This window comes from Psychrobacillus sp. FSL H8-0487, from assembly GCF_038008385.1.
Taxonomy (GTDB): domain Bacteria; phylum Bacillota; class Bacilli; order Bacillales_A; family Planococcaceae; genus Psychrobacillus; species Psychrobacillus psychrotolerans.
Genome location: NZ_JBBOZA010000001.1, coordinates 2,018,008 through 2,940,753 on the forward strand (window position 1 = coordinate 2,018,008; position 922,746 = coordinate 2,940,753).

Sequence of the window (922,746 nt, forward strand, 5' to 3'; positions counted from 1 at the left end):
ATATTCAGTTCGAAGACTTGAAAACTTAGGTTACAACGTGACAATCACTGAACCAAATGCCTCCTAGTCCAACCCACAATTTAATTCTCTTTTAGGCGCTGCACTTTTTTAAAAAATTATTGGGCTGCGTCAAATTTCGTATTGTCTTTTTCTATAAATCGAAGATTTTAATTTTCATGGGAGTTTAATAACTTCTAGTCTTTACTGGAAATAACATTTAAAATAATCAAAAATACTTTTTCATTATTAAATTCACCAACGTTTACTAATTGGTGAAGTTCGACCGATTCCCCTTCATTTAAACTTGCGTGCTTTATGGCATTATCTAGTGCCTTTGAAAAAGAAAAATCCTCGTAAACTCTCGCAATGGTCCATTCAATAACTAATTGATTACCTATCCTCAATTAAATTCACCTCATTTAATATATTTTGTATAAGTAAGCGAAACATCATTAGGTAACTTATTCTACGATTCCCACTTAAATCCCTTCTTCAAGTAACCTGCTTACTTTAGTTCAATAATAAAAGGCTTTACTCCTTCTTGAAGTAAAGCACCCGTTAGTTGAAGAAGAAATATTTCATTTATGATACTCAATCAACCAACAATCTTGATATTCTCCCTCGTGAAGCTCACGACTTGGAAGTATTTTCACTTTTTTAAAACCACATTTCTCATAACATTTTATAGCCCTCGTATTTCTTGTTTGAGGATCCATAACTATTCGGTCTGCTTTTTTGTGTTCAATTAAATATCTAATCATTGATGTAACAAGTAATGTTCCAATGCCTTTGTTCCAATACTCTATTTCTCCAATAAATTGGTCTGTCCCATAAACATTTTCTTTTAGATACCCATATTCTTTTTTAGTTTCATCATCTAATTGATAGAATTGGATATACCCAATTCCGTTACCATCATACTCAACAATACATTTAACTTCTTCATCTTCAGTAGCATAAAAAACTTCATTCACTTTGTCTAAATCAAATGGATTATCCCTACCTTCATAGAACTCAAGAACCGATGGGTCTGAGAGCCATTTTGCTAACAGAACATTATCTTCATCTTCTAATATTCGAACTTTTAAATCCCCATTATTAAACAACATAATATTTCCCCTTTATAAATCAATGATGTTATCAAAAGATGTAAATTCTCCGTTAATTAAAACCTTAACTTTTACATTTCCAGGATTCATTTTAAATACATACTGTTTTAATTCAGTATTTTCTTGATTTTCACTATTAAATTTTATATTTAGTATATTATCAATTACTTCAAATTCAGTAAGTGTAAGCGTTTCTGTCGATTGAAAAATAATATAAGCATTCATGCCTCTTTAATGAGTTGTAATTGATGATCCGTATTAATCACGTTTTGAACTTTTTCAGGAATATCGAAAGTTTGATCAATACTTACACTTGATGAATTACACGCTGATAGTATTAATGTGAAGAATAGTATTAGATAAAATAATTTTTTTATAGTTATCACTCTCCATAAGAATTCTTGCATTTTTTTAGTTCTCTTCTTAAACTCCCCTGCTTCTTTAGTTCAATAAGAAAAAGGCTTTACTCCTTCTTGAAGTAACGCACCCGTTAGTTTAAGATGAAATATTGGCTTCATGTGTAAAGTTCACACTAGCCCACTCACCCTCGATCTTAAACAATTCATATACAGCTTCGCGGTCCGTCGGTGGTTCATCTATCCAATTTAGCAGGGTTCGAATAATAGATTCTTTATCCGGGAAGTGGTGGATAAAGACTTCAGATTGCTCGTGAAGTCGTGTCGACCAAATCTGAGAACGCACCATCACCATTGAATAGTATGTTCGAATGAGTTTGCGAGCGAAACCTTGTGAAAACTTTTTAAAATCTTCGTTAGAAGCTGTTTCTAACCTTTTTAACGTCCGAGTAAGAGCCTCACAAATATCACCATTGAAGCGAATGGCTATTTCGGATGTAAGTTTATACGGACCAAATCGGTCTCTTAAATCCTCTCCGTAGACACAAACACAGAGTTCTTTAAGAAAGGCATTTTCGTAATAATTTGAGGGGGAAACCGTATAGTCGTAATATGCAACAACTATTCCAACTTCACGAACCAGAGATCGATACTTTTGAGACAGTTCTCCAGCAAGTTTCTTTAAATTCGCTAGCTTAGCGGAACTCAGTTTTCCATCAAACATAGCAATGAGGTCTAAATCTGATTTTAAAACAACCGCTTCACCTCTGGCTACGCTGCCGTACAAATAAACACTGTGCAATTGATCTTAAAATGAATTTCTAAGACTTTCGACAGAATCTCGAATGCAAGGCACGTAATCATTATCAATATTATCTATGCTTACATCGCTTTCAATAAATCCAGTATGGTCTAGACCATACCCAGCTCTTAAAATCGCCGTATTAATCTCCTGCCTTTCCTGCATTCCTCTAATTATATAACTATGATAATGTGGACAAACAATATCTTATTGAACTAACCTGCTGCGTTAGTTCAATAAGAAAAAAGAGTTGCCTAAGCAACCCATGATTTTCACTAAAGCACCCGTTACTTTAAGTACATTAGAAACCGACAGTTATACATGAAACCACCAACCAACAAGAGATAAAGCCCCTACTCCCCAAGCAGTGACACCACATATCCACCAAATTACAGATTTAGCTTTTGATAAATTTTCCTCGTCTTCCACATTTGCTTTTATAAAAGCGACCTTTCTTTCCATACCTTTTTTCATAGAAACGAGAACAACTAATCCGATTAGCATGAAACCAGTAGTTATCCAGATTAATAAGTCCACCTTCTATACCTCCTTTTTTATGAATTACTTTCCTTTCAATCTTCTTTATTCATTTAACCTGCTGCTTTACTTTAATACGTTTGAAACAAATAGATGTTCCAATTTTATATAAATTTTCCATTTATAATAAGTAAAAATCTATATGGCTTATTGAACTAACCTGCTGCGTTAGTTTAAGTGAAATTCTTCACAAATTTATATTAGTTTTAACATAAATATCCAAGTATCCTAAAAAAACACTCTAAAATTCTATTTATTTGAAGCTTACCTCAACAATTCTATTTATTTGACCACTCTTTCATAGGTTAATTTTTGGGCAAATAAAAAAGCATATAATAGAAAGTAGATCTTCAAAAAGAGTAAGTGATCAAAGCAGAGGATTACACCTCCTTTTTTTCTACACTCTTACTTTTTATGTAAAACAAAACATATACGAGTAAATAGACAAAACCAAGCATATTAGCCCTCACAAATGTTGATTGTGAGGGCTTATCGTTTTATCTTTAAAACGATGTTATATTAGCAAATGTTAAAAGCTCGTTTAGGTTAATTAAATTTCCAATTATATTAGATACTCATTTATTTCAATTTTCATTTGCTCACACATTATCTATTGAGTTCGACTGTAATTGGCTCTAATAATTCTCGCATATCTGATGTTATTTCACCTGATTGTGAAACATAATAAATTTCAGCCGTTAATGTAATTGTAGTTACATCCTCTGATAAATTATATAACGCAAAGCTCCAATCAAAGCCATGTCCATCCTCAGAAATAGCACCACCATTGTCATGAATTTCATACTCATTGCCATGATTATCGATCGCTTTTACGAAATGAATTGATGATAGTGGTTGCTTTTTCATAATAGCTGGGTCGATGTTATATTCATAATGTATAACTGTTGATAAATCAGTATAGTTAACTTTATTAATTTGAATTTTCGCTTTATCATTAGTTGAAGTTATTTTTAAATGTTCTAATTTTCCAGGAAGTGTATCCATTGTAAAGGCAAATGACCAATCTCCTTCAAAAGTTTCATTTGTATCGGGATTTGTAATTTTTTCAGGCTGCCATTTAATTTTCAATACGTCCAAGTGTTTATTAAATGTAGGTGTCATTTTTATTATACCTGTGTAAAGACCGTCAGCAGATTTCTCTAATGATGAAGCCCCTGTTGCAGCAGTAGCCCCCTTTATATCGAACATTGTATCAGTTAAAGGCTGTTCCCCTAAATCTTTGTCAGAATGGATGGCATACGCCACCATTAAAGTAGTACCATCGTAAACAGCATTTTCAATCATGATATCGATACCATTACTCGATTCGACTTGGTTAATAATCGTCGCCAACGCCACATAGTTTTTTGGCATAAAATTAGGGTCGATTTTTTCTAAAATATTTTCAACAAAAGGTAACTGACTCGCAATTGTTGGCAATGCATACAAGCTTCCTGAAATCGCTACTAAACTAACAACTGCAGCTGCAACAAATTTTTTCCACTTACGATTGGGGGATTTTTTTGCACGTGCATTTTTACGTATTTTTTGCTTTTGTATGTCTGTTAGTGGCTTTTCCTCAATTGTATCAACATCTATTTCCACGAATCTTTTCATCTCTTCATTCATATGAATTGCTCCTTTAATTTTATTTTTTGAGCAAGCTTTTTTCGACCACGTGATAAACGATTATCGATAGCAGTTACAGACAAATGTAAAGTTTTTGCTATTTCGCTACTTGGTAAATTTAAAAAATATTTCATTATGAAAATGTCACGGTCTATTTCTGGCAATCTACTAATGACCGCTAGTAGCTCATCTCTTTGTTCCTTTTGTATATATGTCCTTTGCATATCAGGTGTTGATTGCTCCAAAAGTACTTGCTCGTCTGTTTGTTCACGTGTCTTTTGCTTTACTAACGCGCGATAATAGTCAATAGCCTTATATTTCGTTATCATGCCAACCCACTTTTTAAAAGCTATTGCGTCGCCATCAAATTGATGCGCACGCTGCCAAATGAGTAAAAAGGTATCATTTACGCATTCCTCGACGGCTTGATGGCTAACATGTCCCAAAATATGATGGGATATACCGTGGACTAAGCCTCCGTAATGTTCCATTATATATTCGAGTGCATCTTCTTTTTGTTTTTTTAGTCGACTAATATAATTTCTCTCTGTACATTTCATATGCTCGCTCCTTCACTTCATTCGAAAAGCTTTTCACTAACTATAACGAAGCCACCAACAATCTTCTCGCATAAAAAAATCGATGTAAACGAAAATTTACATCGATGAGGTAGTATATAATTTGGTTTTGATTTTGATTTCTCCTCAACCTTAAAAAACAGACTTTTCTTATTGTCAATTCTATAGGGTACTTACTACGTTTAATCTGAGCAGGCTCTTTATGTTGTCCAATTATAACATTGTTTTATTATGATACTAGGTACTAAAACTTATTTAAGTTTTAATGTTATTTGGCTATTTTTGAAAAAACCAAATTGATTATTTCGGAAAGCGAATATTTTACTAACTCACTCGTTAGTTGAATAGTAAAGTTCTATTCAAACAATGGAGTTTTTGGGTCTATCCCATAACAATGAACAAGCATAGAGTGTAATTGCCCTCTGTGATGATAAATATGAGCTACAATCTCTAACAACCATTCATATCGTGAATATGTAACGCCCCAATAAGAACTAATTTCCTCTTGAAGTTCGAATTCTGTAAAATTCATAAATTTATCTTCTAAAAATTGATGATTGTTTATCAATGCTTCTTTTATCTCATTTAGACTTTTATAAGAAATACTTAAATAAAATTTATTCATCTTTTCTTGGGATGCGCCGTCCGATATAAGTGAATCAGCTACACAAATAATAGCTATGTGTTCTAACAGTTCTCCTATGGAATGCTTACTGGGTGTAGGTCTTTTTTGCAAGTCATTTTCTTCTAACTTTTCTATCATCTCAACAATTGTAGTTACAGCGACTTTAATTTGATGTAATGCACTCTTACAATATTTATTCATCTAATCCTCCTCTACATCCTTCTATTAAAATAACCTGTGGCTTTAATTCAATAAGAATAAATCATTACTCCTTCTTGAGGTAAAGCAACCACTTGAAAAAAAATGTAGAAACTGGTTAGCTATTTAATTTACCGATCTATTAAGTGCTTCTTTATTTCTAAATTTCCTAATAAAGAAAAGTGTAAAAGTAAGAATTACACCCACAACTATTCCGATTACGCTTAAATTTATTCCTGTACCAGTTGTAATACCATCTGCACGAAAAGAACCATTAGCATATATAGAAACGATAATGATGACAAATCCAATCCATTCAAAAATCTTATTTTTCCCCATTTCAAATCTCCTTTTATATTCAAATTGTAAAATCATTCAAATTTTTCAAATAGTTATATTTATTAAACCCTTATTCAACTAACCAGCCACGTTGTTCAATAAGAAAAGTGCTTTTCCTTTATGAAGTACAGCCCCGTTAGTTGAATAAGCACCGTCTCTTTTATTACACATTATGGTCGAATAAAAATTTGGAAAATTATTAGTTTGGAATACGTAAATATGATAATTTATCTGAAAGTTGGTGTTTTGAGTGTTTAAATCAGAAGTAGTACGCTTTCTTCAAGTAATCGAATTTGATACTTTTACTTTTTTACTTTGTTCGTATATCTCATAAATACTAATAAGAATAACAATCCATAAGACTGGATTATTTAAAGATATTCCTACTTGTGAAATACCCCCGAGAACTGTAAATGCAACAACTAACAAAAACAAATACAACATTGAAACCAATTGCCAAAGTAGAATTAATCTTGAGTTATCTTTTTGAAACCTGTTAGATAAAATACTGAAAATAACTATGATTATCAACAGTGCAACAACAAGTGATTTTGGCAAGTAAATGAAGTCAATTAAATCAGGAAAGAAATCATAAGCTAACAAACTGGTCATTGAAAGTAGCATAAGTACAATAATAAATACATTAACTTTCTTCATTTGGTAACACTTCCTTTAGTCTATATACGTATGAATAGCGTTAGTAGTTTCGCATTATTCTGTTTTTTTATTAAACTAACCTGCGGCGATACTTCAATAAGAAAAGTGCTTTACCTCTTCTTGAAGTAAAGCACCTTTTAGCCATCCATGTAGCGCTAAAACAGCACTACACCACAGAGAATTAAAATGAGAAAAACGAGTATAGGATACTACGGCTGGCGAAGAAGTTCGATCAACTATGGTGTCATTGAACCCATCCGTTAGTCTGACTCCGACGCCCACGGTGCATCATAGACTGACGCACTCTATATGAGTAGGCACCCAATAAATTTTTTAGAGGTAACTAATTATTATTTCGTTTGTTAAATTCAATCGTAATGAACTCGGGCAAATAGCTGGGAGTACATCCTTTTGCTACTATTTCATCTTTGTAAAGACCCGTTCTCTCACCAAGTGTAATACAACGTGCACGATTCTTTTCATCATAAACGCCTATCCAGCCTGCGGTGAAATTCATAGCCCATTGAACTTCCGGTTCTTCCTGCGTAATATTAGCTTCTAAAGCAGATAGCAAGTCTGCGGTGTTATCAGGAGGTGTTTGTCCAGTCCATCTTAATCTCCCTTGATAATACCAGAAAGCTCGCCTTTGAAGAGCAGAAGGACTATTTTCCCATGACTCCATCAACACAATATTTTTCTTGTCTTTGGTGAGCTGATTAGCCATTAACCAATCCATTAAGTTATTTCGCTCAACAAAACTGTGAGTCTGCATATCCTTATCAAGCTTATTTAGCACATCTTGTGAAAGAAGTTTTTTGTCCATAATTAAGATTGCTAATAGTCTAGGCAAAAACTCTTCGGTTGACCAAAGTTCCATAGCTAGTTCGTGATCTTTTTTAATGTCCTTCGCAATTTTTCGTAAGTCTCCTAGCTTTGTTTTACTATTGATCTGAGGTAGAATGTTTTCTGCTTTTGAAGAGCGTTTTATTTCTGTATCTTTTTTTTCATCCATTTTATATAACTCCTTTATTTAAACACTGTATCCTAATATGATATCAAGAACTTAATTTCGTTAGTTGAACAATGCTTATTTGACTGTCATAGCAATATACATAATATGTTCTGCTAAACTCAGCATATCTAAATATCAATTGCCACTATCAAAATTAATAGTATTACCTTTTCAAAAATGAATGTCTTTTTATGTTTATTCATATACGCCCCTATAACCTGCTTCGTTAATTCAATAAGAAAAAAAGCTTTACTCCTTCTTGAAGTAAAGTACCCGTTATTAAGAAGGGAACTGTACTTTATTCTGCCAATCTACTAATATTCTGTATCTCTAGATTTATCTTCCGTATTTGCTTGTCAATTTCATCAATTTGAAGGTCATTGGTAACTTGTTTTCTTTTTTCCACTAGCTCAACTCGTAATCTTTGCAAAAAAACCACTCTCCCTAACAACCCCATCTCTTACCCACCTTGACATAGAATTTGTCCATATCTATGTATTCTAGAAGTCGAGATGATACTCCTTCTTGAAGAAAGCATCCGTTAGTTGATGAAGAGTTAATTCACTTCTAAATGAAGGCATAGAATCATCACCATAATCTCTGTTGCTAGCCTTATCGTGGAATTTTGACTGTAATTTGAGCTTCTTGATTTAGCGTTATTTTTGGAATATTAATTGTTTTAATAAGGCTTTACTCCTTCTTGAAGTAAAACACTTCGTTAATTGGAAGAAGTTACTATAGAATATTCCACTTTTCTTTGTATTCATCATAAGCCCCTGTCCAATGGTAAGGTTTAACTTCTGATAATGATTTAAAAGTTAGTTCTTGACCAGGCAGTGTAACTGCAACACTTACATTTGGCCCCAATAAAACAACCTTTCTTGACATATCCCGCAGGGAGAAAGGACTTTGAATTTAGATTTCTAGTCGTCGCGGACTACACAAAGTGAGTGTGTCACCTTTTTATTCAATTTATGAGCTTATAAGATAGCACCAGTTTCCATAATCGCTTGTACACCATACTCTTCTATAAGAAGAAAAAACCGCTAGGGCATCCCGAGTTGCTGTATCATATCGATGTGTGAGGTGCCAAGGTCTCTGACTCCAGAGAGGTTTTATCCTTCTTGCCTTTAAAGATGGATAAAATGTAGCTTTCTGCCGTGCTTAAAGCATCAGCCCTCTCGATTTACTAACATTATGGAACTCAATCCCTTCAACCAGTTGGCTTTCGGCCCGACAACTAACTGTCTACACTTAGAGGCTACTGTTTACCATTAGCCCTCCAAGACTCGCTACGAGTGAATGGCTAGTTCTTTCTCGACGGGAATCCCACCCGCTATATGATACGACCGCACAAGCACCTGTTAGTTGAATAAGAATAGTGTCATTTATTAAACTATAACGCCCGTTTGCATAATATTAAAGCGAATATAGTTCTATTATTTTGTCTATGGGTAATTTACTCGGATCACTCATATCTACAAAATAAGACAACTGCCATTTTTGAGTTTTTTTCGCTTGCTCACTAGTCGATTTATCCCAACTAGAATAAACTCTTATTGTCATTTCCCCCTTTGTTGAACTATGACGATATGTATCTTTTGATAAATCATCTTGATACTTACCTCTCCAAAATTCACTATAATGAAAATCGAAAGGGCATGGATGTGTCCAATTTTTCAGTTGTTCCATATTCACGAAGCTTATTTCTACGGGAAATGGCTTATTGGAGAAACTTAATAATAACTCAGCTAACTTTCTTTTAATTCCAACAGTCATTGTTTTATTCGTTATTATCAAAACATCAATATCACTACTTTTAGAATTAAATCCCCCCATCGCCAAAGAACCGTGTAAATAAAAACCAATAAAATCCTCTTTTAAAATTTCTTTAGTTTTATATAAGAGATTATTAACAAAACCTTTTATTTCTAATGAACTTGTTTCCCAACTGCTATCCATATATAAAAATCCTCCATTATTTTTTTGATTTCCTACTTGAGCTAATCAGTCGCTTTAGTTCAATAAGAAAAAAGGCTTTACTCCTTCTTGAAGTAAAGCACCCGTTAGCCATCCATGCAACACAAAAAAATGCTGCACCACAGAGAACGATTACACATTATGGTGGCACAGATACCTGATTTTTATTTTAACTGACAAAAAAGGCAGCTCCCTGATGATGGATAGCTACCCTCGTTTAAGATTATTATGAAAAGGTAGGTGCAGGTAATTCATCAATTCTAATACGAAGTAAACTGTATGGTTTTTCCCGCAAGTCTCTTCCATAATGAAATCTCGCCTGCCGATGTAATTGATTCACTATGACATATAAGTATTGATCGGGGCCAATCGAAAAAGTATCTGGCCATAAAATTCTCGGGTCATGTGCGATGGTTTCCATTACGCCATTCGTGAATATCTTCCGGATACTATTGTTTTCATAGTCTCCCGCATAAATGGTTCCTTTTGAACCGGTGATCATTCCATCAGACGCGCCTTTTTCCCCCCAATACTGAACATATTGGGATAAATTAATGTCCTGTATTCTTCTGTCTCTTAGGGTTTCTGTGGAGATCGAGAACAGCTGACGACTGGTTAGGGGAGCATAAAATAAAACCTTTCCATCAGGAGAAATTGCTAAACTATCGGAAGCCAATCTAAACGGGAAAGTCGAGCCGTCCTCGTTTCGATTCATCAAAATTTCACCTTCTACTTTTGGTAAAAAATAGAGGTCAGGTGAAGTTGATATTGCCCCATTTAATCGTCTAAACGCGTTCCCATTTTCTAAGTCTACGACGATAATCCCCCCTGGCCCTCTGGAAGAAGAATCCGTTATATATGCATAACCTGCGCTTCCCACCCGAAAGTCCACACGGACATCATTCAAATAAGTTGTTGGCAAGACAACATCATCTGTAAAGGTATATACTCTCCTTATTGTATTCGTGCTTAAATCAACAGCAACTAGTTTTGCTCCCCCTTGAATAGGTTCAGAAAAATTTGGTGCCCCTGTGTCTAGTACCCAAAGTGTTCCCCTTCCATCAGCAACGATACTTTGAACACTGACGAAAGACATTGTAATATTTCTAGGATTGACCAAATTAGCTTCTAAACTGGGATAAGGCTGCAATTCACCCTCAACAATTTCCGCCACAGTAAATTGAACGTTATCTCCCCATTTCGGAAAGCAAACAAAAATACGACCAGTTTCGGAGACGCTGACTCCTGTAGGCATAGCCCCATAAAAAGCGTGCACCAGTTCAAACTGCCCAAAATACTTTTCCATAGGTAATTTAGGTTGCATGTTATCCTCCTCATCAAAATCGAACCCAATATCACCTATATATGTTGAAAATTTTTTTTATTGCCTGGTACTTGATAATTTTTTCTACCGTGATTGGATGGGACAATCCATGTATGTGCATTTTTCTATATAAAGAATACAATTATTAGTCTCTCCAAAATTTAAAAAAGCACCTCATAAGAGATGCTCGAAAACTAACCCGGTATTTACGGTTTTAGTACAACTTTTATACAGTCTTCCATTTTGGTGTCAAATATTTCATAGCCATGCTTAGCTTGATCTAAAGGAAGTACATGAGTGACAATATCACTTGGATCAATCTTACCTTCCGCGATTAGATGATATATATGCGGCATATAGTGAATAACTGGAGCTTGACCTGTCCTAATATTCACATTTCGTTGAAAGATGTCACCTAATGGGAATGCATTATAACGTGCCCCGTATACTCCTGTAATTTGAATTGTTCCACCTTTACGAACTGCTTGACTTGCAATTACTAGAGCTCCCATTGCTCCTCCTTGTAATTTCAGGCCAGATGCAAGAAATTCCAGTGGAGTCATTTTTCCACTCATTCCTACGCAGTCAATGACTACATCTGCTCCACCCTTTGTTATTTCTTTTAAATATTCACCACAATTTTCGTGATCTTCAAAGTTAACAATCTCCACTTTATTCGTACGTTTTGCATGTTTTAAACGATAACCAACGTAATCCACTGCAATAACTCTTTTTGCACCTTTTAACCACGCAAATTTTTGTGCTAACAGACCAACCGGACCGCATCCTAAAATTACGACCGTATCCCCTGCTTTCACTCCCGCATTGTCTACACTCCAAAATGCTGTTGATGCAGCATCTGCAAGTAACACTAAACTTTCATCCGCAACTTCACTGTTTTCTGGAATCTTAAAAGGCGTAAAATTAGCATATGGAACTCGCATAAATTCTGCTTGGCCACCTGGGAACCCTCCCGTCGTGTCTGAGTAGCCAAAATATGCGCCCATTTCTCCATTTTCATTCGCATTGTCGCACTGACTTTCTAATTCATGATTACAGAACCAACATTGACCACACGCTATATTAAATGGGATGATAACGCGATCTCCTTTTTTAACTTTCGTTACATCCTTACCGACTTCTTCTACAATTCCCATAGGTTCATGCCCAATAACATAATCCTCTCCAAGGTTTGGGATCATCCCATGAATTAAGTGTAAGTCTGATCCGCAAATGGCAGTGGTAGTCAGTTTAACTATGATATCATCCGCTTTTTGAATGCTTGGGTCTTTCACATTTTTTACTTGAACATTCTTAACACCTTGAAAAGTCACAGCTTTCATTAGTTAAATCTCCTCTATATTCATTATTTCTTCGGTGGGCTTGGAAACATTCCTTTCCGATTTGTAACGCCCGGAAAGAGATTTAAATTAGCTATATCTACTGCATTTTGAGCGGATTTTATATCCAATTGTTTTTGAAGTTCCAAATCATATGGGTTTAACCATTGTTTTTTCATCATGAGATCTGCTATTTCGAAATATAAGGCAATGGTTACATCAAGTTGTTCCTGTAATAACTTTCTAATTGTAGGTGTTGCTGTTTCTGTCAATGCAATTGAAAGATTTCTAACCCCAGTTTTTGTTGATAACAAAAATTCAAGGGCAATACCTGAATCAGTAAGTTCAGGCATTCCAACAGAATTTATAGGATCTAAATAATCATTCATACAAACCGACCTCCGATTATTTTAACTCAGCATTTGAATATAGTTTTATCATTGCTGTTAAAGCTGGTATAGATTGTTTTACGTCCTTCTCCATTAATGCTTTTAGATCTTGGTCAAAAACGATACCTTGCATCATTTTAGATTTAAGTAAACATACTGTCTTAAAATTTATTACTTCATGAAATTCCAAAGTTTCATGAAGTGCTAATTTCTTTTCAAACATTGCTGCACCTCCAAATCTTTTCATCCAATGAAGATTACCCCAAAAACGAAGTTTATATTCAGAATAACTGAGACCATTTAGTGGTGTTTATGGATAAAAAGGTTATTAATCTTCATGAGAAATCTCCCATTTGATTTTACTATCATGAACAAAATGGGTTGAAAAAGAAAGGTATTTGACCTATGTTTTCATTTTTAAAACGAAAGAGTTTCGTATATTTTGAACTTAAAAAGCTAACAATGAAATTAATACGTAATTTTACTGTTCTTCCAAAAATGCTTTTTTTATAGAGGTGAGGGATGTACATGTTTTGGAAAATACAATCAAATGAAAATAAGCCTGTTTCTCAATCAAACACAGACTCAGAAATATCAATAGAGACACTAAAAAAAGCCCTCGTTCAAATGGATGATGCGGAATTTGTGGAGATCAACATTTCTGAAAATCAAAATGTTGATCTTATCTACATAAGAACCCTGATTGACCAAGAAAGATTAAATGAAAGCATTGTAAAACCTTTATCTAACTGTTCTAAACAATCCATTCAGGAATGTAATGTTCAGTCAACAATAAACTCCATTTCCACTTTTAATGAGGCAAAAAAGCAGCTGTTTAATGGGTCCGTCTTGTTATTTGACTCTTCGTCAGACCTTTGGTTCGCTATCCCTTTAAAAAATCCACTTGGACGTGCAATTGAACCATCCGATACTGAAACCATCCTTTTAGGAGCAAAAGATAGCTTCAGTGAACAGCTAGAACAAAATATTACGCTCATTCGTCGACGTCTTCCAACACATGATCTGAAAACAGAGAAGTTCACCGTTGGTTCTTTAAGTAAAACAAATGTGGTCTTATTGTACATAGAAGGGCTGACCAATCCAGAATTTGTTTCAACCGCCAAAAAGAAAATTACGGAAATTAATTATGATCTCTTCTTTGAGTCTTCTCAAGTAGCTGCATTCATGGAGGAAAATCCAGACAGTATTTTTCCTCAGTTTCAGCAAACTGACCGACCTGATGTTGTTGCTTATTCTCTGGGGTTAGGAAAAATTACCATTCTGGTAGATAATACACCTTTTGCTCTAGTTGCCCCAATTACTATTTTTCATTTGTTCCAATCACCAGAGGATTATATTAATCGATGGGTAGTTGCCAGTTTTTTGCGCATCATCCGATATGTAAGCTTTATTTTATCTATCACATTGATCCCATTCTACGTGGCATTAACAACTCATCACTATCAAATGATTCCTTTACAAACACTTTTCGTCTTGGTGGAGTCAAGGAGCAAGCTTCCGTTCACTCCTTTTTGGGAAGCGTTTATCATGTTGATTTTTATTGAAATTATAAAAGAAGCAAGTTTAAGGATGCCAACAAAGACTGGTCAAACGCTTGGGGTTATTGGGGGCATTGTAATTGGTCAAGCAGCAGTTGAGGCTGGTTTGGCAAGTAAGGTGTTAATTGTTATGGTAGGGATTTCAACTATCGGATCCTTTCTTGTTCCTAATTACCTTGTGACAAAGGCGAATTCATTGATTCAATTCATTCTTCTTGTATTTTCTTCGTTTCTTGGGATAGTAGGGATTGTTCTGGCAATGATTATCATTTTAGCCCACCTTAATGGCTTGTCTTCACTCAAGCAGCCATATTTATCCCCTGTTACCCCTTTCTATGGAAAAGATTGGCTCGACCTATTCATTCGAGGTCCTTTAGTCAAAATGAAGGAGCGTCCAGAACATCTTAAACCACTGAAGAAGAAGAGATATCAACCTAGGAGATGAACTGATGAAAGCCCTTCAATTATTTAATAAGAATGAAACCTATAACGGGTTCTATGTCATGTTGATGGTAAATCGCCTCCAAATGCTTTACTTTTTTTTGATTATGCCAAGATTTTTAATCCATCCATATATGATTTGGGTGATTATAGTGGTCGGCATATTGTCTCAACTAAACATTCTTCTTTTATCCAAATGGTTTATAACCCGGTTTTCTAGCGAGGGTTACAACGGATTTGTCCAATTATTCGGTAAAAAACTTGTACGTCTCCTCTCATTCATCGGTTTATTCTTTATCCTGCTTAAACTTTTCGTGATTATGTTAGGATTCTCGGAAATGATACAAATATTTATGTTTCCAGCTACAGATTCAAATTGGCTTATCTTTTTTATACTGTTGTCTTGTTTGTATGTGGCATGGAAGGGTGTTGAAAAAACTATACGTTTTGTTGTAATTTCATTTTTGTGTACATTTTGGATGTTCTTATTCTTTGCCTATTTCTTCTTTCCTCCAATAGCTCAACTCAGTGATTTGTATCCGATTATTCCAATGGAATTAAGTGGGGATTCCTGGAAAGGAATATTATTAATTTTATCTTCATTTTCAGGGCCTGAATTTCTGGTATTTTTGGGACCGTGGTTTAAAACAAATAATAAAACATTTCGTTATTTGTCTTATGGTAATGCTCTAACCGTTATAGAGTATGTATCCTTATATACGGCGTCCTTATTCTATTTCGGTTCCAGTTATTTAAGCAAAAATCCATTTCCAATTGTCACTATGGCCCGTTATTTTCAAAATCCAGTAATTGAACGTATTGATATGGTCATGCTTTCTTTGGAATTATTTAACATCGTCTTTGCAGGTTCAATTTTTCTTCTGTTGTTTTATGGAGCATCTAAAATAGCTAATGGGAAAGTGGATAAACCATCAAGTCGAATAGGCTTTTTATTCAGTGTATTCATTATTTTAATTGGAATGATTCTTGTGAATGAATGGATTTGGAAGTCAGATGAAAAGCAGGTTATTTTACTTAATCTTCAAATTTTAGCAGGAAGCTTAAGTTATTTAATGGTTCCTATTATTATTATCGTAGCGATGAAGATAAAGGGGGTTAATAAACATGCGACTACGAAAGAAAATGGCTGAAAGTTCTTCAATTATATTTATTGCATTATGGTTAACTGGATGTGCCCCTTTTACTGAAAACAATATTATTGAAGAGCTTGCTCCAGTCACATTTTTATCACTTAGTAAAGGGGATGAAGGTAAAATAAAAATCAGTACGATATTGCCTCCTCTAAGCAAAGAAAAAAAGAGTGTAATGACGCAAGAAGTAAGCTTAATAAAGGAGGGATTAATGGATTTTAATTTAAACTTCTACCAGGAAATGAAATCTGGGCAAATGCGAATGCTGATAATTAATGAAGACCTCGGAAAAGAGGGAATTATGTCCGTTATTAATGTGTTATTGAATGATCCGGATATTTCTTTGAGGATTTATTTAGTTATCGTAAAAGGAAATTTTGAAGAATACTTGGAAAATCAATTGGACAAACAAGAAAATCTTGATTACTCCTTTTATCGAATGCTAAAGCATTATGAGGAAAAAAATCAAGGCGAAATTAGTATTGTTAATCTACATGAATTTAAAAATTTATTCTATACTTCTTATTCAGATCCTTTCTTACCTGTATTCAAAATAGAAAATGACGCTATCAGCTATGAAGGTACAGCCCTGTTTCAAAATGATAAACTAGTTGAAATAATAACAACTTTTGATGATCGCATCTTCCAGCTGTTAAACAACGGTCACTACTTATCAGTTTTACCGATCCCAGAATTAAAAGTTGTTCTAGGTCATGTTAGGTCTAAAACGAAAGTGGATATTAATAAAAGCTTGTCTACAATGACCTATACCGTGAATATAGACTCAAGAATTGAAGAATACCGGGGAGAAAAGCAAATATTTGAACCAAAGGATTTAGAAGACTTGAAAAAAGAAATCAAATCCAATCTTGAAAAACAAACACAAGAACTAGTAAAAAAGATGCAAGAATTGACTGTGGATCCATTACAGCTAGGCATTCATACATTAAAACCATTTTCAAAACCAATGGATGAAAAAAAATGGATTGAACTATTCAAGAAGATGGACATTAAAATTGATTATCAGTTTAATATTGAGCCCTTGACGGATTCAAACGCAAAAAGTTAATTATAATAACAGAAAAAAACGCACTCAGTTGAATGGTAAAGTCTTTTTAAAAAACTACAGATTGCTTATTAGAGAATAAAATTTAAATCCCACAGTAAAATCCAATGAAAATACTATAAGTGAAAAATCATTCTAGGTAAAGATTTGAGAAGGACTTCAACAATAAGATTCCCTTTTACTGCACGTATTTTAAATTCGGCGGAGTTATAAGAAATAACGATCAAATAAGTCGCGTCAAATACCTATGTATACATCATAGCTGCTAGTTGTCCTGTCGAGCAAGCTAAGCGCAGTAGGAAAGAAGAACAATATGTAATCTAGGAAAGAGCAATATACGACAACTATCTTGACAAACACCGAGCTATAGTTCCACTATCTCGATTATCTCCGTATAAGTAACAGTGGTATAATTACTTAGTAGCTCACTTTATTCCTCTCCAAGATTTCTTTAAGAATGCAAAATTTCTCTTCTAAACTTTCATAATGAGGTTCTTCACTTTTACTATTTTCTACCGCCAAAATAATCTCCATATTTCCTCGATATAATTCTATTCTATTTCTGCGTATGAACTTCAACTTTTTCAAGCATTATCGTCAATCCATTTAAATAGGTTTGAATACCCATTTCCTCTACATGCTCTGAAAACCAATCTTGCCCTCCACTTTCAAGCTCACAAAAATAATTAAACAAAATTAAAAAATTTTTCCTTTTCTCATCGTCTGTCATAAAAATGTATTCTCCATTGGCTGATAAAACAGCTTTCCAAATGTCATCGTTAGTTTGCAATTCACTGCGATTTGCTTTTTCTCTTAAACTAAACTCCATCTTTAGTTGAATAAGAAAAAAGAGCTGTATTATCAGCTCTTTATTTCACTAAAGTACCCGTTACTTTAAGTACAATATTTCACAACCTAATTCGGTCTCTATTTCAATAAACGGTCAAAAGTTACTTTTACAGAGTTTATGAAATAATTACTTTAAATCCTCCCAATAATCCTCCATCAATGAGATTGACCAATCGGGTTGACTCACTTCATTTTTTGGTAGAAATTCTTTCATTACTGGCTTAATGTCAATAATCGGAGTTCCGTCTAATGCATCTAATCCCTTAACTATTAATATACGCTGTTTTTGTTCAACAAGTTCAACAATAGTTACACCTAATTTATTTGGTCTATTTTTTCCTCTTTGAGCAAATATTCCAACCTCGGGATAATCTTTATTGTTTCTTGGATGTCTTGCTTCATACTGAATTTTGTCATCTGATACCTTATCAAAGAAAAAAATGATTTCTAAGTGTGAGAATTCATTAATACCTTTCAATGAAGAATCATTTATATTTTCCGCAAGTTCAATTGTTGATACGATCGAACCCCAATTATCATCCAAAATATCTTTTCTAGTATTATTTACAAAGGCAATTGGTTTGATAGAATACTGCATTTGTTCCATCCCCTCCTACACATACTTCTCTAAGAAATAAGGTTTCGTTTTCATCTTTATCATAACAATCACAATTCTCAAAAGAAAATATATATTAATTATACATATCCATAATTTTATCTTATTAAAATCTCCTACATTGTAGAAAAAGCTGCCCTTTAAGGCTAGCCACTTGTTTACTAGTCGAGTAGAATGGAACCTCTCTACCTTACGGCAGATTGTGTTCCACCCCCCCTCACAGAACCGTGCTTGCGCTATTTTTGCACACGGCTCCTCCAAATCATCCTTCACAAAATGGTGATTCTGCTATCCTCAATAGTTTAGTTTACCTTTATTATTTCTACCGCTGTGTGTAGTAAATGTGTCCCTAGGGAGGGTGATCATTTGGTAGCAGCCTTTCCTCCATCGGCATTACCCAACTTCATTGATACTACGCTGCAATCCGACTCCATACAACGGCATTTGGTTTCCTCGCTTATTATCGCTTGTACACCATACTCTTCTATAAGAAGAAATGACCGGTAGGGCCTCCCGAGTTGCCGTATCATATCAATGTGTGACGTGCCAAGGTCTCTGACTCCAGAGAGGTTTTATCCTTCTTGCCTTTAACGATGGATAAAATATAGCTTTCTGCTGTGCTTAAGGCATCAGCCCTCTCGATTTACTAACATTGTGGAGCTCAATCCCTTCAACCAGTTGGCTTTCGGCCCGCCACCTAACTGTCTACGCTTAAAGGCTAATGTTACCATTAGCCCTCCAAGACTCGCTACGAGTGAATGGCTAGTTCTTTCTCGACGGGAATCCCACCCGCTATATGATACGACCTAGGCTCGGCCGCACAACTGCTTCGTTAGTTTGATAAGAAAAAAGGCTTTACTCCTTCTTGAAGTAAAGCTCAGTTAGTTGAATAAGGAGTAATAAGGGTAGTCAATACCATCTCTTCTTAGTATTTAATATCTAGCCAAATCTCCGAAGGCAGTAGCGAATTCTGATCTTACTTGGACGATGAATTCTATGGGTTCCCCGGTATTATCTTTTGTATGTAGATTCTCACGGGTCTTTCCTTCATACCAGGTTCTACCATCCGAGGTCTTATTAATCTCTTCGTCGCCTTCAAAGTAAATTTCGAAAGCTCTTTCTTGTTCTTTATAATAATCATACACTTCTTTTTCACTAAGTTCAGAAGATAACTTTTTATAGACAACTACAGTTGGTTGTCCTCCACTACCCCATGGTCCTCCACCGTAGCTAACTCCATAATCAAATCCTTGTTCAAGCACTTTTGTTTTTAGAGGAAGTGGATAAGAAAAGACTTTATTTGCAAACTCTTCAGCAGTCTTTTTATCTTGGCTAAAAAAAGATACAGCTAACCATGAAACTGCTAGAATGATTGATAAGATAATCAAAATCTTATATCTTTTATTCAAGAAACCTCTCCTATCTAGTGCCCTTTTAGGTTCTTTTTTTATCTGTAATAGTCATATTACATATAGACCAACCGCCATTTACCATCGAATACAAAAAATTTAATTCTGTTTTTCTGTCGAACCAAAGACTTCATTGCTCCGTGCTATCGCCGATGGCGAAAATGATCCTGAGAAACTAGCTAGCTTTGCTCGCCGATCAATGAAGAAGAAAAAGAGTGAACTGGAGCTAGCTCTTCGAGGGTATATCAATCCACATCAACGTCTCATGTTAAAAACCATTCTGGTCCATATAGAATTTCTAACTGAGCAGATTGAGCTATTAAACGAAGAGGTAGCTACTAGGTTATCCTCCCATCAAGATGATATAGAACGATTGGATTCCATTCCCGGCATCGCCACTCGAATGGCCGAACAAATTTTAGCCGAAGTTGGTACAGATGTGGAGAAGCAATTTCCCAGTTCGGCGCACTTATGTTCCTGGGCAGGATTAGTACCTGGACATAATGAAAGTGCGGGCAAGAGGAAATCAACTACCATGAAAAAAGGAAACAAGTACTTGAAATCGGCATTAATTGAAGCAGCTCATTCTGTTAGAGGATCCAAAACCTACTTGGGAGCTCTGTATAGGCGCACTGCATCAAGAAAGGGTAAAAAGCGTGCAGGAATATCAGTGGCTCATGCCATTTTAAGAATCAGCTATTATCTCCTAACTCGCAAAGAAATGTACGTAGACCTAGGGGAAGATTACTTTGACAAGCAAAAAGAACAATCGATTGTACGATATTCAGTTCGAAGACTTGAAAACTTAGGTTACAACGTGACAATCACTGAACCAAATGCCTCCTAGTCCAACCCACAATTTAATTCTCTTTTAGGCGCTGCACTTTTTTAAAAAATTATTGGGCTGCGTCAAATTTCGTATTGTCTTTTTCTATAAATCGAAGATTTTAATTTTCATGGGAGTTTAAGTGAAATAATTCACAAATTTCACCTATCATACTTCATTTGTAGCTTTTTTGTATGTTCCATAATTTACATTTGGGAACTTTATTTGTATAAGTAATTCAATGCTTATTTTTAAAATAGTCTTCTGCTAAAATAGCTAGATAATCCATATTTTCATATACTTCACCTTTTAAGAATTCTTGTTTGTGACGACCTTCCCAGACCATTCCAGACTTCTCCATTACTTTTCTTGAAGCTATATTTCTCACCATACAACGGCTATAAACCCTATTTGATTTATGTTCTTGGAAACCATAATCAATTATTTTTTTGCAAGCTTCCGTTGCATAACCCTTGCCCCATTCTGATACATCGATAAAATAGCCTACCTCTGCATTTTTGTGATTTTTTGAAATCGTAACTAACCCACAATTTCCTATATAACGACCATTCTCTTTTAAAAAGACAGCAAATTCATATGCTATTCCCTGTTCATAACTTTTTTGTAAATAGGAAATCCAACTATCAACAGTCTCACGTGGATATGGATGTGGAATCATCACCATTGTATCTGCAATTTCTTTATTTTTACTACCTCATAAATATCATTTGCAAATTCAAGTTCATAAGGCTTTAATGTCAATCTTTCTGTTTCTAAAATCATTTATATTCCTCCCTAAATTACCTCTGTATTCTCCACTAAAATTTCAAATCCTTGTTTTGCTATCCTACTTCGTTAGTTCAATAAGAAAAAGCTACCCTTTTATAGGCAGCCACTTGTTTAACTAAGCACCCGTTAGTTGAAAAGTATCCATAATAAAACTGTTAATCCTAATATAAATATTCCAAACAAAAAGGAGAGAATTTTAAAGATAACAACATGGTATTTTTCCTGAAAGAATTTTTCGGAAATTAATATTAGAATACCAAATAAGAATTCAATAAAAGTAAATGTATTTATTCCTCCAGTAAAATCGTCATCTTCTTCATATTTCTTAAAAGTGACATAAAAAGCATATCCAGCAACAAATAATAAAATTAGTGAAATTAATAACAAAATATATAAATTCATACTCAATTGTCTCTCCTAATGTAAACCTTATTGAAGTAAAGCACCCGTTAGTTGAAGAATATCTTTATGAATTTGTAGTAAATTTTAAATGTTTATCACCTAAGGTAATAATGTTTATATTCCATCTTGGGTGCATTACTAAATTATTGTTTTCATCTAATTCTAAAGCCATATGAATTTCATCATCTTCAGCTGTAAGAATAGCCATTCTGTTATTTTCAATATCTATATACGGTTTTAAACTTTCTACCATTTCAATTTTCCAATCAAAAAAGTTCATCATTACACCTCCATTTTTCATAACTATATCAATATTACCTATAAAAATATTTTAGCCAGGTCTTATTTTACTAACCTGCTGCGTTAGTTTAATTGTAACATTTACGGGGCAGTTCATTTTTGATGGTCTTGTTTAACTAAAGCACCCGTTAGTTGAAAAAGTTGATGACTATACTGCTTATTAGATAAAAGGAAAAACGTGTTCAGTCAGTAAAAATCCATACATTAAATTCCTCAATTTGTTCTTGTAAATACCATCCTGATTTATCATAATAATCATTTAAATAGGAATCAGACGGACATAATGAAACGATAGGTAAATCATTTATCGTTTTTAACATCTTTTTTAATAACCCTTGACCGCGATAAATTTCACTAATCGCAAATTGGTATAAAGATATTTTGTTTTGTGTTTTTTTTCGGTAAAACCGAAAAGCCCCAACTACTTGACCTTCTACTGTTGCCACTATCATTTGCTTTCTTCTTATGGATGCTTTAATTCCAAGAGGACATAAAAATTCTTTAGAATAAACCGCACTGTTATTGCTGTCTAAATTTTCGTTGAAGAAAGACACAACTTCAGGTATATGAGTTGAATTTGCTAAGGCTATCCGCATATTTCTCCCCCCTTAACGCTTTTTAAGACAAAAGAGACTTATATATTTCTCCTATAATACCTTCGAGTTGATGAACACCCAATTCTGCATTCGTCATTATGACTGCACCTTTCTCTAAATAGGGAAAAGCCGCCATCATACATTGAAAACCCACTCCCCAACCAAGTGATGTAATTTCTATTTCTTTTTCAGAGCCTTCAAGAAACACACCTAATCCAGCCCAGCTTTTACCTCTTTGTGGGGTTATCATTTCTTTTGCTAAACTTTCCGAAATGCCAACCTTGCTTTCACCTTTTACAGCATTCATTAACTCAAGAACTAATTCAGCTAAATCCAAAGAAGTTGTCCATAATCCTGAAGCCGCGGGATAAGGATATATAGGATATTTTCCATCTACTAATTCACCGCTTTTGTTGTGACCACAAGAAAAATTTTGTCTATCCACTTCCAACGTTGTTCTATTGAAATGGCTATTCTCCATTCCTAATGGTTCAAATATTTGCTCACTCAAAACTTGATCAAACGGTTTTTTCGTAACATCTTCTATAAGTTGTTGAATAATACAAAAACCCGCATCCGAATAATCGAATTCACTTTCTGGTTCAAACTTGACGTCAATAGGAGTTTTACAATAAAGAGTTTTCCCCTCTAATAATTCAACCATCGAAGGAACACCTATTTTCGAGTTCAGTTCAGGAAAACTACCTTCAGGGTCTTTAATTCCAGATTGATGACTTAGTAAGTTCCTCAATGTCACTTTTTTATTTTTAGTAAAATCATTTTCTGGTACTTTCCACGATTTAAGATTTTCATTCACATCATCATCTAAATCAAGAAGCCCTTCCTCTACTAGCTTCATTACAAGTATTCCCATTAAGAACTTACTAATTGAACACGCACTAAAAATAGAATCTTCATTTGCTTTTCTATTGCTCTCCACTTCTAATAAGCCGTAATTATCTGTTCCACTAATTTCACCGCCCTCAAGCAATGTAATACTTAAACCTTGCACATTGTAATGTTTCATTCGTTCTTGAATGTTAATGTTTTTTAATTTCACAATTATCCCCCTTGTTAGTATTATCAAATAAATCACAACACGAATGTATGTTCTTTTATGTTTGCTTTTAAAATAATTTTTTCTTTAACTATATATAAAAAACCTGTAGACAATTTTCAATTTCTACGTAAAAATAAACCTCGTATCTTGAGCGTATTTGCGCTCAGAATTCGAGGTTTTACCTGTTTACCGCTATTGATTTTCAAATTAAAGATTAATTATTCCGGAAAGCGAATCTTCAACCTTTAGTTTAAGTGTAACATTTCACAATGCATATCTGAGATCATCTTAATATATTGGACATAAAAATGGACCATCGAAATGATGGCCATATTTTGCTAAAGCACCCGTTAGTTGAATAAGGAGAACAACCAACTCATTATGGCCGTTTTTTATAATGCTTCAACTTTTTGGAACATCTCTGTATATAGTTCATTTATATTCTTTTGATTATCAAAGGAAACAAGTACTTGAAATCGGCGTTAATTGAAGCAGCTCATTCTGTTAGAGGATCCAAAACCTACTTGGGAGCCTTGTATAGGCGCACTGCATCAAGAAAGGGTAAAAAGCGTGCAGGGATATCAGTGGCTCATGCCATTTTAAGAATCAGCTATTATCTCCTAACTCGCAAAGAAATGTACGTAGACTTTAGGGGAAGATTAATTTGACAAACAAAAAGAACAATCGATTGTACGATATTCTGTTCGAACACTTGAAAACTTAGGTTACAACGTGACAATCACTGAACCAAATGCCTCCTAGTCCAACCCACAATTTAATTCACATTTAGGCGCTGCACTTTTTAAAAAATTATTGAGCTGCGTCAGATTTCGTATTGCTTTTTTCTCTAAATCGAAGATTTTAATTTTCATGGGAGTTTAAGAAGAACAGAGACGCTTATTAAACAATCGCACCCGATTGGGGCATAGCTGTATGCAATTAGTTTGTTCATATACCATTTGGACCCGATTCACTTCGTCAGTAGTTTTAGTATTACAATAATTACGTAGATAAATAAGCCAAGAAATAATAACATACGCTCGCCTACACTTTTGACAAACAAACCAATTGTATAAACAGTTATTAAAATTAATTTACTTTGACAAATTAATCTTGATGGTATCCTCTATATTTTAATTTCCACAACATCTGGTTCTTGTTCTTCGCCATATAATGTTATCGTTGCTTCATAGTCACTTTTCCAACTAACTGAAACGTTTGAGGAATTGAGATTTTTTCCATCATTATTAATACTTTTATCTAAACGTTTCCACCAACTGTATTTAATTCTAACGGAAGATGGACCGAAGGAAAAAGCCGAACCTTTTTGAACAACTCTAATCGTATTAATGTTGTTTGGAGAATGACTTTCCACAAGTGTAACTTCCTCGAAATACATACCGTAAGAAAACCAGCCTACAAATAAAATGATTGGACTTAATATAAGTGCTGCAGTAGCGAGACAGCCCCATTTCGTTTTTTTCTTTATACTTTCAATATTTTGTTCGAGGTCATTATCACTAGTCATTTATGCACTTCCTTTTTTATTAATTTAATCTGTAATTAAGTTTACCATATCCTTGTTTAACCAAATTTGACCCGATTGTTGAACACAAGTAAAACAACACTCTTCAACTAACCTACTGCTTTAGTTCAATAAGGTTTTACTCCATCTTGAAGTAAAGCACCCATTAGTGGGAGAAGTGCATTTTATCTCTTTCACTTAAACTAATTTAATGATTTTTTCAATAACTGTTTGAACATCAGTTTCATTACTAATAGTGAATAGATGGTCCACTTCATCTTTATTAGGAGAAATAAATCCCTCATTTTTTGTTTGCTTCAGCTGAATTTCTAATACTTCGTTATAGTTTGAAACATTTCTAAGGGTTGTTATATCACGATGACTATATATAATACGGTCTTTTAATATATCTATCGGTAAATAGAAATTTACAAGAAGGGTTTGAAAACCTTCTTTTTTAAATTTTTCTATCAAATTTAATCGAGGTTGTTTTTGTCGGTTAGAATTACATAAAATAATATGGTTATCGGTTTTGTGAATAGCAAATTCTACAATTGTTTGCGAAAGAGCAAATTTTAAAATTTTCGGTCCTTTTTCTGGTAATAAGGACGGATAATGTTTCTCTAAAAATTCTCCTTGTACATCTTGGTCAATAACAATTGAATTAATTAATCTTTTTTCTAAAAGCTTAGCGAAAGTAGTTTTTCCACTATGTGTTGTCCCTACTGTCATTATTAGAAATCTCACCCCATGAACCCCTTTGAAGTTTATTTTTTGTTTAGGTAAACAAACACTTACACCTTCAATGTATTTGAACAATTATGTAATTCTTCACTCTTCTGTAAAAACCTTTCTTCAACTAAACTGCCGCTTTAGTTCAATAAGAAAAAAGGCTTTACTCCTTCTTGAAGTAAAGCACCCGTTACTTTAAGTGTAATTCTTCACAATATCCCTTGCTTAAACTTTGGCATAAATACAAGTATCAGTCAGTTTACTTCCATCTGCTGATAAATCCTCATTCTTTAAAATCCCTTCTAACTCAAATCCTAATTTTTCGGGGATAGAACGACTCTTTAGGTTGGTGGATTCACATCTAATTTCAACTCTCTTAAAGTTAATATGATTTAAACCTAATTCACATAATCCTTTTACCGCTTCTAACATATATCCGTTACCTCTAAATCTTGTGTTAATCCAATAACCTATATGACTTTTTGGGATGTCCCAGTTTAAACCTTCGAAACTTGTTACTCCTATAAAATCATTAGTGTATTTATGGAAAATCAGGAAACGTAAACTATCTCTTTTGAAAAAGTTAATATATGCTTCTCTCAAATTCACTTCTGTTTCCTCCACAGTAGGGAGTGTCTGTGCGAAAGGCAACCAAGCCTTTAATTCATTAAAAGAATCTTGAATTGCATCATTAACAATAGTACCGTCCCCTGATTGCCTAGGTGCTCGTAATAATAACCTTTCTGTCTCTATTTGTAATGGTATATCTAATAATAATGGATTCACCAAAACTCCCCCTTACCACAGCTTATTTATTATATCCTTTTAAACTCTACTGCTCCCTAAACGAGGTTTTTACCTAACTTTTATTTGGCAACGTTAACAATGTTTTTAATATTTTTTTGCATAATAAACCATATTTAAAAAGACAGTAGAAATATATAATGCCATGAATAGTGATAATACTTGAAAGGCAGCAAGGTTAAGCGACGATGTAGGGTTGAAAATAATCATTAAAATAACGGCAAAACCAATACCCCAAAAATAACTAATATATACTGCACGTTCACGGATTTTTTGAGCCCGCTCATCTTTTGCAGAAAAGTGGGGTGCTAAATAAGCTAAACAGAACGCCATAATCGTTAAAGCAACTGCCATTAATCCTTCTGGAAACTTACCTGAAAAAATATAAACACCATTAATTAGAAGTGCATTTATTAGCATAATGAAACCTAAAATTAAAAAAATTGCTCTATTGTGTTTCATTGATGGTCCTCCTCATAAATAAAAATATCTTCAATATGACAATTAAATAAACGAGCTAACTTAAATGCTAATGTGATTGAAGGATTATTACGTCCTTTTTCCAAAGATATTATGGTTTGCCTAGAGACATTACGGCTTTAGTTGAACAAAAAAAGAGCTGTATTATCCAACTCTATATTTCACTAAAGCACCCGTTAGTTGAAGAAGAAAGCATACTAGCTTATTAGAATAGAAGTTATAAAATTATTTTCACTATTAACTGTTATCATCATTTCATTACAGACACTTGCAAAATTCTGAACAGCTACCCTATCTATAAAGGATTCATCAAAAGACCATCCACTTGGAATTATAGCCATCCCCCCATTTCCCTGTACAAAAGTATGTTCGAAAAAATCCCACATGGATAAAATATCATGATTAGCTGTTTTTCTTACAAGGTCGAGATTAACTTTAAATTCTTTTGGTGGGAATGTTTCTCCCCAGTTTGAAGTCCCTTCTGAATATATATCATTTACAATGGCATTAACTTTACGATTTTCTTTTAGATTGATAAAATGTATTTTTGAACTTTCTCTAACATTTTGCAACCTAATAAGTACTTGTTTTTCATTGGTTGTAATTCTTTCAACTTTGTTGAAGTGCGGGGCTATTTCTTTAATAGAAATATCGAGAATTTTGTCGTCCACTATTGGAATATCCAACATTCCATTCGAACTAACTAATATAAAGGGAGCTAAAAAAAACTGAGCTATTGATGAAATTTTCTTTCCAAAAGGTGCTTCAATGTCTAACCTCTCATATTCCACCTTTGGATGATCATTAATTCCCCTAATTTCAATTATTGGATTTTGTTCAATGCCTTTTATAACAATCTCTTCAAATAAATACAAAACAATTAGCTCCTTTTAAAATACTTCAGGAAGAACTTCTACTTCTATACACTCTACTTTTCCTGATTTTAACTCGATGAACAAAAAATCTCCCCCTAAAAGGCATCCTATTGTTAACTAAGCACCGGTTAGTTAAGAATCAAACAAAAAGTCCATTATCATACTAGACCAACGCACCAGCACAGTTAATTATGTAAAACTTCTTTATTTTTATAGGCTACATATTTACTACAATAATTTTGTTTCTAATATTTGTGTTAATTGTTCCTCTGCATAAAAAAATCCAAATAGTTTTTTGCCCTTATGAATTTCTTTCATTATTTCTGATAATTTTTGTATCGCTTGTTGTTCATCCCCTTTTAATTTTGCCAGAATGGCTTGACTTCTTTTAAAACTGATAGGCTCTATTGGATTCAAAAATTGATGCAGTTCGTTTATTCGCACCTCATCAAAGTTTCCTACAATAATCAAATCTATCTGCTGAATGTGATTGATAAATTGCAACGTAATTTGATTTTGCTTAGTTACAGGTAATTTCTTAAATGGTTCAAGTAGTGCAGAAGCATTTTTGTATCCTTCATTTATTAGTGTGTAGTAAAAAAGAAAATATCCAACCATAACATTGTCAACAGATGGTTGTAATGTTTTTGCTTTTTCAATTAATTCTATAGACCAGTCCGTTGGATGTATTGGGGAATTCATTTCTTTCATCAATAATAAAGATATTAAAAATTCTTCAGTTTGTTTACCTTGTTTTGATAGCTCAAGCAAGACCCTTCCATCTGATTTTATAGCTCCTCGGTATGGCAATATTGTAGTGAGAAAAATGATTAAATTAAATATTCCAAAGTATGAAAAGAAGTGTATGCCCATTGATGTGCCTACTATTAAACTGATAACCGCTGTAATGACAGAAAAAAATGGTCCACCAGAAACAAATCGTTTATGTTGTTTAGCGATACTTGTTAAATCGCTTGATAAAGGTGAACAGCTTGCTACACCCCCAACTAATAACCAATTGTCATTCACCTTAATATGTAAATTTTCAGTATTTTCAACTGTTAAAGGACCAACAGTTAAATAGTTAAATCTGTAACCTGACCATATGCCAAACAACACATGCCCTAACTCATGAATTAACAAGGTAATAAATAATAGGACGAAAGTTAAGCCCATAAAATTCGCCATTGTTGAGTAATTTGTAAAGTTAAATAAAAAAATCAGTATCGCTATAATAATAGTTATTCCCAAAGGTTTTGTAATAGTATTCATTTTTTTCCCCTCCTTCATTTAATACGGATAAAGTAATCGAAAGTTTCGATATTCAACTAACCTGCGGCGTTAGTTCAACAAGAAAAAGCTACCCTGACAGGTAGCCGCTTGTTTAATTAAAGCACTCGTTAGTTGAATAAGAACAGAGACCGCATATTAAACAATCCCGTCCGTTTGCTGAACTCTATAAATTAGCTTTTACAATAACTGTATAAGAGTAGAAATCACAAAATAAGTTAAGAGACCTGCTACAAAGTATAAAATATTCTTCTTCATAAGTTAGTTTCTCCTTTCTCAACTAAATGGTCCAATTGTTGAACACAAATTAAACAAATTCTTAAACTAAAGCACCCGTTAGTTAAGTTATTACAAACTAATTTCTTCACCTATACTTATAGCACGAAAAGGATTTTTTCCCTTTGATTTTAACGATTCAATAAAGTCTGAAGTTAAGTCCTCTTTGTTAATAATTATTCTTGTAGAACCAGATACTACACCGTTTTAAAAAATGGGTTCAATAGATTCTGGATTCTTAAGTCGTTCATAAAAAAACTGTCTAAAACAATAGTTGCATAACTAAAATTTCCTGTATTGTTAGTGAATTGATAGTTAACTTCAATAATAAGTTCGTCATTGTTTTCCTCTATCTCATAGGTGAAAATTTTTACCTCTGCACTTTTATTAGGAAATAAAATCCACACTAAGCACAATAAAAAATCACAGATATAATGAAAATTATTACTTTGTTTCTTTTCAAAAATTCACCCCCACTTTATTTTATTAAACTACCGCGTTAGTTTAAGTGAAATGTTTCACAATCTCCTCTAACAAATGTTTTTGATTACCTATTTATAGGTCTTACTAAAATCAATTTCATTGTATTTTGATCCATTAGTTTAATAAGTTCAACAAAAAGAACGTTAATCCCTTTAATCCAGAATCAACGCTCCTGTTTATTGTCCATTCTCTCTAAACTCTTTTTAGTTCCATTCGTTCAAAAACAGCTTTCTCTTCCTTTATCCCTTCTTTTTGCTCGATTCCCCTAGGTTTTTGCGTTAATCCTTCATGTAGTAACTCCACCGTAGTTTAAAAACCTCACTATTCTACATAAATAAAATTGCACTGACCTAAATGGAACAGAGCAACAATATCAATCACGTAATCAATGATTCAAATGAAACCAAAGAGCCAATCACAGGTTCAATACCGTAACATGGCTAAATATAGGGGTTTTTATTCCTGTCTCAAAAAGGGTAATCAGTGCCGGTGCCTAAATGATGCCATTCTAACTAAAACCACCACTACAAGGTGGGGGCACTACTTCGACACTAGTCGGGACCATCAAAAGAATAGTTAACAAATAAAAATCCCTGTCATATCAACTACTAAAGATGATACCGACAAGGATTTCCCTATTTTTAATGGCTGAGGTTTAGTGGGATTTAGACTTCAGCTGGTGGTGATGAAACACAAACATGCTTCATATCCACCTTTAAGTACATTAATTCAGAAGTCTATTATGTGCACTTAATACTAATTCATAAAAAAATCAAACACCTCATTCTCACTACCAGTTTCTTTAATTATATAGTGACCTCCACGTTCTTTTGTTTTATAAACTTTCCACATACCTTAATCAAATGCACATCCAATTTACAAGGGGAGCATTTGACATCTTATCAAGTATCATAATGTATTAACCTAATTTTAGTTTTTCAGATTTAAATTTATTTAGAAACTCTTGCTTGGTCTAGGCAATTTAATAGAACAACTTATACGATTCAACCTTGAAATCTACAGTTTTTTGATCAAATAAAAATCTTAGCATTTTTATGGCAATTCCGCAAATCAATGCTTCCTAAGTAGTACACAAAAAAAGAAACCTTGAAAGGTTGTATCCAATCAAGGTTGTAATATTATTTTAAGTATTCAAATATTAAATTACACTATCTAAGATATTATTCTCCATACTTTTAAAATGTTACATTACTCATAATTTGTAGAAGTAATATAGTCAAAAGCAGCAGTTGAAGTAATTTCATTATTATGCTCAAAGTTATATATCAGAATTACTGCATTATATGATTTTTTTAAATCTATACTTCCCTTAATTTTTGGGATGATAATTTCTTCATACGAACATCCATCTAATAATGTAGAAATATCACTACTACTATTCTTATAGACCACTTTTTCTATTGTATCTTCATCTGTTTCATCCATATCAATATTAAAATCAATAAAAAATTTGGAAGGTACAGACTCGCCCTTCTCATCATATGTTAAATCTACATACTCTTCTATAGAGTCCTCTTCTTTAATATTTCCTACCCAAATGGAAACCCATCCTTGTTTTTCCATATATTGTCCTCCTACTTTAATCTAATATTTTCTGGTAAAGATGAAACCCCACCCGCTAGTCTATAATTAGCCCAAGGATTGTATCGATCACGAACTAAACGGTAATGAAAAGGACTGTGTACGTCAATATATCTATTACATGACATTTAAGAAGGTAAAATGGGATGACCACGCGACAAACGTTTCAACTTACTATAGAAGTGTCTGCAAGGTCCGCAAATAACGCAATAAGATTTATACGAGTCTTTTATAACTGGGCCCTTATCAAAAAGTATATTAATCATAATCCAGCAAATGATGTTGGATTACAAAAGGAAGATAAAGAGACCTTTGAAATATTTACAGATTATGAGATAAAATCTCTACTAAATGCACCTAAAATAAGGACATATACGGGTCGTAGAGATTACATAATAATGGTATTAATGATTGATACAGGGCTTCGTGTAAGTGAGATGACGTCGCTAATCCGGGGGGACTTCGACTTACATTACAGACAATTAAACATACGTGCTGAAATATCCAAAAGTAAAAGAGCACGCATTGTCCCTATTAGTCGTACTACAGCGAATTTATTGCAAGATTTATTTGATTATATAGACGTCACAGAGGATGAACCAGAAGAGTTTGTGTTCTTAACTCAGTACGCAGAAAGATATTTATTTTCCCATCTAGTTTTTTGATCGCCAACATCGAATTATCCTGAATGATGCCTGTATCTACAAAACCAAATGAATCGTATAATCTTTTAGCTATGACATTATCTGTATGATAAAAGAGGTTTACATAATCTGCTTCCCCATATGGCATAGTTTCAATATCCATCAACATTTTTTCAAAAGCAAGCTTGCCATATCCTTTTCCTTGGTAACTTTTATCAATCATATTATGCCATATAAAATAACTCTTCTTACCATAAAAAACTTCATTTTCAAATGATTCATGATCCATCGTATCGTAAATATACATCAAGAATCCAACTATAGTTTCATCAGCATAAATGGCTAATGGAGTCGCTGGTATACCGTCTGCGTTCAACATATGAGCGTCTGCAAAGCATCTGAGGTTAGTAGTTTCTAATACAAATTCTTTCTGTTTTTCTCCAACTTCAAGTGCTATCACATCATCTATGTTATCCCCAGTTATCTTTCGTAATTCAATCATTTTTTTATCACCTCTCCTAAGACAAGCCACTTCCACAATTCTTTTAGCTTTCCGCGTTTAAGACCTCTTTCTCTTCAAAATTACTCATTTAATTAATCATTCGGCATCCTACTTAGGAATACCTGCTAGTTAAACTAATCTGCCCCTTTAATTCAATCAGAAAAAAGGCTTTACTCCTTCTTGAAATAAAGCACCCGTTAGTTGAAGAAGAAAGAGCAGTTTATTCCCTCATCGTGCCCGATTGGTGAACAATGACTATGACTTTAATTCTTATTTGAACACATCAAAAACTTTGTTTTCGCTATCTTCATACTGGCAAATAACGATTTGTAGGTTTTTCATATTCCAGTCTTTAGAGCGTAGATAGATAAACGTATTATCCAATTCTACAATTTTGTCAGCCGTAAGATAATTTAAATGGAAATATTTATCGTACTCCTCGTTGTAACCAGGTGTCTCGATAGTTATAGGACTAAATAAGCTTGAAGGCTGTTGTATTGTTTTTTTGATTACTCTCGTACTAATATTGTATTGATAAGTATAAATAAATTCATTGTACATATCATCATTCCCAATAAAGATGGTTGTACCATCATGTGATACAGATGCCAACATCATTGGAAGGTCATATGACTTAATTTGTTCATATGAAATTCGATTTGTAACTATAGAGTCTTGCATATTATATACGACTACTCCAAATGTACCTTGCATAACCGCAATGTTGTTATCGGCATATAAAAGTTTGGGCATTTCGGAACCTATATTCATTTGTTCAATGTCAGACGTGTCTACAGCTAATTCTTCACCCTCGGGTAAGGTGAGATTTTCATTATCAGAACCGAGTATAGGATGTTCGTTGTCTTGACCCACCAGTGTAATTGCATCGGAATCATTTGCTTGACAAGCCGCTAATAATAGGAACAGTGATATAAAAGTGAAAAGTAATTTCTTCAAAAAGTCGCCTCCTTAAATTGTTAGACGTGAAGATAATGGATATGTTTCAAATCATTTCTTGTTCAACTAAACTGCCGCGTTAGTTCAATAAGAAAAAAGGCTTTACTCCTTCTTGAAGTAAAGCACCTCGTTAGCTAGCTTAAAAAACTTTTTGACTTTAAGTCTATAATATCTACTAACTCATCTAAGGTTCCAAAGCACTTTTCGATTTCAGGTAAATGATAAAATGTACTGGTTGTTTCAATGTTATCTATTTCTTTGTTCAGTGAGTAAAGATAAATTTTTTTGTCATTTCCAATAGCAATACCTAGTTCAATATGGCTTCCTTTTCCCGCTGGTAATAAAACTACAACAAAATCAGCTTCTATTACAGCATTTTTCTCCTTTTGACCTATTGCCTTTAGTTCTTCCAATGTTGTTACGTTCTCATTTATATGTATGGATAAATCCTTTATTTTTTAACCTTTTACTAACATATCTAACCTGTTAAATAGTTTTTAAGCTAGATGCAATATAAAACTTCATAATCTCTCTCCTTTTTATTACAATTTTATCATATATCTTACTATTTCTTATTCAACTAACCTGCCGCGTTAGTTCAATATTGTTTCTTCACATCGTTCTATATTTCTATTGCTTGTTCATAAATATCATTATTGGACTCGATTTGATAATTTTCAGCACTATCACTTAGATGAAAAATCCCCTTATCATCTATCACTAAAGCACCTGAAATTTGGTCATTATAGATAAATGTTATTGTTATCGCCTTATCATAATTAATTTCTTCATTTGTTTGTCCACTATATTCTATTTGATTGTAAGCCTTCACAAGTGACTGAACAGTTTCTTTATCTACTTTGTTATACCCCTCGTACAAACTCTGCCCAAATTCAATATCAAAGTAATCTGCTTTAATTTGTTTAACAGAGTTATTATTACATCCGCTTACAATAAAAAATACAATTAGCATAATAGACATAAATAATAATTTCCTCACAATTTCACTTCCTCAATCTATAATGATGAAAATCTTGTTCAACTAAACTGCACCTTTAGTTTAACAAGAAAAAGGCTTTATTCCTTCTTGAAGTAAAAAATTCTTTACGTCCTTCTTAAAGAAAAGCACCCTTGAGTTCAAGAAGAGTAACTTATATTATTTCTTTTTGTTAGGATAAATTAAGTTATTTTCAACAAATATCCTACAGTTAATTTTAAAAAACCCACCCAAAGCTACTTTAATTACTTTTTCTATCGTCATTACTTTTTAGTTCACCATTTAATACAGTTCTAACAGCAAGTCCAAGATTTTCATCCTGTAATTGTCCGTTTACATATAGTTTTTCACCTGTAAACCAGCTGTTCACCACTTTAATATGATGACCATCGTGCATAACTTCAAATGTTTTTTTCATATTGAACTTAACCTCCTAAAAATATCTTCAAGTAAAAATACTAAATTTCCTTGTTAAACTTTCCTGCTGCGTTAGTAAAAACAAACCCTTTGTCTATAATTCTATTAAGTTGGCAATAATCCTTTTAATATTACTATTTTAGGGGGAATGGAATTATTACTTGAAGCGGAGAAGCGAATAGAGGGTTTTTCACCACAAACTTTAAAGGCCTACCAGGTACAGTCCTTGCTACTAATTGGTTATTTTAAAGATATAGAGATGAAATTGCTAGATACAAATCAACTGAAAGAATATCTCGCTATATCTGGCGTATCCGCTTTTTAAAGTCATTTTTTCGTTGGTCCCATGAAGAAGGTTTCCTAAGTAGGAATCCAACTTCCAAGATTAAAGAACCAAAAGTAGGTAAGCGGATACCTAAGTATTTAACTGAGCGGGAGATTGAACACCTTCGTGAATCCTGTCATTCTGCTATGGAAAAAGCGATATTTGAATTCATGTTTTCTACAGGTTGTCGAATTGGAGAAATAGTTTCGTTAGAAAAGAACCATATTAATTGGTCCAATCAATCTTCAATCGTGAGAGGAAAGGGAAGTTTATTTTAATACACGTTGTGACATATGGCTTAAACGCTATTTAGAAAGCCGTAATGACCAAAATCCAGCCATCTTTGTGATAACAAGGCAGCCACATAGAATGAGCGTCGCCCAAATGCGATATACCATAAAGCGGATCTCCAATCGTGCGGAAATTAATAATGGATTCACCCACACCAACTTAGGCACAGCTACGCAACTCATTTGATGAATAATGGAGCTCCTATTGAAGTCATACAAAGTCTTATGGGACATGAGAAAAGTGAAACAACTAGGATCTACGCTCAATTAAGCGGAAGACTAAGGAAGGAGTATTATCAGAAATACTTTTAAATATAAAGGAGCAACGTCATAATGACGTTGCTCAATTTGACTAACGCACCCGTTAGCCATCCATGTAGCGCAAAATCAGCGCTACACCACAGAGAATGAAAATGTGAAAACCTGGGTATAGGATACTACGGCTGGGAGAGGAAGGTCGATGAACTATGGTGCCATAGAGCCCATCCGTTAGTCTGACTCCAACGACCACGGTGCATCACAGACTGTCGCTCCCTTACGGGAAGCACTCATGGGAGATTAATCCTACTCTGGTTATTGCACCAGCCTCCAATACTATTTGCCGTAGAAAGGATGATTACAATGGAAGTAATCATTGAACGTGCTTGTGGGATGGATGTCCATAAGGATTCCATTACTGCTTGTATTATTACCCCAAAAGGAAAGGAGATTCAAACGTTTTCCACTAAAACTGTATTTCTATTAAAGTTAATTGACTGGATTAAGGGGCATGGTTGTACTCACGTAGCAATGGAGAGTACAGGTGTATTTTGGAAGCCTATTGTTAACTTGCTAGAAGCCGAGAGCATTGAATTTTTAGTAGTGAACGCTCAACATATGAAAGCAGTACCAGGTCGCAAGACCGATGTAAAGGATGCCGAATGGATTGCCAAACTTCTTCGTCATGGTCTACTTAAAGCAAGTTTTATTCCAGACCGAAATCAGCGGGAATTGCGAGAGTTAGTTCGATACCGTCGAAGTATTATTGAAGAGCGTGCGAGACAACATAATCGGATTCAAAAGGTTTTAGAAGGAGCGAATATCAAACTCGGTTCCGTTGTCTCCGACATCATGGGTGTTTCATCGCTTGATATGCTTCGTGCTATCGCCGATGGCGAAAATGATCCTGAGAAATTAGCTAGCTTTGCCCGCCGATCAATGAAGAAGAAAAAGAGTGAACTAGAACTAGCTCTTCGAGGATATATCAATCCACATCAACGTCTCATGTTGAAAACCATTCTGGTCCATATAGAATTTCTAACTGAGCAGATTGAGCTATTAAACGAAGAGGTGGCTACTAGGTTATCCTCCCATCAAGAAGATATAGAACGATTGGATTCCATTCCTGGCATCGCCACTCGAATGGCTGAACAAATTTTAGCCGAAGTCGGTACAGATGTGGAGAAGCAATTCCCCAGTTCGGCGCACTTATGTTCCTGGGCAGGATTAGTACCTGGACATAATGAAAGTGCGGGCAAGAGGAAATCAACCAACATGAAAAAAGGAAACAAGTACTTGAAATCGACATTAATTGAAGCAGCTCATTCTGTTAGAGGATCCAAAACCTACTTGGGATCCTTGTATAGGCGTACTGCATCAAGAAAGGGTAAAAAGCGGGCAGGGATATCGGTGGCTCATGCCATTTTAAGAATCAGCTATTATCTCCTAACACGCAAAGAAATGTACGTAGACTTAGGGGAAGATTACTTTGACAAACAAAAAGAACAATTGTACGATATTCTGTTCGAAGACTTGAAAACTTAGGTTACAACGTGACAATCAACGTGACAATCACTGAACCAAATGCCTCCTAATCCAACCCACAATTTAATTCTCTATTAGGCGCTGCACTTTTTTTAAAAATTATTGGGCTGCGTCAGATTTCGTATTGCCTTTTTCTCTAAATCGAAGATTTAATTTTCATGGGAGTTCAACAAAAAGACTTCATTCTGATGTCATGTATCTGAATAAGCTGATTCCTTTTTTGTTTCTTGGACTTTTTGGGTACTAAGGACAAAACTAAGAACTGCTGCAATGCTACAAACATACGGAAGGAAAGAGTATCCCCATTTAGAAATGACAAAACCACCAATCATTGAGCCAAGGGTAATACCAATATACAAAGCGGTATTATTCCACGCCATGACAATTCCTCGTTCGTTTGAATATTCAACCGCTAATCTTGCTTGGTATGAACTAAATCCTGCATACCCAACTAAAGCCCATAAGAACAAGAAGAAATAGATCCAATCACCTGATGTGAAGAATATACCTAAACAAACAAATATTAGTGTCAAGAACATGAGGGTAACTTTCGATATATTCCTTTCTCCAAATCTATCTGTTAATTGTCCACTTATAAGACTTCCTAAAACAGCTCCGATACCATAAAAAGTTATAGCTAATGTGATTTCTGTTGATGAGAATCTATTTTCAGAATATTGAGAAGCTCCTAAGTAAACATAAAGAGCATACATTGAAATCGCCCAAAAGGTTGTAACACTTACCGAACCAAGTATTCTTAGCAAATTTCCTTCTAATAGATTCCTTGTTAAATAGATTTTAGGAACATATTTCCAGGTGTTGAAATTTACTACTGCCAATATAGCTCCTATAACGGCCATTATAACAAATACTGAACGCCAACCGAGAAAATGCTCTAATAACATACCGAATGGAGCTCCTGCCCAAAGAGCTGTTAAGTGTCCTGAAACAACAATCGAAAGCCATGTCCCTGTCCGATTTGGTGGTGCAGTATCTACAATGATTGCGTAAATCAAAGGAGTAATTGAAGCAACGGATAAACCAGCTAAAATACGACTAACAATTAACCAAAAGAATGAAGGAGCAAAAGCAGTTAGTATGTTAGAAATGACGAACAACAATAAGCCAAATGTAATTAATAGTCTCCGTCCATTTTTATCTGAAAGCCATCCAAAGAAAGGAGCGAAAAAAGCATATGTGACTGCAAAAACTGTTACCATCCATCCAGTCATCGCTGAACTAACATTATAAGCTTCCGAAATGAACGGTAGTAAAGGAGATACTACAAATAAGTCAATACCCATTAAAAACAATGTTATCCAACCAACACTTAAACCTACCTTCCCACTAAACTCCATTGCATCCCCCATTTATAATTATTGTTACATGTATATTCTTTAAAGCTATAAAAAGGACCTCTTGTTCAACTAAACTGCGGCGTTAGTTCAATAAGAAAAAAAGGCTTACTCCTTCTTGAAGTAAAGCACCCGTTAGCACAATAAAAAGCAACAGGACATCCTGTTAATTTAATGGACCAGTCACTTCAAGGCATTTTCCATTATACGCATTAATTTTAACGGTTGATTCTTCTCCATTTTTTGTTTTCAGTGTTATATTCAAATCGCGTTTATTAGTGTGTTGATTATAAAAACCATTCTTTGTATCAATAGACAATTGCTTCAGTGTAATTTCATCAAAGTTAATATCAAGAGCTTTTATTCCCAATTCTTTTGGCGGAACGTTCAAACACAAAACTGCATAATTTGTAGCTTCCACAGTTGTCAATATAGGTTTTTGGTATTCATATGCAAAACAAATGATAAAGAAAACTAAAATTATGAATACAGTTTTCTTCAAGTTTGTAGCCTTTAACACGTTTCCATCACCCTATCCAATGTTTGAATTTTTCCAACCATTTAAATTCCCTATTCAGCTAACTTCCCATGTACTTTAATACGTTAAAAACAGATGAAAGTTCCAATTTATAGTAAATTTTTCACTGGAAATTAACGATAATACATCTCTGCTTCTTCAACTAAACTGCCGCTTTAGTTCAATAAGAAAAAGGCTTTACTCCTTCTTGAAGTAAAGCACCCTTTAGTTGAAGAAGCTTTCTCAAACTATAATCCTGGCTCTTCGTCTCAAAACTTTATAAGTTTCTACTGGAAGATAATAAATCATGATTGCAGTCATGTGGAGTTCAAAGCTAAGGAGAAGTATCCCTTTAAATAAGTTAAATTCAAGCTCACTGAAATTCATATAGAACAAAGTAAACAATAGAGAAGTAATTAATCCTGAAAACAAATAAGTGATTATTCGTTTCTTAAAACTTTTCTTATAGGAAATGAAAAGCAAGGGTAATTCCTTCATAAAGTAAAGAATAACGACGCTTATTGTACCGATTATAAAGAAAAACTCCGATTCTATTTGAAATACCTTTAGAATAACTAAACGAAATAATAAATATGCCATAGAAATTATTAATGTATAAGCAATCCTTTTCACTTTTCTCCTCCTTTCCTAATTTAAGTTGAGGGGTGCCTAATTCTAATAAAGCACCCGTTAGTGAAAAAGTAGGAACTCTATTCTTGATTAAAATGCCACAGTTTTTCTAAAGGAATATCGGAGTCTTTGAAACCGTATTTAGTTAACATAATTCGGTCTATCGCTTTTTCAGGGTTTTCTTGATACATCTTTATAATAACTTCACAATGTGCCAATGCTAAATGTTCTGTAAGCATTCGTGCAAATTCACCGAGTTTTTCTCTATGTTCATCTTTAACAGGTTCATCAGAGAAATATGTAGCTGATACAAAGTTTGCACGTTGTTCATTATCTTCATAAATTAGCTCTGGCATTTCAAAATCTTCAAATGTTGCAGGTCGAAATTCATCTAATATGACTAAAGCATATTGTTGGTCCCTAATTCGAACATCCCAAACTTCAAAGTCTCTTAATCTAATTTTACGTTCAAAATAATCAATCAAACTTATACGTCCCCTTTCAATTCAAATTATTCGACTGCTGATAATCTTTCAAAATTCATTTTCTTATTGAAGTAAAGCACCCGTTAGTTGAATAAGAAATTTCTTAAAATTTGTTACGTTTAAAGCTTATCTTCAGTTTGTTTTCTAATAATATATCCAATAACTATTCCTATGATAAGAATCGTAAGCCCTTGTTGGTCCCAGTCTTTCAAAATAAAGCTAAGTCCTATCCAACTTATGAATGCCCCTAAAATTGCCAAGAATAAATATTTCAAATATAGTCCTCCCTCTCTCTGTATACCGATATAATGTTTAAAAACATCGGTTTCTTATTTTAAATTCCTTAATAGCTTCTTCAACAAACCTGCTGCTTTAGTTCAAAAAGAAAAAGGCTTTACTCCTTCTGGAAGTAAAGCACCCATTAGTTGAAGAAGCTTATTTTATTGAACGCCTTCATTCTTTCTATGAACATAGGTAAGGTCCTTAAAGTAGTACAATGAATAATCTTTTCTAATGTCTACTTCAAACGAGAAAATTTCCTTTGTTGATACATCCTCAAGAAGAATTTCAAATAAACCCATCCCTATACGATAATTAATTTCCAAGGCTTGTATGTTCTCTCTACTTATTTCGTAATTTGTTTCAACATAGCTTGCTGCATAATTATAAGCAACAGCACTTCTCGATTTAGAGTCAAAATAAGTGTAACAAATAAAAATAACAAGTAGACAAAATATTATATTGAATATTATTACATTCTTCACTTTACACCCCTTTTCGCTTGTTCAATTAAACTGCCGCGTAAGTTCAATAAGAAAAAATGCTTTACTCCTTCTTGAAGTAAAGCACCCGTTAGTTGAATAAGCACATACTTTATTCAGATTAGGTAACAACACATCTAATTAGATAAAGTCATAAAGAGGTATATTGAAGGAAATAAACGCTTTACCCTTCTTGAAGTAAAGGACAAAAAAGAGTCGATTCTTATTCGTCCCAAAATTCATTATCTATTGCATTTTCTATCTCACCTAAGAAAAACTCATAAAAATTAGGGTTAGAAAGATAGATGGCAGATTCAAATGGACTCCAGTTCATAATAGGACATTCTCCATCTTTTAGCTTACTTGTATCCAAACAATAGCCATATTCATCACACCAATAAATCATCACAAAACCAACCGGCATTGAGGAAAAACGTTGTTTATAAGAGAGCATCATTTCACAGTCACTAAATTCAAAACCATTTCCTCCACCACCGTATTCAGCTAAAAACCATATATAACTTTCTGGAAATGTAACCCCTAATAATTTTTCCGTTTTCTCTATTTCATCATAATTTATGCTTCCAAAAAAGTTCTTCCTTTGGTCATATTGATTAATAAGTTTATCTATTTTTAATTTATACAATATTATTCAACCTTTCACGATTCCTTAATACTAATACATTCTTAAGATTCTTTAATTTATTTGTATTTCCTTCTTAAACTAAACTGCTTCTTTAGCTCAATAAGAAAAAAGGCTTTACTGCTTCTTGAAGTCCATTAACTCTATTATTTTATCCAATTTCTTTCCAAGTTCTTTAAGTTGATGCTTTTTTGCCTGTTGATTCAAGAGTAATCTTCTTATAAATAACGTGAACGATACTACAAATAAAACGATAAGCCCCAATACTATAACCTGATAAATCATGTCTCCCACATTAAACATTAAAACATCCCCTTGTATAGAAATGGTCAAGCACAACTTTACATTACCTCTCACATTCCATATTTCCTTCATTTCACCATTTTCCATTGGTAATTAGACTCTTTATAAGTCATTCCTTTTTGAACTAACCTGCCTCGTTAGTTCAATAAGAAAAAATGCTTTACCCTTCTTTAAGTAAAGCACCCGTTAGCTTTATAGATTTAACAAAAAAGCTGTAATCCTTCTTGAAGTGATATCAAAAATAGTTAATCTATATAGATGAACGTTTCTATTTCCTTAACTTTTTTCCCGTCTAATTGGTGCGTGAACCCGAATGTTTCGCCCTTTCCATCGTGATTTATTACAATTTCGATATCGTGAACTAGTTCTGTGAAATACCTAAAAGCTTTTTTTAATTCGTCATAGGTTTCCGCCGTTTCAATTCCTTGCTCTTCTGCTACTGCAATAGAATAATCAAGATTACCCATCAAAGTTTGAAGCACCTCCAAATTTTCAAAGTCTTTTTGAAGGTCGTCACCTTGGATCCGAAAATATCTCATTTCATTTCTGATGCGTTCTGCCTTCGGGTAATATTCTTTTACGACGGTAGTTTTGGCAATGTCTTCAGCGTGAAAGGCAATCCAAGCTTCCAACGTTGTTTCTATTCCATAACTGTTGAAGCCTTCAGGCGTTGAAACGTCCCTCCAGTTCTTCGGGTCATTGACTTCGGCTTCTGTTTTTACTTGTTCTACTTTCGTTTCATCTGTTTTAGGTTGTTCAACTTTCGTTTCTTCTTTCGTACACCCTGTTAATAATCCACTTACCAATAATCCTGTAAATGCTAATTTTATTAGTTTCATTATTCTGCCCCCTTGTGATTGAAAATCCTGATACTTGAAATCATCTATTAATTATCATATTTTACCATAAAAAACCAATTCTTTTCTTCAACTAAACTGCTGCTTTAGTTGAATAAGAAAAAAGGCTTTACTCCTTCTTGAAGTAAAGCACCCGTTAGTTGAATTAGAATACTAATCCAGAATTCATTTATTCTCTTACTAATTCCTCTAAAATACTAAAAAAACCTTTATCATCTTCAAATAAATATTCTTCGTATGAACCACCACTATTATCTCTAATTGCTATACTTTTACCGGTAATATCCATAAACATATAATAACCTCTGTTCAAAGTGATTTTCATCGAGTAATCGTTATCGGAAGATAATGATTCGTCTTTTTTAAATTTCGATTTTTCAAAAGCCTTTATCAATTTTTTCTGAGTTGTATCTGTTAACTCAATCGGAACGAGTTTTCCATCATCCACTTCAATAACAATCTTTGTCAACTCTACAGATTGTTCTTCTACACTAAAATCAACATCTTCTAAAACATCTGCCGCAGTATAAAACTTTTCAGAATTAAAAAAGTACAAACCTATTCCGAGAATAATAACTATAATAATACCAATAACAGTTTTCTTATTTTTCATTTCCTCACCCCAATACCAATATCCAATTCTATAATTCTATACCTATCCTCAACAAACCTGCCGCGTTAGTTTAATAAGAAAAAAGGCCTTACTCCTTCTTGAAGTAAAGCACCCGTTAGTTGAACAGCATGCATGTTAAAATTGATTCGTAGACAATTAGTTACTATCACTTAAAACAAGTGTAGCGAATGCAAAATTACTGTTATTAATTTTAGTTCTAATTAACAAACAATGTATAAGTTTTCCGTCTACTGCATAATCCATATATGTACCAAAATTATGATTTTGCTGGGATGGTAATTCAACGATTCCATTTTCTCCAACACTTAGGATGACTGGGTCGATATCATACTCGGAAATAATGTAACCTTTCTCATTTAAAATGTAATCATAAACCTCAAATTCATCTGCTTCAAAGTTTAGCGATTCAATTTGTATGATTTCGCTATTATTAATGGAAGGTAACTCACTAAACTTTTTACCTACCATATAATTCCTGATTCTCTCTTCAATTTCTTCTTTTTCTTCGTTATGCAAATCTCCATAAGAAATAGGGGTTAAATGGTCAGAAGCACTGGATATTCTAATTTCAGGTTCTTCTGTTCCTTTTTGACATGCAGTAAGAAGTATTATACTAAATATAAAAATAACCCATATTTTTGCTCGATTTTTCAATTTTTCACTCTCCTTTCTCATTGAATTAATTCATAATTTGATTTTAAAAAATCGGATGAAAAACTTGTAGAATTTTTCGTCCTATAACTACTTCTACGCAATTCCAATAAGAAAAAAGACTTTACTCCTTCTTGAAGTAAAGCACCCGTTAGTTGAAGAAGGGGTTAGCCATTGCAGAAACAACCTCTCCCCATAATACTAAACGAATATATTACTCGTGATTTAAAGGATAAAACTATTTCTTCCTCTGACGGATAGCAAATTTAGCACCTAAATAGGCAATTATTAAAAACAGCATATTTTTTATACCATAGTCCCCTGTAATAACCCCCAGTATCAACCATGAAGAAATTAAACCGAAAAGAAACAAAAATATTGATTTCAATATATTTCCCCTTCTTTCTTCTGTTTCCTGCGGTAAAAAAACCGCTATATATAAAAGATAGTCCATGTTATTACTAACACTGACAAAGGAATATACGGATAGTTTTGTCCACCATAAAATATAAGAATGCTTCCTATAATAAACGCTGGTACCGCCAAATAAAACCACATTCTTACTTCCTTGTTTTTAAAACTTAATTCAAATCGTTCACTCATATCGCACCCCTTTATAACTTTCTTCAATTTTACTTTCCCTTTAATACGGTTGATACGAATTGAGGTTCCGATTTTAAACAAAATACATTTCCTTATTCAACTAACCTGCCGCGTTAGTTCAATAAAAAAAGGCTTTATTCCTTCTTGAAATAAAGCACCCGTTAGTGAAAAACTTCTCTACATTCCTTTTATCCCATTAGACTCAAAAATCCTATTGTTAAAACCATTGACCCAATAGAAATTAGGCACACAATTACAAATTGATTAAAAGTAATCTTTTTTAATTTACCTTTTCTTTTCTGATTGTATAAAAACATAGTAAATACAATAACCCACGTTACCATTAGAATATAAAAAGAAACTAATATTTGATTTCACCACCACAACCTATTAATTTTTCCTGAATCTTAAGCCATCTATAACTTTATATAATTTACCATAGTGGTTTTACACAAGTCTGGTTGAGGATGCAATAGAAGGGTGCTTGTTTAACTAAAGCACCCGTTAGTGAAAAACTTCTCTACATTCCTTTTATCCCTTGAATGTAGAATAGATATATGGACACATCTTGGTTAAGTCAATAAAATTGAACTAACGAAAGGTCGTGTCTGTATTATGAGTCAAAAACGTTATAACCAAGAATTTAAACAAACAGTAGTGGAGCTTCACAGCTCAGGTACCCCGGTCAGCCAACTATCTAGCGAATATGGTGTTTCAGAAGTAACCATCTATAAATGGATTAAACAACTCTCTACAATCGAAGGGACAAAGGAATTAACTGTATCCGATGTAGAAATGATTCAAAAAGAAAACCTCCGGTTAAAACAGGAGCTTGAAATCCTAAAAAAGGCTATGACCATATTCGCGAGAAAATAGAGGACGAAGAACTGATCGACTACATTACAAATGAAAGCGGACATCATCCAGTACAAGTGATGTGTCGCATTTTAAAGATGCCTAAAAGTACTTATTATCAATCATTTCATAAGAAACTGAACAGCTACCACGTGGCCAATGAGGCAATATTGGATCGTATAATAGCGATTCATAAAGAAAGCAAAGGTATCTATGGCGCCCCAAAAATACATCGAGTACTTTTAAAAGAAGGCTATTCTTGCAGTATAAAAAGAGTCCAACGTCTGATGAAACGAGCAGGCATCCAGTCAAACATTGTAAAGAAATACCGTCCAGCAAGTACACAGACACCAGTGGAAGAACGAGAAAATGTGTTGAAGCAAGATTTTACAACAACCACAATCAATGAAAAATGGGTGGCAGATATCACGTATATCCATACGCTTCGAGATGGCTGGTGTTATCTAGCGTCTGTCCTCGATTTGCATTCAAAGAAAATAGTAGGCTACAAGTTTTCCCGTACGATGACCACAGAAATCGTGTTGGATGCTTTAAAAAGTGCCGTCAAAGCCCAAAATCCAGCGCCGGGACTAATCATCCATACGGATCTGGGTACTCAATATACAAGTGAGGCATTTCAAGAACAGTTAAAAAGATATGAAATGATTGCATCATTCAGTCGAAAAGGATGTCCTTATGACAATGCATGCATCGAGTCCTTTCATGCCACACTCAAAAAAGAAGAAGTTTATCAAAAAAGATATGAATACTTTGAGAATGCGAGAATCTCCTTATTTCAATATATAGAAGGTTGGTATAATCGCAAACGAATTCATGGAAGCATCGGCTTTGTAACGCCAGAGGCGTATGAAATAATGTGTCGCGCAGCAGCCTGAGTCTTAGGGGTATAAGCCAATCCCCCCACATTTTTCAGGCACAACATCCATGAATTATTCTCTCCACATCCCAAGTAAATTGTCAAAGGCTCTTTTCACTTTGACGATTTACTTGGGATGTGGAACACTCCATGAATGGTGGTTGTGCAGAAAAAAACTTAATCTTTTTGTGTCCAGAATCTTGACGTAGATCCACCTTTAGACTCAAAAATCCTATTGTTAAAACCATTGACCCAATAGAAATTAGGCACACAATTACAAATTGATTAAAAGTAATCTTTTTTAATTTACCTTTTCTTTTCTGACTGTATAAAACCATAGTAAATACAATAACCCACGTTACCATTAGAATATAAAAAGAAACTAATATTTGATTTCACCGCCACAACCTATTAATTTTCCCTGAATCTTTAGCCATCTATAACTTTATATAATTTACCATAGTGGTTTTACACAAGTCTGGTTGAGGATGCAATAGAAGGTGCTTGTTTAACTAAAGCACCCGTTAGTATAATAATTGACTGTTCTTATGAAACAATCACCCGTAAAATTTGCTCTATCCACTCTTTCACTTTCAATTTTCGTTCTTCGTAACTAAACCCAGTATCAATAGTTAACAACTGCATTTCTATTGGAAGTAAATGTAGTTTAGAGCGGATCATTTCATTATTTTCTGATTCTTCATCTATTAAAAAAATACGTGTTTTATTATCTTCGGTTCCAAGTATACCCGCAGAATATTCCAAATCATTTACAGTTACCTCAATGTGCCCCCTAATATTAGGATTACAACGAATATACATGCCCGTATTTAATTTAGAAAGCGAGTATTCAAAAGCGTTTAATTGGTGTTCATCAATTAAATATTTACTTAGCCACCTACCTGAACACTTTCGATTCTTTTCTAAGTTCACATCATAAACATCATACTGAAATAATACATCGCGTTTATCATTTAATTTACAAGGAGCATAGTCCCATTCTACCTCAAATCGACTCAATCGATCCTTCTCTAAAAAGCTAATATTGGAATGGTCTAAGTTGCAACCATATATTAAAAGTAGCACTCGTTTCATTCTGTTCCTATCCCCTTTGACATTTTTATTTGGTACTAACTATACTTTAAAAGAAAGTTTCACTTCTTCAACTAAACTGCTGCTTTAGTTCAATAAGAAAAAGCCACCTTAAGGCAGCCACTTGTTTAACTATAATTTAACACTAATAAATACAGCTATTTCTTTTTTAATAACTGAACGTTATAAATTAGAAGTAATACTCCAATAAATAAAATTCCAGAGTAAAACTGATTATTATAGCCAAAAAATAGTTTGTAAATAACTACTAAGATTAAAATAACCCCTATATAACCTAATAAGTTAGTTAATATATTTCTATATTTCTCTCCCATTTTTAACAACTCCTTTTAGTTCTTCACTTCAACTAAACTGCTGCGTTAGTTCAATAAGAAATAGAGTAACCTATGGCAACCCCATGATTTTTTACTAAAGCACCCATTACTTGAAGAAGCTAAAAGCTATTTTGCATTTTCTGCAATCTTTGTTAGTTCTTTTGCACGAGAAATTATAAACCTTGTCATATAATTTTCTAAAAATAATTTGTCAGCAACCCTACCAATAAGACCAAAAGGTGATTTATACTCAAATGTATCAATCATTAGAGTGCCACCTTTTTCTTCTATGAATTGATGTGTATGCGTAAAAGAAATAAATGCCCCTTTTACCATAATATCAACAAACACAGTAGACTTTTTCATATGAGTTACTTTTGCCGTTAGCCTTTGTTTAATACCAAAATGAGTAGCTTCCCAAGTAACAGTATCTCCCTCTTCTAATAACCCCTCCATAACCCCATCCACAGCTTTTTCCATAGTTTTAGCAGTAGTTATAGTGTGTATATCTACGTTTCTTGCAAGGTCAAAGCATACAACCACAGGTGCTTGTATAAATTGCTTGTGCTTAATAATAGGCATTTGCATTCTCCTTTGTAAGAACGTATTTTCATGTTCCTTATTCAACTAACCTGCTGCGTTAGTTCAATCAGAAAAAGAGTTACCTCTGGCAACTTCATGATTTTTTACTAAAGCACCCGTTAGTGAAACAAAATTACTTATTTATTTTTCTCCAAATCAATAAAATGAGTTGGAAAATGTATCTCCAAGTTCATTTTATATTGGTATCTTTTTTACTTGCCTGCTGCTGCTAATATTGCAATGCTCCACATAATCAGAGTAAACGATATTGTAAGCCATAAAGTATTGACTGTAGTTTTTTCTTCGTGTTTTACCTTTTTCAATATAGAAACCAAATTTAAACAAAATATAACACACAAGATAGGCATTAAAAACCCTCCTATGAGTAGAGAGGCAGTAATCATATATTTTAACTCCTTTGTAGTTGTTTATCATTGTTCAACTAAGCTGTCCATTTAGTTCAATAAGAAAAAAGGCTTTACTCCTTCTTGAAGTAAAGCACCCGTTAGTTGAAGAAAGTTATAAAAGTAAGCATTTATTACCTCTCCCAATTATGCATATATAAATTTGAAAGTTTAACTTCTATAATGGAATCCTTTTCAATATCAACTTCTACCTCTTTATCATGTGGAACCAAATAAAATGCAAATGAATCTCCATCCTTATAATTTAAACCAGATGAACCAGAAGAATAAATTTTAAAAGTACTCCCTTGATATGTTGCTGTTGCGTTAACCTGATTATCATATGTAAAACCATTTTCAACTCTTTCATGTTCATTACTCGATACTAATGTTGCACCTCTTAAACTATAAGTCCCACTAGACCTAAAGCTAACTTCGTAATCTGAATTACCATTGACTAATACTTTTTCTACGTAAATTTGGTTCTCCCCATCATCATAAAGCACTTTCCCCTCATTACTTTCAAAATCACTCAAATCAAGCTTTAGAGAATACTCTCCGTCTACAGGATATGAATGAAGTTGATAACCTTCAACATCGTCTGCAATAACATTAATTCCGTTTATCCAAAGGTTCAGCAATCCACTAATCCAAAGTGTAAATACAATTGTTCCTACACTAATTATTAACACTTTAATAAAATGTTTTTTTTTCATTAAACCCCCACTTTGTGCAATATTTACATATATTAACTTATTCAACACAATCAATAAAAAACCTTCTTATTCAACTAAACTGCTTCTTTAGTTCAATAAGAAAAAGGGCTTTACCCCTTCTTGAAATAAAGCACCCGTTAGTGGAATAAGACCTTCATAATTGGTATTAAACTCTATATTTATGGAATCGATATTTTAAAGGGCTCCAACTTATATTCCTTCCATTCTATATCTCCATCTCCTCTTTGAATATCAAATTTAGCATAAGGGGTGATTGTTAATTCAGTGACATCATTTTCGACCGGTTCAAATAATTGCTTACCGTACTTCCAACTAATCTCCTTTAATCGTTTGTTAGAAGAATCGACCACCTCAAATTCAAGTTTAACGTCTCTTCCATAATTTTCTTCCTTATACTGGGCATCATACGCAAAGAGAACGCCAGGAGTACCCCATTTAATATCATGTATCTCGTATTTCAAGTTATCTATTTGTTGAGATTTTGCAATATCAATCTTATTTTCATAATGTGCTTTAACTACTTCCTTCGTAAATTCAAATAACTCCTCTTGCTTACCTTCAAAAGTTATACCCAATTCAAGTGTATCAGGGTTAAAACTATAGTAATTAACATTTAGAATTCCAGTCCAATTTGTTGGTGAACTTTCATCCGTTGTAAGTCCATAATTCGATAAAGGCATTCCACCTTTATAATTATGTTTAATGTTAAAGTAATCCGTCGTTATAGGTTTTTCAGAATCGACGGAAAAGCTGGCTGTTACCCGGGCATCATCGTAATAGATTTCCCCGAGTGTTATCGTAATCCCGTTGATTGTTTTAGATTCTCCGGAAAACTCACTCAATCCTGCTTCCGAAACATTTTTCAATCCGATATCGCCTAAGTTCTTATATATTTGACCAATTAATGGTATAGAAGAGACGACCTGTGCCATTGTTGGAGACACCGTCGCAGAAGCGACTAACAATCCAAAAGCCATAACTGCTGCCCCAATGCCATAACCCCATTTTTTTCTAGCTGACTGTTTTCTCAACTGATGTGACTGGTTCCTTTCAATTGATAGCTTTAATTTTGCTTTTACTCGTGCCTTTTCGACTTCATTTACTTCCATTTCTTCAAAATCTTTATCATCCAGCTTTAGATTATTTAAATGCTCAAAGATATCTTTCATGCAAAAGTCCCCCCTAAGTTATTAATAGTCCGTTGTTGTTTTAGTCTTTTCTTTCCACGGTAAATGCGGTTATCGACTGCGGCTTTCGTTAAACCAATATTCTTTGCAATTTCCTCACTTGTCATGTCCAAGAAAAATTTCATCATAAAAATATCTCGGTCAATCTCTTCAAACCCACACATTAACTTTAATAGTTCATTTTTATGTTCAGTAACGAGAACTTCGTTTTCTACAGAAGGACTACTACCTACATCTAAATCATTCGTACCGACAATTTCAACTTCAACACGTTTGTTTGCTTTCCGATAGGTATCAATTGCTTTAAATTTTGTGACCACACAGAGCCATTTTCGGAAATCATCCGTGTCCCCTTCAAACTGATTTGCGTGATGCCAAATAGTTAAAAAAACATCATTTATACACTCATCAACTAGACCAGGGTTTCCTAATGGTGACAATACTTTATAGGTAATGCCCTTAACTAACGGTAAATATTTATCAACTGCATATTCTAGAGCATCTTCTTTTTGACGTTTAAGCCGCTTTATAAAATTATGGTCGGTAGATTTCATAAGATTTGTCTCCTTAAATTTTGTAAAATCCCTCACACTATATACAACGTAATAAATCCACCTTTTTCTCACATTTAATAAAATTTTATTTCTGTTTCTTAAACTACAACAAAAACCTAAATTATATTGCAGTTCATTTGAAAATTCTTATTCAACTAAACTGCTTCGTTAGTTTAACGTGTAACATTTCACATGTACATAAAAATAGACCATCATTATTTGATGGTCCTGTTTAACTAAAGCACCCATTAGTTAAAGAAGTTTATTTTATTGAACGCCTTCATTCTTTCTATGAACATAGGTTAGGTCCTTAAAGTAGTACAATGAATAATCTTTTCTAATGTCTACTTCAAACGAGAAAATTTCCTTTGTTGATACATCCTCAAGAAGAATTTCAAATAAACCCATCCCCATACGATAATTAATTTCCACGGCTTGTATGTTCTCTCTACTTATTTCGTAATTTGTTTCAACATAGCTTGCTGCATAATTATAAGCAACAGCACTTCTCGATTTAGAGTCAAAATAAGTGTAACAAATAAAAATAACAAGTAGACAAAATATTATATTGAATATTATTACTTTCTTCACTTTACACCCCTTTTCGCTTGTTCAACTAAACTGCTGCTTTAGTTCAATAAGTTTTTACTCCATCTTGAAGTAATGCACCCATTAGTGGAAGAAGTGCATTTTATCTCTTTCACTTAAACTAATTTAATGATTTTTTCAATAACTGTTTGAACATCAGTTTCATTACTAATAGTGAATAGATGGTCCACTTCATCTTTATTAGGAGAAATAAATCCCTCATTTTCTGTTTGCTTCAGCTGAATTTCTAATACTTCGTTATAGTTTGAAACATTTCTAAGGGGTGTTATATCACGATGACTATTTATAATACGGTCTTTTAATATATCTATCGGTAAATCGAAATTTACAAGAAGGGTTTGAAAACCTTCTTTTTTAAATTTTTCTATCAAATTTAATCGAGGTTGTTTTTGTCGGTTAGAATTACATAAAATAATATGGTTATCGGTTTTGTGAATAGCAAATTCTACAATTGTTTGCGAAAGAGCAAATTTTAAAATTTTCGGTCCTTTTTCTGGTAATAAGGACGGATAATGTTTCTCTAAAAATTCTCCTTGTACATCTTGGTCAATAACAATTGAATTAATAAATCTTTTTTCTAAAAACTTAGCGAAAGTAGTTTTTCCACTATGTGTTGTCCCTACTGTCATTATTAGAAATCTCACCCCATGAACCCCTTTGAAGTTTATTTTTTTGTTTAGGTAAACAAACACTTACACCTTCAATGTATTTGAACAATTATGTAATTCTTCACTCTTCTGTAAAAACCCTTCTTCAACTAAACTGCCGCGTTAGTTCAGTAAGAAAAATGCTTTACCACTTCTTGAAGTAAAGCACCCGTTAGCCATCCATGTAGCGCAAAATCAGCGCTACACCACAGAGAATGAAAATGTGAAAACCTGGGTATAGGATACTACGGCTGGGAGAGGAAGGTCAATGAACTATGGTGCCATAGAGCCCATCCGTTAGTCTGACTCCAACGACCACGGTGCATCACAGACTGTCGCTCCCTTACGGGAAGCACTCATGGGAGATTAATCCTACTCTGGTTATTGCACCAGCCTCCAATACTATTTGCCGTAGAAAGGTTGATTACAATGGAAGTAATCATTGAACGTGCTTGTGGGATGGATGTCCATAAGGATTCCATTACTGCTTGTATTATTACCCCAAAAGGAAAGGAGATTCAAACGTTTTCCACTAAAACTGTATTTCTATTACAGTTAATTGACTGGATTAAGGGGCATGGTTGTACTCACGTAGCAATGGAGAGTACAGGTGTATTTTGGAAGCCTATTGTTAACTTGCTAGAAGCCGAGAGCATTGAATTTTTAGTAGTGAACGCTCAACATATGAAAGCAGTACCAGGTCGCAAGACCGATGTAAAGGATGCCGAATGGATTGCCAAACTTCTTCGTCATGGTCTACTTAAAGCAAGTTTTATTCCAGACCGAAATCAGCGGAAATTGCGAGAGTTAGTTCGATACCGTCGAAGTATTATTGAAGAGCGTGCGAGACAACATAATCGGATTCAAAAGGTTTTAGAAGGAGCGAATATCAAACTCGGTTCCGTTGTCTCCGACATCATGGGTGTTTCATCGCTTGATATGCTTCGTGCTATCGCCGATGGCGAAAATGATCCTGAGAAATTAGCTAGCTTTGCCCGCCGATCAATGAAGAAGAAAAAGAGTGAACTAGAACTAGCTCTTCGAGGATATATCAATCCACATCAACGTCTCATGTTGAAAACCATTCTGGTCCATATAGAATTTCTAACTGAGCAAATTGATCTATTAAACGAAGAGGTGGCTACTAGGTTATCCTCCCATCAAGAAGATATAGAACGATTGGATTCCATTCCTGGCATCGCCACTCGAATGGCTGAACAAATTTTAGCCGAAGTCGGTACAGATGTGGAGAAGCAATTCCCCAGTTCGGCGCACTTATGTTCCTGGGCAGGATTAGTACCTGGACATAATGAAAGTGCGGGCAAGAGGAAATCAACCAACATGAAAAAAGGAAACAAGTACTTGAAATCGACATTAATTGAAGCAGCTCATTCTGTTAGAGGATCCAAAACCTACTTGGGATCCTTGTATAGGCGTACTGCATCAAGAAAGGGTAAAAAGCGGGCAGGGATATCGGTGGCTCATGCCATTTTAAGAATCAGCTATTATCTCCTAACACGCAAAGAAATGTACGTAGACTTAGGGGAAGATTACTTTGACAAACAAAAAGAACAATCAATTGTACGATATTCTGTTCGAAGACTTGAAAACTTAGGTTACAACGTGACAATCACTGAACCAAATGCCTCCTAATCCAACCCACAATTTAATTCTCTTGTAGGCGCTGCACTTTTTTAAAAAATTATTGGGCTGCGTCAGATTTCGTATTGCCTTTTTCTCTAAATCGAAGATTTTAATTTTCATGGGAGTTGAATAAAGAAAAATCTTATAAACTTCCCATTACTGAATAAATAAATAATAATGCCAAAGCAGTTCCCATCACATATTTGGAAACCTGTTTAAGTCTATCACTTTCATATATCTTGGTTAACAAGTAAAAAAATCCGACTACCCAGATACCATCTAAAAAAAAGTTTAGAAATTATATTTCTAAACATATTGAAATAGAAAAATGAGTCCATTAATATTCCTCCCATACCTAATAATAATTTATCGTATTTAACTGAACTACTTGTTTAACTAAAGCACCCGTTAGTGCAATAAAAAGTAAAACAAAGTTGCTACCACAAAACTTGGAATTGCAATCAAAGCTGAACGAAAACTAACATTATTTCTTTGATTTCTACCCTCTACTGATTCAGTTGCAAAGTTAGCTCTCATTCTATCTCCACTTGCTAATACACCCGAAAGTGCAAATGCTATAATAATAAAAAATAATCCAATTCCACCTGTAATAGTAGTAACCATTTCAATATCCCATATCACAATAGATACTAAGATACCTATTAGTGAAAGAAGGATTCCAAATAAAAAGTATTTCAAACTTTCTCCCCCTTAACAGTTGCTACGACTGTGTATGAAAAAGGTTTCAGTTATTGAACTAAACTGCGGCTTTGCTTCAATAAGAAAAATGGCTTTACTCCTCGAAGTAAAACACCCGTTAGCTTAATAGGAATTGCTGTTTAACTACTTATAATTCGTCTTTTTAACCATTGTCATAAATTCTGCAAAATCGGTGCTAAATTCGTCTTTCTTAACAAAACCAAGCTTTTCATATAGATGGATAGCTCTTTGATTGAACTTTGCCACAGTTAATCGAATTGGAGTATCTTCATAGTTTTTTTCAATATAACGAAGAATAAAAGAGCAAAATTCAAAACCGTTACCTTTTCCCACAAAATTAGGGTTCATACCTACTCCCATATCAATTGAGTCATCTGAATAAACACCACTTCTTTTCCCAACAGGAACTTGAGCATTCTCTCCAGTGCAAAAAAATCCAAATATTTCTTTGTTATCATTAACAAGTGCAAAGTATGAACCATCAAGTTTTTCCTTCATATCTTCATCAGTTAATTCATTATTGTAGAAATCATATGGTTTTTCATATTCCCAGCTAAGTATATCTTTTGCTATTTCTTCATTCATATTTTCTATAAATAATTTCACATTCTACACCCCTTCTCATATATCAATTCGATAATCTTGGAGGATAATCCTTCTTCAACTAAACTGCTGCTTTAGTTCAATAAGAAAAGGCTTTACTCCTTCTTGAAGTAAAGCACCCGTTAGTTGAATAAGAACTAATTACTTTTTTGCCATGGAAATAACAATTACCTTGATTTCTCAAAATTATTATACTCCTGTATGAACTCTATTTAATCAGCAATGTTAATATCAAATTTCTGAATTAAATCCTTAAAAGCCGGTCTTTCATTCCCATCTCGTCCAATCACAGCTTCTGCCGTCACTAGTGAATTCAATACTGCTTCTTCCGTCGCTTCTCCCACAGCTCTAAAAGCCAAATCCATATCTTCTTCATGGATTTGAGGGATTACCAGAAGATGTTCTTCTTTTTCATGCGGAATCTTGGTGGCTGTTGAGAATCCTATGATGACCTCACCACTACCATTTGTAATAATCGAACCCGTTCTAGATAAGCCTGTCACAGACCTTTTTATTATCCGGTTCAATTGCCTCTCAGACACTGGAAGATCGGTTGCAACGATAATCATGATGGACCCTTTATCCTCTTCTTTATAAGATTCGAGGATTGCTTCTTTCAATTCTTGACCAACCGCTTTGCCCTTAACTAACAAATCGCTTAAAATACCGAAATTCGACAACACCAAAACCCCGATAGTGTATTTTCCATGATTCATTTCCATCATACGAGAAGCAGAACCAATCCCTCCTTTTAATGAATAACAAAGCATTCCAGTCCCTGCACCAACTGTTCCTTCTTCGAATTCAGACGAAGTATTTTCAAGTGCTTGAAGAACATGTTCCGGCTTCACAAACTTTGCCCTTACATCATTTAAGAACATGTCATTGCATTCACCGATTATGGGATTTACCGTTCCAGTTGTGCGTCCAATTTCAGGATTTTTTTCCAACATATAATCAATTAATGTATCTGCAGTTAATCCGACACTCAATGTGTTCGTTAACAGAATAGGAGTCTCTAAAGTACCTAACTCCATCATTTGAATAGTACCCATCGTTTTTCCGAAACCGTTGATTACCTGGCTGGAAGCTATCAGTTTTTCTTTAAAGATATTGCCCTGATGCGGCAAAATGGCTGTAACTCCTGTTTGCATATTTTTTTCGCTAAGCGTCACATGCCCGACTGTTACTCCTTTTACATCTGTGATAGCGTTTTGCAAACCAGTTTCTAATCGACCAATCTCCACTCCGTAATCTCGTATTCTTTTTTGATTGAACATTTAATTTCCCCTTTTTATTAATTAAATGTAATGTTGTAGATGTTTCATCTAATATTAAAGATGGACCTTCGTTAATTTGCTGCGTTTGTTCAATAAGAAAAAAATGTTGCCTAAGCATCCCACTATCTCAACTAAAGTACCCGTTAGTTTAAGTGAAACGATCACAAACTTGCTCATTATAAATATTAATTGGGTACAGGTTTTTTTTTAATAAATTATTAATTATTTGCTTTAATACCCCTGGTTCCCGCAAGTCTTCATTCTCAATTTTTACAAGGTCACTTACCTTAATCCACTTACTGTCAGAAATCTCATCTTCTTCGAGGTTTACAGAACCACCAGTAACCTCACCAATAAAATGAAATAGAATAACTTGATTGTTTGTACTACTGATAAAATTATATACACCAGTAGTCCCAATCAGTTTTACGTCCAACCCTGTTTCCTCTTTTACTTCCCTCCGAGCCGAATAGAGAATGTCCTCACCATATTCAATACGTCCACTCGGGAAATTCCACTTTTCAACAGCAGTAGGTTTATTCTCTTTAATAATCAAAACTTCAGCTTCATTAAAGATTGATACGCTTGCTACTAAAACAATCCCATCTTGCGACATCCATTTCTCCTCAATTCTTTTTGAAAATCACCTTTTTATCTCTATTATATCTGATTACCTTCTTGTTCAACTAACCTGCTTCTTTAGTTTAAGTGGAACACTTCACAATGTATCGCTAAAAGTTCAGGATATAAAAATAGACCATCGAAATGATAGCCATATTTTGCTAAAGCACCCGTTAGTTTAGTAAGAAAACAGATAGATATAAGCAATTAGTACGAAAATCCCTATTAATATCATAGCAATACACTTAAAGGTATTTTCCTCTCCTTTAATCAGACCTACTACCCAAATTACAAACCAACCAAATAGTGCTAAAGCGATTCCCAAATCACGTAAGACTTTTATGTCAGATGCTGCAACAGAGCCTGTAAGATATACGAGCAAACCAATAAAACTAGGTATAATACCTAAAATAGATAAAGGATTTCTCCACTCTTTTATAAGTTCTATCTGTTTCTCTTTCTCCATTTTTCTGAAGGAATACCAAGAACCCAGACTAGGTATTGTCCATATAAGTACTATATATATAACTTGAATTAGACTCAATCCATCACCTTTCCTGTCGCCTCGAATTTCATACACAAAATGCAGCTTGTTGAACACGTGTTAAACAACAATTTTCAACTAACCTACTCCTTTACTTTAATACGTTTGAAGTAAATAGAAGTTCCAATATTAAACAAATTTACCATTAAGGTTTTTCAGAAATGCATTTGGCTTATTGAACTAAACTGCTTCGTTAGTTCAATAAGTAAAGTGAGCTGTATTATCAGCCCTCCATTTTACTAAAGCACCCGTTAGTGGAATATCAATTTATTTTTTATCTCTTATTTCTTCCAGTATTTCTATTAATTTTTTAGGATTGAATTATATTCCGATTCAAGAGGTAGGCTAATAAAAAAATGTTTTAAAGACAAAAGAGCTAGGTTTTTTTAAAGAATATGTGAACGTAAAATGCCTTTAAGAAAACTCTCAAATTGAATAATTGACCAAGTTCAGCTTATATAAAAGTTCATCATCAATTATCTCTCCAGTATTTACAAATCCGACCTTTTCGTATAACTTTTTAGCCCCTTCATTTTGAGGATCGAAACTTAAAAATACTTCTTTACAATCCTTATTACTTCTCATCTCATCAATTACAATTAACATTGCTTTAATACCATAACCTTTTCGTTGAAACTTATGGTCTATCATTAATCTACAAATCTCATAAAATTTGTTCTCTACAGAATATCCATACATCGTGAACCCTACCATTGTGTTTTCTTCATAAATCGCCTTAATTGTCCATCCTTCTTGTATTTTTGACTGGGCAATCGACAATGCATTTGAGGCAACAAACTTTTGAAATACAGTATTACTGTTATCCTCATTTGTTGTTAAACGAATACATTCAATCCAATTCTCATTTATAATTTCTTTTAATTTAATACTCATACATTTAGTAATTCCTTTCTTATAGGTCGAAATATAATAATAAGCAACACTGCTTTGATTTAAAGAATGTTCTTTAAATCGACGAACATATATTTTTTTCTTTGAAAAAGAAAAAAATCGTTAACTAGACTTATCACGATATTTCCATATGATTTATAGCAAAAAGCGAATCTCAAAATAAACCTAAAGTACTTTGAGAGTTATCATCACAAATAATTCTTCACCTTAATAAAATTCCTTCTTATTCAACTAAACTGCCGCGTTAGTTCAATAAGAAAAAGGCTTTACTCCTTCTTGAAGTAAAGCACCCGTTACTACAATAACTAAAATGAGAATCCCAGTTATAAAGGTTCAATTCTCCGTTTTTCAGCCTCTATATAGTCATAAACATTCAATATTTCTTTGTCATAGTCGTTTTCGATTTCAAAATACCTAACACCTACTTGTAAACATTTTGTTTTAAATTCTTTATGTTCCTTGATTAGTTCTTTTATCGTTCTTTCTTCGGACCAATTACGGAGTTCAACAGCATTCCTATGTTTCACTATTTTTGTTTCGAAGTTTTCTTGAATATAATTCGTCGAAAAACCTAAGAATACTGGAATGATTTTTTCTGTATAATTGATGTCAAAGCCCTTCATATAGTGAGGCAATATATAGCATCCTTCTATAATGATATGTTGTTCATTCTCGATATTTGTCATAATAATCCCTTTTAATATTGGCCAGAGCTTATCTCCAATGAATTCAGTACTATCTAGTGGTGTAAATCCACAATTCTTATCTCCTCTGTACAAGCCCATTTTTAAATGATCTATAGAGAGATAAGAAATATGATATTTTTCTAGTAACTTTTGAGCCATTAATGTTTTTCCAGTACCACTTACAGCACTTATTAAAATAATCATATATTACTCCTAGCTGATTTATTTGTTTATTACACTAAACTGCCGCGTTAGTTTAAGTGTAACATTTCACAAAGTAAATCTGGGATCAACTTAATGTTTTGGACATAAAAATAGACCATCGAAACGATGGCCAGATTTTGCTAAAGCACCCGGTTAGTTGAATAAAAAGTAGAAGAATAACCAACTCATTATGTCCGTTTTTTATAATGCTTCAACTTTTTGGAACATCTCTCTATATAGTTCATTTATATTTTTTTGATTATCTAAATAAAAGAACCAAGCATCATCTTTTTCTTCAATCATATTGTATAAATAAATTGTCGTATGAGAACCGTTATCTAATGCATCAAAATCTGCTGTTTCATAGGTAAGTCCATCCCTAACAAACGGAAGGTGTCTTTTGTTTGAATTGAAAAAGATGATTGGCATTTCAGAGGTCTGATATGAATTTACATATGTATCATCTGATGCAGGTTCAAACAATTCAGGTGTGACCATAATAGCATCAAATTTTTTAGCAACATTGAATGTGTCTTCTTTAAATTGTTCTAACGACAATTGTTTAAAATGAATCTTATCATTTTCCAATTCTGGAAGTTCACCAATAACAGCAATATTTAATAACTTCCCATCGTACTGAATTTCGTTATTGTCACAAGCAACTAAAAATAAAACTGCTAAGATTAGTATTACCTTTCTCATTCCCATCAACAATTCAAACTCCTTCTTTAACCAATTTTTAAACAAGTAACTAATTCAAAATATAATAATTATCCTTCTTGAACTAACCTGCTAACGTTAGTTCAAGAAGAAAAAAGGCTTTACCCCTTCTTGAAGTAAAGCACCCGTTACTTTAAGTTAGAAATTTCATGAACTTTCTTTTGTTTTATGTATTTTATAAGCATAAAAATAGCGTAAATAGCTATATAACCTATTACACCTCCAAGTGTGTTTAAAATTAAATCATCAACATCAAAACTTCCAAATTTAAATACAAATTGAAGAAGTTCAAATGTTAAACTTAAACAAAAGGATGCTATGGCAATATTTTTAAACAAGTGGAATCTTTTTGATATTAAAGGCAAAATAAAACCAAATGGTGCAAAACCAATGATATTTCCAACTAAGTTTTCTACTCTCATATTGAAATTTATATCTGCTAAGAATAAATAATAGATTATCGTTTTAAAAGGAATAAAGTTACTATTCCAGGAACGACCATCATAACTAAAAGTAAAATGATTAACTATGTCAGGAATTGTTAGATATTTAAATAAGATTAGTTTTGAAAGTACCAATAGATAAAAACACAATACAACTACTAATATTGCTTTTATAAAAAACCTCATATTTATTAAACCCCAATCTCAAATTCGTTTTCCATCTCACCCAAATTTTAACAGGAAAGGTTCTTTATTGATACTCTATTGTCAAAATTGACTATACTGCCTCGTTAGTTCAATAAGAATAAAGAGTTGCCTAAGCAACCCAATGATTTTTACTAAAGCACCCGTTAGTTGAAGAAGGAAAGTGAAGCTAGTTCCACAATCTCGTCCGATTGTTGATTTTTCATTTATTGACAAACAGCTCATCTATTGTGGTGTCCAATACAGAGGCTATATTAAAAGCTAATTGTAAAGTAGGATCATATTTATCATTTTCAATTGCATTTATCGTTTGTCTAGATACCTTACAAAGTTTAGCCAGTTCTTCTTGGGATAATTTAGCTGATTTTCTTAATTCTTTAATGTAATTTTTCATTTAACTACCATATTTTTTCCTGAAAAATAGTAATGAAATTAAATATATAATGGAAATCGTTATGAGAAAGGTAAAAGGGTTTATACCCTCATATGAACCATTATATATGTTTTTAAAAAGTTGAATTAACACGTATCCCATTGCAACTGCAAAGGTGTAAGACTGGGATTTCATTTTGATAAGGTTTTTTCTTTCGTCACCCACTTGTGGTAAAGATACAAGAGTACCGATAATCAAAATAGCACTAATCCCTAAGATAATAAAAAAAACAGTTAAAACAATCCAGTCCATAATTTATTTCCCCCTCGCAATAAATGTAAAAAGAATTTGACATTTATATTGTATCACTGATTGGTAAAATGTCTAATACTTTTTACATTTGGTCATAAATAAGGGAAGAATTCTCTATAAGAAAAAATGCTTTACCCTTCTTGAAGTAAAGCACCCGTTAGTTTAAGTACAATACTTCACATAATGATTAGGATTTCTAACTAATTCCACCATTTTCATTACAATGAAATTCCATCGCTATGGTATGTGAAGAAATAATACCGCTTTGGGAGTATTTGCCTCCTACCGCAATATTATATACAGTAGCACCATCAACTAATGACTCATCATAGCCTAGTTGAGTCCAACTTCCATTAGCATCCGCAGCTTCTGAAGAAATACTGTTAAATACTGAAAATAGTTGTCTTCCCTTTGATGTATTTTCGTTTAATTGTGTATCAAAAGAACCTTTAAAAATAATGTTTGCTTCTTTCGAACCTATTTTTAACGTTACTGTCTTCGGTACTGACATCGGATTATAACGTTCATTATTTTCTATAACAACAATTGACGCATTATCTCGCTCTTTTGCTAGCTTTTCAAAATCTTCTACTTCAATCCAATGTTCATCGAGAAGAGCTGTGATAGGCTCCAATTCTAATTCGAAGTCCTTATCGCTTACTGCATTTATATTTTCTATGACAGCTACATATTTTTGATAATATTCTTCTTTTTGCTCTTGCGTTAAGTTTAAAGGAATCGGTGCTGTTTCTTCTTTCTTTGTGGTATTTACATTGTTGTCAATTGTGATTGATTGCTCAGTAGGCGACGATTCTGCTTCCATTTCTTTCTTATCATCTTCATCATTAGTGCAACCTGATAAAGCAAATGCCCCTAGTAAAATACTTATGTAAAAATATTTTTTCAACATTTCCACCTCATTTAGCATTATTTTGAAATCAATTCAATAATACCATATATGGTATTTTTTACCTTTAGGTATTTAGTTCGAAAAGCGTCGTTTGGTAACATTTCTTTATTTAAAGTTGTAAATCTGACGATAATCCTTGCACTAGTCGAGTAGAAGAGAACCTCTCTACCTTGCGGTAGATTGTGTTCTTCCCCCCTCACAGAACCGTGCTTGCGCTATTCACGCACACGGCTCCTCCAAGTCTTCATTCACAAAATATAGCTAATCTCTTTTCTTAAGTCGTATATATTCACCTTTATTCTTGGTGAAGGTAACGGATATTTATGAAGAAAAAGATTGAATTTATCCCAAGTAAAGGATTTTCTTTGACTTCTTCTGTTGAGCCATTTAAACAGTAAGTATTGGATTTTGTCTTTAAATTGTTGAACACTTGGAGTGTTATCTGTGATGCAATAGTAGTTGTAATAACCTACAAGCGAGCGTTTAAATCTATTCATAATCATATGAATATCATTGTTTCGGTTCTTCTTTATCCATTCCTTCGATTCCTTAAGTTTACCTTGTAGCTTTTTCCTGCTTGATTTCCGTTTCACACGAAAGTATCCAGATTTACTCTTTCCACAGTAGTGTGTAAAACCTAGGAAATCAAAGGTGTCAGGTTTTCCATTTCCCTTTAGTTTTGCATCTTTCTCCGCAAATCTCCCGAAGGGAATAATTTTGGTTTTATCCTCCGCTATTTCTAAGTTAAACTTCTGTAATCTCAGCTTTAATGATTGAAAGAATTCCTGAGCTTCGCTCTTATATTGGAAGCAACAAACAAAGTCATCTGCATAACGAACTATGTATGCTTCTCCTTTACACTGTTTTCTAACTTCCTTCTCAAACCACAGGTCCAGGACATAATGGAGGTATAGATTGGCAAGTATCGGAGATATGACTCCACCTTGCGGTGTGCCTTTATCTGTCTTGTATTTCTTTCCTTCCTCCATGTATCCACCTTTAAGAAACCTACCAATTATTCTTAGTAAGTTAGGGTCAGCAATTCGCAGTTTTAAGAACTCCATCATCCATATGTGGTCAACGTTGTCAAAGAACCCTTTGATATCTACATCTACTATATAATTTACTGATTTCTTTTCCATGTAATAATTTAATATTTTCAAAGCATCGTGGCAGTTACGATTTGGGCGGAACCCAAAAGAGCAATCTAGAAAATTATTTTCATAGATGGCATTTAGTATTTTTGTAATGCCTTTCTGTACAATCTTATCTTCATGTTCCGGTATCCCCAATGGTCTTTTTTTTGTTGGAGTTAAGCTTCGGAATATACATTCTCCTTACGGGAACAGGATGATAACTTTTACTTTTAAGCCTACTTACTAAATCCTCTATATTTTCCTCTAGTGTTTCACTGTATTGCTCTTTAGTTGTGCCATTAATCCCAGTAGCCTTCTTATTAGGTAATTCAAGATGACACTGAACTAGAGATTGCTTATTTAGTAAATGGACAATAGATGTAAATTTCATTTTAGGATCAGATTTTGCTAATTCTGCTATCCTTAATAGTTTTGTTTCCATTTAATATTCCTACCTCCGAGTGTAGTAAATGTGTCCCTAGTAAGGGTGATAACTTGGTAGCAGCCTTTCCTCCATCGGCATTACCCAACTTCATTGGTACTACGCTGCTATCCGACTCCCTACAACGGCATTTGGTTTCCTTGCTTATTATCACTTGTACACCATACTCTTCTATTAGAAGAGACCGGTAGGGTCTCCCGAGTTGCCGTATCATATCCATGTGTGACGTGCCAAGGTCTCTGACCCCAGAGAGGTTTTATTCTTCTTGCCTTTATCGAAGAATAAAATGTAGCTTTCTACCGCAGTTAAGGCATCAGCCCTCTCGATTTACTAACATTATGGAGCTCAATCCCTTCAACCATTTGGCTTTCGGCCCGCCACCTAACTGTCTACGCTTAAAGGCTAATGTTACCATTAGCCCTCCAAGACTCGCTACGAGTGAATGGCTAGTTCTTTCTCGACGGGAATCCCACCCGCTATATGATACGACCTAGGCTCGGCCGCACAACTGCTTCGTTAGTTCAATAAGAAAAAGCTACCATTTCAGGCAGCCACTTGATTAACTAACGCACAAGTTAGTATTATAAGAGTCTATTCTCATATCCATATTCAACTTGTTTTAACTAACCGAGATTAAGCGAAGAAAAAAGAATATATAAACAAAGTAATAATTCCTATTATACCTCCAACAATAAATGGAGTTCCTGAAACTGGCCTCTTTTTAATTAGCATGAAACAACCTGTCAAGATAATCATAGAGCAAACCATTAATCCGATTATCAATAATATAGGTCTCATTACCTTGTCCTCATTTCTTTATTTCTATTTTCATGTACTAACTTATACATACATTCAACACAAAAGTAAAAATAACCTTCTTATTAAACTAAACTGCTGCGTTAGTTGAAATACACCCTATGTCTATAATTCTATTAAATTGGCAATAATCCTTTTAATATTACTATTTTAGGGGGAATAGAGTTGTTACTATCGAATGCATGGACTTCGTTTGAGGCTGATAAGCGAATAGAGGGATTTTCACCACAAACATTGAAGGCCTACCGGTTACAGTCTTTGCTACTAATTGATTATTTTAAGGATGTAGAGATAGAGGTACTGGATACAAATCAACTGAAAGAATATCTCGCTATATCCGGCAAGCATTTAAAATCAGCAAGTCTTGCACATCGCATTCGTTTTATGAAGTCATTTTTTCGTTGGTCCCACGAAGAAGGCTACCTGAGTAAGAATCCAACGTCCAAAATCAAAGAACCCAAAGTGGGTAAGCGGATACCAAAATATTTAACTGAGCGGGAAATCGAACACCTTCGTGAATCCTGTCATTCTCCAATTGAAAAAGCGATTTTTGAATTCATGTTTTCTACCGGTTGTCGAATTGGAGAAGTAGTTGCATTAGAAAAGAACCATATTAACTGGTCCAATCAATCTGCGATTGTTAGAGGAAAAGGTGACAAGGAAAGGGAGGTTTATTTTAATACACGTTGCGATATATGGCTTAAACGCTATATAGAAAGCCGTAATGATCATAACTCTGCTATTTTTGTAACCGCTAGACAGCCTCACAAAATGAGCGTCGCCCAAATGCGATACATCATCAAGCGAATCTCTAATCGTGCTGAAATTAATAAAGAAATTCATCCGCACCAACTTAGACATAGCTACGCAACTCATTTGTTGAATAATGGAGCTCCTCTTGAAGTCATACAAAGTCTTATGGGCCATGAGAAAAGTGAAACCACCAAGATCTATGCTCAGCTAAGTGGAAGGTTAAGAAAAGAGTATTATCAGAAGTACTACTTTTAAATGAAGAAGGAGCAACGCCTTAAAGGACGTTGCTCTATTTGACTAAAGCACCCGTTAGTCAAATAAGAAAGAGAGGCTTATTCAACAATCGCGCCCGATTGTGGGATACTGATCCATCCACCTGTAAATTCGCCTATAATGATTTATATAACCCTAGTATTTCAATATCTGCTGAAAACTTACCACTCAAACCGTCACACACTGGATTTCGCTTCATACATATACAGCTCATCCCCGTCCAAAAACAGCAGCTTGTTCTCACGGTTATTCACTAATTGCGGTTCGATAGGCTTTCCATCCGGCTTCATCAGCTCGATTTTACGGACAGTCTTATATTCATTATCTTCACGTTGTAACTCAAAGAGTGTACGTTCTCCTCTGCCGAGGTGTGCAACGATTGTCTCGCCGTTCACCGCAAACGCCCGAAAATAAATATCTTCGGGTGAATAATACGATGTGAGACCCTCTTTCCGTACGCCAATCTTCGAATCTAGGGTAAAGAAAAACCAAATTCCTCCATCTGCTACACCATTCAATGCCCAACATTCAAAAATGAAATATTCCTTATCTTCTTCAAGCGAATCCAATTTAGCACCAGATGCATCCCAGCCAACTAATCCGCTGCGACCAACCGGATCATTCCAGCCGTAATTGCCGCAAACACCTTCATCAAAGTACCCTGTCCAAATCTCTTGATTCTTTGTTACGTAAACATGCTCAATACCATCCCCTAAACAAAATGATCGGATAAAACGCCCATTTCCATCATAGACACGTGCGTTTTTTTCAATGTTTTGTGCATCATGGTAATATGACCGTGCGCATACAAGTAGAAATTTTCCGTCATCAATCGGTTGTATGTAATGATAATTCCATGTCTCTTTCGGCAAATCTAGCACTTTCTTTTTTCCATCTTTTAGATGAATGACTTGATATCTATAGTTTTTTTCCGTAACGGTTGCAGGAAAACAACCATCGATTAGTGGAATTTGCTCTTCCATTAGTAGGACAAATACATCATTTTCATGTCCAAGTGCAATGGAAAGAGGCGTCATTTGTTTCAACTCTTCGTTCAGATTAGCTATTGGATTCATGGGTATTTTGAGTATTGATATCATTTTCTTTCGGCAACCTTTCCTCTATAAAGAATCTCTGCACTGAATATACTTTTCTTTCCTCGACAGTTGAATACGCAATAAAAATTAAAGTAATAATGATTTTAATTCTTTTTCATACAATTGATTAATCGTATTTTTTATTTCATTAAACAATTAATTAACACCATCAAAAAATTTTACCATTTTATAAACCGCACGGAAAGCGTCGTTAGGTAACAGTCCTTAATTGATTATTACTCCACAATATGGCCCGATTGTTGAATAACATGACTGGAGTTTTATAAAAAAATTATTATCTTTGAATATGTATTTTGTACAAATTTCAATCAATATAGGAGGTTTAAGTGTTTATCGCTATTCATTTTATTAAAAAAGATTGATTATTTCGGAAATCGAATCTTCAACTAACCTGCCCCGTTAGCCACCCATGTAGCGCAAAAACAGCGCTACACCACAGAGAATGAAAATATGAAAACCTGGGTATAGGATACTACGGCTGGGAGAGGAAGGTCGATGAACTATGGTGCCATAGAGCCCATCCGTTAGTCTGACTCCAACGACCACGGTGCATCACAGACTGTCGCTCCCTTACGGGAAGCACTCATGGGAGATTAATCCTACTCTGGTTATTGCACCAGCCTCCAATACTATTTGCCGTAGAAAGGATGATTTCAATGGAAGTAATCATTGAACGTGCTTGTGGGATGGATGTCCATAAGGATTCCATTACTGCTTGTATTATTACGCCAAAAGGAAAGGAGATTCAAACGTTTTCCACTAAAACTGTATTTCTATTACAGTTAATTGACTGGATTAAGGAGCATGGTTGTACTCACGTAGCAATGGAAAGTACAGGTGTATTTTGGAAGCCTATTGTTAACTTGCTAGAAGCCGAGAGCATTGAGTTTTTAGTAGTGAACGCCCAACATATGAAAGCAGTACCAGGTCGCAAGACCGATGTAAAGGATGCCGAATGGATTGCCAAACTTCTTCGTCACGGTCTACTTAAAGCAAGTTTTATTCCAGACCGAAATCAGCGGGAATTACGGGAGTTGGTTCGATACCGTCGAAGTATTATTGAAGAGCGAGCGAAACAACATAATCGGATTCAAAAGGTTTTAGAAGGAGCCAATATCAAACTCGGTTCCGTTGTCTCCGACATCATGGGTGTTTCGTCACTTGATATGCTCCGTGCTATCGCCGATGGCGAAAATGATCCTGAGAAACTAGCTAGCTTTGCTCGCCGATCAATGAAGAAGAAAAAGAGTGAACTGGAGCTAGCTCTTCGAGGGTATATCAATCCACATCAACGTCTCATGTTAAAAACCATTCTGGTCCATATAGAATTTCTAACTGAGCAGATTGAGCTATTAAACGAAGAGGTAGCTACTAGGTTATCCTCCCATCAAGATGATATAGAACGATTGGATTCCATTCCCGGCATCGCCACTCGAATGGCCGAACAAATTTTAGCCGAAGTTGGTACAGATGTGGAGAAGCAATTTCCCAGTTCGGCGCACTTATGTTCCTGGGCAGGATTAGTACCTGGACATAATGAAAGTGCGGGCAAGAGGAAATCAACTACCATGAAAAAAGGAAACAAGTACTTGAAATCGGCATTAATTGAAGCAGCTCATTCTGTTAGAGGATCCAAAACCTACTTGGGAGCCCTGTATAGGCGCACTGCATCAAGAAAGGGTAAAAAGCGTGCAGGAATATCAGTGGCTCATGCCATTTTAAGAATCAGCTATTATCTCCTAACTCGCAAAGAAATGTACGTAGACCTAGGGGAAGATTACTTTGACAAGCAAAAAGAACAATCGATTGTACGATATTCAGTTCGAAGACTTGAAAACTTAGGTTACAACGTGACAATCACTGAACCAAATGCCTCCTAGTCCAACCCACAATTTAATTCTCTTTTAGGCTTGCACTTTTTTAAAAAATTATTGGGCTGCGTCAAATTTCGTATTGTCTTTTTCTATAAATCGAAGATTTTAATTTTTATGGGAGTTCAATAAGAAAAAGCTCTCCTAACAGGCAGCAACTTGTTCAACTAAAGGGCGAGTTAGTTGAACAAGTACTTACTTCATAGAAGCTCTTACTTTTTCAGGAATCATCACTACTTCAGTTTGTAAATTTACGGGTTTAAAGGTTTCATCAATACATTCATCCCAATATTCAATGTGTTTTATATCAATCCAATGTTCTGAATCATCTACATCAATCCCACCTGTCCCTTGAACAGCATACCAATACAAATATTCTTCTCCATTTAATACTTCTCGAAAAATCGTTTCTATGTACATTTTCTCGCCTTCAAGGGTAACTAGTACATCTTCTATATGTTCATTCAAAAAGGCTAACCACTCATTTACTTTTTCTGTTTTACCTTGTTTCACTCGATATCGCGTGCATTCAATATTCACGGTTAAACATTCCTTCCATATTTAATTAGAATTAACATTATCTCTTTCTTAAACTAACCTCCGGGGTTAGTAAAAATACGCCCTATGTCTATAATTCTATTAAATTGGCAATAATCCTTTTAATATTACTATTTTAGGGGGAATAGAATTGTTACTGTCAAAAGCATGGGCTTCATTTGAAGCTGACAAGCGAATAGAGGGCTTTTCGCCACAAACATTGAAGGCCTACCTGTTACAGTCTTTGCTACTAATTGATTATTTTAAGGATGTAGAGATGGAATTACTGGATACAAATAAACTGAAAGAATATCTCGCAATATCCGGTAAGCATTTAAAACCGGCCAGTCTTGCACACCGCATCCGCTTTATGAAATCATTTTTTCGTTGGTCCCATGAAGAAGGGTACTTGAGTAAGAATCCAACCTCCAAAATTAAAGAACCCAAAGTAGGGAAGCGAATACCCAAGTATTTAACCGAAAGGGAGATTGAACACCTTCGTGAATCCTGTCATTCTCCAATGGAAAAAGCTATTTTTGAATTCATGTTTTCTACTGGCTGTCGAATTGGAGAAGTAGTTGCTTTAGAAAAGAACCATATTAATTGGTCCAATCAATCTGCGATTGTTCGAGGAAAAGGCGACAAGGAAAGGGAGGTTTATTTTAATACACGTTGCGACATATGGCTTAAACGCTACATAGAAAGCCGTAATGATCATAACTCTGCTATTTTTGTAACAGCAAGACAGCCACACAAAATGAGTGTCGCCCAAATGCGATACATCATCAAACGTATTTCCAATCGTGCGGAAATTAATAAAGAGATTCACCCACACCAACTTCGACATAGCTACGCAACTCATTTGTTGAATAATGGAGCTCCTATTGAAGTCATACAAAGCCTTATGGGGCATGAAAAAAGTGAAACCACAAGGATCTATGCTCAATTAAGTGGGAGGCTAAGGAAAGAGTATTATCAGAAGTACTTTTAAATGTAAATAGAGCAACGTCTTAAAAACGTTGCTCTATTTGACTAACGCACCCGTTAGTTTAAGTGAAACTCTTCGCATTGTTATAATTCAACGGTCACCTTGTTCTTGAAATTTCTTAAGCCCGCGAACATTGCAACAGCTATACTAATAAGTCCACTTACTAAAGCAATCCAGAATAAAATCCTTCCTCCATTGGTTAGTGAATTAAAAATAAAACCACTAAGTAATAACATAATACAACTTAATAATCCCCAAAATCCTGTAGTCCATTTAGACTTACTTTTTATAAGAAGATAACCAACTACACTCAAAATATAGAATGCACTAACTACCATAATAGCGGGAAATAGTGGGTGAAATTTAGCTGCATAAACAAAATAATCAAGTTGACTAATATCACGACCATTCGTAATCTCAATGTTAAATAATTTGGTAAATGGTATTGAATACCCCCATTCCAAAGAATTATTGGTTATTGTACTACCTTCATACCAAGCTATAAATGTTGATACCACTAAAGTAAAGATTCCAACGATAAATTGCAACACATACTTAAACATTTGCCGTCCTCCTAGTAAACTCTATCTATTACAAAGACGCCTTACATTACTTTCTGCATTATTTGCATAACAAATCAGACTGTTTCTCGTTAGTTTTATTTTGCTAAAGCACCGGTTAGTTTAAGTACATTTATTCACATACTTATAAAACTACTTTATTTTTAAGGCCGTTTGTATCCTTTAAGAAATTCACTGTTAGTATTTCTCAATCTTTATTTTCATTTTTATTTTTTCTTCGCTATCTGTTACTGTTTCTGCTTCAGAAACATTCTTAATAGAATCTTCAACTATTTGTTGAATCAACGTATCATCAATTTTTGCACCCTTCGGGAAACCTACTGAAACTGTTAATTCATCAGTACCACCATCTATCATTATTGCTAGTGCATCACTTTCAAGTTCCGTTTGCTCTGTAATAGATACTATTATTTCATTTTGTAATTCAGAAATTAAATTTGATATTCCATCATTTCCCCCGTCTCTCTGAGAAACTACTACTTCGCTTTCTAATACCTCGTTTGTATTACATCCAACTAACAAGATTGAACAAAATACAATTCCTGAAATTATAGCTTTTTTCATCACTTCTAAATTCCCCTTTCAAAATAAATTGCACATTCCACAACAGTTTAATATTGGTCTGTTGTTGCTCCTAATGTAGCACCGCGAATCATAGATTCATCACTAAACTTTATTAAATCACTTGGTTTTCCTGTAACTATAACACCAATAATTTTTAAGTTCTGAGGTTCTAGTTTTATTTCGCCCTGATTAGTTATGTTAGTAATAATTTTCTCTGCATCTTCTTGATAATCACCACCATCTTCCTTTACCCTTTCTAAAATTGATATGAAGTTGTTTTCTGCATTTCGGTAATATGAAAAGCCGTATGCTTGAGAACCATAGATAGTAGCGTCTCGAAAATTCTCATCTTCGTTTGACTTATTATCATTTTCTATATCAACTTTACTAAACGTATCTACCCAATACCAAGCTAATTTTTCTTTAAATACTTCGTTTACTTCCTCAATGGAGTAGCCATCATCAAACGAAAAAGCCATCTCTACAACTGTGTTATCATCAATCACATTAAGTAACTTTCTATCATCAAATATTTGCTTATAATTTACTTGTGGATGAAAAAATTCAACGACTCTTTCTCCTTCATAATACATAGGAATTCGCTCACCATCGAAGTATCCTAAGCCAGAAGGACCATTATTAATAAGTCGAGACGAACCAAAAATAGTAAAGACTTTTTCCTGTTCACCCCATGAAATTGGTACTCCTCCAACGGTTTTTACTAACTTCGTTTTTGCTGTTGCTGAAATTGGAGAATAATTGTATATTGTGCCTCGCTCTTCGATGTTGGCACCCATAACTCCGTTCCAATCCGATTCTAAGTCGGTCTCCTTTTCCATCTTCATTATCATCACTCTATCTCCAATAATATATAGACCAGGAAAAACAATCAGACTAATAACTAATGAAATGAGCACCATTCTTATCATTGAACGTTTCTTTGCTTTTTTTACTAATTTCTCAAAATCAAGATCTTTAGGAAAAAACTCATTTTCCTTGTCCATTTTCATACCTCCTATATTGTTCTATAAATTCTTTTCTTGCCCTATGGAGAATAGTTTTAACAGATCCTTCTTTCATGCTATACAGTTCTGCTACCTCTTTTATTTTTAGTCCTGTACTATATTTCAGAAGAAGCAACTGCCTGTATTTTGGTTTTAATTTAGTTAAGATTTCATGAATATCCCTTTCTAATTCACTTTGCATGAGGGCTTTTTCAGGTGTTTCTTCCTCAAATATTTCTTGTAAGTTGAATTTCAATAATATATCTCTTCGCCTAGATTTCTTACGAGACATATCATAATATTGATTTACTGCTACTCTAAAAAGCCATGCTTTGGTATTATTAAACTGGACTGAGTCTATGTATTGTAAAAATTTATAAGCAGTATCTTGAATAATATCCTCTGCATCTTCCTTTGATGCACCCATCTTTATTAGGTAAGAGTAAACAATTTTTAGTATCTCATTTAGTTTTTTCCCCATCATGGAATCGTTCATTTCAAACCTCCCACCTTTAAAACGTTTCAATAATAAAAAGGTTAACAAAAGAATTATAAATTTAGATTACTTATTTCTCTTTAACGTATATTTCTATAGTTGAGAAATAAAAAAAGAACTTGGCAAGAAAGTTTTCGCTTCTCGCCAAATTCATTAGAAGATATTAATTAGGGAATTGATTGATTATTTAATTAATCTTCGTCAACCACTGGCTATTTATAGTTAGTTCTACTCTTTGTTCGTTTTACCACTATTCGTACGTTCAATTCAATTAAACTTATACAATCTTTATTTAAATTACTTACAAATCTCTTGAACTCTTCCTCCACAATCTAGACCAATTGCTGAACAACAGTTAAACAACACTCTTTAACTAAACTACCGCTTTAGTTCAATAAGAAAAAAGCTTTACTCCTTCTTGAAGTAAAGCACCTGTCAGTTGTATATGTTCTCCTTTAATTAAAACACATTGACTTTGAGTAGTGTTCTCACCTCTGAATTCAAGACCAACGCGAGAATACTTCGACTTCATAGTGTTCTAAGTCATCTTTAGACAATTTGGCTTTTAAATACTTTTCAACTTCAGGTATATCATTTTTATCGTATACATCTATCCATATAATCGGATCAGTAATCCCAATTTGACTACTTTGTACTTCATATTTATCAAACAAAGTATTTACAACCAGCTCTGTATTATATGGCTCCTGTTGCGAGTACCAAAATACTCCAGACATTACAATAATACTCGCCAAAATTAGTGTTCCAAGTTTTCTTTTAACATCCATTTTTTTCTCCTTCGTCATTTGTTTATTAGCAAATTCACTATAAAATAAAAAACTTCAATTAAGATAAATAGTTGATAAATCAATTATACAATATTACCCCTGAAATATATCGTAACATTCAAATAATATTGATTGTTTCGAAAATCGAATCTTCAACTAAACTGCGGCGTTAGTTGAACGAGAAATGCTTTACTCTTTCTTGAAGTAAAGCACCCGTTAGTGCAAAAATAAGGTATTTACTTAAAATAGTAGGCTCTTATAAAATAAAATTTATTATCAAAAGTTCTATCAACTAATAATTGCTATCTGATTTCTACCGTTTTCTTTTGCTTTATATAACGCATTATCCGACTTTTTAATAAATTCTTCTGCGGTGTCCCCATTGAAAAAAGATACTCCAACGCTGATGGTAAAATGAATACGTTCATTTTTATAAAAGAACTCTGATTTTTCAACAGCCTCACGTATACGTTCTGCTATTATTAGCCCTTCAGTAACATCGGTGTTTGGCAGAATAACTGCGAATTCTTCGCCGCCAAACCGAACGAAAACATCAGAGTTTCTTAGGTTATTTCCAATAATTCCTGAAGTATGCCTAAGAGCTTCATCCCCACCTTGATGACCATAATTATCATTAACTTTTTTGAAATTGTCTATGTCTAACATCATGAAAACTAAAGAACCGTTCATCTTTTTATAAATAGGAATAGATTTTTCCATAAAAAGTTCTAAATATCTTCGATTATAAATACCAGTTAATGAATCTGTAATGGTCAGCTCTTCTACTTTTAGAAGTAGTTTATAAGATTTGTTTATGAAGTATCCAATAGTTAGAATAATAGACCAATTAATGAGTGAACCTAAAATAAGTGCATTAATTTCGTTATTATCTGGGTTAATTTTCTGTCCAAACTCTGTTGTGTACTTCAAAAAGCTATAAAAGACTCCAGACCCTATGATTACTTTCCACTTAGGATACATGTTTGAAATCAAGATAATTGGAATCAGAGAGAGTGACCATATAAATGGATATTTTTCACTTGCTTCCTCAGTCAAAATCGTATCAATAAAAACAAGAACAACAGTAAATAAAAAAATTAAAATAAATGAGTATTTAAAGCGTTTTCTATTCAATTACTATCCTTACTCCTTTCGGTAACCCAGCCATCATAGCTTAATGCTTTAGACCTGTGGTTTTGCGTCATTATCTTTCGATAATTTTGCTTTTTTCAATAGAGTTGCTAAGTAAATAAGTATACAACAGTCGAAGTTAATAGATACCACTTTTTTACTTTTAAGGTCCAAAGAGCATAAATCGATCATAATTTGTAATAGAGGGTGATACTAATCCTTCTTAAACTAACCTGCTGCTTTAGTTCAATAAGAAAAAAAGGCTTTACTCCTTCTTGAAGTAAAGCACCCGTTAGTTGAAGATCGCTTAATGTTTCACTGGACCATAAAAGGGATTTTTATTAATATCCGTTATAAATTCAATTGCTTTTGCTTGATACATTTTATCACGGTATTCATAAGTAATGACAATATCTCCGACAAACACCGCAGGTGTTATTTGAACACTTACTCTGACCATAAGATTGTTATTAATTACGTCATAATCAATAACGCTGCCAAAACCTATAACCTCAAATAAATGCGTTGATTCTATTGACTTAGTATCTACAATGAATCCTTTGTCAACCAAGGTGATTTCGGCTTTTTCAGGAGTTAATTTTGTTTTTACGTTTTTATTGATAATTGCTAAAGGATTATCGACAACGACATCAATCAATCCATTTGTGTAGCTATAAACATAAACTTCTTCATCTCGTACACCAGAACCATAACCTTTTGTTAAAGTTATGATTAATTCCTTTTTTCCATCTTCGTTTATGTCTTGGTAAAAAATTTTGGGGGCATAGGTAGGATTTGTAACATTTATCCAAAAAGGTCTGAAGTAAGTCTCTCCTTTGAAATCAAGTTTAAAGTCCCGATATAAACCGTCATTCATTTTCTTAGCGTATAATACTATACTTTCTTTGGGTAGCTTCGAAACCACTTCATATCCTTCGTTTGTTCCACTAATACTTTTTGGAACTACAAAGAAGATAAACACTAACAATAAAATAACGTGTCTTTTCATAGGATACACCTCATTTTAGTGTTCCCAGAAATAATTTCTTATACCATTAAGATAAAAAAAGCCCCATCCACAATAGAGTGAACAGGGCTAATGATTATTTTGTTATTTTTCTTCATTTGGATAATCAATTGAATTAGCGATTTTAACTAAAACTTCAGGAGTCACTTTATCTGATACACGCTTATCAATACTCAAGGTGTACTGCCAGCCTTCTCTCTCGAATACAAGTAAATGAAAACCCGAAAATTTCATATAGGTTCCAACACTCCCATTTTTTAAGACGAATGTATTAATTACGTATTCTTCTTTTATAGGCAATTTATAATTCAATGGTCGAACATTTATTTTATAATGATTTTTTGATGATTTATCGCTTACATATTCTACTTCGAATGTATCATTCATATCTCCATCTAAATCATTAAATCTTCCGAAATGATGAGTAAAAATTATTGGGGGAACTCTCAGTGGTAGCTTTAATCTTTGTTCAAAATGTTCTTCAAAGTCATTCAATGCTTCTTCGACAGTCTTATACCCGATTTCAGGATATATTTCTTCATAAGGACTGGACTCATCGCTTGCAGTTGCATATACGGTCAATAAAAATAACAAACAAAATAAAAGCAGGAATAGGGAAATAGTTCTGGTCATTTTTCTTCACCTCAAAGTATCTTTAGGTGTAATATTCCCAGCTTAATTAAAATTATCAACTGCAATTCTTATTCACTAAACTGCCCCGAATACATAGAATTAGTAATCCGGTCCAAATCCAATAAGGGATTTTCACAGTATATTTTCCACCTACTTTTAATGAATTCGTTTGAGAGTACCCTTCTTAAATCATTTACTTAATTAGAAAAAAGAGTTGCCTAAGCAACCCTATGATCTTTACTAAAGCACCCGTATTTGAATAAGGAGTAATAAGGGTAGTCAGTGCCATTTCTTCTTAGTATTTAATATCTAGCCAAATCTCCGAAGGCAGTAGCGAATTCTGATCTTACCTGGACGATGAATTCTATGGGTTCCCCGGTATTATCTTTAGTATGTAGATTCTCACGAGTCTTTCCTTCATACCAAGTTCTACCATCCGGGGTCTTATTAACCTCTTCGTCCCCTTCAAAGTAAATTTCGAAAGCTTTTTCTTGTTCGTTATAATAATCATACAACTCTTTTTCACTAAGTTCAGAAGATAACTTTTTGTAGGCAACAACAATTGGTCGTCCCGAATTACCCGAAGGTCCTCCACCGTAACCAACTCCATAATCAAATCCTTGTTCAAGCATTTTTGTTTCTGGAGGAATTGGATAAGAAAAGAAATTATTTGCATACTCTTCAGCAGTCTTTTTATCTTGGCTAAAAAAAGATACAGCCAACCATGAAGCTGCTAAAATGATTGATAAGATAATCAAAATCTTATATTTTTTATTCAAAAAATCTCTCCTATCTCAATATTGAGTGTGACAGTCTGTGTTGCACCACGGTTGTTGGAGTTAAGCACATCGTTAGTTGAATAATATCCCTTTATTAACTATCTTCGTCAACTTCAGAGAGTAGTTTCCCTAACCTACATTTTTGAATATATTTCGTTCAACTTTGTCTTATATTCAGCAATAAAATCTTCATTTCGCTCCTCACCACCATTTCTATAGTTAAAATCGTTTTTTGTTATTTTATAAGCAATGATTTGAAGTTCTTTAAAGTCTTTAGTCAAACCCATTTTGTCAATATCTTCTTGAAAGTAATTAATATAGTGAAGAGCTGCATTTGCAAGGGTCCATTCAGCATCCTCAATACTCTGACCTGATTTATAATCTGAATCATCGTTCCAATTTTCAATAGAATTCTCAATGAAAAATATTAAATCTGTATATTCTGTTGCATGGATTTGATAAACAGATAGGTCAGGAATTTCGATTCCATCCACAATAAGCGGTTGTTGTTCTTCTACTGCCTTCGTTTCAACAATCAATTGTTCAGCATTCTTCACTTCTTTCAAATCATCTGACTCTATTTTTGTTCCACAGGCTGTTATTATTCCACCAGCGATTAACATGATAAATCCAATCTTAATAAACTTTTTCATTTTTTCCTCCCTTAGTTATGAAAAATAATTACCAATAGTTCTATACCATTATCTATAGAATAATTAACGAAAAATCTAGTCTCTACTCTTGAACTCCACTTGTATTTCTCCAGCATAAGGGGATTTCAAAATAACTTTCTCACCATTTATCCATACGGCATTTTCCACTCCTAAAATTTGTAGGTTGGTCGCACTTTCACCTCTAGTAATAATATGGATTGTCTCTTCATTGACTTTTTTCACTAATCCAGGAACAGAAGTATAAAGATAAAGTTCATAAAAATGATTAGTTTCTCCAAGAGTGATACCTCTATGACTAATCATGACCTTTATATTACCATTGGGAGATTCGATTGTTTCGTAGGAATTAATAGTTAAAGAAAACCATCCCAAAATGATGGCAACCATAATGGTTACAGAGATAACCCAAATTTTTTCTATCTTTCGAACCCAGCCTAGTATATAAAAAGAGACTAATGTAATCAGAATTGGTAAGGTGTCATTAGTTAATTTGACAAAGGTAAAGTGATATCCAAAAAGAGCTAATAAAATGACAAGTAAACCAAAAACTAAAGTAAATTGAAAGAAAACTATTGCAACATTATAATTACGGAATTTATTATAGACTTGATGCACCATTGTCCTATCCCCCCCTTATCAACTACCATTCAATTCTAGTTTATAAAAGTGGACGGAAATCATTGGAAAAAGTTGCAATTGTGAAAGTGTTCACTTAATCTAATCTGCCCTGTTAGTTCAAATAAGAAGTTACAATTTAATTGTTTTTGGCTTCTAGTTAGTGCATCCCATTGATAAATTCTTCAACTTCGGAAACCTTTTCGCCATTCATTAGATACGTAACACCATACATTTCTCCTTCTCCGTTATGGTTGACCGCAACGTCAATATCATTCACAATTTGCTTCATATATTCGAATGCTTGACGCGTGTATTCATCAGTCGGCGCCCATTGGTCAACGAGTTCTGTTGATTCCTTCGCTTCACCATTGGGACCTAAATGAACCGTACGGGTGAATTGCTTATGCAAGATATAACTTGTTAGAAGGAACAAATTCGAATGTTCCTTTTCCAATTCATTGCTTGCTTCAATCAATTGGTACGGAAATTCCCCATAGACTTCTTGTGCCTTCAAGTAATATTCGAAACCTTCATCGTTTTTCGCTTCTTTCAATTTTGGGTCGTCCATCGGTTCGGAAAGCATTGAGTTCATTTTCGAAGCCCATGCTCCTAATTTTGCGTCATAAACTTCGGGTTCGAATGCTTCACCATCGACTTCAATAACTTTATCGTTTAATGATTTATCGCCGTCGCTTACATGTGTAAAATCAGATGTGTTTAATGGGTCAGCTTGTAAAAAACCTGTTTGTTGTAAAATATAGAATGTTCCAAGACCCAAAAATCCACAAGCAGCCGCTATTGTTAGTAAATTCGGGAGAAGATATCTGTTTCTTTTTTTTATACGATTTCGGACTATTTCTTTACTTTCTTCAGTAAAACTATGTCCTTTAAAAGCTCCCTTTTCCATAATAGTGGGCAAGTCAGTTAATTTATTTTTCATATTGGTCACTTCCTTCCAAGATATTTCGCAACAATTCCCTCGCTCTTTTCAATCTGCTTTTTATCGTGTTTTTGTTTGTTTTCAACATCTTACTTATTTCTTCTATTGAAAGATTTCATAATAAAACAGTAGGATCGCTTCTCTATATTTTACTGGTAAAGATAGCACCATCTCAGTGATAAAAGCATTTTCATCACTTTGAATGAACAGATTTTCAGGAGAAGGGTCTTTTGTTTTATGCAATGTAAAAAAATCAGTACCCACAATTACCTTTTTTATTAATGCACTTCGCAAAAGATCTTTACATCGGTTTATTGTTATCCTGTAAATTAGTGCCTTGAAATTTGTCTGCATGGTAGTATTGTTCGTAGCGGTTATAACAGGTAATAAACACCTCTTGAACTGTTTCCTGTGCTGTTCCCCAATCTTTTAAATAACTGTAGGCTATCCTGATCATTCTATCTCCGTATTCCATCATTATCTTTTCTAGCCAAATTTCTTTTGAATCTAAATAAGCTTCACTTTTCATTGTAATAAACTCCATTTTCCCACCCCATTTAATTATCCCTAAAACGAGTGAAGAGCCATTTAGGTTTCATAATAATGAATTTTAATATTAAATAAAAGACGTCAATCCCTTTTTCGGATCAACGTCATCTAAATTTCTTCGTTCCTTTTTCAACTAAACTGCCGCGTTAGTTTAAGTGAAATGTTTCACAATCTCCTCTAACAAATGTTTTTGATTACCTATTTATAGGTCTTACTAAAATCAATTTCATTGTATTATGATCCATTAGTTTAATAAGTTCAACAAAAAGAGCGTAAATCCCTTCATTCCAGAATCAACGCTCCTATTTATCCAATACAATATTATATTCAGGTTAAACACGTCCGAAAACAGTTTTACCTTCCTCTATTCCTTCTTTTCCCCGATTTTCCGTCGTTTTTGCGTTAATCCTTCTTGTAGCAACCCCACCGTAGTTTATAAACTCATTATTTCTACATAAATAAAATTGCACTGACCGAATGGGGCAGTGCAACAATATCACTCACGTAATCCATGATTCAAATGAAACCAAAGGAGCCAATCACTGGTTCAATACCGTAAAATGGCTAAATATAGGGGTTTTTATTCCTGTCTCAAAAAGGGTAGTCAGTGCCGCCCGATAACGAAAGGTGTTTTACTTATCTCTTTATATTAGGTTAGTGTTTTTCTTCCTTATTCATCTATTACTTTTTATAAACTGAGATTCCTTTAACATATGTCTCTTCTACATTAATATGTTCAATTTCATCTGGCGAGATTTCCAAAATGTCATTATTGAGAATTATAAAATCTGCTTGATAACCTGATTTTAATTGGCCAATATTTGGAATGCGAGTGATTTGTTGTGCACCACGCGTATATAATTCAATAGCTGTTTCTACATCTATCTTTTCTGATTGGCCTGTATCAGTGCCATCATAGGCAACTCTTGTTACAGCAGATTTAATACCAATAAAAGGATTAACTGGGTCTGCCCATGCAGTAGCTGGTGCATCAGAAGAAAATGCAACAGGTATACCTGCTTCTAGCATTTTATTAATAGGATAGGTTGTTTTTGTACGCTCGATTCCTAAATTCTTCAAATAACTTTCAATTTCTGCATATAGGAATATAGGTTGTGGAACAAAAGCAATTCCCATTTCAGCAGCTCGTTCTATTGCTTGAGCGGTAGGCATGGCTGCATGTTCAATTCGAATGGATGGACCATCTTGTATCCAACTTTCCATTCCATAAAACGCATTTACGATTAAATCTATCGCCTGTTCGCCCATTGCATGCACTACCAATTGAACACCATGTTGTTTAGCATATTCCATAGCTTCCAATAGCTCATCTTCGGAAGTGGTTGCGATTCCGTAGTTACCTTCATCACCTAGAAATGACGGATTGATCCAAGCAGTTCTTCCTGATACACTTCCATCTGCAAATAGTTTCACACCTCCGATATGAATAGGTTTTTCACGATTAGTGTTTTCCTCACTCAATATAGGATTCACCTTTAAATCATGCCACATGTAGTAAAGAACCACGTTATGGGATAAACCTTTTTCTCTAGCTAGAGTATAGATATCTACATAGTCCATAGGTTTGTTGCTAGCCATCAGATCCGTGATTGCTGTAATACCATGTGCATATAAAGAATTTGTCAGTTCAGCAAGTCTAGTAGCGTTCTCGTCCATAGAAAGCTGAGGCATTTTATCTAGCACTAATAATCTAGCACTCTCTCGTAACACACCCGTTGGTTCGTCGTTCATGTCTCGATCGATTTTACCTCCTGCAGGATCAGATGTATGCTTATTTATTCCTGCGATTGCAAGTGCCTTACTATTCACAGAAATGATATGACCACATGTACGTGTAATAACAATTGGCTTGTCTATAGAAACCTGATCTAAATCATGTCGATTCGGTGTACGTCCCTCTTCCAATTTCCCTTCATCATAACCCCAACCTTCAATCCATTCTTCGTCAATCATTTTTGCTAATTCTTTTATCATATCCCCTATGGAGTATACTAATGGAGGAGTACATGCAATTTGTTTAGAAGAATTCGCTAGTAAAAGAGGATGCATATGTGCATCGATAATTCCCGGTATAACTCGACGATTTTGTAAATCAATTATCTCCCCTTGAAAATCTATGATTTCATCTTGATCACCTATCCACTCAATTATTCCATTATCAATAATCATTGCATTCGCATATTTTTGATTCATATCAGACGTGAAAATTTTACCATTCTTAAACATTACTTTTGTCATTTCCAAGGTGTAAGTCTCCTTTGTCATGTTAATATATATTATTTTGCCTCTACAGAATGAATCGGATTAGAGGTTTTGCTTTTGTGAACATATTTATATAGAACGCTTCCGAATATAAATCCAAAAATGGCTGGTATTAACCAACTAAAACCATTTGCACTCAACGGAAGTTTTGCGATCATGTTAGTTAAAAATGGAATAGTTAACCCTAAAGAGTTGACCGTTTCAAAAAGACTTACGATGAACGTTAATAAAATGGCTCCTTGATATGATCCTGGGTTTGGAACAAATTTGCGGAAAGTTCCTAAAAATACTAATACAATTGCTACCGGATAGAGTGCAGTAAAGATTGGCATTGTATAAGTGACAATAGCACCAACGCCAGTTGAACCTATTACAATACCAACAACACAAACTATCGCAACCCATAGACGATATCCAAGTTTCTTTTTGGTTAAATCATTCAAGAAATCAGCTATTACAACAATCACTCCTATGGCAGAAGTTAAGCAAGCTAGTGCAATTGCTACCGCCAGAGCAATGGAACCAAAACTACCAAGTGAAATATCTATTAAACTGGATACTAATGCAGTGTCTTCAATACCTGGTTGAAAAAAGCCACTTCCTGAAGCCCCAAGAAATAGTAATCCCCCATACACAACTAATAATCCTAAACCAGCGATTAGCGTTCCACTTAAAGCCATCGAACGGGCTTGCTTTCCTTTATAACCAAAAGCCGCTATTGCTGCTATAAAAATAGGTGCACAAAAAATTCCAGTTACTACATCGCCTGTTTGATAAGCACTAATAAACGCATTAGAGAAAGCATTTTGTATTTCTGTTTTCACCGGTACACCAATTGGATCCAAAATACCTTTTCCAACAATAAACAATAGTATAATTACTAGCAAAGGTGTGAGTATTTTGCCTATTTTATCAATAACATTCGATTTATCCATAGCAAAATAAAAGCTGATAACAAAAAACACAATAATCGTCACTAAGGAAGGAACCTTTGGAAATAACTGATGAACCCCAAGCTCATGTGTTGTTGCAGACATTCGTGGAATAGTCACGAGCATTCCAATGCCAACCATCAATAACAAGTTAAAGACTTTATAAAACCATGGACTAATGGGTCTCGTTAAATCCTCAAATTTCCCACCTGCATTTAATATGGCAACCACCGCTAAAAGAGGAAAAACAATACCAGTAATACAAAAACCTATTAATGCTAATACCCATTCAGTTCCCGAAACATTTCCAATGGAAGGTGGGAATATTAAATTTCCAGCACCAAAGAAAATGGCAAATAATGCAAACCCTACTATTAGACTGTGTTGAGTAGATTTTTTCATTTCTTTTCCCCTCTTTCTATCTACTATTTATCTTCTTTCGATTTGAAAGCCCTTACAAAAAATACTTTCCAATCATTTAGATAAAACATAAATAATATAATATTTTGTTTCTTTTATATTAATTAATATTTCTAAATAAAAAAAGGAGGTAAATTTTTCACCCCCTCGTAAAAATATTTTTACCTCAACTCGTATTTTTCCATTTTATATTTTAATAGTTGTTTCGAGAGACCTAACCTTCTAGCTGTTTCTGCAAGTTTATCTCCAGTATTTTTTAGTTCTCTCACTATTAAACTTTTTTCATATTCTTCTACTTTATCTTTTAGATTGATTTTATGATCCGAAAGAGTTATTTTCTCCATTACACCTGAATAATTCCTTATTTTGACTGGTATATCATCCAATTTAATATCTTTTGAACTTGCATTATTGTACGCAGTTTCTATCGCATTTTTAAGTTCTCTCACATTCCCTGGCCAGTTATATTGTTGAAAAGCATGTAGGACCTCATCATCTACCTTGTCAATTTTAATTTGCATGTGCCGATTATAAAATTCGATATAATAATCAATAAGTGCTTCGATATCCTCTTTCCGTTCAGACAATGGTGGTAAATCAAATTGAAAAACACTTAACCGATAATACAAGTCTTCACGTAATAATTTGTCTTTCATTAATTTATCTGTATTTTCATTTGTGGCCGCGATTACACGAATATTCAAATGAATATCCTGTTTACCGCCAACTCTTCGAATGAGTTTGTCTTCGATTACTCTCAATAATTTAGCTTGAAGTTTAATATCTAACGCACTAATTTCATCTAAAAAGATAGTTCCACCGTTTGCTTGCTCTAACATTCCAGTAATATTAGGCGTAGTAGATAGATGATCTTTTTCTGTTCCGAATAATATATGTTCCAAAAAAGTTGATGGAATTTCACTAGCATTTATAGAGATAAACGGTTGTGCATAGCGATTACTTAAATTGTGAATAGACTGCGCAACAATTTCCTTACCAGTCCCCGTATCCCCAGTTATCAATATCGTGGAATCAGTACTAGCAACTTTATTAATTTTTCTCTTTATTTCATCCATTACATTGCTTTGCGAAATAAGGTTATCGATTGTATATATGGTGTTGTTTTTTCGATATATTTTATGACTAGCAAATTGCTCAAGTAATTGTATATTTTCTTTCTGATAGTAGTGCTTCGAAAACTCTATAGCTCCTACGATCGAGACTCCATTATGAATAGGGAAGGTAGAACTTCTAGATGTATATGTAAATCCATTATTGGATGTTAGTTCTTGTTCGGTATTCCATATAGGTTCGCCCGTTTTTAAGACGGACATTAAAGTACTTTTTTCAATTGGTAAGTTTTTATAAAAGGACGTTACGCTTTTTCTTAAAAACTCTTCGGGTTTAAGCCCAAGTTGCTTCAAAATATGTAAATCTGCTAAATCGTAGAAAATTGTTATCCCATGTTCATCAACCACTAACACATTATCATACTCAGATAAATGTTCGAATTCTTTGAATTTCATGTATTCATCGACCCTTTCTTTCTAAAGCAACAAAATTTTAAAATCTAACCCAAGTTCCATTTTACTTCTTTCGTTTATAACCATTAAAAACCCCTATTCAAATAGTTCGTAATTGCTCAAATATATTGTTCCATTTCTTCTTGTTACTTGAAAATCCAATTCATCTTTAACATGAAACACAGAACCAGTAATCTCTATATTCTTTCTTTTTATAAAAGATATATCATATCCATTATTTTCGGGATACTGGATCAAATGTATATATAACATCCTATTCAGAAAGAGTAGCATCTAATAAATAACGAAAAATTTACTTATCGCTATTATCTTTAAACAGAAATGCTGCCCTTTTATATTAGTTAATGTTACTTTTCAATTATCATGTATTCTTTAATCCCAACAGTTGAAGATTACTTCACCGATTGAACGGGGTTGCCAATAAGCTGCCTGTCTCAACTCAACTTCTTCTAAATCATGTTCCTTTTTGAAGAATGGTAAATTTAATTCTTTTTTTGTAAGGACAGTATAATATTCATTGAAGCCTTTCGTGAATGCTGGCAAATCCGTAAATTCAATAACAATATGTTCACATTTATTAGCGAAGGCAATATAGGGGTAGTACTCATTTAAAAGGATATAAAATAACTCTCCCTTTAAACGAATATGAACTTTAAAGTAATTAAGTGGATAGAGAGGAACCTCAAATTTAAGAACTTCTCCTTTATCATCTCTCAATACTTCATAACAAATTTTTTTAAATTGTTGTCCGTCTATCATTTCCTCCATATTATCGATAAATCCTGTAATGCCTTTCGGGAGTATCAATAAAATCACCTCTTTAGCTATTTTTTCTTCCTCAATTATTGCCTAAGCTTATTAAACAATCACGCCCATTTGTGGAATATCAAGGTATAAAAATATCTTAACTAAATGTCATCATATCTCGTTCAACCAAGAAAGAAGGTCTTTATGTTTAAATGTATTATCCGCGTCTGAAATAGTCTGAGGAAGAAGAATATCAATGGAATCCGTTAATGAGTTTAGAGCCTGTTGTACAGCACCATTCTCAAAATGATCTAATGGCTCAGGTAACTCATCCTCGTCTAATATAAAGTAGTCCCCATTAGGAAGAACCATAATATCAATAACCAAATCCTCAAAGGATACAAACTTATCTGTTTTATAGGTATTTTTCACGATATTAAAATAGGAGCCTAAATAGTTACCTTCATTATCTCTCCATATATATAAATTATATGGACGATCTTCCCAGTAATATGCGATTGTATAACTCCCTTTAGGAATAGTTAATTTTGTTTGGTTTGCTATCATAGTAAAGGTATCTATTATTTTGTGAAAAAGCACGAAATATTGATTTTGTGCTTTTAACAGTGTACAGCTATGTTCTACAACTGTAGTGTCATAACATATTTTTCTTTCTATTATTTTATCCCGTCTTTGAATCATTGATTTACTTAAATTGTCCATCTTTTTATTTTCTCCTTTCTTTCAAACGTTTTCCACCATTTAATAAGTGTAACATCTATAAAAGCATAAAATGTTTCTTTATTATTGATTTTAGGGAATCTAAATTTCCAGAATATAAACCGATTGTTAAAAAAGTTAAAAGATACTTTTCTACTAACCTGCTTCTTTAATTGAAGAAGAAAAAGGCTTTACTCCTTCTTGAAGTAAAGCACCAGTTAGTGCAACAAGAACTCAAATTTATGAAAAGTTATACCAGCCGGAAATTTTCCGACTCAAGTATGTTTAACCAGTTATGAACTAATGCGTTAAATACATCCGTTTGTTCGATTTGTAGGTTGTGACCAGCCATATCAAGCACTGCAAAAGTTGCCCTTGGGTAATCTTCAATCAGTTTCCACGCATCGTGATATCCGACTACATTGTCTTGACGTCCTGTGATAATTAGCGTGGGATACTCAAGTTTAGATGAAATATCGAAGGTAAAGCCATATCCATTTTGACGTATTTGATTTAAGAATTCATTATTTGCTCGTTTAGAAGGAAGTAAAATTTCATTTCGAAACCTCTCCCATTCAGTTTGACCTTGCACTACCCCCATGGAGCAAAACTCATCAGCATCTTCTGGTGACAAATGCGATATCAAGTTGCTGTCTCTTTTTAGAACGGTCTGCTGTGATTACTAACCCACTACGTTAATCGAACATGAGATGCCCTTTTCCTATTTAAGTAAAGCCCAGTTAGCTTAATAAAAAAACATCTCAAGTTATTTAAAATTACTTGGAATTTTAACGAGAACATAATCTTTAGTCCACATTTGAGTAGTGGCAATTAATCTTTTTCCATCTTTTTCAAAGAACAGACCAGCACCATCTTTTTCTTTATATTCCCAACCATTTGAACCAATCATTTGTTTTATATTTTCATCTGACATCCTACTACTGTATAACATTATTCAATAGTTTATTTTATCTGGTCCATACTGATCCCAACCATTATAACCTCTATATTCATACTTTAAAAACCCATGGAGATTTACTTCATGGATATTTAAAACAATGACAGCTTTTGTAGGTTCTGCAGTATAGAAATAAGCTAAACTATCGGCTGCTTTTCCACCATTATCAATGTAATAATGCAAATATAAGCTTGTATCACTCGATTTTATCTCATTACTGCTACCAGTTATTTGGGTTGTTTCTCCAGCTTTTAGATTTTTTATCGTTCCTACCTCTATAAAATCCGTCTGATTGACGCTATATGAAAATAAAAGATCAGGTAGACTTTGATTACTCAAATTATTTACCTCAATAGTAACTCCTTTATCATATTTTCTATACTCTCCTTGAGCTTTCATTTCCCAAAAGTAAAAAAACAAATATACACATATTACATTCATAACTATAGCCAATATAATAAGAAGAGCTATATATCTTTTTTTCAAAATAACACCTCTTCCTTATTTAGATTACAACCAAAAACAGCCTAAGCCATTAAATTCAATTTGTTCTTATAAGTAATGCTTAAAATTCTTCTGTAAAGTGTATTGCTAAGTCTTTATGCCCATGCCCCATTATTTCCCAGTCTCTGAACGTCTTTATAATAGCTTCTTCAATCAACTCATGATAGTAGCCATATTCATTATATTTAAGGAAATTATTTACCTAGATTTGTTACTTCATCGTTAATTATTTCCTTTATTTCATCGTTCCCAATTGCTCCTATATGAAATGTATTGAAATCACCCCAGTAAAGTAGCCTAAATGAAACACCGTTATTAAGTTCAATCTCTAAAAATAGACGAGTACCTTCTAGCTTTCCTTCATCTATTAATGACTGTACATCCTCTAATTTCAAATCATCAAATGTGGCAAGGAACTTATCCTTAGAAGACTGTGAGAATGTATGCATTCTCTTGCCATCTTCGGTGCTTTGAATATAGATATTCTTCACCAACTTATCCATAGGGTAAAGTTCTCCTGCCGTTTTCGCTTTTTTATTTGTATTGGCTACATATACAACATCATTTGCAGCAACTACCAAGGAAGTCGGATATCCTTTTATTTCATAAATGATTGTTTCTTCTTTTAAAAACGCCGCATCACCATTTTGCATCTTGTGATTACTACATGCACTATCAGCCATCTCATATTTCACCTTACCAATTTCTCTGCCTTTTTCAATCGTTATAGGAAGATTTTCATTCGCTGGTTCTGGAAAATGATGCTCGTATTTTATATCATCAATCATCAGCATATCCACCCATTCAATTTCTGCATCAGGACAGCCTTTAAGAGATATGGAGTTACTACAAGCAGATAGAAACATAGCAAATACTGAAATAAATATCATTTTTTTAAAAATTTTCATCATAACACCTCCTAATTATTAGATCCTTATCTTTAATATAAGTTACAAATCTTAAAATATTTAGAAATCTTAAATTATACCTTCTTTAACCAACCTGCAGCGATTATAGAGAATTTCAGTTATTCTATAGTTTTCAATAGCTTCATCACCAGTTAGAAAGTGAGTCATATCTTGATAAATACCAATGGAAATAATTTATTACCTCGATTGAAACTAATTCACCCCTACAACTTTTCTTCTATATGATTTAATTGTTCCTTTTACTTTTGAATAAACCCCAAACGATTAATAGATTTATGATGAAAATCAAGGTAATTCCGAAAATCAGCATGGTCCAGATAATATCAATTATATTTTATCTTGAATGCAAATGAATATCCTCCTTCTACATGTCCTAATTTTAGAAAATACTAAAAAACTAAAATACTCAGCAGCCTGGTTCATTAAGAATATAAATAAAAAGTGTTCCAACATTAGCAATAGTTGGGACACTTTTATTTAGTAAGTTACTATTCAGTTGCCTCTTCATGAGAGCGTTTATTTCCTTTATAGATAAAATATAAGGCAATAATCATAAACAGTAAAGCTAACGAACGTTTCATATCAAGTGTAATGATCAAACTGTTAAACCAACCAAAATGGTCAATTACAACCCCAATCATTAGTTGTCCTGTGATAACAGTAATACTGGTTGCAATAACTCCTATTTTTTGAACTGCAAAGACGTTAAACAAAAGAAATAATACACCTAAAAATACCGCACTTAATTGCCAAACAGGTGCTTTGAAGATGGCAAATATATCTCCTTGTCCAAAGAAGAGAATAAGGATAGCTAAAAACATAGAACCAGTTAAAAAGGTTAGGAAAGTTGTTTCAATTGTTCCTGCTTTCCGGCTAAATGTACCATTTATAGCTGATTGTGCACTCAATGTGATCCCACCAAGTAAAGTAAAAAGAATCATAAATATACTCAATTTTTAAACCTCCTAGTTAACTAAAATAAGCGCGATAACCATTGATATCACAGCAAATATTTTTTCCTTATTAATTTTGGCTTTCTTACTTCCGAGCCAACCATAATGCTCAATAATCATACTCATTAATAATTGACCTAGAATAACGGCAACCATCGTTATTCCAACACCAACAAACGGAACACTAATGACAATAGCTGTTAAATATACCACTCCTAATGCACCACCCAGAAGAGTCCATTTTGGCGCTTCAACTACATGTGAAATTTTACCTTTACCAAAAAATATCCATAGTAAGCCAAGAATAATCGAACCCATAAAAAAATTATAAAAACTGGTTTCTAGCTTCCCTATGTTTTTACCTAGCTCAGCATAAATAGCACCTTCAAAGCTAAGGGCTACTCCTGCAAATAACGCAAATATATATGCAATATAACGCATATTTTAACTCCTCCGAACGTTTCGTTGTATTTAGATATCTAGAATTATCGATATTAAAAAGAAAAAAATAACGAAAATCAGATTAACTTAGATTTCCGTTCTAAAATATTCAGCTAACTGATGAATGCCTTCTTCGTCTCTTCTATAATAAGTCCACTGACCATAACGAACAGATTCCAGCAAACCTACTTTCTGCATTAAGTTTAAGTAGTGAGATACCGTAGATTGAGAAACTTTGGCTTTTTCTTGTATGTCCCCTACACATACTCCGCCTTTAAAGCTAACCTCCTTTGGTATGTGAGCGCCTTGTTTAGGGAAATGCTTCTCTGGTTCTTTTAACCACTGTAAAATATTAAGACGTGTTTCGTTAGATAATGCTTTAAATACATCAATATAATCCATAAGAAATAGTATATCGATTTTTCTCGATATGTCAAATCACTATGCAAAAATAAAAACAGGAAAATATAGCATGGAAATACTTATCCAAGCTAATTTTCCTATATAATAACTCTTATTGACTTTAACGTACTGTTTGTATTTCTAAGTTATTATAAATCTGTTTTTTCTACATTTCTAATGGATAGCCAACCTATAATTATTCCTAACAAAGCTAGTGAAATGGAAACTGTCATGACTGAAGAGAATGTGAAGTTATTACTTACCGAACTTGTCAATGTCACTAAAAATATGGAAGAGACTATTGTGGCTGATGAAGATTTTCGCAACATCCCAATTAGTAATGGGATAAGACTTAAGCCTGCAGCAGCGAAAGCAATGAAAAAGCTTTTCCACACGCTATTAATGAGCTCTTGTATACTAATATCTCCTGGCAAAATATCAAAAGTGACATCCATTATATAGACAAGTCCATTCAAAAATAGTGTCGAAAACAATACGGTCATAAAGGTAAACACCATTACAATTATTAGTTTTGCGGACATAATTTTCTTTCTACTGATAGGATACGTAAACATTAAGTCGATTGATTTATTTTTGTATTCATCAATTACTAACTTTGCAAGGATCACCGATGCGAAAATGATGAAAGTTGCACTTACAACTGCAGAAATAATAGTTGAAGCCATTTCAAAATTATCAAAAGGTATTTCTTCTTCGACCTTATTCAAAAAATAAACCATACCGATAAATATAATGAACCCCAGATTAGCTCCGAGCACACCTTTCCAATATTTCATCAATTTGAACTTCTTTATCTCCAAGTTAATAAGTTTAATCATGGATTACGCCTCCATTGATCAGCTTTAAAAAATAGTCTTCTAACGTATTGTCTTTTTTGTTAATAGATTCTACTAATACACCACTTAACACGAGTTTTTTGGCTATTTCACCTGGGTGTATTTCTAAGTTGTAAATACGTATTGTGGAATCATCTAGTACTTTGAAGTTAGAAATACTCAGATTTTCATTGATTACAAATGCAGCCTTTTTAACATCATTAGTTTTTAGCTCGATATACTCGGTATTTTGAAGTCTAATCTGATCCCTTGATACTTCCTCTATAAGCTTTCCATTTTTAATCACCCCTATTGTATTAGCAATCTGCTCAATCTCCCCTAGGATGTGACTGGATATTAACAATGTCATTCCATAATCCTTACTTAACATTTGAAAAAGGTTTCGAAATTCCTTAATACCTTCCGGATCTAGTCCATTTATAGGCTCATCTAAAATTAGAATTTCAGGTTTCGTTACAATAGCTCTAGCTACTCCAAGTCGCTGCTTCATACCTAACGAAAAATCCTTTACGGCCTTTCCTTCATATTCTTTCAGCTTCACTAAATCTAAAGCCGACTTAATGGCATTTTTGTTATAGTAGCCCATATATTCACAGTGTAGCTCTAAATTTTCAACGGCTGTTAACTGATCATAAAAAATAGGATACTCAATAATACTTCCCATTCGTTTTAGTATCTCATAAGATGATGATGTCAATTTTTCATCAAAAATGACTACCTCGCCACTAGTTGGTTTGATCAAATTCATAATCATTCGCATGATGGTCGTTTTACCAGCACCGTTGGGACCTAAGAAGCCATAAATTTCTCCCTTTTTTACATGCAGATTCACATTGGAAACGACTGCTTTGCCTTGAAAATCTTTTGTTAGATGATTTGTTTGAATAATATAGGTCATGTTTCCCCTCCTTCTCTTATTTTCTATTGTAAACATGGAAAATCTCTTTTTTCTTACTCGTTTCTTACAAAAATCTTAAGTTGCTATGTACGGATTCAAACAACCTATTAAAAAGACAATCGTTTTAATTGGATAGTAAAGGTTGTCTGTTGAAATGGGATACTTTTTACAGATATAGTTCCGTTCATTTGTTCCACTAATCTTTTTGTAATCGTCAATCCTATTCCACTACCCTGATAGAGTTTATTTCTAGAATCCTCCATTGTATAAAGCCTTTCAAATACACGATCTTTATCGTGCTCGCTAATCCCTTTACCTTTATCAGAGACTTCTATGTATGCACAATCACCTAAACTTGTAAGTTTAAGACCTATCATTTTACCTTCTGCTCCGTAATTAATCGAATTTGAAATTAAGTTATTAAGTATACGTTCAATTGCTTCTATATTTCCCCAGACATACGTTGACTCTTCAGGGATTTCAACAGACACTTCGAATTCTTTTGTGGTAAGTATTTCATAGTATTCTAGTATTACTTTCCGACAAACCTCATTTAAATCAATTTTGGAGTTTTCATAGTTACTGTCCTCAGATTCAATTTTAACAAGTTCAAAAAAACGAGAAATTAAATCGAGTACTTCCACTGTTTTCAAATTAATTGTTTGGAGTAATGAATTCATTTTTACAGGACTAATTGTTTTATCATTTAATATAATTTCTATATAACCAAGAATAACTGTTAGAGGAGTTTTTAAATCATGAGAAACGTTTGAGAGCATCTTTCTCATCGATCTTTCTACCCCATGAAAATCCGCGACTGTTTTCTGATTATGTTCTAATAGGCTATTTATTTGTATTAATAGAGATTGAATCTGTTTATCACTCGTGTATAGCATCAGTTTTTCATCGGTTTTGTCAGAAGTAATTTTTTGTAGCTTCTTTTCCATGTAAATGATGTCATTCTTCTTTTTTGAGCGACTTCGCAGGAAGTATATATTAAAAAATATAGAAATTACTAATAATATTAGTGTTAAATAAGTCATGTTACCTCCCCTAATTTATAACCAATCCCCCATAATGTCTTGATATATTTGGGCTTAGAAGGTTCATCTTCAATTTTTTCTCTAAGGCGTCTTATATGTACATTGATAATATTTTCATCACCGTAATAGTCATCTTGCCAAACTAGGCTATAAACTTGAGCTTTAGTAAAAACTTGGTTAGGTTTGCTTATAAACAGTTTTAAAATACTAAACTCTTTTAAAGTTAGCTTTAAATCGACATTATTTTTTTTTACAGAAAAGTTATTCATATCAACGGTCAAATCGCCAATTGTAATTATTTCATTGCTAGATTCACTATTTAGATCAGAAACTTTCGTATAGTGGGCTTGTCTTCTAATAATCGCATTGACCCTTGCAACTAACTCAATGATGGAAAACGGTTTTGATATATAATCATCTGCACCAAATCCAAGTCCGAGTGCTTTGTCTACATCCTCGCCCTTTGCAGACATGATTAGAATGGGAACCATACTCTTCATTCTAATGATTTTCAAACATTCCATTCCATCTATTTTAGGGAGCATCAGATCAAGTATAATTAGAACAAAGTTGTGCGAATCTGATACTTTTAATGCTTCTTCTCCATCAAAAACTGCAGTTACGTTGTAGCCTTGTTTTGTTAAAGTCTCATTAATCATATTGCTGATATAATGATCGTCCTCTACTATCAAAATATTATTATTCAAAATACCATCCCCATCGTATATATTTTTTACTATTTATCAGAATACCAAATATCGAGTAAATTACTTCCCTTATAGAACAAGAACTACATTAATTATTACATAAAATGCTGTTGCACTTAATAGTACAAATACCAGCTGCAAACGACTGAATGCTTTTATGGTACTTTCATTTTTCATCTCCCCAACTAAATGAGCAACTTTAAAATGGAATGGAATAAAATATAAGGAAAAAAATAAACCTACTGAAATCGATATACAAACAATATGAATGAAAACAGGAATATTAAACTTAGAAAGTATATTCCCAATTACAAAAACAGGAATTCCTACCCAAAATCCCAATGTGACCACCAACAAGGCAATAGATATGATTAGTAGCATAAAGTTTTTCTTTATAATAAGTCTGAATGCTTTATTATACGTTGTCATTATTAATCCCTCCCACCGTATACTTTCTAAGTCCAAAACTTAAGGGGAACTCATCCTCAATAAATAAGCGTATTAGAGTTGTCTTCTCTAATACGCACGATTACATTATTTAATCATTATAGATAATATTCTACAAATTATTTCATATTCCTTTAACCTCTTATAAATAACTAAAAACTGCCATTAAATTCAAAAAAATTATTCATTGTTTACCCTTATTCCAATTATAAGGTTTTTTCGACCACTCATAAATCATTAAAATCAGAAAAATAATAATACAAATCATAATATTATCTATCCATCTAATTTCACCATTTACAACTAATTGCCAAAGAGTAGATACTACAAAATACATTAAAGAGTATTCAATACTTTTCTTAAACATAAAGCCACCGCCTACTAGTCTTTTCTTGAATCTCCATCTTGAGTTGAAATATCAACAGCCCTTTTTAATTTGCCCTCACTGTTCTTTGCTAGCCCTTCTATATATCTACTTAGATTATCGATAATGAAAAAGATTGTTGCGTAAACAAATGAGATAAGTATAGCAATAAACAATACTCCTGTAGCTGTTAATGAAAAAAGGAATGCACAAAGTACGGCACATCCTAAATGTATTAAATAAGACAAACCAATATTTTTACTAAAGTTAAATGATTCATATACTAACGAAGAAAGTATACCCACCACGAAAAGTATCGGTACTGTAACAATGCTCACAGACAATCCTATAACAAAATAAGATTCAGAAGAATAATCGAAAAAGAGCGGCACAATGAAATAGCAAATTACCGAAGTAAAAAATGCAGCAAATAATTTTCGATCAAGCATATTCACACCACTCACTTTCTACTCTTTTCCTTTAAGAAAGATAATCCAAAGGGTTTTCGATCTTAAAAGCTTCACTTTCTTCCAGGAACTTTGTAATGATAGAGCTATGAGAACACCCAACAATCAATAATATCCTCTCTTCTCCTGAATGTACTAAACGAGTTAAATTAGAATAAATAATTAAATTTCGTTTGTACCACCAACTCAACCATTGCATACCAATATAATTTTCGAAGTCTCCAATACGTGACATATTTAAATACACCTTATGTAATTGATTTAACCAGGAAGGTTCATTGAGTTCTCTATAATAATCCATGACACTTTTATTAGTCGTAAATTCCGGAAAATATAACCCTTCAAATATTTCCTTGTAAAGTTCGGGTTGGTTTTCTTTTAACCACTTCTCCATTTCAACATAACTCAGATCAGCTTTACCCATCCAATCTACTGCATAGAGCTGTTCATGCGCAAATCTTGTAGCTATGCGAAAGCCCACTTGGTATATCTCGTTCATCTCTAGGTTATAATTCCCAAATCTGTACTGTTTATATTTAATATTTAAACTATCGTTCATATCGGCTACCATTTCAACTGCTATTTTAGTTGGTTTGAACTTCACTACTTGATTGATTAGTTCTTCCATTTCCTCTTGTCGTTTATGTGAATGTAGTTCTTCGTATTCACTCATATGAAAAGTTCCAAGTACTAAAACACTTGGCCTATTCTCTTTCACTAATACCACTCCTTTTTGGTTAGGATATTACTTATTAATGTATGTAAAGCAAACTAATCGCTTTTGGGTAAGTTATAAGGTACTGCCATCTCTATAATTTTTTTAATATGGTTTTCATTTTCTTCGATATTAACTTGATTACTTAGATATTTATTTAGTCGAAGGATTTCTGGAACCATACTAACCATTGTTTTCATAATTTGATCCGGATAACGTCCACAATCCCAGCTTTCTAAAATAGCTAACTGTTTTTCATTTAATTTACTTCTTTCCCCCTCTATTTTTGACCAAACACCGTATGCACTATCTAAATGTTCCTCCATCTCCAAATACCATCCATAAACAACTAGCCATCGTACTCTATCTAAATTAGATAAAGCGTAATATATTTCTCCCCTCATTACCGATCTGTATATTTCATGTATGAAAGCAAGAAGTTTTCCTCTCCAAAAAATAACTTCGTCAGATGACGGTTTATATACCTCGTATGATGATTCCTTGATGGTTTTGTTAATAATATTATTTGGATCATAGAGAACTTTATACCCTTTTAACCAGATGGAAGCTACAACTTCTGCAGGCGAATGATACCAGCTATCTACTTTTATAAAGGAATCATAATGAGTAACTACTACCGGCGAAGAAGGATTAAAGTCTTCATAAAACAGCACTTCCCCCCATTTTTTTGCTCTATGACGTTTATCCTTTATATAATCAGCTTTCCTCTCAGGGGTAACTATTATATGTATATCAATATCGGAATAATTATCATAGTTTCCCCTAGCCAAAGAACCCGCTAGATAAATAGCCAGCACATTAGAGTCTGATGTTAAATCTTTTAAAGCATTTGCCAGGAGGCTATCACGATGTCTTGGCAATGATAAATCTCTAGCTAAATGTCTACTTATAAATTCCATCCCTAATAAACAGCTCCTATTCCCCTATAAAATATTAAATATATTTAATATTATAAAAATTAGTAAAAACAAAAAAATATTATTCAAATAAGCAGCTACTTTGGTCGAACAGGGCATAGAAATGTATTAATAGCTCAATATGTAGACTATAAATCATTGCCTTTTAGGTTTTCACAATCTCATATCTAGCGAAATATGGTATTAATAATGAGCATGCAAAACTAATGCAAATACCTATTAAAACATTTATATATTCATTTTCAGAGGGCGACAAAATTAGACCGAAAATTGGTATTGGAAGTACCATAAAAGATGCTAGAAATCTTGAGGAAAAAGATATCGTATGAGCAGTCCCACATTGTTCACATTGAATTGGCTTGTAAAACCACATGATAGATTTGTAAATTTTGCCCCATTTAAACGGAAAGTTGCAGTTATTACACTTTTGCATAATATAATTCCTTTCTATTATTAACCTATTTTACTCTAGAGTTCCTTAATCAACTTCTTTCCTTTGGTTATCACGGTAAAATCACGCCTTATCCATCAAAAAATCAGAATTCAATTACATATTACTTATTTCAACACACTTTCAATAATACCTCTTTTAAATGAGCTAATTCATTAGTCCCTTAAGAGTTAGCCATATTCAAACAATATGGGTGTTATACAGTAAAATCATCTATGATTTCAACCACTTCTATTTCTCCGTCTATTAAGAGTTCTGGTAACTCATTGTTCATATTTCCCCTCCAATATTCTCTTGCTTGTTCTATTTTTCGTGAAAAAGGAACTCCATCCTCCTTTGGTAGGAGATTTCCATCACCTTCAAAAGAATTTCCAATAACTCGAAGCTTAACAATCTGCAAAACCTTTCGATCAAAGGAAATAAATAATTCTTTCCATTTCAATACGTCTTCATATTTTTTTGTAGCATATAAACAAGACATTCTAGAAGGGTATTCTGGATATTCTTGAAGTCTTACCATTTCTACTATCACTTCTCTAATAGCTCTTATCGTCTGGCCGGCATACTTAATAGCAACATTGGCATCTTCGGTATTCAAAGACATTCCTTCACTTGAATAATGTTCATGTAAGATATGAAAAAAGTCCTCTCCTTTAGAATTTAATTGCTCCTTTTCAAAAAAGAAACTATATAAGGTATTCCTTTGGTTCTTATCAAAGTTAATAATTTGTCCTAAACTCATTTTTTTCCTTGTGACAATGTGATAAACATACAGTTCATTCTCTATCATAATCGCACTCCTATCTCTCATCTAAATGTACTAGCCCTCAATCTATAAAAAAAGAGTTGCCTTAGCAACCCTTTTTCGTATCTTGAGTCACATTATCTAAAGTAAACTTCTCGAAAAACTACTTTGTATTATTAATGAAATATGTATCATACGATTCTTTCAATATGTACCCTAGCTTTTCTGCTAATTTAACTGACTCAGGGTTGGCTCCATCCCAACTAGCATACTTTCCTTTATCTAGACAATCCAATATCAAGGCAGAGGCTACAATAGTCGCTAAACCTTTCTTTCGATAATCAGAATTTGTAGCTATTTCAATCTCTATACCTTCGTCATATATACTAAAAGAAGTTGCTGCCGAAACAATTTTTCCATCATGTAAAATAGCATATCCGATCCCTCTGTCTATAAAATCATCAATAGAATTAAACTGACTCACAAAGTCCTCGGAAACTTCGTGGAAAGTAGGCGCATTTACTATTTTTTTGTCCACTTTCTTTATTTCGTAGCCTTCTGGTAATGTAGACAATAGATTCTGTAAATGTGTCCTATCTAAATGTACTGGGTTCTTTTCAAATCTATACCGATCAAACTTTTCAATTTTTCCTATGTGAACAGTTTCTATACGACTTTTCCACTCGTCCGTATCGACAATTACAAGACTGAAATCAGATAGATTATTTAGTAATTCTTCTGCTGCTTCTGTATTAGGGTCTCCTGCAAAGTATACAAAAATACCGACAGTTATCTGCGCAACCGTTGGATTCTCAAGATCATCAACCCAAGCAGTTCCCATATGTCCTTGGAGATATGAAAGAACAATAGTGCTATCCATATTATTAAACATAGGTAATAACTTTTCCCTTACATGAACATCGGCTTCATAAATCATTCAATTTCCCACTTTCTCAAATTATATTACTAAAATTTATGTGACTATATTATGGTGATGTCAGTTTAAGAATAGAGATGCTTAAATTGCTCGATTGTGTATTAGTGATTGAATCATATGAGATTACCAATTTTCACAGATTTTCAAATTCCACACAAAATGGATGTTTGCTACTATCAAGACAGTATTCTATTCTTTGTCTAAAATTTTCAATAGTTATCATTTTCAAAGCCTGCTCGATAGGGAAAAACCCCACTTCTAAACTTTCCGGAGAAGTAGTTAAGATGCCACCAGTTGGCTTGGCTAAAAAAAGAGTATTGCAAATGGACTTATTCACATTTTGAAAAACTCCGCAGAATTTTACAACTTCAATATCAATTCCTGACTCCTCTTTAGTTTCCCTTATTGCAGCATCTGTCAGAGACTCACCTTCTTCAACTATTCCACCAGGCATTTCCCAACCCCTCATAGGACCTTTAATAAGCAGAATTTCCTTGTGGTCGTTGAGCACAATGGTTGCTGCTGAAAGAAAATGTTTAGGTGGTGTGTAAACAGACGACGTGTTTTGTTCCAAAGTCATTGCCTCCTATTCTTTGTAAATCCTACATACCATATGAGTGTCGAACATAAGTTAAACACTACTCTTCACATCCATTTAAGGCACAGATTCAATAAATTTAACTGAGGAAATTCACTATCACACATCCAATAACCATTTTCGTAATTTCCCTTTCGGATAGTATACTTGGCTATTTATAACAAGATGTGGGATATCCGAATGCTCTTGGATTAATGACTTAGCATCTTCTTTCGATATACCCATAAAATAATGCACATCATTTTCTTTAATCAATTCATGTTCATCACCTTCATCTAAGGAATCAATAAAGTTTTTCGCATCTGGATTTTTAAAGTTCTTTAACCCATCTCCAATAAAATATCCCGCAACAGCAATTCCTGCGGCTAACCAAATAAAAGACCAAGTCATCGTTTCTCCTCCTAAATATATGTCTAACTTTTAGCTACCTAAATCTATTAATAATGCTTCTTTTTTTCTTACTCTTTTCCACACGTTATGTTCTAAGAACGCAGACTTGCTTTAAATATTGAACCTATATTTTTATGTAGTTTTAGTTATTTTCATAAAAATCTATGAACATTACAATTGAAAATTTTGTTTTATTAATTGAGCAACTTTTTCCGGACTCAAATCTGTATTATCTATTCTGATATAATTTTCTCTCTTGATTTCATTTGTTTTTGAATTCAGTCTACTACTTTCCATAGTCTCTAATAAATGTTGTTCCGATTGTTTAATATTTCTTTTAGTTGGCTTATGTTCAAGCCTATGAGTAGACTTATTTCGTATTAACCTTTCCTCTACTTTAGCTTCTAATTCTACAAAATAAATATCAGCTCCCTCTGATGCTACTATTTGACACATATTTTCTATTTCATCCCAATCTTCTTTTTTATCAAAATACCATATCTTAGTAAAAATCATTCCATAACTATCACTTTTTGAAAATGACTTAAATATTTCCCGCCTAAATAGATGTGTTAATTTCCACATTTCCGTACTAAATCCAAAGAGTGGCTCCAATAAGTCAATTGTCATATGGTTATGAAATAGCTTTAAACCTGTTTCCTTAGCTAATTCTTGACCTACCGACATTTTTCCAACTGCTTGGGGTCCAAATATAAAAACAAACTTTTTCATCGTATTTTCCTCCAAAAGTATTTATCCTTTTCGAATTTTAATCTCTATCGTTATATAAAAGTCATTTTCAATGCATACAAGGAACTGCCAATACTTAATTTTTGGTTAGTTATTTTATAGTTGGCACTGCACTTAATGTATTCAATAGATTTTTTATTAGTTTGCCTTTAAGTTTTCCTGGTCTGCTTCTTTTAATATCCTTATATATTATTGAAATAAAATAATATGCTAGCTATTAAACAAAAAACTCCTGTTCCTAACCCAATAGTTCCAGTTATCACATTATATTTATTTTTCTCTCTAAACTTGAACATCATAAGAAGTCCTATGGTTGTTGAGATAAGAAAGAGAATAAAAAAACCGATGATTAAAATGTACATTCACATCCTCCTGTTTTAGTTAAGTTCACATTGATTTTCATGACGGGATTAGGAGGATAATCAATGCGTTAATTTACTTTACACAAGAAAAAGCAAGGACGATGGGAATACGGTGTCTCCTCATAAATTCATCTTCACTACTAAAATCTTCACGCTTGGGTGTACCTTCACGTAAATCTAGAACTGAAAAGCCCGCTTGTTTAAGTGCCATAAAATAATGTTCGATTGTTCGATGATACTTAACTACTATTTGGTCGATCCACGGCTCTTTTCTTTCTCCCTCATGGAAGTAGTCATCGACAATCCAGTTACCGCGTTTATCACCAGATTCCTTACTAGCAAAAGATGAAGTTGTAAGTGGATGCTGGATACTAAAAACAAATTTTCCGTTTTCTTTAAGTGTTTTGTGAACTTCTTGAAAAAGACTATTTATGTCTGAAACGTAATGAATGGCAAATCGAGATGTTACAAGGTCGAATGCCTCTTGTGGATAATTATAAGATTCCATTGTTTCCAAGTGTATGGTCCCGTTTTGTTTCAGTATGTTAGAGCGTGCCACTTCCACCATTTGTTTCGAACCTTCTATTCCTGTGTAGTTTTTTGCTCCTAACTGTAAAAGTTCTTTACCAAAAGATGCATCACCACACCCTAAGTCTAAGATGCTACTTTCTTGAAAGCTCCCGATTAACTCATACATAATTGGTCCTTCAATGGCATTATTTGGGCTATCGCTTCTGTTTCTTCTAGTCATGTAATTTTTTAAAAAATCTGTTTGATCGTATACGCTAGATCCTTTATACTCCAAAAAACCTCACCCCTTCTTTTCCAACTTCCCAATAAAATTATTCTTTAGTTGAATTAGCTTTTGAATAAAAATTATATATACTCGTCAGATTATTCTTTATACCATTTACACCTTTCCACTCGGTCCATTCTTTTGGTGTAATAAAGCCTGAAACATATGTATCAATTGTATGATTATTTTCTAACGCACTTAGTGAGCTGTTAATTAAAAATAAAATATAACGTTCTAAGGATATCAATTGTTCTCTATTCCCTATATTTCCGTGTCCTGGAACGAAAGTTATGATATCCATTTCTTTCACCTGGTTTAGGATAGATATGTATTCATCCGGATTAAAAATCGGTAAGTGTAGATTCTCGGTAACTAAATCTCCCATAAATACAATCTTCTCTTCTGGCAAATACATAAACGTATCGCTTGGGGTATGACCTCCACCTAAACAATGCAATTCGACCTTCCTCTTAGAACCTTCAACAATGAGTCTTTCTTCAAAAATAACGGTAGGTAAAACTAATTTCAATCGAGGTAAGTCAACTAGTACCATTGACATTTCGTTAAACTGATTGGTCAAACTATCTTGTATTATTTGTTCTTGACTATTTTCTATTTGGAATTTAAGATTATTCAGATATTTTTTCGTCTCGTCAATCTCATTTTCTAAATTACCGATCACGTTTTTTTCCATAAACAACTTCTTGGTAAGTGAAGTAGAAATGATAGTAGTGTCTTCAAATGCTTGATTGCCAAAAACATGATCACCATGATAATGACTATTAATTAAATACTTTACCCTTTTTCCTGTAATATTTTCAGCATATCTTCTTAATTCAAATCCAGCTGATGGGGTTGAAAAAGAATCAAAAACTAACACTTCTTCACCTAAATCAACAAAACCTGCATTACTCCATGCCCCTTTTCCAGGTTTTGCGATAGCTGCATAAACTCCTTCGTTTAAACAATTCAATATAAAAAAATCAGTTTCTGCTACTTTAGTCAAATACTGTTTCCTCCTTAATCTATATTATTCATCTCCATTTGTTTACTGTTGGTTTACGACAAATGCAGACCACTATACTTTCACCCACCACTCCCTTCATTATTTTTCGTTTTGATAAATTGATCATACATAATCTCTTTATAATATTGCTCATAACCTACCATTCCTAGTTCTCTTGCAGCCATAAGCTCTGCTTCTCTGTCATAAGGAACTCGTACAAAATTAATCGAATTAGTTCCATGCGAACCATCCACAATAACATAAGTAGCATCAACTAAATCTAAACCCACACTTCCTACATTACAAAGGGTACCGATTTCATAACTTCTTAATAAAGTTAGATGAATATCTCCATAAAACACAATATCTGGAGTACGCTTCGAATGATGTGAGTTGGTTTCTTCACTATTTTCAAAAAGAGACAAACACTCTGCTAATGAATGATATTCGGGTGCAATTCGTTCAAAAACACTTCTTGGTGATGCATGAAAACAACGTATCATCTTGCCATTTAGCTCAAATTCAAGATGGAAAGGTAAGGAGGCCAAGTAGTTAAAATCCTCTTCTGTTAGCTGACTTTGTGACCATTTAATAATTTCATTATCCGTCTCTTCTTGGATAAACACATCCCAATTCCCATAAATGACTTCATCACAATGCTTTCTAACAAGTTCAATACATGCCGAACCACGCGGACCTTTACCGACCAAGTCTCCTAAACAAAATATTTGATTCACACCCCGGTTTTCAATATCCTTTAGCACCGATTCTAACGCAGTTAAATTACCATGAATATCTGAAATAATAGCTATTTTAGACAAACTAATTTCTCCCCTCCATTACAGTCTTATACCGCTGATTAATTTCCAGGTTGATACACAATCTTTTAGATTATTTATATTAACTGCCCTGTACATTTTATATTTTTCTACATATATAAATCATTTCATTACTCTCTCTAATTAGGGGGGAGCCTTCCCAATTTCCATAGGCATGCAATATATCTAATCCGTTTTCGATAAGCAGTCGTTCCATTTCCTTTGGATATGTATACCTCAAGCTAATATTTGTTTTTCTCTCTTCTGCCACATGGTTATCATCCATAAACTTTCTTATGGTTGTATAGTGCTGAATTTGTTCTAACGGGTCATAATTACTGATTGTATACGCATTTACTATTTTATTTGACAGGGTATCTGTGTAAGTTTTCCAATACTCTTCTGTAGTTGGTTGCAGTAATTCTTCCGCATTCGGAAATCTCGTTCCAAATATAAAAATGCCTTCTTGTTCTAAAAGATTATGTATAGATTTTAGGACAAGGTTTTGTTGTGCATTAGTATGGAAATGTTGAAATGAGTTCCCCACCATATATATTAATGGGCTTTTTTGATCTAATTGAAGCATTGTACAATCTTGCTCCAACCATTGAATTTGTATATTTGCTTGATCTGCTTTTTTCTTCGCAAGTTCAAGCATTCCTGCATGTATGTCTATACCAATCATGTTATGTCCCTTTTGCGCTAAAGGAATCGTTATTCTTCCCGTCCCGCATGCCAAATCTAGTACTGGTCCCCCCTGTTTGATGGCCCATTCCTCAAGCATTTTCAGTTCTCCCATATAGGCGTCATTTTCTATATCATATGAAATAGGATCATTGTATTCTTCTAGATTATTCGACATATATATCTTCTCCCTCTTGAGACAACCACTGTGCTATATTCACTTCAAATCCCGAATTCCTCCAAGCAGTAATAGTAGCTATTTCTCCATGTTTCCCCTTGTATTTTCGAACGAAAAGATCACCTAAAAAATAGGCCAATCTATTATATCCAAATTTTCGACCGCCATTAATAGAGAACCATTCATGAAATATTTCTTCTGTAGTCAATACTTTGTAATCTTCGTTAAATGCTTGTTTAATCTTTGTAGTGTTTGCTTGAGCAAAATCATACCAGTCTTTCCCTTCATCATTATAAGAAAAATAGATAGAAGGATGCATAAGATCTACTACCTGCCTTGATAAATCGGTTGCAATTCCCTCTCTGTAAAGCCAATTAAGCGGATTTGTCCATTGTACCTTGGACCAATCCATTCCCCGATTATCCGATATAATATTTTGAGCAAGATGCCCAAATTCATGAGCAACAATTACGCGTAAATGATCTGGATTGGGGGAAAGTTTTTCTAATGCAAACGTAATATTTGGTATTATCTGTTGATAGGTGTACGCATTCGACCCAAATCCTCCAATGATCAAATTAATATCAACGGGGAATGATATATTATATTTTTTGTTATACGCTTCTGCAATTTCTTGAATAATTGTTTGAATACTTTCATGTACTTCTTTGATCGCATTGAAATGCTGTGGATACTTTTCAATTGATTGCACATGTCTTTCCTCGGTATTTTTACAATGTCTAGTGAAATACTCCTCAAAGATTTCTGGAAATGCGGCAAAGTACTCACGTAAAGATTGGGTTGTAGCTTCATAGTTTGTGAAAAAATAAGGGACAGTATCTATTATTTTCAAACTACGTATCCTCCTCATTTATTAGCTAATAGTTGACTCAAATAATTCCATAAATGATTCTAAATTTTTCAAAACAGTTTCTCCATCTGGAACTTCTTCGAATAGCTCATTTTGTGTATATATTTTCCCTCCTTTTATCACTCTATTAATCTTTTGGGTATACTTTATATTTACTAATGGGTTTTCATCTAATATGACAATGTCTGCAATTGCTCCTTCTTTAATCACCCCGAGTTCTGGACGTTTTAAAGCTCTAGCTGCATTTATAGTTGCCGCACGAAGAGCATCTATTTCGGTCAGGCCAATCTCTACAAACAGTTCTAACTCACGGTGGAGCGCCATTCCGGGTATCGTGAAAATTCCCGCAGGGGTATCAGTTCCAGCAACAATCTGTCCACCCAAGTCAAAGTACACTTTTGCAATCGCTTTATTCATCGTTGCTTGTCTCCCCAGACTTTCCAATGAAGCTGTATGGCTTAAAAAGTATTTCCACTGATTAACCAACCCATCATTTTCTTCTAGCTTCGTCGTTACTTCATTATTGGGATACCAGTAGTTCTCTAGAAGTTTCGCTTGATCCAATAACACCATTGTTGGGCAAATAATAACCTTGTTTTCGATAAGTACTTTACATACCTGTTCTATTCTTTCCAGATCGGGTTGTTCCCATTTGATAGAATTCCACACATTGGCATCGGCTTGCATTGTCCATTCTGGATACATATCTTGTAAGATTCCAGAAGCATGTTCATTCCATTGGATGCCCATTTTTGCGGCATCTATTGCTGTAACATCCTTTGAATAGACTAAATCACAGCTCACTTCTTTGTTGTATATTTTGGCTTCCTCAACAACTGCTTCCATCACCCCTTTAGGTAACCAACCATATACTTTGATGAAATCTGCTCCTGCTTCCACTTGTCTTCTTACTTCTTTTTTTGCAGCTTCAGGGCTTTCCGCATTCATACTCCAAGGACTTGTTTCACCCCATAAACCAGGTGGCCCATCAATAATACGATCAGCTGAAATAACTCGGGGGACAGGCGCTTCCATTGAGGCATGAATTATATCCTTTAACTCATGAACATTACCTCCAGTATTCCGCACAGTTGTCACACCAGAAGCAATGAACAGCGGTGCATACCCTTCTTTTATATGTACATGCATGTCTATAAGTCCTGGTATAACCCATTTCCCTTGGAGATCTAGCACAACAACGTCCGTGTTTAACTTTTCTTCCTGTTCTTTTGTATTTTCTACACTCGCAATTCGGCCATTTTTTATCATGATGTTTTTCAACGTTATATGTCCAGTTTCCACGTCTATTACATTGGCATTTCTCAAAGCCATAGTCGTATTAGTCATTCTTCTATTTCTCCCCTTTTGTATTCTTACTAATTACTATACTAATAAATAGATAGAAAAGTTTCGTTATTCAGATAATTTTATAACCAATTAAATTTATACTCTTCACCGTGGCTATTCAATCCACAGTAGTTTTCTCATCTACTAAGTATTTATTAAAGGACATTACAAAAAAACTAATACCAGTTAAAACTAATATAATACTTATAAATATCGGAAAATAACCTATAGCTGACATAGCTGCTGAAAAATTCTCATATCCCCCTAATCTAGTGGAATAAATAGCCACTGCAATCCATGTCATCCCGAATAATATGATTCCAGAGAGTAACGTCGTTGCTCCCATTATTAAATATTTCAACAAGCCTCCCCCTTCCGGTTACACCATATTTATATATTCGCCTTAGCGAAGAGGTTTCCCTCTCTCATCAAAAAAGATGCCGTTCTGTATTTCCAAAACGGCATCTTTCATAAGTTATTTTAATTCTCCTACGTAGATAGATTGTGGTCGAAAAATTGTGTTGTCTTCCAGTTGTTCTATAGCATGTGCAGTCCATCCAACTATTCTTGCAACACTAAATGTTGGAGTGAACAATTCTGAAGGCATATTAATGGATCGCATGATGGCTGCTGCATAATATTCTACATTTGTGTATAATTTTCTACCCGGTTTATATTCGGCAAGTAACTCAATAATTTCTTTTTCGGCGATTGTTGCTATATCTAACCATGGATCTTTACCTTGAAGCTCGCTACATTTCTCTCGCAGTAAAATGGAACGAGGATCCTCTGTTTTATATATTCGATGTCCGAAGCCCATGATTTTTTCGCCATTTTCTATTTTATTTTTTACGATAGTACGGATTTGCGTGGGATCTTTGAATTCGTTTAACATAGTAATAACTCCGGACGGTGCTCCTCCATGGAGAGGTCCTTTCATCGTCCCAAGTGCTGAAGTTATTGCGGCTGTTAAATCTGACTCGGTTGAAATTGTTACACGAGCCGCAAAGGTCGATGCGTTTAAACCATGCTCCATCGTAAGTTTTAAGTACGTTTCTAACGCTTCCACTTGGACCTCACTTGGTACTTCTCCAGTTAACATCCATAAATAATTTGCTGTGTGTGAAAGATCGTTGTTTGCTTCAATAATCGGTAGCCCTAGTTGGTTTCGGTAATGTCTAGCTACTATCATCGGAAGTCCGGCTGTTAATATAACCGCCTGCTCCTCTATTGGCGTTGCTTTAAATGATGGATGTGCAAATGCAGATATAGCTGTTCTCATCGCATCCATTAAAGAAACTTCTTTAGGAAGCACGTCTATTACCGCTTTTATGTGGGAAGGTAGCTCTCTATAATGATTCATCTTAGAGTCTTTCGCAGCATCTATTTCTCCCGTCCATATAAAAGTTGCCAACTCTTCAAATGATTTAGTTGCTACTAATTTGTCTACTAGTATTCCTCTATATCTTAGCTCCCCAATGTCCCCATCCACTGAAGCAATTTTCGTATGAACTGCTACTACATCTTTTAGTCCCTTTTGATACATTTATAACTCCTCCTTTTCTTTAGTATATGAGAAAAACTTGATAATAAAAATTAAATATATATAATCGTATTAATTACTATTATTAATCAAAGAAGGTGTTTAGATGGAATACCAGTGGTTAAAAACATTCTGTACCGCTGCAGAAACACTGAACTTTCGAAAAGCCTCTGAGAGGTTATTGATGTCTCAACCAAGTGTGACTGTTCATATCAAGTTACTGGAGGAGCATTTAGGATCCGCTCTTTTTGATAGACAAAATAATCGAGTAACTCTCTCTGAGGCTGGGAAATATTTTCTACCTGAAGCACAAAAGTTAGTAAATAGTACGGAAAATACGATTCACAAGATGCACGCCTTTAAACAAGGTTATCGTCAGACTTGGACGATTGCGATTTCACCTCTCATGGCCGAAACCATCCTTCCCTATTTTTTACGGTCATTTATGAAGCTACAACCTAACTTAGAAATACATATTCGGGTGGAGGAATCCTATCTTATTGAAGAGCTTGTAGATGCTGGCGAAGTCAACATTGGCATTTCGGCACTCGATGCACAAAGAAAAGGAGTAGAATCCATCTCCATCTATGAGGATCCTATATTATTTGTTATGCCAGTAGATACTTATGATGAGGAAAGCGGTCCACCGATTGATATTAAGGAAGTTTTACAGAAAAACTATTTGTTTACACATCATCATCCTGTTTTCTGGGACGATCTTCTTGTGAAGTTACATAAACACATTAGTGGAGTCCGAACGATGAAAGTAACGCAGGCACATATTGCCAAACGTTTTGTACAAGATGATCTAGGTGTCTCCTTTTTACCTCACTCGATTGTTCGACGTGAGCTATTAGAAGGGAAAGTAATGCAGCCCCATTTTGATTTATTTGAATTACCTACTGTTTCCACCTTCATCATTGTTAAAAAGAAAGGAGACCTGGAAAAGTTATTTATTGACCAAATATCGAAATATTATTTTGGTGGAACATCTTAAGAAAAACACGATGGAATTCTTTACCTCGTCCCATTCAGTAGTACAAAATTTAATAGAACATTCTAATTAGGAATGGCTTAGTTCTTTCCCAAGGAGAACTAAGCCATAACTATTTCGATATTCGACTATTTAATAATAGTCCCCTTTACCTTCATTATATTTTTGTCCATTCAGTTCTTAACAATGAAAAAATGAAAGCATCGTGTGATTGATTATTCTGATAGAGGTATCCCCTCAACAAACCTTCCTTAGTAAAACCTAAACGCTTTAATAATTGTATAGATGGCTCATTTTGCGGATAAGTCACTGCACCAATCCTGATCAGCTCCAAATATTCAAACGAGTATCTTAAAACTTCTTTTACTGCTTCGGAGGTAATTCCATTATTCCAATGAGAAGGGTGCAATTCAAACCCAATCTCAGCTTTCTTACTATAAGTGCTCAGGTTGTTTAAACCTAATGTACCTACAAAATCACCTGTATCTTTTAATACAATGCCCCACCTTATACCTCTTTTACTTTCATATGTGCTTTGGAAGGACTCGACTATTTTTCTAGCATCTTCTATACTTCTCAAGCTATCCATACCGTAATATTTAGTCACTTCATCTTTTGACATAATTTCGAAAAAGCTTTCTGTATGTTCCTCTCTTACTTGTACTAAATTCAGTCGATTCGTTTCTAACTCAGGAAATCCCATAAAATCATCCCCTCGATTTATCGTCATTTATTTTAATTACTTTGAATCATAGCTAGCAAAGGTAAGAGAATTGCATTTGAATAACAAAATTTCCCTTTAAGAAAACATTAATGTCTGTAGCTACAGCTTGTGTGATTTGTTAAAACAGAAAATCATCGCCGTTTTTGTCTTGGATAATTAACTCATATTTCTGATTCTCTGTCTTTGTTTTTACTTCTTCGCTATTTAGGAACTCAGTAATTTCTTTTCGTATTTTGGTTACCGTCTCTTTAGTCTCTAGATCCGAGGATTTCATATTCGTCATGATGGTAATAGTTACTTTTTCAGGGTTGTAAGAATATCTAATGTCAGCTACCTCATATTCTTTTTTTAGAAAGAGTTCTTCTTCTATGCTACTCATAACGGGCATCCATCGACTCTCGATTTCCTCTTCTGAAAGGTCTCGAGTTATAACTTGTACCTGTTTTGGTGTTTCGTTTGCTTTTAATAGTTCAATCGCCGCCTTGTAGATTTCTACTTTCTTAGCTTCATCAGCTATTGGAATGTACACACTGACTACAGGGCCGTATGTGTTAACATTCATAATCGGATATCCTGCTCCCTCCAAGTCTGACATCAACTTCTCACCCAGTTCCTCCCTTTGTTTGTCTATCTCTTTTTGAACGGATGACACCTCATTCTCATTCTTGGCAGAAACCATTAACTCGTAGTTGTCATATCCCCTTTTATCCAAAATTTCATTCAAAATATTTATAACTTTGCCCTCTTCTTGCTTGACGTATTCTTCCGTTTCATTCAGCTCTATGTCAAAGTATGGCTTCTGTTCCCATTTCCCCATGCCAATACCTGATAGTTGATACCCTTCTTTCGCCAAATCTTCCCAGATTACTTCTTGAATAGGTTTATAAAATATTTGCCCTAAATACGGAATTTTCGATACTACTTCCGCCATGGTTGGACTAAGGAATGCGGAACCTGTTAGGACTACAAAACTGATAACCGCAGCTACTACAAAATGCAGTTTTCTCCTTCCTCTTTTTCTTCCTGTTGACTTTTCAACGTCTGTTCTATTTTTCGACTCTTTGCTAATATTTTTAGCAAATTCGTATAAGGAAGGTGGTGTCTGGATTTTATCCATTTCTTCTTGAATTTCTTTCTTCACGGATTCATCGATTTTCATTGTGTATTCACCCCTATAAACTGATTTTCGATCAACCTTTTTTTCAGAGCATTCCTTGCCCGGCGAAGATGGGATTTGACCGTAGAGCTTTTCAGTCCCAGCAATTCTGATATTTCTTGGATTGCTTGCTCTTGGTAATAGTAAAGGATGAGTACGATTTTGTAGTCACTGTTATCGAGGGATGATATGCCCTTTTTAATCTCGTTTTCGGTTTCCTCTTTTAGTAGACATTCCATCACGCTATACTTGTCCGTTACCACATCGACTTCAAGCGGGGATTCTTTCAAGCGTTCATTCTTTCTCCAAGCGTCGATGGATCGGTGAGAAACCAGTTTATAAAACCAAGTGTTGAAATAAGTAATTTCTTTTCCACTCATGATATTTCGATATGCCTCAACCAAAGCATTTTGGACAACTTCTTCTGCCTGTTCCTTCGACTTCAGGATACCGAAACTGGTCCTGTAACCCTTCTCAATCAAAGGAGTGACTAGTTCAGCAAAAGCTTCGTCCTCCCCTTTCTGAATCCGTGATATCAGTGTTTTCTGTTCCAAGCGTAAACCCCCTTTAATTGTTCCTACCTTTTAGGCGACGGTGAGGCTACTTAGGACGCACTAATATTTAAAAAAGGAAAAGAAATTGAATTTATTCTGTTTCTCCTGTATTTTGTTCGCAATAATACGTTGATATTAAATAAATAACCAAGTTCAATGAACTTGGTTATTTATGTACAATTTTTGTTTATATCATTCTATTTTATGATTTTTATAGTAAATCAAAAAGTCAGTCCACTGATCATTCTCTAGCGAAAACTCTTTTCTTTCACATTCAAAGATAAATCCAGCTTTTTCAGCGAGACGTATCGAGGGATAATTATCGATATTAATATGTAATTCAATTCGGTGAAAATTCAAAGTGGAAAAGAAAGCTTCAGTAGCGGCTAATACACTTTCCAAACCATACCCATTGTTCCAATACTGATTGTGAATGGAGTAACCCATCATGGCCCACTGGTAATCCATTCGTAAAATAGTTATAAGTTCAACTTTTCCAACGTTTACTCCATCTTCTTTACGGAATATCCCAAGAATGTACATTTCATCTTTTTTAGCTAATTCATTAAAGCCTTCAATCCATTCAACAAACCATTCTTCAGTAGAAGTAGGCATATTTAAAGGGCGACCATCATCATATGTATATTGTGAGGGCATTCTGTTGTCAAACTGCTCGTACCAATTACTATAATCCTCTTTTTGAAAAGGGCGTATAATGAACCTTTCCGTTTCTATAACTAACTGTGAAAACTCCATTTCTTCACCTACTCTTGTATTTCTACGTAATTCTTATTATCACTTTTCCTAGTGAAGAATCTTCAAGCAGTTCAACATTAAAATCATGTGTTAACTTGCGGATTATACTTATACAATCAGTCGTTATTATTTCTCTCTAACTTTCCATTCTTTCTAAATACTCGACTCCACATCCACCATAAAATTAATAAGCATATGATGTAAAGGATATATTGAACTATAGTTATTGGGTATCCTAGTATTTTATGTCTTACGATATCCAAACCTGCTAAAGCAAATATCCCCAAAATAATTAGTGATATGCCCTTTTGATGTTTTAGGGAAGTTCGCTTCATTAACCGGATTATCACATAATAAATGGGTAGCATTATAACAAGTGCAAGTAGAGCTACAGTTCTAGAAGTAAAAAGGTTAAACAGTAAACCAGAATGCGGGGATAGGAATACTACGAGATTTCCTTCAGGAAGTGTACCAAACGCCCCAACATACGTATTACCTTCTTTTTGTAATGGTAGATTCACATAGACACTAGCCCTTTTTGGAACTTTAACTTCTATGTCTAAGTTTTTAAATTCACTCCAATAGGACGCTGGATGAAGCAGGTAATCTAAGCGGTAAATAGGATGGAGATTGGCTCTCTCATCTATACCTAAATCTGCTTTGTATTCAATAGTTAACGTATGTCTGCTCTTTGCATTCAAAGTGATATTAAATGTTTTTGCTCCTAATTTACCGGATTCTCCTATTAGATCATACCCTCTAAAGGAATATGTTTGCCCTGTTCTTGGATCGATCCATTCCCTGTGTGGTTTATTCCCTATTAATTCTTCTGGGTAAAAAGGAGTATTACCGGTTATAGAGATATCCGTTCCATCTAAGTCTACACTCCATTCGCTTGACATACCTGGCTGAGGGAATGCTATAGGTACTAGAAGATCTTCTTCCGTTTTGTTTTCCATTTCATATATTACTCGAATATTTGCAAGCATCATTTGATAGGATGATACTTCTCCTTCTTGTTCAATTTCTATATATAATTTTTCACTCTCTATACTAATCACACTTTCCTCTAGTGGTAAGACATGTCCAGTAGGAGTGGTAGGCTCTTCAAAATAACTCGTGCCATTTGCAAAGATAGAGGTTGGTTTTATACAAATACTAGCTAATATGAGCAAGATTATTACTTGCTTTCTCATCTCCTTCCCTCCCTTAAACTTTATTTGACCTTTCCAGCTAAAGGCTTATCATTATACATCTTGGTATTATATGTAGATGGCAATCCCACCTGGCAGATGCAAATCATCAAGGTACTCTTTTGCCATTAAAAGCAGTTCATATGTATCGTTCCATTATTTCCTCAGTTCAAATACATTATTATGATGTGTTATCGGAACTATGACACCACAGCCCATTAATATATCTGGCTCGTTTTTCCACTGAAAAAATAGTTAGTTTCATTTCCAAATACATTATTCTGTTTTAACCTTTGTAAGGATTACAAAACGGACAATTTTCCGTTTTTACCTCCCACCAACTCTTCGATTATAGTTGGGATTTCCATTAGATTATCTACAACATACTCTGCTTGAACATCCACATCCTTCCATTGCATATCTTTCTTCCAAATACCCTTCATCCCTACATGTTTAGCCGCTCGCATATCATTATCTGGATGGTCACCGATAAATACGCATTCGTTTGGTTGGAGCCCAAGTTTGTCGGCAACCCGTAAAAATATTTGGGGATCTGGCTTTTTAACATCCTCCCATTCAGAAATTAAAATTGTTTGGAAATAATCTTCTATTCCTAAAGCCATTATATTGTCCATTTGAAACTGACCGAATCCATTCGTAATCATCCCTATTAACATCTTTCTCTCCTTCAATTTCTCTAGCATTAATAAAAGGTTATCAAAAGGTACACAGCAATACTTAAATTCACTCAAATAATCTTCCAGCAGTTCTTGCCAAGTAATTTTGGTAATTCCAAATTCCTCTGCTAATTGGCTATATACTTTGTCCTTCCAAACATATCCTCGACTGTCTAATTGTATAAGCCTTGCTGTGTACACATCTTTTGTAATAGGACCTATGAGGTGACTAAATCTATCGTATTGCTTATCTGCAAACAACTTTAATGACTCATCTCTATTGAGTAAAGTACCATCTAAATCGAACAGAACTGCTTTTATCATTTTATTCTCCTTTCACTTACTTTAAGTCTTTTGGATTACCTTCTACATCTCCTGGTTCAAATCCTTCTTTTATTTATTCATAAATAAAACATCATCCATGTATAAAGGATGATGCCGTTCGTAATTACTATTCCGATAGGGTGACGTCTACGATTTCGTCGATTGATAGTTCAAACGAGCGAAAAGGATCCTCTATTTCAATTGTTCGCTTTCTCAAATCAATCCATTGGATCGTACCGCGGTTATAGATAAACTCTCCCTCTTTCCACCGTTTTATTTTGATTTCGACGTTTCGTTGCATTGCGAGTGCGATTTGATCATGAATAACTTCATAGTCAAACTCATTTAAATCTGGGCGAGGCTCTTTTTTTATCTCTTCTCCATATTCTCGAAGCATCTTCACATGCTCTGGCAACATCATTGCTACCCACTTTTTCGACCCACGATCCTGCAATCGAGATATATCCAATTGGTTCCAATCTTCTTCAAAGTTAGCCATGTTATCACATCTCTCTTTTTTACTTATCATATCGAACGTTTGTTCTTATTTCAAGTGGGAATTAATGACCGCTGAAAAAATGATCTTCAAAAGTGTACATAACAATGATGGAGCGATTATGGAAGGTGATTGATCGATTATTGGTTTCTATTGATCGATTATCGGTATTCGTCGATCGATTATTTGATTCCATCAATCGATTATTAGACATCATCGATCGATTCTCACAGATTTCCTAATAAAAAGACACGCTCATAATGAACGTGTCTAATCTTTATAATCTACATCAATTCTTTTGCAAGTAACCGATAAACATTTAAACGTTTTTCTTGCGAATGCGGAATACTACAAATCATGACTTCATCGAAACCATAATTACCTTGTTCTTCCTGTAAAGTCTCTGCTACCTCTTTTGCAGAACCGACTAGATGAATTTTACGATTTTCTTGAATCATCATCCGATCCATTTCCGTCAGCGGATAATCTTGCGCTGCCTCCGGTGTCATTAATGAACGAATTTGCCCTTTCATAAGAGACAAACGTGCAATGTCCTGAGGTAATGCTTCAAATTCAGCCTCTTCCTTGGTTTCTGCAGCCGTTACAAGGTATGTAACATTAATCTCTGGCTTTTCCATTAAAGCAGACGGCGTGAAGTTATTACGATATGTGTCTAATATCGCTGGAGTCATACCACCTTGGAAAAATTGTGCAAACGAATAGCCAAGACCCATTCTTCCAGCCTGTACAGCACTATTACCAGTGGAGCCAAGTAACCAAGCTTCTGGTAATACGATTTTAGAAGGACTGGCAATCGTTCTGTTGTATAAGCTATCCTCTGGAACTTCATCATTGATCAGTTGCAGGGCAATTGCTAACTTTTCATACATATTGTTGACCAATGGAGGACGCCCTTCCGAAAGAGCATACATCGCATGATTATCTCCGCCTGGAGCTCTTCCTACACCGAAGTCAATACGACCTGGAGAAAGTGCACTTAAGGTTTTAAAAACCTCCGCTAACTTCAATGGTGAGTAGTGCATCATCATCACGCCACCTGTACCGATACGTAATTTTTTGGTTTTCGCAGCTAAGTGAGCCGCAATTACTTCCGGTGCAGAACTTGAAAATGCATCGGTTCCATGATGCTCGGCCATCCACATACGATGATAGCCTAGTTCATCTGCTAAAATAGCCAATTCTTCTGCTTTTTTTAATGCACCTGCTGCCGTATTGCCAAATGTGACTGGCGCTTGATCTAATACACTTAGTTTCATCTATATATCTCCCCTTCAACAAATGCTCGTTTAATACGTTTCTTTTCAAATGCTATCGAATTAAAATTAAAAAGTAAACGAAAGGGACTTGATAATAGAAATATTATTGAAGTAAATAGCTAACCTCCTTGGCACTTTAAAATTTCTACTTCTTTTAAATTCTATGAAGACATAAAATCTTAACAGTTCAATCTAAACGTGAGGAGATGATTTTTTGGTTAGCCTGTTGGAAAATATATTCCAAATATCGGCAATAATACTACTTCTATGTTCTCTCTATTACTATAGACATTTTAAAAAAACGAAAAGAGAAAGAAAGCTTACTTCCCTTGAATTTTCGATGTTTTTGTTAACAGAAGTAGCAATTTTTCTCTGTGCAGGTAGTTATCTACTTCTTCTCTTGGATAAAGGTTGGATTTAGCTATATAGGCTTAAGGGGAAAAATATGTTGGAAATATAAAAAACTAAGTGGAACTGGTTGTAAAGTCGTCACAATTAGCTCCTCTTTTTTCAGTAATCATATGGCATTTTCGTGTTACAAACCAAATGGAGATTTGTGTTAAAGTACAAATAAGTAAGACGTCAAAATGGTGAGTCGTTAAGTTAAGGACGAAACTTCTAGTCGCTGCACAACTAATATTTTGCTTTATTACATATGGAAGTACAGCCTTTTTTATTGAAATAAGTAATACAAGAATGGATGTGCTTTATGGAAGAAATAATATCACCATTTATTCAACCAAACTTGAGAAAACTTTTATCCTTCGCAACCTCGGAAAGGAATATCGATCGAGAATACGAATTATATATCCACTCACCAGTTAGAGTATTATATGGATATATCTTTGAAGATGAAGTCGTTGGTTGTATAGGAATAGAAATTTTAGATTTAAAGCGCTGTGAAATCAAACATATTGCAGTATTTCCCAACCATAGAGGAAAAGGTCTAGGAAGTAAAATGATTAGTTTTATTAAACATCCAGTACCTTTTGTTATTGCTGAAACCGATAAAGAAGCTGTAATTTTTTATGAAAATTACGGATTTAAAATAACGAGTTTGGGAGAAAAGTATCCAGGTGTGGAACGCTTCCAATGTATCCTGAAAAATAAGTAGACTATTATATTGAGCTAACATCATCGGTTTTATTTCTATCAGAATTAAAGCATTTCTTAATGAACTATAGTAAATAAAGTTGAGTTGCAAAGGGGTAGTATATGTCCAAGTATATTAGTATATTTTGCTTAACATTAGTCGCTAGTGTAATTTTATTTTTTCTATTTGCTGGAGTGTTTGATGGTGCTGATTATGCCGAAACAGCCATTTATACAATAGGAACAATAATCATTGTACTTCTATCATTTTTGATATCTCTTATGTACTATTTAATAAATTTATTGCAAAGGAAGATTTAGATCTACTTTTCAATAACGTTTTGCTTTAGTAAAAAGAGGAAATAATAAGATCGAAAGCAGTGCTAAAAAGCTAACGGGTTCGGATGATGGGGAGAAATTATTAAATAGCGTTCAAATTGGAGAAAAAATTCACATATGAGTTGGTGTCTCCTTTTTTGTTGTTACATCAATGCTCTAGCGGGGTTAACAAATGAAATAGCACATCAATTCACAAGCGAATTGAAACTAAATAAATTTATGTGATGTTCGCTAAAAATAGTGGAGTTTTTATGTTAATCTAAATAGAAATTGTGAGAGATTCCACTTAAACTAACGCCGCAAGTTAGCTAAATAAGGGTGTAACATAAATCACTAAAAATACATTTTGAAAGAGGGATATTTTGAACCACTACCAAATTGTAAAAGGAGTAATTAATGATTGGGACCCGATGAACTTTTTAAGTTTCTCATCTGAGGATGAATATGATCCAGAAATAAGTCGCATTGTATCGCGATTACCAACTGCATCTGTTGAAAAATTAGCTGTAGTGATACATGAGGTCTTTGATGAAATGTTTTCGAGGAGTAGAAGTAGAATACCTTCAATTAATAATTGTTATCCAAGTGCCTTAAAAATTTGGGACAAAATTTATAATAATAAATTTCCAAACTTAAAAAAACGATATTAATCAAAAGAATATATTATTAACTAACGGATGCTTTACTTCAAGAAGGAGTAAAGCCTTCTTGAAATGCAATTAGTTTTGACGTTAAGCATCCAATGGCATCTGAAGAAATTTCTCTACGTCTTGGAATTGCAGGAGTTTTATGGGCAGTTAGTATATTATTTTTACTAATTGGCATAATAAATTTTTCATCTATCAGGAAGAACACAGTAGAAACTTAATAAAGATGTAATCCTTCTTCAACTAACGAGGTGCTTTAGCTCACAAGTGGCTGCCTATAAGGGTAGCTTTTTCTTATTGAACTAACGGTGCAGTCTAGTTGTGTATTTATCAAAATATAAAGCGTGCAACAAAAATAAGCCACACAAATTTAGATGTAACTTTTATGTTAAAATTCTTTAGACCATGTTTCAGCATCATTATCATACATAATATTTACAGATGCATGTTCAATATTCAATTCATGCTGTAGAAAATCAATTAAAGATAGAAACATTTCTTCGTTTATTTCTTCTTTTTTGTTATATAAACTGACATTAAGTGAAGGTATGCCTCCTATATCATCCGTGGGTGTAAATGCTATACCTTGTGTTTCTCCGAATTTTTTATTTATATAACTTTTAACCTTCGGTGTTACCTCTTCAATGAATTCTGTTGCTTCTTGAATGGATATATCATCTTCTACTTTTTTGGTAAATCTGTTTTCATAAACCATGAATGACTTTTGTGTTTCTGTATTTAATATTACTGCAGCATAATCGAAATTACCGTAGTTCTCCCCAATATCATAGAGGACATATGAAATTTCGTATTCCATGTTTGGATATTTTGTTACTAGGTATTGTTCCGCTTGATCAATTATCTTTTCTTCTTCTTGTTCTTCGGGGATTAATGATTCCTTAAATTCACCGAAAGTCCAGAAACCTCCAACTACTAATCCAACTACTAGAAACAAAAATATTCCAGTAACTATCACAAAGGTTTTGGGCCAAGTTTTATTTCTTATATTCACCATTTTATCTCCTTATGAAGTAAAACGCTAATTGATTTATATTTTTCCAAAATTAGCATAAAAAAAATAAAAATGATTTGCCAATACAGTTATATATTTACTCACTATAGGTATATTTGTAATACGTTCAACAAACCGAAGAGTTTCATTTTTCGTGAGAGAGTTTTGTTTGTGAAATGTTACACTTACATTAACGGGTGCTTTAGTAATATGAGGATAGTAAATATACGTCAAAAAACGCTCAGATTTTTTTCTGAGCGTTTGTACTTGCCATTTATTCGTTAATAGCATTTTTCTCCCCATTAACTGAACCCATTACTAAAAAGCACTACCTTTTTTAACTATTTATTAATAAACCGATGTATTTTCTTTAGTGATATTTTCTAGAATTTCTTTCACACGTGCTAGGAAACGACCAGCAACTAAACCATCTAGTACACGGTGGTCTAATGAAAGACATAAGTTTACCATATCACGCGCAGCAATCATGCCACCATCCATAATAACTGGACGTTTTACGATAGATTCTACTTGTAAAATCGCTGCTTGTGGGAAGTTGATGATTCCCATTGACTGAACAGAACCGAATGATCCAGTATTGTTTACAGTGAATGTACCACCTTGCATTTCATCTGATTTTAACTTTCCTGAACGGACTTTTGCAGCAAGTTCGTTTACTTCACGACCAATACCTTTAATCGTTTTTTCGTCCGCATTTTTAATAACTGGAACGTATAGCGCGTCTTCTGTTGCTACTGCTATAGAAATATTGATGTCTTTTTTCTGAACGATTTTATCCCCAGCCCACATAGAATTCATCATTGGGAATTCTTTTAATGCTTGCGATACAGCTTTCACGAAGAAAGCAAAGTATGTAACATTAAATCCTTCTTTTTGTTTAAATTCATGCTTGATCGAGTCACGGTATTGAACCATGTTCGTAACGTCTACTTCAATCATTGTCCATGCATGAGGAGCTTCGTGTTTGCTACGTAGCATATTTGCCGCGATTGCTTTCCGAACACCTGTCACAGGAATTTCGATATCTCCCACTGCCACTGGAACATTAGGAACTGCTGTTTTCGGTGATGGAGCTGAAGTAGGTGCAGCTGCTGGTGATGGCGTAGAAACAGCTTGTTGCTCTACTTTTGCTACTGGAATTTCTCCACTTTCTACAATTTTCAGTAGATCCTTACGAGTGATTCGCCCTTCGTTACCTGTACCAGTAACTAAAGAAAGATCGATTCCATGTTCTTGTGAAATTTTCAGCACTGCAGGTGAGTAGCGTGCTTTGGCACCTTTTTCACGTTCTACAGGCGCAGCATGCTTTTGTACTTCCGCAGGTTTTACAGTTTCAGCAGTTGGCTCTTCAGGTGCAGCCTCTTTTACCTCTACTGTTTCTTCAGAAGCTCCACCTTCTGTTTCTATCGTACAAACGATTTCTCCGACAGCTAATGTGTCTCCTTCGTTTGCGATCAACTCTTTAATAATTCCTGTAAAAGAGGACGGTACTTCAGCTGTTACTTTATCTGTATTTACCTCAGCTAGTGCATCATATTTATTTACGTGATCGCCTGGTTTAACTAACCATTTCTCGATTGTTCCTTCTGTTACACTTTCGCCTAGTTGGGGCATTTTGATTTGTTCGATTGCCATTCGAGTTCCTCCTTATCAAATTCGCCTTGGCGTATTTGTGTCCAGATTTTTATCGAGCTTGCTCGATAGATTCCTTAAAAAAATCTGTGACATCCGCCGGAGGCAGTAACTTCATTCGGCAAAGTCTTTTCTTGCTTAATGAAGTTAGTATTCCGCTAGCTCACGCATCGCTTTTTCGACTTTATCTGGATTGATCATGAAGAATTTTTCCATTGTTGGTGCATAAGGCATAGCTGGAATATCAGGACCAGCAAGTCGCATAATCGGTGCATCTAGGTCGAATAAGCAGTTTTCTGCAATTATAGCCGCAACTTCCCCGATAATACTACCTTCTTTGTTATCTTCTGTTACTAGCAAAACTTTCCCTGTTTTAGAAGCGGCTTCTATAATTCCTTCTTTGTCTAAAGGATAAATAGTACGTAGATCTAAAACATGTGCAGAAATACCGTCTTTTTCTAAACGTTCGGCAGCTTGTAATGCAAAATGAACAGCAAGTCCATACGTTATAACCGTAATATCTTCCCCTTCACGCTTCACATCTGCTTTCCCAATTTCAATAGTGTAATCTTCTTCAGGAACTTCCCCTTTGATAAGGCGATACGCACGTTTATGCTCAAAGAACATGACAGGATCTTCATCGCGAATAGCTGCTTTTAACAAACCTTTAGCATCGTATGGAGTAGATGGAATAACAATTTTCAAGCCTGGTTGGTTAGCAAAAATTGCTTCTACCGATTGAGAATGATAAAGTGCTCCGTGAATTCCCCCACCAAATGGTGCACGGAAAACGATTGGACAAGTCCAGTCATTGTTAGAACGGTAACGAATACGTGACGCTTCGGAAATAATTTGGTTAACAGCAGGCATGATAAAGTCAGCGAACTGCATTTCTGCAATTGGACGTAGTCCGTACATTGCCGCTCCTATACCAACTCCAGCTATCGCAGATTCTGCAAGAGGCGTATCTAATACTCGGTATTCTCCAAACTCATCATAGAGACCGTTTGTCGCTTTGAATACTCCACCCTTACGACCAACGTCTTCCCCTAGAACGAAAACGCGTTCATCACGAGTCATCTCTTCTTTCATTGCAAGTGTGATTGCATCAATATAAGACATGATTGCCATTATGCGTTCCCCCCGTCTTTTTCAGCGTACACATGTAATAGCGCACTTTCTGGTGAAGCATATGGAGCACTTTCTGCGTAATCCGTTGCTTCATTTACTTCTTTCATAATGCGATCATTAATCTCTTTTTCTAATTCTGTTGGTAATATATCTAAATCACGCAAATATTTTGCGAATGTAATAAGTGGATCCAACGCTTTACCTTCTGCAATGTCTTCTGCAGTACGATATTGTCTGTCATCGTCATCTGAAGAGTGAGCTGTTAAGCGATAAGTTACTGCTTCTATTAAGCTCGGACCACCGCCATTACGCGCACGATCTGCAGCTTCCTTCACCACTCGGTAAACTTCGATTGGATCTTTGCCGTCGACCGTCACACCAGGCATTCCATAACTAGATGCTCGCTCTGCAACCGTTTTACTCGCAACTTGACGCTCAAATGGTACAGAAATAGCATAGTTATTGTTTTCAACCATTGTAATACATGGTAATTGATGAACTCCTGCAAAATTTAGACCTTCATGGAAATCCCCTTGGTTAGAAGAACCTTCTCCTAGTGTTACAAATGTAATGAAGTCTTTTTTCTCAATTTTCGCAGCTAATGCGACTCCCACAGCATGTGGTAATTGAGTAGTAACAGGTGAAGAACCAGTTAGAATTCTATTTTTCTTTTGACCAAAATGTCCTGGCATTTGACGACCACCCGAATTTGGATCTTCCGCTTTTGCAAAAGCGGAAAGCATTAGATCTTGGGCAGTCATTCCAAAGTGTAAAACAACTCCCATATCACGGTAGTAAGGTGCAATATAATCCTTTGTGTTATCTAGCGCAAAAGCAGCTCCTACTTGCGCTGCCTCTTGACCTTGACAAGAAATTACAAAAGGAATTTTTCCAGCACGGTTTAATAACCACATACGCTCATCAATACGGCGTGCCATTAGCATCGTTTCAAACATTGTTAACACATCTTCATTTGTTAAACCTAATTCAGCATGACGATTTGTCATTAGTTCTCCCCCTTTATTAATAGAAAAGCAGTTTTGTATTTACTTTAATCCTTGCATAATCTAATATTGGACATCTTAAGCACCTTAGGATAGCTAGGCTAGCATAGGACTTACACACTTTTCTAGTTGGCTAGCACTAGAAGCAGTAGCTCGATCGCTTCAGACTTGTAGAAAAGGCAAAAGACGCCTTTTGCTTCGAGTCTTCCAGCGCTTTTCTAGTTATGAATGGCTTTTCCGTCTACTGCTAGTGCTGCTTCTCCCATTACCTCACTTAGAGTTGGGTGTGGGTGAATGGTGTGGGCAATTTCCCATGGTGTTGCGTCAAGAACCATTGCTAAGCCAGCTTCTGAAATAAGGTCAGTAACGTGTGGACCGATCATATGAACGCCTAGAATGTCATTTGTCGCTTTGTCTGCAACGATTTTAACAAATCCATCTGATTCGCCGTATACTAGTGCTTTTCCAATCGCTTTAAATGAGAATTTACCAACCTTCACATCAAATCCTTGTTCCTTAGCTTGTTGTTCCGTAATACCTACGCTGGAAGCTTCCGGATTTGAATAGATACAACGTGAAACTAATGCATAGTCAATTGGAGTGATCTCTTTACCAGCAATATGTTCCATCGCCGTAATTCCTTCATGACTAGCTACATGTGCCAGTTGAAGTCCACCAATTACATCCCCAATTGCATATATATGAGATTCTTTTGTTTGGAATGTTTCTGATACTTGGATAAATCCTTTTTCTACAACGATATCTGTATTTTCAATGCCAATACCTTCTACATTAGCTTGTCTGCCAACAGAAACTAACATTTTTTGTGCTACAAAGGTTTTTGTTTCACCGTTTATTTCAGCAGAAATTTGCACTTCTTTTTCTTTTGTTTCTAATGTTTCTGGAAGTACTTTTGCGGACGTTACAAATGTTATCCCTTTTTTAGCAAGCAGCTTTTGCATTTCTTTCGAGACATCTTTATCCTCTGTCGGTATGATACGATCTGCATATTCAACGACTGTGACCTCTACCCCAAAATCATTAAGCATCGATGCCCATTCAATTCCAATTACGCCGCCACCTACTATTAGTATAGATTTCGGTAACTCTGTCATAGCAAGTGCTTCATCAGAACTCATCACAAATTCTCCGTCAATCGTTAATCCCGGTAAAGTTCGTGGTCTAGAGCCAGTAGCAATAACTACATTTTTAGGTATAAGCATTTCATTTTCGTCGCCACTGTTCATCTCTACCGATATAGTTCCACCTGGTGAAGGGGAGAAGATTGATGGCCCTAACATTCTTCCAGTACCTTCGTAGACATCTATTTTTCCTTTTTTCATCAAGCCTTGTACGCCTTGATGTAATTGGTTGACGATAGACTCCTTACGCGCCTGTACTCTACTAAAGTCGAGTGTGACCTCTCCCGTATTTACACCAAAATCTGCTGCATGATTTTTAGTAGTTGCATACACTTCGGCACTACGAAGTAATGCTTTACTCGGAATACACCCTTTATGTAAGCAAGTACCACCTAAATTTCCTTTTTCAATGATTGCTGTTGTTAATCCAAGTTGAGCTGAACGTATAGCAGCAACATATCCGCCCGTACCGCCACCGATAATTACTACATCATAATCTTTTGCCAACTGACCCATCTCCTTAAATTTTCATCTAAGAAGGCCGCTTACTTTAAAAGAAAGACGGCCTACTTTAGTTCATTAGATGAAATTAGTTGTTTTCTTAACGTCCGTTTAAGATATGTTTGCCATTTTGAAGGAATTGGCTACGTGATTTACTTACACGTGCAATTCTTTCTTCTGCTAAACGGTCAGCAGCGACATATGATGGAACACCATCGCGTTTGGAAATTTCAAAAATACGCTCAATTTTATCGTATATAGTAGCAACACGTTTCATCGCACGATCTGCGTTGTATCCATTTAATTCATCTGCTACATTAATAACGCCACCTGAGTTAATAACATAATCTGGTGCATAAACAATGCCCATTTCATGGATTAGATCTCCGTGTGTAGTATCACGTAACTGGTTGTTTGCTGAACCAGCAATTACTTTTGCTTTTAGTTGTGGGATTGTATTGTCATTAATAATTGCACCTAAAGCACATGGAGCAAAGATATCTGCTTCTACTGAGTAAATATCGTTTACATCTACTTGAACTGCACCGAACGCATTTACTGCACGGTCAACTGAAGTTTGGTTAATATCTGCAACGATTAGTTTCGCGCCTTCTTTGTGTAGGTATTCGCAAAGAGTATATGCAACGTTTCCTACACCTTGTACTGCAATCGTTTTACCTTCTAAAGAATCTGAACCAAATGCTTCTTTAGCCGCAGCCTTCATCCCTACATAAACTCCGTAAGCTGTTACTGGTGAAGGGTTACCCGATGAACCGAATGCTTCTGAAATACCTGTTACATAATTCGTTTCTTCATGGATTAAGTCCATATCTGCTACAGTTGTTCCAACATCTTCTGCTGTAATATAACGACCATTTAACCCTTGGATGAAGCGACCGAAAGCACGGAACATTTCTTCATTTTTGTCTTTTAATGGATCTCCGATTATTACGGTTTTACCGCCACCAAGATTTAAACCAGCAGCTGCATTTTTATAAGTCATCCCTTTTGCAAGACGCAATGCATCCTCAATAGCTTCTTCTTCCGTAGCATAGTTCCACATACGTGTCCCACCAAGTGCCGGCCCTAAAGTAGTATCGTGAATGGCAATAATTGCTTTTAACCCTGAAGTTTTGTCTTGGCAAAATACCAATTGTTCGTAATCGTAAGTTTCCATATATTTAAAGATTTCCATGTGTAGTTCCTCCTAGTAGTTAAATGGGTCTAACTTATATATTCAATACCCCTATTGTTTGAAGTGATCCCATTTATGCTAAATGATATTTTTCTAACTTGTAATATAATGTGCGGAGTGAAATATTAAGTTGTTTGGCAGTTTGTGACTTGTTTCCTCCACAAACTTTTAATGTTTGTGCCAATACTTTCTTTTCCATTTCATCCATTTGCTCCGCTAGCGTACCTAGTGAAGTCTCTCCCTTGTCCTCATTCGGTAAGACTAGCATTGATTTTGGTAAGTGATACTCTTCCACTATTCGATCGTTCGGCTGTAAAAAGATCATCGAACGACTTATAACATTTTCTAGCTCTCGTACATTCCCCGGCCAATCATATAATAGTAAACTTTCCATTGCTTCTTCTGAAAAGCCTTCTATATTGCGACCAAATTCTTGATTTAAACGGACAAGTAAATGTTCCGCGATTGCCGGAATATCCTGCTTACGATTGCGCAAGGAAGGAATATGAATGGGCATTCGATTCAATTGATAATAGAAATCTTCTCTAAAAGTACCTTCTAGCATGGCTTTTTCGAGATTCAAACTACTAGATGCTATAATTCGCACATCCACTGGTATCGATGTCGCCCCGTCCACTCGAATGATTGCATTTTCTCTAAGAACACGGAGCAGTTTGGCTTGTGTCTTTTTCGTAAGTTCCCCAACTTCATCCAAGAAAATGGTTCCATTTGTTGCTTGTTCAAAAAAACCATGTTGTATATATCCATCTTTTTCCGAACCAAATAGCTCAGTTTCTAACAAATACTCTTCCAAAGAGCTGCAATTAACACGAAGGAACGGATGATTTGCACGTTCACTTTCACTGTGTATCGAAAGGGCAAATAAATCTTTCCCGGACCCGACCTCTCCCCTTAAGAGAACGGTTATCGGAACATTTGCCGCTAGCTTAGCCTGCTCAATTGTAAAGTTTATCTCGTTGGATGTACCGACGATATCTTCAAAACTATAAGTTGCGCCTAACGTTCTGATGAGTGTCCGTGCATGGTCTAGTTCTTTCATTAAGCCACGCATTTCCGTCATATCGTGAATAACACCTACACTACCTTTTAGTTGTTGGTTAACAATAATAGGTGCGACATTGACGATTACATCTTTTTTCTGTTTTCCTACTCGTAGATTTACACCACGGATAGGTTTACGAGTTTGTAGCACTTTCAAGTGGATACTTTCCCCTTCAGAAATATCTGCCGTTGCGGGTTGACCAATTACTTCAGCTTCACTAAAGCCAGTTATTCTAGTATAGGCTGGGTTAATAAGAATCCCTTTACCTTCCTCATCCACAACAGAAATAGCGTCGTCACTTGAATAAATAATCGCTTCTAGCATTTTTTGAATTTCTGTTAAGTTAGTAATCTCTTCAGCTAGTCGAACTACTTCCGAAATATCCTTAAAAACTGCAATTGCACCAACCTGTTTTCCCGCTTCATCTATCATCGGATAACGCGAGGTAACAATTTTGGTACCGCTTTCAAGAATAAGTTCTTTGTTTAGCTCAACCCTACCTGAATCGAACACTCTTGGTAATTCACTTAATGAGATTACCTCATGCACATGTTTTCCAATGGCATTACCGACTGATATATGCGTCATTTTTTCAGCACTTTTGTTGAATAAATTCACGATACCTTGATCATCAATACCAATCATACCTTCTTCAATTGAATTGAAGATTAACTCTTGCATCATCTTTTTTTGATCAATAATGTTTATATATTTATTTTTTTCTTCTAAAAGTGAAACAATTAAGTTGGCGATTTCGCCTGGTATTAATACCGCAGTGGCAGGTCTATTTGCAAGAAGCTCATGAAATACCTCTTTGTTTCCAGTGACATCAATGATGATCTGAATATCTCCATTTAGGAGAGGTTTCCAATCTGTATATGTAGGAATATTATTCTCTTTTGCAAGTTTTAACCCGGGAGCATTTTCATCAATGTCTACAATAGCTTTTACTTGAAGGTACTCAGCTTGTTGTATTAATTTCAAAAGTGCATATCCTCCATTACCAGCGCCTACTATTATTATGTTTTGCAAGAATATGCACACCCCCATTAATCATCTGCAACTTATTGCACTTCTCATTTATCATAACGCAAGTTTCTTTCGTTGACAATCATATTGTTGATAGTAAAATTAAATTAGTAGGAACAGGAGTGAAAAAAATGGCTCGTTTAGCGGCTTTAATCGTGTTATTAATTCCTGGAATTTTAGCAGCATTTGGGATTAAATTAATGAGAGATACGTTTTTCGGATTGCAAATCCTCCCTATTGGTGGCTTGGCCATTCAATTTATAAGCGGATTAATATTTACAGTTCTTGGATTAGGCTTCTTTGCAGGCTTCCTATTGAACCGTGATCGTAAAAATGGGAAAGTAGCTCCACGATTTCAAAAGAAAAAGACGTAGACTATAATAGTCAGCGTCTTTTTTGTTGTTGCAACACTTTTTCAGGATAATCAGTAATCCATCCAATGACAGACTCATGGGGATGTTGAATATACTTCTCATTCCCCTTAATGTTATAAAAGCGCATCGGATAACCAGCATCCCACACTCTTCTCATCAAATCAGTATCATAAAATTTTTTATTGAAGTGAATAGCATCTATTTCTTTAATGGACAACACATAATCCCAATCAGAATTTTTTTTACCTATAAAAGCTGTTTGGACATCACTTTTCATCGCATGTATGGTTTGTAGTACACTAAATTCAAAAGAAGAAAAGTGAACATCTGCAATAGGTGATGCCATTTCTACAACTTCTCTAATCTTTTCATTTTTCCCTAGAAAGGATTCTTTCAATTCAACATTTAACTTAATTCCTAAGGGTGTCACAAAACGAATGAATTCATCAAATGTCACAACTCGGGAATAGAGAAATTTACGGTAAAACACTCGACCAAGCTTTAGTTGCAAAATTTCTTCTGCTAACATATCCGTAATTCTTCGCTTGTTGCCGGCAAGTCGAAAAAAGTCAATATCATGAGTGACAAAGGGTACGCCATCTGCTGAAAGCTGTAAATCTAGTTCAATCCCATCTACCTCTAGTTTCACAGCTCTTTTAAAAGCTTTCATAGAATTTTCTACTGTTTTGACTGCAGCTCCACGGTGAGCATACACAGGTATATTAGACATTTAACTCCCCATTTTCCAATTTGAATTTCCCTTTAGTTTGCTTCGTTAAATAGGAAGACTTGTTTCCAATTTGAATAACAGTTCCAGGATTTGCTTCTCTTTTAATATCGATGAAATAATCCGATGTTTGTCTTAACATCTTCAAGATCCGCTGTATCTCTTCATCTAACTCTTTTACTTTACGCTTGGTTTCATTGTATTTTTGCTTAGTTTGCTCGTATAAGGCTACTTGTTGAACAGACATAGAGCTTTTAAATTGGTTCAATTGACTTAAACTAAAGTTGAGCTTTGTTGTCTCTTCCTGTAGCTTCATCATTTCTTGTGCTTTAGTTTTAGCATTTTCCGTTAAAATTTTACGGTCAATTCCCTGTACAATCAACTCTGTTTTTCTTTCTGAGTTGTTACCAGAATATGCAGTACTAATTGAATTGATAGCAATCGCTTTACCACCAATAATTTTCCCTTTACGTTCATCTACAACAAGTTTATCACAAAAAATTGTAGCTCCTAGAGAATAAGATCCAATTTGTATAGTATCTTTTGCCTCTAATGTACATTCATTTGCATGCTTAACAAAAATATTTTGATGGGCTTCGATCGTTGTAATCCCTTTACCGAAAATCCCACCTTTAATGAACACATCTCCCTCAGTCGATTTTATCAGTTCAGCTGCATGTACACCTTCATTGGAATCAATGGAGATATCCCCTGAAGCTATTATGGAATAACCAGCCATTACCGTTCCTCTAACTTGGATAGATCCATCAAATTTTAAATTTCCTGTTTCCAATCCAACATCGCCATCTATAACTAGATGCTTTTGTACCGTAAGCACTCCGTTAAGTTCTCCTATTACACCTTTTGTTTTAGAACGAAGGACTGTCTTCCCTTCTTCTTCTACTTCATAAGCTGATTTAGTATCATATTTCAACAGCGAATCATCACCCATTATAGGAGGAACTATTTCTCCGAAAATATTCTTACCTGGCACACCTTGCTGAGCAGGGATTTTTTCGCCAAGCCAAGATCCTTCACTAATCTCTACGAGGAAGTTCATATCAAAGTAATCTGCTTTCCCGTCATCATTGATCACTGGTGTTTTTTCCGCTTGTTGTAAATAAGTAATTTTGGCATTGGCACCTTTTTCAGGTGGAAGTCCCTCTGCAATTATGTAGGATTTACCTGTTTTAATCGACATTAAATCTAAAGACCGTTGTCCGAATATAATGCGATTGTCTTGTAGAAGCTTATGTATATTTATTTGAAGATTTTCTAGATTATCTTGTATAAATTTTGGAGATTCATATATAGTGAGAAACGCTTGCATTTTATCACTGCTTATTTCTAATTCCATACTATCTATCCAAGCACCCAACTCTATTGGCTCATGAGAACCGCTTTCTACTGCTTTTTTTACAGCCATAAAATCTAATATTTTAAGTCTTGGATGATTTCTAGTTAATTCATCCACCTTTTTTAAATTATAGCGTTCCTTTTTTATAGTCATAAATACTCGTCCATTATCTGTAGAAAGTATTATTTCATCATTTTCTATAATTATCATAACTCGCAACACTTCCTCTCAATATTATTATACTCAGTATCGAAAGAGGTGGAATAAATATTTTGATTAAACTAAATATATCGCTATTAATACCTAACAGCTTTTGCTAAAAAAATTGGAACTATAAACTGATACAGATAAATAGTCACACTAATTTCTCGTATAAAGGGTATAAAGTCTTTAACAGTAGATATTTCTTCAACGTAAAAAGTACTTGTACCCACAGTAGGTTTGGACTTCAAAATTTAAAATATTAAAAAGCCAGCGAATAAAGAATCCGTTGGCTTTAGAAGGAGTATTTTTGAAGTTAAAAATTAAGCATCCAAAACAGTAAAATTTAACTAGCCATATTCTCCATACGAATCTTATCTGCAATCATCGCGATGAACTCGGAATTAGTAGGTTTGGATTTTAGGTGGTGGACGGTGTATCCAAATAATTTAGAAATAGTTTCATAGTTTCCACGGTTCCACGCAACCTCGATTGCATGTCTAATTGCTCGTTCTACACGGGATGGTGTCGTTTGAAACTTTTTAGCTATTTCTGGATATAAGACTTTCGTGATGGAACCTAATAATTCGATATCACTGTAGACCATTTGTATAGCCTCACGCAGATAGGAATATCCTTTAATATGCGCAGGTACGCCAATTTCTTTAATAACATTGGTAATGATATTGTCAATCATTCGCTTATTTTGTAGAGCTTCTTTTTCAGGGCTATTTTTAACAGGTGATTCTTGAACAAAGCCTTTTTTGCCTGCTACTTGTTTAATCTGTGTTACTAAGCGTTCGAACTCAAATGGCTTAAGCATAAAATAAGATGCACCCAGGTCAACTGCTTGTTTCATAACATCCTCTTGCCCAAAAGCTGTAAGCATAATTACATGGATATCTTTAAGTTTATTGTCTCTTTGTAGATTATCTAAAACGGCGATTCCGTCTAAATGAGGCATAATAATGTCGAGTAATAACACATCTGGTTGAGTAGACTCCAAAAGCTCTAAACAAAGTTTCCCATTCACAGCTGTCCCAATAATTTCAATTTCCGGATGTTGATCGAAATAAGATTCCATCGTACGAATTAAGTCTTTGTTGTCATCCACAATTGCAATTTTTATCTTTTCCATTTTCTCATCCACCTTTTGTAATTTTTCACTCAGGTATTATTCTCTTTAATACGCCCAAATCCTTTATTGTTGTTAAAAATAAGGCTTTTATAATACAGTTTCGTTACGTTGCGACAAAGTTTTGAATATTATAACATTTATGTCGAATTATCTTTATATCCATATTATACCTAAATGTGAAAAAAGGGTAGACCTAAATTTCGGTCTACCCCTTTATTTATTCATGGACTCTTTTTCATCATTTCCGTAATCGCTAACGCAGCACCATTTTCTGGTCTATCCACATACATATGAGTAATAACACCAATTAGTTTATCTTTTTGCATAATCGGACTCCCACTCATACCTTGTAAGATTCCACCTGTCTTTTCTATGAGCTTTTTGTCCGTTACAGTAAACTGAAATATATGACCTTCTACAGAAGAAATTTCTATTGCGAAATCCTGAACTTTTTTACCATCGATGGAGGTACGCATAACTGCTTTACCTGTCACTATTTCTTCTGGATCTACAATTTCTACCTCTTGCATAGATATATTTTCTAATGCACTATTGTCCAATTTTCCGAAAACACCGTATACATTATTTTCATTTACTCCACCTATCGGTAGCGTATTTGAAGTGTGGGAGGTTATTTTATAGCCAGGATTTCCTGGAGTACTTTTCTTTATCTGCTCTATTGATGATAAATATATTGAACCTTCCGAGAAATTCGGAGTAATTCCAGACTGTTGGTCCACTATTTGATGACCTAAGGCACCAAATTCTTTTGTATTTGGATCAAAATAAGTTAAAGTACCAATGCCTTCTGTTGCATCTCTCAAAAATGGAAGTAATTTCACCATTTGATTTGGAGTAATGCTTTTCGTATACTTTTCTTTTTTATGCTCATACTGGATAATAATTTGTGTACTATCTTTTAAATGACTTTTTACGTCAATTAGATTTGTCACTGGCTTGTTGTTGATCAGATGAATCGCGTCACCCGTGCGCAGCCATTCATCATCTGAAATTAAAACATCATTATTTACAAAAACGGTACCATAATGTAAATCAATTTGAATGGACTGTCCGAGTGGTACTACTGAAGTCTGTTCTGCAAAAGCTGAATTGTTTGCGAAGAATAAAGTAAAGAAGAGTAGTGGCATTAGCGACCATTTTCGATAGTTTTTCTGCATATTTCACCTCCCTATATTGATACTATGTCCTAGAAAATGTCCGCTATGAGAGGTAAATAATTGATAAAAAAAAGACCTTAGTTAAATAAGGTCTTTAGACGTTTCTAATAATTTTTTTTCGATCTTTTGCTAAAGTTAATAGTTCTTTCGAATGCTGTAATGTTGTGTTTGTGATTTCTGCCCCAGACATCATGCGACTAAGTTCTTCCGCTCGTTTATCGTTTTGCACTTCTTCTAAAACAGTAAACGTGCGATTTCCACTTACTTCTTTTTTAATCATTAAATGCTGATCTGCCATTGCAGCAACCTGTGGTAAATGAGATATACAAAGTACTTGAGAATTCGAAGCAATTCCTGCAATTTTTTCTGCAATCGATTGAGCAACTCGTCCACTTACTCCCGTATCAACCTCATCAAAAATGATGGATGTGATACCTTGATGTTTGGAAAAGATACTTTTGAGTGCCAACATCATTCGAGAAAGTTCTCCGCCTGAAGCAATTTTAGTTAATGCTTTCAAAGGTTCCCCTACGTTAGTTGAAATGTAAAATGATAAATCGTCTAATCCATTTTCATTGTAAACTGCCTTCACAGTCTCATGAAACATAACCGAAAAAGTGGCCTTTTCCATATACAATTCTTGTAACTGCTCCATAATAGCAACGCTTAATCGTTTTGCTGCGCTTTTACGTTTATCTGTTAAATCCGTTGCTTCTAGTTCCAAGTCAATTTCAATTTGATGTATTTTTTCAGCCATTTTTTGAATTTGCTCATCACGATTCACTAATTGGTCTAAACTATATTGAATCTGATCTTTGTATGTAAGTATCTCTTCAATAGAGGGACCATATTTTCGTTTTAACGTTTGGATAGTAGCTAAACGTTCATCTACAATTTGTAGCTGGTTATTATCAAATTCCATCTCATCCAACTCATTTTTCAGTTGATAAGCTGCATCCTGTAAAATGTAAAATGCTGACGATACATTTTCACTTAGCTCTTGCATATTCTTATCCATATCTGCGATATCTTGAAGATCTGCCATAGCAGTTCCTATATAATCCAACCCTTTAGATTCATCTAGTATGGCATCATAGGCGCTACTCATCTTATCAAATACTTTATGAAAATTTTGTAATTTCTTTTTCTGTTCCTGTAACTGTTCCTCTTCACCAATAACTAAGTTTGAGTCAACAATTTCCTCAACCTGAAATGTATACAGATCGATTTTGTGTGCAATCTGTTGTTCATTCTCTGATAGTTTGTCTAGCTCTTTTTTCCATTTTTTATATTGCTTATAAAGTTCTTGATAAGAATCTTTTACTTCTTTTAAGCTTTCTCCTGCAAATTGATCCAATAGATGAATATGTGCCTTATCATCCATCAATTCTTGGCTCTCATGTTGGCCGTGGATATCTATTAAAGAAGCACCAATTTCTCTTAAAATACCGATAGTTACAAGTTTCCCGTTTATTCGACAAACGCTTTTTCCTGAAAGATTGATATCTCTTCGTAAAATAATAGACTCGTCTTCAAAATCTATCCCAATATCCTCTAGTTTTTTAATCACTCCATGGCTGGGATTAGCTATTAAAAACAAACCCTCTAATTCTGCTTTTTTAGCGCCATGTCTGATAAATTCATGTGAGCCTCTACCACCGCATAACAAATGTACCGCATCAATAATTATAGACTTCCCTGCTCCAGTTTCTCCTGTAAGAACAGTAAGCCCTTCTTCAAAACTAACTGTCAATTCATCAATAATGGCAAAGTTTTTTATCGTTAGTTCTTTCAACAATAGTTTTCACCTCATTTTAGAGCATTTCGAGTAAGCGCTCTTTAATAACTAGACTGTCTTGTTCTTCTCTACATAGGATTAAACAAGTGTCATCTCCACAAATAGTTCCCAGAATTTCTGGCCAGTCTAAGTAATCTATTAAGGAGCCTATTGCATGAGCATTACCAGGTAACGTTTTCATCACTAAAAAATGACTTGCACCATCGATACTAACAAATGCATCAGACAGGGCTCTTCTCAATTTTTGAATAGGATTAAAGCGTTGGTCTGCAGGTAAACTATACTTATAATTACCGTTTGGCAACGGTACTTTTACTAAATGAAGTTCTTTAATATCTCTCGAAACAGTAGCTTGCGTGACATTATATCCCGCATTTTTTAGAGAGTCTACTAAATCATCCTGTGTTTCGATTTCGTGTTTTGCAATAATATCTCTTATGCGAATATGTCGTTGTCCCTTGTTCATATGGGGTTCACCTCATTGTATATTTATACTATTTAATTTATACAATAGCATTGGTTTAGAAAAGTAACAAGAAAAAAGCGACTCTTTTACAAGAGCCGCAAGATTATTTAAGGAGTTGATGTGCTTCGCCTACTAGTTTATCGAAATCGATCTGATGCGGAGAGAACTCCTCATCGACAATGTTCGTAAGATGAAATAAAAATTCGATATTTCCTTCTCCACCCGTAATAGGAGAGAAAGAAGCACTTTTTAGCTGAAAGTGCTGACTTTCTGCAAAATTAGCTATATCATTCAAAACATCGATATGCACTGCTTTGTCTCGAATTACACCTTTTTTCCCCACTCGATCTTTGCCTGCCTCAAACTGAGGTTTTACAAGGGCAATAACATCACCATTAGGTACTAAAATTGTTTTTAAAGTTGGAAAAATAAGCTTTAACGAAATAAATGATACATCAATCGATGCAAAGGATGGTAAGCCCTCTAAAAAATCTGCAGGTGTTGAATATCTAAAATTCGTTTTTTCCATAACAGTTACACGATCATCTTGTCTAATTTTCCAAGCTAACTGGTTGCTTCCTACATCTAAAGCATAAGCATGCTTGACTCCATTTTGTAAGCCACAATCTGTAAATCCACCTGTGGAAGAACCGATATCAAGCATGATTTTGTTTTCAATATTCAAGTCAAATTGTTCTAACGCTTTTTCTAGCTTTAATCCACCGCGGCTAACATACTTTAATACCTGACCCTTTATAGTTAAAACAGAGGTGTTTTCCACCTTTTCTCCAGGTTTGTCTATACGCTCTTCGTTTTTATAAATAAGCCCTGCCATAATCGCACGTTTAGCCTTTTCTCTCGTATCAAATAATCCTTGCTCTACTAATAGTACGTCCACGCGCTCTTTCGGAATTTTAGTCATGACGGAATATACCTAGATGGTTCATTCACTTTTTTAGTCACTACTTTGACAATTTCATCCGTAGTCACATGAATTTCTTCCAGTAATTGATTTACTTCGCCATGTTCGATAAAGATATCAGGAATTCCTATACGATGTACATTTACTTGTAGGTTGTTCTCATTATAAACTTCTAGCACCGCACTACCGAAACCACCTTGAAGCGCACTCTCTTCCACTGTAATAATTGGAATATTACGCGCTTGAAGGTCTAGTAGCATTTTTGTATCTAGTGGTTTTATAAAACGAGCATTGATCACTTCAACGGAAATATTATGTTCGGCAAGTACCTCTGCTGCTTTCATAGCCATAGGAATTGTTGTTCCAAATGTTAGGATAGCTGCCTGTGTACCTTCTTTTAGTACTTCCCAAGTACCAATTGGTATTGTTTTCAATTCTTCATCCATTGGTACACCAAGACCATTTCCTCTTGGGTAACGAAGTGCTATTGGTCCATCAGAATATTCGAAGGCAGTTTTAACCATATGCTGTCCTTCATTTTCATCTTTAGGCATCATAATAACCATATTAGGCATATGACGTAAGAAAGAAATATCAAATACCCCTTGATGAGTTTCTCCATCTGCTCCAACCAAACCAGCTCGGTCAATTGCGACTACAACATTTAAGTTTTGACGACAAATATCATGTAGCATCTGATCATAAGCACGTTGAAGGAATGTTGAATAAATAACAAGCATTGGCTTCATACCATCTGCAGCCATACCAGCAGCCATTGTAGTTGCATGCTGCTCTGCAATACCTACATCGAACATACGAGTTGGAAATTCAGATGCAAATCCTTCTAATTTAGATCCGACTGGCATTGCTGGAGTAATCGCTACAATACGTTTATCTGTTCTTGCAAGCTTCCTTGCTGTTTCTGCAACAAGTGCACTCCATGAAGGACCTTTTGATGCGGATTTGATCAAATCCCCAGTCTCCATTTTATAAGGTCCTGTTCCATGCCATGTGCCGATTTTATCCAGCTCCGCTGGTTTAAAGCCTTTACCTTTTTTCGTAATAACGTGTAAAAGTACCGGTCCTTTCATCTTCTTCGCATATTGTAAGTTTTCTTCTAATGCTTCAAAGTCGTGGCCATCGATTGGTCCAAGGTACGTAAATCCAAGTTCCTCAAAAAACACACCAGAAACTAGTAAATACTTCAGACTATCTTTTACTCGTTCTGCAGTTCCTGCAAGCTTTCCGCCTACCGCTGGAATTTTTTTCAGCAATGATTCTAGTTCATCTTTTGCTTTGTTATAAGTTCCATGAGTACGCAGTCTTCCTAATACATTGTGTAGAGCACCTACATTTGGAGCAATAGACATTTCGTTATCATTTAATATAACGGTAATATCCGTTTGCTCATGCCCGATATGATTTAATGCTTCTAGCGCCATACCACCTGTTAGTGCACCATCACCTATAATTGGCACTACATAGTTTTTCTTGTTTTGTAAATCTCTCGCTTTTGCCATACCCATTGCAGCTGAAAGGGACGTTGAGCTATGTCCTGCTTCCCAAACATCATGTTCACTTTCAATACGCTTTGGAAATCCACATAATCCTTTAAACTGACGTAACGTATCGAATTGATCCGCTCGGCCGGTTAAAATTTTATGGACATATGCTTGATGTCCTACATCCCAAAGAAATTTGTCTTCTGGGCTATTAAATGCTTTATGCAAAGCTATAGTCAGTTCTACAACACCTAAGTTTGGCCCAATATGCCCACCAGTTACGGATAAATTTCCTATTAAAAACGATCGAATATCTTCACTAAGTTCCTTTAATTGTTCATTATCTAAACTTTTTAAAAAGGATGGGCTAGAAATTGAAGTTAAATCCATTGCCATCACACACCTTCTATTAGATTTCCTTCTTTACAACTAGTTAATATCATAGCAATAAACGGCTAAAAAACAAAATTATTAGCTACTATTTGGTTCTTTTCGTAATATAATTGGCGAATTCTACTAGTAAACCATTTTGCATTTGTATACTTTCTAATGCTTGAAAAGCTAGATTATACCGATTTTGAAGCTCTTTTTTGGCACCTTCCATTGTCAAAATTGAAGGATATGTATTTTTTTCGCTTATTAAGTCTTTCCCCGCAGTTTTACCCAATTGCTCTGATGTACCTTCTACGTCAAGAATATCATCTTGAATTTGGAACGCCAGCCCAATATGAAAAGCGTATTCTTTTAATGCACTCATTACTTCCTCGGACACATTGGCAATAATAGCTCCAGCCAAAATACTGTAAGACAATAATGCACCTGTTTTGTTCAAGTGAATCTCTTCCAGTTGTTCTAAAGTTAAAGTTTGACCTTCCCCAAGCATATCTAATACTTGGCCTCCAACCATGCCTTCAGCACCAGCAGCGAAGCTAAACTTATCTATTAAAGCTATTTTTAGTTCTGGTGATATATTTGGAAGTCTCGCAATTATACCGAAAACAAGTGTAATAAGAGCATCTCCGGCTAATATAGCCAGTGCTTCTCCAAATACAATGTGATTGGTTGGCTTTCCGCGACGTAAATCATCATTGTCCATCGCAGGTAAATCATCATGGATTAACGAATATGTGTGAATCATTTCAATCGTACTTGCCACAATAATGGCATCCTCATTTTGAACATCCAATTCTTTTAAAACTGCAAGCGTATAAAGTGGTCGCACTCTTTTTCCACCTGCTTGAAGTGAATAGAGCATAGCATCTTTTAAAGGCTGAGGTGCCTTTAAATCTTTTATAAGATCATGTAATGTTTTATCAATAAGTGGCTGATTGGTTTCAATAAATGAAGTTAATAAATTACTCATGGACTCCACCAGCATCTTCTTTGTTTTCATCCATAAATGTCACTAATTGTTTCTCTGCCTTTTGTAATTTGTCACTACAAACTTTAGAAAGCTCCATACCTTTTTGATACAACTCTATAGCACTTTCTAAAGGTACGTCGCCTTGTTCTAACTGACGAACGATATTTTCTAATTGCAGCATTGCTTCGTCGAATAGAATATCCTTTTTAGTCATAAATATTAATCCTCACTTTCTTTCACTTCAACTCGCCTAACGATTGCTTCTAATTGACCATCTTGTAATGTAACAAATATAGAATCATCTTTTTTTACATTTTCCACGGATTTAACTAGTTGACCTTCTTTGTATATAATACTGTATCCACGATCCATAATCTTTAATGGATTTAACGCTTCTAATGTTCGAATAGAACTAACAAATTGCTGACGATGTTTTTCAAATGTGGATAGTGAAGCTTGGTTCAATTGATTCGTTACAGATTGTACAGATTTATGATGTTGATCGATTACTTTTTGTGGAGATAATTGAGAAAATCTATTTTGAACTTGTAAAAAATCACGTTGTTTGTCTTTAAAGAGAAAACTAGTTTCTCTTTGTAGCTGCTGTTCCGTACGAACGAACCTTTCTATAAAAGGACGATATAATTTCTCTGGGGTTGCCAGTACAGGTGATTCCATAGCCCGGTTATATCTATTTTTTTCATCTGTTATACGTTTCGTAATGAAGTGTAAGCTAGCCGATTGGAATGATAAAATATTTTGCATTAGATTTTCTTTGCTAGGTACTGCCATTTCAGCTGCAGCTGTTGGGGTTGGAGCTCTTAAATCAGAAACGAAATCAGCAATAGTTGTATCTGTTTCATGACCAATTGCGCTGATGATTGGAATCTTGCTGTTAGCAATAGCTCTAGCTACAACTTCCTCGTTAAAAGCCCAGAGATCCTCAATAGAACCTCCCCCTCGTCCTACGATTAAAACGTCTATATCGCCTGTTCGAGTGGCTTTTTCAATAGACTTCACAATAGAAGGTGCAGCTTGAGGTCCTTGAACGATACTAGGAAATACGATTACTTCAGAAATAGGATAACGGCGTTCCAATGTAGTGAGGATATCTCGAATAGCTGCTCCGGTTTTAGAAGTGACCACACCAATTTTTTTCGGAAATGTTGGTATGGCTTTTTTGCGACTTGGATGGAAGAGTCCTTCTTGTTGCAATTTCTTTTTTAATTGTTCAAATGCTAAAAAAAGCTCCCCTATACCGTCCGGCTGTATAGTAGCAGCATATAACTGGTATTGTCCAGCTACCTCGAATACATTTATATCTCCTCTTACGAGTACATTCATGCCACTTTCAGGAACAAACTTTAATGTTTTGGCATTCATGGCAAACATAACTGAAGTAATTCGGGCAGCATCGTCTTTAAGCGTAAAATAGATATGTCCGCTAGAATGAACTTTCACATTAGATAGTTCTCCTTTTACGTATACATCTCGTAAATGCGTGTCCGCATCGAATTTTCGCTTTATGTATTTGGTTAAGGCTTTTACAGTTAAGTATTTACTCGGTTCTGTAGTCACAAAAACAACTCCATTAGTATAAAAATAAATTTACTTGAGTCAATCTCATAAGACATATGAAACAGTGAAATCCGAACAATGTTGATTATCGCTTCAGGCGACGCTTTCCGTGGGCACGGCTTCAATCAACGAAATCCACTTTGTATAAAAGGATAATTAAATAAAATATCACATAAAAACTCGTATTTTATATTAAAATAAGTAATTACGAAACTTACTCACTTACTGAATCATTTATAAAATAACAGATAAAAATAGAGCATTCTCAAATTCAACAGTGATTACAAGATCGATTTATCTAGACCTAAATCTTAATCTAATTCTTCTTAGAATAGGCTTTGCAAAATCTTATTGATAGGTACTACTCCTTTAATTGATTGAAGTGAAATGTGGCGACTCCAGCGGGATGAGTGAGACAGATGAGCTATCACAACGACGCGTAGCGACGGTGATAGCTCATCGCTCACCCCGCGGAAAGCGTCCACATGTAACGGAAATCAGTAGCATTAACAGATTAGCAGCTCACTGTATTTGTCATTCAATTTAAAAGCTGTCTTTCATAGAAAAACAGCTCCACAATTATTTATTAGTTAATGTATTTTCAGCCGCTAAACAAGTATTTTCCATTAGCATTGCGATTGTCATCGGACCTACCCCACCAGGAACTGGAGTAATTTTAGAAGCTACTTTTTGAGCAGATTCGAAATCCACATCACCACAAAGCTTGTTGTTCTCGTCGCGGTTAATGCCTACGTCAATGACTACAGCACCTTCTTTTATATAACTTGCATCTATCATTTTAGTTCTACCAGTTGCTACAACTAAAATATCCGCTTGTTTCGTAAAAGAATGTAAATCCTTTGTTCTAGAATGACAGTATGTAACGGTAGCATCCTTTTGTAGCAATAATTGTCCCATTGGTTTACCAACAATGTTACTGCGACCAATAATAACAGCATGTTTACCTGCAATTTCTACATCACTATATTCAAGTAATTTCATTACGCCAAAAGGTGTACATGGAAGGAACGATTGTTGACCAATCATCATTTTTCCCACATTTTCCGGATGGAAACCATCTACATCTTTTTGTGGTGAGATAGCTGCGATTACTCTGTCCTCATTAATTTGAGGAGGCAAAGGCAATTGAACTAAAATACCATGAATTTTGTCATCAACGTTTAGTGCCTCTACATTTTTAAGAAGCTCCACTTCAGAAATATTTTCGTCCAACTCTATTTGTACGGAATACATACCTAAACGTTCACACGTTTTTGCTTTGTTGTTTACATATGTTTGTGAGGCCGGATTATTACCTACTAAAACTACTGCTAATCCTGGAACGACACCTTTAGATTTTAGGTTCTCCACACGTTCTTTCACTTTTTCTGTAACTAAACCTGCAATTTGTTTTCCATCAATCTTTGTAGTAGACACTTCATAAGCTCCTTAAGGCAATGTAGATTATTGCTCAGTATATTTAGATAAAACACCATTTACAAAACGACTTGACTTTTCGTCACCAAATATTTTAGAAATTTCTAGTGCTTCATTAATGACAACTTTAGCTGGAGTTTCTTTGTTATAAAGTAATTCAAATACTGCTATTCTTAGCACTGTACGTTCAATCTTCGGAAGTCTGGAAAGCGACCAGTTTTCTAATTTATCTGTTAATGTTGCATCTATTTCCTCTTTGTAATTCACGACTCCAGTTACTACTTGAGTTAGGAAAGGATCTGTCTCTTCCGTCACATGCCCAATAGCTTCTTCTATGGAAATTTCATGATTATCTAATTGAAATAGTGCTTGTAATGCTAATTCTCGAGCTTGTCTTCGTTTCATAATTTAGTTCTCCTTTAAATGTAACTATCTAGACAATCATAGCATATTTTTTTGTAGTATGCGCATTAGAAAGGCAAAAAAAGAAAGAGCTATCTAACTAATAGCTCTTTCTCTTTTATTCTACTGTATCGAATTGTACACCTGTAATATGTACATTCACTTCTTTAGGAGTTAAACTCGTCATATTTTCAATTGCTTGACGAATTTGAGATTGTACTTCTCTAGCAACTTTAGGAACGGAAGAGCCATATTTTACTAGGCAATATACGTCTATAAACAGGCCATCATTGTTTATCTCCGTTTTGATCCCTTTACCATGTACTTTTTTCCCTAGACGTTCCACTACACCTGCCGCAAAGTTGCCTCGTGTACCAGCAATTCCTTCTACTTCGGTTGTAGCAATACCAGCAATTACAGTAATTACTTCGGGAGCTATTTCAATTGTCCCTAGATCTTCTTTTCCTTCAGGAGTCATTTGAACAAACTTTTGTTCAGTAGTTTCTGTCATATCATTCACTCCTTATTATGAATTCATTACATCATATTTTTCTAAGAATTTCGTATCAAAATCTCCTGACTTAAATACTTCATGATTCATGAGCTTCGAATGGAATCCAATAGTAGTTTCGACTCCCTCAATCGCAAATTCACTTAGAGCACGTTTCATTTTAGCAATTGCTTCTTCTCTCGTTGCTGCATGAACAATAAGCTTTGCAACCATTGAATCATAAAATGGGGGAATCGTATAACCTGGGTATACAGCTGAATCTACCCGAACTCCTAATCCACCTGGAGGCAAGTAAAACTCAACTAATCCTGGTGAAGGCATAAAGTTTTTAGAAGGGTTTTCTGCATTGATACGACATTCAATTGCCCATCCATTAAGTTTAATATCTTTTTGTTCGAATGGCAACTTTTCGCCAGATGCCACTAAGAGCATTTGTTTGATCAGATCCACGCCTGTAATCATTTCTGTAACAGGATGCTCCACTTGAATACGTGTGTTCATCTCCATAAAGTAGAATTTTTGAGCTATATGATCAAAGATAAACTCTACAGTGCCTGCACTTTCATATCCAACAGCAAGTGCGGCTTTTACAGCTGCTTCACCCATCTCTGCACGAAGCGCTTCTGACAACGCAGGAGAAGGGGCTTCTTCCACTAGCTTTTGCATACGACGCTGCACGGTACAATCTCGCTCACCTAAGTGAACTGCATTTCCATGGCCATCTGCTAACACTTGTATTTCTACATGACGGAATATTTCAATGTATTTCTCTAAGTAAACACCAGGATTACCAAATGCCGCTGCTGCTTCTTTTTGAGTTATTTTAATGCCATTTAGAAGATCTTCCTCATCTTTTGCAACACGGATACCTTTACCGCCGCCTCCAGCTGTTGCTTTGATAATTACAGGAAAGCCTATTTCATTTGCAACTTTCAATGCATCTTCATCCGTTTCTACAATACCTTTAGATCCAGGTACTGTTGGAACTCCTGCTTTTTGCATTGTTTCTTTTGCAACGTCCTTAATCCCCATGCTTTTAATGGCAGAGGAAGTTGGTCCGATAAATTTAATATCACATTCTTCACAAAGCTCAGCAAACTCCGCATTTTCTGCTAGGAACCCATAACCAGGATGAATTCCATCACAACCGGTAAGTTTTGCTACAGTAATAATATTAGAGAAATTCAAATAAGAATCCTTCGAGAGTCTTGGTCCTATACAGTAAGCCTCATCAGCAATCTGAACATGAAGCGCTTCCCGATCCGCTTCTGAATATACAGCGACTGTTTCAATATCTAATTCTTTACATGCACGTATTATACGGACAGCTATTTCTCCGCGATTGGCAATTAGTACTTTTTTCATCATCCTAGCTCCCTTCTTAGTTTCCTTTAACGAGGAACAGAGGTTGACCATATTCAACTAATTGTCCATCTTTCACAAGAATTTCTACTACTTGCCCGTCAATTTCAGCTTCAATTTCATTAAACAGCTTCATTGCTTCCACGATACAAACAATCGAATCAGCAGATACTTTCGTACCAACCTCTACGTATGCAGCAGTATCAGGAGATGAAGATTGGTAGAATGTTCCTACCATTGGTGAAATAATCGTATGTAATGAACTATCCACAACACTTTCAGTAGTAGCTTCTTCTACAACTTGTTGCTTTGGTGCTTCTTGAGCTACTGGTGCTTTTACTTCTACTTGTTTTGGTTGTTCTATTATAGATGAGCTCTCAAACGTTTCACTCGTAGAATTTACAAAACCTTTTTCATTCTTTTTCAATTTAATCTTAGTGCCTTCTGATTCGTATAAAAATTCATCTAAAGAAGACTGATCTACTAGTTTAATAATTTCTCTAATTTCTTGTATCTTCATTTTGTTTAATCCCCTTTAATCTACATTATTTATAGCTCCATATTCTATTTTAGACTTTTTTACGCAAATTTGAAATAGATAGAGCTAATTATTCTGAAATAATAAATAAATGATGCCTTATCAATATATTGAAAGTCCTTTGTTAGAGGGTTTCAAAAACATTTTAGTCTTTGCTTATTTTATCAATAACAATAACTTCAAAAGCATATTTATACTATTTTTTCTTCCTTTTGGTTTATATCAAAAAAAAGCGCCTATTCAGGCACTCTTCAAAATTACTATTTAGCTTACTCGCCATCAAAGTTTACTTCAACATTATATGCTTTTGGCCACTCACGTTTCACTGCATAAATAATCTCAGATGCTTTTTTAGTTGATTGTTCGTTAGAAACAACGTCTATTAAAACATCACTCTCTTCGATTCGTACTAATGCATCATCGTAACCTAATGATTTGATGATTAACTCAAGCATCGCTTCTGTAGAATCTATTTTAACTAGCTCTTCAATTTTGTTATATGCCTCGTCTTTTTGTTCTGCTGTGAATTCATTGGAACCTACTTTTGTAGTTAGCTGATCGCGTAATTGACTACGTTTTTCTGTAACTTCCATTCTCATTTCTTCAAATGCATTGCTCTGTGAAACGAATGATTCCTCATTTGTTGATGACGTTTCTACTAGTCCTACCTCATCTATCGTGTCATCGGAAAATAAAGCAATTCCATCGAATGGTGATGGTTGATCCGATACATAAAAAACTGTTACTACTGCAACTAGACTAAATAATGTTAAAAACCATACAGATCTCTTTTTATTCATATTTTTTATCCTCCAATTCCATTTCTTCTATCACAATTCGATGTGGAGATATTTGCAATACAGATGATAGTGTTTTTATCAAACTATTTTGTATACGTTTGTCGTTCGCCCCTTCCGCAACTACTAGTATTCCAATCAAATTCTCCTTGTCCTTTTTAGTCTCACTTGTCCACTGGAAAAATGATAAATCACTTTCCGCATTCTTTTCAGAGCTCTCTTCGTAATGGAAATACACTGCAACTTTGCCCACTCCGTTTATCTTCTCTAAAATCGAAGTTAGGTTTTCTGTAGTTTGGTTGACAGTTTCTTCGGGTTTAACAACTTTCCCCTCATCACGAGTGAGTAAATCAGAAAAAAGAAGACTTATGAAAAGGACAGCTATACAAATAACAACAAAACGAAAAGTGGGTTTTTGTTTTAATGAAATTTGATTCACCCTTCTTTTCATGCTGGATACAATACTTTATGCAAGACAACCTGTTTATATGAAGAGAAAGCTCAGAATCCAATAGATAATTGCAATTTTTACAAGAAATCCATTTCGTTCCGTATCTGTATGCTCCAATAAGATAGAAAGAAACTCACCGACTAGAACAATTATTAAAATACCAAAGAGAAGTGTCGTAACGATGGTTACTATCCTTTCCCGCTTATTAATAGTTTTGCAAATAGCATGGTTAATATAATTGTGAAGAAAAATGTAAACGCGATTAATACCGAAATAATAGATAGTACAAATAACGTTTTTCCAATGTCATCTAACAATCCACTTATATTACCTTCTACAAACGGTTCCAATATAGCACTAAGTAAACGATATAGAAAAGCAATGAGAATTGTTTGGATCGTTGGAATAGACACTAACATTAGCACTGATAGAATTACTGCATTTCCGGTTATAACCGAAGCAGATGAGGAGAAGTTTTTCATCGTACTAATACTTTCTGTTAATAAAGATCCAACAAAAGGAATATTATTTTGTATAAGTCTTTTTACAGTCTCATTGACAGTTCCACTTACGGACCATGTTATGACACCATTGACGGACATGAAAATACTATATAACAGTAGAATAATAGAAGTAGATCCTATTAAAGTTAGCCGGATGAGATCAGCCATTTTGGCAAAAGAAGTTGGAGGATGAATTCTACTGATCAAATCAAATATAAACGCAGCCATTATAGCAGGTATTAATATTTTCCCGGCTAACACGGTAGTAAATGAGGCAAATAGCATAACTGCTGGATTCCAAGAGGTTATTAAAAATGCTCCACCAGAAGCTGCAATCCCTAGCGTTAAAATTGGATAAATCCCTAAAAAGAGAGTCACTAATTCTGTTGTCATCGCTTGAATCATCTCTAAAGAGCGGATAGCTGGCTCTAAACAATAGATACATATTATTAACATAAATAGCAATTTCAATAATTTCTTGCTCGACGGGATAAACCATTCCAGACAAATAAAGATAAATCCAAATAATAGCATGTACGAAAAAGTTTGTGCTACCTCTTTAACCGGTTGCACTAAAGACATAAGCATCTCTTCCATAGCTGTTCATTCCTTCAAGAGAGTAGTCCCAAAATTGATATAAACTTGTCGTAAAATTGTTGCATATGATTCAACCAGACAATGAGTAAAATAGCTTTGGTCGTAAAAGTAAATAACGATGCCAGGCTTGTATATTCATAGTCCAAAAGCAGGTCTTCAATTATTTGCGAAAGGAACAATAGTACGACTGAGAATGTCAGTAGTTTGAAGACCGGTAATAGATTAGTTGGTAAGACGTTGATATACTGGGAGACCAAAGGAATGATAAATACGGTTAAAATATAAGTTAAAAAGAGAAAAATGTAGATTGTATACACAATTGTATGAATGCGAGGGTAAATTTCTTTTATAAGCTGCAATAGCACAAATGCTAGAATGATTGTTATGTAAATGATCATAGGCTAACTCGTCATCATAAGCCATTCTAAAAATGTAGATATTTCGTAAAAGAAAAGTTTTAACAGTCGCAATAATTCAATTGTCATATAGATATAACCAACGAAAAATAAAAAAAACGCAAATTCCTTTTTGCCAGTAGATTCAAAAAACAAGTGAAGAATAGCTATTAAAATACCAATTCCCGCAACTCGAAGTACATCGTGAAGTTCCACAATGCCTCCCCCTTCCATACAAACAACATATGATAGCGTAGAGCGTAATATGAAAGAAAAGTGCATATGAGGATGAATACTTAGATCTATATTTTAGTAAAGAAAGGGTTTTTATTTTCTTAGTCGAATTATTTAAGAGGTATTGATGTTAACTTTACAAACAAATTCTTAAATTTGGTATGAAGGGGAGAATATATTAGTTGATCATTCGTGCATATAAAGATTCGGATGAAATAGGTTGGATTCGATGTAGAGTGCTATCATTTTTGCATACAGCTTATTTTGATAATGTTTTAAACAAAAAGGAAAGCTATGAAAATCCTGCAATCGAATTAGTTGCAGAATTAAACGGACAAATTGTTGGACTCATTGACGTTGAGTATGAAAAGGAAGAAAAGACCGTTTGTTCAAGAGGAGAAGGTTTAGGAGGAATGATTTGGCATATTGCTGTTCATCCAGATTATTATCGACAAGGAATTGGCGAGAAACTACTTCATGCAGCGGAAAAGCAAGCAATTAATATCGGTCTAAATCGTTTTGAAGCTTGGACTAGAGATGACCCTTGGGTACGGAATTGGTATGAAAAAATGTTGTTCCATAAAGTGCATTCATACTACCATATTTACTTGGAAGGAAAAGAAATGAAAAATAAAATTCAAAGTAGCATCCCTAAACTCCATTTAGTCAATGCATTTGCACACTATGTAGGAGACGAAATGGAACAGTTTAAAACATCTAGCCAACGAATTCATGAATGTGTTTGTTATGAAAAATATCTTAAAATTCAATAGTTCCTTGTGCAACTACCGTCCGTGCTTTACTTCAATAAGAAGTAAAGGTTCAGTTTGACGACAAAGGTATTTTTATAAACGTTTATGAATAGTAATAAATATTCATAAGGGTTTTATTCATCCTATTTAAAGTAAGATATTGCATACTCTTTTGGAACAGTATATAAGGCAAGGTCCACCACGAAGACTCCTGTGGGAATAGTGATATGAACCCCAAAAGTTGTACTCTTATTATGCCGCTTTTTCATAGTTTAAGCGATACTCAATGGGGCTCATCCCATTGAGTTTTTGTTTGATGCGTAGTGTATTGTAATATTCAATATAGGTTTCTATTTCTTGCGTCGCTTCTTCTAAAGAGCGAAATGAATTTCGATAGATACATTCATTTTTTAAAATACCAAAAAAACCTTCCATTAGGGCATTATCTAAACAGTTTCCTTTGCGTGACATACTTTGTGACATGTTATAAGGTTTTATCAACTGTTGAAAACGCGGGATTTGATACAGCCAGCCTTGATCCGAATGGATCAATACTTGATCTTGAAGAGATAAATTTGCCCGTTTGATCGCATTTCCAAAAGAATCTTGTATTAGTCCAAAGTTCGGGTTTTGTGTAATAGAATAACCGACAATCTCCCGGTTAAACACATCTAAAAAGGCGGATAAATAAAGTTTATTGCCGGCTACTTTAAATTCTGTTACATCTGTTAGCCATACTTGATTTGGTTTTTCTGTCTCAAAATGACGATTGATTTTATTATTCGCAATCTGACCAACCTCGCCACGGTACGAACGATATTTCTTTGCCTTTTGAACACCATGTAAACCAAGGTCATTCATTAAACGGCGTACCGTTTTATGATTAATAAAAAATCCTTCTTTGCGTAAGGCTAAAACAATTCGGCGATACCCGTACAACTCTTTGTGTTGGTAGAATATACGTTCAATCGCTTCTTTTATCGTTGCGTATTTATCTGCCTTCTCTAAGTTCTTCTTATGATAATAGTAAGTTGCTTTTTTTACTTCAGAAACATGTAATAAAATTTGTAGAGGAAATTCATGCCTTAATTCATCAATCACTCTTACTTTCTCTTTGGTTGGGACTTCTTTTTTTCTTGAACTAAGGCATCTAACTTTTTTAAATAAGCATTCTCTGCTCTTAAGTATTCAAGCTCTTCTTGTAATTTTCCGATGTCTGTCATACCTTGTTTCGGCTGCTTTTTCTTCATATCACGACGCTCCCTTTTCAAATAATAGAGCGTCCATTCCTCTTCTGACATGTATTGATGCATCCACTTCCAGATGGTTGCACGACTGGGAATGTTAAAACGACCAGCTACTTTTGAATAAGGTTCAGCTGTCTCTATCATATGTTGTATTACGTGTATTTTAAAAGATTCCTCATAACCTTTACAAGCAGGAGCCATTAATCCTTCCATTCCATGAAATCGATAGATTTCTATCCAACTACTAATAACCATTTTATCGACACCCAGGTCGCGTGCGATTTTTCTTAATGACATTCCTTTCTCAAAAAAGGCATCAATTACTTCTGCTTTTTTTATGTTCATAACGTGCACCCCCAAGTTAGTTTTAAGGTCCAACATTTTGGGTGCACATCATAGCTTGAGCTGAAGACCCCGCAGGAACGTAGTGACGAGGAGGCTGAAGCCAAGCCCACGGAAAGCGAAGTGGTGGGCCTTGCCGAGTTTAATATTCAAGTCTATACATATAAAATTAAGTTTATCTAAAGTCTGGGGCTTTACTTCAATAAGAAGTAAAGCCTTTTTCTTAGCTCATTTTTATCTATCTTTATTACTATTTTTTTGTAAAAAAAGAGCCTCACAAATGTGAGACCCTTCATCGAATATAGTTTTAAATTATTGTGCTCTTGATACGTATGAACCTTCATCTGTATTGATGATTAGCTTATCGCCAACATTGATAAACAATGGAACCGTTACTACTAAACCAGTTTCAAGACTAGCAGTTTTAGAACCGCCGCCTGACGTATCTCCTTTGATACCTGGCTCTGTTTCCGTTACTTCAAGAACAACTGATTTTGGTAATTCTACTCCTAGTGTTTCCCCTTGGAATTGAATTACATGTATTTCCATGTTTTCGCGTAAGAATTTTAATTCATACTCGATTTGGTTTTCATTTAACTCAATTTGTTCGTAAGACTCAGTATCCATAAATACATGCTGATCACCATTTGCATATAAATATTGCATTTTAAAGTTATCAATTTGTGCTTTTTCCACTTTTTCTCCAGCGCGGAAGGTTTTTTCGTTTACTGCACCGTTACGTAAATTTCTCAACTTAGAACGTACAAATGCTGCGCCTTTACCAGGTTTTACATGTTGGAAATCTAGCACTCGATATAATACACCATCCACTAAAATTGTTAAGCCTGTTTTAAAATCATTTACTGAAATCATTATTTTTCCTCCAAATTAAGATAAGATTAGTAATTCTTTTGTTGAATGCGTTAGCTTCTCTAAACCATTCTCTGTCACAAGAGCGTCATCTTCGATTCTAACTCCACCAATATTCGGCAGATAAATACCTGGTTCAATCGTGATAACCATACCTGGCTCCAAAACGATATCGGAACGGAATGACAATCCAGGACCCTCATGCACTTCTAAACCAATCCCATGACCCAACGAATGACCAAATGCTTCCCCGTAACCTTTTGAAGCAATATAATCTCGAGCGATAGCGTCTGCTTCTTTACCAGTCATTCCTGGTTTAACTTTTTCTAAAGCTAATAGTTGAGAATCAAGGACTACTTGATAGATTTCTTTTAATTGATCACTTGGTTCCCCAACTGCCAACGTACGTGTCGTATCCGAAATATACCCATTGTATAATGCACCGAAGTCTAATGTGACAAAATCTCCATTTTCAATGACTTTATCCGTAGCAACACCGTGCGGAAGTGCTGAACGTGTTCCAGAAGCTACTATTGTATCAAAGGAAGAAGAAGTTGCTCCTTTTTTGCGCATGAAAAATTCTAATTCATTCGATACTTCAAGCTCAGTCATACCTGGTTTTATGTAAGTAACGATATGCTCATATGCTTCATCAGCAATACGACAAGCTGCCTTTATTATACTAATCTCTTCGTCCGTCTTAATCAAGCGAATTTTTTCAACAAGGCCTGAAAGTGGCACTAAATCGACTTGTACAGCTTGCTTGTATAGTTCATAATCGCTATACGTCACATCATTTTTTTCAAATCCTAATGAGTTGATCCCCATATCTGTTACTTGTGTAGCAATTTCTTCCATCATTGTTTTCTTATGTTGTACTATACGAAAATCTTTAATCTGACTAGCGGCTTGCTCTGTGTAACGAAAATCTGTTATAAACACTGCATCTGTTTTAGAAATTATTGTGACACCAGCTGTTCCAGTGAATCCTGTCATGTAGCGGATGCTATGACCATTCGTAATTAACAGAGCGTCTACTCCATTTTCTTCAAGTGCTGCACGTAATTTACTAAGTTTCATTTTTAGCCCTCATCTCATTTTCTATATTACTTCTTTGTATATTTTATCATAGTAAGTGAGGGCGGTAAATTTTTCATTTTTCTAGAGGATTATCTTTGTAGTGAAATATCGCCGATTCCATGATGAAACGAACAGCTACTATAACAATACAGATAAAAGGGATCGATATTTTTTTTATCGTTTTCTCTATTGAATCTGCATCTAAAATAATCCATTCAAGTACAATCGCAATGATGAGGCCTATGGTAAAACTAGTGATGGAAACCGGAATTTTAATAAATAATAATCCTAAATAGTATAGAAGAAAACAAATTCCCCAGATGACTAAAAATAAAATAATCCATTTCAAATATACATTGGTCCCTTTTAAAAAGAGGAAAGTTTTCGTATATCCGATAGGATTCCACTTGATGAATTGAAAATAATCCAACATTTTAAATAGAATGGTCGTTCCCATTGCAGCGACCATACTAGTAATAATCGATAATCCTTTCATGTAAATCTCCTTTGTTTTTCCTATAGTTTAAGCGAAAGAACTAGTAATTAAACATTACAACAAAATAAAAGCACAAGTGATAAGAGAACTTATCAGCTTGTGCTTTAGAATTATTATAGAAAAATATGAGATCCATGGAACGATCATATCTTAGTACACGTGAAATTTGTTAAGGCTTTTGTACTTTACAGCCCACATTTTAGTTGAGCATTGCAATTGGTGCATGTGTTACATCCACCCATTTCTTCCACAGTACCTTTACGACAGACAGGACATGTATTTCCAACTTCTGAACCAATCGTTACATTGGTTGAGCGTAAATCTTGAATCGTATCTATTAAAACTACATGTCTTTTTTCTACTCTTTCTTCTTTTGGATGATCTTCTAATGTGTTTTCCTCTGCTTTTAACGTCAGAACTTGTGAGTCGCGACTTCCATCGACATACACAGTACCACCCTTAGCTCCACCACGATATAAACGCTCGTACACTCCTTCAACCTGTTCAACCGTATATCCACGTGGTGCGTTAACCGTTTTAGAAATAGAACTGTCAATCCAACGTTGAATGATACATTGCACATCTGCATGAGCTTCAGGAGCAAGTTCCATCGCAGTAACAAACCATTCTGGGAGATTTTCTTCTTCAGCAGATTCATTTTGACCTAAATATTCTTGCACAATGTCTGCTTTCACTTCTATAAATTTACCTAAACGACCACTTCTATAGTAAGTGAATGAATAATACGGCTCAAGTCCAGTAGAAACACCAACCATTGTTCCAGTTGAACCTGTAGGTGCGACTGTTAACAAATGAGAATTTCGAACACCATTCTCTAAAATAGAATTTCGAATGTCTTCTGGCATTGAACTCATAAATCCTGTTTCCGTAAATGCCTTACGCAAGCGATTAGTTTCCTCTTCTGTCTCACCAGTTAAGAATGGGAAGCTTCCGCGTTCTACAGCAAGTTCTGCTGATGTTTCATATGCTGCGATCGCAATTGTTTTAAAGATTTCATCTACTAAAACATTACCTTCATCTGAACCATACTCTTTTTCACAATAGATTAACAAGTCGGCAAGACCCATTACACCTAAGCCTATACGTCTTTCACCAAGTGCTTGTACTTTGTTTTCTTCTAAGAAGTATGGAGTTGCATCGATAACGTTATCTTGCATACGTACACCAACACTTACTGTTTCTTTTAACGCTTCATAGTCCACAGTCTTAGTTTCTTTGTTTGCAAATTGTGCTAAATTCACAGCAGCCAAGTTACACACAGAATATGGTGCAAGTGGTTGCTCTCCACAAGGATTAGTAGCGACAACTTTTTGTCCATATGCTGTAGCATTCGTTTTTTCATTTGCATTATCGATGAAGAAAACACCAGGTTCTGCAGAATAAGTAGCACAAATATTGATCAAATTCCAAAGATCTTTCGCTTTTACTGTGCGATAAGTTCGAACCTCATAGCCCATTCTTTCCCACTCACGAACATCGCCAATCTTATGCCAATTTTCGTTGTAGAAATCCATTTCTTCTGGAGAATAAGCTTCAGTTGCCGGGAAACGCAAGTCAAAGTCGCTGTCTTCTTCTACTGCTTTCATAAAGTCATCCGTCAGCGTCACGGAGATATTTGCACCAGTTAAAAACTCAGAATTATGAACGGAATAAGTTCCGCCATCACGTAATTTTGTTTCAGCATCACGAATGATTTCTGCATTAAATCCACCTAGACCTGGAATAGCTTTGTAATTGATAATCCCTTGATACATCGCTTCTTCCTGAACAGTAAGTGGTTTGAATTTAAGCTTGTCCTTCGCGAGTTGTTTGATCGTTTCATCATTTGTGTTTTCAATCAAGAAACGTAAAATACGAGGGTTTTGCATTTTAGAGATTATAAATTCCGCAATATCAGGGTGCCAATCTGCTAGCATGATCATTTGTGCACCTCTACGAGAACCACCTTGTTCGACAAGATGAGTTAGTTTAGCGATATCGTCTAACCATGAAACAGAACCAGATGATTTTCCGTTTACTCCTCGAGCTAACGTATTTCTTGGTCTTAGAGTAGAACCGTTTGTACCAACTCCACCACCACGGCTCATAATTTCCATAACTTGTTTGCGGTGGTCACTAATCCCTTCACGCGAATCTGCAACGAATGGCATCACATAACAGTTAAAATAAGTAACATCCGTTCCCGTTCCTGCACCATATAATACTCGTCCAGCTGGGATGAATTTTAAAGAAACTAGTTGTTGGTAGAATTTCTCAAACCATTCTTCCCGTTTTTCTTCTGTTTTTTCTACAGACGCAAGTCCTGTCGCGTTTCTTTTGGCAATTTGCTCGTAATATACTTCAAGAGGTTTTTCAATCACGCTTAAAGGACGAGTAATAATTCCAGATTCGATCTTGGCAGCATCGTCAATCGCACTTCGGTAATCTTCCTCGATTTGCACTTCAGCTGTTTTCGCTTGTTCGTTAATCGAAACGATATACCCTAGACCACGCGCTGGAAATTTAGGATCTTCTTTAACTGTTAGAACAACAAAGTCTCCTGCTTTTAACGTTTTCTTTTCCGTATCCTTAAAGGAATAACGATCGATCATGACAAGTCTCGACACACCTTTATGTGTAAGTGTCATATCTTCTGTGATCGAATGTACTTGTGGAAATAATTGGATATCTTTGTTTAATGCTTCAACATTTAAAGTAAGGTTCGTTTCATTTTTAGTTGTTACCATTTACTCTTCCTCCATTCTACAAATTGCAATTGACACAACATGTAGTAGTTTCATTTATAATACGACACAATATATTGAAGAGTAAAGCGAAACTAGTCAGGATTAATTAATATAATCCCTAACTCCTAGTTTTCGAATTTACTATAAGACATTGTTACTTTTATTTTTTATAATTCCATTTATCATTAGCATATCTTGTCACTTCTAGTTGTTTTACGTAATTCTTCTGTTCTTGCGTTAAGTTATATTCGACCAATTCTATCTCCAAGGCATCTGCAAATCCTTTTTTAAAAGCAGTTTTACATTCTTCCATTGTTACCGGTTTTGATATTATTTTGTTAATGGAGACAGCTTTTTGAGATAGGCCTTTTCTCACTTTCTCTCTTACCTCTTCTGAAGCGAATTTAAACGTTTGAATTAATTTATCTTCATCAAGATCAAGTAATATTGCACCATGTTGTAGAATAACACCTTTTTGTCTTGTTTGTGCACTACCAGCAACTTTCTTTCCTTCGACGACTAATTCGTACCAGCTCGGTGCATCAAAACAAACTGCTGATTTTGGGTTTTTTAAATTTTCTTTCTGTTCGTCTGTATTCGGAACAGAAAAATAAGCGTTTAAACCAAGATTTTGAAATCCTAGCAGTAAACCCTCACTGATAACACGATAAGCTTCGGTTACAGTTGCTGGCATACTTGGATAACTCTCTGTAACGATTACACTGTATGTAAGTTCATGTTCGTGAAGTACCCCTCTTCCCCCTGTAGGTCTACGCACAAAACCAAGTCCTAATCTTTTCACTGCTTCTATATCAATCTCTTTTTCCACAGTTTGAAAATAACCAATTGATAATGTTGCTGGATTCCATTCGTAAAATCTAATAACCGGGGGAATAAGACCCTCACTATGCCAATCCAGTAAGGCTTCGTCCAACGCCATATTGTATGATGGACTGCAGGGGCCAGAATTTATGAAGTACCATTTTGTCTTTTCCACCTTAATCTCTCCCTTCACAACGTGTATCATTTTATCAAATAGATTGAATTGTATCTAGCACTTCTTTTATAATGAATAGGAAACATAGAGAGGGGAAAGACCGTGTTAGAATTATTGTACTTCGTTATCGCTATACTTGTTGCCTTTTTAGTCTATGCTGGAATCTCGGCATATCGTTTAAAGAAAACTGTAACCAATCTCACGCAAGAACAATTTATTGAGGGTTACCGTAAAGCACAGCTTATTGATGTGCGTGAACCAAAAGAATTTGATGGTGGACATATTTTAGGAGCAAGAAATGTTCCTTCTACTCAATTTCGTCAGCGTTATAAAGAAATTCGTCCAGACAAGCCCGTGTACTTGTATGATCAAAGTGGTGCAAGAAGTGCGCGTGCAGCAATGTTTTTAAAGAAAAAAGGATATACACAGTTATTCCAGCTCCAAGGTGGGTTCAAAGCTTGGACAGGTAAAGTTAAATCTAAGTAATACATAAGGTTCTTCTAAACAGAGGAACCTTTTTTCTTTCATCCACACAATCTGGAGGGTTTAGATGCAAAAACACATTTTGTTTTCTCATTTAGAAGATTTTAGAATCACTCACCCAAATTATGATGATTTTGCTATTGTTTCAAGACGAATTATTGCTACTTTGAATGAACGGGCAACAGGAGATTGGCAAGTAATTGATATTGGCGACTCTATTCTTCAACTGGAGGGAAATTTGTTAGATATGATGGAAAAAGGCTTACTTCCATACGAAGTGCTATGTTCTATTTTCGAAGCAAAGGCTCAGCGTAAGATTTCTAGTAAGTCTCCATTAAGCTTTGAGAATAAATTAGAAGTTGTAGAAACATTTGAAAACAATCTTATTTTCTTTCCACAATATAATGTGGCCTTAACTCTTGCATTTAACTATTCTGGAGGAAATACCTGGCCAGAATATCAGTTTTTTTCAACTTCGGTAGATCAAGCCTTGAGTTTCTTACAAGAAATTAACGAAAAGCTAAGACAATTGTTAATGCAGTCTGTAACTTATCTGGTGGATACAGAAAATGGTGTCCAACGGAGAAATTATGGAGAGCAGGCAGCTGTGAGTAGAGACGATGTCCTTTTAGCAGAAAGTATTAAACAAGATATTTTTCGTTCCATTGATGAATTTTTTAAACAAGATGGGTATTTCTTTAAAGAATATGGACTTCCCTATAAGCGAGGTATTCTTCTTTATGGTTCCCCTGGTAATGGTAAAACAACTTTAGTAAAGTCAATTACTGGATCAACGAAAGCTCCGGTTGTCTATTGGCAGATTACAGAGTTTACGGGTAGTCATTCCATCCAAGAAGTATTTGGTATTGTGACAAGACTAGCACCTGCTATTTTAGTTATTGAAGATATAGATTCCATGCCAGAATATACTCGTTCAGTCTTTTTAAACACCCTAGACGGCGCCCAATCCAGAGAAGGACTATTTATCATAGGGACAACCAATTACCCTCAAAAAATTGATCCTGCACTTATTAACCGTGCTGGTCGTTTTGACCGAGCGTATGAAATTCCTTCTCCAACAGCAAAAGTACGACAAGATTATTTACGCAAACTAGATATCAAAGGAATACTCTCTGACGACCAAGTGAAAGAGATGGCCAAGCTTTCTAAAGGGCTGTCTATGTCCCAGTTAAACGAACTATATATGTCCGTTGCTCTAAACTGGCACTATGATGGGAACTTGGATTACGAGAAGAGAATAGAAGAACTAACAAAGCAAAATAATCGATCAAATAAAAACAACTGGGAAAATGATGAAAACTCTATTGGATTTAACTACTAATGAAGAACTGAGTGATAAATTTGCATTTTATCAATGAACCGAAAAGGATTTTTTACGTAATTGCGGTTATACTCACTATTGCCCTTGGGTTGAGTAGTAGATATTTTAATACGTTGCCTCCTTTCATCCAAAGTCATGCCGGTGATACAGTATGGGCAATGATGGTGTATTTTCTTTTTCGGTTTTTCTTTGTACACAGAAGTAAGTATGTAGCATTATATCTAAGTGTTATTTTTTGTTTTATAGTTGAATTTAGTCAGCTGTATCAAGCAAATTGGATTAATACAATACGTGATACTTTGCTGGGTGCTCTAATACTCGGTAAAGGTTTTCTTGGAAAAGATCTACTACGGTATTGTATTGGTATTGTTATAGCTTTTGTAGTGGATAAAAGGATTTATCCTATTATTGCTCAAAAACACTAGGTATACCCCGATTAAAGGTGCTGAAAAGTTTTTATGATAACCTAAAAAAAGCTTGCCAATTATTAATTGACAAGCCTTTTTATGATAAATAATATTACCCCTCCAATATAAGTTTGCTTTCGCTTTCCATTAATCCCCCCACGTCGTCTTGTTCTTTGCACATTTTTATCCAATTTACATATCCGTATATTGAGTTAACTAGAAATGCGGTCCACATCACTAACATCGACCAATCGTTTCCACCTGATTGCAATAATGTAATAGCCCATAATACAATGGATAATCCGTTGACGACAATCCATAGCACCCACTGTTCCGCATATCGTTTAATCATCAAAATTTGAGCAATAATGGATAACACGACAGCAACTGAATCAATTCTTACTTGTTGCCCTCCAATTAGATGCAGGAAGTATGCATAAAGAACCGAAGTTATAACAGCAATTACAATTAACTGAAACCACTGTATTTTGGTTAAAGTCTTTACTTTAACATCCTCTCCAGTTGTTGACTGATCAACTTTATTTTTATTCCACAAGTAAATTCCAACAAACTGCAACGGAAAGTAGAACAATCCATTTAACATCGCTTCTCCATATAATCCGTATGTATAGGATATGTATGCATATGTTCCAGTTTGGACAATCCCAAAGTAATAATTACTGATTTTCCCTTTCGCTACTAGAACAACGCATAGCATCCCTGTCAGAGAGCTAATCAAACCCAGCAACGAGTCACCCCATGCAAAAAATAAGTAAATATTTACTAAAGTAAAGACTCCTAGCCAAGCTAGCTCAAATTTCGTCCAGTTTTTCATCTTACCCTCCAAAAAGTTTAAATTTGCCTCTGATACCTACTGGTAAAAGTCGTAGAATACTCGGAAGCGAAACTAATCCTTTATAGGCTAAAAGCAAGCATACTCTTCTTTCTCTAACATTAACCCAATACTAGGACTTAAATAAAGAACAAGAGATACCGACGTCGATTAGGACCAACATGAATATAAACTGAACCCAACTACCCTCAGAAGTTGAGGCTTTCGTTTTTTCTTTCATTATTAATCTACCTCAGTTGTCTTTACACCTGTAAAGTTTTTAGTTTACAGTCATAGTATACGTATATGGATATAAAGTTACAATAAGAATTTTATATTTTAATAGAGTAGTATGTCCTTCAAAGGAATATGTTTACATGCTCGAAAAGAAAAGCCAGACTCAATATAGGTTGGGTGTGATAGTTAGAAACATATTAAGTGTTTTATCAGCACTGAAAGTACTAATACATACAACTAAAAGGGTGTGATCCCGGAAGAATCACACCCTTTTTCTGTTATGCTTTTATATATCTTAATACCGGCTTACGCGCAGCTTTTGTTTCATCTAAACGGTTAATAACTGTAGTATGAGGAGCATTTTGAACGATTTCTGGATTTTCTTCTACTTCTTTTGCAATTTGAATCATTGCATCACAGAATGCATCCAAAGTTTCTTTTGACTCCGTTTCTGTTGGCTCGATCATCATACCCTCTTCTACATTCAATGGGAAGTAGATTGTAGGTGGATGATAACCAAAGTCAAGCAAACGTTTGGCCATATCTAGCGTACGAACGCCCAATTTCTTTTGGCGACGACCACTTAGTACGAATTCATGCTTACAATGGCGGTTATAAGGAAGATCGAAATGTCCCTCTAATCGTCTCATCATATAGTTTGCATTCAATACAGCGTACTCTGTTACAGCTTTAAGACCATCAGGACCCATTGAACGAATATACGTATAGGCACGAACATTTATACCGAAGTTTCCGTAGAATGGTTTAACTCTTCCAATTGTTTGCGGACGGTTATAGTCAAATGTATATTTGTCATCCTCTTTTACGAGTACCGGGCTTGGTAAGAACGGTATTAAATCAGCCTTAACTCCAACTGGACCTGAACCAGGACCTCCGCCGCCATGTGGACCTGTGAAAGTTTTATGCAAGTTTAAGTGAACACAGTCAAAGCCCATATCTCCAGGACGTGCTTTTGACATAACGGCATTTAAGTTTGCACCGTCATAATACAATTTACCACCCACACCGTGGATAATCTCTGCTAATTCTAATATTGTTTCTTCGAATAAACCTAATGTATTAGGATTAGTTAACATCAACGCAGCAGTATCTGGACCTACTACACGACGTAAATCTTCCAAATCTACTAAGCCTTCCTCATTTGATTTGACGGTAATCGTTTCGAAACCTGCAACTGTTGCGGAAGCAGGATTCGTTCCATGCGCTGAGTCAGGTACAATTACTTTTGTACGCTGGGTATCCCCATTTGCTTCATGGAATGCACGAATCATCATGAGCGCAGTCCATTCTCCATGTGCACCTGCAGCTGGTTGAAGTGTCACTTCATCCATCCCAGTGATTTCGATCAAATGTTCCTGAAGATCGTACATTAACTCCATTGCGCCTTGAACAGAAGCCTCATCTTGTAATGGATGAATATTCGCAAACCCAGGGAAACGTGCAACTGATTCGTTAATTTTTGGATTATACTTCATCGTACAAGAACCAAGCGGATAGAATCCTGTATCCACCCCATGATTTCGGTTAGATAAAGCCGTATAATGACGCATAATATCTAGTTCGGATACTTCCGGCAATTCAGCTTCTTCCACGCGCTGCATACCTTCTGGTAATAGAGTTGATAAATCTACTTCAGGTACATCTAGTTCAGGTAGGTTATAACCTACACGACCCTCTTTCGTAATTTCAAAAATTAGTGGTTGATTATCTTTATGCATGAAGAGCCCCCATTTCTTGCACGAGTGCATCTATTTCTTCTTTCGTACGCTGCTCTGTAACAGCAATTAATACATGGTTTTTAAGATCTGTGTTCACTCGCCCTAGATCAAATCCACCGATCATTCCCTTTTCAAGAAGTACTTTATTTGCATCTGCCACGGAACCATTTACTTTTACAACAATTTCGTTAAAATGTGCACCTTGATACGGCACTTCGAATCCTGCTTTTTCAAAGGATTGTTTTGCATAATGTGTTTTTACAATATTTTGAGTTGCCATTTCTTTAACACCTTTTTTACCAAGTGCTGTCATCGCAACGGAAGCTGCAAGTGCGTTTAATGCCTGATTTGAACAAATATTGGATGTAGCTTTATCGCGGCGGATATGCTGTTCGCGTGCCTGTAAAGTTAGTACATAACCACGACGGCCTTCCTCATCTGTTGTTTCACCTACTAAACGACCTGGAACTTTACGCATAAGCTTAGTGCTTACTGCAAAGAACCCACAGTGTGGACCACCAAAAGCTTCGGAAATCCCGAATACTTGCGCATCTCCAACTGTAATATCTGCTCCAAATTTACCCGGGGGTGTTAAGACACCAAGTGCTAACGGATTGGCCGAAACAATGAACAAGGCATTTTGCGCATGAGTTAATTGCTCTACTTTTGCTAAATCCTCTATTTGTCCAAAGAAATTAGGATATTGAACCATTACTCCAGCAGTATCCTCATCTACTAATTCTTCTAATTTCATCAAATCAGTTACTCCATCTTTCATTGGCACTGTAACTACTTCGATATTTTGTCCTTTTGCATATACCTTCACCACATCTATATATTCTGGGTGTGTTGCTTCTGATACGAGTAGCTTTTTGCGACGCGTATGAGCTGCAGCAAGGTTGCCCGCTTCTGCTAGTGCAGTACCACCGTCATACATAGAAGAATTCGCAAGGTCCATTCCTGTTAGTTCACAAATCATCGTTTGAAATTCAAAAATTGCTTGAAGTTCACCTTGAGAGATTTCAGGTTGATACGGAGTATAGGCAGTATAAAACTCTGATCTAGAAATAACATGATCTACAATAATTGGCTTGAAATGATCATAAACACCAGCACCTAAAAAGGAAGCATATTGTTTACTGTCAGCATTTTTTGCAGCAAGCTGGCTCAATTCTTTCAATAGAGCAGATTCTGCTTTTGCAGGTTTAATATTGTACTCACCTTTAAAACGAACTTTTTCAGGAATGTCTGCAAACAATTCATCAATTGCGGAAATGCCAATTACATCTAACATTTCTTTTTGATCTTGCTCAGTCATTGGTAAATAACGATGCTTCATCAATGTACAACCTCTTTCTAAGTCTTATTTTTCTCTTTTATAAAACGGAGTTGCTATTGTAATTGCTTTTAATCGTTTATTTCTTATCTCAATTTCGACCTCTTGCCCAAGTTCAGCAAATGTTGCGTTAATTAAAGCTAAACCAATATTTTTCTTCAATGTAGGTGATTGTGTACCAGATGTTACATGACCAATTTGCTTATTATCTACAAATACTGGATATCCCGTACGAGGAATTCCTTTATCTATCATTTCGATTCCAATACTCTTCCTTTGTACACCGTTCTCTTTTTGTTCAAGCAATATAGATTTACCATTGAAGTCTTGTTCTTTTTTAAGTTTAACAACAAAACCGATATTAGCTTCAAGTGGTGAAATATCTTTTGTCAGTTCTTGACCGTACAGTGGTAAACAGGCTTCAAAACGTAAAGTATCACGCGCACCTAAACCACAGGGTAATATACCTTCTTCGGTTCCAGCATCTAAAATACTACTCCATAGGTCTGTTAAATCTTTTGCAGATGCATATAGTTCAAATCCATCTTCGCCTGTATAGCCAGTTCGAGACACAATTACATCTTTACCCGCGACATCGACATTATTTGCAAAACGGAAGAATCCTATTTCGTCTAAATTTTGAGTAGTCAGCTTTTGTAAAATGCCTTGCGCTGACGGACCCTGTAAAGCAAGTAAACCATAATCTTCTGATTTATTTACTAATGTTACATCACCTGAAGCATTTTCCTGCATCCAGTTAAAATCTTTTTCAATATTGCCAGCATTTACAACTAGAAGATAGTGATTGTCATCCATTTTGTAAATTAACAAATCGTCGACTATTCCGCCGTCCTTATAACACATAGCTGTGTATTGAGCCTGGCCTTTTACTAATTTGGAGACATCATTCGTCATAATCTTTTGAAGATATTCTTCACTATCTGTGCCCGTTAAGATAATTTCACCCATATGAGAAACATCAAACAATCCCGCTTTCGTTCTCACTGCCTCGTGCTCCGCCTTAATGCTAGAGAATTGTACTGGTAACTCCCAACCTCCAAAGTCAATCGTCTTTCCTCCGTAATTTGCATATACATCAAATAAAGGTGTTCGTTTCAACTGTTCTGCCAAAATTATCTCCTCCTTCACATTTCCATACAAAAAAGGACAGAAAAACCCCTTTGGAAAAACAAGGGTTCTCTGTCCTGGGACCTGAAAGTTTACCAAAAATGGCTTTCCTCTTTGGTGGCTTTACGTAGGATAAACGAAAGCGCTCTCCAGAGTTGCGTCCTATACGAGTTCTTTTGCCTGAGAGATTCATAATTTTCATTACTTGCTCCTTCGGCGACGCAGCTAGTACGTTCTCTCCCCATATAATCATCCGCGATATCTGTATAACTCACTCTTTGTCTATATCCTAACATTCAAGTAATTCAGAAGCAATACTTTTTGATAAAATTAGTAAAACACGAACATTACAAGGGTATTATTACACTTTCATTCGCCTTTAAGCCTATTCACTTGATATCCTGCATACTCTGTAATTTGTCTAAGAGGTCTATGTTCTGTTCGAATTGAAATATGTGCAGCCTTTTTATAGAACCATCTCCTCGTTCTATACAATCTTTCTAATTCTTCCTTTGTACTGTTTTGCACAATCGGTCTATTTTTGTCGTTTTTAATTCTCATCCAAATATCTTCAAAAGTGGCATCTAAATATAATACAAGCCCAGTTCTTCGCATCACTTCAATATTTTTTTCGCTCATGGCAACGCCACCACCTGTCGAAATGATACAAGATTCGTTTCGGAAATTCTCAAGAAAATCTGTCTCTACTTTTCGAAAGTACGCTTCGCCTTCTTGTTCAAAAATCTCAGGGATTGTTCTATTTTGTAATCTAACAATTTCCTTATCCATATCGTAATAAGGCATTTTTAAGAAAAAGCTCAATCTTCTACCGATTGCACTTTTACCACTTCCCATAAATCCTACTAAATATACCTTATACATGATTCACCAACTCACTAAATTCCAATTTTCTCGGCGCCGCAACACCATCAAGTTATTCTTTATTATAGTGAGTGGCTTTTTTTATTACAACTATAAAAATAGCCCTATGAACAACTATTGCGAATTTTGTCGATGGGACAGCTCTATTTTTTCGATGGCTGCACCTGTATAAAACATTTCTAAAGCAGTATACGTCTGATATTTGGATTGATAAGCAGCAGTAATAGACAGCAAGAAGATTGTCACAACCATTAAAAGAATAACTACAGCCGGAAAAAATACTCCTCTTTCATTACCTAGCATATGTGACATAAAAAACATGCTCCTTTTCTACATCATTTAAAAAAACCACTCGCATTCGTAGTGAGTTTCCTATCACTTCGACAAAAAAAGATTCTATATTAACTAACATATGCTCGTGACCATCCATATTTTTTGTTTTGCGAATAACGTTTTGATAGGATTCCAATTTGTATTTCATTTCATTTTTTTCAATCGTAATTCCTTTCGAATTATCATGAACAGCGATGGAGTCTACTTCGGTTAAATACGAATCTGCATATTGGATGAACAAAGCCCATTCTGTTTCTGTCGTATCTGTCACATTTGCTTCGGCGTTCGTCATCCACCACATAGTGCTAGCCACTACCTGAGCGAAAAGCATAAATACTGCTAAATGGAGAATACCCTCCAGTAAAGTGTATCCTGACTGATCTCTAAGTTTCATTTGATAAGGGACACACATTTATGTTTCTTTTCCTGCATCCCATCATAATCTATACAAATTGATTCGCTACTAATTTCATATGAATACATAATCTTATTCACTTGCATACCTCCAGTTTTCATATTTTCTACGGTATACATCTTTGAAACTTCATACATAACTAGCGATGAATGATAATCTCTTTTTTTATCTTCTAAATGCACAACCATATAATTTAGAAACGGTAAAATTGTCGTAGTAATGATAAATATGATACTCAAAGATAAAACTGTTTCTGGCCAAGAAAAGCCTTCACTATTTTTCATAATTTATAACACCTCTACCTATATATAGAGTTATTCGCTTCTCCCCTCTTTCTGTTTCAAATAATAAGTTTCCAAAATTGTTAAGATTACCATTTGGATGAAAGGAAATCGTTTTGATCGTACTCTCATCTGCTAAATGCATATTCCTCGGTAATTCTTTTTCAAACAATATGACATTAGCCGATCTTGCTTGGTAACTCCTTCGATTGTTAATAAAATAAATATAGGTATATTTGTTTTCTCCTATAGAGATTGCTTGAATTCTCTGGATATCTAAATGCAGTTGCTTATAAAATCTCTCTTCCTCCATTTCCTCCAGCTTAGATGCCGACAATAAAATGACTGAAGAAGAAACAACCATAACGATTGATAAAACAAGCAACATCTCGATTATTGTGAATCCCTTCTCGTCAGACTTAAACTTATACTGTACGAAGTTAGCCACTAGTCACTTTCCCTGTTGTGGAATTGATCGTAATGTTGTCCCCATTAGGACATTTTGTGTTTTTGTCTGGTAAATAATCTCCTTCTTCAAGTTCCACTAGTGTAGGTATTTTCTTATGATCCATTTTATATGCCGCAATTTGGCCCTCCAACATTTTGACAAAGGCTTGACAACTTTTTTCATCGATACTTGCAGAGTGCTTTGTTACATTTGGAATAGAAATAAGAATTAATACAGAAATAATCAGCAAAACTATCATCATTTCAACTAAAGTGAAGCCTCTGTTATTTTTCAGTAATTTTCTCATAATATCTCCTTTATACAATATTAATCATGTTATAAATAGGCAATAATATAGCCAAGTAAGCACCAATGATGAATATGGCTAATATTAAAAATAACGTTGGTTGAACTATACTTATATAGCGAGATAACTTACTTTCTATTTCTTGACTAAGAAACTCACTATAGAGAGATAGTTCTCTTCCTAAATAACCACTATTTTCACCATGTACAACAAAATAAAATAATTCGGTTGTGAATGAATCTAAAAGGAACACGGCCTGTGAGAATGATTCACCATGTACTACCTTGTCTTTCATCTGTTCCCCGATATAGCGAAGAACTTGATGCTCCTTTTGGTAGTTAAGTGCTTCAAATGATTGTTGTAACGACATGCCACTCTCCAATAGTCCACCCATTTCTCTTGCAAATACTCTTGTAAGAAGCAATCGGTACCAACTTCTCACTATTGGTAATTTCAAATAAATTTGGAGTTGCTTCTCTAATGAAAGTCTTTGTATGGCAAGATAGGATAAAACAATCAAACTGATTCCAATTATTGCTGCGAAGATAAATATATTTGGCATTTGTAGAAGATAACCTGTCCAAGCTAAAGAATTATCCGAAGACTCATTTCCCCTTGAACCAATCAACGATTCCATATTAGGCATGAAGTAAATTCTAAACATCGTAAACAATAAAAATAGGATCGAAAACAAAAAGATAGGATACATCAATAAGTTATTTAGACGTTTTTTGGCACCTTCAAAAAAGGCAGTATTTATGCTTAATACAGTAATCGTTTGTTGTAATTGACCATGTACAGAAGCAAGGTTCAATGGCAACAATAATCTATTTGGAAAACCTAATAATTTAAATACATCGACCACATTTAATCCATTACGTTGTACATCCGTAATTCTTTTACTAACAGTATCTGAGTCTTTCACATGAAAGGGCAACAACATAGTAATGGATTCATGAAAGGTATAACCTTCTTTTAAGAGATCACTTAATCTACTCAAAAAAGAGGAATGCATTTTTGGAGGAATTGTTTGTTGCTTCCTTTCCAAATAAGCTTTAACCTTTTTCAATAACACCTTCTCTAACCCCTCTCTCTATTTGGTAGGATAAAGAAAATTGATAGGGAATATGATAAGTTTTACCAATATACATAGATTGAAATGCTTCCTCTAACAAATCATCAGATAGAATCTCAAAAACTGCGGATAATTCAGATTCACTGCTTTTTGATGCAACGACTAATCTTTGCGTAACAATACCGGTAATTGTTTGCTTTAGCTCTTCTGAGGTTACCCCTAGATCGATAAGACGATAAAGAGATCCCACACCGTCCTTTGCATGAATAGTTGAAACAACAAGATGGCCTGTGAGCGCTGCTTGAATTGCTGCTTTAGCTGTGGACTCGTCTCTAATTTCTCCTATCATAATAACGTCTGGTGAGTGGCGTAATATAGCCTTTAGACCAGTCGAATAAGTCACTCCAGACCGTTCATTCACTTGAATTTGAAGTAAATGGGACTGGCTATTCTCGACTGGGTCTTCTAACGAAATGACATGTCGATTTAAATTTTCTGAACAATATTTGGTGAGTGAATACATAGTGGTGGATTTTCCAGAGCCTGTAGGACCTACAAATAAGATCAAACCTTGACGATTATTGGCAAGTTCTACAATTTTTTCTGTTGCATCTCTAAACAGAGAGAGGGAATGAATAATTTTAGCGTTGTCATGTTGTTGGAGACGTATTACCATACTTTCCTTGCTAAAAATGGAGGGAAGTGTAGACACACGAAATGAGAATTTATGAGAGTTAAATACTTGTTGAAAGGAACCGCTTTGTGGCTTTCTTTTTTCGCTGATATCAAGAGAGGAGAGAAACTTGAAGAATGAGATGATGCGTTCTCCAATGTTCAATGGTAGCTTACCCGCTTCAAACATTTGAGAATTCTTTTTAAAAAAATAAGTATAACTATCTTCGGAAGGAATCATGTGTAAATCGGAAGCACCGAATTTATGAGCTTTTCTAAGTAGTCGAAAGCATTTTTCTTCAATAACATTTTCTACTTGTTGCATAATTTTCCTTTCCCCAGATACAAGTTGTGACCGCAAAACAGCTTGTACCGATTATTATACTGGCTTACATCTAAAATTGGAAGTAGTTTTTTAAATTTTCTGTTATATTATAATTATTTTATTATTCTTATGTGATTGATTATAATAATAACTAATAGAAGAAAGAAGGTAATTGTGTGCCAAATACTTTACAGCTAACTAATGCTTTAGCGGACGAAACTAGGTATTCAATTTATTTGTATATTGTTAAGCAAGTACAATCAGTAAATGTGCAGCAAATTGCAGATCGATTCGGCATACACCCTAATGTTGCAAGATTACATTTAACCAAGCTAAATGAAACTAAATTAATTACCTCGGAGTTACTGTACAACAAAAAAGGCGGTAGACCTGCGCGTATATATACCGTTGCAGATCAACCTATTCAGTTAAGTTTTCCAAAACAAGAAAATCAGTTGTTACTAGGTTGGTTATTAGAGTTAGTGGAAACAATGGGTACAGAAGCGCTCGAAAAAGCCAAAAATATTAGTTATACTTCAGGATACGATTCTATGCAACTGGCCAAAATAAACGATCAAAGCTTCGACCAAAAAATAGAACTACTATCTGCTGCTGCTCTCGCTGTAGGATATATCCCAAATATCGAAAAAAAAGACGATAAACAAATTATTACATTCTCTATTTTTAATTGCCCTTTTAAAGGTCAACTAACTAATCATCCCCATATTATTTGCAGTATTCACGAATCATTTTTAAAAGGCCAGTTTGATGCTTTGTTCCCAAATAACGAATTTATTCAGCTTGAAAGTAAACAAAAACAATGTAGCAATTGCGTATATCAAATAGAAGTCCTATAATGAAAGCATAGATAATACATATTTGTGACAATAGAGAGTATAATGTGTAAAGAAAACTAATAATCAGTTTACATGTACGATCACTTTCATTTATAATAAATATGAGAATTATTTGTATGGTTGTAAAAGGAGGGACTACAAATGGGCAATATGTATAAAGTAATGGCTTTCTGGACAGGGATTTTTGCAGTTATGTTTTATTTAGGTGATATGACAGAAGCTTCTTTACTATTTTTAGCAAATACGGGATTATTCCTTCTTTTAGGGTTTTTAAACCTTTCGGAACGTATGTATATGTACATCTTCGGAGCTTACTTAATGTTCTTCTTCGCAGGTTTTACATATTACACGACATTCATGCACGTACCAGGTGCGGGACATTAATAATTGTTCACCAAAAAGCAGCTCACTTCAATGAGCTGCTTTTTGTGTATTTTCTCCAACTAAAAGGGTAAAACTAAGCGAACCTTTTAAAAACCATTTAAGAACGGATTCGATTCCATTTCTGCTTCAATAGTAGTGGATGAACCGTGTCCTGGATAAACTAGAGTGGTTTCAGGTAATGTAAGCAGTTTTGTATGAATAGCCTTCAAAAGTTCGGATTCATTACCCCCTGGAAGGTCTGTCCGACCGATACTATTTTGAAAAAGCGTATCCCCCACAATTGCAAAGTCATCTTCTTTAAAATAATACGTTAAACTACCTGGCGAATGCCCGGGAGTATGTATTAACTTCATATGAAAATCACCAATTTTTAACTCTGACTCCTTATTCAACAATACATCTGCCTCTTTACAAATAATAGATGGAATTTCTGCATATTTGGCTGAACCATTTTTAATCGGATCCACTAACCACTTTTTCTCAGAAGTATGGATATACACCGGGATGTTAAAACTGTCTCTCACTTGGTCTACGGCTCCAATATGATCAAAATGTGCATGGGTTAATATAATCGCCAACGGGTTCATCTTTAATCGATGAAGCTCACTAATTAACTTGTCTCCTTCTCCCCCCGGATCAAAAATTAAGCATTGTTTCGTAGCATTTGAAACAATATAACAATTTGTTTGAATATAACCTAACGGATAAGTTCGAACGTTTAACATAAAATCACCTCTTTCTAATCTTATACGATAATTCAACACTTTTCTACTCGACAAAACTTCAAATTAGAATTACAATAGAAGAGAAATATGCAAATGCGACATTCATTTTCTGATGTCGAAAGGAGTGTCTTTTATGAACTTATTAATGGTTATTTTTGGACTAGTTACACTTTTAGCTGTAGTTGGTACTTATCAAGCTTTTAAAGAAAAGAATGTTTTAGGTGTTCTATTTAACTTTGGTACATTGGCTGTATTTGGCTTCTTTACTGTCATGACAATTGTGCAACAAGGTTTCCCACCAAGCTTACACTAAAACGTAATTAAAAAAGCTGCTGTACATTTTTTATATGTACAGCAGCTTTTTTCTATTCATTTAAATAAATCCACTTCTCAACTTTTAGCGGCTCTATTTGAATCCAATTATCTTTTGTATAACCACCCAAACAAATATTAGCATTAGGTGAGCACGTAATAGATTGTTCCTCTACTTCACCTAAGATGTTTTGACCCCCTAAAGAAATCTTCGATAGTATACTTTTTTGACTTGGATCATCCTGATTACGAGATTCTTTAGCGTTTAATAACAGTAATTCTTGTGGAGAAACGATTGAAAAAGAAGGAATAACCCACTCAGAGTAATTAGAGACTGCTGGCGTTGCCCATTTAAATTCTCTTTTACCATTATTCTCTTCCAAACGATATTCAAATTGTTTGTTCTCTTCGTTTATTTGAACATATAGCAGAGCTTCCCCTATGTTCGTCACATCCAATATCTTTTCTTCACCAGTACTTTTCAGAGTCCCATCTATGTTCGAGTAAAGGAAAAGTTCACTTCCATCTAAGGCAGAATCCGACCATCTAAATACCATTAAATTCTCTTCATCATACCATTTTACAAACGGATTTTCTATTTCGATCGATGTTAAATCTTGAGTAGCGCCGTCATATACAAACGTATTATAAGTCCAGTCCTCATAAAATGTAGAGAACACAACTAAATTTGGATTAGTGGGATGCCAATCCATATAAATTTCTGCCGATTCAAACGAAAGGCTCTGAATAATATAACCATTTTTATGTAAAAATTGAATTTCTGCAGAGGATGAATCTTTAGAAGTATGTAATAAAATCATTTCTTTTGAAGGATGAATGGTAGCTTGAATAATGGGAGTAGTTGTAGAATAAACCGTTCTCCAACTAGCCGTTGATACAGTATAAGTTCTAATCATCCATTGTCCTTTTTCAACAATAACAAAAACTATTTCATCATTGGACATCCACCCTACCACACTATGGAAGGCATTATTATCCAACAAAATGGAAGGTTTAACTGGATTCGCTAATTTCCCTACTTCATCACTATCTGCTCGTATTTCACTATCAACATCTTGTTTTACTGTATCAATGCCAGATTCCTTCTCACTACAACCTTGCAGGAATCCTATACAAAGTAATAACATCAAAGCTTTTTTCAACCTACTCCCCCCTTCACAACGTATTAGACGAATTTAAATTCATTTTGTTTCAAAGAAAAAGCACAGACAAAAATATGTCTGTGCTTTAGCTTATTTGTCTTCTTTTATTGCTTCATCTAACAATAAGTTTCCTGTTTTCAAATCATAAAAGCGTAATAGATCACCATTAATAATTTGATCGGAATAGCCAAGTTCTTGCGTTGCTCTATCTATATATGGCTGACAGTTATCTATTTCAATCTGTAGCCCTGTCGCATTATCATAGCAAGCATTACCAGCATAAACAAACTTATCTGTTACAAATCCACCATCACGGAACACAACAAATTCTTCATGTTCTTCAGAGAACATATCTGCACCAAGTTGCATATCTTTTGAAGTTTCTACACCTAAAGCATGTAAAATCGTAGGTCGTAAATCAATTTGACCAGACGTTTCGGTCATTTCTTTACCATCGCCACTATTTGGTATGTGAACGAATAGTGGAACACGTTGAAGTTTCGCTGATTCGTATGGTGTAATTTCTTTTTCTAAATATTGCTCCATTGCTTTGTTATGATTTTCAGAAATACCATAATGATCCCCATACATAACAATAATAGAATTATCATATAAACCTTTTTCTTTTAGATCTTCAAAGAACACTTTCAAAGCTTCGTCCATATAACGAACCGATTGGAAATATCTATTAAGTGTATTTGAGTTGGAATCATATTCAGGTATCAACTTATCCTCTTCATCTAGTGTAAATGGATGATGATTTGTTAAGGTGATTAAACGAGAATAAAACGGCTGAGGCATATCTGCCATCAAATCAACTGATTGTTTTACGAAAGGTATATCCTTCATACCCCAGTTAACTGCATCCTCTTCATTCACAACATAACTTTGTTCATCATAATACTTTTGGATATCCAATGCTCTGTACATTATATCGCGATTCCAGAAACTTTTGTTATTAGGATGTAATACATTTGTATAATATCCTTCTTCGCCTAAGCTTTCCGCCATCGAATGGAATGTATTCCCACTATGAGTAAAGAATACCGCTCCTCCACCAAGTGGATATAGTGAATTTTCTAGTAAGAACTCAGAGTCAGACGTTTTCCCTAAGCCCGTTTGATGATAAAAGTTAGAGAAATAATATGTGTCTTTATCTTGCGTTAATGAATTTAAGAACGGTGTTACTTCATGACCATTCATATCATTATTAATAACGAAAGATTGTAAGGACTCCATCGAAACAACGATTAAATTACGATCTTTAGCTACTCCGTACATTTTTTCATTTGCATCTACTTGGTTAGAACGAACATAGTTATTTACTTCTACTAATTCACTACCATCAGCGAGCGCTCTTTGCGCATGTGATTTAGATTGGATATAAATATCATATAAATGATAATTATATGGACCAATATTCTTTACAAGCATTTCACGATCAAAACTTCTTGTTAGTAGTTGTGGTCGTTCAATTTCAGATAAACCTAAGTTTAAAAATAAAATTGCTGCAGTTATAACAAAATATGCTCTTCTAACAGCTGGTTTAACTAGCTTAACCTCTGCTCCGATTTTCAACCACTTCAATGCAATAATGATGATTGCAACATCTGTGAAATAGAAGATATCAGTCAAGAAGATACTTTCAGCTGCAGATGAACCTAAGTCACCAAAATTACTTGTTTGAAATAGTACCGGTATTGTAATGAAGTCCGTGAAAAAACGGTAAAACACCGCATTGGCATATACAATAGCGGAAAGTATTATGCTTGTAATTACTATATATCTATTTCTAGCTTTAGGACTCTTAAAGAACAATGAAATCCCATAGATAAATAGTAAAAAACTAAGCGGGTTTAAAAAGAGTATCACTTGTTGCATCGTATTTTCAATATCCATGTCAAAGCTGGTGTGGTAAACAATATATGTTTTTATCCAAGTTGCCACAATAGCAAGAATTAGAATAGAATGTGTTGGCCAATTTTTTTTCATCATGCCTACACCCTCCCCTTTTTCAATCTATATTTTATAATTATTTCAAAGTAACAGAACTTATCTTAATCCTTTCTTAACAATAAATCAATAAAAAAGAACAATGATTATGATAGAATTGTACAAGTCTTTTATACCATACCCTATATAAGACGGATTCAACCCGTAAAAAGTTTCACTTATTTATAAAAACATAAAACATCAGAGCTTAATCGCCTCTGATGTCCTTTAAATCTTGCTCCTACTTTGCTCTTGTTTCAATAATAATATAGCTATTTGAAAGTCTTTCGACTCAATCATTTGCATTTTATATAGTTCTCTTATTTCATCTTCCATCATTTCTAAATCGGCTAAACGATCTTTCGTGTATACATATATTCCAAATCGTTTTAAAAGTTGCATAACGTCGTATACTGAATTCATACTATTTCATCCTTCTCACGAATCTGTTTGCATTGAAAAATATTCGTTGGTGTAATTATCTTATTAACGGGTAGATCAAATACATCATATTCAACATCATTAACAACTTGTATATCAAATGCCAATGATAGAGTATCTCCCTTAAATTTCGTTAAGAAACGATCATAATAGCCTCCACCATATCCAATGCGGTAGCCTTGTTGACTATAAACTATTCCAGGTACGACGAGTAAATCGATGTTTTGGGATGCAACTGCTTTGGTTTTCAGCGGATTTGGTTCAAGTAAATGCATATAAACTCGTTCTAATTGGTCAAAACTTTGTATTTCATAAAATATCATGGATCTATCTATGGGTGTACATTTAGGTACTACTACTTTTTTTCCTATACTCCATAACTCTTTTATTATACTCCATGTATCCACTTCAGGGAAGCTAGATATTGTTAATCCGATTGTAGTAGTATCTGAATCTGCTATTTGTTGTAAAAACTTTTCTTCAATTTGTTTGGACTGATTATTATATGCTACTTGATCCAAAGAGGTTAATTTTTTTTTCATCGCATTTCTCATAATTTTCTTAGTCATCGATATTCCTCCAAGAAATAGAAAAAAACCAAAACCATAATCGGTTTTGGTTTAGGTTATTATTTAGTTTCTCTATGAGTAGTCATTTTTTTATCACGAGAGCAATATTTTTTAAGTTCAAGACGTTCTGGATTGTTACGCTTGTTTTTCTTAGAAATATAGTTGCGCTCTCCGCAATCTGTACAAGCTAGTGTAATATTAACGCGCATGGTTGTCCCTCCCACTCTTTGTCAGGATTAAATATAAAACTTGAGCATGATTTATACGACTAACCAATTATAGCATACATCAAAATAAAATCTACTATTAATGCAAGAATTTATTCAAAGTTTTTTCGAATATGTTAGTATAAGTGTAGAAATATAACTATAAGAGGTGAGTATTATGGACTTTTCCATCATTATAATGATTATAGGTATTGTACTAATCGCAGTTTCTTTTTTCTTCAAGGATTCCTCCAAAAAAGTGGAGTCGGAGTTAGAGGAATTATCATTCACAGTTTATCAGGAAACAAGTACTATTAAACGTAGACTTAAAGTAATAGAAGAAGAATTACTGATCGAATCTACAAAAGTCTCTACACCAATAAAAAAACAAACTAAGCCCGCTATCCATGATATTATAAAAAACCAAGTCTTAGAGCTACATAAACAAGGTTTTTCGTTAAATGAAATTAGCGTGCGCTCTTCATTAACCATTGATGAAGTTAAATATGTAATTGGTGGTGGTAAGTAATGAATAAAACCATTCGAAATATAGGAATTGGATTATTTCTTGCTGGTGCTGCATTTCAAATAAAAGAACTTGTCGAAAAAGAGAGTATTAGTTCCACTGCTACAACTACAGACGAAGCTTATAAGCAGGCACAACAGGAACTTACTGAAGTAAAAAAACAGTTAGCAGAGCTACAGCTTGATTTAAATGCGGCACAACAAGTTCAAACAGTTGCTCCCAATGAAACTGCTGAAACTGAAACACCTGAGGAACAAGCTCCTACAGCTGCATCGATGACTCTTTCTATCGAAGTAGGAATGACATCTTCTGAAATTAGTGAAAAACTAGCAGATGCTGGCATCATTTTAAATAAAGTCGATATGGATAATTATTTGTCTGATCAAGGATTAGCAGGACGCGTCCAAGTTGGAAACTACGAGCTTAATTCCTCCATGTCTTTAAAACAAATTGCTGAAACTATTACACGCTAAAAGGTCATAACGTATTTTTATTCGCCTTTGTTCTTCACCTGAAACGGAAATCAGTAATATTATTTTATAGATCTTTTTTAATACCTGGATATCTGAGTCAAATGCTCAAAATTTATTTTATACGTTAAATCTTTTAAAAAAACGGTAGACACCATTTAGGTATCTACCGTTTTTTAACAATCACTTATTTAATTATTTAACTCGTAATGTTTCCCTTTTAATAAATATAAAAGGCGTTCTGCAATATTAGTTGCATGGTCTGCTGATCGTTCTAAATAACGACATACAAATGATAATTGAGTAACTTGGCTTAGTTGAGCAGGATTATTAACTCCTGTGTTGAGCAAGGTTCTAATAATATGCCCATACATTTCATCTACCTCATCATCTAGTTTGGCTATAGTTTTAGCTTCTTCCATGTTCTCGTTTGTAAAGGCATCCAGAACTTGTTTAAGCATTTTAATCGTTTTATTGCGCATTTCATCAAGCAAAACAATCGGCTCAATATGCTCGTCTTTTCCTATACGAATTGTTTCCTTCGCAATATTACATGCATAATCACCAATCCGCTCCATATCAGCTGCAATTTTGACAAGTACCATTAGTCTACGTAAATCAGTAGCTACCGGTTGTTGTTTTGCTATCAATAAAATTACTCGATCATTTATTTCTTCTTCCATACGGTTAATATGCTCATCATTTTCGAGTATAGCTAGAGCACCTTCAATATTTTTCTGAAAAAGAAAATTCATTGAGCTGTCTAAATTATCAATAGCTGCATTACTTAAATCTAGTAACAAAGATTGAACAAAGTTTAAATCTGCATCAAACTTCTCTCTTCCAACCATTTTAAATTACCCCTTTCATCATCCAAAACGCCCAGATATATAATCTTCTGTACGGTTATCTTCAGGCGTTGAAAAAATAACATCTGTCTTATCGAATTCAACCACTTCCCCATTTAAGAAAAATGCTGTTTTATCCGATATACGTGCTGCTTGTTGCATATTATGCGTCACTATAATGATGGAATAGTCTTGCTTCAATTCTTGTATGAGTTCTTCTACTTTAAGTGTAGAAATTGGATCTAGTGCAGATGTTGGTTCATCCATTAGTATAACATCTGGCTCTATTGCAAGACATCTAGCGATACATATGCGTTGCTGCTGACCACCTGATAGGCTATAGGCATTTGTAGTTAATCGGTCTTTAACTTCCTCCCATATGGCAGCACCGCGTAAACTTTTCTCTACAATTTCATCCAAAACCTTTTTGTTTTTTATACCATGAATTCTAGGTCCATACGCAATATTGTCATAAATGGACTTAGGAAAAGGATTAGGCTTTTGAAATACCATTCCTACTTTTGTACGTAACTCTTCAACACCATAATTTGCATCAAAGATATTTCGTTCACGATATAGGATTGCTCCGGATGTTTTAACCGTTGGCACTAATTCTACCATACGATTCAACGTTTTAATATATGTTGACTTACCACAACCCGATGGCCCTATTATAGCAGTAACTTCATTTTCCTTAATTTGTAAATCTATATTTTTTAGCGCGTGATGATTCCCGTACCATAAGTTTAACTTTTGCGTATCGTAAACAATGCTAGAAGCTACCATTTGTTTTGCGGACCCTTTTTCCAACGTTTGTACCATCATTTAGTTCCTCCTAATATTCATCGTATTTAATAGCGTTTTTGGAATTTATTTCGAATAAATATAGCAACCGAGTTCATCAGAAGCAAGAATATCATAAGGACGAGAATACCTGCAGATGAAACGTATTGGAAAGCCTCTTGCGGCCTTTTTGCCCAATCATAAATTTGCATTGGCAAAGCTGTAAATTGGCTAAGTAAATTATCGGGTAGAAAGTGAACAATTACTGGGATACCAATTACTACCAAAGGAGCTGTTTCTCCAACTGCACGTGAAAGTGCTAAAATTGCCCCAGTTATTATTCCCGGTATAGCTGAAGGCAATACAATATTAATGATTGTTTGCCATTTTGTAGCTCCCATACCATAGGAAGCTTCACGCACATCTTGTGGAACTGCTCGAATTGCTTCTTGGGACCCTACAATTATTACTGGCAGTATTAATAAGCTCATTGTAAAGCCAGCAGCTAATACACTATTTCCCAGCGCTAATGCTCGAGCAAAAATTGTTAACCCTAGTAAACCGAATACAACAGATGGAACTCCTGCTAAGTTTGAGATATTCATTCGTATAAAATTATTCAACTTATTTTTTGTAGCGTATTCTTCCAGATAAATAGCTGTCCCAACTCCCAAAATAATAGATACTGGAGCAACTACACACATTAACCATATTGAGCCAACTAGCGCTGCTTTAATACCCGCTTTTTCGGGTACACGAGATCCAAAGTTTTGGAAGAATTCAGGAGTTAAATAACCTACCCCTTGGGAGATGATGCGGTAGAACAGTACTCCCAAAACTAATAATGCAAATAACGTTGCTGCTAAAAAGATAGTTTTGAATATACCATTTACTATTAATCGTTTATTCATTTTCTTTACTACTGCTTCATGATTCACATATCTCATATTAATATTCCTCCCGATACTTTTTGGAAATAACGTGAGCAAGATAGTTCATTAACAAAGTAAAGAGGAATAGCGTAAATCCAACTGCATAGATCGAATAATAAATAGTTGTACCATAACCTGCGTCACCTGAAGAAACTTGGACAATATACGCTGTCATTGTTTGAATTGATTCAGTAATATTTAAATCGAATTTTGGTGTAGAGCCACCAGCTAAAGATACAATCATTGTTTCACCAATTGCCCTTGAAACTGCTAAAACTACCGATGCTGTGATGCCTGAAAGTGCAGCTGGTAGAACTACCTTTAATGCTACTTCTAATTTAGTAGAACCTATGGCTAAAGCGCCTTCTCGTATCGAATTCGGTACAGAGGACATTGCATCTTCTGATAAGGATGCGATCATTGGTAAAATCATAACCCCTACAACTATACCGGGGCTTAGCGCATTAAAGATTTTTAAATCCGGTATAAATTGTTGAAGTAAAGGTGTAACAAATGTTAAAGCAAAGAATCCATATACAATAGTTGGAACTCCTGCTAACACTTCTAAAACAGGTTTAATAATTCTTCTACTTTTATCAGTTGCATACTCACTCAAAAATATTGCTGAAGCAATACCAAAGGGTACAGCAACTACAACCGCAATAGCAGTAACTTTTAAAGTTCCCACTATCAGTGGTAGTATTCCAAATAATTGTTCAGTATTTGCAAATGGATACCATTCGGTACCAAATAAGAAGTCAGATATATTTACTTCTTTAAAAAATATGACCGTTTCAACAATTAGTGTTCCAACAATACCAAATGTCGTTAGTACAGATACAGAAGCGATCAATAAAAGGATGATTGGAATCATCTTTTCTATTATTTTTCTCTGCTTTTTACCACTTGAATTTTGAATAAGCTCTTGTACTGAAAGCTTGTCAGCCCTATGCTTTTGACCCACGGTGAATCCCCCTTTTACCAAAACGCAAGAAATGAGTAGCAGAAGCTACCCATTCCACACCTTTTCCGTTTACCAATTTCCCCGGTATAACAGGCTGTAATAGCACATGCTTCAACCCTTATTAGTAAAGTACATCTCTCACAAATTGAAGTTACAATTTTTACTCGCTTATTTTAAAGCTTCTAGAGTAGATAGACCCTTTTCGTATTCAGTATCTGGAAGACGAACATAGCCAACCGCTTCAGCCATATCTCCAGCATTTTCAAGAGAATACTCTATAAAATCATATAACGCAGCATTTTCTGCTAATGCTTTGTTACTTACATACGTAAATAATGGGCGAGATAATGGAGAATATTCTCCAGATTCAATTGTTTCGTTATTTGGCTCAACACCCTCAATTTTCACTGCTTTTAATGTATCTTGGTTTGCTAAGTAGTAAGCGTAACCGAAGAAGCCGATTGCATTTTTATCCGCTTGTACACCTTGTACTAGAACATTATCATCTTCTGAAAGTGTTGCTGCTTTTACAAGGTCAGCTTCATCCAAAATTACTTCATCAAAATAGTCATATGTTCCTGAATCTGTTCCAGGGGAGTAGAAAATAATTTCTTCATCTGGCCATTCAGCATTAATATCCGACCACTTTTTTGTTGTTCCATCTTCAATCCACATTTTCTTTAAATCTTCCACTGTTACATCTTCAACCCAATCATTATCTTTACTTACAACAACTGTTAAACCGTCGTTTGCAAGTTTAAATTCTGTATAATCAATTCCTGCTGCTTCTAATTCTGCTTTCTCTTCATCTTTAATCGGACGAGATGCATTAGAGAAATCTGTTGTGCCTGCGATGAATTTTTCAAAACCTCCACCAGTTCCCGATACACCCACAGTTACTTTAACTTTTTCTTGTACTGCTGCGTATTCTTCAACAAGTGCTTCCATTATTGGTGCTACAGTACTTGATCCATCACCGGATACTTGTCCTTCTAGAGTTGCTTCATCTTGAGTATCACCTGTTGCTGCTTCTTCTGTACCAGTTTCATTTTCAACTTCATCTGCAGTTGAATCATCTCCACAAGCTCCTAGTGCCAGTGCCGAACCAACCATTGTTGTCATCATTAAATACTTCCAGCTTTTCATCAGGTAAATCCCCCTATGTGTTGTTTTGTTTTCTTTTACTTACAAGATTTACTTTATAGGTTCTATATTTAGACCGTATGAATGGAGTGTAAAGCTTTTGTAAATAGGGGTGAGAGTAATTTGAGAGTTCAAAGCAAATGCTTAAGGTAAAAAACTTTTATATAGAAGAAAAAAAGATGCTAGACATAAAAAAGCGCCAGAAGATAAATTTCCACCTTCTAGCGCCTAACTTTGTTGGATTAAAAGTTATTTTTTCTAACAATCACAAATCTTTTATGCTATAAAAAACCGAGCAAAAAGATGCCCGGTTTTAAATAACAGTAATGTAGATATGCCATTGATTTCCCACTTCAAGAAGAACGCTTTGCTTTTATATACTTTCTTATTCTTATTTAAAAAAGGAAGTGATCTCGTCACTTCCTTTTTTTGTTAAGTAAATTATATTAATCGTTTTCTTCTTCATCAATTTTAGCATTTGTAAATGCCGGTTTTATAAGAGAAGTAGAAGTGGAATCAATTTCCTCTGTCTCTTTATTTTTTTTCTTAATTTCAAAATATTTATCCACAAGTTCTCTTGCTATCCCTGTAGAGAAATTGGTTTTGTAAGATGATTCTAAAGAAGCATCTGGAATAACAAGTGCGTACGCAATTTCAGGATTATCATAGGGAGCGAAACCAATATGCGTTAAATTTACAGTTTTCAATGTTTGCCATAAATCTGCATCAAACTCGCCAGCTTGGGCAGTTCCTGTTTTTCCTCCACCTGTAAATGGAGCATTTGCAAATGCGCCTCTAGCTGTACCTTTATCACCAAAATACACACGTTGCATACCTTTACGAACTTGTTCAATTTCTGCACGTGAGTTATCTACAGTATTTAAAATGGTTGGAGTCATTTCTTTTACTACTGACCCTAATTGAACACCATCTTCAGAAGGTTCTCTAATCTCTTTGACTACATGAGGTTGAATTCTGTTTCCTCCGTTTGCTATGGTAGAAACAAATTGCGCAAGCTGCAATGTAGTGTACGTATCATACTGACCAATACTCAGATCAAGTAGCTTACCATCTGCAAATCCACCTGTCTCCCCGTTCACTTCTCCAGGCAGATCAATACCAGTTAATGAACCAAGTCCAAGCTGAGCATAACCACTTCTCATTTTAAGAAAGGCTTCCGTTCCAAAATTGATAGACTGATTAGGCACATAGTTTTTACCAGCTACTCCAAATGCAGTTTTAAACATAAACACATTGGAAGAACGTTCCAACGCTTGTAAATCACTCACTCGAATGCTACCAGATCTATTAAATACGGAACTCTTAGGTGCTGAGTCTTTTATACGGATAGGTTCATCAACTAACGTACCATTAATGGAATATATACCTTCGCGATAACCTGTAAGTACAGTAGCGGGCTTTACAGTGGATCCCATTTCATATGCATTGGTAAATGCACCAAATGCATAGTCTTGAATTTCTTTTGCTCCCGTTTTTTCATTACGCCCGACTTGTTTTCCTACAAGCGAAAGCACCTCACCTGTGTAAGGATCCATCATTATAAAATAAGCATGTTCTAAATACTTACCACCATAGCTATTGCTATATTTAAGTAGTTCTTTTGCAAGAATTTCTTCATGTGCTAATTGAACTTCACTATCCATTGTTAACACTAAATCTTTGCCTGGCTCTCCTTCAAAAACAGTTTGAATATCAATTACTCTTCCTTTTCCATCCGTAATATTTTTTACAACACTTTTTTGACCTTGAAGAACTTCTTCATACTGTTGTTCAATATAACTTGTACCAACCCGATCATTTCGAGAATAATCACGAGCTAGAAAATAATCTAAGCGGTCTTTTGGAATACCTATTTTCGGTAGTGTTGTGGTGCCTAGGATAGCCAGTGATGAATTTTTCACTCGGCGCCAATCTGTCGTGGTGTTTACTCCTTCTAAGTCTCCAAGTCTTTCAGAAACCCGCGCAAATTCTTCCACTGAAACTTCTTCCTTAACGTCATCTCCTTTAATAATTTGAGGAGATAATGCATAACCAGAAGCCATCACTCGATAAATAGCAATGATTTCTAATTGTTCGGGGGTAAATGAATTCAGTTGTTCTTCCGTAATTCTGCTTCTAGTTAAACGATTGATTTCTTTACTTTTCTCTTTTTTGTCTAAGTCTTCATTTGCTTCTATTTTTTTTCTCTCTTTATCACTCACTAACTCGAGAGCTTCCTCTGGATTTTCTTTTAACCAGAAGTCCTGCAAATCACTCTTTGTAATTCCTGCTGGTATTTTTTCTATTAATAGACTTAGTTCTTCTGCAATTTCATACATATCTTCGGATTTTGTTGTTTGCATTTTGGTATATGTAATAGCTCGCTGTGGAAGATTATCAACCATTATACGTCCTTCACTATCGAAAATACGACCACGGGGAACACTAGTGTTTACTGGTACTTCCTCGGTACGGGCTAATTCTCGGGTGTAATCTTCACCTTTAACAATTTGGAGATAGCCTAATCGGAGTATTAGCATAGTAAAGAGGATAAATATCGAGAAAAATAGTATGTTCATACGAAATGTAATATTTGCTCGTTGTTTAGCCTTCATATTTTGTGCACGTTTATTTGGAATTTTTCGCATGAGTTCACCTTCTTTATTAAATAATTTACATATGAACAGTGTAACATAAAAAGCACACACTTTTAGACGAAAAAGTGTGTGCAAAGTTTCAATTATTATAGATGTTACGTTACTTTAGCAAAATTCTTATTTTGCAGCAGTGAAACGTTTAGATACTTCATCCCAGTTTACTACATTCCAGAAAGAACCGATGTAGTCTGGACGACGGTTTTGATAGTTTAAGTAGTAAGCATGTTCCCAAACATCTAAACCTAATAATGGAGTTTTACCTTCCATAATCGGTGAATCTTGGTTTGCTGTAGAAGAAACTTCTAATTCTCCGTTAGCTACTGATAACCAAGCCCAACCTGAACCAAAACGTGTTGTAGCAGCTTTAGCGAATTCTTCTTTGAATGCGTTGAAGCTACCGAATTTAGCGTCGATTGCTGAAGCTAATTCTCCTGTTGGATTTCCGCCACCGTTTGGAGATAAGATTTGCCAGAATAATGAGTGGTTAGCATGTCCGCCACCATTGTTGCGAACTGCAGTACGGATTGCTTCTGGAACAGCGTCTAAATTAGCGATTAACTCTTCCACTGATTTGCCTTGTAGATCCGAATGATCTGCAAGTGCGTTATTTACGTTAGTCACGTAAGTATTGTGGTGTTTAGTGTGATGAATATTCATCGTTTCTTTGTCGATATGTGGTTCTAGTGCATCATATGCGTAAGGTAATTCTGGTAATTCATATGCCATTATTGTTTCCTCCTAAAGAATATTTTAGAAAATTCTTTCCATGTATTAGCGTATCAAACTATGAACAATCGTTCAATTAAAATCGACTAAAATAATTATAATCATACTTTTGACTGAAATTACACAAAGAATATAAACACAATAAGCATTATCACTAAAACAATAATCTTTACTAATGAAGAAGTTAAAAATCCTATTAAAGAACCTACTCCTGATTTAATCGCTTGTTTTAAACCAAGCCGTGTCACAATCAGTTCTGCCAAGACAGCACCAATAAAGGGTCCTATTAAAATACCCGCTACAGGGATAACAAATGGGCCAAAAAGGAGCCCAACAGTACTTCCCCACACTCCAGCTTTGGTCCCTCCGAACTTTTTCACTCCAAAAGCATTTGCCGCCATATCCGCTCCGAATAGTAATACAACAAAAAGAATTTGAATTACCCAAAACAACCAGGTCAGCTCTGCAAAAGAGAAAAATAATCCATATACAACATATCCCAGTAGCATAAACACAACCGATGGGATTATAGGATAAAACGTGCCGATAAAAGCAACGATAAAACATAAAATGATTAATATCCAACCAATTATATCTATCATATTCTTTTACCTAATACAGTTTCCGCAATATTGGAAGCGTGATCGCCTATACGTTCTAAATTACTTAAAATATCAACAAAAACAATTCCTGCTTGTCCAGAGCAAGTGCCTTGGTTCACACGTAGAATATGATTTTTTCTAAACTGACGTTCCATTTTGTCAATTACATTTTCTTGTTCTGACACTTTTTTCGCCAATTCGACATTGCTCGTATCTAATGCTTCCAATGATATAGAAACAGTTTCTATTGTAAGCTCGAACATTTCCGACACATCTTTTATAGCATCTTCCGTAAGGAATAAACGATTCACTTCTTTATAATCGACTAATTCTATGATATTTTCAAAATGATCTCCAATTCTTTCTACATCCCGAACTGTGTCCATTAATATATTATGTCTATTAGAATCTTGTACTGATAAAGGTTGTGATGAGATTTTCACTAAATAATCTGTAATTTTTTGATCTAAGTTATTTAATGCATCTTCTATTTGATAACCTAAATCTGCATCTTTTTTAAGGTTTGTTTTTAAATAAGCGTATGTCGTTTCTAGTCCTTGCACACTTAATGCACCCATTCGCAATATTTCTTCTTTTGCTTGACCAATAGCGATAGATGGTGATTGTTCAATAAAGTGAACATCTAAGTGTTTTGGTTTATATTCGATTGAAACATCCTCACCAGGGATAAGTTTAGTAACGAGATAAGCCCATGCTCCAATAAGCGGGAATTGAATAATTGTATTGGCTACATTAAATGATCCATGTGCGAATGCTATTTGCATTTTATTTTCCAGATCAAGTACACCGGAAATCCATTCAATGTACATTGTAAAAGGTGTCAACAATATTAAAAATATAATACTACCTACTACATTAAATAATACATGTGTAGCCGCAGCACGCTTAGCTGCAACTGATGTACCTAAAGAAGCAAGTATCGCTGTAATAGTTGTACCAATATTATCTCCAAATAAAACTGGAAGTGATCCTTGTAAAGAAAGAAGGTTTTCCGCATAAAGTCCTTGAAGAATCGCCACCGTTGCACTTGAGCTCTGTACGACCAACGTGAAAATAGTCCCACTTAATACTCCGAGAATAGGGCTATCACTCATACTAAGTGTAAAATCAGTAAAGGTAGTCAATTCTCTAAGCGGCTTCATCCCACCACTCATTAATTCGAGGCCAAGGAACAATCCACCAAATCCAAAAATAACTTCCCCTAAATTTTGGATTTTATTCTTCTTAAAGAAAAACAACAAAAATGCCCCAACTGCCATAATAGGTAAAGCATAAGCACCAACATCAATACCGATGATAAAGGCAGTTATAGTAGTTCCGATATTTGCACCCATGATTACACCGATTGCTTGTCTAAGCTTCATGAATCCGGCACTTACTAAACCAACAGTAATAACTGTTGTACCAGAACTAGACTGAATAAGCACAGTAACAATAATACCTACTAATACACCCATAAATGGGTTAGTCGTATACTTATCTAAAATATCACGAAGTTTATCGCCTGCAGCTTTTTGAAGTCCATCACCCATAAATTTAATTGCGAACAAGAAAATACCCAGCCCACCAAAAAATTGAAAGAGTATTTCCTGCCAATTTAATTCCACTCTATACTCAACTCCCATTTTCGACAATTTTCACATACTTCTCTATTATTCAGTAAGCAGCAACGTATTGTAAATAGTTTAAAACATTCTTTACAATTTCTTAACAAAGCAAATGCTACTTTATGTTTTTATTTGCTTAATGTTAGAATGAGATTGAAAGGGTGACAACATTTGAGTTTATTTCAATTATTTAAATCTAGCTTATATAGTCCTAAAAAAATGGCTGCTTTTAGACTTATACCGATTGGCAAAGTAATGCAATATATATTTAGTTATATATTTATCATGTCCATTATTTCTTTTATTTATTTCATCAACGGAATTTCTGACCAACAACAATCGATGGAAGGTTTACTAGAATATTTTGCCCAGATTCAATGGCTTTTATATCCATTCTCCTTTATATTTTTATTTGTATTAAACACTATGTTAATTTTTGTTCGTATAAGTATATTTGCATATATAGGTAGTATTATTCTTCTGCTTAGAAAGAGAAAAGGTGAATTTCGTCATATTTGGAGAACTACTCTCTTTGCAAGTACAATTCCAATGATAATCTCTATTATTTTGGCTATTTTACAAGTTTCAAACAACTATCTTCAATTAGTAATCTATACACTAACTTTGATAATTATCTTTTTAACGACTAAATACTATCCAGTGAAAAGATAATACATAGTACCCCCTTACCTCGCATAGATTAAGAGTAAGGGGGTTTTCTTATGAAAATATTTGTAGCAACTATTCTATTACTAGTTTCTTTCTATATTATTAAAGTAGATTTGATCGAAGGAACTATCCCACTAGCCTACTCCTCTCAACCAGTAACATGTGAGAAAGAGTTAGATTATATAACTGTGGAAGTTATGGCTGGAGATACACTACATTCATTATTTGCCCTATATCCTTCTAGTGAAACAATCACCTATACGGAGAGATTTACTGACTTCTACACGCTTAATCCACATTTTATAAATCAGGCGTTTAAAGCAGGCGAAAATGTTCTTTTACCTACCTATACTTCGTCAACTGAATGTAAATAATGTAAAATAGAGCGTTCTTTCTTGTCATTTCATTGGAAAGACTGATAAAATGGTGAATAGTGATGGCATATGCCTCAAGAAGGAGAGAATTTCATGAGCGGATTAATACATCGTTCCAAAACTCGTCCAGTACGAGTTGGAAACTTAACAATAGGTGGAAGCAACGAGCTATTTATACAAAGTATGACAACAACAAAAACACATGATGTAGAAGCAACAGTTGCTGAAATCTTACGTTTAGAAGAAGCAGGCTGTCAAATCGTACGTGTCGCATGTCCAGATGAACGTGCAGCTTACTCGATTGGCGAGATAAAAAAACGCATTAATATTCCTTTAGTAGTAGATATTCACTTTGACTATAAGTTAGCACTTATCGCAATAGAGCAGGGTGCTGATAAAATACGTATAAACCCAGGTAATATTGGCCGTAAAGAAAAAGTGGAAGCAGTTGTAAATGCAGCTAAAGCAAAAGGTATTCCAATTCGTATAGGAGTAAATGCTGGTTCCCTTGAAAGAAAAATTTTAGAAAAATATGGTTATCCAACTGCAGATGGAATGGTAGAAAGTGCGTTACATCATATTAAAATACTAGAAGATTTAGACTTTCATGATATCATCGTCTCCATGAAAGCATCGGATGTAACATTGGCTGTAGAGGCTTATCGTAAAGCATCCGAAGCATTTGACTACCCTCTTCACTTAGGAATTACAGAATCTGGTACCCTTTTCTCAGGATCAATCAAAAGTGCCGCTGGATTAGGTACACTTTTAAGCATGGGAATCGGTAACACAATGCGTGTATCCTTAAGTGCAGACCCAGTAGAAGAAATAAAAGTAGCACGCGAATTACTAAAAGTTTTCGGACTATCTTCTAATTCAGCTACGCTAATTTCTTGCCCTACTTGTGGACGTATTGAAATTGACTTAATAAAAATTGCAAATGAAGTAGAAGAATATATCTCGCACATTAAAGCCCCTCTTAAAGTTGCAGTACTTGGCTGTGCAGTTAATGGCCCAGGAGAAGCTCGTGAGGCAGATATAGGGATCGCAGGCGCACGTGGTGAAGGTCTGTTATTCATGAAAGGCAAAACAGTGCGTAAAGTACCTGAAGAAACAATGGTCGAAGAACTTAAAGTAGAAATAGACAAACTTGCTGCAGAATATTTTGCAAACAAAGAGCTAGAAGAGCAGCAAAAGCAAGAAAAAACACAAGTGTAAGGAATGGTGTAATTGACGAATATACGATTTGGTATCGATATAGACGGGACAGTAACATCCCCTACTTCTTTACTTCCTCATATTAACGAAGCATTTAAATGTAATTTACAGTTAGAAGATATTAAAGAATATGATTTAACGAAGGCATTTCCAGTAAGTCAAAAAGAATTTTACGAATGGTTTAAAAAAGCTGAAGCTACTATTTATGCCACATCCCCTATTCAACCAGATGCACACGCTGTATTATCTGCTTGGAAAGAAAAATACGAGTTATATTTTATCTCTGCTCGTGGTGATAATGTCATGGACATTACACTAGATTGGTTTAAACAACAAGAGTTGTTATACGATCATATTGAACTGATTGGCACACATAACAAAATAGAGACGGCTCGAAGACATGGTGTTCATGCATTTTTTGAAGACAAACACGATAATGCCGTTGAAATTAGTGAGGAACTTGATATTCCCGTAATATTATTTAATACACCATATAATCAGTTGCCAGTACCATCTCGTGTTATCCGAGTGAATAATTGGATTGAAGCGAATAACTGGATTGAAAAAGAATTTTCAATGGCTATAAAGTAAAACTTCAGAGTTTCATGTGAATAGTTAGGCTAGCTGAAATAGATAATAGAGTATAAAATCGCTGAGGTTTTATACTCTATTTTTATGGGTTAGAACTTGTTTACTTTTAACATTAAAATAACTAGAGCAATGCTATCTTAAATATGAAGGAGAATAGAGTATGAATATTATTGTATTTGGGGCAAACGGTGGTGTCGGAAAGCATTTTACTAAACTAGCTTTAGATAAAGGACATGAAGTTACCGCTTTTGTGAGGTCCCCTTCGAAATTAGAATTGGTGCATGAACGTTTAACTATTATCCAAGGTGATGCTTTTGATAAAGCGGCCGTTAAAGAAGCTATTGCAGGTAAGGAAGCTGTTATTTCTTGTCTAGGCTCTACAACTGGCATGAAAAAATCTACCCAGTTAGAAGAGATGACAAAGAATGTTGTTGACGGAATGGTCGCTAATAATGTCCAACGCATTGTCTATGTTGCCTCGGCAGGAATAGAAAATGAGATACCAGGTTTAATGGGCAAATTAATGATAAAAATGCTTAAAAATGTGCTAACTGATCATTCGAATGCAGTTAGTTATATAAGAAATAATCATTTAACCTTTACAATTGTACGCCCTATGGGTTTGAACGATAAAGAATTTACAGGTGTTTATAAAGAGGCTTTAACGGGTGTGCCAAGCACAGGTAGAACTATTACTAGAGCAAATGTAGCAGATTTTATATATAAGGCTCTTATGAACAAGGAATATGAAAATACATCCGTTGGATTGAGTGATTAAGCAATATACAAAAAAAGTAGCGTAGACCTTATACTGGTCTACGCTACTTTTTATTAATGACAGGATGGGCAATTGCCATAGATTTCGAATTTGTGGTTTTCTATTTCGTAGCCTGGTATAGCATTTTGCAATACTTCCATTGGACAAAATGGAATTTCTTTAATATTGCCACAGGACATACAGATGAAATGATGGTGATGATGATCAGCCTCACATTGCATTCTAAAATGTTTCTCTCCTGTTAACTCGGTTTCTTCTAATATTCCCAGATTTACAAAGGTACTTAAATTTCTATAAATTGTATCATAGCTCATCCCGGGATGTTCTTTTTTCATCACATTCAGAATATCTTTAGCAGTTATATACTTTTCCGTTTCGGTAAAAATGCTTAGTATTTGCTCGCGTTTATCTGTTTTTTTAAATCCTTCATTTTTTAAAATATCCCATGCTTTTTCTATATTCACCCTGAAACAGCTCCCTTGCTCCCTATCTTTTTAGAAAAAATAGTTAGAAGTAAAATGATAATTGAAGTAACAACAATTGTTCCACCTGGCGCTAAATCCAAATAAAATGCACTAACCAATCCAACAATAACAGACAACTCACCGAATATAACAGATAGCAAAATCGCCTGTTTAAAGCTTTTAGATATACGCATAGCAGCAGCAACAGGCAGTGTCATAAGTGAGGAAACAAGTAAGATACCTACAATTCGCATCGACCCTGCAATAACTAATGCCGTCACTATCATAAATAATACATGAATCCATTTAGCAGGAAGTCCTGATGCTTTCGCATATTCCTCATCGAAAGAAAGTACAAATAATTCTTTAAAAAATAAACTTAAAAATACTATGACAATTAATGCAATGCCTATAATAATCCACAAGTCCTGACGACTTACTGCAGATACGGAACCAAATAAATAGCTAAATAGGTCCGAACTAAATCCTTCTGCTAATGAGATGAAAATTGCTCCAAAACCGAGGCCAGCAGACATGATAATAGGTATAGCAAGTTCCTCATAGTGTTTATATAATCTTCTTAATCTCTCGATAAACAACGACCCAGTCACAGATGCGACTATTCCTAAATATAATGGGTTTAATAGGGCCAATGCCCCGACAGACTGACTCAAATATAAGCTACCAGCAATACCAGCCAATGTTACATGACTCAAAGCATCAGCTATTAACGAAAGTCTACGAACAACTATAAAAACCCCTAATAGTGGAGCGATAAAACCGATGATTAGACCTGAGGCAAAAGCATTTTGTAAAAATTCATAGTGAAAAATAGAGTCAATCATGATTTTACCTCACTTTGATGATCGACTTTACGAACTGCGTGTCCATACCAAGCCTCTAATTGTTCATCACTCATCTGGTCCATCTCATTTTTAAAACCATGAAAATGAATTCGCTGGTTCAAACAAGCAACGTGACTTATACTTTTGGATACTGCATCGACATCATGGGTAACTAACACAATGGTAATATTATGTTCCCGATTTAAATGACTTAACATATTATAAAAAGATTTTACATTTTTGCTATCTACTCCAACGGTTGGCTCGTCAAGTATCAATACATTTGGATTACTGATTAATGCTCTAGCGATAAAAACACGCTGTTGCTGTCCTCCAGAAAGATCGCCAATATTTTTCATAGAATATTCATCCATACCGACTGATTTTAACGCTTGTCTTACCTGTTTGTTAACATTTGCAGGATATCGATGAAATAACCCTGTCTTCTTTACTAAACCACTTCTAACTACCTCAGTCACCGTTGCCGGGAATCCGGTATTAAACGAATTGGACTTTTGTGAAACATACCCAATGCGTTCTTTCTCTTTAAACTGATTAACTGGCTTCCCAAAAAGAAGTACTTCACCGCTCGTTGGTTTTAATAATCCTAGTATTATTTTCAATAATGTAGACTTACCAGAACCATTAGGTCCAATAATCGCAAGAAAGTCACCTTCTGCAATAGTAAGATTAATATCGATTAATGCCTTAGTTTGTTCGTATTGGTACGAAATGTTATGTAAGTTGATCAATGGGCTTCCCATTATTTTTCCTCGATTCTAATTAAGAATGATTACGATTTACAAAGTATTAGTATAGTCCATATTGCACCATGTGTAAATAAAAATTACTTGGAAGGATGTTATTCTGGATATCCATAAATTTGTTCAACAGTTACAAACATGCTCTATTAAGGAGTTTAAGACAATCGTAAAGGGCTTTGATATAGAAATTTCCGACAAAGAATTAAAAAGTGTCTATCCATTACTAAAAGAAATTTCCCTTTCCTGGCTTTTATTTGGCGTTCCGCTTGCTATCCAACAAAAACTAATTCAAATACTTGGGGAACAACGTGCTATGGAACTTTATAAAGAAATTAAAGAAAAAGCACCAACTTCTTTTGGATGAAAGAAGTTAATACCTGAAAATTTCTATCTAAAATAGGTAATTGCAATACAATAATACTTACTGATTTCCGATACAAACGAACGCTGCACCGTCCTCGCCTCTTGTGGACCGAAGTTAGTGGGCGATGTATATAAAAAACACCATACACGATTATAGAAAAAAGAGATGTTGGTTGGTTGTAACATCTCGTTACAACCAACCAACACCCCTATAAATAAGCGCGGTAATCATCTAGAAAACAGCGTTTAATTTGAAAAGAACGTGCTCTTGCATGTTAGCGCAACGCATCTATTGCTTCTGCATTAAATTGTTTTGAGCGAAGCATTTCAATCTCATGCTTGTATGGAGCTTCCTTCGATTTAGCGTCTACACCAACAAAAGGCGTTTCTAAAATTTTAGGGATTTCCATCAATTGAGGATGGTGCACAATGTACTGCAAAGCATCAAATCCAATTTCACCAAAACCGATGTTCTCATGTCGATCCTTTGCTGCTCCACATACATTTTTACTATCATTGATATGAAGTACTTTTAAACGATCAATACCAATTATTTTATCGAATTCATTTAAGACTCCATCAAAATCTTCCACGATATTATAACCAGCATCATGAATATGACAAGTATCCATGCAAATGGACAATCGATGATTATTTACAACACCGTCGATAATTTGTGCAAGTTCATCAAAAGTGCGACCACATTCTGAGCCTTTTCCAGCCATCGTCTCTAAAGCTATTTGAACAGGCCAATCGGTTGTCAGCACTTCATTTAAACCTTCAACAATTCTAGCAATACCTGCTTCTACTCCTGCTCCTACGTGAGCTCCTGGATGCAATACAATTTGAGTAGCACCTAAATGAGCAGTTCTTTCAATTTCCTTTTGTAAAAACTCTACACCAAGAGCAAAAGTCTCAGGTTTTGTTGTATTACCTAAATTGATGATATAAGGAGCATGCACGACGATATTGGACATCCCATTTTCTTTCATATGAGCGATACCAGCGTCAATATTCAATTCTTCAATTGGTTTTCTTCTAGTATTTTGTGGTGCTCCTGTATATATCATAAAAGTATTTGCACCATATGATGCAGCCTCTTTACTTGAACCCAGTAGCATCTCTTTTCCACTCATCGAAACATGTGAACCTAATAACATGATGACAACTCCTTATTTCTTGCGGTTTTTAATACGTCTTTCTCTTTTTTTCACAATATCCATTTCCCATTTCATATTACGTTTGTAGCCTGGTTTAACCTTTTTAGGCTTACGAACTTGGGCTTTAGCGATTGCATCTATTTCATTTTCATTTTTTGTACGATTTTTACGTGCATGGCGTTCTTTAAGTTCAGACCATTCACCATTAACGACATCCTTATGCTCTAGTGGAATCCCCATTTTTTCAAGGCGCACTAAAGCATCTTCGTCTGATGGTTCATATAAAGAAATTGCGATCCCAGTCATGCCAGCACGAGCTGTTCTGCCTACGCGGTGAACGAAGAACTCTAAATCATCTGGAAGTTCATAGTTAATCACATGGCTTACTCCAGGAATATCAATACCACGAGCAGCTAAATCGGTTGCCACGATATATTGGAATTCTAGTTCATGTATTTGTTTCATCACACGTTTACGATCACGAGGTGAAATATCGCCATGAACAACACCAACTTTGACACCATTTCCTTCTAAATAATGCGCTACTTCGTCTGCATGTTGTTTCGTATTTGTAAATATAATGGCTAAGTATGGATTAATACCTTCCATTACATCCAACAAGCGTTTCTTTCTAGATTTGCTTCGAACCGGAGTTACAATAAATTCAATACCCTCTGCTACTCGACGTTTCTCGCCTATTTTTATATGGACTGGTGAATCCATATATTTTTTTAAGAAAGGTTGTAATTTTTCTGGAATTGTAGCAGAAAATACATACATTTCTAATTTATCAGGCATACGAGATGCAAATTGATCAATTTCATTGATAAAGCCAAGATCGAAAGCTAAGTCAGCTTCATCTACAACTAAAACTTTTGCTGTATGAACAAGTAGTGCTTGCTCTACAGTAAGATCACGAAGTCTACCTGGCGTTCCAACTACGATTTGTGGTTGAGTTTTTAATTTTTCGATTGAACGAGCTTTATCCGTTCCACCAATAAATAATTTTGTTTGAATATCTGTGCCTTCTACTAGCTTGTTCAACTCTTTATAAATTTGCGTTGCAAGCTCTCTTGTTGGTGATGTAATAACTGCTTGTACTTCTCTTTTACTAGCATCTATTTTTTCAACAATTGGGATTAAAAAACTATGTGTTTTTCCTGTTCCAGTATGTGCTTGACCAATCGCACTTTTCCCCTTTAATACAAGTGGAATCATTTCTTTTTGAATTGGCGTTGGTTCTTGGAAGCCTAATTTTTCTATTGCATCTAATAAAAAAGGCTGAAAACTATAATCTGTATATTTTGACATTGTACGTCACTCCCTCACATTTCTTTATTGTACCACGATTGTACATAAAACGTACAATTTGCATAGAATATAATAGTCTTTGCTGTTCGAAAGGAGATGAAAAAATGCGTTACCAATCTTTTTATCCGTTTGCCCAAAATCAGGGAAATGACTTTTTTGGCATGTCTAATTCAAGTCCTCAGAATGTTCCAAATAATTCTTTTGATTTTTGGGGAGGGAATCAGGCTGCTCCCCCTCCACCACCACCAACTGCACCTGCAGGTCCGGCTACTAACTTTTTTAGTCAATTTCAGTCTGCTGCTCCAACAGGAGGCTTTCAACAAGGTCAACCAGTATCGAAAACTATGGGTTACCTACAAACAGCCGACAAATTCTTAAATACTGCCCAGCAGCTTACACCAATGGTTAGACAATTTGCTCCTATGATACAAAATGTACCGGCACTGTTAAAATTATACCGTGGTTTTCAATCTGTACCAGCTGCTACTACTGCCGTTACTGGTAATTTAGGTGCTGCTGCAGCTGCTTCAACAGCTGCGAGAGCAACTAGTACTGCTGCTTCTCTAACAAACGGAGCATCAATACCTAGAATTTTCCAGCCTCCAATTTAAAGTTTTGTAATCGTCTAGCCGCTCCGTTATAATATGAGTATGCTCGTATTGAAGGGAGTTACGTAAATGTTAGTTCAAAAAATTTCGCCTAGAGGATACTGCTATGGTGTAGTGGATGCAATGGTAATTGCTCGAAATGCTGCATTAGATACTTCTCTGCCAAGGCCAATATATATTTTGGGAATGATCGTCCACAACAAACATGTAACAGATGCATTTGAGATGGATGGCATAATTACGTTAGACGGAGAAAATCGCTTAGATATATTATCAAAAGTCGATACAGGTACGGTTATTTTTACCGCACATGGTGTTTCACCAGAAGTGAAAGAGTTAGCTCGTAAAAAGGGCCTTGTTTCAATAGATGCTACATGTCCAGATGTTACAGTTACGCATGATCTCATAAGAGAAAAAACAGCTGAAGGCTATGACATTATTTATATTGGTAAAAAAGGTCATCCAGAGCCAGAAGGTGCAATAGGTGTAGCTCCAGACAAGGTACATCTAGTTCAATCGTTAGAGGACATTGAGAATTTAACTATTAAGACCGATAAATTACTCGTTACCAATCAAACTACAATGTCTCAATGGGATGTTGTGGATTTAATGAAGAAATTAGAAGAGAAGTTCTCTCATATTGAAGTCCATAAAGAAATTTGTTTGGCTACTCAGGTTCGTCAAGAAGCGGTTGCTGAACAAGCTGGAGATGCGGAACTTTTAATAGTAGTTGGTGATCCTATGAGTAACAATTCTAATAGATTGACACAAGTTTCAGAGGAAATCGCTGGAACACCTTCTTACCGAATTGGCGACATTTCCGAACTACAATTGGAATGGTTGGATAATATTTCTCATGTTGCAGTGACAGCAGGTGCTTCCACACCTACTCCAATAGTAAAAGAAGTTATTCAATTCTTAGAAAAGTATGATCCAAACGACCCGGAAACTCACGATACAACGAAAAAAACAATACCATCCAAAATTCTACCTAAAATTAAAGTACCAAAACCAGTAGATCGAATTGAACCTTATCCAGTTAAATAAAAAAAGCTGCTCACTAGAGAGCAGCTTTTTTGTTTATATTCTATTAAATCAATTGAAAGGGTTCCGTTGAAATGTTGGATGGGATGAATTCAACAGCAAGTTTGTGTTGCATACAAACCTTAGTCATATACTCCGCAACACCAATTTTCATAATTTGTTCCACATGATGACCCGGATCTATAACTGCTAAACCTATAGCTTCTGCATCTTGTGCCACATGGAAATATAAATCACCTGTTACAAACACATCCGCTCCAGCTCTTTTAGCGGTCTGTATATATTTATTGCCATCTCCACCAAGAACAGCAACTTTCTTAACTTCCTTCGTCAAATTTCCTACCACTCGAACAAAAGGTACATTCAGTTGTTTTTTAACTAATTCTGCGTAGTCAGCTAATGTTTGGCTTTGCATTAGTGTTCCAATTCTCCCAAGACCTTTTTCATTGAGCAATATTAAGTCATAAGCAGGTTCTTCATATGGATGACTTGTCAGTAATGCTTTTAACACCTTACTTTTCATAGAGATAGGAAAAACAACCTCTATTTTATCTTCTTCTACTACTGCTAATTCATTCGCTTGTCCAATAAAAGGAGTTGCTAAGCCAGAGGGTTTGAACCTTCCTTCTCCTTCTGAAGTAAAGCTACAATCCATGTAATCTCCAATTTGACCAGCACCAGCAATTGCTAATGCTGTTCTAACTAGCTCTGTTGATTGCTTAGGAGTAAAGACCGCCAGCTTCATTAGTTGTTCAGAGCTAGTCTGCTCTAGAATATTTATGTTTTCTAGTTGCAAAGCAGTAGCAAGTAAATCATTTACCCCACCTGCAGCAATATCTAAATTCGTATGCGCAGCATATACAGCAATATCATGCTTTATCAATTTCTCTATTAACATGCCCTGAGGTAAATCTGTTCGCATATTTTTCAATCCGCGAAAAATAGGAGGATGATGAGCAATAATTAGCTCACAACCATTTACAATAGCTTCTTCTACTGTCTTTAAATTTACATCTAAAGTAACCAACACTTTAGTTATAGTTTTGTTAAGAGTCCCAATTTGAAGACCTACTGGATCTCCTTCAACTGCCAAAGACTTTGGTGCCCATTGTTCGAAAAGGGAAATAATATGTTGCCCATTTGTTTCCTTCATCGCTTATAAAGTCTCCTTTACTAAGGCAATTTTGTTTTCGAGTAATTGTTTCTTTTGCTGTACTTCAGTTCCTTGTAATTTGTTAAGCTCATCTACAATCCGTTGCCATTCATTTACCTCATTGGTCCATTTCTTTAGATATACAGGCGATTTGTCTTTACTCAAAATTGGTCCAACTAATAATTCCTTTTCCGAAAGTTTCATTTGCCCTTTTACTAATACAAGAATTTCATAAATTTTATCGTGTTCTTCTAAAATTACTTCCTGGTCTATCTTCCATTGTTCTTGAATAGCCCACTCTCGTATAGCTTTCGCATGAACATTTGGTTGTAAGATTAATGTATCCACAGTGGTAAGTTTTTCTCTTCCGGTTTCTAGGATAGAAGCTATAAGTGGACCACCCATTCCAGCTATAGTAACCGTTTGGACATTGTCGTTAGCCGTGATGACCTCTAAACCATTCCCGAAACGAACATCAATATTATTTTGAAGTCCTTCACTTATTACTTGTTTTTGAGCAGATTCAAATGGACCTTTGACTACTTCTCCGGCAATAGCTTTAGAAATGACACCTTCATGTACCAAAAAACATGGTAAATAAGCATGATCACTACCGATATCCGCCAAAGTAGTATTTTCTTTTACAAAGGTAGCGACTGTTCTCAGTCTAGTCGACAAATTTTTTGCATTCATTGTTTCAACACCTCTTCATTAACTATTATAGCAAAAAAGAAAAAAGACCTCGATTCTTTTACAGAATCAAAGGTCTTTTAGTTACATACTATTCTAAAGATTTAACCCATGCCGCCATAGCGTCAATGTTTTCTTCAGGTACTAATCCAGCTGGCATTGCACCTTTACCATTTGCTAAAACGTCTTTTACTTCGTCTTCAGACAATGCAGTTCCAACTAAAGCTGGACCCATGCCGCCTTCATAACTATTACCATGACAACCGATACATTTCCCTTGAGCTAAAGCTTCTGGATCAAATTCTCCAGCTGAAGCTTCTCCGCCTTCAGTTCCTTCTGCATGCTCTTCAGTTGCAGCAATTTCTTCTTTGTTTCCTACACCATCCATAGACAAGAAGAAAATTAAACCAATACCAAAAGCCATAATTAAGATAAATGGAATTATTGGATTTTTTTGCATAATTAACCCTCCCTTTTAATACAATCTTTTCTAATATAGAATTAGTCAACATTAATATTGTACTGCATTCTTAAGAAAACTAAAAGTCTTAGGAGAGAAGTTTTCTTAGATTGTGACATTTTAGACATAATCTTAGCTCATTTTCTACTATCAACACCCAATATGTCGAGCAATTACCATTCTTTGTACTTCAGAAGTTCCTTCACCAATTTCTAGTAATTTTGCATCTCGCATATAGCGCTCTACTTCGTACTCTTTCATATAGCCATATCCACCATGTATTTGAATAGCTTGATCCGCTACTTCCATTGCTATTTCGGATGCATATAGTTTACACATAGAAGCTTCTTTCCCAAAAGCACGTCCTTGATCTTTCAACCATGCCGCTTTATGGACCATTGTACGTGCTAGCTCAATTTTCATCGCCATATCTGCCAATTTAAATTGCGTTACCTGAAACTCGGAAAGTGTTTTTCCAAATTGCTTACGCTCTTTAGAATAACGTAGCGCTCTGTCGAAAGCTGCTTGTGCAATTCCAACTGCCATTGCTCCAATACCAATTCGGCCACCATCAAGAGTTACAAGGAATTGCTTGAATCCTTGCCCTTTCTCCCCTAGTAGGTTTTCCTTTGGTACTCTTACATTTTCCAATACTAGCTCAGTTGTATTAGATGCATTTAGACCCATCTTCTCGTAATTATCAATTACAGAGAAGCCTTCTGCATCCGTAGGCACAATTATTGCAGAAATTTCTTTTTTACCATCTTTGATATCCGTAATTGCTGTTAATGCTAGGTGTTTTGCATAGCTAGCATTCGTTATAAAAGCTTTGTTTCCATTAATAACATAATCATCGCCATCTTCTTTAGCCGTTGTCTGTGTACCGCCTGCATCTGATCCTGCATTAGGTTCCGTTAAACCAAAAGCCCCAAAGGATTCGCCTGTACATACTGGAACCAAATATTTTTGTTTTTGCTCTTCTGTACCAAATAGATTAAGTGGAGCTCCACCAAGCGATATATGTGCAGAATAAGTGATTCCTGTAGAAGCACATGCTCTACTCAACTCTTCTGTCACGATTGCAAAACTAACTGTATCAGCACCTGCTCCGCCATACTCTTCTGAAAACGGTAAGCCCATCATCCCCATGTCGGCTAACTGTTTAAAGATTTCTTTTGGAAAAGCTTTCGTCTTATCGCGCTCAATCGCTCCTGGCGCTACAACCTCATCCGAAAACTCACGAATAGTTTTGCGGATCATTTTATGCTCCTGTGTTAAATCAAAATTCATTTCATTCATCCCCTTTGTAAATAAAAACGCTTACATTTCTATTATACTAAAAATATAAGAAATTCAAAGATATATTATAATAAGGGGACGACAGCTATTTTTGATCAACACTTTTTTCTTAATAATTCCATGGTGTTTGCAGTCCAACCCATATGGCATACAGGTTAGGATTATTTTATAAAAAAAGCGAGAGTCTATTTTTTAGGAGGAACACTTACTAGAAATTATAATTTCTTCACTCTCTATTTTCACTTTTGAGTAAATCTATTAGTTAAACTCTCAGAAAAATTATATAAGTTCTACTTTAGTTCATCAATGTAGAAAACAAAAGCATCTTCCTACACATTTGGATGTGTAGAAAGATGCTCTCTTATTTATACTGAACTGGTTACTGAACGAATTGATAAACCAAAGTCCATATCAGCTGACACATCTGGTAGGTTATAATAACTGCGTATCTTTTCTAAAACTTCAGCAGGTGGTTTTTCATTGAAAAATCCTGTACGGGCCATGGACATTCCACTGATTTTATATAGATCTACCATCGTTTCACACATTTTAATACCTGCCCCAAAGGAATCTATTATCGGCACATTGTCCACATGATGAATACCAAAGTTTGCCAAGAAAATATTCATCGGCCCCTCACCAGGAATAATTACATCCGCACCTTGCGCTATAGCTTGTTGAGCAGCTATTGTAAACTTTTCGATAATCGGTTGTGGATTGTCAAAGCCCTCTAAAATATCATAGAAGCCAATATCCGCCTGGATGATCGGACCTACTTTTTCCCCCAAGCCGTATTGTTGAGCATTGAAACGTAACTGGTCAACAAGTGGAACTAGAAAATTCACAATACCAATCTTTGTTCCAAGCATCGACGCAATATGCATCGATGCTTGCCCGTAACCTATCACAGGAATATCAACAATTGATCGTGCTTCGATTAACCCTACGTCAGGAATCGTACCAATAAAAACGGCATCATAGCCAGCTTTTTCAGCTATCATTGCATTTCTAATGAATTGTTCCTTATGCAAACTTTGTAAATAATTGTACGTTATAAAATGTCCCGGATATTGCTGGGGATAAGTCTCTTTCGACATACCATGTAACACAACATCTACATCTGGACGTGCGATTTTAGATAAATGATTTACAACGGCATCTCGATAAACTGGAATGTCTTCAATGGATGTTAAACTTTGGTGCCAAATTTTCACACCAACGCCTCCTCTACATTCGATTGTTGGATTGCTTGTTTAGCAGCTATGCGACCAAATATTGCTGCCTTTCCGAGTGAACTACCCGTCATATATCCTGCACCATGGAAGCCCCCTACAACTTCGCCTGCCGCAAAAAGACCTGGAATACTTTCATTAAAGGGATTTAACACTTCTGCCTTTTCATTCACTGTTACACCCGCATATGTAGCTAGCATGGCCGTTGAGGTATTCATCGCATAAAAAGGAGCTGTTCTAATTTTTGTTGGTTTTCCAAATGTATGCGTAAGTGTTGTTCTACCCAATACGTCATTTCCTGTATCGACCGCTTCGTTATAACTGCTGATCGTTTGTTGTAACGATGAGGGTGGAACTCCAATTATTGTTGCTAATGCTTCGATAGATTCAGAACGTTCCATTAAACCTAGTTCTTCAAGTGATGCAAAATCATACAATGCATCTCCTTTTACACCTTTATCCATTACTGTTTGATCCCAAATTTGAAAAGTACTTTGATCCGACTGTTGTAATGCTGCATCTCCTAGTAATTTATAGGATATAGATTCATTTACAAAACGTTCGCCCTGCTCATTCACAATAACGCCTCCTTTATAAAAAGTATGAGCTTGGCGTTTATTGTCATTCGTAGAGCTAGGATGGAATCCGTATGTGCCTTTTAAATATGGAGTATCTCGTAACCATGCACCTTGTTCACATGCAAGCCTGATGCCGTCCCCTGTGTTTCCTACTCCACCCAAACGTATTGTATTAGTTAGCCCGGGAGCAAAGTGTTCAAGTAAGTCTTCACTACGGGAAAAACCACCTGAGGCGATAATAATACCTTTACGTGCTTCCACAACATATGAATGACCTCTATATGTTACATGGACTTGCTCAACACGCTCATTTCTTTTTTCTAGACGAGTAACTACAGCATCCGTATATATTTTTGCGCCATGTTCGATTGCTCTACTTTTTAACATATCAATTGCCTGATTGGGGACAATCGTATGCCCACGTGGGTTTGTATGGCCACTCACTGCTTGACAATCTATAAATTGTACACCTTGATTAACAAGCCAATTGTATGTTTCTAACTGGTGCTGTCCATATGTTTCAACGAGAGTACGATCATTTTTATACTGCCCAACTTGCAACATATCTTCTATTAAACTGTCTGCTGAATCAGTAATTCCATGTTGTTTTTGAAATTCTGTTCCTGCAAATGCCATAAAACAACCACTTAATAATGAACTACCACCAATTTGAGGTTGTTTTTCTAAAACTATCACACTCGCTCCCGCAGCAGCGGCTTCCACTGATGCGCAAAGACCGGCCATACCAGCGCCGATAATTACAATATCTACAACTGCTTTCATAGGCTTAAGCTTCCTTTGTTAATACCGCTAGAATCTCCAAGCCCGCTTCGCATACTTGCATGTCATGTGAATAGTGTCCACCACTTACTCCAATTCCACCGACACATTCACCGTTAATTAGAATTGGATAACCTCCACCAAATATAACTAGACGATTTGTATGCACGAGACCTGTTAATAAAGGTGGATCATCTTTTAAGCGGTCATACCATTCATGTGTTGCACGATTGTATGCTGCGGCTGAGAATGCTTTATTTTGAGCAATTTCTAGCGCTAAGACAGGTGCTCCATCCATTGCGTAAAATGCTTTTAAATTCCCTGCTTTATCTACAATTGAAATGGCAAATTTCATACCAAGTTCAATTCCTTTTTTCTCTGCAGCTTCTAGCATTTGTTTTGCCAAATTTAAAGTAATTGTTTGTTGTGTGAAAGTATATGTTTGTTCCATAATTCTCTATCCCCTTTAATTTATTATTTTGTAAGACCTACTGGCATTCCAGTTCCGAACGCTTCAATGGAAGCAGCGGTTATCGCTTTACTATGCGGTAATGCGATATTGACAATAACATTTGCCATATCAATAGGCTGTAACCATCCTGTTTTATCTAAATCGGGACCTAATTCATCCGTCATTCTCGTATCTACTGGCCCCGGACATACTGCATTAACGCGGATCCCATATGGTTTTAATTCTTCTCCTATTGCCTTTGAAAAACCAATAACTGCATGTTTTGATGAAATATAAGCACTACGATTTGGTCCACCTTTTGTTCCCCAAATAGATGAAATATTAATAATGGTTCCTTCTTGTTTAGCAATCATATCTGGCACAATTTGAGAACAGAAGTAATAAGGACCATTCACGTTAATATCATGTACACGCAACCATTCCTCTGTCGTTGTATCTACAAAAGGTAACATGCTCATTGTGCCAGCATTATTTATTAATATATCTACTGCCCCTAGTTCTTCTTTTACGAAGGCGCATGCTTTTTTAACTTGGGCTTCGTTCGTTACATCGCAGGGTACTGCAATTGCTCGAACTTTGTATTGCTTATTAATGACATCGACAACCTCTTGACACTCTTCTTCAAAAAGAGAACAGACCGCAATATGTGCTCCATGAGAAGCAAGTAACAAACATGTTTCTCGTCCAATACCTCGACCACCACCTGTAACAAGGGCCACTTTTCCATTCAATAGCATATTAATTCCCCCATTATAAATACGCTTTTTGTTGTGAAGTGATCAGGTTGACGGCATGTTCTCCTGCACGTTTTCCAAATACTAAACAACGTAATACTGATGTGCCTCCTGGATATTTCCCATAATAAAGCCCAGATGTTTCTCCTGCTGCATATAACCCCGGAATTGGATGATTGTCTCCTGATAAGACGCGACCATTTGTATCCGTTGCTAGCCCTCCATTTGTAAATACATTGCAACAAATAATCGGATATGCAATAAATGGACCTTTATTTATAGGAATGGACCAGTTCGATTTTGGCGGTGAGATCTCTGTCGCTGCTAATCCATCTTTTTGGTTAAATAAAAATTCCCCTGTTGGGCAAGCTTCATTAAATCCCTCTACCGTTTTAGATAATTTTTCTATTGGAATGTCTAACGCTTTTGCTAGTTCCTCAATTGTGTCTGCCACAATTGGAGGGACTTCTGTTTGCAATGCTTCTTCATGGCCAGGTATATCGTACATTTTTTGATCCGAAATCATATAAGCAATGTGACCCTCACATTCGTAGAAAATCTTACGAGCAACGGCTTCATATTGTTCATCAATCGTCGTTTCTCCTTCATCGACAAAACGCTCGCCTTGTTGGTTTACTAAAATACCATATGGGTACATCATGACCCCTGCTTCTTCCCTTTTACTACGAGGATCAACAGTTTCCGCATGGAAAGCATCAAATTGTCCTTGCCCTTTTGCACCAATTCGTAATGCCATACGAATGGCCTCACCTTTATTAAATAATCCACCTTCAGCAACGGTAGGAATTTTATGTGCATGACGACCAATATATTGTGCCATCATCTCATGACTTCCTTGAAAGCCTCCTGCTGCTAATATCACTGCATTAGTCGACAAGGTGAGTGTTTCTCCTTCTGCAATACGTACTTTAAGACCTTTTACATTGCCTGAATCGTCGATTACTAAATCCCATGCAGTCGTTTCATAGATAATTTCTACACCGAGGGCACGAGCACGAAGGCTAAGTGTATCAACAATAGCACGACCACCACCAACAGGTAACAAACGTGGTTTAGAAGCCGTTAAAAACATTGTAGGTAAGAAATCGAAATCTACACCTTTCGACTCTACCCAGCGCAATGTCGAACCTGCATTTTCATGTAATATTCGTATGTACTGCTCATCTGCGAAATAATCCGAAAACTTCAACATATCTTCTATGAAGTTTGGTGCAGGATTATCGATATTTTCCATTCGCATATAAGCAGCAGTCCAACGTGTATTCCCTCCACGTTCCTCAAAAGATGCCCGTTCTAAAATTGCAATTTTAATATCTAGATTTTGTGCTTTTGCTTCTTCTGCGGCTGCTAATGCAGCGGATGTCCCTGCAGCACCGCAACCTACAACAATAATATCGTAATCTACTTTTGTCATACGCTTCCTCACTTTCTACTTACCAGAATATTGAACCTCTAATTGTTGAATTTCCTTTAACTTAAATAGTTGTTGACGTTGTTCCCATGAGCAGATTAAATCATTCATATTTTTGGGGGACTCTTCTTGGTGTAATAATTTCATAGCTTCCACCGCTCCTTTTATTGCCCCACGTAAAGCTGTATTAGCACATAACATAATTTGGAAGCCCATTTCTTGTGCCTCTAGACGAGAAACAAGTGGCGTTTTACCACCCTCAACCAAATTAATAATATGTGGAATACCAGGGACTTCTTTTGGAATCCGTAAAAGTTGTTCCATGTCTGTCGGCGCTTCTACAAAAATAGCATGAGCTCCAGCTTCTTTGTAGGCATTCGCTCGCTCTAATGCTTCTTCAATTCCATATACTCCTACCGCATCGGTTCTGGCGATAATCGCTAATTTATCATCTATTCGTGCATCTAAAGCTGCTTTAATCTTGCCAACCATTTCTTCTTTAGAAATAACCGATTTCCCATTAAAGTGTCCGCATTTTTTGGGCATCACTTGATCCTCAATTTGAATAGCTGCCGCTCCGGCCCGTTCCAACATTTTTACTGTTCGTTGCATATTAATCGCATTACCAAAACCTGTATCTGCATCTACAACAATTGGAATATTCGTCACATCTGCCATCCATGAAACTACTTGGGCGATTTCCGTTGCAGTAGTCAAACCAACATCCGCCCAACCAAGTTGCGCATTAGAAATGCCTGCACCTGTTGCATAGATTGCTGGAAATCCCGTTTCTTCGATAATACGTGCCGTCATGCCGTCAAAAGCTCCTGGTAGTATAAACGTACTTGGATTTTTCAATAATTGTTGAAATTGCTCTGTCTTTTTCAATTGCTTCCCACCCTTTAATTTACTAATTCCTTCATGTAATAAGGATCAGCTTCATAAAATACTATTTTGACTTTGTCACTACTTTGAATATTGACCCCTCTAATGAAATGCTCATCCATCACTTCAATAACGTTTGAATATATATGTTGTGTAGTATGAATTTCTACATTGTAATGTCCTCGTTTTGGAAGTGTAAAATAAGGCTCAATGCCCTCTTGTAAGTCGTATTGAATTGAATATGGTCGGCCACATAGTGCATAAATTTTTTCAACATGACCAGCTTTTAATAAGTTACGACAAAGAGTCGAACTAATTTTTTCACCAGCCATTTCGACTTTTGGAGCAATCACTACTTGGATTTGTTGCTGACTTTGTTCAGCAATCATATGCACTTGTCCTTCACCTTTAAAACCGTATTTATAATCAAAACCAGCGACAGCAACTTTAACACCAAGCTTCATAAGATATTGTTCAACAAATGTCTGAGGGGCTAAAGAGGCAAATTCTTTTGTAAAATGAACGATATAAAGTAAGTCGACGCCCAACTTCTTTAATTGATGGGTTTTTTCTTCTATGGGCATTAAATAATCCACATTGCTATTCGTTATAACCGTTTTTGGGTGAGGAAAAAAACTCATCACAGCCAGTGGCAACTGTTTTTTACATGCGTGTTGTTTGGCAATTTGAATAACGGTTTGATGGCCTTTATGGAGTCCATCAAAAAAACCGAGTGCCATCACGCTCTGTTCACTTTTCCGTTGTACAGCCTCTAAATTTTCTGCATCAATTAAAATGACTTTCATGATGAAGCCCCTCCTATTTTCATGTGCTACACACAAAATTGATAGCGTTTACATTTTCATGTTACTGATGGATCTTTTCCAGCTTCTTAATGCAATTCGTAAATGATGGTTTAAGCATATAAAATAAAGTAATGTTCAACTAGAATAGTTTTTTACGATAATCAATTTATTTTCCGTTATATTTTAACGGATTTTAGGTTTAGTGGGTTAGAGGTAGGGGGTTTTAAGTATGTATTTATAACTAATTGTGCCACCTTTTAACTTCATAAGAAAAACCGAGCAAAAAAACGCCCAGTCCTTTAAAAACAAACACGTTGGTATGCCGTTGATTTCCGCTCCGAGCGGAAAGCGTCCGACTGAAACCAAAATCAGTAGTATTATTCATTCTTTAAAGTTTTGTAAAACCAATGTTCATGGCACATTTTTATATACTTCTTATCTATTAAAAAGCTGTACAGATGAGTGTTCCTCTGCACAGCTTCTTGGTTTGTTATATTGTAGCTCTTATGGATTGTGCAACTTCATAAATCATATCTTCTTGCCCGCCTACCGTTTTTCGGCGACCAAGCTCTACTAAAATGTCTCGCTCATCTACTCCAAACTGCTTTGCGGCTTTTTCAGTATGAAGTAAGAAACTAGAATACACACCAGCATATCCCATCATTAAACTAGACCCACTAATTTCTTGAGGACGTAGCATCATAGGTGCCATGACATCATTAGCAACATCTATAATGTCATATAAATGAACGCCGGTGGCAATATTTAAACGATCTAATACAGCAATGATAGCTTCCGTTTGCGTGTTTCCACTCCCTGCTCCTAGTGCACGTAAAGAACCGTCAATATATGTAGCACCAGCTTCTATGGCCGCTAATGTATTAGCCATCGCTAGCGACAGATTATTATGGGCATGAAAACCAATCTCACAACTAACATGCTCTTTTAAAGCCCGAATCCGCTCTGTTACTTCATGAGGCAATAAATAGCCTGCTGAATCAGTTACATATACGATTTCAGCGCCGTAACTTTCAAATAATTTCGCTTGTTCTACAATCACTTTAGTATCTGCCATATGTGCCATCATTAAAAAGCCTGCTGTTTTCAGACCAAGCTCTCGACTTAGATTAATATGTTGAGCAGCTACATCAGCTTCTGTTACATGTGTCGCCACACGTGCCATTTTAGCACCTACACTTACAGCATTTTGCAAATCACCTTTAACACCAATACCTGGGATTAATAAAACAGCAACTTTTGAAACACTACATTCATCCACTGCTGCCTCAATTAGTTTTAATTCATCCACTGCTGATAGACCGTATTGTAAGCTGGAACCCCCTAAACCATCTCCATGAGAAACTTCAAAGTATTCTATACCCGCCTTATTCAAACCACGAGCAACTGATCGAACTTGCGCTTCTGTATACGAATGTTGCATCGAATGACTACCATCACGTAAAGTAACGTCTAATACATGCACATCTCTCATACACGAATCCCTCCATTTACATGGTTTTTAGCTATCTCATTTGCAACCCGCGCAGCCGCTGCAGTCATAATATCTAAGTTACCAGAGTACTTTGGAAAGAAGTCACCCGCTCCTTCAACTTCTACAAAAATGGATACTTTTTTTCCATCAAAAATGGGTTCGCCTCTTAAACGATAACCCGGAACATATGATTGGACCTCTTTAACCATTTCTTTAACGGACTCAATAATTTCTTGTTCCTTACCTTCTTCGGCTAATAACGCATGCACCGTATCACGCATAATAATAGGTGGTTCTGCTGGATTTAAAATAATGATGGCTTTCCCTTTTCTCGCTCCACCAACTACCTCGATTGCCCGTGCAGTTGTATGGGTAAACTCATCAATATTTGCACGTGTTCCAGGACCTGCACTTTTACTCGCTACAGTTGCTATAATTTCTGCATAGTCAACTTGGGTAATACGATTAATGGCATAAACCATCGGTATTGTAGCTTGTCCACCACATGTCACCATGTTGACATTATCTACTTCAATATGTTGCGTTAAATTTACTGATGGCACAGTAAATGGACCAATCGCAGCAGGGGTTAAATCAATCATCCTTTTTCCAGCTGCTTTGACTACTGCATAGTTTGCCTCATGTGCATATGCACTTGTCGCGTCAAATACAATATCAACTAATTCCATTTGATCACGCAAGCCTTCAATACCATTTTCAATAGTTGTATATCCGCGCTCTTTTGCTCTGCGCAACCCTTCAGAAGCTGAATCGATACCAATCATCACTGACATTTGTAAATAATCACAGCGCTCAACCTTATACATTAAATCCGTACCAATATTACCTGAACCGATAATTCCTACTTTTAATTTTGACATAATGTCACCTCTTTTATGAAAATGCGACACGGACAGTGCCGTACGTTCCGAAATCTGCTTCAAAAGTATCACCTGCTTCAAACGTTACCGCTGCCGTAATGGCTCCCGCTAAAATGAATTGTCCTGCTTTTAATGTAATATCATAATCGCTTAACATATTCGCAAGCCACGCAACAGCTTTTGCTGGATTCCCCATTACTGCACTACTTATACCTTTGTCAAATACTTCACCGTTACGCTTTGCAACCAATTCAATTGTCTCCAACCCTTGTAAATCCACTGCTGTACGCATTTTACCAATAACTGCTCCTGCAGAAGATCCATTATCAGCGACAGTATCTTGAAATTGAAATTGCCAATTTTCTATTCGACTATCAATAATCTCAATTGCGGGTGCAATAGCCTCTGTCGCAGCTATAACATCTTGTTCTGACACATTTGGTCCTTTTAAATCTGCTTTTAAGAAAAAGGCTAGTTCGAATTCAACTTTAGGTTGCAAAAATTGTTGAATATTAATCGGTTCTTCTTCGGTGTACACCATCGTATTTAAAATATGCCCAAAATCAGGCGTCGTCACCTTAAACATATCTTGCATTACTTTACTTGTTAACCCAATCTTCATGCCCACAACTTCGGCTCCTGCTTCTGTTTTATCTTGAATTTGAAGAAGCTGAATACGATAAGCATCGTCAACTGAAATATCAGTTGACGATGTAAATGGGGCAATCGGATGCTTATTCATTTCAGCTAATCTTAATAATTGTGCTCCTTGCTGAATATCCACCGATGTTTCCCCTCCTTATACTGGCACTGTCTCTAGTGAGCGATATTTCCCTGCATAGAACAATAATGGCTCTCCATCTTGTACACGAATATCGCGAACTTTACCAATAAATAAGGTATGGTCCCCTTCGATATATTCAGTAACTACATCACAACTTACTTGCGCTAGAGCATTTGGTATTACTGGAATATCTGCTAATGTTTCAAAAGTTACTTCACGATCTTCTTTTATTTGTCCTGCAAAAATCATCGACTGTTCCTGCTGATTTGCAGCTAAAATATTGACGGCGAAAATGCCACTTTCTTTGATCCTTGACAGACAACGTGCGTTTCCTCCGATTGAAATTACCACTAATTTCGGATCAAGCGATACGGACATAAATGCATTCGCTGTCATTCCATGTGGCTGTCCTTCATGTAGCGTTGTAATAACTGTCACACCTGTTGCAAATTTCCCCATCGCATCACGGAATAAACGATCTTCCATTTTCCATTCCCCCTACGCTTTAATTGTTGGATTATTTTCCGTTTTGGAATCCATTTGGTCGCCCCAATAAGTAAACCCAATATCCATTTCATCTAATGTCCAGCGAATCGGCTCCCAATCTGGTTCGAATATTAAGTAACCATTTGTAAAGATTTCAAGACGAACGCCACTACCTGGGTCAATGGCATAAATATACATAGCTTGAGAAATCCCATGTTTTCCAGGTCCTTTAAAGTAAATGCCGTTTTCTTTTAAAATATCTGCTGCGCGCAACAAATCTTGCGCATTATCTAACCAATATGCAATATGATGCACTTCATGTGTAGATGGTGCATTCGGGTCAAAGCTGACGGCAATATCATGTACAAGTGGAGTTACACTCATCCATGCTCCTAAGTAGCTACCATCTGGAGCTTCAATATATTCACGTAAATTAAAGCCCATTTGTTCTTGTAAAAAGTCGGCAAACTCTTTAGTAGGTAAGGAAGATAATAAATTTACGTGGTCAATACGTCTTGGTGATACCCCACGATTCCATGAGCGATGCGTTTGGTTTTTTAGTACCGACCGCGTTTCAGCTGATGCTAATGTTTTTTCCATTTCAAAGTAAATTTCGAACGTATGCAGACTCGGTGTTTTGAAGCGGAATGCTTTTCCTTGCCCAGCTTCTGTACCTGGTTCAACCCATTCAATTTCCGTACCGTTGGCTTTTAAAGATTCCGCAAATGCATCAACGTCTTCTTTACGCTTTGTACGCCAGGCAATATGATCTAAGCAAGATTCCTCTCCCGCACGAATTGATAATGTATGATGTTCAAAATCTCCCCATGCACGTAGGTAGTGAACCCCGTTTACTACTTCTGTTTCTTCTAAACCAATTACTTCTTTAAAGAACCATAATGATTTTACTAGGTCTGTACTCACTAATCCAAAATGTCCTAGTTTTGAAATTTCTGGTTTCATATGCTATACCTCTCCTTTTAACGTTAGTTATCTTGCTTCGATTGTAATATTATTTAACTCTTTATCTTGCACACTATCGCCCCAATATGTGTTTCCTACAGTTAACTGTTCGTCGCGTGTCCACTCAATTGGCTCCCAATCCGGTTCGAATATTAAATAGCCACCTGTGAACAGTTCTACACGACAACCACTTCCTGGATCCATTACATATAAATAAATTGCTTGCGATATCCCATGTTTACCTGGACCAATAAATGGAATACCTTGCTCTCTTAAAATGTCTGCTGCTCGTAAAATATCTTGTGAATTGTCTAACCAATAAGAAAGATGATGTAGACGTGCTTTTGATGGTAAAGCTGACTTTTGTACTAGTGCAACATCATGCACAAGAGATGTTACACTCATCCAGCCAGCTAAAATGCCTACATCCCCTTTTACATATTCACGCAAGTTAAAGCCTAGTGTATCTAGTAAGAAATCAAATGTATGATTAGCATTTGTAGATGTATGAATGTTCACATGGTCAATACGACGTGGCGATATACCTTTTCTATGTGCTTGATATACTTGGTTTTTTAAAATAGATTTGTATTCTGATGCAGCTTCAGGTTTATCTACATCATAATAAAACTCAAATGTATGACCGCTTGGCAATTGAAAACGAATCGTATTTCCAATACCAGGTGTTGAACCCATTGGAAATTCTTCCACTACTACGTTTGATTCTTGCAGAAGTTTCTTAAATCCTAAAACACAATCTTTAGTTTTCGTCCTCCACCCAATCCATTTTACATATGAGTCCTCACCTTGTTCGATGCTTAACGTATGGTGCTGGAAGTCACCCCATGCCCGCAAATAATGTACTCCGTCGATTTCTGTTGTTTCTTCTAAACCAATGACTTCTTTAAAAAACTTTAAGGACTGATCCAAGTCTGTACTAACTAATCCTACATGCCCTAATTTTGCAATTTCCGGTTTCCCCATTCTCAACCCTCCGCTAACTAGCTAATGTCTAACTCTCTGAACTTATATTTATCATATAAAAAGAAAGCGGTTTCAGTTAGAGCTCTTTTTATCTATAAATCCATTTTTTTTAAACAATTTTTATTGAATTTCTTTGCATGACAGGCACTACAAATTGTTCAATACCTACACTATGTATAGGAACTTCTAATAAATAGCCTGCCATAGGCTCATTAGTTGTAGCAGCCTGTGATATTGGATCCCTAGCTGTTGTAATATAAAGCATATCTAAATTCTCCCCACCGATGACGCAAGATGTAACATGCGTAACGGGCAATAGAATTTCATTTAAAATTTGCATCGTTGTTGGATTTAAACAAATTATGCGCGTTGGCTTTTTACTTTTTTTAGCGATAAGCCCTCCCTGATACAATGCTATCCATAAGTTACCTTGGGCATCAATCGTCATTCCACCTGGAAACCCTTCTAACATTTCAGATGTGTAGACTACGCGTTGAAATTCTAATATATCTTCCTCCAAAAACTTATATTCAAAAATAGATTGTTTAGCTGAATCGATATGAAAGAATGTATTTGTTTCTGGTTACCAAGCTAAACCATTTGATGATGCAATATTTTCAAGCAATATTTGTATTTCCCCATTTGGGCTAATACGATATAACTTTGAATTATGAAAGGGATAATCGGACATCGCAGTCGGTGCTGTTTCTCTAAACTTTTTAAAAAATCCATCTGATGAACCAACCCATATGTAACCGTCAGGACCACATTTCGCATCATTTAAATAATGCATTGTACTTAATCCAGTAGGGAAGGTGAAAGGCTTTTTGGTCCCCATTTTAAAGTTAATTTTGTATAAACCATCTTTATACACACCGATAAATTCTCCGTCTTCTATTGGCACGATTGCTGCAATAGGACCCATAGCATCATAAACATGTTCTTCTTCGGATGTAGGATAGTATGTAATAATTTTTTGTGCTCTAATATCTAACCATATGACACCGAACTGCTTATGCCAGATAGGATTAACTGCAAAATCAGCTTCATAATGACCACATCTTTTCATCTTTTTACCTCCTAAAAATGTTGATAAGAAAAACCGGGCAATAAACGCCCGGTCCTTCAATAAAAAAGGCGTAGATTGGCCATTGATTTCCGCTCCAAGCGGACGCTTTCCGTGGGCACGGCTTCAGCCGCTGCCCTCGCTTACGCTCAGTCCAGGGTCTTCAGCTCGCACTTTCCCCACTGGAGTCGCCGCTCTGCGCTCCAATCAATTAGATCCACTTTATATAATCGGATTATTGGATATAAAACCACCTAAATATACATGTTTTCACTCAAATTATATGCTTTCTTATCTTTTAAAAAAAAGAGAAAAGTCTTAAACCTTTTCTCTTCACGTTTAGCTATATATAATTTTTATGCAAAATACGTATTCGGCTCCAGATCGCAAAGAATTCGTCCATGTGTTTCTAGGAGTGAACTCGGTGTTATAAATGCGTGTAAGTGCATCGTTATGAAGTCTCGGTAGAATGCTTGGAATACATTGCTGTTGTATGCAAACACTGAACCCGCTCCAGCAAGCATCAAATCAAAGGATTCTTTACATAATTGATTGGCAAAACCGAATTCAGCTTTCATACGAATGCTTTCTTTTTGACTGAACACTTTTCCTTCACGAGAATATCCGTCGAGTTTATTAAGCACATCGATAAACATTAAACGGGCTGCCTCAATTTTCATTTCCGCTTCTGCAATTTGTAAATGCGTAATTGGTGCCTCGCTCATTTTCTGATAGAAGGTATTGCCAATACCCGCCTTCATGACGCGCTCCATGTGTAAATCGAACCCACCTAGAGCAAGCCCTAAAGTTGGTGCTACAATGGATAATGTTAGCGATGGAACAAATGGTGTCCGGTATAGCGGCTCATCTTTTAGTTCATCTATAATATAATGACCTTGGACCGCTAAACGATCTAGTGATACCCGATGGTCTGGGATAAATACATTTTCCATCACGATACTATTACTACCTGAACCTTTTAACCCCACTACATCCCAGTCATCTAAAACAGTGACATCTTGACGGGGAACGATGAAAATAGCCATTTCTTGTCCACCTTTACCATCATCAACAGGTGCACCCGAATAAAACCAGTCTGCGTAAGGAGATCCAGATACGAATGGCCACTGTGCTTTTTTGACTAAGTAGCCTCCCTCGACACGCTCTAAATCGATATGAACTGGTTTGAAGTTTCCAGCTAGAATCACATCTTTATCGCGATTTTCTCCAAAGATTTCAGTTAAGGCTTTTCGACCGAAAGCGTAAGAAACCATATAGTCTCGAATGTTACTTAAAGATACAAACCACCCAGCTGAACCATTCCCACGTGAAATTTCTGTTACCACTTCAAAATAAGTACGCATATCTGTTTGAAAACCACCGAACATTTTTGGTCGTAATACTTTTAATAATCCTTTATCACGAATCATTTGAACAATTTTATCAGGTATTTTACTCGTTTGATCGATTTCTAAAGTCGCATCTCGTAAAACTTTTTGCATTGATCGTGCGTTTTCAATCAGCATTTCGCGTACTTCAGTCTGTTGAACTGTTGTTTGTGTCATAAGTGCCACACTCCTTTTTATTGTGCATCATAGAAGTACAAGTAATCAGCCAAATATTTTTAACATGAATATATTAACTTACGCTTTCACAGGTTCTGATTTTAAGGGAACACTTTTTTGAAAGAAATGTTTTGTTGCATGTAAAAACTCTTCACGTTGTTCAATCATTGCCCAGTGACCACATTTTTTAAATACATGCAATTCACAATTTGGTAAGTGATCTAATGCATACAAACTACTTTGTAACGGAACAAAACGATCAAAATACCCATGAATTAAACAAAACTCATTTTGCATACGTTCGAAGGCTGTTTGAGGGATTAACATATCAGTTAAGCTAGATTTAGTGAAATTTTCCCGATATGAACGATAAATTTCTGGGCGTTGGAACATTTCAAAACGCTCTTCTACCACATCATCAACAAAGTCTTTCATACTCTCAATGTCATACACAAACCACGATAATAAGTTGCGTAAGTTTTCTTTTGTAGGATCTAAATGGAAGTTAGCTAACTTCATTAGCTCAACTGTTGGCTCTTTTAATAACACACCGGCACCCATTAATACATTTTTCGGGAATCGCTCTGGGGCTGCCATATTTAAATACATTGCAATTACGCCACCTAGAGAGTTTCCTACTAAATGAGCTTTTTCAATTTTTAATGTATCCATTAAGTCTAAAACTTGTTTTACACGTTTTGACATCCATTGGACGCCATTTTCTGGATATTCAGTTGGATGATCAGTATCTCCAAACCCTAGTAAATCTGGTGCTACAACATGATAATCTTTCGCGTAATCTTCAATCACATGTTGCCAATTCGCTTTTGCTCCAGCTCCTGGCCCTGACCCATGCAATAAAATCACCGTTTCTTTATTTCCTTTACCAGATTCATAGATAAATGTTCCAAAATCCCCTGTTTGTACTTTATGTGCTTCTATAGCCATACAAATTCCCCCTTATTTCACTTGATATTCTGCTTGAACATATTTCGCTGCTTGGCTGCCGGCAATTTTACCGAATACAGAACCTGATGTAAGACCAGCACCCCCTGGATAATTGTCATAATATATACCACCTACAATTTCACCAGCTGCATATAAGCCTTCGATTGGAGTTGTATCTTCATGTAATACTTGTGCTTTTTTCGTAATGTGTAGACCCCCGTAGGTAAACGTAATGCCGCAACCAATGGCGTATGCTACAAATGGTCCTTCATTAATCGGGAGGGCCCAGTTTGATTTTGGTACTCTTAAGCCTTCTGTACCTTTACCATCTAACATATTCGGATCAAATGGGACATCCATTACCGCTTTGTTGAAGTTTTCTACTTCTGCCAAAAAGCCCTCGTGGTCTACATCACCCATCAGTTCCACAAGTTCTTCTAATGTGTTGGCTACTACCTTTGAGACAGCGCGACCTTCATATTCTTCTCTTAAAAAGCGTTTGCCTTTTGTATCAAACACTTGCCATGCATATTGCCCAGGTTGCTTTAAAATTTCTTTTCCGGTTTTGGCATACGTATAATTCCGGAAATCCTCACCTTCATCGATAAAACGTTTACCTTCTTTATTTATAAGAATGCCAAAGGGGTAGCTTAATTTTTGAAAGCCTTCTTTGAAATTTGGCAAATACCGATCGCCACCAACTGCATGTGCACCAGACCAATTGCCAATCGTTCTTGCTCCCACATCGATGGCCATTTTTAAACCTGCTCCTGTATTAAACTTGCACCCGCGCGTATGAACGCTATCCCAACCAGGTCCTAAGTACTTTGTACGCATTTCTACATTCGCATGAAAGCCACCACTTGCAAGTACAACCGATTTACATTGAATATATGCATCTTGTTTTTGCTCACGAATATAAATTCCCTGAATTCGTTTATTCGCTATATCCAACTTAACGCCAGAGGTATTATATAAAATTCGAACACCCAATCGAATTGCCTCCTGATGAAGGGCATCTACTAGCCCTTTTCCTCCACCAACTGCTTCTAATACCACGCCTCCCCAAAATTTGAATATTCCATCTATTTTAAAGGCTTGACGTCCATAAATAGGAATCCATTTCACTTGGTGAGAGGTTAACCACTGCATTACTTTGTAGCTTTCTTTTGCCAAGATATTAGCTAAATCATAGTCTGTTCGATAATTGGAGAGGCGACTCACATCTTCAAAAAATTGCTCTTTTGTATAATCGCCAAAGTCTGTCATTGAAAATTCCTCATCGGTCATCTCTGGCAAAAGTGCTCTAACTTCTTCACCATTGTTATAAGCAAAACGCATTGAACCATGAGTGTATGTGGTGTTGCCACCTTTTTCCGCCTCTGAGGAAATTTCTAAAACTATGACCTCACTCCCTTGTTCCGCAGCAGCAATGGCTGCGCACATGGCTGCATTGCCTGCACCTACTACGACTACATCTGCTGCCCATGCTTGTGACATCAGGACATCTCCTTTTTGAAAGCGCTTTAAATTTTAAAGTCTTTATATTAACCTATTAAAAAATTGTTGAATTAAATAATTAAATTCATCTTTTTTCTCAATTTGAGTCCAGTGACCACATCGGCTAAAAACATGTAGCTGTGCATTTCCCAAATGTTCTAATAAATAGTAACTGGATTCAATCGAGCATACTTTGTCATCTCGACCATGTACCAGTAAAATTGGATGTTGCAGTCTATTTAATGCGACTGTTGGAATCGGTACCGCTGCCGTAGCAAAAATAGAATTATTCGAACGTTTCACTTCTTCTCTCATTGCATTTTCAAATCTTGGCTTCGTCACTTCATCAATGACTCGTTGCATTGCCTCTTTATCATATACAAACCATCCCATAATCTGCTGGAGGCGTTTTTCAGATGGGCTATCATAAAAGTTTTTAGCACGTGCCAGCTCTAAACTTAACTTTGTATTTGGCGTTCCTCCTGGTCCCATTAGTACAATGCGATCAAAGCGCTCTGGATATTCAACAGCTAATTCTAAAGCGATTGAGCACCCTAATGAGTTGCCAACAATATGAACTTTTTCTAATTTGTAATAATCCATAATTTCTATCACTTGTTCCATCCAACAGTCCATCCATGCTTGACGGTTTTTTAACGGTACGTCTGGATGATCGCTTTGGGCAAAACCATATAGGTCTGGAGCTAAACAATGAAACTGTGACCCACAATCATTTAACGCATATTTCCAGTTTGCAATGGAGGTTACTCCTGGTCCTGATCCATGTAAAAATAAAATTGTTTCTGGATGTTGTTGACCTGATTCATTCATCCATGTGGTGTATTTGCCTGTTGTTATTCTTTGTGATTTAACAGTTACTTCTGTCGTTACTTGCATATATATACCTCCCCTTTATGCTTCAATTGTTGGAAGAATGAGCTCATTCCCTGTAATGCTATCTCCCCAAAATGTATTGCCAAGTTTACGCTCTTCTGGTCTCCATACAACTGTTTCCCAGTCCGGCTCAAAGATTAAATAGCCACCTGTAAAGAGTTCTACACGACATCCACTGCCTGGATCAAAGACATATAAATAAGTAGATTGTGAAATACTATGTTTACCTGGCCCGATAAATTGTAGTTTAGATTCTTTTAGAATATCTGCTGCTCGAAAAATATCTCCTACATCATCTAACCAGTATGAAATATGGTGGAATCTTGCGGTCGTTTCTAACTTTTTATGTGTTACCAAAGCGATATCATGAACAAGTTCCGTTACACTCATCCATCCTGCTAGTAATGCACCATCTTCTTCTTGAATGCATTCATTAATGCGGAATCCTAGTTCATCTACAAAAAATGCATACACGCTTTTTGCATCAGCACTTGTATGAATATTGATGTGATCCAAACGTCTAGGTGAAATTCCCTTGGCCCAAGATTTATATGTTTGATTTTTAAGAACCGATTTGCGGGAATCCTCTACTTGAGGACGCTGGATATCATAATATAATTCAATACGATGACCAGATGGTGCAGTAAATCGAATTGCTTCTCCAATACCAGCTGTTGTCCAAGCAGGTACATTTTCTATTTCATAGCCTTTTGCAGATAACTGCTGTTCGAATAATTCCACGTCTTCTTTTCTTTTTGTGCGTAAACCAAAATGTGTCACCTTTCCAGTCTCACCAGGGCTAAGAACTAAACTGTGATGCTCAAAGTCACCCCAAGCGCGAAAATAATAACTATCGCCGATTTTGTTAGTACATTCCAGTCCTATTACTTCTTGAAAAAAGTTAACGGATGTCTCCATATCTGAGGTTTGCAATGACACATAACCTAACTTCGCAATTTTGGGATTCATTCACTAACTAACTCCTTTCTTTCTTAAATGCTATTTTAATAGAAGTAGATTCTTCAAAACTATGGAAAAAACAGTTGAAAAACAAATCATTCTTCATTGGTTTTTACTTAATAGCGAATTGCATTTGGCTCTAGCCCGACTAATAATCGACCATAATTTTCACGTGTTATAACAGGAGATAATGAACGGTGAGAATGCATCGTCATAAAATCACGAATTAACCGTTGCATTGGACTTTGGTCGTATACAAAACCTGAACCACTAGCAGCAAGTAACTCATCCATCGCTTCTTTTAATAATTCGTTCGCATAACCGATATCTGTTAGCGCTTTCAAACGAAGCTCTTTTGGCATAATTTCTTGCTTATCTGCCCACTCATCCATACTTTTAGCTAAATTCATTAAGTACATTTCAGCTGTTTCCACTTTTATTGTTGCTGTTGCAAATAATGTATGTGTGCTTGCTGCATCTTTAATCATCTTCACGCCCATATGCACAGCTGTACGATAAGGCAATCCCTTTTTAAAGTTCTCAAGCATTTCTTGCACAACCCCTAATGCCGGTAAGCCTAGCGAAAGAATTAATGCTGGGAATAAAGCGGTACTATATAAAGGAATATCGCGTAAATGTGATGATTTGAAATCTCCGTTTAATACATCGAGATAAGACGTCACACGATTTTCTGGTACAAAGACATTTTTCATACGAACAGCATTACTCCCGGTGCCTCTTAAGCCAAGTGTGTACCAATCATCTTCAATTTCGAGTTCGCTAAATGGGACGGTCATTAACAGTTGCTCCAAAATTTCTCCGTTTTCATCTTTTATATACATGCCAAAGTAACCCCATGTAGCATGCAATGATCCTGAACAAAACATCCAGTGACCTTCTTCGATTAAATAGCCCCCATCTACCTTTTGTACTTTGCATTCTCGAGGCTCGTATACCCCTGCAAAGAGAACATCTTCTGGGTCTTGACCGAAGATTTCTTCATGCGCTTCTTCATTAAATGATTCAGCTACCATTAATTCACGAATGGCACATAATGAAGCAATCCATCCCGTAGAAGCACATGCCTTTGAAATCTCAACAATTACCCTTGCATATGTTTCTACACTTAACTGCAAACCACCATATCGTTTGGGACGTAAGATTTTTATGATACCTGTATCTTTCAATTCTTGAATAGTTTCTTCTGGAATACGTCGTAACTCCTCCGTTATTTTTGCACGCCCACGTATTTTTTCTGCTAGTACTTTTGCTTCATCAATAATCGCAAGCTCATTTTTTGTCAGTACATCTGGCATCGTATTCACTCCTATCTTGTAAGATACGTTAAATGTAACGAAACAAAATTTTGAATTGTACAATGAAAATCGTTGAATTTTAAACTTCAATACCAACAAAAAATACTCAAAATACAGAAATAGTTAATTTTCACTCAATTCGCGCTACCCTTTTCTAAATTTTCTGATAAGATACCCTTAATAACACATTTTTCCCTGTAAAGAATTTACGAAAAGAGGCGAACAAATGACTTTACCAACGTTTGACAAAGAGCTGTATACAACATCAAATTCATTTGGCTTATTACGTAAAGAACTTATCGAGCATTTAGGATATGATCATGCAAAAACCTTCTTATTAAGGTATGGATGGAATTTGGGTGTAGCCCATGCAAAAGAAGTAGACCGCATGCAACTTGGGTTACGTGAAAAGTTAGATTCTGCTTCCTCTTATCACCTAAATACCGGACAAATTACGGATTTAGTAACCGAAAGAGTACTACACTTAGATGACCACGATAATATTAAAGAGATTTATGCAAAAGGAGTTTGGATTAATTCATATGAAGCTTCAGAACATTTACAGCATTTCGGAGTGAGTGAACAGGTTGCTTGTCACACATTGGCTGGATATGCAAGCGGTTTCACTTCTTATTTAACAAAAAAAGAGATATATATTATTGAAGTAACGTGTCGAGCACGGGGAGATGCGGAATGTGCGTTTGAAATGAAGGCACTAGAGGATTGGGATAAAGAAACACAATCATATGTAATTAAAATGAATCACTCTCGTATGATTGATGAATTAAATACAACTTATGAACAGCTTTATCAAGAAAAGCGCTTAACGGAACTAGTGTCCATATTTCATAACAATTTAACAAAAGGACTTACACAAGGAATGAAATTGGAGCAATTATTAGAAACCATTTATGAAACGCTTGATACTCCAGTTATCTTGCAAGATTTAAACTTAAATTCATACATGACCGCCGGCATTACTCTAGAAGAATTAGATAATTTATACGACGATTTCGCCAAGCAGGTTGGTCAAACCCGTTCAGGTAAGCTTTTGTTAAAACCAATTGAACCCGAACATCCTTTACAAATAGACGGACAAAAGCATACGAGACTCGTTTGTCCCATTACAGTCCATCATCAAGTGATTGGTTATATTGCATTTATTTATCCCACGCAGACAAAGCAATTAGAATTTGAGCGAGACTTTATCCAACGAGCAGCAACCGTATGCTCTCTTCATTATTTAAATGAGAAGTCTAGTTTAGAGGCTATTGAGAATATGAAAGCTTACTTCTTTGAACAGCTATTGCAAAAACAATATACATCAAAATCGAGTATGAATTATCGTAGCTACTTAATGGAAATAGATTTAAGCCAAGAATTTTTTATCGGAAATGTTAAAATCCTCAAAAATAGCATGCAGATTAAAGAGCAACAAATTCTTTCAAAAGTCATCCAAACATTTACAATCTATTTGGAAATGCATAAAATACCTATTTTCATCACCTCATTTCAAGATGAAATAATTTTTTTAATGCAAAAACAACCAAATACATTGGAAATTGCAGAAAGTATAATAAAGCACTTACAGCGTTCCTTCAAAATTTATGATTTTCGGATTGGAATTAGTCGTACCATTCAAGATATTGAAGATATTCCCGAAGCACATCAGCAATCGATTATTGCTTTAAATATAGATAAAAAGCAATCAATTGTCTTATTTGAAAATACTAGTATCATTAGCTCGATTATCAATTCACATAACAAAGCTTCGATTGTTCAATTAGCAAAGCATGAGTTAAAGGCAATTTTAGAGTTAAAAGAAGCAAAAAAAGTTGAATTTTTAAAAACACTCTATACATTTTTAAAAAATAATGGTAACTTACAGCAGACTATGTTTGATTTAAGTTTATCAATGAGTGGCTTAGTATATCGCATTCAAAAACTCGAAGATTTATTAAACAAAAATTTACGGAATTCTAAGGATTCTTTCGAATTAATGTTCTGTATTGAAGCTTTAGAGATACTGGGTGAGGTTGAAATTGAATAAACTTTTAAGCTTACGCTCTTTAAGGGCGTAGGTTTTTTTGAGGAAATAATGATATCTCAATAAACTCTTATGAAAGCAAACATTGTTTTTAAACAAAGTTTGTCTATTTATATCAAAATCAAAAATGCTACGATTTTAGTAACTTTAACGAGAGGAGATAAATAAAATGAAAACGCTTACTTACCTAGAGATTTCAGAGATATGTACCACTCTCTAAAGTAAGAAGTGACAATAAAAATAAGTAATCATTGTTCCATTCTATCCATTTCTGATGCTAGGCAGTTTTTAGGAAATTACTACTAATAAGAGGAGGTAACATTATTTTTCCAACAAAGAGTAAAGGCTTTTTAAAGTTTCTGATTGTCATTATCGCATTCCAAGATGTAGCAGCAGGTGTAGCAGGATCTATTATGGCGGATTTAATTGAAGCTTTCCCTGAGTATGCACCATCAACTGTTATGTTAATTGCAACTATTCCTGGACTATTTATAATTTTCCCTTCCTTATTTTACGGTAAACTCTCGACTAAGTTCACATCCCGTAGTTTACTATTTGCTGGTTTAATATTCTTTATGATTGGTGGTATTATGCCATTCTTCCTTGATAATTTATTTTTAATTATTCTTTTCCGAGGATTATTAGGACTTGGTGTAGGGATTACATTACCATTATCGATTGATATTATTACTAGGTTCTTCGAGGATCGTGAGCGTGACTTCTTAATTGGATTCGGTACATCCACGATCGCTTGTGTCGGAGCTATTTTCTTCCAACTTGGTGGTGGTATGTTAGCAGACAACTTTGGTTGGCAATATGGTTTCTTAGTTTATTTATTCCCTATTTGGATTTTAGCAATTACGTTTCTTTATTTACCAGAACCAGCAAAGAAAGTTGCAGTTCATGCTTCTTTGAAAGAGACATTATTCACTGCACCTAAAACGGTATATGGTTTTACTATTGGTCAAGTCTTTTACTCCATGCTAGTTTTTGGATATGTGACAAACATATCTATTCTTATCCAATCAGAAGGATTAGGAAGCGCCACGGAAGCAGGCCTAGCAATATCCTTATTCACTTTTGGGACATTAATTATTGGTATGTTCTTCTCAAGAATTCGTGCACTCATGCCTACCCAAAACGTACCTCTAGCTATTTTATTAACTGGCGGCGGAATACTTGGGTGTTATTTATCAAATGGCTTAACAATGATATTTGTTGCTAGTTTTATTGGTGGAATCGGCCTAGGATTAGCACTTCCAGGAGTTTTTGCACGAATATCCGAATTATCCAATGAGAAAAAAGGCATTTCATTTGTTGGTTTCATAGTAGCTGCACAAGGTCTTGGCGGTTTATTAAGCCCCCTTTTTTACCAGACCATTTTAAATATTACAGGCTTTGAAGGTGGGCGCACTACATTATTGTTTGCTTCACTCGGTTTGACAGGTTTAGCGATTGTATGGTCTATTATTTTAATAATGAGCAATTCAAAGTCACATGCAAAAGATCCCCATGCTCCTGCCCTATAAAAAAACAATACAACTAATGGGTGTACAAAAAACTAGGAGTCTTATGCTTCTAGTTTTTTTAATACCTTTTATTATTTACATCCTCTCTAAGATATCTCTTTTTAATTTTCAATTACTTTTAGCAGTTTTCCTTGGAAAATTCAGCAGGCTTTTATTGTATTTTTAGAGTCCACTTTCTTCCTATAATGAAACATACTAAATAAAAGGAGGATTCAAAATGGGGACACGTTTATTACGTTTTGAATATGATCGACAAGAACGTTGGGGAATTTATGAAGAAGATTTACGCCTTATAGAGGGAACGTTTCCAACGCTTCGGAGCATATTAACAGATGGACATTCGCAAATTACAAGGGCTAAAACAGAAGGTATTATTATCTCTATGGAAGAAATCACTCTTTTATCACCTATTACACATGATGGAAATATATATTGCCAGGGTACAAACTATGCTGAACATCGTGAAGAAGCTGGATTTACTCAACAAAAGCCTGCATATAATTTACTATTTATGAAGTCCCCAAGTACATTAAGTGCAGCTAATACAAATATAATATGTCCGCAAGATGTCCAATTGCTTGATTATGAGATTGAATTAGGACTTGTCCTCAAACAAGATATCACAGAAGAAACCAACATTACCACCCAAAATATTGGTGATTATATCGGTGGATTAGTAATTGCAAACGACGTTTCGGCACGCGATATACAAATTGTAGAACAACAATGGTTTAAAGGGAAAAGTTATCGTACATTTTGTCCTACTGGCCCCTACCTGTATTTATTAGAACAAGATGAAATTCACTATCTTAATGATTTAGAGCTAATATTAAGAGTAAATGACGAAGTTCGGCAACATTCCTTTAGCGATCATTTATTGTTTAAGCCAACTGATACATTAACGGAAATGTCGACTATTTTTGATTTACGTATTGGCGATTTAATATTAACCGGGACACCCGGTGGAGTCTGTTTACGATTAAATAAAGATATACTTGAAAAAATGATTGATATAAATACAACGTACGAAGAAAAAATTAACTACTTTGTAGATACCCAAAAAGAAAATGGTTATTTACAACCAGGAGATATAATCGAACTTGAAATTAAAAGCCGTGATCATTATATTGACCTCGGTAAACAAAGATCAACAGTTGTTCAAAGTATATCTGTAAATTCCTAAAAAGAATTACTCATTATGCCGATTTAGGAAATGGAAGTATCGGTTTACATATAAAAAATGCCTTGCTATACTACTAAAACAGTAGCATCGCAAAGCATTTTTACATGAATTATATAAACAAGCTAAGTAATAATACGACTCCTAATCCTACAATAGAGTTGGTGAATAGAAGAAGTCCCCAAGTTCTGAACGTGTCTTTAATAGATAAATTGAAATACTCCTTAAACAACCAGAAGGATGCATCATTTACATGTGTAATAGTGTTACTTCCAGCTGCAGTTGCTAATACCATTAGAACAGGATTAACATCAAAAGTATGAATAAGCGGTCCTACTATACCTGCTGCAGTAATGGCTGAAACAACGCCTGTCCCAGTCGCAATACGCAGAATAGCTGTAATTAACCATGCCATGATTAGTGGCGATACACTAGTATTTTGCATCATTCCAGCGATAAAGTCACCAATACCAGTATCTAGAATGATCTGTTTGAAGGCCCCACCTGCTCCTACTATAAAGACAATCATTGCAATTCCTTCAATAGCTCCAGAGAAGGAACCCATGACTTCTTTCATCGATCTCCCTCTACTTGTACCGAAGACATAAATCGCTACAAGAACAGCTAGAATCATACTAATCTCAGCACTACCAAAGAAATTAATAATTTGAGAGAAAGTGGTCTCTCTATCTACAAAAATATTGATGATGGTTGCGGCAGTAATAATAATTGCTGGTAGTAAAGGCACTAATAAGCTAACAGCAAATCCAGGCATTTCTTCTTCTGAGAATTGTTTTGATTTCTTCAAAAGAGGTGGAACAGGTAAGTCTAAATTACGTAACATTCTTGGTAAAATAATACCAGCACAAATAACGGATGGAACTACAACAACAATTCCTAAAATATAAACCATACCCATATCTGCACCATAAGCATCTACCAGTGCAGTTGGTCCTGGTTGTGGCGGAAAAATACTATGTGCCATCGTTGCTGCAGCTACCATTGTAATCCCTAATCTTAAATAAGGAATTTTCGCTTCAATAGCAATACTAATTACAAGAGGTGCAAGAATAATAAATGCTACTTCATAAAAAACAGAAATCCCAAATATTGTTCCGACAATTAGTATTGCCCATTCAATATTCTTTACACCGAATTTATTCAGTAAGGTGGAAGCTACACGTTGAGCAGCTCCAGAGTCTACCATTAATTTCCCTAGTACAGCACCCATACCAATTATGATTGCTAAACTTCCAAGTGTACTACCAAATCCAGTTTTTATAGAGATAACAACTGCATCTAATGTTAAACCATTTAAAATACCTACTAATGTAGCTACAATTAATAGAGCCAATACACTATTAAGTTTCACAACTATATTTAGAAATAATAAAAGTGCTACCCCTAATGCTACCCAAATTATTGGAGCGTATTCGATAAACCAATCCATATTCATTTCCCCTAACCCTTTTCAATTTTCATTGAGATGATTTTATAACATGTTTAGAATATCCTTACCTATAATTCTGTTTAACTTAATAGGATTCTCGTGAATTTAAAGTTGCTTTCAAACGATATACTCCCGTCTCCCCCAAATCTACCTCTTGGTTAATTTGATTTAATAATAGTTTCACTGCTTGATTTGCCATTTCTACGGTAGGTTGAGAAATGGTCGAAATAGTAGGAGTGAAAAAGCCTGCGAATGAAACTTCATCAATTCCAATAACTGCTATGTCATCTGGAATTTTCAAATCATGTTCTTTAATATAATTCAATACACCGATTAACACCCGATCATTCCCTGCAATAATCGCATCAGGCGGTGCATTTAATTGGAACAGTTCACCGATTGCTAAATTTAAATTTTTTACATCCGGAGATTTTATATAATCTGGTACTACTGGCATTTGGAAATCCTCTAATGCCTTCTTATAACCTTGTATCCTTTCCACACGAGGACTTATGTTTCGAATGATTGAAGTAGTTATAATAGAAATACGTTTATAGCCCTTATCCACAAGACTTTGTACTGCTAGCTTTGAAGCATCCATATTATCGAGCATTACAGTTGGTATATCCATTTCATCAATCGTTCTATCCATAAATACTAATGGGATATTTTGGTTAATCATTTCTTTGTATAAATCTACGTTACCGCCTGTTGGAAAGATGATAAAACCGTCGACTTGCTTAGCCATTAGCATTTCAATATAATTTCTTTCCTTTTCTGGTTCATCATCTGCGTTACAAACAATAATATGAAAACCCTTTTGGTGAAAATTATTTTCGATTGCGCGTATAATTTGAGTCGAAAATGTATGTAGAATGTTTGCCACAATGACTCCCACCGTAAAAGTCGATTTTTGCTTTAAGCTTCTAGCAACAACATTAGGTCTATAATTTAGCTCTTTAATTGTTTTCTCAATTTTCTTTCGTGTTGTCTCACTCATATACTCATATCGTTTGTTTAAATATTGGGAAACAGTACTTTTAGAAACTTCTGCATGTCTTGCTACATCGGCAATTGTAATGTTTTTCATCTCTTATACTCCTGAGTAAGCCATAAAACCACCATCAACAGCCATCGTTGTGCCAGTGACAAATGACGAATATGATTCATCTACTAAAAATAACAGCGCTCCTAATAGTTCTTCAGGCTTTCCAAATTTTTTCATCGGAGTGGCTGCCATTATTTTTTGTGAGCGAGCTGTATAGTTGCCATTTTCGTCCAGTAATAAATCTTTATTTTGTTCTGTTACAAAAAATCCAGGTGCAATGGAGTTTACACGTAATCCAGCTTCTGCAAAATGAACAGCCATCCACATTGTAAAATTATTTATAGATGCTTTTGCTGCACTATATGCTGGAATTTTCGTTAATGGTGCATATGCGCTCATCGATGAGATATTAATAATGGTCGGAGATTCCGCTTTTAGTAAATCTTTGCCGAAAACTTGGCTAGGTAGAAAAGTACCTGTGAAATTCAAAGAAAAAACATCTGAGAATCCACTTTCATCCAAATCAAAAAAGGATTTACTCGTCGCATCTTCTTCGTATTTTTCAGGGCCAGTAATCGCATCTGAATGGTTACCACCGGCTCCATTTATCAAAATATCAACTCGACCAAATTGCTCCAAGATAGCTTTTTTTGCACGAACAAGAGACTCACGATCTAAGACATCCGTTTCCATGGCAATTGCTACTCCACCTTTGGAAGTAATCTCGTCTACCACCTTTTGACCTTTTGCGGCAGTTCGATTCAAGATGGCAACTTTTACCCCATGACGTACAAGTTCCACTGCCATTCGGGAGCATAACACACCGCCACCACCTGTAATTACAGCAACCCGACCATCTATATTTTCATGAATAGGAATCATTGCGAATCCTCCTTATTTGTTTCAAAAGCATCCCATAACCCTAGTAAATACATGATGCCTAAAGCTCGGTCATATAAGCCATATCCAGGGCGACAGACCTCTCCCCAAATATGTCGACCGTGATCTGGTCTCACATACCCATCATAATTTTGTTTATTTAACTCTTCTACCACACCTTTTATATCGATAGATCCATCGCTCGTATAATGCGAAGTTTCAGTAAAGTTACCGCTTTCATAAATTTTTATATTTCTAATATGTGAAAATGGAGAGCGTGTTGCATATTTTCTAGCCACTTGGACCATATCATTTTCAGGATTTGCACCCATTGAGCCAGTACACATGGTAAATCCGTTGGAAGATGAATCCGAAATTGCAATTAGTTTCTCATAGCTTGCTTCGCCAGTAATAATACGTGGCAGACCAAAGATTGAATACGGCGGATCATCAGGATGAATAGCCATTTTAATGCCAGCTTCCTCAGCTACTGGTAAAATTTCTTTTAAGAAATAAGCAAGATTATCCCAAAGCTTAGCTTCATCAACTTTCTTGTATGCTTCGAATAATTCAGCAATATGAGCCATTCTTTCTGGTTCCCATCCTGGTAAGGACAAGTCAGAGGATTCACTTACTGTTTTAACTAATTCTTGTGGATCTATATTATCTACTTTTGACTTTTCGAAAAACAATGCAGTTGATCCATCTTCTAGTGGATGGAACATTTCCGTACGAGTCCAGTCGAATATTGGCATGAAATTATAACAAATTACTTTTACACCGTATTCTCCAAGATTTCGAATCGATTGCTTGTAGTTTTCAATATATTGGTCACGCTCTTCGTTCCCTAATTTAATAGATTCATGGACATTCACACTTTCCACTACATCGGTATGAAAACCGTATGAATGTATATAATCGATTTCCTCTTTAATCTCTTCTTTTCCCCATATTTCCCCTGCAGGCTTTTGATGGAGGGCCCATACGATTCCTTTAACACCTGGTATTTGTTTTATATTTTCGAGTGTTACTGTATCATTGCCTCTTCCGTACCAACGAAAAGTCATATTCATGATATACTCTCTCCTCTCAGTTTTTACTAGCATCTATATACTTTTTACTTGCTTCCACAACTGCGTCATATCCACCAACTTTATACGCTTTGTTCAAATCACTTCCAACACCTACTGCAACTGCGCCAGCTGCTAGCCATTCCTGCATATTATTCGCATTAATGCCACCTGTCGGCATTATTTGAACATGTGGAAGAGGACCTTTAACAGATTTAATAAAAGAAGGATCAAAATTGTTAGCCGGGAATAGTTTCAATATATCGCATCCTGACTCTAACGCTTTTACCATCTCACGAATTGTCATACACCCTGGTAAATATGGAATTGCATATCTATTACAAACGGTTGCCACTTCCTCACTAAAATGTGGACTAACGACAAACTTTGCACCATTTAGGATTGCATGTCGAGCAGTTTCCGCATCAAGTACTGTACCTGCACCTAAAACTGCATCTATTTCTTGAAGTTCTTCAAATGCTTTCTGGACTTGAGGAGTTGTATAAGTTAACTCAATAATTCGAATTCCACCTTCAACTGCTGCCTTTGTTAATTGAACAGCTTCCTCAGCGCTATTTCCTCTAATTACTGCAACGACCTTTGACTCTGTAACTTGTGTCAATGTAGAATACTTTGTCATTTTATATTTCCTCCTTATCGCTCAATAACTTTATCGTTTCGTATAAAAGCTAGTACTTCCGATAGTTCCGGAAGCCCTTCATTATCCCCGGAAACCGTAGTCACAAGTGCACCAACTCCATTAGCAAACTTCAGTCGCTCGTTTGGTTCATATTCATGAAGATATGAATAAATATAGCCGGCATCGAAGCCATCTCCCGCTCCAACTGTATCTATTGGCGTCACTTGAAATGCCTCTTGTTTATACCAATTATTATTGGTATAAACTCTTGCACCATTCCCACCATCTTTTATGACTAACTCTGAAATCTCGAAGCGCTTTGCACATTCAACTAAGGCCTGTTCTGTTGAATCACCTAAAATCATCTCGATTTCATCTAACCCAGTAAGCAGTATATCTACATAGGGGAAAATATTCATATATGCTGCGGTTGCTTCTTCAATTGTCCATAACTTCAAACGAATATTTGGATCAAATGATACTGGTATATTTTTTTGATTAGCAAGTATCAATAGTTTTTTCGTTATTTCTATATTTTTTTTATCTATTGCCATAAAAACACCAGTTAGATGAACTAAGTCAATCCCATCTAACATTTGTTCTGTAATATCACTAGGTTCCATCGTTAATATTGGGGACTGGTAACGATAATAAAACGTTTTTCCTGATCCATCTTCTCGAATTTCCTTGAAATTCAAGGATGTAGGGTAGCCCTCGACCAGCTTAACCTCAGAAACATCAATACCCTCACCACGTGCAAAGTTATATATTACTCGTCCAAATTCGTCCCCACCTAATCGACTCACCCATTTAGAGTTGAGTCCTAAACGGGCACAACCAATCGCAAAGTTTAACTCTGCTCCCCCTACTTTTCTTGAAAATGTCGGTACATATCTCATTGGTCCAGTTACAGATGGATTAAATGTTATTAAAGCATCTCCTAATGTTAGTACACCAAAATCTGTATCCATTGAACCTAACCCCCTATAACAATATATTCTTTTTCATAAATCGGTTTAGTAAATCGGTTTATAATGATTATATATTGAAAGGGTTTTCAATATCAAGTACTATTTACAATTGTTCGTCAATTAATGCTAGGAAATGCTTCAATAATACACGACTCCCTCGTCTATCTATTCGGTTTAGATACTCACTTTTCCAAATGAATATCATAATTTATCATCTAATAAAAAAATACCAACAATCATTCACATTTCTGAATGTTTGTTGGCATTTGTATTTTTTATTGATGCAAGTGATAAATTTACATGAATATATAATATCCAATTATTAATAAAACTCCTAAAACTCCGGAAATACTAAAATATACTAACTTCATCATTAAGCCGGAAAACAGCCATAATAGACAATTTCCGAAGATTAATCCGATTAACACTAAAGGTTCCTCAACAAAATATATGTCCCATACTTTAAAAGATAAACCTAACAGCAAAAGCGCGGAAAATACGAACAGCAGGGGTGCCATTAGAGATTTATTTTTTACTAGTTTAATAGCTATGTATAAAAAAGAAAGAATTGCAACTGCCACAAGAATAATAGGTATAAAAACAGCAGTTGTCATCACAAATAAGCTCGCTAACAAGATTGCAGTCAACAAACCAACTACTACATACAATATAACTTTATATTTTTGGTTTTTTGCTAATACTGCTTTCGACGCATTCTCCGTTTGCTCTTCTTCCTGATTTTCACCTTGAGCGTATAAAGTGAGCAGGAAATCACAATAATGCTCCGGCAGCAGCTTGTTTTTTTTCCAAAATGAAATTTCATTCATTATTATTTGTTTACGCTGAAGTGACATGTTAGTCCTCTTTTCATCTGGTAAACCAGTATTATCAGATTCATAGAATGTTGAAAAAGACATCCGCAGTGGATGTCTTCATTCTATTCTAAAAAGTCTTTCAGACGCTTGCTTCTAGAAGGGTGACGTAGTTTGCGTAATGCTTTTGCCTCAATTTGACGAATACGCTCACGAGTAACCCCAAAAACTTTACCAACTTCTTCAAGTGTTCTCGTACGTCCGTCATCAAGACCAAAACGTAAACGTAATACATTTTCTTCTCTGTCAGTCAACGTATCTAAAACGTCTTCCAATTGCTCTTTAAGCAGTTCATAAGCTGCATGATCAGATGGTGATTGTGCATCTGCATCTTCTATGAAGTCTCCTAAGTGAGAATCATCCTCTTCCCCAATAGGTGTTTCTAAGGAAACTGGTTCTTGGGCAATCTTCAGAATTTCACGAACTTTTTCTGCTGGTAAGTCCATTTCTTCCCCGATCTCTTCTGGAGATGGTTCACGACCTAAATCTTGCAATAATTGACGTTGAACACGTATTAATTTATTAATTGTTTCGACCATATGCACTGGAATACGAATTGTTCTTGCTTGGTCTGCAATTGCACGTGTGATCGCTTGACGAATCCACCAAGTTGCATACGTACTAAATTTGAATCCTTTTCGATGGTCAAACTTTTCAACAGCTTTAATAAGTCCCATATTACCTTCTTGAATAAGGTCTAGGAATAGCATGCCACGTCCAACATAACGTTTCGCGATACTTACTACTAGACGAAGGTTAGCTTCTGCTAAACGTTTTCTTGCTTCTTCATCACCTTGTTCGATACGCTCAGCTAAAGCGATCTCTTCAGAAGCTTTTAGTAGGTCTACTCGTCCAATTTCCTTCAGGTACATACGAACGGGGTCATTGATTTTGACACCTGGTGGAACACTCAAATCATTTAAGTCGAAAGTCTCTTCTTTCCCTTTCATTAAACGATCCAAATCTTCCTCATCGCCATCTTTACGGCTAAGTTCGATATTTCTACCTTCAAGATTATCGATAAATTCTTCAATTTGATCAGATTCAAGCTCAAAATGAGCTAATTTTTCTGCAATATCATGGTACGTTAGTTCACCATTTTTTTTACCTAATTCGATTAATTGTTTTTTTGCCTCTTCTAAAGATAATTCAATTTCTGTTTCTTTTGTGCGTTCGGACTTGTCCGCCATAAGAAATTCCTCCTTTTGCTACCGGATAGTTACTCTAAAGTTTTCAAAGACTTTTTCAACTGTATTGCTTCTTGAGCGAGTTCTAAAGCCTTTGAAATATCACTCATTTTTTCTGCTTCTTTCGCTTCATGTAACTTACGTTTAATACGCAGTTCAATCCGGTATTTTCGTATATGGCGCAAACAGTCCATGACTTCCTCTGTTTCATGCTCTGGATCACGTTCTGAGAGCGCTGCTTCCATTACTATTTTTCTTAACTCAGCATCGTTTAATACTTCTAAAAAACGTTGATAATCTCCATCTGGATACTCTTCATAAAACCCAGTTAAACGAACAAATACTACTTCATAGGCATCTCTGATAAAACATTGATCTTCTAAGTCTCTTCTTGCTATATCAATTACACTAGGATTATGAAGCATATGGGATAATAATATCCGCTCAGCTCTTTCATCTGCGGATATTGCTTTCTTTATCTTCGTCATTTCTGGTTTAATTGTTATAGGGATAGAAGATTCCTGTTTAGATTGTTTTGCTTTTTTTCCTTGGATTTTGCGTAGGTGTTGATAAATTGCTTCTTCTGATACATTCGTTTCTTGTGAAAGCTGACGTATATACAAATCACGTTCAACTGAAGAACTTCTATCACTCAGTATTTCCAATATCTCTTGGATATACTGTAAAGTATCATTTTCATTATTAAAATTTTTGTCCCTTTTTGAAACAATCATCATAAATGATAAATAAGAATGTGGTTTTTCAATAATCTTTGTTCTAAATGCTTCTTCCCCATAGTTTTTAATGTAATCATCCGGATCCATTGCATCCGGAATAATTGCAATCTCCGTTTGTATTTGTTGGGCCTGTAAAGCAGTAGAAGCTTTTTTAGCAGCTTCCATACCTGCTCGGTCTCCATCAAAACACAACGTAACATGAGAAGTGAGTCTATTTAGTTTTGTTATATGAGATGACGTCAAAGCGGTACCCATAGTTGCAATACCGTTCTCAATACCTGCTTTAGAGGCAGCAATTACATCGAGAAAACCTTCAAAAACAATTACATTACGTTGTTTTCGAATATCTAATCTTGCTTTGTCCAAGTTATAAAGCACATGGCTTTTTTGGAATATCGGAGATTCAGGACTATTCATATATTTAGCTTCATTCTCATGCTTTTCGAGTATTCTACCGGAAAAAGCGATAACATGCCCAGTTTCATCAAAAACTGGGAACATAATTCTTCCACGAAATCGATCGAAATACTTTAATTCATTTTCTTTTCGGATAATGAGCCCAGTTTTCTCAATTTCTTGTAAATCCATACCTTTACGTTCAAGTAACGTAGTTAAAGCATCCCATTTCGGTAGGGACCACCCTATTTTATACTTTTCGATAATCTCTTTAGAAAACCCTCTTTCCTCCAGGTAAAGTAATGCATTTTCTCCTTCCTCTGTATGAAGTAGTAAATGATGATAATAATCACTTGCAAACTCATGTGCTTTTTTCATCAGAGTAACCTCTTTAGAAACAGGCACTTTTGACTCTGTATCACCAGAAGAACGTTCTTCAATAGTCATACCAATTCGACTACCAAGTTTACTAACCGCATCGTGAAAGGAAAGATTTTCAATATCCATTAAAAATGTAATTACATTTCCACCAGCACCACAACCAAAGCAGTGAAAAATTTGCTTTTCCTGTGTTACTGAAAAAGATGGTGTCTGTTCACCATGAAAAGGGCATAAACCGAAATAATTTCGACCTCTTTTTGTAAGTTGAACATATTCACTTATGACGTCGACAATATCATTGTTATTCCTAACTTGTTCGATTACCTCTTCTTCTATACGACCCGACACTTTTTCACCATCTTTACTTGCTCCTTTAATAATTCGTGAAAGGAAAGAAAAATCCTGCAAGAATCGACAAAAAAATCATATAAAATATCTCTTAATAGCTATTTTTCCACAAACTACTATTATAAAACATTTTAGATTATTAATCTATTCTTTATTTATTCGATAAACAATAGAAAAAACCTTTTCACAAACGTGAATCGGTTTAAAAATTCCTAAATTATTTTTGTTGAATATGATTTATTACTAAATTAGCAGTCTCTTCAACAGCTCTATTCGTCACATCAATAACTTTACAGCCTATTTTTTTAGCTATTTTCTCGAAGTGAAGAATTTCCTCGTTGATTCTCTCTATTTTAGCATAACTTGCATCATCATTTAAACCAATTGCTTTCAGTCTTTCTTTTCTAATAGAATTTAATTTTTCTGGTGTGATTACCAAACCCACACATTTAGCTGGATCTACTTGGAAAAGTTGCTCTGGTGGCTCTACTTCTGGGACGAGTGGAACATTCGCCACTTTGAACCTTTTGTTTGCGAGGTATTGCGATAATGGTGTTTTAGAAGTTCTCGAAACCCCTATTAGAATGATATCAGCTTGGAGTAAGCCACGGGGATCTCTTCCATCATCATACTTAACTGCAAATTCAATGGCTTCAATTTTTTTGAAATAGTCTTCATCTAACTTTCTTACTAAACCAGGTTCTTCAAATGGTTTTTCATTTAATTCTTTTTCAAATAGATTAATAACCGGTCCTATTAAATCTACAGATTCCAAATTGTATAAGTTACAGTATTCTACTAAAGCTTGACGCATTTTAGTTTGTACCAGTGTATACAAGATTATAGCACCTTGCTCTTTAGCAAGTTCTGTAATTTCTTTAATATGGTCTAAAGAATCAATATGAGTAAATCGCTTAAATTTAGTGTGCTGTAGACCAGGTCTAAACTGACTTACTGCCGCTTTTGCTACTAGTTCGCCCGTTTCTCCAATTGAATCTGAGACTATAAACAGGTTTAGCATTTTCATCGTTTCACTCCTTATAGATCATGGTCATCGGCTAATGATAAAAAGGCACGAGTAATATTAGTTTTTGTAATTCTACCAATTACTTCTAACCCTTCTTTTCCTTCTTTTACAACAGGTAAAGAATCAATTTGACGATTCATTAACTTCTTGGCCACTTCGAAAAGTGTATCCTCTTTCAAACAATATGTTATATTAGGCATTCTTGTCATAATCATATGTACTGGGATTTTGTTTAAATCATGGTTACCAATACTTGTTCGTAAAAAGTCTTTTCTGGAAAGAACTCCTGAAAGCATTGAATTTTTATCTAGTACAAATAATGACCCTACATCCTCTAAAAACATATGGCATATAGCATCATACACCGTCATACTTTCATCAACAACTGCAGGAATTGATTGAAAATCTTTCACCATCATTTGAGCTATATTGTCTGAAATTGCTTGGCTCGTTTTTTTGCCAGAATAAAAGTATCCCACACGTGGTCGAGCATCTAGAAAGCCTGCCATCGTTAATATAGCTAAATCTGGACGTAAAGTGGATCTAGTTAAGCTAAGTCGCTCCGCTATTTGTTCGCCAGTGATAGGACCGTTTCCTTTTACTATGTCCAAAATCTCATTTTGCCGTTTGTTGAGTTCGATTGGATTCACCGCCTCAAAGTGTTATACTTAATACTAAAGTATTGTAGCATATTGAAACCCTACAATCAAAATTAAGAATCCTGGATATACCAATGTTTCAAGGAATTAAGTCATATTTGTGCTTTTCCTTTAACCCAACTAATATTAGTTATTTTTGAGAATTTTTTGGGGGAACAAATAACATAATCTTGACAGGCGTAAGTACAAAAACATGTACAATGGACCACCCTTTCATATATTTAAAATAAACCACCTTCCATTACCCTGGTTGGTGGTTTTCAGCTTTTATATTTCTAGTTTTCTACTACTAAGTCATATTTTCAGACCTGTAAAAATACGAAACTATTTACTCAAAAATTAGTATAAATACTAATAAACTTAAAAAGGATGGTTTCAATGGTAATTAATATAGCGTTACGGTTTATTCTAGAAGTATGTGCCCTCGCTTTTTTGGCGTACTGGGGATTTCAAAGTAGTCAAGACCATCTTATAAGGTTGCTATTGGGCATAGGATTACCGCTGTTTATTGCAATTTTATGGGGTGTTTTTGGATCCTCTGCAGCTCCAATACCATTTAAAGGATTTCATCGGCTATTGCTAGAACTATTAATATTTGGTTTAGCTGCATTAGCATTATTCTTTTCAGGTAAACCAACTTTAGCAATTATTTACGCAACGACGGTGTTAGTAAATTGTTTTCTAATATACTTATGGGATCAATGAAACTTATCACTTTGTTGTTTGTCTATTCTTTCTAAGTGATTGCGAAGTAAAGTGGCTCGTGATACAATAGCTACAAATAATAAAGCGTTGAAGAGCATTAATAAGTACTACACCAAAGCGAGTGGAGATAGTGAAAGACCACATTGTAGGAAAACGGCAGCTCGGAGCTTATGCTTTTAAAGTGGATTGTTTTTTAGCAATCAATCGGGGTGGAACCGCGGGTTATAAACTCGTCCCCGGGCATTTTTGCCCGGAGACGAGTTTTTTTGTATTCCGGGTTAAAAGAAAAAATTAATGGAGGTTTTTAAATGACAATTACAATGGAAAACGTAGTTAGTTTAGCAAAACAAAGAGGTTTTGTATTTCCTGGATCTGAAATTTATGGCGGTCTAGCAAATACATGGGATTATGGCCCCCTTGGAGTGGAACTAAAAAATAACATCAAAAAAGCTTGGTGGAAAAAATTTGTACAAGAATCACCTTATAACGTAGGTTTAGACGCAGCAATTTTGATGAATCCAAAAACTTGGGTAGCATCTGGTCATATTGGTAACTTCAATGATCCTATGATTGATTGCAAAAAGTGTAAGTCACGTCACCGCGTTGATAAAATTATTGAAGACGCTTTAGACAAAAAAGGTATTGAGATGGTAATTGACGGACTTTCATTCGAGAAAATGGAAGAAATCATGAAAGAGCACAATGTAGTTTGTCCATCTTGTGGTGCTTTTGATTACACAGAAATCCGCCAATTTAACTTGATGTTCAAAACGTTCCAAGGTGTAACAGAAGCTTCTACTAATGAAATCTTCTTACGTCCTGAAACTGCACAAGGTATATTTGTAAATTATAAAAACGTGCAACGCTCTATGCGTAAAAAAATGCCTTTCGGTATTGCACAAGTAGGTAAAAGTTTCCGTAACGAAATTACACCAGGTAACTTCACGTTCCGCACAAGAGAATTCGAACAAATGGAATTAGAATTCTTCTGTAAACCAGGCGAAGATATGGAATGGTTTGAATTTTGGCGTACCTATTGTAAGGACTGGTTGTTAAACCTTGGAGTGTCTGAGGATAGCATCCGTTTACGTGATCATTCAGAGGATGAACTTTCTCATTACTCAAACGCAACAACAGATATCGAGTATAAATTCCCATTCGGTTGGGGTGAACTATGGGGTATTGCAGATCGTACTGACTTTGATCTAAAACAACATATGGAGCATTCCGGGGAAGATTTCAATTATATTGACCCAATTACGAACGAACGCTATGTACCTTATTGCATCGAACCATCTTTAGGAGCTGACCGTGTAACATTGGCATTCCTATGTGAAGCATTTGATGAGGAAGAATTAGAAGGTGGAGATATTCGTACAGTATTACGCTTCCACCCTGCTTTAGCACCGATCAAAGCAGCAATTTTACCACTGTCTAAAAAACTGTCTGAAGGTGCAACTGCTCTATTCTCAGACTTAAGTAAACATTTCATGGTAGATTTTGATGAATCCCAATCTATCGGTAAACGTTACCGCCGTCAAGATGAAATTGGAACACCTTTCTGTATCACATATGACTTCGATTCAGAAACAGATGGCCAAGTAACTGTCCGCCACCGCGATTCGATGGAACAAACAAGAATGCCAATCGCCGATGTAAAAGCATATATCGAAGATCACTTACAGTTCTAAGTGAAACTTTATTAAAATTAATAACGCAAGAATGATGGTTATCAAGTTAAACCATTATTCTTGCGTTTTTATTAACAGAGAGATAAGAGCATGCTTCATGAATTTTTGCGAAAGTTCTATTTGTTCTTTGTTAATAGCAAAAGGGCCAATAACTGTAGATTCAGAGGATAAATTTAAAATTCTCTGATACTCATTTGATTATTTTTATTCAATTGATTGTAAGCATCAATAAGCTCTTCTACTGGAACATTATCTATTTTCATACCAGACAAATCACTATTTTGTATTTCTACATTTCTTAGATTACTGTTGCTAAATTTACTTCCTTCCAGATCACATCTTTCAAATGTGATTGGCATACTTGCATCTCCAAGGTTTGTATCAATAAAATTAACTCCACCTAAAGTGACGAATATCATTTCACTGTTAGAAAGATTTAAATCGGCATAGAGTGAATTTCTAAGATTTAAATTTTGGAACTTTGAGTGGCTGAGATTACAATTGCTTATATGACTATTCATTACATTGCTGTTACTGAATGAACTTCCTTCTAAATTTACACCATAAAACTCCGTTGTTGCCATATCGCAATTCTCGTATTGGGTACTTGAAATGTTTTTATTTTTAACTAAGTTTTCTATTTCCGATGAAGTTTCTATTTGCTTTAGATAACCATATTCCTCTTCGGTTTCAAAGGTTGTTCTATAGCCCATTTTTTCATAAAAGTAATGGTTGTTAATTTGTCTACCTGACGTTTCAAGGTCCCAAGTTCTAACATTAGGAAACTCATCCTCTATTAAATTTATTGCCCTTGAACCAATACCATTACCTTGGTAGTTAGGGTCAATGAAAATACGGTCAATTCTTCCGTAACTCGCACCAGAAATAGTTATTATTATTCCACCTACAATTTCTTTATCCCGCAAGATTTTAAAATACTCCAATTCTCTAATCATATACTTAGTCATCTCAATAGAAGTATATCCTGGTGGCTGAATATTGTAATCAACTACATTTTCTTGATTTGGAAGCCACTTTTTCAATTCTTCATCAAAAGTCCTTTTCTTAATTTCTGTTAGTTTTTCAGCATCCGTAATGGTAGCTTTTGCAATGGTTATAAGTGACATTTAAGTATCCCCCCTTTGTATTTATCCTTATATTACCATGAGGTAGTGGCATTTTTTTCTTCAACTAAACTGCCTCGTTGACCACTTGCAAGCTAAAGCACCCACTTGAAGAATATTTTTATTATATTACACTTTTTAAAACTTCCTTAAATTCGAATTCTTCTTCTAAAAATGGATAGTGGTTACTTTGTTCAAAGATATGGAGTGAAGCATTTGGAATTAGTTCACTCATTTCAATTGAAAAATCCACAGGACATTGAACATCATGTCTACCACAAAGAATGATAGTTTTTGCTCTAACTGCTGATAATTGACGAGTAACATCAAAAATCAGTTGTTCTCTACTAAAAAAGTTCAATCTATTTGCAGACAGTTTTTTAGAGATATTTTTCGAGAAGTATTGATCAAAATTTTCTGGTTCAAATAAAGATAGTTGAGTTCTTTCTTTAGACAATCTATTCCGTTCATCTCCCGTAAGGCTTTGCGGTTTTAGTAGTTCCATCAATTCTTGCATCCGTTTAAATTTAGGATGTCCTTCATTGTAAATACACCTACTTGATGTTGAACTATATTCTCTTGCAGAGGAGCCTACAATAATAAGGGATTTTAAAGAAGATGAAAAATGAATTCCATAAAGAACACCAATCATTCCACCAGTTGAATGTCCAGCGAATGTCCAGGATAGGTATCCATACACTTTTCGAATCTCTTCAAGGTCAAGTACTGCGTCCACCATGCTTAATTCATGTGCATTTCCTGCTTTATCGGAGTTCCCTGCGTCTTTTAAATTAACTAAAAAGACTTTATTATTTTCTATAAATGTTTCTGCAAAGTAGTCTCCAGACTCATTAAATTCCGAATAATGATGAGTTATACAAACAGGTTCACCCTCTCCCTTTACAAACACCTCAAAGCGTCCACGATTAGTTTCAATCAACTCTTTTTTCCACTCCGACATAACAAACTACCTCCTTTAAAATCATCTCTATATTTCTTCTTCAACTGAACTGCGGCGTAGGTTCAATTAGAAAAAAGGCTTTACTCCTCTTAGTAGAACAAGTCGCAGACTTATCTTACTTATTATTTAAACTAATTATGTTTTAACTGGAGCAACACTCCAGTTAATCTTATTAACACCTTTTACATTAATGTTTCCTAAACTCAAAATATGAGGAATATATGCGAACATCCCAAAGTTAACACCTTTTTTATGTTCAACTGTGAAGTAAGCTAATGTGTCCGATGGCAAAGACGAACATTCTCCATATGAAATTATATCAATGATTTGAACTTCCTCATCAGGTATATCTTTAGCTGGACCGTTATAATTTTCTTTATTATAGAAATATATAGCATTTTTATTTTCTACCAATTTATTCGTTGGTATTTCATAAAACACCAAATCTTTTTTAATACTTACTCCAAGAGAATGTAAAGCTTCATAGACATAGTAAGGATGAAGCGGTAGTAAAAAAATTACATCATTCCATAAACAATTTAATTTGGGAATGCTTTTCAATAATAAGCTCGCCCTTTCTGGATGGTTAAAATACTTTTTTGAGTAGGTTTCATAAAGCTCGGGATGCAACAATTTTATCTCATTAAGAGAAATAAGAAGTTCCCTCTTCATTTCTTTTGGCACCATATGATAAACATAATCCATCAAAATACCTCCCCAAATAAGTTTTATTCCTAAAATGACAATTCCCTATATATTCTTTAATTCCCTTTTCTTGACTCATACTACCTAGGAAACTTGAAGATAAACAGACTGATAATTTATGGAATAATATGCTATAATTGAATTAACTTAAAGACAGGAAACCGCTAGAGAAGAAGTACATTCTCTAGCGGTTTTATATTGTTCTGCCAACTCCCACCTAAAATAACCTACGGCTTTTATATCAATAAGAAAAAAAGCTGCCTTTGGCAACCCATGATTTTTAACTAAAGTACCTCATTAGTTCAAGAACTTGAACTTTCTTTTAAAGTTTCCAGTGAATCGGTCACTGACTTCCATGCCGATGACGGATCGATAACCATAAAATGTTCTACTTCTGGAAGTACTACCAAACGAACTTTATCGCCCTGTTCAATAGCCCTACGATGATACTCAATACTTAAATCAACTGGCACATGGAGGTCTAATTCACCATGAATCAAAATTTGCTCGACATTCAAAGGCAACAATTCTATCGGTGAAGCTAACCTAAAACGTTCAGATACTTCTTGGGGTGATCCTCCAATAAAAGACGCTACGGGACTATTCATCCCTTTTTCCTCATGGATTTCCCACATCTTCCTCAAATCCACGACCCCTGCCAAACTTATTACGCTCCGTATAGGTATCAGCAACGTTTTACCGATCTCGTTCGTTTGAAATTTGTTAAATCGGGATGCCAACCAGAGAGCCAAATGTCCCCCTGCTGAATGCCCAAGGATAACTACCCGAGAGAGATCGAGCTGAAAGCGTTCCTTAAGTTGGGTGAGGTGATTTACAGCATCTATAACATCAATAAATGTTCCCGGCCAACCTCCACCATCTTCTCCGACTCGACGATACTCAATATTCCAAGTAGCATAACCACGACGAGTCAAATCTTCATCAATTGGTGAATTTTCTTCAAGTCCGTATTTCGATTGCCAAAAACCACCATGAATCGTAATAACTACTGGACTTAGTCCAGATAAATCCGGCATACGCAATACACCGAATTGGGACGGGTGATCTCCATATGATATATGAAAAGTTTCTGTCAATATAAAAACCCCTTTCACTATAATAAGTAACTATCTATTTTCTAAACTACGCTACCTCTTTAATTCAACAAGAAAACCCATATCTCCTGTTTTATTGAACTAACCTGCACCTTTAGTTCAATAAAAAAGGCTTTACTCTTCTTAAAGTAAAACACCCGTTAGCTTAACAATATTTAATGTCGTTTTTATTTGTAATGTCGTTTTTTTACATTTGGAAATTCACTGCTGTTAATTTTGTTCCAAATTTTTAATTCACTTGGATAACAATTATTAATCGAATGTTTTTCACTCACCAAAAATATTTTATCGAAGACCTCATGTATCACTATAGCTAATTTTTCAAAAGAGAATTTAATCCTTCTTGAACTAAAACATCCATAAGTTGAATAAGACCTTCTCTTTTATTACCTTATGGCCGTACTGCTTATTAACCAACTTGCTAAGTGTTTTCAGTCATTCTGTGGTACTATCATTTAGTACATATTGAAAGGAATTTTGCCATGGATATTTTAAACAAGTTGATCAGCATACCGAGCTTGTAGGGAGTACCGCTACATTCCTTGATGCTCCTTGCAAGCTTGGGTTTCTCAAGGGAGCTGATTCACATGAAAAACCGTACCAAAGCCTATACTCATCACCAGCGAGAGCGAATCATTCAAAAAAAGTTGTCGATTTTACACACTGTCTTTCAATTGGAAGACGAGTACTTGCCTATACGCGGTACATTAAGCAAAGGAAAAGTTCACTGTTCTTGTAAGCTGTGCCGATTTGAGCAATATTACGCAATTCCTAAAGCTAAACATAAAGCAAAATTGAAAGCGATGCAAAAAGAAATAGACGATTAAGTCTATTTCCTTTTTTATGTCGTATTATAAGTAAAATGCGACATAGAACTCCCTTTCTCATCTTCAACTAAACAGCTGCATTACATTGAAGGTATTCCAGTTCCAATCTTTGCTACTAATTGATTATTTTAAGGATATAGTTAGTTTTTTCGTTTCTTATAGAACTTCCCAATAATTTTTATTATTTAAATTTTTAACACACCATTGATAATGACCGTCTTCGCAATTATGAGAATAAAGATTGGCAGATATATAGCTATATATTAGAACATAGAAATATAATCTCTTTCTAACATCTGCACCTAGTGTTGAAATAATTATGTTTAGATATCTCTCATATATATTTGCATTCAACTCATTATACATATCAAAACATACCCATCCTATTGCTATATCAAATAAGTTGTCCCCGTACATTGTCATTAATCCAAAATCTATTAATCCTGTAACCTTCCCACTCTCATTAATCATTACGTTCCCAGGATAAAAATCTCCGTGAATTAAAGAATATTCACCTTCATAACCTAATGACAATATTTCTACTAATTGTTTAACTTTAGCATCATAATTCACAACATCTCTTTTTAAATAAGACTCCAGTTCCTTTTGTTTTCGAAAAATTTCTTCTTTCAATAAATCAAACCAACTAATTATATTTAATGATGAAATCTGCTGATCATTGAATAGGATGTATCCTTCGAGATTAGGTTTTATTTTCACAGATTTCAATTCAATATTTGCATTAAGATAAGTTTCCATCATATTATTTTGTTCTATATAATTCATCTTTGAGAGCATACTTTGTAAATTATTACCTTCAATTCGTTTTTCAATAGTTACTAATATGCCGTTTTCCTCAAAGGTATCGTAAATAAAGGGAAGCTCATAGCTCAAAGAACTTGAATCAATCTTGGAGTAAAAACCTTTTAGAATTCTTTGCTTATTTGAATCGGACATATCATTATACAATTTCACAACTTTATTATCGTCATAAGCATAAACCTCGGATTCCATGCCTGAACCTAAAAAATTTGATTTAGAAATACCGAATTTATCCAATATTATTGATTTAGCATTAAATTTTGTCATCTAACACCTCTATATTTTCTTTTAAAAATGATTTTACTTCCTCTTGAAGTAAAACACTCGTTAGTTTAAGTACATCGTTTCACATTCTTAATTAAACCTCTTCTTTTGTATATGCATTAACTCCACAATTCAATATAAGTTCACAACTCTCCGTGTGAAGCATAGCATTAAAATAGCCAATAAAAAAACCAAGTCCAAAGAATTACTCTTCTTCGGGACTTGGTTTTTCTTTTTTAGGTGTGAAAAACTCTGGGGTTTTCTCCATTTGATCCAAGAAGTGTTGGGACTTTAATCGAATTCCGACCTGTTCACTATAAATAGTGCGCACAATCTTTTTGATAAAGCCCTTCGTTTCTTTTTTTAGTGTTAACTTCCCTACTTGATCAATAGGAACTGTATAGAAAGTTCGGATAAGCTTCACTTGGGATGGAGAAAGTCTAATTATATATGGGTCAATGGAAAAACAACGATGACAAAGAAATCCGATTTGAGAAAAAGAAAAAGCAAACTCCCCATCTGTTGCACCACAATTGGTACATTGATGAAGCGTTGGATAAATACCTGCTGTCGGGAGAAGCTTCCATTCCACAAACAAACTTATCGCCTCTGGATCATACTCTTCTGAAATTGCATGTAACGCTTGCTGCAAAATCTCAAATAGCTGTGGCTTTGGTGCCTCATCATCGATTAATTTATCTACTAACTCCATGATAAAACTTGCATACGCTGTAGTAAAAATATCTTCTCGAATAGACCGCATCGAGTCAATAATTTCACCTTGCTGCAAAGTCCCCATTCCTTTTCCTTGCTGAATCAAAAAATAGCCGTACGTAAAAGGCTGTGAGATCGAAGCTAAACGACTAGTTGGTTTTTTTGCCCCTCGAGCCATCGCTGCTCTCTTCCCTAATTCACGTGAAAAAATGGTAACGATTTTATTCGATTCGCCATAAGGAGAAGTTCGTAAGACAATACCCTCTACTTTTTGTAGCAATTGCCTTCCCTTCTTTCTTAGTACTCATCGTCTCTAAAACCATAATCTTTCAAATGCGCTGATTTATTGCGCCAATCTTTTTGTACTTTAACCCATAATTCTAAGTAAACATTTGTTCCTAACAACATTTCGATATCCTTACGTGCTCTTGTTCCAACTTCTTTCAGTAAAGCACCTTTTTTACCGATGACAATTCCTTTTTGGGAATCTCGTTCTACTATAATTGTTGCAGAAACACGAATCATATCTTTTTCGGTATCTTCTTCTTTTTTGATTTTATCAATTACAACCGCAATTGAATGTGGAATTTCTTCTCTCGTCAAATGCAAAACTTTTTCACGGATTAGTTCAGAAATAATAAACCTTTCTGGGTGATCTGTTACTTGGTCAGCCGGGTAGTATTGTGGTCCTTGTGGTAAATAGGATTGAATTGTTTCTAGTAATTTCTCCACATTATTACCTTGAAGGGCAGAAATTGGTAGAACCTCCGCGAAATTATATTTCTTTGTATAGGACTCAATTATATCTACTAATTTTTCAGGATGAACCTGGTCAATTTTATTGATCACAAGGAATACAGGGGTTTCGTTATTTTCTAACATTTCCATTATATACTCGTCAATTTTGCCTCTTGGTTCTACTGCGTTAACCATGAATATAATTACATCTACTTCACGAAGAGTATTTTTGGCAACTTTAAGCATAAAATCGCCAAGTTTGTGTTTCGGAATATGAATTCCTGGTGTGTCGATGAAAATCATTTGACTGTTTTCTAAGGTAAGCACACCTTGTACTTTGTTTCTAGTTGTTTGGGGTTTGTCACTCATTATCGCTATTTTTTGCCCAATTACTCGATTTAAAAATGTAGATTTCCCTACATTTGGTCTACCTATTATTGATATAAATCCTGATTTATAATTCTCATTATTTTGCAGCATAATCCATGTCCTCCGTTTTAAAGGCTCCAGGTAATAATTCTGCTACCGTCGTTTCCGATACATTTCCTTTTAAATTTGTTAAGTAAACAGGCATATCTGGATCACAAAATTCAGCTATAACTTGTCTGCATGCTCCACAAGGAGAAATAGGTCCTTCTGTATCGCCTGAAATAGCAATTGCAGAAAATTCTTTTTTTCCTTCTGACACGGCCTTAAAGATGGCAGTACGCTCTGCGCAATTTGTTAATCCAAACGATGCATTTTCAATATTACAACCAAGGAATACTTCTCCATCTCTTGTTAAAAGTGCTGCCCCTACTTGAAATTTTGAGTATGGAACATATGCTGTTTCTCTTGCTGTTATGGACGCTTTTAATAACATTTCTTTATTCAAAATAATTCACCTCTATAATATGATTCCCGACCATTTCGGGATAAATATGATTAAACCAACAATTACAGTACAAATAGCATATATTAAGCAGGCTCCAGCAGCTAAGTCTTTTGCTTGTTTAGCTAGTGGGTGTAATTCCGGCGTCACCAAATCGACGACACGTTCTATGGACGCATTTACTAATTCTATCATGAACATGCCAAAAATCGAAATCACAATGATTATCCACTCAAATGCAGATAGACCAGTTGCCGCTGCTGCTATTACAACAACTATTGCTGCTAGTAAATGAAAACGAAAGTTTTGTTCACTTTTAACTACGTGATAAATTCCATTAGCAGCATAGATAAACGACCGAAAAAATTTACGAGGGTTCATGGCCTTCACGTTTTAACCCAAAAGCTTGTAATATAGATTCTTGTAGTCCAAACATCTCTTTTTCTTGCTGTTCAGTCCCATGATCATAACCTAACAAATGTAAGAAGCCATGAACGGCCAAGAAACACAGCTCTCGCTCAAATGAGTGTTGATAAGTTTCTGCTTGTTCCGTTGCACGTTGGACAGATATGATAATATCCCCTAAAAGGGTTGGAATATCTGCATTTATAATTTCAACTTCCCCTTCTCCCATTTCTTCCATTGCAAAGGAGATTACATCTGTTGCCATATCTTTGTTGCGATATGTTTTATTAATTTCTTGAATTGCCTCATTCGTTACGAAGGTTACACTAACCTCACTGCCCTCTTTTACAGAAAGTTGTTCTCCAGCAGATTGTAATACTTTTCCTACAAGAGCTAATGTTTCTTCGGGTATAGAATTTGTTTCATCCATTAAATCTAGTTCTAGCATATTTTTGGCTCCTCATAAATTATTTTGGATATTCAATCCGAGAGTGAAATGTTCCATTCATCGTAGTACAAAAACTTTCTTCCATTTTCTTTATTTCCTTAAGTGATAGATCACATTCATCGAATTGCCCGTCTAGTATTTTTTCTTTAATAATAGACTGTATCAATTTTTTAATTTTATCAGCATTTGGCTCTTTCATCGAGCGAACAGCTGCTTCAACGCTATCTGCAACCGATATGATGGCAATTTCTTTTGTTTGCGGTTTTGGACCTGGATAACGGTATTCGTCTTCTTCCACTTTATCATTAATCTCTTTCTCTTTAAAATAAAAGAATTTCAATAGGCTTGTACCATGATGTTGCGCCGCTACATCTACAATTTCTTTCGGTAATTTATGTTTCCTCAAAATCTTCGCACCATCCACTGCATGTGCAATAATAATATCTCTACTCGCTTCTGGAGATAAAGAATCATGAGGATTATAACCATTGACTTGATTTTCGATGAAAAATCCTGGCCTGTTTGTTTTACCAATATCATGATAGTAACAGCCAACGCGTGCCAATAAACCGTTTGCCCCAACTACTTCACAAGCAGCTTCTGCTAAATTTGCCACCATTAAACTATGATGATATGTACCAGGTGTCTCGGTTAAAATTTTCTTTAACAAAGGATGGTTGGGATTTGATAATTCTATGAGTCTCATGGAAGATAAAATACCAAAGAAAGATTCAAAAAAAGGTAATATCCCAATAGTCATTGCCCCAGATAATATCCCTGAAGCAAGAGCTGCTCCGATGTAAAATAATATATCCGTAATTTCATATGAAGCCTTCGTCATTAACAAATAAAATATAATAAAGACAATATTCACAGAAGATACGATTAGACTAGAGCGCAATATTTGAGAATTAGTTTGCATCCTTTGCATGGCGAAAATTCCTGCAACGCCCCCAAATAATATGTATAAAGAAGCTTCCATTTGAAATACGAGTGTATAGCCTTCTTGAAAGATAATACCTGCATATGCAGCTGATACAAAATTGGAAATATACGCTGCACGTTCATCGACCAATAAATAAACTAGCATTGCAACCATTGCAGTAGGTATTAAAAACGCAATAATTACATCAAAATTAGATGCAACAGATTGAATTACCTTCATCATTAGTACAGATAAAATAACACTGAAGGCAACAACAATTAAATTTTTAGAATTGTTTATCGTTTTTTTCCTTTTACTGATTGTTTGTCCCAATAATACCCACATGGTGAGTGCAACAAATATAGCTACTCCAAGATATGGCTTATAGGATGCCTTATTCGTAAGCATGCCAAGCAATTCCAACTGTCGATAAACATCTCGATCAATAATTTCACCCTTTTGAACGAGAATTTGGCCTTGAAGTATACGAGTAGGTTCAACACTTGCTTTCGCCTGTTCTATTCGTTCTTGTGTTAAAATCTCATTTTCTACTTCCGTTGGCACAATAGAGGTTTTTGCAATATTAATGAGCACATTTCTATAATCCTGTGAATATAAAAAAATGTTATTTACTTGCTGACCAATTTTTTCTCTGGAAATAGATATATTCTCCAGTCTAATTGGTTCACTTAAGTTCTTCTCTACTAGTTCCGATAATTTCGTTTTTGAATCTTCTAAAATACTATTATTTTGGTTAATTAATGTAGCTAACATTTCATCGTTAAGTGGAACATAACTCGCATTCTCTGCCAGCTCTTCCATATCTTTTTTCAGTTTTCCTACTAAAGTTGCTGGGGTATCTTCTTCGGGCTTTGCATTTTCTTTTACGTGTAAAACACTATCAAAAATAGATTTAACTATAGCAGCCTGGTTAGCAGCCGTTTCATCTTGAAATTGATAAACAGCTGGGACTTCTAGCTCTGTTCTTTTACGTTCTTGCTCTGTTTTTTCCGAGTCTTCCATAGTTTTAACTGCTCTGATTGTATCAGGTGAAAGCTGGAATAATTCAAAATCATATTTACTTTCCTTTACATTTCCAATGAGTAAAAAGAACAAACAAATCGCTGTTATAAAAGTAACGATGAAAGGGAGATACCTACTATTTTTCCATTCTCTCCACTTTATAAGGATTTTTTTCATTTCTTCTCATCCCCCCACCAACTAGTTATTCCATTATACCTTATTTTTTTCACAATTCACTAATGTTTCCCAATTAACAAAGAAGCAACCGTCTAAACATAGACAATTGCTTCTTTTAAGAATTGGATATTATAGTTCTTCATATGCTTGTATAATTTTAGCAACTAACGGATGGCGTACTACATCCCCTTGCTCCAAATATTGGAAATGAATTCCCGCAACATTTTTCAATATTTTTTCTGTAACGATTAAACCAGATTCTGCACCTTTTGGTAAGTCAATTTGTGTTTTATCACCAGTGATTACCATTTTAGAACCAAATCCCAGACGTGTTAAGAACATCTTCATTTGAGCTTTTGTTGTATTCTGTGCTTCATCTAAAATAACAAATGCGTCATCTAATGTACGACCTCGCATATAGGCTAAAGGTGCAATTTCAATTGTACCTCGCTCCATAAGTCGATCCGTTTGTTCTGTTCCTAATACATCATGGAGCGCATCGTATAACGGCCGTAAATAAGGGTCTACCTTCTCTTTTAAGTCTCCGGGTAGGAATCCTAGACTTTCTCCTGCTTCGACTGCTGGGCGTGTTAAAATGATTTTTTTCACATGAGCATTTTTAAGTGCTTGTGTAGCCATTACTACCGCTAAATACGTTTTACCGGTACCTGCAGGCCCAATTCCGAAAGTAAGATCTGTATGTCTAATTCCTTGGATATATTCCCGTTGCCCTATTGTTTTTGCTCTAATCGCTTTACCTTTTGTATTTCGTGCTATTTCTTCGTCATATAAACTTGAAAAATACTCAATTGTACCGTTCAAGCTCATTTCTATTGCGGAAGATACATCACGCAAATTGATATTGATCCCTTTTCGAATGACTGCTAATAGTTGAATCATAAGCTGTCTAGCATCTTCTACATTCTTTTCTTCACCAATAATCTGAATTTGTTCACCTCTAGTAATAAGTTGAACTTTTAGCTCCGCTTCAATAAGTTTTACATTTTTATCCGAGATGCCAAGCAGCATTACCGCTTCTGCTGGATCTTGCAAATTAATATCTAATTGTTTAGTTTCGCTCATGATTCGTCTCCTTGGGGTATAACATGTGGTATTGCAATATTTTCATTTATCAGTAAAAGTATCTTCCCTTTTACTTTATCATCTTGTATTGATACCTGTAAAACTTTATCTTCTAATAATTGAGTTCCTGTAGGTAATTCTTTCATAATTTTTTGAAAAAGTAATGGTCTTATGAGATGTTCTATGGACTGTTCCGTTAGTGAATAAGTTATATGGTGATTCTTTTGTACATAACCTGCCTGAACGTATTTCTGGATGAAAGCGGGTAACTGTATTTCTTTCCAAAACTTCTGTTTATTATCCACCTTTTTCTGGATGATCAATTCTTTTGAGTTCGGATTAGTAACAGCAACTTGCGTTGGCAGTTCAAATGATAGCTCTACCCAATAGCTAGCGTATACCTTTCCTTCTGCACTTGTTAAAATCCTTTTGTTTCCTTGGGTGACAAAACCATTAACTAAGACATCTCCTTTTTTTACAGAGATGTTCTTTTCAACAGCTCTCACCCCTTTTGTTAAGATAAAATCTGTAATGACTCCACTTCTCTTGGCTACAAGATTTACAGCAGGTGCATCCTTTAGCTCTTTTGCTGTTTGAGGTGGCGCCAACATTGGAGCTACCGTAAATATAGACCCGGATTTTGAAAAGTGAACCCATGAATACTCTTTATGTTTTAATAAAATATTTTGGCGTATCTCTTGCTCTGACGGCAACTTTGAGGCAAACATTCTCTCTTTAATACCCATCTCTTTTAACTGCTCAGTTAGTAGAATATTACTTTCCGGTGAATCCGACTCAATATGAACGGTCCATATAAATTGGGCAAATATAATTGGAATTACGATAAAGAAGAAAACTCCCATTATGGACCATGAATAAAAAGAGATGGTACTTTCTTTTAGTTCATCTTCTAATTTAATCGGCATCTTCAGTTTTTTTCTTAATTTCCGAAACGCATTCAAATCTTTTGCTTGAATAGAAAAGTTTATATGAGTATCGTTTGTATGAAGCCGATAAACTTCAATATTTTGTTCCTTTAAAGCCTTATAAAGCGTAAACTGATCTGTAGAAATTGGTGCTTGAATTTTGATAAGACGCTTCATACCGTTTTTTCCTTCCTAGTTATATTAAAGAACTGAAGATTATGCACATGTAGATGCAACTTATCACTGGACATCGATTTTATGTGCAACTTTTCGGCATGAATTTCTAAAAGAAAATGGTCATAGGAACAGACTAAACTATTTTCTTTTAACCGTATTAAGGAAAATTCATAATCCAATACAATATCATCAAAATTATCTAACATAATACTCGCATGGAGTGGAAATAACTGCTTCACAAAAAACACCCCTTTACATGAATTTATGCATGTAAAGGGGTGTTCATGAGTTATCTTTTAGATTTTGGTGGAGCAAGTATTTCGGAAAAAATAATTGCTCTGATCAATTCGTCCTCACTGCTAGGCAGCATAGAGTTTACCGGAGTAGTTTCTGGACGTAGAGGGGCACTTTCCTGATGAGTACTCAATCTACCAGAAGTTCTTGCCACTCCTTGATTTCGCTTAACCTCTCGCTCCATTTTCTCCACTACAGGCACTTCTCTTACGACAGGAGGTTTTGTTTTTTTCTCCTGCTGTCGTTCATTCGTAAACTGTTTAGCAAAATCACCTAATTCTTTAAAAGGATTTTCTGAAACAGTTTTACGTGAAGGAGTACTATTTACAGGTTTTTCAACCGTCTTTTTGTCTGGTTCTTTCTTTTTATTAAAGAAAACACTAAAAAGTAATGCGATGATTATAGGAATAAAGGCTTCCAAGGAGATTGCCTCCTTTCTGCTATATTATTTTAGCTCGTCAGTAGAAGGTTTTTCTCCGCCAACTTTACTAATAGAATCTCTCATACCAGTATCAGCTTTAATATTATTGTAATTCATGTAATCCATCACACCAATATTACCTTCACGTAGCGCTTCAGCCATTGCTAATGGAACAGCAGCTTCCGCTTCTACTACTTTCGAACGCATCTCTACAACTTTTGCTTTCATCTCTTGTTCAGATGCTACAGCCATTGCACGACGTTCCTCAGCTTTTGCTTGGGCAATTTTCTTATCTGCCTCTGCTTGCTCTGTTTGTAGTTCTGCACCAATGTTCTTACCTATATCAACGTCCGCAATATCAATCGATAGAATTTCGAAGGCAGTACCAGAATCTAATCCTTTTGCTAAAACAGTTTGAGAGATTAAATCTGGATTTTCAAGTACGCGTTCATGACTTACACTAGAACCAATTGTTGAAATAATCCCTTCACCAACACGAGCTACGATTGTTTCTTCACCAGCACCACCGACTAAACGGTCAATATTGGCACGAACTGTAATACGCGCTTTTGCTTTAACTTCGATACCGTTCATTGCCACACCTGCGATAAATGGTGTTTCAATAACTTTTGGATTTACGGACATTTGCACCGCTTCCAATACGTCACGACCAGCTAAATCGATCGCTGCAGCTCTTTCAAATGTTAGTTCAATGTTTGCACGATGTGCCGCTATTAAAGCGTTAACCACACGGTCTACGTTACCTCCAGCAAGGTAATGACTTTCCAGCTGATTGATTGAAACTTCAAGACCCGCTTTATGAGCTTTGATCAATGGGTTAACAATACGTGAAGGAATAACACGACGTAACCTCATCCCTACTAATGTAAAGATACTAATTTTCACTCCTGCTGCTAGTGCAGAAATCCATAACGTAATTGGGAAAAATGTGAAAAATACTGATAGTACTACAAATGCTAATACTATAACGATGATTAAAGTAACTGTTGAGCCTGTAATCATTCTGTTACCTCCCCTTCTACTGCTTCTCGAACGACGATACGAGAGCCTTCCACTTTAATAATTTTAACATATTTATCTTTTCCGATAAAACTACCATCTGAAACTGCGTCAATTCTTTCATTATCGATACGTATAGTTCCCGAAGGTCTAAGTGGTGTCATTGTCACTGCAAATTTTCCGACAAGTTCCACTCGATTTTTATTGGAAACATATCCTTTTTCAGTTGTAGTCGCATCCGACAAGATTACTTTATTTAACACTTTTAATTCCCTACCAAAGAATTTCATAATAATCACCATTCCCACTATAGCTACTGTTAATGCAATTATAACGGCGATAATCATTTGCTCAATATCGCCACCAGCTAATACTATACTTATAATAATAGCTGCCGCCCCTAATATACCACTAATTCCTCCGGGCAGGAAGAACTCCGCGACAATAAGTAAAACACCAATCACAAAAATAATGATTGTTTCATAGCCAGCAAGACCTGCAACTAAATGTCCGAAAAAGAACAGAACTAACGAAATTAACCCCATTGTACCAGCGACACCAAAACCTGGCGAATACAATTCGACGATTAAACCTAAACTTGCAATTGATAACAGGATTGGAACGATAATTGGATTGGTTATAAAACGTGCAAGCGATTCCATAAAGGTCTCTTCTGTTTCAATTATTTTCGCTCCAGAAAGCTTAGTAACTTCAAGTAATTCATCAAATGAACTAACGGTTGCTTCTGAATAGCCTACTTCTAATGCTTCCGCTGAAGAAAGTGTCAATAACTTACCGACAGGGGCTCTATATTCAGGTAAGTCTACGGTATCATCTGCCATAGCTTGAGCATATATAGGTTCTTTACCCGTTAACTCAGCAGCGTTTTTCATCTTCGCTTTCCATGCACTATTTGCTTTTTCACCTGCAGTGTTTCCACTACCTTCAATGACTGCTGCTGCACCGATTGTTCCGCTAGGGGACATATAAATTTCATCTGTATGAAGTGCTAAATAAGCACCTGCTGATAATGCTTCAGAGTTAATATACGCAATTTTACGAATCGATGTGGAATCCAATAAATTAGCAATATCTTCTGCCGAATCTACAAAACCTCCAGGTGTATTAATCTCAAAAATAATTGCCTCTGCTCCAGCCTCTTCTGCTTCATGGATTGAACGTTTCAGAAAAGCATATAATCCTTTTTCCACTTCATCGTATACTGGTACTTTATAAACTTCTGTAGTTTGTGCTGTTATAATAGGAATCATCATTCCAAATGATAAGACTAATAAACAAAGAGAAACGACATAGCGAGTCAATTTCACCACTTAACCTCCTTTCTTCTATATGTATACTCCTATTTACGGATGAACTTTCAAAAAGTTTCATAAAATAAAAATAAACCGAGAAAATAAATTTTCTCGGTTTACATAATTGTAAATTTTAATCATAAAGTACGTGTTTTGAACGTAGGGATGGTTGGGAATAAATACCACTTACGTTAACGTGCAGCTTCTGATTTCTTTTTACGTTTCCGCTCAGGTTTTAGAAACCATAGCTTCGAAGCTTAGTAAATAAAGTAAATTAGAATTTACGTTTACGGGCAGCTTCAGATTTCTTTTTACGCTTTACGCTTGGTTTTTCATAAAACTCGCGCTTTCTAACCTCTTGAATTGTACCACTTTTAGATACAGTACGTTTGAAGCGGCGAAGAGCATCTTCAAGCGATTCGTTTTTACGAACGACAGTTTTTGACATCTCTTTTTCCCTCCCTCCGAACACACGTCAAGCACATAACCTAGTGCTATGTACTAAAAAATTATACCGTATTGTAAAGACTTGGTCAATACTTTGAGATATAATTTTTACTTTATTTAGTTAGAAATTTAATCTAACAACTAATTTAGAGCAATTATGCCAAGTAAAAATTAATAATCAGATTTACTTTCTAATCCTTTTACAATTTCTACTCCAGAACTTGCACCAATTCTTGTTGCTCCAACTTCAACCATTGCTTCAACGTCTGCTAAGTTTCTAACACCACCAGAAGCTTTCACGCCTAAGTCAGGTCCTACAGTTTCGCGCATTAGTTTTACAGCTTCGATTGTTGCTCCTCCAGTAGAAAAACCGGTAGAAGTTTTCACGAAGTCCGCACCTGCTGCTTTAGATAATTCACTTGCTTTCGCAATTTCTTCATTTGTTAATAAACAAGTTTCTAAAATAACTTTTACAATCGCTTTATCTTTTGCAGCATTTACTACAGCTTCGATATCTTTTTGTACTAAGTTATAATCTTGGTCTTTTAACGCACCAACATTTAGTACCATATCAATTTCATCTGCACCATTTTCAATAGCATTAGTAGTTTCGAATGCCTTCACTGCTGAAGTACTTGCGCCTAAAGGGAATCCGATAACGGTACAAACTTTTACTGGACTTTCTTTTAGAAGAGACGCGCTTAAATTTACCCATGTAGGATTAACACATACGGATGCAAAATTATATGTTTTAGCTTCCTCACATAATTTTTCAATTTGATTTTTAGTTGCGTCTTGTTTTAGTAAAGTATGATCTATTAATGCTGCAATATTTTCAGTCATTAGTTATTCCCCTTTCAAGATGTACGTACCTCTTTATAATACTCTTAATTACCGGTAAAGTGCAAGCATAGTGGTTACTTTGAGGGTCAATAGTATTTTTCTCTCTATATGGCTATTTATTCTGGAATTTTTATTTTCTCATGAATTTGTTTTAGTAGCTTTGTTTGGGCCTTGAGTTGCCCTACAATTGTAACCATAAACCAAATAACAAAAATTAAGGGAACGAAATAAAATATAAATAGCAAACCTGGTAGTAAAGCCGTCACTTCCAATACAGCACCTCCTAATTTCAAATAAAAAAGCCGGTGAAATATTAATCACCGGCTTTATATTTATACTAATTCTGCAACTTCATCTAGAACACGAACGAATTGTCCTTCATTGTAGGGATAACCAGCTTTTGTGATTTTCACACGAACTAATTTCCCTATTAAATCCTCAGATCCAGGAATGACAACCTTTAGGTAGTTATCTGTATAGCCTTCAACCATATTAGCAGCTGAATCTAGTTTATAAGCTTCCTCCGGTATAATTTCAAGTACTTCCCCTTCAAATCTAGAAGCATATTCTACCGCCAATTGATCATTTAATGTGATTAATCGGTGTACTCGTTCATTTTTCACATCTTCATCCACTTGGTTTTCCATTCTTGCGGCAGGCGTTCCTGTACGTTTTGAGTATGGGAAAACATGCAGTTCAGAGAATTTTTGGTCACGTATAAAGTTAAATGTCTCCATGAATTCTTCCTCTGTTTCACCTGGAAAACCAACAATAACATCCGATGTTATCGCAAGTTCTGGTAAAGCAACTCTTAAACGATCTAAGCGATTCGCAAAAAATTCCATTGTATATTTTCTACGCATTCTTTTCAATACAGTATCCGAACCAGATTGAATAGGGATATGCAAATGTCTTACCACAATCTTAGAATCTCTTAAAACATCAATTACTTCGTCTGACAATTGACTTGCTTCAATCGAGCTAATACGCAGTCGTTTTAAGCCTTTTACATTGTTTTCAATATCTCTTAAAAGTTGTGCTAAATTATAATCTTTTAGATCTTCCCCGTATCCACCTGTATGAATACCTGTCAGAACTATTTCCATATAACCAGCATCTACTAATTGTTGCGCTTGTCTCACTACTTCTTGTGGATCTCTTGAACGCATAAGTCCACGAGCCCAAGGGATGATACAAAAAGTACAGAAGTTATTGCAGCCTTCTTGAATTTTCAAGGATGCTCGAGTTCTGTCTGTGAATGATGGTACATCCAATTCTTCATATACTCGATTTTTCATAATGTTCCCTACAGCATTGATAGGTTTACGTTCTGTTTTATATTGTTGAATATAATCCAACATTTTGGTTCTTTCCTGTGTACCTACAACTATATCTACTCCTGGTATTGCCATAATTTCTGCAGGAGAAGTTTGAGCATAACAACCAGTCACACAAATAACAGCATCTGGGTTTTGACGAACAGCACGACGAATAACTTGACGACTTTTTTTGTCTCCCGTATTCGTGACAGTACAGGTATTAATAACATATACATCTGACTGTTTTTCAAATTCAGTCCGGCTATACCCATTTTCCTTAAATAATTGCCAAATGGCTTCAGTTTCATAGTGATTTACTTTACAACCTAACGTATGGAATGCAACGGATGACAAGTTCTCACACCTCTTTCATTCAAATTCATAAGAAATTGCTGACAGCGCATATAACGGTGCAGTTTCAGTTCGAAGAATCCTAGGTCCTAGCGCAATTGTCTGAAAATCATTATCTAATAATAGCTTTATTTCTGCTCGATCGAGCCCACCTTCTGGACCAAATACGATGAGTATCGATTGTTTATCATACACGTTTTTTAATTGTTCAGCAAACTTTTGTCGTTCATCAGTTTTGGCGTCTTCCTCATCCGCCACATACTTTACATCGTATGCTTTGGACAATTCAACTAACTCTTTTATAGAGACTGGATTATGTATTTGTGGAATGGTAGAACGATGTGATTGCTCAGCTGCTTCCTTAGCAATTTTTTGCAATCGAGCTACTTTCTTTTCGTTTTTAGACTTATCCCATTTCACGATAGATCTTTTTGCTTCAAATGGATAGAGTTCGTACATTCCCAGTTCTGTTGCTTTTTGCGTGATCAATTCCAGCTTGTCTCCTTTTGGTAGACCGCAAACAATTGACACTTGCTTTGGCATTTCATTGGTGTTGAGTAGAACCTCTTTAACCTTTAAATGGACAGCTTTTGAAGACCCATCTAAAATTTCCATCGTATATGTTTGGTTATTAGCCACAACAAAAACTAGATCACCTGGTGACATGCGCATCACTTGAATCATATGATGCGCATCATCTCCGGTAATTGTCACTGTATTATTCTCACTTATAGGTTCATTTGTAAAATAACGTTGCATGACAATCTCCTTTATTTAACAGGTTTTCTCGAAATAATTGTTACCCAATCTTCCATCATCATGACTTCCTCAATTTCAAATCCTGCATGTTGTAATGATTCTCTTACATCATCTTTTTTCGTAGCAATGATTCCGGAAGTGATGAATAATCCGCCCTCTTTTACAATAGTGAATGCATCATCCGTAAATGTCATGATGATTTCTGCTAATATATTCGCTACGACTATATCTGCTTGTTCGTCCACATTATCTAGAAGATTACCGTGTGTTACACGAACAATATGGTCTACTTTGTTTAAAGCAATATTTTCTATTGCAGATCTAACAGCTACTTCATCCAAATCTAGCGCATGAATTTTAGAAGCTCCTAGTTTTGCTGCTCCGATAGAAAGTACCCCAGATCCAGTCCCTACATCAATTACACTTGAATCTGTTTGAACCGTTTTCTCCAACGCTTGTAGACACATAACTGTTGTCGGATGCGTACCTGTTCCAAAAGCCATTCCAGGATCAAGTTCGATGATTAGTTCATCCGTGTTCACTCGCTCATAGTCTTCCCAAGTCGGTACGATAGTAAATCGATTAGATATTTTCACAGGATGGTAATACTTTTTCCATGCCGTAGCCCAATCCTCTTCGTCTACTTCCTGAACAGAAACAACATTATGTCCTAGATCTATGTCGAAGTTTGTTAAATTGTTGATAGCAAGTTTGATCTCTTCCACTGTTTCTAATAAGAAACTTGTTTCAGCTAAATAAGCCTTCACACGTACACCATCTACCGGAAAGTCATCTGGGTTTAAGCTATAAATTTCACCAAATAAATCTTCTCTTTCTCTTCCTAATTCATCTGAGTCTTCGATAACTACACCACTTGCACCAGCTTCATGCAAAATATTACTTACCGCTTCAACCGCTTCATTTGTAGTATGGATGGATAGTTCAGACCATTTCACTTGCGCCAACTCCTTTATTCGCCTTTTAATGTCTTCTTGATCTTATCAAATAATGAACTGCCTTGCTCTTCTGGAATATCTCCACTGATTTCTGCAAATTCACGTAATAATTGTTTTTGTTTTTCTGTTAACTTTTTCGGCGTAATTACTTTTACTATTACATGTTGATCCCCAACACCGTAGCCATGAACGTTTTTAACACCTTTTCCTTTTAAACGGAAATTGGCTTGTGATTGAGTTCCAGCTGGAATTTTAAGTTTTACTTTTCCTTGGACTGTTGGAACTTCAATTTCATCACCAAGAGCTGCTTGTGCATATGTCAAAGGTAGCTCGTAATAAATATCGTCGCCATCGCGTTCAAAACGTGGATCTGCTTTAACACGGAAAACGATATATAAATCGCCCGCTGGTCCACCATTTGCTCCAGGTTCACCTTGACCACTTACACGAAGCTGCTGCCCATCATCCACACCTGCTGGGATGGTAACTTTAATTTTTTTGCGTTTGTTAACTGCGCCTTTACCATGACATGTAGTACATTTATCTTTAATAATATTCCCTGTTCCTTGACAGTGATTACATGCGCGTTTAGTTTGAACGCGGCCAAATGGCGTATCTTGTGTGACATTTACTTGACCATGACCATTACAGTGTGAACATTTTTCTGGTTTTGTACCAGGTTTTGCACCTGAGCCAGAACATGTTTCACAGTTTTCTTCTTTAGATACTTCTATTTCTCTTTCTTTACCAAATACCGCTTCTTCAAACTCAATAGTCATGGAATATTGAAGATCATTCCCTTTTCTTGGAGCATTGGGATCACGTCTTCTTGAACCTCCGCCACCACCGAAGAATGAACTAAAAATATCTTCAAAACCAAATCCATCAGCACTACCGCCACCAAATCCACCAAATCCTTGGTTTGGACCTGCGTGACCAAATTGGTCGTAAGATGACCGTTTTTGTTCATCACTTAATACTTCGTATGCTTCGGAAATTTCTTTAAATTGGTCTTCCGCTCCAGCATCTTTGTTAATATCTGGGTGGAATTGTTTTGAAAGTTTACGATAAGCTTTTTTTATCTCGTCTTGAGTTGCGCTCTTAGATACACCAAGAACCTCATAATAATCACGTTTATTCATCTTTCACTCTCCTGCTCTGTTAACTTGCACATAGGAATAATTGTACCATGTACAAAATCCTAATAGCAAAACTTTGAAAATTTAATCATTCGGATCATGCCTGTTTCAACCTAAGAATATGACTTTAAAATCATATATGCTTGAATATCAATAATGAGAAATAAGACATTCCTGTTTTGCCTATACAGTAAGAAAAGCCAAAGCCGGAACCGGTCTTTGACTTTTTGCTTACCGACACTTCAACAATCTTACTTGTCTTTATCGTCGTTTACTTCTTCAAATTCAGCATCTACAACACCGTCATCAGTTGGACCAGCTTGTTCACCATTAGCTGCAGCATCTGCTTGTGCTTGTTCATACAATTTCATCGTAAGTTGTTGTACAATTTCATTTAATTTATCTTTTTTCGTTTTGATGTCTTCTAAGTTTCCAGCTTCTAAAGCAGCTTTTAACTCTTCTTTAGCATCTTCAGCAGATTTTTTCTCTTCTTCTGACACTTTATCTTCTAAATCTTTCAATGTTTTTTCAGTCATGAACACTAATTGATCCGCTTCGTTTTTCACTTCAGCTTCTTCTTTACGTACTTTATCAGCATCTGCATTTGCTTCAGCTTCTTTTACCATACGCTCGATTTCTTCGTCAGAAAGGGAAGAATTCGATTGAATTGTAATATTTTGTTCTTTTTGAGTACCTAAGTCTTTTGCTTTAACATTTACAATACCATTTTTGTCGATATCGAAAGTAACTTCGATTTGTGGAACTCCACGTGGTGCTGGTGGAATATCTGCTAATTGGAAACGTCCAAGTGTTTTGTTATCTGCAGACATTGGGCGTTCACCTTGAAGTACATGAATATCAACGGCAGGTTGGTTATCTGCTGCAGTCGAGAATGTTTGTGATTTTGAAGTAGGGATTGTTGTATTACGTTCGATTAACTTAGTAAATACTCCACCCATTGTTTCAATACCTAAAGAAAGTGGTGTTACGTCAAGTAGTACAACGTCTTTTACATCACCAGTTAAAACTCCACCTTGTACAGCAGCACCCATTGCTACTACTTCATCAGGATTTACGCCTTTATGCGGCTCTTTTCCAGTTTCTTTTTTAATAGCGTCTTGTACAGCAGGAATACGAGTAGATCCACCAACAAGAATGATTTTATCGATTTGAGAAGCAGATAATCCAGCATCTTTCATCGCTTGACGAGTTGGTACCATTGTACGTTCAACTAAATGAGCAGTTAAATCGTCAAATTTCGCACGTGTCATCGTTACTTCTAAGTGAAGCGGTCCAGCTTCTCCTGCAGTGATGAAAGGAAGAGAGATTTGAGTTGATGTTACACCCGATAAATCTTTTTTCGCTTTTTCAGCAGCATCTTTTAGACGTTGTACAGCCATTTTGTCTTTAGACAAGTCGATACCATTATCTTTTTTGAATTCTTGTACTAGGTAATCCATTAATACTTGGTCAAAGTCATCTCCACCAAGACGGTTATCCCCTGCTGTAGCAAGTACTTCGAATACGCCATCGCCAAGCTCAAGGATAGATACGTCAAATGTACCGCCACCTAGATCATATACTAGAATTTTTTCGTCATGATCCATTTTATCTAAACCGTATGCAAGTGCAGCAGCAGTAGGTTCGTTAATAATACGTTCTACTTCCAGTCCAGCAATACGACCAGCGTCTTTAGTTGCTTGACGCTCTGCATCATTAAAGTAAGCAGGAACTGTAATTACAGCTTTCGTTACTTTTTCACCTAAGTATTCTTCTGCAAATCCTTTTAAATATTGAAGAATCATTGCTGATACTTCTTGTGGAGTGTAATCTTTTCCTTCAGCTGAAACTTTTTCGTTCGTACCCATTAAACGCTTAACTGAAGCGATTGTATTAGGGTTAGTGATAGATTGGCGTTTTGCAACTTCCCCAACTTGTTTTTCACCATTTTTAAAAGCAACAACAGATGGAGTCGTACGGTTACCTTCTGGATTCGGAATTACTTTTGGTTCTCCACCTTCTAATACAGATACACATGAGTTTGTTGTTCCTAAGTCAATACCAATAATTTTAGACATTTAATTTTCCTCCTAATATATAACTAGCTATTCTTTTTTGGGTATTCCAATTAATTTCATAAAAATAAGTAATGATGAAAATGATTTATTCGTTTACTTTGACCATGGAAGGTCTTAATACTCGGTCTTTTAACTTGTACCCTTTTTGCAACTCTTGAAGCACTACTCCGGATTCTTTTGAATCATCTTGCTCTTGCATAACAGCTTGGTGGAAGTTCGGATCGAATGCTACACCTTCTGCTTCGATTGCTTCCAAACCTTCTTTTTTAACTGCTTCTAGAAGAGTACGGTAAACCATATCTACTCCTTTAACTAAAGAAGCTGCTTCTTCAGAAGTCGTTTCAACTGCAAGTGCACGTTCAAAATTATCAAGCACAGGCAGAATATCCGTTAAAACGGATTGAGCACGGTATTTATAATCCGCTGCTTTGTCTAATTGTACCCGACGCTTGTAATTCTCAAAGTCCGCTCTAAGACGAATAAGCTTATCTTGTTCTTCTTCGATTTGCTGTTTAGCCAGAGTTAGTTCATCTACTTCTTCCGCAACTTCTTTCGGCTGTTCAGACTCTGCTTGAATAGTTTCTTTTACTTCTTGCTCTTCTAAGTTTTCATCTTTGATTTCTGACATTGTTCGGAACTCTCCTTATCCTTGATGTCCATGTAATATTTTCGATAATTCTCTAGATAAATCACTACTCATGACATCTAGTAATGACACGACTCTCCTATAATCCATTCGAGTCGGACCAATAATCGCTATCGAACCCACTTGCTCTTCACCAATACCATATGAGGCAGTAATAACACTACATCCCTCCATGGCAAGATCATTGTTTTCTGATCCAATGCGAATTTGAATTCCCTTTTTATCCAAATGGAAAATACCTGGAATTTGGTTTACATGATCCATCCAATTCATAATACTCCGTGCTTTTTCTACATCATTAAATTCTGGTTGGTTCAATATTTGTAACTTCCCACCATAATACACCTTGTCTTCATGCTCAATAGTCATCGCTTGGTTAAGCGATCCAAAAAGATTATTCAGACGACCGTTATTTTGTTGCAGCACATTTAGCGTTACCGCCTCTAGCATTGCAGGGAGTTCATGCAAATATACCCCTACTAGACGTTCGTTGATCAGATTGATCATACGTTCGATATCAGATGCCTGAAAATTTTCAGGGATAGAAAATAGTCGATTCTCTACATGACCACTGTCTGTAACAATTATCGCTACAGCAGAATCACTGGAAAGTGGTACAATCGAAAATCGTTTAACACGATGTTTTCTCACATCTAAGCCTAACATAATAGAGGTATAATTCGTTAGTTCCGATATAATTTCAGCGGATTTGCGAATTATTTGCTCCGTCTCCACCTTTCGTTCCTCAAAGATAGAACGAATTTGTTTTATCTCACTTTGCGAAATTCTTTGTGGAGTTAACATATTATCGACATAATAACGGTATCCCTTTTGTGAAGGCACACGACCAGACGAAGTATGTGTTTTTTCTAAAAAGCCCATTTCTTCTAAATCTGCCATTTCATTTCGAATAGTAGCAGGACTAAATGGTACTTCCTCCTTTTTCGAAAGCTGACGAGATCCAACTGGTTGAGCGGTATCGATAAAATCATCTACCGTTACTTGCAATATTAATAATTGCCTGTTTGTTAGCATGATTATCACCTCTGTTAGCACTCGTTCAAAGAGAGTGCTAATACTCATATAAAACTTATCAAATCTACAGAAAACTGTCAACGATTTAGCTTTAATTATTTCAAGAAATATTGAAACACTTCATTTCCCATAAACCTTCCACGGGAAGTCAGTCTTACACAATTATTTTCCAGAACTAATAATTCCCTCTGAAGTAGCTCATCTAGTTCTTTTCCGTAAACATCACGAAGGGTTAGACCATATCTTTCCTCAAATTTTGCAAGTGATACACCCTCATTCTTACGTAAACCAAGAAACATTTCTTCTTCCATTTTTTCCACGTTTGTCACTTCTTTTAGCATCATAAGAGGTTGTTCCCCTGTATCGATTGTCTGCATGTATTTTTTTATTGGTCCATGATTGGAGTATCTCTTACCATTCACATATCCATGAGCACCAGCACCTAAACCGATATATTCATCATTATTCCAGTAAAGTAAATTATGTTTTGATTCTTTTCCTACATATGCGAAATTACTTATCTCATATTGAATATAACCATGACTTTGCATTTCCTCTAAAAGATAACCATACATCTCCGCTTCTAAGTCTTCTCCTGGAAGAGAGAGTTTCCCTTTGGATAGTAGATTATAAAATATTGTTTTTGGCTCAACTAACAATGAATAAGCCGAAATATGTGGAATTTTTAAGCGGAATGCTTCCTGCAAGGATGCTTTCCATTGATCCATCGTTTGGTTTGGAAGTCCATACATCAAATCTATACTTATCGAAGGGAAATCAGTTTGTTTGGCATGATTAATCACTTCATAGACATGATCATTCGAATGGGTTCTTCCTAATACTTTTAAAAGGTCCTGATCAAAGGTTTGGACTCCCATACTTAACCGGTTCACACCGAATTCGCGCATCTTTTGCATTTTATCAAGTGTCAGCTCATCTGGATTAGCTTCCGATGAGAATTCTGTGACATGCTCCATTGGTATATATGTGGTAATCAGCTCTAATAATCGATCTAATTGGTCTACTGATAAAGAAGTTGGAGTACCACCCCCAATAAATATCGTTTCAATTTCTGCTTTTTGTAAATCATTTGCCCACAATGCCATTTCTTTTCCAAGTGATTCAATATATTCATCTACCGGTTGGTTATGAAAGAAAAATTTATTGAAATCACAGTAATTACAAATTTGATGACAGAAAGGAATATGTATATATACGCCTCGTACCATAACTATCCCTACTTTCTTCTTCCATATAGGAAAAAGGAGGCTGCTAGTGCCTCCCCCTTCGTTTTATTATTTATTTGGCTCGTCCATTTTCAGAACAGCCATGAAAGCTTCTTGTGGAACTTCCACAGAACCTACTTGTTTCATCCGTTTTTTACCTTGTTTTTGTTTATCTAGAAGTTTTCGTTTACGAGAGATATCGCCACCGTAACATTTAGCTAAAACGTTTTTACCGATTGACTTAATAGTGGAACGAGCAACAATTTTTTGCCCGACAGCTGCTTGTACCGGAACTTCAAACTGTTGTCTCGGTATTAATGCCTTAAGTTTTTCGACTATTAGCTTACCGCGTTCATAGGAGAAGTCACTATGAACGATAAAACTAAGTGCATCCACTTTTTCGCTGTTTAGTAAAATGTCCATTTTAACTAATTTGGATTCTTTATAGCCTATTAAATCATAGTCAAAAGAAGCATATCCTTTTGTACTTGATTTTAATGCATCAAAGAAGTCATACACAATTTCTGATAGTGGAATTTCATAAATAATATTCACACGAGCTTTTGATAAAAAGTCCATAGTTACAAAGTTCCCACGTTTGCGTTGACACAGTTCCATAACGGAACCAACATATTCTTCTGGGACCATAATAGATGCTTTAACATATGGCTCTTCAATTTTATCTACTTTTTGTGATTCTGGCATCATGGAAGGATTGTCCACTTTTAGGATTTCTCCATTCGTAAGTTTCACATCATAGATAACACTTGGAGCAGTAGTTATTAGATCAATATTGAATTCTCGTTCAATACGTTCTTGAATGATTTCCATATGTAGGAGACCTAAGAAACCACAGCGATACCCAAAACCTAATGCTTGGGAAGTCTCTGGCTCAAATTCAAGTGCGGAGTCATTCAATTGTAATTTTTCTAAAGCATCACGTAAGTCAACATATTTTGTATTATCGATTGGATACAACCCACAGAATACCATTGGATTCATCTTTTTATATCCAGCCAAAGCTTCAGTAGCAGGGTTGTCAGCTAATGTAATCGTATCCCCAACACTCGAGTCCCCTACATTTTTCATAGAAGCTGTTAAGAAACCAACATCACCAACAGTCAGTTCAGAACGTTGTGTTGTTTTAGGGGTAAATACACCCGTTTCTACAACATCAAATTCTTTACCTGATGACATCATTTTAATCTTGTCACCTGGTTTTACTGTTCCATCTATGATACGGATATATACGATAACTCCACGATAAGGATCGAATAAGGAGTCAAATATTAATGCTTTTAATGGTGCATTTGGTTCTCCAGTTGGAGCAGGCACTTTTTCTACAATTTGTTCCAGAATTTCTTCAATACCAATTCCTGCTTTTGCGGAAGCTAATACCGCTTCGGAAGCATCCAGACCAATAACATCCTCCACTTCGCCTCTAACACGTTCGGGGTCAGCTGCTGGAAGGTCGATTTTGTTAATAACAGGAAGGATTTCCAGGTCGTTATCTAAAGCCAAATAAACATTTGCAAGTGTTTGCGCTTCAATCCCTTGTGCTGCATCTACAACTAAAATAGCTCCTTCACATGCTGCTAAGCTACGAGACACCTCATAAGTGAAATCGACATGTCCAGGGGTATCAATAAGATGGAAGATATACTCTTCGCCGTCTTTTGCATTATAAGTCAATTGAATAGCATTCAATTTAATGGTAATCCCGCGTTCTCGTTCTAGATCCATTGAATCGAGTAATTGATTTTGCATTTCTCGGGATGTTACAGTTTGTGTTTTTTCTAATATACGATCCGCAAGGGTAGATTTCCCATGATCGATATGCGCTATAATCGAAAAGTTACGTATTTTTTTCTGTCGTGCCAGTCTCTCATCATTATTCATGCTTGTTCACTCCTAATTAAACTATAATGAATTATAGCAGTGAACAAGCGATTCATCAATGTTAGGATGTAATTTGTTGATGAAAAAGATTTGAAACAGCTTTTGCCAAAATAGCAATCGTTCTATTTACTTCCACTTCTGTACTATCGATTCCGCCTAATTCTATTAAAATAGCATTCTTCGATAAATCCTGGTTATATACACCATTTACACCTTTTCCAGATTTCACTACTACACCTCTAGAAATCCCTGGGACTAATTTATTTAATTGGATAGAAAGATTATTAGCTAGCTGTTCATTCCATTTGTGGTTGGCATGTTCTCCACCAACTACAATATATATCTTGGCATAACTCTCATCCCCAACTTGAAGAGTAGCTATGTCTGCCTTAACTGCATCTCTATGAAGGTCTAAGACAATATCATACTCATCATGCGCCAATGCTTCCTGAACAAAAGGCCGTATCGAATTATACTGCCTCGCATCTCCTGTAGTCTCAGGCCCCAATATGTCCGTTTCTAATTGATGAAATGCAAATTGAGAAGTTATCTGCTCTTGAAAAGAAGTAATATTGTTTTCCGGATGATAAGTTGCAATTTTGTCACCTTTAGCAGCTAGCATGGGCTTAAAGGCTTCTTGAGAATGGGTAAAATAGACAAAAGCTTTTTTGGGTTCCAAAATTTCGGAAACAGCAGCAGTTTTTGTATCTAACTGTGCAGCATATACAACCGCTGTCTTACTTTCTTCTTTCGGGGGTGCTTCTTGTTCTGTAGCTGTCTGAAGCTTTTGTTGCGGAAAAAGAGGCGTTTGGACGGTTGCAATAATAATAGGTGCTAAAAATAAAAGTAATAAAATGCTAACTACATTCTTTAAGGACTTAGCCATAATTTCCACTCTCCTCACACAATCGTATGAAGAGAGCAGTAATTTTAGAACAGTTTATCTTGTTGTTATCCAACTTTCTATGCCATTTGAAAGTAAATATGCATAGTGTTCCACCCATGCATCCGTCTCTTTAGGGGTTACGAACAATGATGGATTCTTACCAACAAATACTTCCTCAAATAATTGTCTTTTTTCGTCTGTAGACCACGTAACCCATTCTCCAAAAATCGGCTGTAGTACAGATTTATCTATGGTTGGTTTTTTGCTAGACACCATTGGAGTAACTGCTAATGCAGCAGAGGGACTCCCTTTTTCCTCCACCTTTGAGGCAATATAGTGAATTACCTGCTCCATTGCATCTGCATATAAAACCGGTCCATCTACAACCATTGGAATCCCAATAGCTGTGACAGGAACACCATATACCTCTTCTGAAATCTCTTTTCGTTGGTTACCAACACCTGATCCTGGATGTATCCCTGTATTCGTCAGCTGAATCGTTTTGCATAAGCGTTCGCTATTCCTAGCTGCTAAAGCATCTAATACAATGATTAAATCTGGTTTATATGCTTTACTAATCGCTTCGACAAAATCACTCGTTTCAAATCCGGTTTGTCCTGTTACTCCTGGTGCATACATTACCACCTTTATCTTCTCTGTATTTTGAGTCAAAGAAGAACCTTGCAAATACTCTATTGCCTTCGGACCAATTGCGTCAGGCGTAATAGTTGCATTACCTAGTCCTATGATTAATATCTTGGAATCCTTCGAAAGATTTAAATCTTGATGTATTTCTTTAAGCTTTTGAATAAATATTTTTTCTATTGGCTTGAAGCTATCTTCCTCATCTGGACTCACCGTCAAATCTGTTAAAGTAATGTACTTACCCTTCTTCTTTCCTAGTTTCTTTTCTCCCTCTTCATTTACCTCAATGGATGTAATAAGTACTGCTCCCTCTCGATTTTCGTCGAATGAAATGCCCTCGGAGTTTTTTAATGTGTTTTTTTCGCCACCAGTTCGATGCTTTACCATTTCATCCGATTCGTCTAATAAATCAGTTCTTCCCCACATATAATCACCTCTTTTTTAGTGTGGTCGAAGTGTCAAGTAAATATTCTTTGCATTTATATATTGCAATTTGTTTTTGTGTTTGTTAAAATAATGCTTGTTGTATTAGAAAGAAATGTATCATCTCAGACCTATTTAGGAGGTGAAAGGTATGCCGAACATTAAATCCGCTATTAAACGTGTTAAGACAAATGAGAGATTAAACACTCAAAACGCAAAAGCAAAATCAGCAATGCGTACTGCTGTAAAAAAAGCTGATACTGCTGCTCTTAATAACGAAGAAAACGCACAAGATCTTATTAAAACTGCAATTCAACAACTTGAAAAAGCAGCTTCTAAAGGATTAATTCATAAAAACGTAGCTTCTCGTAAGAAGTCTCAATTAATGAAAAAAGCGTAATAAAAAAAAGACTATCCGATTTTTTTGGATAGTCTTTATTTTTTATTCCAAAGATTTTAATAGAATAAGATCTGATATTGAGAAGTGGGCGATGTTATTCTCCTCCACCGCCACCACAATCCCCTCCACTACCGCTATCTCCGTGAAAACTAGCGCTACTGCCGCTACTAATACCTACATTTCCACAATCCCCATTTCCTCCACCATAGTAACTCCATGCATAGGTGCTTGCTGATACGGTAACAGGTCTCTTATCTCCATAATGAGATTTTGGCTTCATCTTTGTAATTTCAAATAATGAGGGTAAAATACCGCCACCAATTAGTGACGAAATAAGGAAACTTGCTGTACTAAAATCTGTTGCTACTAATATAAATACTGCAAAGGTAGCCATGAGTCCAATGATGAGTATGAATTTAATCACTTCTAAGCTAAAACCGAGTTTAAATACTAAATAGATGAGATGGGCTATTTTATATACAACGGTAATAGCAATACCTGCAAAAATCACCATAAATACAATATTCATCTTTATCCCTCCCAATCGTAAATTTATAAATAATTGTACTAATTTACGTTAGAATATTCAAAAAGTTTCACAATTCCTTTACTATTATAAGTATTTTGCGGATGCTCGTTCTTTTTCATGCTAGAAGGGTGTGTGCTTCATTAATTTTTGACGTAAAAAAAGAAACCATTTTCAAATCCAAATGGTTTCTCATTCTCAAATACAGCTAAACCTACAAATTCATAAGAGGTAGCTTCACTAAAGTATACATATTTTATAGTTCACTTTAGCAACGGTTTGCTTAACAAAGACTTTTTCCAAATAATTGTTGCCATTAGAAGCAAAATACCAACCATTGCTCCAATAAGTTGATCTAATAAAAGTTCTCCAGCTCTAAAATAACGAATTGTAAAAGTGCCTCCAAAAATAACAATAATCGTGCTAGCTAATTGAATAAAATAAGTATTAATTTTCATATTTATTCCTCTTTGAATCCATAACAGGTTTTCTACTTAAACCAAATACGGTGGCAGAAAAGATAAAAATAGCAGTACATAACCACATTGTAATTCCATTCAGTTGTCCATCAAAAAGAGTGATATTCGTCAAAATTATTATTTGCATCAAACATACTGAAATGAATAATACTAAGGTATATTGCATTTATATCCCCTCCTTAACTTTTATACGATTGAAAAGAGAATAAGATACATTTTTATCTAATTCATCCATTACTTAAATAATTTCCAAACGTCTTCCATACTGTAACAAACTCTCATATGGGTCTCCATCTAAGTCAAAAATTTTACAAAAAGCAGGCTCAGTTTTCATACCTTCTTTTTTTAATCGTATTACTTCAGCTCTAATGTAGGGAAATTGTTCCAATAAAGCATTTTCAATTATCATATGTAGAAAAGCGTACTGTTTTTTTACGGGCTGCGATTGAGCGAATAATTCAAATTCAAACCCGCCAAATACAAATTTTGCTTTAACTACTGGGACCCCTCTGATTATTAGCCTTTTTAAAAAGAATTTTTCTTTACCTCCATACAATGTTTCAATCCTTTTCTCATACAGCAATAAATCAGAGACATCCATTATAATATCTAAATCAGAACTTACTATATCAATTCCAATGGGAAATGTACCACAAAGTGTTGGGTTATATTCCCTTAAGTCAGCCATTATTTCTAAATTACTAATAGCATTATAAGCATTAATTTGTTTTTCATTTCCTAATTGTAAGTAATCTATTGTATCGAACATTTTAGGTCCCCCAAAAATAATTTTAGAGTCTTTTTTTCCATTAATTCAATAAAAACCCCTGTATGGAAACAAAGAAAATAAATATAGAAACCGCCATGAACATGTACCCTTCAAATCTTTTTCTGTCTTTCTGAAATTCAGATAAACCTGAGAGCAGCATAAACGCACCTAAGAAGAACATCATAAAAGGCAGTGACTCGAAATTTTTACTTAAAAGACTGTAACTTGAAAAAATAATAATAATTAATGCTAATATAAATTTAGTTATTTTCATCAATTACTCCCCCTATTAACAGTTATCGAATCTCTTTCATCTACAAATTTCTCTATTTCAACAAAAACATCTCTAAGATGCGATCACGGTTTATATTGAGTGTCTTTAATTGCAAATCGACTGTTGCTAGATCATTCAGTGTTTGCAATAGTTTTTGTTCATTGTGAAGCATAGGGTGATCTATTAATAACTTAACTCGATATGGATGTACTTTCAACTGATTGGCAATCTGCTGTGCATGATAGCCTTTTTTCTTTAAATGACTAACTTGCACCATTAATCTAACTTGCGTTGCTATTAATGCATTTAGTTTCAATGGGTCTTCTTTTCGCTTTAATAAATCGTGATAAATTTCAATCGCAACACTCTTATTGCCCGAAAGATATGCATTTCCTAGTGTAAAAACATCCTGCTCTAATGTCCGAACTAAAAGCTTCTTGATAGTATCCACATCAATTTCTGGCTCTTCACCAACATATGTAGCTATTTTTGTTAGCTCCGTTTGCAGATGTACAAGATCGGTTCCTCCAAGTTCAATTAGGCAATCTATCGCCCCATCAGACATCGTTTTCCCATGGGAAGAAAGTTCATGTAAAATCCACCCTTTTAAGTCATGAACCTGTAAACTAGCTGACTCTATTACATTTGCCGCTTGCTTCATTGCCTTGGTGATTTTCTTGCGTTCATCTAGTTTCTCATATGGTGCTATAAAAACGGTTATTGCCGATGGTGAAGGTGATTTAAGCCACTCTTCTAGACTCAATGTGTCATGAGCTATTTTTTCTTTTCCTTTTTCCGTTGCTTTTAAGAAGAAAGCATTTTTGGCAATTACAAGTTTCTTATCTGAAAAGAAAGGAATAGTATCCGCCTCATACATCACCTCGTCGACTTTGCTTTCCTCCATATCAAAAGTGATCACTTCTAATTCGCCTTGGTCACTTAATTGTCTTTTAATTCTTTTTAAAGTTTCTTCGATAAAATACGCTTCTATCCCGTATAATAAATACACAGAAGAAATGTTATTATTGGATATTTGCATCCACTTTTCTGAAATCATATTAAGTGCTCCCTGCTATGTATAGTTAAATTTCATTATATCGTAAATACATGGATAAATTGTGACATTATGTGCCTAACTAGAAAAAGAAAAGTTTGTTTATAGATTTTTCATAGGCAATCCTTTATAATAAGGTGGAAATAGGAGGGGTAACAATGAATGAATTTGAACAAAATGTCCAGTCGAAACGTAACGACGCGATCGATTCTGGTGTAGGTTTTGTAGTCTCCTTTGGTTTTTTTGCAATCATGTTTGTTATTGCAACAGTTATTGAGTTCGTAGCTCGATAAAGTAAACTTCAATTAGTGAGATATTCTTCAATCATCCTGATTGAAAATGAAAAGGGTTTTGCCTTGTGAAGGTAAAACCCTTTTTTCGTTTACTTTATGGAATCATAACAGACATGTCTCCACTTTTATTAATTTTGACTTCGATTGTACCGTTCATTCCAGTCTGTAAATAGGGAATATCTAATTTTCTTAATCGCTCCACTACTTCCGGATGAGGGTGACCATATCGATTCTCAAATCCAGCTTGGATAATCGCTACATCTGGTTGTACTAATGTCAAAAACTGTTCAATACTAGATGTTTTACTGCCGTGATGCCCCACTTTTAAGACATCCATTTGGTGTAATATATGTGAATAATACTCCACCAAATCCAACTCACCTTGTTCCTCTAAATCACCAATGAATAATCCATGAAAGTAATTATTTCTCATAGAAAGCACAAGGGAGTCATTATTTCCTTCATATATTTCATCCATTGGATATAAATATTGAAAGTGAAAATAATCTGAAACGATAATATCTCCTGCTTTCTTTTCGTATACCGGGATTCCTCGTTTCTCAATTTCCATCCACAAATCATTCATCACTTCCTTCTCCCCAGATCCCGGTGTAATATGAATTTCTTTAACTACTACTCCCCTCAATACTTCTTCTGCACCTTCCATATGGTCAGCATCTGCATGCGTAATAATTAACGTATCGATAGTATTGATCCCTTTTCCTTTTAAAAAAGGTAATACAACCTGCCGACCAATTTCATATGGTTCATTTGTTTGCTTCCAACTTTCTTGATCAAACCTTAATAATCCCCCAGTATCAATCATAATTATTTGTTTTCGAAAAGGCATTTCAATGAGGATGCAGTCACCTTGTCCGACATTTACAAAAGAAATTCTTGTAGAGGAATCGAAATAAGGTGAAATCTGAATGAATCCTATAACGAATAAGAATAAGATGATGCTTATAAACCTACTCTTTTTTCTTTCTAAAGAAACAAGTAAAAAACATACGCTTAAATATGCTATTAATACTATTTCAACAGCAGGTTTAGCCGGATTCCACATCTGGTATGGTAGAGTACCTAACTTCAAAATGAAGATATCTAGCATCCCTCTAGCAGGTTCATAGAAAAGAAATAATACTTCTGAGATAGACGGTAAAATAAAGGTTAGCAATAGAATCAAAAGATTGAGGGGTAAAATGACAAAAGAAAATAACGGAACAAAAACTAAATTTGCGAGAAAAGAAGAAATAGAAACTTCATAAAAGTGATAAAGAAGAATGGGATATACGATGAGTTGGCAAACTGCAGTAATAATAAAGGATTGAAATAAATAATAATGACTTGATTTCAATAATATGGAGGAGAAAATAAGGGAAAAAGCGGCTAAATAGGAGAGTTGAAAACCAATTTGGAATATAATCCAAGGTGTTAAAAAAACAAATCCGATAATACTTAGCGAAAAAGCATCATCTATAGCTATTTTTCTTTGTAAAAGCATTGAAATCAGTACAATTTCTGTCACCGAAACGGATCTCCAAACGGAAGGAGCTCCACCTGCAAACAAAGCATATAAAGGTAAAGTAATTATAAGCAACCAGTTCGCTGTTTCTCTCGTTACACCCAAACGAATCATCATTTCATAGATTAACCAAACGATTAACGCAACATGGAGACCTGAAATAGCGAATAAATGGGTTATACCGAGCGTCTCATAGGCTTTTTGCATATCAGTGGACATCTGCTCCCTACTTCCTATTAGAAGCGCTTCAGCCTCTGCTTGGAGGGATATTGGGAAGTGTTCCTGGATATGCTGCTTCATTTTAAAACGTTGCCCTGCCATAAACGTTATAAAACCCGATTTCTGTTCAAGTAGTTCGTATTGAGATATCTGAAGTTGTCCAACAGAACCATTACTTTTTAAATAACTTTCCATATCAAATGCATATATATGTGCCTTAGGTCTATTAGGAGTTTCTTCTGTCACAACATTCATAGTCAAACCGGCAAGCGAATGTCTTTGGAAGGCTTCCTTATGTTGCTCACTTTCAAGTTTTAATTGAACATACCACTTATCCTTGTTCTCCGATATAGCAAAACCCCTCATAGTGCTCCCATTGATGCGATAAGTATCAGTCCATGTAATTTCAGTGACTCTTTGCTCAGATGGAAGAACAGGCATCCTCTCCTCCGTCCAAAAAAAGCAACCGACTCCAACGCTTAAAGCAATGACTATTAAAGATATCGGAAACTGTTTATATAAAAGCAGAAGTAGAATTATAATCAGGAAAAAAAGGATAAGGGTAGATTCATATGCAGCTATTACACCGATTATAGCTGTTATTGCAATATATATTAAATTCCCACGGAAGTTGTTAATCCAAATAGGTCAGCCACCTTCTTTTCATATGGTTCCATTTCTTCACTACTGGCTCCTTTTTCTCTTAGCTTTGAAATCAGCTCTGCGTAAAGCGCAACTTTTTCATCACTTAGAAAGTCTATCTTTCTTTCATCAAAAGGCACATAAATAACCTCGACTCCAGCTTTGTTTAATAATTCAATGGCATAGGTGTTGTTTTTATAATCTTGAGCATAGTAGAGACGACTAATACCAGATTGAATAATCGATTTTGTGCATGGAAGACACGGGAAATGAGTGACATATAAGTCTGCGCCACTTACTGTAATCCCATACTTAGCGCATTGTAAAAGAGCATTCATCTCTGCATGTATCGTTCGAACACAATGGTTATCTACAACATAACATCCATGATCAATACAATGGTCGCCACCAGAAATAGATCCATTGTATCCTCCAGCCATAATACGGCGGTCACGAACAATCGTTGCACCAACAGCAAGACGTGTACATGTGCTTCTTAGTGCAAGTAAATGGCTCTGAGCCATGAAAAATTGATCCCAAGTAATTCTCTCCATATAACTACCCCCAAAATAATATTTCTTTAAGTGTAGTAGTTTGTGTAAGAAACATCAATAATGCATTTATTATTTTACCGTTATTAATGGTTCGAGTTTCTCAAATGTCTTTTGTCCAATACCTGTCACTTTCGTCAAATCTTGTTTTTCCTTGAAGGCTCCAGACTGCTCCCGATGAGCAATAATAGCCTCCGCCTTAGCAACACCAATACCAGGTAAAGTAGTCAGAACTGTGGCATCTGCATTATTTATGTTCACTAATGATGACTGTGAACTGCCGTTAGTAGCTAAAGGTGATTCTTCTACTTCTTCGCCTTCTTTTGGAATATAAATAACCATTTCATCTTTTACACGCTCTGCATGATTGATATGTTTGGAATTACTAGACTCTATGTAACCTCCAGCCATTTCAATCGCCTTTAACACACGGTCTCCTTCAGAAAGCTCATAGACTCCTGGCTTCATCACAGCACCTTTTACTTCTACGAATACTATGGGGTCTTCTACATATTCAATTGTTTCTTCTACAGTAAGATTTTCTTTTAAAGGGATAGTTGGAATGAAATCGGCTTGGGGGGTTGCCGATTTTAAAAAGGATTGAATACTGATAAACAGTATTATTCCTATAACTACTACTGGGAGTAATAGCTTTTTCTTATATTTTTGGATGAATAGTTGGAGCAGATTTATCAGCCTCTTTCATAAGAGGTAATTATATGGAGTTAAGAAGACTATACTAAATTTACCTCTAGTTGAAAAGAGTTATTTTTATGGAAATAATCGAAATAAAACAATAAAAATAAATAGATATCGAGCGGGTAAGGTAGTTGTCCATCAATTATCCACTGCTTATTTCCGTTACAATACACTTTCATGTTTTGGAGGTAGAGCAACGACGCAGAAACAGGTGAATAAAAAAACTGGATAAAAAGACGCCCGAACTTCTAAAAATAGAAACGTAGATATGCCGTTGATTTCCGCTCCGAGTGGACGCTTTCCGTGGCCACGGGAGTCGCCGCTCTGCGCTCTAATCAACTAGATTCACTTTATATATTCGGATAATTGGATATAAAACCACGTAAATGTAGGTGCATTATATTAAAATAAATAATGATCCGTAGTGACGAGGAGGCTGAAGCCAAGCCCGCGGAAAGTGACCATCTGAGGCCGAAATCAGTAGTATTTCTCTTTCTTTCAAGCCCTATAAAACCAGTGTTTACAAGACGTTTTTATTTATTTCCTTTAAAAAAAGAGCCTGATAAAGGGCTCTTTTTCTTATTTCACAGCGTGGATAAACCATCTATCCACTTCTTCTGAAGGCTTTCCAAAAATATCATCACGCACATTCACGGAAGAAAATCCTACTTTTGCAAGGAGATTAGTAAAAGTTTCTATGGAATACGTACGTTGATAATGGGATTCTTCAAAGCGTTCATAATAACCTGATTCATCACGAACAAAAAAAGTAATATCATGATAAATAGAATGCTCCTCTACCCCTGGTTCCGTATGCCAAAGATAAGCAACTTCCTCATCTTCGTACGTAAAAGGACCATTTGGGTAAATTACATCCATTTTATAAAGTGAATGGACATCAAAAAACAATTGTCCATTTGGATTTAAAGAAGCAAACAAACGTTTAAATGTCTGTTCCACTTCTTCTAATGTCTCTAAATAATTTAGAGAATCTATAGCAATAACCGCTACATCTACCTCATCTACACCTTCAAGATCCGCCATTGACTGACAGATAAAAGTGATGTCCGTTCCATTTTCAAAGCTTCGATTTTGAGCAACTGTAAGCATAGAATCTGATAAATCTACACCTATAACCTCATATCCTGCTTTAGCAAATTGGATACTAAGAACCCCTGTTCCACAGCCAATATCGACTAATCTTTTGGGTGTATTCAGCGGAGCATTCGATTGTACCCATTCCGCATATTTATTGTACGGAATGTCGGACATTAATGAATCATAAATATAAGCAAATTGTTCATAGGTAGACATTAAGCATCTTGCCCAACTTCGATCATTGGTGCATCTCCCCAAAGTCTTTCTAAATTATAATAAGCACGTTCATCTTTGTGGAATACATGTGCTACAACGTCACCCATATCGACTAAAATCCATCTTGCTTCATCAAAACCTTCTAATCGTTTCACTCTAAATCCTGCTTTGAAAGCTTGGTCCTCTAGTTCTTTTGCTATAGCTTGAACTTGACGATCTGAGTTTGCATGACAGATTAAAAAGTAATCAGCAAGTAAAGAAACTCCTTGCATATTTAATACGACAATATCCTCTGCTCTTTTATCGTCCGCTGCTTTAAAAGCGATTTCTACTAATGAATTTGAAGATGTCATTCTTTCACTTTTCCTCTCTGTTGTATCAAATCATTGTAACAATGAAATGAATCCGGAAATACCGGTTGTTTTTTTTCTATTAAAAATGAAATACTATGCTTTATACAACTGGTCATCGCTTCTTCTAAATCGATCTTTGCTTTTTCCCGTAAAGGTTCGACTCCAGAAAATTTCCGACTAGGCTCTATCATATCTGAAACATAAATTATTCTTTCTAACTTGGACATACCAGCTCGACCTGTTGTGTGGAACTCAATAGCTTTCAATATATCCTCGTCCGCAATTTGAAATTCTGTTTTAGCAACATAACTTCCAACAGGAGCATGCCATAATTCATGATTAAAATCCAATAATACCGGATTCATATTTTGTGAAACAATGATAGACCTCAGCCATTCTTGTTCGGCGTACTTTACACTATCATGTAAAATTCCCGCAATCTCTGCTTTTTCAGGATCTTCCCCATACAACTCGGCTAATTGAATAGCTGTTTCAGCTACACCCCTTGTATGTATAAAACGCTTTTCAGGCATTCGACTTTTCATCTGCTCCAGTAAATATTCATGCTTCATATAACTTCTCCTCTCGGATGTATTCTCGAACAGCATCACTTATAAGAAACTTGGTAGTTTCGCCGTGTGTTATTCGATTTCGTACGGTCGTAGAAGATATATCGATTTGAGGTATCTCTATAGTTACTATAGGATATGCAGTTTCGAGCGATTTATTTGGTCTTGGCACTCCTACTAAATGCACATTTTGAATAAGATCTTCGATTCGATACCACTTAGGTAAATCCTCCACTTGATCTCCACCGATAATAAAATAGAATTCAGTTTCTGGTTCACGTCTTCTAAGAAGTTCCATCGTATCAAAAGTGTAAGATGTACCACCTTGATCGATTTCAATCGTTTCTATTTTTAACTTCGGCACGTCTTGTATTGATAATTCCACCATAGTTCGACGTTGCTCAGCTGTGACTCTATTTTGAATTTCTTTATGAGGAGGGTTAGCATTTGGCATTAAGCACACTTCATCTAGGTTCAACGCGTGGAGTACTTCATTTGCAATGATTAAATGTCCAATATGCGGCGGGTTAAAAGTCCCACCTAAAATCCCTACTTTTTTTCTCATGCACGACTCGCTTTTGGAAGCTCGATTCGTTTGTTATTTTTAGATGGTTTATAAAGCACTACCATTAAACCAATCAGTTGCACTAGCTCTGCTCTAGTACCCTTTGCAAGTGCTTCTGCCACTTCCTGCTTATCTTCTTCACAGTTTTGTAAAATACTAATTTTAACTAATTCACGAACTTCTAGTGCTTCTCCGATTTGTTTAATCATCGCATCGTTCACTCCACCTTTGCCGACTTGGAAAATCGGGGATAGATTGTGTGCTTGACTACGTAAAAATCTTTTTTGTTTACCTGTTAACATAATTTCCTCCTATTTGCTCTATCAATTGTTGGATCATCCCGTCAGTATCAGGCTTGGTTCCATTCCAATATGAGAAGGCCAGTGCTCCTTGATGTACAAGCATTCCTAGACCATTAATTGTTCGAACATTGTTTTTCTTCGCTTCCTCTAGAAAAGGGGTAACTAAAGGATTATATACGATATCTGCAACAATTGCATTCTCTTTTAACCGATTTAGTTGAATTGGTAAGGATGCTACACTAGTTTTCATGCCTAATGACGTCGTTTGAACAACGATATCAAACGTGTCTAATGTGTTTTCAGCTTCTTCCAGAGTCAACACTTGTCCGGTCTGTAGTTCTTCCACAAGTACTTTGGCCTTTTCTAACGTTCTATTCGCTATCGTTAGCTGTGTATAACCAAGACTTTTGAAAGCATGAGCTATTCCGCGTGCAGCTCCTCCAGCCCCAATCAACAATATATTTTGCTCAGGTAAAATGGCTCCGAGGGATTCAACAAAACCTAATCCATCGGTATTAAACCCAACATATTTATTGTCTAATGTTTTCACAACTGTATTTACTGCTCCTATTCCTCTTGCAGAATCATCTATTTCATCCAGAAACGGAATAATTTCTTCTTTAAAAGGAACAGTTACATTCCAACCACTACATCCTAAAAGCTTTAAAGACTTAACTGCTTGCTCTAAATTATTTTGTTCAACATGTATTGGAATATAACTTGCATCTATATCTAGCTGTTTTAACCATGTTTCGTGCATTGTAGGTGAAAAGGAATGTGATATCGGATTTCCTATTACAGCAAACCATCTTTTCAAATCTATCCCTCCTATATTAATGATGGACGAATAGACACTTCAACACCTGCTGGGGCATGTGCAGCTACAATTACTCCACCCCGTTGTACGGTAATCCACCCTAACCCTGAAAATACAATATCAGTTTTGTCGTCTTTAATCTTAAATTCATGACGAACTAATGGAGGTAATAGATCTGCAAACTCCTCACTCGGTGGAGATAATAATTTACCTTTATGCTCTTTATATAAATTATCGGCATTTTCTAATTTAGTACGGTGAATTGGAATATCATTCGCTATATGACAAGTAAATGCTGCACGTTCACCTTTGATAAAGTCAAAACGAGAAAGTCCGCCTAAATATAAGGTTTGTTCGCTATTCAGTTGGAATACTTTTGGTTTGATTTCTTTTTTAGGTGTTATATATTTTAACTCCGATGAGTCTAGGTAATGCGCCATTTGATGGTGATTAATAATACCAGGAGTGTCAAATAATGATTTTTTATCATCTAATGGAATTTCAATCATGTCTAATGTAGTTCCCGGGAAATGCGATGTCGTAATAATCGCATCCTCTCCAGTAGCTTGTTTTATAATGCGGTTAATAAAAGTCGACTTTCCAACATTTGTACAACCAACAACATAAACGTTTTCGCCTTTTCGATAGTGCTCGATAGCTTCCATAGCTTCTGGCATGCCTGTTCCTTTATGCGCACTCACAAATAAAACATCTATTGGAGACAAACCTAATTTTTTAGCTTCGTGTTTCATCCAATTGATGACTTTATTCTTTTTCACTGATTTAGGTAATAGGTCGGCCTTATTAGCGATTAGCAAAATAGGGTTATTTCCAACAAAACGATGCAATCCAGGTAACCAACTACCATTAAAATCAAAAATATCTACAATTTTAACGATTAACCCTTTTTGCGTTCCTAAACTGTTTAAAATTCGAAGAAAATCATCATCTGTTAAAGAAACTGGTTGTAATTCATTGTAATTCTTCAATCGGAAACAACGCTGACATATAATATCTTCTTTTTCTAAAGAAGATATTGGTGCATAACCAGGTTCTCCTAGTTTTTCTGTTTGAATAGTTGTACCGCAACCGATACATTTTGGTGCTTCTGTCACGCTTCTTCCTCCCATGTAACTTGTCCTTTTTTGTCCAAGTAACTAAAAATTCTTCGTTCTACTATGCGGTTAAACTTAGTCACAAATCCATCTGATTTCGCAACCGGAATGACTAATATCGTATGAAGCTTTAATCTGTTGCCACCAAATACATCGGTTAATAACTGATCTCCAATGACTACCACTTCTTCTCGTTTAACTGACATAATACTTAATGCTTTAAGAAATGCTTTTCCAAGTGGTTTACGTGCCTTAAATATGAATGGAATTCCAAGTGGGTCAGCAAAGGATTTAACTCGTAACTCATTGTTATTAGAAACAATCGTTACTTGAATTCCTGCAGCTTTAATACTTGCGAACCATTCGATTAATTTAGGGGTAGCATCAGGTCGATCCCATTCAACTAATGTGTTATCTAGATCTGTAATAATTGCCTTAATCCCTTTTTCTACTAACAATTCAGGGGTAATATGAAAGACACTTCTTACAAATTCACTAGGTATAAGATATGAATACAAAGACGAACACTCCAATTCGAGGCTTTTTCTATTATTTATTATAGCATATTTGCTACATTCTCACCCATCCGGACAAATTTACCTGGATGAACAGCACTTGAGAACTCCACACTACCTTCTTCATACAGCATAACAACGGTCGATCCAAAGGAAAAGTATCCAATTTCTTCTCCTTTTTTCCATGCATTTGATTTGTTTGTAAGCTCTATAGAATTGACAAACATGGCTCCTACCTTTATATGTATACATTTCTTTTCGTTAGGCATTTCTAACTCCGTTAACATTCGATAGTTACCACTTATCGTTTGTTTCCCAAACTGAAGCCCCCATTTATTGACCGGATACGATTTTTTACCAAGAATATATTGGTTAAGTATTTTACCATCTACTGGAGAATGTATACGGTGATATTCTGCTGGACTTAAATACAAAACAATATATTTTCCATTTTGAAAGGACGAAGCTATTTTTTCCGAACCTAGCATATCCTGTAAGGTGTAAGTTTTCTGTTTTACATAAAAGAGCCCTTTTTCTGTAATATCCCCAAATGTTTCAATAGTGGCATCGACTGGACTAATGATGCTATTCGGCGTTAAATCGATTGGACGACTTTCCTCTTTAACTTTACGAATAAAAAAGTCATGTAAAGTGGTGAAATCTTCCCTCTTTTGTATTGTATCTTGTATGGATATATTAAAAAATTTAATATATGAGGGAATTATACGTTTGCTTGCTTTCGATTGGGTAAACCCTCTGATTAGTGACGAGGACCATTTCCCATTTGTTAATTCAATCATGGTTTGATATAATTTTTCTCTCATTTTTTAACTCCCTTGAAAAAATTAAACTTACTATTTTTACTTAATCGAAGTATAATGAACAAATACGTTACTTGTAAAGGAGTGATTTGCAATGTTTTTACAAAACGCAATGTATCAAACAGTAAAAAAATTGAAATCACATGCGGCGAATATGGTCACCATTGGCAATCTTGCATTTGGTGGAGCAGCCATCATGGCAACGATGAATGAAAATTACACATTCAGTGTATTATTTATATTTATAGCTGGCCTTTTAGACAGATTTGATGGAATAGTAGCAAGAAGATTTCATCTTGAATCCGAATTAGGCAAACAACTAGATTCCATGAGCGATATTATTTCATTCGGGGTAGCTCCTGCATTACTGATTTATTCATTGGTTTTGCAAGAGTTTAGTGTGACCGGCATGATAATAACCGTAATCTATATAGCATGTGGTGCTTTCAGACTTGCACGATTTAATATTTCTGAACCAAATGGTTTTTTCACTGGATTACCAATTACTGTTGCGGGTGTAATTTTAACACTTTCTTATTTTGCGATAGAATATATACCATCTGTATCGTACATGTTCTTATTCATTATTCTCGCATTATTGATGATCAGTACATTTACGCTAAGAAAAGTTTAACGAGAAAAACAGTCCTTTAAGATTCTAACCCGAACAGACTTTTTCAATATATTATTATTGGTTGTTTTTTGAGCTGCTAGCCGTGACTGATGTCACGCTAGCAGCTCTTTTTCTCGATACATATAATTTTCCCTATCCTTCGACCTTCTACTACATTGTTTATACGCCTTTTATTTAAGAAAAGTTTCTGTGATTGCGGTCGCTATTTTCATATTTTGTCAGCTTTCGACATATACTGGTCTAACAACTAGATGGAGGTGAACCTCATTACAGGTTTAATGACTGCCTTTATAAGCATCTTTGTAGAATTCCCTCTCGTTCTTGGTTATTTGAAAGGCCAGGCTTTTCATCAACCCTTTACTCCCGAAGAAGAAAAAGTCATGCTTGATCGTTTTTTAGGTGGCGATTTATCTGCTCGTGACGAACTTATCGAAAGGAATATGCGATTGGTTGCCCATGTTGTAAAAAAATTCCACCCAAAACACGAACTACTGGATGACTATATCTCAATAGGGACAATCGGTCTGATGAAGGCTGTTAATAGCTATACTCCTACAAAGAAAACGAAGTTAGCAACATATGCTGCTAGATGTATCGAAAATGAAATATTAATGTATTTGCGATCACTAAAGAAAGTACAAAAGGATGTTTCTCTTCATGAGCCAATTGGTATGGATAAAGATGGACACTCCTTAGAAATTACAGACTTACTCCCAGGTATCGATAAAAGCACCGATGAACAGTTGGTAGAAGAGGAGGATACGAATAGCTTATATCGACATCTGTCTCAACTAGAGAGCAGAGAACTTGAAATTATCATTCGAAGATATGGATTGTTAGGTCATGAACCAATGACTCAAAAAGATATATCGAAACAGCTTAAAATATCGAGAAGTTACGTTTCACGTATTGAAAAACGCGCGCTAGTCAAACTGTATCAATCCTATATACATGAAAAAAACTCCTTTGATGTATCAAACACCAAAAGAGTTTAGTTAAGTTCAATCTTCACTTGTCTCTGCGATAATGATAAATGCTAAAACTGCGGTTATTAAAATTGCCGTCGCCATAAGAAACAACATTCGATTTCCCCCTATAATATTGAAAGCGTTTGATACTGTTATAATAGCACAAAACAGGGGTATTATTAATATGCTTTAAACTACTCTGTATGGCGATTTAATGACAAAGTTATAATTTCCCAATTACTTGCAATACTATTTGTGTCGAATGTTTTGCCGCAACTGGCAAAAATTCATCGAAACTCATGGAAGACTCTTTTCCGGCAATATCAGAAAGTGCACGAATTACAACAAAAGGCACTTCAAACTGATAGCAAACTTGTGCAACAGCAGCAGCTTCCATCTCACAAGCCTTCATTTGTGGAAAATGGATACGAACTTGTTCTACTTTTGCAGGATCATGCATAAAAATATCACCTGTAGCTATTAAGCCCGTTGCAACTTGGTGTTTACCAATTTCATATACAGCTTCTTCAGCTAATTTCATTAATCTTTCATCTGCTTTGAATGCTGCTGGTAGTTGAGGAACTTGCCCAATTTCATAGCCAAAAGCTGTGACATCCACGTCATGATGCCTTACCTCATCCGAAATTACAATAGCCCCTACCTCAAGAGTTGGATCATATCCACCTGCGGAACCTGTATTTATCACATAATCTGGTTTGTATTCATTTAATAAAATGGTGGTAGACATAGCTGCGTTCACTTTTCCAATTCCACTCTTCAATAAAACAACTTCATGATTTTTATATGTACCACTTGTAAATTCACTGTTTGCTATACTCTTTGTTTCAGGATTTTCAATTTCATTTCTCAGAAGCTCTACTTCTTCTTCCATTGCACCAATTACTGCTATCTTCAACTTAACTGCCCCTCTCTAAAATGCACTTCTTTAAAAATAAGGAAAAAAGCTTCTTAAGTCAAGAAGCTTTTCTTTTTATTCATATAAGACTCTATTTTTTTAATGCTTTAAGTATTTCTTTTTTAGTTGGTTTCCATCCTTCACCATCTACCCATTCGAGAGATATACGATAGATTTCGCTGCCATCCTTAGAAGTAACCGTTCCTATAGATTTTTGGGGGCTTCCACCGTTACCAAGATATTTAACATACATATTGGAAGGATCTAGATTAGCACCGTAGGCCAATGCTTTCACTTTTTCATCCCAGTCCACAGAAGAGCTATTGTAACTAGAAACATGTTCACCTGATTGCTCTGTCCCTATGGGCTGCCATCCTGAATCTATAACAACTGATTCGACATTTGAATCGTTAGAAGGTTCCGTAGTCACAGTACTATCCTCATTACCTTCTGTTTCAGTGTTTTCGTTCTCTTCTGTTTCTGTAGTTGTCTCTTCAGTTGACGAAGAAGAATCAGCAGATTCTGTACTACTTCCCACTACTTCTTCAGATTCCTTTTCTTTTTCTTCATTTTCCGATTCATTCTCCGTACTTTCTTCTACTTGTTCACTTTTTGTTTTAGATGTATTAGCACTATCTTCGTCGTTATCACCTGTAACAATGTTTACAGTTACGATGATAATGAGGAGAATTACTATTCCAATAAGAATATTTAAAATATTATTCTTTTTTCTCTTATGATTTCGTTGATCTAATCGCGAATCAAATTTCGTATTCTTTTCAGGCATGTTGTTTTTCCTCCTTCAATATAAGAGAATATACTACAAATAGACGATAATGATAGAGTTTTGTTTCACTAACCTCAAAAATAGTCCGATTGATAGTCAGGACGAAATGTAACTAGACCTTTTTTACACAACTGCTAGACATGTTATTTAGGTAAAAGATTCTACTTAGGAAAGTACCTTCTTTTAAGATTAAAAGATGTTTCTATCGTTTTCGAAGGCCTTTGGACAAAGTTTTCCTGTATGATTACCGAGTGATTTTTTAGAGATGCTGGTTGTGACGGTAGTCACAACCAGCATCTCTTTTTTCTGTAATCTTATGGCGTTTGTCTTTCCGTCACCCTCCTGTAACTCTTAGAAACAGGTAAGGTCGTTTGTGGATAACTTGAAAAAATTTCTTATTCTGGGAGAAAGCTCATGAAGATACAATTTCATGAGCTATTTTGCTTCTTTATTTAAAACTGAGTACTACTTCTCTTTATTTCCACTAGTAATATATAAAATCCATTTTCTTTATACTTACTAATCGAATAGCCTTCTTAATACTACAGATGGTTTTATCCTTTTTTTACTTTGTACTACTCTTATAATTTAAGCGAAAAGCTATGCTATATCTTAGAGTTAAGTACTACTCACTTAATTGATTGTAGTGTAAGGTGGCGACTCCAGCGGGATGAATGATATGAACCCCAAAAGTTGTACTCTTATTATGCCGCTTTTTCATAGTTTAAGCGATACTCAATGGGGCTCATCCCATTGAGTTTTTGTTTGATGCGTAGTGTATTGTAATATTCAATATAGGTTTCTATTTCTTGCGTCGCTTCTTCTAAAGAGCGAAATGAATTTCGATAGATACATTCATTTTTTAAAATACCAAAAAAACCTTCCATTAGGGCATTATCTAAACAGTTTCCTTTGCGTGACATACTTTGTGACATGTTATAAGGTTTTATCAACTGTTGAAAACGCGGGATTTGATACAGCCAGCCTTGATCCGAATGGATCAATACTTGATCTTGAAGAGATAAATTTGCCCGTTTGATCGCATTTCCAAAAGAATCTTGTATTAGTCCAAAGTTCGGGTTTTGTGTAATAGAATAACCGACAATCTCCCGGTTAAACACATCTAAAAAGGCGGATAAATAAAGTTTATTGCCGGCTACTTTAAATTCTGTTACATCTGTTAGCCATACTTGATTTGGTTTTTCTGTCTCAAAATGACGATTGATTTTATTATTCGCAATCTGACCAACCTCGCCACGGTACGAACGATATTTCTTTGCCTTTTGAACACCATGTAAACCAAGGTCATTCATTAAACGGCGTACCGTTTTATGATTAATAAAAAATCCTTCTTTGCGTAAGGCTAAAACAATTCGGCGATACCCGTACAACTCTTTGTGTTGGTAGAATATACGTTCAATCGCTTCTTTTATCGTTGCGTATTTATCTGCCTTCTCTAAGTTCTTCTTATGATAATAGTAAGTTGCTTTTTTTACTTCAGAAACATGTAATAAAATTTGTAGAGGAAATTCATGCCTTAATTCATCAATCACTCTTACTTTCTCTTTGGTTGGGACTTCTTTTTTTCTTGAACTAAGGCATCTAACTTTTTTAAATAAGCATTCTCTGCTCTTAAGTATTCAAGCTCTTCTTGTAATTTTCCGATGTCTGTCATACCTTGTTTCGGCTGCTTTTTCTTCATATCACGACGCTCCCTTTTCAAATAATAGAGCGTCCATTCCTCTTCTGACATGTATTGATGCATCCACTTCCAGATGGTTGCACGACTGGGAATGTTAAAACGACCAGCTACTTTTGAATAAGGTTCAGCTGTCTCTATCATATGTTGTATTACGTGTATTTTAAAAGATTCCTCATAACCTTTACAAGCAGGAGCCATTAATCCTTCCATTCCATGAAATCGATAGATTTCTATCCAACTACTAATAACCATTTTATCGACACCCAGGTCGCGTGCGATTTTTCTTAATGACATTCCTTTCTCAAAAAAGGCATCAATTACTTCTGCTTTTTTTATGTTCATAACGTGCACCCCCAAGTTAGTTTTAAGGTCCAACATTTTGGGTGCACATCAGAACGAGAAAGTCGAGACCCCACAGGGAGCGCAGCGAACGAGGAGGCTCGACCTCACAGGGAGCGCAGCGAACGAGCAGGCTCGACCTCGCCCGCGGAAAGCGTCCACCTGAAACGTAAATCAGTAGTTTCATTTATTTATTCTTTCATCCATGAACTCAGTGTACAGGGAGCATCTTCAATATTTTTTTATCAAAAAAGAGGTAAACGATTTCGTTTACCTCTTCATTTTAAGATATAGTTTTTATTTCTACGTCCATTTCTCCACCTGGAGTTAGGATTTTCACTCGATCTCCCGTAGTCTTGCCAATTAAACCTTTAGCAATTGGAGAGTCATTGGAAATTAGACCTTCGATTGGATCAGCTTCTGCAGAACCTACGATTGTGTAAGTCTCTTCATCACCATCAGGAATTTCCACAAATGTTACTGTTTTACCAAGCGTAACGATGTCGTTATTTCCTTCTCCTTCGATCATGACCGCATTACGGATCATTGACTCTAGAGTTGAAATTCTCCCCTCTACAAAGGCTTGGTCTTCTTTAGCTGAATCATACTCAGAGTTCTCTGATAGATCCCCAAAGCTTCTAGCAATTTTAATACGTTCTACTACCTCTTTACGTTTTACCGTTATTAAATGCGTTAATTCATCTTGTAATTTTTGTTTACCAGCAACGGTCATTGGATACTGTTTCTCTGTTGACACTCCCATACACTCCTTTAAATACACACTCAAAACTTTACCATGTATCATTCATATGCATCTAATCACAATGATATGAATTACATGAAATTATTGTCAATCTCAATCATCATATTATACAATAACATTCGTTTCAAGAATAGTTTTAATTTTTGTTACCATTAAATCGATCGCCACTTCATTTTGGCCACCTTCTGGAATAATTACATCTGCATATCTTTTAGTTGGCTCGATGAATTGGTTATGCATCGGACGAACTACATTTAAGTATTGATCTACCACAGAATCTACCGTACGTCCTCTTTCGTTAATATCACGTAAAATACGACGAATAATACGTAAGTCTGCATCTGTATCCACAAATAATTTGATATTCATCATATTCCGAAGTCGTTCATCTTCCAATACTAGAATACCTTCTAAAATAATTACGTCTTTAGGCTCTATTTTAATCGTTTCCGAAGAGCGAGTATGTTTTGCATAATCGTATACTGGCTTTTCAATTGCTTTATTGTCTAACAAATTGTGAATATGTTCAAGCAATAAGTCATTATCAAAAGCTAGAGGATGATCATAATTTGTATTAAGTCTCTCCTCAAACTTCAAGTGACTTTGATCTTTATAATAATAGTCTTGCTGTATTACTACAACTGAATGGTTCTTAAATACTTCACTTATAGCGTTTGTTACACTCGTTTTACCTGATCCTGATCCACCTGTGATCCCAATGATAAGAGGAGTTTTCTTCGTCATTATTTCATCCCTTTTCTCATCATATTATTTGGATATAATTTCTTTGTACATTTAAATCGAACAATCTGTAATGGATGTCTTGCTGCATCTAATAATTGTCCTTTTTCATCTGTAATTTCTTTTATAACCATTTCAACATTATCTATTTCTGGACCAAAAAACTCTACTTTGTCCCCAGGTTTAAAATAATTTCGTTGTTGCAATGTAACTATTTGTGTTTCTTCGTTATACTCTAACACAAGTCCCACAAAATCATAGCCTAATTTTTTGTCGTGTACCCCGTACATTTGTTGTTCAACTCCAGGTTCCGCCTCAAAAAACGCCGTATCAGCTTCCCGATTGGCACATTTTTCTAGTTCTGCGACCCAGCTAGATTCCATTTGGAAGTTTTCAGGATCAGCACAATATGCATCAATTACTTTGCGATAAACACTAACAACAGTAGCAATATAATGAATTGACTTCATACGGCCTTCAACTTTCAAAGAATCGATTCCTAATTCAATTAACCGAGGTATTGATTCCAATAACTTTAAATCTTTTGGACTCATCGCAAACGGGACTTCATCCTCCGTAAATAACGCTTGCTCTGCTCCGTCAGTTTGCTCATATAAATCATAATCCCAACGGCAGGATTGGCAACATCCGCCTCTATTTGAGTCACGGGCAGTCATATGATTGGAAAGTGTACACCTACCGCTGTATGCAATACACATTGCACCATGGACAAACGTTTCAATTTCGATATCTACTTTCTCTTTCATCAACTGAATTTCGTCTCCACTAGTTTCACGAGCGAGGACAACTCGATCAAGCCCTTCCTCTTTCCAATATTGCACAGCTTTCCAATTGGATAAGGATTGTTGCGTGCTTAAGTGAAGCTCTAGTTTGGGTGCTACATTTCTGCATGTCTCAATTATTAAAGGATCAGCAACAATAATACCTGTTACACCAGTCGATTCCACAGCTTGTAGATATTCTTCTAATCCATCCATATTTTCATTATGAGCAAAGATATTAGTAGTCACATACACTTTGGCATTATAGCGACTAGCAAATTCTACTCCTTCACGCATTTCTTCTATGGAAAAGTTCCCTGCATTTGAGCGAAGTCCAAATTCGCGCCCGCCTATAAACACAGCATCAGCACCATAGTGAACAGCAATTTTCAACTTTTCCAAGCTTCCCGCTGGTGCTAACAATTCAGGTTTTTTCGTAATGACACGTTTACCGTCAATTAGCTCACTTATTTTATCTAATTTTGTATTAAGCAAAGTAAAACCTACCCTTTCCTAACGGATTAATACACAGTTTCTTTAAAGAAAAAGCCAGTATCCAACGGTCTTAATGCTGGTTGGATTTCTTCTATTTTGTTATACAACTCTTTTTTACAAGCTTTATAGGCTGCTTTCGACTCATAATAGGCATCGATTGCTTGCCTGTAATAGCTCGTAACAGCCGTTACATAGGAAGGGTCTTGTAACACTCCATCAATTTTTAAGCTATCTATTTCAGCATCTAATAGCTCATCTAGTTCATCAATCATACACATATCGTTTGGACTGAAAATATGCGTCCCGTTGCTATCTTCATAAATCGGATATTTATTGGAACGTTCTTTGTCATGTAAGAACATATTTTTGTTTTTTGAGCGATTCTCTACTTCCAATGCTTTTTCTTGGAATAAGAAATAATTCCCTAAAAGTGAACGCTTCGATTGAAAAATACAAGTCATTCCATGTACTTGAACTTCTACTTGAACCGTCGCATTTTCTTTTACTTCCACTACCTCATCAAGACTTAGTTCTCTTGCAAGGACGGCTCTAGTAGAACCACGTTTTCCCCAGTAATTCGCTGTAAAATAGTTGGTTGCAGTTTGTTCCGTATTCCAATGTAGGGGAATAGTTACCTCTGCTTCACGTCTAGCGATAATGACAGCCGGATCTCCAAACACAATGCCGTCTACACCAATCTCTTGAAGTCTTTTCATGTAAGGAGCCAGTGCTTCCAGTTTGTCGTTATGGAACAGAGCGTTCATCGCAACATATAACTTTTTGTTTTGTTTGGATGTAAGAACTCTTGCTGTTGCAATTTCTTCTAATGTGAATTCTCCTGGAAGTCTAAGACCAAAAAACTGTTCACCAACTAAGAAAGCATCAGCTCCAGCTACCATTAATTCTTCTATATGACTAATACTTGCAGGTGTAACCAATAATTCTGTTTTGTTCATGTCTTTCACCTCTTAATACTTACTAACATACCATCTCCAACAGGTAGGAATGCTGTATCATAATCTGGATGATTCATTAGCCACTCCATAAATTGATGTTGGTTTCTGACCATTGTTCTTTTTCTTCTAGGCACTTCACTCATTGGTAACTCGGACAAGCCATTTAACAATAAATTATCACAATAAATAACGCCACCATCATTCAAAAATGGGGCATACTTTTCGAAGAAATTTTTGTATTGACCTTTCGCTGCATCAATAAAGATAGCATCAAAAGTTAAATCTCCCAGCTCTGTTGCTGAAATCTCTAACGCATCTCCTATAATTACTTGAATACGATGTTGTAAATCTGCCCGTTGCATATAATCTTTTGCTAGTTCTGCCTTAGCTACATCTCGCTCAATAGTCACAATTGATGCTTCTTCAAGTTTAGTTGCCATTCGCATGGAAGAATAACCGATAGCAGTTCCAAGTTCTAAAATAGACTTTGGCTGTTGTAAAGAAAGGAGCTGCAATAACGATTCCATACCCATTAGTTGCATGATAGGCACATGATTATCTTTTGCATATTGTTCCATTTCCAAAAAAATAGCGGATCGAGGTTTTATCAGATCCTTTAAAAAATCATCACTAATATTCATCTAGACTAACCCCTTTAGGTCAATAAAATAGTAATACCTATTATGTAAAAAAACAACTCTTATAATAACATAGCAGGAGAAGGAATGCGACACACTCCCTCTCCTGCACAATTTTTATTTTAAAAATTCGTCGATTTTTTGAAGATGTTCATCGTAGGTTTTAGAAAAGTGATTAGTTCCTTCTTTGTCTGCCAAGAAGTAAAAATAATCTGTATCGCTTGGATCAAGTGTAGCTTCTATAGATGATTTACCGGCATTTGCGATGGGTCCGGGCGGTAATCCTTGGTTTTGATACGTGTTATAAGGATTATCAAACTCTAAGTCTTCAAAAAGCACACGATCTTTATGTGTTCCTTTCGCGTATAGGACAGTTGGATCTGTTTGTAAAGGCATCCCATCTTCTATACGGTTATAAAAGACACTCGCAATTGTTGCTCGATCTGTTTGGGCTGTAGCCTCTTCCTCTAATAAAGACGCAAAAGTTAATAACCAGTGAACAGATTTTTCCTCTGCTTGTAATATATCTACGTAAGATGTTACTACTTTATCGGTATTAGAGAGCATCATATCTACTATTGTCTCAATAGAAGGGTTTTCCTCAAAAAACGGGTAGGTCGCAGGGAAAAGATATCCTTCTAATGCATAGCGTACATTTTCTCCTTTAATCTCTGGTCCTAGAACGTTTGGATATTTAACCATCATTCGATCCACAAATTCCTCACTTGTTACAAGTGAAAAGAAATCATCTGCAGAATGCTTAGTTTTCTTTTCAATAACTTGTCCAATTTGTTCAAGTGTCAATCCTTCTGGAATTGTCAACGCGAATACTGGTTCTCTATATACTTTACCAGTTTTTAAGCTTTCAATAATTTCGTCTAAAGTCATTGCTTTTGTTAAACTATACTCCCCAGCCTGAAACTGAGATTCATTGTTAAACTTTGCATAATACTTAAAGATCTTTGCATCTTTTATAATTCCGCTTTTTTCTAATGCACTGGAAATATTATCTAAGCCCGATCCAATTGGAATATCTACGGTTATAGTCTCTTCGGAATTAGGGTCTAAAGGTTGGAGCGCTGATTCTACATAATTATATATAACTAGACCAGCTATCCCTCCGATGATAATTACAAGGAAAGTTATAATTAGAACAATCTTTCTCACAAGTTTCACTTCTTTTTTCTTACTTTTCATTTTCTTAAACATAATATCTTTTTTTGTTTCATTTTCCACGGGTTCTCCCCCTTTATCCTATCTCATTATACAAGAAAATATATAAAAGAACAAAAGCGCACAAATCATCTACTATAATCTACCGTGTGTGATGAGCTTGACTCTTCTAGAGAATCTTGACATATAGTAGATTTTTTTCTCTTTTATGATTATGGTTACCACTATTCACCACAGGCTAGAATGTGTAAATAGCTAATTATGTACAGAACAATTAAACAAAGAAAAAGGTGAATGAGGCTTCCCTCATCCACCTGAATAGATAGTCTTATTCTTCGTCTTCTTCTTCGTCTTCTTGTTCATCTAAAAATGTACTTAACATTTCTTCTATCATATCCCATTCAGCATCGGACTCGACTGGAAGTAATTCTCCGTCTTCTCCATCTTCATTTGGAGTAAATGATGATGCATGAATTTCGATTTCTTCATTTTCATCTTCTTCTGCACCGATTGGATAATAAAGTACATATGATTTTTCAAATTCATCAGATTCAAATGTAAATAGCACGTTACAAAGTTGTTCATTTCCATTTTCATCTACAATTGTAATATTTTCTTGACCGTGGTCCATTTGTAGTCACCTCATCTATTTTTTCTATCAAGAAAGCCTTGTAAAATCATTACAGCGGCCATCTTGTCAATCACTAACTTACGCTTCTTACGGCTCACATCAGCATCTATTAACATACGTTCTGCAGCCATCGTTGTCAATCGTTCATCCCATAAAGTTACTGGGAAATGATATTTCTCGGTTAATAGCTTAGCATATTGTTCGGATGCCTCAGCACGTGGACCAATAGAATTATTCATGTTTTTTGGAAATCCAACAACAAATTCTGTTACATTATGCTCTTTTACGAGTTCATCAATTCGTTCCAGACCAAACTCTAAGCTTTCTTCATGTATTTTTATTGTTTCTATACCTTGTGCAGTCCAACCAAATGCATCACTGATTGCTACTCCCACAGTACGAGAACCAACATCTAACCCCATAATTCGCATCATTAAGCCTCATTATTTTTCTTAATATAGAACTTTACCAGTTCTTCTAATATTTCATCTCGTTCAAGTTTTCGAATCATATTTCGTGCATCTTGATGGCGAGGAATATAAGCTGGATCACCTGACAATAAATAGCCTACAATTTGATTGATAGAATTATACCCTTTTTCTTCTAGTGCAGAGTGAACTTGTACCATCACATGTTTTACTTCTTGTTCCATCGATTCTTCAGGGAAATTAAATTTCATCGTTTTATCAAATGAGCTCATGATCAGCACCTCGCTTTCTTTTTTAAGTGAGTAAACTAATGTACCTATTGTATTAGTATACCCTATTTTGGAAAAAGTTTAAACAGATTTAATATATTCTAATACAGAACTTAAAGCTGCTTCTAATTTACTTGTATCTTTAGCACCAGCCATTGCGAAGTCCGGACGACCTCCACCTTTACCTCCACATTGCTCTGCCACTAGTTTGACGATATTCCCTGCATGATAGTTACCACCAACTATATCTTTTGTTACGCCTGCTGTAATCATGACTTTATCCCCATCGATTGCACCTAAAACAATTACCGCTTTTTCTAGCTTTTGTTTTAAATCATCCATCATTTGGCGTAATTGATTGTTATCTTTAGCGTCTACTTTTACGGATAATACAGTTATATCATTTACTTTTTGTGCCGAGGACAGAACGGATGAAGCTTGGCTATTGGCAATTTTCGCTGAAAGAGACTCGTTGTCTTTTTGAACATTTTTTAGCTCTTGAAGTGTTTGAGTAACTTTATTCACTAAATCTTTAGGTTGTGCTTTTAGTAAATTTGCTGCTTCATTTAATATTTGCTCTTCTTCTTTTAATATTTCGAAAGCACCTTTACCAGTTACCGCTTCTATACGTCTAGTTCCTGCTCCAATCCCACTTTCAGAAAGGATTTTAAAAATTCCTATTTCAGAGGTGTTCTGGACGTGAATACCACCACATAGTTCTAATGAGAAATCTCCCATTTTCACCACTCTTACTATATCACCATATTTTTCACCGAATAATGCCATTGCACCCATTTGTTTTGCTTCATCAATATTATGGAATCCTGTAACTACCGGGATATTATCCCACACTTTTTCATTTACTATACGTTCTATTTGTTCAATTTCTTCTTTTGTAACTTGTCCAAAATGAGAGAAGTCAAAACGTAAACGATCTGGACCAACATATGAACCAGCTTGGTTTACATGCGTTCCTAATACGTCTTTTAGCGCCTGATGTAAAATATGTGTAGCAGAATGATTTTTAATCGTATGTCCACGAAGTGAATTATCTACAGTTGCCATTACTTCTGCATCTGTAATAATTTCTCCTGATTCAATAACTACTGTGTGGAGATTTTGTCCATTGGGAGCTTTTTGCACATCTTTTACGTATCCTTTAAATGTATCATTTTGAATAACTCCATGATCGGCAATTTGCCCGCCACTTTCAGCGTAGAAAGGTGTTTGCGTTAATACTACTTTAACTTCTTCGCCTTCATGAGCTGATTTGACTAATACTTGATCACGAACAATCGAAGTAACTTTAGTAGCAACACTCATCATATCGTATCCAACAAATTCACTTTCATCATGTAAATTGCTAAACACTTCCGACTGTACCTGCATAGAATCTACATTTTGACGTGCTGCACGAGCTCGAGAACGTTGTGCTTCCATTTCTGATTTGAAGCCTTCGTGGTCGACGGTCATATTCGCCTCTTCTGCATATTCTTCCGTTAATTCAATTGGGAAACCGTACGTGTCGTATAGAGTGAAAGTAGTGGTTCCTGGGATGTAAGATTCCCCTTTTGATTGCTGTTCCTCGATAACCTTTTCCAATATAGCTAGGCCATCATGAAGTGTTTCATGGAATCTTTCTTCTTCATTTTTCATAACACGCATGATGAAATCTTGTTTTTCTGTTACTTCTGGGTAGAAGTCTTGCATAATTTCTCCAACTACTGGAACGAGCTCATGTAGGAATGGTTTTTCAATCCCTAATTGTTTCGCGAAACGAACTGCTCTACGAAGTAATCTTCTAAGGACATAACCTCTACCTTCATTGGATGGTAATGCACCGTCACCAATAGCAAAAGCTACTGTACGAACATGGTCAGCAATTACTTTGAATGCCGTATCATCCACATCATTTGCACGATATGACTTCCCAGAAATGTGTTCAGTTTGACGGATAATTGGCATAAACAAATCAGTATCAAAATTTGTTGGCACATCTTGTACTACGCTTGTAATACGCTCTAGGCCCATACCAGTATCAATATTTTGTTTTGGTAAAGGAGTATACGTATTATCTGGATTGTGATTGAATTCAGAGAACACTAAATTCCAAATCTCTAAATACCGGTCGTTCTCTCCACCTGGATATAATTCAGGATCGTTTAGGTCATTACCATAGCTTTCTCCACGATCATAGAAAATCTCTGAGTTCGGACCACTTGGACCTTCCCCAATATCCCAGAAGTTCCCTTCCAAACGAATAAGTCTCTCTTCCGGAATTCCAATTTCATCCTTCCAAATATTATATGCTTCTTCGTCCTCGGGATGAATCGTAATAGATAATTTTTCTGGTTCAAATGCCATCCACTTTGCATCCGTTAAAAACTCCCATGCATACTGGATCGCTTCTTTTTTAAAGTAGTCTCCAATAGAAAAGTTGCCTAGCATTTCAAAGAAAGTATGATGTCTTGCTGTCTTCCCAACGTTTTCAATATCATTTGTACGAATAGACTTTTGCGCATTTGTAATACGTGGATTTTCAGGTACTACACGTCCATCAAAATACTTTTTAAGTGTTGCTACACCACTATTTATCCATAGTAATGACGGGTCATTGATTGGTACAAGTGGAGCTGATGGTTCCTGGGAATGTCCTTTTTCGATAAAAAAGTCTAAATACATTTGTCTAATTTGAGCACCTGTTAATTGTTTCATGTTTAGTTCCTCCTAATAATTTGTATTCTTCGACCGCGAGTAATCCCAATCACTTCACAAGTGATATCTAAAAACCAAAACAATAAAAAAAAGCCCTCATCCCTAAAAAAGGGACGAAAGCTATTGTTTCGCGGTACCACCCTAGTTACACAGTAGATAATTCTACTTATGTCTCTCAAGAAGCCTTAACGCGGCCATACGACAGGTTTTAACTGCACTCAGGAGTAGCTTTCCTATTTGTTAGGTCAGTGAATTCTTTCAGCCAAGGAATCCATTTCTAGTCAGATAACAATTAGTACTTTCTCCGTCAACATTTTACTATATGCAATTGATTATAAAAAACAAATGGGCTTGTGTCAATTGTCTGTGTCCATAAATTGATACGGAGTGACACCATTCATCCCTATTAGAGGGTCAACTACATGATAATTCTCTGCAGTTAAATAGGTCAAATCTGTTTGATTCGCTCTAGTTTCAGTATCACTTTTTAACTCTTTCTCTTCTGCGGGTTCTGCTTCTTCTGTATGCGTTAAACGATCTTTTAATGTAGTCAATCGCTGAAGATCATCCGTTCGCTCTACTCCAAACTTAAATACTTCGGGGTCCCCACAAAGAATGAGAAAGTTTTTAGCGCGCGTAATCCCTGTATACAGTAAATTTCGTCTTAACATTTTCATATAGCTTCTCGTGATAGGCATAATAACCGTTTGAAATTCACTACCTTGTGACTTATGAACGGAGCAGCAATAAGCAAGTGTCAGCTGATTTAAATCATTTTTTTCATAGGTTACTTCATTACCATCAAATGACACAATTAGCATCTCTTTTTTCTCGACTGTTTCTGCAGCTTTAAAAATACTAATAACTTCTCCCATATCGCCATTAAATACATGACTTTCTGGTTGATTGACGAGTTGAAGTACCTTATCCCCAATACGAAAAATAGTTTCCCCAAAAATCATTTCTTTTCGTTTTCCATCCGTATTTGGGTTGACCATTTCTTGAATCATTTTATTAAGCGCGTCAATACCAGCAGGACCTCTATACATAGGAGCTAATACTTGCATATCTCGAATGGAAAGTCCTTTGGATAATGCACTTTTCAGTACTTGCTCTACTACTTTTGGGATTTGCTCTGTAGAAGCCTTGATGAACGAACGATCCTTTGTTTTGTCTAATAAGGATGCGGGAACCGTTCCTTGTTTCATCTCATGAGCAAGTTCTATAATCGATGATCCTTCAGCCTGGCGATAAATATCCTTTAGCTCTACAGTAGGGATTCGTTTGGAGGCAAGTAAATCCTTTAATACCTGACCTGGTCCTACTGGCGGAAGTTGATCTTGGTCACCTACAAAAATAACTTGAGCATCTTTTGGAATTGCTTTTAAGAGCTGATGCCCTAACCATGTATCTAACATAGAAGTTTCATCAATAATAATTAGTTTGCCTTCGATTTCTTTTCCTTCCACATCCGAATCCTCTTGACCAGTAAAGCCTAATAGTCGGTGAATAGTCATGGCTGGCAAGTCTGTCGATTCACTTAGACGCTTGGCTGCTCTACCCGTAGGAGCGGCTAATACTACCGGAAATGGTTTCTTGTCTTTCAACCATTCTTTTGGATCCAGAGACAGTCCATGTAGTTCTGCATATAGTTCAACGATTCCTCGAACTACCGTAGTTTTACCCGTACCAGGACCTCCAGTAAGTAAGGTCATACTTGCATTTAATGCCGTTTCAATCGCATTGATCTGTGTTGGAGCATATTGGACACCTAGACGTTCTTCGATACCTCCAAGATGCTTTTTCATCTCTGCTAAAGGAAACTGATGATGTGTATCATTTTCGGCTAGTAGGGTTTCAATTTTGGATCCAATGCCAACTTCCGAATAATATAAAGACGGAATATAAAAACGATTCACTTCTCCGACAATCCTATTTTCTTCTGCAAGTTCAATGCAACATTTAGTAATTGCATCATAAGGAATTTCTTCATGTTGAGCATTTTCTAGTAGTTTTTTAACAGATTCCAATAATTGCTCCGCATAAAGAAATACATGACCTTCCCCTAAGGAAGCTGTTTGAAGCAAATGGTAGATTGCTGCTTTAATACGATCTGGATGGTTTCCTTTAATCCCTAATTTATAGCCGAGCTCATCTGCTCGAACAAAACCTACTCCCTCTACCTCTTCAATTAGACGGAATGGATTCTTCGTAAGCACAGCAAGTGTTTCTTCTCGATACGCTTGATATATTTTCATAGCAATCTGAGGACCAAATCCCCATTCATTGAGTTGAATCATTACTTTTTCCAAGCCTAAATTTTGTTCCAGAACTGCACGTAGCGTCACTTTTTTATCTTCTGAAAGGCGAGGCACTACATCTAAGGCCTGTGGGTCCTCTAATATTTTGTTAATGGCATTTGTGCCTAGCTTTTTCACAATTAGTTCAGCAGTTTTGCGTCCAATCCCTGTGAACATATCACTGGAAAGATAATGAATAATTCCTTGTTCTGTCGCTGGTACTTCTTTTTGGAATGTTTCCACTTGAAATTGCACGCCATATTTCGGATGATTTTTAATATAACCAATGAATTTGTATGGTTCTTCAAGTACTAACGGAGGGAAATAACCAGATACAATTACTTCTTTTTCTGTGTATGTAGTGTTAGTGGATTTTATTTTCAATTTGATGATAGAGAATAAGTTTTGAGGGTTATGAAAAATCGAAACGATAGGACGACCCGTAATAAATTGCTTTTCATTATTTATTTCGTTGGTCATACTACCGCCTCCAGAGTTTCATTAATTTCGTAGGGAAATCATGTCGTACACATAGCGTGCTTGATCATAATTGGGTTGTAAAGTAAAAGCTTCTTTTAAATGAGATAAAGCAGCTTCAGTGTCAGAAGTTGAAACTGCATATAATACACCCAGATTATAGTGAGCATCTGCGTTTTCGGCATCTAACTGCACTATTTCTTTAAAGACAGGTTCTGCTTGTTCGAACATCTCTAAACTAGCAAGGGCAATACCATAAGATAATTTAATTTGTATATCTTCAGGAGCTAGCTCCGAAGCTCTTTGTAAATATGGTAGCGAAAGCTTTGTTAGCCCTTCTTTTTCAAGACTTTTCCCAAGCATATAGTAGGCATCCGGTCCTTCAATTCCAGTCGCAATAGCTTTTTCATATAGCTTTGCAGCTTCCGTAAATCGCTCGGCATTGTAGTAAAGATTTGCAAGACTATAATAGGCTGTTGCTGCACCTTCATCTAAAGTAATTGCTTTTTGGAAAAACTTCTCTGCTCGTTCATCTTCATTCATAGACGATAAAAGATTTCCAAAGTTAATATAGCCAATTGCCTCATTTGGATTTTCTTCAATTGCTTTCGTAAAAAGCTCTACTGCTTTTTCATAATTTTCTTCTTGTATAGCTTGAATTCCTAATTCATTGTAATCCATAATATTACCTCCAGTTATCCGACATAATCCAGTTTAAGACCATCTTTGAATACTTCATCAATTGTAGCTCCACCTAGACATTCATCGCCTTGATAGAACACAACCGCTTGTCCTGGTGTTATTGCGCGAACTGGCTCATCAAATATAACGCTCACTCGGTTATTATCTATCAATTCTACAAACACACCTATATCCTCTTGACGATAACGGAATTTCGCAGTTGCTTTAAAAGATTGTGGCTTTTCTAATGTAGTCGTAAAAGATAAATCAGTTGCAGTTAGGCTAGTAGAAAACAATGCGTCATTGTTAATGTTTTGTCCAACTAACAGGACATTTCTGTCCAAATCTTTTCCAATTACAAACCAGGGATCACCCGAACCACCGATTCCAAGACCATGACGTTGTCCAATTGTGTAATACATTAAACCATCATGTTGTCCCATTACTTTCCCATCCATCGTTTCCATAGCACCTTGCTGAGCAGGAAGATATTGGCTCAAAAATTCTTTGAAATTTCTTTCCCCGATAAAACAAATACCAGTGGAATCTTTTTTAGTTGCAGTAGCAAGACCTTGCTCTAATGCGATTTCACGGACTTTTTTCTTTTCTAAGTGACCAATTGGGAACATCACTTTTTCTAATTGTTCTTGATTTAATTGATTTAAGAAATAAGTTTGATCTTTATTGTTGTCTCTTCCACGTAGCATACGAGTTTGTCCATCACGGACTTCGACTTGCGCATAGTGACCTGTTGCTAAATAATCTGCTCCTAGAGCTAATGCATGCTCCAAGAACGCTTTAAATTTAATTTCTTTATTACACATTACATCTGGGTTGGGAGTTCGACCTGCTTTATATTCTTCTAAGAAGTAAGTGAAAACTTTATCCCAATATTGTTTTTCAAAGTTTACTGCATAATAAGGAATACCTATTTGATTGCAAACTTTTATCACGTCTTCATAATCTTCGGTTGCTGTACACATCCCGAATTCGTCGGTATCATCCCAGTTTTTCATGAAAATGCCGATTACATCATAGCCTTGTTCTTTCAGTAAGTATGCTGCAACAGACGAGTCTACCCCGCCAGACATTCCAACTACTACTCGTGTATCTTCTATTTTTTTCATTGTATTCACTCATTTCGCTAAAATCTTTAACATCATGTAGTAATAGACAAACTCAAACTAAATGAAGTTAAACTTTTAGATGGGTTTGTTCTATAATACTATCTTGCTTATTTTGTTTGCCGCTTCCAACACTTGTTCTTCCGTATTATTCAATCCAAAGCTAAAACGAACCGAATTTCGTAACTCGGGTGTACTTTCCCCATACATCGCAACTAGTACATGGGATGGATCGATAGAACCTGCTGTACAAGCCGATCCACTTGAAGCATCAATACCAGCTAAATCTAATTGCACTAAAAAAGTTTCCACATCTGTATTAGGGATACTAATATTTAGCACATGAGGAAGCACTGATTCCTGAGAACCATTAACTTGAAAAGGAACTTTAAGTCTTTCCAATTCAGATAGAAAAACTTGTTTTAACCGATTATATTCTACGTTGCCATTTGTAAAAGTTGCTTGTTTCAATTGAACTGCCTTTGCAAATGCAACAATAGCCGGTACATTTTCGGTACCCGCCCGTTTTTTTCGTTCCTGCTGTCCTCCATAAAAAATAGGTTTTAACAAGATACCTTTTCTTTGATATAAGAAACCTATTCCTTTTGGTCCATTTATCTTATGGCTGGAAACACTCAATAAATCTATATGGGATGTAATCACGTCAATAGATAAACTACCATATGCTTGAACAGCATCTGTATGGAAATAGGCAGGATGATCTTTCAATAATTCACCAATTTCCACGATTGGTTGAATAACCCCTACCTCATTATTTGCATACATAACGGAAACTAAAATAGTATCTTCTCTTAGTGAATTTTTCAAGTCATTGATACTGATCAATCCATTTTTATCGACTGGAAGATAAGTTACTTCAAAACCATCTTTTTCAAGCTGCTCACAAGCGTGAAGAACCGCATGATGCTCAATTTGAGTTGTAATTATATGCTTACCTTCGTTTTTTCTAGCATAAGCAGTTCCAAAAACAGCGTAATTATCTGCTTCTGTGCCTCCACTAGTTATGGTAATTTCTGTTTCATGGGCTCCAATACTTTTAGCTAAAATTGTTCTTGCATCATCGACTTTTTTTCTGGCTTTTCTTCCAGTTTGATGAATACTAGATGGATTACCAAACACTTCTTTCATTTCAGCTGTATAGACTTCGATTACTTCCTCGGCCATTGGTGATGTGGCTGCATGATCCAAATATATTCTAGTCATTATAAACTCCTTATATATAAAACATATATCCAGGGTTCTCTGGATTTTCTTCCGTATATTTTGCTAAATCTTCTATTGTAGTTGTATCTAGCACATTTTTTACAGCGTCACGAATACGCATCCACAACTCACGCTGTGGTGGGGCTTCCTCTTCAATTCCCTCAACGATTTGAATTGGTCCTTCCAATACGCGAATAACATCTCCTGCAGTTATTTCACTAGGTGTTTTTGAAAGCATATAACCACCGTATGCCCCTCTTACACTCTTCACTATTCCTGCGTTTCTAAGAGGTGATACAATCTGCTCTAAATACGCTTCAGATAAATTATATTCAGCAGCAATTTGTCGAAGTGCAATCGGACCTTCTCCGTACTGCTTTCCTAGAGCTACTATAATTGTTAAACCGTATCTTCCTTTTGTTGAAAATTTCAATATAATTCACCTCATAAGATTAAAAAATTCTTTCCCTAGTATAGCATAATTACACACTATATCGACTTCAAAATGACTTTTTAGACAATCTTCTATATAATAAAAGAACAAACGTACGAAAAAGGAGAGATCATTTTGCAAAATGAACCTTTAGCATATCGGATGAGACCTCAAACTATTGATGAACTAGCTGGACAACAGCATGTTATTGGAGAAAACACAGCTTTATATAAAATGATAAAAAACGGACATGTTCCCTCTATGCTTTTATACGGCGATCCTGGAGTTGGCAAAACATCTCTTGCATTTGCTATTGCAGGTACGACAAAATTGCCCTTTGTTGCGTTGAATGCCACTAAAGCTGGAAAAAAAGACGTGGAAGATGTAGTGGCTGATGCACGTATAAGCGGAAAAGTTATTTTGTTCTTAGACGAAATTCATCGTTTTAACAAGTTACAACAGGATACATTGCTTCCCCACGTGGAAAATGGATCGATTATTTTAATCGGTGCAACAACAGAAAATCCCTATCATGATGTAAACCCAGCGATCAGATCACGTTGTGGAGAGATCAAACAACTCAAAAGACTAACAACCGATGATATAGATTTACTTTTAGTGAGAGCTTTGGAAGATAACATAAAAGGACTTGGTCAACAGAACATTCAAATAACAGAGCAACAAAGAAAACTAATAGCCGATTCAGCAAACGGAGATGCCAGAAAAGCTTTAACTCTTTTAGAATCTACTATTTTTGCAAGTTTTGAAGAAAATGGTGTAACCATTGTGGAGGATTCCACATTGAAAAGTCTTGTGGATCGTGTAGGAGTTTTTGGGGACAAAAAAGGTTCTCATTTTTACAACCTACTATCAGCTTTACAGAAATCTGTCCGTGGTAGTGATACTGATGCGGCTCTATACTACTTAGCCCATCTATTGGAAAATGGTGATTTAGTAGCTGTATCCAGACGTTTACTCGTGATGAGTTATGAAGACATCGGCCTAGCTAATCCATCAGTAGGACCACAAGTATTAGCCGCTATTCAATCCGCTGAACGTTTAGGGTTACCAGAAGCAAGAATACCATTAGCTAACGCAATAGTACTCATGTGTCTGTCGGAGAAATCCAATTCTGCATATTCTGCTTTAGATGCGGCAATAGCAAGCATTCATCAGGGGAAAACAGGTGATATTCCAAGTCATTTGAAAGATACACATTATGCAGGAGCTGCAGATTTAGGACATGGTGGATATATTTATCCGCATGATTATAAAATCGGGACGTTTGGAGGCTGGGTCAATCAGACCTATTTGCCAGACAATTTAGTAGGAAGTTCTTTCTATAAACCGATCGAGGCTGGTGAAGAAAAACGATTGGCTGCTATTTACAAAAGATTAGAGAATTTTAAATTAGAAAAAAAATGAGATAATCGGGCATAAAGGCGCCCAGTCCTTAAAAAATATAAGCGTAGATAGTCCATTGATTGGAGCGAAGAGCGGACGCTTTCCGTGGGCACGGCTTCAGCCGCTTCCCTCGCTCCGCTCAGTCCAGGGTCTTCAGCTCGCGCTGTTCCCACTGGAGTCGCCACACTGCGCTTCAATCAATTAGATCCACTCAATCTGATCGGATAATTGGATATAAAACCGCCTAAATATATATGTTTCATCTTAAAATAAGTAAGGCTGAAAGGGACTCATATCAAAGGAAATCCATTTTCTTCATTCTACGTTACGGAATAATAGCCCAATACTACGCAGACTGTTTAATCCCTAGATTAACTTTTGACTACTCTTTTTATCCAAACGATAAGCTATGCTCTATCTTGTTGTTGAGTACTACCTACATAATTGATTGAAGTGAAAGGTGGCGACTTCTGCGGGATGAGTGAGACAGATGAGATATCACAGCGACGCGCTAGCGACGGTGATAGCTCATCGCTCACCCCGCGAAACGCGCCCACCTGTAACGGAAATCACAGCATTCCCAATCTTTTAAGTCCAATTTTATATTCTTTCTTAATCTCTAAAAAATCCAGTCCCCTTAAGAAAGGGACTGGATTTTTTATGGATTAAACACCCATTTTGCGTCTTGTATTACTTACCTTTTTAGTTTGTTGGCTTTTCATTTTCTGATTTCCTGTAGAACCGTTAAGGGAAGTTTTACCACCTGCAGCTTGATTCTTTTTGTCTTCAAGTTTTTGCTTTACAGCTTCTTGAAGGGTCATTTTCTTTTTAGGTGTTTCTTGGTTATTAGTTTCAGTCATCGTATTTCCCTCCTTTATATATACATTAAGTATAAGTCATCAGGAAAAAACTTCAAGCAATTACTGTACGCGTGTAATATGAATATCTTTTGTAATGTCATTTATAACCCAGCTTGCACATATTAAACCTACTGTAGAAGGAACAAATGCATTGGAAGACGGTGGCATTTTTGCTTTTCTAATAGTTGCTTCTGGCTTACCAACCGTTTCTACTACGTCTTCTCTCACAACAATAGGACTCTCATCCGAAAACACAACTGGTATACCTTTTGTAATGCGGTCTTCTTTGCGTAACTTGGTACGTATCACTTTTGCAATAGGGTCTGTATGAGTTTTAGAAATATCGACAATTTTAAAACGAGTAGGATCTGTTTTGTTAGCAGCACCCATACTTGAAATAATTTTGATATTACGTTTTAAACATTCTTTCATTAAATGAATTTTATAAATAATTGTATCTGACGCATCAATAACATAATCTATATTCATCGCAAAAAATTGTTCAAATGTTTCCTCCGTATAAAACATATGCATATCGATTACTTCACATTCTGGATTAATGTCAGCAATACGTTCTTTCATCACTTCAGATTTTGATCGACCTATTGTCGATATGTAAGCTACTAATTGCCGGTTAATATTAGTAATGTCTACATTATCTTTATCTACTAAAATAATACGACCAACACCACTTCTGGCGCATGCTTCTGCCGCGAAGGATCCAACTCCCCCTACACCTAAGATGGCTACTGTTGTATCTTTCAGTAATTCCACACCTTGCTTCCCTACCGCAAGTTCATTTCTAGAAAATTGATGTAACATAAAAAACACTCCATATAAATCAGATTAGTAGGATTAAATCCCAAGAAAAAACCTCCAGCAGATGCGCCAGAGGATATTGAAAAAATGATACGAATCCCAATTGTGCCGACAAATAGAGCGTATCGTTTTGAACCCGCAAGATGCAGGTGGGTGTCCTCTTTATTAATCTTGGCGTCCCGATTAAGGGCATGTCATTCATAATAAAAGTTAGACTCCCAACGATAAAATTGTTCGGTCAAAACTGATTGGCAAATTGCGAACACATCAGGATTCGTGTTATTTAGATAATAGCATATGAATTATAAAACTTCAATCATTTTATCACCCTCTTTTCGGACTATTCTGAATAATAGGTAAATAGAATTATTAGTCTATCTTCTTCTCAAATTAAATTTTGCACCTTCAGTCGTAAGGTTAGTCCATCTCGAATATGATGCTTCATATAACAAAAATGGAGGACATGAATGAATTCCTTAAGTACATATTTCTTATTAGGGATATCCCTGGCAGCACCAATAGGACCTGTTAAAGCTACACTCTTAAATACTGGTATCAAAAACGGCTTTTTTCATGCATGGTTTTTTGGAATTGGTGCCATCGTAACCGACATAATTTATATGTTCATGGTTTATTTTGGTGTAGGTCAATTTATTGATTCCCCGTATATGCGAATATTTTTATGGAGCTTTGGTTTTTTTGTACTTATGTACACGGGCATCGAAAATTTGCTAACTATAAATAATATTTCTATGGATCCAAAATTCCGTAAAATTGTTCGTTTACGTCACTCACTACTGGCAGGAATACTAATGGCTTTTTTAAATCCGTTGACTATTTTATTTTGGTTAGGTATTTATGGATCTATTTTAGTTAGTGGCGGTGGTGAAATTTCTGGAATCGAAACGATTATAATTAGTATTGCTATTTTACTTGGTATCGCGCTAGTCGATTTCTTGATGGCCTTCTTTTCAAGTAGTTCACGAAACCTACTTTCCACTTCAGTATTAAAAGCTGTTTCATTCATTTCTTCTTTGTGTATGATAGGCTTCGGTATCTATTTTGGAATCCAAGCATTTCATGCACTATTTTAAAAAACTTTTGACGTATATTGTAACACGCAAAGGAAATCATACCTTAAAGATTATTAGTTGAGGTGTGGTGTGCAAATGATAAAGAATAACAATCAAACTGACAATGTAAGTATATGGTGTGTTATCAGTATGGCCTCTATTCCACTCGTCATGACTCTGGGAAATTCTATGCTCATACCGATTTTGCCTGTTTTAGAAAAGAAAGTAGGTATCAGTTCTTTTCAGTCAAGCATGATTATTACTAGTTATTCCATTGCAGCTATTTTTCTTATACCTGTAGCAGGTTATCTTTCCGATCGTTTTGGAAGAAAAATTGTCATCTTACCTAGCCTTATACTAGCTTTAATCGGGGGTCTTATCGCTGGTTTTGCTTCTTGGAAAATAGATGACCCGTTTTTTTGGATTATTATTGGAAGAATTCTTCAAGGTATAGGTGCGGCTGGTGCAATGCCAATCGTATTGCCACTCGTCGGAGATTTATATAAAGATGATGATGAAAAAACCAGTTCCTGTCTCGGCCTTATTGAAACCTCTAATACTTTCGGCAAAGTTTTAAGCCCAATTCTGGGATCTGTTTTAGCAGCAGTATTATGGTTTTTACCTTTCTTCTCCATTTCGGTCTTTAGTTTAATTTCTATTGTCATGATATTTTTCTTTGTAAAAGTACCAAAGGAAAAAGATGAGCCAGTAAAGTTTAAAGACTTTCTAAGTAATACTAAAAAGACATTCAAGAAGGAAAGTAAATGGCTTTTTACTGTATTTATAAATGGTGCTTTTGTTATGCTTCTATTATTCGCCGTTTTGTTTTTCTTATCCGAAATGCTTGAAAAAACGCATGATATAAAAGGAATAAAAAAAGGTTTTGTAATAGCTATTCCACTTCTGATGCTTTGTATTGCATCATATATAACTGGCAGGAACATCAAGGGTAATGTTTCTACTATGAAAAAAATGACAATGATTTGTTTAGTGGTTATGTCAATAAGTGTAGCATTTATAGGATTTACTAAAGACAAACTAATTCTATTATTGATCGTTACGAGTATAATGGGTATTGCGATCGGCGCTTTGCTACCAGTGTTAGATGCACTCATAACGGAAAATATAAAAAAAGAAGAGCGTGGTACCATCTCTTCCTTCTATAGCTCAGCAAGATTCATCGGAGTTGCAGCTGGTCCACCAATCATGTCACTAGTTATGAAAAATTATCTCAATATTAGTTATATTATTGCTGGCGTAATAGGAATTGTTCTTTTTTTTATAGCGCTGAAAATGATAAAAGTAGATGAAATTGAAGGACAAAATCATAAGGCATAAATATAATGGACTGGGAAGCATTAAGCTAACCAGTCCATTATTTAAGTTCAATTGGATTTTAAACTATAAAGAATGAGTAATATTCCCGCAAATAAGCAGACCATTCTAGTTAAGGAAATTTTTTCAGATAAGCCTGTTAAACCAATTCCAGTTGTTACGATTAAAACGATCGGTCCTACTAAAGCTAGTAAGGAGTTAATATAAAATGCTTTTTCTAAATCATTAAATTTAATCATAAGCATTGCTGCAGATAACTCAATGCTCCCAGAAAGTAACCTAAGTATAATAATAAATAATAACGCCTTCTCAATAATCAGTTCTTCTACTCCTCTTTACTAAAAGAATATGTACTATTGAGATTATATGTATACTGCTTAAATATTATATATATCAACTAAAATATATTCACAAGAAAATCCCAAGCCGCATTAATTTTAAACTTTTCCAGATCTATGATCACCCTCTCTTTTCTCGATAACCTAATGGTGTTTGGCTGTGCATCACTAGACCACAACTTTTAGATGCAGGTTTTAAATGCTCTGTTAAAGGAAAAGTGATTACTTAGACGAACGAGGCAATTTAGTTACATAATGAAAAGTTGGAAACATCGATGTAAAGATATCTTTACATCGATGTTTTTTTATTTTATACTAAAGGTAAAGATATCTTTACATTATTCCAGAGAGGAAGTTAGTTGGATTTGAAAGTAAAAAACAGAATTAAAGAGATACGTCTAGCAAAAGGGATTAGCCAAATTCAAATGGCAGAAGATTTACAAATTACTAGACAAACGATAAACGCGGTAGAGAATCATAAGTATAATCCAAGCTTGGAGCTGGCACTCAAGTTGATAAAATATTTTGATATAACCTTAGATGAAATATTTACTTTAGAGGAGGAATAACATGAAAAAATTGCAAATCATCATAGTCTGTACACTGATTTTTTCAATGAGTATCGGTTTTTACTTGGGTAGTTTGATGGTCCCAGATTTACCTGTTGGAACGATGAGTGCAGGGATTATTGGTTCGGTTGTAGGTGTAGGTATTGTTCTTGGAACGATCAAATTTCGTGAAAGCCGAAAGAAACATAACATACCTGATATTGATGAAAGAACATGGATAAATATTAAAAATTTCTATGCAATATCATTGTATATAGTTCTATTTGGAAGCATGTTAATTGTTTGTTTACTAATTGCTCTTGGAACAGAAACAATTGAATTGGGTGCTTTAAGTATATATTTATTAATCCTATTTTTTTTATTAGTCATTGGAACACTAGTTGTTAGAAGACAATAAATGAGACAAGACCTATACTATGCAGTTTGAGTTTGCTATAGTAAAGAAAATTTGATTTGTGTTGGTTGTGAGTAGAACTGATCTAGTAACTATATTAACGGGTGCCTTACTTCACAAAGGAGTACGCCTTTTTTTCTTATAGAAGTAACGAGCATTTTAGTAATAACAAGAAATGGGTGTTAAACATGAAAATAAAAACTTTGCCATTAAAAGTGGGACTCTTACTCTTGAGTATCTTTCAAGTCTATACAATTTTGACTAGATGGGGCGAGGACATCCAACAAATATTTTTTGCCAGCATGATTTTGGTAGGGTGTATATTATTGCTGATGACAGACAGGTTTTAAAAAGAGACAATCGAAATAACCATATAAAATAAAAGAATTTTTTTGAATGTATTTAAAGTCAACGTTAACGTTAAGTAAATTACTAAAATACAATTAGATGTAAATAGACTTAAAGAATTTAATTTTCCCAATGAAAAAGGTGAGTATTAAATCGAAGTAAATCTCATTTCAAGTATTGGGACGGCTCAATATGTTGGAAGTATTCTAGTAGACTAATGGGGTTTCAACAATTGAAGTAATTTTAAAAGGGTGCTTAGTTAAAAGAGACAAGTAAAAATGAACTTGGAAATAGATTTTCCAGTTCATTTTTTTATGAACATCTTTAAACATTCCTAAATTTTAACATAGCCAAGATAAAAAAGGATTCCTCATGACTAGTGTCACGAGAAATCCTTTTGAAATTTACTTATTTTTTAATTTTAAGCTCAAGCTTAACTCATCTAACTGAGCCGTTGCTACTGCGCTAGGTGCTGATGTTAACAAATCACTTGCACTTGCTGTTTTCGGGAATGCAATTGTATCACGTAGATTTGTACTACCAGAAAGAAGCATTACCAATCTATCTAATCCAAATGCAACTCCGCCGTGTGGAGGTGTTCCATATTCGAAAGCATCCATTAGGAAGCCAAATTGAGCTCTAGCTTCTTCTTCTGAAAATCCAAGTATTTCGAACATTTTTTCTTGAACTTCTCTCGAATAAATACGTAGAGAACCTCCACCCAATTCATAACCATTTAACACTAAGTCATAAGCTTGCGCACGTACCTTACTTGGATCTGTATCCATTAATGCAAGGTCTTCATCAAAAGGTCTTGTGAAAGGATGATGTGCTGCATAGTAACGACCTTCTTTTTCGTCATATTCAAATAATGGCCAGTTCACAACCCATAAGAATTCATAGCGTGACTCATCGATTAAATCAAGTTCTTTTCCGAGTTTTAAACGTAAAGCTCCTAATGCATCTGCCACCACAGATGTTTGGTCTGCGACAAATACTAATAAATCTCCAGTTGTTGCCTCTAATGCTTGGATAAGGCTCGTTGCTGCTTCTCCTTCGAAAAACTTAGCAATAGGACCTTTCAATCCTTCTTCGTCCACTTTTAACCAAGCAAGTCCTTTGGCGCCGTAAACACCAACAAATTCTCCAAGAGCATCTATATCTTTACGAGAATAATTTGCTGCAGCACCTTTAACATTTATCGCTTTTACTTGTCCTCCTGTTTCCACTGCGGATGAGAACACTTTGAACGAACTATCTTTCACTATTTCCGAAAGATCTACTAGTTCTAGACCAAAACGAACATCGGGTTTGTCTGATCCAAAGCGATTCATCGCCTCATCATAGTTCATCCGGTTGAACGGGATAGTAACATCAACGTTTTTAACGTCCTTCATAATTTTTTTCATCATACGTTCGTTCATTTCCAATATTTCATCCATTGATAGGAAACTCATCTCCATATCTATTTGTGTGAATTCTGGTTGACGATCCGCACGTAAATCCTCATCACGGAAACAGCGAGCAATTTGATAGTATTTTTCAAATCCACCAACCATTAATAGCTGTTTAAATAGCTGTGGTGATTGAGGAAGTGCGTAAAATTCTCCATCATGGACACGACTTGGCACTAAATAGTCGCGTGCTCCTTCAGGGGTAGATTTAGTTAAAATTGGTGTTTCTACTTCTAAAAATCCTTCTTCGTCTAAGAAGCGTCTTACTGTTTTAGTAATATCTGAGCGCATTTTGAATGTATCATACATTACTGGTCTTCTTAAGTCTAAGTAGCGATATTTTAAACGGATATCTTCACCGACGTCCGTTTGGTTCTCTATCGCAAAAGGAGGGTTTTTTGATTCATTAATGATGCGAGCTTCCGTTGCATGTACTTCAATTGCCCCGGAAGAAATATTTTTGTTTACTTGATTGGCTGCTCTAGCAACTACTGCACCTGTAATTTCTACGATAAATTCATTACGCAATTTATCTGCAATTTGAATAGCTGATTCGGAAATCTCAGGATTGAAGACCACTTGCACTAGCCCTGTACGATCACGTAGATCCACAAATATTAATCCACCTAAATCTCTTCGTTTTTGTACCCATCCGATTAGTTGGACTGTTTCACCGATTTGTTGTTCGTTTAATTGTCCACTTGTATGTGTTCTTTTCATTATTCCTCTGCCTCCAACTGTGTTGAACTAGTTTTGATTTGATCTATTAATGAACTCAAAGGAACTAAGTTTTGAGTGCCAGTTGCCAGATCCTTTAACATAACACTTTCTTTTTCTAATTCATCATCACCAATTACAATTACATATTTTGCTCCTAAGCGATCAGCAGACTTCATTTGTGTTTTCATTTTACGGTCTAAATAATCCATCTCAGCTGTGATTTTTTGCTGTCTTAGCTGATAAGTCAATTCGACTGCTTTTTTCTTAGCAGCTTCCCCTAATCCAATCACATATACGTCTAGAGTCGATTGTTCAGACCACTCATTGTTTTCTGCCTCAATAGCTAATAACAGTCTCTCAATACTCATAGCAAATCCGATGCCAGGAGCATTTGGTCCACCTAACTCTTCTACAAGTCCGTTGTATCTTCCGCCACCTGCTAGTGTAGTGATTGCCCCAAATCCTTCGGCCGCGCTCATAATTTCAAATGCCGTGTGGTTATAATAATCCAAACCACGTACCAAGTTAGGATCTATTTCAAATGGGATATTTAAGATTGATAAGTATTCCTTCACTTTATCGAAGTAAGCAGCAGATTCTTCATTTAGAAAATCTGCCAAAGAAGGGGCTGTTTCCATTAACGGATGATTTCGATCTACTTTACAATCCAATATTCGAAGTGGATTTTTTTGTAATCTATTTTGACAATCTGAACAAAACTCTGCTATATGTGGCTCGAAGTGACTAACTAGTGCAGTTTTATGTGACACTCTGCTATCTGTATCTCCAAGTGAATTAATCACTAACTTAAGCTTTTTTAAACCTGCATTTTGGTAGACAGACATTGCCAATGAAATAACTTCCGCATCAATTGCTGGATCTGCACTTCCTATTGCTTCTATTCCAAACTGTACAAATTGGCGATATCTTCCTGCCTGTTGTCGTTCATAACGGAACATTGGTCCCATATAGTAAAGTTTCACTGGCTGATCTGCGTAACCAAACATTTTATGTTCTACAAATGCTCTTACCGCAGACGCTGTGCCTTCTGGTCGCAATGTAAGTGATCGATTCCCTCTGTCTTGGAATGTATACATTTCTTTTTGAACGATATCCGTTGTATCTCCAACACTTCTAGTAAATAATTCAGTATGTTCAAAAACAGGGGTTCTAATCTCTTTATACTGATACATTTTACATTGCTCTCTAATTAGTTCTTCAACTGCTTGCCACTTGCCTGTTTCTGATGGCAAGATGTCTTGTGTTCCTCTTGGTACTTTAATATCCATGGTAACTGCCCCTTTCAATAACATATAAAAAAGCCCTCATCCCCTGCTAAAAATAGCAAGGGACGAGAGCTTATATAAGCTTCCGCGGTTCCACCCTAGTTGGTCAAAAATATTGACCCTCTCAATTCTGGATAACGACCAGTTCCGTTTCTGCCTACTAAAGAAAAATCTCTTTCGACAAAAATCCTCTCGAATGTTGTTCACTGAATGCGTATGTAGGAAAGATTTCAGCCACGTCTTTCCTTCTCTTGTCATCCGTTTTAGACAGCTACTTTTTCGGTCATCGGTTTGTTTTAGTTTTTGATTATACTTTATCTTAATGACGTACGACAAATAAGTCAACCCTTTTGAAGAAAAGGTAGAATTTTTAGCTAAGACTATTTACAATGGGTATAGAGGTGATCCAATGAACACTAAAATAATACATAGAATAACTGTTATTTTTTTATCTACATTACTACTTCTACCATACGTACAAGCTGATGCACAGGAGAACGAAGTGACTGTTAATGTCGCATCTTTAAAAGTACGAACAGGTCCAGGTCTTACATATGACACGATTGGTGCTGTTACAAAAAACGACAAGTTAGACATAGTAGGTAAAGAAAATGATTGGCTTCAAATTAATTTTGGAGGCACTACTGGATGGGTTGCTAGTTGGTACACAACGAAAGAATCGCTTAAATTAAGTAATAAGCAGATTGTGTCTAAAGTAAATCAATTGAATGTCCGTACCGAACCTACTACTTCTTCTGCAGTTATTGGTCAATTAAAAGAAGGTGATACTTCAACTGCACATCGATCTCAAGAGGATTGGGTAGAAATAGACTATCAGGGTCAAAAAGGCTGGGTCAATCAATCCTATATTACTGTTACGGAGCAAACGATAAAAGAAGATACGCCCTTGCCTTCTGGCAAAAACATATTTGAGGTTTCAGTCAATACCTTAAACGTTCGTTCAAAGGCAGATTTAACATCAAAAACAATTGGCCAGGTTAATAAAGGAGACCAATTTGCAGTTATTAACTCTGATCATAACTGGGTGCAAGTAGAACTGAAAAATGGCGATAAAGGTTGGTTGTATAGTTTTTATGGGACTTTCTCTAGTTCAGCAACAACTGGAAACGAGAAAGAAAATGGCACTATTACTATTCTCTATAACGGGACAAACCTTCGTTCTGATAGTACTACTAGTAGTGAGGTAGTCACTAGGGCCGATGCTGGCACGACATTTCCAGTAGCTGAAAAAACCAATGATTGGTATAAAGTTATGGTAGGTGATCAAACTGCGTATGTTGCAAGCTGGGTAGTTTCAGCGTCATCCACCACATCTAATGTGAAGAAGGATCCCGAAAACAAAGTCAAAACGGATAAAAAGAAAGCTGATCGTAAAAAAGGTACATTAAAAGGTCTGACTATTGTAGTCGATGCTGGCCATGGCGGGAATGACCGCGGGACAACCGGGGCACTTGGAACGGATGAAAAAGATATTACGTTGATGACTTCAGAGTTATTATCATCCAAATTACAAGCAGCCGGCGCTAATGTAATTTTAACAAGGGAATCAGACGAATATGTAGATCTTCGAAAACGAGTATCAATTGGTCATCAAGTAGATGCAGATGCATTTATTAGCTTACACTATGATGCTATCGATAATAGTTCCATTAGGGGCTTCACGACCTATTATATGCATAGTTATCAGAAAGAATTGGCTACGTATGTCCATAATGGACTTGGTAATATGATTTCCTTAAAGGATAGAGGGACCCAGCCGGGTGACTATTTAGTATTACGTGAAAACAAGCAAAAAGCTATATTAATAGAATTAGGTTATTTGAGTAACGCTTCTGAAGAACGGAATGTCACTACACAAAACTATAGAGAACAAGCGACACACGGCATTTATAATGGCATCATTAACTACTTTAATGCTCAGTTGGATTAACTCTTAGGTCATAAACTGTTTCTATCGTTTTAGATGAGCTTTGGACAGACGTTTTGCTATATGATTACCGAGTGATTTTAAAGTGCTATTGGTTGTGACGTTCTTTTGCCACAACCAATAGCACTTTTGTTCTGTAATCAGTTGAGCTATCACAACGACAAGTTAGTGACGGCGATAGCTGCTCACCCCAGGAAAGCGTCAACCTTTAACCAGTAATCACAATGTTATTCAATATATACTTTCTAATTCTTAAAAAAAGTTGTACAAATTACTCCTAGTTAGAGTAATTTATACAACTTTTTTGTTTTTTAAGCTTCTAACATAATCGTTACTGGACCATCATTCGTAAACGTGACGTCCATCATTGCGCCAAATACGCCCGTTTCTACTTTTAGCCCTTTTGCTAGTAGTTTGTTATTGAAAAGTTCCCATAATGGTTTTGCCATTTCAGGTCGAGCTGCATCGGTAAAGCTTGGTCTTCTGCCTTTTCTTGTGTCCGCATATAAAGTGAACTGGGAAACTGACAAAATACTTCCTTGTACTTGTTCTATAGAGTGATTCATTTTACCTTCGGCATCCTCAAATAAACGGAGACCTACCACTTTCTCCACTAAATAATTTATTTCTTTTTCAGTGTCTGTTGTAGTAATACCAACTAACAATAAATAACCGTTTTCTATCTTTCCAGTAACTTGTCCATCTACAGTCACACTTGCATTTTTGCAACGCTGCAACAATACCTTCATGAAAATAAACTCCCTTTAATTAATAATTCTTTGCACCGAATATATATCAGGCAATTGTTTTATACGATCGGCTACCCTATTTAAGTGGGCCGTATTGGAAATTAGGATGGTTAAATGAATAATTGCAATATCATTTTCTGATTTACCGTTCACTGCTGCAATATTCGTTTTAGATTCATTTACCACTTGTAATACCTCATTCAACAAGCCTGAGCGGTCGTATGCCGACACTTCTATGTCCACTTGATACTCTTTTTTCATTGGAGAGTCAGATTTTACCCATTCTACTTCAATGATACGGGAAACTGTGTCATCGTTGTGTACATTTGGACAATCCGCACGATGGACCGAAACCCCACGACCTTTCGTGATAAATCCGACGATATCATCACCTGGAACTGGGCTACAGCATCTGGATAAGCGAATGAGCATATTCTCAATTCCCTTAACAATCACACCTGATTCTGTTGTTTTGTTAACCGTTGGTGTTTGCATTTCAGTTGTTATTTTCTCTAAAGCTTCTTCTTGATCACGAATTTTCCGCATTTTTTCTGCTAGACGATTCACCACTTGCTGTGCAGTAATACCATTAAAGCCAACAGCTGCATATAAATCTTCTTCGCCAGCAAATGCGTATTTATCACATACACGCTTTATGTTTTCAGCTGTTAGTACTTCTTTTAGATCAAATTCTTGTGATTTAATCTCTTTCTCTACTTGTTCTTTTCCTTTAATAACATTCTCATCACGCAATTGTTTCTTAAAGAACTGCTTGATCTTATTTTTCGCTTGCGATGATTGAGCAATTTTAATCCAGTCTCTACTTGGACCGAAAGACTGTTTGGAAGTTAGAACTTCGATGATATCGCCTGTTTTTAGTTTCGTGTCTAGTGGCACCATTTTACCATTCACTTTTGCACCAATAGTTTTGTTTCCAACTTCTGAATGCACTCGATAAGCAAAATCTATTGGAACCGAACTAGCCGGAAGCTCTACTACGTCCCCTTTTGGTGTGAAAACATAGACCATATCAGAGAATAGGTCAAACTTTAAAGATTCCATAAATTCTTCTGCATTCGAAGATTCATGTTGATATTCTAAAATTTCTCTAAACCATGTTAATTGTGAATCAATTGTCTTTTTATCAGCTTCTACTTTTTTACCTTCTTTATAAGCCCAGTGAGCAGCCACACCGAATTCTGCAATATTATGCATTTCTTCTGTGCGGATTTGAACTTCTAAAGGCTCTCCGTTCGGGCCAATGACAGTCGTATGTAATGATTGATATAAATTTTGTTTAGGCATAGCAATATAGTCTTTAAAACGACCAGGCATTGGTTTCCACAGCGTATGAATAACTCCTAGAACAGCATAACAATCTTTAATACTATCTACGATAATACGCATAGCAAGTAAATCATATATTTCATTGAATTGTTTATTTTGAACGACCATTTTCCGATAAATACTATAAATATGCTTTGGACGACCAGAAATATCAGCTTCCACTTCCATTTCAGCTAACTGTTTACTAATATCTTCCATGACATTACTTAAATAGGATTCCCGCTCCGTACGTTTTTTCTTCATAAAATTAACAATACGATAATATTGTTGAGGATTTAAATACCGTAAAGAAGTATCTTCTAGCTCCCATTTCACAGCGGAAATTCCCAATCTGTGCGCTAAAGGTGCAAAAATTTCTAAAGTTTCGTTGGAGATTCTACGTTGTTTTTCTTCTGGGAGATGTTTCAAAGTACGCATATTATGTAAACGATCCGCAAGCTTAATAAGAATAATACGAATGTCCTGTGCCATCGCTATGAACATTTTTCGATGATTTTCAGCTTGTTGTTCTTCTTTAGACATGTACTTAATCTTACCTAATTTAGTAACGCCCTCTACTAACAAAGCGACTTCTTCGTTAAATTGCTCCACAATATCATCACGTGTATATTCTGTATCTTCTACGACATCATGTAAAAAACCAGCAGCAACGGTTTCTGGATCCATTTGAAGATCAGCAAGAATACCAGCTACTTGAATAGGATGCAGAATATATGGTTCACCCGAATTTCGGAATTGTTCTCTATGGGCATGCTCTGCTAATTCGTATGCTTTCTTTACAAAGTTCACATGCTCTTCATTCATATAAGTAAAGAGTGTTTCAAACACATCTTCTGCTGTCTTCACTTGATCTTTTGCCATGCCAATTCACCTGATTTCGTTTTATATTTCTAAAATAGTTTATAAGCTATATTGTATAAAAAAAAAGAGGGACTTGTAAAGTCCACCCTAAATAAGCTTGCCTGATGCAAACATATATTCACAAAATGATCAATATTGCATCAATGTGCAAATATCATAATTCTCTAATTTGTTGCGACCTTCTAAGTATGTAAGTTCTATTAAAAATGCACAACCTACAACTAAACCGCCTAATTCTTCTACTAATCGAATTGTAGCATCTATTGTACCGCCTGTCGCTAATAAATCATCAACGATTAACACACGTTGTCCTGGTTTTACAGCGTCCTTATGCATAGTTAGAACATCTTTTCCATACTCTAAGCCATATTCTGCACGGATTACTTCACGAGGAAGCTTCCCCTCTTTACGAACAGGTGCAAACCCAACGCCAAGTGCATAAGCAACTGGACAGCCAGTGATAAATCCACGTGCTTCAGGTCCTACGATAACTTCAGCATTCACTTTTTTTGCATATTCAACAATTTGATCCGTTGCGTATTTATATGCCTCTCCATTATCCATAATTGAAGTAATATCTTTAAAACTAATACCTGGCTTCGGCCAATCTTCAACTGTTGTTACATACTGCTTCAAATCCATACTTGCTCCTCCTCAGGAACGGTTTGTACTGCTATTCGCTCTTCAAACCATTGTTTCAGCTCCACATATGGCGCATATAATAATTTTTGTTCTAGATCCATCTGTTTCTCACGCTGTTTGTATGAAGGCGCCTCTGATAAATCCTTTTTCACTGGACTTTCATTGAGCACTATCATCCCATTGTCTATTCTAACAAAACTAAGTTCAAAAAACACCCTCGACATAAAATTAAATGTATTTTGACTCCATCCAGTATGTTTAGACAATTCATGAATATGCTGTTTCAATGCAAATGTTTTTCTTTTTGTAAGGAAAGAAAAATACCATTTAAATTGATCTCTCGTCGGTAAGCCTTCAAAGTAAGAAGACTCGTTCGTAAAGAAGTGTGCATATATTCTTTTCCACGAATGAGATTGGATTAGTTTGACCAGTGATTCTTCCTCTTCCGGTAAATCTAAGAGCACTACATATTTCGCTTGTACCGGCTGCTCCAGTAGTTCACTCATCAGATATAATCTATGATCAATGATTGTACTAAAGTGCTTAATCGTATCCTCATTAAAAGCAACATATACGGTATCCTCTAAAGGAATAAGGGGTTGCCATCGAGTCACCTGGCGAATACCTCTAATATCAAAAAGCTGCAACTCATCTGTTTTTATATCCTGTATCATCAATTGCGCTTTTTTACGTCCATTCCATTCATTGATCTGTAAATCCCCAATAAAAGAAAGTTTAGTCGTTGGAGCTATTTCGTCCGCTAATTGCCCTTTTCCAAATCCAATTGCATCTAAAAGGATAGCCCCTTGTTTTAACTCCATTTTCAAATGATTTAGTGCTGAGCCTATTTTCCGCACAGTTGAAACTTCTACATTTTCTATGCAGTAGACTGGTTTTGCAAAACCCATTCCAAATGGAGCTAGTTTTTTTAGAGACTCAATGGATTCTGTCGATATTTCATCCATTTCTAATGGAACATCAATGGAAATAGTTGGTATTAATTGTTCTTCCGATAAACTTCCTTTCGCTTGTTCGTTTAATCTTAAACGAAACTCTTCCACATTTTCTAAAGGTAATGTCATACCAGCCGCCATTGGATGTCCACCAAAATGAGAGACAATATCTTGGTTTTTAGCAAGCTCTTTATACATATGGAATCCTTCAATACTGCGTGCTGACCCTTTAGCAATCTTTTTATCTTCATCAAATCCTAGCACTATAGCAGGTCTATAATACTTCTCCACTAATTTGGAAGCAACAATACCTAGGACACCAGGATTCCATCCTATTTTCCCTACTACAATGACACTTGCCCCATCCAGAGGGGGAAATAGTTCGAGTTGCTCCATTGCTTCATCTGTAATTTGCTTGACGATTGCTTGACGTTCTTTATTTTTTTCATTGAGCATATTAGCCATCGCTAGTGCATGATTAGGATTTTCAGTTAAAAACATATCTACACCAGGCGCTGCTTCACCAAGTCGTCCTACTGCATTAATACGTGGCCCAAACATAAATCCAACTGTTTCTTCATCGATTGAACGAAGATCTACTCCACTTACATTTGCCAAAGCTTCAATGGCTACAGAGTCTGTATGTTGCATCTGTTTTAAGCCTTGTTGAACTAAATAACGATTTTCTCCTGTCAATGAAACAAGGTCGGCTATTGTGCCAATGGCTACTAGATAATAGAATTCCTTAGGAATTTCCCCTAGTAAAGCATGAGCTACTTTAAAGGCTACACCTACTCCTGCTAAATGTGGGAAAGGATAGGTTGTCTCCTTTAAACTCGGATGTATTATAATATCTGCTATTGGCAAAATCTCACCAGGTTCATGGTGGTCAGTAACAATAACATCCATCCCTAATCCTTTTGCAAACTCAATAGGTTGTATACCTGAAATACCATTATCGACAGTAATGATTAGTTTTACACCTTCATCATAAGCTTCTTGGAACAAACGCTCACTTGGTCCATAGCCATCTATAAATCTATTTGGAATCTTATAGATGACATCAGCACCTAGTGACTCTAGCGCTTTAACCATTATCGTTGTGCTAGTAATACCGTCCGCATCATAATCACCATAGACCATTATACGTTCTTCCGTTTCCACTGATTGATGAACACGTGCTACCAGCGCTTCCATGCCTGGAAACAAAAATGGATTGTGTAATTGGTTTTCCGATACTTGTAAAAATGATTTTGCATCTTCTATATTTTCAAACCCTCTAGAGGCTAATACTTTTGCACAAACACTCGGTATAGAAAGCTCTTTTTCTAACATTTCTACTACTTCTATATTAGGCCTTGAAACTTGCCATATTTTCTGAGATTCGATCATATTATTCACTTCCTTATAATCTATTATACCTCATCTGAGGTAGATACGTTGTGAAAAAGGTGTTTGCAAGGATCTAAAGAAAAACCTTCTGACAGATGTCAAAAGGTTTTAGAGTTATATAGTCGAATTTTCATCTTTCACTGTCACTGGCTCTTCAAAAAACTCAACTGGCTTTTCTTCGTAAGCTACTACCTCATTTTGTAAAACACCGATGGTAGCATCTTTCTTTTCAATATCCTTCTCCAAGTGCTTCACTTTCCGCGATAATATGAACGACCGATAAATGGCAACGGACCCACTGAGTAACGCTCCTAATAATGCTGAGCCTAAAATCACTAGGATAAGTGGCCATTGTGCTGTTCCAAAAACATAGTTGACTGGAACAGTGTCGACATTGTATATAGCAAATAAGGCAATAATAATAGCGAATATTAAACCGAATAATAATGACCATTGAAATTTCATATTGACCCTCCTTTATTTACTCATTTATAAAAAAATGGAACAGAGTATAGTAAAGTTATACCCTGCTCCATATTATACTAAAACTATTAAACGACAGGCTCATCAGAACCCCATTTTTTCTCTTCTTTTTTCACTTCTATGCCGCCATTTTTACGCATTTCTTTCACTTTCAAATCAAACCAAATTTGCGCTGCAATGTAGATAGAAGAATACGTTCCAGCTAGTAAGCCGATTAATAGAGCGATTGAGAAATTGCGAATTCCTTCCGCACCAAATATCAATAGAGCTACAACAACTAAAATTACAGTAAGTACTGTATTTACAGAACGTCCAAGAGTCTGTCGTAGTGATTTATTTACAATCGTTGCAAGTTCGTCTTCTGAAGTAATCTTTTTACTACGATGCAAGTTTTCTCTAATACGGTCAAATGTAACAATCGTATCATTTATTGAATAACCAACTATCGTTAATACTGCTGCGATAAATGTAATATCTACCTCTAATCGAAGGATACTAAATACAGCAACCATTAAGAATGCATCATGGAGCAACGAAACGATTGATGCTAGTCCCATTCTCCACTCGAAGCGGAAAGCAACATAAATAACTATTCCAAGAGCAGCAAACATTAATGCTTTTAATGCATTTTTGACAAGTTCTTGACCAACAGTAGGTGAAACCGTACTCACAGATGGGTCCTTACCAAACTGTTCATTCATCTCTACTTTTAGTGTTTTAATTTCTTCTTGTGTAAAGTCTTCTTTGTATCTTACTACTGCACTATCCCCTTTTTCCCCGGAGATGACAATATCATCTGATGGTAAACCAATGCTTTCAATTTTTTCTTCTACTAGCTCCTGAGTTAAAGGCTGAGTTGACTCAATTTGAACACGAGTACCAGAAGAAAAATCTATACCCAGATTTAACTTGAACACACTCAAAATGATAATACCAGCAATAGTCAATGTTATAGAAGCAAGATAGAAGATTTTACGACTATGAACAAAATCAAAACGATCAAATTTTGTTGTTAAGTCAAGTGTATCCACTTCTTCTTCTGGAGCATGTATTCTTTTCTTCGGAATACCAAACCAACCTGGTTTATTATCGAAGTAACCACTATGAACTAATAATCCAAGTAGAATACGGGAAGCCCATACTGCTGTGATAAAAATAACTAAAATACTAATTATTAACAGTGTCGCAAATCCTTTTACAGAACTTGTACCAAAGATGAATAATACCGACGCTGCTAATAATGTAGTAATATTGGCATCGAAAATCGCGGTAAAGGATTCTTTTGCACCCGCATCAAATGCTTTCTTCACTGATTTACCAACACGTAATTCTTCTCTTACCCGCTCATAGGTTAGGATATTGGCATCTACCGCCATACCTACCCCTAGTACAATTGCCGCGATTCCTGGAAGTGTTAATACACCATTAATCCAGTCAAAAATAACAAGGATTAAGAAAATGTATACTACTAAAGATATAACCGCAATAACACCAGGTAAACGATAATACCCAATCATGAAAATGAAGATTGCTGCAATACCAATAATACTAGCTAATATGGTACTTTTTAATGCTTCTTCTCCGAATTGTGCTCCTACTGAAGTAGAGTAGATTTCTTCCAATTCAACCGGAAGAGCACCAGCATTTAAAATTCCCGATAAATGTTTTGTTTCATCAACTGTAAAAGCACCTGAAATTTCTACGCTATCTGAGCTGATACGTTGCGATACTCGTGGAGCTGAAGTGAATTTTTGTTCTTCTTCAGGCTTCAATGCTTCCGCTTTGTACGAGTCCACACCTTCTTCAAAGTCTAACCAAATAACTAATACATTATCTGGTGCTGGCTTAGCAGCAATTTCCGAAGTAATTTCTGCAAATTTATTTGCATCTTTTAATTCTAGCGTAACAATAGGTTGTCCTTGCTGATCGAAAGCTGCCTTTGCTCCGCTTTCTTTCAAGTCCATCCCGTCTAGCATTATATTATCATCTGAATCTCGGAACGTTAAATTCGCTTGTGTAGAAAGTAAATCTCTGGCTGAGTTTTGATCATCCACCCCAGCAAGTTGGACACGAATTCTGTTGCCATCTTCAATTTGAATACTAGGTTCACTTACACCTAATACATCAATACGACTTGTAAGTGCTGAAGCTGTATCTGCCACAACATCTTCCGTTATTTCTGTCCCGTCTTTTAATTCGTTTACTTGATAAAGAACCTCAAAACCACCCTGAAGATCTAAACCGAGTTTAATATTGTTCAAGACCCCTGTAACTGTTGGACTGATTGTACCTGCAAAAATAACAAGTAGTAATAAAAACGCAACTATGCGTCCTCTAGTTTTCATATGTAAATTTCCTCCTCAAAAAAAGCAACAACTTTATTATGAAACACGTTGCGCTTACTGTCAAATACCCGTCCATTTACTTTTCTTCAAAATCTGAATTTAATAACATTCGTAATTCATCTTGATTAATCTCAGCAAACCAATTAGAAGTACGTTGATTATCAATTTGTTCAAATGTCATAAACTCTGCCGGAGAAATAGTTAGAATATCATTGATGATCTGATATAAAGGCAATAAAGATATATCCTTCTTCCTCCACTTCTTCGTCACACAATATTTCCAAATATCTTTTTCCGAAACTGTTTCGTATTGATACACGAAAAACTCATTTCTTTTACTTTCTATAGCTGGTAGTACGTGCGCAAATATTTCTTCATAATTATTTTCCATAATATCGCACCTCTTTTATAGAATAATGTACTAAGCAATAAGCATATTGTTATTGTATACGAAGTTCCTGTATTTGAGAAGGAAGTGTTTAATTGTCTACATTTTTAAAAGGTTCAATTTTGCTGATGATTTCCATTTTTTTGTCCAAGTTTTTAGGTTTTATTTATCGTATGCAGTTTGTTCGCTTAACTGGTGAAGAAACAGTTGGTATTTATATGACTGCATATCCAGCTTTTATTTTTTTCCTTTCTTTGGTACAACTTGGTATTCCGATTGCTATGGCTAAAATTATTGCAGAGCTCCGAGCAAGAAATGCCACAAAAGATTATTTCGCCGTTATGCGAACATCTGTTATTGTCACAGTAATTTCCATCTTAATATTCACACCATTATTTATTTTTGTCACTCCTTATATTTCGGGTAACTTATTAAAAAATGATGCAATTACTATGACATTATTCGTATCCATCGCAATAGTTCCGATTGCTGCCGCTGGCGGAATATTAAAAGGGTTTTTCCAAGGGATTGCTCGATTAGAAGAAACAGCTGTGGCCCAATTGATGGAGCAAATCGTTCGAATTATTTTAATCAGTTTTGCGCTTCCCTTCTTTTTAACTGCTGCTTCACCACAAGAAGCTTCTGCTTATGCAATGCTCTTAGCTCTAATCGCAGAACTTATCGCACTGCTCTATTTGAAATGGAAATATGACAGATGGAAATCTAAACAAAATACTACGAAATCTTCTAAAACGTATCCATTGTCTCCACTCTTTGCAATTGCCTTACCGTCTTCTGGTAGTCGACTATTCGGATCTTTCACATGGTTTTTAGAGCCAATTATTTTTATCAAAGCTTTAGCTATTACTGGAGTTACAGCAGTGGCCGCAACTACTCTTTACGGTGTCATTTCAGGTGTTTTAGTTCCTTTGCTATTGTTTCCTTCTTTCATCCCGTACGCACTTTCTATTGTTCTTATACCAGCTGTTAGTGATGCATTTGCTCGGGGTAATTTTAAACTATTAAAAGAAAGAATTCATCTGTCCTTAAAGTTTTCTACTTTAACTGGCTGTTATGCAGCTACACTATTTTATCTACATGGTGGTGAGCTGGTAGAGGCACTATTTCATGTTGAAAATGCTACTGTTTATATGAAAATTCTATCTCCAATTTTTTTCTTTTATTATATTCAAAGTCCTTTGTTTTCAATTTTGCAGGCATTAGACAATTCAAAGGCCGCATTTCTCAATTCTCTATATGGTGGTGTAGGGAAACTACTACTACTATTTTTTCTCGCTTCTCAAGTTGCTATTCAAGAAAAAGGCGCGATTGTTGCGATTGGATTTGGAGTATTAATTACTTCCTTTTTACATATCGCTTCTTTAAAAGAAAAAAAAGAAGCACAAATTGGCTTCTCATTTTTTGTCATTCCTTACGCTGTGTTTTTGTTAACGATCATTACCAGACCGTTAATATATTCTATTGGAAGTCGTCCTTTACTTATCGATTGCCTATTTACTATGCTATATTTAACAATCGCTTTAGTACTGTTTAGACAGATAAAACGCAAAGAGTTAAGTGTTATTTTCAAGATTGCCAAAAGTTCTAAAAATAGATTTTGATAAATCGCTATTTAAATGAAGTTTTAAGCTGAATATAGAGCTCTTCGTTTTCATAACTGCAGTAAAATATTTTTTTATAACTCATAATTTGCTTTTGTTCAAGTTGTTGGATTAGCCATTTTTCATTTTTCCCAATATGCTCTAAATGTCTCTGTTGTATTTCGCCATCGATGATGAGAGGAAATACATATTGTTCCCCTTCTTTTTTAAAGACGGATAAGTTCCCTGATGACTCCAGAAATGCATAGGAGACAGACTGAATAGATCCAATTTGTTGTTCTCGTAATTGTTGAAGGAGATCATCCAAATTATAGCGTTGTTTTCTCATTTCTTTTTCAACAATTATTCCCTCTCGTATAAGTATGGAAGGTTCACCTTCCATGACATCACGAAATTTTTTACTTTTTAATGAAAAGTAGGAAACGCCCATCTGAATGAAAAATAGCATAAGCACTGGGACAATTGCATTGATAAAACTACTTTGAGGATCATCCAATGAAAAGCCTGCAACCTCAGCTATTAAAAGAAAAACAACCAAGTCAAAAATACTTAACTCACCCACTTCTCGTTTTCCCATTAAACGAAAAATCAGTAAAATAAACCAGTACAAAACAAATGTCCGAATTATTATTATGAGTATGTCCTGCACATAATCACCTCATTATTACCTTGCCCAAAGAAAAAGAACTTACTCATAAAATGAGCAAGTTCTTTTTTTATGTATTTTAGTAAAGATAAGCAATTAAGTATCTAAGCCTAGAATACGGCGAATTTATGTGGTTTGTCCAGGCATTTGAAGCATTTGTTTAGTGCTTCAGGATTTTGAGTAAACAAGTTACTCTTTTACTCAAAATCCTTCCAGTGCCTATCATAGACCGATTCACTTTTTATTATACTTTCGACTCTGAAACTACTCGTCCTACTGCTACGCGCTCAAATTGTAAACGTGTTCCGTCTGCAACTGTAACGAAGATCGTTTGATCATCTACTGCATCAACTTTTGCGTGTAACCCACCTACTGTGATGATATCGTCTCCACGTTTAAGATTGTTTTGCATTTGTGAAGTTGTTTTTTGGCGCTTTTGTGCTGGACGAATGATGAAGAACCACATTACTGCGAACATAGCAATAATTGGCAACAAACCTACTAATGTATCCATGTATTTATTTCCCCCCTTTTAACTCTATCTTCTAGTATACAAGAATCAGAAGTTTTTTGCATTTGGTTTGTTATACCCATATTCTTCAAAAAATTCTTCTTTAAAATCTAGTAGACGATCCTCTCGTATTGCCTGTCTTACATTCTCCATTAATTTCATTAGGAAATGCAGGTTATGATACGATGCTAGACGCAATCCGAATGTTTCATCGGCTTTAAATAAGTGGCGAATATAAGCACGTGAATAATTTTTACATGTGTAGCAATCGCATTTTTCATCGATTGGTCCAAAGTCGCGAGCGAACTTAGCACCTTTAATAACTAAACGACCTTGATGAGTAAAGAATGTCCCATTACGTGCAATACGAGTTGGCAGTACACAATCAAACATATCGACACCACGAATTGCTCCATCTATTAATGAGTCAGGCGAACCAACTCCCATTAAATAACGAGGCTTATTTTCAGGCATCATCGGTGTTGTAAAATCAAGGACACGGTTCATCACATCTTTTGGTTCTCCAACCGATAATCCACCAATTGCATATCCAGGGAAATCAAGAGAAACTAAATCTTTTGCGGATTGACGACGTAATTCTTCAAATTCTCCACCTTGAATAATTCCAAATAGCCCTTGCTTATCTGTATTCGTATGCGCAGTTAAACAACGTTCTGCCCAACGTGATGTACGCTCCACAGATGCTTTCATGTATTCAAACGATGCAGGATACGGTGGACATTCATCAAAGGCCATCATAATATCAGAACCTAAATCATTTTGAATTTCCATGGATTTTTCAGGACTCAAGAACAATTTGTCGCCGTTCAGGTGATTGCGGAAATGAACGCCTTCCTCTTCAATTTTACGCATATCACTTAAACTAAATACCTGGAATCCACCGGAATCTGTAAGAATTGCACGGTCCCAGTTCATAAATTTATGAAGTCCGCCTGCCTCACGAATAATTTCGTTTCCTGGACGCAGCCATAGGTGATAGGTGTTACTTAGAATAATTCCAGCATTCATCTCTTTAATCTCTTCTGGAGCCATTGTTTTTACTGTTGCTTGTGTACCCACCGGCATAAATGCAGGAGTCTCAAATGATCCGTGAGGTGTGTGTACGACGCCTAATCTAGCACCTGTTTGTTTGTCTTTTTTTATGAGTTCATACGTAACTGCTGTCATTTAATAATTCCTTCCTTTTATAAACATTGCATCTCCAAAACTGAAAAAGCGATACTTTAAGTCAACGGCTTCTTTATAGGCACTTAACATAAACTCTCTAGAAGTAAGTGCACTAACAAGCATGACTAAAGTAGATTTAGGTAAGTGGAAATTCGTAATCATCCCATCTATACATTTAAAGTCATAACCAGGATAAATGAAAATCGACGTCCAGCCACTATCAGCTTGAAGTTGTCCTTCAAATTTAGTTGCTACTGTTTCCAATGTTCTCGTCGAGGTAGTTCCGACTGCTACAATCTTTCCACCTGCGGCTTTCACTTGGTTAATAGTATCTGCTGTTTCTTGAGTAATTCGATAAAATTCCGAATGCATTTCATGATCATCAATTGAATCTACGCTAACTGGTCGGAAAGTTCCGAGACCAACATGTAATGTCACAAAGGCTATTTTAACACCTTTTGAGCGAATGTCATCCAATAATGCATCGGTAAAATGTAAGCCCGCAGTTGGAGCTGCAGCAGAACCTTGCTCTTTTGCATAGACCGTTTGATATCGATCCTTGTTTTCCAACTTTTCATGAATATACGGGGGAAGCGGCATTTCTCCTAATTGATCTAATACCTCAAAAAACACACCTGTATATTCAAAACGGAAAATTCGGCCACCATGATCTTTGATATCTGTACAAACAGCTTTTAACAATCCGTCACCGAAAGTGATTTCTGTTCCGACTTTTACCCGTTTTGCAGGTTTCACAAGTGTTTCCCAGTGATCTCCTTCTATTTGTGTTAATAATAGAACTTCTATATTGGCACCTGTTTCTTTTTTCATCCCCATCAGACGAGCAGGCATTACCTTCGTGTCATTCAACACAAGGCAATCGCCTTCCTGTAATTCGTCTAATATGTCTTTAAAATGTGTATGTGTATATGACTGTTTTACGAAGTCTGCTATCAATAGCTTGCTACTTGTTCTGTCCAAAAGTGGTGTTTGGGCAATTAATTCTTCGGGCAATTCAAAATCAAAATCTTCTACTCTCATAATTAGGACATCCTTTTTTAGTCTTTTCTTTCTATTGGAAATGGAATTCCAAAATGTTCATAAGCAAGGGCTGTAACAATCCTTCCTCTTGGAGATCGTTGGATAAATCCAATTTGCAGTAGATATGGTTCATAGACATCTTCAATTGTCGTTGACTCTTCCCCAATACTTGCTGCAATAGTATCTAATCCAACAGGACCACCCCTAAAACGTTCGATCATGGACATAATTAGTTTATGGTCAATATGATCTAATCCACGAGGATCGACTTGTAGAAGCTCTAGAGCTTCTCTAGCAATTTCAAGTGAAATATAGCCATTCCCACGAACCTGCGCATAATCCCGTACTCTTTTTAACAATCGGTTCGCTATTCGCGGAGTTCCTCGAGATCTTCTAGCTATTTCTCCAGCAGACTCATGGTCAATAGAAGCATTAAATAAATCTGCACTGCGAACCACAATAGAGGTCAATGCATCTTCCTCATAATAATCCAGTCGCAATAACACTCCAAAACGATCACGTAATGGGGCTGATAATGCACCGGCTCTAGTAGTGGCGCCTATTAATGTAAATGGGGGCAAGTCTAGGCGCACACTCCTTGCAGCGGGCCCTTTTCCTACTACGATATCCAAACAAAAGTCTTCCATTGCCGGATAAAGGACTTCCTCAATCGAACGATTCAACCGATGAATTTCATCTATAAATAATACATCTCCAGGTTCAAGTGAACTAACAATTGCCGCTAAGTCTCCCGGACGCTCGATAGCTGGTCCACTTGTCATTCGAATTTGTACATCCATTTCATTTGCAATTACAGCAGCAAGTGTTGTTTTACCAAGTCCAGGAGGTCCATATAATAGACAGTGATCTAAACTTTCACTTCTCATTTTGGCTGCTTCTATAAATATTTCTAAATTATGCTTAATCTTATCTTGCCCAATATATTGTTTAAGAAACTGAGGACGAAGTGATTGCTCGAAAGGTTCATCAAAATTTGAAATTTCGCTGGAAATAACACGTTCATCCATAGCAAGAACCTCCTTTCTTTTGTTTATTTACCTGAAAATAATAGCTGTAAGGCTTTTTTCATAAATTGATCGGTTGTTTGAAGTTCCGCTTTCGCTTTAAGGAGTGGGCGAATTTTAGCTAACTCTCTTTCGGAATATCCTAATGCTGTTAATGCTAGCATCGCTTCTTCTAGTTCATGAGCAGCTTCTCCATTATCGAATAAGTTTGGCCCTTCATCCTCGTATTCTAGTAGTTCAAAATCTATTAAATCATTTAGTTTTCCTTTTAAATCTAATATCATTTGACGAGCAGTTTTCTTTCCTACACCAGGAAATTTCACTAAGAAGGTTTCATCTTCTCGCTCGATTGCTTGAATAACATGAGTTGGCTCCCCACTAGCTAATATAGCCAAGGCACCCTTTGGTCCAATGCCCGAAACTAAAATAAGCTTACGAAATAATTCCCTCTGCGCTAGGCTAGGAAACCCCATTAGCTGTTGTGCATCTTCCCGAACATGAAAATGCGTATATACTTGGACCATTTCCTCACTTTTTCTGAAGGCAAACGGATTGGGAGTAAAGAGTTGGTAACCTATTCCCTGCTGTTCCACTACTACGTATTCTGGAGTAACTCGAGTTACTTGTCCTTTTATGTAATCATACATCCTTAAATCCCTCACAATTCATACTGTCCATTATAGCATAACAAACAAAGATGGCCGCTCAAATCTCGAGCGACCAACTCCTAAAAAGAACGATTAAAGTTTACTTAAAGTATAGCATAAATTGGGCCATTCTGTTAACGCTTTGTTCGTATAAGGTATTAACTGCTCGATAAATTTCTGTTTTCGCTCTTTCGGCAATGAGTACGCATATAACCACTCACGGTATAGTTCATTTGGATACATCATTGCTTCTTTATAGCGTCGAACTACTTTTTCAAGATGCGGAAATTCATGGATGAGCAACCGAATGTCATAATTTATCTCCGGGAGGACCCGGTGCATCCATAGTATGTTTTCCATTTCCCTTGGACCAATCACTGCGAGATCAAAATCAATTATTTTGTAATCTGAGCTGTCTGATAAAAAATTATGATGAACAACATCCCCGTGTAACAAGGTGCGCTTTTCCATATTAAATGGTTTCATATTACGTAAAGCGATATCACCACAAAGCAAAAGAAATTTTGTCTGCTCCCAACCTATATGTGACTCGATGAAAAAGGAGATTTCGTTCATCTTCCATTTCCGATTCTGCCATTTAGAAATAAGGTTAAAAGAATAAAATAGATTACTATCTTCCCAGTCAACCATTTTATTTGTCTCATGAATTTGACTTAGGAGTAAATGGACTGCTTTTCTGTCTTCCTTGAACCGATAGGAAACCGTATGATCCCCTTTATACCAGGGTTGAATAATAAAGTCTTCTTGGGTCGATTCTATAATAGGAAGTATAAAAGGTTTTTCCATGTATTCTAGTTCTTTATGAATTAGGCGAATTTTTTCTGCCTGCTCAACAGTCGGATATTTTTTTACAGAGAATATGCCGTTTTCATTTTTCCATTTCCATACATTTTTCTTGATTTGCCGTATATACGTACTCACGTTTTAATAATGTGGGTAGGGATATGGAGGACATGGATATACAGGGACGTAACATATCTGTACACAAGGATGCCCTCCGTACTCTGCTTGGTGGTGCATGTATGGATATGGCTGTACTGGCGGGCATGGATACATTACCGGGTATGATGGTGATGGTTCGAATGTTGGTGAAGCTTCTTGTGCTATTGGGCTTGTTAGCTGCGGTGTTGGTTGAATAGGTATTGGCTGGACAGGCTGCGGTGTATGTTCAGCTTTTGGTTGTGCTTGCGGTGCTGTTTCCATCTCTATATCAAAATTTTGGATATGGTTGTGTATATGAATAGATGTAGACTCCATTAATCTCCAGCCTTGTGGAGACGGTGTCATATCAATATCTGGGACAGGCATCATATGGAATGGGAATGTATAAGCAGGTGGTTGCTGTGGCTGTTGTGGAAGCGGTTGTGGCATTTGTTGCTGCTTTGGTTGTTGTTTGGGTTGCTGCGGCATCTGATACGTAGGTGCAACAGGTTGAGTAGGCATTCTCGGTGGTGCAGGTTGCATTTTCGTTTTGTCCATAGGTTGCTGGATTTTCACTTCCTCCTTTTTCATCATTTCTTTATTCACCATTTCTTGCTTTACTGGTCGATTATCACTGTACGGATGAGTAGTCGATTCCATTTTTTTCGTGTTTGGTATAAATATTTTCATGCCAGGCACTATATATTCGGGATTGGCCAAATGCGCATTTACTTTCTTTAATTCCTCAAAAGAAACACCGTAATTTCTGGAGATTTTCCATAGAGTGTCCCCTTTTACAACAATATGAGTTTGCACAGTCTTCCTCCTTCCTTCTCCTTTAAATTATGTCTACCATCTTAAAATGGTCACAGATTTTAAACAAACAACCACCCCTTCATGATAAACTTATGAATAGCAACCAAGTCATTATGCAAGTTTGGAGGAGTTAATCGTGAAAAAGTTAAAAGGCGAGGAACGTAGGAATTGGATTTTCTCCTATTTAAAGGAACAACATGTACCCGTGACTGGCAATCAGTTAGCAAAGCTCGCTAATGTCAGCAGACAGGTTATTGTGAATGATATAACCTTATTAAAGGCAACGAATGCTGCTATTGTCTCTACTAGTCAAGGCTATATAGCTCTTCCGGATAAAGAAAGTACCCCTTATGTTCAGCAACGGGTTGCTTGCAATCATCAATCTACTCATTCCGAGGATGAGCTCTTAGCTTTAGTAGATGCAGGAGTCACTGTAGAGAATGTTACGATTGAACATCCTGTATACGGAGAAATTACGTCTTCCATTATGGTGTCCAATCGTCACGACGTTGAAATGTTTTTGAAGAAAGTGCGAGATACAGACGCTCCGTTTTTACTGGAGCTCACTGCGGGAATTCATTTGCATTTGTTATCCGCTCCAACCGAAGAAATTTTAAATAGAGGTATTCATGCAATTAGGGAAAAAGGTTATTTATTAGAAGGATAATTTCAAATATGGGGTTGGGGAAATGATGACATTCCGGTGATTTATCATTACTTTCTGGTGATTCCGGAGCTCATTCAGGTGATTCTTTGAAACATTCGGGTGTTTCTACACTTTTAAACAGTAGACATAAAAAACGAAGCGAATCCATTTATGAACGGATCGCTTCGTTTTTTGTTTCGTATGTATAATACGAGCCTAATGATTTTACACCACAGCCTAGTGACTTTAACTCTTCTATAGCACCAATCATCATTGGCTTCTTTTCATCCTCAAGCACATCTATGATAAAGAAATATTGCCCTAAACCTGTTTTTAATGGTCGTGACTCAATTTTACTTAAATTGAGTTGTCTCCATGCAAAGACCGATAACACTTGATGCAATGCACCAGAGCGATCATCTTTAGGTAATGTAATCATAACAGTAGTTTTCACTTGATCGGTATGACCATCTCGGACAATACAATCATTCTTTTTAGAAATCACAAAAAATCTAGTGTGATTAAAATGAAAATCATGTATATTATGCTCCACAATCTTTAATCCATATTCCGTTGCAGCTGAAGTATTTCCAATCGCAGCAATACATAAATCTTCGTTTTCCGAAACGTATTTAGCTGCTGCTGCAGTTGATGAAGATTGTTCTAATGGAACTTTCCCAAATCGATAATACAAATATTTATGGCATTGTGCTAAAGCATGTGGATGGGAGTACACTGTTGTCATTTCTTCCCATCGTTCCACATTACTTGGGTGAACCATTAAATGTTGCTCAATCGGAGATATTAGCTCAGCAGTCACGAACAGCTCTGCTTCATGGAACAAATAGTCGATCGTTAATGGAACTGTTCCCTCTAGTGCATTTTCTAGTGGAACGACCGCTATATCCACTTCTCCATTTGCAACTGCTTCAATACACTCGGGTATAGTCCGTATCGGTACTAATACATCCTCTTGAAATAATGATTTAGTTGCTAAATGTGTAAAAGAAGCTTCTGGTCCTAAAAAAGCAATTTGTTTGGTTGTCATTAGAAAAACCTCCTTATAGAGCACCAGAGCTAATCACTTCTGCAGATTCTACAAAATCAAGTCGTTTCATTTCATTCAAAAAATCTTCTAATTCCTTGTTCATCGCTGTTACATCAAGTGATAATGTTACACTTGCTCTTCCTTGAATCGGTATTGTTTGATGGATGGTCAACACATTACATGCGTAATTAGCCACCAATTGCAATAACCTAGCAAGTGTACCTTCTCTATCTTCTAATTGAAGAAAGACCGTTAAAATCCGTTCTTGAACAATCGAATGGAATGGAAAAACCGCATCACGATATTTATAAAAAGCACTGCGAGATAAATCTACTTCTTTTACGGCATCCCAAATCGAAGATGCCTTTCCAGATTGAAGGAGATGTTTTGCATCCAAGGTTTTTTGCATCGCCTCTGTCAGCACGTCCTCCCGTACTAAAAAAAATCTCTGGCTTGTTACATCTTTCATGCGGTTCCCTACTTTCCTCTATTCGATAAATTCAAACTCAAATCTTAGTAATCGTACTATGTCGCCATCTTTAGCTCCGCGCTGACGAAGTGCATCATCAATACCCATCCCACGAAGTTGTCTAGAGAATCTACGAATAGAGTCTTCTCTACTGAAATCAGTCATTTTAAATAATCTTTCCACTGATCCGCCAGCAAGTACAAACGCTCCATCATCATCTCTAGTAACAGTAAAGTCGTCTTCTTTGGCTTGATATTTGTACATTACAGACGTTTCTGTTTCTTCTTCCACCAATTCTTCTAATGGGAATTCTGGTGCAACCTCTAACATGTCTGCTACTGCAAATAATAATTCTTGTAAACCTTGACGAGAAATAGCAGAAACAGGGAATACTTTCATATCTGCTCCAACTTTTTCTTTAAAGACTTTTAAATTATCTTCCGAGTCTGGCATGTCCATTTTATTGGCTACAATAATTTGTGGTCTTTCTGTTAAACGAAGATTGTATTGTTTTAATTCATCATTAATAGTCAAATAATCTTCGTAAGGATCGCGACCTTCCATTCCAGACATATCGATTACATGTACAATTACACGCGTACGTTCGATATGACGTAGGAACTGATGCCCTAGACCTATTCCTTCATGAGCACCTTCAATTAGGCCCGGTAAATCGGCCATTGCAAAGCTGCGGTGATCTTCTGTTTCTACCATTCCTAGGTTCGGTACAATTGTTGTAAAGTGGTATGGAGCAATTTTAGGCTTAGCTGCTGATACAACCGATAATAGTGTAGATTTCCCGACACTTGGGAACCCAACTAAACCAACGTCTGCTAAAACTTTCAACTCTAACTCTACATTTAACTCAAAACCTGGCTCTCCTTTTTCAGAAAGCTCTGGAGCTGGATTTGCAGGTGTTGCAAAGCGAGAGTTACCTCTACCACCACGTCCACCTCTTGCAATTACAGCTTGTTGCCCATGCTCTACTAAATCAGCAATTACTTCGCCAGTTTCTTCGTTTTTAACAACAGTACCAGGTGGTACTTTAATGATTAAATCATCTGCATTGGCACCATGCATATTCTTACTACCACCATGAACTCCTCTAGTCGCTTTAAAAATACGCTTATAGCGGAAATCCATTAATGTACGAAGACCCTCTTCTACTTCGAAGATAACGTCTCCACCATTTCCTCCGTCCCCACCTGCAGGACCTCCTAAAGGAACATACTTCTCACGACGGAATCCAACCATACCATCTCCGCCGTCACCACCCTTGACATAAACTTTCACGTGATCTACAAACATTTACTTCACTCCAATCTTCCACTTGCAATTAGTTTTACTGTTATCGAATTGTTGGTTGCTTCTAATATTTCCAGCTGAAATAAATCTTCAATTAGTTCATCTCGCCATTTATTATTAGACCAATCTCCCCGAATATCTATTAGTATTTCCAAAAATTCATCTGAAATGATATGAAGTTTCAGGAACTGCTCTTGATATCCTCTAAAATGTGGGTATATAGCTTGTACGAATCTACTTAAATAATCTTTTAAGGCTTCATCGTACATACTTGCTTTTCTATTTAGAAGAGATGTTTGAACATCTAAAGTTAATTGATTATATTTAATACTAAATGTTTGTAGCCATTCATTTGTTTTATATAAACCAATATTATTTATATCAAAAAATTGGTTGCATTTTTGGGAATATTTTTTTATTAAAGCCTTAGCTTCCTCTGTTTTACCCATATCTAAGTTCATTTGCAATAGATGCATATTATTTAAATAATCATGCATTGTATGACGAAGTATTTCATTTAAAGTAATCTCGTTATGATCCATGTAAGTTACACATCCCAACATTTACTATCCTCTACTAGTATAACAGGAATAGTTCTTTTATGCTCCCGGAGTACAGCTTACTTACACGAAATTTTTGAAATCAAAAAGGACTGCATAAATGCAGTCCTTTTATTATTCATTAAGCTTCTTGAGCTACAGGATATACACTTACTTTTTTCTTGTCGCGGCCGAAACGCTCAAAGCGCACTACACCGTCAACTTTCGCAAAAAGTGTGTCATCTCCACCACGTCCAACGTTTTCACCTGGATGAATTTTAGTCCCGCGTTGACGGTATAAAATTGATCCACCTGATACGAATTGTCCGTCAGCACGTTTAGCGCCTAGACGTTTCGATTGAGAGTCACGACCGTTACGAGTCGAACCTACTCCCTTTTTGGATGCGAAAAACTGAAGATTTAATTTTAACATATGTTCCACCTCCTACTTTTTGAAGGTTATTTTTATATACTTGGCATAATCTTGCTCAATCGTTTGTAAAGAGACAATCATCGCTTCCAAAATAAGCTGTATTTGAGCAGCTTTTTCTAGATTAGATATGCTTGGAACCTCGACGTATAAATAGCCTCCGTCCCCTTTTTGCGTAATTATAGGTGTGATTCCTGTAAGTGCGATCACCGCATTCACTGCACCAAATGATACAGCAGAAGCTCCTGCACACACTAAATCTTTTCCATGTTCCGCAAAATCAGCATGGCCTTTCATCTCGAAAGAATGTATATGACCGGATTGATCTTTTGTTATAATCACTTTAATCATCTTATAAACTAATAGATTCTACTACTAATTTAGTGTATGGCTGTCTGTGACCTTGTTTTTTGTGATAGTTCTTTTTCGCTTTGTATTTGAAGACTGTAATTTTTTTAGCTTTGCCATTTTTTACAACTTTCGCTGTAACTGTAGCACCTTCCACGAATGGAGCGCCAACTTTTACATCTTCTCCACCTACGAATAAAACTTTTTCAAAAGTTACAACTTCATCAGCATTAGCATCTAATTTTTCAATGTAGATTTCTTGCCCTTGTTCAACTTTGATTTGTTTACCACCAGTTTCAATAATTGCGTACATACTTGCACCTCCTCTTAGACTAAGACTCGCCTTCCAAAAGGTGATTCAAAACTCGAATACTTATAACCTTTTCAGAGCGGTTGTAGCAACGGGTGCTGCTACAAATCATAACATTAAAATATTATCACATATATTATTCTTAGTCAAGCGCTTTTCGTTATCCAATCAAATGCATGCTTATACTTACGAAATCTCCAATAAGAAAGATTTTGAAAAGCAAGAAATAAAAATATAATGGAGATAACCAAAGCCACAGGAAAATAAAACAAACTAACCGCAAAAATAATAACACAAATACATCCCGAAAAGCCGATCAGCTCCTCATACAACTTCGGAAAAATAGAATGTATGATTCGCCCACCGTCTAACGGGAATATTGGTAATAGATTTAAGCCGAAAATTGATAATTGAATCATTATAAATATATTTGCTTGAGGAAAGTCTATAAGCATGCCAAATAAGAGCAAGAGAAGCGTACATAATGGTCCACCTAAGATTATACACACCTGTATCCTCTTAGGTTGCTTCGAGAATTGTTCCATCTTTATCTCTCCACCATAGGGCAAAATAGTACAAGATTGAACTTTAGCACCCATCCAAATCGCGACTAATAGATGACCTAACTCATGAACCAATAGCGATCCAAACACAAGTGCATACATAGCTATTTCTCCTGATAAATAAAAGAATAGAAAAAAAGGAATCATTATGGGGTGTACACGAAACAGTCGTTTATTCATAGAAGACGGCAAGCCACTCAATGAGCTCTTCGGTATCTAACATCTCTCCATCTTTTTCCACCTGGACATATAGCATGTCATTTTCAACAGAGGCAAATATATCTCCCGCGTTTACAGTCGTATATGGCAATTGATGAAAATCATCTACAAAACCGTATGTAGCAGTTTCTCCCGTATCATATAAAATAGATAACGTTTTACCAGTTTTCTTTCGATGACCAGTATAAATAATAAGACCATCTTCAGATGCATACAGGTCTTGGGATTTATCAATGGACAAAATTGCACCATCTTCTAAAGGCTGAATCGATTTATATTCGATTAAAGGAGGACTAGATACAGGCGCACTTACACTGATTAAGTCATCTGTTCGAGTAATCCAAGCAACTACATCCTCATAAATTTCTGTTGGTTTTTGTGGCTCTAATAGTAGACTGGCATAATTGGTTGAGAGAGTACTATTACCCTCTAACTTTGCTAATAAAATAAATGAAAGTACAAATAGAAATGAAAGAACCCATTTTCTTTTTGAAAGCATAACATTCCCCCTAAGAAGAATATATGAAGGATGAGGTTGTTTAATGAATTAGTTTTTGAAGTGTTGTAAGGAGTATAGCTTGCTATCACGGAACCTATTAAGCTTTTTTTAAGTGAAACAAAAATAAACCGACTACCTCAAATCTGGGCAGTCGGTCTTCATTCTTATTTAGAAAAAATAGATTTGATTTTAGAAAAAACGCCAACTTTAGGAAGGTCCATGGACATTAATGGTACCGATTCTCCTAAAATACGTCTCGCAATGTTACGGTATCCAAGGGCCGCTCTGTTAGAAGGATCCATAACAACCGGTTCACCTTTATTAGATGAAGTTATAACACTTTCATCATCCGCGATAATTCCCAATAGATCAATAGATAAGTGAGTGGTAATCTCATTTATATCCAGTGCATCACCTTGGTTCATCAGATGCTGACGAATTCGGTTGATGATTAACTTAGGAGGATCTATTGTGCCTTCTTGCTCTAATAAGCCAATAATACGATCCGCATCACGTACAGCGGAAATTTCCGGTGTAGTAACTACGATTGCTTTATCTGCACCTGCAATGGCATTTTTATAGCCTTGTTCAATTCCAGCAGGGCAATCAATTAAGACATAATCATATTCGCGTTTTAACTCTAAAACAAGTTCTTTCATTTGTTCAGGATTAACAGCATTTTTGTCTACAGTTTGAGCTGCAGGAAGTAAATACAGTCTATCCTCAAAGCGTTTATCTTTCACAAGCGCTTGATGTATTTTACAACGTCCTTCGATAACATCTACTAAATCGTAGATAATTCTATTTTCCAGACCTAGCACTACATCCAAGTTACGTAAACCAATATCCGTATCCATTAAACAAACTTTTTTCCCTTGCAGGGCCAATGCAGTTCCAAGGTTAGCTGTTGTAGTCGTTTTACCGACCCCACCTTTACCTGAAGTTATAACGATTGCTTCTCCCACATTAGCTTCCTCCTTTAAATGTTGATAAATTTGGTCTTAACAGACGAAGATCTTGTAAACGATCAATTGCGATAGAACCATTTGTATGTAAATAAGCACATTCCATTTCAGGTTGCTCAGAAAGAACGGTCAACTCATCTGTCATCGTTTCAACCACACTATCGATGATTAAATGCGTTGCCTCTAGCCAAGATGCTGCGATAACTGCATCCTTGTTTCCAGATGAACCTGCATGAGCAATACCTTTAAGTCTTCCAAGGACAAAAATATTCCCACCTGCAACTACTCTACCATTGGGATTCACATCGCCAACAACTACTAAATCTCCCAAAGCAGTAATAACTTGTCCTGACCGAACAATACCTACATAAGTCTCTGACTGGTTTTCTAGTAATCTTCTATTACAATCTTCCACCGTCATAACTTCACTTTGAATTTTAGTCACACGCAGATGTTCTGTTTGCTGAACGCAAGAAATAATCTCTTTCGTCTGCTCATCGTTACAGTAACGATAACCTAAATGTAATAATACCTCCGCTTGACCTTCAAAACCTTCATCAGAAACCTTCTTCGCTAATTCATCTAAAAGCTCTGTATATGAACACTGATCGTCTAGGCGTAATACAAGGCCCTCTTTCGTTCCTTTGATAAATATTAACTGCTTCTTTGTCAATCAAGTCACCTCAGATTTACTGTTAAATCAACAAGCTATTTTTGAAGCAATAAAGCTTTTTGATTAAACCGATTTAGAAGAATATATTTAAATGCCCATCCGAACATCAATAAAAATACAGCATTTGCAATCATTGTAGGAATGAGATTATGTTGATAAAAATAAGTAAATGTCATCGTTTTAATACCGATGGACGTATAAAATAAGAATAATAACAACTCTACCCCTGCTACTAGAAGCAAGGTAAGAATAGTAGAAACCAACAGATGTTGGTGAATGTATTTAACCGTAAAGCTTGCGACTAAACACATAAGAGGATAAATAAAAGAATATAATCCAATAATATCAATGAAAAAGACATCATACAAGAGCCCAAAAAACAAACCATAAAGCATCGCTCGTTTTCTGTCATAATAAACGGCTACAAAAATCAGATATATAATGAGAAAACGTGGTACTAGCACATAAAAATCACTATTTAATTCAATTGGCGAAAAAAGACCAAAAATCGGTTCTAAATAGAATAATAGAACCGAAATGGCAATCACTAGAATACGAGTCATGAGCCGTCCCCTGCACCTTCTGTAAGATCAGCATCCGTATTTCCTCCGTCTGTACCATCTACATTAGTAATGGTGCGCTTAGAAACAATTACGTGATCTAAAATAGAGAAACTTGCAGCAGGTTTAACATACGCCAACTTAGTTAAGCCGTAGTCATCCGTTGTGACTTCCGTAACTTCACCGATTAATATACCTTTCGGGAAAATTCCGCCTAAACCAGAAGTTGTTACTTTTTGACCTTTTTTCACTTCATACTCAGAATCAATTCTTTTTAGTATTAGTTCTTTACGTTTTTCATCATATCCTTCAATTAATCCAAAAACTTCTTTCCCTTCAGCAATTACAGCCGAAACTCGATAATTTGGATTTTGAGTAGACAAAAGTTCCACAGTAGATGTATAAGGTGTGGTCAAGGTTACTTTTCCAATTAACCCTTGAGCAGTCATCACAGCCATATTTACCTCTATCCCGTGAATCTCCCCTTTATCAATAATAATTTTTTCTTCCCATTGGTCGGGATTTCTAGCAATAACGGTTGCTTGGATAGGATTATACGCGCGAAGATCCTCTTCCTTATCAACAATTTTGCGTAGCTCATCATTTTCAAGACGTAGATCATTTACAGAAGCTTGAAGTGCTACATAATCTTCTAATCTTACTTTTAGTCGTTTATTTTCATCATATGTATTAAGTAAGGATTCTACATTATCAAATACACCCGTTATATATTGGGTCGGTTTGGAAAATATAGATTGTCCAAACCCGACCACATCTTTAATAACCTGTTCAGGTAAGGATGCATGATTTCGATCTCGCAAAGAAAAGCTGATGAGCGCCACAAGAAAAATCATCCCTACAAGCAGCAATATTAATCGCTTATTCGAAAAAAATTGTGGCATATCACACTTCTCCTTAGTGTTTTGTTTGTTGGCGTTTCAGTACATTCATATGATCTAACGCTTTCCCAGTACCAATTGCAACACAATCCAGTGGATTTTCTGCAATAAATACAGGTATATTCGTTTGATCGCTAATAACTTTGTCTAGATTTTTCAGTAATGCTCCACCGCCAGTTAACATGATTCCGCGCTCCATTACATCTGCAGATAATTCAGGTGGAGTTTGTTCTAATGTCTTCTTCACACCATCAATAATAGCGGAAATCGACTCACGTAATGCATTTGAAATTTCTTTAGAAGTAATTTCAATCGTTTTTGGCAGTCCAGTTACTAAATCACGTCCTCGAATATCCATTTTTTCTTCTTCATCGGATACTCTTGCAGAGCCAATCTCAATTTTAATTGCTTCTGCCGTACGTTCACCAATCGTTAAGTTATACGTTTTACGGATATATGCAGTAATGGCATGATCCATAGAATCTCCAGCAACGCGGACTGATTCACTTGTTACAATTCCACCAAGTGATATAACGGCAACCTCTGTCGTACCCCCACCTATATCAACGACCATACTACCAGTAGGTTCCCACACAGGTAAATTTGCTCCAATTGCAGCTGCAAAAGGCTCTTCTATTGTTAAAGCTTCTCGTGCACCAGCCTGCTTCGCAGCATCAATTACAGCACGTTGCTCCACAGAAGTGATACCAAATGGGACACAAATCATGACATTTGGTTTGCTCCATGACATTCCAGAAGCTTTCATCGCATTTTTCAAATAATACTCTATCATTGCAGAAGTTGTATCAAAATCCGCGATAACTCCATCCTTCATAGGACGAATTGCAACGATTGAACCAGGCGTACGACCGATCATATTTTTTGCATCGTTTCCTACTGCCACAATAGCTCCATTTTGTACATTTTTCGCTACAACCGATGGCTCTCTAAGTACAATACCTTTTCCTTTGATGAAAACTAGCGTATTTGCTGTTCCTAAATCTATTCCCAAATCTCTTGATCCAAATCCAAACACTATTATTTACTCCCTTTCTATCTCAAACAAGTTTTACTTCGTTGTCATAAAGTCATAACTCTCATTATAACTGATAGAACGGAAATTGCACAGTGTCACATATACCCTTTTTCTTTTAAGCTTATAAACTGGTGATCACCGATGATCACATGATCCAGGAGTTCTATGCCCATAAGTTGTCCTGCCTCAAATAGTCTTTTCGTCACATCAATATCTTCTGTGGACGGTGCTATTTGATATCAATAGTAAAGTGGGAGAAATATTATGAAAGCAATCTCTTGGCTTTGACTACATGTCTTCAGAGTTAGCATAACTAAATTATAAAATTACCTTTTTTATGAAAGAATTAGTCAAAAAAGATAAGAAAAACTGTTTAACTTTATGGGGGCACTTCAAATGAGTGGTCGCCTTTTTATTTCGTTTACCCCTGTAAATTTAGTTTTCGGTGGGGATCATGTCGTTTTGCCTTTATTAGAACAGGAACTTGTACCAACTGGATGGATAAACGAAGTCTGGTCGTTCGCTGTAAAGATACTTCGCACTAGGAATTGTTGATTAACTAATTAATTTAGGTATTAACGATAGAAAACTACATTTCTGTATTTTTAACTTAAAATGATTTGTAAATCAAAAGAACTGGAGGTATAATTCGATTATACATATTCAAACATTTGAATATGTATAATCGAATTTGTCAAAGGAGGAAAATTGATTGTGGACAGATATACAACAATTTAAAGCTGATTTTTTTAAAGCCTTGGCACATCCACTAAGAATACGGATTCTTGAATTACTGTCAGAAGGAGAAAAGAGCGTTACAGAAATTCAAAGCACTCTTAATAGTGAAGGTTCCGCAGTTTCCCAACAACTAAGTGTATTACGCTCTAAAAATATTGTAGTTGGTATCAAAAATGGTAAACGAGTTGTTTATTCACTTCGCGACCCATCCATTATAAAACTTTTAATAGTTACACGAGAAATCTTCAATAATCATTTAATTGATACCCTTTCTATGTTAGAAGAATTAGATGAAGAAGATACACTTTCTAAATCATAGAATCGGAGTAATCAATGGAAATTTAAATAGATATAACTCCCTAAACAATCAATAATATACAATCAATTTACTATTTTAATCATTCATAGAAAAAGAAGGGGTATAATGAAAAGCTTTTTTACAGGAAGATTTGATGACTATTCAATACGGCATTTCCAAAAAGATCTTCTTTCAGGCGTTATTGTAGGGGTAATTGCTATACCATTAGCTATGGCATTTGCTATTGCATCAGGTGTGAAACCAGAATACGGGATTTACACAGCATGTATTGCTGGTATCTTAATTTCTTTATTTGGTGGATCGAAATATCAAATTGGAGGACCTACTGGTGCTTTCGTACCTATTCTTTTTGGGATTGTCATAGCTTATGGATATACAGATTTATTACTTGCTGGTTTTTTAGCCGGTATTATCTTGTGTTTAATGGCGATTTTTAAAATAGGTTCTTTGATTAAATTCATCCCTCGTCCTGTCACAATTGGTTTTACTTCAGGGATTGCCATTATTATTTTCACAGGGCAAATTGAAAATTTCTTTGGACTGACAGGGCTTGAAAAACATGAGAAGTTCATTGACAACATGAAGGAAATTATCTTTCATATTGATACAATGAATTTTTATAGTATAGGAATTGCCATATTGTGTCTTTTCGTCATTTTACTCACACCGAAATTATTGCCGAAAGTTCCTGGATCACTAATTGGTTTAATCGTAACAACAATAATAGCAACAGTATTCTTTTCAGGCAATATTTCAACTATAGGCTCCACCTTTGGAGAAATTCCAAGCCAACTCCCTCATTTTCGCTTTCCCGATATAACATGGGAAAGAATACAGCGTTTAATAGTACCTGCATTTGTAATTGCTATATTGGGAGGAATTGAATCTCTCTTATCCGCTGTAGTAGCAGATGGGATGACGAATAGTAAACACAATAGTAATCGTGAATTAATGGGCCAAGGAATTGCAAATATCATTACTCCTTTATTTGGAGGAATTCCAGCTACAGGTGCAATTGCACGAACAGCGACAAATATTAAATCTGGTGCTACTTCTCCTATGTCAGGGATTATTCATGGGATTTTTGTTTTATTAACCCTCTTAATATTAGCACCCTATGCTTCACTTATTCCGTTAGCTAGTATGGCGCCTGTTTTAATGATAGTGGCTTGGAATATGAGTGAAAGAAAACAGTTTCTTCATGTGTTGAAAATGAAAAGTGGCGATTCTCTTATTTTATTGGTTACATTTCTTTTAACTGTCTTCACCAGTATTACGATAGCAGTTATGGTTGGTCTCATCTTAGCTGTCGTTTTATTCGCAAAACGCATGAGTAATATGTTGGTTGTTTCCAAAGTGTTACCAGACCACACTCATAAGAATGAAATTGTTCAATCCCATGTAGTTAACGAAGCTCATAACTGCCCACAAATTAGCATTTATACAATTGAAGGGCCACTTTTTTTTGGTGCTGCACAAGTGTTTGAACAACGCATAATGGATACAATTCATTATGAACCTACTGTCTTGATTTTACGTATGGGGAAAGTACCGTTCATCGATTCGACAGGTGAAGCGAATTTGAAGAATATTGTCAATTATTATAAAAAACAAGGTGGAATTCTTGTGCTTTCAGGTATAGTTGATGATTTGAAAAAGTCATTGAAAAAGTCTGGTCTTTATGATGAAATTGGTGAAAAGTATATATTTAGTCGTACAGGCGAAGCCATTGACTATTCCATCTCAGAAATTAACCATAATAAATGTTTAGGATGTAAGCATTTCGCTTTTCATGAATGCAATCAACTTTCACATACAGGAAATCTCGATAAAAAGGAGTCTAAATTACTAGAAATATAAAAAATAAAAGATAACTAAAAAGGATGGATATAAAATGGGACTAAACAACGCACTCAAATTACATTTTAATATAACACCTAGTCAACTAATAAAAATCGCTATCAAGCGTAAAGAGGTTCAACTTTCTTCTGGTGGCGCGATAGTAGCGAAAACAGGTAAATATACAGGCCGTTCACCTAAAGATAAATTTATTGTTAAAGAACTTGCCTCTGAACTTGCAATTGATTGGAAAACAAATCAACAAATGACGTCAGCAAATTTTGATCTTCTTTTAAAGGATGTTTCTAATTATCTAGAAGAAAAAGAACTATTTGTATTTGATGGGTTCGCTGGAGCCGATCAAGCATATCGTCTACCTATTCGAATCATTAACGAGTATGCTTGGCATAATTTATTTGCTCATCAATTATTTATTCGTCCAACAAAAGAAGAGTTAGCTGTACACAAAGAAGATTTCACTGTAATCTGCGTTCCTAATTTTGAAGCTACACCTTCCATTCATGGAACAAATTCCGAAACTTTTATTGTGATTAATTTCGATAAAAAAATCGTATTGATTGGAGGAACACAGTACGCAGGAGAGATTAAAAAATCGATTTTTACTATAATGAATTATCTTTTACCAATTAATGATGTTCTTTCTATGCATTGTTCTGCAAATAAAGGATTAAATGAAGATGTTGCTTTATTTTTTGGTTTATCAGGTACGGGAAAGACCACTCTCTCAGCAGATGCTAATCGTATGTTAATTGGTGATGATGAACATGGTTGGTCAGACAAAGGTGTATTTAATATTGAAGGTGGTTGTTACGCAAAATGCATCAACTTATCAGAGGAAAAAGAACCAGAAATATTTCGCGCGATTACTTATGGATCTGTTTTAGAAAATGTCATAATCGATCCTCATACACATTTGGCAGATTATAATGATTGTAGTTTAACAGAAAACACACGAGCAGCTTATCCGATCCATAACATTCCGCATGCTCTTAATCCGAGTACGGCAGGACATCCAAATGTTATTTTCTTTTTAACAGCAGATGCGTTCGGTGTTTTACCACCCATTTCTAAATTATCAAAAGAACATGCCATGTATTATTTTCTTTCAGGTTATACCAGTAAATTAGCTGGAACTGAAAGGGGCATAACAGAACCAGAAGCAACATTTTCAACCTGTTTTGGTGCACCATTCTTGCCATTATCACCTAGAGTTTATGCTGAAATGCTTCGAGAGAAAATTCGGAAACATGACGTGGATGTTTATTTAATTAATACAGGTTGGTCAGGAGGCCCTTATGGAATAGGCGAACGTATTTCCCTTTCCCATACTCGAGCGATGGTTACAGCAGCTATTGAAGGTCAATTAGCACATACAGAATTTGAAATGGAACGGAGTTTTGGTCTTAACATACCTAAAAGTTGTCCTAATGTACCATCTGAAATTCTTAACCCCCGCAATACATGGAAAGATAAAGAGGCTTATGATATCCAAGCAACAAAATTAACAAATCTATTTCGGGAAAATTTCGAGAAGTTTTTATAAAAATCATAAAATAAAGGGTAAGTGGAGAAAAACGAGTCGTTTTTCTCCACTTACTTTTGTATATTTTGATTTTTCCCCAAGGGAATGTTATCTATCCAGTAACATTAGCTGTAGTCTAACCATAGAAGATCTTCGGGAATGCCTTGCTCCATATTTAACAGAGTGCTTTTCTTGTTTTAATTTGCAATGTACTATTTTATCTTATTCAACAAGACCTCTAAAACAACTTGCCATGTAATTTTTGAACTTGATCCCTTAATTGTTTGTTTTCTTCTTCTAGTGCCTTTATTCGGATTTTTAATGTCTTAATTAAACTATCTTCTGAACGAAGGTTTTTACTCTGTTTACGGGGAACTAATTCACTTATTTGCATCCCTCTTAATGTCTCTATTCTAGTTCTAATGTCTTTTTGTTTGTACAGCCATGACTTTGAAACACTTGCTTTTTGTGCAACGGAATTAAAATTAATCTTCTCTTTTTTCAGTGCCATCTCTGAAATTGTCTTTTCAACCCTAATTCTTGTCTTCTCCGACTTTTCTTTGGATAGTTGAATTATGGCAGTTGTGTTACTCTTTCTAGTCATCTTAATTCGTCTCCTTTAACGAATGAATAATTTGCTCTAATCTATTTTTAACACGTTCGTTAGTTTCAACCTGACGCTGCCATTGGTTCTGTTTAGCCCTATTTAATATTTCTTTAGTTCGGTCTAAGTGCTCTTCATGTTCATTTAGAAATTGTTTACTTGTACAGAAGTTCGTACAATCTAAACAAGCATTTGCGTGAGGACACGGTCCCGCAATTACTGGTAAACGACAATAGCCATTAGGAAGTGCTTGTGCATTGATATTTTTTTTAAACCATTGAAGATCTGTATTGTCAGCTTCAGTATTTTCTTCGGTTAAATCCAGAATGCTACCGCTATTCGTCACCAAAGTTTCCTTAAACTTTATGAACTCTTTCTTTAGAGTTTCATCAAAAATATGGGCATATCTTGCAGTCATTTCTGGTGATTCATGCCCTAAGAATTTTTGAACAATATGCTGTGGCACTCCGTTGTTTATCATTCTAGTGCCAACTGTATGCCGAAAGGCATGAGCATGAAATCGGAAAATCTCTCCTTTATTATCCGTTATCTTTTCTTCATAAGCTAATTTATTTAATTTAACTCTAAAGGTATCTTGCTTCAATGGAGAACCATCTTTCCGTGGAAATACATATACACATCCATCGTCAAGTTCATAAGCCACTCTTTGCTCTTGAACCAATATCAATGCAGCAATTTCTTTAGAAATAGGAATGGTATGTTCTTTCTTCATTTTCCACTGATAATACTTTAAAAAGCAATCCCCTTCTTTATCTGTTATGACACTCCCTTTTTTCAATGTACAAAGTTCACCGATACGCATTCCGCATTCTTGAAGTACCATAACCATTGCAGCCATATAAGGTTCCAATTTATCCAATTTAACATTTAATTGTTCAAGGACATGTTCATCTATATAACGTGGTTGTGCCTTCGGCACTTTAGGATAATCTTCTCGAAAGATAAGGATTTGGGAAGGCGAATCCTTCCAATCAAACCTTTGAAGTGTAGAGAAAAAAACTTCTAAAGTAGATATTCGTCCAGTCGCAGTACTAGGTTTTAAACCTTTTAAATTAATTTCATTTAAATATTGCTCAACTTCATTCCTAGTTAATTGATGAATCCTTCGTATGCCTTCACAATTTGTATTTATAAAATTAAAAAACTCTCTTAATTTTGACGCCATATCAACTACATGGGAAAAGCTACGTGTATTTAACATTAACTTACAATATCGCTTGACGATTTCTTTAAAATAATCATTTTCAAAACCCTTGAAATTGATTGTATATTCGTAGGACGTTGGATTTATCTTATCTTCCGGCAATGAAAGTTTTCTTAGATCCCAAACATCTTTATCCCATTCTTCACCATCAAAATAGAAATCCTCATAGAACTCCATAAACTGTTTTAAATTAGTAACGTAGTAGGAGTTCGCTTGCACAGAAATTTTATTTTGATTTATATCAAGCTTGTAATTTTTAGTCGTAGATTTTATTCCTTGTTCTACTAAGTAAGTTCGGTATTCCGTCAAAGCTTTTACTATAGGTACTTCAGTTATAGAGGTAATATCGGGATATTTTAAATTTAAAAACCCCAACATTCGACTTATCACTGTTCCTTTTCTAATCCAAACAGTTTTTGCACTCCAAGTTCCATTATTTAAGAGAACATAATAAAAGTATTTTAATTCTGTTTTTAACCAGATGTTTTCTACTTTATCAAAATTTACCCAACGATTTCTTAACGAAGGATTCTTACTTAACTCTATCGCACTAGGATGTGGGCAAATTCTTATATCCCATCTATCTGCTGCCCAAAACCCTTGTAAGACACTAGTCATATCCGCTATTTTTTTATTAATCTCTGTGTTAGTGACGAGCTTTCGATTTGTTGCAACGCTTGGAAATTTCATTTTTTATGTTTCTCTCCCTTGGAGATACGCTTTATATTCATTTTTCATATCTTGATCAGAAAGATGAACGTATGTATCAAGTGTTGTTTGTACATGTGCATGACCTAACCTTTTTTGTACGTAAGCAGCATCCCATCCACTTCTAATGAGTTCTGTGGCATGCGTATGACGCAACATATGGGCAGTGAAGGTAATCCCTGTCCGTTTCACCAATCGCCTTATAAGATCTAATACACTTTGATATTTTAGAGGTTTCCCAAAATAAGATTCTTTGAGATTTATAAATATATAATCATGCTCCAAATCTTCCCCATATTCATGAACTAAATAATCGGTGTATAAAGCCATTAATTCCTTGCTAACATCGATTGTTCGTTCTTTTCTAAGCTTAATATAAGCCCCATTTTCGTTGTGATCTCTTGGCATGATATTAATCTGATTATCCCAAGTAGAAATATCTTCGATACGAAGGGATAATACCTCTCCTACCCGAAGTCCTCCTTCATACATAAGCATAATAAGTAACTTATCCCTTTTTGTATGACACGCATCGATTATTGCTTTAACTTGTTCGTGTTCTAATACTTGTACAAGTTTCTTTTTGACCCTAAGCTTTAAAATATTTTTTTGATAAGATTTACCTTTAGAAATATGGTGAAGAAACCCCTTGAAATTTCTTCCCCTCGCTTCTTTAGTCATATCTATAGCTTTAAAATCTCCTGTACGATTTAAATACTCTAAGAAACTAGTTACAGCATTAAGTATGGCATTAACAGATGTTTCTTCTCTTTTAGCCTTCTTTGGTTGTAAATCTATTACCTTTACCTCCCCCGTTGGATTTCTTAACCATCCCACAAAGTTTGACATTTCCTCGAATTTCAAATCTTCTAATCTAATTCCTCTTTGGCTCATAAATTCATAAAACAGCTTGAGATGATAACAATATGTTTTAATCGTATTTGGCGCTTTCCCCGTATTATCCAAGTACTTTATATATCTCTTAACCGGTTCTACCACTTCAAAATTTTTGTCTAATAGTATGTATAATGGATATGATTTTTCCTCAACAACTACTTTTTGAACTTTCATTTCTCCACCACCTTTAAATACCTTAACTCCTATAAATAATACCTATATTTATTCATTAGTTAAAGTATTGAATTAAAAAAATCCTAAACTTTAAGTACTTAGAGTACTCTAGTTTAGGATACTATGTTTATGGGATTACCAGAGGGATGATTATGTGCGCAAATTATCGAGGCAGCTGAACGTTTTACAGCTTCGCGGAAGATTTCCCTCGGGTGCACAATAGAGGCATTAAGAGAGCCGATAAATATTGTTTGTTTATGAAGGATTTGATTTTTGACATTAAGGAAAAGTGTTACGAAATGCTCTTGGTTTAATGAGGTCATATCTGCCATTAAGTAGGTAGCAGCGTCTTTCGGGGATCGTATAGTAAACTTGTCGTCTGTCTTTTGCTGAGATAGACGTTTACCAAGTTCGACTGCCGCAAGTAGTTGGACAGCTTTAGCTTGGCCAATACCTTTAACAGCAGTTATTTCTTCGATGGAAGCATTTTTTAATTCTTGGATTTGTTCAAAATAATTGAGGACACGATTGGCGAGGTGAAGAACCGATTCCTGCTTCGTTCCGGTACGAAGCAGGATTGCGATCAATTCTTGGTTAGATAAACTGGAAGCGCCTTGTCTAACTAGTCTTTCTCTAGGACGATCAGATACATGAACATCGCGTATCATCAAAGAAGGTGGTAATTTAGTATTCATGTATTCACCACACGCTCCACTTCTATCAAACGTAGTGACAATAACGCTCTAAACAAGCGACTGATCGGAAGTCCAATGACATTATTATAATCTCCCTGGATACTTTCAACGAACAATCCACCCATCGTTTGAATTCCATACCCCCCTGCTTTATCTAAAGAATCTCCCGTTGCCACATAAGCATCTATTTGATCTTCAGAGAGTTCAAAAAACTTTACAGAAGTAGTTTCAGCAAAGCTTACAGAAATATTTCCCCCATAAATAGCAACTCCTGTTGTCACTTGATGGGTATTTCCAGATAGTTTTTGAAGAAAGGTTTTTGCTTCCGCATTATCTTTCGGTTTCATCAAAAACTCATTTTCAAAGCTTACAATTGTATCCGCAGCTATGACAATTGCGCTGGGATTCTCCTTTAGGATTGCAGTTGTTTTGCTAATGGCGATATTCCTAGCCACTTCTTCTACCGAAAGATTTTTTTCCACTATTTCCGCCGTCCCTGAAGCTATTACTTCAAATGGAATGCCGAATTTAGCAAAAAGCTCCTTTCTCCTAGGTGACTCACTAGCTAAAATAAAATGGTGATCAGATGTTAGTTTCATTTTATATTCCCCCTTTTCAATAGCATACAAAACTATTGAAAAAATGGAAATTGTGTATAAAAAACAGCAATTCAATTCTTCCCCCTAAAAAGGCATTAAAAATTCAATTTTATGCAATTGTTCGTCGAAGCATAATGGGAAAAAACATGCATTCTCAGAATAGATGGAGAGTCCGAAAACGCTGATATAGCTTGCACTATCTCCATTAAATCAGCTGGATAATCTTCTTTTTTAGCAATAGACTCAAAGAAATTTTTAGTCAAATTCTCTTGTTGTATTAAATCTATCACTTTTTTCACTTTAGGATCATCACACGTATTCGTGGAAACATACAAACTTTTCACAAAGGTAGGCAGCACCTCTGCTTCTTGGGTCGGTATAGTCGTAACATACAAATCACTCCACACAAAAAACTCATTCCCTACCTGAAAAACACTTGCTTTAGCAAGAGAGGGCTGAGAACCGATGAAGGACATCGCGCTATCTTTGGAAGTGAACATGCCATATTGTTTCGCTTGAAACGGAAGAGATTTCCCCTCTACTTCACTTGTGGCCTCCACCTTATCTTTCTCATCGGTTGGAGTCGTAATTTTGACTTCTTCACTTTTTACTTTCTTATCATTCGCTAAGTTTAATATTAATCCGAACAATAGTACTCCAACAACGCCAATGATCAACCCTTGCACCCCTGCTAGTATTACTTTTTTTCGCGTATTACTGCGTCTACCAATTGGCATAGAATCACCTCTTTTTCATAACCTTATCACGAAGATTATAAAAAAAGACGAGACCCATGTCGGCTCGTCCAAAAAAGTTATCGAGTTAAAAAAACAAATTCACATACCAATCGACAAGCGACTCACCATAAAAATACGCAATAATAGCGGCTATCGCTATCGATGGTCCAAATGGAATCGGTGTTTTTCTACCTTGTTTCGTTCGTCTCAAAGAAATAACACCAATAACCGTACCGATAATAGAAGCAAGGAATAGAGTTAGTAAAGTCGGAACCCATCCTAACACCAAGCCAATAACAAAGAATAACTTAATATCGCCTCCGCCCATGCCACCTTTAGACACAATCGCAATGAGGAATAAAACCCCAAACCCAACAACCGCACCAACAATACTATCCCACCAAGGACTAAGTGGTTCAAATACCCGCAACACAATTAAAGGAATTAAGAAGAATAATAGAATTTTATCCGGTATAAGCATATACGCAATATCCGACACGGTAATAATAACTAAAAGAGAAATAAACAATAACGCAACTACTAACTCCAATGTGAAGCCTAGTTGATAATAAGCAAAAGCAAATAATAGTCCGGTGGCTAGTTCCATTACCGGATACATCCAATGAATCTTCGTCCCACACCCACGGCACTTTCCTTTTAAAAATACATAGGAAAAAACAGGCACCAAGTCTTTAACCGTCAGATTACGATCACAAACCGTACAATGAGAAGGTGGCCGAACAATCGATTCTCCTTTCGGAACGCGTAAACCTACCACGTTAAAGAAAGAACCGAAAACTAGTCCGTATATGAAAAATAAACACAAAATTACAAACTCCATCTAAACACCTAATTTCTTGCTTTTTGAACAATTTTATTCATCATAATAGAACGTAGTTACTTGAATCCTAGCTGATATTGCTTCTTCAAATTCCTCATCATAACCCTGTTCCTCACCTGGCATTGAAAATTCAACTTGGTCAATACGATTGATACGTTCAATAGACTCTAGTTCTTTTATAAATGTATTAAAGTGATTATAATCCTTAGTTAAAACAGAAATATTAAAGGTAATTAACTTTAACTGAGACGGTAACGGAGTATTTGCAACTGGAGAAACTGGGGTCTCTGCGGCTTGCTCTCCTTCTCCATCTTCCACAGCGACACCTTCTGTTTCAGTAGCTGTTTCTTCAGTACTAACTAAGGACGAATCTGCAACAATTTCATCATAATTATTAAAATCTATAGATTCTATTTTGGCTTGACTAACAAGTTCAACCTCTTCAACAGATTGAAGGAGTTTATCTAATTCACGAGTGAGAGGAACTTTTTTCTCAAGAAACATAGAATTTCCAGCTTCTTCGACCGGAACTACTGATTGAGCATCTAGCAGTGCAATTTCATTTTCTACAGTAGTAATAGAAGTTTCTTTTGAGTTCTTTTCTTCATTCAATGGGTAAATTAGAAAATAATAGATTGCACCAAACACAACTGCCGCCAATGCTATGATTAGTAGATATCCCGTTCGTTTATTACTTATTAAATCATTCATCACGGGTACCCCCTTCACTCAAATAGGACGCATTGATATCCAATTGTATAGTAGCTGAATAGCGCCCTTGCACATCAAAGTTAACCTCATCAGTCTCTGCATCCAGTCCTTCAACAGGCTCAAAGGTTGAAACTGCTTCAACTTTTACATCACTAAAGTAAGCACTATTTAATAATCTTTCAATATAAAAAGATATATCATTCATCGTTTCAAAGTCAGCTGATAAAAAAATCCCAGCTTCATTAAACTGATAGGACCGTAAGTAGGTGTTCACTTCAATTAATGAATATAATTCGTCTATTAAAGGACTTACTGGGTAGGAAACTGTTTCCACAAAGACTACCGCTGTAGAATGAGTTCCTTGTTCTTCTGGGTTTACTGCAGAAATCTCAGCACTTAATAAGTCTCTTTCGACGACTCGTTGCGTTTCCTCTACCTCTAATCCCTTAATTTCTTTCTTTAAAGTAAAGAATTGAACACAAAGAAAGACTACTATCAATCCAATAACAATTGCACTAAAGATTAATAATATATTACTAGATTTACGTCTTTCGAGTTGAGGCAATAAATTTATTTCTGGAACCACTATAATGCCTCCTTCAAAACTAGTCCAATAAGCGCTATGTATTTTGCATTTAAATTAGGATAGGTCCTTTGGACTATCCCGTCATCTATAAATTGTATGGGCGTATCGTAAGTTGAACGCACTTCATTCACAATATAATCTATTTCAGGAGAATCTCCTAAAATAATTATTTCATCCACCGCTTTTTCTCCTTTATATAGTGAAAAACGATAAAAGTTTAGAATGCGGTCAATTTCTGCAATTTGATCAATCAACAGCATACGATATTCTTCTATATCTCCTTCATATACAAAAGCCACTTCTTGCTCATCAACAATACGACTTTCCCATTGCTTAATAGGCGTTTCGATCGTCTGACAGCGAAGAAACTCTAACTTTCCAGGAGTATATATACTGATAGAGAGACCAGCAATAGACCAATCTGTGATTAGATAACTTTTTTGATGAGTAAATAAATTTAATTTTTCTAACAATCGAATCGTTGACAATGAGCGAACATCAGCAACTGTAGGAGTTAATGAAACATCGTCCAATAAGCCAGCCAACTTATTTACCTCTTCAGATGGAGCAGCAAAAAGAGTCGCTTCACCGTCATTCAGCTTAGCGTCATAAACATCAATTAATGGATTCGTAAAAGGCAGATGAATAGTTTGTCCTAGCTCCATCTCTACATAAGCCTTCAGCTTATTACCAACTACATCAGAGGGATGCTCAAAAGTCTTCATCATAACCGAACTATCCGGCACAAAAAAACGAACATCATGACGTTTGATGCCCCATACATCTACTAAATTTTTAAATGTATCATACAAAGCCATCTCATCTCGAATAGAATCGCCTTCAATGATCCCAGCACTTAGCGGCTGTTCATAAACAACCGTTTGGTTCACATCTTGGTTAGTCATAACGATTGCACGGATTATGTATTCATTTAGTTCTATTGCTACTAGTCGTTTTCTTTTGATTTTGAACATAGCCAATTACCTCCTTTATATTTATATATATGTATACTTAGTTTCACGTTTGAGCAAACGAATGGTGTTCGTTTGCTCAAACGTGAAAATAAGAGACTACAGCAGACAAGGTCTGCTGTATAATATAATAATTATTGATTCATTGCCTTATTAAGCGCATTTTCGGTAATTACTTTTGCAGGTGGTAAATATCCAGTAACAACATTACCTGTTGCAACTACTGTAAATTTAGTAGTATTTTTTATACCCGCTAATTTCGAATAAGTAACTGACCAAATACCACTATTTTTTTCTACTTTATCAGGTGAAGCCACCGTTGAATCAAGTGTAATACCTTCAATATAAGGTTGTAGTTGAGCTACATTACAAATATAATCACCTTTAGTTGTTGAACTTTCTGTACAAGAACCGTCTGTTACGGCTAGTTTTCCAGCAGAAAGAATTGTTGATGCATCTGCCAAAATTGCTTTATCTTTTGAATTGTTAATAATATTCCCAATCGATGGAACAGCAATAGCAGCAACAATAGCTAGAATAACTATGACCGCTAGAAGTTCGATAAGTGTTAAACCTTTTTGATTTTTTAGTATTTTTATGAATTTTTTCATTTTTATTCTCCTCCTAAAATTTTATATATAATTTCGTATACTTTTTCATTTACTCAACCTTACACACCACCACCTTTAATAAAACACTGATTACAGATTACATTTGATCATACATGCTAAACATCGGAACCATAATAGCCATTACTATCGTTCCTACTACCGCTGCTAAAATTACAATCATAAGAGGCTCTATAAGTGATTTTAACGTATCAACTGTACGGTCAACATCGTCTTCGTAAAACACTGCGATTTTTTCTAACATATAATCGAGTGAGCCAGTTGACTCACCAATTGCCGTCATTTGTGTTACTAAAGGTGGGAAAATCCAACTTTTTTCAAGTGGCGCTGTTAATGTACTACCTTGCTCTAAGCTGGTCCGAGATTCTCTTACTACTTTTGCAATAACTGGATTACCTACTACCTTTTCTACAATATTTAGTGCTTGTAAGATGGGAACGGAACTACTAAATAAAGAAGAAAGAGTTCTTGTCATTTGAGCAATTGCTGACTTCTGAAGTACTTTTCCAAAAACAGGAACTTTCAGTAGTAAAACATTAACAGAATAGTTGAATTTTTTATTGTTCTTATAGAAATAATTGAATATGAAAACAAAAATCAATATAAGGATTATGAATATATACCAAGAAGACTGTAGTAATTCACTAAAGCTCATAACCACTTTTGTAATCGTAGGAAGCTCTGCCCCCATTTCGTCAAACATCGTAACAAACTGAGGTACAATAGTTAGCATCAAAAAGCCTGCTACAAATACGGTCATTACAAGTAAAATTACAGGATAAGCCATTGTAGATTGCACTTTCTTTTTCAAGTTAAACTGCTTTTCATATGAAAATGCCAGTCTCTCTAATGATTCATCTAAATTCCCTGTCGCTTCACCAGCTCGAATCATATTGACAAACAACTGCGGGAACACTTTTGGGTATCGTTCCGTAGCATCTGAAAAAGATAACCCCGAGCGCACATCCTCTTCCACCGAAAGCAATGCTTTTTTCAGTAGTTTACTAGTTGTTTGTTCCGCTAATATTCTAGTGGATTCTAAAATAGAAACTCCTGCTCTTATTAATGTTGCAAATTGTCTGCTATAAATTACAAAGTCTTCATTTTTCACCTTTGCACCTATAGAAATTTCTTTATGAAGTATACTATTAGATTCCTCTAATTCCCTTGGGTTTATCCCTTGCGAACGAAGCTTCGTAATAGCCGCTTGTTTGTTTAACGCATCAATGGTGCCTTTTTTCAAGCTTCCCTGGGAAGTTCTACCGTTGTATTTAAATACAACCATTAATACTCACCTACATTCAAATAGGGTTTAGCAGATTCAATTGATATTTTCCCTGTTGTAACTAATTGCGTAATGGAAGACTCGAATGTATGCATCCCTAGTGCTCGACTTGTTTGCATAACGTTTTGAATTTGATGTACTTTTTCATTGCGTATTAAGTTTGCAACTGATGGCGTTTGCATTAAAACCTCCGTGGCCGCAATACGTCCCTTTGAGTCTTTCCGGACAAACAATCTTTGGGAAACAATCCCCTGCAGAACATTCGCAAGCTGAATCCGAACTTGACCTTGCTGATGCGGAGGAAAGACGTCAATTATACGATCAATAGTAGTAGGTGCACTACTTGTATGCAGTGTAGCCATTACTAAATGACCTGTTTCTGCTGCAGTTATAGCGGTAGAAATGGTTTCTAAATCACGCATTTCTCCAACTAAAATAACATCTGGATCCTGACGGAGTGCAGCTCTTAAGCCATTCGCAAAGCTTTGCGTATCTTCTCCTACTTCACGTTGGTTAATGATAGATTTCTTATGATGATGCACATACTCAATTGGATCCTCAAGTGTAATAATATGCTTGGATTTTGTCGAGTTAATATAGTCAATCATTGATGCTAGTGTAGTAGATTTCCCCGAACCAGTGGGACCGGTAACTAAAATTAGCCCTTGCGGCTTGTCCGCTAGTGTATAAAGTACATTTGGCATACCTAGTGATTCAATCGCTGGTATTTGCGCATCAATCATACGGGCTGCAATCGACACATGTCCTTGTTGATGATAAGCATTAATACGGTATCGACAACGGCCCATTAGTTCGTAGCTAAAATCAATCTCTCCTTTTTCTTCAAACACCTGTTGTTGAGCATCAGGAATTATTTCAAATAGCATATCTTTTGTATCTGATTCTTCCAGATTTGAATCTCCAAAAAATTGAAGCGCTCCATGTATTCTAAATACAGGAGGTATCCCAACAGAAATATGAAGATCAGAGGCTCTGTCCTGAAACGACTTTTCTAATAAGTCAATAATGGAAATCTTCATCTCATCACCCCTTAATCCGTTGTTGCAACACGCAGAACTTCTTCTGTAGTAGTTAATCCTTCTTGTACTTTTAATAGTCCATCTTCTAGTAAACTAAAATACCCGGTTTCTTTCATATAATCTCGCAGGACCAACGTGCTCTTGCCTGTCAAAATAACATTTTTAACAAATTCATCCACTGCTAGAATTTCATGTATAGCTATTCGCCCACGATAACCTGTGTTATTACATGATGGGCATCCTCTGCCTCTAACTACTTCTTTAATTTCCATTCCATGTTCTGTAAAAATTACTTTTTCACGATCATTTGGTATATGTACTTCTTTACAATCACGACAAACCTTTCGAACTAGACGTTGCGCCACAACACCAACTAGAGAGGAGGAAAGTAGAAAGGGTTCTATACCCATGTCCTTCATACGAGAAACCGACTCTACAGCGCTATTTGTATGAAGCGTACTTAAAACAAGATGACCTGTTAACGAAGCACGTACCGCAATCTGCGCAGTGTCTAAGTCACGAATTTCTCCGACCATTACGATATCGGGATCTTGGCGCAAAATGGATCTTAAACCTGCAGAAAAGGTTAATCCAACTTCTTCTCGAACCTGAATTTGATTTATACCATGCAACTGGTATTCAACTGGATCCTCAACAGTAATAATGTTAACATCTTCCCCGTTAAGCTGATTAAGTGCAGCATATAAAGTAGAAGATTTACCTGATCCTGTTGGACCTGTTATTAGTACAATACCATTAGGTTTTTCAATCATTTTGTTAAAAATTTCATAGTTTTTCTTATTAAAACCTAGCTTTTCTATGTTATTCATAGCACCACTAATATCTAAAATACGCATTACTACCTTTTCTCCGTATATCGTAGGTAAAGTAGAAACTCGTATATCTACTGGATTCATATTTACTGAGACCTTAATACGACCATCTTGAGGTAACCTATTTTCCGTAATATTTAAATTACCCATAATTTTAATACGAGCTAATATAACATTTTGCATATGCTTTGGAAGTGCTCTTTCCAACTTTAATACACCATCAACCCTGTATCGTACTCTTAGTTCAGTTTCCTGTGGATCAAAGTGAACATCGCTTGCTCTCTGTGCAACACCATTAGCAATTATTTGATTCACTAAACGGACGATTGGTGAATCCTCATCTGTTATTTGCGTATCATTTTCAAGCTCAGTTGGTGTCATATCTAGTAAAGCCTGATCCATTGATTCTTGTAAGTCATAATACTTTGTTATAGTACGGAATACATCATCTTTAGCAGCGATACTCGTTTCAATTTGACAGCCGGTCGCCATTCGAACTTCTTCAATAGCAAAATAGTCCATTGGATCAGCCATAGCGATTAACAACTTATTTTTATCTTTACGGATAGGCATAATATTTGTTCGCTTGACTAACTCTTTTGGTACTAACTGAATCAGTTCAGGATCAATCGAAAATTGATTTAAACTAACATGAGGAATTCCTAACTGAAACTCAAGTACTTCTATTAACTGTTGCTCTGTAAGCAAGTTTTCTCTAATGAGAAAATCCCCTAGCTTTTCGTCTCGACTTTTATTTGTCAAAGCATAGTCTAGTTGCTCATTTGTAATTACATATGATTCTACTAATAAATCCCCTAGACGTTTACGCGTGTTACTCTTCATCCCTAATCACACCCCAGTAAAATCTTATTTTGATCCGTCTATGATGTTACCAGCTTTGTCATAATAGCTGCCTTCTGGCAATCCAACGGAATCCTCTTCGCTTGTTGGTGATATAGAATTTGATTGATCCTTTTCACTATCCGCAGCAGGAGTGGTATTAGTCGAATTTGAAGGTGCATCAGTTATATCATTCAACCCATCGCCATCCATGTCAACTCCAAGATCAGGATCTTGCGTAGATGAAGTCTCAGATACTACAGATGATTTAAGGACAATTCTGTTTACTGGCGGATAATAATCTTGACTGACTAAATCTTCTTTTTCGTATGGACCTGCTTTATCCGAGATAATCCGATAAACTGAAACTCTCAAACCAGGCTTTCCTTTTTGAATTAGCTCTTCTTCATTTTGTTTTAGTTCCGAAGAATACCTATAAATAGTTCTCGGTGTAATTTGTTTTTCACTCACCTGATATTTAGCGACTGTCTCCATTGGAATTGAGTAGATTTCTACTAAAAGCTCAGAACCTTTTAGACCAATTTTTATACTTGCAGGGGCATTGTTTGTATTTATAAATTTCAAGTCTTTCGTTTTGCTGATTTCAGCTTCGATACCTGGTTCTAAATAATTTGGTATTCTTCCTTGTGAATGGCGTTCTACTATGTCGAAATTAGTCTGTAGTACAGCGCTATACATTACAGAAGCTACAAAATTTATCGTTTCATCCGATGACCCTAGATTTATAGCTTCTAGATGTTCATATAAAGAAAACATTTCGCCACTACCAATTACCTGTTCATTCAATGCGGAAATAATGTCATTTAAACTATTTGTATTAACCGTAATTTTTTCTATATCAAAAGCAATTCGGTCCGTTTGAAATAAAGACATATCCAATGCAACTGTCTCTATTGGTTCAGAAGATAATTTTTCTACTTGATTCTTAATAACTTCAAGCGTAGCTTCCGTGTCCAAATGTCCATTTGCTTCAATTGAAGCAACTAATTGCGAGCTTATTAAAACTTTCAATGGAAGATGAACGGTAGGTTCAGACTCCCAAAAAGCGTACCAGGCTGTACCAACTTGATCTTCGAAGTGGTCAACTGTAGACTCTACATCGAAAGTGAAGCCTTCTGGATCTAATGTAATTTCTGTATTATTCCCTGTTAATAGAATAGGATTTTGCTTCCATTCCAATACTTTTGAATTTAATAGAGAAATAATTTCTTCTCTATTAAGAGATTCGACTTGTTGACCTCCTATACTAGAACCAGAATCTTCACTTTCTGCACTTACTTGTTGTTGCAAAGGGGTGAAATTACTAGTCCACAGATAAAATAGAAATGATGTTAAAATAACCAAAACAACTGTTTTCCAAACGATTTTCACTATTTAATACCCCTTTTCTCTATATTGAGTTCATTTTCGTCCTACATATAGGCATTATTACCCTAATCAATATTAATCTTACATACTTTTGATATAATAAAATTAAAATAAGATTATATTAATGTAATATATATTGATTCTTTATACTTATTTATATATTATTAAGCTACCAAATACAAGTATATATTGCAAAATTTTAGAAATAGATACGAGTTTATGTAATATTTTGTTGACACACATTATTAAAAGAACACCACTATATTATTTCTACCATTTGGGAGGGATGAAACTAATGAAAAAATGTCAAAATGAAAAAGCTTTTACCCTAGTCGAAGTAGTAGCATCTTTAACTCTAATTTCCATTATCTTACTTAGTTTTTTTCAAATCTTTATCCAAACAAGTAAAGTAGCAGATACTAATACAGAAAAATTAGTCACAATTAACTTAGCAGATGCCCAATTGGAGAGATTACAAATTGATTCTTCAGAGCTCAAGTCAATCGGTATTACAGGAATGTCAGCGGAAAGGGGGGTTTCATTGATTTCCATTTCCCTAAATAATAAATATTATGATGTCAATGTTAAAATCTACCCTAACTCAAATGATCAAAATCTTAAACTTTATAATTTAGTCGTCACTGTAACTTCTCAAAATGGTAAAACAAAAAGTTCAGTTGAAGGATACGTTTCTTTATGAAAAATCTAAAGAATTATCTTACTAACCAAAAAGGATTAACATTGATAGAAATCTTGGCTGCTTTTGTAATTACTGTATTTATCTCCTTACTAGCAATAAATATATTGGCAAATGGACTAGATAATTATAAGAAAATCTCACGAGATACTTTTATAAGAGATGAAGCAGATTATTTAATGATCCAATTAATTCAGGAGATCTACACAACTAAAACTTCCAATGTTGTAGGAATGGTAAATCCAACTGTAAATTCATCAGATAGTTATATTGAGGTTAAGACTCATGATACCCAGACTAAAAAAACTGGTTTTATAAAAAATGTGAATACAAATAATGTAGAACTCGTTTTAAAAAATCAAATATTTCCCATTAGCAACGAAAAAATATTAATTGATTCTTCTTCAAAAATTGAACTCCAAAGTGATGGTGGATACTTAATTATTCTGAAATTGGTGATGAAAAATAAATCAACTGAATTCCAGAATAGCGTTTATCCAATACAAGATTCTATTCGAAATGAGTCAGGAGGATAATATGAATAGTTTAAAAAACTCACAAGGATATTCTTTACTACTCTCTCTATCTCTAATTATTTTATTTTCAGCGCTTGCACTAAGTCTAATAACTTTAACTACATCAGGTATCTCTAAAAATGAAATTCGCCAAGACAATACCAGAGCTATCGATCAAGCTGACAAAGGTATAGATTATATAATCGCTGATATTCAAAAAAAATTAGACACTATAATAAAATCTGAACCTAGTGGAATTCCTCAATCCGATTTTAAAAGAGATTTAATAAGTACGATTGAATCTTATTATTGCGTTAACAATAAATCTAAATTAAAAATCAATTCTAATACAGGATTAGGTCACGTTGAGGTATGCATCGAGGATGATCCCAACTTAAATTTAGATGGAAACAATCCTTTAAAAAAGATAGTAACTATACAAAGTACTGGGTTTTCAGGGAATAAAAATATATCAAAAGTGGTGCGTTCTCAAGTTGAATTAGGCGCAGATGCCGTACCCGAACAATTAAAGTTTGCAGTTTCGACAAACAATGACGGAAATCTTTATCTCCATGGTGGTGTAGATATTACTGGTGATTTAAAGGTGGACGGAAATGTAATTATTACACAAAAAGCAAAATGGTCAGATGACACAAGTCCTAAGTGGGTAAATAGTACTTATTCTAACTTTATATCACTACCTAACCAGATAGGCCCATCTAAACTTTATATTAGAAATGACAAAAATATTTATCAAACTAATAATTGTATTTATAAAACTGATTGTGGAGGCGGTAACGATTATTACAAAAGCATTAATAATAAATTTTCAGATTCCTCTACAACAAATAAGTATTTCACACAATTTTCAAAGACACTTAATAAGGTAGAGAATAAAGAACCTTATAATTTATTATTTCACACTAATAAACCTTCTATTGTAGAAGGAAAAAAACTAGATGATAATATAGATATTCTAAATAAAATCACTGAAATAAAAACCAAATCAACTAAAGGAAGTTCTAAATATAGAAAAATATCTTCTTTAAATGATATTGAAAAAGATAATGTATTTGATGCTTCAAAATTTGATAGTGTTTTTATAGAAGGAAATGTTAATATCAGTAGTTGTTCGATCTGCTCTCGACAAACAAAAGAATTAAAAGGTAATTTTTATATTCAAGGTAATTTAACAATAAATGATATAAACCTAATTACAGAAAATACGATCATATATGTAAGTGGAGAAGTAGATATAAAATTATCAACTATTTCTGGAAAAAAAATTAATGGCACTAAAACTAATGGAAAACTAATAATATTTTCCAATGGAAATATAGACATTTCTAATATTTCTGAGTTTGCACCTGAATCAAGTACAATTCAAGGCTTCTTTTTTACTAAACAAGATCTAGTCATGTATGGAGTGGGATCAAATATTAAGATTATCGGTGGGATCTCTGCTAAAAGAACAATCTTAACAGCCCTTAGGGGTAACCCTTCTCCCGAATATAGAGGGCTCATATTCAAATATTTACATGATATCATTCCAGATCCATATGCTTCATCCAAGGCTTCCAGACTTCAGATTATATATGATCCAGGCATTACAGAAGCATATGAACAATTAAACAGAAGTGTTGAAGAAAAAGTACAAATTTTATCTGACCCTGTGGTTAAAAGTAAAAATTATTAGGTTTGACTCTTGACAAACACTATATCACCGCTTTGGACAATCTAAAAAGGTGAGTTGTTATCTATCGATAACAATTCACCTTTTTCATTTCTGTACTGGAATTTTTGTTTATTTCACATACTCCGCAACCCGATTCCTACCAGCCTGTTTCGCTCCAATATACAATGCCCTATCAGCATTACGAAGTAGAGACATTCCTTCGTCGCTGTCTTCTGGTGCTGTAGAGACTCCAATACTTGCAGTAATGAATATTATTTCATCTCTTGTTATTTCACCTAAATCGAGTGGTACGATAAATGGCGTTTGTTCGATTTTCCGACGTAGTTGCTCGGCAACATTCATCGCCTGTAATTTCGAATAATTTGGTAAGAGAATGACGAATTCTTCTCCACCATACCTTCCTACCGTTCCGTTTGAACCTATTTCCTGTTTAATAATATTTGCAAATTCCTGTAGGATAATATTTCCGCTATGATGACCATATGTATCATTAACACCTTTAAACTTATCAATATCCATCATGATTAACGACACGGTCCTATATGCTCCACTATTTAACTTCGATATATCCGATTTTAGTTGTTTATCTAAGTATCTATAATTATAAATCTTCGTTAATTCACAGATTTCACTTTTTTCAACTGCTTCTCTTACATATCTGGCTTTCTCTAAGGAAACGGCAAAATATGAGCACAGCAGGTGAATAATTTTAAGTTGATATGGCTCAAATGCAAACTTGTCCCTAGCAGCTAATATTAGAACTCCCTCAATTTTCTGATTTCTGTAGATAGGTACACACATTACGCTCTCCATATCATCAGCTAAAAAAGGAGGTCGCATATGATTCCACTCAGTCTGTTTGTTATAAAGAATTGGTTCACCCTTTTCATATACTTTACCAGCTAAGCTATATTTTATATCTTCATGCCCATATTCCAATTCTTTGTTTTGTCCATCTTCTCTAGCTCGTAGTATAAAAAAGTTATCTTCTATATTATCTACAATATATCCAGCGTTTAAAGGGAACATATTAGATAATCTTTTCAAGAACATATCTAAAATTTCATTCGTCGTCATGCGATCCGCAAGTTGATGGCCAAACTCACTTGCCTCATTTAAATCGGCATTTACTTTTTCGGAATCACTATACATCCTTATCAACAATGTAATCGATAACAAAGGTAATCCTAATAACCACAAGGCAGTTGTGCCTGTTGTGTTTTCAAACAGATATAAACCTAAACCAAAAGGTAATGTTATAAACAGACATGCAAATTCCCAGTATAAATCCTTCGAGAAAAATACAGGATTCATATCACATAAATATTCTCTCATAAAGAGGAAAAGATGATTAATAATTAAATAAGAGATAGCAAAAATAGATCCATATACAATTACATCTTTTAACATAATACTACCAGTTTCATAGCCTAAATAAATAACTAAAGAACCACTTAAAATAGAAAGAGAAAAGAACATAAACGAATTAAAAAAATACTTAAATAAGGTATCTCTTGAAATCTTCAAATGATAAACTAACGGAATCATACATATCTGCATAGAAATTAGCTCTGCTAAAATCCCATATTTTAAAAAGATGGCTATTTGAACCCAAATTACTAAAATAAATGTAGTTCCTGCTATGAAAAACGGAAAAATACTCGACAATAACGCTAACAGTAAAAAAGCCCCGTAACCTTCCCAATCACCAGGCTTAGTGGGGGAATATAAATACACTAAGAGAGTTCCAGCTGGAACAAATAATAGCCACAAAGCAAACATAATTCTTTGTGCTTTTTTCGAAAAATTCATCTGACTATTAATCTCCTTTCCTACTAAATAACCACTACTAAGTTCTCATTATACTTAAATTATTATATCACTAATTACTCTGAATGTTTCAATTACTAAATTCCTGTTTTTTCTTTTAACTCAGCGATGAAATAAAAAGAACCAGTGACAATTGTAATAGAATCTTCAGAATTCTCGTTAAAGTCCACTTCGTTCGTATCTTTTTTTAATACTTTAGAACTATTATTACATAATTTATATAAAACGATTGCATCTAAAGCTCTCTCATGTTGGAAGTTAACGAATTCAAAAGAACTACCAATTTCCTCTAACTTCCTTAACATAACACTATATTCCTTATCTTTCAATATACCTACGATAAAATGGATTTGCTTATCTGGAAATCTCTCTTTTAACGTTTCTACTAGAGCATCCACACTTGCCCTATTATGAGCCCCATCCATATAAAGATTATCTCTAACTTTCTCCATTCTGCCTGCCAATCTTGCATTTTTCACAGCTAATTGGACTTGTGATTCTACTAAATCAAAACCACTTATAAGCAATGATGTTATAGCCAATGCCATATTTGATTGTTGGTGCTCCCCTATCATTTGGGGATTTAAATTTGCAAATGAATATTCTTTATATGTATACCGTTCTTTCACTACTCGAAAATCTTTGTCGTACTCTATTACAGTCGCATTTTTCTCTTCTGCTTCTTTGTACATGATTTTTTTCGCTGGTTCTAATAAGGACCCTATTATTAATTGGCTATTGGCCTTTAATATCCCTGCTTTATGCCAACTAATTTTTTCAATTGTATCTCCCAAGAAATTTGTATGGTCAATGGAAATGCTAGGTATAACAGCTACTGAATTTTTCATGACGTTCGTACTATCGAGACGTCCTCCCATGCCTGCTTCAATGAATAAAACATCTAATTCCACCGTCTCAAAAATTAAAAAGGCTGCCACTGTTAGTAATTCAAAATCCGTTAACATACCACTTATCCCTCTTTTTTGCATAAGGGCAAAAGCGTTATCCATTTGTTTTTCTGTAACAGGTATACTGTTTATCTGAATTTGATCATGTACATCGATTATACTTGGGCTTGTAAAGGATCCATAACTCAAGCCATGTTCACTTGCTAAAGCTGTCAAGAAAGCGATCGTAGAGCCTTTTCCATTTGTCCCAGCTACATGAATAACTTTATGCTTATCCTGGGGATTGCCCAGTTTCTGCAGTGCTGACTGAATCATCTCAAGTCCTGGTTTAATAATTGTTTCACTCTCTATATGCCATTTTATTTTATATTTATTAAAATTTTTTATTTCCACGTAGTTCACCCTATTCCGTCTGATTAAATTTCGTGCTAAACTTCTTGTGAACACATTATAACACGTACTAGTGGAGGTCATTCATTATGCAAACATGTTGGATCGTATACAACGGTAGTCTTACACATGATAAATTTATCGATCAAGCTCTTCTGTTAAAGGAAGCGGCGGATAGACATGATATTCATGCCATTTTAGTGAAAAATTATGAAGTGCTGATGAATGTCCAGCAAAGGTTACATGCTAAACCAGATTTTGTCGTGTTTTTAGACAAAGATATTTTGCTTGCCCAGTATTTAAAAAATGAGGGTATTCCAGTATTTAATGATCCAAATGTTATTGAAATTTGTGATAATAAAGCAAGGCAATACATGATGTTGGCAAATGCCGGAGTGCCAATGCCAGTTACCATCGTAGCACCTAAAGTATATCTAGGATTTTCTATACAAGAATCAGGTTACTTCGAACAAGTATTGCAAGTAATTCCATTACCTATGATTATTAAAGAAGCACATGGATCATTTGGTATGAAGGTGTATTTAATAGAAAATAGAGAACAATTCTTTGCGAAAATAGAAGAACTTGCAGGAATCGAATACGTCTTTCAACAATTTATCGCAAATAGTAGAGGTAGAGACATCCGTGTAAATGTAGTAGGCGGCCAAGTCGTTGCCTGTATGTTTCGCGAATCTCAAACAGATTTCCGTGCCAATATAACAAACGGCGGCTCCGCCTCCCCTATTATTCTTACGTCCCGACAAATGGAAGTAGCAATCCAAGCTGCTGAAGCTTTAGGTGCAGAGTTCGCAGGTGTAGATTTGTTATTTGGGGATAATGAAGAACCACTCGTTTGTGAAGTAAATGGCGTTGCACATATTCGTAACATCTTTAATGTGACTGGTATAAATGTTGGGGATGCTATGATCGAATATATTCAATCTAAAATAGGAGCTGCTGTTGTATGAATGGATTGCTCATTTACGAAAAAGCCGAAATAGAACGTAACCGAAGCTTCATTGATCGATTAATAAATGCTTCGAGTCAATATTCGTTAACGTTAACAGTAGTAGATGATCAAAGTCCCATCCCAGAAGCAGACTTTATATTCTTTCGTTCCAGAAACCCGCAACTTGCAAAACAATTAGAACAACGCAATATACCAATGTTCAATCGGGCAGAGGTAAATGTTATTGCCAATGACAAATTAAAAGCAATACAGTTTGTACAGCTTCTTGGTATTGCAACTGTTCCAACTAAAAAAATAGTAAATGATACTGAGATAAACGAATACCCAATTATACTAAAAACAATCGACGGGCACGGCGGGAAGCAAGTGGAATTAGTTAAAACCCAAAAAGAAGCCACTTCCTTCCTAAATACGTTTTCCGAAAACACAATTATCGTCCAGCAGTATATTGAAACAAATTCTACTGATGTACGTGTGTTTATGATTGGTGAAGAAGTAGTGGGTGCTGTAAAAAGAATTGGATCAACAGATAGTTTTAAATCTAATTTCACACTAGGTGGTACAGTTGAAAAATACATGCTAGACTCACAACAACGTGCAGAAGTAGAGAAAATAGCTAAAGCGCTTAATAGTGATTATATTGGTATTGATTTTCTTCTATTGCCGGATGAAACCTGGCTTTTCAATGAAATCGAAGATCCCGTTGGTGCAAGATCCTATTACGAAACAACTAAAGAAGATATTGCAGAGCCTATAATGGAATACATTCATAAGAAACTCACAAAAAAAGAGAGAGACGAGATTTAATCGTCCTCTCTCTTTTTTGGCGTTTGAATGGAAACACCAGAAAGTAGCGGAGAATCACCTGAATATGATGAAAAATCATTAGAATATTCCCGAGAATCACCCGAATGTCACGAAAAATCCCTGGAATCTGGAGAACTCTTCTCCGCAAAAAAGCGTGCACCCAAATCATTGGGTGCACGCTCAAATTTTTATAGATTATTTAATTCTTCCATACGCTTCAATACAGATGCGTGCTTCTCTAGATAGTCAGCTTCTTTTGCACGTTCTTCTGCAACTACTGCCTCTGGTGCTTTGGAAACAAAGCGTTCATTAGATAGTTTCCCTTGAACTAACTTCACTTCTTTAGCCCATTTTTCTAGCTCTTTTGTTAAACGAGCTTTCTCGGCATCAATATCGATTAACCCTTGTAGCGGAAGATATAAAACAGCTCCGGTAACTACAGCAGACATCGATTGACTAGGTGCTTCTAATTCTAATCCTATTACAAGCGGTTCTGGATTACAGAAACGCTCCAAATACTTAGCATTTGCTTCTAATACGGCTAATGTATTTGCATCCTTCGCGGAAACATATAAAGGAACTTTTTTGCTCATTGGCGTTTGTACTTCTGAACGAATATTACGAACCGAGCGGATAATTTCAGAAAGTAACTTCATATTGTCCGCTTCTTCTTTGTTTGAAAGTGCTTCGTTTACAGTCGGCCAAGCAGCAACTGTAATCGACTCGCCTTCATGCGGAAGGTTTTGCCAAATTTCTTCTGTAATGAATGGCATAAATGGATGTAATAGACGCATAGTATTGTCTAAAACATAAGCTAGTACGGACCGTGTCATTTTTTTCGCTTCTTCATCTTCCCCGTTAAGTGGAAGTTTTGCCATTTCAATATACCAGTCACAGAAATCATCCCAGATGAAGTTATAAAGCGCACGACCAACTTCACCAAATTCATAACGATCTGAAAGTCTTGTTACTTGCTCAATCGTTTCATTTAAACGTGTAAGAATCCATGCATCCGCAACCGATTTTTTACCATCTAAATTTATCTCTTCAAATTTCAAGCCATCCATATTCATTAATGCAAAACGAGATGCATTCCAAATTTTGTTGGCAAAGTTCCAAACTGCTTCTACTTTTTCTGTTGAGAAACGTAAATCTTGCCCAGGTGATGATCCAGTACTTAGGAAGTAACGTAGCGAATCTGCTCCGTATTGATCAATAATATCCATTGGATCAATACCATTTCCTAGCGATTTAGACATCTTACGACCGTCTTCCGCACGTACCAGACCGTGTATTAGAACATCATCAAAAGGACGAGTACCAGTAAATTCTATCCCTTGGAAAATCATACGAGAAACCCAGAAGAATATAATGTCATAACCAGTTACGAGCGCATTTGTAGGATAATACTTTTTGAACTCTTCGTTTTCTGCATCTGGCCAACCTAATGTAGAAAACGGCCATAATGCCGAGGAGAACCAAGTATCTAAGACATCGTTATCCTGATTCCAGTTTTCTGGATCAGCTGGTGCTTCGTTCCCAACATAAATTTCTCCAGTTTCTTTATGATACCAAGCTGGAATACGATGTCCCCACCATAATTGACGTGATATACACCAGTCATGAATATTTTCCATCCAACGCAAATACGTTTTTTCAAAACGATCTGGTACAAAATTCACTTTTCCTTCTGCTTCTTGAAGTTTTATAGCTTCTTTCGCAAGTGGTTGCATTTTAACAAACCATTGAGTAGATAGATATGGTTCAACTACTGCTCCACTTCGTTCAGAATGTCCTACTGAATGCGCATGTTCTTCAATTTTGAATAGAACTCCTGCATCTTGTAAATCTTTAACGATTTGTTTACGACATTCAAAACGGTCCATTCCATTATAAGTAGCTGCATTCCCATTCATCGTACCGTCTTCATTCATTACTAAAATACGCTGTAAGTTGTGACGGTTACCGATTTCAAAGTCATTTGGATCATGTGCAGGTGTAATTTTCACTGCGCCACTTCCAAACTCCATATCAACGTAATCATCTCCAACAATCGGTATTTCGCGACCAATAATCGGAAGTTTTACTGTTTTTCCGATTAAATGCTTATAACGATCATCTTCTGGATGTACTGCTACTGCGGTATCCCCAAGCATTGTTTCTGGTCTAGTAGTAGCAACATCGATTGATCCAGTACCATCTGCAAGTGGGTAATGCATATGATAGAATGCACCCTGTACATCTTTGTGGATTACTTCAATATCGGAAAGTGCCGTTTTAGTTGCTGGATCCCAGTTGATAATGTATTCGCCGCGGTAGATTAAGCCTTTGTTATACAACTTTACGAATACTTCTTTCACTGCATTTGATAATCCTTCGTCTAAAGTAAAGCGCTCACGAGAATAATCTAAACCAAGTCCAAGTTTCGACCATTGTGCACGGATATGGCCAGCGTATTCTTCTTTCCACTTCCATGTTTCTTCGACAAACTTTTCGCGGCCTAAATCATATCTTGTAATATTATCAGCACGCAGTTTTTCTTCTACTTTCGCTTGTGTTGCGATACCTGCATGGTCCATACCCGGAAGCCATAAAGCATCATATCCTTGCATACGTTTCATACGAACAATAATATCTTGTAATGTAGTATCCCATGCGTGACCTAAATGTAGTTTACCGGTAACATTCGGTGGTGGAATTACGATAGTATAAGGTTCTTTATCGCTTTCTGGATGAGCTTCGAAGTATTTTCCTTCTAACCACCATTCATACCGTCCTTTTTCAATCGACTGCGGATCATACTTTGTGGACATCGTTGTTTCGTTTGTCATTGTCAGTTCCTCCTAAAAAAGAATATAAAAAAACTCCTATCGTCATTAAAGGACGAAGGAGTTTGTTCGCGGTACCACCTTTATTCGCGAATGCTAAAAAACGCATCACGCTCTCAATTCGATAACGGCTTCAAACCGGCATTTGCTACTTACGTTCACAAATACTGCTCGTGGGCTACCTTCAAATGGCGGTTAACAGAAACATTTCAGCAAATTGTTTCCTTTCTTTTGAGAACCAAATCATTCTACTCTTCCCATTCATTGCATCTCTATTCATTTGTTCCATTGTAAAGGATATTATTATATGCCGTCAAGTCTAGTATGGTGAAAGGAGAATTACAATGAGAAAAGGATATAACCCATATTTATTGCCCGATTGGTTACGTAAAACACGTTTCTATTGTAAGCATGTAAGTATTCCCATTTGTACTTTCCAATTAATACGAGTACTAATCGTGCCTACCACATGGGATTTCCTCTTATTGGTACTATTACTACTCATCTGTTTTTTGTTTTATAAGAACATTATTTGATGGGAATGTTAGCTTTGAATATCCATCATCCAAATCTAAAATGAATTGAAGCTCGAACTCCTCGCCTTGCGGTATTTTCACTTCCACTGGTTCAGCAGGGTTTGGTGCTTCTACTTCTGCAACTGGTTTAACTGGAACGGGTACAGGAGCTTCCTCGTATTCACAGTGTACAGTCCACCCAACTTCAATTGCCGCATGCTCTGTTGGTTTCGAGTTAATATGGTTCACTTGAACTGTTGGCTTGGAACCTTCTTTTAATTTGTCTTTACCGAACTCGATACTCATTGGTACTGCATATTCAAAATAGCCGACCTCACCTTGCAGATCTAAGTCTTCAATCTCGGTGAATTCGCTCGTAGCATGATGCTCCTCTTCACCTTCCTCAAACTTAACGTGGCAGGTGATGTGGTATATACCTACTATTTGAATAATATTCTCCTTCTCAGTGACTTCGCATTGAGGAGTTACTGCAACATTTTTAATTTCTTTCGGAACCCCAAAGCTTGGTGGAAAACGAAATTGTTCTTTTACATCCCAGGTTTTTGTCGTCATAAGTCATCCTCCTTCTATAGGACAACTTATGAATAGAACAAAAGGGATAGAACATATTTCACTTAGAATTACTTTTTGTCGTTGTTTTTATCCATAATCTGCTTTAGTTCTAACCAATTTGTTAACCTTGGAATTGTAAGATGTTGGTTATACGATTGCGTTTTCACATAAACTTGTAATGTATCATCTGTTAATGTGTTTAATACGTCTGGCTTATCGTCGAAATAATAATCCAACTGTAAGTCCCGAATAATATTTACCTTCGCTTGATCCTTCATGCCACAAAAAAATTTTTCTTCTGTGACTGGGAATCCTTGTTCCATTAACCAATTCATCGTTCTTTCACGATGTTCTGCTGGTCTAGCCGTAATATAGTATACCTCATGTCCCTGTTGTTGTAGATTTACTAACGTTTCTACAGCATCTGGGTATGCCGGACAATTAGTATAATATATTTGTTCCAATGTATCATTCCACATTTTAGAGCCCGCTTCATCGGACATTCCGAATAATTCATGTATTTCAACTCTATCTAGCGCATGAAATTTATCTAACTCCACTTGTTGTCCTAACTTTTCGTTATAAATATGAAAAGCATGTTCTCTTAAATTGATCAATGTATCATCAATATCAAATCCAAATTTCATCTAATGTGCCACATCCATTACATCTTATTTGTAAGTTGGATAACCAACAAACTTAAAGTCTTTCCCTATTTTTTGAATTTCCGTATCGATTAGCTCAACTGCATCACTCATTAAGTCAATACCGCTACCCTCCATAAAGGTCGGAGCATTTTTACCACCTATTAACTTAGGTGCAATATAAATAACCGCTTTATCAATTAATTTATTTTCCAAAAATGCTGCATTGATCGTCCCTCCACCTTCAATTAACAAAGAGGAGATAGAATTTTCACCTAATATTTGAACGACTTCTTGTACATCTACATGGGTAGTTCCGGTTGTATGGAACACTTGAACGCCTTGATTGATTAGCTTCTCTTTTTTATCATGGTCATAATTTGCACTTGTAAAAATCCACGTCTGCGCTAATTGATCGGTTACTAGCTTGGCATCTAAAGGAATTTTCAATGTTGAGTCTAAAACGATACGAATCGGATTACGACCATTTTCAATACGAGTAGTTAGTTCTGGATTATCTTCCATAACAGTATTAACCCCGACTAAAATGGCCAAATGCTCATTCCTAAGATGATGAACATCCTCTCGTGCATCTGCAGACGTAATCCATTTACTATGAGCAGAGTGTGTGGCAATTTTACCGTCTAACGTTATCCCCGATTTTAATGTCACAAAAGGCTTCTCTGTTACGATAAACTTGTTGAATACTTCATTCATCCTTTTAGAGGCTTCCTCTTGAATACCGGTAATCACATTTATCCCAGCATCCTCTAGAATTTTGACTCCTCGCCCTGATACGATTGGATTTGGGTCGAGCGTTGCAATGACAACGGTTTTAATACCAGCTGCAACAATTGCTTCAGCACAAGGGCCAGTTCTTCCGTGATGGGAACATGGTTCCAGTGTGACATAAATCGTAGCACCTTTTGCATGCTCCCCTGCCATTCTAATAGCATGAATTTCTGCATGAGGCTCTCCAGGTTTCATATGCGCACCAATACCAACGATACGATTATTATTTACAATCACTGCTCCTACTAATGGATTCGGATCTGTTTGTCCTTTCATTGCTCTCGCATTTTGCAGGGCAAGATCCATATAAAATGCGTGATTAGTCATTTTGAAAAGTACCTTCTTCCTCCATATGACCTGAACGATTTATTTTCGTGTGTAAGTATTTTTCATTGTATTCGGAAACGTCCCCCCATAATGGAGTACGCCCCGCTACAGCCAAACCTGCGTCCTTTAATGCTTTTACTTTCTTTGGATTGTTCGTTATCAACGTAACAGGTTTTGAACGCAATACTTTTAAGACTTCGATCGCATCTCCATAATTTCTAGAATCGTCTACAAAGCCTAGTTTTTCATTAGCCTCTACTGTATCCGAACCATTTTCTTGTAGAATATAGGCCATTGCTTTACTAAATAGACCAATGCCTCTACCTTCATGATTTGCTAGATAAAATAATGCACCAGCTCCGTTGTTGACGATCATTTGCATAGACTGTTTTAATTGGAAACCACAATCACAACGCTTACTCCCAAAAATATCCCCCGTATGGCAGATGGAGTGCATGCGGATTAGTGACTCCTCGGTCTCTTTAAAGTCTCCGTATACTAACACGCTCGACTGTTGGTATTCAGCTAAGTTAGAGGAGGATAAATTACTTATTATTTGATTGATATCTTCTGTGTATTCATCACTATTTAACCAGCTATACCACTGGAATATAACTGTATTACCATTTAAATTTACCGGCAGTCGAATAGGTCCAACTAGATAAATCGAACTTTCATCAGTCTTAATAACTTTAATTTTATCTTTTAATACATTTACTACATCATTAGATATTTCTTTCACATTTGGCATTCTATATCCTCATTTCTCCAAAACATAATAGTATCTCTATAGTATTCTTAGTAGATTACTTTTCGTAAGTAATTATATTTTAGTAATCAATATTTGTCAATTACATTAGACTAAAAGAGCCTTGCAACTAATGCAAGGCTCCAATTGCTATTTAGTTCATCGAAAGTTTTTCAAATACTGTATGGAATGCTTGAATTGTTTTTTCTATATGCTCTACAGTATGTGCACTCGAGAGGAATAATCCTTCAAACTGAGAAGGTGGTAAATAAATTCCTTCTTCTGCCATAAGACGGAAATACTTAGCGAATAATTCTAAATCAGACGTTTTCGCTGTATCAAAGTTTACCACATCTTCATTTGTTAAGAAGAAACCGATCATTGAACCTGCACGATTCACTGTATGCGGAATATTATATTTTGTCGCTGCTTCTCGGAACCCTTTTTCAAGTATATCCCCTAGCTCGATAAAATAATCATATGTTTGTTCATTTAAACGTGTTAATGTCTCGTAACCAGCTGTCATAGCTAAAGGATTACCTGATAATGTACCTGCTTGATAAACAGGTCCAGCTGGTGCAATCATTTCCATGATTTCACGTTTACCGCCAAATGCCCCTACAGGAAGTCCTCCACCTATTACCTTGCCTAAACAAGTTAAATCAGGTGTAATACCATAATAGCCTTGTGCACAGTTATATCCTACACGGAAACCCGTCATCACTTCATCAAAGATTAATACCGTTCCGTTTTTCTCCGTTAGTTCGCGTAATCCTTCTAAGAATCCTTCTACTGGAGGAACAACACCCATATTACCTGCTACAGGCTCTACGATTACAGCTGCCAAGTCGTCTCCAAAGTTTTCAAAGACATGACGAACGCTTTCTAAATCGTTAAAAGGTACAGCTATTGTATTTTTAGCCACTGACTCCGGAACACCAGGACTATCAGGTAAACCTAGTGTTGCAACACCAGATCCCGCTTTTATCAGTAAGCTATCTCCATGACCATGATAACTACCTTCAAATTTCAAAATTTTGTTGCGACCAGTAAAACCACGTGCTAAACGAAGTGCACTCATCGTTGCTTCCGTACCAGAAGAAACCATTCGAACCATCTCGATGGATGGAACACGATCCATTACTAGTTTAGCTAATTTATTTTCGATTAAGGTAGAAGCACCAAAGCTTGTTCCCGTTTCTGCAACCTGTTGAATTGCTTTCACAACATTTGGTTCCGTATGCCCTAAAATAAGTGGTCCCCATGATAAAACGTAGTCTATATATTCATTGCCATCGATATCTTTAATAATTGCACCTTTTCCACTCTCCATGAAAATAGGATCCATATCGACGGATTTAAACGCACGTACGGGGCTATTTACGCCACCGGGCATTAGTTCTTTTGCTTCTGTAAATGCCTGTTTAGACTGCTCATATGATTTTGTCATTATTTCCCCTCCAACCAACGGGCAACATCTTTAGCATGATAGGTTAAGATCATATCTGCTCCTGCACGTTTCATTCCTGTTAGTGTTTCAAGCACTGTTTCTTTTTCGTTGATCCAGCCATTAATTGCCGCTGCTTTTACCATTGCATATTCTCCAGATACATTGTAAGCAACAATCGGTGTAGCAAATGTATTTTTTACATCACGAATAATATCTAAGTATGCTAATGCTGGTTTTACAATTAGGAAATCTGCTCCCTCTTGTACGTCGGATGAAGCTTCACGTATTGCTTCCATACGATTAGAATAATCCATTTGATACGTTTTGCGGTCACCGAATTTTGGTGCTCCGTCTGCTGCTTCACGGAAGGGTCCGTAATATGCCGATGCATATTTTACCGCATAAGACATGATTGGTATATCCTTATACCCAGCTTCATCTAAACCAAGGCGAATTGCAGCTACAAAGCCGTCCATCATATTGGATGGAGCAATAATATCTGCGCCAGCTTCTGCTTGGCTTATAGCAGTTTTTGCTAACAAATCAAGCGAAGGATCATTTAAAATACGTTCGTTTTCATCTACTACTCCACAATGTCCGTGGTCTGTAAATTCACATAGACAAGTATCTGCTATTACTATTAATTGCGGATGACGCGCTTTAATTTGACGAATTGCTTCTTGTACAATTCCGTGATTATGATAAGCCCCAGATCCAACTGCATCTTTTTCCGCAGGTAGCCCAAATAAAATAACAGATGGAATTCCTAAGTCTACTACTTCATCTACTTCCTCATTTAAACGGTCAAGAGAGAATTGGAAAACGCCTGGCATTGAAGATACTTCGTTTTTAATATTCTCGCCTTCCATTACGAATATAGGATAGATTAAATCTTCCTTATGTAAATAAGTTTCCTTAACCATTGCTCGAATTCCAGCTGATTGTCTTAAACGACGATGACGTTGAAAAAATAATTCAGTCATTGCACTCTTCCTTTCCATTCCGCTAATTTAACAATTACATCTTTTAAGGTGTAAATTTCTGGCATAACCTGCACAGTTACATTCATAGATTCTAAATAATTCTTGGTAATATGGCCAATTGCACATACAGTTGTATGATTATACCCAAAGGAAGCCCCAATGCTGCGATGATACACTTCGGCGGTAGAAGGACTTGTGAAGATAATAGAACATTTTTCACTGTTCTTTAATAGATTCTCCACTTTTTCTTTGTTTTCCTCTAACTCAACTGTTTCATAAATAGTCCATTCCTGTACATGATTGGACAGACCATTCTTTATTGTATCTTTTGTAAGATTTCCTTTAACAAATAAGCATCGTGCAGTGGAGGATACAACTTCCGGAAACTCCTGTACAAAAACATCAGCACTAAATATAGTAGGAGTAAAATTGACTGAAAGTCCTAAGCTTTCAATGGCACTTGCAGTTTTTGTACCAACTACTGCTATTTTAGCTGTAAAAAAACTGGCATCTAGTTGGTATTTTACCATTTTCGAATGAAATGCCTTTACACTACTTTGACTAGTAAAGATAAGCCAATCATATAAGTTACAACTCTCTAAAAGGCTCAAATCATGAGAACTAACTATCTCCTTTGTAGCAATCATCGGAGCAATAACTGCATTTCCACCAAATCTTTCCACAAGATCTGATGCTTCCGTTGATCTAAGAATGCCCGTAAAAATCACATTCTCGCCTAACAAAGGAGTTTTATTAGACATTCAAATCGGCCTTCACTTGTTGGATTAAATCGTATGCTCCTTGTTCGGTCATAATACTTGCAAGTTCTTTCCCAAGTCTAGCTGCATCCATTCCAGTTAATACTTCTTTGAATACGACGGATGCATCCGGCGCTGCAATTAGTCCAGTCATCGTAATTTTACCATCATTAATTGTTGCATGGCCTGCGATTGGCACTTGACATCCACCGTCCATTGCAGATAAAAATGCACGCTCTGCTTCTATTGCAACCCATGTGTCATGGTCAGATAGTTTACCAAGCTCATCGATTAACTCTTGATCATCCGCGCGACATTCAATACCTAGAGCCCCTTGTCCAACTGCTGGGATGCAATCCTCCGTAGTTAAGTATTCTGTAACGACCTCATCGCTCCAGCCTAAACGTTTTAAACCTGCTGCAGCTAAAATAATCGCATCATACTCACCATCTTGCAATTTTTTCAAACGTGTCTCTACATTACCACGAATCCATTTAATCTCGATATCCGGTCTTAACAACAATAGCTGAGCACTTCTTCTCAAACTACTTGTTCCTACTACCGCTCCTGTTGGAAGGTCAGCGAATTTCACATGTCCTGTAGATATAAATGCATCTCGTTCATCCACACGTTTTGGAATACATCCCATTACTAAACCTTCAGGTAATTCAGATGGCATATCTTTCATACTATGCACTGCAAAATCGATCTCTTTGTCGTAAAGAGCTTGTTCTATTTCTTTTACAAAAAGTCCCTTACCTCCAACTTTAGAAAGCGTAACATTTAAAATTTGGTCACCCTTTGTCACAATCTCTTTCACTTCAAACTCAAAAGGTGCCCCCATATCTTTCATCTGTTGAATGAACCAATTTGTTTGAGTTAATGCTAACTTACTTCGTCTAGATCCTACAATAATTTTACGCAAAAATGCCGCTTCCCTTCTTTAATACCAAATATGGAATTGTGATAATCGACTACCTAATAAGAAATTTATCAAAACAAATAGAAAGGCATAAATATGTATCCAAGCATAATTTGTCCCTATAATCTTTGCTGACTTTCTTATCAATAAAACAAGAATATAAATCACTAACACTATAAAAGAATTGACTATCTTTATATCATAAAGTGGAAAACCCTCTAATGATATATATGCCCATTCTAACCCAAGAACTAAACTTACAAACAATAATGGAATTCCTGTTAAAATGGACAGACTCATTCCGTTTGCAGCTTGTTGCAGTGAAGGCAATCGTGTGAATTGTTTTGTCCATTTCTTCTGTTTTAGCACTTTATATAAGATTAAGTATAATGTCGAAAAAACAAATGATAAAGCAAAAGCTGTATAAGCTAATAATCCAAACATAATATGGATGAATAATAATTCCGATTTAAGGTTATCTCCTACTAACGATTGAGACATCGGATTTGGTGCAAACGTATGTATCGTCATAAAAATAAACCCAATCAAATTCATAAAGAATGCTGGAAGGTCCAATCTAAATACTAACTGTAAAACAAGCGAAAGCATAATGATGAGCCAAGCATAAAAGTATATCCCTTCAAACAACGAAAGAATTGGAAAACGCTTCATCTCCAACATATACATAACTAAAAATATTGTTTGTAATGTACCAACCGCAAAAAGCAACCATACAGCTAACCGATGTGCTCGTTGATCCTTTTGTAAGTAATCTATAAAGTAAAAGACAAGGCTTATAGCTTGAAGAATGACCATAATCTCATGAAGCCTTGTCATCGTCAGATCAGTCATGTTATTCTCCTTTTACATAGTAAAAAGGCGTTTGTAATATCTATTTGTCTCCATACAGATATTAAAACGCCTCCTTTACTTAGTTATATAATAAATTCTCTTTTAAATTTTGCGAATCCATTAAAGTTTGCTTTAAATTGATTTTTGCTTTTTCTGCTTGCATAGCAACTTCCTTTTGTACATCTTCTTCTATACCAAAGATTTGTTGGAATAGTTGAAGCTGTGCAGCAGGATCTTTTGCTACTGATAATTCTTTTACTTGTAAAATTGGTTCTTTTAATAGCTGATTGACAATTGATTTAGTATGCTTATTTAATATTTTACGTTCACGATCCGTTAAATTAGGCATTTTGTTTTCAATTGACGCCATAGTTTCAGACTGAATCGTATTCGCTTTTTGACGTAAAGCCGAAATAATAGGTACTACTCCAAGCGTCGTTACCCAGTCATTAAACTGTTCAATTTCCGTTTCGATCATGAGATTAATCTGCTGAGCAGCACGTTCTCTTTCAGCTAAGTTAGCTTCCACGATTCCTTGTAAATCATCAATATCATACAAGAACACATTAGCAAGATCGCCTATACGTGGATCTAAATCACGTGGTACAGCTATATCTACCATGAACAAAGGCTTCCCTTTACGAAGACGCTCTACAAATTGCATTAGTTCAAGATCAATTACAAATTCAGTTGAACCAGTTGAACTGATAAGGATATCAGCTTCTAATAATGCACATTGAAGCTCGTCCATCGGTTTAGCATTGCCGTCAAACTTAGAAGCAAGCTCCTTCGCTTTCTCAAAAGTACGATTAATCACCGTTACCTTTTCAGCTCCGCTACCATGAAGATTTTGGATCGCAAGCTCGCCCATTTTCCCAGCACCTAAAATTACGACGTGCTTATGATTTAGTGAACCAAATATTTTCTTCCCTAGTTCTACTGCTGCATAAGAAACGGAAACAGCGTTTTCTCCAATTGCAGTCTCTGCATGTGCACGTTTGGCAAACGTGACTGCCTGTTTAAATAATTGGTTGAAAACAGTTCCTGTAGTTCCGTTTTCTTGTCCATTTAGGAAGCTTTTCTTCACTTGTCCTAATATTTGTGTTTCCCCAAGTACCATCGAATCGATGCCCGCTGTAACGCGGAACAAATGATTATTCGCTTGGTCATCCTCGTGAACAAATAAATAGGTAGATAAACTTTCTAACGGAATATCAAACCAATTCGCTAAAAATTGCTTTACATAGTATTTACCCGTATGAAGTTGATCTACAGTAGCGTAGATTTCCGTACGGTTACAAGTAGATACGATGACATTTTCTAATATACTTTTTTGGTCTTGTAGTGCCTGCATCGCATTAGGTAACTCCGCTTCTACAAACGACAGTTTCTCCCGAATTTCGACAGGAGCAGTACGATAATTGACACCAACCACGATTGTATGCATGGAATAGGTCTCCCCTTCACGTTCAATTCATTAATCCAATTATATCATAGCTTCACGCTAGTTCCTTGCTTATTTGTGAACAACGTATGAAATCTTATTTAGAATTATTATAAATTAATAATAACAAACAATATTCGTCAATTCAAACATTCTGATTCAAATAATAAAAGTAGGACAATTCAAACAATATAAACGAATGTAAGCTTGGTATTCCCTGAATGGATAGTTTTTAATCTTTCTTCTATGTACTTTCATAAAGAACTTAATAAGGTAGAAATTCCAATTAGGTCGATCTATGCCATTTAAGTTCTCTATCTTAATGTTAGGTGAAACAACCAAGGTATCTTTTGGTTGCTTTTAATGTCCTTAAAAAAGCAAGTCCTTGATCGACATATATCGCTCAAGAACTCACTCACTAAAATTCAATACTATTATTTATAAAGATAGTTACTATACTATCCATTAACCGGAAGTAGTCTTAGTCTAAAATTCTACTTTCAATCTCAGCCCAAGCTGCATCGAAACCTAAACCAGTGTCAGAAGAAAAAACAATTAATGGATCTGTTTTATCCATTTGCAGTTCATCTTTCACTATCTTTTTATGCTTATCCCATTTCCCTTTAGGAATTTTGTCAGCCTTTGTAGCAATAACAATACAAGGAATATTATAGTGCTTTAGGAAATCATACATCATACAGTCATCACCTGTAGGTGGATGTCTTAAATCCACTATTAAAACAACTGCTTTTAAAATGTTGCGAGAGGTAAAATAAGTTTCAATCATTTTACCCCAAGCAGCACGTTCTGTTTTCGATACTTTAGCATAACCGTAACCAGGTACATCGACAAATATTAAAGACTCTTCCAATTTGTAAAAGTTCAATGTTTGTGTTTTACCTGGTTTAGATGAAATTCGGGCCATACTTTTTCGACCAATCATCTTATTGATAAAAGATGATTTTCCTACATTCGACCGTCCAGCTAAAGCTATTTCAGGTAAATCACCCTCTGGATATTGCGCTGGTCTTACTGCACTGATTAATAATTCTACATTATGAATTTTCATAATTATGCCTCCTCTAGAGCCAGTTGAAGCACCTCTTCAGCATCGGAAACAAAATGGAACGTCAATACTTCGCGAACACTTTCTGGTATATCTTCAATATCGCGCTCGTTGTCTGCCGGACAAATAATAGTCGTCAAACCTGCACGATGTGCACTTAGTGTCTTTTCTTTTAAACCGCCAATCGGTAATACTCTACCTCTAAGCGTTACTTCTCCTGTCATACCTACTTCACGTTTAATAGGTCGCTTAGACAATGCAGAAACAAGAGCTGTAACTATAGTAATTCCAGCTGAAGGTCCATCCTTCGGAACAGCACCCTCCGGAACGTGAATATGGATATCCTTGTTTTTATAAAATGTTGGATCAATTCCAAACTCTTCTGCTTTTGAACGTACATAAGATAATGCAGTCTGCGCAGATTCCTTCATCACATCACCTAGCTTACCAGTCAATTGGAGCTTGCCAGTTCCCGCAGATAACGAAACCTCAATTTGAAGAGTATCACCACCAACAGTAGTGTAAGCTAGCCCTGTTGCTACCCCTATTTGGTTCTCTGTTTCCGCTTGACCATACCTAAATTTGCGTTTGCCGATAATGTTTTCAAGATTTTTCGTTGTAATGGAGACTCTCTTTTTATCACCCGAAACAATTTGAAGAGCAGCTTTACGACAGAGATTTGCAAGTACTCGCTCTAAACTACGGACTCCCGCTTCTCTTGTATAATGTCGGACTACATCTAGTAAAGCATCGTCTTTCAGTTGTAGTTGACCTTTTGTTAGACCATGCTCTTTTAACTGTTTAGGCAATAAATGATTCTTTGCGATAGAGAGCTTTTCTAACTCCGTGTAACCAGCAATGGAGATAATCTCCATACGATCACGTAAAGGCCCAGGAATAGTACTTAAATCATTTGCAGTAGCGATGAAAAGAACATTTGAAAGATCGTATGTCTCTTCGATATAATGATCACTAAATGAATTATTTTGCTCAGGATCTAATACTTCTAGCATCGCAGCGGAAGGATCTCCTCGGAAATCATTCGACATTTTATCGATTTCATCCAGTAAAAACAGCGGGTTAATCGTTCCTGCTTTTTTCATCCCTTGAATAATGCGACCTGGCATTGAGCCTACATAGGTTCTTCGATGTCCACGAATTTCCGATTCATCTCGAACACCACCAAGTGAGATACGTACAAAGTTACGCCCTAAAGACTCCGCAATAGATTTTGCCAAGGAAGTTTTACCAACACCTGGAGGACCTGCTAAACAAAGAATTGGACCTCTTAAAGATTTAGTTAACTGTCTAACAGCCAAATACTCTAACACGCGCTCTTTGACAGATTCTAATCCATCGTGATCTCTATCCAATATTTTTTCAGAACGCTTTATATCTAACTGATCTTCCGTTGATTTAGACCAAGGAATAGAAACGATCCAATCGATATAGTTACGTATAACCCCACTTTCTGGAGCCTGCGTAGGAAGTTTTTCATAGCGATCTAATTCTTTTAACACATTCTTTTTCGTATCTTCAGGTAAACCTGCTGCTTCAATACGCTTTTTGAGTTCCGCTACTTCCCCGGTTTTACCTTCTTTATCGCCAAGTTCGGTTTGAATCGCTTTCATCTGTTCACGAAGATAGAACTCTTTTTGTGTTCTTTCCATCGCATTTTTGACTCGTGTATTAATCTTCTTTTCCAAGTCTAATATTTCTTGTTCATTGTATAAACGACTTATTAACCATTCTAAACGTTCTTTTACATCCATTATTTCTAATATTTCTTGTTTACCAGAAATTTTCAATGGCAGATGTGAAGCTACCATATCCGCCAAACGACCTGGTTCTTCAATATCAGTTACTGAATTGAACGTTTCTTCGGAGACACTCTTAGATGATTTTGAATACTTTTCAAAATTATGTACTAGCGTACGCATAAGTGCCTCGTCTTCTTGATCCACTTTTTCTGGCTCAATAAATGCAGTAACTGCAACTTCGTCGAATGTATCAAGATGATTAAAATCATCCCAAATACCACGTTGTAATCCTTCTACTAAAACCCGCATTGTACCGTTTGGCAATTTCACCATTTGTTTTACTTTTGCAATGATACCTACATCATACAGATCTTCCATATCAGGTTTTTCGATGGTCATATCTCTTTGAACAGATAGAAATAACTTTTCCTCTCGAATCATCGCCTCGTTGAGTGCAGCTATAGAACGTTCACGCCCTACGTCTATATGTAAAATCATCGTAGGATAAACAAGTAAGCCTCTAAGAGGCAACACTGGATAAAATACTTTATTTTCTTTAGTCATTTGGGTAGTCACCTCCAACTTATTCTGTCCGTAGTTTCATCAATAATGCTTGTTATAAAAAAAGTTCCTTTGAAGTTGAAAAAGCTGACATCCTTGCATGCGCTAAGCACGCGCAGATGGAAGCCAGCTTTTTCAATGGCTAATTAAGCCGATGTTTTTTCATTATCTTTATCTAATTCTGTACCATCCTCTAATAATAACTTAGGTTTGGCCTTATCTGTAATAGATTCTTTCGTTATGATACATTCGACAATGTCATCTCTAGATGGCAATTCAAACATTACATCTAGCATGATGTTTTCAATGATTGAACGTAGACCACGAGCACCAGTTTTACGTTCAATTGCCTCTTTAGCAATAGCTATCAATGCATCATCTTCAAATGTTAACTTCACATTATCCAACTCAATCATTTTTTGATATTGCTTAGCAAGAGCATTTTTTGGCTCTGTTAGAATTTGAACTAATGCACTCACGTCTAACTGCTCTAAGCTTGCAAGTACTGGCAGACGTCCGATGAATTCTGGTATTAAACCAAATTTCAATAGATCCTCTGGTATTAATTGCGAAAGTACTGAACCTTCAACAACTTCTACTTTGTTCGGATCAGCTCCGAAACCAATAACTTTTTCACCTAAACGACGTTTGATGATTTGTTCGATGCCGTCAAAAGCTCCACCCACAACGAAAAGAATATTCGTTGTATCAATTTGTAAGAACTCTTGGTGCGGATGCTTACGGCCGCCTTGTGGTGGTACGCTTGCAACAGTACCCTCTAATATTTTAAGAAGTGCTTGTTGTACACCTTCACCAGAAACGTCTCGTGTAATAGAAGGATTCTCTGATTTACGAGCTACTTTATCAATTTCATCTATATATATAATTCCTTTTTCAGCACGTTCGATATCATAATCAGCTGATTGAATTAGTTTTAAAAGGATATTCTCAACATCTTCCCCTACATATCCTGCTTCTGTTAACGAAGTTGCATCTGCAATTGCAAATGGTACGTTAAGAATTCTTGCAAGTGTTTGGGCTAGCAATGTTTTACCACTACCAGTTGGACCTATTAATACTATATTTGATTTAGCTAATTCTACTTCGTCAATGACACTATTGGAATTAATGCGTTTGTAATGGTTATAAACTGCAACTGCAAGTGATTTTTTTGCTCGTTCTTGTCCAATTACATATTCATCTAATATAGCTAAAATTTCTTTTGGTTTTGGAACTTCTTTAAACTCTACTTCTTCTTCAATTCCTAGCTCTTCTTCTACAATTTCAGAACAAAGGTCGATACATTCATCACAAATATATACGCCTGGTCCTGCTACTAGCTTACGAACTTGTTCTTGTGGTTTACCACAAAAAGAACATTTTAAGTTCCCTTTTTCATCATTGAATTTGAACAAAATATTCACCCCTATTCAAGCAATTATGTTACAAGATTCTCATCAAGTAATCAAATAATACGTTTAAGTATGTTTTTAATATTGAAAAATCTATGTATATGATAGAACAAGGCACAGTTCTGAATGCTGTACCTTGTTCTATTAGTATTAACAACGTATGAATTTAAAATTAAGAAATTTTAGCGTTTTCCACTAAGAATTCAACTGTTTTTTGGAAACGTAAGTCGTTTGCAAGAACGTCTGTACCACCAAGTGCACGTTTGATATCTTCAAGCTTCATATTGAACTGTGCGCTCATTTTTTCTAGTTCTGCATCGATATCTTCTTCAGTTGCTTCAATTTTCTCTTCTTTAGCAATTGCTTCAAGTGTCAATGAAACTTTTACGCGACTTTTAGCATCTTCTGTCATTTGAGTACGTAATGCTTCTTCGTCTTGACCAGAGAATTGATAGTAAAGATCTAAGTTCATACCTTGTTGCTCTAAACGTTGACCAAATTCTTGTAACATGCGGTCCGTTTCAGATTTGATCATTGCTTCAGGAATATCAATTGTTGCATTTTCTGCAGCTGCTTCTACTAATGTATCACGTAGTGTTTGAGCAGCTAATTGTTTTTTCTCTTCAGCAGTTGCTTCTTTTAGTTTAGTACGTAAAGCGTCGATACCTTCTACTTCAGCATCTACTTCTTTAGCAAAGTCATCATTAAGTTCAGGTAATTCTTTACCTTTAACTTCTTTAACAGTTACTTTAAATGTAGCAGACTTCCCTGCTAACTCAGCAGCATGGTATTCTTCTGGGAATGTTACTTCAACATCTTTTGCATCTCCAGTTTTAGCACCAACTAATTGTTCTTCGAAACCAGGAATGAAAGAATTAGAACCGATTTCTAGTGGATAATCTGTTCCTGCTCCACCTTCAAAAGCTTCTCCATCAACGAATCCTTCGAAGTCGATTACTGCAGTATCGCCATCAACGATTGCATCTTCTTTTACTACTAATTCAGCTAAACGAGTTTGATTACTTTTTAATTGCTCGTCGATTTCTTCATCAGTAACAGTTTCTTCTAGTTTAGTTACTTCAAGACCTTTATAGTCTCCTAGAGTTACTTCTGGTTTTACAACAACTTTAGCAGTGAATACTAAAGGTTGTCCTTTTTCCATTGTTACGATATCGATTTCTGGTTGGTCTACTGGATCAATTCCAGCATCTTCAACAGCATGGCCATATGCATGTGGCAAGATAATATCTAAAGCTTCTTGGAATAATGATTCCACACCATACATTTTTTCGAACATTTGACGAGGCATTTTCCCTTTACGGAAACCTGGTACGTTAATTTGTTTAACTACTTTTTTAAAGGCTTGATCCAATCCTTTTGATACTTCTTGTGCAGTAACTTCTACAGTTAATAAACCATTATTACCTTCTTGTTTTTCCCATTTTACAGTCTGATCCATTGACATATATTCTACCTCCAAATAATAATTTACAATAATTTAGCACCCTGCATATACTTATACAGCGCAGTTTTTCACTAATTATATTGACAACTTGTATATTATAGCATAGATGAATAGAGTTTCAACATTATTCCTAACTCAAAACTTCTACTGATTTTTCCAGTTCAATGAGTAACTGAAAGAACTCATCAGGCTCCAATTCACTATTCCCAAATAATGCATCTACATATTCCATGTATTTATTAGCTACTGTTTCATTAGTATATCCTACCCAGTCAAACGGAAACAAGGTATATGCATGGCGATGAACCATTTCCAAGGTCATTTCAAGCTTAGTAGGATCTTTGGATAAGGAGTTCTCTATATATTGTTTGATAGATTCTACTCGATCAACCGCTGTGCTTTCTGGAGGTGCTGTAGGAATTACCGTTTCCTTAAACCCGAACTTTTCTACGGTAACCTCATTTTGTACTCCCGCTGCTCCAAGAAGTAAAAGAGCTAGTGATTTAATAGTAGGAATGATATCAGAGCTTTCGATGATTGTAATGATATCCTTCGATATGACCATTACATCTGTTTGGAATGCCATTTGTAATAATTGTTCTTGTTGTCCATAAGGTAGTTTTTTAAAGTTCACTAATTTAAACTGGTCATTGTCCATTTGAGTGTGGACCTCTTCATCTACTGAGAAGGTTGTGTCTGATAACATCTTGATGCTTAGTTCTTTAAGCTGTTTAAAGTTTTTCTTCTGTTGAAAAGTATAGGTGGAATCCTTCATTAATCCATCTAATACTTCGTTTAACTGATTGTATTCTTTTAGGTCAAGTAATATTGTCAAATATAATTCTATAACCTGTTCAAAAAAAGGAGACTTTTTTTCATAAAGAGTTTCACATATTTTCTTGGCGTCTGTAGCTCTTCCTGTTTCTAGCAAAGATAAAATGTAGACACTTTGGACCATGTCACTCAGTTCCTTATATTTGTTAGCCTCGTCAAAACAAGAGACCGCTTCCATAAAGTTATTCTCTTCCGCAAATTTAAGTCCCTTTTCAACATAGTTTTCTATCATTCCAGGGAATAAAATGACGTTTTCATCCTTCATAATGGGATGATTCTTTTTTTTCATTATAATTCGCCACCTTCACTAGCTTATGTATGTACTCAATTATATACACTATATCATTTATTCTAGATACACCGATACAAATCTTATTGAAATTTTGAATAGAACAAAGAAAAGCGCCTAGTCGGGAAAGGATCTAGGGAATTCAATTTCCTTTTTGACTTCATCATTTTGACTTGCTTGCTCTTATGTAGTGATGAATCTTCAGCCTATCGTTTCTCTTCATTTTTGGTTAGTCATTTGTTTACTCTCCTTTTGTTCGTATTTAATAACTTGCCTTACTTAATAGATTCCCGATACTTATAGTTATAAACAATCTAAAAGTTTTGACCTTGCACGAGAGTATATTTAAGTCTCTCCATTTAATTCATATTCAAAAGGACAAACCGCATTTCCACGATTTGTCCTTTGTATTAAGCTATTTATAACTTTCTTTTTTTACCTTATCCTCATAAAACACATTAAAGTCAGGATCAACAATCCCTATATTTAAGTACCTTGCTTTATAATCACGAAGCAGTTCAAAGAATTTTTTACTTAAGAAGAGTATAACTATTAAGTTAACAAACGTAGGGATGGCTGTCGTAATATCAGCAAAATACCAAACAGCTTTCCCAGGCATATCATTCATTACTGCATAAATTACCATTAATGACCCTGGAATTGGATATAACCATTTAAATAAGGTTAAAATTTTGTACTTTAATGCAAGCTTCTTTTCATTATTAAATACATGCCTTAATATTATTTCATAATACGTATACCAACCTGTAGAGGTAGTTAGCCCGAATAAGAAAATGGAGATAGTTATTATATATCTACCAATTTCCCCAATTCCAATCTCAAATGCAGATAATGTTAGAGCTGCTCCATCCAAACCTGAAGACCAAACACCTGTTATGATTATCGTAAACGCAGTGATAGAACATACAATCATCGTATCTGCGAATACCTCCATAGCACCCCACATTCCTTGTTTTATCGGATGGGAAGTTTTAGCGGTTGAGTGAATCATTGGTGAAGTACCCCAACCAGCCTCATTACTATACACGGCACGAGCAACCCCCATGCGAATTACCTGAGCAATGGCTGCTCCTGTAAATCCTCCTACTGCAGCCATACCAGAAAATGCACTATCGAATATTAAAGAAAAGACCGGAATAATTTCTGTATAATTTTTAAAAATAATATAAAGTCCTGCAATTACATAGAACATGCACATAAACGGGACTAGCAAAGAAGCAATCTCACCTATCCGTTTAATGCCTCCATAAATAATAATATATATAATAGTCAAATAGATAAAGGAGGCAGGAATCATCCCAATATTGAACGTGGAGCTAACTGCTTCTGAAATCGTATAATTTTGAAGGGTTATAAAGAAAGTTGTGAAAATACCTACACCAAATAGAATGGCAGGAACCTTCCAAAATTTAAAGTTCTTTTCCTCTCCAAGCCCTTTTTCCATATAATAAGTTGGTCCGCCATAAGGATTGCCTTTTTCGTCCGTATTTCGGTAGTATACAGATAAAGTTACTTCCACTGTTTTTGTTATCATACCTAGCAGTGCAGTAATCCACATCCAGAAAACAGCTCCAGGTCCACCAATTGCAATCGCAGTAGCAACACCACCGATATTCCCTACCCCAACACTTCCACCAATGGCTGTAGCAACAGCTTGAAATGGTGTTAATATCCCTTTGGAGTCCTCAGATTTTTCTTTCTTACCAAAAAGCTTACCAAATGTTTCTTTAAAAATATGTGGTAAATAACTAAATTGAAACAATTTACTTCCAATTGTAAAATAAAGCCCTACAAAAAGAACAGTAAATATGAGCGGTAATCCCCATAACCAGCCAACAATGGTCTCCAGTAATGCATCCAACAGTACAACCCCTCTCTAATTTTTAGTACTTATCTTTGATACTTTATTTCTCCACCAATAACGGTCATTTCAATTTCGGTTGTTAATAATTGATCAGGATTTTCCATTCGAAATGGATCATGGGATAAAACGGTCATATCACCTAACTTTCCCCGTTCCAATGTTCCTTTCACTAATTCTTCATTGGTTGCATAGGCACCTCCAACCGTGAACAGTTTAATAGCTTCGTATATAGTCAGCTTTTCTTTCACATTATAGCCGTCATGACTTTCTCCAGACTTCCTTCTAGTTAAAGCAGCATGAATACCCAATAGAGGATTTAAAGGTTCAATTGGAGCATCTGAACTACCTGCACATATTACACCTGAATCTAATAAACTTTTAAAAGGATACGCAAATTTTGCTCTTTGTTTTCCAATTCTATCTTCAATCCAAGGATAATCACTAGATACAAATTTAGGTTGCACATCGACTATTCGATGACTATTGCTTAACCTTTGTATTAATTGTTCATTTAATAGGGAAACATGTATCAGCCTATCGCGGTATTTGGTCGTTTTAAATTGATCTAATATATTAAGGACATCCACTAATGCTTGATCTCCTATCGTATGTATTGCTACTGGCATTTCTTGCAGTCTAATGTTCCGTATAAGTTGGAATAAGACGTCATTATCATACATTGCGTTTCCAACGTTATCGGGATCATCTATATAAGGCTCCGATAGATGTGCAGTCCTTCCACCTAATGCACCATCTGCAAATAATTTTATAGCACCTATCATCACCTTGTTATTTCCAAATCCGGTGGACAATCCGATGTTTTTCATTTCCTCCAAATAATCATAGTCTATTAAAAGATTACTACGAGGTCCGATTCCATCATGATTTATAAGTTCATCAAATAATTTGTAGGTTTGTTGGGCTCCTCCAAGATAATTTGGATCATTCGTATGAATACTCGTTAACCCGAAACTTATGGCCTTTTGTAAGCCGCATTTTAAGGCAATTTTTAACTGCTCATAGCTTTTCTTTGGAATATGGTTGGAAACAATGGTTGACGCAGTTTCTAGCAATAATCCGTTAGGCTTTTTCGTAGTAGAATTTAGAACGACCGTCCCCCCATAAGGAATAGTCATATGTGGGTGATAACCACTTATTTTGAAAGCAGTACTATTAACCAATGATGCATGTCCACAAATACGAGGCAAATAAAGTGGAATATTTAACGAAACATAATCGAGCTCTTCAATAGTTGGTATTCTTTTATCTAGAAAGGTATTTTCATCCCAGCCTCTTCCTAAGATCCACTCACCAGGTTTCATTTTAGTTGCCCAATTCTTGATGGAATCCAATAATTCATCTGCAGATCTTACATGAGTAAGATCTAGTTCTTGAGAATTGATACCAACACTAGAAATATGCAAATGACTATCTATTAAGCCAGGCAAAACTGTCCGCCCTTCCAAATCGATAATCTTAGCTCCATTACTTCCCCATAGTAGTAATATCTCTTCATTGGATCCCATATCAATTATTCGTTCATTATTCATTAGGATTGATTGCACAATAGGTTCTTTATATCTGACCATTGATAAAAATAGTTTTCACTTTCATCTCCTCCTTCTTTTACTATAAATTATAAAAACATTTTAATAAATCAAAATATTCAATCTTATATAAAGGGATTATATGAAGTATTTGAAGAATGTAGAACCACTCTAATTAAGCCAGATAACAGGTTGTCCATTTGAGCATGAACGTCTTTAAAACGTAGTGGTAGCATCTTAACAGTAAAGATTTTCACATATTTTCTTGCGACACTGCTACAATCTTCAGAGAAACTTTGAATTGAACAAAGAAAATGCTCCTAATCGACAAATGATTAGAAGCATCTCTTATAACATCTCTATATTATCTACGTAAGTTACTATCTTCTTGTGTACTAATTGTATCTTCTTTGTAGTTTCCTTCTTCTTGCTTTTCATGTTCTTTTTCTTTTCTTTTATCTATTTCTTCAATTTTGCTTGGCTGCTCTTGAGTAGTGTTTGGATCTTCATCGTTTCGTATTTCGCGGTCTTGGTTAGTCATTTTTTATTCTCTCCTTTTTACAAAATTATTAAATGATTATATCTAGTAGATTCCCTGTATTTATAGTTATAAACAAAATTAGAGCATTTTTTAGTAATGCAATTTTCATTAAATAATTTTGATTGCGTTGCCTTTCACTAATTGCATCAGAGGAATTACCCACACCACATTTATTAATCACTGACTTAGAGACAGCTATTTATACATCTGATTGCATAAAATAAAAAAGGCAATCCCAAAACGATACTTAGGATTGCCTTTTAACTATGCAGTTTTTACGTCTGGGTTTTCTGACAGAATCTCGTATCGTTTTAAATCCGCTAAATATAACCTCTGATAAGACGTTAAACTATGTTTTCTTACGTTGCTTAAAGTAGAATGATCTACAAAATTAAATTCTGCGTTAAGTCGTTCAGCATTCATCCAAGCTGTCTCTTCAAATATAATATTCATCTCATGTTCTTCCATTAACATACTAAGTAATTCTCTATCGTTATAGATTTCACTCACTAAATTACTATTTTTAGTTCGAAAGATTTCAATTGTCCGCTCCAATGATTCAAGTAGTGCAGCTCGATCCACTGCATGGCCTAATTCATGAATTGTTAATGTTTTTATATATGAATCCAAGGAAAGAGGCGCATCCATTTCTTCCCAGGCACTTATTAAGCGAGTAAAATCGACACCTATATAGTGTCCAATGAAATTGTAACTCATATTTATACCAGATTCGTCCGGTCTAATTTCCAGATCAATATTAGCCGTTGTCATAATGTATTGGATAATCTCTTTTATATAATCATTAGTGTATCTATTTAACATTTATCTTATTAACTGCTCCTTGCTATGTTTGGTTTTACTCTTTCAACAAGATACACTATAGAACAATAGGATTCTAATTTCAATTGAAAAGTTTAAGGAAATATAAAAATGCACAAAGCCAAATGGACTTTGTGCATCGCCTAAATTGTATTTTCAATTTCAGTAATTATGATTATTAAAGATTATATTTGTCTGCATCTCTTTGTTTGTTTTCTCTTTCTGCTTCTTCAAAAACACTATCATCAATCTCCATTGGTCTTTTCCGAGCTTCTCCGCCCTTACGACCTAATTCTTCATAAAACTTATAGTCTTGATTATTGGAGGTTGCTTCCCCGCCGTTATGTCCCGCATCATTAACTGACCAATTTGGATTACTGTTTTTGTTGCGATTGTCCTGGTTGTTTGGCATTTTTATAATTCCTCCTTTAATATTTTCGAGTTTTTTAGGCTCACTCTTTACATTCCCATATAGAAATGAATTAAACCTATTATTTATTTTATTGTACATAACTTATGAAAGATAAGGTTCTATCAATAGAGGTCTTTTCTCGGAGGCATTGTAGTCCCATTTTTTCCTCCATCCAATAATAATGAGGTAATGGACTACTTTTTTAAAAAATTACTTCCCTCAAATTGGTTTTGGTGATAAGATACGAAGGTAGGTAATTTCGGTGCGTAAATTAGTATGATCGAATCTTAAATACATAAGTACAATAATCATGCACCCTATTTGGGTAATACAGGTCTCAGTAGCTCAGCTGGATAGAGCAACGCCCTTCTAAGGCGTCGGTCGGGGGTTCGAATCCCTCCTGGGACATACAATAACAAAAAAGAAGTCCAATATTGGACTTCTTTTTTTCTAACTAAATATATTCTTTAGATGCCACTTGAAATATGGCTTGTTCTCTTCATATCGAGCAATTTTCTTTTTAGGTGAGATACTGTATATTAAATAATCTTCTTCTGGAATGGAGGAGGATATATGTAATCTGCCTTGTCCATCGAACGCAATATATCCTTTACTATATAAAGCATCATGATTACAACAAAGGAGTATACCATTAAAAGGATTTATCCTTTCAATATGAGTACTATCTTTCCATGGTTTAGAGTGACTTGCTTGAAGTAAAATAGGTAATTCAATATCGCACAAAGCACATTTATTCGCCCATAATGGTAATAAGTCTTTCCTAAACTTTTCATGACCTTTTCGAATCATTAATTTAACTTCAGATTCCATTTCCGCAATCATAGGAATAAAGTTGTTATGCTCGGTTCGACGTACAGTTCCAATGGCTAATTCCAGTTGCTCCACATCTACACGGTATATGTTTAGATCACTAATAAGTTCTAGTAATTTTATTACAAGTTGCTCATTACATGGATATAAATAGCCTGGGTTTCCATTACCATCTTGTTGAAAAGGTGAATACTTAATCGGAAGAAGTGGTGATATCTCATGAAAGTTTGATAGTACATTTAGAGGCTCTTCTAATTCATAGTAATCCAGCTCTACTAGATAGTCGTTATCAGACGTGTTATTTTGACTTTCTATATCTAACGTTTTAGATATTACATGACAATCCGTTTTAGCCACACTAATTGCCACAATATTTCCTTTGACATAATGGAAGATTCTGTCCCCGACGTTTATCTCCTTCATCCTTAGCCAAGAATGAGGTTCTTGGCCTCCACTATCTTTTTGTGGAGATGTGATAATACCTAGTTCTCTTTCCACTTGATATGTTTCTCCTTGCATGACAACAAAGCTTTGCATTTATAGAACACTCCCTAAATTCAAATCTCCAAAAATCCTATTCCTTTTCGTTTCCATAGTGACTCAATTATAACATTTCATATCTGATTGGGTTATATATTTATATATGTTGAAAAATAGTATTGTGCCATAATTGTATAAAATAATTAGAACAAAAAAGGGATTAAGTCTCTTGAACCGCAGTCCCGACTTAATCCCAAATTCTATTTACTATGTATTTCTACTCTAAACTAATTATGTCCCAGGAGGGATTCGAACCCCCGACCGACGCCTTAGAAGGGCGTTGCTCTATCCAGCTGAGCTACTGAGACAAGTACTCCCCCACCTAAACTGATAGGAAAGACAAGATTTATTATATAATGATAATGAAGTTAAGTCAACACTATTTCAAAAAAATTATAAAATAACTTTTTCAAGCAATTTATGTTCATCCGAATAAAACAAAACGGTCCAAATTTCCTCATTTCTCTCAGCAATTGCGTAGCTCTTTTCTTTCCGTCCACGGGGTTGCTGAAGACTACCTGGATTGATAAATAGAATACCTTGCTGCATTTCTGCTCCTAATAAATGCGAATGTCCAAAGCACACGACCGATGCTTGTACCTCTTGCGCTCGATAAAATAGTGGCATTAAAGTCGATTTCACATTGTATTTATGACCATGAACGACTAATACTTTAGCATCCTCAATCGGAAATAATTCCTCTAAAGGAAAACGATCGTCTATATCACAATTACCACGAACAATATGCACTGGGTTGTCAGCAAAATAATTCGCATTTAACTCGCTGTCTCCACAGTGGATAATTGCATCTACCTCGCCTTGATGGAGCTCAATTACCTGTTCCATTATTTTGGTAGCACTATGGGTATCGCTCATAATCAACAATTTCATTTTACTCACCTATCCTTCAGAAATTATATCTTCCAAAACGAAAGAAAGTTTTTTTATAGCATTGCCTCGATGAGAAATAGCTCCTTTTTGTTCTGCTGTAAGTTCCGCCATCATTTTTTGTTCAGAAGGCACATAAAAAATTGGGTCGTAGCCAAATCCATTTGTTCCTTTTCTTTCAGTCCCTATAAATCCTTCACACGTCCCTCTGACAGTGAAAGGTTCTTTGTTTGGGGAAGCAACAGCGATTGCACATACAAATCGGGCTGTTCTTTCTGATTCTTTGGTGCCTTCTAGCTCTTTTAGTGCTTTATCTATATTTGCTTCATCACTTTTCTCTTCACCAGCATAGCGAGCCGAATAGATCCCTGGGCGTCCATCTAGTGCATCAATTTCTAATCCACTATCATCTGCGATAACCATTGACTGCAAATGGTTTGCTAGCGAAGTAGCTTTTAGTAGTGCATTTTCTTCAAAAGTCGTACCTGTTTCTTCTATCTCCATTTCTTCCGCCACATCATGGAGTGTCTTAACTTCGTATCCAAGCGGGTTAAACAATGCTTCAAAGTCTTTGGCTTTTCCTTTGTTTTTTGTAGCTATAATAATCTGTTTCATTTGATATCTCGTCCTTTTTCTATAAATTTGTATGCAGCTTCCATTCTTGTAGCACGATATTAGCTTCTTTTGTATAACGCCCAATAAGCAAAAGAAGACCCCGCTATTCGAGGATTCTCAAGCTAACAGGGTCATTTAAATGAAATTGTTCGAATATCTACATTCGGTATTTCTAACCATTTTTCTACAATCGTCTTAAAAATAGGTACAGAACCAGTTGTGTAGAAAATTGGTGTTTCCTCTTGTTGATCCGGATTATTCAATTTATGATATTGTAAATACTCTTGAACATCATGCGCAGTTTCTTCTGCAGATGAAAGTACCTTCACATGTTCTCCAACTGCCTCTTCAATATGCTTTTGCAACAGCGGATAATGTGTACAACCTAAAATGACAGTATCAAACTGCTCTTTTTTTAATGGTGATAATGTTTCCATCACCATATTCCGAGCAAAATCACCTTCGTATTCATTACTTTCCACAAGCGGGACAAAAGTGGGACATGCGAGTGGAATCACTCTACTAGAGGAATTTAAATGCGCAATTGCCTCCTCATATGCACCACTTTTAATCGTACCGCTTGTACCTAGCACTACTATTTCATTACTTTTTGATGCTTTAATCGCCGCTCTAGCTCCTGGGAAAATTACACCTATTACAGGAAAAGGCATCTTCTTACTTAACGAATTAAGAGCGACTGCAGTTGCGGTATTGCATGCAATTACAAGCATTTTAATATTCATCTTCGCAAGAGCATTTGCCAATTGCCACGTAAATTTACGAACTTCTTCACTTGTTCTAGGTCCATACGGGCATCTAGCAGTATCACCAATATAAATTATTTTTTCATTTGGTAGTAGTTGCATAATTTCTTTTGCAACCGTTAATCCACCAACTCCAGAGTCTATAACACCAATTGGGGCTTTCACGTTAATTCCTCAGTTCTTCATCTCTTGATGTAATTTTTCTAATAATATTGCTAAATTTGCAACTTCAGCCTGATCGAATTGTTGAAGTACATCCTCTAAATACTGTTGTCGTTTATCTATAACCTCTTCTATGATTCGAGCGCCCTCTTCTAATAAATGTATACGAACAACACGACGGTCTTGTTCATCTCTTATACGCTTTACAAGTTCACTTTTTTCCATACGATCGATTAAATCCGTTGTTGTACTAAAAGCTAAATACATTTTATTGGATAAATCACCGATAGTCATATCACCCAACTCTAGTAACCATTGAAGCGCTACAAACTGTGGAGGCGTAATAGTATAAGTACTTAGTATTTCTCTACCCTTTTGTTTAATGATTCCAGATATATGTCGAAGCTCTTTTTCTAAAAAAGCAACTTGATCCTGGTCTAACATTGTCTTATTTATATCTTCTGCCATCTATTCCTTCACTCCTCAAAACAATAACCCTATTTCTATTATTGTGACGTGTTATGAGGAAAATGGCAAGGAATCATATCAATTTAACGATAGTTCACCTAATCGTAATAATTCTACAATCGCCTGTGACCTACCTGAAACGCCCAGTTTTTGTATTGTATTTGAAATATGGTTCCTTACTGTTTTTTCGCTTATCGTTAACAAAGTTGAAATTTCTTTCGTAGAATTATCTTCTACTAATAATTGAAAAATTTGACGTTCTCTACTTGTTAAAATCGAACGATGCTGTTTATTGTCGTACAATGCCATAGCCCCCTATCCACTCTCCTACTAACGTATGTAGCATGGGGATGGTAGGTGACGGCTAGTTAATACTCTTTTTAAAAACTTCTCGTTCCTCTTCAGACCACTTTGCTGCACGACCAGTTTTCTTCTCAATTTGAACAATAGAACCACGACCAATAAAGACAATTTCATCCTTATCGTTCTTGGCCATATAATGGATATCCACTGAAGAAGAGCCTATAGAATTTGCCTTCACATAAATGCGGAGCTTTTCGTCAAAGAATACTTGTTTTACATAATCACATTGCAAGTCAGCGACGACTGGTATTTTTTCTCCCTTTGGATTTAACCAATCATTCATAAGCTGTATATGCTTGAAGTATTCAATACGAGCATATTCAAAATAAGCAAAAGTCACCGTATTATTTAAATGACCATACATATCTGTTTCTGAAAAACGCACACTTACTTCCGAATAAAAATGGAAATCAGATTCCCATAACTCCATATCTTCTATGTATTTAGCTCTCATATAAATTACCTCTCCTTTTAAATGAATGAATATTCATTTATTGTAACAGAGATAGAAAAAATCTGCATAGAATAAAAATATTCTACACAGATTTCCTTATTTTATCTATTGTCTAGCTTCAGAGCCTTTCCCCTCGAGGTTAAATGGGAATCTTTTCCGTCCAAATAAGTTGGACTACAAATCTTCCCATTTACATGTCGGAGGTCCGCAGGAAGCGGGTCATACAGTCGTTGCGACAGGATGTCGAGTACTTAGACTGTATACCTCTCAAAGGCGCTTACGCATTTCTATTAATCAACCATACGGTCGCTTCCGAAGAAGTCTTTGAACATTTGAACAGTTGTATCACGGTTCAAAGCAGCGATGGAAGTTGTTAGTGGAATACCTTTTGGACAAGCAACTACACAGTTTTGTGCGTTACCACAGTTTGCAAGACCACCGTCTCCCATAATTGTATTTAGACGCTCATCCTTGTTCATAGAACCAGTTGGATGTGCGTTAAATAAACGTACTTGTGAAAGTGGTGCTGGTCCCATAAAGTTAGAACCACTGTTTACGTTCGGACAAGCTTCTAGACATACACCACAAGTCATACATTTAGACAATTCATATGCCCATTGACGTTTGCGTTCTGGCATACGAGGTCCTTCTCCAAGATCGTATGAACCATCTATTGGAACCCATGCTTTTACTTTTTTCAAAGAATCAAACATGCGCGAACGGTCTACTTGTAAATCACGTATTACTGGGAATGTTTTCATTGGTGCCAATTGAATCGGTTGTGTCAGTTGATCGATTAAAGCCGAACAAGATTGACGTGGACGACCGTTTATAACCATTGAACATGCTCCACATACTTCTTCTAAACAGTTCATATCCCAAGTTACAGGACTAGTAGCTTTCCCATCTACATTTACCGGATTTTGACGTATTTCCATTAATGCAGAAATAACATTCATATTTGGACGGTAATTTACTTCAAATTTTTCAAAGTAAGGTGTAGATTCAGGTGTATCTTGACGTAAAATTTCAAATTTTACTTTTTTTGTTTCCGTTGCTGTAACCATTATTAATTATCCCCTTTCGCAGAATAATCGCGTTTACGAGGTGTAATAAGTGATACATCTACTTCTTCATAATGGAATACTGGAGCTCCTGTAGCTGGATCAAATTTAGCCATTGTTGTTTTCAAGAACTCTTCATCATTACGTTCCGGAAAATCAGGTTTGTAATGTGCTCCACGGCTTTCATTACGATTAAGCGCACCTAATGTAATAACGCGTGCTAAATATAACATATTTTTTAACTGACGTGTAAATGATGCGCCTTGGTTAGACCATTGTTGTGTATCATCCATATTAATATTTTCAAAACGTTCAAGAAGTTCTTGGATTTTCTTGTCTGTTGCTTCAAGTTTGTCGTTATAACGAACAACCGTTACGTTATCTGTCATCCACTCACCAAGCTCTTTATGAAGTAAGTACGCATTTTCCGTACCTTTCATAGACATAACCTTGTCCCACTTCTTTTGTTCTAATTTAAGTTCAGCTTCAAAGATAGAATCATCCATGTCAATAGCATGAGTTTTTAAATGACTCATATATTTAACTGCATTCGGTCCTGCAACACTTCCGCCGAATACTGCAGAAAGTAAAGAGTTAGCTCCTAAACGATTAGCTCCATGCTGTGAAAAATCACATTCACCTGCAGCAAATAATCCAGGAATATTAGTCATTTGATTATCATCTACCCACAGTCCACCCATAGAATAATGAACTGCTGGGAAGATTTTCATAGGTACTTTACGAGGGTCATCACCTGTGAATTTCTCGTAAATTTCAATGATACCACCAAGTTTAACATCTAGTTCATGTGGATCTTTATGTGAAAGATCTAGATAAACCATGTTTTCTCCGTTGATACCAAGTTTTTGGTTAACGCATACATCAAAGATTTCGCGTGTTGCAATATCACGAGGAACCAAGTTACCGTATGCAGGGTATTTTTCTTCTAAGAAGTACCAAGGTTTGCCGTCTTTATAAGTCCAAATACGACCACCTTCACCACGAGCAGATTCAGACATTAATCGTAATTTATCGTCACCAGGAATGGCAGTTGGATGAATTTGAATAAATTCTCCGTTCGCATAATATGCTCCTTGTTGATATACGATTGATGCAGCAGAACCAGTGTTGATAATAGAGTTAGTAGTTTTCCCGAAAATAATCCCAGGGCCACCAGTGGCCATAATTACAGCATCCCCACGGAATGCTCGAATTTCCATAGTTAGAAGGTTTTGCGCTTTAATACCACGACATACGCCTTCGCTGTCTTTAATTATTCCAAGGAATTCCCATCCTTCGAATTTAGTTACTAAACCATCCACTTCAAAACGACGAACTTGTTCGTCCAGCGCATAAAGAAGTTGTTGACCAGTTGTTGCACCAGCAAATGCTGTACGGTGCATCATTGTCCCACCAAAACGGCGGAAATCTAATAATCCTTCAGGTGTACGGTTAAACATAACACCCATTCTATCAAACAAACTAATAATTCCAGGTGCTGCATCTGTCATCGCTTTAACTGGTTTTTGATTTGCTAAGAAATCTCCACCATATATAGTGTCATCTAAATGTACTGCAGGAGAATCACCTTCACCTTTAGTATTTACAGCTCCGTTAATACCACCTTGTGCACAAACAGAGTGTGAACGTTTTACTGGAACGATAGAAAATAGGTCTACGTGCGTGCCATCTTCGGCAGCTTTCATTGTTGCCATTAAGCCAGCTAATCCACCGCCGACAACAATCAGTTTACTTTTTGCCATGCTATTCTCACTCCTCAATTTAATAGTAGTTGAACGACTTTAAAGTTTCTTAAACGAATGCTAGAAGAGCTTGTACGCCAACTACAGATAACGCTAAGAAGATAATTAATGTTACATAAGTAACAATTTGTTGTGATCTTGCAGATTGTGTAATACCCCAGCTAACTAAGAATGACCAAATACCATTAGCTAAATGGAAAGTGGCTGAAACAACACCTACAATATAGAAACCTAACATCCATGGGTTAGATAAAATCTCTGCCATCATGTTAAAATTAACTTCTTTTGCTCCAATAGCAGCTTGGAAACGTGTTTCAAAAACATGCCAAGCGATAAATACAACTAAGAAAATGCCAGTAAATCTTTGTAATATAAATAAATAGTTTCTCAACGTTCCAAATTGCTTCGGATTATTTTTTGCAGTAAATGCAATGTAAATTCCGTAAAATGCATGGAACATTAATGGAATATAAATTACGAAGATTTCTAACATTAATCGAAATGGTAGACTCTCCATGAAGTGAGATGCACTATTAAATGCTTCTGCTCCTCTTGTAGCAAAGTGATTTACTACTAAATGCTGCGCTAAAAACAGACCTACCGGTATAATACCAAGTAAGGAATGCAGTCGACGCCAATAAAATTCGCGATCGTTCGACAAAACAATTACCCCCTCAAATTTCTGACTGAAAAGAATGAAAACTATCTCAAAAAAGCAAAAGTTCTCAAAAATTTCACATCATCAAGTTACGTATTTATGACATATCCATTGTACTCTCATCATTTTGGAGCGTCAAGGTATCTTTCCGTATTTTAAAATGGATTCCTTTACCTTTTTCGGATAATAAATTGTTAAATTAATCACAATCTAATCAAGTCCCCATTTGTAATTTTTTTATGATAAAATAAATAGGCAATATTGATTTTTGGAAAGAAGGGTTGCTACTTGAATGAAAAGGAACATTCACATGTAACTTCCTTTGGATATGAGTTACTAAGAGACCATGTGCTTACTTCTATTCTCGGAAAACATGAAAAAGATATATTATATTGGGCAGGGAAAGATTTAGCCCGCAAATTTCCCCTATATTCATTGGACGAAGCTATCACTTTTTTCAACGAAGCTGGCTGGGGCACTTTACATTTAGAAAAAACTACAAAAGACTCCGCTTTCTATACGCTAAGTACATATAATCTACCTCAGAGTGGTCAAAGTAGAAGTCATCGATTAGAAGCAGGCTTTTTAGCTGAACAACAACAAAAGATTACTGGTTTTTTAACCGAATGTTATGACGAAGAAGTAAAAAAGAATGGCCTTGTCTCTTTGCAAATAAAATGGGATTCTAAAACAAAAGGGTAACGGGATAGTCGCATACGACTTTTCCTGTTACCCCTCTTTAATAGTGAAACTATTGTGAAAACCTTTTTAACAGATTCAAATAGTTAATAGAAAATGAATTTTAACATAAAAATATTATACGGATTGATGAGTTAGTGCAAGTTCAAATTCATCATGTAAGGCATTTGCTGCTTCGATCATATTTTGTTGGGGTACAACGACTGACACTTTTATCTCTGAAGTACTTACCATTTTCACAGGAATATTTTCTTTTCTTAATCGATCAAACATTTGAGCTGCTACCCCGGGATTCGATACCATTCCCGAACCGACAATAGAAACCTTTGAAAGACCAACTTCAAAATCTGCGAAAGTAAAGCCTAGTGCTTGTTTGTGTGTCTCTAAAACTGTTATCGCTTCAGACAAGGATTCCTTTTTAATAGAAAAGGATACTGCAGGTTTCACTCCTTCTACGATTGACTGTACAATAATATCTACGTTTATATGATTTGCTGCTAAAGTCGTAAAAATAGAAGCGAGGGAACCATTAAAAGGTACTTCATATTCTATAGTCAATCGGACGATATCTGATTCAAATGCCACTCCACGAACCACTAAATTATTTTCCACATCTACTTCCTCCTTCAAAATCGTTCCTTCTCCATCTTTAAAGCTCGGGCGCACTCTTAATGGAACCTTATAATTTTTAGCAAATTCAACTGCACGTGGATGTAATACTCCCGCACCTAAATTAGCGAGTTCTAACATTTCGTCATATTCAAGCTGTTCCAGTTTACGCGCACTTTCAATATAGCGAGGATCAGACGTGTAAATACCGTCTACATCTGTATAAATATCGCAAATTTCCGCTTCAATAGAAGCAGCAATAGCTACAGCAGTTGTATCAGATCCTCCTCTGCCAAGTGTAGTAATCTCTCCTGCTTCAGATATTCCTTGGAAACCAGCTACAATAACTACTTTATTTGCTGCAAGTAATCCATCAACTTTTGAAGGATCCATTTTCATTACTTTTGCATTTCTATGTACACTATCTGTTATCAGACCTGCCTGGGCACCTGTGAGAGAAATGGCTTCTACTCCAATTGCGTTTAACTTGAGAGAAAGCAATGCCATTGTAACTTGCTCCCCAGAAGATAAAAGCATGTCCATTTCACGTTTGGACGGTGAATCTGCTAATTCGAAAGCCAATTTTGATAATTCATCTGTCGCTTTACCCATTGCGGATACAACAACCACAATATCATGACCATTTTCTTTTTCACCTTTTACCCGATTAGCAACATCTGTAATCTTTTCAGTTGATTCAACCGAAGTACCGCCAAATTTCATTACAATTTTAGTCATGATCATCCGCTCCCTTATTAACTGAAAGGATTAAAAAATGCTTTTCACATATTGTGAAAAGCATTGTCTCATACACGGTCCAAAAAATCTGTCCATGTGAGATAGCCCTCCAGAATATCAAATTCTGACAATCCTACATCTATTAAATGCAGAACCAACAACAGAATAGGAAAAGCTATTCTATGTTTCGGCGAAAAACCCTTTCTTCAGCTATTCTAGGAACTTTCCTTCCTCCTGCTGAGTACTGATGTCTAATCGCACCTCTATCTTCACTTATAATAGTGAATATTAAATTGTTACAACCATAACATATGATTATTCAGAAGACAATACATTTTTCTGATAATGGTCAATCACTAAATCTGCTTGCTTACTCGGTAATCCTGCAGCCATTAACTCTTCTTTGCTAGCAGCTTGTATTTTCTTTAAAGAACCAAATTGTTTTAGTAATAATTTTTTCCTTTGAGGACCAATCCCTTCAATACCATCTAGAGAAGATGCAATTGTATGCTTTCCACGCTGTTGTCTATGGAATGATATAGCAAAACGATGGACTTCATCCTGAATTCGTTGGAGCAAATAAAAACCTTCGCTCGTACGCTTCATTGGAATTATCTCCAAAGGGTCACCATAAATAAGTTGAGAAGTCTGATGCTTGCCGTCCTTTGCAAGCCCTGCAATCGGTATATCAAGTCCTAATTCATCCTCAATAATTTCACGCGCTGCCTCTATTTGCCCTTTTCCACCATCAATGATTACTAAATCGGGTAGTGGTAAATTCTCCTTCAAGACTCTTGTATATCTTCGCCGTACAACTTCACGCATAGCACCATAATCATCATGTTTGGCAGCCGTTTTTGTCTTGTATTTACGATAATCTTTTTTGCTTGATCTACCATCAATAAATACAACCATTGCAGATACAGCATCTGTACCATGAATATGCGAGTTATCGAAAGCTTCTATACGCATTGGAGGTGCAATCCCCATGGAATCACCAAGCTGTTCAACTGCCCCAATCGTTCTCTCTTCTTGTCTTTCGATTAAATGAAATTTCTCCGTTAGAGCTATTTTTGCATTTTTTTCTGCTAACTCGACTAGATTTTTCTTTGTGCCTCGTTGTGGAACGAAAACTTTCATTTCTAGAAGATTTGAAGCTAAGTCAAGATCCGTAGTTAATGGAACATAAATTTCTTTTGGTTTAATATGCTCTGGCTTCGCATAGAACTGACCTAAAAATGTGATGAATTCCTCTTCTGGATCCCGGAAGATCGGAAATAATGACACATCTCTTTCGATAAGCTTTCCTTGTCGGATAAAAAATACTTGAACACACATCCAACCTTTATCAACATGGAAACCAAATATGTCTCTGCTCGTGAAATCATTCATCGTCATTTTTTGTTTTTCCATCACTTGTTCGATATGTGAAATCTGATCACGATACTCTTTTGCTCGTTCGAATTCAAGAGTCTCAGCAGCTGAATTCATCTTTTGAACCAATTCTTTTTTCACTTGCGTATGCCCACCATTTAAAAAGCTGGCTATTTCTTGAATAATTGTCTCATAAGTATTCTCTTCTACTTTTTTCACACAGGGCGCTAAACATTGTCCCATATGGTAGTATAGACAAACTCTATTCGGCATTTTTTGACATTTTCGAAGTGGATATAGACGATCTAGAAGTTTTTTTGTTTCATGTGCCGCATGAGAGTTGGGATATGGACCAAAGTATTTACCCTTATCTTTTTTCACCTGTCTTGTAATAATCAGACGAGGATCTTTTTCAGCAGTAATTTTAATGTATGGATACGTTTTATCATCTTTTAACATAATATTGTATTTTGGATCATGCTTTTTAATAAGGTGGAGCTCCAGTATTAAAGCTTCCAACTCAGATGATGTGACGATATATTCGAAGTCAACAATTTCTTGCACTAATCGGAGTGTTTTACCATCGTGTGCTCCTTTAAAATATGAGCGTACACGATTTTTTAATATTTTAGCTTTGCCGACGTATATAATAGTTCCTTGTCGGTCTTTCATCAAGTAACATCCTGGTTCATCCGGTAGGATGGAACATTTTTGTTCGATCAAATTATTCATATTATCACCTGTTTAAAAAAACCGGGTACTATGTAGCACCCGGTTTTAGATTATGCGTTTTTTTCTACAAGTTGTACTAATGCTTCTTTTGGTTGGAAACCTACTGCTTTATCAACAGGTTTTCCATCTTTAAATAATACTAATGTTGGAATTGACATAATACCGAATTGACTAGCAGTAGCTTGGTTTTCATCCACATCTACTTTTACGATTTTAACTTTATCGCTCATTTCAGCATCCATTTCTTCTAGTACAGGAGCAATCATTTTACAAGGTCCGCACCATGTTGCCCAAAAATCTACTAATACTAAACCTTCTTCTATATCTGTGTTAAATGTTTGATCTGTTCCATGAACAATTGCCATATTAAAATTCCTCCTTTATCTACTATGTAATGATTATAACAGACAGAAATACCAACATCTACATATTAGCTTGAAAGTAAATCTTAGCATACCAGAAACATTCAAAGCATTGGAACAAAACTGAAACGACTATAGGTCCAGCGAATTGTGGAAGAGTTTTACACAAGAGAAAACAAAATAAAAAAATAAACAATGTATAAAGAAATTTCAAGAAATATAAACTTTGATCAATTACATGAACAAGCACAATATTTTAATCAGTCTTACACAAAAAGGCTGCCCAAAAGTTTTTCTTTTGGACAGCCTCATCTATTATTATGCGTTTACTTTAAGTTTTTTGAACTCTTCAGTAAGCATTGGAATAACTTCGAATAAATCTCCTACGATCCCGTAGTCTGCAACTTTGAAAATGTTTGCCTCTGGATCTTTGTTGATCGCTACAATAATTTTCGAGTTAGACATACCAGCTAAATGTTGTATCGCTCCAGAAATACCTGCTGCAATATAAAGGTCCGGAGTAACTACTTTTCCAGTTTGACCGATTTGTAATGAATAATCACAATAATCGGCGTCACAAGCTCCACGAGAAGCTCCAACTGCTCCACCTAATACATCTGCAAGCTCTTTTAAAGGTGCAAAACCTTCTTCACTCTTTACACCACGACCACCAGCAATAACAACTTTTGCCTCAGATAAATCTACACCTTCAGTAGATTTACGAACTACTTCTTTAATAATCGTACGTAGGTTTGTAATGTCTACAGACATAGATGAAACGTCCGCTGACTTACTGTCATCTTTTGCAAGTGGAGCAATATTGTTAGGACGGATAGTGATAAATTCAATACCATCCTTCACTTTAACTTTTTCAAAGGCTTTACCAGAATAGATCGGGCGGATATATACAGCAGCATCGCCTTCACCCTCGATAGAAGTTACGTCTGATACCAAACCAATTTGAAGCTTGCTTGCAATTTTAGGAGATAAATCTTTCCCAAGTGCTGTATGACCAAAAACAATTGCTTCTGGATTTTCTTGCTCAATCACCGCTAACAATGCTTGACCATAGCCATCTGAAGTATATTGTTTTAAATGTGGATGTTCCACAGTAATTACACGATCAGCGCCATATTTACCAAGCTCAGTAGCTAGTTCTCCCACTGAATCTCCTAATAGAACACTAACAACTTCTCCGCCGCTTGAAATTTGTTTAGCAGCAGCGATTGCTTCATATGATACATTACGAAGAGCACCTTCACGTGCTTCTCCTAATACTAATACTTTTTTAGACATGCTATTTTCCTCCTAATATTAAAATTAATTCGATTCAAATATGCCATGGCATATCTTTTGTGTACAAAATAATCTCTTCTGAATAAGTTAAACGACTTTCGCTTCCGAGTGTAGTAAATGAACTAACTCTTTTACTTGATCAGCTAGCTCGCCTTCTAATACTTTTCCAGCTTCCTTTTTAGGAGGTAGGTAAATTTCGATTGTTTCTGTTTTTGCTTCTACATCATCTTCATCTATATCTAAGTCATCTAATTCCACTTCTTCTAAAGGCTTTTTCTTTGCCTTCATAATTCCTGGAAGAGATGGGTAACGAGGTTCATTTAGACCTTGTTGAGCAGTAACTAATAATGGTAAAGAAGTTTCTAATACTTCTGTATCTCCTTCAACATCACGTTTAATCGTAACAGTAGTACCATTAATCTCTAAGTTTGTGATAGTAGTTACATAGTTAATACCTAAACTTTCAGCAACACGTGGTCCTACTTGTCCAGACCCTCCATCAATCGCTACATTACCTGCTAATATTAAATCTGCATTTTTATCTTTTAAGTATTCTGAGATAATATGTGCAGCTGTAAATTGATCTAACTCTTCTACATCATCTTCAATATTTATAAGAACCGCTTTATCTGCGCCCATTGCTAATGCTGTACGAAGTTGCTTCTCAGCATCCTCTCCACCCATCGTAAGAACTGTTACTTCTCCACCTTGAGCGTCACGAACTTGAATTGCTTCTTCAATTGCATACTCATCGTATGGATTAATGATGAACTCGGCACCATCTTCTTGAATTTTCCCCCCGCTAACAACGATTTTCTCCTCAGTATCAAACGTACGCTTTACTAATACATAAATGTTCATTTAGATATCCTCCCAATGTAAAATATTATTTACCTTTAAATACAGGTTCTCTTTTTTCAATAAATGCAGAAATACCTTCTTTTGCATCTTCTGAAACAAATACAGTTCCAAAAGCATTTGCTTCTGCTTTCACACCTTCATAATAAGAAGCTGGTTTAGCAAACTGGAGCATTTCTAATGCGTTTTTGACAGCAATAGGGCTCTTCTTCGCAATTTTCACTGCAAGCTTGTTTGCCTGCTCGAATAATTCTTCTTCTGGGTAAGCATGATTAGCAAGTCCTAACTGAGCTGCCTCTTTACCACTAATCGGATCACTTGTTAGCAACATTTCTGCTGCTTTCGCAAACCCAACATAGCGAGGTAGTCGTTGCGTTCCTGCAAAGCCTGGTATTAAGCCTAACTGTAACTCAGGTAATCCGAGCTTCGCATTATCAGCTACAAGTCGAATATGACAACTCATCGCAAGCTCCAGTCCTCCACCAAGTGCAGCACCATGAATTGCTGCGATTACAGGTTTCGAGAAAGTTTCCACTCTTTCGAAAATTGTTTGCCCACTTGCAGCAAGCTCAGAGAATGCAGCTCCTGATGTAATAGAAGTGAATTCTTTAATATCAGCACCTGCAGAGAAAAATCTACCTTCCCCTTTGAGCAAGATTGCTCGAACGGCATCATCATTTTCTACTGCATCTAGCAGCTCATTTACTTCTAAAATAACCCCTCTTGCTAAAGCGTTTGCTGGCGGACGATTCAGAATGACGGTAGCTACGCCGTCTTCTATAGTCCATGATAGAAATTCCATCTTCCCACTCCCCTTCGTTAACCTTTCACACCATTTAACAATAGACGATGTACTTTACCGGTCAGATCAACTAAGTTGTATTTATGCTCGTTCATGACCCAAGTAGTAGTCGTCTCATCAATTGTACCAAAAACCATTTGTCTTGCTAAGCGAATATCAATCGTACGATCAAATTCTCCTTGCTCTATTCCTTCTTTTAAAATGGTATCTAACAATACTAAGTAATTTCTTAAAACTGCATTTATTCGTAATCTCAACGCTAAATTGGCTTGTCTCAATTCCAACTGGGTGACCGTCGCTAAATGATGATCACTTGATAACACTACGAAATGATTTTCAATCATTTTATATAGCTTTTCGGAGGAACTAATTTCCTGTTGAATAATTTCTTTTAAATTGTGTGCAAATATCTCCATTTTTTCTTCAAAAACCGAGACTAAAATTTCTTCTTTGTTTTTAAAATACAAGTAAATTGTCCCATCAGCTACTCCAGCTTGTTTAGCTATTTTAGAAACCTGTGACTGGTGATATCCATTTTCAGCGATAACAATAATTGCCGCGTCAATAATTTGCTTATACTTTGGTTTGTCCTTCTTCATTATGAATTCACCACCAATTGTTCAATTACCTCAAAGAATTATTCGTCTAGATTTTGAAATGTAAAAGGTCTGCATATCTAGTTAAGTAGCCGTTGTCGTATGAATACGGTTCCTCGTCCTTTTCCAATGACTCCAAAATCTCTGACATTCTTCAGAGGCTTTTACTTTATTTAGATAGTTTAAACCTTTATTTAAATAAAATAAAAATATGAATGATGATTCATTCATATTTTTATATTATATTCAATTTTGTCGATTGTCAATAATCAATTAACTTTGTACTGTTACTTTTTGTTTCGCTTTCTCTTCTTCTATTAAAGTTCTTCTCAAAATCTTACCTACTGCAGTTTTCGGAAGTTCCGCTCTGAACTCGTAAATTCTTGGTACTTTAAACGCTGCCAAGTTTTCACGACAAAAAGTATTTAACTCCTCTTCTGTCACAGAAGCTCCCTCTTTAAGTACGATAAATGCTTTTACCGTTTCACCTCTATATGGATCTGGCACTCCAGCAACAACACATTCTTGAATTGCAGAATGTTCATATAGAACTTCTTCAACATCCCTCGGATAGATATTATAACCACCCGCAATGATTAAATCTTTTTTGCGATCAACTACATAAAAGTAACCGCTTTCATCCATATACCCCAAATCACCTGTTAAGAACCAACCATCACGCAGAGTCATTGCAGTATCCTCTGGACGATTCCAGTATCCCTTCATCACTTGAGGCCCTTTAACTGCTATTTCTCCAATTTCCCCAAATGGTAATGGTGTTGTTGAATCGACTGCGAAAATCGCTGCTTCCGTATCTGGCCAAGGAATTCCTACTGAGCCTTTAATACGATCTTCTGCATAAATTAGGTTCGCATGTGTCACTGGAGAGGTTTCTGTTAAGCCATATCCCTCTACCAATCTACCACCAGTAACTTTTTCAAATTTTTCTTGTACCTCTAATGGTAAAGGAGCAGAGCCACTTAAACAAGCTACAATTGAAGATAAATCATATTTTTGTATATCTGGATGATTCAATAATCCAATATAAATCGTTGGAGCTCCTGGGAATATCGTTGGTTTTTGCTTATCAATTGTTTTTAGGGCAGTTTCTACATCAAATTTAGGTAACAATACCATTCTATTACCTAGCATAACAGAAAAGATTAATACAGTAGTCATTCCATATACATGGAAGAATGGAAGAACTCCTAATATACTTTCTTCGCCTTCTATTGCCTTGTAATTCCACGCCGTACACATAGTAGTATTTGTTACTAAGTTTTTATGCGTAAGCATAACTCCTTTTGGAAATCCTGTTGTACCACCAGTATATTGTAAAAGTGCTATATCCTCGTCAAAATCAAAAGACATACTAATCGGTTCAGCTTTTCCAGCTTTCATAATTTCAGTGAATAGATGATTGATGCCTCGATGCTCTACCTTTACACTAAACCCATATTGTTTCTTCTGGATAAAAGGATAAACAAGATTTTTAGGAAATGGTAGGTAATCTTTAATACCAGTAACAATAATATTCTCTAGGCTCGTATCTTTTAAAACTTTTGTAACCCGTGGATATAATATATCCATAGCTAAAATAACTTTTGCACCAGAGTCCTTCATTTGATAAGCTATTTCTCTTTCCGTATAAAGAGGATTTGTTTGAACAACTATTGCCCCCGCATATAGTGCTCCGTAATATCCGATTACCCCTTGTGGACAGTTCGGTAGCATAATTGCTACTCTATCTCCTTTTTGAATACCAATGGATTGTAAATAGTTAGCAAATTTTAAAGAAGACTCATATAGCTCTTTGTACGATAAATCTCTCCCCATGAAATGTATCGCAATTTTTGTCGGAAATTTCTTATACGCTCTCGTCAGATATTCTTGAACAGGAATGTGTTCATAGTCAAGCGTATGTGGAATTTCTGGTGGATATTGTGCTAACCACGGCTTTTCAGTCATATTAATGCCCCCTTTGTTTTTAATAGCGTGAATATTCCTATTTTTAATTATAGAGAAAAATGAATGACAATTCAATTCTTTATTGAAAAGAGTTTTCAAAGTTTTCTAGTCTAATAGTTTTATCTGCTTTTTAAAAAACTAATCCTTCCTTACTACAATATAAATACCTTACCTCAACGCACTTTTGACCGTCTTTTTCTCGTTTAAAAAAGATATTTCTTTCTCACGCTTAACATAAAATATAAAAAGACTGCAAAGTTCACTTCTTTATCATTAAGATGAAAAGTGTTACATCACAGTCTTTAAATACGTTATTAAGTTATTATATTAATTTGTTACGACATATATTATACCTACTAAGACAAAAAGTAAGCCAACAGCCAATAAAATTTTCGACAATTTTTCCATTTCAACCGCTCCTAAGAAATACTTGCACCAATAACAAATGATAGCCCAACAGAAATAACTAGTGAAATAAATCCAATTGAACGATTATCGTTTTCGATTTCCTTATCAACATTAAAGGTTGGCGTTAAAAATTCAAACAATAAGTAAGCAATTATTAATAGTGTAAAACCAAATAAACCCCAACCAACCATTTCGAATAATGAGTTATGTTGTTCAATGGAATACCTAAATATATTACATACACCAAAAATTTTCCCACCGGTAGCAAGTGCAACTGCTACATTACCTTTTCTTATTTCTTCCCAATTTTTATACTTCGTGACTATTTCAAAAATAACCATCGAAACGAGTAAGCATAAAATTACCACACTAAAATAACCTGCAGACTCTACGAGTGGGTTTGACCAAAAACTGGATAGAAGCATGTTTAAAACCCCTTTTACACTTTTCCTTCTATACGGAGAGCCCGCAAAAAAGTTTCATTTTTTCTACTTTATTTTAGTTCAACAACCGTTACACCATGCCCACCTTCACCAGCTTCACCGAAACGATAACTTTTCACGCGAGAATGGTTTTTCAAAAACTGTTGTATTGCTTGTCTTAACACACCTGTGCCTTTTCCATGAATAATAGAGATTCTTGGGTAGTTTGAAAGAAGTGCATCGTCTAAATATTTTTCTGTACGCATGATGGCATCCTCATAGCGTTCTCCTCGAAGATCTAACTCTAATTTTACATTAGTGTCTCTTCCACGGATTGAATTCACTGAGACAGTTTGCTTTTGTTTTTCAGGTTTTACAAACTCAAGGTCAGATTCGTCTAATTTCATTTTTAGCATACCAATCTGAACAGACCACTCTGTCTTAGACAATTTCTCTAGTAGAGTCCCTTTTTGTCCGAAGCTCAATACTTTCACTTCATCTCCAGATTTCAACTCTTTTGCCATTTCGTTTAATTTCTTTTGCTTCTTCAATACTGGATTATCTGGTAAAGCAGCATCTAAACGCTTTTTAGCATCGATTAGTTCATGCTCTTTAACGAAGTTATGTGTATTAGACTGCATTTTCCGCAGTTCACTTATGATATCTTCTGCTTCTCGTCTAGCTTCATCTACAATTTTCTTCGCTTTATCTTTTGCTTTTTGTTCTAGTTTTTCTTTGCTCTGTTCTAGTTCTGCTAATCTCAGTTCAACATCCGCTTTAACTTTACGTGCTTCTACTAAGTGGGCTTCCGTTTCTTCTGCATCCTTTTCTGCTTGTCGACGACTGTTCTCCAAAGATGCAATCATAGAGTTCACTTCACCACGATCTGTCCCTGTAAAAGTTTGTGCTTGGTTAATAATATACGCTGGTAACCCAAGTCGCTCGGAAATTTCAAAAGCATTACTTCTACCAGGTACTCCTATTAACAGTTTATAAGTTGGACTTAACGTTTCAATATCGAACTCAACGCTTGCATTGGCAACGCCCGGTCTATTGTATCCATAAGCCTTTAGTTCAGGATAATGTGTTGTAGCCATTACTCGAGCTCCGGTCCCATGTACTGCATCCAATATAGAAATAGCAAGTGCAGCACCTTCTTGAGGATCGGTTCCTGCTCCAAGTTCATCAAATATGATTAATGATTTATCGTCATACTTTTTTAAAATATCCACAATATTAACCATATGAGAAGAAAAAGTACTTAAACTCTGTTCAATAGATTGCTCATCTCCGATATCTGCAAAGACCGATTCAAATAATGCCACTTCTGAGCCATCCAATGCAGGAATAGGTAGTCCACTTTGCGCCATTAATGTACAAAGTCCAACTGTTTTCAGTGTAACTGTTTTACCCCCAGTATTCGGCCCAGTGATGACAATAGTGGTAATGTCTTTGCCGAATTCAATCGTATTTGGCACAGCTGTTTCCAGTGGAATAAGTGGGTGTCTAGCCTTTACTAAACGAATATATCCCTCGTTATTAATGATTGGCATGGTACATTTTTGGGCTTGACCATATTTTGCTTTAGCTAAAATAACATCAATTTCTCCTAGTACACTTACTAATACAAAAATATCATGACCAACTATTTCTACTTCAGCTGTCAATTTGATAAGGATACGATTAATCTCTTCCTGTTCTTTCACTCTTAAACTTCTGATATCATTATTTATTTGCACTACTGCTGAAGGTTCCACAAACAATGTTTGTCCTGAAGAGGATTGGTCATGGATAATTCCACCGTAATGACTACGATACTCGGATTTTACAGGAATCACATATCGATCATTTCGGATAGTAATAATCGAATCTGATAACATTTTCGCAGCATTTGCCCCTCTAGTATAACTTTCTAGCTTTTCACGCACACGACTTACTTGAATGCGTAATTGTTGGCGAATAGAACGCAAAGTACTACTTGCGCTATCTAACACTGCGCCGTTTTCATCAATACAATCATTAATCTCATGTTCAAGGGCTGTTAAAATCGGAATAGCCTCTTTTTTCTCTATAAAGTGGGGGATCTTCACATCTTCAGATTCCGCTACATTTTCTAAAAATTGACGTAAGATTTTACTAGCTCTAATAGTACTTGCGATCTCCATTAATTCTGTTGGACTAAGCATACCCCCAATTTGGGCACGTTTAGCATGAGGTCGAATATCTGTCATCCCACCCATTGGAACATTGCCACGTAACCGAAGTATTGTCATTCCTTCATCCATTTCCTCTAACAACTTTCTCACTACTGTAAACTCAACGGAAGGAATTAGATTATCTATATGGCTTCTCCCAATAGATGAAGTACAATAATTGGAAACTTCATCTCTAATTTTAAAATACTCTAATGTCCTTAATGCTCTTTCAGCTATCAACTGAGTCACCTCCTAATTATTTCTGTATATATTCTTTAAACTTCTCCAACGACAAAGTGTTCACTATATTTTCTTTGTGCAACCAAGCTTTTTGTGCATAACGTACACCAATATCCATATATTTTAGCTGATCGATATGATGTGCATCTGTGTTTATCGCTATTGGTACGCCTTTTTCTTGGGCTAACTTTAAGTATTCCGTATTCAAATCGAGACGATAAGGACTAGCATTTAACTCTAAAATCTTACCGTTTTCCTTAGCCCATTTTATCAGAGTAGGAACATCTGGATTATAACCATCTCTTTGTTCGATTATTCTTCCCGTTGGATGTGCAATCATGTGTACATATGGGTTTTTCAACGCATTTAAGAGTCTTTCCATAATCTTTTCTTGCGGCTGGCTAAAACTTGAATGGATAGAAGCTATAACAAAATCTAGTTGTGAAAGCACATCATCTTCAAAATCGAGTGAACCATCTGGTAGTATGTCCATTTCGGTCCCCGTAAATATTTCAATATCAGTGTACTTTTCGTTTAGAGAGTGAATAATATCTATTTGGTTTAATAATCTTTCCTTCGAAAGTCCGTTAGCAACTTTGAGATAATTAGAGTGATCAGTAATCACCATATGTGAGTAGCCTTTTACTCGGCAAGCTTCCACCATTTCTTCTATAGAATGAGCCCCGTCTGACCAAGTGCTATGCATATGAAAATCGCCTTTTATATCATTTAATTTCACTAATGAAGGCAGCTGATCTAATTTGGAAAATTCCGATCCATCTTCTCGAACTGTTGGAGGTATGAAAGGCAAATCAAAGTAAGCATAAAAGTCTTCTTCCGATTCAAAATGCTCTACACTTCCATCCGCTAATTCCACACCATATTCACTAATTTTCTTTCCTTGGTCTTTAGCAATTTGACGCATTTTTATATTATGGTCCTTTGAGCCAGTGAAATGATTTAATGCAGAAGCAAATTGTTTTAGTTCCACTAGTCGGAAATCGACATCTATTTCGACTTCTACATCTAGCGTGACAGAAACTTTCGTATCTCCAGCTGCAATTATTTTCTGTACAGGAAGTATTTTTAACAATTCTTCTCTAACTTCTTGAGGAGAACTTGTAGCGATGATAAAGTCAATGTCCTTACTGGCTTCCTTAACTCTTCTATAAGACCCGGCAACAGAAAACTTATCAATTAAAGCTATAGAAGCCAATTTGTGTTCGATAAGATCTACGATAGGTTCAATTTGCCATACAGCAGTTCTTTCTGGTTTAGACTGAAGGTTCACTATTTCTAGTAATATTTTTTCTTCTGTCTTCTTAGCAAATCCAGGAAGACTTTGGACTTTACCTTCTTCACATGCAAGCTTTAACGCATCAATGGAATCGATATGTAATTCCTGGTATAGCTTGGCAATTTTTTTACCACCAAGTCCAGGTATTTTAAGCATCGGAAGTAATCCACTAGGAACTGTTTGTTGTAATTCTACAAGCAAAGAAGATTCTCCTTTAGTGATTAAATCCTCTATTACAGCTCCTGTTGCTGCTCCAATCCCTTTTAAGGAGGAGATATTATCCATTTCAGAAAGGCTTCGGTCATCTAATTCCAACACCTGTGCAGCCTTTCGAAAGGCAGATACTTTAAAAGGATTTTCACCTTGCAATTCCATATATAAAGCTATTCTTTCTAATGTTTTAATAATCGTCTTCTTATCCAACGAAAACACCTCTTTCTTCTCAATTAACCAATATAGCTAACTTCAAAAAAACTTCCCTCTATTGAGAGAAGTTACTTTTCAATATAAATATACCACCAATTTTTAACCATCTCCGACAGGATAGGCGTGTGTTCTAACATCCATCCAGTTAAAACTGAACCTGATATTAAATTTTGAATCATATCGATTGGTAAAAGAGCAAGTACATACAATAAGACAAACATAATAAAATAAAATTCGATAAGTCCTAAAACTGCACCCACCATATTGCTTATAAACCCTAAAATCGGTAAATACTTCAAAAAATCAAACATAGATGCAATCATTTGCAAGGCGAACTTCACCACGATAAAAATGAGTGCAAAAGCAATAATCCGATAAAAAGTTTGTGCTAAATCTAAACTCTCCACGGCGATTGTCAATTTAGCACCAGCCGTTACAGCAGGAAACGGAATCCATAAAACAAATTTATCTGCAAGTGGTTTATAATAAGAATAAGCCACTACTAATGCAATGATAAAGCCAGTCATGTGGATTAGTTGAACGATTAACCCTCGTTTTGCGCCAGTGATTAAACCACCGACAAGTAATATTAATATAATTATATCTAACATGTTTTCAGTCCTTTAATCTTTTCAATTCTTCTTCTAAGAGTTCTAATTGTTCTTTTACTTTTATGTAATCATTTACAGCATTTACAGCTGTGAGTACAGCAAGTTTTGCAATATCTAGTTGACTATTATGTGAATTTATTTCTCTCATTTTATCATCAACCATTGATGCTACTAGTCTCATATGGCCCGACGATTCAGAACCTACCATTTTATAATTCTGTCCATATATATCAACCGAAATTCGTGTTTTTTCTTGTTCTGACAAAGCCATAACCCTCCTCAGAAAATCCTAATACTAATAATAACACGAAATAGATTGCTATGTGAAGAAAGGAACGAACGAATGTCAAATACAGTCTTATTATTGAAACCAAACGAAATCGAAAAAGTTAAATCGCATTATATGAAATTTAAGGTAGAGAGGTCTGCTCCTGGGGTTATTTTTGCAGCAAAGCTTGCAGATACAGCCATTACTATTTATAAATCAGGCAAGGTGATGTTTCAAGGAAACGGTTCTACGCGCGAAGCTTCCCTTTGGGGTACAAGTTCGACTAAAACTACAACAACTGGTGCGAAGGGAGATCTTTTACCTCCCAACTTTGGAACCTTATCGGTTCTAGGTTCAGATGAAACTGGTACTGGAGATTATTTTGGTCCAATTACAGTTGCAGCATGTTTTGTCAGTTCAGAACAAGTCGAGCTAGTTAAAGCTTTAGGAGTGAAGGATTCCAAAATGCTTACAGATGACATAATGCGTAAAATGGCGCCTGATTTAATGGCGACTTTAACACATAGTGTCCTCGTATTGAAAAACGAAAAATACAATGACATACAGTCTCGTGGGTCGTCTCAAGGTAAGATAAAAGCACTTATGCATAACCAAGCATTAAAGCATGTACTGAAAAAAATGGACTCAGAAAAACCGGCATATATATTAATCGATCAGTTTGCGGAGCGCGGAATTTATTATAATCATATTAAAACGGAGAAAGAAATCGTCCGAGAAAATGTTTTGTTTTCTACAAAAGCAGAGCAACTTCACGTATCTGTTGCAGCAGCATCTATCATAGCGAGATATGCTTTCTTGAAGGAAATGGATCGTCTGACCGAAATAGCGGGTACGACGATACCTAAAGGAGCAGGTGCTAAGGTTGATGAAATAGCAGCGAAAATTTATTTGAAGCATGGAGAAGAGTTTCTCAAGTCTATTACAAAGTGGCATTTTGCTAATACTGGGAAAGCGATTAATATTGTGAACAAGAAACGATTTTAGCTTGGGAGTTGTACAACATGAAAGTTATTGGGGAAACAGAGCGATTATTTTTATGTGTATTTGAACAATCACATGTGGAAGCCGCTCAGCAATTTTGGGGGGACGAAGAAGTCATGTCACTATGTGATGGACCTTCTGCACATGAATTACTTCCCAAAGTTATAGAGGGATATCGTAAATTACATGAAGATAGAGGTTTATCCGTTTATGCAGTAATAGAAAAAGAATCGGATCTAGTAATAGGAGCAGCTGGTTTTAATCCAACTGATTCGACGGGAGTAATAGAGTTAATTTATCATTTTAGCAAGAAATCTTGGGGAAAAGGTTTTGCAACAGAAGCAGCTGCAGCTTGCCTTAAGCTAGCTAAAAACAAAGGAAATATTAGAATAATCACTGCATCAGCAGATCCACAAAACATAGGTTCATTAAAGATTTTAGAAAAAATCGGGTTCACCTATGTGAGTATGAAGTGGTTTGAGGATACAAAACAAGAAGAGCCTTATTATGAATATTTAATGTAATCTACAATTTATACAAAGTAAATTTGGGTAATTTTAAATAATAAATTTAGATAACACAAAACCATTCAAATGCATAACATGTATAAGTGCGTGTTTAAATAGCGATGGAGGTTTGAGTATGGTAAATTTTCAAGCTTTTCAGGGTACCGTTACCAGGATTAGTGATTTTATGATAGGGGCTAATGGTGAAGGCGATGGTTGTTATACATTAATGTCGGTTGATAATGGCAACGGAAATTCAGTAAATTTCGTGGTGTCCCCCACTACTTATTTTGTAGACCATGCGGTGGTAGCAGTGGGTGATAGGGTAACTGGATACTATGATGGAGATGCCCCTGCTCCTCTGATTTACCCACCACAGTACCAGGCACTTATTATAGTAGAAGAAAATACAAATCGAAATGTTAAAGTGGACTTCTTTAATAGCCAATTGGAAAGCAGTGATGGACAGTTAAGACTAAATGTAACACCATATACTCCAATATTATTGACTAATGGTCAGCCTTTTACGAAAAGTCCTGCGAATCGAAATTTAATTGTTATTTATGGTCCAACTACAAGAAGTATACCTGCCCAGACCACACCATATGAAATTATCGTTTGGTGTTAAACTTTCTAAGGAAAATCTAGATCCAAATTTTTTTGCGCGAAATGTTAATTACATTTCGTGCTTTTCCTTTTCACAAAGAAACTAACGAGTTTATACGATTTTCATAAAAAAACCTATCTCACTTTAGGAATACTTTTATACCAGTGGAGTGCTTGTTTTTCAATCTCTTTGGCTAATTTATCTTTCCCATTAATATAAGCGTCAATGTCATATGGAAATTGCTCTGCTAGTGCTTCTTTTAAATCTCCGTACTGCCTTGCATCAATAGAATGTACTCTTAAAAAGTCCCGAAACGCAAGATGTCTTTCAATTTCAGGATTACCCAATTCATACATATGGACATGATGCGTTCGATTATCTCCACCTTTTTGGAAGTATCTACGACCAGGAAGTCCATTTTCACCTTTAGGTTCATAACCAATCGCAATCATTGCGCTGTTATAAGCGTCAATTTTTCTTATATCTCGGACTATAGGCATCATATCGATAATTGGTTTTGAACTCAATCTTTCTACTGAAGTGCTTCCAATATGATGGATAATTTGAATCTCCAAGCCGAAAATATGTTGAAGAAGAATTGTTTCCTCATCAAACTTTTTCTTCCAATCCTCTGAATATGCCACTACCACCACTTTACGCATTTAAATCTCCCCCTTTTAAAGAAGTTTCGTTAATAGTTCTTTATGAACTGTGGAATAATTAAGTAAGCCAAAATTATTTCCCACAGTACTAGTAGTAATTTCATTTGCTTGATGCCATGCCAAGTTGTACATGCTTTGATCAACCCAACCGTTTATTAATGCCTCTTCCAGTTCATCTGCATCCTGTTGAATAATCTCTCCCGTAGGAAATACGATAATATCTAAAAACAAGTCATCCCACCATGGAATATTATGCTCTATTCCTATTTCGTTGCAAATATCGATATACCACTGAATCACTTTCCCATTAGCATCAAACATAGTAGTTACAGAATAATGTTTTCCTTTAGGAAAGTGTTGTAACCACATAAATCCATCATCTACAATGCACACACTTTTTTCATCATACTTTACCCATAAGGGCTCCACCACCTGAACCATGTTAAGAAGTGTTATATATCCAGTGAATTCTTCTTTATCCACATAAGATTGCGCATACTCTCTCTTCTTAATCCGCTGCCAATCTGAACGATCCCCATATCTTCTTTTTAACATACCTACCCCCTAATTAATTCAGACAATTAAGTACTTAACTTCTTTTTTAATAGAAATTATAGCAGATTTATTATTCTAACTTATTGGTTAATTTAAATTCCATTGTTTATTCTATTAAAAACGGCTATTTTCCATTCAAATCAGTTACAATAATTAAGTTAATAATTGAAATCATATTATATTTGTTTTTAGAAAAGGAGAATTCTTCTTGAAGGTACATGTTTTATTAAAAGGATATAATTTTTTGTTTTTTGGTTTGCTTGCAGTTTTTATACCGTTCTTGCCTGTGTATTTAGGGGAACAAGGATTATCTACAAGTGAAATAGGGATTATCGTAGGTACTGGGGGTTTTGTAACTTTAATAGCCCAACCGTTGTGGGGGTTCATCAGCGATAAAACAAAAACAATTCGCAAAGTGATGTTATTACTTGTTGGATTGACTGCTATTTCGGGTTATTTTTTATTTAACTTCGATAACTTTGTGTTACTAATCATTTTCGCGTTGTTAGTTTATTTTTTCCTTATGCCACTCGATCCATTAACGGAGAGTTTAAATTTTACTGTTTCAGAGATGGCCCGTATTAGCTATGGATCTATCCGTACATATGGTGCACTTGGCTATGCCATTTTGTCTTTAATTGCTGGGTTTACAATGGATTATTTTGGAGTGAGTAGTCTATCTATTTTATTTGTTCTCTTGGGGCTTCTCTCATTTGGAATAGTATGGTTTATGCCGGATGTGCAAGCTTCCCCAAAACCTGTGACGATAAAAGGATTGAAACAAGTATTACGTAACAAAGAGATGCTTCTATTCTTAGCATTAGTATTCATAAGCTCTGTCCCTGCACGTATGAACGATACATTTCTAGGAATACATATCAAAGCACTGGGAGGAGACACATCCTTAGTAGGGATTGCTTTTTTCTTAGCAGGTGGTAGTGAAATCATCATTTTTGCACTCAGCTTTTGGTGGCTTCGAAAAGGTAAAGAGTTGGAGATTATTACGATTGCTACCTTCTTTTACTTCTTACGTTTTTTTATATCAGGCTATGTCACAAACCCTGTTACTCTAACTGTCTTACAAGTATTACAAATGTTAACATTCCCTATTTTCTACACCGCCGCTATTCAATATTTATATAATATTATGCCTAAGGAATGGCGAGCTACTGGACAAACTGTTTTAGCATTATTATTCTTTGGCTTATCTAGTATTATTGCGTCATATGCAGGTGGTTTCCTCTATAAAGAATTTGGTGGGCAGACTTTTTACTTTATCATTTCAGCAATGTCCTTCATCGGAGTCTTATTTGGAATACTACTGACTATACGGAAACATAAAATAAACGGATGATTATTTTATGTGAAAATGGGTATTAAACATATATAGAGTTGAAATTAGTACCTTTTACTAAACTTTCTTTATGGAAAGAGATTTTGGTGGGAGGTGATTAATTGAGAAGAGCCTATGGAGTTAAAAAGCTATCTTTATATTTAGATACCGTAGGATATCCACTTACTGAAGAGGAAATCGACATACTAATTATAAAAAGAGAGATTCCTCATTTAAAACCAATGGCAAATATGATCGTTTTCAATTTAGATCATGTGGATTGGTGGATTAGTCATAATCTACCTCCATCCAAATGATAAGCCCTGCGAAAGCAGGGTTTTTCATTTGGATGGAGGTTTTTTCCACCTAACTAATCATTGTTTCTTTCGAAGGTAAAAATTTCGAGAAAACTATTGTCATAATAACTGATGCAAGGACACCCCATAATATTCCTATTGTTAAAGAAACAACTGCTCCAGCCAAAATACCAGTACGTGCTCCCCAAACAGAAACACGACTATTTCTTGTTCCCATCTCAAAGGCGGAGGTTTTCTTATTCTTCCATATTAACCCTACTATTAATACCGGAACAACTCCACCACCGGCCATCGAATATGCAAGAGAAAATAAGTCAATAATAGAATCTGCCCAAATAGCAGTAACTATCGTGAACATACCAAACACAACCACACTAACTCTTGTTAACTTAAGATAAAATGCATCTTCCTTTTCTTTCATATTTGGAATAACCAAATCATTGATGATTACAACAGCAGCAGAATGAAGAAGAGATGAAGCGCTAGAAATGGCAGCCATGAAAATCATGATAAAGAAAGCCAACGCTGCAAATTGCGTCATTTCTTCTAATATCAACCACGATATAGCATTTTTTGCATCTAGCGTGGGATTTTGAATCTTAACTATCAACCCACTAATAGTTGCTAGAATCGTAAAGATAATTGCAACAACCCCACTGATAAGCATGGCACGACTTGCTGACTTAGAACTTTTTGAAGCAAAGCAGCGTTGCCAATACACTTGTGCAGCTAAGACACCCAACGTTCCTGTCACAAACAGCGTTAACACTTCCATTACAGATAAATTCATTTGAATTAGTTCACCCGATCCAACATCTGCTAAACCCGATTTAAGAGTTGAATAGCTAAAATCAATTCGATTAAATACTTGAAAGTAAAACCACACTGCTATTGCGATAAGAATTGCTCCTTGAATAAGGTCTGTCCATACCACTGAATACATACCACCTACAGCTGTGTAAATGATAAACACTGCCGAGAATACTAATATCATTAGAATAGGATCAGCCCCTGTAAAAGTCGAGAACAAGGCACCCATACCCATAGCCTGGCCACTGACCCAAGCAATCATAATAGATGAAGTCAAAATGGCAACTAGACTTCGAGTGATACGATCGCGTACGATTAAATCATTCATCATTTCTGCTAATGTTTTGTATGTAAATTTTGCAGCAAATCCCGCAAATACGAGAGCAAATATGATTTTGGCTCCTTGCTCACCAATAACAAAAGGTATATTAGCTATCCCAATCTCATATCCCTTAGATGAATGACCAACAAAATTTCCAACGCCCATAATAGTAGCAATATCAGTAAATAATAATAAGAAAAAAGGCAGCGTCCCTCCAGCTATCGCATAATGAGCAAAACTTGCGTCCGCCTTCTTTTTAAAGAAAAACGACATACCAATAAAGAACAAAGATAATATAATGGTTATCGTCCATGTCCAAAAACCTAATCCCATAAAACCCCTCCCCTTCTTTTCTATTCCCTATGCACCGCACAATTCAAACACTATTCTGAATTATTTTTAATTGATAAAAAAAAGAGCAGCACCATTTGGCACTGCTCTAAATGTATTCATTATCCTCTTAACTCTGCTCCTGCTTTTTCAGCAAGTGCTTTTAATACTTTGTTATGCGCATTTACTACTTCTTCATCTGTAAGTGTACGCTCTGGATCGAAATATGTTAGGGAGAATGCAACCGACTTCTTGCCTGGTTCCATTTTTTCTCCTTCATATAAATCGAATAGATGTACATTTTTAAGTAATCTACCACCAGATAAATGGATAATTGCTTGCAGTTCTCCAGTAGCTTTTTCACTATCTACAACTAATGCAATATCACGTGAAATGGACGGGAATTTAGAAACTGGTGCATAATACAATGCTTCAACTTCTTTGTTTAGCACTTTGGCTAAGTTCAATTCCAATACATAGGTTTCTTTTAAATCACGAGTCTTTTGCTCTGATGGATGTAATTGAGCGATTAACCCAATTTCCTCTCCAGCTAATTTGATAGAAGCAGTACGTCCAGGATGTAACCCGTCTACTTCAGTACGTTCAAATACAACTTCTTTTGAAAGACCAAGAAGTTCCATTAATCCTTCTACAATTCCTTTTAACACAAAGAAATCAACTGCTTTTTTCTCACCCTGCCAGCTATGATCTAACCATTTACCAGAAATTACTGCTGCTAGATGCTCTTGCTCATGAGGTAAACCTGATTCTGTTTCACCTAAGAAAACAGATCCTACTTCATAAAGCGCAACTGTATCTGTTTGGCGCGCGGTATTATATGTTACTGCTTCTAGTAGATGTGGTATTAAGCTTTGACGAAGGATACTACGATCTTCACTCATTGGCATTAATAACTCTGTTACAGGAGCAGTTTCTAAAGCAAATTTTTGAGACATTTCTTTAGAAGTTAAAGAATACGTTATCGCTTGGTAAAGACCCGCACCTTCTAGATATGCACGTACTTGACGACGTTTTGCTTGGTAAGATGATAATCCGCCTGGTTTAGATTCCTCAACTGGTAAAGTCATTGGGATTTCATCATAGCCATACATACGAGCAATTTCTTCTATTATATCTTCTTCAATTTTAATATCTTGACGACGAGTTGGCGCTTTAATGTACAAAAGACCATTCGCTGCTTGGTAGTCAAATTTCAATCTAGTTAAAATTGATGTCATATCCTCTAAGGATATTTTCATCCCTAAACGGTTATTGATGAAGTCCGGAGATACAACCACTTCAGCTGGAGTTTTGTCTAGCTCATCAACCATTACTGAACCAGCTAACACTTCTCCTCCTGCTAACTCTGCAAGAAGACTTGCTGCACGTTCTGCCGCAAGAATTACACGGTTAGGATCGACACCTTTTTCAAAACGCGCACTCGCATCACTGCGTAGGTTGTGGTCTTTTGAAGTTTGGCGAACTGATCCGCTAGCAAAGTATGCTGACTCGATAACTACCGTTGTCGTACCATTATGAACTTCCGAATTAGCCCCACCCATTACACCGGCAATGGCAATTGGCTCTTTACCGTTTGTAATAACTAAATGATTCGATTTTAATGTACGTTCTTGATCATCAAGGGTAACAATTTTTTCTCCTTCACTTGCAAGACGAACAACAATTTCTTTCGTTTCTAGACGATCATAGTCAAATGCATGTAGAGGCTGACCATATTCCATCAATACATAGTTCGTAATATCTACTACATTATTATGTGGACGAACACCTGCAGCCATTAAACGATGTTGTAACCAAAGTGGTGATTCTTTCACTTGAATATTCTTCACAACTTTTGCAATATACATTGGATTTTCTTCCATTGCCTCTACTTTTAAGTTCAAATAATCAGAGGCTTTTTCATTGCTTTCCGAATAAGATGCTTCAGGATACTGCATATCCTCAGATAAAATTGCACCAACTTCATAAGCAACTCCGAGCATACTTAATGCGTCCGAACGGTTAGGCGTTAACCCAAGTTCTAAAACTACATCATCCAAGCCTAGTAATGGGAGTACACTTTCCCCTGGAACTGCTGTTTCCGGAAGAACATAAATTCCATCCGCATACGTTTTAGAAACAAGGCGTCCTTCAATCCCTAATTCTTGAAGCGAACAAATCATACCGTTTGATTCTTCTCCGCGAAGCTTGGCTTTTTTAATCTTCATGCCGCCTGGAAGTACTGCTCCTGGACGAGCAACGATTACTTTTTGTCCTGCTTCTACATTAGGTGCTCCACAGATAATTTGAGTAGTCTCTTCGCCAACATCTACCTGACAAATATTCAGCTTATCCGCTTCCGGATGTTTCACTTTTTCTTTTACATACCCAACGACAACATTTGTCATTCCATGAGAACGATCAATCACAGCATCCACTTCAATACCTGCACGTGTGATTTTCTCTCCTAAATCTTTTGGATCTAACCCTTGTGTATTTACATATTCTGATAACCATTTCGTCGAAACTAACATGTCAAATTCCTCCTTACACTTCTGTTCGGTGGAATTGCGATAAGAAACGCACATCATTCGTATAGAAATGACGAATATCTTCCACTCCATATTTCAACATTGCAATACGTTCTGGACCCATACCAAATGCAAATCCAGAAAGTTTTTTAGAATCATATCCAGCCATCTCTAAGACGTTTGGATGAACCATACCTGCACCTAAAATTTCAATCCACCCTGTTTTCTTACAAACGTTACAACCATCGCCGCCACATTTAAAACAGGAAATATCCATTTCAACCGAAGGCTCTGTGAATGGGAAAAAGCTTGGGCGCAGACGAATTTCACGATCGTCCCCGAACATTTTCTTCGCAAATATAGAAAGAGTACCTTTCAGGTCGCTCATTCGAATATTTTCACCGATTACAAGCCCTTCAATTTGTGTGAATTGATGTGAGTGCGTTGCATCATCATTATCACGACGATACACTTTACCAGGGCATATAATTTTGATCGGTTGCCCTTCTTTTACTTCCATCGTTCTTGCTTGAACTGGAGAAGTATGTGTTCGCAGTAGAATATCCTCTGAAATATAGAAAGAATCCTGCATATCACGAGCTGGATGACCTTTTGGTAAGTTCAACGCTTCGAAATTATAATAGTCTTTCTCTACTTCTGGACCTTCCGCAATTTCATACCCCATGCTGATAAATAAATCTTCAATCTCTTCTACTACACGAGTAAGTGGATGATGATTTCCAGTCTTAATAGGGCGACCTGGTAATGTTACATCAATAGATTCTTTTTCTAGCTGTTCATTAATAGCTTGTTCTTGAAGTAAAGTCATACGAGCTTCTAATACAGTAGTTACTTCTTCACGTACTACATTTACTAGTGCCCCCATTTTTGGACGCTCTTCTGCTGGAAGTTTACCCATTCCTTTTAGAAGGTCCGTAATCGGTCCTTTTTTTCCTAAGTAGGCAACACGCACGTCATTTAGTTCTTTGACGCTCGCTGAAGCTTCAATTTTTTGTAGTACTTCTTCTTTTAACTGTTGAAGTTGTGCTTCCATGTTAATGATCTCTCCTTAATCAAATTCGCCTTGTCTGATTGGACAACAAATTTTGTACCTTATCTCGCTAAGAAGTATCCCTTCTCAAAATATGTACAAAATAAAAAATCCCCGCCCCTATAAAAGGGACGAGGACTAATTTCGCGGTACCACCCTGATTATTGCACTAAAACAGTGTGCAATCACTCAATTCGACTAACGGCTCTACACCGGCACACCTTTACAGCAATTGCTGGTCCCGGTGGCAGCTAACGGGGTGAACTTCTATATGCATTCTCTAGTTACACTTTCAGTCAAGGTGTAAAATCCCTTATGTCGAATTGGCATATATACTTTTCCCGATGACAGCTTTTATATATCATATTACATCTATTATACGGACTTTAGTATTTTTGTTCAAGTCTGATTTATTTTAAAGTAAGGCCATATAACAGAATTCCAGTAGCTACTGCAACGTTTAGTGATTCTGCTTGTCCCAATAGAGGAACGATAATATTTTGATCGGTTTGCTCGAGAAGCTCTTTGTTCATACCACTACCTTCATTTCCAACGATTAACGCAAACGCATCCACTTTTTTCACTTCATGAAAAGGAGTAGAATTTTCAAAAGCTGTGCCAAATACGGTTACATTTCGTTCTTTCAACTTCTCAACCCATTCAGGAAGATTTCCTTTAATAATTGGCAAATGAAAATGTGATCCTTGTGCTGACCGTAACGTTTTTGAATTGTAGGCATCTGCAGATCCTTTTCCAAGAATAACAGCATCAATCCCAGCAGCATCTGCAGTCCGAATCATTGTACCGATGTTCCCTGGATCCTGCACAGCATCTATTAACAATAGACGACTCCAGTTATCATGCTCTTCTTCCTTCACAGTTTGTTGTTTACAATGTGCAAATATACCTTGTGTATGCTCTGTTTCCGCAAGTTCTTTCTTAATCACATCATTTATTTCGACAATTTCTAAATTGTCTACATCCCAACTGTTAGGAATTTCACTATTATCACTGATCATGATTGTTAACACATTTTCTTTTTGTTTTATCGCTTCTTCAATTAGGTGATAACCTTCTATTAGAAATTCGCCACTTTTATCTCGCTCTTTGCGTACGCTTAATAATTTTTTCCAATGCTTTACTAGCGTATTTTGGGGTGATTCAATTCGTTTCATCTATATGTAACCGCCTTTTTTATATAAGTGTAACAAAATCATGTATAACTGGCGAGAGTTTGGGGAAGATAATTGCGAGGAGTGATGAAAATTGGATTTTCAAATTAGAGAAGCGATAACTGCTAATATGAAAGGTCACACTGCATCAGACATTCGCGGTGTAGTAGAAGATGCTATCCAAAAAGGCGAAGAACATTTACTACCTGGACTTGGTGTATTTTTTGAGAAATGGTGGAACATGACAGACGAATCTAACAAACAATCTGTATTAAACGAATTGGCAACTGCATTTGCAAAATGAATGAAATTCCGTGGAGATAAAAAATCTTCGCGGAATTTTTGTTTAGTCAAAATATTTTTAAAATTAAATAAAACGCTTACAACACTATTACACTAGTTTTTAAAGCCAATATGCAATATATTAATTTACTTTTATATCCATATAATACAATTTCCTTAGTTTACCTTTTCATTATTAATGATTATAATCATTTTATTGGAATCCTTCTAAATATTCTAATAAATATATCATTCTATTAAAGAGGCGAATAAAGTGAGTACATCTATTGAAAATATTTTACCTGAACTAAAAAAAGTTTTAAAAGAAGACCAGGTTTCAATCAATCTAACCGTAAGAGAATTACATAGCAAAGATGAGTCGTATCATGAGATATGTCTTCCTGACATAGTTGTATTTCCGAAAAACACGAATGAAGTTAGTGAAATTATGAAACTAGCCAATCATTATCAGATTCCCGTCGTCCCTTTTGGACGTGGTTCCAGTTTAGAAGGTCATATAATTCCGTATGATAACGGAATTACAATTGACTTCTCTTTAATGGATAAAATATTAGAGGTGCGAGAAAATGATTTACTAGTAAAGGTACAACCTGGGGTGACACGTTCACAATTAAACAAAGAACTAAAAAAGTATGGACTGTTCTTCTCCGTAGACCCAGGAGCAGATGCAACACTCGGTGGAATGGCTGCTACTAATGCAAGTGGGACTACAACTGTTAAATATGGTGTCATGCGTGATCAAGTTCGTGATTTAGAAGTTGTCCTTGCAGATGGAACTGTTATACACACGGGAAGTTTAGCGGCAAAATCAGCATCTGGGTTCCACTTAAACGGACTATTTGTTGGCTCGGAAGGGACACTTGGTTGTTTTACTGAGTTAACACTAAGAGTATACGGGATACCTGAATTTACTACTGCAGCTCGAGCAGTATTCCCTTCTGTTCAAAGCGCGGTAGAAGCCGTCACTTCTATTTTACAGACTGGAATTCCAATAGCACGCGTAGAATTAGTCGACGAAGAATCGATTCGCCAAGTAAATAGTTTTAGCGAAACGAATTATGTAGAAAGCCCAACCTTATTTTTAGAATTTGACGGAAATGAGGCAGGACTAAAACAAGATGTCGAGTTTACAAAAGAAATAATGGAAGACCATGGCTGCGTGGATATTCAATTCGAAACGGATAATACAGCACGGACAAAGCTTTGGGATGCTAGACATAACCTAGCTTATGCTTATATTCACGGGAATGTCGGAAAAAAGATGATGGTTACCGATGTGTGTGTTCCTATTTCGGAACTAGCTGATGCAGTCGTATATGCACGTAATGAATTAAGCTCGATTGGACTCATAGGCGGACTTACTGGGCATGTCGGAGATGGAAATTTCCACGCGATTCTGATGATTGACATGACTGATGCAGCGGAAGTTGCGAAGGCAGAATCTTTCAATGAAAAAATTGTTCATTATGCTTTGGAGCGTAACGGCACTTGTACAGGAGAACACGGGGTTGGTATTGGCAAACAAAAATACCAAGCTTTAGAGCACGGAGCAGCTCTACAGGTGATGGAAAAAATTAAAATAGCTCTCGATCCAAATAATATATTAAATCCCAAAAAAATCGTAAATATAGAAAGTTAGGTGTATAACATGAAATTGTTAGAGTCCATTAGTAATTTTGCAGGTAAGTATTTTGCTTTTCTCGTAATTATTGTTGCTGTTGTAGCATTTTTAATACCGGAAACATTTTTACCATTTGGAAAGTATATTACGATTTTACTAGGTATTGTTATGTTTGGGATGGGTTTGACTTTAAAGGCTGTCGATTTCAAATTAATCGCAACACACCCTAAACCAGTAATATTCGGCGTAATTGCACAGTTTCTAATAATGCCAATTACCGCTTTTGCCATTGCATATTTGTTGAATTTGCCTAGTGAATTAGCAGCTGGACTAGTATTACTTGGTTCTGTACCCGGAGGGACTGCATCTAATGTAATGGTTTATTTGGCTAAAGGTAATGTTCCACTTTCTATAACGATGACATCCTTCTCCACACTGCTAGCTCCTTTACTAACACCAGCATTATTGCTTTTATTTGCAGGACAGTGGATGCCAGTAAATGCAGTTGATATGTTTAGGTCCATAATACAAGTAATTATTGTTCCAATCATCCTTGGATTATTAGTGAAGAAGTTGTTCCCTACTGTTGTAGAGAAAAGTATAAACGTAGTACCCTTAATTTCAGTATTAGCAATTATCACGATTGTTTCTGCTGTTGTTGCGGGAAATGTAGATAATATTGCTTCTGCTGGGTTGCTAGTATTTTTAGGAGTATTCTTGCATAATGGAGCAGGCTTACTGTTAGGATATTATGCCGCAAAAATCATGGGATTATCGGAGTTAGATCGACGAGCAATTTCTATTGAGGTAGGCATGCAAAACTCTGGATTAGGAGTAGCACTTGCAACCGCCCATCTAGGACCACTTGCAGCACTACCGAGTGCATTAGGTGCTGTATGGCATAATATTTCTGGACCGATCTTAGCCACTTATTGGTCTAAACGTCCTGTGAAGGAAGAAGCAAAAGAGAACACTGTAAATTCTAGTGACAGCACAACAACAAAAGCCCAATTTGAATAAACTTCATTATTTTGAGTAGAGTGCAGGCCACTCTACTTTTTTATTGGACTGGCCGACTTGTATTGCCTAAACAAGATAATTCGATAGTGAAATGAAGCATAAAAAAATTGTCTTAATCGTCGACATAATCGACAACTAAGACATTTTTTATGTAATAAAGAGTGATTCAGCGTCTCCCGAATCACTCTTCCTATGTAGTGATGAAGCTATCCATCTTGATAAGCAGCATCACGGAAATATTTATACTTACAAATGAATAGACATACCCTGCCTTCTCCATTTGGTGAAACCTTTTTAAGCCATAACCGATGCAAGTACTGCTTTTTGTGCATGCAAGCGATTTTCTGCTTGTTGGAAAATATAAGAATTAGGACCATCAATTACAGAGCTCGCAACCTCTTCCTCACGATGAGCAGGTAAGCAATGCAAAAACATATAATCGTCTTTTGCATTTGACACTAATGCATCATTAATCTGGAAGTCTTTAAAATCAGCCAGTCTTTTTACCGTTTCATCTTCTTGGCCCATCGAAGTCCAGACATCTGTATATACAACATCCGCATTAACTGCTGCTTCAATTGGATCATTCGATACGAACAGTGACCCACCATTTTCTAAAGCAATTGCCTTAGCTTTTTCTAGTATTTGCTCATTAGCTTCATAGCCAACTGGTGTTGCTACCGCAATATGCATTCCCATATTGGCAGCTGCTATCACAAGTGAATGTGCGACATTGTTTCCATCCCCTATATATGCAAGCTTCAAGCCAGCGGTATATCCTTTCACTTCATGAATCGTTAAGATATCTGCAAGCGCCTGGCACGGGTGAAAAATATCTGTTAATCCATTAATTACAGGAATACTAGCATGCTCGGCAAGTTCTTTAACCATCTCATGTGAATTTGCACGGATCATGATTCCATCTAAATAACCAGATAATACGTGCCCTGTATCATATACAGATTCGCCACGCCCAATCTGTAAATCGCGTGCATTCATGAACATACCATTACCACCTAGCTGCTTCATGCCTACTTCAAAGGAGATTCTTGTACGGGTTGAATGTTTTTCAAAAATCATCCCTAAAGTTTTACCTTCCAATAAAGGAGGACATTTACCAGCCTTCGTCAACATCTTCAAGTCAACTGCTAACTGGATTAGGTCCGTTATTTCCTCCTTAGAGTAATCTAAAAGTGTTAATAGGTCTTTCCCCTTTAAACTATCCACTACTTTTAAATTCACCCACTCAAGTAACTTCATTTATAAAAACTCCTTTTCCCGTATATTTATGTAATTTTTATTATATGTATGAATAAATATAAAGTCAAGTGTATTTATATACATTAATAAAATTTAAATTCCTTCCTATTCTTTTCGCCTCTTTATGCTTCCCACTTCATGGTTTTACTTCATTTTCTGTTTTTGGAAAATCTAATGAATACCTAAAAATATGTGGCAAGAGAAGAAGCGCATAACAATAACAATAAAATAAAAAAGGGAATCGCGTGAGCGGTTTCCCTTTTTTATTTAAACCCATAGTTAATAAAAACCCTAAAATATCTCTTTACAAAATAGAATGGAATTTTATTATTTCTATTCTTTCACACTTGTCGGTGTAGCTTCTTTTACAATAATGATACCATCATATGCCTCATTCGGCGTCATTTCTATTGTGTAAAACATCTTTAAAAATTTATACCACATGCGGAAATCATCGCCGATGTTTGCCATCTTTTGCTCCTTCGAAACTATCTCCTCTAAATCACCAGACTCACTCGCCTTTTCAAAATCCACGTAAAAAATATTTGATTCCACCTCTTTGAAAGCATCTACTAAATCATTGTGATTTTTCACTTTATAATTTTTACGATCTCCAGAGCTGCTATTTTTTGACTGAAAATTGCTCTCTATAAAATCCGTACCAATTGCAAAATACTCATCCCCGTATAACTCATCTAAATAATTGCCCATCGATTTGTAGCCAGCTAATGACGCAGAAGTTTTTTCTATATGTCCATTATGACCGTTAAAAAATACTTTCTCGTTACCTCTGGTTGCTTCAAATTGCATAATCCATTGCATATTGTCCGTCAAATACTCATCTCGCAGCTGCATATAATCTTTATCATTTAAGAACAATTGCGTACGCTGCTTCATGATTTGTGTGTATTGTAGGGCAAAAGTGTACATTTCCTTTGTTGATTTTCCCACATAAGATGCTTCATTCGATTGTAAATCTAGAATTATCTCATCTATTGTTTGCTTGGTCTCGTTTAACTGTTCCGTAGTTAACTCACGCATTTTCTCATTCGAGACATGTTCAAGTTTTAATTCATAATTTTTAAATGCATCTTGGTTTACTGTTTTGTAGTATTTAAGCACTCCTTCTTTACTGTAGTTATAGCGCTGCATGTCATTTCCATAAAAGTAAACCTTCTCTTGCTCGTTAACTGAAGCGTTGTAATCATGCAGCCATTGAACAAGTTCGACCATTTGCTCTGTTTGATAAATACCATAGTCTAGCGTATTTACTGCCTCTTCGGCGGTACCATTTCCATGTAAAATGAATTCGTTTATTTGCTGCCCACCTCCAAAGTCGCCTTCTATAACAAATACGCGGACGTTTTCATGTTTAATTAGCGTTTTAAATACTTCTTTTTTCAGTTCTTGAAATTCCACATTCCCATGTGTTGCCTCTCCTAAACCGATCAGCTTAACATGATCCGGGATATCCATAGCATCCACTGTTGAAATATATGATTCTGCATTATCAACCGCTTTGCCACCGCTACATCCTGCCAAAAAAATAGAAAGCAAGATAGCTGCACATACTATATAGCTCTTTTTCAACATTATTATCATCCCCTTAAACTGCTTTCCTTTGAAAATATAAATACCCTCCGACAAAAAATAAGATAAAACTTCCGCCTACAACGGTTAATAATTGTACCCAAGGAACGAAAAAGGTATCGCCCGTGTCTTCCCCGATATACATCATTAAAAATGGCTGTGCCCACGGATAGAAAGAACTAAAACGCTCAGAGTTTACGACAAGTATAGTAGGCAATGTAAGAATCACATTAATGGCAAATGGCGCTGCAAAGCTCTTGAACAGTATGGACATCCATAACTGTAAAGCAATTAATGGTAAAGTCGCTACCCATCCTCCAACTAAGCTTTTCCAAACAATCACCATTGGGAAAGGATCAGTGAATCCCTTTACCATTCCGACTATGTATACAGCGACAAAAAATAATACTTGCATAACTAGGACTAGCACTATTAACAATACATACTTCGCGATGAATACCCTTCCTCTTGTCACAGGTAATGCCAGTAGCTGTTTCCACCCACCTGCCTGATGTTCATATCTACAAATAGCACTTGCTAAAACCCCTGTTATCAAAGGTAAAAATAGTAAAGCATAGGTTAAATTCATAGATAACAAGGACAAATACCACTCATTGATTTCAAAATCCTCATTAGAAAATCTGCTTGTGAATCCAAGGAATATACCTATAATCGGTACAGTCAAGATGATGAACATAATCTTTGAATGTCGAAACTTAAACCATTCCGATTGTAAAATCGATACCATTTATTTCACATCCCTTCTCGTAAAGTCGAGCATTCCAACAATATACAATAGTGTGCCTACTCCGATTCCAAGCATGACATTGATCAATGGTTCATCCCACTCGTTCATTAAAGAAGGCCACTTCCAAATCATCCAATCAGGTAATATAAAAGCAGAGTACGCAAATATGACACCTAATACCCCTGTCGTAATCGGAATTCCCTGATTTTGGCTCACAGAGGAAATCCAGAGCTGTAATGCAAGTACAGGCAACGCTGCTAAGTATGGATAGAAGCTGTACTTTAATAACTCCAAGTAAGGTATTTGATCACCTAAGTTTAATAGAGTGCCATAGCCTAAAGAAAATACTCCTAACAGAAGCGAAGATACAAATAACAAGCTACCAAGTACCATGAATTTCGATAAATACACACTCATTTTGGAGACAGGCAATGAAATCAGCTGCTTCCATGCATTCGTTTCATTTTCTATACTTGCCATAAATGAAGTTAAAATCGCAATTCCCAAAACCAGTGCTAGTGGGGTAAAGGAATGTACATATTCTAAAAAATATCCCCAATCATCATCACTCTGGTTTAGCAAATAATCCTTTCGAACTCCGTAGTTGACCATCTGCAGCGCAATAACTCCGAAGGGACCTAAAAATGATAGGAACCATAGTCCTTTTCGTTTAATTTTTAAAAAATCTGCCCGTAAAAGTTTACCGATCATATGACCTTCTCCCTTGTGGTCATTTGAAGGAAAGTATCTTCCAATGATCTTTTTTCCTCTTCTACACGGTAAATAGAGTAGCCTTCATGTACAAGAGTATGGATCACCTTAGCAACTTTTTCATCGGAATGCTCAGACAATAAAATAATACCGTCCTCCCAATCTGCTTTTATACCGTTGCCTAATAGTGAACGCCACGCTTGCTCGCTGTCACTAACCTTTAATAAAACCTTCTGTTGGGCATACATGCGCAAACTTTCGATAGAATCCTGATAAATCATTTTCCCTTTCGTAACGATTCCAACTGTCGTCGCCATTTGGTCGATTTCTGATAATAAATGACTGGAGATTAAAATGGTCATTCCAGTTTCCGCAGGCAGCTGTTTGATTAGATTACGAATTTCTATAATGCCTGATGGATCTAGTCCGTTAGTTGGCTCATCTAGGATTAGTAACTCTGGACTGTTTAATAGGGAAGCGGCAATCCCTAATCGCTGCTTCATTCCTAGGGAAAATCCTTTTACCTTTTTATTTGCAACCTCAGTCAATCGAACTATTTCTAATACCTCATGGATTCTCGTTTTAGGAACGCCTAGTATTTTTCTTAATGCCTCTAAATTTTCATATGCAGTTAAATGCGGATAATAGGACGGGTTCTCTACTAGGGAGCCCACTCTTTTTAAAATATTTATTTTTTCTTTATTTAAATCCTTTTCAAAGATTTGAATCGTTCCAGACGAAGCTTTCATCAGGCCTAAGAGCATACGAATGGTTGTTGTCTTCCCCGCTCCATTAGGCCCTAAAAATCCGTATATTTCTCCTTTACGTATTTTCATATCCAGCCCTATCACGGCACTTTCCTTCCCAAAATGTTTGGATAGATTGGTTGTCTGTACTACATATTCCATTTCCCTCACCTCATTATCTATGTTAGAGATAGAATGTTAAAACTAGGTAAGGGGTAAGTTTAAATTTTGTTTAAAAAAACCGGGTAAAAAAACGCCCGGCCATTTAAGATCTAAACCTGTTTCTATTGTTTCCGAAGCGCTTTGGACAGACTTATTGCTTATATGATTACCGTTTGATTTTTTAAAAAGGCTTTCTTAGTCGTAGAGGAAGCTCTCGAAGATACAATTTCGTTCGCTCTTTCGCTTCTATTTTCAGGGAGCACTTACTATTTCTCTTTAATTCCACTAGATAAGGGAAAATCCGCTTTCTTCCTCCCTCCTTGCAGAATAGTATCCCTAATTAAAAAGACGATTTTATCCTTACATAATTCGGACTACTCTTATCATCTAAGCGAGAGGCTATGATCAATTTTGGTGCAGTACTACTCACTTAATTGATTGGAGGGAAATGTGAGGACTCCAGTGGGAACAGCGCGAGCTGAAAGCCCCACAGGAGCATATGTTTTCGTAGTGACGAGGAGTTCGAAGCCGTTCCCACGGAAAGCGTCCACATGTAACGGAAATCATTAGTATTATTCATTTATAATTCAGTGTTCATGCTGTATTTTTATATAATTTCTTATCTTTAAAAAAAGGTGTACTTGAAAGGCCCCCCTTTCAAATACACCTTCACTTGTATTTCTTTATTTTGATAGTTGTTCCCTTTTCACCGGATTCAATATCCCAATCCAGCTTCATGCCCTTGACCATCATATCAACAATGGACAAGCCGATACCTGCTCCCGCTTCGTTGGATGCATTTTTCATTCCATTTCCTCTGTCTAAAATGACGATCGCATCATAGAGATTGGTAGATTCTGTTTTGACACAAATATATCCGCCTTTTTTTGCATGGCGAAGCACATTTTGCAATAAGTTATCTACTATGCTTCCTAACCAAATCGGGTCAACCTCCCATTTGTTTTGCTCAAATGGAACCAGATGGACTTCCACTTCAAATCCTTCCTTTTCGAAGACGGGGTACCATAAAGCTAAACTTTCTCGGATGTAGCGAATAACGTCCATTCCCTGTGATTCAAATTTATATTTACTAGCCATGAGCAATGTATACGACATCAAGTTTTCCATTAGCCTGTCAATATTCACAACAGAAGCTTCCAATGACTTAATCGCTTTTTGACCATCCTCTGATAAAGTCTCTTTAGCAATAGAATAGGTTTGCGCCCTCACCTTCGTTAAAGGGGTACGCAAATCATGAGAAAGATTAGCAATCAGCTCTCGACGTAGCTGTTCCTCCTGCTGTTCTCGCTGTTTACTTTCCCTCAGCTCACATACCATTTGATTGAACGTTTTTTCAAGCTGTCCAATTTCGTCCTTCTTTTTCACCGCAATCTCGATCGGTAGCCCATCCACGTCGCGTATTTCCATGGCCTCCTGCAAGTGTAATAAACGCTTTCTAATACTACGAAAGAATAAAAAGGAAACGAATATAAATAGGAAAATGATAAAAACAATACCAAACACGAAAATGATACCATATCGATCATAAATATGTGCTAGCGGCGGATCAAACTCGGACCTCGGCATCTCCAGTACAATGAAACCATTGCTTTCCTCTTGCCCGATAAACGCAATAACCGTAAATGGGTCTCCCCCATAATGCTCTTTTATAAATTTAGCTGTATATGCAGACGACCACTTGGCCGGCAGCTGCTCCATCACGTCTTCTTGGTTAGCGAGCATCCCTTGACCGTCCACCCAGAACATCGATGCTTTTGGATGCTGCTGTTTCCAATTGTCAAAATGCTTTTGAATAGAATCACTTGTAACGTTTTGCAAAGCGTTTGCTTCCTGATGCCATTTCCCCTCAATTTCACTTTCAACTAGCATATCTTGCATTTGGATTGGATCCTCTCCATTTTTGGAAATACCAAACACAAATAACGCGATAATTAAGTAGGAAATTTGAACAATGAATAGAGCTAATAAAATCAGGAACATATACTTTGCTAATAATGATTGGAAAAAACGCTTCATATTTTTACCCTATACCCGATTCCACGAATCGTTTCAATGATAGTTGGTTTTGCTGGGTTCCTTTCAATTCTCTCTCGTAAATAACGAATATGCACCATCAACGTCTTATCTCCCTCGATATAACGCTCTCCCCATATTCCCTCATACAACTGCTCTTTCGTTAGTATTTGATTTAAATGACGAACGAAAAACTGCAAAAGTTGATACTGCTTACCCGTTAATTGAATTTCCTCATTCGTCTCTTGATCAGCAATTCTCATATCTTTTGTATAAACCATCAAATGCTGAAGCTTTAATACATCATCATTCTTTTGGTATCTCCGTAATAATACCTCTACACGTGCTGCAAGTTCATCCGGATGAAACGGTTTTGTTAAATAATCGTCTGCAAAGTTTAGACCCTCTATTTTATCTTCCACCGCAGTCCGCGCAGAAAGCATTAAAATAGGCAGGTCTCCCTTTTCTTTTTTCATACGTCTTCCAATAGAGAAGCCATCTAACCCAGGAATCATTACATCTAAAATAGCCATATCCACTTGTGAAATATACTTTTCCGCATCCTCCCCAGATTTCAGCCATGTCACCTCATACCCTCTCTCCGTTAAATCCTTTCTCACCCAGCTCCCTATATCAATTTCGTCTTCTATGTAAAGAATATGTACCATTTTCATCCTCCTTAGTTTTGACTGTGATTGGCTCGTCGGTTATTTATCACCGTAGCGTGCGCAAAATTTATAAAATTGGACTTACGATACACTCAATTAAAAGGCATTCTCAAATTAGAGAATGCCTTTTATAAAATATAGTCATAATTCTCTAACCCCTATTCTAGGATTAATATCATTTACTATAATAGCTATATCCCACTCCTCCTCGCTAGATATGTAGGTTATCTCTTTTACATGCGCTCCAGTATTGGTTTAAATTACCATAACTATAACATATATTTTATTTGAATTGAAAGTTTATTTTCATTACTATTTCCTTTATACGCTATCAATTACGTGTCATTCGATATACACCAAGATTTTCTGTAATAATTCACCAATTTAACAGTTGAATAAATGTCTTATTTTAATTCACATCTAATAATTCAGTTCTTTTAGACACGCAAAAAACCTTCCGACATTATGTCAGAAGGTTTTCTCCATTTTGTCCTAAAATTTTGCGAATCAGCCTTACCCTATAAACACCTACATTTAATCGAAAGTTATTTTGTTTACTGCATCGCGATCTAATTTTTTTATAACTTCAACGATTAGTTTTACTGTATTTTCATAATCATCTCTATGCAAGATTCCTGCATGAGAGTGTATATAGCGAGTAGCAACTCCAATCGCTAGAGAAGGAACACCATTTACAGAAATATGCATAGAACCTGCATCAGTTCCTCCACCTGGTATCGTTTCAAATTGATAAGGTATATTATGCTCATCTGCAGTATCCGTTACGAAATCACGTAACCCTTTGTGGGAAACCATGGATGCATCAAACAATACGATTTGAGGACCCTCTCCCATTTTGCTTGTCGATTCTTTTGCCGTAATTCCAGGAGTGTCTCCAGCTACACCTACATCTACTGCAAAGCCGATATCTGGTTTAATTTTGTTTGTAGTTGTTTTCGCTCCTCGAAGGCCAACCTCTTCTTGGACATTTCCTACTCCATAAACGATGTTTGGATGTTTTTCATCTTTCAGTGCTTTTAATACATCGATTGCAATTGCACAGCCAATACGATTATCCCAAGCTTTTGCTAAAAGAAGTTTTTCGTTGTTCATGACTGAAAACTCAAAATAAGGAACTACCATATCTCCTGGTAATACACCCCATTCCATTGCTTCTTCTTTAGAAGATGCACCTATATCAATGAACATATCTTTTACGTCAGCTGCTTTTTTACGAGCTTCTGGAGATAGTATATGAGGAGGTTTTGAGCCAATAATACCAGTGATTGTATCCCCTTTACGCGTTACAATTGTTACTCGTTGCGCTAGCATAACTTGAGACCACCAACCGCCTACTGTTTGGAAACTCAAGAATCCTTTGTCATCAATCTTGGAGATCATAAATCCTACTTCATCTAAATGTCCTGCTACCATTATCTTAGGACCATTCGGATCTCCAACTTTTTCTGCAATAAGACTGCCTAAATTATCGTATTCAATTTTATCTGCGAAAGGCGCGATATATCTTTCCATCACTTCTCTTGGTTCACGCTCATTACCAGGAATTCCTTTTGCATCTGTTAAATCTTTTAACATCGTTAATGTTTCATCTAGCTTCGGCATTATTTCGACCTCCTAAATATATGTACCATTTAATTATATTCTAAATTAATGGCATTTTCAAAATTTAAAACACCTCAGTCAGCTCCTGCTCCACCACCGCCACCACTATCTCCTCCCCCTCCGGACGAATCTCCTCCAGAAAATCCTCCATCAGAAGAGGACGTCGAATCTTTGGTCCACCACCAAGACTTTCTAACATAGTCTATAGGATCTGTACTTACGAGTAACACTGTAGCAAGGGGAATAGTGAGTTTCTCAACTGGAATAGCAATATTCTTTCTGCCTAGTAAATAAGCTCTAACTAGCCATTTTTCTTGTTCGATTTCATTCAAATTAGTTGGTATGCCATTCTTTAACTCTTTTCTATAGGATCGTACTGCATCTTTTGCTCGCACAGCATTCATCGAAAGAATATACTTTGGTAATGCCAGGTATAACATGATAAACAATAGCAGTAACCCAATGATTGAATTGACTGCATCTTCATTGCCAATGGATAGGGAAAAGAAAAACAACAGTACAATATATATACTGAAAAATAATGTGGAACGTTTCTTTATACATAGTATGACTAAGAAAATAATCGTAAATATTCCAATACAAGCAATGGCTAAATTGCTTTGTACATTAGCGTAATATGCCAACATAGTAATTATTGAAACTATTAGTGTAGCTAAAGTGATAATTAGCAATGGAATTCTACTATTAATAGCTCCCGCCTCTTCTAGCTCTTTTTCTACTAAATGATGCCACTCTGCTTGTTTCTTTTTAAAGTTCTTTACTTTAGTATGAAAGTATTTTGAGTTCTTATTATCCCTCGCGGCCCCTGCAGCATCATGTAAATGAAATGCCCACTTCCTAGATCCACTTCTAGTGACAAAAAGCCAACTAATCATTTGTTTTTCAAATATAGCAGTTGCTGTTTCCCCTTTTGTAAGCCTGAAATCTAGCGTTTCTTCAGGAGCTTTTGGATCATCTTTAAAACGAAGAGCAGACTTTGCTAGTTTTACCTTAACTGCCCCTTTTTCTACTAATGAAAAAAGACCTGCAAGGAAAGCTTTTGGATGGGTTTTCCCACATTTATCTATAAAAAATAAATATAATACATCTGTACTTAAAACTTCATCGCTACTTCCTTTTCTCCAAAAATGTCTTTGTGGTAAGAATAAGAGAAAGCTCACAATAATGATTAGAATTCCAAAGGTCACTTTCGGTATGAAGGAGAAAATTTTATCCATGTAGGAGATTCTTTTATTCCACTTTTTTTGTTCATCTATTTCATATGTCAATGCGTCTTTGTAAGATATCGATGCTTTAGATTTTTCGGTTAGCGAAATCAGGTCGGCTGGAAATATTAAACTAGTTTTCGTTTCAGTATAGGCTCTTGACATATGACTATAAAACCGAATCCCAAAAGTGTTTTTTTCCGTTAACCCTTTTACTTTATTATACAAAACACCTTCAAACTTATTCGTTTCAACTGTTTCTGGTAAAATATAATCAATCGTTACATTAAAGTAATCCTGATCGTGTGCCTCTCCATCTTCAAAGTAAACAATATCCAGCTCATTATAATTGTCGTAAGCAGTGACAGCGTTTTTAAGTGTATAGGCATACAAAAATGATACTTGTTGATCACGAAGATCTATTCCCGAATAGAATGTTCCCTTTTCTTGAGTCACTTCCAAGGGTGTCATCAAAGACTGTTCTATAAACCCAGGTTCCAAGTTTACTTGACCAAGCTTATACGCATAAAATTCTTCTACGTTTTTTCCGTGATCTTCAGGGAAAGAACGACGTAAATTAAAAAATGCCCCTTTAAAATTGTATGTAAACACTTCATTTACTAAAAGATCTCCGTTTGGTTGAATCCAAGATTTTATATGTACTCTTTCAATGGAATAGGACTTTGCTTCCGCTACTAATCCAAAAGAGAGCGAGATTAATACTAATATAATTGAAACAAGAAACCTTTTCATCAATTACACCACCATTCCATGACATGTTGCTATTTTACGGTTTGTCTGTGAAAAGGTTTCAACTAATATTAATAACCGTTTTTTTGTCGTTCATAATTCATTTCATTTTTTGCAATATAAGCCTGTAATACATCCTCACTACTAAAACCTAATTTTCCAGCAATTGCTCCGTACATCATCCACACTTTTTCGTAGTGAATTTTCGTTGGTTCTTCCAAAAATATCAGAATAGATTTATTGGTACCTATGAAAAGGGCAGTTAAATCACCCTCAATATCCTCAAGTGGCCACTCCTCTAAATCTTCTAGCTCTTTCTCTATACCAAGAGACAATATAAAGTGAATCGAATCGACATATTCCTCTAATATAACACTACGTTCAGAAGGTCCTTTTTCACTCCAAAATTTAAAACATCTCGTTTCATTTGCTAATTCGGCAAGTTCCACAATTAGTGCCAGACCTTTTTTTATAAAAACATTCTCTTTCACTTGCTTGTTCGATTGAATATATTGATCTAAAGCACGCTGCATCGTAAAAAGTTTATGTAAATTCATCATTTCCTCCAAATATTTTAATTTATTTTGAAACCAAACTACCTCTTCTATCGTATAGCAAGTACAATGTATTTTACAAGGAGGACATTTGAGATGTTCTATATCTTAAGATTGTTTATATTGGCACTGATTATATACGTTTTTTATAAAATCCTTCGCTATCTATTTGACCCTATGCGTAAACTAGATGAAGCATATGAGAAGGAACAATATTATTTTTATGATGAGGTAAAAAATGTTCGTAAAAACTTCTTTATCACATATAAAGGTGCCCTATTTGAAGGTGAAAAATATTTAGGTACGACTGACCAAGCATTCGAAGTCGTTTCTATTTTCATATGGACTAAGGATCCCGCTAAACTCCAAGGTTTGACGAAAGATGACTTACGTTTTTTACAAAATGAAATTAAGATGAATTATCCAGATGCCAAGATCAACTGGAAAAGCCCTATCGAGCAATTAATGCAAGATGAATAGAAATATAAAAAAGTCGGTTGAGAAATTTCAACTGACTTTTTTTGTTTAAGCGATAATCGGTAGATTAATAATAATTGTTCCTACACGGATGTGTGCTTGCCCCTACGCAAGTGCCTTCAGGGTATGACTTGTATGACTTACCTCTGTGGAAATTCTATAACTCCTTCGCGGAATTATCAATTACTTATTTAAATGACTGATGATTCCGAAAACTAATTGACGTATGTTTCCATGAATATTACTATAAAGAAGAACCTAGTGTTCATTCCTGATCTCTAAGGAGGATTAAAAGATAATGATACTGTTTTTACAAAATTACTTTCAAAATTAATAAATTCCCCGAGAGTATTGTGTTTACAATGTTACTTTGCCATTTGCAATACTACATTTGAGGGAGTTTTAAAAATGAATGATAAAATAATGAATAATACGGATAAAACAAATCTGCAATTGCTTTTAGACAAAGCAATTGAATTGCGTGAAGAAGGACGCGCTAAGCAAGACCAAGACATTCTGAAAGAAGCCCGTACTCTACTTTTAGAAATGGTCGCTACCTATCCAGATCACGCTGAAGTCAACTATCAGACGGGTATTGTTCATGATAACACTGGATATTCGAAGGAAGCTATCCCCTATTATGTAAGGGCTCTCGAGCTAGGTCTCACAAAACAAGATCTTCAAAGATGTTTACTAGGTCTTGGCAGTACCTACCGAGCTTTGGGGTACTATCCAGAAGCAATTGAAACTTTACGACGAGGTGTGACAGAGTTTCCCGAACATCGCGGACTACAAATTTTTTACTCAATGGCTCTATACAATTCCAAAAACTATAAACAAGCAATGGAAATTGCTTTGACTAACTTGATGGAAACAACGTCTGATGAAAATCTTCAGTACTTCAAAAGAGGAATTTCCTACTATGCTCAACACCTTGATGAAACCTGGTGATAATTGAAAATTATTAAGCCAGAGGTTCTAATTCGTTCTCTTTTAAGATTGTTAAATAACCTATTTTAATGCAATTAAAACGCAGTAATTCGTGAATGAATTCCTGCGTTTATTTATTTATTTATTTATTTATTTATTTATTTATAAAAAGTTTTTTATAAGAAGTGTTCTCGATTTTGTAATAGTTAATGCTCGTGGTCCTCTACTTGTTCCTTCATGACGCTTAAGATTGTGAAGCTTTCAACGGGGGGATCTTGCTGACACCCTTCCAGTGTATAGGTGAATAATTGCTGTCCCTCCTCTGATACTAGCTCCGCACAGGTTATGTTCACTTTAGCAGGGTTGTCTCCCCGATCCTTATTTTTTGAACGATCAATTTCCAAATCGAATAAAGATCCGTCGAAAGTTAAATTGTACAATGTTGGGTCTCCTTCCAGCGTATAATTGGTAATCCTTACGGAGGCCCCTTCTTTCGCTTCGATGTTGTCCAAGAATTGTTCAAAGCGCGGGAAATTGTAAACAGGTCCATGCATATTAATGACATCGCCGTTTTTAACCGCTGTTTCGCTATCATAGGAACAAGCGGATAGTATACATGTTCCGAGAAACAGTAGTAGATACAAAAGTTTTCGCATTTTAATCCTCCCATGGTATCCATGATATATCACCTTCAATGTATGCGCTAAACCATGAATCTATCCCGTAGCAATGCATAAAAAACATTTCAGAAGACTTTTTTATGTTACCTTCCGCAAAATGTCATATACTGATCACAGACAAAATAGCATCATTCTATGCTTCTTTAGTACTATTGGCATCATTGTCGGCTTATTCACACCATAAAAAACCGCCATGAACCCTGGCCATCCTTCATTTTCAATAAGCTCTTAAAGGTCATTTAATTAGTGGTGTTCAACACAGTTCTGTCTGCTCTGCGGAAACCAGTGCAAAAAAAAGACAGCCTCTATGCAATGATAGAGCTGTCTGTTGTGAATATGTAAAATATTAAAAATGCATATAAAATCAGTAGCATCAAAAAGCCTACTCGAAAATTTGTATGCTTCGTTTTATGCCGAAATAATTGCATTCCAACATACGCACCGATTCCTCCACCCATAATTGCAAGTGTCCAAAGGGTTTTTTCTGATATACGTTGGCCATGTTTTTTTGCCTGTGATTTGTCGTAACCCATTACAAAAAAAGCAATAATGGACATGATTAATATGAAAATAAGAATAACATTTGTCATATTTTCTGCTCCCTGTACAAAAAAAGCTGATAGAATCTCTATCAGCTTTTTTAACTTAAATTATTTTGCGATTGCTTTTTTAGCTAAATCTGCAAGTTGTGTAAATGCTTGAGTATCAGTTACTGCAAGATCCGCTAACATTTTACGGTTAACTTCGATTTCAGCTAACTTCAATCCGTGCATTAAACGGCTATACGAAAGACCGTTCATACGTGCTGCCGCATTGATACGTGTAATCCATAATCTACGGAAATCACGTTTTTTGTTACGACGATCACGGTATGCATACATGAATGATTTCATTACTGCTTGGTTAGCAACTTTGTATAATGTATGTTTAGAACCGTAATAACCTTTTGCTAATTTTATAATTTTTTTACGACGATTTTTAGTTACTGGTGTGCTTTTTACGCGTGGCATGATTCATTACCTCCTGCTATCTGTTATTATTTCATGTAAGTTAATAAAGTTTTGATACGTTTGTAATCGCCTGAAGATGCTACTTTAGATTTACGTAGTTTACGTTTAGCTTTAGTAGACTTGTTAGCGAATAAGTGGCTTCCAAAAGCACGGTCATGTACTAATTTTCCAGTTCCGGTTTTTTTGAAACGCTTTGCAGCTCCACGGTGAGTTTTCATTTTCGGCATGTCGAATTCCTCCTAAACAATTGTACTCTTTATTGTTTCTCGTTTTTTGGTGCAAGCACTAAAAACATACTACGGCCATCCATTTTCGGTTTTGACTCGACAGTGGATACTTCCGTACAAGCTTCTGCAAATCTATCTAAAACTCGTTGTCCAATCTCTTTATGAGTGATGGCACGGCCTTTAAAGCGGATAGAAGCTTTCACTTTATCTCCTTTTTCAAGGAACTTTATCGCGTTTTTCAATTTCGTTTGGAAATCATGTTCATCTATTGTTGGGCTCAAACGAACCTCTTTCATTATGATGATTTTTTGATTTTTACGAACTTCACGATCTTTCTTTTGCTGCTCAAATTTGAATTTACCATAGTCCATGATACGAGCGACCGGCGGCTTGGCTTGAGGAGCCACAAGGACAAGATCCAAATTTACACGACCTGCAATTTCAAGTGCTTCGTTACGTGTTTTTAATCCTAATTGATCGCCGTTCTGATCAATAACTCGTATTTCGCGTGCTCGAATGCCATCGTTTACATACATGTCTTTGCTAATAATGATCCACCTCCAAATAGTGTCGCGAATACATGGTTTGGGCATAAAGTTCGTAAAAACGAACTAGTTACACCGTTTTGATCCATAAAAAAAGCAGACAGACATATGTTGTATGTCTGCCCGCCGATATGAGTACATGTAGAAAACTACATGTTACAGTCGATCACATGCTTACCAGTCAACAACACTTGTAGGTGTCAAACAGGTGAGAAGCGGGCAGCCTCTTCTTATACCGCAAACTTGTATTCAATAACCTTAATAACTATAGCATGTTGATACATTCATGTCAACACTAAATCTATTAATGTGCTACTTCTTCTTTCAAACGTTCTAAGAACTCCGCAAATGGAATACTTTCTGACTGTTGTTCTCCGTATTTACGAACGTTAACATTACCAGCTTCTAGCTCTTTATCTCCTAGTACAAGCATATACGGTATTTTTTGCATTTGAGCCTCGCGAATCTTGTAGCCTAGCTTTTCTTCACGGTCATCCATCTCAACACGGAGACCTGCAGCTACTAGTTGCTCTTCGATTTGTTTGGCAAATTCAAAATGCACTTCATTGGAAACAGGTATGATTTCTACTTGAACAGGAGCCAACCAAGTTGGGAATGCACCTTTATACTCTTCAATTAGGAATGCCACAAAGCGTTCCATTGTCGAAACTACTCCGCGGTGAATAACAACTGGACGGTGATGCTTGCCATCTTCTCCAATGTAATTTAAGTCAAAGCGCTCTGGTAATAAGAAATCTAGTTGAACAGTTGATAAAGTTTCCTCTTTACCAATAGCAGTTTTTACTTGAACATCTAATTTGGGACCGTAGAATGCTGCTTCATCTTCAGCTTCAAAATAATCTAAACCAAGCTCGTCCATTGCTTCTTTTAACATATTTTGTGCTTTTTCCCACATCTCATCATTATCAAAGTATTTCTCTTTGTTTTGAGGATCACGATAAGAAAGGCGGAAGGAATAGTCTTCTAAGTTAAAGTCTTTATAAACTGAAATAATTAATTCCACGACTTTTTGGAATTCTGATTTAATTTGGTCTGGACGTACAAATAAATGTGCATCATTCAAAGTCATACCACGAACACGTTGTAGGCCTGATACGGCACCTGACATTTCATACCGATGCATAGTTCCTAATTCGGCAATACGCAACGGAAGGTTTCTGTAAGAATGCATTCCGCTTTTGAACACCATCATATGATGTGGACAGTTCATCGGACGTAGCACTAATGTTTCATTATCCATTTCCATCGGTGGGAACATAGAATCTTGGTAATGATCCCAGTGACCAGAAGTTTCATAAAGCTCTTTCGAACCTAATACCGGTGTATATACATGTTTATAGCCAAGTTTTAACTCTTTGTCTACAATATAACGCTCAATAACCCGACGGATAGTAGCTCCGTTTGGTAACCAAAGTGGAAGACCTTGACCAACTTTTTGTGAAGTTGTAAATAATTCTAGTTCTTTCCCAATTTTACGGTGATCACGTTCTTTTGCTTCTTCTAGCATATTTAAATGATGTGTAAGCTCTTCTTTTTTAAAGAATGCTGTACCATAAATACGTTGAAGCATTTTGTTATCACTATTTCCACGCCAGTATGCACCAGCAATACTTAATAGCTTGAATTCCTTAAGCTTACCTGTTGACGGGACGTGAACACCACGGCAAAGGTCAAAGAAATCTCCTTGCTCATAAATAGAAACTTGTTCTCCCTCGGGGATTGCTTCTAAAAGTTCTACTTTGTATTCATCTTCTTTAAATTTGTCAAAAGCAACCTGACGAGATACATCATGACGAATGATTTCAATATTTTCATTAATAATTTTTTTCATTTCTTTTTCGATTAACGGTAGGTCTTCTGCAGTAATCGGTACTGGTGAATCAATATCATAGTAAAAACCATTTTCAATAACTGGCCCAATACCTAGTTTAACATCTTTGAAAAGGCGTTTAACTGCTTGCGCAAGTAAATGTGCCGAGCTATGGCGTAAGATTTCTAGCGCTTCGTCAGATTCAGGAGTAATAATTGAGATATCTCCATCCTCCATTATTGGTGATTTAAGATCGATTAGTACTCCACTAAGTTTTCCGGCAAGTGCTTTTTTACGCAATCCAGGACTGATCGATTGTGCTATTTCTTCTGTAGTTGTTGAAACAGGAAATTCCTTCACCGCTCCATCTGGAAACTTCAATTTAATAATTTCTGCCATTTTGAACACTCCTTTTATAATTAGAAAAGCGCAAGCGCCCGTTTTTAGCCCCGACAAGCACTGGAGCTAGACATTGTGAAAACAACAAAAAAACCCCATCCCTAGAAAGGGACGAGGTTAAAGTCGTGGTTCCACCCTTCTTCTGTCTATCCATTACTTAAGAAGTAATGATGAATGAAATAGACGAAGCTCTGCATCGGCTAACGGGCCGGTGACCGGTAATTGCTATATAAATTCACAATCACTGCTCGGAGGTGGTAAATCGATTGCCGATACTTAAGAAGCTTACAGCCAAGGCTTCTCTCTCTTAAAAGTCGTACAAACTGATTGTTGTCCTCTTCTTTGCATTTTAACTATTCTTATGAAAATAATTATACGCCACAGAAAAATCAATTGCAAGATAGAATCAATTTTCGCCCTGCCGTCTCACTCTTTTTCATTAACTTTCTCTCCAATTTTTACCTTGAAGTGAGATTGGTGTCGTAAGTGCTTTAATCCGTTCCATAATTCGACCAGCTTTTACTACTTCCTTTTCCCCACGCTGTGTGAAAGATAAATGATGTTGTAATTCATCATAATTGAAGTTAGAAGACATAAAAGTTGGCAGTTGTTCCGACATTCGGTAATGCAGGATTGTCCCTAGTATTTCATCACGGGTCCAACTCGACATAATCTCCGCTCCAATGTCATCTAACATCAAAACAGGAGCACGTTTCACAAATTCAATCTTCTCAGCAAGTGAATGATCTTGAATCGCTTGTTTCATTTCTCTTAGAAATTCAGGTACATATACAACAACCGAATGAATATGTCTAGCGGCTAACTCATTTGCCAAAGCACCAAGTAAATAAGATTTCCCTACACCAAACTTCCCGTAAATATATAAACCTTTAGTTGGAAGTACGTTTGTACGCTCCCATTCATTCAAAAAGTCTTTAGCTGCACGAACAGCAACTACCCTACTGCCATCCTCTAAATCTACTCCGGCAAGCGTTGCTTCCATAACCTCTTTAGGCATATGAATACTGTCAATCATGGAAATAACTTTCTTACGCTCGTCTTCAATAATGCCTCGTTTACAACGAACAAAATTATTATCTATCAAATTTCGATCAAGGACTAGTTTAGGTTCATACCCCTTCATGTAATTCTGACACTGATCTAGCGATGGACAAGAACCACAATCATGGGATTGAGAAATAAATTCATATAACTTACTCAAACTACGATCGACTATCTCTTTATTAATATCTGAGGCGTTCTCCTCTAGAAACTTTTGCACTCTCGTGTCTTCCAAAACTTCTTTTTTCATATCGTTAAGTCGTGTAGTAAATTCAGGAGATATAACTCTTTTTAAGGTTTCATTTATACGTTCCACTTTTGCCACCTACCTTTTCAGCATGCCTAGCTCTGCTAATAATTTTTGCCGTTCTTCATCAATATTTTGTATTCCATTTGTATTTTTACCAGTTGATTTTTTCGTTTCCCCATCTTTTTTATAAAACCAATCAGGCACTTTTTCCTCGCGAGTCGGTTTTTTAGTATATGTTTTTTGTGGAGAACCTTCATTTTTCCATTTTACATATTGTTCATGTTCGTTTCGAGCAAGCTCCATTGCTTCTTTGGCTGTTTTGACATTCTTCCTCATCCAATGAGAAGCAATTTTCTCTGCATAATTTTTCGTGAGTTTCATGTCTGTACGTAGTAATACATATTGCAACAATACATTTACAACTCCAACTGGCATTTTAAAATGAGTAACAAAATGATTCGCCAACTGAACGTCTGCAAGAATTGGTTCTTTCCCATTCGCAATATCTTTTAATACAGATATCGGAGGCGTTGTTTCTAAATAATGTATTAACTCACCTTCTTTTGTTAAAGGCTCCGTAGGTTCAGAAGGTACAGTTTTTTTCTGAATCTTTTCAATAATAGGGGCTACTTTCGAAACAGTCAGCTTGTAATAATCTGCACACGCTTTCTTTAATCTCGCTTCGGATAAATGCAGATCATCATCTAACGCTAGTATAACAACTTTTTGCATTTCCACAGGACTTAAATTATATAAAAAAGAGAGTTTTGCAATTACTTCTTTCGCTTCTATTGTCATCGCTGATTTAGGCACTAATTGTTCTGAAAGACCTTCTTGAAGTAACGAAAAGTCAAAGTCATTATAATAAAAAGGAACAGAAGACTTTCTTTCCTTCGATTCGAAATCTTCATCGTAAGATACAGTATTATTCATTTTAGTAGACGGTTTAAATACATCAACAAAAGTTCTAGAGACGTCCGTGAAACCGTCATTCCAATTAGAACTTAGTATAAATCGATTACGTAGTTGTTTAAAGGCATTTTCTCCTACTTTATTGAGCAAAAACATAGAAAGTAATGGATCCTTTAAAAATGACTCAGCATCTAATGGTGCTGCAAGTTCATAATGGAATACACTTCCATCCTCCATTGTTTTTTTCCAAGTACGGAGAAGACCAATTGCTTCCAGAGCAAGACGGGCCTGAAAAATTTTCCCTATTGGCATTCCAAGGACATTCATCAGTTGATAATGTGACCATCGCTCTTTATCATTATGGTCTCCGTCTGCCCAAAGTGTTAAATACAAACTTATGCTTTCTGCTCCAACTAACGGTTGATAAAACAAAGTTAACAATTGCCGATCATAATCTGATAAAGAATATGGTAAGCGAATCATATACAAATCTGCTGGCTGTAGTTCTTTATATAACATCGACAATTGTATCTACTCCTTTATATTGATAAGTATTAAAATAATGCTATTTATAAGGAAGGGTTTTTCTTTAAAATTTCCTTTAATTCATCGATAAATACATTTATATCTTTAAATTGGCGATAGACGGAAGCAAAACGAACATAAGCTACTTCATCTACTTCTGCTAGCTGGTCCATGACAATCTCTCCGACGTCCTCTGACCTAACTTCTGCATTTCCCATTCTTCGCAATTCTTTTTCTATAGAGAAAACAATATTTTCTAGTCGTTCTAACTCCACTGGTCTCTTTTCACATGCACGAATTAGCCCACGCAATACTTTTTCTCGACTGAACTCTTCTCGAGAACCATCTTTTTTAATAACGATTAATGGTGTCTCTTCTACTTTTTCGAATGTGGTAAAACGAAATCCACATTCTTCGCACTCTCTTCTTCTTCGGATTGCCTTATTGTCATCCACAGGACGAGAATCGACAACTTTTGTGCCATTGTATTGACAAGTTGGGCATCTCATATAGATCTCTCCTAATTCTTCACGGTATTTTTATGTATGTATCTATTATAACAATATTCTTCTATAAAATCGAAAAAGCAGAGGAATCACTCCTCTGCTCACTCAGTCAGGTATAAATTTATTACGCTTGAACTGTCAAACGTGATGCAGGCTTTTTAACTGGTCCCATACCACGTGGCATTTCTAACGTTTCGCGAATTCCAGCATTAAGAGCATCTGCAATATAGTTAGCTGCGATTGATGGATCCAAATCACCACATGTATACACATCAATGCTCGCATAACCATGCTCTGGAAAGCTGTGAATCGTTAAATGCGATTCGGAAATAATAACGACTCCACTTACACCTTGTGGCGCAAATTTGTGAAATGCAACTTCTCTAACTTCTGCACCAGATTTTAGTGCAGCATCAACAAATGTTTGTTCGATAAATTGCATATCGTTAAGTTTGTCGAAATCGCACTCCCATAGTTCTGCAATAATGTGACGTCCCATTGTTTCCAATGTCCGTTTCCCCCTTTGATAAGTTTATTTTTAACCTCAAAGTTGACTACCACGGGGGAAAGTTAGTCCAAAGAGGTCCTAACCCTTTAAGTAGTCGGTGTTCTAATAAAGTAACACGATTCTCATTATATGTTGTTTTACAGAATTATGCAAGAACTAATAAATCCTCTTTCTATCATCTAGAAAGAGGATAAGATAATTACAGTGATAAAGCTACTTTTTTAGTAAGGTCCACTACTCTAGCAGAGTAACCCCACTCGTTATCATACCATGCAAGAACCTTCACTTTACGGTTACCAATTACCATAGTAGTTAACCCATCTACTGTAGTAGATAATGTAGAAGTATTAAAGTCGATTGATACTAGCGGCTCCATCGTAATTCCTAAAATCCCTTGCATTGCCCCTTCAGATGCTTTTACAAAAGCATCATTTACTTCTTCAACAGTAACATCCTTCTGTAAATCTACTACTAAATCTACTAAAGAGACATTCGGAGTCGGCACACGTAACGCCATACCATGAATTTTCCCTTGAAGCTCAGGTAACACAAGTGAAAGTGCTTTCGCAGCGCCAGTGGAAGTTGGAATGATTGATTGGCCACAAGCACGTGCACGTCTTAAATCTTTATGAGGATTATCGAGATTGTTCTGATCGTTTGTATATGCATGAACAGTCGTCATTAACCCATTTTCAATACCAAATGTATCATTTAATACTTTAACTACAGGTGCTAAGCAATTTGTAGTACAGCTAGCGTTTGAAATAATATGGTGAATCGATGAATCTAATTTATCATCGTTAACTCCCATAACAATTGTGGCATCTTCGTTTTTTGCAGGAGCTGTGATTATTACCTTTTTCGCACCAGCTTCGATATGTGCTTTAGCTTTTTCTCCATCATTAAATTTTCCAGTAGATTCAATTACAATATCCACGTTTAACTCTTTCCAAGGTAAATTTGCTGGATCTCGATCATCCACAATTTGAACACGCTGACCATCAATGATTAGTGCGTTTTCTGCTAATGAAATATCTCCAGTGAAAGTACCATGTGTAGAATCATATTTAATAAGATGTGCCAACGTCTCTAATGGGTATCTCGCATTTATCGCTACCACATTTAAATCCTCTTGTGCTATTGCTTGACGAAAAACCATACGTCCGATACGTCCAAAACCATTAATCGCTACTGAAACTGTCATGTGAAAAGTCCTCCTGTAACTGTGTGATACTTAATTGTTTATAACCTTGAATTAGTATAACACATTTTCTTTATTGTGTAGCCCCTAAAGTATACATTATAAATGTTAGTATTTTCAAATAACTTTGCAGTTGGTTACAGAACAGCTGAAGTTAGGAAAGTAAAAACCTGTTACTATAGTTTCTTATTGGCTATGAATCGAATTATTTCTCTACTATTACCGAGTATTTTTAAAAGGCTGTTTATGACTAACGTCACAAACAACCTTTCTTTTTTCGAAAATATGATGGCATTTACCTGTACGCAAATCCTCTTCAACAATACTATTTAGGAATAATAGAAGGAAATTTTTCCTTATACTTAGAAAAAGCATCTGAAGATACAAATTCAGACGCTTCTCTTATTCTTTATTTCCACTTGCGAAAAAATAATATCACTTTTCGAATTCTAATGCTTAAAATGTTATTAACTAACCTTTAGTTTGTTTGCTCCCAAATCTCCAATATTTTTTGCAATTGTTGTTTTGTTTCCTCAATGGTTTCATTATTATAAATAACCGCATCCGCACCTTCTTCTTTAACAGACAAAGGTAATTGTGATTGAATACGTAATCTGGCTTCTTCATGTGTAAAACCATTTCGAGCCATCAATCTTTCTAATTGTTTTTGTTCAGTTACAGTCACAACAAGGATTTTATCGACAAAAGATTGTAATCTACTTTCAAAAAGCAATGGTATATCCATAATAATTACTGGATTCCCTTGTTGCACAAGCTGTTGCCTTTGCACTAACATTTCTTCCCGGATAGCAGGATGCATAATATCATTTAACTGCTTACGTTTGGAAGGATCTGAAAAAATTAATGCCCCTAATTCTTCCCTATTTAACGTTCCATCCTCATGGATAACTTGTGTACCAAAAACTTCTTTAATTGTCTCTAGAGTCGCAGTTCCTTTTTCAACTACTACACGCGCGACAAGATCTGCATCAATAATGGGAAAGCCCATTTCCGATAACATATTCGCAACGGTGCTTTTCCCACTAGCAATACTTCCCGTTAATCCAATAATCATCTGGTTGCTCCCTTATTTTTGACATGCTGGGCAATAGGTAGATGTCCGACCACCGATTGTCTTCTGTTTCGTTTTCGTGCCACAGAATCCACATTCCTTTTTGCCATACATTTGAAGTCTATTTTGCATATTTCCTGCTCCGCCATTAATAGTACGATAATCAGAGATCGTACTACCCCCATTTTCTATACTATCAAGTAAGACAATTACAATTTCTTGAAACAAATGAATTTTCCGCTCTCTACTAATTCTTTTTACTGCCCGAGCCGGATGTATTTTCATACGAAATAATGCTTCTGTTGCATAAATATTGCCACAACCAGATACAACATGACCATCCATGATAAATTCTTTTATGGCCTTATTTTCGTATTTTGGCAATGCACTCATATGCAGAAAATGATCTAATGCATGCTGATCAAAAGGCTCAGGTGCCATTAATAGTAGAGGTGGGTAGTCCGCTTCTGTTTCTAAGAATCGCAGTTCGCCAAACCGTCGGATATCCGAATAGACTAACAGATCCCCTTCTTCAAAATAGATGGTAACATGCGCATGCTTTCTAAACTTAGCTTCTGTAATTTCATGCAAGTTTTTCACAGAAAACCATGCCCCTGACATGCCCAAATGCGATACAAGCATATAAGGGAGTCCATCCTTTAGAAGATGAAAATAAATATATTTGGACCTTCTTTCTAGATGGTCGATCTTTGTGCCAGGTAAAACTAGACAAAACTGCTCTACATCTAACCCTTTAATAATTGCTTCTTTACCAATTGCTTTGGAATTATAAATGGTTTCAGAAACTTCTACTGACTTAATAGTCTTTCCAGTTACAATTGGTTGAAGGGCGCGTAATACGCCCTCTACTTCTGGTAATTCCGGCATACAAGTTACCCCCTACTTCGTGTCATACCAAGATGAACCAAAGGCATAATCCACTTTCAAAGGTACAATCAGTTTAATAGCGTTTTCCATCACCTCTGGCACTATTTTTTCTAGCATTGCAATTTCCTCTGGTGGAGCCTCAAAAATTAATTCATCATGTACTTGTAGTAGCATTTTGGTCTGCATATTTTCTGATATTAATCTTTCCGCCATATCGATCATTGCTTTTTTAATAATATCGGCTGCACTCCCTTGAATTGGTGTATTCATAGCAGTACGTTCTGCAAAACTGCGGAGATTAAAGTTAGAACTTGTTATTTCAGGCAAATATCTTCGTCTATTCAAAATTGTTGTAACGTAGCCTGTTTGTTTCGCATCATGAACGATATCATCCATATATCCTTTTACACCTGGGAAGCTATTTAAATAATTCTCGATAAATGTCGCCGCTTCTTTTCTAGTAATATCTAGGTTTTGTGATAAACCATAATCACTAATACCATACACAATCCCAAAGTTAACTGCCTTAGCAGCACGGCGCATATCGGACGTTACTGCTTCCTGCTCCACATGGAATACATCCATAGCCGTTTTAGTATGAATATCCAGATCATTATTAAAAGCTTCTACCAGGTTTTCATCCTTAGACATATGGGCAAGAACACGCAATTCAATTTGAGAGTAATCCGCCGCAAACATTACCCATCCCGGTTGTGAAGGAACAAAGGCTTTACGTATTTTTCTACCTTCTTCTAAACGAACTGGTATATTTTGAAGGTTTGGATTGATCGAACTCAAACGCCCAGTTGAAGTTAAGGCTTGCTGATATCGGGTATGGATCTTCCCATCATCTTCATGAATCTCTTTTAATAATCCTTCGATATATGTGGAATTGAGTTTACCTAATTGACGATATAGTAAAATTTGCTCAATTATTTCATGTTCACTTGCTAGTTTTTCCAAAACATCTGCTGCAGTTGAATAGCCCGTTTTTGTCTTTTTAATAGGGGTAAGACCAATTTTTTCAAATAGTATTACACCTAATTGTTTAGGTGAATTAATATTAAACGTTTCACCAGCTAACGCATAAATGTCTTGTTCAATCGCTCGTAACTTAATATTAAGCTCATGACCCATTTCTACAAGAATTTGTTTATCCACCAGCACCCCATCTGATTCCATCGTACCAAGGATAGATGCAAGCGGTAGCTCTATTTCTTTATACAACGCATATTGTTCATTTTCTTCCAGTTTTACTTCTAACTTTTCTTTCAAGTCCCAAATAGCCCTTGCTTTTCTTACGGCATGTTCTGCAATTTTCTCGATTTCAGGTGCGGTTTTTTTGGCACCTTTCCCATAAACACTATCGTTTGTCAGCAAGTTAAAATATCCAAATTCTTTAGCAATAGCCGCAACATCCTCTGAAGAGATAGCAGGATTTACTATATACGCTGCTAAAAGAAGGTCGAATTCCACTCCATGTACATTCACATTATGTTTTCTACTCACTGCTTGTGTTGCTTTGGAGTCTGCTAAATACTTTTTATTCGTAGCATTTTCTAACCAAGAACAAAAATCCTTCGATTGAAAAGCTATATCAGCAGGAGCAAAATAACCCTTTTCTCCATCTGATAAAGCAATACCTAATAATTCGCTTGTATGATATTGCCCATCATACATTTCTAAATGGACTGACATTACTTTATCTAATATTGTAGAGTCAATTTTTTCAACAATCTCGAATGCTACTTCTGTAGTTTCGGATTCCTCAGAAATATAGTCAGATTTCTCAAGAAGAGTTTTAAAAGCTAGTTCCTTCCAAACTTCAATTACCTCTTCCATATTAGGACCAGTATATGAAAGATCGTCTATAGAAATCTGTATCGGTGCAGCTGTTTCAATCGTAGCTAATGCCTTACTCATAATTGCCTGCTCTTCGTTGGCGATGAGTTTTTCCTTTAGTTTAACGCCACTAACTGTATCAAGTGCTTTATATAAATCCTCTACCGAACCATGTTCTTTTAAAAGCTTAATAGCTGTTTTTTCTCCGACACCAGGAACTCCTGGAATATTATCAGAAGCATCTCCCATTAAACCTTTCATGTCTATAATCTGTAATGGAGTTAAGCCGTACTTTTCTTGTACATGTTCAGGTGTATATTTTTCAATATCGGTAATGCCTTTTCTTGTGATATACACAGTTGTTTTATCGGTAGCTAGTTGCGTTAAATCTTTATCACCTGAAACAATTACAACTTGCTGCCCTTTTTCGTCTGCTTGCTTACTTAAAGTACCGATAATATCGTCTGCCTCATACATTTCCAGTTCGTACCGCTTAATACCATAAGCGTCGATTAACTTGCGTATATAAGGGAATTGTTCCGATAGTTCTGGTGGTGTTTTTTGTCTTCCACCTTTATAATCCCCAAAAGTAGAGTGACGGAAGGTCGTTTTCCCGGCATCAAATGCCACAAGCATATGAGTAGGATTTTCTTCATCCATAATTTTTTGTAGCATCATTGTAAAGCCATATACTGCGTTTGTATGTATTCCATGTTCATTTGTTAATAAAGGTAGGGCAAAAAAAGCTCGGTATGCCAAACTATTGCCGTCTAATAATAGGATTTTCTCGGTTGACAAATACATTCACTCCTTAATAATAAAAACCGTCATTCCCTATATCTTACCATGACAGTAAGGAGAATGACGATTCATATACTATTCTAGATAACCTGATAGGATGTTTGCATATGGTGAATCAGAAGGGATAATGATCATCGTTTCACTTCCAATTGTTTTCTTATAAGATTCTAAAGTTCTGTACAGCGAATAGAACTCGGGATCCTTTGAAAAACTTTGGTTATAGATTTTTGCTGCCTCTGCATCCCCTTCAGCCGCTATGACAGATGCTTCTTTATTGGCAGATGCCAACATTTCACGAACCTCGCGATCAGTTTCCGCTTCAATTCTACGTTTATCTGCATCCCCGGTAGAAAGGAATTTTTGAGCAATACTTTGTCTTTCTGAAATCATTTCATTGTATACAGATTGCTCATTTTCCAAAGGAAGATCTGTTCGTTTAATACGAACATCTATTACTTCAATTCCATAGTTATCTTTTTTCAATAACTCATTAACATGGTTTGTTATTTGATCATTCAAACTACCACGAGATGAATTTTCATCATTAATAATTTCACTATATTCTAATTGACCTAGCTCCGAGCGAACAACTGAGTAGATGAATTCCTCCATACGGGAGCCAGCTCCAACTAATGTACCCGCACTAGAGATCATCTCTTTTGGATTTACCACTCTCCACACTGCGTAATTATCAATAATGATTCGACGTTTGTCTTTCGTATTTATTTCTGCCTCAGATATATTATAATTCATTTGATATTTAGGTACTGTAGTGACAGATTGAACGAATGGTATTTTCATATGAATTCCGGGATTTTGTTTAATGTCTTTGATCTCCCCGAACTGACGAATAACTTTAAATTCTCCCTCTTTGACCACATAGATATTCGCAAGGGCGATAATGAACAAGACAAAAATTAAGAAGATGGCGATAAATGACTTCGTATATTTTTTGTAATCTATCGGTTTTTTCTCTTTAGGAGCTTTACTTGCTTTGTTATCTACAGTCTTAAACTTTGCTTCTAGATTGGAGAATGGATTTTTGTTTTCAGTCATTACTTTCCGCTCCCTTCTTCTGTTTCTGTCTCTGTTTCAGTTGTAGTACTAGCTGGTGGAGTTGCTTGTTTAGTAGCTTCTAGTGATTGAAGAGGAAGATATTTCATCGTCCCACCATCATCATTCATAATATACAGATTAGCATTTGGTAGTACTGCATCTAATGTCTCCATAACTAAACGCTGTTTTGTAATCTCTTTGTTATTTTGATATTCTACATAGAGTTTATCAAATAGTGCTATATCCCCTTTTGCTTGTTCTATACGAGCGGTTTTATACCCATTCGCATTAGATATAATCGCATCTTTTTCACCTATTGCTTCACTTAACTTTTGGTTCTTGTATTTATCGGCCTGATTTACTTTTGTATTTTTCGTTTCTTCAGCGTCTGTTACCGCTGTAAATGCTGAACGAACTTCTGCATTGGGAAGCTCCACATCTTGTAGCTTCACTGTTAATACAGAGATACCAATATCGTACTTTTCTATTAACGAGCGTAGCAAATCATTTGTATCACTCTCAATTTGAGCTTTCCCAGATGTTAAAGCATCATCTATTTTAGAGTTCCCAATAATGGAACGTATCGAAGCTGAAGTTGCATCATGAAGTAGTTCTCTTGGATTTTCCGCGTTAAATAAATATGATTTAGGATCTGTTATTTTCCATTGAACGACTAAATCCGTTAATACAATATTGTCATCCCCTGTAATCATTTTTGTATCCTTATCAAATGATTCGATTTCTCCATCTGCAGATTGGCTATAACCAAATTTCAGACTAAACGTTTCTTTAGACAGTTTTTCTACTGTTTGAATTGGCCATGGCATTTTAAACTTCAATCCCGGATCCACTATTGGCTCACTCGCTTCACCAAATGTGATGACGATTGCTTGTTCCGACTCATCTACCGTATACCATGAAGTAAAAACAGCAGAAATTAACATAATGCCCATTAAGCTCAAAGCGATAATAGTTAATAATCTTTTAGTACTCATATTATTTCCTCCTTTTTATGTATACTTCCTTTTACGGTTTAAGTTGGTAATTAGTTTCAAAATTAATAGAATACTTGTTTCCTTTACTTTTCTTGGGTTTTGTTTTTTAGTTGGAATTTTGAAGGGTTTAGTTGGAATAGGATATTATTTGAGCCAAATAAAAAAAGCTAGCAAAAATGCTAGCTTTTTAGGTACATCGTTTGGAAAAGGGGTCTTTTTAAATATAGCAAACAATTGTAAACCCCTTGTGAATAAATTGTAAATATTTCCTTACCAATTATTATTTTTATACTTCTTATAATAATTGAACTGACGAGCAACTAAAAATAATTTACGCGTAAAATGCTTGTCCTTCTTGTAGAAAAGTGGATTTCCCCATTTACCAGACCTCAATAGCATTCTAACCTCTTGTTGAATCTCTTCATTTTCAACAAATTTCTTTAATACTATTTTAGGTACTACCGTAAACAAATAATGCTCATTCAACAAAGTAAGGGCTTTTTCCTTTTGATAAATAACATCATCCACAAAATATCTAGCCATATTATGTCCAAGAGCAGTTGTATAATAACTAGAACGACCTTGTCTAATATTTACTTCAAATACTTTGAACTTGCCATCTCGCTCATCAAATTTTAAATCGAAATTAGCAAAACCTACATAACCGACTGCTTCTAAAAAGTGCTGTAGCTTTTTCATTAGTTCCTCATTATATCGAGTAATAAGCGCTGTATAGTTACCAATAGCAGTTACAGTATGCTCTTGTAGCACCACTTGTGCAAGAGTGCTAAGTTCAGCTTTACCTTTAGAATTCATATAAAATACGGAATCCCACATATATGTATCATCGCCTGGGATGTAATCTTGAATGATCAAGTCTTCCGTATAACCACTTGCATTTACTTTTTCTAAAATATCATCTAGTTCCGCTTTAGACTCTACTCGATAAACTTTTTGCTGGCCAGGGAACTTGTTTTTATAATACATCACACCATTACTTGGTTTTATAATTAGCGGATAGAGAACTTCCTCTGTAAATGCCGCTTTTTTTGCACATGAATAATAATAAGTTTTCGGTGCATCAATTCCATGCTCTTCACAAAGCTTATAGAAATTTGATTTCACCAATAGATTGTTCATTAATTCTTCCGACATATAGTTAAAAACATACATTTTCTTTAAAGCATCGGCATTTTCAATTATTAATCGCACATAAAAATCATTTGTTCCTATTAATAGCAATTGCTTATCGTTTGTTTTATATTTTTGTGCGACTTCAGAAAGTACTTGAACAAATGCAGATTTATCCCATAAGTTTGGCTGAATCTCAATATGTTCAATCACACTGCTCCATTTAGTAAAAGACATTTCTTCTTTACCTACTAATATTGGCTTAATATTGTATTCCTCATGAAAAGAAATTGCCATATTATAAGCATTCATATCTGTCCCAATAATTATTGGGATAAAGGGTTGGTTATTCATAAATACCTCCGTTATCTTTTAACAAGCGGAATAGATACCGTAAAGACAGTACCTTTTCCTACTTCACTATCTACTTCTAGTAAGCCATGATGCGCTTCCACTAGATGCTTAACAATTGCTAAGCCTAGCCCAGTTCCTCCCGAGTTTCTGCTCCTAGCTCTATCTACGCGATAAAAACGCTCGAATACTCGGTTAATCTCTTCTTTTGCAATTCCAATTCCTTCATCCTGAATACGTATTACTCCACACTTTTTAGTCTGACTAATGGTTATAGTAACAGTTTTATCTTCAGGGGAATAAGTCAGTGCATTCATCAATAAGTTCATCGTTATTTGGATTAAACGATTTAAATCACCTAATACAAAGACTGGCTCATCAGATATTATCTCCAGGCGCATATTCTTTTCCTCAACAATATGACTAGTCATTTCTTTACTTCGCGCAACGACATCCAATAAGTTGACCTTTTGTAAGTCTACTTCATATCCTACTTGTTCCACTTTGGAAAGATCTAACAAATCATTAATGAGCATTTGAAGTCTATTGCTTTCTTTATGGATTATCTCTAGGAAAGAAAGTAAAGTTTCTTCATTTTTATACGCTCCATACAATAATGTTTCGGAAAAACCTTTAATACTAGTAACAGGTGTCTTCAATTCATGCGAAACATTTGCTACAAAGTCTTTTCTAACTTGCTCCAGTTTCACAAGCTCCGTCACCTCATGCATGACTATCACTATCCCAAGCCATTTTCCATGTTCACCGATGACAGGAGCTCCGTAAGCATCCATATAATAAGTATGTATGTTTTTCTTAATGGATATTTGTTCCCGGCTAGAAGCCTCAGTTAAAAATAGTTGATCAATGAAATCTTCAATTTTTTTAGGAAGCCCGATTTTATTAAATAGCTTTCCATCCACATCTTTAAACGAAATATCAAGCTGCTTAAGAAACGAACGATTTACGATCGTAATATAACCATTCCGATCAATCATTATGAGCGCACTACCCATATTCTCGATTAACGTTTTTAACCGCTCTTTTTCCGTTTCCCTCATGACCGATATATCATGTAGACTGCGTGCGAGTATATTAATAGAGTTGCTTAGCTTCGACATTCCAGAAAATTCATCTTCAAATGCACGAATTCGATAATTACCTCTAGCTAATTCCATAGCGGTTTCTGTCAGATGCTCGATTGGCTGAGCATACTTTTTGAAAATACTAGATCCTAAAAAGAGTGCAATGAGAAATGTAATAGATAAAATGATAAACAAAAAAATCCATAAGGAATGAGGTTCAAGCATCTCCGCTTGGTAAAAAGAATTACCTATCGTCTCATTAATATCTCTCTGTTCATCAATTGTTAGTCCTGTAGTTGCTAAGTCTTTAGATAATTCTTCTAATTTAATATTAATGACCTTTTCGGAAGCGTTTTTTGCATAAATAGGAAAAAGCTGCCCAAGTACTAGTCCTAGACAAGCTAATATTAACCCTATCATAATAGAATAAGTTCTAAAAAGTTTGGAATGAAATGATTTCATTAGCTCTTAGGCTCCTCAAACTTATACCCTAATCCTCTAATTGTTTTAATGAAATGAGGTTTTCTACTATTAACTTCAATTTTGTCTCGTAAATGGCTAATATGTACATCTACTATGCGAGTGTCGCCTGCAAAATCATAATTCCAAACGGCACTTAGTAGCTGATCTCTTGTTAAAACCCGATTTTTGTTTTCGATTAGATAGACAAGTAATTCGAATTCTTTTGGCGTAAATTCAATGACCTCATTGTTTAAAAGTACTTCGAAACGTTCTGGAAATACTTGTAGTGGACCGAAAGTATACATTTCTTCTTTTGTTTTCTCTTGTTTTTTCTCATTAGAAATGCCAGAACGACGAATCATAGCTTTAACTCGTGCTGTTACTTCTCTAGGACTGAATGGCTTGGTCATATAATCATCTGCACCTAGTTCAAGACCTAGTACTTTATCGAATTCTTCATCTTTAGCTGTTAACATGATTATTGGAATTTGCACCTTCTTAATACGAAGCTCTTTACAGACCTCCATGCCATCCATATGAGGCAACATCCAATCCAGTAAAATCACATCGGGCTTTTCTTCCAAGGCTTTATTAAGCCCCTCTAAGCCATCATTTGCTGTTATGACTTCAAAGCCTGCTTCTTCAAGATTATATTTTAAAAGAGTTACGATTGAACTTTCATCATCCACAACTAATACTTTTCTCATTTTATCGGCCTCCAAGGTTGATTTGAAACCCCCATTCCAAATCGATGTTAGCTACAATATTTGTTACTTTTCTTTAATCGGATGCAGTACAGGAAATTCGCCATCCATAACACTTTCATTTTGAGCTAGCATTGTACCTTATACTAATTCTATATTAACAATAAACCAACGCAAAGCGCAAGGTGATGATAGGACCTGTTAAGTGTTGGAGAACTTATGGCTAAAGACACTTTATCAAGCAGTAAGCTATTCTTTTTTCCTCAATAAAAAATCGAGTAGGTTTCCCCACTCGATTCATGACAATTATCATTATGCTAAGACTTTCATAACTGCTTGAACGGCTTCTGCTGATTTGTTTAATAATGCTTTTTCTTCTTCTGTTAACTCAAGTTCGATAATTTTCTCGATACCACCAGCACCCAATACTGTTGGAACACCAAGGTAAATTCCATTCATACCGTATTCACCTTCTAAATATGCAATAGATGGTAATACTCGTTTTTGGTCTTTCAGAATTGCTTCAGCCATTTCTACTAAAGATGCAGCTGGAGCATAATAAGCAGAACCATTACCAAGAAGATTTACAATCTCCGCTCCACCCTTACGAGTACGATCTACAATTTCCTCTAAGCGAGTAGCATCAATTAAAGTTTCTAATGGAATTCCACCAGCGAATGAATATCTAACTAACGGTACCATATCGTCCCCATGCCCACCAAGTACAAACCCAGTTACATCCTTTACCGAGAGGTTTAATTCTTTCGCAACGAATGTTCGGAAACGAGCAGTGTCAAGTACTCCCGATTGGCCAATTACACGTTCTTTTGGAAGGCCAGATTCCTTATAAACTGTATAGGTCATTGCATCCACAGGGTTCGTTAAAACTAAGATTGTCGTATTCGGAGAATATTTTACGATTTCAGATGTAACAGATTTCATCACTTTTTGATTTGTCTGCACTAAATCATCGCGGCTCATTCCTGGTTTACGAGCGATGCCAGCCGTAATAATTACTAAATCCGAGTCTTTCGCATCTTCATAACTAGAAGTGCCAATGATATCAGCATCAAAGCCTTGGACGGGTCCAGCTTGTGCCATATCCAAAGCTTTACCTTTAGTAGCATTTTCGGATTGTGGAATATCTACTAAAACAATATCACCAAGTTCCTTTTGAGCAAGTAGAAAAGCAGTTGTTGCACCTGTAAATCCGCCACCAATTACTGAGATTTTACTTCTTTTCAATGTCATAAGAAAACACTCCTTTAGTTCATTATTATTAGAATCGGGCAATAAGATGCCTGTTCTATATGGTCAAATCCTAATTCGACATATGATTTTACCATTATATTTACTATGACTACTCTTACCATCTAAGCGAAAGGCTATGCCCTTTCTTATACGCCTTTGTGACCAACATCCTGTTGGCCTGAGGAGGCTCGGCCTCGCTCGCGGAAAGCGGCCGCCTGAAGCGTTCTATTCTGAAACATCTTGAACCCAGTGTTCAATGCACATTTTTAAATATTTTCTGTCTATTAAAGAAAAGGAAGGGAATATTCCCTTCCTTTCAACCAAGATTCAATTGATATTACATGTTTTTAATAAGTTCATCAGCGAACTCAGAACATTTAACTTCTTTAGCGCCATCCATTAAACGAGCAAAATCATAAGTTACCACTTTAGCAGCAATAGATTTCTCCATTGAATCCATGATAAGTTTAGCAGCTTCGTTCCATCCTAAATGCTCAAGCATTAAGACACCTGAAAGAATAACAGAAGATGGGTTAACTTTGTCTAAACCAGCATATTTAGGAGCTGTACCATGAGTAGCTTCAAAAATAGCATGTCCAGTTACATAGTTAATGTTCGCTCCAGGAGCAATACCGATACCACCAACTTGTGCAGCAAGTGCATCAGAAATATAATCTCCATTTAAGTTCATTGTAGCAACTACATCAAACTCTTTTGGACGAGTTAAAATTTGTTGTAAGAAGATATCAGCAATAGAATCTTTTACTAAGATTTTACCAGACGCAAGTGCATCAGCTTGTGCTTTATCAGCAGCTTCAGTTCCTTGCTCTTCTTTAATTTGATCGTATTGGTTCCATGTAAATACTTTATCACCAAATTCTTGTTCTGCTACTTCGTAACCCCAAGTTTTGAAAGCACCTTCAGTGAACTTCATGATATTCCCTTTATGAACTAAAGTTAAAGAAGTACGACCTTCTTTAATAATATAGTTAAGAGCAGCACGAACTAAACGTTTTGTACCCTCTTCAGAAATAGGTTTGATACCAAGACCTGAAGTTTCTGGGAAACGAATATTTTTAACTCCAAACTCAGTTTGTAAGAAGTTGATAAGTTTTTTTGCTTCGTCTGTACCTTGTGCATACTCAATACCAGCGTAGATATCTTCAGTGTTTTCACGGAAAATAACCATATCAGTATCTTCAGGACGTTTAACCGGAGATGGAACACCAGTGAAATAACGAACTGGACGTAGGCAAGTGTATAGATCAAGTTCTTGACGTAATGCTACGTTTAATGAACGAATTCCTCCACCGATTGGTGTAGTTAAAGGTCCTTTAATAGCGATTAAATATTCATTAATAACATCTAAAGTTTCTTGAGGAAGCCATTCGCCAGTTTTATCGAATGCTTTTTGACCAGCAAGAACCTCTTTCCATTCAATTTTCTTTTCGCCATTATAAGCTTTTTCTACTGAAGCTTCTAATACACGTGACGCTGCAGCCCAGATATCTGGACCTGTTCCGTCTCCTTCTATAAAAGGAATTACTGCTGTGTTTGGTACGTTAAGTACACCGTTTTCTACTGTAATTTTACCTGTTGTCATTTGTTATTTCCTCCTACCATCATAATCATAGGGCAGTAAACACAAAAGTGTTTAAGCCCTATCTTACTAAGATAATACTACTATTATCTTTCTTCAATTGGAATATACTTTTGCATTCCAGGTCCAACATATTCTGCACGTGGACGGATTAAACGATTGTTTGCATATTGCTCAAGAATATGAGCACTCCAACCAGATACACGTGATACTGCAAAAATAGGTGTAAATAGATCATGATCAATTTTCAACGAATGATAAACAGATGCAGAATAGAAATCTACGTTTGGTGGTAAATTCTTTTGTCCTGTAACTATTTCTTCGATACGAATAGACATATCATAAAGTTTAGATTCACCATTTAGTGTAGTTAGTTTCTGAGACATTTCACGTAAATGTTTTGCACGTGGGTCTCCTTTTCTATATACACGGTGACCGAATCCCATAATCTTAACTTTGTTATCTAATTTATCTTTGATATAAGCGTCCACATTATCAAGTGTACCAATTTCTGTTAACATTTTCATTACTTGTTCGTTTGCTCCACCATGCAATGGTCCTTTTAAAGCTCCAATAGCTGCTACTACACCAGAATAGATATCTGAAAGTGTAGCTACACATACGCGAGCAGTGAATGTAGAAGCATTTAACTCATGATCTGCGTGTAAAACAAGTGCTTTATCAAACGCTTCAACTTCTATATCCTGTGGTAATTCTCCGTGTAACATGTATAAGAAGTTAGCTGCATATCCCAAATCTGCTTTAGGTGCTACAGGCTCTAAACCTTGACGAACACGTGAGAAAGCTGTCACTAATGTCGGCATTTTTGCTTGTAATTTAATAGCTTTTAAGTAATTTGCTTCGTCGGACATATCTTCTGCTGCATCATCATATAATGCAAGCATAGAAACTGTTGTTCTAAGAGCTGTCATTGGATGTACGTCATTGATAGGGAATGTTTTGAAATGATTCAAAACTTCTTGTGGTACAGCCATATTGTCAGCTAATTGCTGTTTCAATTCAGCTAATTCTGTCGCATTTGGAAGACGTTTATGCCAAAGCAAGTAAACTACCTCTTCAAAGCCCGCATTATTTGCTAAATCATCAATATCGTATCCAACATATGTAAGTGTATCATCGATGATTGAACTGATTGACGTCTCTGCCGCTACAATTCCTTCTAAACCTTTAGTTGTTGTCATATCATAGTCTCCCCTTTACAACATAAATCTACTGATTAAATCTTTATAAATCAGAAGAATTATATGTATATATTAATGTTCCTAGCATTGCTTACTTAATCAGTATAATCAATTTTGGCGTTTTTGTGAATGAAAACGCTTAAGTTTGTTGAAATTTATCTTTAAATCTCCTAATTAATTGAAAAGATTGGATGAAAATGATTACTCTACAAGAAAATAAAAAAGATTTCTTATTACAATGGCTACCATTTGGAATAATTATACTAATATCATTTGTTGCTTACCCTCTCACTTTGGCAATTATTGGAGGTTATTTTCTTTTTCCCTTAACTAATTTATTACATAAAAAATTTAAACTCCCAGTTTTCTTAAGTGTTTTACTCACAGTTATTTTAATATTAGGTAGTTTTTTAGTCGTATTATTTTTTCTCATTCAGACATTTATTGATTTAATACCATTTTTACACGAGCATGTTGTTTTGTTGCCAGTGATGGAATTACAGAGTCACCCTGTATTTACGATGTTTGAAGGTAAATTTCAAACAATACTAAATAAGCTATTGAATGATTTATTATTAAACGTAACCCATTTACCATCTTATTTTTTTGAAATCTTTTTGTTTAGTATTGGATTGTTTTTTTCCTTGTTCGAATCTATAAAAGACCGCGAATGGTTTCTAGTTTACTTTCCAAAAAAAATGAGAACTCTTTGCCACAGAGCCTTGCTTAAATCTTCCACTGTAGTAAATCAGTTCATTCACGTGGAGCTTAAACTATTTGTTTTAACGTTCATTTTAATTGCTATTGGATTCTCGGTACTAGGATTGCATAACCCAATTAAATATGCTTTTCTAATCTCTTTAGTCGATAGTATTCCTTTTTTAGGTACAGGCTTGATATTGATTCCGTTAAGTATTTACTTCTTTTTAATGGAGATGCAAATGGTAGGCACAATTGTCTTGCTTTTATACCTTTTTGTTCAGTTAACCAGACATATCGTCGAATCAGTACTCTGGTCCTCCACCACACAAATAAAGGCTGTCCACGTCTTTTATTTGAGCGCAGCAGCCATTTTAATCTTTGGTTTTATAGGAATTTTGTTTAGTCCATTTATTTATCTATTCGCCCACAAATGGGAGAACTTTACGAAGACTTCATCACAATAACTTGACCGTTTTTCATCTTCTTGCGAATCCATCTATAAACAAGCGGTTTAAATAAATTACGGGTTGGAGCAAACAAAAGCATGAACCCAATAATATCGGATATAAATCCTGGAAGTACAACTAAAATAGCTCCGATAAATATACTTATACCATTTATGGCAGCTTCACCGGGCGCTTGATAGTTTTTAACGCTTTCTGATACTTCACGAAATGCTTTTAGGCCCTGTCTTTTTGCAAAATATCCGCCAATTACACCACTTGCAATGATCAATAAAAATGTGTATCCCGCTCCAATAGTTTTCCCTGATAACATGAGGAGATACAATTCAATCGCCGGGATTAAGATAAACAAACCAATAATCCATTTCATCATTTCACCTTCCTTTAATAAATGCGCAGGGCATCTTCTATGTTCATAACCTGTTTCCAGCGTTTCCGAAATACTCTGTACAGATTGGTTGCTATAATATTATCGATTAATTTTTGAAAGGCTGGTCGTGACTGATGTCACAACCAGCCTTTCTTTGCTCGGTAATCTTATGCCATCTATCTGTCCGTCACCATTCAAAAACTTTGGCAAACAGGCAAGAGCGCTGTAAAGAAAATCAGCAGTATTCTTGGATAAATACCTTATATACTAAAAGCTATTTTTCATTCAATAAAAGCCCCACCTTTTATGGTGAGGCATCTTCTTAAATTATGCTTGCACGACCATGATAGATAAAACCACTTTCGGCATCTATCGTTAACTCTTGGCCATTTCTAATAAGTGTCGTAGCATCTTTCACTCCAACGATTACTGGTACCCCTAAGCTAAGTCCAACCACTGCGGCATGGCTAGTTAAACCACCCTCTTCAGTGATTAAACCTCTGCACTTTTCGATACTCGGAACCATATCACGATCAGATCCTAATGTCACAATAATGCTATCTGTTGTATCTTGTCCTGCTAATTCTTCTGCACTATTCACAACTATTGCTTTTCCGAATGCAGTATTCTTACCAATACCTTGCCCTCTTGCAACTAAGTCTCCAATAACATGAACCTTCATCAAGTTAGTTGTGCCTGCTTCTCCTACAGGTACTCCGGCAGTTATCACTACTAGATCGCCATGAGTAACATATTGATGTAAAATACTTTCCTCCACAGCATCCTCTAAAACCTCATCTGTAGAGTGAGCTTTTTTCCCTACAATCGGATATACTCCCCAAACTAATGTAAGTTTTCTAGAAGGAGTTTCTGATGAAGTTACCGCGATTATTGGAACTCCCGGTCTAAATTTAGCAATCATTTTAGCAGTATATCCACTTTCAGTTGGTGCAATAACTGCTTTTACTTTCAAGTTAATCGCTGTGTGCGCAACCGCTTGACCAATAGCATCAGTTAAGTTTACATCGCGTGCTTTACTAATCTTGGTAACATTTTCACGATAATCTACTGCATTTTCAGTACGACGAGCAATTTTATCCATTGTTTGCACAGACTCTACTGGATAAAGTCCCGCAGCTGTTTCTCCAGAAAGCATAATTGCATCCGTTCCATCAAAAATAGCATTTGCGACGTCACTTGCTTCTGCACGAGTAGGTCTCGGATTACGTTGCATAGAATCGAGCATTTGAGTAGCTGTGATAACAGGTTTTCCTGCCTCATTACATTTTGCAATTAGTTTCTTTTGTACTAAAGGAACTTCTTCTGCTGGAATTTCTACTCCTAGATCTCCCCTTGCAACCATTAAACCATCAGATACTTGAATAATTTCATCAATATTATCCACGCCTTCTTGGTTTTCGATCTTCGGAATAATTTGAATATGTGCTCCATTATTTCCTTCTAGCAGTTTGCGAATTTCTAACACATCTTTTGCACGGCGAACGAAAGAGGCAGCAACAAAATCTACATCCTGCTCAATACCAAAAAGGATATCCTGCGCATCTTTTTCTGTCATGCCAGGTAATTGTACGGATACACCAGGTACATTTACACCTTTGTTGTTCTTTAACGTTCCTGCATTTTGAATAAAAGTGGAGATAATTCCATTCTCTTTATCAATTTTTTGAACGATTAATTCAATAAGGCCATCATCTAAAAGAATGACCGAGCCTTCGTTAACATCCTCGATTAATTTATCATAAGAAATAGAGAAACGTTCAAGTGTACCTAACACTTCTGTCATCGAAATCTCGATGGTTTCTCCAGACTGAAGTTCAAGCGCACCATTTTCCATTTTATGTGTACGGATTTCTGGTCCTTTTGTATCCAATAATATCCCAACAACTTTACCTATTCTTTTAGAAACTTTACGAATCGTTTCAATTCTTGCTGCATGTTCTTCATGATTACCATGCGAGAAATTTAATCTGGCAACGTTCATTCCAGCATTTATTAATTTCTCTAACATTTCTTCTGATTCACTTGCGGGTCCAATTGTACATACAATTTTAGTTTTTCTCATAGTACATTCCTTTCTTTAAGGGCAATATATTTCCTAATTAAATGGATAATTCTTTAGATAATTGATACATAGACATATCAAATTCTTCATGATTATCAAAAGCTTCATTCATATCATAGTCTACCACTTGATGATTCTGGATGCCAATCGCACGCCCACCATTTCCTGCTATTAAAACCTCAACCGCTTTAGCGCCAAATAAACTTGCTAACACTCGATCACGGCCCGTTGGGGAACCTCCACGCTGGATATGTCCAAGCACGGAAACTCGTGTTTCAATATCTGCTAGGTCTTTAAGCTTACTAGCAAATTCTGCACCACTCATCACACCTTCAGCGACAATAATTATACTATGCTTTTTCCCACGTTCCGAACCGCTTTTTAGACGTTCGACAATCTCATCCATATTTATCTCTACTTCAGGAATAATAATAGTTTCGGCTCCACCAGCAAGGCCAGCCCATAATGCCAAGTCACCAGCGTCTCTTCCCATTACCTCTACGATAAATGTTCGTTCATGCGATGTAGCAGTATCTCTAATTTTATCAATACTCTCAATCACTGTGTTTAAAGCTGTATCAAAACCTAAAGTATAATCCGTACCTGGAATATCATTATCGATTGTTCCAGGAATTCCTACGCACGGAAAACCACTTTCTGTAAGCTTCATAGAACCTCTATAAGAACCGTCCCCGCCGATAACTACTAATCCTTCAATACCATGTGCCTTTAGCTGCTCTATTGCTTTTTGTTGCCCCTCCTCCGTACGGAATTCGGGACATCTAGCAGAAAACAGTTTTGTTCCACCTCTTTGAATAATATCCCCTACAGAACCTAAGTCTAAAACTTCCATCTTACCATCGATCAGTCCTTGGTAACCATGGAATATACCGACTACTTCAAGCCCTTCATAAATAGCTTTTCTTACAACCGCTCGAACAGCAGCATTCATACCGGGAGCGTCTCCTCCACTTGTTAACACACCAATTCTCTTCATCTTTTTTCCCTCCAAACAACGAATTTCATATTATAAGCTTATCACGAAATGAATTAAAAAAAAATGCGTCGTTCTTGACGCATTTTATTCATTAAATTCTCCAATATTTTTGAACTTAATATATCTATTTTCGATTAGCTCATCGGGAGTTAATTTCTCTAATTCTTTCAACGAGTTAATAAGGGTTTCCTTCATATATTCCGCCTGTGCTTCTATATTTTTATGAGCTCCCCCATGGACTTCTTGGATGACAGTATCAATAATCTCCATCTTCTTTAAGTCTGGAGCTGTAATTTTCATCGCTTCTGCAGCTTGTTTCGCCAAAGATGCATCCTTCCAAAGAATAGATGCTGCTCCTTCAGGAGAAATAACCGAATACGTAGAGTTTTCTAGCATATGAATATGATTAGCCACACCTAATGCTAAAGCTCCTCCACTACCACCTTCTCCAATAACAATACTTATTACTGGTACTTTTAAACCAGCCATCTCCACTAAGTTTCTAGCTATTGCTTCACTTTGTCCACGTTCTTCCGCAGCTTTCCCAGGATAAGCACCTTTCGTATCAATCATACATATAATGGGGCGCTTAAACTTTTCTGCTTGTTTCATTAATCGTAATGCTTTACGATACCCCTCTGGATGAGGCATACCAAAATTACGTTTAATGTTCTCTTTTGTATCTATCCCTCTTTGATGTCCAATAATTGTTATTGGTCTTCCTTCAAATAAGGCAATTCCCCCAATAATCGCTGCATCGTCTCCGTAAAGTCGATCTCCATGGAGTTCCATAAAGTCTGTACATAATAATTGAATATAATCTCTTGTAGTAGGACGACTCGGATGACGAGCGACCTGAACACGGTCCCAAGGCTCCATATTTTCATAGATTTCATGTTCTAACTTCTTAAGTCTAGCTTCTAGATGAATGATTTCAGCTGACATATCTACATCAGCACTAGCTGTATATTCTTTTAACTCTTCTATTTTTGTTTTTAATTGGACTATTGGTTCTTCAAAAGGTAGTACTTTTAGCATTTTGTGACCTCCTTAGTCGTATGAAGATGGACGATGGAAGCTACTTTTTCTCGCATCTCTTTACGATGAATGATGGCATCTAGCTGACCATGATTCATTAAAAACTCAGCTGTTTGAAAATCCTCTGGCAGTTTTTCTCGAACTGTTTGTTCAATCACCCGTCTACCAGCAAACCCGATTAAAGCTTTAGGTTCAGCGATGTTAATATCACCTACCGAAGCAAAGCTCGCAGAAACTCCACCCGTTGTAGGATGGGTAAGAATAGAAATATAAAGTAGTCCATGATCACTGTGTCTTCTCAAGGCAACAGAAGTTTTCGCCATTTGCATTAAGGACAGAACGCCTTCTTGCATTCTCGCTCCTCCACTTGCAGTGTAAATAATAAAAGGAATTCCTAGCTCTGTCGCTTTCTCCACAGCTCTTGTAATTTTTTCTCCTACTACTGAGCCCATTGATCCCATTCGAAAATGTGAATCCATAATCGCTACGGCGACCTGTTGACCATCTAACTTTCCAATTCCAGTAAGAACAGCTTCATTTAATCCCGTCTTTTGTCCATCTGCTTTTATCTTTTCCGTATAACTTGGGAAATTCAATGGATTAACTGTTTCTAAATGATCATCCATTGATACAAATGAATCTTCATCTAAAAATATGTCTACTCTCTCCCATGCAGTCATTTTCATATGGTGATCACAAGTAGGACAAACCTTTAAATTCTTCATCAAGTCTTTTGTAAATACATTTTTTCTACACTCAGGGCATTTCATCATTATGCCTTCTGGTACATCGTTTTTTGCTTTTTCAGTCGGTATAGTTGCATATCTTTTCTTTTGATTTTTTCTAAATATATCTCGAATACTCATTTATACATCTCCCCTATTAAGCAACAAGAGCCATTCATTATAAAGAGATAACGCTTGTTGTTGTTCTCCATTTTGCAAAGCCATCAAAAGCTGAATCCAAATAGTTTTCTCTTCTAAACTCATATTTTCTTGGTAAGGCTCTCCTGCAAACTGTTTTAATAAAAACCATATTTTTAAACCTAATCGATTATCGGAAATGATAATAATCTCTCGAATAATATCTTCACGAACTACGTCTTCTTCTATCAGTTTTTCTTTAAAGGCATCCCATATATGTAGCGCGTAAAGCCTCTTGGACATACAAATTGTATGAATTGCATCCTTCTCTAATGCTTCTCGCGTTGTATGCACATCTTCCTTCGATTTAGATTCTTGAAGGATAAATGTAGATAACAGCTCGACTAGCCGATGCTTTCGATAATCCGATAAAAAGGTACCTTCTCCTCGGCGTGTTTCTATTAAACCGAGTAATTCTAAGCTCCTCAGCGCTTCCCTAACGGTTGACCTACCTACTTGAAGTCGCTCAGCTAGTTCCCTTTCAGATGGCAATTTACCACCAACGGAAACATTTTCATCTGCAATGAGCTGTCTCAACTGCTTTACAATTTCTAAAAACATTTTTTTAGGATTATTCGTTTGGTCCATTACGCCTCACTCTTCCATAAATTACAAAGTGGTCAGACCACTCATAATTATTAGCATACAAAAGATTTGTTCAAACGTAAAGAAAAAACTGCATAATAATCTATGCAGCTTAGTTCTCTATATATTTAGTAATGATTTGTGAACGACCATTTCTACGTTCTGACTTCCCTGAAATAACGAGCATCTCTTGCTCTTTTAATAATGCGTTGAACTTTGCATATTCCTCTGGAAATAACGTTACCGATAGACTACCCGTATCATCCTGTACTGTTAGAAAAGCCATTGCTTCTCCTTTTTTTGTCCGAATACGTTTTATGTCTTGAATAATTCCAACTATTTTCACTTGGATATCTTTTGTTGCCTGCAAAACATCCCAAATATCAACGAGTTTATCATTTAACATTTTCTTTTTAGATACAGTAGGATGCTCCGAAAAGTATTGACCCAAAACTTCTTTCTCAAATTGCAATTTCTCCATTATTGGAAGTGGTTCGGATTTAATATGTTTAGACTTTCCAAAATGAGAAGCATCGCCACCAAACAAATCAGATTCTTCTGTAGGACTTATCAATTCAGCATATTTAACAGCTGCATCTAAAGTCGATAATAGAGTGGCTCTATCGTAACCAAATTCATCTAATGCCCCAGCTTTGATCAATGGTTCAACATTTTTTCTAGTGAAATAAACTGCAGATAAATCGGAGGCAAGTTCAAAAATATCTTCCCACTGTGATTCTCTCTCCTTGCGTTGTTGTAATAATTTTTGAATAAAATTATGGGAAACGCCTTTTATAGCTTGTAAACCGAAACGAATACCTCCGCTTTCCACTGTGAAAAAGCGTTGACTACTAAATATAGATGGAGCGAGAATAACCATGTCTTTTTGTCTCATTTCCATCATTAGTTCATTAATTTTCACTTGGTTTCCTGTAGCAATGCTTAATAGTGCACTATAAAATGCTACAGGGAAATGGGCTTTTAAATACGCCATTTGAAAAGAAATTACACTATAGGCGACAGCATGGCTTTTTGGAAAACCATAGTCAGCAAATCGGACGATTAAATCATAAACTGCTGTCGCAGACTGATCTGAATGCCCTTCTTGAATTGCTTTTTGAACAAAGTGTACACGTTCACTTTGTAAGACTTCTCGATTTTTTTTGCTCACAGCTCTGCGTAACAAATCAGCTTCCCCGAATGTAAAGCCAGCCATTTTCGAAGCAATTTGCATTATTTGCTCCTGGTAAACAATAATGCCATATGTTTCTTTTAAGATTGGCTCTAATATGGGATGTTCATACGTTACTGGTGCTTGGCCAGCTTTTCGCTTGGCGTATAAAGGAATGCTTTCCATTGGCCCTGGTCGGAATAGTGCATTCACTGCAACAACATCTTCAAACTTAGTTGGATTGATTTGTTTAAGAGATTGACGCATTCCAACCGATTCTAATTGAAATACCCCTGTAGTATCCCCTTGCTGCAATAACTGAAAGGTCAGTTCATCATGGAGCGGTATTTCCGCTAACTTGAATGGGTCAGATTGTCTATAATTAATGATCTTTAAAATTCTTTCAATAATCGTCAAATTTCGCAACCCTAAAAAATCCATTTTAAGTAATCCGACTTGTTCTACTTCTTTCATTGGCCATTGGGTCAAATAGATATCCTCATGCCCACTTTGAATAGGGATAACATCTACTAGAGACACTGGTGATAATACTATACCCGCTGCGTGTGTGGAGGCATTTCTAGGTAACCCCTCTAAAGCTAGTGCCACCTGAAACCATTTTTTTCGGATTTCCTCTGTTTGTATAAATTCACGTAATTTCTCAGACATATCATATGCTTCTTTTAACGTGATCCCAGGCTTTGCGGGTATGAAAGAAGAAATAGCTTCTAAAGTGGTAGATTCAAATCCAAACACTCTAGCAACCTCTCTTGCTGCTGCTTTTGCAGACAATGTACCAAATGTAATTATTTGAGAAACATAGTTCTGGCCATATTTCTTTACGACATATTGAATAACTTCCATCCTTCTAGAATCTGCAAAATCGATGTCAATATCCGGCATTGTGATACGTTCAGGATTTAAGAATCGTTCAAATAGTAAACCATATCGCAGGGGATCTATATCTGTTATATTCAAAGAAAATGCTACTAGTGAACTGGCAGAAGACCCACGGCCAGGTCCAGTTAATATATTTTGTTGTTTTGAAAATTTCATGAAGTCCTGAACGATTAAAAAGTAATCCTCATAATGCATTTGGTTAATAATGGACAGTTCGTAATTTAAACGTTCAACATATGGCTTCGTAATTTCTTTTATCCGTTGATTCAATCCCTCTTCACAAAGTTCTCTTAAGTAATCCTTAGAATTTTTCGTTTCGGGTAATGGGTACTTAGGCATAATAGAAGCAGACTTTTCAATAGAGACATTACAACTATTTAGCATTCTCTCCGTGTTTTCAATCCATGATGGGGCATCAAAAAACCATTCACTCCATTCCTCACTAGAAAGTATGTGAAGGGAGTCTGTAGATGGTTTTAGGCGAGTGTGATCATTCATTTTAAGTGATTGATCCATTGCATTTAACACTTCATATGCAAAAGCATCTTCTTTTTCTATGTATCGACTCATATGGAAAGCAGTAATAGGTATAGATAACTGTTCACTGTACTGGATGATGGTTTCTTCATGCTCCATTTTTTCCCCATTTGGGCGTTCTATTGCTAGATAAAATTGACCATTCGCAAAAATCATCTGTAATTCGCTAAGCAACTCAAGCTCTGTGGAAGACTCTCCTTTGTAGACAGCAACTAATCCATTCTTATATGCTTCTAACCATCTTTTGGGGAGCACTGTAATTTCTCTTGTCTCGATACTGCTCGATATTTTCAGCAAATTTTCATATCCATTATTATCTTTTGCATAGAGCACCAAACTTACAATACCAGTTTCAAGTTGTACATTAACAGTGAGACCAAGTACTGCTTTAATCTGTTGTGCATGTAATGCATGCCAAAAAGGCAGTAAACCATACAATCTACTATTTGTAATGGCTGCTGCCCCTGCATTATTTTGTTTTAACTTTTGTATAAGTTGTTCCAACTGAATTGTGCTTTTCAGCATATCCGCCGATGTCACAATTTGTGGATATACTGTTTTCATATTAACACCTCAATTTACAGCTTTTTTAAATCTTCTATTACTAGAGCAGCTTCTTCCCATGTCTTTACAGCAGCTCCCGAGGCAAGTGGATGTCCTCCGCCACCATACTTTTTGGCTATTCCATTAATAACCGGACCTTTTGAACGCAGTCGAACTCGAATTTCTGAAGAATCTTCTATAAAGAAAACCCAGCATTTCATGCCCTTTACATCAGCTAATGCACTAACCAGTAAGGATGCTTCTGATTGGTCGACTTGATACTTTTGTAGAATTTCTTTCGTAAGTTTAATATGACCTACACCAGTTTCATCCATTTCAAAATTAGCATATACATAGCCTTTTAGCTGAAGAAGATTCCGTTCGACTTCATACATGCCATTAAATAAATTCGTACTATCAAAACCATATGTAAGTAATTCTCCTGCAAAATCCATTGTCTGTTTAGTTGTACTTTGGAACATGAATCTACCTGTGTCTCCTACTATTCCTGCAAATAATAATCGTGCAATGGACGCATCCATTTTCCACTGTTTATAGTTTTTTGCTTCTTCGAATAGTTCACAGATCATTTCACTTACCGAACTTGCCTCTGTATTTACCCATAGTAAATCGCCATAAGCATCATCATTAGGATGATGATCTATCTTCACAATATAACTTCCTAATTTATATCGGTCATCATCAATTCTTTCAGTATTTGCTGTATCTGTGACAATGATTAAAGCATCCTGAAAGTCCTCATCAGAAACCTCGTCAGGGTGAGCTAGGAAATTTAGCGTTTCATCATGGGTTCCAGTGGCAAAGACTTTTTTCGATGGATAATTTAGCTGAATGAGTTCTTTTAATCCTATTTGGGAACCATAGGCATCAGGATCGGGCCTAACATGCCGATGCAATATAATTTTTTCGTACTTCTCGATTGTGTCTATGATTTGTCTTTTCATCCCATATAACCTCGCTTGTCTGTTTTTTCTATTCGCATTTTTCCACTTTTCCCTTTACAATAGATAACAGCTTAACTTTTAGATGGAGGGTCATTATGCTTAATATACTATTAGTAGCAGTTATAGTAGTTACATTTGTTTGGTATTTTTATTTTAAAACGAAGCAATTCCGTACACCACTGCCAATACGCAAAAAATGGCTTGGCGCAAAAGCTTCCGTATGTCTAGGTGCATTTTTATTGTTTTTTGGTATTAACTTTCTAATCGTTTATCAATCTTCTATAACATATGTCGTTGCCGGTCTGTTTATTTTACTTGGAGCTTATTTCACATATCACAATGTAAAAGTAGCCAAACACTACGGGCAATTTGTAAAAGAAGAATTATCTATAAATCAATGATGCAGCTAAATTAGCTGCATCATTTTTTTGTCCTATGACTAGAAACAATTACAAAAAAAGATTGAAATGCTTATCTTTCTAATAACTGATAAGTGACCATAGCTTTTCCAACTAGTAATTTATCATTGAAGATTTCGATATCCATCTTCGCAACTTTTCTGCTCAGTTCTAATACTTTCGCTTGAATGCGTAGAATACTTTCAAGCTGAATTGGTTTCGTATAGAAGATGGTCATATTCTCAACGACACTTTCCCCACGTTTACGAATTTTCAATGTTTGTGCCCCTGTTTCCGTTACTAATATCGTAAAAGCTCCATTGGACATAGCACCGTAATGATCCGTCATTTGAGGTGTAACGACAAATTCAAATATAAAATCCTCTGTAGAAATAATTTTTATTTGCTGTTTAACAATATCATCTATCGTTTCGCCATTTTGTGGTTGACGAGCTGCAGCTTGTAATGCTTTTAAGACATCTTGTCTACTGATGACACCCTCCAAATAATTGGTATCTCGCACAACAGGTAAAAGGTCTACACCTTCCCAAATCATTCGATGACTTGCTGACGATACACTTGTTTTCATCGTGACGGAAATAGGATTTTTCGTCATAACTTTTTCAATCGGTTCATTGTTAGATTTACCAATGACATCTCTAGCTGTTATTATTCCTACTAATTTCTTCGACGCATCTACTACCGGGAAAACACCGTGCGTTGTACTATTATTTAGTACTCGGTATTGTTTCACTTGATCAGTAGCGTATAAATACGACGTTTCTTGTAGCGGAACATATATATCTTCGATTAATAACACATCTTTTTTTATGAGTTGATCATCAATTGCACGATTGATCATTGTCGCCACAGTGAATGTATCATAACTGGTAGAAATGACGGGAAGCTCTAGTTCGTCCGCTAATCTTTTGGTGTTCTCAGTTACATCAAATCCACCTGTAACAAGAACTGCAGCACCAGCTTGTAACGCAGTCTCATGAACCTTTAATCGATTCCCTGCTATTAACAGATTGCTCGGCTCTACATACCGCATCATGTCTTCTAGTTGCATTGCCCCAATCACAAACTTGTTTAACGTTTTGTGCAATCCGGTTTTTCCACCCAATACTTGACCATCCACAATATTTACTACTTCTGCATAGGTTAAACGCTCGAAATTTTCTTTTTTCTTTAGCTCGATGCGAATTGTCCCTACTCGTTCAATAGTGCTGACTATTCTTCTCGTTTCTGCCTCTTTAATCGCACGATAGGCTGTCCCTTCACTGACAGTTAAATCCTTTGCAATTTGTCTAACGGATATTTTATCGCCTACTGGAAGTTTTTCTATATATGCTAGTATCTGTTCATGTTTTGTTGTCATGTAGTCACATCCAAACGATTATTATACGTTTATTGTACCACATAAGCCTTATTTTCTAGTCACGAATCCATTGAACGTAATCACCAGCACTCAACACTTGTACTTCTGCAGTTTCTACAAGGTTCTTAAATATTTGAGGATCCTGTTTTATAGGTGGAAACGTATTATAATGTACCGGTACAACAATTTGAGGTTTTAGTAGCTGTACCGCGTATGCTGCATCATCTGGACCCATTGTAAAATTATCTCCAATTGGAAGGAATGCAACATCTATATTATTGCGTTCACCGATTAGTTTCATATCTCCAAACAAAGCCGTATCGCCTGCGTGATAGATAGTTTTGCCCTCCGATGTGAAAAGTACTCCAGCAGGCATTCCGCCATAAATAATTTCTCCATCTTCTGTTGTAAACGAGCTACTATGAAATGCTTGCGTGAATTTTACTGTTCCAAATTCAAAATCATAAGATCCACCTATTCCCATGGCATGCACATTAATGCCGAATGATTCTACATAATTGGCAAGTTCAAATGTTGCGATTACCGTGGCATTATTTCTTTTTGCCAGGTCTACTGTATCTCCTAAATGATCATTGTGACCATGCGTCACTAAAATTACATCTACTTTCTCTTTGGCCGCATCTAAATCAGTTTGTCCATTTCCAGTGATAAAAGGATCTATTAAGATTGTGTGTGTATCGGTCATAATTTTAACTACCGAATGTCCGTGATAGCTGATTTCCATATTGTATTCTCTCCTTTTGAATCATTATTTAAAAGTAGTACTCCTTATAATTCATTCAACGTAGATGTCAGAAATCCTTTATTCTGATATGCTTATAGTATTAAATTTAAAAGAGGTGCCCATATGAATCAAACAGAAAAAATACAATCCTATCTACAAACACATCAAATTGATGCAGCATTTATCACTACTCCAGATAACGTTTTTTATTTTACTGGATTTAAAAGCAATCCCCATGAGCGTCTTTTAGGTGTAGCCATCTTCAAGGAAGCTGCACCGTTTATCATTTGTCCTAAAATGGAAATTCCAGATGCAAAAGCAGCAGGTTGGAATGGAGAAATAATTGGACATCAAGACACGGACAATGCATGGGATATCTTAGTACAAAAAATGAATGAAACGGCTAGTAATATTCAAAGCCTAGCGGTTGAGAAATCACATATGACAGTTGAAAGATTAGAAGCACTAGAAGAACGACTTTCAAATCTGCAAGTTTCTAGAATCGACGAAAAAATCAATGACCTACGTGTTATTAAGTCTGAAGCAGAATTAGTCAATATGCGTAAAGCGGCCGAGCTTGCGGACTATGCAATTGAAGTTGGTTGCAAGGAAATTGCAGAAGGTAAAACGGAGATTGAAATTTTAAATGCCATTGAATTGGCCGTAAAAGAAAAAGGAGCTGCACAGATGTCATTTGACACAATGGTGTTGAGTGGTCCTAAAACAGCTTCACCTCACGGAACTCCTGGTGACCGTAAAATCCAAAAAGGAGATTTCATTCTTTTTGACTTAGGCGTAGTGTATAACGGCTATTGCTCAGATATTACGCGTACAGTAGCATTTGGAGAACCTTCTCCAGACAAACGCAAAATTTATGAAACAGTACGTCGTGCAGAAGAAGCTGCGGTGGCGGCAGTAAAACCAGGCGTTACTGCTATGGCGCTTGATAAAACTGCAAGAGATATTATTACAGAAGCTGGTTACGGAGAATACTTTACCCATCGTCTAGGACATGGACTTGGAATTTCTGTCCATGAATTCCCTTCGATAACTGGTGTGAATGACATGAAGCTAGAAAAAGGAATGGTATTTACAATCGAACCTGGAATATATCATCCTGATATTACCGGCGTACGTATTGAAGATGATGTAGTAGTGACAGAAAGTGGCGTTGAAGTGTTAACGAAGTTTCCGAAAGAATTACAAATTTTATAAGATATCTATCAAAGCACTGCGAACATGCAGTGCTTTGTTTTTGGCTATGTTAGAGGTAAAGGTTGATTTTAAATACACATAAAAAATGAGCTAGGATAGTTTCTCCTGGCTCATTTTACTTTGATATATTTTTTTTACTAAAGCACCCGTTAGTTGAAGAAGAAAAGAGAAGCTTATTCAAAGATCCTTAACTTCAATCCCTAAACATTTTCCTTAAGAATAGGGCAATAAAACCACCTGATAATGCAAAACCCAATAATTGCTCAACAATGACAAAGACTTTCGTAATCTCATTTTCTGGGCTGATGTTTCCATATGTATTAGAAACCATTGTTGTAAAATTGAAATAAACCAAGTTGATGATACTTGTCAGCCAAAAATCTTCTTTACTAATGTCTTTAAATTCAAAAAATGAAAAAGAGTACGGATAGTAGATGAAAGTGAAGAGGAAAATAAATGCCAAGAAATAATAAATAAGCAAATGCGGTTTTTCTCCATATCTTGTTGTATAGTCTAAAAGGTAATCCCAAAATAACCTGGATCCCTTTTTAGTCTTTCTAGTAACTCTCCTATATCTAATTAATACTTCGCTATAATAATCACTGTTATCTTCGTTTTTAAATATTACCATAGTCCACACTGAAACTTCTCTATATAATAATCTAAATCTAGAATTCATATCGTCCGAAAACCTATCAAAATAATTGCTAATTACAAAGTAAAAGTTCTTTGAACATGATGGAGATTCATTTCTAAGTTTCATAAAATCAGTCTCAAAATTACTCCATAACTGTTTGAAATTTTCTACTTCTCGAATAGAAACACCCAACCTCATTATATCTAGGTATCCTTTAAATAATCTAAAATTAGCCCATCCTATCAAATACTCAAATTTTTCATTGAAGCCAATACCTGATCCTTGAGGATAATTACGATCAATAAAATTCAATAATTGAGTATCCAAATTATCTCTTTCTTTTTCGCTAATGTTACTTAAGCGTGTTAATTTAGCGAGAAATAGCAATTCAATTCTATAGCTATCATAACTAGATAACTTTTTATCCATTAAAATAAAAAATTCATCCCAAAGCTTTATAATATTAGTTTGGTATTGTTCCAAGTTTTTTTTGCAATCCCAGTAATACTCCGCTTTTAATCCGAAGCTCTCTTTCTCTAAATCATTACTGTACATATCCGATATTTCAAATGCTAAAGTTGCAATTTCGCTAAAATGATATTTTCTATACTCAATATAATCATCTAGGGTCATAGTTAATAATTTTTCATCAAATTCTTCCCTGAAAAGATTATGTTGCTTGTGAAAAGACAATTTTTCTTGAAAACTTCTTTGTCTACGGTTCTCATAATAAAATGAAATTACAAGTGAAGTTACAAGGACAACAACTATAATTAAAGAAAATAAAATAAATAAATTAATTATTAGCATTATATCTTCCCCTCAACAATACATTTCTAATTATTTGTGTTACTTAATTCTTTAAAGTGAGGTGAAAAGTCATCCCATGATTAACACAGACATATATAACTCTTTAGTTACTGCATACCAATGCATTTCAAATACTCCCTGTTACACAAAATGGATTGATGAACACAAGTTAAACAACACTCTTAAACTAACCTGCTTACGTTAGTTCAATAAGAAAAAAAGGTTCTACTTCTTCTTGAAGTAAAGCACCCGTTACTTTAAGTGCAATCCTTTACAATTTTTATTACATCTCAAAAAACTCACTCAAGAGCATATCCCCTCATGAATAACTTTGTTGCGATTGGGATTATGATTGTCTTGTCTTTTGATTTAATTGTTCTATCTTTGGATCCAGACGCTCAATACTCGAATTTTCTAATCCTAACTCCGCATATGCTCCCATTGCTTGTAGCATATAGTATCTTATTAACCTATTAAGCTACGTGTTAAAGATATTTATCTCATTTTGATAGAAACTGGTTCGAGTAGAAAAAGACCAGGATCTTCATCATATTCCACAACCTTAGCAATGATACGAATATTATGACCTGATCCAAAAGGGTCAGGAATATTATCTCCTGTAAGATGTAATTCATAGTAATTAACATTTCTAAATTGGAATTCAGGTCCCGAAAAATTGGTTGTACTATAGTCTCCAACAAAAATTAAATAATTAAATCTTGTTTTATAATCTCTGTATGGACTCACATAAGCGGTATTCCCATCAAACTCAATAGTTCTTCCAACATACTTCTCAGCAAATTCTTTAAAAAGAGGACTAGACTCGTCTTTTATGCTAAGTATTTCTGCTAATTCTTTGTTGTTATCTACTGTTAGGATTTCTTCTTTCGGCTTTTCCGCATTTGAATTATCCTTTACCTTAGATTCTGCTGCACTCTCAATATCTTCTTTCGGCTTTTCCGTATTTGATTTATCCTTTACCTTAGATTCTGTTGCACTTTCAGTATCTTCTTTTTTGAATGTATGGTACTTAATAATGACTTCTGTATCCACAGATACCCATTCATCTGGAGAATAATCGACATCGTCGCCAACAGATACTTCTTCAACCTCTCCATCTTTTGTTATCCAACCTGTAATTAAATCCTCCAGTTTTTCTGTTTTAATATTCTTGAAACCTTGTTCTTCAAAATCATCAATAACATCTTGATAATTTCTACCCTCTTGGACACTTGAACCTGACGGCGTTTTTGCTTCACCTTCATGTTCATTCGATTCTCCGCCACATCCCACTAATGTCATAACCATAATACATGCCAAAAGAACACTAATCATTTTCTTCATTATTTGATTATCCTCCAATTAACAGATTTAATAGTTTATTTAAGATAGTATTAATTAACCAAACTAATAAACCTGTCAGTTTGCTTAACACCAATTATTACAAAACTCATACAATTGAGGCAATTCTTTTCATTCCAGATAATTGCCCGATTGCTGAGCAAAGATTAATCAAGACTCTTTCACTAACCTGCTGCGGTAGTTTAAGTGTAACATTTCACAAACAAAACCAACCCTAGCCTTTAACATAGCCTTGTTTTTTTAAAATGCTTTAACAAGCGGCCACATTCTTACCTCGATCTGTTTTGAATAATGCAGGACTACATTGTCATTCTCTACAACAATACCTCGACTACTAAGCATTGTATTTTCTTTAATATTTGCTTCTGCCTGTTGAAGTTCCCATGGGTGATGTAAAATGTCACATCGCAATGGAACTCCTTTGGGGTTTAGTGTATATAAGCAGTAACGTTCCACGAGCCACTCTTCGAAAGAACCTTTTTCTGCAAAATATTTCTCAGATACTGGACGATAATCTGCCACAAACCGAGCATCCTCAGATTTTCTTACACTCTCATATTCAACCATATCCCCTTGCTTTTCGACCTTCATATTTGCACGAACATATGGTAAGTGATAAAACCTTCTAGCAACTTTTATCGCAAGTAGATTTGTCGCGTCCAAACTAAAAAAATATACTCCCGGTTTACCATCGATTGTTATATATGTTCGAACATTCAACTCTGGAAATTTATCAGTTCCTGGAATAGGAGGTAATCCGCGTAAACGAATATCTGTCATATGGAAGGGCACTACTCCGACCCAACACACGCCATCATAAGTGTCCAATGGGAATATGTTAGGAACTAGTTTTCGTAAGACATTAAAATTGACTGGAAAATGAGCAAAAAGCAAATCATTCCAAGTTTGTTTCATTGTCCAAGGCATATTTGGCAATGGCCATAATCTGTGTCCATCATCCCAGTTCGTTTCTTTAGATTGTTTATAATCTGTCATTATTAATAGCTCCTATTCCGAAATGATATTTTCACAAAAATAGTAAGTATCCAACATATGCAAAAACTAAGCCCCCTACATAAGTAATAAGAAAATACATAAGCCAAGTTTTAGGATATTTTTGCAGGGAATATAGTTCTTTATTTAATGTAGAGAAAGTCGTCAGAGAACCTAGTAATCCTGATCCAATAAAAATCATATAAATTTCTCCCGCTTGACTACCGACCAATAAACCAAGCAAAAATGCCCCTACTAAATTAACTAATAGTGTACCAAATGGGAAGGAACCACTTGTGCTTTTGTTTAGTTTTTTGGAAAGGATATATCGTAGATTAGCACCGATAAATCCCGCAATACCAATTAAGATGAAATTCATGGTCCCACCTCTTTTTTCCATCCAAGATTGCTCAACATAATTCCACCTACAATACTTACTGTCATATAAAGAATGGCAATACCAATTTGGTTAGCTTTTATCATTGTGATTGTTTCCACACTGAATGCAGAAAAAGTTGTAAAAGATCCGAGAAAACCTGTACCAATGGCAGACTTTAGCTTACTCGAAAATCGGAGCCTTCTAGACATTAGGTATGCCAATGCATAACATCCAATCAAGTTTACCAGTAAAGTTGAAAATGGAAAACCTGAATCATGTACCATAATAATACTAATGGCATACCTTGCAACCGCCCCTAACGAACCTGCAAGTCCTATGTATAAATATATCAATAATATCGCCCCATTAACTAGAAATCACTCAAAGCATAATTGCTTTGAGTGATGATTTTATCATATTATTTTAAAAGTGTAGCTACATCTACATAAGGTAAATCTTGTGCTTCTGCAACCGCTTTAAAAGTAACATGTCCCGCTAAAGTGTTAAGTCCTTTTTGAAGCGACAGGTTATCTAGACATGCTTGTTTATAGCCTTTGTTGGCAATTTGTAACGCATACGGAATTGTAGCATTTAAAAGCGCCATTGTAGAAGTTCTTGGAACCGCTCCAGGCATATTTGCTACAGCATAATGTACTACCCCATGTTTTTCATATGTTGGATTATCATGTGTTGTGATGCGATCAGAAGTTTCGAAAATTCCACCTTGATCGATAGCAATATCAATTACGACAGAACCAGGAGACATCGTTTTAATCATTTCTTCTGTTACTAATTTCGGAGCTTTTGCACCGGGGATTAATACACAGCCAATTACTAAATCTGCTTCCTTAACTGCCTCTGCAATATTATATGGGCTAGAAATTAATGTTTGGATGCTTGACCCAAAGATATCCTCTAATTGACGAAGACGATCCGGATTTAAATCGATGATCGTTACTTGTGCTCCCATCCCAATAGCTACACGCGCTGCGTTGGCCCCAGCAATCCCTCCACCGATGATTGCTACTTTTGCGCGAGGAACTCCTGGAACTCCACCAAGTAATATTCCTTTTCCACCATGTATTTGCTCTAAGTACTGTGCACCAATTTGAGTTGCCATACGGCCAGCAACCTCACTCATCGGAGACAACAACGGTAATGTATTATTAGGTAATTGTACTGTTTCATATGCTATAGCTGTAACTTTTTTATCTATTAGTACTCTTGTTAAATCCGCTTCAGGAGCTAGATGTAAATAGGTGAAAAGAATTGACTCTTCACGGATTAACTCATATTCAGCATGAGTAGGTTCTTTTACTTTCATGACCATCTCCTGATCCCATGCTTCTTTTGCAGTGGATACAATTTTAGCACCTGCAGTAATATAGTCCTCATCTGTAAAGCTTGACCCAAGCCCAGCTCCGGTTTCGATAAAAACTTCATGTTGGTAATGAGTAAGACTCACTACTCCAGCTGGTGTCATTGCTACGCGATTTTCATTGTTTTTTGTTTCCTTTGGAATCCCAATACGCATTTCTTGCATCCTCCTATGTAAATCATGTTGGTATGAAGATGACACAATATTTCATACAAATTCATTTTATCATTTATATATTTAAAATACTGCAACTATTTAATTTTCAATTTTAAGTATTCACAAATATGACTTAATATACAGAATTAAAATGAATAAAAAGAAGGAATATGTCTAACAATCTCGAATACTATATATATAACCAACAAGGAGGTTTTTAAAATGACATTAAAATATAATCAAATTTTAGTTGCAGTCGATGGTTCCAAAGAAGCGGAATATGCATTCAAAAAATCTGTTTCTATTGCAGCACGTAACAATGCAACATTAAATCTTATTAATATTATCGATACTCGTTCATTCGCTGCAATTGAAGCTTATGACCGCTCTATCGCTGAAAGAGCTCAAACATTTGCAGAAGATTTACTAGGTGGATATAAAAAAGAAGCTCTTGCTGCTGGAGTACAAAATGTAAATGTTGTTGTGGATTACGGTTCACCAAAAACAATGATTTCTAAAGACATTGCTAAAAAAGTAGAAGCAGATCTTATCATCTGTGGAGCGACTGGTTTAAATGCAATGGAAAGATTCTTGATCGGTAGTGTATCCGAATATATCGTACGTTCCGCTACATGCGACGTATTAGTAGTACGTACAGAAGAACGTCCAGAAGTATAAACTCATAGATTAACAAAATGGCTAGACGTGAAACTTCTCACGTTTAGCCATTTTTTATTTAAGCTTTGTTTTCCTTCTAACATGCTCTGATTGGAGCGGAAGGCGGCGACTCCAGCGGGACAGCGCGAGCTGAAAGCCCCGCAGGAAAGACATTGGGCAAACTTTATTTTGACCAATGTCTTTGCGACGAGTAACCGCAGGAGCATATGTTTTCGCAGTTACGAGGAGATTGAAACCGTGCCCGCGGAAAGCGACTGCCTGAAGAGGAAATCAATATTAGGAAGATTACACTTTTTTACATTGACTTATATAGATTATTTTCTATAAATGTCTATTAAATTAATCAAATATTACTTAGGGATAAAACAAATATAAAAAGGAGTAGTTCATCAAATATAGTTGATGAGGTCTACTCTCATTTTTAAAAATTCACTTTTGTATTTTGCATAACTATTAGAACTATTACCTTCTATATCCTTTATTTATCCAGATTTAAACTTTATACAATTTGAAATCACTCATTCTAGCTACAATCCCGCTATTCTCACCGTATCTCTAGCAATCATAATCTCTTCATTTGTCGGGATAACTATCACTTTAACCGGTGAATGCGGGTAGTTGATGAAATTTTCTTTTCCGTTTATTTTATTTAGATCGGGATCCATATACACGCCCATAAACTGCAGTCCTTTTAAGACTTTTTCACGAATAACCTCACTATTTTCACCGATTCCTGCAGTGAAAATAATGGCATCCACACCATTCATACGTGCAGCATAGGAGCCGATGTACTTATGAATTCTATTAGCAAATACATCTAAAGCTAACTGTGCCCGGTCGTTCCCTTTTGTAGCTTCCGTAACGATATCACGCAAATCACTAGAGAATCCGGAAACACCTAGCATTCCTGATTTCTTATTTAAAATATCTAAAATACCTTCTGCATCTTTCCCTGTTTTCTCCATCAAATAAGGGATTAGAGCAGGATCTATATTACCTGACCTGGTTCCCATTGTTACCCCTGCAAGCGGAGTAAACCCCATAGATGTGTCGATAGATTTACCATGGTGAATAGCCGCAATACTTGCCCCATTGCCAAGATGACAGGATATAAATCGAGTTGTTTCCAAAGGTCTGTTTAATAAAATTGCAGCTCTCTCTGAAACATACTTATGGGAAGTCCCATGAAAACCATATTTTCGAATACCATACTTTTCATAATAATTATATGGGATGGAATATAGATAAGAACTTTCTGGCATCGTTTGATGAAAAGCAGTATCAAAAACAGCAACCGCTGGCACATTAGGAAGTTCTTTTTTAAATACTTTTATACCAGTAACGTTCGCTGGATTATGAAGCGGCGCTAACTCCGATAGTTCTTCTAGCTTCTCTAATACTTCAGTTGTTATTAAAACAGAGTCACTGTAAACCTCTCCTCCATGTACAACTCGGTGTCCAATTCCATCAATATCATCTAACGATTCTATTACATTCTTTTCAATTAACATATACATCAATAGTTTTACCGCTTGTTCGTGATTGTCCACCTGTTCAATAATATTTATACGTTCCTCATTTGTCGTCATTGTAAAAATTGGATTTCCTAGACCAATTCTTTCTATTAATCCTTTAGCAATTACTTGTTCGTCTACCATTTCAAAAACTTGGAATTTTAATGAAGAGCTTCCTGCATTTATAGCTAATATTATTGGCATAAAAAACGCTCCTTCGTTGAACTAGTACTTTAATTGTACCGTTCAACGAAGGAGCTAGCAACTCACTTAGTATTCTCTTCTTGCCAAATTTCGACCTTTTTCAAAAACAGTTCCATAGATTCTTTGTTCATCATGTTTGGAACTTTTGCTAAAAGAACCTCTCTTGGCGCTTTTAAGTCACTGCTTTTCTTTTGTAATATTAGCAAGCTTTTTTCTTGTCCCTTTGTTTTAAAAATAGAAGTTGGAAATTGAATGACTGCTTGAATCCAACCATTTTCCTTGATGAATTCATGAAGCTTCGGTGCTTGTTTCGATTCAAATATAGTATCTGGTACTAGGAAGAAAAGATAGCCACCTGGTTTAACGTGTTTCATCGACTGCTCCATAAACAAGTGATGGGCATACGACATTTCCTCTGTACTATGAAGGAAATAATCTTGAGAAGTTTCCGAATCTGGATAATATCCAACCGGTAAATCACTTACTACAATATCCACAGGATCAATTAAAAGAGGCTTTAATGCATCTTGCCTAAATAACTGTACGTCGTGTGTAAGGAGCTCACCAGTTTGCGCAGCCAATTGAATTAACAACTCATCAATTTCTACACCAAATGCGTAGTTTTCCGTTGGTAGTGCATTCATAATCGTAAATAACAAATTCCCTGTTCCTAGGGCAGGATCTAAAATCGATAGTTCTTTTCTATCCTTAGTCATTTCTTTCACAAAGTAACTTACTAATAATCCTATCGCATCCGGTGTCATTTGATGATTAACCTGAACGGACTTCTTCATTCCTTTTAAGATTGCTAATTGAATTGCTTTGCGTACTTCTTCTTTATCTGCGTCCCGAACAGATGGCACTTTTTTTTCATTAAGCCATAGCTCTAACGCATAAACAACACCTTCTAAATAAGTAGCAGAAGCTTCATTTTCAATATAATTACTCTCTTGATCAATAAACGTAAAAATTTGTTCTACATGTGTATGCATAGTATCCCTCATAGTAAAACCCACTCCTTCTTCAGAGTGGGTTTGCATTTTTTTAAAGATAAGAAAGTATATACTTTTTTACCCTTTATCTGTCTAGCTCCTGCGCCTAACCCTTCAAGTCGCTTCAGACTTGCAACGCTAGGCGCTTGCGCTTTTCTTAGTTCGTTAGTGCTTTTACTGCTTCTAATGCTTTTTCATAATTTGGATGATCTGTACCTTCTCCAACATATTCAACATAAGTTACAACATCGTTTTTATCTACTACAAATACAGAACGAGCTAATAAGCGTAATTCCTGCATAAGTACCCCGTAAGCTTCTCCGAAAGCTGCATCACGGTGATCTGATAAAGTTTGAATTGCATCAGCAGCATTAGCCCCGCACCAACGTTTTTGAGCGAAAGGTAAATCCATCGATACTGTTAAAATTGCTACATCTTCACCTAAACTAGCAGCCTCTTCGTTAAATTTGTTTGTTTGTGTAGAACAAACTCCTGTATCTAGGGAAGGAACTACACTGATTAAACGAATTTTACCAGCAGAATCTTGTAGAGTCACAGGTGATAAATCATTTGCTAGCACAGAAAAGTCAGGTGCCTTACTACCAACTACCACTTCTTTTCCAACTAATGTGACCGGACTATTTTTAAATGTTACTTTTGCCATAATATGTAGCCTCCTTTTTCATTATCTTTATCTTACTAGAATACGTTCGGCTCATGCAACTCTTTTGCAGGAGCGTTCTCATATGTGACTTTCTCTTTTAGATCAAATACGGTCTCATGGACAACAAGCGTATCCGCGATAAAATCATGTACCCCTTGTTTTTTAGGAGTAAAAGCTACCACTAAATAAGGTATATTCAATGGAACAATAGAGATTAAGCGACCAATCCATTCTCTAAATATAACAGTACTCCATTTTAGTTTTCCACCGTCTTTGGATATAACTTTAATACCAAAAATCATCTTTCCTACTGTCTGGCTACAAAGCTTTGTCATCAACACAAAGTATGCGTAAAAAATAGCTGCTGTGATTAATGTAAAAGGCGCATACCATACAGGATTATTTAAGTCTAATGAAAACAACCGAAATATAGGTTTGATCAATAACATACCAACAGATGCCAAAATGAGAATATCTACTGTATATGCCCAAAAACGAATCCAAAAGCCCGCAGCCTTCTGTTCATATTGTGCCGTTCGATGAACAATTACTTGCTGGGTTGCAGAGGTGTTCGCTTGCACATGCTGCTCTTCTGATTGTACAAATTCACTCATCTTAAACCCTCCTTATTCATTCCCGTATAAATACATCATTTTTGGTGAGCTATTTTCTGTGATTAACTTCGCAATAAGCTTGGATTCCAAATCTAAACCTAAGAATGACTGTGCTTTCACAGCAAATAGGGAAGCAAAACTTTGTGAATAGCCATATTCAAATACTTCTGCATCTTGTAAGTCATAATCTGTTTTAATAGATTGAATTACATCCTCTACAAAGCCATATTCATCAGCTAAGCCAGCTTCAATTGCTTGTCGACCATTTAAAATTCGTCCATCCGCAACTTTTTTCACTTCTGCTTCGGTCATATTTCTACCTTTTTCGATAATATCAACGAAGTCCTCATACGAGTCATTTAACATTTCTTGAAGCATTGTTCTTTCAGCTTCTGTCATTTCTCTAGTAGGGCTCATAATATCTTTGTATGGACCAGATTTAATTGTTACAAATTCTACGCCATATTTTTCTGCTAGTTTACCATAGTTAACACTTTGCATAATGACACCAATAGAACCTGTCATCGTCTCTTTGTTCACAAATATTTTATCAGCAGGTGCAGATATATAGTATCCACCTGAAGCAGCCATACTTCCCATAGAAACATAGATCGGTTTCTCAGTTTCTTCTTGAAGTTCAATAATTTCTTTATAAATTTGTGCCGATTCGACAACTCCGCCACCTGGTGAATTTACTTGTAACACAATCCCTTTTACAGTGTCATCGACTTTTGCTTGTTCTAATTGTTGCATGAAGAATTGATGATTATATCCTTCCGCTGCAAAAAGCGAGCTTGCACTTCCAGTATCTTGAATAGTCCCATCTACCGTAAGTACTACGATTCGTTCGTTCATACTACCTTCTTCCAAAACAGTTTCAAAAAACTCTGAGCTAGAAGCAGATGCAAAGTCCTCTAAATACGATGTCCAATCTGTTGAAAAAGCAGTGGAAACAGTATTGACGAAAATAGAAATAAGCAGTAACAGTGATGCTCCTAAAATAGCAAACCAGCGTTTCATATTCATATGTACAATTCCTCCTTTAATACTCCTCTTTACATACGTAAAGAATATCTAAATGTTTCACGAAATGTTAAAATAAATATATACAATAGTAAAGGAGAATGTTTATGCCCTCCAAAAACGCAATATATTTATATACTAAGAATGACACAAAATCTTTGCAAAGAAAAGAAAGTATCGCTGAAGCCATACATACTCATGGTTTTACAGTCGTGGAAGACCCTCAGCTTGCTTCCATAATTGTTAGCATCGGGACGGATGGTTCTTTTTTACAAGCAGTCCGTAAAACAGGATTTAGGCAGGATTGCTTATATGCTGGAATTTCTACAACAGATACGCTAAGCATGTACTGTGACTTTTTAGCGGATGATATAGAAGCAATGGCTGAAGCAGTTCTTACAAAAAATATCCAAGTTCGGAAATATCCTTTACTAGAAATCTCGGTAAATAATGACCCTAAATTTTTATGTTTAAATGAATTTACGATTCGTTCAAATATTATCAAAGCATTTGTACTAGATATAATTATTGACCACAAGCATTTTGAGTCCTTTAGAGGAGATGGTATGGTGATTTCCACTCCGACCGGAAGTTCAGGTTATAACAAGTCACTAAATGGGGCAGTGGTTGATCCTCTTCTACCTTGTATTCAAGTTGCGGAAATAGCTTCTGTGAATAGCAATGATTATAGAACGCTAGGTTCCTCTTTTATATTAAGCGGAGAAAGAACACTAGAACTTCGACTGCATAAAGACTGGAATGATTACCCTTCTATGAGCACAGACAACGAGGCTCTTAGTATTCAGCATGTTGAAAATGTATCTATTTGTTTGAGTGATAAAATCATTAAAACGGTTAAAATGAAAGATAATAGTTACTGGGAAAAAGTGAAAAGATCGTTTTTATAATTTGAGCTAGATAGTCCATTTGCTAATTACTTGTGTCATAATTTTATAGCGGATGCTGGTTGGATGTGACGGGCGTCACATCCAACCAGCATCCTTTTTTATAAAGTTTGTCATTCCGTCACCTGAAGTGTAAATAAATGTTGTCGGTATTTCACTTATGAACTTGTACTTTTCTCACTTGCATTATTTTGGAAACCGTAAATAGTATTAACGCAAGCCAGATACATGAAAATGATAAAAACTCTATTTTACTAAATGCCTCGTCGTATAAAAATATTCCAACTAGCAGCATTAACGTTGGTGCAATATATTGAAAAAATCCTGACATATACAGTGGCATTGTCTTAGTTCCCTTAGCAAACAAGATCAAAGGCACGGCAGTTGCAACACCCGTGAAAATGAGTAGGATGACAGTAGGAGCATCGGTATTAAAAAATACCGCCTTGTCTGATACTACTAAATAGATAAAGTATACGAGAGCAACAGGTAAAACAAAAAAAGTTTCAATCGTTAATCCTCTTAATGCATCGATTTTAATACTTTTCTTAATCAGACCATATAAAGCAAACGTTATGGCAAGCGTAAAAGCTATCCACGGAATTCCACCGTAAGAAACAGTTAGAATAATCACTCCTACAGCAGCTAGTAGTACAGAAAACTGTTGTGCTCTGGATAGTCTTTCTTTTAAAAATACAATCCCCAACAATATAGAAAGAAGTGGGTTTATATAATACCCCAAACTTGTTTGTACGATATAACCTGCGTTTACTGCATATATGTATGTAAACCAATTTCCTGATACAAGATAAGAAGCTAGAAATAGCCCCCAAAAAGATTTTTGATTAGCCCATAAATCCTTCAAATCTAATCTCAGCTGATTTAAATTTCTACCTACAATTACTAACATGAAGGTAAAAATGAATGACCAAATTACTCTACCTGAAAGTATTTCATCACTAGAAACATGCTCTAATAACTTCCAGTAAATTGGCATGAAACCCCAAAATACATATGCCAGTACTACAAATATGATTCCTTGTTTTTCTTCTGAACCCAATAAAAGCACCTCTTTACTTTGTAACTCGAAATATTAAATCATTATATTGCTTTAGAGCATTAAAGTAAATAAGAAAACACGAAGAGGTATGATCTCTTCGTGTTTGATAAACCATTTTAATTTTTATGATCGACTTTTACTCTGTTCTTTTTGTCGCAAATCTAATCTTCTAATTTTCCCAGATGTTGTTTTTGGTAATTCGTCGATAAATTCAATTTCTCTTGGGTATTTATAGGGTGCGGTTATTTGTTTCACATGATTTTGTAGTTCTTTTATTAAATCCTCAGATCCTGCTAAGGATGCATCACGTAACACAACAAATGCTTTAACAATGCTGCCTCTTTCCGGATGCGGCGCCCCAATTACTGCACATTCTTGAACAGCTGGGTGTTTTGTCAATGCGTCTTCTACTTCAAAAGGTCCAATTGTATAGCCTGAGCTAATAATAATATCGTCTCCGCGCCCTTCAAACCAGAAGTATCCATCTTCATCTTTTTTCGCTCGGTCACCTGTAATATAATAATCTCCTCTAAATTGCATAGAGGTTCGTTCAGGATCTTTTAAGTACTCTTTAAATAGTGCTGGCGTTTCAATATGAACAGCTATATCTCCAACTTCTCCAGTAGCACAAATCTTCCCGAAATCATTGATAATTTCCACTGTATTACCCGGTGTTGGTTTGCCCATGGAACCTGGTCTTGCCTCCATGCCCTTCATCGTTCCAACAAGCAATGTATTTTCAGTTTGGCCATAGCCATCTCGGACCTCTAGACCAAATACTTTTTCAAACGTTTCAATTACTTCTCTGTTCAATGGTTCTCCTGCAGAAACAGCACTCTGAAGCGAAGAAAGATTATACTCGTTTAATGTATCTACTTTAGCCATAATCCGGTACTCAGTAGGTGTACAACAAAGAATATTTACTTTTTGCTCTTGAATAATTGTTAAGTATTTTTTGGGTTCAAATTTACCGTTATATACATAACCAATTGCTCCGCTACCCAGTGTCGCTAAGAATGGACTCCAAATCCATTTTTGCCAGCCCGGACTTGCTGTAGCCCACACTACATCTCCTTCTTGTATTGCCAACCAGTTCGGCCCAGAAGTGCGTAAATGGGCAAACGCCCATCCATGGGTATGGACTACACCTTTAGGATTTCCGGTAGTACCACTCGTATACGATAGGAATGCCATGTCATCCCTTAGCGTATCAATTGTTTGAAATTCATCTGATTCGGCTTGTATTTCTTCCGTTAAAGATATCCAATTGTCTTTCTTATTACCGATTACTAATAATAGTTGCTCGTCTAAATTCCGAACATCTTCAAATTGATCTAAAAATGGTTCGTATGCAATAATTGCCTTCGCTTCACTATGTGTCAAGCGATATTCAATATCCTTTGCGCGAAGCATTTCGGAACTTGGGATAACAACTAGCCCGGCTTTTAGTGCACCTATATAAATTTCATAAGCCTCGATTAACCGTGGTACCATTATTAATACCACATCTCCTTTTTGGAGACCTTTACGGGTAAAAAGATTAGCTATCTTATTAGCTCTCTGTATTAAATTTTTATATGTACTTTTTTTCTGCTGACCATCTTCAGATTCCCATATTATAGCTAACTTTTCATCGTCTACTGCATACTTTTCGAACTCAGTAATGAGATTATAATGTTCTGGAGCAATTAAATTTTGATTATTCATTTGATTTCCTCCTTTGTACTATTTTAATTATAGAGGAAAATTAGCCACATTGGTTAATAAAATTTAAATTTTCAGATAGTATACAGCTATTATTGATGACTTTGGTAGAGGTAGGTTGGAATACGCCTATCAATAAAAAAACCGGCAGCTTAGGCTACCGGTTTTCTTAATTCACTTATTTTTGGAATCCGTTCATTTGTTGTTGGGCTTGTGCAACTAATCGCTTAGTAATTTCTCCGCCTACGGATCCGTTGGCACGCGATGATGCTTCACCACCAAGTTGTACTCCAAACTCTTGAGCGATCTCATATTTCATTTGATCAAGTGCTTGTTTTACTCCAGGTACTAGAAGTTGATTTGAGTTGTTGTTGTTTGGCATGTTCCTCACCTCCTTGTGAAATTAGATTGTTCATTTTCATCTAATTCATACATGGAGGATAAAAGGTATATTTTGTCATTTACTAAAGGAGGTTTGAAAAATCATTAGCCTTCTTCATAGGGAATGAAAGAACTTCTCTATTTTGCACTGCTTCTGTTATTAATTCATCAAAATCCTTAAAGCTCTCGTAGTATTCCACTTTCTCGAGTTTAGGTTTAGTTTTTGGACAAGATGGTGTAAAGATAGTACAACAATCCTCGTATGGCAAGATGGAAGTTTCGTAAGTCCCTATTTCCCGGGCAATATCAATAATATCAAGCTTATCCATAGAGATTAGTGGTCTGAAAATTGGCGTAGACGTAACTGCATTTATTGCAGTTAAGCTTTCCAAAGTTTGACTTGCTACCTGACCTAAGCTTTCCCCAGTAACAATTCCTAATGCTCCTATTTCTTCTCGAACAAGATCAGCAATTTTCATCATTAACCGTCTAGTCGTAGTCATCGATACATTTTCAGGTATTTGAGCTTGTATACTTTGTTGTATATCTGTAAAAGGTATGACATGTAGTCTTACAGTTGCACCAAAATGACTTAACTGATTGGCTAGATCCATTACTTTTTCCTTCGATCTTTCACTTGTGAACGGTGGACTATGAAAATGTATTGCATCGAGCCGAACGCCACGTTTTAATAACATGTATCCAGCTACAGGACTATCAATCCCTCCTGATAACATAAGTAACGAACGACCATTTGAACCTAAAGGCATACCACCTGCTCCAGGAATAACCTGTGCCATCATATATACTGCATCATTTAATACTTCAATACGTAAATCTATTTCTGGTTTCTTCATTTGAACTTTTAAACTTGGGTATTGTCTTAATACATTACTTGCTACGACACTTTGTAACTCGTATGTATCCAGTGGAAAAAACTTATCTGAACGTTTTACAGTAACACGAAACGTTTTATCTTGACTGTCTAAACTATCCATAATTTGAAGTGCAGTTGCTTGAATATCATCCATTTCTTTAGAACAAGAAGCTACTGGACTAAACGATTGAATCCCAAAGATTTTAGGTAATCGTGTTATTAGTGCCTCAATTTCCGAATCATCAGTTGATGTTAAAAACATGCGATCTCTTTCCGCTTGTATTTTAATATTTGGCAAATCAACAAATGAAAACCTAATATTATTTCGTAAATGTGAAATAAACTGCTTTCTATTTTTCCCTTTCGTTGATAGTTCACCATAACGTACTAATATTTTTTCCCATTTCATCCTATTTTAATCTCCTTTAATTACATTCATGACACGCTTGAATACAATTTTAAATTGGTCTATTTCTTGTTGGTTATTAAGGGTACTAAGGCTTACTCTTAATACGCCTTTTATATAATCATCCGAAATATGCATAGCCTTTAGTACATGACTTGTTTTTGTTTGTCTGGAGGAGCATGCACTACTAGTGGATACAATGATATCCTGTTCCTGCAATGCATTAATCATTACTTCACCTTTAACTTTTTGCACCGAAAATGTAACAATATGTGGTGCTTTTTTTGCTGGAGATATTACTTTAACAGAAGGAAAAGTATTTAAATATACCATCAAATCGTCCGAGAGTGTTTGTAATTTTAAAATGTTGTTTTGTAAGTCTGTTACAGCTAATCTTATCGCTTTCGCTGTAGCAACTGCCAAAGGTACGGAGGTTGTACCACTGCGAATACCCGATTCCTGTCCTCCACCGTATAATATCGGTTCTATTTCGATGAATTTTTTTAATGCAAGTAATCCCGAGCCTTTTAATCCGTGTATTTTATGAGAAGAGATCGTAATAGCATCAATATCCAAGATTTTAAAGTCAACTGGAATTTTCCCGAAGCTCTGAACAGCGTCCATGTGAATAAGCGCTCTGCTTTGTGCTCTAACAATTTTAGAAAGTTCTTCTATTGGTTGTATAGCACCTGTTTCATTGTTCACGTGCATAACACTAACCAATATAGTATCTTTTCGAACCAGTTTTTCTAGTGTATCCAATATAATGATGCCCTCTGAGTTGACGGGAATCCACTCAACGTCAAACCCTATTTCGCTCAATTTTTTAGCTGTTTCTATAATAGAAGGATGTTCAATCTCAGAAATTAATACATGTTTCCCTCGTTGCTTATATTTATGAGCTAAACCGAATATCGCTAAGTTATTGGACTCTGTTCCCCCAGATGTAAAAAATATTTTTTCATTTGACGTTTTCAATATGTCTGCAATTTGTTCTCTAGCAGATTGTAACAATTCATTTGTCTGATGTCCAAATGTATGAATTGATGCAGGATTTGCCCAAAATTTTTCGTTCACAGCGACGAACGTATTTAATACCTCTGGATGTACTTTGGTCGTCGCACTATTATCTAAATAAATCATTTCAATAACTCTCCTTTTCGGAAAAAAACCACCGTCACATAGTGAGGTGGTTCACGTTTGTATACAAAATATGATTTTCAAACATCTCAATTTCATACTGTTCTTTAAATCGTATGATTATGTACGCCAAGCGTCTTCCTTCACTAATGTATCAATTTTCTTTAAAGCTCCCGGTTCTACCTCTTCGACAGCTGTCGCTGCATCTTCAAGAGCCTTAGAATATCGCAGTTGCCTAAACGCTTCCTCTGCTTCTAACAGTTTTGCATGAACTTGCGGGTGACTTGCACGATAGCGGTTACCATATTGAATGATTTTTTCTGTTAGTAAAACATTTTCAAGCATTTCTTTTGCTCTGCTATGTACTTCTTCCATACAAGCCTCTGCTTTTTCTAAGTAATTATCTACTAGAGACATATTTAAAGGTACTTCTTGCAGACTTTGCATTGCTACATAAATGTGCTCTTCTGCTTCTTCTAAACGAACATCCATATCTTCTGGGATTCCAGGTATATTGGCTTTTTGTAACATACGATCGGTATCATGTAATAAATCCTTTAGTTCATCCAGCTTTTCACGTGCATTATTTTCATCTATTCGAAGATTTTTCAATCGATTTGCAAATCGGTCTTGTTCTTCATATAGTCGATCAATTTCTTCAGCAATTTCATTTAACTCTTCTTGTAGGCTTGAGTACGCAGATTGCTCTTCTTCTACGCGACTGGAAAGCAATTCATACTTTTTCTCTAATTCCTCTAGCTCTTTTAAACAACTTTGGGGAATTTCCGCCTCTTTTTCTGGCAGACGATAGCTCTGTTGAACATACGCAGCTTCTTCACTAACAGCTCGTGTAACAGTAGTAACTTCTCGTAAGCGAGAGCCTGTTTGCTCTTTATATTGATCCACATATTTTTTCGCAAGCACTTCTTTTTCCAGTAAATCATAAAATGTATCTAATTCATCTTTTAACTCTTCCACTCTGCTCATTGTTTTCCCGACATGCAATTCAATAATTGCTTGTTTTAATTCCACAAGTTCGGCTTCTATGGAGTCTAATTTTTGATTCATTTCGAGATGCTGTAAGTAGTAAGAACTCTCTTCCATCTCTTTTTGTCCATTACGTAACTCATGAATAATGGCTGGTATTTTATGTTGTATATCAGATAATACTGTAGGAATATCATGTAATTTAGGGAAGAATTTTTGGCCATCTTCTTGGACAGTAATAACTAGTTCACGGGCACTTAAATAGTTACCTGTATCCGTTAGTCGATCGAACTCATCAAACAGTGGAATGAAAGACTCCAGCTTTTGTTCCAACGCCTTCACTGCTTCTCCAAATGAGTACTGATGTGCAAGAAGTGTTTTTCTAGCTGCACGATGTTGATCTTTTAACTGTTCCATCTCGATACGGTTTTTTTCTTCACTACCTATTAAATCTTCGAGTTCGATTAAAATTTCGGACATTTTCTTATCACAAAGTGTTATCAATATTTGAATTTCTTTTTCAATTTTAGTCGCTTTCGGAAATATAAATCTATCTATACTTTCTTCTGCGTCAAATAATAGAACATCGATTTTTGGCATATGCACATCCATTACTTCTGTCCATGCATTTCTCCATCTTTCAAACATTTCCTCGGTTTGCCCATTCATATTCAGCTGTTTTACTTTTGTCATTTCTTCTAAAATCGGTTTATTTTGAATTTGATGTTTCTCATGTTCTAATCTTTCTATTTCTACGTTATGTTTTCGTCTTATGATAAATGCAAAAATTGCAATTCCTAAAAGTATAATAACTGCTGGGATGATATACTTCATCGTAAGCCCCCTGTTCCAAATTCAAAAAGTTCTATTTCCAATACTACTCTATATCTTACCATGCTTTTTATGTTATTGTTTCATAAACAAGAGAAAAACTGTTAATTCTTTTTAAAAATTATATTTCTATAGTTTGGAGGCTGATTTTTATTGAAAAAGGATGGGCATATCCACACACCTTATTGTCCACATGGAACAGAAGATTCCTTTCATCTGTATATTGAAAAAGCCATACAAAGTGGTTTTGACACCATCACATTTACAGAACATGCTCCTCTACCTTTAGGTTTTATAGATCCCACCCCTGATAAGGATAGTGGAATGAGCATGACCCATTTAGAGTCTTATATTACCAAGTTACAAAAGTTGAAAAAAGAATACAAGAAAGATATTGTTATTTCTACAGGCTTAGAAGTCGATTTTATATCTGGGTTTGAACAAAATATTACTTCTTTTTTAAATACATATGGAAAATATTTAGATGACTCTATTTTATCTGTTCATTTTTTAAAATTTGAAAATGACTATACTTGTATTGACTTCTCTAAATCTACGTTCACAGAATTTGTCGAACGGCTTGGAAGCCCAATGGCTGTGTATAAATTGTATTATAAAACATTGATAGATTCAATAACGAGTAATCTAGGCGACTATAAACCACGGAGAATAGGTCATATTACGTTAGTGCATAAATTTCAACATACACTTACGGAAGTAGTACAAGACCATGAAGATATAGTAAATATTTTAAAAGAAATCAAACATCAACAGCTAGAACTGGATGTTAATACCGCCGGATTAGCTAAGCCATATTGTTTAGAAGTGTATCCTCCGCTTCCTTATATAAAGCTTGCGAAGGAACTAGAAATTCCTCTTGTTTTTGGGTCTGACGCACATCAAGCAAAAGATCTACATCAGTTTTACAATAATATAAGTAACTTACTATAGAATGGAGAATGAAAATATGTTCACGAAATCAGCATACTCTGAAGATGTAACTGCAAATTATAATATGCTTTCTAAACAACTGGACGCTCTTTTAACGGGAGAAACTAATGCAATTGCTAATTTTAGTAATGCTTCGGCATTATTAAATCAATTTTTTGATCAGATTAATTGGGTTGGTTTTTATCTAATGGAAGATGGAGAGCTTGTCTTAGGTCCATTCCAAGGATTACCTGCTTGTGTTAGAATTCCACTGAGTAGAGGTGTTTGTGGAGCTGCCGCTACAAAACAAGAGACAGTTATCGTACCAGACGTACACGCTTATCCAGGTCATATCGCCTGCGATGCTGCATCACAATCTGAGATTGTGGTTCCCATTACTAAAGACGGTAAGCTAGTAGGTGTTTTGGATATCGACAGTCCTATTAAGGATCGATTCTCGGAGCAAGATGCAGAAGGACTGGAACAGTTTATCGATGTATTAGTGAAGCACATTTAAATTTGAAATTGTTATACGATTAATAATAAGGCACTTTCTGTTCATGTTGAATAGAGGGCGCCTTATTTTTTTCGTAAAGCTCTAACATGTCGCCTGGACGGCTTTTCACTCATAAGCTGTGTAAATATTTTACTTTTGGAAAAAAAAGGTGTATAATAGGTCTTGTATACTAAATAATTTGAATCAAATGCTTGATAATTGTCATAATAAAACTAAATCTATTTCTTATTGAACATCTATTTCCCCTTTTATTAGGGTGTACCAGATGTTCTTTTTTTATCTAGAAAACAGATTTACTTGGAGGTAAGGTCAATGAAGAAAAATGCAATTATTTATTGTGAGGGCCAATTTAGTTCGATGGATGGAAAGACGGCCAATGGATTAATACGTGAACCTGGCAATTATTCTATAACTGCCGTTATCGATAGCACAAAAAACGGCCTAGACTCAGGTCAATTTTTAGATAACAAAAAGAATGGCATTCCATTGTGTAAAAACTTAGAAGATGCTATCGAATGCTCACCTCAAAAACCTACTTATTTCATATTTGGAATCGCCCCCTCAGATGCTTTCTTAAAAGACAATGAACGAGAAGTTATTATATCCGCAATGCAAGCTGGTCTTCATATTATCAATCCACTTCAAGAATTTCTTACAGAAGATGAAGAAATGATGAGCATTGCTACTCGTTATGGGGTAGAAATACAAGATATTCGAAAGCCTAAACCAAAAGATTCATGGAAGTTATTTACCGGTGATATCCTTAAAGTAACCACTCCTATTATTACAGTTTTAGGAACTGATGGGGCTTGTGGGAAGCGAACATCTGCAGTGATTATTGAAAAAGCATTGAAGGCAAGAGGATATAAAACTGCTTTTATAGCAACCGGACAAACTGGGCTTATACAAGGGGCTGCTTATGGTTTTGCAATGGATGCTTTTCCATTACAATACGTTATTGGTGAACTTGAAAGTGAAGTAGTACGTGCAAATAATACAGATAATCCTGATATTATTATTGTTGAAGGACAAGGCGCTCTAAGTCATCCTGCTTATGCAAGTTCATGTGGTATTTTAAGAGGATCTAGACCAAAAGCTGTTATTCTACAACATCCCCCAAAAAGAAAAGTGTTAGGAGATTTCCCTTTTGTGAACATGCCAAGTGTCCAAAGTGAGATAGACCTTATTGAGCATTTCAGTGAGACAAAAGTAATCGGTATTACCCTTAATCATGAAGGTATGGACCATCAGGAAGTTAATACTACTATTCGTGAATATGAGCAAACCTTCCAATTACCAGTAACAGATTTATTAACTACAGGTTCTGATAATATAATTGACTCTATTATTGAATTTTTCCCATCTCTACAAAACAGCGCGAAACTGGTTGTATCTTAAATGGTATCTAACCCTAGAATTGAAATTAACTTAGATAAAATTAAGCATAATGCGACAACATTAAGAGAGTTGTATGAAGCAAAAGGCGTTCATATTACAGGAGTCGTCAAAGGGGTATTTGCCAAACCAGAAGTAGTAAAAGTGCTGATAGATAGCGGGATTAAGAGTATTGCAGATTCCAAAATTTCTAATATAGAAAAAATGAAGATGGCAAATTTACAAGCAACATTCATATTATTACGTACTCCTGCAATGAGTGAAATTCAAAAAGTTATAGAGTTTGCAGATATTAGTATGAATACAGAAATCGAAGTTGTTCGTGCCCTCTCAGCTGAAGCGAAGAAACAGAAGAAAATACATCAAATTATTATAATGGTTGAAATGGGAGATTTACGAGAAGGCATATTGCTAAATGAAGTTGCTGCCTTTATTGAAGAAGTGATTATATTCCCTAATATTCAAATTGCGGGTATTGGTGCAAACTTTGCTTGCTTTGGTGGAGTCATCCCTACAGAGCACAAAATGCAATTGTTTTCTTCACTCGTAAAAAGAATGAAACGAAAGTTCAATTTACCCTTCCCTTATGTTTCAGGGGGTAACTCCGCAAACCATAATTGGCTTATGAATACGACGGATGTAAGAGAAGTCAATAATATGCGTCTTGGTGAATCTATATTTTTAGGCTGTGAGACGGTAAAAGGCGAACCTATTCCCAATTTATTCACAGATGCATTTTCCTTTTTTGCGGAAGTAATTGAGTCGAAACTAAAACCTTCTGTACCGACCGGCATGAGGGGTAGAAATGCTTTTGGAGAATTTATATCATTTCCGGACAACGGAATAATTAGAAGAATAATTGTGGGTGTTGGGCGACAAGATGTCCTCGTCTCTGGATTAACACCCCTCCTCCCACTTGAGATAATTGGTTCGAGTAGTGATCATATTATTTTGGATGCTAATAATAATTATTTAAAATCGGGTGATGAAGTTGCATTCTCCCTTAATTACGGAGCTCTGCTAACTGCTATGACTTCGCCTTCGATATATAAACACACCACATTTAGTGCTTTAGTTAGCAGAGGGTCTGCGAGAAAATAAGAAGCTAAGATCTCTTTACAAATGGTTACCGGGAGTATTCTTACTTCCGACACCGTTTTCTTTTTCCACAATGGTTGAGTATGTTTCATTCGGATTATTCAAAATTAAAATTACCATTTACCTCCATAATTATTCAGACGCGCATATCCCTTCCCTTAGACACAAAGAGATATTCCCTCACAAAAGCTCCACGTCTTTTAAAAAGACTCTTATTATGCAGCAAAAAGTGGAAGGAGATATCTCCTTCCACTTTTTACATATTAGATAAAGCTTGCTGTAAATCTTCTATAATATCACTAGAGTTCTCAAGCCCTACAGAAAGTCTTAACAGGCCGCCTGTTATCCCCATCTCTAATCTTTCTTTTTCCGGTACAACAGAATGAGTCATTGTGTAAGGATGCTGGATCAAAGTCTCAGCATCTCCTAAACTAACTGCAATTTTTATCAGTTTTAGTTCATTCATCAATTTTTGTGCCTCTTTCACTCCTCCTTTTATAGTGAAAGAAATAAGACCACCCCCGGCTTTCATCTGTTTCTTCGCTACATGATATTGTGGATTATCTACATCAAACGGATAATAGATATGCTCAACAGATGCATGTGCCTTCAAAAAGTCGAATACTTTACTAGCATTTTCCGAATGTCTGTCCATGCGAACATGCAATGTTTTTAATCCGCGTATTAATAGCCAAGCATCGAATGGCGAAATAATGCCGCCAAAGTCTTTTTGTACAGTGCCGCGAATTGTCTCCATTTCCCCTTTATCTCTTCCTACTAGGATTCCAGCAATAACATCACCGTGCCCATTAATGTATTTTGTCGCACTATGCAGTACGAAATCTGCTCCTAGTTCTATCGGATTTTGTAAGTACGGGGAGGAAAATGTATTATCTACAACTACCGGAATACCATGTTTCTTAGCAACTTTTGTTATTTGCTCGATATCCACGATTTCCATCGTTGGATTAATTGGTGTTTCTATATATATACAAGTTGTATTTGGTTTAATAGCATTTTCTATCTCTTCTTCAGTCATTAAAGTCTTTAAGTCATGTGAAATATCATATTTTTCTTTCAAAATTTTCAGCAATCCAAATGTACAACCATAAATCCCTCTCGTACATAGGATATGATCACCTGATTTAGTAAGGTGAACTAATATAGTACTCACCGCTGCCATTCCAGAACCAAAAGCTAGTGCACCTTCCCCTAGCTCCATTGCGGCAATCCGTTCCTCTAATACTTGTACGGTCGGGTTCCCTAACCTTGAATAAATTCCCCCTGGTTCTTCCCCTGCGAACCTTCTTTCACCCTGTTCCGCAGTGTCAAATGCAAATGTCGACGTCTGATAAAGTGGAACAGCTAGGCTATCTTGATGATCTCCCGTTTTATACCCTTTATGGATATACATTGTCTCTTTTGAAAAATTTGAATTACTCATAAAAACACCCCTTATTGTAAACGCTTACATCTAGTGTACATGGAATTCTATAAAAAGAAAAGACACCTCATCAAGAAGAGTGAGATGCCTTATAAATACATAGCTGATTTTTCCCATTATTTTTTGCTTCGTACAATACTGTATCCGCATTGTGAAAGAGATTATTAAAACTCAAATTATCACTTCCAGACCAGTGCGATATACCAATAGACACTGTTACAGAAGGGTTGGTCTTTTGAGGAATGGCCGCCAGTAATTGTCTGCTCATTTCCACTCCTTGCTCTAGGGACATATGAGATAAATAGAGGGCTAACTCTTCTCCACCCCATCTCGCACTAACTCCTTTGTTTTTAATCATTCCTTGTATGACTCTTGCTATTTGTTTTAGAATCTCATCCCCAATTTGATGCCCATGTGTATCATTAATACGTTTAAAGTTATCGATATCAATAAGGACGAAGACACCTTGGTCATCTGATTCCATCGCATCTTCAACGAACCTATCTAAATAATTTCGTGCAAAAAGATTCGTTAAATGATCTCGATCCACCATTTTTTGTAGCTTGTATCTTAATGTAGAATTACTTATAGCTAAAGATGAATGTTGTATCAAAGACTGCATTAATTTGTAGTTGTCAAAAGAGAAAAAATAGGGTTCCTTATGCAAGATTATACTAAACCCGGTTATATTATTTTGTTCTTTTAAAGGAATTGCCACTAATGAGCGGTACTCATATTTTGACTCTATTAGACGATTGAAATCGGCGATAAATAAAGAATCCTTCTCACTTTTAAAGTGATTCGTGACATATTGAATATAAAGATGCCCTTCCATCGTATGAAATACATCCGTACTTGCTGGTGATATTTTATATTCGTCATTTTCTATAAACACAAAACCTACATGCTCTGGGTGGAAAAACTTCATTAATTGATTGCGTAAAAAAACAACCATCTCATCTAATGATAAATTCATATTCAATTTATGCGAAGTTTCGTTGATTAATTGTAGATCGGAAACTAACCGATGTGATTGGATGTATAGTTTAGCATTTTCTAATGCATTGCCGGCTGCTCTAGCAAGTAAAACTGCAAATTCTTTTTGTCTAATTGAAAATAAATAGTCTAAAGGTGTGGACATTTGTAAAATTCCATAGATACCTTGCTTTCCGACAATAGGAATATTCAGTAATCTTACACCTAAATCTTGCGCTAATTCTGTCGTTATTTCACCAGATACATATGCCTCCACGGTAGTATTTCTTTCTGTTGTATAATCGAATAATTTATATGGAGCAGACGTTTTACGATCCTGATCATTTGATAAAATAAGTATAGATTTAAATTTTGGAAATGCATTTTCAATAGAGTTTAATGTACCCTCTAATATTTGACCGATATCTAATGTCGAATTAAACATTTTCGTTACATTGAACAAATTTCTAAACTGGCTCTCCTGCTGTGTTAAATAAACAGATTTTCTAATCGTTTTAACTAATTTAGTAATAGTAGTCAAGAATATATCTAGTTGAGTTGTTTTTGAAAATTCTATCCACTTTTCTGAGGATTCCATTATGATTAATCCTAATGGATGCAATTCTTTATCTCTTAACAATAAAGCTACATCATTTTCAGTACAGTCTTTTAGTTGTAGTTTGTGAGCATCTATTATGTCTTTATCATAGAACAATGGCTCTATCTCTACCCATTTAATAGCATTGAGCTTTTTCGCAAAAGAGTGATTCCATGAAAGTTGTAAAAAAGTTTCCGCATCATATATGTAATACTTCGCTTCTTTTATATCAAAAAATTCAAATAAGATATTTTTCAAGTCATCAAACCATTTAATACTGGATTCATGAGTGAATACATTTTCATTCCAAATGTCAAGTATTCTACTTTTAAGACCAATAATTGTATTTTCGCTTTCCATTAGTTCACCTCTCAGCTTTCCAAGAGTAAATTATGATACTTTTAGCATAGTTACTAATAATTCAATATAACTATATTTTATCCTATTTATCCTTTCTATGTCTACGCTATTTTTGTAATTATTTTTGACTTTGATTATCGTTTGACTTTCGATAGATATAGAGATACAATGAAATTTGTGTAAAATAAATGCAGCAGTTGTATGGCCTAGATTGCTCATTTTGTTCCTCTATACTATAGATGGTGTATCCCGTAACCCTCGGCTGCTAGGGCGATGATACATGAAAACAAAATGTCTGCTAGTCTGAATACATCTGGTCTTATTTTACAACAAAATAAAACCAACATAGAGGAGGAGACATATATGTCTCGTTATACAGGTCCATCATGGAAATTATCACGTCGTCTTGGTATTTCACTAAGCGGTACTGGTAAAGAATTAGAAAAACGCCCTTACGCACCAGGACAACACGGTCCTAACCAACGCAAAAAATTAACTGAGTACGGTATGCAATTACAAGAAAAACAAAAACTTCGTCACACTTATGGTGTAAACGAACGTCAATTCCGTACATTATTTGATAGAGCTGGTAAAATGCCAGGTAAACATGGTGAAAACTTCATGATTCTTCTTGAAACTCGCCTTGATAACATTGTTTACCGTTTAGGTCTTGCTCGCACACGTCGTGGAGCACGTCAATTAGTAAACCACGGTCACGTTATGGTTGATGGTAAACGCGTTGATATTCCTTCATTCCGTTTAAAAGCAGGTCAAGAAATTTCTCTTCGTGAAAAATCTCAAAACCTTGATGTTGTAAACGAATCAATGGAAATTAACAACTTCGTACCAGAATACTTAACTTTTGATGCAGACAACAAAGTTGGTACTTTCGTTCGTAACCCAGAACGCGGAGAATTAGCTGCTGAAATCAACGAAGCTCTTATCGTTGAGTACTACTCTCGTTAATATTATTGCTCTGCAAAGAGTGATATTAAAAGCCTTCGAAACCTTGTTAATACAGGGTTTCGAAGGCTTTTTCTTATCATTCGAAAATGCAAGATAAAACATCAAAAAGAAGTTTATTGGGGCTAATTATGTAATTAAGAAAGGTAGATTTTCAACAAACGGATCAGGTTATGGAACAACAAAATGTTAATAAAGGAATGAGCCTATGGAGATCCTTATGAATTTAGACCACGCAACTTTCCATGTAGAAAAAACGAAATCACTGAAACTAAAAGAAGTAAATTTTAAGATTAAACCTAACATTAAAGAACAAAAAAGGTTGTTTAGAACACCATTATATAAATTAACAATTATCGTAGAAGTAAATAATCAAGTTTATGAATTTGTAGGTTATAATCTCAACCATGAGCTGATTTCACAGCTAGAAAAAGATCCTTCAAGATTTTTAGTTGGAGCAGAGCCCCCATTTTTAAGTGGAACTAACTGGCCGGATAGTGGAATATCTGAAGTCGTAGTGGCAAACAATGTCCCTTTGGATTCCCTGATTATAACAGATGGAACTAATGTCATTGCTACAATTTATAATGATGAGATCCCTATACTGATTAACTGGTTTAAAAATTTAATCAATTAAATAAAAAGAAGAGAAAAGGAGATTTACTAAAGATATTTAAGCGATATTCACGATAATGTTTTAAACTATGTTGAATAACGTTTTAGAAAAGAGTAGCTCTAGCTACTCTTTATTTGTTTTTTCCTTCCCCTTATTTAAGGTTGAGGTGATGTCGGTTTTAATAGCAAGAATTTTTATGAAGTAAGTGAGATCAAACGAGATTTTTTGCCCGGAAATGAGAACAGTATTGACATTCCTCTATTGTCATTACCTATTTAGCTAAAAATATATACCGGGAGTACAATGCTCTCGGTAATATGATTGCGCAAAGAGTGATATTAAAAGCCTATGGAACCTTGATAAAACAAGGTTCCATAGGCTTTTTTCTTTATTGATATAGTATCTGTATATAAAAAAACACCTCTAGGATGAAGAGGAACTTTCTCCTCTTTCCATCCAACAGAAAGGTGTATAGACTGAATGAGATTAGTTTTAAAATCGGGAGTTATTTCTTTTTCATACTCTCAATTAAGTCTAATAATCTTTTTTTCGTATTATCTGTTTCTTCTTCTAGCATTTTAAAATTATAACCTGATTTATCTTGATTTATCTCTACCTCTAATAAATCTCCCTCTTTTGCATTCACTGTAAATTTGTCTTTTAAGATAACTAATTTATTTGCTTTGTTATCCTTTTCGAATAGAACAACAAAAAAGTCATCGAAATGATGTAACAGGTATCTCTTTGCACTCACTAATAACGTCCCCTCAATCTAATAATAAAAAAATGTGTTTATATTTCCAAACCTTTATCCTATTTATCATTTTATACTATTTCATGTACTTTTTTAACTAGTAATGCTTTCTTTTTGAATCTTCTTGTTAAATTTGTGACTAATTACACAAAACTGGTCAATACTAACGAAGAACTTTTAAGAAACAGGAGGATTTTCTATGAAAACAGGTAAATCAGTAAATACATCTAATAAGAAGGAAAAAGACAATGTTACAGGCGAAAGTTATTTGGAATACCAAAAGTTAAACGAGCACGAAAAGAAACAGTTACAAGTTAAAGATGGACAAAATAATCATCACGTAGATGAACGTGGTGGTTTTTAACTAATCATCTAGCTCTATAAAAAGCTACTTCCCTTATAGTATTGGGAAGTAGCTTTTATCTTATACAAACTTAATCATTTTATAGTTCTTTTTACCACGACGAATAATCATAAACTCATCTTCTAACCGGTCTGCCCCACTTACTACATATGCAACATCCGTAACTTTTTCTCCATTAATAGAAATAGCACCATTTGTTACATCTTCTCGTCCCTGGCGCTTAGATGGTGACACCGTAGCCTCAACTATGAAGTCAACAATAGATTTTTCATCTTTTGTCATCTCGACAGAAGGTACATCTTTAAATGCATCTTTCATTTCTGATGCAGTTAAGGCTTTCAAATTGCCACTAAATAATGCTTGTGAAATTCGAATTGCTTGATCCAATGCTTCTTGTCCGTGGATCAGACGAGTCATTTCCTCTGCTAAAGTTGCTTGTGCTTTTCTTAAATGGGCTTCGTTTTCAACGGTAACTTCTAAAGCTTCAATTTCTTCACGTTCCAAGAAGGTGAAGATTTTCAAGTATTTAATAACATCTGAATCTGCTGTATTAATCCAGAACTGATAAAACTCGTATGGGGATGTTTTCTTCGCATCCAACCAAACAGAACCTGATGCAGACTTACCAAATTTGGTCCCATCAGCTTTCGTTACTAATGGTATAGTAATACCGAAAGCCTTTGTATTGTCATCATGTGTTTTACGAATTACCTCTAAACCAGTAGTAATATTTCCCCATTGGTCAGAACCCCCTACTTGAACTCGGCACCCAAAATGATCGTATAGATGATTAAAATCAATTCCCTGAATTAGTGTATAGGCAAACTCAGTAAAAGAAAGTCCTGTGTCTAAACGTGAAGAGATAGAGTCTTTTCCCAGCATATAGTTAATGTTAATTAGTTTTCCAAAATCTCTCAGGAATTCAATAACATCCATAGAGCCGATCCAATCTCTGTTATTCACCATTTGTGCACCATTATCGGTATTGAAATCAAAAATTTGCTCCATTTGTTTTTTAATACCTTGAACATTCAAATCAATCTGCTCTGTTGTTTGTAATTGGCGTTCTTCTGAACGACCAGAGGGATCCCCTATCATTCCAGTTGCACCACCAACTAAAAGAATTGGTCTATGTCCATGCATTTGGAAACGTCTTAAAGTAAGAAGCGGCACAATATGTCCTATATGCATGCTATCAGCTGTAGGATCTACTCCACAGTATAATGATACTTTTTCCTTACTAAGAAGCTGTTCCATGCCCTCAGCATCGGTTTGTTGGTATAGAAGACCTCTCCAAGCTAAATCATCCAATAAATTCGTCATTAATATTGCCTCCTTAAAATAAAAAAGTCCCCACATGATAAAAAATCATGCAGGGACGCTTAATCAATTAGCGCGGTACCACCCAGCTTGAAGGAATTATTCCCTCCGCTTCAATCACCGTATCGTTGTGAGTACGTTTAACTCCAAGCCTGTAATTCGCATAATACACTGACTAGCTCTCACCAACCGCTAGCTCTCTTCACAGTATGTATAATTACTACTTCGGACTTTTCTTCGTTAAAATATATATCTATTTTACCTAATCTACATTGTATGTCAATAACTATCGTCTAACAATTAGGCTTATGGTATAATAATTCAAGATTTAGGGGGCGAGAACTGAATGAAGAAATGGCAAGAAAATATACAGAGATACAAAGAAAAAATTGATATGTGGGAGTCTACTAAATGGGCTAAGGGATTAAGAGTTTCTTCTAGTGTCATCTGGAATTTAAGTTTACTTCTTATGGTGGGTATTCTGACACTCGGAGTATTCGGTTTATCTGTAGGCGCAGGATATTTTGCTTCATTGGTAAAAGAAGAACCACTTCGTGGTAAAGATGAAATGCGCAGTGCTGTCTTTAACTATGAAGAAACATCGGAAGTTTACTTTGCCGGAGACGTGTATTTAGGTAAACTACGCACTGATTTAGAAAGAACGGAAACAAATCTATCAGAGGTTTCTCCTTATGTAATAGATGCAGTTTTAGCGACGGAAGATGAATACTTTGAAGTACATAAGGGAATTGTTCCTAAAGCAATTTTCCGCGGATTGCTTCAAGATGTATCTAACTCTGATACACAAACTGGTGGTTCTACATTAACTCAACAATTAATCAAAAACCAAATTTTAACCAATGAGGTTTCTTATGAACGTAAAGCAAAAGAAATACTATTAGCTATGCGCTTAGAACACTTCATGAACAAAGAAGAAATATTAGAAGCATATTTGAATATAATCCCCTACGGCCGAAATTCAAATGGACGAAACATCGCTGGAATTGAAACAGCGGCAAATGGAATATTCAATGTAAAAGCAAAAGATCTGACTTTACCACAAGCAGCCTACATAGCTGGTATTCCCCAAGCTCCATTTGCTTATACTCCTTTTAGACAAGGTGGAGAGATAAAAGAAGGAGAAGCTCTCCGACTTGGGATTGAACGGATGAAAATTGTTTTATTCCGAATGAATGAAACTGGTTATATTACGGATGAGGAATATAAGAATGCTGTTAGCTACGATATTACGAAAGATTTTAGAGAGCCAGAAACACTTCCTGAAGACAAGTATCCTTGGTTAACAGCTGAAGTGGAAAATAGAGTGAAAGAAATTTTAAGAGATCAGTTTGCAGAAGCTGATTCAATTGATCCTGCTCGATTAGATAATGAAAAAAAGCTTTATCAAAAGTATGATATTTTAGCACAACGTTCCATTAGTACAGATGGTTACCGTATTCATACCACTATTAATAAAGACATGTATGAAGCTATGTTAAAAGTAAGAGATGAATTCGAATTTTACGGACATACCTTCCAGAAGGAAGTAAAGGATGAAGATTCAGGAGAGATAGTGGTAAAAGACTTCCCTGTTCAAGTTGGTGGGATGATGATTGAAAATGGTACGGGTAAAATACTTTCCTTTTTAGGTGGACGAGATCATAAAATTGAAGCCCAAAATAGTGCTACACAAGGTATCCGGCCAATCGGTTCTACCATCAAACCACTGCTCGTCTATGCTCCTGCGATTGAATATGGTGTAATTGGAGCTGGTAGTCCCGTAGTCGATTTGAAGCTAGAAAAATTAGGTAGTACTACGTGGTCAAAATCACCATCAAACTATACAACTGAACAAGAGCTAGGTATTATCTCTGCTCGAGATGCTTTGACAACCTCACAAAACTTGTCAACGATACGATTATACGATTTAATCATGGATCGCAAGCCAACTCAATTCCTAACAAAAATGGGATTTGAGCATATAGATGAAGCAGAGTATGCTAATCATGCTCTCTCTATTGGTGGAATGACAAATGGTGCAACACTCGAGGAAAATACAAATGCCTTTGGAACATTTGCAAATAACGGACAGTTTATTGATGCTTATATGATCGAAAAAATTGAAGATGTTGACGGTAATGTTATTTATCAACACGAAGTGGAACCTGTGCCAGTATTCAGTGCTGCTACTTCCTATATTATTACCGATATGTTAAGAGATGTTATGTCTGATGGGACTGCAAAACTAGCAAAAGCTAGGTTGAAATTCCAATCAGATTTTGGTGCAAAAACAGGTACAACACAGAATCATAATGATTCATGGCTAGTTGGCTATAACCCTAATATTTCTTTAGGAGTTTGGTTAGGTTACGGTGATGATACCCAAACCTTATATTATATGAATAATCGTTACAATCATCCGAGCGTGCGTATCAATATGCTCTGGTCTAATATGATGAACGCAATGTATGATGTAAATTCTGAATTAGTAGATGCACCAAATAACTTTACTGCTCCTGAAGGTGTCGTTACTAGATCCTTCTGTGGAATTTCAGGATTAGCAGTGTCAGATGCATGTTCACAAGCTGGTTTAGTGAAGTCAGATTTATTTAATGCAGCTGTTTTATTACCAACTGCAAAGGATGATAGTTTAATCTCTTCTTCCTATGTACAAATAAACGGAAACAGATATCGCGCACTCGATTCCACTCCTGGGGAATTTGTAGTAAGTGGTGGGTATGGAGTAAACCAAGATTTTATCAATCGGATGCTTGGTAAATTTGGAGGCAATGCTTCTAAGTTATTCCCTGCCAAATCAGCCTTTGGAGGAAATGTAGTGTCTGAGGAAGTATTTAATGCTGACGGCAGTGCACCAGCCGCAGTGTCTGCTGCAATGTCTAATGGGACGATTACTTGGTCTAAGTCGACTTCTGGAGATGTTGTAGGTTATCGAGTTTATGAAGTTATAAACGGGCAAAGAACTCTACTCTCATCCACCAAAGAAGCTGCCGGAAACAGTCTATCTATTAATAGAGCTGGCCAATTTATCGCTGTTGCAGTCGATATCACAGGATTAGAATCTGCCGCATCTAATATAGTATCTATAGAAGCTGTAGTACCTACAGAACCAATAGTGCCTCCAACAGCACCGGAAGAGAATGAAGAGCCTACAACGCCTCCTATTGTTGTAGAACCCGTTACTCCCCCACCTGTTGTAGAACCTGTAACTCCTCCTGTAGAGGAAGAACCACCACCGACTAGTGGTGGCGAAGAATAATAGAACAAATACCGTATCGAAAGAGCCCAAATTTCATAATTGGGCTCTTTTTTGTTTGTTAAATTGACCATCTTTCGCTCATATAATTTCGAAATACACATAAAACAGAGCATAATGTGCAAATTAATGTTACAGTTAGATAGAATATTTAATAGTGAGAAGGAGAACAAACATGATTGAGGTAAAAGTATCTCCACTAAGTGATGGAGAGTTTAATAGAGGGGTATTTGCTAAATGTGATATCAAAAAAGGACAGCTTTTTCATGAAGCACCTGTCATTTCATACCCAAACGACCAGCATGAACATATTGAAAAAACCTTACTAGCTGATTACGCTTTTGAGTACGGGATAAATCACACTGCCATCCTGCTTGGATATGGTATGTTATTTAATCATTCATATGAACCTAATGCAGACTATGAGATTAATTTTGATAATCACACATTCGATTTCTTTGCTTACGTCGATATTAAAGCTGGCGATGAAATTCTGATTAATTATAATGGTGAAATTGATAACAAAGATGAGCTTTGGTTCAATAAGGAATAGAAAAAACTTGTAACTTACACATTCGTTTATATCATAAAAGAGTCATTCAAAAGTAAATTTTGAATGACTCTTTTTGTTTTATTCTTGCATGCTACAAACAACTTGTCCGACAGCTTTTGCTGCCACTAACAGTGCATCTTCGTCGATGTCAAATTTAGGGTTATGGTTGAAATATGGTTCTTCAACGCCCTTTGGAGTACACCCGATATAAAAGAAACAAGCTGGAAACCTTTCCGCATAATACGCAAAATCTTCAGAAGGAGCCATTGGTGGGACCTCTATTACTTCTGTAATTTCCTTCACATTCGCATTTAATAATGTTACCGCTACTTTCTCTGTAAGTTCAGGATTATTGTATAAAGGTGGATAGTCGGGTGTATATGTAAGTTCACAACTTACATCAAACTCCTCCTGAAGTCCTCTGACAAGACGTTTTACTTCCCGTTCTATCGTTTCTTTCGTTGCATCTGTCATGTATCGAATATCACCCTCTAGTACTACGCTATCTTTAATAACATTAAAGGTACCAGCCCCATCAAACGACCCAATGGTGATCACACCAATATCAAATGGACTTAATCTTCGGCTTATAATAGTTTGAACAGCAGTTACAAAATGTGCCCCTGCCACAATTGCATCATTTGCTAAGTGAGGCGATGAACCATGCCCGCCTCGCCCTTGTATTTTCAATTTCATGTATGCCCTACCATTGAAAGCATAGCCCTTATTGTACCCAACCATTCCAACAGGAGCAATTGGAAGTAAGTGAATCCCATATACTTCATCTAAATCATCCAACAGACCAGATTCTACAATACTTCTCGCACCACCTGGTGGTACTTCTTCCGCATGCTGATGAATTATTTTTATCGTTCCAGCTAGCTCTGACTTCAGTTGTATTAAACAATCTGCCAGAACTAACAAATAAGCCGTATGACCATCATGCCCACATGCGTGCATGACACCCTCATTTTTCGATTTGAAAGGTACAGGTGTTTCTTCCACAATCGGAAGCGCATCAAAATCTGCGCGTAACCCTATTGTCTTTCCTCGTTTTGCCCCCACTATTGTTACAATAATTCCATAACCATTTCCTATGTTTGTTTGTATTTCCACGCCTTTTCCTTTGTAAAATTCTGCAATATATCGAGAGGTCTTTTCTTCTTTAAATGATAATTCAGGATGTTCATGTAAATAGCGACGAATCTGAATCATTTCATCTTTACGTGCATCTAGCATTTCCATAAGTTTTTCTCTCATATACCATAAGCTCCTTTGTCAGAAATTACTGTTCCTGCATTGATTGGAATTGAATAAATTCTTTCAACATAGAAATAAGCATACACCTTTATGGACTTATTAGTAATTTTACTGATTCATTCACAGCCCTATGAAAAAAATTCTCATCATTTATCGTTCACTCTGTAATATCGATTTTAAAATTACTAAATTTTCATCAAAAAACTGTTGATGCTTTTCGATTCCACGGCGTTTACACCATCCAAGTGAATTAAATGCATCTGTAAAACGATAAAACGGCAAGATAACCTCTAAATCTATTAATGGACGAATAGATTGATACCCCTTTTTGTACGCTTCTAATGTTCCGGAGTTTTTAGTAAAAATATCACGATTGATTTTGGTGAAATCCATTTCCGTCGAACCAAAGCGAGCACTTTCAAAATCTATAATTCCAGAAACTTTGTTGTCTTGAATAATAATGTTTGCTGGACGGAAATCCATATGTATAAAGCTTGGTCCATCTGAATGAGGCAGACATTTACGTTGCTCTTCAAAAAGCTCTATAGATTTTTTTAACAAGTCCTCTTGTATCACCTCTTTTACATCTTCCGCAAATCCATAAAAATGCGATTTCATAAAAGTCGACCATTGTTCATACACATTTGAAATCCCTTTAAATGAATTACCTTCTTGTGGAGTCACATTATGCATTTTTGCATGATGGACCCCAATATCATAGGCTAATACTTCACTTACATTTCCTGTGATTGGCTGCCCTTTCAGCTCTGACAGCAACATAGCACCTGGAATATTATCGTCCCCTTCCCAATATTCTAATAATTTAGGAACAGGTAGCACTTCACTTAAGATTTCTATCGCTTCATATTCACGTATTAGTTTCAATTTGGAATAGGGGATTTTCAAATATACTATTTCTTTATTAATCTGTTCCACTCTATATACAGTCGAGCTAAATGAATTAGGCACATCTTCTATGGAAAGAACATTTATTTTTAGCTTTTTAATAATTTGACCTAATTGTTCCAATTAATTTCACCCATCTCTGTTTAAACTTTACACCATGTACTATTCCAACAAATCCCCTAGGACATTGTGTTTAAATCAATCCCCAAAAATTAGTCTGAATCACTGTTAGTATTAATAGAACTCCAAATATTAACTGGCTGATTGTAAATATATAATCTGTTTTGTTTACTGCATACTTCCACTCCATCACAGCTCTAACGGTTTCAGACACAACTATAAAAACAATCAATAAAAACCATGTTTCGAAAAACCAAAACCACTCCATTGGCTCCGTCGTAACATTTATGAAATTCCCTAGCAGCAGTACCACTAGAAAAACGACCCTTATAGTCCAATCCATTTTTTTGTGTTTCTCATTAATATGATTATATGAAAACAGTTTCTTCTTCTCGACTTGTAGCCATTTTCTCATAACAGCATTAAACAATAGGAATAGTAACATAACAATTGCTAGTAGGAGAAGTAAGGTAAGCCAATCAGTTCCATACATAATTTTCACCTCCTCAGCATCCTTTTGTTAGCTAATATAAATACAAAAAGCACCGCTATGTGCAGTGCCATTTTGTATTTATATATTCTAGTAATAGATTGACTTAGATTACTAGTCTTCCATAGTAGACAAATCGCCGGTTGGCAGTTTTAACTCCCAAGCTTTTAATACACGGCGCATAATTTTACCACTTCTTGTTTTTGGTAGCTTATCTTTGAATTCGATTTCTCTAGGTGCTGCATGTGCAGCAAGTCCTTTTTTCACAAATTGTTGAATATCTGTTATTAGTTCTTCTGATGGTTCGTACCCTTCGTTTAACGCAACAAACGCTTTAATAATTTCGCCACGGACAGGATCGGGTTTTCCAATAACACCAGCTTCTAAAATAGCTGGGTGCTCTAATAATTTACTTTCTACTTCGAACGGCCCAACGCGTTCGCCAGAAGTCATAATAACATCATCTACTCGACCTTGGAACCAAAAGTATCCATCATCATCCATATAAGCAGAGTCCCCAGAGAAATACCACTCATCGTTAATGAAGTATGACTCATACTTTTCTTTATTATTCCACACCTGACGCATCATGGCTGGCCAACCCTTTTTAAGAGCCAGATTCCCCATTGTATAAGGTGGGACAATGTTCCCCTGATTATCTATAATAGCTGCTTCAGTCCCAGGAAGTGGTTTCCCCATTGAACCTGGTTTAATAGGCATGCAACCATAATTACAGATCATCAGTGCACCAGTCTCTGTCATCCACCAAGTATCATGGATTCGTTTATTGAAAACTTGCATACCCCATTTGATAACCTCCGGATTTAACGGTTCGCCAACTGACAACACATGACGTAATGAAGATAAATCATGCTTTTTAACGATGGCATCTCCTGCTCCCATCAGCATGCGAAACGCTGTAGGTGCACTGTACCATACCGTTACTCCATAATCATCTATCGCTTTATACCAAGCATCTGGTGAAAATCTGCCACCAAGAATAAGGGAGGTAGTTCCCGTGAGCCATGGACCAAAGATGCCATATGCCGTTCCCGTCACCCAACCTGGATCTGCGGTACACCAATAGATATCGTCATCTCTTATATCCATCACCCATTTCATCGATTGGTATTGCTGTACCATCGCATTATGGGCATGTAAAATCCCTTTTGGTTTTCCTGTGGAGCCAGATGTATAGTGTAAAATCAGGCCATCTTCTCTATCGACCCATCTAATTTCAAAGTCTTCTGATGCATTATGTAATGCTTTTTTGAAATCGATGAACTTATCGGATTCCTCTATATTTTCACCAACTATAAATACCGTCTCTAATTTAGGTAATTTATCCATTGGAATTCTATCTAATAATTCCGGTGTTGTAACAATTGCTTTTGCTTCACTATCTTGTAAACGATCATAAACAGCGCCTTCCATAAACGCTTCAAAAAGTGGACCAACAATTAACCCCATTTTTGTAGCACCAAGAAGTGCAAAATACAATTCTGGTGATCTCGGCATGAATATAAACAGACGATCCCCTTTTGACAAATTTGAATGGGTTACGTATACATTTGCAGCTTTATCCGTCCATTTTTTCATATCGCCAAATGTATAAGATTCCTTACGATCTACATCTTGATAATGAAGTGCGACTTTATCCTTTTTATCGGATTCTGCATGACGATCAATTGCTTCATACGCCATATTCACTTTGCCAGTCTTATACCATGAGAACTCTTTTTCTGCATCTTCCCATTTAAAGTTTTTTGCAGTTTCCTCATAATTTTTTAACTGAAAGTCCCCTTGAACTACTTGTAATGTTTCCATCTTCATCCTAATCACCCTTTCTATAACTATACTATTTCATTCTACAACACTTTTTATCCTTTTTGCTAATCTTTCTACTTTTTAGAATCTTTTATCAAATAATTATGGTAATCGCTTTCTCTGTTTAAAATCATGTATAATAAATACAATTACAATACTATTAATGGGTGGTGAATCCTTGATACATACCAAAACATATAACTCCATGCAGAAAGAGACGGTACATGGCACTGTCATTATAGAGGGTCCTGTTCCTTCTGAGGAAATTGCCAGGCTTCAGTTCCATGAGGATTTGGTAGCTTTTCGTGCACCTAAACAACAGCATCAAGCAATTATTGAAATTGCCAAGTTACCTGAAGGAAGAATAATTATTGTGCGTGATCAAGAAACAATTGTAGGTTATTGCACATATTTACATCCAGACCCCTTAGAAAGGTGGTCACAAGGTAATATGGAAAATTTGATAGAATTAGGAGCAATCGAAGTAATTCCAAAATTCCGTGGCACCGGAGTTGGGAAAACACTCCTTCGTGTCTCCATGATGGATGATGCGATGGAAGATTATATTACGATTACGACAGAGTATTATTGGCACTGGGATTTGAAAGGCACTGGTTTAAATGTTTGGGAGTATAGAAAAGTAATGGAGAAAATGATGCAAGCAGGTGGACTTGAATATTTTGCAACGGATGATCCTGAGATCAGTTCCCATCCAGCTAATTGTCTAATGGCGAAGATTGGTAACAGGGTGGACAATGAATCTATCCAACAATTTGACCAATTACGATTTATGAATAGATTTATGTATTAATCTTTGAATACTATCTGACAAAAGGAGTTCATGCCAATGCTAGTTGAACAAATCATGAATACTTCCGTACCGAGTCTAACTCCGGATCACACGATAAATGATGCATTAAAACTACTGAAAGAGAAGAAAATACGTCATTTACCAATTATTAATGACAAGCGTCAAGTATTAGGAGTTGTGACCGATCGAGATTTAAAAGATGCAACTCCGTCCACCTTACAAAATGTATCAGACCCTGAAATATATAATCGTACATTAGAAGAAATTATGACTAAAAATCCAATCACAGGCCATCCTCTAGATTTCGTAGAGGAAACTGCAAGTATATTTTATGATAATCGAATTGGTTGTTTACCAATCGTATCGCACGGAAAACTGGTAGGAATGATCACCGAGTCCGACTTACTTTACAAATTTATTGAACTTACAGGTGTACATCAACCAGGTTCCCAAATTGAAATTCGAGTTCCAAATAAGCCAGGTGTTCTGTTCGACGTTTCAAAAGTTTTCCACGACCAAAAAGTCAATGTATTAAGTGTATTAGTTTATCCCGATAAGGATCACAGCGACTATAAAATCTTAGTGCTTCGCGTAAAAACGATCAATCCACTAGAACTTATCAAATCTATTCGTGCTGAAGGCTATGAGGTATTATGGCCGAATCATCCAGGACTGGGACTATGAAAAATGCTGTATTCGTCTTTTCCGAAAACCAATTAGGCTATAAGTTTTCGGATACTCATCCATTTAACCAAAAACGCCTAACATTGACGGTGGATCTATTAAAAGAAGTAAATGCTTTATCCTTATCAGAAATTGTTTCTCCTAGAATAGCAACGGACGAGGAATTACTTCTCGTCCATGATGCAAACTATATTGAAATGGTAAAAGAAGCTAGCAAGATAGACGCCGATAGCACTAAATATGAGAGTTACGGCATCGGTACGGAAGATACACCTATCTTCCCAGATATGCATGAAGCAAGCGCAAGCCTTGTAGGTGGAACGTTGACTGCTGTGGACTATGTAATGGAAGGTAAATCTACTCATGCGGTAAACTTAGGTGGAGGTCTTCATCACGGTTTTAAAGGTCGTGCATCTGGTTTTTGTATTTATAATGATAGTTCTGTTGCTATTAAATATATGCAAGAAAAGTATAATGCTCGTGTTCTTTACATAGATACAGATGCTCACCACGGAGATGGTGTCCAATGGAGCTTTTATGATGATCCAAATGTATGCACGATTTCAATTCATGAAACAGGAAGATATCTATTCCCCGGCACAGGGAATATTACCGAGCGAGGGACAGGAGAAGGGTACGGAACGTCTTTTAATTTCCCTATTGATGCATTTACAGAGGACGAGTCCTTTTTAGATATTTACCGGACAAGTTTTCGTGAAATTGTAGAAGCATTCAAACCGGATGTCATTCTAAGCCAAAATGGTGCAGATGCTCATTATTTTGATCCACTTACACATTTATATGGAACAATGAATATCTATCGAGAGATTCCTAAGTTGGCGCATGCGCTCGCACATGAATTTTGTGATGGCAAATGGATTGCAGTTGGTGGTGGTGGCTACGATATTTGGAGAGTAGTACCTCGTGCATGGTCCTACGTATGGATGGAGATGAATGATATTCCATTGCCAGAAGGCGAATTACCAAAAAGTTGGTTGGATCGATGGTCGAAAGAAGCACCAGTCCCACTCATCCCTACTTGGCAAGATCCAAATCCGCTATACGAACCTATTCCACGTAAAGAAGAAATTACCGAAAAAAATAAACATATGCTCGATAAAGCACTTTACCAGTTGCGAAATCAGCAAGCATTTAAAAAACACCAGTAACTGTTTAGTTTACTGGTGTTTTTTTTATTTAACTGATTTTCGTTCCTCAATCCAATACGGAAGAATTACGTTATTCTCTTCAATATTTTCTTTGTTCATATGCTTCGTCAGCAATCGCATTGAGACTGCCCCAATATCATACAATGGTAATACGACACTCGTTAGTTGAGGTCTAACCATTCTTGTTAGTTTCGAGTTTTCAAAACTCATTACTTCTATATCCTCGGGTACGCGTAATCCGTTATCTTGTGCACCATGGATTAGACCAATAGCAATTTCATCGTTACCAGCAAAAAATGCTGTTGGCGGATCCTTTAACTCTCGTAACTGATCCCATGCAACAAGACCATCGTCGTATGTATTATTAACACCTACTATAAGATCTGTGTCAATTTCGATACTAGCCTCATTTAATGCTCTTTCATAACCTGATACCTTGTATAGTTTAGTAATGGTGCTATCAATAGATCCAGATACAAAAGCAATGCGTTTATGTCCATTTTTAATCAGACGATTCACTGCGTCCACTGCTGCATCATGGTATTCAATATTTACAGATGGAAACGAGTTTGATGTTTCCACTGTTCCTGCTAAAACAATTGGAACGGTTGCTCTGTTCATTTCATGCAACATTTCAGGGGAAATTTCATCACTCATCATAACTACCCCATCTACTTGCTTACTAAGTAGTGTAGATAGTAATTGAACTTCTTTATCTTCTTGCTGATCGGAGTTTGTTAAGATGATGTTATAACGGTACATCGTTGCAATATCCTCAATACCACGTACTAGCTCTGCATAAAATACATTTGAAATATCGGGAATGATAACGCCGACCGTTTTTGTTTTTTTACTCGCTAGTCCTCGTGCAACAGCATTTGGTCGATAATCCAGTCGTTCAATTACTGCCAATACTTTTTGACGGGTAGCTGGCTTCACATTCTGATTTCCATTAACAACGCGTGAAACAGTTGCCATTGATACATTTGCCTCTCTGGCAACATCGTAAATTGTAATAGTCAACATATATCCCTCCTTCACCTTTTTTACATACAAAAATTTATATATATATTAATAATACTTGATAACCTTCCTAACTTTCAATCAAATAGTAAAACCGACTCTAAAATTAGAGTCGGTTTTGTGAATTTTTTCACTATCTATGCGTGGATCTCATGATTTTTCAAGAATTTCTGTACAGAATCATAAAACTCATCAAATTGTTGTAAGTTCATTTGTTGAGCCGCGTCCGATAAAGCAACAGCTGGATCTGGATGAACTTCTGCCATTACCCCGTCAGCACCAATAGCAATTGCGGCTTTAGCAGCAGGTAGAAGTATATCACGACGACCCGTTGAATGTGTTACATCTACAAATACTGGTAAATGTGTTTCCTGTTTCAATATTGGCACCGCAGATATATCTAACGTGTTTCTTGTCGCACGTTCATACGTTCGAATACCACGTTCACATAAAATAATCTGGTCATTACCTTGAGACATTATATATTCAGCTGCATGGATGAATTCATCCAATGTAGCAGCCATTCCTCGTTTTAATAGGACTGGTTTATTGATAGAGCCTACTGCTTTTAATAATTCAAAGTTTTGCATATTACGAGCACCGATTTGAACTACATCAATATAGTCTAATGCTTCGTCTAAATGACTTGGCGTTACAATCTCAGAAACTGTAGACAAGCCAAATTCTTTTGAAATTTGTTTTAAGATTTTTAGTCCTTCTAATCCTAGACCTTGGAAATCATACGGAGAAGTACGTGGCTTATATGCTCCACCACGGATTAGCTTCAATCCTTTAGATTGGATAGCTGCTGCTACCTCTGCCACTTGTGTATAGGACTCAACTGAACATGGTCCAAATACAAACGATGGTGTACCTGTTCCAATAAGTTCTCCATTAATATTAACGATCGTACTCTCAGGTTTTCTTTTACGAGACACAAGAAGTGCTTTCTTTTGATCATCTACTTGTATTTCCAATGCAGTTTTGAAAATTTCTTTGAAAATATGCTCAACAGTTGATTGTGGAAGTGGTCCAGCGTTATTTTCTTTCAAGTGATCTAGCATATGTCTTTCACGAAGAGGATCATATCTATTAACACCCTGTTTTTCTTTTACTTTACCAATCTCTTGAATAACACCAGTTCTTTCGTTTATTAACTGTAAGATCTCTACGTTAATTTCATCAACACGTGCGCGTAAAGCGTCTAAATCTACATGACTCATAGATAATTCTCCTCTCTTCTCTCCATCGGTACTTTATAACGACTGAAAATTGTGATACATTTTTAGATATAAGACATATTATAATCAATGCATGAGAAAATGTCACGCATTTTATTTTAGCGATTCAACTCGTTAAAGTATTTGTCTAAAAAAGGACGTGGGAATTTGGCATCTAAATTATTTGCATTAGATATTGGGACAAGGTCAGTAGTGGGAATCATTTTAGAAGAGCATGGGGAGTCTTTCCATGTTGTTGATATATTAGTAGAAGAACATAAGGAAAGAGCAATGGTTGACGGTCAAATACATAATGTCTTAAAAGTGGCTGAGATAATTCAGTCTGTCAAAGAAAAGTTAGAAAAAAAGCATGGCAAGCTAGAAAAGGTTAGTGTAGCTGCTGCTGGTAGAGCACTAAAAACAGAGCAAGCTGAAGTCATAATGGATATTAAAAATAGACCTATCTTCTCAGAAGACGATATGAGTCGACTTGAGTTATCAGCAGTACAAAAAGCACAAAGTAACCTACTTCAAAATAGTACGGACAAAAACACCAATCATTATTATTGTGTAGGCTACAGTGTTGTCTATTATCGATTAGATGGAGAAGAAATAGGCAGTCTAGTTGATCAACAAGGAAACGAAGCATCTATAGAGGTTATTGCTACATTTCTACCTCGGGTTGTTGTAGAATCTCTTATTTCTGCATTAAAACGAGCTAACTTAGAAATGGAAGCATTGACACTGGAACCAATTGCCGCGATTAATGTGTTGATCCCTCCTTCTATGAGAAGATTAAATGTAGCATTAGTCGATATTGGAGCAGGAACATCCGATATTGCTATAACAGATTTGGGAACTGTAGTTGCCTACGGAATGGTTGCAACGGCTGGTGATGAAATTACTGAGGCTTTAAGTGACATTTACCTATTAGACTTCCCATTAGCCGAAGAAGCAAAAAGAACCCTCAATACCGAAGAATTCATTCAAATACAGGATATTTTAGGCTTCGAACAAGACATTCCAAAAGAAGAAGTTGTCGACTCACTAAAGCCAGCTATAGAGGTTTTAGCTAGTTCCATTTCAAACGAAATCCTTCGACTGAATAATAATAAACCTACGAAAGCGGTAATGCTTGTTGGTGGAGGAAGTTTGACTCCAACGTTGCCTCGTATTTTAGCTGAAAAACTAAATTTACCTGCCAATCGAGTAGCTGTTCGTGGCATTGATGCCATTCAGAACTTAACGAAAGCAGATCATATCCCAATTACACCTGAATTGGTGACTCCTATTGGTATTGCTATCGCTGCAAAGCGTGCACCAATCCAATATATGTCTGTACAAGTAAACAATCAAATTGTTCGGTTATTTGAACTCAAAGAAATGACTATAGCCGATGCCTTACTAGCCGCTAATATCTCTGCACGTAAACTCTATGGAAGGCCTGGTGAGGCCCTATCAGTACATGTGAATGGACAAGTTATTCATATTCCCGGAGAGCATGGAAAACCTGCCGTTATTCAACTGAATGGTATAGAAGCCAATACAAAATCATCTATTCAAAATAACGATAAGATTGAACTATTGGAGGGCATCGATGGAAAAGAAGGAATGGCCACAGTTCGAGATCTTTTAGATGATGCTACTATTAAATCTATAACATTCCAAGGAGTTATGTATATAGTAGAACCTTCCGTACAAATAAATGGCAAGAAAGTATCTTTAGACACTATGTTGCAAGAAAATGACAAAATTACTGTGGAGACTCCACAGACTGTTGAACAAGTTTTGTATGCAATTCATAAAGAAAATTATTTGACTCAGCTCCATCCATACACCGTCACGATAAATAATAAAAATCATTTTATCCCGCCATTTTCAACCAAATTATCACTAAATGGCAGTCCAGTAAAACTTTCCTATTCTGTACAAGAGAATGATATTATACAAATGGAAACACATAATTCACCTACACTGGAACAACTGGCAAATCAACTCGATAAAAAACTGGTAGATCAGATAAAAATTACGTTCCAAAATAACACGCTAGAGCTTTCCAGAGATTGCGCCGTTGTTCATAAAAATAACGTCCAATTGTCCTCAAAGGATATTATTGCGAACGAATCGAAAATTCAGTGGCAAGATATAAATAGTTCCCCTTGGATCTTTCAAGACGTTTTTCGCTTTACAGAATGGACTATGCCTGAACAAGCTGGCTCCTTCCAAATCTTAAAAAATGGAAATCCTTCCCGTTTCGATGAAGAAATATTCGGTGGGGATCAACTGGAGATTGTCTTTGAATAAGAGCTCCCTTCGATATTGGCTACAATTTTAAATTGCATAAAAGCATGAAAAAACGAGCATCTGACATAGTCAGTCCTCGTTTTTATTTTGTATAAAATTACCTATTCCAACTTGAGCCTCAAGAATTCCAACTACAGTCCCGTTTATTCCAACTAAGCCCTTCAAAATTCCAACTAGAATAATCACCACTTTAAAAGTTCATCAAAATTACCCTTTTCTAGAAAATAATCCTCATTGGAATTTTTTAAAACGACATCAAAATTCCGATGATAAGGATGCATGAATAATTCATATTGAATTCTACGCATTTCATGAGATTTTCTTAAATAATTTATATCTGTTCCTCTTTCAGAAATATCACGGATACCCCTTCTTGTTAACTCAGTTTCTCCATCAGTATACAAATACACTTTTAGGTCATATAGAGCAGGATCTGTAAATGCAACACTCATCCCTTGGACTATATTAATATTATTTTGCGAAGAAAGTAACTTGCTCGTTGAATAATTCGTACCTATTGTATAAAAATCTAAACCATCTCTCATCATATGAATATCTCTCTCTAAAGCCAATATATTATGAGCAAAAGGGTGACAGGCTGTCATTTTATCATGATGAGTTTCGTTATGATATTCATAATCTATCAACGCATATTTTCTAAGTTGTGATCCAATAATATAAGGGTCCGTATTAATATAATTTACACAGTCCTGTCCTAAAACCTTTATAAGATTATTTGCAAGTGTTGTCTTTCCAGATGCACCATGTCCTGAAATTCCAATAGTAATTCTTTTATCCGTCGCGCTTATCCAATTGGCTATTTTATGTATTACATTCTCCATGCGTCACCTCTTCTGCTCTGAAATATTAATATCAATCCAGCTTTACCTTAATCTAATATCGTTTCTTTTTGTGGATTCCTCAGAAACTCGAAGAGCGTTTTAATCTGTGACTCCGTATTTCTATTCGTAGAAAGCTCCGGTAAATTATGTTCCGAAAAAAAGTTAATACTATTCGTTTCAATTCCTAAAGTAGGTTTTCCCCCAATAATTTCACACAATATAAATATCTTATAATAATGATAAGCTTCAGGAGGATGTGGATGTTTATTTTTATCCATTAAAGCAATTAGTCTTATTGGTAGTACATCAAAGCCTGATTCCTCTTTTATTTCCTTCATCACATTCTCAGATGGGGATAGTCCTATATCACAAAAGCCTCCTGGTAAAGCCCATTTATCATCTATATTTTCTCTTACCATTAAAATTTGATTGTTTTTAAAAACCACACCACGTACATCTACTTTAGGAGTTTGATAGCCAGTTTCATTTGTAAATAAATCTCTAATTTTATCCATTTCTAATTCTGTATGTTCTCTCATAATTTCTATACTAATCTCACGTAATTCTTCATAACGTTCGATATCATATATATCTTCAGAAAATGCCAGCCCTGACTGAGACAAAGCTTGTATTCTTTTTGCCCACTCTAACCATTGTTTGCTCATAAGATACCTAACTTAAAGGAACTTTTAAATTCTTTTATACTTTTAATTATCAAGTTGGGTTGTTCGGTAAATATAGATGTTTGATACTCTGACAACCACTGTACCCCAATGGTGTACACATTAGCTTGTACCCCAGCAAATATATCAGCATCACTGTCACCTATGTAAATTGTATCCGAATTATTTACTTCTAATATAGATAATACTTTTATCAGCCCCTCTGAATCTGGCTTCGGATTTATCACATCATCCCCCGTTATGATAACATCGAATAATTCATCCATATTCAATTCTTTTAAAGAAATATCTAAACTTCTTTTTGCCTTTCCAGTAAAAATCCCTATTTTAATATCTAGCTTTTTCAAGTAATTCAGCAATTCTAGAATTTCAAGATTAGTCTCTACTAATCTATTATGATGCTCAGAATACGTTTCGTAGTAATATTCAATAGCCTCTTCCTTATTTGCATTAGACAAATTATTTCTTATAATACCTGTTTCAGAAGGACCAAACATATCCTTTATACCATCGGAAGAAATATCCTTATTATCAAACTTTTTAAACACATTTTGAAAAGCATAAAAACAAATAGGTAAAGTATTAGCCAATGTTCCATCAAAATCAAATATAATTGCCTTCATAATAGTCCTCCTCATGTTCTACAAAAATCACAAAATATTTCTCCCTTTTTTCTATATGCAATCAATGACGTTTTTAAAGCAGCGTAATTGCCTATCTCTTACTTAAATTCTATAGGAACAGGAAATTCCCTCTTATTTTTTTAAAAAGAAGGCTCTGTTAAAGAAAGAGGTTGATAATCGTTAATGACTGCGAAGAATAGGTTTCCGATTCGTATTGGAAATTTATGACAAAATAAATAAATATAAGCTTGTGAAAGTGTTCACTTAAACTAACGCAGCAGTTTAGTTGAAGAAGGGATTCACATTAGGAGGTAGAAAAATGATAAGGATAAACAAGTTAATTGCCATCAACAAAACGTTTTTTATTATTTTGCTTACAATACTATCTCTAATGTCAATTGCAGGTTGTGGGATGGCTGACGGTGGTAAAGTTACAGCAAGAGAAGTATTAAAACAAAACTCAGATGCTGACATATTGATGTATAAAGGTCGTATTTATAGCAATATGACCGAAGTAGAGTGGTTTGAACAAAAAAAAGAGGAATATATCAAATACAATTTGATAGGCGAAATTGATAAACAGTCAACGAATAGCATTGGCTTTAATGATATGACAGCTACAAAATTACCTGTCGGGACAAAAGTACACTCTTCAAGAGAAGTTGATAATGATAAGGAGTTAGGAATCTTGATAGTAGAATTTGAAGGGGAATATTTGTACTATATGCAACTCCTTGAAGGTTAGTTTGTGAAGAGTTGTACTTAAACTAATGGGTGCGTTAGTCAAAATAGAGCAACGTCATTATGACGTTGCTCCTTTATATTTAAAAGTATTTCTGATAATACTCTTTCCTTAACCTTCCGCTTAATTGAGCGTAGATCCTAGTTGTTTCACTTTTCTCATGCCCCATAAGACTTTGTATGACTTCAATAGGAGCTCCATTATTCATCAAATGAGTTGCGTAACTGTGTCTAAGTTGGTGTGGGTGAATCTCTTTATTAATTTCCGCACGATTGGAAATCCGCTTGATGATGTATCTCATTTGGGCGACGCTCATTTTATGTGGCTGTCTGGCAGTTACAAAGATTGCTGGATTATGGTCATTACGGCTTTCCATATAGCGTTTAAGCCATATATCACAACGTGTATTAAAATAAACTTCCCTTTCCTTATCGCCCTTACCTCTCACGATCGCGGATTGATTGGACCAATTAATATGATTCTTTTCTAAGGAAACTATTTCGCCAATTCGACAACCGGTAGAAAACATGAATTCAAAAATTGCTTTTTCTATTGGGGAATGACAGGATTCACGAAGGTGTTCAATCTCTCGTTCGGTTAAATACTTAGGTATCCGCTTCCCTACTTTGGGTTCTTTAATCTTGGAAGTTGGATTCTTACTAAGAAGGCCTTCTTCATGAGACCAACGAAAAAATGATTTCATAAAGCGAATACGATGTGCAAGACTGGCTGGTTTTAAATGCTTACAGGATATAGCAAGATATTCCTTTAGTTGATTTGTATCCAGCAATGCCATCTCTACATCTTTAAAATAACCAATTAGTAACGAAGACTGTAACTGGTAGGCTTTCAATGTTTGTGGCGAAAAGCCCTCTATTCGCTTATCAGCTTCAAACGAAGCCCATGCTTTTGATAGTAACAATTCTATTCCCCCTAAAATAGTAATATTAAAAGGATTATTGCCAATTTAATAGAATTATAGACATAGGGTGTTTTTTTACTAACGCGGCAGTTTAGTTGAAGAGTGTTGTGTTGTTTTACTTGTGTTTAATACGCTCGACATTATTGATTAATAATCAATAAAAAAACTTAGTATATAAGGTGGAATTGGATGGAGAATAATTTTTTTATCTACATTAATCTAACTGAAAAAAATGTTGATTTCCAAAGTTATAAATACTGGTTTCTTTTAATTGATTATTATATAAAAACTGCAAATTTTATAGAATTTCATGTATGGAATGACGAAGTTGAAACGATTGAAGAATTAAGTTTGAAAACGAATCTTGAAAAAATTGATTTGTATCCTATGAAAATGGTCTGTTTTCAAGGGGATATAAACAAAAACTTAATTAATTTCATTTCACAAGAGAGTTTAAATCAGAATGGAGATATAAAATGGTTTTCACTTTTTTTGAAATGTAATGGTAATTGCTTCTTTGAATCATCACATTGGGGCTCTGAAATTAATGTAGAAAATCCTGATAAAAACGAAATTAAAATGTTAAAAGATATGATGCCAAAGAATGCAGTCTTTAATCATTTCAAGTAAATAAATATTTAATGATATTTCAGAATAGACTTTGATTGGGCATAAGCCTCATTTTTCTTGTTCAACTAACGAGGTGCTTTACTTCAAGAAGGAGTAAAGCCTTTTTTTCTTATTGAACTAACGCAGCAGTTTAGTTTAATAAGCCAAATGGATTTTTACTTATTATAAATGGAGAATTTATATAAAGTTGGAACATCTATTTGTTTCAGGCGTATTAAAGTAAAGCAACAGGTTAGTTCAAGAGTGTTGTTTAACTTATGTTCATGATTCGGACAGCTTGTGATAAGGTTGCGGTAAAAACAAACAAAGGAGTTGTATAAATTTGAAGCAATTTTTATTACTAATTTTAATTGTTTGCGGTATTCTGACAGGATGCGGAGGAAATAAAGTAACTATTTCAGAAATTAATTTAGAAAAGGCAAATGACATTGTGAAAAATTTTATTATGGATGTAGAAAATGATGAAAAAGGTACAGGAACTGGCATTTATATGTACAACGATTCCAAAAAACGCTATTTGTATCTTAATCAAGATTTTTTGGATGATGGAAAAGAATTTGGAGATATAGATATCAAAACAGATGAAAATTCGATTAACATTTATCTGAACGACATTTCTAATTCTGAGGGGGAAGCAGACACATATAAGTTGTACAAAATCAATGTCAAAGGGGACTATGAGTACCTGAAAGTTTTTAAGAATGGTGAAGAAACCCATTTTGAAGGGATAGGGGCTTAGTGGATGATGCCACAAAGGGGCACGATTTAATAGGTTCTCATTGTACTTCTTCGACTAAACCAGCCAATAGTTTGTCTCATTTTGATAGTGAGTTGAAAGTTTCATTTGAAAGTATGCCATAGTCAGTGTTTGTGAGTCTTCTACTTCAACTAACGGGTGCTTTAGTAAAAAAGGACATCAAAATAAAATGAGCTGGGAGAACATAGCCCAGCTCATTTTTTATGTGCTTTTAAATCAACCTTTAACTTTAACATAGCCAAAAACAAAAAAAGCACTGCTAGATGCAGTGCTTCCAGTTTGACGACAAAGGTATTTTTATAAACGGTTATGAATAGTTATAAATGTTCCTAAGGATGTTTATTCTTCTTATTAAAAGTAAGATATTGATTACTCTATTGGAACTGTTTTATAAGGCAAGGTACACCACGAAGACTCCAGTGGGAATAGCTTGAGCTGAAGACCCCGCAGGAACGTAGTGACGAGGAGGCTGAAGCCAAGCCCACGGAAAGCGAAGTGGTGGGCCTTGCCGAGTTTAATATTCAACTCTATACACCTAAATTTGAGTTTGTCTACAGTCTGAAAGCACTGCTAGATGCAGTGCTTCCTTTGATATTTATTTTATTCGATTACTTTTTATCTGATTCGGCAACAGCTTCTTTGATAGCCTCTGCTACTGCAGTTGCATTTTCTTCTTGTTCTGTTAACTCCTCAGTTGTATGAGAGATCGTTTCCATAAATTCCATTGGCTCTTCTCCCTCAGAAGAAGCAGTACCATCATCAAGAGGTGAAGAAGCACTTGGTTTAATAGCTTTTACTTTATCAACCAATTGTCCAGATTGTTCTTGAATTTGCTTAGAAAGTTGTGTTGTTTTTTCTTTTGCAGTTGATGAAAGATCGATGGTTTTATCTTTAAGCTGATTAGCTTGAGTGGAAAGATTTCCACGAAGCTCTGTTCCCGTTTTAGGTGCTAATAATAATGCAGTTGTTGCACCGATAATACCACCGATTAAAACACCGATGATAAAGTCCTTACCATTTACTTCTTCGTCACGATAAATATCATCGCTATTATAGTAAGGTACTGGCGGATAATTTGAATTTCCTTGCTGATTATAAGAAGGTTGGTTTGCATAGTATTCATGATTATAAGTTGCTTCATTGTAGTTAGGTTTAGTCTGTTTTTGATTTGTCATGTAAATTCCTCCGATTATTGTGGTTTATTTTGATCGTTTTCATAGGTATAATACCCAGCACGTTCTAATGCTTTGCGTTCTTTCCATTTGTCGCGAACACCTAAGAAAACGTTACTCCATTGCACTACTTGCGCTATCTTTTCTTCATTCTTCTCCACTTCAGTTGTTACGGAAGTTGTTAAGCGTTGGATAGAATGATTAAATCCATTAACTGAACTACCTACATTTTTTACTGCATCTACTACTGTGTTCAGCTTCTCAGATTTAACTTGAATGTCTTCTGCTAAGTTATTTGTTTTATGAAGTAGTTCCGCTGTTTCTTTCGTCATATTCTGCAGATTTGTTTCTAATCCATCTAACGTGTCTGCTACATTATTTAGCGTCTTTTTAACTGAAAATAATGTCATTGCCAAACTAATACATAAGATTAGAAATGCAACAGCGGCTATAATAGCTGCTATGTATAAAAGATTTTCCATTGTCCATCCTCCTAGAAACTTGTATGTCTTATTACATTTTTACCCTATTCAAATCAAATTAAACTTCCTACCTATACTATACTACGTTTCTTTTAAATATCCTTCAAAAAAAAGCTTAATCCTCATCGGATTAAGCTTTTTCTTATTTATTTAACTTTTTTTCAAAAGCTTGTTGATACTTCTGTACGTCGCCTGCTCCCATAAATAAGAAAACAGAATGTTCATTTGTCTTTAATTCTTCTACATTTTCTTCTGTCAGGATATGACTTCCTTCAATAATATCTCCAAGCGTTTCGATGGTTAAATTCCCTGCGTTCTCTCTTGCAGAACCAAAAATATCACATAGATAAACCCGATCTGCCAAGCTCAAACTCTCACTGAATTCTTGTAAAAACTTTTGTGTTCTTGTGAAAGTATGTGGTTGGAAAATCGCAATAACTTGATGATTTGGATACTTTTGTCTAGCAGATTGAATTGTTGCTCTTATTTCTGTCGGGTGATGAGCATAATCATCAATGATAATATCATTACCTACGACTGTCTCCGTAAACCTTCTTTTAACCCCTTCAAACGACTCTAAGCCTTTTTGTATAGTATCTGCAGGGACACCTTCATATTGGCAGAGAGAGATAACTGCAAGGGCATTTAGAATAGTATGATCTCCAAACAAGGGAATTGCGAAGCGATCATAATATTCGTTACGAACAAATACATCAAAAGATGTACCTTCCGGAGTTATTTCAATATTGCGAGCTGCAAAATCATTATGTTCTCCAAAACCGTAGTAGACTACAGGAACTTCTGATTTTATTTGTTGCAAGTATTTATCATCTCCACATGCAAAGATGCCTTTTTTCACTTGCATCGCCATAGATTGAAATGCCTGGAATACATCATCAATATCTTGGAAATAATCAGGATGATCAAAATCAACATTTGTCATTATTGCATAATCCGGATTATAGGCTAAAAAATGACGTCGATATTCACAAGCTTCAAACACAAAGTTAGATGCATTTAGCATACCTTTTCCTGTACCATCACCTATTAGATAAGATGTCGGTTCGTGTCCGCTCAATACATGCGATAACAATCCTGTAGTCGACGTTTTTCCATGAGCGCCGGTAATTGCTATAGATGTAAACTGACTCATATAATTGCCTAAGAAGTCATGGTAACGAATGATTTCCAAGCCAAGTTCTCTAGCTTTGACTAACTCTGGATGACTGTCAGGAAATGCATTTCCTGCAATAACAGTCATGCCCTCCTGAATATTGGATTCATCAAACAATAAAATCTCTATATTCCGCTCGTGTAATGGTTTTTCAGTAAAGAAGTATTTTTCAATATCAGAACCTTGAACTTCATAGCCAGTATCATGCAAAATTTGCGCTAATGGACTCATTCCAGACCCTTTAATGCCTGTAAAATGGTACTTTGTCATACGTATAAACCTCCTGGGATTAGCCCCACTCATATACATTATATAATTCATGCGTCTTTTTAGACGTATTTATAATTATATCACTATTTCTTATAATACTTAAAAAATAAATTTAACCAAATATTCCCTCTAATGTTTCACTTGTTAATAATACGTCTCTTGCTTTACTTCCTTTTTGTTCTGTAATATATCCATTTTCATACATTGCATCTATTAATCGGGCTGCACGGTTATATCCTAGATGAAACTTACGTTGTAGCAACGACGTAGATGCTGTGCCCTGTTCTACGATAAAACGGCAAGCCTCTTCAAATAATTCATCCTGCTCAGAAGTAATTTCTTTTTGTAGAAGTTCCTCTTGCTCAAACAAATAATCAGGATTCCCTTGACTCCTCGCATATTCAATAACACTTTCAATCTCATCATCAGAGACATACGTACCTTGGATTCGTACAGGGCTAGACATACCATTTCCTTGATAAAGCATATCTCCCTTACCTAGTAAACGTTCTGCCCCTTGCTGATCCAAAATAGTACGAGAATCGATTTGTGATGAAACAGAAAACGCAATTCGTGTAGGGATATTAGCTTTAATCAGGCCAGTAATAACGTCAACAGAAGGACGCTGTGTTGCTAATACTAAGTGTATTCCACATGCCCTTGCTTTTTGTGCAATTCGACAAATAGCATCCTCTACTTCCGTTGGCGCCATCATCATTAAATCTGCAAGCTCATCGATGACAATAACAATATAAGGAAGTTTTTGCGCAAACTGTCTCTTCTCCGTAGCCAGCGTATTATACCTAGATATATCGCGAACGCCGATATGAGCAAACAGCTGATAACGTCTTTCCATTTCCTCCACTGCCCATTTCAATGCAGCTGTTGCAGCTTTTACATCCGTAATAACTGGGCTTACAAGATGAGGTATATGATTGAAAGGTGCAAGTTCTACCATTTTAGGATCGATTAATAGTAATTTTACTTCATCAGGCGTCGCTTTATACAATAGACTTACTAATAATGAATTAATAAATACAGATTTCCCAGATCCGGTTGCTCCAGCTATGAGTCCATGGGGCATTTTCCGAAGATCCAATGTCACTGGCTTACCTGTTAGATCCAATCCCAATGCCGCTTCTAGAGGTGAATCCGATTTTAAAAATGTATCTGTATTTATCACTTCTGATAAGCGCACTGCTCGAGACTTTCTATTCGGGATTTCTATTCCTATGGAACTCTTTCCTGGAATGGGTGCTTGAATACGAATATCTTTCGCTGCTAACGCAAGTTTTAGATCATCTGCTAAATTGCGTATTTTACTTACCTTTGTTCCTTGACCAACCGTTATTTCAAATTGAGTAACCGCTGGTCCCTGTACCATTTGAACAATCTCACCTGTTACTTGGAAATGGGACAAAGCATCTATTAATGTAAAAGCTTGCTCCTCCATCCATTCTCTATCCTCTACATTCATTTCGGGAGGTAGTAAATGACTAATAGATGGTCTCACATAATTTGATTGTTTCGCTTTTTGCTCCTGTTTCTTTAAGGTTTCAACTTCTTGCTCACCTATGGGAACATTTTCTTTTATTTCTTTTTGCTCCTGCTGAATAATTGGCTTTGTTACAGGAACCGCTTTCTGTGCTATCGGAGATAATTTGTTCATAGTATCTATTCTATTCATTTTACTTTTATCTGATTTCAGCATTAATACATTAAATGGTCTAATCTTTTCTTTGACAGGTTTTTCTGGTGCTAAAATATCCGTAGTTTGCATTGGAGCATGTGTTATTTCAGGTATTTCAGTCACTGCTACCTCTGCTTGTACAGCTTCAACAAGCTCATTCACTTGCTCCAACTCGTCTACTACTTCAGCTATTTGTATATCTTCGTTTACTACCTCTATTATTTGCAAATCCTGTTCTAAAACATCCACTTGGGGGTTTTCGCCTAGTTCTGTAACAGGCGATAATTCTTCAAATGGTTTCACTGCTGCTTCTTCAATAATATTTTCTACTAACTCTATTACTTGTACATCCTCGTTTACTGCATCAGTTACTTGCATATTTTGTCTGTTTACATCTGCTACAAGGACTTGCTCTTTTACTTCGCTCAGTTCTGGACCAGGCGTAATAGCTTGAGCATTATTTAATACGTTCGGATTTATCGTTTCCGTTCTTTGTTCTTTTTCTTCCACTTTTTTATTTAGGTTTGTTCTTGAAAATCCATAAACTGGTGATGGTACTTCTGTAGGCGTGAATGCTCTTTTCTTTCGAATTACAGGAGGAGTATCAGCTACTACTTTTTCCTCCACTATCTTCTTCTCTGCTCGGTGAACGATAGTAGGTTTCTGTGCTCGTTGTTTCCAAAGATCTTGTGTATATAGAGGTTTATATATTTGCTCTTCAACTGGAGCCTCTTCTTTATAAATTTCACCTATTTGCTCTTCCTTTGGATATCCATATACAGTTTCATTTTTTTCTTCGTCTGATATCAATGGGAAACGAAAAGGAGTTTTTTTCTTTGTAGGATCTAACGTTTGTTGCTTCTCTTTGTATTCCTCTTCATATTCTTTCTCATCTGAGGCAAATAATTTTTTTAACCAATTCAAATTCATCACTCTTTCTAAAAGATACCTCTTATTCTACCAATAATAATAGGTTTCGTCTGTATTTATAAGGTAGAATGGTAAAAAAATCATGTGTTTTAGGATTTTATCCGAGGGGAATATGCCACTTATGTATTGGAATAGCAAAATATATGGTTAAATATTCCACTCACATGTTTCTTTTTAGGAACAAAAGCGTAAGTACTATATCCTCCTGGACAACACTGGAGTCTGGAAAAGATTCCATTACAGATAGTTTCGGGTCCAGAGTTTTATAATTTTCTTTTCATCAAAAAAAGCACACCTTAAAGGCATGCTTGTCATTTCTTTATACTATAAATTCGCTTCCAACTTCTTTTTGCTCATCTAGGATTAAAATCCCTTTTACTTCAGGTGCATTCGGAATAGCCAATTCTCTTGCAGAACATAGCATTCCACTTGAAGCTACACCTCTAAGTTCAGCATCCTTAATAACCATACCTGAAGGCATAATTGCTCCAACTTTAGCTACTACTACTTTTTGACCTGCTTCTACATTCGGAGCACCACATACAATTTGTAAAGTCGATTCACCAACATTTACTTGGCATACTTTTAACTTGTCCGCATTTGGATGTTGTTCCAATGAATCTACAAGGCCTACCACAAACTTAGGAGATAGATCTGCTTTTAATGTATAAGAAACACCGTTTTTCTCTAATGTTTTTTGCACGGTTTCGATTAATTCAGCAGTTAAAGATATATTACCTTGAACATCTAGCTCTTTGTATTTGCTAAATTCAAAAATGTTTATAGCCAGTACTTCGTTTGTTGTTGCATCTTTTACTTGTGTAACATCACCATTAGTTTCCGTAATAACTTTTTCTGTTTTTTCAGGTGTTAGTTGGATTAATAGTACATCTCCAACTCCAGGTTTGTTGTAAAAAATATTCATTTTTCCTCGTTCTCCTTTGATACTCGATTTTTCGCCATGATGAATATAGGTTCTAAATCTCCGTTTTCGTAGATGAAAGATAATGAAGTAATAGGCACTGTTCCAACCGTGAAGAAATGCATCGTCATTTGCGCTAGAACATCGTAACCTGTTTCATTTCTTATATCACCAATTATCATAACATCTTGATGGGGTACAGAAATAGTCATATCTCCAGTAATTTGTTTTTTCATATCTTTTAATAGCGATTCGTTCAATATACGACTTGCATCATATCCATCGTTATTATTAAAGAAATAAAAAGTATTACCTGCTACCTCATCTATTTTATAATGATTTTCTAATTTTCTCACTTGGAAGAGTGCTCGTTCCCTTACTTCCGTTTCTCTGACTTTCCACTCCAACAACATTTTTTCATCTAGTAAACGGTAAGTCTTACCAAGATCGACTGCATAGTATACGCGTGTTTCTGCTGTATGATCTTTCGTTATAAAACGGTTACCTTCATTCGATTTAAGTGGAAAGGAAGTGGAGCGGATAACGGGATACACGGACAATGATGGATCTATTTCACCGGCCATCTCTTTTTCCATCGCTTGGAATGTTTCGTTTATTGTATATACAACCTCGTTAATCGCCACTTCTTTTTTCATTTCATACTTAGCTAAAATCGGAGGGATTGAAATCTCAATTCCCTTTCCTATTTCTTTATGAGTCAAGCGTAGCTTGTTTGTTTCTCTATTATAATCATACGTGTATATATCTTCGGAAAGCTTTGTTTTTAAATGCCTTACAAGTTCAAGTGCTTTCATTTATTATCTAGTCCTTTCAAAGTGAAACTTCAAGCCGTCGGGTTACTTATCCTGTTGAAAAACGGAACCATACAGGTTTCCCCCAGAAGTTGAACTGCCACTAGGGCATGTTTGGCTATCCTTTGGGGTGGCAGTCCTACTACTTCAGAATAAACAAAACGGTCCACTAGGTGAACCGTTTGGATGGGGTTAAATCGATTGAAGAAATGATTCAATTTCTTCTCTAGTTTTACGGTCTTTACTAACAAACCGACCTTTTTCTTCGCCATTTTCATATGCTAGAAAACTAGGGATACCAAATATATCTAGCTCGATACATAAGTCTATGAACTGATCACGATCTACAGAAATAAATGTAATATCTGCAAATTTTTCTTCTATCTCACCCATAAATGGATCGATGAAATGACAATCTGGACACCAATCAGCTGTGAATTTAAATACAACTTTTCCTTGCTGTTTTATCTCTTTGAATTGTTCTACTGAAGCTAGATTTTCCATATGTACCACTCCTCTAGTTTGTTGAAATGGAACGAACGATAAGCATCATTTTTTCTAAATTTTTCGCAACATCTTGTTGGTCAGAAATAGTTGTTAGTTTGATGCCACCAATGCTCGTTATAAGTTCATACTTTTCTTCACTATTTTCAATAATTGCAGCAAATCCAAATCGTCCATTTTGCTCAAATGTTTTTTCTTCTAATACTTTTAAATTTTTATCAGATGTCATCAAATCATAGTATAGTTGACTACTAGGTAATTCATTTGGATTAATAAAGAGTATAAATGATTCTTTTCCTTTAGAAAGAATAATATTTGTTTCATTAGATTCTTCTTCTATCGAAAAACCACTAGGTATAAAAATATTAATATCATTTACTTTTTCATTTGGTTTTTCTGCGTCGCCTTGAAAAGCTACTTTTGCGTTCTCAAGTCCATCTGAAGTTTGTTCTTCCAAAGAAGAGCATCCTGCTAATAAAATGACAGCTAATGACGCGATCAATAATCGCATCCAAATTCGGGTCATTCTCTTTCCTCCATTCAGTGATAACTGCTATATATTTTATCGATGATTCCCTACAGTTGCAACTACTTGGGCTTATTAGCAAATTCAAATTGCCCAATCAATAATAACATTATATGCTCGAACATTGCACTTCTATTAACAAGTCCATTGGAGAAGACACCAATGGCACCTTCATCGTGACGTATACCTTTCTTATTAGTATAGACGTCCATTACAGGTCCAAGTTCGGCACCGCCTCGTAATTGTTCAGCTATTTCCCCTGGTAGGGGTACACCAGCTCCTGTAGCAGTAAATACGTCACCGGCAGGCGTCGCCAATGCCCCCCAATTACAAATATACAATTGACCATCTATTTCTTGTACGCCGCCTTCTAAACCTATACCAAATAGTGTGTCTGAATCTTCCATTAGCTCATCTATTAACTGCTTTGCTCGGTTAATAGCACCTTGCCTAGTCTCTTCCTGACCCATCGGTTGATCGGACACTAGTGATGGAACTTCTTTGTTTTCATAATTTGCCTCTGGATAATATATACTAGAAATAGTTTGAACTGCTTTTGTTTTAGCTCTATTATGCGTACCTATTAATATTCTCATGCAATAATATTCCTTTCTAGTTAAAAAGATGCCCCGGAAGGCATCTTTTTAAAAGTATAGAGTAACATAGTCACTCCACTACTTATACATTCGATTTAATAGTCTCTATAGTAGTACGGTCACATGATTTAACTAGTTTCACAATAAGCTCTTTGGCTGCAGCATAGTCATCTGTGTGGATGATAGATGCAGAGGTATGAATATATCGTGAACAAATACCAATTACTGCACTAGGAATACCTTCATTCGAAGTATGAACGCGTCCCGCATCAGTACCCCCTTGTGAGATGAAATATTGATATGGAATATTATGTGTTTCTGCAGTATCTAATACGAACTCACGCATTCCACGGTGTGTCACCATTGTACGATCGAAAATTCGTAAAAGTGTTCCTTTTCCTAGTTGTCCAAACTCATTTTTGTTTCCAGATGCATCATTTGCAGGACTCGCATCCAAAGCAAAAAATAAATCTGGATTAATCATATTCGCAGATGCTTGTGCACCACGAAGACCTACTTCTTCCATTACATTTGCACCGGAATATAGCATGTTCGGAAGTTTCTCGTTTTGCACTTCTTTCAAAAGTTCAATAGCCAATCCACAACCATAACGATTGTCCCAGGCTTTAGCCATTATTTTTTTATCATTCGCCATAGGTGTAAACGAACAAACAGGTAAGATTTGATCACCAGGTTTTATACCCATTCGTAGAGCATCCTCTTTATCGTCTGCTCCAACATCTATTAGCATATTTTTTATATCCATCGGTTTGCTACGAAGTTCATCACTTAACAAATGGGGAGGAATAGAACCGATTACTCCTGGAACTGTTTGAGTCTTAGTAACAACTTCCACTCGTTGTGCAAGTAAAACCTGGCTCCACCAACCACCTAGAGGTTGAAAACGAATCATTCCATTATCTGTGATCCCAGACACCATAAATCCTACTTCATCCATATGGCCCGCAACTAAAATTTTCGGTCCATTTTCATCACCTTTTTTAAGACCAAATATACCGCCTAAATTATCTTGAACAATTTCATCTGAATATTTAGTCAGTTCATTTCGCATAAAGGCACGTACAGCATATTCATTCCCAGGTGCTCCTGGTAGTTCTGTCAATGTTTTAAAGAGCGAGCGCGTTTCTGCATTCATTAAAAAAGCCTCCTAAAGCTGTGTAGAAAATTATCTTCCCCTCTATTGTAATAAAAGTTGGGTTCGTTTACTACAATAAAACTTCGTAAACCGAAAAATTTAATCGGAACGAGGATGTATGATACACTAAAAAAAATACGATGAGGAGGAATACTGATGAAATTAAAGGATTACATGATGGGACTTGGAACTGGAATTGTAATTGGTGTTATAGCCAGCCAAGCCACGAAACAAATGGATTTCAATCGTTCAGCAGAATTAGTATTAAATGAAATTAAAAGCTCATTCAAAAAAGAGGGTCCAATCGATGGATCCTGGATATATATGACCCCTGAGAAGTTTCAAAAAGAAGCAATAAGTATGAATGTATATAAAGGTGGAATTTCTCGAGTGAAAGAAGGGGAAATTGAGCAATTCGAGTTCGCAGCAGATGCAAAAACAGGATCCGTCGTGGAATTGGTGAAAATTTAAAAGTGGATGGTTGGTCATGATTTTCTCATGATCAGCCATTTTTTTGTCATCTAATAAAGTTTAGTTGGAATTTTTGGGGAGTTAGTTGGAAAAGAGTAAATTTTCTACAAAAATAACGAGGGCTGACACCGTCACTGCCCTCGCTTTTTTTCTATCCAACTCTAGAACAGTTCCTGAGTCACTCAAGATTTCAGTAAAGTCAAAGGACTCCTTAACTTAAAATCCTACCAAGTGCTTATCGGTGCTGAAATAGGTAATTGAACTTTTCTTTTTATCTACTTCTCTCAACTAAATCCACTATTTCTTTTCCATCTTCGGACCATTTGATCATTCGATAGAAAGCATCGTGATAAAAGCTGAACCAATAATTTTGTTGAAGTGCTTGTTTGACCCATTTTTCTTTTGCAAACACTGAAGTCATCGGAAAATCATCATATGCAAGCACCCACAGTGGGTTTTGGTGAGCATGGGTAGGCATTAGATCTGCCATATGTATGACAGTATCTTCTTGCTGCTTGAATACAACAATACTATGGCCGTCACTATGGCCTCCCGTGTGAATCATCTCTATTCCCTCTACTATTTTAAGAGAATTTGTAAATGGTATCACTTGGTCTTCTATTGGCTCCCAATTTTCTTTCCAATATGTGTTTTTGGAGCGAATGTTAGGATTTTTCATTTCATTCCATTCCACATCGGACACATAAATTTTAGCATTTGGAAAAGTGGAAACAATTCGGTTTTCATCCCATTTTGTTAAACCACAGGCGTGATCGAAGTGAAGATGAGTCATCATAACAATATGAATGTCTTCTGGCAATAATCCTAATTCTACAAGATTATCTTCCACTTGAGATTGATCGGTAACACCGTAGTTTCGCAATTGCTTCTCCGTCATTTTCTGGTAGCCAAGACCTGATTCCATTAAAATGTTTTGCCCCTTATATTGGATGAGTAATGGATCCGATGGCAGTTCAATTTGATTTTTCTCATTGACAGGATATTTTTTTTCCCATAATGGTTTTGGAACAACTCCAAACATGGCACCCCCGTCCATAAAAGTTGTTCCTCCCTTTAACCATGTAAATGACATTTCGTGAAATTGAAACTTGTCCATTCTCCCACGCCCCTTTTCAAATATTCCTCTGTGTATACATTTATCGACCTAGCTAGCATTTCCGCTCAATAAAGTTACACGTATTTTGCTTCAACTCGGTATATTGGTTGACCTTTTGCAGAAAACTTTTCTTCATATTCCGTCATAATATTATCTTCCGGCATATTAACATGCAAATCGAGAGAGACCTCTTTGATAAGCATTCCAAAAGCTGACATACTCGTTAATGAATACTCAAATAAACCTCGATTATCCGTTTTGAAATGGATTTCAGCATGATCTACTAGAATCGATTTGTATAGTTCTAAAAACTCTGCATGTGTTAAACGTCGTTTCGCATGCCTAGTTTTTGGCCATGGATCTGAGAAATTTAGGTATACACGGTCTACGTCATTTTTTTCAAAATACTTTGCAAGATCAGATCCGTTTACTTTCAATAATCGTAGATTAGGTAATGGCTGAGCGGCAATCGCATTTTCTAGCGCTGACACTATCACACTGTCATATAACTCTATGCCAATATAATTGATATCGGGATTTTGCTTTGCCATTCCTGTTACAAACTGCCCTTTTCCTGAACCTACTTCAATATGCAATGGATTGTCATTCTTAAATACTTCTTCCCATTTCCCTTTAACTTCTTCTGGATTTGGGATAACTATTTCCGGATGAGCATTGATAAAATCCTCTGCCCATGGTTTATGTCTTAACCTCATTATTCAAACTCCTCTTTCTTTAACGGTTTGCTAAATTCCATGCATGTGCTTCTATTGAACATGAATAAGCTATATCTTTTTCTGTTATACATGAAAACTCACCATCCACATGGCCATACACTTTATCATGAATAACCATATTAAAATCTGATGATTGATACTGTTTTACCTCTTTAAATTTAGTATGTTTTCCAAAGAATACTGTACCAAAAATAAATAACAATTTCCATCTTGATAATTTGTTTACTACTGTCATCTCAAGTAATTGATCATTAGGAATGGAATCAGGAGAGATTTTCATTCCACCTCCAAAAAAAGGCTGATTACAAATTACAAAAAACCAAACATCATCATATCGAGTGACTTCATCTTTATTATGTAAGGTAAAAGAAAACGTTTTAAACGTTAGTAACTCTTTTATAAGAAATAATATGTATGCAAGTTTGCCTAGCCTAAAAAGGTTCAGCCTGCTTTTCCAAACAGAATAATTTGCAAGGTAAACAACTTTTGCATCAAAACCAAATCCGGCATTATTAACAAATTTGTATTCCGAATTTGGAGTGTTTACTGTTCCAATATCCATCTTGGTGTGGGAATTACTGTGTGCGACTTCCTTGAGGTCTTTCAATGTATGAAAAACATAAAAGGTTCGTCCAAAGTCGTTTCCACTCCCAGCCGAGATTATTCCAACTCGAACATGCTCAAAACCAACTATACCCAAAATAATTTTGTGAATAGTACCATCACCACCAACTCCAACTAAAAGCAAATCATCCGTTGATTCGGCGCATTTTTTGGCTATTTCGGTGGCATGATCTTCTCTTTCCGTCATATAAACTGTGTGAGGAAAATCGATTGTTTCTCTCCATTTCCTCCACACCTTCTTGCCTAAACCATTCCCTGCGTGCTCATTTACGATAAAGACAATATTATTCATTGGTTTCCTCATTACCTATATCCCAACTAGATCTAGAATAAGAAGTGGTTTGTACTAGATCTAATATCGCCTGGGCTGCTTTAAATTGCATATGCTTCATCGGAGAATGTGAAGATTTCAATGAAAGAAACCATTCAGGAAACTTTCTCGTATCGACAAATTCTGTATTGAACGAATTTCCCGGATAATCAATATAACCATTTCTTGAAAGAATTACTTTTTTTATCGGCAATTCTACGTCCTGCTGTTGGAAAATTTGTCCTAATATCGATTCCATTCGATTTAGATTAATCGTAGGATTTAATATTTTCTTTTCATCTTTCCCACTTTTCTTAAGCCAGAATCGTTCCCCACTCCCTATAAAAGCATCGGAATTTTTGCCCTCAAGTACTACAATACAAACAACTTCAGTAGGAAGTACAAGTATAATATCTAGCTCTATTGGAGCCTTTTTTAGCTTTAAGATTGGATAATAAAAGACAAAATAATTATCTGGTAGTTTCAGTGTAAAATCCCTCAGTAGTGTGTCACGCATATATTTTGGATCTACATATGACTTTTCACGTAAAGTGGAACTTGCCCATTTTAATTGAAAGTGAAACAGCTGATCTAGATACATACGTTTTAACTCTTCTTTTGTTTGAGGTTTATAAACTAGTTTAGGTTCAAATAGCAACGTAGTAGATTCTTCTGATACTGGAATCTCTTCCGTCAACTCTTTATTTCCCCAGTCTAAGTCTTCTACTATTTCTTTCTTGCTTTTTGGAAACAGAATGGAGAAAAGTGATTTTTTCTTGTATTCTACAACTACTTCATCTTCCTTTTCAATCCACTCAGAAGTAAAAGAACCTCTTTCCCACTCTTCCTTTGTCCGATCCCACTGTTGTTTTTTTAAACGTACAAACTGCGTTGGGTATCTTTTTAAATCTACTTGATAACGGGAAACATAATCTTGTAATTTAACTAGTTGGGCCATTATTTTCACCCCTCCTCCACTTAACTGTGCATATTTCTTCATAACGCGGAGACCGATTCACATTAACGGTAAAAATGGAGAAACTTAATACGTCAAAGACTACATCAGATAAGTTGAACGCTTTTAAATTTAGCGACTCTAAAGAAGCCCATTTTTTTGCCATTGTAATATGAGCAGTGAAATCGTTTGTTTTCTGTACCTCTATAAAGTTACTTAACAGTTGTACAATTTTTTGCTGCAATAATTGTAAAGAATCGCTTTTTTCTAATGATGTATATACAACACGCGGGGTAGCTTCATTACCAAAATGAGCTACTCCACTTGTTTTCAATTCGAACGATTCCCACTCTAAACGGTTTAGCGAATGAATTATTTGCTGTAATATACCATCTGCTACATGCCCTAAATAATAGAGCGTGATATGAAGATCTTCTGCAACTGGTAAGATTTTATGAGTCCTGTGTAAATTGGTTTTATCACGTTCCTGAATAATTGCAGCAGCTAACTCCTTAGGGATTTTTATAGCGATAAAATAATGCTTGTTCATGCTTCAACGGATGTAGGAATTCTTTTTTCAAAAGCTAATTGTAGCTTTTCAGCCCATTCGCCACGTTTTCCAGTACCAATTATTTTATCGTCAATCGAGATTATTGGCATTACTTCCGCATTCGTAGAAGACATAATCATTTCATCCATTTCTAATGCTTGCGCTTTTGTAAATGCTTCTTCCACTACCGGCAGTCCTACTTCTTCACAACAATTCAAAATAACTTGGCGTGTAATTCCGTTTAGTATTAAATTACTAACAGGATGTGTATACAAAACTCCATCTTTAATACCATACATATTAGAAGATGAACCTTCTGTAATTGTTTCTCCACGATGTAGTACAGCCTCATAGCAGTCTTTACTAACAGCTTCTTGTTTTGCTAGAACATTTCCTAACAAATTTAACGATTTGATATCACATCTAAGCCAACGAACGTCCTCTACAAAGCAAGCTTTTACTCCATTTTCTAACTGTGTATGTGGGCGTGTTGTTTCTTTTGTATAGGCTGTTAGAACAGAATCCACTGCTGGAACTGGAAAATTATGCTGACGCATGCTTGTTCCTCGGGTAACTTGAAGATACACTTGACCATCTTGAAGTTCATTCATTTCAATAAGTTCGTGTAACATTTTATGCATCACGTCTTTTGTATATGGAATAACTAGTTGAATCTTGTCTGCACTCGCATATAGTCGATCAATATGCTCTTTAGCTGTGAACATATCGCCGTTGTATATTTTGATCACTTCATAAATTCCATCTCCAAATTGATAACCACGATCTTCGAATCCAATTTTCACGTCTTCTTCTTGTACAAATTGATCATTCCATAATACTTTTACCATGTTCATTCTCCCTCCGAATTTGAGCTTCCAGCAAGTTCAACTATTGCATCTGCATAAATAGCAGTTGCTTTTATTAGATCTTCGATATCTACATATTCATCCACTTGATGTGCTACATCTTTTCTGCCAGGGAACACCATACCAAATGCTACCCCTTTTTCTAATACTCTTGCATACGTGCCGCCACCGATAGATAATAACTCTGCTTTTTCACCGGTATGTCTTTCATATACTTTTTGTAAAGATTTAATAAGTATATCTTCTTTATCGACATAATGAGGCTTAGAATTAGTACTTAAATCCAAAGTAATGCCTGAACCACTAAGTACTTCTCTGCAGGCACTTAATTGTTCGTCAAAAGGATAGCTTACAGAATAACGCAAACTTACTTGCGTACAAGATCCTTGTGCAGGGGCATAGTGAATAACACCAGGATTTAAGGTCGTATCTCCTGAAAGCTCATCTGTGAAATTGAGTGCCAGGCCATGCCCTCTGCTATCTTCTCCAAATGCATTTACTAAAAAGTTAACGAACGCTTTGGAATGTGGAGTAAGATTAATATCTTGTAAAAATTTAGCCAATAGTATACCTGCATTAATCCCATCATCTGGCTCCATTGCATGTGCAGATTTACCAAAAACAAGCACTTTAACCATAGGGCCTTCTTGTGTGACTTCTCCCTCAACTTTAAATTCAGCTGCAAATGTTTGGAACTTTTCTTTAATCATATGGAGACCACCGTAGATAACTGCGAATGCTTCATCTGGCACCATATTTGTACGGTTACCTGCTTGGAAAAACTGAATCGTTTCTGTATCAGCAGAACCAGTTTGTGTAAAGATCAAACTCGCGATTCCTTTTTCTGCATTAATAATTGGGAAATCAGCATCCGGTGCAAATCCCATCTGAGGCATTGCTTCCTTTGCAAAATATCTATCCATACAACGGAATCCACTTTCTTCGTCTGTCCCAATAATGAGACGGACTTTTTTGGATAGCTTAATCCCTGCTTCTTTTACTAATTTCATGGCCATCCATGCAGCAATAGTTGGACCTTTATCATCTATAGCACCACGGCCATACACTCTATCGTCAGCTACAACACCTTCAAACGGTGGATACGTCCAATTTTTACCTTCTGGCACGACGTCAACATGACAAAGGATTCCTAATATATCTTCGCCTTCACCCATTTCAATATGTCCAGCCATATTATCTACATTTTTTGTGATAAATCCTTCTTGCTCACCTTCGTTCAACATGTGGAGAAGAGCCTCCAACGGTTTAGGTCCAAAAGGCATTTCATCACTACCTGCTTTTTCATCCATGACACTTGGAATTTGTATTAATCTTTGCAATTCTGCTATGATATCTGCCTTTTTGGATTCTGCTAGTTCTAACCAATTCATATTAATATCCTCCTAAGTAATGCTTATATTCCATTTTACACTTTTTATAGTAAAAGGCACAAAAAAAGAAGGCATTTTATAACCTTCAGGCAGTGTTTTGCCAACAAAATAACATTCTTTTCTGACTTGGTATTCACTGGAAAGAATTGTGAATGTTTTGTAAATATGATTATATCTATAGAAATTTTAATAGAAATCTATTATAATGGAATTGTCAGAAAGTAAATACTTTGACTATCATTTTTTAAAGGGGCTGTAAATTGCAATTACTCAGTTGCTTTTCACCCAAGTCGTCCGCTAGTCTAGCCAAGGGATATCATGATGAAGGAGTGGTTACTTATGAAACCAACTACTGATCGGATGCTAACTCGAATAAAAGACATGTATATGTTCATCCGTGATCACGGGACAGTTACAACACAAGATTTAGTCGATGAATTTGGCATCACTCCTCGCACAATTCAACGAGATTTGAATGTGCTTGCTTTTAATGACTTAATCATTAGCCCAACAAGAGGTAAATGGACCACGACGAACAAACGCGTTAAAATGACATCTTAGATATGAACAATATGAAAAGAATGACCAAGCTAAAACTTAAGCCTGGTCATTCTTTTGCTGTATTTGTGTTAGCTCTTCTTCTGTTAGTTCTCGATATGTACTTTCTGCTAATGTAGCATCCAACTCAAGTAACCCCATCGAAAGCCTTTTTAAGTAAACTACGTTTTTTCCAACTGCTTCAAACATTCTTTTCACTTGATGAAATTTACCTTCTGTAATGGCCAATTCGATTTCAGAAATAGAATCACTTTTTAAAACTTTTAGTATGCCTGGCTTTGTATGATAGCCATCATCTAATATTACTCCATTGGAAAAGGCTGTAATATCCGATTCATCTACTACACCTTCTACTTTCGCGTAATACACTTTGGGTACGTCTTTGTTTGGTGATAGAAGTCGGTGTGTCAAAGCCCCGTCATTCGTTAATAGAAGAAGACCTACAGTATCCTTATCTAATCTTCCTACTGGATATGGTTCAAAATGACGTACGTCTTCATCTAATAGATCTATGACTGTTTGCTCCCTAGAGTCCTCTGTCGCAGAAATTACTCCAGGTGGTTTGTTCATCATTAAATAGATGAACTCTTTATATACTACTACGTCTCCGTAAACTGTCACTTTATCCTTCAGCTCGTTCACGTGCATGGAGCTGTCTTTTACAACAGCTTCATTTACTTGAATAGCTTTGGATTTGACCAATATTTTTACTTCTTTTCTTGTACCATATCCCATATGAGATAGAAATTTATCTAATCGCATTTTATTCTCCTAAAAACCAATTTTTTTGGTAAAGCGTGTAAGTCTCTCTCCGAAGAGTTTTTGAGCAAGACCCAAGCGTAATGTAACAAAAGCATAAAATACAGCTCCAATACCAGCACAAACGATAATCGCAAGTAATCCTTCTAGTTTAGTATCAATCGTCATGAATTGTCCAAATCCTAATTTGACTAGGAACACAAGCACTAACATGATTACATTGACGATAATAATAAGCATTACTCTTCGAACGACCATATTCGATTTATAATGTAATGTCTTGCGAATAGCAAATAAGTTTAACCCGATTGCCACTAGATAACCACATGCTGTAGCGATAATAGCACCATCAGTTTCAAAAGCTTTAATAAGTGGCGTATTTAGGATTAGCTTCGTTAGTATTCCAAGCAATAAGTTTAAAATTATTAACTTCTGACGATCAATTCCTTGTAATATCGCAGTCGTTACTGGATATAAAGCAAACAATATAGCAACTGGAGCGTAATGGGCAAGTACGGTTGCCCCTGTTTCACTAGCTTCATAAAACACTAAGTAAAATTCATCTGCTAACACAGAAATCCCCATTGCTGCAGGTACAGTTAAAAACAATAAAATTTGGAATGATTGGTCCAACGCTTTACGAACCTGTACAAAATCTTGTTTTGCATAATAACTAGTGATCAACGGGATTAGCGTCATACTAAAACCAGTTGCGAGCATGACAGGAATCATTACAAGCTTGTGGGTAGTGTAATTTAACATGCCTAATAATGTGTTAGATATATCCCCACCTATTCCAATGACAGACATCGCATTATTAAACGTAATCATATCGATAAATTGGAATAAAGGATTAATAACTCCTACAAGCGCAAAAGGAACAGTATAAATTAACATTTCTCTATAAATATTTGTTAATGATACATCTGAACTAATCTTCCCTGATGTAGTTAACAAATTGTTAAACTCCGGCTTCAATTTTTTCCAATACCATACGAGAACGACTAATCCTGCAATTGCACCTAAAAACGCGGCAAATACAGCAAAGGATACTGCAGTCTTTTCTGTACCATTGAATACATAAACAACAAAGAAACCACCAACTAACACAAATAGGATTCGAACAATTTGTTCCCATAATTGAGAAATTGCTGTAGGTGTCATATGTTGATATCCTTGGAAAAATCCTCTTACTAAGCTCATAACCGGAACTACAATAACTGCAAAACTGACAAATCTAATCACAGAAGCTACATCATTTACGGAAAATACTGCTTCATCATCTTTAATAATAAGATGAGCTATTGGATCTGCAAGGAAGTAGAGGATTAAAAACCCTAAAAACCCGGTCACTCCCATAAGCAACATGCTCGACTTCACGAGCTTTCTTCCAGTAGCATAATCTCCTTGGGAATTATATTTAGATACGAACTTTGATACAGCAATTGGTACTCCAGATACTGCAATTGCTAGCATGATGGAATATGGAGTATAAGCGTATTGATAAAGTGCAATATACTCCTCCCCCACTATTTGATAGAAAGGTATTACATATAGAACACCTAGTATTCTCGATAATAAGAGACCAATTGTTAAAATCATTGTCCCTTTCAGTAAATTTGATGCCATCTAACCCTTCCATTCTTATCAAATTCGCCTCGGCGAATGTGCTCCTGCGTAATCTCGTCGCAGAAAACAGTGCCCCCAGATTTTTCTCAAGCTCGCCTGAGAAATTCATCTAAAAATCTGTGGCATCCGCCGGAGGCTTTAACTTTATTAAGCAGAGGTTTGTGGATACCATTTAGTTGAATACATATTTTGCATTCACCACATCACTTATAGAAGTGGGATACTTCTGCTCCTGAGCAAGCTCATCGCAAAAAATATTTGCTTAATAAAGTTAAAATGTCTATCTTACAGTTTACAACTGTCTAAACAAAACCACAATCATGTATAATAAAGAAAAAACCGAAAGTGTGAATATATTATGTATGACGTTATTGTAATTGGTGGGGGTCCCTCAGGACTGATGGCTGCTGCGGCGGCTGGGGCAGAAAACAAAAAGGTACTACTAATCGAAAAAGGAAATAAGCTTGGGAAAAAGCTTGCTATATCTGGTGGTGGTCGTTGTAACGTTACAAATAGACTACCTCAAGAAGAGATTGTAAAAAATATCCCTGGAAATGGCCGCTTTTTATTTAGCCCTTTTTCTGTATTTAATAATGAGGATATCATCGAGTTTTTTGAAAATCTAGGAGTTGCTTTAAAAGAAGAAGATCACGGAAGAATGTTCCCAGTTTCTAACAAGGCGATGGATGTTGTAAATGCTCTATTAGATGAATTGAAAAGACTACAAGTAGAAATCAAGTTAAATTCAGTAGTTTCCAAGTTGTTAATGAATGATGAAAAAGTAATTGGTGTAAGACTAGCTTCAGGTGAAGAAATCACTTCCGGTGCTATTGTCGTAGCGGTTGGGGGCAAAGCAGTTCCTCAAACCGGATCTACTGGAGACGGATATCCTTGGGCAGAAAAAGCGGGTCATACTGTCACGGATTTATATCCGACAGAGGTACCTCTTTTATCCAATGAGACATTCATCAAATCGAAAGAACTTCAAGGCCTTGCACTTCGAGGCGCTGGTGTTTCTGTGTTAAATAAAAAAGGAAAACCAATAATTACGCATGAGATGGATATGTTGTTTACTCACTTCGGCTTAAGTGGACCAGCCATCTTAAGATGCAGTCAATTTGTTGTAAAAGAACAAAAGAAAAATGGCGGACAACCTGTCTCTGTTCGAATTGATAGCCTTCCAGAACAAAATGAAGAAGAAACTTTTCAAATGCTTCTATCTGCTTTGAAAGAAGATCCCAAAAAAGCAGTAAAAAATGTGTGGAAAGGTATTGTTCCTGAAAGATGGCTATTGTTTTTACTTCAACGTACTGCTATTCAAGAAAGTGAAGATGGCCAAAACCTTCCGCATGAAAAGATTCGTGCACTCGCACATGAGTTAAAACAATTCAATGTCTTTGTTTATGGGACACAACCATTAGAAAAAGCCTTTGTTACTGGTGGAGGTGTATCCATCAAGGAGATAGAACCAAAAACAATGGCGTCGAAGAAGAAGCCTGGACTCTATTTTTGTGGGGAAATATTAGATATCCACGGATACACAGGCGGCTACAATATCACCTCTGCTCTTGTTACAGGTAAAATTGCTGGAATGAGTGCCGCAAAATCGATTGAATTATAAGATAATTTATATTACAATATACGTTAATAAGCGATTAGGAAGAATAGTAACTTTATGAAATGCTCTAGAGAGCTGACGGTAGCTGCGAGTCAGTGCAAGCAATAAAGTGAATGGGCTTCTTAGCTCCAAAGCTGAACGTATATATAATCAGTAGGTTTTGGCGTTCGTCTACGTTATAGGACTCGCAACTGTCAGGTTGCAATAAGTGGATTACAATAGTAATCAATAAAGGTGGCACCACGGCTCTCCGTCCTTTGCGATGGAGGGCCTTTTTGTGTTTAGTTGAGTTGAGCTGAGATTAGTTAAGAATAGGAGAGCTGAGAAATGACAGTTGAGACAAAAAGTTATCAAATGAAAGAAATCCAAGGAGATATGATGACTCCTATATCCATTTACCATTCTTTGCACGGAAGGAAAAAAGTGTTATTTGAATCCTCCGCTAAGCATGAGGAAAGTGGAAGATACTCCTTTATTGCAGTTGACCCTATCGGGGAACTAACCGGAGACCAGCATGGATATTCACTATCCGTCGAAAATCGTGCAACCGAAAGTGAACACAGGTCAGTGATAGAAAAGCTTAAACAGATGATGCCAATTCATCAAGACTGCTATCCATTTTCTTTTTTTGGTGGTGCTATTGGCTATTTCGGATATGAAACTGCTTTTTATAATGAAAAAATAGGAGATTTATTAAACGACGAATTAGATATGCCAGATGTACATGTTATGTTTTACGATACGTTTATTATTTTTGATCATCTAAAACAGACGGTTTCCATAGCTGCGATCGATTTATTCCAAAATGGGCGTTCTTCAGATTCGATGACTGATGCTATAGAAAAGATATTGTCTGAACTAGAGCAAGGACCGATAAATCCTGAACGAACGGAACCCTCTCTCTCCTTTAAACCACATATTCAGGAGAAAGATTTTACGAATATGGTGGAAACAGCAAAGGAACATATTTTAAAAGGCGACATATTCCAGGTTGTCCTATCTCAACGTTTTACCTCTCCATTTGACGGAGACCCTTTTTCGTTGTATCGACAGCTTCGTACTTCCAATCCATCTCCTTATATGTTCTATATGGACTTTGAAACTTACACTATCTTGGGGACATCTCCCGAAAGCTTAGTAAAAGTAAAAAATGGAATAGTAACAACGAACCCTATAGCAGGGACAAAGCCTCGCGGGAAAACTCCTGAGGAAGATGCTCGCATAGCTCATAATTTATTGCATGATGAAAAAGAAGTTGCAGAACATCGAATGCTCGTAGATCTTGGACGTAATGATATTGGTAAAATAGCTGAAATAGGAACTGTTCAAATTGAGAAATATATGAAAGTTGAATACTATAAATACGTCATGCATATTGTGTCTGAGGTGACTGGTCAACTAATTGAAAATGCACATATTTTAGATGTGTTAACTACCTGCTTACCTGCTGGAACTGTTTCAGGTGCACCGAAAATTAGAGCTATGCAGATTATAAATAATTTAGAACCAATGAAACGTGGGATCTACGCGGGGGCTGTCGGCTATGTATCTGTTACAGGTAATATGGATTTGGCACTTGCCATTCGAACAATGGTTGTAAAGGATCATTATGCCCATGTTCAAGCTGGAGCTGGTATTGTCCACGATTCTATTCCAAAGAGTGAGTATGAAGAAACGATTAATAAAGCTAAGGCTCTCTTGGAGGTGCAACGATGATTTTGTTAATCGATAACTATGATTCTTTTACGTATAATTTATATCAACAAGTCAGTATGTTAGGCAAAGACGTTAAAGTCGTTCGGAATGATGCTATTACTATTGAAGAACTCGAAGAGCTAGACCCTGAGGCTATTATTATCTCTCCTGGCCCTGGTACTCCTGTAGATGCAGGTGTATCGATCGACATTATTCAGAAGCTATACAAAAAGTATCCCATTTTAGGCATCTGTCTTGGCCATCAATCGATTGGCGCAGCTTTTGGAGCAAAAATTGTGCAGGCAAAAACCATTAGGCATGGTAAAATGTCCACCATATCTTATAGCCCTCAAGCTTTGTTCAAAAATTTCGAGGAGCCAATTTCAGTCATGCGATATCATTCACTTGTGATAGATGGAGAGTCATTAGTAGACGAACTAGAAATTCTAGCAAGGTCAGAAGACGACAATGAAATAATGGCTATCAAACATGTCGACTACCCCTTGTATGGCCTTCAATTCCACCCGGAATCTATTGGGACAGAACAAGGAAGCCGAATAATGCAGTCATTCATCGAAAGCTTCGGAGAAAATTATGTAAAATAAGGTAAGTTGGAGTTCCTAGGATCGTTCTAGGAGCTTTTTTGATCCGAAAAATCTCTTACAGGTGTTTTAGTTGGAATTTTGGAGGGTTTAGTTGGAAAAATGAGAGGTTTAGTTGGAATTTTGAGCACGCTAGTTGGAATAAACAAAAAATAGCAAAAAGCAGCTTATCCCTATTAAGGACAAGCTGCTCTATAAGATATTAACATCTAACATGCTTGCGTTTAAAACCAATTCTTCCTTTATCTACTGCAGTTTGAATACTGTCGTAAGCATTTAAGAAACTGCTTTTTTTGTTGTCTCTTTTGACTTCAACTATGCCTATCTCCTTTGCAGTCTCCAGTGCTTTTTCATGCAGAGGTACATAAGACGTTCCCACAGTTAATATAAAGTTATTCATCGAAGATTTTGTTCGTTCAGGTGATTCATGAATCTTATTTTTCACCATATCAAGCATATTAGACATTTTGCTTTGGGAAAACTCAACGTCTTTTCGATTCCCCAAAAGCCAGCAGTAGCAACTCCACCCTGCTGACATTTTCAACTCATCGTCGCTTGTAATCCATTTGTCCGCAACTTCTTGAGCGATATCGGACTCTGACAAAGTTACAGCTACTACAAAATCAGAAAGCATATAAAAATATGCTGAATCCATCCAGCGATCATAATCCGCTTCAGTCATGCCGTTTGGATCTGCAATAATACCGGCAAAATACATGGCATCATAGTTCCCTGTTGCGTATAGCTCATCTGCTAACTGTTGATTTATTTTTATTTTCTTTGAAATTGGTTTCATCACACCAGTAGCCACGCCGAAAAGTGGCTCATGTGCTCCATTGGATATGTATATTTTTTTAGTTCTTTCTTTACCAAGAGCTTCGAGTTCCTGCATAACTTCTTCAAAATTCATCTATTCGCACTTCCTTTATTTTTGATTTTCACAGATATAACGCTCGTTCAAATATCACTAAATCATTTTAATCCAATCTATCCTTGAAAGTAGGACTCAATTCACTCCATACATCAAACATATTCCCGTCTAAATCATAGAATACAAAATTGGTGCCGGGATGCCCCCGATTTTCAATTTCCCCAACACGTACTCCCTTTTCCTGAAGAAAGCTGTTAAATTCTATTAGTCGATCAATTCCATTCACTTCAAAAGTCATTGTAAAATGTTCCTGTTCATAAATATCCAAAAAACAAGACCGTTCTCCTTTTTTGGCCTTAACAAGAAAAAAACTTTGATCTGCAAATTCTAAAATCGCTTTGTCCATATTTCTAAAATTTTCAACAGCTCCTAGCATTTCTTGATACCATAATGATGATTTCTCTGGATTAACAACTGGTATGTATGTAGTTCCCACTCTTTTAATAAATGAACTCATTGCACACATCCCTCCCATATTCTTATAACCTTCATCATATCATTTTTTAGAACTTTCAAGGCATAGCAGGAAAATAATTCAGAAAAATCCAAACTTTAAAGTGCTAGGAATCGTTTATGTATGGAAAGGAGTTGTGGTTTTGATAAATATTAATGACCTAAAAACGTTAATGCTGCAATTTACAGAACCCCTAATACGTTTGGCTTATTACTACGTAAAGGATCTCCAAGCGGCAGAGGATATTGTACAAGAAGTATTCATAAAATTTTATCATAATCAGAACAGTTATGAAGAGCGCGGTGAGTTAAAGGGATTTCTGACAACAATGACTGTTAATAAAAGCAAAGATTATTTAAAAAGCTGGACCTATAGAAAAGTACAACTGCAAAACAAACTCTCCACGCCAACTAGCAAACGAAATACAGATGAACTGGTTAGAAATGACGAGCAAGCAATTATTGGAGAAGCTATCCTTGAATTGCCTTTAAAACACCGAGAAGTTCTTATTTATTTCTATTTTAACGAGATGACCATTGGTGAGGTTGCCCATATTCTTTCTATTCCAGAAGGCACTGTAAAAACTCGATTGAGGCGTAGCAAGGAATTATTAAAAAATCAACTGAAGGGAATAGAATGGGAGGCGCTTTTAAATGAATAACTATATACCTTCTAAAGTAAAAGATTTAACAGCGAGTCGACAACGAGTTATGCGAAACGTATTGAAAGAAATAGAACTAAACGAGGAAAGACCAAAATATAAATGGCGATATGTCGTGATTAGCGCACTACTAACAATGAGTGCTGTGCTTTTTGTCTTAAACGAATCTATTATGGAAAATGAACAACAGTCTGCAACTGAACTACCATTGGATTTAACCAAACCCACATTTTCAGAAGAACAAGGTTTACTTTATCTTAATGGGGTGACATTAGGTGACTCACAATCGAAAGTAATAGAAAGCTTAGGTGGAAATTACTCCGTAGAATATCAGGAGGATGGCAGTATTGCTGACTTAATATTTGATTATGATGGTAAAGCGAGATTTTATTTTTATAATGATAAATTAGATTTAATAATATTCCAAAAGACAGATGAAAAAAACTTCGATAAATTTTTTAATGATTTTGATGGGATTAAAGTTATCTCTTCAACCGATGCTGATCGCTTTATTTACTCTAAAGAGACTTCTCATATTTTAAAGGCTACGTTCGTTCCAAACGGGAACCTTTACTTGTATCTATCATATGCCGGCCCGGACCTCTTAGAAAATCGTGATTTTTTAAATTTAGTGCAAGATGAGATTCTTGAATCACATGATAGTTACGATTTAAATATCGATAGTCCTAATTATTATCCTCTTGAAGAATTAGTTAAGATGACACCAGAGGAATTAATAAAAATAGGTTATCCTAACCCTTATGAATTCCAATAGTTATTGCAAATAAAAAAGCTGCTTATTTCTACTAACCATTCAACAAAAAAATCATCTCAACTCTAAGAAAAGCATAGAGTTGAGATGATTTTAAATACTCTTATTTATAGTCACAGCTTCATTAAATTACGATATTGACCATTTTACCTGGAATTGCAATAATTTTCTTCACTTCTTGACCATCCAACCATTGTTGAACTTGTTCTGAAGCAAGAGCTAATGCTTCCAACTCTTCTTTTGTTGCATCTTTAGCAACGTTCAATTTTGCACGTACTTTCCCTTTAATTTGAACTGGGATTTCTACTTCATTGTCTACTAGTTTCGATTCATCAAATGTTGGCCAAGATTCGTAAACGATTGTATCGTCATGTCCAAGAATACCCCATAATTCTTCTGCAATATGTGGAACGATTGGAGAAATAAGCTTCACAAATCCTTCAACATATTCTTTTGAAATTTGCTCCGCTTTATATCCTTCATTGATAAATACCATCATTTGTGAAATAGCGGTATTGTAATGCATTGCTTCAAAGTCTTCCGTTACTTTTTTAACTGTTTGATGATATGCTTTTTCCATATTATCAGAAGAAGTATCCGTAACTTTAGCACTCAACTTACCGTCTTCATCGACCAATAGACGCCATATACGATCTAGGAATCTTCTTGATCCATCTAAACCATTTGTAGACCATGGTTTCGAGGAGTCTAGTGGCCCCATGAACATTTCATAAAGACGAAGTGAATCGGCTCCATGACTTTTCACGATATCATCAGGGTTAACTACATTCCCTTTAGATTTAGACATTTTCTCGTTACCTTCTCCAAGAATCATCCCTTGGTTAAATAACTTTTGGAATGGCTCTTTCGTAGTAACTACACCAATATCATAAAGGAATTTATGCCAGAAACGTGCGTACAATAAATGAAGTACTGCATGCTCTGCTCCACCTACATAAATGTCCACTGGAAGCCAGCGTTTCACTAGTTCTGGATCGACAAGTGCCTCGTCATTGTTTGGATCGATATAACGTAGGTAATACCAGCAGCTACCTGCCCACTGAGGCATAGTATTCGTTTCACGACGGCCTTTTTTACCGGTTACTGGATCCACAACATTAACCCATTCCGTAATATTAGCTAGTGGCGACTCACCTGTACCACTTGGTTTAATATCTGTAGTAACTGGAAGCATTAACGGTAATTCAGACTCTTCTACTGGTGTAGAAGTGCCATCTTCCCAATGAATAATTGGAATCGGCTCGCCCCAATAACGTTGACGACTGAATAACCAATCACGTAGACGATACGTAATTTTCTTCTCACCTTTACCATTTGTTTCAAACCATTCAATCGCTTTGGCAATTGCTTCTTGTTTGTTTAAGCCATTTAAAAACTCAGAGTTAATAAGTGTGCCATCAGCAGTGTAAGCTTCTTGTGAGATGTCCCCACCAGCAACTACTTCCACGATTGGCAAATCAAATTGTTTTGCGAACTCGTAGTCACGCTCATCATGTGCAGGAACTGCCATAATAGCACCAGTACCGTATGTCGCTAATACATAATCAGCAATCCATATTGGCATCTTCTCTCCACTTACTGGGTTAACGGCATAAGCACCTGTAAATACACCTGTTTTATGTTTTGCAAGATCTGTACGTTCAAGGTCACTTTTTAATTTCACTTGATCTTTATAAGCTAGCACTGCTTCTGCTTGTTCCTCAGTAGTTATAGCATCCACAAGCTTATGCTCAGGCGCTAATACTGCATAGGTTGCACCAAAAATTGTATCCGGACGTGTTGTAAATGCACGGAAGGATTCTTTCGTGCCTGCCACTTCAAAAGTAAGCTCCGCACCCTCTGAACGTCCTATCCAATTACGTTGCATTTCTTTTAAGCTGTCTGGCCAGTCAAGATCATCTAAATCTTCTAAAAGTCTGTCTGCATAAGCAGTTATACGAAGTACCCATTGTCGCATCGGACGACGTTCTACTGGATGCCCTCCACGCTCTGACACACCGTCAATTACTTCTTCATTAGCTAAAACAGTTCCTAATGCTGGACACCAGTTTACCGGCACTTCATCTACATATGCTAGGCCTTTTTTGTACAGCTGGATGAAAATCCATTGAGTCCATTTGTAATACGAAGGATCTGTCGTATTTACCTCTCTGTCCCAGTCAAAAGAAAATCCTAAATCCGTCATTTGACGTTTAAAAGTAGCAATATTTTTTGCCGTGAACTCTGCAGGATCGTTCCCAGTATCAATTGCATATTGCTCCGCTGGAAGTCCAAAAGCATCCCACCCCATTGGATGAAGAACGTTATAACCTTGTTTACGTTTAAACGAACTTAGAATATCCGTTGCGATATATCCAAGTGGATGACCTACATGTAGACCTACTCCTGAAGGATAAGGGAACATATCCAATGCATAGAATTTTGGTTTAGACGGATCATCTGTCATCTTATACGTTTTGTTTTCTTGCCAATACTTTTGCCATTTTTTTTCGATTGCTTCATGATTAAAGCTCATAAATTTTTCCTCCTCCAATGTATGAAAAGCGGAAGCGCCTATTTCTGCCTCGACAGGCAAATGTGTTTAGGATAGATCTGTAAAGTGCGCCACATCCTGTGGCATAGCAGACATAACCCGCATCGTGCGGACCTAGGAAGAAGCACCTCAGCCACATCAGCTATTTCACATTTGCCCCAAGAGGTTAGACTCTAAAGCTAGACATAAAAAAACTCGCCCCTTAAAAAACTAAGGGACGAGAGATATACTCACGCGGTACCACCCAAATTAGTGAAAACTTCACTCAACTTGATTCCTTAACGCGGAAAACGGTACAAGCTACTATCAGTTCACTTATACAGACTCAAAGGCGAGTTCAATAATTCGTAACGCTAACTTACACCATCCGTTAGCTCTCTAAAGATACGAGATTTATTTACTAATCCTTTTCACAGTCGACTTCTATTAGTTTTAATAATAATGGATTCCACTTTAAAATACAAGCTGATGTTAAATAGAGACATTTTCCCTTACGTTATTAATTATAAGTTCCGCTTTTGTAGCATCTATAATATCCTGAACAGAGTAACCCTCGAATACCTCTTTCAATTCAAGTCCATTTTCTGTTACTTCTATCATTGCCCGTTCTGTTATTATTTTATTCACAACTGCCTTGCCTGTTAAAGGTAATTCACATTGTTTTTTAATTTTAGCAGAACCGTCTTTAGCACAATGATCCATAATGACGATAATTTTCTTTGCACCGTGCACGAGATCCATTGCCCCTCCCATGCCTTTAATCATCTTGCCTGGGATCATCCAGTTAGCGAGGTCACCTTTTTCGGATACTTCCATCGCACCTAAAATAGCCACGTCGACATGTCCTCCGCGAATCATCGCGAATGACTCTGCACTATTGAAAAAAGCCGAGCCTGGAATAGTCGTTACTGTTTCCTTACCTGCATTGATAAGGTCAGGGTTAACTTCTTGCTCGGTTGGGTACGGTCCAATACCAAGTAAGCCATTTTCCGATTGTAAAACGACCGTTTTATCGGGAGAGATGAAATTCGCAACTAAAGTCGGAATTCCAATTCCTAAGTTTACGTAGTTTCCATTTTCAATTTCTTTTTCTGCTCTTCTTGCAATTTTTTCACGTGAATTCAATCGAAACTCCTCCTTAAGAACGTGTCGTTAAACGTTCGATTCTTTTTTCTTGTTCCGCTTGGAATAGACCTTGAACATAAATGCTTGGTGTATGTATTTGAGCAGGATTTAAATCTCCTGTTTCTACAATTTCTTCTACCTCTGCAATGGTAATTTTGCCAGCAGCAGCCATCATTGGATTAAAGTTTTGCGCTGTCATATTATAGATAAGATTTCCGAATTTATCTGCTTGAGCTGCACGTATGAAAGAATAATCCGCTCGAAGTGCCTCTTCTAGTACATATTCTTTTCCATCATAAACTCGCACTTCTTTACCTTCCGCGACTGTAGTACCTACACCAGCAGGAGTAAAGAAAGCGGGAATTCCAGCCCCACCAGCACGAATTTTCTCCGCTAGAGTTCCTTGTGGAGTCAATTCCACTTCTATTTCACCTGAGATTACTTGTCTTTCAAACTCTTTGTTTTCTCCAACATATGAACCTATCATTTTCTTTATTTGCTTATTTTTAAGTAGCAGACCTAGACCCCAGTCATCCACGCCACAATTGTTCGAAATAACCGTTAAGTCCTTCACACCTTTATCGACTAAAGCCAGTATTAGCTGTTCTGGAATTCCAACTAGTCCAAAACCTCCAACCATCAGCGTCATTCCATCTTGCACCCCTGCAACAGCCTCTTTAGCTGAATTGTAAATAGGTTTCATGCTCCAATCCCCTTTCATCTAAGCTTGATACATTATTATTTTCTCAAATATTCGACAACTTAGCAAACTAAATTCTTGTACCTAGATTCTAAGCATTATTATTCTGAATCGCACCTAGAATTGAATCCAAATTTTTTATATAAATAGAATACCTATTGACTAGTATAGCCACCATCCAAAACAACTGCTTGCCCAGTCATTCCTTTTGCGGAATCACTCGCTAAAAAAAGAGTAAGATCTGCAACTTCCTTCACTTCTAACAATCGTTTTTGTGGAACTAGAGGATATAACACTTCTTCCAATACAGATTCCACTGGAACATTTCGTACTTTCGCTAAATCTTTGAATTGGTTTCGAACGAGTGGCGTATCCACGTACCCTGGGCAAACTGCATTGACAGTTATTCCATCCGCTGCTGTTTCCAGAGCTGCAACTTTCGTAAGTCCAATTAAACCATGTTTAGCTGAGTTATACGCTGCTTTCCCAGCAAAACCGACTAAACCATTTATAGATGCCATATTGATAATTCTCCCGAATCCGTTCTTCCGCATATGCGGAAGAACGTGTTTAGTTGCTATAAACGGAGCAGTCAGCATTATTTTTATCAATAGTTCAAAGCGTTCTGTTGGAAAATCTTCCAACATTGCAACGTGCTGCATACCGGCGTTATTAATAAGAATATCCACACTTCCATACTTCTCTATAGTGACATTAATTGAGTCAATAATATCTTCTTCCTTTGTCACATCGCATTTAAGACCTAATACATCATCCCCTAAAAGTTTTGCGGCTTCTTTTACTTTTTCTTCATTTACATCTGTTAGTACTACAATCGCCCCAGCCTTATAAAATTCATGAGCAATCTCCAACCCAATGCCCCCTGCTGCTCCCGTAATAAGGAGCACTCTATCTTTTACCATTTTATAACCTCCAGAAATATGTCGTATAGTAATTTTCAGTAATTTTAAATCCCTAATCCAAACGAGAAGAGAATAATCGCAATTATTACACCAAGTGTTGGTACAACTACAGTGGTCGCAGCAACTGGCCAATAAGCTGCACTATGTTTTTCACCACAGATTGATTGAATAGTAGTGACGACATAGCCATTATGCGGCAATGAATCAAGGGCACCCGAAGAAATGGCTACGACCCTGTGTAATGCCTCAGCATTTACTCCCATATCTAGATAATGCGGGGCTAACAATGGCAATGCAATTGTCTGACCACCCGATGAAGAACCCGTCATACCAGCAATTACCGATACCGCAATAGCAGCACCAATTAGAGGTGAACCAGGAATATTTGTCATTGCCTCTACTGCCGTTGTAAATGCAGGTACGTTTTTAGCAACTCCGCCGAAACCCACTACTGCGGCAGTATTTCCGATTGCTATAATCGCACCGACTGTACCTGCTGAAAATGCTTCCCAGAAATTTTTAGAATATTTTCGTCCAACAATATAAGTGGCAATTACACCACCAAGTAATGCAATTATTAAAGCCGACTGCGCAAGTTTATCATGGAAAATATATGAGATTATTAGTACTACTAGTAATGGAATCATTGCTAAAAACGGATTTGGCAGATTTCTATTAGTATCAAATGTTGGATCTGTTTCACGATCTATAAAACGTTCTCCTTTATTAACAGCCTTTTGAATAATACGTTTCAACCACCAGTATCCAAAAGTGGCCATAAACAAAGCGACAATTATACTTACTTCCCAACCCGCATATGCATCAGTCCCTAAATATTGAATTGGGATCCAGTTTTGAATTTCAGGTGAAGCCGCAGATGTCATCGTAAACGTGACAGATCCTAAGGCTAATGTTGCTGGTATAAAACGACGCGGTAAATCTGCTTGTTTAAACAAAGAAATAGCCATTGGATAGACAGAAAAAGCAACTACGAAAAGACTTACTCCTCCAAATGTTAATACCGCACAAGCTAGGACAATAGCTAGTACTGCATACTTCATCCCCAACTTACCAACAATCCACTTGGATACGGAATCTGCCGCACCACTATCCTCCATGACCTTTCCGAAAACCGCTCCAAGTAAGAACATCAAATACCACGAAGCGATAAAACCAGTAAAACCTGACATATAACTCGTAACATAATCAGCCTCATCTTTACCAGCAAGCTGGGAAAATAAAGGCATTCCACTTGTCACAGCTACCAATAGTGCAGAAATAGGACCAGCTATTAAAATATTAACGCCTTTCATAGTCAACACTATCAGTAAGGCTAAACCTCCTATAAGACCGACCATACTCAATATTTCCATTTACATTTCCCCCAATTATTTAAGAATAATAAGTTGTATTTGTAGCATCCGTGTATAAAAGTGATTGAAATAAATAACAAACTCAAGTAAGAAAAAATTAAGTGCGCGATCATCCTAATCGTAAATTCATTTACAACCAATTTTCTTTGCTAATATCCAAAATCTAAACTCTGCAGTGAATAGATTTCTTCCTTGGTTAACTTTTGAATACAAAATTTTAAAAGCGCTTTCATAAGTCATTAAAGCACAACCATAATTTTCTATCAATACAAAATGTGACAGAAATGTTAACTGTAAATATCCTCAAAATCCGAATTTTCGGATATAAATTTAATCAAACTTGGTATCAAGAGGTATATAGAAATAAAATAAAAATCCGTTTTTCTGGATACGTGTCCAGAAAAACGGATTTAGGTCATAAGTTGTGTTTTTTTATCTTCTCGTAAAGTGTTGATCTACTGAGTCCAAGTTGTTTGGCAATTTGTCTTTTATCAGATTCTTCCTCTAAGTAAGATTGAAGTACTTTCTTTTCTACTTCTGCTAATATATCCTCAAGCGTCCCCGTAGTTTGAAAAGAAGGTACATTACTTAACTTAATCTGGGAAGGCAGAGCGGAAGGCATAATAGTATCTTTTTCTGCTAAGTAAACAGCAGCCTGTAAAATATTTTGTAATTCCCTTACATTACCTGGCCAATGATAGGATTGAAGTAATTCCCGAGTTTTTGTTGCGAGTGTGATATGTCTTCGCCCTGCGTGAAGCATGAACTTTTGTAAAAAGAAATTCAGTAAATCAACAAAATCTTCCATTCTTTCTCTTAAAGGTGGAATTTTCAATGTAATTGCTTGCAAACGATAATATAAATCCTCCCTAAATTTCTTTTCCTCAATTAGTTGAGAAAGGGAAATGTTGGACGAAGCAACTATTCGAATATTTACTTTTTCACTCTGCTCCGAATTCAGTGGAGTAATTTCCTCTTCTTGCATTGCTCTTAATAACTTTGCTTGAAGTGTCAGCGGAAGTGCACTAATTTCATCTATATATAGAGTCCCTTTATCTGCTTGTTTAACTCTTCCATTTTGGACAGTTTCAGTAAGTGGATTATATACACCAAATAGTTCCCTTTCCAATAACTCAACCGGAACTTCTGCACAATTCACTTTAACAAAAGGAAAGTCCGAGCGTTCAGAAAGCTGATGTATGCTATGTGCAAACATATCTTTTCCAGTTCCACTCTCCCCTTCAATTAAGACTGGAAGATCACTAGGTGCTATTATTCCAGTCGTTTCTTTAATCTTCCGGATAGCTGGTGAACTTCCTTTTATGTCTTCCAATCTGTACTCGGTATAACTATTGTCTTCTATATTTAACTGCATTCTTTCCATTGTGGTACGAACATGAGAACTTAGTCTTTTCCAATCGGACATATCTCTGAAAATTACACTTCCAAAAGCCCCAACAATCTTTCCGTCTACAAAAAGAGGAACTCGATTCGCTAGCATATACGTTCCTTTAATATAATGTGGAGATGCATTGTCTGGAACACCAGACTTTATAACTTCATGCATTTTCGTATTTTCAATAATATCAGCTACTGGTTTACCTATCGCTTCCTCTCTCGTTACTTCAAGAAAGCGGCAATAATCTTCGTTGATATATAGAATTTTCGAATCTGCATCTACTACAACAAACCATTGAAATGCATTTTCTAAAATTTCGGCAAGTACAGAAGTTGGTAAATGTTGTTGAAAATTATCCAAACTAAATCACTTCCTTCTCCAGCTCTGCTTTCTTCAGTGGTCGATCATATAAAAGCGTAGGAATTATTGCTAACCCTATTAGCAAAGTGAAAACAAAGAACATGGCTTGAATACCATATACATCTACTAAAATACCTCCAGCTAACGGACCAATCATTCTTCCAATAGTAGCCATGCTATTCACTATACCTTGATAAAATCCTTCTCTCCCTTTCGGTGCTAACTGTCCAGCCAATGTTGGTACAGCTGGCCAGATAAATACCTCCCCGAGTGTCAGGATCACCATTGCAACGATAAACATTGTATAATCTTCCGCATAAGAAACAACAACAAATGACGCCATAAATATAGCTATGCCAAGAATCATTTGTGTTTTTATCTTATGCTCCAATCTATTTATGATTGGCTTTATAAGTGGCTGAGCTGCCAATATGAGTCCGCCATTTATAGTCCATAGTAAACTATATTGTTTTAATGTTATACCTAAATCCAACACATGAGTAGAAATGGTAGAAGTCCATTGTACATAAGCTACCCATGTAAACATATAACCGATAGTGACAATTAACAACGCATAAAACGGTGCTTTTTGTTTGATTTTTTTAGAACTTTTCAGTACAGAAGCATTAATATTTGGTGCAAGTCCCATTTTGCGGTAATAGACGCCTGCAACCACTAAAAATAATACATAAGTCAATAAATTTGCTAGAAAAATATTATTAATATTATGATCTGCAACCAATCCTGCCACGGCTGGACCAAGAGCCACTCCTAAATTTTGGGACAAGTATATAGCATTAAACGCCTTACGACCACCTTCGGGCCAGACACTACCTACTAACGCATACATGCTAGGGAAAATAATACCACCACTAAAACCTAAAATTGCCACAAACCATATATATTCTGGCCATCCATGCCAAAAAGTTAAAAGCACAAGAGAAATCATTGACAATATAATTCCGAACATAATAGATTTATATCCACCTATTCTGTCAAATAAGTAACCACCAAGTAAGTTACCAATAACTCCAGTTCCAGCATTAATCATTAGCACGATTCCTGCCATCGTTAGTGTTTGTCCTAAATGCTCATGCATATATATTGTATGTAATGGCCATAAAAAAGAATTTCCCATTGTATTGATAAACATTCCAATTATTAAAAACCATACTGCTTTTGGCAATTGTAACACCCCATTTCTATTGCACTCAGAATATTGTATTCCTTTTCAAATAGCACTTCAAGAAGATTAGAACAAACTTCTCAAAGTCATGTTAAAATAATCCTGTTAAGGAGTGAAGAATATGAATGAAAATAACTTTCCATTCCCTTCAGATGGGAAACGGTATTATACATGGAATCGACATTTAAGAGATAGATTTGGCATGAAGATTTTCAAAATAGCTTTAGATGCGGGGTTTGATTGTCCAAATAGAGATGGTACTGTCGCTTTTGGCGGCTGTACTTTTTGTAGTGTCGCAGGTAGTGGAGATTTCGCTGGCGATAAAGTAGATTCTATACCAGTGCAATTCGAAAAGATTAAAACAAACATGCATGAGAAATGGAAAAACGGAAAATATATAGCTTATTTCCAAGCTTATACGAATACACATGCCCCCCTCCCTGTTTTAAAAGAAAAATTTGAAGCTGCATTGGCCTTAGAAGGTGTGATAGGGATTTCTATTGCGACAAGACCTGATTGTCTACCCGATGATGTAGTTGAATACCTAGCTGAGCTCAACAAACGAACATTTTTATGGATAGAGCTTGGACTACAGACAGTTCACGAGCGAACTGCTAATTTAGTAAACCGTGCCCACGACTTCCCTACTTATATAGAAGGAGTTAATAAATTAAGAAAACATGGAATTTCTATATGTACGCATATTATAAACGGGCTACCCTTAGAAAACCGAGACATGATGATGGAAACCGCTAGAGAAGTTGCCAAACTCGATGTTCAAGGGATAAAAATACATTTACTTCATCTGTTAAAAGGAACACCAATGGTTAAACAGTATGAAAAAGGAATGTTAGAGTTCATGGAGCGTGACCCCTATTTTCAGCTAGTAGCTGATCAGCTAGAAGTTTTGCCTCCTGAGATGGTCGTACAGCGTATAACTGGAGATGGTCCCATTGACTTAATGATTGGACCAATGTGGAGTGTAAATAAATGGGATGTATTAAACGGGATAGATGCGGAACTTGCTTCACGAGAAAGTTATCAAGGAAAACATTATGAAAAAAGTGGTGTAGTAAAATGAAACTAAAAAGAGTACTACCTTTTGCGAAACAATTGCTCATGTCTACGGTTGAACCAGGAGATACTGTAGTAGATGCAACTGCAGGGAATGGACACGACACCTTGTTTTTAACCGAGCTTGTTGGTGAAAATGGACATGTTTATGCTTTTGATGTCCAGGCCGAAGCTATTCAAGCAACTAGCGACAGATTAGAAGAAGCAAATAAATTAGAGCTAGCGACATTAATTCAAGATGGGCATGAAAACCTACACCTTTATATCCAGCAAGAAGTTTCAGCAGCCATATTCAATCTAGGTTATTTACCTGGAAGTGACCATGAAATTATTACTACGGGTAATTCTACATTACAGGCAATTGAATCGTTACTTCAACTTCTCAAAGTTGGTGGAATGATCGTACTAGTCGTTTATCACGGTCACCCCGGAGGTAAAGAAGAAAAAGAGGCTTTACTGAGCTATGTTCAACAATTACCTCAATCATTTGCTCATGTATTAAGCTATCAATTCTTAAACCAACAAAACAATCCACCATTTATCATTGCAATTGAAAAGATGAAAAAGTCTATATAGACTAATACAACCATAAAAAGAGCTCAAATTCAGTTATGAAATGAGCTCTTTTTATCATTAGTGCCATGTATAGTTTTTGAGTAATTTTCCACACAACACATAAAATACACGGTTTGGATAGTAAGAATTTTTCTTATTCAATAGTTCAGTAGCATTTTCCACAGCTTCCTCGAGTGTGCTAAAACTAATTAGTTTTTCAAATGAAGAATAAAGAATAAACGGTGAATCTGCATCCATCTTTAAAAATAAAAATGTATAATAATTATGCTTTTCTTCTTGATTATGCCCGGGGTTTTCAATTACTTCTAAGTCATTTTCAGGAAAGTAAGTCCATTTTTGTTCTTTTAAAATACCGATACGTTTCATCACCCAAAGATTTGTGTAACCCATATCAATTTCTTCGTACATCCGATTCTCTATATTCTTTAACTGCTCCTCGAACATTGGAAAATGTGGACTTCGATTTGTCATATATACAAAATACTTACGATTGTCTTTTTCATCGAGCAATTCTTTTTCTAACATGTATCATGCCCTCCGTTTTCAAAAATGCTGATTTTAAGCTATGCCCTTTTCTTCCCAACTGCTAAAAGAGATGCCAGATGAACCGCATACTACCCCTTATGAATATATATTCTTTTTTCCCATGTAATAATCCTTTTTAAAAAAACTATATGTAAAACTAAATCCTAATCTTGTTCCTACATAAGATATTACAGTTTATTATTAGAATATTTAGGGAAACATAATGATATTAATAATATGAGAGCTTACATAATCCTTTCCAAGCGATTCAAAATATACTTTTCTTTAGCGACCCTCTATAGCACATAGTTGCATATATAGAAGTAACAAGGGCAAGTTATTAAGAAAAGAAAATGTAATATGACATAGCTTGTGAAGTCCCTAAAGCTTAATGAGAATAAATTTAAAGGAGACACTTCATGCCGAAAATTGCTTCGATTAGTACATATAACCCTCCATATTCCTTGGAACAATCAAACATAGAGAATCTAACAAAAGAACTATTTCATGATAAGATACCCCAATTGAACAGACTATTAAAGGTGTTTGAAAATGGAGATATTCAAACTCGCCATTTTTGCGTGCCCTTAGAATGGCACCAAAGTGAACATAGCTTTGAAGAACGTAATAATTTGTATATTGAGTTAGCCACACAATATAGTGTGGAAGTAATACAGCGTTGTTTAAATAGTAATGAGTTTTTAGAAACTCCCTTGCATCCTAGTGAAATTGATGCCATATTTTTTGTTAGTAGTACTGGTATATCTACCCCGAGTATCGATGCCAGAGTCATGAATCATCTTCCCTTTTCAGATCGTATGAAACGGATTCCACTATGGGGATTAGGCTGTGCCGGTGGTGCCTCAGGGATAAGTAGAGCATTCGATTATTGTAAGGCGCATCCCACCTCAAAAGTATTAGTAGTTTGCATAGAACTTTGTAGTTTAACCTTTCAACCAAATGACTTTTCAAAGAGTAACCTAATTGGAGCTTCGCTGTTTGCAGATGGAGCCGCTTGTGCATTAGTTTGTGGAGATGAGGCAAAGCTGGCAACAACAAAATCAGTTCCTCATATTACCGCAACTGCTTCTAAATGGATGCCAGATTCTGAAGATGTAATGGGTTGGGATATAAAAAATAATGGATTGCATGTTGTATTTTCTAAAAGTATCCCTTCTATCATTTCTACATGGTTAGGACCCTTTATAGATGAATTTTTAAGTGAGCAACATATTAAGAAGGAGCAACTAGCGAACTTTGTGGCCCATCCAGGTGGAAAAAAAGTATTACAAGCATATGAGCAAACATTACAATTAACAGAAGAACATACGAATATTTCACGTGATGTATTAAAGAAGCATGGGAATATGTCGTCTCCTACGGTTCTTTATGTGCTAGAGCAGTTTATGAAGAAACAACGCTCAAATGATGAATTAGGTTTACTAGTAGCATTAGGACCTGGTTTTTGTGGGGAAGCTATTTTATTAAATTGGAGGGATTAGTTTGTTATTCTTCATCCTTATCTCACTAGTGATTATTCAGAGACTTATTGAAGTGGCTGTTGCAAAACGCAATGAAAAAAGAATGCTTGCACAAGGGGCTTATGAAGTGGGAGCATCTCATTATCCATTTATGGTTGCAATGCATGTTTGTTTTTTTATAAGTTTGATAGCAGAAGTTTTAGTATTTGAACGAGGTCTTTCTCCTTTGTTCCCAGTATTTCTGCTACTCTTTATATTTGTTCAATTGCTCCGTGTATGGTGTTTGACCTCTTTAGGATCTTTTTGGAATACAAAAATAATCATCTTACCAGATGCAAATGTTGTTAAAAGTGGTCCTTATACATTCATGCGACATCCAAACTATGTAGTTGTTTGTGTGGAGATTGTTTTATTGCCACTCATGTTCCAAGCATATTTTACGGCTATAGCTTTTACCCTTTTAAATCTGGCGATGCTCTCTGTCCGGATTCCTACAGAAGAAAAAGCTTTGCGGGAAGTCACTAACTATGAAGACAAATTTAAAAAGAAGATTTCGGCATCATAGCCGAAATCTTCTTTTCTTATTTAGTCATTTCTTTATTGGCAGCTTCTTCTACTGCTCTGGCAACTAAATGATGCAATGTTGGATCCAACGGGTTTGGAATCAGTTCACCTGGTTTAGTATGCTTAACAATTGCTAATGACGCAGCGATTAACATTGGATAAGTAATCTCTTTTGCGCCAGCATCTAAAGCTCCCTTGAAGATACCTGGGAATCCGATAACATTATTTACCGAGCGTCCGTCCGCTGCAAATGCTGCTCCTGCCGCAATTGCATCAGATGGTAAAATCTCTGGATTTGGGTTTGATAATGCTAGTATTATTTGCCCTTCTCGAACCATCTCAGCTTTAATAAGGCCAGAAACTCCAGTTGTAGCAACAATAATATCACATTTTTCCATTATCGCTTCTAATGATTCTGAAGTTTTTCCGCCGTAATTAGTTAAACGCTCTTGTGCAGCTTCTTGTCTATCTAAACCGTAAACTTCCTCTACTCCATATGCCATTAACATACGACAAATTGCTAAGCCTGCGGCACCAAGTCCAATTTGTCCGATTTTTGCATGTTTAATATCCACGTTAGTAGCTTTACAAGCAGACAATATTGCAGCAAGTGCTACTACGGCTGTACCATGTTGGTCATCATGCATAACCGGTATGGATAGTTCTGCTTTTAATCTTTCTTCAATCTCGAAGCAATGTGGAGAGCCAATATCCTCCAGTAAAATTGCTCCAAAACCTTTGTGAATATGTTTGACTGTTTCCACAATCTCATCTGGATCGCTAGTATTTAATAATATTGGTATTCCACTTAGTCCAACAAATTGGTCTAACAGTACCGCTTTTCCTTCCATAACTGGCATCCCTGCAACAGGTCCTATATTCCCTAGACCTAAAATAGCAGTTCCATCCGTTACAATAGCAACAGAGCTACCAATGGAAGTAAAATAGTTCGCTTTTTCTGGATTGTGTAAAATCTCCATACAAACCGATGCAACACCCGGTGTGTAAATACGTTGAAGATCGCGTAGAGAACGAACATCTAGTCTGCTCTTCATCGCAATTTTACCGCCTTCATGCGCCTTTAGTACATCATCAGTTACAGCATGAATTTTCACGCCGTTATCAATCGATTCTATATTGGAAATCACTTGATCTAATTGGGTTTTTGATTTACAAGTAATAGTAATATCTCGAATAGTTGTTAACGCACCACTTTTAAGAGTAGTAATGTCCCCGATATCTCCCTCTGCCAGACCGATTGCAGTTGCGACTTTAGCAAAATTACCAGGTTTTGAAGGTGTTTCTACAATAATGTTACGAATAATATGTTGGCTTTGCATGTTAAATCTCCTAACTCTATTCTCTTTTTCAACCAACAAATTATAACATAAATAACATACCTATGCCTTGACATCTCTTTTAATAAATGTCATGAAGCTTAATGCTATAAATATTATTGCGTAAACTCCAAGGACAGCTAGTGACATAAAGAGAGTAGTTTCTTCTATAAAAAATTCTTTTCTCAGATGTTGTGTTAAGTCTGAATGTGTTAACCAGATATATTCCACTGGTATATACTTTTGCAAAAGCATAATAATCATAGGTCCCATCATTAAAAATAACATAGACAAAGCTATTGCAATAGAAGGTGAACTAAATACCGTTCCGATAAAGAATGCAAAAAGGATAGACATAGTGAAATCCCCTAGAGAATACACGTACGTTAAGAATATATCTTTCATCGTATTTGTCTGTTGCACTACCCCATCAACAATAGTCAAATCAACCCCAGTAGCTGTTCCAAATAAGATAAATCCAATTACAGTTGTAAGAACAATTGTCACTAATATTAAAGTAAATCCAAATAAGAATATCGTTATTAGTTTAGATGTTAATACTTTAAAACGACTAACCGGTCTTGTTAAAAGCATCTTAATCGTACCATCTGTAAATTCCTGCGATACAATCGACGCGCCTGGAATCACAGTCAATAATGTTATTAGCACCATTATAGATGCCCCAAATGCCATATTCCCCTCCATACTTTGGTTCACTTGAGGTGCTGCGTTGTTGTCTAAGCGATACTGCGCCATTTCTTTTTGTTCCTCATACATTTGAATGGACCATTCATCTAAATCTGGAGTTTGAAGCTGTGTATTAGCGTCTGTAATCATAGCTTGTTGTTCCTGTTTCCAATCTGAGTCATTCACTTCTTCCATAAATACCTTATCTAACACACCAACACCGATAATAACTAATAGTAAAATAACTAAAATTGCCCATGTGCCTTTTTTATGCCATAACTTCATCCATTCATTCTGTATCAAATTAAACAATTTGACCGCCTCCTGTCATTTGAAGAAACTGCTCTTCAAGTGTTTCATGCACGGCTGAAACAGCAAATATTTGAACCTGTTGTGCAACTAATTCATTGATAAGATCAGGTACCTTATCCTCTTTTAACTCAAGTAAAAATACCCCTTCTTGCGTTGTAAATACATAGTCATTTGAACTTAGATAGTTTTCTACCAGTTCGAATGGCTCAGCCTTAAGCTTCATACGTGCCTTTTCATCGCTTTGAATCATCCGTTCATCTATCAGCTTACCATTTTGAATAACAGCAACCCTATCACACATTAACTCTATTTCTGATAAAAGATGACTAGAGACAAATATAGAAACGTTATTTTCCACGGCTATTTTTCGAAGATACGTCCGGAACTCTCGAATTCCTGCAGGATCTAAACCGTTTGTTGGCTCGTCTAGTATTAAGAATTTAGGATCATGCAGTAGTGCTTGGGCTAATCCTAATCGCTGCCGCATCCCCAATGAATACGTCGATACTTTCTCATTAATACGCTTTGTTAAACCTACTTGTTTAACTACTTCATCAATTCGTTCTTTTGAGACATCTTTGTGCATTCGAGAGAAATGAATTAGGTTCTTGTATCCCGACATATATTTGTACATTTCCGGATTTTCTACAATTACCCCTACATTCGAAATTGCCTTTTCGTAATCATCTGCTATAGATGCACCCTCAATTGTAATTGTTCCACTAGTTAGACGCATAAGACCTGTCATTAAACGAACAGTTGTTGTTTTACCAGCCCCATTCGGTCCTAAAAACCCAGTAATTTGTCCTGGAAATAACTCTAGTGACAGATTATCAATAAGTGTTTTTCCTTTAATAATCTTCGTAACATTTTTTAATTCAACAATTGGTTTTGACACTTCAATTCACCTTCTCTTTCGTTACATATTTCATCCAGCTCACTGCATCCTGATTGGTTTCAAAACGGATTGTTTCTAAATCATCCTGGGCAATTACTTTTCCTTGCTTTAAGACGATTAGTTGATCGAGTATAGGCTCGACTTCATGTAATTCATGCGTTGATAAAATGATGGATTGCTCCTCCATATTTGTATAGCGAATGAGTCCCTTTATCAATGATTCCCGTACAATTGGATCCAACCCAGAAAATGGTTCATCCATTACGTAGTAGGCAGTATTTCTACCAAGTGTGGCTGCCATTTTTGCCCTACCACGATTTCCTTTTGACAGCTTTTTCAATTTCACATCTACATCTACTTCTAAAAAATTGGCTACTTCTAATGCCTTATGAATAGAAAAATCCGAAAACTGAGATGCATAGAATGTGAAAAGCTCCTTAGTTGTATAAAAGCTATAAAACAAATCCATATCAGGTAAATATGCTATGTCAGCTGCATGTCTCCTAGATAAGGACTCATCGTAAAGAGAAATAGTTCCTTTTCTTGGTCTTTGTATACCAGCAATTATTTTCAGTAGAGTAGATTTCCCACTGCCATTCTCCCCAGCTATACCTATTATCTGCCCGATTGGAAAAGAAAGTGATATATCCTTTAGTACTTCCTGTCTTTGGTAGTTATACGAGACATGTTGAAGTTGAATCATTTACTCTCTTCCTTTCTTTGCAAAATTTGAATGATTTCTTCTTTTGAAAAACCAAACGCTGCAATAGACTGAATAAATTGAGTGACCAATTCAACTTTCATATCCTCTCGCAAATGCTGAATTCGCCCTTCCTCTGTTGTAATGAAGGTACCTTGACCGCGCTTAGTATCTGTTAGCCCCATCATCTCAAGCTCCTTATATACACGTTGTACAGTGTTGACATTAACACCAACCTCCAATGAGTATTCTCGAACAGATAGCATTTTGTCACCAGGCTGTAAATTTCCTTTTAAAATATCCCCACAGATTATATCTACGAGTTGGCTATAAATAGGTTTGTCACGAGTGAAATTCTGTGTCATCTCGTTACCACCTTCTCCAACCATTTACAAATGAACCAAAATAACAGAATAAAGATAATCCACATAAAAATTTCTTCTACTATATAAATTGAACCTATATCCAGGGTAAAATCACTTGTAGCAGACTCTGGTAAGTAAGTACCTAAAAATTTTAAAGATACTTCACCTTGCATTAATAACTTATCAATAGAAAGAAAACTAAGTACTTTTGGTAAAAAAATAACAACTAACAAGAAAACCACTAAAGACAGAATTACAGAAAATTTACCAATCCAGTATTTACCTTCTACATACAATGTCCAAAATAATAGCCAAATAATAGTTAAAATAATACCCGCTATTAGCAATACAACTAGCAATAAAATTTGAAGATAAAGCATCTGAGCAAAGCTACCAATTATCATATCGGACAAGAAATAGATGCCAGCTGTCGTAATGAATATATTTCCAATAAAATATATTCCTAGGCTAAACAAAATTTTCGCACCAATCAACGTGTGCATTGAATTTGGATTATGTAACCACGTATCTTTTTTTCCATTGTCCGTATTTAGCGAGTTATTAAACTGGACTAGGAGATTTACAATACTAAAACCAAGCATTATAAACATTAATCCCATTCTAATTTCCTGTACGCTTGGAACAGATGCTAGATATTTCTCCAATAATATTGGAAGAATGAAAACAACACCCAAACTCATTACAGCTGAACCAAGTAGCCACGACTTGTACAGAGCCAATTCCTTTAATAATAATCCCTTCAATTTTCCAACTCCTTTATTAACAGTATATTAGTGTATTAGTTATATAGTACACTAATACTATATAATGGAATATTCTTATTTTCAAGTGTTTTAATTAAATTATCAGAAAGAGCACAAAAAGTATGTTGCTTATATACAATGAAACCCCGTCAGTATAATTGACGGGGTTGTTTTTTCTGTTATTTATCTTCGTCTTCATTTTCAACTAAGAACTTTAATTTAGAAAGTTTGTTATGCCAGAATTGTTCATAGTAGTCCAACCACTGCTTAACTTCCGTCAATGGCTCCAGCTTTAAATGATACACTTTTTCTCTGCCTAACTTTTGACCTGTGACTAGACCGGCTTCCGTTAGAACTTTTAGATGTTTAACAATTGCTGTTCTGCTCATATCATAATTAGAAGTAATTTCAGCAATGGATCTCTCTTTACTTGCTAATAGTCGAAGGACGTCTCTCCTCGTTGGATCAGCAATAGCTTGAAAAACATCTACTTTTTTGAGCGATTCACTCATTAAGATTCAACTACTTGTTTAAATTTATTTTGTACAATTCCATTCCAACCTTGCGCCATTGTATCACGAACATCAGCATTCGACTTTTTAGCTTTCGGTACAATAGAGTCTGCTTCCTTCCATCCACCATGAATCAATGTGAATTCAGTTTGAGAACCAATTTCTTTCAAAAGAAAAGTTATAAACCAACCATCTGTATCCCATTGAAAAGAAAGTTTATGTGGTTCGTCTATTTCAACTACCTTACAAGGAGATGGGCCAAATGGTGATTGGATAGTAAATTCAAATCCAACTCGAGCTTGAAAATCATTGGACATAAACCAAGCTGAAATTCCTTCCGCAGTGGAGACATAGTTCCATACTTTTTGAATTGGCGCTTCTACTAAAACTGTTTGCGTTATATCAGGTAAATTTTTTTTCACTTTTAAATTTCTCCTTTACTACATAAATGCGAAACCCTTAGGTGTCATATTATATAGAACCAAAAGGTGTTATGTCAATCCGCACAAAACTCCCCTCTACAATTTAGTAGAAGAGAGTTTTAGTTTTAAACAATATAGCCTATATCCGTTAACACATTATTAATAAATGACTGAGAGTAAGTAAAGATTTCTTCTCGTTCTGGTTCGTGATAGAGGTCGTGAAAACAATTTTTCCATTCTTTATATTGATATTCAGAAAGTTCCTGCCTCTTCAACCATCTTGCCACAGCATTTGTCTCCGTAATCTTATCTCGTTCACCAGTCATAACGAGAATTGGTTTATTTGGAATAGAGATTTCCGATTGATTTACTGTTTTTAGGAGTGTTTGAAGCTCCTTGTACCATTCTGTTGAAATAAAGGTACTATAAGTAGGATCAGATACAAATTGTTGAATTACCTCATAATTTCTCGTTAACTCATTTAATTGAATATCATGATTGATTTTCTGCGGTATGGACAACTTGGCTAGTGTATTGGTCCATTTGGATGGGAGTTTTTGAAGTTGGAGCCATGGAGATGTCAATATTACTCCCGCATATTCAATATCTAGTTTTCGTAAAACTTTAATAAGTAAGGTTGCTCCAAGGCCATGCCCCATTAAAAATATAGGTAGGTCGTATGTAACTGCCACTTGCATCGCTTGTTTAATGTAGTTCTTATATAGTTCGAAGGATTCGTCATGAATATTTTTTGATTTTTTTAATTCTCCATGACCGGGCAAGTCACCCATAACGATATGATAGTTGGAGCTTCTCAACTTTTCGATTAACCAAGCATATCTTCTATGATGTTCATATGCACTATGAACAATAACTATTACGGCTTTAGGCTTTACTTCTGTTTCCCATTTCCACATATAAACAAACCTCTTTTCTTCCTTGCATTTCCACGGTATATATTTTCATTCAAACTGTATGTCTGTTACCATTAATTATAATCTATTTTCAAAAGGAGCGTATGTTAAATGATTTATCCATATAAAGGGAAAACACCAATTATAGACGACTCTGCTTTTATAGCTGATTATGTCACAATAACAGGTGATGTGACAATCGGTCCAGAGACTACAATTTGGTTTAATACGGTAATTAGAGGGGATGTTGCTCCTACTATTATTGGAAGTAAAGTTAGTATACAAGATTTAAGTTGTCTGCATCAAAGTCCAAATAATCCACTCATCATAGAAGACGAAGTAACTATTGGACATCAAGTCACTTTACATAGTTGCACAATACGTAAAGGTGCATTAATAGGGATGGGATCCATTATTTTAGATGGAGCTGAAATTGGAGAGGGTGCATTCATCGGAGCAGGTAGTTTAGTACCTCCTGGCAAAAAGATACCTCCCAATTCTTTGGCACTAGGAAGCCCTGCAAAAGTCGTTCGTGAGCTAAACGATGAAGATAAGGCCGATGTCCAAAGAATTATCCGAGAATATGTAGAAAAAGGACAATACTATAAATCCCTTCAAAAATAACATTTGTTAGTGATTATTTGTCTTGATTGATCGATTAATAACTTTCATTGATCGATTTTATGACTCAATCGATCGATTATCAGCACCCATTGATCGATTCTTATTATATTCCCCATGAAAAAAGGCTTTCCCTTATAGGAAAGCCTTTTTTGTTCATACTATTATAATCCAGCCATTTGTTTTAATTGTGCAGCTTTATCTGTTTTTTCCCATGGCACATCAATGTCTGTACGACCAAAGTGACCATAAGCAGCAGTTTGTTTGTATATTGGACGGCGTAGATCTAGCATTTTAATAATTCCTGCTGGACGAAGGTCGAATAGTTCACGAATATATGAAACTAATTTCACTTCTTCTACTTTTCCAGTACCAAAAGTTTCTACAGCAATGGAAACAGGTTTAGCTACACCAATTGCATAAGCAAGTTGTACTTCACAACGATCAGCAAGACCAGCGGCAACAATATTTTTAGCAACATAGCGTGCAGCGTATGCAGCAGAACGGTCTACTTTTGTTGGATCTTTACCAGAGAATGCTCCCCCACCATGACGAGCGTATCCACCGTAAGTATCTACGATAATTTTACGTCCTGTTAAACCAGCATCTCCTTGTGGTCCACCAATTACAAAGCGTCCAGTTGGATTGATAAAGTATTTTGTATTTTCATCTATTAAATTTGTAGGAACAATCGGATTGATCACTACTTCTTTAATATCTTTTTGAATTTGTTCTAACGTAATTTCCGGATGGTGTTGAGTAGATATAACTATTGTATCGATATGAACCGGATTATTGTTCTCATCATACTCTACAGTTACTTGTGTTTTCCCATCTGGACGAAGATAATCTAAAGTTTCATCTTTACGGACTTGTGCCAATCGATGAGCTAGTTTATGCGCTAAACTAATTGGTAAAGGCATAAGCTCTGGAGTTTCATTACAAGCATAACCAAACATTAAGCCTTGATCTCCTGCTCCAATTGCATCTATATCAGAATCGCTCATAGATCCTTCTCTTGCTTCTAACGCTTGATCTACACCCTGCGCAATGTCAGGTGATTGTTCATCAATAGAAGTTAGCACAGCAGAAGTTTCTGAGTCAAAACCATACTTCGCACGTGTATAACCAATTTCTTTAATAGTAGAACGAACTACTTTTGGAATATCTACATAAGTAGATGTAGTAATTTCTCCAGCAACTAATACTAACCCTGTTGTTACACTCGTTTCACAAGCTACACGAGCATTTGGGTCTTCTGCTAGAATTGCATCTAGAATTGCATCAGAGATTTGATCACAAATTTTATCTGGATGTCCCTCTGTCACTGATTCTGACGTAAATAATCGACGTTGTGTCATAGATTGTTCCTCCTATATCCCGCGAGATTTCTCTCAAGAATTGATACGGTACTCATTCCCATGTCAAGCCATTCAAAATGTTTCATGCATTTTCTTCACATAATAGTACATGTAAGTTAAATGCATTGAAGTTAACTTGAAGCCGTTTCGGACTTGGCACACAAGGATAAAGGGCGATGTTCAATAAAAAAACCTCTCACTCACGTAAATATACATGAGGAAAGGTATTAGTATCATAAGCACCTTTCACTCTTATCAATCAAGGAATTTCACCTTGTCTCAGGTTTGGCACCTTTGTAATAATGAAAATACTACAGGTTGCCGGGTTTCATAGGGCCTGACCCCTCCACCAGCTCGGGATAAGAGTATCCGTTCAATTTATCATCATACGTAAGTATGTATAAGATGTCAACTATTTTTGTTTGTATTTTATACACAAAAGAAAAAATTAAAAGTGAATAGTATAGACTAATGAACCTAATGTGTTATACTAATTCACATATCTAGAAAACTTCCTCTTTTGAAGAGGAAATATAAAAAAAGGATGGTATATTCAAAATGAATTCAATCGAAACAGTGAGTGAACTGAAAGCATTGTTAGCAGGAAATAACGTTAGCAGCCAATTGTCAGTGCCACAACTTGTGGAAAAAGCTACAACAAGAGGAGAAGCAGTACTAACTTCTACTGGTGCAGTTAAAGCTGAAACAGGAAAATATACTGGCCGTTCTCCCCAAGATAAGTATATAGTAGATGAAGCTATTTCTAAAGACAAAATCGATTGGGGCTCAGTAAACCAACCAATTTCTTCTGACATTTTCGATGCATTATATAAAAAAATGATTAACTTCCTAAACAAACAAGATGAAATATTCGAGTTTAAAGGATATGCAGGAGCAGACAAAGAATCACGTTTAGGTATTCAAATTATTAACGAATACGCTTGGCATAACCTTTTCGCTCATCAGCTATTCATACGACCAACACAAGAAGAACTTGCTACTCATACGACTGATTTCACTATTCTATCTGCTCCTAACTTTAAAGCAGATCCAGCGGTAGACGGTACTCACTCAGAGACTTTTATCATCGTATCTATGGAAAAACGCACAGTGCTAATCGGTGGAACTGAGTATGCTGGCGAGATGAAGAAATCTATTTTCTCTATTATGAACTACTTACTACCAGAACAAGACATTTTACCAATGCACTGCTCTGCAAACGTTGGGGATGATGGAGACGTTACATTATTCTTCGGATTGTCAGGAACAGGGAAAACTACCCTTTCAGCAGATGCTGGTCGCAAATTAATCGGAGACGATGAGCACGGTTGGTCGGATAACGGTGTGTTCAATATCGAAGGTGGCTGTTACGCAAAATGTATCGACCTAACTCGTGAAAACGAACCACAAATTTGGGACGCGATCTCATTCGGCACGGTCCTAGAAAACGTAGTAGTAGATGCAGAAACTCGCGTAGCTGACTATGCAGATAACTCATTAACCGAAAATACACGTGCTGCATACCCAATTCAATATATCGATAATATTGTAGATCCTTCTGTAGCAGGTCACCCAAATACAATTATTTTCTTAACTGCGGACGCTTTTGGCGTATTGCCTCCGATTAGTAAACTAACGAAAGAACAAGCAATGTACCATTTCTTAAGTGGCTTTACTTCTAAACTTGCTGGAACTGAACGTGGAGTTACATCGCCACAACCGGTATTCTCGACTTGCTTCGGTTCTCCTTTCTTACCATTACATGCAACAGTGTATGCAGAAATGCTAGGCAAGAAGATTGACGAGCACGGTGCACAAGTGTTCTTAGTAAACACTGGTTGGACTGGCGGAGAATACGGTGTTGGTAACCGTATGAAGCTTTCATACACACGTACAATGGTTCGTGCTGCTATTGATGGTAAACTAAACAATACTGATACGGAAACAGATACAGTATTCGGATTAGCTATTCCTAAAGTAGTAGAAGGCGTACCTTCTGAAGTACTTATCCCTCGTAATGCATGGGCAGACAAAGCAGCATATGACCAAAAAGCCGCTGATTTAGCTCAATCATTCCGTGATAACTTTAAAAAGTTTGGTACAGTTTCTGAAGACATTTCCTTTAAAGGCGGACCATTAGCTTAATAGAGTAAACATCAAAAAGAGTCCAAATTCGAATGAATTTGGACTCTTTTTTAATATTTGTGCTTTTATTTGCTAAAAAGAATAATAAGTATATTTTATTGCAAAGGATGGTTTAGTCAAATAAGCATTATTCTAGTCACCATTAGTCTCATGATATTCACTATCCGTAATTTTAGGAAATATTTCTACAAACTTTTCGGCTTCCTCTTCATTAACTTTATATAGAATAATTTCAGAACCATAATGACCTATTTCCATCTGTTCAACCCCATCTTCTTGAAAGAACATTGTATACCACTTTAAACCACCTTTTGGATCAACAGAATAATTTCTAAAATAGAGTCTATTTTCATCCGTTAGATTAATAGTAACCACTTTCATCAATCCCTCTGTCTGAACGGAAACAGCTCGAGAGTTTAACTCTTCTAACACTTCTAGTTCTTCCAACCAACAATGGATCACTACTTCTTGGAACTCGTTTGTATATTGATCCCACAAATCCTCCCAAAAACTCGTATCTATGGGAAACGAAGATTTCCCCTCTACACTCATTGCCTCAGTTGTTACTACAACATTACCCACTATAAAACCCCTCTCTGATTTTTCATCCAATGACATGCATCTTTTACTACACGTCTATTTATTTTGCTCGGAAAAAAATGTGTGAATTCTGGATAGTACCAGGTTTCAACTGGTATACTATTCCCTACTAATGCATGCTCTAAAACCTTTGCATGCTCAAAAGAGACATTTTTATCTTGCTCACCGTGAATTATTAGCGTGGATGTCTTCATTTCCTTTATAAGAGGTAATACATCTCGCTCTTCGTATCCCACTGGATATTTGCTAGGAGTACCACCAATGACTCGTTTCATCATCTTTCTCATATCTAATCTTTCTTCATATGTTAGATATATATCGGACACACCCGCCCACGTAACTAAAGAGGTAATATCATTACGTAGAATAGCAATCCATAATGTCATGATTCCACCACGAGAAAATGCAAATAGGTGAATCCGTTCTGCAAGGCAATATTGCTTAAGTATATCTACTCCGTAGATAGCATCCCAACGATCTTCTCCAGCGAATTCATCTTTTCCTTCACCACCACGATTGCCACGATAATATGGCGCAAATACGATAAAACCTTCAGAAGCAATTTGTGCGATTCGGGCGGGTCGAACCATACCAATACTTTGCATACCACCACGACAATATAAAATACCTTCATAGTCTCCTACTTCTTTTGGTGACGCTAGCATCCCTTTGACACGTAGTCCACAGGACCAATATGTAATTTCTCTTAATACAATATGAGGATTGGGCGATGGATAAACTCGAACTTTTTCAATCGTTCCATTTGCTTTCAATTTCTTTCACCTTCTTTAAAATGGCTTTCATTCCATCATCTTTCATATGGAAGCTCAAATAATTACTTTGTGTAAGTTCTTCTGAAGATAACCAAAAGGCTCCTTCTGTTTCAAAGTTTGTCTTCTCTTTATTAATATACCCAACTTCCGCTACATAAACAGTTTTACAAAAAGGGATATTATCTATTACCATATATTCTGCAAGCCATGCTAACTCCACTATATCCACATTTGTTTCTTCTTTTGTTTCTCTAATTGCTGCTTCAACTAAAGTCTCTCCCTGCTCTAACTTACCACCAGGAAACTCTAAACCCCTTTTAGGATGCTTCGTCACCAACCATTTGCCTTTATATTTTGCTAAGACTAGTACATGTTCAGATGGGATTACAAAGCTACCTTGCTCAAAAGATAACAATACATCATAACCATTTAAATCTTGGAAAGAAATCATATCCTGACTCCCTTTGTTTTCTTTCAATTTTAGCATATGTATATAAAAAACTTAGCCCATGGAGGGCTAAGTCTAAAAGTAACTATTATTTTGGGGGTCCCATTTTATAATCTTCATTTCCTTCTTCTCTATTTTGTGCAATATTCTGCTTGGATTTGTCTTGAGGGGATAGGTTGAGTAAGGAACTAACATTTCGATAAGTTACTGGATTTTCATTACCTTTTCTATTTAAATTTTTACTCATAATTGAATCTCCTTTCGTCTTTGAAAATAAGGTAGCTGTTCGATAAATTGTTTAGAGTCATCTGAAGTGAATTCATGAATCCATGCATACACTTTCTTAAGTCTTCTATCATATTGATCATTTTCCCCATCCACATGATATGGCTTTACTAATTGTGGTTCATGAGCCCGTAGAAAGTTTCTGCTTTGCACTGACTTCAGCTGATAGAAAAGCTTTTCAAATACTTTTATTTCATTTCTGGTAGCTGTTACTTCATATTCCCACTGAGATTCTTCAGGATAAGCATATACTTGCTGACTTTTAACGGAGATATACACTTTGTACAAGGTCATTTTCACACATCCTTTTATAGAAGTTTGTGCAAAAATCAAAAAAACATGCACCACTAGGGCACATGTTTTTTAAGCAAGAGGATATACTTTTTAATCAACATCTGTCTAGGCTACAGCACCTAGCCCCTCGAGTCGTTTCAGATTGTCAGATAAAGGCAAAAAACGCCTTTAATGTCATTCCTCCAACACTTTTCGAGGCTAACATAGGCGCTTTCGCTTTTCTTATTAAGCTTGAATATCTACAACGGTTCCTTTATGAGGATGTGTTGCAGCTGATTGAGACATGCCTTCCAACATTCCTATTGCTGCTACAGTTTCCATGTTCATAGCATTTCGCAAAACACTCATTTGCACGGTCTGTTGCAATTGTAGTAAGTTAGATGACATTATGGAGTTTATATCCAAAGAAATCCCTCCCTAACAAGCTTTATATCGGTAAATTCAAATTATTATTAAATGTATATTATTTTTTAGCAGTGTTAGCGTTAGTATCTCCTAAAAATGCATTTAACATCCACTGATGTTTTTCAGTTTTTTGGTAAATTGCATTTAATACATCTTCTGTCATATCATCTTCATCTTTGGCTGCTTCTTCCATCCCTTTTTTAAGAGATTTCATAATTTTATCAAAATCATCTACAACCGTTTGTACCATATCGTCAGCCGACTCTTTACTCGAAGCTTCTTTTACTTCTGAAAGCTCCAAATGTTCTTTTAAAGTTGCTGTAGGTTTACCACCAAGTGTTAATAAACGTTCAGCAATTTCATCCATATTAAGTGTAGCTTCGTTATATAATTCTTCAAATTTAGCATGTAAAGTAAAAAATGACGGACCCTTTACATACCAATGAAAATTATGTAATTTAGTGTACATAACTGACCATGTTGCTACTTGTTTGTTTAGTTCTTTGTTTAATGCTGCTGACATAAAATTGTCACTCTCCCTTTAATAATAGTTGCTTTCTCTTTTAATATACCTCTAACTCTCATACAATAAACATAACGATAAGTTTAATTGGAGTGAATAAAAATGGTATTTTGGATATTAGGTGCAGCAATAATATTAAGTATTTTCGGCTTTACCTTTTTGTACAAATTAGCTATGAATGAGAAACCATCGAAAATTGATCCTCAACCAAAGGATGCTGATTAATACATGAAGCATATTATAATATCTATTTTTCGTTTTTATCAAAAGTTTATTTCCCCACTGTCTCCACCTAGTTGTCGCTTTTATCCAACCTGCTCTCATTATGGAGTTGAAGCACTTCAAAAACACGGAGCAATTAAAGGGAGTATTTTAACTGTAAAGAGAATATCGAAGTGCCATCCTTTTCATGAAGGTGGCATTGATCCCGTTCCTGATGAATGGCCTTTGAAGAAAAAATAAACAAAGGCTATTTTTTCTTGCATTTTTTCCGAAAGTCCTGTAATCTAATGAAGTTATCATTTTTCAAAACGTAATCATTACTATTTAGGGAGTGAATTTATTGAAACGAATTTTAATATGGAGTAGTCTTTGTCTTGTATTATTCCTTGCAGCTTGTGGAAAAAGTGAAGAGAAAGCTCAAAATACGGATGAGAAAGTTCAAATATATACAACCGTGTACCCATTACAATACTTTGCTGAACGTATCGGTGGAGAATCTGTACATGTCTCTTCTATCTACCCTGCTGGCGCAAATGAACATACTTTTGAGCCAACACAAAAAGATATGATGGCACTTGCAGATGCTGATTTGTTTTTTTACATAGGACTTGGCTTAGAGGGTTTTGTAGAAAATGCTAAAAAGACATTGGCAGATGAAGAAGTGAATATGATAGCCACTGCGGATGCAATTTCAGACGAGCAATTAGAGGAAGCCGCTCACGAAGAGGAAGAAGCGACTTCAACGGATTCTCACGATCATGAACACGAAAGTGAATCATCAGAAGATCACAGCCATGAGGGACATGATCACGGGGATATCGATCCGCATGTTTGGATGTCACCTAAAATCAGTCAAAGTCTTGCGCTTTCTATTAAAGACTCTTTAGTAGAGATCTCACCTGGGCAACAAGAGACTTTTGAAAAAAATTATGATGAATTAGTTAGTGATCTTCAACAACTGGATGCAGACTTTGAAGAAATGGCGCATAATGCACCTAACAAAACATTTTTTGTTTCTCACTCAGCATTTGGTTATATTGCTAACACATACGGGTTAGAACAACTGGCAGTAGCTGGACTAAATTCACAAGATGAACCTTCTCAAAAAGAACTGACTAAATTAATCGATTTGGCAGAAGAGAAAAATATTGAATATATTTTATTTGAGCAAAATGTATCTTCTAAATTGACTGAAGTGATTCAAAAAGAAATTGGTGCAGAAAGCTTGGTTTTGCATAATTTAGGTGTGCTATCGAAAGAAGATATCCAAAACAAAGAAACTTATTTTACATTGATGAACAAAAACCTCGAGACATTAAGAACGGTTTTGAAATAAAATTGTAAAGCTTCAAAATCATAAGAAAAATCGGGCAAAGACGGCTAACTCTTTACGTTCAAACCTGTCCCTATCGTTTTCAAAGGACTATGGACAGATATTACTATAATGATTACCGAATTAACTTTTTAGGGATGCTGGTTATTTGTGACGAACGTCACAAACAACCAGCATCCCTTTTTTGGATAATCTTATGGCAATTGTCTTATCCATCGACCTCTTCAACTCTCAGAAACAGGTAAGTGCACTTTTGGATAATTAGAGATAAGATAATTTCCTATTGATAGAGCAGAGATGATGACAGTCTAAGTACGCGACATCGTGTAGCAACGACTGCCTGACCCGCATCGTGCGGGCCCGATGATATAATTTCGTGAGCTATTTCACTTCTTTATAGGGCAAACACTTACTACTTCTATTATTTCTACTAGTATAAAAGGTAATTTATTTTCTTCGTCCTTCTGACAGAATAGTACCCCTTAATTTAGCAGAAAGTGATATGCTCTGCAATATCCTATTATTAAGTACCACACATTAAATAGATTGTAGTGAAAGCTGGCACCTCCAGTGGGAAAAGCGAGAAAGTCGAGACCCCGCAGGGAGCGTAGCGACCGAGGAGGCTCGGCCTCGCCCTCGGAAAGCGTCCACCAGAAACGGAAATCAGTAGCATTATTTATTCATTGATATCCCAACAAAATGATACAATCCATTCTTTATACTTTCTTATCTTTTAAAGCTATTCATATCAAATTTAATAACTCTCTTCTCACTAACTTATTTGCCCCGTTACGAGGTAATTCTTCTATAAAGTAATATTCTTTTGGCAATTTATAAGAGGCAATCTGTGTCTTCATGAAAGCCGCTAACTCTTCAATAGAAACTAATTCTTTTACTACAACAAAAGCTATTGGAATTTGTCCCCATTTATCATCTTGTCGACCTGTAACTCCTGCTTCAACAACTGCTGGGTGTTTAACTAATGCTTGCTCTAACTCTGCAGGATAAATATTCTCCCCGCCCGAAATGATTAGATCTGAGCGACGATCTACAACAAACAAATAACCTTCCTCATCTAAATAACCTATATCTCCAGTATGTAACCAACCATTCAATAATGGTTTCTTAGACTCGGCTGCTCCAATATATCCTTTCGTCACATGTGGCCCTTTAATACATATTTCTCCCATTTTTTCTTCCCCATCTATCCGAACATCTGCAAAGAAAAGAGGTTTCCCAGAAGATCCAAGCTTACGGATAGCATCCTCACTTGATAAGGTAGTGGTCTGAGAAGCTGTTTCTGTCATGCCATACGTTTGTAATACTGGTATATTCCGTTCGATTGCCCTCTCTAAATAAGACAAAGGAACGGGACCGCCACCAACTAAAATCGATTGAAACGAATCAGGGAAATACTGATTTCGATTTTCTAAAACGGATACGATGCGTTGAAGCATCACCGCTACTAATGACATTCTTGTGGCAGCACCCTCTAATATTTCATCAACTACTTTTTCCGGATCAAATTTAGTATGAAGGCTAACAGTCATTCCATATAATACAGAACGCATTAGAATAGAAAATCCACTTATATGAAACAAGGGTACTACACATAGCCAGCAATCATCGGGATGAATACCTAGATGTAGTGCGGAACCAGTTGCGTTCATCACATGATTTTCTAATGATTGACGTACTCCTTTAGGGCTTCCCGTAGTTCCAGAAGTATACATAATAGAAATAGTACGACTTTTTGGCCAATCTCTTTCCATAGCATATACTTTTCTTTTGTTGTTATGAATATCATGAAAAGAAAATCTTTGGTTATAATTTATTTCTCTTTCATAGTTATCTACAAGTAAAATATTTGGCTTACTATCATGAAGCTGATAGTTTAGCTCTACTTCACTTAAACGTTCGTTTAACATAACTAATTCACAACCAAGTTGAAGACAACCATGTATGGCAATCACTAGCTCTGCATTGGAGCTTGATAAAATAGCAATCCTCATACCGGGCTGAATTCCTTTAGCGTGTAATTTCTCTGCAAATTCATTGGCTTCATTATAAAGTTGTTGAAATGTCCATGCCTCTTCCCCAAACCGTAAAGCAGTGCGTTCCGGAGTCAAATAGGCACGTTTTAATAGTAAATTAGGAAACATGTTAAACTCCTTTCTTTAAACTATATACTTAATATACCTTGATATTCTATGTAAAAAAACCAGACAAAAAGAAGCCCGATACTTTATAAACAAAACTTAGAGATGTGTTGATTTCCGATCCGAGCGGACGCTTTCCGTGGGCACGGCTTCAGCCACTAGAGTCGCCGCTCTGCGCTTCAATCAAAGAAAATCCATTTTCATCTTTCCTAATAAAATAGTATTCCTTAGTAAGCGGACGATTTTATCCATCTCTTCACTTGGACAACTCTTGTCATCTAAGCGAAAGACTATGGTCAATATTATCGTGGAGTACTAGTCACTTAATTGATTTTAGTGAAATCTAGCCGGGATAAGCGAGAAAGTTGAGACCCCGTAGGGAAGAAGCGGAGCGCCTGACTGAGGAGGCTCGACCTCGCCCGCGGAAAGCGTCCACATATAACGGAAATCAGTAGTATTACTCTTTCTTAATAGTTCTGTAAAACCATTGTTTATGCTGTATATATATATACTTGCTTATCTAGTAAAAAAGCTATCCCATAAAGGATAGCTTTTTTGTACTCGTCATTCACTAATCACGGAAAACGTGGGAATTGACCAAAATCTGGTTTGCGTTTTTCTTTAAATGCATCTCGGCCTTCTTTGGCCTCATCCGTTGTATAGTAAAGCAGTGTTGCGTCACCTGCTAATTGTTGAAGTCCTGCTAAACCATCCGTATCTGCATTCATCGCAGCTTTTAAGAAGCGAAGTGCTGTTGGACTCATTTCTAGCATTTCTGAACACCACTGAACAGTTTCATCCTCTAACTGTTCATATGGAACTACTGTATTGACTAAGCCCATATCAAGAGCTTGCTGTGCATCGTATTGACGACATAAATACCAAATTTCACGCGCTTTTTTATGTCCAATAATACGTGCCAAATAGCCAGAACCATAACCAGCATCAAATGATCCAACCTTAGGACCAGTTTGTCCAAATCTAGCATTGTCCGCTGCAATTGTTAAATCACAAACAACATGTAAAACATGTCCGCCACCAATTGCATAACCAGCTACCATTGCGACAACCGGTTTAGGTATTACACGGATTAGGCGTTGTAAGTCTAGTACGTTTAAGCGTGGAATCTCGTCTTCTCCAACGTATCCACCATGTCCACGTACTTTTTGGTCTCCACCTGAACAGAATGCATGCTCACCTTCACCAGTTAAAATAATGACACCTACATTTTTATCGTCACGAGCACGAGAAAATGCGTCAATCATTTCCATTACTGTTTTAGGGCGAAATGCATTACGCACCTCAGGACGGTTAATAGTTACTTTAGCAATTCCGTTAAAAAACTCATACTTAATATCTTCATATGTATGTAATGTTGTCCATTCACGAGTCATCTTACATCCTCCTTTAAAATAATATCCTTTACTATTGTAGCAAACAATTCAGGATTTTCCACATGAATTGCATGGCCTACATTCCTAACTTCTGTATGGGCAGCGTTTGGAAAGTAGTTTTTCATCTTTTTCGCAAGATTACTAAATTTTTCATCTAACTCGCCTGTTATTAAAAATGTAGGTGTAACAACCTCATCAAGCTTTTCCCAATAAGAAGGTTGCACTCCAGTGCCAAATCCACGTAAACTATTTGCCAAACCAATTTCAGTCCCTGCTAGTCGCTCTTGTCGTATAAGCTGCTGTTTCTCCAAGGATAACTTTCTTTGGGATTGAAACAAAGGTATTCTTTCCCAAAAATCTACAAAAGATACAAGCCCTTCTTCCAATATTCGATTGGCAAGCTGCTCATCGGATTGTTTTCTATTGGTGCGTTCTTCTATATCTATAAGTCCGGGAGAACTACTTTCTAAAATTAGTCTTTTTACATTGTACTGACTTGCATAGGCTAGAGCTAACCTACCACCCATTGAATAACCAACAAGCGTAAAATTATTCCACTGAAGCTGTTGAAATAATGCATGCAAATCTTTTATCTGCTCCTCTGCTGAATAACGACCTGAATCCATAGGTTTAGAAGTCTCCCCATGTCCTATAAGATCAATTGCAAGGAGATCAAATGTACTGGGTAGATGTGAAATTACTTCATCCCAACTATGTGTAGACCCCGTAAATCCATGCAAAAAAACAATTTTTTCATTTGCACCCTTATTATATCTGTTGATATGAATATCAATTCCTCGGATATTGACTGTTATACTTTCCAAACCGAATCCAGCTCCTTCGAAATCGCAGCCCATAATTTTCGATGTGTCTCTGTATTTACTTGTCTATTCGTGAATACTTCGATAATACGAATATCCTTCGTCTTTTCCTCGGCTAAAGCTTCTTTAAAATCTTCCTTCGAGTGAACTGCATTGTACTGAGCATTATACATAGTTGCTATATTGGAAAACTCTAAACCTGTCGGAGTACCAAATAAATGCTCAAAATAATTGGTTTCTGTAGATTGAGGGAGATAAGAGAAAATTCCTCCGCCGTCATTATTCATAACAATAATCGTCATATCAGAATGGTGGAAACGACTAACTATCAAACCATTCAGATCATGTAAAAACGCTAAATCTCCAATCAATAAATAACCAGGACGATTTAGTGCTGCTTGAACTCCAAGTGCAGAAGAAACTACCCCGTCTATTCCATTCGTTCCTCTGTTTGCGTAGAGTTGAATATCCTTTGTGGTTTTATTGAAAAAGGTATCAAGGTCTCGTATTGGCATACTACTACTAGCAAATAAATATGACTTATCTGGTAATGCTTCAAACAACAAACCTGCTAATGCACCTTCATCTGTTTCATGTTCCATATAGCTGTTCACATGAGCAGTCGCTATATTATTTGCTTGAGTCCAGCAATCCGTGTATGTAGAAGAAGACTTTGTATCTGTTTTTAGCCATAGTGATTCAGAATCCACTTGTACATGATGCGTAGCAATATGAAGTGAATCACGGAAAAGTGGACTTTCGTCGACAACCATAAATACCGTAGGCTTACACTCTTTTAAATAAAGCATAAGTGGTTTAGAAACTGGTTGTGCTCCAAAACGAATTACGACATTTGGAACAGCCATCTCTTGAAAGGACTTGTTTTTCAGAATGGCATCGTATTGATCAATACATAAATCCATGCAATCCGCAGGTATAGATGTGCGTAAATTCGATAACGGATCAACAAGAACTGGCCATTGTACCATTTTTGCAAATTCCCAAAAACCATCAGTAGTTTGAAGAGAATCTCCTACGATAAATATTCCTCTTACTTCATTTTGAAGCAAATCTTTATACCACACTAAAAATTCTTCACTTGGTGCTAACTTTCCAATCTCGGGTACATGTATGTTCATTGTTGGTAATGGCTGTTCCATATCAAGTAATAACGGCTCACGGAATGGTACGTTAATATGAACAGGTCCCATAGGAGCAGTTTTGGAAGTAGACACTGCACGCTGAATATGACGCTCTACAAACGCTAAATTTGCTTCTGATTCTGGTAGAGGAAAGTCTACTGCCCATTTAATATGCTTTCCATATAGATGAACCTGGTCTATTGCTTGAGGTGCTCCCACTTCTCTAAGTTCATGTGGACGATCAGCTGTAACAACTAATAGCGGTACACGAGCATAATACGCTTCTACAATAGCCGGAAAAAAGTTTGCAGCAGCGGTTCCAGAAGTACATAAAAGCACAACTGGAGTTTTCTTAGCTTTCGCAATGCCAAGAGCAAAGTAACCGGCGGAACGTTCATCTATTTGTCTATAAAATTGAAAATCCTCACTTTTGGCAAATGCATATGCCAGAGGAGTTGACCTTGAACCAGGACACATCACTATGTCCTGAACACCTGCCTGTCTAATTGTTTCTACAAAGTGATTTACATAAGATGTTAAATACTCGATGTTAGTCATTCATATTTCCTCCAAGTGTTCGAAGCATTGGACGGAACTTCACTCGTGTTTCTTCAAATTCCTCTATGGAGGATGATTCGGCAACGATTCCGCCACCTGCATATAAATAGGCGTGTTCATTTTCTACTAAAGCAGAACGTATTCCAACAGCGAACTCCCCGTCTCCTTCAGCGTTTATCCAGCCAATTGGAGCAGCATAATACCCACGATTCATCTGTTCCGATTCGCGAATAATCTTAATCGCATCCTGGCGTGGCTCCCCACCTAGTGCTGGAGTAGGATGTAAAGCCTGTACTAGCTCAAAAAGCGATGAATTCTTTTTCAGACTTCCTTCAATCGGAGAATATAAATGCTGAATATCTCTAATTTTCATAAGCTTTGGTCTAGTGGGTACTTTGACGTCTTCACAATATTGCATGAATACTTTTTTAATCATTTCCACTACATATTTATGCTCACCTAAATTTTTGGGATCTGATAATAATGCCTCTCCAAGCTCCTTATCCTCAAGAGAATGCTTTCCTCTTCTCGTAGAACCGGCAAGTCCAGCAGATTGGGCTTTGTCATTTTCTACTTTAACAAGTCGCTCTGGTGTTGCACCAAAAAAGATTTTCTCTCCATTTTCTAATCCAAATAGATAACTTTCAGGTTGCTCCATGGAAGCATTATATATTGCTGTTGCTGGTGAGAAAGTATCAGCAAATGTCAGTTTAAGTGATCTAGCTATAACTACTTTTTGGACTTCATCTTTTCGAATTCTCTTCGTTACATCCTCTACAGCATGTAAATACTCGTTCTTCAAGCGGTCTTCTCGTTTGATCAAGGACGGTTTTTCATGTACCCTTAACTCTTTTACTTGAGCAGTGTGTATTAACGCATCTCTTTCTATACGTAACAGTTCAAACGTTTCCGTACTCTTTGCTTCGTCCGTAATATAGTGAATGTTCACGAATGCCTGATCATGTTGGATAACTAGCTGAAACGTAGACACGACAAAGAATGCAGAAGGAAATGTATCCCATTCCGAAGAAATCTTGTTTTTTGGATCGAAAGCAAACCCTCCAAATAGGATAGGAGATACATCCGCTTTTTCCTTTAATGATGACTGGCAAAGTTCCTTCCATTTTGTATCAATATCCTTATATCTATTATCTTCTAAGTTATTTGTAATAGTATGAGCATGTCCCAATCCTACTAAGGTCAATGTCTTCTCTTTGTTTTGCCAAAAATAACGTTTCCCTTTATATAATTCATCCCCTGCTTCAAAAAAAGCTTGTGCAGATAATCTCGATACTTCTATTGTTTCCGTATAAAAACGGTATTTTGTATTAATGGTACCGGTGGTTTTCGGCATAAATATGACCTCCGTTTAGTAACTACTCTTTTATCTAGGTTAACTAATTTACTCTACCTTTAATCATACATCTTTCTACACATTTCAGCACACATTTAGCTATAAATTTATGTTAAAATTGATATTGGATTCTTTTAAAGGAGAGAAAAAATATGTCACACGAATTTCAAGCTGACAAGGGCTGGCGCGTATGGTGGAAACTGACAAGACCACATACCCTAACTGCCTCATTTGCACCAGTTTTTCTTGGTACAATGATTGCCCTATACGAGGCAAATATTGATTGGCTATTGTTTATTGCTATGTTATTAGCTTGTCTTCTGATACAAGCTGCTACAAATATGTTTAATGAGTATTATGATTTTGTACGAGGTCTCGATAGCGAGGAATCGGTCGGTATTGGTGGGGCAATTGTTAGAAATGGTGTAAAACCCAAAACGGTAATGCAACTAGCTCTATCGCTATATGTAATAGCTGCTATATTAGGTATCTATATTTGTTATGAAAGCTCTTGGCTATTATTAATAGTCGGGGCAATTTCTATGGCAGTGGGATATTTCTATACTGGGGGACCTTACCCCATTTCTAGTACTCCCTTTGGTGAGCTTTTCAGTGGGTTATTTATGGGGATGCTTATTGTTTTAATTGCAGTTTATATTCAAGTAGGTTCAGTGCCTTTATTCGCTGTATTGTTATCTGTACCAAGTGCCCTGTTAGTAGCTGCTATCATGCTATCTAATAATATTCGCGATTTAGTAGAAGACACCATAGGCGGACGAAAGACAATGGCTATATTAGTTGGTCGGAAAACAGCAATTACAATTCTAGCTTCCTATTTTGTTTTGTCTTACCTATGGGTTATAGGTTTAGTAGTTTTGCAAATAATCACTCCATGGAGTTTATTAGTTTTATTGAGCTTGAAAAAACCTATACATGCCATAAAATTATTTAAACAAACCGAAAATCCAGTTCAGGTTGCCCCTGCTATGAAAGACACCGCACTTACGAATACGATTTTTGTATTCCTTTTAGGCTTAGGTCTATTGATTGGCTATTATTTATAAGGATAAAATAAAAACAGATGAGCAGATTATTTAGCTGCTCATCTGTTTTTATTATCCCGTACAAATTTTATATTCTTTCAGTGCTACAAAATCTATATAATGTGAACATATTTCTGTATCGAAAGTTAGTCTCTATAAAGGCATGGTGTCTTTTGAAGAAAGTATTACCAGGAATACATCGTATAGCTTCCATAACTTTTATTGTTCTAAACAGTTCTTACCTGACCTTCAACTCAGACAGCTACAGTTTTGCTTTCCGTGTATAAACCACTCTCTATTTTCACAGAAGATCAATACTCTAACCAATCAAATACTTAAGCCTGCACAGGATCTTTTTTAGTAATATCTTTTTCTAGTACAATAAAAAAAGGTAACCAATGATTGGTTACCTTTTTTTGAGTATGACCCCTACGGGATTCGAACCCGTGTTACCGCCGTGAAAGGGCGGTGTCTTAACCGCTTGACCAAGGGGCCTATATATGGCGGAGAAGGAGGGATTTGAACCCTCGCACCGGTTGCCCGATCTACACCCTTAGCAGGGGCGCCTCTTCAGCCACTTGAGTACTTCCCCATATATGGCTCCGAAGGTAGGACTCGAACCTACGACCAATCGATTAACAGTCGATTGCTCTACCACTGAGCTACTTCGGAATAATGGTGGGCCTAAATGGACTCGAACCATCGACCTCACGCTTATCAGGCGTGCGCTCTAACCAGCTGAGCTATAGGCCCATTATTTTGGAGCGGGTGAAGAGAATCGAACTCTCATCATCAGCTTGGAAGGCTGAGGTTTTACCACTAAACTACACCCGCATTAAATGGTGGCTCAGGACGGAATCGAACCGCCGACACAAGGATTTTCAGTCCTTTGCTCTACCGACTGAGCTACTGAGCCTCTTCAATCTTAAAATAAAAGCTAATTGTTTAGGCTATATTTACAATTGATATGTATTAATATTATTAAATAAATGGCGGTCCCGACCGGGATCGAACCGGCGATCTCCTGCGTGACAGGCAGGCATGTTAACCGCTACACCACGGGACCATTTGGTTGCGGGGACAGGATTTGAACCTGCGACCTTCGGGTTATGAGCCCGACGAGCTACCACTGCTCCACCCCGCGACAATAAAATACTTAAGGATTATTATTACTTCCACAAACAATAAGATAAAAATGGAGGAGGAAGAGGGATTCGAACCCCCGCGCGGTATGACCCGCCTGTCGGTTTTCAAGACCGATCCCTTCAGCCGAACTTGGGTATTCCTCCAAGACATTGTTGGTGGACCTTGCAGGACTCGAACCTGCGACCGGACGGTTATGAGCCGTCTGCTCTAACCAACTGAGCTAAAGGTCCTTAAGATGGCGGCAGAGGGAGTCGAACCCACGACCTTTCGGGTATGAACCGAGTGCTCTAGCCAACTGAGCTACACCGCCATGATTTTCAAACTAATTTATAAATGGTGGAGCCTAGCGGGATCGAACCGCTGACCTCCTGCGTGCAAGGCAGGCGCTCTCCCAGCTGAGCTAAGGCCCCATAAATAATAACTGGTCGGGAAGACAGGATTCGAACCTGCGACCCCTTGGTCCCAAACCAAGTGCTCTACCAAGCTGAGCTACTTCCCGTTATATGGTGCGCTCGGCAGGACTCGAACCTGCAACCTCTTGATTCGTAGTCAAGTGCTCTATCCAATTGAGCTACGAGCGCAATGTTTCAAAAAAGTGGTGCCGAGGACCGGAATCGAACCGGTACGGTAGTCACCTACCGCAGGATTTTAAGTCCTGTGCGTCTGCCAGTTCCGCCACCCCGGCACTTTAGTGAATCTTTGGAGCGGAAGACGAGGTTCGAACTCGCGACCCCCACCTTGGCAAGGTGGTGTTCTACCACTGAACTACTTCCGCTCGGTTATTAAATTAAATGGTGCGGGTGAAGGGAGTCGAACCCCCACGCCTTGCGGCGCTAGATCCTAAGTCTAGTGCGTCTGCCAGTTCCGCCACACCCGCATACATAATTCACTGAAAAAGTGATGAGCCATGTAGGATTCGAACCTACGACCCTCTGATTAAAAGTCAGATGCTCTACCAACTGAGCTAATGGCTCGGAAAATGGTGCCGGAGAAAGGACTTGAACCCTCAACCTACTGATTACAAGTCAGTTGCTCTACCAGTTGAGCTACTCCGGCAGGAGTAAATATATGGTGGAGGATGACGGGCTCGAACCGCCGACCCTCTGCTTGTAAGGCAGATGCTCTCCCAGCTGAGCTAATCCTCCTGGGTAAGTTATGTATTTATTGCAAGCCCAGCGACGTCCTACTCTCACAGGGGGAAACCCCCAACTACCATCGGCGCTGAAGAGCTTAACTTCCGTGTTCGGTATGGGAACGGGTGTGACCTCTTCGCCATCATCACTAGACTTGAATAATTATTGAAAGACAAGTTTTATTATACCAACTCTGTAGAATATTACAAGAGTTATTTTAAAAAAATTTTATTCTTTCAAAACTGGATAAACGACATTGTTACGTTAAACAAATTTGGTTAAGTCCTCGATCGATTAGTATTCGTCAGCTGCACGTGTCGCCACGCTTCCACCCCGAACCTATCTACCTCATCGTCTTTGAGGGATCTTACTTACTTGCGTAATGGGAAATCTCATCTTGAGGGGGGCTTCGTGCTTAGATGCTTTCAGCACTTATCCCGTCCACACATAGCTACCCAGCGATGCTCTTGGCAGAACAACTGGTACACCAGCGGTGTGTCCATCCCGGTCCTCTCGTACTAAGGACAGCTCCTCTCAAATTTCCTACGCCCACGACGGATAGGGACCGAACTGTCTCACGACGTTCTGAACCCAGCTCGCGTACCGCTTTAATGGGCGAACAGCCCAACCCTTGGGACCGACTACAGCCCCAGGATGCGATGAGCCGACATCGAGGTGCCAAACCTCCCCGTCGATGTGGACTCTTGGGGGAGATAAGCCTGTTATCCCCGGGGTAGCTTTTATCCGTTGAGCGATGGCCCTTCCATGCGGAACCACCGGATCACTAAGCCCGTCTTTCGACCCTGCTCGACTTGTAGGTCTCGCAGTCAAGCTCCCTTCTGCCTTTACACTCTTCGAATGATTTCCAACCATTCTGAGGGAACCTTTGGGCGCCTCCGTTACACTTTAGGAGGCGACCGCCCCAGTCAAACTACCCGCCTGACACTGTCTCCTACCCGGGTTACGGGTATGGGTTAGAATTTCAATACAACCAGGGCAGTATCCCACCGACGCCTCCTCCGAAGCTGGCGCTCCGGGCTCTAAGGCTCCTGCCTATCCTGTACAAGTTGCACCAAAATTCAATATCAAGCTATAGTAAAGCTCCACGGGGTCTTTCCGTCCTGTCGCGGGTAACCTGCATCTTCACAGGTACTATAATTTCACCGAGTCTCTCGTTGAGACAGTGCCCAGATCGTTACGCCTTTCGTGCGGGTCGGAACTTACCCGACAAGGAATTTCGCTACCTTAGGACCGTTATAGTTACGGCCGCCGTTTACTGGGGCTTCAATTCGCACCTTCGCTTGCGCTAAGCACTCCTCTTAACCTTCCAGCACCGGGCAGGCGTCAGCCCATATACTTCACCTTACGGTTTTGCATAGACCTGTGTTTTTGCTAAACAGTCGCCTGGGCCTATTCACTGCGGCTCTTCTAGGCTATGAACCCAAAAGAGCACCCCTTCTCCCGAAGTTACGGGGTCATTTTGCCGAGTTCCTTAACGAGAGTTCTCTCGCTCACCTTAGGATTCTCTCCTCGACTACCTGTGTCGGTTTGCGGTACGGGCACCTTTCACCTCGCTAGAGGCTTTTCTTGGCAGTGTGAAATCAGGAACTCTAGACATACGTCCTCGCCATCACAGCTCAATGTTAAAGAATGCGGATTTGCCTACATTCACACCTTACTGCTTGGACATGCATAACCAACAGCATGCTTACCCTATCCTTCTGCGTCCCCCCATTACTCAAACGGTGGTTTGGTGGTACAGGAATATCAACCTGTTATCCATCGCCTACGCCTATCGGCCTCGGCTTAGGTCCCGACTAACCCTGAGCGGACGAGCCTTCCTCAGGAAACCTTAGTCATACGGTGGACGGGATTCTCACCCGTCTTTCGCTACTCATACCGGCATTCTCACTTCTAAGCGCTCCACCAGTCCTTCCGGTCTGACTTCAACGCCCTTAGAACGCTCTCCTACCACTGATACCAAAGGTATCAATCCACAGCTTCGGTGATTTGTTTAGCCCCGATACATTTTCGGCGCAGCGTCACTCGACCAGTGAGCTATTACGCACTCTTTAAATGATGGCTGCTTCTAAGCCAACATCCTGGTTGTCTAAGCAACGCCACATCCTTTTCCACTTAACAAATACTTTGGGACCTTAGCTGGTGGTCTGGGCTGTTTCCCTCTTGACTACGGATCTTATCACTCGCAGTCTGACTCCCAAACATAAATCATTGGCATTCGGAGTTTGTCTGAATTCGGTAACCCGGGATGGGCCCCTAGTCCAAACAGTGCTCTACCTCCAAGATTCTAACGTTTGAGGCTAGCCCTAAAGCTATTTCGGAGAGAACCAGCTATCTCCAGGTTCGATTGGAATTTCTCCGCTACCCACACCTCATCCCCGCACTTTTCAACGTGCGTGGGTTCGGACCTCCAGTAAGTGTTACCTTACCTTCATCCTGGACATGGGTAGATCACCTGGTTTCGGGTCTACGACCACATACTCATTCGCCCTATTCAGACTCGCTTTCGCTGCGGCTCCGTCTTCTCGACTTAACCTTGCATGGGATCGTAACTCGCCGGTTCATTCTACAAAAGGCACGCTATCACCCATTAACGGGCTCTAACTACTTGTAGGCACACGGTTTCAGGATCTATTTCACTCCCCTTCCGGGGTGCTTTTCACCTTTCCCTCACGGTACTGGTTCACTATCGGTCACTAGGTAGTATTTAGCCTTGGGAGATGGTCCTCCCAGATTCCGACGGAATTTCACGTGTTCCGCCGTACTCAGGATACACTCAAGAGAGAATGAATTTTAGACTACGGGGCTTTTACCCTATCCTGCGGACCTTTCCAGATCGCTTCGTCTAACTCATTCCTTTGTAACTCTATGTAGAGTGTCCTACAACCCCAAAAGGCAAGCCTTTTGGTTTGGGCTATTCCCGTTTCGCTCGCCGCTACTCAGGGAATCGAATTTTCTTTCTCTTCCTCCAGGTACTTAGATGTTTCAGTTCCCTGGGTGTGTCTCAGATGCGCTATGTATTCACGCAAATGTACTGCTCCATTACGAACAGTGGGTTTCCCCATTCGGAAATCTCCGGATCAAAGCTCACTTACAGCTCCCCGAAGCATATCGGTGTTAGTGCCGTCCTTCGTCGACTCCTAGTGCCAAGGCATTCACCGTGCGCCCTTATTAACTTAACCTAAAAGTTAAAAAGTCTTACACGTCGTGATTACGTAAATAATCACAACAGAATTTCTTGTTGTTTATTGTTTCAATGTCGTTTTATCCAGTTTTCAAAGAACAAGCGTTGAATCTTCATATAAAATGAACATTCAAAACTGAACTGCAAAACGTTAAGATACGAATAAAAATCCGTATTCCGATATTATCCTTAGAAAGGAGGTGATCCAGCCGCACCTTCCGATACGGCTACCTTGTTACGACTTCACCCCAATCATCTGTCCCACCTTCGGCGGCTGGCTCCCGTAAGGGTTACCCCACCGACTTCGGGTGTTACAAACTCTCGTGGTGTGACGGGCGGTGTGTACAAGGCCCGGGAACGTATTCACCGTGGCATGCTGATCCACGATTACTAGCGATTCCGGCTTCATGTAGGCGAGTTGCAGCCTACAATCCGAACTGAGAACGGTTTTATGGGATTTGCTCACCCTCGCGGGGTTGCGACCCTCTGTACCGTCCATTGTAGCACGTGTGTAGCCCAGGTCATAAGGGGCATGATGATTTGACGTCATCCCCACCTTCCTCCGGTTTATCACCGGCAGTCACCTTAGAGTGCCCAACTGAATGCTGGCAACTAAGATCAAGGGTTGCGCTCGTTGCGGGACTTAACCCAACATCTCACGACACGAGCTGACGACAACCATGCACCACCTGTCACCGCTGTCCCCGAAGGGAAAAGCCTATCTCTAGGCCGGTCAGCGGGATGTCAAGACCTGGTAAGGTTCTTCGCGTTGCTTCGAATTAAACCACATGCTCCACCGCTTGTGCGGGCCCCCGTCAATTCCTTTGAGTTTCAGTCTTGCGACCGTACTCCCCAGGCGGAGTGCTTAATGCGTTAGCTGCAGCACTAAGGGGCGGAAACCCCCTAACACTTAGCACTCATCGTTTACGGCGTGGACTACCAGGGTATCTAATCCTGTTTGCTCCCCACGCTTTCGCGCCTCAGCGTCAGTTACAGACCAGAAAGCCGCCTTCGCCACTGGTGTTCCTCCAAATCTCTACGCATTTCACCGCTACACTTGGAATTCCGCTTTCCTCTTCTGTACTCAAGTCCCCCAGTTTCCAATGACCTTCCACGGTTGAGCCGTGGGATTTCACATCAGACTTAAAGGACCGCCTGCGCGCGCTTTACGCCCAATAATTCCGGACAACGCTTGCCACCTACGTATTACCGCGGCTGCTGGCACGTAGTTAGCCGTGGCTTTCTAATGAGGTACCGTCAAGGTACGAGCAGTTACTCTCGTACTTGTTCTTCCCTCACAACAGAGTTTTACGATCCGAAAACCTTCTTCACTCACGCGGCATTGCTCCATCAGACTTTCGTCCATTGTGGAAGATTCCCTACTGCTGCCTCCCGTAGGAGTCTGGGCCGTGTCTCAGTCCCAGTGTGGCCGATCACCCTCTCAGGTCGGCTACGCATCGTCGCCTTGGTGAGCCGTTACCTCACCAACTAGCTAATGCGCCGCGGGCCCATCCTGTAGTGACAGCGAGATGCCGTCTTTTAACATCTCCCCATGTGAGGAAATGGATTATTCGGTATTAGCCCCGGTTTCCCGGAGTTATCCCAATCTACAGGGCAGGTTGCCCACGTGTTACTCACCCGTCCGCCGCTAAATCAGAAGAAGCAAGCTTCTTCGTCATTCGCTCGACTTGCATGTATTAGGCATGCCGCCAGCGTTCGTCCTGAGCCAGGATCAAACTCTCCATAATAGTTCACTTCCAGTATGCAGAGCACATTGAAAGCGAACAAATTAGAACTAGTTTAAAAGCTCATTTTGTTTTGCTATCATCCTAACGAGTTAGTTGAAAGCTATATTTCTTAACGTTTTGCATGTTCAGTTTTCAATGTTCATGTTGTTCGCGTCGTTTTGACGACTTTATTAGTATAACTTATTTCAGATTTGATGTCAAACACTTTTTTTAACTTTTTTTAAGTTGTTTGTATCTCGTTCCGAAGGACAAGTATTAATATACATCGTCTAGAAAGAAAAAGCAACCCTTTTTGTGAAAAAAACTTTAATATCTATTAAACTCTTGAATTGTTGAGCTCTTACAATCACTTAATAAGTTCTTCCAGAATAACTCATGAGAAATCTAGCCTTCTTATTCCGTTCATAAAAGACTACCAACCCTCTACAGCAAATTCAATCAGCGTGATTTCAAATATTAGTTTGACTAATAGAGCTCACCCTAAAGCAATAATGAAATAAGTTAGAAATTGATACATACGTCAGAACTTTATTTTAACATCTTCTATACTTATAATAGGAGATAATAAGAAATCTCCCAATCTACTACTATGCTTTTAGTTTCAAGTGCATCCACCTTAAGTATAAATTATCACTCTACAGATCTCCATATTTAATGTCCTTCTTAGATTAAATCGATTTGTAAAATATCTTCAACCCCTATAAAGAATAAAGGAGGAGTTATCGATGGAATGGGTAAACTACTTGGATGATTATACTGAAATTACATTTAAATTAATCTTTGCTGCATTATTAAGTTTAATAATAGGTATAGAAAGGGAACTAAAAAAGAAACCTATTGGATTAAAGACAAGTATAGTGATTGCAACATTTAGTTGTCTCCTTACTTATATATCAATAGAAGCAGCTTACACCGCCATTCCGAATGATGCTATAAATATTACAATGGATCCTTTGCGTTTGGCAGCACAAATAGTAAGCGGTATAGGTTTTCTCGGTGCAGGAGTTATACTCCGTAAAGGTAATGATACTATAACTGGTTTAACAACCGCAGCTATGATTTGGGGAGCTGGCGGAATTGGTATAGCTGTAGGTGCTGGATTTTATATGGAATCCGCTCTTAGTGTAATTATCGTAATAATAGGAATTGAGTTAATCCCTCCCCTTCTCACAAAAGTAGGTCCAAAACGGCTGAGATCCAAGGAGCTATCTCTAACAGTTGTGGTAAGAAATCCAGAAAGCATTCCCAAAGTATATGACTATTTACAAGGAAGCGGTGTTTATATAGAAAGTATTCGCATTAAAGACGTCACTTTAGACAATAATACAATTAAACATGAAATGAATATGAGGTTATCAATAATCACTAAGAAAAATACTGCAGAATTTTACGCTACCATTAAAAAACAAAAATTTATCGAATCGGTAGATGTAGAATCTATTTAAAAAGGAGTAATCATATGGGAGAATTATTTAGGTTGTTAAAAGGTGGTAATAAGCCTTCATTATTAGCAGCAGTTGTAAATACTATTATTGCAATTTTAAAAGGTGGTGCGTTTTTCTTTACAGGAAATGTAGCTATGTTTGCAGAGATGATGCACTCCATTGGCGATGCAGCAAACCAATTCTTTGTTTATATTGGGTCATCCTTATCTAAGAAAGCCCCTACGCCAAGATTTCCAAATGGTTTTGGACGCTTAGTAAACCTCGTTTGCTTAGGCGCTGTAATTATTGTCGGAATTTTATCTTATGAAACAATTATAGAAGGTTGGCACCATATTCAACACCCGACTGAATCTACAGGTGTTGCCATTACCCTAAGCGTACTTGCTATTGCCATAATTTTGGAATTTGCCGTCTTATATAAAGCTGGAAAAGAAATTTTGCATGAAGTCGGGATTAAAGGAACCGCCTTTTCTCCATTAACAACAAGCTTTACTCACTTAAAGAGAGCTAAACCTGCAACAAAGCTTGTTTTTATGGAGGACTTAGTAGCAACAGCAGGAGGAATATTAGCGTTTGTGGCAGTTTTAATTTCCCACTTTACTGGTTTTTTACAAGCAGAAGGTATAGCTTCTATTATGATCGGTATTATGATGTTCTATGTAGTAGGGAAAGTATTCTTAGACAACGCTCGAGGCGCACTAGGGGAAACAGACGAACAAATGCTCACTCATATTGCTCATATTGTATCTGAGAACCCGCATGTAAAGGATATTCAAAAGCTTGAAGTTATAAAAGAAGGTGAATATCTCCATGTGGAAATAATTATTGAGATAGATCCTCAATATTCTTTCGCCGAGGTGGACGATATTCAGGATAAAATTAAAGAACTTATTTTAAATCAACAAGGAGTAACAGATATTACAATCTCCTTTGATGAAGATGACGGAATCAGAACGTGGACTGAACATCGAGATCAACGTACCGTGTTAAAAACACGTGATTAGTGTTATCGAAAACAATATTAATAAGAAAACCACATGACGAATTCTGCCATGTGGTTTTCTTATTTCTTACTATTATAGACAAGCTGTTAAAATTGTTTTTGTATCTTCTGCATTTAACTTATGGAAATTACCATATTCTCCATAAACCATTGCTTTTTCTACCATCAAATCGATCTTGCTTTCATCTATATTGTAATCACCTAATGTAGAAGGTGCATTCAATGACTTCCAAAACGCTTCTAAGCGATCAATTCCTTCATACGCTACTTCTTCTACTGATTTACCTTCAGAATTCACGTTAAAGACATTAATTGCTAGCTTAGCAAAACGCTGAGGATTTACTTTTACATTATGACGCATCCATCTAGGGAAAACGATAGCTAATCCTCCACCGTGTGGAATGTCATAAACTGCTGAAATCGCATGTTCTAAATTATGACTTGCCCAGTCCCCGTTGTACCCCATTTGTAGGAAGCCATTTAACCCTAATGTACCTGCAAATAGAATAGTTTCACGGTGCTCATAATTTGTAAGGTCTTCTATGAGTTTTGGTCCTACTTCTATTACTGTACGAAGAGTACCTTCTATCATTTCATCTTGAACCGGTGTATTTGTCGCATTGTTATAATATTGTTCGAACATATGAGACATCATATCCACTATTCCATAAACCGTTTGATCAAGAGGAACAGTGAACGTGTTTACTGGATCCAAAATAGAGAATTTAGGATAAACTAAAGGACTTCCCCATCCATACTTCTCTAGAGTTTCTTCATTAGTAATAACAGATCCAGAATTCATCTCTGAACCGGTTGCTGCAAGAGTTAAAATAGTTCCAAAAGGTAAAGCTTCTTGTGGAACCGCTTTACGTGAAACAAAGTCCCAAGCATCTCCGTCGTATTTAGCTGCAACTGCGATAAGTTTCGTACAATCAATTACGGAACCTCCACCAACTGCTAGCAAAACATCAATGCCTTCTTTTTTACAGATCTCTGCTCCCTTTCTAGCTGTGGATAGTCTAGGGTTTGGTTCCACCCCTGCAAGTTCAAAAACTTCCATTCCTGTTTCTTTTAATTCAGTCATAACGCTATCATATAAACCATTTTTCTTGATACTACCCCCGCCGTAAACAACAAGGACTTTCTTTCCGTATAATGATAATTCCCCTTTTAACTTTGATAGTTGATCTTTACCAAATATCAATTTTACAGGGTTATAAAATGAAAAAGCATTCATTTGACATCCTCCTCTTTCCATACTTTCTTAATAATAAAAAAACCGCTTGTAAAAAACAAGCGGTTCACCTTACTAGTACTTCAATTATATTATACCCATCCACGGAAACGTGACGCTTCCGCAGTTTTACGTACACCTACCATGTAAGCAGCTAAACGCATATCGATATTACGAGTGGATGCCACTTCATAGATATTTGCGAATGCATCTACCATTTTCTTCACTAGTTTCTCATCTACTTCTTCTTCAGTCCAGTAATAACCTTGGTTATTTTGAACCCATTCAAAGTAAGAAACTGTTACACCACCAGCACTTGCTAAAACATCAGGAACTAATAGAATTCCTCTGTCATAAAGAATTTTTGTACCTTCTGTTGTAGTTGGTCCATTGGCAGCCTCTACTACGATCTTCGCTTTAATATTATGAGCATTTTCAGCAGTAATTTGGTTCTCAATAGCAGCTGGAACTAAAATATCACAATCTAATTCTAATAACTCTTGGTTAGAAATCGTATTTTCAAATAGAGTTGTTACAGTACCAAAGCTATCACGACGATCTAATAGATAGTCAATATCTAAACCATTAGGATCATGTAAAGCTCCGTAAGCATCGGAAATAGCAATAACTTTTGCACCTTGATCACTCAAAAACTTAGCTAAGAAGCTTCCTGCATTACCAAAACCTTGGATAACAACGCGCGCTCCTTGCATATCAATATCACGTTTTTTTGCAGCTTCATTGATAATAATAGTAACACCTTGAGCAGTCGCACGGTCGCGTCCTTGTGAACCACCAAGTACAAGTGGTTTACCAGTGATGAAACCTGGTGAATTGAATTGGTCCATACGACTATATTCATCCATCATCCATGCCATGATTTGAGCATTTGTAAATACGTCTGGAGCAGGAATGTCTTTTGTCGGTCCAACGATTTGTCCTACCGCACGTACATATCCACGGCTTAGACGTTCAATTTCTCCCATTGACATTTCGCGCGGATCACAAATAACTCCACCTTTACCTCCACCATAAGGAAGGTCCACAATACCAGCTTTTAATGTCATCCACATAGATAAAGCTTTCATTTCATCTGGTGTTACACCTGGATGAAAACGTACTCCACCTTTTGTAGGTCCAACAGCATCATTATGCTGTGAACGGTATCCAGTGAATACCTTTACTGTATTGTCATCCATGCGTACTGGAATTCGAACTTCTAGCATCCTTAGTGGTTCTTTCAAAAGGTCATACATTGCTTCGTCATAACCAAGTTTGTTCAGAGCCTCTTTAATTACAGCCTGAGTTGATGTAAACAGGTTTAAATTTTCAGCCATTTTATATTTTCGCCTCTTTAATATTTAATAATTTCTTCGGAACCATTGTAACATAGAATTGTTGATATTTGTCTAAAAATTATTATTTATTGAATACTTTCTGGATTCTTTCAATTGCCCAATCTAACTCTTCTTTTGAAATGATTAGAGGTGGAGCAAAACGAATTACTGTATCATGTGTTTCCTTACATAATAAGCCTAATTCTTTAAGTTCTTCACAGAATGGACGTGCGTCTTCTGTTAATTCCATTCCAATAAACAATCCACGACCGCGTACTTCTTTAATAGAAGAATGTTTAATTTCTTTCAATGCATCCATAAAGTAATTTCCTAGTTCTAGGGAGCGAGCCGCTAATTTTTCATCTATCAACACGTCTAACGCTGCGATTGAAACCGCACATGCCATAGGGTTACCACCAAAAGTAGACCCATGAGATCCCGGATTAAATACACTTAGAATTTCTTTGTTTGCAACGATACATGAGATTGGGAAAACTCCACCGCCTAATGCTTTTCCTAGTATATACATATCTGGATCTATATCTTCCCATTCAGATGCGAACATTTTACCAGTACGGCAAAGACCAGCTTGGATTTCATCCGCGATAAATAAAACATTATTCTCGCGACATAATTCAAGCGCTGCCTTCATGAATCCAGCAGGTGGAATGATAATTCCAGCTTCCCCTTGAATTGGTTCAATTATAAATGCTGCCGTGTTAGGAGTAATTGCAGCTTTCAACGCTTCTAAATCACCATAAGGTATTAACTTAATACCTGGAAGCATTGGGCCAAATCCTCTTTTGTATTCAGGATCAGATGAAAGTGAAACCGCTCCCATAGTACGACCGTGGAAGTTTCCATTACAAGCAATTACCTCTGCTTGGTCAGCTGCTACATCTTTTACATCATATGCCCATCTACGAGCTGCTTTAAATGCTGTTTCAACTGCTTCTGCTCCAGTATTCATTGGTAAGACCATGTCTTTACCTGTTAACTCACTAACTTTTTCATACCATGGACCTAATTGGTCATTGTGGAAAGCACGAGAAGTTAGAGTTACACGATCCGCTTGATCTTTTAACGCTTGAATAATCTTTGGATGACGATGTCCTTGGTTTACTGCCGAATAAGCAGAAAGCATATCCATATATTTGTTACCTTCAGGATCTTTTACCCAAACACCCTCTGCTTCAGATACTACTATTGGAAGCGGGTTATAGTTGTTTGCACCAAATTTATTCGTTTGTTCAATCATTTGCGATGAAATAGTCATGCTTTCATTACCCCTTTTTTTTAAAATGAAGGCAGACTTCAAACAAAGTCTGCCTTGGAAATTTTAAAGCATTTCAGATGTTGTTTTCGCTTGCATATGAAGTTGGACATAATCTGGTCCACCAGCTTTTGAATCTGTACCAGACATGTTAAATCCACCAAATGGTTGGTAACCAACAATAGCACCTGTACATCCACGGTTGAAGTATAGGTTCCCTACATGGAACTCTTCACGCGCTTTTTCTTGATTCAAACGATTATTTGTAATAACAGCACCTGTTAAACCGTACTCTGTATTGTTTGCAATTTCTAATGCCTCATCGAAATCTTTAGCTTTAGAAATACCAACAACTGGTCCAAAGATCTCTTCTTGCATAATACGTGCAGTTGGAGATAGGTCAGCAATGACAGTTGGTTGGATAAAGAATCCTTTAGAATCATCTCCTGTACCACCAGTAACCAAACGACCTTCTTCTTTACCAATTTCGATATAACTCATAATTTTTTTGAATGAAGCACCATCGATAACTGGACCAACAAAGTGCTCATCACCGTCAGGAATACCAACCGTTAAAGCGTTTGTTAATTCTTCTACTCTGTTCAACACTGTGTCGTAAACGTCTTCTACGATTACTGCACGTGAACATGCAGAACATTTTTGACCACTGAAACCGAATGCAGACTTCACAATAGACTGAGCTGCTAATTCTAAATCAGCCTCTTTATCCACTACGATTGTGTCTTTCCCACCCATTTCAAGAATAGAACGTTTAATCCAAATTTGCCCTGGAGCTAATTTAGAAGATTTTTCTACTATTCCTAATCCAACATCACGAGAACCTGTGAAGCTGATTAGACGAGTACGTGGATGTTCTACCATGAAATCACCAATTTCAGCACCAGAACCTGGGATGAAGTTTACTACTCCAGGAAGCATACCCGCCTCTTCTAATACTTCTACAAATTTATAAGAAACGACTGGAGTTGTGGAAGCTGGTTTTAATAGTACAGTATTACCTGCTACCATTGCCGCAACAGTAGTACCAGCCATGATTGCAAATGGGAAGTTCCAAGGTGAGATTACAACCGCAACACCTAGTGGAATATAGTTATATTGGTTATATTCACCTGGACGACTTTCAACTGGTGCACCATTTTTTAAACGTAACATTTCACGTCCGTAGTATTCTAAGAAGTCAATTCCTTCGGCAACTTCTACATCAGCTTCAACCCAAGTTTTACCCGCTTCTCTTGATAATAGAGCAGAGAACTCAAATTTACGACGACGAATGATAGCTGCTGCTTTGAAAAGAACGTCTGCACGTATTTCAGGCTTAACTTTTTTCCAAGTTTGGAATGTTTCATCAGCAATATCCATAGCCTTAGAAGCAATTTCTTGTGTAGCTTTAGAAACAGCACCAACTAATTCTTCTTTTTTTGCTGGATTATAAGATTTAATTTTTGCTTCTGTAGTAATACGTTCTCCACCAACGATTAATGGGAAATCATTTCCTAGGTATGCATCAACTACTTTGTATCCTTCTTGCATCGCTTTTTTATTTTCTTCTTTTGAAAAATCCGTGAATGGTTCGTGTTTGTAAGGTATCAATTTAATATCCTCCTTCGATTTGGGTGCAAAAAAAATTTGCAGTTCTAATTAGTTTACATATATAATAATGCAAAAGATTGTTGCGTAATTCAAGTAAAAAATTCTAAAATGTGAAATATTTTTTTGAGGTGAGCCTTTTGGACGAACAAATAAAAGATTTTCTACCGTTTTATAAATTTGCTACCGAACAGGTAGCAGTTGGTATTCATGCCATTGACTTAACAGGCAAAACCATTATATACAATGAAAAAATGAAAGAGATTGAAGGGCTAAATTTAACTGATGTTGTAGACCGTTCCATCTTCGAACTTTTCCAATTTGAACAACAAGAAAGTACATTGTTAAAAGTTTTGCATAGTGGCGAACCAGTATTACGAGCTAAACAGACCTACTGGAATCGTAATGGCCAAGAAATAACCACTATTAATGATACATACCCTATATGTCTTGAGGAAAAACTTATAGGAGCAGTGGAGTTTTCTCGCGATATTACTGCTCTAGAGCGACTAATTTATCAGCCTTTAAAAAGGTACAATGAATCGATTACCCTTTCTAGCATTACAGCAGTTTCATCAGAAATGCAAGATATATTAGAACGTTCTATAAAGGCGGCACATGTACGAATGCCTGTCCTTTTAGTTGGAGAAGCTGGAACGGGCAAGGAATTGATCGCTGAAGGAATTCACCACCAACTCTCCCCAGTAAACAAACAGTTTATCTCTCTATACTGTCATAGTTCAGATAGTTTTTTAATAAAAAAATTTCAAAAAGAGCTTTCTGATATGTCACACTGTACAATATTTTGTGAAAGAATTGATTTATTATCCCTCGAATTACAAAATGAACTTTTGCAAATTCTATCTGCAAATGAAGCAGGACAAAACCTTTATATAGCAAGTATTGGCGAGGACCCAGTAGATCTTATTTCTTCGAATAAGTTAAGCAAGGAACTATATTATTATTTTGCCCAGGTAACAATCAGTATTCCACCTTTGCGCAAACGTACAGAAGATATCCTTCCTTTTATGTATGATTATTTTAATCGCTATTTAAACCGTTATGGTTCCACTATAAAGGATATTGAAGAAGAAGTTGTTCAAGCTTTTTTAAAGTATGAATGGCCGGGTAATCTGAAGGAATTGGAACTGCTCCTAGATGAAATAAGTTCAATGGTAACTACAGAACAAGTATTAAAATTTGATATGTTACCTCTACACTTTAAGTTAAAGGTCCAGGATTTTAATGTGACTTCAGGAAAAGCAGAGGATTTTGTGATAACTTCGGATAAAGAATTGGTTCCTTTAGATGAATATTTAAGATCCGCAGAAATGTATTACTTACAAAAAGCTTTAGATAAATTTGATGGCAATATAACTAAAGCTGCGGAAGCATTAGGCATGAGCCGTCAAAATTTACAATATCGAATACGGAAGATGAAGCGATAAGAGATTCTGCTTATACAAAATATTAAAAAAAACAAGAATGAGTTCATATTGTTGAACAACATTCTTGCTTTTTTTATACATAAGGATAATCTCTGCGAGAGCTAACCCTTTTTACAGTGCTGATTTTTTGATCCAGTCCCCTAATTTTTCCTTTAACGAATTAAACCCTTCTTCATCATGTTCATCTATACGATCTTGAAGTGATTTCCGAGGTCTATCGTCACGTTTTGGTAGTGTCGGTTTTTCCTGGAGTTCTCTCATGGACAAGCTTATTTTACCAGCCTCATCGTCAATCTCTAGAATTTTCACCTCTACGCCTTGCCCTACAGTTAAAAATTCTTCCACTTCTTTTACATACCCGTATGTTATTTCTGAAATATGCACTAGACCCTGTGTTTGCTCATCTAAGCTTACAAAAGCTCCGTATGGTTGAATCCCTGTAACTTTACCCGTGACAACATCTCCTACCTTATAATTTTGAGTCATAATCCGTTCCTACTTTCTTATATACGATATAGTCATGTTAAATTATAACATAGTAGGAAGTATGACGGCAAAAATCACTGTGTCGGCATAAAAGCTGGTCTCCATCCATTTTCAGTTTGGATTAGCTGAAAGCCAATTACTTTATTATCCGCAAATTTACGGGTATCGAGATGTTTAGTTAAGGTAACAACACCCTCTCCTTTGCCATGAGTATTAAATTCCATCGTTTTAAAATTAAGCCTAATATCTACTATAATCTGATGCTCCCCGTTCATGTATTCCTCTTTAGGTATTTGCACCCAATTTTCATCTTTTATATACAATTCATACTGTGTTTCATAGTCGTTTAACTGAGCAGAATAATAATACAGCCCCACAATTTCCTCTGGTGACGTCTCTGTTAAGACAGATTGATCATATGTTCCTGCAAATAACTTATATAAAGCATGCACACGTTGGACAAATTTATCGTCCACTGGAGTTGCATTACTTGTTAAATAATCCTCTTCTCCTTGAATTCTCCATATATCATCATTTTCCAGACGGAGAAGTATATCGTAGCTGACTTGACTTCCTTTTTCCTGTCCAATATAGGTTTTCAAATTATTATTGTCCGGGATTAAATACTCTTTGTTAAAGTATAGATTTTTTGCACTATCTCCAATGATATTTTGAAAAGTTGGGTTCTCTAAAAATGCTTCTTTTTTATATTCATTTTTAAAATCACTAGTCATCAATTCCCACATCATTTCATGGTTATCTTGCCCATCAGCATAATGATACAAGAGCGTGATATCCATAGGTCCAGTTCCATGTAATACTAGTGGATTAAAGTTCTCATTGAACTTTTTATACAATTCATGAATTCCATACATTGTATAAGGAGTCTCTAAACTATTCTCCACTCCATCAGGCAGTATAGAAATCCAGTCTAATTTGTTCGTTTCTAGTTTGTTATCCAAGGCTAAGAGATAATAATCTCTTAGCTGCTCTATGTCCAATAGTTTATAGGTCTCATTGTATGTCCATTCACTTGATTTCATTGAAGCAACGATAGGCTTCATCATTGTAGCTAATGGTGACACACCCGGAATATTTACTAGTGACTCCCATGCCATCTGGGTTTCAATATTTATTTTATTGTCATCATTTAATATTTCACCAATGTCTGATGGAAAAATAATTTTTTCTGCTAACTCAAAGTAATAATTTTCCCAGCGAGAATGTATTGCCGAACCTTCGCTTGAATTTAGTAATGTAAATTCTATGCTAGCTAAATAATATCCTAATTGAGATAGTTCTTGTTCCTCTAACAAAGTGGCTATCCCGTGACCTGGAATTAACTCATACATTCCTAAATAGCGCGCCTCATTTTCATCTAAAATGGAGAAAAGGTCTCTTGTGAATAAGGCCCAATCAGGTATAATTCGAAATTCCGTTCCTTCCAAATTTACATCTAGTTTCAATCCTTCTTTAGGCAAAACTTCGATCATGCTTTGTATTTCTTTTGAGAGATTATATCGATTGGCAATGAGTACATGCTCACTTAGTCTTCCCTCATGTTTGGCAACTTTAAGAGCATCTTCATTATCTCGTAGAATTTGCTCATAGTAGAAAATTAAATTCTCCGTTTTAGTAACAAAATCATCTACAAAATAGGAGCTTTCTTTACTATTTATTTTACCTCTTTGTTTAGCAACTTCTATCATTTCAGAAGGAAGATTTAATCCTTCAATAGCCAAATCATATGCCTCTTGAATAGAAATATCATCATTTTTCCCTTCTAAAGTCCCTGGGGCAATTTGGGAGGAAAAAATATTATCAGCGTACTGAACAAAATTTAATGTAGTAAACTCCGCATCATTCATCTGAAGAATTTTTTGACGTTTTAATCGTTCGTCTTTATAACGGCTTTTAAATTTTTCTATATCTTTATCGCTGTATTTTTCATCACTAGTTGTTGTATTATCTGAATCGGTTAGATATGTTGTTCCTAAAAGTCCAATCACTAACACACTTGCTACGCTCACTGCCCATACGGTAATTCGTTGCCGCTTTGATCCTCTGATTTTCTTTTCTATCGGAGGAACATTATTCTCATTTTCTATTTTTTTTAAAATTTCACCGGGATCAATAGATGAAGGCAATCGATCATAGGATGATTTTAAAAGATTTAAGCGTTCTTCTAATTGTTTATCGTCCATGCTTGACTCCTCCATTCACTTGTATAGCAGATTTTAATAATGCTTTTGCTCGCATTAACCGTATTTTTATCGTAGATAAGGGTACATTTAATACTTCTGCAATTTGTTCATATGATAATTCATGAAAGTAAAACATAATAATAGGATGACGATATTTTTCATCCAGGGCTTGAATAGCATTATGGAGATGCCGGTCTTCCTCAAACACTAAAACTCGTTCCTCCGCTGATTTCGTTGTATAATTTAATCCGACTTCTACGTGCAATTTCTGTTCCTTTTCCTTTTCTTTCGTTTCTTTTCTGTAGTAATCCCTTGCAGTATTTAAGGTGATTTTATATAACCACGTCGTAAACCGATCACGCTGAAATTGATGTAAGAACCTATATAGCTTCACAAATACCTCTTGAGTAACATCTGGAATGTCATGAACTTGAACACCACACTGAAATGCAAATTTTTCAACGGTTCTATGATGTATATGTATAAGTTCTGTATATGCGGTTTTGTCCCCTTTTTGCGCTCTTTCTATTAACTCGACCTCTAACATATTCCTCCCTCTCTCTCTAGTGCTCTAATGATGATACGAAAGATTATTGCAGTTTGTTTCGTAAAATAAATTAACATTTTCTATAAATCCTCATGTACAATAAAACAGTCCTATTAAAGGAGGAATTTTCGTGACAAATCGGGATCATTTTGGATCTAAAATAGGATTTATATTAGCGGCAGCCGGAAGTGCAATTGGACTAGGTGCTATTTGGAAATTTCCTTATATGGCAGGGACAAACGGGGGTAGTGTGTTTGTTATCTTGTTTATCTTATGTACTTTACTAATAGGTCTTCCTATCTTGCTTGCTGAGTTTGTAATTGGGAGAAAAGGTCAAGCAGATGCTGTCACAGGCTTCAAAAAACTTGCTCCGGGCAAACCTTGGTTTCTAATCGGGTGGGCAGGTTTTGCCTTTTCATTTATCATATTATCATTCTATAGTGTTGTTGGTGGGTGGATTATATCTTATTTGTTCCGCGCCATTACATTTAGCTTAAATGGTAGTAGTGAATCATTCTTTAATGATCTGTTCGATACCGTGATTTCAAATCCATGGGAGGTGTTAATTGCTCAGGCAACTTTTATCCTGTTAACAATTTGGATTGTATCTGGGGGTATTAAAGGAGGAATTGAGAAAGCTAGTAAATGGATGATGCCCATCTTGCTAATTTTCTTTGTAGTACTAGCTATTCGATCCCTCACACTAGACGGTGCTATCGAAGGGATTAGGTTTTTATTTGTACCGGATTGGTCCTACTTTACATGGGAGACTGCATTACTTGCATTAGGCCAAGCGTTCTTCTCTTTAAGTGTTGGTATTTCTGGAATGATTACTTATGCATCTTATTTACCGAAGGAGACTAATATTAGCTCATCTGCACTTAGCGTCTCTCTTTTGAACATCGGTATATCCATTATGGCAGGTCTTGTTATTTTCCCAGCAGTCTTTGCATTAGGCTTCTCACCGGACGCAGGACCAGGGTTAGCGTTCATCATTATTCCAGCAGTATTTGATCAAATTATTTTCGGTCAATTTTTCTTAATTTTATTCTTTGTTCTCCTATTGTTTGCAACACTTACTTCTTCCATCAGTATGTTAGAAATAGTTGTATCAATTGGCATTAAGTCTAAATATGATAGAAGGAAACGGGCTGCTTGGAGTTATGGCTTCCTCATTTTCTTATTAGGTATTCCAAGTGCCTTATCTTTTGGTATATTAGCAAATGTTCGCATCTTAGGTATGTCGATTTTCGACTTCGCCGACTTTTTAACGAGTAGTATCGGATTACCGCTGGGAGCATTATTTATATCATTATTTGCTGGTTTCCATTTTTCTAAGTCCACACTAATCCAAGAACTTAGATTGAATGATTTTCTACTGAATTCTTGGCATATTATTGTGCGTTTTGCAGCTCCAATCGCTATACTTGTGGTATTCGTCCAAGGTGCTATGAAATTATTAATGTAAAAATTGTACTTTTTCTGACATTAATATCAAAAGTTTTAAGAGGAATTATGTTATAATATAATCATTAAGATAGGGGTGGGTTTAACATGAAAAAAGGTTTACATGAGCAATTACGTCAACTTAGAGAAGAGCGTAACATTACGCTAGAAACTCTTGCATTAAAAACAAGAATTGGTACTGGTAAGCTAGAAGCCTACGAATCAGGCGTTGAACAACCATCAGTTCAAACAATTCTAAGATTGTCCAATGCACTTGAAGTTCCAGCTTCTAACTTATTAGACGGTATTAAAGAAGCTTAATCAATAAAAAAAGCTTTCGGTTTAATAAAACCGAAAGCTTTTTGTTTTTAAATAATACATTTCATTTCATACTTTAAAGCGATTAGCTTATAAGATATCTCTACGCATTTTTCTAATGGAATCCATTCTTCAAAAGAATGTTCATAAATTTCTTGAATTCGTTTCGCTAAATCAGATGGATGGTCAATATTTTGTAGATAGGCAACAACATCTGCCGTTTCTGTTTCATATGCATTCTCTCCAATGTGGAAAGGATCCCATTTTTGTAATGTCCATACCGCTCTTCTATTCATTTCAATTGTGTCCATTTAGTTTCACCTTACTAGTTTTATTAGATAGGGTTATAATAACATAATAAATATAAATTGAAAGGGGAAATCACTTTGTCCATTTTTTCTACTGTTTTTAATCGTCGAAACACATATTCTGCAAAATGGGATATGTTAGAGCAAGTATATTCTATCAATAACGCTTCGGAAGTACTCCCTATGTGGGTTGCGGATATGGATTTCGCCATCCCTTCTGTTATCATTGAGGCATTACAAACACGTATGGAGCACCCAGTATTTGGTTACTCAATGGCACCTGAAGAAACAAAATCATCGCTTACTAAATGGGTTGCAGATAAGCATCAAGTAACTATACAAAATGAGTGGATTATGTTTCGCCAAGGAGTTATACCAGGAATAGCGGAAGTAATCGAAGCCTTCACAGAAGTTGGCGATAAGGTGCTTATTCATACTCCAGTCTATCCACCATTTACGACCATCCCTACAAATTTAGGGAGAGAAGTGGTTACAAGTCAGTTAATAGAAATGGATAATTCCTATGAGATGGACTGGCATTCATTTGAAAACTGTTTAAAGAATGATGTAAAAGCTTTTATATTATGTAATCCACATAATCCAGGTGGAAAAGTTTGGAGCAAAGGCGACTTAACGAAAATGGCTGCACTTTGTCAGCAATATAATGTATTAGTATTATCTGATGAAATTCATTCGGATCTCATTTTTGAACCAAATAAGCACACTCCATTACTTAATGTAGCGGAAGATCCAAATAATATTATTACTTTTTTTGCTCCAACTAAAACGTTTAATCTTGCAGGTATTCAAGCTGCTGCTATGGTGGTTCCTGATGAACAAAAACGTAAAGTATTAGAGAACCTTGCAATGAGTCGTGGATATATGGGCTTAAATATATTTTCACTTACTGCCCTTCAAACTGCATACGAACAAGGTGGTCCATGGTTGGAAGAACTATTAGAGGTATTAACTGTAAACATGGATTACGTGATAGAACATCTTTCCAAATTAGAGGGCATTAAAGTTTCTAAGCCTGAAGGCACCTATTTGGTTTGGATTGATTACCGTGGGACAGGCCTTTCTGAAAAAGAAATGATGGATCGTCTATTAACTGTTGGTAAGCTTGCTCTAGAACCAGGATCCAAGTATGGAAAAGCAGGTGAGGGATTCTTACGAATGAATCTAGCTTGTCCCCTATCCACCGTTCAAGATGGCGTCGAACGTTTTAAAAAATCACTTGAATAGAAGTATTTTAAAGCACAATCTTTTCATAGTACTAAAAGACTTTTATGAATTAAAAAACAAGGCACTTTCTGTCCATTTTGGTCAGCAAGTGCCTTATTTCATTTTCTATTAATTACTCTTATTCATCTAATATCTTCACTATTGGCTTGAAATTCACAGTGTATATTATTGTGACCCTGAAGTGAAGTTCTATGCCAAAATTGACCAAGCTTATTGTCTTTCGGCACGACGATATCGACTCTCCAATTTAAAATAGCGAGCAAGAGAACATAAAATGCTCCCTTGCTCGCTATAAAATACCTTTTAGGACTTTTTCAGAGCCCTCTGTAAATGGAGGGTCTCTTTGTATATGCACCTATAGTAATTGTCATACTATTTTAGAGACTATTTGTGAAGTTCATCTTTTTTTGCTTGCTTAATTTTTTCTTCTAAAACTCTTGCTTTCTCAGCGTCTTTTCTAGATTTTTTCAATAACCATCTAAAAACAATTACACAAAGCGCTACTAAAACAACTAATTCGATTACAACAGGTATATATTCCGATTTATCTTCTGGGAAATACAAAAAAGCTAGATGTAAAAACGAAAACATATAGACACTCCTCTAATTATTTCTGCGTGATTTCGATTGAATCTATTGTGATATCGACTAGTGGCTTGTCCTGAGCGCCTTTCTTAACTGCTGCCATTTGGTCCACTATTTCCATACCTTCAATGACCTGACCAAATACAGTGTGTTTTTGGTCAAGATGCGGAGTTCCGCCCATATCTTCGTAAGCTTCAGCTATTTCCTTTGGCCATCCACCATCGATCATTTGCTTAGCTGTTGCAGGTGGTTCAGAAGCTTGAACGATGAAAAATTGACTACCATTTGTATTTGGTCCTGCATTTGCCATCGAAAGAGCTCCCCTTAGGTTGAAGAGATTCATCGAAAACTCATCTTCAAATTCTGCTCCGTAAATACTTTCTCCCCCCATGCCAGTACCAGTTGGATCTCCACCTTGGATCATGAAATCTTGAATAACACGGTGGAATATTAAGCCATCATAATAACCGTTTTCTGCATGTGTTAAGAAATTCTCCACTGTTTTTGGAGCTAGTTCCGGGAATAATTTAATCTTAATCGATCCCATTGATGTATTCATAGTTACTAGTGCTTCATTTGAAGCAACCTCTTTAGATAGTTGTGGATACATGATTATCTCTCCTTCTTGTTGGGTATCAGAATTAATAGTAGAATCTTCTTTTTTTAACTCTACTTTCGATGCTTTGGAATCATCTGTTCCACAAGCACTTAAAAAGCAAATAGTTGTTGCTATCCCTATAATTACTAATAGTTTTTTCATGAATCATTCACCCCAAATTAGTTTACCATAACAATACACCAAAATTCAGTGACAAAGTATCTAACTTTCTTCGACACACTAAATGTTCTATACTAGTAATAGTACAAGCTAAGAAAACAATAGAGGGAAGGGATTTCAGTGAGCGTACAAAAGCGCAATTTTACGATCATGTGGTTTTCAATCTTTCTAGTTTCTGCCACGATGACAATGATTATGCCGTTCTTATCCTTATATATAAATACAATGGGTGATTTCTCGGAAGCGTATGTACAAAAATGGTCGGGACTCGTATTCGGCGCTACATTTGTTTCTGCATTTTTAATGTCACCTATCTGGGGAAGAATAGCTGATAAATATGGATATAAACCAATCTTAATCATTAATGGATTTGGGATTGCAATTAGTGTTTTGTTAATGGGGTTTGTTAATTCTGTAGAAGCCTTCTTTGTCCTACGTTTGTTTATGGGGATTGTCACTGGATTCATCCCTACCTCTTTAGCCTTTATAAGCTCTCAAACTCCAAAGAAAATTGCCGGAAAAACAATGGGTACTTTACAGATGGGTAGTGTTTCTGGTACATTATTCGGTCCCATTATTGGTGGGTTACTAGCAGATACATTCGGTTTTCAATATACATTTATGATTACTGCAACAGCTGTCTCTATTGCGGCTTTAATCGTTCTTTTTGGAATACATGAAATTCGCAAAGAGAAAAAAGAAGGAGATCATGAATATTCCAGAAAAACTGTTATCTCCAGTATATTTCACCACCGTCTCGTGTTAAATGTTCTAATGATAACTTCCTTAATACAAATTGGACTTTTTAGTATTCAACCACTTTTATCTTTATATGTTTCCCAATTAACGAACTCGAAAGAAGTTGCCCTTCTTGCAGGTATTACCTTTAGTGCTACCGGAGTAGGAAGTCTACTGTTTGCAAGAACTTGGGGAAAACTAGGAGATTCTATTGGATATGAAAAGATATTATCCTTTCTTCTAATTATAGCCTTTGTTTTTATCGTTCCTCAGGCATTCGTCACCGAATTATGGCAACTGATAATACTGCGTTTCTTGTTCGGTATTGCATCTGGTGGATTAATACCAATTACTACCGCTTTAATACGAAGAGAAGCCCCTATCGAGGTTCAAGGTGAACTAATGGGATATAATACAAGTTTCCGTTTTTTAGGTAATATAATTGGACCAATGTTTGGAGGATTTATCAGTGGTTACATCGGTATTTCATCAGTCTTTTTTGTTACTGGTGCGTTGTTCTTAATAGCATTCGTTATTATATACTACGCTAGAAAAAAACCTCGAATAGATTTTGAGGATGTGTTAATAGAGGAAGAAATGCATGCAAAATTAACTTAAAGATAGCACACTTTCCATATCGAAAGTGTGCTATTCTTTTTATTAGAAAAGAGAATATATGCTTTGACATATTATCTGTCCAGATCCAGCGCCTTACCCATCGAGTCGTTACAAAATGTTTTTTATTTTGCGATGCCCTTCTCGCAGAAGAACCACGATGTCGTAAATTTAAATTGACATACCTTAGCTCTTTCCATGGGAGACATGGGTGTTTGCGCTTTAGTTATTAGATTATTAGAATTGGAGTGCAAGTTTATGCGACAAGCATTTGGATATATTATTGTTCTTCTTTGCTTTCCTCTCATTTGGATTTTATACTCGTTTATCCATAGCGAAATTTTAACTGCATCAGAGTTTAAAGAAAGTTTAAAAGAGGCAATTCCACTGAATACACCCGTTATTACATCTCCTATAGTACTGTTGGATAAAGATAAGGAAATTTTCTCAGAAGATTATGTTGAGTGGCGAGATCCCCTGCCATTAGAATCTATTCCTCTCTTCGTACAAGAGGTGCTTATACAAAGTGAGGATGCAGAGTTTTATAATCATATTGGCTTTAATTTCAGTGCGATTTTCCGTGCAGTTTTTGCCAATGCTGCCGCAAATTCCAGCGACCAGGGGGCAAGTACGATTACTCAGCAATTAGTGAGGCTACGTTACTTATCTACAGAGAAAACGTATGAACGAAAAGTTACGGAACTCGTCTATGCCTATGAGATGGAAAAACAAACAGAAAAAGATGAGATACTTGAGAATTATCTAAACGAAATATACTTTAGTAACCAAGTGTATGGAATTGGGGCAGCTGCAACCTACTACTTTGGTAAACCGTTAGATGAATTAACGGAAGCACAACAAGTATTCATAACCGCTATACCTAACAACCCGTCTCTATATAATCCTTTAGAAAACTTCGAAGCTACAAAAAAACGACAAGAGTTGTTGATAGAGGTATTAGTGAAAAACAACAAAATTTCTGCAGAGCAAGGAAATAGCTTAAAAAACGAGCCTATTGTTCTTCAGACTAAGACAAAAAAACAATTGTATCCAGTTTATAGCACCTATGTGTTAGACGAGCTAAAGTCCCTGATCAGTAGTAACGAGGGGTTTCAACAGAAAATTGATTCTGCCTCCAATGAGCAGCAGGCGGTGTTTCTAAAAAACGAATTACAAACTCGCGTAAACGAAGTAATCTCGCAAGGACTAATCGTGCATACCGCATTAGATCCTCATAAGCAAAAAGAAGATGTAACATATATCGATAATCTCCTAGACAGAACAAATGATTTACAAGCTGCTTCTATCGTTATTAATAATGAGACAAGAGAAATAGTCAGTATGTTCGGCGGCAAAGATTATAAAAAGTTTGATTTCAACCGGGCCAATCAAGCAGTGCGACAACCCGGTTCAGCTTTAAAACCTTTACTCGTATATGGTCCCGTTTTTGAAACGACTTCATTAACTCCAAACAATGAGATTAGTGGGGGGAAACTATGTATTATGAGTTATTGTCCGCAAAATTATGGTGGGGCCATATACGGCAATGTATCGCTAAAACAAGCATTTCGATTTAGTCACAATACACCCGCTGTGCGTCTATTACAAACTGTAGGGATTGAAGAGGCATTTGCGAAATTAGAGCAATTTCAATTTAATCACTTAGTTCCGGGAGATCATACCTACCCTGCTGCTCTAGGGGGGTTAACGAATGGGGTTACAGTCCTGGAGATGGCTGATGCTTACACAGGCTTTATCAATGGAATGTATAAACCGGCTCACGCTATTCAAAAAGTAACGAACAAGAATGGCGATTCTCTATATGAATGGCAAGAAGAAAAGATCGAAGTCTGGTCTCCTACAACTGTGCATACAATGAGAGATTTACTAGCAGACGTGGTCGCTAATGGGACCGGCAAGGGCATAAGTGTGCAGTCCTCTTATATTGGGGCTAAAACAGGAACAACCAATGATTTTTATGATTACTGGATTACAGGGCTTACAGATACTTATACAGCTGCAGTGTGGATTGGTTATGATATGCCGAAAAATATGAAACCGATAGAATCGAAAAAGATTCACCATAAAATTTTTAATCAAATAATGAATTGAGAAAGTCTGTTTCTATCGTTTTCGAACGGCTCTGAATAGTTACTATGCTAATTGATTATTACCGAGTCATTTTTAAGGGATGCTAGTTTGTTGTGACGTCCTTCACAACCTACCAGCATCCCTTTTTCTCGTTTTATAATTGTGTCAGTCTTCTTTGTACCACTCGGAGACACGTTAGCATGGATTACTAGAGAAAGGATACCTTCCTATTTAGTAAGCAAGTTCTCGAAGATGAAATTTCGTTCGCTATTTTGCTTCTTTATATAATAATTTTTTCTAATCTCTACATACCTCAAAAAGCAGTATCTACAATTTTTCGAATGACGGACTCAACATCCTCCTGCTTTTTAATAACAAATAAATGCTCGGCTTCATCTCCAGTGGGAGCTAGTATATCGCCTTTTTTTGTTTCTGCCTGTTGGCGAAGAAGTACTTCATCAAAAGTGGCAGCCACTCTTAAAATCGATGTACTACGCTCACTTTTTGTAATTCTCTCTTTTAAAACATGATCAGGGATCTCAAAGTTTACGAGGATACAAGTAAACCCTTTGCTTTGATAATAATTGATTAGTTTCAAACGACCATTCCGATTGAGATTTGAGTTACAAAGAATCATATGACAATTTGTCTCATGAACAGCATGATGAACAATAGCTTGTGTAATTGCATATTTTATCGTATTACTACCCTGCTTGGGCAATAGGGATTGGTAATGCTCATGAAGAAACTCCGCATGATTATCTTGATCTATCACAACTGAGTTGAGAAGCTCTTTTTCTAAAGCATTGGCAAATGTAGTTTTGCCACTATGTGTTTTACCAACTGTCATAATTACTAACCTTTTCATTAGACAACTCCATCGTCATATTTTAGAAATACTTAGATAGAAGGAAGGTATACTCGCCATTCCTTCCATACTTCAAGGTAGGCAACCAAATCCTGAGGATGCACTTTTTTACAAATACCAATACGTGTATACAACTGAAATAGAACCTCTTCCAAAAGTTCCACCTTAGTAATGCGCTGTTCTTGATGCAACAATGAAAACGAAGAATATAAGGTTTCTAGATTTAAATCGTCAGGAGAGGAACAAAATGCATATGTAAAATCATAAATCTTAGGACCAATTAATGGTGATGGGTCGATAATTCCATTTAATTTGTGGCTCTTAAATACGAAATTATGCACACCTGCATCTCCGTGAAGATAATATTTCTCTTGTTGGTACTCATAAGTACTTAGTTTATTTACTAAAAGCCTTACTCTCCTGTGTTCTTCGTTCGAAAATAAATCCCCGATATTAGCTTTAGCATATTCCAAGCTTTCCAGATTAAAGTCAGCCCATAAGCTTCTATTTATACCTGTTACTCTCCCACGGCTAAAATTCTCCTCTGCTTTTTCATAATGATTTATCAATTCTCCAACTATAATCTTCATCCATTCTAATTTAGATCCGCGATTTATATGAGTGTCTCCTGAAATATACGAGTAAACAATAAACTCATTAAATTCATCCGTGTAAAGTACATTTGGCAATAACTTAATGTTTTTATAAGTTTCAAGAAATCCATTAGTCGCGGCAACAACTTCAGGTTCATCTTTTTTTAACACATATAACGGCTTTTTTTCAGAAGATAATCTATATATAGTTCCATCAGTTGTGCCACTTTTTATCTCTGTCCATTCTATAACCTGTTCTTGAATGATGTGTTTGTTCTTTAGAGTGTTTATGATTTTGTCTATAGTTTCCATATCTCTACCCCACTAAGTCATAATTCATTTTAGCCTTATACTGCTTACTCCTTTAAATGTCCGTTCTATAGTATATCTAGTAAATCCTAAAGAAACGGTAGGCTGGCAATTATCCCATTGTATAGTTTGATAATTATATATATGACCAGAGCCATAAATAGACTCCAGATAATAATTTCAAACATAACTAAACCAAGTGTACCGATAAGACTCATTGAACCACTCAATTTATATACTACATACACAAAATATATAAAAGTAGTTAACAAGAATATAATTAGTAGTAACTGAATCGATTGAAATCCTACTAGAGAAATTATTGCCCCTATAAAAAAGATTACAAAGCCACCACGGGCCTGCGCCATTGTTTTTCCTTCATAGTCCTTCGAGAAAAATAACATTCCTATTTCATGAATGGTTTCAGCAATAAGTTTTAATGCCGAAAAAACCATAAAATAGATTAATGCCAAAATAATCAGTAGAAATAGTTTTAGTTCTATATCAGAAAGAAATTCTCTCATCCCACTGTACACTCCGATTACCTTAAAAAGGTCTATAACTTTATTCATCGAGAATGTTGCAAAGGATAAACTGAATAATACTATTGTAATTAATGGTAAAAAGCCAAACACATAAGGGTTTTTCATAAGTACTCCTTTAATTGATAAATGCTATTTTTGCGTAGATTATTAAAACAAGTGAATACTTTATGACATTTCCAAAACGTAGTTCTACTTATTTAACTAATCCTAATTATCATATCGAATGAAATAGACTATACGCAATAGTCCATGCAAATAATAATTATTTGCGTTATAATTTGAGGTGCATATAAATACATACTTATCTGAAAGGAGGATTCCCCTTGTCCCTTATTTTTGCTATTTTCTTACCCATAATAGTGGCCTTCGTGATTCCTTTTCTGTTCAAGAAAGTTTCTAATATTCATACCGGCTGGTTTGTACTACTTGTTCCACTTGGATTGGTTGCCTTTTATGGTACCTATATCCCTGACATCATGGCCGGTAATACTTACATGGAGGATTTTGCATGGATTCCATCCTTGGATATTTCCTTAGTTTCATATCTGGACGGGTTAAGTTTACTATTTTCTTTACTAATTACTGGAATCGGAATGTTAGTCGTTCTCTATTCTATTTTTTACTTGGATAAAGAAAAAGAGAAACTAGGAAACTTCTACGTTTATCTATTGCTATTCATGAGTGCAATGTTAGGCGTTGTCCAATCGGATCATCTCATTAGTTTATATTTCTTCTGGGAGTTAACTTCCATTTCGTCTTTCTTACTTATTGGATATTGGTATACAAAGGATCGCTCTCGCTTTGGCGCTCTAAAATCGATGATGATTACTGTATTCGGTGGGTTGATGATGCTTGGAGGCTTCGTAATACTAGGTATAATGGGAGACACGTTCTCTATTCGTGAACTAATCGACCAAGCTTCTTCACTCGTCAATCATGATTTATTTGTTTGGGCACTTGTCCTAGTACTAATTGGAGCTTTTACAAAGTCAGCTCAGTTTCCTTTTTACATATGGTTACCGGATGCGATGGAAGCCCCAACTCCGGTAAGTGCTTACTTACATTCAGCTACAATGGTTAAAGCAGGCTTATATTTAGTTGCCAGATTCACTCCAATATTCGCTTTATCTGAAGTTTGGGTTTGGCTTGTGACTGGAGTAGGATTGTTAACATTATTCTGGGGTTCTATCTTTGCTGTGAAACAAACAGATTTAAAGGCTATACTTGCTTTCTCTACAGTGAGCCAACTCGGGCTGATCATGTCCTTACTTGGAATTGGGTCAATCTCCTATCATGTTACAGGAGACTTAGTAACCACCTTTACATTCGCTTCTTTTGCAGCAATATTCCACTTAATGAATCATGCTACATTTAAAGGTAGCTTGTTCATGATTGCAGGTATTGTTGATCATGAGACAGGTACACGAGATATTCGTAAACTTGGCGGCCTAATGAGCTTGATGCCTATTAGTTTTACAATCGCTATGATCGGTAGTTTCTCCATGGCTGGTATTCCATTATTTAATGGTTTCTTAAGTAAAGAAATGTTTTTAGATGCTACGCTTTCCTTGCAGCAATTTAATGTACACTCTTTAGATTCCTGGTGGATTTTGTTTCCAGTAATTGCTTGGGTTGCTAGTGTTTTCACCTTTGTGTACAGTCTGTATTTCGTATTCCATACATTCCGTGGAAAATATAAACCTGAACTATTGCCAAAAAAAGCACATGAAGCTCCTCTAGGAATGCTAGTGTCTCCTGCAATTTTAGCAATACTTGTAATAGTAATATTCTTTGTTCCCAACTTTTTTGGTAATACGTTTATAAAACCTGCAGTAGCTGCCATTCAGCCGCTTGCATATCAAGTACCAGCAGATGTTGGATTTAAGATTAAAGCATGGCATGGTTTTGAATCTACAGCATTGTATATGACATTAGGCATCTTTTTAATAGGGTTCCTCTTATATAAAACAATTGCTAAATGGGTTCCACTATACGAAAATATGCCTGCTAAGATTTCACTGAATAGATTTTATGATGGGCTGATGAATCTCTCAGACAAAGGTGCAAACCGATTATCTTCTAGTTATATGACTGGATCTATTCGTTCCTATTTAATCTATATGTTTGCAGCATTGATAATTCTGTTAGCTTTTACAATGTGGATAAAAGATGCATTTGTTATGGACCTCACTAATCTAGCTCCAATTCAATTTTTTGAGGTATTGATTTCAGTTGTGTTAATCATCAGTACAATCACTATTTTAGTTACCAAATCTAGACTAACAGCTATCATTGCTCTTGGTGCTGTTGGATATACTGTAGCGTTATTTTATATCATCTTTAAAGCTCCAGATTTAGCATTAACACAGTTAGTCATTGAAACTGTATCGGTTGCACTTTTCTTAGGTGCCTTCTATCATCTTCCGAAATTGAACAAGTATGAGAAAGGGAAAGAAGATCGTCGTTTCCGATTGAATAACTTTCTAATTGCTTTAGGTGTTGGTGTCATGGTGACGTTGATTGCTATAGCTTCACACTCTCAAAAGCTCGTTTCCTCCATCTCTGAGTATTATAAGGAAACTGTTTACTCAGAAGCAGGTGGAGGTAATATCGTAAACGTTATTTTAGTCGATTATCGTGGCTTTGATACATTATTTGAAATTAGTGTACTTACTATTGCTTCACTTGGAATAATAGGTATGATTACTGTTCGCCTAGCAAAAAAGAAAGGAGATAGAAAAGTTGAAAACAAATGATTTAATAATCCAGACTACTACGAAATTAGTATTTTTCATCATCTTTCTATTTTCCATTCATATCTTTTTTGCAGGTCACTATACACCTGGTGGAGGTTTTGTAGGCGGATTAGTCATGTCTAGTGGAATTGTTTTGCTGATGTTAGCCTTTGATTTGAAAACTGTACAAGACATGCTACCTATTAATTACACCTTAATTACTGCTATAGGATTATTAATAGCCCTATTTACTGCAGCAGGATCCATTTTCTTTAATGTTCCTTTCTTCACTCATGTCTATGATTACTTTAACTTACCATTACTTGGTGAAACCTCTATTCATACAGCTATGTTTTTTGATACAGGCGTATACTTAGTAGTGGTAGGCGTTACGATGAACATCATTCAAATGATAGGAGGAGATGAATAATGGAGATCCTCATGTCCATTTTAATCGGCTTTCTATTTATGGCTGCCGTCTATTTAATACTTTCTAGAAGCTTGTTACGTATAACAATTGGCACAGGTTTACTAAGTCACGGAACTCATTTACTGTTGCTGACTATGGGTGGATTAGGTGGGAAATCTGCTCCAGTATTAGCAGATGGCATCACTGATTATGCCGATCCTTTGCCACAGGCGCTTATCTTAACCGCGATTGTGATTAGCTTTGGAGTGACTGCGTTTTCTCTCGTTTTAGCTTATCGTGCATATAAAGTTGTTGGTACCGACAATATGGATTTGATGAAAGGAAATGAAGACAATGATTAACTTATTATTATTTCCTATCCTAATTCCTTTCCTGTTTGCTGCTGTTCTATTACTATTCCCGAAAAAAGTGAAAGCGCAACGAATTGTAACGATGATTGGTTTGTTATTTGCTTTAGCTTCTTCCTTTGTCCTACTTTACAAAGTAAAAGTAGATGGTGTACAAGCACTTACTTTAGGCAGTTGGGCACCACCATTCGGAATTACAATGGTCTCGGATATGTTCTCTGCAATGTTGGTTACATCTTCACTACTTATTGCTTTCTTTGTAGTGTGGTATAGCTTTAGCTCTATAGGAGAGGAACGAGAAAAGGCATTCTACTACCCCGCCATACTATTCATGCTCACAGGTGTAAACGGTGCCTTTACAACAGGCGATATTTTCAATCTGTTTGTATTCTTTGAAGTGTTGTTAATGTCCTCGTATGTTCTAATTGTTTTAGGAGGAGAAAAGGTTCAATTAAAAGAATCTATCAAATACATAATCGTAAATATTGTATCTTCCTCGTTGTTTGTTATTACTGTAGGTTATTTGTATTCCGTAGTCGGCACACTGAATATGGCAGACATCTCTGTCAAACTTGCAGAAATAGGTCCGTCAGGAATTGTGACAGTGATAGCTGTATTGTTCCTCATCGTATTTGGGATTAAAGGTGGTATATTCCCATTATTTTTCTGGCTACCAGGATCATATGCAGCACCACCTATCCCAGTGATTGCACTGTTCGGTGCATTGCTCACAAAAGTAGGAGTATACGCAATTATGCGAACTTATACTCTGTTTTTCACCACCGATGTTGGGTATACACATACTTTGTTAATGATACTGTCCATCCTTACTATTGTTGTAGGTTGCATTGGGGCATTAGCCTATTTCGATGTCAAACAGATTATTATATACAATATCGTGATAGCAGTAGGTGTTATATTGTTTGGAGCCTCCGTGATGAATGAAAGTGGAATGATGGGATCTGTGTTTTATTTGATCCATGATATTCTCATAAAAGGCGCTCTGTTCTTATTAATAGGAATTATTATTAAGATAACTGGAACGTCAGATTTACGGAAAATGGGAGGACTTATGAAACGTTACCCGATGTTAGGCTGGGTTTACTTAGTTGTTGCATTCGGACTGGCTGGTATCCCCCCTCTCAGTGGTTTTATAGGGAAACTTTTAATCGTACAAGGTGGTTTTGAAGGAGATCTATTATGGCAAAGTATTTTCATACTAGCTTCCAGTCTTATAGTTCTACTTTCAGTTATTCGTATTTTCATTTACGCATTCTGGGGGGAAGAAAAAGGAGAACATCTTATTAGTGATAAAAAGTACCGTCATTTATTAGCTCCTGCTATAACATTGGCTACTATTACTGTTCTGTATGGTGTTGGTGCAGAATACTTGGTACCATTTATGGGAGATGCCACAAATGTGCTCCTTGATCCTTCTCTATATATTGACGCTGTATTTGAAGGGGTGAAATAATATGGCTTTTCAAATTTTATTGAATGTATTAATAGCACTTACTTGGATGTTCCTATCCGTGTCATTTAAGCCTACGACATTTATAGTCGGTTATATATTAGGATTGCTAATGCTGTTCATGCTTCGTAAATCCTTTAGCTCTCGATTTTATATGGATCGTCTGTGGGCTGTTGTGAAGTTAAGCAGCCTTTTCCTAAAGGAACTTGTCATGTCCAATTTCTCTGTTTTAAAGTTAATCATCCAACCAACTATGCCTATTCGTCCGGCGATCTTTGCAATGCCGACAGTACTCGAACAGGATTGGGAGATTACCCTTTTGTCTAGTTTGATCACATTAACACCAGGCACCGTAGTTATCGACATTTCAGACGACAATAAAACACTATACATCCACTCGCTAGACTTTGAAGATATTGATGAAGCTATAGATTCAATTCGAAATACGTTTGAAAAAGCCATTTTGGAGGTGAGCAGATCATGATAACCTTTCTCTGGGTAATAGTAGTGTTAATCAGTTTGTCTATCCTAGCCTTTGTTTATCGTCTAGTAAAAGGTCCGTCTACACCTGACCGTGTTATTGCGTTAGATGCAATAGGAGTAGGACTTATAACGCTGATCGGGCTTATATCCATACTCTTTGATACTGTCTTTTTCTTAGAAGTTATATTATTACTAGCTGTTCTATCCTTTATAGGAACAGTGGCATTTTCTAAATTCACGGAGAAGGGAGAAATCATTCAACGTGACCGTAATAGCTAATATACTTATCATTGCTACAATTTCCTTTGGAACCATTTTCATCTTAGTAACTGCAATTGGTTTAATACGTCTACCCGATGCATTCTCCAGAGCTCATGCCGCGTCAAAAAGCGCCACTTTAGGGGTTATGAGTATTCTGCTAGGGGTCTTCCTTCATTTTTGGCTAATCGAAGGTCATTTCAATTCTAGAATATTATTAGGGATTGCCTTTCTCTTCATCACCGGACCAGTAGGAGGTCATATGATGGGTCGTGCAGCTTATCTATCAGGTGTAAAACTTTCCGATCAAACAGTCAGAGATGATCTAGCTGATGTGATTAAAAAGAAAAGAGAAAAGCTTCAATAAGAGCTGTTTAATATTAAATCTAACGAGCATGTTTTGAAAAAAATCAAAACATGCTTTTTTTTATGAATTAATAGTTTGAAATCGCGCTCTCTCGTGCTTTATTCGTAATATTTATCATAAAGAATATAAATTTCCTAGAAATTATTATTTTAGCAAACTTTTTTACCTGATCACCCGTCTAAATAGTAGTATATTAATTTATAATGTGAAGTTGAAAAATAATAAAGGAGAATACCACCTATGAACAAATTCCCTAACAAAAAACGGCGCCTTTGGATTGAGGTTGCTTGTATTGGTTTAATTGCACTTCTGAGCATGTGCTTTATCCTACTCAGTTCCTCAACAAAGGGCAATGCAAACCAAACTAGCAGCAATGGAAAAAATACAAAAATAACAAAAGAAGATTCTACTAAAGAATCAGCTTTTCCTGGAATACTTATTAAAACGGAGGTGTCAAATGACGAGTATTCGCCTTATTCAATACAATACCCACATAGCAAAGTAGAAGCATTCAATGTACATATCAAAAAATACATAGATGAACAACTTGACACTTATTTAAGCACCATGCAAGAAAATAAACGGATCGGTAGTAAGATCCCTGGTGAATTGAACATCGCATTTGAAATATTTCCACATACCTCAGGCTCTTTTTCATTTGTTATGATTACCGGAATGTATACTGGAGGAGCAAATGGATATACAGAATTTAATACGGTTAATTTTCACCCCGAATCAGAAAAAATTATAGGGATAAATGATCTATTTGGAGATGATGAATCTAATCTGGTAAAGCTTTCATCACTTGTACGAGATAATATTAAGAAAGACCCCAGCCTGAAAGATCAGGTGCAAGAAGAGGAAATGTTGCTAGCTACAGAACCTAGGTGGGGTAACTTTGAACAGTTTGCAATAATAGACGATACACTTGTTATCTATTTTGATGAGTATGAGATTGCTAGTGGGGTGGCAGGTGCACCGATTATCGCTGTCCCCCTTTCCGAGTTAAACGGACAACTGCTTGCACCTTATAAGCTTGATAATTCAGTGGATAGATTGCCGAAACCTCCTGTAGAAGATAGTTCTGTGGATGTTCAAGTGGAAGAAAACAGTAAAGATGAGACTTCAACTCAAGTTGACCTACAAATTGATGATACTAAAACGAAGCGAGTTGCTTTAACTTTTGATGATGGACCAGATCCAAAAGTTACACCTAGTATTCTTACAACTTTAGAAAAGTATGATGCAAAAGCGACATTCTTTATGCTTGGGAGCAGAGTAGAATTTTACCCGGAGATTGCAAGCGATGTGTTGAAAGCCGGACATGAGCTTGGCAATCACACATGGACTCATGCAAAATTGACTAATATGACCACTGATGCAATCTTGGAAGAGGTTTCCAAAACAAATAACATCATCGAACAATCCACTGGACAGGAACCTACTGTTTTTCGTCCTCCCTACGGTGCTTTTAATGATGATCTGGTGAACATTTTGAACTTACCAGTTGTATTATGGGACGTAGATACACTTGATTGGAAACACCGTGATGCCTCTCAGTTATTAGTATCTGTGAAGAGCAGTGTTCATGATGGAAGCACCATTTTAATGCATGATATACATTTATCCACTGCTCAAGGACTAGAAGATGTACTTGTATATTTGATCAGCGAAGGATATACATTTGTAACTGTATCGGAACTTGAATGATTGATAGAATGAATTACTGGAAAATTAGTATTTGCTTTTTAAATAGGACTTGGTCATGAATAAATTCAAACGAACCTTTCCTCTCCTTTTTCGGTCCCCATTCGACATATCCCCCCTTCATTGGGAGAAATAATCGATTCTAGATCTCTTATTTTTACTAAAGCTCAATCTACACTATAAATAAAATAAAGCTTCTGTACCCAAGGATTAACCGAGGATACAGAAGCTTTTTTACCAGTATTAATTTTATTAGTAATAACCACCATAAAAAGGATATGGTGAATATGGATAGTAATTAGGATAAGGATAATATGGATATGGTTGCCTATATCCACCAACACCTCCGTATAATGCAGAACCTACAAAACTTCCGAGTAAGCCCCCTACAAACGGGCCCCCAAAGCCTCCGAAGCCTCCTATGCCTCCAAATCCTGGACCTCTGTAACCACCAAAGCCGGGTCCTCTATAACCTCCGCGCAATCTTACCATGTTACTCCTCCTTTCCCCTCAGTGTATGCCACTAGGGAAAGCGAGGCTGTGTGTTTGCCCTACGCCCTACTCTTCTTCTGCCATTCTTTCTACTAATGTTGCTAGTGTACGTACCATTACCCCCGTACCACCTTTTGGTCCAAAGTCATGAGCTGATTTTGTATCAGATGTACCCGCAATATCCAAATGAATCCACGGAGTTTCCTCCACAAATTCCCCAACAAATCCACCACCGAATATCATATGGCCATCTCCACCAGGTGAATTATTTAGATCTGCTACATCACTTTTACGAATACGTTTTTTATCGTTTTCAGTTAGAGGCAGTCTCCAAACGAATTCTCCTGTTTCTAATGAAGATTCCATGAATGTCTCGAAGAACTCTTCATTGTTCGTTAATGCACCGGTTTTATCGTATCCTAATGCTGTTATAACGCCACCAGTTAATGTCGCAACATCTACAATATAGTTCGCACCTTGTTGCTTAGCATATGTAACAGCATCTGCTAGAACTAAACGACCTTCTGCATCTGTATTTAAAATTTCAATCGTTTTACCACTCATGGATGTAATAACATCATCTGGTTTGAAGGCATTGCCTGAAATCATATTGTCTGTAGAAGCAATAATAGCAATAACATTTTTGTTTGGACGAAGCTCACCAATGATTTGCATTGCACCTAAAACAGCCGCAGCTCCTCCCATATCTCCTTTCATCCCAACGATGCCAGTTTTCGTTTTAATAGAGTATCCACCTGTATCAAAAGTGATACCTTTCCCTACTAATCCTACAACATCTGTCCAGTCGTCTGTCGCTTGATATTTTAATGCGATAAGTCTCGGTTCTTCAACTGATCCTTGGTTTACAGCAAGAAGTGCGCCCATTCCAAGCTCCTCAATTTCTTTCTTGCCCAGTATTTCAGTTTCGAATCCGTATGTTTCGCCCAATTCTCTTGCATATTCACCCAACTGAGTAGAAGTCAGAACATTACCAGGCGTGTTCACAAGAATTCTTGCTTCATTTACCGCATCTGCATAAATAGTTCCCACTTCAAAATACGAGACGATCTCTTCATCCTCTTCGTCCATCAAAAGTTCAATAGATGGCAGATAGTAGTCCGGAACATTAGAAGATGTTTTATACCCTTCATATGTAAATGAACCCATGCCAATACCTTCAGCTGCTAAATAAGCTACATCTGCTACAGTTATAGCATCCGTTGTAAATGAAGGAAGCCAGATTCCTAGTGATTCAGGTTTACTAACTAGTAATTCTTTCCCAACAAGGCCAAATGCTTCGCGAAGTCGTTCTTGTGTTAATTGTTTACGATCACCTATACCTACAAACAGTACTCTTTTTACAGATTCATGGTTAGAAACAGGAATTTTAACGATTTTCTTTAAATCGGTGGAGATATCCCCACTTTTTACCCAATCTCCAATATGCTCGCCAAAGCTCTTTAAGAAAGTATCCCATTTCGGTGTGTTTTCTACATGCTTTGAAACTGCCACTACAAGAGTTTCAGATTGTACTTCTTCAAACAATACTTCATTTGTATGGATGATCATTATTTTTCCCCCTACTATTTTCGGATATAATCTTATTATATAGGAACCTTACTTATTTTTCGACTAGTAGGAGTGTGTTATACTATCAATAATATAAGTTCAAAATGAAAGGCGGTGTCTACTTTGGCAATCCTCCAAAACACTCCACTACTAGCTGCACTTTTTTCTATTTTCTTTGCACAATTTGTCAAAATTCCAATTCACTTTTTAATGACGAGAAAATTAGATTGGTCGCTATTCACTTCTACTGGTGGGATGCCTAGTTCTCACTCAGCTGCTGTTACATCTTTATGTACGGCAATAGCTTTTGAAACAGGACTCGATTCAACATTATTTGCAGTTGCTACGGTATTTGCAGTAATTGTTATGTTCGATGCAACGGGTGTCCGTTTTCAAGCAGGTCAACAAGCAATTATGATCAATCAAATGCGTCTTGACTTTCAACTATTCGTTGAACAAACCAAAGAATGGTCACATAAAAAAAATGATGAAAAGTTAGAAGAGCTTAAAACGTTACTTGGACATAAACCAATTGAAGTTTTTATGGGTGCTATAACTGGAATACTAATTTCCGTAATCATTTATAACTTTCTACTATAGGAAAAACCAAACAAAGAAAAGGATGGCTCCATTATGGAGCCATCCTTTTCTATTAAAACATCTGATATCCATTTTTTCTTAAAAATTTTATGACAAAGCCTGCTGCAATAGTACCAACGAGTCCGCCAGCTAATATTATAATATCAGCCGCATGAAGAGAAATAATTTTTTCCCCTAGAGCGGAGAAAGCTGAACCTGGTTTTGTAAAGTAATCAAAAAATCTAACTTCATCGATGATTAATACCACAACAATCGGATAAAGAATGGCCATGAACCATGTCATACGAAGTAACATATTCAATAAGAAAGCGATCCCAAAAAACATGACAAAAAATATAACAACTGAAAGTATCATTTGAACTAACATAAACTCCATATTATATAACCTCCGTAACATCTGTAAATAGTTTACCTTAACGGAGGTTAGTATTCAATGAACATATTTGTTTTCACTTTTTTGTCATACTTTCTTCACTTTCTTCCAGATCCATTACAGCAATTACAAGTCTCAGATCCACCTAAGCGAAGTTGGAAATATCCCTCCCCTTTGCAATATGGGCAATGCGTATTCTTTGTCTCTTTTTTTATCAATGTAATCGACTCCTCTCTATATTTCTTAATATTCAGATAATATATCACATACAAAATAATTTGTAAAGGGGTAATATAATTAGGAACAAAATGCAGTTTTCTACTTAGTAAATGGTTAAAACTAGCTCTAATACTAGTAGAAACTTAATAAAATACTTTTTATTTCAATTTACTGATGATCAAAAAAGAAGCTCCCACTAAATTTTAGTGGGAGCTTCTATAGTTAACGGATATTATAAGCTGAATTTACCTTTTTTCACTACTAGTGGAAGTCCACCGATCATGTAAAGGGCACGATTATCGATTACTTTTTTCATAATTGATGCTTTTGTACCTGTCAGTTTTCTTCCCATTACATCCCCAATTGCGTCATGCTCTCCAAGAGAACATACAGCTCCTTTTAGGTTGGGTACAAATTCTTCTGTTGGGTTACCATTAATAAGAGCTACAATATTTTTAGCAACAGTTACTGCTTGTTGCATCGCAATTTGAGCAGTTGGTGGATATGGGCGATTAATAGCTTCATTAATTAGTAAAGCACAGTCACCAACGATGAATACGTCTGGGAACCCAGGAGCTCTCATATCTTTTTCAACTTTAACGCGCGCACGCATATTTTCAATACCTGATGTTTCGATTAAGCGACTTCCACGAACTCCCGCAGCCCATACAACTGTACCAGCTTTGATAAATTCGAATTCTTCTTCGCCTTTTTTAATTTTTACGCCTTCTGGAGTTGCTTCAACTACTGGAGTTCCAATAGAGAATTCAATTCCTTTAGACTCTAATTGTCTTACTGCATATTCAACTAGCTCTGGATCAAATCCTGGTAAAACCATTGGAGCAGCTTCTACGCAAACTACACGTACTTTTTCTTGTGGTACATCATATTCTTTACAAAGTTTTGGAATACGATTTCCTAATTCACCTAAAAATTCAATACCTGAGAACCCTGCTCCACCTACTACGATAGTTAAGCGAGTATCATCATGTACTTCCTCAGTAGACCAAGTAGCAAATTGATATTCAATATGATCACGAATTTGACGAGCAGCATTTACGTTAGCAATTGAAAGTGCATATTTATCTAAGCCAGGAATACCAAATGTTTCTCCTTCAAAGCCTAAACCAATAACTAAGTAGTCATATGTATACTCACCAGCACTCGTTGTAACTTTCTTAGTATTAACGTCAATAGCATCAACTGTAGCTTTTACAAAGTTAACTTTACTAGATTGGATTACGCTTTTCACATCATAGCGAACTTGATCGGGACTTAATGTACCAGCAGAAGCTTCATGTAACCAAGTGGATTCATAATGATAATCATTTTTATTGATCAATGTAATATCTGCTTCATTTGCACCTACTAATTTTTGAAGGTTTACTACTGTAGATAGTCCACCGTATCCTGCACCTAATACTAGAATTGTTGGTCTTTTCACGAAGATCGCAACCACCTTTTTATATTTTTTAAGAAAAGTTATTACACAAAAATAACTTCTAAACGCTTCATCTTTGTCTATTTTCCGACAAAAACTCTTACTTCCTATATTAGACCTTTTCTCACATGATTTCAATACATTGTTATTTAATTGTAAAGGTCTGAAAATACTGAGATTGAGGCTCCTATCTTTCCAAAAAGCGCCTTAGGCTAAAGCTGAAAAATCTACTACAAAAAAAGAACATTTCCTTCTACAGAAAATGTTCTTTCCTCTATTAGCAGCTTTCCGGAGTTCCTTCTTTCTTAGCTGTTCTAAATGACGTTCCACAACCACAAGAAGCAATGGCATTAGGGTTTTCTATCGTAAAACCGCCCCCCATTAATGATTCTTTATAGTCAATGGTTGTTCCAGTTAGGATAGAAGCATCTTCTGTCGACACTACTATATCTATTCCATGCTGATGAAGTTCTATATCTTCTTGCTGTTTTTCTTTTTCAAATCCCATTCCGTAAGTAAGACCGCTGCATCCACCACCATTAACTGAAACACGAAGAGCAGAGCCTTCTTCTCCATTATGTGTCATCATTTCTTTTACACGGTAAGCTGCCGCTTCAGATAAAATAACTATTTGTGACATCTGAATCACCTTCCTTTTCTTATTTATATCATATCAATGTTATTACTATGTAGACAAGGAAAACCACTTGAATATTTACTTAGCTTTCATCACACACATTAGGTATAATGGAACTATATAACGTCACGTGAAAAGAGGACTAAAGATGGAACTTACACCCTATTATCAAAAAGACATTGAATGTTTACATTGTAAACAAAAATTCAAAACAACAAAGGTCCGCTCCAAATTTATCAAAGTTGAATCACACCATACAGATTTTCAACCAATATATGAAAATAAAGAAATAAATCCTTTGCTATATAACATATTCGTATGTGAACATTGTGGATTTTCATTTACAGATGACTTCACAAAGTATTTTGCACCAGGAGTGAAAGAAATAATCCAAGAACAAATTTCCAGTAAATGGGTACCTCGAACATACGGTAATGAAAGGTCGATTGAAGAGGGAATTATGACCTATAAACTCGGAATTCTATCCGGCACTCTTAAGAAAGAAAAATTTGTAAATATGGCCGGTTTAGCGTTACGTACTGCATGGTTATACCGTTTACAAGACAAACAAGAAGAGGAAATCCGGTTCTTAGAAATGGCACGTAATCGGTATGCCGAGTCCTATTCAAACGATGACTACAATGGCACACAAATGTCTGAGTCCCGTATGCTCTACTTAATAGCGGAACTATCTAGAAAAATCGGTGATATTGAATATGCTACGCGATACTTTTCTAAAGTAATTGAAAAACAAAATAGTTCTCTAGAACCGACTATTGTTGAAATGGCAAAAGATCGTTGGCAGGAAATTCGTGCGCAAAAAGAAAAAGAAGCCATAGGTTAGGCTCCTTTTTCTACTTTAAGATAAAATCTATTTTGCAGGAACTCTTTCTACAAGAGATTCTCTGCAAAGACTCCAGTACCATACCTGTCGAGGCAGACATAGGTGCTTGCTTATAATTATTATTAGAATACTTGTTCTACTTCTACTACTCCCGGAACTTCTTCTAGAAGTGCACGTTCAATACCAGCTTTAAGTGTAATCGTTGAACTTGGGCAGCTGCCACAAGCTCCTAGAAGACGTAGTTTTACAATACCATCTTCAATGTCTACAAGCTCGCAGTCTCCTCCATCTCGAAGTAAAAATGGACGCAATTTATCTAAAACCTCTTGAACTTGTTCATTCATTGTATCAGTCATTTCTATCGACTCCTTTCGCTATAATCATTATAATGTGAAGGAAGGAAAAAATCCAATAAAGAATTCCAAGGAGGTCATTATTATGACGTTTCAATCTATACATATAGAAATTTATGGGGCTGATGTTGTTTGCGCAAGTTGTGTAAACGCACCATCTTCTAAGGATACATACGAATGGTTACAAGCTGCAATCGACCGCAAATTTCCAAATCACAAAGTTATTTTCAACTATATCGATATTGAAAAGCCAATTGAGAATGAAAAACAACAGAGTATCGCCGACCGAATTGCGGAAGATGAATTCTTTTATCCACTTGTCATGATTAATGATGAGATGATTGGAGAAGGGTATATCCAATTAAAACCAATCTATGCTGCCCTTGAAAAATATGGCTACACAGATTGATCAAAAAAAAGCTTCCAAGTGCTCTCTAAGGAGCCTTCGAAGCTTTTTCTATTACCCATTATGACGTTTATACATCCACAGCAGACCAGACTTCATCAAACGTGCAATACGTCCAGTGACTGAGATATCCGCTAAATAGGCAAATCCTTGTTTTTTCCCAAGAGAGCCCATGAATCCTTTAAGCTTAATTTCTGGCATCTTTTCAGGAAGTGGTGCATCTTTCCAACGCGCTTGAAGCACTTTAACAATTTGCTCAGCTTGCTCTTCTGCTAACTGGGCACTTGGTGCTAATGGCAGTGATGCTGCGTCACCAACAACATATACATTTGGATAGCTTGGTAAGTCATGATACTGTGTTAATATAACACGACCGGTTTTATCTTTTTCACCAGGTAATGCTCTTACCGGTGCTGCGGGTTGTATACCTGCAGTCCATACAACTACATCTACAGGAATTACTTCTTCGTGATTGTATAATTTGTTTGGCTCTACTTTTGTAATATTTGAATTACTAACTACATCTACATTGTTATTATCAAACCACTTTTGTACATAATTACTTAATCGTTCTGGAAAATCTCTCAAAACACGTGGACTGCGGTCAAATAATTTAATCGATAAATCTGGGCGACTTTCACGAAGTTCACTCGCAAGTTCTATTCCACTAAGTCCCGCTCCAACAATACCTACAACAGAACCAGATGGTAGACCACCAATTTTATTGTACGTATCTCTTGAACTACCAATCGTTTGAATGCTATAAGTAAATTCATCAGCACCAGGTACATTATGGTATTTATCCTCACAACCTAGTCCAATTACTAATTCATCATAAGAAACTGCTTGTCCATCAGCTAATAACACTTGCTTGCTATCTACATCTATTTCTAAAATTTCTCCGTATGTTACCTTTAATTTTTCGTTTTCTGGGAAAGCTACTCTAATGCCACTATCTGGAGATGTTCCAGCAGCTAGTGCATAAAATTCTGTTTTTAAACTATGAAACGGTGTTCTGTCTATTAAAGTAATTTCTACATCATCAGGAATATTATTTGGCAATAAGCGAAGTAATATTCGCATATTTCCATATCCCCCACCTAACAATACTAATTTTCGCATAATATTCTCCCTTAAATTTAATGTCATCTCAAATTATAATAGATTGTGATACATTTCACAATAGAACTTCTTAATTGACGTTTTCTTTAAAAAAGAGTAGCATGACCATGTAGTGAGGTGAACAGCTGTGAATCCTATGGTTGAATTTTGTATAAGCAACCTTGCAAACGGGTCCCAAGAAGCATTTGAAATATTAGAACAAGACTCCAATTTAGACGTTTTAGAGTATGGTTGCCTGAGTTATTGCTCCCTCTGTTCTGAAACTTTATTTGCTATTGTGAATGGTGAAGTTGTAGAAGCAAATACCCCAAGCGAACTTGTCGCAAACATATATCAATTTATAGAGGACAACCCTCTATTTTAAAAGACTGTACTTTGAGCACAGTCTTTTTATTTTGTCCATTCGCTTAAAGATTCTAGAAAATAGGTAGGTTGCTCTGCCTGAAGCTTAACTTCTGCAGTAGAATTTACCCCACTGTTCACATGTACTGTGTCAATCCCCATATGAATTCCGGTCAAGATGTCTGTTTGATAATTATCGCCAATCATGACCATCTCTTCTTTACTAAATCCATATTTTTTTTGTATAAACTCTAACATAAAAGGTTGAGGTTTCCCCATATAGATTGGTTCTACTCCAGTAGAATGTTCCACTAACTTTGTAAAGGCTCCATTTCCAGGTAAAAATCCAATCTCAGAAGGAAAAGCATGATCACTATTAGTAGAAAGAAATGTAGCGCCCGCTCTTACGGAAAGACAGGCAGTTGCCAGCTTCTCATAATTAATGTGACGATCAATTCCAAGTACGACAACATCTGCCATACCAGTTGTAATCGAAATATCTCGTGATTTAAGTGCATCTTCCAAGCCAAGTTCACCAATCATAAATACTTCTTTACCTGGCATAAAAACATTAATATAATTTGCAGCTGCAATAGACGATGAAATAATATGTTCCGTATCTACTTGAATATCCATTATGGCCAGCTTTTCCTGTAGTTGTTGTTGAGTCATAGAAGAATTATTCGTCACAAAAAATGGTTGGTTACCATTGCTTTGTAAATAATGAATGAATTTCACAGCTTCAGGAATTGGTGTTTTACCTCTATAGACAGTGCCATCTAAATCGATAAAGTATGCTTTATAATTTAACATTAGAATCCTCAGGTAAAAAGGCAGAAACTGGCCCTAATTCATTTACTAAATAAGTTTCTACAGCTTTCGGGAATGCCTTTAAGAATGGTAAATTATTCGTCAGAACTTCCTCTAATTTTTTGTGGTCCACCGCATAAAATTGGCGAACAAGCACTTTTCTAAACTCAATTACTTCTTTTAATGGTCCATCCATCTCAGCAGAAATAACTTTCTCATCCGTTAAAATATCGATAATATCATCGTATCCACCAGGATCACGCATGATAAACCCATCGATCATTGAATTGCCTACGTCGATAATAGATTCAATAATATTATGACCAATTCGCTCAAACGCTAAGTTAGATAATTCATCTACTTGCCAATCTTGTTTTGTTTCAATAAGGTTCAACAATTGGTTCATATGAGCCAATGTTAAAGCAATTTTTTTTCTATCTACAAAATACATGGAAAGGCCTCCTAATTGTTGTTCAGTTGATATATACTCCTATTCTATAGTACCATAATTCTAAGGTAGGAAGGAGTGTCACATAGTGGAGCGATTTTATTTGTACGATGATGTAGAGGATACTAAAACGAGATTTGTTGGCTTTACAGGAGAATCCCAAAGATATGATTTAGCTATTTCTCAAAGCTCTCGCTTTTTTGGAAAAGTACTTGTAATGGATATACAATATGGACGAGCTGCCATTATCGGAGCTGATGATGTGGAAGAACCAGGCTATCTCGAACATGTATTTAATAGATCAGAAGAAGAAGCAGTAGAATTACGAGATTATCTTCGAGAATTATTGAGTTAATATAATATAAATAGCTAGTTGTGGTTTCATATCACGACTAGCTTTTTTATTACAGTAGAGTTAGAAATAATATCAGTTTACACAAATAGTTAATCCTTAAACCAGACTAGTGTAGAGAATTTTTGAGGGATAGTCCATATCTGGTTGCAAAAGAAAAAACCTAGAGCAGATCATAGTTGATCTTGCTCTAGATTTTCATTTACTTCTATTATAGCTTCGTCAGGAACAATTTTTGGAGCAACCCCTATTTTTTTTACGACAAAGTAGGCGCATCCAAAATTACAATATTCATATAAATAGTCTTTCATCGTTCCTATTTTCGTATCAAATGTAGCTTTATGACTACGATCCTCAAAAAAACCTTTAAGACGCAGCTGACCGTAACCCCAGTCACCCATAATATAATCGTATTTAGTTAAAATTTCACTATAACGATCTAAAAATGCTTCTTCTTTAAACGCCTCGCGATAATCCTCTATAATTTCATATGTAAAGCCTTCTGCAATTATCATTCAATCACCATCCATTAACTATTTGGAGTAGCTAGAAGTTGTTCACCTTGCAGTTGTCTTTGCTTAGCCGCAGCGTTTACCTGTTCATCTGCATGGTAGCTACTTCTAACTAGTGGACCAGCTTCACAATGGGAGAATCCTTTGCTCATCGCAATTTTTCGTAATTCTCCAAATTCTGCTGGGGAGTAATATTTTAGTACCGGTAAATGTTTTTTCGAAGGTTGCAAGTATTGACCAATCGTCATGATATCTACATTGTTCGCACGAAGGTCGTCCATTACTTCCAGAATCTCTTCATGAGTTTCCCCTAAACCTAACATTAGTGATGATTTCGTTGGAATACTTGGTTGCATTTCTTTTGCACGACGCAATAATTCGAGTGAACGATCGTATTTAGCTCTCGCTCTAACTCTTGGAGTGAGTCGACGAACCGTTTCAATATTGTGATTTAGAATATCCGGTTTTGCATCCATAATATTACGGATATTTTGTTCAATACCGCCCATATCAGAAGGTAAAACTTCTATTGATGTAAAAGGATTTTTCCGTCGAATCGCACGAATGGTTTCAGCAAAAACTTCAGAACCACCATCTTTTAAATCATCTCGAGCAACTGCTGTTACGACAGCATGTTTTAAATTCATAACTACAACCGAATCTGCAACTCTTTCTGGTTCTGCCAAATCTAACTCATTAGGTAGGCCAGTTTTTACAGCACAAAAACGGCAAGCACGTGTGCAAATAGCTCCTAAAATCATAAATGTAGCTGTTCTACGTGAACCCCAGCACTCATGTATATTTGGACATTTTGCTTCCTCACATACTGTATTTAAATTATTTTCACGCATCAGCTTTTTAAGACCCTTGTATTCATCATTCGTATTTAACTTAATTTTTAGCCATTCTGGTTTTCTTTGGTACTCTGTTTTCGTTGGTTTACACGATGTCATTTCATCCCGACCCCATTCTAAATAAACTAACTACACTGTTGTCAATGTAACATATTATTTAATTGCAAACAACCATACAAATACCAAAGACAACCAATTTTAAAACAACTAATATACCCTCTTACTCTTAAAATTCCAAATCGTGAAAAATAGGATAAGGATGATCACTACTGTTATAAAGCCAAACATAACAGAACCTGTAAGACCTAATACTAAATAGCCAATTGCAGCAATGACTGCACTAATAATGGCATATGGTAACTGAGTCATTACGTGATCGATTACATTAACTCCTGCACCAGTCGCTGACATAATTGTAGTGTCTGAAATAGGCGAACAATGGTCTCCAAAAACAGCTCCCGCTAAAACGGCCGCTAAAACAGGGAGTAATAACTCTGGCTCTACTACCATGATGATACTTGCACCAATTGGTAATAGTATCCCAAATGATCCCCATGAAGATCCAGTTGCGAAAGCCATAAAAGCTGTTAAAACAAACAGTAAGACTGGAATAACCCCTGCCGGAATATTATTATCTGTAACGAGATGAGCTAAATACTCACCAGTTCCTAAAGCTGTTATTAAAAATGAAAGGGACCAAGCAAATATTAAAATGCAAATAGCAGGTAACATTGAATTTATACCAGAAATAATTCCTTTCCCCAGTAAGCCCAAATTAGCATCTTTGTTTTTCTTGAATTGACGCGTATACAATAGTACAGCTAAAATACTCGATACCATCCCACCTATAAATAGAGAGAGCGGAACATCTGTATTTTCAAAAATAACAAATATGTCCATTACTTTTCCTGAAGCCTGATAGCCTGTCCAAAACATTGCAAAAAGAGTTACTACTATTAATGATACAATTGGAAGGATTAGATCCTTTACTTTACCAAAATTATTTTCCGGGAAATTACCTTGTAAATCACCTGGATTTGATTTATTTGGATCAAAAAGGACACCAGTTTCTCTTGCAAGTGTTTCATGTTTTTTCATCTCACCTAAATCATTGTCTGTCCATGCTGTAAAAAATACCATTGCAAGCGCAGCAATGACATAGAAATTCATCGGTGCCATTAACATAAACGCTTGCAGTGGAGTATAGTCTGTTACAGCATGGGTAGCAAAGATAACACCAAGCTGACTTATTAGAAACGCACCCCAACTAGAAACGGGAGAAACTACACAAACAGGTGCAGATGTAGAATCGATAAAATAAGCTAGCTTTGCACGAGAAACACGATGAGTGTCAGTAATTGGACGAGCAATCTGTCCTACAGCAAGTGCATTAAAATAATCGTCTACGAAAATAATAATACCTAAAAAAGCTGTAAGGAGTTTAGATCCGCGATTTGTTTTAATACGTTTAACTGCCCATGCAGCAAATGCAGTACTTCCTCCTGACAGACTAACAATCGCAGTAACCACCCCAAGCAACAATATAAACAATAATATATAAATATTATACATATTCAATCCATTATCCCAAAATGACGTGATAAAGGAATCCCAAAGAATGATCAATGAATCAATCGGCGAAAAGCTTTCTACTAACAAAGCCGCTGAAACAATCCCGACTCCTAGTGATAGTAAAACTCTTTTCGTCACAAGTACCATTACAATCGCTAGTAATGGCGGTAAAATTGAAAAAATCGTATTTTCCATCATAATTTCCTCCTAATAATGAAATGCATAAGCGCCTATGTAAGCCCCGACTAGCGTTGGAAGACTGACGGTAAAGGCGTACTTTGCCTTAACCATCAGGCTGAAACGACTCGAGGGGCTAGGCGCTGAAGCTAGACAATATGAAATGCATAAGTGCCTACTTCAATGTAGGCAGTCTGAATTCGCGACATCCTATCGCAACGACTGCATGACCTACACCTTATATATCCCAAGACTCGATGGGATATGAGCTGACACTAACGAAAATGAACAAGTGCATTATGCCTTAGAATATAAAAAAGCCAACCTAATATAAATATAGGTTGGCTTTTAGATAAAATTTCAAGCAAAAATTTTATACTTTGTAGCTCTCCATTTATACATATGTATAAATGACAGTGTTATTTTTGTTCAAAATAACCCCAACTAGATTTGACTTGACGGTCAACATCTAATTTCGGCATAACTTCCTTTCGTTTACAATCACAGTTGTCATTCTCCTGTAAACTACTCTTTTGCTATGCGGCCTCTACCTATTCTTATTCATTTCCACTAGTATAGCAGTAAAAACAATATTCTTAAGGATTTTTATTTTTCAGGTAATGGCAATGGTACTTCTATTGATGGAGCAGCGTCCCCGTCTCCTCCTGTGTAAATGTAAGGAACCTGGCCTTGCACGATTCCCATTGCCACAGGTATACTCTGTTCCACCGTACTCATCTTACTTGCCAGAGGAACTATTATTTGTACATTTACCGTAATGTGGATATTAACCTCCACATAAGCATTGTTTATTCCAAACTTAGTAATAGAAGGAACTACATTCGATTGAACATTTCCGATAACGTGAAAGCGTATGGGAATTTTAGGGCCTAAGTTACCTATGATGGGGATATTCGTCGCTTGCCCTATCGGAACGAAGAATACAACTCCCCCCTGATCCTCCATCGTTTGTTTATCGTACTCGATGTCATCTAAATACGGTAGGCTAGAAAAGTTCCCCTGCTCAGCCTGCTCCAAATGAGACTGAACTAACTGATTTGTATCAGATAGTATACGATTTATAATTTCTGTATTAAATCGAGTTGTTACCATTGTAGTACTGTCTGATGGCACCTCTTCGATTATGTCATTTACATCGAGCGTATTTGAAATTCTTGAGTTAATTGCTTTATTTATTACCATGGATGCTATTTTTGTTGTTTGTACTTCTGCATATTCCAAATAGGTAGCTGTCAATTGTTTATTAATATAATAGATGAGGCCTCCCACTGACAACATAAAACAAACTAAAAAAATGGCTAATTTCCGCTGATTAGTAAAGAAAGTCAATCGTTTTTTCTTCTTTCTATAGAACAAAAACAATCCCCCTAATTACTACTTATGTAAGAAAGAGGATTTTCATGACTCATATTCACTTTTTTCAAGCTGTCCATACCATTTCACAATATCTCGAATCATTTCTGGCATAAAATACTGTTTGGGAGCAAATTTTAAAGACGGATAAAAGTAACCAAATGTAAACATATCTAAAGTTGCCAATGTATATACTTTTTCTAGTTCAATAGGAGATTCATTTACTAGAACTATACCACTTTCTAACTCTATTAGCTGTTCATATAATATGACCCCAAGGTATTTACCTCTGAACCCTAACCCTTTTACTTCAAGCGTTGGCCATTTTTCATTTTTCCCTGTTCGGATAACTTCTAGTAGTTCTGCACCGGTTAATGTAATAACACAAGGATTTATCGGATGAGGCAAACATTGATGTAGATCTCTTGCAGTAATCGGCCCCTGTTGAAGATCCTTTAAGAATATCCCCGCTGGAAACATGGCACAATCCGCTTTTGTAAAAGCTAGAAGTGCTTTTCCGAAAAAGCGGGATAGATCCGATTCCTTAAACCAATCCTTCTTCAATAAAAAAGAATTATAAAAAGCAATATTAGACATCTCCGCTATTCCTTCATTTTCCCAAGCAGTCTGTAAATCGTTTGAATATAGTGGAACTGGTAGTGCTTCCGTAGGAAATAAAACTGCCTTCTTCGATTGGATAACTTTTGCTACATGATCAAATTCCAACGTGACAAGTCCGACATTCATACCGAATTTACCGGTAGCAGCTTGCAACGTGTTCCCAATTACTTTACCTTTTTCAAACGTGTGATGTGTATGTGAACCCAATATCACATCAATTTGTGGTATTTCCAAAGATAGTATTTCATCAAGTGATTTCCCTAAATGTGACATACAAATAAGAACATCTACTTGCGGACGAAGTGTATTACATACCTCTTTCAGTCGGGTAATCGGCTCTTGAATTTGCCATCCCAATTTTTCATAGTAAATACCATAGTCAGCAGTTGCCGCAACAATGCCAATCCGTATACCAGTTGGTGTTACATGTATTTTGTGGGGTAATACCCAAGAAGGAATATTTCCTCCTAACTCCGTGAAATTGGAGACAATCACTTCAAAATTAGCATCTATGTACAACGTTTCTAATTCTTCATGACTTAGGGTAATGCCTTCGTTATTTCCTATCGTTACATAATCATACTTGGCATCATTTAGAAGATGCACATTTCCCTTTCCAAGTGTACCCTCTGTATATATATTCGAACGATCTAGATGATCTCCAATATCTAATGTTAAATAGGAAGCCTTGTCACCAAGGTTCTTCCGAGTATCTGAGAGAAATTGCTGAATAGCGGGCCAGTTTTCTAGATGACTATGCAAATCATTTGTGTGGAATATATAAATCGTCTCTCTCATTCTTTGCCCACCCTATCCATTACATATTTTACGTTAAAATAGTCCTTCTATAATCGATCGTATACCTAATAATAAAAGTACAATTCGTAAAGCCAAAACTAGTGTATCTGAGTTCAACTTTTTATTTAACTTTGCTCCTATCTTAGCTCCGATATAGGCAGCAGGTATAACCGGAATCGTATACAACCACGGTACATTTCCTAATGAAATATGTGTGACAGAGTTCACTATAGACGACAGAAATACCATGAACATAGACGTACCGACAGCCACATGAGGCGGAAACAGGAATAGTAATATCATCGCTGGTACGAGTATAGATCCTCCACCAATACCAAATAGACCCGATGCGAATCCAACACCAAAAGTTAATAATAATGCGAACCAAATTGGATATCCATATACAAATGTTTTATCGCCATCATTAAAGGTTTTCTTTTTCCCATTTTCCACAAACCATCGAACAGGACTTAAACGATCTCTTACCAACAATAAAGTAGATAAAATAACAAGTAAGATACCAAAGTATAAATTAAAAGAAGGTAAGTCCAGTCCTTTGTTTACAAATGCTCCGAGTATAGTACCAGGAATACTACCAATGAAAAAAATAAATCCACTTTTAAAGTCGACCGTTTTGGTTTTCATATAGGATAGAGTAGAAGAAAGTCCTGTAAATATCATCATAACCACAGAAAGACCAACAACGCTTTGCGGAGTAATATTTGGTATTAAACTAAGAGAAGCTCCAAAAAACAAAATAGCCGGTACTAAAATAACGCCTCCACCGAGGCCAACCAATGCTCCTACAATTCCAGAGAAAAGCCCACTAATTGCTAGTATAATCCATTCCATTTAAAAATCTCCTTCAAAAAAATCTAATTGTTTTGGAGCAAGTCCTTCAAAATCTATTCCTAACATACTTTGAAATGTTTTGGCATTACTGGCTGCATGACCTCCAGAGTTATTATTAAACAACACAACAACCTCTTTTGCCTGCTTCTCTAAATACTCACAAATACCTTTAATAGAAGAAAGCTCTTCTTTATTATAATCGTATAGGTATCTTACTTCTCTCCACTTCACATTATTGCCCGGATTAACCCACCCATAAGTATTTCTACCATGTAACCTTACGAGTACCTTGTTCGTAGTTGCAATTGGAACTAAAGGAATACTACCATCCCCAGCCTGCGGTTCATCACAAACACTATGATGAAGACCATTCTCTTTTAAAAAATGAAGTGTAGAATCTTTATATTCAGAAGAATACCAAGATTGGTGACGAAACTCAATAACCACTTCAAAGTCCTTTAGTTCTTCTCTCACTTTACGTATATATTGTACATTTTCTTTTGTGCATTGGAACCAAGGAGGAAATTGTGCAAGTATCATTGATAGCTTTCCCGAATTTTTAAATGGCATAACCGATTGTCGATATAATTCAAACATTTCTTCGATCGAATTAAAAGGAAAATCACCACGTAAATGACCCGTGATACCTTGATAAGCTTTTACAACAAATTGAAAATTATCTGGCGTTTCTTTAATCCACTTTAAGCTATTTTTTATTGGTTGAATTGCATAGAATGCTGCATCTAATTCCACCACTGGAAAATGTGCACTGTAATCTTGTAACCTTTCTCTTGCCGAGGATACATACAAGTCAGGATGATCCCCCCACCCTGTTAGGCCAATTTGAATCATTTACAACACCTCACTATTATTACTATAATAGCATAATCACTCATTTCGGTATATTCAACTAGCATGCACTCCAAGTATTAGCGTATTGACCCCCAAAGGATGAAAAGATGGATAATAATTTTTTATTTAGCTAAAATATATAAGTGTCGTTACATATAGCCCATTACGCTTTTTTGAAGCAAAGGGAGGAAATAACATGATGAAAGTAGATGTATGTATAGTCGGTGCAGGTCCTGGTGGTGCCCTTCTAGCGTACTTATTGGCAAAGAAAAATATATCTGTTGTATTAATAGAGCGAACAAATCAAATCGGAAAAACGTTTCGTGGAGAACATTTAAATGAAGAAGGCGAAGCGATTCTAAAAAAATATAACTTATTTGACGAAATAGAAAAGCTCGGGCTATTACGAATGAAAAAACTTGAATATTGGCAGCATGGGGAAGTATTTAAAACTATTTTACCTCATCCCGAGATCGGACATCTTGGTATTCATGTTCCTCAAGCACATTTACTACAAGTATTGATAGATGCTGCAAAGAAATATACAAACTTCCATTTAATGCTGAATACAAAAGTTGATGAACTTTTACAAGATGAACATGGCTCCTACACTGGAGTAAAAGCATCCGAAAATGGAGAAGAAATTATTATTGAAAGTGAATTGGTTATTGGTGCAGATGGTCGTTATTCGACCGTACGTAAGAAAGCTGATCTGGATGTAACCATTCGAAAACACGGATATGATTTACTCTGGGCTAGAATACCAGCACCTGTAAATTGGGAACCGTCTATTAGGATGACTTTAATCGGAGGGAAGCAAATTTCCCTATTTACACAGGCGAAGGGTTATATACAAATTGGTTGGAATATCGAAGAGGGTTCTTTTGCAACACTTAGAAAACAGCCTTTTACTCCATTTATCGAGCAACTCATAATGGCTTTTCCAGAACTTGAACAAACCGTTCGAGAAAACATTCAATCTTGGAAGGATTTTGTTCTATTAGATGTGTATAGTAGCACTAGTGAGACTTGGGGGAAAAAAGGGTTGGCTTTAATCGGAGATGCAGTTCACACGATGACCCCTACTGGAGCATTTGGGTTAAACAGTGCTCTAAAAGATGCGGATTACTTCTCTTCTTTAATCGACAAAAATACAATTACCTCTCTTAATACTGCTGATTGTGCTTCAGTAAGGAAAAAAGAAGTTGCTAAAATTCAAGCTATCCAAATAGAGAAAGAACAATCTTTTGCTTCTCAGTTTGTTGTGATGGTTTAAAAAGAGGAAGAACCAGTCAAATTACTTTGACTGGTTTTTGCATACTATTATTTAAACGTAACTTTTCTATGCGCAAAAGGAGTATCCTTAAATGCCTGCAATAGTCCATCCTTCTCAATCTGTTCTTTCCATACTTCTTTATACGTAAGCTTTACATTTAGTTCGCTCTTCAAGGGGGAGAAGGATAAAGTAACGACTTCATCGCTTTCCCAGCTAGCTATAATTGGCTCCTGCGTGACGAATAGGAATAATTGTGGAAATCCATTTTTAAAAAATGGATGCAATTTATCGTTGTCTCCTGGCTCGTGTAAACAAATAAACAAAGATAGAAAATCTGAAAACTTCAGCAGATCTAAATGATACATTAACGTTTCTTTCTTTTTCTCATTGCCGACAATTCCTAATTCATCATAAAGTCGATCCTGTCTTTGCTTTTCTATATCCCAAAATTTTTGAACTGCAGTTTCATCAGCATCTTGGACAAAAGAGGAGTAATGTAAACTACACAATAAACAAGCATACTTACTCATTTCCTCCACTTCATCTAATCCTTTTCCATAAAAAGAAATCTTCAGATCTGTAGGATAATCTATAAACGAGAAAGGCTGTTCTAATTGATCATTCCATACTGGGGACTTATCCGGATCTATCCAACCACGGTCATGCTCTTGAATGGCGAGAACGACTTCCTGCACATCTTTAGAATCGTAATAAAAATCATCTTTACAATGTTCTGCTATTTGCTTGGAAACTTGGGCATGATCATCTTGAGTAACCATGACATAGCTTTTTTCTCTTTCAAATACAATCATTGTCGATACCTCTCTTTACAAAAAACTTCTACTACTTTCTGAGTACCACTTAATAGTTATAACCAAACCTAACAGTTTTTAGCAATTTGCCTATTTACAGTATAAAAAAATGCAGCAAGGTGAAATACACCCTGCTGCATTTATATAAATGGATTAACCGATAGAGCCTTCCATCTCGAACTTGATAAGACGGTTCATTTCTACAGCATATTCCATTGGAAGTTCTTTTGTAAATGGTTCGATGAAGCCCATTACGATCATTTCAGTTGCTTCTTCTTCACTAAGTCCACGACTCATCAAGTAGAATAATTGTTCTTCAGATACTTTTGAAACTTTTGCTTCATGCTCTAAAGAAATATTATCATTCAAGATTTCGTTGTAGGGAATTGTATCAGAAGTAGACTGATTATCCATGATTAATGTATCACATTCGATATTCGCACGTGCACCAGTAGCTTTACGGCCAAAATGAACGATACCACGGTATGTTACTTTACCACCTTGTTTAGAAATTGATTTCGAAACAATAGTAGAAGAAGTATTTGGAGCTAAATGCATCATTTTCGCACCAGCATCTTGGTGTTGACCTTTACCAGCAATTGCAATAGAAAGAGTCATACCACGAGCGCCTTCACCTTTTAAGATAACGGCTGGATATTTCATCGTTAATTTAGATCCAATATTTCCGTCAATCCATTCCATTGTTGCATTTGCATCACAAACTGCACGTTTTGTAACTAAGTTATAAACGTTGTTTGCCCAGTTTTGGATTGTTGTATAACGGCAATAAGCATCTTTTTTAATAATGATCTCAACAACTGCACTATGAAGTGAATTTGTTGTGTAAACAGGAGCTGTACATCCTTCTACATAATGTACAGAAGCACCTTCGTCTACAATAATTAGCGTACGTTCGAATTGACCCATGTTTTCAGAGTTAATACGGAAGTATGCTTGTAATGGTGTTTCCACTTTAATGCCTGGTGGTACATAGATAAACGATCCACCCGACCATACTGCAGAGTTAAGTGCAGAGAACTTATTATCGGAAGAAGGAATTACTGTACCCCAATGCTTTTTGAAAATATCTTCATTTTCACGAAGAGCAGAATCAGTATCCTTAAATATAATACCCAAGTCTTGAAGCTCTTGCTTCATGTTATGATATACAACTTCTGATTCATATTGTGCAGAAACACCTGCAAGGTATTTTTGTTCTGCTTCTGGAATACCTAATTTATCAAAAGTAGCTTTGATTTCTTCTGGTACTTCATCCCATGAAGTTTCTGTTTGTTCAGAAGGCTTCACGTAATACGTAATTTCATCGAAGTTTAATGACCCTAAATCTCCACCCCATTGAGGCATTGGTTTTGAGTAAAAAATTTCTAACGCTTTTAAGCGATAATCTAACATCCATTGTGGTTCTGATTTCATACGTGATATTTCTTCTACGATTTCTTTCGTTAATCCACGTTTAGAACGGAAAATGGATACGTCTTTATCGTGGAAACCATATTTGTAATCACCAATTTCAGGCATTTTTTTAGCCATCGTATTTCCTCCGTTCGACTGTTATTCTTTTTCTTCTGAAACGCCTTTTTCCATTGCCTTCCAAGCTAAAGTTGCACACTTGATACGTGCTGGAAACTGAGAAACACCACTTAATGATTCTATATCTTCAAGATCTAAAGAGTCATCATAATCTTTCCCAAGCATCATTTCAGAAAAAGTACTAGAAAGTTGTAAAGCTTCCTCTACAGACTTTCCTTTAACTGCTTGTGTCATCATAGAAGCAGATGCCATAGAAATCGAGCATCCTTCTCCATCAAATTTCGCATTTTGAATTTTACCATCTTCCACTTGAAGTGTTAAATGGATGCGATCTCCACAAGTAGGGTTATTCATATCAATTGTCAAAGCGCCATCCTCGATACTACCTTTGTTACGAGGATTTTTATAATGATCCATAATGACACGGCGATAAAGTTGATCTAAATTAGAAGACATCGTTAAAATACTCCTTTGCTGAAAGCAATCCAGTAACTAGACGATCTAAATCCTCTTCTGAATTGTATATATAGAAACTAGCACGAGCAGTTGCCACACATTGCAACCATTTCATCAATGGTTGTGCACAGTGATGTCCTGCACGAACTGCAATTCCACTCATATCTAAAACTGTTGCAACATCATGTGGATGTACATCATCTAAATTGAATGTAACAATTCCTGCACGTTTCGCAGGATCGACAGGTCCATAAATGGTTAACCCTTCAATTGTAGACATTCTGTCCATGGCGTAAGCAGCTAACTCATGTTCATGTTTTTCAATTTCATCTAAGCCAATTTCCTCTAAGAAATCAATTGCAGCTCCAAGACCAATGGCACCAGCAATTATTGGTGTTCCCCCTTCGAATTTCCAAGGAAGTTCTTTCCACGTAGAATCATACAAACCTACGAAGTCGATCATTTCCCCACCAAATTCGACTGGTTCCATTTTATCCAATAAAGCTTCTTTCCCGTATAGTACCCCTATTCCAGTAGGCCCACACATTTTGTGTCCAGAGAATGCAAGGAAGTCACAATCAAGTGCTTGAACATCTAATTTTAGATGTGGTGCAGCTTGAGCACCATCAACTACCATTACAGCTCCATGTTCATGTGCAATTTGCGTAATTTCTTTAATCGGATTCATGGTTCCTAAGACGTTCGATACATAAACGATTGACACAATTTTAGTTCGGTTAGTAATAGTTTCTCTAACCTTCTCTAAAGAAAGTGTACCATCAGCTTCTAAATCAATATATTTTAATACGGCACCTGTTCTCTTAGCTAGTTGCTGCCAAGGAATAATATTGGAATGGTGCTCCATATGCGTAATAACAATTTCATCGCCCTCTTTTAGGTTAGCTTGGCCGTAGCTCTGTGCCACCATATTGATAGCGGTTGTTGTACCACGAGTAAAAATAACTTCTTTAGTAGACTTAGCATTAATAAATTTTCGAACCTTTTCACGTGCTCCTTCGTAACTATCCGTCGCTCGGTTACCCAGCGTATGAACACCACGATGCACATTTGCGTTTTCAAATTCATAATACTTTTTGATCGCTTCTATTACTTGAATTGGTTTTTGAGAAGTAGCCCCATTGTCTAAATAGACTAATGGATGACCGTTAATCTCTTGGTTTAAAATCGGAAAATAGCTTCGAATCTCTTTAGTATTGAGCATTAGCGAACTTTCCTTTCAATAACCTCCGTCAGTTGCTTCTTCACGCCTTCTATCGGTAATTCGTTTACGACAGGAGCAAGGAATCCATGAATTACTAGACGCTCTGCTTCATGTTGAGAAATACCACGGCTCATTAAATAGTACAACTGAAGTGGATCTACTCGGCCAACTGATGCTGCGTGACCTGCTGTTACATCATCTTCATCGATTAAAAGAATAGGATTTGCATCTCCACGTGCTTTTTCGCTAAGCATTAATACACGAGATTCTTGCTCTGCGTTAGATTTAGTAGCACCATACTCAATTTTACCAATACCATTGAATATAGATGATGCTTCGTCTTTCATAACGCCGTGCTTAAGAATTTGACCTTCCGTATGTTTGCCCCAGTGGATTACTTTTGTTGTAAAGTTTTGCTTTTGTTTCCCGCGACCTACAACAACCATTTTCACATGACCTTCTGAATTATCTCCAACTAAATGTGTTGTATTTTCAGAAATAGTATCACCATCATTCATCATACCAAGTGCCCACTCAAGAACTGCATCACGACTTGTTACACCACGACGATTAACGTATGTTGTAAATCCTTCTGCTAGAACATCAACTGTTCCAAATGTAACTCTTGAATTGTCTTTGGCAATGACTTCCGTCACGATATTAGCTAATCCTTCTGCATGATCCACAGTAGATAAGTAGTTCTCTACATATGTTACAGAACTATTTTCATCAGCTACTAGTAAAGTGTGATTGAAAAGAGAAGCTGTTTTATCATCATGTAAGTAAATAACTTGAATTGGTTCTTCGATTACTACATTTTTAGGTACGTATAAGAATACACCACCGTTTAATAATGCAGCATGAAGTGCAGTTAGTTTATGTTCTGTTACTTTGACGCCATCGGTCATGAAGTATTGTTGAACAAGTGCTGAATGCTCACGAATTGCAGTGTATATATCTGTTAAAATTACACCTTTTGCTTTTAGCTCTTCTGATAATGAAAGAAAAGCAGGTGTATTATTATGTTGAATGTAAATGTTTTGTTGCTCTGCATTTACGACAGCCTTCACTTCTTCAGGTAATTCTGCTAAAGATGTAAATTTGCTGCTCTCTACAGTATGAACTGGAAATTCAGTGAAATTCCAATTAGTAATTTTTGTTTTATCTGGTGTTGGCATCGGAAGTGTTTCAAGTTGACCAAATGCTTTTAGACGAAGTTCTGTCATCCAGCTTGGTTCTTGCTTACCTTCTGAAAAGGAGCGGATATCTTGCTCGGTTAATGCCAATTTTGTTTCAACCGTCATGCTTATTCGACTCCTTTCTTATGCTTCTTGTCCAACTGTTTCGTCTTCAATTCCTAATTCTTCTTTAATCCATTCATAGCCTTCTGCTTCTAGTCTTTGAGCAAGCTCAGGTCCACCAGATTTAACTACGCGACCTTGCATCATTACATGAACATGATCAGGTGTGATGTAGTTAAGAAGACGTTGATAGTGAGTGATTACTAAGCTTCCGAATCCTTCACCGCGCATTTGGTTGATCCCTTTAGAAACAACTTTTAAAGCATCGATATCAAGACCAGAGTCAATTTCATCTAAAATAGCGAATTTTGGTTGTAACATCATTAATTGAAGAATTTCGTTACGTTTTTTCTCTCCGCCTGAGAATCCTTCATTTAAATAACGTTGTGCCATATCTAAATCCATTTCTAAAAATTCCATTTTGCTATCAAGCTCACGGATGAATTTCATTAGTGAGATTTCATCGCCTTCTTCGCGGCGTGAATTGATTGCTGAACGTAAGAAATCTGCATTTGTTACTCCAGTAATTTCACTTGGATATTGCATTGCTAGGAATAGACCTGCTTGCGCACGTTCGTCTACTTCCATTGCTAATACATCTTCGCCGTCCAATTCAATTGAACCAGATGTAACTTCATATTTTGGATGACCCATAATAGCAGAAGCTAAAGTAGATTTACCTGTACCATTTGGCCCCATTACTGCGTGAATTTCGTTCGTATTAATTGTTAAATTAACACCTTTTAAAATTTCTTTACCGTCTATTGCAACGTGTAAATCTTTAATAGCTAAAGTCGACATTTAATAACCTCCATTAAGTAAATACGAATGTATAATCATTCTAATTTATTATCATTCTAATCTTAACCCAAACGAAGGTACCTTGCAAATCTTTTGAAGCATATTCTATTTAATATTGTAGAATATACAGATTTACTGTTTTCTATTGACTTTTCACTAAACTATTAGGTAAATAGTAATCTTCCTTTATTTTCATTAAGAACTTTCTAATTGAGAATGGATTTCACTATGAAGCTAGTGTAAACAAAAAAGAATCCATGGATAAATTCTCCATGGATTCTTGTATATTATCCCCTAAATGCTTGGGCATCAAGTTTAGCCGCTAATTGCATACATTTTTCATGATCCTGCTGTCGCTTGTTTTCGACCTGCAATCGTAATTCCTGACTTTGTCTCAATTCATCGTATCCAAAACCATGTACTCCTCTAAATGCGTGGTCCATCTGTTCTGTATAAGGTAAATCTTCCGAACTGATAATGAATCATCCTCTCTATTTTTGAGTTCATGATTTATATACCCAACTAATTCGGACTTAAACATTTATTTATAAAAAAACTTAATTTGTCTTAGAAAACTTATCTACGATAATCGCAAGTGCTCCGTCACCAGTTACATTTGTCGCTGTTCCAAAGCTATCCTGTGCAATATAAAGAGCAATCATTAAACCTATCATAGCCCCGTTGAAGCCGAGCATTGTTTCCAGTAAACCTAATGCTGCCATAACGGCTCCACCTGGAACTCCAGGAGCTGCGATCATTGTTACACCAAGCATAAATATAAATGGTATAAACGTAGATAACAGAATATCTTGCCCATTTATAAGCAATACTCCAATGGAACATGAGACAAGCGTAATCGTACTCCCTGATAAGTGAATAGTTGCAAAAAGAGGAATCGTAAAGTTTGTTACTTTATCGGAAGCACCCGTTTTCTGCGCCTGTTTTAACGTCACCGGAATAGTTGCCGCTGAAGACTGTGTACCTAAAGCTGTAAAGTAAGCTGGCGACATTGTTTTTAACAGCTTCAAAGGATTTTTTCCAGTTACAGTACCAGCAGCAGTATATTGTAATAGAAGCATTACAATATGCAGTGCGATAATCATGACAAACACAACTCCGAAAACAGATAATACTTTTGCCACCTGACCACCGTACGCCATATTCATAAATATCCCAAATATATGTATCGGTAACAACGGAATAATAACAAACGAAATTACCTTTTCAATAATCTCACTAAACTCTTCAAATGCATTTTGTAACGTATTTCCTTTTAATTTAGAAATTCCAATTCCCATAATAAAGGAGAAAACCAATGCTGTCATAATATCCATCATTGGAGGGATGGGCATTTCAAATAACCCACCAATTAAAAACTCCTCTGGATTTTCTAACTTCACGCTCTCTTTCCCACCTATAAGCTTCGGCAGTAAATTGGAAGCGATAAAGAATGCAATAAAACCTGCTACTAGAGTAGATAAATAAGCAATACCCGTAGAAATCCCTAGTAATCTACCAGAACCTTTTCCGAGTTTAGCTATCCCCGGAACGATAAAACCAATAATGATGAAAGGAACAATAAATCCTAAAAATGAACTAAAAATACTATTAAAAGTAGCCATAATCTCCACTACTATTTTAGGGACAACTAGTCCCAATAAAACACCAGCTACTATCGCTACCACTATTCGTGGCAATAACCCAAACCTCTTCATGAAGTGTCCTCCTCAAATGTACAAATGTGTTATTTATAACTTTCATACACTTTAGCACACTCATTTATTAAAGTGAATAGGATGAGTAATATACGTAATATTCTATTAATATAACCTTTGTTTATAGTACGTAGCAGAGCTTTTTCCACATTTCAATAAGTCAGAGTTTGAAAGTATTCTTTTTGCCTCATTTCTATTGTTTAGCAAAAGAAAATCTCTGCATTCTTTATTAGTAATCGTTTCTTTGCAAAGTGAAAAATAAGTAGAAATTGCTTTATTATGTGCATAGGAATTGGTCTTGCTACATTTAGGGCAATACCACGTACGTATTATTTTTTGCATCCCAATAAAACTACAACTTTCACATTTTACTCCTAGTTTTAAATCTTCAAATGGAATAGAGAAATGATTAATAAGAGGAATAGTAGAAGGGGATGGGCACTTTAGGAGAATTCCTTTTATTTGCTCCATGTCACCCTCACTTAGGGTTGAATTAATTGTGGAAAAATTTCGTAGATAAGACGGTATTTCATTCTTATATATCACTGTAACGGCATTGGTAGATTTTCTAATCTAGCTCGGGCGCATGGCTTTGCGACTCGAGCCGATACAGCATCTTCTCGGGCGTTCGCCGGATTCTCGAGCGGATACCTCTCTAGTTCGGGCGCATGGCTCTAGTGCTCGGACCGATACGACTACTTCTCGGGCGTTTGCCAAATCCTCGTGTGCAAATCGTAACCACAAAAAAACAGACATCCCAGGATGCCTGTTTTCTCTACAATACTATTATTTTACCGGTACTACTGATCCGCCCCACTCGCTTAGGATGAAGTCTTGGATTTCTTTAGATTTTAATGCTTCTACTAAAGCTTTAATCTCTTTATTGTCTTCATCACCAGAGTTTACTGCGATGATATTTACGTATGGAGATTCATCTGATTCTTCAATAGCGATTGAGTCTTCTAATGGATTAAGGTCAGCGTCAATTGCATAGTTAGAGTTGATCAGTACTGCGTCGCCTTCTTCATTTTCATATAACTGAACCATTAAAGCAGATTCATAGTTAGCATCAAATTCAAGGTTTTTCTCATTTTCCACAATATCTTTTACTTCCGCTTTTGTTTTATCAATGCCGTCGGCTAATTTAATAAGGCCTTTCGCTTCTAACATTGCAAGGATACGTCCATGATCCGCAACAGAGTTGCTCATTAAAATAGTTGCGCCCTCTGGAAGCTCTTCAATAGAACCGTATTTTTTAGAGTATAAACCGATTGGCTCGATGTGAATACCGCCAGCGTTGGCGAAGTCATATCCAAAATCAGCTTTTTGCGATTCAAAGTAAGGAATGTGTTGGAAAAAGTTTGCGTCCAAGTCTCCTGAATCTAAATCTTTGTTTGGTAATACATAATCTTGATATGATTCTACAACAAGTTCAATTCCTTGTTCTTCTAGAATTGGTTTAACTTCTTCTAATATAACTGCATGAGGTACGTTAGATGCACCTACTACTAGTTGACTACTTTTTTCATCTCCACATGCTGCAAGGGTTAATGCGCTTACCGATAGTAATGCTCCAGCTAAAAATTTCTTCATTCAATATCTCTCCCTTTTTATCCTATTATTTCTATGTGATCGAGTATCTCGTTAACACCTATTATCGTTTGTCTATCTTCGTAGTAATTACATCGCCAATCCACTGGATGATAAATACCATAATTAATATTAATACCGTGGCAACAAGCGTTACGTCTGTCCTACCTCTTTGGAAACCATCTAAAAAGGCTAATGTTCCTAGTCCCCCAGCTCCGATAATACCAGCCATCGCTGTATATCCAACTAGTGAAATCGCTGTAACCGTTATGCCTGATACTAAAGCAGGCATAGATTCTGGCATTAATACTTTCCATATAATAGTAGAAGTTTTAGCACCCATCGATTTTGCAGCTTCTAGCACACCTTTATCAATTTCTCGAAGCGCTATTAACACCATACGGGCGTAGAATGGAGCAGCCCCGATTACTAAAGCCGGGAAGGCCGCATTTGGACCACGCATTGTTCCGACCAAAAACTTCGTTAAAGGTATTAGCAAAATGATCAGAATAATAAATGGAATGGAGCGGAATATATTGACGAAAGCTCCTGTTAACCAGTTTGCTAATTTGTTCGCCCACGCTTGATGAGGGCTAGTTAAGAAAAGTAGAAGACCAAGAACTAGTCCAATAATAGCTGTTAAAATTGTTGATACTGCAGTCATATATAATGTTTCAACTGTGGCTTCCCACATTTTTGGCCAATCAACATTAGGAAACAAATTATTAATCATTGTTGATCACCTCTGTATTTACTTTTTGTTCGTGTATATATCGAATTGCATCATCTATTAGTAGTGCATCTCCTTCTAACTGAAGGATGAGCGTACCAAATGCACCAGTTTGTGTATGCGAAATATTTCCTTGTACAATATTCACTTCCAAATCAAACTGTTTGATAAGTCTAGACAGTATTGGTTGTACTGTCTGCTCCCCGACAAATACGAGCTTAATCAGCTTGCCATTTGGATAAAGTTCTTTTAATTGTTGTATTGTTTGCAACGCCTTATTGGAATCACTGACCTGCGAAACAAAACGCTTCGTAATCGTTTGTTGCGGATTTTGAAATACATCTAGCACATTTCCTTCTTCTACTACATGACCTTTTTCCATAACTGCAACGCGACCACATATCTTCTGAATAACCTGCATCTCGTGGGTTATTAATACAATTGTCAGACCTAGTTTTGCATTGATACTAACTAATAAATCTAAAATAGAATCTGTAGTTTCTGGATCTAATGCAGAAGTTGCTTCATCACAAAGAAGTACTTCTGGACGGTTGGCTAATGCGCGTGCAATCCCAACCCGTTGCTTTTGTCCACCTGATAGTTGTGAAGGATAATAATGCCCTCGCCCTTCCAGACCAACCAAATCAATAAGTTCCTTTACTCTTTGAGAACGTTGAGCTGGTGGTATACCTCCGATCTCTAATGGGAAAGCAATATTCTCTTCAACCGTTCTTGACCATAACAAATTAAAATGTTGAAAAATCATACTTACCTTTTGTCTTACTTGGCGAAGCTTCACTTCATTTATCTTTGTAATGTCTTCATTATTTACGATGATTTCACCTGAAGTTGGTTTTTCTAATCCATTTAATAAGCGAATGAGTGTACTTTTGCCAGCACCACTATAACCAATAATGCCAAAGATCTCACCCTTTTTTATGTCAAGATTCACCTCTTCCACTGCTACAATCGTACCTTGTTTCGTACTAAATTTTTTGGAAATATTTTTTAAACTAATCATGGGAACCTTGCCCCCTTTCTTTAAACTATTCTATACCTATCTATTATTAACAGGTTGTTGAAATTTACTTTGTATTAAACCTTATTCTTCCCACTTTCAACTAAAAAAACCCTCCTGCAAAAGAGCAGAAGGGTTTAAAGTTATCCAATTTAATAACATTTATCCATTCTCTCATTTCCCAAAGCATTTGCTTTGCGTGACTTGGCACCATTTCATTTACATGACGGTTGCCGGGCTTCAAAGGGCACTTCCCTCCACCTCTCTTAATAAGAGTAAAACTATTAATTTGTCGGTATATCGAATGTTATCATACGACAACTTGGTCGTCAATACTTTTTATCGCATCCAAGATAAATGGAACTGACTGAAAGGCATATATTTTTTTATATACCGTCCCACCTTTAGAGATTAGCAGACATGGCACACTTTCAATTTGATGATCCATAGCAAAATCTCCAAGATAGTTAATATTTGCTTGACCAATTAAAAAAGGCTTTATCTCTTTTATAACTTGGATCATTTTACTAGCAACTTGGCAAGTACCACACATGGGTGTATAAATATAAAATATGGTAAGCTGCCCACTGTTCTTATGGCTGTTCCATTGTTCTAAGGTCCATTCATTCATATTACATCATCCTAAAGTAAATATTGTCTTTTCACTTTTATATTAACACTTTTTAATATAGAAGCCAAAACTTTGAATGGTGTGGTCGCTACTTCGCAGAACATCGGATTGGTATATAGATGAATCGCTTCAGGGTATTCTTTTCTCACGACAGAGCGAATTTGCTCACCAGACTTATCTGCATCCAGAAACGCATAAATAGGAATGCCTTCATAAGGACTTAAAATTTCTTCTAGCCTGACATTCGATATCGTTCCATTGGTGCAAATAATTTCTGTTGATTCATCCAGCAGTTTTAAAAGCTTTAATTTATCAGATCTACCCTCAACAAGAATTATCTTTTCACTAAAGACAATAGCCATTCAGCCTCTCTCCCAACTATGCCCTTTCCAATATTATATGAAAAAAACGCCGATATTAAGCGGCGTTTTCGAAATTATTCTGAAATTAATTCTTCGTATTTTTCTGGAGAAAGTAAAGCATCCACTTCAGCTGCATCAGATGGTTCAATAACAATCATCCATGCATTTTCATAAGGGGATTCGTTAACATACTCAGGGCTATCTTCTAGTTCTGTATTTACCTCTACTACTTTACCGCTAATTGGTGCATACAGTTCAGAAACAGTTTTAACCGATTCAACACTTCCAAAAGGATCTCCTGCTTTAATCTCATCTCCAACTTGTGGAAGTTCGACAAAAACGATATCTCCAAGTTCAGATTGTGCAAATTCAGTAATACCGATACGGACATTGCCGCCTTCAGTTTTTACCCATTCATGCTCTGCTGAGTATTTTAAATCTTTAGGTGCGTTCATATATATACCCCTCTCCATTAATAATACATTCATCTACTATATTCACATATTTTAATAGTAAAAACAAGTGACTTTAAGAAGTCTTCCATACATCCTCAAACTGTTGCTCCTTGAAGCCTAGCGTTAATTTATTCCCGTCAAAAACAATTGGTCGTTTAATAAGCATTCCATCCGAAGCAAGCAAGGATAGTTGTTCGTCTTCTGACATTGTTGGAAGCTTGTCTTTTAGTCCAAGCTCGCGATATTTCATACCGGAAGTGTTAAAGAATTTTTTTAGTTCTAGTCCACTTACCTCAAACATTTTTTGAAGAGTTTCTTTCGTTGGGGGACTTTCAGCTATATGATTGTCTATGTATTCTATTCCGTTATCTTTTAACCATTTACTTGCTTTTCTGCACGTTGTACATTTTGGATAGCCATAATATTGAATAGACATGTTGTACCACCTTTTTCTCTTAATCATACATAAAAGTGGAAAGGATAGGCAATTATTTTGAATAAATTAATATATGATTGAGCCTCCAATCAAGAAAAACCGAGCAAAATGCGCCCGGTCCTTTAAAAATAAGAATATAGAAATGCCATTAAATTCCGCTTCAAGCGGAAGCTTTCCGTGAGCCCGGCTTCAGCCGCTTCCCTCGCGATGCTCAGTCCAGGGTCTTCAGCTCGTGCTGTTCCCACTGGTGTCACCGCTCTGCGCTCCAAACAACTAGATCCGCTTTAAATGATTATAAAACCACCTAAATATACAAATTTCTTTTAAAATAAGTAAGGCTGAAAGGGAATCCTATCAAAGATAATGTTCCTAACCAAGCAGACATTTTTATCCCTATATTAACTTTGACTACTCTTAATATCTAAGCGAGAAGCTATGCAATATTTTAAAGTTGAGTACTACTAACTTAATTGATTGAAGTGAAAGGTGGCGACTTCTGCGGGATGAGTGAGACAGATGAGATATCACAGCGACGCGCTAGCTTATCGCTACCCCGCGAAACGCGCCCACCTGAAACGCAAATCAGTATTAGTAATTATTCATTCTTTCACCCTTAAAACACAGTGTTCACGGTACAATTTTATATACTCCTAATCTTCAAAAAAGCCGATCCACAAGGGATCGGCTTTTTCATGAATTGATTAAAGAACGTATTTTTCTGCTTCGATCAGTTTAACCGATGCTTCACGTTTTTTCTCAATTACGTTGTATGGAGTGTAGCGAGTCAATTTGCGTAAAGCAGAAATCATCATACGTTGGTTATCTCCATCTACAGCTGCAATAAGAGTTTCTTTTGCCGCTTGTTCGATTTCGATAAACGCTTCTTGTGTAAAGATTTGTGTATAAAGAAGTTTTTGTGCTGCTTTTTCTTCTCCATCACGACCGATAGCTTTTTCTGTACGAAGGACTGCGGATTCCATAGCAAATAAGTTATTAGCGATATTCGCAATGTTCACTAGTACTTCTTGCTCTGCCTCTAGTTTTGTACCAAAACGTTGAGCAGCAAGTCCAGCTACTAAAATACCAATTTTCTTCGCATTAGCTACTAATACTTTTTCTTGTGCAAGTGCTTCTGTTCCAACCTCTTCAGGCATCATCATTAATAGCTCTTCTTGTAAGCCCGCAGCTTTTTGAAGAAGTGGCAATTCACCCTTCATTGCTTTTTTCAGGAATGTTCCTGGAACGATTAAGCGGTTGATCTCGTTTGTTCCTTCGAAGATGCGGTTAATACGAGAGTCACGGTAAAGGCGCTCTACTTCATACTCTTGCATGAAGCCATATCCACCATGTAATTGAACAGCTTCGTCAACAATGTAATCTAGAACCTCAGATCCTACTACTTTGTTAATAGAACATTCAATTGCATATTCAGCGATAGAAGCAGCAATTGCTTTTCCGTCTTTTTGCTCTTCTGGACTTAACTGACTCATACGCTCTTCAAAGTATCCTACAGTACGGTAGATTAAGCTTTCTGTCGCATATAATTTTGAAGCCATTGTAGCTAGTTTGTTCTTCGTTAAATTAAAGGAAGAGATTGGTGTTTTAAATTGTTGACGTTGGTTTGTATAAGCGATTGCTAACTCTAATGCACGTTTAGATCCACCAATTGTACCTACCCCTAATTTATAACGACCAATATTTAATATGTTGAAAGCGATAACGTGACCGCGTCCGATTTCACCTAAAAGATTATCAACAGGAACTTGAGCATCTTGTAAGATTAATGTACGAGTTGAAGATGATTTGATACCCATTTTCTTCTCTTCTGCTCCTACAGACACGCCTGGGAATGTTTTTTCTACGATAAATGCAGAGAATTTGTCTCCATCCACTTTAGCGTAAACAACGAATACATCTGCAAATCCAGCATTAGTAATCCATTGTTTTTCCCCATTTAATACATAATGTGTACCTTCAGCATTTAACTTCGCCGTAGTTTTTGCGCCTAGTGCATCAGATCCTGAACCTGGTTCTGTAAGTGCATAAGCAAATATCTTCTCACCTGATGCAGATGACGGAAGGTATTTTTGTTTTTGTTCTTCATTACCAAATAGAACGATTGGCAGTGTACCAATTCCAACATGTGCTCCGTGAGTAATGGAATATCCACCGGCTACAGACATTTTTTCTGAAATTAGTGCAGAAGAAATTTTGTCTAAGCCAATTCCACCATATTCTTCTGGAATATCAGCTGCAAGTAGACCTAGGTCACCCGCTTCTTTTAATAAACGAACAGAGTGTTCAAATTCATGATGCTCCAAGTTTTCTACCACTGGAAGTACTGAGTTTTTAACATACTCCTCTGTCGTTTTCGCAATCATCTTTTGCTCGTCGTTAAAATCCTCTGGTGTAAATATACGACTAGCGTCTAAATCTTCTACTAAAAACGCTCCGCCTTTAATTGCCTCTTTTAATTCGTTCATATATATTCCTCCTATTTGTTTAAAAGATTCTTATAGTAATTCGAAAACTCCAGCAGCTCCCATACCGCCACCGATACACATTGTAACAACTCCAAATTGCTTCCCTTGACGTCTTAACTCACTCATCATTTTCAATGTTAATATTGTTCCCGTCGCTCCAAGTGGATGACCAAGTGCAATTGCTCCACCATTTACATTCACCTTATCCATATCTAAGCCTAAATGACGAACAACTTGAATTGATTGAGAAGCAAATGCTTCGTTGATCTCCCAAAGATCGATGTCCTCAATGGATAATCCAGCAAGTTTTAATGCTTTTGGTACTGCTACAATCGGTCCAATCCCCATTACTTCAGGAGGTACTCCACCAACTGCAAAAGAACGGAATTTTGCAAGTGGTTTTAAACCTTGTGCTTCAGCTACTTCACGGTCCATGATTAGAACAGCACCTGCTCCATCAGAAGTTTGCGATGCATTTCCTGCCGTTACGGATCCACGAACATTGAATGCAGGACGTAATTTTGCAAGTGTTTCCAGTGAAGTTCCAACACGTACGCCTTCGTCCATTTCGAACATGAATTTTTTCTGTTGTGCTTTATTGTTTTCGTCTACAAAATGCTTGATAACTTCAACAGGTACAATATCATCATTGAACTTTCCTGCAGCAATTGCAGCTGCTGCTAGTTCATGTGATCTTACTGCAAATGCATCTTGGTCCTCACGACTAATACCATATTTCGTGGCCACTTGTTCTGCTGTGTGACCCATTCCCATATAGTATTGCGGAGCTGTTTGTGCTAGATGTGCGTTCGGGCGAATGGTATTACCCATCATTGGAACCATACTCATAGACTCTACGCCACCAGCGATAATCGCCTCGGCGTGACCTAACATAATACGCTCTGCACCATATGCAATGGACTGTAAGCCAGATGAACAGAAACGATTCACTGTAATTGCTGGAGTTGTATCCGGCAGTCCTGCTAATGCTCCGATATTACGAGCAACGTTCATCCCTTGCTCTGCTTCTGGCATTGCACAACCTAATATAAAATCATCTATCGGGCCATCGTATCCACCCGCTCTTAGTAATGTTTCTTTAACTACTAGCGCTCCAAAATCATCTGGACGAACCGTCGCTAAAGAACCTTTTTTCGCTTTACCTACTGGTGTTCTTGCCCCAGCTACTAATACTGCTTCACGCATGAGCTCTCCTCCTTTACCTTTATACAACTCTAGTTGCGTAGTGGTTTACCCTTCACTAGCATGTGTTGCATTCTTGCTTGAGATTTTGGATCTGCAACTAAACTTAAGAAAGCTTCTCGCTCTAAGTTAAGTAAATATTGCTCATCTACAAATGTACCGTATGGAACTTCTCCACCCGCAACAACATATGCAAGCTTTTTCGCAATTTTAAGATCATGCTCACTGATAAATCCTGAAAGGAACATTCCTTCAGCACCTAAAACAAGTGCCGCAAATCCTGGAGATCCTGATACAGGAACTTTTTCACGAATCGGTGCTTTATATCCTGCTTCTGCAAGAGATAGTACTGCTTGCTTCGCATCATAAATTAAGTGGTCTGGGTTAACGCTAATTCCATCTGCAAAATTCAAGAAGTTGTTTTCACGAGCTTCTTCAGCTGATGTAGAAACTTTTGCCATTGCTATCGTTTCAAATACTTTGCTTGCCACCGATAGATAATCTATCTCGACACCGTTTGGAAGTCCTTTTAAGTGCTTAATATAAAGCTCTTTGTTACCTCCACCACCAGGGATAAGGCCAACTCCAGCTTCTACTAAGCCCATATAAGTCTCAGAAGATGCTTGGATATGAGCAGCCGGTAAGCATGTTTCTGCTCCCCCACCTAAAGTCATTCCAAATGGAGCAACTACAACTGGTTTAGCCGAGTATTTAATCTTCATCATTGCATTTTGGAATTGACGAACAACAAAATCCAATTCGAAGATATTATCGTCCTGCGCTTCCATTAAAATCATTCCAAGATTCGCTCCAACACTGAAGTTTTTCCCTTGGTTACCTATAACAAGGCCTTTGAAGTTCTTCTCAACTTCCTCCACCGCAAAGCTAATCATTTGAAGGATATCTAGACCTATCGAGTTCGATTTAGAATGGAACTCAAGCAAAGCAACTCCATCTCCTAAATCTATTAAACTAGCACCCGAATTAGATTTAATCACGCCATGTTTTTTCTTATATCTTTTTAGGTCAATTACTTTATCACTTACGGCAACTAATGAATAATCAGTACCGTTAAAATAATATTGATCTCCATCTTCTTCTTTATAGAAGGATTCGAATCCTTTATCAAGTAAAGACTGAGCGAATACTGGAATTTCAAGTCCTTCAGCAGACATTTTTTCAACGGATTCCTTTACTCCGATGGCATCCCATATTTCAAATGGACCTTGCTGCCAACCGAAGCCCCACTTCATTCCTTGGTCAATTGCAACGATATTATCTGCAATTTCTCCGTGTAATTTAGCCGAATAAATTAGTGTAGGACTTAAAATGCTCCAAAGTAATTCTCCAGTTCTATCTTTTGCATAAGTTAATGTTTTCACTTTTGCAGCAAGACCTTTTTGTTGCTTAGCCATTTCCATTGAAGGCGTTTTCAATTTCTTCATTGTTTCATATTCAAGCGTTTCAGGATTTAGTTCTTTAATTTCTTTTCCTTCTTTTAAGAAGAACCCTTGCCCCGTTTTAGCACCAAGCCATTTGTTGTCCAACATTTTTTGCATAAATGCAGGTACTTCAAATACTTTTTGTTCCTCACCAGTTGTTTGGTCAAATACGTTTTTCGCAACATGTGCAAATGTATCTAAACCAACTACGTCTAATGTACGGAATGTCGCAGACTTAGGACGACCAATTAGTGGTCCTGTCACCGAATCTACCTCTCCAACTGAATATCCTCTAGCTTGCATTTCACGAAGTGTTACAAGCAAGCCATAAGTACCAATGCGGTTGGCAATGAAGTTCGGTGTATCCTTTGCTAGTACTACGCCTTTCCCTAATACATTTTCACCAAACTGCTTCATGAAATCCACAACTTCAGGAGCTGTTGTATTAGCTGGAATAACTTCTAAAAGTTTCAAATAACGAGGAGGATTAAAGAAATGTGTTCCTAAGAAATGCTTTCCAAAATCTTCCGAACGACCCTCCACCATAGCATTAATACTAATGCCTGATGTATTTGAACTAATGATTGTGCCTGACTTACGAATTGCATCTATTCTTTCATATAAACTCTTTTTAATTTCTAAGTTTTCAACTACTACTTCAATAATCCAGTCGACGTCTTTTAGTTTTTCAAGATCGTCCTCTAAGTTGCCTGCCGTTATTAACTGTAAGTTTTTCTTAGCACTTAGTGGTGCAGGTTTTTGCTTCAACAACTTTTGAATAGCTGTCCCCGCGAATTTATTTCTTACTGATGGATGCTCTATAGTTAGTCCCTTTGCTTCCTCATCTTTGCTTACCTCTTTTGGTACGATATCTAATAGTAATGTAGGAATACCGATATTCGCTAAGTGAGCAGCAATTCCTGACCCCATAACTCCTGAACCTAATACAGCGGCCTTTTTAATTTGATATGTCATATGCAAAGCCTCCCCTTCATCTTGAATGAACGCTCATTCATTTTATTCACAAAAAAAATAGAAGCAATCTCTATGTCTATTAGTTTAGACCAAAATTTAAATTTTCGCAATAATAAAATGAATAAATAATTCTTTTTTCTTTCTCCAACATAAGAAACAGTGTACACTGTAAACAAAGTCATAGGAGGTAAATAAACATGCAAAAAATTACAACTACTGAACAATTTAATGAGATCATTTCTGGTGATAAAGAGGTTTTAGTAAAATTTGAAGCTGGCTGGTGTCCTGATTGCCGTCGTATGGAAATGTTCATCGATCCAATCGTTGAAAGATACAACCAATACACTTGGTACGAAGTAAATCGTGATGAACTTCCGGACGTAGCTGAAAAATATGAAGTAATGGGAATTCCAAGCCTTCTTATTTACCAAAATGGCGAGAAAAAAGCACATCTTCATAGCGCAAATGCAAAATCCCCTGAGCAGGTTACAGAATTTTTAGATGCACAAAGTAAGTAAGAAAGTATCTATAGTAAAATACATCTAACCTTTATACTCGACGAGCTTTGGCAAAAGCATGGTAACAGAATCATAGCTACCAAGAAGTATATGGATAGAAAGGCTGTTTCTATTAGAAGCAGCCTTTTCTTTTAGACGAAAGAACAGAAAATAATAGAGGTGCTTACTTATATGTCTCACGAACAAGAAATAATGGAACTTAAAGAAAAAATCACTTACTACGAAAAAATTATCAAAACAATCTCTACACCTATTATTCCATCAATCGTTCCAAAGACGATTTTAATCCCTATCGCTGGCTATATGTTTAGAGAACGCTTTGAAAATATTCAAACTAAAACGCTTCAATATATTGGAGAACACAAAGAAATTGAACAAGCTGTATTTGATTTTACTGGTGTTAATGTAGAAGATGTGGAGGCCTTTGACTATAACGAACTTGCACTGGCTATTTCCAGTTTGAATAGCTCACTTCGTTTAATGGGTATTCGTCCTATATATGTTGGATTCAATCCTCGTTTTATCCGTGAAATTGTGCATGCTAGTATCCAAGTTGATATTGAGACGTATAAAAGTTTCCGTGAAGCATTGAAAAAACTTTTAGGTGAATCCGATAATACCATTAACATTAAAAAATAATGATCAGGAGAATTGCTTATTGTATAGCGATTCTCCTTTTGTTTTACTTTCGCTCTATTAATTTAAAAAGCCGTAAAACAAATGGGCCCATTTTTTGGTTTAAACCATTCATCTAGTATTTTAGGATCTATCTGATGTATCGCTGCTTCTCCGATATTATATAGTGATTCTACTGTTACACATCCCATCCACCACGAACTTAAATCATGGATTCCAATAGTAATATTCGCTTGTATATTATCTTCAACTTTCTGAATCGCCCACTGCCCACTACTATAAGATAATTCATATAATCCATGTTGATCTGTAATAAATGTATCCTCAATTGCCAATAAAACTTTTGTCTTATCTTGAGGTTTTCCTAGACCATGAAAATTAGTGCCATTAACAAATGACTCTATACTTGTAATTCGATACATAATACCAGAACCTGTAGTAGCCACCTCATGATATACACTTGGAATTACATGATTGGAATCGTTCGATGGATTAGAAAGACTATATACAAATGATTGATCATTCGTGCGGAAAACAACTCGATCTACTTGATCCTGTTGTGAACTTACCCATGAAGCGAGTTGCTTATAGGCATTTGGGTTACTCCAGATCCATTCATGAATAATCATATGATGATGTAGAAAATGACTATCTTTTACTGGTTCCAACGTGAAACCTAGAGCCCCGACTAAACGATTTTCCTCCTCTACACCAACATAATATGTTTTTCTCGCTTTAATATACTCTCTTTCCTTCCAAGTTCTTTTCAACATACCATGGTTGTTTTGTGCGTATTCATTGTAGAGAGTTACAATCGCCTCTTCATCCGAAGCTGTTAAAAATTTCACTTGGCTTTTATTGCCATCAGCTAACATTTCTCCTGGTTTAAATTTAAATTCATATCGTAGTGGGCCATAACCATAACCCATTTTCCGATAAAAACTTGGATTAAAAGGATACAGTGATACAAGAGCGACCTTTTCCTGTCTAGCATAGTTATGAAAATAAGATAGAAGTTGATAAGCTACTTTTTCTTTTTTATGTAATAAATGCACTGCGACCATACCAATACCAAATATACGTTGAAACTTTCCATTTATATTGCACTCGAAATCATTCACACGAAAAATCCCAAGAAGTTCATCTTGTTCATCAAAACAACCAAAGAATTGAATTCCATTAGCTTCCCTTTGTTCTGTTTCCAATCGCTCTATTAATTCTTTTTTCTTTTCATCGGTTTGAATTAGCATTCCAGGATAAGCTAATGAAGCTATATCGGCAGCCTTTTTTAAATCCTTGCTTTGCAGTAACCTAATCATTCTATTTCCTCCAGTATTATCGATTGTGTTAAATTGTATTATAGAATAGACGAACAATTTAGAGAATAATAATTTGCTTCAGATATAAAAAAAGAGTTTTCCCATGAAAAAGGAAAACTCTATTATTAGGAGGTCGAACATGAAGATACAATTACCGGTTCAAGGTTACTCCCAATATGATACTACAATTCAAGCTAACTACCGCGCTTCTGCGTGTGGTCCAGTCACTGCTTACGTGTTATTAAATTATTTGTTCCCAAATACTAGTTACCATCAGCCAAATGATTTGTATGAAAAATTGGGAGGTACACGTATTGGGTTATTTACCTATCGATTTATACGAAATATGCGTAAGTTGCTCGGACCGAATTGGATAGTAGACAAATGTACGTTACGAGATGCACTGGTCGAACTAAAAAGTGGCAGAGCAGTTGCCTTAAAATTTGATAAGTACTTTTCACTAAAGTGGAATAAAAAATTTACGTTTTCCTATCACTGGGTTCCACTTATTGGCTATGAAATAGTTGATAGTGAAGTAGTATTAATAATCCACGACAATGGAGGTAGAAATCGTCCAAGTCAAATTAGAAGAGTTCGCTATTCAGATAATGCACCGATTTTGACATTTGTCCAAATTACTCCGATAGGAAAATAACTATTTTTGAAGCTGTCTTGCCAAAATAGTATAACCATGCTCATATAAGAAATCGTGTTTTGCTGAAGGAATTTCTTTTAATACTAAATGTTCTAGTTCCGCTCCAATCGGGACATCTCTTCGAATGGTAGCTAACTCTTTAGAAAGCTTTAGCATTTCCAAATCCGTTTCAATTTTAGTTCGTTGACCAGCTTTCAAAAGCGGTAAAGCCTCTAAGACTTTATCAACTGTTCCATAGGTTTGAACAAGTTGTAAAGCTGTTTTCGGACCAATTCCCTTTACGCCCGCATAGCCATCACTAGAATCTCCCATAAATGCCTTCACATCAGGGAAAAGCAATGGAGAAATGCCGTATTCTTCATAGAAGCGAGATTCATTATACATATCATAAATAGAAAAACCTTTTTTCGTGAACGCAATTTCTGTAGATGGCTCCAGTAATTGAAGCAGGTCCTTATCTCCACTCACTATCGTAAACCTTGCGTCATCCTTCCATTTATGTGTAATTGAAGCAATGGTATCATCTGCTTCCATTCCAGCTATTCCAAAGTTCATCCATCCTAAATGCTCAGACAACTCCTGAGCCATATCAAACTGTGGAATAAGCTCTTCAGCTGGCTTTGGACGGTTTGCTTTATAACCGTCGTATAACTCATTCCTAAATGTAAGCATCCCTTTGTCCCAACAAACAGCCATATGAGTAGGCTGCATCAAATTTTGTGCTGCTAATACATGCCGAGCAAAACCTTGCACCGCATTTGTCGGAATTCCTTTATCATTCTTGAAATAATTACCAGACATTGCTGTGGCAAAAAACGATCTAAATAATAATGCCATTCCATCTATTACTAATACATGTGGTTTTTCCTGAGTCATTTCAAACACCCTTTTTTTGAAGTTTACTTATTATAACATGGGGAGGTTCATTCTATTAAACAATGGGTATATACTAGGAAACTAATAGAATGGAGTATGAAAGATGAAAATACATAATGGATCTCTTTATTGGCCTACTACTACAACACCATTTACACCAAAAACTACTTATGAAAAACTAGACATATATGATGTAGTCATAGTTGGTTCTGGAATGTCAGGTGCACTTACAGCACTTGCTTTAGCTGAAAGTGGTCTCAAAATAGCGATACTAGATAAACGTGAAATGGCTACAGGCAGTTCTAGTGCAAATACCGGCCTGTTACAGTACTCCAATGATATTATGCTACACGAACTAATTGGACAAATCGGAGAAAAAGATGCTGTTCGTTTTTACCAACTTTGTTATGAGGCAATGGATGATCTTGAACGTGTTGCGAAAAAACTTCCAAACGAAGTAGACTTCATACGCAGACCAAGTATATGCTATGCGAGCGATGAAAACGATGTAGAAAAGATAAAAGCTGAATATGACACATTAACAAAATACGGGTTCCCTTGTGACTACTGGGGAAGAAATGAAATGGCAGAAAAAATGCCTTTTACCAAACATGGCGCCTTAGTTACTCATGGGGATGCAGAGATTAACCCACTTAAGTTTGTGCATGGAGTTCTTACAAGAATTGAGGAACTGGGTGGACATTTATTCCCTTATACGGAGGTAATGGATGTATTTGAGGACAATGACTATTTAGATATCCGAACATCTAATAACACCTTTAAAGCTAAACAAATCATCTATACAACTGGCTATGAAACTCCACCAGTTGGCAAAAGAATTGGGGCAGATATTAACCGCTCTTTTGCCTTCGTTAGTAACCCAATCTCGAAACTGAGTGATTGGTATGAACAAGCGTTAATTTGGGAAACACAGCGACCTTATTTATATATTCGCTCAACAGTTGATGGAAGATTAATAGTTGGGGGATTAGATGAGGATAAACCAGTGGCACCAGACTCCGAGGAAGTCATTCAACAACGAGCAGAAAATTTGTTACAACAAGCAAGAGAGCTCTTCCCTGACTATGATATTCAAATAGAATACGCATATGCAGCAAGCTTTGGAGAATCTATTGATAATATTCCATTTATAGGGGAACACCCAACGAAGTCCAATCACTATTACCTACTTGGATATGGTGGAAATGGTACTGTCTATAGCATGCTAGGCTCTTATATTTTAAGAGATTTAATACTAGGAAATAGAAACGAAGATTCCGAGCTATTTCATCTTGAGCGGAGATATGGTGTGAGATAAATATATAAGCTGATAGAGGATCATGGTTAATGCATGATCCTCTATTTCTTTTCGTTTTGAAATTCCTTAAACAATTCAAAAGCATTTTTTAGCTAAGTAGAATTTCTTTTAACCTTCGAAATAATCATTTCTTTAGTCCATAAGAAGTTCCGATACGATTTAGCTCTTAAAGTATTAGTTGAAAATATAGTTTTCGTGGTGTATGGGGAAAAGTCTTTGGAAATACTCTTTGATTTTAATTGGGTGTTACCTATAAGTAAGTATTCTTTCATACTTCTAGCTTGTAAATATTTAGATAAATTACGGACAGTATTACCACTTTCAAATAATCCATTTAACGAGAATACGACACTCTTTTTCATGTTAATTAGTTCATCAAAAACAAACATAATCACACGGTCTCTATCTCTTTCTTTTGCAATAATATCCATAGCATTAACTTCATTCTGTGAAACAAAACAAAGTATATAACCAAACCAGGTTTCTTTAGAATGGAATGGAAAAAATGCAATAATACGATTATGCTCTTTTACAGCATAGATTTCTATACCTTCTTTTTGTCTTAAGTTCACCCATAATTTATATAGAAATTCATACTCTAAAAAAGGGTTTCTATTTTCATTTGCTTCTAAAATTGATAACCAATCTTTCTCGTATAGACTCAATTGTTTATACGATTTTATGAGAACAAGCTCCAACTAATCCTCCGTTCATGTTAAGTTTGGTGTAAAAATACTTTTTAAATTATTTTTCATAAAAACTCGTGGTACCCAATCTTAAATAAGCTCAAAATCATTTAACATTAAATTTGTTTGAATCGGACCATTGAACATCATGACATCTAATATGGATAAATTGGGTACAAATTCATTATGAATTAATTGAGGATATCTGATATCTAGGGTTTTCAAGAACTTCAACTCAATACCACTTAGACCAAAATCCTGATTTGAGTATAGAGAACGTCCACCAATTGCATTAATGTACTGATCAGTAGAAAGTAATTTACAAATATCTAAAATCCTATCTTGCCCTTTTAGTTCGTTACATTTACTTATTTCAGAGGATATTATTATTTCTGTATCAATACATAAATATTTACATACCTCTTTTATTGAAAACACTAGGTACTTTGCTAGGTTTTTTTCATGTTGGTTTATCACAAGCTCCACAATTGGAAAAACACTTTCAAAAAATGGAGCTTTAATATATGACTCTTTGATTGTTTTAAGCAAATCATTATTATAATTGAGATCGTGGGAAACCTCTATTTCATTTAATAACTTATTTTGACTGACTTTCTTCAATCGGACATTCATTAACTTAGGATGGCCATTCACTAATATATTGTTTCTATTTATCCATCCACGTTTGATATAGCTTACATCATCATATATTACGAATTTATCAACAGCATTTATTAATTGCCAATAACCTATATAGGGGAAAAAGTATGGCTGCATAATGGCTAGTTTCAAATTCACACTCCTTATTTTTGCTCCTTAGTATTTTAGATATAACCATCTATAAAATAACTTCTCATATTTCTAAGCCTCGAGTATTCGTTTGTATATCTCAGTTAATCTTGTTGTATTTTGTAATCTATCATGAGTTTTTAATGCTTGTTCCCTCGCTTTTATTGACATACTCACAGCTAATTTTTCACTTTCAAATATTTCGCAAACATAATGGGCTAGCATATAAGGAGCATCTGCTTGATAGACAAAGCCTTCCTCTTTATGTTTCAACATATCAGGCACTCCACCAACATTAGAAGCTACACAAGGAACGCCTAAAATCATCGCCTCCCCTAATGAATTGGGGCTGTTTTCAATAGATGATGGGCAAACGAATACATTTGATTTTAAGTATCTATTACATATTTGTTTTTCATCTAATGGTCCAGTAAATACTATGTTATGCTGCAAATTATTCTTACTAATCATTTTTTTAATGTAATATCCATAGTAGGTCATGAGTAATTTGTCTTTCAATGAACCTGACTTTGTAATATCCTTTCCACTTATATATATTTTAGCTTGTGGATATTTTTGTAGAATTAAAGGCATTGCTTCTAACATATAGTGAAGGCCTTTAATTGGATATTGACCTTGACTTAGAAAAATCGAATGCTTTTCACATTTTTCTATATTCCATTCATGATTGTAAAACTCTTCTCTCAATGTTTCATTACAAAAATGGTATTCTGCTTTTGGGTTAATTTGTGATGTACATGCTCTATCCCAAGTAGTTCGACCAATAATATGATCTACTTTTTGGATAGCTTCTATCTCGGCTCTACCTCTTTTGATAAATAGTTTCTTCAATCCTATAACATTATCCATTTTAAGTAGATTTCTAAGAGTAAATCCATATATTATTCTATAAGGTAAATTCGCATAAACATGCTTTTCTATAATAGAGACTATGCCTTGAATAGAAATCAATGACCTTATATTTTCATTATTACAAACATTAACCATTGCGAGTGAATGGACAAGTTCTGTTCCATAAATATGTACAAGATCTGGATTAACTTCATTGATAATTTCTTTAAATATCGTATTTTCACTTATTTTTTTTTTGTCGTGATCTCTAAGTATTTTAGAAGCATAATAAGTAATTTTATCACCTTTAAGTCTTATTGATTGAGTAACACCTTTTTTAGGAAATATAACTGTTAATTCAACATCTTCTTGAGCTACTAAATGACTTGAAGCATTGAAAAGCCATCCTCCATATGGAGAAGATTTTTCATCCATTAATAAACTTGCTTCTGGTAGTGGAATATTTACTAACCATAAAATTTTCATAGTGATCCTCCAAAATTATTAAGTTTATTTAAAAGACCAAATAAAGTAGAAAGGATTAAAACCTGTTCCATTTAAACCAAAATAATTATAAGCAATAGACACAGTAACTATCGCAAAAATAAATACTATACGAATATATGGATTCCTATGTTTAGAAATAATATACGGAATTAATAATAGTACATATGGGGCGAAAAAATGAGAAATCCTCTCTATCACTTCAACTTTCATGCCCATAATTGAAAAAAAAACATAAAATATAACTGAATTAGTCCAAATATTTACTTTCCTATTATTTTTATAGTCTATGTTCGATAAGTTGAGTAACATAATAAATAACATTGTTAATGGTAGAACTATATTTTTATAACTAAATCCCACCATGCCGTATGAACCTTCTATATAGTGAGTATAAAAATAATTTTGTATAATCGATAATAGTTTATCAATGTATATAGTTGATAATAAAAGAAAAGATAAAGTGAGAAGTACTTTCTTAAAACTAAACTTATAATTTAATATAAAGAAGAAAGGAACCATTATGAACGATGTCTTGTGAAATAGTGAAGCAATCAAAATTACCATTAAATATTTCATAATTTTCTTTTCATATAAATACTTTGATCCTGCAAATATAATTGATACTGCTAATATCTGCCTTATTAAATTAAATGAAATATAGTACTGACCTATTGCTACGAATAGTAGTACACTTAACCAAACATAAACTGAATCTTTTTTTATTTCTTTTAAAAACAGGTAAATTATAACAAAAGAAGTAATTAACATAATAAAAACACTATTATCAGTGAAGATTCCAATGACCCTATTGAATATAACAAAACCTATTTCTTGTCCAAACTGGTTAATGAATAGTTGATTAAAACTGAATTGATTATATAGATCGAAAAGGAATACATAATTCTTATAGTCAGAAGTAAAATCCCCCCGGAATCCAGAAAATAATAACAACACTATACCTGTTATCCACAAATAGAAATTGCTTAAAATATTATATGAAATTTTCCTTTTGTCTAATAAAAATATCAAGGCTGGCATTAATAAAAGAATATAAAGAGTTAAATAAAGTAGCATAAATTACACCTCTGTAAATTCACAATTATTTACATGTTAATAAGATCAACTCTAGTTTATAAAATCAATAATTTTCTTACCTTGAATTTTATAATTACGACTAAGAGCAAATTTTTGCGCCTTGATTCCGAAATTATTTCTTTCCTTATCACTCTTAATACGCAATGATTGAATCATATTAAAAATAGTAATTGGTTCGTTGTTCTCTAGCATATAAACATAATCTTTATATTCTTTAGGCATTCCAGGTAACATAGTAGTAATTAGTGGAGTACCAGAAAGCATATATTCGAGTGTTTTAGAAGGAAAAGAGTATTTTACATATTCATCATCTGCAGATCGAGCATTGATTAAGAAATCAGATTTTTTTTGAATTTTTAAAATTTCTTCATTTGGGACAAATCCCTTATACCTTATATTTTTATTTGCAATACAAATTTCTTTCAATTCTTCTTCATAGTCACCATGACCGTATATTTCAAGTATAATTTTATTTTCTTTAATTAATTTAAAACCTTCTACTATATTTTTAATTCCGTATCTTTTTTCCAATGAACCCGTATAAACAATCTTCAACACATCTGTATTTTCTACACTATTTATTTTTTCACCTGAACTTATATCAGCTTCATCAATTATTCCTTCTATAACCAAATAAGGCTTCTTAGGAGCAAAGTCCTCTGCTAAATACTTAGTAAGTGTTATAACTTTAGATGTTTTTTTCATTAAAAACCTAGAAACAAATAATTCTATTTTTCGTAATTTAGATTTTATAATGCTTTCCCGTTCATTTTTAATAGAAGGTGGATCGGTCCATATTCCAATAAAGTCTATTTTATATATCTTTGAAATGATATAGCCGATCATCATAAAGGGAACATGTACTGAATAAACAATTACGGCACCTTTATTTTTTTCCTTATGAAAATTTTTAATACTGTAGTAAAGACCTGAAAAAAATCTTGTTACAACTTTGAAAATACTAGTATTAATAAAGCTAATTTCTAGAATGTTTATTCTTTTACCAACAATATCTACGTTCCATTTTTTACTTCCAACTATTTTTTGTGGACTAAATGGATAATCCGAAATGGGTCTTGCTGAAATATACGTGAAATTAAAATTATCTTGTATCTCCATACCTTTTATTAAATTCCAAATAAACTTATGCGTTTGAATCGGTGGAAACTTATCTTTTTTTAGTACTTCCTTCATTTCTTGATCTGATATTGCAAAACCTAAAAAAAGAAAGTTTTTTTTCATATTTTTTTATCCCAAACACATCTATTCACATAGTCTGTATAAGATAGAATTATTCTTAGTACTTTCTCCGAAACATTTGTCACGCTATAATCTGCCACTCTTCTTAAAGTGCTGTTTTGCTGCGTTTCTAAAAGCTCTAATCCTTGCAATATTCTATCTTTCCCTAAACCTACCATCATTACTGATGTCTCTTCCATTGCCTCCGGTCTTTCATGGGCTTGCCTTATATTAAGTGCTCTAAACCCAAGAATGGAGGACTCTTCACTTATCGTTCCACTATCACTTAATACTGCTTTAGACTTAATTTGAAGTTTTACATAATCATTAAATCCTAAGGGTTTAATTATTTTCACTAATGGACTAAACTCTATCTCTTTACTATTTATCATATTTTGAGTTCTTGGGTGTGTACTTATAATCACAGGTAAATTATATTTTTCTGCAATTGCATTTAAGCTTTCAACTAAATCTAAAAAATTTGTTTCCAAATTAATATTCTCTTCTCTGTGTGCAGACACTACAAAATACTTTCCTTCTTCAAGGTTTAAACGCTCTAGTATATCAGCTTTGTCAATATCAGCTTTTCTTGAATTGAGTACTTCAAACATAGGACTTCCTGTCTTAATAATACGGTCAGCTGGTAACCCCTCTCTTAACAAATACTCTCTAGCAATATCACTATAAGTTAAGTTAATGTCCGCAATATGATCGACAATCTTTCTATTCGTTTCTTCCGGTACTCTTTGGTCAAAGCATCTATTCCCTGCCTCCATATGAAAAATAGGAATATGCCTTCTTTTGGCGGCAATAGCACATAAACAACTATTTGTATCGCCTAAAACTAATAAGGCATCCGGTTTTACTTCATCCAGAATTGGATCAATTTTTATTAATATATTTCCTATAGTTTCTACAGCTACTCCTGTAGCTGCATGAAGGAAATAATGTGGTGCCTTTAGATTAAAATCCTCAAAAAACACTTGATTTAATTCATAATCATAATTCTGGCCCGTATGTACAAGCGTATGTTCGAATGCAGAGGATTCTTCTAATTTATTGATTACTGCTGATAATCTTATAATCTCTGGCCTAGTTCCAACTACTGTCATGACTTTTAACTTTTTCATCGTTATACCTCCAAGTAGTGAGTATCTGGCTTTTCAGGATTAAAAGACTCATTTACCCACATGACGGTGACCATATCATTTGTGCCAATGTTTACGATAGAATGCGTATATCCTACAGGGATATCAACTACTTGAAGTTTTTCTCCACTTACCTTGTACTCAATAATTTCTTCTGAATGAACTTCCCTAAATCTGATGAGGCCTGACCCGCTTACCACTAGAAACTTTTCATTTTTAGTATGATGCCAGTGATTACCTTTTGTAATTCCAGGTTTAGAAACATTTACGGAAACTTGCCCTCTATCAGATGTTCGAATAAATTCAGTGAAGGATCCTCGATTATCCACATTCATCTTTAGGTCAGATAAGAATTGATCTTTAGGTAAAAAGCTTAAATAGGTACTATAAAGCTTTTTCGTTAAGTCATTCTCCATATTAGGTACACTCAACTTCACTCTGTCCTCTTTGAAACTTTCGATTCGTTTTGATAATTCACCAAGCGAAATGGAATAAGTTACTTGTACCGTACAATAGTTTGATACTTTTGTCGGTGAATCTTCTAATGCAGCTATAAATTCTTCTAAAACATCATCTATATAACAAAGAGCCAGTTTTGCTTCGGGATCATTCACTTTAATATTTAGATTTCTAGCAACATTAAAGCAATATGTAGCAACTACTGTATTATAGTTAGGCTTACTCCATTTTCCGAATAGATTAGGCAGCCGATATACATACACTTTTGCTTCCGTTTCTTCCGAGTAATTAAACAGGATATCTTCACTGGCCTTTTTACTTTCTCCGTATGCATTCGATGTTTCTGCTTGAATCGACGAGGTTAGTAGGATAGGTGACGTATTCTTATTCAATCGAAGAAATTCTAATAATTTTGCTGTAAAACCAAAGTTACCTTCCAAATATTCTTCTTCTTTTTCCGGTCTGTTAACACCAGCCAAGTGAAAAATAAATTCACATTCTTTTGTATAATCCTTTAAATCCTCAAAAGAATTATCTCTCGTAAATAGAAGTAGATCTTCATACCCTCTATTTTTCAATTCTGCTACTAAGTTTTTGCCAACAAAGCCGGAAGCTCCCGTTATTAATATTTTCAGTTGTTCCATCCTTTCAATTCACTTTGTATATATGGTAGTTGATGTAATTTATCTTTTATTTGTTCGATTGATAGTCGAAACGTATTATGAGAATTATATTCTTCTTCCGATGTAAGCTTTTTATCTCCAGTTGCAAAATATTTATCATAATTTAAATCTCTATTGTCGGCTGGTATTCTATAAAACTCATTTAAGTCTTCAGCAACCGCATGTTCTTCTCTTGTTAATAAGGTTTCAAATAACTTTTCACCATGCCTTGTTCCAATAATCTTCAGATCGGTATCCGCATGAAAGAGTTCTTTCACAGCTTGCGCCAAGTCAGCGATTGTAGAAGCTGGAGACTTTTGGACCATGATATCCCCAGCCTGTGCATATTGAAAAGCGAATATTACCAACTCTACAGCTTCTTCAAGACTCATTAAAAACCTAGTCATATTTGGATCTGTCACAGTTAAAGCTTTTCCTTCTTTCAATTGCTCAACAAAAAGTGGAATTACGGATCCGCGAGACCCCATTACATTTCCGTATCTTGTTCCACAAATGACTGTTTTATCAGGGGATACAGTTTTAGATTTTGCAACAACCACTTTCTCCATCATGGCTTTAGAAATTCCCATTGCATTAATCGGATACGCCGCTTTATCTGTAGAAAGACAAATGACTTTTTTCACTCCAGACTCAATGGATGCATTTAGTACATTTTCTGTACCCAATACGTTTGTTTTAACAGCCTCCATAGGGAAAAACTCACAGGAAGGAACCTGTTTAAGAGCAGCTGCATGAAAAACATAGTCTACATCATCCATTGCGTACTTAACACTAGCTAAATCTCTTACATCCCCTATATAGAACTTCAGCTTGTCATTATTATATTTTTTACGCATATCATCCTGTTTTTTCTCATCCCGGGAAAAGATTCGTATTTCTTTTATGTTTGTATTCAGTAAGCGCTCCATTACTGCGTTTCCAAATGAACCTGTCCCACCTGTAATAAGCAATGTTTTATCACGAAACATACCAGGTCACATCCTTTCCTTAGAGTTTGATTAACTTATAATATTTATCGATATTAAGGTCTCTAATATATTTTGCATCATATAATTTCCTAGCATTACTAGACTCCCCTTCCATTAACGCCAAATTTAAATAGTATTTATTTATAGCATTCTCAAAACCTTCTAAATCACCTTGTACAATATTCATGCCGCATTTAAACTCATCTAAGTCTTTTGAAATATCCGTATTAGGGTCCATAATAGAAATTACTGGTTTTCCAGCTGCTAAATATCCGTATGTTTTACTTGGTACGCCAAGGCCTTCAATACCTTTTTCTAAACTTACCAAACAGACGTTGCTTATAGATAAAGCATCGGCATAGTCTTGTCCATGAAGAAATCCAAAAACTCTAGCATTGTTTATTTTGTTATTTTTTAAAAAACTTTTAACATATTCAACCTTACTTCCGTGTCCGGAGAAAATAAAAAATATGTCTTTGTGATTTTTGAAACTTAAGACTCCCTGTAAAATGGTTTCCATATCCTGAACTGGCCCCATATTGCCAGAATATAAGACTACGAACTTATTATTTTCTTGAATTTTCTTGAATTCATCATTAACTACTAATGGACTCTGGAGAATTTTTTCATTTGAAAACCAATTAGGAATGACTTGTAAATTTTTCGAACTTATAGCTATCTTATGATTCAATACATAATCTTTCATTTCATTACCTAAAAGAACAATAGTAGAAGCATTTGAATATACACGTCTATTAATAAAATTCATTACCTTATGGATTAACCCATTCACTTTTATACTCTTAATCTTTAATGCGTTATCTGGATAAATATCGAAGGCAACAAATATAAATTCTGTCCCGTAAAATTTTTTTAACAAATAAGTGATTAAAGGCAAAATAGGTGGGTTGGAGTAAACAATGATCCTCTTAAACTTTCTTAAGTAAAAAAACTTAGTTAACATAGATATAAAAAGTGAAAAAAAGTTAAATATACGACCAAGCTTTGACTTATTATTAAATGTGGTGTATTTAACCCTTTTAATCGTTACTCCTTCCAAAATCTCATTTTGGGGTATTTCATTATAATCATCAGATACAAATTCTTGAGGATATCCGCAAATTACAGTAACATCTAAGTCTCTTTTTTTTAAACCAATCGCAAGTTCTGTTATTAAAGTTGCAGTAGATACATGTTCCGGATAAAAGTATTGAGATAAGATTCCTATATCTTTTTTTATATTAATCACCTCATTTTTGTACCTTAACAAAAGACTTACTTTCCTTAGCGTGTCTCTTTTATATTATGCTTGGGCCTTCTGTATTATTAATAACCTTTAGGTAATTTGAGAATTTCCATTAGAGTTAGCAAATTAATATTGTAAAAATGGTATTAGCAAACATAACAAGCAGAGTCTAAAACAGCATAGAAAAAGGTAATACTTCGCTCTTAATGAACGAAATATTACCTTTTTCACTTTGACTAATTGAATAGTGCTTATTAAATCATAAGACAAGTTCACTCTCTATATTGAAATATCTATATACATCGACTGATGATGCTTTCGCGGGGCTGCCTTTATATATTTTCCCTTCTGGCGCATTCTTAATGACTAATGCTCCCGAGGATATAAAACAATCCTTACCGACCTTTATCTCATCATTAAAAGTACTATTTACTCCAATAAAACAATTCTCTCCAATTTCACAGTTTCCTGCAATAACTACTTGAGATGAAATAAAGCAATTATCCTTAATAACTGACCGGTGACCAACATGATTTCCACTCCATAAAATCACGTTATTTCCTACATTAACATGATGCTGCAATACATTATTTTCGAAGATAAAACAATTTTCGCCAATTGTTACATTTCTCCAAACAAAGGCTTTGGAACTAATATAAGTTACTAATTCATATCCTTTATTTTTCGTTTCATGATATAACCTTGTTCTTAATCTATTAAAATTAGTATAGGGAACTGCGACAAATGCTTTATATTCAGTTACCGGAAAAATCTGATGTACTTCTTCAAAAGGAACGACTGGTAAGTCATAAAGACTATCATTTTTTATATAAGCTTTCTCAGCAGCAAAAGCTACTATTTCATAAGGAGAATCGTAAGTGAAGTATTCATATGCTATTTCAGCAAACTCACCAGCCCCTACAATTACTAACTTCTCGCCATTCTTCAAAGGTTTATACATTATATCCACTCACCATACTTATTTATAGTTATTTTTACTTCTTCCTATAAAAACATATGATTCAAAAAATGAAGATATTCTAAAACTTGCATCCCTTTTTATTTGAATTTGCAAAAATATCTTACTATACTATTCCATAATTCTGAAATAATTCGAAATACTCCTTAGCAGTATTTTCATTTTTTCTTTCTTCAACAAGTTTTCTACTTATTTCACCGTGAGATACGAGTATTTCAGGGTTTTCAATGTATTTGACAATACTCTTAATAAAATCCTCTACTTTTAATTCACATATAAAACAATTTATATTATTTTTGGAATGATATTCAATATGGTTAATCTGATTACTCATTACTACGCCCATTCCTGAAGCTCTAGCTTCATATATCGTACCATTCCCATTTGAGTAGGTTGCTGGAAGAATTAATATATCCGAATCTTTATAAATTAAGTGCATATTATTCCAAGAATCTATCTGATTTAAAAATTTAACATTCTTTATTTGTTTATTATTTATATAAGCGACACATTCTGAATGAAGAGGACCATCACTATTCATTAGTAGTTCAGTATTAGGATATTTTTCAACTATCTCCTCAAATACTTTTAATACAAATAATGGCTGATACCTATCAATTAATCTATTCGCAAAGAGAATTCTAAATACATCGCTCTTATTTTTTACTCTTAAAGGATGTGTATAATACTCCTCCAAATCTTGAGGATAACTAGTCCAATTTACTTTTTCTATATCGAATCCTATTTCCTCTATAAATTGTTTTTGAGCGACTTGCCCCATTCCAAGATATAGGTCCGCACCTCTAAAAAACTTATTTAGGACATTTAACTCTTTTTCACTATTTTTTAGAGTTCTCAAGTCATTTGACTGGTCTCTATCACTTTTTACATATCTTAAGGGTTCACTCAAAAAGACTACTTTTTTATTAAACAATTTTGCCAGTTTAAATATTATTAGATGCCATTTCATGAACCCTCCTAACAAGATAATATCCGGCTTAAATCTCATAAGATCAAAAAATAAGCCGAAAGAGAAATATCCTACTTTCGGTAGTCTACCCGAAGCTTTCATTATCTTGCATTTGTCACCAAGCGGAATCTTCCACCATTCAGGTCTAGTTTCATCTAGGTGTTCATAAAACCAAAACTCTGCATTAAAGTAATCTTGCAGTGCATAACAAAACTTCACTTGATAGGGTGCAGCAAGATTACTTATAAAAACAACTTTTTTCTTTATCCCTTGTTCCTCCTTGGCTTTGAATCCTAGTCTAACAATATGTTAATTTACTACTTTATAAAAATAATAGTTATAGAATTTACCTCTTAAAGCTCTCTCTAATTACGTTAGTATTTATTTTGTGAGGTATGCTTATTTATTACATATTGTGCCAAAAGATATTTACAAAATTCAGCACATCCCATCGTAATACTAAAGATCAGAATCGCTAAGACAGCAGACAAATCTAGAATATTTGCCATATAAAATACAATAATAACTAATACTATTTTAGTAATATTTAAATATAGTTGAAGATGCTGTTCTTCAAAAACAAAAAACACCATACTAATTGGGTGGAAAATAAAATGTGTGTATGCGTAGATTGCCAATACACTAGCAAAAACTCCCCCATTGTACCAATTGTCCCCAAATACAATAACGAATAACTCTGGGCCCAATAGTATAAGAATAATCATTGGTATTGCTCCAATAATTGATAATTTCTTTAATAAACCTCTAGATATTTTTTTTATTGCTATAGCATTTGATTTCCCTAAACTTGCTACTTCACCATAAAAAACATCTTCCACAGATTTCCCTATTATACCCATAGGTAAAAATGTAATTGTTAAAGCAAGACCATAATATCCAACTGTTTCAGGATTATAAAAGGCAGAAAGAAAAAACACTGGGAGTTGACTTGTTAACGATATAATGAATAGGGTTGGAGCTGAATACTTTGGGAACCTTACATACCTCTTCGCACACCACCAAATAGACAATAAATCAATGTTCTTCAATAACGACCTTCGTTCTTTTGAAAACGAAATATAGAGATTAATAATTCCAGCACTTTGGCCAAGAATTTGTCCTAAAATTAATCCTATTGGACCGAAGCCCATAAAACCAAAAGCTATTTTCCCACCGTTACCAATAATGCTTTGAGAATATTTTGTGCGGGCAATGCCTTTATAATTTTTTTTTCTTAAAGCCCATTCAGTTAAAATTGCATATAATCCTGTCATAAAAAAGCCTATGACAATAAAATATTTATAATTTACTAGATCCGTTGCATTCAGCAGTAGAAGAAGAAAATCGCTAAATAGGAATATTGTTACTGTAAGTAAAAAGGTAATTAAACATAGAATAATTAAACTTAACAAAAGTAAATTTATAGCTTTGTTATCATTAGCAGCGATTGGGATAGCAGATTCGTAGCTTAGAGTACCCAATAGGCAGATTATCCCTAGTATTGAAATGAATAAGGTTAGAGTACTAAACTCCTCTGGTGAATATATTCTAGTAATGACTGGAGATAACAAAAGCGAGATTACTTGAGCAAAAGCCGCCCCACCTGCAATCATAAACACATTTTTGGCAAACCTATTCTTAAATATTCTCTTGAGCTTAATATCCTTCAATTGGGCAATCGCCTTCCAAATAAAAGTATACATCATAATAGATAAGTTAATAGTTAACTATTTATTGGTTGTGAACTTGGAACGCAATCCTGTTTTAAAGTTTTTTGATAAACATAATGGCCAATTGTTTCTCTTATTCCTTCTTCTAAGTGATAAGTTGGAGTCCATCCTAAGGAAGCTATAGCTTTGACATTCGAAAGTACACTTCTTTCAATTTCTCCATCTCTTAAGATCTCATAGACAGGCTCTGTATGAACACCCATTGCGTCAGTTATCTCTTTATATAATTGTTTAATAGATAATTCTCTATTAGAGCTAATATTAAAAATTCCAGTTTGCTTTGATAGCATAGATTGAATACATGCCTGTGCAATATCTTTTACGTATATGAAATCCCTTGTTTGATTGCCATCATAAATAATAGGAGTTTCTCCTTCTACTAAACACTCTATGAGACTTGTAATAACCCCATTTGGTTGCTTAGGACCATAAACATTTGAAAATCGCAATATAGTACTACTAAGATTAAATAATTTTTCATAAAGAAGGATATAGTTTTCTGCAGATAGTTTAGAAAGTGCATAAAAAGAGAGTGGTGACAATTTACTATCTTCCCCAACTGGAAAGATAGTGGGATTTCCATAAACCGCTGCTGTAGAAGCTACCACGCATTTTTTCACTCCATATTGTTTTGCAAAGCGTAAAATATTCAAAGTGCCCAATATGTTCGATTGACAATCTTCTACAGGGTTGATCATTGATTCAATAACTGATGATTGTGCAGCCAAATGAATTACATAATCTGGAAATTCTGTTTGAAAAACATTTTCTAAAGCCTTATCGGTAATATCTATTTTATAAAAAGGAACATTTTCTGTTAGATTAGTTAGCTTTCCAGTTGATAAATTATCTACTGCAACTACCGAGATTTCCTTTTCCAGTAAAGCTTGCACGACGTAAGATCCGATAAATCCTGCTGCTCCAGTGACTAATACTTTCAAATAATATCCTCCGATTTGATTAGATTTCGGTGAGAAAACACTCTTGGTTATACCTTTATTTGTAAGAGAAACACTGTTGACTCCCCTCATTCCATAACTGAAAAAAAAGAAAACTTAAAAGACATACACATTACTATTTATAAAATCGTCTAGTTTTTCTTTCTTTCTAACTAACTTATATTGATTCTCTATTTTTGCAATAATTGGTGGCCTCTCTTTAATGAAGGGAGGATTCAGTACTATTGTGTATGCTCCTACATTATTAAAAATTAGGAAGTCTCCAATTTTAGGTATTTCACTTACATAATCAATCAATAAATAATCCTTTTCCATACACGTACAACCAACTACATTGAACTTATCAATTTTGTAAGCTTCTTTGTTGGTTTTCACTAGCTCCATAGGAGTATTTTTCTTAAAAATAGTAGGCTTAATATTATGAGCACTCCCATCAACAAGCACAAAATATTCATTATTATTCACCTTAACATCGACTACTTTGCAAAAGAATTTGAAAGTATCAACTACTAAGGCTAAGCCAGGTTCTAATATTAAATACGGTTCATTTTTAAAATGTACTTTTTCTTTATTTATAATAGAACAGATTGCTGTAGCGTAATCTTCAAAAGACGGAACGTTTTTTAGTTTCATTGTCTCAGGTACATTTCCATAAAACCCTCCACCTATATCAAGATATTCAAGCGTATCAGCCATATACCCTTTTGAAATATCACATAATGTCTGGGTTATCTTCTCATACACTTTTAAACTTCTTATATGAGTAGAACAATGTCCATGGAGACCAACTACAGTTACATTACCTATTTTATTTAACTCATTAAATGCTCTCTCAAAGTTACCATTTTCTACGCAAAAACCGAATCGACTTTGTTTAAACCCATCTTGCAACGGACTCATTCCTTCGATATTGATATCATAGTTAATCCTTAAGCCTACCTTATAGTTTTTGCTATTATTTTTAAGAGCAAATTCTTTCACTATCTCAATCTCATAAAACGAATCCAGGTTTATAATACTTCCTTCTTTTAACGCCAGAGCAATGTCGTCTTGAGACTTTAGTGGACCATTAAATATAATATTCTTTGGACTTACCCCTATTTTGAGCGCTAGGTCATACTCAATTCTGGATACAACTTCAGCGTATCCTCCTAAGTTAGAAATTTCTTTTATTAATGTGGGCAAATAATTAGTCTTATAGGAATATCCAATAATAATATTATTAAATCTGCTCTTAAACGCTGAATACATATTCAAATAATTAGCTCTTAGCTGCTCTAAGTCAAATACGTAAAATGTTTCACCAAACTTGTTTATTAATTGATTAAGATCATCTAAATTGATGTTCTCTTTTTTCATCTTATATTTAGTTTTCTGCATAAATAACCTCATTAGTTTTAATTTGAATATCTATATAGCTTTTCATATTTTTCATTTTTGAATTTAATTCTTCAAAGGAGCTATATTCCAGTAGTAGAATTCCTATTATTTTATCTAATCCATCAAAACCATCGATTTCATCCCCAAGTTTTCTATACATCACTTTTTGAATAATATTATCTTTAATCTCATCTGAAAATATTATTTTATTAAAGGTTCCTTTTTCTAAGGAATGCAAATAATAAGTAGAATAATATTTTGGAGTTATGATATCTTTTACTTCGATCACCAGATTATTTACTGCAGCATCCACTATAACTTTTACTAAATTTACCCCCGTTGCCATTTCTAGTAACTGAGAAACTCTATTTGCACCGTTCCTTGCAGCCATCTCAATAATAAACGGTTTCCCATTTTGATCGAATACCACATCTAAGTTTAAGACACCCATTTTAATATTCAAAAGGTCTATTACTTTTTGTAATTCCTTTCGAACAATTTCTAATTTTTCTTCCTCTATTGATACTGGATAACTATTACCGGTTGGAACGAACGAATTTATCTCAATATCTCTATATCCGTTTATAAAACCACAGTATTCAATCTTACCGTTTAATACTATTAAATCACCACCAATCGTACACTCATGGGCCATGTCAATATACTCTTCCATAATGACCATTTTTTGCTGTGACTTTGATTGAGCATTTTCAAAGGCCTTGTTAAATTCTTCTACAGAGTAAATCCTTGAAACCCCTCTACTACCCGTTGAATCAACAGGCTTTACCATTACAGGGAATTGAAATTCTATTAGAGCATCCTTTGCTTCAATTTTTGAATGGAAGCTTTTCGCTTTCGGACAATTGAAGCCGTTATTCTTCAAAAAATCTCTGAATAGATTCTTATTAGATAAAATTAATACTGATTCATATGGATTTGATGGTAAATTTAATTTATTAGCTACGTAAGCTGCTGTAGCTGTTGCTACTTCTGATGAATAAGCAACAATCCCATCTATATTCTTTTGTCTAGCAAGTTCTAGTACTGCGTCTTTATCTGTGGTACTTACACAATGGTATTCATCACAATAATATTGACCCGGATTATCTATTAAGTAATCACACAAAATAGTGTAATACCCCTGTTCTTTTGCATAATTAATTGCAATCACTTGCTCACTAGATCCTCCAAGTAACAAAACTTTTTTCATTCATACACCCCAGGAATAGTAATATTTTTTATCAGTTTTAATTTGGAATAAGAGAAGTTGCCCATTCCTTATTTTCTGCATACCATTGAATTGTTTTTTCAATACCTTCATCAAAGTTAATTGAAGGAGTCCACCCTAACTCTTTACTGATTTTAGAATTATCGATTGCATATCTCCTATCGTGCCCTAGACGATCCGTTACAAGTTGGATTAAATCCTCACTCTTGTTTAAAAAATTTAGTATCAGTTTTACCGTTTCTATGTTTTCTTTTTCATTATTTCCACCTATGTTATATACTTCGCCAAGCCTTCCATTATGGAGAACAGTGTTGATTGCATTGCAGTGATCCTCTACGTGCAACCAGTCTCTCACCTGCTTACCATCGCCGTATAAAGGTAAAGAAAGGTCATTTAAAGCACGAGAAATAATTAATGGAATTAGCTTCTCGGAATTTTGGTATGGTCCATAATTATTCGAACATCTTGTAGTAACAACTGGTAGCTTATACGTTTCATAATAAGCACGTACCATCATATCTGCGGATGCTTTTGATGCGGAATAGGGGCTATTTGGTGAAAGATTAGTCTCTTCGGTAAAGTAGCCTTCCTTTCCTAATGCACCATATACTTCATCAGTCGAAATATGAATGAATTTAACGTTCTCCTTATATTCATTACAATATTTGTCGGTTTTATTTATCTTCCAATATTGTTTTGCCGCGTTTAACAAAGCTTGAGTTCCTAACACATTGGTTTTTATAAATAATTCAGGATTATCAATACTCTTATCCACATGTGATTCAGCAGCAAAATGGACAACAGCCTGAATATCAAACTGTCGAAAGAGTTTAGTTAATAATTCATGATCACAAATATCCCCTTTTACAAAGTGATATGATTCTCTATCTTCAATATCCTTTAAGTTCAGAAGATTTCCAGCGTATGTTAATGAATCTAGATTAACAATGGTGTAATCGTATCTTGATATCATATGTTTAATGAAATTGGAGCCAATAAATCCAGCCCCACCTGTAACTAAAATATTCATCTTAATCTCCTCTAAGCTCTATTAGAATTTGCAACATCAACCAAATACTTGCCATAATTTGTCTTCATTAACGGTTCTGCAAGTTGGAGTAATTGTTCCTTCGATATATAATTTCTTCGATAAGCTATTTCCTCAATACAAGATACATATAATCCTTGTCGATTTTGAATAGCTTCTACAAAATTTGATGCTTCTAGTAGAGACTCATGGGTTCCTGTGTCCAACCATGCTAAACCCCGTCCCATTATTCTCACTTTCAATTCTCCTAATTGAAGATATTCATTTATAATAGAAGTGATTTCTATTTCTCCACGAGAAGAAGGAATTACCTTTTTCGCAATTTTTATTACTTTGTTATCAAAAAAGTATAATCCTGGTATTGCATAAAAAGATTTAGGTTCAATCGGTTTTTCTTCTATTGAAATAGGTTTTCCTTGTCCATCTACTTCCACAACTCCATATGCTCTTGGATCTTTTACATAACATCCAAATATCAGTGCCCCTTCTGATAAAGCAGAGGCTGACTCCTGTACCGTGTATCCAAAATTAGAACCATAAAAAATATTATCTCCAAGTACTAGTGCTACCGGGGAATCACCTATAAACCCTTCCCCAATAATAAAGGCATCCGCTAAACCAGTGGGATTATCTTGAACTGCATAGGACAAATCCATTCCTATTTTAGTGCCGTCACCTAATAATTCTTGAAATCCTTCTATATCTCTAGGAGTAGAAATAATTAGTACATCCCTTATTCCTGCAAGCATTAAAACGGAAAGAGGATAATAAATCATTGGTTTATCGTAAACTGGTAGCATTTGTTTAGAGATAGCTTTTGTTAGTGGATATAAACGAGTACCGGTTCCACCGGCTAAAATAATTCCTTTCATATGGAATCACGGATCACTTTACAAATCTTCTCCACGGACTCTATTTGTAGTTCACCGTAATATGGCATAGCAAGTACTTGTTTAACCGCTTTTTGTGCAATCGGAAGATTCACTTTTTGAGCAGATTCCAGGTGTTCATACCATTCAAAGTCGCTGCATAAAGGATAGAAATATTTCCGTGTATATACGTTGTACTCTTTTAGTGTCTCGTGTAACCAATCTCTTGATTTACCATACAATTCTTCTTCTATTTGAATCACAAAATACTGGTAACTGCTGTCATCACCTTCTAATTTTGTCAACACGTTAATACCTGGTACATCTTTTAAGTAGTATTCATAGGCTATTTTTATTTCATGTCTTTTTTTCCGTTCGGTTTCCACAAGCTTTAATACTTCAAGTCCCACTACCGCCTGAATTTCGTTTAACTTTGCATTTAGACCAGATAACACAACTTCCTCTGGATTAGCTATCCCAAAATTTTTTAGAAGGCTAAGTTTTTCAACTAAACTAGCATCACTAAAGGTCAGTGCTCCACCTTCGACTGTATTAAAAAGCTTCGTGGCATGAAAGCTGAACATCGTCATATCGCCGTAATAGCCAATAGGTTTATTATTTAAACTAGTCCCAAATGAATGGGCACCATCGTAAATTACTTTTAAGTTATATTTGTTTGCAATTAGTTGAATCTGTTCAACATCACATGGATTTCCAAATGTGTGAACACCAAGGATTGCAGTAGTTTTTTCAGTAATGAGGGATTCAATCTTTGCTCCATCTAGAGTAAGTGTTGTGGAGTCTATGTCAGAAAATATTGGAGTTAAATTATTCCAATCGAGTGCTTGAACTGTTGCAGGAAATGTAAATGGAGTAGTAATCACTTCTCCAGTTAGGTCTAATGCTTTTAAACCTAAGAGTAATGCGGAAGTGCCATTGTTAAATAAAGATAAATTTTCTACATGCAAATATTCTTTTAATGCTTTTTCCAAGTTAATCTGCTGAGGACCATTGTTAGTAAGCCACTTGCTTTCCCATACTTCACTGAGTTTGCTATAAACATCTTGAAGATTTGGAAGAAGTGGCCTAGTGATATATATAGGTTCCTTAAATAATATTTCTATATTAATAGCCCCCTTCATGAATTTTTCATATTTAGAAATACATAACACAGTAACAATTTGCATTGTTAAGTTAATTTATTCTTTCTAATAATGTTGTACTTTCTTACATTCACTTATCCATAATACTGATAATAATAATGATCTTTTCCAATTTTATAATTGTTAAGAATAGTTCCTAATATGTTTGCTTTGGAAGCCTGGAGTACTTCTTTTGCTTTAATAGCATTACCTTTTTCTGTAGAACCTGAGCTAATAACTAGAATAGTACCATCACATTTGTCGGTGAGGACTTGTGCATCTGAAACCGACAATATTGGTGGAGCATCAAATATGATGATATCGTATTTCTCTTTTACTTCTTTTATTAACATATCCAAGGACGGTAAAGCTAAAAGCTCTGCTGGATTGGAGGGTATTGGTCCACTTGTGATGAGATCTAATCCATTTATCCCAGACTCTTTTACTACTTGGTTTAGATTCCAATGACTTGTGAGCAAATTTGTTAAACCTGGGCTGATTGTTTTAAGAAATGTATAATGCATCGTCGGCTTTCTCAAGTCTGCATCGATGAGGAGTACTTTTTTTCCTTCTTGCGCAAATACAATGGCAACATTCGCTGCTATTGTGGACTTTCCTTCTCCTATAGATGAAGAAGTAAATAGAATTGTTTTAATTTCTCTGTTTGGCATGGAAAATTTTATGTTTGTCCGTACCGTACGAAATTGTTCAGAAATAATTGTTTGTGGATTTGAGCTTGTCACAAGTTTTCGAGCTATCGGTTTAACTTTCTTCCTTCTCTTAAACAAGGTTTTTTGCCCTCTTTCTATGGAGTGACTTATGTTCTTTTGTTTTCTTTAGGTATTTATTTGAAATAGGACTGATAAGACCTAATATTGGTAGACCTAGTAACTCTCCAATATCCTGCTCGTTTTTTATTGAAGTATCTAAATACTCCATTAGAAAGGTTATTCCAATTCCAATCATTAAGCCTATGACTGCGGCTATCCCTACATTAAGTATTAGATTTGGCTTTATAGGTAGCGTTTCCTTAGTGAATACTGCAGGTGATAGAATACTAACGTTATCGACATTCATTAAAGCTATAATTTCTTCTTGAAAAACTTTAGCTGTCATATTTGCAATTTCGACGGCCTCTTGTAAATCAGGATCTTCTACTCTAACGTTTACAATCTGTGAATTTTGTTCACTAGACACTATTATTTGTTGATTAAGTAACTCTGGCGTTGTTTTTAGATTCAAGTTATCAATAACTTTGGAAAGAATAACTGGGCTTTTAATAATGACATTATAAGTGTTGATTAATTGAAGATTTGTATTAATATCCTGACTACTAAATTGATTTTGATCGAATTCCTTCTGATTTATGAGAATTTGAGTCGATGCTTGAAATATTGGGGTGAGGTAATAGTAACTAAAAGTACCAGCAATCGTCATAGATAAAACTAAAATTGTAATAATAAGTGCAAAACGTTTCTTTATAATTTTTAAAACTTCTTGTAAGTTAATTGCTTCTTGTTCTATAATGATCCCTCCTTATACCTGTCCATTTAAATTACATCCAATTTGAAGTTATATATAATAATATTTTTTAAAACTAATAGGTAGTAAAGGCTGAATCTCCGTACCATATACGATATGATTTGCGTTTTCACAATAATAACTAGCATGACTTTCGGAGAACTCTCTTTTGACATATTCCAATGCCTCTTTTAATAAGAACGGTCTTTTTAAATAATGGTGAGCATCCGATGAAATAAAGTGCACTAAATTATGTTTGATAAGCTCTTTCGTATACTTTCTTAAACTTCTCCCATTATGACCGAGTAAACTAGACGCTGTAATTTGAACAAGAGCTCCTTTACATATGTATTCGTAAAGTAACTGTTTGTTTTTTCGAAGAACTCTATTTCTTTCTGGGTGTACAATGATCGGGATGTATCCTCTTAGCTGTATTTTGTAGATAACATCTAGAGTATCAGCTGGTATATAAGCATTTGGAAATTCAATCAATAAATACCTACCACTATTTGCGAGCGTGAGAAGATCTTTTTCAAGTTCCATCAGTACATTTGTTGATAAATGAATCTCTTGCCCTGGTAGAATTTTCAATTTTATATTTCTTTGTATCAGCTCTCTATATAAACCTGCAACTGCCGCTTTAACTTCTAAGGTAGAATTACGATATTTTCTATCTAAATGATGAGGGGTTGCGATAACATGCGTAATGCCATTAGCAACAGCATTTTCTGCAAGTAATAGAGCTTCTTCTATAGATTCAGGACCATCATCTAGACCTGGTAAAATGTGATTATGAATGTCTACTAGCAAACCCCTATCCCTCCCTAGATTTTTTATTCACCAAGCTCCTTTTCCCGTAACTACTATAAAAAATGTTTGTATTATAATCTTTAGGTCAAGCAACAGAGAGCAATGCTTGACATAATATAAATCATGTTTTACCTTTTCCCCATGAGTGATTGCGGAACGACCATTCACCTGCGCATAACCTGTGATACCTGGTTTTACCAATAAGCGTTTCTTTTGGCTAGGAGAATAATGATTAGTAATTTCAATGATTTCTGGCCTAGGACCTATTAAACTCATATCACCTTTTAAGACATTCCAAAGCTGCGGAATTTCATCTAAACTATATTTCCTATAAAATTTCCCCGGCTTTGTAATTATTAAGGTTGGTGGTGTTGTAAAAGAAAAGTTTTGTGGCACTTCATCTTTCCATTCATATTGATGAGAACTGGACTCAATATCCTCCGTATGCATTGTTCGAAATTTCCAAATTATAAAGGATCGATTATGTAATCCTGCCCTAGTTTGCTTGTAAAAAACAGGACTACCTGTAAAGATAAATAGAATAATAGTCAAACATATAATAGCAGGAAATAATAAAACGAGTAGCAATGAACTAGCTAACACATCAAATATCCGTTTACCAAATCGTCGATAAAAAAACGGCGTATCCTGCTCAGAAAATGTATGCTCCAAACTTTCCAGGGGCTGGTCTCCTTTTAACAATATTTTAGTAAGTACTTAGCAAAGTATATTCAATATACCTATTAAAAAAGAACTAACTTTCATATTCTTGGACAAGTTATTCTAACCGTATTTCCAATAAATGAGTTAGAACATATTGTTTATCGGACAATATAGACCAAGAATGTTTCAGAAATTTATTTCGGAAACTTTTATTTTATGAAAAAGTATCGACAGCGAAGGATTATTAGATTTAGTGGGAATTTAAACGGGGTAGTTGGAATTTCGCGCAGTTCAGTTTTAAAAAGATATTATTCCCATAAAAAAAGCACGACAGGCTATTTCTCCTGTCGTGCATTTATATTCTTGCAAAATGATCGTATACATCTTGTAATGTGTCGCAGCCTAGCATTTTAACTTTTTCCAGATAGAGGCTCCAAAGCTTGGCGGTCATTTTTGCATCTTCTAATGCATGGTGCCTTCCTATTAATGGAATGGCATTATGTTTACACAAATCTTCTAAAGAACTTAATTGAATATGGGGTTCTACAATTTTATAAAGAAAAGACGTATCCACTATTCTTTGCTTAAAGGGTGTGTGGAATACTCTATTACTGGTGTATTGCAGAAAATTTCTTTCGTGATTCGCATGATGTGCTACAAGTGTACAGTCTTTTGCAAACTTCAGGAATTCAATTAGTACATCCCCAACATGTCTGGCTTCCTTTAATTTTTCGTTTGTAAGCCCTGTTAAATTAACTACCTCCGTAGAGATTTCTTTACCAGTGTTTATAAGCGAGTAAAAAACAGCTTCTTCTTGAATGAAAGAACCACACATTTTTATGGCACCAATGGAGATAATCTCATCGCCTTGTTCGGGTTTAAAGCCAGTCGTTTCAATGTCGAACACGACCACATCCAGCTCATCTAACGGAACTTTTAGAGTATCTTCTTTCTTCTTTTCTTTTTGCAGATTTCTTAGAAAGGCCATTTGTTGCGCGTTCTGAACATCCCCTATACCGACATTTGACCGTTTTCCTTGTATACCTCTTAGTATTTGCATGAATGGTTCAAATGCCATTGTGGCCACCTTTTTTCATCATCGCAATTACTTCGCGATGTAATTTAATACCACCTTTAATAATCCGTTTAATATCTTTCTGTTCGGTCTTGTTTAGTTCTTCAATGTGTAGATAATGTGTGTCCGAATAGCTATCTACTTGAGATAAGGTCAGACGATAGGTTAATAAATCCACAAAATTCCTATCACTATATTTTAGTAAGCTCCTATATTTTTGCATCTTAATTAGTTTATTCAGGCGAGCTAAAGTGGAAGTTTCCATTACCCCTTCTTTTATTGATAAAAGTCGAATGGCATTTACATATGGTAAGAATCCCGAGTATTTTAAGTTTACACATCCGTGATATAATCCATGCCTTTCCACTAATAGCTGGCCAACTGGACCAATTACATTTTTAACATGTTCTACGTTAGCAGAAAATCGACTTAGTAAAATAGGATGTTGTAGTTGGTATTCATAAATGAATGACTTTAATTGATGCAAGAATTCCCCCTTGCCATGCAGTACCCTAGCATCATAAAAAATTTGAAGGTAACGAATAGTTTCCCAACTTTCATCTTTCACCCATTCTTGGAGCTGTACACGCCAATTATCAAATGACTTGCACCACATAGGATTGGAGCTCATCACTTTACCTTCACAGTATGGATAACCTACTTCATAGAGACCTTTCGAAATTTCTGCTCCAAACACCTGAAAATACAGATCATTTACAGCATTAGACTTTTCATAAATAACCCCATGATCCTGATCACTGATTAACCCTTGTTCTAATCGTCCTCCACTACCAGTTATAAACCAAGAAAAATCACATGGAGCTGAACCAATTTCCATTTTCTTAGATGCTACTTCCAATACTTTGAGCATCACCCGATCATGAAAATCATTGAGAGAAACGATATCATCTAGGAAGTTTGTAATATTTAGTTCCTTCCATTCTCGAATAGATTCATACGTTTCCACAAGTTCACGCCCTTTTATATAAAAAGTCCCTAAATAATAGAGGCTTTTTCAATTTAATTTAGTGATTTAGATTCTTCTAAAATCATTTGTTCTGGATAACCATAGTTGCCATGTTCGCTCATATCTAGGCCCATTAGTTCCTCTTCTTCTGTTACACGAATACCACCCATGACTTTTTTCATTATAAAGAGAATAGCATAGGAAACTACGAATGCAAATAACCCACAAGACACCACACCCATAAGCTGAACTCCTAATTGATCGAAACCACCGCCGTAAAATAATCCAGGTTTACCAACAGAGGCAAGCTCTGGTGTTGCAAAGAAACCAGTAGATAATGTGCCCCATACCCCTGCAGCTCCATGAACAGATAATGCGTAAATTGGATCATCCACTTTTCGCTTCTCAAAAAATCTAGCGCTATAGAATACTAATACTCCTGCGATTAAACCAATGACTACAGACGCCCAAACATCTACGAATGCACAAGAAGCTGTAATAGCGACCAATCCTGCTAAAGCACCGTTTAAAATGGTAGGAATATCTGATTTACCTAGTACTACCCATGATATTAAAGTGGCAGCCACCGCGCCTGCTCCAGCAGCCAGTGTTGTATTTAATGCAACATATCCAAAGAATGCAGCATCTACAGAAATAGTACTTCCAGCATTAAATCCAAACCAACCAACCCAAAGTATTAGTACTCCTAGTGCAGTATAAACTTGGTTATGTCCTGCAAGATTGTTTGCCGAACCGTCTTTATTGAACTTCCCAATTCTCGGTTTTAGAATCATTGTTGCTGCAAGGGCAGCCATTGCACCAGTTAAATGAACTACAGTGGAGCCGGCAAAATCCTGCTTACCATGTTCAGCCAACCATCCTCCACCCCATACCCAGTGAGCAATTACAGGATAAACGATTATTCCAAAAAGAATGGTGAAAATTACATATGCGGATAATTTTGCACGTTCTGCAAATCCACCTAATGCAATCGTTACCGCGATACCAGCAAATGCTAACTGGAAAACAAAGAATACTGTTGTGGCAAGACCAGCTCCTTCTATAATTTCTCCACTATAGAAAAAGTCTGTCATACCTACGAAGAAGTTCGCATCGCCTCCAAAGATAAATCCGTAACCTACTGCCCAGAACACCATTGATGCTAAACCAAATGTAAATATTGTTTTACCTGCAACGTGACCTGCATTTTTCATTCTCGTCGAACCAGCTTCCAATAATATGAATCCACCAATCATAAATATAACTAAAATTGCAGCAATCATGGTCCATACGCTGTTCATCAAATACATTACATCTTCCATTTTCATCTCTCCTTTTCTAATGTCAGCTTAACTATCTTATGATGTAAGAAAAGCTAACATAACTTATAATATTCATTTTATTCGTTTTTGATTAGATGTCAACACAATTTTCTGAATATATTTTATTTTCTATTTATCATCACTTTAAAACCTTTGAAATTCCTGCTTTTCTTCTCAAATATTTCTATTCAAATAAAAAAACTATCATCACTGTTTTTAACAGTGATGACAGTTTACCTATCATATACCTATTTTTCGTTACATTTATTCGCCGTCACTATCTTCTTCTTCTTTCCCTCGAGAAGGGAGTATACCTAGTTTCACCGCCAACTTTGGAAGATTCATTGCGATGAACATTAAAATAACTGTTATGATCGCTAAATCATATGCACCATAACCAATAGTTAATCCTACACAAGCAGTAATCCAAAGGTTAGCCGCAGTAGTTAGACCCCGCTTTACATTATCCTTATCTACCCATATGACACCTGCTCCAAGAAACCCAATGCCACTAATAACTTGTGCGGCTAAACGCATCGGATCCATATATGCTCCTTGGTTTAGAGAAGACAACGCCATTGCTAGAGTGGATCCTAGGCAAACTAGAATATGCGTCCGGATTCCTGCTGGTTTATTTTTTATCGCTCTCTCTAAGCCTATAAAGAAGCCTATAAAAGTGGCTACACCCAAACGAATGTATAGGTCATAATGCGAATTGAACAAAGTAGTAATAAACTCCATAATGCAAATCCTCCTAATAATACTGTTCCGATAACATTCTATAAAACTTTCTAAAATCCTTTAAACGTAATATTATCACATATTGATTAAGTAATTGAAACAATTCATCCAATTGATCAAATACTGAATATGAAAATGCAACACCTATTAAAAGATCAGCATCAAAAAAGAAGCGAACACTAAGTAGCTTAGCGCTCACCTCTCTATTTAGATTACAATGTAAATTCACCGTTCTGAATCGTTTCACCGAACCAGTGGTAACTATCTTTTTTGGTTCTTTCTAAAGTTTCATAATTCACATGCACAATGCCAAAGCGCATACTATACCCTAAAGCCCATTCAAAGTTATCCATTAGCGACCAATATAAGAATCCTTTTACATTTACACCAGAATCCATACTTCGCTTCAATGCCGTTAAATGAGTCTTTAAGTAGTCAATTCGTTTATGATCGGCGACTTCCCCGTTTTCAGGCTCCTCATTGTAACATGCGCCATTTTCGGTAATATATATCGGAACATTGCCGTAAAGGTCTTTGATTTTGACCAGAACTTTATAAAAACCCTCCGGATAGATAAACCAGTCTATATCTGTTTTGTCATATCCCATATCTATATTTTCTAAATCAAATAACCCTTCATTCTCTTTATAACGCCCTACATTACCCGTGTAATAGTTTATCCCTAGAAAATCGATTGGTTGTGAAATAATTTCGAGATCGCCATCTAAAATGGTAGGAGTAGCTCCTTTTTCTTTAAACCAATCCACCATGAAGGAAGGATAGCTTCCTTTAAATACAGGATCAAAAAACCACTCTAAATTCCAAGCGTTACCTCGATTGCACGCTTCAATATCTTGTTGTTTCGTGCTATATGGTTCAAACCAAGTAACATTTGGAGCATAACCAATTTCACCTTCTATATTGCTGTCTCTAAATTGTTTCACCGCACGGCCATGAGCAACCAATAAATGATGCGCTATATCCGTCGCTAGTTGGAGGTTCTGATTCCCTGGTGCATGCTCTCCAATATAGTTCGACAGGAACGAGGAACACCAAGGTTCGTTAACCGTAATCCATTTTTTTATCTTGCCATCAAATTCCTTAAACATGAAATCGGCATATTGAACGAAAGCTTCGATTGTTTCGCGGTTATCCCAACCACCCTTGTCCTGTAAGGCTTGTGGTAGATCCCAATGATACAAAGTACACATTGGTTCAATGCCTTTTTCTAACAACGAGTCTACTAATTTATGGTAATAGTCGACTCCTTTTTGGTTAACTTCTCCCGTACCATTAGGGAAAATCCTTGACCAAGCAACAGAAAAGCGATACACATCTGCTCCCAAATCATGTAGTAGCTCTACGTCCTCTTCATACCGGTGGTAACTATCGCACGCTACGTCTCCTGTGTCTCCATTATGTACCTTCCCCGGAGTTTTAGAAAAGGTATCCCATATCGACACCCCTCTACCATCTTCGTTTGTTGCACCTTCAATTTGATAAGAAGCTGTTGCTGCTCCCCATTTAAAGTCTTTTGGAAACTGTATAATTGCCATTTATTGCCCACCCTTCATTTATCGTTTTTTCGTTACTTCTTCTACGGTACCCGAAGAATTCCTGATTACTAGTTCTGGATCTACGAGTGACGGCCTTAAACCTGTTACTCCATTTATCAAATCGTTTAACTTTATCGCTGCCAATCTACCAATTTTCTGTTTATCCTGCTTAATAGTAGTAAGAGCAGGCTCCATATAACGACAAGCCTCTACATCATCACAACCTAGCACTTGAATATCCTGAGGAATTCGAAGTCCATAGTCTTTAATCGCTCTCATTGCACCTAGAGCCATCATATCGGATGCGGCAATAATTGCTTTTGGCAAAGATTCACCTTGAAGTATTATTTCCATTGCTTCGTATCCACTAGATTCAAAAAAGTTTCCGTGTTTAATCCATTGTGGTTGCGCTGTCATCCCAAATTGACTCATTGTCTGTAAAAATCCTTCTAATCGCTGATTCGATATATCAGAGCTGTCCTTCCCTGCAATATAACCAACATCTCTAATAGAGTTCAAATATAAGTATTCCACTGCAAGCTGTGATACTTTAAAGTTATCTGTCATGACGTAACTAGAATTTTCCCCAGTCAACTCAAGGTCTATCCCTAGACAAGGTATATCACTTTTATCTAACTCTGAAACGGCTTCCTCTACTTCTTCCCCCGCAATTATCAAACAGCCATCTAAACGATAATGCCGCGACCTTGCAAGATAATCTACACTGTCCTTATCGAACATTTCATTGGAAAAAATGATAATATCATAGCCCATCGCACCAAGTGTTTTTTGAAAAGATGAAATTACCTCATTGAAAAAAGGATGGTTAAACTCTACATTTATCTTCCCTGCATAGATCAGTCCGATCAGGCTGGATTTTTTCGTTGCAAGTGATCGTGCAGAAAAAGTAGGTTGATAGCCAGTTTTATCAATAACCTCTAATACTTTACGCTTTGTTAGTTCACTTACACCATCGTAGTTGTTAATCACTTTAGAGACGGTACCCCTAGAGACACCCGACATCTGAGCAATATCACGTATAGTTAAAGTCGTCATTTTACATCCCTCATATTCCATGTGCTGACCGCAATTATTTAACCGATCCCTCGGCAATACTAGATATAAATAGTTTATTGAATAACAAGAACACTATTAAAAGTGGTATTGTAGCCCAAAATACGCCAGATAACAACATACCGAAATCTACTTTAAATTGAGTGTTTAATGATGCTAAAGCAACTTGAATTGTATAGGATTCAGGGTCTCGAAGCACCGTAAACTGCCATAAGAACTCTCCCCAAACCGAGGTGAACACAATAATTCCAAGTGTTGCAAAAGCAGGTAAAATGATAGGTAATACAATACTACGGTATATTCTGAAAATCGAACAACCATCTAATCTTGCTGCTTCGATCAATTCATCTGGTACCGATTCGCTGACATATTGTCTCATTAGAAATATCCCTAATGGATTTAGGAAAAATAATACCATCGCTGCAAATAAATTATCCAATAATCCTGCTTTGGCCACTAACAAATACTGTGGTATTAATCCAAGTTGCGGCGGAATGATGATAGTGAACAATATAGCGAAGAATAGAATATTTTTCCCCGGAAATTTCAGCTTAGAAAATGCAAAACCAGCTAGTGAACTTATCAGTAACACGACAATCGTTACCGTAAGACAAACGATTAATGTATTGAACATCGACTGGAAAAATGGAATCATATCTAATACTTTTTGGAAATTTTCCTTTAACTGATCACCTGGAACCATTGCTGGAGGTATCGAATTATATGCAGAGCTATGTCTCGTTGACATAACAAACATCCAGTAAAAAGGGAATAACGAAAAGAGCGATATTACCGTTAAAAACAAGTACATTCCTATACGCCCAATGCCCCACTTTTTAGTACCAACATCACCTTTCATCTATGTTTCCCTCCTATCCCTTCCAAGCCTTTTTGTCAGTAACATATTAATTGCAGATGCAACTACGATGAATAACAACAGAACAATAGCAGCTGCAGATGCTGTCCCGAAGGAAGATAACTTAAAGGCATCTCTATATAAATACATAACAACTGTCATTGCTTCATCCCTTGAAAATGCTGTGTTACCTAAAAACACTGTTGGCTCCGTAAACAATTGCATCGCTCCAACTGTCGAAAAGAAGACAGTCAATATTATAAATGGTTTTAATAACGGAATCGTAATATATCGAAGTTGTTGGAAGATGCTAGCGCCGTCTATTTTAGATGCTTCATACAACTCGTTCGGAATACTTTGCATCCCTGCTAAGTAAATAATGGTGTTGTATCCAAGCCAGCGCCAAAATACCATCGTAGAAATTGCAATTTTCGCACCCCATTCAGAGGTCTTCCAGCTCACTGGATCAAAACCAAATAATCCAATAATATAATTCACTAACGCTGTTTCATTATTACTAAAAAACACACTAAATACTAAAGCAACTGCTACCATAGAAGTGATATATGGCATGAATATTGTGACCCTGAAAAAGGCTTTAAATCGTAAATAAGATAGGTTCAATAAAAATGCTAGTATCAATCCAATTACGAGCTGAGGAGCAGTGCCCATCAGTCCAAGGATGACAGTATTATATACAGATTTCCAAAATAGCGGGTCACTTAGTATTACTTGAAAGTTATTTAACCCGACAAACTCCATTTCCCCCATACCGTTCCATTTCTGAAAAGCGAGGATTAAACTAAATATTGCCGGATATAGACCAATAATCGCAAATATGATAAAGAATGGGGATATATATAAATACCCTGAAAGCATCTCTTTCATATCTTGGGATGAAAAACCTTTCCTTCGTTTTTTTTGCTGTTTTTCATCTAAAGAAACCATACACTCGTCCCCCTACCTACATACAGAGTATATTCGGCGGTTATACCCGCCGAATATGTTATACACTTTTCTGAACTTAGCGATCTAGTTTAGTTGTAATACGTTTGATAGCTTCCGTCCATTCTTTCTCTGGATCAGCACCAGCCTGTGAGTTAACTAAAGCAGCAAGGATTTCATCGTGAACGCTTGTATAATCCTTACCTTTATATACTTTTCCAATCTTTTGTGCAGATTGAGCAAATACTGTTTGTGTGGACTGTCCACCAAAATACTCATCACTTGCTTCTTTAAATTCAGCCATATCATATACAGCAGGAGCAGAAGGGAAAAGACCATTGTTCTTGAATGATTTCAATTGATTTTCAGGTGAAACTAGCCATTTTACAAATTCATATGCTTCTTCTGCATGCTTTGTTTCTTTAGGAATTGAAATGTAAGAACCACCCCAGTTTCCACTGTACTCCGTCGGTAATGTAGCAATACTAAATTTTCCAGCAGCATCAGGCGCATTTGATTCCATCCACCCTTTGAACCAAGCAGCTCCTAATTCAACAGCAAAGTCGCCATTATCCACACCATTTGCCCATTCAGCGGACCACATTGCATAATTTCCGACTAAACCAAGCTCATTCATATCGATCGCTAAGTCATATGCTTCTTTAACGCCATTGCCGCTTTCATCTATCATTAAATTTCCTTCTGCGTCAAAATAACTTTCCTCTAACGCATCTAGTTGCGCACGGTACATCATTTCCATACTAGCAACCATTGGTTTACCAGTTTTTTCTTTAATTTTTATAGCAGCATCCTTAAAATCTTTTGGAGTTGCGATTAAAGCAGAAACTTCTTCTGGATCTGTAGGTAATCCTGCTTCTTCGAATATATCTAATCTGTAGTAAAGGCCTTTTGGACCAATATCCGTTGGAAGACCCATTAAGAACTCTCCGTTATCATTTTCAGCAATTTCCCATTTCCAGTCCAAATACTCTCCTTTAATATCCTTCGCACCCATATCGTATAAATTCACAAAACGATCTTGCGCATCACGGAAACGATCCAATTGGTCAAGCTCAAGTGCTGCTATATCTGGTGCCCCACTACCAGCAGATAGAGCTGTAAATAAGTTATTATGATGATCAGCAGTTTCTGATGTTTTTATTTTAATTTTGATATTTTCATTTTGTTTTTCATATTCTTTTACAAGTTCTTCATAACCAGTAGCACCGAACATCCAAAAGTTAAGTGTAACTTGTTCCTTGCCATCTGCTTTTTTACCTGAATCATCAGTTGATGAATCGGAACATGCTGCAACGAATAACACAAACAATATGGATAATGAAGCGATTAGTAGTTTTTTTAGTTTCATTATGATTTCCCCCTGAATTTTAATAGTTTACTAGTATTCATACAATAAAACCCCTTTACTCCAAACCGCCCTCCCATCTTATATTTAATCCCATCAAGCTCCGCATCTTCGTTGTCATTACAATCATCTTATTTATAGAAACCGGTTTCCATAAAGGTTAAAAAAATAGGAAATAAACCAAATTTCTATATATAAAAGCGCTTTCAATTTCCATTATAATCTAATTTAAAATAAAATCAATTAGTTTTTTGAAAATTCTTATAAACCGGTTTCCATATCATTTATTCTATGTATGGAAGTTTTCAAACATACCTTCTTTTTATCCTTTCTTTAAAGTAACTTACTTAGGTTTTACTACAGCTCAAGCCCTAGACTAATTTCTATCCAAAGTTCAATGCATAATCCTACCCTCTTTTATACAATTAACTGGTAACCAAACCATTCTTAGGAAGGAGAACATTTGGTAAATCAGTATAAATTGTCTTAAAGCCTTAGATTTTAGCATTTTTCTATTTTGATTCACAGGCAATTAACCTAGGAGGAAACTTTACTATGTCATTATTTACAAAATGGGCTTTCGGGAACAAAGCGGCAGTGGCAGTACTAACTGTATTAATACTAGTTATAGGGGTTGTAAGTTATTTTAGACTGCCTATGGAATTTCTACCAACAGCGGATAATCCTCAAGTAACTATTATTTCCATGAGCCAAGGAATTGACTCTAAAACGATGGAGTCTGAGGTGACCCTCCCAATTGAGAGATCAGTTACAGGATTGAATGGCAAAACGTCTGTCTTTTCAACAACAGGCGATGGATTTTCAAAAGTAGATCTGTTTTTCGAGGCAGGATATGATATGAAACAGGCAAAGTTAGATGTTCAAGATGCTTTAAATGGAATATTCTTGCCTCCCTATATATCTAAGCCAATTATTTCACAGCTTAACACTTCGATGATTCCAATTGTTAATATTGCCGTTACCTTTGAAAAGGGTTTAACTGAAGAAAATAAGGAGTTTGCACGAAACAAACTACAGTCCATGTATCAAGAGATAAAAGGGGTCTCTAACGTAGATGTATATGGGATAACCAATTCCGTCATTTCTGTTGTCATTGATGATGAAAAACTATCCGAAAATCAAATTCCACTTCAGTCCATTGTAGGGATTCTTCAAGGTCAAAATATTTCTGTCACAATCGGCGAAAAAATAATAGACGGTAAAACAAGCAATATTAAAGTAATCGGAGATCTTACAAGTCTAGATGAATTAAAAGCTCTTCCGATTACACCTGAAATAGCTTTGGGAGATATCTCTACTATTGAGGAAACGAATGATTCAAACTTCGTTAGTCGATTTAATGGGATGGATAGCTTAGATATTAGTATTACAAAAGATAGTCAATCCAACGCGGTTACGATTAGCAAGGAGATTGAAAAAGTAACAAAAGAAATAAATGAAAAGTTTGAGCAACAGGAATCTATCATTTATATTTCTTCCTCCGACTTGGTAGAGAATTCTGTTCACACGATGATAAAAGAGGTACTTCTTGGTGCACTTTTTGCAACGATTATAATCATGCTCTTTTTACGAAATATACGCTCTACATTTATTACAATAGTATCGATTCCATTGTCTCTTTGCTTTACATTATTCTTACTATCATGGTCCGGTGTAACATTAAACATCTTAACTCTAGGTGGCGTCGCTGTTGCAGTGGGTCGACTTGTAGATGATAGTATTGTAGTCATTGAAAATATTTTCCGCAAAATGCAATCAGAGAAATTCTCTATACAAATGATTATTGATGCAACTAAGCAAGTAGGAGTCGCAATAACTGCTTCCACATTAACAACAGTAGCGGTTTTCCTGCCAATGAGTTTGTTAAATGGTGTACTTCAAGAATTCCTTTTACCATTTGCTTTAACCGTAACCTATTCATTACTCGCCTCTTTAATCGTTGCATTGACAGTTGTCCCTCTGATGAGTGCGGGATTATTGAAGAACGCTAAGATTCCTGAGCATAAGCCCGCAGTCCGTTTCCCTAAATTGGTTACTTGGTCTTTAAACCATAAATGGATCGTGTTTTCGGTTTCTCTCCTTCTCTTCGTTGGGTCTATTGGAGCTTACTTCGCCATTCCTAAAGGGGCTGTGGATAGTTCTTCTGCTGACTATGTAATCGTCACACTGGCTTACCCAATTGATACACCAATGGAAACAGTGAAGGAAAAAACCTTTGAACTGGAATCCTCTATTCTTGCAAAGGAAGAGGTTCAACACATATTTACTCAAATTGGTTCTCCTCCTGAAGCAGCTCATTATGGGTGGGTCGGTTCTTCCACAGAAGCAACTTTCAGCATCTTTCTAGAGGATAAAAAGAACACTGACTTTCTAGTGAAAGAAATGGAAATTCAAAAAAAACAATATTCAGATGCAAAGTTTGAAGTAAGCACTGCTTCATTTATGATGGGTGGAGCTAGTCCAAATATAACAATTGATATTATCGGAGAAAGTATACTTGAATTAGAGAAGGTAGCAACCGAAATTATAGAGAAGGTAGATAGATTAGAGGGTGTAGAGGAAGTTACGACTAACCAAGATGAAAAGAAAACTGTTCACTCCCTAATAGTTGATCCTTCTAAAGGCAATACAGAACAAATTGCATCCCAGTTAGCAGTACTATTAAACAAAACACCGATAGGAACAGTTAGTATAAATGACAAGCAAAAATCTGTAATTCTGGAACCTCTTCTGGATACCGTAACACCCGATGAGCTAAAAGATATTCCTGTTATGACCCATGAAGGAATAGCCCCAGTCTCTTCCGTTGCGACTTTACAAAGTGAGGAACGCTCTACCAACCAGATTCATAAAGACGGGGATGCCTACCTTCGAGTAACCGCATCTGTTGATCCTTCCAAGCTTTCCGAAATTGCAACAGCAGTTAATTTAGCAATATTCGGAGACCAGGACAATACAGGTATGGATATCCCTGAAAATGTTGAGGTATTAATAGGTGGTTCAAGTAGTCAACAAGCGGAAGATTTTACAGATTTATTCCTAATCATGCTTGTTTCCATAGGGATTGTGTTCCTAATAATGGTCATTACTTTCAAGTCTATCAAAGCTCCTATTGCCATTCTTTGCTCACTACCTTTAGCTGCAATAGGCGCTATTTTAGGAATTCTTATCAGTCGTATTTCCTTAGATATTACTGCCCTTCTTGGTGCGTTAATGCTTATAGGTATCGTTGTAACCAATGCGATCGTACTGTTAGATCGCGTGAAACAAAACGAGCAGAAAATGATTATACGGGATGCGCTTGTAGAGGCAGCCGCTACGAGAATGAGACCAATCTTCATGACAGCCATTGCAACCATTTGTGCAATGCTTCCTCTATTACTGAAAAAAGCTGAAACGGGAAGCCTAGTATCACAAAGTCTTGCTATTGTTGTTATTGGTGGGTTGGCTATGGCTACCCTGCTTACATTAATAGTAATACCATGTATATATGAATTATTATATTTTAGAAAGTCTAGAAAACAACGCGTTAAACAGATGGCCAATGAGGACACCTCTGTAGAATAAAGTTATTATAACGAAAATAAACAGATCATAGCAACCAGCTATGATCTGTTTATCTGTTATTATAAAATCCTCATTATCTTATCGCGAAGGTCTAGCTTCTTGACAATTAGAGCATTTTTTTTGATTACTCGCTTTAAACTTTGTAAATGTTTTTTCAAAGTTCGTTCCACATGAACATTTGAATAGTAGTTTTTGTGAGTAACCTACGTATTCTTTTGAAAGTAATGTACTTTCTGAATTTTTACTAACATAATTTCTTATTTCATCTATCGTCCATTTTTTATTCATATTGACACCTCCGATTGCGATATTATTTAAGTATAAGAAGAAGCATCGTCAACCTTCTGTTCAACAAGATTCATGAATCCTAAATCTACCTCAATGAGTTATTATACCATCACTTATAGGCTCCTTGTACAACATTTCAATAAAATGTTGTTTTTAATATACTTATGTGCTATACTAATCTTCTAGTAAGAAATAAGTTTGACATCGATACTATCGATTATTATTTTAGTCGACATTAATGGGTGCCAAACCCGCAGGAGTTCTTTAGGAACAAAGAATTCTTTAGTAAAAAAGCATTATCTCCTTGGAGGTAGTGCTTTTTTTATTGCCTAGCTGTAATTCTTTTGAAGGAATTATAAACTTTTTTCCTAAAGGGAATTAAACATTAAAATCATTTATTTCGAATGGAAAAACAATACTTCCCATTTACAATGATTAATACTAAACTCATTATAATAATAGAGAATAGTTGAGATTGATCTGTCGAAATGGAATAGAAAGTAGATAGCACAATACCAATGAGTAGACCAACATTCAGTAAATTATAGGATTTATAAAACCCAATTAACATAACATGTTTTTCACCTTCATCCGAAATTTCTAACAGTTTTTCTGCATACTTGGAATCAGATAATTTGGGGATATTTCGTTCTGGGTATACTAATTGGATTAAGTTGGTCATGAATATTGTGAACAAATAACTTACAATCATAGTAGCGATGGCAATGATTGTTAAAACTATACTCTGTAATGTAATTATTGTTGTACACATGACCAACAGGGAAAGTACTATACTAGACTGCACTAGAAATGAGTAATCTGCAAATTTTTTATAGATCAATAAATCTACTTCATCTTCTTCATCCCATTTAGCATCCGTGTTATACAATTTTTTTACTTCCCAATATAATTTTAAGCTAACACCTAACAATATAATAATGATACCGATTAAAGTTATCACTATAGTTTCGGCATACTCCATAAGATCTATGGTGACATTATTTAGTATAAGTATAGCGACAACAACCCCTGTTACTGCACAAAGCAGTACTTGTATCACTGTTTTCATTATAATTCATCCTCCTCGATTAGAAATATACTTTCCACTGGTTCATTGAACACACGTGCAAGTCGAGCAGCAATTAATAAAGATGGTATTAGTTCTTCTCGTTCTATTAAACTAATTGTTTGTCTGGAAACTTTAGTAAGCTTTGCAAGTTGTGTTTGGTTCAACCCATCACGTGCCCTTAGTTCCCTCATTCGAGTTTTCATAAGGAATCCCCTTTCTTCATAATAGCGTAACAAAAACACGTCAGAATGACAAGTATATTAGTCAAATTGACTAATAATTAATACAAAAAACCTCCTAATCATAATTGCTTAGGAGGTTTTTTGCTCATTCTTTATAAGACTAATTTCTTTGAAATCTTGTATGAAATTTTTATTTATAAGATAAAACTTACAATAATCGCTGTTAATACACTTACTAATGTTGCTCCGTATAACAGTTTCAAGCCCATACGTGCTACAACATTCCCTTGTTTTTCATGAAGACCTTTTACAGCACCAGAAATAATCCCAATAGAAGAGAAGTTTGCAAACGAAACAAGGAACACGGAAATAATTCCGATTGATCGTTCACTTAGATTTGATGCTAAATCATTTAATGAAAGCATCGCTACAAATTCGTTTGTAACTAGTTTGGTAGCCATAATACCACCAGCTGTTACTGACTCTGATACAGGAATACCCATTAAAATTGCAAATGGAGCAAAGATATATCCAATAATTTCTTGGAATGAAATTCCTAATACCATATCAAATAAGGTATTTACTCCTGCCATAAGTGCAACGAATCCGATTAACATCGCCGCTACTACGATCGCAACCTTAAATCCATCCATAATATATTCGCCCAACATTTCAAAGAAGCTCTGTTTTTCTTCTTGAACAACGAGTATATCTTCTTCTTCAGTGACATTGTATGGATTAATAATAGATGCAATGATGAATCCACCAAATAGATTAACCACGATAGCCGTCACGACATATCTCGGTTCCACCATTGTCATATAAGCCCCAACAATAGACATCGATACAGTAGACATCGCTGATGCACAGAGTGTATAAAGACGTTGAGACGATAATTGTCCAAGCTGCTTTTTCACCGTGATAAATACTTCCGATTGGCCAACAATAGCAGATGCTACCCCATTGTATGACTCTAATTTACCCAGTCCGTTTACTTTACTTATTCCCCAGCCCAACCACTTCATAATGAAAGGAAGAACTTTAATATACTGTAGAATACCAATTAGCGCTGATATGAAGACGATTGGAAGTAAAACATTTAAGAAGAAAGGAGCTTGTCCTTCATTCGCAATGCCACCAAATACAAAGCTGATTCCTTCATTCGCAAAATCTAGTAATTTTGTAAATACGGCTGCAATCCCCTCGATAATAATTAACCCAAACTTAGTATTCAGTAATAAAAAGGACAAAATTAATTGCAAAATAAGCATCTGGATAATTGGTCTGACTTTAATTTCTTTACGATTGCTACTTGCAATCCAAGCAAGTCCCAGAACAACAATTAAACCCACGATTGAGATTATATAATTCATTGTATGCCTCCACAAAGATGTATTCTTATAAGGTTGAACGTCTGACAACCTTCTCACTTACTTATTAAGTATACCTTCATAATCCCCGATGTCCAAATACAATGTTTACATGTGGAGAAAGTAAAAGTATATTTTATGTAAGCGTTCACTATTTTGTAACACTATATACGCAATCATTAGAATTCACCTCTCAAGAAATTATTTATGTCGTCTCGAAAAAAGGCGTAGAATAACAATTTCAAGCTTTTTTTATTTTTTACAAAAATACGACAAAAAAAGTTTAACATACCTATTTATAGGGTATTTTTTCTTATAAACTAAAAAAAGTTTAGGTGAATAGAAGGGTATTAAAACCAATTTAAGAGAAACTAAGAAAAAAGGAGATGTTAACTGCAGGGAAATAAAACATTATTATTTATATCATCTTCATTTTTCTAGAAATGCTATTTAAAAAATTAGTTCTGCTTTTTTTTTGTCATCATATTATGGTGAATAATGGAATTTGTAATTTTATACTAAAAAAATATACATACATGAGGAGTGTAACAATGAAAAAATTAACTGGATTTATAATTATTATGGTTTTAGCTCTATTTTTAACGGCATGTGGAAGTGAGTCTACTAGAACATTTGAATTAGAACAAAATGGTGTTATTACCAAGATGGTATACACAACTAAAGGAGATAAAGTTACCAAACAATCAACTGAAAACATTATCCAATATGACTTAGCGGGTATTCCTTCCAAAGAAGAAGCACAAAAGCTTTTTGCTCCCCTTGTGGAACAATTTCAAGACATTGATGGAATAACACATAACCTAGAATATGAGGATACGAAAGCTATTGAAACCTTAGCTATAGATTATGAGGTTGCAGAATATGATGACATAAAGAGCTTGCCGGGGATGGAGTTTACCGAAGATCCTAAAGATAAAGGCGTTAGTATGAAAAAGTCTCTTGAAATATTAGAAAGTCAAGGATTTAAAGAAGTAAAATAAATGTATTAATATTAAAAAGCCACGACTACCGAATTATTCTTCTCGGTAATCGTGGCTTTTAAAATTTAATTATATCGTTTTAAGAATTCACACTAACTACTTTATTTTTACCTTCTCTGCGCTCTTTCGCATGCTGAGCTGTAGCTGTGAACAGTACGTCAGATGAAGAATTCAAAGCAGTTTCGCAGGAATCTTGTATAACACCAATGATAAACCCAACCCCAACTACTTGCATAGCAATATCATTAGAAATGCCAAAGAGATTACATGCTAATGGGATAAGTAGCAGCGATCCCCCCGCAACACCTGATGCACCTGATGCAGAGACAGCTGCAACGACAACAAGCATAAGTGCAGTCACAAAATCGACTTCAACACCTAATGTATTTACAGTTGCTAGAGTTAGAACAGCAATAGTTACTGCTGCTCCAGCCATGTTAATAGTAGCACCTAGAGGAATTGATACTGCATAAGTATCCTCATCTAAGCCAAGTTTTTCACATAATTTCATATTTACTGGAATATTTGCTGCGGAACTACGTGTAAAGAACGCCGTTATACCACTTTCTCTTAAAACCATTAGAACAATTGGATAAGGATTTTTTCTCGTATAGATATACACAATTAGTGGATTCACTACAAGTGCGATAAACACCATACACCCAACTAATATTAATAGTAATCTACCATAATCAGCTAAAGCCGAAAGACCACTTGTTACAATTGCATCAAATACAAGCCCCATAATACCAAGTGGTGCTAAATTGATCACCCATTGTACTATTTTAGTGATAGCATCCGAAAAATTACCTAACATATCTTTTGTATGTTGATTTGCATTTTTTAGTGCAAAGCCAAGAACAATCGCCCACATTAATATCCCTAAATAGTTAGCATTTACTACTGCATCAATTGGATTAGCAACAAGATTAAATAGTAAGGTCTCAATAACTTCAGCAATACCTTCAGGGGGAGTTAGTTCTTCTACTCCTGCTGTAAGTGTTAGTGTAACTGGGAATAGAAAACTTGCTACTACAGCCACTGCTCCGGCAAGTAATGTACTAATAGCATAAAGGCCAAGAATTGATTTCATATTCGTCTTTTTACCATTCTTATGTACAGCGATTGCATGCATTACTATAAATAATACTAATATCGGCGCAACTGCTTTTAATGCTCCGACAAACAAAGAGCCAAAAATAGAAATCCAGCTTGCGCCAGTTGGTACGGCTAAAGCTAAGATAACACCGACAATAATACCGATAACAATCCTTTTTACTAAACTCATTTGATTCCATTTAGCTAATAAATTCTTCATCATACTATCCCCCATAGTTTTCTCCCTTTAGAAAGAAATACAAAATTCAATTTCCCCATTAAAATAATATGTACTTATTTTAACTTTAAGTAGACTGATATTTTATTTTAGCACAAATTTTTAGAATCTTGCATTGTTATTTTTTGTTACAACTTTTTGAGCTTTTTTTGTAAACCAGGTATTTTTAAACCAATAAAAAATGACGGGAGTGTTTAAGCTCCCATCAAAATTTTAGTTATATATTATTTCTTAAAATTATTTGCGTTTTGTTGTGCTTTACTGTTAGCTTGAGCATTTTGTTGTTTCACTTCTTGGGCATTTGTTTGACGCTCTTTTGATACGCCAAATTCCGATCCAAATTCGCTAGACATGTTTTGAGATCCAGCTTGTCCTGCTTTTTGATTTGCTTGGGCATTTTGTTGTCTCACTTCTTGGGCATTTGTTTGACGTTCTTTTGATACGCCAAATTCTGATCCAAATTCGCTAGACATGTTTTGGGATCCAGCTTGTCCTGCTTTTTGATTTGCTTGAGCATTTTGTTGTCTCACTTCTTGGGCATTTGTTTGACGTTCTGAGGATACCCCAAATTCTGATCCAAATTCAAACTTGTTTTGTGAAGCACCTTGTCCATTTTGTTGCGCTTTTTGATTTGCTTGAGCATTTTGCTTTCTAACTTCTTCTGCATTTGTTTGAGCTGCATTCGGAACGTTATTGTTATTGTTGTTTGCCATTGTTCTTCACCTCCAAAAATTATGATTGCCATAACGGAGGTAATTATTATTAGCAAATATTGGATATGCTAATTTACATTAACAATACATTCTCTTTCATGTTCCGGTAATAATATGTAACAATATATAAAAAAAGATAATGCATAGAAACTATGCATGGATTGGTTAAGCTTATATACCTAAAGAGGAATATCCATTTTCCATGATCTTCTGCACATTGCTTAGTTCATTTGCAAACAAAGTAAATGCCTCCTCATCATGTTGATCGAGTGATTCATTCACTTTAAAATTCAAATGCATCATTTTTAACTCTAAATCCATTAGGGAGCAAATTCTGCCTTCGTTACTAAGCTCTTCAATATCATCCACTTGAATAAGAAATTGAAACTCTCCATTAACAGTCACCAAAAAATGCCATCCAAGAGAATCATCGTACTTTTGCTCATCTATTATCGTCCATACATCACTTGGATGGAACTCAATCATATGTTTATGCTTTTGTCCTGGACAGCAACAGCTTACTTCATGCTGAAACATTTCTAGTATTATAAAATTTTCATTCATAAGATGTTCCTCCCTCGTTATTGGTTTGCGCTGAAAGACCTTGTTCATACAATACGGTTCTTTGTATTATCTTTAAGTGAAAATTAAATGATAATGAGAATCACTTTCATTTACTATTGTATAGGATGATTATTGACCTCGTCAATTCATTTAGTAGATAACCTTTAAAATTGATTAATCATTAAGAAAACAAAAAAGACCAGAAGTTAGTTCTTCTGGTCTTCTCACTTATATTTAAATTACATCATTTCGAAAATAAGGATGAACAAAACATAGTCATAAGGACTGTTCACTCGTAAATTTAACTTTTTACATGGTAGCGGCCTTTAGGTATAACTAAAGGTGTATCGGAAATTGGATCTTGGATCACAACACAATTCAAGTCAAAAATAGATTTTACTAAGTCACTTGTTATGATGTCCGAAGGTTTTCCTTCTGCGACAAGCTCACCTTTATGGAGCGCAAAGATATAATCTGCATAACGAGCAGATAAGTTGATATCATGCAGCACCATAACGATGGTAGTCCCATACTTTTCATTAAGGCTTGTTAGTAAATCTAAAATTTCTACTTGATAGGTGATATCTAGAAATGTTGTTGGTTCATCTAGTAGTAAAATATCCGTTTGCTGTGCAAGAGCCATGGCTATCCAAACTCGCTGCCTTTGACCACCGGATAGCTCGTCAATATCAAGATTAGCAAACTCCCTAATGTTCATAAAATCCATTGCTTCCTCAACTGCCTCATAGTCCTTCTTAGACCATCCACTAAACAAGGATTGATGCGGAAACCTTCCTCTTCCAACTAAATCAGCAACTGTAATTCCTTCCGGTACAACAGGTGATTGCGGAAGAATACCTAATATCCGTGCTAATTGCTTAGGTGGGTATTTGTTTATCGCTTTTCCGTCAAGCGTTACATCACCTTCTGTTGGCTTTATGAGCTTTGCTATCGTTTTAAGAAGTGTAGATTTTCCACAACCATTTGCACCAATAATTACACTTATTTTATTTTTAGGTATTTCAAGGTCAATTCCTTGAATAATTGTTTTATTGTCATAGCCGGAAAACAATTTATCGGCTCGAAAACTGTGTGTGTTCCCCATTACAATTCTCCTTTTCGGTTCATACGGATTAGTAAATATATTAAGTATGGTGCCCCTAGTAATCCTGTGATAACACCTACAGGAAATCTATATTCAAATGCAAATTGTCCAATAAGATCGGCAATTAGAACAAGATTGACCCCTACTAACCCTGCTGGAAGAATATTAGATGAGCTAACACCAACTAGTCGATTTGCGATTGGCCCTGCTAAAAATGATACAAAAGCAATTGGTCCCGTTGTTGCTGTAGCAATTGCAATCATAAAGACAGAACTGACTATTAGAATAATCCGTAGTCTATCGGTTGAAACACCTAGGGAAGAAGCCATTTGCTCACCGAGCTCTAAAATGCCTAATTGCTTCCCAAATATAATAATTACTGGCGTGAAAAGTAATACAACGATTATTAATGGAGGTAACTCACTCATCTTGGAGCCATTCAAACTGCCTCCAAGCCATCTGATTGCTCCAGCTATATCTTGTTGAGCACTCTTCAGGAGTAAAAAAGAAATGACAGCATCTAACATAGCTTGAATCGCAATACCAATAATGATTATGCGACCGATGGAAAATGTTCCCCCGCGAGCTAATAAATACATAACTATTACCGTTGCTAAACCACCAATGACGGCTGCAATAGATATAGTCGAGTTGCTCGTATGCAATACAGTTATACAAAATACTGCTGCTACACTTGAGCCCGATGTAATCCCCAAAATATTTGGATTTGCTAATGGATTTCGCAGCATCGTTTGGAAGACATAGCCTCCAACACCAAAAGCAAATCCTGCAAATACCCCTGCGAGCATTCGTGGAAGTCGAATTGTATTCACCGCAAAATTGGCTCCAGAAATCTCTTCGCCCAATAGGGTCCGCACAACAATATGTACTGGATAAATTGTATTGCCGAGCAGCAACATAGCAGAACTAAGTACTACAGCTAAAATGACGAGGAGCGACGTAACAAAAAGCCATCGCCGTCTTCTCTGACGCATCCCTTGCATAATAAAATTAACTTCAACAGATTGATTTTTCATAATGACCGCACTTTCGATTTCTTAGCTAATATGATAAGTATAGGTGCACCAATAAACGCAGTTAGAATACCAACTTCAAGCTCTCCTGGACTAGCAATCAGTCGACCAACAACATCTGAAAACGTCAAAATGATGGCTCCTGCTAATGCCGACATCGGTATTAAAAAGCGTAAATCTGGTCCAATAACAAAACGCATAGCGTGTGTTGCCAACAGACCGATAAATCCAATTGGACCTGCTAAAGCAGTAGCAGCTCCACATAAAACAACCCCGGCAATGATGGCAAAAGCACGTAATATACCAGGGCGTACTCCTAGACTAGTCGCAACATCATCCCCTAAGGCTAATGCATTTAAAGCAGGTGCGGAAATAAACGCTATTAAAAGCCCAACGATAAGAAACGGGAGGAAAATCTTGATAGAATCCCAATTTCCTGATCCAACGCTTCCCACCTGCCAAAATCTAAACTGATCCTGAGCATAAGCGCTTGGAATAATAATTGCGGTGACAAGCGAAGAAAGAGCTGCACTAGTTGCAGCTCCTGCTAAGAGTAACTTAATGGGCGTAGCACCACCACGCCCCATGGAACCAATTCCAAACACGAAAACTGCAGTAATACTCGCTCCGATTAAAGCTAACCAAATATATTCCCCTGCAGTTGTAATGTTAAAAAGTGTAATACCTATTACAACAAATAACGTGGCACCTGTGTTTACCCCTAAAATACTAGGGTCTGCTAATGGATTACGTGTTACGGCTTGCATTAACACTCCTGCAATTCCTAAAGCAACACCACAGCACAAACTAAAGACCGTGCGGGAAATTCGTTTGCGCACTACGTTGGCTCCATAAGAATCTTGGTTTGTATAAAATAAGCCGTCCATCAGTTCTTGATAACTTACAACCCTTGCCCCTAGCATAAGGGAGGAGACGATGCTAACAATCAACAAGATGATTGCAATCACCAATATGAGCGTAAAATGCTTTGGCAAATGTAAATCTATTTGCTTCTTTTTGGAATCAGTGGTGCTATTCATTGATCTTGTCTATAGCTCCTCCGATTAGTTCTAAATACTCGTCAATCGTATACGCGATTGAAAGTGGGTTTGGAGTTCCTGCCGCTACTAATGGTGTATCACTTGTGATAAATGCTACAGAACCTCTTTCAACAGCTGGAATTTTACCAAGTAAAGGATCAGCTTTAATGGTATTGTATAATTCCTCATCACCATATCCTACGATAATATCTGCATCAAACAACGCTTCTACATTTTCCGCACTCAAGTTTAACGAATAACTTTTTGGATCTGTGATTAATGATGAAATACTTTCAGGAGCCGTTAGCCCTAATTCTTCTAAAAATGCTACACGTGAATCCACTGGTGTATAAATGTGTAATTGCGATAAATCCTGTGCAGAGAAATTCACCCAAACAACTTTTTTACCTTCGATTTGTGGATAAGCGCTTAATTTTTCAGCGATTAAGTTTTCCGTATCTTTAATCAGTTGTTCGCCTTCTTCTTTCATCCCCATACCTGCCGCATTCAATTCAACCTGCTCGCGCCATGTAGTAGTCCATGCTGATGTTGGATATGCTACAACTGGTGCAATTTGTGTTAATGTTTCATATTCTTCTTCTGTAATACCTGAGTATGCAGCAAGGATAACGTCTGGATTTGCATCTGAAATCGCTTCAAAATCTAACCCATCTGTATCTTGAAACACGTTTGGATCTGTAGCTCCAAGTTCATCTAATTTTTCTTTTGTCCATGGTAGTAAACCACTATCATCTTGAACGCCAAAGTTTGCTGCTGAAAAACCAACTGGCACAACACCAAGCGCTAAAGAGATATCATGGTTTGCCCATTGTATAGTTACAATACGCTCTGGTTTGCTTTCAAGTACTGCCTCTCCTAAAGCGTGTTTAATTGTCATTGGGTATTCTGTTTCTGCTGCTGTTTCAGTTGAAGTATCTGAATCCTTTTTATCTACTTCTTCAGTTGTTGAATCATCTGAACATCCTACTAATACTAAAACTGCAAAAAAAGCCATTGCAAGCATTAGTAATAAAGATTTCTTGTTTTGCATATGTAACCCTTCCTCTTCTATAAAATTATCAACTCTTATTAAAAAGTATAATTTCTATTAATACTTAAATATAATTATATGCAATGAAATAAGACTGATTATCATTCTCATTTAAATTTAATGTTATTTTAACCTCGTGTCAATATATATTTTTAGATAATTTATAATAATAAATATCTACAGTTGATTTCATTCATTACGCATCTATTTGATAATTAGCTTTCTTAAGCTTTAACAATATCTTTATATAATGTATTTATCCTTAAATAACGTTCCATCAAAAAAACCTCCAAATATAATAATTTGAAGGTTTGAAACGCGGAGTCTTAGATGCTATTTTTAACTGGAATAACGCATACCTTTTTCTAATTCTCCTTATTCTTCACAAAAAAGTAAGCAGTAATCCAAGTGGTAATTGGGATTACTAGTGTTACACCGATTCCAGCACAAAGAATCGTTATCATTTCTGCACTAAAAATCTTTGAATTTACAACTTCTCCAACAGAATACGATAAATCTTTAAACCATATAAGCAATGCTAAATAGCCTCCAAAGAAGGCAAAAAAAAGCGTATTCGTACTCGTTCCTAAAATATCTCTGCCAATATTTAATCCAGAGCGGTATAACTCTTTTCTACTAATATTCGGATGATGAAAATGAATTTCCCGCATAGGAGATGAAACCGCTATGGCCGTGTCTGTAATAGCGCCTATCGTACTCATAATAATCACAGATACTGTAATTTTCACAAAATCTACTTCGACTAATAAGGAGAACATTCCAAGTTCCCCTAATTCTTCGTCCCCAAATCCTTGAATCATTGCCTTGTTAGTAATAAAGATAATAAATAACAATAAGATAACTGTGCAGATAATAGTAGAAAGAAAAGCTGTTTTTGTTTTACTGTTCACTCCATTTATATAGAAAAGATTGATGCAGCTGATCACTATACATGCTATTATTGTTAAAATTACTGGATCCATGATAGGATCATTCATCAAAATGACTGTTATCATAATGACACCAAAGTTGAAAAATATAGCTAAAAAAGATCGTACTCCCTTTCTCCCGCCAATAAGGGTCATCAAGAAGAATAATATCCCTGCCAGTAGCACTAATACATTCATTGTCTTGCCCTCTTTCTATTCACGAAAAATAATGTTGTATAGAGACCGATTGGAATAGTTAATACAATTCCTATTCCTCCAGCTAACGCACGAGCCAATTCTAGTGAAAGAGTTAAGGAAAGCGTATAACCAAACGGAGCCGCGTTCTTAAAATAGAGAACAAGAGTGGGGATTGAACCACTTACATAGGCAAAAAACAAAATATTAGTCATCGTTCCCATTATATCTTTTCCAATTTCCATCCCTGATTTAATAAGTGCTTTTACTGAAATATTATTATTTTTCTCATACAATCCAAAAATCGAAGAAGACATCGTAATAGCTACATCCATCACAGCTCCTAAAGACCCGAGAAACAGCCCCGCCATAAACACCATTCGATACGGTCGTGTAATAAACTGCATTTCTTCATATCGTAGTCCCTTTTCGCCTGTCACTAATAGAACAAGGTACGTAATCAATAGGGAGATGAAAGTTCCGAGCAGAGTCGCTATAATCGCTGCATATGTTTTATCATTTAAACCATTAGCGAGTAACAATGAAATGACCGTGAATAAAATAGCACTTATTCCGCAAATCCATAATAGACTTTGATTGGAAGTCTGAATATAAATATCCAATGCAAACGATAAAATTACAGCGTTAAAAGCCAAACTAATGAATGAAAACAGTCCCTGCTTTCTTCCTACGATTAGTAAAACAAAGATAAATACCCACGCAGCTAACAACAAATATTTATCACGTTTGACATCTAGGATTGTCCCAGTTAAATCTGCCCCTTCTTCCAGATGCTCATCTATTTTAATAAATAACTCATTTCCAATATGAAACTCATGGTCATAAGCTTTAGATTGGGAGTATTCATTTATCAAATGAATCTCCTTTCCTTTATTCTCTCCATTTCTCAATTCTGCAATTATATGTTGTGTATATAATTTATCTTCATTACCATTTATATCTTTTACTTCTACCACATTTTCTATAGTTGTTTTTACTACCTTAGCCAGTGGCCGTTCATATAAAGAATGGTTATTAAAAACAAAAATAATGGAACCAATAAAACAACATAACAGTATGGTGAGAAAGATTTTATGCTTGAAGCTCATCTTATATATGCTTGGAAAGGAATTCATGAATAGACCCCCCGATATTAATGTATCCAAATTATAATATTAGTATAGCTGTTTAAGGTACCATTGGGTACCTTAGATGAAAAATCCTGAAAAAGGAGTAAAGGTATCCTAAAATAGATAGCAACCGCTACTAAGAGCTGTCCATCTTTGCAGAAAATTCATTCCGATAAAATAATTTAGGACAAAGAAAAAAAGCATCCTAATAGATGGATGCCTGTAGCTAGTGTCTCTACGTGAATGTTTCTTACTTATATTAACGTTACTACAAATAACCACATTCCTGTTATTTCGTATTTGCTTTTCTAAATCCTTGTACGATATCTAGAATGCTTAAAAATAACCAAAGTACAATTATAATGATGATAAATAAGTTTTTAAGCTCAAATGATAACTGCCACAAATCCTCTAAATACATATAGAATTCTTCATTTATAAGTTGATCATTACTAAAGACGATGATAAATACTATGGTAGAAACTATATTTCTTACCGTATTCATAATTGCCAATTTAGATGTCCATTGACGAAGGATGAGTTTATAAAATACAAAAGCAATTTCTATTATTAACGCAACTATTACAATTAGCCAATACGAATGTAATACTTCCTGATTAAATGTAGGAGTGACTAACTCTATTTTGCCTTGTACTTTTTCATAAACACCTAGTAAGTGACCAGCATTAAAGTAAACTGAAATAAAAATAGCAATCCACAACAGGTGACCAAATATATCTCCAGTGGAAATTTTCTTCTCTTTCGAAATAAGCGATATGCTTTTTAAATCATCAGGTGTCCATTCCGTCCAACCCGGTGTGAGTGGTGATTTGCTTTTTGAAGTATCCTTGCGTTCCAAAATGGCAAAAACGAGCGTAATCCAAAAGAATGTCTCCATTGCTGCACTGAACATACCCCAAATACCATGACCTAGGATCAAAATGATTACGTTAATAATTCCGTTAACAATGTCTTCTTCCCCACTATAAGAAATGACATTTTCTACAACAATGACTAAAAATGCGAGTATCGCCACGATTGGTATCACGATTTTCAAAAGAGTCATGTACGTATCAAAGTATCTGGGCCCTATTAAATACATCGGTCGATCTGAGTATTCACTAGCAAGTGATGCTGGGTTTCCTAGATTTCCTAGAACCTCTTTTACTTCTTTCTCTGCGTAATTTTCTGGGAGCATATCTTCAATAGTTGACCTTAATTCAAGTGCAATATCATCACGACTTTTTTCAGGAAGTCTGCGTGTCACTTCCTGTATATATATATCAATCAGGTTCATTTTCAACATCTCCTTTTAATAAGTTTTGAAGTTCCTTCGTAGATTTTTCCCATTCGGCTTTTAACTGCTCCAAAATTTCAATTCCATATTCGCTTAATACATAATACTTTCTCGGTCTACTTTCCGTTGTATCCCAGCTGCTCTCGACTAATTCCTGTTTTTCTAAGCGTCGCAGCAAAGGATATAGAGTGCTTTGCTCGATAGAAACACTCGACTTTTCTAGTAATTGCACCAAAGAATATCCATATTGAGGTGTTCTTAGCTGGCTCAATACAGCAAGTGTCAATGTTCCTCTACGTAACTCAGTTATTAATGAACTTAACAATTTTTCCATGTTTCACCTCACTACTGTATACTATGTGTCATACACTATCTTATACTGGGTATCATACACTATTATTTAATCTATAGCAATACACTAACTCAACTTACGAAAAAATGCCCGTGAAGTTTATATACTTCACGGGCATTTTCATTATCAGTTGACAATACATCTTCATGTGTTTAACTTAACCTAGGGTGTGCGCTGTCCCTGGTTAATCATTAATAAGTAATTCATTTGCTATTAGTCTATAGGAGTTTCTTCTCGCTTCAGCAGAATATGTAATGGTACTTAGCATAATTTCATCTGCTTTATAGGTAGCTTGCAAGTCGATTAATTTCTCTTTTACTTCCTGTGGATTACCGATGATTATATTCTTTTTCATATTATCAAGCGTAACTTTTTCTCGGTCATCCCATTCATATTGCTGTGCCTCTTCAATAGATGGAATTCCTTTGTGTCCTTCCCCTTTAGCTTTCTGCAATTCCCATATAAGCGAACTTAACAATAACTCATTCGCTTTTTCAGTTGTTTCTGCACAAATAACAGAAACAGTTATCATCACTTGCGCTGTTTGTCCTTGTTTCCGAGGAGTAAAAGCTTCTAGATATTCCTGAATAATGGACGGTCCATCATTGTCACTCATAAATTGCCCAAATGTATAGGCCATCCCATTTTCTGCAGCGAGCAAAGCACTTTTTTTACTAGTCCCTAGAAGCCATGGAACTGGTGCTACTAACGGAATGGGAGACGCAGAAATTTTCGAGTACTCGTGGTCAGCAGGAAAATCATCATCTAGGAAATGCAGTAAATCCTTCACTAAACTAGGCATCTTATAAACATTTTGCAAATAATTATCCGATAAAGCATTGGTTGCTTCAGCTGATCCTCCCGGTGCACGCCCTATACCTACATCGATACGATTAGGAAATAATGTAGCAAGTGTATTATAAATTTCTGCCACTTTGAACGGTTTATAATGAGGCAATAACACAGCTCCCGAGCCGATTCGAATTGTACTAGTATTTACTCCAATATAACTTAAAATTACTTCTGGAACCGAACTTGCTAAGCCAGGTAAATCATGATGTTCCGTAACCCAATAGCGAGTATACCCTATCGCCTCTCCAACTTGTGCTAACTTCAACGAATCCTTTAAAGCCTCTTGAGCTGTTTGATTGGATGAAATCGGCGATTGATCCAGAATACTTAACTTCATCTTTAAGCCCCCTTCTTATATCTCCGTCTCCAGCAAAGTCAATTTATATTCGCCTACTTGCCCTTGCTCATATAAGTTAGTAATAGAAGTTGAGTAATTCCTAATAGTTCCCCGGAAAAATAATACTGCGTCTGGAACAGTAACTTCAAAGGTATCCTTATATAGTAAAGTTGCTATGTCATGATAATCTTCACTTGTTACGTCAAATACTACTGAAATTTGGTGTAATCCATTTATTATTTCTTGTTCATAATGATTTACTTTTATTAACCTATTATTTAAAATTATTTCCTTTACCATGCTATCTTCTGATTTTTCGCTCATGTCCATTACCTCCGAATGTAAGTATTGGATTTAGTGTACCATCTTCGAAGGGATTTTTAATGGTCAACGATTCGTATGGTCAATGCTTATTATAGGTTGATTTTCACTTAGTACATCAATAAAATAATCGGAGGCTATGTACAAGTGATGTTCCAGGTGGGAATCTTCCGATGTTGGTAAAGAAAGGTCAATATTCTTATACCAAGATTTGAAACTCGAATTTTCTATTTTGTAAAAGGTGGGATCGTATGGGAACTTTTGCAATCCCGCGGAATCCCTTTCTTCTCGTAATTTACCAATAAGGAATTCAATATCACCTCGAGTCCATTCCTTAAGAATACGGAAATGACGAATGGCATAAAAACTAAAATCATATTGCTTGTAGATGAATTTGAATTTCTCTTCACTATTGAACGCTGTAAAGATTAACACAAAGTCTTCCCCGTCATATTGCAAAGACACTAAGTTCATTTGTACTTTAAAACGATCAAATGGATTTTCCTTCAGTGGTTCCCAAATGATTAATTTACCAGTCTCCATTTTATATTTCCTCCTCACATATAATTTATCTTACGTTCAGGCAGACCTAATAGTGTTCACTATTACTGTTAGAATATGTTAATAAGGTAGAGAACCATAGTTAGACTGTAATATAATTTAAGCACCTTTTCCCTGTAAATAGATCAGGAAAGAGGTGCTTTTTCGAAAAATTCTTTATGTAAATTACAGTGAATCGGTATCAGCCTTCACAGCAATTATCTTTAATTCCTTGCCATACTCTAGAGATACAGTTTTTCTAGCTTGAATAGAAGTTCTTGCTGTCACCGGTATCGATTGCATTTTGCCATTTACTTCAGCCTCCACAATAAAACACTTTGCACCGCATTTCATGGGTATCCCTCCTCTTAAATACATTATCACAAAATAGTTAAAGGTCACCAATGAAATGATTAACCAACTAATGACTATATTTATTCCAGAAAGGAGCATAAGTAAATTCCTTTGGCTATGTTAAAGGTAAAGGTTGATTTAAAAATGCATAAAAAATGAGCTGGAAAATGTGAACTGCCCCCTGTCAAATAGACAGTGGAAATAAATAAAAGACACTAGGCGGCTTTAGCTCTGTATTCTAAGGGACTAAGGCCGTTTAATCTTTTTTGTAATCTTTCCGTATTATAAAATTGAATATACTCATCAATAGCTTTCTTCAACTCTTCAAACGTACTGTACTTGTTTAAATGATACTTCTCACATTTCAGTGTTCCCCAAAATCCTTCCATTGGTCCATTATCAATGCACCGTCCTACTCTTGACATACTCTGTACTATTTCTGCTTTCTCTATTTTCCTTTTAAATGTAGAGGAAGTATATTGATATCCTCGGTCACTGTGAAGCAGTGGAGTTGCTCCTGCGCTAACTTCCAAAGCTAAATCAAGGGTTTTAAACACCAATGAATTATTATTGGAAGTACCTAGTACATAGCTCACAATAGATCCATCATATAAATCCAAAATCGCACTCAAATAAGCTTTCTGTGAGACTCCGTATTTCATTTCGGTCACATCAGTCAGCCATTTTTCATTTGGCTTCTCGGAGTTGAAATTCCTGTCCAACACGTTTTCAGCCACGTGCCGTGGTGTAATTGATTTATACTTCTTGCGCTTACATCGAATAACCGCCTGGATTCCGACAATCTTCATCAGTCGGTAAACACGCTTATGGTTAATAGACTTCGATAAGGTACGTCTCAGATTCATCGTTATGCGGCGATAACCATATATACCATCCACCTTATTATGTAGAAGTAATATCTCCTTAAGAATTTCCTCATTCAACTTCTCACTTTTCGAAGGGACGCGATCAAGCCACTTATAGTAGCCAGAACGTTGAATTTTCGAGATCTCACATAAAAGAACAATGGAAAATTTCTCTTTCTCATGAAGTTCTTGAATGGCTATATATTTATCGGTCAATCGAACTTGGCTTAAGGACGTCTCTTTCAACGCCTCCTTTCTAGTTCCTCTAACTTTTTTAAAAATGCAACTTCTGCACGAAGACGCTCATTTTCCTTCTCTAACTTCTTCATATCACGTTGGTACTTCTCATCGGGAGTTAATTCTAGCTCTGCCTTAGTCCGGCCGCGCCTGTCTTTAAGTCCGTCTTCTCCTTCTTTCTCAAACTTCTTTACCCATTGATACACCTGTTGATAGGAAACGTTGAACTGTTCCGACGCCTGATGATAATTTTTTCCATTCTGAAAACAGTACATAACTATTTCCAAACGTTCTTCAAGTGCAGTAGACCGACCTTTAATCATAGAGTTATTCATCCTTTTCATCTCTTTTAAACCTCTATGATCATTATAAATCTTTATCCACCTTCGTAACACTGAGCCACTGGAAATTTTGTACTTGCGTACAATCTCGGTTTGAGAATAGTTCCCGGAAAGACAGTCAAGCACCGCAGCCAGTTTCACTTCTTTAGAATACCTTTTCCATCCATTAGGATTATTAAGCCCGTCCATTCCATATGTTTGGAACTGGTAAATCCATTCTTTAATTGTTTCGTCAGAAACATTGTATTGACGACAGAAGTCTATACTTGAAGTTTTTCTATTCTCATAAGATACAATTACCTCATACTTTTGTTGTGCAGTAAAAGCACTTTTACCCATAAAAAAACCCCCAATAAAGGAAACAGATTTTTTATTATTTCATCTGTCTACCTTATTGGGAGCATATCAATGTATCTCCAAGCTCATTTTATTTTGATGTCCTTTTTCACTAAAGCACCCGTTAGCTTAATAAGCACCTTTTATATTTTACCTTCTTTTATCCATGTCCGAATTCGGTAACTTGCGAAAACTGATACTAAGAAAAGCAAAAGCATAATTATAACGTAAAGTGATAATCTATTGATTTCTTGCAACCCTTCGCTGTTAGCCACTGTCCAAATGGATAATCCAAATAGCATTAGGTAACAAAATACATTTGGAATAATCCATGTGATTCTTAACTTTGTGTTTTTCAAAAATATGCCCCCTCAGACTATATACGAATATCAGCATGAATAGATTCCAAATAAGTATTTCCTTCTTAAAGTAAAGCACCCGTTAGTGAAATAAGCACTTTATCTTTTGTTAAACTTTATGGTCGAATTGAGAAGAAACTCACCCTGTTCACTAGAAGTTATCGATATGAAACTTTTATAACTCTCTTTCGTAAATAAATAGTTAACAACTTCGATGGAGGCAACCTACATGAGAGATATTTTTAAAGGAATACTAGCAGTAATCATAGCCTTAGCTTTATGGGGTGGAATTAAATACATATGGAATCTTCTTTTTTAAACACCGAAAAAACAACCTATCTTTGGTTGTTTTTTTCTGTTTATATAAATGTTATAAGAAAAATCTCTACTCCTTCTTGAAGTAAAGCACCTCGTTAGTGGAAGAAGAAACAGAAAGGTAATCTTCCATAATCGTGCCCGATTGTGGAATAACTTTATCTACTATACGATGTCCAAATTCTATATATATCTTTACCTTCTACCCCAATCTTATCTCTATGCATTGTAACATTTACATTCGTGTATCCGGCCCATTGTGGTATTAGTTCCGTTAAACAATCAATTACCTTTACATCAGGAGTTGCATAACCGATATTTTCTTTTCTCAAAAAGCCATTTGAGAAATCTTGATATAATGAGTCCGTCCATTCATAAACTTCAAACTGAGAATCAAAAATCAGTTCATCTTCTTGATATTGTCCGTTAACCCAGTATATTTCCATAACAATGCCTCCTCCTAATGAATGTAGCGTTCCATAACACCATGTCCTATAAAGACAAAGACACTTTGCTAGTTTTCCGGGAAAGCCCGGATTGTGGTTGACTAAAGCACCCGTTAGCCACCCATGTAGCGCAAAAACAGCGCTACACCACAGAGAATGAAAATATGAAAACCTGGGTATAGGATACTACGGCTGGGAGAGGAAGGTCGATGAACTATGGTGCCATAGAGCCCATCCGTTAGTCTGACTCCAACGACCACGGTGCATCACAGACTGTCGCTCCCTTACGGGAAGCACTCATGGGAGATTAATCCTACTCTGGTTATTGCACCAGCCTCCAATACTATTTGCCGTAGAAAGGATGATTTCAATGGAAGTAATCATTGAACGTGCTTGTGGGATGGATGTCCATAAGGATTCCATTACTGCTTGTATTATTACGCCAAAAGGAAAGGAGATTCAAACGTTTTCCACTAAAACTGTATTTCTATTACAGTTAATTGACTGGATTAAGGAGCATGGTTGTACTCACGTAGCAATGGAAAGTACAGGTGTATTTTGGAAGCCTATTGTTAACTTGCTAGAAGCCGAGAGCATTGAGTTTTTAGTAGTGAACGCCCAACATATGAAAGCAGTACCAGGTCGCAAGACCGATGTAAAGGATGCCGAATGGATTGCCAAACTTCTTCGTCACGGTCTACTTAAAGCAAGTTTTATTCCAGACCGAAATCAGCGGGAATTACGGGAGTTGGTTCGATACCGTCGAAGTATTATTGAAGAGCGAGCGAAACAACATAATCGGATTCAAAAGGTTTTAGAAGGAGCCAATATCAAACTCGGTTCCGTTGTCTCCGACATCATGGGTGTTTCGTCACTTGATATGCTCCGTGCTATCGCCGATGGCGAAAATGATCCTGAGAAACTAGCTAGCTTTGCTCGCCGATCAATGAAGAAGAAAAAGAGTGAACTGGAGCTAGCTCTTCGAGGGTATATCAATCCACATCAACGTCTCATGTTAAAAACCATTCTGGTCCATATAGAATTTCTAACTGAGCAGATTGAGCTATTAAACGAAGAGGTAGCTACTAGGTTATCCTCCCATCAAGATGATATAGAACGATTGGATTCCATTCCCGGCATCGCCACTCGAATGGCCGAACAAATTTTAGCCGAAGTTGGTACAGATGTGGAGAAGCAATTTCCCAGTTCGGCGCACTTATGTTCCTGGGCAGGATTAGTACCTGGACATAATGAAAGTGCGGGCAAGAGGAAATCAACTACCATGAAAAAAGGAAACAAGTACTTGAAATCGGCATTAATTGAAGCAGCTCATTCTGTTAGAGGATCCAAAACCTACTTGGGAGCTCTGTATAGGCGCACTGCATCAAGAAAGGGTAAAAAGCGTGCAGGAATATCAGTGGCTCATGCCATTTTAAGAATCAGCTATTATCTCCTAACTCGCAAAGAAATGTACGTAGACCTAGGGGAAGATTACTTTGACAAGCAAAAAGAACAATCGATTGTACGATATTCAGTTCGAAGACTTGAAAACTTAGGTTACAACGTGACAATCACTGAACCAAATGCCTCCTAGTCCAACCCACAATTTAATTCTCTTTTAGGCGCTGCACTTTTTTAAAAAATTATTGGGCTGCGTCAAATTTCGTATTGTCTTTTTCTATAAATCGAAGATTTTAATTTTCATGGGAGTTGAACAAACAAGTTGCAAATCGCAACTGTCATCCGGTATTATTCCTCTTCCTTTTATCACCAAAATACTTCCAAAGATGATATGTCGACCAGAATAAAGCTACACCTATAAGCATTGTAAATGGTCCAAAGTAAGGTTTTTCGAGGATATAATCCGGGGTAAAAACAGCGAACAGGACGAAGATAATTATAGCTGTAATCAAAAGAATCCAGTAACGCTTGTCTTTAAAAGTGCTAAAACTCCACATACAATCCTCCCTGTACCAACATGTGATTTTCAAACTAAAGATATCCATTTATTATACAACACTGTTGAACTAAACTGCCGCTTTAGTTCAATAAGAAAAGCTACCCTTGAAGGCAGCCACTTGTGAGCTAAAGCACCTAGTTAGCTTAATAACAAGCTAACAATGAATGTATTCCTAAATTAAATGTTATTCAAAAAAGTAAGCACCAATTATAGCTACGCTTGATGAAAATAAATTCCATAGGACATGAAGAGTAATTGGAACTAATAATCTGTTAGTTTGATAATAACTGTAAGTATAAACGATTGATAACCAGAATAATAAAGGAAAACTTGGTAAATCCATATGCCACCCAGCGAAGATTACTGAGGTAAAAAGAATACTTAATAGAATAGTGAATTTCTTTGAAAATGAGGTAAATAAAATTCTTCTGAATATTAATTCCTCTAATATTGGTCCTATAAAAACAAATGGAATAACTATTAAAGGGATAGCTTGTGTCATTTTAGAAGAATTAGATACTTCAGACGTGTAAAACAAAGGTGTTATTGTAACAATAACTATAAAACCAACTATGGCAATAAAAAACCATTTGATAATAGCATATAATGATTGTTTAACCGTTGATTTTCTTTTTTCAAATACCATTAGTTTTATATCGTCTCTCAATAAATATAAAGTTATTAACAATAACAATGGGGAAAGCGTAAAATTAAGTATAATAACTAAACTTCTCGAATTATTAAATATCAAAGTGATGACATCACCTAAAAGTAATACTCCAAAGTAGATTATCAATGCATATACATGATTTTTTTTCATTTATACCTCCACTCAACCATAATAGATATGCTTATAAAAAAAACTCCTGCTTCGTTTAATTCAAGAAAAAAGTGCCACCCTCAGACTTGAAGTAAAGCACCCCTTTTGTTCTATAATTTACATATATTAACTTATTCAACGTAAAGGCAAAAATACCTTCTTATTGAACTAACCTGCCGCGTTAGTTCAAAAAAGAAAAAGCTACCCTTACAGGCAGCCACTTGTTTAACTAAAGCACGACGTTAGTTGAATAAGAGTTATTTCTTCTTTCTTGTTTTTCCGTCTGGGCCTACGTGTCAGGAATCTAATCTTCTCTAATCTTTTTTTATGACAGGAGATTTAATTTTATTTAGATTATTCTTTTTTTAGTCAATACGAGCTGAATGTTGGATTTGCAACAATTCGATAAAACTGTTGGTTTGTTTAGTTAATAAATCGTTTTATACTAATTCACACAACAGTTGTTGTAAATCTTAAAGAAATAGAGGGAATAATTATGACTAAGGTATTATTTATTACAGCAAATCCAAATGATGAAAATCATTCGTTTAGTATGGCAGCAGGAAAGGCATTTATTGAAACATATAAAGAAACAAACCCAATGGATGAAATTGTAACCGTGGATTTATTTAAGGACGATATTCCAAATTTAGATGCAGATGTTTTCAGTGGGTGGGGAAAACTTCGTGCAGGACAGCCATTGGATGCTCTTTCAACTGAGGAATTAGCAAAAGTTAGTCGCCTAAACGAAGTTCTCGATCAATTTATTTCAGCGGATAAAATGATATTCGTAACGCCTATGTGGAATTTCTCATTTCCAGCAGTAGTGAAAGCATACATTGATGCTGTAGCTGTACCTGGTAAGACGTTTAGATATACGGAAACTGGTGCTGTAGGCTTACTTCATGGTAAAAAAGTGTTTCACATTCAAGCTCGTGGAGATTTTTATTCAGTAGGTCATTTAGCAGAGGAAGAGCTAGGCGATAGATATTTAAAACATATCATGAACTTCATGGGTATTACTGAATACGAAGGTTTATTTATTGAAGGTCAAGCTAAAATGCCAACAAAAGCAGAGGAAATTAAAGCAGAAGGCATCGAGCGAGCAAAGCAATTAGCACAAAAATTCTAATCGTTTATTATCTTTATATTGCAATTCGTGTTCCATTTTGTATGGACCACGAATTGCTTATTTTTTTTCTAAAAATTTTTCTGTTATAATCGAGTCATTCATTTAATCCAACAAGTGTTAAAAAATAATTTTGTTTTGAGGAGGTAGGTACGAATGAAAAAACTAGATCCACGGGTTCAACGGACAAGACAAAATATCATGAATAGTTTTATGAGACTGATTAAACAAAAAGATTTTAGTGATATTTCCATTGCTGATATTACACAAGAAGCAGAGATTAACCGTTCAACATTTTACTATCATTTTATGGATAAATACGATTTAATCGATGTGATTCAAAGAGAAGTTCTTACGAAAGAAATTTTTAAAGAAGTAGCATTACAAGAAGTCATCGATGAACAAACGATTATTATGTCCCTACAAGCTATTATGGGTTCTCAAACAAATTTAGCCCTACATTGTCAACGAGCAGTTAAAGAATTTAAACCGAAAATGGACTATGAAATTAAACAACGATTGACGGAAAATCTGCACGCTTTATTAGATAAAGAGCATGGTGTGAAGGAAGAACATTATTTTCTTGCTACATTTTGGAGTTGGGGCATTTATGGGGTTGCAATGGCATGTGTAGAGGGGAAAGAAACTTTGCATACTGCGGTAAACCGTTTGACAAATATCATTTTAGGCTAGTATATAGAACCATTATAAAACCCCATGTATCAATTATCATCCTTAGTAGGTAAAAGATACAGGGGTTTTCTTATCTGTTAGTCAACTTTCCAAGTAAACGAGCATTATTGTTTTTCATCTTCTTGTTCTCATTATCCAATATAGCTATTCTTCTTTTTAAGGATTCCATTAATTTATCTTTCGAACTTTCACTGAACGTCTGTTTTTGTGTGATAACCTTAAATTTTGATTCTGTTAATTCTCTACTAATTCACTTGATGTTAAACAAAGAAGAAAAAGAATGTAAAACAACAGTGTTCACATACCTTCACACATGTTCTTTTTCTTGGCAATATCCAAATTTATTGCATTTCTTATTTCACTAAAGCACCCGTTAGTTTAAGTGAAAAATTTCACAAACTTGTTCGACTAATTAAAGTAGCTTGAATTTAAAGAACCCCCGATAATCCTAAAAATAAGTTAATTACCAAACTGTCCTTCACTTTCTACTTCCCCTAATTCCTTTCCAACTTTAACTTGCTTATTTAAATATAGATACCCAACCAATGATGTAATACAGATCACACTACCAATTACAAAATATAATGTCCGAATACTTAAAAATTGAACGGTTACTGTAGCAAATAATATACCTAATGGTAACATTGTTCGCATTATCAATAAGCGAACCGAGGTCACTTTTCCCATTAAATGATTTGGAATTGAACTTTGGATGAGTGTAATGTTGTAAATATTAAAAATAGCAATAGCCATACCTGCCATACATTCTGTCAAGACAGCAAGAAAATACCACGGTGTAATACCTAAAGAAATATATGTACATCCTCCAATGAATAACGCAGTAAAAAGAATGCCCATACCCTTAATCTTTACTAGCTTGGAATTAAGCAAGGCTCCTATTGTGTAACCAATTGGAAAAGCAGACATAAACAATCCATAAGCCGAATAAGGTTGGTTTAATATTGTAGTTATATAAGGTAAAGTTGTCACAATTGTTACGCCTACACCGAATTGGACAAAGCCGAAAAATATTCCCAGCCATACAATTAATTTATGTTTGAAATAGGAGTGAAGTCCTTCTTTAAACTCTACAATCCACGGTTTTCTAACAGCCATTTTTATATAATTTTCATTTATTTTTAACAAAGTAATAGCACTTAATGCAAATGCGATTGATATAATAACTAGTATCCACTCTATCTCTAAGACATCTACTAGGACACCAGATAAAAGGGGTCCCATAACCGCCATGACTTGTCGAACGGACTCTAACGATGCATTTGCTTGTGATAGTTTTTCTTTTTCAATAATCGTTGGTAAAATGGCTTGATTTGCGGGTGTGAAAATCGGCATAATTATTCCAACAATAATTTGAACGATATAAATAAAAGTTATCGTAAAGTTATCTTGAAAAAGAAATAAGACCAAGACAGATGCGAGCAACATTCGGATTAACTGACAACTAATCATTATCCATTTACGACTCCAACGATCAATATATGGTCCAATAAATAACTGCATAAAAAAAGATGGTATGTAGTAAATCAGCCATACCAACCCTAAAGCAGTGGGTGAGCCGGTTAATTCGTAAATTAAAATTGAATTACATGCAGTAAATAGAGCACCGCCTAATTCCGAAGTTGCACTACTCAGCCAAATAGAACGAAAGCTAGGATTATTTATCAATAGTAAGTCACCTTCCTTTTTGTCCTCTTTTTCAATTACTTTCTTAAATATAGGTTTAGTTCTTCATATAAAAATGCGACCGCGTTCCTTTTAAGTGAATACTTAGATTCAATGATTTCCACTAATTTAGCTGATCTCAGAATTTTGAGGTGATGATGAATTGTAGATTTACCAATGTTTAATTGAGTAGTAATGTCTTGTAAAGTACGGTCGTTTTCGTACAGTAATTTAACAATCCTCATTCGTACTTCATCTCCTAATGCCTTATGTTTAAGTACTAAAAAGTCATTTGGTGTGTATCTATTATTGGGTGTAATACTTTCATTCGCTACGGGATAATAAAATACTTTAGTGCCTTCAATATCTGCCTCTATATTCCAAGGACGATATATATATTGGGGTATTAAAAGAACATTGTTTACACTTGGTTCTGGCATATAAACAATTCCTCCAGTTGCCCATTCAACCAGTCTTTCAGAAGTCATTTTGTCGGACATTTGCTTTTTCATATCATAGTCAGTTTGTAGTATTGTCTTAAGTTCTTCTAGATCTTTATTAATAACAGCTTCATACCAACCTTTCATCACTACTATAAGGTGTTCTTTTAGAAAGCTGACATCTGTTGTACTAATGAATTCAATGTATCGTGGAAAAAAGGGATTGTTGCTTGTTAAGTATTTCATTTCCTCAATAGCCGCTTCCTCGCCTAATGCTGCTTTATTTCTTATGAGTTGAAATTTCATGCCAACAAAGGGTAAACAAATAAATTTAAAATCTGTATCTGGAATATCCATTATGTAGGAAGTAAACTCCAATAAATCGTTAAATCTTTTCTTATGTAGCAATTGAAGTAGGGCTTTCCAAGTATTGTTGCTTTCAACAAAGTTCAAATGCTCTAATAGTTCTTTTGATAAGGATTTTTTCAGGTCTTCCCAATAATCCTCTGGGTTATCTAAAGTTTTAATAAATGGGGTATTGGTTATTGCAGCTATCCCCAAAGCACACTCCCACAAAACTGAGTATTCTAGCTGAATTTGATAGGATTCTCTTTTCTTACTTGTAAGATTTAAAATATCCACTTTAACACCTCTTTAATATAATTTATATTCTTAATATTCATTCTATATTTATAGAACACAAAATTCAACAAGTATAGAATTAAATCCCTATTAAATTTAAAATACCCCATTCGTATTGAATGGGGTAATTAGCGTATGTTTGTAAATTTCTTATTGTTCCATCAAGTTACTGATAGGTAAACATTCAAATTATCTTAGGCTTCTCCGCTACTTCAAAAGGAATCTTCTATTTTACCAACATTCTGCATTCCTAAAAATTATCTTCATTGTTATGCTCAGAAACCTTAGCATATTAATTTATCTCTTATTGAACTAACCTGCTGCGTTTGTTTAAGTGTAACATTTCACATTGTACATAAAAATAGACCATCGAAAATGATGGTCTTGTTTAACTAAAGCACCAGTTAGATAAAAAAAATTTCAGTTCTATCTAAGCAGTTTCTGAACAACCTTCGCCTTCCAAATACCAAATCCTGTCAAAGCACCAAGCATATTAAGAATAAAATCATCAATATCAAAGCTACCTCTTCTTGTTACTACTTGAACTACTTCAATTACAACTAACAATATACTCATCGAAATTAGAAAAACACTTATCTTGTTTATCTTTCTTATGTAGTAAGGCAGGTAAATCCCAGCTGGCAAAAACATAAATAAGTTACCAAAGAGATTTTTAATAGGTATATCTATATTCATACTTCCGTCAAACAATGCCCTTATATATGTATTTATAGTTTTAAACGGTACAAAATTAGATGAGTTCTTTATATACTCTATCATTTTTAAATCAGACCATAAAAAACCTCTTGTGCCTAAGAATAATAGAACTATTAATGCGAATAAATACACCACGAAACTTATATTAAAAACAATCTTTGTTATTTTTTTCATTTCATCCCCCTACACTTGCTGTTCTTTATATTCTCTGTAATTTTGAAAAAACTTTAAGTAGTTTATTTGATATTATGTAAAATCCCTCCTAAAACAATTACTTTGACATCCTTCCAATAATACCTCCTTTTTCAAACTAAACTGCTACTTTAGTTCAAAAAGAAAGTGCTTTACTTCTTCTTGAAGTAAAGCACGAAGTTATCGATTAGCATAATAGTTAAAAAATATTAAAATCCCATTCTCTAGATATTTGCTGTAACAGCATAACACCTGCAACACTATTTCCAAACTCGTCAATGGCAGGACCATAAATCCCTATTCCACAGCCATCCATAAATGGGGAATCATCGGATCTACCTCGCGGAGGAATTGCTGCCAATATTCCTCCCGATACACCACTTTTTGCAGGAATACCTACAGATGCAGCAAATTTACCGGAAGCATTGTACATACCACATGTTACCATCAACGCTTTTGTTAATCTAGCCACTTCCTTAGAGAAGATTTGCTCCTTACGGATAGGATGATATCCGTCATTTGCAAGGACTAAGCCAATCATGGCTACATCTTCTGTAGTTACTTCAATTGAACATTGCTTTAAGTATACCTCTATAGCTTCTTCTACAGAACAATCTAAGAATCCCATCTCTTTTAAATAGTAAGCTAAAGCTCGATTTCGATGAGCCGTTTGCCACTCAGAAAGAAACACTTCCTCATTGATAGTTGGACGTCTCCCTACGATTCTTTCTATTAATAGGCATATAGATTCTACTTTTTCAACAGGATTTCGTCCACCTAGTAATGATGCAACAGTGATTGCTCCAGCATTTATCATCGGATTGAAAGGTCTTCCAGGTTTATGAACTTCTAGACGAATAATCGAGTTAAAAGCATCCCCGGTTGGTTCGACGTCCACCCTTTCTAACACATAAGAAATACCATAATCTATACATGCAGCTATAAAGCCAATTACCTTCGATATACTTTGTAAGGTAAAAGCGGTATCAAAATCACCTGTCTTTACCATCGTACCATTTGAACCAATGATACAAATACCTAGCTGTGAAGGATTCGCTCTTTCTAAAGCTGGTATATAGTTTGCACATTTCCCTAAGTTCGCATAAGGTCTGCTATCTTGTACCCATGTTTGTATTTTGTGGAAATGTTCATGATTATCAAATCTAATTTGTGTACTTTGCTGTCCAACTTCCATATCTTTTCTTCCTTTCGGTATCTAGTGCACAATAGTGGCTTAAATGGAATAGTAACTACATACATATATACCACAAAAAAACCAAGAAATCTAAATATATTTACTTTATAAAGGGAAGGTATAAATTCGATTTATAGAAATAGTAGTCGAAGACGAACTCTTTTTTTCATATTATAAGGGTGCTAATTTACTCTCCAGTTCTGTACTATTTAAAGCTATTGTTCAACCTCTAAATAAAACTCTTATTGAAGTAAAACTCGCATTAATTGAACAACATATTACCCGCCGAACCATGACCTGGTACGTGTGTTGTTATATCATGATTAAGCAAAATGCTTTCAGCTTTATTGACAGTATTTACATAGTCATTATAATTACTGAAATTGAAGGGAAATTTTATATCTGACGGATAGTCCCCTGAAAGATAAATCCCATGCCGACACCAATAAAACTGTACTACTCTTATGGCAAACTGCTTTAAGATTAGATTACACTATAAATAACCTCTCCATTTTCCGCATGAATCCCTTTTACAAATGCTCCGTCTGTTGTCTGAATACGATAAATGAGCCGCATCTCGTCCCCATCCTGCTCTGTTTCCCCATAGACCTTATCCCATTCAACATGTACTTTCAGATTTTTTAGTGGTAATAATTCTTTAATAGGCTTAATGGTTTTTGGCTCAAACTTTTCAATCTCTTCAATCGCTATATTCGGTGATGAAAACATCAAAATAGCACCTGTTATTTTACTTATATTCATGTGAAAAAATTCATTCCCAACAAAGTAGCCGTCCTTCTGAACAACAAATCGGAAAAAGGCACGTTTTTCCTCTATATCCTCTTCATCTTTCATCTCTACATATAAATAAGATACGAACTCTGAATAGTAGGTTTGAATAAACTGTATGGCAATTTGTAGGCATTCCTCTTCAGAAAGCTTTGCCTCTCCTTCACTTTTCGCAAACGAGATGAAGCTATCCAATTGTTTCGTCTGTTTATCCATCCTCGCTTTCATACGATGTTCAAACGTACGCCTCATGTAATGCTCGTATGATTTCCCCTCTTCATCCTGCCAAGATTTGGGACGCCAGTTTAACTCGTCAAATTCTTCATCCATACTTTCCTCTTCATATCGCTCCCATTCATCACTAATGCCCATTATTTCTTCAATTGTATCCTTTTTTGACAAGGCTTTTACTTTTGGGAACGGCATATAGCTTCGCTTTGGCTCATCGTCATCGTCAAATAAAGGTTTACCTGTCACTGCATCATACGCCTGCCTTAATAGCTCCGACTCATAAATTGCATATATACCTGACTCTGAAACGGAATCATATTGATCATTAAAGCTTTCCGCACTAAGCGACCATTCCCCCTTGTACAATGCATGTAAAATATGCTCTGGAGGATAAAGTTCTTTTGGCATTGTCGGTGGATTTTCCATATAGCCTGTATAGGTGAATTGAATAATTTCTCCAGGATCGGTTACTTCTATACGACAATAATAGCCATCTAGAGGCGATCCATCTACAACTTGCACATACTTAAAGCCTGTCGATGATTCCTTTTTTTGTTGTTCTACTAGTGTATAATTGGCAATTGCTTCTGGGTATTGCTCACGCAGTAGCTGCTGGGCTATTGCAAGCTTTTTCTCCTCTGTAATAGGTGACCCGTCTTTTGTGGGCGTTTTTGCAAAATCCTCGAGGCGTCCATTACTATCTAATCGAAGAAAAACCCCTTCATCCTTGCTTTGCCCTTTCCACATGAACGAAGAAATCCCATCCTCTAGGTAATTTTCAAGTTCGAGGTCATAGTATGTAGGCACATTTGCATATTGTTGTGCTAATTCGAATAACTGTTCCTTTAACATCCGTTTCACGTCCTTTGGTTGTAATGATTGCCGCATCGTTTGCTCTAGCTTTCCACGAAGCGCTTTCCTAGCACGATGCAGATGCATTTTGATTGTATTGGTCGGCTTCTCGAGCATTTCTGCAATTTCAACTACTTTAAAGTCATAGAAATAATGCAACACAATTGCCATTTGATAGTCTTTTTTAAGACTTGAAACCGCGTTATGTAATGCACTGTAATCCTCGCTATTTTCTTGAGAGAGTAACTGAAATTGTTCCAGCATTTCTACTTCTAAGAGCTTCATCCGTTCCTGTTTCTTCATCATATAAAAACTTTCACGTATTAATATTTTGTGCAACCACGTACTAAAATATTTCAGCTCCTTAAGTTGAGCTAGCGCACTAAACGCTTTTATAAAAGTTTCTTGCACAATATCTTCCGCATCCTGCTTATTTTTTACATAGGTAAATGCTTTAGCGAGTAATCTTGGCTTATATATCATTATTAAATGCTGAATCGATCCTTCATCCTTCGCAAGTGCTTGTAGTACATACTGTTCCATTGCATTCCCTCCTATTAACTTAGAGTGGGGATTTATCAAAAAGGTTTCATTTAGTAGAATATTTTTACCGCTCCTTAGTAAAACATGCCGTTGATTTCCGTTCGGAGGGTATAGGATACTATGGCTGGGAGAGGAAGGTCGATGAACTATGGTGCCATAGAGCCAATCCGTTAGTCTGACTCCAACGACCACGGTGCATCACAGACTGTTGCTCCCTTACGGGAAGCACTCATGGGAGATTAATCCTACTCTGGTTATTGCACCAGCCTCCAATACTATTTGCCGTAGAAAGGATGATTACTATGGAAGTAATCATTGAACGTGCTTGTGGGATGGATGTCCATAAGGATTCCATTACTACTTGTATTATTACGCCAAAAAGAGCGTGCGAGACAACATAATCGGATTCAAAAGGTACTAGAAGGAGTGAATATTAAACTTGGTTCCGTTGTCTCCGACATAATGGGTGTCTCGTCTCGGGACATGCTTCATGCCATCGCAAACGGTGTGGATGATCCTAAAAGCTAGCGAGCCTCGCTCGAAGAACAATGAAGAAGAAAAAGGATGAGCTTGAACTCGCTCTTTGCGGTTATATCAATGAAAAACCATTCTTACGCATATTGATTTTCTGATTGACCAGATTGAACTGTTAAATCTGGAGGTAGCCACTAGACTATCCTCTCACCAAGAAGATATCGAACGGTTGGATTCCATTCCTGGCATCGCCACTCGAATGGCCGAACAAATCTTAGCTGAAGTAGGGACCGATGTGGAGAAGCAATTTCCCAGTTCAGCGCACTTATGTTCCTGGGCAGGATTAGTACCTGGACATAATGAAAGTGCGGGCAAGAGGAAATCAACCAACATGAAAAAAGGAAACAAGTACTTGAAATCGGCGTTAATTGAAGCAGCGCATTCTGTTAGAGGATCCAAGACCTACTTGGGAGCCTTGTATAGGCGTACTGCATCAAGAAAGGGTAAAAAGCGTGCAGGTATATCAGTCGCCCATGCCATTTTAAGAATCAGCTATTATCTCCTAATTCGCAAAGAAATGTACGTAGACTTAGGGGAAGATTACTTTGACAAACAAAAAGAACAATCGATTGTACGATATTCTGTTCGAAGACTTGAAAACTTAGGTTACAACGTGACAATCACTGAACCAAATGCCTCCTAGTCCAACCCACAATTTAATTCACATTTAGGCGCCGCACTTTTTTAAAAAATTATTGAGCTGCGTCAGATTTCGTATTGCCTTTTTCTCTAAATCGAAGATTTTAATTTTCATGGGAGTTGAATAAAGACCTATTCTTCTACTGCACATTATGGTCGTACTGTATCGTAAAGTGTTGAATAACTTCAATACTCATTAGCCACACTTAATTAAAAAGGTCGTGTAACATGTTCATTAGTAGTTCAACAGCAACATACTTCACATTTGCAATCACTTTCCTTTGTTTAGGAGTATTTTCCCTCTGCATCTTACGACCAAATTTAAAATATAAAAACCTTGTATTAATCACTACAATAATGATAGTTTTTGCTTTTTGTTTACTTCTATATTTTAATTATGTCGCTGGTTAGTCAACACAACAAAACTCATTTCATCTTTATTTGAAGAGTGTTAATGTTGCCTAAATCAAGTTAAAACGGAGTGAAGTTCATGAATAATATATGGATTATTTTAGCGGTTATTATAGGATATTTCGTCTTTATTTACCTTGTTTTTATAAAGGAATACGATAAATAAGACCGCACATAATGTGTCAAATGCGACATAGAACCTCAACGTCTCTTCTTCAACTAAACTGCCGCTTAAGTTCAATAAGAAAAAGGCTTTACTCCTTCTTGAAGTAAAGCACCTCGTTAGTTTAAGTACATTATTTCACAATCTTCTTTTATTATTTCACACGATATTAATCTATATAAGGAATTGCGTAAACCAAGCGATATACTTTGCACCTGGAATGAATAAGACCTGTGCTAAAAGAGTTCCTAACAATCTTGATGTTACCATCATAATAGAGGCACTTTTTAATGTCACATAGTTCCCTTTTTTGTTGATTACATCATCCGCTAGGATTGAGATTTTAGGGTCAATAAATACAATTAATAAGATTGTAGCAATACCATTTATTAAACCGGATGCCATAACAGCCGTTGTTGCTCGTTCAGGTACAAGCAAAGCTGCATAAAGTGCAGATAAAACTCCAATTGTATAAATTGCTGTAATTAATATATTAATGCTAAATAATTTAATAGGTATATCTCGCCAACTCATATCTTTCAAATAAGTATATCTAGGTAGATGAATATGCTTTTTGGCACGTCTTAAATATGATAATGTAAATCCTTTTTTTACTAACGCTGGAATCGAACCTCGCTCTTCTGCTAAATGTATAATTGCCCTTGAAAAAACTGCAATAAATGTCGGTAACAAAAGTAAACCTATTATTGTGCCTAATGTTGCAGAACCAATTAGAATTCGATACTGACTCTCAACAAATCCTAAAGTATTTTCCTTTGGTGCATTATCAATCAAACTTCCCGTAAAAGGTTGTTGCATCATATTCGCTAGCCTCGAAACCATTACCATCACATTAAATAGCGAAAGTGCCGATGCTAATAATTTCACTCTTGCCCCTGATAAACGTACTGAGTAAGCTAAGGTTTCGATTGAATGAATTATTAAGGTAAATAATGCAATCATTACTAATTGCGTTGTAAAAAACTCCAAGGACATTACCTACTCCACTTTTATTTGTTTAAATAGCTTATCTTGTTTATATCTTCCATTACTTTATATAAACGAAATAGAATTAGAAATTGTTTCCAAAGTGTTTTATATAGGACAATACTAAATGACTAACTAATAAAATTTAAAACCTTATTGAACTAACCTGCTTCGTTAGTTCAATAAGAAAAAGAGTTACCTATGACAACCCCATGATTTTTTACTAAAGCACCCGTTAGTTGAAGAAGAAACTCAGTACTGGCGGTAAGAATAAGAGACTAATTGCAGTGAAAATAAGTATTTTAGAAATCAATTTCGGTAGTTTATCTCTATCTTTTCCTTTATTCCTTCCGCTAAATTGCAATTTATTTTTATATAGCACCAAAAACAGAATAAGAATAGAGACATAAGGCATTCCACCATATCTTTCATCAATATCAATGCCAATCTCTAAATATATACTTCCCCAAAGAATTACCCATATGATACTAACAAATACGAATATAACTAAAATTAGTGTTGACTCTAGAAAGATTTTCATTGCACTCTCCTAATTTATTTATATTTAATTAGTTTTACCCTTTATTTCACTAACCTGCGGCTTTAGTTCAATTAGAAAAAAGGCTTTACTCCTTCTTGAAGTAAAGCACCCGTTAGTTGAAAAATATTCACTTTTTTTACCTATAAATCTTGAGATAAACGAACCATATCTCTGCACTGGATACCGTTCTCAAAAATTTCTTCTGGATAATGCTTTATAAAAAAGTCCATATCAATACCAATTATTCTAAAACCACATTTTTGATAAAGAGCTAGTTGTCCTATGCTTGAATTGCCAGTTCCAATTTCAATTGTTTTGTAGCCTTTTTTCTTAGCCACCTCAATTGCATCCATTACCAATTGTTTTCCTATACCTCTACCATGTTGCTCTTCTACGACTGCAACATTTACCAGTTCAACTATCTCTGGTCTTGTTGGAAGTAATACATAAACTCCAACAATTTGCTGTTCGCTTTCAGCTACAAAACATTCGCCCCTATTGACATATTCTTCAACAATCTCTTGAGAAGGGTCAGCCAATAACAACAATTCTATTGGGAGTTTTTTACCTTTATTAAGTTTTCTAATATCCATTTTATTCTCCTTTATAAACCACTCTGATTTCATTGATTATATATCATCTTCTCTTAAGCTAAACTGCCACGTTAGTTCAATAAGAAAAAGAGTTACCTATGGCAACCCCATGATTTTTTACTAAAGCACCCGATAGTTTAAGAAGAAATCTTTAAAGTTGGAGAACTAAATCATTTAAAGTCCCAATCAATATTTATCTGATTTTCTCCGCTAACTCTAAAATAATTCCCTCTGGGCCACGAACGTAGCATAACTTATAGCTTTCTTCATATTGCTGTATCTCACTAAAGATTTCCGTGCCATTCTTTTTCAATCTTGCAACAATAGCTTCAATATCTTCAACAGCAAAGCAAATATGTCGTATACCCAGCGTATTTGCAAAAGGTTGCTGAATATCTTTTTCATCTGACGGCGTATAAAATTTAACTAGCTCTATCCATGTATCACCATCTGGCATCCCCAGTCCTACACATGCCGTTTTAACATTATTAAGCGCAACTATTCTGTCTAACTGTTCTCCATCCAATTCCCATTCCGCTTGCACTTGAAGTCCTAAATCAAGAAAAAAAGCTTTAGCCACTGAAAGATTATTTACGTTTATACTCACATGATCTACTCTATTGATCTTCATATCTCATACCTCCTATGTTCCTATTATTTTCAATACCTGTATTCGTGTAAGGGTTTGTTTGAAATTCTAATTCGCTTAAAACAGAAAATATCCTTCTTCAACTAAACTGCTGCGTTAGTTTAAGTGTAACACTTCACAAACTACGAAAAACCAACCCGCATCTTTAACATAGCCATTCCTTTTAATTAACGTATTAAAAAATGGTGCCTGAAGTTTCCTTCAAGCACCATCTTTTCTAAATATTATTTTGCTACTTTAATTGTTCCTTTTTCGGTTCCAAAGAAGCCAGTTGAAACTTGAACCATCAATTCAGGGTTGTTTATTACTTCATCCGTTACATCAAATGCAACAACACCATTAGCTGATAAATCAGGGTTAACTTGTTCTAGGAAGAAGTTAGTATCTTCATTAGCATAGATTGAAGCACTTCCATCAGCATCATATGTTTTTTCACCTGATAATAGTTTGAAGAATGATGTATCAGTTGTGATTGCTTCATTGCCCACGTTCTTAACAGTTACATCTAATAATAGATACGTTCCTTGTGCATTTGTTCCATATTCCCCACCTACATTTTTAGCAGTTGAAGTTGAATTAACTGTAAACTCTACATCTCCAACCTTTACAACTTCACCAATGCCGAACACTTTTTCTTCAGCTTTTTCTTTAGCAGGTGTAGCCTTTTCTGTTGAACCGGTAGCTGCTGATTCATTTTTTGGTGTTTCTTCCCCACCCAAGTTAGCAATAATTATTACCACGATTATCGCAAGAATCCAAAACCATACTTTTTTATAGAAAGGTTTTTTCAGTAATGCTTTCGCATCCTTCTTTGCTTGTTTCATTTCTTGTTTATTCATACCTGCTGCCATTCTGTTTCCTCCATAAAGTAAATTAATAAGTTTCATTTTTAATTGAAACACTATTGTTATATTATCATAACTTTTTCGTAATAAATGATGTAATAAATTCCAAAATTGATTAATGATATCTCTAAAAATATTTATAATTTTTGTATATTTGCGATATATAAAAATAGTATGATAAAATATATTGAAATTAATTCCAGAAAGGAGCATAAGTTAATTCCTTTTAATTCAAATATTTTAAGGAATAGTTAACCGTTAGCATTATATTCTCACATAATAACTTACTAGCTTTGAAAATTTAATAGTCTAAGAGGAGATTTGCACTTGATAACGGACAACAAAGAGCAAACTATATTCGATCACGTTGGCAACAAAATAATGACAGATAGAGAGATTGACATAGTCACTCGATTAGAGGAACCACTAATAGTGCTATTGGGTAATGTGTTAAGTAATGAAGAGTGCGAGGAACTAATCAGGTTGTCTAAGGACAAATTGAACCGTTCCAAAATTGGAGCGTCACGCGAAGTAAATGAACTGAGAACAAGTAGTAGTATGTTTTTCGAAGAAAGTGAAAATGAAATTGTTGCGAGAGTTGAAAAAAGAGTCTCCTCTATCATGAACATACCTATAGAACACGGAGAAGGCCTTCAAATACTCCAATATACACCCGGTCAAGAGTATAGAGCTCATAATGATTTCTTTTCATCCACTAGTAAAGCAGCAAACAATAATAGAATCAGTACACTTGTTATGTACTTAAATGATGTAGAAGAAGGTGGAGAAACTTACTTCCCTAAACTAAATTTTTCAGTAACACCCAAAAAAGGGATGGCCGTTTACTTCGAGTATTTTTATAATGACCAAAATATAAACGATTTAACTTTACATGGTGGAGCACCAGTTATAACAGGTGAGAAGTGGGTCGCAACCCAATGGATGAGAAAACAAAAAGTAAGATGAAATAGTGTTTCTTTAAATGAATAGCAGTTAAGGATTATTATTCCGACTATTTAAGCAAACTATTAAACAGTCTGAATAGTTATTCTTGTTGGAAATACCGTTCTAATTTAATAGTAACTATGATTTGATATAAATACCTTCTAATTCATCCTTTGAATTAGAAGGTTTTTAGTTGCAATAAAAATGTGAGACAAAGATTGATAAAATTTACGTTAAAGAAAAAGGGATTATTGCTCCTTACTCGAATGGTTACATAGGTGTTAAAAAGGAGGAAGTTTGAAATGATGAAAATAATTAAAGGTAAGTTTGATACTGCAAAAGTATTTACAGAAAATATTGATGACGTGACAATGGATCAGATTAAATCATTTTTAGATCAACAATTTGTAACAGGTGGACATGGTTTTAAAAAGTTACAGTTTCTCCAAGAAGTCCAACTACTCTCGCTAAAATAACGCAAAAAAGAGGCCCTCTAACATCTCTCAGAGTAATCCTCTTCCAACATCTATTATTTACTTTCATAAAATTCTTCTGGAATTCCTTGAATTAATGGTGATGCTTCACCAGAATAGAAAATACGTAAATCGTGGAGAGACCTCGTGCAGCCTACATATAATAATTTGGCATCATACTTTGAATCTTTATAGTGACTTGCATCCACATCGATAAGTAGCACTGCATCAAATTCCAATCCTTTAGCTAAATACACAGGAACTACTGAAATACCACCAGCGTATTTACTTTGATTTGCTTCAATGACGTTCGCATTAATCCCTGCAGTTAGTAACTTTTCATGTATCGAACGGCATTCAGCGTCTGTTCTACCTATTATCGCAATCGTCTTGAGATTTCCTTTCCCTAAATCTTGTAATACCTTCACGACTTCGTTAATTTGATCATCCGTAGCAATCACTTTCACTTTTTCACCACTACGAAAAACTGGTGTTGCAAGACCTACTGGAACTTCAGCATGCTTTATGACCTCATTTGCAAATTCGATAATTTCCTTTGTCGAACGATAGCTTCTCGTCAGTTCATAATAACCCGTTTCTTGAAACAATTCTTTAAAGTCATTCCAGTCCTCAATACCTTGATAATTATAAATTGCCTGAGACAAATCGCCCAAAATGGTAAAAGAATTTCCCAGTGTAATCTCTTTTAAAAGATAAATTTGAAATGGTGAAAAGTCTTGTGCTTCATCGATGACAACATGATGAAATTTTAGTTTGCCCTCTATTCCTATTAATTGGTGATGAATATAGAGGAGTGGTGCTAAATCTTCTACATTTACTTCTTTCTTTTGGCAATTCTTTTCTGTTTCTCGTACAAGCCCTTCTGGCAGTAGTTCTACTATTTCTTTTCGTTTCATCAAGGATGTATAAAACGATAAAGAGCTTATTTTCGGCCAGAACTTCATATATGCATTTAATCTTATATTAGCCTCTTTTTTCAGTAGCTTTTTCTCATTGGTTCCTTCGACCTTTTTAAGTTCTATCTCTATCCAACGCTTGATTCGTGCAACTAATCGTTCCCTGCGCTTTGTTAATGGATAATGCTTATATTCAACCAATAACCACTTCTTAATTTCCTCTACTGTTATCTCAGCTTGATCCCAAAGTTCGAGATTCGTTGTTGGCACTAGATTTTCTTCAAATTGAATGAGACTTCTTTCAATAAATGACTTAAACTTGATTGACCCCTTCAATTTATCGAGCATCACTTTATTATTGTCACGATTAATTGAAAAAGCTTCTTTCAACTTTTCTTCTGGTTGTTTTAATTTCACCGCATTATCTAAGAGTCGTAACGCCCACTCTGGAAAAGTAGTTTGTTTAATATTACCTACTCCCAGTTCAGGAAGTACACCAGAAATATAGTCTAAAAACAAACTGTTTGGTGCGAAAATGATCATTCTATCTGCTTGAAGCTGTTCACGATATTCATAGATTAAAAAAGCAAGGCGATGTAAAGCGACAGTTGTTTTTCCGCTCCCTGCAACCCCTTGGATCAATAACGGTATATTTTTCTCAGCTCGGATAATTTCATTTTGCTCAGATTGTATCGTTGAAACGATATCTTTTAATTTATTATCTTTATTTTCACCTAATCGGTATAACAGAAATTCGTCTGTCAGGGATACATCTTCACTACCTTTTATATACGTATCCACCACACGCTCTAGTTCTCTTTTACGAATGGCTATATTTCTTTTTAAATAGACTTCTCCTTCTACCAATCCATCAGGAGATTGATAAAAAGCCAGTTCTTCTCCACCATTGAAGGAATAAAACATACTCGCAACTGGTGCACGCCAATCAATCACTATTGGTTTCTTGGCTGCCTCATCCGAAACACCAACTTTCCCAATGTATAATGGATTTGGCTCTAAATGGCCATCCTCCCTAAAATCTAACCGACCAAAGTATGGCTCCTGTACACCAATTCGTAAGTTTTGCCGATTTAACTCCCTCATACTTTCAAGAACTTGCTCGGTATAGTTATCTCCATGATAAACTGGAATACTTTCTAGCTTGTGTATTCGGTCATCCAGTGTAGATAAAACTTCTTGCAAGCTCTTTAATTCCTCTTCATATATAGTGCTCATTATGATACTCCCCCCTAAACTTTCTAAAATTTCAGTCGAGTTATAATTGTATAAAATATGTATATACAAAGTCAATTGTTCCCTATTTAGAACTAACGTGGAAATTACAAAGTTTACGTTTGATTGATACTGAGTGAAACTAGGTAAAAGCCACTACATTGAAGAAGAATCCCTAGAGTCCCAAATGACTTCCCCACAGGATATTTCTCTTCATTTTTAGTTAATTTTTTATGTAAAGTATTTATCCGCTAACTCTTCCTTCATCTTCTCTAAGTTCTTTTCAACAGCCTCTTCACTCGTTTTCCACTGGCATCCTTCTCTTGTTTATTTCATATAATATGGAAAAGGAGGTTTTTTAATGTTACCAGCTATACTATTACAGCTTGCTTACCTATTTATTTTCATATGGTCAGTAGCAATGCTAGTGCAAGACTTTCAAGGAACACATAAGAATTGGTTAACCGTATTGTTACACATCTCTGTTGCAATCGTTTCACTAAACTACTTACTGGTTTCTCTTGGCATAAGTATCTAACCATTAAATAAGCCATGCTTACCTACGTGTAAGCATGGCTCATTTTTTTGAGGTGATGGGTCATGGAATACTCTTACTAAAATTCTGTATATTTTTTATTACTCCCGAATGACTTCTCCACAGGATATTTCTTATCATTTTTAGTTAATTTTTTATGTGCTGCGCTCACAACATCAATATTAGTTTCATTAGCAAACAAAAGTGCATAAGTTATTATATCTGCTAACTCTTCCTTCATTTTCTCTAAGTTCTTTTCAACAGCCTCTTCACTCGTTTTCCACTGAAAAAGTTCCAATAGCTCACTAGCCTCAAGTGATAATGATAATGCTAAATCTTTAGGGTTATGGAATTGATGCCAGTTGCGTTCGTCTCTGAATTGCAGAATTTTTTCGCTTAGTTGCTCAAGTTCACTCATGTGTTTCACCTGCTTTTTGATATTCTAATAATTTGTTTCGTAATGCATCATCACTTGTATAAATGTATAGTCCTTTGATTCCACGCTTCATTAGAATATTGATGGAGTTAAGAACGATTTTTTCTTTTGCTTCATTTACATTGGCAATGCCTTCTGTACCTGTATAAGCACCTTTATCCATATACTTACTTGTATCAATGACAATTTCATCTTTAGCTGTATCATACTTAACAGATGGCCCGAGCACCACACCAACGTAATTTAAATCGAAACCTTGAATTGTATAAATAGAGCCAGCCTCGTTTACCGTTTCTGGTTTTTCAGCCCAGGTATATTTCGTACTTGTAGTATTCCAAGGCATCTTGTACTCACCATTTGACTCGTTCACATAATAGGTACCACCATCTTTTTTATGTAAGTAATCAAATGTTGAAACCACTCGACTTAGCCCAAATTCATTGTTTTGCACCTTAATTTTTTCATGCATATCTTCCATTGTCTCAAACACTTTGAATTCATAGTTCTTGTCCTGAGGTATTGGCAATAATTGCTTATTTTTGAATGCATTAATCCAGTTGATAACATCATCATTGGCTTGCATACGGAACTGATTTGTTAATTGATACTCTTCATGATAAGTGCTTTTCCTTTTTAATTGCTCTAGGGCTGCTGCCCCCCATAAGCTTTTCAATTTCAGAACCTGACCTTGGTCGTAAATAATGACAACTACTTTTGCTAATTTTAAAAGCTCCTCCAAATGATTATTTCCATGGAAGTTATTATACGTATCTGGCTTGGTAAGTAATAAATGAGCTTCGTCTACGAAAATGATATCCGCCTTTTTATTCTGTTTTTGAAGTGTATTGATTAATGGTGTTGGTTTCGCAAAGTTCTTCCCTTTTAAATGCTTCACCTGTTTCGCAATGCCTTTATACGTCTTAAACATCTCTTCATGATTTACAGCTAAATAATTTTCTGTTTGAGAAAGTGGTGAAGAAGCTTCTTCTGCCCGCTCTTGAATCGTATTAAAAATAGAGCTTAAAACAACGCTTTTACCTACTCCAGCTTCCCCCTCAATCACTAATAAGCTCCCATATTCTTCTGAGCTTACTTTTACTTGTTTCTCACAAAATTCGAGAACTTTTTCTTTTAATTCGATTTGTTCTATAGATAATTCCTTGAATGGAGACAATTTAAAAATATCTTTATTTTCGATTGTGTGTAGCTCATGATTAACTAACTTTTGGTCATATAACTTTTGCCAAAGTTCTATAAATAATTGCTGATCGTAGTAAGGTTTGTTGTAGTAGTTATGAGTAAAATCGCTAGCCGTTTTACTTTTGTTTTGTAACGTATACTTTTCATCACCAAGGAAGTAATTAATAAGCTTCGTTTCCAAATGAAACGTTGCCGAACGATTAAACTTTTCGTGCTTAATCAGATTAATTTGATCTATATTTTTCCGTGCTTTTAAGTGTGCTTTCATACGATTTTTGAAATACACTGTCTCGCCTATATAAGCTTCCTTGTTACCATTTAGCACATAAATAACGGGGTAATTTAAGTATTGTTCTGTGTTGTTTATTTTGCTAATGCTTTCTTGTTTGAAAGGCCATGATATTACTTCTATTGCTGACAACGTTCCCCCTGCTTTCTACGTGTTTATTCAGATAATAGAATAAACACTTCAATAAGTCTTCTTTGTATTATTATATCAAGTCGTTAGAACTACTCAACATTGTAGTTACTCAAGCTTTTTCAACATATAGTGTTTTTGACTATATTCAAATGAAATTCAATGCAAAAAAAACATAAACAGATCGCATTATTTCGAGATGGATTTCTTACACGGAGGGGATATGAATATGATGGATATTATTATTGAAATGCTTGAAGAGGAAAATAAGAAATGTAGTGAATCACTCGAGAGGCACATCAAAAGCAAGGATAAAGTTGATTTTAATCAGTACCTCAAATATCATCATAGAGCAGGAGTTCTCATCGAACTAGCGGAACGGTGTTTGGAATCTTTAGAGAATCAATAGATAAAGTGTCTAATAAGATGCTGACTGAAGTTCCTATCTTCATAAATTGAACTAATAGTATTTCTTATTTGATAGCTTTTGGAAAGTACGTGGTCTATTACCAACAAGCTACATTTGGCATTTGTTTAAAAACTACTTCCATTCCATAACTTATCGGTGTCCAATTTTATTACTGGCAATACTTTTTCTACTTTCTAACTATGTTTCTTCATTCTTTAGATGGTAACCAATTCGCAAAGGCTAATCGCCATTCAGGAGTGTTAAAGAATTGATTAAATGTTTGAGTTTAGGAATGCTAAACTATAAAAAGTTAAGCGGGACAACTCCTCATGCCCAAACTCCGTTACTTTGGTTGAATAGATTCATGATAAGGTCAATGTACCTTTAGAATAACCCAATCACTGAAACGGTTGGACCAGTTTTCCTTTGTCTATTTTTTAAAAAGCTTTATAATGATAAAAGATGTATTTTAGTTAGTATTCTCTCTTAAGGATTTTTTATTAGTAGGTTTAAGGGAAAGCTTAAAGTATAGAAGGCGGGCAGAAATTAATGAAAAAAGTTGGATTTGATTCGGAGAAATATTTGCAAGAACAATCTGCCTACATCTTAGAACGGGTGCAGCAGTATGATAAACTTTACTTGGAATTTGGCGGAAAATTGATAGGTGACAAACATGCCAAGCGTGTCTTGCCTGGATTTGATGAAGATGCGAAGATCAAATTATTGTATACACTGAAAGAAAATGCGGAAATCATCATCTGTGTGTACGCTGGAGACATCGAGCGGAACAAAGTCCGTGAAGATTACGGTATCACTTATGACCAAGATGTCTTGCGCTTAATCGATGAATATCGGGCATATGGCATTTCTGTCAACAGTGTGTTACTCACTCGTTATCAAGGACAGCCAACTGCCAAAGTATTTATGAGCAAGCTTGAGAGAAGCGGAATTAGCGTCTACACTCACAGTGAAATCAAAGGTTATCCCACAAATGTGGACGCGGTCATTGGCGAGGAGGGATTTGCAATGAATCCCTATATTAAAACGACAAAGCCAATCGTGGTAGTAACGGCACCTGGGCCGGCCAGCGGTAAGCTTGCAACCTGCCTTAACCAAATGTACCACGAGAATAAACTGGGAAATAAAGTCGGCTATGCCAAGTTTGAAACTTTTCCCGTTTGGAACTTGCCGTTAAAGCACCCGGTAAACATCGCTTATGAAGCGGCTACCGTCGATTTGAAAGACGTGAATATGATTGACAATTATCACTATGAAGCATACGGGACAGTAGCGATCAATTACAATCGTGATATGGAGACGTTTCCTGTCATCAAACGGATTATTGAAAGGATTACTGGTAAAGAGTCTGTTTACCGCTCACCAACCGATATGGGTGTTAATCGTCTGAAATCTGGTATCACCGACGATATAGTCGTGCAGGAAGCTGCCAGGCAGGAAATCATTCGGCGAAGTTTCAGCGTAGAGAACGACTATAAAAAAGGGCTTGCCGATGAAGATAGTGTACGCCATATGCAAGTGATTTTGGAAGAGACTGACTTAAAGAAAGAGGATCGGGTACCTGTATTGCCGGCTCGTAATTATGCGAAAGCAATCCAAGAGAGAATTGACAGCACGAATCTGCAAGCCGTAATTGCGATTGAACTACCAAATGGCGCGATGATTACCGGTCGAACGACAACTTTGATGGATGCTTCGGCAGCCGCGATTCTGAATGGGTTGAAGAAATTGGCCAATATTGCCGATGAAATTGATTTGTTGTCACCGATGATTTTGCAGACGATTCAACGGTTAAAAACCGATGATTTGAACAGTCGAGTCCCGACACTAAGCGCCAATGAAGTGCTGATTGCACTGGCAATCAGTGCGGTCACCAACCCTACTTCTGAGTTGGCTTATAAGCAGATGCCAAATTTAAAAGACACACAAGCTCATTCTACGGTTATAATGAATAGAGAAAATGAACAGACCTTTAAAAAGCTTGGAATCGACATTACCAACGATCCGGTATATCCGACTGAAAACCTGTATTACAATTAGGTTTTGGTAAATGCCTGCCTTTTTCTTGTTATATGGAAGGCTAGGCAAATGTTTTTTTGTTTATAGAGTTAACTAAAAAGGTGTAGTCTTCTCCTTATGAGAAGACTACACCTTTTTGGATTAATGGATTAAAAATGGAGACGGCGGGAGTCGAATCCCTATCTGTAAAAGTTGCTGTAACAGCAGTGTTTTAAAGGGTTATTATCTGTTATTAAGAACTCTTGACTACGGTTTTGACTACGGTTTAGAAAAATGTATTACGGAGGCAAGATTATTTAATGTTAACAAGTTATTACTACATCTTTTAATTAATTTTATTTTCAAGTAAAAAAGTAAAATGAATAAAACGGAAAAAAATTAAGCTACTTTTGAAATTTTGGTAGTTTTATTGTCAGTCTTAAGTTTTTACTTTAGTAAATCAGCACCTACTTGATACATTCCAATTAACATCCTACCTACTTCATCAGCAAATTCTATAGAAAATTTAAATTGTTGACCATCTTCTTTGTAAAATGTTTCTAAATGGAAACAAAGATATCTACCAAGATTACTGCTTACAAACTCCAATAATTCTTTACTTGAATAATTAGGTTTCTCAGATATAAATGACGTTATTTTCTTTTCTAACCAGATTGAATAGTTTTCTAAGATTTCCTCACTATGTTCATATCTTTTGAACATTGCTTTCTTGAGGTCTTTTGCTAATTTATCAGGTACATCGACGAATAAACCATTAAGCTGATACGCTGTTGCAGGCAAGAGGTTATCCAGCTTTACCCCTAAAACTGGAGTTGGGGTTAAAAACCAGATAAGTTCTTCTGAATACTCCATCTTTACTTCAGATGATAAATATGCTTTAGCACCGGACACTATTATTTCAAAATAATTATCTATAACTTTGTAATTATTATTTTTGAAGAATCCACCCATTTTATAATTCACCTTTCTAATGATTAATTAAGAATGCTATAGCTAACTTTCTTGAAATAATAGCTTAGTTTTATTACTCTTCATTAAAGAAGTTTAAGTTACTTATCTCATTTATTATAAAAGCATTTAATTGACTAACTCTCCTTATTAATGGTATAGCTCAGTTCATTGTAAGGAGAAAGAGATGTTTTAATAACAGAATTCAGTTTACTTTTGATTGTCTATAAATCGTACTTTGTTTTCAGAATGTTGATTTGAAACATGACATACCTCATTTTTGTTGGTATAAAAACTAAATTAAATTTTCTTTAACTACCTCCATATCGTATAAAGAATATTCAGCATCATAGTGTCAATTAAATGCAATTTCTTCCGCTTGTCCTTGTGTCAAAGCATTCGTGAGATTCCCTACAATAAAAGCAACAGAATGGAACTACTACTTTACTTTTCTATTTCTAACTATTAATTTCTAATACAAAACCTAAATCCGAATTTATTAATTCAATACTCATATCAAAATAAACCTCTATAATTCTTTTACTAATTCTAAGGTATTCTATTGCCTCATCCATTTCAAATTTTAGATTTATATCATTTGTAATGTTAATAAAATATCCATCATCTTTTTTTACAAGAGTGTTCATTATTTCGACATAAAGTGGTTCTCTAATTACAACTTCTAATTGCCCACGATTTATTCTTAATGAGTCCTTATTAAAACCTATCCATTCAGGTTTCTCAATATACTCCTTGTTTCGTATCTCGCGTAGCAAATTACGATAATACTCTTTGGCTTCTTCTTTTTCCGTATACATAAAACTTGAATTTTCTTTTATTCCATAGATTAAAGAATTAATACTATTTTCGTTCAATTCCTCTGCTGAACTTATTAATTCCTTTAATGTCTCTATCTTATTTACAGCACTAAATTTTACAGTCTTTTGAAGGAAACCCTTATTCAAAAGACTTGCTCTTATATACTCGTTTAAAGCCCTATCGAAAATTGAACCGATGAAACTAAAGTCTTGTTCTACCTTATCTGCAATAAACTCTATGGGCACTGTAATACTAACAAATTGAATTTTATTATTTTGTACGACAACATTATCAATGTTATCCTTTGTTGTTTTAAAAAAGGCATTACTAGTAATAATTTGGTTTAACTTTTCAACCATCCCATTCTTATTTAAATTGAGTATTTCAAAATTTTCATTTGCACTTCTAACTCTTTCAAAGATAATTTTTTTGTATCTTGTCATAAGTTCATTTTGAAGATTAGTCAGCTCATTCTTACTATCTCCTTCTGAAAATCCAAAAATTTGTTTAAACAATTCATAGGATTTTACTATATTACACGAAATGAGATTACCATTTATGAAAGTATTTATGAAAATAAATACTTCATTTTCATCTAAAACTTCTTCACTAACATTATCAACTCGAAAATTACCAGTAGCTATGGTTAAATAATAAAAGAACTCCCTTACTACTCCATTCATTAAGAGTATTTTAGCATCCTCACCAAAATGCTCCCAAGTATGAAGACTCTTTTGAACTTCGCTATAATCTTTCCATAAATCACAGATACTAGATAGTTCATTTTTGAATAGACTTCTATTATTTTGAAGGATTTTGTTGTAGAATTCCTTGTCTTCATCTTCAATTAATTCTTCTTTTCCTATTAAATAAAATAAATATATAGAAATTTTTAAATAAATTATATTGACATTCAATTTATCTTTAAGAAAATAACCATTTTTGCTGAATACATTCAAGAATATTTGAAAACTTTCACTATCTTTTAAATCTATTGCCGATTTAAATACCCTTTCAATTACTGATTGCACCACTTTTCTTTTATTATCATCAGAAATCACAAAATTATATATTGGTAGATTTAAACAATGATTAGAAAATCTTTTAATTAAAATTCTTTTAGAGTCCTTATCCAAAAGTAAATTCTTATAAAGACAAAAATAATATCTACTAAATAGATTAGGGATATTATTGTCTTGTAAAACGCCTTTAAAAACACCTGTATTTTCTAGCATATCGTCAAATAAGTCTAAAATATCCATTTCCTGTAATTTAGTTAAATTCCTCTCATCTCTTACATAATTCAATAAACTGTTCAAAGTTTCATCAAAATATAATTGAACCTTAAATCCATTATCCTTGTTAATTTGATAAAACTGTCTCATGTACTTTAATGCCTCTACTTGCATGTTATTTTTAACCATTTTATCAAAAAGTTTATCTGTATATTGTTCCCAAATCTTAAAAAATCTAGATTTCATGGGATTTTCACTTTCTATGGAGATTAAGCCTAGAATATCCCCCAAAATTTCTAAGTTTTCATTAATACCATTAATAGCTTTGTTTTCAATTTGAATATTAGTATGTAAATATATATTATTTAATAATTCATTCACCTTATTTGTTTCCATTATTTATCTCCTTATTTTCTTTGGAAATAGCTTTCTTGCATTCAATTAAAATATAATTCTTTATTTCTTTAGATACTTCACCATCATATATAGATAATTTAATACTGGTGTACAACATATGACAAATAATAACAATGTTAAAAGCGAATAATAAAACGACTCCAGCGAGAGCTTGATAAGCAACAAACCAATATTGAATAAAGATAAGAATAATGGATAATATTATCTCGTCTTGATATTTATATATTTTCCTTCCGACTACTAATACATATTCTAATGTTTTCATCCCATATCTTTCTTCTTTATTTAACCCGACGATAAGAGCCATCATTGCAATTGTTAATGTCACTACACCAGCATGTACTTGCCAAAGAGTATTAACTAAGACATCCAAACTATCTTGTTTCATAGTTAATTTATGAACAAACCAGTTATCATTAGTAGAAAAATACCTAGTTAAAATAAACCCTAGCGTAGCCAATATCAATGTTGTAAAAACAATATTCCATATAGAGAAAAATTTATTTTTTGTCGTCATATTCCTTCCTCCTACCTTAAGGAATATTTTACTACAAATTTCTCCTAATTAACGCTAAAGAAAACATTTTTAGAAAGTGCTTAAGATGTTAAAATAATTTCATCTATATGATTTGAAGCTGAACACCTATTATATTAAAAGTTTTAGCGGACTATTTTTTTCTTTGTGAAGAAATGATATAATTAAGATTCCTTCCGGTAAACCCGGAAGGAGGTGTATGCGTGATGTGGAAAATCCATCTTATAATGGTTGAGAAACGTCTTACAGGGCTGACTTGTTACCTTAATGCAGACGTGCTAGGTGCTTTTCTAATTTCTCTTTTAGAATTGTTTTAATCGAGGGGACATAAGTTGGTATTGTAGTGTACATAAATATAATGACACCGGGAGACGTTCCCGGTGTCTTTTTACTTATATCTCCTATGAAAAAGTTTTAAAATATACTTACAATATTCACTCTTATTGAAGTTTGCATAATATGACCTTCTAGAAATGTATTCAAGTAAATAATATATAACTATTCTCCTACTTCAACCTACTTTTTCACTACCAAAAATACAATATAATGTATAATTAAATTAGGTTATTATTTTATAGGGGGTTAAGTATATGGAAGCGGATAAAAATAGTATTTTAGGTTTCTTAAGTGCTCAAAATAGAAGATTTTCTATCCCTGTATATCAAAGGGAATATACATGGAATATAACGCATTGTGGTAGATTGTTAAATGATATAAAAACCATAATGAAGCACCCAAATAAAAGACATTTTATTGGTTCAGTAGTTCAAATTTCAAATAAGCATGGACTCATCAGTCAAATAAACGAAGCAACAATAATTGACGGACAACAACGTATCACTACTGTTTCATTAATTTTAATTGCACTCCGTGACTATATTAGAGAACAATTTGAACATATTGACGATACTATTTCAGAAGAAATTGAAGAAACGTACCTAGTGAATAGTAGAAAAAAGAACGATGATTATATTAAATTGCATTTAACCAAAAAAGATAAGGCAGTTTATGACAAACTTATTTATGGTATACCGTTAGACGAAAATACTTCAAACAATAACATTATAAACAATTATCATTATTTTTATAAACAAATTAAAAGTCAAAAAATCAATATAGAAGAACTTTACGATGGCTTAGCTAAATTAGACATTGTTGAAATTGCATTAGAACGAGATATTGACGACCCTCAATTAATATTCGAAAGTTTGAACTCTACTGGGGAAAAACTAGTAGAATCTGACTTAATTCGAAATTTTTTATTAATGGGGTTAGAAAACGAAATTCAAGCTCATATATACAATGAATACTGGTATCCTATTGAAGAAAGATTAGATTCTTTTGGAAAGAATACACTCTCTAATTTTATTAAAGATTTTCTAACTATAAAAAATTTAAAAATTCCAAAAGAGTCACAGGTTTTTACTGATTTTAAATCATATTTTTTTAAAAACTATGTCCGCAATAAAACAAATATTGAAAAATTTATCACAGAACTAGATAAATTTTCGAAAATATATAAAAAAATTATCTCAGCATCTGATTTAGATAATAAGATTACTACACATTTGAAAGGCTTAGAATTCTTAGAAGTGAAAGTAATTTACCCTTTTATTATGTATCTTTATGATTATTATATTAAAAATGAAATCTCGAAAGAAGACTTTTCTAGAATTCTATCTTTAATTGAAAGTTATTTAACTAGGCGGATAATTTTAGAACATGGTTCTCAGGGGCTAAATAAAGTATTCGTTACGTTCATAAGAGACTTCGATAATAATAATCCTGTAAAATCATTTGAAATTGCTCTATTAAATAAAAAAGGGCATCACAGATTCCCTAATAATGAAGAAATCGAGAATGCATTCCTTTTACGAAACGTATATACAATCAAAACAAACTACAAAAAGTATATTCTCTATTCTTTAGAAAGGTCACTTTCAAATGAAGTAGTAGATTTAACAAGTCAAATCTCAATTGAACACATAATGCCTCAAAATATAGATAATCATATATACTGGCAAGATATTCTAGGTGCGAATTGGCAAGATATTCATCAAAAATATCTCCACACGATTGGAAACTTAACTCTTACTGCATATAACAGTAATCTTAGTAATAAGACATTTATTGAAAAAAAGGAAATGCTAATTTCTGGTTATAATGATTCATCATTTAACTTATCAAAAACACTAAAAAATTATTCAAGTTGGACAGAGCAGGATATCTTAAATCGCTCTAAATTCCTAATAAGCCAAGCATTAAATATTTGGGAATATCCTTACTCACATTCTATACAACAAAATCTTAATAAGTCTGAAATTACACTTGAAGATTCTTGGACAAATATTAAACCAATTAGTTTTGAGTTCTTGTCTGAAAAAACTGCTGTTAGAACATCTATAGATGTTTATTTAAATGTAATTAAACAACTCTATCTCTTTGATTCTGATGCATTTTATCAAACTTTAAACGAAGAAGAAATTTTGAATGTAAAGTTCCATTCAATCGGGGAGAATGAGTTTGATGAAAGTAAATCCTCAAAAATTGCTGATGATATCTATATAAATACTAATATTAGTAATGAGGCAAAGCGAAAAAATCTACAGGTGCTGTTCGATTCGATGGAAATTGATGAAAATGACTTGGTAATAGAAATTGAAAATCCTCATCTGATTAGTATTTAAAATTTGAGCACCAATCCATAAAGGTTGGTGCTATTTACTTAAAAACAGCACTTACTTATGGTACCTTCCTACTTCGTATTAATAATGTTTTAAATTCATAAATATATCTGTAATCTTTTCAGCTTCAATTCCAATATACCTTAAAGTGGTTTTTTGAGAAGAGTGATTTAAAATTTCTTGCAAGTATACAATTATCATTGGATTCTCCGTTATGTTATCTGCATAAATCCTAAAAGCACCAGTTTTACGCAAAGTATGTGTACCATAGTTCCCTTTTATATTTAAAGCTTTGCAAGTATCCTTAATAATTTTGTGTAAAGCTTTTACATTAATTGCTTTATCACCTTTACGTGATTTAAAAATGTATTCATCCAACTTGAACTTCTCTCCAAGAGATAATCTGTATTCTGTTAATGCAGCGACAATGCTTGGATTAAGATTTACTTTCCTTGTTTTATCCGTTTTATCCTCGGTCAATGTAAAATGTACCTTGAAGGTTTTTGCATCTTCCAATACATCGCACCATCTTAATCCCCTGCTCGTAATAAACTATTGAAACCCATAACTACAATTGCATAATTTCTTATACTTGTTACATGTAGAAACTCAACTAACTTCTTTACATCCTTTTTATTTTTAATAGGTTCCACAGCTTCCGCTTTTGGTATATTGTTTGATTTTAAATTAACCATAGCTCCCCCCCCTCAATGCGAACTTTTATATCTTTAATTTTAATAGTTCGCATTAAAAAGTACAATCTATCACGTTGGACTGTACAAATACTAATTTAACCGCTGATACTACTGTGTTTTAGATACAAATATGAATGCGAACTTTTGTAATTTGTTCGTATTCGTTTTTATTGGCGTTACCTACTTTACCCCTTTTTTATTTCAAAACTCTTAATTTATCTTTATTTTCACACAACACTACCACTGCTAATCATTTATTAAGTACAGTTGATTTCCGTGTAAAATTTTAACTGTCATTCTGAAGAGCCGCATTTCTATAAATGCAGAAAGTAAGTTAGTCAGTAACTTAATCACAACGTAAAAAAACTCCATCCCAAGTAAATTGAACAGGGAATAGAGCTACAATTTATTTTTTCGTTTGAGATAGGAAACAAGAGAACCCGATACTTATTCCACTACTCCTTCAATAATTGAAGCATTAATGTTTGCCTTAACTTTGCAACTTTAGTCGTTTTAATATTTTCTTTTAACCATAAAAAACAATCCATCCTTGAGTTAGAAGCCTAGATGATTACCTTATTCTAGCTGAACCCTTGAAGGGAAACTGCTACTGCCTTTAACTGAATGGTGTTCCAGCACCTTCAGTCTTTTTACTGTACAGCTTTGTTGATGCCACTATACCGCATGATATATGAATTAGTCCATCCGACAAGTTGGAGTTAATACCAAATGTTTTTTTCATCTTCTTAGTACCCACAACTTACATCATTGATTTTGATGATAATAGATTCCGTTGGCATTTATATTGTATCCGTATTTCGGAAGGTATGTACGGAAAATATCGATGAATTGAACCTCCAAGTTCTTTAATTCCCTATAAGTCATTTCTGCTTCCGTGAACGTCGCTAACGGTGTATACGCGAAATAGAAACCGTTATTATAATCTTCTTGTAATCGTTGGTTTTGATGAGTTCCGTTTTTCAGAAAGTATTGATGAGCTTCCAATCGTTTTTGAATATCATCAGTTAATCCAATGTAAAATTTCCTGCGATAACTTCTTTTTTGGTAAACAATAATTGCATATATCCCTCGATTTCCATGATTTTTATTTGGAACTAAATTATGAGAAAACGAGTTAAACCCATAAGTATCTTCATAGGTTCCCAGGGCTTTCGCCAGCTCGTTTCTTTTCTCTCGAATATACATTTTTGCTGTACCTTTTGGGAATTCCAACAGGGAATCATAACCTAATTCATGTCCTTGTAAGTAAGCTTGATTCAACTCGTTGCTCTTATGTTGCTGATTTTCTATCTCCCAAAAGTTGCGTCTAACTACATCGACCATATTTGCCGATGAGTAGCCAAAAAAGAAACGCATTGTGTTGTAGTCAATAATACTAAAAACCCCTGGACCGTTTTTTACTATCATCCTATCGCTCCGTTCCATATAACCTTTACTTCTATAAAAACTTTATCCCAGTCTTTTCTAATCTACAAAACCATTATCTACACAAATAGTCATAAATCATTTCTATTCCTGCATTATTACCCCATAAATCTTTTATTTTTAACTGTCCTTAATAAACCTAAAATATACCTTCACCAAGAATCAATTCTAGAAATATATTTCAAATACCAACACTTTTGTAATGGTTATTAACAAAAATAAGTAGGATTATTAAGTTATTCTCGAAAAAAGCATTAAAAGTTCAGTAAATGGAGGATTTCCAACTAAAACGGACTAATACTAAACTCCCCCTTTTTTTCAACATTTTTTCATAATATCCTTTATAATGTTAAAAATTTTGGAGGATATAAAGATGGCTCAGACAAAACAAGGAAAAAACTATTGTATTAAATTGATTAATGGCAATCCATATTTGTACACTTGGAGATACCGACCTACCTATTTACGGACTAAAAGGAAGAGTCATCGATTCCAATGGAAGTATATCGGCAACTACAATAACAAGTTAGTCCAGAAACGTATTAGGAAATTACCTTCAGAGGAACAAGAAAAACTACATTTAGCATACTTGGAGAAGCTCCAAGAGTACGAGCTGGAGCAACGCCTTATACAAGAGCTCATGACGGAAGAGCCACATAAATCAGAATTAGCTAGAATTGCGAGGATTAACAACCGACAGAACCATCAGCAAGAAATGAATAAGTACAATCAAAATTTACGCAAAGTGTTCATGCAATATAAATCAAAACAACATAAGAACACACTATAAACAATAAAATCCAGGGAAATCGTCCCTGGATTTCTTCAAATCTGCTAATCTATTTAGTCAGTTTTTCAGAGTTTCTTCTATTTAAATATATTTATTCATCGAAGCCTTCAAAAACAGAATAATACTTAGGCATATCATTGTATGTAATCCTATTTTTCACTTTCAACCGTTGGACCCTTGGAAACAATCCTTCAACAACCTAGAAGTTTTCTTCTTCCTCTTAATCGCTTTGTTCTACTTACGTACATGTAGCTAGGACCTTAACAAATTCTCTTATACGATATCAAATAAGTTTCCTTTATGGTTATAATTGAATAATAGAATTTTTTAATGAAACAATATATTATAAGGCTATTCAAACTCAAAGAATGGGGTGGTTTTTATAGAAAGAAAAGACCGATTAGAGCTAGAATTGGAGAAAAATCGTGAAGCAATTAGAAAGCTAACAAAAATGATGGAGGATGTACAAAGGAGCCTTGAGGAAACTAAAAAAGGTCCCCCTAGTGAACGATTGAAAGAAATATCGACAAACAATGACGAGAATATATAAGTAATTAAAAACCACTACACACACTTTACTTAATAAGTGTGTGTAGTGGTTTTTCCTACTAATTTTGACCGGTTAGCATGGTGATTACTTTTACATTATATTTGATTCGGATTATTCTTTCTACTATTATGTATCATTTGGTTTAACGCTTCAGCGAACTCTTCCTCTGTGATTTTCTCTTCCAAAATCAGACGAACTAGTCGGGTCATTTCAGGTGTTATTTTTCCACCCTCAATTTGGATGCTTGCTTTCGCCTGTTTCATTGCTGCCTCGATATTATCCATTAACATCACTCCTTCACCAAAATTGTTGTTTTTCATGAAAATCCTGTCCCTTTAAGGATAATATTCTCGAAATCCTATATCTCTTTTAATCTGTTTAGTCAGTTTTGTAGAGTTTCTTCTATATATAGAGCAATTACAATTTCTATTGCTCCCGATTTGCTTCAAGAAATTGAATAATGACCTGTGTGTATATCTCTGCCAGAGTTACCCGGTTCTGAATCTTAAATTCTTGTACCTGCCTAAAAAGAACTTCTTCAAATTCAAAGTTTGCTTCTTCTACATCGTTAAAATTTATTTCCTGGTTATGGATGTTTATAATAAGAGAAAAAGGAAGTACTTTTTGTTTTTCTAAAAATTGCTTTAACATCAGATTAAATATCGTTTTTCTAAATTCACCTTGTCTAACACAATACATTTTGAAAAATTTCAGAACTACTCTTGGAACTTTTGTATTTACTTTCTTCATGGCTAGGTTTGACTTCTTATTATCCAAAAGACTCTCCATATTGGTTATAAAACTAGGCTTGTCAACTTTAGTAATATCCATATTTTCTATACTTGAAGTCGTGCCCATATGTACTTTCAAATGGTCTGCCATTATATTTCTCCCCCTTTGCTAAGTGGAAGGTTTAGCCTCATCAAGATTTCATCAGCAAGCCGCCAATGTAAGGATAACGCTTTACTATCTTTCACATTATAAAGTCCACGTTTATTTCTGGAAGGAAAGCCTGCAGCTGCATATTCAGTTATCTTGCTCTTTCGTTTGGTAACCGTATTAAATACTAGGTCTCCGTAGTGATGAATTACCAAGTCATGCACTTGTTTACTCAACTTGGTCCAATCTCTCATTCCTAAGGAAATACCTAACACTTCACTTGGGATTTGTTGAATCGCCCGGAATTCTTTTATATCATTTAGGTAACTTTGTATCATTTCTACTGAAAAAACCTCTGATTGAGAAGTGACAATATGGTGTGTTACCCCCGCCATAATAGATGAGTTGAGTAAAGATTTAGTAGGACTGACATCCAAAATGATAAAATCATACATTTCCTCTTGCGATAATGGCTGCAATAACATATTGAAATAAAGATACCTTTTATCTGAGGGGATTTTTTTTCTATCCATCATCCTTTCGAAAAGATTGATATTTTCATTCCCTGGAACGTAATCAATATTTTCTTTTAACTTCAATATGTTGTCTTTTAATTCATCATGTTTAACGGCTTCAAAAATATTTTTCTTTTGAAATTCTACATCCGTGGTACTCTTCGTTGTCAAAAAACGTGTTCCATTTCCTTGCGGGTCACAATCTATAAATAGTATTTTATACCCCTTATCTGCAAGTATGTGCGTCAAAATTACACTATTACTTGTTTTTCCAATTCCACCTTTATACAAAGAATTCAATAGCACTACCATTTTCTCCACTCCTTATCTTATAAACGTGCTAATCATTTAATCAGCTAGTTATTAATTGCAGAGAAATTTTGATAATCCTTTTATTTTAAATACTTTTATTGAAATTTTATTAGTAGCGTGACTTTCCCTTTCGAAAGGAGTTAATATAACTGCCAACAAAATTAATGACTTTTTTTTACACTTTTTGTCATGCTGTGTTATAACATAAAAAAGCAAAAAGGATGATTTAAATGGATGGTATTACAAGAGGAAGTATTTACCTAATAGATTTTGGAGAAAACCAAGAAGGCTCCATACAAGGGGGAATTAGACCAGGAGTAATTCTCCAAAATGATACCGGAAATAAATTTTCAACAACTACAATAGTAATTCCAATTTCATCAAAAAGCTTTTCTAATCTGCCAATGCATGTGCAACTACGTAGCATAGATTTTATTGAAGGTGAACTATTACATAAATCCATTGTACTTACTGAGCAAGTTCGAGTAATTAACTCTTCTTCCATAATCAAAAAAATAGGTACCATAAAGGGGTCAAAAATGAACCTTATTGAGGATGCACTTATGTTGTCTCTTGGTTTGACAGTAAAATTAAATAAAGAGGTCTTTTTGTAGGACCTTTTTTTCTTTGAGAATTATTTTCCTCGATGATAATTCATCACCTTACCAAAATATTGGACAAGTATTTTGAATAAGATATAATGAATCAAATCATATTATTACTACAAAAGAATTTGGAGGGATTTAATTGAAAGAAATCGATAGAGCCGATGAATACTTGCGGAAGGCAGAGGAAAGTAACGGGAAAAGCAGAATTTTAATTAATGATATACGTAAAAATATCAGTAAGACACAGAAGGAAATAAAAGAACGTAGAAAAAAGCTTACAGAGAATGAACTATCTGATTAATCTATATCTGCCTCTTTAATGCTTTAGTTACCCGTTTCCAAATATTGAAATTAGTAAAAATGAAGAAGTGGCTCTCAATAAGCCACTTTTTAAAAAATCTTTTTTAATTTTTTCTTTTGTTCCAATTTAATGGCATTTTGTTGGCAGTTATAAAATCACCAAAACAGTAGCTCCAATCGATAATCTATCCAATGATTTCTTTCCTGCTCAATTTCATCTAAAATTACATCTCTTAAATATTGCTTTAGTTCATCCAATATTTCTAGTTTCCGGTTATAGATGTAATCTAAACATTTGTCGCGTGATGTTAAGTTAAAGGTTGCATAATTGATGAGACGTATCGATATTTCATGTTCCGATATGTCTGTTGAACGAGTTAAAATTCCCATTCTGCACTTATAATGACAGTTGTTTTCAACTAGGACGAAATTACATTCCAAAAATAAGTGGTCCCCGGTAATAAATTCACAACCGCCTCGATTATAAATAATTTTCACAAACATCACTCCTTTAGTTAACCTTAACCAAAACATACGTTCTAATCAAGATTAAACTGATATAACTAGTCAGCTAATATTTCTAATGCATAACTGACAAAGTCATAATAAGGAGGGCTGCCATTTTAATCAACTTGATGGTTCCTAATTTCCACCAAAAACTCATCTGATAAATCGTTGTAATCCCCCTGATGTAACAGTTTAAAAGCTTCTAAATGCTTTTTGTAGATGTTATTTTTGAAAAAATACCGAGCATTTAGTAATCCTTTACTTGTTACAGTGTCAAATCCCAGGATATTGGTACGTATTTCTTCAATTTCATCTTTTTCTAAAATCTTGTATGTATCTTGTACAGTTGACCAAGTAACACTTTCTCCGAGTTCTTCCTCTATATCTTCTTTTAATTTCATCTTTACTACACCAAGTGCAAATCCATATAAGCTCATAACGGCAAAATCATGCCTAATCTGTGCTTTGTCTTCTTCTGTTAAGTTCATTTCTTTTAGTAATTTATTGTATGTACTCTCTGCTATTTTTCCATTTACAAGCAGCTTCTGTAATTTATTATGTATGTTCTCTTCAGTAAACTCACTCGCAGAGCTTAATTTCCCTATACACGTGCTTCTTATTCCTCTGCTAATATTTCGTATTGCTTTTCTTGCTTCAGCTTCATTTAAATTCGTTTCTCTTTTAAATCTTTCGAACCGCTCCTTATTCAGCTCCGGTATATATTCGTCCCAATACAACGTCGGTTTTCCATTTTTATTTGTGTCTTTTAAAGTAAATCTTCCCATGATAATCACTCCATTTTATCTCGCAAGAGACAGTTTTCTCTACTATCTATTGTTTGTAAGGGGAATTTTAAAAACCTTTTTCATTTGTAAATTTTTTTAAACAATATGAGAAAAAGCTATTTTATTTTGGTATGTACTTTTTGAAAATAGTAGATGCTTGGATTCCATTAGCATTTAGTTTAATTACTATCTTGTCTTTTTTAATACTGTGACTGTCCAACCATATTATATGTAGCGACCTATCGTAGAGGACAAGTAATTATCTTTTAACAGGTTCTTTATTTAAAGAAGAAAGCCATGGAGGATTTTAAGGTATAAGCTGTATTGGAAGATTGTTTCCTCATGCAGTGTGAGCAAATTCTACCCTTACAAAATGGATAGACAAGCTTACAATCATGCATATGCTCGCTTGTTTTAATATTGTGCTTTAAACAACTCGTAAGTCGTCTAAAATTCCTCCAGGTCCAGCTTTACGGAACATTCGACTACTAATACACAATACACTATCTCACAAAATGTGACTGGGACGGGTTTAAATCTGGAATAAGAAAGGTCCCTCTAACGGATGTACAACGCTAGTGAGGCGAAGCCAGAGCAGACGGGATGCTCGTTGGAATTCTTTACGTCAGGATACAACTGTGGAATTGCCTACCAATTACCACAGGGAGCGCTTCGCTACATTTTCTTTTTTGCTTACAATATTAGTTTGCATGTATAAAGAGGAAATCCTTTTTTACCCAAAAATATTTTTTACCTACCCAAATCTCATAATGGACGATTCTATAGTTGAAAAAAATTCCTTTCGAATTATCTATTTCTAGCTACATTTCTATCTTTTTAAAGAGACATAATTATTTTTAAACACCGTACTTTTTTCAAAGAAAAATAAAGACAAATATTTGTCTGTTTTCCGCTCCAAATCAGAAATAATAATGACCGTCTCTGTTTTGTTCATTTATAAAAAAGTTCCCCGTAGTTCTCCACTTTTGTGTTTGTTTTTTTTGATACGACAGTAATTTTAACCTCTTGTAACAACATGATAATTTGTATGGAAAATATCATCTTTTTTTGTGGTCTACACATTTAATGTCTTTTACCGGTTAATTGCATTAGATGTCTACTTTAAAAAGGCTGTTGCTGACTGCAAGTAAATGATTGCAAGCGAACACAAATGATTGCAGGTGATTGCAACAACATGCATATAGATGCTTGTAGATGGTTGCTGCCGCATGTATATGACCTACAATAGATGGCATATGTTTTCTTCCTTGCATAATGCAGGTGGCACCATACACCTACTATATTCTTCACACACTGTACGATTGATTGCATCTCCCGCCACCGAAGTGTTTCACAAAGTAGGCTGTTTTTGTTGGCAGTTATCAAACGGTATCAACCATATTACTTTCGAGTTACTTGTTGCTTCATCCGTTATTTTCTCCCTATTGATTACTACTATGGTGTTCCCTCAACATCTTCCACCGCTTTCCAATCTTTTAGTTATTTATAAAAGATTTTGATTCAATTCCCTCCTTAGAGTGCAAATTGGAAAACTTAAAAGCTAAATAACAAGTTTTTTAGTTAGAGTCTTAGGTTGGAATCAAACCTTTCGCTCGGACCAGATGGATTTTCATCTGAATAATGGAGTGATTGTGAAAAATTCAGTTAAAATTCCTCAGATTTGAAAAAGCGCGGACTTTTAGATGAATTTTAAGATTGAAGAGTTAGTGGGTTAAAGAAGGATATAGTTGCTTCTTGTAAGATGATGATTATTCATCGCACCTCAACTTCAACATCTTTACTGGCTATTTGAAACACCATTTGTAATACAAACCATACGAGGAAAACGAATATTCGGTATTAACTCCGGTTTCGATGTAATTTATTTTAGTATTTTCGCTTGAAATAACTAATACAAAATAATTTCTTTCTTACTTAAAAGAAATGAAGATTACTAGTGATACAAATGTAAAGTCTAATGTTAGTTGAATCTATTTTATACAATTACCGATATGTATGAGAAGTTTCTTACTGAATGTCAGTGTTTGTAAACTAATTATTGTATCAAACTAAAATAAAGAAATGTTGGAAATTCTTCTTTATCTTCGCTAGGAAAAATTTTGTATGAATTTGAAAATAAAAAATCATTTTTTGCACAAAAGGTATTTTCTACCTGTTACGATGTGTTTATTAATAGAAAAAATTAATATTTAAAAGTTAAAACGTTTTTACTAGCCTTATTTTTAACTGTCAATTACTATTAATAATAATAGGCAGAAAGGAGGACATTTGAAATGATTAATTTCCTATTTTATTCATGTATACCTTAGTAAAGTCATCTTCATTACTACATAACATTTTAGTTTTTTTATTTTCAAGGTCTTTACTCCTACTGAATGCAGGTAAGACTTTAAATTATTCCACTTTCATATTATCAACAAAATATTACAAATAGTCGATATTATATCCTTGGAGGAAACAAACATGATAAACGTATATGACAATGAAAATTCAATAATCGCCCGCGTAAATTACAACAATCTATTAGATTATTGGGATGGTAGAAACTATTCTAATGGTGGTATTGGCATGCATCTCGGAATTACCAAATTAAGAAATCTAGATAAATATGTTTTAATCAAGGGAACGGAATGGTCTGGACAACAACAACAAGCGTATATTGTTTCTGATGAAGAAGCTCTCCAAGAAATTTTAGAATCCAATAACACCGAACTGTTAGACAAAGGAAAGTTTAAACGTCTGAAGGATTTATATGATTCAACCCTTGATGTAGAAGTCGAAGAATAATTTTGAAATCTTAAAAAGTACATAGAATACATTTTTCACAAATTAAACGAAGAGGAGTATTTAAAATGAAAACTAAAGAACAGATATGGAAACTTCATAGGAACCAATCACTGGAACTGGATACAATTCAAAGTACTCAAGTGTGCAATTATTGCGGAACTGCAACAGACAAATTAGTAATCGAATGTTGCGAAAGTTGCAATCAGAAATTGTACGAGCAAGAACAAATGGAAATGGTACTTCTTGAGGAATATAAAGATGAACAAAAACGTGAGCAAGATTGGCTAAAAAAAATGAATCGACATCATAATCCTTTATATAATCCATACTTAAAAGAAAACTATTCAGACGCTGAGATTTGTAGGCTTTACGCTACTCAAGACGACATAGATGAGTATTATCGCTCTTAATCCATACATAATTTTTGTAAAATACTAAAATTATTTAATCAGTTACACAATTATAAGAAACTAAACTAATCGGGGGAAATACATAATGATATTGAATTCAATCAACAACTTAGAACGAATTTATGTAGAACATGATGAAACATATTTATACTTCAACAAAGCCATGAATCAAAAAAACGTTTTAATCAGAGAGCATTTATTAGAAGAAGATAATTTCAAATTTCAAACGATGATAGAAATTAATCATTTCAATTTGGAGGATTCATACAGATTTATAATGTATTGGGGGGAGATGTTAACACCAATTCAAAAATACAGGATTGTCAAAGATATTGCTGAATTATTTGAGGAAAACACATTAATAAATTTTAAGAAAATTGCTAGAGAAATGAGTGTAAGTTATTCCGCGGAATTAATGCAAAGTGACAATTTAAGAGCAAAAGTAAGAGCTTCTAATCTAAAGCCATTTGAAGAGCTTAAAAATCACAATAAATCTAAGTAAATCCAACATACTACAACACTGAACTCATAATGCTACATAAGAAAATACAAAAGAGAAACCAATCATATTTATGAAAGGTTTCTCTTTTTTTTATTATTTCAAGAAAAAATTGAAAGTTGCAGCAAATGCATTTAATAAATATTATTCTATTACTTTCCAAATTTCCTTTTTAAGAAGACAATCTGGACATAGGATTTGTTCTAATTCTTCACTCCCTGCTAATAGCCCCTGATTTGTCTGTTCTACGAAGCAAACACTACAAAAGTCATTACCACATTTCTCGCATTCCCATATATTACCTCGTTGGTCATCCAACTATTTATATCTTTAAAGCCATCCTGATAGTCTGTAAAAATTAAGTAAAACCCCGGTTGATTCGGAATTTTATTTAAATCGGCAATTGTATGAATTTGTTTCACAATAATATTTGGTTTAGAACTCTTAGCTAAATCAGTTGAATATTGTCCTTGCAAACTATTAAAGAGCGGAAAGAAGTGTTTATTCTTAATTTTTTCATGCATCGAATCTGTTTCTTTTTTGATTTGTTCCACTGAAAGTTTGCATAATCAAGTATTTTTGAAATATACCACGGTGATAAAGAGCAAGGTCGCTAGATTTCTTATTATGAATAGGAGCTGAAGGTGGGTCACCCCATGCAAAAATAACATAATCGACTTCATCAATAGCTTTTTGTATAATGCCCAGATTATGTTACTGCCAATTATTAATACTCTGTTTATTATTTGCCAGAAAATTTTCTAATACGGTGTAAAGGTTGTTGGCAGAAGTATTATAGCAAGGAAACAAATTAGTAATGACAGTAGTTCTAACACTAGGAATAGGACTATTTTATTTTGTTGTTTCTGACAATACAAAATCTAAGAGCATATTAATAGTTTTATCGGATTCTTGATTATTTGCTTTACTCGGTTTCATGCAAATAAACATTGCTTTTTTCATAGTCTTCCTCTGTATTTCAACTTCTAAAAGCTCTCTTATTTGCACGGTTCCATTATTTATCCATCTATTCGATGGGTTAGCAGCATTAAGTACAGTCGCATATGCCGGATAAGCTATCATAAAAATTCATCATCCCTTTTCTTCTTATCTAGTTCTTAATTATGTTACTTGCCTAAATGGACTTCAAGACACCTTCTATTGTGGCTACTTAACGATATACATATGATAGCTAAATATTCATTTCATTTGCAATTTCCCTTAGTTCTTAATCCCCTAGATATACTCATCTGAAATCATAAAAATAACCACTCTTTGCTCTAGGCAAGGAAGGTGGTTATTTTTATACACTCTTCAACTTGGTCAACCATTACAGCAAATATTGCTGCAAAGACTAGGTGTTACTGCACCCACTCTACATATATTTTAAGATAACAAAATGAAAATTACGAGTAATCAAACAATTTAGCTTCAGTTATTTTGTAACCTACATATTCATTACTGAAAGAATGTTTGTTAGTTGATATATTTAAAAGGTTTTGAAAGAAATCTAGATTGGGGCGGAGGGAACGGAGAAGCTATTCTGCCCTGCTAAGAGGGCAAGGAATGGTTTAATATGCATAATTTCGATATTGGTTCTTTCGGTCACGTGTGAATAATAATAGAGTGCTGGAATTATAGACGTATCTATTTTCCCAATTGCCCAGGTCCAGCTTTAACAATAACCCCACCACGGAGTAACACACTATCCTGCCTAGCTTTCGCTACTGGGACGGTAACATCTGGGAATTGTAAACACCCATCTAACGGGTTACACATATGTCGGTAAGACATAGCCGGAGCAGACGGGATACTCAGCGGGATTTTTTTCGTCGTTTTACAACCGTGCATTTGCCTATCAAATACACGGAGGAGCGCTTCGCTACATTTTTAATTTTTTCGTATTTATAGTTTCAAATTGTTTCTGCGTAATCCTTGTGCAATCTTAAAAAAGTTTTTCCATTCGCTCCATTACGTTTTTGAGAGATAGACAATGTATAACCTTTGTCATTTACATGTATAAACAACAATTTCAAATACCGAAAGAGGTACATATGAAGGAAACTTTGAAACTGTCTAGTAAGTTTCAAAGAACAGCGTTAATAAAGGGACGGACAGTTAATTATTTCCTTGTTCCACGCAACTTCTTGTCATCAAAAAAAAGCCCTCACCATTTATATGGATGCAGCTCCTACTCTTTATTTTTTTATGTATTGTAATAGTTGTGCATAAAATCGATACTTGGGTGACCCATCATCTGTTTGATAGGGTCACTTCCTTTTTTGTTCTAGTTTTAACTGTCCAGTTGTTCTAAACTCATAGACATTTTGTCTGAATGGTGGCAGTTATAAGGAAACTGCTTCAGATAATCGTCGGATATGGAAGATATGTTTTAGCGATATGTTTAATGATGACGCGAAGAATAAGGCTAATTGATTTTACAATCGGAATAGATAGGAATTACTGGGAAGCTGAATCGTCAGCTTGTTAGGAACAAAGATAAAGAACAGTTCTAATATTAGTATTCCAACCGATTCATCGTCCTTCTCATATATTCTTACCATTAATGAGGCATTTTTATCCTGAATTTTCTTCGTAAAGGCATCATTTTTCCTAGCTTCAGTTGTTGGAGCATATTTATCATCATTCTTTTGCTTAATATACGTTTCTGCTGTCATTGTATCCGTTTATTCTTAAACAAAGGAAAATTACGAAGAAAGCTGGAGCACTGTTATTATGGAAGAAAAAAGTTATATATTTAAATTAATAGCAACAGTTGATACAATTGCCATATCGAATCATTTACATTGGAATGAGCACCGTTTTTGAGGATTTTCCAGAATGCTAAATAGCACTGTACACTTTCGCTATTTCGCTTATTAAGGTGAATAGAATTGCTAATGGAACCACCATCCTAAATCAATAAATACAGCCAGTGATAACTCTTTTCCCTGTATTATCTATTACATTATGTTGATACCTACACAAATTTATTTAACAAAGTTATTGATTATAGAATAAATGACCAATTAATAGACAATAAATATTGTAAATTGGAGGTGCCGATATTATGAAGTTTATAAAAAAAAGTGATGATAAAATTATTTATTGCTACTGTTGTCATAGAAGGACATTATTTATACGTAGAGATATGCACAATAATAGTGGTGTAGAAAGCCATTGCAGTGAATGTTCTTATGTTTGGTTTGAATGGCAAAATCGAGCAGTGGAGAGAGAAAAAGAAAAATGGCTGGAATATAATGAAGTAGCAACAAGGAAACAGAAGGAATTGTTATTGAGCAAGGTGCCTTAATCTTGGTATGCATTTCAAAACTGCCGCACTATAGGACATTCTCTACTGGGCAGTTTTTTCTCTACTATTCCAATCTCTACTGATATAAAATACGTTGAGCAAATACTCAAATATAAAATACCAAAGAAAAAACAATCATCATTTCGAATGAATTCTCTTTGGTTTTATTTATGCCAGGATTATCTTAGAAAGACAGTAAAAGCTTCTAGAAAAGATTATTGTGTCCTAGAACCTGAAAACATTGAAACTAGTACAAACTGTAGATGGAGGCTATTATTAGTAAGAACCTAAATCAAACTCCATCTGCGCCATGAGCTCTGCTTGCTTAACCACAGTCTCTACAGCTTCTTTTTGTAAATCCGGCGGATAGCCATATTTCTTCAACAGTTTTCGCACGGTTATACGCATTTTTGCTCGGGCTGACTCACGTAGATTCCAGTCGATACTCATATTTTCTTTAATAGATTTTGTAAGTTCGTGCGCGATGAGTTTCAAAGTATCATCGCCTAATACTTGTTCAGCCGTTTCATGTGATGCTAGAGCGTCGTAGAAAGCAATTTCTTCTTTGATAAGTCCTGCTTTTTCACCACTTTTATAAGCTGAATCCATTTCCTTAGCCAATGCAATTAGTTCCTCAATAACTTTCGATGTTTCAATGGCACGCTTATTGTATTTGTTAAGTGCCCCTTCAAGCATTTCGGAAAACTTTCGTGCTTGGATTAGATTTGTTCGCTGTACTGACTTTACTTTGCCATTTAGCAGGCGATTTAACAGCTCAACCGCTAAGTTTTTATGCGGCATTGCTTTTACATCATCTAAAAACTTATCCGATAAAATTGAAATGTCCGGATTTTCTAAACCAAGTGATTGATAAATATCAACGACTTCTTCTGAGATAATTGATTTGGATATTAATTGATTAATCCCTGCTTCCATTTGAGCATTTGTTTTCTTCTTGCTACCATCGCCAATACTTTTAGCAAGACTAGCTTTTACTGCTTTGAAGAAACCAATTTCAGCATTTATCTCTTGTGCTTCCTCAGTAGTGGCACATAATGCATATGCTTTTGAAAGTTCAGTTACGGTATTAATAAATCGTCGTTTTTCATCCTCACCAAGACCCAGGACAAAATCCATTGTGGAAATAATAGCATTCATTCTTACTGTTGATTTTTCAGATAAATAACCACTGTAATCATGTTTATATAGCATTTCAACAAGTAACTCATATTTTTCTAACAATAAGTTTACAGCGACTGAGGTATCTATACCAGCCGTTTCTTTATCACTCTCTGTATATTGATGTAGTGCTTCTTTTAAACTATCAGCAATCCCAATGTAGTCTACAATTAATCCTCCAGGTTTGTCCCTAAAAACCCGGTTTACACGGGCAATTGCCTGCATTAAATTATGACCTTTCATTGGTTTGTCGATATACATTGTATTCATCGCCGGTACATCAAAACCCGTCAACCACATATCACGTACGATAACAATTTTTAAAGGGTCATCATTATCTTTCATTCTCTTAGATAAATATTCACGTCTCTTTTTATTACCAATGAAAGGCTGCCACTCTGGTGGGTCACTTGAAGCACCTGTCATCACAATTTTTATGATGCCCTTATCGTCATCTTCCGAGTGCCAATCTGGTCGCAATTTCACTATTTCTTTATACAAGTCAATTGCTATACGACGAGACATAACCACAACCATCGATTTTCCAAACATTGCTCCTTGGCGTTCTTCGTAATGCATCACTATATCAGTAGCTAAACGCTTAACTCTTGATTCAGCACCAGCTACAGCCTCTAAACGTGACCATTTAGACTTCATCTTTTCTTTTACAGATTGCTCTTGGTCCTCTGTAATTTCTTCATACTCATCGTCAATACTTAAGCCACTTGGTAAATCTAGAGGAATAATACGACTTTCATAGAAGATTTTCACAGTTGAGCCATCTTCCACTGCTTGTGTCATATCATAAATATCAATATATTCACCAAAAACTGCTGGTGTATTTTTATCTGTTGATTCTACTGGCGTTCCTGTAAATCCAATAAATGAAGCATTCGGCAATGCGTCACGTACATACTTAGCAAAACCGTACTTTGTTTCCGCATCATTTCCACGAACTGTTGCTCCAAACCCATATTGTGAACGATGAGCTTCATCCACCATTACTATCACATTGGTACGGTCTGTTAAACAAGGCATAACACTTGTATCTTCATCTGAAGAAAACTTCTGTAATGTGGTAAAAATAATGCCACCAGATTGGACAGTAAGCAACTCTCTCAACTCATCACGACTATTAGCTTGACCAGGGGTTTGACGTAAGATGCCGTCTGAAATTGAAAATGTATTAAATAGCTGGTCATCTAAATCGTTACGGTCTGTTAAAACAACTATCGTTGGATTACTCATGGATTGAATTAGCTTCCCAGCATAGAACACCATCGACAAACTTTTCCCAGAACCTTGTGTATGCCATATAACACCAATTTTATGGTCACCTTTTATAGCGATTTTTGCTTTTTCAACCGCTTTATTGACTGCATAGAATTGATGATATGCAGCTAAAATCTTATAGGAATTCTCTCCATCACTTTGAAACAAGATAAAATTACGTAGAATATCCATGAATCGACTTGGCTCTAGCATTCCTTTTAACAAGACTTCTAATTGAGATAAGGATGTAGGAGCAAGTTCTCCATCGACAGTTCGCCATTTCATAAAGCGTTCTTCATTCGCCGTTAATGAGCCAACCCGAGCATTGACTCCATCACTTGTTACCAAAAAGGCGTTGTAACGAAATAAAGAAGGAATCGTTTGCTTATAAGTTTGCAATTGATTGTAGCCTTCTGAAATGCCTGTAGCCTCATTTGTAGCGTTCTTTAGCTCAATAACGACTAAAGGTAAACCATTCACAAATACGAGTATATCAGGGCGTTTATTTTGATTTCCCTCAATAATCGTAAATTGATTAACTGCAACAAAATCATTATTATGTGAATTTCCGAAATCAAAAAGCCATACTTTGACCGTCGGATTGTGTCCATCTGTACCTTGCAGTTCAATGTCCACTCCGTCAGTCACCATCTTATGAAACTTTTCATTGTTTACAACCAAACTAGGTGACTCATTAGCTTCAATCTTCTGTAATGCCATATCGATAGCTTCCGTAGGTACTTGAGGATTGATACGACGTAGCGCATCGCGTAAACGTTCAATTAATACCACGTCTTGAAAGCTGTCACGTTCGGGCAAATCTCCTTCATGTGCAATATCAGGTCCAGCTAAGACGGAATAATCCATCTCAGCCAGCCATTCCAAAGTAGCTTCTTCTAAATCAGACTCTAAATACTTAAACATTTCAATCAACCACACTTTCGTCTGGGATATCTATCTCTCCTAATAGAAGTTTGGGCAGTAGAGAATTACTTAAATCCTCCAAAAGATGAATTTCTTGCGTCAACGAATAAACCTTATCAAATAAATAATTGAGCTTATCCTTAAATTGTTTTAATGCTTCTTTAGTAGGCATTAAAACAGGTATTTTTCTAAGTTCAGTTAAACTGATATATTGTTGTGTACTTCCAGCCATACGCTCTTCTATATGTGCTTTCATTGATTCTGATTGTAGATAACAATAAATAAATTCATAATCAACTATTTGAGAAGTCTTAATCAAGCCAATATTTTTAATTGCAAAATCTATGGTCTTATCTTGAACAAGATAGAGTCTACCCACTGTCCCAATCATACTTATCAAAATATCATTTCTTTCCACTAAACTTCTTTTGTTTACTTTTTTATAATCTTCCAATGAAATTAACTTTGTAGTAGCAAAATCTATACTGTTTTTACCTAGATGTTTCGATGTAACCAATGGATATCCTTCTTCAACTTGTTTAGGTGAATCATGAGTACCATCTTTAACTTCACAGATATCTACTAAATTTTGAACCTTCCATCCCTCGGGTATCTCCCCTAACTCACTATCCCTCATCTTGCCACCATTTGATTTATAAGGAAGCCCTTGCTCATTTGGAAAATAAAAATCAATGAACCAGTGTTTGAAAAGGGAGTGAGAAAGTTCTTCTAAAATAGATATTAATTTCAAGTTCATTTCGATTTTCTCATCAAAAGTAAGCAAAACACCACTAATTTTATTCTGCACTTGAATATTGGGTAAATTTATCTTTAAACTATCAAATGTCGCTTTATTGATTGTGTCAAATACAGAACCATTAGTATTTTTTTTTAATGATTCAATGTTATATTTTAACCAATAATAAAGATAATCATTAACTGCAATATCCTTTTTTCCCCGAATTCCAAAACAAGACTGATTAAAAGCCATTGGTTTATCAACTTGCCCTAATTTCCCAACAGTACCCCTTGCAGAAATAATAATATCTCCTTTTTCTAATAACTTTGTAGAACTGTTTTTTAATCCTAATTCAGTTATAAATTCAGATGAGCGGGTAACAGTTCTATAATCATTATTAAAATCTTTAACCGATAACCAAGGTATACTCCCATTCCAATACGTCGGTTCAGAGCGCTTAGGAGTCCCTCCTCCAATAATGTGTGCTGCGTCAGAAAAACTAATACCTGTAATTTTATATTTCATACCCAATCCCCCCAAGTACTTGGCGAATTTTAACTTCTAACTTTGTGGATTTAACAAATAGTTCTGATAGTTCATCTGTTAAACGAACCATTTTTTCTTCAAATGGTTCACCGTCATCTTCTATTTCTTCTAAACCCACGTATCGACCGGGCGTTAAAATGTAATCATTGCTTCGAATTTCTTCTAAAGTTACAACTTTACAAAAACCTTGTACATCATCGTATATCTCGTCTGATTTTCCACGCCATGTATGAAATGCAGTTGTAATCTTTTGAATGTCATCGTCAGCAAACTCTTTATGTGTACGGTCTGCCATAAACCCGATTTTGCGTGCATCAATAAATAAAACTTCCCCATTACGAGCACGTTTTCCCGTTTTTGTTTTGTTTTTCGATACAAACCAAACACATACAGGAATTTGTGTTGAATAGAACAATTGTCCCGGCAACGTCACAATACATTCCACTAAATCAGCTTCAATTAAATTTTTACGAATTTCACCTTCACCTGATGTATTAGAGGACATCGAACCATTAGCTAATACAAAACCTGCTGTACCTGCCGGAGCAAGCTTTGAAACCATATGCTGAATCCATGCGTAGTTCGCATTATTAGCCGGTGGTGTACCATATTGCCAACGCACATCCCCAGATAACTTATCTCCACCCCAATCTTTAATGTTAAAAGGTGGATTTGCCATGATGAAGTCTGCTTTTAATCCTTTATGTAAATCATTATGGAATGTATCTGCATTATGAGTCCCAATATTGCTATCAATCCCACGAATCGCCAAGTTCATTTTACAAAGCTTCCACGTTGTCGGATTTGACTCTTGACCGTAAACAGCAATATCTCCAAGTTTTCCATGATGCTCTTCCACAAATTTTTCACTTTGTACGAACATTCCACCTGAACCACAACAAGGGTCATAAATACGCCCTTTATACGGCTCAAGCATCTCAACTAATAAACGTACAACAGACGACGGCGTATAGAATTCTCCACCATTCTTTCCTTCAGCACTAGCAAATTTGCTTAAAAAATACTCATAAACTCTCCCTAATATATCCTTTGAACGACTATCCTCATCCCCCACTCTAAACGAGAACAGGTCAATCGTTTCACCTAAACGTACTTTATCGAGTGCAGGACGTGCATAATCCTTTGGCAGAACCCCTTGCAACGACGGATTTTCCTTTTCAATCGCAATCATCGCTTTATCAATCAACTGCCCAATCTCTGGTTTTTTAGCATTATCTTTAATGAATGACCAACGAGCTTCTTTTGGTACCCAGAAAATATTTTCTGCTAGATATTCATCTTGGTCTTCGGGGTCTGAATATTCATCGGCTGCTAATTCTTCATGTTTTTCTTCAAATGAGTCAGAAACATATTTTAAAAATAGTAATCCTAGGACTACATTTTTATATTCGCCGGAATCCATCGACCCACGTAATTTATCTGCCATACTCCATAATTTTTCTTCAAATCCTAAATTTGCTGTTGCCATAGATGCGTCCTCCATAAAATCTAAATTAATTGTGTCATTTTGCTGCTTATGTGGTTGAATCAATAGTTCTTAACTATTATTATTTTTGTACTTCCTATCTTGTTGCATACTTTCTTCTATAAAAGAAAAGTGATTTGCTTCATCTTTCAAATAGCCACCAATAGATTCCCAAACTTCTACAATATCAGAACTAATTTTAGTGTTATTCTTAAAAATTTGTGCAATCGTTTGAAAACTTGAAGCTAGTTTTTCTAATTCTTTAGTTGAAAAAGAAATGTCATCGTTGTCTGTGACAAACGGATTATCTTTAAACTTATCCTTGAATGATTCACCCATATTCGTAGTAGGTAATGGACAAACCAACCGTCGTTCTATTTCTTGACGAGCAAGTTCCAATGCATATGTTTCCGCTGCATGGCGTACACTGCCCCCCATTGTCACCTTAATCTCTGGAGCTAATTTATTTAGACTATTTGCTCGCTCTTCTAGTATTTCAGCTAAATTTTCATTCATTCTAATGCTCACTAACTTATCAGGCATATTAAAAACCTCCTATTGTTATCAATCAATACGTAAACTTTGTATACTCGTATACTATAGATAATTTATTCTCTTGTAAATACTTATTTATTTTAGATGAATAACAAGTACTGAGGCATTGTATATACACATCTTAGGTAAGTTTTTAACCATAAAAAAAGTCCATTCCAGTCAAAAGGAATAGACTTTTGTTCTAATTTTACAGAGTAGATTGAAAATTAAGCGGTACCGCCAACTACTTATGAAACGTAAATAGATGCAGCTTGAATATTATTATTCCAACAGTTTGATGCAATCAGAGTAGATTGACAAAACTTAGATACTTACTAAATCGATTATCAGAAATCAAAAAAATAGTTTAATATCCATTGACTAACACCTGTAACTCAATAAGAACTTCTTTTACATGGGAAGTCACTTGGAAACACTCTCATTAACCAACCGTACACCTAGGAACTTAGTGTTCATCGGAATTCAACCCGAGGGTATCTAAGATGATTTATCCCAAACAATTCGAGAGTAAACAGTTTAACCAACTCGGCTACTATTTTACCTTAAAAAATAGTTTTATTATCTTATAATCTTGATTCTCAGATTTCCAGAAAGAAAAAATCCTCTAATTATATCAAATATTAATGTCCTATTGTTAAAAATCAGCTATTAATTTTCACTACAACAATTTTATTTCATTCTGAAGAAATAATTCCTATTATTTAATTATAATGATTCTCTTTTTGCTATCATAAGGACACAAACATAAAGGAGGGCTCAACAATGATGATTCATAAATATCTAATTTTTTTTGCATCAGGACTTAAATTACTAGCAGTTAACCAGTTAGATGAGATGATGACTGAAATCGAGCGAGAGTTTTTAAGTAGAGATAGGAAATCCGCAATTTTAAAACAAGAATTTAAAGCGAAATCTTCAGTCTATATTGTTGGCTGGCATGCAATGAGCTATATACAGCCGGAAGAAATAGATACTGGGTAAAGTGGGTCAAGGAAATAAATGATTCCAAGGGGAAAAGATACGGAATTATTGGTCCTTTCCTCGGGGTAATACAAGTAGGTTCGCTTCATTCCATTTGGATGTAGAAAACATTCTGGAACTTCTGGAACACCGATGAACTGCCAATTTACACACTTAACTTTCAATTACATACATAGATTGCTAGAAGACGCATCATCATTCAAACAAATTGCGAAAACATATAGATAATCGAGAGCACATAGAATCCGAACTTGGAAACATGAACTATTGAGGGAGAGCAATGTGATTGTTCCTTTGGACTGGTGTAAGTAGCTCAATTCGATACTCGGCGCCAAGATTTGTTTGAGAAAATCACAGTGATAAATTATAAAAAATCTAAAGATGGCTGAATTAATCCCACATGTTTCTTTGTCTAATTACTTTGTGGGATTATCTCCAAATTGTTTTCAGCGAAATATACATAGCAATAAAGCCATCAAAAACTCAAAATATTTAATGAGGAGTAATATAAAAATGAATTCAGAACAAAGTTTAACTTCCTTAACAGAAAATCAGTTACGTGATATCGCATACAAAGTACTTGAAAATGCTATAAACGAGCTTAAACAAAACCAACATTCAACTAAAGAATGGATGAACTTAAAAGAAGGCTCTATATATGCTGGAGTAGCAGTAAATACTTTTAATAAATTCATACTCCGTGGATTAAGAATATCTGTAATTGGTGCGGTAAAAAGAGTTTCTAAAACGGAAATTGACAATTTTTTAAACAAACACAGCTATTAATTGAAAGAACGGTTATATAGATAGAGGGTTTTAGTATACAATGAAGATAATGCAATTTTCACAAAATAGATAATTGCATTATTTTTCCTCTAATCTTGTCTCCGTAAATACAGGGAGGAAATTAAAATGAAGAATACTGTTAAATCTTACACACTAAAAAATAAAGAGAAACGCTTTATGTTCAGCTTATATATCGGCGTTGACCCTCTTACTGGAAAAGAAATGCGAACAACTCGCCGAGGATTTAAAAGGTCAGAGGAAGCTAAGTTGGCTTTAAGCCAAGCAAAACTCCAAATATACAACGGTACTTTTCGCAAGCAACAGGTTAAAACCTTCGAAGATATTTACAATTTATGGATTAACCATTATGAAAAGAATGTTGAAGAAAGTACATTCATTAAAACTATAGGTATCTTCAAAAATCATATTTTACCTGCGATGGGTAACTATAGAGTTGAGAAAATATCAGTTGATATATGTCAAAAACATTTGGATGACTGGGCGTCGAAGTTGGTGAGATTCCTTATGGTAAAATCTTATGCTTCTAAGGTCCTGGATTTTGCTATAAAGCGTAGCTATATACAATCAAATCCGTTTTCACTTGTAGAGATACCCTCGCGCAAAAAGAAAGGCATTGAAAACGAAGATGAAGAAAACTATTATACTCGTGAACAACTAATTGAATTTCTTTCTTGCTCAAAAAAAGAAAAAAACTTCAAAGCTTACGCTTTATTTCGATTACTTTCGTTTAGCGGTATGAGAAAGGGGGAAGCATTTGCCCTTTCCTGGAAGGACCTAGATTTTCATAAAAACGAAATTCGGATTAATAAAGCCATTGCAAGAGGCAAAGATAATATGCATTATCTAAAGACAACTAAAACAGGTATTGCACGTACAATTGATATGGATAAAGAAACAATGGCTATATTGAAGGAATGGAAGGAAAAACAAAAGCAAGATTATCTGATGTTAGGCTTTAATACGGCGCAGCCTAAGCAGCTAGTCTTTAGCAATGAACGAAATGAATACTTACAGCTTACAAAAACACGTAAGTGGATTATGCATGTTCAGGACAAATATAAGTTAAAGAAAATTACAACACACGGTTTACGGCATACACATTGTACTTTACAACTAGAAGCCGGCAATGATTATAAAGAAGTTCAAGTTCGTTTAGGTCATACTGATTTGAAAACTACGATGAATACTTACGCACACGTTACGCCTAAAACAAAAAAACAAGTAGTTTCAAATTTCGTAAATTATATGAACAGTGATGATTGGACTAAGGCTTTGACTACGGTTTTGAATACGGTTAAATGATATTCTTTGAGGTTATATGATATAGTGCAAAAGAAAAAACCCTTGAATACCAAGGGTTTTGACGTTCATTGAAACTCATTGAAACTGCTTTATGGAGACGGCGGGATTTGAACCCGCGTCCAGAAACTCTAACACTTAAGCTTCTACGCGTGTATCTTGCCTATTTAGGTTTCGCGTAGCACTATGCCGACAAGCGGGCGTTGTGTACGCTAACTTGGAAATCTCTTGCAGACAGCTCAAGTTGCACTGGCTACCGTATCCCACTAAAGTTGAGCTTTACCTAGCCACATGGGCGATGGGTAGATAAAGCAGATCCGAGCTTACGCTGCGAATGCTAAGTTGTTGTTTGTTTTGCCTGTTGTTATAAGTTCCGTTTTTACGGAGCCGAGCCTCCGACGCGCAACTCAAGCTCAGACTATCCCTGTCGAATCCATAACGTCCCCGTTTATGGAATAATGTAAGCTTTGTTACATACCTAACTATACATCAAATATAGTCAATATTCAAGAGAGACATTCTACCAGTTATGGTTATGCTCTTATCTATTGCTCTCTTTAAATGCTCGATCCATATCACGTTTTGCTTCTTTTTTCTTCAACACATCGCGTTTATCATAATCTTTTTTCCCTTTTCCGACGCCTATTAATACTTTAGCGAAGCCATTTTTCATATACATCTTCAAAGGAACGATGGAATAACCATCTCTTTTTGTATCACCGATTAACTCACTTATTTGTTTCTTGTGCAGCAATAACTTTCTTGCACGCAATGGATCATGGTTAAATCGGTTCCCTTGCTCATATGGACTGATATGCATATTCGAAATCCATGCTTCGTTATTCCGAATACGTACGAAGGAGTCCTTCAACTGTACTTTAGCATTACGTATAGATTTAATCTCAGTTCCTTGCAAGACAATTCCAGCTTCAATCGTTTCTTCAATATAATAATCATGATTTGCTTTTTTGTTCTGTGCAAGAATTCTATCTTCATTCTTTTTAGCCATTTCATTCACCCCTCAAAACTCAAAAAATGAGAGAGAGCGACTTAGTGATCGCTCTCTTATTTTTTCTTTGGACGTTTACGACGTTGTGATTTTTTCGCAACAGACTCGTAAAACTTCTGTTTCTGTTTTGGTCCTTTTGCTGGTCCTGGCTGTGATTTTTCTCGACTGCCTGACCCACTGCTTGCTCTTTTAGAGGCATTTATAACTTTTGGTGCTTCTCTTCTTGTACGTTGGAATGCTTTTTTCATCCCTACAATTTCGAAGTCAATCGAAGCTTCTTCTGGTTTTACGGCAGATACTCGAACCGTTACCTCGTCACCAATGCGGAATTGCTTGCCACCACGTTCTCCAATCATCGCCAATTGACGATCGTCAAAACGATAATAATCATCCGTCATATTCGTAACATGTACTAGGCCTTCAATTGTATTAGGAAGTTCGATAAACAGACCAAAGTTTGTTACAGAACTAACAATACCTTCAAATTCCTCACCAATCTTGTCAGCCATAAACTGAGCTTTTTTAAGTGCATCCGTATCACGCTCTGCATCTACAGCGCGACGTTCCCGTTTAGACGTATGCTCTGCAATATCGTCCATGATAGCTCCCCAATGATTTACGGTAGCTTGGGACACATCTTCATTTACCAAATATGTGCGTATCAAACGATGTACGATTAGATCCGGATAACGACGAATTGGTGATGTGAAGTGCGTATAAAACTCGGTTGATAAACCAAAATGTCCTAGACATTCAGAATAGTATTTCGCTTGTTGTAATGAACGTAGTAGCATTGTAGAAATAACCGGTTCTTCAGGCATTCCTTCAATGTTTTCAATAATTTCTTGTAACGCTTTTGGATGAATTTCGTTACCAGTACCTTTAACGACAATCCCGAAATTTGTTAAGAAGTTAAAGAATCGTTCTAGTTTTTCAGGCTTTGGATCTTCATGAATACGATAGATAAACGGTACGTCCATCCATTTAAAATGCTCGGCAACTGTTTCATTGGCAGCAAGCATGAACTCTTCAATCAGACGCTCTGCTACAGTACGTTCTCTTATAGCGATATCTGTTGGCCAGCCATCTTCATCTACAAGAATTTTCGCTTCTGGGAAATCGAAGTCAATTGCTCCGCGTCTTTCACGTTTCGTACGAAGAACTTCCGCAAGCTCTCCCATTAGTTCAAACATAGGGACTAAGTCTTTATAGCGTTCCATTAATGCTTCGTCTTTTTCTTCAAGAATTTTGTATACATCTGCATACGTCATTCTTTCCGTAGTACGAATAACACTTTGGAAAATTTCATGTGAAGTTACCATTCCTGAACCGTCGATAATCATTTCACAAGATAATGTTAAACGATCTACTTGAGGGTTTAACGAACAAATTCCGTTTGATAGACGATGTGGAATCATTGGAATAACACGGTCTGCTAAATAGACACTTGTTCCACGGTCATAAGCTTCACGGTCTAATGGTGACCCATCTGTTACATAATGACTTACGTCAGCGATATGTACGCCAAGTTTATATGTACCATCCGAATTTTTCGTCACGGTTACCGCATCATCTAAGTCTTTAGCATCTGCTCCGTCAATTGTAACGATTACTTCGTCACGAAGATCACGGCGATTCTCTAAATCTTTTTCATCAATTTGGTCTGGAACAGCTTCTGCTTGGTTAATCACTTCTTCTGGGAAGTCAATCGTAATACCATGCTTATAAATAATAGAAAGTATATCGACACCTGGATCATTTTTATGTCCTAAAATTTGTGTTACCATCCCGGTAGCGGACTTTCTTTCATTTGGCCATTCGGTAATTTCTACGACTACTTTATGCCCTTCAATAGCGCCTAATGTATCGCCTTTAGCGATAAACACATCCATCGGGACCTTTTTATCGTCTGGAATAACAAATCCAAAGCCTTTATTGTCCTGGAACGTTCCGACAACCTGCGTCATGCCACGTTGGGTTATTTTAATAATCGCACCTTCTTGGCGATCTCCAGATGAATCTTTGGAAACTCGTACAAGTACTTTGTCTCCGTTGACTGCTCCATTTACTTCTGTAGGTGGTATGAAAATATCATCATTTCCGCTCTCTTCTGGAGTAACGAAACCGAATCCTTTTGCATGCCCAATGAATTTCCCAGCTATTAGATTCATACGTGTAGGAATTCCATATCTATTCGATCTAGAGCGAACGACTGCACCTTGTTCCTCCATTTGGACAAGTGTTTTTACTAATTCTTTAAAATCATCTGCATCTACCAGATTAAAATGTTCTTCCAACTCTTTTGTTGTTAATGGTTTATATTCTTCTGTGTTCATAAGTTCAAGTAATTGTTCTTTCATATTTTCCATCAAACATCCCTCCTTTTTCAGCGTGTGCACTTTTGGACTGTTTTACACATTCCAATCAAGCGACTCTAAAAAGTTTAATATATCTTCGTGTAATTGTTCCTTTTCCGAGCCAAGTGTAATTACATGTCCTGAATTCTCATACCAATTTAGTTTTTTCTCAAACGATTCTGCCTGTTCATATATATAATCTGCAGAGGTAATATCGATTACCTTATCTTTTTTCCCTTGAGTTACGAGTAACGGAGCATACACATGATCTACATGCTCACGGACATTGTAAACAAACTCTCTTAGCTCAGCCAATGTCTCCATTGGTGTTTGTCGTATAGCCTCTACTTCTTCTTCTATTTGCTGTTCGGATTTTCCTTCATACTTTTTATATTCTTTTGCGTATTTTAATACACCTTCAAACATAATATCAGTTGTTCTCATCGTCATCGGGGAGCACATCGTAACAATACCTTTTACAGGTACTGTATACCCTAACTTCAGGGAGAATACTCCTCCAAGAGATAACCCAGCAACAGCAATTTCTTCATAACCTTCTGATTTTAGTCGGTCATATCCTTGCATGACATCCTTCCACCAATCCTGTGGTCCTGTTTCCAGTAACTTTTCTGGTGGAACGCCATGCCCTTTGTAATGAGGAGCTAAGGATGTATAGCCATTTTTTTCTAAAAACCGTCCAAGCATACGAACATCTGAGGAATTCCCTGTAAAACCATGAAGTAGCAATACTGCACGTTTTCCAGCTTCAAAGAAAAATGGCTTAGGAGTTGAAATTCGCATATGTAAAACCTCCATCAATATTAAGCTATATACATTATTCGCCAATACTAATTATTTCATTAATTAATGTAATATGCCCGAATAATGCCTTATATTTCATATGTAATGTAATTAATACTTAATTTAAGAATAAAACATAAATATTAAGTGGAACTCGTTGATTGAAGCATAAGGCGGCGACTCCAGCGGGAATAGCGCGAGCTGAAAGCCCCGCAGGAACGTACACAAGGGACAAAGGCTAAGTACGCCACATCGTGTGGCAACGCCTTCGTGATCTACATCCTGTAGACCCGAGGAGATTGAAGCCGTGCCCGCGGAAAGCGTCCGCCTGAAGCGGAAATCAACACTGTTCAGAGATTATTAATACCTGCTTTAAAATTAAATTGATATATGTATGAATAATTTTACTTATAAGAAAACGCCTAACCAATCAGAAGTCGGTCAGGCGGTTCGCATCTGTTTTATTATCAAAAAGGCTTAGGTGTATAATACACTCGCCAGAAAAAATCATCCTATCAATAGATTAGGATTAAAATTTAGTTACGGCAATAGTCAATATGAAAAATAGAACTGCAAGTACAATCGTTACTCTATGTAAGACTAAGTCCATACCGCGAGCTTTCTGTTTTCCAAAAAGTTGTTCAGCTCCACCAGAGATGGCTCCTGAGAGACCAGCACTTTTCCCTGATTGTAACAATACAACAACGATCAATGCGATCGCAACGATGACTAGTAAAGTCATTAATAATGCGTGCATTTATTCCACCTCCTGATAAGAACGTTCACAACATATCTAATTTTACCAAAAAACACGAACATTGACAACCTATCGGAAAAATATTTAGTTAAAAAAATCTGACTCCTCTGTATATTAGCTTGAAATTTGTTTACTCGCACTCGCATAGAATTTACTAGCCTTCCTCCATCACCCTTAAAGCTTGGATATAATCTAGGTTAAGAAACTCATAAAAAGAGATTGATCAATTGATATAAGTTATATAAAGGACTTACATAGGGCTGCCCTTCTTGTTGCCCGACTTTACTAAGTGAAATATTCAATCTTTCTTTAACCATAATGCAATTTGCAAAGTAATAGCATCCTGAAGAACGGATGGATTATAACCCGTTATTTCACATATTTTGTTTAAACGATAGGTCAAGGTATGTCTATGTATCTCTAATGTCTCCGCACATATTGCCAGCTGTTGGTTGCAGTTGAAGTACTCTTGTAATGTATAAAGTAGTTTATCATTTAATCCTTTTAACATACGATTCGTAAAGTGCTGCGCTTCAGATGACTCTCTTTTTTTGAATAAAGAATAGAGTTCTACGTCTTCAAAATACGCAATAACGTTTTTCGGGTTGCCGTATTGTAAAGCTACCTTCGCAGTTTCATAGGCGTAGTGAATACTATCCAGTGTCTCTACTACTTGTCCGACACCTAGTCGAAGAGCTTTATACTTTTTCAACTTAGGACTGAGCATCGTTAATTTCTTTTTCATTTCTTTTTCTTCCATTTCGGAAATAAGAATAAAATGTTCGTGCAGCTGATAGTGTCCTAGGATAATTGAGTCGTTTTGAAAAAAATATTCCAGGTCTTGGACAATAGTTTGATAGGCCGATGATTCTGGATTCAGTTCAATTGCCCATGCGTAAAAGGGAGGTTTAAGTGAAAAACCTAACTTTGTCATCCTTTCGAACATAACCTTTTGTATGCCGTGGTTATTCATTAGCTCCAGAAAAATCATCTCTTGCATTTTTCGTTTCCACTCTCGTTCCGATACAATTAGCGCTTGATGCACCATCATTTCTGTTGTGAGTTGTACAAGTGTTGCAATTTCTTCTATTTGTTCAGGATCTCCTGTAATGCCTATAACCCCTACCAAATCATTTTGATAGAATATAGGTAAATTTATTCCCGGCTTTGTCTTTGGATATAAATGTTTGTTCTGTTCAGTAATCCATAAAGGCTTTTTCGTTTGAGCAACTATTAAAGCTCCTTCATGAATACTTTCGATACGTAATAGGTCACCTGAAGCTAAGATCATGCCGTTTGTTTCCATAACGTTAATATTACGTTGAAGTCGCAACATTGTTTGGTCAACAATTTGTTCAGCAAGCTGTTTTGTAATCATAGTAGAACCTCCACGAAGTATAAAAACGCGCTGTTATAATACAGTAAAATTTATACATTAAGTATAACGTATTTCTTTTAAACTATCATTATAATTCTATGTAAGCGCTTTATTAATTGGAGGTATTATAGTGAAAATCGTTGTCAGTCCTGATTCTTTTAAAGGATCACTAACCGCAACAGAGGCTGGGCAAGTAATAGTTAGAAGTATAAAGGAAGTCGATTCAACAATTGAAACTGTACTACTACCTGTTGCAGATGGAGGCGAAGGAACTTTAGAGCCGCTTATCTCTGCAACAGAAGGAAAACTAGTTTTTGTGGAGGTAAATGATCCAATAGGTCGTCCTATTCGAGTAGAGTATGGAATTCTTGGAGACGGGGAAACATGCGTCATTGAGATGGCTAAAGCCTCAGGGTTAACTCTTCTATTAGACCATGAAAGAAATCCGCTTATCGCATCTACTTTTGGGACAGGTGAGTTAATCAGACATGCATTAGACAAAGGATATCGGAAATTTGTTATTGGCATTGGAGGAAGTGCTACGAATGATGGCGGCACAGGAATGCTGCGTGCTCTAGGGATGAAATTTCTTAATGAAGTTGGAGAAGAAATTTCTCAGGGTGCAGAGTCACTGCAGTCCCTTCATGAAATTGATGCAACTGAATTCGACTTGCGTATAGCAGATGCTCACTTTGTTATTGCATGCGATGTAGATAATCCTTTCATCGGGCCAAATGGAGCTACAGCTATTTTCGGACCTCAAAAAGGCGTTACACCTGAACAAGTTGAATCGCTCGATAAAAGTTTAGCAAATTTAGCAAATAAGATAGAGAATTTAACAGGAATAGCCCTTCATGATCGTCCAGGAGCAGGGGCAGCAGGCGGACTTGGAGGTGCATTTTTAGCGTTTTTTCCAGTCACATTAAAACCAGGTATTGAAGTTGTCTTGGAAGCTGTTAATTTTCATCAACAAATTGAGCACGCAGATTTTATTATTACGGGCGAGGGGAAATCAGATCTTCAAACCCTTTCTGGAAAAGCGCCAATTGGCATTGCGAGTGTGGCGAAAGCAAAGAATATCCCAGTCGTTTTAATCTCCGGGTTTATAGCGCCGGATAGTATTTTGGCATTATCTACTCACTTCGATTTATTAGTGAGCGTTACAGATGATTCTGTTTCGCAACAGGAATCGATTGAAAATGCGGAACATTATTTAGAGATTAGAACAAAAGAGACCATGTTTAAGTTATTACAAAAATAAAAAGGGGTGTATCATGTGTTACTCTTAGTCATATTAATTGGAGTCATCTTAGTTGTAGTCTTAACGGCGGTGTTCAAGCTTCACCCATTCTTAGCATTACTGATTAGTGCCTTTTTTGTAGGTATTGCTTCAGGGATGCCATTACTAACAGTAGTCGAAAATGTAAATACTGGTTTCGGTGGACTGATGACGAGTATCGGTATTGTCATTGTTGCTGGTACAATTATAGGCGTTATTTTAGAAAAATCCGGGGCTGCTTATCGTATGGCAGAAGTTGTACTTCGAGTTTTAGGGGAAAAACGTCCACAACTTGCCATGTCAATTATCGGATATATCGTGTCAATTCCTGTATTTTGTGATTCTGGATTTATTATTCTATCGAGTTTGATGAAGTCTTTAGCGAAGCGCTCCAAAGTGAAAGTTGTTTCAATGGCTGTCGCATTATCCACTGGGTTATATGCGACACATACATTAGTTCCACCAACACCAGGGCCTATAGCTGCAGCTGGTAATATCGGGGCTTCAGACTATCTAGGAACAATCATTTTAGTTGGTCTATTAGTAGCAATTCCTGCAGTTATAGTAGGTTATATTTGGGCGGTAAAAGTAGGGTCAAAAATTGATGTAGAAGCGGATCAGGAAGAGGCACTTGACTATGATGAAATTATCAAATCATTTGGTAAAATGCCATCTACATTCAAATCATTTCTTCCAATCGTTTTACCTATAGCGCTGATCAGTATTGGTTCAGTGGCGGCTTTAACAGGTAGCGAATCAGGCTTTACACATTTCTTGCAATTCTTAGGTGCACCAACTGTCGCGTTAATATTGGGCGTATTTTCATCCTTCTTATTGTTACCCGAAATCAGTGAAAAAACATTGTCTGGATGGATTGGTGATGCGTTAAAAGAAGCAGCTCCCATTCTACTAATCACAGGTGCTGGTGGATCATTCGGTACAGTTATCAAGAATTCTGGTGTTGCCGATATTTTACAAAAGATGGATTTAGGTGCTCTATCAACAGGAGCATTATTCCTATTAGTACCGTTTTTAATAGCAGCGGCACTTAAAACGGCGCAAGGTTCTTCTACAGCGGCACTTGTTATAACATCTTCGCTCATAGCTCCAATGCTTCCTACATTAGGTATTGAAGGAGCGATGCCATTAGCATTAGTGGTTATGGCTATAGGAGCAGGTGCAATGACAGTCAGCCATGTAAATGACAGCTATTTCTGGGTAGTTACACAATTTAGTGGAATGAAAGTAACAGATGCATACAAGGCACAAACAATGGCTACCTTACTACAAGGTGTTACAACAATTGTTGTCGCTATGCTCCTTTGGTTAATATTTGTATAAGTAATAAAACACCACTTCCTCCTTTTTATAAGGAATAAGTGGTGTTTCTTATTTATCTATTTAAAGGTAGTAAGTCCTCGCGAAACTTTAGGTTTTGATATCCCTGGCTTTTATAGAACGTAGAATTTTACTTTCTATTTAAGAAAAACCGGGTCTAACCCCGTGGACAGTTTTCTCTCTCTATTAACTTTGACTACTCTTATCATCTGAGCGAGAGAGAATGGTCCATCTTCTCGTGGAGAACTACTCACTTAATTGATTGGAGTGAAATGTGGCGACTCCAGTAGGAACAGCGCGAGCTGAAAGCCCCGCAGGAAAGACATTGATCAAACTTTGTTAGATCAATGTCTTTGCGACGAGTAACCGCAGGAGCATATGTTTTCGTAGTGACGAGGAGATTGAAGCCGTGCCCACGGAAAGCGTCCACATGTAACGGAGATCAGTAGTATTATTCTTTCTGTAAACCCAGTGTTCATGCTACGTTTTTTTATACTTTCTTATCCTTAAAAAAAGCAGTTAGCAACTTTCGCTAACTGCTTTGTTTCATTATTTTTTTAAGTTATAGAATGTTTCTTTGCCTAGGTATTGAGCAGTTTCATATAATTGATCTTCAATACGAAGTAATTGGTTGTATTTAGCTACACGGTCTGAACGAGATGGTGCACCAGTTTTGATTTGGCCAGCGTTTGTTGCAACTGCGATATCTGCAATTGTAACATCCTCTGATTCACCAGAACGGTGAGAGATTACTGCTGTATATCCAGCACGTTTAGCCATTTCAATAGCATCAAATGTTTCTGTCAGTGTACCGATTTGGTTTACTTTCACAAGAATAGAGTTACCTACACCTTGTTCAATACCTTGCGCTAATTTTTTCGTGTTTGTTACGAAAAGATCATCGCCAACTAATTGTATTTTTTTACCTAAACGTTCTGTTAATAATTTGTGACCAGCCCAGTCATTTTCATCTAAGCCGTCTTCGATGGAGATGATTGGGTATTTTTCACAAAGCTCTTCATACCAAGCAACCATTTCTTCTGAAGTTTTTACAACGCCTTCACCAGATAAGTGGTATTTGCCATCTTCTTTGTTAAATAACTCAGAAGCTGCAACGTCCATTGCAAGAAGTACTTCTTCACCTGGTTTATAACCAGCTTTTTCAATTGCCATCATAATGGTAGAAAGAGCTTCTTCGTTGGATTTTAAGTTAGGTGCAAATCCACCCTCGTCTCCAACTGCTGTGTTTAATCCAGCTTCTTTTAATACTGATTTTAAGCTATGGAAAATTTCAGCACCCATACGTAATGCGTGGCGGAATGATTCTGCGCCTACTGGCATTACCATAAATTCTTGGATATCTACGTTATTATCCGCATGCTCTCCACCATTTACAATATTCATCATTGGCACTGGTAGTTGTTTCGCATTGAATCCACCTAAGTATTGATAAAGCGGAATGTCTAGATAATCTGCAGCTGCATGTGCAACAGCAATTGATACGCCAAGAATAGCGTTTGCGCCTAAATTCCCTTTATTTTCAGTTCCGTCTAATTCGATCATTGCATGGTCAATTTCTACTTGATCCAATACGGAGAAGTTTTCTTCTAGTTCAGCTGCAATAATGTTGTTCACATTTTCAACTGCTTTTAAAACACCTTTGCCTTGGTATCTTGACTTGTCACCATCACGAAGTTCTACTGCTTCATATTCACCAGTAGATGCACCAGACGGAACGATTGCGCGTCCAAATCCACCGCTTTCTGTAAATACTTCTACTTCTACTGTTGGGTTTCCGCGTGAATCTAATACTTCACGTGCTTGAATTTGTGTAATAATTGGCATTTTTAACTCTCCGTTTCGATTAGTGTTTTACCTGTCATTTCAGGCGGTGTTTCTATCCCTAATAAGTGTAACATGGTTGGAGCCAAATCGGCTAAAATTCCGTCACTTCTTAGTGTTGCATTCTTCTCTGTAACAACCACCGGTACCGGATTGGTTGTATGGGCTGTCATCGGTTGCCCTTCCACCGTTGTTACTTCATCTGAATTACCATGGTCGGCAGTGATAATTGCATGACCGCCTTTAGCTAAAATTGCATCGACCACTTTACCTAAACAATCGTCTACTGCTTCTATAGCTTTAATCGTCGGCTCTAGCATTCCACTATGTCCAACCATATCAGGGTTAGCAAAATTTAAAATAATCGCATCAAATTTATCATGTGCAATTGCATCCAATAGAGCATCTGTAACTTCATAGGCGCTCATCTCGGGCTGCAAATCATATGTAGCAACCTTTGGCGAGTTGATCAGGATACGTTCTTCACCTGGGAAAGTTGCTTCTCTCCCTCCACTCATGAAGAATGTTACATGCGGATACTTCTCTGTCTCTGCAATACGTAATTGGGTTTTGCCATGCTTCGCAAGAACTTCCCCTACTGTGTTGTAAAGATCTGCTTTTTCGAATACCACATCTGCCACAACATCATCACTATAATGAGTAAATGTAACAAATTTTAAATTCGTTGGATGCTTGTCGCTTAAAGGAATACTATCAAATGATGGTGTGTTAAGAGCCATCGATAATTGAATAGCACGGTCAGGACGGAAGTTAAAGAAAATAACGGCATCGTTCGTATCAATCGTTACAGCAGGCTTTGCATCTTCTTCGATAACGAAAGGAACAACAAATTCATCCACAATATCTTCTTCATAGGATGCTAAAATACCAGCTGTCGCTGATTCTGCTGTTCTTCCTAAACCGTCTACAATAGCTTTATATGCCAGTAAGACTCTTTCCCATCTACGATCGCGATCCATCGCATAGTATCTACCACTAATAGAGGCAAACTTTCCTATGCCGATTTCCTTCATTTTCTCTTCTGTTTCTGTTACATAACCAATGGCTGTACGAGGACCTACATCGCGTCCATCTAAAAAGCCATGGACAAAAACGTCTTCTAATCCTTGTTCTTTAGCTAGCTTCAATAATGCAAATAAATGCGTATAGTGACTATGAACGCCACCATCCGAAAGTAATCCCATTAAGTGTAATTTTCCACCTGTTTGCTTTACATGGTCAATGGCAGCTAAAAGTTTAGGCTCCAAGAAAAATTCCTCTTCACGAATTGATTTGTGAATACGAGTTAGATTTTGGTATACAACTCTCCCAGCACCAATATTTAAATGACCAACTTCCGAGTTACCCATCTGGCCTTCCGGTAAGCCAACTGCTTCTCCAGACGCTGTTAAGGTTGCATTCGGAAAATTTTTCCAATATCGATCAAAATTTGGTTTGTTGGCTTGAGCGACTGCATTGCCAAAGGTTTCATGACGCAAGCCGAAACCATCTAGAATGATTAACGCTACTGGACTTTTAGGCATTTGCACCGGCCTCCAACAGTTTTACAAAAGAATCTACTTGTAAGCTTGCTCCTCCTACAAGTGCACCGTCAATATGTTCTTTAGATAAAAGCTCAACAATATTTTCAGGTTTCACACTACCACCGTACTGAATACGAACACTATTTGCCACTTCTTCCCCGTAGCCATCTAGTATCGTTTCACGAATTGCTTGGCAGACATCATTTGCATCGTCTGCAGTAGCTGTTTTCCCAGTACCAATCGCCCAAATAGGTTCATATGCAATAATAGACTGGATTAGTTGTTCCTCTGTTAACCCTTCGATTGCTGCCATCACTTGGTTAGATACGATCGTTTCTGTTTCGTTCTGCTCACGTTGCTCTAATGTTTCGCCTACACAAATGATTGGTGTCAGGTTATTTTCAAAAGCAGCTTTCGCTTTTTTATTCACCGATTCGTCTGTTTCATTGAAATATTGACGACGTTCTGAGTGACCGAGTACTACATATTCTACTCCTAGGTCTTGTAGCTGATGACCACTAACTTCACCAGTATAAGCGCCCTCTTTTTCCTCGTGCATTGTTTGTGCTCCGATAGAAACGAAAGAACCCTTTGTCGCTTCAACAAGCTGATCTAAAAATAGCGGTGGAGCGCAGATTACTGCATCAACTTTTGTGCCATCCACTTGTTGTTCTTTTAACTGAAGTGCAAATTCCTTTGCCTCCGCAAGTGTTTTATACATCTTCCAATTCCCTGCTATTACTGGTTTACGCATATGACATCTCCTCCATTACTTATCGTTTAAAGCAGAAACTCCCGGTAAATCCTTACCTTCCATAAACTCCAAGGAAGCTCCGCCACCAGTGGAAATATGGTCCATTTTCTCGCCAACATTAAACTTTTCTACAGCTGCTGCTGAATCGCCGCCTCCGATGATTGTATAGCCAACTGTTTCAGCCATTGCATGGGCCACTGCTTTTGTACCTTCTGCAAATGCATCCATTTCGAATACGCCCATCGGTCCATTCCAAATAATGAGCTTACTATTCTTAATAACATCCGCATATAATTCTCTTGTTTTTGGTCCAATATCTAATCCCATCCAGTCGGAAGGAATTGCATCAATGTCCACTACTTTAGTGTTTGCATCTTTCGAGAATTCATCTGCAACTACTACGTCTACCGGCAAATGGAAGGAAACGCCTTTTTCTTTTGCTTTTTCTAGGAAGCCTCTCGCAAGCTCCATTTTATCTTCTTCCAGTAAAGAAGTTCCAATCTCATGGCCTTGTGCTTTCGTAAATGTATACGATAAGCCTCCACCTATTAGGATATTATCTACTTTGTCCAATAAATGATCGATAACGCCAATTTTATCTTTTACTTTTGCCCCACCAATGATGGCAGTAAATGGACGCTCAGGCTCTGCTAAAGCTTTGCCTAATACATCTAACTCTTTTTGCATTAAAAGACCTGACACAGCTGGTAGTAGTTTTGCAATACCTTCCGTTGTAGCATGTGCACGATGAGCAGCACCAAAAGCATCATTGACAAAAATCTCTGCAAGCTTGGCAAAAGATTTAGCTAGCTCTGCATCGTTCTTTTCTTCACCTGCATGGAAACGGACATTTTCTAATAGAACAACATCTCCGTCATTCATTTCTAAAACTGTTTTCTCTACTGATTCGCCGATAGATTCTTCTAATTTGTTCACTGGCTTATCCAAAAGTTTTGCTAAATGTTCTCCAACTTTGGTTAAACGTAAATCTTCCTTCACTTCACCTTTAGGTCGTCCCATATGGCTTGCTAGAATTACTTTCGCACCCTGTTCGATTAAATAATTGATCGTTGGTAATGCTGCACGAATTCTAGTATCATCCGTGATAATCCCATCTTCCATTGGTACGTTGAAGTCTACACGACAAAATACACGTTTTCCTTGTAAAGCTACATCGCTCATTGTTTGTTTTACCTTCATGAGATAAGCCTCCTTCTATGTTATGAAAAGCACAGGCGCCGATAAAAGCACCTCATTCATCTATTATGTTAAAAAAAGGAGCTAGGGGTAATCCCTGGCTCCTTTACCCTCTTTCATTATAGAGGTTATTTTATCGATTCGCCACGTAAAATCACATTCATATTATGTGTATTTCCTTGTCAAAACGAAAATCTTATAGTCCTTTTTTAGCCATAAGTAATGCAAGGTCGATACAACGTGCAGAATATCCTGATTCGTTGTCATACCAAGCTAATACTTTTACTAAGTTATCTCCAAGTACCATTGTAGAAAGACCATCTACTGTAGAGGAAGCTGTATTTCCGTTATAGTCTCTTGAAACTAAAGGAAGCTCGTTATAATCCATAATTCCTTTTAAATCACTTTCAGAAGCTGATTTAAGCGCTGCATTTAACTCTTCTGCTGTAACATTTTTATCTAATTCTGCAACAAAGTCTACGATTGAAACGTTTGGTGTTGGTACACGAACTGCCATACCATCTAATTTCCCTTTCAACTCAGGAAGTACTTTAGCTACTGCTGCTGCTGCTCCTGTTGTTGTAGGAATCATTGATTCTGCTGCTGCACGAGCACGACGGTAATCGCTATGCGGTAAGTCTAAAATACGTTGATCGTTTGTATAAGAATGTATTGTTGTCATCATTCCACGTTTGATACCAAATTGATCTTGTAATACTTTAGCAATTGGTGATAAACAGTTAGTAGTACAAGATGCATTTGAAATAACATGATCAGTAGCTGGATTGTATTGATCAGCATTTACACCCATAACGAATGTAGGCATATCATCTTTAGCTGGTTGTGATAAAATTACTTTTTTAGCTCCAGCTTCAATATGCTTGCTAGCTTTTTCTGTTGTGCTGAAAATACCAGTACACTCAATTACGATATCTACTTGTTCTTCTTTCCAAGGTAGAGCTGAAGGATCTTTTTCTGCGAACACGCGAATGTTTTTGCCATTTACTACAAGGTAATCTCCTTCAGAAGATACGTCTGCATTGAAAATACCGTGAACTGAATCATATTTCAATAAATGAGCAAGCATTGCAGCATCCGTTAAGTCATTGATTGCTACTACTTCTAAGTCTTTTTGTTCTAAAGCTTCTCTGAATACTTTACGTCCGATACGTCCAAAACCATTAATCGCTAATTTTACTGTCATTTTAAATTCCTCCTAGTTGTTTTGTTCCATTATTCTCATCATTTCTTGTGCTGCACCTTCATCGGTTACTAGAACCGTTTGAGCTGGTGCTTGTTTAAAATATGAAAGTAGAGCATTTGCTTTTTTAGTTCCTCCAGCTACTGCTAGAAGATGCTCCATATTTTCTAATTGCTTAAGTTGAACGCCAATCGTGCGAATTCTGTGTACTGCTTCCCCTTGGCTATTAAAGTAATAACCAAAAGCCTCACTCACCGCGCCAATTTCTTCCAAGCGTTGTATTTCCTCTAAACTTGAATTTCTTCGGCGGGCCATCTCAAGTGCATCCCCAATACCATGAATAATGATGTTCGTGCGTTCATATAAATCCACCATTTCTTTTATAAATGGCTCTTTTTTCATCGTAGAGTATGCTTCCTCACTCAAGCTATCTGGCATATATAATGTTCGGTATGAACCATTCATTTTATTTGCAAATAGGGAAGCAATTGTATTGGCTTGGAGCCTAACATCCTTACCAACTCCACCTCTTGCGGCTATAAATAATAGTCGCTTCCACTTGTCCGTTTGATGAACATAATTTGAAATGGAAGCAATCGTTGTACCACCAGTAACAGCAATGATGAACTCATCCGATAGAATACTTTCCAAATATTTAGCTGCTTCTTGAGACTGAAGCAAAGCAGTATTTGTATTAGTATCTACATTTCCCGGAACAATTATCACTTCTTTTATATTTAAATAACTTGCAAGCGATTTTTCGAGTTGTAATCTACCTGACCATTCTCGAACAACTTCTTTCAGCTCTATCAATAAATCATTTCCGCTAGAAGTTATACTAGCGCCATCTCTTGATATTTCTATGAAGCCTTTATTGCGCAAAAAGTCCAATTCTTTTCTAGTTTCTCGTTCAGACAATCCTAGAATGTCACCGATCACTCTACGACCATAACCAGGAGACAATTGAATCGTTTGAAGTATTTGATATCTTTTTTGTAGCAAGATGCTCATCTCAGGCATTAACTTTAACTGAGCCTGTAATAATGAATCCATTTTTCACATCCCAACCACATGTGACGTTTTTGTCCCACGGTTACTATTTTTGTCCCATGCACTTAAAAAAATTTAATTTCTAAATTAAGCTTACAATACTATATTCCCAATAGCAAGAATTTGAAACCTATTTCTACACAAATTTATCCAGAAATTTTTCCAAAACATACTTATAGCTGCTTTCATGCGCTTCTACTACTTTATATTGCGAATGGGTGTTCATAGGTTGCGATTACGGATTACTATATTGCGATTTAGAAGTTGGTTGTTGCGATTATGCCTCGCTATGTTGCGAATTAGAAGTTGGTTGTTGCGATTATGCCTCGCTATGTTGCGAATTAGAAGTTGGTTGTTTCGATTGCCTAGAAAATTATCTAAGCAACGCTTCCAATATAGTTGCGTAATCTACTTGTCCATATTGAATTATCTTATCTTCCAACTCGATCACCGGAATCATCAGCATATATTTTTCATGCAGTGTATCATCTTCTTCAATATTTACTTCTTTTATGTCAAAAGCTACGTCTTCTCTTACTAACTTCAACATAAGCCTAGCATCATCACATAAATGACAGCCTGGTCTTGTGTAAAAATGTACAATCATCTATATCATCCCTTTTAATAATCATTTCATTCATTTTATTATAATCTTTTTAATAAATAAAATCGCTCATAACAGTTTAAAAGGAAAATAAAAGCGATACTTTTAAACTCACCGTTCGTCTATAGCTATAAGGGAGGTCAGAGGATGGAAATAGAACAGCTATATAAAGAATACAGCGACAAGGTTTATAGCTTTATATACTTTCTTGTTCGCCACAAGGAATGTGCGGAAGATCTCACCCAAGAGACATTTTATAAAGCATATAAAGGACTTGGCACCTTTAACCAAGAAGCTTCCACTTCTACTTGGCTATTAAAAATTGCCCGTAATGTTACTTATGACTATTTTCGAAGGAAAAGGGTCGTACAATTTTTCTCCCTCGAGAAAGAACATGATATAGAAAATAAGGAATTATCGCCCGAATGTAGTTATGAGAAAAAAGAACAGCTTGCTAGAATGTATAACTCCCTGTATACCCTAAAAAATGACTACCAAGAAGTCTTACTCTTACGCAAAATACAAGAGTGTTCCATTCAAGAGACCGCTTATATACTTGGTTGGACAGAAGCTAAAGTAAAGATGAAAATGACACGAGCACTTGAGGCACTGAAAAAGGAGTTTCATCAGGAAGGAGGTCACCCAAATGGATCCATCAAAAGAATTCGATAAGCTGTTGGCAGAAATGAAACATGTAGAGCGGTCAGAAGAAGCAAAAAGAAATACCTGGTTAGCATTAAAAGGAAAAGTGGAAACAAAAAGAAAACGCCCTATTATTCCCGCTTTTATTTCATTGGCTATAATCGCAATCGCTTCTTTTCTAATTTTCACTTATATAAACCCCTCCGAAACAGAGCAATCGTCTCAAGCTATCGATAACGAAAAAATTATTCGAGCGGTGTTAGAGAGAGAATATAATGGACCAGATATGGAGCTTGCTCGCTTACAAGAAGAATGGTGGTACCTCCAAAGTTTAACGGAAACGAAGAACCAAGAAGAGTACGACCAACTTCTACAATCAAAGAAATACACAGATTTAATGGATTATTATTCAACTATTTATGGTGAATATTTTACTGAGAACATGTTAAAAAATGCAATTGCATCGAATTTGATTTTCAAATATAACTATAGTCTTATAGAGAACAGCATCGAAGTGCATTTAGAAAATGTCAAAGTAGTACAGGAAAAAGAGCATCCAAATATCTATCGTCCCATTATCGAAGTCTCCCTAACTAATAACGAAGGTCAGAAAGTTTTCCATACATTGAAAGAAGAATTTATCTTTTCTACATCTGAGCCTGGAAAAATAGGGAGTTATAATGGCGTGAGGGATGGTGGAGGCATAGAACTTCAAGAGAAAATTGAAAACTTCCCTGCATATGTGGAAGATAATCAGGATGTTAGAACACCTCTTATTGATATTTCCTTCGATACGCTTTGCTTTAATACTCGTAAGAATGTCCAAGGTGAGAAAGTAGAATTTGAATCGGGTTGTACTTCGGACAAGAATAAGATAAATAATATTATGGAAAACTTTGATGACCTTCCTATAAAAGCTGCAACTGAACAAGAAAGTACGGAGAGGTCGGCAGCTCTTCCTCAAATCGATAATTATCAAATTTACTTAACAAATGCTGCAGATAAAGGAAATACGTTGTATACAATTACCATATTCGATGATGGGGTGCTAATGTTCGCAACAGGTGCTGACTTTGGAAACCTTGGCGATATCACTATAGAATCTCATGTTGAGATGTATGAGAAAGTCAGGCTGATTTTAGAGGAATTCGCTGAAAACGAATAAAAAAACCAACAATTTGTTGGTTTTTTCTAGTTTATATCTTATTTAAGAAACTTGCTTTAATATTTACCACTTACGACCTGCTCCTCCACCACCTGAGCTACCGCCGCCAAAACCTCCAAAGCCACCACCGGAACTTCTTCCGCCTCCGCCGAAGCCTACGAAGCTTCTACCACTAATACCTCGTCTTCTACCAGAACTGGAACTACCTCCGCCTCCAGACATTAAACTAACAATTATATATATGACAATCACACCTACAATAATTGTTCTAATCGTGGATCCACCGCCATCTGTAGAGCCTACAAGAGGAGAAGGACCTTTGGGACTTGTTAACTCGCCGTCCCAACCGTATTCAGTAGCTACCTGATTATATAATAGCTGATAAGTCGAAAGAATAGCACCTGGTACATCCCCACTCTCTAAGTAAGGAAAGGTGTAATCATCTAAAATTCTACCAATCTTACCATCCGGTAAAGCTCCCTCTAAACCGTAGCCGACCCCAATGTATACATCACGGCCTTCTACTTTATCAGGATCCATTTCCAAGATAAAAAGTACACCATTATCCTTCTCTTCATCCCCTATACCATAGCCTCGCATTACATCTACAGCATATGTCGCTACATCCTGACCTTCTAAAGACTCTACTGTCATTACAACGATTTGCGAACCAGTAGCATTTTCTAGGTTTTGTCCAAGCCTTTCAATTTCTTGTTCTTGCTCTTCTGTTAGAACGTCATAGAAGTCTTGCACATATAATTCACCTGGTAAAGGCTTCGGATAATTAGATTCTGCAAAAGTTAATAATGGGAAGAGGAATGTAAGGAGAAGTGCAAATGTGATAGCATATGCACTTTTCTTCATCACTCTCCATCTCCTTCAAAATCGACTACGGGCGCTTCTTCCGCTCCCTCAGCTGATTTAAAGTATTCTTTCTCATCGAAGCCAAACATAGACGCTACAATACTACCAGGCATCCGTTTTACTTTTTTATTGTAATCCGAAACAACTGTATTATAATCTTGTCTTGCTAAAGATAGTCTGTTTTCTGTACCTGAAAGTTCATCCATTAATTGTCTAAAGTTTGCATCAGCCTTTAGTTCCGGGTAATTCTCCACAACAACTAATAATCGGCTCAAAGCACCCGATAATTCATCATTTGCCTCAGCTTGTTCCTCAGGTGAACCCGCTCCTGCCAATCTTGATCGTGCATCTGCGATATTTCCAAGCACTTCTTCTTCATGTGCTGCAAAACCTTTAACGGTACTAACTAAGTTCGGTATTAAATCCATTCTACGTTGCAATTGGTTTTCAACTTGCGCATACGCATTATTTACGTTTTCTTCTTTGTCTACAAATCCGTTATAACTTCCCATAAATATCCCTGCGATTATCGCAATAATTACAACGACTATAATAATGGGCACTAATAATTTTTTCAACTCGCTCACCTCTTCAATAATTATAGTATTATTGTACCTTTAATTCGAAAATACAAAACCTATTATCATTTACGGACCAAATATATATAAGTTTCATCTTATCCTTATATAGAAGTAACTAGATTGGATGACTTTTCCGTTTCTCCAGTAAACATATTTTAGATATAAATCAGCTTAGCTAACCATTTCATACTATATTTACATATTTTTAGTACTTCATTGTTTAGGTAATTTATTCAGTGGTAATGATTAATAAATGAAATCTTTCTTTTCATTCAAAAAAACGAGGTGATTGGATGAGTAATTCACTACCGCAAAATGCCGTTAATACATTAGAACAACTTCAAGGTAAATTTCCTGGTTATCGACGTGCCCATGCAAAAGGCGAATTTTATGAAGCCACTTTTATTCCAAACGGAAATGCGATTCCATATACGACGGCACCCCATCTTCAACAAGAACCAGTAGCTGCTACCGTTCGTTTTTCCAATAGTCCACCAGACCCCTCTGCAGCAGATTTTTTATCTCCAGCTAAAGGAATGGCTATCCATTTCCATCAGCCAGATGGTTCTATTAGTCATCAAGTGTGTACAACAGTTCCAATGTTCGTCACAAAAGACCCTAAAACCTTTATAGATATGCTGAAAATTTTAGGCTCTCATAAAACGGGTATTCACTCCGTAGATTTAGGTTTAGGAGTGGCTAAGCTTCTGACAACCTTTCCAGAGCATAAGAATACATTGCTCACTCTTAAGGAACAGCTAAAGCAACCTCCGATTAGCTATGCGGCTTTAAACTACTACCCTATTCATGCATTCTATTTAGTTAATGCTGAAGGTAAAAGACAATCTATAAAATACGAATGGCATCCTTTAAAAGATGAAAAATCCCCTTCTATCTTGGAGAACATTCATTTATCGAAGAATTATTTACACGAGGACTTAGAGAAGCGAGTAGAAAAAGGCTCTGTCGGATTTGAGCTCTATATTCGAATAGGGGAAGATACAGATCCTACCGATGACCCTACCGATAAATGGCCATCTGATAGACAAAAGATATTAGTAGGGCGTTTAACAATAAATAAAAAGGTACTCCCTACTGAAAGTCTATTGTTTGACCCTACAATAGTTGGAGAAGGTATCGACCTTTCCGAAGATCCGATTCTTCATTTTAGACATGATGCTTATGCAGTTTCCTTTGATAGAAGAAATAAAGAGGACGAAAAAACACCCTAAACAATACAAACCCAAGTATTTTTAAACTAATAAAAACCCTCCGTTTATATAGAAAATAAACGGAGGATTGAAATATCTTATGTATAACTATGTTGAAATAATATGCCCTCGGCGAGGATCGAACTCACATTACAAGCTTCGGAGGCTTGTGTGTTATCCATTACACTACAAGGGCAAGCGACTTATCTATTATACAAATAGAAGGCATATAATTCAAGCAAACATTTCAAAGCTTAACATTTGACCTTCCTTGACCATTATGTGTATGATAAAGTTACAACTGAGGGAACTTTTCTCAGTAACTAAATAATTTAACCCACCTTTGAAGGAGGAAATCAGGATGAATTTAATTCCTACTGTTATTGAACAAACTAATCGTGGAGAGCGTGCATATGACATCTACTCTCGATTATTAAAAGACCGTATCATTATGCTTGGAAGTGCTATTGATGACAACGTTTCAAACTCAATCGTTGCACAATTATTATTCCTAGAAGCAGAAGATCCAGAAAAAGATATCTCTATCTACATCAATAGCCCAGGCGGAAGTATTACTGCTGGTATGGCAATCTATGATACAATGCAGTTCATCAAACCTGATGTACAAACAATTTGTATCGGTATGGCTGCTTCTATGGGAGCATTCCTACTTACTGCTGGAACAAAAGGGAAACGTTATGCGCTTCCTAACGCAGAAGTAATGATTCACCAACCACTTGGTGGAGCACAAGGGCAAGCAACTGAAATCGAAATTGCTGCAAAACGCATTTTACATTTACGCGATAAGTTAAACAAAATTATTTCTGAACGTACTGGTCAACCAATCGAAGTCATTGCAAAAGACACAGATCGTGATAACTTCATGACTGCTGAACGTGCTAAAGAATATGGCTTAATCGATCATATTATCGATCGTAGCGAAATGAAAAAAGCATAATCTATCCACTAAAATCCCAAAGGAATTTATTCCTTTGGGATTTTTTAAAAAGAAATTTCCTCACCTCAATAAAAAATCAATTTCTCTTATCAGCTCATGATTATTTTTTATTTTATATCCTCTACTACTTTTATGCGGAAATACAATTACATTTTCCTCAACAAATATATATATTTGGTCATTCGGATTTGATGTTGACACTATCCTGTATTCTGCCTTAAGTGGATCAAATGATTTCTCCAGTATTGATAGTTTCTGTCCTTTTAGTAATTCTTTCATTTCTTGCTGCTTTTCTAATGATGTATTGGTTTCTGTAAAATTTGTCTTATTTATTTCCTCTATCCTTAAAATAGTATTACTACTAAAAAACTCATCCGTTAATGCATTTTCTATTAGGGTACTTTTGGATAATTGAATACTTGCTAAAACGATTAAGCATAAAAAGAACCCTAAGATGAAATTCTTTTTCAAACAGTCACCACCTATCTTATTTACTAAGATACCGTTAAATAGTTATGGAGCAACTACTTTCCTAACTTCTTGAGTTTTATAATGCCTTATTTTCCTCAAAAAAAATAGCCCTTTCGTCTAAATGACTAATGAGGCCGTTCGTTTTTATGATTCACTCGAGATGAAGTTAGCTAAAGCTTCTACTGCTTCCTCTGCATCGGAACCGTCTGCACTTAAGCCTACTTTTGTTCCTTTGCTGATCGCTAAACTCATAATTCCCATAATACTTTTTGCATTCACTTTTTTAGTATCTTTTTCTAAATAGACATCTGCAATATAACGATTTGCTTCTTGTACAAAAAGTGCAGCCTGCCTTGCTTGAAGTCCTGAAGATAATTTTACTTCCACCTGCTGTTCTGCCATAGTCTACTCCCCATTTCTTAAATTGTCTCTCCATTACGAAGCGCATTTGCTATTTCATCTATTTTTCGCAATCGGTGATTAACACCTGATTTACTCACATCGCCTGAGGAAACCATCTCACCTAGTTCTTTAAGTGTAACATCTTGATACTCTACACGTAACCTAGCTATTTCACGAAGTTTTTCAGGTAACCGATCTAATCCGATAGAATTTTCGATAAAACGTATATTGTCCACTTGGCGAATGGCTGCACTAATTGTTTTATTCAGATTGGCCGTTTCGCAATTTACTAGTCGGTTTACACTATTTCGCATATCTCGAATTATTCGAACGTCTTCAAATTTTAGTAATGCTCTATGAGCACCCGCAATACTTAAAAAATCGGATATCTTTTCTGCTTCTTTTAAATAGGCGACAAACCCTTTTTTTCGTTCAATTGTTTTCGCATTTAGTTCATATCCGTTCATCAAATCTACTAGTGCATCACTATGTGTTTTATAGGAAGAATAAATCTCTAAATGATAAGAAGAAGTTTCCGGATTATTTACTGATCCTCCTGCTAAAAAGGCACCTCTAAGATAAGCACGCTTACAGCAATTTTTTGAGACAAGATCTTTGGAGATAGAATATTCAAATTGAAAGCCGTCTTTTAGAATTTGAAGATCTTCTAGCAGACTTTTTGCCCCATCTCTAATACGACAAATATAAATATTATTCTTTTTCAACCTCATTTTTTTTCGAACGAGCAATTCTACTTGATATGGATATAACGATTTTATCAACGTATATAGTCTTCTAGCAATAGCTGCATTTTCTGTTTGTACATCTAAGCTTAACATTTTGTTGCTAAAAGAGAGAGATCCATTCATGCGTATAAGCGCTGATAGCTCTGCCCGTGCACAGCAAGGTTCTGATTCTTCCTGGGTCATCTCTTTTTTTGTTTCAGAAGCAAACGACATTTCCGTTTCCCCCTTTCTCCTGGACGGGTTAAGTTTTTAAACCGTCTGCGTATTCTACAAGCCATTTCGCCACTTCGGTTGCATCATGACGGACTGCACCGCCATGAACGACTGAAATGTCTTTTTTTACTATATCTATATTCAACTTTTTTAATTGGTCAATATCTATTTTAACAGGAGATGCTTGCTCTTGTTTATACATATACTGAACATTTTCGGGAATTTCTTCCTTACTTATCAACACAGCATCTAAGAAATTCTCTCCGACATGTTCGATCAGGGCATTTACATGATCATATGCAGAATAATTCCCTGTCTCCCCTGCCTGTGTCATTAAATTACATATATACACTTTCTTTGCGTTCGATTCCCTAATTGCTTGTTGAATATCTTGCACTAATAGATTAGGCAAAATACTAGTATATAGACTTCCTGGACCAATAACAATAACATCTGCCTGACGAATGACATTAATCGTTTCTGGCAGCGGTTTCACGTCCGTAGGAGTAATAAATACTTTTTCAATTTTTTTACCATACTTAGGGATTTTAGATTCTCCCGCAACGGTTGTTTGATCTTCAAACAATGCATGTAAAGTTACTATTTGATTGGCTGCAGGTAGAACTTTACCGCGAATATTTAGCACTCGACTCATTTCCGTTATGGCATGCGCAAAATCCCCTGTTATAGAGGTTAGGGCAGCTAACATTAAATTGCCTAGTGAATGACCTTTCAATTCCTCTGACTGAGAAAATCTATACTGAAACATTTCTTCTACTAAAGGCTCCACATCGGAAAGGGCTGCTAACACATTTCGAACATCCCCTGGAGGCGGTATATCATATTCATCACGTAGTCGCCCAGAGCTACCACCGTCATCTGCGACCGTTACAATTGCTGTAATATCCAGTGGAAATTTCTTTAAGCCACGAAGTAATGTAGACAGACCCGTACCTCCACCAAGTATCACCAATTTTTTACGATGTTTTGTAGATCTCATTCCTTCAATCCTTTCTAATAACAACATCGCGGTGCGTTACAAGGGTTTTGTCGTCTGCTTTCAATGACTTTCCAAAGTATTCGGCTAGCGTAACAGAGCGATGTTGCCCTCCGGTGCATCCAAAAGCAATAACTAGTTGGGTTTTACCTTCTCTTTTATATTGAGGAATCATGAATTGGAACAGATCTGTTAACTTTTCGATTAAGGTTTTAGTATCGATCCACTTTAATACGTAACTAGACACCTCTTCGTCAAGCCCAGATTTTAAGCGTAGCTCTTCTATATAGTAGGGATTAGGTAAAAAGCGTACGTCAAACACTAAGTCAGCATCTATCGGAATACCATGCTTGAATCCAAAAGACATGACGTTCACAGTGAACACTTGACTGCTTTTGGAGGAAAACTCTTCTTGTATTTTCTCTCTTAGTTCCCGTGGTTTCATCTTAGAAGTGTTGTAAATGTATTGTGCTCTTCCCTTTAAATCAGAAAGTAATTGTCGTTCCTTTTTAATACCTTCTAATGGTAATCCGGAGTTAGCGAGTGGATGCGATCGACGTGTTTCCTTGTATCGTCTAACTAGTACTTCGTCTCCGGCATCCAAAAATAGTAATTTCGGTGTCACCTTTGTTGCCTCTTCTAATTCATTAACAGAATCTGCTAATGAATTGAACATATCTCCACCACGCAAATCCATTACCACTGCGATATTCCGTGGTTGTTTGTTGGACTCTATCATAAGTTTGATAAAAGTACTTAATAGTTCTGGTGGTAAGTTATCAATACAATAATAGCCAAGGTCTTCAAAACTTTGGATAGCTACAGTCTTTCCAGCACCTGACATTCCTGTAATAATGACAACTTCTGTTTCGTGCTTTTGAAGACTATCCATTGTTTATTCTCCCTCCGTTGACTGCTGAATTGTTTCCTTTATTAAGGCAAAATTAGGTGTATATACAAAAGTTCCATATTGCATACCTTTTTCTTGCGCAGCAAATAATAGATTTGTTCGATCACCTTCGGCCATAGGAAGATGGTGTAAGCTTTCGACTGAATGCCATTCTAATATACCCTCGGTTGTTACTTCATAAGGTATACCTTCTATATCTCTAGCGACGAAGGTAAATAACATCCATTCATCTACACGCTTACCTTCTTCTTCGATAACCATTGTGTAAATTCCTTTTAAGTGTGGCTGTATAGGAACAGTATTAGTTTCTTCTGTAAATTCTCTTACGGCAGAAACTAGAATAGATTCTCCTATTTCCATCTTACCGCCTGGTGCCACATACCAATTTCTTCTTGGTTTTTTTAATAGTAGTACTTTATCATCTTTACATACGAGCAGGTTTGCTATTCTTTGCACAAATCTTCACTCCACATCTATCATGTGTTAATAAACTATATTATACATTAATTTTCATAAAAAGAGGCTGCTTCACGATTAATATCGCGAAACAGCCCGTTCAAATGTTTCTATATAAAAAGGGGGGTCAATTTATATTCTTTACTATACACTTTGTATATTTCAAGACGTTTACAATCAGATTAAAATAAAGTTAAATTAAGCGTTTGAGATTGTTTTGTCTTTCAATTTTTCAATATAGTGTTGCGCAGCTTGTGCAGCAATACTTCCGTCGCCTGTTGCAGTAACGATTTGACGAAGCATTTTCTCACGAACATCTCCTGCGCCGAATATCCCAGGTACAGTTGTTTCCATTTTTTCGTTTGTCACAATATACCCATTGTCATTTAAAATGCCTAAGTTTCCAAAAGGTTTTGTTAATGGAAGCATCCCTACATATACAAATACACCGTCTGTTTCAAATTCTTTTTCCGTACCGTCCACAGTAGACACTAATGTAACACTTGCTACTTTACCATCTTTGCCATGAATTTCTTTTAATGTTGTGTTCCAGATAAAATCAATTTTCTCGTTTGCAAATGCGCGATCTTGAAGAATTTTTTGTGCACGCAAAGTATCACGACGATGCACAATAGTTACTTTGTTTGCAAATTTCGTTAGGAACGCACCTTCTTCAACAGCAGAGTCTCCCCCACCTACAACTACAAGGTTTTTCTGTTTAAAGAAAGCTCCATCACAAACTGCACAATAACTAACTCCGCGGCCACCAAGCTCAGTTTCGCCCGGAATTCCCATTTTTTTATATTCCGCACCAGAAGAAATAATGACTGCTAATGCTTTATATTCTTTTCCACTTACCTTAACTGTTTTGTAAGCTTCTCCATCAACAATTTCTGACACATCGCCGTATGCATATTCCGCACCAAATTTTTTCGCATGATCAAACATTTTAGTAGAAAGCTCAGGTCCTAAGATCATTTCAAATCCAGGATAGTTTTCAACTTCTTCTGTGTTTGCCATTTGTCCACCTGGAATCCCACGTTCAATCATTAAAGTGGAAAGGTTTGCGCGTGAAGTATATACCGCCGCTGTCATTCCTGCTGGTCCAGCACCAATTATTATTACATCATAAATTTTATCTACAGTCATCTTCTATTCCTCCTACATACATTGCTACTATCCTCAATCTATAGGATTTTTTCATACGCTTCAACTATTTTGCCTACGCATCAAAAAGAGGCAAAAATGGCATTAGTTCGTTAATATATTTAGTCAATGTATTGGTCGTAATACCATATTGCTCGGCATAATATTTTTTCGTTACATTTTTAGAACGAGACGATTCAAACATATATTCCGTTGCCGCTGCTAATGCACTTGGATTTTTGAAGCTATAGCCTTTTTCTAGTGCACGTTCCACTAGTACAAACCACATTTGAAATAGAAATGTGTCTTCATGTTCCAACGGCTTATATTTATCATACAATAAATCTGTCGCTGCAATAGCCCGTAGGAAAGCTTTCTCCGCAGGAGATTTTTCATCAAAATCATGCCCCAATGAATTGGCCAGGAATAGTTTTTCCATCGTTGTTAGATTGTCTACAACAATCCATTTAGGATGTGAAATAATTTCTTGACGATGCTTGGATTTCCCTAACAAATAAAACCCATATATACGTTCACTCACATGCTTATGCTCGATCTTCTCTAAAATGTATTCCTTTTGAATTTTAGAAGCCGCATCATCTGATTCACTTTTCTGAGGTAACCAAGGTTCAAATCCAGCTTTTTCGGGATCTAGTTTTAATAACGACTTCCAAGCACTTTTAGCAATCTCTTCATGACCAGAGAAATAAGCAGAATGAGACAACCAGAAATAGAATCCTGGATCCCCTTCAAAACCTTTTCGCTGTAAACTTCTCAGCCATTTAAAGGCTTGATCATATTTGCCTATTAACGCAAATGTTGCACCTAACTTATAGCGATGTTCAACAAAGTAAGGGTTTATCTTTCCTAATAACTCTACGATTTCTTCCAGATCTTCTACATTTTTTTCATAGTAATGAATCACTGCTAAATTACATAGCGCGTGGATATTACCTCTATTTTCATGTAGGACATCATGTAATAAAGCTTTCGCTTGTTCCTCTTCGCCAATATAAAAATAAGCAAGCGCCAAATTATTAAATGCTGCCCAAAAATCTGGATGATCCACCACGATAGATTCTAATAGCTCTACCGCCTCTGCAAACTTCCCTTGTTCCATCAAACGTCTCGATTTTTCTTGTAAAAATAACGCTTCACCTGATGGTGCATCTACTTGAAGTGAAACTATATCTTCCTGCTCAGTGAAGTCAACAATTTCCATTGCTTCTTCCGTATATTCCCCTTGTATATCCATTTCCAAATACATCTGAGCAAATTTATTGGCCTCTACAAAATTCCCGAGATGGGCATTTACTTCCGCTAAAAAGAAAACTATTTCAGACTCATTACCATCAATAGCATGGGCACTTCTCAAAAGCTCATGAGCTAGTTCAAAATTATCTATCTCCATTTGTAATATCGCATATTGTAGCAATATCATGGGATCATTAGGACTAAGTTCTGCTGCTCGTTTTAAATATTTATGTGCTTTTTCATATTGGTCTTTTTGTAGTTCATCTAATGCTTTTTTATAGTAGTATTCACCCGTAGGTAAAAACGATATGATATTTTCTCTAAGTATTTTTTTACTTTTTTTATTCAATATAATCCTCCGAAAAATAATAAGGAACGTTAAAAACGTCCCTTATTAGTATATTCTTCAGTATATCACATATATTTATTTTTTATCTGCTTTGGCTTCATGTCTCTTCTGTAATACTTGCAGTAAGTCATAGAAACTGACTTGTTGGTTTTGTAAAAGAACTAGTAAATGATATAGAAGATCTGCCGCTTCCCACTTCAGTTCTTCTCCATCATTATTTTTGGAAGCAATAATAACTTCAGATGCCTCTTCCCCCACTTTTTTACAAATTTTATCTACACCCTTTTCAAATAAGTACGTTGTATACGCACCTTCTGGCATCGACTGCTGTCTTTCTTCGATAACATTAATAAGAGAGGAGATTGCATTAAAGCCTACCGTGTCATCCATTTTCTCTACTGTCTTATGGAAGCATGTATCTTCTCCAGTATGACAAGCAGGTCCCGCTGGCAGTACTTCTACTACTAATGCATCCGAGTCACAGTCTGTCTTAATAGAAACTACTTTTTGCGTATTTCCCGAAGTTTTGCCCTTATGCCAAAGTTCCTGTCTGCTACGGCTAAAAAACCATACTTCTCCGGTTTCTACCGTTTTTGCATAAGCTTCCTCATTCATATACGCAAGAGTTAATACTTCTCTTGTCATCGCGTGTTGCACAATTACAGGTATTAAACCTTTTTCATCAAATGTTAAATTAGTCATGATAGTTTTACTCCTCTTTCATTCGATATGACCGAATGGTTATTTACTTATTTAATCGATTCTTGAAGTGCTTCAGAAAGCGTAAACCGCTCATTGTACAATGCTTTACCTGTAATTACACCAGCAACTGTAGTCGTTTGCGCTAATTTTGCTACGGCTGCAATATCTTCTAACGAACTAATCCCACCCGATACAATAATAGATAATCCCGTTTCTTCAGCAAGTTCTTTGTTTGCCAGTAAGTTTGGTCCTTGAAGCGTTCCATCTGTTGCAATGTCCGTAAAGATAACGTGTTTGGCACCTTTAGAAGCAAAAAACTGACCGACCTCAACGGCAGATTGCGTAGAGGTTTCTAGCCACCCGTGTGTAGCCACCATGCCATCTTTTGCATCTAGTCCGATGACAATTCGGTCACCCCCGAATTCTTCCAATAACTCTACTACTAAGTCCGGTTGTGAAATAGCAAGACTTCCTATAATTACCCGATTTACACCGTTATTCAAATAAAATAAAACGTCCTCTTTTGTACGAATGCCTCCACCAATTTGTACACTAACTGGTAGCTCTTTTGCAATGCGTATAACTACGTCAGCATGAATTTTTTCACCATCTTTTGCCCCATCTAAATCCACTAGATGAATCCATGTAGCACCTTCATCCGCAAACTTCTTAGCCATATCGAATGGAGAATCTCCATAAACGGTTTCTTGCTCATAATCTCCCTGATACAGGCGGACACATTTTCCACCTTTCATATCAATTGCAGGGTAAACTTGAATCGACGTCATATTATTCTCTCCTTCTTATGTAAGTAGACCTTTTGTAGAAGGGACACCCTTCACTCGATCGTCTTTTGTAATAGCATCATCAATAGCTCGAGCCAATGCTTTGAAAATTGCTTCAATTATATGATGTGTATTTGCACCATAATGAACGATTACATGTACATTCATACGTGCCTCCAAGGCAAATTTCCAGAGAAATTCATGAACAAGTTCTGTATCAAAATTCCCTACTTTTTCAGTTGGAAACTGTGCACGAAACTCTAAATGTGGACGATTCGAAATATCAATGACTACTTGTGCTAAAGCATCATCCATTGGTACAAAGGCATTACCATAGCGTTTAATACCTGTTTTGTCTCCTAATGCTTCTTTTACCGCTTGTCCTAGAACAATACCGATGTCTTCTGTCGTATGGTGATCATCAATATATGTATCTCCCTTAGCTTTAATAGATGCATCAAATAAGCCATGCTTAGTAAATAAATCTAGCATGTGGTCCATAAATGGTACTCCTGTATCTATGTCCGCTTTCCCTTCACCATCTAAATCTATTTCAACCCATACTTTTGTTTCGTTCGTCATTCTTTCTATTTTTGCCGTTCTTTTGTTTGTCATTGTGAATCCCCCTTATCCCAACTTCTTGACTCTACAGACCTAGCATGCCCTTCTAATTGCTCTAGTCTCGCTAAGCGTGCAATTTTAGGATATTGCTCCTGCCACATTTCTTTCGAATAGTAGACGACACTTGTTTTCTTCACAAAATCATCTACACATAATCCACTTGAAAATCTTGCCGTGCTATTTGTCGGAAGTACATGATTGGTACCGGCAAAATAATCACCTACTGGCTCACTACTGAATCTCCCGATGAAAATAGCTCCAGCATGCTTAATTTTTTTACTGAGTTCCTCTGGTTGCTTTGTAATAATTTCCAAATGCTCTGGTGCAAGTTCATTAACCGCATCTACCGCTTGTTCTAATGATTCTGCAATATAGATATATCCGAAGTTTTCAATAGAAGCACGAGCAATTTCTTCTCTCGGAAGAAGCTTTAATTGTCTTTCTACTTCTGAGGAAACTTGTTCTGCCAGAGATTCACTTGTAGTAATTAAAACAGAGCTTGCAAATCGGTCGTGCTCTGCTTGCGCCAAAAGATCGGCTGCTACCTCGTCTGCATAGGCAGTTTCATCTGCAATTATCGTTATTTCACTTGGACCAGCTATCATATCGATTGCAACTCTACCAAACACTTCTCTTTTAGCAAGTGCTACAAAGCTATTTCCCGGTCCCGTAATCTTATCTACCGCTCTTATCGACTCAGTACCGTAGGCCAAAGCCGCTATAGCTTGAGCACCGCCAACTTTATATATTTCGGTAATGCCAGCTATACGAGCTGCTACTAATACTGAATCAGGTAGTTTTCCATTACTCGATGGTGGTGATACAATAACCACCCTGCCTACTCCTGCTACTAATGCAGGTATTGCGTTCATTAATACCGAGGAAGGATAAGCAGCTGTTCCACCCGGTACATATAAACCTACCGCATCTAATGGTGAAATTTTGTATTGAATATAAGAATTGTTAGCTAATGGAAAGTCTATTTGTTTGCGAACCTGCTCTGTATGAAATGCGCGAATATTAGCAGCTGCCTCTTCCAAATCACCTATCAATTGTCTATCAAAATTAGCATACGCTTCGTCTATCTCTTCTTTGGTTACTTTGAGTGATGTGAGTTTTGCGCCATCCCATTTTTCTGTGTAACGAAAAAGTGCTAGATCACCATTTTTTCGTACATCCGTAATTACCTCACGAACTGTCGTTAAATGATCGGCATTTGCTTGTTCCACCGAACGCAATAATGAAATTTTATTTGTAAGCTTTTCTATTCTCATAGGATTCCCTACCTTTTGTTCAATTCATTTTTTAGTTGTGCAATAAAAGCATTAATCCGTTCACTTTTTACTCGGTAGCTTACTGGATTGACGATCAACCGCGAGGAAATGGGTACAATTTTTTCATATTCTACTAAGCCATTTTCCTTAAGAGTCTGTCCAGTGGAAACAATGTCGACAATGCGATCTGCAAGACCGATCATTGGAGCCAGCTCAATCGATCCATTCAACTCTATGATTTCCACTTGCTCTCCTTTTTCCTTATAGAAGTTTGTTGCGATTCTAGGATACTTTGTAGCAACACGAGGAGCAATATCGTTCATCGTTGTGTTCGGAAGACCTGCAGTAGCAATATAACAATTACTAATTTGTAAATCTAACAGTTCATGGACATCACGATGCTGCTCTAGCAAAACATCCTTGCCCGCAATACCGATATCCGCTACACCATGTTCAACGTATACAGGTACATCCATCGGTTTTGCCAATATGAATTGAATGCGCTCGTCGGGAGCCTCTACGATTAACTTTCTAGAATCATCAATCTCGGCCGGTAAGTTAAATCCTGCTTGGACAAATAGTTTATATGCTTCTTCAAAAATACGCCCTTTTGGCATTGCAATTGTTAATTCATTCTTCACGGAAAGAACCACCTTCGGACACGATAATGACTTCATCGAAAATTTGTTTAAACGCTTCAATATCACTTACACTCTCCGCGTATTGCAGTGTCACATATTCGGATGCATTTCTTCTAGCTTCTGCTAACACATTCGCTTTAGAAAAAGAGCCTGTATCAAATAGAAGAAGTGTGCGCTTTTCTTTCATTAGTTGCTTCGGTAAAACTTCCAATAATCGATCTACTCGGATTCCAAATCCAGTAGCTCCTACTTTTTCGTTGAACTGTTTAAATAACTCATCATATCGACCACCATTTCCAATAGAGAAGCCACTTCCTGCCGCATGAATCTCAAACAGCATGCCTGTGTAATAGCTCATATGACTTGCCAAAGAGAAATCAAAAGATACAACCGAAAAGTCATTCAATTGGAATTCTAATAGAGCTTGAAGTTCTTCCACTTGATCAATCAAATATTGTTGATCATCATTAAGGAATTGACGGAAATCAGAAAATACATTGGAATCGATTGTAAATTCTATTATTTTACTTAGTCTGTCTTTTTGTTCTTCTAGTAAGTTCATGCTTTCTAACATTTGTGAGAAACCTACTAAATTCTTCTCAACTAATAGTTGTCTTAGCAATTCAACCTCTTCATTATTATTCGTGTTATTTGTCAAGAATGCCGTTAGAATTTCAGCGTGACCGATTGTAATTCGGAAGCCTTGAACTCCTAAATCCTTCAACAGTTCGATTGCTGTATAAATTATTTCACTATCAGCATAAGGACTAAAATCGCCAATTAGTTCGAGTCCTAGCTGCTCAAACTCTGCTGGTCTTCCGCCTTCTCGCTGTTGTGCTCGAAATACATCCGCATAGTATGCTAAGCGTAATGGATTTTTTTCCTTCAATAACTTAGAAGCTGCTATTCTAGCAATCGGCGTCGTCATATCGGGACGTAAAACTAGCATCTCGCCTTGGTTGTCTACTAGTTTAAACAATGATGATTCATCAATAGCGGAAGCCTTTCCTATTGTTTCGAAATACTCCACGGAAGGCGTTTTTATAAAGTCGTACCCTTTTCTTCGTATAAAGTCTCTTGCTGTTAATCGTATGTATTCTTTTTGTTCGTTTACTTCTGGAAACGAATCTCTCATTCCAAGAGGTTTTTCAAACATTTGAATTTTGCTCACATTACCACTCCTAAAAATACTTTAGTACACTAGAGAACTAACAAGATGAATTAATAAAATTTTATACTATTTTAACCATTTCGTCAACTTGTTGGTATTCCCTCTTTTTGAGTGAGATATTTTTAGTGGAGAGAATTTATCAGTGTTAATAAGGAACGAGATTGTTTAGTTGGAATTTTGGTCCTGGTAGTTGGAATTTTGAAGGGGGTAGTTGGAATTTTTGCATGTTTAGTTGGAATTTTGAGCCCTTTAGTTGGAATAGTAAATTTTTCCCACACAAAAAAGGCTATCCATTATAGGATAGCCTTTTCATTAGTTTTTACTTCGTTCTATCATTTGTTCTTTCGTATAAATAATGCGCATTGGGTTTCCTCCAACAAAGCATCCTTCTGGGACATCTGCATTGACAAGAGTTGCCGCAGAAACAATTGCGTCATCTCCAATTGTAATGCCAGGTAAAATGGTCGTATTTGCACCAATCAATACTCGATTACCAATTATGACATCACCGATACGATATTCATCGATTAAATATTCATGTGCTAGAATTGTCGTATTGTAGCCAATAATGGAATTGTCGCCTACTTTAATACGCTCTGGGAACATGACATCCACCATCACCATTAAAGCAAAAGAAGTTTCCTTTCCTACCTCCATTTTCAAAAAGGTCCGATAGAAAAAGTTCTTCCAACTTAAAAATGGGGAATATCTAGCCGCCTGTATAAAGATAAAATTTTTCATCACTTTCCAAAATGGAACAGTGTCATATACATGCCATAGAGAGTTTGCACCTTTTACAGGATAACGCTCGGTCCTTCTCATATATGCTGCCCTTTTACTATATCTAGTAGGTCACTCATTTGATGAAGCATATAAGTAGGATTATAAGTAGCTAAGTGTGCTTCTCCTTTGATGGACCAAGCTACAGCTGCTGTATCAACACCAGCTCTTTGCCCTCCTACAATATCATGAAAGTTGTCGCCAATCATCAGTGCGTCTTCTTTATTAGCTCCAATTCTTTGAAGTGCTATTTGGATTGGCTCAGGGTCGGGCTTAGTATGCGTAACATCCTCGAATCCAACAATCGTATCAAATAATGTTTCACACTCCATTAATTGGAGACCTCGATCAATCATTTCTCTTCTTTTAGTAGAAACAATGGCCATTTTATAGCCATCCTGCTTTAGTTGTCGTAAAGTATCTACGACACCTTCAAACGGTGCTACCATCTGGTCATGTCTTTCTAGGTTCCATTTACGATAAGAAGCAGTTAAAGTCTCCGTTAATGTTGGATCTATTCCATCAAATGTTTCATATAATGGTGGACCTAAAAAAGGTAGCACATGCTCCCGACTATATTTCCCCGGAAATGTTTCTCCTAATACGTGTAAAAAAGATTCAATAATTAGTTCGTTCGTATCTAATAATGTGCCGTCTAAATCAAAAAGTAGTGCTTTATAGTTTTTCACGGGACTACCACTTCCTTATGTTTACTTTGCTCCGCTTTCCTCCAAACATAAGCAACTACAATTGTTAATACGAAAGCGGTTATTAATCTTATTAATAGTAATGGCCATATCGGAATTCCTAATGGCATAAAGATCAATGTATCCTCGACCACTGCGTGACATGCCACTAAGAATATAAAGACCAATGTTGCATCCTTTTTACTAACTCCATCCTCTTGCACTGCTTGAATCATTACACCTGCGCCATAAGCAAGCCCAATCGTCAGGCCTGCTACAAGTGTAAGAGAAGCATTTGGTTGTACGCCAATAACTTTCGTAAAGGGAGCTAGCTTTTCTGAGAACTTTTGCAAGTAATTTCGGTCTTTCATAAATTGGATGATGACCATTAATGGTATAACGATTAGCGCTAATTGTATAACACCGAACGTTGCCTTCTGTAAGCCAAGCAAAATAATTTCTCCCCATCCATCAGGAACTTGCTGACTTACTTTTAGCGCGCCATATTTTGCTACCTCTCCGCCTCCTTGCCACACAAGATTAATAATGACAGCAGAAAGGATTGCCAAACCAAATCGTACAACCAAAACAACCCATAATTTCACTCCAACGCGAAGGGCAACTCCAGTTTCAATGAAAATATTATGTGAAAAGGAAAGCATTGTCGCTAATATGAAAACTTCTTTTACAGTTAACTCCAAAGATAGTATACCTGCGATCCCGGCATATAAATTTAATGCGTTTCCTAGCACTAAAGGAATTGCTGCTTCTCCCCGAAGTCCCAATAACCCCATAAACGGCGAGATGAAATCAATAATCCAAGGAAGAACAGGAGTATATTGTAAAATCACTACAATTAATGTAATCGGGAAGATTACTTTACTTAATGTCCATGTTGTTTTAAGACCAGCTAACAGTCCGTTTTTCAACGTCCCCATCTTATCCCAGCTTTCTTACTTATCCTGATAATGAACAACAGGTTTGACTGTCATTCTTCTATATATAAATACAATTAGAGCAACTACAATGGTCACTATTGAAACGACCTGTGCAGTTCGCAACTCCCCTATTAAATAGAGACTGTCCGTACGCATTCCTTCGATGAAGAATCGGCCAATAGAATACCACACTGCATAAAACAGCACCATTTCCCCTCGACGTAAATTTACTTTTCGAAGCAATATTAATATGATCACGCCTACAAAATTCCAGATGGATTCATATAAAAAAGTTGGGTGATAATATTTTCCATCTATATACATTTGTTCAATAATCCAATTGGGAAGCATTAAATTTTCTAAGAAAGTTCTCGTAACTTCTCCACCATGAGCTTCTTGATTGATGAAATTTCCCCACCGACCAATAGCCTGACCGATTAAAATACTCGGTGCTACTATATCTGCAACCTTCCAAAAAGAAGAGCCGCGTTTTTTGGTGAAAATATAGGCCGTGATAAACGATCCTATCAACGCCCCATGAATGGCAATTCCACCATTCCAAATTTCAATAATTTTGCCAGGGTTTTGACCATAGAAATCCCATTTAAAAATAACATAGTAAATTCGCGCACTAAGAATAGCAATGGGAACCGCCCAAATAAGTAAATCGGTTAAATAATCCGGATGAAATCCTCGTTTTACCATTTCTTTTTGTGCCACGAAAAATGCTAATACGATACCTAGAGCAATGATTACTCCATACCAACGTACTGATAACGGTCCTAGCGAAAAAGCTACTGGATCAATTATTTGTAACAAACTCATATGTATCTCCCTTCAAGCATCATTTAATAATCCACTTCTGTATTTTGTTCTATAACATCATTTAGGCGTTTAGCGAAATCTTCCGCAGCATTTACACCCATTTTTTTCAATCGATGATTCATGGCTGCCACTTCAATTATAACTGCTATATTTCGACCAGGGCGAACTGGAACAGTTAACTTCGTAATTGCTGTATTAATAATTTCCATTTTCTCTTCTTCTAGACCTAGGCGATCATATGTCTTTTTCTCATCCCAGATTTCTAATTCGATTACAAGCGTTATACGTTTATAACTCCGAATTGCACTTGCTCCAAATAAGGTCATTATGTCGATAATACCTAATCCGCGGATTTCTAAAAGATGCTCGATTAACTGCGGCGCACTTCCAACTAGCGTGTCCTCGCCCTCTTGTCTAATCTCTACACAATCATCCGCTACTAAACGGTGACCCCTTTTCACTAACTCTAACGCCGTTTCACTTTTTCCGACTCCACTTTTTCCGGTGATTAGCACCCCAACCCCATAAATATCTACAAGTACCCCATGTACTGCAGTTGAAGGCGCTAACCTACTTTCTAAAAAGTTTGTAAGCATACTTGAAAATCTTGTAGTAGGCAAACTTGTCGTTAATACAGGAACCGAACTTTCATTGGATGCAGCGATTAACTCCTTCGGTACTTCCATTCCGTGTGAGACAATGATGACCGGTGTATCTTGTGCACAAAGCCTTCTCATTCGTTCACTTTTTTCTTTTGGCTGTAGTAAAGCAAAAAAAGAAATCTCTGTCTTTCCTAAAAGCTGTATACGATTTGAAGGATAATGTGTAAAGTAACCTGCAATTTCAATTCCTGGTCTGGAAATATCACTCATGGAAATGTGACGTCCAATACCTTCTTCCCCACTTATTAATGTGAGATTCAAATGCTCTTTTATATCTTTCGTCGTCACATGTGACATACCCCTTAACTCCCTTCGTCCTACATTTGCAAACCTAGTACTTATTTTATCATGATTGTCTACTTAAATTGTATCCATTTATCTTTTCTTCTTCTATTTAAGAGAGGAAGGGAGGTTTTTCCGATGAAAATTATGTTGGATGCAGGCCACGGACCTAATACTGCGGGGAAACGTACACTAGATGGAAAAATGAAAGAATTTGAATTTAATGAGGCTGTTGCACAGTTTGTGAAAAAGGAACTGACTGCTTTCGGACTAATAGTTATTAATAGTCATGACAGAGGGAGGGATGTTCCTTTAAACGAAAGAACAGCGTTAGCAAATAAACTGGGAGTGGATGCATTTATTTCTATCCATGCAAATGCATTCGGGACAACATGGAATAATACGAGTGGAATTGAAACCTTCACCTATACGAAGCCTTCCAAACAGTCCACTATTCTCGCATCGCTGATCCAAAACTCTTTATGCTCGATTACCAGAAGATCGAATAGAGGAGTGAAAAAAGCAGACTTTGCGGTTGTTCGAGATACAAGAATGCCTGCAGTACTAGTGGAATGTGGATTCATGACGAATAAAAATGAAGCAATCTTACTTCAATCCACGAATTACAGAATGCACTGCGCAAAAGCCATCACCTATGCAATTCTATGTTGGATTCAACAGAAACGTTAAACTTGAAAAGATATACTGTAAAAAATACGTCCATACATAGGTATGGCGTTGTTTTCCGCTCTGGTCGGACGCTTTCCGTGGGCACGGCTTCAATCTCCTCGTCACTACGAAAACACGTGCTCCTGCTGTTCCCACTGGAGTCACCGACCTGCGCTCCAATCAACAATATCCACTTGAGGTAAACGAATAACTGACTACAATAGTACGTATTTATTCATAAGTTTATATGGAAATAATTAATGTTGAAATGAACTCTAGTACAAAGAGCGTTAAGTGAAGACTCCGCAGGAACGTACCAATGGAACAAAGGATAAGTACGCCACATTGTGTAGCAACTCCCGCGGTAAGCGTCCATCTAAAACGGAAATCCGTAATATCATTTTATTATCTTTGCACATAAAAAAATGGAGGGGGATATTATCCCCCTCCATTTTTTCTTATTCTCCTTCTACTGTATAACGGACAACAACAGATCCTGTTTTTGCGTCACCGTATACTCGTAAAGGTACAGCTTCGGAATCGACTATTTTCGTGAATCCAACCTTTTTGTTTAACAGCTGCTCAGATTGATTTAAGTGCGTAACATCAGCCAATTGAACATCTATCTTACCAATTTGGGAAGTAGCTTCGCCTTTAATCGAAACATCTTTTGGAATATACAGTTCGACCGTTCCAGCTACTGCCGTTCCTTCTATTTTACGGGCTGCTTTATCTTTTGTTGTTAAAATAACATGTCCACTTACCGATGAGCCCTCAATTTCTTTAAGCTTGCCATCTACGTAAATACGACCATTCATCGTCTCTACTTCAATTGTTTCTCCTACAACCCTTTGAACTTGAACCGATCCATTAACCGTTTCTATATCAGCTCTTTCAAACTTCAAGTCCTCTAATTCTACTTTTCCGTTTGTAGTCTTCACTTTAAATGAATTCGCTTCTAAATTCTTAGCTAAGAACTCACCATTAAACAATCGAGCAGAAATATAGTTATACTCTTTAGTTGGTACATATAACGTTACTTGAACAGAAGTGGTTTTCATATCACTATACAGACGTAATTTGTTTCCTTCTGTTGTAAATATAAACTCCTCACGGAAACGTGCCTTTGCTTCCTCTTCAGATGAATTCTTAAAGGATTTAACTTTGACACTAGCATGCGCATGCTTTTCTTCCGACGGAAGTACTTCCACTTTACCATTCGCAATATTAATAGAGATATCTGTGAAATCTACATCCGCTTGGACGAATTCTTCTTCAAATACAACCGGTTCTCCAAATGGCATTTCAAAATCTTTCATTTTGTCGACGGTACCTTGCATAAACTGCATAAATCTTTCACCCATCACGGTAAAATCACGCTTCAAGTCCTCGACGAAATCCGTATTATTATTCGATGACTTTTTATATTCTTTTTCCTCAGGGACAAACGGTGTAACAGGTGCTGTTTGTTTTCCAAGCTCTTCTAGTAATGCCAATGCTTCTTGTGCAGTAATCGTGCCATTTTCAACCATATCTAAAATACGTTTTCGTTCTTCTTGCATAGTGAAAGGCCTCCTCATGAATTTATACTATAAATCATTTTTACTTACATTACTTTATACGAATGAAAAATCAAAAAGTTTCATCATGTAGTGGATACTGGACTTTTTTTCTTTTTAGTTGCTTTCGCTACAACATCATCCATCCGTTGTCGATCTCTTTCTAAAACGGTTTTCAAGTACTTCCCTGTATAGGAATCTTTTGATGCAGCAATTTTTTCAGGTGAACCTACCGCAATGATGGTACCACCCTTTTCTCCACCTTCAGGTCCTAAATCAATCATATAATCTGCTGTTTTAATGACATCTAAATTATGCTCAATTACTAGCACGCTATCACCGTTATCTACTAAACGTTGAAGTACGATCAATAATCTTGCGATATCATCTACATGCAGACCCGTAGTTGGCTCATCTAAAATATAAAATGACTTCCCGTTAGAGCGCTTGTGTAATTCAGAAGCCAGTTTAACCCGCTGTGCCTCACCACCAGAAAGTGTTGTAGCAGGTTGTCCTAATTCCATATACCCTAATCCTACATCTACGATCGTTTTTATCTTCCGACTTATTTTTGGATGGTTCTCAAAAAAGGCATAGCCATCCTCTGCAGTCATTTTTAAAATATCCGCTATATTTTTACCTTTGTAATGTACTTCTAGTGTTTCACGATTATATCTTTTACCATGACAGACTTCGCATGGCACATAGACATCTGGCAAGAAATGCATTTCAATTTTGAGTATTCCATCTCCGCGACATGCCTCACAGCGGCCGCCTTTTACATTGAAGCTAAATCTTCCTTTTTTATACCCTCTTACTTTTGCTTCATTTGTTGTTGCAAAAAGGTCTCGTATATCATCAAACACTCCAGTATAGGTAGCGGGATTAGATCTTGGGGTACGACCTATTGGCGATTGGTCAATTTCAATTACTTTTTCTAACATTTCTATACCCTCAACACCTTTACTAATACCAGGTTTTACTCGAGAGCGATTTAACTTCTGTGCTAATGATTTATATAATATTTCGTTGACTAATGTACTTTTACCAGATCCTGAAACTCCTGTAACAGCGGTAAATACGCCTAACGGAATATCTACACTGACATTTTTTAAGTTGTTTTCAGAAGCGCCTTTTATTTTGATAAAGCGACCGTCTGGTTTTCTTCTTTCAGCTGGAAGTGGAATGAACTTTTTCCCGCTTAAATATTGTCCTGTTAGTGACTTTTTGTTTTTCATCACTTGTTCAGGAGTTCCTGCAGCGATTATCTCTCCACCATGCACTCCTGCACCAGGTCCCACATCAATCAAATAGTCAGCAGCCATCATTGTATCTTCATCATGCTCTACTACAATTAAGGTATTTCCTATATCTCTCATGTTTTTTAGCGTCTCAATTAATCGATCGTTATCCCGCTGATGTAAACCAATAGAAGGTTCATCTAAAATATATAACACACCAGTCAGTCTTGATCCGATTTGAGTAGCTAAACGAATACGTTGGGCTTCACCTCCGGATAGAGTTCCTGAAGCACGGTTCAATGTTAAATAGTCTAATCCCACATTTTCTAAAAATCCTAATCGTTCATGAATTTCTCTCAACACAAGACGAGCAATTTGCATATCTTTTTCTGATAAGGACAACTCCGCGAAAAATTTATTTGCTTCTTCAATGGAGAACCTTGTAATTTCACCGATATGAAGGGAATTTATTTTTACCGCAAGCGTTTCCTCTTTTAAACGATAACCTTTACATGCTGGGCAATCGTGTTGCTCCATATATTTTTCCATTTGCTCACGAATATAATCCGATGATGTATCTTTGAATCTGCGTTCAATATTAGCAAGGACACCTTCAAATGACATTTCACTATCACGAACTTGGCCAAATTCATTTTCATAGCGAAAACGAATTTTATCGTCCCCTGATCCATACAAAATTTTGTTCCATTGATCGATTGGTAATTTTTCAACTGGAACATTCATTTTTATTTTGTAATGCTTACAAACGGCTTCTAATAGCTTCGGGTAATACTGAGAGCTTGTTGGTTGCCATGCGACAATTGCTCCATCTGCTAAGGAAATACTTTTATCTGGAACGACTAATTCCGCATCTACTTCTAACTTAGTACCAAGTCCGTCACACTGCCCACAAGCTCCAAAGGGACTGTTGAACGAGAACATACGAGGCTCTAATTCTCCGATAGAAAAACCACATATTGGACAGGCATGATGTTCACTAAATAGAACTTCTTCGTGCTCCATGACATCTATTAAAACTCTACCATCTGCAAGTCTTAGTGCAGACTCTAGGGAATCACTAAGTCTTGGGGCAACTCCTTCTTTCATGATAATTCGGTCGATAACCACTTCAATATTATGTTTTTTATTTTTGTCTAGATTGATATCATCATCTAAATCGATTAACTCCCCATCAATACGTACTCGAACGAAGCCTTCTTTTTTCATCTCTTCCAAAAGTTTGACATGCGTTCCTTTACGACCTGAAACAATGGGTGCTAACACTTGCATCTTTGTTTTTTCGGGGTATTCACTTAAGCGATCGACCATTTGTTCAATCGTTTGTGATGAAATTTCAATACCATGATTGGGACATATCGGTTTTCCAACTCGCGCATACAATAGTCGCATATAATCATAAATTTCCGTCACCGTTGCTACAGTGGAGCGTGGATTTTTACTCGTTGTTTTTTGATCGATGGAAATAGCTGGTGATAAACCCTCAATAACATCAACATCTGGCTTTTCCATTTGTCCTAAAAATTGTCGTGCATACGCAGACAATGACTCTACATAGCGTCTTTGACCTTCCGCGTAGATAGTATCAAAAGCTAAAGAAGACTTACCAGAGCCAGAAAGTCCAGTCATGACTACTAGCTTGTCTCTTGGTATTTTCAAGCTAACATTTTTTAAATTATTTGCACGTGCACCTTGAATAACGATTTCTTGATTTTTCAATACATATCACCCTTCCAGCTTCAGTTCCAAAATAGCATCCCGTAATTCTGCAGCTCGTTCAAAATTAAGTGCTTTAGCTGCATCTTTCATTTCTTTCTCTAATTTGTTTAGAAGTGTTGCTTTTTCTTCTTTCGATAGTGGTTTTCCACTCATTAATCGTTGAGCATATGTTTCTTCCTCTTCCGCAACTTTTGTTGCACGGATAACATCGTTTATTTTCTTTTTAATTGTTATTGGTGTAATACCATGTTTTTCGTTATACTCCATTTGAATTGTCCGGCGACGTTGCGTTTCATCAATCGCTTTTCGCATGGAGTCCGTCATTTTGTCCGCATACATAATTACTTCCCCATTTGAGTTACGGGCGGCACGACCAATTGTTTGTATTAAAGAACGTTCAGAACGTAAAAATCCTTCTTTATCAGCATCTAATATAGCTACTAAAGAAACTTCCGGTATATCTATACCTTCTCGTAATAAGTTAATCCCTATTATTACATCGTACGTACCTAGACGGAGCTGTCGAATAATTTCTGTGCGTTCTAGAGTTTTTACTTCCGAATGTAAGTACTGAACCTTAATTCCTATTTCTTTTAAGTAATCGGTTAAATCCTCTGACATTTTTTTAGTTAGTGTGGTGATTATTACTCGCTCATTTTTGGCAGATCTCTCATGAATTTCATTGATCAAATCATCTATTTGTCCTTCAATAGGCTTGACAGTTATGACAGGATCTAAAAGTCCAGTTGGTCGGATAATTTGCTCTACCATTTCTGGTGTATGCTCCAACTCATAAGGACCTGGTGTTGCCGAAACAAATATAGCTTGGTTTATATGTTTTTCATATTCATTAAAAGTTAAAGGTCTGTTGTCTAGTGCAGATGGCAATCGAAAACCGTAATTTACAAGCACAGATTTTCTAGCTTGGTCACCATTATACATTCCTCTTACTTGAGGTAATGAAACGTGACTTTCATCTACTACGAGTAAAAAGTCTTTTGGAAAATAATCTAGTAATGTATATGGAACTGCTCCAGCCTCTCTTAAAGTTAAATGGCGGGAGTAGTTTTCTATGCCTGAACAAAAGCCCATTTCTTCCATCATTTCTAAATCATATCTTGTACGCTGCTCTAATCGTTGTGCTTCTAACAGCTTATCCTCGCTGCGTAAGTAAGCCAGCTGTTCTTCCAATTCTTTTTCAATATTAGCTATCGCTAGCTTCATCTTTTCTTCCCGAGTAACGAAATGGGATGCAGGAAAGATAGCAACATGATCTCGTTCTCCTAAAATTTCTCCCGTAAGCGCGTTAACTTCACGAATCCGATCAATCTCATCTCCGAAAAATTCTACACGAAGACATCTTTCATCACGTGAAGCGGGGAAAATTTCTACTACATCACCGCGAACACGAAACTTTCCACGTACGAAGTTTAAATCGTTTCGTTCATATTGAATGTCGACGAGTTTACGTAATAACTGATTGCGTTCAATTTCCATTCCCGTTCTTAGCGATACGACCATTTCATTATATTCTTCTGGATTCCCTAATCCGTAAATACAGGATACAGACGCAATAATAATAACGTCTTTTCTTTCGAATAAAGAAGAGGTTGCAGAATGGCGAAGCTTATCTATTTCCTCATTGACACTGGAGTCTTTTTCTATAAATGTATCGGTTGAAGGAACATACGCTTCTGGTTGAAAATAATCATAGTAACTTACAAAGTACTCAACCGCATTGTTAGGAAAAAACTCTTTAAATTCGTTATATAATTGACCTGCTAATGTTTTGTTATGTGCCATCACTAGCGTTGGTTTGTTTATCTGTTGGATAACATTTGAAATAGTATATGTTTTACCAGTACCTGTCGCACCTAGTAAGGTTTGATATCTTTTTCCTTCTTTAACACCCGCAACTAGTTCTTTTATCGCTTCGATTTGATCTCCCGCTGGCTCATACGGAGCTTGTAATTCGAATATTTGTTCCATACATAAGCCTCCCATTTTTTGAATAATTTCAGTTTAACATACTCTTTTTTTGTTTCCTAATAAAACGAACATACGTTTTTTATCTATAATAAAAGTCACTGATATCAGTGACTTTTGTTAATTCCATTATTATCTTTTAGATGCTTCTTGCGCTAAATATAAGCCTACTTTGTTGTTCTGCCTCCAGATAGCATCCCACTTCGATAAAGGCACAGGAATATCTCCTACATACGGAGAAATTTCTAATGTGATACCTGGCATTTTCGTTTGTTGGATAAACCAATCAGCAGATGCCCCTGAACCGGGCAAATATTGAGGAGGCATTACTTTGTAGCCAGTGAGCTTTGATAATGTTTTTGCCAATGCTTGATCTCGCTTGGATTCTGCTTGCTTTTGATAGTTAAACCAGTACATAATTTGACCTGAAGAATGGTAAGAAATATACGTTTTAAATTTGTGTTTTTTGACGAAATCTCGAAATGCTTGTGACTCTGGTTCACTAAAAGCACTAGGTCCTTTATATGCCATATATGCAGGTTTCTTATGACCGCCGGTAATCTTATCCCAACCAGACGCAAAGTTATCATTTAAATCTACTCCACGAATATTGGATTTCCACCTATTAAAATTAGTACTTCCATTTATCTTTGTAGCAAGTGCCCCATTTTTTAACGATTTTGGTCCGGATTGAACAAGTTTTACACCATCAGGATTCATCATGGGGATAAACCAAATAGCAGTTTGATCCAATGTCTCACGAACATTATATCCACCATAAACAGATTTGTTTTTGTAATGAATGCTATATGTGTCAATCATTTCAACTACAACGTTTGTCGTCATATGCTCGCGAGCATGTAAAGAACCATCTAGTAGAACTTCCTTTTTGCCGTTTCCTATTTTCATCGCATACATAGGGGTACCTTCTACAGATTTACCTATTTGCTCGAGCTTTGTAAACTCTGGATATAATGTTGCAACTACTTGAAGTAAATAAGTCATTTCTTCATAAGTTAAAACTTTTTTCGGTTGCAATAAATCCATATGGACAAAATCATTCATATTTATCCTTGCCTCTTGTCCAAGAAAATAAATAACACCTTTACTCTTTTCTAATGCTATTAAATCCACTGATTGATTGGCGGAAAGAGTTGCTATTTGGATTAATTGTTTATTGTAAATAGGTACCTCATCACGATTATATAATTTCATTGGATATTTCGCTTTTTTGCTAGTATCTATTATAGGTTCCGTCGTCGTAGGAATCGTACCTGCCAGTGGAATATAGTATACTTCTTTACCCACTTCTACTAAATGATAGACAGAAGCAGTTTTAGTACGAGTTAAAACAGCTTCTTTTAACAGAATTCCTTTTTGCACTAGCTTTCCTTTTGTCATAATATAGTATGGGATTTGATCCTCCACTACTTTAAAACTCATTCGCTCTTGTTCAAACAAAGTGCTTGCTTGACTACTATGGATAAATCCTTGTACTCCATTAAAATCAATTTTATAATATCCTTCCTGTAAACCTGTTGTTTCGTACACATCAGCTTTTGTACCATCTAATAATATAGAAGAATCAATGGAGGCATCCGTTAGTACTTGATAGGTATCAAGGGTTTTAATATCCCATCTGTCTTCTGCTTGGACAATAGTTGGTAGAATTAATAGTAAAAATAATGCTGTCAGCAAACAACGTTTCATTTATTGCATCCTCCTTCTTTAACACTTATAGTGGTAAATCTTTCAACTTCTCTTAGCTTAACGTACTATTTTGTCAAAAGAAATAGAATTTTGCGATATAAAAAAACCACTTCAATAGAAGTGGTTTTTTACGTTAGATTTGATTATTTAGGACTGTTTAGTTGATGAAGTGCAGTTGTATAATCCATAAATGCTGCCATGTCTTTCTGATCCAATGCCTCATCTATTAATGTTAAGAGACGTTTACTACTTTGTTCCCGGTGGATTATGTTCAAAAACATATCAAGATATATTTCGTTTAACAAATTTTCAGCAGAGCTTTCCTTCCCTGCCTGGCCCATTGCTTTCAAGAAATCTGCATATGAATATTGTTTGTCCATCTCCATCACCCCGATGTCTTTTTTCTATTATATAAAAGCAACGAGCTACTTGCAATCATTTTTAGAAAATTAAGATTACATAGTTAATATGTAATATTCCGAAATTTCGGTATATATACTTGCTTTACTTCCAATATTAACTATAATTGAGGTATATAATACAAAGGGGTGGATTTTTATGTCGAATAAAGCAGAAGAAAAATCTTATTTTATTTCATTTGAAACCGCTGTACTTCAACCTTTTATAGTGAATAATATGATATTTACGAAAGTAACTAACTTTTCAGGTGAATCCCATATTATAGGTAAAAAGCCTTTTGATATTGTTCGTCACTCTTGTTCTTTTTATGGCTCTTCGTTTCAGCATACAGTACGATTATCGAGAGATGCGATTGGAAATTATTTAAAGTTACCAATTCTTATAGCGCATGACTTCGGAAATCCATGTATTTTCTTACCAATACTCTCGCCAAAATCTGATTTAAATGTGTGGTTCTCTTTGAAGGCAATAGCAGGATTTTATCCGTCTGAGGAAGGTTGTGTCGTTGTTTTAACAAATGGCCAAAAAATAATTGTTCCTTCTTCTCCACAAACAATAAGTAGACAGGTCGGATTTGCTAATATACTAAATATGCATTTACTGAAACGGATGAGCTATTTAATAAACACTGGTTACACCACGCAAACTCCACGAATTCAAAAAGACACACAGTACTAACGAAGTTTTTCTACTACTGCCAAATATATAGATAGTAGTTCTTCAACTCTATTGCGGAGACGAACATTTAAGTAACGACGATGTTCTTCATAGCCACCATGAAAAAATACATACTCTGTGAACATATCATCTCCTTCTCCCCGAAGAACTTTCATACTGTGACGCTTCATGTACATATGCGTCTGTTTTAACTCTTTTTGTACTTGCTTTCCTGCTTCTTCTACTAAAACGATATACGGACGCTTCAATTTAAATGGAGCATTTTCAAAAATAGTCCGATCTTTTTCTAAAATAGTCAAGACCATTGGAAGATAAATCATGTTTTCAAGATATGGAATTGCCTCTTCCGGTATTAATGGCATAACTACTCCTCCTTCTCCTTTTAGGAACGTACGTTCTTATTTTTAATTGTACTACTTTTATCGGAAAAAGCAACAAACGAGTTATTGGTATATAAATGAAACATTAGAAAAAACAATCACTAAAAAGAACAACTGCCATCTCTAAAATGGCAGTTGTTCTTAAGCTACTATATCCATAGCCCACCTACGGGCTTCTAAATAATATTTGTTTAATGTAATATGATCAATACCCATAGCTCCAGCACCTGCAATCATAGCATTCCATCTAACTTCGTCGCATGCTACGGCAAGTTCTAAATAAGGAGTCATATCGGTACTTTTTCCTGCTAGCGTCTCTATTACCTCATCTGTGAGAGGCAGTTCTTGAAGCAAAAGAGTCATCTTTTGATGCAATAATGTATCTATTAAAGAAAACATTCCTACAAGAAAATATTCAGAAGAGTTTCGTAATGAATGATTTTTGGCTAACAGCTCACAAAACTTCGCACGGAATAAGGATGCTTCAATTAGAGCCATGCCATCGCCATTTGAATTTACGGTCGACTCTCTTAACATTAATACATATAACCAATGATTCAATTCTTCTAAGCCCAACATCACTACAGCTTGTTTAATGGAACGAATCTTAGATCTTTTTCTGGAGGTTGGGGAGTTAATAATTTTCAAAACTTTAAAGGAAAGCGACACATCACGCTCTATTTCCTCTGCTATTTGTTCAATAGAAGAAACTGGGTCACTAAGTAAGCTAATAATACGAAAATACTGTGCCATATTAGCTGGTACATCTGTTCCTTTAATAATTTCAGGTTTAGCAAAAAAGTACCCTTGGAATAACCCGTATCCAGCTTCTTTTGCCTGATAAAATTCTTCACGCGTTTCTACTTTTTCAGCTAACAGAACAATATGAGGATAATTGTTCTTCACAATTTTTTCAATTACTTGTCTTTCAGAAGGTTTACTCAACATGAAATCTACTTTTATAAAATTAACTAAACTAAATAATTCATCATATAAATTTATATTTTCATGTAATATAAAATCATCCAATGCAATTAAAAATCCGAGTTTTTTAATATATTTAAGCTTTTCAATTAAAGTCGGCGTAATCGAAATATCCTCTAGAACTTCCACAACAACACGTTTAGGTGGAATCTTGTCAAATACTGTATTATCTAATAAGTTTTCTGTAAAGTTAATAAAGCATAATTTTTCTCCAACAAGGTTGTTTATACCAATCGTTAAAAATGAATGAGTTAATACCTCTAAAGTCGCAAAATCTCCGTCTGTAATAGGAAATACATTCGTACCACTATTACGATACAATAATTCAAAGGCAAAAATATGCTCATTTTTTGTAAAGATTGGTTGTCTTGCCACAAAAACATCCATACAAACTCCTCAAATCCTAAATATTCAATATGTCTATTGTAGCAAATATTTCCAAGGAAATCGATGTATTTTCTAATTATTACCTGCGGATGACAGAAAACTTGGAACATGATATGTTTGGTAATGGGGAAGAACATCGAAAGGGGAGAAATAATAATGGAATCTATTCGTTATACACAACAGGGGAATATAGCATATGTCACGCTAAACAGACCAGACGCATTAAATGCATTTAACTATGAAATGCTACGTAAACTCGGAGATATTACAGAATCTATACGTATTAACCCTGATATTCGTGTTGTTATTTTCACGGGTGCAGGAGAAAAATCATTTAGTGTTGGTGCAGACTTAAAGGAAAGAAAAACATTAACTGATCAACAAGTTAAACGGAATATATATAAAATTGGCGAAGTATTTACAGCGATTGAAAACCTTCCTCAACCCACTATAGCTATGCTAAATGGCTATGCTTTTGGTGGCGGAACAGAATTGGCGCTTGCCTGTGATTTTAGAATTGCTTCAGATGATATTCTACTTGGCTTGACGGAGACAAGTTTAGCAATAATCCCAGGAGCTGGTGGAACTCAACGTCTGCCAAGACTTATAGGAGAATCTAAAGCATTAGAATTGATATTAACTGCTAGAAGACTAAAAGCAGATGAAGCGATGTCCTATGGATTAGTCACAAAGGTAACAACTCGAGAAGCTCTCCAAGAAGAAACAGAGGCATTTGCAAAACTAATGCTTGCAAATGGACCTATTGCTTTGCAGCAAGCTAAATTCGCTGTAAAACACGGGATGAATGTTGATCTACAAACTGGCTTAAGTATTGAAAGAAAAGCATATGAAATTACAATACCTACAGAAGATCGATTAGAAGCATTACAAGCCTTCGGAGAAAAAAGAAAGCCGGTTTTTAAGGGGAAATAAGTTTCCGCATCAATAAATGCTTATTAAAAAAGGATAGATAATCTGCTTGAAGGTGCAGTTATCTATCCTTTCTTAGTTATTTATTTTTCTCATTCTCTTTTGAAGCTGCTTCATTTATATCCGTGAATTCTGGTTCCTCCCCGAATTCAGTTCCATATTGAAGGTTTCGAGAACTTTGTCTGCTTGTTCCGAACTCTTCTTCCTCAGACGTTCTAAATAAAAGTGGAATGCAGATTAAGCCGCTTATTCCTACTAATGCATAGATCACTCTAGAAAAAGCTGCAGTTTGACCTCCAAAAATAGAAGCAACTAAATCGAATTCGAAAAAGCCGATCAATCCCCAGTTAATTGCACCAATTATAACGAGGGCTAAAGCAAGCCGATGTATAAATCCCACTGATTAACTCCTCCTTCATTAGTTCTACGAATGATAGCGACGATATGGGATAACATATCGAAAACAACTAAGATTCGTTCTTATCTTTTACCAGAAATAACGATTCATACATGAAGAGAAATTGAAATATTAAAATATGTGAAAGTGTTCGCTTAAACTAAACTGCAGAAAAGTTGAAGAAAGGAGATGTTTGTAATTAGAGGAAATCCAATAAAATTTAATATACGAAATTTGAGTTATGTAATAAGGTCAGCAAAAGAGGAGGATGCGAAAACTTTATCTCAAGTGAGGTTGCAGATAGATGGCGAAACAGAAAATATGGATAGAGAAATGGGCGAAGCATACATAGATGAAGCTAGTTTTAAACAACTAATCATTGAAGACACCAAAAGTCCTTATAATCTATTTTTAGTTTGCAAAGCAAACGGTAAGATTGTTGGCTTTTCAAGGTGTGAAGGAAGTCAGTTGAAAAGAATGTCTCATAAAGTTGCATTTGGCGTTTGTGTACTCAAGGATTTCTGGGGATACGGCATTGGTACAAACTTGTTAAATGAAACAATTAAGTTCGCTGATACAAACGAAATTAAGAAAATTACTTTGAACGTACTGGAAACTAATCAAAAAGCCATCATGCTTTATAAAAAATATGGTTTTGAAGAAGAAGGGGTATTGAAGAAGGATAAGCTACTATCAGATGGGAATTATTATAATACCATAATCATGGGAAGATTTAATGAGTAAAGACAGACGCTTTTAACAACCAACGCATCCTTAGTGGAACAATAATAAGCACCTCTTAATGCAGCAGGAACCCGAGTATGATGCATCTCTCATGTATGCATACGTCTTCCATACAGTGTGGTCGCTGGAGTCAAAATCATACTATCTTGTGAATCGATTGTAAAACTACATACCTTCACAAAAAGCTCCAGCGAGATTTTATACCACAAACTGTAAAATCAGCCGACTGTTTTCATTTTATCCTTTTTCAAAAATCTCATTTTTGTTTCGGAAATTAGAATAGCTAACAAAATAAGAAATGCTCCAATAATCATTCTTCCTGTCATGATTTCACTCAAAATGATAATGGAAAAGACCATGCCCCAAAACGATTCAGTAGCTAATATAATGGCTGCCTTAGTTTCTGTAATATATTTTTGAGCCACTGTTTGCATGAGAAAAGCAATCGTTGTAGAAAAAATTCCTAAGTATAACAGATTCAGCACACCTTCAGATTCGACGGAAAAACTCGTTTCTCCTCTAAATAGTATGACGATACAACCAATAACTGATGCAGTAACCATTTGCACAATCGTAAGCACAACAGGATCTTCCGTCTTAACAAACTTAGCCGTGTAAAAAATATGAAAAGCAAATCCTACCGCACAACCTAAGGTCAATACATCTCCCATATTGATGTCCGAAGATAATTTTAAAGATAGGACAGCAATACCAACAACAGCGAGAATAGCACCAGTTAGTTCGTACATATCTATTTTTCTTTTATATAAAAGAAAACCTATAAATGGAACGATAACAACATTCACGGCTGTTAAAAAAGCGTTTTTGGATGGTGTTGTAAATTGGAGTCCCACTGTTTGAAGAGCAAAAGCAATATATAAAAATAGCCCTAATAGCGCTCCTTTAATAAGCGTATTTTTGTTTAGCTTATTAAACTTTTTGAAAAATATAAGACTTAATATAACCGCTCCGATTAAAAACCTGCCAGCTAAAATCTGATACGGCGTATAATGTTCCAAAGCTACTGCACTTGCTACAAATCCACTACCCCAAATAATAGCGGTAAGTACTAATAATAATTCTCCCATATATTTAAACATTATTCCCACCAACCTTATTATACTAAAACTAGTATAGCGTAAATATTCACAAAAAAAGCGCCTTCTTCTACAATATTTTCATTGTAGTGAAAGTCGCTTTATAACTAGGAAATACTCTCTTGTAAACTTTGCTTTACTTGTTGACTCGTCTCTTTCTTTTGAATTAAACGGACAAAAATATTATTAGCAAGAAGAGCCAGAATGATAAAACCAACTCCTATAATTTCAAAGGAAGAGATATGGTTACCTTGAACACTTGAAATAACAAGTGTCGTAACAGGAACAAAGTTAATAAACAACAAAGCATTTAAAGGCGAAAGAATACTAACACCAATATTCCATCCAACTAAAGCAATAACTCCAGGAAAGACAATCATAAATAGCAGATGTGGACTAACTGTTTGAATAGTACCAAATGTCGGCACAGAGACGTATCCTACCATCGTTGCTATTGCTACAATGACAACTGCAGAAATCGTACCTAGTAAACAGCTTAATGTCGAATAACGAAGCACAGACCAGCCTCTAAACTTGTCTCCACCCATTGTATAAATAACCCAGCCAATAACCGCGATGAAAATCAATATAGATGGAATTATATTATTGGTAGCAGTCAAAAAGGAAGTGATATCACCTTTAGTAATAACAAGTATTGCTCCCACAAAAGAAACCACCACACATAAAATTGTAAATAAATAAGGACGGCGTCTATAAAATAGCCAAACGATTATAATTGAAATCATGGGCATTAACGATTCCATAATAGAAGCAACCATAACACCTGGTTCTCCTAGTAAGTCTTCACCCCAGAAAATAAGTAAGTTATAGACAGTAAAAGCCATTGTCCCAAAAAACCATAATAACCTTCCCTTTCCCTCCAATCGAAACGCCTTTGGTCCTTCCTTCCATAGTAAAAGTAAAACTAAAATTATGGAGACTGCTCCGTAGCGGAAAATAGTAAAGTAAAATGGATCAATATAAGTAAAAGCATGATGCGCTACCGGAAACATTGCTCCCCATGACACACTTGCGATAAAACATAATAAGGCACCTAAAAAAATATTATTTTTCATAAAATTTATTCTCCTTCTCGTATTCCCTTATCTATTAAACGTCATGATTACCTATCATGTAAAATGATTATTTTTGATGTTATGTATCATTTATTGTGATATCATGTAATTTTACAAAGGAGTGAATGCAAGGTGGAGTTAAAAGACTTAGAAATATTTCAACTTGTTGCTCAAAAAGGAACAGTTACAGCAGTCGCAAAAGAACTGAGTTATGTTCAATCCAACATTACAGCACGTATTAAAAAATTAGAAGTAGAGCTAAATACACCATTATTTAACCGCCATAATAGAGGGATGAATTTAACACCTGAAGGAAAAAAGCTATTAGTATATTGCGAGCAAATTTTATCATTAACCAACGAAATGAAAAAGGTAGTGCAAAATAAAGAACACCCATCGGGAAAATTAGAAATTGGAACAGTCGAAACTGTTATAAAACTACCAACTATTTTATCTGCATTTACTAAAAAGTATAAAGAGGTAGACCTTTCTCTCTTCTCAGGTGTCACAGAAAAACTGCAGGAGGAAGTATTGAATCATCGATTAGACGGAGCTTTTGTTACAGAAACTACTCCTCATCCAGAGCTTGTCTCCCATGATGTTTTTCAAGAAGAACTAGTATTAATATCAAATATAAATACTACAACTCTAGAGCAACTGAAAAATGAACCCTTTTTGTGTTTTAGCAAAGGCTGTGGATACAGAGCTAGATTAGAAGCTTGGTATAAAGATGAAAATATAGTTCCTAAAAAAGTAATGGAGTTTGGAACGTTAGAAACGATTTTAAGCAGTGTTGTCGCTGGCTTAGGCATCACTTTTATCCCAAGGTCAGCAGTGTCCCATTTAGAAGCCCGCGGACTGATCCACTGTCATTTATTGCCTACGAAATACAGTGAAATTAAAACCGTATTTATCAGACGTTCCAATACGTATTTAACAACTACAGTTGAAAGATTTATTGAAACTATCGATTTGAGTAATGGTGAATCCTCTGAGTTGCTACAATATTAGATAAAAAATCAATTCCTTCCCCAAAAAGCGTCATCTCTTGAAAGTCAGAGATGACGCTTTTTGTATAGGAAAGTATTCCAGTTTATATAGCAAAATCAGAGCCTGCTATAATTTCATCAGATGACTTAAGCAGCAATTCCTTCATAACAAAAGGCCCACGTTTTTTATTGTACGTATACACAATTTGATAGCCAATATGATAGCCAATCCACTTCGGAAACGGCGTCTTATTTTGACCAAATAAGTATAGCTGGTGATTTTTAATACCCTTTATGTGCAAGCCAGGTACAAAATGCCTTTCCCACACTTCTTTCGCCTCTTCCAAACGATACATATTCGTCCAAGGAGCTATCCACTTTTTTCCGTACAACTGTTTTACCGCAAACTCGCCTAGCCCCTCAATGATCACTGAATCTGCTAAGGAGATGGCTGCTGGCGGAGAACTTAAAAATTTCAATCTACATACATGATTATACTCATGGGCTACTAATGCTTTAATCTCTTCTTTGTTAAGCTCAGGAGAGACGAAAAGAAAAAGTACATTTCGATAAGCGATCCCGTTTTTACGGGGAAAATCCTTTCTCCACTGTGCACTTTCTTTTTTTATCGGATAAATATAAATAGAAACCTTGGGACCTCCCCATAATTCTCGCAAATATTTATATTCTTGTTTCACAATATCCCAAACATGATTGAGTTCTAATTTTCGCACGGTTTTCTTTAAAGACTTCCATTCAGTCGGTTCAAATAAACCGTTTTTTAAAAGTTCGTATTGTATGACCTCCGAATTTACCTCTGGGAAAAACTTCATAACTGAATCGCATATAATCTCTCGCTGTAAAGTCTCAACCCCTCTCCCATGCTGTTCTTCGCATTTTTCAGCAAATGTAAAGAGTAAATTTCTCGTTTCTTTGACCGACATGAACCCTCTCCTTTTTGTCTTATAGCATATGTTTTTAATTTATTTTAGTTACCGTGTATAGACAAGTGTCTCTAGCAAGTCCACAGGACCAACATAAACTAACAGAACATACTTGTATGTAGTTTTAGGGAGAGGAGGACTATAGATGAATCAAAATGATATGTATAATCTCTGTTGTAGCTATCAGGGAAAACGAGTAAGAATTGTAGATAACCAAGGGCGAGTACATCGTGGAGAGGTTACAAGAGTTAATAGAAATATGGTATGGCTTCGTCCTGATGAAAATCTTGGTGGTTACGGACTTGGATTTTTCGGCTTTGGAGGATACGGATCGGACTTTGGCTACGGTATTGCACTAGGTGCGATTACAGGCATCGTACTAGCTTCCGCATTTTTCTGGTAATAATGAAGAGAGGTTACAGCCTCTCTTTCTTAAATATATTGAAATTCCAACTAAAGTGTCTATTATTCCAACTAAACCTGTTCATATTCCAACTAAATGATATATAGCAACAAAAAAGCACACCCCCTCTGTCAAAGGGATATGCTTAATCCAACATTATGCGAGTGCTTGTGTTAAATCCTCTAATAAGTCTTCCACATCTTCAATTCCTACTGAAATTCGGACAAGCCCATCTGTAATACCAAGCTCAGCGCGACGCTCACTTGGGATGGATGCATGAGTCATTCGCGCAGGAACTGAGATTAAACTCTCCACCGCACCTAAACTCTCTGCAAGTGTAAAGTAGCGAAGCTTCGCTAAAAGCTCATCTGCTTTCTCCCCACTTCCAACATCGAAGGAAATCATTCCGCCAAATCCTGTAGACTGTTTCTTCATCAAGTTATGTCCTGGATGAGTAGCTAGACCAGGATAAAAAACGTTAGAAACAGCTTCATGATTATTTAGGAACTCTGCAATTCGTTGAGCATTTACATTATGCTCTTCCATCCGAATACCCAGTGTTTTAATACCACGCATAAGCAACCAAGAATCCTGCGGCCCAAGAACTGCTCCTACAGAGTTTTGAACAAAGTGTAAGTCGGTTGCTAGCTGATCCGAGTTTACAACAACAAGACCTGCCACAACATCACTATGTCCACCCAAATATTTAGTCGCACTATGCACGACAATGTCCGCACCAAGTGATATCGGTTGTTGGAAATATGGCGTCATGAACGTATTATCTACAATAGTTAGTAATCCTTTTTCTTTCGCAAACTTGGAAATTGCTTCAATATCGGTAATTTTCAACAATGGATTTGTAGGGGTTTCTAAGAAAATTGCTTTTGTATTTTCTTGGATAGCCGCTTCTACATTCGATAAATTTCCAGTATCTACGAATGTCGCTTCAATGCCAAAGCGATTCAATACTTTAGAAATTACACGGAAAGTTCCACCGTATACATCATCCGTTAAAATAACATGGTCACCTTTACTAAAAAGCATCATAACAGAGCTTGTTGCTGCCATTCCAGATGCGAAAGCAAACCCTGCAACTCCGCCTTCTAGCTCGCTGATTAATACTTCCAAAGCATGACGTGTAGGATTACCAGTACGTGAATATTCATAGCCTTTGAATTTGCCTACTGCCTCTTGTTTATACGTACTTACTTGATAAATAGGCGTCGATACTGCTCCAGTTGCCTCGTCCCCAACAATTCCTGCATGTATTAACTTCGTTTTAGCGCGCATCCTTATTCCTCCTTGAAAAGTTCATAAACGTTCTGGCTTAAATATCGTTCGCTCGAATCTGGGAAAATCGTTACAATATGACTTCCCTCTTTCGCTATCTCTGCTTCCTTCAATGCAGCTTGAAAAGCAGCTCCAGATGAGCTTCCGACTAGTAAGCCTTCTTTTTTTGAAAGTGCTCGTAATTGTTGAAATGCATCCTCATCTGTAACAGTATGGATTGCATTAAAATAGGAAGTATCCATGAAGTCCGGTAGAAACTCCATACCGATACCTTCTGTCACATGAGAACCAGATTCACCACCATTTAATATGGATCCGACCGGTTCTACAATAACTGTTTTAATCGATTCTTTTTGTTTTTTCAAATAGATTGAAGTACCCATAAATGTTCCACCTGATCCTGCACCTGCAACAAAGACATCAATTTCACCATCTAAATCTCGCCATAATTCAGGTCCGATTGTCTTTGTGTACGTAGCTGGATTTGCAGGGTTAGAAAATTGAGAAGGAGAGAAAGCATTTGGTGTTGTAGCCACTAGTTCTACAGCTTTTTTAATCGCTCCCTGCATGCCTAAAGCTGTATCTGTGTTTACTATCTCCGCCCCTAATGCACGCATTAACGTTTGCTTTTCAACACTAAATTTTTGTGGAACAACAAAAATAACTTTATATCCTTTACCAATTGCAGCTAAAGCAACTCCTATACCAGTATTACCTGCAGTAGGTTCAATAATGGTACCGCCTGGTAGAAGTTTCCCAGACCTCTCAGCATCTTCAATCAAAGACAAGCCTAGTCGATCCTTTACACTGCCACCAGGATTAAAATATTCAAGCTTTGCGAAAATACGGCAATTATTAGGAATAGGAATATGTTTTATCTCTACTACGGGTGTGTTGCCTATTAAATCTTGTACACTACTAAAAATGTTCATTATGCTTCCTCTTTATAAATTTGACGCCATTCCTCTTTTTTAGCTAGCATGTCAGAAGCTATTTCTTTCGCACCTTCCAAACTATGACTTGCAGCCCAACCACATTGGACTTCATTGCAAGCTGGAACCTCTGTTGCTTGTAAAACATCTTGTAATGTTTTTTCTAAGATTTCCAGAATTTCCTCAAAGTTATCATGATTGATAACAGATAGGTAGAAACCAGTTTGACAGCCCATAGGACTCAAATCCACTACTTGATCAGTATGATTGCGAATATTTTCTGCCATTAAATGCTCTAAAGAGTGTAGACCAGGCATTTCCATATGCTCTTTATTTGGCTGTTTAAAACGGATGTCATATTTTAATATTACATCGCCACTGTTCCCTACTTTTGTACCTGCAAGGCGTACAAATGGTGCCGCTACTTTTGTGTGATCTAAGTTAAAGCTTTCTACATTCATTTTTTTCATCGTTATCGCTCCTTATTTTTTGGTTGCATCCATTAACCAAACATAATCATTCATTTTCACGAATTCTACTTGAAAACCTGCTTCTGTGAACAATTCTTTTAGTTTAGGAATCGTTGTATAATATTCTCGTTCCAGATCTTCTACTACATTTAAAAATCCACGATTTCTTTCCTTAGCAATTTGTGCTTGTTTGGCTTCCTCTGTAAGAAAAACAGTATCTGCAAAAACGACCTTTCCATTTTTCGAAAGTAGGTTAGCATATTTTTTCATTGCTATTCCTTTTTCATCATCCGTTAAGTGATGAAACACATAAGTGCTTACAAATGCATCTATATTTTCATTTTGTACATTAAATTCAAGTAAATCTCCATCAACTAAGTTAATAGAAGGAAAACGTTTAGCGGTTACTTCAAGCATCTTAGTATTAGGTTCGATACCAATAACTGAAAAACCTGCTTCTAATAACTTGGCAGTTAAATTCCCAGTTCCTGTTCCAAATTCAATAATAGTACCAGAAACACGTTTAGCTACCTCACTTAAAATAGTTTCATAGCCTTCGAATACATCTCGATACTCCGGATCTTTACCCGAAACGGAAGCATCATAAGAGTCTGCCCAATAATCAAAAATATCGACAAATTCTCTGCCCATTTTTTAACCCCTTTTTGAATCATATTATTCCTACTTGCATACTTTGTTTTAGGCTTAACAATATTAGTTATATCATATTCCAACAAATTGTCAAACAAAAAAAGAGCATCTCTTTGGAAGAGAAACTCTTTAAAATTACAATGGGAAAAATATTGGAATTGCAATCATCATAATGATGAACATAATTATTTGTAAAGGTATTCCTGCCTTGATAAAGTCAAAAAATTTATATCCTCCTGCTGTCATTACTAATGCATTAGTAGGAGACGCTACAGGAGTCGCAAAAGCCATACTTGAAGATACAGCTATAGCGATTAAAAATGTATACGGATTTGCATCTAAACTAATGGCTGCAGTCATTGCTATTGGGGCAAACAAAACGGCAGTCGCAGTATTACTAATAAATTGACCAAATACCATCGTCACAAAGTAAATACCAGCTAACACTCCCATTGCACCGAACCCACCAAGAAGATTAACTATCCCTTCAGAAAGAATTACCATACCACCTGTTTTTTCAAGAGCAGTTGCCATTGGAAGCATGGCGGCGATTAAAATAATACTTTCCCAGTTCATTTTGCCATACGCATCATCCATATTACGAAGACACCCAGTCATGACCATTAAAGTAGCGGCTAAAAGAACAGAAATGACTGCAGGAAACACTTCCAAAACCATTAACCCAATCATTAATAGCATAATTGCTCCAGCAATTGGCGCTTTCCCACTAGCAGCAGCCATACTTGCATGCTCTTTAGGCTGCCCAATAATCACAACATCTTTTACAGCTCTAGACAAAAGCTCAATCTCTTCCCAAGCACCTTGGACCAACAACGCATCCCCGAAACGCAATCGTACATCCGCCATTTCGGTTAATACATATTCTCCTTTGCGATTAATGCCTAGTATATTTAAGTTATATTTTTCTCGGAAACTAATACTTCCAACCGTTTCGTTTATCAAATTGGAATGTGGAGTTAATAGTACCTCTGCTATGCCCAATTGTTTAGAAACGAGTTCCTCTGCATTCGTTTCTTCATCAACCTCTAAGTGAAAATCTCTCACAAATTGCAAAGTATTTTCTAGTGGACCTTGAACATATAAAATATCCTTGCCTTCAATCACACTCATAGGACCAGCCATTTCCTGATAACGGATAGGTAGGATATTCATGCCTTCCATCGACTTACGGTCAATTTTCAAAATAGCAAGATGATATTTTGCAGGAAGCTTTAACTCCGCGAGTTGTTTTCCAATAATCGAAGAATCCTCTACCACTCGAATACGATGCAAGTTACCACCTAACTCATAATCTGCTGCCAGTTGCTGTGGAGATAATTTATGCCCTTCTCCGGCATTATTTTTTCTTTTATCATTCGGCAACACATATTTTCGAGCAACAAGAAAATATAAGATACCAGTAGTGATTCCAATAATTCCAAGTGGGGTAATTTCAAAAAAACCTAGTTTTTCAAATCCATTATCTACAAGGACCTGGCTGACAATCAGATTGGCCGGTGTGGCAATTAGTGTCATTAGCCCTGACAAGCTACTAATATAAGATAGGGGGATTAAATACTTTGACGGGCTGCTATTAATACTGATGGCAATGCTAATTACAATCGGTAGCATTAAAGCAACTACCCCCGTATTACTCATAAATGAGCCAACACTGCCTGTAATAATAAGTAATAAAACGAATAATTTCCTCTCGCTTTTCCCCGACCACTTCAACAATAAATTCCCAGCAGACTGTGCCAGACCTGTCCGAACAATTCCAGCTCCCACAACAAATAGCCCTGCAATCATAATAACGACAGAATTAGAAAACCCTGCAAGTGCCTCCGTAGGCTCTAACACACCTGAAATAACAAAAGCTAAAAGTGCAAGAATCGCAACGAGGTCTGCACGCACTCGATTGCTTATAAACAAAACGATACTGATCGCTAAAACAACAAATGTAATAGTTAATTGCATAATAGAGCGAATCCTTTCTTACATAATTCTACCCTCATTATATAAGAAGCCCATGTAAAGTTCCTAACCAAAGCTATAAGTGAAAACGTATTCTTTTGGAAAGGTCACAAGATATACAAAAATGATTCAAACCGTTTCTTTTTTGTAAATTGCATTAATAGCGTCCCAATCAAGGGGTCTGGTCATACTAACTTCGCTTTTCTCCGCAGACTTAAAACCGAATTGTTCGTACAGGGTATGAGCATCTCTTGTCGCCAAATGAAAATTAGTGCCTTTCAATTTCGGGTTTTCAGTAATAATTGTCATTAGCCATTTACTAAGTCCCTTCCCTCTATACTCGGGAAGTACGAAAACATCGCCCAACCAAGAATATCTGACAAGATCTGATACAACACGAGCAAAGCCTATTTGTTTTGGATTACCTTTAGTTGGATCTCCTTCATAAATCCCATAGCAAAGAATAGAATTCTCAATCGATGCTTCAACTAATTCTCTTGAAGTACCTTCTAACCAATAGGATTCTTGACTAAGAAATTTATAGATAACATCCTTATCCAATAAATTTTTATCCGTACTTATATAAAATTCTTCTTTACTAATAAATTCAATTTCTTCTTTATACATAAATCTATCTCCTCTCTACTATGTATTACTCATTTAATATAAGTAGTTCCAATTATATAATATTTAAGTTATGTTAAATAGAGAATATTCAACTTATTATTTTAACTTCATCGTCATATCTTTATTAATTTTATTCTCTCATTACGATTTATTGAAAGGAATGATTCTCCCTATGAAAGGTTTAAATAGGTTACAAAAAGGCGACAAAATTGGAATTTATTCACCTTCAGCACCGATTACGCATTCTTCTCCCCAACGCTTTGAAAGAGCTAGAACTTTTTTAGAAGCAAAGGGATTTGAAATTATAGAGGGAAATTTAACTGGGAAACAAGACTTTTACCGCTCTGGAAATATTCAAGAACGTGCTCAGGAGTTAAACGAGCTTATTCGTAATCCTGAGATCCGCTGTATTATGTCTACCATTGGTGCGACAAACTCTAACGCTATTTTGCCATATATTGATTATGAAGCTTTTAAAAGAAACCCTAAGATCATGATTGGCTACTCCGATGCTACCGCAATTTTACTCGCAATTTATGCTCAAACTGGAATACCAACATTTTATGGCCCAGCATTAGTGCCGTCATTTGGAGAGTTTGAACCCTACGTAAATTATACATATGATTATTTCAAGGATATTTTAATAAACGAGCAACAAATTCCTTTCAATATTCCACTCCCCCCTTATTGGACAGATGAGCCACTCAATTGGGAATTTAAAACCTGTGACAAACAACTAAGACCGAATGAATGGACTTGCGTAAATGAGGGAACCGCTGAAGGTAGATTAATAGGTGGGAATTTGAATGCTATGTATGGTATTTGGGGAAGCCCGTTTATGCCTTTAATAAAAGATGGAGATATTTTGTTAATAGAAGACACGATGAAATCTGCAGCTGTTGTGGAAAAAAACTTCAACCTATTAAAGTTAAATGGTGTATTTGATAGAGTTTCCGGAATTATATTAGGAAAACATGAATTATTTGATGATCAAGGAACCGGGAGAATGCCGGCTGATATTTTAGTAGAAATTATGGGAGTTCCAACAATTCCAATTCTTGCTGACTTCGACTGCTGCCATACCCACCCGATGTTAACAATGCCTATTGGACGACGAATTAAAATGAATTCTGGTGAAAGAGAGATTGCACTAATGGAGCAATGGATAAATTGATAAGGAACTTAGAAGCAGTTTTTATAGATCGTGATGGGACAATTGGTGGCACAGGTCATTTTATACATCCAAATGACTTTGTTCCTTATGAGTTTAGTAGAACAGCGATTCAGTTACTACAATCCCAAGGAATTAAAATATTTGGATTCACCAACCAACATCGAGTGAGTCGAGGAGAGGCATCCATAGTGGAATTTCAAAAAGAATTTCTGTCCTATGGTTTTGATGATGGGTTCATTTGTCCACATAGCCTTCTCGATTCCTGTGTATGTCGTAAGCCAAAGCCTGGCATGTTACTTGAGGCTGCTAGCAAATACAATCTCAATCTTAAAAATTGTGTAGTTATTGGGGATGTTGGTGGTACAGACATCCTAGCCGCTCAAGCTGTTGGAGCGCTGAAAATATTAGTGCTTACTGGTTGGGGCAAAGGCTCGTTATCACAGTATCGAGTCGAATGGAAAGACATAGAACCGGATTATACTGCCGAGAATTTACTGGAAGCAGTCAAATGGATATTAAATCAATAGAAAATGCTGCCTGGAGCAAACCCTTGCAGCATTTTGTCATTTTTAAGTCATTTGATCAATATACTTCTCCAAAATTGGTTCTAAGTATTCCTCTTTTAAAGAAAGATCATTTTGTATAAAGGAATGCACACTTTCTTTATCTAACGCGACTAAGAGGAACTCAGCAAATTCTGGTTGTTCACCTTTTCCTATTATACTCATATTGTGTTTTTCTAATATAACTTGTAATTCATTCGATGTAAAATTCACATTTAGCTCGAAAACAACAGCCCAAAAATCATTTAATCCCCCGCGCTTAACAAACATTGGTCTAAAAGATTTTGTATAGGAGGGGTTAATTGATAAACCCATTTCTTCCATCAATTCTTTTTCGATACTTTTCTCCAAATTAAATAACTCACCTTTTAAATCCGACTCGTCTAAACCTCCACCTGTAAATTGTAAACGACCTGGTGTGGAAGTATGTTTGTTCATTTTCCCAAATGCAATGTAATTGTCTTTTGTAATAACAGCCACACAAGTAAAAATAACTTTGCATGGAAATACTTTTTCTTCATGACGAATCGTATATAAATAATGCTTGTAGTCTGTTTTTGCTACAGTAATTTGAAGGTCCTCTGAATTTCTACAAATTTTTTGAATGGTAAAGACTTCTCCATTACGAAAATGTGGATTTATCTTTAATTGTTCATTCCAGAAGTGTTCATGTTTTTCCCTCATTTGTTCTGGTAATTCGTATGGCGTTGAATCATATTTAACTGTAACTATAGACGGCGTTTCTTCAATCACTATTGGCTCCATTCACTATCTCCAATCTTTCAATTGTAGGTACTTCTGCATCCCAATGTTTCTTCAGCTGCTTTAATTGCAAAAATGGAGTCATTCTAGCTCTTCCCATTCTTCTCTTAATAACCCCATTCGAATTGAGTCATAATATACACCGTTAAAGAATCGACATTTTCGAAGTCTTGCTTCCATTGTCATTCCTAACTTTTCACCGACTTTAATCATCCGTTCATTGCCTGACCAGGTTGTATAGCCAACACGAACAAGTGGTAGTTCTTTAAATAAATGATTAATCCACATTCGGAGTGCCTCTGTACCTATTCCCCCACTCCAAAATTGGGGTTCATAAATGACAATCCCCATTTCGAGCCAAAGGGATTCTTCATGCTCCCAGTAGTAACAGAGCGAGCCGACTAATTCTCCATCTACATAAATCCCCCACATATCTTCTTGGTTGGCTAGTTGATCTTTCTTTTCTAAAAATTGTTCTAAAGTTGAAGGAATATGGGGATAATAAGGTGCATCCCATTTTTTCCATTCGGGAGCACTTTCCTTTGCACTTAATTCCCACAGTCGAACAAGCTCTTTTTCGATAATAGGACGAATCGATACAACTTTCATCTTTTAACTCCAATCTATCATGCTTTGTATTCATAATTTTATCACAATATCAGTATGATAGACTGTTCCCAATACGTATATTATTGTGATAGAGTTTTATCTTGCAGAGTATTAAATTTATAAGGAGTGACATAGCTTGGGTGGAAATCAGCAGTTACAGCGAGGATTAGAACAGCGACATATCACCTTGATGTCATTAGGAGCAGCAATCGGAGTTGGTCTATTTTTAGGTTCAGCTACAGCCATACAGCTGGCAGGACCTGCTATTCTGATTTCCTATATTGTCGGAGGAATAGCCATTTTCATTATTATGCGTGCACTGGGTGAAATGGCCGTACATAATCCAGTTTCAGGTTCATTTAGTCGGTATGCAAAGGATTATCTTGGCCCACTTGCAGGATACATAACTGGATGGAATTATTGGTTTTTATGGGTAGTTACTTGTATGGCAGAGATTACTGCTGTAGGAGTATATATGAAAATGTGGTATCCAGACACAGCCCCTTGGATTTGGGCATTAGCGGCATTAGTTATTATGACATTGGTTAACTTAATTGCTGTAAAAGCTTATGGGGAATTTGAGTTCTGGTTTGCACTTATTAAAATTATTGCCATATTAGCGATGATTTTTGTTGGGCTAGGTGTCATTCTCTTTGGTCTTGGTAATGGCGGAGTTGCAGTCGGCATAAGTAATTTATGGTCGAACGGCGGATTTGCGCCAAATGGAGTTACTGGCATATTTATGTCCTTACAGATGGTCATGTTTGCTTATTTGGGTGTCGAAATGATTGGTGTAACTGCAGGGGAAGCCAAAAACCCAAAAACGGTTATTCCAAAAGCAATCGACACGGTGTTTTGGCGTATTTTGCTTTTCTATGTCGGCGCATTATTTGTAATCATGTCCATTTATCCATGGAATGAAATAGGAGCCAATGGAAGTCCTTTCGTTTTAATGTTCGAGAAAATTGGAATTGGTCCAGCAGCAGGTATTATAAACTTTGTTGTGCTTACAGCAGCATTATCTAGTTGTAATAGTGGTATTTTCAGCACAGGACGTATGTTATTTAATTTGGCTGAGCAGAAACAAGCTCCTAATTCATTCGCTAGCATTAGTAGAACGGGAGTACCTTCCAAGGCTATTATCTTTTCTGCCTTCTTGTTATTAGTCGGCGTTGTATTAAACTACTTAGTTCCTGAAAAAGTATTCATTTGGGTAACGAGTATTTCGACTTTCGGAGCCGTATGGACATGGGGAATTATATTATTATCCCAATTGAAATTCCGCAAAACACTTACAAAAGGGGAAGTATCAAGGCTTTCCTATAAAGCTTTGTTCTACCCAGTAGGTTCTTATTTAGCATTAGCTTTCTTAGTATTGGTTCTTGGCCTCATGGCTTATTTCCCCGATACACGTATTGCCTTAATCGTAGGTCCTATATGGATAATAGGGTTAGTCTTTGTCTATTACAAAAAAGGATTTCACAAAAGATAATAAGTTTCCGATTCAACAAAACCCCTTCATTTCAATATCGAAATGAAGGGGTTTTCTCTATTTTCAAAGATATTTTGCAAACCAGCTTGTGATTTGGTCTAGTCGTGTTTGTCTTAGATTTGGGAACCCTACTCGAGATAAATTATGATCAGATTGCGGGAAACGAACGAAACTTGTCTCTTTCCCCATAGCTTTTAGCGTAATATATAGCTGTTGTCCTTGTTCGATAGGACAGCGATAGTCATTTTCACTATGCAAGATCAATAAAGGTGTCTCTACATTAGCTGCATATTTAAGCGGAGAAGCATCCCATAGTTTATCGATATCTGTCATATCAGTGCCAATTTGCCATGGAGTAAAGTAGTATCCAATATCAGAAACTCCATAAAAACTAATCCAATTAGAAATCGAACGCTGCGTAACAGCTGCTTTAAAACGATTTGTATGACCGACGATCCAGTTAGTCATAAATCCACCATAGCTCCCACCAGTTACACCTAAACGGTTTTCATCAACCCAGTTGTTTTCCTTCAACACATAGTCTACTCCAGCCATGATATCTTCATAGTCGCCACCACCGTAGTCCCCACGAACCGCGTCGACGAAATGTTGACTATATGAGTGACTTCCACGTGGATTTACATATAATACTCCATACCCTTGGGCTGCTAATAGTTGAAGCTCATGGAAAAACGTATTTGCATACATCGTATGAGGTCCACCGTGAATTTCCACAACAAGGGGATACTTCTGTCCTTCTTGATAGCCCGCTGGCTTCATAAGCCAACCATGTACATCCCAATCGTTAAGACCCTTATACACAATGGCTTCTGGTTCGACAAGCTCTACCTCGTTTATCAAATCTTCGTTAAAGTTAGTGATTGTAATTCTTTCACCAGTCGCCAAATTTAGTTTAAATAATTCCCCGGGAAATATTGTATTACTTATTGTCGCTAGAGCATAAGTTCCATTTCTAGCGATATCGTATCCATATACATGCTCGTTTTCTGGAGATGCTGGATAAATTTCTCCATCCAAAGATGCAAAATACAGACGGACGTCTCCCATTGTGGATAACTGGAAATATAGGTGATTCTGGTTAGTCCAAACAACATCAGGTGCATTTGCTCCTTGTTGAATATCCGCCCCTGCATAGTCACCTACTGGCGCGTCTATCCCTTCTGTTAGTATTTGGAGTTTTCCAGTACTCACTTCATATACATATACTTCTGCATGCGTTGCATTTTTAAATGTGTGAAGCATTCCACCAAAAGCAATATATTGGTCATCCGAAGAAAATGTAGCTCCTCCAAAGTGTCCGTCTTCTTCAATGATTACTGATTCCTTCTTCGTTTCTATATCTATTAATAACATAGGTTCATGGAATGAAAAATCTTGATTTTCATCACGATTAACACCCATTACTAGTTTTTTTCCATCATGAGAAATTGCTTGTAGACTATGATTAAATGTACCTTCGGTGAAGGCTTTAATTTCCCCAGATGCTATAACAATAGAACCTATTTGTCGGTAAGCATCTTTTGGTAATAATCCTACACCATCATTATGGTACTTCATATTATCTACCACGTAAGCTTCTGGTAGTTTGTCTTCTTTCTCTTCAGCTTCGTCTGTCCAACTTCTCCCATCTTTTAGAGATGCAGAGAACCAAATCTTTTTACTACAAGGAGACCATATAAAGCTCGAAACACCCTTTTCAAAATTCGTCAGCTGTTTTGCTTCTCCACCTTTAGCCGACATTATGTAAATTTGGTTTTTATCGTCACGATTCGATATAAATGCTAATTGTTTACCATCTGCAGACCATTTCGGAGAGGATACTTTTTCTTTTGCATGAGTCCATTGTGTTACCTCATTCGTTTCGATCTTCACATGATATAAGTAAGCATAGTACTTGTTATCCTTTTTGTGCATTTCCGTACGGATGAAAACTGCCTCATTCCCGTCCGGTGAAATTACTGGATTGGTGATTGATTGTATTTTAAATAAATCAGTAGCTTCTAATTTTCGTTTTGCCATTATTAATATCTCCCTCTATTTAAATTTCTCTCCCTATTTATTTCGACAACCGAAATCTTTTTCCTTCTATTTTCTTTGAAAAGTTTATATAAAAAAAAGCTCCTCATAGATACATAGGAGCTTAAACAAATTTATCTCTTAAACTGTTTGTGGTTTTAAAGAACGACGTAATATTTTTCCCGTTGTGTTCTTCGGAAGTTCTTCTAAGAATTCAATCTTCTTCGGTACTTTATATTTTGCTAGTTTTTCTAAACAATATGCTTCCAGTTGTTGCGCTGTTAATGTAGGATCTTTTTTTACAACAAATGCAAGCACTTCTTCTCCAAAGTTTGGATCAGGGATTCCGACAACCGCTGCCTCAACAATACCTGGATGTGCAAACAAAACTTCCTCCACTTCACGAGGATAGACATTATACCCACCTACGATAATCATATCCTTTTTGCGATCTACGATAAAGAAATAACCTTCCTCATCTTGTCTAGCCAGATCCCCAGTATATAACCACCCATCGCGAATGGCACTTTCTGTTTCTTCCGGCATTTTGTAGTAACCTTTCATCACGTTAGGTCCACGAACGATTAACTCTCCTACCTCACCTACTGAAACTTCTTCCCCTAGCTCATTGACGATTTTGTTCTCCACATTTATGATATTTGTTCCGATTGAACCAGGCTTGCGATCACGGTCAATTGGGTTAAAGCATGTAACTGGCGATGCCTCTGACAATCCATACCCTTCAGAAATACGAACATTGAACTTGTCCTCAAAGTTATGCAACAGGGCTACAGGTAAAGAAGATCCTCCTGATATTGCTAAACGTATACTTGAAAAATCTTCTACATTTCCTTCAGGGAATTGATACAAGAAATTATACATCGTTGGAACACCTGCAAATACAGTAGCTTGTTGCTCTTTTGCAATTTTAAACACTTCTTGTGGGCTAAATCTTGGAATTAATAGTAGCGTTGCACCCATTAATAATGGAGCATTCACAACAACTGTTAAAGCGAACACATGAAATACAGGTAACGTTGTAATTACGCGATCCTCTGTATTAATCTTTAAGTATTCTGCAACATCTCGAGCATTGGAGTAAATGTTGTTATATGTTAACATTGCCCCCTTTGGATGACCAGTTGTTCCGGAAGTATATAAGATTACAGCTATATCATCTGGATTAGTTTCCACAGCTGACGTACCCATAGCAGCTGAAGAAATCATTACTGAAAACGGTTTCACTTTTGTCTTCAAGCTTTCAGGCAATGCTGCTAGTTTTTGAACCGTGTCTGGTTGTGTTTCACAAATAATATAATTTTCAACCGAAGTGAAAACTCCAGCAGCTTTCTCTACTAAAGGTAATAATGCATCAAGAGCAATAATTACTTTAGCATCGCTGTTTTTTACAATATAACTGATTTCATCTGGCGAATAAATTGGGTTTATCGGAACAGCGGTAGCACCTATTCGCATAGTAGCATATAAAGAAATTAAAAAGTGTGGTGAGTTGCCTAGTAAAAAACCTATATTATCCCCTTTTTCTACACCAATTGACTTTAATGCCCCTGCAAATAACTCCACTGATTGTTCAAATGCTGCGTATGTAGTATCTTTCCCCATAAAGTTATAAGCAATCTTCTCTGGATGCTCACTGGCAATCTGTTGAACACGTGAAACTAAACTCATATTCTCATCCCCCATCTTTTTGAATGAATCACCATTCATTATCCCATATTCATTATATAAGAAAAGTTTTGACAATTCAACAAAAACTAGACCTTCGAATTCTAGAGGCTAGTTGAAACTTGTGAAAAGGAAGGCTACTTTTGTAGAAGAAGGAATAATTAAGAACATGCAGAATATATAGCTTATAAGGGTGCATGAAAGGAGTAATTTATTTGAAATCTAATATTTCTCTCGTTGCATTTTTAACTTCATTATTCTTAATAACTGGTTGTACGCCTAGTAATTCCTTAAAAACCAATGAAACAAAAAAGGAAGATGTAATCAGTAAAGTAGATGAGAAAATATTAAAGATTGCGGACTCGGAAGAACAGTTTTCTTATTTAACTGACTTGTCGGAAGGAGAATTAAAGTCCTATAAACAATTTACGGAAGAATATGATACAAAATATGTTGGGGTGGTGACATTCCACTCCTCTCTTTAACCAAGATGAACTCAAGTACAAACCTTCACAATATTTATAAAATAGTAATACACCTGTTGAGTTTGTTACTCTTTTTCCTTATTTAACAGTATATATAGCAATACACATATTACTGCAATGATTGAAGTGATAATAGAATATCTAATAATTTGAAAGAAAAACTCTGGATAAGGCGTTACAACAAATGAAGTCATCCCCTCAAAATCCGTTGTTCTTACTTCTCTTTTCATAAAGACTACGAATAAGAAGAAAGATAAAACCAATGAATATATCCCTGTTTTCACTAAGATTTTCTCCATTTAAAATCCCCCCTAAAATGTAACGTTCTTAGCTCAATAGAGGAATCTGAACAAAAACATTTGAGTTATTGTTTATTTTCATTTTACCATATTCATCCTAATCTACTTTATTCCACTAAACTGCTGCATTAGTTCAATTAGAAAAAAGCTTTACTCCTTCTTGAAGTAAAGTCCCGTTAGCTTAATAAGAACTGCTGTTCAACTACTTATAATTCGTCTTTTTAACCATCGTCATAAATTCTGCAAAATCCGTGCTAAATTCGTCTTTCTTAACAAAACCAAGCTTTTCATATAAATGGATTGCTCTTAGATTGAACTTTGCCACAGTTAATCGAATTGGAGTACCTTTATAGTTTTTTTCAATATAACGAAGAATAATAGAGCAAAATTCAAAACCGTTACCTTTGCCCACAGAATTAGGGTTCATACCTAGTCCCATATCAATTGAGTCATCTGAATAAACACCACTTTTTTTCCCAACAGGAACTTGGGCATTCTCTCCAGTGCAAAAAAAGCCAAATATTTCTTTGTTATCATTAACAAGTGCAAAGTATGAACCATCAAGTCTTTCCTTCATATCTTCATCAGTTAATTCACTATTGTAGAAATCATATGGTTTTTCATATTCCCAGATAAGTATATCTTTTACTATTTCTTCATTCATATTTTCTATAAATAATTTCATATTCTACACCCCTTCGCATATATCAATTCGATAATCTTGAAGGATAATCCTTCTTCAACTAAACTGCCGCTTTAGTTCAATAAGAAAAAAGGCTTTACTCCTTCTTGAAGTAAAGCACCCGTTAGTTGAACAAGAGTGTAGTAGCTATTTCAACTTTTTCATCGAAACCGATTTATCTGGGAAGTGTAACAGTATATTTCCTCCTGATGAAAAAACGACTTCAAATGATAATGTTGATTCGTTAATTGGTAATAATTCTTCATACAACCAGTCATCTATTTCACGATTGTAAATAGGTTTATCATTATCATAATTCAAGTGTTGAAATTGAAAGAAAGAGACATTTTCAAAACTCAATATCCAAACATCGTCACTGGAAACAGTGAAGTGAATGTTTGAGTGAAGGAGACTTTTATGTTCAATTTCCATTTTTATAAGTCTATAATCGTGAAACCCCCAAGAGTTAAAACGATTAAAAATATCTTGAGGCAATCTATCAGATAATGTATTGAATACCTCTTTGTATTTTTTTGCATTTTCCATCCATTGATTATCTAATTTATCCAATTCCTCATCATTCGTGCCATCCATATTTTGAGCTAAATGCAATTCATATAATAAATACTTCATTTTTAAAGCCCCTTTCTTTTCAGTGTTTTTTCAACTAAACTGCGGCTTTAGTTCAATAAGAAAAAAGCTTACTCCTTCTAGAAGTAAAGCACCCGTTAGTTTAAGTGAAATGTTTCACAAACTTGTCCTTTTTCTTTTATATAGACTTTGCAATTACTTCACATTTTTTTATAGCCCAAATATAATGATTGGAAGTGTTTGCTGCAAAATAGCTGTATAAATTACTTGTTTTTGTCCACTTATAATATTTTTTTGTGACCATTTCTTCGTTGGTATGTAATCTTATTAAATCCATTACTCTTTCATGGCTTAACTTCAATTTTTTTATTGCTTGATTTAATTTTACATCCTGATAGTTTTCCCAAATTTGCATATTAAGTAACTTGATAGTGCTCCATTTATAACCAGGTGCTGGCATAAAAGGAATATCTCCATCCATACCTTCTCTATACCATCTCTCAAGCATTACATGCCATTCATACAGATGCATTAATACATCACGAAAATTCTTATCTCTGTCTTGAGTTTCAATAGAAATGCCTCTTTTTCTGCTAGGTACTGACTCAATTATTTCAAGTAATGATTTTAAATTTTTGTCGCTATTCAGTAATAGAATTTCTTTTTCACTTTTTGCCACCATAATAATTCACTCCTTTTTTATGTATGTTCGTGTAATAAATTTCAATAATTAGAGGTAAAGCTTGTAACTAACCTGCCGCTTTAGTTTAAGAAGAAAAAGGCTTTACTCCTTCTTGAAGTAAAGCACCCGTTAGCTTAATAATTTTTCCTTTTATTATCAGCAATTTTAAACATATATCTAATACCTTTACCTGCAAGTGGTTCATCTTCATACCTTGGTAATACATGAAAATGAGAATGAAATATATGTTGTCCTCCAATCTCGCCACAATTCCATCCGAGGTTATATCCTTGGGGATTATACCTTTCATCCAAGTAATTTTTTGCATCTTTAAGAAGTGTATAGGTTGCATTCCATTCTTCTATTGTTAAGTCAAATGCAGTTTCCCTATGTTTTTTAGGTACAATTAGCCCAGCACCTTCAAGTTGAATACCTTTCTCTTGTGCTTGTTCTAACTGCAAAAACATACAATACTCGTTGCTTAAAATGACTTTTTGGGTTGGTTCTAATTCCAGATTACAAAATATACAATCTTTCATTCAAATCTCCTTCTCCCCGTTCGTTATTTTCTGTTTTTATTTTAACTTTGTTATTACACTAACCTGCCGCTTTAGTTCAATAAGAAAAAGGCTTTACCCCTTCTTCAAGTAAAGCACCCGTTAGCCATCCATGCAGCCCCAAAAAGCTGCACCACAGAGGATGAAAATTGTTGCAGAGTGGGTATAGATTAGTATGGCTGGCGAAGAAGGTCGATGAACTATGGTGCCTTAGAGCCCTCCAACGACCACGGTGCATCACAGACTGTCGCACTCTATATGAGTAGCACTCATGGGAGATTAATCCTACTCTGGTTTTTGCACCAGCCTGCCTTTATTCTTACAAGAATGGAGTGATTATTGATTTACCTTTTAACACAAAACTCAATATAAGCATTCTGAAGGCTCAGCCTTTTTTTAAAAAAGCAATTTCTGAGTCTCTTTTGTTATGCAATTTTGTATATTTTGAGCATTTTTTAATTTTCATGGGAGTTGAATAAGAATAGTAAAGCTTATTTAACAATAAAGCCAGATAGGAACATCATCAAATCAAATTTTTTCAACCTATAAATGAATAATTAATCGAGCGGAAAATAATAGCCAACATAGCTAAATACATTGCTGAATCCAATATTTTCTGCAACTGCAACAGAGGGAGTGTTCTTCTCCATACAATCCCAATACGGAACCTTATTATTCTCCAAACAATCTTTAACAAAACTGTGAGCTACTCTTTGAGCTAATTTTTTTCCCTGATGGGTCTCTAATGTTTCAATATCAATGCAGTGTACTTTTCCAACGACAAAACCTGAAAAACAAACACTAACAATTTCATTTTTATAAACAATACAATAACCCAATCCACTATTAAAGAAACTCTCAGGTGAGGACCAAAACTCTAATATTTTTGATTGTAAAAATTCAATGTTTGTTATTGAGTTATTCTTATTTTCAAAGAGAGTATTACAGATTTTTATAACCTTATATTCTTGTTCGATTGCAGGTTTGTAATTACCTTTATAATCAGCCTTATGTAAGATATAAACCCTTTGATTCCAACTCTCTAATTTACGATGTTCAAAAACTCTTTCAATAATGTTATTCCATTTTTCGTGATTGCCGACTCCTTCAAACCATTTTAAATGGACCTTTTTTGCTTCTGATGCGATTACATTGCTAATAAAATGGTTTAATTCATTATTAAATACTTCATTTTGCTCACTTCCAAAAAATATAAATCCATCATTATTTCCTAACCAAATAAGCCCAGACACAGGATTATTAATATCATCTACAAAAATACGGCCCGGATTTATATTTTCAACAATTGCTAATGCTTCTAATTGCCCTTGTTCATTTAACAATTTTCTACACTTACTAAATTCAGATTTATCTAATTCGAATATCATATACATCCCCTACACCTTCATATTTATAGGTAAAATAAATATTTCAATTTATATACACTAAAACTCCTAATTTCCCTTTATCCATTTAATTCGATTTTAAGACAACTAAAACCTTTATAATACTAAACTTTTATTTAACAATCTGGCCTAATTGTGAACTAAACTGACGCTTTAAAGGCTTTACTCTTGAAGTAAAACACTCAATTAGTTGATTATGTGGTTTGTGTGTTTATTGCTAGTATTTTATAAAAAAAATGATTATTTCGGAAAGCGAATCTTCAACTAAACTGCTGCGTTAGTTTAAGTACATTCTTTCACAAACTTTTAGATGCAGGTAAAAACCATAATGCTTTACTAAAAATCAATCTTTACCTTTAACATAGTCTTTATTTTTATATACAAATGGCACCGCACTAGCGGTGCCATTTAATTTAATATACATTTTCATTTACATTGCACTTCTTGCGATAATTAACACCAATCGATAACCTTTAAACCTTCCTTTTTACTGAATATGAGCAATGTATCTCCAACGGATCAAAAAGAAATAAGAAACTTGAATTATCGTAAACGCTATTAACACGAGTAACATTTCCATCGCTATTGAAACGGCAGCTAGATCAACCCAAAAGGCTTGTAAAAACATAAATGAAAATGTACTATGCACCATAGCCAATCCCCAGGGCAAGAAAAACTGAGGGATTAACTGACGATTTACGATTTTCACTAGCTCTCTATCCGTAACACCCATTCTCCGAAGTACATCATATTGTTTTTTGTCACGCTCAAGATCTGTATAAAGTTTAAAGTAAACAAAACTGCCAGCTGCAAGCAACAATACCGCTGCTACCAGTAGACCTGTAAATAACAATAAAGAAAACGTTGCCTGGATAAGTGAATAATTTAAACCAGGATTGGAGAAATAGAAGGAGTTGGGATTTGTATTTGAAGTACCCATGGACTGTGTCATAATTCTATCTAAATCTGTTCCAACATCCTTGGTCCGAAGCCACTCAGAAACGTGAAAAGCATAATAGGTTATGTTAGATTCCCTCAAGCCATGCCCGTATAAAGGCTCGGTTATAAGTCCATAATCCTCATCACTAATGATTAATGATTTATCTCCAAGAGCAAGTGAAGGGAAAATCACCTGTTTATAGACTCCTTTAATTTGAATTGGTACATTACTTTCTTCTAACACTGTTTGCTCATCTTCTGTTCTTATCTCTTCAGAGGCCTCACGCTTATTCGGAATGACCAATGCTTCCCCATTTTGAAGGTCAATCAATGGCATCTTCAATGCAACCGCCAAACTATTCACTTCTGATTCCTTTATAAGATTTACACGGCTACGTAAATTGGAGGAAGTTTGTTTTTTTACGGTGAACTTAACCAACTCGTAAGATAACCCTTCCTTTTGGAGTTCCTGAGATAATTTCATCACATGTTCTTCTTCAAAAGGATTGTCCCAATTACTAGTGTAAAAAATACTAATCGGGTTCATCTCCCGATATTGCGCTGTAAAAGATGTAAACGAAGTCACGACTCCAACCGAAAGAAAAGCTAAAGTCGAAACAAGCGTTACTATAAAAAACATTCGAGCATTTTCTCTAATTTTTATAGAAGCTTCTGCAAAAGCTATTAATCGGAAAGAATGCCAATATAAATTCTTACGCTTTCGTATAACTCCTAAAATATACAAAATACTGTCGGTATAGAACAGATATGTACCTATAAAAGCCAGTATAATAATGACAACGCTCAGGTAAACCTTAAGTTGAAATAGTGAAAATATAACTAAACTATAAGCCGTTAAAAGTAGCAATAACCCTAAAACTGCTCTTCCCTTGCTATAACTCTCCTGTTCATTTTGCTTACTATATCCTTTCAACAATTGAATAATATTCTTTTTACGAATAAATACTGAACTACCAAACGAAATAATAATATACAAAGATAAAAATACAAGTATAGTTAATGTAAAGGGTTTCCATGACATATATAGCGGCAGACTATCTAGTAAAAACATTTCACGAATAACCATAAAGAAAAATTTTGAAAAGGCAAATCCGAAAAAGATACCTACAGATGTGGATACAACGCCTAAAATCATTGTCTCTAAAAAAATCATCCGATTCAGCTGACGCTTGTCCATTCCTAAGTTAAGAAGCACTCCAAATTCATGCGACCGTGCCTCTAAAAAAGCGCTCATCGAGTAAAACAAAAAAAACAAAGTAAATATTATTAGAATTACCTGTGCAATGAACATTCCACCAAATGCAATATTTTGCAAAAATTGATCTTCAATATTAGGGTGAAACATTAACATAGAGTAAACAAAAAATACTAAAACTGAAAAAATACTAGCTAGTAAAAATGCAGCATATACCCGCGCATTTCGAATGACATTATGATAAGCGAATTGTTGAAAGGTCATTTACATTTCCACCTAGTAAAGATAAGACATTTAAAATACGTTGAAAGAACGTTTGTCTGCGGTCATCTTTATAAATTTCATTAAAATACTCGCCGTCTTTTATAAATAGAACTCGATCACAATAACTCGCAGCAATCGGATCATGTGTCACCATAATGATGGTCGTTTTACTTTTTTTGTTTACATTAGATAGTAGTTCTAATACATCTTTAGCAGCTTTTGAATCTAGATTTCCAGTTGGTTCATCTGCCAGTATGATGGAGGGCTCATGTATTAATGCTCGTCCAATAGCAGTTCTTTGCGCCTGTCCGCCTGAAATTTCAAATGGGCGCTTTTCTAAAATAGAGATTAGGTCAAGCTGTTCCGCAATCTTATTAACTTTCTGTTTCATGACATTTACCGGCTGACCATCTAAAGTTAGAGGTAAGACCATATTCTCTTCCACTGTTAACGCAGGAAGTAAATTAAAATCCTGAAATACAAAGCCAAGCTGTCTTCTACGGAATAGGGACAGGTCATTGCTTTTCAACTGCAATGGATCCAGACCGTTGATCATTATATCTCCAGAAGTCGGGCGATCTATTGTTGATATTAGATTTAGTAATGTTGTTTTGCCACTCCCTGAAGGTCCCATAACTGCTAGAAACTCACCCTTTTCAACCTCGAAGCTCAGTTGATTGATCGCTAGATGCGCTACTTTTCCTTCATAAACCTTCGTTATTTCTTCCAGCATCAATATCGACATCGAACTCACCTCGTTCTGTAGATTCATGTTGTTCAAAAATAATAGATACAGTAGTTCCATCTCCAACAGTGGATGTGATTTGAAGCTCATGTCCTAACCTGTGACAAATTTCTTGAGCCAAATATAATCCCATGCCAGTAGATTCTCCCGTTTTCCTTCCATTTTCTCCAGTGAAGAAGGCTTTCGTTACCCTTTTCATGTCAGAGCCAGGAATACCAATCCCCTCATCTCGCACGGACAAAATTACTTGGCTATGTTCAAAGGTAGTTTCAAAGTATACCTTTTTGTTTTCTTCAAATGTATATTTAATAGCATTTGTTATAAATTGAGCTATTACAAATCGTAACCATTTTGAATCCGAAGTAATCACACATTCTTCTGCAATCGAAATGACTGGGAACACATGACTTCCTATAAACAAACGCTTATTACTCGAAACTACTTCGGTAACAAGTTGCTTTATATCAATTTGTTCAATTTGCATATCTTCTTCAAATGTATCTAATCGTGCGTTCATCAGAACTGCTTCTAGACCACGCTTCAGACGATCCATTTCCTCCGAAACACCAACTGCATCAACTTGATCATTCCCTTGCGTCATTAACTCGATAACGGAAATAGGTGTTTTCATCTGATGCACCCAACTATTCATAAATTGGAGATGTCTATTTTGCCTCGCATATAAAAGCTGTACTTCTTTTTGATATAGACGGTAAATATGCTGCAAGTACGTCTCTACTTGTTTGATCTCTGCGGACTGCGACTCTCGTTGTAAGACACCCTCTATTTCAGTAGGTACAGAAAGAATCTTTTTATAAAATGCATACTTTTTTACAAATAAGGTCCCTAAAAAGGTCATTGTCAATATACTCGTAATAACTATAGAATACACTGCAGTATCAACATTTCGGAAGCCATCTAGCCAATACAATAGCATGACAAATAATACTAATAAAACCTGAAACACTAAAAAAACTAAATGCTCCTTTATGAACAATCGAATCATATTATGACTCCTCCGGGCTTAGGATTAATCTATATCCCGCTCCTCTTACCGTCTCAATCGTTGATATAACCTTATAGTCACTTAACTTTTTTCGAACTCTTGTCATATTTACATTTAATGTATTCTCATCCACGAATGACTGGTCATCCCACAGCTCCTCTAGTAGCTGCTCTCTGGTCACAAGCTTCGGATGATTGCGTAACAATAATTCCAATATTGTACACTCTTTCTTTTGAAGCGGAATTTCACCATTGGGCGTATGTAACTCCATACGCTCCATATAAAGTTGGAGCCTGCCAACCTTCACAACTCTTTCTTCCTGCTTTGCAGCATATTCACCATACGTTCGTCTCAAATGACTTCTTATTTTAGCTAAGACGATTTCATAGTGAAAAGGCTTCGTGATAAAATCATCTCCACCATTTTCTAGAGCGAAAATTTGATCCATTTCTCCAGATCTCGCGGAAACAAATATAATCGGACAAGTCGTCAATTGACGCAATTGGCGACACCAATAATAGCCATCATAGGACGGTAAATTTATATCTAGTAAAACAATATGTGGATCAAATGCAGTAAACTCCTCTACTATTTGATCGAAGTTCTCTATAGTATGTACCTCATAATGATATTTCCTTAAAGTATCTGCAAGCAAAGATGCAATTTTTCGGTCATCCTCTACTACTAACACACGATGCGTTGTCACAAATATCCTCCTCCACAAAAACAGTTCTTACTTTATCATATCAAAAAAGAGCCCAACATACGTCAGACTCTCTTCCATTTATCAATAAATTAATTGAACAAGCTCTTCTTTTGTTATACCACCGAAGTATTTAGGTACGTCTACGTTTGCTAACGCCGCTTCTATGCCTTCTTTGCTATATGGTTTGCCAGTTAGTAGCTGTTCTACTTCCGCCATATCACCTACACCGAAGAAGTCGCCGAAGATTTTCACTTCTTCCATCATTCCTCTATTTACATCTAAACGCACATCTACTCCACCTACTGGGAAGCGATGTGAATGTTTCATATTAAATTTAGGTGATTTACCGTAATTCCAATCCCATTGCTGGTAACGCTCTTCTGAAAGCTTGTGGATATTTTCCCAGTCCTGCTCTGTTAACTCCCAATACTGGATATTTTCTTCTCCTTCAAAAATAGAAGCAAGAATTTCTAAACGGAACTGTTCGATTGTCATAGGATTATCTAACAGCTCATTAATGTTTGTTACGCGACTTCGTATAGATTTAATACCTTTAGATTCAATTTTTTCTTTACTTACTTTTAAAGCTGATACAACAGCATCTATATCTGTATCAAACATTAATGTTCCGTGGCTGAACATTCGGCCACGAGTAGAGAATTGTGCATTGCCAGAGATTTTTTTACCTTCTGCCAAAATATCATTTCTTCCAGATAGCTCTGCATTTACACCCATTTTTGCAAGTGCCTCTATAACAGGCAAAGTGAACTTTTTAAAGTTACGGAAGCTTTCTCCATCATCCTTTGTTAAAAAGCTATAATTCAGGTTTCCTAAATCATGGTACACAGCTCCACCACCTGAAAGTCTTCGAACAGGAATAATCCCATTTTTCTCTACAAAATCAGTATTTATTTCTTCCACCGTATTTTGGTTTCTTCCAATAATAATGGAAGGCTGATTTATGTAAAACAGAAGAAAAGAATCCTTTTCTATGTCCATTGTGTTTAATGCATATTCCTCAATTGCTAAGTTAATGCGTGGATCTGTAATTCCTTTATTATCTATAAAATACATGTCCATCTCTCCTTTAACATTATTTTATCAAAATTTCAGATAATATGTTGACAAATTGAACTGTGTTATAATACACTGATAATAATAAAACCAGTTATATAACAGATGGAGGTGGAACAACTATGTTAGAAAACGTACTTGAATTTTTCCGTAACCTACCCGCGAAGAAATGCGCTACCTGTGGTGACACAATTGAAGAACAACATGAATGCTACGGGAACCACTGTGATAAATGTACAAAACTTTAATAATGGAAAGAACTACCCACTAGAAACCTCCCTTTCTAGTGGGATTTTTTGTTCGTAAAAAGGAACACATATGCAGACACCCCAAGAATGAAATCCTTGGGGTGTTTGCTAGCTTACAATTTAAGTTCACAGGATCTTGCTTTATTCAAAAAAACCCACCTCTTTACGAGATGGGTTAAAAAGTTTAAGCTTCAACTGTTTCTTTAGAGTGGCGTTTTTTGAACATTAGCATGAAGTAACCAAAAGTTAAGGCAAAACATACTATCATAAACCCTAATAATACACTATTAGTTGACCAGAAATTGCTCATGTTTCCTGTTGAAATGGATGCTTTAAAACTTTGGACTGAATAAGTCATCGGTAAGAATTTATTAAAGATTTGTAACGGCTGAGGTATTAGCTCCAATGGGAACGTACCTGCACTAGTTGTCAATTGAAGTATTAAGATGACAATTGCTACAAAGCGACCTGGGTCACCTAGTACTGTTACAAGTAATTGGACAATAGCCAAGTAGGTAAAGCTTGTAATGATTGTTGATAATATGAATAACCCTACACTTTGCGGCTCCAATTTTAAGGCAAACAAAGCGATAGCTACAACTACTAATGATTGTATTATCCCTACTAATGACAATACTGAGATCTTACTGAAAAACCAAGATGATCCGCTTGTAGGCTTAATAGCAGACTGCACGAATGGAAATACGATCGATATTAGTAATGCTCCAACAAATAATCCTAAAGATAAGAAGTATGGTGTAAATCCGGTACCATAGTTTGGTACTTCATTTACTCCTTCGACTTCCACATCTACTGGAGAAGCAACCATTTCGTAGGTTGACTCATTTGCTGATACCTCTTTAGACTTTTCACTAGCATCCTTTAAGCTGGATTGTAAAGTTCCAGTTCCTTCTGCTAATTGTTCTGTTCCCTCCGTTAATTTAGCGGAGCCAGATGCTAACTCTCCAGATTTCTCTGCCAATGTTCCAGTTCCAGTTTTTAACTGATTTGAGCCAGATGCTAACTCATTCAGACCAGCTACTAAACTAGAGGAGCCATTATATGCTTGTTGAATACCTGTTGTAAAATCGCTCATTTTAGATGCAAGTGTACTAGTACCAGTTGCTAAGCTTGCAGAACCCTCTATTAATGCACTAGAAGAGCCATTTAGTTTGGAAATCCCTTGCTGTGCTTGTGTATAACCGGCACTAAGCTGATTTGCCCCGCTACTCACTTGAGTAGTACCTTTTTCTAGTGCAGCTGTACCATTAGCCAGCTTTTCAAGACCCGCTGATACTGTAGAACTACCCGTTTCTAACTGTTTCACTGTTTCAACTAGTTTTGCTGCCTGTTCTGCTGGTAATGACTCAGATAACTGAGTTAACTGTTGAGATAGTGCTTGAATCCCAGCAGTTACCTGAGTAGAACCTTCGGATAACTGATTCGTACTGTTATTAATAGTTGCACTGCTAGACTGTAATGTAGCTAAGGAATTTATTAATTCCTTTTCTTTTTCACTTAATAATTGATAGCTATCATTTAGCTTAGCTACGCCGCTTGTATATGTTTGAATTCCACTATTTAGTTGAGCTGCACCAGTAGCTGTTTGATTGACTCCGTCTGCTAATTGCTTTGAACCACCTGAAAGTGTTGATAGTCCACTATTTAACTCGGTTGAACCAGTTGCAGCTTTCTGTATGCCATTTACAACTGTACTAGTACCATCTTGAAGCTTGATCGTACTGCTGGCCAATTGCTCTAAATAACCTTTTAAGTCAGATGCTCCCGTATTAATCTCTGCAGCACCGTCTTTTAATTTACCAGCTCCATCCGAAGCCTCGGCAAATCCATCTCCCAATTTTGTAATAGAATCAAATAATTGCTCCGCATAGGTTTCAGAGACTTGCTTATTCACCTCTGCACGTATTCGGTCCATTGCAGTTTCCCCAATTTGAGAGGATAGGAAGTTATATCCTTCATTTGCTTTGTATGTTATTACCATCTTTTGGGGCTCTTCATCTAACAATGTTGTTGCATGTTGTGAAAAGTTTTCAGGAATCTCGATTAATAAATAATAGTCCTCATTTACTAATCCTTCATCTGCGTCTTCTTTTGAAACAGAAATAAACTTAAACTGTTCACTTTCCTTTAACTTCTCTGATAGGTCGTCCCCTAACGATAGAGCAGTATCATTATACGTAGCACCTTCGTCTGCATTTACTACTGCTACAGGTAGATCACTTAAGTTTGCATAGGGATCCCAAAATGCCCATAGGAACATTCCTGCGTACATAACAGGTATAAACAATACCGCTATTATAGAAATGAGTAACTTTCTATTTGTGAAAATATTTTTCCATTCTGATTTAATCATTAATATTCCCTCCTAGTACTGTATGACCAATTCGTTCAGTCGGTCAATTTTCTCCAAAAAATAAGTCTCAAATAATGAGACTATGAAAAATGGTATCTTGAAAAAAGTCTGTTATTTCCTTTTCTGTTAACGGTTTTTCGTGTGTTAGATTCCAGTCGTTAACGAACGCCAAATACCCTTTTAATAGTAAGTATGCAACGAGTTCACTATTTACTTGACGAATTTCTCCTGCATCAATATACTTATCAACCTTCTGTTTAATAAAGGAAACAATTGCTTGCTCAATTTGCGCCCTTACCTGTATTACTGCGGGGGTTCTCCATTCCTGTTCCTCTGCAATAATTTTAGCAAACAGTTGGTGAGTGTCCCGGAATTCTAGCATTTTCATCAAAGCGGCATATGCATTTTCTTGGAAAGAAGCTTCTTCATTAATCACTTTTGTCGCTTCCTGTTTCATCTCCGTAATTACACGAAGTACAATTTCTTGAAAAAGTACTTCTTTATTTTCAAAAAAGGTATATATTGTTCCTTTTCCTACATTTGCAATTTTAGCTATTTGCTCCATCGTTGTAGCTTTAAAGCCAAACAAGGAAAAGGATTTAGTTGCAGCTTCTAATATTTCCTGCCTGCGATCCATTCGCTACACCCCAATCTAAAAAAATGACCAGAAAACCGTTTCGGTCATCTAGTCATTATAATACACCCATCTTATTTCATTGGCAAGGTATTTATTCGTGATTCATTTCACTCATTGAATTATCACTATCATCTGGCAATACCTTACTCATATCGGGTTCACCAACAATCAGTTCCTGCTTTGGCATAACATGAAGTCCCCTTGCATTTGTATGAGCAAACATATAATAAACTCCATCATGATCAAATGAATAATTTGCTTCATATACGCCATCTTCTGTTAAATTTCCTTCTATCATATGCCCTTCGTCACGCAAGCCTGATTCCCATACCTCAAATTCAACGCTAGCATCATCCACTGCTTCATCCGATTGCGTTACTTTTGCAGATAAGACAACATCATCTACAGAAAGTGTTTCAGCTGTTTGGATGTCTACTATCACTTCTTCCAGTGTGCCTTCATTATTACTTGTTGATGGACTTTCCGATACTTCTTTATCTCCGCAACCTACAAGTGTCATCGTTGCAAATACTAGAACTGCTAATGTCTTTTTCATAAAAACTATTCCTCCCAAATTGGTAATGTTATATAAACCGTTGTTCCTTTTTCTACTTCACTTGTGAATATTAGCTTGCCTTTTTGCATTTCGATAAGTTGAGAAGCAATGGATAGTCCAAGACCAGTTCCCCCATCTATACGACTTCTAGCCTTATTCACACGATAAAACCTTTCGGTAATACGTGTCAAATGCTCCGGTGCTATTCCACACCCTTCATCTTGAATATGAATAGTTGTGTCATTCTTTGCTAGTTCATTTCCTATTTTGATGGAGGATGAGACAGGCGAATAGTGAATAGCGTTTTCTAAAATATTGATTAATATTTGTTTGGTCATTTGCTCATTAGCTTTTATAATTGTATCCTCGTCTATTGTAACAGTAAACGATATTTGCTTTTTATCTGCTAATGTTTTGACCAGCTGCAATACCTCCCGCACAATCTCCGATAACACTAAAGGCGATATATGAACTTCCTGATGCTGTTCAGAACGTGCTAATGTTAGCAAATCATTTGTCAGTTTCTGCATTCGATTAGCCTCTTGCACAATAAGTGTATAAACCTCTTTTTTCTTTTCTTCTGGAACAAGATGTTGTTCAAATGCTTCCCCATACCCTTTTATATAACTAATTGGCGTACGTAGTTCATGGGATACAATAGATAAGAAATCTCTTTTTTTCTCATCTTCTTCCTGAATAGACGTTGCCATTTGGTTAAAGGTTTTAGCAAGTTCCCCAATTTCGTCGGTCGATTTCACATCAACTCTTGTGTCGTATTTCCCTACTGCCATTTCATTGGCTGCTACTTTTAGCTTATCTAGCGGCACGAGAACTTTTTGCACTGTCTTTAAACTGATCCATGCCATTAAAAGGAGTAGAAGAGATACTGTTATCAATAAAAAAATGACATCCTTCGAAGCCATTTCCGTCATTTTCGTTAATGGTACATAGACATAAATAATTCCTTCTAGCCTATTTTCATCGACTAAAGGATAAATAACGGATACAACTTCTCGGTTAAATCTCTTTTCATAACCTCGTTTAATGACTGCCTCACCTTCAATGAGCTGAGCGCGTTCCTCAGGACCAATTAATGACTCATAGTCTATATCAAAAGGAATACAAGCACTAAGTTCTTTCGGATTTCGTACAGTAAAAACCTCTACGTCCGAAAATCGATTGAAGTCTTCTGTTTGTTTGATGAAGTCATTTGTAACTGCCCCACCCTTGTACGTACCCCGTAAGTTTTCTGCTATCTCTATCATGGAGGTTTCTGTATCTTCTACATAAAGTTCTTCGTATAGAAAATTAGTGAATTTCATTAAGAACACAATCGTGATAGTTATGAACAATAAAAGCAACATCCAAATTTTTACGGATAGTTTTTTCATTCTACTACCTCAAACCGATAACCTATTCCCCACACCGTCTCAATATATTTCCCAGCTTGTTCTCCTAGCTTTAAACGAAGTGTTTTAATATGCGTATCAACAGTACGCGTTCCGCCTTCATAATCCATTCCCCAAATTCGTTCTAATAGCTGCTCTCTGGAAAACGCTTTTCCTTCATATTTCATGAATATATGAAGTAATTCATATTCCTTTAACGTCAGTTGGATTTTTTCATTATTTACTGTAATTTGTCTACTCACTACATCATGTTCAATAATTCCTACTTTATGATGTTCATATGAGTTTATCCCAACTCTACGAAGTATAGCATTTATACGAGCCATCAATTCGATAGCTGTAAATGGTTTGATGACATAGTCATCCCCACCAAGCTTTAACCCTTTGACTAAATCTGTTTTAGCATCCAGTGCAGTTAAAAAGATAATCGGTACTGGAGAAAATGTTCTTATTTTCTCACAAACCTCAAATCCATTCATGCCAGACATCATCACATCTAGCAGTATTAAGTCAATGTTGGACGTTCGCACTTGTTCAATTGCGTCTTCTCCATTATCCGCGTGGAGGACATGATGACCTGCTTGATATAAATGAAGTTCAACTAGCTTGCGCATTTCTCTTTCATCATCTACGACTAATATAGTAGTCATCATTCAATCTCCCTTACGATTAACTGGAATGGACCTTTTCCGACCTGCAGTTTTTGGGTAATCTCTCCAGACTGGATAAAATATAATTGATGATCATCATAACCAGCAAGCACCATACTATCACCAAAGGAGCTTATCCAAAACGGGTTTGCTCCTGCTTTGATAGAGTTTAAAACCTCACCAGTTTCGGATATTTCATAGACTGAACTACTACCGTGACTTACGGTGAAAACATGTCCATTTTTCGCTCTAGCCATATTAATAGGCATTAATGGAACTTCAATTTCACCTATTAGTTCACCAGTATTTATATTCATTCTTTTAATAGAGCGATTAGGACTACTTCCTGCACCGTGGCCGCCTAACCAAAGTTCGTTGTCCTTTATAAATAGACCATGAGAAGAAGTCGGAATCGCCCACTCATCTACTTGTTCTAACTCCATAGATAGTTTAGAGAGGAATTCATCTTTAAAATTGACGACAAAAAGATTATTGCCATCAGAAATCATTGCCATTGGATAATTTCCAGTAGCTTGAGTCTGTATTTTTTCCCCTTTTATATTATAAAGGGAAACTGTATTATCTATAGCATTGGTAATATAGATTTTTTCTTCATATACATACGCATAAGTAGAGCCTTCACCTACGTCAATAGTGGCTACCTGTTTACCTGTTGATAATTCAATGAGCTCTGCCTTTTCAACGGTGTATCCATAAACTAGAAGTAAATTATCTGTTGCTAATGCAAAACCAGTGTAGGCCTCTTCTAGCTCCCATGACTCCATTATTTCAGCTTCATTTGATATAAAGTCTATGCTTCCGTCTAATGTATTCAAGCTAGCAACAAAATCCGTATCCGAGGGGATGGCTGGAAAGCTTGCCTCTGAACACCCTCCTATAAAGCAAAGTAATAAGAGCATATATAACTTTTTCACCTATCCACCCCCATTTCTTTCATTATAACGAGAATATGTGAAAAAAGTTTGAAATAGATTTCAATTTTTTGTTCCACCTAAACACCAAAAAAATTACCCTAAACATCATTCAGATGTCTAGGGTAATTTAGGTAACTATTATTTCAAGTGTTTTAAAACGACATCTGCCATTGCATCGATAAATTGAGGTTGTGCATTTGGCATTTCAGGGCGTACATATGTCGCTTGGATATCATCGCATACTACTTTACATTCATAGTCATTATCGTAAAGAACTTCTAAATGCTCTGCAACGAATCCTACTGGCGTGTAAACAAATGTTGTATATCCTTTTTGTTCGTGTAATTCACGAGTTAAATCTTGTACATCTGGTCCAATCCAAGGCTCAGGAGTTTGTCCAGCACTTTGCCAGCCCACTTCGTAGTTTTCCACGCCTGCTGCTTGTGCAATTAAATCTGCTGTTTCTTGCAATTGGTCGGGATATGGATCGCCTAATTCTTTTATTTTTTCTGGTAATGAGTGAGCTGAAACGATTAAACATGCTTTTTCGCGTTGCTCTTCCGTCATTGCTGCGAATGCTTCGCTTACTCTGTCACTCCAGTATTGGATGAATTTTGGTTCATCGTACCAGCTTTCGATTGAAGTAATTTTAAGGTTACCCAGCTTTTCTGCTTCCTCTTTAATACGACCATTATATGATTTAATAGAGAAAGTAGAGAAATGTGGTGCCAATACCATTGATACTGCTTCTGTAATACCATCTTTATGCATTTCTGCAACTGCATCCTCTAAGAAAGGCTCGATATGTTTTAATCCAATATATAACTTGAATTCAATCTCATCTTGCAATTCATTTAAACGGTCACATAATCCTCTTGCTTGGCTTTCAGTGATTTTAGCAAGTGGGGAAATACCTCCAATTGCTTCGTAACGTCCAGTTAAATCAGCCAGTTGCTCATCACTCGGTTTACGACCATGTCTGATATGTGTATAATATCGTTCAATATCTGCTTCTGAGTAAGGAGTTCCGTAAGCCATTACTAGTAATCCCATTGTTTTTTTCATCATCTTCACCTCATAAAAATTTAGTTTGATTTTGCTGCGATTAGTTCTTTACTATAATCATGAACAAAAGAAGTTAAACGTTTAAGTGTTTCCGGTTCTACTTCTGGGAACACACCGTGTCCAAGGTTAAAGATATGCCCAGGCTGAGCCACACCTTGTTCTACGATAATTTTCGCGCGTTTTTCAATTTCATCCCAACTGCCAACTAAATAAGATGGATCTAAATTCCCCATTAAAGGCTTTGTCAGTCCTTTTGCACGGGCTTCTTCAATAGATAAGCGCCAGTCAATACCGACTACATCAACAGGAAGGTCATGCCATTCCTTCGCTAAGTGGCTAGCACCAACACCAAATGTAATAAGCGGAACGCCTGTTTCACGAAGCTCCGTGAAAATACGTGTCATAACCGGTTTGATGAAAATACGGTAATCTGCTACATTCAAAGCCCCTACCCACGAATCGAATACTTGAATAGCCTTCGCACCAGCTTTTACTTGAGCTTTGATGTAGACAATAATCATATCTGCAAGCTTGTCCATTAATGCAAACCAAGCCTGTGGTTCTGAAACCATAAATGCTTTTGTTTTGTTATAGCTTTTTGAAGGCCCTCCTTCAATCATATAACTAGCAAGAGTGAATGGCGCCCCTGCAAATCCGATTAATGGAACATTTAGCTGCTCAGTCGTTAATAATTTAATCGTATCCAATACAAATGGCACATCATCTTCAGGAGATAAATCCCCTAAGTTTGCTACATCTTGAACTGTACGGATTGGATTAGAAATTACAGGGCCAACTCCATTTTTAATCTTTACATCTACGCCTATTCCAACAAGCGGTGTTACTATATCTTTATACAGAATTGCTGCATCGACGTTGTAATTATCTACTGGTAAACGTGTAACATATGCACAAAGTTCAGGTTCGTGTGTAATTTGCTCTAAAGAATATTTTTCTTTTATTTTTCTGTATTCAGGTTGTGATCTTCCCGCTTGCCTCATAAACCAAACTGGCGTGTGTTCAACTTGCTCTCCACGTGCTGCACGAAGAAGTGTATCGTTAAATTTAGTCATTAAAGGTACCTGCCTCTCATTATATAAACGTACTGTTTTTCCTATACGTTACAACTATAGACGTTCTTTTTTCTAAAGTATAGCCAAACAGTGCATTTGTCATAAATTTGTCCGGAATTCTGTATGATACTTGTGTATTATGTTTTTAAAATCATTAATATGGGAACGATATAAGAAAAGAGAGAAAGGGAGTTAATTTCATGAATTTATATATGACATCCGGGACTCCGGAATTTATGCAATCCATAAAAAAGAAACATCCAAACGAAGAACTCTTCCTATTACATGGAACCGGTAATTCCGTTCTAATCCACGAAACTTCCAATAAAACAGTTTTTCAAGTGCCCAGAAAATATAAAGTGTTAGAATCGGTAGGGAACTTTTCACACAATGGTTACTTCGTTTTACAACATATTCCCATTACAGATGAAGGGAAAACAATTTTCGAGCACAAATACACAAACCTTGGTCCTACTGCGCAAAAAGAACCAGGTTTTATCGCTTTAAGAGTGCTAGAACCTATTAAATCCGAAACATATATCATTTTATCGGAATGGACTGGTCCGAGTAGCTATGAAGTATGGGAAAAAACAGTCAACCTAGATTTTAGTATGATTGCAGATAAACAAAATTTGTTTACAAGCGCACCATATATATCTACTTACCAATCCATAGAAGAAGAGGAAGCTTTTTAAAGCTCCCTCTTTTTTTCTTACCATATAAGAAAGTATATAAAAGTACCGCAAGAACATCGGTTTTACAGGACTTTTTAGAATGAGTCTGATGATTTCCGTTACATGTGGAGAACAAAGGCTAAAGTGCGCCACGTCCTGTGGCAAAGCCTTTGTGACCAACATCCTTTTGGCCTTCGCGGGCGAGGGCGAGCCTGAAGCCGTGCCCATGGAAAGCGTCCGCGCAGCGGACATCAACTGCATACCCAAGTTTCTGTTTTTAAAGGACTAGGTGTCTTTTTGCCTGTATTTTTTTATGTTATATTTTACTTACCCGAAGCGTCAGTTCGGAAATAATGATCATCACAATCGGTATGAACATTAACTCCATTATGAACCCTGCTTGTACTAATATTACGATGAAGACGAAAATTGCCTGAATGAGTTGAATTATTCTTATCAGTTTATCAACAGCTTTTTTTCGTGCACCCTCTTTAATAGGAAACAGTAAATCCATTCGGAATTCTTCTCCTGCCGCTAAAGACTGGCGGAGTTGAATGACCGTAGCAAATGAAAGAGCACTAGTAAAGATGATCGCAACGATTGGAAACGGTATGAAAATGGCCCCGATCATAGCGAGCGCTGTAAGACGAACCCATAAATAGAAATAATCATTTGTACGGACAAATGTACGTACCACTAAATATAATTGTGTGTGTTTTTGTTCATAGGGTGCGAGTTTGTAAAGAATATCAAGCCACTTTCTTCTTTTCGTCATCCCTTGAATATGCGGGACATCTGTAAAGTAATTAGCAAAACGATAAAAACGCATCATACGTGATTGCTCTACTTCAATGAAATGATCAAAAGGAAAAGGTACTTCTGCTTTTTTCTTCTTCCAAGCTATTAAATAGAGTGTTTGAATAATAACGACCGCAAGTAAAAATAAATAGGTACCACTTAGTAAGAAATATAAACCGGCAAACAATAAAATCATTCGCATGAAATAATCTACCCACACATTTTTACCGTTGGATGCCCATCGATATTGGAATTCCGTTTGGATACTCCAATACTTCCAAATAAGGATCGCTCCGAAGAAGAATAATATTTCTTGTGATGTGGAACCAGCTATTCTTGTTAGCAGTGGTATCGACACAACCAAAGCTGCTAACGGTACTATAATGGATGAAAAGAAAGTCCATGTAAGCGCGAGTTTTAAATATTCACCTAGTTTTGTTTCTAATGGAAGAAAGTAAACACTATCTGCTTTTTTCATTAACGTAACTGGCGTACTCAAAGCGAGTAAAATACTCACGATGAATGATACAACTAAAAAGGCGGGAAAATCCTTTGGAGCTGTATTCAACCATTCACTATACGTATACCCGGCTGCCCCAATTACGAATACAATGACAATTGCAATATGCCCAGAAATAATATACTTCAAGTATTTTTGCAATTCATTTATATAAAATATAAACCGTTTACTCCATACTTCACGCAAATTATTCATTTTGTTGTTCCTTCGTCATTTCGATGTAAAGATCATCTAATGTTGCATCAGGCATTTGAAATGCCGCCCGTAAATCGTCCATTGTCCCCTGAGCACGAATTTTCCCGTTATGCAAAAGTAGGATACGATCACAGTATTTTTCTGCAGTAGTCAATATATGTGTGGACATTAATATGGATGCCCCTTCATCTTTTCTTGTTTTCATCTGCTCCAGTAATGATTTAATACCTAATGGATCCAGACCTACAAACGGTTCATCGATAATGAACAATGTTGGATTCACTAGGAACGCACACATAATCATTACTTTTTGTCTCATTCCTTTAGAAAAGTGCGCTGGAAACCAGTTCAATCTTTTTTCCATACGGAATTCTTTCAATAATGCTTCTTTTCTTGCCTCAAAAACAGATTCATCTAAATTGTAGGCCATCGCTGTTAGCTGAAGATGTTCCTTTAACGTCAACTCATCATATAACACTGGCGTTTCAGGTATATAGGAAAACGATGTACGATATTGTGCTGGATCCTCTTTCAATGTTTTACCGTTAAGTAGGATTTCACCCTTTAGAGCGTTCATTGTTCCGATAATATGTTTGATGGTAGTACTTTTACCAGCACCATTCAACCCGATTAACCCTACTAGTTCTCCCTTTTCAATCGAAAAGTTTAAATCATGTAACACAGGCTTTTTTGTATAGCCACCTGTCACGTCTTTGACTTCTAATACAGTCATCTTACGCACCTCACTTCTTATACATAGTTTACCAAAAAAAATTCAAAAAATCTTCTATCATTCCACAGCCTGTCCTATTATATGTTAAACTTTTCATAACGATGAATATGGAGGCTATATGATGAGTGAATGTATTTTTTGCAAAATAATTGATGGTTCTATTCCAAGTGCGAAAATCTATGAAGATGAGTATGTGTATGCTTTCATGGATATAATGCCATTAACAAAAGGTCACACACTAATTATTCCTAAAAATCACAAAGAGAACGTGTATGATTTATCCGAAGAAGAAGCTAGTAACTTATTCAAAGTGGTCCCTAAAATTGCGAGTGCTTTGAAAGAAAGTTTCGGTCCAGTGGGCATGAACCTATTAAATAACAATGGAGCACCTGCCGGTCAGAGCGTATTTCATTTCCATTTACACTTTATCCCGCGTTACGATCAAACAGATGGCTTCCGTCCAACTTGGATCACAAAAGAGAAAACATTTACTCCGGAGATCATCCAAAATTTAGCGGGAGAATTATTTGAAAAATTGAAGAAGTAATTCTTGCTATTACTACATCGAGCAAGTAAAATCATATATAAGTTTCTTGCTAACGATCATGAGGATACGTTAGAGGAAAATAACAAACAGAGCATAGAATAGCTGAGGAGAGATGAGAAATGAATACGAAGAATTTAGTTTTGATGGCCCTTTTAGTAGGTGTCGGAGCAGTACTTTACATTATTATCCCAGGAATTAATGGTGGGATGAAACCAGACTTTATGCTGACAATGATGTTTATAGGAATACTATTATTTCCTAACGTAAAAAGCACATTCTTACTTGGTATTTCAACAGGTGTTATTTCTGGACTGTTTTCTACTTTTCCAGGAGGATTTGTTCCAAATATCATTGATAAAGCAGTAACAGCATTTGTTTTCTTAGGTCTTGTATTATTATTAAACAAATTAGCCAATAAGGTTGCAGTCGGTGTAATCCTTACAGGAATTGGCACACTAATATCAGGTACAGTTTTCTTATCAACTGCTATTTTTGTATTCGGAGCAGGTGCAATTTTCCAGGAATTATTTGTTATTGTAGTAATTCCAGCGATTGCTATAAATGCAATAGCATTCTTCATCATCTATCCGATTATAGGTAAATTGATTAAGCGTACTAGTTTTGAAACAGCCCTAACCGTATAAATATAAGCTAAAAGCTTTCCTTTTCGAAGGAAAGCTTTTTTTCTATAGAAAACTATCTAATTAGCGACATATAAATAAATTTCTAAAGTGATGCTCCGTCCAGACACAAGTGCCTTGCTGCTGTGCAAATTGCCTATCGTGGAGCTTGCCCTTTTGTTATATAAAATAATATGTTTTAATTATCATAAGGTAAGGAATAATACATATAAGCAAAGGAGTGAATTATTATGAAACTAGCACCATTATTTTACGGGTTAGCAACTGGCTTACTAGTTGGGGCTTCTACTGTACTTATGACCACTCCAAAATCAGGTATGGAAGTTCGATCTTCCTTAAAGTCTACCTCTAATGATTTTAGAGACAAGCTTTCGGACATAAAGCTTCAACTAGCAGATGTTAAAAGTTCAATAAACAACTTAACAAATTCTTCAAAAGAAGTAGTACCAAGTACAATTGAAGACCTTAAATCTAGTATTGCCCAATGGAAAAACGAAACTGCACCTCTTCAAGCCCATCTTCAAGCAGAAATTTCGTCTATTCAAGAAGCAATGGCAGATTTAGAAAGTAAGTTACCAAAGAAAAAAGAAGCAACAATATAATTTGAAAGGAGGATATATTCCAAAATGGGATATATCCTTTTTTTATAAACGTTTCACTCTAAAAATTATCCAAAATATTATTATAAAAATAATAATATTTATTAAACTTGTATTCACTCACTTACTTTCTTGCTATAATGTTTTTAAGAAATTAAATACAGAAAGCAGGGTTAACATGGCAGATCAATTTTATACGAAGAAAGAAGCAATGCTTTACAGTCAGCGGATAGCGCAACTATCTAAAGCACTTTGGAAAGCAGTAGAAAAAGATTGGCAATCATGGATAAAACCTTATGACTTGAATATTAATGAACATCATATTTTATGGATATCATATCACCTTAAAGGTGCAACTATTTCTGATATAGCAAAATTCGGAGTCATGCATGTCTCCACAGCATTTAATTTTTCTAAGAAATTAGAGGAACGCGGATTACTTTCATTTTCTAAAAGAGAAACAGATAAGCGAAATACGTATGTAGATGTGACCAAAAAAGGACAGGTACTTTTAGAAGAGATGTATGAAAACTACCATGAGACTCCGCATGCTGTACTGGAAGGCTCTCTCCCTATCAAAGAGGTATATGGCAAATTTCCAGATTTCATGGATGTAACCGCTGTTATTCGCAATATTTACGGGGACGATTTCATGGATATCTTCGAAAGATCATTAAAAAATCTTGAGAGTACAATAGTAGCAAAAGACTAATAATACGAGGTTAATAATCCCCTATAAATAAAGAGGTTGCTTTTTCTATTAAAAAGGATTATCTTATGTATCTAAATTAAATTTATATATATAGGAGTTGCATACCTTGCACTGCTGGAAAACAATTAATGTGAAAAAACAATATGGCTTAGAAAGATTATTTGTTCTTTCTTCTTTAGTAGTAATTATGGTTTTTTCATTTGCATATGCCTTATTAGGAATTATTAATGATACACATAAATCGGATGATTACTTTTGGATTTTTACGATAGCATTTTTGGGTGTTTATCCACTTCATAAAATATTTCATTTTATCCCAATGATTGGACTTAAAGAAAAAATAAAGTTTATTGTCTTTAATCAATTTAAATTTATTCCAACTGTACATTTAAGAATAATAGAACCAATTCAAAAAGGTAGATTTCTTTTCATCTTACTAGCTCCTTTTATTTTCTTAAATGCTTTACTTGTCATAGGAGCGTTAGCAGTTCCTGTTTTTGCACACTATTTTACTATTTTGTTTGCTTACCATTGTGGAATTTGCTTAATCGATTTAATTTATGTAAAAAACTTAAGTAAATCACCTAAGTGCGCTTTAATCGAGGAAACAGATGCAGGGTACGAAATTTTAATAGCGGAATAAAACTATTAACAATATGTAACACTTGTATATCCTCCTCATTGTTTGTTATGCTTAGTCAGTATATGAAGGGAGTCTAGACATGATTATATTCACATTAGTTCTATTCTCAGCATTTTATTTGCTACAAATTAACCGAATGACATATGCTTTAGTAATGTCAAAAGAAATACCGGAAGAGAAACATCCGAAGATTTTTCGTACGATCAATATCCTGATCACGATTCTTCTTGTTTCCTTTTATGTTGAGCTAGTTTACGCAGTTTAAGAGAAAAAAAGTGGACCCAAATCTTCATAAGATTGGGTCATTTCTTTTTTTCACTCTACAAATACGAGAAACTAAGATCGTATTTTAGACGATCTCAGTTTCTCCTATTTAATTAGTAGAGAAACGCTGCGCCTACAATGATCAATAGAATAAATAAAACTACGATCAAAGCAAACCCTGAACCACCGTTATATCCGCCGCCACCGTTATATTGTCCGCTCATTTAAAACACCTCCTTTTCCATGTATCCTATGCGGCATTTTAAATGTTCGGTAGGCAAATGTAAGGGAACTATTTTTGTTTTTATTTCGTTTATGTTATAGTAACTACGGCAACACATAGAAGTTAGGAGAGAATATTTCATGAAAAAAACAGTATTAACATTAACACTTGCAGCATCAGTTCTTGCTTTAGGAGCTTGTAGCGGGGACTCAGACAAAAACAGTGAAGTTATTGCTACATCTAAAGTCGGAGATATTACACAGAATGATTTGTATGAAGAGATGAAATCATCTATCGGCGATCAAGCATTCCAATTGCTAATGATTGAAAAAGTACTTGCAGATAAGTACGAAGTGTCTAAGGATGAAGTAAACACTCAGTTAAAAGCTGATAAAGAGCAGTACGGGGAAAGCTTTGAAGCAATGATTGCTCAACAAGGCTATACTGAAGAATCTTACAAAAAATTCTTAGAACTAAACCTATTGCAAGAAAAAGCTTTAATAGAAGATGTTAAAGTAACAGAAGAAGAAATTAAAGCAGAATATGAAAATATTAAAAATGAAATTAATGCTCGTCACGTATTAGTAGCAGACGAAGAAACAGCGAAAAAAGTTAAAGCTGAATTAGAGTCAGGTAAAGACTTTGCAGAAGTTGCAAAAGAATACTCTACGGAAGAAGCAGCTCAAACAAGTGGCGGAGAACTAGGTTGGTTTGGTAAAGGCCAAATGGTTCCAGAATTCGAAAAAGTAGCATTTGGTTTAGAGAAAAATGTAATATCTGAACCAGTTAAATCGGAATTTGGTTACCACGTTATTGAAGTAACTGATACTCGCACAATTGAGAAATCATATGAAGATAAAAAAGCTGAAATTGAAAAACAATTGAAGTTAGAAAAAGCAGACCAATCAAAATTATTACCAAAAGTGGCTAAAATGATGAAAGACGCTAAAATCGAGATTAAAGATGAGGACTTAAAAACATCATTAGATCAATTTTTAGCAGCTGCTGAAGAACAAAAAACACCAGCTGAAGATGCAGAAGCTAAAACAGACACAACTGAAGATGCTGAGGCAACTGAAGACGAAAAATAAATAACACAAGTAAAAAGGTTGAACATGACTTCAGTTATGTTCAACCTTTTTTATTTTGCTCTCGTTCTTTTTCAGAATCCTATCATTCATGTGAGGATCGAAAAAGTGCAACCTAATTCATAAAATTATTATCAATATGATCTTTCTTAAAGCACCTGTGTTTAAGAAGATATGTTTAATTTCCCTAATAACATGTGGAAGACGTGAATGAACCAACGCGCATAAGCACCCAAAGATTTAAACACGTATTTAAGATTAATAATCTACTTTATTTAAAGTAGATACTAATGCTTCATTTTTCACTTCCAATATATAATCAGTAAAAACATGTTCCCTTCCACCATTTTTTTCATACCACTCTTTAATGCGTTTAATATGAGCATTGTCAGCTTTTACATTGTTCTCTATTTCTATATAATCGTTATAACTGTCATATTCCCAAATAGCAAATATTTCTGTGGTATTATCTTTGTTATCCGACATCCATCGTCCTACCAAACGAGCTCCGTGCTTTAGTTGATTAGGTAAATTAGTATTGTTGAAGTGTTCGTTAAACTTCTCAACAAATTCATTTTTTATAATGTAAAATTTTCTCCTATAAAACATATATGTACCTCCTATAACTTAAGAATTCTAGGACCATATTCTGAGGGCTCAGCTTATTTTAATAGTAAATTCTGTTATGCAATTTTATAGAAATTGAGCGTATTAAAATCTTCATGGGGTGTGATAAGCTCACCAAATTAGTTTTATTAAATTTTACCGACAATTGCATAAAGAAAAGCAATAAATAGTGCACCCAACGAAACAGAAAGTAACGAGATATACTTCATTAACCCTTTTTCTTTCTTAAAGAAAGCACAGATACCAAGCACTATGCCTGTTAGATAGATACCAAAGCCAATGAATATTCCGCTCCACCCAAAAATATCAATATTAATGGGTGGGAATGCCATATATGCACCAAAAATTCCAACAATAATTAATATAATGGAAATCTTACTGAACTTTCTTTCCATGTGTTCATCCCCTTCAATTCTATCTATTCTCTATTCCTTTAAGATTTCCCTTGTTCAATTAATCTCTCTATACTTTTTAACCTAAAAGGGTACTTTACTCCTTTATGAAGTAAAGCACCCTTTATAGAATTAATGCGTCTGTTAGTTGAAGCTTCACAAACTACGAAAATGATCGGTAATACAAAGCCATAAAAAACGTAAAGGCTTCGCACCTTTACGCTTTTTTTGTCTATTCAAATGTTGGCTTATAAAATGAACGGTTTTCTAATGGGAATAATCGCTCGGAGAATTCACCAGGGTTTGTTTTGTCTAATGCACGATTAAGCATATTCATCTTCGCATCAATATTATCGATATAATGGAGCATCTCCGCTTCACGAAGTGCAGGACGTTTTGGACTTCCCCACTCTTCTTTACCGTGATGAGACAGTACCATATGCTTAAGAAGCATTACCTCTTCTCCCTCGATTTCCAATTCTTCGGCAGCTTTAGAAATTTCAGTTACCATTATGGTAATATGTCCAAGTAAATTACCTTCCACTGTATATGTTGTTGCTACAGGTCCTGAAAGCTCCACTACTTTTCCAATATCATGTAAGATAATTCCTGCATATAAAAGATCCTTATTTAACGTTGGATACAAATCACATAACGATTTTCCTAATTTAAGCATAGACACAACATGATCTATCAGTCCAGAAGCATAATCATGATGGTTTTTAGTTGCTGCAGGGAACGTCATAAATGATGTCTGATGTTTTTTCATCAGATGTCTCGTAATACGTTGTATTATTGGATTTTTCATTTCAAAGAAGTATTGTAAAAGCTCTTCCATCAATTCTTCTTTTGGTTTTTCTGAAGATGGAACTAAATCATTAATCGAAATGGGTTCTTCCGCTTTTACTGGGCGAATACTTTTTACACGTAACTGGAACTTTCCACGGTAATCTTGGATTTCCCCACCGACACGTACAATTTGACTCGCACCATAAAGCTTTTCATGCTCATCATTTGTATCCCACAGTTTTGCTTCAATATCTCCACTCTTATCTTGCAATATTAGTGACATAAATGGTTTTCCAACGGTTGTTACACCTTTTGTAGATTGTTTTATAAGTAAGTAGTGATCAACTGGTTCGCCTACTCGCAATTGTGTAATGCCTTTCATTTCACAACCCCTACCTTTCTAGGTAATAATGTCGCTACTTGTATGACGGATGCGTCTTCCCATACATATTGCATGTTGTCATGACAAGTAAAATAGAGTAATTGGTGTTCTTTTTGTAGCTCTGCCATTAATTGTACCACTTGTTGAAGTCTGACACGATCGAAATGTACAAATGGATCATCCATGATTATGGGAAATGGTGCTTTTCTTTGCAAGGAAACTGCTAGGGCCAGGCGTAAGGAAATATATGCTTGCTCTTTTGTCGCTTGACTGAGCTCTGCAATTTTAAAGCGTTGTCCAGTGGTTTTAACTGCCTCAAAGTTCCCTTCTGGTGATAAGATCAATTGTACATATGATTGGTTTGTAAGCAATTGAAAGTAATGTTGTGCATTTTCTAATACTTCGGGAAGTCGCTCTTCTTTTAACTGTTTCATCATCTGTTTAATCGATTCAACGACTACTTTTTGAGCCGCCCATTTTTTTACGAGCTCATGTAGTTCTGCTTTTTTCTGTTCTAATAATTGTAATTGTTCACTCTGCTCTTCATCCTCTAATAATCTTTTAGTTTCATAAGACAAAGTTGCTTTTTCATCATTATATTTATGTCTCTGTTGTTGTAGCTGATGTAGTTCTCCCTTACACTTGTCCTCAAATGTAATTTCAAAATCGTTCAAGTTTATATGTTTTCCAGCTAATTGCATGTGGATATGGCGTAATTCCTTTTCAAGCTCCACTTTTTTCTCATAGAGAGAATTTGCCGTATAATAATCGCTTTCTAAATCCACATTTGCCTCCTGATATAATAGGCGGATTTGTTCGGTAAAAGACTCTTGAAGTAAAGCAAGCTCTTTATATTTCTTTTGCAGTTCGGAAATCCTTGTCGCTTTATACAGCTGATCTTCTAACTTTTGCTTTTCAGCTAAATAGAAATCTCGTAATTGGTGGAATAGCATATCTTCTGAGAGATTAAAAGGAACTTTTTCCAATGCTTGTCTATACAATTCCTGTATTCGCAGACCAACTTCATAGAGCTTTGTTTCCATTTGGTCTAGCTGAATTTGCTGTTCTTGAATTAGGCGAAGTCGATTAAATAGTTCAGGTAATAGACTTGGTGATAATTGTTCACTAATATGATAGCTTGTCAAAAACTCATTTACCTGTTTTGATATATTTGTTTTATTAGTTTCTAACTCATTAATTTTTTGCTTCAAATGTGAAATCTCTTGTTGTAGTGACTGCAGTTCCTTGTTTAATAAATCTGCATATGTTCGAACATCATCCGATTGCTTCCATGTATTCATCATGTAAGTAAATCCTGCATATACAATTCCGCTAATGATAATAGCAGTAAGAGGAACTATCCAATTTGATTGTGCAACACCTATAATAACCCCGATAAGAACAATAGCTGCAATAATACCAAACATTATTTTATTGGTTTGTTGAGCCGAAGAGGTGTTATTAACCTTTTTGGACTCTATCACTCTTTGTTGTAAATGGAGTAAGTCCTGTTCCTTCATTTGAAGTAATCGTTTTTCTTGCTGTATCTCAAGCTCCAAGTTTTTTTCAGTTTGAAGCGTCGTAACCAGTTTGTCCTCTTGCTGTATGGAAACATCTGCGTGGACTATGTGCTGTAAGCTTTTTTCCCAGTTTACTCCTACTAGAGCTAACTGCTGCATTTGGCTTTGCAGTGTTTTACTTTGCTCCTCTTCTATTTGTATTCGTTTAGAGCGAAGCTGATGCCATTCTGCCTCTCGATTTAGGAATGATTGTAATCCCTCTATTTGCGATGAAGTTAAGCTAGTTGTATTGATCGTTAAGGAATCTAATTCTTTTTTCACTTGCTCCATCTCTATAGAATTACGATTCAACTTATCTTTCGTCAACTCAAATCTTCGAATACCGTCTGAAGGAAAGGTCTGTTCTTTTACTAAGTCGAGCTCCAGATTTAAATCCATTTCTGTTTCTTTCAATGGTTTCAGTTGCTTCCATTCCATATAGCGTTGTAACTGCTGAGAAATCTCTTTTTCTTGTTGATCTAGTTCCTCAACTATCGTTTCTATTTCGTTCAGACGTTTTATAGCAGGTTCGTATTTCCCTACTTCTTCTAGCTGATGCTTGTAGGCAGTCTCCAGTTCACGTAGTTCTTCTAGCTTTTGGTTGATTAAAGGTTTTCTGCCAGTGGGCTTAAATAGCTCTCCCATATCTTTTATAAATTGATTTTCGACAATCGCTAATGTATCGATGCCGGTAGTTCCTGAAGATAATAACGTTTTCGTAAGCTCTTCTTCTGTCATCTTCTCAAAGCCCTGTAACTGAAGTAAAGAAAAAGAAAAAATGGCTTCAAAGTCTGAGCGTGAATAAGCGTGGAGAATACTAGACAGCTCCCTTTCGCCTCCACGGGTCCCATCTGGATAATATACTGTAACCTCTCCACTTGCTTTCCCTTTAACTCGCTCAATCGTTATGAGCTGTCCTTGGTCATCAATTATTTCGACTTTACCTCCATAAGTAGCACTGCTTTTAGGTTCATAGCGAAGTAATTGTGCATTTCTTTGTGGAAATCCAAATAAAATATGCAGGATGAATTGTTGAATAGTAGTCTTTCCTACCTCATTTTCACCAAAGAACACATTTATACCATCGCTAAGTTTAATCTCTATATTTTCATGCTTTCCAAAGCCATATATTTGAAGCTTTACAAGTTTCAATTGCTACCCCTCCTTGCAATAGCCTCTAAAACTAATGATTCTGCTTCTTTTGCGACGTCATCCATAAAAACTTGATCTAAGGGCTGTAAATATCTACTCCCTCTAGAATGCTGATAAAGTTCCTTTAAAGCGAGCTTCCATTCCGAAGTGTTCCATTCATTCAAAGAAGATAATAGCATAGTAGATTCAGGGCTTTTCTCAATGGGAGTTTCTATATACAGTTCTTTGATTATTAAAAAGTTATTTGCTTGTTCGAGACTCTCCTGTATTAATACATGCCACTCCTCTTTATTGCTAGATTTTAATAATTCAATTGTTTCATCTGTCATCCCATTTAACGTAAGTTCCAAGATTGCTTTCCCGTGTATTTCACTGTAATTTCTTAGTGCAGTTTCAATATGGATGATTAATTCATTTGCATGGATTATATCTGCACAATCTATAGAAAGTTTGTCATAAATAAAAGCAGATGATGGGACAAATTGAAGGTCTGCTTGAGTGTTAAGTAAAGATACTTCATAGAAGCCTTTTATGCCACTTTCATTGCGGTGCCTACTTTGCGTATTTCCGGGATAAACAATAGGTGGTTCGGAATGGATTATTTGACGCTTGTGTATATGACCAAGCGCCCAATAATGATAGCCTTTCTCTAGCAAATCACTTTTTCTAAATGGTGCATATACATCATGCTCCTTATTGCCTTCTACACTACCATGGAGCATCCCAATATGAATTTCCTCATGATTAGAAATTGGAAAGTGGCTATGCATTGGTTCCTGAATATGACGTTCTTTATAACTAAATCCTGTAATATGGACTTTTTCTTCTCTTATTAAGAGTGTTTTGGTTTCTACCTTTTCGCCAAATACATGAACATTTACAGGCAATTGAAAACGAACCCAATTCCCACTTAAATGATCATGATTGCCATGACAAATGTAAACCGGAATATTTTCTACATTCAGAGCTTCCATTCCTTGTTGAAATAAATGTTGTGCACGGAGACTCCGATTTTCCCCATCATAAATATCGCCAACTATTAATATAAAGTCCGGTTTACTTTCCACCGCGTAATTAATCATGTTTTGAAACGCTTGAAAAGTACTCTCCCGTATTTCTTTCCACCTTTTTTTAGGAATAGAGGAAATACCTTTAAAAGGGCTGTCCAAATGTAAATCTGCCACATGTAGAAAACGAATTCTTGCCATCATGTACACCTCATCCCAAAATAGAATATTTGTTCTTATTTTACCATAAGGAAAAGACTGTATACAACTAAATGTGTACAGTCTTCTACGATCCTTCTTAGTTATCTTGATTTGCAACAAATGCTCCGATTGTATAGGAAAGCATATGAACGACCCAAAGACCCGTTAATAAGAAAAAGGTCAACCCAGGTCCTTCCATTACTATGACAATCATCCAGACAACTAAGATTGCAATAGTCGTCGCTACCCATGAATAAGATCGTGCTTTTTCATGTATTCTATTGTATCGTTCATCAAACCATCTCTTTTTCTTGCCAATTTTCCGATTGATCATGAAAACTATACCTATTATTACAATTGCTAATGGCAAACCGATTAAAAATGTAAGTAAATCAAATTTTTCATACATCCTTCTCTTCCTCCTCGTAAATGAATAGATCCTCAATCGTACATGTAAATAGTCTGGATAACTTAAAAGCCAAATTAATCGATGGATTGTATTTTCCTTTTTCTAACGATATTATTGTTTGTCTGGATACATCTAGCTTTTCTGATAGTTCATCCTGTGTCATGCCAAATGCCATCCGTTTATCTCGAACGTAGTTTTTCAACTTGCCCCTCCTTTTTTGTAAAGTTAGCTTTACGTAAAGTTTACTTTACTTCGCACTTCATTGTCAAGCTAGCTTTACATTTTATTTTCATAATTTTTTGTGTATAATATATAGTAGAATAATGAAGGGGTGTTTGACTCATGAAACCATACCGATTTACTGCCTTTGAACCAACCGGAGAACTAATTTTAGAGGAAACTTGGGAATATGAAAATGACGAAGAAGCAAAGGAAAAAGGAGAAGCAATTATTGAGGAAAAAGGCTTTTCCAATAAAACACATCGTTTAGTAAATAGTTCTGGGAAACTAGTATTATTTCATGTATAGAACAACAAAAAGGACTTAACCATTATATTGGCTAAGTCCTTTTTTGTTGTTTTTCATATAGATCCGGTAGGCTTCAATAGTGCTCATTTGAGTAAGCCCGTAAAATATTCTTCGTTAATGCAAATTTCTAGTAAATTATCATTTCCACCCATCAATATATAGTTTGTTAAAGTCATATCAAGTCTTTTCATGAATTATTTGATTTAAAGTATGATGATCGCATGATTTAATATGATCATCTACTATGCCTATTGCTTGTAAAAAGGAATACGTTGTAACAGGTCCCACAAATTTGACGCCTCTCTTTTTTAACTCTTTGCTAACCTGTACCGATAATGGAGATTGAGCAGGGATTTGAATGTCTGTCTCCCAATTATTATTAATTGGTTTAAAATCAACAAAGTGCCATAAAAAATTGGAAAAACTCTTAAATTCTTTTTGTATCCTCACTACTGCTTCTGCATTGGTGCGAATGGATTGAAGCTTCGAAAAATGTTTAATGACATTGTAATTTTCTTTTATAAACTCTAAATCCGTGTCACTCAGACTAGCACAATATTCGATGTCAAAATTTTGAAAAGCATCTTTGTAAGCTTCGCGTTTTGCTAAAACAATACTCCACGACAATCCAGCTTGTGCCCCCTCCAACGTCAACATTTCGAAAATATACCGGTCATCCCAACTAGGTCTGCACCATTCTTCATCATGATAAGCTTGCATAAGCTCACTGCTTTGCGGCCATAAACATTGATCCATTAATAGCTTCACCTCTTTCATCTTGTTAAACTTACTGTACCATTCTTAATAAGATAGCTGCATGTCATATTTAAATAGAGTATTGTTCTTGTCCTTAGCATACCTAAAACAATATCATTCTTTCAGCATTTAATCCGATCAACTTTTTCAGTTGATAGTTTTGTAATTTCCCATACTGAGCAAGTCAAAAGCGGTTAAACGTCAAAAACGGAGAGATTGATTTAATGAAGACATATTGCACCATAATTGCATTCCATATTTCGACCGTAGTTGAAATGTTTAGAAGTTATAATAGACATAAATAACTCAGTATAATATGTAGGGAGATAAAAAAATGAATACTTTCAAATTTACATTGTTAATACTCTTAACGACATTTTTAATGGGTTCTTCTTTTGCAGTAGGTAAAATAGGTTTGTCTTATTCATCCCCTTTGTTATTAGCAGGATTACGCTTCACACTTGCCGGATTCATAATGGCGGTAAGTGTTATCGTTTTGAAAAGACCGCACCCAGTATCTAAAGGAAACTGGATAAAGATGCTTATTATTGGTACTTTCCAAACTGCCGGTGTTATGGGTTGTATTTTTTTGAGTTTACGAACCATTACAGCTAGTGAATCCTCCATTCTTACATTCACTAACCCGTTACTTGTTGTTGTATTCGGTACCTTATTTTTAAAATCACGCTATAAATTTTATCAATGGATTGGTGTTCTTTTAGGGTTAGTAGGGGTAAGTATTGCAGTAGGTGCGCAAATTGAATTAAAGATTGGCGTTCTTTTTGGCATTCTTTCTGCTGTTTTTTGGGCAATTTCCACATTATTAGTTAAAAAATGGGGGGCACTTTTCAATACGTGGGTTCTATCCGCCTACCAGATGCTTTTTGGTGGATTACTACTTCTACTTGGCAGCTTTATTCTTGAAAAACAAGTCTTCATTTTGAATAGTAATTCATTGTTCATTTTATTATGGTTAAGTATTATGTCTTCTATTGTCCAATTCGCCGTCTGGTATTATCTTTTACAAAAGGGGGATCCAGGAAAAACGAGTGCCTATTTATTTTTGGCACCTTTCTTCGGTGTATTATCTGGTTGGTTACTATTAGGGGAGACGTTATACCCCTCTATCATAGTGGGTGGCTTGTTTATTATTATTGGTATCTATCTTGTAAATAGAACTTTTCAGAAGAAAAATAACCTAGTTAAAAGAACTTTATAAAACGTTCACTTATCTTAATTTCACAAATTATCCCAGCAGTTTAATTGTCGCTTTCATCTTCTTTTATTTTTAATAAAGTATGTAATCAAATAAAAAGGAGGATCAACTAAATGATCCTCCCTGTATCTTATCTTCCTTTAAACTCAGGTTTTCTTTTTTCAACAAATGCTTTAATACCCTCTAAATGATCTTCGGTTCTTCGCATTGCGGATTGAGTAACAGCTTCTTTTTCTAGAACAGTTTGCAATTCATTTACTTTCGTTGCGTGTAAGATTTCTTTTGATGCGATCATAGCAGCAATTGGAGATTGGATTAGTTTTTGTGCATAGGATGCTGCAGTTGCAGAACCTAAACCATCGGATGCAATTTCATCCACAAGTCCGATTTTTTGTGCTTCTTTTCCAGAGAAAAGCTGCCCACTCCACATCAGTTGTTTTGCTTTTGGAATCCCTACTCTTTCCTTTAAGAAGAAATGGCCTCCACCGTCTGGAACAAGCCCAATTCCGATAAAATTCATAGCGAGTTTACTATTTTCCTCTGCTATGATAATATCGCAGCCTAATACCATACTAAAACCTAATCCAGCAGCAGCGCCGTGAACTGATGCAATAGTAATCTGTGGTAACTTATATAAAGCTGTAGCAATTCTTGTAAGATACGTCATCGCCTCGTCAATGTCTAAAGGATTCTCTTTATCTAGCATTGCTTTAATGTCTCCACCAGCAGAAAATGCTCGCCCTTCACCTTTTATAACTAACACTTGAACTGATTTGTCTGTTTGCAGAGATTCTAGACTTTCTGCTAGCTCTCTCATCATTACTCCATTCATCGAGTTCATCGCTTCTGGACGATTCAATGTTAAAGTCGCAATACGACCATCTTTTTCTAACAATATAGTTTTGTACATATACATTCCCCTTTATAAGTGAATAGTCATTCATTCTTGTTAAATTCGCCATTATACTATTAAAGTCCTTCTTAGAAAGGGGAAAACTATTTATAGCTTTTAGTTACTCGCATTCGATGAGGATTTACTAGCGCAACGGAGTATTTATCCATTCCTCCAGTAAATGAAAAAGGAACCTCTCCATAGTAGGAGAAGTTCCTTTCATTTGTTTTCTTAGATACCTTCATAAAGTTCTTGAACGGGCTTAATCAATACACGGTTTACTTCTTCAATAAGTTGGCTCAAAGCCATTTCAGCTTGAAGCATATGGAAAATCTTTTCGTTTCCTTGTGCTAGCTGAGCCGTTTTTTGTGCATACTCAATCTCTTCTCCAGAGATTTCTTCACCATTCATTTGCTTCTCTTGAAGAGACATTTGAACTTTACGGAAACTTTGGAATAGTATTAGAGCCTGTTCGTCAGCTTTTACAGATTCTACTGCTGTTTGTACGTTGGAAAATTCATCTGTTTGACGTAGTGTTTTTTCAAGTTTGTTAATGTCATCATAAATGTTAATCATGTTGTAAGCTCCTTTAGGGTTAATTAGTAAAGAAAACGATTAGTCCTTGAATAATACCGATAAGTCCACCAAGAACACCACCTAGAATGGTGATCATTTTGAACTCTCTTTTCGAAATACCAAGAACAATTTCCTCTAAGCGAGATACTGGGAAAGTATCTACTTGCTCTTTTACCATATCTTCTAATTTCATTTTACGCAAGACTTCTTCTAGCTTTGTTTCTGCTTCATGGAATGCAAATGTCGTCACTTTAGGTATAAGATATGACTCTGTCCATCCAGTTGCTCCAGGGAAGTAATGGAGGAAATTATAGTTTAATCTTTCTTCCACAGCCAATTGTCCTGTTAAGTATACTTTAACGTTTTTAACAATTGGTTCAAAGTCAAAGCCGTCCATCATTTCATTGAGCGGGCGATCTTTTAACTTCTCCCATTCACTTCTTACTATTTTATCTAACATATTTTTAGTACCTGGAGCTCTTAGGAATTTTAGTATTTCCGGCTGAACTTTTCCAGCAAGTGATGAAGATTCCCCCATGAACATTTGTATCATATTGCCAAGCGTCCCTTTTGTAGAAAGGAAATCATCAATTAGATTTCTTACCGTCATTCTGCCTTCTTCTGATTCGAAGAAATCTTCACCTTTGAGTAGAATGTACGAAACTATTTCTCCGACTTTAGTGTCCGCTTTTAGTTGCCAATCTATTGGTGCAAGTTGACGTATAGTTTCTTGTTCAAACCTAGTTTTTAATTGACTAAATTGAACGTCCACCTGTTCTTCTATTTTATCATTTACAATAGTCGGAACATTTTCTAGTCCAGCAAGCTTTAACCAATCTGTTATCGTTTTATCCGACTGAAAGATTTTATCGTTTAGTTGCTCGGTTAAAAAATGATTTGCCTTTTGTTTCATCTCTTCGTTAAAATATTTTTTCTTGAAAATATCAGGTGTCAGCAAATGTTGAATTACTGTATTACCTAACTGTTTTGCAAGTTCATCACGTCTCTTAGGGATCAGACCAGGTGTGAATGGAATGCGCCAAGACCCTATATATTTTGCCTCATGAGGTCTGAATAGCATTTTAATAGCAAAGTGATTAGTTACCGCTCCGATTGCTGCTCCGACCACTGCCATAAATGTGATTGTCCATATAAAATTCATCAATTTCACCTTTTTCCTCTAGCTTCTAGATTATTATAGCAGAGGAGAGGCAAACACTAAAAGAATTTACAATAGATGAAGCAAAGTAGTAAGACGAATAGCATGCTCCGTTTCATCGTGCATCGCAACAAATAGAGGAGCATATGCTTGTTGGATTGGTATTTGTAAGAGCATTTCCTTATACAGTTCTGCAGCCTCTAATTCATCTCTTATCGCATTTTTTAAACACTCTTTCATATCTGTACATAAAGTGGGTTCTGGAAAGTTTTGTACAAATGTACCAGTGAGCATATAATAGAGTTGTTGGAACATTTCGTAATGGCTTTTTTCATCCTCATAAATATGTTCGATAAAACCTTGCCAGTATGGATCATCCGTCAATTTATACATAGAACGATAAAAATGATAATCCTGATATTCATTAAGTATTGCTTGCCTTAGCTGATCATTAAACAATTCAATGCTCCTTCACTAATCATTTATATTAGTGTATGCGAACAAATTCACTCACATGAAAGGTTGATATTCTTGCTACAACACTTTAGCTTCAAACCACTCTATGAAAACAAACAACTACCTGGTTGGTCCGTCTCTTTCTTTTATAAACAACAAAGATACGCTGCAGAATATGAACCGGATGGCACGATTAAGTGGCTAGGTGAAACACCTGCTGATGAAGAAACAGTAAAAAAAATGATACATGAGTTAATGCTATTTCACGTATATGACTGAGGTGTCACTGTGCAAGAAGCATTCATACTTGTTTCTTGCGCAAAGTACGCTTACGTCCAAACAGTAAATAAAAATAAGTAGATGCAATAATATAGAGAATCCCTGTAATTGTAAATGTATAAGCATATCCCCAGTAAAAGCCAAATGTCATAACCAGCCCCGTCGAAATTGCACCAGTACTTGCCCATCCTACATTAAAGACCATTTGATTTACCGAGTTAGCAAGTCCTTTATATTTATCTTGTACTAGTTCCATTGCAATTGCACTTTGGATAGGATTCCCCGCATTCATTAGAGCTTGGCGCATCAAAAATGCAATCGAAGCGATGATTAATGAATTGGTGTAACCTGTGATGAACAGAAATGGAATCGATAGTAGCTGAAAAATGACCAATGCCTTAACTTTCCCGACCTTCTTCACAAGTGCTGGTCCAAGTAGCATTGCCACGGCTGCCATCGCTGATCCGAGTGACAAGATAATTCCAATATAAGTGTTCGATGCATCGAATCGGTTCGCAAAGTATAAGTTCAAGTAAGGAATAACTAGACCAGACCCTGTTCCTATTAATAGATTTGCAACTCCAAATAACACAATAACCTTCATGTTTTTTCTGAACCCAGTCGGAGCATTTCCTTCTGATTCTTCGGTACTTGCCTCTGTTTGACCTTCTATTTTTTGCGTTGGTTTCAGCTGAAACAATGGAACTATGCCCATCGTAAATATAATCGCTCCAATAATTAGTACATACATAATAGAATCTACTGTGGAGATATTCCCAATTAGATGAAGCGCATCTGCTAATACCCCTCCTCCAAGACTTCCAATAACACTTGCTATAGTCATCAACGAAAAATGAATACTAAAAAGATGCATTCGTTCTCCAGCAGTGGAGTTTTCAGCAAGAAAAGGAACACCGGATACTTGCACCAATGCCATAAACAACCCAGTAAAGAAAGCTGCATAAACTAAGCTTTGTTCGCCGGTGACCAAACTTCTATAAAATAAAGTACCAGCAGCAAAAATTGCACCAGTAATAATAATTTCTTTCCTACCTAGCCGGTCGCTTAAATATCCAGCTGGTATTAACATAATCGCTGAAGCAAGAGATGTCATAGAGATGATTTTACCGTTCAATGTTTCTGGAAACCCGAGTTCCTTTATATATAGATTGTACATAACTAAAAATACACCCATCCCCACTTGAATGAGTACATTGGCAAGCATGAACATTTTTATATTTCTATTGAATAAAGCAATGCTCTTTTTCCAATTTGCAAACCAATAAATCATAAGGTACCTCTTCTTTTTTTTTTATTTCGGTACACTAAATATACGATTATCGTTAGAAAATTTCAATATATAATTGTGTGCTTGGCGGATAAATATTTCGCTTGGATTCTTGGAGATGTTTGGTGGGCGGATAAGTGCATTGTTCGGGCGCATGGCTTGGTCGCTCGGGCGGATAGCCTAATCAATCGAGCGTTCGGCCGCTTGATGAGCGGATAAACGGGCTGCTCGGGAGCATAGCTCAGTTTCTCTGGCGGATAACCTACTTTCTCGGGGATTCGACAGTTTGAGGGCGGATAACCTATTCAACAAAAAAAAGGGAATATCCCCGCATGTGTTATACATGCTGAGATACTCCTGCTTGTAGTTTATACATTTGTTCATAGCGACCTTGTAGCTCTATTAACTCGTCGTGCGATCCACTTTCTACAATTTCTCCACGGTCTAGTACTAAAATGCGGTCTGCATTCTTAATAGTAGAAAGTCGATGAGCAATGATAAAAGTAGTTCTTCCTTTTTTCAGTACATCCATTGCATGTTGTATAATTTCCTCTGTTTCTGTATCAATATTAGATGTCGCTTCATCCAAGATTAATATAGCAGGATCAAATGCAAGTGCTCTAGCGAAGGAAACAAGCTGTCGTTGACCGGATGATAAGGTGCTACCCTTTTCTATTACAGGCTCATCTATGCCTTTTTCTAGATTCTTCAACACTCGTTCCCCACCAACAGCTTCTAAAGCTGCTATAACCGTATCTCTAGAAATACGAGGATCACTTAAACTCACATTCGACTCTATCGTACCTGAAAACAAATAAGGGTCCTGCAACACGATGCCCATATGATCTCGAATTGTTTGTCTAGGTACAGTCGTTATATCTATACCATCGATTAGGATTTTACCTTTAGAAGGATCATAGAAACGGAACAATAAATTCATAATGGAACTTTTCCCAGATCCTGTATGACCAACTAATGCTACTGTCTCCCCTTTGTTGGCAACAAAGTTTAAATTTTTCAGGACATATTCATCTGCTTTATAGGCAAATGATACATATTGAAACTCTACATTTCCTTCATATCGTTCCATACGTTCGTCTTTTACATTTTCTCCAGTTTCATCTAGTAATTGAAATACTCGATGACCAGCAACCAATGATCTTTCTAATTGAGCAAATTGGTTTACAATCCCAGTAATTGGATTAAATAAACGAGTTGTATAGTCTACAAAGGCATAAAGCATACCTGCTGAAATGATTGTATTTGGTTCCATGGATAAGCTTCCGAAATACCAGATGAACATGACGAACATAATCGTACGAAGCACACTTACTAAGTTAAACGAAGTTGCTGAATCTAATGTAAGTAACTTTTTCTGGTACGTATAGTGTTCATCATTCATCTCTTCAAATTCGCGTTCCATCTGCTTCTCACGTTTAAATGCTTGAATAATGGACATCCCTTGGATGGATTCATTTAGCATTGCATTCAAATCTGCAATTTTCGTACGAACTACGTGATTATATTTTGATGCATACTTTCGATAAGCAATCATCCACACATATACAATAGGAACTACAAAAAGTGCCATGAGAGCCATTTGTACATTTAAGATGAACAAGGCAACATAAACCCCTGCAATCGAAATGATACTAGTCGCAAACTGAGAAAGTACTTGCACATACAAATTACGAATAGCTTCTGTATCATTCGTAACACGCGCAACTACTTTTCCTGCCGGCAAGTTGTCAAAATACTGTATCGGCAAAGTTTGAATATGTTGAAAAACATCATTACGTAGCTTTTGCACAACGCGGTTAGCACCGACCTGTAAGTTGATGAACATAAAATATCTAAAGATCGCTGTGACAATGGCTAAACCAAAGTAGACAGCAAGTAACATTAGTATCGGCTGAAGGTTAATAGCCCCTTCTGTGATATGGTCGTCAATAATTTTCTTTGCAATAAATGGACCAGTTAGATCTGCAAACACTGCAATAGTTAAAAAGATTAAACCAAGGATAATTGGTTTTTTATAAAATAACGCATAATGGTAGAGTCGTTTCCCTGTACTCATGACGACACCCCCTCTAGCTGCTGACGATCAAACTGCTCTTTGTACCAACCATTTTGTTTTAGAAGCTCTTGATGTGTTCCTTCTTCTACAATAAGACCTTCATCTAAAACGATAATATGGTCTGCATGTTGGATACCAGACAATCGATGCGTCGTAATAATTGTTGTCTTTCCACTGCGTTCATTTTGTATATTTTCAATAATTTTGGCTTCTGTCTTTGCATCTACTGCAGAAAGTGAATCATCTAACAGTAGTATTTCTGGATTTTTAATAAGTGCTCGAGCAATGGATACACGTTGTTTTTGTCCACCGGATAATGATACCCCTTTTTCTCCAACTAACGTTTCTAAGCCCATCGGTAAGTTCATCAGATCCTGTTGGAAATGTGCTAGGCGAATTGCTTCCTCTAGTTCATCTTCTGTTGCATCCTCTTTACCAAATAGAATGTTTTGACGAATGGTTCTCGAAAACAAGACATGATCCTGCGGTACATATCCAATCCACTCTAGCACCTGATCTTTCGTTTGTGCGGAAATTGCGGTCTCTCCAATTGTTAGCTGTCCAGCACCAATCGGATATTCCTTTAATAATTGCTTCATAAAGGTAGTTTTCCCAGAACCCGTTTTCCCTACAATCCCAAGTGTCTGACCTTTCTCTAAGTTCACTCGAATATCTTGAAGATTTTTCACTTGGGACAATGGGTATTGGAATCCAACATCGGTAAAACCAATTGACTTCACATTGTCTAAGTGAACTGGTGAAGTTGGATCTTTTACATCCTGCTCATAGTCTAATGTTTCTTGCACGCGATCAAGCGAGGCATTTCCGCGTTGCATTACATTGATCAGTTCCCCGATTGCAAACATTGGCCAAATTGCCATACCTAAGTAAACATTAAAGGTGATTAAATTTCCGACTGTCATTTCACCTTTGGATACTAAATAAGCACCATAACCTAGTGCAACTACATAACTGATACCAGTTCCTACCTTCGTAATAGGACCAAAAAGAGCATCAATACGTTCTACAACCATATTTTTCTCATAGACTTCTTCACTCATATCAGCAAAGTTCTTCTCATCTGCTCTTTCCTGAACATAAGCGCGTATAACTCGAACCCCAGCAATCGATTCTAGAACACGGTCATTTAAATCACCAAATGCATCTTGAGCTACCATATATTTTTCATGAATAATTTTCCCTAAATATTGCATTATAAAAGCTAAAATAGGTATTGGTAAAATTGCAAAGATAGTAAGCTTCCATGAAATGATAAAGCCCATTGCCAGTATAAGTGCAGCCATGTACATAGTAGAATCGATTAATGTCATAATCCCAAATCCTGCTGTAGTTGCTACTGCGTTCAAATCATTCGTTGCACGAGCCATTAAGTCACCCGTACGATTTTTTTCATAAAATGTAGGAGTCATATTCAAAAATTTCAAATTTAACTTTGACCGTAAAATACGCTCGATTGTAATCGAACCACCAAACAGTTGGTATTGCCAAACAAAGTTTAATATATAACCTACTATTATTATTCCAATAAAATAGAATACATATTGCATTAACGACTCTCTAGTCATTTCCCCCATAGTTATGGAATCGATCGCTTCCCCAACTAACCACGGTGGTAAAACCTCCAGAGCACTAGCAATTATTAGCAAACTAACTGCTACTGTATATCGCTTCCAATGATCCTTAAAAAACCACTTCAATTTAAATAAAACAGAAAACATTATATAACCCCTCTTTTCTTCTTTCTACACATTACTTAATAACTAGCCACCTTCAAGAGATTCCTTTAATAAAATTTGCTTTGTCCGTTGAATTGTTTCCATAACCAACACTCCTTTTTCTTTTTCACCAAAAATTGGAAGTCGAAAAGACAGAAAAAAGCGCATTACCCATCTAGAGGTAATGCGCTCAATAATAGACAATAGAATACAAAAGTCTATTATTAAATCATTTCCGATCTAATGGAAGGTATGAACAACTTTTTAAGTTAACAGCGCTATCTTTTAAACGAATCATTTGTCATACCTCCATTTCCATTTTTTTGTGTATATTAACATTAGCATACCGAAATTTTAATTGTCAATACTTTTTGAATTTTTATAATGAATGAACAATTGCGCCTAACACAATACTGATGAGTACTACTTTGAATGGCGCTAACTTATACACCACTAAAAGTGTAAAAGTAATTAACACAATAACAAAATCAAGCGTACTATTTACCGCACTTGTAAAAACAGGATCATAAAGTGCCGCAAGAAGAATTCCAACAACGGCTGCATTCACTCCCTTTAAAGCTGCTTGAATCCCTTTTTTAGAACGAATAATAGACCAAAATGGCAATGTTCCAATGACCAATAAAAAGGAAGGTAGAAACATCGCAAAAACGGCAAGCAATGCTCCACCTGTTCCAGCAGTTATCTGTCCTAAAAAACCAGCGATTGTGAATAATGGTCCTGGCACTGCTTGTGCTGCTCCGTAACCAGTCAGGAACATATCAGCAGATAGCTCAACCTCTCTTTGTAGCATTGGTAATACAACATGCCCACCACCAAATACAATAGATCCAACGCGGTAATAAGTATCGAATATCGCATAATAGACAGATTGTACAAACGGTTTTAGTAATGGAAGCAAAGTGAGCAATGTAAAAAATAAAACCCAACTAATAATGCCAGTCTTTTTACCAAAACTTAACTTCATTTCAGGTGCTGGTTCTATTACGTCATTTTTATAATAGAAAAAACCAAAAATACCCGCTATGAGAATAATCGTGATTTGTCCAATTGCGGTAGGAATAAGTAATGTTAATATTGCGCATCCTATGGCGATACTTATTCTTATACGATCTGGTGCTAATGATTTTTGCATACCTATTATCGCATGTGCTACTACAGCAACAGCCACTATTTTTAGTCCTTGAATCCACCCACTATCAAAAGATCCTGAACTCGATATGAATGCAGCAAATAACATTAAAATAATTACAGACGGCATTGTAAAACCTATCCACGAGATTATACCTCCCAATAATCCCCCTCTTAATAATCCAATAGAGATTCCTACTTGGGAGGAGGCCGGTCCAGGTAAAAACTGACATAGCGCAACGATATCCGCATATAACTTGTCATCTAGCCATTTTCTTTTTTCCACATATTCTTCCCGGAAATAACCAATATGAGCAGCTGGTCCTCCAAATGACGTTAAGCCAAGCTTAGTAGATGCTTTCAGTATGTCGATATATTTATTTTTCATTTTTACCTCCTCTACAGGCATAATCTTTATTATCTAATAATTTTTAGCATCCAAATGTTAAGATTTTGTAAAAATTATTAATAGAATATCTCTATTTAAAGTAGAAAGATTTGTAATTTCTTTTTTTATATTTTATTATTAAACGTATAAACTATTTTTTAGAAAACAGGAGGTGTACACTTTGTCTTACCCCCCATTTGGGTTAGGGACAAAGTAATTATTTGGACATAGCCATACGATTGGCAGCATTTGCTGTCTTAATCGCATTCACTGCATTTTTCGTTGCGAGTGAGTTTGCAATTGTAAAAGTAAGAACTACAAGAATTGATCAGCTTATAGCTGAAGGAAACACTAAGGCGATAAATGCCAAAAAGGTAGTTTCCAATCTGGATGAATATCTATCTGCATGTCAGCTCGGGATTACCATAACAGCTTTAGGGCTAGGTTGGCTCGGAGAACCGACAATTGAACGGATTTTACATCCGGCATTTACTTATTTTGAGCTCCCAGAGAGTGTTTCCTCTTTACTTTCATTTATTATTGCATTCTCTCTTGTAACTTATATACATGTAGTTGTAGGAGAGTTAACACCAAAGACGTTTGCTATTCAAAGGTCTGAACAAATTACATTAGCGGTAGCAAAACCGCTTATCATTTTCGATAAACTTATGTATCCAGTTATTCACGGTATGAATGGTTCTGCTCGTTTCTTAGCAACCAAAGTATTTGGTTTAAATGCTGTATCAGAGTCAGAAGTAGCCCATTCCGAAGAAGAACTTCGTATGATTCTTTCCGATAGCTTTAAAGGCGGAGAAATCAACCAAGCTGAATACAAATATGTTAACAAAATCTTTGAATTTGATGATCGTATTGCAAAAGAAATCATGGTTCCACGCACCGAGATTACTTCTATTGATAAAGATTTTACATTAGATGAAGTATTTCAGTTGATCGGTGTGGAACAATATACAAGATATCCAATAACTGACGGTGATAAAGACCATATTATTGGACTTGTAAATATGAAAAACTTGTTAACTGCATATATAAAAGATCCTACGAATGCAACCACACCCGTAAGTGATTATATGCAACCGATTATCCGAGTTATTGAGAATATGCCAATCGCTGATTTATTACTTAAGATTCAACGTGAACGAATTCATATGGCAATCTTAATGGATGAATACGGTGGTACTTCAGGACTTGTAACTATAGAAGATATTATCGAAGAAATCGTAGGAGATATACGTGACGAGTTCGATACTGATGAACTTCCAGAAGTTCAAAAGTTAGAGGAAAATCATTATATTCTCGATGCGAAAATGTTAATAGAAAATGTTAACGACCTACTTGGTATAGATATCGATGAAGAGGATATAGATACTATAGGTGGTTGGTTTAT

General features: G+C 35.8%; 938 protein-coding genes, 23 tRNA genes, 3 rRNA genes, 2 other RNA genes, 8 pseudogenes, 6 riboswitches and 8 other annotated features (2 of these 988 cut by a window edge). Of the genes and pseudogenes, 190 read left to right on the forward strand and 784 right to left on the reverse strand.

Annotated elements, in window-relative coordinates; translation table 11 throughout:
- Nucleotides 1-67, forward strand: partial view of an IS110 family transposase gene (locus tag MHI47_RS10155; protein ID WP_340830698.1) — the 3' portion only. It extends 1,157 nt beyond the left edge of the window; 67 of the gene's 1,224 nt are visible here — the last part of the coding sequence; its start codon lies off the left edge, out of view; the stop codon is at nt 65-67.
- A gap of 127 nt (nt 68-194) precedes the next feature.
- Here the strand turns inward: MHI47_RS10155 and MHI47_RS10160 are convergent, their stop codons facing one another.
- The 19 genes and pseudogenes from MHI47_RS10160 to MHI47_RS10250 form a co-directional block, all read right to left on the reverse strand.
- Nucleotides 195-404 (reverse strand): hypothetical protein, encoded by a 210-nt coding sequence (locus tag MHI47_RS10160; protein ID WP_093496779.1) that lies wholly within the window; start codon nt 402-404, stop codon nt 195-197.
- Nucleotides 405-578: 174 nt separating this feature from the next.
- Nucleotides 579-1,109 (reverse strand): GNAT family N-acetyltransferase, encoded by a 531-nt coding sequence (locus tag MHI47_RS10165; RefSeq protein WP_340769434.1) that lies wholly within the window; start codon nt 1,107-1,109, stop codon nt 579-581.
- Between the two features lie 12 nt (nt 1,110-1,121).
- On the reverse strand, nt 1,122-1,334 hold the full coding sequence (locus tag MHI47_RS10170; protein WP_340830699.1) for a hypothetical protein: 213 nt from the start codon (nt 1,332-1,334) through the stop codon (nt 1,122-1,124).
- The gene (locus tag MHI47_RS10175) at nt 1,331-1,516 is read right to left on the reverse strand and encodes a hypothetical protein (RefSeq protein ID WP_340830700.1); all 186 of its coding nucleotides are present in this window, start codon (nt 1,514-1,516) and stop codon (nt 1,331-1,333) included. The genes MHI47_RS10170 and MHI47_RS10175 overlap by 4 nt, the downstream gene beginning before the upstream one ends.
- Before the next feature lie 88 nt (nt 1,517-1,604).
- On the reverse strand, nt 1,605-2,252 hold the full coding sequence (locus tag MHI47_RS10180; RefSeq protein ID WP_340830702.1) for a nucleotidyltransferase domain-containing protein: 648 nt from the start codon (nt 2,250-2,252) through the stop codon (nt 1,605-1,607).
- A 330-nt stretch (nt 2,253-2,582) separates the two neighbouring features.
- Nucleotides 2,583-2,804 carry a hypothetical protein gene (locus tag MHI47_RS10185; RefSeq protein WP_340830703.1) on the reverse strand — a complete coding sequence of 74 codons (222 nt, stop codon included), beginning with the start codon at nt 2,802-2,804 and terminating at the stop codon, nt 2,583-2,585.
- Nucleotides 2,805-3,410: 606 nt separating this feature from the next.
- Nucleotides 3,411-4,433 (reverse strand): DUF4179 domain-containing protein, encoded by a 1,023-nt coding sequence (locus MHI47_RS10190; protein ID WP_340830705.1) that lies wholly within the window; start codon nt 4,431-4,433, stop codon nt 3,411-3,413.
- Nucleotides 4,430-4,993, reverse strand: a complete 564-nt coding sequence (locus tag MHI47_RS10195; protein ID WP_340830706.1) for a sigma-70 family RNA polymerase sigma factor — start codon at nt 4,991-4,993, stop codon at nt 4,430-4,432. The genes MHI47_RS10190 and MHI47_RS10195 overlap by 4 nt, the downstream gene beginning before the upstream one ends.
- Before the next feature lie 373 nt (nt 4,994-5,366).
- Entirely contained in the window at nt 5,367-5,837 is a 471-nt protein-coding gene (locus MHI47_RS10200; RefSeq protein ID WP_340769440.1) for a DinB family protein, read from the reverse strand.
- A 123-nt stretch (nt 5,838-5,960) separates the two neighbouring features.
- The gene (locus MHI47_RS10205; protein ID WP_340769442.1) at nt 5,961-6,173 is read right to left on the reverse strand and encodes a hypothetical protein; all 213 of its coding nucleotides are present in this window, start codon (nt 6,171-6,173) and stop codon (nt 5,961-5,963) included.
- Between the two features lie 279 nt (nt 6,174-6,452).
- Nucleotides 6,453-6,830: a hypothetical protein gene (locus MHI47_RS10210; protein ID WP_340769444.1), complete on the reverse strand. Its 378-nt coding sequence runs from the start codon at nt 6,828-6,830 to the stop codon at nt 6,453-6,455.
- Between the two features lie 343 nt (nt 6,831-7,173).
- On the reverse strand, nt 7,174-7,842 hold the full coding sequence (locus tag MHI47_RS10215) for a DNA alkylation repair protein (protein WP_340769446.1): 669 nt from the start codon (nt 7,840-7,842) through the stop codon (nt 7,174-7,176).
- A 298-nt stretch (nt 7,843-8,140) separates the two neighbouring features.
- Nucleotides 8,141-8,272, reverse strand: coding sequence for a hypothetical protein (locus MHI47_RS10220; RefSeq protein ID WP_281249734.1), 132 nt, complete (start codon nt 8,270-8,272; stop codon nt 8,141-8,143).
- Nucleotides 8,273-8,577: 305 nt separating this feature from the next.
- Nucleotides 8,578-8,846: pseudogene (locus MHI47_RS10225) on the reverse strand (cytidine deaminase); the annotation flags it as partial.
- 415 nt (nt 8,847-9,261) lie between these two features.
- The gene (locus MHI47_RS10230) at nt 9,262-9,804 is read right to left on the reverse strand and encodes a MepB family protein (protein WP_340830707.1); all 543 of its coding nucleotides are present in this window, start codon (nt 9,802-9,804) and stop codon (nt 9,262-9,264) included.
- 244 nt (nt 9,805-10,048) lie between these two features.
- The gene (locus tag MHI47_RS10235; RefSeq protein ID WP_340830709.1) at nt 10,049-11,146 is read right to left on the reverse strand and encodes an L-dopachrome tautomerase-related protein; all 1,098 of its coding nucleotides are present in this window, start codon (nt 11,144-11,146) and stop codon (nt 10,049-10,051) included.
- A gap of 206 nt (nt 11,147-11,352) precedes the next feature.
- Entirely contained in the window at nt 11,353-12,489 is a 1,137-nt protein-coding gene (locus tag MHI47_RS10240; RefSeq protein ID WP_340830710.1) for a zinc-dependent alcohol dehydrogenase, read from the reverse strand.
- A 23-nt stretch (nt 12,490-12,512) separates the two neighbouring features.
- Complete coding sequence (locus tag MHI47_RS10245; RefSeq protein WP_211894093.1) at nt 12,513-12,875, reverse strand: spore coat protein; 363 nt, start codon at nt 12,873-12,875, stop codon at nt 12,513-12,515.
- A gap of 16 nt (nt 12,876-12,891) precedes the next feature.
- A complete protein-coding gene (locus tag MHI47_RS10250; protein WP_090570990.1) occupies nt 12,892-13,098 on the reverse strand; it encodes a spore coat protein in 207 nt (68 codons plus the stop codon).
- 305 nt (nt 13,099-13,403) lie between these two features.
- Between MHI47_RS10250 and MHI47_RS10255 the strand changes: the two genes are divergently transcribed.
- From MHI47_RS10255 to MHI47_RS10265, 3 genes are read left to right on the forward strand one after another with little or no spacing between them, the layout of a single operon-like run.
- On the forward strand, nt 13,404-14,879 hold the full coding sequence (locus MHI47_RS10255; protein ID WP_340830711.1) for a spore germination protein: 1,476 nt from the start codon (nt 13,404-13,406) through the stop codon (nt 14,877-14,879).
- Nucleotides 14,880-14,883: 4 nt separating this feature from the next.
- Nucleotides 14,884-16,026 (forward strand): GerAB/ArcD/ProY family transporter, encoded by a 1,143-nt coding sequence (locus MHI47_RS10260; protein WP_340762447.1) that lies wholly within the window; start codon nt 14,884-14,886, stop codon nt 16,024-16,026.
- A complete protein-coding gene (locus MHI47_RS10265; RefSeq protein WP_340830712.1) occupies nt 16,019-17,095 on the forward strand; it encodes a Ger(x)C family spore germination protein in 1,077 nt (358 codons plus the stop codon). Before MHI47_RS10260 ends, MHI47_RS10265 begins: the two co-directional genes overlap by 8 nt.
- Nucleotides 17,096-17,648: 553 nt before the next feature.
- On the opposite strand, the gene MHI47_RS10270 is transcribed toward MHI47_RS10265, so the two are convergent.
- From MHI47_RS10270 to MHI47_RS10280, 3 genes are all read right to left on the reverse strand, one after another.
- Nucleotides 17,649-17,822, reverse strand: coding sequence for a hypothetical protein (locus tag MHI47_RS10270; RefSeq protein ID WP_340830713.1), 174 nt, complete (start codon nt 17,820-17,822; stop codon nt 17,649-17,651).
- A 246-nt stretch (nt 17,823-18,068) separates the two neighbouring features.
- Nucleotides 18,069-18,539 carry a tRNA (N6-threonylcarbamoyladenosine(37)-N6)-methyltransferase TrmO gene (tsaA, locus tag MHI47_RS10275; RefSeq protein WP_340832032.1) on the reverse strand — a complete coding sequence of 157 codons (471 nt, stop codon included), beginning with the start codon at nt 18,537-18,539 and terminating at the stop codon, nt 18,069-18,071.
- A gap of 950 nt (nt 18,540-19,489) precedes the next feature.
- Nucleotides 19,490-19,966, reverse strand: coding sequence for a hypothetical protein (locus MHI47_RS10280; RefSeq protein WP_340830714.1), 477 nt, complete (start codon nt 19,964-19,966; stop codon nt 19,490-19,492).
- Nucleotides 19,967-20,099: 133 nt separating this feature from the next.
- On the opposite strand from MHI47_RS10280, the gene MHI47_RS10285 reads away from it, so the two are divergent.
- The gene (locus tag MHI47_RS10285) at nt 20,100-20,813 is read left to right on the forward strand and encodes a transposase (protein ID WP_340830715.1); all 714 of its coding nucleotides are present in this window, start codon (nt 20,100-20,102) and stop codon (nt 20,811-20,813) included.
- Nucleotides 20,814-21,030: 217 nt separating this feature from the next.
- On the opposite strand, the gene MHI47_RS10290 is transcribed toward MHI47_RS10285, so the two are convergent.
- The 13 genes and pseudogenes from MHI47_RS10290 to MHI47_RS10350 form a co-directional block, all read right to left on the reverse strand.
- Nucleotides 21,031-21,471 carry a GNAT family N-acetyltransferase gene (locus MHI47_RS10290; RefSeq protein ID WP_340830717.1) on the reverse strand — a complete coding sequence of 147 codons (441 nt, stop codon included), beginning with the start codon at nt 21,469-21,471 and terminating at the stop codon, nt 21,031-21,033.
- Nucleotides 21,472-21,707: 236 nt separating this feature from the next.
- Complete coding sequence (locus MHI47_RS10295; RefSeq protein WP_340830718.1) at nt 21,708-21,983, reverse strand: hypothetical protein; 276 nt, start codon at nt 21,981-21,983, stop codon at nt 21,708-21,710.
- A gap of 64 nt (nt 21,984-22,047) precedes the next feature.
- Entirely contained in the window at nt 22,048-22,263 is a 216-nt protein-coding gene (locus MHI47_RS10300) for a hypothetical protein (protein ID WP_340830719.1), read from the reverse strand.
- A 202-nt stretch (nt 22,264-22,465) separates the two neighbouring features.
- The gene (locus MHI47_RS10305; RefSeq protein ID WP_340830721.1) at nt 22,466-22,879 is read right to left on the reverse strand and encodes a GNAT family N-acetyltransferase; all 414 of its coding nucleotides are present in this window, start codon (nt 22,877-22,879) and stop codon (nt 22,466-22,468) included.
- A gap of 22 nt (nt 22,880-22,901) precedes the next feature.
- Entirely contained in the window at nt 22,902-23,939 is a 1,038-nt protein-coding gene (locus tag MHI47_RS10310; protein ID WP_340830722.1) for a serine hydrolase domain-containing protein, read from the reverse strand.
- A 1,126-nt stretch (nt 23,940-25,065) separates the two neighbouring features.
- The gene (locus MHI47_RS10315) at nt 25,066-25,467 is read right to left on the reverse strand and encodes a hypothetical protein (protein WP_340830723.1); all 402 of its coding nucleotides are present in this window, start codon (nt 25,465-25,467) and stop codon (nt 25,066-25,068) included.
- A gap of 195 nt (nt 25,468-25,662) precedes the next feature.
- Nucleotides 25,663-26,211: an AAA family ATPase gene (locus MHI47_RS10320; RefSeq protein ID WP_340830724.1), complete on the reverse strand. Its 549-nt coding sequence runs from the start codon at nt 26,209-26,211 to the stop codon at nt 25,663-25,665.
- Nucleotides 26,212-26,421: 210 nt separating this feature from the next.
- Nucleotides 26,422-26,982 carry a GNAT family N-acetyltransferase gene (locus MHI47_RS10325; RefSeq protein WP_340830725.1) on the reverse strand — a complete coding sequence of 187 codons (561 nt, stop codon included), beginning with the start codon at nt 26,980-26,982 and terminating at the stop codon, nt 26,422-26,424.
- Nucleotides 26,983-27,087: 105 nt separating this feature from the next.
- Nucleotides 27,088-27,462, reverse strand: a complete 375-nt coding sequence (locus tag MHI47_RS10330; RefSeq protein ID WP_340830726.1) for a hypothetical protein — start codon at nt 27,460-27,462, stop codon at nt 27,088-27,090.
- A pseudogene (locus MHI47_RS10335) lies at nt 27,459-27,590 on the reverse strand (helix-turn-helix transcriptional regulator); the annotation flags it as partial. The gene MHI47_RS10330 and the pseudogene MHI47_RS10335, both read right to left, overlap by 4 nt.
- Before the next feature lie 87 nt (nt 27,591-27,677).
- The gene (locus MHI47_RS10340; RefSeq protein WP_340830727.1) at nt 27,678-28,355 is read right to left on the reverse strand and encodes a hypothetical protein; all 678 of its coding nucleotides are present in this window, start codon (nt 28,353-28,355) and stop codon (nt 27,678-27,680) included.
- A 228-nt stretch (nt 28,356-28,583) separates the two neighbouring features.
- A complete protein-coding gene (locus MHI47_RS10345) occupies nt 28,584-29,627 on the reverse strand; it encodes a site-2 protease family protein (RefSeq protein WP_340830729.1) in 1,044 nt (347 codons plus the stop codon).
- 1,986 nt (nt 29,628-31,613) lie between these two features.
- Entirely contained in the window at nt 31,614-31,988 is a 375-nt protein-coding gene (locus MHI47_RS10350) for an immunity 22 family protein (protein WP_340830731.1), read from the reverse strand.
- A gap of 164 nt (nt 31,989-32,152) precedes the next feature.
- On the opposite strand from MHI47_RS10350, the gene MHI47_RS10355 reads away from it, so the two are divergent.
- Nucleotides 32,153-32,671: a tyrosine-type recombinase/integrase gene (locus MHI47_RS10355; protein WP_340830732.1), complete on the forward strand. Its 519-nt coding sequence runs from the start codon at nt 32,153-32,155 to the stop codon at nt 32,669-32,671.
- Here the strand turns inward: MHI47_RS10355 and MHI47_RS10360 are convergent.
- The 5 genes from MHI47_RS10360 to MHI47_RS10380 form a co-directional block, all read right to left on the reverse strand.
- Entirely contained in the window at nt 32,592-33,152 is a 561-nt protein-coding gene (locus MHI47_RS10360; protein ID WP_340830733.1) for a GNAT family N-acetyltransferase, read from the reverse strand. The genes MHI47_RS10355 and MHI47_RS10360 overlap by 80 nt on opposite strands.
- Nucleotides 33,153-33,422: 270 nt before the next feature.
- Nucleotides 33,423-34,109: a hypothetical protein gene (locus tag MHI47_RS10365; RefSeq protein ID WP_340830734.1), complete on the reverse strand. Its 687-nt coding sequence runs from the start codon at nt 34,107-34,109 to the stop codon at nt 33,423-33,425.
- A 134-nt stretch (nt 34,110-34,243) separates the two neighbouring features.
- On the reverse strand, nt 34,244-34,522 hold the full coding sequence (locus tag MHI47_RS10370; RefSeq protein WP_340830735.1) for a hypothetical protein: 279 nt from the start codon (nt 34,520-34,522) through the stop codon (nt 34,244-34,246).
- A 209-nt stretch (nt 34,523-34,731) separates the two neighbouring features.
- On the reverse strand, nt 34,732-35,109 hold the full coding sequence (locus MHI47_RS10375; RefSeq protein ID WP_340830736.1) for a hypothetical protein: 378 nt from the start codon (nt 35,107-35,109) through the stop codon (nt 34,732-34,734).
- Between the two features lie 238 nt (nt 35,110-35,347).
- Nucleotides 35,348-35,524 (reverse strand): hypothetical protein, encoded by a 177-nt coding sequence (locus tag MHI47_RS10380; RefSeq protein ID WP_340830737.1) that lies wholly within the window; start codon nt 35,522-35,524, stop codon nt 35,348-35,350.
- Between the two features lie 147 nt (nt 35,525-35,671).
- Here MHI47_RS10380 and MHI47_RS10385 point away from each other — a divergent pair.
- Both MHI47_RS10385 and MHI47_RS10390 read left to right on the forward strand, forming a co-directional pair.
- Nucleotides 35,672-36,450 (forward strand): annotated as a pseudogene (locus tag MHI47_RS10385) (tyrosine-type recombinase/integrase).
- 309 nt (nt 36,451-36,759) lie between these two features.
- Nucleotides 36,760-37,991 (forward strand): annotated as a pseudogene (locus MHI47_RS10390) (IS110 family transposase).
- Nucleotides 37,992-38,132: 141 nt separating this feature from the next.
- Here MHI47_RS10390 and MHI47_RS10395 read toward each other — a convergent pair.
- The 12 genes from MHI47_RS10395 to MHI47_RS10450 form a co-directional block, all read right to left on the reverse strand.
- Entirely contained in the window at nt 38,133-39,299 is a 1,167-nt protein-coding gene (locus MHI47_RS10395; protein WP_340830738.1) for an MFS transporter, read from the reverse strand.
- A gap of 163 nt (nt 39,300-39,462) precedes the next feature.
- Entirely contained in the window at nt 39,463-39,816 is a 354-nt protein-coding gene (locus MHI47_RS10400) for a hypothetical protein (RefSeq protein WP_340830740.1), read from the reverse strand.
- A 240-nt stretch (nt 39,817-40,056) separates the two neighbouring features.
- A complete protein-coding gene (locus MHI47_RS10405; RefSeq protein WP_340830742.1) occupies nt 40,057-40,446 on the reverse strand; it encodes a hypothetical protein in 390 nt (129 codons plus the stop codon).
- A 77-nt stretch (nt 40,447-40,523) separates the two neighbouring features.
- Nucleotides 40,524-40,928, reverse strand: a complete 405-nt coding sequence (locus MHI47_RS10410) for a hypothetical protein (protein ID WP_340762473.1) — start codon at nt 40,926-40,928, stop codon at nt 40,524-40,526.
- 119 nt (nt 40,929-41,047) lie between these two features.
- Complete coding sequence (locus MHI47_RS10415) at nt 41,048-41,203, reverse strand: hypothetical protein (RefSeq protein WP_340830743.1); 156 nt, start codon at nt 41,201-41,203, stop codon at nt 41,048-41,050.
- Nucleotides 41,204-41,368: 165 nt separating this feature from the next.
- Complete coding sequence (locus MHI47_RS10420; protein ID WP_340830744.1) at nt 41,369-41,692, reverse strand: histidine kinase; 324 nt, start codon at nt 41,690-41,692, stop codon at nt 41,369-41,371.
- A 220-nt stretch (nt 41,693-41,912) separates the two neighbouring features.
- Complete coding sequence (locus MHI47_RS10425; RefSeq protein ID WP_340830745.1) at nt 41,913-42,335, reverse strand: SMI1/KNR4 family protein; 423 nt, start codon at nt 42,333-42,335, stop codon at nt 41,913-41,915.
- Between the two features lie 114 nt (nt 42,336-42,449).
- On the reverse strand, nt 42,450-42,635 hold the full coding sequence (locus tag MHI47_RS10430) for a DUF4083 domain-containing protein (RefSeq protein ID WP_340832034.1): 186 nt from the start codon (nt 42,633-42,635) through the stop codon (nt 42,450-42,452).
- A 245-nt stretch (nt 42,636-42,880) separates the two neighbouring features.
- On the reverse strand, nt 42,881-43,474 hold the full coding sequence (locus MHI47_RS10435; protein ID WP_340830747.1) for a hypothetical protein: 594 nt from the start codon (nt 43,472-43,474) through the stop codon (nt 42,881-42,883).
- A gap of 187 nt (nt 43,475-43,661) precedes the next feature.
- Entirely contained in the window at nt 43,662-44,105 is a 444-nt protein-coding gene (locus MHI47_RS10440; protein ID WP_340769476.1) for a hypothetical protein, read from the reverse strand.
- A gap of 156 nt (nt 44,106-44,261) precedes the next feature.
- Nucleotides 44,262-44,780, reverse strand: coding sequence for a hypothetical protein (locus tag MHI47_RS10445; RefSeq protein WP_340769478.1), 519 nt, complete (start codon nt 44,778-44,780; stop codon nt 44,262-44,264).
- 235 nt (nt 44,781-45,015) lie between these two features.
- Nucleotides 45,016-45,333 carry a hypothetical protein gene (locus MHI47_RS10450; RefSeq protein ID WP_340830748.1) on the reverse strand — a complete coding sequence of 106 codons (318 nt, stop codon included), beginning with the start codon at nt 45,331-45,333 and terminating at the stop codon, nt 45,016-45,018.
- Between the two features lie 662 nt (nt 45,334-45,995).
- On the opposite strand from MHI47_RS10450, the gene MHI47_RS10455 reads away from it, so the two are divergent.
- Nucleotides 45,996-47,131, forward strand: a protein-coding gene (locus MHI47_RS10455) for an IS3 family transposase (RefSeq protein ID WP_340830166.1) whose coding sequence is annotated in 2 segments (ribosomal slippage) — nt 45,996-46,221 and nt 46,221-47,131 — 1,137 coding nt in all. Because the reading frame shifts where the segments join, the coding sequence is not laid out codon by codon here.
- A gap of 527 nt (nt 47,132-47,658) precedes the next feature.
- Here MHI47_RS10455 and MHI47_RS10460 read toward each other — a convergent pair.
- From MHI47_RS10460 to MHI47_RS10500, 9 genes are all read right to left on the reverse strand, one after another.
- Nucleotides 47,659-48,207, reverse strand: a complete 549-nt coding sequence (locus MHI47_RS10460; protein WP_340830749.1) for a hypothetical protein — start codon at nt 48,205-48,207, stop codon at nt 47,659-47,661.
- 155 nt (nt 48,208-48,362) lie between these two features.
- Nucleotides 48,363-48,539 carry a hypothetical protein gene (locus MHI47_RS10465; protein ID WP_340769483.1) on the reverse strand — a complete coding sequence of 59 codons (177 nt, stop codon included), beginning with the start codon at nt 48,537-48,539 and terminating at the stop codon, nt 48,363-48,365.
- A gap of 126 nt (nt 48,540-48,665) precedes the next feature.
- On the reverse strand, nt 48,666-49,121 hold the full coding sequence (locus tag MHI47_RS10470) for an SRPBCC family protein (RefSeq protein ID WP_340830750.1): 456 nt from the start codon (nt 49,119-49,121) through the stop codon (nt 48,666-48,668).
- 212 nt (nt 49,122-49,333) lie between these two features.
- A complete protein-coding gene (locus MHI47_RS10475) occupies nt 49,334-49,489 on the reverse strand; it encodes a hypothetical protein (protein ID WP_340829498.1) in 156 nt (51 codons plus the stop codon).
- 170 nt (nt 49,490-49,659) lie between these two features.
- Nucleotides 49,660-50,241, reverse strand: a complete 582-nt coding sequence (locus tag MHI47_RS10480) for a hypothetical protein (RefSeq protein WP_340830751.1) — start codon at nt 50,239-50,241, stop codon at nt 49,660-49,662.
- A gap of 179 nt (nt 50,242-50,420) precedes the next feature.
- Nucleotides 50,421-51,431, reverse strand: a complete 1,011-nt coding sequence (locus MHI47_RS10485) for a DUF4179 domain-containing protein (protein WP_340830752.1) — start codon at nt 51,429-51,431, stop codon at nt 50,421-50,423.
- A complete protein-coding gene (locus tag MHI47_RS10490; protein WP_340830753.1) occupies nt 51,428-52,003 on the reverse strand; it encodes a sigma-70 family RNA polymerase sigma factor in 576 nt (191 codons plus the stop codon). The genes MHI47_RS10485 and MHI47_RS10490 overlap by 4 nt, the downstream gene beginning before the upstream one ends.
- A 267-nt stretch (nt 52,004-52,270) precedes the next feature.
- On the reverse strand, nt 52,271-52,594 hold the full coding sequence (locus MHI47_RS10495; RefSeq protein WP_340830754.1) for a histidine kinase: 324 nt from the start codon (nt 52,592-52,594) through the stop codon (nt 52,271-52,273).
- A gap of 113 nt (nt 52,595-52,707) precedes the next feature.
- Nucleotides 52,708-53,256: an AAA family ATPase gene (locus MHI47_RS10500; RefSeq protein ID WP_340830755.1), complete on the reverse strand. Its 549-nt coding sequence runs from the start codon at nt 53,254-53,256 to the stop codon at nt 52,708-52,710.
- 432 nt (nt 53,257-53,688) lie between these two features.
- Between MHI47_RS10500 and MHI47_RS10505 the strand changes: the two genes are divergently transcribed.
- Entirely contained in the window at nt 53,689-54,912 is a 1,224-nt protein-coding gene (locus tag MHI47_RS10505; protein ID WP_340830756.1) for an IS110 family transposase, read from the forward strand.
- Between the two features lie 399 nt (nt 54,913-55,311).
- Here the strand turns inward: MHI47_RS10505 and MHI47_RS10510 are convergent, their stop codons facing one another.
- The 14 genes from MHI47_RS10510 to MHI47_RS10575 form a co-directional block, all read right to left on the reverse strand.
- On the reverse strand, nt 55,312-55,602 hold the full coding sequence (locus tag MHI47_RS10510; RefSeq protein WP_340830757.1) for a DUF5316 domain-containing protein: 291 nt from the start codon (nt 55,600-55,602) through the stop codon (nt 55,312-55,314).
- A 144-nt stretch (nt 55,603-55,746) separates the two neighbouring features.
- Nucleotides 55,747-56,229 (reverse strand): GNAT family N-acetyltransferase, encoded by a 483-nt coding sequence (locus MHI47_RS10515; protein WP_053589477.1) that lies wholly within the window; start codon nt 56,227-56,229, stop codon nt 55,747-55,749.
- 209 nt (nt 56,230-56,438) lie between these two features.
- Nucleotides 56,439-57,506, reverse strand: a complete 1,068-nt coding sequence (locus tag MHI47_RS10520) for a DmpA family aminopeptidase (protein WP_340830758.1) — start codon at nt 57,504-57,506, stop codon at nt 56,439-56,441.
- A gap of 148 nt (nt 57,507-57,654) precedes the next feature.
- Nucleotides 57,655-58,122: an NUDIX hydrolase gene (locus MHI47_RS10525; RefSeq protein WP_340830759.1), complete on the reverse strand. Its 468-nt coding sequence runs from the start codon at nt 58,120-58,122 to the stop codon at nt 57,655-57,657.
- Between the two features lie 183 nt (nt 58,123-58,305).
- Nucleotides 58,306-58,671 carry a hypothetical protein gene (locus tag MHI47_RS10530; RefSeq protein WP_340830760.1) on the reverse strand — a complete coding sequence of 122 codons (366 nt, stop codon included), beginning with the start codon at nt 58,669-58,671 and terminating at the stop codon, nt 58,306-58,308.
- A 426-nt stretch (nt 58,672-59,097) separates the two neighbouring features.
- Nucleotides 59,098-59,565 carry a GNAT family N-acetyltransferase gene (locus tag MHI47_RS10535; RefSeq protein WP_340830761.1) on the reverse strand — a complete coding sequence of 156 codons (468 nt, stop codon included), beginning with the start codon at nt 59,563-59,565 and terminating at the stop codon, nt 59,098-59,100.
- A gap of 341 nt (nt 59,566-59,906) precedes the next feature.
- Nucleotides 59,907-60,473 carry a 2-phosphoglycerate kinase gene (locus tag MHI47_RS10540; protein ID WP_340830762.1) on the reverse strand — a complete coding sequence of 189 codons (567 nt, stop codon included), beginning with the start codon at nt 60,471-60,473 and terminating at the stop codon, nt 59,907-59,909.
- Nucleotides 60,474-60,674: 201 nt separating this feature from the next.
- On the reverse strand, nt 60,675-61,184 hold the full coding sequence (locus MHI47_RS10545) for an amino acid oxidase (RefSeq protein ID WP_340830763.1): 510 nt from the start codon (nt 61,182-61,184) through the stop codon (nt 60,675-60,677).
- Nucleotides 61,185-61,321: 137 nt separating this feature from the next.
- Nucleotides 61,322-61,822 (reverse strand): VanZ family protein, encoded by a 501-nt coding sequence (locus tag MHI47_RS10550; RefSeq protein ID WP_340830764.1) that lies wholly within the window; start codon nt 61,820-61,822, stop codon nt 61,322-61,324.
- A gap of 220 nt (nt 61,823-62,042) precedes the next feature.
- On the reverse strand, nt 62,043-62,234 hold the full coding sequence (locus MHI47_RS10555) for a helix-turn-helix transcriptional regulator (RefSeq protein ID WP_340830765.1): 192 nt from the start codon (nt 62,232-62,234) through the stop codon (nt 62,043-62,045).
- Nucleotides 62,235-62,525: a DUF2178 domain-containing protein gene (locus MHI47_RS10560; protein WP_340830766.1), complete on the reverse strand. Its 291-nt coding sequence runs from the start codon at nt 62,523-62,525 to the stop codon at nt 62,235-62,237. It abuts the gene before it with no gap.
- 196 nt (nt 62,526-62,721) lie between these two features.
- Nucleotides 62,722-63,435 (reverse strand): hypothetical protein, encoded by a 714-nt coding sequence (locus MHI47_RS10565; protein ID WP_340830767.1) that lies wholly within the window; start codon nt 63,433-63,435, stop codon nt 62,722-62,724.
- Nucleotides 63,436-63,683: 248 nt separating this feature from the next.
- Nucleotides 63,684-64,727, reverse strand: a complete 1,044-nt coding sequence (gene ltrA / locus MHI47_RS10570; RefSeq protein WP_340830768.1) for a group II intron reverse transcriptase/maturase — start codon at nt 64,725-64,727, stop codon at nt 63,684-63,686.
- Nucleotides 64,708-65,013 (reverse strand): hypothetical protein, encoded by a 306-nt coding sequence (locus tag MHI47_RS10575; protein ID WP_340830769.1) that lies wholly within the window; start codon nt 65,011-65,013, stop codon nt 64,708-64,710. The genes ltrA and MHI47_RS10575 overlap by 20 nt, the downstream gene beginning before the upstream one ends.
- Nucleotides 65,014-65,994: 981 nt before the next feature.
- Between MHI47_RS10575 and xerA (MHI47_RS10580) the strand changes: the two genes are divergently transcribed.
- Nucleotides 65,995-66,837 carry a site-specific tyrosine recombinase/integron integrase gene (gene xerA, locus MHI47_RS10580; RefSeq protein WP_340830770.1) on the forward strand — a complete coding sequence of 281 codons (843 nt, stop codon included), beginning with the start codon at nt 65,995-65,997 and terminating at the stop codon, nt 66,835-66,837.
- A gap of 194 nt (nt 66,838-67,031) precedes the next feature.
- Here xerA (MHI47_RS10580) and MHI47_RS10585 read toward each other — a convergent pair whose 3' ends face one another.
- Nucleotides 67,032-67,955 carry a hypothetical protein gene (locus tag MHI47_RS10585; RefSeq protein ID WP_340830772.1) on the reverse strand — a complete coding sequence of 308 codons (924 nt, stop codon included), beginning with the start codon at nt 67,953-67,955 and terminating at the stop codon, nt 67,032-67,034.
- A gap of 674 nt (nt 67,956-68,629) precedes the next feature.
- Here MHI47_RS10585 and MHI47_RS10590 point away from each other — a divergent pair.
- On the forward strand, nt 68,630-69,853 hold the full coding sequence (locus tag MHI47_RS10590) for an IS110 family transposase (protein ID WP_340830698.1): 1,224 nt from the start codon (nt 68,630-68,632) through the stop codon (nt 69,851-69,853).
- Nucleotides 69,854-70,039: 186 nt separating this feature from the next.
- On the opposite strand, the gene MHI47_RS10595 is transcribed toward MHI47_RS10590, so the two are convergent.
- Nucleotides 70,040-70,384 (reverse strand): DUF6176 family protein, encoded by a 345-nt coding sequence (locus tag MHI47_RS10595; RefSeq protein ID WP_340830773.1) that lies wholly within the window; start codon nt 70,382-70,384, stop codon nt 70,040-70,042.
- A gap of 148 nt (nt 70,385-70,532) precedes the next feature.
- On the opposite strand from MHI47_RS10595, the gene xerA (MHI47_RS10600) reads away from it, so the two are divergent.
- The gene (gene xerA, locus MHI47_RS10600; RefSeq protein ID WP_340830774.1) at nt 70,533-71,372 is read left to right on the forward strand and encodes a site-specific tyrosine recombinase/integron integrase; all 840 of its coding nucleotides are present in this window, start codon (nt 70,533-70,535) and stop codon (nt 71,370-71,372) included.
- An 80-nt stretch (nt 71,373-71,452) separates the two neighbouring features.
- On the opposite strand, the gene MHI47_RS10605 is transcribed toward xerA (MHI47_RS10600), so the two are convergent.
- The 48 genes and pseudogenes from MHI47_RS10605 to MHI47_RS10835 all read right to left on the reverse strand — a co-directional run bounded on the left by MHI47_RS10605 (nt 71,453) and on the right by MHI47_RS10835 (nt 109,901).
- Nucleotides 71,453-71,932 carry a YjdJ family protein gene (locus tag MHI47_RS10605; RefSeq protein WP_340765921.1) on the reverse strand — a complete coding sequence of 160 codons (480 nt, stop codon included), beginning with the start codon at nt 71,930-71,932 and terminating at the stop codon, nt 71,453-71,455.
- A 195-nt stretch (nt 71,933-72,127) separates the two neighbouring features.
- Nucleotides 72,128-72,514 (reverse strand): topoisomerase, encoded by a 387-nt coding sequence (locus tag MHI47_RS10610; RefSeq protein WP_340832036.1) that lies wholly within the window; start codon nt 72,512-72,514, stop codon nt 72,128-72,130.
- A gap of 47 nt (nt 72,515-72,561) precedes the next feature.
- A complete protein-coding gene (locus MHI47_RS10615; RefSeq protein WP_340830775.1) occupies nt 72,562-73,518 on the reverse strand; it encodes an anti sigma factor C-terminal domain-containing protein in 957 nt (318 codons plus the stop codon).
- Nucleotides 73,502-74,014 (reverse strand): RNA polymerase sigma factor, encoded by a 513-nt coding sequence (locus MHI47_RS10620; RefSeq protein ID WP_340830776.1) that lies wholly within the window; start codon nt 74,012-74,014, stop codon nt 73,502-73,504. The genes MHI47_RS10615 and MHI47_RS10620 overlap by 17 nt, the downstream gene beginning before the upstream one ends.
- 500 nt (nt 74,015-74,514) lie before the next feature.
- Entirely contained in the window at nt 74,515-74,802 is a 288-nt protein-coding gene (locus MHI47_RS10625; protein WP_340830777.1) for a hypothetical protein, read from the reverse strand.
- A gap of 288 nt (nt 74,803-75,090) precedes the next feature.
- Nucleotides 75,091-75,936 (reverse strand): GGDEF domain-containing protein, encoded by an 846-nt coding sequence (locus MHI47_RS10630; protein WP_340830778.1) that lies wholly within the window; start codon nt 75,934-75,936, stop codon nt 75,091-75,093.
- 17 nt (nt 75,937-75,953) lie between these two features.
- A riboswitch (cyclic di-GMP riboswitch) is annotated at nt 75,954-76,037 on the reverse strand.
- 203 nt (nt 76,038-76,240) lie between these two features.
- On the reverse strand, nt 76,241-76,942 hold the full coding sequence (locus tag MHI47_RS10635) for a hypothetical protein (RefSeq protein ID WP_340830779.1): 702 nt from the start codon (nt 76,940-76,942) through the stop codon (nt 76,241-76,243).
- A gap of 102 nt (nt 76,943-77,044) precedes the next feature.
- Nucleotides 77,045-77,593, reverse strand: a complete 549-nt coding sequence (locus MHI47_RS10640; RefSeq protein ID WP_340830780.1) for a hypothetical protein — start codon at nt 77,591-77,593, stop codon at nt 77,045-77,047.
- Nucleotides 77,594-77,895: 302 nt separating this feature from the next.
- Entirely contained in the window at nt 77,896-78,372 is a 477-nt protein-coding gene (locus MHI47_RS10645) for a hypothetical protein (protein WP_340830781.1), read from the reverse strand.
- Between the two features lie 134 nt (nt 78,373-78,506).
- On the reverse strand, nt 78,507-79,025 hold the full coding sequence (locus MHI47_RS10650; protein ID WP_340830782.1) for a hypothetical protein: 519 nt from the start codon (nt 79,023-79,025) through the stop codon (nt 78,507-78,509).
- Between the two features lie 75 nt (nt 79,026-79,100).
- Nucleotides 79,101-79,664, reverse strand: a complete 564-nt coding sequence (locus MHI47_RS10655) for a hypothetical protein (protein WP_340830783.1) — start codon at nt 79,662-79,664, stop codon at nt 79,101-79,103.
- A gap of 157 nt (nt 79,665-79,821) precedes the next feature.
- Nucleotides 79,822-80,604: a hypothetical protein gene (locus MHI47_RS10660; RefSeq protein WP_340830784.1), complete on the reverse strand. Its 783-nt coding sequence runs from the start codon at nt 80,602-80,604 to the stop codon at nt 79,822-79,824.
- On the reverse strand, nt 80,594-80,710 hold the full coding sequence (locus MHI47_RS10665) for a hypothetical protein (RefSeq protein WP_340832037.1): 117 nt from the start codon (nt 80,708-80,710) through the stop codon (nt 80,594-80,596). Before MHI47_RS10665 ends, MHI47_RS10660 begins: the two co-directional genes overlap by 11 nt.
- A gap of 195 nt (nt 80,711-80,905) precedes the next feature.
- On the reverse strand, nt 80,906-81,133 hold the full coding sequence (locus tag MHI47_RS10670; RefSeq protein WP_340830785.1) for a sigma factor: 228 nt from the start codon (nt 81,131-81,133) through the stop codon (nt 80,906-80,908).
- A gap of 701 nt (nt 81,134-81,834) precedes the next feature.
- Nucleotides 81,835-83,412 (reverse strand): amidohydrolase, encoded by a 1,578-nt coding sequence (locus MHI47_RS10675; protein WP_340832039.1) that lies wholly within the window; start codon nt 83,410-83,412, stop codon nt 81,835-81,837.
- Nucleotides 83,413-83,450: 38 nt separating this feature from the next.
- Complete coding sequence (gene brnQ, locus MHI47_RS10680; protein WP_340830786.1) at nt 83,451-84,770, reverse strand: branched-chain amino acid transport system II carrier protein; 1,320 nt, start codon at nt 84,768-84,770, stop codon at nt 83,451-83,453.
- A 179-nt stretch (nt 84,771-84,949) separates the two neighbouring features.
- Nucleotides 84,950-86,314 (reverse strand): sigma-54 interaction domain-containing protein, encoded by a 1,365-nt coding sequence (locus MHI47_RS10685; RefSeq protein ID WP_340830787.1) that lies wholly within the window; start codon nt 86,312-86,314, stop codon nt 84,950-84,952.
- Nucleotides 86,315-86,704: 390 nt separating this feature from the next.
- On the reverse strand, nt 86,705-87,139 hold the full coding sequence (locus MHI47_RS10690) for a hypothetical protein (protein ID WP_340830788.1): 435 nt from the start codon (nt 87,137-87,139) through the stop codon (nt 86,705-86,707).
- Between the two features lie 111 nt (nt 87,140-87,250).
- On the reverse strand, nt 87,251-87,802 hold the full coding sequence (locus MHI47_RS10695; RefSeq protein ID WP_340830789.1) for a DUF402 domain-containing protein: 552 nt from the start codon (nt 87,800-87,802) through the stop codon (nt 87,251-87,253).
- 247 nt (nt 87,803-88,049) lie between these two features.
- Nucleotides 88,050-88,475 (reverse strand): annotated as a pseudogene (locus MHI47_RS10700) (alpha/beta fold hydrolase); the annotation flags it as partial.
- Between the two features lie 90 nt (nt 88,476-88,565).
- Complete coding sequence (locus MHI47_RS10705; RefSeq protein ID WP_340762497.1) at nt 88,566-88,733, reverse strand: hypothetical protein; 168 nt, start codon at nt 88,731-88,733, stop codon at nt 88,566-88,568.
- Nucleotides 88,734-88,754: 21 nt separating this feature from the next.
- Nucleotides 88,755-89,243: a hypothetical protein gene (locus tag MHI47_RS10710; RefSeq protein ID WP_340830790.1), complete on the reverse strand. Its 489-nt coding sequence runs from the start codon at nt 89,241-89,243 to the stop codon at nt 88,755-88,757.
- Between the two features lie 212 nt (nt 89,244-89,455).
- Entirely contained in the window at nt 89,456-90,169 is a 714-nt protein-coding gene (locus MHI47_RS10715) for a hypothetical protein (protein ID WP_340830791.1), read from the reverse strand.
- A 509-nt stretch (nt 90,170-90,678) separates the two neighbouring features.
- Complete coding sequence (locus MHI47_RS10720; RefSeq protein ID WP_340830792.1) at nt 90,679-91,143, reverse strand: DMT family transporter; 465 nt, start codon at nt 91,141-91,143, stop codon at nt 90,679-90,681.
- 12 nt (nt 91,144-91,155) lie between these two features.
- Entirely contained in the window at nt 91,156-91,584 is a 429-nt protein-coding gene (locus tag MHI47_RS10725; RefSeq protein WP_340762501.1) for a DMT family transporter, read from the reverse strand.
- Between the two features lie 87 nt (nt 91,585-91,671).
- Nucleotides 91,672-91,986, reverse strand: a complete 315-nt coding sequence (locus MHI47_RS10730) for an ArsR/SmtB family transcription factor (protein ID WP_340830793.1) — start codon at nt 91,984-91,986, stop codon at nt 91,672-91,674.
- Nucleotides 91,987-92,135: 149 nt separating this feature from the next.
- Nucleotides 92,136-92,825, reverse strand: a complete 690-nt coding sequence (locus MHI47_RS10735) for an ABC transporter permease (protein WP_340830794.1) — start codon at nt 92,823-92,825, stop codon at nt 92,136-92,138.
- On the reverse strand, nt 92,818-93,741 hold the full coding sequence (locus tag MHI47_RS10740) for an ABC transporter ATP-binding protein (RefSeq protein WP_340830796.1): 924 nt from the start codon (nt 93,739-93,741) through the stop codon (nt 92,818-92,820). The genes MHI47_RS10735 and MHI47_RS10740 overlap by 8 nt, the downstream gene beginning before the upstream one ends.
- A gap of 107 nt (nt 93,742-93,848) precedes the next feature.
- The gene (locus MHI47_RS10745) at nt 93,849-94,784 is read right to left on the reverse strand and encodes a sensor histidine kinase (RefSeq protein WP_340830799.1); all 936 of its coding nucleotides are present in this window, start codon (nt 94,782-94,784) and stop codon (nt 93,849-93,851) included.
- Complete coding sequence (locus MHI47_RS10750) at nt 94,781-95,491, reverse strand: response regulator transcription factor (RefSeq protein WP_340830801.1); 711 nt, start codon at nt 95,489-95,491, stop codon at nt 94,781-94,783. The genes MHI47_RS10745 and MHI47_RS10750 overlap by 4 nt, the downstream gene beginning before the upstream one ends.
- Nucleotides 95,492-95,560: 69 nt before the next feature.
- The gene (locus MHI47_RS10755) at nt 95,561-95,920 is read right to left on the reverse strand and encodes a hypothetical protein (RefSeq protein WP_340830803.1); all 360 of its coding nucleotides are present in this window, start codon (nt 95,918-95,920) and stop codon (nt 95,561-95,563) included.
- 399 nt (nt 95,921-96,319) lie between these two features.
- Nucleotides 96,320-96,751: a hypothetical protein gene (locus MHI47_RS10760; RefSeq protein WP_340830804.1), complete on the reverse strand. Its 432-nt coding sequence runs from the start codon at nt 96,749-96,751 to the stop codon at nt 96,320-96,322.
- A gap of 31 nt (nt 96,752-96,782) precedes the next feature.
- Complete coding sequence (locus tag MHI47_RS10765; RefSeq protein ID WP_340830806.1) at nt 96,783-97,487, reverse strand: DUF5694 domain-containing protein; 705 nt, start codon at nt 97,485-97,487, stop codon at nt 96,783-96,785.
- 53 nt (nt 97,488-97,540) lie between these two features.
- On the reverse strand, nt 97,541-98,404 hold the full coding sequence (locus MHI47_RS10770) for a nucleotidyltransferase domain-containing protein (protein WP_340830807.1): 864 nt from the start codon (nt 98,402-98,404) through the stop codon (nt 97,541-97,543).
- A gap of 163 nt (nt 98,405-98,567) precedes the next feature.
- On the reverse strand, nt 98,568-98,855 hold the full coding sequence (locus tag MHI47_RS20205) for a TIGR04104 family putative zinc finger protein (RefSeq protein WP_445678294.1): 288 nt from the start codon (nt 98,853-98,855) through the stop codon (nt 98,568-98,570).
- A gap of 214 nt (nt 98,856-99,069) precedes the next feature.
- On the reverse strand, nt 99,070-99,663 hold the full coding sequence (locus MHI47_RS10775; protein ID WP_340830808.1) for a DUF2441 domain-containing protein: 594 nt from the start codon (nt 99,661-99,663) through the stop codon (nt 99,070-99,072).
- 118 nt (nt 99,664-99,781) lie between these two features.
- The gene (locus tag MHI47_RS10780) at nt 99,782-100,555 is read right to left on the reverse strand and encodes a GNAT family N-acetyltransferase (RefSeq protein WP_093538474.1); all 774 of its coding nucleotides are present in this window, start codon (nt 100,553-100,555) and stop codon (nt 99,782-99,784) included.
- Between the two features lie 133 nt (nt 100,556-100,688).
- On the reverse strand, nt 100,689-101,129 hold the full coding sequence (locus MHI47_RS10785) for an NUDIX hydrolase (RefSeq protein ID WP_175496334.1): 441 nt from the start codon (nt 101,127-101,129) through the stop codon (nt 100,689-100,691).
- 123 nt (nt 101,130-101,252) lie between these two features.
- Nucleotides 101,253-101,543 (reverse strand): DNA-binding protein, encoded by a 291-nt coding sequence (locus tag MHI47_RS10790; protein WP_340830809.1) that lies wholly within the window; start codon nt 101,541-101,543, stop codon nt 101,253-101,255.
- A gap of 171 nt (nt 101,544-101,714) precedes the next feature.
- A complete protein-coding gene (locus tag MHI47_RS10795; RefSeq protein WP_340769510.1) occupies nt 101,715-102,275 on the reverse strand; it encodes an AAA family ATPase in 561 nt (186 codons plus the stop codon).
- 453 nt (nt 102,276-102,728) lie between these two features.
- The gene (locus MHI47_RS10800) at nt 102,729-103,460 is read right to left on the reverse strand and encodes a class I SAM-dependent methyltransferase (RefSeq protein ID WP_340769511.1); all 732 of its coding nucleotides are present in this window, start codon (nt 103,458-103,460) and stop codon (nt 102,729-102,731) included.
- Between the two features lie 37 nt (nt 103,461-103,497).
- Complete coding sequence (locus tag MHI47_RS10805; RefSeq protein WP_340830810.1) at nt 103,498-104,457, reverse strand: MBL fold metallo-hydrolase; 960 nt, start codon at nt 104,455-104,457, stop codon at nt 103,498-103,500.
- A gap of 80 nt (nt 104,458-104,537) precedes the next feature.
- On the reverse strand, nt 104,538-105,278 hold the full coding sequence (locus MHI47_RS10810; RefSeq protein WP_340830811.1) for a metallophosphoesterase family protein: 741 nt from the start codon (nt 105,276-105,278) through the stop codon (nt 104,538-104,540).
- A 97-nt stretch (nt 105,279-105,375) separates the two neighbouring features.
- On the reverse strand, nt 105,376-106,137 hold the full coding sequence (locus tag MHI47_RS10815) for a class I SAM-dependent methyltransferase (protein ID WP_340830812.1): 762 nt from the start codon (nt 106,135-106,137) through the stop codon (nt 105,376-105,378).
- Nucleotides 106,127-106,990: a hypothetical protein gene (locus MHI47_RS10820; RefSeq protein WP_340830813.1), complete on the reverse strand. Its 864-nt coding sequence runs from the start codon at nt 106,988-106,990 to the stop codon at nt 106,127-106,129. The genes MHI47_RS10815 and MHI47_RS10820 overlap by 11 nt, the downstream gene beginning before the upstream one ends.
- 21 nt (nt 106,991-107,011) lie before the next feature.
- Nucleotides 107,012-108,355, reverse strand: a complete 1,344-nt coding sequence (locus MHI47_RS10825) for an amidohydrolase family protein (protein ID WP_340830814.1) — start codon at nt 108,353-108,355, stop codon at nt 107,012-107,014.
- A gap of 118 nt (nt 108,356-108,473) precedes the next feature.
- On the reverse strand, nt 108,474-108,716 hold the full coding sequence (locus tag MHI47_RS10830; RefSeq protein ID WP_093538463.1) for a hypothetical protein: 243 nt from the start codon (nt 108,714-108,716) through the stop codon (nt 108,474-108,476).
- Between the two features lie 114 nt (nt 108,717-108,830).
- A complete protein-coding gene (locus tag MHI47_RS10835; protein ID WP_340830816.1) occupies nt 108,831-109,901 on the reverse strand; it encodes a citrate/2-methylcitrate synthase in 1,071 nt (356 codons plus the stop codon).
- A gap of 103 nt (nt 109,902-110,004) precedes the next feature.
- On the opposite strand from MHI47_RS10835, the gene MHI47_RS10840 reads away from it, so the two are divergent.
- Nucleotides 110,005-110,895, forward strand: coding sequence for a LysR family transcriptional regulator (locus tag MHI47_RS10840; protein WP_093538461.1), 891 nt, complete (start codon nt 110,005-110,007; stop codon nt 110,893-110,895).
- Nucleotides 110,896-111,049: 154 nt separating this feature from the next.
- On the opposite strand, the gene MHI47_RS10845 is transcribed toward MHI47_RS10840, so the two are convergent.
- The 7 genes from MHI47_RS10845 to MHI47_RS10875 form a co-directional block, all read right to left on the reverse strand.
- Complete coding sequence (locus MHI47_RS10845) at nt 111,050-111,595, reverse strand: GNAT family N-acetyltransferase (protein ID WP_340830817.1); 546 nt, start codon at nt 111,593-111,595, stop codon at nt 111,050-111,052.
- Between the two features lie 139 nt (nt 111,596-111,734).
- Nucleotides 111,735-112,775 (reverse strand): DUF4030 domain-containing protein, encoded by a 1,041-nt coding sequence (locus MHI47_RS10850; RefSeq protein ID WP_340830818.1) that lies wholly within the window; start codon nt 112,773-112,775, stop codon nt 111,735-111,737.
- Nucleotides 112,772-113,326, reverse strand: coding sequence for an RNA polymerase sigma factor (locus tag MHI47_RS10855; RefSeq protein WP_340830819.1), 555 nt, complete (start codon nt 113,324-113,326; stop codon nt 112,772-112,774). The genes MHI47_RS10850 and MHI47_RS10855 overlap by 4 nt, the downstream gene beginning before the upstream one ends.
- 192 nt (nt 113,327-113,518) lie before the next feature.
- A complete protein-coding gene (locus MHI47_RS10860; protein WP_340830820.1) occupies nt 113,519-114,082 on the reverse strand; it encodes a GNAT family N-acetyltransferase in 564 nt (187 codons plus the stop codon).
- 116 nt (nt 114,083-114,198) lie between these two features.
- Nucleotides 114,199-115,278: a hypothetical protein gene (locus MHI47_RS10865; RefSeq protein WP_340830821.1), complete on the reverse strand. Its 1,080-nt coding sequence runs from the start codon at nt 115,276-115,278 to the stop codon at nt 114,199-114,201.
- Nucleotides 115,279-115,577: 299 nt separating this feature from the next.
- On the reverse strand, nt 115,578-116,276 hold the full coding sequence (locus tag MHI47_RS10870; protein WP_340830822.1) for an HAD family hydrolase: 699 nt from the start codon (nt 116,274-116,276) through the stop codon (nt 115,578-115,580).
- A 127-nt stretch (nt 116,277-116,403) separates the two neighbouring features.
- The gene (locus MHI47_RS10875) at nt 116,404-116,775 is read right to left on the reverse strand and encodes a YolD-like family protein (protein WP_340830823.1); all 372 of its coding nucleotides are present in this window, start codon (nt 116,773-116,775) and stop codon (nt 116,404-116,406) included.
- 104 nt (nt 116,776-116,879) lie between these two features.
- Here MHI47_RS10875 and MHI47_RS10880 point away from each other — a divergent pair, with 104 nt between their 5' ends.
- Nucleotides 116,880-117,014, forward strand: coding sequence for a hypothetical protein (locus MHI47_RS10880; RefSeq protein WP_340830824.1), 135 nt, complete (start codon nt 116,880-116,882; stop codon nt 117,012-117,014).
- A 42-nt stretch (nt 117,015-117,056) separates the two neighbouring features.
- On the opposite strand, the gene MHI47_RS10885 is transcribed toward MHI47_RS10880, so the two are convergent.
- A complete protein-coding gene (locus tag MHI47_RS10885) occupies nt 117,057-118,049 on the reverse strand; it encodes an LLM class flavin-dependent oxidoreductase (protein WP_340830825.1) in 993 nt (330 codons plus the stop codon).
- A gap of 709 nt (nt 118,050-118,758) precedes the next feature.
- Here MHI47_RS10885 and MHI47_RS10895 point away from each other — a divergent pair.
- The 3 genes from MHI47_RS10895 to MHI47_RS10905 all read left to right on the forward strand — a co-directional run bounded on the left by MHI47_RS10895 (nt 118,759) and on the right by MHI47_RS10905 (nt 120,130).
- Nucleotides 118,759-119,163 carry a GNAT family N-acetyltransferase gene (locus MHI47_RS10895; protein ID WP_340830826.1) on the forward strand — a complete coding sequence of 135 codons (405 nt, stop codon included), beginning with the start codon at nt 118,759-118,761 and terminating at the stop codon, nt 119,161-119,163.
- 101 nt (nt 119,164-119,264) lie between these two features.
- Nucleotides 119,265-119,462, forward strand: coding sequence for a hypothetical protein (locus MHI47_RS10900; RefSeq protein ID WP_340830827.1), 198 nt, complete (start codon nt 119,265-119,267; stop codon nt 119,460-119,462).
- Between the two features lie 380 nt (nt 119,463-119,842).
- Complete coding sequence (locus tag MHI47_RS10905; RefSeq protein ID WP_340762535.1) at nt 119,843-120,130, forward strand: hypothetical protein; 288 nt, start codon at nt 119,843-119,845, stop codon at nt 120,128-120,130.
- A 37-nt stretch (nt 120,131-120,167) separates the two neighbouring features.
- Here MHI47_RS10905 and MHI47_RS10910 read toward each other — a convergent pair whose 3' ends face one another.
- From MHI47_RS10910 to MHI47_RS10945, 8 genes are all read right to left on the reverse strand, one after another.
- The gene (locus tag MHI47_RS10910; protein ID WP_340830828.1) at nt 120,168-120,305 is read right to left on the reverse strand and encodes a hypothetical protein; all 138 of its coding nucleotides are present in this window, start codon (nt 120,303-120,305) and stop codon (nt 120,168-120,170) included.
- 210 nt (nt 120,306-120,515) lie between these two features.
- A complete protein-coding gene (locus MHI47_RS10915) occupies nt 120,516-121,139 on the reverse strand; it encodes a hypothetical protein (RefSeq protein ID WP_340830830.1) in 624 nt (207 codons plus the stop codon).
- A 348-nt stretch (nt 121,140-121,487) separates the two neighbouring features.
- Nucleotides 121,488-122,795, reverse strand: a complete 1,308-nt coding sequence (locus tag MHI47_RS10920; protein ID WP_093538447.1) for a dihydrolipoamide acetyltransferase family protein — start codon at nt 122,793-122,795, stop codon at nt 121,488-121,490.
- Between the two features lie 144 nt (nt 122,796-122,939).
- A complete protein-coding gene (locus MHI47_RS10925) occupies nt 122,940-123,923 on the reverse strand; it encodes an alpha-ketoacid dehydrogenase subunit beta (protein WP_093060707.1) in 984 nt (327 codons plus the stop codon).
- Nucleotides 123,923-124,930, reverse strand: a complete 1,008-nt coding sequence (locus tag MHI47_RS10930; RefSeq protein ID WP_093538445.1) for a thiamine pyrophosphate-dependent dehydrogenase E1 component subunit alpha — start codon at nt 124,928-124,930, stop codon at nt 123,923-123,925. The genes MHI47_RS10925 and MHI47_RS10930 overlap by 1 nt, the downstream gene beginning before the upstream one ends.
- 215 nt (nt 124,931-125,145) lie before the next feature.
- Nucleotides 125,146-126,576, reverse strand: coding sequence for a dihydrolipoyl dehydrogenase (gene lpdA / locus MHI47_RS10935; protein WP_093538444.1), 1,431 nt, complete (start codon nt 126,574-126,576; stop codon nt 125,146-125,148).
- A gap of 94 nt (nt 126,577-126,670) precedes the next feature.
- Nucleotides 126,671-127,765: a branched-chain amino acid dehydrogenase gene (bcd, locus tag MHI47_RS10940; RefSeq protein WP_093538443.1), complete on the reverse strand. Its 1,095-nt coding sequence runs from the start codon at nt 127,763-127,765 to the stop codon at nt 126,671-126,673.
- 73 nt (nt 127,766-127,838) lie between these two features.
- The gene (locus tag MHI47_RS10945; protein WP_340762540.1) at nt 127,839-129,860 is read right to left on the reverse strand and encodes a sigma 54-interacting transcriptional regulator; all 2,022 of its coding nucleotides are present in this window, start codon (nt 129,858-129,860) and stop codon (nt 127,839-127,841) included.
- A gap of 128 nt (nt 129,861-129,988) precedes the next feature.
- On the opposite strand from MHI47_RS10945, the gene MHI47_RS10950 reads away from it, so the two are divergent.
- The gene (locus tag MHI47_RS10950) at nt 129,989-130,231 is read left to right on the forward strand and encodes a DUF2627 domain-containing protein (RefSeq protein WP_093538441.1); all 243 of its coding nucleotides are present in this window, start codon (nt 129,989-129,991) and stop codon (nt 130,229-130,231) included.
- 10 nt (nt 130,232-130,241) lie between these two features.
- Here MHI47_RS10950 and MHI47_RS10955 read toward each other — a convergent pair whose 3' ends face one another.
- The 20 genes from MHI47_RS10955 to MHI47_RS11050 all read right to left on the reverse strand — a co-directional run bounded on the left by MHI47_RS10955 (nt 130,242) and on the right by MHI47_RS11050 (nt 149,670).
- The gene (locus MHI47_RS10955; RefSeq protein ID WP_340830832.1) at nt 130,242-130,961 is read right to left on the reverse strand and encodes a glycerophosphodiester phosphodiesterase; all 720 of its coding nucleotides are present in this window, start codon (nt 130,959-130,961) and stop codon (nt 130,242-130,244) included.
- Entirely contained in the window at nt 130,954-132,525 is a 1,572-nt protein-coding gene (locus tag MHI47_RS10960; RefSeq protein WP_340830834.1) for a DUF342 domain-containing protein, read from the reverse strand. Before MHI47_RS10960 ends, MHI47_RS10955 begins: the two co-directional genes overlap by 8 nt.
- A 337-nt stretch (nt 132,526-132,862) precedes the next feature.
- The gene (spo0A, locus tag MHI47_RS10965; protein ID WP_093538438.1) at nt 132,863-133,654 is read right to left on the reverse strand and encodes a sporulation transcription factor Spo0A; all 792 of its coding nucleotides are present in this window, start codon (nt 133,652-133,654) and stop codon (nt 132,863-132,865) included.
- 221 nt (nt 133,655-133,875) lie between these two features.
- The gene (locus tag MHI47_RS10970) at nt 133,876-134,832 is read right to left on the reverse strand and encodes a SpoIVB peptidase S55 domain-containing protein (RefSeq protein ID WP_340830835.1); all 957 of its coding nucleotides are present in this window, start codon (nt 134,830-134,832) and stop codon (nt 133,876-133,878) included.
- Nucleotides 134,833-134,926: 94 nt separating this feature from the next.
- Nucleotides 134,927-136,630: a DNA repair protein RecN gene (gene recN, locus MHI47_RS10975; protein WP_340830837.1), complete on the reverse strand. Its 1,704-nt coding sequence runs from the start codon at nt 136,628-136,630 to the stop codon at nt 134,927-134,929.
- 16 nt (nt 136,631-136,646) lie between these two features.
- The gene (ahrC, locus tag MHI47_RS10980) at nt 136,647-137,096 is read right to left on the reverse strand and encodes a transcriptional regulator AhrC/ArgR (protein ID WP_093538435.1); all 450 of its coding nucleotides are present in this window, start codon (nt 137,094-137,096) and stop codon (nt 136,647-136,649) included.
- Between the two features lie 103 nt (nt 137,097-137,199).
- Nucleotides 137,200-138,018, reverse strand: a complete 819-nt coding sequence (locus MHI47_RS10985; RefSeq protein ID WP_340762545.1) for a TlyA family RNA methyltransferase — start codon at nt 138,016-138,018, stop codon at nt 137,200-137,202.
- Entirely contained in the window at nt 138,015-139,910 is a 1,896-nt protein-coding gene (dxs, locus tag MHI47_RS10990) for a 1-deoxy-D-xylulose-5-phosphate synthase (protein WP_093538479.1), read from the reverse strand. Before dxs ends, MHI47_RS10985 begins: the two co-directional genes overlap by 4 nt.
- A gap of 88 nt (nt 139,911-139,998) precedes the next feature.
- Nucleotides 139,999-140,883 carry a polyprenyl synthetase family protein gene (locus MHI47_RS10995; RefSeq protein ID WP_340830838.1) on the reverse strand — a complete coding sequence of 295 codons (885 nt, stop codon included), beginning with the start codon at nt 140,881-140,883 and terminating at the stop codon, nt 139,999-140,001.
- Nucleotides 140,876-141,097: an exodeoxyribonuclease VII small subunit gene (gene xseB / locus MHI47_RS11000; protein ID WP_340762547.1), complete on the reverse strand. Its 222-nt coding sequence runs from the start codon at nt 141,095-141,097 to the stop codon at nt 140,876-140,878. Before xseB ends, MHI47_RS10995 begins: the two co-directional genes overlap by 8 nt.
- A gap of 5 nt (nt 141,098-141,102) precedes the next feature.
- Nucleotides 141,103-142,461: an exodeoxyribonuclease VII large subunit gene (xseA, locus tag MHI47_RS11005; RefSeq protein ID WP_340830840.1), complete on the reverse strand. Its 1,359-nt coding sequence runs from the start codon at nt 142,459-142,461 to the stop codon at nt 141,103-141,105.
- A 579-nt stretch (nt 142,462-143,040) separates the two neighbouring features.
- Entirely contained in the window at nt 143,041-143,898 is an 858-nt protein-coding gene (gene folD / locus MHI47_RS11010; RefSeq protein WP_340762549.1) for a bifunctional methylenetetrahydrofolate dehydrogenase/methenyltetrahydrofolate cyclohydrolase FolD, read from the reverse strand.
- Nucleotides 143,899-143,925: 27 nt separating this feature from the next.
- Nucleotides 143,926-144,303, reverse strand: coding sequence for a transcription antitermination factor NusB (nusB, locus tag MHI47_RS11015; protein WP_093538429.1), 378 nt, complete (start codon nt 144,301-144,303; stop codon nt 143,926-143,928).
- A gap of 115 nt (nt 144,304-144,418) precedes the next feature.
- Nucleotides 144,419-144,811, reverse strand: coding sequence for an Asp23/Gls24 family envelope stress response protein (locus MHI47_RS11020; protein ID WP_093538428.1), 393 nt, complete (start codon nt 144,809-144,811; stop codon nt 144,419-144,421).
- 15 nt (nt 144,812-144,826) lie between these two features.
- Nucleotides 144,827-146,179 (reverse strand): acetyl-CoA carboxylase biotin carboxylase subunit, encoded by a 1,353-nt coding sequence (accC, locus tag MHI47_RS11025; protein ID WP_340762550.1) that lies wholly within the window; start codon nt 146,177-146,179, stop codon nt 144,827-144,829.
- Nucleotides 146,180-146,192: 13 nt separating this feature from the next.
- Nucleotides 146,193-146,693 carry an acetyl-CoA carboxylase biotin carboxyl carrier protein gene (accB, locus tag MHI47_RS11030; protein ID WP_340762551.1) on the reverse strand — a complete coding sequence of 167 codons (501 nt, stop codon included), beginning with the start codon at nt 146,691-146,693 and terminating at the stop codon, nt 146,193-146,195.
- A gap of 287 nt (nt 146,694-146,980) precedes the next feature.
- On the reverse strand, nt 146,981-147,511 hold the full coding sequence (locus MHI47_RS11035; RefSeq protein ID WP_093538425.1) for a SpoIIIAH-like family protein: 531 nt from the start codon (nt 147,509-147,511) through the stop codon (nt 146,981-146,983).
- On the reverse strand, nt 147,504-147,947 hold the full coding sequence (locus MHI47_RS11040; RefSeq protein WP_340769539.1) for a hypothetical protein: 444 nt from the start codon (nt 147,945-147,947) through the stop codon (nt 147,504-147,506). Before MHI47_RS11040 ends, MHI47_RS11035 begins: the two co-directional genes overlap by 8 nt.
- A gap of 200 nt (nt 147,948-148,147) precedes the next feature.
- Nucleotides 148,148-149,059, reverse strand: a complete 912-nt coding sequence (locus MHI47_RS11045) for a stage III sporulation protein AE (protein ID WP_340830842.1) — start codon at nt 149,057-149,059, stop codon at nt 148,148-148,150.
- Between the two features lie 401 nt (nt 149,060-149,460).
- Nucleotides 149,461-149,670 (reverse strand): SpoIIIAC/SpoIIIAD family protein, encoded by a 210-nt coding sequence (locus MHI47_RS11050; RefSeq protein WP_093538422.1) that lies wholly within the window; start codon nt 149,668-149,670, stop codon nt 149,461-149,463.
- A 200-nt stretch (nt 149,671-149,870) separates the two neighbouring features.
- Between MHI47_RS11050 and MHI47_RS11055 the strand changes: the two genes are divergently transcribed.
- The gene (locus MHI47_RS11055; protein WP_340830844.1) at nt 149,871-150,461 is read left to right on the forward strand and encodes a GNAT family N-acetyltransferase; all 591 of its coding nucleotides are present in this window, start codon (nt 149,871-149,873) and stop codon (nt 150,459-150,461) included.
- A gap of 231 nt (nt 150,462-150,692) precedes the next feature.
- Here the strand turns inward: MHI47_RS11055 and MHI47_RS11060 are convergent, their stop codons facing one another.
- From MHI47_RS11060 to MHI47_RS11090, 7 genes are all read right to left on the reverse strand, one after another.
- Complete coding sequence (locus MHI47_RS11060) at nt 150,693-151,628, reverse strand: IS3 family transposase (RefSeq protein ID WP_340771389.1); 936 nt, start codon at nt 151,626-151,628, stop codon at nt 150,693-150,695.
- Nucleotides 151,544-152,032: a hypothetical protein gene (locus MHI47_RS11065; protein ID WP_340769264.1), complete on the reverse strand. Its 489-nt coding sequence runs from the start codon at nt 152,030-152,032 to the stop codon at nt 151,544-151,546. Before MHI47_RS11065 ends, MHI47_RS11060 begins: the two co-directional genes overlap by 85 nt.
- A gap of 309 nt (nt 152,033-152,341) precedes the next feature.
- Nucleotides 152,342-152,902, reverse strand: coding sequence for an elongation factor P (gene efp, locus MHI47_RS11070; protein ID WP_093538420.1), 561 nt, complete (start codon nt 152,900-152,902; stop codon nt 152,342-152,344).
- 15 nt (nt 152,903-152,917) lie between these two features.
- Nucleotides 152,918-153,979, reverse strand: coding sequence for a M24 family metallopeptidase (locus tag MHI47_RS11075; protein ID WP_093538419.1), 1,062 nt, complete (start codon nt 153,977-153,979; stop codon nt 152,918-152,920).
- A gap of 73 nt (nt 153,980-154,052) precedes the next feature.
- The gene (locus tag MHI47_RS11080; protein ID WP_093538418.1) at nt 154,053-154,475 is read right to left on the reverse strand and encodes a hypothetical protein; all 423 of its coding nucleotides are present in this window, start codon (nt 154,473-154,475) and stop codon (nt 154,053-154,055) included.
- Nucleotides 154,476-154,660: 185 nt separating this feature from the next.
- On the reverse strand, nt 154,661-157,222 hold the full coding sequence (locus MHI47_RS11085; RefSeq protein WP_340762553.1) for a vitamin B12-dependent ribonucleotide reductase: 2,562 nt from the start codon (nt 157,220-157,222) through the stop codon (nt 154,661-154,663).
- A 160-nt stretch (nt 157,223-157,382) separates the two neighbouring features.
- Entirely contained in the window at nt 157,383-158,219 is an 837-nt protein-coding gene (locus MHI47_RS11090) for a lipoate--protein ligase family protein (RefSeq protein WP_093538416.1), read from the reverse strand.
- 102 nt (nt 158,220-158,321) lie between these two features.
- Here MHI47_RS11090 and MHI47_RS11095 point away from each other — a divergent pair, with 102 nt between their 5' ends.
- The 3 genes from MHI47_RS11095 to MHI47_RS11105 all read left to right on the forward strand — a co-directional run bounded on the left by MHI47_RS11095 (nt 158,322) and on the right by MHI47_RS11105 (nt 160,469).
- Nucleotides 158,322-158,705 carry a rhodanese-like domain-containing protein gene (locus MHI47_RS11095; RefSeq protein WP_093538415.1) on the forward strand — a complete coding sequence of 128 codons (384 nt, stop codon included), beginning with the start codon at nt 158,322-158,324 and terminating at the stop codon, nt 158,703-158,705.
- Nucleotides 158,706-158,769: 64 nt separating this feature from the next.
- Nucleotides 158,770-160,044 (forward strand): ATP-binding protein, encoded by a 1,275-nt coding sequence (locus MHI47_RS11100; protein WP_340830846.1) that lies wholly within the window; start codon nt 158,770-158,772, stop codon nt 160,042-160,044.
- A gap of 11 nt (nt 160,045-160,055) precedes the next feature.
- Nucleotides 160,056-160,469, forward strand: coding sequence for a ribosomal maturation YjgA family protein (locus MHI47_RS11105; RefSeq protein ID WP_340830847.1), 414 nt, complete (start codon nt 160,056-160,058; stop codon nt 160,467-160,469).
- 94 nt (nt 160,470-160,563) lie between these two features.
- On the opposite strand, the gene pnuC is transcribed toward MHI47_RS11105, so the two are convergent.
- From pnuC to comGA, 12 genes are all read right to left on the reverse strand, one after another.
- A complete protein-coding gene (gene pnuC, locus MHI47_RS11110) occupies nt 160,564-161,286 on the reverse strand; it encodes a nicotinamide riboside transporter PnuC (RefSeq protein ID WP_340830848.1) in 723 nt (240 codons plus the stop codon).
- Between the two features lie 512 nt (nt 161,287-161,798).
- On the reverse strand, nt 161,799-163,259 hold the full coding sequence (gene gcvPB, locus MHI47_RS11115; RefSeq protein WP_093538412.1) for an aminomethyl-transferring glycine dehydrogenase subunit GcvPB: 1,461 nt from the start codon (nt 163,257-163,259) through the stop codon (nt 161,799-161,801).
- Entirely contained in the window at nt 163,252-164,598 is a 1,347-nt protein-coding gene (gcvPA, locus tag MHI47_RS11120; RefSeq protein ID WP_340832040.1) for an aminomethyl-transferring glycine dehydrogenase subunit GcvPA, read from the reverse strand. Before gcvPA ends, gcvPB begins: the two co-directional genes overlap by 8 nt.
- 24 nt (nt 164,599-164,622) lie before the next feature.
- Complete coding sequence (gene gcvT / locus MHI47_RS11125) at nt 164,623-165,726, reverse strand: glycine cleavage system aminomethyltransferase GcvT (RefSeq protein WP_093538410.1); 1,104 nt, start codon at nt 165,724-165,726, stop codon at nt 164,623-164,625.
- A 155-nt stretch (nt 165,727-165,881) separates the two neighbouring features.
- Nucleotides 165,882-165,976, reverse strand: a riboswitch (glycine riboswitch).
- A 116-nt stretch (nt 165,977-166,092) separates the two neighbouring features.
- A complete protein-coding gene (locus MHI47_RS11130; protein WP_093538409.1) occupies nt 166,093-166,605 on the reverse strand; it encodes a shikimate kinase in 513 nt (170 codons plus the stop codon).
- A 114-nt stretch (nt 166,606-166,719) separates the two neighbouring features.
- Nucleotides 166,720-166,917, reverse strand: a complete 198-nt coding sequence (locus MHI47_RS11135; RefSeq protein ID WP_093538408.1) for a hypothetical protein — start codon at nt 166,915-166,917, stop codon at nt 166,720-166,722.
- On the reverse strand, nt 166,898-167,332 hold the full coding sequence (gene comGF / locus MHI47_RS11140; protein WP_340830849.1) for a competence type IV pilus minor pilin ComGF: 435 nt from the start codon (nt 167,330-167,332) through the stop codon (nt 166,898-166,900). Before comGF ends, MHI47_RS11135 begins: the two co-directional genes overlap by 20 nt.
- Nucleotides 167,329-167,637 (reverse strand): hypothetical protein, encoded by a 309-nt coding sequence (locus tag MHI47_RS11145; RefSeq protein ID WP_340762559.1) that lies wholly within the window; start codon nt 167,635-167,637, stop codon nt 167,329-167,331. The genes comGF and MHI47_RS11145 overlap by 4 nt, the downstream gene beginning before the upstream one ends.
- Nucleotides 167,627-168,082: a competence type IV pilus minor pilin ComGD gene (gene comGD / locus MHI47_RS11150; RefSeq protein WP_340762560.1), complete on the reverse strand. Its 456-nt coding sequence runs from the start codon at nt 168,080-168,082 to the stop codon at nt 167,627-167,629. The genes MHI47_RS11145 and comGD overlap by 11 nt, the downstream gene beginning before the upstream one ends.
- On the reverse strand, nt 168,075-168,389 hold the full coding sequence (comGC, locus tag MHI47_RS11155; protein ID WP_093538404.1) for a competence type IV pilus major pilin ComGC: 315 nt from the start codon (nt 168,387-168,389) through the stop codon (nt 168,075-168,077). The genes comGD and comGC overlap by 8 nt, the downstream gene beginning before the upstream one ends.
- A gap of 10 nt (nt 168,390-168,399) precedes the next feature.
- Entirely contained in the window at nt 168,400-169,464 is a 1,065-nt protein-coding gene (comGB, locus tag MHI47_RS11160; protein ID WP_340830850.1) for a competence type IV pilus assembly protein ComGB, read from the reverse strand.
- Nucleotides 169,445-170,461, reverse strand: a complete 1,017-nt coding sequence (gene comGA, locus MHI47_RS11165) for a competence type IV pilus ATPase ComGA (protein ID WP_340830852.1) — start codon at nt 170,459-170,461, stop codon at nt 169,445-169,447. The genes comGB and comGA overlap by 20 nt, the downstream gene beginning before the upstream one ends.
- A 176-nt stretch (nt 170,462-170,637) precedes the next feature.
- Here comGA and MHI47_RS11170 point away from each other — a divergent pair, with 176 nt between their 5' ends.
- Both MHI47_RS11170 and MHI47_RS11175 read left to right on the forward strand, forming a co-directional pair.
- Nucleotides 170,638-171,318, forward strand: a complete 681-nt coding sequence (locus tag MHI47_RS11170) for a helix-turn-helix transcriptional regulator (RefSeq protein ID WP_340830853.1) — start codon at nt 170,638-170,640, stop codon at nt 171,316-171,318.
- Nucleotides 171,319-171,459: 141 nt separating this feature from the next.
- Complete coding sequence (locus tag MHI47_RS11175) at nt 171,460-171,702, forward strand: DUF2626 family protein (protein ID WP_090563733.1); 243 nt, start codon at nt 171,460-171,462, stop codon at nt 171,700-171,702.
- Between the two features lie 86 nt (nt 171,703-171,788).
- On the opposite strand, the gene MHI47_RS11180 is transcribed toward MHI47_RS11175, so the two are convergent.
- Nucleotides 171,789-172,427, reverse strand: coding sequence for an MBL fold metallo-hydrolase (locus MHI47_RS11180; protein ID WP_340830854.1), 639 nt, complete (start codon nt 172,425-172,427; stop codon nt 171,789-171,791).
- A gap of 133 nt (nt 172,428-172,560) precedes the next feature.
- On the opposite strand from MHI47_RS11180, the gene MHI47_RS11185 reads away from it, so the two are divergent.
- Nucleotides 172,561-172,740 carry a DUF2759 domain-containing protein gene (locus tag MHI47_RS11185; RefSeq protein WP_340769555.1) on the forward strand — a complete coding sequence of 60 codons (180 nt, stop codon included), beginning with the start codon at nt 172,561-172,563 and terminating at the stop codon, nt 172,738-172,740.
- Nucleotides 172,741-172,792: 52 nt separating this feature from the next.
- On the opposite strand, the gene MHI47_RS11190 is transcribed toward MHI47_RS11185, so the two are convergent.
- The 5 genes from MHI47_RS11190 to rpmG all read right to left on the reverse strand — a co-directional run bounded on the left by MHI47_RS11190 (nt 172,793) and on the right by rpmG (nt 177,113).
- The gene (locus MHI47_RS11190; RefSeq protein ID WP_340830856.1) at nt 172,793-173,902 is read right to left on the reverse strand and encodes a YqgU-like beta propeller domain-containing protein; all 1,110 of its coding nucleotides are present in this window, start codon (nt 173,900-173,902) and stop codon (nt 172,793-172,795) included.
- Between the two features lie 90 nt (nt 173,903-173,992).
- The gene (locus tag MHI47_RS11195; RefSeq protein WP_340769557.1) at nt 173,993-175,897 is read right to left on the reverse strand and encodes an LTA synthase family protein; all 1,905 of its coding nucleotides are present in this window, start codon (nt 175,895-175,897) and stop codon (nt 173,993-173,995) included.
- A gap of 225 nt (nt 175,898-176,122) precedes the next feature.
- On the reverse strand, nt 176,123-176,317 hold the full coding sequence (locus MHI47_RS11200) for a YqgQ family protein (RefSeq protein WP_093538396.1): 195 nt from the start codon (nt 176,315-176,317) through the stop codon (nt 176,123-176,125).
- Complete coding sequence (locus tag MHI47_RS11205) at nt 176,314-176,904, reverse strand: 5-formyltetrahydrofolate cyclo-ligase (protein ID WP_340769558.1); 591 nt, start codon at nt 176,902-176,904, stop codon at nt 176,314-176,316. The genes MHI47_RS11200 and MHI47_RS11205 overlap by 4 nt, the downstream gene beginning before the upstream one ends.
- Before the next feature lie 59 nt (nt 176,905-176,963).
- Nucleotides 176,964-177,113, reverse strand: a complete 150-nt coding sequence (gene rpmG / locus MHI47_RS11210) for a 50S ribosomal protein L33 (RefSeq protein WP_093538394.1) — start codon at nt 177,111-177,113, stop codon at nt 176,964-176,966.
- A gap of 175 nt (nt 177,114-177,288) precedes the next feature.
- On the opposite strand from rpmG, the gene MHI47_RS11215 reads away from it, so the two are divergent.
- Both MHI47_RS11215 and MHI47_RS11220 read left to right on the forward strand, forming a co-directional pair.
- Nucleotides 177,289-177,639: a hypothetical protein gene (locus MHI47_RS11215; RefSeq protein WP_340769559.1), complete on the forward strand. Its 351-nt coding sequence runs from the start codon at nt 177,289-177,291 to the stop codon at nt 177,637-177,639.
- Entirely contained in the window at nt 177,639-178,109 is a 471-nt protein-coding gene (locus MHI47_RS11220) for a hypothetical protein (RefSeq protein ID WP_340830858.1), read from the forward strand. Before MHI47_RS11215 ends, MHI47_RS11220 begins: the two co-directional genes overlap by 1 nt.
- 188 nt (nt 178,110-178,297) lie before the next feature.
- Here MHI47_RS11220 and phoU read toward each other — a convergent pair whose 3' ends face one another.
- The 9 genes from phoU to MHI47_RS11265 form a co-directional block, all read right to left on the reverse strand.
- The gene (phoU, locus tag MHI47_RS11225; RefSeq protein ID WP_093538391.1) at nt 178,298-178,957 is read right to left on the reverse strand and encodes a phosphate signaling complex protein PhoU; all 660 of its coding nucleotides are present in this window, start codon (nt 178,955-178,957) and stop codon (nt 178,298-178,300) included.
- Between the two features lie 18 nt (nt 178,958-178,975).
- Nucleotides 178,976-179,779 carry a phosphate ABC transporter ATP-binding protein PstB gene (gene pstB / locus MHI47_RS11230; protein WP_419958589.1) on the reverse strand — a complete coding sequence of 268 codons (804 nt, stop codon included), beginning with the start codon at nt 179,777-179,779 and terminating at the stop codon, nt 178,976-178,978.
- Nucleotides 179,780-179,805: 26 nt separating this feature from the next.
- Nucleotides 179,806-180,684, reverse strand: a complete 879-nt coding sequence (gene pstA, locus MHI47_RS11235; RefSeq protein WP_340830860.1) for a phosphate ABC transporter permease PstA — start codon at nt 180,682-180,684, stop codon at nt 179,806-179,808.
- A 1-nt stretch (nt 180,685) separates the two neighbouring features.
- Nucleotides 180,686-181,543, reverse strand: coding sequence for a phosphate ABC transporter permease subunit PstC (pstC, locus tag MHI47_RS11240; protein WP_445678311.1), 858 nt, complete (start codon nt 181,541-181,543; stop codon nt 180,686-180,688).
- Between the two features lie 258 nt (nt 181,544-181,801).
- Entirely contained in the window at nt 181,802-182,779 is a 978-nt protein-coding gene (locus MHI47_RS11245; RefSeq protein ID WP_340830862.1) for a PstS family phosphate ABC transporter substrate-binding protein, read from the reverse strand.
- A gap of 443 nt (nt 182,780-183,222) precedes the next feature.
- Nucleotides 183,223-185,424, reverse strand: a complete 2,202-nt coding sequence (locus MHI47_RS11250; RefSeq protein ID WP_340830863.1) for a peptidoglycan D,D-transpeptidase FtsI family protein — start codon at nt 185,422-185,424, stop codon at nt 183,223-183,225.
- A gap of 126 nt (nt 185,425-185,550) precedes the next feature.
- Complete coding sequence (locus MHI47_RS11255; RefSeq protein WP_340830864.1) at nt 185,551-186,159, reverse strand: superoxide dismutase; 609 nt, start codon at nt 186,157-186,159, stop codon at nt 185,551-185,553.
- Nucleotides 186,160-186,278: 119 nt separating this feature from the next.
- Nucleotides 186,279-186,758, reverse strand: a complete 480-nt coding sequence (locus MHI47_RS11260; RefSeq protein ID WP_340832042.1) for a DUF456 domain-containing protein — start codon at nt 186,756-186,758, stop codon at nt 186,279-186,281.
- Nucleotides 186,758-188,389 carry a Na/Pi cotransporter family protein gene (locus tag MHI47_RS11265; RefSeq protein ID WP_340830866.1) on the reverse strand — a complete coding sequence of 544 codons (1,632 nt, stop codon included), beginning with the start codon at nt 188,387-188,389 and terminating at the stop codon, nt 186,758-186,760. The genes MHI47_RS11260 and MHI47_RS11265 overlap by 1 nt, the downstream gene beginning before the upstream one ends.
- 171 nt (nt 188,390-188,560) lie before the next feature.
- Between MHI47_RS11265 and MHI47_RS11270 the strand changes: the two genes are divergently transcribed.
- The 5 genes from MHI47_RS11270 to MHI47_RS11290 all read left to right on the forward strand — a co-directional run bounded on the left by MHI47_RS11270 (nt 188,561) and on the right by MHI47_RS11290 (nt 192,019).
- Nucleotides 188,561-189,061 (forward strand): DUF1189 family protein, encoded by a 501-nt coding sequence (locus MHI47_RS11270; protein ID WP_340830867.1) that lies wholly within the window; start codon nt 188,561-188,563, stop codon nt 189,059-189,061.
- A 50-nt stretch (nt 189,062-189,111) separates the two neighbouring features.
- The gene (locus MHI47_RS11275) at nt 189,112-189,432 is read left to right on the forward strand and encodes a hypothetical protein (protein ID WP_093538383.1); all 321 of its coding nucleotides are present in this window, start codon (nt 189,112-189,114) and stop codon (nt 189,430-189,432) included.
- 93 nt (nt 189,433-189,525) lie between these two features.
- On the forward strand, nt 189,526-190,650 hold the full coding sequence (gene ispG / locus MHI47_RS11280) for a flavodoxin-dependent (E)-4-hydroxy-3-methylbut-2-enyl-diphosphate synthase (protein ID WP_093538382.1): 1,125 nt from the start codon (nt 189,526-189,528) through the stop codon (nt 190,648-190,650).
- Between the two features lie 12 nt (nt 190,651-190,662).
- Entirely contained in the window at nt 190,663-191,241 is a 579-nt protein-coding gene (locus MHI47_RS11285; protein ID WP_093538381.1) for a hypothetical protein, read from the forward strand.
- A 160-nt stretch (nt 191,242-191,401) separates the two neighbouring features.
- On the forward strand, nt 191,402-192,019 hold the full coding sequence (locus MHI47_RS11290) for an NAD(P)-dependent oxidoreductase (RefSeq protein WP_340830868.1): 618 nt from the start codon (nt 191,402-191,404) through the stop codon (nt 192,017-192,019).
- Nucleotides 192,020-192,072: 53 nt separating this feature from the next.
- Here the strand turns inward: MHI47_RS11290 and MHI47_RS11295 are convergent, their stop codons facing one another.
- The 5 genes from MHI47_RS11295 to MHI47_RS11315 form a co-directional block, all read right to left on the reverse strand.
- The gene (locus MHI47_RS11295) at nt 192,073-192,483 is read right to left on the reverse strand and encodes a Fur family transcriptional regulator (protein WP_340762687.1); all 411 of its coding nucleotides are present in this window, start codon (nt 192,481-192,483) and stop codon (nt 192,073-192,075) included.
- Nucleotides 192,480-193,328, reverse strand: a complete 849-nt coding sequence (locus MHI47_RS11300; protein WP_093538378.1) for a metal ABC transporter permease — start codon at nt 193,326-193,328, stop codon at nt 192,480-192,482. Before MHI47_RS11300 ends, MHI47_RS11295 begins: the two co-directional genes overlap by 4 nt.
- Entirely contained in the window at nt 193,325-194,092 is a 768-nt protein-coding gene (locus MHI47_RS11305; RefSeq protein ID WP_093538377.1) for a metal ABC transporter ATP-binding protein, read from the reverse strand. The genes MHI47_RS11300 and MHI47_RS11305 overlap by 4 nt, the downstream gene beginning before the upstream one ends.
- Nucleotides 194,093-194,730: 638 nt before the next feature.
- The gene (locus MHI47_RS11310) at nt 194,731-195,615 is read right to left on the reverse strand and encodes a deoxyribonuclease IV (RefSeq protein ID WP_340830870.1); all 885 of its coding nucleotides are present in this window, start codon (nt 195,613-195,615) and stop codon (nt 194,731-194,733) included.
- A 12-nt stretch (nt 195,616-195,627) separates the two neighbouring features.
- Nucleotides 195,628-196,926: a DEAD/DEAH box helicase gene (locus MHI47_RS11315; protein ID WP_093538375.1), complete on the reverse strand. Its 1,299-nt coding sequence runs from the start codon at nt 196,924-196,926 to the stop codon at nt 195,628-195,630.
- Between the two features lie 104 nt (nt 196,927-197,030).
- On the opposite strand from MHI47_RS11315, the gene vrrA reads away from it, so the two are divergent.
- Both vrrA and MHI47_RS11325 read left to right on the forward strand, forming a co-directional pair.
- A complete protein-coding gene (gene vrrA / locus MHI47_RS11320) occupies nt 197,031-197,537 on the forward strand; it encodes a VrrA/YqfQ family protein (RefSeq protein ID WP_340762691.1) in 507 nt (168 codons plus the stop codon).
- Between the two features lie 66 nt (nt 197,538-197,603).
- Nucleotides 197,604-198,581, forward strand: coding sequence for a 4-hydroxy-3-methylbut-2-enyl diphosphate reductase (locus MHI47_RS11325; protein ID WP_093538373.1), 978 nt, complete (start codon nt 197,604-197,606; stop codon nt 198,579-198,581).
- Between the two features lie 43 nt (nt 198,582-198,624).
- Here the strand turns inward: MHI47_RS11325 and MHI47_RS11330 are convergent, their stop codons facing one another.
- The 24 genes and pseudogenes from MHI47_RS11330 to MHI47_RS11445 all read right to left on the reverse strand — a co-directional run bounded on the left by MHI47_RS11330 (nt 198,625) and on the right by MHI47_RS11445 (nt 222,938).
- Entirely contained in the window at nt 198,625-199,731 is a 1,107-nt protein-coding gene (locus tag MHI47_RS11330) for a Nif3-like dinuclear metal center hexameric protein (protein ID WP_340830871.1), read from the reverse strand.
- Nucleotides 199,732-199,734: 3 nt separating this feature from the next.
- Entirely contained in the window at nt 199,735-200,424 is a 690-nt protein-coding gene (locus MHI47_RS11335; RefSeq protein ID WP_340830873.1) for a tRNA (adenine(22)-N(1))-methyltransferase, read from the reverse strand.
- An 88-nt stretch (nt 200,425-200,512) separates the two neighbouring features.
- On the reverse strand, nt 200,513-200,881 hold the full coding sequence (cccA, locus tag MHI47_RS11340; protein ID WP_093538370.1) for a cytochrome c550: 369 nt from the start codon (nt 200,879-200,881) through the stop codon (nt 200,513-200,515).
- 150 nt (nt 200,882-201,031) lie between these two features.
- The gene (locus tag MHI47_RS11345) at nt 201,032-202,171 is read right to left on the reverse strand and encodes an acyl-CoA dehydrogenase (RefSeq protein WP_340762696.1); all 1,140 of its coding nucleotides are present in this window, start codon (nt 202,169-202,171) and stop codon (nt 201,032-201,034) included.
- Nucleotides 202,172-202,545: 374 nt separating this feature from the next.
- Nucleotides 202,546-203,394 (reverse strand): aspartate/glutamate racemase family protein, encoded by an 849-nt coding sequence (locus MHI47_RS11350; protein WP_340830874.1) that lies wholly within the window; start codon nt 203,392-203,394, stop codon nt 202,546-202,548.
- Nucleotides 203,391-204,773 carry an FAD-dependent oxidoreductase gene (locus tag MHI47_RS11355; RefSeq protein WP_340830875.1) on the reverse strand — a complete coding sequence of 461 codons (1,383 nt, stop codon included), beginning with the start codon at nt 204,771-204,773 and terminating at the stop codon, nt 203,391-203,393. Before MHI47_RS11355 ends, MHI47_RS11350 begins: the two co-directional genes overlap by 4 nt.
- Nucleotides 204,774-204,777: 4 nt before the next feature.
- Nucleotides 204,778-205,221 carry a GlcG/HbpS family heme-binding protein gene (locus MHI47_RS11360; protein WP_175496326.1) on the reverse strand — a complete coding sequence of 148 codons (444 nt, stop codon included), beginning with the start codon at nt 205,219-205,221 and terminating at the stop codon, nt 204,778-204,780.
- 23 nt (nt 205,222-205,244) lie between these two features.
- A complete protein-coding gene (locus MHI47_RS11365; RefSeq protein WP_340830878.1) occupies nt 205,245-205,979 on the reverse strand; it encodes an SDR family NAD(P)-dependent oxidoreductase in 735 nt (244 codons plus the stop codon).
- Nucleotides 205,980-205,992: 13 nt separating this feature from the next.
- On the reverse strand, nt 205,993-207,411 hold the full coding sequence (locus tag MHI47_RS11370) for an FAD-dependent oxidoreductase (protein ID WP_340830879.1): 1,419 nt from the start codon (nt 207,409-207,411) through the stop codon (nt 205,993-205,995).
- Nucleotides 207,412-207,426: 15 nt separating this feature from the next.
- A complete protein-coding gene (locus MHI47_RS11375; RefSeq protein WP_340830880.1) occupies nt 207,427-208,296 on the reverse strand; it encodes an isocitrate lyase/PEP mutase family protein in 870 nt (289 codons plus the stop codon).
- 14 nt (nt 208,297-208,310) lie between these two features.
- On the reverse strand, nt 208,311-209,099 hold the full coding sequence (locus MHI47_RS11380; RefSeq protein WP_340769579.1) for an FAD synthetase family protein: 789 nt from the start codon (nt 209,097-209,099) through the stop codon (nt 208,311-208,313).
- A 490-nt stretch (nt 209,100-209,589) separates the two neighbouring features.
- On the reverse strand, nt 209,590-210,591 hold the full coding sequence (gene dmpG / locus MHI47_RS11385; protein ID WP_340830881.1) for a 4-hydroxy-2-oxovalerate aldolase: 1,002 nt from the start codon (nt 210,589-210,591) through the stop codon (nt 209,590-209,592).
- Entirely contained in the window at nt 210,588-211,472 is an 885-nt protein-coding gene (locus MHI47_RS11390; protein ID WP_340830882.1) for an acetaldehyde dehydrogenase (acetylating), read from the reverse strand. The genes dmpG and MHI47_RS11390 overlap by 4 nt, the downstream gene beginning before the upstream one ends.
- Before the next feature lie 13 nt (nt 211,473-211,485).
- Nucleotides 211,486-212,256 (reverse strand): 2-keto-4-pentenoate hydratase, encoded by a 771-nt coding sequence (locus MHI47_RS11395; RefSeq protein WP_340830883.1) that lies wholly within the window; start codon nt 212,254-212,256, stop codon nt 211,486-211,488.
- A 15-nt stretch (nt 212,257-212,271) separates the two neighbouring features.
- Nucleotides 212,272-212,742, reverse strand: coding sequence for a flavin reductase family protein (locus MHI47_RS11400; RefSeq protein ID WP_093538539.1), 471 nt, complete (start codon nt 212,740-212,742; stop codon nt 212,272-212,274).
- A gap of 12 nt (nt 212,743-212,754) precedes the next feature.
- Entirely contained in the window at nt 212,755-213,705 is a 951-nt protein-coding gene (locus MHI47_RS11405; RefSeq protein ID WP_340830884.1) for a VOC family protein, read from the reverse strand.
- A gap of 27 nt (nt 213,706-213,732) precedes the next feature.
- Nucleotides 213,733-214,689, reverse strand: coding sequence for a VOC family protein (locus tag MHI47_RS11410; protein ID WP_340830885.1), 957 nt, complete (start codon nt 214,687-214,689; stop codon nt 213,733-213,735).
- 109 nt (nt 214,690-214,798) lie between these two features.
- A pseudogene (locus MHI47_RS11415) lies at nt 214,799-215,758 on the reverse strand (SMP-30/gluconolactonase/LRE family protein).
- A gap of 353 nt (nt 215,759-216,111) precedes the next feature.
- Nucleotides 216,112-217,320, reverse strand: coding sequence for an acyl-CoA dehydrogenase family protein (locus MHI47_RS11420; RefSeq protein WP_340830886.1), 1,209 nt, complete (start codon nt 217,318-217,320; stop codon nt 216,112-216,114).
- Nucleotides 217,321-217,398: 78 nt separating this feature from the next.
- On the reverse strand, nt 217,399-218,268 hold the full coding sequence (locus MHI47_RS11425) for an alpha/beta fold hydrolase (protein ID WP_340762714.1): 870 nt from the start codon (nt 218,266-218,268) through the stop codon (nt 217,399-217,401).
- A 12-nt stretch (nt 218,269-218,280) separates the two neighbouring features.
- On the reverse strand, nt 218,281-219,768 hold the full coding sequence (gene tcuA, locus MHI47_RS11430; RefSeq protein ID WP_340830888.1) for an FAD-dependent tricarballylate dehydrogenase TcuA: 1,488 nt from the start codon (nt 219,766-219,768) through the stop codon (nt 218,281-218,283).
- 42 nt (nt 219,769-219,810) lie between these two features.
- Nucleotides 219,811-220,665 carry an alpha/beta fold hydrolase gene (locus MHI47_RS11435; RefSeq protein WP_340762717.1) on the reverse strand — a complete coding sequence of 285 codons (855 nt, stop codon included), beginning with the start codon at nt 220,663-220,665 and terminating at the stop codon, nt 219,811-219,813.
- Between the two features lie 15 nt (nt 220,666-220,680).
- The gene (locus MHI47_RS11440; protein WP_340830891.1) at nt 220,681-221,631 is read right to left on the reverse strand and encodes a VOC family protein; all 951 of its coding nucleotides are present in this window, start codon (nt 221,629-221,631) and stop codon (nt 220,681-220,683) included.
- 107 nt (nt 221,632-221,738) lie between these two features.
- Entirely contained in the window at nt 221,739-222,938 is a 1,200-nt protein-coding gene (locus MHI47_RS11445; protein ID WP_340830893.1) for an acyl-CoA dehydrogenase family protein, read from the reverse strand.
- 226 nt (nt 222,939-223,164) lie between these two features.
- On the opposite strand from MHI47_RS11445, the gene MHI47_RS11450 reads away from it, so the two are divergent.
- The 3 genes from MHI47_RS11450 to MHI47_RS11460 all read left to right on the forward strand — a co-directional run bounded on the left by MHI47_RS11450 (nt 223,165) and on the right by MHI47_RS11460 (nt 227,697).
- A complete protein-coding gene (locus MHI47_RS11450; RefSeq protein WP_340769588.1) occupies nt 223,165-224,988 on the forward strand; it encodes a V4R domain-containing protein in 1,824 nt (607 codons plus the stop codon).
- 368 nt (nt 224,989-225,356) lie between these two features.
- Nucleotides 225,357-226,514 (forward strand): MFS transporter, encoded by a 1,158-nt coding sequence (locus MHI47_RS11455; protein WP_340832045.1) that lies wholly within the window; start codon nt 225,357-225,359, stop codon nt 226,512-226,514.
- Nucleotides 226,515-226,731: 217 nt separating this feature from the next.
- Complete coding sequence (locus MHI47_RS11460) at nt 226,732-227,697, forward strand: fumarylacetoacetate hydrolase family protein (protein ID WP_340830895.1); 966 nt, start codon at nt 226,732-226,734, stop codon at nt 227,695-227,697.
- A 109-nt stretch (nt 227,698-227,806) separates the two neighbouring features.
- On the opposite strand, the gene MHI47_RS11465 is transcribed toward MHI47_RS11460, so the two are convergent.
- The 11 genes from MHI47_RS11465 to MHI47_RS11515 all read right to left on the reverse strand — a co-directional run bounded on the left by MHI47_RS11465 (nt 227,807) and on the right by MHI47_RS11515 (nt 239,350).
- Nucleotides 227,807-229,144, reverse strand: coding sequence for a gluconate:H+ symporter (locus tag MHI47_RS11465; RefSeq protein ID WP_093538526.1), 1,338 nt, complete (start codon nt 229,142-229,144; stop codon nt 227,807-227,809).
- A gap of 85 nt (nt 229,145-229,229) precedes the next feature.
- Nucleotides 229,230-230,234, reverse strand: a complete 1,005-nt coding sequence (locus tag MHI47_RS11470; protein WP_340830898.1) for a LacI family DNA-binding transcriptional regulator — start codon at nt 230,232-230,234, stop codon at nt 229,230-229,232.
- Between the two features lie 3 nt (nt 230,235-230,237).
- Entirely contained in the window at nt 230,238-231,074 is an 837-nt protein-coding gene (locus MHI47_RS11475; RefSeq protein ID WP_340830899.1) for an SDR family oxidoreductase, read from the reverse strand.
- Nucleotides 231,071-232,144: a mannonate dehydratase gene (gene uxuA / locus MHI47_RS11480; RefSeq protein WP_340830900.1), complete on the reverse strand. Its 1,074-nt coding sequence runs from the start codon at nt 232,142-232,144 to the stop codon at nt 231,071-231,073. Before uxuA ends, MHI47_RS11475 begins: the two co-directional genes overlap by 4 nt.
- Before the next feature lie 16 nt (nt 232,145-232,160).
- Nucleotides 232,161-232,781, reverse strand: coding sequence for a bifunctional 2-keto-4-hydroxyglutarate aldolase/2-keto-3-deoxy-6-phosphogluconate aldolase (locus MHI47_RS11485; RefSeq protein WP_093538522.1), 621 nt, complete (start codon nt 232,779-232,781; stop codon nt 232,161-232,163).
- Nucleotides 232,782-232,795: 14 nt separating this feature from the next.
- On the reverse strand, nt 232,796-233,752 hold the full coding sequence (locus MHI47_RS11490; RefSeq protein ID WP_340830901.1) for a sugar kinase: 957 nt from the start codon (nt 233,750-233,752) through the stop codon (nt 232,796-232,798).
- Between the two features lie 296 nt (nt 233,753-234,048).
- Nucleotides 234,049-234,606 carry a hypothetical protein gene (locus MHI47_RS11495; protein WP_340769594.1) on the reverse strand — a complete coding sequence of 186 codons (558 nt, stop codon included), beginning with the start codon at nt 234,604-234,606 and terminating at the stop codon, nt 234,049-234,051.
- 83 nt (nt 234,607-234,689) lie between these two features.
- A complete protein-coding gene (gene rpoD, locus MHI47_RS11500) occupies nt 234,690-235,814 on the reverse strand; it encodes an RNA polymerase sigma factor RpoD (protein WP_093538519.1) in 1,125 nt (374 codons plus the stop codon).
- A 29-nt stretch (nt 235,815-235,843) separates the two neighbouring features.
- Nucleotides 235,844-237,673, reverse strand: coding sequence for a DNA primase (gene dnaG, locus MHI47_RS11505; RefSeq protein WP_340830902.1), 1,830 nt, complete (start codon nt 237,671-237,673; stop codon nt 235,844-235,846).
- A 217-nt stretch (nt 237,674-237,890) separates the two neighbouring features.
- A complete protein-coding gene (locus MHI47_RS11510) occupies nt 237,891-238,700 on the reverse strand; it encodes a pyruvate, water dikinase regulatory protein (RefSeq protein ID WP_093538518.1) in 810 nt (269 codons plus the stop codon).
- Between the two features lie 11 nt (nt 238,701-238,711).
- A complete protein-coding gene (locus tag MHI47_RS11515; RefSeq protein WP_175496337.1) occupies nt 238,712-239,350 on the reverse strand; it encodes a helix-turn-helix transcriptional regulator in 639 nt (212 codons plus the stop codon).
- A gap of 387 nt (nt 239,351-239,737) precedes the next feature.
- Here MHI47_RS11515 and MHI47_RS11520 point away from each other — a divergent pair, with 387 nt between their 5' ends.
- The gene (locus MHI47_RS11520; RefSeq protein WP_340830904.1) at nt 239,738-240,064 is read left to right on the forward strand and encodes a YrdB family protein; all 327 of its coding nucleotides are present in this window, start codon (nt 239,738-239,740) and stop codon (nt 240,062-240,064) included.
- A gap of 308 nt (nt 240,065-240,372) precedes the next feature.
- Entirely contained in the window at nt 240,373-241,755 is a 1,383-nt protein-coding gene (locus MHI47_RS11525; protein WP_093538517.1) for a glycine--tRNA ligase, read from the forward strand.
- Nucleotides 241,756-241,928: 173 nt separating this feature from the next.
- Here MHI47_RS11525 and MHI47_RS11530 read toward each other — a convergent pair whose 3' ends face one another.
- The 4 genes from MHI47_RS11530 to MHI47_RS11545 form a co-directional block, all read right to left on the reverse strand.
- Entirely contained in the window at nt 241,929-242,882 is a 954-nt protein-coding gene (locus MHI47_RS11530) for a GNAT family N-acetyltransferase (protein WP_093538516.1), read from the reverse strand.
- A gap of 121 nt (nt 242,883-243,003) precedes the next feature.
- Nucleotides 243,004-243,840: an alpha/beta fold hydrolase gene (locus tag MHI47_RS11535; RefSeq protein WP_340830906.1), complete on the reverse strand. Its 837-nt coding sequence runs from the start codon at nt 243,838-243,840 to the stop codon at nt 243,004-243,006.
- Nucleotides 243,841-243,975: 135 nt separating this feature from the next.
- Nucleotides 243,976-244,545, reverse strand: a complete 570-nt coding sequence (locus MHI47_RS11540) for a group-specific protein (protein WP_340830908.1) — start codon at nt 244,543-244,545, stop codon at nt 243,976-243,978.
- Between the two features lie 302 nt (nt 244,546-244,847).
- The gene (locus MHI47_RS11545; protein WP_340830909.1) at nt 244,848-245,642 is read right to left on the reverse strand and encodes an alpha/beta hydrolase family protein; all 795 of its coding nucleotides are present in this window, start codon (nt 245,640-245,642) and stop codon (nt 244,848-244,850) included.
- A 605-nt stretch (nt 245,643-246,247) separates the two neighbouring features.
- Here MHI47_RS11545 and MHI47_RS11550 point away from each other — a divergent pair.
- Complete coding sequence (locus tag MHI47_RS11550; RefSeq protein WP_340830911.1) at nt 246,248-246,487, forward strand: hypothetical protein; 240 nt, start codon at nt 246,248-246,250, stop codon at nt 246,485-246,487.
- A gap of 156 nt (nt 246,488-246,643) precedes the next feature.
- Here the strand turns inward: MHI47_RS11550 and MHI47_RS11555 are convergent, their stop codons facing one another.
- The 27 genes from MHI47_RS11555 to gpr all read right to left on the reverse strand — a co-directional run bounded on the left by MHI47_RS11555 (nt 246,644) and on the right by gpr (nt 272,763).
- Nucleotides 246,644-247,576 carry an aminoglycoside phosphotransferase family protein gene (locus tag MHI47_RS11555; RefSeq protein WP_340830912.1) on the reverse strand — a complete coding sequence of 311 codons (933 nt, stop codon included), beginning with the start codon at nt 247,574-247,576 and terminating at the stop codon, nt 246,644-246,646.
- A 202-nt stretch (nt 247,577-247,778) separates the two neighbouring features.
- Nucleotides 247,779-248,567, reverse strand: a complete 789-nt coding sequence (gene recO / locus MHI47_RS11560; protein WP_340830913.1) for a DNA repair protein RecO — start codon at nt 248,565-248,567, stop codon at nt 247,779-247,781.
- Nucleotides 248,568-248,584: 17 nt separating this feature from the next.
- Nucleotides 248,585-249,505, reverse strand: coding sequence for a GTPase Era (era, locus tag MHI47_RS11565; protein WP_093538510.1), 921 nt, complete (start codon nt 249,503-249,505; stop codon nt 248,585-248,587).
- The gene (locus MHI47_RS11570) at nt 249,492-249,899 is read right to left on the reverse strand and encodes a cytidine deaminase (protein ID WP_093538509.1); all 408 of its coding nucleotides are present in this window, start codon (nt 249,897-249,899) and stop codon (nt 249,492-249,494) included. The genes era and MHI47_RS11570 overlap by 14 nt, the downstream gene beginning before the upstream one ends.
- A gap of 12 nt (nt 249,900-249,911) precedes the next feature.
- Nucleotides 249,912-250,277: a diacylglycerol kinase family protein gene (locus MHI47_RS11575; protein WP_093538508.1), complete on the reverse strand. Its 366-nt coding sequence runs from the start codon at nt 250,275-250,277 to the stop codon at nt 249,912-249,914.
- A complete protein-coding gene (gene ybeY, locus MHI47_RS11580; RefSeq protein ID WP_340762738.1) occupies nt 250,264-250,749 on the reverse strand; it encodes an rRNA maturation RNase YbeY in 486 nt (161 codons plus the stop codon). The genes MHI47_RS11575 and ybeY overlap by 14 nt, the downstream gene beginning before the upstream one ends.
- A gap of 19 nt (nt 250,750-250,768) precedes the next feature.
- Entirely contained in the window at nt 250,769-252,874 is a 2,106-nt protein-coding gene (locus MHI47_RS11585) for an HD family phosphohydrolase (protein ID WP_340830915.1), read from the reverse strand.
- 129 nt (nt 252,875-253,003) lie between these two features.
- Nucleotides 253,004-253,957, reverse strand: a complete 954-nt coding sequence (locus MHI47_RS11590) for a PhoH family protein (protein WP_093538505.1) — start codon at nt 253,955-253,957, stop codon at nt 253,004-253,006.
- Nucleotides 253,954-255,060 carry a sporulation protein YqfD gene (locus MHI47_RS11595; RefSeq protein WP_340830917.1) on the reverse strand — a complete coding sequence of 369 codons (1,107 nt, stop codon included), beginning with the start codon at nt 255,058-255,060 and terminating at the stop codon, nt 253,954-253,956. Before MHI47_RS11595 ends, MHI47_RS11590 begins: the two co-directional genes overlap by 4 nt.
- Nucleotides 255,057-255,299, reverse strand: a complete 243-nt coding sequence (locus MHI47_RS11600; RefSeq protein ID WP_093538503.1) for a hypothetical protein — start codon at nt 255,297-255,299, stop codon at nt 255,057-255,059. The genes MHI47_RS11595 and MHI47_RS11600 overlap by 4 nt, the downstream gene beginning before the upstream one ends.
- Before the next feature lie 50 nt (nt 255,300-255,349).
- On the reverse strand, nt 255,350-255,775 hold the full coding sequence (locus MHI47_RS11605; protein WP_340769602.1) for a hypothetical protein: 426 nt from the start codon (nt 255,773-255,775) through the stop codon (nt 255,350-255,352).
- 24 nt (nt 255,776-255,799) lie between these two features.
- Nucleotides 255,800-256,798, reverse strand: coding sequence for a flotillin-like protein FloA (gene floA, locus MHI47_RS11610; protein WP_093538501.1), 999 nt, complete (start codon nt 256,796-256,798; stop codon nt 255,800-255,802).
- A complete protein-coding gene (locus tag MHI47_RS11615; protein WP_445678295.1) occupies nt 256,795-258,123 on the reverse strand; it encodes an NfeD family protein in 1,329 nt (442 codons plus the stop codon). Before MHI47_RS11615 ends, floA begins: the two co-directional genes overlap by 4 nt.
- A 259-nt stretch (nt 258,124-258,382) precedes the next feature.
- On the reverse strand, nt 258,383-258,556 hold the full coding sequence (gene rpsU, locus MHI47_RS11620) for a 30S ribosomal protein S21 (protein ID WP_016426884.1): 174 nt from the start codon (nt 258,554-258,556) through the stop codon (nt 258,383-258,385).
- A gap of 170 nt (nt 258,557-258,726) precedes the next feature.
- Nucleotides 258,727-259,398, reverse strand: a complete 672-nt coding sequence (gene deoC / locus MHI47_RS11625) for a deoxyribose-phosphate aldolase (protein WP_093538500.1) — start codon at nt 259,396-259,398, stop codon at nt 258,727-258,729.
- A gap of 116 nt (nt 259,399-259,514) precedes the next feature.
- A complete protein-coding gene (locus MHI47_RS11630) occupies nt 259,515-259,670 on the reverse strand; it encodes a hypothetical protein (protein WP_340832105.1) in 156 nt (51 codons plus the stop codon).
- Nucleotides 259,671-259,730: 60 nt separating this feature from the next.
- A complete protein-coding gene (mtaB, locus tag MHI47_RS11635) occupies nt 259,731-261,071 on the reverse strand; it encodes a tRNA (N(6)-L-threonylcarbamoyladenosine(37)-C(2))-methylthiotransferase MtaB (protein ID WP_340830919.1) in 1,341 nt (446 codons plus the stop codon).
- A gap of 15 nt (nt 261,072-261,086) precedes the next feature.
- Complete coding sequence (locus MHI47_RS11640; protein WP_340830920.1) at nt 261,087-261,827, reverse strand: 16S rRNA (uracil(1498)-N(3))-methyltransferase; 741 nt, start codon at nt 261,825-261,827, stop codon at nt 261,087-261,089.
- 11 nt (nt 261,828-261,838) lie between these two features.
- Complete coding sequence (gene prmA / locus MHI47_RS11645) at nt 261,839-262,783, reverse strand: 50S ribosomal protein L11 methyltransferase (protein ID WP_340762746.1); 945 nt, start codon at nt 262,781-262,783, stop codon at nt 261,839-261,841.
- A 14-nt stretch (nt 262,784-262,797) separates the two neighbouring features.
- Complete coding sequence (gene dnaJ, locus MHI47_RS11650) at nt 262,798-263,925, reverse strand: molecular chaperone DnaJ (protein WP_340830921.1); 1,128 nt, start codon at nt 263,923-263,925, stop codon at nt 262,798-262,800.
- 248 nt (nt 263,926-264,173) lie between these two features.
- Entirely contained in the window at nt 264,174-266,000 is a 1,827-nt protein-coding gene (gene dnaK, locus MHI47_RS11655) for a molecular chaperone DnaK (protein ID WP_093538495.1), read from the reverse strand.
- Between the two features lie 85 nt (nt 266,001-266,085).
- Entirely contained in the window at nt 266,086-266,628 is a 543-nt protein-coding gene (gene grpE / locus MHI47_RS11660) for a nucleotide exchange factor GrpE (RefSeq protein ID WP_340830922.1), read from the reverse strand.
- A gap of 15 nt (nt 266,629-266,643) precedes the next feature.
- Nucleotides 266,644-267,681 carry a heat-inducible transcriptional repressor HrcA gene (gene hrcA / locus MHI47_RS11665; protein WP_340830923.1) on the reverse strand — a complete coding sequence of 346 codons (1,038 nt, stop codon included), beginning with the start codon at nt 267,679-267,681 and terminating at the stop codon, nt 266,644-266,646.
- A gap of 95 nt (nt 267,682-267,776) precedes the next feature.
- Nucleotides 267,777-268,910, reverse strand: a complete 1,134-nt coding sequence (gene hemW / locus MHI47_RS11670; RefSeq protein ID WP_340830925.1) for a radical SAM family heme chaperone HemW — start codon at nt 268,908-268,910, stop codon at nt 267,777-267,779.
- Nucleotides 268,911-268,976: 66 nt separating this feature from the next.
- Nucleotides 268,977-270,806, reverse strand: coding sequence for a translation elongation factor 4 (lepA, locus tag MHI47_RS11675; RefSeq protein WP_340830927.1), 1,830 nt, complete (start codon nt 270,804-270,806; stop codon nt 268,977-268,979).
- A gap of 61 nt (nt 270,807-270,867) precedes the next feature.
- Entirely contained in the window at nt 270,868-271,692 is an 825-nt protein-coding gene (gene spoIIP / locus MHI47_RS11680) for a stage II sporulation protein P (RefSeq protein ID WP_093538490.1), read from the reverse strand.
- A 54-nt stretch (nt 271,693-271,746) separates the two neighbouring features.
- Nucleotides 271,747-272,763, reverse strand: coding sequence for a GPR endopeptidase (gene gpr / locus MHI47_RS11685; RefSeq protein ID WP_340762751.1), 1,017 nt, complete (start codon nt 272,761-272,763; stop codon nt 271,747-271,749).
- Between the two features lie 148 nt (nt 272,764-272,911).
- Here gpr and rpsT point away from each other — a divergent pair, with 148 nt between their 5' ends.
- On the forward strand, nt 272,912-273,160 hold the full coding sequence (gene rpsT / locus MHI47_RS11690) for a 30S ribosomal protein S20 (RefSeq protein WP_093538488.1): 249 nt from the start codon (nt 272,912-272,914) through the stop codon (nt 273,158-273,160).
- A 94-nt stretch (nt 273,161-273,254) separates the two neighbouring features.
- Here the strand turns inward: rpsT and MHI47_RS11695 are convergent, their stop codons facing one another.
- From MHI47_RS11695 to holA, 6 genes are all read right to left on the reverse strand, one after another.
- Nucleotides 273,255-273,689 carry a hypothetical protein gene (locus MHI47_RS11695; protein ID WP_340762753.1) on the reverse strand — a complete coding sequence of 145 codons (435 nt, stop codon included), beginning with the start codon at nt 273,687-273,689 and terminating at the stop codon, nt 273,255-273,257.
- Nucleotides 273,690-273,949: 260 nt separating this feature from the next.
- Nucleotides 273,950-274,144: a hypothetical protein gene (locus tag MHI47_RS11700; RefSeq protein WP_093538486.1), complete on the reverse strand. Its 195-nt coding sequence runs from the start codon at nt 274,142-274,144 to the stop codon at nt 273,950-273,952.
- A complete protein-coding gene (locus MHI47_RS11705; RefSeq protein ID WP_340762755.1) occupies nt 274,134-274,331 on the reverse strand; it encodes a hypothetical protein in 198 nt (65 codons plus the stop codon). Before MHI47_RS11705 ends, MHI47_RS11700 begins: the two co-directional genes overlap by 11 nt.
- Before the next feature lie 72 nt (nt 274,332-274,403).
- A complete protein-coding gene (locus MHI47_RS11710) occupies nt 274,404-274,934 on the reverse strand; it encodes a DUF4269 domain-containing protein (RefSeq protein ID WP_340830928.1) in 531 nt (176 codons plus the stop codon).
- A 40-nt stretch (nt 274,935-274,974) separates the two neighbouring features.
- The gene (locus tag MHI47_RS11715) at nt 274,975-275,208 is read right to left on the reverse strand and encodes a DUF3953 domain-containing protein (protein ID WP_340762758.1); all 234 of its coding nucleotides are present in this window, start codon (nt 275,206-275,208) and stop codon (nt 274,975-274,977) included.
- Between the two features lie 52 nt (nt 275,209-275,260).
- Nucleotides 275,261-276,265: a DNA polymerase III subunit delta gene (gene holA / locus MHI47_RS11720; protein ID WP_093538482.1), complete on the reverse strand. Its 1,005-nt coding sequence runs from the start codon at nt 276,263-276,265 to the stop codon at nt 275,261-275,263.
- Nucleotides 276,266-276,420: 155 nt separating this feature from the next.
- Between holA and MHI47_RS11725 the strand changes: the two genes are divergently transcribed.
- A complete protein-coding gene (locus MHI47_RS11725) occupies nt 276,421-276,555 on the forward strand; it encodes a YqzM family protein (protein ID WP_090563866.1) in 135 nt (44 codons plus the stop codon).
- A 94-nt stretch (nt 276,556-276,649) separates the two neighbouring features.
- Here MHI47_RS11725 and MHI47_RS11730 read toward each other — a convergent pair whose 3' ends face one another.
- The 12 genes from MHI47_RS11730 to MHI47_RS11785 form a co-directional block, all read right to left on the reverse strand.
- A complete protein-coding gene (locus tag MHI47_RS11730) occupies nt 276,650-278,740 on the reverse strand; it encodes a DNA internalization-related competence protein ComEC/Rec2 (protein WP_340830929.1) in 2,091 nt (696 codons plus the stop codon).
- Between the two features lie 173 nt (nt 278,741-278,913).
- On the reverse strand, nt 278,914-279,495 hold the full coding sequence (locus MHI47_RS11735) for a ComE operon protein 2 (RefSeq protein WP_093538481.1): 582 nt from the start codon (nt 279,493-279,495) through the stop codon (nt 278,914-278,916).
- 69 nt (nt 279,496-279,564) lie between these two features.
- Nucleotides 279,565-280,188, reverse strand: a complete 624-nt coding sequence (locus MHI47_RS11740) for a helix-hairpin-helix domain-containing protein (protein ID WP_340832048.1) — start codon at nt 280,186-280,188, stop codon at nt 279,565-279,567.
- Nucleotides 280,189-280,770: 582 nt separating this feature from the next.
- Nucleotides 280,771-281,505 carry a class I SAM-dependent DNA methyltransferase gene (locus tag MHI47_RS11745; protein ID WP_340769615.1) on the reverse strand — a complete coding sequence of 245 codons (735 nt, stop codon included), beginning with the start codon at nt 281,503-281,505 and terminating at the stop codon, nt 280,771-280,773.
- Nucleotides 281,505-281,858 (reverse strand): ribosome silencing factor, encoded by a 354-nt coding sequence (gene rsfS / locus MHI47_RS11750; RefSeq protein ID WP_093537072.1) that lies wholly within the window; start codon nt 281,856-281,858, stop codon nt 281,505-281,507. Before rsfS ends, MHI47_RS11745 begins: the two co-directional genes overlap by 1 nt.
- A complete protein-coding gene (gene yqeK / locus MHI47_RS11755) occupies nt 281,855-282,430 on the reverse strand; it encodes a bis(5'-nucleosyl)-tetraphosphatase (symmetrical) YqeK (RefSeq protein WP_340830930.1) in 576 nt (191 codons plus the stop codon). The genes rsfS and yqeK overlap by 4 nt, the downstream gene beginning before the upstream one ends.
- Nucleotides 282,420-282,992 (reverse strand): nicotinate-nucleotide adenylyltransferase, encoded by a 573-nt coding sequence (locus tag MHI47_RS11760; protein WP_340762762.1) that lies wholly within the window; start codon nt 282,990-282,992, stop codon nt 282,420-282,422. The genes yqeK and MHI47_RS11760 overlap by 11 nt, the downstream gene beginning before the upstream one ends.
- Nucleotides 282,989-283,294 carry a ribosome assembly RNA-binding protein YhbY gene (gene yhbY / locus MHI47_RS11765; RefSeq protein WP_093537069.1) on the reverse strand — a complete coding sequence of 102 codons (306 nt, stop codon included), beginning with the start codon at nt 283,292-283,294 and terminating at the stop codon, nt 282,989-282,991. Before yhbY ends, MHI47_RS11760 begins: the two co-directional genes overlap by 4 nt.
- The gene (gene aroE, locus MHI47_RS11770) at nt 283,281-284,111 is read right to left on the reverse strand and encodes a shikimate dehydrogenase (RefSeq protein WP_340830931.1); all 831 of its coding nucleotides are present in this window, start codon (nt 284,109-284,111) and stop codon (nt 283,281-283,283) included. The genes yhbY and aroE overlap by 14 nt, the downstream gene beginning before the upstream one ends.
- Before the next feature lie 11 nt (nt 284,112-284,122).
- Nucleotides 284,123-285,226, reverse strand: coding sequence for a ribosome biogenesis GTPase YqeH (gene yqeH / locus MHI47_RS11775; protein WP_340762764.1), 1,104 nt, complete (start codon nt 285,224-285,226; stop codon nt 284,123-284,125).
- Nucleotides 285,223-285,744: a YqeG family HAD IIIA-type phosphatase gene (locus tag MHI47_RS11780; RefSeq protein WP_093537066.1), complete on the reverse strand. Its 522-nt coding sequence runs from the start codon at nt 285,742-285,744 to the stop codon at nt 285,223-285,225. Before MHI47_RS11780 ends, yqeH begins: the two co-directional genes overlap by 4 nt.
- A gap of 38 nt (nt 285,745-285,782) precedes the next feature.
- The gene (locus MHI47_RS11785; RefSeq protein ID WP_340830933.1) at nt 285,783-286,565 is read right to left on the reverse strand and encodes a phosphatidylserine decarboxylase; all 783 of its coding nucleotides are present in this window, start codon (nt 286,563-286,565) and stop codon (nt 285,783-285,785) included.
- A 91-nt stretch (nt 286,566-286,656) separates the two neighbouring features.
- Between MHI47_RS11785 and pssA the strand changes: the two genes are divergently transcribed.
- Both pssA and sigK read left to right on the forward strand, forming a co-directional pair.
- Nucleotides 286,657-287,196, forward strand: a complete 540-nt coding sequence (gene pssA / locus MHI47_RS11790; protein WP_093537064.1) for a CDP-diacylglycerol--serine O-phosphatidyltransferase — start codon at nt 286,657-286,659, stop codon at nt 287,194-287,196.
- Between the two features lie 266 nt (nt 287,197-287,462).
- Nucleotides 287,463-288,191 (forward strand): RNA polymerase sporulation sigma factor SigK, encoded by a 729-nt coding sequence (gene sigK / locus MHI47_RS11795; protein WP_093537086.1) that lies wholly within the window; start codon nt 287,463-287,465, stop codon nt 288,189-288,191.
- Nucleotides 288,192-288,387: 196 nt separating this feature from the next.
- Here the strand turns inward: sigK and mtnN are convergent, their stop codons facing one another.
- The 19 genes from mtnN to cymR all read right to left on the reverse strand — a co-directional run bounded on the left by mtnN (nt 288,388) and on the right by cymR (nt 307,738).
- Nucleotides 288,388-289,080, reverse strand: coding sequence for a 5'-methylthioadenosine/S-adenosylhomocysteine nucleosidase (gene mtnN, locus MHI47_RS11800; protein ID WP_340830934.1), 693 nt, complete (start codon nt 289,078-289,080; stop codon nt 288,388-288,390).
- A 91-nt stretch (nt 289,081-289,171) separates the two neighbouring features.
- Nucleotides 289,172-289,867 (reverse strand): YrrS family protein, encoded by a 696-nt coding sequence (locus MHI47_RS11805; protein WP_340762768.1) that lies wholly within the window; start codon nt 289,865-289,867, stop codon nt 289,172-289,174.
- 704 nt (nt 289,868-290,571) lie between these two features.
- Nucleotides 290,572-291,507, reverse strand: coding sequence for an IS3 family transposase (locus MHI47_RS11810; RefSeq protein ID WP_340771389.1), 936 nt, complete (start codon nt 291,505-291,507; stop codon nt 290,572-290,574).
- On the reverse strand, nt 291,423-291,911 hold the full coding sequence (locus MHI47_RS11815; RefSeq protein ID WP_340769264.1) for a hypothetical protein: 489 nt from the start codon (nt 291,909-291,911) through the stop codon (nt 291,423-291,425). The genes MHI47_RS11810 and MHI47_RS11815 overlap by 85 nt, the downstream gene beginning before the upstream one ends.
- 280 nt (nt 291,912-292,191) lie before the next feature.
- A complete protein-coding gene (greA, locus tag MHI47_RS11820) occupies nt 292,192-292,665 on the reverse strand; it encodes a transcription elongation factor GreA (RefSeq protein WP_340762769.1) in 474 nt (157 codons plus the stop codon).
- A 111-nt stretch (nt 292,666-292,776) separates the two neighbouring features.
- Nucleotides 292,777-293,415: a uridine kinase gene (gene udk / locus MHI47_RS11825; RefSeq protein ID WP_093537060.1), complete on the reverse strand. Its 639-nt coding sequence runs from the start codon at nt 293,413-293,415 to the stop codon at nt 292,777-292,779.
- The gene (locus MHI47_RS11830) at nt 293,415-294,689 is read right to left on the reverse strand and encodes a peptidase U32 family protein (RefSeq protein WP_340762770.1); all 1,275 of its coding nucleotides are present in this window, start codon (nt 294,687-294,689) and stop codon (nt 293,415-293,417) included. The genes udk and MHI47_RS11830 overlap by 1 nt, the downstream gene beginning before the upstream one ends.
- 26 nt (nt 294,690-294,715) lie before the next feature.
- Complete coding sequence (locus MHI47_RS11835; RefSeq protein ID WP_340762771.1) at nt 294,716-295,645, reverse strand: peptidase U32 family protein; 930 nt, start codon at nt 295,643-295,645, stop codon at nt 294,716-294,718.
- Nucleotides 295,646-295,650: 5 nt separating this feature from the next.
- Nucleotides 295,651-296,286, reverse strand: a complete 636-nt coding sequence (locus tag MHI47_RS11840) for an O-methyltransferase (protein WP_340830935.1) — start codon at nt 296,284-296,286, stop codon at nt 295,651-295,653.
- 114 nt (nt 296,287-296,400) lie between these two features.
- Nucleotides 296,401-297,519, reverse strand: a complete 1,119-nt coding sequence (mltG, locus tag MHI47_RS11845; RefSeq protein ID WP_340830936.1) for an endolytic transglycosylase MltG — start codon at nt 297,517-297,519, stop codon at nt 296,401-296,403.
- Nucleotides 297,520-297,784: 265 nt separating this feature from the next.
- Nucleotides 297,785-298,087, reverse strand: coding sequence for a DUF1292 domain-containing protein (locus MHI47_RS11850; protein WP_093537055.1), 303 nt, complete (start codon nt 298,085-298,087; stop codon nt 297,785-297,787).
- An 11-nt stretch (nt 298,088-298,098) separates the two neighbouring features.
- Nucleotides 298,099-298,518, reverse strand: coding sequence for a Holliday junction resolvase RuvX (gene ruvX, locus MHI47_RS11855; protein ID WP_093537054.1), 420 nt, complete (start codon nt 298,516-298,518; stop codon nt 298,099-298,101).
- A gap of 2 nt (nt 298,519-298,520) precedes the next feature.
- A complete protein-coding gene (locus MHI47_RS11860) occupies nt 298,521-298,787 on the reverse strand; it encodes an IreB family regulatory phosphoprotein (RefSeq protein WP_093537053.1) in 267 nt (88 codons plus the stop codon).
- A 78-nt stretch (nt 298,788-298,865) separates the two neighbouring features.
- Nucleotides 298,866-301,499, reverse strand: a complete 2,634-nt coding sequence (gene alaS, locus MHI47_RS11865; protein ID WP_340830938.1) for an alanine--tRNA ligase — start codon at nt 301,497-301,499, stop codon at nt 298,866-298,868.
- Nucleotides 301,500-301,605: 106 nt separating this feature from the next.
- Nucleotides 301,606-301,819 (reverse strand) — a binding site (T-box leader).
- A 36-nt stretch (nt 301,820-301,855) separates the two neighbouring features.
- Entirely contained in the window at nt 301,856-304,279 is a 2,424-nt protein-coding gene (recD2, locus tag MHI47_RS11870; protein WP_340830940.1) for an SF1B family DNA helicase RecD2, read from the reverse strand.
- Between the two features lie 21 nt (nt 304,280-304,300).
- Nucleotides 304,301-304,957 (reverse strand): tetratricopeptide repeat protein, encoded by a 657-nt coding sequence (locus MHI47_RS11875; RefSeq protein ID WP_340830941.1) that lies wholly within the window; start codon nt 304,955-304,957, stop codon nt 304,301-304,303.
- 14 nt (nt 304,958-304,971) lie between these two features.
- Nucleotides 304,972-306,084 (reverse strand): tRNA 2-thiouridine(34) synthase MnmA, encoded by a 1,113-nt coding sequence (gene mnmA, locus MHI47_RS11880; protein WP_340762778.1) that lies wholly within the window; start codon nt 306,082-306,084, stop codon nt 304,972-304,974.
- Nucleotides 306,085-306,174: 90 nt separating this feature from the next.
- Nucleotides 306,175-307,305, reverse strand: a complete 1,131-nt coding sequence (locus MHI47_RS11885; RefSeq protein WP_340830942.1) for a cysteine desulfurase family protein — start codon at nt 307,303-307,305, stop codon at nt 306,175-306,177.
- Between the two features lie 10 nt (nt 307,306-307,315).
- Nucleotides 307,316-307,738 (reverse strand): cysteine metabolism transcriptional regulator CymR, encoded by a 423-nt coding sequence (cymR, locus tag MHI47_RS11890; protein ID WP_093537047.1) that lies wholly within the window; start codon nt 307,736-307,738, stop codon nt 307,316-307,318.
- A 135-nt stretch (nt 307,739-307,873) separates the two neighbouring features.
- Here cymR and MHI47_RS11895 point away from each other — a divergent pair, with 135 nt between their 5' ends.
- Nucleotides 307,874-309,163, forward strand: a complete 1,290-nt coding sequence (locus MHI47_RS11895) for a replication-associated recombination protein A (protein WP_340830944.1) — start codon at nt 307,874-307,876, stop codon at nt 309,161-309,163.
- A 644-nt stretch (nt 309,164-309,807) separates the two neighbouring features.
- On the opposite strand, the gene MHI47_RS11900 is transcribed toward MHI47_RS11895, so the two are convergent.
- From MHI47_RS11900 to ssrS, 3 genes are all read right to left on the reverse strand, one after another.
- Nucleotides 309,808-310,002 carry a hypothetical protein gene (locus MHI47_RS11900; RefSeq protein ID WP_093537044.1) on the reverse strand — a complete coding sequence of 65 codons (195 nt, stop codon included), beginning with the start codon at nt 310,000-310,002 and terminating at the stop codon, nt 309,808-309,810.
- Nucleotides 310,003-310,062: 60 nt separating this feature from the next.
- Nucleotides 310,063-310,824, reverse strand: coding sequence for a tRNA threonylcarbamoyladenosine dehydratase (locus tag MHI47_RS11905; RefSeq protein WP_093537043.1), 762 nt, complete (start codon nt 310,822-310,824; stop codon nt 310,063-310,065).
- An 89-nt stretch (nt 310,825-310,913) separates the two neighbouring features.
- Nucleotides 310,914-311,098, reverse strand: a non-coding RNA gene (gene ssrS / locus MHI47_RS11910) — 6S RNA.
- Nucleotides 311,099-311,288: 190 nt separating this feature from the next.
- Here ssrS and MHI47_RS11915 point away from each other — a divergent pair.
- Nucleotides 311,289-311,915: a LysE family transporter gene (locus MHI47_RS11915; RefSeq protein WP_340769627.1), complete on the forward strand. Its 627-nt coding sequence runs from the start codon at nt 311,289-311,291 to the stop codon at nt 311,913-311,915.
- 75 nt (nt 311,916-311,990) lie between these two features.
- Nucleotides 311,991-313,232, forward strand: coding sequence for an MFS transporter (locus MHI47_RS11920; RefSeq protein ID WP_340830945.1), 1,242 nt, complete (start codon nt 311,991-311,993; stop codon nt 313,230-313,232).
- Nucleotides 313,233-313,279: 47 nt separating this feature from the next.
- Here MHI47_RS11920 and MHI47_RS11925 read toward each other — a convergent pair whose 3' ends face one another.
- Entirely contained in the window at nt 313,280-313,546 is a 267-nt protein-coding gene (locus MHI47_RS11925; protein ID WP_340771425.1) for a YqhV family protein, read from the reverse strand.
- Nucleotides 313,547-313,932: 386 nt separating this feature from the next.
- Here MHI47_RS11925 and MHI47_RS11930 point away from each other — a divergent pair, with 386 nt between their 5' ends.
- Entirely contained in the window at nt 313,933-314,136 is a 204-nt protein-coding gene (locus MHI47_RS11930; protein WP_093537085.1) for a helix-turn-helix transcriptional regulator, read from the forward strand.
- 1 nt (nt 314,137) lies between these two features.
- Nucleotides 314,138-314,533, forward strand: a complete 396-nt coding sequence (locus MHI47_RS11935; protein WP_340762785.1) for a hypothetical protein — start codon at nt 314,138-314,140, stop codon at nt 314,531-314,533.
- A 749-nt stretch (nt 314,534-315,282) separates the two neighbouring features.
- On the opposite strand, the gene aspS is transcribed toward MHI47_RS11935, so the two are convergent.
- The gene (gene aspS, locus MHI47_RS11940; RefSeq protein ID WP_340832050.1) at nt 315,283-317,055 is read right to left on the reverse strand and encodes an aspartate--tRNA ligase; all 1,773 of its coding nucleotides are present in this window, start codon (nt 317,053-317,055) and stop codon (nt 315,283-315,285) included.
- Nucleotides 317,052-318,341: a histidine--tRNA ligase gene (gene hisS / locus MHI47_RS11945; protein WP_340830946.1), complete on the reverse strand. Its 1,290-nt coding sequence runs from the start codon at nt 318,339-318,341 to the stop codon at nt 317,052-317,054. Before hisS ends, aspS begins: the two co-directional genes overlap by 4 nt.
- 55 nt (nt 318,342-318,396) lie before the next feature.
- Nucleotides 318,397-318,634: a binding site (T-box leader), on the reverse strand.
- 113 nt (nt 318,635-318,747) lie between these two features.
- Between hisS and MHI47_RS11950 the strand changes: the two genes are divergently transcribed.
- Nucleotides 318,748-320,289, forward strand: a complete 1,542-nt coding sequence (locus MHI47_RS11950) for an SH3 domain-containing protein (RefSeq protein ID WP_340830947.1) — start codon at nt 318,748-318,750, stop codon at nt 320,287-320,289.
- A 308-nt stretch (nt 320,290-320,597) separates the two neighbouring features.
- Here MHI47_RS11950 and dtd read toward each other — a convergent pair whose 3' ends face one another.
- From dtd to MHI47_RS11985, 7 genes are all read right to left on the reverse strand, one after another.
- Entirely contained in the window at nt 320,598-321,035 is a 438-nt protein-coding gene (gene dtd / locus MHI47_RS11955; protein ID WP_093537036.1) for a D-aminoacyl-tRNA deacylase, read from the reverse strand.
- Between the two features lie 15 nt (nt 321,036-321,050).
- A complete protein-coding gene (locus MHI47_RS11960; protein ID WP_093537035.1) occupies nt 321,051-323,243 on the reverse strand; it encodes a RelA/SpoT family protein in 2,193 nt (730 codons plus the stop codon).
- 129 nt (nt 323,244-323,372) lie between these two features.
- On the reverse strand, nt 323,373-323,885 hold the full coding sequence (locus tag MHI47_RS11965; protein WP_093537034.1) for an adenine phosphoribosyltransferase: 513 nt from the start codon (nt 323,883-323,885) through the stop codon (nt 323,373-323,375).
- Nucleotides 323,876-326,230 carry a single-stranded-DNA-specific exonuclease RecJ gene (recJ, locus tag MHI47_RS11970; protein WP_340830949.1) on the reverse strand — a complete coding sequence of 785 codons (2,355 nt, stop codon included), beginning with the start codon at nt 326,228-326,230 and terminating at the stop codon, nt 323,876-323,878. The genes MHI47_RS11965 and recJ overlap by 10 nt, the downstream gene beginning before the upstream one ends.
- Before the next feature lie 114 nt (nt 326,231-326,344).
- The gene (locus tag MHI47_RS11975) at nt 326,345-326,695 is read right to left on the reverse strand and encodes a LapA family protein (protein WP_340830951.1); all 351 of its coding nucleotides are present in this window, start codon (nt 326,693-326,695) and stop codon (nt 326,345-326,347) included.
- Between the two features lie 86 nt (nt 326,696-326,781).
- Entirely contained in the window at nt 326,782-329,058 is a 2,277-nt protein-coding gene (gene secDF, locus MHI47_RS11980; RefSeq protein WP_340830953.1) for a protein translocase subunit SecDF, read from the reverse strand.
- A gap of 76 nt (nt 329,059-329,134) precedes the next feature.
- Nucleotides 329,135-329,449, reverse strand: a complete 315-nt coding sequence (locus MHI47_RS11985) for a post-transcriptional regulator (RefSeq protein ID WP_093537030.1) — start codon at nt 329,447-329,449, stop codon at nt 329,135-329,137.
- Between the two features lie 92 nt (nt 329,450-329,541).
- Between MHI47_RS11985 and MHI47_RS11990 the strand changes: the two genes are divergently transcribed.
- Nucleotides 329,542-331,068, forward strand: coding sequence for a putative polysaccharide biosynthesis protein (locus MHI47_RS11990; protein ID WP_340762795.1), 1,527 nt, complete (start codon nt 329,542-329,544; stop codon nt 331,066-331,068).
- Between the two features lie 7 nt (nt 331,069-331,075).
- Here MHI47_RS11990 and MHI47_RS11995 read toward each other — a convergent pair whose 3' ends face one another.
- The 8 genes from MHI47_RS11995 to safA form a co-directional block, all read right to left on the reverse strand.
- Nucleotides 331,076-331,717: a DUF421 domain-containing protein gene (locus tag MHI47_RS11995; RefSeq protein WP_340830954.1), complete on the reverse strand. Its 642-nt coding sequence runs from the start codon at nt 331,715-331,717 to the stop codon at nt 331,076-331,078.
- 241 nt (nt 331,718-331,958) lie between these two features.
- Nucleotides 331,959-332,228: a preprotein translocase subunit YajC gene (gene yajC / locus MHI47_RS12000; protein WP_093537027.1), complete on the reverse strand. Its 270-nt coding sequence runs from the start codon at nt 332,226-332,228 to the stop codon at nt 331,959-331,961.
- Nucleotides 332,229-332,273: 45 nt separating this feature from the next.
- Entirely contained in the window at nt 332,274-333,413 is a 1,140-nt protein-coding gene (tgt, locus tag MHI47_RS12005) for a tRNA guanosine(34) transglycosylase Tgt (protein WP_340762797.1), read from the reverse strand.
- Entirely contained in the window at nt 333,414-334,454 is a 1,041-nt protein-coding gene (gene queA / locus MHI47_RS12010) for a tRNA preQ1(34) S-adenosylmethionine ribosyltransferase-isomerase QueA (protein WP_340830956.1), read from the reverse strand.
- Between the two features lie 17 nt (nt 334,455-334,471).
- On the reverse strand, nt 334,472-335,482 hold the full coding sequence (ruvB, locus tag MHI47_RS12015) for a Holliday junction branch migration DNA helicase RuvB (protein ID WP_340769638.1): 1,011 nt from the start codon (nt 335,480-335,482) through the stop codon (nt 334,472-334,474).
- 23 nt (nt 335,483-335,505) lie between these two features.
- Complete coding sequence (gene ruvA / locus MHI47_RS12020) at nt 335,506-336,126, reverse strand: Holliday junction branch migration protein RuvA (protein WP_340830957.1); 621 nt, start codon at nt 336,124-336,126, stop codon at nt 335,506-335,508.
- A 93-nt stretch (nt 336,127-336,219) separates the two neighbouring features.
- The gene (locus MHI47_RS12025; protein WP_340830958.1) at nt 336,220-336,933 is read right to left on the reverse strand and encodes a phosphotransferase; all 714 of its coding nucleotides are present in this window, start codon (nt 336,931-336,933) and stop codon (nt 336,220-336,222) included.
- Between the two features lie 138 nt (nt 336,934-337,071).
- Nucleotides 337,072-337,884 carry a SafA/ExsA family spore coat assembly protein gene (safA, locus tag MHI47_RS12030; protein WP_340762804.1) on the reverse strand — a complete coding sequence of 271 codons (813 nt, stop codon included), beginning with the start codon at nt 337,882-337,884 and terminating at the stop codon, nt 337,072-337,074.
- 136 nt (nt 337,885-338,020) lie between these two features.
- On the opposite strand from safA, the gene MHI47_RS12035 reads away from it, so the two are divergent.
- On the forward strand, nt 338,021-338,551 hold the full coding sequence (locus MHI47_RS12035) for a transcription repressor NadR (RefSeq protein ID WP_093537020.1): 531 nt from the start codon (nt 338,021-338,023) through the stop codon (nt 338,549-338,551).
- 148 nt (nt 338,552-338,699) lie between these two features.
- Here MHI47_RS12035 and pheA read toward each other — a convergent pair whose 3' ends face one another.
- The 15 genes and pseudogenes from pheA to MHI47_RS12110 all read right to left on the reverse strand — a co-directional run.
- Nucleotides 338,700-339,578 carry a prephenate dehydratase gene (gene pheA, locus MHI47_RS12040; protein ID WP_340830960.1) on the reverse strand — a complete coding sequence of 293 codons (879 nt, stop codon included), beginning with the start codon at nt 339,576-339,578 and terminating at the stop codon, nt 338,700-338,702.
- Nucleotides 339,579-339,591: 13 nt separating this feature from the next.
- Entirely contained in the window at nt 339,592-340,047 is a 456-nt protein-coding gene (locus tag MHI47_RS12045; protein WP_093537018.1) for an ACT domain-containing protein, read from the reverse strand.
- Between the two features lie 18 nt (nt 340,048-340,065).
- Nucleotides 340,066-341,355: a GTPase ObgE gene (gene obgE, locus MHI47_RS12050; protein ID WP_340762808.1), complete on the reverse strand. Its 1,290-nt coding sequence runs from the start codon at nt 341,353-341,355 to the stop codon at nt 340,066-340,068.
- Between the two features lie 5 nt (nt 341,356-341,360).
- The gene (locus MHI47_RS12055; protein WP_340830961.1) at nt 341,361-341,915 is read right to left on the reverse strand and encodes a Spo0B domain-containing protein; all 555 of its coding nucleotides are present in this window, start codon (nt 341,913-341,915) and stop codon (nt 341,361-341,363) included.
- A gap of 118 nt (nt 341,916-342,033) precedes the next feature.
- Complete coding sequence (rpmA, locus tag MHI47_RS12060; RefSeq protein WP_090564003.1) at nt 342,034-342,324, reverse strand: 50S ribosomal protein L27; 291 nt, start codon at nt 342,322-342,324, stop codon at nt 342,034-342,036.
- 12 nt (nt 342,325-342,336) lie between these two features.
- A complete protein-coding gene (locus MHI47_RS12065) occupies nt 342,337-342,672 on the reverse strand; it encodes a ribosomal-processing cysteine protease Prp (protein WP_093537015.1) in 336 nt (111 codons plus the stop codon).
- Between the two features lies 1 nt (nt 342,673).
- The gene (gene rplU / locus MHI47_RS12070) at nt 342,674-342,982 is read right to left on the reverse strand and encodes a 50S ribosomal protein L21 (RefSeq protein ID WP_093060533.1); all 309 of its coding nucleotides are present in this window, start codon (nt 342,980-342,982) and stop codon (nt 342,674-342,676) included.
- A gap of 12 nt (nt 342,983-342,994) precedes the next feature.
- Nucleotides 342,995-343,074 (reverse strand) — a sequence feature (ribosomal protein L21 leader region).
- Nucleotides 343,075-343,125: 51 nt separating this feature from the next.
- A complete protein-coding gene (locus tag MHI47_RS12075; RefSeq protein WP_340830962.1) occupies nt 343,126-343,644 on the reverse strand; it encodes a metalloprotease in 519 nt (172 codons plus the stop codon).
- A gap of 70 nt (nt 343,645-343,714) precedes the next feature.
- Nucleotides 343,715-344,260, reverse strand: a complete 546-nt coding sequence (locus tag MHI47_RS12080; protein WP_093537013.1) for a hypothetical protein — start codon at nt 344,258-344,260, stop codon at nt 343,715-343,717.
- Nucleotides 344,261-344,424: 164 nt separating this feature from the next.
- Nucleotides 344,425-345,225 carry a septum site-determining protein MinD gene (minD, locus tag MHI47_RS12085; protein ID WP_093537012.1) on the reverse strand — a complete coding sequence of 267 codons (801 nt, stop codon included), beginning with the start codon at nt 345,223-345,225 and terminating at the stop codon, nt 344,425-344,427.
- A gap of 1 nt (nt 345,226) precedes the next feature.
- Complete coding sequence (gene minC, locus MHI47_RS12090; protein ID WP_093537011.1) at nt 345,227-345,898, reverse strand: septum site-determining protein MinC; 672 nt, start codon at nt 345,896-345,898, stop codon at nt 345,227-345,229.
- A 35-nt stretch (nt 345,899-345,933) separates the two neighbouring features.
- Entirely contained in the window at nt 345,934-346,461 is a 528-nt protein-coding gene (gene mreD, locus MHI47_RS12095; RefSeq protein ID WP_340762817.1) for a rod shape-determining protein MreD, read from the reverse strand.
- Entirely contained in the window at nt 346,458-347,360 is a 903-nt protein-coding gene (mreC, locus tag MHI47_RS12100) for a rod shape-determining protein MreC (RefSeq protein ID WP_093537009.1), read from the reverse strand. Before mreC ends, mreD begins: the two co-directional genes overlap by 4 nt.
- Before the next feature lie 13 nt (nt 347,361-347,373).
- A complete protein-coding gene (locus MHI47_RS12105) occupies nt 347,374-348,393 on the reverse strand; it encodes a rod shape-determining protein (protein WP_093537008.1) in 1,020 nt (339 codons plus the stop codon).
- 95 nt (nt 348,394-348,488) lie between these two features.
- Nucleotides 348,489-348,623 (reverse strand): annotated as a pseudogene (locus MHI47_RS12110) (JAB domain-containing protein); the annotation flags it as partial.
- Nucleotides 348,624-348,789: 166 nt separating this feature from the next.
- Here MHI47_RS12110 and MHI47_RS12115 point away from each other — a divergent pair.
- From MHI47_RS12115 to pckA (MHI47_RS12130), 4 genes are all read left to right on the forward strand, one after another.
- The gene (locus tag MHI47_RS12115; RefSeq protein WP_340764609.1) at nt 348,790-348,948 is read left to right on the forward strand and encodes a hypothetical protein; all 159 of its coding nucleotides are present in this window, start codon (nt 348,790-348,792) and stop codon (nt 348,946-348,948) included.
- Between the two features lie 157 nt (nt 348,949-349,105).
- The gene (locus MHI47_RS12120) at nt 349,106-349,450 is read left to right on the forward strand and encodes an ArsR/SmtB family transcription factor (protein WP_340758911.1); all 345 of its coding nucleotides are present in this window, start codon (nt 349,106-349,108) and stop codon (nt 349,448-349,450) included.
- A 105-nt stretch (nt 349,451-349,555) separates the two neighbouring features.
- Complete coding sequence (locus MHI47_RS12125) at nt 349,556-351,310, forward strand: SulP family inorganic anion transporter (protein ID WP_340758912.1); 1,755 nt, start codon at nt 349,556-349,558, stop codon at nt 351,308-351,310.
- Between the two features lie 34 nt (nt 351,311-351,344).
- Complete coding sequence (pckA, locus tag MHI47_RS12130) at nt 351,345-352,853, forward strand: phosphoenolpyruvate carboxykinase (ATP) (RefSeq protein WP_340758913.1); 1,509 nt, start codon at nt 351,345-351,347, stop codon at nt 352,851-352,853.
- Nucleotides 352,854-353,070: 217 nt separating this feature from the next.
- On the opposite strand, the gene MHI47_RS12135 is transcribed toward pckA (MHI47_RS12130), so the two are convergent.
- The 15 genes and pseudogenes from MHI47_RS12135 to MHI47_RS12205 form a co-directional block, all read right to left on the reverse strand.
- The gene (locus MHI47_RS12135) at nt 353,071-353,436 is read right to left on the reverse strand and encodes a DUF6262 family protein (protein WP_340758914.1); all 366 of its coding nucleotides are present in this window, start codon (nt 353,434-353,436) and stop codon (nt 353,071-353,073) included.
- Between the two features lies 1 nt (nt 353,437).
- Entirely contained in the window at nt 353,438-355,351 is a 1,914-nt protein-coding gene (locus MHI47_RS12140; protein ID WP_340758915.1) for a tyrosine-type recombinase/integrase, read from the reverse strand.
- 3 nt (nt 355,352-355,354) lie between these two features.
- Nucleotides 355,355-356,440 (reverse strand): tyrosine-type recombinase/integrase, encoded by a 1,086-nt coding sequence (locus tag MHI47_RS12145; RefSeq protein WP_340758916.1) that lies wholly within the window; start codon nt 356,438-356,440, stop codon nt 355,355-355,357.
- Nucleotides 356,441-356,571: 131 nt separating this feature from the next.
- Nucleotides 356,572-357,108: pseudogene (gene radC, locus MHI47_RS12150) on the reverse strand (RadC family protein); the annotation flags it as partial.
- Between the two features lie 23 nt (nt 357,109-357,131).
- Complete coding sequence (locus MHI47_RS12155) at nt 357,132-357,734, reverse strand: Maf family protein (RefSeq protein WP_340830964.1); 603 nt, start codon at nt 357,732-357,734, stop codon at nt 357,132-357,134.
- A 95-nt stretch (nt 357,735-357,829) separates the two neighbouring features.
- Entirely contained in the window at nt 357,830-358,471 is a 642-nt protein-coding gene (locus MHI47_RS12160) for a hypothetical protein (protein WP_340762820.1), read from the reverse strand.
- Nucleotides 358,472-358,556: 85 nt separating this feature from the next.
- Nucleotides 358,557-359,312: a prepilin peptidase gene (locus MHI47_RS12165; RefSeq protein WP_340830965.1), complete on the reverse strand. Its 756-nt coding sequence runs from the start codon at nt 359,310-359,312 to the stop codon at nt 358,557-358,559.
- A gap of 33 nt (nt 359,313-359,345) precedes the next feature.
- Nucleotides 359,346-360,023 (reverse strand): potassium transporter, encoded by a 678-nt coding sequence (locus MHI47_RS12170; RefSeq protein WP_340830966.1) that lies wholly within the window; start codon nt 360,021-360,023, stop codon nt 359,346-359,348.
- Nucleotides 360,016-360,609 (reverse strand): PilN domain-containing protein, encoded by a 594-nt coding sequence (locus tag MHI47_RS12175; protein WP_340830967.1) that lies wholly within the window; start codon nt 360,607-360,609, stop codon nt 360,016-360,018. The genes MHI47_RS12170 and MHI47_RS12175 overlap by 8 nt, the downstream gene beginning before the upstream one ends.
- A complete protein-coding gene (pilM, locus tag MHI47_RS12180) occupies nt 360,609-361,583 on the reverse strand; it encodes a type IV pilus biogenesis protein PilM (protein ID WP_340830968.1) in 975 nt (324 codons plus the stop codon). The genes MHI47_RS12175 and pilM (MHI47_RS12180) overlap by 1 nt, the downstream gene beginning before the upstream one ends.
- A gap of 131 nt (nt 361,584-361,714) precedes the next feature.
- A complete protein-coding gene (locus tag MHI47_RS12185) occupies nt 361,715-362,191 on the reverse strand; it encodes a type II secretion system protein (protein ID WP_340830969.1) in 477 nt (158 codons plus the stop codon).
- Nucleotides 362,192-362,288: 97 nt separating this feature from the next.
- Entirely contained in the window at nt 362,289-363,494 is a 1,206-nt protein-coding gene (locus MHI47_RS12190; RefSeq protein WP_340830970.1) for a type II secretion system F family protein, read from the reverse strand.
- The gene (locus tag MHI47_RS12195; protein WP_340830971.1) at nt 363,494-364,534 is read right to left on the reverse strand and encodes a type IV pilus twitching motility protein PilT; all 1,041 of its coding nucleotides are present in this window, start codon (nt 364,532-364,534) and stop codon (nt 363,494-363,496) included. The genes MHI47_RS12190 and MHI47_RS12195 overlap by 1 nt, the downstream gene beginning before the upstream one ends.
- Before the next feature lie 11 nt (nt 364,535-364,545).
- On the reverse strand, nt 364,546-366,210 hold the full coding sequence (locus MHI47_RS12200) for a GspE/PulE family protein (RefSeq protein WP_340830972.1): 1,665 nt from the start codon (nt 366,208-366,210) through the stop codon (nt 364,546-364,548).
- A 24-nt stretch (nt 366,211-366,234) separates the two neighbouring features.
- Nucleotides 366,235-367,599 carry a VanW family protein gene (locus MHI47_RS12205; RefSeq protein ID WP_340830973.1) on the reverse strand — a complete coding sequence of 455 codons (1,365 nt, stop codon included), beginning with the start codon at nt 367,597-367,599 and terminating at the stop codon, nt 366,235-366,237.
- A gap of 292 nt (nt 367,600-367,891) precedes the next feature.
- Here MHI47_RS12205 and MHI47_RS12210 point away from each other — a divergent pair, with 292 nt between their 5' ends.
- From MHI47_RS12210 to MHI47_RS12220, 3 genes are read left to right on the forward strand one after another with little or no spacing between them, the layout of a single operon-like run.
- A complete protein-coding gene (locus MHI47_RS12210) occupies nt 367,892-368,296 on the forward strand; it encodes a type IV pilus modification PilV family protein (RefSeq protein ID WP_340830974.1) in 405 nt (134 codons plus the stop codon).
- The gene (locus MHI47_RS12215; protein ID WP_340830975.1) at nt 368,293-368,829 is read left to right on the forward strand and encodes a PilW family protein; all 537 of its coding nucleotides are present in this window, start codon (nt 368,293-368,295) and stop codon (nt 368,827-368,829) included. Before MHI47_RS12210 ends, MHI47_RS12215 begins: the two co-directional genes overlap by 4 nt.
- 1 nt (nt 368,830) lies before the next feature.
- The gene (locus MHI47_RS12220; RefSeq protein ID WP_340830977.1) at nt 368,831-370,504 is read left to right on the forward strand and encodes a hypothetical protein; all 1,674 of its coding nucleotides are present in this window, start codon (nt 368,831-368,833) and stop codon (nt 370,502-370,504) included.
- 108 nt (nt 370,505-370,612) lie between these two features.
- On the opposite strand, the gene MHI47_RS12225 is transcribed toward MHI47_RS12220, so the two are convergent.
- Both MHI47_RS12225 and MHI47_RS12230 read right to left on the reverse strand, forming a co-directional pair.
- Complete coding sequence (locus MHI47_RS12225) at nt 370,613-372,316, reverse strand: sensor domain-containing diguanylate cyclase (protein WP_340830978.1); 1,704 nt, start codon at nt 372,314-372,316, stop codon at nt 370,613-370,615.
- 95 nt (nt 372,317-372,411) lie between these two features.
- The gene (locus MHI47_RS12230) at nt 372,412-373,635 is read right to left on the reverse strand and encodes a bifunctional folylpolyglutamate synthase/dihydrofolate synthase (protein ID WP_340830979.1); all 1,224 of its coding nucleotides are present in this window, start codon (nt 373,633-373,635) and stop codon (nt 372,412-372,414) included.
- Nucleotides 373,636-373,721: 86 nt separating this feature from the next.
- Here MHI47_RS12230 and MHI47_RS12235 point away from each other — a divergent pair, with 86 nt between their 5' ends.
- Both MHI47_RS12235 and MHI47_RS12240 read left to right on the forward strand, forming a co-directional pair.
- Nucleotides 373,722-374,600, forward strand: a complete 879-nt coding sequence (locus MHI47_RS12235) for an ATP-grasp domain-containing protein (protein WP_340830980.1) — start codon at nt 373,722-373,724, stop codon at nt 374,598-374,600.
- A complete protein-coding gene (locus MHI47_RS12240; protein WP_340830982.1) occupies nt 374,597-375,409 on the forward strand; it encodes an ATP-grasp domain-containing protein in 813 nt (270 codons plus the stop codon). The genes MHI47_RS12235 and MHI47_RS12240 overlap by 4 nt, the downstream gene beginning before the upstream one ends.
- Before the next feature lie 188 nt (nt 375,410-375,597).
- Here MHI47_RS12240 and MHI47_RS12245 read toward each other — a convergent pair whose 3' ends face one another.
- The 21 genes from MHI47_RS12245 to MHI47_RS12345 all read right to left on the reverse strand — a co-directional run bounded on the left by MHI47_RS12245 (nt 375,598) and on the right by MHI47_RS12345 (nt 400,836).
- Entirely contained in the window at nt 375,598-378,240 is a 2,643-nt protein-coding gene (locus MHI47_RS12245) for a valine--tRNA ligase (protein ID WP_093536989.1), read from the reverse strand.
- 45 nt (nt 378,241-378,285) lie between these two features.
- Nucleotides 378,286-378,511: a binding site (T-box leader), on the reverse strand.
- A 223-nt stretch (nt 378,512-378,734) separates the two neighbouring features.
- Nucleotides 378,735-379,325: a hypothetical protein gene (locus MHI47_RS12250; RefSeq protein WP_340830984.1), complete on the reverse strand. Its 591-nt coding sequence runs from the start codon at nt 379,323-379,325 to the stop codon at nt 378,735-378,737.
- A gap of 68 nt (nt 379,326-379,393) precedes the next feature.
- On the reverse strand, nt 379,394-379,972 hold the full coding sequence (locus tag MHI47_RS12255) for a 5' nucleotidase, NT5C type (RefSeq protein WP_340830985.1): 579 nt from the start codon (nt 379,970-379,972) through the stop codon (nt 379,394-379,396).
- Nucleotides 379,973-379,996: 24 nt separating this feature from the next.
- Nucleotides 379,997-381,088: a bifunctional diaminohydroxyphosphoribosylaminopyrimidine deaminase/5-amino-6-(5-phosphoribosylamino)uracil reductase RibD gene (gene ribD, locus MHI47_RS12260; protein WP_340830987.1), complete on the reverse strand. Its 1,092-nt coding sequence runs from the start codon at nt 381,086-381,088 to the stop codon at nt 379,997-379,999.
- Nucleotides 381,081-381,839 (reverse strand): GTP cyclohydrolase II, encoded by a 759-nt coding sequence (locus tag MHI47_RS12265; protein WP_093536984.1) that lies wholly within the window; start codon nt 381,837-381,839, stop codon nt 381,081-381,083. The genes ribD and MHI47_RS12265 overlap by 8 nt, the downstream gene beginning before the upstream one ends.
- Before the next feature lie 151 nt (nt 381,840-381,990).
- Entirely contained in the window at nt 381,991-383,286 is a 1,296-nt protein-coding gene (hemL, locus tag MHI47_RS12270; RefSeq protein ID WP_340830988.1) for a glutamate-1-semialdehyde 2,1-aminomutase, read from the reverse strand.
- A complete protein-coding gene (gene hemB / locus MHI47_RS12275) occupies nt 383,286-384,269 on the reverse strand; it encodes a porphobilinogen synthase (protein ID WP_093536982.1) in 984 nt (327 codons plus the stop codon). The genes hemL and hemB overlap by 1 nt, the downstream gene beginning before the upstream one ends.
- Nucleotides 384,266-385,030 (reverse strand): uroporphyrinogen-III synthase, encoded by a 765-nt coding sequence (locus MHI47_RS12280; RefSeq protein WP_340830989.1) that lies wholly within the window; start codon nt 385,028-385,030, stop codon nt 384,266-384,268. The genes hemB and MHI47_RS12280 overlap by 4 nt, the downstream gene beginning before the upstream one ends.
- The gene (hemC, locus tag MHI47_RS12285) at nt 385,023-385,952 is read right to left on the reverse strand and encodes a hydroxymethylbilane synthase (protein ID WP_340830991.1); all 930 of its coding nucleotides are present in this window, start codon (nt 385,950-385,952) and stop codon (nt 385,023-385,025) included. The genes MHI47_RS12280 and hemC overlap by 8 nt, the downstream gene beginning before the upstream one ends.
- Nucleotides 385,953-385,970: 18 nt before the next feature.
- Nucleotides 385,971-386,801: a cytochrome c biogenesis protein CcsA gene (ccsA, locus tag MHI47_RS12290; RefSeq protein ID WP_340830992.1), complete on the reverse strand. Its 831-nt coding sequence runs from the start codon at nt 386,799-386,801 to the stop codon at nt 385,971-385,973.
- Nucleotides 386,802-386,880: 79 nt separating this feature from the next.
- Complete coding sequence (gene hemA / locus MHI47_RS12295) at nt 386,881-388,248, reverse strand: glutamyl-tRNA reductase (protein WP_093536978.1); 1,368 nt, start codon at nt 388,246-388,248, stop codon at nt 386,881-386,883.
- 478 nt (nt 388,249-388,726) lie between these two features.
- On the reverse strand, nt 388,727-389,314 hold the full coding sequence (yihA, locus tag MHI47_RS12300) for a ribosome biogenesis GTP-binding protein YihA/YsxC (protein ID WP_093536977.1): 588 nt from the start codon (nt 389,312-389,314) through the stop codon (nt 388,727-388,729).
- A 2-nt stretch (nt 389,315-389,316) separates the two neighbouring features.
- A complete protein-coding gene (gene lon, locus MHI47_RS12305) occupies nt 389,317-391,635 on the reverse strand; it encodes an endopeptidase La (protein WP_340830993.1) in 2,319 nt (772 codons plus the stop codon).
- A 143-nt stretch (nt 391,636-391,778) separates the two neighbouring features.
- Nucleotides 391,779-393,047: an ATP-dependent protease ATP-binding subunit ClpX gene (gene clpX, locus MHI47_RS12310; protein ID WP_340830994.1), complete on the reverse strand. Its 1,269-nt coding sequence runs from the start codon at nt 393,045-393,047 to the stop codon at nt 391,779-391,781.
- Between the two features lie 169 nt (nt 393,048-393,216).
- On the reverse strand, nt 393,217-394,503 hold the full coding sequence (gene tig, locus MHI47_RS12315; RefSeq protein ID WP_340764498.1) for a trigger factor: 1,287 nt from the start codon (nt 394,501-394,503) through the stop codon (nt 393,217-393,219).
- 136 nt (nt 394,504-394,639) lie between these two features.
- Entirely contained in the window at nt 394,640-395,632 is a 993-nt protein-coding gene (locus tag MHI47_RS12320; RefSeq protein ID WP_340830996.1) for a hypothetical protein, read from the reverse strand.
- Between the two features lie 415 nt (nt 395,633-396,047).
- Complete coding sequence (locus MHI47_RS12325; protein ID WP_340830998.1) at nt 396,048-397,514, reverse strand: alanine/glycine:cation symporter family protein; 1,467 nt, start codon at nt 397,512-397,514, stop codon at nt 396,048-396,050.
- Nucleotides 397,515-397,543: 29 nt separating this feature from the next.
- A complete protein-coding gene (locus MHI47_RS12330) occupies nt 397,544-399,067 on the reverse strand; it encodes an amidohydrolase (protein ID WP_340830999.1) in 1,524 nt (507 codons plus the stop codon).
- Nucleotides 399,068-399,428: 361 nt separating this feature from the next.
- Nucleotides 399,429-399,605 (reverse strand): hypothetical protein, encoded by a 177-nt coding sequence (locus MHI47_RS12335; protein ID WP_175496240.1) that lies wholly within the window; start codon nt 399,603-399,605, stop codon nt 399,429-399,431.
- 264 nt (nt 399,606-399,869) lie between these two features.
- A complete protein-coding gene (locus MHI47_RS12340; protein WP_340831001.1) occupies nt 399,870-400,427 on the reverse strand; it encodes an integrase in 558 nt (185 codons plus the stop codon).
- A 175-nt stretch (nt 400,428-400,602) separates the two neighbouring features.
- Nucleotides 400,603-400,836 carry a stress-induced protein, KGG, repeat-containing protein gene (locus MHI47_RS12345; RefSeq protein ID WP_340769675.1) on the reverse strand — a complete coding sequence of 78 codons (234 nt, stop codon included), beginning with the start codon at nt 400,834-400,836 and terminating at the stop codon, nt 400,603-400,605.
- Nucleotides 400,837-401,170: 334 nt separating this feature from the next.
- Between MHI47_RS12345 and MHI47_RS12350 the strand changes: the two genes are divergently transcribed.
- A tRNA-Arg gene (locus MHI47_RS12350) sits at nt 401,171-401,244 on the forward strand.
- 42 nt (nt 401,245-401,286) lie between these two features.
- Here the strand turns inward: MHI47_RS12350 and MHI47_RS12355 are convergent.
- The 11 genes from MHI47_RS12355 to MHI47_RS12405 form a co-directional block, all read right to left on the reverse strand.
- Nucleotides 401,287-402,204, reverse strand: a complete 918-nt coding sequence (locus MHI47_RS12355) for an HNH endonuclease (protein WP_340831003.1) — start codon at nt 402,202-402,204, stop codon at nt 401,287-401,289.
- A gap of 237 nt (nt 402,205-402,441) precedes the next feature.
- A tRNA-Arg gene (locus MHI47_RS12360) sits at nt 402,442-402,515 on the reverse strand.
- Nucleotides 402,516-402,600: 85 nt separating this feature from the next.
- Nucleotides 402,601-403,098, reverse strand: coding sequence for a metallophosphoesterase family protein (locus MHI47_RS12365; RefSeq protein ID WP_340831004.1), 498 nt, complete (start codon nt 403,096-403,098; stop codon nt 402,601-402,603).
- Nucleotides 403,099-403,107: 9 nt separating this feature from the next.
- Nucleotides 403,108-403,710 (reverse strand): XTP/dITP diphosphatase, encoded by a 603-nt coding sequence (locus tag MHI47_RS12370; RefSeq protein WP_340831006.1) that lies wholly within the window; start codon nt 403,708-403,710, stop codon nt 403,108-403,110.
- A 131-nt stretch (nt 403,711-403,841) separates the two neighbouring features.
- Complete coding sequence (gene racE / locus MHI47_RS12375; RefSeq protein WP_340831007.1) at nt 403,842-404,639, reverse strand: glutamate racemase; 798 nt, start codon at nt 404,637-404,639, stop codon at nt 403,842-403,844.
- 9 nt (nt 404,640-404,648) lie between these two features.
- Entirely contained in the window at nt 404,649-405,104 is a 456-nt protein-coding gene (locus tag MHI47_RS12380; RefSeq protein ID WP_340769682.1) for a MarR family winged helix-turn-helix transcriptional regulator, read from the reverse strand.
- Nucleotides 405,105-405,182: 78 nt separating this feature from the next.
- Nucleotides 405,183-405,407, reverse strand: a complete 225-nt coding sequence (locus MHI47_RS12385) for a helix-turn-helix domain-containing protein (protein WP_245762675.1) — start codon at nt 405,405-405,407, stop codon at nt 405,183-405,185.
- A gap of 61 nt (nt 405,408-405,468) precedes the next feature.
- Nucleotides 405,469-405,921 carry an acyl-CoA thioesterase gene (locus MHI47_RS12390; RefSeq protein WP_340769683.1) on the reverse strand — a complete coding sequence of 151 codons (453 nt, stop codon included), beginning with the start codon at nt 405,919-405,921 and terminating at the stop codon, nt 405,469-405,471.
- A 290-nt stretch (nt 405,922-406,211) separates the two neighbouring features.
- Nucleotides 406,212-406,988 (reverse strand): succinate dehydrogenase iron-sulfur subunit, encoded by a 777-nt coding sequence (gene sdhB, locus MHI47_RS12395; protein ID WP_093536959.1) that lies wholly within the window; start codon nt 406,986-406,988, stop codon nt 406,212-406,214.
- Nucleotides 406,989-406,990: 2 nt separating this feature from the next.
- The gene (gene sdhA, locus MHI47_RS12400; RefSeq protein WP_340831008.1) at nt 406,991-408,748 is read right to left on the reverse strand and encodes a succinate dehydrogenase flavoprotein subunit; all 1,758 of its coding nucleotides are present in this window, start codon (nt 408,746-408,748) and stop codon (nt 406,991-406,993) included.
- 49 nt (nt 408,749-408,797) lie between these two features.
- Nucleotides 408,798-409,409 carry a succinate dehydrogenase cytochrome b558 subunit gene (locus MHI47_RS12405; protein WP_093536957.1) on the reverse strand — a complete coding sequence of 204 codons (612 nt, stop codon included), beginning with the start codon at nt 409,407-409,409 and terminating at the stop codon, nt 408,798-408,800.
- A gap of 285 nt (nt 409,410-409,694) precedes the next feature.
- On the opposite strand from MHI47_RS12405, the gene MHI47_RS12410 reads away from it, so the two are divergent.
- Nucleotides 409,695-410,108, forward strand: coding sequence for a YslB family protein (locus tag MHI47_RS12410; protein WP_093536956.1), 414 nt, complete (start codon nt 409,695-409,697; stop codon nt 410,106-410,108).
- 114 nt (nt 410,109-410,222) lie between these two features.
- Here MHI47_RS12410 and MHI47_RS12415 read toward each other — a convergent pair whose 3' ends face one another.
- From MHI47_RS12415 to zapA, 13 genes are all read right to left on the reverse strand, one after another.
- A complete protein-coding gene (locus MHI47_RS12415; protein ID WP_340831009.1) occupies nt 410,223-411,452 on the reverse strand; it encodes an aspartate kinase in 1,230 nt (409 codons plus the stop codon).
- 94 nt (nt 411,453-411,546) lie between these two features.
- A riboswitch (Lysine riboswitch) is annotated at nt 411,547-411,726 on the reverse strand.
- 41 nt (nt 411,727-411,767) lie between these two features.
- Nucleotides 411,768-413,558: an excinuclease ABC subunit UvrC gene (gene uvrC, locus MHI47_RS12420; RefSeq protein WP_340831010.1), complete on the reverse strand. Its 1,791-nt coding sequence runs from the start codon at nt 413,556-413,558 to the stop codon at nt 411,768-411,770.
- 50 nt (nt 413,559-413,608) lie between these two features.
- Entirely contained in the window at nt 413,609-413,923 is a 315-nt protein-coding gene (gene trxA, locus MHI47_RS12425; RefSeq protein ID WP_093536953.1) for a thioredoxin, read from the reverse strand.
- Nucleotides 413,924-414,238: 315 nt separating this feature from the next.
- On the reverse strand, nt 414,239-415,216 hold the full coding sequence (locus MHI47_RS12430) for an electron transfer flavoprotein subunit alpha/FixB family protein (protein ID WP_093536952.1): 978 nt from the start codon (nt 415,214-415,216) through the stop codon (nt 414,239-414,241).
- Between the two features lie 87 nt (nt 415,217-415,303).
- Nucleotides 415,304-416,077, reverse strand: coding sequence for an electron transfer flavoprotein subunit beta/FixA family protein (locus MHI47_RS12435; protein ID WP_093536951.1), 774 nt, complete (start codon nt 416,075-416,077; stop codon nt 415,304-415,306).
- A gap of 25 nt (nt 416,078-416,102) precedes the next feature.
- Nucleotides 416,103-416,876 carry an enoyl-CoA hydratase gene (locus MHI47_RS12440; protein WP_340831011.1) on the reverse strand — a complete coding sequence of 258 codons (774 nt, stop codon included), beginning with the start codon at nt 416,874-416,876 and terminating at the stop codon, nt 416,103-416,105.
- 17 nt (nt 416,877-416,893) lie between these two features.
- Entirely contained in the window at nt 416,894-417,475 is a 582-nt protein-coding gene (locus MHI47_RS12445; RefSeq protein ID WP_093536949.1) for a TetR/AcrR family transcriptional regulator, read from the reverse strand.
- A gap of 270 nt (nt 417,476-417,745) precedes the next feature.
- On the reverse strand, nt 417,746-419,440 hold the full coding sequence (locus MHI47_RS12450; RefSeq protein ID WP_340831012.1) for a long-chain-fatty-acid--CoA ligase: 1,695 nt from the start codon (nt 419,438-419,440) through the stop codon (nt 417,746-417,748).
- Nucleotides 419,441-419,859: 419 nt separating this feature from the next.
- Nucleotides 419,860-420,273 carry a DUF350 domain-containing protein gene (locus MHI47_RS12455; RefSeq protein WP_340762876.1) on the reverse strand — a complete coding sequence of 138 codons (414 nt, stop codon included), beginning with the start codon at nt 420,271-420,273 and terminating at the stop codon, nt 419,860-419,862.
- Between the two features lie 68 nt (nt 420,274-420,341).
- On the reverse strand, nt 420,342-422,705 hold the full coding sequence (locus MHI47_RS12460; RefSeq protein WP_340831013.1) for an endonuclease MutS2: 2,364 nt from the start codon (nt 422,703-422,705) through the stop codon (nt 420,342-420,344).
- 16 nt (nt 422,706-422,721) lie between these two features.
- Nucleotides 422,722-424,425: a DNA polymerase/3'-5' exonuclease PolX gene (gene polX, locus MHI47_RS12465; RefSeq protein WP_340831014.1), complete on the reverse strand. Its 1,704-nt coding sequence runs from the start codon at nt 424,423-424,425 to the stop codon at nt 422,722-422,724.
- Between the two features lie 71 nt (nt 424,426-424,496).
- Nucleotides 424,497-425,039 (reverse strand): CvpA family protein, encoded by a 543-nt coding sequence (locus MHI47_RS12470; RefSeq protein WP_093536944.1) that lies wholly within the window; start codon nt 425,037-425,039, stop codon nt 424,497-424,499.
- Between the two features lie 4 nt (nt 425,040-425,043).
- Nucleotides 425,044-425,304 carry a cell division protein ZapA gene (zapA, locus tag MHI47_RS12475; protein WP_093536943.1) on the reverse strand — a complete coding sequence of 87 codons (261 nt, stop codon included), beginning with the start codon at nt 425,302-425,304 and terminating at the stop codon, nt 425,044-425,046.
- A gap of 78 nt (nt 425,305-425,382) precedes the next feature.
- Between zapA and rnhC the strand changes: the two genes are divergently transcribed.
- The 3 genes from rnhC (at nt 425,383) to MHI47_RS12490 (ending at nt 427,443) form a co-directional block, all read left to right on the forward strand.
- On the forward strand, nt 425,383-426,312 hold the full coding sequence (rnhC, locus tag MHI47_RS12480) for a ribonuclease HIII (protein WP_340831015.1): 930 nt from the start codon (nt 425,383-425,385) through the stop codon (nt 426,310-426,312).
- A 17-nt stretch (nt 426,313-426,329) separates the two neighbouring features.
- On the forward strand, nt 426,330-426,833 hold the full coding sequence (locus MHI47_RS12485) for a GNAT family N-acetyltransferase (protein WP_340831016.1): 504 nt from the start codon (nt 426,330-426,332) through the stop codon (nt 426,831-426,833).
- A 118-nt stretch (nt 426,834-426,951) separates the two neighbouring features.
- Entirely contained in the window at nt 426,952-427,443 is a 492-nt protein-coding gene (locus MHI47_RS12490; RefSeq protein ID WP_340831017.1) for a hypothetical protein, read from the forward strand.
- A 113-nt stretch (nt 427,444-427,556) separates the two neighbouring features.
- Here MHI47_RS12490 and MHI47_RS12495 read toward each other — a convergent pair whose 3' ends face one another.
- On the reverse strand, nt 427,557-428,084 hold the full coding sequence (locus MHI47_RS12495; RefSeq protein ID WP_340831018.1) for a GrpB family protein: 528 nt from the start codon (nt 428,082-428,084) through the stop codon (nt 427,557-427,559).
- A gap of 15 nt (nt 428,085-428,099) precedes the next feature.
- Nucleotides 428,100-428,639: a DUF402 domain-containing protein gene (locus MHI47_RS12500; protein WP_340831019.1), complete on the reverse strand. Its 540-nt coding sequence runs from the start codon at nt 428,637-428,639 to the stop codon at nt 428,100-428,102.
- 208 nt (nt 428,640-428,847) lie between these two features.
- Here MHI47_RS12500 and MHI47_RS12505 point away from each other — a divergent pair, with 208 nt between their 5' ends.
- Nucleotides 428,848-429,993, forward strand: a complete 1,146-nt coding sequence (locus tag MHI47_RS12505; RefSeq protein ID WP_340762885.1) for an MFS transporter — start codon at nt 428,848-428,850, stop codon at nt 429,991-429,993.
- A gap of 101 nt (nt 429,994-430,094) precedes the next feature.
- Nucleotides 430,095-430,289: a hypothetical protein gene (locus MHI47_RS12510; RefSeq protein WP_093536936.1), complete on the forward strand. Its 195-nt coding sequence runs from the start codon at nt 430,095-430,097 to the stop codon at nt 430,287-430,289.
- A 49-nt stretch (nt 430,290-430,338) separates the two neighbouring features.
- Here the strand turns inward: MHI47_RS12510 and MHI47_RS12515 are convergent, their stop codons facing one another.
- The 4 genes from MHI47_RS12515 to MHI47_RS12530 form a co-directional block, all read right to left on the reverse strand.
- On the reverse strand, nt 430,339-431,754 hold the full coding sequence (locus tag MHI47_RS12515; RefSeq protein WP_340762887.1) for a sodium:solute symporter family protein: 1,416 nt from the start codon (nt 431,752-431,754) through the stop codon (nt 430,339-430,341).
- A gap of 119 nt (nt 431,755-431,873) precedes the next feature.
- Nucleotides 431,874-434,285: a phenylalanine--tRNA ligase subunit beta gene (gene pheT, locus MHI47_RS12520; protein ID WP_340831020.1), complete on the reverse strand. Its 2,412-nt coding sequence runs from the start codon at nt 434,283-434,285 to the stop codon at nt 431,874-431,876.
- Between the two features lie 13 nt (nt 434,286-434,298).
- The gene (pheS, locus tag MHI47_RS12525) at nt 434,299-435,336 is read right to left on the reverse strand and encodes a phenylalanine--tRNA ligase subunit alpha (RefSeq protein WP_340831022.1); all 1,038 of its coding nucleotides are present in this window, start codon (nt 435,334-435,336) and stop codon (nt 434,299-434,301) included.
- Between the two features lie 121 nt (nt 435,337-435,457).
- Nucleotides 435,458-435,691 (reverse strand) — a binding site (T-box leader).
- A 52-nt stretch (nt 435,692-435,743) separates the two neighbouring features.
- The gene (locus MHI47_RS12530) at nt 435,744-436,508 is read right to left on the reverse strand and encodes a TrmH family RNA methyltransferase (RefSeq protein ID WP_340831023.1); all 765 of its coding nucleotides are present in this window, start codon (nt 436,506-436,508) and stop codon (nt 435,744-435,746) included.
- Nucleotides 436,509-436,599: 91 nt separating this feature from the next.
- Here MHI47_RS12530 and sspI point away from each other — a divergent pair, with 91 nt between their 5' ends.
- The 3 genes from sspI (at nt 436,600) to MHI47_RS12545 (ending at nt 439,449) form a co-directional block, all read left to right on the forward strand.
- A complete protein-coding gene (gene sspI / locus MHI47_RS12535) occupies nt 436,600-436,809 on the forward strand; it encodes a small acid-soluble spore protein SspI (protein WP_093536931.1) in 210 nt (69 codons plus the stop codon).
- Between the two features lie 252 nt (nt 436,810-437,061).
- Nucleotides 437,062-438,447: an FAD-binding oxidoreductase gene (locus MHI47_RS12540; protein ID WP_340831025.1), complete on the forward strand. Its 1,386-nt coding sequence runs from the start codon at nt 437,062-437,064 to the stop codon at nt 438,445-438,447.
- Nucleotides 438,448-438,456: 9 nt separating this feature from the next.
- Nucleotides 438,457-439,449: a bile acid:sodium symporter family protein gene (locus tag MHI47_RS12545; protein WP_093536929.1), complete on the forward strand. Its 993-nt coding sequence runs from the start codon at nt 438,457-438,459 to the stop codon at nt 439,447-439,449.
- Between the two features lie 294 nt (nt 439,450-439,743).
- On the opposite strand, the gene argF is transcribed toward MHI47_RS12545, so the two are convergent.
- The 10 genes from argF to MHI47_RS12595 form a co-directional block, all read right to left on the reverse strand.
- Complete coding sequence (gene argF / locus MHI47_RS12550) at nt 439,744-440,709, reverse strand: ornithine carbamoyltransferase (RefSeq protein WP_340831026.1); 966 nt, start codon at nt 440,707-440,709, stop codon at nt 439,744-439,746.
- A gap of 333 nt (nt 440,710-441,042) precedes the next feature.
- Complete coding sequence (locus MHI47_RS12555) at nt 441,043-442,302, reverse strand: erythromycin esterase family protein (protein WP_340831027.1); 1,260 nt, start codon at nt 442,300-442,302, stop codon at nt 441,043-441,045.
- Nucleotides 442,303-442,315: 13 nt separating this feature from the next.
- Entirely contained in the window at nt 442,316-443,047 is a 732-nt protein-coding gene (locus MHI47_RS12560; RefSeq protein ID WP_340831029.1) for an ABC transporter permease, read from the reverse strand.
- Nucleotides 443,048-443,758 (reverse strand): ABC transporter permease, encoded by a 711-nt coding sequence (locus tag MHI47_RS12565; RefSeq protein WP_340831030.1) that lies wholly within the window; start codon nt 443,756-443,758, stop codon nt 443,048-443,050.
- On the reverse strand, nt 443,755-444,666 hold the full coding sequence (locus MHI47_RS12570; protein ID WP_340831032.1) for an ABC transporter ATP-binding protein: 912 nt from the start codon (nt 444,664-444,666) through the stop codon (nt 443,755-443,757). The genes MHI47_RS12565 and MHI47_RS12570 overlap by 4 nt, the downstream gene beginning before the upstream one ends.
- Before the next feature lie 669 nt (nt 444,667-445,335).
- On the reverse strand, nt 445,336-446,703 hold the full coding sequence (locus MHI47_RS12575; RefSeq protein WP_340831033.1) for a HAMP domain-containing sensor histidine kinase: 1,368 nt from the start codon (nt 446,701-446,703) through the stop codon (nt 445,336-445,338).
- Entirely contained in the window at nt 446,700-447,368 is a 669-nt protein-coding gene (locus MHI47_RS12580; RefSeq protein WP_340831035.1) for a response regulator transcription factor, read from the reverse strand. Before MHI47_RS12580 ends, MHI47_RS12575 begins: the two co-directional genes overlap by 4 nt.
- A gap of 534 nt (nt 447,369-447,902) precedes the next feature.
- Nucleotides 447,903-448,991: a M42 family metallopeptidase gene (locus MHI47_RS12585; RefSeq protein ID WP_340831036.1), complete on the reverse strand. Its 1,089-nt coding sequence runs from the start codon at nt 448,989-448,991 to the stop codon at nt 447,903-447,905.
- A gap of 74 nt (nt 448,992-449,065) precedes the next feature.
- Nucleotides 449,066-450,970, reverse strand: a complete 1,905-nt coding sequence (locus MHI47_RS12590) for a DUF2207 domain-containing protein (protein WP_340831038.1) — start codon at nt 450,968-450,970, stop codon at nt 449,066-449,068.
- 68 nt (nt 450,971-451,038) lie between these two features.
- Nucleotides 451,039-451,524 carry a dUTP diphosphatase gene (locus tag MHI47_RS12595; protein ID WP_340831039.1) on the reverse strand — a complete coding sequence of 162 codons (486 nt, stop codon included), beginning with the start codon at nt 451,522-451,524 and terminating at the stop codon, nt 451,039-451,041.
- A 93-nt stretch (nt 451,525-451,617) separates the two neighbouring features.
- On the opposite strand from MHI47_RS12595, the gene MHI47_RS12600 reads away from it, so the two are divergent.
- Together MHI47_RS12600 and MHI47_RS12605 are read left to right on the forward strand one after the other, a co-directional pair.
- Nucleotides 451,618-452,001 (forward strand): sigma-w pathway protein ysdB, encoded by a 384-nt coding sequence (locus MHI47_RS12600; RefSeq protein ID WP_093536918.1) that lies wholly within the window; start codon nt 451,618-451,620, stop codon nt 451,999-452,001.
- 405 nt (nt 452,002-452,406) lie between these two features.
- The gene (locus MHI47_RS12605; protein ID WP_340831040.1) at nt 452,407-452,949 is read left to right on the forward strand and encodes a tetratricopeptide repeat protein; all 543 of its coding nucleotides are present in this window, start codon (nt 452,407-452,409) and stop codon (nt 452,947-452,949) included.
- A gap of 185 nt (nt 452,950-453,134) precedes the next feature.
- Here MHI47_RS12605 and MHI47_RS12610 read toward each other — a convergent pair whose 3' ends face one another.
- The 22 genes from MHI47_RS12610 to citZ all read right to left on the reverse strand — a co-directional run bounded on the left by MHI47_RS12610 (nt 453,135) and on the right by citZ (nt 477,024).
- Nucleotides 453,135-453,584: a DUF4362 domain-containing protein gene (locus MHI47_RS12610; protein ID WP_340831042.1), complete on the reverse strand. Its 450-nt coding sequence runs from the start codon at nt 453,582-453,584 to the stop codon at nt 453,135-453,137.
- Between the two features lie 329 nt (nt 453,585-453,913).
- Nucleotides 453,914-454,198, reverse strand: a complete 285-nt coding sequence (locus tag MHI47_RS12615; protein WP_340831043.1) for a DUF1294 domain-containing protein — start codon at nt 454,196-454,198, stop codon at nt 453,914-453,916.
- Between the two features lie 60 nt (nt 454,199-454,258).
- Complete coding sequence (rplT, locus tag MHI47_RS12620) at nt 454,259-454,618, reverse strand: 50S ribosomal protein L20 (RefSeq protein ID WP_093536915.1); 360 nt, start codon at nt 454,616-454,618, stop codon at nt 454,259-454,261.
- A gap of 26 nt (nt 454,619-454,644) precedes the next feature.
- Nucleotides 454,645-454,845: a 50S ribosomal protein L35 gene (gene rpmI, locus MHI47_RS12625; protein WP_093536914.1), complete on the reverse strand. Its 201-nt coding sequence runs from the start codon at nt 454,843-454,845 to the stop codon at nt 454,645-454,647.
- Between the two features lie 29 nt (nt 454,846-454,874).
- Entirely contained in the window at nt 454,875-455,396 is a 522-nt protein-coding gene (infC, locus tag MHI47_RS12630; RefSeq protein ID WP_217646099.1) for a translation initiation factor IF-3, read from the reverse strand.
- A 298-nt stretch (nt 455,397-455,694) separates the two neighbouring features.
- A complete protein-coding gene (gene thrS / locus MHI47_RS12635) occupies nt 455,695-457,620 on the reverse strand; it encodes a threonine--tRNA ligase (protein ID WP_093536913.1) in 1,926 nt (641 codons plus the stop codon).
- 439 nt (nt 457,621-458,059) lie between these two features.
- Nucleotides 458,060-458,998, reverse strand: a complete 939-nt coding sequence (gene dnaI / locus MHI47_RS12640; protein WP_340762908.1) for a primosomal protein DnaI — start codon at nt 458,996-458,998, stop codon at nt 458,060-458,062.
- A gap of 9 nt (nt 458,999-459,007) precedes the next feature.
- Nucleotides 459,008-460,363 (reverse strand): replication initiation and membrane attachment family protein, encoded by a 1,356-nt coding sequence (locus MHI47_RS12645; protein WP_340832051.1) that lies wholly within the window; start codon nt 460,361-460,363, stop codon nt 459,008-459,010.
- A 50-nt stretch (nt 460,364-460,413) separates the two neighbouring features.
- Nucleotides 460,414-460,878 (reverse strand): transcriptional regulator NrdR, encoded by a 465-nt coding sequence (gene nrdR / locus MHI47_RS12650; RefSeq protein ID WP_093536910.1) that lies wholly within the window; start codon nt 460,876-460,878, stop codon nt 460,414-460,416.
- A 121-nt stretch (nt 460,879-460,999) separates the two neighbouring features.
- Nucleotides 461,000-461,383 carry an adenosylmethionine decarboxylase gene (gene speD, locus MHI47_RS12655; RefSeq protein WP_093536909.1) on the reverse strand — a complete coding sequence of 128 codons (384 nt, stop codon included), beginning with the start codon at nt 461,381-461,383 and terminating at the stop codon, nt 461,000-461,002.
- Nucleotides 461,384-461,582: 199 nt separating this feature from the next.
- Nucleotides 461,583-462,587, reverse strand: a complete 1,005-nt coding sequence (locus tag MHI47_RS12660) for a glyceraldehyde-3-phosphate dehydrogenase (protein WP_093536908.1) — start codon at nt 462,585-462,587, stop codon at nt 461,583-461,585.
- A gap of 475 nt (nt 462,588-463,062) precedes the next feature.
- Nucleotides 463,063-463,659, reverse strand: coding sequence for a dephospho-CoA kinase (gene coaE / locus MHI47_RS12665; RefSeq protein WP_340831046.1), 597 nt, complete (start codon nt 463,657-463,659; stop codon nt 463,063-463,065).
- A gap of 12 nt (nt 463,660-463,671) precedes the next feature.
- Nucleotides 463,672-464,544 carry a bifunctional DNA-formamidopyrimidine glycosylase/DNA-(apurinic or apyrimidinic site) lyase gene (mutM, locus tag MHI47_RS12670; RefSeq protein ID WP_340762911.1) on the reverse strand — a complete coding sequence of 291 codons (873 nt, stop codon included), beginning with the start codon at nt 464,542-464,544 and terminating at the stop codon, nt 463,672-463,674.
- Nucleotides 464,545-464,556: 12 nt separating this feature from the next.
- Complete coding sequence (gene polA, locus MHI47_RS12675; RefSeq protein WP_093536905.1) at nt 464,557-467,184, reverse strand: DNA polymerase I; 2,628 nt, start codon at nt 467,182-467,184, stop codon at nt 464,557-464,559.
- Between the two features lie 78 nt (nt 467,185-467,262).
- Nucleotides 467,263-468,243: a protease modulator HflC gene (gene hflC, locus MHI47_RS12680; RefSeq protein WP_340831050.1), complete on the reverse strand. Its 981-nt coding sequence runs from the start codon at nt 468,241-468,243 to the stop codon at nt 467,263-467,265.
- Nucleotides 468,243-469,238, reverse strand: coding sequence for an FtsH protease activity modulator HflK (gene hflK, locus MHI47_RS12685; RefSeq protein WP_093536903.1), 996 nt, complete (start codon nt 469,236-469,238; stop codon nt 468,243-468,245). Before hflK ends, hflC begins: the two co-directional genes overlap by 1 nt.
- A 270-nt stretch (nt 469,239-469,508) precedes the next feature.
- Nucleotides 469,509-470,723, reverse strand: coding sequence for a carboxylate--amine ligase (locus tag MHI47_RS12690; RefSeq protein ID WP_093536902.1), 1,215 nt, complete (start codon nt 470,721-470,723; stop codon nt 469,509-469,511).
- A gap of 11 nt (nt 470,724-470,734) precedes the next feature.
- On the reverse strand, nt 470,735-472,267 hold the full coding sequence (gene pnpS / locus MHI47_RS12695; protein WP_340831053.1) for a two-component system histidine kinase PnpS: 1,533 nt from the start codon (nt 472,265-472,267) through the stop codon (nt 470,735-470,737).
- On the reverse strand, nt 472,267-472,974 hold the full coding sequence (locus MHI47_RS12700) for a response regulator transcription factor (RefSeq protein ID WP_340831054.1): 708 nt from the start codon (nt 472,972-472,974) through the stop codon (nt 472,267-472,269). The genes pnpS and MHI47_RS12700 overlap by 1 nt, the downstream gene beginning before the upstream one ends.
- Before the next feature lie 309 nt (nt 472,975-473,283).
- On the reverse strand, nt 473,284-474,222 hold the full coding sequence (gene mdh, locus MHI47_RS12705; RefSeq protein WP_340831055.1) for a malate dehydrogenase: 939 nt from the start codon (nt 474,220-474,222) through the stop codon (nt 473,284-473,286).
- 337 nt (nt 474,223-474,559) lie between these two features.
- Nucleotides 474,560-475,825, reverse strand: coding sequence for an NADP-dependent isocitrate dehydrogenase (gene icd / locus MHI47_RS12710; protein ID WP_093536898.1), 1,266 nt, complete (start codon nt 475,823-475,825; stop codon nt 474,560-474,562).
- A gap of 83 nt (nt 475,826-475,908) precedes the next feature.
- Entirely contained in the window at nt 475,909-477,024 is a 1,116-nt protein-coding gene (gene citZ, locus MHI47_RS12715; RefSeq protein ID WP_093536897.1) for a citrate synthase, read from the reverse strand.
- 197 nt (nt 477,025-477,221) lie between these two features.
- Here citZ and MHI47_RS12720 point away from each other — a divergent pair, with 197 nt between their 5' ends.
- A complete protein-coding gene (locus MHI47_RS12720) occupies nt 477,222-478,190 on the forward strand; it encodes an AI-2E family transporter (protein ID WP_175496239.1) in 969 nt (322 codons plus the stop codon).
- Here the strand turns inward: MHI47_RS12720 and MHI47_RS12725 are convergent.
- The 8 genes from MHI47_RS12725 to MHI47_RS12760 form a co-directional block, all read right to left on the reverse strand.
- Nucleotides 478,168-478,563 (reverse strand): FxsA family protein, encoded by a 396-nt coding sequence (locus tag MHI47_RS12725; protein WP_245762673.1) that lies wholly within the window; start codon nt 478,561-478,563, stop codon nt 478,168-478,170. The two genes, MHI47_RS12720 and MHI47_RS12725, sit on opposite strands and share 23 nt — an antisense overlap.
- A 319-nt stretch (nt 478,564-478,882) precedes the next feature.
- A complete protein-coding gene (pyk, locus tag MHI47_RS12730; protein ID WP_340762918.1) occupies nt 478,883-480,643 on the reverse strand; it encodes a pyruvate kinase in 1,761 nt (586 codons plus the stop codon).
- A gap of 37 nt (nt 480,644-480,680) precedes the next feature.
- On the reverse strand, nt 480,681-481,640 hold the full coding sequence (gene pfkA, locus MHI47_RS12735) for a 6-phosphofructokinase (RefSeq protein ID WP_340762919.1): 960 nt from the start codon (nt 481,638-481,640) through the stop codon (nt 480,681-480,683).
- Between the two features lie 84 nt (nt 481,641-481,724).
- The gene (locus tag MHI47_RS12740) at nt 481,725-482,678 is read right to left on the reverse strand and encodes an acetyl-CoA carboxylase carboxyl transferase subunit alpha (protein WP_340831057.1); all 954 of its coding nucleotides are present in this window, start codon (nt 482,676-482,678) and stop codon (nt 481,725-481,727) included.
- Nucleotides 482,672-483,544, reverse strand: a complete 873-nt coding sequence (gene accD / locus MHI47_RS12745) for an acetyl-CoA carboxylase, carboxyltransferase subunit beta (RefSeq protein ID WP_340831058.1) — start codon at nt 483,542-483,544, stop codon at nt 482,672-482,674. Before accD ends, MHI47_RS12740 begins: the two co-directional genes overlap by 7 nt.
- Nucleotides 483,545-484,189, reverse strand: coding sequence for a FadR/GntR family transcriptional regulator (locus MHI47_RS12750; RefSeq protein ID WP_093536890.1), 645 nt, complete (start codon nt 484,187-484,189; stop codon nt 483,545-483,547). It abuts the gene before it with no gap.
- A 109-nt stretch (nt 484,190-484,298) separates the two neighbouring features.
- Complete coding sequence (gene dnaE, locus MHI47_RS12755; protein WP_340831060.1) at nt 484,299-487,358, reverse strand: DNA polymerase III subunit alpha; 3,060 nt, start codon at nt 487,356-487,358, stop codon at nt 484,299-484,301.
- Between the two features lie 14 nt (nt 487,359-487,372).
- A complete protein-coding gene (locus tag MHI47_RS12760) occupies nt 487,373-488,302 on the reverse strand; it encodes a DHH family phosphoesterase (RefSeq protein WP_093536888.1) in 930 nt (309 codons plus the stop codon).
- A gap of 95 nt (nt 488,303-488,397) precedes the next feature.
- On the opposite strand from MHI47_RS12760, the gene MHI47_RS12765 reads away from it, so the two are divergent.
- Complete coding sequence (locus MHI47_RS12765; RefSeq protein ID WP_093536887.1) at nt 488,398-488,703, forward strand: YtpI family protein; 306 nt, start codon at nt 488,398-488,400, stop codon at nt 488,701-488,703.
- 70 nt (nt 488,704-488,773) lie between these two features.
- On the opposite strand, the gene MHI47_RS12770 is transcribed toward MHI47_RS12765, so the two are convergent.
- Both MHI47_RS12770 and MHI47_RS12775 read right to left on the reverse strand, forming a co-directional pair.
- Nucleotides 488,774-490,081, reverse strand: coding sequence for a DRTGG domain-containing protein (locus MHI47_RS12770; protein WP_093536886.1), 1,308 nt, complete (start codon nt 490,079-490,081; stop codon nt 488,774-488,776).
- Nucleotides 490,082-490,136: 55 nt separating this feature from the next.
- A complete protein-coding gene (locus tag MHI47_RS12775) occupies nt 490,137-490,826 on the reverse strand; it encodes a metal-dependent hydrolase (RefSeq protein ID WP_340831062.1) in 690 nt (229 codons plus the stop codon).
- A 123-nt stretch (nt 490,827-490,949) separates the two neighbouring features.
- On the opposite strand from MHI47_RS12775, the gene MHI47_RS12780 reads away from it, so the two are divergent.
- On the forward strand, nt 490,950-492,041 hold the full coding sequence (locus tag MHI47_RS12780; protein WP_340831064.1) for a M24 family metallopeptidase: 1,092 nt from the start codon (nt 490,950-490,952) through the stop codon (nt 492,039-492,041).
- 193 nt (nt 492,042-492,234) lie between these two features.
- On the opposite strand, the gene MHI47_RS12785 is transcribed toward MHI47_RS12780, so the two are convergent.
- The 6 genes from MHI47_RS12785 to ald all read right to left on the reverse strand — a co-directional run bounded on the left by MHI47_RS12785 (nt 492,235) and on the right by ald (nt 497,756).
- Entirely contained in the window at nt 492,235-493,488 is a 1,254-nt protein-coding gene (locus MHI47_RS12785; RefSeq protein WP_340831065.1) for a potassium channel family protein, read from the reverse strand.
- Nucleotides 493,489-493,983: 495 nt separating this feature from the next.
- Entirely contained in the window at nt 493,984-494,832 is an 849-nt protein-coding gene (locus MHI47_RS12790; protein ID WP_340831066.1) for a DUF4839 domain-containing protein, read from the reverse strand.
- A gap of 258 nt (nt 494,833-495,090) precedes the next feature.
- Entirely contained in the window at nt 495,091-495,846 is a 756-nt protein-coding gene (locus tag MHI47_RS12795) for a YqjF family protein (RefSeq protein ID WP_419958715.1), read from the reverse strand.
- 31 nt (nt 495,847-495,877) lie between these two features.
- The gene (locus tag MHI47_RS12800) at nt 495,878-496,222 is read right to left on the reverse strand and encodes a fluoride efflux transporter FluC (RefSeq protein ID WP_340831067.1); all 345 of its coding nucleotides are present in this window, start codon (nt 496,220-496,222) and stop codon (nt 495,878-495,880) included.
- Nucleotides 496,219-496,575, reverse strand: a complete 357-nt coding sequence (crcB, locus tag MHI47_RS12805) for a fluoride efflux transporter CrcB (RefSeq protein ID WP_340831069.1) — start codon at nt 496,573-496,575, stop codon at nt 496,219-496,221. The genes MHI47_RS12800 and crcB overlap by 4 nt, the downstream gene beginning before the upstream one ends.
- A gap of 65 nt (nt 496,576-496,640) precedes the next feature.
- A complete protein-coding gene (gene ald / locus MHI47_RS12810) occupies nt 496,641-497,756 on the reverse strand; it encodes an alanine dehydrogenase (protein ID WP_093536880.1) in 1,116 nt (371 codons plus the stop codon).
- Nucleotides 497,757-497,978: 222 nt separating this feature from the next.
- Between ald and MHI47_RS12815 the strand changes: the two genes are divergently transcribed.
- Nucleotides 497,979-498,434 (forward strand): universal stress protein, encoded by a 456-nt coding sequence (locus tag MHI47_RS12815; protein WP_093536879.1) that lies wholly within the window; start codon nt 497,979-497,981, stop codon nt 498,432-498,434.
- 527 nt (nt 498,435-498,961) lie between these two features.
- Here MHI47_RS12815 and MHI47_RS12820 read toward each other — a convergent pair.
- The 5 genes from MHI47_RS12820 to sppA all read right to left on the reverse strand — a co-directional run bounded on the left by MHI47_RS12820 (nt 498,962) and on the right by sppA (nt 503,448).
- Nucleotides 498,962-500,152, reverse strand: coding sequence for an acetate kinase (locus MHI47_RS12820; RefSeq protein WP_340762931.1), 1,191 nt, complete (start codon nt 500,150-500,152; stop codon nt 498,962-498,964).
- 62 nt (nt 500,153-500,214) lie between these two features.
- Nucleotides 500,215-501,156: a class I SAM-dependent methyltransferase gene (locus MHI47_RS12825; protein WP_245762672.1), complete on the reverse strand. Its 942-nt coding sequence runs from the start codon at nt 501,154-501,156 to the stop codon at nt 500,215-500,217.
- A gap of 145 nt (nt 501,157-501,301) precedes the next feature.
- A complete protein-coding gene (tpx, locus tag MHI47_RS12830; protein WP_093536877.1) occupies nt 501,302-501,808 on the reverse strand; it encodes a thiol peroxidase in 507 nt (168 codons plus the stop codon).
- A gap of 35 nt (nt 501,809-501,843) precedes the next feature.
- The gene (locus MHI47_RS12835) at nt 501,844-502,422 is read right to left on the reverse strand and encodes an RDD family protein (RefSeq protein WP_340762932.1); all 579 of its coding nucleotides are present in this window, start codon (nt 502,420-502,422) and stop codon (nt 501,844-501,846) included.
- Between the two features lie 12 nt (nt 502,423-502,434).
- Complete coding sequence (gene sppA, locus MHI47_RS12840) at nt 502,435-503,448, reverse strand: signal peptide peptidase SppA (RefSeq protein WP_340762933.1); 1,014 nt, start codon at nt 503,446-503,448, stop codon at nt 502,435-502,437.
- A gap of 104 nt (nt 503,449-503,552) precedes the next feature.
- On the opposite strand from sppA, the gene MHI47_RS12845 reads away from it, so the two are divergent.
- Nucleotides 503,553-504,353, forward strand: coding sequence for an NAD kinase (locus MHI47_RS12845; RefSeq protein ID WP_340762934.1), 801 nt, complete (start codon nt 503,553-503,555; stop codon nt 504,351-504,353).
- 151 nt (nt 504,354-504,504) lie between these two features.
- Here the strand turns inward: MHI47_RS12845 and rarD are convergent, their stop codons facing one another.
- From rarD to ezrA, 6 genes are all read right to left on the reverse strand, one after another.
- Complete coding sequence (gene rarD, locus MHI47_RS12850; protein ID WP_340831071.1) at nt 504,505-505,410, reverse strand: EamA family transporter RarD; 906 nt, start codon at nt 505,408-505,410, stop codon at nt 504,505-504,507.
- A gap of 123 nt (nt 505,411-505,533) precedes the next feature.
- Nucleotides 505,534-507,117 (reverse strand): acyl-CoA synthetase MbcS, encoded by a 1,584-nt coding sequence (gene mbcS, locus MHI47_RS12855; RefSeq protein ID WP_340831073.1) that lies wholly within the window; start codon nt 507,115-507,117, stop codon nt 505,534-505,536.
- Nucleotides 507,118-507,292: 175 nt separating this feature from the next.
- Nucleotides 507,293-507,496 carry an alpha/beta-type small acid-soluble spore protein gene (locus MHI47_RS12860; protein WP_093536871.1) on the reverse strand — a complete coding sequence of 68 codons (204 nt, stop codon included), beginning with the start codon at nt 507,494-507,496 and terminating at the stop codon, nt 507,293-507,295.
- A gap of 82 nt (nt 507,497-507,578) precedes the next feature.
- Nucleotides 507,579-508,781 carry a tRNA uracil 4-sulfurtransferase ThiI gene (thiI, locus tag MHI47_RS12865; RefSeq protein ID WP_093536870.1) on the reverse strand — a complete coding sequence of 401 codons (1,203 nt, stop codon included), beginning with the start codon at nt 508,779-508,781 and terminating at the stop codon, nt 507,579-507,581.
- Nucleotides 508,782-508,787: 6 nt separating this feature from the next.
- Entirely contained in the window at nt 508,788-509,921 is a 1,134-nt protein-coding gene (locus MHI47_RS12870; protein ID WP_340831076.1) for a cysteine desulfurase family protein, read from the reverse strand.
- A 117-nt stretch (nt 509,922-510,038) separates the two neighbouring features.
- Complete coding sequence (gene ezrA / locus MHI47_RS12875) at nt 510,039-511,739, reverse strand: septation ring formation regulator EzrA (protein ID WP_340762940.1); 1,701 nt, start codon at nt 511,737-511,739, stop codon at nt 510,039-510,041.
- A gap of 150 nt (nt 511,740-511,889) precedes the next feature.
- Here ezrA and hisJ point away from each other — a divergent pair, with 150 nt between their 5' ends.
- From hisJ to MHI47_RS12895, 4 genes are all read left to right on the forward strand, one after another.
- The gene (hisJ, locus tag MHI47_RS12880) at nt 511,890-512,687 is read left to right on the forward strand and encodes a histidinol-phosphatase HisJ (RefSeq protein ID WP_093536867.1); all 798 of its coding nucleotides are present in this window, start codon (nt 511,890-511,892) and stop codon (nt 512,685-512,687) included.
- Nucleotides 512,688-512,703: 16 nt separating this feature from the next.
- Nucleotides 512,704-513,183, forward strand: coding sequence for a GAF domain-containing protein (locus MHI47_RS12885; RefSeq protein ID WP_340831078.1), 480 nt, complete (start codon nt 512,704-512,706; stop codon nt 513,181-513,183).
- Between the two features lie 312 nt (nt 513,184-513,495).
- Entirely contained in the window at nt 513,496-514,581 is a 1,086-nt protein-coding gene (locus MHI47_RS12890; protein ID WP_340831080.1) for a DUF1611 domain-containing protein, read from the forward strand.
- Complete coding sequence (locus MHI47_RS12895) at nt 514,582-515,679, forward strand: alanine/ornithine racemase family PLP-dependent enzyme (protein ID WP_340831082.1); 1,098 nt, start codon at nt 514,582-514,584, stop codon at nt 515,677-515,679.
- A 253-nt stretch (nt 515,680-515,932) separates the two neighbouring features.
- Here the strand turns inward: MHI47_RS12895 and megL are convergent, their stop codons facing one another.
- Nucleotides 515,933-517,120: a methionine gamma-lyase gene (gene megL, locus MHI47_RS12900; protein ID WP_340831083.1), complete on the reverse strand. Its 1,188-nt coding sequence runs from the start codon at nt 517,118-517,120 to the stop codon at nt 515,933-515,935.
- 70 nt (nt 517,121-517,190) lie between these two features.
- Nucleotides 517,191-519,053: a sensor domain-containing diguanylate cyclase gene (locus MHI47_RS12905; RefSeq protein WP_340831085.1), complete on the reverse strand. Its 1,863-nt coding sequence runs from the start codon at nt 519,051-519,053 to the stop codon at nt 517,191-517,193.
- A gap of 363 nt (nt 519,054-519,416) precedes the next feature.
- Here MHI47_RS12905 and rpsD point away from each other — a divergent pair, with 363 nt between their 5' ends.
- Nucleotides 519,417-520,019: a 30S ribosomal protein S4 gene (gene rpsD / locus MHI47_RS12910; RefSeq protein WP_093536861.1), complete on the forward strand. Its 603-nt coding sequence runs from the start codon at nt 519,417-519,419 to the stop codon at nt 520,017-520,019.
- A 217-nt stretch (nt 520,020-520,236) separates the two neighbouring features.
- Nucleotides 520,237-520,653, forward strand: a complete 417-nt coding sequence (locus MHI47_RS12915; RefSeq protein ID WP_340831087.1) for a hypothetical protein — start codon at nt 520,237-520,239, stop codon at nt 520,651-520,653.
- 484 nt (nt 520,654-521,137) lie between these two features.
- Here MHI47_RS12915 and MHI47_RS12920 read toward each other — a convergent pair whose 3' ends face one another.
- Nucleotides 521,138-521,386 (reverse strand): DUF3006 family protein, encoded by a 249-nt coding sequence (locus MHI47_RS12920; protein WP_175496237.1) that lies wholly within the window; start codon nt 521,384-521,386, stop codon nt 521,138-521,140.
- Between the two features lie 199 nt (nt 521,387-521,585).
- On the opposite strand from MHI47_RS12920, the gene MHI47_RS12925 reads away from it, so the two are divergent.
- Nucleotides 521,586-521,750, forward strand: coding sequence for a hypothetical protein (locus MHI47_RS12925; protein ID WP_175496234.1), 165 nt, complete (start codon nt 521,586-521,588; stop codon nt 521,748-521,750).
- A gap of 60 nt (nt 521,751-521,810) precedes the next feature.
- On the opposite strand, the gene tyrS is transcribed toward MHI47_RS12925, so the two are convergent.
- Entirely contained in the window at nt 521,811-523,073 is a 1,263-nt protein-coding gene (gene tyrS, locus MHI47_RS12930; protein ID WP_340762950.1) for a tyrosine--tRNA ligase, read from the reverse strand.
- A 48-nt stretch (nt 523,074-523,121) separates the two neighbouring features.
- Nucleotides 523,122-523,317: a binding site (T-box leader), on the reverse strand.
- A 99-nt stretch (nt 523,318-523,416) separates the two neighbouring features.
- On the opposite strand from tyrS, the gene MHI47_RS12935 reads away from it, so the two are divergent.
- Both MHI47_RS12935 and MHI47_RS12940 read left to right on the forward strand, forming a co-directional pair.
- Nucleotides 523,417-526,347: a transglycosylase domain-containing protein gene (locus MHI47_RS12935; protein WP_340831088.1), complete on the forward strand. Its 2,931-nt coding sequence runs from the start codon at nt 523,417-523,419 to the stop codon at nt 526,345-526,347.
- 172 nt (nt 526,348-526,519) lie between these two features.
- Nucleotides 526,520-526,897, forward strand: coding sequence for an SET domain-containing protein (locus tag MHI47_RS12940; protein WP_340762952.1), 378 nt, complete (start codon nt 526,520-526,522; stop codon nt 526,895-526,897).
- A gap of 78 nt (nt 526,898-526,975) precedes the next feature.
- Here the strand turns inward: MHI47_RS12940 and MHI47_RS12945 are convergent, their stop codons facing one another.
- The 4 genes from MHI47_RS12945 to acsA all read right to left on the reverse strand — a co-directional run bounded on the left by MHI47_RS12945 (nt 526,976) and on the right by acsA (nt 531,506).
- A complete protein-coding gene (locus MHI47_RS12945) occupies nt 526,976-528,157 on the reverse strand; it encodes an amidohydrolase (RefSeq protein WP_340831090.1) in 1,182 nt (393 codons plus the stop codon).
- A gap of 150 nt (nt 528,158-528,307) precedes the next feature.
- On the reverse strand, nt 528,308-529,186 hold the full coding sequence (locus tag MHI47_RS12950; RefSeq protein ID WP_340831091.1) for an aminoglycoside phosphotransferase family protein: 879 nt from the start codon (nt 529,184-529,186) through the stop codon (nt 528,308-528,310).
- A gap of 70 nt (nt 529,187-529,256) precedes the next feature.
- Nucleotides 529,257-529,676 (reverse strand): DUF4181 domain-containing protein, encoded by a 420-nt coding sequence (locus tag MHI47_RS12955; RefSeq protein ID WP_340831094.1) that lies wholly within the window; start codon nt 529,674-529,676, stop codon nt 529,257-529,259.
- Nucleotides 529,677-529,787: 111 nt separating this feature from the next.
- The gene (gene acsA, locus MHI47_RS12960; RefSeq protein WP_340762957.1) at nt 529,788-531,506 is read right to left on the reverse strand and encodes an acetate--CoA ligase; all 1,719 of its coding nucleotides are present in this window, start codon (nt 531,504-531,506) and stop codon (nt 529,788-529,790) included.
- 172 nt (nt 531,507-531,678) lie between these two features.
- Here acsA and MHI47_RS12965 point away from each other — a divergent pair, with 172 nt between their 5' ends.
- Genes MHI47_RS12965 through MHI47_RS12975 form a run of 3 tightly spaced genes read left to right on the forward strand, consistent with a single transcriptional unit; the run spans nt 531,679 to nt 534,164 of the window.
- Nucleotides 531,679-532,311, forward strand: coding sequence for a GNAT family N-acetyltransferase (locus tag MHI47_RS12965; RefSeq protein ID WP_093536851.1), 633 nt, complete (start codon nt 531,679-531,681; stop codon nt 532,309-532,311).
- A 36-nt stretch (nt 532,312-532,347) separates the two neighbouring features.
- On the forward strand, nt 532,348-532,995 hold the full coding sequence (locus MHI47_RS12970) for an acetoin utilization AcuB family protein (protein WP_093536850.1): 648 nt from the start codon (nt 532,348-532,350) through the stop codon (nt 532,993-532,995).
- Entirely contained in the window at nt 532,992-534,164 is a 1,173-nt protein-coding gene (locus tag MHI47_RS12975; RefSeq protein ID WP_340762960.1) for an acetoin utilization protein AcuC, read from the forward strand. Before MHI47_RS12970 ends, MHI47_RS12975 begins: the two co-directional genes overlap by 4 nt.
- A 24-nt stretch (nt 534,165-534,188) precedes the next feature.
- Here the strand turns inward: MHI47_RS12975 and ccpA are convergent, their stop codons facing one another.
- Together ccpA and MHI47_RS12985 are read right to left on the reverse strand one after the other, a co-directional pair.
- On the reverse strand, nt 534,189-535,187 hold the full coding sequence (ccpA, locus tag MHI47_RS12980; protein ID WP_340764507.1) for a catabolite control protein A: 999 nt from the start codon (nt 535,185-535,187) through the stop codon (nt 534,189-534,191).
- 137 nt (nt 535,188-535,324) lie between these two features.
- Nucleotides 535,325-536,410 (reverse strand): bifunctional 3-deoxy-7-phosphoheptulonate synthase/chorismate mutase, encoded by a 1,086-nt coding sequence (locus tag MHI47_RS12985; protein WP_093536848.1) that lies wholly within the window; start codon nt 536,408-536,410, stop codon nt 535,325-535,327.
- Between the two features lie 165 nt (nt 536,411-536,575).
- Between MHI47_RS12985 and pilM (MHI47_RS12990) the strand changes: the two genes are divergently transcribed.
- Complete coding sequence (gene pilM, locus MHI47_RS12990; protein WP_340831095.1) at nt 536,576-538,711, forward strand: pilus assembly protein PilM; 2,136 nt, start codon at nt 536,576-536,578, stop codon at nt 538,709-538,711.
- Between the two features lie 182 nt (nt 538,712-538,893).
- Here pilM (MHI47_RS12990) and MHI47_RS12995 read toward each other — a convergent pair whose 3' ends face one another.
- The 3 genes from MHI47_RS12995 to MHI47_RS13005 are packed head-to-tail and all read right to left on the reverse strand — an operon-like array spanning nt 538,894 to nt 540,862.
- On the reverse strand, nt 538,894-539,553 hold the full coding sequence (locus MHI47_RS12995) for a uridine kinase family protein (protein WP_340831097.1): 660 nt from the start codon (nt 539,551-539,553) through the stop codon (nt 538,894-538,896).
- A 47-nt stretch (nt 539,554-539,600) separates the two neighbouring features.
- Nucleotides 539,601-540,218, reverse strand: coding sequence for an NUDIX hydrolase (locus tag MHI47_RS13000; protein ID WP_340762964.1), 618 nt, complete (start codon nt 540,216-540,218; stop codon nt 539,601-539,603).
- Nucleotides 540,215-540,862 carry an HAD family hydrolase gene (locus tag MHI47_RS13005; protein ID WP_340832055.1) on the reverse strand — a complete coding sequence of 216 codons (648 nt, stop codon included), beginning with the start codon at nt 540,860-540,862 and terminating at the stop codon, nt 540,215-540,217. Before MHI47_RS13005 ends, MHI47_RS13000 begins: the two co-directional genes overlap by 4 nt.
- A 316-nt stretch (nt 540,863-541,178) precedes the next feature.
- Here MHI47_RS13005 and MHI47_RS13010 point away from each other — a divergent pair, with 316 nt between their 5' ends.
- A complete protein-coding gene (locus MHI47_RS13010) occupies nt 541,179-541,604 on the forward strand; it encodes a hypothetical protein (protein WP_340831098.1) in 426 nt (141 codons plus the stop codon).
- A gap of 79 nt (nt 541,605-541,683) precedes the next feature.
- On the opposite strand, the gene xerA (MHI47_RS13015) is transcribed toward MHI47_RS13010, so the two are convergent.
- A complete protein-coding gene (xerA, locus tag MHI47_RS13015; protein WP_241600772.1) occupies nt 541,684-542,523 on the reverse strand; it encodes a site-specific tyrosine recombinase/integron integrase in 840 nt (279 codons plus the stop codon).
- A 189-nt stretch (nt 542,524-542,712) separates the two neighbouring features.
- On the opposite strand from xerA (MHI47_RS13015), the gene MHI47_RS13020 reads away from it, so the two are divergent.
- Both MHI47_RS13020 and MHI47_RS13025 read left to right on the forward strand, forming a co-directional pair.
- Nucleotides 542,713-543,153, forward strand: a complete 441-nt coding sequence (locus tag MHI47_RS13020; RefSeq protein WP_340831100.1) for a hypothetical protein — start codon at nt 542,713-542,715, stop codon at nt 543,151-543,153.
- Between the two features lie 322 nt (nt 543,154-543,475).
- Complete coding sequence (locus tag MHI47_RS13025) at nt 543,476-543,892, forward strand: hypothetical protein (RefSeq protein ID WP_340771749.1); 417 nt, start codon at nt 543,476-543,478, stop codon at nt 543,890-543,892.
- A 626-nt stretch (nt 543,893-544,518) separates the two neighbouring features.
- Here the strand turns inward: MHI47_RS13025 and MHI47_RS13030 are convergent.
- The 10 genes from MHI47_RS13030 to MHI47_RS13075 form a co-directional block, all read right to left on the reverse strand.
- Nucleotides 544,519-545,085 (reverse strand): YtxH domain-containing protein, encoded by a 567-nt coding sequence (locus tag MHI47_RS13030; RefSeq protein ID WP_340762965.1) that lies wholly within the window; start codon nt 545,083-545,085, stop codon nt 544,519-544,521.
- 14 nt (nt 545,086-545,099) lie between these two features.
- Nucleotides 545,100-545,564 (reverse strand): DUF948 domain-containing protein, encoded by a 465-nt coding sequence (locus MHI47_RS13035; RefSeq protein WP_093536837.1) that lies wholly within the window; start codon nt 545,562-545,564, stop codon nt 545,100-545,102.
- Nucleotides 545,565-545,706: 142 nt separating this feature from the next.
- A complete protein-coding gene (gene murC, locus MHI47_RS13040; protein ID WP_340769740.1) occupies nt 545,707-547,008 on the reverse strand; it encodes a UDP-N-acetylmuramate--L-alanine ligase in 1,302 nt (433 codons plus the stop codon).
- A gap of 112 nt (nt 547,009-547,120) precedes the next feature.
- Nucleotides 547,121-549,622 carry a DNA translocase FtsK gene (locus tag MHI47_RS13045; protein ID WP_340831101.1) on the reverse strand — a complete coding sequence of 834 codons (2,502 nt, stop codon included), beginning with the start codon at nt 549,620-549,622 and terminating at the stop codon, nt 547,121-547,123.
- Nucleotides 549,623-549,947: 325 nt separating this feature from the next.
- The gene (gene ytpR, locus MHI47_RS13050) at nt 549,948-550,553 is read right to left on the reverse strand and encodes a YtpR family tRNA-binding protein (protein WP_340831102.1); all 606 of its coding nucleotides are present in this window, start codon (nt 550,551-550,553) and stop codon (nt 549,948-549,950) included.
- On the reverse strand, nt 550,550-551,365 hold the full coding sequence (locus MHI47_RS13055; RefSeq protein ID WP_093536833.1) for a DUF1444 family protein: 816 nt from the start codon (nt 551,363-551,365) through the stop codon (nt 550,550-550,552). Before MHI47_RS13055 ends, ytpR begins: the two co-directional genes overlap by 4 nt.
- A 189-nt stretch (nt 551,366-551,554) precedes the next feature.
- Nucleotides 551,555-551,866 (reverse strand): thioredoxin family protein, encoded by a 312-nt coding sequence (locus tag MHI47_RS13060; protein ID WP_093536832.1) that lies wholly within the window; start codon nt 551,864-551,866, stop codon nt 551,555-551,557.
- 13 nt (nt 551,867-551,879) lie between these two features.
- The gene (locus MHI47_RS13065) at nt 551,880-552,392 is read right to left on the reverse strand and encodes a hypothetical protein (RefSeq protein ID WP_093536831.1); all 513 of its coding nucleotides are present in this window, start codon (nt 552,390-552,392) and stop codon (nt 551,880-551,882) included.
- A 62-nt stretch (nt 552,393-552,454) separates the two neighbouring features.
- On the reverse strand, nt 552,455-552,988 hold the full coding sequence (locus MHI47_RS13070; RefSeq protein WP_340831103.1) for a DUF84 family protein: 534 nt from the start codon (nt 552,986-552,988) through the stop codon (nt 552,455-552,457).
- Nucleotides 552,989-553,070: 82 nt separating this feature from the next.
- Complete coding sequence (locus MHI47_RS13075) at nt 553,071-554,144, reverse strand: M42 family metallopeptidase (RefSeq protein ID WP_340831105.1); 1,074 nt, start codon at nt 554,142-554,144, stop codon at nt 553,071-553,073.
- Between the two features lie 156 nt (nt 554,145-554,300).
- On the opposite strand from MHI47_RS13075, the gene MHI47_RS13080 reads away from it, so the two are divergent.
- Nucleotides 554,301-554,615, forward strand: coding sequence for a hypothetical protein (locus tag MHI47_RS13080; RefSeq protein WP_093536828.1), 315 nt, complete (start codon nt 554,301-554,303; stop codon nt 554,613-554,615).
- 271 nt (nt 554,616-554,886) lie between these two features.
- Here MHI47_RS13080 and MHI47_RS13085 read toward each other — a convergent pair whose 3' ends face one another.
- The 7 genes from MHI47_RS13085 to pepV form a co-directional block, all read right to left on the reverse strand.
- Nucleotides 554,887-555,732, reverse strand: a complete 846-nt coding sequence (locus tag MHI47_RS13085; protein WP_340831106.1) for a YtnP family quorum-quenching lactonase — start codon at nt 555,730-555,732, stop codon at nt 554,887-554,889.
- Between the two features lie 74 nt (nt 555,733-555,806).
- On the reverse strand, nt 555,807-556,448 hold the full coding sequence (trmB, locus tag MHI47_RS13090) for a tRNA (guanosine(46)-N7)-methyltransferase TrmB (RefSeq protein ID WP_093536826.1): 642 nt from the start codon (nt 556,446-556,448) through the stop codon (nt 555,807-555,809).
- Between the two features lie 19 nt (nt 556,449-556,467).
- Nucleotides 556,468-557,385: a diacylglycerol/lipid kinase family protein gene (locus tag MHI47_RS13095; RefSeq protein ID WP_340831107.1), complete on the reverse strand. Its 918-nt coding sequence runs from the start codon at nt 557,383-557,385 to the stop codon at nt 556,468-556,470.
- Entirely contained in the window at nt 557,378-558,361 is a 984-nt protein-coding gene (locus MHI47_RS13100) for a nuclease-related domain-containing protein (protein WP_093536824.1), read from the reverse strand. Before MHI47_RS13100 ends, MHI47_RS13095 begins: the two co-directional genes overlap by 8 nt.
- Nucleotides 558,345-558,908: an RNA 2',3'-cyclic phosphodiesterase gene (gene thpR, locus MHI47_RS13105; protein ID WP_093536823.1), complete on the reverse strand. Its 564-nt coding sequence runs from the start codon at nt 558,906-558,908 to the stop codon at nt 558,345-558,347. The genes MHI47_RS13100 and thpR overlap by 17 nt, the downstream gene beginning before the upstream one ends.
- Entirely contained in the window at nt 558,905-559,756 is an 852-nt protein-coding gene (dat, locus tag MHI47_RS13110; protein ID WP_340831108.1) for a D-amino-acid transaminase, read from the reverse strand. Before dat ends, thpR begins: the two co-directional genes overlap by 4 nt.
- Before the next feature lie 2 nt (nt 559,757-559,758).
- On the reverse strand, nt 559,759-561,165 hold the full coding sequence (pepV, locus tag MHI47_RS13115) for a dipeptidase PepV (protein WP_093536821.1): 1,407 nt from the start codon (nt 561,163-561,165) through the stop codon (nt 559,759-559,761).
- A 339-nt stretch (nt 561,166-561,504) separates the two neighbouring features.
- On the opposite strand from pepV, the gene MHI47_RS13120 reads away from it, so the two are divergent.
- Nucleotides 561,505-561,726, forward strand: a complete 222-nt coding sequence (locus MHI47_RS13120) for a DeoR family transcriptional regulator (RefSeq protein ID WP_093536820.1) — start codon at nt 561,505-561,507, stop codon at nt 561,724-561,726.
- A 36-nt stretch (nt 561,727-561,762) separates the two neighbouring features.
- Here the strand turns inward: MHI47_RS13120 and MHI47_RS13125 are convergent, their stop codons facing one another.
- Both MHI47_RS13125 and MHI47_RS13130 read right to left on the reverse strand, forming a co-directional pair.
- Nucleotides 561,763-562,485 (reverse strand): pseudouridine synthase, encoded by a 723-nt coding sequence (locus tag MHI47_RS13125; protein ID WP_340831109.1) that lies wholly within the window; start codon nt 562,483-562,485, stop codon nt 561,763-561,765.
- Between the two features lie 9 nt (nt 562,486-562,494).
- Nucleotides 562,495-564,111, reverse strand: a complete 1,617-nt coding sequence (locus tag MHI47_RS13130; protein ID WP_340831110.1) for a putative polysaccharide biosynthesis protein — start codon at nt 564,109-564,111, stop codon at nt 562,495-562,497.
- 358 nt (nt 564,112-564,469) lie between these two features.
- Between MHI47_RS13130 and MHI47_RS13135 the strand changes: the two genes are divergently transcribed.
- The 3 genes from MHI47_RS13135 to MHI47_RS13145 all read left to right on the forward strand — a co-directional run bounded on the left by MHI47_RS13135 (nt 564,470) and on the right by MHI47_RS13145 (nt 568,029).
- Nucleotides 564,470-565,732 (forward strand): BaiN/RdsA family NAD(P)/FAD-dependent oxidoreductase, encoded by a 1,263-nt coding sequence (locus MHI47_RS13135; RefSeq protein WP_340831111.1) that lies wholly within the window; start codon nt 564,470-564,472, stop codon nt 565,730-565,732.
- A gap of 24 nt (nt 565,733-565,756) precedes the next feature.
- Nucleotides 565,757-565,990, forward strand: a binding site (T-box leader).
- Between the two features lie 66 nt (nt 565,991-566,056).
- Complete coding sequence (gene trpE / locus MHI47_RS13140; protein WP_340831112.1) at nt 566,057-567,445, forward strand: anthranilate synthase component I; 1,389 nt, start codon at nt 566,057-566,059, stop codon at nt 567,443-567,445.
- Entirely contained in the window at nt 567,442-568,029 is a 588-nt protein-coding gene (locus MHI47_RS13145) for an anthranilate synthase component II (protein WP_340831113.1), read from the forward strand. Before trpE ends, MHI47_RS13145 begins: the two co-directional genes overlap by 4 nt.
- Nucleotides 568,030-568,228: 199 nt before the next feature.
- Here MHI47_RS13145 and MHI47_RS13150 read toward each other — a convergent pair whose 3' ends face one another.
- On the reverse strand, nt 568,229-568,936 hold the full coding sequence (locus tag MHI47_RS13150; protein WP_340769753.1) for a DNA alkylation repair protein: 708 nt from the start codon (nt 568,934-568,936) through the stop codon (nt 568,229-568,231).
- Nucleotides 568,937-569,003: 67 nt separating this feature from the next.
- The gene (locus tag MHI47_RS13155) at nt 569,004-569,414 is read right to left on the reverse strand and encodes a VOC family protein (RefSeq protein ID WP_340831114.1); all 411 of its coding nucleotides are present in this window, start codon (nt 569,412-569,414) and stop codon (nt 569,004-569,006) included.
- 133 nt (nt 569,415-569,547) lie between these two features.
- On the opposite strand from MHI47_RS13155, the gene MHI47_RS13160 reads away from it, so the two are divergent.
- Nucleotides 569,548-570,072, forward strand: a complete 525-nt coding sequence (locus MHI47_RS13160; protein WP_340831115.1) for a sigma-70 family RNA polymerase sigma factor — start codon at nt 569,548-569,550, stop codon at nt 570,070-570,072.
- A complete protein-coding gene (locus MHI47_RS13165; RefSeq protein ID WP_340831116.1) occupies nt 570,065-570,847 on the forward strand; it encodes a hypothetical protein in 783 nt (260 codons plus the stop codon). The genes MHI47_RS13160 and MHI47_RS13165 overlap by 8 nt, the downstream gene beginning before the upstream one ends.
- Before the next feature lie 121 nt (nt 570,848-570,968).
- Here the strand turns inward: MHI47_RS13165 and leuS are convergent, their stop codons facing one another.
- The 7 genes from leuS to MHI47_RS13200 all read right to left on the reverse strand — a co-directional run bounded on the left by leuS (nt 570,969) and on the right by MHI47_RS13200 (nt 580,464).
- On the reverse strand, nt 570,969-573,380 hold the full coding sequence (gene leuS, locus MHI47_RS13170) for a leucine--tRNA ligase (RefSeq protein ID WP_340831117.1): 2,412 nt from the start codon (nt 573,378-573,380) through the stop codon (nt 570,969-570,971).
- A gap of 228 nt (nt 573,381-573,608) precedes the next feature.
- Nucleotides 573,609-573,821: a binding site (T-box leader), on the reverse strand.
- Nucleotides 573,822-573,869: 48 nt separating this feature from the next.
- Nucleotides 573,870-574,523, reverse strand: coding sequence for a 3-oxoacid CoA-transferase subunit B (locus tag MHI47_RS13175; protein WP_340831118.1), 654 nt, complete (start codon nt 574,521-574,523; stop codon nt 573,870-573,872).
- A 13-nt stretch (nt 574,524-574,536) separates the two neighbouring features.
- Nucleotides 574,537-575,226 carry a CoA transferase subunit A gene (locus MHI47_RS13180; protein WP_093536810.1) on the reverse strand — a complete coding sequence of 230 codons (690 nt, stop codon included), beginning with the start codon at nt 575,224-575,226 and terminating at the stop codon, nt 574,537-574,539.
- A gap of 152 nt (nt 575,227-575,378) precedes the next feature.
- Entirely contained in the window at nt 575,379-576,146 is a 768-nt protein-coding gene (locus tag MHI47_RS13185; RefSeq protein WP_340831119.1) for a 3-hydroxybutyrate dehydrogenase, read from the reverse strand.
- A gap of 44 nt (nt 576,147-576,190) precedes the next feature.
- Nucleotides 576,191-577,513 (reverse strand): GntP family permease, encoded by a 1,323-nt coding sequence (locus tag MHI47_RS13190; protein WP_340832057.1) that lies wholly within the window; start codon nt 577,511-577,513, stop codon nt 576,191-576,193.
- Between the two features lie 421 nt (nt 577,514-577,934).
- Nucleotides 577,935-579,278 carry a sigma-54 interaction domain-containing protein gene (locus MHI47_RS13195; protein ID WP_093536807.1) on the reverse strand — a complete coding sequence of 448 codons (1,344 nt, stop codon included), beginning with the start codon at nt 579,276-579,278 and terminating at the stop codon, nt 577,935-577,937.
- Nucleotide 579,279: 1 nt separating this feature from the next.
- Entirely contained in the window at nt 579,280-580,464 is a 1,185-nt protein-coding gene (locus tag MHI47_RS13200; protein WP_340831120.1) for an MDR family MFS transporter, read from the reverse strand.
- A 121-nt stretch (nt 580,465-580,585) separates the two neighbouring features.
- Here MHI47_RS13200 and MHI47_RS13205 point away from each other — a divergent pair, with 121 nt between their 5' ends.
- Both MHI47_RS13205 and MHI47_RS13210 read left to right on the forward strand, forming a co-directional pair.
- Nucleotides 580,586-581,545 carry a TIGR01212 family radical SAM protein gene (locus tag MHI47_RS13205; protein WP_340831121.1) on the forward strand — a complete coding sequence of 320 codons (960 nt, stop codon included), beginning with the start codon at nt 580,586-580,588 and terminating at the stop codon, nt 581,543-581,545.
- Complete coding sequence (locus tag MHI47_RS13210; protein ID WP_093536804.1) at nt 581,542-582,114, forward strand: class I SAM-dependent methyltransferase; 573 nt, start codon at nt 581,542-581,544, stop codon at nt 582,112-582,114. Before MHI47_RS13205 ends, MHI47_RS13210 begins: the two co-directional genes overlap by 4 nt.
- Nucleotides 582,115-582,171: 57 nt before the next feature.
- On the opposite strand, the gene MHI47_RS13215 is transcribed toward MHI47_RS13210, so the two are convergent.
- Nucleotides 582,172-582,639: a hypothetical protein gene (locus MHI47_RS13215; protein ID WP_340762999.1), complete on the reverse strand. Its 468-nt coding sequence runs from the start codon at nt 582,637-582,639 to the stop codon at nt 582,172-582,174.
- A 419-nt stretch (nt 582,640-583,058) separates the two neighbouring features.
- On the opposite strand from MHI47_RS13215, the gene MHI47_RS13220 reads away from it, so the two are divergent.
- Both MHI47_RS13220 and MHI47_RS13225 read left to right on the forward strand, forming a co-directional pair.
- On the forward strand, nt 583,059-584,141 hold the full coding sequence (locus MHI47_RS13220; RefSeq protein WP_340763001.1) for a type III polyketide synthase: 1,083 nt from the start codon (nt 583,059-583,061) through the stop codon (nt 584,139-584,141).
- 1 nt (nt 584,142) lies between these two features.
- Complete coding sequence (locus MHI47_RS13225) at nt 584,143-584,685, forward strand: isoprenylcysteine carboxyl methyltransferase family protein (RefSeq protein WP_340763002.1); 543 nt, start codon at nt 584,143-584,145, stop codon at nt 584,683-584,685.
- A gap of 16 nt (nt 584,686-584,701) precedes the next feature.
- Here the strand turns inward: MHI47_RS13225 and MHI47_RS13230 are convergent, their stop codons facing one another.
- The 9 genes from MHI47_RS13230 to MHI47_RS13270 form a co-directional block, all read right to left on the reverse strand.
- Nucleotides 584,702-586,024: an NAD-dependent malic enzyme gene (locus tag MHI47_RS13230; RefSeq protein WP_340763003.1), complete on the reverse strand. Its 1,323-nt coding sequence runs from the start codon at nt 586,022-586,024 to the stop codon at nt 584,702-584,704.
- A gap of 60 nt (nt 586,025-586,084) precedes the next feature.
- Nucleotides 586,085-587,020 (reverse strand): ABC transporter permease, encoded by a 936-nt coding sequence (locus MHI47_RS13235; protein WP_093536799.1) that lies wholly within the window; start codon nt 587,018-587,020, stop codon nt 586,085-586,087.
- Nucleotides 587,013-587,918: an ABC transporter ATP-binding protein gene (locus MHI47_RS13240; RefSeq protein WP_340763004.1), complete on the reverse strand. Its 906-nt coding sequence runs from the start codon at nt 587,916-587,918 to the stop codon at nt 587,013-587,015. The genes MHI47_RS13235 and MHI47_RS13240 overlap by 8 nt, the downstream gene beginning before the upstream one ends.
- Nucleotide 587,919: 1 nt before the next feature.
- Nucleotides 587,920-588,621, reverse strand: a complete 702-nt coding sequence (locus MHI47_RS13245) for an ATP-binding cassette domain-containing protein (RefSeq protein WP_093536797.1) — start codon at nt 588,619-588,621, stop codon at nt 587,920-587,922.
- A complete protein-coding gene (locus MHI47_RS13250) occupies nt 588,618-588,983 on the reverse strand; it encodes a GntR family transcriptional regulator (protein ID WP_340763006.1) in 366 nt (121 codons plus the stop codon). Before MHI47_RS13250 ends, MHI47_RS13245 begins: the two co-directional genes overlap by 4 nt.
- A complete protein-coding gene (locus MHI47_RS13255; RefSeq protein ID WP_340763007.1) occupies nt 588,980-589,747 on the reverse strand; it encodes a hypothetical protein in 768 nt (255 codons plus the stop codon). Before MHI47_RS13255 ends, MHI47_RS13250 begins: the two co-directional genes overlap by 4 nt.
- Before the next feature lie 179 nt (nt 589,748-589,926).
- A complete protein-coding gene (locus tag MHI47_RS13260; RefSeq protein WP_340763008.1) occupies nt 589,927-590,259 on the reverse strand; it encodes an ArsR/SmtB family transcription factor in 333 nt (110 codons plus the stop codon).
- On the reverse strand, nt 590,259-590,681 hold the full coding sequence (locus MHI47_RS13265) for an SRPBCC family protein (protein WP_340763010.1): 423 nt from the start codon (nt 590,679-590,681) through the stop codon (nt 590,259-590,261). The genes MHI47_RS13260 and MHI47_RS13265 overlap by 1 nt, the downstream gene beginning before the upstream one ends.
- A 125-nt stretch (nt 590,682-590,806) precedes the next feature.
- The gene (locus MHI47_RS13270; RefSeq protein ID WP_340831122.1) at nt 590,807-591,598 is read right to left on the reverse strand and encodes an alpha/beta hydrolase; all 792 of its coding nucleotides are present in this window, start codon (nt 591,596-591,598) and stop codon (nt 590,807-590,809) included.
- Between the two features lie 108 nt (nt 591,599-591,706).
- Between MHI47_RS13270 and MHI47_RS13275 the strand changes: the two genes are divergently transcribed.
- Nucleotides 591,707-592,219 carry a gamma carbonic anhydrase gene (locus MHI47_RS13275; protein ID WP_093536791.1) on the forward strand — a complete coding sequence of 171 codons (513 nt, stop codon included), beginning with the start codon at nt 591,707-591,709 and terminating at the stop codon, nt 592,217-592,219.
- 161 nt (nt 592,220-592,380) lie between these two features.
- On the opposite strand, the gene metK is transcribed toward MHI47_RS13275, so the two are convergent.
- The gene (gene metK / locus MHI47_RS13280; RefSeq protein ID WP_093536790.1) at nt 592,381-593,577 is read right to left on the reverse strand and encodes a methionine adenosyltransferase; all 1,197 of its coding nucleotides are present in this window, start codon (nt 593,575-593,577) and stop codon (nt 592,381-592,383) included.
- Nucleotides 593,578-593,826: 249 nt separating this feature from the next.
- Nucleotides 593,827-593,943, reverse strand: a riboswitch (SAM riboswitch).
- 192 nt (nt 593,944-594,135) lie between these two features.
- On the opposite strand from metK, the gene pckA (MHI47_RS13285) reads away from it, so the two are divergent.
- Nucleotides 594,136-595,722 carry a phosphoenolpyruvate carboxykinase (ATP) gene (gene pckA / locus MHI47_RS13285; RefSeq protein ID WP_340831123.1) on the forward strand — a complete coding sequence of 529 codons (1,587 nt, stop codon included), beginning with the start codon at nt 594,136-594,138 and terminating at the stop codon, nt 595,720-595,722.
- A 132-nt stretch (nt 595,723-595,854) separates the two neighbouring features.
- On the opposite strand, the gene MHI47_RS13290 is transcribed toward pckA (MHI47_RS13285), so the two are convergent.
- The 7 genes from MHI47_RS13290 to MHI47_RS13320 form a co-directional block, all read right to left on the reverse strand.
- On the reverse strand, nt 595,855-596,304 hold the full coding sequence (locus tag MHI47_RS13290) for a hypothetical protein (RefSeq protein ID WP_340831124.1): 450 nt from the start codon (nt 596,302-596,304) through the stop codon (nt 595,855-595,857).
- Nucleotides 596,304-597,095 (reverse strand): alpha/beta hydrolase family protein, encoded by a 792-nt coding sequence (locus MHI47_RS13295; RefSeq protein ID WP_340831125.1) that lies wholly within the window; start codon nt 597,093-597,095, stop codon nt 596,304-596,306. Before MHI47_RS13295 ends, MHI47_RS13290 begins: the two co-directional genes overlap by 1 nt.
- A complete protein-coding gene (locus MHI47_RS13300) occupies nt 597,073-597,546 on the reverse strand; it encodes an NUDIX domain-containing protein (protein WP_340831126.1) in 474 nt (157 codons plus the stop codon). The genes MHI47_RS13295 and MHI47_RS13300 overlap by 23 nt, the downstream gene beginning before the upstream one ends.
- Before the next feature lie 85 nt (nt 597,547-597,631).
- Nucleotides 597,632-597,790, reverse strand: coding sequence for a hypothetical protein (locus MHI47_RS13305; protein ID WP_340763013.1), 159 nt, complete (start codon nt 597,788-597,790; stop codon nt 597,632-597,634).
- Complete coding sequence (locus MHI47_RS13310; protein WP_340769769.1) at nt 597,787-598,122, reverse strand: transposase; 336 nt, start codon at nt 598,120-598,122, stop codon at nt 597,787-597,789. Before MHI47_RS13310 ends, MHI47_RS13305 begins: the two co-directional genes overlap by 4 nt.
- A 225-nt stretch (nt 598,123-598,347) precedes the next feature.
- Nucleotides 598,348-598,527: a YjfB family protein gene (locus tag MHI47_RS13315; RefSeq protein ID WP_093536785.1), complete on the reverse strand. Its 180-nt coding sequence runs from the start codon at nt 598,525-598,527 to the stop codon at nt 598,348-598,350.
- A 58-nt stretch (nt 598,528-598,585) separates the two neighbouring features.
- Nucleotides 598,586-599,050 (reverse strand): Dps family protein, encoded by a 465-nt coding sequence (locus MHI47_RS13320; protein WP_093536784.1) that lies wholly within the window; start codon nt 599,048-599,050, stop codon nt 598,586-598,588.
- A 102-nt stretch (nt 599,051-599,152) separates the two neighbouring features.
- Between MHI47_RS13320 and MHI47_RS13325 the strand changes: the two genes are divergently transcribed.
- The 3 genes from MHI47_RS13325 to MHI47_RS13335 all read left to right on the forward strand — a co-directional run bounded on the left by MHI47_RS13325 (nt 599,153) and on the right by MHI47_RS13335 (nt 600,608).
- Nucleotides 599,153-599,275, forward strand: coding sequence for a hypothetical protein (locus MHI47_RS13325; RefSeq protein ID WP_281249746.1), 123 nt, complete (start codon nt 599,153-599,155; stop codon nt 599,273-599,275).
- 3 nt (nt 599,276-599,278) lie between these two features.
- Nucleotides 599,279-599,512: a membrane protein insertion efficiency factor YidD gene (gene yidD, locus MHI47_RS13330; RefSeq protein ID WP_093536783.1), complete on the forward strand. Its 234-nt coding sequence runs from the start codon at nt 599,279-599,281 to the stop codon at nt 599,510-599,512.
- 100 nt (nt 599,513-599,612) lie between these two features.
- A complete protein-coding gene (locus MHI47_RS13335; protein ID WP_340831128.1) occupies nt 599,613-600,608 on the forward strand; it encodes a metal ABC transporter solute-binding protein, Zn/Mn family in 996 nt (331 codons plus the stop codon).
- A 740-nt stretch (nt 600,609-601,348) separates the two neighbouring features.
- On the opposite strand, the gene MHI47_RS13340 is transcribed toward MHI47_RS13335, so the two are convergent.
- The 5 genes from MHI47_RS13340 to MHI47_RS13360 form a co-directional block, all read right to left on the reverse strand.
- The gene (locus tag MHI47_RS13340; protein ID WP_340769773.1) at nt 601,349-602,767 is read right to left on the reverse strand and encodes an o-succinylbenzoate--CoA ligase; all 1,419 of its coding nucleotides are present in this window, start codon (nt 602,765-602,767) and stop codon (nt 601,349-601,351) included.
- Between the two features lie 572 nt (nt 602,768-603,339).
- Complete coding sequence (menB, locus tag MHI47_RS13345) at nt 603,340-604,158, reverse strand: 1,4-dihydroxy-2-naphthoyl-CoA synthase (RefSeq protein WP_093536780.1); 819 nt, start codon at nt 604,156-604,158, stop codon at nt 603,340-603,342.
- The gene (gene menH, locus MHI47_RS13350) at nt 604,155-604,982 is read right to left on the reverse strand and encodes a 2-succinyl-6-hydroxy-2,4-cyclohexadiene-1-carboxylate synthase (RefSeq protein WP_340831129.1); all 828 of its coding nucleotides are present in this window, start codon (nt 604,980-604,982) and stop codon (nt 604,155-604,157) included. The genes menB and menH overlap by 4 nt, the downstream gene beginning before the upstream one ends.
- Nucleotides 604,970-606,679 (reverse strand): 2-succinyl-5-enolpyruvyl-6-hydroxy-3-cyclohexene-1-carboxylic-acid synthase, encoded by a 1,710-nt coding sequence (menD, locus tag MHI47_RS13355; protein ID WP_340831130.1) that lies wholly within the window; start codon nt 606,677-606,679, stop codon nt 604,970-604,972. The genes menH and menD overlap by 13 nt, the downstream gene beginning before the upstream one ends.
- Complete coding sequence (locus MHI47_RS13360; RefSeq protein WP_340763023.1) at nt 606,672-608,033, reverse strand: isochorismate synthase; 1,362 nt, start codon at nt 608,031-608,033, stop codon at nt 606,672-606,674. Before MHI47_RS13360 ends, menD begins: the two co-directional genes overlap by 8 nt.
- A gap of 152 nt (nt 608,034-608,185) precedes the next feature.
- Between MHI47_RS13360 and MHI47_RS13365 the strand changes: the two genes are divergently transcribed.
- Nucleotides 608,186-609,097, forward strand: coding sequence for a 1,4-dihydroxy-2-naphthoate polyprenyltransferase (locus MHI47_RS13365; RefSeq protein ID WP_340831132.1), 912 nt, complete (start codon nt 608,186-608,188; stop codon nt 609,095-609,097).
- A gap of 402 nt (nt 609,098-609,499) precedes the next feature.
- Here the strand turns inward: MHI47_RS13365 and MHI47_RS13370 are convergent.
- The 23 genes from MHI47_RS13370 to MHI47_RS13480 all read right to left on the reverse strand — a co-directional run bounded on the left by MHI47_RS13370 (nt 609,500) and on the right by MHI47_RS13480 (nt 616,308).
- Nucleotides 609,500-609,571: transfer RNA gene (locus MHI47_RS13370), tRNA-Glu, on the reverse strand.
- Between the two features lie 6 nt (nt 609,572-609,577).
- Nucleotides 609,578-609,668, reverse strand: a tRNA-Ser gene (locus MHI47_RS13375).
- 5 nt (nt 609,669-609,673) lie between these two features.
- Nucleotides 609,674-609,748 (reverse strand) — tRNA-Asn (locus tag MHI47_RS13380).
- Nucleotides 609,749-609,752: 4 nt separating this feature from the next.
- Nucleotides 609,753-609,829: transfer RNA gene (locus MHI47_RS13385), tRNA-Ile, on the reverse strand.
- Between the two features lie 7 nt (nt 609,830-609,836).
- Nucleotides 609,837-609,910 (reverse strand) — tRNA-Gly (locus MHI47_RS13390).
- Nucleotides 609,911-609,916: 6 nt separating this feature from the next.
- A tRNA-Phe gene (locus MHI47_RS13395) sits at nt 609,917-609,992 on the reverse strand.
- A gap of 74 nt (nt 609,993-610,066) precedes the next feature.
- Nucleotides 610,067-610,142: transfer RNA gene (locus MHI47_RS13400), tRNA-Asp, on the reverse strand.
- Nucleotides 610,143-610,145: 3 nt separating this feature from the next.
- Nucleotides 610,146-610,220: transfer RNA gene (locus MHI47_RS13405), tRNA-Met, on the reverse strand.
- A gap of 52 nt (nt 610,221-610,272) precedes the next feature.
- A tRNA-Ser gene (locus MHI47_RS13410) sits at nt 610,273-610,365 on the reverse strand.
- 10 nt (nt 610,366-610,375) lie between these two features.
- Nucleotides 610,376-610,452, reverse strand: a tRNA-Ile gene (locus tag MHI47_RS13415).
- Nucleotides 610,453-610,458: 6 nt separating this feature from the next.
- Nucleotides 610,459-610,532, reverse strand: a tRNA-Met gene (locus MHI47_RS13420).
- A 24-nt stretch (nt 610,533-610,556) separates the two neighbouring features.
- Nucleotides 610,557-610,632 (reverse strand) — tRNA-Ala (locus MHI47_RS13425).
- A 12-nt stretch (nt 610,633-610,644) separates the two neighbouring features.
- Nucleotides 610,645-610,721: transfer RNA gene (locus MHI47_RS13430), tRNA-Pro, on the reverse strand.
- Between the two features lie 5 nt (nt 610,722-610,726).
- Nucleotides 610,727-610,803: transfer RNA gene (locus tag MHI47_RS13435), tRNA-Arg, on the reverse strand.
- Between the two features lie 15 nt (nt 610,804-610,818).
- Nucleotides 610,819-610,907 (reverse strand) — tRNA-Leu (locus tag MHI47_RS13440).
- 15 nt (nt 610,908-610,922) lie between these two features.
- Nucleotides 610,923-610,997, reverse strand: a tRNA-Gly gene (locus tag MHI47_RS13445).
- A 17-nt stretch (nt 610,998-611,014) separates the two neighbouring features.
- Nucleotides 611,015-611,099: transfer RNA gene (locus tag MHI47_RS13450), tRNA-Leu, on the reverse strand.
- Nucleotides 611,100-611,123: 24 nt separating this feature from the next.
- Nucleotides 611,124-611,196: transfer RNA gene (locus tag MHI47_RS13455), tRNA-Lys, on the reverse strand.
- Nucleotides 611,197-611,202: 6 nt separating this feature from the next.
- Nucleotides 611,203-611,278, reverse strand: a tRNA-Thr gene (locus MHI47_RS13460).
- A gap of 13 nt (nt 611,279-611,291) precedes the next feature.
- Nucleotides 611,292-611,367: transfer RNA gene (locus MHI47_RS13465), tRNA-Val, on the reverse strand.
- Nucleotides 611,368-611,392: 25 nt separating this feature from the next.
- Nucleotides 611,393-611,508: ribosomal RNA gene (gene rrf / locus MHI47_RS13470) — 5S ribosomal RNA — on the reverse strand.
- A 121-nt stretch (nt 611,509-611,629) separates the two neighbouring features.
- Nucleotides 611,630-614,558, reverse strand: a 23S ribosomal RNA gene (locus tag MHI47_RS13475).
- 195 nt (nt 614,559-614,753) lie between these two features.
- A 16S ribosomal RNA gene (locus MHI47_RS13480) occupies nt 614,754-616,308 on the reverse strand.
- Together the 16S, 23S and 5S rRNA genes with 20 tRNA genes alongside form the textbook arrangement of a ribosomal RNA operon.
- Nucleotides 616,309-617,033: 725 nt before the next feature.
- On the opposite strand from MHI47_RS13480, the gene MHI47_RS13485 reads away from it, so the two are divergent.
- Together MHI47_RS13485 and MHI47_RS13490 are read left to right on the forward strand one after the other, a co-directional pair.
- Nucleotides 617,034-617,753: an MgtC/SapB family protein gene (locus MHI47_RS13485; RefSeq protein ID WP_093537815.1), complete on the forward strand. Its 720-nt coding sequence runs from the start codon at nt 617,034-617,036 to the stop codon at nt 617,751-617,753.
- 14 nt (nt 617,754-617,767) lie between these two features.
- Nucleotides 617,768-618,757, forward strand: a complete 990-nt coding sequence (locus tag MHI47_RS13490) for a cation diffusion facilitator family transporter (protein WP_093537814.1) — start codon at nt 617,768-617,770, stop codon at nt 618,755-618,757.
- Between the two features lie 72 nt (nt 618,758-618,829).
- Here MHI47_RS13490 and MHI47_RS13495 read toward each other — a convergent pair whose 3' ends face one another.
- The 4 genes from MHI47_RS13495 to pruA form a co-directional block, all read right to left on the reverse strand.
- Nucleotides 618,830-619,993, reverse strand: coding sequence for an iron-containing alcohol dehydrogenase (locus tag MHI47_RS13495; protein ID WP_093537813.1), 1,164 nt, complete (start codon nt 619,991-619,993; stop codon nt 618,830-618,832).
- A gap of 89 nt (nt 619,994-620,082) precedes the next feature.
- Nucleotides 620,083-621,327 (reverse strand): Glu/Leu/Phe/Val family dehydrogenase, encoded by a 1,245-nt coding sequence (locus MHI47_RS13500; RefSeq protein WP_093537812.1) that lies wholly within the window; start codon nt 621,325-621,327, stop codon nt 620,083-620,085.
- An 82-nt stretch (nt 621,328-621,409) separates the two neighbouring features.
- Entirely contained in the window at nt 621,410-622,603 is a 1,194-nt protein-coding gene (locus MHI47_RS13505; protein WP_340831133.1) for an ornithine--oxo-acid transaminase, read from the reverse strand.
- Between the two features lie 63 nt (nt 622,604-622,666).
- Entirely contained in the window at nt 622,667-624,211 is a 1,545-nt protein-coding gene (gene pruA, locus MHI47_RS13510) for an L-glutamate gamma-semialdehyde dehydrogenase (protein WP_093537810.1), read from the reverse strand.
- A gap of 128 nt (nt 624,212-624,339) precedes the next feature.
- Between pruA and MHI47_RS13515 the strand changes: the two genes are divergently transcribed.
- Nucleotides 624,340-625,656, forward strand: a complete 1,317-nt coding sequence (locus MHI47_RS13515; RefSeq protein WP_340832059.1) for a sigma 54-interacting transcriptional regulator — start codon at nt 624,340-624,342, stop codon at nt 625,654-625,656.
- Nucleotides 625,657-625,767: 111 nt separating this feature from the next.
- Here MHI47_RS13515 and yugI read toward each other — a convergent pair whose 3' ends face one another.
- The 3 genes from yugI to MHI47_RS13530 all read right to left on the reverse strand — a co-directional run bounded on the left by yugI (nt 625,768) and on the right by MHI47_RS13530 (nt 628,893).
- On the reverse strand, nt 625,768-626,142 hold the full coding sequence (gene yugI, locus MHI47_RS13520; RefSeq protein ID WP_340763029.1) for a S1 domain-containing post-transcriptional regulator GSP13: 375 nt from the start codon (nt 626,140-626,142) through the stop codon (nt 625,768-625,770).
- A 74-nt stretch (nt 626,143-626,216) separates the two neighbouring features.
- On the reverse strand, nt 626,217-628,346 hold the full coding sequence (locus tag MHI47_RS13525) for a hypothetical protein (protein ID WP_340831135.1): 2,130 nt from the start codon (nt 628,344-628,346) through the stop codon (nt 626,217-626,219).
- Nucleotides 628,336-628,893, reverse strand: coding sequence for an RNA polymerase sigma factor (locus MHI47_RS13530; RefSeq protein WP_093537806.1), 558 nt, complete (start codon nt 628,891-628,893; stop codon nt 628,336-628,338). Before MHI47_RS13530 ends, MHI47_RS13525 begins: the two co-directional genes overlap by 11 nt.
- A gap of 130 nt (nt 628,894-629,023) precedes the next feature.
- On the opposite strand from MHI47_RS13530, the gene MHI47_RS13535 reads away from it, so the two are divergent.
- Entirely contained in the window at nt 629,024-630,361 is a 1,338-nt protein-coding gene (locus MHI47_RS13535; protein ID WP_340831136.1) for a sodium-dependent transporter, read from the forward strand.
- Nucleotides 630,362-630,447: 86 nt separating this feature from the next.
- Nucleotides 630,448-630,660: a helix-turn-helix domain-containing protein gene (locus MHI47_RS13540; protein ID WP_093537804.1), complete on the forward strand. Its 213-nt coding sequence runs from the start codon at nt 630,448-630,450 to the stop codon at nt 630,658-630,660.
- Between the two features lie 47 nt (nt 630,661-630,707).
- On the opposite strand, the gene MHI47_RS13545 is transcribed toward MHI47_RS13540, so the two are convergent.
- Nucleotides 630,708-630,968 carry a DUF1871 family protein gene (locus MHI47_RS13545; protein ID WP_093537803.1) on the reverse strand — a complete coding sequence of 87 codons (261 nt, stop codon included), beginning with the start codon at nt 630,966-630,968 and terminating at the stop codon, nt 630,708-630,710.
- A 75-nt stretch (nt 630,969-631,043) separates the two neighbouring features.
- On the opposite strand from MHI47_RS13545, the gene MHI47_RS13550 reads away from it, so the two are divergent.
- Nucleotides 631,044-632,210 (forward strand): MalY/PatB family protein, encoded by a 1,167-nt coding sequence (locus tag MHI47_RS13550; protein WP_340769783.1) that lies wholly within the window; start codon nt 631,044-631,046, stop codon nt 632,208-632,210.
- A 384-nt stretch (nt 632,211-632,594) separates the two neighbouring features.
- Here the strand turns inward: MHI47_RS13550 and MHI47_RS13555 are convergent, their stop codons facing one another.
- Together MHI47_RS13555 and MHI47_RS13560 are read right to left on the reverse strand one after the other, a co-directional pair.
- Nucleotides 632,595-632,801 carry a hypothetical protein gene (locus MHI47_RS13555; protein WP_340831138.1) on the reverse strand — a complete coding sequence of 69 codons (207 nt, stop codon included), beginning with the start codon at nt 632,799-632,801 and terminating at the stop codon, nt 632,595-632,597.
- A gap of 16 nt (nt 632,802-632,817) precedes the next feature.
- A complete protein-coding gene (locus MHI47_RS13560; RefSeq protein WP_340832061.1) occupies nt 632,818-633,411 on the reverse strand; it encodes a peptidylprolyl isomerase in 594 nt (197 codons plus the stop codon).
- 282 nt (nt 633,412-633,693) lie between these two features.
- Here MHI47_RS13560 and MHI47_RS13565 point away from each other — a divergent pair, with 282 nt between their 5' ends.
- Nucleotides 633,694-634,929, forward strand: a complete 1,236-nt coding sequence (locus MHI47_RS13565; RefSeq protein ID WP_093537800.1) for an MFS transporter — start codon at nt 633,694-633,696, stop codon at nt 634,927-634,929.
- Nucleotides 634,930-635,184: 255 nt separating this feature from the next.
- Nucleotides 635,185-637,038 carry a transglycosylase domain-containing protein gene (locus MHI47_RS13570; RefSeq protein ID WP_340831139.1) on the forward strand — a complete coding sequence of 618 codons (1,854 nt, stop codon included), beginning with the start codon at nt 635,185-635,187 and terminating at the stop codon, nt 637,036-637,038.
- Nucleotides 637,039-637,330: 292 nt separating this feature from the next.
- Here MHI47_RS13570 and MHI47_RS13575 read toward each other — a convergent pair whose 3' ends face one another.
- From MHI47_RS13575 to MHI47_RS13585, 3 genes are all read right to left on the reverse strand, one after another.
- Nucleotides 637,331-637,885, reverse strand: coding sequence for an AAA family ATPase (locus MHI47_RS13575; RefSeq protein ID WP_340831140.1), 555 nt, complete (start codon nt 637,883-637,885; stop codon nt 637,331-637,333).
- Nucleotides 637,886-637,917: 32 nt separating this feature from the next.
- On the reverse strand, nt 637,918-638,790 hold the full coding sequence (locus MHI47_RS13580) for a hypothetical protein (protein ID WP_340831142.1): 873 nt from the start codon (nt 638,788-638,790) through the stop codon (nt 637,918-637,920).
- Between the two features lie 86 nt (nt 638,791-638,876).
- Complete coding sequence (locus MHI47_RS13585; protein WP_093537796.1) at nt 638,877-639,437, reverse strand: DUF5366 family protein; 561 nt, start codon at nt 639,435-639,437, stop codon at nt 638,877-638,879.
- A gap of 218 nt (nt 639,438-639,655) precedes the next feature.
- Between MHI47_RS13585 and MHI47_RS13590 the strand changes: the two genes are divergently transcribed.
- The 8 genes from MHI47_RS13590 (at nt 639,656) to MHI47_RS13625 (ending at nt 647,133) form a co-directional block, all read left to right on the forward strand.
- Nucleotides 639,656-642,088: a Na+/H+ antiporter subunit A gene (locus tag MHI47_RS13590; RefSeq protein WP_340831143.1), complete on the forward strand. Its 2,433-nt coding sequence runs from the start codon at nt 639,656-639,658 to the stop codon at nt 642,086-642,088.
- The gene (locus MHI47_RS13595; RefSeq protein WP_093537794.1) at nt 642,075-642,497 is read left to right on the forward strand and encodes a Na(+)/H(+) antiporter subunit B; all 423 of its coding nucleotides are present in this window, start codon (nt 642,075-642,077) and stop codon (nt 642,495-642,497) included. Before MHI47_RS13590 ends, MHI47_RS13595 begins: the two co-directional genes overlap by 14 nt.
- Nucleotides 642,497-642,838, forward strand: coding sequence for a Na(+)/H(+) antiporter subunit C (locus tag MHI47_RS13600; RefSeq protein WP_340831145.1), 342 nt, complete (start codon nt 642,497-642,499; stop codon nt 642,836-642,838). The genes MHI47_RS13595 and MHI47_RS13600 overlap by 1 nt, the downstream gene beginning before the upstream one ends.
- A complete protein-coding gene (locus MHI47_RS13605; protein WP_340831147.1) occupies nt 642,831-644,318 on the forward strand; it encodes a Na+/H+ antiporter subunit D in 1,488 nt (495 codons plus the stop codon). The genes MHI47_RS13600 and MHI47_RS13605 overlap by 8 nt, the downstream gene beginning before the upstream one ends.
- A gap of 1 nt (nt 644,319) precedes the next feature.
- Nucleotides 644,320-644,799: a Na+/H+ antiporter subunit E gene (locus MHI47_RS13610; protein ID WP_340763041.1), complete on the forward strand. Its 480-nt coding sequence runs from the start codon at nt 644,320-644,322 to the stop codon at nt 644,797-644,799.
- The gene (locus tag MHI47_RS13615) at nt 644,796-645,077 is read left to right on the forward strand and encodes a Na(+)/H(+) antiporter subunit F1 (protein WP_093537790.1); all 282 of its coding nucleotides are present in this window, start codon (nt 644,796-644,798) and stop codon (nt 645,075-645,077) included. Before MHI47_RS13610 ends, MHI47_RS13615 begins: the two co-directional genes overlap by 4 nt.
- Complete coding sequence (mnhG, locus tag MHI47_RS13620) at nt 645,061-645,423, forward strand: monovalent cation/H(+) antiporter subunit G (RefSeq protein WP_093537789.1); 363 nt, start codon at nt 645,061-645,063, stop codon at nt 645,421-645,423. Before MHI47_RS13615 ends, mnhG begins: the two co-directional genes overlap by 17 nt.
- Before the next feature lie 240 nt (nt 645,424-645,663).
- Nucleotides 645,664-647,133 carry a polysaccharide deacetylase family protein gene (locus tag MHI47_RS13625; RefSeq protein ID WP_340831148.1) on the forward strand — a complete coding sequence of 490 codons (1,470 nt, stop codon included), beginning with the start codon at nt 645,664-645,666 and terminating at the stop codon, nt 647,131-647,133.
- 249 nt (nt 647,134-647,382) lie between these two features.
- On the opposite strand, the gene MHI47_RS13630 is transcribed toward MHI47_RS13625, so the two are convergent.
- Together MHI47_RS13630 and MHI47_RS13635 are read right to left on the reverse strand one after the other, a co-directional pair.
- On the reverse strand, nt 647,383-647,622 hold the full coding sequence (locus tag MHI47_RS13630) for a hypothetical protein (protein WP_340763045.1): 240 nt from the start codon (nt 647,620-647,622) through the stop codon (nt 647,383-647,385).
- Between the two features lie 66 nt (nt 647,623-647,688).
- A complete protein-coding gene (locus MHI47_RS13635; RefSeq protein WP_093537786.1) occupies nt 647,689-649,191 on the reverse strand; it encodes a leucyl aminopeptidase in 1,503 nt (500 codons plus the stop codon).
- Nucleotides 649,192-649,314: 123 nt separating this feature from the next.
- Here MHI47_RS13635 and MHI47_RS13640 point away from each other — a divergent pair, with 123 nt between their 5' ends.
- A complete protein-coding gene (locus MHI47_RS13640) occupies nt 649,315-649,791 on the forward strand; it encodes a divergent PAP2 family protein (RefSeq protein WP_093537785.1) in 477 nt (158 codons plus the stop codon).
- A 52-nt stretch (nt 649,792-649,843) separates the two neighbouring features.
- Here MHI47_RS13640 and MHI47_RS13645 read toward each other — a convergent pair whose 3' ends face one another.
- The 4 genes from MHI47_RS13645 to MHI47_RS13660 form a co-directional block, all read right to left on the reverse strand.
- Entirely contained in the window at nt 649,844-650,167 is a 324-nt protein-coding gene (locus tag MHI47_RS13645) for a YuiB family protein (RefSeq protein WP_340831150.1), read from the reverse strand.
- Nucleotides 650,168-650,262: 95 nt separating this feature from the next.
- The gene (locus MHI47_RS13650) at nt 650,263-650,430 is read right to left on the reverse strand and encodes a YuiA family protein (protein WP_322788090.1); all 168 of its coding nucleotides are present in this window, start codon (nt 650,428-650,430) and stop codon (nt 650,263-650,265) included.
- Nucleotides 650,431-650,615: 185 nt separating this feature from the next.
- Nucleotides 650,616-651,827 carry an NAD(P)/FAD-dependent oxidoreductase gene (locus MHI47_RS13655; RefSeq protein ID WP_340831152.1) on the reverse strand — a complete coding sequence of 404 codons (1,212 nt, stop codon included), beginning with the start codon at nt 651,825-651,827 and terminating at the stop codon, nt 650,616-650,618.
- 274 nt (nt 651,828-652,101) lie between these two features.
- Nucleotides 652,102-652,464, reverse strand: a complete 363-nt coding sequence (locus MHI47_RS13660; protein ID WP_093537782.1) for a HesB/IscA family protein — start codon at nt 652,462-652,464, stop codon at nt 652,102-652,104.
- A gap of 145 nt (nt 652,465-652,609) precedes the next feature.
- Here MHI47_RS13660 and MHI47_RS13665 point away from each other — a divergent pair, with 145 nt between their 5' ends.
- Nucleotides 652,610-653,305: a DUF2225 domain-containing protein gene (locus MHI47_RS13665; RefSeq protein WP_340831154.1), complete on the forward strand. Its 696-nt coding sequence runs from the start codon at nt 652,610-652,612 to the stop codon at nt 653,303-653,305.
- 122 nt (nt 653,306-653,427) lie between these two features.
- On the opposite strand, the gene MHI47_RS13670 is transcribed toward MHI47_RS13665, so the two are convergent.
- Nucleotides 653,428-653,661 (reverse strand): NifU family protein, encoded by a 234-nt coding sequence (locus MHI47_RS13670; RefSeq protein WP_090567122.1) that lies wholly within the window; start codon nt 653,659-653,661, stop codon nt 653,428-653,430.
- A gap of 82 nt (nt 653,662-653,743) precedes the next feature.
- On the opposite strand from MHI47_RS13670, the gene MHI47_RS13675 reads away from it, so the two are divergent.
- Nucleotides 653,744-654,067, forward strand: coding sequence for a YuzD family protein (locus tag MHI47_RS13675; protein WP_340763051.1), 324 nt, complete (start codon nt 653,744-653,746; stop codon nt 654,065-654,067).
- Nucleotides 654,068-654,118: 51 nt separating this feature from the next.
- On the opposite strand, the gene MHI47_RS13680 is transcribed toward MHI47_RS13675, so the two are convergent.
- The gene (locus MHI47_RS13680; RefSeq protein ID WP_093537779.1) at nt 654,119-655,186 is read right to left on the reverse strand and encodes an NAD(P)/FAD-dependent oxidoreductase; all 1,068 of its coding nucleotides are present in this window, start codon (nt 655,184-655,186) and stop codon (nt 654,119-654,121) included.
- A gap of 127 nt (nt 655,187-655,313) precedes the next feature.
- Between MHI47_RS13680 and MHI47_RS13685 the strand changes: the two genes are divergently transcribed.
- On the forward strand, nt 655,314-655,550 hold the full coding sequence (locus MHI47_RS13685) for a YuzB family protein (protein ID WP_093537778.1): 237 nt from the start codon (nt 655,314-655,316) through the stop codon (nt 655,548-655,550).
- Between the two features lie 26 nt (nt 655,551-655,576).
- Here MHI47_RS13685 and MHI47_RS13690 read toward each other — a convergent pair whose 3' ends face one another.
- Nucleotides 655,577-656,341: a TIGR01457 family HAD-type hydrolase gene (locus MHI47_RS13690; RefSeq protein WP_340831156.1), complete on the reverse strand. Its 765-nt coding sequence runs from the start codon at nt 656,339-656,341 to the stop codon at nt 655,577-655,579.
- Nucleotides 656,328-656,789, reverse strand: a complete 462-nt coding sequence (locus tag MHI47_RS13695) for a DUF86 domain-containing protein (protein ID WP_093537776.1) — start codon at nt 656,787-656,789, stop codon at nt 656,328-656,330. Before MHI47_RS13695 ends, MHI47_RS13690 begins: the two co-directional genes overlap by 14 nt.
- Nucleotides 656,790-656,874: 85 nt before the next feature.
- On the opposite strand from MHI47_RS13695, the gene MHI47_RS13700 reads away from it, so the two are divergent.
- The gene (locus MHI47_RS13700) at nt 656,875-657,141 is read left to right on the forward strand and encodes a DUF3055 domain-containing protein (RefSeq protein ID WP_093537775.1); all 267 of its coding nucleotides are present in this window, start codon (nt 656,875-656,877) and stop codon (nt 657,139-657,141) included.
- 170 nt (nt 657,142-657,311) lie between these two features.
- On the opposite strand, the gene MHI47_RS13705 is transcribed toward MHI47_RS13700, so the two are convergent.
- From MHI47_RS13705 to MHI47_RS13735, 7 genes are all read right to left on the reverse strand, one after another.
- Complete coding sequence (locus MHI47_RS13705; RefSeq protein WP_340769794.1) at nt 657,312-657,653, reverse strand: YutD family protein; 342 nt, start codon at nt 657,651-657,653, stop codon at nt 657,312-657,314.
- A 14-nt stretch (nt 657,654-657,667) separates the two neighbouring features.
- A complete protein-coding gene (gene lipA / locus MHI47_RS13710) occupies nt 657,668-658,603 on the reverse strand; it encodes a lipoyl synthase (protein ID WP_093537773.1) in 936 nt (311 codons plus the stop codon).
- 108 nt (nt 658,604-658,711) lie between these two features.
- Nucleotides 658,712-660,271: a Na+/H+ antiporter NhaC family protein gene (locus tag MHI47_RS13715; protein ID WP_445678312.1), complete on the reverse strand. Its 1,560-nt coding sequence runs from the start codon at nt 660,269-660,271 to the stop codon at nt 658,712-658,714.
- A gap of 357 nt (nt 660,272-660,628) precedes the next feature.
- A riboswitch (Lysine riboswitch) is annotated at nt 660,629-660,811 on the reverse strand.
- Between the two features lie 48 nt (nt 660,812-660,859).
- Nucleotides 660,860-661,630: a sporulation protein YunB gene (gene yunB / locus MHI47_RS13720; RefSeq protein WP_093537771.1), complete on the reverse strand. Its 771-nt coding sequence runs from the start codon at nt 661,628-661,630 to the stop codon at nt 660,860-660,862.
- Between the two features lie 42 nt (nt 661,631-661,672).
- Nucleotides 661,673-663,046 (reverse strand): bifunctional metallophosphatase/5'-nucleotidase, encoded by a 1,374-nt coding sequence (locus MHI47_RS13725; RefSeq protein WP_093537770.1) that lies wholly within the window; start codon nt 663,044-663,046, stop codon nt 661,673-661,675.
- Between the two features lie 33 nt (nt 663,047-663,079).
- Nucleotides 663,080-663,898, reverse strand: coding sequence for a sulfite exporter TauE/SafE family protein (locus tag MHI47_RS13730; protein ID WP_093537769.1), 819 nt, complete (start codon nt 663,896-663,898; stop codon nt 663,080-663,082).
- A complete protein-coding gene (locus tag MHI47_RS13735; protein WP_340831160.1) occupies nt 663,899-664,750 on the reverse strand; it encodes a DUF72 domain-containing protein in 852 nt (283 codons plus the stop codon). It abuts the gene before it with no gap.
- Nucleotides 664,751-664,946: 196 nt separating this feature from the next.
- Here MHI47_RS13735 and MHI47_RS13740 point away from each other — a divergent pair, with 196 nt between their 5' ends.
- Nucleotides 664,947-666,026 carry an FAD-dependent monooxygenase gene (locus tag MHI47_RS13740; protein WP_340831161.1) on the forward strand — a complete coding sequence of 360 codons (1,080 nt, stop codon included), beginning with the start codon at nt 664,947-664,949 and terminating at the stop codon, nt 666,024-666,026.
- A gap of 47 nt (nt 666,027-666,073) precedes the next feature.
- On the opposite strand, the gene MHI47_RS13745 is transcribed toward MHI47_RS13740, so the two are convergent.
- The 17 genes from MHI47_RS13745 to MHI47_RS13825 form a co-directional block, all read right to left on the reverse strand.
- Complete coding sequence (locus tag MHI47_RS13745) at nt 666,074-666,838, reverse strand: DUF3891 family protein (RefSeq protein WP_340831162.1); 765 nt, start codon at nt 666,836-666,838, stop codon at nt 666,074-666,076.
- A 153-nt stretch (nt 666,839-666,991) separates the two neighbouring features.
- Nucleotides 666,992-668,389: a Fe-S cluster assembly protein SufB gene (sufB, locus tag MHI47_RS13750; protein ID WP_093537765.1), complete on the reverse strand. Its 1,398-nt coding sequence runs from the start codon at nt 668,387-668,389 to the stop codon at nt 666,992-666,994.
- A gap of 21 nt (nt 668,390-668,410) precedes the next feature.
- Nucleotides 668,411-668,845 carry a Fe-S cluster assembly sulfur transfer protein SufU gene (gene sufU / locus MHI47_RS13755; protein ID WP_093537764.1) on the reverse strand — a complete coding sequence of 145 codons (435 nt, stop codon included), beginning with the start codon at nt 668,843-668,845 and terminating at the stop codon, nt 668,411-668,413.
- Nucleotides 668,835-670,067: a cysteine desulfurase gene (locus tag MHI47_RS13760; protein ID WP_340831163.1), complete on the reverse strand. Its 1,233-nt coding sequence runs from the start codon at nt 670,065-670,067 to the stop codon at nt 668,835-668,837. Before MHI47_RS13760 ends, sufU begins: the two co-directional genes overlap by 11 nt.
- Nucleotides 670,067-671,371: a Fe-S cluster assembly protein SufD gene (gene sufD, locus MHI47_RS13765; RefSeq protein ID WP_340763066.1), complete on the reverse strand. Its 1,305-nt coding sequence runs from the start codon at nt 671,369-671,371 to the stop codon at nt 670,067-670,069. Before sufD ends, MHI47_RS13760 begins: the two co-directional genes overlap by 1 nt.
- 18 nt (nt 671,372-671,389) lie before the next feature.
- Nucleotides 671,390-672,169 carry a Fe-S cluster assembly ATPase SufC gene (gene sufC / locus MHI47_RS13770; protein WP_093537761.1) on the reverse strand — a complete coding sequence of 260 codons (780 nt, stop codon included), beginning with the start codon at nt 672,167-672,169 and terminating at the stop codon, nt 671,390-671,392.
- 557 nt (nt 672,170-672,726) lie between these two features.
- Nucleotides 672,727-673,884 (reverse strand): dicarboxylate/amino acid:cation symporter, encoded by a 1,158-nt coding sequence (locus MHI47_RS13775; RefSeq protein WP_340769803.1) that lies wholly within the window; start codon nt 673,882-673,884, stop codon nt 672,727-672,729.
- A gap of 786 nt (nt 673,885-674,670) precedes the next feature.
- The gene (locus MHI47_RS13780; RefSeq protein WP_093537758.1) at nt 674,671-675,477 is read right to left on the reverse strand and encodes a MetQ/NlpA family ABC transporter substrate-binding protein; all 807 of its coding nucleotides are present in this window, start codon (nt 675,475-675,477) and stop codon (nt 674,671-674,673) included.
- Between the two features lie 61 nt (nt 675,478-675,538).
- A complete protein-coding gene (locus MHI47_RS13785) occupies nt 675,539-676,207 on the reverse strand; it encodes a methionine ABC transporter permease (RefSeq protein ID WP_093537757.1) in 669 nt (222 codons plus the stop codon).
- On the reverse strand, nt 676,200-677,225 hold the full coding sequence (locus tag MHI47_RS13790; RefSeq protein WP_340831164.1) for a methionine ABC transporter ATP-binding protein: 1,026 nt from the start codon (nt 677,223-677,225) through the stop codon (nt 676,200-676,202). The genes MHI47_RS13785 and MHI47_RS13790 overlap by 8 nt, the downstream gene beginning before the upstream one ends.
- A gap of 168 nt (nt 677,226-677,393) precedes the next feature.
- Nucleotides 677,394-677,498, reverse strand: a riboswitch (SAM riboswitch).
- Nucleotides 677,499-677,532: 34 nt separating this feature from the next.
- Entirely contained in the window at nt 677,533-677,853 is a 321-nt protein-coding gene (locus MHI47_RS13795) for a thioredoxin family protein (protein WP_340831166.1), read from the reverse strand.
- 11 nt (nt 677,854-677,864) lie between these two features.
- Complete coding sequence (locus tag MHI47_RS13800) at nt 677,865-678,215, reverse strand: toprim domain-containing protein (RefSeq protein ID WP_093537754.1); 351 nt, start codon at nt 678,213-678,215, stop codon at nt 677,865-677,867.
- Nucleotides 678,216-678,289: 74 nt separating this feature from the next.
- Nucleotides 678,290-678,670 carry a glycine cleavage system protein GcvH gene (gcvH, locus tag MHI47_RS13805; RefSeq protein ID WP_340831167.1) on the reverse strand — a complete coding sequence of 127 codons (381 nt, stop codon included), beginning with the start codon at nt 678,668-678,670 and terminating at the stop codon, nt 678,290-678,292.
- 73 nt (nt 678,671-678,743) lie between these two features.
- Nucleotides 678,744-679,106 carry an arsenate reductase family protein gene (locus MHI47_RS13810; protein ID WP_340831168.1) on the reverse strand — a complete coding sequence of 121 codons (363 nt, stop codon included), beginning with the start codon at nt 679,104-679,106 and terminating at the stop codon, nt 678,744-678,746.
- A gap of 701 nt (nt 679,107-679,807) precedes the next feature.
- On the reverse strand, nt 679,808-681,589 hold the full coding sequence (locus MHI47_RS13815; RefSeq protein WP_093537751.1) for an acyl-CoA dehydrogenase family protein: 1,782 nt from the start codon (nt 681,587-681,589) through the stop codon (nt 679,808-679,810).
- Between the two features lie 30 nt (nt 681,590-681,619).
- Nucleotides 681,620-682,795 (reverse strand): acetyl-CoA C-acetyltransferase, encoded by a 1,176-nt coding sequence (locus MHI47_RS13820; RefSeq protein WP_093537750.1) that lies wholly within the window; start codon nt 682,793-682,795, stop codon nt 681,620-681,622.
- A 29-nt stretch (nt 682,796-682,824) separates the two neighbouring features.
- The gene (locus MHI47_RS13825) at nt 682,825-685,209 is read right to left on the reverse strand and encodes a 3-hydroxyacyl-CoA dehydrogenase/enoyl-CoA hydratase family protein (protein WP_340831169.1); all 2,385 of its coding nucleotides are present in this window, start codon (nt 685,207-685,209) and stop codon (nt 682,825-682,827) included.
- A 197-nt stretch (nt 685,210-685,406) separates the two neighbouring features.
- Between MHI47_RS13825 and MHI47_RS13830 the strand changes: the two genes are divergently transcribed.
- Entirely contained in the window at nt 685,407-685,727 is a 321-nt protein-coding gene (locus tag MHI47_RS13830; RefSeq protein ID WP_340831171.1) for a thioredoxin family protein, read from the forward strand.
- A gap of 171 nt (nt 685,728-685,898) precedes the next feature.
- Complete coding sequence (locus MHI47_RS13835) at nt 685,899-686,366, forward strand: STAS domain-containing protein (RefSeq protein WP_093537747.1); 468 nt, start codon at nt 685,899-685,901, stop codon at nt 686,364-686,366.
- Between the two features lie 62 nt (nt 686,367-686,428).
- On the opposite strand, the gene MHI47_RS13840 is transcribed toward MHI47_RS13835, so the two are convergent.
- Nucleotides 686,429-687,682 carry a GNAT family N-acetyltransferase gene (locus MHI47_RS13840; protein WP_340831172.1) on the reverse strand — a complete coding sequence of 418 codons (1,254 nt, stop codon included), beginning with the start codon at nt 687,680-687,682 and terminating at the stop codon, nt 686,429-686,431.
- A 139-nt stretch (nt 687,683-687,821) separates the two neighbouring features.
- On the opposite strand from MHI47_RS13840, the gene MHI47_RS13845 reads away from it, so the two are divergent.
- Nucleotides 687,822-688,337 (forward strand): C39 family peptidase, encoded by a 516-nt coding sequence (locus MHI47_RS13845; RefSeq protein ID WP_340763075.1) that lies wholly within the window; start codon nt 687,822-687,824, stop codon nt 688,335-688,337.
- Here the strand turns inward: MHI47_RS13845 and MHI47_RS13850 are convergent, their stop codons facing one another.
- A complete protein-coding gene (locus MHI47_RS13850) occupies nt 688,338-689,213 on the reverse strand; it encodes a 5'-3' exonuclease (protein ID WP_340769811.1) in 876 nt (291 codons plus the stop codon). It lies immediately after the preceding gene.
- Nucleotides 689,214-689,316: 103 nt separating this feature from the next.
- Here MHI47_RS13850 and MHI47_RS13855 point away from each other — a divergent pair, with 103 nt between their 5' ends.
- Nucleotides 689,317-690,531, forward strand: a complete 1,215-nt coding sequence (locus MHI47_RS13855) for an NAD(P)/FAD-dependent oxidoreductase (RefSeq protein WP_340831173.1) — start codon at nt 689,317-689,319, stop codon at nt 690,529-690,531.
- A gap of 92 nt (nt 690,532-690,623) precedes the next feature.
- Here the strand turns inward: MHI47_RS13855 and MHI47_RS13860 are convergent, their stop codons facing one another.
- The 31 genes from MHI47_RS13860 to MHI47_RS14005 all read right to left on the reverse strand — a co-directional run bounded on the left by MHI47_RS13860 (nt 690,624) and on the right by MHI47_RS14005 (nt 723,407).
- Nucleotides 690,624-691,229, reverse strand: a complete 606-nt coding sequence (locus MHI47_RS13860) for a hypothetical protein (RefSeq protein WP_340831174.1) — start codon at nt 691,227-691,229, stop codon at nt 690,624-690,626.
- A 78-nt stretch (nt 691,230-691,307) separates the two neighbouring features.
- Complete coding sequence (locus tag MHI47_RS13865; protein ID WP_340831175.1) at nt 691,308-692,015, reverse strand: WbqC family protein; 708 nt, start codon at nt 692,013-692,015, stop codon at nt 691,308-691,310.
- Nucleotides 692,016-692,078: 63 nt separating this feature from the next.
- A complete protein-coding gene (locus MHI47_RS13870) occupies nt 692,079-693,344 on the reverse strand; it encodes a glycosyltransferase family 4 protein (protein WP_340831176.1) in 1,266 nt (421 codons plus the stop codon).
- A gap of 24 nt (nt 693,345-693,368) precedes the next feature.
- Nucleotides 693,369-694,439: an EpsG family protein gene (locus MHI47_RS20210; protein ID WP_445678296.1), complete on the reverse strand. Its 1,071-nt coding sequence runs from the start codon at nt 694,437-694,439 to the stop codon at nt 693,369-693,371.
- 51 nt (nt 694,440-694,490) lie between these two features.
- Nucleotides 694,491-695,702, reverse strand: a complete 1,212-nt coding sequence (locus tag MHI47_RS13875; protein WP_340831177.1) for a glycosyltransferase — start codon at nt 695,700-695,702, stop codon at nt 694,491-694,493.
- Complete coding sequence (gene wecB / locus MHI47_RS13880; protein ID WP_340831178.1) at nt 695,699-696,829, reverse strand: non-hydrolyzing UDP-N-acetylglucosamine 2-epimerase; 1,131 nt, start codon at nt 696,827-696,829, stop codon at nt 695,699-695,701. Before wecB ends, MHI47_RS13875 begins: the two co-directional genes overlap by 4 nt.
- A 2-nt stretch (nt 696,830-696,831) precedes the next feature.
- Nucleotides 696,832-697,941, reverse strand: a complete 1,110-nt coding sequence (locus MHI47_RS13885) for a polysaccharide biosynthesis C-terminal domain-containing protein (protein ID WP_340832063.1) — start codon at nt 697,939-697,941, stop codon at nt 696,832-696,834.
- Nucleotides 697,938-698,957 carry a nucleoside-diphosphate sugar epimerase/dehydratase gene (locus tag MHI47_RS13890; RefSeq protein WP_340831179.1) on the reverse strand — a complete coding sequence of 340 codons (1,020 nt, stop codon included), beginning with the start codon at nt 698,955-698,957 and terminating at the stop codon, nt 697,938-697,940. The genes MHI47_RS13885 and MHI47_RS13890 overlap by 4 nt, the downstream gene beginning before the upstream one ends.
- A 19-nt stretch (nt 698,958-698,976) precedes the next feature.
- Nucleotides 698,977-700,227 (reverse strand): glycosyltransferase family 4 protein, encoded by a 1,251-nt coding sequence (locus MHI47_RS13895; protein WP_340831180.1) that lies wholly within the window; start codon nt 700,225-700,227, stop codon nt 698,977-698,979.
- Nucleotides 700,228-700,462: 235 nt separating this feature from the next.
- On the reverse strand, nt 700,463-701,164 hold the full coding sequence (locus tag MHI47_RS13900) for an acetyltransferase (RefSeq protein ID WP_340831181.1): 702 nt from the start codon (nt 701,162-701,164) through the stop codon (nt 700,463-700,465).
- 124 nt (nt 701,165-701,288) lie between these two features.
- Nucleotides 701,289-702,152, reverse strand: a complete 864-nt coding sequence (locus tag MHI47_RS13905; RefSeq protein WP_340831183.1) for a glycosyltransferase — start codon at nt 702,150-702,152, stop codon at nt 701,289-701,291.
- A gap of 374 nt (nt 702,153-702,526) precedes the next feature.
- On the reverse strand, nt 702,527-703,822 hold the full coding sequence (locus MHI47_RS13910) for a lipopolysaccharide biosynthesis protein (RefSeq protein WP_340831185.1): 1,296 nt from the start codon (nt 703,820-703,822) through the stop codon (nt 702,527-702,529).
- A gap of 53 nt (nt 703,823-703,875) precedes the next feature.
- Nucleotides 703,876-704,823, reverse strand: a complete 948-nt coding sequence (locus MHI47_RS13915; protein WP_340831186.1) for an NAD-dependent epimerase/dehydratase family protein — start codon at nt 704,821-704,823, stop codon at nt 703,876-703,878.
- Between the two features lie 114 nt (nt 704,824-704,937).
- Entirely contained in the window at nt 704,938-706,221 is a 1,284-nt protein-coding gene (locus tag MHI47_RS13920) for a diaminopimelate decarboxylase (RefSeq protein ID WP_340831187.1), read from the reverse strand.
- Nucleotides 706,208-707,431, reverse strand: coding sequence for an ATP-grasp domain-containing protein (locus MHI47_RS13925; RefSeq protein WP_340831189.1), 1,224 nt, complete (start codon nt 707,429-707,431; stop codon nt 706,208-706,210). The genes MHI47_RS13920 and MHI47_RS13925 overlap by 14 nt, the downstream gene beginning before the upstream one ends.
- 37 nt (nt 707,432-707,468) lie before the next feature.
- Nucleotides 707,469-708,479 (reverse strand): dTDP-glucose 4,6-dehydratase, encoded by a 1,011-nt coding sequence (gene rfbB / locus MHI47_RS13930; RefSeq protein ID WP_340831190.1) that lies wholly within the window; start codon nt 708,477-708,479, stop codon nt 707,469-707,471.
- 11 nt (nt 708,480-708,490) lie between these two features.
- Nucleotides 708,491-709,369: a glucose-1-phosphate thymidylyltransferase RfbA gene (rfbA, locus tag MHI47_RS13935; RefSeq protein WP_340831192.1), complete on the reverse strand. Its 879-nt coding sequence runs from the start codon at nt 709,367-709,369 to the stop codon at nt 708,491-708,493.
- The gene (locus MHI47_RS13940; protein WP_340831193.1) at nt 709,366-710,553 is read right to left on the reverse strand and encodes a DegT/DnrJ/EryC1/StrS family aminotransferase; all 1,188 of its coding nucleotides are present in this window, start codon (nt 710,551-710,553) and stop codon (nt 709,366-709,368) included. Before MHI47_RS13940 ends, rfbA begins: the two co-directional genes overlap by 4 nt.
- A 50-nt stretch (nt 710,554-710,603) precedes the next feature.
- Nucleotides 710,604-711,296 carry a CpsD/CapB family tyrosine-protein kinase gene (locus MHI47_RS13945; RefSeq protein ID WP_340831195.1) on the reverse strand — a complete coding sequence of 231 codons (693 nt, stop codon included), beginning with the start codon at nt 711,294-711,296 and terminating at the stop codon, nt 710,604-710,606.
- On the reverse strand, nt 711,289-712,038 hold the full coding sequence (locus MHI47_RS13950) for a YveK family protein (protein ID WP_340832065.1): 750 nt from the start codon (nt 712,036-712,038) through the stop codon (nt 711,289-711,291). The genes MHI47_RS13945 and MHI47_RS13950 overlap by 8 nt, the downstream gene beginning before the upstream one ends.
- Before the next feature lie 42 nt (nt 712,039-712,080).
- Nucleotides 712,081-712,839 carry a tyrosine-protein phosphatase gene (locus MHI47_RS13955; protein WP_340831196.1) on the reverse strand — a complete coding sequence of 253 codons (759 nt, stop codon included), beginning with the start codon at nt 712,837-712,839 and terminating at the stop codon, nt 712,081-712,083.
- 27 nt (nt 712,840-712,866) lie between these two features.
- Nucleotides 712,867-713,511 carry a sugar transferase gene (locus tag MHI47_RS13960; protein ID WP_340831197.1) on the reverse strand — a complete coding sequence of 215 codons (645 nt, stop codon included), beginning with the start codon at nt 713,509-713,511 and terminating at the stop codon, nt 712,867-712,869.
- 346 nt (nt 713,512-713,857) lie between these two features.
- The gene (locus MHI47_RS13965; RefSeq protein ID WP_340831198.1) at nt 713,858-714,580 is read right to left on the reverse strand and encodes an exonuclease domain-containing protein; all 723 of its coding nucleotides are present in this window, start codon (nt 714,578-714,580) and stop codon (nt 713,858-713,860) included.
- Nucleotides 714,570-715,544 (reverse strand): DUF294 nucleotidyltransferase-like domain-containing protein, encoded by a 975-nt coding sequence (locus MHI47_RS13970; RefSeq protein WP_340831199.1) that lies wholly within the window; start codon nt 715,542-715,544, stop codon nt 714,570-714,572. Before MHI47_RS13970 ends, MHI47_RS13965 begins: the two co-directional genes overlap by 11 nt.
- Nucleotides 715,545-715,597: 53 nt before the next feature.
- Nucleotides 715,598-716,866: an ammonium transporter gene (locus MHI47_RS13975; RefSeq protein WP_093537724.1), complete on the reverse strand. Its 1,269-nt coding sequence runs from the start codon at nt 716,864-716,866 to the stop codon at nt 715,598-715,600.
- 264 nt (nt 716,867-717,130) lie between these two features.
- A complete protein-coding gene (locus MHI47_RS13980; protein WP_093537723.1) occupies nt 717,131-717,607 on the reverse strand; it encodes an MgtC/SapB family protein in 477 nt (158 codons plus the stop codon).
- Between the two features lie 212 nt (nt 717,608-717,819).
- Nucleotides 717,820-719,163 (reverse strand): GH1 family beta-glucosidase, encoded by a 1,344-nt coding sequence (locus MHI47_RS13985; RefSeq protein ID WP_340831200.1) that lies wholly within the window; start codon nt 719,161-719,163, stop codon nt 717,820-717,822.
- An 18-nt stretch (nt 719,164-719,181) separates the two neighbouring features.
- Nucleotides 719,182-720,219 (reverse strand): LacI family DNA-binding transcriptional regulator, encoded by a 1,038-nt coding sequence (locus MHI47_RS13990; RefSeq protein WP_340763110.1) that lies wholly within the window; start codon nt 720,217-720,219, stop codon nt 719,182-719,184.
- 34 nt (nt 720,220-720,253) lie between these two features.
- A complete protein-coding gene (locus MHI47_RS13995) occupies nt 720,254-721,096 on the reverse strand; it encodes a carbohydrate ABC transporter permease (RefSeq protein WP_093537720.1) in 843 nt (280 codons plus the stop codon).
- Nucleotides 721,097-722,041 carry a carbohydrate ABC transporter permease gene (locus MHI47_RS14000; RefSeq protein ID WP_093537719.1) on the reverse strand — a complete coding sequence of 315 codons (945 nt, stop codon included), beginning with the start codon at nt 722,039-722,041 and terminating at the stop codon, nt 721,097-721,099.
- 76 nt (nt 722,042-722,117) lie between these two features.
- Entirely contained in the window at nt 722,118-723,407 is a 1,290-nt protein-coding gene (locus MHI47_RS14005) for an ABC transporter substrate-binding protein (protein ID WP_340831201.1), read from the reverse strand.
- A 552-nt stretch (nt 723,408-723,959) separates the two neighbouring features.
- Between MHI47_RS14005 and MHI47_RS14010 the strand changes: the two genes are divergently transcribed.
- Entirely contained in the window at nt 723,960-726,992 is a 3,033-nt protein-coding gene (locus MHI47_RS14010) for an efflux RND transporter permease subunit (protein ID WP_340831202.1), read from the forward strand.
- Between the two features lie 78 nt (nt 726,993-727,070).
- Here the strand turns inward: MHI47_RS14010 and MHI47_RS14015 are convergent, their stop codons facing one another.
- From MHI47_RS14015 to MHI47_RS14030, 4 genes are all read right to left on the reverse strand, one after another.
- Nucleotides 727,071-727,280: a hypothetical protein gene (locus MHI47_RS14015; protein WP_093537716.1), complete on the reverse strand. Its 210-nt coding sequence runs from the start codon at nt 727,278-727,280 to the stop codon at nt 727,071-727,073.
- 391 nt (nt 727,281-727,671) lie between these two features.
- A complete protein-coding gene (locus MHI47_RS14020; protein WP_340831203.1) occupies nt 727,672-728,349 on the reverse strand; it encodes a DUF3169 family protein in 678 nt (225 codons plus the stop codon).
- The gene (locus MHI47_RS14025; protein WP_340769830.1) at nt 728,349-728,552 is read right to left on the reverse strand and encodes a helix-turn-helix transcriptional regulator; all 204 of its coding nucleotides are present in this window, start codon (nt 728,550-728,552) and stop codon (nt 728,349-728,351) included. Before MHI47_RS14025 ends, MHI47_RS14020 begins: the two co-directional genes overlap by 1 nt.
- Nucleotides 728,553-728,725: 173 nt before the next feature.
- Entirely contained in the window at nt 728,726-729,904 is a 1,179-nt protein-coding gene (locus MHI47_RS14030) for a NupC/NupG family nucleoside CNT transporter (protein WP_093537713.1), read from the reverse strand.
- Nucleotides 729,905-730,452: 548 nt separating this feature from the next.
- Here MHI47_RS14030 and MHI47_RS14035 point away from each other — a divergent pair.
- Nucleotides 730,453-730,902, forward strand: coding sequence for a YehR family lipoprotein (locus tag MHI47_RS14035; protein ID WP_340831204.1), 450 nt, complete (start codon nt 730,453-730,455; stop codon nt 730,900-730,902).
- A 79-nt stretch (nt 730,903-730,981) separates the two neighbouring features.
- Here MHI47_RS14035 and sstT read toward each other — a convergent pair whose 3' ends face one another.
- The 18 genes from sstT to MHI47_RS14125 all read right to left on the reverse strand — a co-directional run bounded on the left by sstT (nt 730,982) and on the right by MHI47_RS14125 (nt 746,952).
- Nucleotides 730,982-732,220 (reverse strand): serine/threonine transporter SstT, encoded by a 1,239-nt coding sequence (sstT, locus tag MHI47_RS14040; protein ID WP_340832066.1) that lies wholly within the window; start codon nt 732,218-732,220, stop codon nt 730,982-730,984.
- 242 nt (nt 732,221-732,462) lie between these two features.
- Entirely contained in the window at nt 732,463-732,951 is a 489-nt protein-coding gene (locus tag MHI47_RS14045) for a gamma-type small acid-soluble spore protein (RefSeq protein WP_340831205.1), read from the reverse strand.
- 171 nt (nt 732,952-733,122) lie between these two features.
- Nucleotides 733,123-733,515: a hypothetical protein gene (locus MHI47_RS14050; RefSeq protein WP_340831206.1), complete on the reverse strand. Its 393-nt coding sequence runs from the start codon at nt 733,513-733,515 to the stop codon at nt 733,123-733,125.
- 301 nt (nt 733,516-733,816) lie between these two features.
- A complete protein-coding gene (locus tag MHI47_RS14055; protein ID WP_340831207.1) occupies nt 733,817-734,620 on the reverse strand; it encodes an ABC transporter ATP-binding protein in 804 nt (267 codons plus the stop codon).
- Nucleotides 734,620-735,657 carry a FecCD family ABC transporter permease gene (locus MHI47_RS14060; protein ID WP_340831208.1) on the reverse strand — a complete coding sequence of 346 codons (1,038 nt, stop codon included), beginning with the start codon at nt 735,655-735,657 and terminating at the stop codon, nt 734,620-734,622. Before MHI47_RS14060 ends, MHI47_RS14055 begins: the two co-directional genes overlap by 1 nt.
- Nucleotides 735,654-736,694, reverse strand: coding sequence for a FecCD family ABC transporter permease (locus MHI47_RS14065; RefSeq protein ID WP_340831209.1), 1,041 nt, complete (start codon nt 736,692-736,694; stop codon nt 735,654-735,656). Before MHI47_RS14065 ends, MHI47_RS14060 begins: the two co-directional genes overlap by 4 nt.
- The gene (locus MHI47_RS14070) at nt 736,687-737,745 is read right to left on the reverse strand and encodes an iron-siderophore ABC transporter substrate-binding protein (protein ID WP_340763123.1); all 1,059 of its coding nucleotides are present in this window, start codon (nt 737,743-737,745) and stop codon (nt 736,687-736,689) included. Before MHI47_RS14070 ends, MHI47_RS14065 begins: the two co-directional genes overlap by 8 nt.
- Nucleotides 737,746-738,110: 365 nt before the next feature.
- Nucleotides 738,111-738,872: a YibE/F family protein gene (locus MHI47_RS14075; protein WP_340831210.1), complete on the reverse strand. Its 762-nt coding sequence runs from the start codon at nt 738,870-738,872 to the stop codon at nt 738,111-738,113.
- Nucleotides 738,869-740,005, reverse strand: a complete 1,137-nt coding sequence (locus MHI47_RS14080; protein WP_340831211.1) for a YibE/F family protein — start codon at nt 740,003-740,005, stop codon at nt 738,869-738,871. Before MHI47_RS14080 ends, MHI47_RS14075 begins: the two co-directional genes overlap by 4 nt.
- 283 nt (nt 740,006-740,288) lie before the next feature.
- A complete protein-coding gene (locus tag MHI47_RS14085) occupies nt 740,289-741,296 on the reverse strand; it encodes an HAAS signaling domain-containing protein (RefSeq protein ID WP_340831212.1) in 1,008 nt (335 codons plus the stop codon).
- Entirely contained in the window at nt 741,283-741,630 is a 348-nt protein-coding gene (locus tag MHI47_RS14090; RefSeq protein WP_093537704.1) for a PadR family transcriptional regulator, read from the reverse strand. The genes MHI47_RS14085 and MHI47_RS14090 overlap by 14 nt, the downstream gene beginning before the upstream one ends.
- A 202-nt stretch (nt 741,631-741,832) precedes the next feature.
- Nucleotides 741,833-742,837: an LLM class flavin-dependent oxidoreductase gene (locus MHI47_RS14095; protein WP_340831213.1), complete on the reverse strand. Its 1,005-nt coding sequence runs from the start codon at nt 742,835-742,837 to the stop codon at nt 741,833-741,835.
- Nucleotides 742,838-742,852: 15 nt separating this feature from the next.
- Nucleotides 742,853-743,137: a DUF3219 family protein gene (locus tag MHI47_RS14100; RefSeq protein WP_340832067.1), complete on the reverse strand. Its 285-nt coding sequence runs from the start codon at nt 743,135-743,137 to the stop codon at nt 742,853-742,855.
- Nucleotides 743,138-743,224: 87 nt separating this feature from the next.
- Entirely contained in the window at nt 743,225-743,701 is a 477-nt protein-coding gene (locus MHI47_RS14105; RefSeq protein ID WP_340831214.1) for a hypothetical protein, read from the reverse strand.
- A 183-nt stretch (nt 743,702-743,884) separates the two neighbouring features.
- The gene (locus tag MHI47_RS14110; RefSeq protein ID WP_340769841.1) at nt 743,885-744,052 is read right to left on the reverse strand and encodes a hypothetical protein; all 168 of its coding nucleotides are present in this window, start codon (nt 744,050-744,052) and stop codon (nt 743,885-743,887) included.
- A gap of 215 nt (nt 744,053-744,267) precedes the next feature.
- A protein-coding gene (locus tag MHI47_RS14115; protein WP_340831215.1) for an IS3 family transposase occupies nt 744,268-745,835 on the reverse strand; the annotation gives its coding sequence in 2 pieces (ribosomal slippage) (nt 744,268-745,196 and nt 745,196-745,835; 1,569 coding nt in all).
- Between the two features lie 140 nt (nt 745,836-745,975).
- Complete coding sequence (locus MHI47_RS14120; RefSeq protein WP_340831216.1) at nt 745,976-746,191, reverse strand: hypothetical protein; 216 nt, start codon at nt 746,189-746,191, stop codon at nt 745,976-745,978.
- A gap of 473 nt (nt 746,192-746,664) precedes the next feature.
- Nucleotides 746,665-746,952 (reverse strand): hypothetical protein, encoded by a 288-nt coding sequence (locus tag MHI47_RS14125; RefSeq protein WP_340831217.1) that lies wholly within the window; start codon nt 746,950-746,952, stop codon nt 746,665-746,667.
- A 370-nt stretch (nt 746,953-747,322) separates the two neighbouring features.
- Between MHI47_RS14125 and MHI47_RS14130 the strand changes: the two genes are divergently transcribed.
- Entirely contained in the window at nt 747,323-748,546 is a 1,224-nt protein-coding gene (locus MHI47_RS14130) for an IS110 family transposase (protein WP_340830698.1), read from the forward strand.
- Nucleotides 748,547-748,691: 145 nt separating this feature from the next.
- On the opposite strand, the gene MHI47_RS14135 is transcribed toward MHI47_RS14130, so the two are convergent.
- Nucleotides 748,692-748,910: a permease gene (locus MHI47_RS14135; protein WP_340831218.1), complete on the reverse strand. Its 219-nt coding sequence runs from the start codon at nt 748,908-748,910 to the stop codon at nt 748,692-748,694.
- 186 nt (nt 748,911-749,096) lie between these two features.
- Nucleotides 749,097-749,732 (reverse strand): CPBP family intramembrane glutamic endopeptidase, encoded by a 636-nt coding sequence (locus MHI47_RS14140; protein WP_340831219.1) that lies wholly within the window; start codon nt 749,730-749,732, stop codon nt 749,097-749,099.
- 496 nt (nt 749,733-750,228) lie between these two features.
- Between MHI47_RS14140 and MHI47_RS14145 the strand changes: the two genes are divergently transcribed.
- Nucleotides 750,229-750,864 carry an FMN-dependent NADH-azoreductase gene (locus MHI47_RS14145; protein ID WP_340831220.1) on the forward strand — a complete coding sequence of 212 codons (636 nt, stop codon included), beginning with the start codon at nt 750,229-750,231 and terminating at the stop codon, nt 750,862-750,864.
- Nucleotides 750,865-751,017: 153 nt separating this feature from the next.
- Entirely contained in the window at nt 751,018-751,554 is a 537-nt protein-coding gene (locus tag MHI47_RS14150; protein ID WP_093537615.1) for a TetR/AcrR family transcriptional regulator, read from the forward strand.
- A gap of 459 nt (nt 751,555-752,013) precedes the next feature.
- On the opposite strand, the gene MHI47_RS14155 is transcribed toward MHI47_RS14150, so the two are convergent.
- From MHI47_RS14155 to MHI47_RS14175, 5 genes are all read right to left on the reverse strand, one after another.
- Nucleotides 752,014-753,240: an MFS transporter gene (locus MHI47_RS14155; protein WP_340831221.1), complete on the reverse strand. Its 1,227-nt coding sequence runs from the start codon at nt 753,238-753,240 to the stop codon at nt 752,014-752,016.
- Between the two features lie 35 nt (nt 753,241-753,275).
- Entirely contained in the window at nt 753,276-754,319 is a 1,044-nt protein-coding gene (locus MHI47_RS14160; protein ID WP_340831222.1) for an ArsR/SmtB family transcription factor, read from the reverse strand.
- Nucleotides 754,320-754,745: 426 nt separating this feature from the next.
- The gene (locus tag MHI47_RS14165) at nt 754,746-755,210 is read right to left on the reverse strand and encodes a VanZ family protein (RefSeq protein ID WP_340831223.1); all 465 of its coding nucleotides are present in this window, start codon (nt 755,208-755,210) and stop codon (nt 754,746-754,748) included.
- A gap of 217 nt (nt 755,211-755,427) precedes the next feature.
- Complete coding sequence (locus MHI47_RS14170; protein WP_340831224.1) at nt 755,428-756,423, reverse strand: glutaminase; 996 nt, start codon at nt 756,421-756,423, stop codon at nt 755,428-755,430.
- Between the two features lie 483 nt (nt 756,424-756,906).
- Nucleotides 756,907-758,838 carry a sigma-70 family RNA polymerase sigma factor gene (locus MHI47_RS14175; protein ID WP_340831225.1) on the reverse strand — a complete coding sequence of 644 codons (1,932 nt, stop codon included), beginning with the start codon at nt 758,836-758,838 and terminating at the stop codon, nt 756,907-756,909.
- Nucleotides 758,839-759,153: 315 nt separating this feature from the next.
- On the opposite strand from MHI47_RS14175, the gene MHI47_RS14180 reads away from it, so the two are divergent.
- Nucleotides 759,154-759,366: a hypothetical protein gene (locus MHI47_RS14180; RefSeq protein WP_340831227.1), complete on the forward strand. Its 213-nt coding sequence runs from the start codon at nt 759,154-759,156 to the stop codon at nt 759,364-759,366.
- 175 nt (nt 759,367-759,541) lie between these two features.
- Nucleotides 759,542-760,015, forward strand: coding sequence for a transposase (locus MHI47_RS14185; RefSeq protein WP_340831228.1), 474 nt, complete (start codon nt 759,542-759,544; stop codon nt 760,013-760,015).
- A 744-nt stretch (nt 760,016-760,759) separates the two neighbouring features.
- Here the strand turns inward: MHI47_RS14185 and MHI47_RS14190 are convergent.
- From MHI47_RS14190 to MHI47_RS14210, 5 genes are all read right to left on the reverse strand, one after another.
- The gene (locus tag MHI47_RS14190) at nt 760,760-761,548 is read right to left on the reverse strand and encodes a lipid II flippase Amj family protein (RefSeq protein WP_340832068.1); all 789 of its coding nucleotides are present in this window, start codon (nt 761,546-761,548) and stop codon (nt 760,760-760,762) included.
- Between the two features lie 259 nt (nt 761,549-761,807).
- Nucleotides 761,808-762,113 (reverse strand): hypothetical protein, encoded by a 306-nt coding sequence (locus MHI47_RS14195; protein WP_340831229.1) that lies wholly within the window; start codon nt 762,111-762,113, stop codon nt 761,808-761,810.
- Nucleotides 762,114-762,253: 140 nt separating this feature from the next.
- A complete protein-coding gene (locus MHI47_RS14200) occupies nt 762,254-762,706 on the reverse strand; it encodes a GNAT family N-acetyltransferase (RefSeq protein ID WP_340831230.1) in 453 nt (150 codons plus the stop codon).
- A gap of 193 nt (nt 762,707-762,899) precedes the next feature.
- Entirely contained in the window at nt 762,900-763,337 is a 438-nt protein-coding gene (locus MHI47_RS14205) for a VOC family protein (RefSeq protein ID WP_340831231.1), read from the reverse strand.
- A 242-nt stretch (nt 763,338-763,579) separates the two neighbouring features.
- Entirely contained in the window at nt 763,580-764,206 is a 627-nt protein-coding gene (locus tag MHI47_RS14210; RefSeq protein ID WP_340769849.1) for a DUF4352 domain-containing protein, read from the reverse strand.
- Nucleotides 764,207-764,581: 375 nt separating this feature from the next.
- Here MHI47_RS14210 and MHI47_RS14215 point away from each other — a divergent pair, with 375 nt between their 5' ends.
- The gene (locus MHI47_RS14215) at nt 764,582-765,166 is read left to right on the forward strand and encodes a 2OG-Fe(II) oxygenase (RefSeq protein ID WP_093537820.1); all 585 of its coding nucleotides are present in this window, start codon (nt 764,582-764,584) and stop codon (nt 765,164-765,166) included.
- A gap of 281 nt (nt 765,167-765,447) precedes the next feature.
- Complete coding sequence (locus MHI47_RS14220) at nt 765,448-765,621, forward strand: hypothetical protein (protein ID WP_340831233.1); 174 nt, start codon at nt 765,448-765,450, stop codon at nt 765,619-765,621.
- Between the two features lie 53 nt (nt 765,622-765,674).
- Here the strand turns inward: MHI47_RS14220 and MHI47_RS14225 are convergent, their stop codons facing one another.
- On the reverse strand, nt 765,675-767,771 hold the full coding sequence (locus MHI47_RS14225) for a HelD family protein (protein WP_340831234.1): 2,097 nt from the start codon (nt 767,769-767,771) through the stop codon (nt 765,675-765,677).
- Between the two features lie 358 nt (nt 767,772-768,129).
- Between MHI47_RS14225 and MHI47_RS14235 the strand changes: the two genes are divergently transcribed.
- Nucleotides 768,130-768,306 carry a hypothetical protein gene (locus tag MHI47_RS14235; protein ID WP_175496292.1) on the forward strand — a complete coding sequence of 59 codons (177 nt, stop codon included), beginning with the start codon at nt 768,130-768,132 and terminating at the stop codon, nt 768,304-768,306.
- A 76-nt stretch (nt 768,307-768,382) separates the two neighbouring features.
- Here MHI47_RS14235 and MHI47_RS14240 read toward each other — a convergent pair whose 3' ends face one another.
- Both MHI47_RS14240 and MHI47_RS14245 read right to left on the reverse strand, forming a co-directional pair.
- Nucleotides 768,383-768,721: a nucleotide pyrophosphohydrolase gene (locus tag MHI47_RS14240; RefSeq protein WP_340831235.1), complete on the reverse strand. Its 339-nt coding sequence runs from the start codon at nt 768,719-768,721 to the stop codon at nt 768,383-768,385.
- Nucleotides 768,714-770,360: a DUF2075 domain-containing protein gene (locus tag MHI47_RS14245; RefSeq protein WP_340831237.1), complete on the reverse strand. Its 1,647-nt coding sequence runs from the start codon at nt 770,358-770,360 to the stop codon at nt 768,714-768,716. Before MHI47_RS14245 ends, MHI47_RS14240 begins: the two co-directional genes overlap by 8 nt.
- Before the next feature lie 226 nt (nt 770,361-770,586).
- On the opposite strand from MHI47_RS14245, the gene MHI47_RS14250 reads away from it, so the two are divergent.
- Both MHI47_RS14250 and MHI47_RS14255 read left to right on the forward strand, forming a co-directional pair.
- Nucleotides 770,587-770,766, forward strand: a complete 180-nt coding sequence (locus tag MHI47_RS14250) for a hypothetical protein (protein ID WP_340831239.1) — start codon at nt 770,587-770,589, stop codon at nt 770,764-770,766.
- A 549-nt stretch (nt 770,767-771,315) separates the two neighbouring features.
- Complete coding sequence (locus MHI47_RS14255; protein ID WP_340831240.1) at nt 771,316-772,824, forward strand: DUF1846 domain-containing protein; 1,509 nt, start codon at nt 771,316-771,318, stop codon at nt 772,822-772,824.
- Nucleotides 772,825-773,229: 405 nt separating this feature from the next.
- Here MHI47_RS14255 and MHI47_RS14260 read toward each other — a convergent pair whose 3' ends face one another.
- From MHI47_RS14260 to MHI47_RS14270, 3 genes are all read right to left on the reverse strand, one after another.
- Nucleotides 773,230-773,754, reverse strand: coding sequence for a hypothetical protein (locus MHI47_RS14260; RefSeq protein ID WP_340831242.1), 525 nt, complete (start codon nt 773,752-773,754; stop codon nt 773,230-773,232).
- A 455-nt stretch (nt 773,755-774,209) separates the two neighbouring features.
- On the reverse strand, nt 774,210-776,201 hold the full coding sequence (locus MHI47_RS14265; protein ID WP_340831243.1) for a hypothetical protein: 1,992 nt from the start codon (nt 776,199-776,201) through the stop codon (nt 774,210-774,212).
- Nucleotides 776,188-776,739, reverse strand: coding sequence for a hypothetical protein (locus MHI47_RS14270; protein ID WP_340831244.1), 552 nt, complete (start codon nt 776,737-776,739; stop codon nt 776,188-776,190). Before MHI47_RS14270 ends, MHI47_RS14265 begins: the two co-directional genes overlap by 14 nt.
- 608 nt (nt 776,740-777,347) lie before the next feature.
- Between MHI47_RS14270 and MHI47_RS14275 the strand changes: the two genes are divergently transcribed.
- Nucleotides 777,348-779,444 (forward strand): DUF262 domain-containing protein, encoded by a 2,097-nt coding sequence (locus MHI47_RS14275; protein ID WP_340831246.1) that lies wholly within the window; start codon nt 777,348-777,350, stop codon nt 779,442-779,444.
- Nucleotides 779,445-779,522: 78 nt separating this feature from the next.
- On the opposite strand, the gene MHI47_RS14280 is transcribed toward MHI47_RS14275, so the two are convergent.
- The 3 genes from MHI47_RS14280 to MHI47_RS14290 form a co-directional block, all read right to left on the reverse strand.
- Nucleotides 779,523-779,957, reverse strand: a complete 435-nt coding sequence (locus tag MHI47_RS14280; protein ID WP_340831247.1) for a tyrosine-type recombinase/integrase — start codon at nt 779,955-779,957, stop codon at nt 779,523-779,525.
- Nucleotides 779,958-779,971: 14 nt separating this feature from the next.
- Nucleotides 779,972-780,136 carry a hypothetical protein gene (locus tag MHI47_RS14285; protein ID WP_340831248.1) on the reverse strand — a complete coding sequence of 55 codons (165 nt, stop codon included), beginning with the start codon at nt 780,134-780,136 and terminating at the stop codon, nt 779,972-779,974.
- 765 nt (nt 780,137-780,901) lie between these two features.
- On the reverse strand, nt 780,902-781,564 hold the full coding sequence (locus tag MHI47_RS14290; RefSeq protein ID WP_340831249.1) for a hypothetical protein: 663 nt from the start codon (nt 781,562-781,564) through the stop codon (nt 780,902-780,904).
- Between the two features lie 391 nt (nt 781,565-781,955).
- Between MHI47_RS14290 and MHI47_RS14295 the strand changes: the two genes are divergently transcribed.
- A complete protein-coding gene (locus MHI47_RS14295; protein ID WP_340831250.1) occupies nt 781,956-782,372 on the forward strand; it encodes a hypothetical protein in 417 nt (138 codons plus the stop codon).
- A 645-nt stretch (nt 782,373-783,017) separates the two neighbouring features.
- On the opposite strand, the gene MHI47_RS14300 is transcribed toward MHI47_RS14295, so the two are convergent.
- The 3 genes from MHI47_RS14300 to MHI47_RS14310 form a co-directional block, all read right to left on the reverse strand.
- Entirely contained in the window at nt 783,018-783,242 is a 225-nt protein-coding gene (locus MHI47_RS14300) for a hypothetical protein (protein WP_340831251.1), read from the reverse strand.
- Between the two features lie 106 nt (nt 783,243-783,348).
- Nucleotides 783,349-783,804 carry a hypothetical protein gene (locus tag MHI47_RS14305; protein ID WP_340831253.1) on the reverse strand — a complete coding sequence of 152 codons (456 nt, stop codon included), beginning with the start codon at nt 783,802-783,804 and terminating at the stop codon, nt 783,349-783,351.
- Complete coding sequence (locus tag MHI47_RS14310; RefSeq protein WP_340831254.1) at nt 783,804-784,628, reverse strand: ParA family protein; 825 nt, start codon at nt 784,626-784,628, stop codon at nt 783,804-783,806. The genes MHI47_RS14305 and MHI47_RS14310 overlap by 1 nt, the downstream gene beginning before the upstream one ends.
- A 230-nt stretch (nt 784,629-784,858) precedes the next feature.
- Here MHI47_RS14310 and MHI47_RS14315 point away from each other — a divergent pair, with 230 nt between their 5' ends.
- Both MHI47_RS14315 and MHI47_RS14320 read left to right on the forward strand, forming a co-directional pair.
- Nucleotides 784,859-785,242 carry a type II toxin-antitoxin system PemK/MazF family toxin gene (locus tag MHI47_RS14315; RefSeq protein ID WP_340831256.1) on the forward strand — a complete coding sequence of 128 codons (384 nt, stop codon included), beginning with the start codon at nt 784,859-784,861 and terminating at the stop codon, nt 785,240-785,242.
- 133 nt (nt 785,243-785,375) lie between these two features.
- On the forward strand, nt 785,376-785,537 hold the full coding sequence (locus MHI47_RS14320; protein WP_340831257.1) for a hypothetical protein: 162 nt from the start codon (nt 785,376-785,378) through the stop codon (nt 785,535-785,537).
- 155 nt (nt 785,538-785,692) lie between these two features.
- Here MHI47_RS14320 and MHI47_RS14325 read toward each other — a convergent pair whose 3' ends face one another.
- The 3 genes from MHI47_RS14325 to MHI47_RS14335 all read right to left on the reverse strand — a co-directional run bounded on the left by MHI47_RS14325 (nt 785,693) and on the right by MHI47_RS14335 (nt 788,084).
- A complete protein-coding gene (locus MHI47_RS14325; RefSeq protein ID WP_340831258.1) occupies nt 785,693-786,034 on the reverse strand; it encodes a hypothetical protein in 342 nt (113 codons plus the stop codon).
- Nucleotides 786,035-786,159: 125 nt separating this feature from the next.
- Nucleotides 786,160-786,828, reverse strand: a complete 669-nt coding sequence (locus tag MHI47_RS14330) for a hypothetical protein (protein WP_340831259.1) — start codon at nt 786,826-786,828, stop codon at nt 786,160-786,162.
- A gap of 1,109 nt (nt 786,829-787,937) precedes the next feature.
- Complete coding sequence (locus MHI47_RS14335; protein ID WP_340831261.1) at nt 787,938-788,084, reverse strand: hypothetical protein; 147 nt, start codon at nt 788,082-788,084, stop codon at nt 787,938-787,940.
- 1,228 nt (nt 788,085-789,312) lie between these two features.
- Here MHI47_RS14335 and MHI47_RS14340 point away from each other — a divergent pair.
- The 3 genes from MHI47_RS14340 to MHI47_RS14350 all read left to right on the forward strand — a co-directional run bounded on the left by MHI47_RS14340 (nt 789,313) and on the right by MHI47_RS14350 (nt 790,548).
- Nucleotides 789,313-789,636: a hypothetical protein gene (locus tag MHI47_RS14340; protein WP_340831263.1), complete on the forward strand. Its 324-nt coding sequence runs from the start codon at nt 789,313-789,315 to the stop codon at nt 789,634-789,636.
- A gap of 65 nt (nt 789,637-789,701) precedes the next feature.
- Nucleotides 789,702-790,046, forward strand: coding sequence for a hypothetical protein (locus MHI47_RS14345; protein ID WP_340831264.1), 345 nt, complete (start codon nt 789,702-789,704; stop codon nt 790,044-790,046).
- 85 nt (nt 790,047-790,131) lie between these two features.
- Nucleotides 790,132-790,548, forward strand: coding sequence for a hypothetical protein (locus MHI47_RS14350; RefSeq protein WP_340831265.1), 417 nt, complete (start codon nt 790,132-790,134; stop codon nt 790,546-790,548).
- A 242-nt stretch (nt 790,549-790,790) separates the two neighbouring features.
- Here MHI47_RS14350 and MHI47_RS14355 read toward each other — a convergent pair whose 3' ends face one another.
- The 3 genes from MHI47_RS14355 to MHI47_RS14365 form a co-directional block, all read right to left on the reverse strand.
- Nucleotides 790,791-791,099 carry a hypothetical protein gene (locus tag MHI47_RS14355; protein ID WP_340831266.1) on the reverse strand — a complete coding sequence of 103 codons (309 nt, stop codon included), beginning with the start codon at nt 791,097-791,099 and terminating at the stop codon, nt 790,791-790,793.
- 298 nt (nt 791,100-791,397) lie between these two features.
- On the reverse strand, nt 791,398-791,628 hold the full coding sequence (locus MHI47_RS14360; protein ID WP_340831268.1) for a DUF1643 domain-containing protein: 231 nt from the start codon (nt 791,626-791,628) through the stop codon (nt 791,398-791,400).
- 1,355 nt (nt 791,629-792,983) lie between these two features.
- The gene (locus MHI47_RS14365; RefSeq protein WP_340831269.1) at nt 792,984-793,223 is read right to left on the reverse strand and encodes a hypothetical protein; all 240 of its coding nucleotides are present in this window, start codon (nt 793,221-793,223) and stop codon (nt 792,984-792,986) included.
- A 392-nt stretch (nt 793,224-793,615) separates the two neighbouring features.
- On the opposite strand from MHI47_RS14365, the gene MHI47_RS14370 reads away from it, so the two are divergent.
- A complete protein-coding gene (locus tag MHI47_RS14370) occupies nt 793,616-793,858 on the forward strand; it encodes a hypothetical protein (RefSeq protein ID WP_340831270.1) in 243 nt (80 codons plus the stop codon).
- A 276-nt stretch (nt 793,859-794,134) separates the two neighbouring features.
- Here MHI47_RS14370 and MHI47_RS14375 read toward each other — a convergent pair whose 3' ends face one another.
- The 4 genes from MHI47_RS14375 to MHI47_RS14390 form a co-directional block, all read right to left on the reverse strand.
- The gene (locus tag MHI47_RS14375) at nt 794,135-797,233 is read right to left on the reverse strand and encodes a type I restriction endonuclease subunit R (protein ID WP_340831271.1); all 3,099 of its coding nucleotides are present in this window, start codon (nt 797,231-797,233) and stop codon (nt 794,135-794,137) included.
- Between the two features lies 1 nt (nt 797,234).
- The gene (locus MHI47_RS14380; protein WP_340831273.1) at nt 797,235-798,497 is read right to left on the reverse strand and encodes a restriction endonuclease subunit S; all 1,263 of its coding nucleotides are present in this window, start codon (nt 798,495-798,497) and stop codon (nt 797,235-797,237) included.
- Nucleotides 798,487-800,007 (reverse strand): class I SAM-dependent DNA methyltransferase, encoded by a 1,521-nt coding sequence (locus MHI47_RS14385; RefSeq protein ID WP_340831274.1) that lies wholly within the window; start codon nt 800,005-800,007, stop codon nt 798,487-798,489. The genes MHI47_RS14380 and MHI47_RS14385 overlap by 11 nt, the downstream gene beginning before the upstream one ends.
- Before the next feature lie 69 nt (nt 800,008-800,076).
- A complete protein-coding gene (locus MHI47_RS14390; RefSeq protein WP_340831275.1) occupies nt 800,077-800,547 on the reverse strand; it encodes a hypothetical protein in 471 nt (156 codons plus the stop codon).
- 774 nt (nt 800,548-801,321) lie between these two features.
- Here MHI47_RS14390 and MHI47_RS14395 point away from each other — a divergent pair.
- The 3 genes from MHI47_RS14395 to MHI47_RS14405 all read left to right on the forward strand — a co-directional run bounded on the left by MHI47_RS14395 (nt 801,322) and on the right by MHI47_RS14405 (nt 803,649).
- The gene (locus MHI47_RS14395) at nt 801,322-801,540 is read left to right on the forward strand and encodes a hypothetical protein (RefSeq protein ID WP_340831277.1); all 219 of its coding nucleotides are present in this window, start codon (nt 801,322-801,324) and stop codon (nt 801,538-801,540) included.
- A 513-nt stretch (nt 801,541-802,053) separates the two neighbouring features.
- On the forward strand, nt 802,054-802,326 hold the full coding sequence (locus MHI47_RS14400) for a DNA-binding protein (protein ID WP_340831279.1): 273 nt from the start codon (nt 802,054-802,056) through the stop codon (nt 802,324-802,326).
- 126 nt (nt 802,327-802,452) lie between these two features.
- On the forward strand, nt 802,453-803,649 hold the full coding sequence (locus MHI47_RS14405; protein ID WP_340831280.1) for a tyrosine-type recombinase/integrase: 1,197 nt from the start codon (nt 802,453-802,455) through the stop codon (nt 803,647-803,649).
- 89 nt (nt 803,650-803,738) lie between these two features.
- On the opposite strand, the gene ssrA is transcribed toward MHI47_RS14405, so the two are convergent.
- From ssrA to MHI47_RS14435, 6 genes are all read right to left on the reverse strand, one after another.
- Nucleotides 803,739-804,092: a transfer-messenger RNA gene (ssrA, locus tag MHI47_RS14410) on the reverse strand.
- 95 nt (nt 804,093-804,187) lie between these two features.
- Complete coding sequence (gene smpB, locus MHI47_RS14415; protein ID WP_093537685.1) at nt 804,188-804,655, reverse strand: SsrA-binding protein SmpB; 468 nt, start codon at nt 804,653-804,655, stop codon at nt 804,188-804,190.
- 56 nt (nt 804,656-804,711) lie between these two features.
- The gene (rnr, locus tag MHI47_RS14420) at nt 804,712-807,024 is read right to left on the reverse strand and encodes a ribonuclease R (RefSeq protein ID WP_340763180.1); all 2,313 of its coding nucleotides are present in this window, start codon (nt 807,022-807,024) and stop codon (nt 804,712-804,714) included.
- 42 nt (nt 807,025-807,066) lie between these two features.
- Nucleotides 807,067-807,813, reverse strand: coding sequence for an alpha/beta hydrolase (locus tag MHI47_RS14425; protein WP_340831282.1), 747 nt, complete (start codon nt 807,811-807,813; stop codon nt 807,067-807,069).
- A gap of 529 nt (nt 807,814-808,342) precedes the next feature.
- Nucleotides 808,343-808,570 (reverse strand): preprotein translocase subunit SecG, encoded by a 228-nt coding sequence (gene secG / locus MHI47_RS14430; RefSeq protein WP_090566811.1) that lies wholly within the window; start codon nt 808,568-808,570, stop codon nt 808,343-808,345.
- A 298-nt stretch (nt 808,571-808,868) separates the two neighbouring features.
- Nucleotides 808,869-809,948 (reverse strand): CdaR family transcriptional regulator, encoded by a 1,080-nt coding sequence (locus MHI47_RS14435; protein ID WP_093537682.1) that lies wholly within the window; start codon nt 809,946-809,948, stop codon nt 808,869-808,871.
- 130 nt (nt 809,949-810,078) lie between these two features.
- Here MHI47_RS14435 and MHI47_RS14440 point away from each other — a divergent pair, with 130 nt between their 5' ends.
- On the forward strand, nt 810,079-811,209 hold the full coding sequence (locus MHI47_RS14440; RefSeq protein ID WP_340831284.1) for a glycerate kinase: 1,131 nt from the start codon (nt 810,079-810,081) through the stop codon (nt 811,207-811,209).
- 15 nt (nt 811,210-811,224) lie between these two features.
- Nucleotides 811,225-812,568, forward strand: a complete 1,344-nt coding sequence (locus tag MHI47_RS14445; RefSeq protein ID WP_340831286.1) for a GntP family permease — start codon at nt 811,225-811,227, stop codon at nt 812,566-812,568.
- A gap of 546 nt (nt 812,569-813,114) precedes the next feature.
- Here the strand turns inward: MHI47_RS14445 and eno are convergent.
- The 7 genes from eno to MHI47_RS14480 form a co-directional block, all read right to left on the reverse strand.
- The gene (gene eno, locus MHI47_RS14450; RefSeq protein WP_340831287.1) at nt 813,115-814,410 is read right to left on the reverse strand and encodes a phosphopyruvate hydratase; all 1,296 of its coding nucleotides are present in this window, start codon (nt 814,408-814,410) and stop codon (nt 813,115-813,117) included.
- Nucleotides 814,411-814,412: 2 nt separating this feature from the next.
- Nucleotides 814,413-815,951 (reverse strand): 2,3-bisphosphoglycerate-independent phosphoglycerate mutase, encoded by a 1,539-nt coding sequence (gpmI, locus tag MHI47_RS14455; RefSeq protein WP_340831288.1) that lies wholly within the window; start codon nt 815,949-815,951, stop codon nt 814,413-814,415.
- The gene (gene tpiA, locus MHI47_RS14460; RefSeq protein ID WP_340831289.1) at nt 815,944-816,705 is read right to left on the reverse strand and encodes a triose-phosphate isomerase; all 762 of its coding nucleotides are present in this window, start codon (nt 816,703-816,705) and stop codon (nt 815,944-815,946) included. The genes gpmI and tpiA overlap by 8 nt, the downstream gene beginning before the upstream one ends.
- 15 nt (nt 816,706-816,720) lie before the next feature.
- Nucleotides 816,721-817,887 carry a phosphoglycerate kinase gene (locus tag MHI47_RS14465; protein WP_445678313.1) on the reverse strand — a complete coding sequence of 389 codons (1,167 nt, stop codon included), beginning with the start codon at nt 817,885-817,887 and terminating at the stop codon, nt 816,721-816,723.
- Between the two features lie 211 nt (nt 817,888-818,098).
- The gene (gap, locus tag MHI47_RS14470; RefSeq protein WP_093537675.1) at nt 818,099-819,106 is read right to left on the reverse strand and encodes a type I glyceraldehyde-3-phosphate dehydrogenase; all 1,008 of its coding nucleotides are present in this window, start codon (nt 819,104-819,106) and stop codon (nt 818,099-818,101) included.
- A 12-nt stretch (nt 819,107-819,118) separates the two neighbouring features.
- Nucleotides 819,119-820,156 carry a sugar-binding transcriptional regulator gene (locus MHI47_RS14475; RefSeq protein ID WP_093537674.1) on the reverse strand — a complete coding sequence of 346 codons (1,038 nt, stop codon included), beginning with the start codon at nt 820,154-820,156 and terminating at the stop codon, nt 819,119-819,121.
- 370 nt (nt 820,157-820,526) lie between these two features.
- Nucleotides 820,527-820,760, reverse strand: coding sequence for a glutaredoxin family protein (locus tag MHI47_RS14480; protein WP_340763193.1), 234 nt, complete (start codon nt 820,758-820,760; stop codon nt 820,527-820,529).
- Between the two features lie 144 nt (nt 820,761-820,904).
- Between MHI47_RS14480 and MHI47_RS14485 the strand changes: the two genes are divergently transcribed.
- Entirely contained in the window at nt 820,905-821,429 is a 525-nt protein-coding gene (locus MHI47_RS14485) for an RNA polymerase sigma factor (RefSeq protein ID WP_340831293.1), read from the forward strand.
- Nucleotides 821,404-822,564 carry a hypothetical protein gene (locus MHI47_RS14490; RefSeq protein WP_340831295.1) on the forward strand — a complete coding sequence of 387 codons (1,161 nt, stop codon included), beginning with the start codon at nt 821,404-821,406 and terminating at the stop codon, nt 822,562-822,564. Before MHI47_RS14485 ends, MHI47_RS14490 begins: the two co-directional genes overlap by 26 nt.
- A gap of 63 nt (nt 822,565-822,627) precedes the next feature.
- On the opposite strand, the gene MHI47_RS14495 is transcribed toward MHI47_RS14490, so the two are convergent.
- Nucleotides 822,628-823,428 carry a TPM domain-containing protein gene (locus MHI47_RS14495; RefSeq protein WP_340831297.1) on the reverse strand — a complete coding sequence of 267 codons (801 nt, stop codon included), beginning with the start codon at nt 823,426-823,428 and terminating at the stop codon, nt 822,628-822,630.
- Complete coding sequence (locus MHI47_RS14500; RefSeq protein WP_340831299.1) at nt 823,428-824,006, reverse strand: LemA family protein; 579 nt, start codon at nt 824,004-824,006, stop codon at nt 823,428-823,430. Before MHI47_RS14500 ends, MHI47_RS14495 begins: the two co-directional genes overlap by 1 nt.
- A gap of 296 nt (nt 824,007-824,302) precedes the next feature.
- On the opposite strand from MHI47_RS14500, the gene MHI47_RS14505 reads away from it, so the two are divergent.
- Entirely contained in the window at nt 824,303-825,241 is a 939-nt protein-coding gene (locus MHI47_RS14505) for a catalase (RefSeq protein ID WP_340831300.1), read from the forward strand.
- A gap of 103 nt (nt 825,242-825,344) precedes the next feature.
- On the opposite strand, the gene MHI47_RS14510 is transcribed toward MHI47_RS14505, so the two are convergent.
- A tRNA-Arg gene (locus tag MHI47_RS14510) sits at nt 825,345-825,416 on the reverse strand.
- A gap of 165 nt (nt 825,417-825,581) precedes the next feature.
- Between MHI47_RS14510 and clpP the strand changes: the two genes are divergently transcribed.
- Complete coding sequence (gene clpP, locus MHI47_RS14515; protein WP_093537667.1) at nt 825,582-826,178, forward strand: ATP-dependent Clp endopeptidase proteolytic subunit ClpP; 597 nt, start codon at nt 825,582-825,584, stop codon at nt 826,176-826,178.
- Between the two features lie 60 nt (nt 826,179-826,238).
- On the opposite strand, the gene MHI47_RS14520 is transcribed toward clpP, so the two are convergent.
- The 19 genes from MHI47_RS14520 to hprK all read right to left on the reverse strand — a co-directional run bounded on the left by MHI47_RS14520 (nt 826,239) and on the right by hprK (nt 842,504).
- Complete coding sequence (locus MHI47_RS14520) at nt 826,239-826,649, reverse strand: hypothetical protein (RefSeq protein WP_340831301.1); 411 nt, start codon at nt 826,647-826,649, stop codon at nt 826,239-826,241.
- Nucleotides 826,650-826,793: 144 nt separating this feature from the next.
- Nucleotides 826,794-827,051: an HPr family phosphocarrier protein gene (locus MHI47_RS14525; protein WP_093537665.1), complete on the reverse strand. Its 258-nt coding sequence runs from the start codon at nt 827,049-827,051 to the stop codon at nt 826,794-826,796.
- A 17-nt stretch (nt 827,052-827,068) separates the two neighbouring features.
- A complete protein-coding gene (gene whiA / locus MHI47_RS14530) occupies nt 827,069-828,010 on the reverse strand; it encodes a DNA-binding protein WhiA (RefSeq protein ID WP_093537664.1) in 942 nt (313 codons plus the stop codon).
- A 28-nt stretch (nt 828,011-828,038) separates the two neighbouring features.
- Nucleotides 828,039-829,010 (reverse strand): gluconeogenesis factor YvcK family protein, encoded by a 972-nt coding sequence (locus tag MHI47_RS14535; RefSeq protein ID WP_093537663.1) that lies wholly within the window; start codon nt 829,008-829,010, stop codon nt 828,039-828,041.
- Between the two features lie 4 nt (nt 829,011-829,014).
- Nucleotides 829,015-829,899, reverse strand: coding sequence for an RNase adapter RapZ (gene rapZ, locus MHI47_RS14540; protein ID WP_093537662.1), 885 nt, complete (start codon nt 829,897-829,899; stop codon nt 829,015-829,017).
- Between the two features lie 3 nt (nt 829,900-829,902).
- Complete coding sequence (locus MHI47_RS14545) at nt 829,903-830,373, reverse strand: NUDIX hydrolase (protein WP_093537661.1); 471 nt, start codon at nt 830,371-830,373, stop codon at nt 829,903-829,905.
- 198 nt (nt 830,374-830,571) lie between these two features.
- The gene (gene trxB, locus MHI47_RS14550) at nt 830,572-831,522 is read right to left on the reverse strand and encodes a thioredoxin-disulfide reductase (RefSeq protein ID WP_340769894.1); all 951 of its coding nucleotides are present in this window, start codon (nt 831,520-831,522) and stop codon (nt 830,572-830,574) included.
- Nucleotides 831,523-831,595: 73 nt separating this feature from the next.
- The gene (locus tag MHI47_RS14555; RefSeq protein ID WP_340831303.1) at nt 831,596-833,122 is read right to left on the reverse strand and encodes a tetratricopeptide repeat protein; all 1,527 of its coding nucleotides are present in this window, start codon (nt 833,120-833,122) and stop codon (nt 831,596-831,598) included.
- Between the two features lie 75 nt (nt 833,123-833,197).
- Complete coding sequence (hisIE, locus tag MHI47_RS14560) at nt 833,198-833,824, reverse strand: bifunctional phosphoribosyl-AMP cyclohydrolase/phosphoribosyl-ATP diphosphatase HisIE (protein ID WP_340831304.1); 627 nt, start codon at nt 833,822-833,824, stop codon at nt 833,198-833,200.
- A 47-nt stretch (nt 833,825-833,871) separates the two neighbouring features.
- Nucleotides 833,872-834,612 carry a 1-(5-phosphoribosyl)-5-[(5-phosphoribosylamino)methylideneamino]imidazole-4-carboxamide isomerase gene (gene hisA / locus MHI47_RS14565; RefSeq protein WP_093537657.1) on the reverse strand — a complete coding sequence of 247 codons (741 nt, stop codon included), beginning with the start codon at nt 834,610-834,612 and terminating at the stop codon, nt 833,872-833,874.
- Between the two features lie 15 nt (nt 834,613-834,627).
- Nucleotides 834,628-835,224 carry an imidazoleglycerol-phosphate dehydratase HisB gene (hisB, locus tag MHI47_RS14570; RefSeq protein WP_340831305.1) on the reverse strand — a complete coding sequence of 199 codons (597 nt, stop codon included), beginning with the start codon at nt 835,222-835,224 and terminating at the stop codon, nt 834,628-834,630.
- Nucleotides 835,221-836,504, reverse strand: coding sequence for a histidinol dehydrogenase (gene hisD / locus MHI47_RS14575; protein WP_340831306.1), 1,284 nt, complete (start codon nt 836,502-836,504; stop codon nt 835,221-835,223). Before hisD ends, hisB begins: the two co-directional genes overlap by 4 nt.
- An 8-nt stretch (nt 836,505-836,512) precedes the next feature.
- Nucleotides 836,513-837,121, reverse strand: coding sequence for an ATP phosphoribosyltransferase (gene hisG, locus MHI47_RS14580; RefSeq protein WP_245762730.1), 609 nt, complete (start codon nt 837,119-837,121; stop codon nt 836,513-836,515).
- A gap of 13 nt (nt 837,122-837,134) precedes the next feature.
- Nucleotides 837,135-838,316, reverse strand: a complete 1,182-nt coding sequence (locus MHI47_RS14585) for an ATP phosphoribosyltransferase regulatory subunit (RefSeq protein WP_340831307.1) — start codon at nt 838,314-838,316, stop codon at nt 837,135-837,137.
- A gap of 312 nt (nt 838,317-838,628) precedes the next feature.
- A complete protein-coding gene (locus tag MHI47_RS14590) occupies nt 838,629-839,138 on the reverse strand; it encodes an acyltransferase (protein WP_340763209.1) in 510 nt (169 codons plus the stop codon).
- A complete protein-coding gene (ppaX, locus tag MHI47_RS14595) occupies nt 839,135-839,785 on the reverse strand; it encodes a pyrophosphatase PpaX (RefSeq protein ID WP_340831308.1) in 651 nt (216 codons plus the stop codon). Before ppaX ends, MHI47_RS14590 begins: the two co-directional genes overlap by 4 nt.
- Complete coding sequence (locus tag MHI47_RS14600) at nt 839,782-840,720, reverse strand: nucleoside recognition domain-containing protein (protein ID WP_340831309.1); 939 nt, start codon at nt 840,718-840,720, stop codon at nt 839,782-839,784. Before MHI47_RS14600 ends, ppaX begins: the two co-directional genes overlap by 4 nt.
- Nucleotides 840,721-840,735: 15 nt before the next feature.
- Nucleotides 840,736-841,545 carry a prolipoprotein diacylglyceryl transferase gene (lgt, locus tag MHI47_RS14605; protein WP_093537650.1) on the reverse strand — a complete coding sequence of 270 codons (810 nt, stop codon included), beginning with the start codon at nt 841,543-841,545 and terminating at the stop codon, nt 840,736-840,738.
- Between the two features lie 23 nt (nt 841,546-841,568).
- The gene (gene hprK / locus MHI47_RS14610; RefSeq protein WP_340763212.1) at nt 841,569-842,504 is read right to left on the reverse strand and encodes an HPr(Ser) kinase/phosphatase; all 936 of its coding nucleotides are present in this window, start codon (nt 842,502-842,504) and stop codon (nt 841,569-841,571) included.
- A gap of 123 nt (nt 842,505-842,627) precedes the next feature.
- On the opposite strand from hprK, the gene MHI47_RS14615 reads away from it, so the two are divergent.
- Nucleotides 842,628-843,179: an N-acetylmuramoyl-L-alanine amidase family protein gene (locus MHI47_RS14615; RefSeq protein WP_340831310.1), complete on the forward strand. Its 552-nt coding sequence runs from the start codon at nt 842,628-842,630 to the stop codon at nt 843,177-843,179.
- A gap of 437 nt (nt 843,180-843,616) precedes the next feature.
- Here MHI47_RS14615 and MHI47_RS14620 read toward each other — a convergent pair whose 3' ends face one another.
- From MHI47_RS14620 to MHI47_RS14640, 5 genes are all read right to left on the reverse strand, one after another.
- Complete coding sequence (locus tag MHI47_RS14620; protein WP_340763216.1) at nt 843,617-844,720, reverse strand: DUF4097 family beta strand repeat-containing protein; 1,104 nt, start codon at nt 844,718-844,720, stop codon at nt 843,617-843,619.
- Nucleotides 844,721-844,803: 83 nt separating this feature from the next.
- On the reverse strand, nt 844,804-847,695 hold the full coding sequence (gene uvrA, locus MHI47_RS14625; protein WP_093537646.1) for an excinuclease ABC subunit UvrA: 2,892 nt from the start codon (nt 847,693-847,695) through the stop codon (nt 844,804-844,806).
- A gap of 6 nt (nt 847,696-847,701) precedes the next feature.
- Complete coding sequence (gene uvrB / locus MHI47_RS14630) at nt 847,702-849,684, reverse strand: excinuclease ABC subunit UvrB (protein ID WP_093537645.1); 1,983 nt, start codon at nt 849,682-849,684, stop codon at nt 847,702-847,704.
- Nucleotides 849,685-849,813: 129 nt separating this feature from the next.
- Entirely contained in the window at nt 849,814-851,391 is a 1,578-nt protein-coding gene (locus MHI47_RS14635; protein ID WP_340763218.1) for a M14 family zinc carboxypeptidase, read from the reverse strand.
- A 143-nt stretch (nt 851,392-851,534) separates the two neighbouring features.
- On the reverse strand, nt 851,535-851,771 hold the full coding sequence (locus MHI47_RS14640) for an IDEAL domain-containing protein (protein WP_093537643.1): 237 nt from the start codon (nt 851,769-851,771) through the stop codon (nt 851,535-851,537).
- A gap of 178 nt (nt 851,772-851,949) precedes the next feature.
- On the opposite strand from MHI47_RS14640, the gene MHI47_RS14645 reads away from it, so the two are divergent.
- Nucleotides 851,950-852,489 carry a competence protein ComK gene (locus MHI47_RS14645; RefSeq protein ID WP_175496285.1) on the forward strand — a complete coding sequence of 180 codons (540 nt, stop codon included), beginning with the start codon at nt 851,950-851,952 and terminating at the stop codon, nt 852,487-852,489.
- On the opposite strand, the gene MHI47_RS14650 is transcribed toward MHI47_RS14645, so the two are convergent.
- A complete protein-coding gene (locus MHI47_RS14650) occupies nt 852,486-852,851 on the reverse strand; it encodes a hypothetical protein (RefSeq protein ID WP_093537641.1) in 366 nt (121 codons plus the stop codon). The genes MHI47_RS14645 and MHI47_RS14650 overlap by 4 nt on opposite strands.
- 159 nt (nt 852,852-853,010) lie before the next feature.
- Nucleotides 853,011-854,240 carry an EAL and HDOD domain-containing protein gene (locus MHI47_RS14655; RefSeq protein ID WP_340763219.1) on the reverse strand — a complete coding sequence of 410 codons (1,230 nt, stop codon included), beginning with the start codon at nt 854,238-854,240 and terminating at the stop codon, nt 853,011-853,013.
- A gap of 156 nt (nt 854,241-854,396) precedes the next feature.
- On the opposite strand from MHI47_RS14655, the gene MHI47_RS14660 reads away from it, so the two are divergent.
- A complete protein-coding gene (locus tag MHI47_RS14660) occupies nt 854,397-855,173 on the forward strand; it encodes an enoyl-CoA hydratase-related protein (RefSeq protein ID WP_340763220.1) in 777 nt (258 codons plus the stop codon).
- Between the two features lie 76 nt (nt 855,174-855,249).
- Here MHI47_RS14660 and MHI47_RS14665 read toward each other — a convergent pair whose 3' ends face one another.
- Entirely contained in the window at nt 855,250-855,570 is a 321-nt protein-coding gene (locus MHI47_RS14665; protein WP_093537638.1) for a DUF378 domain-containing protein, read from the reverse strand.
- A 186-nt stretch (nt 855,571-855,756) separates the two neighbouring features.
- Here MHI47_RS14665 and MHI47_RS14670 point away from each other — a divergent pair, with 186 nt between their 5' ends.
- Nucleotides 855,757-856,311, forward strand: a complete 555-nt coding sequence (locus MHI47_RS14670) for a GNAT family N-acetyltransferase (RefSeq protein ID WP_340769917.1) — start codon at nt 855,757-855,759, stop codon at nt 856,309-856,311.
- Between the two features lie 218 nt (nt 856,312-856,529).
- Here MHI47_RS14670 and MHI47_RS14675 read toward each other — a convergent pair whose 3' ends face one another.
- Together MHI47_RS14675 and MHI47_RS14680 are read right to left on the reverse strand one after the other, a co-directional pair.
- On the reverse strand, nt 856,530-857,411 hold the full coding sequence (locus tag MHI47_RS14675) for a DMT family transporter (protein ID WP_340831311.1): 882 nt from the start codon (nt 857,409-857,411) through the stop codon (nt 856,530-856,532).
- Nucleotides 857,412-857,515: 104 nt separating this feature from the next.
- Nucleotides 857,516-858,484 (reverse strand): DMT family transporter, encoded by a 969-nt coding sequence (locus tag MHI47_RS14680; protein ID WP_340831312.1) that lies wholly within the window; start codon nt 858,482-858,484, stop codon nt 857,516-857,518.
- A 132-nt stretch (nt 858,485-858,616) separates the two neighbouring features.
- On the opposite strand from MHI47_RS14680, the gene MHI47_RS14685 reads away from it, so the two are divergent.
- Nucleotides 858,617-859,495 carry a LysR family transcriptional regulator gene (locus tag MHI47_RS14685; protein ID WP_340763227.1) on the forward strand — a complete coding sequence of 293 codons (879 nt, stop codon included), beginning with the start codon at nt 858,617-858,619 and terminating at the stop codon, nt 859,493-859,495.
- Between the two features lie 82 nt (nt 859,496-859,577).
- Here MHI47_RS14685 and MHI47_RS14690 read toward each other — a convergent pair whose 3' ends face one another.
- Nucleotides 859,578-860,417: a DUF2268 domain-containing protein gene (locus tag MHI47_RS14690; protein WP_340831314.1), complete on the reverse strand. Its 840-nt coding sequence runs from the start codon at nt 860,415-860,417 to the stop codon at nt 859,578-859,580.
- A 145-nt stretch (nt 860,418-860,562) separates the two neighbouring features.
- Between MHI47_RS14690 and MHI47_RS14695 the strand changes: the two genes are divergently transcribed.
- Nucleotides 860,563-860,820 (forward strand): hypothetical protein, encoded by a 258-nt coding sequence (locus tag MHI47_RS14695; protein ID WP_340763229.1) that lies wholly within the window; start codon nt 860,563-860,565, stop codon nt 860,818-860,820.
- A gap of 156 nt (nt 860,821-860,976) precedes the next feature.
- Here MHI47_RS14695 and MHI47_RS14700 read toward each other — a convergent pair whose 3' ends face one another.
- From MHI47_RS14700 to MHI47_RS14725, 6 genes are all read right to left on the reverse strand, one after another.
- Nucleotides 860,977-862,110 carry a bifunctional cystathionine gamma-lyase/homocysteine desulfhydrase gene (locus MHI47_RS14700; protein ID WP_340831315.1) on the reverse strand — a complete coding sequence of 378 codons (1,134 nt, stop codon included), beginning with the start codon at nt 862,108-862,110 and terminating at the stop codon, nt 860,977-860,979.
- 2 nt (nt 862,111-862,112) lie between these two features.
- On the reverse strand, nt 862,113-863,042 hold the full coding sequence (locus MHI47_RS14705) for a PLP-dependent cysteine synthase family protein (protein ID WP_340769926.1): 930 nt from the start codon (nt 863,040-863,042) through the stop codon (nt 862,113-862,115).
- On the reverse strand, nt 863,042-863,512 hold the full coding sequence (locus tag MHI47_RS14710; protein WP_340831316.1) for an S-ribosylhomocysteine lyase: 471 nt from the start codon (nt 863,510-863,512) through the stop codon (nt 863,042-863,044). Before MHI47_RS14710 ends, MHI47_RS14705 begins: the two co-directional genes overlap by 1 nt.
- A gap of 12 nt (nt 863,513-863,524) precedes the next feature.
- Nucleotides 863,525-864,163: a class I SAM-dependent DNA methyltransferase gene (locus tag MHI47_RS14715; RefSeq protein ID WP_340831317.1), complete on the reverse strand. Its 639-nt coding sequence runs from the start codon at nt 864,161-864,163 to the stop codon at nt 863,525-863,527.
- A 135-nt stretch (nt 864,164-864,298) separates the two neighbouring features.
- Entirely contained in the window at nt 864,299-866,140 is a 1,842-nt protein-coding gene (locus MHI47_RS14720) for an SLC13 family permease (protein WP_340831319.1), read from the reverse strand.
- Nucleotides 866,141-866,266: 126 nt separating this feature from the next.
- Complete coding sequence (locus MHI47_RS14725) at nt 866,267-866,764, reverse strand: GNAT family N-acetyltransferase (RefSeq protein WP_340769932.1); 498 nt, start codon at nt 866,762-866,764, stop codon at nt 866,267-866,269.
- 172 nt (nt 866,765-866,936) lie between these two features.
- Between MHI47_RS14725 and MHI47_RS14730 the strand changes: the two genes are divergently transcribed.
- Nucleotides 866,937-867,938 carry a S66 family peptidase gene (locus MHI47_RS14730; protein WP_340831321.1) on the forward strand — a complete coding sequence of 334 codons (1,002 nt, stop codon included), beginning with the start codon at nt 866,937-866,939 and terminating at the stop codon, nt 867,936-867,938.
- Nucleotides 867,926-868,465: an HAD-IIIA family hydrolase gene (locus MHI47_RS14735; RefSeq protein WP_340831322.1), complete on the forward strand. Its 540-nt coding sequence runs from the start codon at nt 867,926-867,928 to the stop codon at nt 868,463-868,465. Before MHI47_RS14730 ends, MHI47_RS14735 begins: the two co-directional genes overlap by 13 nt.
- A 42-nt stretch (nt 868,466-868,507) precedes the next feature.
- Here MHI47_RS14735 and MHI47_RS14740 read toward each other — a convergent pair whose 3' ends face one another.
- Entirely contained in the window at nt 868,508-869,266 is a 759-nt protein-coding gene (locus tag MHI47_RS14740; protein WP_340831323.1) for a hypothetical protein, read from the reverse strand.
- Nucleotides 869,267-869,344: 78 nt separating this feature from the next.
- Nucleotides 869,345-869,872, reverse strand: coding sequence for a GNAT family N-acetyltransferase (locus MHI47_RS14745; RefSeq protein WP_093537622.1), 528 nt, complete (start codon nt 869,870-869,872; stop codon nt 869,345-869,347).
- A 136-nt stretch (nt 869,873-870,008) separates the two neighbouring features.
- Here MHI47_RS14745 and MHI47_RS14750 point away from each other — a divergent pair, with 136 nt between their 5' ends.
- The gene (locus MHI47_RS14750) at nt 870,009-871,364 is read left to right on the forward strand and encodes an amino acid permease (protein ID WP_093537621.1); all 1,356 of its coding nucleotides are present in this window, start codon (nt 870,009-870,011) and stop codon (nt 871,362-871,364) included.
- A gap of 63 nt (nt 871,365-871,427) precedes the next feature.
- On the opposite strand, the gene MHI47_RS14755 is transcribed toward MHI47_RS14750, so the two are convergent.
- Nucleotides 871,428-873,404: a S9 family peptidase gene (locus tag MHI47_RS14755; RefSeq protein ID WP_340831325.1), complete on the reverse strand. Its 1,977-nt coding sequence runs from the start codon at nt 873,402-873,404 to the stop codon at nt 871,428-871,430.
- Between the two features lie 138 nt (nt 873,405-873,542).
- Complete coding sequence (locus MHI47_RS14760) at nt 873,543-875,090, reverse strand: fatty acid--CoA ligase family protein (RefSeq protein WP_445678297.1); 1,548 nt, start codon at nt 875,088-875,090, stop codon at nt 873,543-873,545.
- A 212-nt stretch (nt 875,091-875,302) separates the two neighbouring features.
- Between MHI47_RS14760 and MHI47_RS14765 the strand changes: the two genes are divergently transcribed.
- Nucleotides 875,303-875,572 (forward strand): hypothetical protein, encoded by a 270-nt coding sequence (locus MHI47_RS14765; RefSeq protein WP_340831326.1) that lies wholly within the window; start codon nt 875,303-875,305, stop codon nt 875,570-875,572.
- A 65-nt stretch (nt 875,573-875,637) separates the two neighbouring features.
- Here the strand turns inward: MHI47_RS14765 and MHI47_RS14770 are convergent, their stop codons facing one another.
- The 11 genes from MHI47_RS14770 to MHI47_RS14820 form a co-directional block, all read right to left on the reverse strand.
- On the reverse strand, nt 875,638-875,871 hold the full coding sequence (locus MHI47_RS14770) for a hypothetical protein (RefSeq protein ID WP_340831327.1): 234 nt from the start codon (nt 875,869-875,871) through the stop codon (nt 875,638-875,640).
- A 202-nt stretch (nt 875,872-876,073) separates the two neighbouring features.
- Nucleotides 876,074-876,556, reverse strand: coding sequence for a GNAT family N-acetyltransferase (locus tag MHI47_RS14775; protein WP_340831328.1), 483 nt, complete (start codon nt 876,554-876,556; stop codon nt 876,074-876,076).
- Nucleotides 876,557-876,700: 144 nt separating this feature from the next.
- On the reverse strand, nt 876,701-877,186 hold the full coding sequence (locus MHI47_RS14780) for a hypothetical protein (RefSeq protein WP_340831329.1): 486 nt from the start codon (nt 877,184-877,186) through the stop codon (nt 876,701-876,703).
- Between the two features lie 136 nt (nt 877,187-877,322).
- Nucleotides 877,323-877,826 (reverse strand): ClbS/DfsB family four-helix bundle protein, encoded by a 504-nt coding sequence (locus MHI47_RS14785; protein ID WP_340831331.1) that lies wholly within the window; start codon nt 877,824-877,826, stop codon nt 877,323-877,325.
- Nucleotides 877,827-877,960: 134 nt separating this feature from the next.
- Nucleotides 877,961-878,365 (reverse strand): HIT family protein, encoded by a 405-nt coding sequence (locus MHI47_RS14790; protein ID WP_340831333.1) that lies wholly within the window; start codon nt 878,363-878,365, stop codon nt 877,961-877,963.
- A 575-nt stretch (nt 878,366-878,940) separates the two neighbouring features.
- Nucleotides 878,941-879,771, reverse strand: a complete 831-nt coding sequence (locus MHI47_RS14795) for a GNAT family N-acetyltransferase (protein ID WP_340831334.1) — start codon at nt 879,769-879,771, stop codon at nt 878,941-878,943.
- Between the two features lie 505 nt (nt 879,772-880,276).
- Nucleotides 880,277-882,208 carry an ABC transporter permease gene (locus MHI47_RS14800; protein ID WP_340831335.1) on the reverse strand — a complete coding sequence of 644 codons (1,932 nt, stop codon included), beginning with the start codon at nt 882,206-882,208 and terminating at the stop codon, nt 880,277-880,279.
- Nucleotides 882,180-882,953 carry an ABC transporter ATP-binding protein gene (locus MHI47_RS14805; protein ID WP_340831337.1) on the reverse strand — a complete coding sequence of 258 codons (774 nt, stop codon included), beginning with the start codon at nt 882,951-882,953 and terminating at the stop codon, nt 882,180-882,182. The genes MHI47_RS14800 and MHI47_RS14805 overlap by 29 nt, the downstream gene beginning before the upstream one ends.
- Nucleotides 882,913-883,959, reverse strand: a complete 1,047-nt coding sequence (locus MHI47_RS14810; RefSeq protein ID WP_340831338.1) for a sensor histidine kinase — start codon at nt 883,957-883,959, stop codon at nt 882,913-882,915. Before MHI47_RS14810 ends, MHI47_RS14805 begins: the two co-directional genes overlap by 41 nt.
- A gap of 1 nt (nt 883,960) precedes the next feature.
- Nucleotides 883,961-884,665, reverse strand: coding sequence for a response regulator transcription factor (locus MHI47_RS14815; RefSeq protein WP_340831339.1), 705 nt, complete (start codon nt 884,663-884,665; stop codon nt 883,961-883,963).
- 81 nt (nt 884,666-884,746) lie between these two features.
- A complete protein-coding gene (locus MHI47_RS14820) occupies nt 884,747-885,739 on the reverse strand; it encodes a lipoate--protein ligase (protein ID WP_340763257.1) in 993 nt (330 codons plus the stop codon).
- A 122-nt stretch (nt 885,740-885,861) separates the two neighbouring features.
- Here MHI47_RS14820 and yhfH point away from each other — a divergent pair, with 122 nt between their 5' ends.
- Complete coding sequence (gene yhfH, locus MHI47_RS14825) at nt 885,862-885,987, forward strand: protein YhfH (RefSeq protein WP_340763258.1); 126 nt, start codon at nt 885,862-885,864, stop codon at nt 885,985-885,987.
- Nucleotides 885,988-886,171: 184 nt separating this feature from the next.
- On the opposite strand, the gene MHI47_RS14830 is transcribed toward yhfH, so the two are convergent.
- The 8 genes from MHI47_RS14830 to hemE form a co-directional block, all read right to left on the reverse strand.
- The gene (locus tag MHI47_RS14830; RefSeq protein ID WP_340831340.1) at nt 886,172-888,361 is read right to left on the reverse strand and encodes a YhgE/Pip domain-containing protein; all 2,190 of its coding nucleotides are present in this window, start codon (nt 888,359-888,361) and stop codon (nt 886,172-886,174) included.
- A 67-nt stretch (nt 888,362-888,428) separates the two neighbouring features.
- Nucleotides 888,429-888,998: a TetR/AcrR family transcriptional regulator gene (locus MHI47_RS14835; RefSeq protein WP_340769966.1), complete on the reverse strand. Its 570-nt coding sequence runs from the start codon at nt 888,996-888,998 to the stop codon at nt 888,429-888,431.
- Nucleotides 888,999-889,089: 91 nt separating this feature from the next.
- Nucleotides 889,090-889,554, reverse strand: coding sequence for a FixH family protein (locus tag MHI47_RS14840; protein WP_340831341.1), 465 nt, complete (start codon nt 889,552-889,554; stop codon nt 889,090-889,092).
- 5 nt (nt 889,555-889,559) lie between these two features.
- Nucleotides 889,560-890,945 (reverse strand): sensor histidine kinase, encoded by a 1,386-nt coding sequence (locus tag MHI47_RS14845; protein WP_340831342.1) that lies wholly within the window; start codon nt 890,943-890,945, stop codon nt 889,560-889,562.
- The gene (locus tag MHI47_RS14850; protein ID WP_340831343.1) at nt 890,942-891,613 is read right to left on the reverse strand and encodes a response regulator transcription factor; all 672 of its coding nucleotides are present in this window, start codon (nt 891,611-891,613) and stop codon (nt 890,942-890,944) included. Before MHI47_RS14850 ends, MHI47_RS14845 begins: the two co-directional genes overlap by 4 nt.
- Nucleotides 891,613-892,548 (reverse strand): YncE family protein, encoded by a 936-nt coding sequence (locus MHI47_RS14855; RefSeq protein ID WP_340831344.1) that lies wholly within the window; start codon nt 892,546-892,548, stop codon nt 891,613-891,615. The genes MHI47_RS14850 and MHI47_RS14855 overlap by 1 nt, the downstream gene beginning before the upstream one ends.
- A 138-nt stretch (nt 892,549-892,686) precedes the next feature.
- The gene (gene hemH, locus MHI47_RS14860; protein ID WP_340831345.1) at nt 892,687-893,616 is read right to left on the reverse strand and encodes a ferrochelatase; all 930 of its coding nucleotides are present in this window, start codon (nt 893,614-893,616) and stop codon (nt 892,687-892,689) included.
- A gap of 17 nt (nt 893,617-893,633) precedes the next feature.
- Entirely contained in the window at nt 893,634-894,686 is a 1,053-nt protein-coding gene (hemE, locus tag MHI47_RS14865) for a uroporphyrinogen decarboxylase (protein WP_093538605.1), read from the reverse strand.
- Between the two features lie 200 nt (nt 894,687-894,886).
- Between hemE and MHI47_RS14870 the strand changes: the two genes are divergently transcribed.
- Entirely contained in the window at nt 894,887-895,381 is a 495-nt protein-coding gene (locus MHI47_RS14870) for an antibiotic biosynthesis monooxygenase family protein (RefSeq protein WP_340831346.1), read from the forward strand.
- Nucleotides 895,382-895,676: 295 nt separating this feature from the next.
- Here the strand turns inward: MHI47_RS14870 and MHI47_RS14875 are convergent, their stop codons facing one another.
- Entirely contained in the window at nt 895,677-896,873 is a 1,197-nt protein-coding gene (locus MHI47_RS14875) for an ABC transporter permease (protein ID WP_340831347.1), read from the reverse strand.
- Nucleotides 896,866-897,606: an ABC transporter ATP-binding protein gene (locus MHI47_RS14880; RefSeq protein WP_340831348.1), complete on the reverse strand. Its 741-nt coding sequence runs from the start codon at nt 897,604-897,606 to the stop codon at nt 896,866-896,868. The genes MHI47_RS14875 and MHI47_RS14880 overlap by 8 nt, the downstream gene beginning before the upstream one ends.
- 121 nt (nt 897,607-897,727) lie before the next feature.
- Between MHI47_RS14880 and MHI47_RS14885 the strand changes: the two genes are divergently transcribed.
- The 6 genes from MHI47_RS14885 to MHI47_RS14910 all read left to right on the forward strand — a co-directional run bounded on the left by MHI47_RS14885 (nt 897,728) and on the right by MHI47_RS14910 (nt 901,013).
- On the forward strand, nt 897,728-898,153 hold the full coding sequence (locus MHI47_RS14885; protein ID WP_093538601.1) for an HIT family protein: 426 nt from the start codon (nt 897,728-897,730) through the stop codon (nt 898,151-898,153).
- A 119-nt stretch (nt 898,154-898,272) separates the two neighbouring features.
- Nucleotides 898,273-898,797, forward strand: coding sequence for a tryptophan transporter (locus tag MHI47_RS14890; RefSeq protein ID WP_093538600.1), 525 nt, complete (start codon nt 898,273-898,275; stop codon nt 898,795-898,797).
- 227 nt (nt 898,798-899,024) lie between these two features.
- Nucleotides 899,025-899,396 (forward strand): YtxH domain-containing protein, encoded by a 372-nt coding sequence (locus tag MHI47_RS14895; RefSeq protein WP_340831349.1) that lies wholly within the window; start codon nt 899,025-899,027, stop codon nt 899,394-899,396.
- A gap of 175 nt (nt 899,397-899,571) precedes the next feature.
- On the forward strand, nt 899,572-900,105 hold the full coding sequence (locus MHI47_RS14900; protein ID WP_093538598.1) for an HTH-type transcriptional regulator Hpr: 534 nt from the start codon (nt 899,572-899,574) through the stop codon (nt 900,103-900,105).
- A gap of 106 nt (nt 900,106-900,211) precedes the next feature.
- Nucleotides 900,212-900,748: a DUF3267 domain-containing protein gene (locus MHI47_RS14905; RefSeq protein WP_340831350.1), complete on the forward strand. Its 537-nt coding sequence runs from the start codon at nt 900,212-900,214 to the stop codon at nt 900,746-900,748.
- Between the two features lie 79 nt (nt 900,749-900,827).
- Nucleotides 900,828-901,013, forward strand: coding sequence for a hypothetical protein (locus tag MHI47_RS14910; protein WP_090570160.1), 186 nt, complete (start codon nt 900,828-900,830; stop codon nt 901,011-901,013).
- Between the two features lie 112 nt (nt 901,014-901,125).
- Here MHI47_RS14910 and MHI47_RS14915 read toward each other — a convergent pair whose 3' ends face one another.
- Nucleotides 901,126-901,236, reverse strand: a complete 111-nt coding sequence (locus MHI47_RS14915; RefSeq protein ID WP_090570162.1) for a YjcZ family sporulation protein — start codon at nt 901,234-901,236, stop codon at nt 901,126-901,128.
- Nucleotides 901,237-901,375: 139 nt separating this feature from the next.
- Here MHI47_RS14915 and MHI47_RS14920 point away from each other — a divergent pair, with 139 nt between their 5' ends.
- Complete coding sequence (locus tag MHI47_RS14920) at nt 901,376-902,326, forward strand: peptidylprolyl isomerase (protein WP_093538596.1); 951 nt, start codon at nt 901,376-901,378, stop codon at nt 902,324-902,326.
- Nucleotides 902,327-902,581: 255 nt separating this feature from the next.
- Here MHI47_RS14920 and MHI47_RS14925 read toward each other — a convergent pair whose 3' ends face one another.
- The 7 genes from MHI47_RS14925 to MHI47_RS14955 all read right to left on the reverse strand — a co-directional run bounded on the left by MHI47_RS14925 (nt 902,582) and on the right by MHI47_RS14955 (nt 909,043).
- Nucleotides 902,582-902,932 carry an NIPSNAP family protein gene (locus tag MHI47_RS14925; protein WP_093538595.1) on the reverse strand — a complete coding sequence of 117 codons (351 nt, stop codon included), beginning with the start codon at nt 902,930-902,932 and terminating at the stop codon, nt 902,582-902,584.
- 146 nt (nt 902,933-903,078) lie between these two features.
- A complete protein-coding gene (locus MHI47_RS14930; RefSeq protein ID WP_340831351.1) occupies nt 903,079-903,345 on the reverse strand; it encodes a hypothetical protein in 267 nt (88 codons plus the stop codon).
- 229 nt (nt 903,346-903,574) lie between these two features.
- A complete protein-coding gene (gene yhaM, locus MHI47_RS14935) occupies nt 903,575-904,513 on the reverse strand; it encodes a 3'-5' exoribonuclease YhaM (protein WP_093538593.1) in 939 nt (312 codons plus the stop codon).
- On the reverse strand, nt 904,510-907,224 hold the full coding sequence (locus MHI47_RS14940; RefSeq protein WP_340831352.1) for an ATP-binding protein: 2,715 nt from the start codon (nt 907,222-907,224) through the stop codon (nt 904,510-904,512). The genes yhaM and MHI47_RS14940 overlap by 4 nt, the downstream gene beginning before the upstream one ends.
- On the reverse strand, nt 907,221-908,435 hold the full coding sequence (locus MHI47_RS14945) for a metallophosphoesterase family protein (protein WP_340831353.1): 1,215 nt from the start codon (nt 908,433-908,435) through the stop codon (nt 907,221-907,223). Before MHI47_RS14945 ends, MHI47_RS14940 begins: the two co-directional genes overlap by 4 nt.
- Before the next feature lie 94 nt (nt 908,436-908,529).
- Complete coding sequence (locus tag MHI47_RS14950; RefSeq protein WP_340763277.1) at nt 908,530-908,841, reverse strand: hypothetical protein; 312 nt, start codon at nt 908,839-908,841, stop codon at nt 908,530-908,532.
- The gene (locus tag MHI47_RS14955; protein WP_093538589.1) at nt 908,834-909,043 is read right to left on the reverse strand and encodes a helix-turn-helix transcriptional regulator; all 210 of its coding nucleotides are present in this window, start codon (nt 909,041-909,043) and stop codon (nt 908,834-908,836) included. Before MHI47_RS14955 ends, MHI47_RS14950 begins: the two co-directional genes overlap by 8 nt.
- Nucleotides 909,044-909,183: 140 nt before the next feature.
- Here MHI47_RS14955 and MHI47_RS14960 point away from each other — a divergent pair, with 140 nt between their 5' ends.
- Entirely contained in the window at nt 909,184-909,369 is a 186-nt protein-coding gene (locus MHI47_RS14960) for a YhzD family protein (RefSeq protein WP_093538588.1), read from the forward strand.
- 177 nt (nt 909,370-909,546) lie between these two features.
- Here the strand turns inward: MHI47_RS14960 and MHI47_RS14965 are convergent, their stop codons facing one another.
- Complete coding sequence (locus tag MHI47_RS14965; RefSeq protein WP_340831354.1) at nt 909,547-910,125, reverse strand: DNA-3-methyladenine glycosylase I; 579 nt, start codon at nt 910,123-910,125, stop codon at nt 909,547-909,549.
- Between the two features lie 334 nt (nt 910,126-910,459).
- Between MHI47_RS14965 and MHI47_RS14970 the strand changes: the two genes are divergently transcribed.
- Nucleotides 910,460-911,344 (forward strand): DMT family transporter, encoded by an 885-nt coding sequence (locus MHI47_RS14970; protein WP_340831355.1) that lies wholly within the window; start codon nt 910,460-910,462, stop codon nt 911,342-911,344.
- 127 nt (nt 911,345-911,471) lie between these two features.
- Here MHI47_RS14970 and MHI47_RS14975 read toward each other — a convergent pair whose 3' ends face one another.
- The 4 genes from MHI47_RS14975 to MHI47_RS14990 form a co-directional block, all read right to left on the reverse strand.
- A complete protein-coding gene (locus MHI47_RS14975; protein ID WP_419957368.1) occupies nt 911,472-912,251 on the reverse strand; it encodes an enoyl-CoA hydratase in 780 nt (259 codons plus the stop codon).
- Nucleotides 912,252-912,464: 213 nt separating this feature from the next.
- Nucleotides 912,465-912,809, reverse strand: coding sequence for a YlbF family regulator (locus tag MHI47_RS14980; protein WP_340831358.1), 345 nt, complete (start codon nt 912,807-912,809; stop codon nt 912,465-912,467).
- A gap of 19 nt (nt 912,810-912,828) precedes the next feature.
- On the reverse strand, nt 912,829-913,971 hold the full coding sequence (locus MHI47_RS14985) for a DUF445 domain-containing protein (protein WP_340831359.1): 1,143 nt from the start codon (nt 913,969-913,971) through the stop codon (nt 912,829-912,831).
- 66 nt (nt 913,972-914,037) lie between these two features.
- Entirely contained in the window at nt 914,038-914,427 is a 390-nt protein-coding gene (locus tag MHI47_RS14990) for a ferritin-like domain-containing protein (protein ID WP_340769995.1), read from the reverse strand.
- A 72-nt stretch (nt 914,428-914,499) separates the two neighbouring features.
- On the opposite strand from MHI47_RS14990, the gene MHI47_RS14995 reads away from it, so the two are divergent.
- Nucleotides 914,500-914,703, forward strand: coding sequence for a YheE family protein (locus MHI47_RS14995; RefSeq protein WP_090570212.1), 204 nt, complete (start codon nt 914,500-914,502; stop codon nt 914,701-914,703).
- A gap of 22 nt (nt 914,704-914,725) precedes the next feature.
- Here MHI47_RS14995 and MHI47_RS15000 read toward each other — a convergent pair whose 3' ends face one another.
- The 4 genes from MHI47_RS15000 to chrA all read right to left on the reverse strand — a co-directional run bounded on the left by MHI47_RS15000 (nt 914,726) and on the right by chrA (nt 921,341).
- Nucleotides 914,726-915,994 carry an MFS transporter gene (locus tag MHI47_RS15000; protein WP_340831360.1) on the reverse strand — a complete coding sequence of 423 codons (1,269 nt, stop codon included), beginning with the start codon at nt 915,992-915,994 and terminating at the stop codon, nt 914,726-914,728.
- A 334-nt stretch (nt 915,995-916,328) separates the two neighbouring features.
- Nucleotides 916,329-918,068, reverse strand: coding sequence for an ABC transporter ATP-binding protein (locus MHI47_RS15005; protein ID WP_340831362.1), 1,740 nt, complete (start codon nt 918,066-918,068; stop codon nt 916,329-916,331).
- Complete coding sequence (locus MHI47_RS15010; protein ID WP_340831364.1) at nt 918,065-919,807, reverse strand: ABC transporter ATP-binding protein; 1,743 nt, start codon at nt 919,805-919,807, stop codon at nt 918,065-918,067. The genes MHI47_RS15005 and MHI47_RS15010 overlap by 4 nt, the downstream gene beginning before the upstream one ends.
- 376 nt (nt 919,808-920,183) lie before the next feature.
- Nucleotides 920,184-921,341 (reverse strand): chromate efflux transporter, encoded by a 1,158-nt coding sequence (gene chrA, locus MHI47_RS15015; RefSeq protein WP_340831365.1) that lies wholly within the window; start codon nt 921,339-921,341, stop codon nt 920,184-920,186.
- 221 nt (nt 921,342-921,562) lie between these two features.
- Between chrA and MHI47_RS15020 the strand changes: the two genes are divergently transcribed.
- On the forward strand, nt 921,563-922,746 hold the 5' portion of the coding sequence (locus tag MHI47_RS15020) for a hemolysin family protein (protein WP_245762770.1). It continues 151 nt past the right edge of the window; the window shows 1,184 of its 1,335 coding nt (coding positions 1-1,184); it begins with the start codon at nt 921,563-921,565; its stop codon lies beyond the right edge, outside the window.

Excerpts from the sequence above, each read along its gene's own strand:
- MHI47_RS11950 (WP_340830947.1), top strand. The coding sequence starts at position 318,748 with ATGAACACTAAAATAATACATAGAATAACTGTTATTTTTTTATCTACA.
- yhaM (WP_093538593.1), bottom strand. The coding sequence starts at position 904,513 with ATGAAAGGCATTACACAATTGCGAGTAGGCGAACCAGTTGATCACTAC.
- tpiA (WP_340831289.1), bottom strand. The coding sequence starts at position 816,705 with ATGCGTAAACCAGTAATAGCAGGGAATTGGAAGATGTATAAAACACTT.
- MHI47_RS12470 (WP_093536944.1), bottom strand. The coding sequence starts at position 425,039 with ATGTTAGATATAATTATATTAATATTACTTGTCGGTGGTTTAATCACT.
- accB (WP_340762551.1), bottom strand. The coding sequence starts at position 146,693 with ATGAAGATACAAGAAATTAGAGAAATTATTAAACTAGTAGATCAGTCT.
- MHI47_RS14880 (WP_340831348.1), bottom strand. The coding sequence starts at position 897,606 with ATGACTGTATTAGAAGTCAAAGACGTGACAGGTGGCTATACAAAAAAG.
- sstT (WP_340832066.1), bottom strand. The coding sequence starts at position 732,220 with ATGAAGAATTTATTAGCTAAATGGAATCAAATGAGTTTAGTAAAAAGG.
- MHI47_RS14690 (WP_340831314.1), bottom strand. The coding sequence starts at position 860,417 with ATGTCGGTCAAAGAAACGAGAAATTTACTCTTTACATTTGCTGAAAAA.
- MHI47_RS12065 (WP_093537015.1), bottom strand. The coding sequence starts at position 342,672 with ATGATTAAAGTGATTATAACAAAAGATCAATCCGGTCATATACATTCT.
- MHI47_RS10505 (WP_340830756.1), top strand. The coding sequence starts at position 53,689 with ATGGAAGTAATCATTGAACGTGCTTGTGGGATGGATGTCCATAAGGAT.
- MHI47_RS14850 (WP_340831343.1), bottom strand. The coding sequence starts at position 891,613 with ATGACTACTATATTAGTCGTAGATGATGAAAGAGAAATGCGCAAGCTA.
- MHI47_RS10960 (WP_340830834.1), bottom strand. The coding sequence starts at position 132,525 with ATGATAATTATAGAAAATGATGAAATAATACTTTCTACAGATAATGGA.
- MHI47_RS12600 (WP_093536918.1), top strand. The coding sequence starts at position 451,618 with ATGTTCTATATCTTAAGATTGTTTATATTGGCACTGATTATATACGTT.
- MHI47_RS14725 (WP_340769932.1), bottom strand. The coding sequence starts at position 866,764 with ATGTATAAAGAAGAAATTGAATTTATTAGTAAAGAAGAATTTTATATA.
- ruvB (WP_340769638.1), bottom strand. The coding sequence starts at position 335,482 with ATGGATGAACGTGTTATTTCCAGCGAAATTTCAAATTTTGATGAACCT.
- MHI47_RS14100 (WP_340832067.1), bottom strand. The coding sequence starts at position 743,137 with ATGGTAAAGGAAATAATTTTAAATAATAGGTTAATAAAAGTAAATCAT.
- recJ (WP_340830949.1), bottom strand. The coding sequence starts at position 326,230 with ATGATCGAATCTCAGAAAATATGGCAAGTTTCAAGGCCTAATATAGAA.
- MHI47_RS14005 (WP_340831201.1), bottom strand. The coding sequence starts at position 723,407 with ATGAAACTAAAAAAACTACTAATCGCTTCATTATCCATATTGTTTGTG.
- thpR (WP_093536823.1), bottom strand. The coding sequence starts at position 558,908 with ATGAACAAGCATTATTTTATCGCTATAAAAATCCCTAAGGAGTTAGCT.
- MHI47_RS14870 (WP_340831346.1), top strand. The coding sequence starts at position 894,887 with ATGAATTTATATATGACATCCGGGACTCCGGAATTTATGCAATCCATA.
- MHI47_RS10970 (WP_340830835.1), bottom strand. The coding sequence starts at position 134,832 with ATGCAGAAAAACTATCGAAAATGGTCGCTAATGCCACTACTCTTCTTT.
- MHI47_RS12845 (WP_340762934.1), top strand. The coding sequence starts at position 503,553 with ATGCCCTCCAAAAACGCAATATATTTATATACTAAGAATGACACAAAA.
- MHI47_RS13600 (WP_340831145.1), top strand. The coding sequence starts at position 642,497 with ATGGAGATCCTCATGTCCATTTTAATCGGCTTTCTATTTATGGCTGCC.
- MHI47_RS10625 (WP_340830777.1), bottom strand. The coding sequence starts at position 74,802 with ATGGATGTTAAAAGAAAACTTGGAACACTAATTTTGGCGAGTATTATT.
- MHI47_RS13660 (WP_093537782.1), bottom strand. The coding sequence starts at position 652,464 with ATGTCACAAATAGTTATTTTATCTGAAGCGGCAGCTTACCGTGTAAAA.
- gpmI (WP_340831288.1), bottom strand. The coding sequence starts at position 815,951 with ATGCCTAAAAGTCCAGTAGCGTTAATCATTCTAGATGGTTTCGGCTTG.
- MHI47_RS11965 (WP_093537034.1), bottom strand. The coding sequence starts at position 323,885 with ATGGATTTGAAGCAGTATGTAACAACAGTTGAAGATTGGCCGAAGCCA.
- MHI47_RS13545 (WP_093537803.1), bottom strand. The coding sequence starts at position 630,968 with ATGGACACAATTGAAATGAATAGAAGAGCGGTATGGACATTACAAAAA.
- MHI47_RS14405 (WP_340831280.1), top strand. The coding sequence starts at position 802,453 with ATGAAGAATACTGTTAAATCTTACACACTAAAAAATAAAGAGAAACGC.
- pepV (WP_093536821.1), bottom strand. The coding sequence starts at position 561,165 with ATGAATTGGTTAGAACTAGCAGAATCCAAAAAGGCAGATATCATAGCA.
- MHI47_RS13985 (WP_340831200.1), bottom strand. The coding sequence starts at position 719,163 with ATGGCAATTATACAGTTTCCAAAAGACTTTAAATGGGGAGCAGCAACA.
- MHI47_RS11875 (WP_340830941.1), bottom strand. The coding sequence starts at position 304,957 with ATGGATTACAATGAATTAGGAATTCAAGCTATACAAGAAGAAAATTAT.
- MHI47_RS10195 (WP_340830706.1), bottom strand. The coding sequence starts at position 4,993 with ATGAAATGTACAGAGAGAAATTATATTAGTCGACTAAAAAAACAAAAA.
- MHI47_RS10850 (WP_340830818.1), bottom strand. The coding sequence starts at position 112,775 with ATGAAAATCGATGAATCCGTGAAGAAAGAAATTCAAGAAGAAATGGAT.
- MHI47_RS14775 (WP_340831328.1), bottom strand. The coding sequence starts at position 876,556 with ATGAAATTATTTATAGAAAATATGAATGAAGAAATAGTAAAAGATATA.
- MHI47_RS14125 (WP_340831217.1), bottom strand. The coding sequence starts at position 746,952 with ATGGAAATATACTGGGTTAACGGACAATATCAAGAAGATGAACTGATT.
- MHI47_RS12280 (WP_340830989.1), bottom strand. The coding sequence starts at position 385,030 with ATGTCTAATAAAACTCCTTTGTTAGGCGAGAATGTGATTTTTACGGGC.
- MHI47_RS13890 (WP_340831179.1), bottom strand. The coding sequence starts at position 698,957 with ATGTTTCGTGATAAAACATTGCTTATTACAGGTGGGACAGGTTCATTT.
- MHI47_RS12365 (WP_340831004.1), bottom strand. The coding sequence starts at position 403,098 with ATGAAATTGTTGATTATGAGCGATACCCATAGTGCTACCAAAATAATG.
- MHI47_RS12570 (WP_340831032.1), bottom strand. The coding sequence starts at position 444,666 with ATGGAATATGTAGTACAGACAACCAATCTATCCAAACATTTTGGGAAG.
- MHI47_RS14950 (WP_340763277.1), bottom strand. The coding sequence starts at position 908,841 with ATGTATGAAAAATTTGATTTACTTACATTTTTAATCGGTTTGCCATTA.
- MHI47_RS13990 (WP_340763110.1), bottom strand. The coding sequence starts at position 720,219 with ATGACGACTTTAACTATACGTGATATTGCTCAGATGTCGGGTGTCTCT.
- MHI47_RS14655 (WP_340763219.1), bottom strand. The coding sequence starts at position 854,240 with ATGGATGTTTTTGTGGCAAGACAACCAATCTTTACAAAAAATGAGCAT.
- MHI47_RS12825 (WP_245762672.1), bottom strand. The coding sequence starts at position 501,156 with ATGAGGGATACTATGCATACACATGTAGAACAAATTTTTACGTTTATT.
- MHI47_RS10875 (WP_340830823.1), bottom strand. The coding sequence starts at position 116,775 with ATGGCTAACTTTGAAGAAGATTGGAACCAATTGGATATATCTCGATTG.
- MHI47_RS12585 (WP_340831036.1), bottom strand. The coding sequence starts at position 448,991 with ATGCCGAAGCTAGATGAAACATTAACGATGTTAAAAGATTTAACAGAT.
- MHI47_RS13775 (WP_340769803.1), bottom strand. The coding sequence starts at position 673,884 with ATGAAGAGGTTTGGGTTATTGCCACGAATAGTGGTAGCGATAGTAGCT.
- hemL (WP_340830988.1), bottom strand. The coding sequence starts at position 383,286 with ATGACAAAATCATATGAGCAGTCTAAACAGGCATTTACAGAAGCAAAA.
- MHI47_RS12145 (WP_340758916.1), bottom strand. The coding sequence starts at position 356,440 with ATGAAAGTTCAAAAAGTAGTTGTTGAGGAAAAATCATATCCATTATAC.
- MHI47_RS13230 (WP_340763003.1), bottom strand. The coding sequence starts at position 586,024 with ATGCAAAGCCAACATATTATTCGTAACATTATTGTAGAAACACCTTCA.
- MHI47_RS11220 (WP_340830858.1), top strand. The coding sequence starts at position 177,639 with ATGAATAAAACCATTCGAAATATAGGAATTGGATTATTTCTTGCTGGT.
- uxuA (WP_340830900.1), bottom strand. The coding sequence starts at position 232,144 with ATGAATATGACTTTTCGTTGGTACGGAAGAGGCAATGATACAGTAACA.
- MHI47_RS10995 (WP_340830838.1), bottom strand. The coding sequence starts at position 140,883 with ATGAGTAATTTATTAACTTCATTTATTGAAACCAATCAGCCACTTATT.
- MHI47_RS14140 (WP_340831219.1), bottom strand. The coding sequence starts at position 749,732 with ATGAAAAAAAATCATGTATATGCATTGATAATCTACTTTGGAGTATTA.
- MHI47_RS14015 (WP_093537716.1), bottom strand. The coding sequence starts at position 727,280 with ATGAATAAAAAATGGACGATAGATGAAATAAGAAATTATGTTAGTAAA.
- MHI47_RS10465 (WP_340769483.1), bottom strand. The coding sequence starts at position 48,539 with ATGGGAGAGAAATATAGAAATATATTAACTAACTTATTAGGTTATATA.
- MHI47_RS11535 (WP_340830906.1), bottom strand. The coding sequence starts at position 243,840 with ATGTCGGAGTGGAAAAAAGAGTTGATTGAAACTAATCGTGGACGCTTT.
- MHI47_RS10475 (WP_340829498.1), bottom strand. The coding sequence starts at position 49,489 with ATGCCTATCTTGTGTGTTATATTTTGTTTAAATTTGGTTTCTATATTG.
- tyrS (WP_340762950.1), bottom strand. The coding sequence starts at position 523,073 with ATGACGAATTTATTGGATGATTTAGCTTGGAGAGGTCTTCTATACCAA.
- MHI47_RS13830 (WP_340831171.1), top strand. The coding sequence starts at position 685,407 with ATGCAAAAAATTACAACTACTGAACAATTTAATGAGATCATTTCTGGT.
- MHI47_RS14020 (WP_340831203.1), bottom strand. The coding sequence starts at position 728,349 with ATGAAAACAGTGATACAAGTACTGCTTTGTGCAGTAACAGGGGTTGTT.
- ruvX (WP_093537054.1), bottom strand. The coding sequence starts at position 298,518 with ATGCGAATTATGGGGTTAGATGTTGGTTCTCGTACTGTGGGAGTAGCA.
- leuS (WP_340831117.1), bottom strand. The coding sequence starts at position 573,380 with ATGAGCTTTAATCATGAAGCAATCGAAAAAAAATGGCAAAAGTATTGG.
- MHI47_RS13820 (WP_093537750.1), bottom strand. The coding sequence starts at position 682,795 with ATGCGTGAAGCAGTATTAGTAGCTGGGGCAAGAACACCAGTAGGTAAA.
- MHI47_RS12770 (WP_093536886.1), bottom strand. The coding sequence starts at position 490,081 with ATGACAACAAAACATGAACAGATACTAGCATATATAGAAAAACTTCCA.
- MHI47_RS13570 (WP_340831139.1), top strand. The coding sequence starts at position 635,185 with ATGCGACAAGCATTTGGATATATTATTGTTCTTCTTTGCTTTCCTCTC.
- dnaJ (WP_340830921.1), bottom strand. The coding sequence starts at position 263,925 with ATGAATAAACGTGATTATTATGAGGTTCTTGGTGTATCTAAGAGCGCA.
- MHI47_RS11785 (WP_340830933.1), bottom strand. The coding sequence starts at position 286,565 with ATGAGAGAAAAATTATATCAAACCATGATTGAATTAACAAATGGGAAA.
- MHI47_RS13705 (WP_340769794.1), bottom strand. The coding sequence starts at position 657,653 with ATGATAATTGCAGAAGGCTTTACATATGAAATTATAGAGGATTATCGC.
- MHI47_RS12700 (WP_340831054.1), bottom strand. The coding sequence starts at position 472,974 with ATGAGAAAAGTATTAGTTGTGGATGATGAAAGTTCAATCGTAACTCTT.
- MHI47_RS11405 (WP_340830884.1), bottom strand. The coding sequence starts at position 213,705 with ATGAAACCAGAAATTTCAAAACTAGGACATTTTGGATTAGTGAGTACA.
- rplU (WP_093060533.1), bottom strand. The coding sequence starts at position 342,982 with ATGTACGCAATTATTGAAACTGGTGGTAAACAAATCAAAGTTGAACAA.
- MHI47_RS13065 (WP_093536831.1), bottom strand. The coding sequence starts at position 552,392 with ATGACCCGAATTTGGATGCGATTATTGATCGCGTCATTAGCTGTCATT.
- MHI47_RS12320 (WP_340830996.1), bottom strand. The coding sequence starts at position 395,632 with ATGAAAAAAAAGAATCATCCCATTATGAAGGATGAAAACGTCATTTTA.
- MHI47_RS10565 (WP_340830767.1), bottom strand. The coding sequence starts at position 63,435 with ATGTTGAAAAAATATTTTTACATAAGTATTTTACTAGGGGCATTTGCT.
- MHI47_RS14195 (WP_340831229.1), bottom strand. The coding sequence starts at position 762,113 with ATGAAAATCTTTCTAGAGTCAACACTAATTTTAGTTATATTCGTATTT.
- rplT (WP_093536915.1), bottom strand. The coding sequence starts at position 454,618 with ATGCCACGCGTAAAAAGCACACCAGTAACTAAAAATCGTCGTAAAAAA.
- MHI47_RS10430 (WP_340832034.1), bottom strand. The coding sequence starts at position 42,635 with ATGTTTAATGTGGGAGACATGATTTATCAGGTTATAGTATTGGGGCTT.
- MHI47_RS13165 (WP_340831116.1), top strand. The coding sequence starts at position 570,065 with ATGAATAACTATATACCTTCTAAAGTAAAAGATTTAACAGCGAGTCGA.
- yhfH (WP_340763258.1), top strand. The coding sequence starts at position 885,862 with ATGTTAGAAAACGTACTTGAATTTTTCCGTAACCTACCCGCGAAGAAA.
- MHI47_RS13155 (WP_340831114.1), bottom strand. The coding sequence starts at position 569,414 with ATGAGTTCATTTATTAAAAGAGTGGGAACTACATACATACCAGTTGTT.
- comGA (WP_340830852.1), bottom strand. The coding sequence starts at position 170,461 with ATGCAACAAGTAGAAAATGTTATTGAAGAAAAATGCTTTCGACTACTT.
- MHI47_RS12220 (WP_340830977.1), top strand. The coding sequence starts at position 368,831 with ATGAATAGTTTAAAAAACTCACAAGGATATTCTTTACTACTCTCTCTA.
- MHI47_RS12160 (WP_340762820.1), bottom strand. The coding sequence starts at position 358,471 with ATGCCAATTGGTAGACGCAGTAATACGCGAAAAAAAGTAATACTAGCA.
- MHI47_RS14385 (WP_340831274.1), bottom strand. The coding sequence starts at position 800,007 with ATGGCAACAGCAAATTTAGGATTTGAAGAAAAATTATGGAGTATGGCA.
- MHI47_RS10590 (WP_340830698.1), top strand. The coding sequence starts at position 68,630 with ATGGAAGTAATCATTGAACGTGCTTGTGGGATGGATGTCCATAAGGAT.
- MHI47_RS12555 (WP_340831027.1), bottom strand. The coding sequence starts at position 442,302 with ATGTTGAAAAAGAGCTATATAGTATGTGCAGCTATCTTGCTTTCTATT.
- MHI47_RS12610 (WP_340831042.1), bottom strand. The coding sequence starts at position 453,584 with ATGCGAAAACTTTTGTATCTACTACTGTTTCTCGGAACATGTATACTA.
- sufD (WP_340763066.1), bottom strand. The coding sequence starts at position 671,371 with ATGACGGTTGAAACAAAATTGGCATTAACCGAGCAAGATATCCGCTCC.
- MHI47_RS10900 (WP_340830827.1), top strand. The coding sequence starts at position 119,265 with ATGTCCAAGTATATTAGTATATTTTGCTTAACATTAGTCGCTAGTGTA.
- sufU (WP_093537764.1), bottom strand. The coding sequence starts at position 668,845 with ATGTCTTCTAATTTAGATCAACTTTATCGCCGTGTCATTATGGATCAT.
- MHI47_RS13180 (WP_093536810.1), bottom strand. The coding sequence starts at position 575,226 with ATGAAACCTATTTACAATTCAGCTAAAGAGGCTGTTGCAGGGGTGCAA.
- MHI47_RS13790 (WP_340831164.1), bottom strand. The coding sequence starts at position 677,225 with ATGATTAGTTTAAAAAATATTTCCAAAAAATTTAGTACGAAACAAGGT.
- hisS (WP_340830946.1), bottom strand. The coding sequence starts at position 318,341 with ATGGATATTAAAGTACCAAGAGGAACACAAGACATCTTGCCATCAGAA.
- MHI47_RS14930 (WP_340831351.1), bottom strand. The coding sequence starts at position 903,345 with ATGGAAAGAAAGTTCAGTAAGATTTCCATTATATTAATTATTGTTGGA.
- MHI47_RS12335 (WP_175496240.1), bottom strand. The coding sequence starts at position 399,605 with ATGACTAACCAAGACCGCGAAATACGAAACGATGAAGATCCAAACACT.
- dtd (WP_093537036.1), bottom strand. The coding sequence starts at position 321,035 with ATGAAGGTATTGTTGCAGCGTTGCAAAAATGCAAGTGTGACTGTAGAT.
- MHI47_RS12560 (WP_340831029.1), bottom strand. The coding sequence starts at position 443,047 with ATGGTATCGATTTTACAATCGGAATGGTTTAAGTTTCGACATTCAAAG.
- MHI47_RS11380 (WP_340769579.1), bottom strand. The coding sequence starts at position 209,099 with ATGAAAGTCATTTTAATTGATGCAGAAAATTTAGAGGCTGTACAACGG.
- MHI47_RS14675 (WP_340831311.1), bottom strand. The coding sequence starts at position 857,411 with ATGTTTAAATATATGGGAGAATTATTATTAGTACTTACCGCTATTATT.
- MHI47_RS14150 (WP_093537615.1), top strand. The coding sequence starts at position 751,018 with ATGAAAAAACTAGATCCACGGGTTCAACGGACAAGACAAAATATCATG.
- vrrA (WP_340762691.1), top strand. The coding sequence starts at position 197,031 with ATGCGTTACCAATCTTTTTATCCGTTTGCCCAAAATCAGGGAAATGAC.
- MHI47_RS10655 (WP_340830783.1), bottom strand. The coding sequence starts at position 79,664 with ATGGTGCATCAAGTCTATAATAAATTCCGTAATTATAATGTTGCAATA.
- MHI47_RS10460 (WP_340830749.1), bottom strand. The coding sequence starts at position 48,207 with ATGAAACGAGTGCTACTTTTAATATATGGTTGCAACTTAGACCATTCC.
- MHI47_RS14265 (WP_340831243.1), bottom strand. The coding sequence starts at position 776,201 with ATGGAAACAAATAAGGTGAATGAATTATTAAATAATATATATTTACAT.
- hisD (WP_340831306.1), bottom strand. The coding sequence starts at position 836,504 with ATGAGAATAGAAAAGCTTACAAATAAAATTTCATTATTGCGTTCGGTG.
- MHI47_RS11100 (WP_340830846.1), top strand. The coding sequence starts at position 158,770 with ATGCAAAAACACATTTTGTTTTCTCATTTAGAAGATTTTAGAATCACT.
- pheS (WP_340831022.1), bottom strand. The coding sequence starts at position 435,336 with ATGGAAGCACAACTTCAACAGTTAAAAGAAGAAGTACTACAAAAAATT.
- MHI47_RS11715 (WP_340762758.1), bottom strand. The coding sequence starts at position 275,208 with ATGAAAATAACTAAATTTATATTAGCATTAATTATTATTATTTTTTCA.
- MHI47_RS11920 (WP_340830945.1), top strand. The coding sequence starts at position 311,991 with ATGATAAAGAATAACAATCAAACTGACAATGTAAGTATATGGTGTGTT.
- MHI47_RS11290 (WP_340830868.1), top strand. The coding sequence starts at position 191,402 with ATGAATATTATTGTATTTGGGGCAAACGGTGGTGTCGGAAAGCATTTT.
- MHI47_RS13340 (WP_340769773.1), bottom strand. The coding sequence starts at position 602,767 with ATGTTTCCTAATTTACTATTAAAACGTGCCTATTTGACTCCGGAACGC.
- MHI47_RS10910 (WP_340830828.1), bottom strand. The coding sequence starts at position 120,305 with ATGCCAATTAGTAAAAATAATATACTAACTGCCCATAAAACTCCTGCA.
- MHI47_RS14590 (WP_340763209.1), bottom strand. The coding sequence starts at position 839,138 with ATGAGAAGGACCGAGCGTTATCCTGTAAAAGGTGCAAACTCTCTATGG.
- MHI47_RS12355 (WP_340831003.1), bottom strand. The coding sequence starts at position 402,204 with ATGCAAAGCTTTGTTGTCATGCAAGGAGAAACATATCAAGTGGAAAGA.
- MHI47_RS11305 (WP_093538377.1), bottom strand. The coding sequence starts at position 194,092 with ATGGGAAGCCCATTGATCAACTTACATAACATTTCGTACCAATACGAA.
- yihA (WP_093536977.1), bottom strand. The coding sequence starts at position 389,314 with ATGAAAATTCATAATGTAGAATTATTAATCAGTGCAGTAAGACCAGCG.
- MHI47_RS12580 (WP_340831035.1), bottom strand. The coding sequence starts at position 447,368 with ATGGTACATATTCTTTACATAGAAGACGAAATTGATATAGGGAGCTGG.
- trmB (WP_093536826.1), bottom strand. The coding sequence starts at position 556,448 with ATGAGGTTAAGACATAAACCATGGGCAGAGGATTTTATCAATGCTCAT.
- MHI47_RS13670 (WP_090567122.1), bottom strand. The coding sequence starts at position 653,661 with ATGACTGATACAATGAATGAACAAGTTCAAGAGGTTTTAGATAAATTG.
- MHI47_RS14210 (WP_340769849.1), bottom strand. The coding sequence starts at position 764,206 with ATGGCAGCAGGTATGAATAAACAAGAAATGAAACAAGCAAAGAAGGAT.
- MHI47_RS11730 (WP_340830929.1), bottom strand. The coding sequence starts at position 278,740 with ATGCCTGTTCTTCCATCTGAGCAAAGAGTCACTGAAATTACATGGACT.
- MHI47_RS10870 (WP_340830822.1), bottom strand. The coding sequence starts at position 116,276 with ATGATAAAAGCAGTTCTGTTCGATTTAGATGGTACTTTACTCAATAGA.
- MHI47_RS10685 (WP_340830787.1), bottom strand. The coding sequence starts at position 86,314 with ATGAAATTCAAAGAATTCGAACATTTATCTGAGTATGATAATGTGTTA.
- MHI47_RS14745 (WP_093537622.1), bottom strand. The coding sequence starts at position 869,872 with ATGAAAGTTGTATCGATTCGTCCTATTATCGAAAAAGAGCTTGTTCGA.
- MHI47_RS10735 (WP_340830794.1), bottom strand. The coding sequence starts at position 92,825 with ATGATTAAACTTATTAACTTGGAGATAAAGAAGTTCAAATTGATGAAA.
- ybeY (WP_340762738.1), bottom strand. The coding sequence starts at position 250,749 with ATGCTAGAACTAGATTTAATGGATGAAACAAATTCTATACCCGAAGAA.
- MHI47_RS13695 (WP_093537776.1), bottom strand. The coding sequence starts at position 656,789 with ATGTATTTTGTAGATAGAAAAAAAATTGCTTTAACATTGGCTCATATG.
- megL (WP_340831083.1), bottom strand. The coding sequence starts at position 517,120 with ATGAGTAATTCAAATTTTTCAAAAGAGACAATGTATATCCATAAAGGG.
- MHI47_RS14395 (WP_340831277.1), top strand. The coding sequence starts at position 801,322 with ATGATGATTCATAAATATCTAATTTTTTTTGCATCAGGACTTAAATTA.
- MHI47_RS10620 (WP_340830776.1), bottom strand. The coding sequence starts at position 74,014 with ATGAACGATTCCATGATGGGGAAAAAACTAAATGAGATACTAAAAATT.
- MHI47_RS13760 (WP_340831163.1), bottom strand. The coding sequence starts at position 670,067 with ATGCTCAATACTAAAGAGATTCGAAGCTATTTTCCGATTTTAAACCAA.
- MHI47_RS10610 (WP_340832036.1), bottom strand. The coding sequence starts at position 72,514 with ATGAAAAAAGCTATAATTTCAGGAATTGTATTTTGTTCAATCTTGTTA.
- comGF (WP_340830849.1), bottom strand. The coding sequence starts at position 167,332 with ATGAAACTTAGAGATCAGTCAGGATACACTTTACTGGAGGGTATTCTC.
- MHI47_RS13680 (WP_093537779.1), bottom strand. The coding sequence starts at position 655,186 with ATGCGAAAATTAGTATTGTTAGGTGGGGGATATGGAAATATGCGAATA.
- MHI47_RS12485 (WP_340831016.1), top strand. The coding sequence starts at position 426,330 with ATGAAAGTTATTGGGGAAACAGAGCGATTATTTTTATGTGTATTTGAA.
- smpB (WP_093537685.1), bottom strand. The coding sequence starts at position 804,655 with ATGGCTAAAAAGAATGAAGATAGAATTCTTGCACAGAACAAAAAAGCA.
- MHI47_RS14135 (WP_340831218.1), bottom strand. The coding sequence starts at position 748,910 with ATGTGGAGTTTTAGCACTTTTAAAGACAAGCGTTACTGGATTCTTTTG.
- MHI47_RS10695 (WP_340830789.1), bottom strand. The coding sequence starts at position 87,802 with ATGGACAATTTAAGTAAATCAATGATTCAAAGACGGGATAAAATAATA.
- MHI47_RS14340 (WP_340831263.1), top strand. The coding sequence starts at position 789,313 with ATGATAAACGTATATGACAATGAAAATTCAATAATCGCCCGCGTAAAT.
- icd (WP_093536898.1), bottom strand. The coding sequence starts at position 475,825 with ATGACAACAGGTAAAATTACAGTAGAAAACGGTGTACTTAACGTACCA.
- MHI47_RS12760 (WP_093536888.1), bottom strand. The coding sequence starts at position 488,302 with ATGAAAAGACAAATCATAGACACAATCGAGAAGTACGAAAAAATTATA.
- MHI47_RS14335 (WP_340831261.1), bottom strand. The coding sequence starts at position 788,084 with ATGCCATCTATTGTAGGTCATATACATGCGGCAGCAACCATCTACAAG.
- obgE (WP_340762808.1), bottom strand. The coding sequence starts at position 341,355 with ATGTTTGTAGATCACGTGAAAGTTTATGTCAAGGGTGGTGACGGCGGA.
- MHI47_RS11145 (WP_340762559.1), bottom strand. The coding sequence starts at position 167,637 with ATGAAAAATAGTGAAGGCTTTTCTTGGCCAGAAACAGTTTTATCTTTG.
- era (WP_093538510.1), bottom strand. The coding sequence starts at position 249,505 with ATGCTGCAAAATAATGAGAATTATAAATCAGGATTTATATCAATAATA.
- rsfS (WP_093537072.1), bottom strand. The coding sequence starts at position 281,858 with ATGACATCTTCAAATTCATTAGTAGAAATCGCTTTTAAAGCAGCGGAC.
- MHI47_RS10815 (WP_340830812.1), bottom strand. The coding sequence starts at position 106,137 with ATGTCGAATAATCTAGAAGAATACAATGATCCTATTTCATATGATATA.
- grpE (WP_340830922.1), bottom strand. The coding sequence starts at position 266,628 with ATGTCAGAAATCAAAGATGAAAACTTAGAAGAGCAAGAAGTAAAAGAA.
- MHI47_RS12995 (WP_340831097.1), bottom strand. The coding sequence starts at position 539,553 with ATGGAGAATGTAATACATAAAATAGCCAATTGGATAAGCGCGACGGAT.
- pssA (WP_093537064.1), top strand. The coding sequence starts at position 286,657 with ATGTTTTTACAAAACGCAATGTATCAAACAGTAAAAAAATTGAAATCA.
- whiA (WP_093537664.1), bottom strand. The coding sequence starts at position 828,010 with ATGTCGTTTGCTTCTGAAACAAAAAAAGAGATGACCCAGGAAGAATCA.
- MHI47_RS14645 (WP_175496285.1), top strand. The coding sequence starts at position 851,950 with ATGTCGAATAAAGCAGAAGAAAAATCTTATTTTATTTCATTTGAAACC.
- MHI47_RS11745 (WP_340769615.1), bottom strand. The coding sequence starts at position 281,505 with ATGTCTACCTATGAACAATTTGCTTATATTTATGATTCATTAATGTCC.
- MHI47_RS11420 (WP_340830886.1), bottom strand. The coding sequence starts at position 217,320 with ATGACACAAACAACAGTTCAACAGACTGAAGTACGCGAAATGCTGATT.
- udk (WP_093537060.1), bottom strand. The coding sequence starts at position 293,415 with ATGACGAAGAAAACTCCTCTTATCATTGGGATCACAGGTGGATCAGGA.
- MHI47_RS12800 (WP_340831067.1), bottom strand. The coding sequence starts at position 496,222 with ATGAATTTCATCTTAATTGGTATTGCGGGATTTATCGGTGCTAATCTA.
- dat (WP_340831108.1), bottom strand. The coding sequence starts at position 559,756 with ATGGTAAAAGTATTATGGAATGATCAATTTGTACAAGAAGAAGACGTG.
- MHI47_RS14485 (WP_340831293.1), top strand. The coding sequence starts at position 820,905 with ATGGAAATAGAACAGCTATATAAAGAATACAGCGACAAGGTTTATAGC.
- queA (WP_340830956.1), bottom strand. The coding sequence starts at position 334,454 with ATGAGAGTAGAAGATTTTGATTTTGAATTGCCCGAAGAATTAATTGCC.
- MHI47_RS14835 (WP_340769966.1), bottom strand. The coding sequence starts at position 888,998 with ATGGATCGCAGGCAGGAAATATTAGAAGCTGCAACTAAATCCTTTTCC.
- MHI47_RS12125 (WP_340758912.1), top strand. The coding sequence starts at position 349,556 with ATGAAAAGCTTTTTTACAGGAAGATTTGATGACTATTCAATACGGCAT.
- coaE (WP_340831046.1), bottom strand. The coding sequence starts at position 463,659 with ATGATTATTGGATTAACGGGAAGTATTGCTAGTGGGAAAAGCACCGTT.
- MHI47_RS13210 (WP_093536804.1), top strand. The coding sequence starts at position 581,542 with ATGAAACTAAAAAGAGTACTACCTTTTGCGAAACAATTGCTCATGTCT.
- MHI47_RS12925 (WP_175496234.1), top strand. The coding sequence starts at position 521,586 with ATGAAAACAGGTAAATCAGTAAATACATCTAATAAGAAGGAAAAAGAC.
- phoU (WP_093538391.1), bottom strand. The coding sequence starts at position 178,957 with ATGGTTGGAAGAGAGAAGTTTGATGCAGATTTAAACTTTGTTCAATCT.
- MHI47_RS13485 (WP_093537815.1), top strand. The coding sequence starts at position 617,034 with ATGGAATGGGTAAACTACTTGGATGATTATACTGAAATTACATTTAAA.
- MHI47_RS14620 (WP_340763216.1), bottom strand. The coding sequence starts at position 844,720 with ATGCAAGAAGAACGAAAACGTATTTTAGATATGGTTGAAAATGGCACG.
- MHI47_RS14985 (WP_340831359.1), bottom strand. The coding sequence starts at position 913,971 with ATGAATTTTATATGGACAATCACATTTATGGCAGTGGTCGGAGCAGCA.
- MHI47_RS14810 (WP_340831338.1), bottom strand. The coding sequence starts at position 883,959 with ATGATTCGATTGTTCATAAAGGAGCATTTAGTTTTTTTAGTGTTTCAG.
- spoIIP (WP_093538490.1), bottom strand. The coding sequence starts at position 271,692 with ATGGCTAAGTCCTTAAAGAATGTAGTTAGCATTTTATTACTTTTATTT.
- MHI47_RS13735 (WP_340831160.1), bottom strand. The coding sequence starts at position 664,750 with ATGATTCAAATTGGCCTAACAGGGTGGGGGGATCATCCTGACTTGTAT.
- rpsD (WP_093536861.1), top strand. The coding sequence starts at position 519,417 with ATGTCTCGTTATACAGGTCCATCATGGAAATTATCACGTCGTCTTGGT.
- MHI47_RS10295 (WP_340830718.1), bottom strand. The coding sequence starts at position 21,983 with ATGAATTTATATATTTTGTTATTAATTTCACTAATTTTATTATTTGTT.
- MHI47_RS14845 (WP_340831342.1), bottom strand. The coding sequence starts at position 890,945 with ATGAAAAAACTATCCGTAAAAATTTGGATGTTGCTTTTATTGTTCATA.
- ccsA (WP_340830992.1), bottom strand. The coding sequence starts at position 386,801 with ATGACTGATCTGACGATGACAAGGCTTCATGAGATTATGGTCATTCTT.
- MHI47_RS12055 (WP_340830961.1), bottom strand. The coding sequence starts at position 341,915 with ATGTTGGGATGTGTAACTTACATGGATCATAACGAGATTACTTTAAAT.
- MHI47_RS10775 (WP_340830808.1), bottom strand. The coding sequence starts at position 99,663 with ATGATAGAGAATGAACTGTATGTTTATCACATTGTCACAAGGAAAAAA.
- MHI47_RS10840 (WP_093538461.1), top strand. The coding sequence starts at position 110,005 with ATGGAATACCAGTGGTTAAAAACATTCTGTACCGCTGCAGAAACACTG.
- MHI47_RS12575 (WP_340831033.1), bottom strand. The coding sequence starts at position 446,703 with ATGAAGCGTTTTTTCCAATCATTATTAGCAAAGTATATGTTCCTGATT.
- MHI47_RS12255 (WP_340830985.1), bottom strand. The coding sequence starts at position 379,972 with ATGAAATTTGGATTTGATATTGATGATACATTGATCAATTTAAGAGAA.
- hflC (WP_340831050.1), bottom strand. The coding sequence starts at position 468,243 with ATGACTGAAAACAAAAATCCATTCTCCAATCTAGAAGCAAAGTTTAAG.
- MHI47_RS13800 (WP_093537754.1), bottom strand. The coding sequence starts at position 678,215 with ATGGCTATTGTCTTTAGTGAAAAGATAATTCTTGTTGAGGGTAGATCT.
- MHI47_RS13715 (WP_445678312.1), bottom strand. The coding sequence starts at position 660,271 with ATGGAAAATACGATTTTTTCAATTTTACCGCCATTACTAGCGATTGTA.
- MHI47_RS10715 (WP_340830791.1), bottom strand. The coding sequence starts at position 90,169 with ATGAAAATTTTTAAAAAAATGATATTTATTTCAGTATTTGCTATGTTT.
- MHI47_RS13920 (WP_340831187.1), bottom strand. The coding sequence starts at position 706,221 with ATGCAGAAAACTAAATATAAGATGAAAAAAGAGAACATCAATTTAGAT.
- MHI47_RS12215 (WP_340830975.1), top strand. The coding sequence starts at position 368,293 with ATGAAAAATCTAAAGAATTATCTTACTAACCAAAAAGGATTAACATTG.
- MHI47_RS11735 (WP_093538481.1), bottom strand. The coding sequence starts at position 279,495 with ATGGAGAGAATTACTTGGGATCAATTTTTCATGGCTCAGAGCCATTTA.
- MHI47_RS12490 (WP_340831017.1), top strand. The coding sequence starts at position 426,952 with ATGGTAAATTTTCAAGCTTTTCAGGGTACCGTTACCAGGATTAGTGAT.
- MHI47_RS11370 (WP_340830879.1), bottom strand. The coding sequence starts at position 207,411 with ATGACAAAAGTAGATTACGATATTATTGTTGTAGGTTGCGGTGCTGCA.
- MHI47_RS11135 (WP_093538408.1), bottom strand. The coding sequence starts at position 166,917 with ATGTCACATATGCTAGGTAATGAAAGAGGAGTATTTTTTCCGGCTGTA.
- MHI47_RS14130 (WP_340830698.1), top strand. The coding sequence starts at position 747,323 with ATGGAAGTAATCATTGAACGTGCTTGTGGGATGGATGTCCATAAGGAT.
- MHI47_RS14720 (WP_340831319.1), bottom strand. The coding sequence starts at position 866,140 with ATGCAATTAACTATTACATTTGTTGTTTTAGCGATCAGTATCGTTTTG.
- MHI47_RS12235 (WP_340830980.1), top strand. The coding sequence starts at position 373,722 with ATGCAAACATGTTGGATCGTATACAACGGTAGTCTTACACATGATAAA.
- MHI47_RS10670 (WP_340830785.1), bottom strand. The coding sequence starts at position 81,133 with ATGAAAAGTGAAGCTTATTTAGATTCAAAAGAAATTTGGCTAGAAAAG.
- MHI47_RS13325 (WP_281249746.1), top strand. The coding sequence starts at position 599,153 with ATGGTATTTTGGATATTAGGTGCAGCAATAATATTAAGTATTTTCGGC.
- MHI47_RS14080 (WP_340831211.1), bottom strand. The coding sequence starts at position 740,005 with ATGAATTCCTTTCCAAGCATATATAAGATGAGCTTCAAGCATAAAATC.
- hisIE (WP_340831304.1), bottom strand. The coding sequence starts at position 833,824 with ATGACTAATTTAACATTTGATGAAAAAGGTTTAATACCTGTAATTGTG.
- MHI47_RS10740 (WP_340830796.1), bottom strand. The coding sequence starts at position 93,741 with ATGACCTATATTATTCAAACAAATCATCTAACAAAAGATTTTCAAGGC.
- mreC (WP_093537009.1), bottom strand. The coding sequence starts at position 347,360 with ATGCCACAATTTTTTTCGAATAAGCGATTAATATTGCTGCTTGTAGGG.
- hisA (WP_093537657.1), bottom strand. The coding sequence starts at position 834,612 with ATGACGTCGATTCAAGTTTACCCTGCAATTGATATGAAAGGTGGAAAA.
- gpr (WP_340762751.1), bottom strand. The coding sequence starts at position 272,763 with ATGTGGGGAAGAACTGATTTATTAGACGAATCGGATGAAATGGTAAAG.
- MHI47_RS14970 (WP_340831355.1), top strand. The coding sequence starts at position 910,460 with ATGAATACTTTCAAATTTACATTGTTAATACTCTTAACGACATTTTTA.
- MHI47_RS13250 (WP_340763006.1), bottom strand. The coding sequence starts at position 588,983 with ATGACACAGAATTTCACTCGTGACAAACCTATTTATAGCCAACTCGTA.
- MHI47_RS14235 (WP_175496292.1), top strand. The coding sequence starts at position 768,130 with ATGTTACCAGCTATACTATTACAGCTTGCTTACCTATTTATTTTCATA.
- MHI47_RS11080 (WP_093538418.1), bottom strand. The coding sequence starts at position 154,475 with ATGAAAGGATTATCGATTATTACTAGTATGGTCGCTGCAATGGGAACG.
- rapZ (WP_093537662.1), bottom strand. The coding sequence starts at position 829,899 with ATGGATAGTCTTCAAAAGCACGAAACAGAAGTTGTCATTATTACAGGA.
- MHI47_RS14295 (WP_340831250.1), top strand. The coding sequence starts at position 781,956 with ATGGCTCAGACAAAACAAGGAAAAAACTATTGTATTAAATTGATTAAT.
- lipA (WP_093537773.1), bottom strand. The coding sequence starts at position 658,603 with ATGACATCGTGTAAACCAACGAAAACAGAGTACCAAAGAAAACCAGAA.
- thiI (WP_093536870.1), bottom strand. The coding sequence starts at position 508,781 with ATGAAATGGGAAAAAATATTAGTACGTTATGGTGAACTATCAACGAAA.
- MHI47_RS11490 (WP_340830901.1), bottom strand. The coding sequence starts at position 233,752 with ATGGATACAGATTTTGGTGTACTAACATTAGGAGATGCTTTAATAACA.
- MHI47_RS12945 (WP_340831090.1), bottom strand. The coding sequence starts at position 528,157 with ATGAGAGAAAAACTTATGGAAATGCTAGATGCACGTAAAGATGAAATG.
- MHI47_RS14780 (WP_340831329.1), bottom strand. The coding sequence starts at position 877,186 with ATGAAGTATTTATTATATGAATTGCATTTAGCTCAAAATATGGATGGC.
- MHI47_RS11245 (WP_340830862.1), bottom strand. The coding sequence starts at position 182,779 with ATGAAAAGCTGGAAGTATTTAATGATGACAACAATGGTTGGTTCGGCA.
- MHI47_RS14090 (WP_093537704.1), bottom strand. The coding sequence starts at position 741,630 with ATGGAAAAATTGTTAAGTTCATTAATAACTGAGTTACGTAGAGGAACA.
- mdh (WP_340831055.1), bottom strand. The coding sequence starts at position 474,222 with ATGACATTGAAAAGAAGTAAAATCTCAGTAATTGGTGGCGGATTTACA.
- rpmI (WP_093536914.1), bottom strand. The coding sequence starts at position 454,845 with ATGCCGAAAATGAAAACTCACCGTGGAGCTGCAAAGCGTTTCAAAAAA.
- MHI47_RS11815 (WP_340769264.1), bottom strand. The coding sequence starts at position 291,911 with ATGAACATAAAAAAAGCAGAAGTAATTGATGCCTTTTTTGAGAAAGGA.
- MHI47_RS11275 (WP_093538383.1), top strand. The coding sequence starts at position 189,112 with ATGAAAATATTTGTAGCAACTATTCTATTACTAGTTTCTTTCTATATT.
- MHI47_RS13490 (WP_093537814.1), top strand. The coding sequence starts at position 617,768 with ATGGGAGAATTATTTAGGTTGTTAAAAGGTGGTAATAAGCCTTCATTA.
- MHI47_RS11550 (WP_340830911.1), top strand. The coding sequence starts at position 246,248 with ATGAAAAACCGTACCAAAGCCTATACTCATCACCAGCGAGAGCGAATC.
- MHI47_RS13555 (WP_340831138.1), bottom strand. The coding sequence starts at position 632,801 with ATGTTTTCGTTTTTACATCTAGCTTTTTTGTATTTCCCAGAAGATAAA.
- MHI47_RS14790 (WP_340831333.1), bottom strand. The coding sequence starts at position 878,365 with ATGAAAGATTGTATATTTTGTAATCTGGAATTAGAACCAACCCAAAAA.
- MHI47_RS10640 (WP_340830780.1), bottom strand. The coding sequence starts at position 77,593 with ATGACCAGAACTATTTCCCTATTCCTGCTTTTATTTTGTTTGTTATTT.
- MHI47_RS14920 (WP_093538596.1), top strand. The coding sequence starts at position 901,376 with ATGAAAAAAACAGTATTAACATTAACACTTGCAGCATCAGTTCTTGCT.
- MHI47_RS12240 (WP_340830982.1), top strand. The coding sequence starts at position 374,597 with ATGAATGGATTGCTCATTTACGAAAAAGCCGAAATAGAACGTAACCGA.
- ezrA (WP_340762940.1), bottom strand. The coding sequence starts at position 511,739 with ATGAAGTATATCATCCCAGCAGTTATTATACTTTTAGGAATTGCAATT.
- MHI47_RS15010 (WP_340831364.1), bottom strand. The coding sequence starts at position 919,807 with ATGTTTTCTGTTTTATTTAAATTGAAGTGGTTTTTTAAGGATCATTGG.
- MHI47_RS12530 (WP_340831023.1), bottom strand. The coding sequence starts at position 436,508 with ATGAAACGAATTGAATCACCCCAAAATACGCTAGTAAAGCATTGGAAA.
- MHI47_RS14615 (WP_340831310.1), top strand. The coding sequence starts at position 842,628 with ATGAAAATTATGTTGGATGCAGGCCACGGACCTAATACTGCGGGGAAA.
- MHI47_RS14505 (WP_340831300.1), top strand. The coding sequence starts at position 824,303 with ATGAGTAATTCACTACCGCAAAATGCCGTTAATACATTAGAACAACTT.
- MHI47_RS14390 (WP_340831275.1), bottom strand. The coding sequence starts at position 800,547 with ATGCCTGATAAGTTAGTGAGCATTAGAATGAATGAAAATTTAGCTGAA.
- MHI47_RS13500 (WP_093537812.1), bottom strand. The coding sequence starts at position 621,327 with ATGGCTGAAAATTTAAACCTGTTTACATCAACTCAGGCTGTAATTAAA.
- dmpG (WP_340830881.1), bottom strand. The coding sequence starts at position 210,591 with ATGAGAGATGTGCATGTATTAGACGTTACTTTACGTGATGGTAGTCAT.
- MHI47_RS14830 (WP_340831340.1), bottom strand. The coding sequence starts at position 888,361 with ATGATTAAATCAGAATGGAAAAATATTTTCACAAATAGAAAGTTACTC.
- MHI47_RS10880 (WP_340830824.1), top strand. The coding sequence starts at position 116,880 with ATGATGGAGCGATTATGGAAGGTGATTGATCGATTATTGGTTTCTATT.
- MHI47_RS11020 (WP_093538428.1), bottom strand. The coding sequence starts at position 144,811 with ATGACAGAAACTACTGAACAAAAGTTTGTTCAAATGACTCCTGAAGGA.
- trpE (WP_340831112.1), top strand. The coding sequence starts at position 566,057 with ATGACAGTTGAGACAAAAAGTTATCAAATGAAAGAAATCCAAGGAGAT.
- MHI47_RS13625 (WP_340831148.1), top strand. The coding sequence starts at position 645,664 with ATGAACAAATTCCCTAACAAAAAACGGCGCCTTTGGATTGAGGTTGCT.
- MHI47_RS11410 (WP_340830885.1), bottom strand. The coding sequence starts at position 214,689 with ATGGGGAAACCGGAAATTGCAAAATTAGGGCATGTAGGATTAGTTAGT.
- MHI47_RS10345 (WP_340830729.1), bottom strand. The coding sequence starts at position 29,627 with ATGAATACTATTACAAAACCTTTGGGAATAACTATTATTATAGCGATA.
- MHI47_RS13870 (WP_340831176.1), bottom strand. The coding sequence starts at position 693,344 with ATGAAAATTTTATGGTTAGTAAATATTCCACTACCAGAAGCAAGTTTA.
- mutM (WP_340762911.1), bottom strand. The coding sequence starts at position 464,544 with ATGCCGGAATTACCAGAAGTAGAGGGCGTATTACGCGCCCTTCAACCA.
- MHI47_RS10255 (WP_340830711.1), top strand. The coding sequence starts at position 13,404 with ATGTTTTGGAAAATACAATCAAATGAAAATAAGCCTGTTTCTCAATCA.
- MHI47_RS14290 (WP_340831249.1), bottom strand. The coding sequence starts at position 781,564 with ATGATAGTAAAAAACGGTCCAGGGGTTTTTAGTATTATTGACTACAAC.
- MHI47_RS12860 (WP_093536871.1), bottom strand. The coding sequence starts at position 507,496 with ATGCCAAACAACAACAACTCAAATCAACTTCTAGTACCTGGAGTAAAA.
- MHI47_RS12245 (WP_093536989.1), bottom strand. The coding sequence starts at position 378,240 with ATGACAAACGAAACAACGATGTCCACAAAGTATGATCCGCAGTCGATT.
- MHI47_RS14640 (WP_093537643.1), bottom strand. The coding sequence starts at position 851,771 with ATGGACAAACAATATTCATATGCAGATTTCTTGAAAGCAATGGGCCAG.
- MHI47_RS11475 (WP_340830899.1), bottom strand. The coding sequence starts at position 231,074 with ATGATTCCTATTCATGAAAATATAGATGGTCGGGTTGCTGTAATTACA.
- MHI47_RS11975 (WP_340830951.1), bottom strand. The coding sequence starts at position 326,695 with ATGAAATTTCAATGGTCATTATTATTCGGTTTAATATTCGCTATTATT.
- MHI47_RS12765 (WP_093536887.1), top strand. The coding sequence starts at position 488,398 with ATGCTTAATATACTATTAGTAGCAGTTATAGTAGTTACATTTGTTTGG.
- cccA (WP_093538370.1), bottom strand. The coding sequence starts at position 200,881 with ATGCAAAAAAATCCAATAATTCCATTTATCTTAATTATGGCTTTTGGT.
- MHI47_RS11310 (WP_340830870.1), bottom strand. The coding sequence starts at position 195,615 with ATGTTATTAGGTTCACATGTTTCGATGAGTGGAAAAGAGATGCTACTG.
- MHI47_RS14700 (WP_340831315.1), bottom strand. The coding sequence starts at position 862,110 with ATGCGCGCTAAAACGAAGTTAATACATGCAGGAATTGTTGGGGACGAG.
- MHI47_RS14075 (WP_340831210.1), bottom strand. The coding sequence starts at position 738,872 with ATGAATGTATTAGTGCTACTGGCAGGGATATTATTCTTCTTGATGACC.
- pheT (WP_340831020.1), bottom strand. The coding sequence starts at position 434,285 with ATGTTAGTTTCGACGAAATGGTTATCAGAATATGTAAATACACAAGGG.
- MHI47_RS10985 (WP_340762545.1), bottom strand. The coding sequence starts at position 138,018 with ATGACTAAAATTCCGAAAGAGCGCGTGGACGTACTATTAGTAGAGCAA.
- MHI47_RS12750 (WP_093536890.1), bottom strand. The coding sequence starts at position 484,189 with ATGGACCAAACGAATAATCCTAAAAAAATGTTTTTAGAAATTGTAAAG.
- ytpR (WP_340831102.1), bottom strand. The coding sequence starts at position 550,553 with ATGAATATTTTTTACAACAAACCTGGAGTTGGAGATGTACTATTAATC.
- pnuC (WP_340830848.1), bottom strand. The coding sequence starts at position 161,286 with ATGAAAAACTGGACGAAATTTGAGCTAGCTTGGCTAGGAGTCTTTACT.
- rpsT (WP_093538488.1), top strand. The coding sequence starts at position 272,912 with ATGCCGAACATTAAATCCGCTATTAAACGTGTTAAGACAAATGAGAGA.
- MHI47_RS10190 (WP_340830705.1), bottom strand. The coding sequence starts at position 4,433 with ATGAATGAAGAGATGAAAAGATTCGTGGAAATAGATGTTGATACAATT.
- MHI47_RS13630 (WP_340763045.1), bottom strand. The coding sequence starts at position 647,622 with ATGGTAAGATTGCGCGGAGGTTATAGAGGACCCGGCTTTGGTGGTTAC.
- MHI47_RS12025 (WP_340830958.1), bottom strand. The coding sequence starts at position 336,933 with ATGGAAAAACCTTTTATACTTCCTATTATAGAATCGACCCAAGAAGAC.
- metK (WP_093536790.1), bottom strand. The coding sequence starts at position 593,577 with ATGACACAACGTCGATTATTTACGTCAGAATCAGTGACAGAGGGACAT.
- MHI47_RS12195 (WP_340830971.1), bottom strand. The coding sequence starts at position 364,534 with ATGAAGATTTCCATTATTGACTTATTAGAAAAGTCGTTTCAGGACAGA.
- alaS (WP_340830938.1), bottom strand. The coding sequence starts at position 301,499 with ATGAAACAATTAACAGGTGCTCAAATTAGACAAATGTATTTAGACTTT.
- MHI47_RS10825 (WP_340830814.1), bottom strand. The coding sequence starts at position 108,355 with ATGACTAATACGACTATGGCTTTGAGAAATGCCAATGTAATAGACGTG.
- MHI47_RS13270 (WP_340831122.1), bottom strand. The coding sequence starts at position 591,598 with ATGTGGAAATGGGAAACAGAAGTAAAGCCTAAAGCCGTAATAGTTATT.
- MHI47_RS10540 (WP_340830762.1), bottom strand. The coding sequence starts at position 60,473 with ATGATTATTTTAATAAGTGCTGTAAGTGGTACTGGAAAAACATTAATG.
- rpmA (WP_090564003.1), bottom strand. The coding sequence starts at position 342,324 with ATGTTAAAATTAAATCTTCAGTTTTTCGCATCCAAAAAGGGAGTAGGT.
- ald (WP_093536880.1), bottom strand. The coding sequence starts at position 497,756 with ATGCGTATTGGGATTCCAAAGGAAACAAAAAACAATGAAAATCGCGTA.
- MHI47_RS14215 (WP_093537820.1), top strand. The coding sequence starts at position 764,582 with ATGACAGATAGAGAGATTGACATAGTCACTCGATTAGAGGAACCACTA.
- tgt (WP_340762797.1), bottom strand. The coding sequence starts at position 333,413 with ATGACAGCAGTTACGTATGAACTCATAAAAAAAGACAAACAAACAGGT.
- MHI47_RS13675 (WP_340763051.1), top strand. The coding sequence starts at position 653,744 with ATGACGTTTCAATCTATACATATAGAAATTTATGGGGCTGATGTTGTT.
- MHI47_RS14170 (WP_340831224.1), bottom strand. The coding sequence starts at position 756,423 with ATGGAAGTTGGACAGCAAAGTACACAAATTAGATTTGATAATCATGAA.
- MHI47_RS12975 (WP_340762960.1), top strand. The coding sequence starts at position 532,992 with ATGAAAAATGCTGTATTCGTCTTTTCCGAAAACCAATTAGGCTATAAG.
- MHI47_RS11530 (WP_093538516.1), bottom strand. The coding sequence starts at position 242,882 with ATGTCACTTATAACCATTGCAAAAGCTACCATTACGGATGCTGAAAAA.
- bcd (WP_093538443.1), bottom strand. The coding sequence starts at position 127,765 with ATGGAAATCTTTAAATATATGGAAACTTACGATTACGAACAATTGGTA.
- MHI47_RS11555 (WP_340830912.1), bottom strand. The coding sequence starts at position 247,576 with ATGACAAAATTTAATGCTAAATCAATAATATTGGATAAATTCGGTATT.
- MHI47_RS11400 (WP_093538539.1), bottom strand. The coding sequence starts at position 212,742 with ATGGAAGATCGTTTATTCCGTGATGCGATGGGGAAATTTGCAACAGGT.
- MHI47_RS12200 (WP_340830972.1), bottom strand. The coding sequence starts at position 366,210 with ATGAAGAGTAACACGCGTAAACGTCTAGGGGATTTATTAGTAGAATCA.
- ruvA (WP_340830957.1), bottom strand. The coding sequence starts at position 336,126 with ATGTATGATTACATAAAAGGACAAGTAACTCGAGTTACTCCAGAATAC.
- MHI47_RS14795 (WP_340831334.1), bottom strand. The coding sequence starts at position 879,771 with ATGATATTCGAATTAGATAAATCTGAATTTAGTAAGTGTAGAAAATTG.
- MHI47_RS20210 (WP_445678296.1), bottom strand. The coding sequence starts at position 694,439 with ATGCTACTTTATTTAACTCTTTATATTCTTTTATTAATGCCAGCCTTG.
- MHI47_RS13100 (WP_093536824.1), bottom strand. The coding sequence starts at position 558,361 with ATGGCCCAACTAGTTAAATTACAAGATTATGTTTCCCGTTATCAAGTA.
- pstB (WP_419958589.1), bottom strand. The coding sequence starts at position 179,779 with ATGATGGTACAAACGTTGGAAAAAGGGTCCGCAAAACAAATGGTAGCT.
- MHI47_RS12605 (WP_340831040.1), top strand. The coding sequence starts at position 452,407 with ATGAATGATAAAATAATGAATAATACGGATAAAACAAATCTGCAATTG.
- MHI47_RS14035 (WP_340831204.1), top strand. The coding sequence starts at position 730,453 with ATGAAAAAATTAACTGGATTTATAATTATTATGGTTTTAGCTCTATTT.
- MHI47_RS11035 (WP_093538425.1), bottom strand. The coding sequence starts at position 147,511 with ATGAATAAAAAGAGATCTGTATGGTTTTTAACATTATTTAGTCTAGTT.
- MHI47_RS14480 (WP_340763193.1), bottom strand. The coding sequence starts at position 820,760 with ATGATTGTACATTTTTACACAAGACCAGGCTGTCATTTATGTGATGAT.
- MHI47_RS13220 (WP_340763001.1), top strand. The coding sequence starts at position 583,059 with ATGCCGAAAATTGCTTCGATTAGTACATATAACCCTCCATATTCCTTG.
- MHI47_RS12835 (WP_340762932.1), bottom strand. The coding sequence starts at position 502,422 with ATGAGTGAATTTGTACAATCAGAAGAGCAGCATGTGCAAGCGAACACC.
- MHI47_RS10525 (WP_340830759.1), bottom strand. The coding sequence starts at position 58,122 with ATGTCGCAAGATGGGATTGTTTTAGTAGCAAGCGTATCAATCTTTAAT.
- MHI47_RS12075 (WP_340830962.1), bottom strand. The coding sequence starts at position 343,644 with ATGTATGCACTTGTGTTTGGATCGCTATTGGTTCATGAGTTAGGTCAT.
- MHI47_RS13575 (WP_340831140.1), bottom strand. The coding sequence starts at position 637,885 with ATGAAAAGGTTAGTAATTATGACAGTTGGTAAAACACATAGTGGCAAA.
- MHI47_RS14050 (WP_340831206.1), bottom strand. The coding sequence starts at position 733,515 with ATGAATGAAAATTTTATAATACTAGAAATGTTTCAGCATGAAGTAAGC.
- MHI47_RS10950 (WP_093538441.1), top strand. The coding sequence starts at position 129,989 with ATGGCTCGTTTAGCGGCTTTAATCGTGTTATTAATTCCTGGAATTTTA.
- MHI47_RS13740 (WP_340831161.1), top strand. The coding sequence starts at position 664,947 with ATGATGAAAGTAGATGTATGTATAGTCGGTGCAGGTCCTGGTGGTGCC.
- pstA (WP_340830860.1), bottom strand. The coding sequence starts at position 180,684 with ATGAGATATGTGAATCATGAAGCAGTAGTAAAGAAAATGAATAAACGA.
- MHI47_RS10250 (WP_090570990.1), bottom strand. The coding sequence starts at position 13,098 with ATGTTTGAAAAGAAATTAGCACTTCATGAAACTTTGGAATTTCATGAA.
- MHI47_RS12190 (WP_340830970.1), bottom strand. The coding sequence starts at position 363,494 with ATGGTTGTATTTAAATACAACGGTAGAACTTCCCAGGGAAGCTTGAAA.
- MHI47_RS13095 (WP_340831107.1), bottom strand. The coding sequence starts at position 557,385 with ATGAATAATATTGTCTTTATCGTAAATGAGCACGCAGGGAATGGTTTA.
- MHI47_RS11915 (WP_340769627.1), top strand. The coding sequence starts at position 311,289 with ATGAATTCCTTAAGTACATATTTCTTATTAGGGATATCCCTGGCAGCA.
- chrA (WP_340831365.1), bottom strand. The coding sequence starts at position 921,341 with ATGAAAAATAAATATATCGACATACTGAAAGCATCTACTAAGCTTGGC.
- MHI47_RS13845 (WP_340763075.1), top strand. The coding sequence starts at position 687,822 with ATGAAGATACAATTACCGGTTCAAGGTTACTCCCAATATGATACTACA.
- MHI47_RS12905 (WP_340831085.1), bottom strand. The coding sequence starts at position 519,053 with ATGGAAAGCGAAAATACAATTATTGGTCTTAAAAGTAGAATACTTGAC.
- MHI47_RS14785 (WP_340831331.1), bottom strand. The coding sequence starts at position 877,826 with ATGGTGGCAAAAAGTGAAAAAGAAATTCTATTACTGAATAGCGACAAA.
- MHI47_RS12690 (WP_093536902.1), bottom strand. The coding sequence starts at position 470,723 with ATGAATAACCAACCCTTTATCCCAATAATTATTGGGACAGATATGAAT.
- MHI47_RS13690 (WP_340831156.1), bottom strand. The coding sequence starts at position 656,341 with ATGTTAAATTATAAAGCATACTTTATCGATTTAGATGGCACTGTCTAT.
- MHI47_RS11175 (WP_090563733.1), top strand. The coding sequence starts at position 171,460 with ATGGGCAATATGTATAAAGTAATGGCTTTCTGGACAGGGATTTTTGCA.
- MHI47_RS14425 (WP_340831282.1), bottom strand. The coding sequence starts at position 807,813 with ATGCGAATTTCAACTCCTAAGCCATTTTTCTTTGAAGCTGGAAAACGT.
- secDF (WP_340830953.1), bottom strand. The coding sequence starts at position 329,058 with ATGAAAACTAGAGGACGCATAGTTGCGTTTTTATTACTACTTGTTATT.
- MHI47_RS10210 (WP_340769444.1), bottom strand. The coding sequence starts at position 6,830 with ATGAAGAAAGTTAATGTATTTATTATTGTACTTATGCTACTTTCAATG.
- MHI47_RS14875 (WP_340831347.1), bottom strand. The coding sequence starts at position 896,873 with ATGAATAATTTGCGTGAAGTATGGAGTAAACGGTTTATATTTTATATA.
- MHI47_RS14475 (WP_093537674.1), bottom strand. The coding sequence starts at position 820,156 with ATGGATTCATTATTACAGGCTCAGTTAAAGTTAATGCCTGAGATGAGC.
- MHI47_RS14770 (WP_340831327.1), bottom strand. The coding sequence starts at position 875,871 with ATGGAGAAAATCTTAGTGAAAACAGGGATATATTCATTGGTTTTATCT.
- tcuA (WP_340830888.1), bottom strand. The coding sequence starts at position 219,768 with ATGTCACAAGCATGGGCAGCAGATGTAGTCGTAGTAGGTGCAGGCAAT.
- MHI47_RS10200 (WP_340769440.1), bottom strand. The coding sequence starts at position 5,837 with ATGAATAAATATTGTAAGAGTGCATTACATCAAATTAAAGTCGCTGTA.
- MHI47_RS14330 (WP_340831259.1), bottom strand. The coding sequence starts at position 786,828 with ATGGGAAGATTTACTTTAAAAGACACAAATAAAAATGGAAAACCGACG.
- MHI47_RS12885 (WP_340831078.1), top strand. The coding sequence starts at position 512,704 with ATGTTCACGAAATCAGCATACTCTGAAGATGTAACTGCAAATTATAAT.
- MHI47_RS14805 (WP_340831337.1), bottom strand. The coding sequence starts at position 882,953 with ATGTCGATATTGATGCTGGAAGAAATAACGAAGGTTTATGAAGGAAAA.
- MHI47_RS13080 (WP_093536828.1), top strand. The coding sequence starts at position 554,301 with ATGAAATTAAAGGATTACATGATGGGACTTGGAACTGGAATTGTAATT.
- menB (WP_093536780.1), bottom strand. The coding sequence starts at position 604,158 with ATGACTCGTGAATGGACAACATTACATACATATGAAGATATTAAGTAT.
- pheA (WP_340830960.1), bottom strand. The coding sequence starts at position 339,578 with ATGACAACCAAACAAATTGCTTTTTTAGGACCAGAAGCTTCTTTTACA.
- MHI47_RS10635 (WP_340830779.1), bottom strand. The coding sequence starts at position 76,942 with ATGAAAAGACACGTTATTTTATTGTTAGTGTTTATCTTCTTTGTAGTT.
- rnhC (WP_340831015.1), top strand. The coding sequence starts at position 425,383 with ATGTCAAATACAGTCTTATTATTGAAACCAAACGAAATCGAAAAAGTT.
- MHI47_RS14045 (WP_340831205.1), bottom strand. The coding sequence starts at position 732,951 with ATGGCAAACAACAATAACAATAACGTTCCGAATGCAGCTCAAACAAAT.
- MHI47_RS14145 (WP_340831220.1), top strand. The coding sequence starts at position 750,229 with ATGACTAAGGTATTATTTATTACAGCAAATCCAAATGATGAAAATCAT.
- MHI47_RS10835 (WP_340830816.1), bottom strand. The coding sequence starts at position 109,901 with ATGTATCAAAAGGGACTAAAAGATGTAGTAGCAGTTCATACGAAAATT.
- MHI47_RS10585 (WP_340830772.1), bottom strand. The coding sequence starts at position 67,955 with ATGATATCAATACTCAAAATACCCATGAATCCAATAGCTAATCTGAAC.
- MHI47_RS12790 (WP_340831066.1), bottom strand. The coding sequence starts at position 494,832 with ATGAAGAAAATGATTAGTGTTCTTTTGGCATGTATTATGGTTATGACA.
- MHI47_RS14055 (WP_340831207.1), bottom strand. The coding sequence starts at position 734,620 with ATGGGGAACACACACAGTTTTCGAGCCGATAAATTGTTTTCCGGCTAT.
- MHI47_RS10660 (WP_340830784.1), bottom strand. The coding sequence starts at position 80,604 with ATGAAAAATAAATTAACTGACTTGCCCACTATTATGGAAAAGGGAGCT.
- MHI47_RS11525 (WP_093538517.1), top strand. The coding sequence starts at position 240,373 with ATGACAATTACAATGGAAAACGTAGTTAGTTTAGCAAAACAAAGAGGT.
- MHI47_RS10860 (WP_340830820.1), bottom strand. The coding sequence starts at position 114,082 with ATGGAGTTTTCACAGTTAGTTATAGAAACGGAAAGGTTCATTATACGC.
- MHI47_RS11495 (WP_340769594.1), bottom strand. The coding sequence starts at position 234,606 with ATGTCACTTCAGCGTAAACAAATAATAATGAATGAAATTTCATTTTGG.
- MHI47_RS11710 (WP_340830928.1), bottom strand. The coding sequence starts at position 274,934 with ATGTTCGATACAATAGATTACTTACAATTAGGAAATGAAAAACAAATT.
- MHI47_RS14925 (WP_093538595.1), bottom strand. The coding sequence starts at position 902,932 with ATGTTTTATAGGAGAAAATTTTACATTATAAAAAATGAATTTGTTGAG.
- MHI47_RS14915 (WP_090570162.1), bottom strand. The coding sequence starts at position 901,236 with ATGAGCGGACAATATAACGGTGGCGGCGGATATAACGGTGGTTCAGGG.
- brnQ (WP_340830786.1), bottom strand. The coding sequence starts at position 84,770 with ATGAAAAAATCTACTCAACACAGTCTAATAGTAGGGTTTGCATTATTT.
- MHI47_RS11905 (WP_093537043.1), bottom strand. The coding sequence starts at position 310,824 with ATGTTACATCAATTTTCTAGAAATGAACTTGCGGTAGGGAAGCAAGGT.
- MHI47_RS14705 (WP_340769926.1), bottom strand. The coding sequence starts at position 863,042 with ATGAACATTTTTAGTAGTGTACAAGATTTAATAGGCAACACACCCGTA.
- MHI47_RS14305 (WP_340831253.1), bottom strand. The coding sequence starts at position 783,804 with ATGGCAGACCATTTGAAAGTACATATGGGCACGACTTCAAGTATAGAA.
- MHI47_RS12740 (WP_340831057.1), bottom strand. The coding sequence starts at position 482,678 with ATGCTAAAAGTACTACCTTTTGAAGAACCAATAGTCCAATTAAAAACA.
- MHI47_RS13580 (WP_340831142.1), bottom strand. The coding sequence starts at position 638,790 with ATGGAAACTATAGACAAAATCATAAACACTCTAAAGAACAAACACATC.
- mbcS (WP_340831073.1), bottom strand. The coding sequence starts at position 507,117 with ATGAATAATCAAAATTTAATTGCTCCAGAACATTATAATCTCATTACT.
- MHI47_RS12430 (WP_093536952.1), bottom strand. The coding sequence starts at position 415,216 with ATGTCTAAAAAAGTATTAGTATTAGGAGAAGCACGTGAAGGTGCTCTT.
- MHI47_RS10555 (WP_340830765.1), bottom strand. The coding sequence starts at position 62,234 with ATGAAAAATTACATTAAAGAATTAAGAAAATCAGCTAAATTATCCCAA.
- MHI47_RS14375 (WP_340831271.1), bottom strand. The coding sequence starts at position 797,233 with ATGTTTAAGTATTTAGAGTCTGATTTAGAAGAAGCTACTTTGGAATGG.
- MHI47_RS11465 (WP_093538526.1), bottom strand. The coding sequence starts at position 229,144 with ATGGATTGGTTTATCGAATACGCTCCAATAATTTGGGTAGCATTAGGG.
- MHI47_RS10550 (WP_340830764.1), bottom strand. The coding sequence starts at position 61,822 with ATGAGGTTTTTTATAAAAGCAATATTAGTAGTTGTATTGTGTTTTTAT.
- MHI47_RS10245 (WP_211894093.1), bottom strand. The coding sequence starts at position 12,875 with ATGAATGATTATTTAGATCCTATAAATTCTGTTGGAATGCCTGAACTT.
- MHI47_RS14680 (WP_340831312.1), bottom strand. The coding sequence starts at position 858,484 with ATGAAAAATAATATTTTTTTAGGTGCCTTATTATGTTTTATCGCAAGT.
- MHI47_RS11725 (WP_090563866.1), top strand. The coding sequence starts at position 276,421 with ATGAATGAATTTGAACAAAATGTCCAGTCGAAACGTAACGACGCGATC.
- MHI47_RS12595 (WP_340831039.1), bottom strand. The coding sequence starts at position 451,524 with ATGAATTTACATAAACTTTTTACGATGCAGCGTGCTTTAGATCAATAT.
- MHI47_RS14960 (WP_093538588.1), top strand. The coding sequence starts at position 909,184 with ATGAAACCATACCGATTTACTGCCTTTGAACCAACCGGAGAACTAATT.
- MHI47_RS10760 (WP_340830804.1), bottom strand. The coding sequence starts at position 96,751 with ATGCTTGATCGAAAATTATTTGCTGCATTTTTTACTTCGGTAATTTGC.
- MHI47_RS13060 (WP_093536832.1), bottom strand. The coding sequence starts at position 551,866 with ATGGAAAATCTAGCTTCAGTAGAACAATTCAAAGAGATAAAACAGCAA.
- dnaE (WP_340831060.1), bottom strand. The coding sequence starts at position 487,358 with ATGAAAACAGTATATCCACAAATTGTGACATCGGCGGATATGCTGAAA.
- MHI47_RS12985 (WP_093536848.1), bottom strand. The coding sequence starts at position 536,410 with ATGAGTCATGTAGATTTAGACGCTTTACGCGCACGTGTTGATGAAATT.
- argF (WP_340831026.1), bottom strand. The coding sequence starts at position 440,709 with ATGAAGTTACTTGAGTGGGTGAATTTAAAAGTAGTGGATAGTTTAAAG.
- MHI47_RS14660 (WP_340763220.1), top strand. The coding sequence starts at position 854,397 with ATGGAATCTATTCGTTATACACAACAGGGGAATATAGCATATGTCACG.
- MHI47_RS14635 (WP_340763218.1), bottom strand. The coding sequence starts at position 851,391 with ATGAAACGTTGTTTGCTGACAGCATTATTTTTACTATTAATTCTACCA.
- MHI47_RS12820 (WP_340762931.1), bottom strand. The coding sequence starts at position 500,152 with ATGCCAATAATATTAGCTATAAATGCAGGAAGCTCTTCATTAAAATTC.
- MHI47_RS13020 (WP_340831100.1), top strand. The coding sequence starts at position 542,713 with ATGGAGAATAATTTTTTTATCTACATTAATCTAACTGAAAAAAATGTT.
- mreD (WP_340762817.1), bottom strand. The coding sequence starts at position 346,461 with ATGACTCGTATTCTAGTGATTGCCATTTCGGTTCTATTATTCTATTTA.
- acsA (WP_340762957.1), bottom strand. The coding sequence starts at position 531,506 with ATGAAGATGGAAACATTACAAGTAGTTCAAGGGGACTTTCAGTTAAAA.
- MHI47_RS14025 (WP_340769830.1), bottom strand. The coding sequence starts at position 728,552 with ATGAAAACTCGAATGAGGGAACTAAGGGCACGTGATGGGTTGAACCAA.
- MHI47_RS11180 (WP_340830854.1), bottom strand. The coding sequence starts at position 172,427 with ATGTTAAACGTTCGAACTTATCCGTTAGGTTATATTCAAACAAATTGT.
- hemE (WP_093538605.1), bottom strand. The coding sequence starts at position 894,686 with ATGACTAAATTTAACGATACACTTCTTCGTGCAGCACGTGGAGAGCAA.
- MHI47_RS13145 (WP_340831113.1), top strand. The coding sequence starts at position 567,442 with ATGATTTTGTTAATCGATAACTATGATTCTTTTACGTATAATTTATAT.
- MHI47_RS13855 (WP_340831173.1), top strand. The coding sequence starts at position 689,317 with ATGAAAATACATAATGGATCTCTTTATTGGCCTACTACTACAACACCA.
- efp (WP_093538420.1), bottom strand. The coding sequence starts at position 152,902 with ATGATTTCAGTAAATGATTTTAAAACAGGCTTAACAATTTTAGTGGAT.
- MHI47_RS13055 (WP_093536833.1), bottom strand. The coding sequence starts at position 551,365 with ATGAAAGCACTTGAACTTGTAAGGCATTTAAAAACAAAGCTTTCCGAA.
- MHI47_RS11640 (WP_340830920.1), bottom strand. The coding sequence starts at position 261,827 with ATGCAACGTTATTTTACAAATGAACCTATAAGTGAGAATAATACAGTG.
- MHI47_RS12390 (WP_340769683.1), bottom strand. The coding sequence starts at position 405,921 with ATGAGAGCTAAATACATAGAAGATATGGAGTTATGGGAATCTGATTTC.
- MHI47_RS12940 (WP_340762952.1), top strand. The coding sequence starts at position 526,520 with ATGATTGAGGTAAAAGTATCTCCACTAAGTGATGGAGAGTTTAATAGA.
- yhbY (WP_093537069.1), bottom strand. The coding sequence starts at position 283,294 with ATGTTAACAGGTAAACAAAAAAGATTTTTACGTAGTCAAGCACACAAT.
- MHI47_RS13075 (WP_340831105.1), bottom strand. The coding sequence starts at position 554,144 with ATGAATGCAGAAACGCGCTCGCTCTTTAAAACATTGACAGAACTACCA.
- MHI47_RS15000 (WP_340831360.1), bottom strand. The coding sequence starts at position 915,994 with ATGATTTATTGGTTTGCAAATTGGAAAAAGAGCATTGCTTTATTCAAT.
- wecB (WP_340831178.1), bottom strand. The coding sequence starts at position 696,829 with ATGAAAAAGTTAAAAGTCATGACAGTAGTTGGAACTAGGCCAGAGATT.
- dnaK (WP_093538495.1), bottom strand. The coding sequence starts at position 266,000 with ATGTCTAAAATTATTGGTATTGACTTAGGAACAACAAACTCATGTGTA.
- MHI47_RS10895 (WP_340830826.1), top strand. The coding sequence starts at position 118,759 with ATGGAAGAAATAATATCACCATTTATTCAACCAAACTTGAGAAAACTT.
- MHI47_RS11390 (WP_340830882.1), bottom strand. The coding sequence starts at position 211,472 with ATGTCAAAATTAAAAGTAGGAATTATCGGTTCAGGTAATATTGGTACG.
- MHI47_RS10930 (WP_093538445.1), bottom strand. The coding sequence starts at position 124,930 with ATGACAAATCGTCATGCTGAATTAGGTTTAACAAATGAAGATGTGTTA.
- MHI47_RS13275 (WP_093536791.1), top strand. The coding sequence starts at position 591,707 with ATGATTTATCCATATAAAGGGAAAACACCAATTATAGACGACTCTGCT.
- ahrC (WP_093538435.1), bottom strand. The coding sequence starts at position 137,096 with ATGAACAAGGGACAACGACATATTCGCATAAGAGATATTATTGCAAAA.
- MHI47_RS11510 (WP_093538518.1), bottom strand. The coding sequence starts at position 238,700 with ATGAAAATGCTAAACCTGTTTATAGTCTCAGATTCAATTGGAGAAACG.
- MHI47_RS14110 (WP_340769841.1), bottom strand. The coding sequence starts at position 744,052 with ATGAAATGCGGTGCAAAGTGTTTTATTGTGGAGGCTGAAGTAAATGGC.
- MHI47_RS10355 (WP_340830732.1), top strand. The coding sequence starts at position 32,153 with ATGACCACGCGACAAACGTTTCAACTTACTATAGAAGTGTCTGCAAGG.
- MHI47_RS12140 (WP_340758915.1), bottom strand. The coding sequence starts at position 355,351 with ATGAAATTTCCAAGCGTTGCAACAAATCGAAAGCTCGTCACTAACACA.
- MHI47_RS12515 (WP_340762887.1), bottom strand. The coding sequence starts at position 431,754 with ATGGGATTAGGTTTTTGGACATGGACGATAACCATTATATTATCTTTG.
- MHI47_RS10170 (WP_340830699.1), bottom strand. The coding sequence starts at position 1,334 with ATGAATGCTTATATTATTTTTCAATCGACAGAAACGCTTACACTTACT.
- MHI47_RS13980 (WP_093537723.1), bottom strand. The coding sequence starts at position 717,607 with ATGGAGTTTATTACTACTTTGTTCAATTCGCATTATGACCTATACATT.
- rpoD (WP_093538519.1), bottom strand. The coding sequence starts at position 235,814 with ATGGCGGACAAGTCCGAACGCACAAAAGAAACAGAAATTGAATTATCT.
- MHI47_RS14910 (WP_090570160.1), top strand. The coding sequence starts at position 900,828 with ATGATTATATTCACATTAGTTCTATTCTCAGCATTTTATTTGCTACAA.
- MHI47_RS11700 (WP_093538486.1), bottom strand. The coding sequence starts at position 274,144 with ATGAAAATTAATACTTATTTTATTCAATTAGCTAGCACGATTATTGTT.
- MHI47_RS13585 (WP_093537796.1), bottom strand. The coding sequence starts at position 639,437 with ATGAAAAACCCTTATGTGTTTGGCTTTTTACCATTAATTACAATAGTA.
- MHI47_RS10520 (WP_340830758.1), bottom strand. The coding sequence starts at position 57,506 with ATGTTCAATCAAAAAAGAATACGAGATTACGGAGTGGAGATTGGTCGA.
- MHI47_RS20205 (WP_445678294.1), bottom strand. The coding sequence starts at position 98,855 with ATGCAAAAGTGTAATAACTGCAACTTTCCGTTTAAATGGGGCAAAATT.
- MHI47_RS12455 (WP_340762876.1), bottom strand. The coding sequence starts at position 420,273 with ATGCTTCTATCCAGTTTTTGGTCAAACCCACTCGTAGAGTCTGCAGGT.
- MHI47_RS13605 (WP_340831147.1), top strand. The coding sequence starts at position 642,831 with ATGATTAACTTATTATTATTTCCTATCCTAATTCCTTTCCTGTTTGCT.
- MHI47_RS11695 (WP_340762753.1), bottom strand. The coding sequence starts at position 273,689 with ATGAATATTGTATTTATGGTGATTTTTGCAGGTATTGCTATTACCGTT.
- MHI47_RS13810 (WP_340831168.1), bottom strand. The coding sequence starts at position 679,106 with ATGTCTATTCAATATTATGGCTATCCAAAATGTACAACGTGCAGAAAA.
- MHI47_RS12725 (WP_245762673.1), bottom strand. The coding sequence starts at position 478,563 with ATGATGAAATGGATTATTGGTTTGTTTATCTTAATCCCGGCGATTGAA.
- MHI47_RS13185 (WP_340831119.1), bottom strand. The coding sequence starts at position 576,146 with ATGGTAAAAGATAGAGTGCTCCTTATTACGGGAGCAGCAGGGGGCATT.
- accC (WP_340762550.1), bottom strand. The coding sequence starts at position 146,179 with ATGATGAAAAAAGTACTAATTGCCAATCGCGGAGAAATAGCTGTCCGT.
- MHI47_RS10380 (WP_340830737.1), bottom strand. The coding sequence starts at position 35,524 with ATGAAAAAAACATTTGAAGTTATGCACGATGGTCATCATATTAAAGTG.
- MHI47_RS13875 (WP_340831177.1), bottom strand. The coding sequence starts at position 695,702 with ATGAAAAAAAACTTTCTTTTTTTAGGTTTTGCAATATCAGATCAAGAA.
- MHI47_RS14060 (WP_340831208.1), bottom strand. The coding sequence starts at position 735,657 with ATGAAAAATCAATCTGTTGAAGTTAATTTTATTATGCAAGGGATGCGT.
- MHI47_RS11215 (WP_340769559.1), top strand. The coding sequence starts at position 177,289 with ATGGACTTTTCCATCATTATAATGATTATAGGTATTGTACTAATCGCA.
- sdhB (WP_093536959.1), bottom strand. The coding sequence starts at position 406,988 with ATGGTTACAGCAACGGAAACAAAAAAAGTAAAATTTGAAATTTTACGT.
- MHI47_RS14000 (WP_093537719.1), bottom strand. The coding sequence starts at position 722,041 with ATGGTTTCTTTAGATGAAAAACAGCAAAAAAAACGAAGGAAAGGTTTT.
- MHI47_RS13260 (WP_340763008.1), bottom strand. The coding sequence starts at position 590,259 with ATGAGTGAATCGCTCAAAAAAGTAGATGTTTTTCAAGCTATTGCTGAT.
- MHI47_RS14695 (WP_340763229.1), top strand. The coding sequence starts at position 860,563 with ATGAATCAAAATGATATGTATAATCTCTGTTGTAGCTATCAGGGAAAA.
- MHI47_RS11520 (WP_340830904.1), top strand. The coding sequence starts at position 239,738 with ATGGTAATTAATATAGCGTTACGGTTTATTCTAGAAGTATGTGCCCTC.
- MHI47_RS10300 (WP_340830719.1), bottom strand. The coding sequence starts at position 22,263 with ATGAACTTTTTTGATTGGAAAATTGAAATGGTAGAAAGTTTAAAACCG.
- MHI47_RS12115 (WP_340764609.1), top strand. The coding sequence starts at position 348,790 with ATGAGTGGTCGCCTTTTTATTTCGTTTACCCCTGTAAATTTAGTTTTC.
- MHI47_RS11760 (WP_340762762.1), bottom strand. The coding sequence starts at position 282,992 with ATGAGAAAAAAAGTAGGGATTTTAGGTGGGACTTTTAACCCGCCGCAT.
- MHI47_RS11590 (WP_093538505.1), bottom strand. The coding sequence starts at position 253,957 with ATGAGCGAAACTAAACAATTAGATATTAATTTGCAAGATCCAGCAGAA.
- MHI47_RS14365 (WP_340831269.1), bottom strand. The coding sequence starts at position 793,223 with ATGACAGCAGAAACGTATATTAAGCAAAAGAATGATGATAAATATGCT.
- MHI47_RS13815 (WP_093537751.1), bottom strand. The coding sequence starts at position 681,589 with ATGAACGAATTAAAAGAGGCAATTAAAGGCGGAGCGTTTTTAGTAGAA.
- accD (WP_340831058.1), bottom strand. The coding sequence starts at position 483,544 with ATGAGTATTCGAGATATATTTAGAAAAAATCAAAAGAAAAGATATGCA.
- MHI47_RS12645 (WP_340832051.1), bottom strand. The coding sequence starts at position 460,363 with ATGTTATATAAAGAACTACAGCCAGCAGATTTGTATATGATTCGCTTA.
- hisB (WP_340831305.1), bottom strand. The coding sequence starts at position 835,224 with ATGACAAACAAAAGAACGGCAAAAATAGAAAGAATGACGAACGAAACA.
- MHI47_RS12895 (WP_340831082.1), top strand. The coding sequence starts at position 514,582 with ATGGTATCTAACCCTAGAATTGAAATTAACTTAGATAAAATTAAGCAT.
- pckA (WP_340831123.1), top strand. The coding sequence starts at position 594,136 with ATGAATTCAATCGAAACAGTGAGTGAACTGAAAGCATTGTTAGCAGGA.
- MHI47_RS13615 (WP_093537790.1), top strand. The coding sequence starts at position 644,796 with ATGATAACCTTTCTCTGGGTAATAGTAGTGTTAATCAGTTTGTCTATC.
- MHI47_RS13825 (WP_340831169.1), bottom strand. The coding sequence starts at position 685,209 with ATGACATATCAAATTAAAAAGGCCGCTGTATTAGGTTCAGGAGTTATG.
- MHI47_RS14350 (WP_340831265.1), top strand. The coding sequence starts at position 790,132 with ATGATATTGAATTCAATCAACAACTTAGAACGAATTTATGTAGAACAT.
- MHI47_RS12080 (WP_093537013.1), bottom strand. The coding sequence starts at position 344,260 with ATGCTTTCAAAAAGAAAATGGGTTCTTTCATTTCTATTTGTACTTTCA.
- MHI47_RS13965 (WP_340831198.1), bottom strand. The coding sequence starts at position 714,580 with ATGGCATTTGAACCATTCATGCAAATACTAAGAGGTATACAAGGAAAA.
- MHI47_RS12565 (WP_340831030.1), bottom strand. The coding sequence starts at position 443,758 with ATGATCGGTAAACTTTTACGGGCAGATTTTTTAAAAATTAAACGAAAA.
- MHI47_RS10575 (WP_340830769.1), bottom strand. The coding sequence starts at position 65,013 with ATGGAAACAAAACTATTAAGGATAGCAGAATTAGCAAAATCTGATCCT.
- MHI47_RS12225 (WP_340830978.1), bottom strand. The coding sequence starts at position 372,316 with ATGAATTTTTCGAAAAAAGCACAAAGAATTATGTTTGCTTTGTGGCTA.
- MHI47_RS13840 (WP_340831172.1), bottom strand. The coding sequence starts at position 687,682 with ATGATTAGGTTACTGCAAAGCAAGGATTTAAAAAAGGCTGCCGATATA.
- MHI47_RS10790 (WP_340830809.1), bottom strand. The coding sequence starts at position 101,543 with ATGACTTGGTCTTTTATTTGGTTAGCCGCAGGAATTGCTGTTGCGGGA.
- floA (WP_093538501.1), bottom strand. The coding sequence starts at position 256,798 with ATGATTACAGGCTCAACAGTTACTTTAATCATCGTTATAGTATTAGCA.
- MHI47_RS11195 (WP_340769557.1), bottom strand. The coding sequence starts at position 175,897 with ATGATGAAAAAAAATTGGCCAACACATTCTATTCTAATTCTTGCTATT.
- MHI47_RS11365 (WP_340830878.1), bottom strand. The coding sequence starts at position 205,979 with ATGCTATTGAATGGAAAAGTGGCCCTTGTTACAGGTGGTGGTCGAGGT.
- MHI47_RS10230 (WP_340830707.1), bottom strand. The coding sequence starts at position 9,804 with ATGGATAGCAGTTGGGAAACAAGTTCATTAGAAATAAAAGGTTTTGTT.
- MHI47_RS13795 (WP_340831166.1), bottom strand. The coding sequence starts at position 677,853 with ATGAATGAATGGACCTTAGAACAATGGAACAGCCATAAGAACAGTGGG.
- MHI47_RS14085 (WP_340831212.1), bottom strand. The coding sequence starts at position 741,296 with ATGAACCTGATTGATATATATATACAGGAAGTGACACGCAGACTTCCT.
- hemW (WP_340830925.1), bottom strand. The coding sequence starts at position 268,910 with ATGGTACGAGGCGTATATATACATATTCCTTTCTGTCATCAAATTTGT.
- MHI47_RS14740 (WP_340831323.1), bottom strand. The coding sequence starts at position 869,266 with ATGGAGCCAATAGTGATTGAAGAAACGCCGTCTATAGTTACAGTTAAA.
- hisG (WP_245762730.1), bottom strand. The coding sequence starts at position 837,121 with ATGCCAAAAGGGCGTATTTTTGAAGAAGCATATAAACTATTTGTCCAA.
- MHI47_RS14945 (WP_340831353.1), bottom strand. The coding sequence starts at position 908,435 with ATGATGGCAAGAATTCGTTTTCTACATGTGGCAGATTTACATTTGGAC.
- MHI47_RS14070 (WP_340763123.1), bottom strand. The coding sequence starts at position 737,745 with ATGCAAAACAAGAAATCTTTATTACTAATGCTTGCAATGGCTTTTTTT.
- MHI47_RS10885 (WP_340830825.1), bottom strand. The coding sequence starts at position 118,049 with ATGAAACTAAGTGTATTAGATCAAGCGCCAGTCACATTTGGCAATACG.
- MHI47_RS13725 (WP_093537770.1), bottom strand. The coding sequence starts at position 663,046 with ATGAGAGAGACGATTTATATATTCCACACAAATGATTTGCATAGTCAT.
- MHI47_RS13010 (WP_340831098.1), top strand. The coding sequence starts at position 541,179 with ATGATAAGGATAAACAAGTTAATTGCCATCAACAAAACGTTTTTTATT.
- MHI47_RS12415 (WP_340831009.1), bottom strand. The coding sequence starts at position 411,452 with ATGACTAAAATTGTAATGAAATTTGGCGGTACTTCGGTTGAATCAACT.
- MHI47_RS14710 (WP_340831316.1), bottom strand. The coding sequence starts at position 863,512 with ATGAAAAAAATGAATGTAGAAAGCTTTAACTTAGATCACACAAAAGTA.
- MHI47_RS12435 (WP_093536951.1), bottom strand. The coding sequence starts at position 416,077 with ATGAACATTTATGTATTAGTAAAGCGTACGTTTGATACTGAGGAGAAA.
- MHI47_RS10440 (WP_340769476.1), bottom strand. The coding sequence starts at position 44,105 with ATGAAAAATAAGAAAACTGTTATTGGTATTATTATAGTTATTATTCTC.
- holA (WP_093538482.1), bottom strand. The coding sequence starts at position 276,265 with ATGATTTCAGAAAAGTGGATGCAAATATCCAATAATAACATTTCTTCT.
- MHI47_RS13305 (WP_340763013.1), bottom strand. The coding sequence starts at position 597,790 with ATGAGTAAAAATTTAAATAGAAAAGGTAATGAAAATCCAGTAACTTAT.
- MHI47_RS14250 (WP_340831239.1), top strand. The coding sequence starts at position 770,587 with ATGATGGATATTATTATTGAAATGCTTGAAGAGGAAAATAAGAAATGT.
- MHI47_RS10270 (WP_340830713.1), bottom strand. The coding sequence starts at position 17,822 with ATGACAGACGATGAGAAAAGGAAAAATTTTTTAATTTTGTTTAATTAT.
- MHI47_RS10745 (WP_340830799.1), bottom strand. The coding sequence starts at position 94,784 with ATGACTTATTTAACACTAATATTATTAGTAATTTCTATATTTTTTAAT.
- MHI47_RS13205 (WP_340831121.1), top strand. The coding sequence starts at position 580,586 with ATGAATGAAAATAACTTTCCATTCCCTTCAGATGGGAAACGGTATTAT.
- rpmG (WP_093538394.1), bottom strand. The coding sequence starts at position 177,113 with ATGCGCGTTAATATTACACTAGCTTGTACAGATTGCGGAGAGCGCAAC.
- MHI47_RS12890 (WP_340831080.1), top strand. The coding sequence starts at position 513,496 with ATGAAGAAAAATGCAATTATTTATTGTGAGGGCCAATTTAGTTCGATG.
- pckA (WP_340758913.1), top strand. The coding sequence starts at position 351,345 with ATGGGACTAAACAACGCACTCAAATTACATTTTAATATAACACCTAGT.
- MHI47_RS11935 (WP_340762785.1), top strand. The coding sequence starts at position 314,138 with ATGAAAAAATTGCAAATCATCATAGTCTGTACACTGATTTTTTCAATG.
- nusB (WP_093538429.1), bottom strand. The coding sequence starts at position 144,303 with ATGAAACGAAGACAAGCTCGAGAATTAGCATTACAAGCACTATTTCAA.
- MHI47_RS13300 (WP_340831126.1), bottom strand. The coding sequence starts at position 597,546 with ATGATTTCTTTCCAAGATTTAAATGGTTATGATGTATTGTTATCTTTT.
- MHI47_RS12955 (WP_340831094.1), bottom strand. The coding sequence starts at position 529,676 with ATGTATGGAACTGATTGGCTTACCTTACTTCTCCTACTAGCAATTGTT.
- MHI47_RS11540 (WP_340830908.1), bottom strand. The coding sequence starts at position 244,545 with ATGGATTATGTTTATCATATGGTGCCAAAAGAAATGAAGAGGGAACTT.
- MHI47_RS10350 (WP_340830731.1), bottom strand. The coding sequence starts at position 31,988 with ATGGAAAAACAAGGATGGGTTTCCATTTGGGTAGGAAATATTAAAGAA.
- MHI47_RS11200 (WP_093538396.1), bottom strand. The coding sequence starts at position 176,317 with ATGAATTCAGTATACGACGTTATGCAACTTTTAAAACGATTTGGAATA.
- MHI47_RS11205 (WP_340769558.1), bottom strand. The coding sequence starts at position 176,904 with ATGACTAAGAAAATTATGAGAAATGCGATGAAAAAAAAATTAACCTCT.
- MHI47_RS13995 (WP_093537720.1), bottom strand. The coding sequence starts at position 721,096 with ATGAAAGGTGATGTTGGTACTAAAAAGTGGGGCATTGGGCGTATAGGA.
- MHI47_RS12135 (WP_340758914.1), bottom strand. The coding sequence starts at position 353,436 with ATGACTAGAAAGAGTAACACAACTGCCATAATTCAACTATCCAAAGAA.
- MHI47_RS13785 (WP_093537757.1), bottom strand. The coding sequence starts at position 676,207 with ATGATTAATAATTTGTTTCCTAATGTTGATTGGCCAAAAATGTGGGAA.
- MHI47_RS14260 (WP_340831242.1), bottom strand. The coding sequence starts at position 773,754 with ATGGGTGGATTCTTCAAAAATAATAATTACAAAGTTATAGATAATTAT.
- MHI47_RS11900 (WP_093537044.1), bottom strand. The coding sequence starts at position 310,002 with ATGACTGAAACTAATAACCAAGAAACACCTAAAAAGAAAATGACCCTT.
- MHI47_RS11325 (WP_093538373.1), top strand. The coding sequence starts at position 197,604 with ATGTTAGTTCAAAAAATTTCGCCTAGAGGATACTGCTATGGTGTAGTG.
- MHI47_RS14285 (WP_340831248.1), bottom strand. The coding sequence starts at position 780,136 with ATGGTTAATTTAAAATCAAACAATATACCAAAAGCGGAAGCTGTGGAA.
- MHI47_RS14650 (WP_093537641.1), bottom strand. The coding sequence starts at position 852,851 with ATGCCATTAATACCGGAAGAGGCAATTCCATATCTTGAAAACATGATT.
- MHI47_RS10240 (WP_340830710.1), bottom strand. The coding sequence starts at position 12,489 with ATGAAAGCTGTGACTTTTCAAGGTGTTAAGAATGTTCAAGTAAAAAAT.
- yidD (WP_093536783.1), top strand. The coding sequence starts at position 599,279 with ATGAAGCATATTATAATATCTATTTTTCGTTTTTATCAAAAGTTTATT.
- MHI47_RS14670 (WP_340769917.1), top strand. The coding sequence starts at position 855,757 with ATGTTTGTAATTAGAGGAAATCCAATAAAATTTAATATACGAAATTTG.
- MHI47_RS10730 (WP_340830793.1), bottom strand. The coding sequence starts at position 91,986 with ATGGATTATATTGATGTATTTAAAGCATTATCTAACGAAACACGTCTT.
- sdhA (WP_340831008.1), bottom strand. The coding sequence starts at position 408,748 with ATGGCAAAAAGTAAACTGATTGTTGTCGGCGGTGGATTAGCTGGCTTA.
- MHI47_RS13000 (WP_340762964.1), bottom strand. The coding sequence starts at position 540,218 with ATGAGCAAACAATGGTTAGAGTGGGCAAAAAGAATACAAGCTTTGTCT.
- MHI47_RS10770 (WP_340830807.1), bottom strand. The coding sequence starts at position 98,404 with ATGGAATTTATAAGTAGACATTTAGCTAGAGATTTATCATTGCCAAGA.
- MHI47_RS14800 (WP_340831335.1), bottom strand. The coding sequence starts at position 882,208 with ATGACCTTTCAACAATTCGCTTATCATAATGTCATTCGAAATGCGCGG.
- MHI47_RS14490 (WP_340831295.1), top strand. The coding sequence starts at position 821,404 with ATGGATCCATCAAAAGAATTCGATAAGCTGTTGGCAGAAATGAAACAT.
- thrS (WP_093536913.1), bottom strand. The coding sequence starts at position 457,620 with ATGGCAGAAATTATTAAATTGAAGTTTCCAGATGGAGCGGTGAAGGAA.
- MHI47_RS10215 (WP_340769446.1), bottom strand. The coding sequence starts at position 7,842 with ATGGATGAAAAAAAAGATACAGAAATAAAACGCTCTTCAAAAGCAGAA.
- sufC (WP_093537761.1), bottom strand. The coding sequence starts at position 672,169 with ATGTCGACTTTAGCTATTAAAGATTTACACGTTGCAATAGACGGTAAA.
- MHI47_RS13665 (WP_340831154.1), top strand. The coding sequence starts at position 652,610 with ATGGAACTTACACCCTATTATCAAAAAGACATTGAATGTTTACATTGT.
- menD (WP_340831130.1), bottom strand. The coding sequence starts at position 606,679 with ATGACTAACATCGAGTATTTAACATCTTATGTAAATCACTTTGTAGAA.
- xseB (WP_340762547.1), bottom strand. The coding sequence starts at position 141,097 with ATGACTAAAAAGGATATTCTATTCGACGAAGCAATGCTGCAATTAGAA.
- MHI47_RS13035 (WP_093536837.1), bottom strand. The coding sequence starts at position 545,564 with ATGGAAAATCTTTTATACATAGCAGCTATTATAGCCGCTGTTGCATTT.
- MHI47_RS11330 (WP_340830871.1), bottom strand. The coding sequence starts at position 199,731 with ATGAAGGAAACAAATGGGCAACATATTATTTCCCTTTTCGAACAATGG.
- MHI47_RS13030 (WP_340762965.1), bottom strand. The coding sequence starts at position 545,085 with ATGACAAATCAAAAACAGACTAAACCTAACTACAATGAAGCAACTTAT.
- tpx (WP_093536877.1), bottom strand. The coding sequence starts at position 501,808 with ATGGCAAAAGTAACATTTAAAAATAGTCCGGTCACATTAGTTGGAAAA.
- MHI47_RS14755 (WP_340831325.1), bottom strand. The coding sequence starts at position 873,404 with ATGGCAAAACGAAAATTAGAAGCTACTGATTTATTTAAAATACAATCA.
- MHI47_RS14095 (WP_340831213.1), bottom strand. The coding sequence starts at position 742,837 with ATGAAGTTAAGTATTCTGGATCAATCGCCGATTTCATCCAATCAAACA.
- hprK (WP_340763212.1), bottom strand. The coding sequence starts at position 842,504 with ATGTCACATGTGACGACGAAAGATATAAAAGAGCATTTGAATCTCACA.
- MHI47_RS12330 (WP_340830999.1), bottom strand. The coding sequence starts at position 399,067 with ATGAATAATGAACGAATAATTGATATGGGATCCAATGAAGAGATATTA.
- MHI47_RS12265 (WP_093536984.1), bottom strand. The coding sequence starts at position 381,839 with ATGCCAAATGTGAAAGAAATATCTAATGATGTAGTAAATGTATTAAAA.
- MHI47_RS12590 (WP_340831038.1), bottom strand. The coding sequence starts at position 450,970 with ATGAAAAGGTTTCTTGTTTCAATTATATTAGTATTAATCTCGCTCTCT.
- MHI47_RS12185 (WP_340830969.1), bottom strand. The coding sequence starts at position 362,191 with ATGAAAAAATTCATAAAAATACTAAAAAATCAAAAAGGTTTAACACTT.
- MHI47_RS11440 (WP_340830891.1), bottom strand. The coding sequence starts at position 221,631 with ATGAATCCCAAAATTGCGAAGTTAGGTTATGTGTCATTGCAAACCTCA.
- MHI47_RS10615 (WP_340830775.1), bottom strand. The coding sequence starts at position 73,518 with ATGGACAAGGAAAATGAGTTTTTTCCTAAAGATCTTGATTTTGAGAAA.
- MHI47_RS12785 (WP_340831065.1), bottom strand. The coding sequence starts at position 493,488 with ATGCTAATAATTAATTTATTTATTTTATTTTCTTTAATTATAGTTGTT.
- MHI47_RS13215 (WP_340762999.1), bottom strand. The coding sequence starts at position 582,639 with ATGTTAGAAAAAGAATTGCTCGATGAAAAAGACAATCGTAAGTATTTT.
- MHI47_RS13835 (WP_093537747.1), top strand. The coding sequence starts at position 685,899 with ATGTCTCACGAACAAGAAATAATGGAACTTAAAGAAAAAATCACTTAC.
- yajC (WP_093537027.1), bottom strand. The coding sequence starts at position 332,228 with ATGGATACATTAGTAGGTTTGTTGCCAATTATTGCTATGTTCGCAGTA.
- MHI47_RS12370 (WP_340831006.1), bottom strand. The coding sequence starts at position 403,710 with ATGAAACAGATTATTATAGCTACAAAAAACAAAGGAAAAGCCAAAGAC.
- MHI47_RS13495 (WP_093537813.1), bottom strand. The coding sequence starts at position 619,993 with ATGAATGCTTTTTCATTTTATAACCCTGTAAAATTGATATTTGGTAAA.
- MHI47_RS10480 (WP_340830751.1), bottom strand. The coding sequence starts at position 50,241 with ATGAAAAAAAAACATTTTATTAAAGTGTTAATAATTAGTGTAGGAACA.
- MHI47_RS11705 (WP_340762755.1), bottom strand. The coding sequence starts at position 274,331 with ATGCAATATACCTTAGTATTATTCATTTCAGTATGTTTGATGCAAATA.
- MHI47_RS14820 (WP_340763257.1), bottom strand. The coding sequence starts at position 885,739 with ATGTATTTTATAGATAATAAAGGAATTACAGATCCACGCATTAACTTA.
- MHI47_RS11250 (WP_340830863.1), bottom strand. The coding sequence starts at position 185,424 with ATGCGAAAAATTCCAAATAAACGTGCACAAAATATGAAGGCTAAACAA.
- MHI47_RS12815 (WP_093536879.1), top strand. The coding sequence starts at position 497,979 with ATGACATTAAAATATAATCAAATTTTAGTTGCAGTCGATGGTTCCAAA.
- MHI47_RS14760 (WP_445678297.1), bottom strand. The coding sequence starts at position 875,090 with ATGAGTTTAGTTTCACGTGTTCAACAGATTGCCAGTGAGCATCCAGAG.
- MHI47_RS12045 (WP_093537018.1), bottom strand. The coding sequence starts at position 340,047 with ATGAAAGATGTAACAAGCCAGAGATTTTTTTTAGTACGGGAGGACGTG.
- hflK (WP_093536903.1), bottom strand. The coding sequence starts at position 469,238 with ATGAGTACTAAAAGATTATTAACTATTATCGCTTTGAGCTTAATGGGC.
- MHI47_RS13525 (WP_340831135.1), bottom strand. The coding sequence starts at position 628,346 with ATGGACGATAAACAATTAGAAGAACGCTTAAATCTTTTAAAATCATCC.
- MHI47_RS11075 (WP_093538419.1), bottom strand. The coding sequence starts at position 153,979 with ATGAAACTTAGTAAATTACGTGCAGCACTTGAAGAAAATGGAGTAGAC.
- MHI47_RS12340 (WP_340831001.1), bottom strand. The coding sequence starts at position 400,427 with ATGTTAAATAGATACACTAATGATTATATAAAAGAGATTATCCAATAC.
- MHI47_RS14435 (WP_093537682.1), bottom strand. The coding sequence starts at position 809,948 with ATGATTACAAAACAGCTTGCTGAACAAATTGTTGACCAAACAATGTTG.
- MHI47_RS10330 (WP_340830726.1), bottom strand. The coding sequence starts at position 27,462 with ATGAAACACAATAGAGCAATTTTTTTAATTTTAGGTTTCATTATGCTA.
- pfkA (WP_340762919.1), bottom strand. The coding sequence starts at position 481,640 with ATGAAGAGAATTGGTGTGTTAACAAGTGGAGGAGACGCTCCCGGTATG.
- MHI47_RS10165 (WP_340769434.1), bottom strand. The coding sequence starts at position 1,109 with ATGTTGTTTAATAATGGGGATTTAAAAGTTCGAATATTAGAAGATGAA.
- MHI47_RS10705 (WP_340762497.1), bottom strand. The coding sequence starts at position 88,733 with ATGTCAGATGAAAATATAAAACAAATGATTGGTTCAAATGGTTGGGAA.
- MHI47_RS14345 (WP_340831264.1), top strand. The coding sequence starts at position 789,702 with ATGAAAACTAAAGAACAGATATGGAAACTTCATAGGAACCAATCACTG.
- MHI47_RS10205 (WP_340769442.1), bottom strand. The coding sequence starts at position 6,173 with ATGGGGAAAAATAAGATTTTTGAATGGATTGGATTTGTCATCATTATC.
- MHI47_RS13925 (WP_340831189.1), bottom strand. The coding sequence starts at position 707,431 with ATGAAAAAAGTTTTGTTACTTGGAGGATCTAGTGAGCAAGTGATTGCA.
- MHI47_RS14175 (WP_340831225.1), bottom strand. The coding sequence starts at position 758,838 with ATGGAACAGTATGTACTACAAGCACTTGCGAAGGATGAAGGATCGATT.
- MHI47_RS13635 (WP_093537786.1), bottom strand. The coding sequence starts at position 649,191 with ATGATCATCCATACAAATGAAGTATTGTTTGAAGAAGTACAATCTGAA.
- MHI47_RS12170 (WP_340830966.1), bottom strand. The coding sequence starts at position 360,023 with ATGAATGATTTAATAAGTAATAAACGAACGGGATATCTACTAATCATA.
- MHI47_RS14030 (WP_093537713.1), bottom strand. The coding sequence starts at position 729,904 with ATGAATTATATAATCTCAATCGTGGGTTTAATTGTTGTTCTGGGACTT.
- MHI47_RS12440 (WP_340831011.1), bottom strand. The coding sequence starts at position 416,876 with ATGGAATTTCTATCATGGACTATAGAAGACGGCGTAGCTACCGTCATT.
- MHI47_RS12545 (WP_093536929.1), top strand. The coding sequence starts at position 438,457 with ATGAAATTGTTAGAGTCCATTAGTAATTTTGCAGGTAAGTATTTTGCT.
- MHI47_RS14525 (WP_093537665.1), bottom strand. The coding sequence starts at position 827,051 with ATGGCAGAACAGCAGGTGGAAGTAAAATTATCTTCAGGACTTCAAGCA.
- MHI47_RS14900 (WP_093538598.1), top strand. The coding sequence starts at position 899,572 with ATGGCAGATCAATTTTATACGAAGAAAGAAGCAATGCTTTACAGTCAG.
- rnr (WP_340763180.1), bottom strand. The coding sequence starts at position 807,024 with ATGGAAAATATGAAAGAACAATTACTTGAACTTATGAACACAGAAGAA.
- MHI47_RS12210 (WP_340830974.1), top strand. The coding sequence starts at position 367,892 with ATGAAAAAATGTCAAAATGAAAAAGCTTTTACCCTAGTCGAAGTAGTA.
- MHI47_RS11130 (WP_093538409.1), bottom strand. The coding sequence starts at position 166,605 with ATGTATAAGGTATATTTAGTAGGATTTATGGGAAGTGGTAAAAGTGCA.
- MHI47_RS12450 (WP_340831012.1), bottom strand. The coding sequence starts at position 419,440 with ATGACTGAAAAGCCGTGGTTAGCACAATATCCACCAGAAATTCCACAT.
- MHI47_RS14975 (WP_419957368.1), bottom strand. The coding sequence starts at position 912,251 with ATGTACAAAACTATATTGTTAGAAAAAGATGGTCGTATTGCGACTTTA.
- MHI47_RS14980 (WP_340831358.1), bottom strand. The coding sequence starts at position 912,809 with ATGATTAACATTTATGATGACATTAACAAACTTGAAAAAACACTACGT.
- MHI47_RS10395 (WP_340830738.1), bottom strand. The coding sequence starts at position 39,299 with ATGGAGTTTAGTGGGAAGGTAGGTTTAAGTGTTGGTTGGATAACATTG.
- deoC (WP_093538500.1), bottom strand. The coding sequence starts at position 259,398 with ATGACTGAAAATATTGCAGCATTAATAGATCATACTTTACTAAAACAA.
- MHI47_RS12720 (WP_175496239.1), top strand. The coding sequence starts at position 477,222 with ATGATTACTCTACAAGAAAATAAAAAAGATTTCTTATTACAATGGCTA.
- MHI47_RS13130 (WP_340831110.1), bottom strand. The coding sequence starts at position 564,111 with ATGGCATCAAATTTACTGAAAGGGACAATGATTTTAACAATTGGTCTC.
- lepA (WP_340830927.1), bottom strand. The coding sequence starts at position 270,806 with ATGAATAATGATGAGAGACTGGCACGACAGAAAAAAATACGTAACTTT.
- MHI47_RS10955 (WP_340830832.1), bottom strand. The coding sequence starts at position 130,961 with ATGTCTAATATACCTGTGTATGCTCACCGTGGAGCTGCAGTCAAAACA.
- MHI47_RS12250 (WP_340830984.1), bottom strand. The coding sequence starts at position 379,325 with ATGACGACAAAAACCTGGGATGTAAAAGAACAATTTCGTTTTCCACCA.
- MHI47_RS12495 (WP_340831018.1), bottom strand. The coding sequence starts at position 428,084 with ATGCGTAAAGTGGTGGTAGTGGCATATTCAGAGGATTGGAAGAAAAAG.
- uvrC (WP_340831010.1), bottom strand. The coding sequence starts at position 413,558 with ATGAATAATTTGATCGAACAAAAATGTTCCATCCTACCGGATGAACCA.
- MHI47_RS12935 (WP_340831088.1), top strand. The coding sequence starts at position 523,417 with ATGAAGAAATGGCAAGAAAATATACAGAGATACAAAGAAAAAATTGAT.
- ribD (WP_340830987.1), bottom strand. The coding sequence starts at position 381,088 with ATGACTAATCACGCATTTTATATGGATCTTGCCCTGCAAAATGCGAGA.
- MHI47_RS13245 (WP_093536797.1), bottom strand. The coding sequence starts at position 588,621 with ATGATTCAACTTCAACATGTCTCGTATAACTACCAAAGACAGGAAGTA.
- MHI47_RS13310 (WP_340769769.1), bottom strand. The coding sequence starts at position 598,122 with ATGACCTTGTACAAAGTGTATATCTCCGTTAAAAGTCAGCAAGTATAT.
- MHI47_RS13730 (WP_093537769.1), bottom strand. The coding sequence starts at position 663,898 with ATGGAATGGATTATACTAGCAATTAGTGGGCTTTTCTCTGGAATTGTA.
- MHI47_RS10605 (WP_340765921.1), bottom strand. The coding sequence starts at position 71,932 with ATGTTTAAGTATGTGTTGCAATTTATCGTTGGAATCTTTACTTTAGTG.
- ispG (WP_093538382.1), top strand. The coding sequence starts at position 189,526 with ATGAGCGGATTAATACATCGTTCCAAAACTCGTCCAGTACGAGTTGGA.
- MHI47_RS11850 (WP_093537055.1), bottom strand. The coding sequence starts at position 298,087 with ATGGACCACGGTCAAGAAAATATTACAATTGTAGATGAAAATGGAAAT.
- MHI47_RS10315 (WP_340830723.1), bottom strand. The coding sequence starts at position 25,467 with ATGACTAGTGATAATGACCTCGAACAAAATATTGAAAGTATAAAGAAA.
- MHI47_RS10925 (WP_093060707.1), bottom strand. The coding sequence starts at position 123,923 with ATGGCAATCATGTCTTATATTGATGCAATCACACTTGCAATGAAAGAA.
- MHI47_RS10780 (WP_093538474.1), bottom strand. The coding sequence starts at position 100,555 with ATGATTTATGAAGCCGATGTTCATGTAAGGGAAAAGTTATTACCTATG.
- MHI47_RS10260 (WP_340762447.1), top strand. The coding sequence starts at position 14,884 with ATGAAAGCCCTTCAATTATTTAATAAGAATGAAACCTATAACGGGTTC.
- MHI47_RS11575 (WP_093538508.1), bottom strand. The coding sequence starts at position 250,277 with ATGAACCCTCGTAAATTTTTTCGGTCGTTTATCTATGCTGCTAATGGA.
- MHI47_RS12660 (WP_093536908.1), bottom strand. The coding sequence starts at position 462,587 with ATGACAGTTTCAGTAGCGATTAATGGTTTTGGACGTATCGGACGTATG.
- MHI47_RS11805 (WP_340762768.1), bottom strand. The coding sequence starts at position 289,867 with ATGCCTGAAAAGAATACGAAATTTGATTCGCGATTAGATCAACGAAAT.
- MHI47_RS14495 (WP_340831297.1), bottom strand. The coding sequence starts at position 823,428 with ATGAAGAAAAGTGCATATGCTATCACATTTGCACTTCTCCTTACATTC.
- MHI47_RS14730 (WP_340831321.1), top strand. The coding sequence starts at position 866,937 with ATGAAAGGTTTAAATAGGTTACAAAAAGGCGACAAAATTGGAATTTAT.
- MHI47_RS10235 (WP_340830709.1), bottom strand. The coding sequence starts at position 11,146 with ATGCAACCTAAATTACCTATGGAAAAGTATTTTGGGCAGTTTGAACTG.
- MHI47_RS13940 (WP_340831193.1), bottom strand. The coding sequence starts at position 710,553 with ATGCAAATTGTTACTGTGTTATGTATTTCTAAATATGAAAAATTCATG.
- MHI47_RS10305 (WP_340830721.1), bottom strand. The coding sequence starts at position 22,879 with ATGCGGATAGCCTTAGCAAATTCAACTCATATACCTGAAGTTGTGTCT.
- MHI47_RS10675 (WP_340832039.1), bottom strand. The coding sequence starts at position 83,412 with ATGACAAAAGTAATGTTTAAGAATGGTAAAATTTTCACGTCTGATATG.
- MHI47_RS13360 (WP_340763023.1), bottom strand. The coding sequence starts at position 608,033 with ATGCCGAAAACCACCGGTACCATTAATACAAAATACCGTTTTTATACG.
- MHI47_RS14315 (WP_340831256.1), top strand. The coding sequence starts at position 784,859 with ATGGATGGTATTACAAGAGGAAGTATTTACCTAATAGATTTTGGAGAA.
- trxA (WP_093536953.1), bottom strand. The coding sequence starts at position 413,923 with ATGGCAATTGTTCATGGAACAGATCAAACATTTAACACAGATATAGAA.
- hemB (WP_093536982.1), bottom strand. The coding sequence starts at position 384,269 with ATGACTGAATTATTTTTTCAACGTCATCGTCGTTTAAGACAATCAGCT.
- MHI47_RS12795 (WP_419958715.1), bottom strand. The coding sequence starts at position 495,846 with ATGACAGATTATAAACAATCTAAAGAAACGAACTGGGATGATGGACAC.
- sppA (WP_340762933.1), bottom strand. The coding sequence starts at position 503,448 with ATGAATATGAAACGCTGGTTTGCTATTTTAGGAGCATCACTGTTACTG.
- comGC (WP_093538404.1), bottom strand. The coding sequence starts at position 168,389 with ATGAGAAAATTACTGAAAAATAACAGAGGCTTCACTTTAGTTGAAATG.
- MHI47_RS14535 (WP_093537663.1), bottom strand. The coding sequence starts at position 829,010 with ATGAGATCTACAAAACATCGTAAAAAATTGGTGATACTTGGTGGAGGT.
- MHI47_RS14965 (WP_340831354.1), bottom strand. The coding sequence starts at position 910,125 with ATGGATCAATGTTTATGGCCGCAAAGCAGTGAGCTTATGCAAGCTTAT.
- MHI47_RS12775 (WP_340831062.1), bottom strand. The coding sequence starts at position 490,826 with ATGGAAATCAGCTATCACGGACATTCGGTAGTTAAAATTATGACCGAT.
- rpsU (WP_016426884.1), bottom strand. The coding sequence starts at position 258,556 with ATGTCAAAAACTGTCGTTCGTAAAAACGAATCGCTTGAAGATGCTCTT.
- MHI47_RS11450 (WP_340769588.1), top strand. The coding sequence starts at position 223,165 with ATGACTTTACCAACGTTTGACAAAGAGCTGTATACAACATCAAATTCA.
- MHI47_RS10845 (WP_340830817.1), bottom strand. The coding sequence starts at position 111,595 with ATGGGATTTCCTGAGTTAGAAACGAATCGACTGAATTTAGTACAAGTA.
- MHI47_RS11355 (WP_340830875.1), bottom strand. The coding sequence starts at position 204,773 with ATGAAAGCAGTTGTAGATATTGTAATTATCGGCGCTGGTATGGCCGGT.
- MHI47_RS14895 (WP_340831349.1), top strand. The coding sequence starts at position 899,025 with ATGAAACTAGCACCATTATTTTACGGGTTAGCAACTGGCTTACTAGTT.
- MHI47_RS14890 (WP_093538600.1), top strand. The coding sequence starts at position 898,273 with ATGAATACGAAGAATTTAGTTTTGATGGCCCTTTTAGTAGGTGTCGGA.
- MHI47_RS13150 (WP_340769753.1), bottom strand. The coding sequence starts at position 568,936 with ATGAATTTTGAAGAAGTTATGCAGGAACTCGAAGCTCTTGGTAAAGAA.
- MHI47_RS11345 (WP_340762696.1), bottom strand. The coding sequence starts at position 202,171 with ATGAATTTTGATTTAACACAGGAGCATAAAATGATCCGCAAAACTATT.
- MHI47_RS10560 (WP_340830766.1), bottom strand. The coding sequence starts at position 62,525 with ATGGACTGGATTGTTTTAACTGTTTTTTTTATTATCTTAGGGATTAGT.
- MHI47_RS11840 (WP_340830935.1), bottom strand. The coding sequence starts at position 296,286 with ATGAATATTAGTGATGATTTTTTAAAGGATCTGATAAAACCTCGATCC.
- sufB (WP_093537765.1), bottom strand. The coding sequence starts at position 668,389 with ATGGCTAAAAAAATGCCTGAAATTGGTGATTACAAATATGGTTTCCAC.
- MHI47_RS14010 (WP_340831202.1), top strand. The coding sequence starts at position 723,960 with ATGTCATTATTTACAAAATGGGCTTTCGGGAACAAAGCGGCAGTGGCA.
- MHI47_RS11485 (WP_093538522.1), bottom strand. The coding sequence starts at position 232,781 with ATGACAAAGTATTCTACATTGACACAAGTTACAGAGTCAAAGGTCGTT.
- MHI47_RS14715 (WP_340831317.1), bottom strand. The coding sequence starts at position 864,163 with ATGGGCAGAGAATTTGTCGATATTTTTGATTATTGGGCAGACTCTTAT.
- MHI47_RS14225 (WP_340831234.1), bottom strand. The coding sequence starts at position 767,771 with ATGAGCACTATATATGAAGAGGAATTAAAGAGCTTGCAAGAAGTTTTA.
- spo0A (WP_093538438.1), bottom strand. The coding sequence starts at position 133,654 with ATGGAAAAGATAAAAATTGCAATTGTGGATGACAACAAAGACTTAATT.
- gcvH (WP_340831167.1), bottom strand. The coding sequence starts at position 678,670 with ATGAACGCACCTAAAGATTTAAAATACTCAGCAGAGCATGAATGGGTA.
- MHI47_RS10470 (WP_340830750.1), bottom strand. The coding sequence starts at position 49,121 with ATGCCTATTATTAAGCACAAGCAATTTATACAAGCACCTGTGGTTGTA.
- MHI47_RS11045 (WP_340830842.1), bottom strand. The coding sequence starts at position 149,059 with ATGGAAGAGATGCTTATGTCTTTAGTGCAACCGGTTAAAGAGGTAGCA.
- MHI47_RS11985 (WP_093537030.1), bottom strand. The coding sequence starts at position 329,449 with ATGGAAAATAATTATGAAGAAATATTTGCGCACGTACTACCAGCTATA.
- MHI47_RS10755 (WP_340830803.1), bottom strand. The coding sequence starts at position 95,920 with ATGACAACGTATAATAAAGCATTCAGACTTATTATAAAGAAAAACTTT.
- MHI47_RS14380 (WP_340831273.1), bottom strand. The coding sequence starts at position 798,497 with ATGAAATATAAAATTACAGGTATTAGTTTTTCTGACGCAGCACACATT.
- rfbA (WP_340831192.1), bottom strand. The coding sequence starts at position 709,369 with ATGAAAGGAATTATTTTAGCCGGTGGAACCGGTACTCGTTTATATCCA.
- MHI47_RS12345 (WP_340769675.1), bottom strand. The coding sequence starts at position 400,836 with ATGCCAAACAACCAGGACAATCGCAACAAAAACAGTAATCCAAATTGG.
- MHI47_RS13850 (WP_340769811.1), bottom strand. The coding sequence starts at position 689,213 with ATGACTCAGGAAAAACCACATGTATTAGTAATAGATGGAATGGCATTA.
- MHI47_RS13505 (WP_340831133.1), bottom strand. The coding sequence starts at position 622,603 with ATGACTATTTCATCGCAAATGATTGAACAAACGAATAAATTTGGTGCA.
- gcvPA (WP_340832040.1), bottom strand. The coding sequence starts at position 164,598 with ATGAAGCATCGTTATTTACCAATGACTGAGCAAGATCAAAAAGAAATG.
- gap (WP_093537675.1), bottom strand. The coding sequence starts at position 819,106 with ATGACAGTAAAATTAGCGATTAATGGTTTTGGACGTATCGGACGTAAA.
- mnmA (WP_340762778.1), bottom strand. The coding sequence starts at position 306,084 with ATGAAAAAAATAGAAGATACACGAGTAGTAGTTGGAATGTCTGGCGGG.
- MHI47_RS14600 (WP_340831309.1), bottom strand. The coding sequence starts at position 840,720 with ATGGGGACGTTGAAAAACGGACTGTTAGCTGGTCTTAAAACAACATGG.
- tsaA (WP_340832032.1), bottom strand. The coding sequence starts at position 18,539 with ATGCAGTATTCTATCAAACCAATTGCCTTTGTAAATAATACTAGAAAA.
- MHI47_RS10795 (WP_340769510.1), bottom strand. The coding sequence starts at position 102,275 with ATGAAAAAGTTTGTTTTTATATTTGGACCCCAAGCAGTTGGAAAAATG.
- MHI47_RS13540 (WP_093537804.1), top strand. The coding sequence starts at position 630,448 with ATGAAAAAAGGTTTACATGAGCAATTACGTCAACTTAGAGAAGAGCGT.
- recD2 (WP_340830940.1), bottom strand. The coding sequence starts at position 304,279 with ATGACCAACGAAATAAATAATGAAAAGCAATTTATTACGGGTCGTCCT.
- MHI47_RS12915 (WP_340831087.1), top strand. The coding sequence starts at position 520,237 with ATGAATTTAGACCACGCAACTTTCCATGTAGAAAAAACGAAATCACTG.
- MHI47_RS13645 (WP_340831150.1), bottom strand. The coding sequence starts at position 650,167 with ATGGAGTTTATGTTAGTTCAAATGATACTTTCAGTTGTTATATTTTTT.
- MHI47_RS12870 (WP_340831076.1), bottom strand. The coding sequence starts at position 509,921 with ATGATTTATTTAGATAATAGTGCGACGACCAAAGTACATCCAGAGGTA.
- MHI47_RS14270 (WP_340831244.1), bottom strand. The coding sequence starts at position 776,739 with ATGACGACAAAAAATAAATTTTTCTCTATATGGAATATTGTTTTTACA.
- MHI47_RS13745 (WP_340831162.1), bottom strand. The coding sequence starts at position 666,838 with ATGATTGTATTTGAAAGAGAAAAAAGCTATGTCATGGTTACTCAAGAT.
- MHI47_RS14310 (WP_340831254.1), bottom strand. The coding sequence starts at position 784,628 with ATGGTAGTGCTATTGAATTCTTTGTATAAAGGTGGAATTGGAAAAACA.
- MHI47_RS14735 (WP_340831322.1), top strand. The coding sequence starts at position 867,926 with ATGGATAAATTGATAAGGAACTTAGAAGCAGTTTTTATAGATCGTGAT.
- MHI47_RS12445 (WP_093536949.1), bottom strand. The coding sequence starts at position 417,475 with ATGAAGAAGGACAAACCAAAGTATAAGCAAATTATTGACGCGGCAATT.
- MHI47_RS14255 (WP_340831240.1), top strand. The coding sequence starts at position 771,316 with ATGAAAAAAGTTGGATTTGATTCGGAGAAATATTTGCAAGAACAATCT.
- MHI47_RS15005 (WP_340831362.1), bottom strand. The coding sequence starts at position 918,068 with ATGAGTACAGGGAAACGACTCTACCATTATGCGTTATTTTATAAAAAA.
- MHI47_RS11835 (WP_340762771.1), bottom strand. The coding sequence starts at position 295,645 with ATGAACAAAACAGAATTATTGGTTACACCTGCAAGTATTAGTCATATA.
- MHI47_RS11255 (WP_340830864.1), bottom strand. The coding sequence starts at position 186,159 with ATGGCATATGAATTACCAGAATTACCTTACGCATATGATGCACTAGAA.
- MHI47_RS12165 (WP_340830965.1), bottom strand. The coding sequence starts at position 359,312 with ATGGAGTTTGTAATTTTGTGTTTATTTTTCATATACGGACTAGTTTTC.
- MHI47_RS13365 (WP_340831132.1), top strand. The coding sequence starts at position 608,186 with ATGTCACACGAATTTCAAGCTGACAAGGGCTGGCGCGTATGGTGGAAA.
- MHI47_RS11960 (WP_093537035.1), bottom strand. The coding sequence starts at position 323,243 with ATGGCAAAAGATCAAGTGAAGACAGCAGAAGATGTGTTTGAAACACTC.
- MHI47_RS12155 (WP_340830964.1), bottom strand. The coding sequence starts at position 357,734 with ATGAAACTAACATCTGATCACCATTTTATTTTAGCTAGTGAGTCACCT.
- MHI47_RS12380 (WP_340769682.1), bottom strand. The coding sequence starts at position 405,104 with ATGGCAGAAGATATAAATAAGACAATGTTAGACCAGGATCAAGTTGCT.
- MHI47_RS14360 (WP_340831268.1), bottom strand. The coding sequence starts at position 791,628 with ATGATAGCTTATCCGGCATATGCGACTGTACTTAATGCTGCTAACCCA.
- MHI47_RS10265 (WP_340830712.1), top strand. The coding sequence starts at position 16,019 with ATGGCTGAAAGTTCTTCAATTATATTTATTGCATTATGGTTAACTGGA.
- dxs (WP_093538479.1), bottom strand. The coding sequence starts at position 139,910 with ATGGATTTAACTTCAATTTCTAGCCCATCCTTTTTAAAAAGTTTAGAT.
- MHI47_RS10290 (WP_340830717.1), bottom strand. The coding sequence starts at position 21,471 with ATGATTCCACATCCATATCCACGTGAGACTGTTGATAGTTGGATTTCC.
- MHI47_RS14300 (WP_340831251.1), bottom strand. The coding sequence starts at position 783,242 with ATGAAAAACAACAATTTTGGTGAAGGAGTGATGTTAATGGATAATATC.
- MHI47_RS10485 (WP_340830752.1), bottom strand. The coding sequence starts at position 51,431 with ATGAAAGATATCTTTGAGCATTTAAATAATCTAAAGCTGGATGATAAA.
- uvrB (WP_093537645.1), bottom strand. The coding sequence starts at position 849,684 with ATGGAACAAATATTCGAATTACAAGCTCCGTATGAGCCAGCGGGAGAT.
- MHI47_RS14885 (WP_093538601.1), top strand. The coding sequence starts at position 897,728 with ATGAGTGAATGTATTTTTTGCAAAATAATTGATGGTTCTATTCCAAGT.
- MHI47_RS11445 (WP_340830893.1), bottom strand. The coding sequence starts at position 222,938 with ATGCCAGATGTACTGACAAAAAATGAGCTTGCGATTATTGATGAAGCA.
- MHI47_RS10650 (WP_340830782.1), bottom strand. The coding sequence starts at position 79,025 with ATGAAAAAGTTTATTAAGATTGGATTTATCATGTTAATCGCTGGTGGA.
- pnpS (WP_340831053.1), bottom strand. The coding sequence starts at position 472,267 with ATGAAATCATTTCATTCCAAACTTTTTAGAACTTATTCTATTATGATA.
- MHI47_RS14220 (WP_340831233.1), top strand. The coding sequence starts at position 765,448 with ATGATGAAAATAATTAAAGGTAAGTTTGATACTGCAAAAGTATTTACA.
- tig (WP_340764498.1), bottom strand. The coding sequence starts at position 394,503 with ATGGATCAGACTGTAAAATGGGAAAAACAAGAAGGTAATAATGGTTTA.
- MHI47_RS10175 (WP_340830700.1), bottom strand. The coding sequence starts at position 1,516 with ATGCAAGAATTCTTATGGAGAGTGATAACTATAAAAAAATTATTTTAT.
- MHI47_RS14165 (WP_340831223.1), bottom strand. The coding sequence starts at position 755,210 with ATGAAAAAAATAACAAAGATTGTTTTTAATATAAGTTTCGTGGTGTAT.
- citZ (WP_093536897.1), bottom strand. The coding sequence starts at position 477,024 with ATGACAACAACTAAAGGTTTAGAAGGAATTGTAGCGGCAGAGACGTCA.
- MHI47_RS11470 (WP_340830898.1), bottom strand. The coding sequence starts at position 230,234 with ATGAAAAACATTACAATTGCCGATGTAGCAAGACATGCAGAAGTTTCT.
- gcvPB (WP_093538412.1), bottom strand. The coding sequence starts at position 163,259 with ATGCATAAAGATAATCAACCACTAATTTTTGAAATTACGAAAGAGGGT.
- MHI47_RS13900 (WP_340831181.1), bottom strand. The coding sequence starts at position 701,164 with ATGTATAAACCTTTGAAGAATGGCGAGAAGTTAGTAATTGTAGGGGCT.
- MHI47_RS11335 (WP_340830873.1), bottom strand. The coding sequence starts at position 200,424 with ATGAATGCAAAAAATTTGTCGACTAGACTGAGAACAGTCGCTACCTTT.
- MHI47_RS11065 (WP_340769264.1), bottom strand. The coding sequence starts at position 152,032 with ATGAACATAAAAAAAGCAGAAGTAATTGATGCCTTTTTTGAGAAAGGA.
- clpP (WP_093537667.1), top strand. The coding sequence starts at position 825,582 with ATGAATTTAATTCCTACTGTTATTGAACAAACTAATCGTGGAGAGCGT.
- MHI47_RS12615 (WP_340831043.1), bottom strand. The coding sequence starts at position 454,198 with ATGACAAATGTTATTCTTATTTTCATATTAATCATGTCCATTATTGCT.
- yqeK (WP_340830930.1), bottom strand. The coding sequence starts at position 282,430 with ATGAAGCATGAATATTTACTGGAGCAGATGAAAAGTCGAATGCCTGAA.
- MHI47_RS13905 (WP_340831183.1), bottom strand. The coding sequence starts at position 702,152 with ATGAAATGGCATCTAATAATATTTAAACTGGCAAAATTGTTTAATAAA.
- MHI47_RS11315 (WP_093538375.1), bottom strand. The coding sequence starts at position 196,926 with ATGTCAAAATATACAGATTATAGTTTTCAGCCTTTTTTATTAGATGCA.
- MHI47_RS10535 (WP_340830761.1), bottom strand. The coding sequence starts at position 59,565 with ATGAGTATTAAATTAAAAGAAATTATAAATGAGAATTGGATTGAATGT.
- MHI47_RS11085 (WP_340762553.1), bottom strand. The coding sequence starts at position 157,222 with ATGGTAACAACTAAAAATGAAACGAACCTTACTTTAAATGTTGAAGCA.
- MHI47_RS13070 (WP_340831103.1), bottom strand. The coding sequence starts at position 552,988 with ATGAGAATATTAATAGGTACGCATAATAGAGCTAAAACAAAAGCAGTT.
- rfbB (WP_340831190.1), bottom strand. The coding sequence starts at position 708,479 with ATGAATATTTTAGTTACAGGTGGGGCTGGATTTATTGGCTCCAATTTC.
- MHI47_RS14105 (WP_340831214.1), bottom strand. The coding sequence starts at position 743,701 with ATGGAGACTGGTAAATTAATCATTTGGGAACCACTGAAGGAAAATCCA.
- MHI47_RS11860 (WP_093537053.1), bottom strand. The coding sequence starts at position 298,787 with ATGAGCTCATTTGATAAAACGATGAAATTTAATTTCCCTGAAGAATCG.
- MHI47_RS11885 (WP_340830942.1), bottom strand. The coding sequence starts at position 307,305 with ATGACTAGAATATATTTGGATCATGCAGCCACATCACCAATGGCCGAG.
- MHI47_RS12970 (WP_093536850.1), top strand. The coding sequence starts at position 532,348 with ATGCTAGTTGAACAAATCATGAATACTTCCGTACCGAGTCTAACTCCG.
- hemH (WP_340831345.1), bottom strand. The coding sequence starts at position 893,616 with ATGATGAAAAAAACAATGGGATTACTAGTAATGGCTTACGGAACTCCT.
- hemA (WP_093536978.1), bottom strand. The coding sequence starts at position 388,248 with ATGCATACAATCGTGGTTGGTGTCAATTATCGTACTGCTCCTGTCGAA.
- MHI47_RS13120 (WP_093536820.1), top strand. The coding sequence starts at position 561,505 with ATGAAACCAACTACTGATCGGATGCTAACTCGAATAAAAGACATGTAT.
- hrcA (WP_340830923.1), bottom strand. The coding sequence starts at position 267,681 with ATGCTAACAAACAGGCAATTATTAATATTGCAAGTAACGGTAGATGAT.
- pilM (WP_340830968.1), bottom strand. The coding sequence starts at position 361,583 with ATGTTCAAAATCAAAAGAAAACGACTAGTAGCAATAGAACTAAATGAA.
- MHI47_RS10725 (WP_340762501.1), bottom strand. The coding sequence starts at position 91,584 with ATGCGTTATATTGCATATATATTTGCGTTATTTGCAGGAGTAGCCCTT.
- MHI47_RS14400 (WP_340831279.1), top strand. The coding sequence starts at position 802,054 with ATGAATTCAGAACAAAGTTTAACTTCCTTAACAGAAAATCAGTTACGT.
- MHI47_RS14240 (WP_340831235.1), bottom strand. The coding sequence starts at position 768,721 with ATGAGTGAACTTGAGCAACTAAGCGAAAAAATTCTGCAATTCAGAGAC.
- MHI47_RS11585 (WP_340830915.1), bottom strand. The coding sequence starts at position 252,874 with ATGAAAAAAATCCTTATAAAGTGGAGAGAATGGAAAAATAGTAGGTAT.
- MHI47_RS13530 (WP_093537806.1), bottom strand. The coding sequence starts at position 628,893 with ATGTTAGAGGTCGAGTTAATAGAAAGAGCGCAAAAAGGGGACAAAACC.
- MHI47_RS11425 (WP_340762714.1), bottom strand. The coding sequence starts at position 218,268 with ATGGCTATAGAAGCACATAAAGTACAAACAGGGGATTTTGGAACATTT.
- murC (WP_340769740.1), bottom strand. The coding sequence starts at position 547,008 with ATGACAAAGTACCATTTTACAGGCATTAAAGGGTCTGGAATGAGTCCA.
- MHI47_RS10435 (WP_340830747.1), bottom strand. The coding sequence starts at position 43,474 with ATGAAACTAATAAAATTAGCATTTACAGGATTATTGGTAAGTGGATTA.
- MHI47_RS11460 (WP_340830895.1), top strand. The coding sequence starts at position 226,732 with ATGGGGACACGTTTATTACGTTTTGAATATGATCGACAAGAACGTTGG.
- yugI (WP_340763029.1), bottom strand. The coding sequence starts at position 626,142 with ATGACTCAAAATTATAAGGTAGGAGATGTTGTCACGGGTAAAGTTACA.
- MHI47_RS13780 (WP_093537758.1), bottom strand. The coding sequence starts at position 675,477 with ATGAAGAAATTTTTAGCTGGAGCATTACTATCGGTAAGCGCATTAACC.
- MHI47_RS14465 (WP_445678313.1), bottom strand. The coding sequence starts at position 817,887 with ATGAGCGATGTAGCTTTACAAGGAAAACGTGTATTTTGTCGTGTAGAC.
- MHI47_RS11360 (WP_175496326.1), bottom strand. The coding sequence starts at position 205,221 with ATGGAACAAACATATACTTTCACACAACAAACAATTACTTTAAATTTG.
- eno (WP_340831287.1), bottom strand. The coding sequence starts at position 814,410 with ATGCCAATTATTACACAAATTCAAGCACGTGAAGTATTAGATTCACGC.
- pyk (WP_340762918.1), bottom strand. The coding sequence starts at position 480,643 with ATGAGAAAAACTAAAATTGTATGTACAATTGGACCCGCAAGTGAATCA.
- pstC (WP_445678311.1), bottom strand. The coding sequence starts at position 181,543 with ATGATTCCAATCATCCTTTTATTGATCGCTTCTGTATCTGTACTAACG.
- lgt (WP_093537650.1), bottom strand. The coding sequence starts at position 841,545 with ATGAGTTTGTTACAAATAATTGATCCAGTAGCTTTTTCGCTAGGACCG.
- MHI47_RS12500 (WP_340831019.1), bottom strand. The coding sequence starts at position 428,639 with ATGTTAAAAAGAAGATATGGGGATCGTTCAGATTGGCAGCGGATTAAG.
- MHI47_RS10920 (WP_093538447.1), bottom strand. The coding sequence starts at position 122,795 with ATGGCAATCGAACAAATCAAAATGCCCCAACTAGGCGAAAGTGTAACA.
- MHI47_RS13085 (WP_340831106.1), bottom strand. The coding sequence starts at position 555,732 with ATGGACAAGTTTCAATTTCACGAAATGTCATTTACATGGTTAAAGGGA.
- MHI47_RS14840 (WP_340831341.1), bottom strand. The coding sequence starts at position 889,554 with ATGAAAAAGACATTAGCAGTTCTAGTATTTGCAACGATGACACTTGTA.
- trxB (WP_340769894.1), bottom strand. The coding sequence starts at position 831,522 with ATGACTGTAGATAAAATTTATGATGTAATAATAATTGGTGCTGGACCA.
- MHI47_RS14200 (WP_340831230.1), bottom strand. The coding sequence starts at position 762,706 with ATGGATATTAGAAAACTTAATAAAGGTAAAAAACTCCCAATAGAATTG.
- MHI47_RS14205 (WP_340831231.1), bottom strand. The coding sequence starts at position 763,337 with ATGAAGATCAATAGAGTAGATCATGTGAGTATAAACGTAAATAATCTT.
- MHI47_RS14370 (WP_340831270.1), top strand. The coding sequence starts at position 793,616 with ATGAAGTTTATAAAAAAAAGTGATGATAAAATTATTTATTGCTACTGT.
- MHI47_RS13975 (WP_093537724.1), bottom strand. The coding sequence starts at position 716,866 with ATGGAAGATGTAATGTATTTGATGAACAGCGTATGGACCATGATTGCT.
- MHI47_RS13135 (WP_340831111.1), top strand. The coding sequence starts at position 564,470 with ATGTATGACGTTATTGTAATTGGTGGGGGTCCCTCAGGACTGATGGCT.
- MHI47_RS11595 (WP_340830917.1), bottom strand. The coding sequence starts at position 255,060 with ATGAAGCGTCTTATCAAAATTCAAGCACCAATTTCTACAGATCAGTTT.
- nrdR (WP_093536910.1), bottom strand. The coding sequence starts at position 460,878 with ATGAGATGCCCAACTTGTCAATACAATGGCACAAAAGTTGTCGATTCT.
- MHI47_RS11300 (WP_093538378.1), bottom strand. The coding sequence starts at position 193,328 with ATGATTGACTCTATTTTTCACTATGAATTTTTACAAAATGCTTTTGCC.
- MHI47_RS14065 (WP_340831209.1), bottom strand. The coding sequence starts at position 736,694 with ATGAATAGCACCACTGATTCCAAAAAGAAGCAAATAGATTTACATTTG.
- MHI47_RS13610 (WP_340763041.1), top strand. The coding sequence starts at position 644,320 with ATGGCTTTTCAAATTTTATTGAATGTATTAATAGCACTTACTTGGATG.
- MHI47_RS11185 (WP_340769555.1), top strand. The coding sequence starts at position 172,561 with ATGAACTTATTAATGGTTATTTTTGGACTAGTTACACTTTTAGCTGTA.
- MHI47_RS13320 (WP_093536784.1), bottom strand. The coding sequence starts at position 599,050 with ATGTCAGCAGCATTAAACAAAGAACTAAACAAACAAGTAGCAACATGG.
- MHI47_RS11435 (WP_340762717.1), bottom strand. The coding sequence starts at position 220,665 with ATGCAAGTAACGACAGAAGTAACTGTTAAATCACAAAGAATAACAACA.
- MHI47_RS14190 (WP_340832068.1), bottom strand. The coding sequence starts at position 761,548 with ATGATTGCATTATTTACCTTAATAATTCATTCAATCGAAACCTTAGCT.
- MHI47_RS10865 (WP_340830821.1), bottom strand. The coding sequence starts at position 115,278 with ATGAGAAAGCAAGTAATAATCTTGCTCATATTAGCTAGTATTTGTATA.
- MHI47_RS12780 (WP_340831064.1), top strand. The coding sequence starts at position 490,950 with ATGAATCAAACAGAAAAAATACAATCCTATCTACAAACACATCAAATT.
- secG (WP_090566811.1), bottom strand. The coding sequence starts at position 808,570 with ATGCACGCATTATTAATGACTTTACTAGTCATCGTTGCGATCGCATTG.
- lon (WP_340830993.1), bottom strand. The coding sequence starts at position 391,635 with ATGACTAAAGAAAATAAAGTATTTTATCCAGTGTTGCCTCTTAGAGGC.
- MHI47_RS13125 (WP_340831109.1), bottom strand. The coding sequence starts at position 562,485 with ATGCGATTAGATAAATTTCTATCTCATATGGGATATGGTACAAGAAAA.
- MHI47_RS10490 (WP_340830753.1), bottom strand. The coding sequence starts at position 52,003 with ATGAAATCTACCGACCATAATTTTATAAAGCGGCTTAAACGTCAAAAA.
- MHI47_RS14275 (WP_340831246.1), top strand. The coding sequence starts at position 777,348 with ATGGAAGCGGATAAAAATAGTATTTTAGGTTTCTTAAGTGCTCAAAAT.
- MHI47_RS10360 (WP_340830733.1), bottom strand. The coding sequence starts at position 33,152 with ATGATTGAATTACGAAAGATAACTGGGGATAACATAGATGATGTGATA.